This window comes from Clostridium septicum (genome assembly GCF_003606265.1).
Taxonomy (GTDB): Bacteria; Bacillota; Clostridia; order Clostridiales; family Clostridiaceae; genus Clostridium; species Clostridium septicum.
In genome coordinates this window covers 1,787,816-2,710,561 of the sequence record NZ_CP023671.1, presented here as the reverse complement: position 1 = coordinate 2,710,561, position 922,746 = coordinate 1,787,816, and the positions used below count along the sequence as shown (strand labels likewise).

Annotated in this window: 846 protein-coding genes, 58 tRNA genes, 5 rRNA genes, 9 pseudogenes, 11 riboswitches and 9 other annotated features (1 of these 938 running past the window's edge); of the genes and pseudogenes, 155 read left to right on the top strand and 763 right to left on the bottom strand. The window is 28.3% G+C overall.

Translation table 11 applies throughout. From position 1 onward, the window contains the following. The 13 genes from cutC to CP523_RS12390 all read right to left on the bottom strand — a co-directional run. On the bottom strand, positions 1 to 1,212 hold the 5' end (the start) of the coding sequence (gene cutC, locus CP523_RS12450) for a choline trimethylamine-lyase (RefSeq protein ID WP_066675336.1). 1,329 nt of this gene lie to the left of the window's left edge; 1,212 of the gene's 2,541 nt are visible here — the first part of the coding sequence; the start codon lies at positions 1,210 to 1,212; its stop codon lies off the left edge, out of view. 44 nt (positions 1,213 to 1,256) lie between these two features. Further along, the gene (locus CP523_RS12445; RefSeq protein ID WP_066675338.1) at positions 1,257 to 2,750 is read right to left on the bottom strand and encodes an aldehyde dehydrogenase family protein; all 1,494 of its coding nucleotides are present in this window, start codon (positions 2,748 to 2,750) and stop codon (positions 1,257 to 1,259) included. 34 nt (positions 2,751 to 2,784) lie between these two features. Further along, positions 2,785 to 3,093 (bottom strand): BMC domain-containing protein, encoded by a 309-nt coding sequence (locus CP523_RS12440; RefSeq protein ID WP_066675340.1) that lies wholly within the window; start codon positions 3,091 to 3,093, stop codon positions 2,785 to 2,787. A 29-nt stretch (positions 3,094 to 3,122) separates the two neighbouring features. After that, on the bottom strand, positions 3,123 to 3,419 hold the full coding sequence (locus tag CP523_RS12435) for a BMC domain-containing protein (protein ID WP_066675342.1): 297 nt from the start codon (positions 3,417 to 3,419) through the stop codon (positions 3,123 to 3,125). 244 nt (positions 3,420 to 3,663) lie between these two features. Then, entirely contained in the window at positions 3,664 to 3,930 is a 267-nt protein-coding gene (locus CP523_RS12430) for a hypothetical protein (protein ID WP_066675344.1), read from the bottom strand. Positions 3,931 to 3,934: 4 nt separating this feature from the next. Continuing rightward, positions 3,935 to 5,029 carry a hypothetical protein gene (locus CP523_RS12425; RefSeq protein WP_066675345.1) on the bottom strand — a complete coding sequence of 365 codons (1,095 nt, stop codon included), beginning with the start codon at positions 5,027 to 5,029 and terminating at the stop codon, positions 3,935 to 3,937. 513 nt (positions 5,030 to 5,542) lie between these two features. Continuing rightward, positions 5,543 to 6,373, bottom strand: a complete 831-nt coding sequence (locus CP523_RS12420; RefSeq protein WP_066675346.1) for a MerR family transcriptional regulator — start codon at positions 6,371 to 6,373, stop codon at positions 5,543 to 5,545. Between the two features lie 499 nt (positions 6,374 to 6,872). Next, positions 6,873 to 8,015: a 1-propanol dehydrogenase PduQ gene (locus CP523_RS12415; RefSeq protein WP_066675347.1), complete on the bottom strand. Its 1,143-nt coding sequence runs from the start codon at positions 8,013 to 8,015 to the stop codon at positions 6,873 to 6,875. Positions 8,016 to 8,476: 461 nt separating this feature from the next. Beyond that, positions 8,477 to 13,060: a discoidin domain-containing protein gene (locus CP523_RS12410; protein ID WP_120140916.1), complete on the bottom strand. Its 4,584-nt coding sequence runs from the start codon at positions 13,058 to 13,060 to the stop codon at positions 8,477 to 8,479. Between the two features lie 314 nt (positions 13,061 to 13,374). Then, positions 13,375 to 14,085, bottom strand: a complete 711-nt coding sequence (locus tag CP523_RS12405; protein ID WP_066675350.1) for a hypothetical protein — start codon at positions 14,083 to 14,085, stop codon at positions 13,375 to 13,377. A gap of 11 nt (positions 14,086 to 14,096) precedes the next feature. After that, on the bottom strand, positions 14,097 to 14,585 hold the full coding sequence (locus CP523_RS12400) for a hypothetical protein (protein WP_066675351.1): 489 nt from the start codon (positions 14,583 to 14,585) through the stop codon (positions 14,097 to 14,099). A 14-nt stretch (positions 14,586 to 14,599) separates the two neighbouring features. Next, positions 14,600 to 16,384 carry an AAA family ATPase gene (locus tag CP523_RS12395; protein WP_066675353.1) on the bottom strand — a complete coding sequence of 595 codons (1,785 nt, stop codon included), beginning with the start codon at positions 16,382 to 16,384 and terminating at the stop codon, positions 14,600 to 14,602. 629 nt (positions 16,385 to 17,013) lie between these two features. Continuing rightward, positions 17,014 to 18,405 carry an MFS transporter gene (locus tag CP523_RS12390; protein ID WP_066675355.1) on the bottom strand — a complete coding sequence of 464 codons (1,392 nt, stop codon included), beginning with the start codon at positions 18,403 to 18,405 and terminating at the stop codon, positions 17,014 to 17,016. 349 nt (positions 18,406 to 18,754) lie between these two features. Here CP523_RS12390 and CP523_RS12385 point away from each other — a divergent pair, with 349 nt between their 5' ends. After that, a complete protein-coding gene (locus CP523_RS12385; RefSeq protein ID WP_066675357.1) occupies positions 18,755 to 19,501 on the top strand; it encodes a GntR family transcriptional regulator in 747 nt (248 codons plus the stop codon). Positions 19,502 to 19,979: 478 nt separating this feature from the next. Further along, positions 19,980 to 22,352, top strand: coding sequence for a hemoblobin-interacting domain-containing protein (locus CP523_RS12380; RefSeq protein WP_066675359.1), 2,373 nt, complete (start codon positions 19,980 to 19,982; stop codon positions 22,350 to 22,352). A gap of 139 nt (positions 22,353 to 22,491) precedes the next feature. Here the strand turns inward: CP523_RS12380 and CP523_RS12375 are convergent, their stop codons facing one another. Further along, complete coding sequence (locus tag CP523_RS12375) at positions 22,492 to 26,859, bottom strand: family 20 glycosylhydrolase (RefSeq protein ID WP_120140915.1); 4,368 nt, start codon at positions 26,857 to 26,859, stop codon at positions 22,492 to 22,494. Between the two features lie 28 nt (positions 26,860 to 26,887). Then, complete coding sequence (locus CP523_RS12370; protein WP_120140914.1) at positions 26,888 to 30,916, bottom strand: right-handed parallel beta-helix repeat-containing protein; 4,029 nt, start codon at positions 30,914 to 30,916, stop codon at positions 26,888 to 26,890. Positions 30,917 to 31,368: 452 nt separating this feature from the next. On the opposite strand from CP523_RS12370, the gene CP523_RS12365 reads away from it, so the two are divergent. Together CP523_RS12365 and CP523_RS12360 are read left to right on the top strand one after the other, a co-directional pair. Beyond that, the gene (locus CP523_RS12365; RefSeq protein WP_066675363.1) at positions 31,369 to 32,022 is read left to right on the top strand and encodes a Crp/Fnr family transcriptional regulator; all 654 of its coding nucleotides are present in this window, start codon (positions 31,369 to 31,371) and stop codon (positions 32,020 to 32,022) included. Positions 32,023 to 32,043: 21 nt separating this feature from the next. After that, the gene (locus tag CP523_RS12360; RefSeq protein WP_066675365.1) at positions 32,044 to 32,466 is read left to right on the top strand and encodes a cytidine deaminase; all 423 of its coding nucleotides are present in this window, start codon (positions 32,044 to 32,046) and stop codon (positions 32,464 to 32,466) included. 105 nt (positions 32,467 to 32,571) lie between these two features. Here CP523_RS12360 and CP523_RS12355 read toward each other — a convergent pair whose 3' ends face one another. From CP523_RS12355 to CP523_RS12345, 3 genes are all read right to left on the bottom strand, one after another. Beyond that, positions 32,572 to 33,444: an SPL family radical SAM protein gene (locus CP523_RS12355; RefSeq protein WP_066675367.1), complete on the bottom strand. Its 873-nt coding sequence runs from the start codon at positions 33,442 to 33,444 to the stop codon at positions 32,572 to 32,574. Between the two features lie 40 nt (positions 33,445 to 33,484). Then, positions 33,485 to 33,925 (bottom strand): GyrI-like domain-containing protein, encoded by a 441-nt coding sequence (locus tag CP523_RS12350; RefSeq protein ID WP_120140913.1) that lies wholly within the window; start codon positions 33,923 to 33,925, stop codon positions 33,485 to 33,487. A 66-nt stretch (positions 33,926 to 33,991) separates the two neighbouring features. Next, a complete protein-coding gene (locus CP523_RS12345) occupies positions 33,992 to 34,894 on the bottom strand; it encodes a helix-turn-helix transcriptional regulator (RefSeq protein ID WP_066675375.1) in 903 nt (300 codons plus the stop codon). A 192-nt stretch (positions 34,895 to 35,086) separates the two neighbouring features. Between CP523_RS12345 and CP523_RS12340 the strand changes: the two genes are divergently transcribed. Continuing rightward, on the top strand, positions 35,087 to 35,935 hold the full coding sequence (locus tag CP523_RS12340) for a fused DSP-PTPase phosphatase/NAD kinase-like protein (protein ID WP_066675377.1): 849 nt from the start codon (positions 35,087 to 35,089) through the stop codon (positions 35,933 to 35,935). 395 nt (positions 35,936 to 36,330) lie between these two features. Here the strand turns inward: CP523_RS12340 and CP523_RS12335 are convergent, their stop codons facing one another. The 10 genes from CP523_RS12335 to CP523_RS12290 form a co-directional block, all read right to left on the bottom strand. Next, on the bottom strand, positions 36,331 to 37,353 hold the full coding sequence (locus CP523_RS12335) for an IS6 family transposase (RefSeq protein ID WP_120140473.1): 1,023 nt from the start codon (positions 37,351 to 37,353) through the stop codon (positions 36,331 to 36,333). 105 nt (positions 37,354 to 37,458) lie between these two features. Continuing rightward, a complete protein-coding gene (locus CP523_RS12330) occupies positions 37,459 to 38,523 on the bottom strand; it encodes an ABC transporter permease (protein WP_120140912.1) in 1,065 nt (354 codons plus the stop codon). Continuing rightward, positions 38,514 to 39,608: an ABC transporter permease gene (locus tag CP523_RS12325; RefSeq protein WP_120140911.1), complete on the bottom strand. Its 1,095-nt coding sequence runs from the start codon at positions 39,606 to 39,608 to the stop codon at positions 38,514 to 38,516. Before CP523_RS12325 ends, CP523_RS12330 begins: the two co-directional genes overlap by 10 nt. A 15-nt stretch (positions 39,609 to 39,623) precedes the next feature. Next, entirely contained in the window at positions 39,624 to 40,559 is a 936-nt protein-coding gene (locus CP523_RS12320; RefSeq protein WP_066673610.1) for an ABC transporter ATP-binding protein, read from the bottom strand. Positions 40,560 to 40,645: 86 nt separating this feature from the next. Then, positions 40,646 to 41,284, bottom strand: coding sequence for a response regulator transcription factor (locus CP523_RS12315; protein WP_066673608.1), 639 nt, complete (start codon positions 41,282 to 41,284; stop codon positions 40,646 to 40,648). A gap of 1 nt (position 41,285) precedes the next feature. Then, positions 41,286 to 42,437: a sensor histidine kinase gene (locus CP523_RS12310; protein ID WP_120140910.1), complete on the bottom strand. Its 1,152-nt coding sequence runs from the start codon at positions 42,435 to 42,437 to the stop codon at positions 41,286 to 41,288. A 33-nt stretch (positions 42,438 to 42,470) separates the two neighbouring features. After that, on the bottom strand, positions 42,471 to 43,307 hold the full coding sequence (gene nudC / locus CP523_RS12305; RefSeq protein ID WP_322746249.1) for an NAD(+) diphosphatase: 837 nt from the start codon (positions 43,305 to 43,307) through the stop codon (positions 42,471 to 42,473). A 153-nt stretch (positions 43,308 to 43,460) separates the two neighbouring features. Then, positions 43,461 to 43,802, bottom strand: coding sequence for a zinc ribbon domain-containing protein YjdM (locus CP523_RS12300; RefSeq protein ID WP_066673603.1), 342 nt, complete (start codon positions 43,800 to 43,802; stop codon positions 43,461 to 43,463). Positions 43,803 to 43,897: 95 nt separating this feature from the next. Then, entirely contained in the window at positions 43,898 to 44,509 is a 612-nt protein-coding gene (locus CP523_RS12295) for a manganese efflux pump MntP (RefSeq protein ID WP_066673601.1), read from the bottom strand. 296 nt (positions 44,510 to 44,805) lie between these two features. Continuing rightward, complete coding sequence (locus CP523_RS12290; protein ID WP_066673599.1) at positions 44,806 to 45,570, bottom strand: YwaF family protein; 765 nt, start codon at positions 45,568 to 45,570, stop codon at positions 44,806 to 44,808. Between the two features lie 152 nt (positions 45,571 to 45,722). On the opposite strand from CP523_RS12290, the gene CP523_RS16025 reads away from it, so the two are divergent. Further along, the gene (locus tag CP523_RS16025; RefSeq protein ID WP_162925984.1) at positions 45,723 to 45,866 is read left to right on the top strand and encodes a hypothetical protein; all 144 of its coding nucleotides are present in this window, start codon (positions 45,723 to 45,725) and stop codon (positions 45,864 to 45,866) included. A 121-nt stretch (positions 45,867 to 45,987) separates the two neighbouring features. Here the strand turns inward: CP523_RS16025 and chbG are convergent, their stop codons facing one another. The 10 genes from chbG to CP523_RS12240 all read right to left on the bottom strand — a co-directional run bounded on the left by chbG (position 45,988) and on the right by CP523_RS12240 (position 56,886). Further along, complete coding sequence (gene chbG / locus CP523_RS12285) at positions 45,988 to 46,725, bottom strand: chitin disaccharide deacetylase (RefSeq protein WP_066673597.1); 738 nt, start codon at positions 46,723 to 46,725, stop codon at positions 45,988 to 45,990. A 13-nt stretch (positions 46,726 to 46,738) separates the two neighbouring features. Beyond that, the gene (locus CP523_RS12280) at positions 46,739 to 48,055 is read right to left on the bottom strand and encodes a 6-phospho-beta-glucosidase (protein WP_120140909.1); all 1,317 of its coding nucleotides are present in this window, start codon (positions 48,053 to 48,055) and stop codon (positions 46,739 to 46,741) included. Positions 48,056 to 48,057: 2 nt separating this feature from the next. Next, on the bottom strand, positions 48,058 to 48,372 hold the full coding sequence (locus CP523_RS12275; protein WP_066673594.1) for a PTS lactose/cellobiose transporter subunit IIA: 315 nt from the start codon (positions 48,370 to 48,372) through the stop codon (positions 48,058 to 48,060). A 38-nt stretch (positions 48,373 to 48,410) separates the two neighbouring features. Then, positions 48,411 to 49,748 carry a PTS cellobiose transporter subunit IIC gene (gene celB, locus CP523_RS12270; RefSeq protein WP_066673592.1) on the bottom strand — a complete coding sequence of 446 codons (1,338 nt, stop codon included), beginning with the start codon at positions 49,746 to 49,748 and terminating at the stop codon, positions 48,411 to 48,413. Positions 49,749 to 49,754: 6 nt separating this feature from the next. Next, the gene (locus CP523_RS12265) at positions 49,755 to 50,066 is read right to left on the bottom strand and encodes a PTS sugar transporter subunit IIB (RefSeq protein ID WP_066673590.1); all 312 of its coding nucleotides are present in this window, start codon (positions 50,064 to 50,066) and stop codon (positions 49,755 to 49,757) included. Between the two features lie 193 nt (positions 50,067 to 50,259). Next, on the bottom strand, positions 50,260 to 52,950 hold the full coding sequence (locus CP523_RS12260) for a sigma-54-dependent transcriptional regulator (RefSeq protein ID WP_120140908.1): 2,691 nt from the start codon (positions 52,948 to 52,950) through the stop codon (positions 50,260 to 50,262). Between the two features lie 216 nt (positions 52,951 to 53,166). Further along, entirely contained in the window at positions 53,167 to 54,015 is an 849-nt protein-coding gene (locus CP523_RS12255) for an FAD-binding oxidoreductase (RefSeq protein WP_120140907.1), read from the bottom strand. 65 nt (positions 54,016 to 54,080) lie between these two features. Next, positions 54,081 to 55,430, bottom strand: coding sequence for a branched-chain amino acid transport system II carrier protein (gene brnQ, locus CP523_RS12250; RefSeq protein ID WP_066673578.1), 1,350 nt, complete (start codon positions 55,428 to 55,430; stop codon positions 54,081 to 54,083). 109 nt (positions 55,431 to 55,539) lie between these two features. Further along, positions 55,540 to 55,806, bottom strand: a binding site (T-box leader). A 146-nt stretch (positions 55,807 to 55,952) separates the two neighbouring features. After that, positions 55,953 to 56,345, bottom strand: a complete 393-nt coding sequence (locus tag CP523_RS12245) for an HsmA family protein (protein ID WP_066673574.1) — start codon at positions 56,343 to 56,345, stop codon at positions 55,953 to 55,955. Positions 56,346 to 56,457: 112 nt separating this feature from the next. Then, positions 56,458 to 56,886: a MarR family winged helix-turn-helix transcriptional regulator gene (locus tag CP523_RS12240; protein WP_066673572.1), complete on the bottom strand. Its 429-nt coding sequence runs from the start codon at positions 56,884 to 56,886 to the stop codon at positions 56,458 to 56,460. Positions 56,887 to 57,151: 265 nt separating this feature from the next. Here CP523_RS12240 and CP523_RS12235 point away from each other — a divergent pair, with 265 nt between their 5' ends. Then, positions 57,152 to 57,361 carry a cold-shock protein gene (locus CP523_RS12235; protein ID WP_066673571.1) on the top strand — a complete coding sequence of 70 codons (210 nt, stop codon included), beginning with the start codon at positions 57,152 to 57,154 and terminating at the stop codon, positions 57,359 to 57,361. A gap of 226 nt (positions 57,362 to 57,587) precedes the next feature. Here the strand turns inward: CP523_RS12235 and CP523_RS12230 are convergent, their stop codons facing one another. The 6 genes from CP523_RS12230 to CP523_RS12205 form a co-directional block, all read right to left on the bottom strand. After that, entirely contained in the window at positions 57,588 to 58,010 is a 423-nt protein-coding gene (locus CP523_RS12230; RefSeq protein ID WP_066673570.1) for a DUF3783 domain-containing protein, read from the bottom strand. A 121-nt stretch (positions 58,011 to 58,131) separates the two neighbouring features. After that, positions 58,132 to 58,305, bottom strand: coding sequence for a (2Fe-2S)-binding protein (locus CP523_RS12225; RefSeq protein WP_066673569.1), 174 nt, complete (start codon positions 58,303 to 58,305; stop codon positions 58,132 to 58,134). A 64-nt stretch (positions 58,306 to 58,369) separates the two neighbouring features. Further along, positions 58,370 to 58,552 (bottom strand): ferredoxin, encoded by a 183-nt coding sequence (locus CP523_RS12220; protein WP_066673567.1) that lies wholly within the window; start codon positions 58,550 to 58,552, stop codon positions 58,370 to 58,372. Between the two features lie 138 nt (positions 58,553 to 58,690). Beyond that, positions 58,691 to 59,020: a hypothetical protein gene (locus tag CP523_RS12215; protein ID WP_066673565.1), complete on the bottom strand. Its 330-nt coding sequence runs from the start codon at positions 59,018 to 59,020 to the stop codon at positions 58,691 to 58,693. Between the two features lie 18 nt (positions 59,021 to 59,038). After that, complete coding sequence (gene zupT / locus CP523_RS12210) at positions 59,039 to 59,860, bottom strand: zinc transporter ZupT (protein ID WP_066673563.1); 822 nt, start codon at positions 59,858 to 59,860, stop codon at positions 59,039 to 59,041. A 102-nt stretch (positions 59,861 to 59,962) separates the two neighbouring features. Next, positions 59,963 to 60,169: a heavy-metal-associated domain-containing protein gene (locus CP523_RS12205; protein ID WP_066673562.1), complete on the bottom strand. Its 207-nt coding sequence runs from the start codon at positions 60,167 to 60,169 to the stop codon at positions 59,963 to 59,965. A gap of 292 nt (positions 60,170 to 60,461) precedes the next feature. Between CP523_RS12205 and CP523_RS12200 the strand changes: the two genes are divergently transcribed. Then, on the top strand, positions 60,462 to 61,775 hold the full coding sequence (locus CP523_RS12200; protein WP_066673560.1) for a VanW family protein: 1,314 nt from the start codon (positions 60,462 to 60,464) through the stop codon (positions 61,773 to 61,775). 53 nt (positions 61,776 to 61,828) lie between these two features. On the opposite strand, the gene CP523_RS12195 is transcribed toward CP523_RS12200, so the two are convergent. Beyond that, a complete protein-coding gene (locus CP523_RS12195; protein ID WP_066673559.1) occupies positions 61,829 to 62,350 on the bottom strand; it encodes a putative ABC transporter permease in 522 nt (173 codons plus the stop codon). A gap of 371 nt (positions 62,351 to 62,721) precedes the next feature. After that, positions 62,722 to 63,001: a binding site (T-box leader), on the top strand. A 133-nt stretch (positions 63,002 to 63,134) separates the two neighbouring features. On the opposite strand from CP523_RS12195, the gene asnA reads away from it, so the two are divergent. Further along, positions 63,135 to 64,151, top strand: coding sequence for an aspartate--ammonia ligase (gene asnA / locus CP523_RS12190; RefSeq protein WP_066673556.1), 1,017 nt, complete (start codon positions 63,135 to 63,137; stop codon positions 64,149 to 64,151). 59 nt (positions 64,152 to 64,210) lie between these two features. Here asnA and CP523_RS12185 read toward each other — a convergent pair whose 3' ends face one another. Beyond that, positions 64,211 to 65,851, bottom strand: coding sequence for a hypothetical protein (locus CP523_RS12185; protein WP_120140906.1), 1,641 nt, complete (start codon positions 65,849 to 65,851; stop codon positions 64,211 to 64,213). Between the two features lie 175 nt (positions 65,852 to 66,026). On the opposite strand from CP523_RS12185, the gene CP523_RS12180 reads away from it, so the two are divergent. After that, entirely contained in the window at positions 66,027 to 67,763 is a 1,737-nt protein-coding gene (locus CP523_RS12180; RefSeq protein WP_083089363.1) for a WG repeat-containing protein, read from the top strand. Between the two features lie 301 nt (positions 67,764 to 68,064). Here CP523_RS12180 and CP523_RS12175 read toward each other — a convergent pair whose 3' ends face one another. Together CP523_RS12175 and CP523_RS12170 are read right to left on the bottom strand one after the other, a co-directional pair. Further along, positions 68,065 to 69,303: an IS256 family transposase gene (locus tag CP523_RS12175; protein WP_120140384.1), complete on the bottom strand. Its 1,239-nt coding sequence runs from the start codon at positions 69,301 to 69,303 to the stop codon at positions 68,065 to 68,067. 112 nt (positions 69,304 to 69,415) lie between these two features. Further along, positions 69,416 to 69,967 (bottom strand): GNAT family N-acetyltransferase, encoded by a 552-nt coding sequence (locus CP523_RS12170; RefSeq protein WP_066673550.1) that lies wholly within the window; start codon positions 69,965 to 69,967, stop codon positions 69,416 to 69,418. A gap of 220 nt (positions 69,968 to 70,187) precedes the next feature. Here CP523_RS12170 and CP523_RS12165 point away from each other — a divergent pair, with 220 nt between their 5' ends. Continuing rightward, a complete protein-coding gene (locus CP523_RS12165; protein ID WP_066673544.1) occupies positions 70,188 to 71,030 on the top strand; it encodes a patatin-like phospholipase family protein in 843 nt (280 codons plus the stop codon). 169 nt (positions 71,031 to 71,199) lie between these two features. Then, positions 71,200 to 72,419: pseudogene (locus tag CP523_RS12160) on the top strand (IS256 family transposase). A gap of 172 nt (positions 72,420 to 72,591) precedes the next feature. Here CP523_RS12160 and CP523_RS12155 read toward each other — a convergent pair. From CP523_RS12155 to CP523_RS12140, 4 genes are all read right to left on the bottom strand, one after another. Continuing rightward, on the bottom strand, positions 72,592 to 72,828 hold the full coding sequence (locus CP523_RS12155) for a DUF1292 domain-containing protein (RefSeq protein WP_066673541.1): 237 nt from the start codon (positions 72,826 to 72,828) through the stop codon (positions 72,592 to 72,594). An 81-nt stretch (positions 72,829 to 72,909) separates the two neighbouring features. Further along, positions 72,910 to 73,557 carry a YczE/YyaS/YitT family protein gene (locus CP523_RS12150; RefSeq protein ID WP_066673536.1) on the bottom strand — a complete coding sequence of 216 codons (648 nt, stop codon included), beginning with the start codon at positions 73,555 to 73,557 and terminating at the stop codon, positions 72,910 to 72,912. A 202-nt stretch (positions 73,558 to 73,759) separates the two neighbouring features. Continuing rightward, on the bottom strand, positions 73,760 to 76,144 hold the full coding sequence (locus CP523_RS12145) for a sensor histidine kinase (protein ID WP_066673532.1): 2,385 nt from the start codon (positions 76,142 to 76,144) through the stop codon (positions 73,760 to 73,762). Positions 76,145 to 76,501: 357 nt separating this feature from the next. After that, a complete protein-coding gene (locus tag CP523_RS12140; RefSeq protein WP_128499405.1) occupies positions 76,502 to 77,635 on the bottom strand; it encodes a sensor histidine kinase in 1,134 nt (377 codons plus the stop codon). Between the two features lie 313 nt (positions 77,636 to 77,948). Between CP523_RS12140 and CP523_RS12135 the strand changes: the two genes are divergently transcribed. Further along, the gene (locus CP523_RS12135) at positions 77,949 to 79,106 is read left to right on the top strand and encodes a GH25 family lysozyme (RefSeq protein WP_120140904.1); all 1,158 of its coding nucleotides are present in this window, start codon (positions 77,949 to 77,951) and stop codon (positions 79,104 to 79,106) included. A gap of 33 nt (positions 79,107 to 79,139) precedes the next feature. Here CP523_RS12135 and CP523_RS12130 read toward each other — a convergent pair whose 3' ends face one another. The 12 genes from CP523_RS12130 to CP523_RS12075 all read right to left on the bottom strand — a co-directional run bounded on the left by CP523_RS12130 (position 79,140) and on the right by CP523_RS12075 (position 90,003). Beyond that, complete coding sequence (locus tag CP523_RS12130) at positions 79,140 to 79,730, bottom strand: NUDIX hydrolase (RefSeq protein WP_120140903.1); 591 nt, start codon at positions 79,728 to 79,730, stop codon at positions 79,140 to 79,142. Between the two features lie 70 nt (positions 79,731 to 79,800). Then, entirely contained in the window at positions 79,801 to 80,997 is a 1,197-nt protein-coding gene (locus tag CP523_RS12125; RefSeq protein ID WP_066673522.1) for a DHHA1 domain-containing protein, read from the bottom strand. Between the two features lie 48 nt (positions 80,998 to 81,045). Further along, on the bottom strand, positions 81,046 to 81,756 hold the full coding sequence (locus CP523_RS12120) for a phosphatase (RefSeq protein ID WP_066673516.1): 711 nt from the start codon (positions 81,754 to 81,756) through the stop codon (positions 81,046 to 81,048). 145 nt (positions 81,757 to 81,901) lie between these two features. Beyond that, entirely contained in the window at positions 81,902 to 83,605 is a 1,704-nt protein-coding gene (locus tag CP523_RS12115) for a bifunctional diguanylate cyclase/phosphohydrolase (protein ID WP_066673507.1), read from the bottom strand. Positions 83,606 to 83,669: 64 nt separating this feature from the next. After that, positions 83,670 to 83,804 carry a cyclic lactone autoinducer peptide gene (locus CP523_RS12110; protein ID WP_066673506.1) on the bottom strand — a complete coding sequence of 45 codons (135 nt, stop codon included), beginning with the start codon at positions 83,802 to 83,804 and terminating at the stop codon, positions 83,670 to 83,672. Positions 83,805 to 83,816: 12 nt separating this feature from the next. Next, positions 83,817 to 84,458, bottom strand: a complete 642-nt coding sequence (locus tag CP523_RS12105) for an accessory gene regulator ArgB-like protein (RefSeq protein WP_066673501.1) — start codon at positions 84,456 to 84,458, stop codon at positions 83,817 to 83,819. Then, a complete protein-coding gene (locus tag CP523_RS12100; RefSeq protein WP_066673499.1) occupies positions 84,451 to 84,918 on the bottom strand; it encodes a hypothetical protein in 468 nt (155 codons plus the stop codon). The genes CP523_RS12105 and CP523_RS12100 overlap by 8 nt, the downstream gene beginning before the upstream one ends. Before the next feature lie 57 nt (positions 84,919 to 84,975). Further along, entirely contained in the window at positions 84,976 to 85,521 is a 546-nt protein-coding gene (locus tag CP523_RS12095) for a DUF5317 family protein (protein WP_066673497.1), read from the bottom strand. Between the two features lie 243 nt (positions 85,522 to 85,764). After that, positions 85,765 to 86,058 carry a nitrous oxide-stimulated promoter family protein gene (locus tag CP523_RS12090; RefSeq protein WP_066673490.1) on the bottom strand — a complete coding sequence of 98 codons (294 nt, stop codon included), beginning with the start codon at positions 86,056 to 86,058 and terminating at the stop codon, positions 85,765 to 85,767. 11 nt (positions 86,059 to 86,069) lie between these two features. After that, entirely contained in the window at positions 86,070 to 86,459 is a 390-nt protein-coding gene (locus CP523_RS12085) for a YbaN family protein (RefSeq protein WP_066673489.1), read from the bottom strand. Between the two features lie 68 nt (positions 86,460 to 86,527). Further along, positions 86,528 to 88,201, bottom strand: coding sequence for an ABC transporter ATP-binding protein (locus CP523_RS12080; protein ID WP_120140902.1), 1,674 nt, complete (start codon positions 88,199 to 88,201; stop codon positions 86,528 to 86,530). A 2-nt stretch (positions 88,202 to 88,203) separates the two neighbouring features. Further along, complete coding sequence (locus CP523_RS12075) at positions 88,204 to 90,003, bottom strand: ABC transporter ATP-binding protein/permease (protein WP_120140901.1); 1,800 nt, start codon at positions 90,001 to 90,003, stop codon at positions 88,204 to 88,206. A 204-nt stretch (positions 90,004 to 90,207) separates the two neighbouring features. On the opposite strand from CP523_RS12075, the gene CP523_RS12070 reads away from it, so the two are divergent. Further along, the gene (locus tag CP523_RS12070; RefSeq protein ID WP_162925983.1) at positions 90,208 to 91,077 is read left to right on the top strand and encodes a LysR family transcriptional regulator; all 870 of its coding nucleotides are present in this window, start codon (positions 90,208 to 90,210) and stop codon (positions 91,075 to 91,077) included. Between the two features lie 73 nt (positions 91,078 to 91,150). On the opposite strand, the gene CP523_RS12065 is transcribed toward CP523_RS12070, so the two are convergent. The 17 genes and pseudogenes from CP523_RS12065 to CP523_RS11985 form a co-directional block, all read right to left on the bottom strand. Beyond that, positions 91,151 to 91,276, bottom strand: a complete 126-nt coding sequence (locus tag CP523_RS12065; RefSeq protein ID WP_120140899.1) for a DUF1540 domain-containing protein — start codon at positions 91,274 to 91,276, stop codon at positions 91,151 to 91,153. 49 nt (positions 91,277 to 91,325) lie between these two features. After that, on the bottom strand, positions 91,326 to 93,713 hold the full coding sequence (locus CP523_RS12060) for a homocysteine S-methyltransferase family protein (protein ID WP_066673482.1): 2,388 nt from the start codon (positions 93,711 to 93,713) through the stop codon (positions 91,326 to 91,328). After that, positions 93,703 to 94,404: a methionine synthase gene (locus tag CP523_RS12055; RefSeq protein WP_120140898.1), complete on the bottom strand. Its 702-nt coding sequence runs from the start codon at positions 94,402 to 94,404 to the stop codon at positions 93,703 to 93,705. Before CP523_RS12055 ends, CP523_RS12060 begins: the two co-directional genes overlap by 11 nt. Before the next feature lie 124 nt (positions 94,405 to 94,528). Next, positions 94,529 to 95,408 (bottom strand): annotated as a pseudogene (gene metF, locus CP523_RS12050) (methylenetetrahydrofolate reductase [NAD(P)H]); the annotation flags it as partial. 104 nt (positions 95,409 to 95,512) lie between these two features. Then, positions 95,513 to 96,466 (bottom strand): MraY family glycosyltransferase, encoded by a 954-nt coding sequence (locus CP523_RS12045; protein ID WP_066673479.1) that lies wholly within the window; start codon positions 96,464 to 96,466, stop codon positions 95,513 to 95,515. A gap of 174 nt (positions 96,467 to 96,640) precedes the next feature. Continuing rightward, positions 96,641 to 97,282, bottom strand: coding sequence for a V-type ATP synthase subunit D (locus CP523_RS12040; RefSeq protein ID WP_066673477.1), 642 nt, complete (start codon positions 97,280 to 97,282; stop codon positions 96,641 to 96,643). A 3-nt stretch (positions 97,283 to 97,285) separates the two neighbouring features. Next, positions 97,286 to 98,668 carry a V-type ATP synthase subunit B gene (locus CP523_RS12035; protein ID WP_066673475.1) on the bottom strand — a complete coding sequence of 461 codons (1,383 nt, stop codon included), beginning with the start codon at positions 98,666 to 98,668 and terminating at the stop codon, positions 97,286 to 97,288. Beyond that, positions 98,661 to 100,439, bottom strand: coding sequence for a V-type ATP synthase subunit A (locus tag CP523_RS12030; RefSeq protein WP_066673471.1), 1,779 nt, complete (start codon positions 100,437 to 100,439; stop codon positions 98,661 to 98,663). Before CP523_RS12030 ends, CP523_RS12035 begins: the two co-directional genes overlap by 8 nt. A 19-nt stretch (positions 100,440 to 100,458) precedes the next feature. After that, positions 100,459 to 100,770, bottom strand: a complete 312-nt coding sequence (locus CP523_RS12025) for a V-type ATP synthase subunit F (protein WP_066673470.1) — start codon at positions 100,768 to 100,770, stop codon at positions 100,459 to 100,461. Continuing rightward, entirely contained in the window at positions 100,763 to 101,764 is a 1,002-nt protein-coding gene (locus tag CP523_RS12020) for a V-type ATP synthase subunit C (RefSeq protein ID WP_066673469.1), read from the bottom strand. The genes CP523_RS12025 and CP523_RS12020 overlap by 8 nt, the downstream gene beginning before the upstream one ends. 12 nt (positions 101,765 to 101,776) lie before the next feature. Next, positions 101,777 to 102,367: a V-type ATP synthase subunit E gene (locus tag CP523_RS12015; RefSeq protein WP_066673468.1), complete on the bottom strand. Its 591-nt coding sequence runs from the start codon at positions 102,365 to 102,367 to the stop codon at positions 101,777 to 101,779. Between the two features lie 18 nt (positions 102,368 to 102,385). Next, positions 102,386 to 102,871 carry a V-type ATP synthase subunit K gene (locus CP523_RS12010; RefSeq protein WP_066673467.1) on the bottom strand — a complete coding sequence of 162 codons (486 nt, stop codon included), beginning with the start codon at positions 102,869 to 102,871 and terminating at the stop codon, positions 102,386 to 102,388. A gap of 12 nt (positions 102,872 to 102,883) precedes the next feature. Beyond that, positions 102,884 to 104,839: a V-type ATP synthase subunit I gene (locus CP523_RS12005; RefSeq protein ID WP_066673466.1), complete on the bottom strand. Its 1,956-nt coding sequence runs from the start codon at positions 104,837 to 104,839 to the stop codon at positions 102,884 to 102,886. Next, positions 104,826 to 105,212 (bottom strand): ATP synthase archaeal subunit H, encoded by a 387-nt coding sequence (gene ahaH, locus CP523_RS12000; protein WP_243106747.1) that lies wholly within the window; start codon positions 105,210 to 105,212, stop codon positions 104,826 to 104,828. The genes CP523_RS12005 and ahaH overlap by 14 nt, the downstream gene beginning before the upstream one ends. Before the next feature lie 219 nt (positions 105,213 to 105,431). After that, a complete protein-coding gene (locus tag CP523_RS11995) occupies positions 105,432 to 107,102 on the bottom strand; it encodes a B12-binding domain-containing radical SAM protein (RefSeq protein ID WP_066673464.1) in 1,671 nt (556 codons plus the stop codon). A 148-nt stretch (positions 107,103 to 107,250) separates the two neighbouring features. Continuing rightward, complete coding sequence (locus tag CP523_RS11990; protein WP_066673463.1) at positions 107,251 to 107,787, bottom strand: hypothetical protein; 537 nt, start codon at positions 107,785 to 107,787, stop codon at positions 107,251 to 107,253. 137 nt (positions 107,788 to 107,924) lie between these two features. Continuing rightward, entirely contained in the window at positions 107,925 to 109,214 is a 1,290-nt protein-coding gene (locus tag CP523_RS11985; protein ID WP_120140897.1) for a PQQ-dependent sugar dehydrogenase family protein, read from the bottom strand. A gap of 131 nt (positions 109,215 to 109,345) precedes the next feature. On the opposite strand from CP523_RS11985, the pseudogene CP523_RS11980 reads away from it, so the two are divergent. Beyond that, positions 109,346 to 109,645: pseudogene (locus CP523_RS11980) on the top strand (aminopeptidase); the annotation flags it as partial. A gap of 58 nt (positions 109,646 to 109,703) precedes the next feature. Here CP523_RS11980 and CP523_RS11975 read toward each other — a convergent pair. Next, positions 109,704 to 111,443: a sensor domain-containing diguanylate cyclase/phosphohydrolase gene (locus CP523_RS11975; protein ID WP_066673460.1), complete on the bottom strand. Its 1,740-nt coding sequence runs from the start codon at positions 111,441 to 111,443 to the stop codon at positions 109,704 to 109,706. 189 nt (positions 111,444 to 111,632) lie between these two features. On the opposite strand from CP523_RS11975, the gene spoVB reads away from it, so the two are divergent. After that, positions 111,633 to 113,132, top strand: coding sequence for a stage V sporulation protein B (gene spoVB / locus CP523_RS11970; RefSeq protein WP_066673459.1), 1,500 nt, complete (start codon positions 111,633 to 111,635; stop codon positions 113,130 to 113,132). Positions 113,133 to 113,166: 34 nt separating this feature from the next. Here the strand turns inward: spoVB and CP523_RS11965 are convergent, their stop codons facing one another. The 8 genes from CP523_RS11965 to CP523_RS11930 all read right to left on the bottom strand — a co-directional run bounded on the left by CP523_RS11965 (position 113,167) and on the right by CP523_RS11930 (position 123,227). Next, entirely contained in the window at positions 113,167 to 114,786 is a 1,620-nt protein-coding gene (locus CP523_RS11965; RefSeq protein WP_066673458.1) for a putative polysaccharide biosynthesis protein, read from the bottom strand. A 19-nt stretch (positions 114,787 to 114,805) separates the two neighbouring features. Next, positions 114,806 to 115,774, bottom strand: coding sequence for an RluA family pseudouridine synthase (locus tag CP523_RS11960; RefSeq protein WP_066673457.1), 969 nt, complete (start codon positions 115,772 to 115,774; stop codon positions 114,806 to 114,808). 51 nt (positions 115,775 to 115,825) lie between these two features. Then, entirely contained in the window at positions 115,826 to 117,031 is a 1,206-nt protein-coding gene (locus tag CP523_RS11955; RefSeq protein WP_120140896.1) for a M20 metallopeptidase family protein, read from the bottom strand. A gap of 30 nt (positions 117,032 to 117,061) precedes the next feature. After that, positions 117,062 to 119,056, bottom strand: a complete 1,995-nt coding sequence (locus CP523_RS11950) for a cell division protein FtsA (protein WP_066673455.1) — start codon at positions 119,054 to 119,056, stop codon at positions 117,062 to 117,064. A gap of 34 nt (positions 119,057 to 119,090) precedes the next feature. Continuing rightward, complete coding sequence (locus tag CP523_RS11945; RefSeq protein WP_066673454.1) at positions 119,091 to 121,082, bottom strand: ATP-dependent helicase; 1,992 nt, start codon at positions 121,080 to 121,082, stop codon at positions 119,091 to 119,093. A gap of 127 nt (positions 121,083 to 121,209) precedes the next feature. After that, entirely contained in the window at positions 121,210 to 121,425 is a 216-nt protein-coding gene (locus tag CP523_RS11940) for a hypothetical protein (protein ID WP_066673452.1), read from the bottom strand. A 113-nt stretch (positions 121,426 to 121,538) separates the two neighbouring features. Beyond that, positions 121,539 to 122,762, bottom strand: a complete 1,224-nt coding sequence (locus tag CP523_RS11935; RefSeq protein ID WP_066673451.1) for an EAL and HDOD domain-containing protein — start codon at positions 122,760 to 122,762, stop codon at positions 121,539 to 121,541. 132 nt (positions 122,763 to 122,894) lie between these two features. Then, on the bottom strand, positions 122,895 to 123,227 hold the full coding sequence (locus CP523_RS11930) for a hypothetical protein (RefSeq protein WP_066673449.1): 333 nt from the start codon (positions 123,225 to 123,227) through the stop codon (positions 122,895 to 122,897). Between the two features lie 336 nt (positions 123,228 to 123,563). Here CP523_RS11930 and perR point away from each other — a divergent pair, with 336 nt between their 5' ends. Beyond that, complete coding sequence (perR, locus tag CP523_RS11925; protein ID WP_066673447.1) at positions 123,564 to 123,971, top strand: transcriptional regulator PerR; 408 nt, start codon at positions 123,564 to 123,566, stop codon at positions 123,969 to 123,971. 122 nt (positions 123,972 to 124,093) lie between these two features. Beyond that, positions 124,094 to 125,038 carry a hypothetical protein gene (locus CP523_RS11920; RefSeq protein WP_066673444.1) on the top strand — a complete coding sequence of 315 codons (945 nt, stop codon included), beginning with the start codon at positions 124,094 to 124,096 and terminating at the stop codon, positions 125,036 to 125,038. A 162-nt stretch (positions 125,039 to 125,200) separates the two neighbouring features. Here the strand turns inward: CP523_RS11920 and CP523_RS11915 are convergent, their stop codons facing one another. The 14 genes from CP523_RS11915 to CP523_RS11850 form a co-directional block, all read right to left on the bottom strand. After that, the gene (locus CP523_RS11915) at positions 125,201 to 125,749 is read right to left on the bottom strand and encodes a hypothetical protein (RefSeq protein ID WP_066673443.1); all 549 of its coding nucleotides are present in this window, start codon (positions 125,747 to 125,749) and stop codon (positions 125,201 to 125,203) included. A gap of 110 nt (positions 125,750 to 125,859) precedes the next feature. Continuing rightward, entirely contained in the window at positions 125,860 to 126,099 is a 240-nt protein-coding gene (locus CP523_RS11910; protein ID WP_083089356.1) for a hypothetical protein, read from the bottom strand. 45 nt (positions 126,100 to 126,144) lie between these two features. Further along, positions 126,145 to 126,528, bottom strand: a complete 384-nt coding sequence (locus tag CP523_RS11905; protein ID WP_066673441.1) for a hypothetical protein — start codon at positions 126,526 to 126,528, stop codon at positions 126,145 to 126,147. A 162-nt stretch (positions 126,529 to 126,690) separates the two neighbouring features. Continuing rightward, complete coding sequence (yihA, locus tag CP523_RS11900) at positions 126,691 to 127,311, bottom strand: ribosome biogenesis GTP-binding protein YihA/YsxC (protein ID WP_066673440.1); 621 nt, start codon at positions 127,309 to 127,311, stop codon at positions 126,691 to 126,693. Further along, complete coding sequence (gene lon, locus CP523_RS11895) at positions 127,301 to 129,634, bottom strand: endopeptidase La (protein WP_120140894.1); 2,334 nt, start codon at positions 129,632 to 129,634, stop codon at positions 127,301 to 127,303. Before lon ends, yihA begins: the two co-directional genes overlap by 11 nt. 179 nt (positions 129,635 to 129,813) lie before the next feature. After that, positions 129,814 to 131,475 carry an ATP-dependent protease LonB gene (gene lonB, locus CP523_RS11890; RefSeq protein WP_066673435.1) on the bottom strand — a complete coding sequence of 554 codons (1,662 nt, stop codon included), beginning with the start codon at positions 131,473 to 131,475 and terminating at the stop codon, positions 129,814 to 129,816. A 188-nt stretch (positions 131,476 to 131,663) separates the two neighbouring features. Then, positions 131,664 to 132,959, bottom strand: coding sequence for an ATP-dependent Clp protease ATP-binding subunit ClpX (gene clpX / locus CP523_RS11885; RefSeq protein ID WP_066673432.1), 1,296 nt, complete (start codon positions 132,957 to 132,959; stop codon positions 131,664 to 131,666). A 29-nt stretch (positions 132,960 to 132,988) separates the two neighbouring features. After that, complete coding sequence (clpP, locus tag CP523_RS11880; protein WP_066673431.1) at positions 132,989 to 133,591, bottom strand: ATP-dependent Clp endopeptidase proteolytic subunit ClpP; 603 nt, start codon at positions 133,589 to 133,591, stop codon at positions 132,989 to 132,991. Between the two features lie 300 nt (positions 133,592 to 133,891). After that, complete coding sequence (gene tig / locus CP523_RS11875) at positions 133,892 to 135,172, bottom strand: trigger factor (protein ID WP_066673430.1); 1,281 nt, start codon at positions 135,170 to 135,172, stop codon at positions 133,892 to 133,894. Positions 135,173 to 135,282: 110 nt separating this feature from the next. After that, a complete protein-coding gene (locus CP523_RS11870; RefSeq protein ID WP_066673428.1) occupies positions 135,283 to 136,089 on the bottom strand; it encodes a hypothetical protein in 807 nt (268 codons plus the stop codon). A 122-nt stretch (positions 136,090 to 136,211) separates the two neighbouring features. Next, a complete protein-coding gene (locus tag CP523_RS11865; protein WP_066673427.1) occupies positions 136,212 to 136,424 on the bottom strand; it encodes a hypothetical protein in 213 nt (70 codons plus the stop codon). A gap of 417 nt (positions 136,425 to 136,841) precedes the next feature. Next, the gene (locus tag CP523_RS11860; RefSeq protein WP_120140893.1) at positions 136,842 to 138,218 is read right to left on the bottom strand and encodes a murein hydrolase activator EnvC family protein; all 1,377 of its coding nucleotides are present in this window, start codon (positions 138,216 to 138,218) and stop codon (positions 136,842 to 136,844) included. A gap of 13 nt (positions 138,219 to 138,231) precedes the next feature. Further along, complete coding sequence (locus CP523_RS11855) at positions 138,232 to 139,479, bottom strand: TcaA 3rd/4th domain-containing protein (protein WP_120140892.1); 1,248 nt, start codon at positions 139,477 to 139,479, stop codon at positions 138,232 to 138,234. A gap of 17 nt (positions 139,480 to 139,496) precedes the next feature. Next, entirely contained in the window at positions 139,497 to 139,838 is a 342-nt protein-coding gene (locus tag CP523_RS11850; RefSeq protein ID WP_066673420.1) for a hypothetical protein, read from the bottom strand. A gap of 154 nt (positions 139,839 to 139,992) precedes the next feature. On the opposite strand from CP523_RS11850, the gene CP523_RS11845 reads away from it, so the two are divergent. Next, complete coding sequence (locus tag CP523_RS11845; protein ID WP_120140891.1) at positions 139,993 to 140,769, top strand: histidinol phosphate phosphatase; 777 nt, start codon at positions 139,993 to 139,995, stop codon at positions 140,767 to 140,769. Positions 140,770 to 141,065: 296 nt separating this feature from the next. After that, positions 141,066 to 141,461, top strand: coding sequence for a hypothetical protein (locus CP523_RS11840; RefSeq protein ID WP_128499399.1), 396 nt, complete (start codon positions 141,066 to 141,068; stop codon positions 141,459 to 141,461). A 76-nt stretch (positions 141,462 to 141,537) separates the two neighbouring features. Here CP523_RS11840 and CP523_RS11835 read toward each other — a convergent pair whose 3' ends face one another. The 4 genes from CP523_RS11835 to CP523_RS11820 form a co-directional block, all read right to left on the bottom strand. After that, positions 141,538 to 142,557, bottom strand: coding sequence for an aminotransferase class I/II-fold pyridoxal phosphate-dependent enzyme (locus CP523_RS11835; RefSeq protein WP_120140890.1), 1,020 nt, complete (start codon positions 142,555 to 142,557; stop codon positions 141,538 to 141,540). 167 nt (positions 142,558 to 142,724) lie between these two features. Continuing rightward, positions 142,725 to 143,225 (bottom strand): GNAT family N-acetyltransferase, encoded by a 501-nt coding sequence (locus tag CP523_RS11830; protein WP_066673412.1) that lies wholly within the window; start codon positions 143,223 to 143,225, stop codon positions 142,725 to 142,727. A 128-nt stretch (positions 143,226 to 143,353) separates the two neighbouring features. Continuing rightward, complete coding sequence (locus tag CP523_RS11825; protein WP_066673410.1) at positions 143,354 to 144,484, bottom strand: DUF5808 domain-containing protein; 1,131 nt, start codon at positions 144,482 to 144,484, stop codon at positions 143,354 to 143,356. Between the two features lie 4 nt (positions 144,485 to 144,488). Continuing rightward, the gene (locus CP523_RS11820) at positions 144,489 to 144,872 is read right to left on the bottom strand and encodes a GntR family transcriptional regulator (protein WP_066673409.1); all 384 of its coding nucleotides are present in this window, start codon (positions 144,870 to 144,872) and stop codon (positions 144,489 to 144,491) included. Between the two features lie 230 nt (positions 144,873 to 145,102). On the opposite strand from CP523_RS11820, the gene CP523_RS11815 reads away from it, so the two are divergent. Both CP523_RS11815 and CP523_RS11810 read left to right on the top strand, forming a co-directional pair. Next, a complete protein-coding gene (locus CP523_RS11815) occupies positions 145,103 to 145,393 on the top strand; it encodes a PspC domain-containing protein (RefSeq protein ID WP_066673407.1) in 291 nt (96 codons plus the stop codon). Continuing rightward, positions 145,386 to 145,583, top strand: a complete 198-nt coding sequence (locus tag CP523_RS11810; RefSeq protein WP_066673405.1) for a PspC domain-containing protein — start codon at positions 145,386 to 145,388, stop codon at positions 145,581 to 145,583. Before CP523_RS11815 ends, CP523_RS11810 begins: the two co-directional genes overlap by 8 nt. Positions 145,584 to 145,621: 38 nt before the next feature. Here CP523_RS11810 and CP523_RS11805 read toward each other — a convergent pair whose 3' ends face one another. The 3 genes from CP523_RS11805 to CP523_RS11795 are packed head-to-tail and all read right to left on the bottom strand — an operon-like array spanning position 145,622 to position 147,925. Beyond that, positions 145,622 to 146,614, bottom strand: a complete 993-nt coding sequence (locus tag CP523_RS11805) for a hypothetical protein (protein ID WP_120140889.1) — start codon at positions 146,612 to 146,614, stop codon at positions 145,622 to 145,624. A gap of 5 nt (positions 146,615 to 146,619) precedes the next feature. Continuing rightward, positions 146,620 to 147,219, bottom strand: a complete 600-nt coding sequence (locus CP523_RS11800) for an ABC transporter permease (RefSeq protein WP_120140888.1) — start codon at positions 147,217 to 147,219, stop codon at positions 146,620 to 146,622. Beyond that, positions 147,212 to 147,925 carry an ABC transporter ATP-binding protein gene (locus tag CP523_RS11795; RefSeq protein WP_066673402.1) on the bottom strand — a complete coding sequence of 238 codons (714 nt, stop codon included), beginning with the start codon at positions 147,923 to 147,925 and terminating at the stop codon, positions 147,212 to 147,214. Before CP523_RS11795 ends, CP523_RS11800 begins: the two co-directional genes overlap by 8 nt. Positions 147,926 to 148,185: 260 nt before the next feature. On the opposite strand from CP523_RS11795, the gene CP523_RS11790 reads away from it, so the two are divergent. The 4 genes from CP523_RS11790 (at position 148,186) to CP523_RS11775 (ending at position 149,732) form a co-directional block, all read left to right on the top strand. Next, the gene (locus CP523_RS11790) at positions 148,186 to 148,785 is read left to right on the top strand and encodes an ECF transporter S component (RefSeq protein ID WP_066673401.1); all 600 of its coding nucleotides are present in this window, start codon (positions 148,186 to 148,188) and stop codon (positions 148,783 to 148,785) included. 253 nt (positions 148,786 to 149,038) lie between these two features. Then, positions 149,039 to 149,221 (top strand): alpha/beta-type small acid-soluble spore protein, encoded by a 183-nt coding sequence (locus CP523_RS11785; protein WP_066673400.1) that lies wholly within the window; start codon positions 149,039 to 149,041, stop codon positions 149,219 to 149,221. 70 nt (positions 149,222 to 149,291) lie between these two features. Continuing rightward, the gene (locus CP523_RS11780; RefSeq protein ID WP_066673400.1) at positions 149,292 to 149,474 is read left to right on the top strand and encodes an alpha/beta-type small acid-soluble spore protein; all 183 of its coding nucleotides are present in this window, start codon (positions 149,292 to 149,294) and stop codon (positions 149,472 to 149,474) included. Positions 149,475 to 149,549: 75 nt separating this feature from the next. Next, positions 149,550 to 149,732 carry an alpha/beta-type small acid-soluble spore protein gene (locus tag CP523_RS11775; RefSeq protein WP_021876337.1) on the top strand — a complete coding sequence of 61 codons (183 nt, stop codon included), beginning with the start codon at positions 149,550 to 149,552 and terminating at the stop codon, positions 149,730 to 149,732. A gap of 60 nt (positions 149,733 to 149,792) precedes the next feature. Here the strand turns inward: CP523_RS11775 and CP523_RS11770 are convergent. The 7 genes from CP523_RS11770 to clpB form a co-directional block, all read right to left on the bottom strand. Beyond that, positions 149,793 to 149,867 (bottom strand) — tRNA-Gly (locus CP523_RS11770). 50 nt (positions 149,868 to 149,917) lie between these two features. Then, positions 149,918 to 149,993 (bottom strand) — tRNA-Lys (locus CP523_RS11765). 3 nt (positions 149,994 to 149,996) lie between these two features. After that, positions 149,997 to 150,071, bottom strand: a tRNA-Gln gene (locus CP523_RS11760). A 5-nt stretch (positions 150,072 to 150,076) separates the two neighbouring features. Beyond that, positions 150,077 to 150,153: transfer RNA gene (locus CP523_RS11755), tRNA-Arg, on the bottom strand. A 40-nt stretch (positions 150,154 to 150,193) separates the two neighbouring features. Continuing rightward, positions 150,194 to 150,270: transfer RNA gene (locus CP523_RS11750), tRNA-Arg, on the bottom strand. Positions 150,271 to 150,393: 123 nt separating this feature from the next. Beyond that, complete coding sequence (locus CP523_RS11745; RefSeq protein WP_120140887.1) at positions 150,394 to 151,431, bottom strand: amidase domain-containing protein; 1,038 nt, start codon at positions 151,429 to 151,431, stop codon at positions 150,394 to 150,396. 97 nt (positions 151,432 to 151,528) lie between these two features. Continuing rightward, positions 151,529 to 154,129 carry an ATP-dependent chaperone ClpB gene (gene clpB / locus CP523_RS11740; RefSeq protein WP_066673398.1) on the bottom strand — a complete coding sequence of 867 codons (2,601 nt, stop codon included), beginning with the start codon at positions 154,127 to 154,129 and terminating at the stop codon, positions 151,529 to 151,531. A gap of 241 nt (positions 154,130 to 154,370) precedes the next feature. Between clpB and CP523_RS11735 the strand changes: the two genes are divergently transcribed. Then, entirely contained in the window at positions 154,371 to 156,449 is a 2,079-nt protein-coding gene (locus CP523_RS11735; RefSeq protein ID WP_120140886.1) for a helix-turn-helix domain-containing protein, read from the top strand. A gap of 157 nt (positions 156,450 to 156,606) precedes the next feature. Here CP523_RS11735 and CP523_RS11730 read toward each other — a convergent pair whose 3' ends face one another. The 9 genes from CP523_RS11730 to CP523_RS11690 form a co-directional block, all read right to left on the bottom strand. Beyond that, positions 156,607 to 157,653 (bottom strand): Gfo/Idh/MocA family protein, encoded by a 1,047-nt coding sequence (locus CP523_RS11730; protein WP_066673391.1) that lies wholly within the window; start codon positions 157,651 to 157,653, stop codon positions 156,607 to 156,609. 41 nt (positions 157,654 to 157,694) lie between these two features. Next, entirely contained in the window at positions 157,695 to 159,284 is a 1,590-nt protein-coding gene (locus CP523_RS11725) for a solute:sodium symporter family transporter (RefSeq protein ID WP_066673389.1), read from the bottom strand. Positions 159,285 to 159,374: 90 nt separating this feature from the next. Continuing rightward, positions 159,375 to 160,268: a myo-inosose-2 dehydratase gene (iolE, locus tag CP523_RS11720; protein WP_066673388.1), complete on the bottom strand. Its 894-nt coding sequence runs from the start codon at positions 160,266 to 160,268 to the stop codon at positions 159,375 to 159,377. A 75-nt stretch (positions 160,269 to 160,343) separates the two neighbouring features. Continuing rightward, positions 160,344 to 161,345, bottom strand: a complete 1,002-nt coding sequence (iolG, locus tag CP523_RS11715) for an inositol 2-dehydrogenase (RefSeq protein WP_066673387.1) — start codon at positions 161,343 to 161,345, stop codon at positions 160,344 to 160,346. Positions 161,346 to 161,386: 41 nt separating this feature from the next. After that, entirely contained in the window at positions 161,387 to 163,306 is a 1,920-nt protein-coding gene (iolD, locus tag CP523_RS11710) for a 3D-(3,5/4)-trihydroxycyclohexane-1,2-dione acylhydrolase (decyclizing) (protein ID WP_120140885.1), read from the bottom strand. Between the two features lie 16 nt (positions 163,307 to 163,322). Next, on the bottom strand, positions 163,323 to 164,090 hold the full coding sequence (locus CP523_RS11705; protein ID WP_120140884.1) for a 5-deoxy-glucuronate isomerase: 768 nt from the start codon (positions 164,088 to 164,090) through the stop codon (positions 163,323 to 163,325). A 13-nt stretch (positions 164,091 to 164,103) separates the two neighbouring features. Continuing rightward, positions 164,104 to 165,120: a 5-dehydro-2-deoxygluconokinase gene (gene iolC / locus CP523_RS11700; RefSeq protein ID WP_120140883.1), complete on the bottom strand. Its 1,017-nt coding sequence runs from the start codon at positions 165,118 to 165,120 to the stop codon at positions 164,104 to 164,106. A gap of 13 nt (positions 165,121 to 165,133) precedes the next feature. Beyond that, positions 165,134 to 165,979, bottom strand: a complete 846-nt coding sequence (locus CP523_RS11695) for a class II fructose-bisphosphate aldolase (protein ID WP_120140882.1) — start codon at positions 165,977 to 165,979, stop codon at positions 165,134 to 165,136. 5 nt (positions 165,980 to 165,984) lie between these two features. Beyond that, entirely contained in the window at positions 165,985 to 167,139 is a 1,155-nt protein-coding gene (locus tag CP523_RS11690) for an iron-containing alcohol dehydrogenase (RefSeq protein WP_066673380.1), read from the bottom strand. Between the two features lie 240 nt (positions 167,140 to 167,379). Between CP523_RS11690 and CP523_RS11685 the strand changes: the two genes are divergently transcribed. After that, entirely contained in the window at positions 167,380 to 168,144 is a 765-nt protein-coding gene (locus CP523_RS11685; RefSeq protein WP_066673624.1) for a DeoR/GlpR family DNA-binding transcription regulator, read from the top strand. Positions 168,145 to 168,481: 337 nt separating this feature from the next. Further along, on the top strand, positions 168,482 to 169,891 hold the full coding sequence (locus tag CP523_RS11680) for an MATE family efflux transporter (RefSeq protein ID WP_120140881.1): 1,410 nt from the start codon (positions 168,482 to 168,484) through the stop codon (positions 169,889 to 169,891). Between the two features lie 230 nt (positions 169,892 to 170,121). Here CP523_RS11680 and CP523_RS11675 read toward each other — a convergent pair whose 3' ends face one another. From CP523_RS11675 to CP523_RS11650, 6 genes are all read right to left on the bottom strand, one after another. After that, the gene (locus CP523_RS11675; RefSeq protein WP_066673376.1) at positions 170,122 to 171,384 is read right to left on the bottom strand and encodes a helix-turn-helix transcriptional regulator; all 1,263 of its coding nucleotides are present in this window, start codon (positions 171,382 to 171,384) and stop codon (positions 170,122 to 170,124) included. A gap of 20 nt (positions 171,385 to 171,404) precedes the next feature. Beyond that, on the bottom strand, positions 171,405 to 172,706 hold the full coding sequence (locus tag CP523_RS11670; RefSeq protein ID WP_066673375.1) for a helix-turn-helix domain-containing protein: 1,302 nt from the start codon (positions 172,704 to 172,706) through the stop codon (positions 171,405 to 171,407). A 495-nt stretch (positions 172,707 to 173,201) separates the two neighbouring features. Next, the gene (locus CP523_RS11665) at positions 173,202 to 173,375 is read right to left on the bottom strand and encodes a YtxH domain-containing protein (protein WP_120140880.1); all 174 of its coding nucleotides are present in this window, start codon (positions 173,373 to 173,375) and stop codon (positions 173,202 to 173,204) included. A gap of 81 nt (positions 173,376 to 173,456) precedes the next feature. After that, complete coding sequence (locus CP523_RS11660) at positions 173,457 to 174,089, bottom strand: ribonuclease H1 domain-containing protein (RefSeq protein ID WP_066673372.1); 633 nt, start codon at positions 174,087 to 174,089, stop codon at positions 173,457 to 173,459. A gap of 42 nt (positions 174,090 to 174,131) precedes the next feature. Then, complete coding sequence (locus tag CP523_RS11655; protein ID WP_120140879.1) at positions 174,132 to 175,088, bottom strand: YkvA family protein; 957 nt, start codon at positions 175,086 to 175,088, stop codon at positions 174,132 to 174,134. A gap of 78 nt (positions 175,089 to 175,166) precedes the next feature. Beyond that, positions 175,167 to 175,610, bottom strand: a complete 444-nt coding sequence (locus CP523_RS11650) for a hypothetical protein (RefSeq protein WP_066673365.1) — start codon at positions 175,608 to 175,610, stop codon at positions 175,167 to 175,169. A gap of 385 nt (positions 175,611 to 175,995) precedes the next feature. Here CP523_RS11650 and CP523_RS11645 point away from each other — a divergent pair, with 385 nt between their 5' ends. Next, on the top strand, positions 175,996 to 177,741 hold the full coding sequence (locus tag CP523_RS11645) for an ATP-dependent metallopeptidase FtsH/Yme1/Tma family protein (RefSeq protein ID WP_120140878.1): 1,746 nt from the start codon (positions 175,996 to 175,998) through the stop codon (positions 177,739 to 177,741). 57 nt (positions 177,742 to 177,798) lie between these two features. Here the strand turns inward: CP523_RS11645 and CP523_RS11640 are convergent, their stop codons facing one another. The 15 genes from CP523_RS11640 to CP523_RS11570 all read right to left on the bottom strand — a co-directional run bounded on the left by CP523_RS11640 (position 177,799) and on the right by CP523_RS11570 (position 191,134). Next, a complete protein-coding gene (locus CP523_RS11640; RefSeq protein WP_066673361.1) occupies positions 177,799 to 178,482 on the bottom strand; it encodes an N-acetylmuramoyl-L-alanine amidase in 684 nt (227 codons plus the stop codon). Between the two features lie 324 nt (positions 178,483 to 178,806). Further along, positions 178,807 to 179,619, bottom strand: coding sequence for a MetQ/NlpA family ABC transporter substrate-binding protein (locus CP523_RS11635; protein WP_066673359.1), 813 nt, complete (start codon positions 179,617 to 179,619; stop codon positions 178,807 to 178,809). Positions 179,620 to 179,657: 38 nt separating this feature from the next. Continuing rightward, positions 179,658 to 180,293, bottom strand: coding sequence for a methionine ABC transporter permease (locus CP523_RS11630; RefSeq protein WP_120140877.1), 636 nt, complete (start codon positions 180,291 to 180,293; stop codon positions 179,658 to 179,660). Further along, on the bottom strand, positions 180,293 to 181,258 hold the full coding sequence (locus tag CP523_RS11625) for a methionine ABC transporter ATP-binding protein (RefSeq protein WP_120140876.1): 966 nt from the start codon (positions 181,256 to 181,258) through the stop codon (positions 180,293 to 180,295). The genes CP523_RS11630 and CP523_RS11625 overlap by 1 nt, the downstream gene beginning before the upstream one ends. A gap of 80 nt (positions 181,259 to 181,338) precedes the next feature. Further along, positions 181,339 to 181,508, bottom strand: a riboswitch (SAM riboswitch). Between the two features lie 74 nt (positions 181,509 to 181,582). Next, entirely contained in the window at positions 181,583 to 182,077 is a 495-nt protein-coding gene (locus CP523_RS11620) for a GNAT family N-acetyltransferase (RefSeq protein WP_162925982.1), read from the bottom strand. Positions 182,078 to 182,264: 187 nt separating this feature from the next. After that, entirely contained in the window at positions 182,265 to 182,711 is a 447-nt protein-coding gene (locus CP523_RS11615; RefSeq protein ID WP_066673352.1) for a hypothetical protein, read from the bottom strand. 68 nt (positions 182,712 to 182,779) lie between these two features. After that, on the bottom strand, positions 182,780 to 183,067 hold the full coding sequence (locus tag CP523_RS11610) for a DUF503 domain-containing protein (protein WP_066673350.1): 288 nt from the start codon (positions 183,065 to 183,067) through the stop codon (positions 182,780 to 182,782). Positions 183,068 to 183,097: 30 nt separating this feature from the next. Further along, the gene (locus CP523_RS11605) at positions 183,098 to 184,432 is read right to left on the bottom strand and encodes an MATE family efflux transporter (protein WP_164907516.1); all 1,335 of its coding nucleotides are present in this window, start codon (positions 184,430 to 184,432) and stop codon (positions 183,098 to 183,100) included. A 50-nt stretch (positions 184,433 to 184,482) separates the two neighbouring features. Next, a complete protein-coding gene (locus CP523_RS11600) occupies positions 184,483 to 185,286 on the bottom strand; it encodes a MerR family transcriptional regulator (protein WP_066673347.1) in 804 nt (267 codons plus the stop codon). 129 nt (positions 185,287 to 185,415) lie between these two features. Continuing rightward, a complete protein-coding gene (malQ, locus tag CP523_RS11595; protein ID WP_265586014.1) occupies positions 185,416 to 186,900 on the bottom strand; it encodes a 4-alpha-glucanotransferase in 1,485 nt (494 codons plus the stop codon). A gap of 295 nt (positions 186,901 to 187,195) precedes the next feature. Then, positions 187,196 to 187,390: a hypothetical protein gene (locus CP523_RS11590; RefSeq protein ID WP_066673344.1), complete on the bottom strand. Its 195-nt coding sequence runs from the start codon at positions 187,388 to 187,390 to the stop codon at positions 187,196 to 187,198. 84 nt (positions 187,391 to 187,474) lie between these two features. Further along, positions 187,475 to 187,843, bottom strand: a complete 369-nt coding sequence (locus CP523_RS11585) for a hypothetical protein (RefSeq protein ID WP_066673342.1) — start codon at positions 187,841 to 187,843, stop codon at positions 187,475 to 187,477. 76 nt (positions 187,844 to 187,919) lie between these two features. Then, the gene (locus CP523_RS11580) at positions 187,920 to 188,450 is read right to left on the bottom strand and encodes a phosphatase PAP2 family protein (RefSeq protein WP_066673340.1); all 531 of its coding nucleotides are present in this window, start codon (positions 188,448 to 188,450) and stop codon (positions 187,920 to 187,922) included. Positions 188,451 to 188,500: 50 nt separating this feature from the next. Then, positions 188,501 to 189,139, bottom strand: a complete 639-nt coding sequence (locus CP523_RS11575) for a thioester domain-containing protein (protein ID WP_066673338.1) — start codon at positions 189,137 to 189,139, stop codon at positions 188,501 to 188,503. Positions 189,140 to 189,421: 282 nt separating this feature from the next. Beyond that, positions 189,422 to 191,134: a methyl-accepting chemotaxis protein gene (locus CP523_RS11570; protein ID WP_066673335.1), complete on the bottom strand. Its 1,713-nt coding sequence runs from the start codon at positions 191,132 to 191,134 to the stop codon at positions 189,422 to 189,424. 386 nt (positions 191,135 to 191,520) lie between these two features. Between CP523_RS11570 and CP523_RS11565 the strand changes: the two genes are divergently transcribed. From CP523_RS11565 to CP523_RS11555, 3 genes are all read left to right on the top strand, one after another. After that, entirely contained in the window at positions 191,521 to 192,744 is a 1,224-nt protein-coding gene (locus CP523_RS11565; RefSeq protein WP_066673333.1) for an argininosuccinate synthase, read from the top strand. Positions 192,745 to 192,746: 2 nt separating this feature from the next. Further along, on the top strand, positions 192,747 to 194,147 hold the full coding sequence (gene argH / locus CP523_RS11560) for an argininosuccinate lyase (RefSeq protein WP_120140871.1): 1,401 nt from the start codon (positions 192,747 to 192,749) through the stop codon (positions 194,145 to 194,147). A gap of 338 nt (positions 194,148 to 194,485) precedes the next feature. Continuing rightward, a complete protein-coding gene (locus CP523_RS11555; protein ID WP_083089349.1) occupies positions 194,486 to 195,676 on the top strand; it encodes a 3D domain-containing protein in 1,191 nt (396 codons plus the stop codon). Positions 195,677 to 195,724: 48 nt separating this feature from the next. Here the strand turns inward: CP523_RS11555 and CP523_RS11550 are convergent, their stop codons facing one another. Then, entirely contained in the window at positions 195,725 to 196,768 is a 1,044-nt protein-coding gene (locus CP523_RS11550) for a nucleoid-associated protein (protein ID WP_066673329.1), read from the bottom strand. 147 nt (positions 196,769 to 196,915) lie between these two features. On the opposite strand from CP523_RS11550, the gene CP523_RS16020 reads away from it, so the two are divergent. Both CP523_RS16020 and fba read left to right on the top strand, forming a co-directional pair. Further along, positions 196,916 to 197,092 carry a hypothetical protein gene (locus tag CP523_RS16020; RefSeq protein ID WP_162925980.1) on the top strand — a complete coding sequence of 59 codons (177 nt, stop codon included), beginning with the start codon at positions 196,916 to 196,918 and terminating at the stop codon, positions 197,090 to 197,092. A gap of 302 nt (positions 197,093 to 197,394) precedes the next feature. Continuing rightward, positions 197,395 to 198,258 carry a class II fructose-1,6-bisphosphate aldolase gene (gene fba, locus CP523_RS11545; RefSeq protein ID WP_066673327.1) on the top strand — a complete coding sequence of 288 codons (864 nt, stop codon included), beginning with the start codon at positions 197,395 to 197,397 and terminating at the stop codon, positions 198,256 to 198,258. Between the two features lie 285 nt (positions 198,259 to 198,543). On the opposite strand, the gene CP523_RS16015 is transcribed toward fba, so the two are convergent. Both CP523_RS16015 and CP523_RS11540 read right to left on the bottom strand, forming a co-directional pair. Next, positions 198,544 to 198,684 carry a hypothetical protein gene (locus CP523_RS16015; protein ID WP_162925979.1) on the bottom strand — a complete coding sequence of 47 codons (141 nt, stop codon included), beginning with the start codon at positions 198,682 to 198,684 and terminating at the stop codon, positions 198,544 to 198,546. A gap of 1 nt (position 198,685) precedes the next feature. Next, positions 198,686 to 199,126 (bottom strand): GNAT family N-acetyltransferase, encoded by a 441-nt coding sequence (locus tag CP523_RS11540; RefSeq protein WP_066673325.1) that lies wholly within the window; start codon positions 199,124 to 199,126, stop codon positions 198,686 to 198,688. 135 nt (positions 199,127 to 199,261) lie between these two features. Between CP523_RS11540 and CP523_RS11535 the strand changes: the two genes are divergently transcribed. Further along, entirely contained in the window at positions 199,262 to 199,741 is a 480-nt protein-coding gene (locus tag CP523_RS11535) for a DUF2975 domain-containing protein (protein WP_066673323.1), read from the top strand. Between the two features lie 43 nt (positions 199,742 to 199,784). Here the strand turns inward: CP523_RS11535 and CP523_RS11530 are convergent, their stop codons facing one another. The 9 genes from CP523_RS11530 to CP523_RS11495 all read right to left on the bottom strand — a co-directional run bounded on the left by CP523_RS11530 (position 199,785) and on the right by CP523_RS11495 (position 207,307). Beyond that, positions 199,785 to 199,991, bottom strand: coding sequence for a heavy-metal-associated domain-containing protein (locus CP523_RS11530; protein ID WP_066673320.1), 207 nt, complete (start codon positions 199,989 to 199,991; stop codon positions 199,785 to 199,787). Positions 199,992 to 200,033: 42 nt separating this feature from the next. Then, positions 200,034 to 202,472 (bottom strand): heavy metal translocating P-type ATPase, encoded by a 2,439-nt coding sequence (locus CP523_RS11525; RefSeq protein ID WP_066673318.1) that lies wholly within the window; start codon positions 202,470 to 202,472, stop codon positions 200,034 to 200,036. 40 nt (positions 202,473 to 202,512) lie between these two features. Beyond that, entirely contained in the window at positions 202,513 to 202,779 is a 267-nt protein-coding gene (locus CP523_RS11520; protein WP_066673316.1) for a metal-sensing transcriptional repressor, read from the bottom strand. 164 nt (positions 202,780 to 202,943) lie between these two features. Further along, on the bottom strand, positions 202,944 to 203,564 hold the full coding sequence (locus CP523_RS11515; RefSeq protein ID WP_066673314.1) for a DUF4004 family protein: 621 nt from the start codon (positions 203,562 to 203,564) through the stop codon (positions 202,944 to 202,946). Beyond that, positions 203,549 to 203,845 (bottom strand): hypothetical protein, encoded by a 297-nt coding sequence (locus CP523_RS11510; RefSeq protein WP_066673313.1) that lies wholly within the window; start codon positions 203,843 to 203,845, stop codon positions 203,549 to 203,551. The genes CP523_RS11515 and CP523_RS11510 overlap by 16 nt, the downstream gene beginning before the upstream one ends. A gap of 66 nt (positions 203,846 to 203,911) precedes the next feature. Beyond that, positions 203,912 to 204,034 carry a hypothetical protein gene (locus tag CP523_RS16505; RefSeq protein ID WP_265586015.1) on the bottom strand — a complete coding sequence of 41 codons (123 nt, stop codon included), beginning with the start codon at positions 204,032 to 204,034 and terminating at the stop codon, positions 203,912 to 203,914. A gap of 285 nt (positions 204,035 to 204,319) precedes the next feature. After that, positions 204,320 to 205,042 carry a hypothetical protein gene (locus tag CP523_RS11505; RefSeq protein WP_120140870.1) on the bottom strand — a complete coding sequence of 241 codons (723 nt, stop codon included), beginning with the start codon at positions 205,040 to 205,042 and terminating at the stop codon, positions 204,320 to 204,322. Positions 205,043 to 205,316: 274 nt separating this feature from the next. Continuing rightward, positions 205,317 to 206,630 (bottom strand): sodium-dependent transporter, encoded by a 1,314-nt coding sequence (locus tag CP523_RS11500; protein ID WP_066673308.1) that lies wholly within the window; start codon positions 206,628 to 206,630, stop codon positions 205,317 to 205,319. A 494-nt stretch (positions 206,631 to 207,124) separates the two neighbouring features. Beyond that, positions 207,125 to 207,307 (bottom strand): hypothetical protein, encoded by a 183-nt coding sequence (locus CP523_RS11495; RefSeq protein WP_066673306.1) that lies wholly within the window; start codon positions 207,305 to 207,307, stop codon positions 207,125 to 207,127. Positions 207,308 to 207,479: 172 nt separating this feature from the next. Here CP523_RS11495 and CP523_RS16010 point away from each other — a divergent pair, with 172 nt between their 5' ends. Both CP523_RS16010 and dhaS read left to right on the top strand, forming a co-directional pair. Then, positions 207,480 to 207,626, top strand: coding sequence for a hypothetical protein (locus tag CP523_RS16010; RefSeq protein WP_162925978.1), 147 nt, complete (start codon positions 207,480 to 207,482; stop codon positions 207,624 to 207,626). A 336-nt stretch (positions 207,627 to 207,962) separates the two neighbouring features. Continuing rightward, entirely contained in the window at positions 207,963 to 208,523 is a 561-nt protein-coding gene (dhaS, locus tag CP523_RS11490) for a dihydroxyacetone kinase transcriptional activator DhaS (RefSeq protein WP_066673302.1), read from the top strand. Positions 208,524 to 208,555: 32 nt separating this feature from the next. Here dhaS and CP523_RS11485 read toward each other — a convergent pair whose 3' ends face one another. From CP523_RS11485 to CP523_RS11475, 3 genes are all read right to left on the bottom strand, one after another. Then, a complete protein-coding gene (locus tag CP523_RS11485) occupies positions 208,556 to 210,274 on the bottom strand; it encodes an oleate hydratase (protein WP_066673300.1) in 1,719 nt (572 codons plus the stop codon). 198 nt (positions 210,275 to 210,472) lie between these two features. Then, positions 210,473 to 211,531, bottom strand: a complete 1,059-nt coding sequence (locus CP523_RS11480; RefSeq protein ID WP_066673298.1) for a methyl-accepting chemotaxis protein — start codon at positions 211,529 to 211,531, stop codon at positions 210,473 to 210,475. A gap of 56 nt (positions 211,532 to 211,587) precedes the next feature. Continuing rightward, positions 211,588 to 212,280, bottom strand: coding sequence for an early set domain-containing protein (locus CP523_RS11475; protein WP_066673296.1), 693 nt, complete (start codon positions 212,278 to 212,280; stop codon positions 211,588 to 211,590). A gap of 342 nt (positions 212,281 to 212,622) precedes the next feature. Here CP523_RS11475 and CP523_RS11470 point away from each other — a divergent pair, with 342 nt between their 5' ends. Next, on the top strand, positions 212,623 to 213,183 hold the full coding sequence (locus CP523_RS11470) for a class IV adenylate cyclase (protein WP_120140869.1): 561 nt from the start codon (positions 212,623 to 212,625) through the stop codon (positions 213,181 to 213,183). Positions 213,184 to 213,232: 49 nt separating this feature from the next. Here the strand turns inward: CP523_RS11470 and CP523_RS11465 are convergent, their stop codons facing one another. From CP523_RS11465 to CP523_RS11375, 20 genes are all read right to left on the bottom strand, one after another. After that, positions 213,233 to 214,588 carry a PTS ascorbate transporter subunit IIC gene (locus tag CP523_RS11465; RefSeq protein WP_066673290.1) on the bottom strand — a complete coding sequence of 452 codons (1,356 nt, stop codon included), beginning with the start codon at positions 214,586 to 214,588 and terminating at the stop codon, positions 213,233 to 213,235. Positions 214,589 to 214,629: 41 nt separating this feature from the next. Further along, a complete protein-coding gene (locus tag CP523_RS11460) occupies positions 214,630 to 214,905 on the bottom strand; it encodes a PTS sugar transporter subunit IIB (protein WP_066673288.1) in 276 nt (91 codons plus the stop codon). Position 214,906: 1 nt separating this feature from the next. Further along, positions 214,907 to 215,008, bottom strand: a complete 102-nt coding sequence (locus tag CP523_RS16500; RefSeq protein ID WP_252655302.1) for a hypothetical protein — start codon at positions 215,006 to 215,008, stop codon at positions 214,907 to 214,909. Beyond that, positions 215,005 to 215,307 carry a PTS sugar transporter subunit IIA gene (locus CP523_RS11455; protein WP_252655301.1) on the bottom strand — a complete coding sequence of 101 codons (303 nt, stop codon included), beginning with the start codon at positions 215,305 to 215,307 and terminating at the stop codon, positions 215,005 to 215,007. Before CP523_RS11455 ends, CP523_RS16500 begins: the two co-directional genes overlap by 4 nt. 12 nt (positions 215,308 to 215,319) lie before the next feature. Then, the gene (locus CP523_RS11450; RefSeq protein ID WP_120140868.1) at positions 215,320 to 217,197 is read right to left on the bottom strand and encodes a BglG family transcription antiterminator; all 1,878 of its coding nucleotides are present in this window, start codon (positions 217,195 to 217,197) and stop codon (positions 215,320 to 215,322) included. A 160-nt stretch (positions 217,198 to 217,357) separates the two neighbouring features. After that, on the bottom strand, positions 217,358 to 218,749 hold the full coding sequence (locus CP523_RS11445; RefSeq protein ID WP_120140867.1) for a hypothetical protein: 1,392 nt from the start codon (positions 218,747 to 218,749) through the stop codon (positions 217,358 to 217,360). A gap of 130 nt (positions 218,750 to 218,879) precedes the next feature. Next, a complete protein-coding gene (locus CP523_RS11440; RefSeq protein ID WP_066673281.1) occupies positions 218,880 to 220,295 on the bottom strand; it encodes a spore germination protein in 1,416 nt (471 codons plus the stop codon). Positions 220,296 to 220,405: 110 nt separating this feature from the next. After that, positions 220,406 to 221,239, bottom strand: a complete 834-nt coding sequence (locus CP523_RS11435) for a prephenate dehydrogenase (protein ID WP_066673279.1) — start codon at positions 221,237 to 221,239, stop codon at positions 220,406 to 220,408. A 67-nt stretch (positions 221,240 to 221,306) separates the two neighbouring features. Further along, positions 221,307 to 222,320, bottom strand: a complete 1,014-nt coding sequence (aroF, locus tag CP523_RS11430) for a 3-deoxy-7-phosphoheptulonate synthase (protein WP_066673277.1) — start codon at positions 222,318 to 222,320, stop codon at positions 221,307 to 221,309. A gap of 15 nt (positions 222,321 to 222,335) precedes the next feature. Continuing rightward, on the bottom strand, positions 222,336 to 222,764 hold the full coding sequence (gene aroQ / locus CP523_RS11425; RefSeq protein WP_066673275.1) for a type II 3-dehydroquinate dehydratase: 429 nt from the start codon (positions 222,762 to 222,764) through the stop codon (positions 222,336 to 222,338). 18 nt (positions 222,765 to 222,782) lie between these two features. After that, on the bottom strand, positions 222,783 to 223,283 hold the full coding sequence (locus tag CP523_RS11420; protein ID WP_066673272.1) for a shikimate kinase: 501 nt from the start codon (positions 223,281 to 223,283) through the stop codon (positions 222,783 to 222,785). An 18-nt stretch (positions 223,284 to 223,301) separates the two neighbouring features. Beyond that, the gene (gene aroE, locus CP523_RS11415) at positions 223,302 to 224,105 is read right to left on the bottom strand and encodes a shikimate dehydrogenase (RefSeq protein ID WP_066673271.1); all 804 of its coding nucleotides are present in this window, start codon (positions 224,103 to 224,105) and stop codon (positions 223,302 to 223,304) included. 143 nt (positions 224,106 to 224,248) lie between these two features. After that, a complete protein-coding gene (gene pheA / locus CP523_RS11410; RefSeq protein WP_066673270.1) occupies positions 224,249 to 225,376 on the bottom strand; it encodes a prephenate dehydratase in 1,128 nt (375 codons plus the stop codon). 2 nt (positions 225,377 to 225,378) lie between these two features. Continuing rightward, positions 225,379 to 226,461 (bottom strand): chorismate synthase, encoded by a 1,083-nt coding sequence (gene aroC, locus CP523_RS11405; protein ID WP_066673269.1) that lies wholly within the window; start codon positions 226,459 to 226,461, stop codon positions 225,379 to 225,381. After that, positions 226,439 to 227,734: a 3-phosphoshikimate 1-carboxyvinyltransferase gene (gene aroA / locus CP523_RS11400; RefSeq protein WP_066673265.1), complete on the bottom strand. Its 1,296-nt coding sequence runs from the start codon at positions 227,732 to 227,734 to the stop codon at positions 226,439 to 226,441. The genes aroC and aroA overlap by 23 nt, the downstream gene beginning before the upstream one ends. 18 nt (positions 227,735 to 227,752) lie before the next feature. Beyond that, a complete protein-coding gene (gene aroB, locus CP523_RS11395) occupies positions 227,753 to 228,811 on the bottom strand; it encodes a 3-dehydroquinate synthase (protein WP_120140866.1) in 1,059 nt (352 codons plus the stop codon). A gap of 15 nt (positions 228,812 to 228,826) precedes the next feature. Continuing rightward, the gene (gene aroF / locus CP523_RS11390; protein WP_066673261.1) at positions 228,827 to 229,840 is read right to left on the bottom strand and encodes a 3-deoxy-7-phosphoheptulonate synthase; all 1,014 of its coding nucleotides are present in this window, start codon (positions 229,838 to 229,840) and stop codon (positions 228,827 to 228,829) included. 412 nt (positions 229,841 to 230,252) lie between these two features. After that, positions 230,253 to 231,695 (bottom strand): cardiolipin synthase, encoded by a 1,443-nt coding sequence (gene cls, locus CP523_RS11385; RefSeq protein ID WP_120140865.1) that lies wholly within the window; start codon positions 231,693 to 231,695, stop codon positions 230,253 to 230,255. Positions 231,696 to 232,458: 763 nt separating this feature from the next. Continuing rightward, positions 232,459 to 233,001, bottom strand: coding sequence for an NADH peroxidase (locus CP523_RS11380; protein ID WP_066673257.1), 543 nt, complete (start codon positions 232,999 to 233,001; stop codon positions 232,459 to 232,461). A gap of 496 nt (positions 233,002 to 233,497) precedes the next feature. Further along, on the bottom strand, positions 233,498 to 234,040 hold the full coding sequence (locus CP523_RS11375; RefSeq protein ID WP_066673255.1) for an NADH peroxidase: 543 nt from the start codon (positions 234,038 to 234,040) through the stop codon (positions 233,498 to 233,500). Between the two features lie 526 nt (positions 234,041 to 234,566). Between CP523_RS11375 and CP523_RS11370 the strand changes: the two genes are divergently transcribed. From CP523_RS11370 to CP523_RS16625, 3 genes and pseudogenes are all read left to right on the top strand, one after another. Continuing rightward, entirely contained in the window at positions 234,567 to 234,830 is a 264-nt protein-coding gene (locus CP523_RS11370; RefSeq protein WP_066673253.1) for a hypothetical protein, read from the top strand. 198 nt (positions 234,831 to 235,028) lie between these two features. Then, entirely contained in the window at positions 235,029 to 235,295 is a 267-nt protein-coding gene (locus tag CP523_RS16630) for a hypothetical protein (RefSeq protein WP_066673251.1), read from the top strand. A gap of 8 nt (positions 235,296 to 235,303) precedes the next feature. Continuing rightward, positions 235,304 to 235,705 (top strand): annotated as a pseudogene (locus CP523_RS16625) (IS3 family transposase); the annotation flags it as partial. Between the two features lie 55 nt (positions 235,706 to 235,760). On the opposite strand, the gene CP523_RS11360 reads toward CP523_RS16625, so the two are convergent. From CP523_RS11360 to CP523_RS11330, 7 genes are read right to left on the bottom strand one after another with little or no spacing between them, the layout of a single operon-like run. After that, the gene (locus CP523_RS11360) at positions 235,761 to 236,987 is read right to left on the bottom strand and encodes a nitrogenase component 1 (protein WP_066673250.1); all 1,227 of its coding nucleotides are present in this window, start codon (positions 236,985 to 236,987) and stop codon (positions 235,761 to 235,763) included. Beyond that, on the bottom strand, positions 236,974 to 238,284 hold the full coding sequence (locus CP523_RS11355) for a nitrogenase component 1 (RefSeq protein WP_066673249.1): 1,311 nt from the start codon (positions 238,282 to 238,284) through the stop codon (positions 236,974 to 236,976). Before CP523_RS11355 ends, CP523_RS11360 begins: the two co-directional genes overlap by 14 nt. A 10-nt stretch (positions 238,285 to 238,294) precedes the next feature. Further along, a complete protein-coding gene (locus CP523_RS11350) occupies positions 238,295 to 239,080 on the bottom strand; it encodes an ABC transporter ATP-binding protein (RefSeq protein WP_083089347.1) in 786 nt (261 codons plus the stop codon). Continuing rightward, positions 239,070 to 240,077 (bottom strand): FecCD family ABC transporter permease, encoded by a 1,008-nt coding sequence (locus CP523_RS11345; protein ID WP_066673247.1) that lies wholly within the window; start codon positions 240,075 to 240,077, stop codon positions 239,070 to 239,072. The genes CP523_RS11350 and CP523_RS11345 overlap by 11 nt, the downstream gene beginning before the upstream one ends. Positions 240,078 to 240,100: 23 nt before the next feature. Beyond that, on the bottom strand, positions 240,101 to 241,096 hold the full coding sequence (locus tag CP523_RS11340; RefSeq protein WP_066673245.1) for an ABC transporter substrate-binding protein: 996 nt from the start codon (positions 241,094 to 241,096) through the stop codon (positions 240,101 to 240,103). Between the two features lie 29 nt (positions 241,097 to 241,125). Next, positions 241,126 to 241,881 carry a nucleotide-binding protein gene (locus CP523_RS11335; protein ID WP_227909528.1) on the bottom strand — a complete coding sequence of 252 codons (756 nt, stop codon included), beginning with the start codon at positions 241,879 to 241,881 and terminating at the stop codon, positions 241,126 to 241,128. 11 nt (positions 241,882 to 241,892) lie between these two features. After that, entirely contained in the window at positions 241,893 to 242,411 is a 519-nt protein-coding gene (locus tag CP523_RS11330; protein ID WP_066673241.1) for a flavodoxin family protein, read from the bottom strand. A gap of 324 nt (positions 242,412 to 242,735) precedes the next feature. On the opposite strand from CP523_RS11330, the gene CP523_RS11325 reads away from it, so the two are divergent. Beyond that, entirely contained in the window at positions 242,736 to 243,407 is a 672-nt protein-coding gene (locus CP523_RS11325) for a helix-turn-helix domain-containing protein (protein ID WP_083089346.1), read from the top strand. Between the two features lie 107 nt (positions 243,408 to 243,514). Here the strand turns inward: CP523_RS11325 and CP523_RS11320 are convergent, their stop codons facing one another. The 5 genes and pseudogenes from CP523_RS11320 to CP523_RS11300 all read right to left on the bottom strand — a co-directional run. Continuing rightward, positions 243,515 to 244,348 carry a deoxyribonuclease IV gene (locus CP523_RS11320; RefSeq protein WP_066673239.1) on the bottom strand — a complete coding sequence of 278 codons (834 nt, stop codon included), beginning with the start codon at positions 244,346 to 244,348 and terminating at the stop codon, positions 243,515 to 243,517. 331 nt (positions 244,349 to 244,679) lie between these two features. Then, on the bottom strand, positions 244,680 to 245,042 hold the full coding sequence (locus tag CP523_RS11315; protein ID WP_066673237.1) for a YccF domain-containing protein: 363 nt from the start codon (positions 245,040 to 245,042) through the stop codon (positions 244,680 to 244,682). A 74-nt stretch (positions 245,043 to 245,116) separates the two neighbouring features. Then, positions 245,117 to 245,878 (bottom strand): YwaF family protein, encoded by a 762-nt coding sequence (locus CP523_RS11310; protein WP_066673236.1) that lies wholly within the window; start codon positions 245,876 to 245,878, stop codon positions 245,117 to 245,119. Between the two features lie 104 nt (positions 245,879 to 245,982). After that, positions 245,983 to 246,348, bottom strand: a complete 366-nt coding sequence (locus CP523_RS11305) for a CoA-binding protein (protein WP_120140864.1) — start codon at positions 246,346 to 246,348, stop codon at positions 245,983 to 245,985. A gap of 286 nt (positions 246,349 to 246,634) precedes the next feature. Further along, positions 246,635 to 247,639: pseudogene (locus tag CP523_RS11300) on the bottom strand (IS6 family transposase); the annotation flags it as partial. Positions 247,640 to 247,770: 131 nt separating this feature from the next. Here CP523_RS11300 and CP523_RS11295 point away from each other — a divergent pair. Continuing rightward, positions 247,771 to 248,031, top strand: a complete 261-nt coding sequence (locus tag CP523_RS11295; RefSeq protein WP_120140863.1) for a hypothetical protein — start codon at positions 247,771 to 247,773, stop codon at positions 248,029 to 248,031. An 8-nt stretch (positions 248,032 to 248,039) separates the two neighbouring features. Next, positions 248,040 to 248,207, top strand: coding sequence for a hypothetical protein (locus CP523_RS16005; protein WP_162925977.1), 168 nt, complete (start codon positions 248,040 to 248,042; stop codon positions 248,205 to 248,207). A gap of 171 nt (positions 248,208 to 248,378) precedes the next feature. Here the strand turns inward: CP523_RS16005 and CP523_RS16400 are convergent, their stop codons facing one another. Then, positions 248,379 to 248,633 (bottom strand): 5'-nucleotidase C-terminal domain-containing protein, encoded by a 255-nt coding sequence (locus CP523_RS16400; protein ID WP_227909625.1) that lies wholly within the window; start codon positions 248,631 to 248,633, stop codon positions 248,379 to 248,381. Positions 248,634 to 248,701: 68 nt separating this feature from the next. Beyond that, positions 248,702 to 248,929: a binding site (T-box leader), on the top strand. Between the two features lie 50 nt (positions 248,930 to 248,979). On the opposite strand from CP523_RS16400, the gene leuS reads away from it, so the two are divergent. Then, positions 248,980 to 251,430 (top strand): leucine--tRNA ligase, encoded by a 2,451-nt coding sequence (leuS, locus tag CP523_RS11285; protein WP_120140862.1) that lies wholly within the window; start codon positions 248,980 to 248,982, stop codon positions 251,428 to 251,430. 65 nt (positions 251,431 to 251,495) lie between these two features. Here the strand turns inward: leuS and CP523_RS11280 are convergent, their stop codons facing one another. After that, on the bottom strand, positions 251,496 to 252,197 hold the full coding sequence (locus tag CP523_RS11280; RefSeq protein WP_083089343.1) for a TIGR01906 family membrane protein: 702 nt from the start codon (positions 252,195 to 252,197) through the stop codon (positions 251,496 to 251,498). A gap of 42 nt (positions 252,198 to 252,239) precedes the next feature. Further along, complete coding sequence (locus CP523_RS11275) at positions 252,240 to 252,980, bottom strand: spermine/spermidine synthase domain-containing protein (protein ID WP_066673231.1); 741 nt, start codon at positions 252,978 to 252,980, stop codon at positions 252,240 to 252,242. A 274-nt stretch (positions 252,981 to 253,254) separates the two neighbouring features. Here CP523_RS11275 and CP523_RS11270 point away from each other — a divergent pair, with 274 nt between their 5' ends. Then, positions 253,255 to 253,587 carry a HesB-like protein gene (locus tag CP523_RS11270; RefSeq protein ID WP_066673226.1) on the top strand — a complete coding sequence of 111 codons (333 nt, stop codon included), beginning with the start codon at positions 253,255 to 253,257 and terminating at the stop codon, positions 253,585 to 253,587. A gap of 131 nt (positions 253,588 to 253,718) precedes the next feature. Next, a complete protein-coding gene (locus CP523_RS11265; RefSeq protein ID WP_120140764.1) occupies positions 253,719 to 254,957 on the top strand; it encodes an IS256 family transposase in 1,239 nt (412 codons plus the stop codon). Between the two features lie 195 nt (positions 254,958 to 255,152). On the opposite strand, the gene CP523_RS11260 is transcribed toward CP523_RS11265, so the two are convergent. The 11 genes from CP523_RS11260 to CP523_RS11215 all read right to left on the bottom strand — a co-directional run bounded on the left by CP523_RS11260 (position 255,153) and on the right by CP523_RS11215 (position 264,983). After that, positions 255,153 to 256,022, bottom strand: a complete 870-nt coding sequence (locus tag CP523_RS11260) for a methionyl aminopeptidase (RefSeq protein WP_066677031.1) — start codon at positions 256,020 to 256,022, stop codon at positions 255,153 to 255,155. Positions 256,023 to 256,218: 196 nt separating this feature from the next. Continuing rightward, complete coding sequence (locus CP523_RS16395; RefSeq protein WP_242871379.1) at positions 256,219 to 256,440, bottom strand: MurR/RpiR family transcriptional regulator; 222 nt, start codon at positions 256,438 to 256,440, stop codon at positions 256,219 to 256,221. Beyond that, positions 256,437 to 256,637, bottom strand: a complete 201-nt coding sequence (locus CP523_RS16390; protein WP_066677033.1) for a hypothetical protein — start codon at positions 256,635 to 256,637, stop codon at positions 256,437 to 256,439. The genes CP523_RS16395 and CP523_RS16390 overlap by 4 nt, the downstream gene beginning before the upstream one ends. Before the next feature lie 204 nt (positions 256,638 to 256,841). Then, the gene (locus CP523_RS11250) at positions 256,842 to 257,294 is read right to left on the bottom strand and encodes a NanQ anomerase/TabA/YiaL family protein (protein WP_066677036.1); all 453 of its coding nucleotides are present in this window, start codon (positions 257,292 to 257,294) and stop codon (positions 256,842 to 256,844) included. 261 nt (positions 257,295 to 257,555) lie between these two features. Further along, positions 257,556 to 258,353, bottom strand: a complete 798-nt coding sequence (locus tag CP523_RS11245) for a MurR/RpiR family transcriptional regulator (RefSeq protein WP_066677037.1) — start codon at positions 258,351 to 258,353, stop codon at positions 257,556 to 257,558. Between the two features lie 147 nt (positions 258,354 to 258,500). Continuing rightward, positions 258,501 to 259,145 carry an N-acetylmannosamine-6-phosphate 2-epimerase gene (locus CP523_RS11240; protein WP_066677038.1) on the bottom strand — a complete coding sequence of 215 codons (645 nt, stop codon included), beginning with the start codon at positions 259,143 to 259,145 and terminating at the stop codon, positions 258,501 to 258,503. Between the two features lie 69 nt (positions 259,146 to 259,214). Then, positions 259,215 to 260,705 carry a PTS transporter subunit EIIC gene (locus CP523_RS11235; protein WP_066677040.1) on the bottom strand — a complete coding sequence of 497 codons (1,491 nt, stop codon included), beginning with the start codon at positions 260,703 to 260,705 and terminating at the stop codon, positions 259,215 to 259,217. Between the two features lie 275 nt (positions 260,706 to 260,980). Beyond that, positions 260,981 to 261,640 (bottom strand): hypothetical protein, encoded by a 660-nt coding sequence (locus CP523_RS11230; RefSeq protein ID WP_066677047.1) that lies wholly within the window; start codon positions 261,638 to 261,640, stop codon positions 260,981 to 260,983. Positions 261,641 to 261,733: 93 nt separating this feature from the next. Further along, entirely contained in the window at positions 261,734 to 263,068 is a 1,335-nt protein-coding gene (locus CP523_RS11225) for a vWA domain-containing protein (protein ID WP_066677048.1), read from the bottom strand. A 35-nt stretch (positions 263,069 to 263,103) separates the two neighbouring features. After that, positions 263,104 to 264,189, bottom strand: coding sequence for an AAA family ATPase (locus CP523_RS11220; protein WP_066677049.1), 1,086 nt, complete (start codon positions 264,187 to 264,189; stop codon positions 263,104 to 263,106). A gap of 17 nt (positions 264,190 to 264,206) precedes the next feature. After that, a complete protein-coding gene (locus tag CP523_RS11215; RefSeq protein ID WP_120140861.1) occupies positions 264,207 to 264,983 on the bottom strand; it encodes a DUF4116 domain-containing protein in 777 nt (258 codons plus the stop codon). Between the two features lie 265 nt (positions 264,984 to 265,248). On the opposite strand from CP523_RS11215, the gene wsfD reads away from it, so the two are divergent. Then, entirely contained in the window at positions 265,249 to 266,739 is a 1,491-nt protein-coding gene (wsfD, locus tag CP523_RS11210; protein WP_120140860.1) for a glycan biosynthesis hexose transferase WsfD, read from the top strand. Positions 266,740 to 266,762: 23 nt separating this feature from the next. Here wsfD and yjbM read toward each other — a convergent pair whose 3' ends face one another. Then, positions 266,763 to 267,557 (bottom strand): GTP diphosphokinase, encoded by a 795-nt coding sequence (yjbM, locus tag CP523_RS11205; RefSeq protein ID WP_066677054.1) that lies wholly within the window; start codon positions 267,555 to 267,557, stop codon positions 266,763 to 266,765. Between the two features lie 184 nt (positions 267,558 to 267,741). Here yjbM and CP523_RS11200 point away from each other — a divergent pair, with 184 nt between their 5' ends. Further along, positions 267,742 to 268,512, top strand: a complete 771-nt coding sequence (locus tag CP523_RS11200; protein WP_083089511.1) for a DUF2225 domain-containing protein — start codon at positions 267,742 to 267,744, stop codon at positions 268,510 to 268,512. Then, positions 268,509 to 269,480 (top strand): methyl-accepting chemotaxis protein, encoded by a 972-nt coding sequence (locus CP523_RS11195; RefSeq protein WP_083089512.1) that lies wholly within the window; start codon positions 268,509 to 268,511, stop codon positions 269,478 to 269,480. Before CP523_RS11200 ends, CP523_RS11195 begins: the two co-directional genes overlap by 4 nt. 36 nt (positions 269,481 to 269,516) lie before the next feature. Here the strand turns inward: CP523_RS11195 and CP523_RS11190 are convergent, their stop codons facing one another. From CP523_RS11190 to CP523_RS11125, 14 genes are all read right to left on the bottom strand, one after another. After that, positions 269,517 to 269,714 (bottom strand): helix-turn-helix transcriptional regulator, encoded by a 198-nt coding sequence (locus CP523_RS11190; RefSeq protein ID WP_066677055.1) that lies wholly within the window; start codon positions 269,712 to 269,714, stop codon positions 269,517 to 269,519. A 19-nt stretch (positions 269,715 to 269,733) separates the two neighbouring features. Then, the gene (locus tag CP523_RS11185; RefSeq protein WP_066677056.1) at positions 269,734 to 270,414 is read right to left on the bottom strand and encodes a DUF6773 family protein; all 681 of its coding nucleotides are present in this window, start codon (positions 270,412 to 270,414) and stop codon (positions 269,734 to 269,736) included. Between the two features lie 199 nt (positions 270,415 to 270,613). Further along, positions 270,614 to 271,564, bottom strand: a complete 951-nt coding sequence (locus CP523_RS11180) for a beta-channel forming cytolysin (protein WP_066677058.1) — start codon at positions 271,562 to 271,564, stop codon at positions 270,614 to 270,616. Positions 271,565 to 271,893: 329 nt separating this feature from the next. After that, positions 271,894 to 272,088 (bottom strand): hypothetical protein, encoded by a 195-nt coding sequence (locus CP523_RS11175; RefSeq protein ID WP_066677060.1) that lies wholly within the window; start codon positions 272,086 to 272,088, stop codon positions 271,894 to 271,896. Between the two features lie 261 nt (positions 272,089 to 272,349). Next, positions 272,350 to 273,249 carry a sensor histidine kinase gene (locus tag CP523_RS11170; RefSeq protein WP_083089514.1) on the bottom strand — a complete coding sequence of 300 codons (900 nt, stop codon included), beginning with the start codon at positions 273,247 to 273,249 and terminating at the stop codon, positions 272,350 to 272,352. Positions 273,250 to 273,270: 21 nt separating this feature from the next. Further along, positions 273,271 to 274,020 carry an ABC transporter permease gene (locus tag CP523_RS11165; protein WP_066677062.1) on the bottom strand — a complete coding sequence of 250 codons (750 nt, stop codon included), beginning with the start codon at positions 274,018 to 274,020 and terminating at the stop codon, positions 273,271 to 273,273. Beyond that, positions 274,013 to 274,936: an ATP-binding cassette domain-containing protein gene (locus CP523_RS11160; protein ID WP_066677064.1), complete on the bottom strand. Its 924-nt coding sequence runs from the start codon at positions 274,934 to 274,936 to the stop codon at positions 274,013 to 274,015. The genes CP523_RS11165 and CP523_RS11160 overlap by 8 nt, the downstream gene beginning before the upstream one ends. Positions 274,937 to 275,025: 89 nt before the next feature. Continuing rightward, the gene (locus tag CP523_RS11155) at positions 275,026 to 275,721 is read right to left on the bottom strand and encodes a response regulator transcription factor (protein WP_066677065.1); all 696 of its coding nucleotides are present in this window, start codon (positions 275,719 to 275,721) and stop codon (positions 275,026 to 275,028) included. A gap of 158 nt (positions 275,722 to 275,879) precedes the next feature. Then, complete coding sequence (locus tag CP523_RS11150) at positions 275,880 to 278,330, bottom strand: CoA-disulfide reductase (protein WP_066677066.1); 2,451 nt, start codon at positions 278,328 to 278,330, stop codon at positions 275,880 to 275,882. A 150-nt stretch (positions 278,331 to 278,480) separates the two neighbouring features. After that, positions 278,481 to 278,759: an ArsR/SmtB family transcription factor gene (locus tag CP523_RS11145; protein ID WP_066677068.1), complete on the bottom strand. Its 279-nt coding sequence runs from the start codon at positions 278,757 to 278,759 to the stop codon at positions 278,481 to 278,483. Between the two features lie 126 nt (positions 278,760 to 278,885). Next, the gene (locus CP523_RS11140; RefSeq protein WP_066677070.1) at positions 278,886 to 279,680 is read right to left on the bottom strand and encodes a histidinol-phosphatase HisJ family protein; all 795 of its coding nucleotides are present in this window, start codon (positions 279,678 to 279,680) and stop codon (positions 278,886 to 278,888) included. Positions 279,681 to 279,798: 118 nt separating this feature from the next. Next, entirely contained in the window at positions 279,799 to 280,488 is a 690-nt protein-coding gene (locus tag CP523_RS11135) for a metallophosphoesterase (RefSeq protein WP_120140859.1), read from the bottom strand. A gap of 8 nt (positions 280,489 to 280,496) precedes the next feature. Next, a complete protein-coding gene (locus CP523_RS11130) occupies positions 280,497 to 280,760 on the bottom strand; it encodes an EscU/YscU/HrcU family type III secretion system export apparatus switch protein (RefSeq protein ID WP_066677074.1) in 264 nt (87 codons plus the stop codon). A gap of 40 nt (positions 280,761 to 280,800) precedes the next feature. Beyond that, a complete protein-coding gene (locus tag CP523_RS11125) occupies positions 280,801 to 282,780 on the bottom strand; it encodes a hypothetical protein (protein ID WP_066677076.1) in 1,980 nt (659 codons plus the stop codon). 178 nt (positions 282,781 to 282,958) lie between these two features. On the opposite strand from CP523_RS11125, the gene CP523_RS11120 reads away from it, so the two are divergent. The 3 genes from CP523_RS11120 to CP523_RS11110 all read left to right on the top strand — a co-directional run bounded on the left by CP523_RS11120 (position 282,959) and on the right by CP523_RS11110 (position 286,209). Further along, positions 282,959 to 283,663: a response regulator transcription factor gene (locus CP523_RS11120; RefSeq protein ID WP_066677078.1), complete on the top strand. Its 705-nt coding sequence runs from the start codon at positions 282,959 to 282,961 to the stop codon at positions 283,661 to 283,663. After that, on the top strand, positions 283,647 to 285,071 hold the full coding sequence (locus CP523_RS11115) for a HAMP domain-containing sensor histidine kinase (RefSeq protein WP_120140858.1): 1,425 nt from the start codon (positions 283,647 to 283,649) through the stop codon (positions 285,069 to 285,071). The genes CP523_RS11120 and CP523_RS11115 overlap by 17 nt, the downstream gene beginning before the upstream one ends. A gap of 82 nt (positions 285,072 to 285,153) precedes the next feature. Beyond that, positions 285,154 to 286,209 carry a tetratricopeptide repeat protein gene (locus CP523_RS11110; protein WP_120140857.1) on the top strand — a complete coding sequence of 352 codons (1,056 nt, stop codon included), beginning with the start codon at positions 285,154 to 285,156 and terminating at the stop codon, positions 286,207 to 286,209. A gap of 39 nt (positions 286,210 to 286,248) precedes the next feature. On the opposite strand, the gene glcT is transcribed toward CP523_RS11110, so the two are convergent. The 6 genes from glcT to CP523_RS11080 form a co-directional block, all read right to left on the bottom strand. Next, positions 286,249 to 287,112 carry a glucose PTS transporter transcription antiterminator GlcT gene (glcT, locus tag CP523_RS11105; protein ID WP_066677086.1) on the bottom strand — a complete coding sequence of 288 codons (864 nt, stop codon included), beginning with the start codon at positions 287,110 to 287,112 and terminating at the stop codon, positions 286,249 to 286,251. A 239-nt stretch (positions 287,113 to 287,351) separates the two neighbouring features. Next, positions 287,352 to 288,572: a tyrosine--tRNA ligase gene (tyrS, locus tag CP523_RS11100; protein ID WP_120140856.1), complete on the bottom strand. Its 1,221-nt coding sequence runs from the start codon at positions 288,570 to 288,572 to the stop codon at positions 287,352 to 287,354. A gap of 198 nt (positions 288,573 to 288,770) precedes the next feature. Then, positions 288,771 to 289,184 carry a hypothetical protein gene (locus tag CP523_RS11095; protein ID WP_066677090.1) on the bottom strand — a complete coding sequence of 138 codons (414 nt, stop codon included), beginning with the start codon at positions 289,182 to 289,184 and terminating at the stop codon, positions 288,771 to 288,773. 17 nt (positions 289,185 to 289,201) lie between these two features. After that, positions 289,202 to 290,344: an AlbA family DNA-binding domain-containing protein gene (locus tag CP523_RS11090; RefSeq protein ID WP_120140855.1), complete on the bottom strand. Its 1,143-nt coding sequence runs from the start codon at positions 290,342 to 290,344 to the stop codon at positions 289,202 to 289,204. Positions 290,345 to 290,498: 154 nt separating this feature from the next. Next, positions 290,499 to 291,617 carry a Ger(x)C family spore germination protein gene (locus CP523_RS11085; protein ID WP_120140854.1) on the bottom strand — a complete coding sequence of 373 codons (1,119 nt, stop codon included), beginning with the start codon at positions 291,615 to 291,617 and terminating at the stop codon, positions 290,499 to 290,501. Next, complete coding sequence (locus CP523_RS11080; RefSeq protein ID WP_176712686.1) at positions 291,595 to 293,031, bottom strand: spore germination protein; 1,437 nt, start codon at positions 293,029 to 293,031, stop codon at positions 291,595 to 291,597. Before CP523_RS11080 ends, CP523_RS11085 begins: the two co-directional genes overlap by 23 nt. A 106-nt stretch (positions 293,032 to 293,137) precedes the next feature. On the opposite strand from CP523_RS11080, the gene CP523_RS11075 reads away from it, so the two are divergent. From CP523_RS11075 to trpS, 4 genes are all read left to right on the top strand, one after another. Then, positions 293,138 to 294,235 carry an endospore germination permease gene (locus tag CP523_RS11075; protein ID WP_066677100.1) on the top strand — a complete coding sequence of 366 codons (1,098 nt, stop codon included), beginning with the start codon at positions 293,138 to 293,140 and terminating at the stop codon, positions 294,233 to 294,235. A 205-nt stretch (positions 294,236 to 294,440) separates the two neighbouring features. Beyond that, a complete protein-coding gene (locus CP523_RS11070; RefSeq protein ID WP_066677102.1) occupies positions 294,441 to 294,596 on the top strand; it encodes a zinc-ribbon domain-containing protein in 156 nt (51 codons plus the stop codon). Between the two features lie 126 nt (positions 294,597 to 294,722). After that, positions 294,723 to 294,902 (top strand): hypothetical protein, encoded by a 180-nt coding sequence (locus CP523_RS11065; RefSeq protein ID WP_066677104.1) that lies wholly within the window; start codon positions 294,723 to 294,725, stop codon positions 294,900 to 294,902. Between the two features lie 144 nt (positions 294,903 to 295,046). Then, the gene (gene trpS, locus CP523_RS11060) at positions 295,047 to 296,057 is read left to right on the top strand and encodes a tryptophan--tRNA ligase (RefSeq protein ID WP_066677106.1); all 1,011 of its coding nucleotides are present in this window, start codon (positions 295,047 to 295,049) and stop codon (positions 296,055 to 296,057) included. A gap of 584 nt (positions 296,058 to 296,641) precedes the next feature. Here the strand turns inward: trpS and CP523_RS11055 are convergent. After that, positions 296,642 to 297,664: an IS6 family transposase gene (locus CP523_RS11055; RefSeq protein WP_120140380.1), complete on the bottom strand. Its 1,023-nt coding sequence runs from the start codon at positions 297,662 to 297,664 to the stop codon at positions 296,642 to 296,644. Positions 297,665 to 297,788: 124 nt separating this feature from the next. Here CP523_RS11055 and CP523_RS11050 point away from each other — a divergent pair, with 124 nt between their 5' ends. Further along, on the top strand, positions 297,789 to 298,727 hold the full coding sequence (locus CP523_RS11050) for a 5'-nucleotidase, lipoprotein e(P4) family (protein ID WP_066677109.1): 939 nt from the start codon (positions 297,789 to 297,791) through the stop codon (positions 298,725 to 298,727). Between the two features lie 259 nt (positions 298,728 to 298,986). Here CP523_RS11050 and CP523_RS11045 read toward each other — a convergent pair whose 3' ends face one another. Together CP523_RS11045 and galU are read right to left on the bottom strand one after the other, a co-directional pair. Next, entirely contained in the window at positions 298,987 to 300,096 is a 1,110-nt protein-coding gene (locus tag CP523_RS11045; RefSeq protein WP_066677111.1) for an ABC transporter ATP-binding protein, read from the bottom strand. Between the two features lie 182 nt (positions 300,097 to 300,278). Then, a complete protein-coding gene (gene galU / locus CP523_RS11040; RefSeq protein ID WP_066677113.1) occupies positions 300,279 to 301,148 on the bottom strand; it encodes a UTP--glucose-1-phosphate uridylyltransferase GalU in 870 nt (289 codons plus the stop codon). Positions 301,149 to 301,337: 189 nt separating this feature from the next. On the opposite strand from galU, the gene CP523_RS11035 reads away from it, so the two are divergent. Beyond that, positions 301,338 to 302,585, top strand: a complete 1,248-nt coding sequence (locus CP523_RS11035) for a hypothetical protein (RefSeq protein WP_066677114.1) — start codon at positions 301,338 to 301,340, stop codon at positions 302,583 to 302,585. 119 nt (positions 302,586 to 302,704) lie between these two features. Here the strand turns inward: CP523_RS11035 and CP523_RS11030 are convergent, their stop codons facing one another. Then, positions 302,705 to 306,706 carry an N-acetylmuramoyl-L-alanine amidase gene (locus CP523_RS11030; RefSeq protein WP_120140853.1) on the bottom strand — a complete coding sequence of 1,334 codons (4,002 nt, stop codon included), beginning with the start codon at positions 306,704 to 306,706 and terminating at the stop codon, positions 302,705 to 302,707. 174 nt (positions 306,707 to 306,880) lie between these two features. On the opposite strand from CP523_RS11030, the gene CP523_RS11025 reads away from it, so the two are divergent. After that, entirely contained in the window at positions 306,881 to 308,353 is a 1,473-nt protein-coding gene (locus CP523_RS11025; protein WP_066677120.1) for an O-antigen ligase family protein, read from the top strand. 28 nt (positions 308,354 to 308,381) lie between these two features. On the opposite strand, the gene rfbB is transcribed toward CP523_RS11025, so the two are convergent. The 25 genes from rfbB to CP523_RS10900 all read right to left on the bottom strand — a co-directional run bounded on the left by rfbB (position 308,382) and on the right by CP523_RS10900 (position 334,035). Beyond that, a complete protein-coding gene (gene rfbB, locus CP523_RS11020) occupies positions 308,382 to 309,434 on the bottom strand; it encodes a dTDP-glucose 4,6-dehydratase (protein WP_066677676.1) in 1,053 nt (350 codons plus the stop codon). A gap of 33 nt (positions 309,435 to 309,467) precedes the next feature. Then, positions 309,468 to 310,031, bottom strand: a complete 564-nt coding sequence (rfbC, locus tag CP523_RS11015; protein WP_066677671.1) for a dTDP-4-dehydrorhamnose 3,5-epimerase — start codon at positions 310,029 to 310,031, stop codon at positions 309,468 to 309,470. Between the two features lie 5 nt (positions 310,032 to 310,036). Next, on the bottom strand, positions 310,037 to 310,903 hold the full coding sequence (gene rfbA / locus CP523_RS11010; RefSeq protein ID WP_066677669.1) for a glucose-1-phosphate thymidylyltransferase RfbA: 867 nt from the start codon (positions 310,901 to 310,903) through the stop codon (positions 310,037 to 310,039). Between the two features lie 19 nt (positions 310,904 to 310,922). Further along, a complete protein-coding gene (gene rfbD, locus CP523_RS11005) occupies positions 310,923 to 311,813 on the bottom strand; it encodes a dTDP-4-dehydrorhamnose reductase (protein WP_066677667.1) in 891 nt (296 codons plus the stop codon). 23 nt (positions 311,814 to 311,836) lie between these two features. Next, a complete protein-coding gene (locus CP523_RS11000; RefSeq protein ID WP_066677665.1) occupies positions 311,837 to 312,475 on the bottom strand; it encodes a sugar transferase in 639 nt (212 codons plus the stop codon). After that, entirely contained in the window at positions 312,468 to 313,382 is a 915-nt protein-coding gene (locus tag CP523_RS10995; protein ID WP_066677664.1) for a glycosyltransferase family 2 protein, read from the bottom strand. The genes CP523_RS11000 and CP523_RS10995 overlap by 8 nt, the downstream gene beginning before the upstream one ends. Positions 313,383 to 313,400: 18 nt before the next feature. Next, positions 313,401 to 314,510, bottom strand: coding sequence for a glycosyltransferase family 4 protein (locus CP523_RS10990; protein ID WP_066677662.1), 1,110 nt, complete (start codon positions 314,508 to 314,510; stop codon positions 313,401 to 313,403). A 24-nt stretch (positions 314,511 to 314,534) separates the two neighbouring features. After that, positions 314,535 to 315,659 carry a glycosyltransferase gene (locus CP523_RS10985; protein ID WP_066677659.1) on the bottom strand — a complete coding sequence of 375 codons (1,125 nt, stop codon included), beginning with the start codon at positions 315,657 to 315,659 and terminating at the stop codon, positions 314,535 to 314,537. Positions 315,660 to 315,687: 28 nt separating this feature from the next. Then, positions 315,688 to 316,746 (bottom strand): mannose-1-phosphate guanylyltransferase, encoded by a 1,059-nt coding sequence (locus CP523_RS10980; protein ID WP_066677658.1) that lies wholly within the window; start codon positions 316,744 to 316,746, stop codon positions 315,688 to 315,690. Positions 316,747 to 316,887: 141 nt separating this feature from the next. After that, complete coding sequence (locus tag CP523_RS10975; protein WP_120140852.1) at positions 316,888 to 318,330, bottom strand: flippase; 1,443 nt, start codon at positions 318,328 to 318,330, stop codon at positions 316,888 to 316,890. A gap of 3 nt (positions 318,331 to 318,333) precedes the next feature. After that, positions 318,334 to 319,398: a glycosyltransferase family 4 protein gene (locus tag CP523_RS10970; protein WP_066677655.1), complete on the bottom strand. Its 1,065-nt coding sequence runs from the start codon at positions 319,396 to 319,398 to the stop codon at positions 318,334 to 318,336. Between the two features lie 32 nt (positions 319,399 to 319,430). Then, positions 319,431 to 320,249 (bottom strand): glycosyltransferase family 2 protein, encoded by an 819-nt coding sequence (locus CP523_RS10965; protein WP_120140851.1) that lies wholly within the window; start codon positions 320,247 to 320,249, stop codon positions 319,431 to 319,433. Positions 320,250 to 320,276: 27 nt separating this feature from the next. Next, on the bottom strand, positions 320,277 to 321,155 hold the full coding sequence (locus tag CP523_RS10960) for a glycosyltransferase family 2 protein (RefSeq protein WP_066677652.1): 879 nt from the start codon (positions 321,153 to 321,155) through the stop codon (positions 320,277 to 320,279). Positions 321,156 to 321,475: 320 nt separating this feature from the next. Beyond that, entirely contained in the window at positions 321,476 to 323,059 is a 1,584-nt protein-coding gene (locus tag CP523_RS10955; protein ID WP_128499365.1) for a DUF2142 domain-containing protein, read from the bottom strand. Positions 323,060 to 323,090: 31 nt separating this feature from the next. Beyond that, entirely contained in the window at positions 323,091 to 324,023 is a 933-nt protein-coding gene (locus CP523_RS10950; protein ID WP_083089553.1) for a glycosyltransferase, read from the bottom strand. A 34-nt stretch (positions 324,024 to 324,057) separates the two neighbouring features. Further along, on the bottom strand, positions 324,058 to 325,113 hold the full coding sequence (locus CP523_RS10945; protein WP_066677648.1) for a polysialyltransferase family glycosyltransferase: 1,056 nt from the start codon (positions 325,111 to 325,113) through the stop codon (positions 324,058 to 324,060). A 15-nt stretch (positions 325,114 to 325,128) separates the two neighbouring features. Beyond that, positions 325,129 to 326,553 carry a lipopolysaccharide biosynthesis protein gene (locus CP523_RS10940; RefSeq protein WP_066677646.1) on the bottom strand — a complete coding sequence of 475 codons (1,425 nt, stop codon included), beginning with the start codon at positions 326,551 to 326,553 and terminating at the stop codon, positions 325,129 to 325,131. Between the two features lie 68 nt (positions 326,554 to 326,621). Then, positions 326,622 to 327,353 (bottom strand): cytidylyltransferase domain-containing protein, encoded by a 732-nt coding sequence (locus CP523_RS10935; protein WP_066677644.1) that lies wholly within the window; start codon positions 327,351 to 327,353, stop codon positions 326,622 to 326,624. A gap of 1 nt (position 327,354) precedes the next feature. Next, a complete protein-coding gene (locus tag CP523_RS10930) occupies positions 327,355 to 328,368 on the bottom strand; it encodes a glycosyltransferase (RefSeq protein WP_066677642.1) in 1,014 nt (337 codons plus the stop codon). Further along, on the bottom strand, positions 328,365 to 329,417 hold the full coding sequence (locus CP523_RS10925) for an N-acetylneuraminate synthase family protein (protein WP_066677640.1): 1,053 nt from the start codon (positions 329,415 to 329,417) through the stop codon (positions 328,365 to 328,367). Before CP523_RS10925 ends, CP523_RS10930 begins: the two co-directional genes overlap by 4 nt. Before the next feature lie 13 nt (positions 329,418 to 329,430). Then, a complete protein-coding gene (locus CP523_RS10920; protein ID WP_066677639.1) occupies positions 329,431 to 330,627 on the bottom strand; it encodes an ATP-grasp domain-containing protein in 1,197 nt (398 codons plus the stop codon). A gap of 11 nt (positions 330,628 to 330,638) precedes the next feature. Further along, positions 330,639 to 331,829, bottom strand: a complete 1,191-nt coding sequence (gene pseC, locus CP523_RS10915; protein WP_066677637.1) for a UDP-4-amino-4,6-dideoxy-N-acetyl-beta-L-altrosamine transaminase — start codon at positions 331,827 to 331,829, stop codon at positions 330,639 to 330,641. Positions 331,830 to 331,848: 19 nt separating this feature from the next. Further along, positions 331,849 to 332,877 carry a UDP-N-acetylglucosamine 4,6-dehydratase (inverting) gene (gene pseB, locus CP523_RS10910; protein WP_066677635.1) on the bottom strand — a complete coding sequence of 343 codons (1,029 nt, stop codon included), beginning with the start codon at positions 332,875 to 332,877 and terminating at the stop codon, positions 331,849 to 331,851. Between the two features lie 36 nt (positions 332,878 to 332,913). After that, positions 332,914 to 333,282 (bottom strand): DUF2304 domain-containing protein, encoded by a 369-nt coding sequence (locus CP523_RS10905; RefSeq protein WP_066677633.1) that lies wholly within the window; start codon positions 333,280 to 333,282, stop codon positions 332,914 to 332,916. Next, positions 333,283 to 334,035 (bottom strand): glycosyltransferase family 2 protein, encoded by a 753-nt coding sequence (locus CP523_RS10900; RefSeq protein WP_066677631.1) that lies wholly within the window; start codon positions 334,033 to 334,035, stop codon positions 333,283 to 333,285. It abuts the gene before it with no gap. 542 nt (positions 334,036 to 334,577) lie between these two features. Here CP523_RS10900 and CP523_RS10895 point away from each other — a divergent pair. The 3 genes from CP523_RS10895 to brnQ (CP523_RS10885) all read left to right on the top strand — a co-directional run bounded on the left by CP523_RS10895 (position 334,578) and on the right by brnQ (CP523_RS10885) (position 338,089). Beyond that, a complete protein-coding gene (locus CP523_RS10895; RefSeq protein WP_066677629.1) occupies positions 334,578 to 335,564 on the top strand; it encodes an LCP family protein in 987 nt (328 codons plus the stop codon). Between the two features lie 14 nt (positions 335,565 to 335,578). Then, on the top strand, positions 335,579 to 336,529 hold the full coding sequence (locus tag CP523_RS10890) for an LCP family protein (RefSeq protein ID WP_066677627.1): 951 nt from the start codon (positions 335,579 to 335,581) through the stop codon (positions 336,527 to 336,529). 288 nt (positions 336,530 to 336,817) lie between these two features. Further along, the gene (gene brnQ, locus CP523_RS10885; protein ID WP_066677625.1) at positions 336,818 to 338,089 is read left to right on the top strand and encodes a branched-chain amino acid transport system II carrier protein; all 1,272 of its coding nucleotides are present in this window, start codon (positions 336,818 to 336,820) and stop codon (positions 338,087 to 338,089) included. Between the two features lie 159 nt (positions 338,090 to 338,248). On the opposite strand, the gene CP523_RS10880 is transcribed toward brnQ (CP523_RS10885), so the two are convergent. The 8 genes from CP523_RS10880 to CP523_RS10845 all read right to left on the bottom strand — a co-directional run bounded on the left by CP523_RS10880 (position 338,249) and on the right by CP523_RS10845 (position 347,574). Further along, on the bottom strand, positions 338,249 to 339,442 hold the full coding sequence (locus tag CP523_RS10880) for a SpaA isopeptide-forming pilin-related protein (RefSeq protein WP_066677623.1): 1,194 nt from the start codon (positions 339,440 to 339,442) through the stop codon (positions 338,249 to 338,251). A 211-nt stretch (positions 339,443 to 339,653) separates the two neighbouring features. Next, positions 339,654 to 341,003: a SpaA isopeptide-forming pilin-related protein gene (locus CP523_RS10875; RefSeq protein ID WP_066677622.1), complete on the bottom strand. Its 1,350-nt coding sequence runs from the start codon at positions 341,001 to 341,003 to the stop codon at positions 339,654 to 339,656. 404 nt (positions 341,004 to 341,407) lie between these two features. Then, a complete protein-coding gene (locus tag CP523_RS10870; RefSeq protein WP_066677621.1) occupies positions 341,408 to 342,307 on the bottom strand; it encodes a hypothetical protein in 900 nt (299 codons plus the stop codon). Between the two features lie 284 nt (positions 342,308 to 342,591). Beyond that, positions 342,592 to 343,437 carry a hydroxyethylthiazole kinase gene (locus tag CP523_RS10865; RefSeq protein WP_066677619.1) on the bottom strand — a complete coding sequence of 282 codons (846 nt, stop codon included), beginning with the start codon at positions 343,435 to 343,437 and terminating at the stop codon, positions 342,592 to 342,594. Between the two features lie 90 nt (positions 343,438 to 343,527). After that, complete coding sequence (thiW, locus tag CP523_RS10860; RefSeq protein WP_066677617.1) at positions 343,528 to 344,025, bottom strand: energy coupling factor transporter S component ThiW; 498 nt, start codon at positions 344,023 to 344,025, stop codon at positions 343,528 to 343,530. Between the two features lie 71 nt (positions 344,026 to 344,096). Next, positions 344,097 to 344,204: riboswitch (TPP riboswitch) on the bottom strand. A gap of 23 nt (positions 344,205 to 344,227) precedes the next feature. Next, on the bottom strand, positions 344,228 to 345,106 hold the full coding sequence (sdaAA, locus tag CP523_RS10855) for an L-serine ammonia-lyase, iron-sulfur-dependent, subunit alpha (RefSeq protein WP_066677613.1): 879 nt from the start codon (positions 345,104 to 345,106) through the stop codon (positions 344,228 to 344,230). Position 345,107: 1 nt separating this feature from the next. After that, on the bottom strand, positions 345,108 to 345,788 hold the full coding sequence (sdaAB, locus tag CP523_RS10850; RefSeq protein ID WP_120140850.1) for an L-serine ammonia-lyase, iron-sulfur-dependent subunit beta: 681 nt from the start codon (positions 345,786 to 345,788) through the stop codon (positions 345,108 to 345,110). A 130-nt stretch (positions 345,789 to 345,918) separates the two neighbouring features. Then, the gene (locus tag CP523_RS10845) at positions 345,919 to 347,574 is read right to left on the bottom strand and encodes a nucleoside kinase (protein ID WP_066677609.1); all 1,656 of its coding nucleotides are present in this window, start codon (positions 347,572 to 347,574) and stop codon (positions 345,919 to 345,921) included. A gap of 195 nt (positions 347,575 to 347,769) precedes the next feature. On the opposite strand from CP523_RS10845, the gene CP523_RS10840 reads away from it, so the two are divergent. The 3 genes from CP523_RS10840 to CP523_RS10830 all read left to right on the top strand — a co-directional run bounded on the left by CP523_RS10840 (position 347,770) and on the right by CP523_RS10830 (position 349,709). Beyond that, entirely contained in the window at positions 347,770 to 348,543 is a 774-nt protein-coding gene (locus CP523_RS10840) for a YetF domain-containing protein (protein WP_066677605.1), read from the top strand. Further along, a complete protein-coding gene (locus CP523_RS10835; RefSeq protein ID WP_066677603.1) occupies positions 348,540 to 348,920 on the top strand; it encodes a DUF4363 family protein in 381 nt (126 codons plus the stop codon). The genes CP523_RS10840 and CP523_RS10835 overlap by 4 nt, the downstream gene beginning before the upstream one ends. A gap of 144 nt (positions 348,921 to 349,064) precedes the next feature. Continuing rightward, the gene (locus tag CP523_RS10830; RefSeq protein ID WP_066677601.1) at positions 349,065 to 349,709 is read left to right on the top strand and encodes a hypothetical protein; all 645 of its coding nucleotides are present in this window, start codon (positions 349,065 to 349,067) and stop codon (positions 349,707 to 349,709) included. Between the two features lie 71 nt (positions 349,710 to 349,780). On the opposite strand, the gene CP523_RS10825 is transcribed toward CP523_RS10830, so the two are convergent. Next, positions 349,781 to 352,558, bottom strand: a complete 2,778-nt coding sequence (locus CP523_RS10825; RefSeq protein WP_066677600.1) for an alpha-L-fucosidase — start codon at positions 352,556 to 352,558, stop codon at positions 349,781 to 349,783. A gap of 238 nt (positions 352,559 to 352,796) precedes the next feature. Next, positions 352,797 to 354,803, bottom strand: coding sequence for a methyl-accepting chemotaxis protein (locus CP523_RS10820; RefSeq protein ID WP_066677599.1), 2,007 nt, complete (start codon positions 354,801 to 354,803; stop codon positions 352,797 to 352,799). Between the two features lie 123 nt (positions 354,804 to 354,926). Here CP523_RS10820 and CP523_RS10815 point away from each other — a divergent pair, with 123 nt between their 5' ends. Then, positions 354,927 to 355,949, top strand: coding sequence for an IS6 family transposase (locus tag CP523_RS10815; protein WP_120140473.1), 1,023 nt, complete (start codon positions 354,927 to 354,929; stop codon positions 355,947 to 355,949). A gap of 446 nt (positions 355,950 to 356,395) precedes the next feature. Here the strand turns inward: CP523_RS10815 and codA are convergent, their stop codons facing one another. Beyond that, positions 356,396 to 357,658: a cytosine deaminase gene (codA, locus tag CP523_RS10810; protein ID WP_066674088.1), complete on the bottom strand. Its 1,263-nt coding sequence runs from the start codon at positions 357,656 to 357,658 to the stop codon at positions 356,396 to 356,398. A gap of 269 nt (positions 357,659 to 357,927) precedes the next feature. Here codA and CP523_RS10805 point away from each other — a divergent pair, with 269 nt between their 5' ends. Together CP523_RS10805 and CP523_RS10800 are read left to right on the top strand one after the other, a co-directional pair. Next, positions 357,928 to 358,683, top strand: a complete 756-nt coding sequence (locus tag CP523_RS10805) for a creatininase (RefSeq protein WP_066674091.1) — start codon at positions 357,928 to 357,930, stop codon at positions 358,681 to 358,683. A 27-nt stretch (positions 358,684 to 358,710) separates the two neighbouring features. Next, a complete protein-coding gene (locus tag CP523_RS10800) occupies positions 358,711 to 359,634 on the top strand; it encodes a DMT family transporter (RefSeq protein WP_066674092.1) in 924 nt (307 codons plus the stop codon). A 10-nt stretch (positions 359,635 to 359,644) separates the two neighbouring features. On the opposite strand, the gene CP523_RS10795 is transcribed toward CP523_RS10800, so the two are convergent. The 16 genes from CP523_RS10795 to CP523_RS10720 all read right to left on the bottom strand — a co-directional run bounded on the left by CP523_RS10795 (position 359,645) and on the right by CP523_RS10720 (position 376,214). After that, positions 359,645 to 360,856 carry a PucR family transcriptional regulator gene (locus CP523_RS10795; protein ID WP_066674094.1) on the bottom strand — a complete coding sequence of 404 codons (1,212 nt, stop codon included), beginning with the start codon at positions 360,854 to 360,856 and terminating at the stop codon, positions 359,645 to 359,647. Positions 360,857 to 361,059: 203 nt separating this feature from the next. Continuing rightward, the gene (locus CP523_RS10790; protein WP_066674096.1) at positions 361,060 to 361,998 is read right to left on the bottom strand and encodes an ROK family protein; all 939 of its coding nucleotides are present in this window, start codon (positions 361,996 to 361,998) and stop codon (positions 361,060 to 361,062) included. Positions 361,999 to 362,002: 4 nt separating this feature from the next. Further along, on the bottom strand, positions 362,003 to 362,701 hold the full coding sequence (locus CP523_RS10785; protein ID WP_066674098.1) for an N-acetylmannosamine-6-phosphate 2-epimerase: 699 nt from the start codon (positions 362,699 to 362,701) through the stop codon (positions 362,003 to 362,005). A 57-nt stretch (positions 362,702 to 362,758) separates the two neighbouring features. Further along, positions 362,759 to 363,718 carry an acetylxylan esterase gene (locus CP523_RS10780; RefSeq protein WP_066674099.1) on the bottom strand — a complete coding sequence of 320 codons (960 nt, stop codon included), beginning with the start codon at positions 363,716 to 363,718 and terminating at the stop codon, positions 362,759 to 362,761. A gap of 1 nt (position 363,719) precedes the next feature. Next, positions 363,720 to 364,685 carry an acetylxylan esterase gene (locus CP523_RS10775; RefSeq protein ID WP_066674100.1) on the bottom strand — a complete coding sequence of 322 codons (966 nt, stop codon included), beginning with the start codon at positions 364,683 to 364,685 and terminating at the stop codon, positions 363,720 to 363,722. Positions 364,686 to 364,806: 121 nt separating this feature from the next. Continuing rightward, positions 364,807 to 365,736: a dihydrodipicolinate synthase family protein gene (locus tag CP523_RS10770; protein WP_066674101.1), complete on the bottom strand. Its 930-nt coding sequence runs from the start codon at positions 365,734 to 365,736 to the stop codon at positions 364,807 to 364,809. 3 nt (positions 365,737 to 365,739) lie between these two features. Then, positions 365,740 to 366,693: an ABC transporter ATP-binding protein gene (locus CP523_RS10765; RefSeq protein WP_083089395.1), complete on the bottom strand. Its 954-nt coding sequence runs from the start codon at positions 366,691 to 366,693 to the stop codon at positions 365,740 to 365,742. A 55-nt stretch (positions 366,694 to 366,748) separates the two neighbouring features. After that, positions 366,749 to 367,789, bottom strand: coding sequence for an ABC transporter ATP-binding protein (locus CP523_RS10760; protein ID WP_066674109.1), 1,041 nt, complete (start codon positions 367,787 to 367,789; stop codon positions 366,749 to 366,751). Positions 367,790 to 367,801: 12 nt separating this feature from the next. Continuing rightward, on the bottom strand, positions 367,802 to 368,731 hold the full coding sequence (locus tag CP523_RS10755) for an ABC transporter permease (RefSeq protein WP_066674117.1): 930 nt from the start codon (positions 368,729 to 368,731) through the stop codon (positions 367,802 to 367,804). Positions 368,732 to 368,740: 9 nt separating this feature from the next. Continuing rightward, positions 368,741 to 369,700 (bottom strand): ABC transporter permease, encoded by a 960-nt coding sequence (locus CP523_RS10750; protein ID WP_066674119.1) that lies wholly within the window; start codon positions 369,698 to 369,700, stop codon positions 368,741 to 368,743. Between the two features lie 70 nt (positions 369,701 to 369,770). After that, positions 369,771 to 371,408, bottom strand: a complete 1,638-nt coding sequence (locus CP523_RS10745; RefSeq protein WP_066674120.1) for an ABC transporter substrate-binding protein — start codon at positions 371,406 to 371,408, stop codon at positions 369,771 to 369,773. Positions 371,409 to 371,754: 346 nt separating this feature from the next. Continuing rightward, on the bottom strand, positions 371,755 to 372,570 hold the full coding sequence (locus CP523_RS10740; RefSeq protein ID WP_066674121.1) for a MurR/RpiR family transcriptional regulator: 816 nt from the start codon (positions 372,568 to 372,570) through the stop codon (positions 371,755 to 371,757). Positions 372,571 to 372,925: 355 nt separating this feature from the next. After that, entirely contained in the window at positions 372,926 to 374,281 is a 1,356-nt protein-coding gene (rlmD, locus tag CP523_RS10735) for a 23S rRNA (uracil(1939)-C(5))-methyltransferase RlmD (RefSeq protein WP_066674122.1), read from the bottom strand. A gap of 23 nt (positions 374,282 to 374,304) precedes the next feature. Beyond that, positions 374,305 to 374,655 (bottom strand): RDD family protein, encoded by a 351-nt coding sequence (locus CP523_RS10730; RefSeq protein WP_066674129.1) that lies wholly within the window; start codon positions 374,653 to 374,655, stop codon positions 374,305 to 374,307. Positions 374,656 to 374,722: 67 nt separating this feature from the next. Next, entirely contained in the window at positions 374,723 to 375,382 is a 660-nt protein-coding gene (locus CP523_RS10725) for a hypothetical protein (RefSeq protein WP_066674131.1), read from the bottom strand. Positions 375,383 to 375,506: 124 nt separating this feature from the next. After that, positions 375,507 to 376,214, bottom strand: coding sequence for a helix-hairpin-helix domain-containing protein (locus tag CP523_RS10720; RefSeq protein WP_066674133.1), 708 nt, complete (start codon positions 376,212 to 376,214; stop codon positions 375,507 to 375,509). A 157-nt stretch (positions 376,215 to 376,371) separates the two neighbouring features. On the opposite strand from CP523_RS10720, the gene CP523_RS10715 reads away from it, so the two are divergent. Further along, complete coding sequence (locus CP523_RS10715; RefSeq protein WP_066674135.1) at positions 376,372 to 377,622, top strand: D-alanyl-D-alanine carboxypeptidase family protein; 1,251 nt, start codon at positions 376,372 to 376,374, stop codon at positions 377,620 to 377,622. Between the two features lie 44 nt (positions 377,623 to 377,666). Here CP523_RS10715 and CP523_RS10710 read toward each other — a convergent pair whose 3' ends face one another. The 14 genes from CP523_RS10710 to CP523_RS10645 all read right to left on the bottom strand — a co-directional run bounded on the left by CP523_RS10710 (position 377,667) and on the right by CP523_RS10645 (position 389,921). Beyond that, on the bottom strand, positions 377,667 to 378,551 hold the full coding sequence (locus CP523_RS10710) for an RluA family pseudouridine synthase (RefSeq protein WP_066674137.1): 885 nt from the start codon (positions 378,549 to 378,551) through the stop codon (positions 377,667 to 377,669). A 65-nt stretch (positions 378,552 to 378,616) separates the two neighbouring features. Continuing rightward, the gene (locus tag CP523_RS10705; protein WP_120140849.1) at positions 378,617 to 379,969 is read right to left on the bottom strand and encodes an LCP family protein; all 1,353 of its coding nucleotides are present in this window, start codon (positions 379,967 to 379,969) and stop codon (positions 378,617 to 378,619) included. A gap of 21 nt (positions 379,970 to 379,990) precedes the next feature. Further along, the gene (yqeK, locus tag CP523_RS10700; protein WP_066674141.1) at positions 379,991 to 380,557 is read right to left on the bottom strand and encodes a bis(5'-nucleosyl)-tetraphosphatase (symmetrical) YqeK; all 567 of its coding nucleotides are present in this window, start codon (positions 380,555 to 380,557) and stop codon (positions 379,991 to 379,993) included. Between the two features lie 4 nt (positions 380,558 to 380,561). Beyond that, positions 380,562 to 381,161, bottom strand: a complete 600-nt coding sequence (gene nadD / locus CP523_RS10695) for a nicotinate-nucleotide adenylyltransferase (protein WP_066674143.1) — start codon at positions 381,159 to 381,161, stop codon at positions 380,562 to 380,564. Positions 381,162 to 381,165: 4 nt separating this feature from the next. Then, complete coding sequence (gene yhbY, locus CP523_RS10690) at positions 381,166 to 381,468, bottom strand: ribosome assembly RNA-binding protein YhbY (RefSeq protein ID WP_066674145.1); 303 nt, start codon at positions 381,466 to 381,468, stop codon at positions 381,166 to 381,168. An 11-nt stretch (positions 381,469 to 381,479) separates the two neighbouring features. Then, complete coding sequence (gene obgE, locus CP523_RS10685) at positions 381,480 to 382,769, bottom strand: GTPase ObgE (RefSeq protein ID WP_066674146.1); 1,290 nt, start codon at positions 382,767 to 382,769, stop codon at positions 381,480 to 381,482. Between the two features lie 307 nt (positions 382,770 to 383,076). Next, a complete protein-coding gene (gene rpmA / locus CP523_RS10680) occupies positions 383,077 to 383,376 on the bottom strand; it encodes a 50S ribosomal protein L27 (RefSeq protein WP_066674147.1) in 300 nt (99 codons plus the stop codon). Continuing rightward, on the bottom strand, positions 383,370 to 383,756 hold the full coding sequence (locus CP523_RS10675) for a ribosomal-processing cysteine protease Prp (RefSeq protein WP_066674148.1): 387 nt from the start codon (positions 383,754 to 383,756) through the stop codon (positions 383,370 to 383,372). The genes rpmA and CP523_RS10675 overlap by 7 nt, the downstream gene beginning before the upstream one ends. Before the next feature lie 4 nt (positions 383,757 to 383,760). Beyond that, on the bottom strand, positions 383,761 to 384,072 hold the full coding sequence (rplU, locus tag CP523_RS10670) for a 50S ribosomal protein L21 (protein WP_021876524.1): 312 nt from the start codon (positions 384,070 to 384,072) through the stop codon (positions 383,761 to 383,763). A gap of 129 nt (positions 384,073 to 384,201) precedes the next feature. Next, positions 384,202 to 385,650: an Rne/Rng family ribonuclease gene (locus CP523_RS10665; protein WP_066674149.1), complete on the bottom strand. Its 1,449-nt coding sequence runs from the start codon at positions 385,648 to 385,650 to the stop codon at positions 384,202 to 384,204. 12 nt (positions 385,651 to 385,662) lie between these two features. Then, positions 385,663 to 386,364, bottom strand: a complete 702-nt coding sequence (locus CP523_RS10660) for a TIGR03936 family radical SAM-associated protein (protein WP_066674157.1) — start codon at positions 386,362 to 386,364, stop codon at positions 385,663 to 385,665. Continuing rightward, positions 386,348 to 388,201 carry a TIGR03960 family B12-binding radical SAM protein gene (locus tag CP523_RS10655; RefSeq protein ID WP_120140848.1) on the bottom strand — a complete coding sequence of 618 codons (1,854 nt, stop codon included), beginning with the start codon at positions 388,199 to 388,201 and terminating at the stop codon, positions 386,348 to 386,350. Before CP523_RS10655 ends, CP523_RS10660 begins: the two co-directional genes overlap by 17 nt. A 167-nt stretch (positions 388,202 to 388,368) precedes the next feature. Then, the gene (locus CP523_RS10650) at positions 388,369 to 389,229 is read right to left on the bottom strand and encodes a site-2 protease family protein (RefSeq protein ID WP_066674161.1); all 861 of its coding nucleotides are present in this window, start codon (positions 389,227 to 389,229) and stop codon (positions 388,369 to 388,371) included. Between the two features lie 161 nt (positions 389,230 to 389,390). Beyond that, positions 389,391 to 389,921 (bottom strand): hypothetical protein, encoded by a 531-nt coding sequence (locus tag CP523_RS10645; RefSeq protein WP_066674162.1) that lies wholly within the window; start codon positions 389,919 to 389,921, stop codon positions 389,391 to 389,393. 208 nt (positions 389,922 to 390,129) lie between these two features. Between CP523_RS10645 and CP523_RS10640 the strand changes: the two are divergent. Beyond that, positions 390,130 to 391,470 (top strand): annotated as a pseudogene (locus tag CP523_RS10640) (IS1182 family transposase); the annotation flags it as partial. 127 nt (positions 391,471 to 391,597) lie between these two features. Here CP523_RS10640 and rodA read toward each other — a convergent pair. The 11 genes from rodA to CP523_RS10585 all read right to left on the bottom strand — a co-directional run bounded on the left by rodA (position 391,598) and on the right by CP523_RS10585 (position 401,300). Continuing rightward, entirely contained in the window at positions 391,598 to 392,725 is a 1,128-nt protein-coding gene (rodA, locus tag CP523_RS10635; protein ID WP_066674163.1) for a rod shape-determining protein RodA, read from the bottom strand. Between the two features lie 144 nt (positions 392,726 to 392,869). Beyond that, positions 392,870 to 393,136, bottom strand: a complete 267-nt coding sequence (minE, locus tag CP523_RS10630; protein WP_066674164.1) for a cell division topological specificity factor MinE — start codon at positions 393,134 to 393,136, stop codon at positions 392,870 to 392,872. Positions 393,137 to 393,151: 15 nt separating this feature from the next. After that, on the bottom strand, positions 393,152 to 393,949 hold the full coding sequence (gene minD / locus CP523_RS10625; RefSeq protein WP_066674170.1) for a septum site-determining protein MinD: 798 nt from the start codon (positions 393,947 to 393,949) through the stop codon (positions 393,152 to 393,154). Between the two features lie 17 nt (positions 393,950 to 393,966). After that, positions 393,967 to 394,611, bottom strand: a complete 645-nt coding sequence (gene minC, locus CP523_RS10620) for a septum site-determining protein MinC (protein ID WP_120140846.1) — start codon at positions 394,609 to 394,611, stop codon at positions 393,967 to 393,969. Between the two features lie 390 nt (positions 394,612 to 395,001). Beyond that, positions 395,002 to 395,496, bottom strand: coding sequence for a rod shape-determining protein MreD (gene mreD, locus CP523_RS10615; protein WP_066674175.1), 495 nt, complete (start codon positions 395,494 to 395,496; stop codon positions 395,002 to 395,004). Positions 395,497 to 395,507: 11 nt separating this feature from the next. Continuing rightward, complete coding sequence (mreC, locus tag CP523_RS10610; RefSeq protein ID WP_066674176.1) at positions 395,508 to 396,359, bottom strand: rod shape-determining protein MreC; 852 nt, start codon at positions 396,357 to 396,359, stop codon at positions 395,508 to 395,510. Then, entirely contained in the window at positions 396,359 to 397,378 is a 1,020-nt protein-coding gene (locus tag CP523_RS10605) for a rod shape-determining protein (protein WP_066674177.1), read from the bottom strand. The genes mreC and CP523_RS10605 overlap by 1 nt, the downstream gene beginning before the upstream one ends. A 17-nt stretch (positions 397,379 to 397,395) precedes the next feature. After that, a complete protein-coding gene (gene radC / locus CP523_RS10600; RefSeq protein ID WP_120140845.1) occupies positions 397,396 to 398,085 on the bottom strand; it encodes a RadC family protein in 690 nt (229 codons plus the stop codon). 37 nt (positions 398,086 to 398,122) lie between these two features. Further along, positions 398,123 to 398,692, bottom strand: a complete 570-nt coding sequence (locus CP523_RS10595; RefSeq protein WP_066674180.1) for a Maf-like protein — start codon at positions 398,690 to 398,692, stop codon at positions 398,123 to 398,125. Between the two features lie 243 nt (positions 398,693 to 398,935). Then, complete coding sequence (locus CP523_RS10590; RefSeq protein ID WP_066674181.1) at positions 398,936 to 399,631, bottom strand: SPOR domain-containing protein; 696 nt, start codon at positions 399,629 to 399,631, stop codon at positions 398,936 to 398,938. A 217-nt stretch (positions 399,632 to 399,848) separates the two neighbouring features. Continuing rightward, positions 399,849 to 401,300, bottom strand: coding sequence for an aminoacyl-histidine dipeptidase (locus CP523_RS10585; protein ID WP_066674182.1), 1,452 nt, complete (start codon positions 401,298 to 401,300; stop codon positions 399,849 to 399,851). Positions 401,301 to 401,462: 162 nt separating this feature from the next. On the opposite strand from CP523_RS10585, the gene pyk reads away from it, so the two are divergent. Beyond that, on the top strand, positions 401,463 to 402,881 hold the full coding sequence (gene pyk / locus CP523_RS10580; protein ID WP_066674183.1) for a pyruvate kinase: 1,419 nt from the start codon (positions 401,463 to 401,465) through the stop codon (positions 402,879 to 402,881). An 88-nt stretch (positions 402,882 to 402,969) separates the two neighbouring features. Here pyk and rpsA read toward each other — a convergent pair whose 3' ends face one another. Continuing rightward, the gene (gene rpsA, locus CP523_RS10575) at positions 402,970 to 404,118 is read right to left on the bottom strand and encodes a 30S ribosomal protein S1 (protein WP_066674184.1); all 1,149 of its coding nucleotides are present in this window, start codon (positions 404,116 to 404,118) and stop codon (positions 402,970 to 402,972) included. 334 nt (positions 404,119 to 404,452) lie between these two features. Between rpsA and CP523_RS10570 the strand changes: the two genes are divergently transcribed. Next, positions 404,453 to 405,166 carry a hypothetical protein gene (locus CP523_RS10570; RefSeq protein WP_227909530.1) on the top strand — a complete coding sequence of 238 codons (714 nt, stop codon included), beginning with the start codon at positions 404,453 to 404,455 and terminating at the stop codon, positions 405,164 to 405,166. A 159-nt stretch (positions 405,167 to 405,325) separates the two neighbouring features. Here CP523_RS10570 and CP523_RS10565 read toward each other — a convergent pair whose 3' ends face one another. Then, the gene (locus CP523_RS10565; RefSeq protein ID WP_120140473.1) at positions 405,326 to 406,348 is read right to left on the bottom strand and encodes an IS6 family transposase; all 1,023 of its coding nucleotides are present in this window, start codon (positions 406,346 to 406,348) and stop codon (positions 405,326 to 405,328) included. Between the two features lie 125 nt (positions 406,349 to 406,473). On the opposite strand from CP523_RS10565, the gene CP523_RS10560 reads away from it, so the two are divergent. Next, on the top strand, positions 406,474 to 407,124 hold the full coding sequence (locus CP523_RS10560) for a PspA/IM30 family protein (protein WP_066674187.1): 651 nt from the start codon (positions 406,474 to 406,476) through the stop codon (positions 407,122 to 407,124). Between the two features lie 11 nt (positions 407,125 to 407,135). Further along, a complete protein-coding gene (locus CP523_RS10555; RefSeq protein ID WP_066674189.1) occupies positions 407,136 to 407,792 on the top strand; it encodes a DUF1292 domain-containing protein in 657 nt (218 codons plus the stop codon). A 55-nt stretch (positions 407,793 to 407,847) separates the two neighbouring features. Here the strand turns inward: CP523_RS10555 and yaaA are convergent, their stop codons facing one another. The 9 genes from yaaA to CP523_RS10510 form a co-directional block, all read right to left on the bottom strand. Beyond that, entirely contained in the window at positions 407,848 to 408,615 is a 768-nt protein-coding gene (gene yaaA, locus CP523_RS10550; protein ID WP_120140844.1) for a peroxide stress protein YaaA, read from the bottom strand. Positions 408,616 to 408,744: 129 nt separating this feature from the next. Then, entirely contained in the window at positions 408,745 to 409,155 is a 411-nt protein-coding gene (locus CP523_RS10545; RefSeq protein WP_066674193.1) for a CBS domain-containing protein, read from the bottom strand. A 117-nt stretch (positions 409,156 to 409,272) separates the two neighbouring features. Next, positions 409,273 to 410,166 carry a 3'-5' exonuclease gene (locus CP523_RS10540; protein ID WP_066674195.1) on the bottom strand — a complete coding sequence of 298 codons (894 nt, stop codon included), beginning with the start codon at positions 410,164 to 410,166 and terminating at the stop codon, positions 409,273 to 409,275. 64 nt (positions 410,167 to 410,230) lie between these two features. Beyond that, the gene (locus CP523_RS10535; protein WP_066674197.1) at positions 410,231 to 411,115 is read right to left on the bottom strand and encodes a serine hydrolase; all 885 of its coding nucleotides are present in this window, start codon (positions 411,113 to 411,115) and stop codon (positions 410,231 to 410,233) included. A gap of 151 nt (positions 411,116 to 411,266) precedes the next feature. Continuing rightward, on the bottom strand, positions 411,267 to 413,066 hold the full coding sequence (locus tag CP523_RS10530) for a MutS-related protein (protein WP_120140843.1): 1,800 nt from the start codon (positions 413,064 to 413,066) through the stop codon (positions 411,267 to 411,269). A 36-nt stretch (positions 413,067 to 413,102) separates the two neighbouring features. Further along, positions 413,103 to 413,981: a metal ABC transporter solute-binding protein, Zn/Mn family gene (locus CP523_RS10525; RefSeq protein ID WP_066674207.1), complete on the bottom strand. Its 879-nt coding sequence runs from the start codon at positions 413,979 to 413,981 to the stop codon at positions 413,103 to 413,105. A gap of 77 nt (positions 413,982 to 414,058) precedes the next feature. Beyond that, the gene (locus CP523_RS10520; RefSeq protein ID WP_066674209.1) at positions 414,059 to 416,812 is read right to left on the bottom strand and encodes an AAA family ATPase; all 2,754 of its coding nucleotides are present in this window, start codon (positions 416,810 to 416,812) and stop codon (positions 414,059 to 414,061) included. Then, positions 416,802 to 417,932: a metallophosphoesterase family protein gene (locus CP523_RS10515; RefSeq protein ID WP_066674210.1), complete on the bottom strand. Its 1,131-nt coding sequence runs from the start codon at positions 417,930 to 417,932 to the stop codon at positions 416,802 to 416,804. The genes CP523_RS10520 and CP523_RS10515 overlap by 11 nt, the downstream gene beginning before the upstream one ends. Before the next feature lie 184 nt (positions 417,933 to 418,116). Next, positions 418,117 to 418,299: an alpha/beta-type small acid-soluble spore protein gene (locus CP523_RS10510; RefSeq protein WP_066674211.1), complete on the bottom strand. Its 183-nt coding sequence runs from the start codon at positions 418,297 to 418,299 to the stop codon at positions 418,117 to 418,119. Positions 418,300 to 418,490: 191 nt separating this feature from the next. On the opposite strand from CP523_RS10510, the gene CP523_RS10505 reads away from it, so the two are divergent. Further along, a complete protein-coding gene (locus CP523_RS10505) occupies positions 418,491 to 419,417 on the top strand; it encodes a phosphatase domain-containing putative toxin (protein ID WP_066674213.1) in 927 nt (308 codons plus the stop codon). 45 nt (positions 419,418 to 419,462) lie between these two features. Here CP523_RS10505 and CP523_RS10500 read toward each other — a convergent pair whose 3' ends face one another. From CP523_RS10500 to CP523_RS10450, 11 genes are all read right to left on the bottom strand, one after another. Then, complete coding sequence (locus tag CP523_RS10500; protein WP_227909531.1) at positions 419,463 to 420,374, bottom strand: DMT family transporter; 912 nt, start codon at positions 420,372 to 420,374, stop codon at positions 419,463 to 419,465. 97 nt (positions 420,375 to 420,471) lie between these two features. Further along, complete coding sequence (locus tag CP523_RS10495; RefSeq protein WP_341466920.1) at positions 420,472 to 422,907, bottom strand: MGH1-like glycoside hydrolase domain-containing protein; 2,436 nt, start codon at positions 422,905 to 422,907, stop codon at positions 420,472 to 420,474. Positions 422,908 to 423,354: 447 nt separating this feature from the next. Next, positions 423,355 to 423,603 (bottom strand): DUF1653 domain-containing protein, encoded by a 249-nt coding sequence (locus CP523_RS10490; protein WP_066674216.1) that lies wholly within the window; start codon positions 423,601 to 423,603, stop codon positions 423,355 to 423,357. Positions 423,604 to 423,620: 17 nt separating this feature from the next. Continuing rightward, positions 423,621 to 424,286: a PAQR family membrane homeostasis protein TrhA gene (gene trhA / locus CP523_RS10485; protein ID WP_066674218.1), complete on the bottom strand. Its 666-nt coding sequence runs from the start codon at positions 424,284 to 424,286 to the stop codon at positions 423,621 to 423,623. A gap of 221 nt (positions 424,287 to 424,507) precedes the next feature. Further along, positions 424,508 to 426,550 (bottom strand): glucose-specific PTS transporter subunit IIBC, encoded by a 2,043-nt coding sequence (ptsG, locus tag CP523_RS10480; RefSeq protein WP_162925976.1) that lies wholly within the window; start codon positions 426,548 to 426,550, stop codon positions 424,508 to 424,510. A 77-nt stretch (positions 426,551 to 426,627) separates the two neighbouring features. Beyond that, positions 426,628 to 428,316 carry a PTS transporter subunit EIIC gene (locus CP523_RS10475; RefSeq protein WP_120140841.1) on the bottom strand — a complete coding sequence of 563 codons (1,689 nt, stop codon included), beginning with the start codon at positions 428,314 to 428,316 and terminating at the stop codon, positions 426,628 to 426,630. A 174-nt stretch (positions 428,317 to 428,490) separates the two neighbouring features. Continuing rightward, positions 428,491 to 429,339, bottom strand: a complete 849-nt coding sequence (licT, locus tag CP523_RS10470) for a BglG family transcription antiterminator LicT (protein WP_120140840.1) — start codon at positions 429,337 to 429,339, stop codon at positions 428,491 to 428,493. Positions 429,340 to 429,543: 204 nt separating this feature from the next. Beyond that, the gene (gene ybaK / locus CP523_RS10465) at positions 429,544 to 430,020 is read right to left on the bottom strand and encodes a Cys-tRNA(Pro) deacylase (protein WP_066674226.1); all 477 of its coding nucleotides are present in this window, start codon (positions 430,018 to 430,020) and stop codon (positions 429,544 to 429,546) included. A gap of 37 nt (positions 430,021 to 430,057) precedes the next feature. Further along, entirely contained in the window at positions 430,058 to 430,339 is a 282-nt protein-coding gene (locus CP523_RS10460; protein WP_120140839.1) for a hypothetical protein, read from the bottom strand. Positions 430,340 to 430,461: 122 nt separating this feature from the next. Then, a complete protein-coding gene (locus CP523_RS10455) occupies positions 430,462 to 433,704 on the bottom strand; it encodes a ligand-binding sensor domain-containing protein (protein ID WP_066674230.1) in 3,243 nt (1,080 codons plus the stop codon). A 102-nt stretch (positions 433,705 to 433,806) separates the two neighbouring features. Next, positions 433,807 to 433,881 (bottom strand) — tRNA-Trp (locus CP523_RS10450). A 202-nt stretch (positions 433,882 to 434,083) separates the two neighbouring features. Between CP523_RS10450 and CP523_RS10445 the strand changes: the two genes are divergently transcribed. Next, complete coding sequence (locus tag CP523_RS10445; protein ID WP_120140838.1) at positions 434,084 to 435,151, top strand: NAD(P)H-dependent flavin oxidoreductase; 1,068 nt, start codon at positions 434,084 to 434,086, stop codon at positions 435,149 to 435,151. A gap of 101 nt (positions 435,152 to 435,252) precedes the next feature. Here the strand turns inward: CP523_RS10445 and CP523_RS10440 are convergent. Both CP523_RS10440 and CP523_RS10435 read right to left on the bottom strand, forming a co-directional pair. After that, positions 435,253 to 435,327, bottom strand: a tRNA-Trp gene (locus CP523_RS10440). A 56-nt stretch (positions 435,328 to 435,383) separates the two neighbouring features. Continuing rightward, positions 435,384 to 436,298 (bottom strand): metal ABC transporter substrate-binding protein, encoded by a 915-nt coding sequence (locus CP523_RS10435; RefSeq protein WP_066674234.1) that lies wholly within the window; start codon positions 436,296 to 436,298, stop codon positions 435,384 to 435,386. Positions 436,299 to 436,559: 261 nt separating this feature from the next. Between CP523_RS10435 and tsaE the strand changes: the two genes are divergently transcribed. The 3 genes from tsaE to rimI are packed head-to-tail and all read left to right on the top strand — an operon-like array spanning position 436,560 to position 438,167. Next, positions 436,560 to 437,021, top strand: coding sequence for a tRNA (adenosine(37)-N6)-threonylcarbamoyltransferase complex ATPase subunit type 1 TsaE (gene tsaE, locus CP523_RS10430; RefSeq protein ID WP_066674236.1), 462 nt, complete (start codon positions 436,560 to 436,562; stop codon positions 437,019 to 437,021). Beyond that, the gene (gene tsaB, locus CP523_RS10425) at positions 437,018 to 437,734 is read left to right on the top strand and encodes a tRNA (adenosine(37)-N6)-threonylcarbamoyltransferase complex dimerization subunit type 1 TsaB (protein WP_120140837.1); all 717 of its coding nucleotides are present in this window, start codon (positions 437,018 to 437,020) and stop codon (positions 437,732 to 437,734) included. Before tsaE ends, tsaB begins: the two co-directional genes overlap by 4 nt. Then, the gene (gene rimI / locus CP523_RS10420; RefSeq protein WP_066674239.1) at positions 437,718 to 438,167 is read left to right on the top strand and encodes a ribosomal protein S18-alanine N-acetyltransferase; all 450 of its coding nucleotides are present in this window, start codon (positions 437,718 to 437,720) and stop codon (positions 438,165 to 438,167) included. Before tsaB ends, rimI begins: the two co-directional genes overlap by 17 nt. Before the next feature lie 52 nt (positions 438,168 to 438,219). On the opposite strand, the gene CP523_RS10415 is transcribed toward rimI, so the two are convergent. Together CP523_RS10415 and CP523_RS10410 are read right to left on the bottom strand one after the other, a co-directional pair. Beyond that, positions 438,220 to 438,816, bottom strand: coding sequence for an ECF transporter S component (locus tag CP523_RS10415; protein WP_120140836.1), 597 nt, complete (start codon positions 438,814 to 438,816; stop codon positions 438,220 to 438,222). A 166-nt stretch (positions 438,817 to 438,982) separates the two neighbouring features. Beyond that, positions 438,983 to 439,098: riboswitch (FMN riboswitch) on the bottom strand. 49 nt (positions 439,099 to 439,147) lie between these two features. Then, the gene (locus CP523_RS10410) at positions 439,148 to 441,319 is read right to left on the bottom strand and encodes a Tex family protein (protein ID WP_120140835.1); all 2,172 of its coding nucleotides are present in this window, start codon (positions 441,317 to 441,319) and stop codon (positions 439,148 to 439,150) included. A gap of 192 nt (positions 441,320 to 441,511) precedes the next feature. Here CP523_RS10410 and CP523_RS10405 point away from each other — a divergent pair, with 192 nt between their 5' ends. After that, positions 441,512 to 441,853, top strand: a complete 342-nt coding sequence (locus CP523_RS10405; protein WP_066674249.1) for a hypothetical protein — start codon at positions 441,512 to 441,514, stop codon at positions 441,851 to 441,853. Between the two features lie 86 nt (positions 441,854 to 441,939). Continuing rightward, on the top strand, positions 441,940 to 443,286 hold the full coding sequence (locus CP523_RS10400; RefSeq protein WP_120140834.1) for a M28 family metallopeptidase: 1,347 nt from the start codon (positions 441,940 to 441,942) through the stop codon (positions 443,284 to 443,286). Between the two features lie 105 nt (positions 443,287 to 443,391). Here CP523_RS10400 and CP523_RS10395 read toward each other — a convergent pair whose 3' ends face one another. The 4 genes from CP523_RS10395 to CP523_RS10380 all read right to left on the bottom strand — a co-directional run bounded on the left by CP523_RS10395 (position 443,392) and on the right by CP523_RS10380 (position 447,586). Continuing rightward, positions 443,392 to 444,009 carry an IS3 family transposase gene (locus CP523_RS10395; RefSeq protein ID WP_120140833.1) on the bottom strand — a complete coding sequence of 206 codons (618 nt, stop codon included), beginning with the start codon at positions 444,007 to 444,009 and terminating at the stop codon, positions 443,392 to 443,394. A gap of 314 nt (positions 444,010 to 444,323) precedes the next feature. Then, positions 444,324 to 445,082 carry an IS21-like element helper ATPase IstB gene (istB, locus tag CP523_RS10390; RefSeq protein WP_120140832.1) on the bottom strand — a complete coding sequence of 253 codons (759 nt, stop codon included), beginning with the start codon at positions 445,080 to 445,082 and terminating at the stop codon, positions 444,324 to 444,326. Next, the gene (gene istA / locus CP523_RS10385; RefSeq protein ID WP_120140831.1) at positions 445,072 to 446,364 is read right to left on the bottom strand and encodes an IS21 family transposase; all 1,293 of its coding nucleotides are present in this window, start codon (positions 446,362 to 446,364) and stop codon (positions 445,072 to 445,074) included. Before istA ends, istB begins: the two co-directional genes overlap by 11 nt. Before the next feature lie 946 nt (positions 446,365 to 447,310). Next, the gene (locus CP523_RS10380) at positions 447,311 to 447,586 is read right to left on the bottom strand and encodes a hypothetical protein (RefSeq protein WP_120140830.1); all 276 of its coding nucleotides are present in this window, start codon (positions 447,584 to 447,586) and stop codon (positions 447,311 to 447,313) included. Between the two features lie 122 nt (positions 447,587 to 447,708). Between CP523_RS10380 and CP523_RS10375 the strand changes: the two genes are divergently transcribed. After that, positions 447,709 to 448,731 (top strand): IS6 family transposase, encoded by a 1,023-nt coding sequence (locus tag CP523_RS10375; RefSeq protein ID WP_120140829.1) that lies wholly within the window; start codon positions 447,709 to 447,711, stop codon positions 448,729 to 448,731. A 359-nt stretch (positions 448,732 to 449,090) separates the two neighbouring features. Here CP523_RS10375 and CP523_RS10370 read toward each other — a convergent pair whose 3' ends face one another. The 14 genes from CP523_RS10370 to recD2 all read right to left on the bottom strand — a co-directional run bounded on the left by CP523_RS10370 (position 449,091) and on the right by recD2 (position 467,971). After that, on the bottom strand, positions 449,091 to 449,753 hold the full coding sequence (locus CP523_RS10370) for an ATP-binding cassette domain-containing protein (RefSeq protein WP_120140828.1): 663 nt from the start codon (positions 449,751 to 449,753) through the stop codon (positions 449,091 to 449,093). After that, positions 449,737 to 451,266, bottom strand: coding sequence for a hypothetical protein (locus CP523_RS10365; protein ID WP_066674262.1), 1,530 nt, complete (start codon positions 451,264 to 451,266; stop codon positions 449,737 to 449,739). The genes CP523_RS10370 and CP523_RS10365 overlap by 17 nt, the downstream gene beginning before the upstream one ends. Before the next feature lie 145 nt (positions 451,267 to 451,411). Next, entirely contained in the window at positions 451,412 to 451,660 is a 249-nt protein-coding gene (locus CP523_RS10360; protein WP_120140827.1) for a hypothetical protein, read from the bottom strand. A gap of 426 nt (positions 451,661 to 452,086) precedes the next feature. Next, positions 452,087 to 452,863, bottom strand: a complete 777-nt coding sequence (locus tag CP523_RS10355) for an ABC transporter ATP-binding protein (RefSeq protein ID WP_066674266.1) — start codon at positions 452,861 to 452,863, stop codon at positions 452,087 to 452,089. A 33-nt stretch (positions 452,864 to 452,896) separates the two neighbouring features. After that, positions 452,897 to 453,886, bottom strand: a complete 990-nt coding sequence (locus CP523_RS10350; protein ID WP_120140826.1) for a FecCD family ABC transporter permease — start codon at positions 453,884 to 453,886, stop codon at positions 452,897 to 452,899. A gap of 18 nt (positions 453,887 to 453,904) precedes the next feature. Further along, complete coding sequence (gene isdE / locus CP523_RS10345; RefSeq protein ID WP_227909533.1) at positions 453,905 to 454,780, bottom strand: heme ABC transporter substrate-binding protein IsdE; 876 nt, start codon at positions 454,778 to 454,780, stop codon at positions 453,905 to 453,907. A gap of 116 nt (positions 454,781 to 454,896) precedes the next feature. Continuing rightward, entirely contained in the window at positions 454,897 to 455,523 is a 627-nt protein-coding gene (locus CP523_RS10340; protein WP_066674277.1) for an NEAT domain-containing protein, read from the bottom strand. A gap of 8 nt (positions 455,524 to 455,531) precedes the next feature. After that, complete coding sequence (locus CP523_RS10335) at positions 455,532 to 458,918, bottom strand: NEAT domain-containing protein (RefSeq protein WP_120140825.1); 3,387 nt, start codon at positions 458,916 to 458,918, stop codon at positions 455,532 to 455,534. A 386-nt stretch (positions 458,919 to 459,304) separates the two neighbouring features. Beyond that, positions 459,305 to 460,403, bottom strand: a protein-coding gene (gene prfB, locus CP523_RS10330) for a peptide chain release factor 2 (protein WP_322746252.1) whose coding sequence is annotated in 2 segments (ribosomal slippage) — positions 459,305 to 460,324 and positions 460,326 to 460,403 — 1,098 coding nt in all. Because the reading frame shifts where the segments join, the coding sequence is not laid out codon by codon here. Positions 460,404 to 460,454: 51 nt separating this feature from the next. Next, entirely contained in the window at positions 460,455 to 462,974 is a 2,520-nt protein-coding gene (secA, locus tag CP523_RS10325; RefSeq protein ID WP_120140824.1) for a preprotein translocase subunit SecA, read from the bottom strand. Positions 462,975 to 463,122: 148 nt separating this feature from the next. Beyond that, the gene (gene hpf, locus CP523_RS10320; protein ID WP_066674291.1) at positions 463,123 to 463,647 is read right to left on the bottom strand and encodes a ribosome hibernation-promoting factor, HPF/YfiA family; all 525 of its coding nucleotides are present in this window, start codon (positions 463,645 to 463,647) and stop codon (positions 463,123 to 463,125) included. 445 nt (positions 463,648 to 464,092) lie between these two features. After that, on the bottom strand, positions 464,093 to 464,740 hold the full coding sequence (locus CP523_RS10315; RefSeq protein WP_066674293.1) for a ComF family protein: 648 nt from the start codon (positions 464,738 to 464,740) through the stop codon (positions 464,093 to 464,095). Continuing rightward, positions 464,713 to 465,729 carry a DEAD/DEAH box helicase family protein gene (locus CP523_RS10310; protein ID WP_066674301.1) on the bottom strand — a complete coding sequence of 339 codons (1,017 nt, stop codon included), beginning with the start codon at positions 465,727 to 465,729 and terminating at the stop codon, positions 464,713 to 464,715. The genes CP523_RS10315 and CP523_RS10310 overlap by 28 nt, the downstream gene beginning before the upstream one ends. A gap of 10 nt (positions 465,730 to 465,739) precedes the next feature. Then, positions 465,740 to 467,971: an SF1B family DNA helicase RecD2 gene (gene recD2 / locus CP523_RS10305; RefSeq protein ID WP_066674303.1), complete on the bottom strand. Its 2,232-nt coding sequence runs from the start codon at positions 467,969 to 467,971 to the stop codon at positions 465,740 to 465,742. Between the two features lie 130 nt (positions 467,972 to 468,101). On the opposite strand from recD2, the gene nagA reads away from it, so the two are divergent. Beyond that, positions 468,102 to 469,238: an N-acetylglucosamine-6-phosphate deacetylase gene (gene nagA / locus CP523_RS10300; RefSeq protein WP_120140823.1), complete on the top strand. Its 1,137-nt coding sequence runs from the start codon at positions 468,102 to 468,104 to the stop codon at positions 469,236 to 469,238. A gap of 55 nt (positions 469,239 to 469,293) precedes the next feature. Here nagA and metK read toward each other — a convergent pair whose 3' ends face one another. The 7 genes from metK to CP523_RS10265 all read right to left on the bottom strand — a co-directional run bounded on the left by metK (position 469,294) and on the right by CP523_RS10265 (position 471,359). Continuing rightward, positions 469,294 to 470,469, bottom strand: coding sequence for a methionine adenosyltransferase (gene metK / locus CP523_RS10295; RefSeq protein WP_066674307.1), 1,176 nt, complete (start codon positions 470,467 to 470,469; stop codon positions 469,294 to 469,296). Between the two features lie 117 nt (positions 470,470 to 470,586). Beyond that, positions 470,587 to 470,691: riboswitch (SAM riboswitch) on the bottom strand. Positions 470,692 to 470,803: 112 nt separating this feature from the next. After that, a tRNA-Tyr gene (locus tag CP523_RS10290) sits at positions 470,804 to 470,888 on the bottom strand. 5 nt (positions 470,889 to 470,893) lie between these two features. After that, positions 470,894 to 470,968 (bottom strand) — tRNA-Thr (locus tag CP523_RS10285). 20 nt (positions 470,969 to 470,988) lie between these two features. After that, positions 470,989 to 471,064, bottom strand: a tRNA-Val gene (locus tag CP523_RS10280). Positions 471,065 to 471,080: 16 nt separating this feature from the next. Next, positions 471,081 to 471,165, bottom strand: a tRNA-Tyr gene (locus tag CP523_RS10275). 8 nt (positions 471,166 to 471,173) lie between these two features. After that, a tRNA-Thr gene (locus CP523_RS10270) sits at positions 471,174 to 471,248 on the bottom strand. 26 nt (positions 471,249 to 471,274) lie between these two features. Beyond that, a tRNA-Tyr gene (locus CP523_RS10265) sits at positions 471,275 to 471,359 on the bottom strand. Positions 471,360 to 471,682: 323 nt separating this feature from the next. On the opposite strand from CP523_RS10265, the gene yyaC reads away from it, so the two are divergent. Further along, a complete protein-coding gene (gene yyaC, locus CP523_RS10260; protein WP_066674309.1) occupies positions 471,683 to 472,213 on the top strand; it encodes a spore protease YyaC in 531 nt (176 codons plus the stop codon). 51 nt (positions 472,214 to 472,264) lie between these two features. On the opposite strand, the gene mreB is transcribed toward yyaC, so the two are convergent. The 27 genes from mreB to CP523_RS10125 form a co-directional block, all read right to left on the bottom strand. Then, positions 472,265 to 473,299, bottom strand: coding sequence for a rod shape-determining protein MreB (mreB, locus tag CP523_RS10255; RefSeq protein ID WP_066674311.1), 1,035 nt, complete (start codon positions 473,297 to 473,299; stop codon positions 472,265 to 472,267). Between the two features lie 127 nt (positions 473,300 to 473,426). Further along, a complete protein-coding gene (spoIIID, locus tag CP523_RS10250; protein ID WP_021876589.1) occupies positions 473,427 to 473,678 on the bottom strand; it encodes a sporulation transcriptional regulator SpoIIID in 252 nt (83 codons plus the stop codon). A gap of 79 nt (positions 473,679 to 473,757) precedes the next feature. Continuing rightward, entirely contained in the window at positions 473,758 to 474,507 is a 750-nt protein-coding gene (locus tag CP523_RS10245; protein WP_066674321.1) for a M23 family metallopeptidase, read from the bottom strand. A gap of 177 nt (positions 474,508 to 474,684) precedes the next feature. Continuing rightward, positions 474,685 to 475,731 carry a stage II sporulation protein D gene (gene spoIID, locus CP523_RS10240; protein WP_066674326.1) on the bottom strand — a complete coding sequence of 349 codons (1,047 nt, stop codon included), beginning with the start codon at positions 475,729 to 475,731 and terminating at the stop codon, positions 474,685 to 474,687. Positions 475,732 to 475,917: 186 nt separating this feature from the next. Then, a complete protein-coding gene (murA, locus tag CP523_RS10235; protein ID WP_066674336.1) occupies positions 475,918 to 477,177 on the bottom strand; it encodes a UDP-N-acetylglucosamine 1-carboxyvinyltransferase in 1,260 nt (419 codons plus the stop codon). Between the two features lie 21 nt (positions 477,178 to 477,198). After that, positions 477,199 to 477,846, bottom strand: coding sequence for a hypothetical protein (locus CP523_RS10230; RefSeq protein WP_066674338.1), 648 nt, complete (start codon positions 477,844 to 477,846; stop codon positions 477,199 to 477,201). A gap of 281 nt (positions 477,847 to 478,127) precedes the next feature. Next, the gene (locus tag CP523_RS10225) at positions 478,128 to 478,319 is read right to left on the bottom strand and encodes a hypothetical protein (RefSeq protein ID WP_066677279.1); all 192 of its coding nucleotides are present in this window, start codon (positions 478,317 to 478,319) and stop codon (positions 478,128 to 478,130) included. Between the two features lie 14 nt (positions 478,320 to 478,333). Further along, positions 478,334 to 479,563, bottom strand: a complete 1,230-nt coding sequence (locus tag CP523_RS10220) for an IS91 family transposase (RefSeq protein ID WP_120140379.1) — start codon at positions 479,561 to 479,563, stop codon at positions 478,334 to 478,336. Positions 479,564 to 479,694: 131 nt separating this feature from the next. Beyond that, a complete protein-coding gene (locus CP523_RS10215; RefSeq protein WP_066676647.1) occupies positions 479,695 to 480,102 on the bottom strand; it encodes an ATP synthase delta/epsilon chain alpha-helix domain-containing protein in 408 nt (135 codons plus the stop codon). Between the two features lie 14 nt (positions 480,103 to 480,116). Continuing rightward, positions 480,117 to 481,508 (bottom strand): F0F1 ATP synthase subunit beta, encoded by a 1,392-nt coding sequence (gene atpD / locus CP523_RS10210; protein WP_066676645.1) that lies wholly within the window; start codon positions 481,506 to 481,508, stop codon positions 480,117 to 480,119. A 15-nt stretch (positions 481,509 to 481,523) separates the two neighbouring features. Then, a complete protein-coding gene (gene atpG, locus CP523_RS10205) occupies positions 481,524 to 482,375 on the bottom strand; it encodes an ATP synthase F1 subunit gamma (protein WP_066676643.1) in 852 nt (283 codons plus the stop codon). 36 nt (positions 482,376 to 482,411) lie between these two features. Further along, entirely contained in the window at positions 482,412 to 483,926 is a 1,515-nt protein-coding gene (gene atpA, locus CP523_RS10200; protein WP_066676641.1) for a F0F1 ATP synthase subunit alpha, read from the bottom strand. Positions 483,927 to 483,936: 10 nt separating this feature from the next. Continuing rightward, entirely contained in the window at positions 483,937 to 484,476 is a 540-nt protein-coding gene (locus CP523_RS10195; RefSeq protein WP_066676639.1) for a F0F1 ATP synthase subunit delta, read from the bottom strand. 2 nt (positions 484,477 to 484,478) lie between these two features. Next, a complete protein-coding gene (locus CP523_RS10190; RefSeq protein WP_066676636.1) occupies positions 484,479 to 484,958 on the bottom strand; it encodes a F0F1 ATP synthase subunit B in 480 nt (159 codons plus the stop codon). Between the two features lie 40 nt (positions 484,959 to 484,998). After that, positions 484,999 to 485,232 carry an ATP synthase F0 subunit C gene (gene atpE / locus CP523_RS10185; protein WP_066676634.1) on the bottom strand — a complete coding sequence of 78 codons (234 nt, stop codon included), beginning with the start codon at positions 485,230 to 485,232 and terminating at the stop codon, positions 484,999 to 485,001. 19 nt (positions 485,233 to 485,251) lie between these two features. Continuing rightward, the gene (locus CP523_RS10180; RefSeq protein WP_066676632.1) at positions 485,252 to 485,932 is read right to left on the bottom strand and encodes a F0F1 ATP synthase subunit A; all 681 of its coding nucleotides are present in this window, start codon (positions 485,930 to 485,932) and stop codon (positions 485,252 to 485,254) included. After that, positions 485,933 to 486,295: a hypothetical protein gene (locus tag CP523_RS10175; RefSeq protein ID WP_066676626.1), complete on the bottom strand. Its 363-nt coding sequence runs from the start codon at positions 486,293 to 486,295 to the stop codon at positions 485,933 to 485,935. It lies immediately after the preceding gene. A gap of 702 nt (positions 486,296 to 486,997) precedes the next feature. Next, the gene (locus CP523_RS10170; protein ID WP_066676619.1) at positions 486,998 to 488,179 is read right to left on the bottom strand and encodes an acetyl-CoA C-acetyltransferase; all 1,182 of its coding nucleotides are present in this window, start codon (positions 488,177 to 488,179) and stop codon (positions 486,998 to 487,000) included. Between the two features lie 118 nt (positions 488,180 to 488,297). Then, entirely contained in the window at positions 488,298 to 489,449 is a 1,152-nt protein-coding gene (gene wecB, locus CP523_RS10165) for a non-hydrolyzing UDP-N-acetylglucosamine 2-epimerase (protein ID WP_066676611.1), read from the bottom strand. Positions 489,450 to 489,466: 17 nt separating this feature from the next. Further along, positions 489,467 to 489,961, bottom strand: a complete 495-nt coding sequence (locus CP523_RS10160) for a deoxycytidylate deaminase (protein ID WP_066676610.1) — start codon at positions 489,959 to 489,961, stop codon at positions 489,467 to 489,469. A gap of 278 nt (positions 489,962 to 490,239) precedes the next feature. Beyond that, entirely contained in the window at positions 490,240 to 490,869 is a 630-nt protein-coding gene (gene upp / locus CP523_RS10155) for a uracil phosphoribosyltransferase (protein WP_066676608.1), read from the bottom strand. 51 nt (positions 490,870 to 490,920) lie between these two features. Beyond that, positions 490,921 to 491,370, bottom strand: a complete 450-nt coding sequence (gene rpiB / locus CP523_RS10150; RefSeq protein ID WP_066676606.1) for a ribose 5-phosphate isomerase B — start codon at positions 491,368 to 491,370, stop codon at positions 490,921 to 490,923. A gap of 77 nt (positions 491,371 to 491,447) precedes the next feature. Then, positions 491,448 to 492,497, bottom strand: coding sequence for an L-threonylcarbamoyladenylate synthase (locus CP523_RS10145; RefSeq protein WP_066676604.1), 1,050 nt, complete (start codon positions 492,495 to 492,497; stop codon positions 491,448 to 491,450). 17 nt (positions 492,498 to 492,514) lie between these two features. Further along, the gene (locus CP523_RS10140; protein WP_066676602.1) at positions 492,515 to 493,105 is read right to left on the bottom strand and encodes a hypothetical protein; all 591 of its coding nucleotides are present in this window, start codon (positions 493,103 to 493,105) and stop codon (positions 492,515 to 492,517) included. A 58-nt stretch (positions 493,106 to 493,163) separates the two neighbouring features. Next, a complete protein-coding gene (gene prfA / locus CP523_RS10135; RefSeq protein ID WP_066676600.1) occupies positions 493,164 to 494,249 on the bottom strand; it encodes a peptide chain release factor 1 in 1,086 nt (361 codons plus the stop codon). 63 nt (positions 494,250 to 494,312) lie between these two features. Further along, positions 494,313 to 496,070 (bottom strand): peptide chain release factor N(5)-glutamine methyltransferase, encoded by a 1,758-nt coding sequence (gene prmC, locus CP523_RS10130; RefSeq protein WP_066676595.1) that lies wholly within the window; start codon positions 496,068 to 496,070, stop codon positions 494,313 to 494,315. A 23-nt stretch (positions 496,071 to 496,093) separates the two neighbouring features. Then, positions 496,094 to 496,681 (bottom strand): thymidine kinase, encoded by a 588-nt coding sequence (locus tag CP523_RS10125; RefSeq protein WP_066676593.1) that lies wholly within the window; start codon positions 496,679 to 496,681, stop codon positions 496,094 to 496,096. Between the two features lie 286 nt (positions 496,682 to 496,967). On the opposite strand from CP523_RS10125, the gene rpmE reads away from it, so the two are divergent. After that, complete coding sequence (gene rpmE, locus CP523_RS10120) at positions 496,968 to 497,174, top strand: 50S ribosomal protein L31 (RefSeq protein WP_066676590.1); 207 nt, start codon at positions 496,968 to 496,970, stop codon at positions 497,172 to 497,174. Between the two features lie 136 nt (positions 497,175 to 497,310). Beyond that, on the top strand, positions 497,311 to 498,411 hold the full coding sequence (locus CP523_RS10115; protein WP_066676588.1) for an MGDG synthase family glycosyltransferase: 1,101 nt from the start codon (positions 497,311 to 497,313) through the stop codon (positions 498,409 to 498,411). Positions 498,412 to 498,441: 30 nt separating this feature from the next. On the opposite strand, the gene rho is transcribed toward CP523_RS10115, so the two are convergent. The 13 genes from rho to CP523_RS10050 form a co-directional block, all read right to left on the bottom strand. Continuing rightward, complete coding sequence (rho, locus tag CP523_RS10110) at positions 498,442 to 499,836, bottom strand: transcription termination factor Rho (protein ID WP_066676586.1); 1,395 nt, start codon at positions 499,834 to 499,836, stop codon at positions 498,442 to 498,444. 357 nt (positions 499,837 to 500,193) lie between these two features. Further along, positions 500,194 to 501,801 carry a CTP synthase gene (locus CP523_RS10105; RefSeq protein WP_066676584.1) on the bottom strand — a complete coding sequence of 536 codons (1,608 nt, stop codon included), beginning with the start codon at positions 501,799 to 501,801 and terminating at the stop codon, positions 500,194 to 500,196. A 169-nt stretch (positions 501,802 to 501,970) separates the two neighbouring features. Beyond that, positions 501,971 to 502,276: a hypothetical protein gene (locus CP523_RS10100; RefSeq protein ID WP_066676583.1), complete on the bottom strand. Its 306-nt coding sequence runs from the start codon at positions 502,274 to 502,276 to the stop codon at positions 501,971 to 501,973. A gap of 115 nt (positions 502,277 to 502,391) precedes the next feature. Next, a complete protein-coding gene (locus tag CP523_RS10095) occupies positions 502,392 to 502,808 on the bottom strand; it encodes a YwiB family protein (RefSeq protein ID WP_066676581.1) in 417 nt (138 codons plus the stop codon). A 12-nt stretch (positions 502,809 to 502,820) separates the two neighbouring features. Beyond that, positions 502,821 to 503,810 (bottom strand): DUF814 domain-containing protein, encoded by a 990-nt coding sequence (locus CP523_RS10090; RefSeq protein ID WP_066676579.1) that lies wholly within the window; start codon positions 503,808 to 503,810, stop codon positions 502,821 to 502,823. A 96-nt stretch (positions 503,811 to 503,906) separates the two neighbouring features. Next, positions 503,907 to 504,554, bottom strand: coding sequence for a stage II sporulation protein R (gene spoIIR / locus CP523_RS10085; RefSeq protein ID WP_066676577.1), 648 nt, complete (start codon positions 504,552 to 504,554; stop codon positions 503,907 to 503,909). 61 nt (positions 504,555 to 504,615) lie between these two features. After that, a complete protein-coding gene (gene ispE / locus CP523_RS10080; protein WP_066676575.1) occupies positions 504,616 to 505,458 on the bottom strand; it encodes a 4-(cytidine 5'-diphospho)-2-C-methyl-D-erythritol kinase in 843 nt (280 codons plus the stop codon). A gap of 139 nt (positions 505,459 to 505,597) precedes the next feature. Next, positions 505,598 to 508,216 (bottom strand): cyanophycin synthetase, encoded by a 2,619-nt coding sequence (gene cphA / locus CP523_RS10075; RefSeq protein WP_066676573.1) that lies wholly within the window; start codon positions 508,214 to 508,216, stop codon positions 505,598 to 505,600. Beyond that, a complete protein-coding gene (locus CP523_RS10070) occupies positions 508,197 to 509,033 on the bottom strand; it encodes a cyanophycinase (RefSeq protein ID WP_066676571.1) in 837 nt (278 codons plus the stop codon). Before CP523_RS10070 ends, cphA begins: the two co-directional genes overlap by 20 nt. Positions 509,034 to 509,185: 152 nt before the next feature. Continuing rightward, complete coding sequence (locus tag CP523_RS10065) at positions 509,186 to 510,766, bottom strand: DUF3794 and LysM peptidoglycan-binding domain-containing protein (protein WP_066676569.1); 1,581 nt, start codon at positions 510,764 to 510,766, stop codon at positions 509,186 to 509,188. Positions 510,767 to 511,240: 474 nt separating this feature from the next. Beyond that, positions 511,241 to 511,477: a Veg family protein gene (locus CP523_RS10060; RefSeq protein WP_066676567.1), complete on the bottom strand. Its 237-nt coding sequence runs from the start codon at positions 511,475 to 511,477 to the stop codon at positions 511,241 to 511,243. 217 nt (positions 511,478 to 511,694) lie between these two features. Further along, positions 511,695 to 512,579 (bottom strand): sporulation peptidase YabG, encoded by an 885-nt coding sequence (yabG, locus tag CP523_RS10055; protein WP_066676565.1) that lies wholly within the window; start codon positions 512,577 to 512,579, stop codon positions 511,695 to 511,697. 84 nt (positions 512,580 to 512,663) lie between these two features. After that, positions 512,664 to 513,665 carry a CotS family spore coat protein gene (locus tag CP523_RS10050; RefSeq protein WP_066676563.1) on the bottom strand — a complete coding sequence of 334 codons (1,002 nt, stop codon included), beginning with the start codon at positions 513,663 to 513,665 and terminating at the stop codon, positions 512,664 to 512,666. Between the two features lie 105 nt (positions 513,666 to 513,770). On the opposite strand from CP523_RS10050, the gene CP523_RS10045 reads away from it, so the two are divergent. Beyond that, the gene (locus CP523_RS10045; RefSeq protein WP_066676561.1) at positions 513,771 to 514,892 is read left to right on the top strand and encodes a glycosyltransferase family 4 protein; all 1,122 of its coding nucleotides are present in this window, start codon (positions 513,771 to 513,773) and stop codon (positions 514,890 to 514,892) included. 48 nt (positions 514,893 to 514,940) lie between these two features. Here the strand turns inward: CP523_RS10045 and CP523_RS10040 are convergent, their stop codons facing one another. Genes CP523_RS10040 through CP523_RS10030 form a run of 3 tightly spaced genes read right to left on the bottom strand, consistent with a single transcriptional unit; the run spans position 514,941 to position 517,777 of the window. Further along, on the bottom strand, positions 514,941 to 515,990 hold the full coding sequence (locus CP523_RS10040) for a CotS family spore coat protein (protein ID WP_227909534.1): 1,050 nt from the start codon (positions 515,988 to 515,990) through the stop codon (positions 514,941 to 514,943). After that, the gene (locus CP523_RS10035; protein WP_207666553.1) at positions 515,980 to 516,738 is read right to left on the bottom strand and encodes a hypothetical protein; all 759 of its coding nucleotides are present in this window, start codon (positions 516,736 to 516,738) and stop codon (positions 515,980 to 515,982) included. Before CP523_RS10035 ends, CP523_RS10040 begins: the two co-directional genes overlap by 11 nt. 43 nt (positions 516,739 to 516,781) lie before the next feature. Further along, positions 516,782 to 517,777, bottom strand: a complete 996-nt coding sequence (locus CP523_RS10030) for a CotS family spore coat protein (RefSeq protein WP_066676559.1) — start codon at positions 517,775 to 517,777, stop codon at positions 516,782 to 516,784. 151 nt (positions 517,778 to 517,928) lie between these two features. Here CP523_RS10030 and CP523_RS10025 point away from each other — a divergent pair, with 151 nt between their 5' ends. After that, positions 517,929 to 519,053 (top strand): glycosyltransferase family 4 protein, encoded by a 1,125-nt coding sequence (locus CP523_RS10025; RefSeq protein ID WP_066676557.1) that lies wholly within the window; start codon positions 517,929 to 517,931, stop codon positions 519,051 to 519,053. On the opposite strand, the gene CP523_RS10020 is transcribed toward CP523_RS10025, so the two are convergent. Continuing rightward, entirely contained in the window at positions 519,050 to 520,177 is a 1,128-nt protein-coding gene (locus CP523_RS10020; protein WP_066676555.1) for an ABC transporter substrate-binding protein, read from the bottom strand. The genes CP523_RS10025 and CP523_RS10020 overlap by 4 nt on opposite strands. 104 nt (positions 520,178 to 520,281) lie before the next feature. Here CP523_RS10020 and CP523_RS10015 point away from each other — a divergent pair, with 104 nt between their 5' ends. After that, the gene (locus tag CP523_RS10015; RefSeq protein WP_066676554.1) at positions 520,282 to 521,160 is read left to right on the top strand and encodes a LysR family transcriptional regulator; all 879 of its coding nucleotides are present in this window, start codon (positions 520,282 to 520,284) and stop codon (positions 521,158 to 521,160) included. Between the two features lie 14 nt (positions 521,161 to 521,174). On the opposite strand, the gene CP523_RS10010 is transcribed toward CP523_RS10015, so the two are convergent. Both CP523_RS10010 and CP523_RS10005 read right to left on the bottom strand, forming a co-directional pair. Continuing rightward, positions 521,175 to 521,687: a Gx transporter family protein gene (locus CP523_RS10010; RefSeq protein WP_066676553.1), complete on the bottom strand. Its 513-nt coding sequence runs from the start codon at positions 521,685 to 521,687 to the stop codon at positions 521,175 to 521,177. A 10-nt stretch (positions 521,688 to 521,697) separates the two neighbouring features. After that, on the bottom strand, positions 521,698 to 522,081 hold the full coding sequence (locus CP523_RS10005) for a NusG domain II-containing protein (RefSeq protein WP_066676552.1): 384 nt from the start codon (positions 522,079 to 522,081) through the stop codon (positions 521,698 to 521,700). Positions 522,082 to 522,416: 335 nt separating this feature from the next. On the opposite strand from CP523_RS10005, the gene CP523_RS10000 reads away from it, so the two are divergent. Together CP523_RS10000 and CP523_RS09995 are read left to right on the top strand one after the other, a co-directional pair. Then, positions 522,417 to 522,833, top strand: coding sequence for an FMN-binding protein (locus tag CP523_RS10000; RefSeq protein ID WP_066676551.1), 417 nt, complete (start codon positions 522,417 to 522,419; stop codon positions 522,831 to 522,833). A gap of 123 nt (positions 522,834 to 522,956) precedes the next feature. Next, positions 522,957 to 523,970: an FAD:protein FMN transferase gene (locus CP523_RS09995; RefSeq protein WP_066676653.1), complete on the top strand. Its 1,014-nt coding sequence runs from the start codon at positions 522,957 to 522,959 to the stop codon at positions 523,968 to 523,970. A 66-nt stretch (positions 523,971 to 524,036) separates the two neighbouring features. Here the strand turns inward: CP523_RS09995 and eutH are convergent, their stop codons facing one another. From eutH to tsaD, 6 genes are all read right to left on the bottom strand, one after another. After that, on the bottom strand, positions 524,037 to 525,116 hold the full coding sequence (eutH, locus tag CP523_RS09990) for an ethanolamine utilization protein EutH (RefSeq protein WP_066676550.1): 1,080 nt from the start codon (positions 525,114 to 525,116) through the stop codon (positions 524,037 to 524,039). A 118-nt stretch (positions 525,117 to 525,234) separates the two neighbouring features. Further along, positions 525,235 to 525,651: a carboxypeptidase-like regulatory domain-containing protein gene (locus tag CP523_RS09985; RefSeq protein WP_066676549.1), complete on the bottom strand. Its 417-nt coding sequence runs from the start codon at positions 525,649 to 525,651 to the stop codon at positions 525,235 to 525,237. Positions 525,652 to 525,754: 103 nt separating this feature from the next. Beyond that, complete coding sequence (locus CP523_RS09980) at positions 525,755 to 526,054, bottom strand: PTS sugar transporter subunit IIB (RefSeq protein ID WP_066676548.1); 300 nt, start codon at positions 526,052 to 526,054, stop codon at positions 525,755 to 525,757. Positions 526,055 to 526,242: 188 nt separating this feature from the next. After that, positions 526,243 to 527,490 carry a S1C family serine protease gene (locus CP523_RS09975; RefSeq protein WP_083089497.1) on the bottom strand — a complete coding sequence of 416 codons (1,248 nt, stop codon included), beginning with the start codon at positions 527,488 to 527,490 and terminating at the stop codon, positions 526,243 to 526,245. A 159-nt stretch (positions 527,491 to 527,649) separates the two neighbouring features. Then, the gene (locus CP523_RS09970) at positions 527,650 to 528,672 is read right to left on the bottom strand and encodes an alpha/beta fold hydrolase (protein WP_066676547.1); all 1,023 of its coding nucleotides are present in this window, start codon (positions 528,670 to 528,672) and stop codon (positions 527,650 to 527,652) included. A gap of 31 nt (positions 528,673 to 528,703) precedes the next feature. After that, a complete protein-coding gene (gene tsaD / locus CP523_RS09965; RefSeq protein ID WP_066676546.1) occupies positions 528,704 to 529,714 on the bottom strand; it encodes a tRNA (adenosine(37)-N6)-threonylcarbamoyltransferase complex transferase subunit TsaD in 1,011 nt (336 codons plus the stop codon). Between the two features lie 231 nt (positions 529,715 to 529,945). Between tsaD and CP523_RS09960 the strand changes: the two genes are divergently transcribed. Further along, the gene (locus CP523_RS09960; RefSeq protein WP_066676541.1) at positions 529,946 to 530,572 is read left to right on the top strand and encodes a RusA family crossover junction endodeoxyribonuclease; all 627 of its coding nucleotides are present in this window, start codon (positions 529,946 to 529,948) and stop codon (positions 530,570 to 530,572) included. Between the two features lie 15 nt (positions 530,573 to 530,587). Beyond that, the gene (locus CP523_RS09955; protein WP_066676537.1) at positions 530,588 to 531,160 is read left to right on the top strand and encodes a GDSL-type esterase/lipase family protein; all 573 of its coding nucleotides are present in this window, start codon (positions 530,588 to 530,590) and stop codon (positions 531,158 to 531,160) included. Positions 531,161 to 531,195: 35 nt separating this feature from the next. Here the strand turns inward: CP523_RS09955 and CP523_RS09950 are convergent, their stop codons facing one another. After that, a complete protein-coding gene (locus CP523_RS09950; RefSeq protein ID WP_066676533.1) occupies positions 531,196 to 532,146 on the bottom strand; it encodes an NAD(P)/FAD-dependent oxidoreductase in 951 nt (316 codons plus the stop codon). A 219-nt stretch (positions 532,147 to 532,365) separates the two neighbouring features. On the opposite strand from CP523_RS09950, the gene CP523_RS09945 reads away from it, so the two are divergent. Further along, complete coding sequence (locus CP523_RS09945; RefSeq protein ID WP_066676531.1) at positions 532,366 to 534,231, top strand: LTA synthase family protein; 1,866 nt, start codon at positions 532,366 to 532,368, stop codon at positions 534,229 to 534,231. Between the two features lie 187 nt (positions 534,232 to 534,418). On the opposite strand, the gene CP523_RS09940 is transcribed toward CP523_RS09945, so the two are convergent. From CP523_RS09940 to CP523_RS09895, 10 genes are all read right to left on the bottom strand, one after another. Continuing rightward, positions 534,419 to 535,762 (bottom strand): TldD/PmbA family protein, encoded by a 1,344-nt coding sequence (locus CP523_RS09940; protein ID WP_120140821.1) that lies wholly within the window; start codon positions 535,760 to 535,762, stop codon positions 534,419 to 534,421. Positions 535,763 to 535,773: 11 nt separating this feature from the next. Next, on the bottom strand, positions 535,774 to 537,153 hold the full coding sequence (locus tag CP523_RS09935) for a TldD/PmbA family protein (RefSeq protein WP_066676528.1): 1,380 nt from the start codon (positions 537,151 to 537,153) through the stop codon (positions 535,774 to 535,776). A 1-nt stretch (position 537,154) separates the two neighbouring features. After that, positions 537,155 to 538,642, bottom strand: a complete 1,488-nt coding sequence (locus CP523_RS09930; RefSeq protein ID WP_066676527.1) for a hypothetical protein — start codon at positions 538,640 to 538,642, stop codon at positions 537,155 to 537,157. A gap of 5 nt (positions 538,643 to 538,647) precedes the next feature. Continuing rightward, on the bottom strand, positions 538,648 to 540,054 hold the full coding sequence (locus tag CP523_RS09925; protein WP_066676526.1) for a sensor histidine kinase: 1,407 nt from the start codon (positions 540,052 to 540,054) through the stop codon (positions 538,648 to 538,650). After that, a complete protein-coding gene (locus CP523_RS09920; RefSeq protein ID WP_066676525.1) occupies positions 540,042 to 540,722 on the bottom strand; it encodes a response regulator transcription factor in 681 nt (226 codons plus the stop codon). The genes CP523_RS09925 and CP523_RS09920 overlap by 13 nt, the downstream gene beginning before the upstream one ends. Before the next feature lie 105 nt (positions 540,723 to 540,827). After that, positions 540,828 to 541,766: a polysaccharide deacetylase family protein gene (locus CP523_RS09915; RefSeq protein ID WP_120140820.1), complete on the bottom strand. Its 939-nt coding sequence runs from the start codon at positions 541,764 to 541,766 to the stop codon at positions 540,828 to 540,830. A 291-nt stretch (positions 541,767 to 542,057) separates the two neighbouring features. Next, positions 542,058 to 542,132 (bottom strand) — tRNA-Asn (locus CP523_RS09910). 106 nt (positions 542,133 to 542,238) lie between these two features. Then, positions 542,239 to 545,143, bottom strand: a 23S ribosomal RNA gene (locus CP523_RS09905). A 200-nt stretch (positions 545,144 to 545,343) separates the two neighbouring features. Further along, a tRNA-Ile gene (locus CP523_RS09900) sits at positions 545,344 to 545,420 on the bottom strand. Between the two features lie 102 nt (positions 545,421 to 545,522). After that, positions 545,523 to 547,037 (bottom strand): 16S ribosomal RNA (locus tag CP523_RS09895). Together the 16S and 23S rRNA genes with 2 tRNA genes alongside form the textbook arrangement of a ribosomal RNA operon. Before the next feature lie 453 nt (positions 547,038 to 547,490). Between CP523_RS09895 and CP523_RS09890 the strand changes: the two genes are divergently transcribed. Continuing rightward, positions 547,491 to 547,567: transfer RNA gene (locus CP523_RS09890), tRNA-Arg, on the top strand. Between the two features lie 70 nt (positions 547,568 to 547,637). Here CP523_RS09890 and CP523_RS16585 read toward each other — a convergent pair. The 27 genes from CP523_RS16585 to rph form a co-directional block, all read right to left on the bottom strand. After that, positions 547,638 to 548,018, bottom strand: coding sequence for an alpha-1,6-glucosidase domain-containing protein (locus CP523_RS16585; RefSeq protein WP_316079326.1), 381 nt, complete (start codon positions 548,016 to 548,018; stop codon positions 547,638 to 547,640). A gap of 15 nt (positions 548,019 to 548,033) precedes the next feature. Next, on the bottom strand, positions 548,034 to 549,146 hold the full coding sequence (locus tag CP523_RS09885) for an alpha-amylase family glycosyl hydrolase (protein ID WP_316079325.1): 1,113 nt from the start codon (positions 549,144 to 549,146) through the stop codon (positions 548,034 to 548,036). A gap of 13 nt (positions 549,147 to 549,159) precedes the next feature. Next, complete coding sequence (locus tag CP523_RS16580) at positions 549,160 to 549,282, bottom strand: hypothetical protein (protein WP_316079324.1); 123 nt, start codon at positions 549,280 to 549,282, stop codon at positions 549,160 to 549,162. Positions 549,283 to 549,412: 130 nt separating this feature from the next. Then, on the bottom strand, positions 549,413 to 550,039 hold the full coding sequence (locus tag CP523_RS09880; protein WP_066676755.1) for a copper homeostasis protein CutC: 627 nt from the start codon (positions 550,037 to 550,039) through the stop codon (positions 549,413 to 549,415). Positions 550,040 to 550,227: 188 nt separating this feature from the next. Next, a tRNA-Gly gene (locus tag CP523_RS09875) sits at positions 550,228 to 550,301 on the bottom strand. Between the two features lie 5 nt (positions 550,302 to 550,306). Continuing rightward, a tRNA-Gly gene (locus CP523_RS09870) sits at positions 550,307 to 550,381 on the bottom strand. Between the two features lie 39 nt (positions 550,382 to 550,420). Further along, a tRNA-Leu gene (locus tag CP523_RS09865) sits at positions 550,421 to 550,504 on the bottom strand. 9 nt (positions 550,505 to 550,513) lie between these two features. Then, a tRNA-Lys gene (locus tag CP523_RS09860) sits at positions 550,514 to 550,589 on the bottom strand. Positions 550,590 to 550,593: 4 nt separating this feature from the next. Then, a tRNA-Gln gene (locus CP523_RS09855) sits at positions 550,594 to 550,668 on the bottom strand. Between the two features lie 5 nt (positions 550,669 to 550,673). Next, positions 550,674 to 550,749: transfer RNA gene (locus CP523_RS09850), tRNA-His, on the bottom strand. Between the two features lie 4 nt (positions 550,750 to 550,753). Then, positions 550,754 to 550,829 (bottom strand) — tRNA-Lys (locus CP523_RS09845). Between the two features lie 7 nt (positions 550,830 to 550,836). After that, positions 550,837 to 550,913, bottom strand: a tRNA-Arg gene (locus CP523_RS09840). Positions 550,914 to 550,937: 24 nt separating this feature from the next. Beyond that, positions 550,938 to 551,011: transfer RNA gene (locus CP523_RS09835), tRNA-Gly, on the bottom strand. 5 nt (positions 551,012 to 551,016) lie between these two features. Continuing rightward, positions 551,017 to 551,091 (bottom strand) — tRNA-Gly (locus tag CP523_RS09830). A gap of 41 nt (positions 551,092 to 551,132) precedes the next feature. Continuing rightward, a tRNA-Leu gene (locus CP523_RS09825) sits at positions 551,133 to 551,216 on the bottom strand. Between the two features lie 9 nt (positions 551,217 to 551,225). Continuing rightward, positions 551,226 to 551,301, bottom strand: a tRNA-Lys gene (locus CP523_RS09820). A gap of 4 nt (positions 551,302 to 551,305) precedes the next feature. Beyond that, positions 551,306 to 551,380: transfer RNA gene (locus tag CP523_RS09815), tRNA-Gln, on the bottom strand. Between the two features lie 5 nt (positions 551,381 to 551,385). Continuing rightward, a tRNA-His gene (locus CP523_RS09810) sits at positions 551,386 to 551,461 on the bottom strand. A gap of 4 nt (positions 551,462 to 551,465) precedes the next feature. Further along, positions 551,466 to 551,542 (bottom strand) — tRNA-Arg (locus CP523_RS09805). A gap of 23 nt (positions 551,543 to 551,565) precedes the next feature. Next, a tRNA-Gly gene (locus CP523_RS09800) sits at positions 551,566 to 551,639 on the bottom strand. Between the two features lie 15 nt (positions 551,640 to 551,654). Beyond that, positions 551,655 to 551,730, bottom strand: a tRNA-Pro gene (locus CP523_RS09795). Between the two features lie 3 nt (positions 551,731 to 551,733). Then, positions 551,734 to 551,810 (bottom strand) — tRNA-Arg (locus CP523_RS09790). A gap of 84 nt (positions 551,811 to 551,894) precedes the next feature. Then, positions 551,895 to 551,968 (bottom strand) — tRNA-Gly (locus CP523_RS09785). Between the two features lie 15 nt (positions 551,969 to 551,983). Then, positions 551,984 to 552,059 (bottom strand) — tRNA-Pro (locus CP523_RS09780). A gap of 169 nt (positions 552,060 to 552,228) precedes the next feature. Then, positions 552,229 to 552,711, bottom strand: a complete 483-nt coding sequence (locus CP523_RS09775; protein WP_120140819.1) for a metallophosphoesterase — start codon at positions 552,709 to 552,711, stop codon at positions 552,229 to 552,231. Positions 552,712 to 552,720: 9 nt separating this feature from the next. After that, positions 552,721 to 553,332, bottom strand: coding sequence for an XTP/dITP diphosphatase (locus CP523_RS09770; RefSeq protein ID WP_066676751.1), 612 nt, complete (start codon positions 553,330 to 553,332; stop codon positions 552,721 to 552,723). Positions 553,333 to 553,334: 2 nt separating this feature from the next. Next, positions 553,335 to 554,084 (bottom strand): ribonuclease PH, encoded by a 750-nt coding sequence (rph, locus tag CP523_RS09765; RefSeq protein WP_066676745.1) that lies wholly within the window; start codon positions 554,082 to 554,084, stop codon positions 553,335 to 553,337. A gap of 86 nt (positions 554,085 to 554,170) precedes the next feature. Between rph and CP523_RS09760 the strand changes: the two genes are divergently transcribed. After that, positions 554,171 to 555,838 carry a hypothetical protein gene (locus CP523_RS09760; protein WP_391489238.1) on the top strand — a complete coding sequence of 556 codons (1,668 nt, stop codon included), beginning with the start codon at positions 554,171 to 554,173 and terminating at the stop codon, positions 555,836 to 555,838. A 44-nt stretch (positions 555,839 to 555,882) separates the two neighbouring features. Here the strand turns inward: CP523_RS09760 and CP523_RS09755 are convergent, their stop codons facing one another. Next, positions 555,883 to 557,382: an ABC transporter substrate-binding protein gene (locus CP523_RS09755; protein ID WP_120140818.1), complete on the bottom strand. Its 1,500-nt coding sequence runs from the start codon at positions 557,380 to 557,382 to the stop codon at positions 555,883 to 555,885. Between the two features lie 155 nt (positions 557,383 to 557,537). Between CP523_RS09755 and CP523_RS09750 the strand changes: the two genes are divergently transcribed. After that, positions 557,538 to 557,837 carry a hypothetical protein gene (locus tag CP523_RS09750; RefSeq protein WP_066676737.1) on the top strand — a complete coding sequence of 100 codons (300 nt, stop codon included), beginning with the start codon at positions 557,538 to 557,540 and terminating at the stop codon, positions 557,835 to 557,837. 66 nt (positions 557,838 to 557,903) lie between these two features. Here the strand turns inward: CP523_RS09750 and CP523_RS09745 are convergent, their stop codons facing one another. The 40 genes from CP523_RS09745 to CP523_RS09550 all read right to left on the bottom strand — a co-directional run bounded on the left by CP523_RS09745 (position 557,904) and on the right by CP523_RS09550 (position 602,783). Continuing rightward, complete coding sequence (locus CP523_RS09745; RefSeq protein ID WP_066676736.1) at positions 557,904 to 558,191, bottom strand: hypothetical protein; 288 nt, start codon at positions 558,189 to 558,191, stop codon at positions 557,904 to 557,906. A gap of 6 nt (positions 558,192 to 558,197) precedes the next feature. After that, positions 558,198 to 560,189 (bottom strand): NAD-dependent DNA ligase LigA, encoded by a 1,992-nt coding sequence (gene ligA / locus CP523_RS09740; protein WP_066676734.1) that lies wholly within the window; start codon positions 560,187 to 560,189, stop codon positions 558,198 to 558,200. A gap of 96 nt (positions 560,190 to 560,285) precedes the next feature. Beyond that, on the bottom strand, positions 560,286 to 562,520 hold the full coding sequence (gene pcrA, locus CP523_RS09735) for a DNA helicase PcrA (RefSeq protein ID WP_066676733.1): 2,235 nt from the start codon (positions 562,518 to 562,520) through the stop codon (positions 560,286 to 560,288). Between the two features lie 253 nt (positions 562,521 to 562,773). Then, complete coding sequence (locus tag CP523_RS09730) at positions 562,774 to 563,436, bottom strand: ABC transporter ATP-binding protein (RefSeq protein ID WP_066676728.1); 663 nt, start codon at positions 563,434 to 563,436, stop codon at positions 562,774 to 562,776. Next, positions 563,436 to 564,698, bottom strand: coding sequence for an ABC transporter permease (locus tag CP523_RS09725; protein WP_120140817.1), 1,263 nt, complete (start codon positions 564,696 to 564,698; stop codon positions 563,436 to 563,438). The genes CP523_RS09730 and CP523_RS09725 overlap by 1 nt, the downstream gene beginning before the upstream one ends. A gap of 11 nt (positions 564,699 to 564,709) precedes the next feature. After that, positions 564,710 to 565,759 carry a hypothetical protein gene (locus CP523_RS09720; protein ID WP_066676724.1) on the bottom strand — a complete coding sequence of 350 codons (1,050 nt, stop codon included), beginning with the start codon at positions 565,757 to 565,759 and terminating at the stop codon, positions 564,710 to 564,712. 59 nt (positions 565,760 to 565,818) lie between these two features. Then, complete coding sequence (locus CP523_RS09715; protein ID WP_066676721.1) at positions 565,819 to 566,190, bottom strand: hypothetical protein; 372 nt, start codon at positions 566,188 to 566,190, stop codon at positions 565,819 to 565,821. A 317-nt stretch (positions 566,191 to 566,507) separates the two neighbouring features. Then, positions 566,508 to 567,335 carry a hypothetical protein gene (locus CP523_RS09710; protein ID WP_066676720.1) on the bottom strand — a complete coding sequence of 276 codons (828 nt, stop codon included), beginning with the start codon at positions 567,333 to 567,335 and terminating at the stop codon, positions 566,508 to 566,510. Positions 567,336 to 567,587: 252 nt separating this feature from the next. Beyond that, a complete protein-coding gene (locus CP523_RS09705; protein WP_066676718.1) occupies positions 567,588 to 568,175 on the bottom strand; it encodes a TetR/AcrR family transcriptional regulator in 588 nt (195 codons plus the stop codon). A 364-nt stretch (positions 568,176 to 568,539) separates the two neighbouring features. Next, a complete protein-coding gene (locus CP523_RS09700) occupies positions 568,540 to 569,256 on the bottom strand; it encodes a pseudouridine synthase (RefSeq protein WP_066676717.1) in 717 nt (238 codons plus the stop codon). 180 nt (positions 569,257 to 569,436) lie between these two features. Beyond that, complete coding sequence (locus tag CP523_RS09695) at positions 569,437 to 570,183, bottom strand: lytic transglycosylase domain-containing protein (RefSeq protein ID WP_227909536.1); 747 nt, start codon at positions 570,181 to 570,183, stop codon at positions 569,437 to 569,439. A gap of 54 nt (positions 570,184 to 570,237) precedes the next feature. Then, positions 570,238 to 572,250 carry a triple tyrosine motif-containing protein gene (locus tag CP523_RS09690; RefSeq protein ID WP_066676716.1) on the bottom strand — a complete coding sequence of 671 codons (2,013 nt, stop codon included), beginning with the start codon at positions 572,248 to 572,250 and terminating at the stop codon, positions 570,238 to 570,240. Positions 572,251 to 572,405: 155 nt separating this feature from the next. Beyond that, positions 572,406 to 572,849, bottom strand: a complete 444-nt coding sequence (locus CP523_RS09685) for a YaiI/YqxD family protein (RefSeq protein ID WP_120140816.1) — start codon at positions 572,847 to 572,849, stop codon at positions 572,406 to 572,408. Then, on the bottom strand, positions 572,849 to 574,201 hold the full coding sequence (locus CP523_RS09680) for a glucose-6-phosphate isomerase (RefSeq protein WP_066676710.1): 1,353 nt from the start codon (positions 574,199 to 574,201) through the stop codon (positions 572,849 to 572,851). The genes CP523_RS09685 and CP523_RS09680 overlap by 1 nt, the downstream gene beginning before the upstream one ends. 226 nt (positions 574,202 to 574,427) lie before the next feature. Next, positions 574,428 to 575,960 (bottom strand): glutamine-hydrolyzing GMP synthase, encoded by a 1,533-nt coding sequence (guaA, locus tag CP523_RS09675; RefSeq protein ID WP_120140815.1) that lies wholly within the window; start codon positions 575,958 to 575,960, stop codon positions 574,428 to 574,430. A 172-nt stretch (positions 575,961 to 576,132) separates the two neighbouring features. After that, positions 576,133 to 577,584, bottom strand: a complete 1,452-nt coding sequence (gene guaB, locus CP523_RS09670; RefSeq protein WP_066676706.1) for an IMP dehydrogenase — start codon at positions 577,582 to 577,584, stop codon at positions 576,133 to 576,135. A 157-nt stretch (positions 577,585 to 577,741) separates the two neighbouring features. Next, positions 577,742 to 577,839: riboswitch (purine riboswitch) on the bottom strand. A 58-nt stretch (positions 577,840 to 577,897) separates the two neighbouring features. Beyond that, positions 577,898 to 578,653, bottom strand: coding sequence for a prepilin peptidase (locus CP523_RS09665; protein ID WP_066676704.1), 756 nt, complete (start codon positions 578,651 to 578,653; stop codon positions 577,898 to 577,900). Positions 578,654 to 578,741: 88 nt separating this feature from the next. Then, on the bottom strand, positions 578,742 to 579,134 hold the full coding sequence (locus tag CP523_RS16385; RefSeq protein ID WP_227909537.1) for a type II secretion system protein: 393 nt from the start codon (positions 579,132 to 579,134) through the stop codon (positions 578,742 to 578,744). A gap of 200 nt (positions 579,135 to 579,334) precedes the next feature. Further along, positions 579,335 to 580,960 (bottom strand): chaperonin GroEL, encoded by a 1,626-nt coding sequence (gene groL, locus CP523_RS09655; protein WP_066676702.1) that lies wholly within the window; start codon positions 580,958 to 580,960, stop codon positions 579,335 to 579,337. Positions 580,961 to 580,976: 16 nt separating this feature from the next. After that, positions 580,977 to 581,261, bottom strand: a complete 285-nt coding sequence (groES, locus tag CP523_RS09650; RefSeq protein WP_066676700.1) for a co-chaperone GroES — start codon at positions 581,259 to 581,261, stop codon at positions 580,977 to 580,979. A 315-nt stretch (positions 581,262 to 581,576) separates the two neighbouring features. Then, complete coding sequence (locus CP523_RS09645; RefSeq protein WP_162925974.1) at positions 581,577 to 582,278, bottom strand: TVP38/TMEM64 family protein; 702 nt, start codon at positions 582,276 to 582,278, stop codon at positions 581,577 to 581,579. 110 nt (positions 582,279 to 582,388) lie between these two features. After that, the gene (locus CP523_RS09640) at positions 582,389 to 583,882 is read right to left on the bottom strand and encodes a 4Fe-4S dicluster domain-containing protein (protein WP_066676696.1); all 1,494 of its coding nucleotides are present in this window, start codon (positions 583,880 to 583,882) and stop codon (positions 582,389 to 582,391) included. A 218-nt stretch (positions 583,883 to 584,100) separates the two neighbouring features. After that, entirely contained in the window at positions 584,101 to 585,438 is a 1,338-nt protein-coding gene (locus CP523_RS09635) for a class II D-tagatose-bisphosphate aldolase, non-catalytic subunit (protein ID WP_066676694.1), read from the bottom strand. A 24-nt stretch (positions 585,439 to 585,462) separates the two neighbouring features. After that, on the bottom strand, positions 585,463 to 586,320 hold the full coding sequence (locus tag CP523_RS09630) for a tagatose bisphosphate family class II aldolase (protein WP_066676692.1): 858 nt from the start codon (positions 586,318 to 586,320) through the stop codon (positions 585,463 to 585,465). Between the two features lie 26 nt (positions 586,321 to 586,346). Next, positions 586,347 to 586,778, bottom strand: coding sequence for a PTS galactosamine/N-acetylgalactosamine transporter subunit IIA (gene agaF / locus CP523_RS09625; RefSeq protein ID WP_066676690.1), 432 nt, complete (start codon positions 586,776 to 586,778; stop codon positions 586,347 to 586,349). Between the two features lie 44 nt (positions 586,779 to 586,822). Beyond that, the gene (locus CP523_RS09620; protein WP_066676688.1) at positions 586,823 to 587,986 is read right to left on the bottom strand and encodes an SIS domain-containing protein; all 1,164 of its coding nucleotides are present in this window, start codon (positions 587,984 to 587,986) and stop codon (positions 586,823 to 586,825) included. A gap of 77 nt (positions 587,987 to 588,063) precedes the next feature. Continuing rightward, a complete protein-coding gene (locus CP523_RS09615; protein WP_066676686.1) occupies positions 588,064 to 588,801 on the bottom strand; it encodes a GntR family transcriptional regulator in 738 nt (245 codons plus the stop codon). Positions 588,802 to 589,086: 285 nt separating this feature from the next. After that, entirely contained in the window at positions 589,087 to 590,043 is a 957-nt protein-coding gene (locus CP523_RS09610) for an N-acetylglucosamine kinase (protein ID WP_066676684.1), read from the bottom strand. Positions 590,044 to 590,240: 197 nt separating this feature from the next. After that, complete coding sequence (locus tag CP523_RS09605; RefSeq protein ID WP_066676682.1) at positions 590,241 to 591,185, bottom strand: DNA-3-methyladenine glycosylase family protein; 945 nt, start codon at positions 591,183 to 591,185, stop codon at positions 590,241 to 590,243. Between the two features lie 89 nt (positions 591,186 to 591,274). Further along, a complete protein-coding gene (locus CP523_RS09600; RefSeq protein ID WP_066676681.1) occupies positions 591,275 to 591,706 on the bottom strand; it encodes a C-GCAxxG-C-C family (seleno)protein in 432 nt (143 codons plus the stop codon). Positions 591,707 to 591,826: 120 nt separating this feature from the next. Continuing rightward, positions 591,827 to 592,675: a 3-hydroxybutyryl-CoA dehydrogenase gene (locus CP523_RS09595; protein WP_066676680.1), complete on the bottom strand. Its 849-nt coding sequence runs from the start codon at positions 592,673 to 592,675 to the stop codon at positions 591,827 to 591,829. A 114-nt stretch (positions 592,676 to 592,789) separates the two neighbouring features. Next, positions 592,790 to 593,797: an electron transfer flavoprotein subunit alpha/FixB family protein gene (locus CP523_RS09590; RefSeq protein WP_066676679.1), complete on the bottom strand. Its 1,008-nt coding sequence runs from the start codon at positions 593,795 to 593,797 to the stop codon at positions 592,790 to 592,792. A 21-nt stretch (positions 593,798 to 593,818) separates the two neighbouring features. Continuing rightward, positions 593,819 to 594,598 carry an electron transfer flavoprotein subunit beta/FixA family protein gene (locus CP523_RS09585; RefSeq protein ID WP_066676678.1) on the bottom strand — a complete coding sequence of 260 codons (780 nt, stop codon included), beginning with the start codon at positions 594,596 to 594,598 and terminating at the stop codon, positions 593,819 to 593,821. Between the two features lie 19 nt (positions 594,599 to 594,617). After that, on the bottom strand, positions 594,618 to 595,757 hold the full coding sequence (locus CP523_RS09580) for an acyl-CoA dehydrogenase (protein WP_066676676.1): 1,140 nt from the start codon (positions 595,755 to 595,757) through the stop codon (positions 594,618 to 594,620). Between the two features lie 84 nt (positions 595,758 to 595,841). Further along, positions 595,842 to 596,624, bottom strand: a complete 783-nt coding sequence (locus tag CP523_RS09575) for a short-chain-enoyl-CoA hydratase (protein ID WP_066676674.1) — start codon at positions 596,622 to 596,624, stop codon at positions 595,842 to 595,844. Positions 596,625 to 596,890: 266 nt separating this feature from the next. Then, positions 596,891 to 597,550 carry a redox-sensing transcriptional repressor Rex gene (locus tag CP523_RS09570; RefSeq protein WP_066676672.1) on the bottom strand — a complete coding sequence of 220 codons (660 nt, stop codon included), beginning with the start codon at positions 597,548 to 597,550 and terminating at the stop codon, positions 596,891 to 596,893. A 531-nt stretch (positions 597,551 to 598,081) separates the two neighbouring features. Beyond that, the gene (locus CP523_RS09565; RefSeq protein WP_120140814.1) at positions 598,082 to 600,316 is read right to left on the bottom strand and encodes a heavy metal translocating P-type ATPase; all 2,235 of its coding nucleotides are present in this window, start codon (positions 600,314 to 600,316) and stop codon (positions 598,082 to 598,084) included. A 15-nt stretch (positions 600,317 to 600,331) separates the two neighbouring features. Continuing rightward, positions 600,332 to 600,691, bottom strand: coding sequence for an ArsR/SmtB family transcription factor (locus tag CP523_RS09560; protein ID WP_066676668.1), 360 nt, complete (start codon positions 600,689 to 600,691; stop codon positions 600,332 to 600,334). Between the two features lie 203 nt (positions 600,692 to 600,894). Then, on the bottom strand, positions 600,895 to 601,488 hold the full coding sequence (locus tag CP523_RS09555) for a zinc dependent phospholipase C family protein (protein WP_066676666.1): 594 nt from the start codon (positions 601,486 to 601,488) through the stop codon (positions 600,895 to 600,897). Between the two features lie 227 nt (positions 601,489 to 601,715). Continuing rightward, positions 601,716 to 602,783 (bottom strand): mannose-1-phosphate guanylyltransferase, encoded by a 1,068-nt coding sequence (locus CP523_RS09550; RefSeq protein WP_066676664.1) that lies wholly within the window; start codon positions 602,781 to 602,783, stop codon positions 601,716 to 601,718. A gap of 348 nt (positions 602,784 to 603,131) precedes the next feature. Here CP523_RS09550 and CP523_RS09545 point away from each other — a divergent pair, with 348 nt between their 5' ends. Further along, positions 603,132 to 605,798 (top strand): cation-translocating P-type ATPase, encoded by a 2,667-nt coding sequence (locus CP523_RS09545; protein ID WP_120140813.1) that lies wholly within the window; start codon positions 603,132 to 603,134, stop codon positions 605,796 to 605,798. Between the two features lie 26 nt (positions 605,799 to 605,824). Here the strand turns inward: CP523_RS09545 and CP523_RS09540 are convergent, their stop codons facing one another. The 5 genes from CP523_RS09540 to CP523_RS09520 form a co-directional block, all read right to left on the bottom strand. Then, positions 605,825 to 607,201 carry an aldehyde dehydrogenase gene (locus tag CP523_RS09540; protein WP_120140812.1) on the bottom strand — a complete coding sequence of 459 codons (1,377 nt, stop codon included), beginning with the start codon at positions 607,199 to 607,201 and terminating at the stop codon, positions 605,825 to 605,827. Positions 607,202 to 607,223: 22 nt separating this feature from the next. After that, positions 607,224 to 607,964: a DUF3298 and DUF4163 domain-containing protein gene (locus CP523_RS09535; protein ID WP_066676658.1), complete on the bottom strand. Its 741-nt coding sequence runs from the start codon at positions 607,962 to 607,964 to the stop codon at positions 607,224 to 607,226. A gap of 376 nt (positions 607,965 to 608,340) precedes the next feature. After that, complete coding sequence (gene rluF, locus CP523_RS09530) at positions 608,341 to 609,120, bottom strand: 23S rRNA pseudouridine(2604) synthase RluF (RefSeq protein ID WP_120140811.1); 780 nt, start codon at positions 609,118 to 609,120, stop codon at positions 608,341 to 608,343. Beyond that, positions 609,104 to 610,153, bottom strand: coding sequence for an anti-sigma factor domain-containing protein (locus CP523_RS09525; RefSeq protein ID WP_120140810.1), 1,050 nt, complete (start codon positions 610,151 to 610,153; stop codon positions 609,104 to 609,106). Before CP523_RS09525 ends, rluF begins: the two co-directional genes overlap by 17 nt. Before the next feature lie 18 nt (positions 610,154 to 610,171). Then, complete coding sequence (locus CP523_RS09520) at positions 610,172 to 610,759, bottom strand: class D sortase (protein WP_120140809.1); 588 nt, start codon at positions 610,757 to 610,759, stop codon at positions 610,172 to 610,174. 359 nt (positions 610,760 to 611,118) lie between these two features. Between CP523_RS09520 and ispF the strand changes: the two genes are divergently transcribed. After that, positions 611,119 to 611,601 (top strand): 2-C-methyl-D-erythritol 2,4-cyclodiphosphate synthase, encoded by a 483-nt coding sequence (gene ispF / locus CP523_RS09515; RefSeq protein WP_120140808.1) that lies wholly within the window; start codon positions 611,119 to 611,121, stop codon positions 611,599 to 611,601. Positions 611,602 to 611,616: 15 nt separating this feature from the next. Here ispF and CP523_RS09510 read toward each other — a convergent pair whose 3' ends face one another. The 4 genes from CP523_RS09510 to CP523_RS09495 form a co-directional block, all read right to left on the bottom strand. After that, on the bottom strand, positions 611,617 to 612,894 hold the full coding sequence (locus tag CP523_RS09510; RefSeq protein WP_066679257.1) for a Na+/H+ antiporter NhaC family protein: 1,278 nt from the start codon (positions 612,892 to 612,894) through the stop codon (positions 611,617 to 611,619). Between the two features lie 109 nt (positions 612,895 to 613,003). Further along, positions 613,004 to 613,112, bottom strand: a riboswitch (SAM riboswitch). Positions 613,113 to 613,276: 164 nt separating this feature from the next. After that, positions 613,277 to 613,352, bottom strand: a tRNA-Lys gene (locus CP523_RS09505). 3 nt (positions 613,353 to 613,355) lie between these two features. After that, positions 613,356 to 613,429, bottom strand: a tRNA-Gly gene (locus CP523_RS09500). Between the two features lie 65 nt (positions 613,430 to 613,494). Continuing rightward, entirely contained in the window at positions 613,495 to 614,169 is a 675-nt protein-coding gene (locus tag CP523_RS09495) for a hypothetical protein (protein ID WP_066679251.1), read from the bottom strand. Positions 614,170 to 614,369: 200 nt separating this feature from the next. On the opposite strand from CP523_RS09495, the gene CP523_RS09490 reads away from it, so the two are divergent. Beyond that, positions 614,370 to 614,780, top strand: coding sequence for a hypothetical protein (locus CP523_RS09490; RefSeq protein ID WP_066679249.1), 411 nt, complete (start codon positions 614,370 to 614,372; stop codon positions 614,778 to 614,780). Between the two features lie 105 nt (positions 614,781 to 614,885). On the opposite strand, the gene CP523_RS09485 is transcribed toward CP523_RS09490, so the two are convergent. Both CP523_RS09485 and CP523_RS09480 read right to left on the bottom strand, forming a co-directional pair. Beyond that, positions 614,886 to 614,960, bottom strand: a tRNA-Gly gene (locus CP523_RS09485). 15 nt (positions 614,961 to 614,975) lie between these two features. Then, a tRNA-Leu gene (locus CP523_RS09480) sits at positions 614,976 to 615,059 on the bottom strand. Between the two features lie 124 nt (positions 615,060 to 615,183). Then, positions 615,184 to 615,395, top strand: a binding site (T-box leader). Between the two features lie 103 nt (positions 615,396 to 615,498). On the opposite strand from CP523_RS09480, the gene thrS reads away from it, so the two are divergent. Continuing rightward, the gene (thrS, locus tag CP523_RS09475) at positions 615,499 to 617,436 is read left to right on the top strand and encodes a threonine--tRNA ligase (protein WP_066679247.1); all 1,938 of its coding nucleotides are present in this window, start codon (positions 615,499 to 615,501) and stop codon (positions 617,434 to 617,436) included. A 92-nt stretch (positions 617,437 to 617,528) separates the two neighbouring features. Here thrS and CP523_RS09470 read toward each other — a convergent pair whose 3' ends face one another. The 4 genes from CP523_RS09470 to CP523_RS09455 all read right to left on the bottom strand — a co-directional run bounded on the left by CP523_RS09470 (position 617,529) and on the right by CP523_RS09455 (position 621,793). Continuing rightward, the gene (locus tag CP523_RS09470) at positions 617,529 to 617,900 is read right to left on the bottom strand and encodes a NifB/NifX family molybdenum-iron cluster-binding protein (RefSeq protein ID WP_066679243.1); all 372 of its coding nucleotides are present in this window, start codon (positions 617,898 to 617,900) and stop codon (positions 617,529 to 617,531) included. Between the two features lie 2 nt (positions 617,901 to 617,902). Further along, a complete protein-coding gene (locus CP523_RS09465) occupies positions 617,903 to 618,280 on the bottom strand; it encodes a metalloregulator ArsR/SmtB family transcription factor (RefSeq protein WP_066679241.1) in 378 nt (125 codons plus the stop codon). A gap of 127 nt (positions 618,281 to 618,407) precedes the next feature. Next, a complete protein-coding gene (locus CP523_RS09460) occupies positions 618,408 to 620,855 on the bottom strand; it encodes an MGH1-like glycoside hydrolase domain-containing protein (RefSeq protein WP_066678051.1) in 2,448 nt (815 codons plus the stop codon). Between the two features lie 210 nt (positions 620,856 to 621,065). Then, positions 621,066 to 621,162: riboswitch (SAM riboswitch) on the bottom strand. A gap of 67 nt (positions 621,163 to 621,229) precedes the next feature. Next, positions 621,230 to 621,793: a 5-formyltetrahydrofolate cyclo-ligase gene (locus CP523_RS09455; RefSeq protein ID WP_066678046.1), complete on the bottom strand. Its 564-nt coding sequence runs from the start codon at positions 621,791 to 621,793 to the stop codon at positions 621,230 to 621,232. A gap of 334 nt (positions 621,794 to 622,127) precedes the next feature. Between CP523_RS09455 and CP523_RS09450 the strand changes: the two genes are divergently transcribed. Both CP523_RS09450 and CP523_RS09445 read left to right on the top strand, forming a co-directional pair. After that, positions 622,128 to 622,203: transfer RNA gene (locus CP523_RS09450), tRNA-Met, on the top strand. 15 nt (positions 622,204 to 622,218) lie between these two features. Further along, positions 622,219 to 622,294, top strand: a tRNA-Met gene (locus CP523_RS09445). Positions 622,295 to 622,441: 147 nt separating this feature from the next. On the opposite strand, the pseudogene CP523_RS09440 reads toward CP523_RS09445, so the two are convergent. Further along, positions 622,442 to 623,782: pseudogene (locus CP523_RS09440) on the bottom strand (IS1182 family transposase); the annotation flags it as partial. Positions 623,783 to 623,908: 126 nt separating this feature from the next. Further along, complete coding sequence (locus CP523_RS09435; RefSeq protein ID WP_066678044.1) at positions 623,909 to 624,547, bottom strand: lactate utilization protein; 639 nt, start codon at positions 624,545 to 624,547, stop codon at positions 623,909 to 623,911. Between the two features lie 180 nt (positions 624,548 to 624,727). Here CP523_RS09435 and CP523_RS09430 point away from each other — a divergent pair, with 180 nt between their 5' ends. Beyond that, positions 624,728 to 625,411, top strand: a complete 684-nt coding sequence (locus CP523_RS09430) for a L,D-transpeptidase family protein (RefSeq protein ID WP_066678042.1) — start codon at positions 624,728 to 624,730, stop codon at positions 625,409 to 625,411. 26 nt (positions 625,412 to 625,437) lie between these two features. Here the strand turns inward: CP523_RS09430 and CP523_RS09425 are convergent, their stop codons facing one another. Then, on the bottom strand, positions 625,438 to 626,271 hold the full coding sequence (locus tag CP523_RS09425) for an HAD family hydrolase (protein WP_120140807.1): 834 nt from the start codon (positions 626,269 to 626,271) through the stop codon (positions 625,438 to 625,440). 175 nt (positions 626,272 to 626,446) lie between these two features. On the opposite strand from CP523_RS09425, the gene CP523_RS09420 reads away from it, so the two are divergent. Next, the gene (locus CP523_RS09420; RefSeq protein ID WP_176712696.1) at positions 626,447 to 626,935 is read left to right on the top strand and encodes a cupin domain-containing protein; all 489 of its coding nucleotides are present in this window, start codon (positions 626,447 to 626,449) and stop codon (positions 626,933 to 626,935) included. Between the two features lie 40 nt (positions 626,936 to 626,975). Here the strand turns inward: CP523_RS09420 and CP523_RS09415 are convergent, their stop codons facing one another. Beyond that, the gene (locus CP523_RS09415; protein ID WP_120140806.1) at positions 626,976 to 628,499 is read right to left on the bottom strand and encodes a hypothetical protein; all 1,524 of its coding nucleotides are present in this window, start codon (positions 628,497 to 628,499) and stop codon (positions 626,976 to 626,978) included. Between the two features lie 455 nt (positions 628,500 to 628,954). Further along, the gene (locus tag CP523_RS09410; RefSeq protein ID WP_066678037.1) at positions 628,955 to 629,314 is read right to left on the bottom strand and encodes a hypothetical protein; all 360 of its coding nucleotides are present in this window, start codon (positions 629,312 to 629,314) and stop codon (positions 628,955 to 628,957) included. Positions 629,315 to 629,461: 147 nt separating this feature from the next. Between CP523_RS09410 and CP523_RS09405 the strand changes: the two genes are divergently transcribed. Continuing rightward, complete coding sequence (locus CP523_RS09405) at positions 629,462 to 630,199, top strand: NAD-dependent protein deacylase (protein ID WP_066678033.1); 738 nt, start codon at positions 629,462 to 629,464, stop codon at positions 630,197 to 630,199. A 79-nt stretch (positions 630,200 to 630,278) separates the two neighbouring features. On the opposite strand, the gene CP523_RS09400 is transcribed toward CP523_RS09405, so the two are convergent. The 15 genes from CP523_RS09400 to CP523_RS09335 form a co-directional block, all read right to left on the bottom strand. Beyond that, positions 630,279 to 630,935 (bottom strand): Bax inhibitor-1 family protein, encoded by a 657-nt coding sequence (locus tag CP523_RS09400; RefSeq protein WP_066678032.1) that lies wholly within the window; start codon positions 630,933 to 630,935, stop codon positions 630,279 to 630,281. A gap of 111 nt (positions 630,936 to 631,046) precedes the next feature. Further along, the gene (locus CP523_RS09395) at positions 631,047 to 633,422 is read right to left on the bottom strand and encodes a sensor histidine kinase (RefSeq protein WP_120140805.1); all 2,376 of its coding nucleotides are present in this window, start codon (positions 633,420 to 633,422) and stop codon (positions 631,047 to 631,049) included. A gap of 225 nt (positions 633,423 to 633,647) precedes the next feature. Next, a complete protein-coding gene (locus CP523_RS16000; protein ID WP_162925973.1) occupies positions 633,648 to 633,809 on the bottom strand; it encodes a hypothetical protein in 162 nt (53 codons plus the stop codon). A 35-nt stretch (positions 633,810 to 633,844) separates the two neighbouring features. Beyond that, positions 633,845 to 635,671, bottom strand: coding sequence for a glutamine--fructose-6-phosphate transaminase (isomerizing) (glmS, locus tag CP523_RS09390; RefSeq protein WP_120140804.1), 1,827 nt, complete (start codon positions 635,669 to 635,671; stop codon positions 633,845 to 633,847). Positions 635,672 to 636,251: 580 nt separating this feature from the next. Further along, positions 636,252 to 636,416, bottom strand: coding sequence for a DUF1540 domain-containing protein (locus tag CP523_RS09385; protein WP_120140803.1), 165 nt, complete (start codon positions 636,414 to 636,416; stop codon positions 636,252 to 636,254). After that, positions 636,397 to 636,942 carry a DUF5105 domain-containing protein gene (locus CP523_RS09380; RefSeq protein WP_120140802.1) on the bottom strand — a complete coding sequence of 182 codons (546 nt, stop codon included), beginning with the start codon at positions 636,940 to 636,942 and terminating at the stop codon, positions 636,397 to 636,399. The genes CP523_RS09385 and CP523_RS09380 overlap by 20 nt, the downstream gene beginning before the upstream one ends. A 68-nt stretch (positions 636,943 to 637,010) precedes the next feature. Further along, a complete protein-coding gene (locus CP523_RS09375) occupies positions 637,011 to 637,256 on the bottom strand; it encodes a GIY-YIG nuclease family protein (RefSeq protein WP_120140801.1) in 246 nt (81 codons plus the stop codon). A 102-nt stretch (positions 637,257 to 637,358) separates the two neighbouring features. Then, positions 637,359 to 637,823, bottom strand: coding sequence for a hypothetical protein (locus tag CP523_RS09370; RefSeq protein WP_066678020.1), 465 nt, complete (start codon positions 637,821 to 637,823; stop codon positions 637,359 to 637,361). A 135-nt stretch (positions 637,824 to 637,958) separates the two neighbouring features. Further along, entirely contained in the window at positions 637,959 to 639,254 is a 1,296-nt protein-coding gene (locus CP523_RS09365; RefSeq protein WP_120140800.1) for an ABC transporter permease, read from the bottom strand. A 2-nt stretch (positions 639,255 to 639,256) separates the two neighbouring features. Beyond that, positions 639,257 to 640,192, bottom strand: a complete 936-nt coding sequence (locus CP523_RS09360; protein WP_066678016.1) for a COG1361 family protein — start codon at positions 640,190 to 640,192, stop codon at positions 639,257 to 639,259. Positions 640,193 to 640,204: 12 nt separating this feature from the next. After that, on the bottom strand, positions 640,205 to 640,870 hold the full coding sequence (locus CP523_RS09355; RefSeq protein ID WP_066678053.1) for an ABC transporter ATP-binding protein: 666 nt from the start codon (positions 640,868 to 640,870) through the stop codon (positions 640,205 to 640,207). A 217-nt stretch (positions 640,871 to 641,087) separates the two neighbouring features. Next, positions 641,088 to 641,507: a hypothetical protein gene (locus CP523_RS09350; protein WP_066678014.1), complete on the bottom strand. Its 420-nt coding sequence runs from the start codon at positions 641,505 to 641,507 to the stop codon at positions 641,088 to 641,090. Positions 641,508 to 641,734: 227 nt separating this feature from the next. Then, on the bottom strand, positions 641,735 to 641,917 hold the full coding sequence (locus tag CP523_RS09345) for a hypothetical protein (RefSeq protein ID WP_128499340.1): 183 nt from the start codon (positions 641,915 to 641,917) through the stop codon (positions 641,735 to 641,737). Positions 641,918 to 642,318: 401 nt separating this feature from the next. After that, on the bottom strand, positions 642,319 to 645,402 hold the full coding sequence (gene ebgA / locus CP523_RS09340) for a beta-galactosidase subunit alpha (protein ID WP_066678011.1): 3,084 nt from the start codon (positions 645,400 to 645,402) through the stop codon (positions 642,319 to 642,321). Positions 645,403 to 645,428: 26 nt separating this feature from the next. Continuing rightward, the gene (locus tag CP523_RS09335; protein ID WP_391489240.1) at positions 645,429 to 646,865 is read right to left on the bottom strand and encodes an amino acid permease; all 1,437 of its coding nucleotides are present in this window, start codon (positions 646,863 to 646,865) and stop codon (positions 645,429 to 645,431) included. Between the two features lie 410 nt (positions 646,866 to 647,275). Here CP523_RS09335 and CP523_RS09330 point away from each other — a divergent pair, with 410 nt between their 5' ends. Further along, positions 647,276 to 648,106: an AraC family transcriptional regulator gene (locus CP523_RS09330; RefSeq protein ID WP_066678007.1), complete on the top strand. Its 831-nt coding sequence runs from the start codon at positions 647,276 to 647,278 to the stop codon at positions 648,104 to 648,106. 49 nt (positions 648,107 to 648,155) lie between these two features. Here the strand turns inward: CP523_RS09330 and CP523_RS09325 are convergent, their stop codons facing one another. After that, complete coding sequence (locus CP523_RS09325; RefSeq protein ID WP_265586025.1) at positions 648,156 to 648,743, bottom strand: amidohydrolase family protein; 588 nt, start codon at positions 648,741 to 648,743, stop codon at positions 648,156 to 648,158. 117 nt (positions 648,744 to 648,860) lie between these two features. On the opposite strand from CP523_RS09325, the gene CP523_RS09320 reads away from it, so the two are divergent. Next, positions 648,861 to 649,883 carry an IS6 family transposase gene (locus tag CP523_RS09320; protein WP_120140798.1) on the top strand — a complete coding sequence of 341 codons (1,023 nt, stop codon included), beginning with the start codon at positions 648,861 to 648,863 and terminating at the stop codon, positions 649,881 to 649,883. A 207-nt stretch (positions 649,884 to 650,090) separates the two neighbouring features. Next, positions 650,091 to 650,190: riboswitch (purine riboswitch) on the bottom strand. 140 nt (positions 650,191 to 650,330) lie between these two features. On the opposite strand, the gene glmM is transcribed toward CP523_RS09320, so the two are convergent. The 8 genes from glmM to cdaA form a co-directional block, all read right to left on the bottom strand. Further along, positions 650,331 to 651,674, bottom strand: a complete 1,344-nt coding sequence (gene glmM, locus CP523_RS09315) for a phosphoglucosamine mutase (RefSeq protein WP_120140797.1) — start codon at positions 651,672 to 651,674, stop codon at positions 650,331 to 650,333. 139 nt (positions 651,675 to 651,813) lie between these two features. Further along, the gene (locus tag CP523_RS09310; protein ID WP_120140796.1) at positions 651,814 to 652,110 is read right to left on the bottom strand and encodes a YerC/YecD family TrpR-related protein; all 297 of its coding nucleotides are present in this window, start codon (positions 652,108 to 652,110) and stop codon (positions 651,814 to 651,816) included. Between the two features lie 93 nt (positions 652,111 to 652,203). After that, positions 652,204 to 653,037 carry an AIM24 family protein gene (locus CP523_RS09305; RefSeq protein ID WP_120140795.1) on the bottom strand — a complete coding sequence of 278 codons (834 nt, stop codon included), beginning with the start codon at positions 653,035 to 653,037 and terminating at the stop codon, positions 652,204 to 652,206. 170 nt (positions 653,038 to 653,207) lie between these two features. Continuing rightward, the gene (gene buk / locus CP523_RS09300; protein WP_066678306.1) at positions 653,208 to 654,278 is read right to left on the bottom strand and encodes a butyrate kinase; all 1,071 of its coding nucleotides are present in this window, start codon (positions 654,276 to 654,278) and stop codon (positions 653,208 to 653,210) included. A gap of 23 nt (positions 654,279 to 654,301) precedes the next feature. After that, on the bottom strand, positions 654,302 to 655,207 hold the full coding sequence (gene ptb / locus CP523_RS09295) for a phosphate butyryltransferase (protein ID WP_066678309.1): 906 nt from the start codon (positions 655,205 to 655,207) through the stop codon (positions 654,302 to 654,304). A 220-nt stretch (positions 655,208 to 655,427) separates the two neighbouring features. Next, positions 655,428 to 657,026, bottom strand: coding sequence for an NAD(P)/FAD-dependent oxidoreductase (locus CP523_RS09290; RefSeq protein ID WP_066678311.1), 1,599 nt, complete (start codon positions 657,024 to 657,026; stop codon positions 655,428 to 655,430). A 172-nt stretch (positions 657,027 to 657,198) separates the two neighbouring features. After that, entirely contained in the window at positions 657,199 to 658,449 is a 1,251-nt protein-coding gene (locus CP523_RS09285) for a CdaR family protein (RefSeq protein ID WP_066678313.1), read from the bottom strand. Then, entirely contained in the window at positions 658,416 to 659,273 is an 858-nt protein-coding gene (gene cdaA, locus CP523_RS09280; RefSeq protein ID WP_066678314.1) for a diadenylate cyclase CdaA, read from the bottom strand. Before cdaA ends, CP523_RS09285 begins: the two co-directional genes overlap by 34 nt. Before the next feature lie 164 nt (positions 659,274 to 659,437). Between cdaA and CP523_RS09275 the strand changes: the two genes are divergently transcribed. Together CP523_RS09275 and CP523_RS09270 are read left to right on the top strand one after the other, a co-directional pair. Beyond that, complete coding sequence (locus tag CP523_RS09275) at positions 659,438 to 660,427, top strand: hypothetical protein (RefSeq protein WP_066678316.1); 990 nt, start codon at positions 659,438 to 659,440, stop codon at positions 660,425 to 660,427. 77 nt (positions 660,428 to 660,504) lie between these two features. After that, positions 660,505 to 661,092 carry a cell wall hydrolase gene (locus tag CP523_RS09270; protein WP_066678318.1) on the top strand — a complete coding sequence of 196 codons (588 nt, stop codon included), beginning with the start codon at positions 660,505 to 660,507 and terminating at the stop codon, positions 661,090 to 661,092. A gap of 40 nt (positions 661,093 to 661,132) precedes the next feature. On the opposite strand, the gene iadA is transcribed toward CP523_RS09270, so the two are convergent. From iadA to ptsP, 5 genes are all read right to left on the bottom strand, one after another. Further along, complete coding sequence (gene iadA, locus CP523_RS09265; protein WP_066678320.1) at positions 661,133 to 662,308, bottom strand: beta-aspartyl-peptidase; 1,176 nt, start codon at positions 662,306 to 662,308, stop codon at positions 661,133 to 661,135. Positions 662,309 to 662,325: 17 nt separating this feature from the next. Next, positions 662,326 to 663,489 carry a tetratricopeptide repeat protein gene (locus CP523_RS09260; protein WP_066678322.1) on the bottom strand — a complete coding sequence of 388 codons (1,164 nt, stop codon included), beginning with the start codon at positions 663,487 to 663,489 and terminating at the stop codon, positions 662,326 to 662,328. A 20-nt stretch (positions 663,490 to 663,509) separates the two neighbouring features. Beyond that, complete coding sequence (locus CP523_RS09255) at positions 663,510 to 664,034, bottom strand: chromate transporter (protein ID WP_066678324.1); 525 nt, start codon at positions 664,032 to 664,034, stop codon at positions 663,510 to 663,512. Further along, positions 664,035 to 664,571: a chromate transporter gene (locus CP523_RS09250; protein ID WP_066678326.1), complete on the bottom strand. Its 537-nt coding sequence runs from the start codon at positions 664,569 to 664,571 to the stop codon at positions 664,035 to 664,037. Between the two features lie 130 nt (positions 664,572 to 664,701). Beyond that, a complete protein-coding gene (gene ptsP, locus CP523_RS09245; protein WP_066678327.1) occupies positions 664,702 to 666,321 on the bottom strand; it encodes a phosphoenolpyruvate--protein phosphotransferase in 1,620 nt (539 codons plus the stop codon). Between the two features lie 355 nt (positions 666,322 to 666,676). Here ptsP and CP523_RS09240 point away from each other — a divergent pair, with 355 nt between their 5' ends. Continuing rightward, complete coding sequence (locus CP523_RS09240) at positions 666,677 to 666,976, top strand: hypothetical protein (protein WP_066678329.1); 300 nt, start codon at positions 666,677 to 666,679, stop codon at positions 666,974 to 666,976. Between the two features lie 68 nt (positions 666,977 to 667,044). Here the strand turns inward: CP523_RS09240 and CP523_RS09235 are convergent, their stop codons facing one another. From CP523_RS09235 to CP523_RS09215, 5 genes are all read right to left on the bottom strand, one after another. Further along, positions 667,045 to 668,079 carry a ribonucleotide-diphosphate reductase subunit beta gene (locus tag CP523_RS09235; RefSeq protein WP_066678331.1) on the bottom strand — a complete coding sequence of 345 codons (1,035 nt, stop codon included), beginning with the start codon at positions 668,077 to 668,079 and terminating at the stop codon, positions 667,045 to 667,047. A 35-nt stretch (positions 668,080 to 668,114) separates the two neighbouring features. After that, positions 668,115 to 670,346, bottom strand: coding sequence for a ribonucleoside-diphosphate reductase subunit alpha (locus CP523_RS09230; RefSeq protein ID WP_066678333.1), 2,232 nt, complete (start codon positions 670,344 to 670,346; stop codon positions 668,115 to 668,117). Positions 670,347 to 670,556: 210 nt separating this feature from the next. Continuing rightward, complete coding sequence (locus CP523_RS09225; protein ID WP_066678335.1) at positions 670,557 to 670,907, bottom strand: arsenate reductase family protein; 351 nt, start codon at positions 670,905 to 670,907, stop codon at positions 670,557 to 670,559. 57 nt (positions 670,908 to 670,964) lie between these two features. Next, complete coding sequence (locus CP523_RS09220) at positions 670,965 to 672,740, bottom strand: sensor histidine kinase (protein ID WP_083089609.1); 1,776 nt, start codon at positions 672,738 to 672,740, stop codon at positions 670,965 to 670,967. Then, the gene (locus CP523_RS09215; protein WP_066678339.1) at positions 672,724 to 673,419 is read right to left on the bottom strand and encodes a response regulator transcription factor; all 696 of its coding nucleotides are present in this window, start codon (positions 673,417 to 673,419) and stop codon (positions 672,724 to 672,726) included. The genes CP523_RS09220 and CP523_RS09215 overlap by 17 nt, the downstream gene beginning before the upstream one ends. A gap of 192 nt (positions 673,420 to 673,611) precedes the next feature. Between CP523_RS09215 and CP523_RS09210 the strand changes: the two genes are divergently transcribed. Next, complete coding sequence (locus CP523_RS09210) at positions 673,612 to 674,472, top strand: YitT family protein (RefSeq protein WP_066678341.1); 861 nt, start codon at positions 673,612 to 673,614, stop codon at positions 674,470 to 674,472. Positions 674,473 to 674,636: 164 nt separating this feature from the next. Here CP523_RS09210 and CP523_RS09205 read toward each other — a convergent pair whose 3' ends face one another. The 69 genes from CP523_RS09205 to CP523_RS08865 form a co-directional block, all read right to left on the bottom strand. Then, positions 674,637 to 675,194 carry a Fe-S-containing hydro-lyase gene (locus CP523_RS09205; protein WP_066678343.1) on the bottom strand — a complete coding sequence of 186 codons (558 nt, stop codon included), beginning with the start codon at positions 675,192 to 675,194 and terminating at the stop codon, positions 674,637 to 674,639. An 18-nt stretch (positions 675,195 to 675,212) separates the two neighbouring features. After that, the gene (locus CP523_RS09200; RefSeq protein ID WP_066678345.1) at positions 675,213 to 676,055 is read right to left on the bottom strand and encodes a fumarate hydratase; all 843 of its coding nucleotides are present in this window, start codon (positions 676,053 to 676,055) and stop codon (positions 675,213 to 675,215) included. Positions 676,056 to 676,235: 180 nt separating this feature from the next. Continuing rightward, complete coding sequence (gene cwlD, locus CP523_RS09195) at positions 676,236 to 676,925, bottom strand: N-acetylmuramoyl-L-alanine amidase CwlD (RefSeq protein WP_066678349.1); 690 nt, start codon at positions 676,923 to 676,925, stop codon at positions 676,236 to 676,238. A gap of 178 nt (positions 676,926 to 677,103) precedes the next feature. After that, entirely contained in the window at positions 677,104 to 677,295 is a 192-nt protein-coding gene (locus CP523_RS09190) for a hypothetical protein (protein ID WP_066677279.1), read from the bottom strand. A gap of 14 nt (positions 677,296 to 677,309) precedes the next feature. Next, the gene (locus CP523_RS09185) at positions 677,310 to 678,539 is read right to left on the bottom strand and encodes an IS91 family transposase (protein ID WP_120140379.1); all 1,230 of its coding nucleotides are present in this window, start codon (positions 678,537 to 678,539) and stop codon (positions 677,310 to 677,312) included. 148 nt (positions 678,540 to 678,687) lie between these two features. Beyond that, positions 678,688 to 680,304: a Na/Pi cotransporter family protein gene (locus CP523_RS09180; protein WP_066678406.1), complete on the bottom strand. Its 1,617-nt coding sequence runs from the start codon at positions 680,302 to 680,304 to the stop codon at positions 678,688 to 678,690. Positions 680,305 to 680,503: 199 nt separating this feature from the next. Next, a complete protein-coding gene (gene rpsI, locus CP523_RS09175; RefSeq protein ID WP_066678404.1) occupies positions 680,504 to 680,896 on the bottom strand; it encodes a 30S ribosomal protein S9 in 393 nt (130 codons plus the stop codon). 25 nt (positions 680,897 to 680,921) lie between these two features. Continuing rightward, positions 680,922 to 681,356, bottom strand: coding sequence for a 50S ribosomal protein L13 (rplM, locus tag CP523_RS09170; RefSeq protein ID WP_066678402.1), 435 nt, complete (start codon positions 681,354 to 681,356; stop codon positions 680,922 to 680,924). Between the two features lie 162 nt (positions 681,357 to 681,518). After that, positions 681,519 to 682,259: a tRNA pseudouridine(38-40) synthase TruA gene (truA, locus tag CP523_RS09165; protein WP_120140794.1), complete on the bottom strand. Its 741-nt coding sequence runs from the start codon at positions 682,257 to 682,259 to the stop codon at positions 681,519 to 681,521. Positions 682,260 to 682,287: 28 nt separating this feature from the next. After that, the gene (locus CP523_RS09160) at positions 682,288 to 683,091 is read right to left on the bottom strand and encodes an energy-coupling factor transporter transmembrane component T family protein (protein WP_066678398.1); all 804 of its coding nucleotides are present in this window, start codon (positions 683,089 to 683,091) and stop codon (positions 682,288 to 682,290) included. Positions 683,092 to 683,106: 15 nt separating this feature from the next. Then, the gene (locus tag CP523_RS09155; RefSeq protein ID WP_066678393.1) at positions 683,107 to 683,967 is read right to left on the bottom strand and encodes an energy-coupling factor transporter ATPase; all 861 of its coding nucleotides are present in this window, start codon (positions 683,965 to 683,967) and stop codon (positions 683,107 to 683,109) included. Beyond that, positions 683,952 to 684,797, bottom strand: coding sequence for an energy-coupling factor transporter ATPase (locus CP523_RS09150; protein ID WP_066678390.1), 846 nt, complete (start codon positions 684,795 to 684,797; stop codon positions 683,952 to 683,954). Before CP523_RS09150 ends, CP523_RS09155 begins: the two co-directional genes overlap by 16 nt. 317 nt (positions 684,798 to 685,114) lie before the next feature. Beyond that, complete coding sequence (rplQ, locus tag CP523_RS09145) at positions 685,115 to 685,456, bottom strand: 50S ribosomal protein L17 (RefSeq protein WP_066678383.1); 342 nt, start codon at positions 685,454 to 685,456, stop codon at positions 685,115 to 685,117. 15 nt (positions 685,457 to 685,471) lie between these two features. After that, complete coding sequence (locus tag CP523_RS09140; RefSeq protein WP_021876965.1) at positions 685,472 to 686,419, bottom strand: DNA-directed RNA polymerase subunit alpha; 948 nt, start codon at positions 686,417 to 686,419, stop codon at positions 685,472 to 685,474. Between the two features lie 102 nt (positions 686,420 to 686,521). After that, positions 686,522 to 687,142: a 30S ribosomal protein S4 gene (gene rpsD / locus CP523_RS09135; protein ID WP_066678382.1), complete on the bottom strand. Its 621-nt coding sequence runs from the start codon at positions 687,140 to 687,142 to the stop codon at positions 686,522 to 686,524. Positions 687,143 to 687,165: 23 nt separating this feature from the next. Continuing rightward, the gene (gene rpsK / locus CP523_RS09130) at positions 687,166 to 687,561 is read right to left on the bottom strand and encodes a 30S ribosomal protein S11 (RefSeq protein WP_021876963.1); all 396 of its coding nucleotides are present in this window, start codon (positions 687,559 to 687,561) and stop codon (positions 687,166 to 687,168) included. 15 nt (positions 687,562 to 687,576) lie between these two features. Beyond that, positions 687,577 to 687,942 carry a 30S ribosomal protein S13 gene (rpsM, locus tag CP523_RS09125; RefSeq protein WP_066678380.1) on the bottom strand — a complete coding sequence of 122 codons (366 nt, stop codon included), beginning with the start codon at positions 687,940 to 687,942 and terminating at the stop codon, positions 687,577 to 687,579. 217 nt (positions 687,943 to 688,159) lie between these two features. Then, entirely contained in the window at positions 688,160 to 688,273 is a 114-nt protein-coding gene (rpmJ, locus tag CP523_RS09120) for a 50S ribosomal protein L36 (protein ID WP_003448032.1), read from the bottom strand. 45 nt (positions 688,274 to 688,318) lie between these two features. After that, complete coding sequence (gene infA / locus CP523_RS09115; RefSeq protein WP_008681165.1) at positions 688,319 to 688,537, bottom strand: translation initiation factor IF-1; 219 nt, start codon at positions 688,535 to 688,537, stop codon at positions 688,319 to 688,321. 7 nt (positions 688,538 to 688,544) lie between these two features. Continuing rightward, positions 688,545 to 688,856 carry a KOW domain-containing RNA-binding protein gene (locus tag CP523_RS09110; RefSeq protein WP_083089611.1) on the bottom strand — a complete coding sequence of 104 codons (312 nt, stop codon included), beginning with the start codon at positions 688,854 to 688,856 and terminating at the stop codon, positions 688,545 to 688,547. Between the two features lie 51 nt (positions 688,857 to 688,907). Beyond that, entirely contained in the window at positions 688,908 to 689,657 is a 750-nt protein-coding gene (map, locus tag CP523_RS09105; protein ID WP_066678378.1) for a type I methionyl aminopeptidase, read from the bottom strand. Then, positions 689,657 to 690,307, bottom strand: a complete 651-nt coding sequence (locus CP523_RS09100; protein ID WP_066678373.1) for an adenylate kinase — start codon at positions 690,305 to 690,307, stop codon at positions 689,657 to 689,659. Before CP523_RS09100 ends, map begins: the two co-directional genes overlap by 1 nt. Positions 690,308 to 690,329: 22 nt before the next feature. Then, complete coding sequence (gene secY / locus CP523_RS09095) at positions 690,330 to 691,604, bottom strand: preprotein translocase subunit SecY (RefSeq protein ID WP_066678372.1); 1,275 nt, start codon at positions 691,602 to 691,604, stop codon at positions 690,330 to 690,332. 1 nt (position 691,605) lies between these two features. Then, positions 691,606 to 692,046 (bottom strand): 50S ribosomal protein L15, encoded by a 441-nt coding sequence (gene rplO, locus CP523_RS09090; RefSeq protein ID WP_066678371.1) that lies wholly within the window; start codon positions 692,044 to 692,046, stop codon positions 691,606 to 691,608. Between the two features lie 22 nt (positions 692,047 to 692,068). Beyond that, positions 692,069 to 692,248, bottom strand: a complete 180-nt coding sequence (gene rpmD, locus CP523_RS09085) for a 50S ribosomal protein L30 (protein ID WP_008681171.1) — start codon at positions 692,246 to 692,248, stop codon at positions 692,069 to 692,071. Positions 692,249 to 692,260: 12 nt separating this feature from the next. Further along, entirely contained in the window at positions 692,261 to 692,758 is a 498-nt protein-coding gene (rpsE, locus tag CP523_RS09080) for a 30S ribosomal protein S5 (protein WP_066678370.1), read from the bottom strand. Between the two features lie 19 nt (positions 692,759 to 692,777). Beyond that, positions 692,778 to 693,140 carry a 50S ribosomal protein L18 gene (rplR, locus tag CP523_RS09075; protein ID WP_066678367.1) on the bottom strand — a complete coding sequence of 121 codons (363 nt, stop codon included), beginning with the start codon at positions 693,138 to 693,140 and terminating at the stop codon, positions 692,778 to 692,780. Positions 693,141 to 693,160: 20 nt separating this feature from the next. Then, entirely contained in the window at positions 693,161 to 693,703 is a 543-nt protein-coding gene (gene rplF / locus CP523_RS09070; RefSeq protein ID WP_021876954.1) for a 50S ribosomal protein L6, read from the bottom strand. Positions 693,704 to 693,769: 66 nt separating this feature from the next. After that, positions 693,770 to 694,168: a 30S ribosomal protein S8 gene (rpsH, locus tag CP523_RS09065; RefSeq protein ID WP_066678365.1), complete on the bottom strand. Its 399-nt coding sequence runs from the start codon at positions 694,166 to 694,168 to the stop codon at positions 693,770 to 693,772. A 29-nt stretch (positions 694,169 to 694,197) separates the two neighbouring features. After that, positions 694,198 to 694,383, bottom strand: coding sequence for a type Z 30S ribosomal protein S14 (locus CP523_RS09060; protein WP_021876952.1), 186 nt, complete (start codon positions 694,381 to 694,383; stop codon positions 694,198 to 694,200). A 15-nt stretch (positions 694,384 to 694,398) separates the two neighbouring features. Then, entirely contained in the window at positions 694,399 to 694,941 is a 543-nt protein-coding gene (gene rplE, locus CP523_RS09055; RefSeq protein WP_066678363.1) for a 50S ribosomal protein L5, read from the bottom strand. 22 nt (positions 694,942 to 694,963) lie between these two features. Continuing rightward, a complete protein-coding gene (rplX, locus tag CP523_RS09050) occupies positions 694,964 to 695,278 on the bottom strand; it encodes a 50S ribosomal protein L24 (RefSeq protein ID WP_021876950.1) in 315 nt (104 codons plus the stop codon). A gap of 17 nt (positions 695,279 to 695,295) precedes the next feature. Beyond that, positions 695,296 to 695,664, bottom strand: coding sequence for a 50S ribosomal protein L14 (gene rplN / locus CP523_RS09045; RefSeq protein WP_021876949.1), 369 nt, complete (start codon positions 695,662 to 695,664; stop codon positions 695,296 to 695,298). Positions 695,665 to 695,692: 28 nt separating this feature from the next. Then, positions 695,693 to 695,947 carry a 30S ribosomal protein S17 gene (gene rpsQ / locus CP523_RS09040; protein WP_021876948.1) on the bottom strand — a complete coding sequence of 85 codons (255 nt, stop codon included), beginning with the start codon at positions 695,945 to 695,947 and terminating at the stop codon, positions 695,693 to 695,695. Positions 695,948 to 695,969: 22 nt separating this feature from the next. Next, positions 695,970 to 696,182, bottom strand: coding sequence for a 50S ribosomal protein L29 (gene rpmC, locus CP523_RS09035; protein ID WP_066678361.1), 213 nt, complete (start codon positions 696,180 to 696,182; stop codon positions 695,970 to 695,972). After that, positions 696,182 to 696,616 carry a 50S ribosomal protein L16 gene (gene rplP, locus CP523_RS09030; protein ID WP_066678360.1) on the bottom strand — a complete coding sequence of 145 codons (435 nt, stop codon included), beginning with the start codon at positions 696,614 to 696,616 and terminating at the stop codon, positions 696,182 to 696,184. Before rplP ends, rpmC begins: the two co-directional genes overlap by 1 nt. Before the next feature lie 17 nt (positions 696,617 to 696,633). Continuing rightward, complete coding sequence (gene rpsC, locus CP523_RS09025) at positions 696,634 to 697,302, bottom strand: 30S ribosomal protein S3 (protein WP_066678358.1); 669 nt, start codon at positions 697,300 to 697,302, stop codon at positions 696,634 to 696,636. Positions 697,303 to 697,321: 19 nt separating this feature from the next. Next, positions 697,322 to 697,657 carry a 50S ribosomal protein L22 gene (gene rplV / locus CP523_RS09020; protein WP_066678356.1) on the bottom strand — a complete coding sequence of 112 codons (336 nt, stop codon included), beginning with the start codon at positions 697,655 to 697,657 and terminating at the stop codon, positions 697,322 to 697,324. Positions 697,658 to 697,678: 21 nt separating this feature from the next. Next, on the bottom strand, positions 697,679 to 697,963 hold the full coding sequence (rpsS, locus tag CP523_RS09015; protein WP_021876943.1) for a 30S ribosomal protein S19: 285 nt from the start codon (positions 697,961 to 697,963) through the stop codon (positions 697,679 to 697,681). 68 nt (positions 697,964 to 698,031) lie between these two features. Next, a complete protein-coding gene (gene rplB / locus CP523_RS09010) occupies positions 698,032 to 698,865 on the bottom strand; it encodes a 50S ribosomal protein L2 (RefSeq protein WP_120140793.1) in 834 nt (277 codons plus the stop codon). A 63-nt stretch (positions 698,866 to 698,928) separates the two neighbouring features. Then, a complete protein-coding gene (rplW, locus tag CP523_RS09005; protein ID WP_066678354.1) occupies positions 698,929 to 699,225 on the bottom strand; it encodes a 50S ribosomal protein L23 in 297 nt (98 codons plus the stop codon). Next, positions 699,225 to 699,845 carry a 50S ribosomal protein L4 gene (gene rplD / locus CP523_RS09000; RefSeq protein WP_066678352.1) on the bottom strand — a complete coding sequence of 207 codons (621 nt, stop codon included), beginning with the start codon at positions 699,843 to 699,845 and terminating at the stop codon, positions 699,225 to 699,227. Before rplD ends, rplW begins: the two co-directional genes overlap by 1 nt. A 23-nt stretch (positions 699,846 to 699,868) precedes the next feature. Next, a complete protein-coding gene (rplC, locus tag CP523_RS08995) occupies positions 699,869 to 700,498 on the bottom strand; it encodes a 50S ribosomal protein L3 (RefSeq protein ID WP_066678351.1) in 630 nt (209 codons plus the stop codon). A 77-nt stretch (positions 700,499 to 700,575) separates the two neighbouring features. Next, positions 700,576 to 700,884: a 30S ribosomal protein S10 gene (rpsJ, locus tag CP523_RS08990; protein WP_021876938.1), complete on the bottom strand. Its 309-nt coding sequence runs from the start codon at positions 700,882 to 700,884 to the stop codon at positions 700,576 to 700,578. Between the two features lie 531 nt (positions 700,885 to 701,415). Further along, positions 701,416 to 701,607: a hypothetical protein gene (locus tag CP523_RS08985; RefSeq protein WP_066677279.1), complete on the bottom strand. Its 192-nt coding sequence runs from the start codon at positions 701,605 to 701,607 to the stop codon at positions 701,416 to 701,418. Positions 701,608 to 701,621: 14 nt separating this feature from the next. Then, positions 701,622 to 702,851 (bottom strand): IS91 family transposase, encoded by a 1,230-nt coding sequence (locus CP523_RS08980; protein WP_120140379.1) that lies wholly within the window; start codon positions 702,849 to 702,851, stop codon positions 701,622 to 701,624. A gap of 208 nt (positions 702,852 to 703,059) precedes the next feature. Then, positions 703,060 to 704,253 (bottom strand): elongation factor Tu, encoded by a 1,194-nt coding sequence (tuf, locus tag CP523_RS08975; protein ID WP_120140791.1) that lies wholly within the window; start codon positions 704,251 to 704,253, stop codon positions 703,060 to 703,062. A gap of 186 nt (positions 704,254 to 704,439) precedes the next feature. Next, a complete protein-coding gene (gene fusA / locus CP523_RS08970; RefSeq protein WP_066678845.1) occupies positions 704,440 to 706,500 on the bottom strand; it encodes an elongation factor G in 2,061 nt (686 codons plus the stop codon). Positions 706,501 to 706,574: 74 nt separating this feature from the next. Continuing rightward, positions 706,575 to 707,045: a 30S ribosomal protein S7 gene (gene rpsG, locus CP523_RS08965; RefSeq protein WP_066678844.1), complete on the bottom strand. Its 471-nt coding sequence runs from the start codon at positions 707,043 to 707,045 to the stop codon at positions 706,575 to 706,577. Between the two features lie 142 nt (positions 707,046 to 707,187). After that, a complete protein-coding gene (gene rpsL, locus CP523_RS08960) occupies positions 707,188 to 707,568 on the bottom strand; it encodes a 30S ribosomal protein S12 (protein WP_021876935.1) in 381 nt (126 codons plus the stop codon). A gap of 299 nt (positions 707,569 to 707,867) precedes the next feature. Next, positions 707,868 to 711,398: a DNA-directed RNA polymerase subunit beta' gene (gene rpoC, locus CP523_RS08955; protein ID WP_066678842.1), complete on the bottom strand. Its 3,531-nt coding sequence runs from the start codon at positions 711,396 to 711,398 to the stop codon at positions 707,868 to 707,870. A 21-nt stretch (positions 711,399 to 711,419) separates the two neighbouring features. Further along, the gene (gene rpoB / locus CP523_RS08950) at positions 711,420 to 715,130 is read right to left on the bottom strand and encodes a DNA-directed RNA polymerase subunit beta (protein WP_066678838.1); all 3,711 of its coding nucleotides are present in this window, start codon (positions 715,128 to 715,130) and stop codon (positions 711,420 to 711,422) included. A 360-nt stretch (positions 715,131 to 715,490) separates the two neighbouring features. Continuing rightward, positions 715,491 to 715,859 (bottom strand): 50S ribosomal protein L7/L12, encoded by a 369-nt coding sequence (rplL, locus tag CP523_RS08945; protein ID WP_066678836.1) that lies wholly within the window; start codon positions 715,857 to 715,859, stop codon positions 715,491 to 715,493. A 33-nt stretch (positions 715,860 to 715,892) separates the two neighbouring features. Continuing rightward, a complete protein-coding gene (rplJ, locus tag CP523_RS08940) occupies positions 715,893 to 716,396 on the bottom strand; it encodes a 50S ribosomal protein L10 (RefSeq protein WP_120140792.1) in 504 nt (167 codons plus the stop codon). Positions 716,397 to 716,434: 38 nt separating this feature from the next. Then, positions 716,435 to 716,562 (bottom strand) — a sequence feature (ribosomal protein L10 leader region). Positions 716,563 to 716,604: 42 nt separating this feature from the next. Continuing rightward, complete coding sequence (gene rplA / locus CP523_RS08935) at positions 716,605 to 717,294, bottom strand: 50S ribosomal protein L1 (protein ID WP_066678830.1); 690 nt, start codon at positions 717,292 to 717,294, stop codon at positions 716,605 to 716,607. A 52-nt stretch (positions 717,295 to 717,346) separates the two neighbouring features. Further along, on the bottom strand, positions 717,347 to 717,772 hold the full coding sequence (gene rplK / locus CP523_RS08930; RefSeq protein WP_066678829.1) for a 50S ribosomal protein L11: 426 nt from the start codon (positions 717,770 to 717,772) through the stop codon (positions 717,347 to 717,349). Positions 717,773 to 717,847: 75 nt separating this feature from the next. Further along, positions 717,848 to 718,369 carry a transcription termination/antitermination protein NusG gene (gene nusG / locus CP523_RS08925; RefSeq protein WP_066678828.1) on the bottom strand — a complete coding sequence of 174 codons (522 nt, stop codon included), beginning with the start codon at positions 718,367 to 718,369 and terminating at the stop codon, positions 717,848 to 717,850. 33 nt (positions 718,370 to 718,402) lie between these two features. Then, positions 718,403 to 718,636 carry a preprotein translocase subunit SecE gene (gene secE / locus CP523_RS08920; RefSeq protein ID WP_066678827.1) on the bottom strand — a complete coding sequence of 78 codons (234 nt, stop codon included), beginning with the start codon at positions 718,634 to 718,636 and terminating at the stop codon, positions 718,403 to 718,405. 53 nt (positions 718,637 to 718,689) lie between these two features. After that, entirely contained in the window at positions 718,690 to 718,839 is a 150-nt protein-coding gene (gene rpmG / locus CP523_RS08915; RefSeq protein ID WP_021876926.1) for a 50S ribosomal protein L33, read from the bottom strand. Between the two features lie 174 nt (positions 718,840 to 719,013). Beyond that, the gene (tuf, locus tag CP523_RS08910; RefSeq protein WP_120140791.1) at positions 719,014 to 720,207 is read right to left on the bottom strand and encodes an elongation factor Tu; all 1,194 of its coding nucleotides are present in this window, start codon (positions 720,205 to 720,207) and stop codon (positions 719,014 to 719,016) included. 96 nt (positions 720,208 to 720,303) lie between these two features. Then, positions 720,304 to 720,379 (bottom strand) — tRNA-Thr (locus CP523_RS08905). Between the two features lie 82 nt (positions 720,380 to 720,461). Beyond that, entirely contained in the window at positions 720,462 to 721,106 is a 645-nt protein-coding gene (gene sigH / locus CP523_RS08900) for an RNA polymerase sporulation sigma factor SigH (protein ID WP_066678119.1), read from the bottom strand. Between the two features lie 70 nt (positions 721,107 to 721,176). Continuing rightward, entirely contained in the window at positions 721,177 to 721,689 is a 513-nt protein-coding gene (locus tag CP523_RS08895; protein WP_066678117.1) for an NYN domain-containing protein, read from the bottom strand. A 25-nt stretch (positions 721,690 to 721,714) separates the two neighbouring features. Then, positions 721,715 to 722,638: a 23S rRNA (guanosine(2251)-2'-O)-methyltransferase RlmB gene (gene rlmB / locus CP523_RS08890; protein WP_176712697.1), complete on the bottom strand. Its 924-nt coding sequence runs from the start codon at positions 722,636 to 722,638 to the stop codon at positions 721,715 to 721,717. A 27-nt stretch (positions 722,639 to 722,665) separates the two neighbouring features. After that, positions 722,666 to 723,082, bottom strand: coding sequence for a Mini-ribonuclease 3 (locus tag CP523_RS08885; RefSeq protein WP_066678115.1), 417 nt, complete (start codon positions 723,080 to 723,082; stop codon positions 722,666 to 722,668). Positions 723,083 to 723,129: 47 nt separating this feature from the next. After that, the gene (cysS, locus tag CP523_RS08880) at positions 723,130 to 724,530 is read right to left on the bottom strand and encodes a cysteine--tRNA ligase (protein ID WP_120140790.1); all 1,401 of its coding nucleotides are present in this window, start codon (positions 724,528 to 724,530) and stop codon (positions 723,130 to 723,132) included. Positions 724,531 to 724,541: 11 nt separating this feature from the next. Next, positions 724,542 to 726,254: a proline--tRNA ligase gene (locus tag CP523_RS08875; protein WP_120140789.1), complete on the bottom strand. Its 1,713-nt coding sequence runs from the start codon at positions 726,252 to 726,254 to the stop codon at positions 724,542 to 724,544. 342 nt (positions 726,255 to 726,596) lie between these two features. After that, on the bottom strand, positions 726,597 to 727,271 hold the full coding sequence (ispD, locus tag CP523_RS08870; RefSeq protein ID WP_066678110.1) for a 2-C-methyl-D-erythritol 4-phosphate cytidylyltransferase: 675 nt from the start codon (positions 727,269 to 727,271) through the stop codon (positions 726,597 to 726,599). 16 nt (positions 727,272 to 727,287) lie between these two features. Then, the gene (locus tag CP523_RS08865; protein ID WP_120140788.1) at positions 727,288 to 728,373 is read right to left on the bottom strand and encodes a PIN/TRAM domain-containing protein; all 1,086 of its coding nucleotides are present in this window, start codon (positions 728,371 to 728,373) and stop codon (positions 727,288 to 727,290) included. A gap of 300 nt (positions 728,374 to 728,673) precedes the next feature. Here CP523_RS08865 and CP523_RS08860 point away from each other — a divergent pair, with 300 nt between their 5' ends. Beyond that, positions 728,674 to 729,072: a nucleoside triphosphate pyrophosphohydrolase family protein gene (locus CP523_RS08860; RefSeq protein WP_066678106.1), complete on the top strand. Its 399-nt coding sequence runs from the start codon at positions 728,674 to 728,676 to the stop codon at positions 729,070 to 729,072. Positions 729,073 to 729,152: 80 nt separating this feature from the next. On the opposite strand, the gene disA is transcribed toward CP523_RS08860, so the two are convergent. The 4 genes from disA to CP523_RS08840 all read right to left on the bottom strand — a co-directional run bounded on the left by disA (position 729,153) and on the right by CP523_RS08840 (position 733,218). Continuing rightward, positions 729,153 to 730,217: a DNA integrity scanning diadenylate cyclase DisA gene (disA, locus tag CP523_RS08855; protein WP_066678104.1), complete on the bottom strand. Its 1,065-nt coding sequence runs from the start codon at positions 730,215 to 730,217 to the stop codon at positions 729,153 to 729,155. Positions 730,218 to 730,233: 16 nt separating this feature from the next. Continuing rightward, a complete protein-coding gene (radA, locus tag CP523_RS08850; RefSeq protein ID WP_066678101.1) occupies positions 730,234 to 731,601 on the bottom strand; it encodes a DNA repair protein RadA in 1,368 nt (455 codons plus the stop codon). A gap of 166 nt (positions 731,602 to 731,767) precedes the next feature. Then, positions 731,768 to 732,499 (bottom strand): glucosamine-6-phosphate deaminase, encoded by a 732-nt coding sequence (gene nagB, locus CP523_RS08845; protein ID WP_066678099.1) that lies wholly within the window; start codon positions 732,497 to 732,499, stop codon positions 731,768 to 731,770. Continuing rightward, positions 732,496 to 733,218, bottom strand: a complete 723-nt coding sequence (locus tag CP523_RS08840; RefSeq protein WP_066678096.1) for a GntR family transcriptional regulator — start codon at positions 733,216 to 733,218, stop codon at positions 732,496 to 732,498. The genes nagB and CP523_RS08840 overlap by 4 nt, the downstream gene beginning before the upstream one ends. A gap of 128 nt (positions 733,219 to 733,346) precedes the next feature. Between CP523_RS08840 and CP523_RS08835 the strand changes: the two genes are divergently transcribed. Continuing rightward, positions 733,347 to 733,508, top strand: a complete 162-nt coding sequence (locus tag CP523_RS08835; RefSeq protein ID WP_162925972.1) for a hypothetical protein — start codon at positions 733,347 to 733,349, stop codon at positions 733,506 to 733,508. Between the two features lie 145 nt (positions 733,509 to 733,653). Next, positions 733,654 to 733,881, top strand: a complete 228-nt coding sequence (locus CP523_RS08830) for a glutaredoxin family protein (protein ID WP_066678093.1) — start codon at positions 733,654 to 733,656, stop codon at positions 733,879 to 733,881. 39 nt (positions 733,882 to 733,920) lie between these two features. Here the strand turns inward: CP523_RS08830 and CP523_RS08825 are convergent, their stop codons facing one another. From CP523_RS08825 to CP523_RS08805, 5 genes are all read right to left on the bottom strand, one after another. Then, positions 733,921 to 735,384 carry an NADP-dependent glyceraldehyde-3-phosphate dehydrogenase gene (locus CP523_RS08825; protein ID WP_066678091.1) on the bottom strand — a complete coding sequence of 488 codons (1,464 nt, stop codon included), beginning with the start codon at positions 735,382 to 735,384 and terminating at the stop codon, positions 733,921 to 733,923. 37 nt (positions 735,385 to 735,421) lie between these two features. Beyond that, complete coding sequence (locus tag CP523_RS08820) at positions 735,422 to 735,649, bottom strand: glutaredoxin domain-containing protein (RefSeq protein WP_120140787.1); 228 nt, start codon at positions 735,647 to 735,649, stop codon at positions 735,422 to 735,424. Between the two features lies 1 nt (position 735,650). Next, entirely contained in the window at positions 735,651 to 736,592 is a 942-nt protein-coding gene (trxB, locus tag CP523_RS08815) for a thioredoxin-disulfide reductase (RefSeq protein ID WP_066678087.1), read from the bottom strand. Positions 736,593 to 736,925: 333 nt separating this feature from the next. Beyond that, positions 736,926 to 739,379 (bottom strand): ATP-dependent Clp protease ATP-binding subunit, encoded by a 2,454-nt coding sequence (locus tag CP523_RS08810; RefSeq protein ID WP_120140786.1) that lies wholly within the window; start codon positions 739,377 to 739,379, stop codon positions 736,926 to 736,928. A 68-nt stretch (positions 739,380 to 739,447) separates the two neighbouring features. Continuing rightward, a complete protein-coding gene (locus CP523_RS08805) occupies positions 739,448 to 739,903 on the bottom strand; it encodes a CtsR family transcriptional regulator (RefSeq protein WP_066678081.1) in 456 nt (151 codons plus the stop codon). Between the two features lie 211 nt (positions 739,904 to 740,114). Here CP523_RS08805 and CP523_RS08800 point away from each other — a divergent pair, with 211 nt between their 5' ends. Further along, positions 740,115 to 740,747: an MBL fold metallo-hydrolase gene (locus tag CP523_RS08800; protein WP_066678079.1), complete on the top strand. Its 633-nt coding sequence runs from the start codon at positions 740,115 to 740,117 to the stop codon at positions 740,745 to 740,747. A 72-nt stretch (positions 740,748 to 740,819) separates the two neighbouring features. On the opposite strand, the gene CP523_RS08795 is transcribed toward CP523_RS08800, so the two are convergent. The 7 genes from CP523_RS08795 to CP523_RS08765 all read right to left on the bottom strand — a co-directional run bounded on the left by CP523_RS08795 (position 740,820) and on the right by CP523_RS08765 (position 744,454). Further along, a complete protein-coding gene (locus tag CP523_RS08795; RefSeq protein ID WP_021876904.1) occupies positions 740,820 to 740,990 on the bottom strand; it encodes a DUF362 domain-containing protein in 171 nt (56 codons plus the stop codon). Positions 740,991 to 741,100: 110 nt separating this feature from the next. Continuing rightward, complete coding sequence (locus tag CP523_RS08790; RefSeq protein WP_066678077.1) at positions 741,101 to 741,304, bottom strand: heavy-metal-associated domain-containing protein; 204 nt, start codon at positions 741,302 to 741,304, stop codon at positions 741,101 to 741,103. A gap of 11 nt (positions 741,305 to 741,315) precedes the next feature. Then, positions 741,316 to 742,221 (bottom strand): PSP1 domain-containing protein, encoded by a 906-nt coding sequence (locus tag CP523_RS08785; RefSeq protein WP_066678076.1) that lies wholly within the window; start codon positions 742,219 to 742,221, stop codon positions 741,316 to 741,318. A 2-nt stretch (positions 742,222 to 742,223) separates the two neighbouring features. Beyond that, positions 742,224 to 743,156, bottom strand: a complete 933-nt coding sequence (locus tag CP523_RS08780; protein WP_066678074.1) for a DNA polymerase III subunit delta' — start codon at positions 743,154 to 743,156, stop codon at positions 742,224 to 742,226. Between the two features lie 17 nt (positions 743,157 to 743,173). Further along, the gene (locus CP523_RS08775; RefSeq protein ID WP_066678067.1) at positions 743,174 to 743,503 is read right to left on the bottom strand and encodes a cyclic-di-AMP receptor; all 330 of its coding nucleotides are present in this window, start codon (positions 743,501 to 743,503) and stop codon (positions 743,174 to 743,176) included. Between the two features lie 83 nt (positions 743,504 to 743,586). Then, positions 743,587 to 744,219: a dTMP kinase gene (gene tmk / locus CP523_RS08770; RefSeq protein ID WP_066678063.1), complete on the bottom strand. Its 633-nt coding sequence runs from the start codon at positions 744,217 to 744,219 to the stop codon at positions 743,587 to 743,589. 16 nt (positions 744,220 to 744,235) lie between these two features. After that, positions 744,236 to 744,454 (bottom strand): sigma factor G inhibitor Gin, encoded by a 219-nt coding sequence (locus CP523_RS08765; RefSeq protein ID WP_066678061.1) that lies wholly within the window; start codon positions 744,452 to 744,454, stop codon positions 744,236 to 744,238. A gap of 138 nt (positions 744,455 to 744,592) precedes the next feature. On the opposite strand from CP523_RS08765, the gene CP523_RS08760 reads away from it, so the two are divergent. Continuing rightward, a complete protein-coding gene (locus CP523_RS08760; RefSeq protein ID WP_066678059.1) occupies positions 744,593 to 745,744 on the top strand; it encodes a zinc-binding metallopeptidase family protein in 1,152 nt (383 codons plus the stop codon). 29 nt (positions 745,745 to 745,773) lie between these two features. On the opposite strand, the gene CP523_RS08755 is transcribed toward CP523_RS08760, so the two are convergent. Then, on the bottom strand, positions 745,774 to 746,277 hold the full coding sequence (locus CP523_RS08755; protein WP_083089589.1) for a hypothetical protein: 504 nt from the start codon (positions 746,275 to 746,277) through the stop codon (positions 745,774 to 745,776). A 277-nt stretch (positions 746,278 to 746,554) separates the two neighbouring features. Between CP523_RS08755 and CP523_RS08750 the strand changes: the two genes are divergently transcribed. Together CP523_RS08750 and CP523_RS08745 are read left to right on the top strand one after the other, a co-directional pair. Next, the gene (locus CP523_RS08750; protein ID WP_066678055.1) at positions 746,555 to 747,502 is read left to right on the top strand and encodes a magnesium transporter CorA family protein; all 948 of its coding nucleotides are present in this window, start codon (positions 746,555 to 746,557) and stop codon (positions 747,500 to 747,502) included. Positions 747,503 to 747,596: 94 nt separating this feature from the next. Continuing rightward, entirely contained in the window at positions 747,597 to 748,532 is a 936-nt protein-coding gene (locus CP523_RS08745; protein ID WP_066678054.1) for a S66 peptidase family protein, read from the top strand. A gap of 34 nt (positions 748,533 to 748,566) precedes the next feature. Here CP523_RS08745 and CP523_RS08740 read toward each other — a convergent pair. The 7 genes from CP523_RS08740 to CP523_RS08710 all read right to left on the bottom strand — a co-directional run bounded on the left by CP523_RS08740 (position 748,567) and on the right by CP523_RS08710 (position 753,833). After that, positions 748,567 to 748,640, bottom strand: a tRNA-Cys gene (locus CP523_RS08740). A gap of 5 nt (positions 748,641 to 748,645) precedes the next feature. Beyond that, positions 748,646 to 748,721, bottom strand: a tRNA-Phe gene (locus CP523_RS08735). A gap of 5 nt (positions 748,722 to 748,726) precedes the next feature. After that, positions 748,727 to 748,843 (bottom strand): 5S ribosomal RNA (gene rrf, locus CP523_RS08730). A 113-nt stretch (positions 748,844 to 748,956) separates the two neighbouring features. Continuing rightward, a 23S ribosomal RNA gene (locus CP523_RS08725) occupies positions 748,957 to 751,861 on the bottom strand. Positions 751,862 to 752,060: 199 nt separating this feature from the next. Beyond that, positions 752,061 to 752,137 (bottom strand) — tRNA-Ile (locus tag CP523_RS08720). A gap of 3 nt (positions 752,138 to 752,140) precedes the next feature. Continuing rightward, positions 752,141 to 752,216: transfer RNA gene (locus tag CP523_RS08715), tRNA-Ala, on the bottom strand. Between the two features lie 102 nt (positions 752,217 to 752,318). Next, positions 752,319 to 753,833: ribosomal RNA gene (locus CP523_RS08710) — 16S ribosomal RNA — on the bottom strand. 479 nt (positions 753,834 to 754,312) lie between these two features. On the opposite strand from CP523_RS08710, the gene CP523_RS08705 reads away from it, so the two are divergent. Then, on the top strand, positions 754,313 to 755,305 hold the full coding sequence (locus tag CP523_RS08705) for a DUF5050 domain-containing protein (protein ID WP_083089401.1): 993 nt from the start codon (positions 754,313 to 754,315) through the stop codon (positions 755,303 to 755,305). A 46-nt stretch (positions 755,306 to 755,351) separates the two neighbouring features. Here CP523_RS08705 and murD read toward each other — a convergent pair whose 3' ends face one another. The 40 genes and pseudogenes from murD to purR form a co-directional block, all read right to left on the bottom strand. After that, positions 755,352 to 756,731: a UDP-N-acetylmuramoyl-L-alanine--D-glutamate ligase gene (gene murD / locus CP523_RS08700; RefSeq protein WP_066674924.1), complete on the bottom strand. Its 1,380-nt coding sequence runs from the start codon at positions 756,729 to 756,731 to the stop codon at positions 755,352 to 755,354. A 255-nt stretch (positions 756,732 to 756,986) separates the two neighbouring features. Continuing rightward, positions 756,987 to 758,378 carry a glycine--tRNA ligase gene (locus CP523_RS08695; RefSeq protein ID WP_120140785.1) on the bottom strand — a complete coding sequence of 464 codons (1,392 nt, stop codon included), beginning with the start codon at positions 758,376 to 758,378 and terminating at the stop codon, positions 756,987 to 756,989. 49 nt (positions 758,379 to 758,427) lie between these two features. Continuing rightward, positions 758,428 to 758,596: a binding site (T-box leader), on the bottom strand. Positions 758,597 to 758,746: 150 nt separating this feature from the next. Continuing rightward, a tRNA-Asn gene (locus CP523_RS08690) sits at positions 758,747 to 758,821 on the bottom strand. A 32-nt stretch (positions 758,822 to 758,853) separates the two neighbouring features. Next, a tRNA-Asn gene (locus CP523_RS08685) sits at positions 758,854 to 758,928 on the bottom strand. Positions 758,929 to 758,959: 31 nt separating this feature from the next. After that, positions 758,960 to 759,034: transfer RNA gene (locus CP523_RS08680), tRNA-Asn, on the bottom strand. A 269-nt stretch (positions 759,035 to 759,303) separates the two neighbouring features. Next, on the bottom strand, positions 759,304 to 760,815 hold the full coding sequence (gene lysS / locus CP523_RS08675; protein WP_120140784.1) for a lysine--tRNA ligase: 1,512 nt from the start codon (positions 760,813 to 760,815) through the stop codon (positions 759,304 to 759,306). Positions 760,816 to 760,828: 13 nt separating this feature from the next. Next, positions 760,829 to 761,311 carry a transcription elongation factor GreA gene (greA, locus tag CP523_RS08670; RefSeq protein WP_066674909.1) on the bottom strand — a complete coding sequence of 161 codons (483 nt, stop codon included), beginning with the start codon at positions 761,309 to 761,311 and terminating at the stop codon, positions 760,829 to 760,831. Between the two features lie 213 nt (positions 761,312 to 761,524). After that, positions 761,525 to 762,496 (bottom strand): tRNA dihydrouridine synthase DusB, encoded by a 972-nt coding sequence (gene dusB, locus CP523_RS08665; RefSeq protein WP_066674907.1) that lies wholly within the window; start codon positions 762,494 to 762,496, stop codon positions 761,525 to 761,527. Positions 762,497 to 762,502: 6 nt separating this feature from the next. After that, positions 762,503 to 763,282: a type III pantothenate kinase gene (locus tag CP523_RS08660; RefSeq protein ID WP_066674905.1), complete on the bottom strand. Its 780-nt coding sequence runs from the start codon at positions 763,280 to 763,282 to the stop codon at positions 762,503 to 762,505. Between the two features lie 134 nt (positions 763,283 to 763,416). Continuing rightward, entirely contained in the window at positions 763,417 to 765,087 is a 1,671-nt protein-coding gene (locus CP523_RS08655) for a formate--tetrahydrofolate ligase (protein WP_120140783.1), read from the bottom strand. Between the two features lie 300 nt (positions 765,088 to 765,387). Then, a complete protein-coding gene (gene ftsH, locus CP523_RS08650; protein ID WP_066674900.1) occupies positions 765,388 to 767,190 on the bottom strand; it encodes an ATP-dependent zinc metalloprotease FtsH in 1,803 nt (600 codons plus the stop codon). A 52-nt stretch (positions 767,191 to 767,242) separates the two neighbouring features. Further along, entirely contained in the window at positions 767,243 to 767,779 is a 537-nt protein-coding gene (gene hpt, locus CP523_RS08645) for a hypoxanthine phosphoribosyltransferase (RefSeq protein WP_066674897.1), read from the bottom strand. Between the two features lie 4 nt (positions 767,780 to 767,783). Continuing rightward, a complete protein-coding gene (gene tilS, locus CP523_RS08640; protein ID WP_066674894.1) occupies positions 767,784 to 769,175 on the bottom strand; it encodes a tRNA lysidine(34) synthetase TilS in 1,392 nt (463 codons plus the stop codon). 150 nt (positions 769,176 to 769,325) lie between these two features. Then, positions 769,326 to 771,713 (bottom strand): stage II sporulation protein E, encoded by a 2,388-nt coding sequence (gene spoIIE / locus CP523_RS08635; RefSeq protein ID WP_066674891.1) that lies wholly within the window; start codon positions 771,711 to 771,713, stop codon positions 769,326 to 769,328. 371 nt (positions 771,714 to 772,084) lie between these two features. Further along, positions 772,085 to 772,171: transfer RNA gene (locus tag CP523_RS08630), tRNA-Leu, on the bottom strand. A 5-nt stretch (positions 772,172 to 772,176) separates the two neighbouring features. Then, a tRNA-Met gene (locus tag CP523_RS08625) sits at positions 772,177 to 772,253 on the bottom strand. Between the two features lie 6 nt (positions 772,254 to 772,259). Continuing rightward, positions 772,260 to 772,335, bottom strand: a tRNA-Met gene (locus CP523_RS08620). Between the two features lie 23 nt (positions 772,336 to 772,358). Beyond that, positions 772,359 to 772,445, bottom strand: a tRNA-Leu gene (locus CP523_RS08615). Between the two features lie 5 nt (positions 772,446 to 772,450). Then, a tRNA-Met gene (locus tag CP523_RS08610) sits at positions 772,451 to 772,527 on the bottom strand. 6 nt (positions 772,528 to 772,533) lie between these two features. Next, positions 772,534 to 772,609, bottom strand: a tRNA-Met gene (locus CP523_RS08605). A 23-nt stretch (positions 772,610 to 772,632) separates the two neighbouring features. Further along, positions 772,633 to 772,719, bottom strand: a tRNA-Leu gene (locus CP523_RS08600). 269 nt (positions 772,720 to 772,988) lie between these two features. Further along, on the bottom strand, positions 772,989 to 773,402 hold the full coding sequence (locus CP523_RS08595; protein WP_066674888.1) for a S1 domain-containing RNA-binding protein: 414 nt from the start codon (positions 773,400 to 773,402) through the stop codon (positions 772,989 to 772,991). Between the two features lie 81 nt (positions 773,403 to 773,483). Further along, complete coding sequence (locus tag CP523_RS08590; protein WP_066674886.1) at positions 773,484 to 773,762, bottom strand: FtsB family cell division protein; 279 nt, start codon at positions 773,760 to 773,762, stop codon at positions 773,484 to 773,486. 89 nt (positions 773,763 to 773,851) lie between these two features. After that, positions 773,852 to 774,241, bottom strand: a complete 390-nt coding sequence (gene yabQ, locus CP523_RS08585) for a spore cortex biosynthesis protein YabQ (RefSeq protein WP_066674883.1) — start codon at positions 774,239 to 774,241, stop codon at positions 773,852 to 773,854. Positions 774,242 to 774,246: 5 nt separating this feature from the next. Then, a complete protein-coding gene (yabP, locus tag CP523_RS08580) occupies positions 774,247 to 774,540 on the bottom strand; it encodes a sporulation protein YabP (protein ID WP_066674880.1) in 294 nt (97 codons plus the stop codon). Between the two features lie 52 nt (positions 774,541 to 774,592). Then, positions 774,593 to 774,853: an RNA-binding S4 domain-containing protein gene (locus tag CP523_RS08575; protein ID WP_066674878.1), complete on the bottom strand. Its 261-nt coding sequence runs from the start codon at positions 774,851 to 774,853 to the stop codon at positions 774,593 to 774,595. A gap of 60 nt (positions 774,854 to 774,913) precedes the next feature. After that, positions 774,914 to 775,189 (bottom strand): HU family DNA-binding protein, encoded by a 276-nt coding sequence (locus CP523_RS08570; protein WP_016206851.1) that lies wholly within the window; start codon positions 775,187 to 775,189, stop codon positions 774,914 to 774,916. Between the two features lie 218 nt (positions 775,190 to 775,407). Next, positions 775,408 to 776,868, bottom strand: a complete 1,461-nt coding sequence (gene yabN / locus CP523_RS08565; RefSeq protein ID WP_066674875.1) for a bifunctional methyltransferase/pyrophosphohydrolase YabN — start codon at positions 776,866 to 776,868, stop codon at positions 775,408 to 775,410. A 19-nt stretch (positions 776,869 to 776,887) separates the two neighbouring features. Next, positions 776,888 to 778,423 carry a putative polysaccharide biosynthesis protein gene (locus tag CP523_RS08560; RefSeq protein WP_066674872.1) on the bottom strand — a complete coding sequence of 512 codons (1,536 nt, stop codon included), beginning with the start codon at positions 778,421 to 778,423 and terminating at the stop codon, positions 776,888 to 776,890. A 107-nt stretch (positions 778,424 to 778,530) separates the two neighbouring features. Continuing rightward, complete coding sequence (gene spoVT, locus CP523_RS08555; protein WP_066674869.1) at positions 778,531 to 779,079, bottom strand: stage V sporulation protein T; 549 nt, start codon at positions 779,077 to 779,079, stop codon at positions 778,531 to 778,533. 139 nt (positions 779,080 to 779,218) lie between these two features. Continuing rightward, complete coding sequence (locus tag CP523_RS08550; protein ID WP_066674865.1) at positions 779,219 to 780,196, bottom strand: peptidylprolyl isomerase; 978 nt, start codon at positions 780,194 to 780,196, stop codon at positions 779,219 to 779,221. Between the two features lie 98 nt (positions 780,197 to 780,294). After that, the gene (mfd, locus tag CP523_RS08545; protein WP_120140782.1) at positions 780,295 to 783,807 is read right to left on the bottom strand and encodes a transcription-repair coupling factor; all 3,513 of its coding nucleotides are present in this window, start codon (positions 783,805 to 783,807) and stop codon (positions 780,295 to 780,297) included. Between the two features lie 20 nt (positions 783,808 to 783,827). Then, positions 783,828 to 784,403 (bottom strand): aminoacyl-tRNA hydrolase, encoded by a 576-nt coding sequence (pth, locus tag CP523_RS08540; RefSeq protein ID WP_066674861.1) that lies wholly within the window; start codon positions 784,401 to 784,403, stop codon positions 783,828 to 783,830. Between the two features lie 143 nt (positions 784,404 to 784,546). Next, on the bottom strand, positions 784,547 to 785,674 hold the full coding sequence (locus CP523_RS08535) for a S1C family serine protease (protein ID WP_066674858.1): 1,128 nt from the start codon (positions 785,672 to 785,674) through the stop codon (positions 784,547 to 784,549). Positions 785,675 to 785,694: 20 nt separating this feature from the next. Then, a complete protein-coding gene (locus tag CP523_RS08530) occupies positions 785,695 to 787,113 on the bottom strand; it encodes a sensor histidine kinase (protein WP_066674855.1) in 1,419 nt (472 codons plus the stop codon). Then, entirely contained in the window at positions 787,113 to 787,799 is a 687-nt protein-coding gene (locus CP523_RS08525) for a response regulator transcription factor (protein ID WP_066674852.1), read from the bottom strand. The genes CP523_RS08530 and CP523_RS08525 overlap by 1 nt, the downstream gene beginning before the upstream one ends. Positions 787,800 to 787,980: 181 nt before the next feature. Beyond that, positions 787,981 to 788,940 (bottom strand): ribose-phosphate diphosphokinase, encoded by a 960-nt coding sequence (locus tag CP523_RS08520; RefSeq protein ID WP_066674848.1) that lies wholly within the window; start codon positions 788,938 to 788,940, stop codon positions 787,981 to 787,983. A gap of 54 nt (positions 788,941 to 788,994) precedes the next feature. Next, the gene (gene glmU, locus CP523_RS08515; RefSeq protein WP_066674845.1) at positions 788,995 to 790,365 is read right to left on the bottom strand and encodes a bifunctional UDP-N-acetylglucosamine diphosphorylase/glucosamine-1-phosphate N-acetyltransferase GlmU; all 1,371 of its coding nucleotides are present in this window, start codon (positions 790,363 to 790,365) and stop codon (positions 788,995 to 788,997) included. Positions 790,366 to 790,574: 209 nt separating this feature from the next. Continuing rightward, a complete protein-coding gene (spoVG, locus tag CP523_RS08510) occupies positions 790,575 to 790,859 on the bottom strand; it encodes a septation regulator SpoVG (protein WP_066674841.1) in 285 nt (94 codons plus the stop codon). Positions 790,860 to 790,994: 135 nt separating this feature from the next. Beyond that, positions 790,995 to 791,810, bottom strand: a pseudogene (gene purR, locus CP523_RS08505) (pur operon repressor). A 320-nt stretch (positions 791,811 to 792,130) separates the two neighbouring features. Here purR and murC point away from each other — a divergent pair. The 3 genes from murC to CP523_RS08490 all read left to right on the top strand — a co-directional run bounded on the left by murC (position 792,131) and on the right by CP523_RS08490 (position 796,110). Continuing rightward, entirely contained in the window at positions 792,131 to 793,504 is a 1,374-nt protein-coding gene (gene murC, locus CP523_RS08500) for a UDP-N-acetylmuramate--L-alanine ligase (RefSeq protein WP_066674835.1), read from the top strand. Positions 793,505 to 793,931: 427 nt separating this feature from the next. Beyond that, a complete protein-coding gene (locus tag CP523_RS08495; protein ID WP_066674833.1) occupies positions 793,932 to 794,750 on the top strand; it encodes a purine-nucleoside phosphorylase in 819 nt (272 codons plus the stop codon). A gap of 136 nt (positions 794,751 to 794,886) precedes the next feature. Further along, the gene (locus tag CP523_RS08490) at positions 794,887 to 796,110 is read left to right on the top strand and encodes a NupC/NupG family nucleoside CNT transporter (RefSeq protein ID WP_066674831.1); all 1,224 of its coding nucleotides are present in this window, start codon (positions 794,887 to 794,889) and stop codon (positions 796,108 to 796,110) included. An 81-nt stretch (positions 796,111 to 796,191) separates the two neighbouring features. Here CP523_RS08490 and CP523_RS08485 read toward each other — a convergent pair whose 3' ends face one another. Further along, on the bottom strand, positions 796,192 to 797,268 hold the full coding sequence (locus CP523_RS08485) for a M24 family metallopeptidase (RefSeq protein ID WP_120140781.1): 1,077 nt from the start codon (positions 797,266 to 797,268) through the stop codon (positions 796,192 to 796,194). Between the two features lie 151 nt (positions 797,269 to 797,419). Between CP523_RS08485 and CP523_RS08480 the strand changes: the two genes are divergently transcribed. After that, a complete protein-coding gene (locus tag CP523_RS08480) occupies positions 797,420 to 798,115 on the top strand; it encodes a metallophosphoesterase family protein (protein WP_066674822.1) in 696 nt (231 codons plus the stop codon). 47 nt (positions 798,116 to 798,162) lie between these two features. On the opposite strand, the gene CP523_RS16230 is transcribed toward CP523_RS08480, so the two are convergent. Beyond that, positions 798,163 to 798,852 carry a cytochrome b5 domain-containing protein gene (locus tag CP523_RS16230; protein ID WP_066674819.1) on the bottom strand — a complete coding sequence of 230 codons (690 nt, stop codon included), beginning with the start codon at positions 798,850 to 798,852 and terminating at the stop codon, positions 798,163 to 798,165. A 92-nt stretch (positions 798,853 to 798,944) separates the two neighbouring features. Beyond that, positions 798,945 to 799,191, top strand: a binding site (T-box leader). 56 nt (positions 799,192 to 799,247) lie between these two features. Between CP523_RS16230 and asnS the strand changes: the two genes are divergently transcribed. Further along, entirely contained in the window at positions 799,248 to 800,642 is a 1,395-nt protein-coding gene (gene asnS, locus CP523_RS08470; protein ID WP_066674816.1) for an asparagine--tRNA ligase, read from the top strand. Between the two features lie 164 nt (positions 800,643 to 800,806). On the opposite strand, the gene CP523_RS08465 is transcribed toward asnS, so the two are convergent. The 9 genes from CP523_RS08465 to CP523_RS08425 form a co-directional block, all read right to left on the bottom strand. Further along, positions 800,807 to 801,460: an ABC transporter ATP-binding protein gene (locus tag CP523_RS08465; RefSeq protein ID WP_066674813.1), complete on the bottom strand. Its 654-nt coding sequence runs from the start codon at positions 801,458 to 801,460 to the stop codon at positions 800,807 to 800,809. A 22-nt stretch (positions 801,461 to 801,482) separates the two neighbouring features. Beyond that, on the bottom strand, positions 801,483 to 802,295 hold the full coding sequence (locus tag CP523_RS08460) for a hypothetical protein (protein WP_066674810.1): 813 nt from the start codon (positions 802,293 to 802,295) through the stop codon (positions 801,483 to 801,485). After that, positions 802,288 to 803,157, bottom strand: a complete 870-nt coding sequence (locus CP523_RS08455; protein ID WP_066674807.1) for a hypothetical protein — start codon at positions 803,155 to 803,157, stop codon at positions 802,288 to 802,290. Before CP523_RS08455 ends, CP523_RS08460 begins: the two co-directional genes overlap by 8 nt. After that, positions 803,147 to 803,971, bottom strand: a complete 825-nt coding sequence (locus CP523_RS08450) for a hypothetical protein (protein ID WP_066674804.1) — start codon at positions 803,969 to 803,971, stop codon at positions 803,147 to 803,149. The genes CP523_RS08455 and CP523_RS08450 overlap by 11 nt, the downstream gene beginning before the upstream one ends. A 640-nt stretch (positions 803,972 to 804,611) precedes the next feature. Beyond that, positions 804,612 to 805,874: an MFS transporter gene (locus tag CP523_RS08445; protein ID WP_120140780.1), complete on the bottom strand. Its 1,263-nt coding sequence runs from the start codon at positions 805,872 to 805,874 to the stop codon at positions 804,612 to 804,614. Beyond that, positions 805,871 to 806,665, bottom strand: coding sequence for an ABC transporter ATP-binding protein (locus tag CP523_RS08440; protein ID WP_066674799.1), 795 nt, complete (start codon positions 806,663 to 806,665; stop codon positions 805,871 to 805,873). The genes CP523_RS08445 and CP523_RS08440 overlap by 4 nt, the downstream gene beginning before the upstream one ends. Positions 806,666 to 806,667: 2 nt before the next feature. Next, positions 806,668 to 807,675 (bottom strand): FecCD family ABC transporter permease, encoded by a 1,008-nt coding sequence (locus tag CP523_RS08435; RefSeq protein WP_120140779.1) that lies wholly within the window; start codon positions 807,673 to 807,675, stop codon positions 806,668 to 806,670. Continuing rightward, the gene (locus tag CP523_RS08430) at positions 807,675 to 808,667 is read right to left on the bottom strand and encodes a FecCD family ABC transporter permease (RefSeq protein ID WP_066674795.1); all 993 of its coding nucleotides are present in this window, start codon (positions 808,665 to 808,667) and stop codon (positions 807,675 to 807,677) included. Before CP523_RS08430 ends, CP523_RS08435 begins: the two co-directional genes overlap by 1 nt. Continuing rightward, positions 808,651 to 809,604, bottom strand: a complete 954-nt coding sequence (locus tag CP523_RS08425) for an iron-hydroxamate ABC transporter substrate-binding protein (protein ID WP_066674792.1) — start codon at positions 809,602 to 809,604, stop codon at positions 808,651 to 808,653. The genes CP523_RS08430 and CP523_RS08425 overlap by 17 nt, the downstream gene beginning before the upstream one ends. Before the next feature lie 283 nt (positions 809,605 to 809,887). Here CP523_RS08425 and CP523_RS08420 point away from each other — a divergent pair, with 283 nt between their 5' ends. Beyond that, positions 809,888 to 810,892, top strand: coding sequence for a helix-turn-helix domain-containing protein (locus tag CP523_RS08420; RefSeq protein WP_066674790.1), 1,005 nt, complete (start codon positions 809,888 to 809,890; stop codon positions 810,890 to 810,892). Between the two features lie 145 nt (positions 810,893 to 811,037). Here CP523_RS08420 and CP523_RS08415 read toward each other — a convergent pair whose 3' ends face one another. From CP523_RS08415 to nrdD, 6 genes are all read right to left on the bottom strand, one after another. Next, positions 811,038 to 812,516: a leucyl aminopeptidase gene (locus CP523_RS08415; protein ID WP_066674788.1), complete on the bottom strand. Its 1,479-nt coding sequence runs from the start codon at positions 812,514 to 812,516 to the stop codon at positions 811,038 to 811,040. Positions 812,517 to 812,801: 285 nt separating this feature from the next. After that, positions 812,802 to 813,374, bottom strand: coding sequence for a xanthine phosphoribosyltransferase (locus tag CP523_RS08410; protein WP_066674787.1), 573 nt, complete (start codon positions 813,372 to 813,374; stop codon positions 812,802 to 812,804). 95 nt (positions 813,375 to 813,469) lie between these two features. Then, a riboswitch (purine riboswitch) is annotated at positions 813,470 to 813,571 on the bottom strand. Between the two features lie 39 nt (positions 813,572 to 813,610). Continuing rightward, positions 813,611 to 814,120 (bottom strand): anaerobic ribonucleoside-triphosphate reductase activating protein, encoded by a 510-nt coding sequence (gene nrdG, locus CP523_RS08405; protein ID WP_066674786.1) that lies wholly within the window; start codon positions 814,118 to 814,120, stop codon positions 813,611 to 813,613. A 226-nt stretch (positions 814,121 to 814,346) separates the two neighbouring features. Further along, the gene (locus CP523_RS08400; RefSeq protein ID WP_120140778.1) at positions 814,347 to 816,266 is read right to left on the bottom strand and encodes an aconitate hydratase; all 1,920 of its coding nucleotides are present in this window, start codon (positions 816,264 to 816,266) and stop codon (positions 814,347 to 814,349) included. A 36-nt stretch (positions 816,267 to 816,302) separates the two neighbouring features. Then, positions 816,303 to 817,466 carry a homocitrate synthase gene (gene nifV / locus CP523_RS08395; RefSeq protein ID WP_066674781.1) on the bottom strand — a complete coding sequence of 388 codons (1,164 nt, stop codon included), beginning with the start codon at positions 817,464 to 817,466 and terminating at the stop codon, positions 816,303 to 816,305. A gap of 468 nt (positions 817,467 to 817,934) precedes the next feature. Next, on the bottom strand, positions 817,935 to 820,052 hold the full coding sequence (nrdD, locus tag CP523_RS08390; protein ID WP_120140777.1) for an anaerobic ribonucleoside-triphosphate reductase: 2,118 nt from the start codon (positions 820,050 to 820,052) through the stop codon (positions 817,935 to 817,937). 257 nt (positions 820,053 to 820,309) lie between these two features. On the opposite strand from nrdD, the gene CP523_RS08385 reads away from it, so the two are divergent. From CP523_RS08385 to thiT, 6 genes are all read left to right on the top strand, one after another. Continuing rightward, the gene (locus tag CP523_RS08385; RefSeq protein ID WP_066674777.1) at positions 820,310 to 821,308 is read left to right on the top strand and encodes a DUF3048 domain-containing protein; all 999 of its coding nucleotides are present in this window, start codon (positions 820,310 to 820,312) and stop codon (positions 821,306 to 821,308) included. A 166-nt stretch (positions 821,309 to 821,474) separates the two neighbouring features. Then, positions 821,475 to 822,320: a DegV family protein gene (locus CP523_RS08380; protein WP_066674775.1), complete on the top strand. Its 846-nt coding sequence runs from the start codon at positions 821,475 to 821,477 to the stop codon at positions 822,318 to 822,320. Between the two features lies 1 nt (position 822,321). After that, positions 822,322 to 822,777 (top strand): PadR family transcriptional regulator, encoded by a 456-nt coding sequence (locus tag CP523_RS08375; protein ID WP_066674772.1) that lies wholly within the window; start codon positions 822,322 to 822,324, stop codon positions 822,775 to 822,777. A 180-nt stretch (positions 822,778 to 822,957) separates the two neighbouring features. Continuing rightward, positions 822,958 to 823,800, top strand: coding sequence for a DegV family protein (locus tag CP523_RS08370; protein ID WP_066674770.1), 843 nt, complete (start codon positions 822,958 to 822,960; stop codon positions 823,798 to 823,800). A gap of 108 nt (positions 823,801 to 823,908) precedes the next feature. Beyond that, on the top strand, positions 823,909 to 824,115 hold the full coding sequence (locus CP523_RS08365; protein ID WP_120140776.1) for a hypothetical protein: 207 nt from the start codon (positions 823,909 to 823,911) through the stop codon (positions 824,113 to 824,115). A 28-nt stretch (positions 824,116 to 824,143) separates the two neighbouring features. Then, positions 824,144 to 824,242: riboswitch (TPP riboswitch) on the top strand. Between the two features lie 66 nt (positions 824,243 to 824,308). After that, positions 824,309 to 824,950 carry an energy-coupled thiamine transporter ThiT gene (gene thiT / locus CP523_RS08360; protein ID WP_120140775.1) on the top strand — a complete coding sequence of 214 codons (642 nt, stop codon included), beginning with the start codon at positions 824,309 to 824,311 and terminating at the stop codon, positions 824,948 to 824,950. 54 nt (positions 824,951 to 825,004) lie between these two features. Here the strand turns inward: thiT and CP523_RS08355 are convergent, their stop codons facing one another. The 10 genes from CP523_RS08355 to metG (CP523_RS08310) form a co-directional block, all read right to left on the bottom strand. Continuing rightward, on the bottom strand, positions 825,005 to 825,193 hold the full coding sequence (locus CP523_RS08355) for a ferredoxin (protein WP_066674765.1): 189 nt from the start codon (positions 825,191 to 825,193) through the stop codon (positions 825,005 to 825,007). Between the two features lie 64 nt (positions 825,194 to 825,257). After that, entirely contained in the window at positions 825,258 to 826,097 is an 840-nt protein-coding gene (locus CP523_RS08350; protein ID WP_066674763.1) for an Mrp/NBP35 family ATP-binding protein, read from the bottom strand. A 14-nt stretch (positions 826,098 to 826,111) separates the two neighbouring features. Continuing rightward, a complete protein-coding gene (locus tag CP523_RS08345; RefSeq protein WP_066674762.1) occupies positions 826,112 to 826,951 on the bottom strand; it encodes a YhfM domain-containing protein in 840 nt (279 codons plus the stop codon). 131 nt (positions 826,952 to 827,082) lie between these two features. Beyond that, a complete protein-coding gene (locus CP523_RS08340) occupies positions 827,083 to 827,559 on the bottom strand; it encodes a hypothetical protein (protein WP_128499326.1) in 477 nt (158 codons plus the stop codon). Between the two features lie 106 nt (positions 827,560 to 827,665). After that, positions 827,666 to 829,039, bottom strand: a complete 1,374-nt coding sequence (locus tag CP523_RS08335) for a hypothetical protein (protein ID WP_120140773.1) — start codon at positions 829,037 to 829,039, stop codon at positions 827,666 to 827,668. 163 nt (positions 829,040 to 829,202) lie between these two features. Then, positions 829,203 to 830,045 (bottom strand): 16S rRNA (adenine(1518)-N(6)/adenine(1519)-N(6))-dimethyltransferase RsmA, encoded by an 843-nt coding sequence (gene rsmA / locus CP523_RS08330; protein WP_120140772.1) that lies wholly within the window; start codon positions 830,043 to 830,045, stop codon positions 829,203 to 829,205. A 1-nt stretch (position 830,046) separates the two neighbouring features. Beyond that, positions 830,047 to 830,601: a ribonuclease M5 gene (gene rnmV, locus CP523_RS08325; RefSeq protein ID WP_066674747.1), complete on the bottom strand. Its 555-nt coding sequence runs from the start codon at positions 830,599 to 830,601 to the stop codon at positions 830,047 to 830,049. Positions 830,602 to 830,728: 127 nt separating this feature from the next. Beyond that, the gene (locus CP523_RS08320; protein ID WP_066674745.1) at positions 830,729 to 831,778 is read right to left on the bottom strand and encodes a 3D domain-containing protein; all 1,050 of its coding nucleotides are present in this window, start codon (positions 831,776 to 831,778) and stop codon (positions 830,729 to 830,731) included. A 270-nt stretch (positions 831,779 to 832,048) separates the two neighbouring features. Further along, a complete protein-coding gene (locus CP523_RS08315; RefSeq protein WP_120140771.1) occupies positions 832,049 to 832,834 on the bottom strand; it encodes a TatD family hydrolase in 786 nt (261 codons plus the stop codon). A gap of 220 nt (positions 832,835 to 833,054) precedes the next feature. Continuing rightward, positions 833,055 to 834,683, bottom strand: a complete 1,629-nt coding sequence (gene metG, locus CP523_RS08310) for a methionine--tRNA ligase (protein WP_066674739.1) — start codon at positions 834,681 to 834,683, stop codon at positions 833,055 to 833,057. Positions 834,684 to 834,806: 123 nt separating this feature from the next. On the opposite strand from metG (CP523_RS08310), the gene CP523_RS08305 reads away from it, so the two are divergent. After that, positions 834,807 to 835,829, top strand: coding sequence for an IS6 family transposase (locus tag CP523_RS08305; RefSeq protein ID WP_120140473.1), 1,023 nt, complete (start codon positions 834,807 to 834,809; stop codon positions 835,827 to 835,829). A 225-nt stretch (positions 835,830 to 836,054) separates the two neighbouring features. Here CP523_RS08305 and metG (CP523_RS08300) read toward each other — a convergent pair whose 3' ends face one another. Together metG (CP523_RS08300) and CP523_RS08295 are read right to left on the bottom strand one after the other, a co-directional pair. Beyond that, positions 836,055 to 837,998, bottom strand: coding sequence for a methionine--tRNA ligase (metG, locus tag CP523_RS08300; protein ID WP_120140770.1), 1,944 nt, complete (start codon positions 837,996 to 837,998; stop codon positions 836,055 to 836,057). 91 nt (positions 837,999 to 838,089) lie between these two features. Continuing rightward, positions 838,090 to 838,332: a binding site (T-box leader), on the bottom strand. Between the two features lie 37 nt (positions 838,333 to 838,369). Beyond that, the gene (locus CP523_RS08295; protein ID WP_066674734.1) at positions 838,370 to 838,729 is read right to left on the bottom strand and encodes an SdpI family protein; all 360 of its coding nucleotides are present in this window, start codon (positions 838,727 to 838,729) and stop codon (positions 838,370 to 838,372) included. Positions 838,730 to 838,895: 166 nt separating this feature from the next. On the opposite strand from CP523_RS08295, the gene CP523_RS08290 reads away from it, so the two are divergent. Further along, positions 838,896 to 839,429: an FUSC family protein gene (locus tag CP523_RS08290; protein WP_066674731.1), complete on the top strand. Its 534-nt coding sequence runs from the start codon at positions 838,896 to 838,898 to the stop codon at positions 839,427 to 839,429. Positions 839,430 to 839,474: 45 nt separating this feature from the next. Further along, positions 839,475 to 839,996, top strand: a complete 522-nt coding sequence (locus tag CP523_RS08285) for an FUSC family protein (protein ID WP_066674729.1) — start codon at positions 839,475 to 839,477, stop codon at positions 839,994 to 839,996. A gap of 54 nt (positions 839,997 to 840,050) precedes the next feature. Here CP523_RS08285 and CP523_RS08280 read toward each other — a convergent pair whose 3' ends face one another. The 4 genes from CP523_RS08280 to CP523_RS08265 all read right to left on the bottom strand — a co-directional run bounded on the left by CP523_RS08280 (position 840,051) and on the right by CP523_RS08265 (position 845,851). Then, the gene (locus tag CP523_RS08280; protein WP_066674727.1) at positions 840,051 to 841,817 is read right to left on the bottom strand and encodes an aminopeptidase P family protein; all 1,767 of its coding nucleotides are present in this window, start codon (positions 841,815 to 841,817) and stop codon (positions 840,051 to 840,053) included. A 134-nt stretch (positions 841,818 to 841,951) separates the two neighbouring features. Then, a complete protein-coding gene (locus CP523_RS08275; protein ID WP_066674724.1) occupies positions 841,952 to 843,694 on the bottom strand; it encodes a Na+/H+ antiporter NhaC family protein in 1,743 nt (580 codons plus the stop codon). Positions 843,695 to 843,833: 139 nt separating this feature from the next. Further along, a riboswitch (Lysine riboswitch) is annotated at positions 843,834 to 844,009 on the bottom strand. A gap of 111 nt (positions 844,010 to 844,120) precedes the next feature. Beyond that, positions 844,121 to 845,389 (bottom strand): aminopeptidase P family protein, encoded by a 1,269-nt coding sequence (locus CP523_RS08270; protein WP_066674721.1) that lies wholly within the window; start codon positions 845,387 to 845,389, stop codon positions 844,121 to 844,123. Between the two features lie 21 nt (positions 845,390 to 845,410). After that, positions 845,411 to 845,851 (bottom strand): ACT domain-containing protein, encoded by a 441-nt coding sequence (locus CP523_RS08265; protein ID WP_066674718.1) that lies wholly within the window; start codon positions 845,849 to 845,851, stop codon positions 845,411 to 845,413. A 268-nt stretch (positions 845,852 to 846,119) separates the two neighbouring features. Between CP523_RS08265 and CP523_RS08260 the strand changes: the two genes are divergently transcribed. Next, positions 846,120 to 847,331 (top strand): dicarboxylate/amino acid:cation symporter, encoded by a 1,212-nt coding sequence (locus CP523_RS08260; protein WP_066674715.1) that lies wholly within the window; start codon positions 846,120 to 846,122, stop codon positions 847,329 to 847,331. A gap of 66 nt (positions 847,332 to 847,397) precedes the next feature. Here the strand turns inward: CP523_RS08260 and hcp are convergent, their stop codons facing one another. From hcp to CP523_RS08235, 5 genes are all read right to left on the bottom strand, one after another. Further along, positions 847,398 to 849,038, bottom strand: coding sequence for a hydroxylamine reductase (hcp, locus tag CP523_RS08255; protein ID WP_066674712.1), 1,641 nt, complete (start codon positions 849,036 to 849,038; stop codon positions 847,398 to 847,400). Between the two features lie 105 nt (positions 849,039 to 849,143). Beyond that, positions 849,144 to 849,824 (bottom strand): Crp/Fnr family transcriptional regulator, encoded by a 681-nt coding sequence (locus tag CP523_RS08250; protein WP_066674709.1) that lies wholly within the window; start codon positions 849,822 to 849,824, stop codon positions 849,144 to 849,146. A 4-nt stretch (positions 849,825 to 849,828) separates the two neighbouring features. Beyond that, a complete protein-coding gene (locus CP523_RS08245) occupies positions 849,829 to 850,047 on the bottom strand; it encodes a hypothetical protein (RefSeq protein WP_066674707.1) in 219 nt (72 codons plus the stop codon). 149 nt (positions 850,048 to 850,196) lie between these two features. Beyond that, positions 850,197 to 850,721, bottom strand: a complete 525-nt coding sequence (locus CP523_RS08240; RefSeq protein ID WP_066674705.1) for a spore maturation protein — start codon at positions 850,719 to 850,721, stop codon at positions 850,197 to 850,199. Positions 850,722 to 850,738: 17 nt separating this feature from the next. Next, positions 850,739 to 851,314: a nucleoside recognition domain-containing protein gene (locus CP523_RS08235; protein ID WP_066674703.1), complete on the bottom strand. Its 576-nt coding sequence runs from the start codon at positions 851,312 to 851,314 to the stop codon at positions 850,739 to 850,741. Between the two features lie 122 nt (positions 851,315 to 851,436). On the opposite strand from CP523_RS08235, the gene CP523_RS08230 reads away from it, so the two are divergent. After that, positions 851,437 to 851,622, top strand: coding sequence for a hypothetical protein (locus CP523_RS08230; protein WP_066674701.1), 186 nt, complete (start codon positions 851,437 to 851,439; stop codon positions 851,620 to 851,622). A 100-nt stretch (positions 851,623 to 851,722) separates the two neighbouring features. Here CP523_RS08230 and CP523_RS08225 read toward each other — a convergent pair whose 3' ends face one another. Next, positions 851,723 to 853,078, bottom strand: coding sequence for an MATE family efflux transporter (locus CP523_RS08225; protein WP_066674698.1), 1,356 nt, complete (start codon positions 853,076 to 853,078; stop codon positions 851,723 to 851,725). Positions 853,079 to 853,095: 17 nt separating this feature from the next. After that, complete coding sequence (locus tag CP523_RS08220; protein WP_066674695.1) at positions 853,096 to 853,512, bottom strand: MarR family winged helix-turn-helix transcriptional regulator; 417 nt, start codon at positions 853,510 to 853,512, stop codon at positions 853,096 to 853,098. 213 nt (positions 853,513 to 853,725) lie between these two features. On the opposite strand from CP523_RS08220, the pseudogene CP523_RS08215 reads away from it, so the two are divergent. After that, positions 853,726 to 855,066: pseudogene (locus CP523_RS08215) on the top strand (IS1182 family transposase); the annotation flags it as partial. A gap of 331 nt (positions 855,067 to 855,397) precedes the next feature. On the opposite strand, the gene CP523_RS08210 reads toward CP523_RS08215, so the two are convergent. Together CP523_RS08210 and ileS are read right to left on the bottom strand one after the other, a co-directional pair. Continuing rightward, positions 855,398 to 856,396, bottom strand: a complete 999-nt coding sequence (locus tag CP523_RS08210; protein WP_066674693.1) for a LacI family DNA-binding transcriptional regulator — start codon at positions 856,394 to 856,396, stop codon at positions 855,398 to 855,400. A 245-nt stretch (positions 856,397 to 856,641) separates the two neighbouring features. After that, positions 856,642 to 859,752: an isoleucine--tRNA ligase gene (gene ileS / locus CP523_RS08205; RefSeq protein ID WP_066674691.1), complete on the bottom strand. Its 3,111-nt coding sequence runs from the start codon at positions 859,750 to 859,752 to the stop codon at positions 856,642 to 856,644. 159 nt (positions 859,753 to 859,911) lie between these two features. Further along, positions 859,912 to 860,158 (bottom strand) — a binding site (T-box leader). Positions 860,159 to 860,497: 339 nt separating this feature from the next. Here ileS and CP523_RS08200 point away from each other — a divergent pair. After that, the gene (locus CP523_RS08200) at positions 860,498 to 860,716 is read left to right on the top strand and encodes a (2Fe-2S)-binding protein (protein WP_066674688.1); all 219 of its coding nucleotides are present in this window, start codon (positions 860,498 to 860,500) and stop codon (positions 860,714 to 860,716) included. An 87-nt stretch (positions 860,717 to 860,803) separates the two neighbouring features. Here CP523_RS08200 and CP523_RS08195 read toward each other — a convergent pair whose 3' ends face one another. Further along, positions 860,804 to 861,094 (bottom strand): hypothetical protein, encoded by a 291-nt coding sequence (locus CP523_RS08195; RefSeq protein ID WP_083089397.1) that lies wholly within the window; start codon positions 861,092 to 861,094, stop codon positions 860,804 to 860,806. A 211-nt stretch (positions 861,095 to 861,305) separates the two neighbouring features. On the opposite strand from CP523_RS08195, the gene CP523_RS08190 reads away from it, so the two are divergent. Further along, positions 861,306 to 862,481, top strand: coding sequence for a class I SAM-dependent rRNA methyltransferase (locus tag CP523_RS08190; RefSeq protein WP_066674686.1), 1,176 nt, complete (start codon positions 861,306 to 861,308; stop codon positions 862,479 to 862,481). 69 nt (positions 862,482 to 862,550) lie between these two features. On the opposite strand, the gene CP523_RS08185 is transcribed toward CP523_RS08190, so the two are convergent. From CP523_RS08185 to CP523_RS08160, 6 genes are all read right to left on the bottom strand, one after another. Next, on the bottom strand, positions 862,551 to 863,354 hold the full coding sequence (locus tag CP523_RS08185) for a CAP domain-containing protein (protein WP_066674682.1): 804 nt from the start codon (positions 863,352 to 863,354) through the stop codon (positions 862,551 to 862,553). A gap of 684 nt (positions 863,355 to 864,038) precedes the next feature. Further along, positions 864,039 to 864,677 (bottom strand): DUF3793 family protein, encoded by a 639-nt coding sequence (locus CP523_RS08180; RefSeq protein WP_066674672.1) that lies wholly within the window; start codon positions 864,675 to 864,677, stop codon positions 864,039 to 864,041. Positions 864,678 to 864,737: 60 nt separating this feature from the next. Then, positions 864,738 to 865,157, bottom strand: coding sequence for a flavodoxin (locus CP523_RS08175; protein ID WP_066674660.1), 420 nt, complete (start codon positions 865,155 to 865,157; stop codon positions 864,738 to 864,740). A gap of 134 nt (positions 865,158 to 865,291) precedes the next feature. Beyond that, positions 865,292 to 866,014, bottom strand: a complete 723-nt coding sequence (locus CP523_RS08170) for a 2-phosphosulfolactate phosphatase family protein (RefSeq protein WP_120140769.1) — start codon at positions 866,012 to 866,014, stop codon at positions 865,292 to 865,294. A gap of 21 nt (positions 866,015 to 866,035) precedes the next feature. Continuing rightward, a complete protein-coding gene (mnmL, locus tag CP523_RS08165) occupies positions 866,036 to 866,959 on the bottom strand; it encodes a tRNA modification radical SAM protein MnmL/YtqA (RefSeq protein ID WP_066675985.1) in 924 nt (307 codons plus the stop codon). 133 nt (positions 866,960 to 867,092) lie between these two features. After that, the gene (locus CP523_RS08160; RefSeq protein WP_066675977.1) at positions 867,093 to 868,175 is read right to left on the bottom strand and encodes a hypothetical protein; all 1,083 of its coding nucleotides are present in this window, start codon (positions 868,173 to 868,175) and stop codon (positions 867,093 to 867,095) included. A 166-nt stretch (positions 868,176 to 868,341) separates the two neighbouring features. Between CP523_RS08160 and CP523_RS08155 the strand changes: the two genes are divergently transcribed. Further along, positions 868,342 to 869,406, top strand: a complete 1,065-nt coding sequence (locus tag CP523_RS08155) for a YkvI family membrane protein (protein WP_066675975.1) — start codon at positions 868,342 to 868,344, stop codon at positions 869,404 to 869,406. An 84-nt stretch (positions 869,407 to 869,490) separates the two neighbouring features. Here the strand turns inward: CP523_RS08155 and CP523_RS08150 are convergent, their stop codons facing one another. From CP523_RS08150 to murI, 8 genes are all read right to left on the bottom strand, one after another. Next, positions 869,491 to 870,825, bottom strand: coding sequence for a peptidoglycan-binding domain-containing protein (locus CP523_RS08150; RefSeq protein WP_120140768.1), 1,335 nt, complete (start codon positions 870,823 to 870,825; stop codon positions 869,491 to 869,493). A gap of 66 nt (positions 870,826 to 870,891) precedes the next feature. Further along, a complete protein-coding gene (locus CP523_RS08145) occupies positions 870,892 to 872,694 on the bottom strand; it encodes a S8 family peptidase (protein WP_120140767.1) in 1,803 nt (600 codons plus the stop codon). A gap of 31 nt (positions 872,695 to 872,725) precedes the next feature. Continuing rightward, on the bottom strand, positions 872,726 to 876,340 hold the full coding sequence (locus CP523_RS08140; RefSeq protein ID WP_227909544.1) for a S8 family peptidase: 3,615 nt from the start codon (positions 876,338 to 876,340) through the stop codon (positions 872,726 to 872,728). A 108-nt stretch (positions 876,341 to 876,448) separates the two neighbouring features. After that, positions 876,449 to 877,129 (bottom strand): helix-turn-helix domain-containing protein, encoded by a 681-nt coding sequence (locus CP523_RS08135; protein WP_066675971.1) that lies wholly within the window; start codon positions 877,127 to 877,129, stop codon positions 876,449 to 876,451. A gap of 1 nt (position 877,130) precedes the next feature. Continuing rightward, positions 877,131 to 877,499: a DUF3783 domain-containing protein gene (locus CP523_RS08130; protein ID WP_066675965.1), complete on the bottom strand. Its 369-nt coding sequence runs from the start codon at positions 877,497 to 877,499 to the stop codon at positions 877,131 to 877,133. Positions 877,500 to 877,522: 23 nt separating this feature from the next. Further along, on the bottom strand, positions 877,523 to 878,047 hold the full coding sequence (locus CP523_RS08125) for a peptidylprolyl isomerase (protein ID WP_066675963.1): 525 nt from the start codon (positions 878,045 to 878,047) through the stop codon (positions 877,523 to 877,525). 218 nt (positions 878,048 to 878,265) lie between these two features. Then, positions 878,266 to 878,535, bottom strand: a complete 270-nt coding sequence (locus CP523_RS08120; protein ID WP_120140766.1) for an STAS-like domain-containing protein — start codon at positions 878,533 to 878,535, stop codon at positions 878,266 to 878,268. Between the two features lie 135 nt (positions 878,536 to 878,670). Continuing rightward, complete coding sequence (murI, locus tag CP523_RS08115) at positions 878,671 to 879,447, bottom strand: glutamate racemase (protein ID WP_066675959.1); 777 nt, start codon at positions 879,445 to 879,447, stop codon at positions 878,671 to 878,673. A 293-nt stretch (positions 879,448 to 879,740) separates the two neighbouring features. Between murI and CP523_RS08110 the strand changes: the two genes are divergently transcribed. After that, positions 879,741 to 881,633, top strand: a complete 1,893-nt coding sequence (locus CP523_RS08110) for a type I glutamate--ammonia ligase (protein ID WP_120140765.1) — start codon at positions 879,741 to 879,743, stop codon at positions 881,631 to 881,633. Between the two features lie 56 nt (positions 881,634 to 881,689). Here the strand turns inward: CP523_RS08110 and CP523_RS08105 are convergent, their stop codons facing one another. Further along, positions 881,690 to 881,971, bottom strand: a complete 282-nt coding sequence (locus tag CP523_RS08105; protein ID WP_066675955.1) for a hypothetical protein — start codon at positions 881,969 to 881,971, stop codon at positions 881,690 to 881,692. Positions 881,972 to 882,132: 161 nt separating this feature from the next. On the opposite strand from CP523_RS08105, the gene CP523_RS15995 reads away from it, so the two are divergent. Further along, on the top strand, positions 882,133 to 882,786 hold the full coding sequence (locus CP523_RS15995; protein ID WP_066675949.1) for a hypothetical protein: 654 nt from the start codon (positions 882,133 to 882,135) through the stop codon (positions 882,784 to 882,786). A 175-nt stretch (positions 882,787 to 882,961) separates the two neighbouring features. Continuing rightward, a complete protein-coding gene (locus tag CP523_RS08100; RefSeq protein ID WP_120140764.1) occupies positions 882,962 to 884,200 on the top strand; it encodes an IS256 family transposase in 1,239 nt (412 codons plus the stop codon). 153 nt (positions 884,201 to 884,353) lie between these two features. Here the strand turns inward: CP523_RS08100 and carB are convergent, their stop codons facing one another. Both carB and CP523_RS08090 read right to left on the bottom strand, forming a co-directional pair. Then, entirely contained in the window at positions 884,354 to 887,578 is a 3,225-nt protein-coding gene (gene carB / locus CP523_RS08095) for a carbamoyl-phosphate synthase large subunit (protein WP_120140763.1), read from the bottom strand. 13 nt (positions 887,579 to 887,591) lie between these two features. Further along, positions 887,592 to 888,641, bottom strand: coding sequence for a carbamoyl phosphate synthase small subunit (locus CP523_RS08090; protein ID WP_066675946.1), 1,050 nt, complete (start codon positions 888,639 to 888,641; stop codon positions 887,592 to 887,594). Positions 888,642 to 889,136: 495 nt separating this feature from the next. Here CP523_RS08090 and CP523_RS08085 point away from each other — a divergent pair, with 495 nt between their 5' ends. Both CP523_RS08085 and CP523_RS08080 read left to right on the top strand, forming a co-directional pair. Further along, entirely contained in the window at positions 889,137 to 889,868 is a 732-nt protein-coding gene (locus CP523_RS08085; RefSeq protein WP_066675944.1) for an ABC transporter ATP-binding protein, read from the top strand. Then, a complete protein-coding gene (locus CP523_RS08080; RefSeq protein WP_066675942.1) occupies positions 889,861 to 891,048 on the top strand; it encodes an ABC transporter permease in 1,188 nt (395 codons plus the stop codon). The genes CP523_RS08085 and CP523_RS08080 overlap by 8 nt, the downstream gene beginning before the upstream one ends. A gap of 377 nt (positions 891,049 to 891,425) precedes the next feature. Here the strand turns inward: CP523_RS08080 and CP523_RS08075 are convergent, their stop codons facing one another. From CP523_RS08075 to proB, 9 genes are all read right to left on the bottom strand, one after another. After that, positions 891,426 to 891,704, bottom strand: a complete 279-nt coding sequence (locus CP523_RS08075) for a hypothetical protein (RefSeq protein WP_066675940.1) — start codon at positions 891,702 to 891,704, stop codon at positions 891,426 to 891,428. A gap of 2 nt (positions 891,705 to 891,706) precedes the next feature. Next, on the bottom strand, positions 891,707 to 892,528 hold the full coding sequence (locus CP523_RS08070; RefSeq protein ID WP_066675939.1) for a Cof-type HAD-IIB family hydrolase: 822 nt from the start codon (positions 892,526 to 892,528) through the stop codon (positions 891,707 to 891,709). A 10-nt stretch (positions 892,529 to 892,538) separates the two neighbouring features. Continuing rightward, a complete protein-coding gene (locus tag CP523_RS08065; protein ID WP_083089453.1) occupies positions 892,539 to 893,324 on the bottom strand; it encodes an SDR family NAD(P)-dependent oxidoreductase in 786 nt (261 codons plus the stop codon). A gap of 145 nt (positions 893,325 to 893,469) precedes the next feature. Beyond that, positions 893,470 to 895,593, bottom strand: a complete 2,124-nt coding sequence (feoB, locus tag CP523_RS08060) for a ferrous iron transport protein B (RefSeq protein ID WP_120140762.1) — start codon at positions 895,591 to 895,593, stop codon at positions 893,470 to 893,472. Then, positions 895,593 to 895,844, bottom strand: a complete 252-nt coding sequence (locus CP523_RS08055; RefSeq protein ID WP_066675935.1) for a FeoA family protein — start codon at positions 895,842 to 895,844, stop codon at positions 895,593 to 895,595. Before CP523_RS08055 ends, feoB begins: the two co-directional genes overlap by 1 nt. 121 nt (positions 895,845 to 895,965) lie before the next feature. Beyond that, a complete protein-coding gene (locus CP523_RS08050; protein WP_066675934.1) occupies positions 895,966 to 896,661 on the bottom strand; it encodes a SanA/YdcF family protein in 696 nt (231 codons plus the stop codon). A gap of 24 nt (positions 896,662 to 896,685) precedes the next feature. Then, positions 896,686 to 897,156 (bottom strand): GNAT family N-acetyltransferase, encoded by a 471-nt coding sequence (locus CP523_RS08045; RefSeq protein ID WP_120140761.1) that lies wholly within the window; start codon positions 897,154 to 897,156, stop codon positions 896,686 to 896,688. Positions 897,157 to 897,309: 153 nt separating this feature from the next. Next, positions 897,310 to 898,554 (bottom strand): glutamate-5-semialdehyde dehydrogenase, encoded by a 1,245-nt coding sequence (locus tag CP523_RS08040; RefSeq protein ID WP_066675933.1) that lies wholly within the window; start codon positions 898,552 to 898,554, stop codon positions 897,310 to 897,312. Positions 898,555 to 898,579: 25 nt separating this feature from the next. Further along, entirely contained in the window at positions 898,580 to 899,383 is an 804-nt protein-coding gene (gene proB, locus CP523_RS08035) for a glutamate 5-kinase (protein WP_120140760.1), read from the bottom strand. Positions 899,384 to 899,883: 500 nt separating this feature from the next. On the opposite strand from proB, the gene CP523_RS08030 reads away from it, so the two are divergent. Together CP523_RS08030 and CP523_RS08025 are read left to right on the top strand one after the other, a co-directional pair. After that, the gene (locus tag CP523_RS08030; protein ID WP_066675930.1) at positions 899,884 to 901,245 is read left to right on the top strand and encodes a YjiH family protein; all 1,362 of its coding nucleotides are present in this window, start codon (positions 899,884 to 899,886) and stop codon (positions 901,243 to 901,245) included. 138 nt (positions 901,246 to 901,383) lie between these two features. Beyond that, on the top strand, positions 901,384 to 901,860 hold the full coding sequence (locus tag CP523_RS08025; protein ID WP_066675924.1) for a PTS sugar transporter subunit IIA: 477 nt from the start codon (positions 901,384 to 901,386) through the stop codon (positions 901,858 to 901,860). 191 nt (positions 901,861 to 902,051) lie between these two features. Here CP523_RS08025 and CP523_RS08020 read toward each other — a convergent pair whose 3' ends face one another. Both CP523_RS08020 and CP523_RS08015 read right to left on the bottom strand, forming a co-directional pair. After that, on the bottom strand, positions 902,052 to 903,752 hold the full coding sequence (locus CP523_RS08020) for an ABC-ATPase domain-containing protein (protein ID WP_066675922.1): 1,701 nt from the start codon (positions 903,750 to 903,752) through the stop codon (positions 902,052 to 902,054). A 12-nt stretch (positions 903,753 to 903,764) separates the two neighbouring features. Next, entirely contained in the window at positions 903,765 to 904,346 is a 582-nt protein-coding gene (locus CP523_RS08015; RefSeq protein ID WP_066675920.1) for a DUF1836 domain-containing protein, read from the bottom strand. A 214-nt stretch (positions 904,347 to 904,560) separates the two neighbouring features. Between CP523_RS08015 and trhA (CP523_RS08010) the strand changes: the two genes are divergently transcribed. Continuing rightward, positions 904,561 to 905,208: a PAQR family membrane homeostasis protein TrhA gene (gene trhA / locus CP523_RS08010; protein ID WP_066675918.1), complete on the top strand. Its 648-nt coding sequence runs from the start codon at positions 904,561 to 904,563 to the stop codon at positions 905,206 to 905,208. Between the two features lie 64 nt (positions 905,209 to 905,272). Here the strand turns inward: trhA (CP523_RS08010) and CP523_RS08005 are convergent, their stop codons facing one another. After that, positions 905,273 to 906,586 carry a sodium-dependent transporter gene (locus tag CP523_RS08005; RefSeq protein ID WP_066675916.1) on the bottom strand — a complete coding sequence of 438 codons (1,314 nt, stop codon included), beginning with the start codon at positions 906,584 to 906,586 and terminating at the stop codon, positions 905,273 to 905,275. A gap of 475 nt (positions 906,587 to 907,061) precedes the next feature. On the opposite strand from CP523_RS08005, the gene CP523_RS08000 reads away from it, so the two are divergent. Further along, the gene (locus tag CP523_RS08000) at positions 907,062 to 908,669 is read left to right on the top strand and encodes an ABC-F family ATP-binding cassette domain-containing protein (protein WP_066675914.1); all 1,608 of its coding nucleotides are present in this window, start codon (positions 907,062 to 907,064) and stop codon (positions 908,667 to 908,669) included. A 55-nt stretch (positions 908,670 to 908,724) separates the two neighbouring features. Here the strand turns inward: CP523_RS08000 and CP523_RS07995 are convergent, their stop codons facing one another. From CP523_RS07995 to CP523_RS07985, 3 genes are all read right to left on the bottom strand, one after another. Next, positions 908,725 to 909,513: a Cof-type HAD-IIB family hydrolase gene (locus CP523_RS07995; RefSeq protein WP_066675913.1), complete on the bottom strand. Its 789-nt coding sequence runs from the start codon at positions 909,511 to 909,513 to the stop codon at positions 908,725 to 908,727. A gap of 75 nt (positions 909,514 to 909,588) precedes the next feature. Continuing rightward, positions 909,589 to 911,313: a ferredoxin hydrogenase gene (locus tag CP523_RS07990; RefSeq protein ID WP_066675911.1), complete on the bottom strand. Its 1,725-nt coding sequence runs from the start codon at positions 911,311 to 911,313 to the stop codon at positions 909,589 to 909,591. Positions 911,314 to 911,676: 363 nt separating this feature from the next. Next, on the bottom strand, positions 911,677 to 912,000 hold the full coding sequence (locus CP523_RS07985; RefSeq protein ID WP_066675909.1) for a DUF1622 domain-containing protein: 324 nt from the start codon (positions 911,998 to 912,000) through the stop codon (positions 911,677 to 911,679). A gap of 150 nt (positions 912,001 to 912,150) precedes the next feature. Between CP523_RS07985 and CP523_RS07980 the strand changes: the two genes are divergently transcribed. Then, positions 912,151 to 913,038 (top strand): phosphatidylserine decarboxylase, encoded by an 888-nt coding sequence (locus CP523_RS07980; protein WP_066675907.1) that lies wholly within the window; start codon positions 912,151 to 912,153, stop codon positions 913,036 to 913,038. A 10-nt stretch (positions 913,039 to 913,048) separates the two neighbouring features. Next, complete coding sequence (locus CP523_RS07975) at positions 913,049 to 913,858, top strand: MurR/RpiR family transcriptional regulator (protein ID WP_242871373.1); 810 nt, start codon at positions 913,049 to 913,051, stop codon at positions 913,856 to 913,858. A 128-nt stretch (positions 913,859 to 913,986) separates the two neighbouring features. Here the strand turns inward: CP523_RS07975 and CP523_RS07970 are convergent, their stop codons facing one another. The 7 genes from CP523_RS07970 to CP523_RS16490 form a co-directional block, all read right to left on the bottom strand. Beyond that, the gene (locus CP523_RS07970; RefSeq protein ID WP_066675903.1) at positions 913,987 to 915,351 is read right to left on the bottom strand and encodes a 6-phospho-beta-glucosidase; all 1,365 of its coding nucleotides are present in this window, start codon (positions 915,349 to 915,351) and stop codon (positions 913,987 to 913,989) included. 114 nt (positions 915,352 to 915,465) lie between these two features. Continuing rightward, positions 915,466 to 916,650: a Card1-like endonuclease domain-containing protein gene (locus CP523_RS07965; protein WP_227909545.1), complete on the bottom strand. Its 1,185-nt coding sequence runs from the start codon at positions 916,648 to 916,650 to the stop codon at positions 915,466 to 915,468. 130 nt (positions 916,651 to 916,780) lie between these two features. After that, on the bottom strand, positions 916,781 to 918,196 hold the full coding sequence (locus CP523_RS07960) for an NAD(P)/FAD-dependent oxidoreductase (RefSeq protein WP_120140759.1): 1,416 nt from the start codon (positions 918,194 to 918,196) through the stop codon (positions 916,781 to 916,783). 283 nt (positions 918,197 to 918,479) lie between these two features. Next, positions 918,480 to 919,250 (bottom strand): ABC transporter ATP-binding protein, encoded by a 771-nt coding sequence (locus CP523_RS07955; RefSeq protein ID WP_066675900.1) that lies wholly within the window; start codon positions 919,248 to 919,250, stop codon positions 918,480 to 918,482. A gap of 2 nt (positions 919,251 to 919,252) precedes the next feature. Further along, positions 919,253 to 920,278, bottom strand: coding sequence for a FecCD family ABC transporter permease (locus CP523_RS07950; RefSeq protein WP_066675899.1), 1,026 nt, complete (start codon positions 920,276 to 920,278; stop codon positions 919,253 to 919,255). Continuing rightward, positions 920,271 to 920,819, bottom strand: coding sequence for a FecCD family ABC transporter permease (locus CP523_RS16495; protein WP_279221599.1), 549 nt, complete (start codon positions 920,817 to 920,819; stop codon positions 920,271 to 920,273). The genes CP523_RS07950 and CP523_RS16495 overlap by 8 nt, the downstream gene beginning before the upstream one ends. A gap of 17 nt (positions 920,820 to 920,836) precedes the next feature. Next, positions 920,837 to 921,280: an iron chelate uptake ABC transporter family permease subunit gene (locus tag CP523_RS16490; protein WP_279221598.1), complete on the bottom strand. Its 444-nt coding sequence runs from the start codon at positions 921,278 to 921,280 to the stop codon at positions 920,837 to 920,839. A 133-nt stretch (positions 921,281 to 921,413) separates the two neighbouring features. On the opposite strand from CP523_RS16490, the gene CP523_RS07940 reads away from it, so the two are divergent. Then, positions 921,414 to 922,355, top strand: coding sequence for an ABC transporter substrate-binding protein (locus tag CP523_RS07940; RefSeq protein WP_066675892.1), 942 nt, complete (start codon positions 921,414 to 921,416; stop codon positions 922,353 to 922,355). Between the two features lie 266 nt (positions 922,356 to 922,621). On the opposite strand, the gene CP523_RS07935 is transcribed toward CP523_RS07940, so the two are convergent. Next, positions 922,622 to 922,698: transfer RNA gene (locus CP523_RS07935), tRNA-Arg, on the bottom strand. Positions 922,699 to 922,746 lie beyond the last annotated feature (48 nt).

Below are 922,746 nucleotides of genomic sequence, written 5' to 3'. Positions count from 1 at the left end.
AGTAACACCACCTAAGCACATATTAACAAATGGTTGGTAACCTGCGAAGAATTTAGAACCACCTTCACTTGTTATCCACATCATTTCAGACATTTTTATAAGCATACATCCTGCTAATTCAAATGCTTCAAAGTCAGTCATACGTCCTGATTCAATATCTGCTTTATAGAATGGATACATATATTGGTCAACACGACCTATTGACATACCTGTTTGGTTTTCTTCAACTACTAATAGTGATTCTATAGTCCAAACAGCTTGAATTGCTTCCCAGAAAGTTGTTGGCTTATGTGCTGGGACTTTAGCATTTACTTCAGAGATTTTTAAAAGCTCTGCTTTACGCTTAGGGTTAGTTTCTTTTGCTGCTAATTCAGCTGCATAATCTGACATACGTTTAGCATATATCATAACTCCTTCTGCAGTATCAATTAATGATTTGTAGAAGTAAATTTTATCTATATCTTCTGGGTTTTCATAATTAAGATTAGCTAATTTTTCTTCTGCTTCTCTCTTTACATCAAGCATACCCTTTTTCATTAATATTACATCGTATCCTGGGTTAGAGTCTCCTCCACCATTTACTGCATGGTATGAGCAATCTGAAACGAAAGACTCTCCTGAAAGTTCCCATACTCCAGCTTCACGATATTGATCTTCACAATATTCATCTACTGATTTTCCTTTCCAGAATGGGAAAAGTTCTTCACGCATAATCTTTTTATCTTCTTCTGATATGTAGAATGGATCTTGTGGACGAGTTCCTATAGTATCTATTTCATCAACCATCCATCTCCAAGCTATATCAGGTGAAAATGCACCTGCACGTGGCTTTCCATTTGGTGCTCCAACAATAAGTTCATTATCTTGAATTACTAATGGTGCTGTTTCACAACAATGCTTGAAACATTTACCACGTAAAACTGATTTAGGTATACCAGGGTTTTCTTTAGCTATTTTAGTAATAGCTCTTGCACGATGAGTTGTTATTGATGGAACTTGTTTTAAGTAATTTTCCTTTAACTTAACTAAACGTTCTGTTATTCCATCTGGAATTTCTCCATTATTATTAGTTGCAACATTTACAGTTGTTTGTTCTTCTTTTGTTATTTCACTAGAAACCTTTTTAAACATTTCCATTAAATTAGCACGTTCTTCATCGGACATGTTTTGAGTAGCTTCCATAAGTTTACTTGAAAATTCACGAATATCCACTTTATTACCTCGCTTCCTATACTTATCTTATAAATATAATTTCTTTACTTTAATTCACTTAATATTTTCTTTAAAATACTTTCTAATAACTTAACATTATCTATTTCATTTTTACTTACACTATTTTCTAAAACTGTGTATGAAGAGTTATCTTTAGGCTCTAATAATTTAAGCATTTCATCTACTTTTCTAACTCCATATCCAATTTTACGTACATATATTAAATTCATAGGTGAAACATTGTCTGAAGTCATTCCTTCACCAGCTGATCCACTACCTAAAGTCATTGATGGAAATAAATTTGTAGTTGCCCCCATACTTCCAAAAGTACCAGATGTATTAACAAGTACTCTTCCAACTGGCTTTTTTAATGCAAATTGCTGAATAACATCTTCATCTCTTGAATGTATAACTAATGTGTGTCCTTGCCTTTCACTTAGTAACAGCTCTATACACTTTTCACAAGCATGCATCCAATCATCTTCTATATAAAATGCTAATACAGGACAAAGTTTTTCTCTTGAATAAGGATTACTGTTAGAAACAAATTTTTGTTCTGAAATAAGAACCTTTACATCATCTGAAACAGTAAATCCAGCTTTTTTAGCTAAAAATTGTGGACACTTACCAATTACCTCTAAATTAGGGCTTCCATCTTTATAAAAGAATATATCTCCTAACTTTTCTGATTCCTCTTGTGTCATAAAATATCCACCATTTTTTTGAAGTGCTTTTTTTACTTCAGCTACAATGCAACTATCAACAACTATTGATTGTTCAGCTGCAGAAACTACTCCGTAATCAAAGTTCTTACTACTAATAATGTCTTTAACAGCTTGTTCTATATCAGCTGTACGCTCTATAAATGCTGGTCCATTTCCATTGCCCCCATAAATTACTGGTTTACCAGATTTATAAGCAGCATCAAGCATTTCAGGAACGCCAGTGTTCATTATTAATGAAGTATCTTTATGATTCATAAGTTCTAATGAACCACTTGCCATTACTGTATGCAAGTATGCAAGAGCTCCTTCTGGAAGTCCTACTCCCTGTGCTGCTCTAATTAAAATATCAACAGTTTTAGAAATTGTATTCTTAGCCCTTGGATGTGGTGAAAATATAATTGCATTTCCTGACTTAATTGCAATTAATGCCTTATATATTGTTGTAGAAATTGGACTAGTTGCTGGGCAAAATGCTATGATAACACCCATAGGAACTCCAACATCCATTGTATTGTTTTCCTTGTCCTTATTTATTATTCCTACACATTTCATACCTTGTAGTCTATCTCTAAGATACTTACATACGAAACTATTCTTTATATATTTGTCTTCCCATCTTCCATATTCAGTTTCTTCATTAGACATTTGGGCAAATTCTTTTAAATGCTTTTCAACTTCTTCAACCATTCTTTCAACTATTTCATCAAGTTTCTCTTGAGGAAAAGTTGCTAATTTCTTTTGTGCCTCACGAGCATTTTCAACAAGAATTCTCGCTTCCTGCATGGAGAGTAAATCATTATCTATAATATTCATTTCTCCTCCCCCTTTTAGAAAAAAATTTTATTTTCTATTCTCCTATAAGATTCACAAGCTCATAACGTTTTATTATTTTTTCAATATCTTGATGAGGTCTTGGAATAACCATTGAACTATAAAGATTTGCACCTTCCATTGCTTCAACTGCAGCAACTCCAGCATCTACTGCTGCCTTACAAGCACCAACATCACCACGAACTAATACAGTTATATAACCTGATGCAACATTTGCATATCCTTCAAGTTCAACATTTGATGCTTTACACATTGCATCTGCTGCCTCTAAAGCAAAAACTAAACCAAAAGTCTCAATTAGCCCTAAAGCTTCATATCTTGCCATATGCGTACCATTCCCTTCAAATAATAATCTTATAAATCAACATCATGCACTGAAACAATATCACCAACTGGTTTAATTGGACGTGGCATAACATTGTGTGCTGTTAATTTTCCAACTGATGCTGCAGCTCTAGCTCCTGCTTCTACAGCAGATTTAACTGCTCCAACATCGCCTTTTACCATAACTGTAACAAGTGTTGAACCAACATTTTCATATGAAATTAATTCAACATTGGCAGCTTTTAGCATTTGATCTGCAGCATGGAGTGCAGGAACTAATCCTATTGTTTCCACAAGACCTAAAGCTTCATTTCCATAATATCTCATTGATAAAGCCTCCTTTATGACCTAACTAATTATATTTTTGTTTAGTAAATTATATAAATTTTATAATTTATATTTTGATCATATGTATATTTTATTTATTACATATCTTAATGAGATTCTTTATTACATAAAGAATAATTTTATTCAAAATATTAAAAATCTTCCGATAATTTCGTTCTCTACTATATCGTAAAATAAATTTATTAAATACACTGTTAAGAAAATCACTTTAAATTATTTAAAATTAATCTTTAATATATTTATTAATTGTTGCAACTCCTTCTTCGTGTGCGTGATAATAAACTCTTAACTCCTTATTTTCATCTAAATCAAATCTTGTTTCTTCTATAAGTCCATTAGCTTCTGCTGTCATTAAAGCATTAATTATAGACTGTTTCTTAAATGCCTTAAAGTTTCCATATTCACCTTTTAACGCCTCTATAATATCATCTGCACAAGCTTCTTCAACTTTAGTGAAATGTTTTAAAATTGCATAATTAAGTGGCTTCATCTATTTAAACCTCCTCTTTTTTTCTTCTAAATAAATCAAGTGGATTCATAGATATTGTAAGAATACCAAACATCATTACTATTGCACCTATCCATGCAACTGAAGGTAATGACCATCCGTCCATTCCACCATATACTCCTAATAATAATAAGCAGAATAGTGGACCAAAGAATGAATATGTTCCATTACAAGCAGTTCCAAGACCAGCTCCACACATACTGTTTCCAGCATACCATGTCATAAATGTAATGAATGATAAAAGACCACTTAAAACAAACCAGAACATTGCAGGTGCACTTGTAAATGCTTGTACAGCAAGATCTACTGAAATATTTACTCCACCAGCCATAATGCCAAATATAGGAACTAAAATAAATAAGTTAGCTATACCTGATGTTACTTGACGAATACAAATTCCGATTTCTGGATCTATCATAGCTGTACCATATCCAGCTACGCAACCTTCAAACCCCCATCCTAAAGCTGCGATGCATGCTATTGCAATACCGATAAAAGTACTAGCTGAAGCTCCACCACTGAAACCTGTACTACCTATTAAGAAACTAGCAAATACACAAATTCCTATTCCAAAAGCCATACGCTTATTTAATTCTTGTTTATATAAAACTCTACCTAATATAGCTGCTATAGCAGGACAAAGTGCTGATATAGGAACAACTATTGATCCAGCCATTTGAAGAGCTATAACATAAGCTGTACCAGCTATAGGTCCTCCAATAAGTGCTGCTATTATCATAATACGTCCTGGGCTAGTGTTTATACATCTTAAGAAATCACCAAATTTACCTTTAACTACAGCGTATCCAAGAGCCCATATAGCACTACATGTATCATTAATTGCATTACCAAGTGCTGCAAGCAAATATGCTATAACAAATGCTGATAATCCTGCTGTATTAACGCCGTACCAGTCCCCCCAAACACCTTTTGTCATACCCATGGTTAAAAACGCTGTGTATAATCCATAGGCAAGTCCTGAAAATAAAGCTAGGGATATACCCTTTTTAAAGAAATTACTTGCTAATTTCTTTTTGGCAACTAAAGCTTCGGTGCTTACTCCTTTTGAAACTTCACACATAAAAATTAAATCTCCTTTCAACAAAAAATATATATATTAATTATTAATATAATAAAATATATACTTAACATCCCCCTTTGAATCTTTACCTCCTAAAACCTTCCCCTTATAGTAATGAATATCTTTTTTGTGGTTGTTATAATTGATATTTCATTTCTAAACTATATTGCTAACTTTCCAGTTCATATCTTATTTATATCTTTTCTACAACTAAATTATATTCCTTTCCCTTTAGGGTAAGGTCAATAAGTATTTTAATAAATTTAAATATTTACAAAATAATTGTCGATTTATAAGAAAAGTAAACAATTATAACCCCTTTAAATATAAGGCTTTAAGATAATTTAAAATAATATACTTCTATATTAAGTAAAGCTTACAAAAGAAAAAATCCATAATATTTAAACAAAAAACTTTAATTTTTTTCATTTAAAATATTATGAATTTTTACATATTCACTCTTTATATTCTTGTATACCTTACCCCTGGGGTAACGTTTTCAAATTATGTAAATTATGACTTCTTCTTAATTTTAATTAAAATTTCTGTTACAAATTTATCTGTATTCTTAGTTGTCCAATAATCAGTTACATATCTCTCATAAGATTCATCACAACATATATAACCATGATCTTTAGACCATTTCTCCATCTTTTTATAGGTTTCATTAATGGTTTCATGAGCTCCTATATGGTAACAAGCTACAGCCATCCAACCTCCAAATTCTTCTGTTACTTCCTCTCTACACTTTAGAATTGTTTGTTGCATTATTTTTACCTTATCACACTTTCCTTGAACCTTGTCCCTAAAGGAAGGAAAACATATAATCACAGGACCTGTTACCGCATTATTCATATTATCTATGTAATTACTGAATTCTATATTAATTATAGAATCCATATAATCATATTTAAAGCCTTGATTAAAAAAAGTTACAGTTTTATTATCTATATACTTTACTGATACATCACAAGCATTATTTTCAATTACCATTTGAGCTTCAACTATCAAGTCATGCCAATCTTTAACAGATCTTTTCTTTAAGTTTATTTCTTTTTCTAACTCCCCTAGCTCATCAATTTTACTTCTAAATCTTTTATCAAAAAAATCGTATGTTGTTCCCTCTAAAAACTCTTTCATTTCTTCAAGTTTAAATCCACTTTGCTTATAGTACTTTATAACCGGTACCGCTAACAAATTCTTTTTGCTATAATATCTGTACCCATTATCATTTGATACCTTATTAGGTGATAGCACTCCCATTTTGTCATAATACCTTAACGCTTTAGGTGTTATTTTGCATATCTCTCCAACTTTACCTATTGAATACAACTCTTGTTCCATACTAAGTCCACCTTTCTATAATATTTTAGCCCCTTGTAAAATCTAAACTAGTTAGATTTTATTGCTCTTAAAACTTTATATAAAGGATTCCCCCAACCAAATATAAAACATTAATTGAGAAGTCCTTATAGTCATTATGCTAATTTAAAACCATAGACTACTTTATTTAGAAGCTATAAACCTCTAAACATATAAAACCATAATTTAAAAACTTTAATTTTTTAATAAGTTTTTTACTAACACTAAAATTATAGATTTAACACTTTTCTTTACAAATAATATTGTCCCCTACAAACAAAACTAAAAAAACCTTTTAAATTACTTCATTATAAATATAACCTAATAAATATAACCTAAAAATTCATCTTAATATAAAACATTTACAAGATGTATTAACAGATAAGATTTATTTATTAATAATAAAATTGTTATAAATATTATTATCCGCACCCATTATACGTAAAAAACCACTCTAAATGAGTGGTTTTAAATTTAATGTCTATCCTAAAACTCTATCAAAAAGCTCTAGTAAGTCGTTACGTGTTGCTTCTCTTGGATTTGCCTTTGTACAAATATCATTAAGAGCTGCTTCCACAACTTCTTCTCTTATTGATTTAGCTAGTTCAATATCAGTTCCTTGCTCTTTTAATGTTCTTGGAATCATTAATGTATTTTGAAGTTCTACAATACTTCTGATTAAATTATTTACTCCTATATTTACATTTGTTGCATGTAAATTTAATAATTTTGCAAGTCTTTGATATTTTTTTGCAGCTAAAGTATATTCAACTTTAAAAGAATCTTTATTTAAGTTAGCATTATATTCAATTATATAAGGAAGTATCATTGCGTTACTTCTTCCATGAGGAATATGTAATTTTCCTCCAATTGCATGAGCTAAACTATGAGTAACTCCAAGTCCAGATGCATTAAATGCCATACCAGCAAGGCATGATGCATTATGAAGCTTTTCTCTTGCCATTATATCGTTTCCATCAAAATAAGCTTGTGGTAAAAATCTAAAAGCTAAAGTTAATGCTTTCTCTGCTAAAGCATCTGAAAAATCAGTTGCTGTATTTGAAACATATGCCTCTATAGCATGTGTAATTACATCCATTCCTGTATCAGCAGTTATAGCTTTAGGTACAGTTTTTACTAACTCTGGATCAAGTATAGCATAATCTGCAAGAAGTGATTTATCTGCAAGAGCATACTTTAACCCCTCTTGTTTATTTGTAATTACTGCATACTCAGTTACTTCAGAGCCTGTCCCACTTGTAGTAGGTATAGCATAAAATGCTTCTATAGAAGAAACACCTCCAGCAACTTTTTTAGCATATTCTCTAATTGCTTTAGCTCCATCAATTGATGAACCTCCACCAAGAGCTATAAGAATCTCTGCATTACAACTTTTTAGCTTTTGGATACCTGCTGCAACAATTTCTAGAGATGGATCAGGAACTATATCACTATATATAGCTACTTCGCAATCAACAAGTTTACCTTGTATCTTTGCAGCAACTCCTGATGTTTCCATAAATTTGTCACATACAATTAATACTCTTTTATTTCTAATTTCATTTAGTTTATCTAAAGCACCTTGTCCTAAATAAACACTTGTATTAATACTAAATTCTTTCATATCTACCTTCTCCTAAATTAAAAATATTTAAGATATGAATGAATATAGCTTTATAGTTTAAAATTTAAATCAACCACAATTATAACAATAAACGTCAGTTTATTCAAAAACTTCGCTTAATTTATTATATCAATATTAATTTAATAATACAATATACTCCAATAGTATTATATTACGAAATTTCAAGAAAGTAAACGATATCTTACATAACTATTTTATAGCTATCCTTCTTAAATAATTACTATATAAACTATTAAATTTTCAGGAAACATAGGTATTACTTACATTAAAGCATTATATGTTATCTCAAAATATATAAATTTTTGGATAAATGCTATAACATCAAAATATAAACTTTTTCCTAATTAAAAATAACCCAAGTAGCAATATTAATTAAACTACCCGGGTTATTTGTTTTTATTATTCTCTTTTGATAATTAATCTAATATTTTCAATCTCTATTATTTTCTATTTCTTTTTTTATTTAATGCTACTCCTCCAAGTAAAGCTATTAATCCACTTAGTAATGTTCCTCCAACTATTGGTGATCCAGCTTGTGGTAACTTACCTCCATCTATATTTCCATTATTAGAAGATCCACTATTATTGTTACTTGAATTTGAACCTGCATTTGCAACTAAGGAATTTTTAGAAATTCTTAGTTCTTCTAAAGCTGAATCTACCTCTTCTTGTGTAGCTTCTTTATTAGCTAATACTTTCTTAGCTTTTTCTAATGCTTTTCTTACTTTATTTGCACTATTAACTGTGTATTTAGATAAATCTATACTTTCAACTTCTTTAACCAATTCTTCAAGTAAAGACTTATCTGGTATTAATCTTAAATCTAGATATGCTTTTAATAATTCATTATATGCCCTATCTACATCTTCTTGATTAACATTTTCATTAACTAATATTGTCTTTGCAGCTTCAAGCTTTTCTTCAAATCCTTTCCATGTTGATGGAATATATTTTGAAGAATCTATATCCTTTACTTTATCAACTAATCCTTGAAGTTGTGCCTTATCTACAGTTACTTCTGGTTCTTGTCCCTTTTCTTCTAAGTTTCCAATTTCTGTTTCTATAGCCTCTTTAGCAATATTTACTTGCTCTTGTGTTGCAGATTCATTTGCCATTACTTTTTCTGCTAAATCTACTGCTTCTTTTAAATTATTTATTGATGCTTCAGTATATTTATCTTTTTCATTTTCAATTATATTCTTAGCATTTTCAATTGCAGTTAATAAATCCCCTTTATTAACTCCTTCTTTTATATTAATTGTTGCTGTTGAATTCTTAGTTGATTCTTCAACCCCTTCCCCATTAGCTACTTTACCATTTATTAATTCAAATGCTACATTTTCTCCACTAGAATTTGCTGTAAATGTTAACTTAGCAATATCCTTAGAATTTTCTAATTGAACTCCAAGACCAGCTACTATCACCCTAACTTTTCCGTCTTTAGCCTTAGCTGAAACTAAATACTTAGCAGGGTCTATTGATGTTGCTTTTTTAAAATCTACTTTTGTTTCATCATAATCAACTTCAAATTCCATAGCATACATATTTTCTTTTATATCACTTAAATTAACATTAAGATCAAAATCATTTCCAACTGTTATTTCTTCAGGTACAACCATATTAATTCCAGTTTGTTCTTGCTCTGGAACTTCTGGTTTTTCTAGAGTAGCAACTTTATGAATAGTAAATTCAGCCGCTGAGCCAAAATTAGCAGCTCCTTCATTAACAACTATCTTAACATATCTAGCTTCTACTTCATCAAATTTAGCATATTTGTTAGACATATTATTTTCCCAAGTTGATGTATTTACCTTAGTGTAATCATCTTCTGCATTAGCCTTTACAAATATCTCACAATTTGTAACTCTTCCATTTTCATTACCATCTTGTCTTGGAATATAAGTTATTTTATCTATAGTTTGAACTTCCTTCATATCAACTTCTATAGTTGCTGGTAATGGTTGAACTGGACTATAGTTTGTATGCCATCTAGTTTCTAAATTATTATCAAATGCTAGATATGCAGGACCTTCTACTTCACCTACAAGGGCATTTTCATTATCAGATGTAACTGTGAAATTACTTGAATCAACTATTGTTTCATCTTGAGGTAATTGACTTCCTAAAACTATTCCATCAATTAATCCTTTAAATGAATTTGTAGTACTTCCTATACGTTCAAATGGAATAAGTAAAGTTGCAACTGGCCTATTACCTAAAGTGTCAACTAATTCATTATTTACATATAACATAGTTCTTTCATTTTGGCTTGCAATTGTTAAATGTACCCACTCATCATTTGGTAAAGTATAGTTAAATGAGAAATTATCTCTTTCTCTTGTAAATCCAACTTTACCATTAGAATTAACTGCTTTTATAGCATAATTATCAAATTTTGATGGTGATTCAAATAAAATTTGTTCTCCTTCTGGTGCATTTCCATCCTTCTTAACCCAGAATGAAATTGAATTTGGAAGTCCAACCCTTTTAATAGGTGTTTCTACATAGCTTTCTCCACCATTAAGTTTTAATGCTTTTCCTTTCTTTCCTGCTTCAAAAGAAACATTATTCTTAGAAATTGAATTATGGTTATTTCCTGACTTATCCAATATTTCTTTTTCTTCAAAATCATATTCTACATAGCTAGGAGTTGCTGACTCTACAGTATAGTATGGATTAGTATTTGGAGCTGTACCTGTAATTGATGATAATTCGTTTAACTGTGCAAAAGTCTTATCTTCTCCATCTCCCCACATTTTTTCTGCTAAAGCTGGAAGTGGTTTATAGAAACGATCAAAAACATCATATTCTGAAATCTTTTGGCTTCTCTTATCTATTGAGTCATTCCATATTGCATAAGCAGCACCTAGCATTTGATCATCACCAGCTGGAATGTACTTTCCACCAATTGTGTTAGGTTCCCAATTATTATAAAGATGTTGTGCATTTAAATAGTTAGCATAATATCCTGCTGCTGGTACTATATAAAGATCTGAATCAAGAGTATTTATTAAGTCATATCCTGCTTCAAACATTTCAGCTGGATTAGCCCAATCTCTTGACCAAAGATTTATTTGCACACCTTCTGATCTAACAGGAGTTTCTCCTCTTAACCAACTTAAGCCTCCCCACATACGAACTGTTCTACCTGTATCTTGAATATGACCTAACATAGAATCAGTAAATGCTCTATATTGTTCTGCATTTGCTTCATATTCATCAGTACCTACATGAACGGTAGTTTTTCCATCAAATACTGGATTTTCTCCTTCCATATACTCATTAAATAGAGTTTTAACAAATTCTAAAGATTGTGGATTTCCCAAATCTAAATGATCTAAAACTGGTCTATTAGTTATTCTTGGATTCCAACCTTCTAATGCTAAATTTTTAAATACTTTCGTAAATGCTAAAGCATGGGCTGGAGTATCTATTTCTGGAACGATATTTATACCTAGCTCTCTTGATTCTTTAATAAATTCTCTAAATTCATCCTTAGTATAAAATAGGTCTGTAGATGTTATACCTTCACCTCGTTCATTTCTAAGACTAGATTCTAATCTAAATGCAGAATATGCATCATAAGCATCTTCTATATTAGACTTGTCTGAATTTATATAGTCTTCTAAGAATATATAATTATCATTTAAGTGAACTTGTAAGTCATTTAACTTATACCAAGCCATATTTTCTGCAAGCTCTTTAAGTGAAGATAATTCATAAGACTTTCTTGCAACATCTAGCATAAAGCCTCTTACCTTGTATTTTGGATAATCTCTAACAACACCTTGTGGCAATGTAGTTTGATTTTGCTTTAATATTTGTAAAATAGATCTAGTTGCATAAAAAATACCCTGTGCTGATTTTCCTTCAATTTTAACAGAATCATCTATAGTTATTAAGTTACCTTCACTGCAAAGTCCATCATCTGCTGTATCTAATGTTAGGAAGAAGCTATTTGCTACTGCTTCTGTTCCTTCTTCTACTGTAATTTCTTTATTTAAAATATTCTTATAGTCACTTGCAAATTTATTTGCTGTTTTCATTAATTCATTACTATAAGCACTATCTATAATTATCTTTGTATTATTTGAAACTTCAAAATTTCCTTCTGTTCCATGCCATTCAGCTAATTCTGGAATAACTTTTGGTTTTTCATTACCAGTATTACTTTCATACTTACCTGGAACTACTATATTTAATGGTGAAGTAGTTCTTTCTTCTTCTCCTTTTTTAACCCTAAAATTCACTTCAACATTTGTATTAACTAAAGGTTCATATATAGTTCCATCTGCTCCTATAATTTGCTCATAGTCAGCTCCAACAAATTCAATCTCAAAACCTTCTGGAACTTCTGGCATTGGCATTTTTTTATCACCTTTATTTATTACAGGAGCTGATATACTATTTATAACCTCATCAATAGTATAGCTTGGCTCTACTAATTCCCCTGAATACACTTCTAATTCAAATACTGATACTGTATTCCAAGTTACATCTGCGTCATTTCCATTAGTGTCTCTTTTTGTAGCTGTTTGGGAATAACCTGAAATAGATAAACGAATATAACGAGCATTTTCACTATTATCTAGTGGAATAACTTGTCTATATTCAGTTGGTGAATTAGTAAATTCTTTAATAGCTCTCCAATTAGTATCATCATTACTAACTTCAATTATATAATTAGTTGCATTTTTTCTTTCCCAATCAATTACTATTTCATTAAAATTTTTAACCTCACCTAAATCAATCTTTAACCATTTTTTATTTTCTTCAGTAGGTGATGTTGTGTTACTAGCCCATCTAGATTGCCCTGTAGCTTTTTGATAATCTACTACTCCATCAATAGCTTTTCCTGCTGATAAATCTGATGTTTCATTATCTGATGATGTTGCTATAACTCCTGGTTCTAATGCAATATTTTTCTTTACTAAATTAGTCTCTGCTTTTACAAAAGTAAAAGAATTGGTAATAACCATGGCACTTAAAAACATTACCCATAATTTCTTATTTCTTCTAATCATTTTTTATCCCCCTTAAAATACCTTGCTTATTTGCTATTTATTTAGATAACTTTATGCACCGTCAAATTCCTCCCTGTCTTTAAACGTTAAATAAAAACTATCTAATATAAATTGTCTTAAATATATTTTTATGTATTAATAGTAATTATTTTACATAATAATTTTACCATCTTCAATTATAATTGTAAACCTTTAACGAATAGTAAAAATATCTTTATTATTTTTTCTTTTATATTAAAAACAAGTAAAGTTTTATTTATGCATAATACAGAAATCAGACTTTACTTGTTTAAATTATATAAAAATATTTTTAATTATCTACTTACAATTGTATAACTATTTTTAGCATTTAATGATACCGTATTTAAATAGGTTTCACCTGTTTTATTAAAATGTACAGCATATGTTATACCATTATTACTTCCATCTCTTACCCCTTGAACTTGAATAACAGCCTTGTCTGGTACACTTATTTTTATCGGCTTATGTCTAATAGAAAATGGACCTCCTTGAGCTACTCCATCTATAAAAACTTGAACATAGTCATTATCTTCTACTTTTGAAAAATTCCATATTGATATTTCTAAATTTCCATATCCATTTGCAACTTCTATAGATTCATCCTTTGCATCTAACTTTAATGCTTCTTTACTTAAAATATCTCCTGCATTTACATTTTCTAAATACCCTGATGTTAAATTATCTCTATATGCCTCATTGACTTTTTTATGAAATATTCCTACTGCAACTACTAATACTAAGCAAATTATCCCTATAGAAGTTCTAAATCTTTTCATTGAAGGAGTTATATAATCATCTTTTTCTTCTTTTTCTTCTTTTTCTTCATCAAATCTTTTATATGAATTTTCCTCTTTAGGTTCACTTACTTTATTTACCTGTATATCTTCATTTTTAGATTCAACCATTTTATCTAAATTTATCTCTTCCTCTTCTTTTTCACTATTAACTCTAACATCATTTAACTCTTCAAAATCAGTTAATTCATTTTCTCTAAATTTTTTCATATCGTCCTCCACTAATTAAGCTCTTCATTATAATTTTGCATTTTTTCTGTACTTTCTAACATGATTTTTGAAAGAGGTTTTTTTCTATAATATATTGAAGCAAAAACTCTCCAAAGTATAAGTGATGCTATAAATGATGCTATACCAAAAATCTTTCTCCCTGGTGTTAATGTTATATAGCTCCAGTTTAATAGTTCTGCTCCTACTCCTATAAATATACCTGCTATTACTAAATATTTAAGAGCTTCAAATAATGATGGAAAAACTTTATATATTCTTCTTAATGCTCTAAATCTTAAAGAAAAATACATTATAATAGACATTGCTAGAATCATTGAAATATACTCTGTTGAAACAGTATATCCTGTACTTATTATCTTAAAAGCTTCTACTATTGTAAAAACAGGTAAAAATATTGCTATAAGGACTAATAATGGCATACATACTACTCCGTAAGCTACTGTTATTATATTACTTATTATTTTAGATATAAATTTCATTTTATCACCTCTTTTTACACATTAACTTTAGATACATCACATGCTTCAATTGTAACAAGATACTCTTTAGTTAAATTGCTAATTCCATTAAGTCTTACTGCTTGATTTCTTACTGATTTTTCAAATATATTTCTAACATATCTACCATTTCCAAAATCAGAAACCTTGCAAGCTTCTTTAAATATATCTCTCATCTTTAATCTAGCTTCTTCAGTTATTACATATCTTTTACTCTTAAATAACTTATCTGCAATAGTTAATAAATCATCAACTGAATAATCTTTAAATTCTACTATATTGGCAAATCTAGATTTTAATCCTGGATTAGTATCTAAGAACTTGTCCATATCATCACTATATCCAGCTAATATAACTAATAAATTTTCTCTATTATCATCCATTCCTTTTACTAATGTATCTATAGCTTCTTTTCCAAAACCACTACCACTTTCTGCATCTTGAGCTAATGCATAAGCTTCATCTATAAATAAGATACCTCCCATAGCAGCATTTACTTTGTTCATAGTTTTTTGAGCAGTTTCTCCTACATATTGACCTACTAAATCATTTCTAGAAACTTCAATTAAATGACCACTAGATAAATATCCTAGAGCTTTTAAGTATTTTGCCATTATTCTAGCCATTGTAGTTTTACCAGTTCCAGGATTACCTGTAAATATCATATGCAATGATAGTTTAGCACCCTTAGCCCCTTGGCTTTTTCTTATATTTTGTACTTTAATATTATCTTCTAATTTCTTTATAAATTCTTTTACACTGCTTAATCCAATTATGCTTTCAAGTTCTTTATTTAACTCATCTAAACTATCTGATTCATTATTTTGTATTACAGAAGATAATTCTATAGCTTCTAATTGACTAACTAATACTAAGGAATCATTACTTACTTTTAATTCATATACACAATCTCTTTTTATTTTACCTATTAGTTCTAATTCAACTAATGGAGCATATATGTTATTTTCAATATAACTACCTAATCCATGTGCTCCTACTGTATTATCAAAATCTTCAATTACATAATCTAATACTTCATTATTGAAATTTATAAATATATGTAAATTATCATTTATCTTTGTTTTATAATCATTTAATATATACTTACATATTATAGTTAAATTCTCTTTATTTAACTTTTCTGTACTTATAATATCATGTACTTTTTTCATAAAATCATTTGAAAATTTACTTCTTATACTCTCTTCATTTTCTTCAGTTATAAATACTAAATACTTTCCATTTACTAATATTTCATCAGTAGTATTTAAAGTAAGATTACCTTTGCCTGTAACATATACCATTTGTCCTAATTGATCCATATATCTTCTATTTAACTTAAGCTTTTCATCTATTACAAGTTTGCTAAGAAGGTCTAAAGCAACTTGATGACATTTTTCAAAGTTATCAAATACGATAACTTGTTCACTTGAATAAAGCGCACTATAAATATCTGTCAAAAGTAAATTCTCTGCATCTTTTTCTAGCTTGTACTTAGATAAATCTATTGAATGTACTCCATTTTTCTTTATTATCTTTTCTTCTCTTAAAAACTTAGTTATTGCTTTTACTGATAAATGTTTACCTGATCCTTTAGGTCCTGTTATGAATATAGTATTATTTACTCCATCATGCTTTCCATATACAAAAGGTCTTCTAAATGCTATACATAATTTAGATAAATAATCCTTTTGACCAAGTATATATTCTGAAAGCATTTCTTCTACTTTATTAAAAGCATTATCAAAATCTTGCTTATTTGTCTTACTATTCAAATTCATATTATTATATACTTCATTACTATTTGCTTTATTACTTTCTGCAGCAATGTTTTTAGGATTAATCTTTATATTTTCCGCTGATTCTGTAGCTCAATTAATTACATTTACCACAGTAGAATTAGCTTTTTTACTTACATTCCTCTTAGTATTTGTAATAGTATTATTTAATACTTTCTTATTCTTCTTAAAAGGTTCTTTATTTATTACTCCATTTTCCTTTATATGATCTATTACTTAAATTTCTGGAAATAAAATTCTAATTAGCTTTGACGTTGGTAATGAGTCACCATTTATTTTAGACTTTGCCACTTAACTTCCCCCTCAATTTTTCTTCCTTAAAAGTCATATAATTACAAGTATATTTTAGCATATTTTTTAATTATATTATATTTTTAAATATTAAAACAAATAATTAATACATAATTCCAATTTAATGTAGCTCTTTTTTTATAATTTATATATTAAAACTTAAAAATTTTATATATCTAATTAAACACATTATAATTTAGTGTATCTAAATAAATATAAATGATTATAATAACATTTAGTTAAAAATAAAACACATTGAAATATTTTCAATGTGTTTCAATGTGTTTCTATATATTTTATTGGCGTATGTAATTAAATTATTATTTATTTTCAATCTTTTCTCTTCTTCCAACTAAAGTCCAGTATAATAAAAATGCTACTGCAGAAATAACTGCTAATACAAGTAGTACATTACTATATTGTATAGATAGTGAATTCTCAAAAAGACCAGTAATATTCTTTCCTAAAGGCTTAATTTCCATTAGTAATGCTACGTATGTTATACCAATTGATGCAGCCATACTTAAACAGAAATTATAAAAACCAATAGCAGTTCCTGATTTTTCTTCAGGTATTGTTTTTATTAAGGTATCAATCATAGGTGCATACATTAACGCAAATGAAATAGAGAATAATACCATTATAAATATAAATACATATACTGATGTTTCTATAAAGAAGGTTCCTAAAAGAAGACTTATTATTATCCCTATTATAGCTAGTTCAATACATTGCTTATTTCCGATTTTCTTAGAAATTTTACCAGATGTTGCTCCTACAATAGCTGCTAAGATATAAGATGGAAGTAAAATTAGCGAAACTTGATCTAATCTATAATTATATATATTTTCAATTAAAAATGGGAACATAAATATAAATGCAAGTTGAACACTATATATAACAAAAGCCACTGCTAATATTGATATAAAGTTTCTATTTGTAAAAAATTTAATGCTAATAAAAGCTTTTTTATTTTTACTTATGTATGTAATAAATAATACAAGCATAATTAGAAATGCTACTAAATACATCCATTTAAACTCTGAAACAAAAAGCATTAATAATGCTGCTACTGATGAAACTAATATAAATCCTATAAAATCTACATTTCCACCTTTAGTTTCATCTTTAGGAATATACTTTAAAATAAAAGGTAATATTAATAAAGTTAATAGTGGAACTAAAAATAGTACTTGCCAACGTAAATATGTTGCTACATATCCACCTGTAATAGTACCAATTACTTGTGATAAAGCATAACTACTTGTACTAAATCCTAGGTATTTCTTTTTTTCGTTATCTTTAAAATATTTTGCAACAAATATTACATATAACGTTTCTGCACTTCCTAATCCTGCTGATTGAATTATTCTTGAAATAACTATCATCAAAAATGATTTTTGAAAAATAAATCCTAATAACGATCCAATACATATTAACAAAATTCCTATTGCTAATAAATTTCTAACACTTATTGAATCTGATAATGAAGCATATACAATTGCTCCGATACCAATAACTAATCCAGCTAAAGTTACTTGCCAACTAACTGCCGTAGCTGATAAATTAAACGTACTTGCTAAATCTGGTGAAATAATTTTAAATGAATTATCTATAACTAGTGCAAAAATCATTAAACCTAATACCGCAGGTACTGCTTTTTTTATTTTTACCTCTTCAATCTCTTTTTCTGTATTAAATGAAATTTCCATGTTGTGTACCTCTCTTATTTTTTTTCATTTGTACCTCCTTAATAATCGTTTACGAAGTAATAATTATACACTTATTTCCCCTTTGTAAACTTGTTCATTTTTTATAGTATATTTTAGACAAGTTAATATTAGCATATTTCACCCCCAATTACAACACCTATGAAATCGTTTATTTTACTTGCTTTAAGCTTTTTTTATACAAATTAAAAAACTTTTTTATTTTCTAACTTGTCTAAATTAATTTTATCTATAAAAAAATAACTTCTGATTTGATTTAAAGAAATGAAAATATATGATATACTATTGCTTAACTATAGTATAAATTTATAACGATAAGTAAGGTGGTAGAATGAAATTCGCTTCAGATAACCCTAAAGCTTCAAAAAAATTACTATATACACTTGTATATGATAAATTATATAAAATGATTATTAATGGTGAATATCCTATAAATTCAAAATTACCATCTGAGCCACAATTAGCAAAAATGTTTGGTGTTAGTCGAATGACTTTACGTCAAGCACTATCATTATTGCAAGATGATGGTTTAGTAAAAAATATACATGGTAAGGGGAACTTTATAACTTCTCCTGAAAAGTGTAATAAAAAAGATTTTTTAGAATTAATAGGTAATCCAATATATAAATGTCACAATGAACCTATTACTGATGTTGAGTTATACTTTCGTTTAGACTTAGAAAGTGAACATACGAAACAAGTTTTGGAAAGGTCTTCAGCCGCTGTGGTTGCATGTGAACGTTATTATAAATCTAATAATAAAATCATAGCTTATGCTTTTACCTTTATATCCATTGAAACAATACTTGAAATGAATATTGATTTAAATAACAAAGATGAAGTGTTAGACTTTCTTGAAAATAAATCCTATGAAGTATCCACTAGCTCAATGCTAGAAATAAAACGCTCAACTGCTGGTAATACTGCTCACCCCAAGTATAAACTTGTAGGTGGTGAACAATGCGACTTAATTTTGGAAACGTTATATATAAATGATTATTCACCTCCAATACTATTTAATAAATACTATATTCCTTGTCAATATAGTACCTTTAGAATAAAAGCAACGAAAAAATAATAATCTATATTATAAAAAAGATGATTTCAACATATATATTGAAATCATCTTTTTTATATAAAATTCCTCAGTAATTAAGTATTAATCTCATTAATCAATATCTTTATTTTATTATAAATCTCTTAATTAATAACTTCTGCTTAATTCAACTTTATATTAAACTCTTTATTAATCACTATTTAATTAAGTATTTTAAATTTTATGATATTAAAAATCGTTTTTTACAATTAATATTTTTATATATACAAATTTATTTTAATTATATATATAACAATATAATTTTATCATATTACTAATTAATTACTTTATATACTAAAAAAATTATAATATGCTTTAAAAATCAATAAAAATTCAATTGAAAATGATTATCATTCGTGTTATTATTTAAATGAAATTTAATTTTTTAATAACATTTTACTATTTATCCACTAAATAACATTTTGTTAATAATTTTAATATTATAAATAGGAGTGATTATATGGGAAATTCAAGTAAATTTAATAAAAGGATAAGTGCTATTATAACTGCAAGTTTAATTATAGGTGGATCCCCACAAATTGTACTTGCTGATACAAATGCTCTTAACCCAATGGATATATCCATGGAGAGCAGTAATTTGGATGCTACAGCAAAATGGATTAATATAACTACATTACCTAAAATTGAATCATCAGAATTAGGAAAGTTTTATGGAGATTATGATAAATATAGAATTAAATTTCCTAACACAACAAAAGGCGAATTTGAACCTTTCAAAAAATACGTAAAAGCTATAAATGATACAAATAACGTAACAGTAAACGGAATTAAATACGATAATACAAATCTTGTAAATGAAAAAAATACTTATCAAATGGGATTATTAGGACTTGATCTCAATCCAAGTGGGTTTACAAAAGAAATAAATACAATTCTTGTTAAAGCTACTGGGTACAACGACATGGAACTAATAATAAAAAAAGATGGTACCTTTATAAGTGAGCGAGAAATAAATTCAAATGAATCATTTATAGATGATAAAGATGTTAAAAAAGGTATATTACCTAAAGTAGAAAATGTTGAATACAATAAATTCTATACAGATTTTATGAAATGTAGAATTACTTTTAACTCTAGTACAGATGCTGAATGGAATTCTGTAAAAGACTATAGAAATTCTATAAGCTCTAAAAGTGACATAACTGTAAATGAAGTTAAATATAATAATGCACATGATGTAAATGAAGAAAATACTTTTAACTTTTCTTTAATGGGTCTTGAACTTAACCCAAGTGCATTTAAAGATGGTTTAAATACAGTGGTTATCAAAACTAATGGATATGATGATATGACTATAAAAATAAATAAAGATGGAGAAACCATGAGCTTAGCTAATCCAGCATCTGAACCTGTAGATACTTCAAAACCTGAAGCCCCTACTGTTGTAGATGATACAGAAAAAACTAGTGAAGATTCTCAACAATGGAAAGCTATAACCTCATTACCTAAAATAACCAACACAAGATATGGAGAAATTTACGGAAGAATCGAGTACGAAATAAGTCTTGAACAAAATGATGAATTAAATGACTATATAAAAGCAGCTGATCCTGAGAATCCCAAAACTAAACTTGCTGAAGTAACTGTAAATGGAGTTAGATATTATGATAACTTTAATTTTGGAATAAATGAGTATCATTTAAGCTATATGGGAGGATTAGAGTTAAATGATGCCTCCTTTACAAAAGATATAAATACTATAATCATCAAAGTTGATGGATATAATGATATGAGAATAAAAATAAAGAAAGACGGAACATTAATAAGCCAAGAAGAAGCTCCTTCATTAACTGCAACAACGGAAAAAATTAGAATTTCTAATATCAAAAAAAATATATATGCACTAGCTGGTAAACCAATTAATTTAATGGAAAATGTATCTGCTTCTGCAACAGGTAGAGAAAATGTAGATTTAACTAATGAAATAAAAATTGATACAGGCGATTTAGATACTGAAAACCCTAAAGAAGGAACTTATGAAGTAACTTACTCTGTAACTTATAATGGTCAAACTGAAACTAAAAAAAGAAAAGTAATTGTTTCTAATGCTACTATATCAACTGATAACCTTGAAGACGGAGTTTATACAATAGGATTTAAAGCATATAGAGCTGATATTCCTGAAAACGAATCAATGTTAACTGATTTCTTTGATGAAAAAGTAAAAGTTACAGTTAAAGACGGTAAAATTACCTTAACAATGTTAAACACTCTTTATGCTTACAGCATCCTAGATTTTTGTATAAAAAGTGATGATAAATATATAAGTGCAAAACGAGAGTTTGTAGGAGAGAAAAATAAGATTGGTGAATATCAAATGCAAACATGTGAAATTCCAATATCAGATTTAACTTCAGATCATATGGGATGTGTACTTGTAGGTATGATGGGAGGTAAAATAAGTGATATAGGAAACTACTCTGAATACAAAGAAGTTAGATTTGTATTTGACAAAAAATGTTCAAAAGGTTGGAGAGGCTTTGATACAAAAGTTAATCTTCCTGTGGAATCTGACACTAAACTTGATGTTAAATCTGAAGTAAATCCTAATATTGAATCTGATACGAAGGTAGATGTAAAACCAGATATTGAATCTGATGTAAACCCTAATTCAGTATCTAACACAAAATCTGATATAAAATCTGAAGAAAAATTAGACAATAAACTTGAACAAACTAAATTAACACAAAAACAAATTAATAATAAAGCTTTACCTCAAACTGGTTCAGCTTTTAATGGTAGCTTTTTATCAATACTAGGATCTATTATGGCAAGTTTAGGTGTTTTCTTCATAAAGAATAAAAAATATTAAAATGCTATAAACTTTAAAAATAATATTATACTCCTTTATAAAAATATCTTAACATAAAAGATAATATAAAATAGTCTGTGTAAACTACTAAAATGATATACTTAATTATCAAATTAAATAAGATTACACAGACTATACTTTATTCAGATTTTCTATTTCTTCTCTTTAAAATAACTAATCCTGAAATAACTGCAACAGCTCCTAAAATTACTATTATTGCAGATGAAACTACTGCTCCTGCATTAGGTAAATTACCACCTTTTCCACTATTTTTATTTGTATTGTTATTTACACTATTATTTTCATTTAAATTTCCACTATTAGCTACTTCCTTTACTTCTAATTTATCTACCGCTAAACTTAAACTCTTAGTTACAGAATCTATTTCTTGTTGTGTAGCATTCTTATCTTTTAATACTTTATTAGCTTTATTTAATTCTTTATTAAGAGTTTTTACACTTTCCTTAGTATATTTAGATAAATCCATCTTTTCGATCTTATTAATTAAATCTTCAAGTTTAGACTTGTCTGGAATCAATCTTAATTCCATATATGCTCTTACTAAGTTGTTATAAGCTGTATAAACATTTTCTTGTGTTGCATTTTCATCTGCTAATACATTTTTAGCTACTTCTAATGCTTTCTCAAATTTATTCCAAGTGCTTTCAATATATTCAGCTTTATTTAATCCTTCAACTTTATTTATAAAACTTTCAAGTTGAGACTTGTCTACATTATTTTTAACTAAAGAATCTATAGCTTCTTTTAAACTATTTAAAGCTTTGTCCACTTCATCTTGCATTGCATTTTCATCTGCTATTACAGCTTCTGCTACTATAATTTCCTTTTGTAAATTAGCCCAAGAATCTGAAGTATATTCTTTTTCCACTAAAGCTTTAGCTGAATCTACAAGTACTTGTAATGACTTTTTATCTCCTTTTTTAAATTCAAGCATCCAAATTACATTAGTTAATCTTTTAAAAGAAGCATCTACCTCTACTTCTGTTGCCTTCTCGTTAGCATAAACTTCCTTAGCTTCTTCTAATGCCTTATTAAACTCATTAACAACAGCTGGTACCACATCTTCTAATGCACCTTCTAATATTAGTTCTTCTGCATAGTCTATTGTAATTTTCAATGCTGTTTTATTAACTTCTTCAACCTCTTCATCAATTATTTCATCAACAACAAAGTAGTCAATAATCATGTTATATGCATCATTAGCATTTGGATTTTTTGTTCCAGTATTAGTTATTTTAACTTTATAAGAACCATTTTCTTCAAAGGATTTATTATATATTAAAGCTTGATCTTCCATAGTATTTTTATAACAATCAATATTTACACTTTCTTCAAGAACTTCTTCCCCATCTACTAGTTTATATAAATCTACTTTAACAATACATGTTCCAACAGCTTTACGTCCGTAAATACTAACTTCATTTCCATAAAACTCTAATGATAAATTATCATTTTCAGTAGAAGTTTTTAATTGACTTCCATTTAAAGCTTTTTCTGCATTTAATGTTACAAAACTTCCTTCTTTAACTACAAGTTGATCTTCTGCTTCATAAGTATTAGATCTAGGTAATGGTAACTCACTTCCAACAACTATCTCATCAATTAGTCCATTAAATGAATTTGTTATACTTCCTATACGCTCAAATGGTATAAGTAAAGTTGAAATTGGTCTATTTCCTAAAGTATCAACTAATTTATTATTAACAAATAACATAGTTCTTTCATTTACACTTCCAATTGTTAAGTAGACCCACTCATCATCTGGTAATTCATAATTAAATGAAAAATTATTTCTTTCTCTTGTGAATCCAACTTTACCATTAGCATCAACTGCTTTTATAGCATAATTATCAAATTTTGATGGTGATTCAAATAAAATTTGTTCCCCTTCTGGTGTATTTCCATTCTTCTTAATCCAGAATGAAATTGAATTTGGAAGTCCAACCCTTTTAATTGGTGTCTCTACATAGCTTTCTCCACCATTAAGCTTTAAAGCTTTTCCTTTTTTTCCGGCTTCAAAAGAAACATTTTTCTTTGAAATTGAATTATAGTTATTTCCTGATTTGTCTAGTATTTCTTTTTCTTCAAAACTATACTCTACATAATTAGGAGCATCTGATTTTACAGTATAGTACGGATTAGTATTTGGAGCTGTACCTGTAATTGATGATAATTCATTTAACTCTGCAAAAGTCTTATCTTCTCCATCTCCCCACATTTTTTCAGCTAAAGCTGGAAGGGGCTTATAAAAACGATCAAATATATCATATTCCGATGTCTTCTTATTACGTTTATCTATTTGATCATTCCATATAGCATAAGTAGCCCCTAGCATTTGGTTATCTCCTGCTGGAATATAACTTTTGGCCATTACATTAGGTTCCCAATTATTATATAAGTTTTGTGCATCTAAATAATCTCTATAATAATCTGCTCCTGGAACTGAATATAACTCTGAATCTATAGTATTTATTAAATCATATCCTAATTCGTACATTTCTATTGGATTAGCCCATTCTTTATTCCAGACATTTAATTGAACATCATCAGACCTAACAGGTGTCTCTCCTGTAAGAATACTTAATCCTCCCCACATACGAACAACTCTTCCACTATCTTGAACATGTCCAAGTAAAGCATCTGTAAATACTCTATACTGTTCAGAATTTGTTCTATATTCATCAGTACCTATATGAACTACAGTATCAAGGTCAAATACAGGATTATCTCCAACCATATATTCATTTAGTAATCCTTTAACTAATTCTAACGACCTCGGATTTCCTAAATCTAAATGATCTAAAAGTGGACGTGTAGGTTTATGAGGGCTCCATCCTTCTAAAGCTAAATCTTTAAATACTTTTGTTATTGACAATGAATGTGCTGGAGTATCTATCTCAGGTACTATATTTATAGAAACATCTCTTGCTTCTTTAATAAAATCTCTAAATTCATTCTTAGTATAGAATACATCTGTAGATGTTATTCCTTCCCCCTGATCATTTCTAAGATTAGATTCTAATCTAAATGCAGCATATGCATCAAATGCATCTTCTCTATTAGATTTATCATCATTCATATAATCCTCTAAAAATGCAAAATTATCATTTAAGTGAACTTGTAAGTCATTTAACTTATACCAAGCCATATTTTCTGCAAGCTCTTTAAGTGAAGATAATTCATAAGACTTTCTTGCAACATCTAGCATAAAGCCTCTTACCTTGTATTTTGGATAATCTCTAATAACACCTTGTGGTAATGTAGTTTGATTTTGCTTTAATATTTGTAAAATAGATCTAGTTGCATAAAAAATACCCTGTGCTGATTTTCCTTCAATTTTAACAGAATCATCTATAGTTATTAAGTTACCTTCACTGCAAAGTCCATCATCTGCTGTATCTAATGTTAGGAAGAAGCTATTTGCTACTGCTTCTGTTCCTTCTTCTACTGTAATTTCTTTATTTAAAATATTCTTATAGTCACTTGCAAATTTATTTGCTGTTTTCATTAATTCATTACTATAAGCACTATCTACAATTATCTTTGTATTATCTGAGATTTCAAAATTTCCTTCTGTTCCATGCCATTCAGCTAATTCTGGAATAACTTTTGGTTTTTCATTACCAGTATTACTTTCATACTTGCCTAGAACAACTACATTTAATGGTGAAGTAGTTCTTTCTTCTTCGCCTTTTTTAACCCTAAAGTTCACTTCAACATTTGTATTAACTAAAGGTTCATATATAGTTCCATCTGCTCCTATAATTTGCTCATAATCAGCTCCAACAAATTCTATCTCAAAACCTTCTGGAACTTCTGGCATTGGCATTTTTTTATCACCTTTATTTATTACAGGTGCTGATATATTATTTATAACCTCATCAATAGTATAGCTTGGCTCTACTAATTCCCCTGAATATACTTCTAATTCAAATACTGATACTGTATTCCAAGTTGTGGTTTTATCATTTCCTGCAGTATCCCTTTTTGTAGACGTTTCAGAATAGTTTAAAATACTAAGACGAATGTAACGAGCCACTTCTTCTTGATTTAGAGGAATTACTTGCCTATATTCAGTTGGAGAGTTAGTAAACTCTTTAATAGTTTTCCAATTAGTATCGTCATCACTAATTTCAATTGTATAATTAATTGCATTTTTTCTTTCCCAATCAATTACTATTTCATTAAAATTTTTAACCTCACCTAAATCAATCTTTAACCATTTTTTATTTTCTTCAGTAGGTGATGTTGTGTTACTAGCCCATCTAGATTGGCCTGTAGCTTTTTGATAATCTACTACTCCATCAATGGCTTTTCCAGCTACAAAATCTGCTGTTTCATTATCTGATGATGTTGCTATAACTCCTGGTTCTAATACAATATTCTTCTTTACTAAATTAGTTTCTGCTTTTACACATGTAAAAGAATTTAGCATAAGTATTGTACTTAAAACCACTCCATATAACTTCTTATTATTCATAATCATCTCAATCCCCCCATTTCTATCTTAATAATTAGCTATTTTTTCTTCTCTTTAAAATAACTACTCCTGAAATAACTGCAATAGCTCCTAAAATTACTATTATTGCAGATGAAACTACTGCTCCTGCATTAGGTAAATTACCACCTTTTCCACTATTTTTATTTGTATTGTTATTTACACTATTATTTTCATTTAAATTTCCACTATTAGCTACTTCCTTTACTTCTAATTTATCTACCGCTAAACTTAAACTCTTAGTTACAGAATCTATTTCTTGTTGTGTAGCATTCTTATCTTTTAATACTTTATTAGCTTTATTTAATTCTTTATTAAGAGTTTTTACACTTTCCTTAGTATATTTAGATAAATCCATCTTTTCGATCTTATTAATTAAATCTTCAAGTTTAGACTTATCTGGAATCAACCTTAATTCCATATAAGCTCTTACTAAGCTGTTATAAGCTGTATTAACATTTTCTTGTGTTGCATTTTCATCTGCTAATACATTTTTAGCTACTTCTAATGCTTTCTCAAATTTATTCCAAGTGCTTTCAATATATTCAGCTTTATTTAATCCTTCAACTTTATTTATAAAACTTTCAAGTTGAGACTTGTCTACATTATTTTTAACTAAAGAATCTATAGCTTCTTTTAAACTATTTAAAGCTTTGTCCACTTCATCTTGCATTGCATTTTCATCTGCTATTACAGCTTCTGCTACTATAATTTCCTTTTGTAAATTAGCCCAAGAATCTGAAGTATATTCTTTTTCCACTAAAGCTTTAGCTGAATCTACAAGTACTTGTAATGACTTTTTATCTCCTTTTTTAAATTCAAGCATCCAAATTACATTAGTTAATCTTTTAAAAGAAGCATCTACCTCTACTTCTGTTGCCTTCTCGTTAGCATAAACTTCCTTAGCTTCTTCTAATGCCTTATTAAACTCATTAACAACAGCTGGTACCACATCTTCTAATGCACCTTCTAATATTAGTTCTTCTGCATAGTCTATTGTAATTTTCAATGCTATTTTATTAACTTCTTCAACCTCTTCATCAATTATTTCATCAACAACAAAGTAGTCAATAATCATGTTATATGCATCATTAGCATTTGAATTTTTTGTTCCAGTATTAGTTATTTTAACTTTATAATAACCATTTTCTTCAAAGGATTTATTATATATTAAAGCTTGATCTTCCATAGTATTTTTATAACAATCAATATTTACACTTTCTTCAAGAACTTCTTCCCCATCTACTAGTTTATATAAATCTACTTTAACAATACATGTTCCAACAGCTTTACGTCCATAAATACTAACTTCATTCCCATAAAACTCTAATGATAAATTATCATTTTTAGTTGAAGTTTTTAATTGACTTCCATTTAAAGCTGTTTCTGCATTTAATGTTACAAAACTCCCTTCTTTAACTACAAGTTGATCTTCTGCTTCATAAATTCCGGCTCCAGGCAATTTAGGCCATTCATTTACAGGAGGCTTTTCTGCTTTAATAACATTATAAGTAGCTTGTGCCTTTTTTATTTGATTTTTATATATTGCAGTTACTTCAACTACAACCTCTCCAGAAGTACTTACACTAAGAATATTATTACTAATAATTCCTACTCCACTTACAATGTTGTAATTAACATCTACAATGTCACTAATATCTTTACATGAATCTATTACATAATATGATTTTAATGGTATATTAATAGAATCCTCATAATATGAAATTACATAATTACCATCTTCTATAAAAACATTTTCTAAAGAATCAACATTACAATTAATCTCTTCATTTACTTTAACATTAAATTTGATTACGTTTACAGCTTTAGATGTATTGTTAATATTTTTTACTCTAATTATATAAGTATTATTATCTGAACTTAACTCATTAAAATCTTCTATTACTAACACCTCTGGAGTTTCACTATAAGTATTGATAGTTTTTGACTTTAATACCGTATTTATATCTTCTTTATTAAATACTTCTATTAAAACATCTCCTGCACCTGGACCTGTTTTCAAAGTTGGTATAATTCCATTTCCATTAAATTCATATTCAACATATGCTCCATTTGATTTAGTATATACTAGTGGCTCCTGTTCAAAAGTAGTATTAACCCACTTTGTATTAGATTCTGATGCTGTTTCATGAATAACTTCATTTTGAATAGTGGCATCACTTAAATATTTTTTCACTTCGTTATCTGTTGAATTTATAGTGTAAGATTGCTTAGTTGCTTCATGCCCCTTCCCATTATACGCACCTATATTTATCCTCTCTTTATCTGTATCATATCCAAAGAAATCTAACCCCCCATCATTTTCAATTGGAGTTGCCGCTTCTATTAAAGAAGATTTGCTTTGTAATTTTATTGCTTGTAATAATTCCTCCTTAGGCAATCCAAAAACATTTTTATTCATGAATAATGGATCTACTAATTTTGCATTATTATCTACCGTCACTCCATCTCTATTTGGTTCATTAACACCATAATATACGTTATTATCAAATGTTGAATTAGGACCAAAATCGAAAGGACTAACTCTATTAGCTAAATTAGGATTAGTAAAGTACCAAATATTATTTTTATATTTTACCTCATTTCCTTTAAATACTGGGTGAACATCTTTGTTTGAAATAAATGTATTGTTATATACATTAGCATTTTCAATTTGTGTAGTTGGATCCTTATCTTCACCTACTGCAACAATTTGTGCTACATGATTTCTAAAAGATCCACCATCATTAATACTGACATTGTATCTTATAACATGATTACGATTATATGATTTAGGACGAACATGAAGCATGTAACCTCCCCCAACATTGTCATGAGTATAGTTATATTGAATAATACCATTGCGTGTCATATCATCAAGATTAAAAGCCATTCCGTCATTATAATTTTGTCCATTTTTTACTTCATTATATTGAAACACCATATCATTAGCTCTATCTGCCCAAATTCCGCATCCATATCCTGCTATTGTACTTTGAAAATTATCAATTAAATTTCTTTCTACTAATACTCCGCTAGTATATAAAGGAATAATTCCTGATCTACTAACATGATCAATGCTATTATTACGTATTACAACATTAGTATGACGAAAAGCATCATCATCTAATGTACCTTTAACATTAGTTGTAGTAATTCCATTTGCAGTACAATTACTTATAGTATTATTTTCTATTAAAATATCATTAAATGTTGTTACTTTTTTGGTTTTATCAATGGCTTGTTCAACTACTCCTTTATCATTTTTAGCTTCTGAAAGTCTAGCTGTATATGTTGCTAAGTTAATTCCACCTGTTCTATGAGTTGTTCTAGCTCCTGAAAATAGTTTACTATTATTAGGATTTTCTCCTGGATCAGTTAAGTCAGGAAACATTGGAGTGCCATCTGATTTTGTTGGAACAACAGGATAAATATCATCTTGTCCATTAAAACCCTTTACATCTTTAACTTCGCACCCTCTTATATAAATATGATTAATAACTCCATAATCATATCCTTCAATTCTTATCCCACTCCTATCTGAATCTAAGTTATCCTCTCTACTATTTGTTACACTAATATTATTTATTTCCCAATACTCCTGATTGTATAAATAAATTGCTGATCCAATAGTAGATTCATCCTTCAAATTTACAAAAGGCCCTTGCCAATTTTTTTGTTGTGGTATAAATGTTTTTCCACCAGCATCAATTAATGGCTTATCTTCTCCATGTCCATAGACATCAATTATAATAGGTGATCCATTAGCTCCTGACCCTTTTGGATACAAAGTTCCATAAAATATTGAACCTCTTTTTATTAACAATTTATCTCCTGGTTGAAATAAATGATTGTTTACTTGATCTAATGAATTCCAAGCAGAAATTTCACTAGATCCATCACCATTATCATTTGCATTGGAATCAAGATAATATGTGATTCCCCCTTCCCCAGATTTTAATGTCGCTTTAACAGGTATAACATTCATCAGTATACAACTTAAAACTAAAATTGTTGATACTATAGCCTTAAAGCCTTTTTTCATTTTCCTTGCCCCCTTTTTTACTTTAAAATATTTTGGTAGAGTTGAACTTTTATTAAAACTTAACCCTACATTATAAAATTTTATTACTTATAACTCTAAACTTTTGTATATTTATTAATGTTTTTAAAATCCAGCTGCAACCACTTATGAATTATTTTGCTTATAAGTAATTATTTTATAATAATATTTTATCATCCAATAATTTTATTTAAAACCAATTATTGGAATTTATTTATTTTTTATATTATTTTTTTATGAACTTTTTAAAAAATAGTTTATATTTTAATTTATTTATAATCATATCTCATAAAGCTTTACTTATTATCTCTAAATAGTTTGGGCTATATTTTTTGGACATTTGTCCTTAACTTCTGCCTCACCACTTATTTAAGTAAATTAATATGATATAATTAATATACTTTATTTAACTTGCTTAATTAAGGAGAATTAAAATGAACAACTTACCTTATTTTTTAGATACTTGTCCTGATTATATAAAAGATAAATTTATAAATATCAATTTTAATACCTTTGATAAAATCCTTATACAAAATCAAGTTGCAGACTCTGTGTATATAATAAGAAATGGAAAAGTCAAAGTCTATTCACTAACTCCTACTGGAGTTAAACATCTAGAGAGAACTTATTGTGAAAATGATTTGTTTGGTGAATTAGAACTATTTGTTGAAAAACCTATATTAAACTATGTAGAGGCACTTGAGCCTTGTGAGGCAATTAAAGTTTCTAAAGAATCTTTTTTAGAATGGATTAAACATGATAGTGATTTTTCTTTATATGTACATATACAACTTTCTGAAAAAATGTATCATACTTCTATTAATAGTAAAGCAAATGTTGCTTATCATTTAAAATATAGACTACTGTTCTTTTTATGGAAGTTTTTAAATGAACATAATTTAGATACTGTTCATAAAGACATCTTAGTAGAAGGTGTCGGATCAAATATTAGAAGTGTTAATAGAATTATTAAAGAGTTAGTAAATGAAAACCTTATTGAATATAACAAAGGATTTGTTAAGGTAAAGGACATAAATAAGATTGTTGATACAATTTTCTCCTCTAATAATAATTTATTGAGTATTTAAAAAAAATCTGGAGGTTAAACTATGATTGATAGAAAGTTATTAATAGAAAAGGCTTTTGAAGCTCAAAAATTTTGCTATACACCATATTCAAATTTTCATGTAGGTGCAGCTTTACTTTGCGCTAACGGTGAAATTTACCAAGGATGTAATATAGAAAATGCTGCATATACACCAACTAATTGCGCTGAAAGAACAGCTTTCTTCAAAGCAATTTCTGAAGGTCAAAATGAATTCACTGCTATTGCAATAGTAGGAAATAAAGCAGGTATAAAACAAGGAGAGGGAGATTTCTGTGCCCCTTGCGCTGTATGTAGACAAGTTATGGCTGAGTTTTGCGATTTAAAAAACTTTAAAATAATCATTGCAAAAAGTACAGAAGAATATTTAGAACACACATTAGAAGAACTTTTACCATTAGCCTTTACAGGTAAAAATTTAAAATAGAGTAAAATAAGCCAATGATATTAGAAATATCATTGGCTTATTTTACTCTAAATTTTATGATTAGGTCTAAAAATAACCTTAAAATTCAATAAAAGGGATTACTTTCTATATATCAAAACTTAACTGAATTTCATTATTTTTTTCTTCAAAAGTTTTCATGTATCTAAAGACTTCTTCAACTCCGCAAATAATATTATTTTTCTTACAGGTTTCTTTAATAATTTTCATCAATCTTTCATGATTTTCACTTACTACTTCATAGTTATTCCCATATTGCCTAATGTATTTTTCTTTTAATCCTTTAAAATGCTTATCTAAATTTTTATAATAATATTCTCTATTTCCATCCCTTAATGTTAAGCCAATACCAAATACTATAATGCCTTTAACTTTAGCCTCTATACAATAATCTAATATCCCTCTTATATTTTTCTCTGTATCATTTATGTAAGGTAAAATAGGAGACATCCAAACTACTGTAGGAATTCCGTTGTTCCTCATTATTTTTAGAACCTCAAATCGTTCTTTTGTTGTAGAAACATTTGGCTCAATAATCCTACATAACTTTTCATCATAAGTTGTTAATGTCATCTGCACAACACATTTTCCTTTATTATTTATACTCCTTAACAAATCTAGGTCTCTTAGTATTCTATTTGATTTAGTTTGTATTGCTAATCCAAATCCATACTTTTCAATTATCTCTAAAGATCTTCTTGTATTTTGAAGTTTTTCTTCTAAATGAATATATGGATCACTCATTGAACCAGTTCTAATCATACACTTTTTTCTCTTTTTCTTAAGTATATCCTCTAATAACTTTGATCCATTCATCTTTACCTCTATGTCTTCAAAAGGATGATTCATTCCATAACATATACTTCTGGAGTCGCAATATATACATCCATGAGTGCATCCTCTATAAATATTCATTCCATTATTGCTAGATAGTATCCCCTTTACCATCACCTTATGCATATAATTGTAACTCCCTTCTAATAGTTTTACTCATTAATAATTACTTCAATGAAATATAAATATCAATTTTAGCATTATCAAAATCTGAATTTAAATATTCTTCAAAATCTGCTTTATAACTTCTATCTAAATCCATTTTCCAAATTTCAGTCCAAGCTTCTGCAACTGCCTTTTCTATATGTCCTTCTATAGAAAACTTAGCATATTTTCCTGAAGGAATTTTCTTTATTGTAAGTCCTTCATTTTCCACCTTACTTACTTCATTCCCTACTGTAACTAAATACTTATTATCTTCATAATCTGAATAAAGTCCTATAGCATATTCATTAACCTTATTTTTTATTGATTCATTAATCCCCTCTTGATATAACTTTTCCCAAAGGCCTCCAATTATTTTTGCCATATTAGGATCATCATTACTTGTAGTAGCACTAACTCCTACAATTATTTTTTCTTCTAAATTAACCACTTCATAATTCATATTTATAACCTCCATATATTTGATAAGGTTATTATACTTATCTTAATATGACAACTGTATGTCATATTAATAATAATTAAAAAGAATTTTTTTAATTTTATTTTTTATTTCTTCTCTTATTTCCTGTGGTTCTAAAACTTCACATTCTTCTCCAAATGAAAATATATAACTAAAAATCCATTCACCTTTTGGGTATTCAATAATAGTAATAAAACTACCATCGTCTAATTGTTTAAAATTTTCAAATTCATCATATACTCTATATGCCATTTTAGAAGAAATTTTCATTTTTAAAGTAATAAATTCATCTTTTAAAATATTATCTTCCTTCATTATATTTATTGGCATTTTAATATTAAAATTTTCTTTAGAAATGTATAAATCCTTTATCCTTCTTAATTTAAAGAATCTATAATCATTTCTTATTTTACAATACCCGTACATATACCAGCTTTGTCCTTTAAAATATAATTTTAAAGGGTATACTTGTCTATTAATACTTTCCCCTTTGCCACTCATATAATCAAAGTTAACTATCCTTTTATTTAATATTGCAAATTTAATATTATTAAAAGTTTCTTTTTCCCTTTCTGCATTTCCCCAATTTGAAAAATCAACTTCTATCCAATTAGTATGATTTTCACCTAATATATTATTTAATTTTTTAAGAACCTTTTCCATCTCCACATCATTAAAATTTACAGCATTAACAGCTCTTAGTGATGATAATATTTCTGTCTTTTCTTCTTCTGTTAATATAGCTTTATTTAATATAAATTCTGGTAATATAGATATACCTCCACCTTTTCCTTTACTCATATATACTGGAATTCCTGCTGTAGAAAGTGCTTCAATATCTCTATAAATAGTTCTTTGTGATACTTCTAATCTTTCTGCTAATTCTTTTGCTGTTACACTATTCTTTTCTAAAAGAATATATATAATTTCAAATAATCTATTTGCTTGCATAATCTTTTATTCCCCTCTATTACACACCTCTTATAGTAGTCAATTTTATTAGTTAATATAATATTTCTATAATGTATCCTTTTAGCCTTGTTTTATTTATCTAAACCCTATATTTGTTAATCCTTTATATTAGAATAATTATTACTGCATTGAGCATCATAATAACATATTAATAATAATGAGGTTTTAAAAATGAAAAAAGATAAAAAAATCCTTAAAATTTATTCTACTTTATTATTTGCTTTTATTCTATTATTTACATCTTTAGTATATCCTATAAAAGCTTTAGATAATGTTCGTATTTCACTAGATTCTAATAACAAAGATACTCTACCACAAAACTTTAGAAAAACTACTGATATTTCAAAGGCCAGTGAATTAAAGTCAATAAATTTAACAGGGCTAGATAAATTAAATATTTCCGGAAGTGGCCAATTTACCGAATTTAACCTTCCTTTAATAGTTAAAGCTATTGGTGATAACTTTTCTATAATTGATATAGATTTAAGAGAAGAATCTCATGGTTTTATAAACGGAATTGCAATTAGTTTTTCAAATCCTCATAATAATGTGAATAAAGGCCTTACCCTAAATCAAGTAATAGAACAGGAAAATAGTGATTTAGCATCTATTAAATTAGATACTCCTCTTACCTTGTATAATAATAAGCTAACACTTACTCCAAAGGTAGTTGAAAATGAAGATAAACTTGTTAAATCTAATAATCTAAGCTATCTTAGAATTCCTGTAACAGATGGATCATTACCTAATGATGATATGGTTAATTACTTTGTTGAATTTGTTAAAAATCAACCTAAAAATTCTTGGCTACATTTTCACTGCAAAGCTGGTATAGGTAGGACTACAACCTTTATGATAATGTATGACATTATGAAAAACTGCAACGAAGTAAGCTTAAATGATATTATTTCTCGTCAAGTACTATTATCAGATATTAGTAAAAAGAATGCTGTAGATTTCTATGCTGGAAGAAGGTATGAATTCTTAAATAAGTTTTATAATAAATGTAAAAATAATTAGTAAATACTTTCTTGCATAAAAATACCTATATAAATTTAAAGTATCTTTTGATATCCCTAAGAATTTCGCCACTTGCTCTACTGTGTACATTTCAACACCACCATTTAAATTATAATCTATATTGATACTTTAAATAGATTTTACAGTAAAATTTTACGATTTTATACATACAAAAATCCACGACATTTCTGTCGTGGATTCTACGGTGGAGGCGAGGCATAACCTCCCCCCATTCTCATCTTAGAATCTGTTAAGTTGATATGAAAAAATAGCTTGATTTTTCATAGAATTACTTGCTCTTTGAAAATTATATAAGTTTGAATGTTTTATTGTATGGCAAATAAGCCTACAATAGCATTGATTTTTTGCAGGTTAATCAAAGGTATTAAATTTAATTAAGATGCTGAAAACCAAGAGTTTTTAGCAAAGCTATCGCTGGCGAAGCCGGCAACTTCTGCTGGAGTACAGTTATTTAATGATCCATGTGGTCTAATAAAGTTATAGTGAAAGATAAATAAATATATAAGGTTATTAGCTTTTTGAAAAGAGTTGAATCCTTTCTTGGTTTTATACCAGGCTTTAAATGTTTTATTAAATGATTCAATTAAATTATTATTTGTATCACTAGACATTGGAGCTACAGGAATATGAGTTGTATTGGGCAATAGCGTAGCCACGGCTTCATTATATGAAGGTAATCTATCAGTTATAAAATTAGCTGGTTCACCAAATTTTTTAGCTTCATTTACCAATGCGTATGCTGAATCAGAACTTCTAGATTTAGTTAAATGAAATGCTAAAATAAATCTAGTTTCTGAATCAATAGCTAACCAAAGGTAGTATCTTTCACCATTAATAAATACTACTGTTTCATCAGCGTGCCAATCGTCAGATTGTAAGTTTAAACTAGCTTTAAATTTATCAGCCTTTTGTTTAAAGAAAGGTGCAAATTTATTAGTCCAACTGGCTATCGTGACATGAGATACTTTAATTCCAGAGTTAATCATCAAGAATTGAGAAATGGCTCTTGTTGATGAATTATTTAAAAAATATAGTGTTAATGCAGTTAGTATTACATGTAGCGGAAAACGCATTCCTTTCATTGAAAGGGAACCACTAACTAATTCACTAGAAGCTGTATCAATATTGGTGGTGTGATGTTTTACTATTATGTGATTACACTTCTTGTTATTGCACTTATAGCGATTGTAATGTTTATATGCATGATGTAAGTAAGTTCCCTTACCGCATCTAGGACATTTAGGATTATTTAGTTTAGGACGTCCGTCACCGTCGCCTAGGACGAATTGGCGCTTACACTGCTTACATTGATACTTTTGTTTAGCCTGCTTATTCATACCAAACTTATATAGTTTATCAGAATTACAGCGTGGGCATTTTATATTAGTTTTGCTCATTGTTCTTCTCTCCTTTTCGAAGGGGGTATTATTTAGTCTTGCAAACCTATTGTATTTCCTTGGGTTGAGAAGAGCAATGTTCATATAACTTAACAGATCGTCATCTTACTCCTTAACAAACTCCCTTAATCTAAAGCTTCCTGCTGTTAAAGATGCTATAGACATTAAAAGTATTATTAGTACTGGAATAATTATTTCATTTGTATTTATTATTTTTAGCAACCATGTAAATGGTGATAGTGCGCTAATTCTAGTTATTATTGTTGGAATATTTTCAAATGAATCTAACTCCGCTCCAAAGAATCCTATTCCAAAGGTTGTTATTCCTATAATTACTGTAGCTAGACTTGCTAAAGTTACGTTTTTAATCCATCTTGATACTGCCACAATAATTGCTGTTGTAATTAAGCTACCTAAAAATATAATTAGTATTCCCTGTGGTATATTTTCTTTTGGTATTTTCAGTAAAAATGTTAATATTATAAATGCTGCAGTACTTAAAATTCCTTGTATTATAAATGATGAAACAAATATGCTACCTAAAATTGTTATATCTGAATTTCCAGTTGCTATTGTTCTTCTTAATACTTTTTCTTGTTTAAGCTTTATTACTTCTCCAGTGATAATTGATCCTCCAATCATCATAAAATAGCATATCATTAGCACAGTCATTTTATAGTTATCCTTTTTTGGTACTTCTTCATCATTAATAACTGCTATTGTAGAGTTTTCGCTTAACCCTTGGCTTACTTCTTCTTTTAATATATTAGATATATACTTTGTTATAATATCTTCTGCCATTATTACCCCTGAAGTAGCTTCTGTTCTATAACCTTTAATTTTTGGTACTTCTCCTTTATCTAATGATTCTTTTAAATCGCTATCTATAACATAAATTACTCCTAATTTATTTTCTCTAAGCAAGTTATAATTATCTTCTGCCGATCCTTCTAATTTATCTATTGAATATTTTTCACTTAATCTTTCAATGATTTCATTAGAATATTTTGTATTACTTTTATCTATAACTCCAATATTTCCACCTTCACTTAACCCACCACTATTTATAATTAAAAGCATAACAATAGGAAAAATTAATGTCATTCCCAACATAGAAGGATTTTTCAATTGTCTTCTTATATTAATTAAAACTAACCTTACTAAGCGCATATCTTTTTCCCCCTATTAAAACCTGCTTTTATTATTGACATAGAATATACGATACTTGATATTATAAATATCATTAATATCCATTTCCCACAGCCTTCTAAGTTTCCATTTAAGTTATATAAGGAAAATGCATTATTTAAATAATGTGTTGGAGTTAATAATGCAATTTTATTTCCTTCTCCCATAAATATTTCTCCGCTGATTAATGGCAATGTAAATATTACTCCTCCCATTATCTTTCCATACTTAGCTCCAAATATTGTTGATATAGTTGTTGATATTGATACTACTAAAACAGTTCCTGTTAATATTAATAAAAGTAAATCTAGTAAATTCCCTTTAAAGCTTAAACCTACTAGTCTAAAAAACATTATATATCCTGAAATTATTATAAATACAAAAATTAAAAGTGCCATAGTATCATAAAAAAGATATTGTAATTTTGTAATTGGTGTTGAATTAACTCTTTTTTCTAGATTAATGCTAATATCTGCATAACCTGATTGGATTACTGAAAATATAAGCATAGTTATTACAAACCCTATCATTGATGCTGATAATTTTTCATATGGAGTAGCAGTTTTTACTATGTCTATTGTTGTATTTTCAACTATAGTTTCATCTGAAATTTTTTCTAAATTTTCTATATTTCCTCCACCTATAGATACATATAGATTTTGATGATATTTATCTAAAATTACTTTTAATGTATTAGTGGAAATATTGCTTTCTTCTACCTTTTTATTAATAATAATGTTTCCCTTGCTTAAAGATAAAATTTTATCTTCATATCCTTTTTCTATTTTCAACTCTACTTCTGGCTTTTCATCTACTATACTTACAACCTTTTTCATTTCATCATTTTCTAATAGATTAGTTAAATTTTTAGACATTTCTGTTTTATCTTCATCTATAACTTGAACTTTTAATTGCTTTAATTTTAGCGGATTTTCATGAACTATTCCTTGAAAAAACGCCATAAAGAAAGCAAGTAAAACAGGGAATAAAACAAAATATGATATTGTAACTAATCCATTTGATATCATTCCTTTAAGAGTTGTTTTTATATAATATAATGCTCTCATATATAAATCCTCCCCCTAATCTCTTAAAGTCTTTCCTGTTAATGATAAAAATACATCTTCAAGCTTTACTTCTTCATAACTAATTTTTTTAATATTAACATCAGACTTTTCTATTAAAGAAAGTACATTTGTAAGTTTAAAGTTTGAGCCAATAGTTAATGTGATTTTATTTTCATTTTCTACCACCTTATTAATTCCCTCAGCACTATCTAATTGTCTTAGTATTTCTCCATTTATATTGTTTGCTTCAATAATTACTTTATTATTTGAAAATACTGATGCTTTAATTTCTTCTCTATATCCATAAGCTACTTCTTTTCCTAGATCTATTATAAAAACTCTCTGACAAAGCTCTTCTATCTCTTCCATATAATGAGAAGTATAAATTACTGTAGTTCCCCATTCTTTACCTATATTTTTTATAAAAGAAAATATATGATTTCTTGATTGTGGATCTACACCAACTGTAGGTTCATCTAATATTAAAACCTTTGGATGATGTAAAATAGCTACGGCAATATTTAATCTTCTTTTCATACCTCCTGAAAATTTCTTTACCTTTTGTTTTTTAGTTTCACCTAATCCAGTTACCTTAAGTGCCTCTGCTATTCTTTCTTTTAGAAGTTTACCTTTTAATCCATATAAAGCTCCAAAGAACTCTAGGTTATCATAAGCTGTAAGTTCTTCCATTAAGGCTAATTCCTGAGGTACATATCCTATACATTCTTTTGCTTTAATTGGCTCTTTTAAAATATCATATCCACATATTTTTATTGTTCCATTATCTGGAGTTAGTAAGCTTGTCATTATACTTATTAAAGTTGATTTTCCAGCTCCATTAGGTCCAATAAATCCAAATATCTCTCCTTCTTTTACTTCATAACTAACATTGTCTAAAACTAATTTATCATTAAATCGTTTAGTTATATTTTTCACTTCTATAATACTCATAAAAAAATCCCCCTAAAAATATCTTAATACTATAATAAGATACCTTTAGAGGAATCACTATAACTTAAAGTCATTATATAAATGACTTAAGTCACTATTCCATTTTTAAAAGCAAAAATTGCTATTTGAGTCCTATCTCTAAGCTCTAACTTTGAAAGTATATTAGTAATATTATTTTTTATAGTTCCTTCAGATAAAAATAGTTTTTCAGAAATCTCTTTATTGCTTAATCCTTTAGCTATTAACTTTATTATATTAATTTCTTTTTCTAAAAGCTCATATTTATCTATATCTTTCTTAATTGATACACTACAACCTAACATTTCTATTGCTACATCAGGATGAACTACCATATTACCTTTATAAGCTGTTTTTATTCCTTCATAAATAACATCATGCGAACTATCTTTAAGCATATATCCAAAAGCTCCATATTTCAAAGCTTCTTGAATATATTCTTTATCCTTAAATGTTGTAAGAATTATAACCTTTATCTTTGAAAATTGTTCTTTAATAAGTCTTGTTCCCATAACCCCATTACATTCTTTCATCCTTATATCCATAAGAACAATATCAACATCTGTATTTTTACAAATCTCTAAAGCTTTATATCCATTTTCTGCAAGACCTACAACTTCAATATCATCAAAAATTGAAAGCATTACCTTTAAGCCTTCTCTTATTAATTTTTCATCATCTACAATTAAAAGTTTAATTTTTTCCATTTTATATCTGCACCTCTTTAGGAATTATAACCTTAATAAAAAATCCAGCATTAATCTTAGATTTCATATCAATTATTCCATCTAATTCTTCAACTCTCTCTTTTATACTTTTAAGACCTACTCCACTTTCTACAATTTTATCTGTACCTACTCCATTATCACTAAATGATATTATAAATTCATCATCTGTAAAATTCATAATAACTTTTACCACTGTTGCCTTGCCATGCTTTAATGAATTTGATAAAACTTCTTGAATTATTCTATATAAATGATTACTTTGCTTACTTGTTAAATTCCAATTACTTTTTGATATAACTACTTTAACTTCTACTCCAGACATTCTCTCAAAGTTTTTACATACTTCTTGAAGTCTTAAAACCCCTTGATAATTCTCATATTCATCTGGCTTTAACTCTCTTACAGCTCTCTTTACATCTTGAAAGCTTTCATTAATAAATCCTCTTAAATTTGATGCCATACCTTTTATAGAACTACTTTCTTTATCCGCTATTGCTTCCATTGCTGATAATTGTATCAAAGCAGTAGATAATGTATGTCCAACGCTATCATGAATTTCTCTAGATATTCTATTTCTTTCTTTTAATAAAGTAAGTTCCTCAACTGATTGTAAATATACTTCTAACTCTTTATTAGCTTCTATAAGTTTTTCTTCTGAAACTCTAAGCTTATCATAAAGGTTTTGTGCTTTTACTTTTGTACTATAAAGTCTAGATATATATCTTAAAAGAATAAAAAGCATTCCAAGTAAAACAAAATTAATAATTCCAAGTTGAGCTTTTATACTAAACTCTGGATAAATTCCAAGAATTAAAATTATTATACCTACTATATATCTAAATATTTTATTTTTTAAAGTAAATAAATCTATAGATACTCCTATTAAATAAAAGATAATAGTTCCTCCAAAGATTAATTGTGCAATTGGTATAATTACTAGTTCTATAATTAGAGACATATTAAAATAACTATCTTTTTCTAAATAAAATATTCTTAAGTTATTATTTATAATAAATAATAAGATAAAAACTAATTTTATTATTCTGTTGCTTTCTGATTCAGTAAAAAGCTCAAAAGTTAATATACAAAATGATATATATCTCATTAATAATAATTCTTTACTTTTTATCATATCCATCTCCAAATATATCTTTTATTTGTGTAGTTAATTATTTTCTGCAAAATAATCTATCATCTTTCTTGCAATAGACATCTTGTCTGGAATTTTAGGGAAGTTATCTTTTTTAAACCATCCTGCTTTAACTATTTCTTTACCATCAACCTTTATTTCTCCACTTTCATACTCTGCAAAAAAACCTATCATAAGTGAATTAGGAAATGGCCATATTTGACTATCATAATACTTTATATTTTTTATTTTTATTCCTACTTCTTCAAATACTTCTCTTTTAACACATTCTTCTAGAGATTCTCCTGGATCTACAAAACCAGCTATTATTCCATATTTATTATCTTTAAATCCTTTATTATGTGCTAAAAGTATTTCATCCTCTTTTGTTATTGCAACAATTATTGCCGGGGAAATAACTGGATATGTTACAAAATTACATTTAGTGCATATCTTTGCCTTTTCATCTTCTTTATTTTTTGTTTCTGAACCGCATTTTCCACAAAATTTATGTGTTTTATCCCAATGTATTATTTGATTTGCTCTTCCTGCTATGAAAAATAATTCTTCTTCTAAAATTATTCCAGCTTCGTAAAGACTTATTATTTTTAAGTCTTCATTTATTTCAATATCTTCATTTATTTCAATTCCAAAGCATATACCATCTTTAAATTCACCTAAACAATAGCCCTTATTAAAGTCTAAATTTAAATTTTTAATATCTTTAAAGTAAGGTATTTTCATGTAATCTCCATCTACCTTAACTAGTAATTGTCCATTATTCACTAAAAACCATAGTTCATTGTCATTTCTTTCTATATCTCCATGTACCATTGGTTTAAATTTAAAATATTCGTAATCTTTATTTGTCATATAGTTCTTCCTCTCGTTTTATATTCTATTAAATCCTATTATATCAAAATTTTCTTAAGGTTTATTCCTTATTTTATCCGTTAAATCTCCCATAAAGATTAATAAAAAAATCCTAGTGTACTAAACACTAGGATTAAACTTAACTTTTAGATACTAAAGTTTCTTAACAAATTCTGATTTTAATTGCATAGCTCCAAAACCATCAATTTTACAATCTATGTTATGATCCCCTTCAACTAAACGTATATTTTTTACTTTTGTACCCTTCTTTAATGGTGAAGGACTTCCCTTTACTTTAAGATCTTTTATTATTGTTACTGAATCTCCATCATTTAAAATGTTTCCATTTGCATCTTTAACAATTTGAATATCTTCATTACTTTCTTTTTCTGACTCTAAAGTCCATTCATAAGCACATTCTGGGCAAATAAACAGGTTCCCATCCTCATATGTATACTCTGAATTACATTTTGGGCAATTTGGTAAATTACTCATAATTTCGTTTCCTCCATATAGTTGTATTAGGTATATTATAATATCATAGTATTTCAATATTTACAAATATACCTTAGATTCTACTTAAAATTCAACTACATAAATAAATGTTCTATTAAAATTTTGGTTCCTATAAGTATGAGAATTACTCCACCAATAATTTCTGCATACTTTTGTAATAATCCACCTATTTTTTTCCCTATAAGAACAGCTATTATACATAAAGTAAAAGTAATTAATCCTATTATTGTAATTGCTGGAGCTATATTAACACTTAGAAATGCAAAACTTACTCCAACAGCTAAAGCATCTATACTAGTTGCAATTGCTAATATAATTAGATTTTTATTATTTAACTCTTCATTTTCTTCAATATTAGTATCTACACTTACCTCTTCTTTTATTTCATCACATTTTATATCATCTTCATTTTCTCCTTTAACTGACTCATAAATCATCTTACCACCAATAATTCCTAATAATATAAAAGCAATCCAGTGATCAAAAGATTTTATATAACTTTCAAAATATCTTCCTGCCCACCATCCAATTAAAGGCATAACTCCTTGAAATACACCAAAAAATATAGCTATCTTCATGGCATTTTTAGTTAAGTTTTTTCTTAAATTCATTCCTTTTGCAAGAGCTACAGCAAAAGCATCCATTGACAATCCTATCCCCATCATAAAAATTGATAAAAAACTCATACATTACCTCTCCTTAAAATACATTAATTTTTAATATGTCCTTATTTTTATTAATTCTACTTTCTCTCCTTTCTTATACAAAAAAAAACAAGACCTATGCGTAGCATAAAGCTACGCATAAGTCTCGTTATTTAATATTAAGCCAGAACAAAATACTATTGTTCAATATGTTGACTTAATAACTCTTTACAAATTGAGCTAACTACTCCCCTATACAAAAATGAGTAATTATTAAATTTTCAATATTATACTATCAGATTTATATTATATAATCAAATATAAAATTAATAAATATACTATATAGTATATCCATAATCAATATTAGGTGATGATTTTTTTAGTTTTTTACAAATAAATTTTAATATTATATACCAACAAATTATGCATGATATTGCAAGCAATTCTAAATTAAATAAATACATGTATCCATCACCTAAAAAAGTTAGAAAGGTTCCTTTACTTGCTTCATTTGATCCAAAACTTACAAAAAAATAATTTGTTTTATATATCTCATTAAATATTCCCATAGGTAACCCTATAATTTGTAATGTAATAAATGCTTTCATAGCATCCTTAAAGCTTGGAATATAATTGTATATGATTAGGAAGTATAATGGAACAAAAACAATCATAGTATGTCCAATCATAAATTGATAATATTTAAAATATCTCCAATAAAGTTCCATATCCACTGATATTAAACTACTTATACCACCTAATACTCCTGTAAATATTGAAAAATTAAAAAGAGTTCTATTTTTAGAAAACACTAAAATTATACAAAGTATATTAGTTAAATAACATAAATGGAAAGGTAAATTATCTGCTTTAATGCCTTCTATTATCCATATTGTAAAATAATAAGTAATAAGTACAACTAAAGATACTATACCTATAGAATATCTAATAATTTTATCTAATTTTTTTGAACTTCTAATTTCATTTCTATAAAAACATATGAGAACTATAGCTATACATAAAAGAATTATAGGTATTATTTGTTCTGTAAAACTAGTTGTATAATATTTATTAGGTATATTAAGAGTAAAAAAATCCTTCATATCCTTTCCCCCATTTTAACTAATATATTAATAGTTTATTCTTCTTATAATCTAGTATGACATAATATTAATATCTATGCTATACAGTTTATTCACATATTCATTTATCTTTATGTACATACTACTAATAAATAATTCTATGAGGTGATTTTATGTTTGATATAAAAAATTTAAAAAACAAATTGAAAAAGAAAAAAGATAATCTATTTGATTATCCTAATGCTCCATACAGCCATATGCCAAGTACTCCTGAAAATAATAGCTATGATAATGATTTTTGGGATAAAGACTATTAAACTAAAGAAGGATGTTTCAAAACTCTTACTTTATACTATATAAAGTATTAAAGTCTTCATAACTATAAAGTTATTATAGTTATTTTTTGTTTTGAAGCATCCTACTATTAATATTATTTTTCTATATGTTTTTATAATTTATTAAATCTATTTTATTTTTATTTATATATTCTTTTATTTTATTATTAGTTAAAGTTTTTAGCTCTTTAGTTCTTTGTATTGAATATGAACTATTATTTAATATATAATCATCTAAATATCCTGGATGACACATTATTTCTAAAACTTTAACATCTTTATTTTTTTCGAGTATATCTATAAAATTTTCTACAGTAATATTTTCATTATCATAGAAACTTCCAACAAATTTATCTACACCTTTTATTTCTCTAGAAATACTCTCCCTTTCATTTTCTAATATTCTAATAGGCAAATTGTATTCTAAAGCTAATTCTTTAACTACTTCTAATACTTTTGGAATAGAATGAACATGATGATGTGTATCTATATGTGTTGGTTTAATGCCGAAAGAAAGAAATTTTTCCATCTGACATTTAAACTCTTTTCTTATATCCTCTATTTTTGCAACTTCTCTAATTTTATCTATCTTTAAAAACTTTCCTGATTCATCTATTAAAGAACTTACACCTTTAGCAAGTGGATATCCTGCTGTTAAAACTAAATGTATTCCTACTCCTAGATCTTTAAATTCTCTTGAAAGCTCAACTGCTTCTTTAGCATTTTCCATATTACACATTAATGTCGTTGAAGTTACTACACCATTTTTATGAGCTTCTATAATTCCTAAAGTAACTGACTTTGATATGCCAAAATCGTCTGAATTTACTATTAATTTCATTTATAACTTCTCCTTATTTAAAATTAAATTGAGGTAAGTATTTTTTATGAGCTTGTAATAATTCATCAAAAAGAATTTTAGCCATCTTATCTGATTGAACTAATGGGTTTATAGTCATAGCAACTACCCCTGCATTATAATCCCCTTCTGCTGCGGCTTTAGCTCCTAACATTTCAAAACTCTTTATTTGTTGTATTAACCCCCTTATTTGTATTGGCAAATGCCCAACTGTTATTGGTTTAGGTCCATCTTTTGTTATTATACAACTTACCTCTACTGCTGAATTATACTCTAAATCTGCTATAGATCCTCTATTCATTGTATCAACTGGTTGTATGTCTCTTCTATCATTGTATATAGAATCTATTAACCTACAAGCTGCATCACTATAAAATGCTCCACCCCGCTCTTCAAGCTGCTGTGGTTTAACATTTAAATTTTTATCTTTATATAATTCAAAAAGCTCATTTTCTAACTTCTTCACAACTTCTGCTCTAGTTCCATTTTCCTTAAACTTTTCAAGTTCACTATTTAGCATATAATCTTTCATAAAATAATATTTAGCATAACTACAAGGTAAGACTCCTAATCCTTTTAGGAATTCACTTTTCCACTTAACTTCATCTATATTTTTTACCTCTGAGCTTGCATCAGCTTCTATTATTTTTTTAATTACTTTATCTGTTACAACTTTACCATCTAAATAAATATTTAATCCAAATACCATATGGTTTAATCCTGCAAAATCTATTCTTACTCTACTGCTATCAACACCTAAAATTTTTGCTGTTGATTTTTCTAACCCTATTGGTACATTACATAAACCAATTACTTTATCTATAGCTCCATATTTTAGTAATGCCTCTGTAACCATTCCAACTGGATTTGTAAAGTTTATTAACCATGCATTTGGACATAACTCTTTCATATCCTTAGTAATATCTATTAATACAGGAATTGTTCTTAAACCTTTAAATAATCCTCCTGCCCCATTTGTTTCTTGTCCAATATATCCTTTACTTAAAGGTATTCTTTCGTCTTTAATTCTAGCCTCTAATAAACCTACTCTTATTTGTGTTGTAACGAAATCTGCATCTTTAAGTGCTTCTCTTCTATCTAATGTTAAACGAATATCTATTGGTAATCCAGACTTTTTAACCATTCTCTTTGCTAATTCACCGACAATTTGTAGCTTTTCTTTTCCTTCTTCTATATCAACAAGCCATAGTTCTCTTAATGGTAATTCATTATATCTTTTTATAAATCCTTCAATTAATTCTGGTGTATAACTTGATCCTCCTCCAATTGTAACAACCTTTAATCCTTTCACTTCTAACACTCCTTTAAAAACATTTCATACATATTAACTAATTGTTCCCCTAAATCTCTAACTGTTATTGCATTCATTAAATGATCTTGTGCATGAACCATCAATAGTTCTACTGTAATTTTTTCTCCTCTTGCTTCATTTTGTATCAATTCAGTTTGTATGGAATGAGCATTTCTTAGCTGTGTATCTGCTTTTTTAATTAGCTCTCTGGCTTTTTCTATATTTCTATTTCTTGCTTCCTCTATTGCTTCCATAACGTAACTTTTTGAATCCCCACCACTTATTATTATTTGCATTATTATCTCTTCTAAATTCATAAAATATCACATCCTTGTTAATACGTATTTACTATTTTTTATTGATTAATAGTATTATCACTTTCAATAGCTATTTCAGACTCTTCTTTTACTTTTTGATTATCCCATATACGGAAGAATGGATAGTATATTAGCATAGATACTATAAAATTAACAAGCTGTAATATTACACCTGATATTTTTCCACCTGTTGCTAAGTATCCACTTATAAATATTGGTGTTGTCCAAGGTACTGTTATACCTACAGCCCTTTCAACTAATCCTGTTTGCATTGCAAAATATGATATTATTACCATAACAACTGGAGCTAAAACAAAAGGAATCATTAATATAGGATTTAAAACTATAGGTGTTCCAAACATCACAGGCTCATTTATATTAAATAATCCTGATCCTATAGATAGTTTTCCTAAAGATTTTAATTGCTTACTTCTCGCTCTATAAAGCATTAATAATGTGAATACTAATGTTGCTCCTGCTCCACCCGCAAATATAAATATATCAAAGAATGTATTGGTTACTGTATTTGCTACTGGTTGACCTGATTCAAAAGCTAACCTATTGGCATCATTTAATGTCATTAAAACCGGTCCTAATATACCATTCATTATTGCTCCACCATGAATACCAAAACACCAGAATAATCCAACTAATAATGCATAAATTATGGCACCAAACAAACTATTTCCAAGACCTTGTAATGGAGTACTTATAACCGTTGTTACAAGGTTGTGTATATCCCCAAATGATGTAAGTTCTAGCAATACCCTTACTAACCAAAAAAATGTTAAACATATTGTTGCTGGTATTAAATCTGCAAATGATTGTGATACTGCAACTGGAACTCCCTTTGGCATTTTTATTACTATTCCCTTTTGAACTACTTTTCTATAAATTTCTGTAGAAACTAATGCAACTATAATAGCTACAAACAATCCCCTACTTCCCATTAATGCTAGTGGAATTCCTTTAACTATAATAGGATCTACTGCTCCTTCTTGAAGAAAATTTATTTTATATGGGGTAACTAGGAAAAAACTAACTAATGCTATAATTGATGCTGATAAAGCTTCCACCTTATATATCTTAGCTAATCTATATGATGTTCCAATTACAGTTATAACTCCCATTAAGTCCATTGTTACACCAACTACATATCCTAATTTCTCAGACCATAACTCTCCAAAAATTGAAGCTATAAACTCTGAATATCCTGGTATAGGTAGACTTGCCAGTACTAAGAATAAAGAACCAACTATTGTTAATGGCATAACTAATAATAATCCATCCTTCATAGCAGACAAATGCTTTTGATCCGATACCTTTTCTGCTATAGGCATAAGAACTTTTTCAATAATAGAAACTAGTTTATCCATATTAAATTACCCCCTATTAATTAAATCTAAGGCTAAATTAAGTACTTTTTCCCCATCAACTCTTCCATAATCCACAGTATTTATTAAACTTGCTGGTATAGAACATTGCTCTGCCAATGTATTTACATATTTAAGTTTAAATCTAATTTGTGGTCCTACTAATACCACATCTGCATCTTTAATATGATTTTCTAAATCACCTACAGGCACTGCCCATATTTTACTTTCTATTCCCTTTTTATCAGCAGACTCCTCCATCTTACTTACTAATAAACTAGTAGACATCCCCGCTGCACAACATAATAAAATTCTTACCATTATAAATTCCTCCCTAAATAACTAATTAATTTTATAAGCTTATAACTATACTTATTTTAGTAGCATTTTTCATGCCAACTTTATAAACTACTGAATTAACTACACTAAAACTTTAGTGTTTCAAACACTTTTTGAATAAAACACTAAAAAGAAACAGTGTTTTAACACTAATTAAAACACTGTTTTTGTAGTTCTATATTTCTAATAAAAATTCTGTTATATAGCAGTATTCATCTTGCGTAATAGATATATTGTATTTATTGGATATAAACTCTAGTTCTTTAACTACTAAATTATACATTTCTAAATTATTATTTTTATAACTTGTACTTTCTTTAAATTCTACATTAATATCTTCTTTTAAAAGTCTATCTACCATACATGCAATATGTAAAGCTATTGGTATAAATAATTCAGTGCTTAATGTTTTATTAGTACTTTTTTGTATTTTAAATAGTAAATTTACAACATCATTATAAAGCTCTTCTCCATTTGTATTTTTTATATGCTCTTTAAAGGTTTTCTTTAATTCTTCATAAGTATATTTAATATCTATTATATTTTGAATCTTTCCTATTGCCTTTAAACTTAACATTTCATCTAATGTAAATTGTGGAATATTTAAAGATACTTTTAAAGAACTTACTATACATATAATTTCACTTTCTTTTTGTATTATTTTTATAGATTCATTAAATTCATTTTTATCATTAATACTTAGTGGAATTATTTCGAAAATATTTTTATTGTATCTTAAATGCTTCTTCAAATACTTAGACATAATTGAAGCACTTCCCTCTCCCGTAAGACAAGCAGTTATAATAGTATATTTTTTCTTTTCTTCTGTATCTTTTACAACATACTTAACTTCTTCTTCTATTTTTAAACTATTATATATATCTTCTAGGCTTTCTCCCATAATAGCCTTTCTTGTTGCCTCTATAACATGAATAGTACTAACATTACTTATTTGCCTTGTTTTTATATTAAATTCTTCCTCTAATATTTTACTTATTGAAACTAATGATCCCATATCTACTAAAAATAAATATCCTTCTTCTCTATAATCACTTTTTATATAATTCCTAAGTACTTGTAATATTTCTACTCTACTTTTATTTAACGGCAAATTTATACCAAGAGCGTGTCTCTCTTCTAAAATATCATTAGCTACTTTTGCCATTGATGTTGCAGTTGAATCACCATGGCATATAACAAGTACCCCAACTCTTTTATTTTCTTCATGTGAATCCTCATGATTTTTAGTTAAAAATAAAGCAATGTATCCAGCCTCATCTATGGAAAGTGTAAGATCTAACTTTTCTTCTATTAATTTAATTATTTCTAATGATACTTCAAACTCAGCTCTATATTTTGTTCTAATATGTAATAACTGAGGGTTAACTACTCTTTTATTTGCTGACAACTGATTTATAGCAGTATTTAAATATAACATAATTCCTATACTGGTATTTTTACTTATTTTTTTATGTAATTTTCTATAAACCAATTCTTTAATATCTTCCAATAAACCAATTATACTTTGGTCAACTAAACTTCCTAACATATTTTTATCGTATTTATCAACTTCTGGTATATATTTATTGAAATATTCATTAAATTCATTATAAAAAACTGTTGTAAAATCTATATCTTCATCATTATTTCTTAATTCATGTGCCTTCTTAATAATAAGATCATATATATTTCTATTTGTTTCATTATAGTCTAATAAATCTATTTTTTCTTCTTCATTTATTACTATATATTTTCCACTTATATTCATATTATTAATAATTTCATCTACCTTATTTGATATAGTACTATGTTCATATATATATTTAGGTAAATCACAAGAATTAATCTTAATGGATCCTTTTTTATCAGTTAAAAAATCTGCATATACTTTTGCAGATACTAGTTGTATATCAGCCTTCAATTGACCTATATTATTTTTACATGGATACTTTAAAAAAGCTTTTAAAGAATTTACTGATAACTTAATTTCTTTTTTAAACCTAAAACTTTCTTCCCTAAAAAAACTAATTATTAAATTAAGCCTCTCTTTATATCCTCTTTCATTTAAATTCGGTATTTTAATAGTCATTGGAATTCTTCTAGTAAATGTATTTAATAATGTTGAGTTAGGATCTTCTGTAGTTGCACATATTATTAATACATTTGCTTTTCTTTCAAACTCTGTTTCTCCAAGTCTTCTAAATTTTCCTTGATCTAAAAACACAAAAAGCATTTCTTGACCTTCAGATGGTAATCTATGAACTTCATCTAAAAATAATATACCATTATTGGCCTTTTCTATTAAACCTTGTTTATCTTCATTTGCTCCAGTATATGCTCCTTTTTTTATTCCAAAAAGTTGACTTAGTAATAACTGAGGATTATTAACATAATCGGCACAATTAAAAACTATAAAAGGTGCATTTTTTTTTATCCTTTTCATTTCAAGTGCATACTTATGAATCAATTGCGCAAACATTGATTTACCTACACCTGTTTCTCCTAATATAATCATATTCATTCCTGCCGGTGGATATAATACTGCAGCCTTACCTTGATTTATAGCATTATTTAAACTTGGATTTATTTTCATAAAACTATCTAGTGATGTGTGTAAAATATTGTTTGCTTTACTGTCTACCACCTTTTTATTTTTTTCATTTATAGCAAAATAAAGTACAGGTCTCCCATTTGATTTTTTTACTCGGCCTTCCTCACATAATCTATTTAATTCATTGCTTATATTAGCTCTGCCTATTCCTAAAATATTTGATAATTGCTGTGTTGTAACTCCAATACCCTTTTCTCCTGTGATTTCAAGTAGCTTTTTAAAAATTATTTCTCTTCTTTTTAGCTTAATCTCCATAATATACTCCCCTCATATTAAATATATCGTCCCCTTGATTATTACTATATATGGAAATACTATAGTATCACTTCATATTTTTCAAGTGCTAATTGTTATAAAACTAATATAAAATTTAATAACGTAATATTATTTTAAAATTTATTAATAATGTCTTTTGCACAAAAAAAGTGGATTCATATTATTAAATCCACTTTTTTATAAATTATATAAATTTTATTCCATATCTTCTGGTTTTCCAAAGAACTCAAAGTTTATATTTTCCTTTTTAACACCTAACTCTTTTAATGACTTATTTAAAATTTTCATAAATGGTGGTGGTCCACAGAAATAAAACTCAGCATCTAATGGAAGATTATCTTTTATCCACTCTTTATTTATATATCCAGTAAAATCATAATCTTTACCTTGAATATCTTCATCTAGAGGATTGCTATAAAAAACATAGCTTTTCAAACTACTTCCTTCTCTTATTTTTTCAACATCATAACCAAATGGTTGAATTTTTGAGTTTTGAACTGCCTGAATAAAGTATATATTTTCAAAAGTATTTACACCTTCATATAGCATTGAAAGTACTGGAGTAATACCAATACCAGCTGATATTAAAACTATATTTCTATCTTTATCTGCATCTTTTAATGTAAATATTCCTGTTGGCATCATAGCATTAACTATATCTCCAACTTTTAGATTCTCATGTAAATAAGTACTTATTAAACCACCTAGAACCTTTTTTACACTTATTCTATAAATATGTTCATTAGGTTTCATTGATAAACTATATGTCCTTATTTCTTCTTTGTACTTAGGATCATTTGTTTTTATTTTTATTGGTAAATATTGACCTGGCTTATGATTTATTAATTTTTTCCCGTCTTTAGATTTAAAGTAAAAAGATACTATATCTTCACATTCTTGTACCCTATCTACTAATACTAATTCTCTAAATCCCTTCCACTCCTTAGGATAATCTTCTTGAGTTAAATTAGTATTTCCATATTTCTTCATAATTTCATCTATACTATTAAAACTATTTTCATAAACATTTTTTAAAGTATCCATATTTCCTCCTTAATTATATAAAATTTTTATCTTATATTTAATTATACTTTTAAAAAGCCTACTAATCAATAATAATTATTAGTTGTTTGAATATTTTTATTTTCTCCAACTTTCCCTTTAACTTCTTTTAAAACAATTCCTAGTAACAAGCCCACTAACGCTGGAATCATCCATCCTAATCCTTGTGAGTAAAAAGGTAATTTATCAAATAATTTATTTACTACTCCCATAGTTATTCCCACTTGCTCTAAAGCATCTACAACACTTACTACTGCTGTAAATAATATTGTTGTAAAATATACAATTGTACTTCCTCTAAAGAAATTATGAATAGTTCCTAGTACTATTAACATTATTGCCACTGGATAAATAGCATTTAAAACTGGTACTGATATTGATAAAATTTTTGTTAATCCCATATTAGCAAGAATCATACTTGATAATGATAATATAGTTACCCAAGTCTTATATTTCACCTTATTAGTTAAAGTTGTAAAGTATTGACTGCAAGATGTTATTAGACCTACACAAGTTGTTAAACAAGCTAATGTAAATACTACTGCAAGTAACACTGCTCCTGGCTTTCCAAAAATATATGTCATTACATTTGTTAATGTTTGTGCTCCATTTTCAGTAGCTCCAAATCTAGCTCCACTTGTTGCCCCTAAATGCGCCAACATTGAATATATTAATATTAATAAAAACCCTGCTATAAGTCCTGCCTTTACTGATGTTGAAATAACTACCTTTTCATCATCAATTCCTCTAGATTTTATAGCTAAACTAATTACTATTCCAAAGTTTAAAGCTGCAATTGTGTCCATAGTTAAATATCCCTCTAGGAAGCCCTTGATAAGCGGAGATGTCATATATTCTCCTGTTGCCTCTCCATATCCTCCTAATGGTTTAAAAATAGCCGCTATAAAAATTAATGCAACTAAAACAAGTAATGTTGGGGTTAAAACTTTCCCCATTCTATCTACCAATTTACTTGGAGATAATGAAAGCCAATATGCAACAGTAAAGAATACTAATGTAAACATAAACAAAGCGAATACCTTTGATATACTACTTGGCAAATAAGGTGCAACTGCCATTTCAAAAGGTAAGCTTCCTGCTCTTGGAATACCTAATCCTGGTCCTATAGATAAATATATTAATACTGTAAATATACCAGCAAATATTTTATTTACTCTTTTTGCTAAAGCATATAATCCTCCTGCTTTAGCTATTACTACTACTCCTAACACAGGGAATCCTACTGCAGTTACAAAAAAACCTAGCATTGCTACAATAGTTGAACCTCCTGCTGATTGCCCCAAAAATGGTGGAAAAATCAAATTACCGGCTCCAAAAAATAATGAAAAAAGCATTAAACTTACAAGTAATAAATCTTTCTTTGATAAATTTTTCATTTTAAATTCCTCCAAAACATTTTAATTTTTTATTTCCGAATAATTATGCCACCTTCTATATCCATATAAATCCCCCCTTTTGCAAAATAAAAAAACCCCCGTCCCTTAAAAAAGGGACGAGGTTAATCGCGATACCACCCTAATTCTATAAAAATTAACCTATATTAAAAATAGATTCTTTTATAGCTCTCAGTAACGTACTAAATAATACGCTTTTCTTTTAACGGTGAAAAACTCCGATAAGACTTACTAAAAAAACTTCTGCCTTACTTCTCCGAGATGATTTTCGGTTATACCTTGAACATTGGCTTTCAGCTAATTACCAACTCTCTGTGGAACAAAAATATTACTTACTTTTTCTCTTCATCGAATTTATTTTGCTTAAAATATTATATTTAGAATATACTATTGTTTCTTTTTAGTCAATACAAATTTTAATTTTTTTCTAAATATTTGTTTAATTAAAATAATTACAATTAATTCAAATTAAACTATACTCTATTTATCCATTTATTTAAAATGTTACATCATTCCAATTATTGCCCCAACTATATATGGTACTAACCAAACCATCCAAACTGCTATGCTAAATTTATGAAAAGCAACCTTCTTATCTTCATCATTCTTATATAAAACCCAGGTTGCCCATACAGCGTGGAATAACATTAATACTATAGCAAGTAATCCTGTAACTCCATGTATTACTTGAGCACTTTTTGATATTTCTGTTACTCCTTCTGCCGCTATTTTACTCATTGTAACTGTTCCTGTTGTATCACAAATTAATCCAAGCCAAAATATTAATACATGATTTTTATTTAAGCTTTTTGATCTCCTTTCACCAAATACACCTATTGTATAAAATACTAAGGCTAAAGTTATTGCTACAATTGCTAAAATTAATTTTGAATCCATATAAATTTCCTCCTTAAAAATAGTTTCTATGCGAACTATTTAGTTTCTATGCGAACTATTATATGATTAATATATATATCTTGTCAATAATTTAAATAATAAATTATTTAAATTATTTAATTTTTTCTTTTAAAACTTTTAGTTCATTTTTAACTCTTAAAAGTTCCTCATCTGTAAAATTTTTAAATATCTCATCAAAGCTTTTATTTATAGTAAATCTAAATTCTTTAGCAAACTCTCTTCCTTTAGCTGAAAATCTAACATAAGTATTTCTTTTATCTCCCTCATGTTTTACTTTTTCAACATATCCAGCTTCTTCAAGTCTTCTAACTATTCCAGATACTGTCCCCTTTGCTAAAGACATCTCTTCACATATATCTGAAATTATTACTTCTCCGTTATGAGCTATTATTTTTATTACCATTATTTGTTGATGTGTAAGTCCACTATCTTTTAATCCATCACTTATTACCTTTATACTTTTTGCATATATTTCTTTTATTAACATTGCAATTTCAAAAGAATCAAAAGCACTATTCATATTGTCCTCCTAATTTAAACTTAAATTCATAATAAAAGAATACTATATTAAAAAGCTACTATGCAACATTTAAATTTTGTCTTAAATAAAAAAGTTGTCCAATTTAATTATAACCACAGTCTCCTTATTCGATTTTTTAATCATAATTTTAAATGACTGTAGTTCCATTTTAAAAATTTAATATATTTTTTATATTATTTTGTTTAAAAACTAATCCCTTGGCTAATAATATTTAAGAAATACTTTTTTATAAGGAGAGATATTTATGTCAAGTAGAACAGGTATTGTTAAATGGTTTAATACTGAAAAAGGATATGGATTTATATCTTGCGATGATGGTAATGATGTATTTGTTCATCATTCTCAAATCAAAGAAAAAGGCCCTGAAAAAGATCTACAAGAAAGTCAAAATGTAAGCTTTGATGTTGAGGAAGGTCCAAAAGGTCCTATGGCTACAAATGTACAAAAAATGTAATTTAATATACTAATTATTACATAAAATAAAAAGCTACGAAATTATACAAAAACCCTATATAATAAACAATTTAATTGTTTATTATATAGGGTTTTTGTATTTACAATATTCTATATAGATTTAATTAGCTATATACAATAGAAAATCTCTAAAAATTCAATATTAATTGATAGTTTTTTATCCAAGCATCCTCATCCAAACTTACCTTTATAGAACTTATACTTTTTTATTTATCATGTATTGAAGTTCCACTTTGCATTGCCTTACGTTCTTGAACTAAATTTTCTATTAAGTTGTTTAATGTCCATTCCTTTGATGTTTCCGTTACAGCCGCGAATAAAACATTTCTAACTTTAATTTTTTTTAAGTTTTCAATAAACATTCCTATTTTAAATTGTGAAATATTATTAAAAATTATAGCTCTATTATTAGGACCTTCAGTACACTCTGATAATATTTTTCCATCTACAATATTCTTTATTTTTGAATCCCCATTTTTATATGAAAGTACTACTCTATCTTTTATTCCTATAACTCCAGCATAATTTTCTACCATTTTAAGCTCTTTACCTGAAAAGTTACATAAAAATATACAACTTCTTCCTTCTTCTATTTCAGTATTCTTTATATCTATTCTTTCAAATGACATATTTTTCACCCCTAAATCTTTATATTATTTCTAATTGTTTATCACTATACTATTATGTTAGCATACTGATAAACAATTAGAAATAAGACCGTACTCCTTTAATTAGAGTACGGCTTATTTTTTATTTATTTTCTTCTATTAATGTTTCAATCTTACCTTTACATCTTCCAGCATGGCAGAATCCTGATCCTGCACCTGTTTTTTCTCTTACTTCTTCAAATGTAATGGCACCTTCTTTTATTGCTTTTACTATTTCTTCTTCGGAAACACCTTTACAAAGACAAACTTTTGACATAATATATTCTCCCTTCTTAATAACAACCTTAACACTTTATTAATATTTGTAATTAATTTATATATTATTCTTCAACAGAAATAGCTTGTACAGGGCATCCATCACATGCTTCTCTTACTAAATCCTCAGTTCCTTCTACTACTTCACCAGCTACAGCTACTCCTGTATCTAATGAAAATACTTCTGAACATGTCCCTTCACATAATCCACATGATATACAAACATTTTCATCTACAAATGCTTTCATTTTAAAATCCTCCTATGTTTACATTTAAGTTTATTTTCTTACCCTTATTATTAAATAATAAGAGTTATTTGTCAATATAAAATAAATTTTATTTAATTAAAAAATAACCTAAATTGTATTAAACAATTTAGGCTATTTTTATAATATCTTCTCTAACAACTCTTTTGGTATAAATAAACTTTCCATACAAATATCCTCTGGCTTTGTTGTTAATGGATACTCTTTAATCCACATATTTCCTTCTCTAATAATAGCTTCTTCTATTTTTTCTCCTGGATCTACTTCATAAACCTCTTCTAACTCTTTATATGGTGTTAATATTACTATTCTTCTGCAATACTCTTCATATTGATCAAAAATATTAAAAAAACTATTATAACTATCAAATGTTGAGACTGAGTTAACTACCTTTAAATACAAATTAAATTTCTTACTTGCTTCTATTGCACTAATATACTCTTCCACCATAAATTCACCTCATATAAACTATATAAATAATATTAAGCTAATTGCCATAACAAACATCCCTGATATTAATCCATAAATAGAAAGATGATGTTCTCCATACTCTTTCGCTGCTGGTAATAATTCATCCAATGAAATAAATACCATTATGCCTGCTACAGCCGCAAAAACTACACCAAATATTATATCATTAAATATATTTTTTAAAAATATATATCCTACTAAGGCACCTAACGGCTCTGACATTCCTGATAAAAATGAGTATATAAATGCTTTCTTTTTATCTCCTGTTGCATAATAAATTGGAACTGAAATAGAAATTCCTTCTGGTATATTATGTATAGCAATAGCTATTGCTATTGGAATAGCTATTTTCATATCTCCTAATGCAGATATAAATGTTGCTAATCCTTCTGGAAAATTATGAATTCCAATTACTAAAGCTGTGAATACTCCCATTCTTAATAATTTATTATCTCTATTTATATCATCTTTATTTAATATTGATTTATTTTCAATATTTTCTATATTTCTAACCTCATGTGGATTTTCAAATGATGGAACAAGTTTATCTATTAATGCTATAAGTAACATTCCTAAAAAGAATGAAAGGACAGTTATTAAACTCCCATTTTTTTCTCCAATTTCAGCTACAAGAGCTCTCTTAGCTTCTGACATAATCTCAACCATTGAAACGTAAATCATCACTCCTGCTGAAAAACCTAAACTAATTGAAAGAAATTTTTTATTGGTCTTTTTCACAAAAAATGCTATACAACTTCCTATTCCTGTAGCTAGTCCAGCAAATAAAGTAATTAAAAAAGCTACTAATACGTTATCCATTTTCCCCCCTCCTTACTACCTTGCTTTAATATTACATTAAATGATAATCATTATCAATATATTTTTATAATAAAACAGCCACTTAACAAAGTGGCCTAAACTTTAAGATTCTATAATGTAACCTGTATTCTCAATGCACTTTCTAATTTCATTTTCATTTGCTTCTTCACCATATATTACTTCAACAGTACCTCTTCCAATATCAACACATACTTGTTGTACGCCTTCTAAGTTATCTAAAGCGTTTTTTACATGTGTCTTACTCATTGTATTAACTAAGCCACTTACATTGTAATGAACTCTTTCCATTATATCACTCCTTTCTATGTAAATTAACAATAATAGTATGTTCAAATATTAAATTAGCTATTCTAAACTATATATTTACATAATATTAATTTATGTAAATATATTAAATTAATTTTCATTGTATTTATTCTCAATTAATTATTGGGATTTTTTTATTAATGATGTATAATATAGTGGAATATGTTTCATATAAATTTACCATAAATTATAACTTTATATTTTATTTGCATATATTTTTATATAAACATACTATTTAAACATTATATAAAACTAATACTTATAGGAGGGCCCTATGGACAGTAACCAATCTAACACTAATCTTGAAAAAAATGTCGTACTATCAGAAAAAAATTATATGTCGCTATTAAAATCAAAATATTTTTTATCAGGTATTGCAATTGTTATTATTTTAGTAGGTTCACTAACTTACATTGGTGTAAGAAATAATAACTTAATTAATAGCTTTGCTGATAAAGTTTATCCTGGTGCATATATTTTGGATAAAGATGTTTCTGGACAAACTGCCGAAGAACTTCATAATACATTAACATCTATGATGGACGTTGAGGGTAACAGACAAATAGATATAACTGTAGGCGATGAATCTTTCCAAACATTTTATAAGGATCTTGAAGTAACAACTCCTTATGAAGAACTTGAAAAAGAAATTTTAAATTACGGAAAAGATAAAGGCTTTTTTCAAAAATCAAAGCTTTTAAAGAACCCTGAAAGAAGAGATTATAAACTTGAGCTTTCTTATAATGAAGATAAGCTTAAGGATTTTGTAAACAAAATAAGTTCATCAGTTAATGTAGAACCTAAAAATGCACAAATAGATATAAATAATGGTATACACATAGTTGATGGTGCTAATGGTTCTAAACTAGACTCTCAGACATTACTTGAAACTTTAAAAGCAAATATTAAAGATATTGACAGTAATGATACCATTGAATTAACTGGAGAAATGAACACTGTAGAACCCTCAGTAAAAGCTGATGCCTTAAAAGGAGTTAATAAAAAGGTTTCTACTTTTTCAACAAATTATCCAGGTGGTCCTAGTGGAACTAATCTAGAAATTGCTGCAAGAAATATAGATAACTCTTTAGTTATGCCTGGTGAAACTTTCTCTTGTGAGTCTGCAATTGGACCTACTACTCCTGAGAATGGATTCGTAATGGCAAATACTTACGTAGCTGGTAAAGTTGTTAAAAATTATGGTGGTGGTGTTTGTCAAGTTGCTTCTACTTTATATAACACTATGCTTAGAGCAGGTATTATACCAACTGAAAGAATGAATCATATGATGACAGTATCTTATGTTCCTATTGGATTAGATGCAACTTTAGCTGATGGTTCAATAGACTTAAAATTCAGAAATGACACTGAGTTCCCAATAGTTATAAATTCACACGCAGGTAATGGAACTCTTACTATTGAATTTTGGTCAAATGACAGTATAACTAACGGAATTAATTATGAGCCTAAAAGCTATCCAAAAGGACCTTTAAGTGCTGAAACTTATTTATACGGATATGATGCAAACGGAAATCAAGTTTACGAAAAATTTATAGATAAAAGCACTTACCAACCTTTTAATAATTAATGAGAAAATAAACCTTCTATTCTAAAAGAATAGAAGGTTTATTTTTTAAGAATTTAAATTTTATTTATATTAATTTTACTATTTTCTTTTACTATTATAGCTAAATCTAGCATCATAAAAAATATAGATATAGGAACTATTATTGCCCATATAACGAAAAAATGATAATATACCATATCTACTAATGGTTGAAAATAATATACTCCTATTAAACATAGAAATGTCCAATAAAATGAAAATCTTAAACTTATTAATCCATTAAAATTATGAGTTAAATTTGAATAGTCCCAATAAACTTTATTAAAAACTTTTTTTAATAAATCACCACTTATATACTCTATTGTAGTTGGTACAATAAAAGAAAGAATTGTCATAATAAGTATGTTTGGGTGACTTATTCTATTAAATACTACTAATATTGTCATTGCAAATCCATACATAGGCTTAAATGGACCTTTTAAAAAACCTTCTTTTTTGAAGTTTCCCTTAATAAAATAAGCATAAACCTCCTCTATTATCCACCCTATAAAGGAATATAGAACAAAATTAAATGCTATCCATAAAAAAAAATTCATAAACACCCTACTTTCTTTTGTATATAAAACTAAAGTAATTAAGATTCTAACCTCCTAATTACTTTAGTATTATCTAGGGGCTAACTTATTTCTAATATTATTATTTAAATAATATTAGAAATAATTAACCATTAGATACTCATATTATGAGCAACTTTTTTTATTTTATTCACAATTTTAAACTAAACTATTTAACTTCTTTCATAAAGGCAAAAAATATATTCCCTTATATGTAATTTCATATTTATTATATTTTCTTTTAAATTCTCCACTTAAATCCCTTAATTTTATAAATAAATACTAAAAAAATGCAAGATATATTATTGACAAGTTGCAAAAATGGTGATATATTAATTTCAACAAATGAATAATTAAAAGCTAAGAAGAGAAGAAGTAACTAATTGAAACTAGTTTAAGAGAGTGGGTGATGGTGTAATACCCATACTAAGCCATTAGCGAATAACATCTCGGAGCTTCCACTGGAAATTTATATTTATTAAATTTATATAAATAGTACATCTGGACGGAACCAATCTGTTAGAAATTGGACAGTATCGAATTTTGTTTTTATTTTATTCTGTACTGATATTGAGTGAACTTATTTATGTTAACATAGGTGGTACCGCGGAAGATATGCCTTTCGTCCTATATTTAGGACGAGGGTTTTTTTTATATTTAAAATTTAAGATGCATCTTAAACTGATTATTAATTCTGAAAAATAAAATATATCATTTTAATAATTTCATAAAATAAGAAAATTAGATTTAGAAAGAGGGATAAATAATGTGCAAAGAAAGATTAATATTACCTAAGGGATATAAACCACATTTATCATTAAGAGAAACTGAAATAGCTATTAAAGCAGTAAAGGATTTTTTTGAAAGTGAACTTTCAAAAGCATTAAACTTAACTAGAGTTTCTGCTCCACTATTTGTTGAAAGAAATACCGGTTTAAATGATGCTTTAAATGGTACTGAAAGACCTGTATCTTTTGATATGAGAGGTATTGATGGAAGTAGTTTCGAAATTGTTCACTCACTTGCTAAGTGGAAGAGAATGGCTTTATATCGATATGGCTTCTCTCCAAATGAAGGACTTTATACAGATATGAATGCAATAAGAAGAGATGAAGATTTAGATAACACTCATTCTACTTACGTTGACCAATGGGATTGGGAAAGAATCATAACAAAGGAACAAAGAACTGAAGAAACTTTAAGAAGTATAGTTAAAACAATATATGAAGTATTCAAAAAAACAGAAAAGTTCCTTTCATCAAAATATGAATATTTCGATGAAATATTACCAGAAGATATTTACTTTATAACAGCTCAAGAACTTGAAGATAAATATCCTACTCTAACTTCAAAAGAAAGAGAAGATGCTATATGTAGAGAAAAGAAAGCTGTATTTATCCAAGGAATTGGTGGTGCTTTAGCATCTGGAGAAAAACATGATGGTAGATCCCCTGACTATGATGATTGGAGCTTAAATGGAGATATATTATTCTATTATCCTGTATTTGATAAAGCTCTTGAGTTATCATCAATGGGTATTAGAGTTGATGAAACTGCTCTTTTAAATCAGTTAAAAGTATCTGGTTGTGAAGATAGAAAAGAACTTGATTTCCATAAAAAATTACTTCAAGGAAAATTACCTTATACTGTTGGTGGTGGAATTGGACAATCAAGAATTTGTATGTTCTTCTTAAGAAAAGCTCATGTTGGTGAAGTACAAGCTTCTGTATGGCCTGAAGAAATGATAGAAATTTGTGAAGAACATAACATACACTTACTATAAAAAAAAAGAGGATTTTTTAAAAATCCTCTTTTTTAGTAATTTCAATACTATTATTCATATTAACTCTTATATATATATTTTAATGCAGATCTTTCATTATGAAATTTTCTTAAAATATTTAATTTATAATCTACTAACTCATATTCTCCATCTAACTTTGATGATATAACCCCAACATCTTTAACTCCTGTAAATGATTGATATTCTGCTAAACTTTCCTTAGTTATATTACCAATTTTTCTATCAAAACTATATATTTTAGGTACTCTATATTGTAGAATCAATATATTTTCATCATTAAATGCTATATCATTTGTATAACCTTGGATGTCTAAATTAATAATCTCATTATCCTTAGTTTTCATATTATATATTACAAATCTACTTTCAGATTCATCTTGTAGTAAATACCCAATCTCATCATTATTTACAGCTATTTGCCTTACTAATTTAGGATCTTCTTTTACTTCTTTTACAAATGTTTTCTCTCCCGTTTCGAGATCCAAACCTACTAAAGCATTAAATCCAGTTTCTACCTCTTCAATTCCATAAAGCTTATTATCTGATTTAGCATAGTCCATTACAACTTTTAGATTTCTAATATTGAACCCACTAAAATGCTTAAGTATTTTATTGCTTTCAGAATCTCTCTCAACTACTTCTCCATTTACTAATACCTGAATAAATCTTTTGTCATCTAAGCTTACTCTTATACTCCTATTTTGGTCACCTCTTAAAAGATATTTAAAGCAATTCTTTCCTTCTTCAATCTCACTATATTCTTCTGACATATCTAATATATAATTATCTATTATCATTCTTCCCTTTATATACCCTGTATTCTCTAATGCTCTTAAATATAAACTTTCTTCATTAGTGTCATAAAAATAATTATTATAAACTATTTTCCCTCCAGACTCATACAAATCAGTAATTGTAGAACATCTTTCTAATATTTGTTTCTCTTTTAAATTATCTTTTAAATCTATCTGTATAAAATCATCATATCCACCATTAAGCTTAAATGTATATATTTTATCTTCATACATTAAAAGCTCTTCCTTATATAAAGATTGACTTTCATTAATAACTTGTCCATTGTTTATATCAATAATATATATTTTATTATTAACTATATATGCCGCCTTATCTTTAAATATTGTAACTGGAATCTTTTCTATAGTTTTAAATTTTCCAATTTGTAATACCTTATTAGTTTTTAAATTTTTAATCTCAACTTTAGACTCCCCATCATTAAAATATGAATATATTAAATTTTCTCCTTGTATTTCAAAATCTTTTATTGAATGAGAAACTTTGCCTTTTGTATCTACTCTAACTAATACTTTAACTTCTCTTGTTGATATATTTATACCTATAATTTCTTCCTTTGCAATTGTTTGAGTTAAAATCCAATTATTAAAGACCTTTGTTACTGAAATATCAATTGGATATTGATTTTCTGAAAAATCCAATTGATATTTTTCCTCTTTTTTAGTAACTTTATCGTAAGTTACTAAATTCAACTTCTTAAAATCACCAGTAAAATTATTCTCATTTTTATCAATCCCATAATAAACTTTATCATTTGCACCTAATATTTCTGCCGATTTAATTTTATTATTTTCACAAAAATTTAAAATTACTCCAATTATTATACTAACTATTAATAAATATATTACTATTCCTTTCTTTCTCATAAAATTCTATATCCCATCCTCTCAAAATTACACACTATACTATTATATACGTAAATTGGGAAAATTTAAATATTTTATTTCTTTTATCTACAAATTTCACTGAAACTTATTTTCTGCACATTAAACAACCATCTAAAATATATTAATTACTATAAGTAATATTAGGAGCAATATTGTGAAAAAAAGAAAATCTAAATATGACAATATTAATTTATTTCCTGCTGTTAAAAACACAAAATCTAATAGTCTTTATGGATATATAAATAATAGCGGTAAATTTGTTATACTTCCTACTTTTGAATATGCTTCAAATTTTAATTCTGATGGTTTAGCTATAGTTGTCAAAAACAATTTAACTGGAGTAATTGATACTACCGGAAAATTTATAGTTGAACCTACCTTCTCCAATATTGAAGAATTTAGCGAAGGTCGTGCTGTTTGTACTTTTACCGATGGTTCCATGGGAATTATTGATAAACTAGGTAATATAATTACTAAAAAAAAATATCAATACATTAGTAAATTTAATAATTTAAGAGCTGTTGTTGCTAATCCTAAACCTAATGGTAATTATCTTTACGGGTATATAGATATTGATGGAAATGAAGTTATAAAACTTCAATACATTAATGCAAATGATTTTATAGATGAAGTGGCTATTGTCCAAATAAATAATGATAGATTTGAACTAATAGATGTTGATGGATTTGTTATATCATCTTATAAATATAGATTTGTAGGCTTATATGGTGAAGGGGTAATGGCTTTTGGTAATGATCCACTTGGTCCCTTAGGCTATATGGATGAAAATGGGGATATTTTAATTAAACCAATGTTTTATTCTGCTACGCCATTTAAAGACGGTGTGGCAATTGTAAGCACCACTGAAAATTTTAATGGTCCCTTTGGTGTTATAAATAAACTTGGTGAATTTATTTACTCACCTATTTATAGCGATATAAAATCATTAGGGGAAAATAGGCTTGCCCTAGGTATGCCTCTTGGAAATGCCAATAAAATAGTAAATAGTATATATGCTCTTGGAACAACTGAATGTAATGTATTAACTGAATTTATTTATTTGAATATAGATAAATTCGATAACAACTTAGCTTCTGCATATAATTACAATAGCACATTCTTTATAAATTCAAGCGGTAATATTATACCTTCACTTCCTAAAGTAAAAGGAAGTGGAACTTTAGAGCTTTTAAACAATATAATTTCTGCAAATGTTGACTATATGAAATTATATATTTCATTATCAGGAAAATTAATATATAAACCAAATTCTCTAATACTTTTAAGTAGAATTTATTCTGTTAATAAGCTTAAATATAAACCAAATGTAAATTACTTAGTTTATTATCCAAAGGTAAATTTAAAATCAAATAATCTTACAGAAATGAAAATAAATAATCGTCTAAAAACTTTATCCAATTTAAAAGAAATAGATAAATATGATGATTTATCATTTTCATATTTAGGAGATTTTTCTATAAGCTTCTTCCATAAAAATCTACTAGTTCTTAAAATGACAGGATATAATTATCCATTTGGAGCTGCTCATGGATTAGAAACATTAATAACACCTAATATAAACCTTAAAACTGGAGAATTTTATAATATTAGTGATTTATTTAAATCTTCTCTTTATTGGGTTAGAGAAATCGATAATATCATAAATAATGAAATAAAAACTAATCCTAATTATGAAAGTGTTTATCCAGATGGATTTAAAGGTATAAAAGATAATCAAGGATTCTATGTTGATAAAAATTTCTTATATATTTATTTCCCTCCTTATGAAATAGCACCTCATTCATCTGGTTTTGTTACATTTAAAATACCTTTTAGCAAAATAGAAAATATTATAAATAAAAAAGGTTCTTTTTATAAAGCATTTAATTAATAAAAATCACTTCCCTTAAACTAATAAATAGCTACAATAGCTTGTAATATTAAACACTTTAGTAATCTATATAATATAAATTGGCTGTTTTAAAACAGCCAATTTATATTATAAAAGATTTTTTGAGAGAATAGATAATTCTGTGTAATTATCATTTTTATTATTTTAATATTACTGGAAATTTTCATTTCCAGTAATATTTTTTTATATTTAAGAAATACTAATAATGTTTCTTATTACCTTTTTTAGTATTTCAAAAAAATCTAATAGTATGCATATAATTTATAAAAAGTACAAGCTTTTAAGCTAATTCATCTTTTAATTGATCTTCAAATATTATTGATAGCTCTGCTAACGTAGCACCCCAATTATGTATAGGCTGAGTCCATTTTTCTAGTATCTCCATCGTTGCTAAGTAAACACACTTATTTAAAGATTCATCAGTTGGGAATATGACTCTAACTTTAGTGAATTTACGTATTTGACGATTAAAACCTTCTAAGATATTTGTAGTATAAATCATCTTTCTTATAGTTGGAGAGAAGTCGAAAAATGTTGAAAGGTTACTCCAATTATTATACCAGGAATCTATTACTATTCCATATTTATCTCCCCATCTCTCCTTTAAATTATCTAGCTGTGCTAACGCAAGTTCCTCTGTTGTAGCCTTATAAACCTCCTTCAAATCTTTCATAAATGCTTTTTTATCTTTTGAAGCTATGTATTTTATTGAATTTCTTATTTGATGAACAATACATGTTTGAATATTTACTGATGGAAATACTGTTTTTATAGCTTGTGGAAGCCCTTTTAATCCATCCATACAAGCAATTAAAATTTCTTTTACACCTCTATTTTTTAAATCATTGCAAATTCCTAACCAGAATTTAGCACCTTCAGCTTCATCAACCCATATACCTAAAATATCTTTATATCCTTCCATAGTGTATCCTAAGCATATATAGACAGCCTTGTTAACTATCTTTCCATTACTTCTAACTTTAAAGTACATAGCATCTAAATAAACTATTGGATATATTTTATCTAATGCTCTATTTTGCCATTCGGCGGCGCTAGCAAGCACTTTATCAGTTATTTTAGATACCATCGATGGTGATATAGTTATTCCATATAAGTCTTCAATTTCAGCCTGAATATCAGATGTTGACATACCTTTAGCATATAAAGATATAATCTTTTTATCTAACTCAGTACACACAGTTTCATATTTTTTTATAATTTGTGGCTCAAATTCAGCATTTCTATCACGGGGTACGTCTAGGTCGACGTCACCGAAGGAACTTCTTAAATTTTTGCGACTATAACCATTCCTGTAGTTCTTCTTAGTTTGATCAACTGCTTCTACACGTTCATATTTATTTCTTCCTAGATGTTCTTCCATTTCACCTTCTAATATATTTTCAAGAACATCTTTAACTAATCTTTGTATTAATCCGTTTTTACCCATCACATCATCGATTGTTTTACATCTTTTAATTTCCTCGTTGTAATCAAAGTTGGTATCAATTTTTCTTGTCATAATAATTCCTCCTAATTTATATAGTATATTATTCCAAAACTTCCAACTGTTAATACAAAAAAAACAGTAGATAGTTTTGTTTTTACACAAAACTATCTACTGTCTCGATTTTTTATATATTTTTAACTAATACATACCTTCTTAGCCCATCATATTTGATTTTATCTTTAGCAATTTTATATCCTAATTTCTCAAAAGTATTTACACTAAATTTATTATATGGAGATGCTGTAGCACATAATATATTCATTTTATTTTCCTTTGCTATTTCTTCAAAAGCTTCACAAATTATTTTTTGAATACCATTGCCTCTAAATTCATCTCTAACAACTGTAGATTCTATTTGTCCAACTCTTAGCAACTCATTTCCTTCCAAGCCTATATCATATCCATAATTTCCAGAATCATATCCTTTTTCTATATAAACTCCCATAGCTACTAAAAGCTTATCTTTTGTAAAATACCCTATTATCTTCCCACCTTTATTTAGATACTCTATAAACTCTTCTCTTTCTGTAGGAGCATATAACTCTTTGTTTTCCAATCCATTTAATATAATATCCTGAAGCTCTAGTATTTTATCTATGTAACTAGAATCCATTTCTCTCAATTTAACCTCTATGATCTTTCCATCTTTTCTTTTTAAAATCAATTCCTTTTTCATTATATTCCTCCTATCTAAAAACACCTATTATACTATAAAAGCTATTTCTAGATTTCTTAGAAATAGCTTTATTATATATTTTATACTTTCTTTACTTCTTTTGTACATACATTTATGAAAATTTAAATATTCATATAAAACATTAACTTTTCTATTTATATTTATTAAATTTAGATATATAATTTTAATAATACATTTTATAGATTAATTAGGAGGATTTATGCCAAGTTTAATTTTAGAAGGTGGAACTTTTAGACCTATTTTCAGTGCTGGAGTTATGGATGCTCTTTTAGATAATGATGTTATGTTTCCTTACTGTATTGGAGTTTCTGCTGGAATAACAAATGGTTTTTCCTATTTGTCTAGGCAAAAAAGAAGAAATTTAGATATATTAGAATCTTACAGAAATGATAAACGTTACTTAAGCGTTAAGAATTTTTTTAAATGTAAAAGTTTATTTGGATTAGATTTTATTTTTGATGAAATTCCTAATAAACTAAGTCCTTTTGATATGGATACATTCTTAAAATATAATGGTACAGCATTAGTTGGTGTAACAAATGCTATTACTGGACAAACTGAATATTTAGATGGAAAAACTATTGATGAAAAATGTACTATTCTTAGAGCTACTTGTGCTATTCCATTATTTTTTCCAGCTATAAGAATAAATAATAATTATTATTATGATGGTGGTATATGTGATCCTATACCTATACAAAAAGCCATATCAGATGGTAACGAAAAACATCTTATTATACTTACACGCCCTAAAGGATATAGAAAGCAATTTAGCAGAAAAAATCTTTTTGCTTCTAAAATACTTACTAAAAAATATCCTGAATTAAATAATAGTCTGCTTAATAGGCATAGACTTTATAATGAACAAGTAGAATTTTGTGAAAAACTTGAAAGAGAAGGAAAAGCTCTAATACTAAGACCTAGAGAAAACCAAGCTATAGAAAGCTTTGAAAAAAATGTTGATAAGTTAAGAGAAGGTTATTTTAATGGATATAATTTGGCTATTGAAAAAATGGATGAAATAAAAAATTTATTTCTCTAATTTTAATATCACAAATAAAAGCATCAAAGAACTATATAGTTCTTTGATGTCAGACTGCTGACAAAGTGTCAGCAGTCTGAGATAACTTATAATAAGAGAGTGTAAAATAGTCTGTGTAAACTTCAGAAAATGATATAATAAATTATCAATTATGGAGGGAACACAGACTATGTCATTTTCAAAGGAAGAATTAATAAAAATATTAGCAAAGAATCCAAATATTAAAACAGCTGAAGATATTCAAAATGTTTTAAAAGACTTATTTGGAGGAATGCTTCAGCAAATGCTGGAAGCCGAATTAGATAATCATCTTGGATATGAGAAACATGATTACCAAAATAAAAACACAACTAATAGCCGTAATGGCAAGAGCCGAAAAACTATGAAATCCAATCTTGGCTACTTCGACTTAGATGTTCCAAGAGATAGAGAAGGTTCTTTTGAGCCTGAAATAGTAAAAAAACATCAAACTGATGTTTCACATTTAGAAAGCTCAATAATTGGGATGTATGATAAGGGAATGACTACAAGAGATATAGCATCACAAGTAAATGAAATATACGGAATGGACATATCACCAACATTAGTTTCTAATATAACAGATAAAGTAATTCCAATGATTAGAGAATGGCAAAGCCGTCCGTTGGAAACAGTATATCCTATAGTATTTATGGATGCTATTCACTTTAAAGTGAGAAAAGATAACACCGTTGTTTCGAAAGCAGCCTACGCTGCGATTGGAGTAAATATTGAAGGAAAAAAAGATGTTCTTGGTATATGGATAGGAGCATCAGAGTCATCAAAATATTGGTTGCTTGTTCTGAATGAGTTAAAAAATAGAGGCGTAAAAGATATACTAATTGCTTCAGTTGATGGGTTAGTAGGGTTTAACGAAGCCATTAGAGCTGTTTATCCGAACACTGAAATTCAAAGATGTATTATTCATCAAATAAGAAATTCAAGTAAATACTTATCTTATAAGGATTTAAAAGCTTTCAATGCAGATTTAAAACTAGTTTACACCGCTTCTCTGAGGAGGTCGCATTAGCGGAATTAGATAGATTAGAAGAAAAATGGGGAGAAAAATACTTAATAGCAGTAAGGTCTTGGAGAAATAACTGGAATGAGTTATCAACATTCTTTAAATATCCACCAGAGATTAGAAAAATAATATATACAACTAATGCAATGGAAAGTTATAATCGTCAACTGAGAAAAGTTACTAAAACTAAATCTATATTTCCGAATGATGAATCATTAATGAAGATTTTATACCTTGCTACCGTTGATATAACAAAGAAATGGACCCAATCAATACGAGGATGGGCTCAAATTTTAGCTCAACTATCAATCTTCTTCGAAGGTCGTTTAGACGACCAGTTGTTCTAAAAAATATTTAGTCTAACTCTTATTAAAGTGCAGATTATTATGTAAAATTTATCAATTAAAGAAAAATAAAGGTTGGATGTTGTATTAACCTTTCCAACCTTTAAAATAAAACTAAATTTTCTAAAGTTTACACAAAAATATTGACAGACTCTATAATAAGTTATCTTTTTATCTAAAACTTTAAACCCGAAACTTGCTTAAACATATTTAATTCATTTTCTGATTCTACTTCTACTAAACTCTCATTCCATTCTTTATCAAAGCTTATTTTAAAAAGTTCAATATGATTTTTGTCATTAACGGGTGCTAATGCAACATACTCTTTACCACATATTAATCTTTGATCTAATATAGCATAATCAACTTTCTTTCCATTTTCATCATTAAAAGACATAATTTTTTCTTCCATAAAAACTTCACTCCCATAGTTTAATACTTTTATTATTTATATAAACTACAGGAAATATACTATATTACAAAGATAATATTATTATGAAGCTATAAAATTACTTTTAATACTTTCTGTTACAGATTTATGTCTAACATTTGCCACGTCGAAACTACAAACTCTAAATATAATTTGTATACTTGTTCCTAAAAATAAAGCTGTTATAATAGTTCCTAAACCTACTCTTCCTCCTAATATAAAACCTAGGATTAAAACTGTTATTTCTATACTAGACCTTATAAACTTAATAGATTTATTAAACTTTTTACTAAGAGATACCATTACACCATCTCTTGGACCACATCCCAATGCACATCCTATGTATAAATAACATCCAAGTCCCATAACTAACATTCCAAATATCATCATAATTACTCCCATAAAAATATTACTAGCTACAGGAATTATATTCATAGCAATAATCATGTCTATAAACTTTCCTACTATTATCATATTTAAAATTGTCCCTACCCCTAGCTTTTCTCCAAGTGCTAATCCAAGTAGGACACATACCACACCTACGGCTATACTTGCCTCTCCTATAGTCATTCCAGTTAACTTTGAAATACCTTGATGAAAAACATCCCATGGTGATAATCCTAAATTTGAATTTAACATTAACACAGTGGAGCTTGCACAGAGTATAAATCCTACAAGTAATCTTATTAATTTTAATATTTTATTTTTCAATACTTTTAATCCCCCTATTGTTATTACATTTCACCTTTAAATCTTTTTAAAAGCAATAATTCTAATTTAATACTTTTTGATATTCTAGTCAATATGCAATAACTAATGATTTTTAAGTTTAAGGCAAATAAAATATTATTTATACCAAATAAGAGTTAAAGTAAATATTTACTTTAACTCTTAACTAATTTCATATTCAATTCTAAATATATGAAAACTCTATATTACATCTTTCACTTTTACCTATTGTTAATTCTTTATTTATACCACTTTCTTCATCTTCTGCCATGGTTATATTTGGAATAGTAAATATAAATTCACATCCCTGTCCGTACTTGCTTTTTACTTCTATACTACCATTATGCATTTCTACTAATGATTTAACTAAATTTAGTCCTATTCCACTTCCTAATGAATTACGAGTTATCTTATTATCAACTTGCTCAAATCTATTAAAAATATGTTCTAATCTATCTTCTGGAATACCTATACCATTATCTTTTACTGAAATCTTAACTTCTTTTTCAGTACTGCTTATACAAACAAAAATTTCTCCATTCTTTTCAGTGTACTTAGTTGCATTTGATAATAAATTAAGCATAATTCTTTCTATCTTTTCTAAATCGCAAGCTACCATTAACTCTTCAGTATCTGTATCAAATGTTAATTTTATTCCCTTACTTTCAACAAGTTGTACTGAAGATAATGTAATATCCTCTACTATTTTTATAATATTATAATTTCCTTTTTGTAATTGTAAATATCCATTATCAATTTTACCTTGGTCTATAATATTATTAACTAATTTTAATAATCTATATGAATTTTGTCTTATTGACTTTATATACCTATTTATATCTACATCACTATCCGCATATATTTTGCCATTTTCTATATTCATATCTAGTAACTGCATAGTGGATAAAATTATATTTAGTGGTGTTTTAAGTTCATGAGACATATTAGCAAAATATTCACTTTTTATAGTTTCTAATTTCATATCCTCTTCTAATAATTTATTTTTTCTCTCCATTAGAACAGCTTCTGTTATATCTTTACCTGAACTTATAAAAATATCCTTATCTTTCATATACCTTATTTGCCATGAAATCCATTTATAAGTTTTATCTTTACATAACTGCCTATTAATTAATCTATAATTTTCATATTGATTACTCATTATAATTCTAGCTTCATCTCGCTCATCTGCATAAACATACTCTATGAACTTTTTTCCTAAAACATCTTTTTCGTTCCACCCTAAAATATTTTTCCAATTTCCATTTATTTTAATAAGTTTACCATTACTATCAATAACACTTACAACTTCATTTCCTGTATTAAAAAGTACATTAACATCTTTTTCAGCTTCTAATTTTTCTTCTACATTTTTTTTCACTTCATCAAATAGTATATTATTTTTAATAATAATACCTAACTGATTGCATATAGCATCTATTAAAATATTTTCTATATGTACTGGAATAACTCTTGACTTATATCCTATAATTAATAATCCTATTGCTTTTTTTTCAAATTTAATTGGATATACTGCAATATAATCTAATTCGCTTCTCCACTTATACATCCCATCTACTTTATTTGTATATATTTCTTTAACACAATTGGATACTTTATTTTCATTAATCCATCTTTCTATTTCTTCTGCTTCAACTTTTGTTAAACCATAATTTGAATATAAATTCAATCCATCTTCTTTAAAGTCGTACAAATATATACCTGCACCTTTTGCACCAAATCGCCCTACAATATGTGGTCCTAATTCATTTAATAAACTATCTTTATTTACTTTTCTATTTTTCTTATCAAATAAATTATATATAGTTAATAAATCAAAGTCACTCTTAACAACATCCTCGTTAATTAACTTTTTAAGGGTTATATTATGTGCAATACCTATTAGTGCCTTTATTTCTCCAAACTTATCTACTATAGGCTTTTTGTAGCATTCTATAATACATTCTTTTCCATCAATCCAGATTTTTTCTTCTGAAATAATTTCCTCTTTAGTTCTTAGTGCTTCTTCATCAGATTTAATTACTGAAGATTTAAGTCTTGTAGATAAAATTTCATCTATTTTTTTGCCATAAATATCTTTTTTATTTTTACCTAAAAATTTTTGAAATGCATTATTAACATAAACATATCTACATTTACTATCTTTAACACTTACATAATAAGGTATATCCTCAAATAGCTCTTCAATATCTGTTCTGAAATGTACTTTTTCTTCTATTTCCTTTCCTATAATATAATATACATATTGATTTTTAAAAAGCCTCTTTATAACTTTAATATCTAAATTAACTAAATCATTATTTTTACTAAATAATCTTAAATAATAACTGCTAGGTTTCTTTTCTATTATCTCTTTAATATTATTTTCTAATATAATATTATTTATATTTTTTCCTAATAATTCTTTATTACAATACTCCAGTCTTTTTAAGAAAGCTTTATTTATATATAATATCTCACCATTTTTATTTACTAATATTATATTCTCATCTAACAAATCTAAAAAAGAAGCGTTATCACTTTCTATGAAATCATTATTGTACTCCAAAATTACCCCTTTCCCTAATTAACTAGGTACATCTTAATCAAATTTAACATTACGCCCATAATTATACAATATTATCGATATTTTTTAAAGATATTTTAATTGTATCTTTGATTTATATTTAAAATTCGACAAATTTATCTTATAAAAATACAGGTCATGAATTTCTTAAAAATCCATGACCTAATTTAATACTATTTTTATTAATTATTTAATATATAAAATTTCTTTTCAAAGTTTTATCTTTACTATAAGAAAACTATATATTTGTTTTAATAAATTTTATAATACTCTATTTATAATATCATTTATAATTTAAATATATTTTATAAATTATTTCTACATTTTGCATTAAAATATCTATATTACATAGTTATATATATCTGCAAACTCAATATTACATTTTTCAACTCTACATGAAGTTAGATTCTTACTTTCTTTTTTATTACAGTCATCTTTTAACACTTTTTTAGGTAACTCAAAAGAAAATTCACTTCCTTCTCCTATCTTACTTTTAACATGGACCTCTCCCCCATGCATATCTACTAATAGTTTTACTAAAGTTAAACCTATTCCACTTCCTAAAACCTTCTTAGAATACTCATTATCCACTCTCCTAAACCGATCAAATATATAACCTAATTCATTTTCAGGAATTCCTATTCCATTATCTTTTATAGAAATAGTTACTTTATCTTCGCTTGACTTTAAATCAACTCTAATTTCTCCCTTATTTTCAGTATATTTAACTGCGTTAGATAAAAGGTTTAACATAATTCTTTCTATTTTATCTGGATCACAACAAATTATAAGTTCTTCAATATCTGTATCAAAAACTAAATTTATACCTTTGCTCTCAACAAAAGGAGCTATAGATAAGGTTATATCTTCTACTATATTAACTATATCATGATTTCCAAGATCCAATTCATAATATCCACTTTGTATTTTACTCTTATCTATTAGATTATTTACAAGCCTTAATAACCTATATGAATTTTGCTTAATTGTATTCATATATTTTTTTAAATTAACTTCGTTATCCAAGTTTATTTTTTTAGTATCTATTTTATTATTTATTAATTGCATAGTTGCTAAAATAATATTTAATGGTGTTTTAAATTCATGCGATACGTTTGCAAAAAGTTCACTTTTTATATTTTCTATCTCATTAGAATCTTCCTCAATAGCTTCTTTTAAAATTAATGTATATGATATCTCTTCATTCCATACTCCTTCAAGTATATAACCAATAAAATTTATTTTTTCATTATTTTTAGAATATAATTCTAAAGAAATTTTCTTTTCTAATCTATTTATTTTCTTTAAAATATTCTTTCCATACGTATCTTTAATTGAGTATCCTACCCTTTTTAAAATAGATTTATTTGAATATAATATTTCTCCCTTTCTATTAATAATAAGTATATAATCATCTAATAAATTTATAAATGACTCACTCTCTTCATTGTTAAATAATTTATTGCCACACAAATTACTCAATCCTTTCCCTATTCCCTTATTAAAATCCCACTATATTATTATACAATATATTTCCATTCTCTTAAAGTATTTTCCATAATTTTATAATATTTCTAGTATTTATTTTAATTTACAATCTTATTCTTACTTTTAAAGACAAAAAATTATTTTTGAAAATATTTATACAAACTATTAACCTCATTTCCTCCTATAAACACATATTTTTTTATTATAAATTATATGATTATACAAATTTTAACTTTATGCATAGTATATTATATGCCTATTTAGCATAAAAAATTTACAAATTAAGGGGGCTTTTTAAATGCAGAGCATATCCTCTGAAAATTTAAAAGGAATAGACGTAAGTAGTTGGCAAGGTTTAATTAACTTCTCTGAAGTGAAAAATAGTGGTATTCAAGTAGTTTATACAAAAGCTACTGAAGGTACCTATTATACAGACCCTTTTTTAAAGCCAAATTACTCTAACGCTAAAGCTGAAGGTTTATATGTTGGATTTTATCACTATTTCAAACCTGAGAGTATTGATTCTTCAACAAAACAGGCTCAATATTTTGCTAGTAGAATTAGTGGATTAAATCCTGAATGTAAACTTGTTTTAGATCTTGAAATTTCAGGAGGCTTTTCTAGTACTGAACTATCTAATTTAGCTGAAACATTTTTAGTTGAACTAAAAAAATTAACTGGTATTGACGTAGCTATTTACACCTATAGTAATTTCGCTAGATATAATTTAACAAATATACTCTCTAAGTATCCTTTATGGATTGCTGAATATGGAGTAAACACCCCTATGGATAATCCTATATGGACTAGTTGGATAGGATTTCAATATTCTGATTCTGGATATGTGCCTGGAGTTTCCGGAAATGTGGATTTAAATGTATTTACTAATGATATATTATTAAATACATCTATTACATCTCCTATAATTCCAGCACCAAACTCTCCAGAGATAAGTGATAATGAAATTTTTTATGTAGTACAACCTGGTAATACTTTAAGTCAAATTGCCAGCAAATATGATACTACTGTTGAAAATTTAGTTAATATAAATAACATTTCTAATCCTAACCTTATTTATCCTGGTGAGGTTTTAAAAATTTTTATTAATTCTATTAATTCATCAAATGATTTTAATTCAATTTATGTAGTCCAATCTGGTGATACTTTAAGTAAAATCGCTGATAATTTAGGAACTTCAGTAAATTCTATTGTAAATTTAAATAATATTAGTAATCCTAATCTTATTTATCCTGGAGAGATTTTAAATATACCATCTTCTATATCTTCTAATACTGGTAATTCTAATAATTTAGCACAAAGTTATATAGTGCAATCTGGTGATACTTTAAGTAAAATTGCTCAAATATTTGATACAACTTATGAACACCTTGCTGAAATTAATAATATAAGTAATCCTAACTTAATTTATCCTGGACAAGTTCTTAAAATTTATTAAAAATGAGAGTTCTAAAATTTAGAACTCTCATTTTTAATACCCAATAAAATTTTGTATAGCAAGTAATGCTTTTATATCTATCTTCTCATTAGATTCAATAACTTTTTTAGCCTCATCCTTATTTACTAGCATAACTTCAATATCTTCATCTGCTTCTAAATTATCTTTTGATATTTCACCACTACAAGTACAATAAACAAATGCAACTGATTCATCAGTCATTCCTACTGATACATAAACCTTTGATTTTGTTTTTGTATAATCAATTTCTATTAAATCTAGTCCTGTTTCTTCTTTTAATTCACGCTTTACAGTTTCAGTAAAGTCCTCTCCAGCATCTACGAGACCTGCTGGAAGTTCATAAACATAATCATTAAGAGGTACTCTAAATTGTTTAATAATAACTAATTTATCTTCTTTTATATGTTTAGCTAATATAATAACTGCATCAATTTTTTCTTCAAGTCCATTAAAAAATTGATTTCTTATAGTTTCTAAATCTTTTCTTGATGCTATAGTCCAATTTCTTAAGTCGCCATTTTTATTACAATACTCAGCATTATAAAGCTTTAAATACTTAGTATCTGAAAGAATATCAACTTTATTTATTTTTACTTTACTCATATTTCTTAACTCCAATACTATTTTTTTACTTTATATTAATTGTATATTTTTTGAAAATTCATTGCAAACTTTATAAGTTCTTAAGCTTATTAAATGCATATTCTATAGTCATTTCTAAATTATTATTATTTTTCCCAGCACCTTGAGCTAAGTTCAAGCTACCTCCCCCTTTTCCATCAATAAGGGTTATTGCATCTTTTAATAAATCACTCATACTAATATTTTTTATATTTTTAGAAGAAGCAAATATTAAATTAGCTCTTTCTCCATTTTTAACTACCATTAAAGCTATTGTATCTTCATTTTCTACAATTTTACTTGCAAGCTTTTGTATATATTTTATATTTTCTCCTGAATAAACTTTTTTTACAACTGATATATTTTTAACTTTATCAGCTGTTTCTATCATTTCTTTCATTTCATATCTTGCTATTTCTTCTTCTATTCTTTTTTTCTCATCTAGAACTTCTTTTAAATTATTATTTAAATTTTTTATGCTATTTATAGCTTCTTCTTCATTACTACTTAAATATTTACATACTTCAGATGCAAATCTATCTTTTTTAAGTGAATCTATAACAGCTCTATTTCCAGCTAAAAACTCTATTCTTGTTGCTTTCTTGTGTTTTTCCCACTTCTTAATCTTAATGATTCTAAGATCTAATGTTGACTTAGGATGCACTCCACAGCAAGCATTTATATCTAAATCACCTATTTTTACTACTCTTATTTCTTCGTTTGTTTTTGGAAGATCTCTTCTTAAGTTTAGTTTTTTTAATTCTTTTCTAGTAGGTGTCAAAAATTCCACCTCTAAATTTTCTCCTATAATTTCATTTGCTAAAACTTCTGCTTCTCTTATTTGGCTTTCCTCAAAATATCCATCTATATCAACAGTGCTTATATCCTTACCTAAATGGATACTGACTGTATTTGTATTAAATAGTTTAAAAAAGCATCCAGATAAAATATGTTGAGCTAAATGTTGATGCATTCCGTCTTCTCTTCTTTTCCAATCTATAGAACATTTAACTTTATGTATTTTTATAGGTTTCGTTTCTACAACATGATATAATACTCCAGTCTCTTCATAAACATTCATAACTTTATGATTTTCTATATATCCTATATCTCCAAGTTGGCCTCCTCCACCTGGGAAAAAGGCACTTTTGTCTAAAACAACATGAAACTTTCCATCTAATTCTTTAACATCAATAACTTCTGCAGTAAAACTTTTAATATACTGATCTGTATAATATAACTTTTCCATACTATCCACCTTTCTATAAATTCCCTAATATCTATTACGCTTTAGATTTTAATAAAGTCCTAATTCTTTTAGATCTTTTTCATTATAATTAACAACTAACTCTTCTGGAAAACCAACTTCTTTAATAAGTCTTTCACAATTGTCAAATCTCCCAACATCATACCAGATATGAGCATCACTACCTAAAATAATTTTAACTTTATTTTCTCTACATAAATTAAGCATTGTTTTATAGTTTTCTAAAGCTCCAGGTCTATAACTATCTGCCTTTAAAGATGAATTATTAACTTCTAATAATACATTATTCTTTTTAGCTACTTTAACTATTTCTTCATAGTTTAACGGATACCTATTATCATCAGGATGAGCTATTATTTTTACATATTTATTTTCTATAGCTTTTATTACAGCTCTAGTATTTTCATCTATTGAACCAAAAGGAATACATGGTGGATGTAAGCTTGCTATTACATAATCTAATCCTTCTAATACATCTTCTGGAATATCTATATTTCCATTATAATCAATTATATTAGCTTCTACACCCTTTAACATTCTAACTCCATTTATATTTTCCCTTAAAACTCTTAAATTTCCAAAATGAAAAATATAAGGTCCTCCTGGCATTTCAGGTCCATGATCTGAAACACCTAATATTTTTATTCCATTTTCTATTGCCCCTTCTATATTTTCTTTTATGGTACTATATGCATGACCACTAGATATAGTATGACAATGCAAATCTATTATTGCTTTCATTTAATCACTCCAATTTCTATCTTTAGTAATGTTCTTATAATAATATTACTAAATTTTATCATATATATACAAGTATAGTATTGTTAAATAAAAAAAGAGTGTTCTATAAATGATTTAATATAATCATTTAAACACTCATCTCCTTTCAATCATTATTAATATTTAAGCTTTCTAATTTATCTTTATTTTCTTCTATAACCTCAATAAATTTTTCTACTATCTGTGGATCAAATTGCACTCCACTGCACCTTCTTAATTCTTTTATAGCCTCATTGTTAGTTCTTCTTTTATTATAAGGTCTATTAGATGTCATTGCATCAAAGCTATCTATTACAGTTAATACCCTTGCTAAATAAGGTATTTCCTTTCCTTTTAATTTACTAGGATAGCCACTTCCATTATATTTTTCATGATGATGTAATATTATAGGAATTATTTCTTGTAGTGATTTAACAGGTTTGATTATATCTACACCATTTTGAGGATGGTTTTTTAATATTTCCCATTCATCATCTGTAAGAGGCATTTTTTTTATTAATATTTCCTTTGAAACATTAATTTTCCCAATATCATGCATATAAGCACCATATACTAGTACATCTTTTTCTCTTTTATTTATTGGAAGTTTCTCAGCTAATAATCTACTATAAAAAACTAATCGTTCACAATGTCCATAAGTATACTTATCTTTAGCATTTATTACACTAATTAATGTTTTTATAGATGTAACTAACTCTATATCCTCTTCGTCAATATCCTTCTTTATTTCATCTAAAATTGAAATATAAGCTTCTACCCTATTTTTATAGAAAAATTTTGCTTTGTATAATGCATCATCTGCTGATTTAATTAAGTCCATATCACTTTTTGCCTTATCTGGATATGTAGAAACTCCCATAGAAACTGTTAAATTCCCATTAGGTTGATTCTCTTCTCCATAAAATTTTGTATTTTCAATTAAAATTCTTAATACGTTTGCTAATGTAATTGCATGTTTCTCTTCTGTATCAGGCAAAATTACTGCAAACTCTTCTCCACCATATCTAGCCACAATATCTTTTTTCCTTACATTCTTTTTTAATAATTCACCTATTCCCTTTAGAACTTCATCTCCTTGTTGATGTCCATAAAGATCATTATAATGCTTAAAATAATCTATATCAATAAATATCATTGATAAAGGATTTTGTGCTACATCTGATAGTTTAATTTGTTCTTTTAATTTATCTTGAAAATATCTATGATTATAGACTCCTGTTAATCCGTCTTCATTAGCTAAGCACTTTAATTTATTTATGTGGTCTTTTTCTATTCTTACATAATAACCTAACGGCCATGCAGTAAGAATAAACACACCTGATAATATTAAATCATTTTCAAAATAAAAATTAATTGTTGCATTTGGCAAGCTATAGATATCTATAGATAAAATAGTAAAAGATGATAAAAGTGCTACTATTATTCCTCTTTTCATTCCAAATTGTATAGTAGTAGTTATTATTATAAATAAGAAAATATATTTACATTCACTAATATGAGCTCCAGAAATAATTATTGTAAAAAAGAACATAAAGAAAAAAATTATATTTTCAATGAATTTTAAATACTCCATATGACTATATTTAAAACTTCTCGATATTGAAAATAACAATAAATAATATATTGTTAATAATATACATACCACAACACCAATAGTAAAGATGTTATAATATATCTCTATAGTTTTAATACTTTTATTTTGAAAAACGTTTTGAAAAAGTGTAATTGAAGTAAATAACAAGGAAAAAATCTTTACTACTGCTACTATATCATCTATTTGCTTCTGTTTATGCCCTTCTATCTCATTCATTTCTCTATACCTCATTAATATATAATAAATACAGTAATGACCGGAAAATTTCCGGTCCTACTTATTATTTATCTCTTAAACATTTTGGTTCTTTTGGTTGGTATGTACACCAAAAACATGCTGATGTTGCTATTACTGATGCAAAAACAGTAGCAAATGTAGCAACTCCAACTAAAACTTTCTTATTTAACTTCCTCATAAATATTCCTCCCTACTTTTTAAATTTATTAATAAAAGTTTCTATTATGTAAATTAATTTATGCCCAAGCTTAGTTAAGGATATTACTTGCCACATCATACCTCCACATATACATAAGCTATATTTAATAAATTTATCATAGCTTGTACTGATATATATAATAAGGTTACCTAAAACTAAACATAAGTAAATACTTACAATAATGATAGAACCTTTTTTTAATCTTTTAATTTTTTCTTCTTTTTTTATAGGTTTAAAAATACTATCTACTGGTGCTAATTTATAAACTAAATAATATGACAAAATAAAACTTAAGAAAACTATAATACCTACAATATTTAAGTCATTAACATTTTTTAACATTAATGGTATAGCAACACTTATAATAGTTCCTATAAAAGTACATCTTGTAGGTGAACTTGCATGAGCTCCACCTGAATACTTTCTTAATAATGCTATAGTAATGGTAGTTATAAAAGATTCTAGCATTACATTTAAAAATGCTCCTATTATTAATACAGAAATTATAGACAATATTATTTGCAATATTGCAAAAATTCCGTATTCAATAACTTCTTTTTTATCACTTTCAAAATTTAATTCTTGCGAAATTCTCTCAGCTATATTTTGAGATAACCTTCCAATGTCATACATTTTTCAACTTTCCTTTATTGTTCATTAATAAGTAATATATAGTTATTACTACCGCCACAATAACTAGTGATGGTATTCCATATATTGTCTTTAAAACTGGATCACTTACTATTTTTTCTATATTTGACTTTGCAAAAGTCTGTATTATTAATAAATTTACTCCTTCACTACTAAATTGAATAATAAAAATACCTATTACAGATTTAATTATATCCAACATATCAATTTTATTTATTAAATGACCTATTAATATGGCTATTCCTATATTAATAACTATATGCCCTCCATAAGTTATAGGAAGAAATCTAACTAAAAATACTAATATAGAATATAAAAAACTTGATAGTACATATCTTTTTTTATTTATTTTTATTCTTGAAAATGAATATATAGCTAGAATAAATAAAAAACCTTCAGGTATTGCTCTAAAAAAAAGTTCTATTGGCGATAGCTTTAACATTTAAAAATCTCCTTTATTCATATTTTTTTATTCAATACAACTATATTCTTATCTACTTTATTCACAATCAACTTTATTAATATACTTTATAGATTTATAAATTATAATAAATACATAAAATCTAATAAATATGTCTCCAATACTTAAAACGCTATATCCTAAATCAAATATATCTGTTAAAAATTTAAATTTAGTAGTGCAATCTCCTAAAATGTGAATATCATTTACTCTAATAAAAGAATCAGATTTTATATAACCAGTAAAATATGATAATGTAGGAAAAACTGGCATCTTACCTCCATTAGCTCTTATAGCAATATCATTTAAAAATCCACCTATTATCATAAAAAATGACCCAATAATTGCACTTAAATATTGATTATACTTTAAAATTAATGGTATATATGAACAGAAATATATTATTTTTAGAATTTCTGAGTATTTTATAACACTATAATTAGCATTAAATATATTAATTTGTACAAATATATATATTATCTCCATTAATATTATTGGATATATAGTCCAATTTTTAAATATATCTTTAATTTTTAAGCCTTTACTTTTAGCAAATATAAGAGCTATTATGATAGTTTCTATCATATTTTCTCCTTCTCTTCTATTATTCTTTTAAAAATTTAACTGTTTCTTCCTTAATTATACTCTTTTATCCTATACTTTTCCATCTTTTTTTGTATTGTATTAAATTTAATATTAATATATTAAATTATAGGTATTTTTATAATCTTTTTATTTATATATTCTTTTTTATAATCATCATTTATTAATTTTATTTCAATATAATTAAACATATAATTAAAACAGGCTATGTTAATAGCCTGTTTTTTATTTGAAAATATGTCTTATAAATTCATATGGTTCATAAATAATAAGTCTAGGTCCTGAAAATCTCATTACTTCTTTTATATTGATTTTCATATCTTTCTTATAACAATGTATCTTACATTTACTACAAGATGTTTTACTGTTACCAAATCTACATAAATCCAATCTTTTATGTGCATACTCTAAAAGTTCTTTACATTCTTTACAAAGTTCCCCTCTACAATTATGCTTTTTCCTACAATAAAGCTTAATCATAAGTTCAACAACATCTTTTTCTTTTTCTATCCTATTCATACCTAATCCCTCTAACTATTAATAGTAGTTGGCTTAATTGTTTTAATTCTAAATATAAAATAATAAAATTTAAATAATATGACTAAACTTAATATTACCTTTACAGTTATACTATCCACTATTATAAGAGGAAATGCAATCATTGTATCTGCAAATAATAAAATTGTTATCTTAGTTTTTAATGTCATACTCCTGCTGTTTACAAAACTTTCTAAATGCTTCTTATAAAGCTTAGTTCCTTTAAACCATTTATCAAATCTCTCTGATCCTCTAACAAAACAGAAAGATGCTAAAAGTAAGAATGGTGTTGTAGGTAAAATTGGAATTATTACACCTATTGATCCAAGAACAACACAAATTAGACCTATAGCTACATAAATTCCTCTTTTTACTTTATTCATATCTCTTCCTCCTATTATATTTATTTAGTCTAGTTATATTATTAGACTTTACATAACGGACTTCCCATTTATACTTCTTCAATTAATTTCTTATTTAAAACCTTAAATGTTCTATTACATATAGTTGTAGTAGATTTTCTATGAGAAATCAATACTATTGTCTTATCACTACAATTTTCTTTTATAGCTTTTAGTATCTCACCTTCATTTAATGTATCTAAATTACTTGTTGGTTCATCTAATATAAGTACTTGTCCATTATTTAAAAATGCTCTTGCTAAACCTATCCTCTGTTTTTCACCTGATGATAAATTGCTTCCTAACTCCCCTGCTTTAGTATCATATCCATTTGGTAATGTTTCTATAAAATCATGTATAGATGCTTTTTTAGCCGCTTCTATAACTTCCTCTCTAGTTGCTTTAATATTACCAATTTTTATATTATCCTCTATTGTTTCATTAAAAAGATATGTTTCTTGACTTACTAAAGTTTGACTGTTTCTTATAGCCTTTGTTTTTATGTTCTTTATATTTTCACCATTAATATTAATTTCACCTTTATTAACATCAAAGAACCTCATAAGAAGTTTTACAAATGTACTTTTCCCTATTCCACTATCACCTATTAAAGCAATTTTATCTCCTTTTTTAATTTCTAAATTTATATTATTAAATATAGATTCTTTTCTTCCCTTATAAGAAAAACTTACATCTCTATAATCTATTTTAGAAACTAAAAGTTCACCATCACCTAGTACTTCTTCTACTTCTGGCTCTTCATCTAGAAGCTTAAATATTCTCTCTGCACAAGCAAATGTATGAAGTAAATTATTAGAAAGATTACTTAAAGCTACAACTGGACCAAAAGATGATGCTATTATTACTATTGCTACAATCATTGTTGTAAATGTAATATAAGTGTTTATATATAATGAAAATCCTATTGCTACAAAAGTAAGTATTGCTAACATTATAACTAAATCTGTTATTGCTCTTATAATTCCCTCATGTCTCTTTATTTTATATAAACTATCGTTTAGTTTAATTGAATTAGAATTAATTTTATCTAATCTTTCTTTTCCACTATTAAATAATAATATTTCCTTTAATCCTCTTAAAGAATCTAATATATAGGAATTACTTTCCCCAAATACATTTCTATATTCTACCCCATCCCCTTTAACCATAGATGAAGATTTATATGGTATAACAAACCCAACTATTAAGAAGAAAATAGCTGATACTATTCCAAATATAGGATTTATTAAATATAATATTATACTTATTATTGTATTTGTTATTATTGCAATAGCAATAGGTGCTATTGTATGTGCATAAAAAACTTCTAATAGCTCTATATCTGAAGTTATAAGTGAGATTAAATTCCCCTTTTCTTTACTTTCTAATTTAGCTGGAGCTAATCTCCTTAAAACTGTAAAGATTTTATCTCTAAGTATAACTAATATCTTAAAAGCTATATAATGCCCTGAAAGCTGCTCACAGTATCTAAGTAGCCCTCTAAGAACTGCTGCTACAAGCATTACTGTTATAGCCCCATTAAATGATATAAAATTCCTATTATCTATTATGCTTCCAATGGAAATTGCTCCAAAAGTAGCTATTGCAATTGCAGATAAGAACCCTAATACTCCCATAGTTATTGTTATAATCATAACCGGTGTTAATGGCTTTAGTTCCTTAATTAATCTTTTCATTATTTTAAATCCTGATTGTCTCTCCAAAACTACATCACCACCCTTATCTCTTCCAATTCTCTTTGCTTATTTATCATATTATAATAAAGCTTCTTAGAATCATATAATTCTTCATGCGTACCTGATTCTACAATATGTCCTTTTTTCATAACGTAAATTTTATCAGCATCAATTACATTTGCTAATCTATGAGATATAACAATTATTGTTTTAGTTTTTGAAAGATCATATATAGCTTTCCATATATCTTCTTCGCTTTCAACATCTATATTTGAAGTGGCTTCATCAAAAATCATAACCTCTCTATTTGCAAGTATTGCTCTAGCCAAAGCTAGTCTTTGTTTTTGTCCTCCAGATAGAAGACTTCCCCCTTCACCAACATTAGTTAATAAACCTTCCTTTAAAGAAATTATAAATTCATATAATCTTGATACTTTAAGTGCATTTTCTATCTCTTCTTTAGTAGCATCTTTATTTGCCATTAATAAATTATCTAATATACTTCCATTAAATATATAACTATTTGTTGATATTAACGAAACTTTACTATATATAGTATCTAATGGTATATTATCTACATTTATATTATTAAACTTTATTTCACCACTATTTACTTTATAAGAATTTAAAATAAGAGAAGCTATAGTACTTTTACCACTTCCACTTTCCCCAACAATAGCTACTAAGCCTTTATTTGGAACTTCCATATTTGCATTTTCAATAACTTTTCTCTTGCCATCGTAGCTAAAATCTACATCATTTAAAGTTATTGAAATATCATTCATTTCATCATACCCATTAGCTAATTCTTTTTTTCTCTCTTCAACATCTAATAAAGCAAAAATCCTATCTGATGCAGCCATACCATTCATAGCTATATGGAAAAATGATCCTAATAATCTTAATGGTATGAAGAATTCTGAAGATAACAATATAATTATTAGTAAATCACCTATTAACAAAACTCCACTTCTAAATTGAAATAATGCAACTATCGTTCCTAATGCTGCTCCACCAAATGCTATTAAATCCATAATATTTATGGAATTAAGCTGCATACTTAAAACTTTCATAGTAACTTTTCTAAACTTTTCAGCCTCATCATTCATCTTATTATGTCTTTCTTCATCTCTATTAAATACCTTTAATGTAGTAAGCCCTTGAAGATTTTCTAAAAATGTGTCTCCTAAATTAGAATAACTTTTCCAATAATTTTTCAATATTTTTTTTGCCAACTTCATTATTGCTATTATTGATACTGGAATTAATGGAACACATAATATAAATACTATTGCTGATTTAAATGATATAAAAGATAACACTACGAATAAAGTTATAGGTGCTAACATTGAATAAAAAAATTGAGGAAGATACTTACCAAAATAAACTTCTAAAGCCTCTACGCCTTCTACCGTAAATTGTACTAAAGAAGATGTAGATTCTACTTCATTATAGCTAGTCCCTAATTTAAGCAGTTTCTTGTATATAAGCTCTCTTAATGTCACTCTTGCATTTGCTGAAGCTAAATAAGAAAACTTACCATAAAACAAATTACTTACGTATCTAATTATTAAAAGTATAATTATTATTCCTATTGTTCCTAATAAAGTTAAATTTTCCCCCATTTTAAACTGAGATAAATCACTGATAATCTTACTAGCTGAAGTGACAACTAATTCTTCACCTAAGTATATTCTATTAATAAATTTTCCTATTAATAATATAATTAAAATATTGCATAAAATTGATATCCAACTAACTAATACAGTTAATGCTACATATTTTTTAGACTCATTACATAAATTTATGAGCCTCTTATTTATCATCATAAACTTCTCCTCCATCTAATCATTATTGATTTTCATTATCGTTTATGTTATAAAAAATATATATTCCTTTTGGAATATTAAAATAACCTATTGATAATTATTATCACTTAATATTTTATTCGTTTTTTTTATTTTTGCAATTCCATTTAAGAAAGTGTTAATTTCCTAAATAGAATAAATTAATTATTGGAGGGAAGTCTAATTTTGAATATAGAGCAAGTCAAATATTTCCTAGAAGTCGAAAAATATAAAAGTTTTACCTTAGCTTCTGAAGAACTTTGTATTTCTCAATCATCTTTATCAAAGCAAATTAAATCCTTAGAAAAAGAATTGAATACAGAGCTTTTTATTAGAAATCCTAGAAATATTCTTTTATCTTATTCTGGTGAAAAATTTTTAGAATATGCAAAGAGCTATGTAACGCTCCATAATAAAATATTAAAAGAAATGATGGATATTTCTAACAGAGAATTAAACATTGGTATTACACCATTGCTATCTCAATACGGGATTATATCACTAATTAATACTTTCAATAAGTCTTTTTCTAAAATTAATTTAAATTTAATAGAAAATGATTCCTCTAATTTATTTAAACTTTTTAATTCTAAATCAATAAATTTAGCTTTTACTAATTTAAATGATATAGATACCGAAAACTATAATGCAATTTCATTATTTAAAGATGAATTAGTTCTTGTTATATCTAAAAATAATCCATTAGCTAAAGTTGAAAGTATTAATATTTGTAGTCTCTCTAAACAAACATTTATATTATCAGAATCTAATAATAGTTTATATAATTTATGCACTAAAGAATGCCTAAAATCTGGATTTTATCCCAAAATTTCATATTCTAGTTGTAGAATAGACACTATTTTAGAGTTAGTTTCTCAAGGTTTTGGTGTAACATTATTACCACAAAAAGTTATTAATAAATTTAATACTGAAAATCTTAGATCTATTCCTTTACAAAATACTATTATTAATGAAATAGTATTAACATTCCCTAAAAATTTACCTTTATCCACTGAAACAAAATTATTTATAGAATTTATAATTTCCAAAAAATAAAGACAGGTATTATATAATATCTGTCTTTATAAATCTCATTTTACCTTAATTCGAATGATTCACAATCTGTGCATTAAATCATAGTAGGTTTTTTTTCATGAGTTCCTACTTGTATAACATTTAATGTGCAATAATTTTCTGCTTGATCATTATACTTACATTCATTAACTGTACATTTTATACTTGGATTTCTTGACATTTAAAACACCTCCTTAATAACTTTCCTTAATAGTATCTGCACTATTTCATTAATTATTACAGGATAAATTTAGAAAATGTTTTTTAGATATTTCTACGGATTCTCTAGCATCTTTTGCATAGAAATCTGCCCCTATCTCCTTTGCATATTCCTCTGTTAAGACAGCACCTCCAACAAAAACCTTTATATCTTTTTTTGCTTTTCTTAAAGCTTTTATGGTTTCTTCCATGCTTTTTAGTGTTGTTGTCATTAATGCACTTAATCCAACTAAAGTTATATTATTTTTAATAACAGTATTAACTATATTTTCTATAGGAACATCTTTTCCTAAATCTATAACCTCAAATCCGTAATTTTCTAATATTACTTTAACTATATTTTTTCCTATATCATGTATATCTCCTTTTACAGTAGCTAAGGCTATTGTTCCTTTTGAAATTGTTGATTTATTTTTTAATAATAAATTTTTTTTCAAAACTTCAAAAGCATTTTTAACTGTTTCAGCTGACTGTATTAACTGTGGTAAAAATATTTTTCCCTTTTCAAAATTATCTCCTACCTCATCTAATGCAGGTATAAGATATTTATTAACTATTTCAATTTCATCTACTGATTTTAGTAATTCTAATGTTGCACTATGAGCTTCTTCCCTTAACCCCTTCATTAATATATATTTTAAATCATAATTTCTGACTTCAACTATCTTGTTTTTTTCTTTATCTTCTTGGCCATATACCTCTATATATTTAGTTGCACTTTTATCAAAATTATATAAAACATTAAATGAATTAATTACATTCATCATTCCTTCTGAATTTGGATTTAATATTGGTAAGTTTAATCCATTTCCTAAGGCTAATGCCAAAAATGTTTCATTTATTATACTTCTATTAGGAAGTCCAAATGAAATATTTGATATTCCTAATACTGTTTTTAAACCTAATTCTTTGTTAACTATATTTAATGCCTTAAGAGTTTCTGTAACTTCTTCTTGCTTAGCTGATGCAGTTAATACTAACGTATCTATAAAAACATCCTCTTTTTTTATTCCATATTCTAAAGCTTTATTTAATATTTTTTTTGCTATTTTCACTCTATCTTCTGCTTTCATTGGAATACCTTTTTCATCTAATGTTAATCCAACTACTGCTGATCCATATTTTTTAACTAAAGGAAGCACTTTATCAAGAATACTATCTTCTCCATTTACAGAATTCACTATAGCTTTACCATTATAGTATCTTAACCCTTTTTCTATAGCTTTAATGTTAGATGAATCTATTTGAAGAGGTACATCTAAGATACCCTGAATTTCCTTAATAACATTAACCATGGTTTCCTCTTCATTTATTTCTGGAAGACCTACATTTACATCTAATATATCAGCTCCTGCTTCTATTTGCTCTATCCCTTGTTTTAATATATAATCCATATCTCCATTTTTTAAAGCTTCTTTAAATAATCTCTTACCAGTTGGATTTATTCTTTCACCAATTATTTTTACACAATTAATATTAACAGTTCTTGACGGAGTACATATTGCAGAAAAACTTACTTTTTCCCTTTTAATAGATCTTATATTGTTAATTTCTTTTGATATTTCTAAAATATATTCAGGTGTAGTACCACAACAACCTCCAATTATATTAACTCCACTTTCTATAAAACCAATTATTCCAGATTTAAACTCTTCTTTTGATATATTGTAAACAGCTTCTCCTACTGATAAAGAAGGTAAACCAGCATTAGGTTGAACCATTAGCGGTAAATTAGTCCATTCTCTTACTTCCTTAATTATGGGTAATATTTCCCTAGGTCCTAAGGAACAATTTACCCCTAATGCATCTACCCCTAATGCATCTAAAGTAATAGCCATACTTGATGCCTTACAACCAGTAAATGTTCTTCCATTACCTTCAAAACTCATAGTACAAAATATAGGTAAATTAGAATTTTCTTTTGCAGCTAATACTGCCGCCTTTGCTTCATATAAATCCGTCATAGTTTCTATTAGGATTATATCTACCCCTGAGTTTTTTGCTAATACAACTTGTCTTTTAAAAATATTATAGGCTTCATCAAATTTCAATGTGCCCATAGGTTCTAAAAGTTCTCCTATTGGTCCTATATCTAAAGCTATTAAGACAGATTCATTACCTTTAGCCTCTATTGCTAATGAAATTCCCTTATTAATAATCTCTTCCACACTATATGAAGTTCCATATAACTTTTTCTCATTTGCTCCAAAAGTATTTGTTGTAATAACCTTTGCTCCAGCATATATATATTTTTTATGAATTTTTTTAATCACCTCTGGATTAGTTATGTTCAGAACCTCTGGATTTTGTCCAAGTTTTAAACCTTCCTTCTGTAACATTGTTCCCATAGCTCCATCAAATAACAATATATTATCTTCTATAAAATCTTTAATTCCCACAATTAAATCCCTCTTTTCTAAAATTACAATTATTATAGTTTCTACATTCTAAACATCTTCTTTTTTTTACAAATTTATCCTCATTTATAATGCCAATTATAGCAGTTACTGATTTCCTAGGAAATAATATGTTGTTAGAAGATGCTGTAAGCCCTATTTTTTTATTTGCTTCTATTACTTTTATAAATTCTTTTTGTATTTCTATATCTAAATCTCCATACCCTGGACTAAATCTAAAGTTTAAGTTTTTACATTTTCTCCTAACAATATCTCTTATCTCCTTTTCTATATAATCGCAAAGTTCCTCTATTGCTGTAGTTGCACAAGCATCCATTACTAAAGCCTTTGTTAAATTAATTCTTTCATAAAGATTTATTTTTCTTTCTACATCGCTACCTATTGTAGCTGCCATTAAAACACAAGTATCTGAAAATACTAAATGTTTTTTTATATCTTTTCCCTTTAACACTAAAGTACTATTTTTTATATTTATTTCATTATCTTTTCTAAATACATTATAAAATTTATATATATATCTTGGATTTACTAATTTTTTAACTTCATTTCTACATTCTTCTATAATGTTATTTATTTCTTCATTTATTTCTTCATTTATTTCTTGACCTCTATATCCTAAATATCTAAGTACCTCTTCTTTATTAATCTCAAACTCTTTAACTTTATTATTCATAAATATTAATTGAAAAACCTTTCTTCAACACTTCTTTGTCCTAAAATAATGATAAATCTCTATAATTTCCACATTGTATTTCATTAGCAGGTGGAATTTCTTTTGCTTTAGTAAGTATTATTTCTTCATTATTTATATATCTTATTATAGTTTTAATACTTTCATTTATTCTGTTAGCTACATATGGGTTATTCATTGTGTACAAATGTATCCCATCTACCTCTGAAGATATTAAATCAACAATCTGCTCTACAGCATAAGCTATTCCTGCATCTCTTAAAGAAACCTTATCATGTTCATATTTATCCATTATCTTCAAGAATTTTTTAGGTAGTTTAGCTCCACATAATGAAACTATCCGTTCTATTTGCTTTATATTTACAACTGGCATAATTCCTGCTTGAATAGGTGATTTTATATTATATTTTTCTTTCTTTTCTAAGAAATCATAAAAATAATTATTATGAAAAAAATAACTGCGAAATAAAATGTGATGCTCCTACCTGTTCCTTCATCTTTAGGTATAATATTTCTTTATCTATATCTTTGCATTCTTGATGTCCCTCTGGATAACAAGCTCCAGCAATATTAAATTCTTTTTTATAAAAATTTATATATTCAATAAGATCTTTTGCATAATCAAAATCTCCTTTTATCTCTTTATCTACTGGAATATCTCCTCTTAAAGCAAGTACATTATTTATCCCAATTTTAGATAAATCCTTAAGTATAAAATCTATCTCTTTCTTTGTTGATCCTATACATGTTAAATGTGCTAATGTTTCTATTCCATAATTATTTTTTACTAAGGCAGATAATTCTCTAGTTCTATTTTCTAATAAACTTCCATCTGCTCCATAAGTTACACTTATAAAATCTGGTCTTAAATCCTTTAACTCCTCTAGTGTATAATATATAGTTTCTATATTGGATGTTGGTTTAGGTGGAAATATTTCAAAAGAAAATACCACCTTTTTTTCATTAAACAATTTTCTAATATTCATATATCTTCCCCTATTTTATATTTCCTTATCACCTCTCCCCTAATTTTATTTATAAAAATAGAACCATTTAAGATAAAATCATAAATGGTTCTTACATATCTAAATTATTTTTTTATAAGCAATAAAATTATTGATATTATACTAAAAGCTAAACTTATAATATTTATATATGTTACAACTTGCTTTATACTAAATCCCTTAGCTTCCAATCTATAGTGTATCTGACTTCTATCTGCCTGATAAACTGGCTTTCCTTCTGAAAATCTTTTTAATATAACAAATATATTGTCAAATATTGGAACAGCTAATGCTAAAATAGGTATAAATAAACTCATTACTGTTGCTTGTTTAAAAGCTCCATCTAAAGCTATTATACTTAATAAAAACCCTAAAAAATTAGCACCTGAATCCCCCATAAATATTTTAGCTGGATACTTATTATACATTAAAAATCCTACAACTATACCTGAAACTATAAGAGACATAATTATTGATTCACTTTGCCCTAATATTAATGCTACTCCAGCAAATGTAATAGCTGAAATAAATGATAATCCTCCTGCCAATCCATCCATTCCATCTGACCAGTTTATAACAGTAGTTACTCCAAATATCCATGTTATTGTTAATAAAAATTGTATTATTGGATTTAAAGTTATGTACTCTCCAGTAAATGGATTTGCAAATCCTCTAAAAGCTATTCCTGCTTTAAATATAAGTGCTGCGGCTAATAGTTGAATTATAAGTCTTGGATATATAGGAAATTCCTTTCCATGAGCTTTATAATAATCATCGGCTAAACCAATTATAAGTATTAATGATGCACTAATAAATACCCACATCTTTTCTGTTACTGAAGTATTATTATTAATTATTAAATATACTATAAAGAATCCAATAAACATTCCAATTCCACCACATAAAGGAATTTCACCTCTATGATTTTTTCTCTTAGTTGGTTTATCTGTAAAATTATATTTTAATGACAACTTCATTAAAATTGGCATTATTAAATATACTATTATAAACGCTAATATAAATGCTAATATATATCGCATAATTAATTACTCCTTAGTTATCTTCAAGTAAAAGTTTTCTTATTTAAAGACTAATTTCCTATTTATTATACTATTATTACTATTCTTTATCAACTTAAAGTATATATAGGTTCCAATAAAGTTATCTTCCACTTTATTTTAAATTAAAAGGAGCCTTAAAGGCTCCCTTATTAGTTAACTTCTTGCTTCTATCATATCTTTAACTTTCATTAACCTAGTTAAAGCTCCTCTTTCATTTTCATCAAGCTTCATTCTAATATACTTGATTGTTTCTTGAAGAGATGGTATTGTCATATATTCAAGTGCATTAACTCTTCTTCTTGTTTTTTCTATTTCATCAGCCATAAGCTGTGTTGATTTTTCAACTTCTGCAAGTTCTAAAAGTTTTGGTAGTATTCCATAAAGTTTTCCAATAGCATCATCTAGTTCAGCAGATGTGTTAGCAAATCCATAAGGATATATACTTCCTTCATCTCCTTCTAGTTGTCTTTTGAAATTCATCTTTGGAACATTAACGCTCATTATGTTCTTTGTTCCAACTTCAACTGAAATACTTTCCTTTGGATAAGCTACTGCTTCCTCAAGAAATTCAGAACTCATTACAGCACTTGCCATAACAAAATCCTTCAATGAGCCTTGAAGTTCAGCTTCTACAGACTTTCTTAACTCATTATTATATTTAACAAGATTAACGAATTGTCTCATAAGCTCATCTTGCTTATCCTTTAATAGTTTATGTCCTCTAACAGCTGTTGTTAATCTTTTCTTCAGCTTAGACATTTCCATTCTAGTAGGATTGACGTTTAATCTTGCCATGATTTATTCTTCATCTCCCTTTGGCATATACTTTTCAAGATATTCATCTCTAATTCTCTTAAGTTCTGTCTTAGGAAGTATCTTAAGAAGTTTCCAACCTAATTGTAATGTTTCTTCAATAGTTCTATTTGTAGTAAATCCTTGTGAAACATATTCATTTTCGAAAGCTTCGGCAAATTTTGCGTATTGTTTATCAGTATCAGAAAGAGCTGATTCACCTAAGATAGCTGATAATTCTTTAGCTTGCTTACCTTGTGCATAAGCTGAGAATAATTGGTTCATTGTATCAGCATGGTCTTCTCTAGTCTTTCCTTTACCTATACCTTTATCTTTAAGTCTTGAAAGTGATGGTAAAACATCTATTGGAGGCATAATACCTTTCTTATATAATTCTCTTGAAAGTATTATTTGTCCTTCTGTTATATATCCAGTTAAATCTGGAATTGGATGTGTTTTATCATCTTCAGGCATTGTTAATATAGGAATTTGAGTAATTGATCCTTCTCTTCCTCTTATTCTACCTGCTCTTTCGTATAATGTAGAAAGGTCAGTATATAAGTATCCTGGATATCCTCTTCTACCTGGAACTTCCTTTCTAGCAGCAGATACTTCTCTTAATGCTTCTGCATAGTTTGTTATATCTGTAAGTATTACAAGAACTTGCATTCCCTTTTCATATGCTAAGTACTCAGCACAAGTTAATGCCATTCTTGGAGTAGCTATTCTTTCGATAGCTGGGTCAGATGCAAGGTTCATAAATAGAACTGCATTATCTATAGCACCTGTTCTTTGGAATTCTTCAACGAAGAATTGTGATTCTTCGAATGTAATACCTATAGCTGCAAATACAACTGCGAAGTTAGAATCTGAATTTAAAACTCTCGCTTGTCTTGCAATTTGAGCAGCTAACTCTTTATGTGGAAGACCTGAACCTGAGAAAACAGGTAACTTTTGTCCTCTAACAAGAGTGTTAAGACCATCTATAGCGGAGATACCAGTTTGTATAAACTCTGATGGGAAGTCTCTTGAAACTGGGTTTATAGCTTCACCATTTATATCTAGTCTTTGTTCTGGTATGATATTTGGACCATTATCTATTGGATTACCCATACCATCGAATATTCTACCAAGCATATCTTCTGATACACCTAGTTCAAGAGGTCTTCCTAAGAATTTAGCTTTAGTTCCCTTTAAGTTGATTCCTGAAGAACCTTCGAAAAGTTGTACCATAGCTTTTGATCCTTGAATTTCTAGAACCTTACCTCTTCTTTTTTCACCAGTTTGAAGTTCAACTTCAACTAGTTCATCATATTTAACACCTTCTACACCTTCAACTACCATTAAAGGCCCAACAACTTCTGTTACTGTTCTGTATTCTTTAAGCATTTTGAACCCCTCCTTCGTTGATTAATGTATCTATAGCAGCTTTTAATTCTTCAGCAATATCATCCATTTTAGCTATATCTTCTTCGTGGATATACTTACTTCTAGCTATCTTATCTCTTACATCATCTAATTTTAATACCTTATCTAAATAAACTCCCGCATCTAAAGCTCTTTCAGCTTCTACTTGGAATAAAAGTATTAATTTAAGCATTCTATATTGCTTTCCTAATGAAGCATAAGTGTCTATTTCATGGAAAGCATTTTGTTGAAGATAATCTTCTCTTATTGATTTAGCAACTTCTAGTTTTAATCTATCTCTTTCTGATAGAGCATCTATACCTACAAGTCTAACTATTTCTTCAAGTGAAGCTTCTTCTTGAAGGATTGTCATAGCTCTTTGTCTTAAATATGACCAATCTTCTGCTATTTCTTTATTCATCCAACTATCTATAGTATCATCATATAATGAATATGAATTTAACCAGTTAATTGATGGGAAATGTCTCTTATATGCAAGTTGTGCATCTAGACCCCAGAAAACTTTAACTATTCTTAATGTTGCTTGTGATACTGGTTCAGATATATCTCCTCCTGGAGGTGATACAGCTCCAATTGCTGTTACAGCACCTTCTCTACCATCTTTACCTAGACAAACAACCTTACCTGCTCTTTCGTAATAATCAGCAAGTCTTGATCCTAAGTACGCTGGATATCCTTCATCACCTGGCATTTCTTCAAGTCTACCTGACATTTCTCTTAATGCTTCTGCCCATCTTGAAGTTGAATCAGCCATTATAGATACTGAGTATCCCATATCTCTGAAGTATTCAGCTATTGTAATACCTGTGTATATGCAAGCTTCTCTAGCAGCAACTGGCATGTTTGAAGTATTAGCTATAAGTACTGTTCTCTTCATTAAACTTTCCCCAGTTTTTGGGTCAATAAGTTCTGGGAATTCGTTAAGAACGTCTGTCATTTCGTTACCACGTTCTCCACATCCAACGTAAACAACTATTTCGCTGTCTCCCCATTTAGCTATAGCATGTTGAACAACTGTTTTACCAGCTCCAAATGGACCTGGAACTGCAGCAGCTCCACCCTTTGCTACTGGGAAGAAAGTATCTATAACTCTTTGTCCTGTAGTCATTGGTGCTTCTGGTTTAAGTTTCTTTGCATATGGTCTACCTTTTCTAGCTGGCCATTTTTGCATTAACATTATGTTCTTTAAGCCTTCTTTTGTTTCTACAACACATACAGTTTCATCAACTGTGAACTCACCTGACTTAATCTCTTTAATAGTTCCTTCTATTCCATAAGGTACCATTATTCTATGAAGTACAACTGTAGTTTCTTGAACTGTTCCTACAACATCTCCTGGTGCAACAGCATCTCCAACTTTAGCAGTTGGTTTAAATTCCCACTTCTTCTCTCTATTTAATGATTTAACTGCCACACCCTTCTTTAAGAATGGTGAATGTGCAGCTTTTTCTATAGCATCAAGTGGTCTTTGAATTCCATCGAACATTGACTCTATAAGTCCTGGTCCAAGTTCTATACTTAATGGTTCTCCAGTTGTTATAACTGGGTCCCCAGGGCCTATTCCTGTAGTTTCTTCATAAACTTGGATAGATGCCTTATCGCCTCTCATCTCGATGATTTCACCGATAAGACCCTTTTCTCCAACCTTAACCATGTCGAATATATTTGCTTCGTCCATTCCTTCAGCAACAACTAAAGGACCTGCAACCTTAATTATCTTTCCGGTCTTCAAATTACTAACCTACCTTCCCTTATAAAATGTTAACGCCAACAGCTTTTTCCACGCTATCACTAATTCTCTTAAGTCCAATATTTAATGAACCTTGATTACTTGGAATTAATATTACAGCTGGAAGTACTTGTTCATTGTAACGAGCTATTGTGTCTTCTATTTCTTGAGCTACATGCTCCGTTACGAATATAACTGCATAATCATTTCTTGCACATTTATCAACTGCTATTCTAGCTTCATCAGCTCCAACTACTGGAAAAACATCTATTCCTAGTGCTTTAAATGCTAAAACTGAATCCTTATCTCCAACAACTCCGATTTTCTTATACATAAATATCACGCAGCCTTTCTTTTATTACTTCCTCAGCAATATTATTAAGCTTGCCAACCATTATAATTCTTATTATTTTTATCTCTGTTTCCTTTGCATAAATATATGATAATATTCTTTCTGGACCAAAGGTAACAAGTTTAGAATCCTTCATAAGTGCCATTATATAATTATCACTTAATTTCTCTAAAAGATTTACAGAATCTGTATTTATATATGCTTCTATACCTTCTTTAATCATTTCTGAATAAATAGTACTGTTAAGCTTAGATATTATGTTTTCTGGTGATTCATTAATTAATGCAACTAATGTACTTGGATCTATAGAACCACCAGGTACTAATACTTCTAAAGCAAATTCTCTGTTTTTATTTTGCTTTTTGATTCTTAATAACGTTCTTACGTTAGTTGAATCAATTATTGCTTTAACAAACTTATCTATAAATTCATAATCTAGCTCATTTTTAAGCTCTACCATTTCCTTAAACATATATCTGTCAATAATTATGTCTATCTTTTGCGGATCTTTAGTAGATTCAAAATCATTAGCAGCTTCTACAACTGCCTTTTCTAATTTTGCTTCTAATTCCTTATAATTTTCACTATCAATTTTACGCTTAACTTCATGTAAGTCTAAATCACCTAAATGTATAAGCATATGTGATAAATCTTTACCAAGGAATTTTCCTTTTAAAATTACTTTTAAATTGTGATAATCATATTTAATGCTCATCAACTTAACTACATCTTTGACTGGGCAAAGTTCTTTTACTAAATCATAAATTCTCTTTAACTCCGCTGTTAGAATTTCTTCATAATCTGTAGCCCTTTTAATATTTGTCATTACATTTGAGTACTCAGTTTCACCAAGTACCTTTAACGCTTCATCAGCTGAATCAGCATCAATCATTCTTTCTATTTTGGACTTATCAAGGAGTCTAGTTTCTAATACCCAAATTCTTGATAGCGCTTGGGTAAATTGCATTACATCCATCTATTCCCCTCCTTAATTAAATAACACTCTTGCTACTTCAAACTCCAATTCATCTCTTAATGAACTTACCAAAGCTTCATATGTGTTATTGATTTCTATTCCATTTTTCTCAAGAATAAATCCACCTTTAAATTCTCCAGCTTTTGAACTTAATTTAATGTTTCCGTTATTTCCTAATGCTTCATTTAATTCATATATAAAGGCGATATCTACCATTTCAATTCCATCATTATTTAAAATTAAAGTTTGATCTCCAATTTCGCCTAATGAAAGTATAGATTCTCTAACAAAGCTTAAAAATTGTTCTTTTGAAATCTTAGTTAATTTATCTACACTACTCTTAAAGACATCTTGAATAACCTCTTGCTTTGCAGCTAACTTGTTATTTCTAACTTTAAGTGCTGCTGCAGATAGTATTCTCTCTTTTCTAGTTTTAGCTTCTAATTTAGCCTTAGCTATCATTTCAGCTTCTAGTTCTTTGGCTTTATTAACTTTCTTTGAAAGAATTTTATTCTTTTCTTCTTCAGCAGAAGCTAATATTTTTCCCTTTCTTTCTTCTGAATCCTTAAGGATCTTAGAAGTTAAATTATTTACATTTGACATAACGTATTCTCTCCAATCCTAAAATCCCTTACTTACTAACATGAATGAGATAACGAATCCTAATAATGCATATGTTTCAACCATAGCTGCTAAAATAATACCTTTAGTGTTGTGTTCTGGTCTCTTAGCTAATATTTGGATACCAGCTGCTGCAACCTTACCTTGAGCTATACCTGACCATAATCCAGCGAAAGCTATTGGTAAACAAGCTCCTAATAAGTACATACCTTGTTCTAAAGACATACCTGAAGTCATCTTACTAAATACTAAGAAACCTATAACGAAACCGTATAAACCTTGAGTACCTGGTAATAATTCAAGAACTAATGCCTTACCAAACTTTTCTGGTTCTTCTGTTACTAATCCTGTTGCTGCTTGACCTACTAGTCCAACCCCTTTAGCTGATCCTATACCTGATAAACCTACTGCTAAAGCAACTCCTATAGCGGCAAAAATAAATCCACCGTTATTTTCTATAAAAAATTTAATCCAACTCATTTCCATTGTTAAATCCTCCTAATTTCTTTTTAAGTTTATATATTTTTCTGAAGCGGTAAATGGTTCAAATGGTTTTCCGCCACCATCATAGAATTTTGAAAAATATTCTACGTATTGTAATCTTGCTGTATGAACATAAGCTCCTAATAATGAAAGAAGCAAGTTAAATATATGTGCTAGTATAAAGAATACAGGTCCTACTATTATAACTGCTACTCCTGGTAATGAACCAATAAGTAAGTTTAATGCTCCTGCTATACTTCCACCAGCTAAACCTAATGCCATAAGTCTTGTATATGATACTAAGTCTCCTACATATCCAGTTATTCCATATAATGCATATAACCCTTGACCTAACTGAGCTCCTTTTGATTTTTCTGCTCTACCGCCTGTAAGAACAATTACTATCATACCAAATACCATTGCGATTTTAGCAATAGTTCCAACTATTGCTGGTAATCCTAACATTGGTGCAAGTACTATCAATCCAATTGATACTAAGGTAATTACCCAAGATCCTACATCATAAAAGGCATCTAGTGGTTTACCTAACTTAATTAATGTATAAGCTTTTATTCCTAAACCAAAGAATATTTGGATTACACCCAAAATTATAGATAATATCAGTATTGTATTAACATCCCTTGAAGGATCTACAAGTTTTGGTAAAAACGGCAACATATCTCCAAAGAATGATCCGTATATTAATCCAAATCCTATTGTTGGAATACTTAAATAAAAGAAGAATCTTGCAAAATCTTTCTTGCTTTTATCAAGGTTTAATGCTTTTAATGCAATAATTGATGCAATCATAACTAAAAGTCCATATCCTGCATCTGCAACCATCATTCCAAAGAATATTAGATAAAATGGTGTTAAAAGTGGTGTCGGGTCTACTTCATTGTACTTAGGATAACTATACATTTCAGTTACTTGTACAAAAGCTGATGTCATTTTACCATTTCTTAATTTTATTGGTACATCATCAATTTCTTCATCTTTAACTTCTTCAAAAGTTAATGAATAATCTTCTCCAAGAACTTCTTTACACAAAGATACTAACTTATCATTATCTTCTTTACAATTCCATCCTTGTATAGTAACTATTGTATTAGTCTTTAAGAAATTCTTTGATGCATTTTTTCTTTGAATCTTGCTAGTATAATAATCATACACTAGTTGAAGTATCTTTAATTCAGCTTTAAAATCTAAAAGCTCTTGTTTTACAAAGAATTCTTTTGATTTTACTTCCTCAATTTCAGCTTTAAAGTCAGTAATTGACTTCATAGGAACATCTTTGTTCTCAGTTTTGAAATAACTAAATCCTAAACCTCTTAGTACCTCTGATATTTTTTCCTTGTCTTCAATATTTGCAAGTACAAGAACATTAACATCATTATTATCTCTTGAAATAATTTCAACATAAGCATCTTCTAAATCTTCAATTAGATTTTGCTCATATTCCTTTTGAATAGTTCCTAAAACATAATAAGTCATTTTTAATTCATTTAATGATTCAAATGAAGTATCTAAAGATTCCCACGGAGCTAATACCTCTATTTCTCCTTCTAGCTTAGCTATTTTAGAATGTAAGTTAGCTAGTTCATCTTCTTTTTCTTTAACTTTTTCATAAACACTTAGCCAATTAGATTGCTCTACTTGCTTTTCTAGTTCATCTAAACTTAAAGATTCCTTATCATCTTCTAGGGCTTTTAATCCTGATTTTTTTGGTACATAGTTTGTTAAGAAGTTTACAGCAGATTTAGCTTTTGATAAATTTTCTTCGTACTCTGCACACTCTGAATCTACATCATCTTTTGAAAGATCCTGAAGCTCTTCGTATTTTTCTAAAAGTTCTTCATCTTGTAAATCAACAAATTCTACATTGGAAAAACCCTGTAATTTACGAATAAGCTCTTCTTTTTGAGACTCAAATGCAAGCAAAGTGAATTTGTTCATCTTAACTATTGCCATGAATTCTCACTATCCTCTCAACGACTAAATTAATAGCATTATCTTTCTTTGCTCCAGACACATTATGTATGTCTTGAACTTCCTTTTCACCTTTCGTTAAGATAGGTTCAGCTTCTTTATCGCCTTCAGTTTGAGCATCTTGCATAAGTTTCATTTTCTTAGCTTTTGCTTTTTCTAATATTTCATTATACTGCTTATCTGCTTCAAGATTAGCGTTTCTAATGATTTCTTTAGCTTTAGCTGTAGCTTCTGAAACTAATTCTTCTGCTTTAGCTTCGGCTTTTTTTATTTCACCTATTGCTTCTAATGCCAAAATCTCACCACCTTTATTACTGTCATTATATTTATTAATAAAAGTTAATACTTTATGCAATACTAGATTATTACTCTATATAGTATAAAATTATTACTTTATATAGTATAATCTAATAGCTTTATATAGTATTAATTACTTTTTACTCTTTTTAATTATACACTGTTTCGCATATTTTTCAACAATTTTATTTCATATGAAGGCTAATGATACTATAATTACTCCTTATGTAAACATTTAATATAGTTTTTTCCCCTTTTTTTAATATTTTTTTTAATTTTAATAAATTTCTTTTGTAATATCTATTATATCACCTTCATACCCAAATAAGTAGTATGATTTTCCTTTTAATATTTTATCATTATGCATAAATTTTTCTATATTTATACCAAAGGATTCTACATAATAATTCTTTAAAAGATATTTTTCCCTAATTTTCTCCTTTATTTCTTGTTCTTCTTCCTTACTTAATCCTCTTTCTATAAATGAAGGCATTCCTCTTCTTTTATTAAAACTTAAATAATCAAATTTTATTATATCCATAAGCTCTGAAGCATCTTCTTTTAATATTTCCATATTAAAGTCTAAAAATACTTTATAGTACTCATTATTTCCTATATTTTTATTAAAATATCCTTTTTTGTCAAAAAACTCACTTAAACTCTGATAGAAATCAAAAGGAGTGTCAAATTTAACAACTAAATACTTTAATATATTATTAAACTTTTGACTATTATAATATTTATCTACCATTTCTTCAATTTTTTTAAGTTTTAACATTTCATCATAGGAAATAGTATTAGTTTTTAATATCTCATATGGAGGATATGGAGAATATACCATTCCATATTCTAAAGCTTCTTCCCTCATAGAAGACCCTCTAAGAAGCTTTAAAAATCCAAGTTGAACTTCTTCTGGCTTAATACTATATACATCGTTAAATGATTTTTTAAAAGAATAGAAATCTTCATCTGGAAGCCCTGCAATTAAATCTAAATGTTGTTTAATATTTCTTATACTAAGTAACTCTAATACTTTTTCTTTGATATCACTAAAATTTACAAAACGATTTATCCTTGTTAACACATCATCATTTGTAGTTTGAACCCCTACTTCAAATTGAAATCTATCTTTTGGCGCTTTTCTTAAAAGTTCTAATTCTTCTTTCTTTAATATATCTGCTGATATTTCAAAATGAAATTGAGTTTTTGTATCTTGATTAATTAAAAATTCCCATATAGCCATTGCAAACTTATGATTACAATTAAATGTTCTATCTACAAATTTAACAAGTTTAACTTCTTTATTTATAAAAAATTGCAATTCTTTCTTTACTCTATCTATATCTAAAAACCTAACACCATGCGTTGTAGATGATAAGCAATATTTACAATTAAAAGGACAGCCTCTAGAAGCTTCATAATAAACAATCTTATTATCAAGGTTCTCATCTTGTTCATAAGGAAATATAACATCATTCATATTCATTAATGGTCTTTTACCATTTGAAAAAACTTCGCTATTATTTTTAAAGTATAACCCTCTTATACTTTCAATATTTCTAAGACCTATTTTATATTCTACGAACTCTCTATATGTTTTCTCCCCTTCTCCTTCTATTATGTAATCTCCATTTAACTCACTTAAAATATTTTGACTATCATATGATACTTCCGGTCCCCCATATAATATTTCAATTTTATCATCAACTAACTTTATAAGATTTGACAGTCTTCCTATCATTTCTATATTCCAAATATAAGTAGAAAAAGCAACTACATCTGGTTTTTCTTGTATTATTTCCTCTAGTATCTTTTCATCTCTGTCATTTATTGAAAACTCTCTTATTTTGCAAGTATAATCCATATCCTTTGTAAAAGCCTTTAAGTATCTAACTGCTAGATTACTATGTATAAATTTAGAGTTTATAGCTGTAAGTAAAATTTTCATATTTTTCTTCCCTTCTTTTAATCATAAGTTAATTATTTATATGAAAGCATAATAATATACATAATTAAAAGCCTTAGTATTCTTAAAATACAGATCTTTTAAGAATACTTGGCTTAGTATATCTATATTACTTATATATTTATCAATATTAACACTTACAGTTCTGTGTATCAACCTCCAAAAACTCATTAATATTCTTTTTTCCCTTTATAAAATGAATATCTTCCCATTCTTTAGTTTCCTCTATATCATAATATTTCTCAAGCATTGCTTTAGTATCATCTATATTTGACTTAGAAAGAGGATTTAAATTTTTGAACTCAAATTCTTTAAACTTTCCTGATGGCAATAACGCTCTAATTTTATTATTTATAACTTCACCTACATCTTTATTTATATCCCAAATACATATTTCTCCGCCAAATCTTAAATATTTAGTTACCTCTTTAATTAAATTTTGCCTTGTTCCATTACTCCATATATTACTTAAACAAAAAAATATTGTACATGTATCATATTCTCCACCTAAAAGTAAATGTTTTGTTTCACTTCCAATATAATCAACTGAAACTTCATCCATAACATCTTTTGATAAATTATATATAACCCCAAAACTTTCTCCTACATCTAAAATATCTCCGTTTAGCTTAACATCAGATAAATTAAGTATGATAGTTTTACCCATTATCCTTCTCTCCTTTCAAAAAATAGTATATATTATTATACTACCACTTTATCCCAAATATTAACATAACTTTTATTTTTTTCTACTAATTATTAGAAAGAGAATATATAATAAATTATATACTCTCTTTTAAAACATTATTTTTTATTTACTACTTTCTTATTATTAAATTTAAATGCTAAACACATTACTAAAACTATCAAAAAACCAATTGCAAATATCCAAACTACTTTAGGAAGATTAAATAAACTACCATTATTTATAGTCTCTAACCTGTACAAACACCCTAATCTACTATCTAAAATAAAAAATCCATCTTCATAAAATTTTACTTTTTCAACATAACTATTTTCACCTAAATCAATCAATTCTTTTAATACCCCTTCATCAGTACGAGCATATAAGGAACCTTTCTTATTGTCTGCAAATATCATTGTATCTTTTAAAAAAAATCTACCTTCTTTATCAATAGCAAATCCATTTAAAGAGTTTATATCTTTATGTTGATATAAAGGTGCAGCAGGAGTTTTAACTGGATGATTTTCAATTAAAAAATCTATCTTTTCATTATCTGTAAATCTTGGAGAAGTAATAGGATCACCACCACTATAATCTGGCCATCCATACCATGCACCTTTTTTAAATTCGTATATATAATCTTTGTCATTCTTAATAGGTCTTAGCCCTTTATCTTCCATTCCTCCAACTATTCCCTTTAACTTACCTGTGCTATCTATATCAAATCCTTTAATATTCCTAATTCCATGGGAAAATATAGATGTTTCTCCTTTCTTTAAGTCATAAGCAATTATAGAAGCATTTCCTATTACCCCTTCCTTAGTTTTTTCTCCCTTTTCCACTGTTACAGAGTATGGTGAAAATGGTCCCGTCTGAACTTCACCACAATTTTTTCCTGATAATATCCATTGTATTGTTGAAAGATCTTCTGGCTGTCCTTTTTCTGATACTATTCCAGAATTTGTGTTACTTCCGACAGATAAGTACAAAGTTTTTCCATCACATAATAATTGTATATTTTTATTTTCTCCCTTATTAGGTATTTCAGTAATTAAATCTTTACTTTCATGTATTTTAGGATCATATTGTATAACTCTATTGCCTGTAGCTATAAAAAGCTTATCTTCACTCCATAATATATCTAAAATATCAAATGAATTTTCATTTATTATCACCTCATCCTTGCCATCTTTATTTATTATTCTTATAGTATCTTTAAAAGCTATGTATAAATTTCCATCTTTATCAAAATCAAAACTTTTTGCACCGTTACACCCCTTTAGGGTTATAGACCAATCTATATTTTTATATATTACATCTAAATCATATTTATTTGTTAATTTAAAAATACCAAATGCACAAGTTACAATTAAAATCGATATTATTAAAAATTTTATAAAGTGTTTCATTATATCTCCTCCTCTCTCCCTTATGATTAATTTATATTTAATAATAAGTAAAATATTACTGTATTGTTTGAAATTATAATAAATTCTAATATTACGGAAATATCTTAAAATTTTGAAGGTGTTACTATAGAGAGGTTTATTCTGCCCCTGTTAAAAACTCAGTAAATGGTTATATAACATATAATACTCCTGCCGTTTATAATGGTTTTACTTTTGATAATATAAGATTTGAATTTAAAGATGAAAAAATAATCAAAACTGCGGCTAATAATAGTGAAAAACTAAATGACATATTTAATACTGATGATGGTGCTACATATATAGGCGAATTTGGTGGTGGAGAAATCTATTTTGATGATATTCTAATTAGAAAAGATGGAGTATTTATTATTCCTGAATTATACTGTTTAAACCCTGAAAATCTAGCTTAATATATACTAAAAGGAATAATATAGATATTCAAAAAATTATCTATATTATTCCTTTTATCTAATTTGATTTTATATATTCTAAAAATACTGATACTACTTCAGGATCAAATTTTACTCCAGCTTCAGCTTTTAATTTTTTTACTGCCTCTTCTTTTTTTATAGCTTTTTTATATGTCCTTCCCATAACCATAACATCATAAGAATCTGCTATTGCAACAATTCTAGCCATTAAAGGAATTTCTTTTTCTTTTAATCCTAAAGGGTATCCCATACCATCCCATCTTTCATGATGAGTTAACACACTGTTAGCTATATGAGATAGTTCATTAGCTGCGTTTATTATTCTATATCCTTTTTCAACATGTGTTTTCATTATTTCAATTTCATCTTTTGTTAAAGCACCTTGTTTTAGTAATATTTCTTTTTTAATACCTATCTTACCTATTTCATGAAATTGAGCAACTAAAGTAAGCTCTTCTAATTGAGATAATGTAAAGTTTAGTCTTTTTCCTATCTCAGTTGAATATTTAATAACTCTTTTAGTGTGAGCTTCTGTTTCTATACTCTTGAACTCTAAACTCTTTTTAAATGAATTTAAAATTGAGCTTTTTATACTTTTCGACTCTAACAGTTTTTTACTATATACTCGCTCCTCTACCAATCTAATACAATGATAAATATCTTCTTTTAGTGATTCCCTAATTACATTTCCTAAAGCCATGCTTAACTGTATAAAATCGTATTTATGGTTTTTACATTGAATAATAATTTCTTTTATAATACCTTCACACTGCTTTTCATTATGATTTGGAAGTAAAATTATAAACTCATCTCCTCCCCATCTAAAAATATAGCCTATATCTTTACATACTTGTTTTAAAACTTCTGATATGCTTATTAAAAGTTTATCTCCTTCCAAATGACCTATTGTATCATTCACAAGCTTTAGTCCATTCACATCTCCCATTATTATTCCTAAAGGCAGATATTCACTATAATCTAATTCTTTTATTTTCTCTTCAAAACTACTTCTATTATATAAACCTGTTAAAGCATCTGTATAACTTAAATACCTTAATTTCTCCTCTAATAATTTTTTCTCAGTTACATCTCTAGATAATCCAACAATCCCTAAAACATTACCATTATCATTTATAACTGGAACTTTTAAAATTTCCTCTATTCTTTTATTTTCAGAATCATTAATTGATACTTCAAAATATTTCATCTTTTTTTCTTTCATTACTTCCTTATCTTGTCTAACAAATTCTGATGCTATATCATCATTAAATCCTAGTTCAAAATCATTTTTTCCTTTTATTTCTTTAATACCTCTTTTAATAAAAAAATCTTCAAAGCTCTTATTAAATCCAATAAATTGCAATTTATTATTTTTATAAAATATAGATTCTGGTAATGAATCTATAATTGTACTTAATATCCCCTTTTTATTATTTAACTTTAAAGCTTCTTCTTCACTATTTGTTATATCTATAATTACGCCTGCTATAGCTTTAACAATTTTATTTTCACCTTCAAGAGGAATAACATAATATTTCATAAATTTATCATCTACAAAGCACTCTTTAGAAACTACTTCTCCTAGTAATACCTTTTTTTTTGCTTCTTCTTTATATTTATTTAATAATTGCTCATTTAAAATATTTTCATCTGTTTTATTAGATTTTTTGATGAATCTTTTTTTATATTCATTATTTAAAAATATACTTCTAGATTCTAAATCTTCTATCCAAATTGGCCAAGGTACATTTTCAATAAACATTTCATATATATTCATTACATACATCCCTTTTTTTCTACAAATATTTCAACCTTTTTTAAGATATTATACATTAAAATTAAATTAAAATATATAAATTATTTAATTTAATATTTTAATTTAATCTTATATTTTCAATTTTAAACTAATATCATATTTTTCTATTTGTAAGAATAAATATAAATGTGATTAAAGGAGTGAATTGCTTTGGGAAAAGATAATTTTGTTAAAAACTCATTCTTACTTACTACATCAAATATAACAACCGGAATTCTCGGCTTTATATTTTCAATATATTTATCTAATCTTATAGGACCTAAAGGAATGGGATTATATAGCTTAGTTATGCCCGTTTATAATTTGTTTATTTGTTTGATGACGGCAGGTATTATAGCTGCTATTTCTCAAGTATCAGCTGTATATAGTGCAAAAGGAGAGTATAACAACATAAAGAAAACTATGAGATCAGTTGCTATATTCAATATTATTTGGGCTGTTATCATAGGAGTTATTGTTTTTCTTTTCTCTCCAATTATAAGTAAATATGGAGTAAATGATGTAAGAACAGTTAATGCTATAAGAGTTACTTGCCCTGCTATGGTTTTTATAGCATTATCTAATATTTTAAAAGGGTATTTTTATGGAGTCTCTAAAATAACACTGCCCTCTCTTATTGATATTTTAGAAAAAGCAATGAGAGTATTAACCCTTGCCCTATTAATATTTATGTTTAAAACAACAACACTAGAGGGTTTAGTAACTTTAGCATATGTTTCTTTAGCAATTGGAGAACTTCAAAGTTTATTATTACTTTTTGGCTATTATAGGCATATATCTAAGAAAACCCCAATTACACGTGATAAACCTGAAAGAGCCTCACAATTATTGTTTAATGTTTTTATAATTGCATTTCCTCTTTGTATAAATGGATTTTTAGGAAACTTATTTGCAACAGCTTCTACATTAATAGTTCCTAGACGTTTGATGGTTGCAGGATTTGACTATTCAACTGCTTTAGGCTTAATAGGTAAATTTACTGGGATGGCTTTAACTATCATTAGCTTTCCTATGATTGTTGTAAGTTCTATAAACTCTCTTATAATACCAGATTTATCACAAACATTAAGTAAAGGAGATTATTATAATGCATGTGTTAGAATAAAAAAAGTAATGAAAATTGCATTTCTACTTGGACTTGCTACTACAATAATTTGTAATATAATTCCAGACTCTTTAGGCAACATGTTCTATAATAGAGATGATTTAGGTACTTATATAAAAATAAGTTCTCTTTGTGCACCTATTTTATTTACATCAACTACAATGTTTGGAATTCTTAACGGGTTAAATAGGCAAGGGATTATTTTAAGAAATTCTCTTATAGTTGCATCTGTTGAACTTATATCACTATTTATATTTACTTCTATTCCAAATATAAACATATTAGGTTATGCAATAACAATGTTTATAACTTCAACCTTAAGTCTTATAATTAATCTTCATGAAGTAAAAAAACATTTAGATTTAAATTTATCAAAAACTAATATAACTATATTTTTATTACTTTCAGTACTTGTTTTTATGCTTTTAAACCTATTGGCAAATACACTTTTAAAAGATTTGTTTATAATTAAAAATATTATTATATGTCTTTTATCTTTTGGAATATTTGCTATATTAAGCTTCTTCGGAGTTATAGAAGATTAAAAAAGGTGAGCCCTTAACTATAGAGCTCACCTTTCTATATTAGCTGTCTTCTAATACTTCTTGGCATAAATTTATATAATTTAGGTGAAATCATATCTAAATCTTTTTTTCTTATTCCACCGAAATAAACCATTATGTATAAATAAACTATACCACCTATGCTTACTAATAAAAATGTTGCTAAACCTATTAAAATTCTAGTTGCTAATGTTCCTACAGAAATTATTCCTATAGATCTTATAATAGGTACCTTTATTGCATATATGACAAAAGACATAATTATTGATGATATTAATGGAACTATTGCTTGCTTTATTATCGGAATCTTTACTTTAAAAAATCTGGTTAATTGCCTATGATTAATTATTGTGGGAACTAAAAATGCAAGTAAATTACCTATTACAGCTCCCAATATGTTTATTTCTTTAATTCCAACAAGAAAGTAATTTGCTGCAAATTTTATTACTATACCTAATCCTGCAGTAAATAATATTAAATACAATTTATTAATCCCTTGAAGTATTGTATTTTGAATAGTTGTTATTGACATAAATATTAAAACACATGAACCATACAATAAAAGTTCATATCCTTGTGATGTTCCAAATAAGAATCTATAAATAGGTTCTGCTAAAATAGCTAATCCAAACGTAGCTGGTATAGTTATCATATAAGTTATTCTAAAAGAATAACTCATTTGCTTTTTTAATTCCCTTTTGTTTCTCTCTACAAAAGCTTGAATTATTTTAGGAAAAATAGCTGTTCCTAAAGCAGTAACTATTGTTAAAGGTACATATATTAATGTCTTATAACTTCCTAGTATACCGTATAGACCTTCTACCTCTGATGCTGAAAAACCAGCATATAGTAATCTGCCATTAACATTAATTACATCTATAATACCTGCAGCATTTTGCATACCTGCAACTAATGTTATAGGAAGACCATATGTTATAAGTTTTCTTAGTATAGTCCTATCACTTACTCTTTTAGTTGAGACATCACTAATAATTGCTTCATCTTCATAATTTCTTTTTTCATATATAAATATTATAAAGATTATTGCAACTAAAGCTCCTATAGATGTACCAACTGTTCCTCCTGCACTTCCCCATTCTAAACTGAATTTTGCAAGTAAAAACGCAAACAGTAAACTTAACACTACATTTATTATTTGCTCTAAAACTTGTGATATAGCTAAGGTATTCATATCTTCTATACCTTGTATATATCCTCTATATGAAGATAGTATAGCTGATAACACAATAGTAGGAGCTAAAATAAAAAGTGCTAATCCCGATCTAGGTGAATTAACAATATTAGCTATATTAAATGCAAACACCATAAATAATATAGTAACTATAGTTCCTATTATAGCTAAATATCTTCTTGCAAGTTTCATTGCTCTTAATGCATCTTTATGATTACCAATAGCTCTAAGCTCAGTAACAACCTTAGTAACAGCAGGTTGAGTCCCTAAGCTTGTTACTGCAAATATAAATATAAAAACATCATAACTTGCTTGGTATATACCATAGCCTTCTACGCCTATTATCCCTCTTAAAAACGGCATATAGATAGCTGAAAGTAACTTTCCAACTAAACCAGCTATAGATAATATTAAAAAGCCTCTCCCGGCATTTCTCTCTTCCATATTGATCCCCTTTTATACTCTATATTGAAAATTTGAATACATCCTTCTTTATCTTTTTAAATATTGGTGGCAAACTTTCTGCTATAGTTTTATTCTTTAAATAGCTTAACTTTCCATCAGTATTTCTAAATATTAATTTATATGCATATAAGAATTGACACTCTAATCCAAATTTATTTGAGAAAAATGAATTTAACTTTCTATCTCCGTATTTATTATCTCCTATAATAGGTGTTCCAAGTTGTGCTAAGTGAGCCCTAATTTGATGACTTCTTCCTGTTATTAAATTTATCTCTAATAATGAGTATGCTCCATTAGTTTGTACAGTCTTAACTTCCATAGCTATTTCCTTTGAGTTTGGAACATTGTCGTCATATACTTTTGATATATTAACTTCTTCATTTTTTAGTATATATCCCTTATATAATCCATCTTTAATTTTACCCTTAACTAAAGCATTATAGTACTTGTCAACTTTACCTTCTCTAATTATTTCATTTAATTCCCTTAAGCCTTCAAAAGTTTTTCCGAAAATAACTATACCGGAAGTATTTCTATCTAATCTATTACATGATGCTGGAGTAAATGTTACTTCACTTTCTGGAAGATAATCACCTTTTTCATTTAAATATGATAAAACATAATCTGTTAATGTTGCTTCATGACCTTTTTGATCTGGATGAACTAAAACACCTGGCCATTTTTCAACCACTAAAAGATTTTCATCCTCATAAGTTATTTTTAATCCGCCTGATTCAACTTTTATAAATTTCGGCTTTGATTTTTCTTTGTTACTTTGAATGTATCTTATTTCTACAATATCGTCTAATTGTAGTGAATAATTTTCCTTTTGTTTTTTTCCATTTACTCTTATGTCACCTTTTCTTAGTGCCTTAAAGATCTTACTTAAAGGAACATCCTTTAATAATTTTCTTAAAAACTTATCTAATCTTTGACCTGCCTCATTCGTGCCTATTCCTATTATCAAACTAATCACTCCTAGTGTTTTTTTCTATTTCAAACTATATTTTCCCCATTGTTATAGATTAATATTAAATTCACTTCTTGTCAAATATTGAAGAACCAACTCACATTGCATTGTTACTCCTATAGTCAAACAATCTTCATCAATGTCAAATAAGCTACTATGCGCTGGATATATAATATTTTTTTCTTTATTTAAAGATCCTAGAAAATAAAAAACACTTGGCCTCTCATTTGCAAAATATGCAAAACTTTCAACTCCCATTTTAGGATTCTTCTGAACTACAATATTTTCTTCACCTAAAACTTTATTAGAAGTGTCCTGAAATAAATTCACCATATAATCATTATTCCAAAGACTTGGATATGAATCTTCTATTTCTATATTACATGTGGATCTTGATGAATTACATATTCCTTCTACTATTTCTTGAATCCTTCTCTTTATATATTCCCTATCTTCTTTATACATAGTTCTTATAATTCCCTTAATTATAACTTCTTCTGGTATTACATTTTGAGCAGTTCCTCCATGTATAGATCCAATTGTTACTACAGCCTGATGATTAGCATCTATTTCTCTACTAACTATCGTTTGAAGAGACATAATAACAGTACTTGCTATTACTATTGGATCAACTGTTGTGTGTGGATAAGCTCCGTGTCCACCTGATCCTTTTATTAATATCTTAAATGGATTTGATGCAGCATTAACAACACCTTTTTTGACCATTACCTTACCACACTCTAAAGTTTCTTCTACATGTAAACCTAAAATTGCATCCACTCTAGGATTTTCTAAAACACCTTCATCAATCATAAACCTTGCTCCACCTACAGTCTCTTCTGCTGGTTCAAACAAAAATTTTACATTTCCATTAAATAAATGCCTATTTCTATTTAAAATTTTAGCACATCCTAAAAGTATTGTTGTATGGGCGTCATGACCACAACCATGCATTTTACCCTTAACTTTAGATGCATAGGAGCATGTCTTTTTATCTAATATTGGTAATGCATCAATATCAGCTCTTAATGCTATAGTTTTTAAATTCTCACCTTTTTTATTTCCTTTTATTATTCCACAAACTCCAGTTTTTGAAACCTCTCTAAAATCAATACCTTCTGCTTTTAAAAATTCTTTTATCTTACTTGATGTTCTATACTCTTCCATTCCAAGCTCTGGATTTTCATGAATATCCCTTCTTATTGATATAAGCTCATTTTTAATACTTAATACTTGCTCTTTAAAATAGTCCATAATTAAGCCCCCTTTTTATTATAGACATCTTTAACTCCAAAATATCTCTATTTTATCTCCATCTTTTAAAGAATCTGTAAACTTTGCCTCATTACCATTTATTCTAAGATTTATTATCCCTTTAGCATTCTCTAAATCAAAATCTATATAGTTAAATATATTTATAAACATATTTTCAGTATCTTTTTTCAAAAATATTTTCTCTCCATTTACAACTATACCTATTTTATTGTTCTCTTCTATTTCTATTTTCTCTACTACTTCTGTTTTATCTGAATCTTCTACTTTACTTATATCTTTAGTGTAAAATCTTTCTCCATCAGAAACTTCATAATAATCATTTACTTCTTTATCATCTTTATAAATAGATAGTTCTTTCTTAATTATATATTTTTTTATATCTCCAATTTTTCTTGGTAATATTAATTTAACTTCATCTCCATCTTTTATTTCTGACTCTAGACTTACAAATTTTCCATTTATAAATGCAATTGTATCAATATTAATTATATTTTCATCTATATAAATACTTATACTATTAAAAGTCTTTATTTGTTCCTTTATTTTAGGTTTTGCATCTCTACCATTTTTAGCAAAAGCTATTTCTATATTAGACCCTTCACAAACCTTACTTTCTATACTTGTTATTTTCCCATCTAATTTTATAATAGGGCTTTCTCCCTTTTCTCCAAAAGCTATTCTTTTAGTTCCATTAATTGTATATTTTACATTTTTCCCACTTTTTGCTATAAGCATAACCGGATTAATTTCAGCTTGTAATAGTACATCCATTATTTTATGTTCCTTAGTATTAAACATAGTTATTGGAGTCTTGTTTAGAATCACATCTATAAAGTCGTTACCATTATTCTTTGCTGCTACTAGTGCAATTCCTAATACAGTAACCCCTTCGGAACCTAAATCATCATTACTAACACAATCAACAACAGACTTTCTATCTTTAATAGCAACTCTATTAATCGGCATATTCAACTGTTCAGTTATTTCTTCTAATAATCCTGGAGTGTGGGCCCCTCCTCCAACTAAAAACAAAGCACTTGGCGTTTTATTCCCATTTAACTCTATAATCTTACTTGATATACTTTCAGCAATTTTTTTAACTACAGGCTTTATAACCTTATTTAAATCTTCACTTCTAATAGTATTTTCTAATCCAAGTATATCTAAATATGTAATTTCCTCTTCAACATTTATCTTTTTCTTTATTACCTCCGCTAAATTAAAATCTACTAAACATTCTTGCGCTATAACTTCAGTAACCTCATCTCCAGCTTGTGGTACCATACCATAAGCAGAAATTTTTTCCTTTGAACTTATAGCTATATCTGATGTCCCTGCTCCTATATCAACTAAAGCTATATTTAAAAGTCTTAAATTTTTAGGTATAATTGCTTCCATTGCAGCTATTGGCTCTAAAGTTAAATTTTCTACTGTAAGACCAACCTTTTTCATAACACTATATAAAGAATCCACAACTGATCTTGGCAGGAAAGTTGATATTACATCTACAGCAATATTTTCTCCTTTATGTCCACTAAGATTAGAAATAACAAATCCATTTAAATAATAGCTTGATACAGAATAGCCAACACAATAAAGCTTACCATCTGTAGTTGTATTTATTTTTTCTTCAGCATCCTTCACAGCTATTAATTCTAAATTTCTTATAGTATCATTTGTTATTTCCTCTTCTGAATCTACAACCATTTCTCCTTTACTATCTACAGTTTTTAAAAATCTTCCTGCTGCTGCAATTGATACAGACTTTAACTTTATATTAAGCTCATCTTCTAAACTAGATACTATTTTAAATACTCCTCTAGCAACTAAATCTATATCATGAATTTGACCATCTACCATAGCTCTTTCTTCATGTTCTAAGTACTTCTCAGATATAACATGAAATTTGCCATCTTTAGCTTCTAAAACTGTTCCTATCATAGAACGTGTTCCTATATCCAATGCAAATTTAATATTATTAATATTTATATTTTTCATAACAATAACCTCTTTATTAATTATTTTTTTAATAATAATATTAATTAAGTATTATTATTAGATTACTTTCCATTAATACTTTTAAAGAAAAGCTCCTAGAAATAAAATCTCCAAAATCTATCCTTATAATATCGCCATTTACCTCTAAAACTTTACCTTCACCATAAGCTCTATGATAAATGCTATCACCTAAATTTATGCCATAGTTTTCTACTTTGCTTTCACTTGAAAACTCCCCTTCTTTTATAAATCTAGACCTATCTTTAAATTTACCTCTTATTGTTTTTGGTGAATATAAATATAAGTTATCTATTGCCCTTGTTATTCCAACATAAAATAAACGTCTTTCTTCCTCTATATTTTCTTCAATAGACGATTTATGTGGTATTGTTTCTTCATTACAATTTATAATGAATACATTTTTAAATTCCATTCCTTTTACGCCATGTATCGTACTAAGTATCACTCCCTTTTGTTCTGTCTTACTTTCCTCTATTCGATCCTTAACTTTCTCAACATGATTTAATAGTTCAATAATAGTTTTAAATCCTTTGGCGGCACTTTTAAATTCCTCCAAAATATCTTCCAAATCGCTAATACTTTGATTATATCTCTCACTATATTCTCTCAAATAGTTGATATATCCAAGCTCTGAAATTACAATTTGAATTGCACTTCCCAAAGATACCTTACTTAAATACTGAATATCCCTTCTTAAGTCATCTACCTTTTTTGCTTGATATGGTGGAGTATCTTTCTTTTCTATAATTAAATCAAAAGAATTCTTATATTCATAAGAGGATTTTATATATGATATAGTATCTTTACTTATATATCTAAATGGTTTATTTATAATATTAAGAAAGCTTTCTTTATCATTTAAATTAATAGCTAGTTTTAAATAACTTAATATATCCTTACATATGAAATGATCAAAAAAGTTATATCCTTTGTCTAAAAGTACGAATGGAATCCTTTTTCTAGTAAAAATATCAATTATACTTCTAGCCTCCATATTAGTTCTGTATAAAATTGAATTTTCTTCAACTCTGTCATTGCTTTTTTCTATTACTGAAGCAATTTGTTCTCCTTGTTCAGTTTCATCATAAGGTCTTATATATTTTATCAATCCAATGTTTTCTTTAAATGATATAATCTCTTTTTTATTTCTCTTTGAGTTATATTCTATAACCTTTTTAGATGATTCTACTATATTTAGTTTACTTCTATAATTAATTGATAAATATATCTTCTTACCATTTTTAAAATCTTTATTAAAACTCACCATATATTCGGGTTTTGAGCCTCTAAAACTATAAATACACTGATCTTCATCTCCTACCGCAAATAATTCATTACCATCATTTATTAACTTTAAAAAACTTATCTGTAAATCATCGCAATCTTGAAATTCATCTACTAAAACATACTTAAATAAACCTTTATATTTATCTAGAATGTTTTTATTATCTCTTAGGAGCTTAAATACAGTTATAGATAAATCATCAAAATCCCATAAATTATTCTTTTCTTTATACTCTTCATAGTGTAAAAAACATTCTTTAAAAATATCCTTTGATAAGGTTGACCTATATTCTTCCATGTTCTTTAAGGATGTTTTAAAATAAGATATATTATTTAAAACTTCCTTTACCTTATCATCATTTACATCATCTGAATACTTAGATAATACATTTTTAATTATTCTATAAGAAATTCCACCATCTATTATTTCAATTTTATATCCTTCTCTAAGCAAAATTTTATAAAACAATCCATGAAAAGTTCCAAAAAAAGGAGCCTTTTCACAATTAAATATATTTTTATATCTATTTCTCATATTATCTGCTGCCGCTCTAGTAAATGTAATAACTATTATGTTTCCTATCCTTATTCTTAAATCTTCAACTAAATGATTTACTCTATTTATTATTACAGTTGTCTTTCCTGATCCTGGAGCCGCTACCACTAACACGTTTTTCTCTTTTATATAAACAGCTTTTTGCTGAAATTTATCTAACTTTATTTTCATTATATCCCCTCTTTATTTTTTATATCCATTTAAAAGCATAATCACCTATATTGTAGTAATTATTTTTTATTTATACAATACCTTATATTACTTTATATAATAATAAAGGAGTGCAAGTGCACTCCTTTTAATAATTAATTATATTATCTGTCAAATTATACCCAAAGTATTCATCTTGAGAATATGCATAATCTTCATTTATTATGTCTTTATAAATTAATTTAGTTGTTAAATGTTCTTTAAATGGACAAATTTCATCTTCTTGTATAGATTTGTTCATAGGACATTCATTATAACAACTTACTTTCTCCCTTGTTGTTGACCAAAATGGACACTTACTCATAATTATTCCTCCCAACACCCAAATATGAAAACGAACCCATGAGTTCATTATAATATAATTTCATATAAAATCAAATGGTTTTGGAAGTAATTAGATTATTTTCTGTATTTTTTTTAATATGTATTTATTCTTTTGGCCCATTCTATAGTATTTAGATATATTTGACCTAAATTATCTATATTTAAACCAACTCTATTACTTATTTTATAGACTAAATCTGTATTAAGTTCTTCATATGCTAAAGTTAAATTTAATATATATCTTAGTATATTATCTTTTCCTAAAAGTGCTTCTTTCACATTAAAACTAACTGGCAACTCATCTACAACACTTTGAATATCCTTTCTCATCATCACATGTAAATCTGAAAATAAACCAACCATAAATGCATTTCCCTTTTCTTTATAGTTAATTTTAGCCATAACTTCTTCACAAAATTTGGCTCTTATAACAGTGTTATTAGCATATTCTTCACTTTTACTTAACCTCATCTCTACAACTGAAACTATTGATAGCCATTTTCTTAATTCTTCCATTCCAATAAGCATTATTCCTTGTCTTATAGAATCAATTTCTTGAACAAAACTAAAATATGCAGAATTTATAAACCTTAAAAATTTATAACTTAATGCAACATCTGAAATTATTATACTTTCTATTCTACTTAAATCAAATTCTTCTTTTAATAATTCAATAAGAACATTAAATATAGTTATATTTCTAACCGCTATATCTTCACCTATAATTACAGATGGAGTGCTAAAATAAAACCCTTGAAAATATTTAAAGTTTAACTCAATAGCCTCTTTAAAATCTGCTTTACTTTCAATTTTCTCTGCCAGTAACTTTATATTATATAACTTAAAATTATTTTTCATAAAGAAATTAGCAATTTCTTTTCTTTCTTCTTTAGTAGAAAGTTTAAAATCAACCTTTATTATATCTACTATATTTATAAATTTCATTACTTGATTTAAATTGCTAACATCATCTAAAGCTACATAATAACCTTTTCTTTTTAAGAATCTTAAATTATCAATTACTTCTTTTGTGGGTTTAACGTTTTCTAGTACTTCTATTATTACTTTTTCTTTAGGTAAAAGTGTTGCCATATTACTATTTATAACTTCTTCCGGAAAATTAACTAAAGCCATTTTATTATTAGTTAATTTATCTAATCCAAAAGAGGATATATTTTGAATTACTTTATATGTAGCTTCTTCTGGTTTAACAGATGAATCAAACTTATTATCTAAAGAACTTCTATATAACAGCTCATATGCAACTACTTTTTCATTTTTATTATAAATCGCTTGCCTGGCTATAAATATATCCATATAAACTCCTACTTGCTATATTTCTTTTAATATTATACATTAAAGAAAAATTTTTTAAAAGTTGTGTAGTTTATTTCTAAAATAAAAAAGAGTTTCTTAAAATAGAAACTCTTTATGAAATACATTTATAATCTATACTCTCTTACATCCTGTATTTTTTACTACTGAAATATTAATTATTTCATTTGTAAATGCTTTTAATAATGCTTTTTCTAAAACTTTTTCTTTATCAAAATTTGCTATATCTCTGCATTCCGCAAAAACTTTATTTAATTCTCCATTAAAATTCTTATATGTTAATGTTACATATGGCTTTTCGTATTCAACATTAATTATTTTTAATCCCCAAGAAATTTGTGCATAGTCTCCATCAGTGTTAAGATAAGTTAATTCCTTTAACTTATTTGCTTCTTGTGATGGATCTGTTATTTCTATTAATTCATCGCCTACTTTGTATTTTGCCATTCATATTCCTCCTTAAGTCGACTAAAAGTACAACAAACTTATATTTTTTTCAACTTTTTTAATTCTTATTATATATTATGTGTTAAATTTATGTTATTATTATTGTTGCTGAAGTATTTTTTAATACTTTTGTTTAATAATATCGACATTATTGTTAATTCATTAACATCTATTTCGATATTAACATATTTTGCCTAAATATTCAAGAGTTTTTTGAATATTTAGGTAATAGCAATATATTCAATTAATAATTATTATTTGTTTATTTTTATTATTAATTGACTTTTGGTATTGCTTAATATATAATTAACTTAAAATATATAAGGATGGTGTATTATGGACAATATAACTTCTATCTTTAGAGAAAAAAAATTAAAACTTACTCCTCAAAGACTAGCGGTTTATAAGTACTTAATGAGTACAAAAGAACATCCTTCTGCTGAAACTATTTATAAAGCTCTTCAACCAGAATATCCTACTATGAGTTTAGCTACAGTGTATAAGGCTTTAAAAACTTTAGTAGAAGTTGAGTTAGTTCAAGAAATAAACGTTGGCGAAGGAAACTTTAGATATGACGGTAATCCTTGTGAGCACGCTCATATCCAATGTATTAATTGCAGTAAAGTTGATGACTTAGAAAATGTATCATTTAACGATTTGAACAAAACTGCTGAAGATGCCTCTGATTATAAAGTTATATCAAATAAGGTATTCTTTTATGGCATTTGTAAAGAATGTCAGTAATTATTTAACCAGTAAATTTATTTATTAAATTTGCTGGTTTTTTTATTATCTATAATATTATGTTTTACATGAAATTTGAATTTATATAACAATTCCTTCATATACTTTAATGAGGTGATTATATGGCTAAATTCATAGTAGTAAAGAAAAATTTTATTTTATCATCTTTAGTAGCTTTAGTAGTAATTTGTACGTTATTTTTTTCATTTTATAAATTAAATAGAAATATAAAAACTGCAACTACTTTTTTAAGCACTTTAACCAATGGAGATGGTATTACTCAAGACTTTGATGGAGATGGAGAAAATGAAACTATAGAAATACAAAAAGAAAAAGGGTATTACATAATTAAAATTAAAGGTAAAAATAAAGAACTAACTTTAAAGGATAAAAATGATTGTGAGACCATTGCTTCTATATGTAATAATTGGCCACTAAAAATTGATGTCTTAGATTTATCTAGAGATGGAATACCTGAAATAATAGTACGTGGCTCTAAAGATAATTTACCAGTGAATTACATCTTTACTTGGCAAAATGAAAATTTTCATAATATTTATAGTTCTACTGATAACATTTTAGGAATTTTAGATTCTACTAACTCTAGAACCCCTAAATTTCTGTCTTTATCTTCAAGTAAAGGTGATAACTCAACTAATGCTTATATTTTTAATGGTGATGTATTAAAAGACATAAGTTTTTCAAAGCCTATTGTTCCTGGCCTTAATTCTGTTCAATCTTTTATAGATTTGATACAAGTTCAATATGAAATATCAGATCCACCGAATATCTTCACTTCTGAAATACCAAGTAATGAATTGAGTCTTCTTTGGAATCTTGATAAAGAAACCTATAGATATGATTTTCAAAATGGTTATTTCCATGATGTTAATTGGGATGAAAGTGGTGAAGTACTATCTTTGATTTGGTGCTTGTCTTTCCAACAAGTTAAAATTCAAGATCCTGATAATAATAGAAAGGAAGCGCTTATATATATAACTATAAAAAAAGATGATTATAAAAATTTCAAAATATCATCTATAAAAAAGACTCTTTCAGATAATTAATACACAAACAAAGTAAAAGGCCGCTTAAAGCGGCCTAAAGGGGGATGGGGGGTTTTAGCTATAATGAAGATTTATCTTCATTTGCTATAGGAGAATACTTCTCCGGTACATTTATATTATTTCCCTTCCATCCTTTTTTATACATTCAATCTTTTAAATATTTTATTTAAATGATCCATTATTATATGCTTCTATTACTTTATCTATAAAGTCAGCTCTCTTCGGATCTACTATACTCCTAATATTCCTTAAAAATTCTATGTTTTCATCCATACTTATATCATCTTCAAAAACATTTGTTAAATCCTCTTCTCTATCTTCTTTTTCTACATTATTTCCCCCCATCATATTTTGCAACGAACCAAAATCCAAATTATTAAAATTTAATCCTGCTCCATTACCTACCTTAGAGATTATGTTTTGTAAAGCACTTATATCAAACCCACCTTGATTTGTTCCTGAAGCATTATTATTTCCTCCAGCCATATTCTGCATAGCACCTAAATTTAGATTATTTAAATTAAAACCATCCCTACTCATAGAAGATAACATATTTCCAATTTGACTCATATCCATTCCTCCGAGCAACCCCATTAATTGTGCTGGATTTATACCAAAAGGATTATTATTTCCTTGATTATTTTTTTGATTATTTCTACAATTAGGACAGTCACATTGTTCTACCTTATGTCTATGTTTTTTCTTTGACATTTGGCTCCTCCTAATAAATTAGTATATACTCATATTATATGTACTTACAATAAATATGTTTATGTTTTTAGGCATTTTTTTGGAGGGCCACAGGCCCTCCATCTTCTATACTAACAGCAGCAATTGTCTCCGCCAAAGAAACTATTGAATGATCCACCACATAGTAAGAATAATAAGATAATTAAATATGATCTACAATTATTTAATAATCCTGAACCACAAGCGATTAACAAGAATATTATAGGTGAGCAGCAACTATTTAATCCGTTAAATACATTCCCGCATCCATTGTTGCAACAAACATCTTGACAGCAACATTCACATTTCTTTTCACATCTTCTTTTTGACATAATTATCTCTCCTTCCTTAATTCAGGTTTTTTATAAGGTTTTTTATTAGCAGCATCCAAATAAGTTACCTAAGTTACCATTATCTGATCCACAGCCACCAAAGCCACAACCAGCACATAAGAATAAGATAACTAATAGGAATAAATATGATGAGCAGCTTCCATTGTTATTTCCATAACCATTTCCACAACAGCATCCACATGATTTCTTAGATTCACATCCGCATCCACATCCGCATCCGTTATTTCCCCACATACATGATCCATTACTGTAGAATAAGATTAATAATATCCATATCCAAGAACCAAAGCCACAACCATTTCCACAACAACTGTCAAAGCTTGGAATACATTGTGAAGACCCTTGTGATGTAGATCCATCGTTACATCCACATGAATTTAAACCATTTAGAATTTCATTCATTTCCATAATTTACTCCTCCTTGGGATTTTTTAGTTTTTTTTGTTTGTTTATACTATATACTATGAGCTAAAATAAAAATTGACACAGCCTTTTTATTTAAAAAGTTTATTTTTTTAAATAAAAAGAAAGAACCTGTAGAAATAAATATTTCTACAGGTTCAAACAAGATTACTCTTCTACATTTCCCTCTATTTCTTCTTTATAAACTAAATCTCCAAATAAATTCTCCACTAATTGATCCTTACCTTTTTTATTTAATGATGAAAAGAAATATAGTTTATCACTTGAATCTAATTCTAAGGTTTGTCTTATTACCTTTTCACTTTTTCTCAATTCGTTATTAGATAATTTATCACTTTTTGTAGCTACAATAATTTCATCATATCCAAAATGCTTGATCCATTGATGCATTTGTATATCATCACTTGTTGGTTTATGTCTTGAATCTACTAATAATATAACTCTTTTTAACGGATCTCTTCCTGTTAAATATGTTTCTACAGTATTTCCCCAACTTGCTTGCTCCTTCTTAGAAACCTTTGCATATCCATACCCTGGTAAATCAACAAGATAAAACTCTCCATTATTTATCATAAAGAAATTTATTAATCTAGTTTTACCTGGTGTTTGACTTACTTTTGCTAATTTTCTTCTATTTGTTAACGCATTTATTATTGAACTTTTACCAACATTTGAACGTCCTACAAAGGCTACTTCTGGTAAACCCGTGTCTGGATACTGGTTTCTTTTAACTGCTGATATTATAAATTCAGAATTATTAATTTTCATCAATGGTATCAACTCCAATTATAACTTTATTTAATACCTCTTTTACATCTTCTACAGTAATAATATTTAGCTTATTCTTAATAGTTGTAGGTATTTTAATTATATCTTTTTCATTTTCTTTAGGAATTATTATAGTATCAATTCCCGCTCTAAAGGCAGCTATTGACTTTTCTTTTAATCCACCTATTGGCATAACTCTACCTGTTAAAGTTACTTCTCCAGTCATTGCTACATTACTTCTTACTTTTTTATTTGATAAAGCTGAAACTATAGCGGAAGTTATTGTTATACCTGCTGAAGGACCGTCCTTTTTAATTGCTCCCTCTGGGAAATGTATGTGTATATCAGTGTTTTTATAAAAGTCCTCTTTTATGCCAAACTTTTCAGCATTAGCTCTTACATAACCAAATGCTATTTTAGCTGACTCTTTCATAACATCACCTAATTGTCCAGTCAACTCTAGTTTACCTGTTCCATGCATAGTAACAGCCTCGACTGGAAGTGTATCTCCCCCAGCAGCAGTCCATGCCATACCCTTAACTACACCAACTCTATCTTCATGTTCTCTCTTGTCATAAGTATATATAGGAGCACCTAAATATTTTTGAATTCTTGATGTTGTAATATTAGTTATTTCTTTTTGTTTCTTAATCATTTCTGTAAGAGATTTTCTTACTAATTTAGCTAATACCCTTTCAAGACTTCTTACCCCTGATTCACAAGTATAACTATTTATTATTTCTTTAATAGAGCCATCTGATATTTTAAATTTTTCTTCATTTAATTTATGTTCTTTTAATATCTTTGGAATTAAATACTTTTTAGCAATATGGAATTTTTCCTCATAGGTATATCCTGATACTTCTATAACTTCCATTCTATCTAGTAATGGAGATGGTATATTATCTAAAGAATTTGCTGTTGTTATAAACATTACTTTAGATAAATCAAGATCTAACTCTAAATAGTGATCTCTAAATGTATTATTTTGTTCACTATCTAATACTTCTAATAAAGCATCCGCCACATTTCCCTTATGATCAAAACCTAGCTTATCTATTTCATCTAGTAACATTAATGGATTATTAGACTTAGCTTCTTTCATAGAGTATACAATTCTTCCTGGAATAGCACCAACATAAGTTTTTCTATGTCCTCGTATTTCAGCTTCATCTTTTAGTCCACCTAATGACATCCTAACGAAATTTCTATTTATTGCTTTCGCAACAGATTTAGCTATGGAAGTCTTTCCTACTCCTGGTGGCCCAACTAAACATAATATAGGCCCTTTTAAATTATTAGTATATTGCTTTACTGCTAAATATTCTATAATTCTTTCCTTTACTTCTATAAGTCCATAATGTTCATCATTTAAAATTTCTTCTGCTTTTTTAATATCAAAATTGTCTTTAGTTGATTTACTCCATGGAATATCTAGAATCCAATCTAAATATGTTCTTATTACATTACCTTCAGAAGAACTACCTGCTGATTTAAGTCTTGCAACCTCACTTTGAGCCTTTTCCTTAACCAGTTTAGGTAATTTAACCTTTTTTATTTTTTCTTCATATCTTGTAATTTCTCTTTTTTCTTCGTCATCTTCACCAAGTTCTTCTTGTATTACCTTTATTTGCTCCCTTAAATAGTATTCTTTTTGAGTCTTATCCATACTATTTTTTAGCTTATTGCTAATTCTCTTCTCTACCTTTATAATATCAATTTCTTTTTCTATTATAGAAAGTAATTTTTCTATTCTCTTTATTATATTTAACTCTTGAAGAATATCTTGTTTCTTATCTTCTTCAATAATTACATAAGATGCAATAACATCAGTTAATTCACTATAGTCTTTAACTTGTTCAAATAAGTTTCCCCCAGAACTCTTACCTCCGTCTGAGATTCTCATATATCTATTAAAACTCTTTTTTAATATTTTAGCATAAGCTTCAATATCCTTATCTTCACTATCCTGTACTTCTTGCACCTTTTCTATAGTAGACTTAATATATTCTCCCTCTACCTCCACACTTACAAGTTTAGCTCTTTCTATACCTTCTACTAAAACTCTTATTATATTGTTAGGAAGTTTAAGGAGTTGCTTTACCTTACATATGGTTCCTATTTCCTGTATATCATTAAATTCAGGTTCTTCTACATTAGGGTCCTTTTGGCTTGAAAGGAATATATCTGTTTGCTGTTCCATAGCTGCTTCTACAGCTGCAATAGATTTTTCTCTGCCTACATCAAAATGTATAACCATATTAGGAAAAATTGTAATTCCTCTTAGAGGAATTAAAGGTAGAGTATTTTTATTTTCATTCATGCTTATTCCCCTCCATCCATTACATATATAGTATGTAACTTTAATAGTATACACATAATTTATATTTTTTTCAATCTTAAGAAAGCAAATTAATTTCAAATAACAAAAAAGATATATAACTATAAATAAGTTACTTTAAAACTGTTCTTTATAGTTATATATCTAATAAAATTTTTTTATTATAATTTTTCTGCATCAGCTGATAATATGTCTATATTACCTTCTGTATGTATTTTAGACTTAATTGCAATATTTATAACTTCCTTCAATGTCTTTACTGGAATTACCTCCACACATTTTATATTAGAAAACTTTTCATTCCAATTCTCTATTGGTATTATAACCCTTTTTGCGCCTGAATTTTTAGCTGCTAGTATTTTAGCTGAAACTCCCCCTATAGGCTTTACTCCTCCTAAAAGACTTATTTCACCCGTCATTGCAACTTCATTATCTACACTTAATCTCTTTACAGCACTATATATAGCTGTTGCTATTGTTATTCCTGCTGAAGGACCATCTACTGGAATACCACCTGGTATGTTTACATGTATATCGTATTTTTCACATTCCAAATCGAATATATTATTTAATACTGTTAATACATTTTGAATTGAAGAAAATGCTGTACTTTTTCTTTTTACTCTTCTATTATTATTTCCCATTTCCTCCTCTTCAATTATACCAGTTACCTTAAGTTCACCTTTTCTATGAGTTACTTCTTTTGCCGTTGCTTCTATTTCCATTAGCATTCCTATATTTGCTCCATGAACTGCAAGACCATTTACCATTCCTACTTCTGGAGTTTCCTTTATCTTTTTATCAGGAATTTCATTATATTGCCCATTTTCAATTACCCATTGAATATCACTCATTGTTATATTGTTTCTATTTTCATTAATAGCAATTCCAGAACATAATTGGATTAAATTTACCACTTCTCTACCATTACTACAGTATTTACTAATTGTTTTTAATCCTATATCCTCTATTTCTAGATTTACTTTTTTAGCTGCATTCTTTGCTATTAATTTTATTTCATCTGGATGTAATGCTCTAAAAAATATTTCAACGCACCTTGACCTAATAGCAGGAACTATTTCCTCAGGCCCTCTTGTAGTGGCCCCTATGAGTCTAAAATCTGCTGGTAACCCGTTATCGAATATTTCTTTAATATAATCAGGCATATTAGGATTTTCTGAGCTATAATATGAGCTATCTAAAAAAACCTTTCTATCTTCTAACACTTTTAATAATTTATTTAACTCTATAGGATGTAACTCTCCTATTTCATCAATAAACAACATTCCTCCATGAGCTTTAGTAACTGCTCCTGGCTTTGGTTGTGGGATTCCTGCTATACCTAAATTACCTGCCCCTTGATATATAGGATCATGAACTGAACCAATTAACGGATCAGCTATTCCTCTTTCATCAAACCTAATTGTTGTTGCATCTATTTCTACAAACTTAGCATCTTGCTTAAATGGAGATTTTGCCATTTTTTTAGCTTCTTCTAAGACAAGTCTTGCTGCAGCTGTTTTTCCTACACCTGGCGGACCATAAATAATTACATGTTGTGGGTTAGGCCCACATAAAGCCGCCTTAAGAGCTTTTATTCCTTGTTCCTGACCTATTATCTCTTCAAATGTAGATGGCCTACTTTTTTCAGTTAGTGGCTGTGTTAGCTGCACACTTCTCATTTTGGCCAACTTATCCATTTCTTTTGTATTTTCTTTATCTATAACCACCTTATTTGTTCTAGTATTTTTATTGCTATTCATCATATAGAATATAAATACTACCATTGTTATTAATTGTAAAACCATTAAAACTTGTGTCATACCCGTAAGCATTTACTTTTGTAAATGCATTCCTCCCTTCATTTATAAAAAAGTAACATATTTAACAAATACCTTATATCAATATTATTAACTTAATAAAAGGTTACTATTCTATAAAATAAGGAAATTTGCCCACGTTTTTTCAACAAAAAAATATCACTTAATCATAATTAAGTGATATTTTTATATTATGCACTTTCCATGCCTTTTCTTTGTTTTACCTTTTTAGGTTTTATTTGTGGTCTAGTTTCACCTTCAGGCAATTTTACAACCTCCGGTGATTTTTTTGACTTAATACAGTCTGCATTGATTATAACTTTAGATACTCTTTCATCTGATGGAATATCAAACATTATTTCAACCATAACTTCTTCTATTATAGACCTTAACCCTCTTGCTCCAGTCTTTCTAGATATAGCTTCATCTGCAATAGCTTTTAAAGCATCTTCAGTAAACTCTAATTCAACATTATCAATTTCAAATAACTTTGAGTATTGCTTAACTAAAGCATTTTTAGGCTGAGTTAAAATATTAATTAATGCATTATTATCTAATGATTCTAAAGTTACAACTACAGGTAATCTACCAACGAACTCTGGAATTAAACCAAACTTCAATAAATCTCCTGGCATTATATCTTTTAATAATTTACCCATATCCTTAGATTTTTTAGACTGAATCTCCGCTCCAAATCCTATAGAACTCGTCATAGTTCTCTTTTCTATAATCTTGTCAATTCCATCAAAAGCACCACCACAAATAAATAAGATATTAGAAGTATTTATTTGTATAAACTCTTGATGTGGATGCTTTCTTCCACCTTGTGGAGGGACTGAAGCTGTAGTACCTTCTAGTATTTTAAGTAAAGCTTGTTGAACCCCTTCACCAGATACATCCCTAGTAATAGATGGATTTTCTGATTTTCTAGCAATTTTATCTATTTCGTCTATATATATTATTCCTTTTTCTGCTTTTTCTACATCATAATCAGCATTTTGAATTAACTTTAAAAGAATATTTTCAACATCTTCACCTACATAACCGGCTTCTGTTAATGTTGTAGCATCAGCTATAGCAAATGGTACATTTAAAAATCTAGCTAAAGTTTGAGCTAGAAGTGTTTTTCCTGAACCTGTTGGTCCTAATAAAAGTATATTACTTTTTTGTAATTCAACTTCATCATCTGATAAATTTGAACTAATTCTTTTATAATGATTATATACAGCTACTGACAAAGCCTTTTTAGACTTCTCTTGACCAATAACATACTGATCTAGATAATTTTTTATTTCATTTGGCTTTGGAAGTGTTGTGGTATCTAATTCACTACTTTCTTCAAATTCATCTGCAATAATTTCAGAGCATAAATCTATACATTCATCACAAATATAAACTCCAGGTCCTGCTATTAATCTTTTTACTTGTTCTTGACTTTTTCCACAGAAAGAACATTTAAGTTGTTTTTTATCTTCGTACTTAGCCATAAATTCACCTCACTCAGGTTAAGATAGAGTTATTTATTATCACTACCTTTTTCCTTTTTAGTAATTACTTTATCTACTAACCCATAATTCATAGCTTCTTCTGCTGACATAAAATAATCTCTCTCAACATCAGCCTTTATCTTTTCTATAGGTTGATTAGTATTTTCACTCAAAATTCTATTTAATGAATCTTTAATTTTTAAAATTCTCTTAGCATGAATATCAAAGTCTGTTGCTTGACCTTGGAATCCACCTAAAGGTTGATGAATCATAATTTCACTATTTGGTAATGCAAATCTCTTACCTTTTGCACCTGATGAAAGTAAAAATGACCCCATTGATGCCGCCATTCCTATACATATAGTAGATACATCTGGTTTTATATACTGCATAGTATCATAAATAGCCATTCCTGCTGTAATTGATCCTCCAGGACTATTTATGTAAATATAAATATCTTTATCTGGATCTTCACTTTCTAAGAATAACAATTGTGAAACAACTAAGTTTGCAGTTGTATCATTTATCTCTCCACTTAGCATTATGATTCTATCTTTTAATAATCTTGAAAAAATATCGTAAGATCTTTCCCCTCTGCTAGTTTGTTCTACAACCATTGGAACTAAACTCATTTTTTATTCCCTCCTTCTCTACTTTTTACCCTCTTAATTAAAATTATAAACATAATATATTATAATCTTAAATATAAATATCCTACATTATAGTTATTGTGATATTTATGAGTTTAATATTTCTGAATCATAGTTTACCTTTATACTATATCCCAAAAATAAAAAAGTAATTATACTAAATTATATAATTTTTTTTTTATTTTGTTAATATATTATTTGAAATAATTGCCAGAAAAATTTTCTGGCAATTATCTAAAATTCTATTTATTATTTTTAACTTATATTTATATTTTTAAACTCTTATTTATTATTTTCAACTAAGAATTTAACAGTCTTTCCTGCCTTAACATCAGTTGTTAAAGCTTCTTTTTGATTTTCAAGAAGTAAGTTTATCATTTTTTCGTCTCCAGCTGAGTACATTTTAGCTACTTCTTCTGCTCTAGTTCTTAGTTCTTCTTCAGTAACTTCTATATTTTCAGCTTTTTCTACAGCTTCTAAAACTAAGTCAGTTCTTACTTTCTTTTCTGCATTTTCTTTCATATAATCTCTCATTTTAGATGCATCAGTTCCAGTGAATTGGAAGTATTGTTCTAAAGTTAATCCTTGATATTGAAGTCTTTGTTCAAGATTTTTAACCATTGAATCTATTTCCTTGTTAATCATAACTTCTGGAACATCAATTTTAGCATTTGCAACAACAGCACTTATTATTGCTTCTTCATATTCTTTTTCTTCTCTAGCTTTATTAGCTTCTTCAAGCTTTTTAGTTATATCTTCTTTAACTTCTGCTAAAGTGTCGAATTCTGAAACTTCTTTTGCAAATTCATCATCTAGTTCTGGTAATTCTTTTACCTTTATATCTTTTACAGTTACTTCAAACTTTGCAGGCTTTCCATTTAATTCTTCCTTACCATAGTTTTCTGGGAATGTTACGTTAACTTCAACTTTATCCCCAGTCTTCGCTCCAACTAATTGATCTTCAAAGTTATCTATAAATGTACCTGAACCTATTTCTAGTGTATAATCAGAGCCTTCTCCACCTTGGAATGCTTCTCCATCAACATATCCTTTAAAGTCGATTACAGCTAGGTTTCCTTTTTCTATAGCTCCATCTTCTTTGCTTTCTATTCTAGCATTTTTTTCTTGCATTTCTTTTAATTTTGCATTAACTTCATCTTCTGAAACGCTATAACTTGCTTTTTCAACCTTTAATCCCTTATATTCGCCTAATTGAACTTCTGGATATATAGTAACCTCTGCAGTGTAAACAAAGTCTTTTCCTTCTTCTGCTGTTAAAATATCTACCTTTGGATAATCAACTGGTATTATGTTATTTTCTTTTAATACTTCTGGATATGAAGATTCTATAGCAAAGTTAACTGCATCTTCAATTAAAACTCCTACTCCATAATACTTTTTAACAATAGCCATAGGAACTTTTCCTTTTCTGAATCCTGGTACGTTAAAGTGTTTTGCATTCTTATTGTAAGCTTTATTTAAAGCCTCTTGAAATTTCTTAGCTTCTACTGTAACCTCAAACTTAACAACATTAGTGTCTATTTTTTCCATTTTAGCTTCCATTGTATTCTTCCTCCTAAAATAGTAAATACTATCATATTTCATATAACTAAGTTATTATAACATATAGTCATAATTCTTTTCAAATATTTGTTTGGTTAATTTTTTATATGTTAATTAATCAATTGTCCATTATCATTTATGTATTTTTTATTACCATTAATAGTAACCTCTAACCCCTTATCACTATGACCTAAAAACTCTATATCTTTAGCTTTAGAATTCCATAATGTTGTGTGTGTATTATTTTGAATATCTACTATCCATATATACTTATTAAGATTGTAACCGAAATAAGGAATATTACTTATATATGCAACTTTTGTATTACTTATAAACTTAGCATCTTTATTCCATATATGCTCTTTATAAATTTTCAAAATAGTATCTTTTTCAAATTTTTCTCCATTAGGGGCAACATAAGTGGGGCTAGTTATATTTTTTGCCTCACCTTTTGTATTAAACAAATTAATATTTTGATTTTCATCTATTATAAGTAAAAACTCCTTTAATGGACTAATATCATAATAAATTCCTTGTGGCATTTCTACTATATCTTTAAATGTACGTTTATTATCTTTTTCTTCATACTCCATCTTTAATTTTCTATCACCATTTATTGATAATTCTAATATTTTTTTTTCATCTTTTTTACTTTCTTCTTTCACTTGTTCATCTATATTGGGATGTATAACCTCTGTATCTTTGTTTTTTTCATCTAAAGTTTCTTCACCTTTATTAAATAAACTTTGAATTTTCATTTTAATATCTGAAAAACTTATTAACTTTTCGTTAAATTTAAATACTCCCAAACCAATGATGACTAATAATATTATACTAGAAATTAAAATATTTCTATTTCTTTTTCTCTTTTTCATATGACTATTATACTCTTTACTGAATATGCTAGGTTTAGCCATGGTTACACACCTCCTAAATACTTTTATTGTTAATCCACACTCCATTTATATAACGACATTTAATGACAACTTTATTATACAATAAAATTATTGAAATAAATATATTTTATAATCATAATTTTTTACTTATTTCTACAACAGCCTGAGTTTTTATCGCTTTTTTTGTTCTTGCAACAGCTTTTCTTACCATTTTCACCTTTTTTCTGACAACAACCACCACAACTTAACATTCCTAACTCTTTCATTTCTTCTATTGATAAAGCAACTTCATTATCGCTATAATTTTCATATTCTGGTGTATCTTTTAAAAGTTCGTCTTTTTTAAATTGAATCATATTTATACCTCCTTTTAATATTTATTATTTAACAAATATTATCAAAACATTTTTTACCATTTAATGATTTTTATTTAACACATTAAACATAAATTTCAAAAAATCATTTATTTTCGATAAATTTTACAAAAACTATTGGATTTTATCAAATTTTGTTTTATAATATTAATTGTAAATATAACCAATTCAAAATATTTTATAAATAAGCCCATACCACTCTACTTAGTATTTTACTAAGAGAGTTATAATAAAACCCCACAACATGTTCATTTATTCCCTTTCTTAAATGAACATAAACCCTTTAACCTGTGCAAGTAATTGTGCAGGTTTTTTATTTTTTAAAAGGATACTCTCAAAATGATCTTTAGACTAAATTTTATGCCTCATTTTAAGATATCCTTTTTTTATAAAATAATACTAAACATATCCCATAGGACTTACATGTTGACCATTAATTCTTATTTCCCAATGTATATGTGGTCCTGTACTCATACCCGTTGAGCCAACCTTCGCTATAGTTTGCCCCCTTGAAACTGTTTGTCCAACATCCACTAATAATTCACTATTATGTGCATATAAAGTTTGTACCCCATTCCCATGATTGATTATAATTGTATTTCCATAACCAGAAATCCACCCTGAATAGTCTACTGTTCCACTTTTAGCTGCCTTAACTGGTGCCCCATAAGCATCTCCTAAATCTACCCCTGTATGAAACCCACTCTCTCCTGTTACTGGATTTATTCTAGGACCATATTCATCAGTTATCACTCCAACGCCAGGTCTTAAAAAACTCTCTTCTGATGAATTTCCTGATGATTCAGAATTCCCACTATTCACATTATTAGAATTACTATTTCCTGATGATTCAGAATTCCCACTATTCACATTATTAGAATTACTATTTCCTGAATTGTTGCTGTTATTATTATTATTTATATTAGCAAATATATCATCAAGTTCTTTTTGTAGGTCTTTATTATAGGAAATTAAATCACCTATTTTTCCGGCTAGCTCTTTTTCTTTATCTGAAAGAGAATCTATATAACTTGATTTTTCTGATTCTAATGCCATTAGATTATTTATTTGTTTTTGTTGTTCTTCTTGCTTTACTAAAAATTCTTTTTGGGCATCCTTAAGTTCATTTTGCTTTACTACAATAGCTTCTTCTTCTCTATTCATTTGCTCAACTTTTTCATTTAATTCTTTCTTTTCATTGTTTAATATATACTGACTCTCTTTTGCCTTATTAATTAACTCTCTATCAATAAGCATAATTCTTAAAACATTTCCCATGGTATTAAACAATTCAGTTATACTCTTACTCTTTAATACCATATATATATATTGACTCGTCATATCTACTTTATAATAACTTCTAAGTCTTTTATCTAAAAGTTCTTGTGTTGATTTCTGTTCTTCTTCTTTTAATTTTATAAGAGTTTCTTTATTACTTATATCATTTTGAGTACTTAATATATTATTATGTATATTATCAATCTCAGATTGTATTGAGTCTATTTTATTTTGATAGTTATTAACTTCCTCAGTAACTTTATTTAAATCATTACTTTTACTATCTATATCATTTAATATTTCATCTAACTTACTTTTTTCTTGTTCCTTCTCCTTATTTAATTTATCCTTTTCAGATTCTAACTGATTCATACTCTCTTTATTTTTATCAATTTGTTCTTGTATGTCTCCTGTTGATTCTGCCCAAATTACAGAATAATTTAAAGTTAAAACGCAAGTTAACATAAAAATTATAGATTTAACCTTTTTACTTTTCATAACATCACTCCATTTATTCTAAATTGAATTTTTGGACTCCTTCAATTATCCATTCATTTCCTGTGTATTTCATTGTGGTTAAAAACATATCTTCATGTTTTTTTGTGTATACAGGAATAAATTTTTTTGATACATCATATTCAACTTTTACAACTATTTTTGCTGTATAAACATCATCTTGATATTTAAATTCACTACTTTCTATATTAGTTTTTAATTCACTTATTTCGTAATTGTTTTTTAAAATTAAAGTTTTCTTTTCTATATTTTCATAAATTCTTTCCTTTATATCATCATTAGTTAAAACTATTAAAGATTTATCTCTAGAATTTAATGCTAAAAAAACACTTTCATAAAATCTTTTTACTACTTCTTGTATATTTTTTTCCAATGTATCATTAACCATATTAATTTTTATATTTATATTAGGTAAATCACTTACTTTAAGTTTATCGCTCTTTATAATACCCCAAGGGAAATTTTTTTCTAAACTAATATAAGTATCTAAATTAGTTGGAATAGGTCCAAAGTCTTTAATATCTTTTACAATCTTTCCTGTATCCTTATCATTTATATATACTTTAGCATCATCAAAATTAGATGATAATGTTATATTCATAGCATCTAATTTTAAGCTAATTTCTTCATTTTGCATAAGCGAAACCTCTTCTTCCTTAGAGACTTTTCCATAAGGAGTTTCAAGTTCCCCCTTTACTTTATACATTCCAGGAATAACTCCTTTTTTACTATTATTATCTTTTAATAAGTTATCATTTAAATATATTTTAGTACTATCAAAGTCAGTATTTACTTTTATGGATACTGGTATTATTTCTAAATAATAGTTCTCGAAAAATAAAAAGTTATTTTCTTTTAATGTGAATACTCCACCTTTATTTGTATTCCTTAAATCTTTAATAACTCCATCTATTTTAGTTAAATCATAATTATAGTAATTAACTAATGGAGTCAGTTCTTTTTTAGAAGGCCTTTCCTCTAATACTCTTATCTTTCTACTTATTCTATAAACTTTCCCTTCTTTAAGTGATATTTCTAAGTCATTAATAAGTTCATTCTTAGATGTCATAAAAAAATTAAAAGAAAAAATTCCAAATAGGGCAATAGTAAATATTGATATTAATAAGAATCTTCTCTTCAAAAAAAACTCTCCCAATTTTTCTTTATTTAAGTTAGACAAATCTTCTTTCAAAGAAATTATGTATTTTTCTACTTTTATACCTATTTTATTAATATTTCTCATAAAGTCTTAAATCGCCCCTACTCTAATATGTCAATAATCCATTTACTACATTTAGTACATTTATAAATTCTTATAACAAAAAGATCTAATATTTTACCCTTTGGAATTTCTCCTGTTTTCATAACTTCTTCCTTAGTTAAAAATTCGTCTTCTTCATTTAAAAAACCTGGTATTTCTACTATATAATTTTCCTTTGTTTCTTCACAACAATCATTTAAATCTACAACCTCTATTTTTTCATAGTCTAAATTACTACTTAGTTCTTGTATTATAGGTAATATATCTTCATATTCATTTATATCATCTAAAAAATCCTCTTTATAAAAAACTAAATCTTTTACTTTGAATAATTCTTTCATTCTTTTCTCCTTTATTTTAAATATAATAATATTAATTTTATCTTTAATAATAATATTTATCAAGAGATATAATATATATTAAAATTAACAGAAATATTTCTTTTAATAAATTATGCTATAATTATATCTATCTTTTAAATATTGGAGGTATTTTATGATTTTTGATAGCCATATGCACTCTAAATTTTCTACAGATAGTAATATGAGAATAGAAGATGCTATAAAAATCTCTAAAAATAAAAATATAGGACTAATAATTACGGAACATATGGATTTAGATTATTATAATCCAAATGAATTTAGATGTGATGTTCCTGCTTTTTTTGAAGAATATAATAAGTTTAGATGTAATACATTAGGACTTGGAATAGAACTTGGACTATCTGAAAGTACATTGAAGTCCAATGAAAATATAGCTAAAAATTTTGAGTTTGATTTTATTCTAGGTTCTATTCATAACATTAACGGTTCAGATATATATAGTGAATATTGTAAACTTAGTAAAAACAACTATCCTAAAAAGGATTATTTCCAAAAATATTTAGATAGTATGCTTTCCTGCGTAAAACTTTATAATAATTTCGATTCACTATCTCATATAGATTATCTTTGTAGATACTCATATTATGATGATAATGAAATTGACATTGAAATATATAAAGATACCATAGCTGAAATAGTACAAACTCTTCTTGAAAAAGGAAAGGTTATGGAATTAAATTCATCAAGATTAAATAATGGTAAAGCTCAAGAATCATTACTTAAAATTTATAGATTATATAATGATTTAGGTGGAAAATATTTAACTATTGGATCTGATGCACATACTGCTAATGATATAGGTAGAAATTTTAAAATTGCATTAGATATGTGTGAATTTTTAAAACTAAAAGGAGTTTACTTTAAGAAACGAAAAATTGAATTGTTTTAAATAATAATTTTTAGGAGTTTAATTAGTAAACTCCTTATTTTTATACCTAGTGAAAACGATACACTTAAGTAAAATCCTTCTTTTTTCTTTCAAAAATATAATCTAATCAATATAAATCTACTAAATAATTATACATATATTATATAAATTTACATTTTTTTAAAATTTATTATTATAATTTTTATTTAGGAGTATAATTAGATAATAAGATGTTTTATTAAAAACATCTTATATATAGATTTTATTTAAAGGAGGTGAAGTTTAGTGAGAATATTTTAGCTCACTAGATGCGACTTATGTATTTCTATTTTTTATTAATATTTAATATAACCTTAATTGTAGCAGGATTATTAGGAAGCATCCTTACACTTTCTATGTTGCTTAGAAAAAGAATCAATAAAGGATATTACTTATTAGTTTTACTACTAGTATATTGTTCTATTTCAGTTTTTAAATATCATGTAATACCCATGGTAAAAGATTTAACTATTATAAAAAATGATTCCTATAAAACTTTTAATGGCACTTGTGAAAATATATCAATAGGTGTTAATAGAACTATTTCTATCGATGGTAAACGTTTTTATTATAACTCTTGGAATTTTACTCCAAAGCCAAAAGAAAATTATCATATTTATTATATGCCAAATAGTAATTTTATAATTGATTTAGAAAAAAATAATAAAATCTAATATAATAACCTAAAAAGAGTAATTTAATTATAAACATTAAATTACTCTTCTGATTTAAACTATTAATTTTAAGCTTTTAATATACAAACGACTTTTTTAAAGCTTCTATTACCTTTTCATTTTGCAATTTAGAGCCTACAGTTATTCTAAAACTATCATCATCAAAACTTTTTATAATTATTCCTTTATTATGCATAGCTTTTAATAAAACATTTTTATATGGGCTCCTACCATATATGTAATTTCCTTTAGATTTATAAAATTTAATTTCTAATGAGCTTTCATCTTCTATATCTTTAAGCTTATAGTAAAATATATCTCTCTGTTTTATAATTTCTTGAAATTTAGATTTCATATCATTAGAATTACTTAAAATTCTTGTAGCCACTGATTGTGACAAAGAATTTACACTTTTTATAATAGTATTATTTTTTAATTTTTTAATTGTTTCTATATTTCCTATTAAAAAATCTATTTTTATTCCAGCTAGTCCCCATCCATTAGATAATGTTCTTGTAATTAATAAATTTTCATATTCATCTATAAGCGAAATACAAGTATCTGAACTAAATTCAAAATATGATTCATCAATTAAAACTATTGAACTTCTAAATGATTTTAATATTTTAACTATATCATCATTACTAATATTATTTCCTGTAGGATTATTAGGATTTGAAATTACTACTAAATCAATATCTTTTTTCATACCAAATATTATAAATTTGCTTATATCAAATTTTCCATCTTCATCAGATTTAAATCTGATACAATTAAATTTATTATTGATACAATATGCATCTTCAATAGCACAATCTGGGTTTAAGGTTAAAATTCTTTTTTCCTTTACTAATTTTGATCTAAGTATTAAGTCTAATATTTCATAATTTCCATTACATACAATTATATTGCTACAATTGATATTGGCATATTTGGCATACTCACTTTTTAACTTCTCTGCATTTTCATCTGGATATCTGTTAAAACTAATATTTTTTAATTCTAAAATTGATTTAAAAACCAACTCCTCTTCTAAATGTATATAGCTTTCATTATTATTTAACATTATACTTTGCTCTTTACCTTTATTTTGCATTGAATCTCTCCCCCCAATAATTTCAACACTTTATTATGATAAAGTTTTTATTTTCATAATATTATAAAATGGTCAAATTTGTCAATTAGTTTAATAAAAAAAAGAGCAAATTTTAGCTCTTTTTTTAATATTTTTCATAAATTATAAACTTTTTAATAAAAGTTTATTTAAGCTCTACTTAATTTTTCAATTTCATTATCTGTTAATCTATATATTGTCCACTCATCCATTGCTTTTGCTCCTAAGGATTTATAAAAATTAATAGATGGCTTATTCCAATCTAAGCAAACCCACTCCATTCTTTTACACCCATTTTTCTTTGCTATTTTTCCTAAAACTTTAAATATTTCTTTTCCCAGCCCCTTACCTCTTACTTTTGGATTTATAAATATATCTTCTAAATATAACCCTTCTCTTCCAACAAAAGTTGAAAAATTATAAAAATAAAGTGCATAACCTACGACTTTACCATCTAATTCACCTAAAAGAACCTTTGCCCTATTGTTTTCAAATATAGATTCCCTTAGAGAATCCTCTGTTGCTATTACCTGATCTAACATATTTTCATACTCGGCAATATCCTTTATAAGTGATAATATAATTTGTATATCTTCTACACTAGTTTCCCTAAGAACAAAATTTTCTATATTTGTGTTGTAATATTTCATAAATCCTCGTTCCCCCAAACTACTAATTTTATTAATTAACATACTATTCAAAGTTATTAATTACCATTTTAATACTTTCAAAGTGTTTTTTCTAGTATTTTAATAATATTAGTATGATTTAAAAACATTTACTCTATTATCCCTCCAATTATAACCATAAAAAATATAATTATTAATAATACTATTAAAATTATAATTCCTTTAGGATTAGCAAGGTTTATAGTCCACCCTATTCCAACCCTTTTTTCAACCATCCACGCTGGATCATTTTTATTATAATACAAACATCCCAATATCCATTTTTCATCATCATCTTTATACAATTCATCTATTTCTTCTTTAGATTCTAAGTTTCTTCCACCTTGACCAACTTTAATAAATAATCCTATAAATACAATCATCGTTACAAGCATTATAATGGTAAAAATAAATTCTATAATTCCACTATTAAAATTATATAAAATAGAAAATTGTAAAATAGAAAACAATATTAATATCTCAACTGCAGTAAACAACATTAATATAGAACTAATTCTTTTAAATCTTTTCTTTCTTTCTACAGCTTCTTTTATGCTTCCACTATTTAAATCAACTCTAGAATTTATAATAGTTTTACTTATAAAGAAAAAAATACTTGACATAAAAAGTTGCGCTATTGGAAATTGATATAAAGTGAGCATTCCTTTTAGTGTGTCCTTTTCAATATTTTTAAAACCAGAATTAGGAAAATCTGTTATATTAGGTAAACTAGAATATTTAAAAAGTGTTATTATAGCCATAACTACTGGAAATATAAATAGTAACGCAAAATACTTTGAATTTATAATCTTAATCTTTTCATTTCTTTTCGGTTTTCTTAATGTTGTATCAACAACAACTACGTTCTTAACTTTGCGATTCCAACCTTTAGAACTTTTTAAGTTTTTCATTTTTTTATAATATATAACAAATATTACGCTATGTAGCACTAAAATTATCATTACTATACTCACTAATATTACAGCTAATACTTCCTCTTTTAAATTTATAGTATACGCAAATAAAAAATTTGAAATTACTGCTATAACTAGAAATACTATTATATTAATTTTCTTATATTCATTATCTAAGTTAATAATTTCTGATTTATTTTGATATTCCTTAGGAATTCTAACCCCAAAAAAAATTCCATTATTAGATGTTTTATTTACATAATAACTAATTATAAACATAGTTAATATCATTATATTAACTATTACCCAAGGTATATATCTCTCCATAATTTTATACCTCCCTTTTAAAATTAATAAATACTTTATCTATCATTGATTTAATATCATCTTTAGATATTCCTCTATTAAAACACTCAGCCATGTAATAATCAATTTCAGACATTAAAGTTCCTTTAAATTTTCCAGTTGTTTCCTCTAAGTTTAATGATACAATAGCACCTTTTCGCCTATCTACTTTTATATATCCATCTTCTTTTAACATATTATATGCTTTATTAACCGTATGCATGTTAACCCCTATATCTTCGGCTAACCCTCTAACTGATGGTAACTCCTCTCCATCTTCTATTTCATTTTTGGCTATACCTTGTATAATTTGATTTTTTATCTGTAAATAAATAGGTGTTTCAGAGTCAAAATCTATTCTTAAAATCACTTTTTTCACCTCTCTTGATATATTCTATATGTTATATATAATATATAACAACACTAAAAAAAGTTCAATATATATCAACTTTTTTATTAAGGTTTATTTAAGATTTGTTAAGATAAACTTTATTGTATTAAAGTCCTTCTATCATATAATATAACTATAGAATAAATTTATAATATATATTATTTATTAAATTATATATACTTTGTTTTTACTTTCATGGAGGGATTGTTATGAAAAAAAGATTCTTTAAAAACTCTGACTCCAGAAAAATTTCCGGTGTTTGTGCTGGACTTTCTGAATACTTTGATATTGATGTTACTATAGTTAGATTAATAACTTTTTCATTAATACTGTTTACTAATATATTTTGGGGAATTATTTTTTATTTCATACTATCATGTATTTTACCTGATAAATCTGAACTAGACTTTAATAATAAAACTTCTGAATCTGAAACTATAATACAAGATTCAGAGATAATAAATGAAACAAAGAGAGATGGAGGTTATGATAATGAGTAAGAAACTATACAAAATAAAATCATTAAAGAAAATTTCCGGTGTTTGCGCTGGATTTTCAGAATTTATAGATGCAGACGTTACTTTAGTTAGAGTACTTGCTCTTCTTATAATTCTTTTTTCTTTTCCTATAGGATTAATATTCTATATAGGATGTACAATTATAATGCCCGACAAAAGTGAAATAATATAACTAATAGGATATATGAAATCCATATATCCTATTATAATTTAAAGTTTATTAAATAATTCTACGCCTTTAGTATTTAATATAAATAAACTTAAAACTATTGTACCTATTAAACATCCTGCTACTACTGATAAATATATATTTATACATTCTATATTAAAAACTATAAATATACCTATTGGTATAAAAACTAATATCATACCTATAAATATTCCTAAAAATGAACTTAAACTTTGTTTAACTACAGTAACTTCAGATATCCAATCGAATTTAGGAAAATATAAATTAATAATCAATCCTATTATAGAAATTAAAATTGAATAAATAATAGGAATACTTATTACCCATATCATATTCACTAATGATAAATTAAATGTAAAAATTAAAATAACTGCATTTATAAAAATAGTTGGTATTAAAATCATTAAATTTAATCCTATTTTCTCTTTAAATATGTCCATAACTTCTAATGGAAGTGATTTTAATATCCATAAGTTTTTTCCTTCTATAGATATAGAATTTTGAGTTGTACAACTTAATGAAACCGCTCCTGATAAAAATACTATTAAAGCTAGTGGAATCATTTCTTTATCTACCTGTATCTTTAATATTAGTTCTAATATATCCCTGCCGAATAATAAACATGATATAGAAAACATAGTTATTAAAACTAATCCTACAAGTGTATTTACAACATAAATTGAGGAAGAAAAATATCTTTTTATTTCTTTTTTTAATAAAGCTTTAATTGGTGAAGATGCCTTTAATTCTATTAGTTTATAATTTGATTTTTTAAAGCTCTCTCCTAATTTTGAATTTATATTTTTAAAAACCTTATTAAATATAGCTAAAAATATTATAAATGGTATTATTGATAAAATAATAAACATACTTAATGATTTAATATCTAAATTGGTTACTCCTTGACTAAAATAATATGCTGGCGGATATATTTTTTTAAAAGCATCTATTATAGATTTAGAATTAATTAGTATGCTATTTAGAATATGTTGAAGTTTAAATGATATAGCCATTATTCCTATAAAAATGCAAATGTACCAATATTTAACACTAAATTTTTAAATTTAACTTTAGTAGCTATATAACTCAGTATAAACGCTATTATTGAGGCTATTATTACAGGTGTTAACGGCATAAAAATTAATCCCACAAATAAATATATAAAAAATAAATAGGATAAATCTACTCTACTAAAATATACTAATGCTGGCGGTATTAAAACAAATATTAATAATAAATAATTTAACAATAATAAATTAATTACTTTACTAGCAAGAATAGTTGTTGAAGTTATAGGTAAACTCATTAACATATCAAGACCTTTAACAGAAAACAATACTCCTTGTGCCTTATATATAGATGTAAAAAATATAAAAGCTGTACTTGCTAAAAATACCAAACATAAAAGTATATCAATATTTCCAGATGCTTCTAGAACATCTGCTATTAATGAAAAATACTTTATTCCTACATACACTAATAATATTGCTACAACTACCATACTTACTAATATAAATATACTTTTATATCTTTCTGTAACTCTCTTTTCCTTTAAGATTTTATTAATCCCGATGGAATTAATAAAATTAGCTTTAAGTAAACTAAATAAATTACTCATTTTCTATCAACTCCATAAATACATTTTCTAAAGTATTATCTCCAATAACTTTTTTTGTCTCTCCACTAGCTACAATAGCTCCATCTTTTATAATTGCTATTTTATTACATAGTTTTTCTGCTACTTCTAATACATGTGTTGAAAAAAATATTACTCCACCTTCACTGCACATCCTTTTCATTATTTCTTTCAAAGTATGTGATGCTTTAGGATCTAATCCAACAAATGGCTCATCTAAAATTAATAATTTAGGTCTGTGTATCAATGCCGATATAATAGCAAGTTTTTGTTTCATACCATGTGAATAGGAAGATATTAAATCTCCTAATGACTTAGTAATCTCAAATGCTTCTCCATATTTCTTTATTAAATTCTCTCTATCAATTTTAGAAATATTATATATATCACTTATAAAATTCAAATATTGTATTCCTGTTAATGAATCATATAAATCTGGATTATCAGGAATATATGCTATATTTTTTTTGCATTTTATAGGTTCCTCTTTAATAGATATACCATCTATAATTATTTCTCCCTCATCAAAATTTAAGATTCCAACTATTGATTTAATTGTAGTTGTTTTCCCGGCTCCATTATGACCTATAAATCCAAATATATCTCCTGATTCAATTTCTATAGATATATTATTTACAGCCTTTTTATTTCCTTTATATACTTTTGAATAATTAACAACTTTAAGCATAAAACACCCTCCTTTTATTCTATTTGTTATATATATAATATAACAAATAGAATAATTATTCAATACGATTTCATTAAATTTAATACCATTATTTTGAAATTTGTGTAATTTGATATTTTTTTATCAAAATTCTCTTTACAGTTTTTAATCATATGCTAAAATAAAATCGTCGGTATTCTAAAATGAAACTGAACTAAAAAAATAACAATCATTTTTACCGAATTATATCCATAAAAGGAATAAGAACGGAGGTCAATTAAATGTTAAAAACAACTGAAATGGGGAAATCAAAAAGTCATGTTAGAAAGATGGTAATGATAGCTATGTTATCAGGTATTTCTATATTTTTAGGTGTATCTGGCCTTGGATTTATTACATTACCTATATTTAGACTTACTATTATGCATGTACCTGTTATTATAGGTGCTATTTTAGAGGGGCCTATAGTCGGAGCAACTGTTGGTTTAATGTTTGGACTATTTTCAATGTATCAAAATTTTACTGCGCCAACACTTACTTCATTTGTATTTTATAATCCTATAATAGCTCTTGTCCCAAGAATATTAATAGGTATTGTAGCTTACTACATTTATAAACTTTTAAAAAATATTATAAAAAACCAGAGCATTTCAATTGGTATATCTGCAGTATTAGCAACTCTTACAAATACTATTGGTGTATTAGGTTTAACTTACATTTTATACTTAGAACAATATGCAGCTGCTAGAGAAATTTCTACTTCTGCTGTTTCAGGTACACTCCTTGCTATAGGAATATCTAACGGTATTCCAGAAGCTATAGTTTCTTCATTAATAACTATTCCTGTTGTAATTGGAATATTGAAAATAAAAAAATATTAATTTTTATAAAAAAGGACAATTTTTAATTAAAAATTGTCCTTTTTCATACATATTTACCCTACTCTAAGTTAATATTAATCATTAGTGCCAAATACATTTATGTTTTTGTCCAATATATGTATATATAAATTACTTTTACCTTTTTTGGTTTTATTTTTATAGTTTATAAAAAACTAATTTGCACAATATAATAATGCAAAGCAAAAAAGCTTAGCAAATAAAAAACTTTTAAAGTTTTAAGGAGGTAAGTACAATGGCAAAAACATTAGTTCCAGAAGCTAAAAACGGACTAGCCAAATTTAAAAACGAAGTAGCTAGTGAAATGGGAGTTCCTTTCACTGACTATAACGGAAACCTATCTTCAAAACAATGCGGTAGCGTTGGCGGAGAAATGGTTAAGAGAATGGTTCAACAATACGAATCAGGAATAAAATAATACTAATTTAAATGATCAAAAATTAAAACAAATTCAATTTTAATATTGAATATTTAAGGAGGAATTTATCATGGCAAAAACATTAGTACCAGAAGCAAAAAATGGATTAGCAAAGTTTAAAAATGAAGTTGCAAGCGAAATGGGAGTTCCTTTCACTGACTACAACGGAAACTTATCTTCAAAGCAATGCGGTAGTGTTGGTGGAGAAATGGTTAAGAGAATGGTTCAACAATACGAATCAGGAATAAAATAATTTGTAGTATAAATTCAAATATTAAAATAATAAACATTTTAATTTTTAATGTTAAAATGTTAGGAGGTTTTAATTATGGCAAAGACATTAGTACCGGAAGCAAAAAATGGATTAGCAAAATTTAAAAACGAAGTAGCTAGTGAAATGGGCGTTCCTTTTACTGACTATAACGGAGATTTATCTTCAAAACAATGCGGTAGTGTTGGTGGAGAAATGGTTAAGAGAATGGTTCAACAATACGAATCAGGCTTAAAATAATCTATCTTTAGAAGATTAACATAAACAAAAAAGAAGTGTAATTTTTTACACTTCTTTTTTTGGAGCGAAAGACGAGACTCGAACTCGCAACATTCACCTTGGCAAGGTGACGCTCTACCATTGAGCCACTTCCGCATAATTACTCAGGTATTCTGAGTTATATATTAAGTAACTTAGCATTAAATTGGTGGCTTACCGGGGAATCGAACCCCGGACACCTTGATTAAAAGTCAAGTGCTCTACCGACTGAGCTAGTAAACCTAATGGCTGGGATAGCAGGATTTGAACCTACGAATACCGCAGTCAAAGTGCGGTGCCTTACCGCTTGGCGATATCCCAGCATGTGGTGCGTGTTAAGAGATTCGAACTCCTGGCCCACGCCTTAGAAGGGCGTTGCTCTATCCAGCTGAGCTAAACACGCAAATGTTTAAATAACCTAATAAAGATTTATTAAAGTTATTTGGTGCGGCTTAAGAGATTCGAACTCCTGGCCCACGCCTTAGAAGGGCGTTGCTCTATCCAGCTGAGCTAAAGCCGCATGCATATTACGTTGTATATCATAACCCCTGAACGCATGTCTTGTCAACATATTTTAATAAAAAAATTAAAGTTCTAAAATAAAAAAAAGTCAGAATATACTAAATGTCGCAAATCATTGTTATTAACCCCTTTTTATCCTTAAATATCTAATATTTGAATATGCATATGTTGGATAATAAGAAAATAAAGGTCTATTATAATAGGGATATGAATGTGCAGATACATAAATTTCCCCTTGCTCATCTATATAAGTAATTATTGTAGAATGTGACCACATATCCTTTGATCTGCTATGTAGCTGTACTACATCTCCTAAACTTAAATTACTATTGTCCTTATTCTCAACTCCATATCCTGTGTTAACTAACCAATTTCTTAAATTTACTACTCTTATCCACGCATAACTTCCAGGTCTCCAAATTTTATCCATTGGAAGTCCCCCGTTTTTTAAACATTTTGATACAAAATTTGTACAGTCATTGCCTTGGTATTCTTCCTCTGCATCCCAATTTTCACTTGCCCACTTTGCTGCTAAATTCCCATCATATCCTGAATATCTATATACCCCCTTTTTATTTTCTTGTACTTTTGGATTACTTCTTTTATTAAAGTTATTTATATATTCTTTTAAACTAGATTTATTTTTCTTAATAATATTTATTTTATTTTCCATATATTTTTCATATGAACTAATTGTATTAACAAGCTCATCAGCTTTAATTCCTTCTTCAATAATATCTCTACTAACAAATAATTTATTATTTTTAATATTTAAGTAGATTAAATGATTATCTTTATATTTAGTTTTTACTTTTGAATTTTTATATTTTATTTCTATAATTTTATCTACATCTACCACTATTGATTTTTCAATTATATTAATAGAATTAATGTTTAAGAAAATATTATAAAACTCAGCTTTTACTTTGATATTTTTATACATCTCTATTATAAAAGAATAGTACACTTTGTTATAATTTTCTAAAATAGATTTAGGGTATATATATTTATTGCTTTTTTGTTTTAATTTCTTTTCGTTTTCTATACAATGACTAAAATATCCCATTAACACTTTCTCTATTTCCACTAAACTTTTATCTTGTATAAGTATATTCTTTTTTATTTTAAATCTCTTAAAAAAAGAAAATATTGAGTACATATTTTTCCTCCATACATATTACATCTTACATACATATATATTTTATACAAAAAAAAATATAACTGAAAATTTTCATTTCCAGCTATATTTTTAAATTTTATTGAACTTTTATAATAATCTCCTCATCTAATCCATCAATAGTTACATTAGATCCATAAGCGATTTCGCCTTTAATAATTTTTCTTGCTAGATTATTCTCTAAAGTGTTTTGTATATATCTCTTAAGAGGTCTTGCACCATATACCATATCATATCCCTCTTTAGCCATTATATCTTTTGCAGCTTCTGTTACTTCTAATTTAACACTTCTATCTTTTAGCCTATTTCTTACTTCATCTAAGAATATATCAATTATCTTCTTGATTCCTGATTCTGATAAAGGCTTAAACATTATAATATCATCTACTCTATTTAAGAACTCTGGCTTAAACCTTAGCTTCATTTCATTCATTACTTCTTCTCTTATTTTAGAATCTACAGAATGTTCATCAGTATTTTCTAAAAGATAGCTACTACCTATATTAGATGTCATTATAATTATTGTATTTTTAAAATCAACTGTTTTTCCTTTATTATCTGTTAATCGACCATCATCTAGTATTTGTAAAAATAAATTGAATACATCCTCATGAGCTTTTTCTATTTCATCAAATAATATAACACTATAAGGATTTCTTCTAACAGCTTCAGTTAATTGACCACCTTCATCATATCCCACATATCCTGGAGGCGCTCCAACTAATCTTGATACTGCATGTTTTTCCATATACTCAGACATATCTATTCTTATTATGTTCTCTTCTGAATCAAATAGATTTCTAGCTAAAGTTTTAGCAAGCTCTGTTTTACCTACCCCTGTTGGTCCTAAAAATATAAATGATCCTATAGGTCTATTTATATCCTTTAATCCTGCTCTAGCTCTTAATATGGCATTTGTTACTGACGTAATAGCTTCTTCTTGACCTATTACTCTATTTTGCATTTCATCTTCCAATCTTAAAAGTTTTTCTCTTTCACCTTCTAGTAAATTACTTACTGGAATTCCTGTCCATCTTGAAAGAATTTGAGATACTTCTTCTTCTGTTACCTCTTCTTTTAATAAAGCACCTTCATAATTTTCTTTTACTTCTTTTTCTTTTAAATCTATTTCAGCTTCTATTTTGGGAATTTCACTATATTGAATTTCTGCTGCTCTATTGTAATCATAATTTCTTTGTGCTATTTCTAACTCTCCTCTAGCTTCATCTAATTTAGATTTTAAATCTCTAATGTTTAAAATAGCATCTCTTTCTTTTTCAAATTTAGCAGTCATCTCATCATTTTTAGCTTTAAGCTCTGCAATATCTTTTTCCAAAGCTTTTAACTTCTTTTTAGAACCTTCATCATTTTCTCTTGTTAAGGCTTCTTTTTCTATTTCTAATTGAAATTGTCTTCTTCTAATTTTATCAAGTTCCGTTGGCAGTGAATCTATTTCTGTTCTAATCATAGCTCCAGCTTCATCTATTAAATCTATAGCTTTATCAGGTAAATATCTATCTTGTATATATCTATCTGAAAGCTTAGCTGCTGCTACTATAGCAGAATCATGTATTCTAATTCCATGATGAATTTCAAATCTTTCTTTTAATCCTCTTAATATGGAAATTGCATCTTGTACTGTTGGTTCTTCAACTATTACTGGTTGAAATCTTCTTTCTAAAGCTTTATCTTTTTCAATATATTGTCTATATTCATCAAAAGTAGTTGCACCTATACAATGTAGCTCACCTCTTGCAAGTAATGGCTTAATTAAGTTACCTGCATCCATTGCCCCTTCTGTTTTACCAGCACCTACAATAGTATGAATTTCATCTATAAATAAAATTATTCTTCCTTCACTACTTTGTACTTCTTTTAATACAGCTTTTAGTCTTTCCTCAAATTCACCCCTGTATTTAGCTCCCGCAACTAAAGCTCCCATATCTAATGAGAAAATAACTTTATTTTTTAATCCTTCTGGAACATCTCCTCTTACAATTCTTTCTGCTAACCCTTCAACAATTGCAGTTTTACCAACTCCTGGTTCTCCAATAAGAACAGGATTATTTTTAGTTCTTCTCGAAAGAATTCTAATAGCTCTTCTTATTTCTTCATCTCTACCTATTACAGGATCTAACTTATGCTTTTTAGCTAAATCTGTAAGATTTGTACCGTATTTACCTAAAGCATCATAAGTTCCTTCTGGATCTTGGGTTTCAACTCTTTGATTTCCTCTAACTTCTGCTAGAATTCCCATAAAATTATCTTTATTTATATTATATTTATCTAATAAAATTTTTGTTGGACCTTTTTTATCTACTTCTATAATAGCAAGCATTACATGTTCTACACTAATATATGAATCTTCAAATCTCTTTGATATTTCATCAGCCCTTACTAAAACTTCTTCTATTTGTCTAGTTGCATAAACTCCTGAAGAATCTGCACCTTCACCTAGAACCTTTGGCATAATCTCTAATTTATTATTTATATCTGATTTTAAAGCCTTAACTGGAATACCCATCTTGGTTAAAATATTAGGAATTAATCCATCCTCTTGTTCTACTAGAGCTGAAAATAGATGAATTATTTCTACTTGTTGATGATTGTATTTTACCGCTACTAAACTAGCATCATTTAAAGCTTGTTGAACTCTTAATGTCATTTTTTCAATATTCATATCTCTAGTTCCTCCTATCTTTCACCTTATTATTTTTTACTATATTCTTATAATAATACAAAAGTCAAAGAAAGTCAAAGTAAAATTATTATTTTTTACTTTTCTTATTTTCCAATTTTTCAATTTATTATTATTAGGGTATAATAAATTTATTAATACTAATTTTTATATGATTATTTAATATATTAAATAAAGATTTCTTTATAGAAATCTTAATCTTATTTTAAAGGTGATGATTTTTATGCGAAGAGAATATATAAATTATCTTTCAGATTTACCGGTAAAAGTTACTTATACTTGTATAAAGAATTATCCAATACATTGGCATAATTCTATAGAAATATTATATGTTCTTAAAGGTAGTCTTAAAGTTAATATAGATACTGACTCTTTCGAAATTCTAGAAAAAGAATTAGAAGTTATTAATGTTGAAGAAGCTCATAGAATATATAGTGATACTGAAAATAGAGTTCTTGTATTTCATATAGATCCTTATTTTTTTGAAAAATACTATACAGATATAAATAATATATTTTTCTACACAAATACAACTGATGATGATGCTCAAGATGGTGAAGAATATGATGATTTTAGAACTTTTTTAGCTAGAATATTATGTGAAACTGTTCAAAGAACAGAAGATTATGATGAAGTTATTGAATCTACTCTAGTCGATTTGCTTTATCACTTAATAAACAACTTTCACTATTTAACTTATGAGAAAGAAGAATTAAAAGATAATGCCGATCAATTAGCACGATATCATAGAATATCTAAGTATATTTTTAATAATTATGATAGCAATATTACTCTTCAAGATATAGCAAAAAAAGAATTCTTAAGTCCACACTATTTATCACATGAAATTAAATCTGCTACGGGGTATAGCTTTACTGACTTAGTTAATTTAACAAGAGTTGAAGAATCCGTTAAACTTCTCTTAGATACTGATATGAGTATATCAGATATATCTGATGAAGTTGGATTTTCTCACGTAAGATATTTAAATAAAAACTTTAAAAATTATTATAACTGTACACCTCTTCAATATAGAAAGAAAAATAAGTTAACTGAAAAAGATTTTGAAAATCAGAAAATTTTAGAAGTTTTTCCTTTAGAGGAGGCTTTAGATTATCTAGCCTATGATTTAGAGGATTATGATAGATTTAATTATGAAAACAAACTTTGGAAAGTTCATATAGATATGGACAATGTATTAAAAGAGTTTAATAAAGAATTTAAGGAAGTTATTAATTTAGGAGATTCCTTTGATTTACTAATTGAAGATAATAAAGATATATTAGAAGAAATCCAAGAAGAAATCCATTTTAGTTATGGAAGAATAGAAAATTTATTTAATAGTGATATGGGGGTATTTCCAAACTCTGATTTTTACAACTGGAATAAAACTAAAAGTGTTATAGAGTTCTTAGATTATTTAGACTTAAAACCTCTTATAGTATTAGATAATATACTATTTACCACACAAAAATATACACAAGTTCTTAATAGTTTCTTTGAGTACTTTTCGGAAATTGATTATATTGATGTATGCGAATTCAAATTTCAATTTTCATCTGAAATAAATCATGAAATAAAAGAAGAATTACTAGTTTTATTAAAAAATGAATATAACTTAAATGTTTTAAATTCCAATTTTATCTCTCTTAGTAATAATCGTAATAAGGTTTACGATACAGCATTTATGCTTCCATTTATAATTCATAATACAATATTTAAAGGAGTTTCTTTAGATGATTTGAGAGCCTTTGATGTTTTAGAAAAAGAAATGAGTTTAACTAACGAAGTGTTTATAGGTGCTCCTGGTATTGTTAATGATATGGGAATAAGAAAGCCATCTTATTATGCCTACTATTTACTTAGCAAACTCGGTAATGAAATAGTAGCCATGGATAATGGATATATTGTTACAAAAAAAGAAGATGAATATTGTATTCTTCTATATTCTCATAATGATGACTTAGATTCTCTTGCCGATTATCATGATTTATTCAAAAAAAGAGGTAAAGGCAAAGTTTACAAGAAAAAACTTTCTTTAAATATAGTAAATATAAAAAATTCCTCTAGAATAATTACCTATGAAGTAAACGAAAAAATAGGTTCATCTTATAATTATTGGATTTCAATGGGGTCACCAGATAGATTAAGTAAAGAAGAAAAAGAAATTCTCCATAGAGCATCCTTTCCTAAAATTGAATTTAAATATTCTAAAAAGAATACAATTCTTAATATAATTACAGAGTTACAAGGTTATGGAGCTAAACTAATTTTAATAAAAAGTACTAAATCTAGATTGTAAAATAAACATATATTCTTATTATATTTACACTTTAACTTATACTATTAACAAATATAGGGTGATATACATTCACTATATCACCCTATCTATACACAGCATAGCTTTTAAAATTATTTTTATAAAATGAATACTTAATCTATTTTGAAGTTTTATATAACTATTTTAAATCTTCATATTTTGAATAGTCAATCTTAACCAACTTCCCTGTTTCAAAAGATTCTTTACAAGCATATCCAACTATAGTTGATAATACCCCATCTTCAACTGTAACATTAGGTTTTCTATTCTCTAATATACAATTAACAAATTCTTTTACTTCTTCCAAATATGCATCTTCAAATCTTTCTAAAAATCCTCCTGCACATTCTTTATTAACACCCCTCTCATCAAATATAGTAACTAAGTTTTTGTTAGGAGTTGTGCCAATTCTTAATGTGCCTTTAGTACCTATTATTTCTGTTTCTATATGATATCCATGAGCACAGTTCCTTCCTGCAACAAGTAATGCCATTGTTCCATTTTTGAATTTAATCATAGCTGAGCCTGTTTCAGCATCATTTATTTCTTTAAATTCTTCATATTCATAAGCATCCCCTATAGCCCATAATTCATCTGCTTCTGATTCCAGATACCATCTAGCTAAATCAATATCATGTATTGCCATATCTAAAAATAATCCACCACTATAACTATCTTTAGCAAATTTCAAGAAACTTGGTAAAGCTTTAGCTGGATCTAATCCATAACATCTAACTAGTACTGGCTTCCCTATAAAACCTTCTTTTATCTTTTTCTTAGCATAAGCATATGACTTGTCATATCTTCTCATAAAGCCCAACATAAATATTTTTTCTGAATTAGAGTTAACAGCTTTCATCGCTTCTATTGTATCTTCTAAATATAATCCAAGTGGCTTTTCACTAAACACATGAAAACCTGCATCTAGTGCTTTTTTAATTTGATTACAATGAAATCCTGATGGTGAAGCTATGAATATTGCATCTAATTCTTTATTAGTTAACATTTCATCAAAACTAGCGTATCTGTATGGAATATTCCAAGCTTTTTGAACTTCATCAATTTGAGACTTATCTATTGAACACACCGCTAAAAGATTAGCATTTGGAATTTTAAATGCTAAATTTTCAGCATGAGCTTTTCCTAACCTTCCCACCCCTACTATTCCAAAGTTTATTTTTTTCATTTTAAAGTCCTCCTAAATTCTTATTTGTATTTAAATTTTAATTAAGCGATTCCTAAAGGTGAAAATACTAAGTAAATAAGTAACATAATAACTACTATAGAAAATGACATTAACTTTGCATGTTTCCATGGAGTCATATCAACTTTAGACTTATCTGCTTGTACGAAATCCGTTTCTCTTGGATTAATTTTACCTATAACAATCATAACCATTACACTTATTGGTAACAGTATTCCTAAAACATATAAGAAATGAATATTTGAGAAAAAGACTTTTGATAACGTATACAAAAAGATGTGTACTAAAAATACTACTTTTGCAGCTAAACTTGGAACTCTTTTTGTAAAGAATCCAACTATTACACAAGCTAGTATAGGTACATTAAGATATCCATTACATTCTTGTAAAAAGTTATATAATCCTGATGGAGCATATAAAATAAATGGTGAAACAATTACTGATATAATTGACACTACTATAATAAATTTTCTCCCTACTTTTACAAGCTTCTTATCTGAAGCTTCTGGGTTTATAATGGGTTTATATAAATCTAATGTAAACAATGTTGATGAACTGTTCATAGCCCCATTTAGTGAACTCATTGCAGCCCCAAATAGTATTGCTGCAAATATTCCAAGTAAAGGTTTCGGTAATACATCAAGTAATAATGTTGGATAAGCTTCATCTGCATTAATTAATGAATTTCCGTATTTTGAAAAAGATATTATTCCTGGAAAAACAAGTATTGCTGGAGTTAAAACTTTTATTAAACCTGCAAATATAGCACCTTTTTGAGCTTCTTTTAGACTACTAGCTCCTAATGCTTTTTGAACAATTGATTGATTGGTACACCAATAAAACAAATTATTAAATAATAATCCAGTAAATAATACTGGCCAAGGAATTAATGGTGCCTGTGCATTAGCTGGATTTATAGCATTAAGATTTTCTGGATGTGAAAGTATTACTTCAAAACCATCTATAAAATTCCCGTTACCAAGTAATAATATTCCTAATATAGGTACTAAAAGCCCTCCAATTAATAACCCAATTCCATTTATAGTATCAGAAAACGCAGCTAACTTCATACCACCTAGTACTGTATAAATAGCTCCTACTACCCCTAAGAAAAATCCAGTTACTGCAATTGCTTGAAATGTTGTTATTTTTAATAAATCTGCTATTCCGAAAATCTGATTTAATACCAAACCACCAGAATATAAAACTGTTGGTATATACGTTACCACATAACTAACTAAAAATAAGATTGAAACTATCCGCTTGGTTGAACTATCAAATCTCTCTTCTAAATAATCTGGAATAGTAGTTATTCCTCCCTTTAAATATCTTGGTAAAAATACAAGGGCTAATATTATAAGAGCTACACATGATGTAACCTCCCATGCCATAGGTCCCATATTAGTAGCATAACTTTGACCATTAAGTCCAATAATTTGTTCAGTAGAAAGATTGGTAAGTATCATAGTTGCAGCAATTACAGGAGCGTTTAAACCCCTACCAGCTAAAAAATATCCAGTTGCTGTTTCTGTATTATTAGTCCCTTTTGATTTATACCATGCAATAGCAAATACCACTATTAAGAAAATCACAAAACTCAAAAATATGAACATAAATTCTCCTCCTGGCATATCTTATAATGGTAGTAATATTTATTTAAAATACTACTACCATCAAATTCTTTTACATAAACTAATTATTAATTAAATATTAGTTTTTTGTTTTATATATTTTCTTGCTTTTATTGCATATTCTAACGGATTTGCTTTTTTAGGGTCTTGTTCTGCTTCTACTAATAAATATCCCTCATATTTATTTTCTGACAGTATTTTAAATATAGGATCAAAATCTATTGATCCATCTCCTGGAACTGTGAATGCTCCCTTTCTTACACCTTGTAAGAAACTTAATTTATTTCTTCTAACTTCATCAACTACATCTTTTCTAACATCTTTTAAATGAACATGTTTTATTCTATTTATATATTTCTTTAAAATTACTAATTCGTCTTCACCTGAACAAACTAAATGTCCTGAATCAAATAATAAATAAACCAAGTTTTCATCAGTTAAATCCATTAACTTATCTATTTCCTCAGTTGTTTGAACACCAGTCCCCATATGATGATGGTAAACAACCTTCATATCTTTTTCCTTTGCTAATTGTCCTAATTTATTTAATCCTTCAGCTAATCTTTTCCACTCTTCATCATTAAAAACATATTTACAACCAAATATTGGAGTATCTATTTCTCCTTGAATACTATGACCTTGCTCTGAAATAACTATTACCTTAGCACCCATAGAATTCAAGAAATCTCTATGTTCAATAAAAGCTTTTTCAGTTTCTTCATATGGCTTTGTAGTTAAAAATGCACTAAACCAAGCACTTGCTATTTCCATTTTTCTTAAATCTAAAGCTTTTTTTAGAACCTTCACATCTCTTGGATATTTATTTCCAATTTCTGTTCCAGTAAATCCAGCTAACGCCATTTCGCTTATACATTGTTCAAAAGTATTTTCCTTTCCTAAGTCTGGCATATCATCATTTGTCCATCCAATTGGTGCTATTCCTAATTTTACATTTTCATTAAACATTCTACATCCCCCATTTTACATATCCTTAACAGATATTATCTATACCATTAATTTTTATTTAATTTATTAGGTTTATTAATATTGTATTTTTATTGGTTTACCCTCTTTCAGTGATTTAGTAGCAGCTAATCCAACTAATACTGAATATAACCCTTCTTTAGCTCCAACTGGAACCTCTTTATCTTTAATTAGACAATCAATAAATTGTTGCATTTCATTTATATAAGCATCCATATATCTTTCTAAGAAGAAATACTTAGGTTTTTCTTCTACTACCCCATCATTAGAAGCTATTCTAACTGTAGTGTCTGTATCATTATCTGCCATTACATAGCCTTTTCTTCCAAATACCTCTACACGTTGATCGTATCCATAAGCAGCTTCTCTACTATTATCTATTACACCTATACATCCATTTTCAAATTTTAATGATACTATAGCTGTATCAACATCTCCAACTTCACCTATCTTAGGATCAACCATACAAGCTCCCTGTACATATACTTCTGAAATTCTACTTCCACTTAAGAAAGTAGCCATATCAAAATCATGGATTGTCATATCTAAAAACATACCACCTGAAACTTTTACATATTCTATTGGCGGAGCTTGTGGATCTCTTGAGGTAATTTTTATTATATTTGGATCCCCTATTTTACCTGCATTTATAAGTTCCTTCAATTTAGCAAAATTATGGTCAAATCTTCTATTAAATCCAACTTGATATTTGATTCCTGCTTTTCTTACAGCTTCTAAAGTTTTTTCAATTTTATGAACATCATAATCTATAGGTTTTTCACAAAATATGTGTTTTCCCCTTTCAGCAGCTTCGATTGATATTTTTGAATGAGTATCTGTTGATGAACATATTATTACAGCATCAATTTCTGGATCATTTAAAATTTCCATGTAATCTTCTGTGTAATTTGGTATTCTTAATTCTTCTGAAGCTTTCTTAGCTGATTCTCTATATACATCTGCTATGGTCTTTACTTGAGCACCTTTTACCTTTTCTTGAATTGATTGCGCATGAATTCTCCCTATTCTTCCTGCACCAATAACACCTATATTAATCATAACCCTTTCCCCCCCATTAAATTAATTTATTTCCAAATATTTTAATATTTCCTTGCATCTTTCAAGTTATTTTCTTTCTCTTTAAAAGCCTTATTTACTCCTTCTATTTCTGATTTTCCCGCTATTCCAACATGCCACCATGCTCCATAACCATCAGTCATTGTCTTTGGTAAAACTTTTATATCTATTAAAGTTGATACCCTTTGTTTTTTTGAATCTTCTAATGCCTCTTTAAGCTCTAAAGGAGTTTTTGCTGTATACGTTTTTAATCCATATCCACTTGCTGCTTTAGCAAAATCTATTGGAATTAATCCCCCCTCTAATTTCCTATTATTATCTCTATATCTAAATTCAGTTGCAAGACTTCCTATGCCATTTGACATTTGTAAATTATTTATACAACCAAATCCACAATTATCAAATAAAAGGATATTTATTTTTTTATGTTCCTGCATTGATGTTACCATTTCTGAATGTAACATCAAATAACTTCCATCACCAACCATAGCGTAAACTTCTCTTTCTGGTTTAGCTAACTTAATTCCAAATGCTGCTGCTATTTCATACCCCATACATGAATATCCATACTCCATATGATACGAGTCTATATAATCAGTTTCCCACATCTTTTGTAAATCTCCTGGTAAACTTCCTGCTGCACCAACTATTATTGATTTATCATCTATACTTTTTCTAATAATTCCCAATGCAGTAGTTTGAGCTATACTTCCTCCTGTTAATAAAGAAAATTCCTCTATACACCCTTCTTTCATAGGCTTTATTAAAGACTTAAAATTTTCATCATATTTAATACTTGTTAATCTATTCATTTCTTCCTTCCAGGCTTTTTTAGCCTGAACTATTTCGTTATTATATGCTGATTTATATATATTAGCTTTTAACATATCTTTTAGCTTTTTAATACAAACTTTTGCATCACCTATAATCTTTTTAGCATCCATTTTTTCACCATGAAATTTTGATATGTTTATAGTAACAAATTTAACACTTGGATTTTTAAATAATGCTTTTGATGAAGTAGTAAAATCAGAAAATCTAGTTCCAACACCAATTATTAAATCAGCATCCTTTGCAATGATATTTGCAGCTAAATTACCAGTAACCCCTATTCCTCCTAAGTTTAAGATATGACTAGATTCTATAGAACTTTTACCAGCTTGAGTTTCACATATAGGGATATTAAATTCCTCTGCAAAATCTAATAAAGCCTTACCTGCTTCTGAATATCTTACTCCACCACCACAAATTATCAATGGTTTTTTCTTATTTCTTATAACTTCTATAACCTCTTCAAATTCCTCTTCAACTGCTAGAGGCCTTGTTATCTTATGAACTCTTTTCTTAAAGAAATACTCCGGGAAATCATATACTTCTCCTTGAACGTCTTGAGGCAATGCTATACATACAGCTCCTGTTTCAGCTGGATCAGCTAAAACTCTAAAAGCATTTAGCATTGATGACATAAGTTGTTCAGGTCTACTAATTCTATCCCAGTACTTGCATACAGGTTTAAATGCATCATTTGTAGTTATTCCTAAACTATAATGTTGTTCAATTTGTTGAAGTACAGGATCTGGTTGCCTGGTAGCAAAAGAGTCTCCAGGTAATAATAATAATGGTATGTTATTAACAGTTGCTGTTGCCGCTGCTGTTACCATATTAGCTGCTCCTGGACCAATTGAACTTGAACAAGCTATTATTTTTCTACGATTATTCTGTTTTGCAAAGGCTGTTGCAGCATGAGCCATCCCCTGCTCATTTCTTCCTTGATATACTCTCAGCTTACCTGGATTTTCATACAAAGCTTCTCCTAATCCAACTACAATCCCATGTCCAAATATTGTGAATATACCATCAACAAACTTTTCTTCTTTTCCATCAAAAAATATATATTGATTATCTAAAAATTTCACAACCGCTTGTCCTACAGTCATTCTCATAAACTTATCACCCTTTCTATTTCTCATCTAATAACCATATATGGTCTGGGTCATCAATTCTTTCTGTCCAAGGATTTCCTTCCAAGTGCCTTATCATCCAACAATAATACATTCTATATCCTGGTGCAGTAGCTTGCGGATGTGTGTATCCACCCTCTATTACAGCATATCCTCCATCTTTAACCTTGTATGCATTATCTCCTATAAAGCAAGCTCCAAACCCTTGTTTCTTATCAAATTTATAATAATAAACTTCAGGTTGAGGATGTTCATGTGGAATATAACTAGACCATCTTCCCGGATAAGAAACAATTTCACCATTAACCATATTAGAATATGGTGCATTATTATAATCAAAAAATGTTTTTATCTTACGAGCTGCTGTTGAATCCCATTTATCTAGAGATGAAATTTGAACTATAACATCATCTGGTGTATAAAGTTTATCTTCAAACTCCCTATGATTTTCAGCTTTCTGAATTAAAATCTCTGCATTATCTATAGCTTCTATTCTGATTTTTTCATTTTTGCATACATGTAAGCAATATCCTTCCTCTTCAAATACATTCTTTCTGCTAACTTCAACTTCATTATTTTTCCATATATATTTAATCTTACCTTCCATAAGAAGTACGGCTACTTCTTTCTTGGGATCTAGAATTTCTAATTCATCACCTTTATTAATTTTTACTACACATATATCCATTAGCATATTACTGTGTTTACCATTAATTTCTGTTACAATCTTTACTCCATTTTCTCCAAACCCTATATTTTCTACCATAATAATTACCTCCTTAGCACCTAGCTACCATCTCTCCATATTCTTCTTTTTCCTTCTTTATAAACTCATTAATAGATTCTACTGTTGGCATATCCTCAGAGCAACTGTGACTTGCTACTAACATTGCTGCCGATGCACTTCCAAACTCTAAAGCCTCCATTATATTCCATCCTTCTAATATTCCATATATAAATGCTGATGCGTAAGCATCTCCACCACCAAATGATTTTAAGAGTTTAACTGGAAAAGGTTTTATTCTATATGATTTACCATCACCAGTATAAGCTGTAGATCCATCTTTACCGTGCTTAATCACTACAATCTTATTTCCACAACTTAACCATCTTGTTGCTGTTTCTTCATCAGTACTATTTTTAGTAATCAATCCTTCCATTAAATCGAATTCTTCTCTTGAACCCATAATTATATCGCTTTCTTTTCCTACTATTGAGTAATATATAGAAATTTCATCTTTATTTTTCCAATTGTACTCTCTATAATCTATATCAAAAATTACTTTTGTTTTATTTTTTTTAGCAAATCTTAAAGCTTTTAATGTTGCCTCTCTTGATGGACTCATCGCTAATGCTGTTCCTGATATTACAATGGCCTTAGTATTTTTAATATACGTCTCACTTATATCATTCACATCTAACTGTAAGTCTGCTATACCATTTCTATACATTAAAATACTACTTTCTGTAGGACTTAATATTTCAGTAAATGTTAGTCCTAATGATTCACCATTCTTTGCTTTAGCTATTTTAGATATATCTATACCTTCATTTTTAAAATAATTTACTACAAATTCACCAAATCTATCATCTGAAACCTTTCCTATAAATCCTACTTTTTTACCTAATCTCGCAAGTCCAACTGCTATATTAGCTGGAGAACCACCTAAATATTTATTGAAGTTTCTACTTTCTGATAATGGTTTATGAATGTCTGTAGGATTGAAATCTATAGCTACTCTCCCTATTGGCACAATATCAAATTTTCTATTCTCTTCAAATTTTATATATCTCATAACAATCTATCTCCTAAGCTTTATTTATACTTTCAAAAATTTCTATGTGATTTTTTATGTTTTTATAAGCTCCCTGTACCTCTGCTTCTTGAAGTATAAAATAATTTTTCTTCTCATTATTTAAATAAAGTTCTCTTACAGACTCCTCAACAGAATTAAAGGTAGCTGTAGCAATATTTATTTTTCTTATACCTTTATTTTTACATTTTTTAAAATCTCCATTTGTTATTCCTGATCCACCATGTAAAACTAACGGTATTTCTATATTCTTGCTTAATTCTTCTAATACATCAAATCTAAGTTTGGGAGTTCCTTTATAAACTCCATGAGAATTTCCTATAGCTACTGCTAAAGCATCAACCTTAGTTTCCTCAACAAATCTTTTAGCATCCTTAATGCTTGTTACTTTCATTTGTATATCTTCACTTCCATCTTCACTTCCACCAACTTGTCCAATCTCAGCTTCTACATCTGCTCCATATCTATTTGCTAAATTCTTTACAATTTTAGTTATTTTAACGTTTTCATCAAAACTCAAATGAGATCCATCAATCATTACTGATGTAAAGCCTAATTCTAAAGCCTTTTTTATATTAACTACTGTTGTTCCATGATCAAAATGAACTGCTACTGGAACTTTAGCATTTTTTGCTGCACTTATCATTAAAGGTCCTATTAAATCTAATGGAGAATTTAATAATCTACTTTCTGCTATTTGAAAAATTATTGGTGAATTAGTTTCTTCAGCTGCTTTTAAAGCCCCAATAATCATTTCCATATTTGACACACTGAAACTACCAACTGCATAATTTTCTTCTTTAGCTTTACTTAAAAGATCAGTTATTTTTACTAAAGACATTTTTATTACCTCCACAAATTATTGTAGATATTTATTATATCTTTAGCTTCAATAATCTTACGCGTATTGCTTGGACTTCCACTTTCAATAGCATCCTTTGCCATCTTTTCTATATTATTTAAGAATTTAATTTTGTCTATTCCAAGTTCATTAATATTTGGTATTCTTAATATATCAATTAATTTACCTATCTCTTTAATAAAAATTTCTGCTGCTACTTCATCTTCTATTTCGTTATTAACTACATTTATTTCTCTAGCAAGTTGAGCAAACTTATCATATGCTCCATCAACTACATACTCAAAACACTCTTTTAACAATATTGCATTTGATAGCCCGTGTGCTATATGAAATAATGCACCTATAGGCCTACTCATACCATGAACTATAGTTACTGATGAATTATTGAATGCTATGCCAGCCTCTAAAGCTGCTAGGGCCATTTCCTCTCTTGCTTTTAAATCTTTAGGATTCTCAAAAGCTATAGGTAGATATTTAAATATTCTTTTTACTGCTGAAATTGCAAAAACATCTGAGAGCTGTTGAGATTTCCTAGATGTATAAGCCTCTATAGCATGAGTTAATGCATCTAATCCAGTTGCTGCAGTTACTTTAGCTGGTGATGTAACAGTAAATCTTGGATCAATAATAGCCAATACTGGTAATAAAGCTGCCCCTTTTAAAAGCATTTTAACATCATTTTTAGTATCAGTTATTATTGTAAACTGTGTAGCCTCTGATCCAGTTCCTGCTGTAGTTGGTATTGCAACTACTGGTGGAAGTTCATTTGAGATCTCTCTTCCTTTATAATCTGCTATACTACCTTCATTAGTTATCATAGCTGCTATAGCTTTTGCTGAATCTATAGGACTACCTCCACCTAAAGCAATTAGAAAATTACAATTTTCCATTTGATACAATTTTATACCATTGTCTATCATTGTATCTGTTGGTTCACTATTTATCTCACTGTATATAACATACTCAATTTTTTCCTCTTCCAAAATATCAGTTATAACTTTTACATTTCCAAGCTGTACCATTACTTTATCCGTAATAATTAGTACTTTCTTACCAAAATTATTTAAATACTTTTTTCCTTCTTCCAATGCCCCTTTTCCTGTAATAATACGTTTAGGCATAATAAATTGCTTTGCCATATAATCACCTCTCATTTGTTAACTTTTCTGTATGTTTTAATAATACTTTTGTTTCCAATATATGTCAATAACTTTTTCATAATATATCCATGATTTAAACAATACTTTAATCAAATATACTCAAAATTTACTCAAACAAAATTGAAATTACCCTTTTTTTTACATTAGAGTTCGTTTATAATTAAAGTAGAAATCGTTATGAAAGGAGATGAGTATTTGTTGCACTTGGCAGCAAAAAATATGCGTTCAGAAAGAATAACCTTAGTAGAAAATTATATAATAAACCACAAAACTGTATCACTAGATAAATTATGTGAAGTATTTAATGTATCTAAAAATACTATAAGAAGAGATTTAAGTGTTTTAGTAAAAAAAGGTTCAATAAAAAAAGTTTATGGTGGTGTAACAATTAATGAAAATAAAGAATTGATTTCTTTTGAAGAGCGAAACGTTAAAAATAGTAATTCTAAAGTATTACTATGTAAAGCTGCTGTAGAATTTATTAAAGATGGTGACACTATATTCTTAGATTCCGGTACAACCACAGTTAATATAATAGAATTTTTAAAAGATAAAAAAGACATAACAATTTTCACAAATAATGTTATAGCTATATCTAAATCAATACATTACTCTAATATAAATATTATTTGCCTTTCTGGAATTTTAAATAGAAAAACTAAATCCTTTACTGGACTTCATAGTACAGATATTCTTAAAAGTTATAATATAAATAAATGTTTTATGTCATGTACTGGTATTTCTTTAGAAAGAGGAGTAACTAATTCTACTAAAGAAGAATTTAAAATAAAAAAAACTGCTATAAGTAGAAGTTCTAAATGTTTTCTTTTAGCTGATAACTCTAAATTTGATAAAGTTTCTCTAATGACCTTTTGTGAGGTAGAAGACTTAGATTGTATAATAACAAATAGCACTCCTCCAGAAGAATATGTTAAATATTTTAAAGATAAAAAAATAATACTTAAAATTTGTAATGAACTTTAAAAAAATAACCATTTAAATTAAATTTATATTCATTTTTATAAATATAAGTTTTTTATAAGTTAATTTTATATACATAACTAACTAATAATTAACTTTTATTCTTAATTTAAGTACAAAAATACCATTTTTAATGGTGTTTTTGTACTTTTTACTTTTTATGGATATAAACTTTATAGCTTAAATGTACATATCAAGTCAGCATCTTTGTTAATTAAAATACAACTAAAAGATGAATATAATTAATATATAAATAAAAATTTTTGTAAGGTCGTGATATTATGAGAGGATTATTTTTCATTCCAGATATATTATCAATATTTAATACGAGGTGGTCATTGTGGGAATTGACAACAAGCTTTTTACATCCGAGAAAATAAGTAAAGCTATTTTAAAGCTCGCCCTTCCTATAACCATTTCTCTGTTTGTATCAGAGCTTTATAATATGGTTGATACTATTTTTGTTGGAAGGTATATTGGTCCTAATGCAATTGGAGCATTAACTGTAGCTTTTCCTATTCAAAGATTATTAATTTCTTTAGGATTATTAATAGCTGTAGGAACTTCTACATTCATGTCTAGAAGCCTAGGTGAGAAAAATTTTAAAAGTCTTAGAAAATCTCTAATAACTTCATTAACTACTACTATTTTGTTATTAACATCAGTTTCGCTTCTTATATTTTTCTTTAAAAAACCTATAATTTCAGCATTAGGTGCATCTGATACTCTTTACCCATTAGCAAAAGAGTATATTATTATAATTCTTGTAGGCGGAGTTTTTCAGTGTATTGGAGTTGTTTTATCTTATGTAATGACAGCTTTAGGAAATGCCAAAATAACTCTTTATTCAAATTCGTTAGGAGCTTTAATTAATATAGTAATAGATTTTATACTTGTTGCAAAGTTAGATATGGGAGTTAAGGGTGCTGCTATAGCTACAGTAATTTCTCAAATAATTGCTTTGATATATGTACTATATTCTTTCTATAAGGTTAGGGAAATATTTGCATTAAAAAATTCAACTAATTATTCTATTATTTCTACACAATCATTTAAAAATGATTTTAATATCGGAATACTTATTTCAATAATTTCAATCGGATTCTCTAGTTTCATTATCGAAATCTCTGATGCAATTGTAGCAATAATATTAAATAATATTCTTTATTCTCATGGTGGAGATAATGCAATAATTATAGTGGGTGTTATAACTAAAGTATCTATGTTTATGTTCATAACAATAATTGGTATAAGTTCTGCAATTCAGCCTATTATTGCATATAATCATGGTTGTGGTAATAAGATTCGAATTAAAGAAGTATTAAAAATGGGCGGTTTATATTTAATAATTACTTCTTTTATTCTATGGTCTATTTTAATGATTTTTGCAAACAGTATTTTAAGTTGTTTCTTAACAGATACTTATCTTCTACCTATTGCTATTAAAGCATTTAGGATTTGTATTTCACTTTTACCAACTGTTTGTATTTATTATATGTGTATTTATTATTATCAAGCGATTAATGAAGCAAAATTATCCTTTATACTTTCTATATATAGACAATTAATATTATTTATACCGTTAGCATTTATACTTGTTAGATATATAGGAATAACAGGTGCTTGGATAGCTTATCCTATATCTGATATTATATCAGCTATAACATCATTATATTTTATGAAAAAAACTAAAATTTCTAAAACAAAATATAAAATATCATATAAAAAAGCTATTTTTGATCATTACTGAAAATTATAACTTTCATGTAATTAAAATTTAATATGTGGCAACAGGTCAAAATCATAATAAAAGCATAAACTTCTTTTATTATATTTCATACTAAACAAATAAATTATATATAATAGATAATTTCCCCTCATAGCAGTTTGTTTAATATTTAATAAATTATACACATTAAATTGACTAAAGCCACTAATAAAAAATACTTCTGGTATTAATGCCAGAAGTATTTTTTGTTACTATCTATTTTCTTCCATTTTAATTGCAAGAGTGAAATATTTTAATGCGTCTTTAGGTTCGTTAAGATTATAATACATTTCTGCCATATCTAAATACCTTTTATAACGCTTTTCTTTGTTAGCAAATTTAAATAAAGAATCTAAAGAAAGATTCATATATACTTCCGCTTCTTTATATCTTTCTAACTTTTGTAAAGTCATTCCTTTTAAATAATATGCTTCTTCAATTAATACTATATCTTCTGTATTTATTGCTAAATTTAACGTAGTATCTGTTAACTCATATGCAAGATTATATTCTTTATTATCATAAAGAACTTTTATGCAATCACTTAAAAATTTAACATATTTCTTAACATTATGTTTAGGAAAAATTTCAATTCCTTCTTTTATTTCAGCAATTGCCTTTTCTCTATTATTAATATAAAAGTAACACTTTCCATTTTTACCCTTAGATATTGCTAATGCCATTGGATTATCTTTTTGATATTCATATGCCTTTTCTATGTAAGAATCTGCTTCTTTTTTATTTAACATTATATTTAATGTTGCAAAGGAATGATAAATATCACCTTTATCCATATGGTCTTCTATACTATCTATATTTAAAACAGCCTCTTTTAAACAATTGTAAGAATTTTCTATATTGCCTAATTTTTCATAACATAATCCTTCTCTGTATGAGATGTATGCGTATACAGCTTTATCTTCAATATCTTTTTCAATGATTATTTCTCTAATTTTATTGTAGTAATTTATAGCTTCATTATATTCTTCGATACTATAGAAAAACATAGCCATATCTCTATAATAAGTTATAGTATTTGCTATAGTATTATTTTTTTGATACAAATCATAATACTGTGATACTATTAGTTGTATATTCTCAACCTTTTTATTTTCTACATAAAAATTAAACAATCTGTGTATAAGTTCAAAAGCTAAGTCATCATAAGAATACTCTATAGCATAACTTAAATTATGCTGAATTAATTCATCTATTTCGTCGTCACTTACTGAATTCTTTCTAAGCAACTCTAAATTAGCCATTATTTGTTCATGAACATCTTGAACTAAATAATTATAGTCTACCCCAAGTTTTTTTGCTATATAGGATAAAATTCCTGTATCTGCCTTTATCTTTCCGTTTTCTATGCAGCTCATTTTAGAAATTGATATTTTATCTCCGCATAACTCTTTTAATGTAATGCCTTGATAAACTCTAGATCTTTTAATCTTTTCTCCAGTTGATAATATTTCCATTCATAACCCCCATATCCGAGTTAGTTTTTAAGAATTCCTATTTTCCTAAAAACATTAACTCCTTCATCTAAATATTTAGCAGCCTCAAAATCTTTCTTATTATCTATATAGAACTTACCTATCATAATGGCAATTTCTCCTGCCTTTTTATTTAAATTATTTGCCTTCGCTAAATTATAGCTATCTAATAATATATATTCTGCTTCCTTTGGCATTTCTTTCATTATATAAATTCTATACCACAGAAGATTATATTCTACTAAACCTTCAAGATCATCTTCTTTTAAATATCCATTTATTTCTTTTAGAACTTCTTCACATTTTGGTATATTTTTTATTTTTATATAATTTTCACAGATATTAATTAAGGTTTCTACTAGCTTATCATCTTTTTTCTTTATTCTAATTTCCTTAGCGACTTCATAATGCTTAAAAGATTCTTCTATGTTTTCAAATTCATAGAATAATTTTCCTAAATTATTTTCTATTTCTGAAACATTAGTAAGTTCCTCTAACTCCCTATAAACTTCTAAAGTTTTTTGTGAATATTTTATAGCATTCCCTAAATCGCCCTTTTTATTATATTCTTCTGATAACAATAAAAGAGTTTTTGCATATTCATTTCTATTATTGACTTGATCAAATTTACTTTTTGCAAGGAATGAATAATCCATAGCCTTTCCCACATTATCAGTTTTAAAATATGCTTGGGCCATGAAATAATATATTTCCCCTAATAAATAATCATTCCCAATATTATTATCTATATACACTTTTTCAGCTTGCCTTAAATAACTACTTGCTGAATGATATGCTTTTAACTGTAAAGTAATTCTTCCTAAATTTAAAAAAGTATTTATTATCTCTTCGTAATTGTTATTTTTTATAAAAATAACATTAGATGATAAGAAAAATTGTTGTGCAAGCACTAGTTCCCCTTTTGACATATATATTCTAGCTCTTAAATATAGTATTTTTGCTTTTCTATATTCTAGATCATATCTTTCTGAATAATATAAAGCATTTTCTATATATTTTTCTGCTGTTATATGTTCTCCTGCTAGTATATATGATTCCGCAACTTGCTCATAATATATACTTATTTTTTCTGCTTGTGATTCTTCAGACTCCATCAAATATTCAACAGACGTATTTAATTCATCTGCCAAGTATTCTAATAAATCCATAGAAGGATTTGATCTTCCTGATTCAACTAAACTTATTTGTCCTGGAGTAATTCTATCCCCAGCAAGATCTTTAAGAGTCATATTTAATTCTTTTCTTCTTCTTTTAATTTTTTCTCCTAACGCAAGAATTTCCATTATCCACTCTTCCTTTTCAATCTTATCATTATTTAATAAATTTAAATCTAATTTATCATGTCTTCTTGAATTTTTTTCCAATTAATTAAATATAATTAAAATTTAATTATATAAAGTTAATTATATCATAAATTTCTTAAGTAAAATATAAATGTTTAATTCTTTATTTAATTAATTTTTGTAATAATAAATATTTTTTAATAAACTAAATTTCTCTTTTTGCTTTTTTATTATAACATTTTTTTTGTATATAAAACTAGATGCTTTTTTAATTATTATAAAAAAAAAACAAGAAAATAATATTTTTTAATATATTATTTTATACTTTTCCAATTTTACCCCCCTGTATTTTAACGTTTTATTAACACTTTCTTAACATTTGTAATATTTATATAACTTTATTTTTAAAAAAATAAAATTTAATTTTAAACAAAAAAGATGAGAATTAAGAATTCTCACCTTTTTTCGGGAATATTTTACCTATTTTTTATTTTTTTATTTAATATACCCCATGAAAGTGTCGTATGCATCTTCAGCCATTCCCATAGCTCTTTTTCCTGTTCTTTTTAAGTTTCTTTGAGTTTTTCTATCTAATTGAGGAAGCACCATAATACTTACTGCAGCTCCTATCATTGCACCTGCTGCTACGCCTTTCATCATTTTACCCATTATAAACACCTCTTTTATATTAATTTATATAATTAGGTTGTGTAAATTTTTTAATATTAATCTATGAATTTTTTGGAAATTTTATATTCCTAAAGCTTCCTTTGCAAGCTTATCTGCAACATCATTATATTTATTTCCACTATGTCCCTTTATTTTAAAAAATTTTATATTTATTTCATTCATTTTTCTCTTCATATATTCATGATAATTAGAAGTTATTTTATTATTTCTCTTCCATGTTCCTAAAGCCCAACTTTCAATACCTTGATAATCGAAAGCTATTTTAACTTCTGGGTAATTATTTTCTATAGCATAATCAACTGCTTTTATAGCTCCTAAAACCTCACCAGAAACATTTCTTAATGGTATTGCTTCCTCATCAAATCCAACTCCATTATCTTTATAAATAACATTTCCATCCTTTAAAGCAACTAAACCATATGAAAAGTTTCCTTTATCAACAGCAAAACTACCATCTACGTATATAGTTAAACCTTTATTTAGTATATCATCCTCATTCTTTTCTAAATCTTGTGTATTTATTTTTCCGCTACTATTAGACATTATTGTTAAAAATTCTACAGCTTCTTTCTCTGTTTTAAAGCTTTTATAAATAGCTCCTTTGCATCCTATTACCTCTTTTTTGCATTCATCCCAAGTTTTAAATATCTTTGGTGTTCCTGATTTTCCTCTATATACTGAATAATATTTCATTATTTCCTCCAATAACTTAAAAGTTTTTAATTTCTATTTCTTCTATAAACTTATTAATTCGTTCAAAAGACTATAAAGCTTCTCTACATTTTTAGCTCCCGTAAAGTTTGTTACATACTCTATCATATTTTTTATTACCAATATAATATCATTTTTTCCCTCCCAATTTTCCAATATAATATATACTGGAACATCAGATATTATTCTATCTAAAGCAAAAAATGTTACTGCTAATTCATCTATTTTTCCTATAAACGGAATATTGTCTGGTATAATGTCAGTTGGTAATGCAATATAAGCAACTGCTGCTGAAATCACAAGTTTTGTTTTTATGGCAACTCTCTTATCTTTTAATAACCTATATATTAATGCCACCATATCGGGAATAATAAATAAATAATCACTTATTTTTTTTACTTTATCTGGTAACTTATCTAATGTACATTCTCTTCCTAAAGAATAATTATCTTTTACTTTATTTATTACCATTAATGCAGTATCTTGTTCCATATCTTCTTCTTTAGGATCTTCTATTCCTTTTATTAAATTACCCTTAATTGATATGTTTATATCCTTTAATTCTACATTCAAAATAGATCTATATATATATATATCCTTAATATTAAAATCGACATAAGGTACATCCTTTAATATCTTTTTTATATTAATTACTATTTTGCCTTTTTCATAATGAATTCCTTTATCTTCAAATGCCTTTATAGCATATTTTAATGCTAATTTTCTTATTAATGACACAATCCCAATTTTAAGTAACTTAAATGAAGATAATTCTGCATGTATTATTCCATTTTCAATTCTAACTAATTTTATTCCAGCAATAAAATCTATTTTGAATCCTTTATTAAAACTTCCTGTAATATTAATTTCATCTTTTAAATTAATCTCTGATATCTCAAGACCATCTATATTAAGAAATTCATTTGCTATACTTAATAAATCCTCTCCTGTTAATCCTACTTTTACATCTGATATATTCATTCCGTATCCTCCTATATGCCTTATCTTATGAAACTTAATTCATAATTAAGCATCTATCCTTTTCGTCTTTTATTGAAATTATCCCATTAAATAATCATTTAAATTTTCTCCAACTATATTTAAATGATTATTTTCTATGTATATATCTTCAATTATAGTTTCTAACATTTTCATCTCTTCTTTTATTTTATCTACTTGTACTAAAAATTTATTTCCTTCTACTTCTACTTCATGTTCTTTTGCTAGTTTAGATATAGCTTTCATTATTAAGCTAGTATTAGCTTTAAATATACCAAAACTAGATAGCTTTAAATCAAATACTTGAAGTATTAACTTTTCATCTTTTATTCCCTTTATTCCTACATCCCCTGTAACTTTTCCATTTAGTATACCATTTAATGTTCCTGAAAAATTTAAAGTATCATTAATTACTAGATTAGTAACCTGAAACCCCTTCTCTTTTCCTTTTAAGTTTACAATAGACCTTATATCTTCTGCATTTAGCTGAGTTATATTTATCATTTATCTCCAAACTCTCCTTTACATTATTGATATAATTATCCTTACTTAATAAAAGTATATTTATAGTATAACATTTTCCATTGCTTACCTTTAATATTATTTTGTAGTCACAGTAATTAGACATGTATTTTTCCTTTTTTTAAAAAAATAAGATGCGAAAGCTTATTCTTATTTATAAAATAAATAGGCTATGCTTTCACATCAAACTCTCTCTTTATTTTATACTAATCTTATAATAATACATAATTTTCTTCAATATCTTTTTTTATCCTTTCCATCTTCTCCATAACTTACATTGGAAAATTATATGTTTATTATTAGACTAAAATTCTAAAACATGTATAATCTTTAGTACAATACTTTTATAATATTGGAGGAAATTCTTATGAATAAAAGTAAAAAGCATTTAATATGGATACCAATTACTACTGCTATACTATCTCTTTTTGTTTTAGGGTATAGTACATTAAAGACTAAATCTAATATTACTAAACAATACTCAAATTTTTTATCAGACATAGATAACTCGAATATTTCAGAAGTTATTCTAAATAGAAATTCCAATATTACAATTTTCTTAAAAGATGGTACAAAATACTCTACTGATAATCCTAATAGTCCTACTTTAAAGGAAACGTTACTTGCAAATAATATTAAAGTTATAGATGAAAATTCTCCGTCACTTACTAAAACTCTTTCATCATTTATACTTGTAGTATCTACTGTTTCTCTTGTGTTTATGGTTATGAACAAATCTAGAAGAGTAGGAGCATCTATGACTAATTTAGATGTTAAAGACTTTAGCTCTAATAAAGATAATAATTTTGGCTTTCACTCTGTTGCCGGTAACGAAGAGGCTAAAGATAGCTTAATGGATATAATAGATTTTCTAAAGAATCCTGAAAAGTATAAAGAATATGGAGCCAGAATGCCTAAAGGCGTTATTCTTTATGGAGAACCAGGCACTGGAAAAACTCTTTTAGCTAAAGCTGTTGCTGGTGAGGCTAATGTTCCATTCTATGCATTAAGTGGTTCTGATTTTGTTCAAGTTTACGTAGGGGTTGGAGCTGCTAGAATAAGAAGTCTATTTAAAAAAGCAAAATCTCATGGTAAAGCAGTTGTTTTTATAGACGAAATAGATGCAATCGGTAAAGTAAGAGATGGTGGCAAAAATCCTGGTGGCAATGATGAACGTGATCAAACATTAAATGCCCTTTTAACTGAAATGTCGGGCTTTGGTGAAAAAGAAGGTATAATTGTTATTGCCGCTACAAATAGATTAGATATACTAGATCCTGCTCTTCTTAGACCAGGTAGATTTGATAGACATGTTGAAGTTTCTCTTCCTGATATTAAAGCTAGAGAAAAAATTATATCACTTTATTTAGAAAACAAGCCCCATGAAAACTTAGATATTCATGACATAGCAAAAAAAACCTCATATTTTTCAGGCGCTAAACTTGAAAATCTAATAAATGAAGCTGCTATTTTAGCTGCAAAAGAAGATTCTAAAGTAATAACTAAAACGCATATAAATAATGCATATTCAATAGTTTTAGCTGGATATGAAAAAAAAGAAAGAAATCATCTATTAAATGAAGATAAACTTTTAACTTCATACCATGAGGCTGGACATGCTCTAGTTTCTCTAATAAAAACACCTGAAGATATAGTTTCTAAAATAACAATAATACCAACAACTAAAGGTGCTGGCGGATACACATTAACTATTCCCAAAGATAGTTCTTATCAAAGACTTGACTATTTAAAAAATAGAATAATGGTTTTATTAGGTGGTAGAGCTGCTGAAGAATTAATATTCGGTTCCGATAAAATATCAACTGGAGCTCAAGATGATATCACACAAACTACTGAAATAGCCCTGTCTATGATTGCTGAATATGGAATGGGAGAAACTCTAGGATTACTTAAGTTATCTAGTCTTGGTTCATTATCTAATAGTTATGGACAACCCGTTGTTGATGAATGTAAGGCATTAATAAACTCCTTATATAAAGAAACCCTTGAGTTATTAAAGGATAATCATAGAACACTTAATAATTTAGCTAATACACTTCTTGAGGAAGAAACTTTAGAAGGAGATATAATACAAGAACTATTTAAATCTTGATAAATAAAAAGACCGTCTACTGAAATGATTTTAAAATCATTTCAGAGACGGCCACTTTTATCCTTCATATGGTATTATATAGGCATCTTCATAACCTTGTTTTTTAGCTTTTTTAACAGCTGCTTCTACATCATCGTAATTCTTAAAATGTCCTATACAAACTCTCCATGAAGATTTCCATGGTGTCTTTGGTTTTAACACTGGAAGATCAATTAAAACTTTATCTACCTTGGCTAAACAAGCCTTGGCTATCATGTACCCATATTTTTGTGAATCAAAACTTTTTTCTACTTCTTCATTAGATATAAATTCAGCATTCACTATAATAGTTGGCATATTTGTTAATTTTAAAATTTCGTCATTACTTTTCTTTATGCCTCTATCATTTGATTTCAAGTTAGATATCAATTCATCTCTTATTAGCTTTGCTAACTCTTCTCCAGTATATTCATTTTCAGATATTAATACTTCGCTTCCAGTAATAGATTTATTGACAAAAGAGTTCATATGAAGGCTAACAAAATAATCAGCATCCCACTTATTAGCAATTTCTGCTCTTGTATCTAAGTCTAATGAAATATCAGCCGCCCTAGTTAAAAGAACAGTTTCTCCATTTTTCTCTAGTAACCGTTTAGCTTCGTAGGCTGCTTCTAAAACTATATCTGACTCTCTTCTTTCATTTAATCCTATAGCTCCAGAATCATTCCCTCCATGGCCTGCATCGATTATCCATTTTGCCATGACTATGCCTCCTTATATTTATATATTAAATATATAAAATTATTAATTTCTACTTAATTTAATATATTAGAATTACTGTATGTTGGTTACAAATATATATCTTAATAAACAAAATATACAATCAAATATATCTAATTAATAAATTACAACAAAAAAGGGCTATCTCTAAATAGCCAATCATAAAGACATATCTTATACTTTATGAAAATCAAATGATATAATATAATAAAGCACCTAGTAAAAATATTTAATCTTACTAAATGCTCTTTATTTAAAGTATCTAAAAAATAGTTACTAAACTATAATTTTGATGCAGCTGACTTATTAAAATGTAGGAATTACAGCTCCATTATATTTTTCATTTATAAACTTCTTAACAGAATCACTAGTTAAAGCTTTTGTTAAAGCATTAATTTTCTCTAATTTTTCATTTCCCTTTTTCACAGCTAATATATTTCTATATATCCTTGCAGCTTCTGCATCCTTATCCTCTATTACCAAGGCATCTTTAGATGGATTTAATCCTGCTTCTATGGCATAATTTCCATTTATAATTGCAGCATCAACTTCTTCTAACACTCTTGGCATTTGTGCAGCCTCTAATTCTTTAAATTTAAAATTCTTTTTATTCTCTACAATATCTTTGGGAGTTATAAGTTCTCCATCCTTTAATTTTATTAAACCTTGTTTTTCTAGTAGTCTTAAAGCTCTAGCTTCATTAGATGGATCATTTGGAATTGCAATAGTTGCTTCATTTTTTAGGTCATTTAAATTTTTTATACTTTTTGAATATAAAGCTATTGGTTCTAAATGTATTTCCGCTGTATAAGCTAAATCTAATTTTTTACTATCATTTGTTTCATTCAAATAAGATATATGTTGAAAATAGTTTGCATCTAGTTCTCCTTCTGCTAAAGCAGTATTAGGTGTAACATAATCTGTAAACTCAACTATTTTTACCTCATACCCTTCTTTTTCCAATTCAGGTACTATATGCTCCACTATTTCTTTATGAGGAACTGGTGAAACACCAATTTTTATAACTTTATCCTCTGATGCTCCTTTATTTCCGCATCCTATTAACCCTATAGCTAGAACCCCTGCTAATAATACTGATACTATTGATTTTCTTTTCATAGTTTTATACCTCCTAATTTTTAAATTATTTATTTTATCTATGATAATTTTTTATATAAATAGTTTCCTAATGACTGCAACCCTTGTACTATAACTATAAGTACAATAACTGTAACTACCATTACATCTATTTTATATCTTTGATATCCATACCTTATAGCTACATCTCCAAGACCGCCTCCTCCAACAGCCCCAGCCATGGCTGAATAACCTATAATACTTATAATCGTTAATGTTAACCCTGATATTATTGATGGTATAGCTTCTTTAATCATCACTTTAAATATTATTTGTGTATCTGATGCTCCAAAAGATTTTGCCGCTTCTATAACACCACTATCCACTTCCTTCAATGATGACTCTATTACTCTTGCAACAAAAGGTGCTGCCGCAATAGTAAGTGGTGCAATTGCTGCTACTGTACCTATTGATTTTCCAACTATAAATCTAGTTATAGGAACTATTGATACCATTAGAATAATAAATGGAAAACTTCTTAAAATATTTATTATATAATCTAATGTTTTATATAATACTTTATTAGGTCTTAATCCTGTTGGCGATGTTAATATTAAAATAATTGCTGGAATAAACCCTAATATTAATGAAAATATTGTTGATAAAACTACCATTATTAAAGTTTCTAAAAATGCTGGAATTAAAATATCTATCATTATTTAAGCACCTCCAATATTATATTTCTATCTTGTAAATATCCTATTATTTTTTCCTTATCTTTTTCTTCAACATTTATAACTAAGCTTCCAAGTACATTATCTCTGAACTTTTCAAGTTTGCCCCAAACTATTGAAAAGTCAACACAGATTTCTCTAGACATTTTTGTTATAAGTGCATTTTCTGATGATGTACTTGGAAAGAATAATTTTATGTTAACCCCTGTATTTGGTAGTAGTTCATCATCATCGTCTCCTAAAAATTTTTTAAGAGATACTCCCGGTTTCAAGAAAAGTTTTTCTGCTTGTCCCTCTACTTTTAAAAAGCCCCCTTCTATTAATGCCACTTTCTCACAAACCTCTTTTACTACTTCCATTTGATGGGTAACAATAACAATTGTAATACCTAGTTCTTTATTAATTTGTAAAAGTAATGATAATATATCCTTTGTTGTTTTAGGATCAAGTGCTGATGTAGCTTCATCGCACAATAATACTTTAGGTTCTAACGCTAATGCTCTTGCTATAGCTACTCTTTGCTTTTGACCTCCACTTAACTCCCTTGGTTTACACTTAGCTTTCTCTTCTAATCCAACAAGTTTTAATAAATCTCTTACTTTTTTTTGTATATAGCTTTTATCATACCCCCAGACTTCTAACGGAATAGCTACATTATCAAAAACAGATTTTCTTTCTAAAAGATTAAAATTTTGAAATATCATTCCTAAATCTTTTCTAAATTGCCTAAGTTTATTATTATTTAGGCTTTTAACTTCCTTTCCCATAACTTTAACTGATCCACTATCGTAACTTTCTAATCCATTTATACATCTTAATAAAGTTGATTTACCTGCTCCACTATGTCCAATAAGTCCATAAATTTCTCCTTCTTTTATATTTAAAGAAATATCTTTTAAAACTTCTAAACTCCCAAATTTTTTATTTAAATTATTTATTTCTATCATTTATAATCCCCCTTTTTCAATTAAATAAAAAACGCACTAGAGAATAAATCTCTAGTGCGTAAAAGTCGCCCATTAATTCACTCTCATATTTCAGCTAAAAATTAGCTGCAGGAATTAGCACCACACTTCTAAACTTAGGTTTTATAAAATAAACATATCTAGAATAAATCTAAACTTTCTATTTTCTACCCTTTTAAAAGTAGGTTGCTGGGCTTCACAGGGCCAGTCCCTCCACCGCTCTTTATAAGAAAAATCTTATTTAATTTTATTGTTTATATTAATATATTATTAATTTATAATTTTGTCAACATTTTTCTGAAATTTTTATAAATTCATTTCATAACAAAAGAACTCTCCGACTTTTCCTTCTAAATTGATAGTTCCTTTATATTTAAACCCTGACTTTATATATAGCTTTTGGGCATTAATATTTTTGCTAAATGTATCTAATCTTATTGATTCAAACCCATGATTTTTTGCTTTATCTATAACGCTCTTTAATAAAAGGCTACCATAACCCTCTCCCATATAATTTCTTGATACAAATAATCTATGTATTACAAGTGGAGTTTTATTACTATTCCATTCTATTTTTTTATAATTTATGTCTTCATCACAATTTAAAACTACAGCCCCTAAAATTTCATTATTAATTTCTAAGATAAATAACTCTTTTTTCTCTATATCATTTTTTATAACTTCTTCATTAGGATAATCTTTTGTCCAGTTTAATCCTTCAGGTTTATTATTAATTATTTCTTTTAAAATATTGCTTACTTTAAACAAATCATCTTTGTTTGCTAATCTAAAACTTTCCATTCTATCCTCCATAATTATTTTTATATCTATTCTAACATAAAAGGTATCTCTTCTAAGAAATACCTTTTAAATTTAATTATTTATTCAATTTTTTATTAAATCATTAAAATCATAACTATTTATTAAAATACTTTTTTATATTTTTCATAAAGCATAACTTCATTTTCATTACTATTTGTTAAAAATCCTATATATTTACTTTAAGAATCTCTGGAGTCATATTAAAATTCTCAAATAAATTTACCTTTATATCTAGATTTTTAGGATTTAATATTACTTTAGTATGCATTTTTTCTACATGTGAATCATTTACTTTTCTATTTAAATTATTTTCTTCTGATGCAAAGTTCACAACTATGTTTTTCCCTTTAATTGAATTCTTCTTTATCTTGCCATATATTTTTTTTACTATTTCTTCGCAACCTTCTTTATCCATATTTCCAGATATATTTACATTTAAATTTTGTTCATCTAAATAAACTCCTCTTACATAGTAAGGAGTATCAACTAAACAATGTAAATCTCTTCTAGTAATATCTTCTATATTTTTCTTTCCCCAATTAAAACACATAAACACTAATATAAATATCATTACAATTGAAAATAATATACTTTTCTTATTAATATTTTCCATTATGAAATCCCCTTAAATCATAAATAATTTATTTATGATTATAGCCACTTAAATACAAAATATACCCTTTAATATATATCCTCAAAAGTATCTATATTTATTATCTCTGCATCTGTATTGCACTCTATAAAATTTATTATATTTTCTAGTGTAGAATGAACTTTAGCACTACTGCCACAAATAGCTGAAATTCCTATTACAATAATCTGATGTATATCCTGATCCTCGACTTCTGCAACTGAAATATTGAATTTATTTTTTAATCTTTCCGTTATTCTTCTAACTACCATCCTCTTTTCCTTTAAAGAATGAACCCAACTAGCTCTTAATTTTACTTTCATTAATAACACTTTCATATGAAGCTCTCTTTCCCTTAAAATATAACTTTACTTATATTTCATACTACAATAAGATTTTTTCATTAATTTATAGGATACTAATAATGTTAATAGTTCAGCAAAAGTTACTGTTAACCATATACCATTAATATCAAAAAATATTGGTAATACTATTATTCCTATTGTAATAAAAACAATTCCTCTAAGTAAAGAAATTATTATAGATGTTCTTGCATCTTCTAAAGCAGTAAAATATGTAGATGATAATATATTAATTCCACTAATTAAGAAACAAGTTGAATATATTTTACATGCCCATACAGTAATTTCTATTAACTTTGCATCCCCATCAATAAATAACTTTATTAAATTTTCTCCTGCGAAAAATAAAGTTGCTGTACATACTATTCCAAGAAAACTCATAACTAGTAATGATATTTTCGTAACTTCTCTTATTCTATTTCCTTCTTTAGCCCCATAATTATAGCTTATTATAGGTGATATCCCTGTAGATATACCTAAATATACGGCTACAATTAATGATGCTATATACTGAATTATAGAAAATGCTGAAACACCCATTTCCCCTAATCTTCCCATTAAAACAATATTAAATAAGTATGTAGAAAAGGCAAAAGCAAATTCCGATAAAGCTTCGGAAGATCCATTATAAAAAAACCTAAATATTTTCTTATAATCTATATTGCATTTCACCAATTTAAGAACTGAGTCTTTATTAAAATATCCTAATAAACCAAATATAAATGCAAATGTAAAAGCTATTCCTGAAGCTAAAGCTGCTCCAAAAACTCCCATTCCTAATTTTACTACCATAATATAGTCAAGTATTATATTTAAAACAGAACCAACTATATTACACATCATTGAATAATTAGGTTTTCCAATTGTTCTAAGTCCAGTTGCCAAATATCCTGAACATGTAAATATAGGCATAAATATTGCTAATACTACTAAATACTCCCCTACTGGCTTTATTAAGTCTCCTTTGGCTCCTAGAAACATTGCTATATTTTCTGTAAATAATAATGTTATTATAGATGCCATGATAGAAACCACTAAAAGTGAGTAAAAGGCTAAACTAAAGGTCTGTCTTGCTTTTTCTTTATCTCCTTCTCCCAGCTCTATACTTGTTATAGTGTTTCCTCCAACTGATACCATTAAACTTATAGCAAGGGCAGTGCTAAAAAATGGCATTGCTATATTTATAGCTGCAAGCCCACTTGAACCAACAGCTCTTCCAACAAATATTCCATCAATTACAATGTAAATTGAAAATATAAGAGTTCCTATAACACTTGGAATTGAATACTTCAAAAACAATTTCCATATATTATCCTTCCCTAAATCCAAAATTCTGCTCAAATAATCACTTCCTTTCAAGTAAGATAATAAACCTTTGAGTTACTCTAATGTCAACACTCTTTTATAGGAACCCAAACTTCATAATAATCAATAGGCTTTTCATCTATATGTTCAAAAGCTATTGCTCTTGCAATAATATCTCCATTAATTGTAAAGCTATTTTCTTTTAAGTACTTTTTTAATTCCATTAAATCTATTTCTTTTATATCATCTGATGACCTTATAACAGTATGAATACATTTACTTTTTTCGAAAATATTTGTTTTACCTATGTAGAATTCATTTTCAAACTTTTCTATTCTAGCGCTAACAGTATAAAAGATATTATTATCTACTATTTTTTTAATATCACATATGTTTTTTATTATAACAGTATAAACTATCTCACTTAAACCATTGATACTTCTAAATTCATCCATTACTGTTGACATGGTACTATCTATTTCTTCTCCAATTTCTTTATATATAAATTTTGGACTTTCAATTACTTCAAATTTATTATTGTAATTATAGGCTTGAATAAAAGCCTTTTCTAAGCTATTTATAGTACTTTTTATCCCTTGAAGTTCTTTTATCTTTTTCTCTACTACTCTCTTTTGGTTTCCTATTAGCTTTATCATACTTTCTAGCGAGTTATTACTAAGAATATTCTTTATTTCATTTAGTGGAACATCTAAATCTTTTAATACTAAAACATAAGTTAATAAAACTATATTATCCATAGTGTAATATCTATATCCATTTTTCCCACTCTTTTTAGGTGTAACTATGCCAATTTGATCATAATATCTTAAAGTATCTTTACTTATATTTAAAAATTTTGAAACTTCTCCTACCATGTATTTATTTTTCATAGAATCAACCTCCAATCTAAATTTAATTATAATATAAAAAAACTGCATTATGCTAAATTTAGCAAAATGCAGATTAAAAATCAAAAATTCTTATAATTCTTTTATTCTATATAATTTTTATTAACTTAATTATTCTCTACCATACCTTTTTGTTAATTCAAGTATCTTCTGTGATAACTCATCAGTTAACTCATATTTTCTTATCCTCCACTTCCAATTACCTCCTAAAGTAGATGGGAAATTCATTCTTGCTTCATTTCCTAGACTTAAAAAATCTTGCATTGTAGCTATTGCTAAATTTCCAACACTACTAAAGATCCCCCTTATAAATCCAAAAGCTATTCCCTCTTTGTAATTCAAAGCTAAATATTTATTAGCAAATTCTACTTCTTCTTCCGTGGCAGTTTCATTATACCATCCACAAATTGTATCATTATCGTGAGTACCTGTATAAACTACACAATTTTTTTCATAATTATGAGGTAAGTAAACATCGCCTCCTCCAAAAGCGAATTGTAACACCTTCATTCCTGGAAAGCCTGTCTGATTTCTAAATTTTACAACCTCATCTGTAAGTAACCCTAAATCCTCAGCTATAATGTTTACTTCACCTAATTCTCTTTTAATAGTATGAAACAACTTAATTCCAGGTCCTTTAACCCATCTTCCATTTATGGCGGTTTTTTCTCCATATGGAACTTCCCAATAAGATTCAAAACCTCTAAAATGATCTATTCTTACAACATCATATATTTTAAAACTATCCTCTATTCGTTTTATCCACCATTTATACCCGTCTTGCTCCATTAACTCCCAATTATAAATTGGATTTCCCCAAAGTTGGCCAGTTTCTGAAAATAGGTCTGGAGGGCATCCAGCAACTTTTGTTGGAATCATATTTTTATCCACTTTAAAGTATTTAGGATTACTCCAAATATCTGCACTATCTACTGCAACATATATTGGAATATCACCAATTATCTTTATACCTGAATCATTTGCATATTTCTTTAATGAATTCCATTGTTTAAAAAATATATACTGTATAAATTCCCAATATTTAATATCATCCTTCAATTCCTTTTTATATTTTTCTATGGATTCATCTTTTCTTAATCTAATATTTTCATCCCAATTTTGCCAACTAATCAAGTTAAAATGTTCCTTAACTGCCATATATAATGTATAATTCTCTAACCAATACTTATTAGAATTTCTAAACTCATTTATTTTTTCTGATATTAAATTATAATTTTTATAAGCCTTCTTAAGTACCTTGGTTTTATTTATAAATAAAGTTCCATAATCTATGCAATTATTATCTTTACCAAAATATTCATTTTTATAATCTTCTTCTTTTAACAAGCCATCTTCCTTTAAAAGATCAAAATCTATAAAATAGGGATTCCCCGCAAAGGCTGAAACGCACTGATAAGGTGAATCACCATATCCCGTTTGACCTAACGGTAGTATTTGCCAATATCTTTGTCCACTTTTTTTTAAAAAATCTACGAACTTATATGCTTCTACCCCTAATGTTCCAATTCCATAATCTCCTGGTAAAGATGAAATATGCATTAAAATCCCACTACTTCTTTTCATATTTGCCCCCACCTTATAAAAAAATTTATTGTCTTTTTAATATAATATTAAAGCTTTAAATATGTTCATTTTTATATTAATAAATACTTTACTTACATTTAAACTAATTTTCTATTATTAGTAATTTAATATTGATCTAACATATTAATTATTCTTTTAACATATACTTTAAAACTATTTTAATCTCTTATTTAAACATAATCATCTTTTATGATAAATATACATGCTTTTTTAAAATCTAATATATAATTTTCATACTAAAAACACCTAAGTTAATAATTAACTTAGGTGTTTTAACAACTCAATATTACTTTTTCATTTTAGACATAGATTTTTTCATATCATCAATCATATCTGAAAACTTTTCTTTCACATCTGATCCCATATCTTCTATAGAGTCCATCATATCTGCTATTTCGTCTGCTATTTCAGCTGTAACTTTACCTGATTTAACTTGTTTGTATAAACTTTTCATTTTTCTTTCTAATTTTTCCATACCCATAATATAATAACCTCCTATTATTTTGTCTATAGAACATAATGTCTATAGAATTATTAATAATAGTATTGTTCAAAAACTATTAATTTATTCATATATAGATAATGAAATTGATTTCTTATAGACTTCTATTTTAGAATTGTATATTCTGTACAAGTTTATTATATCCCCGTCATCTAAACCTAATGATATATTAATATTTTTATTTTTTAATACTCTATATTTGTTTTCTTTTACATATTTTAATATATAATAAGTTATTATGACTATTATTGAAAAAAACATTTTTATATATTCATCCTTATCATAGTAGCTTTTTATTCTATTAATTAATCTTATATTAGATTTTCTACATTTTGGTATATAGTCCTTATTATCTATCCAATCATCATCATAAAAACTCCAAGATTTTGATCCAACAACATATAATTGAAATCCAATTCTTGTTTCATACACTCCAAAATTAATAGCTACTATCTCTCCGTTTATAGGATTATTTTCTATTAAATTATTTACTTATAATGCAAATTGCTTAATTAAAGATTTTCTCGCTAAAAATATTTGTTAGCTTATATCCAATAAAGCCTAATATAATTCCAGCTACAACATCTGACGGATAATGAACAAATAAATACATTCTTGAAAATCCCATTAAAGCCGCAAAGATTAAAAAAATATATCTTTTATCTTTAAAGTAGTTTCCTAATACAAAGGCTGCTACAAAAGAAGAGGCCGTATGTCCTGATGGAAAAGAATAAGATATAGGTGCTTTAATTATAAGATTAATATTAGGACATAATAAAAAAGGTCTTTGTCTTTGGACTATATTTTTAATAATTCCTTCTCCAATTATACTGGTTATAATTAGTGATACTAATAAAATAACGCCAACTTTTCTATATTTTTTGATACATATTAATAATATACCTAATACTATCCATATGGCCCCTAGATTCCCCAATGATGATATTAAAATCATAAATTTATCCATATATGGATTAGTTAAATTTTCTCTTATTACATTTAATATATTTATATCTATGCTTTGTATTAATTCTAACATTCCCCTATCCCCACTTATTTTAATAGTAATAATTTAATTATAACATATTACTATTTCCCCATAATAGGTGGATTTTCTTCTGGTGTTGGTGGTTGATTTCCTTCTGATGTTGGTGGTTCTTCTATAACCTGTTTTCTAGAAAGTAATATTACTTTCTGTATATTATCATTTACATAATATACTCTACTTTCATAATTATTCTTGCCTACAATATTATTTATACCATTATTATATATATTTCTTATAGCTGTTATTATTTTGGGATTATCTCCAGTTATTTTATATACATCATATCCTTCAATAGCACTCCATAATGCAATTTGAGTAGCAAAATATGCTTCATCATTATTATCTAAACCTAATTCCTCTTTTGTTTTATTTGGATATCCAGCTGCTAAGACTCCAGTAGCTCTAGTATCAATTTTATCTATTTTTGAAAATACTTCACCACTTGGATATGTTTTTTCTATATCTATGCAATAACCAACTTCGGCAGTGTTATTAGGAATTATTTTTTTAGCCTTTAAGTAAAAATTTTCATAACTTACTTTATATAAGTTACGATTTTCTGTTTCTATAGTTACCTTTTCATCTACTGTATAAATTGTGTACGCTTTAACACTAGTACATACTATTGTACTAAGAATAAACATCATTAATAATAATTTAAAACTTTTTTTATATTTCATGATACTACCTCCTAAAAATTTCATTTAATAGTAGTATCCGTACCTTTTTAGATAAATATTCATATTTTATAATAAATAAACTATCCATGTAAATAACTTGAAATTCATTTACATAAATAGTTCTCATTTTATACTTAATAAAGTTAAATAAATTATCAAAAAATTTTTCATAGCAATATTAACATATAAAAAAGGGAATTCAAATACGAACTCCCTTTCTATGAACTGGTATCAAAATTTATTTTAATATCAGTTCATTCTTATATATTTTTATTCTATAGATTAAACTCTAAATTTTATAACCATCTCATTTAATGATTGTGCTAATTCAGCTTGTTCTTGTGCAGCATTTGCCACTTGTTCCATGGCTTGTGTAGATTCATTTACACTTTCCTGAATTCCAGTTAAATTTTCTGAAGAATTTTCTGCCATTTCAGCCATATTTTGAACTGCTTCACTTACCTGATTTATAGTTGCTGATATTTCTTCAGTCATAGCTGCTAACTCTCTAGACATTTCATTTACGAATCTACCATCATTATTATATTGCTCTCCTACCCCTAAGAAAGTTTCAAATTGTCCTGTTACTTCAATATTCATAAATTTTAGAAGCTCATTACTATTTTTTGATAAACTCTTAAATGCAGCTTGAACCTTCTCTGTTGTTGTCTTTACATTTTCAACAGCAACTGATGATTGTTCTGCAAGTTTTCTAACTTCTTCTGCTACAACTGCAAATCCTTTTCCTTGCTCACCTGCTCTAGCTGCTTCTATTGCTGCATTAAGTGCTAATAAATTTGTCTGATCTGCTATAGATGATATTGTATCTGCCATAACACTAATATTATCAACAACTTTACCTTTCTCTATATCATCTAATATAGCCTTTTCCATATTTACATATAATTCTTTTGTATTATCATAAGCTTTTTTACTATCTTTTTCTATTTTATCAGCTCTTTCTTGAATACTTATTGCATTAGTACTTCCATCAACAGCTTTATTAGATAATATTGAAACATTTGAGTCTACCTCTTGAATAGATGATGATAATTCTTCAGCTGTTGCACTTGTTTCTTGAACACCTGAACCAATTTCCTTTGTAGATTCATTTATCATTTCCAGCTTTGAAGTCATTTCTTCTACTGTAGCTGATAATTCTTCACTGGATGCACTCATATCTTGAGTACTATTTATAACATTCTTTATTAATGCACTTACATTATCTTGTGCTAAATTTAAAGCATAACTAACTTTTCCAAATTCATCCTTACTATCAATTACCAATGGTTTAGAGAAGTCATATTCAGATAACCTATATGCTAACTCTCCTATTTTCTTAATTGGCTCTACTATAGCATTCATTATTAAAATTGAACTTACTATTAAAATAATAATTGCAAATATCATTATTACAATTGTAGATTTAACTGATGAAGAAAAAATCCTTCCATTATCTTCTAATCTTTCTTTAGCCCAAGAATTATTTAAATTATGTAATTCATCTAAATTAGCTCTTACTTCTTCTCTTATTCCTGCAAACTCATCAAAATATTTAACTGCTTCTGCATTTTTTCCATCAAGAATTAGACTTACATATTTTGCTCTTTGCTGCCTATATGCTGCTAAATTTTTTGCCAACTCATTAAAAAGCTTTCTATCCTCCTCTTTAGTAATTCCGTCCTTATACTGTTCCATTAATTTAATATCTTCATTTGTAAGTTTTTCAATTTCTTTTGTTAATTCTGATAATGTATTCTTATCATTAATATACATCATAAGTTTCATATCTGAATATATGTTAAATGTATTTTTATCTATTGTTTGAATACATGAAATACCTATCACATTATCATCATATAATGCTGTTGCCGATTCTCCGATTTTATTTAAACTAAATGTTGCTATCACTGCTATAACAACCATTAAAATACCAGATACTAAAAAGCTAACTATTAATTTTGTAGATATCTTTAAATCTTTTAAAATTTTCATTTCTTTTCCTCCTAATAACTTTCAAATAATACGATTATCCTTGTTTTATATTGTCGTTTTTTATCAAGAAACCTTTAATTATTATATATTCATACTAAAACAATTTTTCTAAAATAAAATATTTATTATTTTTAATGCTTATTTTTTAAGAACTATTGAATATATCAAATAGTTTTTTTATTTTTATTAAATTTTTAGATTATATTTTTTAATTTATATACCAATAATTTAAAAAATATAATTTCAAATTCCCATCTTATTATTGATAAAAAACAACTAACTATTGCATAATTATTCTTATATATGTATAATTATGCAATAGTTAGTTGTTTATATTAAGTTCATATATTTTTAATTATATCTAAAATAAAAGGGGGATCTTATATATGAAAAAATTTAAAAAAGTTGTTTTAGCCTATTCTGGAGGTCTTGATACATCTATAATAATTTCTTGGCTTAAAGAAAATTATGGATGTGATGTTATAGCTGTTGTAGGTAATGTAGGGCAAAAAGATGAGCTTACTGGTTTAGAAGCAAAAGCTCTTATGACTGGTGCTTCTAAATGTTATATAGAAGATTTAACTAATGAATTTGTGTATGATTATGTATTTCCAACTATTCAATCTAATGCTGTTTATGAAGGAAAATATCTATTAGGTACATCTTTTGCTAGACCTATTATAGCGAAAAGAATAGTTGAAATTGCTAAATCTGAAGGAGCTGATGCAATTTGTCACGGTTGTACGGGTAAAGGTAATGATCAAGTAAGATTTGAACTTGCAATAAAAGCTTTTGCACCAGACATGAAAATAATAGCTCCTTGGAGAATATGGAACATAAAATCTAGAGAAGAGGAAATTCAATATGCTCTAGATAAAAATATTCCAATTTCTATTAGCTACGAAACAAACTATAGTAAAGATAAAAATTTATGGCACTTAAGTCATGAAGGTTTAGATCTTGAATTTCCTGAAAATGAACCTAATTATGAAAAAATTCTTGAAATGTCTAATACTTTAGAAAATGCGCCTAATATACCAACATATATAACCCTTAGCTTTGAAAAAGGTATTCCTGTTGCCTTAAATGGTAAAAAGTTAGATGGAGTTACTTTAATTGAAAAACTTAATAAAATTGGTGGAGAAAATGCAATAGGTATAGTTGATATGGTTGAAAACAGACTTGTTGGAATGAAATCTAGAGGTGTTTATGAAACTCCTGGAGGAAGTATTTTATATAAAGCCCATAAAGATTTAGAAGAATTATGCTTAGATAAAGAAACTGCTCATTATAAACAAATCATTGCATTAAAATTTGCTGATATTGTATATAATGGTCAATGGTACACTCCTCTTCGCGAATCTCTTTCAGCTTTTATTTCTAAAACTCAAGAAAATGTTACTGGTGAAATTAAACTTAAATTATATAAAGGAAATATAGTTAATGCAGGTATGACTTCACCATATTCACTATATAGTGAAGAATATGCAACTTTTGGAAAAGATGACGTGTACAATCAAAATGATTCTGCTGGATTTATAAACCTATTTGGCTTACCTATTGCAGTTAAAGCTAAAATGGATTCAGTATTAAAAAATGGAGTGAAATAATTATGAAACTTTGGGGAGGAAGATTTAAAAAAAGAGTTAATGAACTTGTAAATGACTTTAACTCATCTATTAGAATAGATTCAAAAATGTATAAAGAAGATATTAAAGGTAGCCTTGCACATGTAAAAATGCTTGCTAAGCAAAATATTATTTCTAAAAATGATAGTGAAAAGATAATACAAGGTCTATATTCAATTTTAGAAGGATTAGAAAATGAAGTTATAAAAATAGATGAAACTTCTGAAGATATACACAGCTTTATTGAAAGCACATTAACCTATTGCATTGGAGATGAAGGTAAAAAACTTCATACTGGTAGAAGTAGAAATGATCAAGTTACCTTAGACACAAAGTTATATTTGAAAAACTATTTAAAAAGTCTATCTTTAGATATATTAGATTTTCAAACTATTATTTATGAAAAAGCTAAGGATAATGTAAAAACTATAATGCCAGGATATACCCATATGCAAAAAGCTCAACCTATAACTTTGGCTCATCATCTTTTAGCTTATTCAGAAATGCTTAAAAGAGATCTTGGTAGAATTTTAGATTGTTATAAAAGATTAGATGAAATGCCTCTTGGTAGTGGTGCACTTGCAACCTCTACTTATCCAATAGATAGAAATTTCGTAGCTAATGAGCTTGGATTTTCTAAAGTAACTTTAAATAGTCTAGACTCTGTATCAGATAGAGATTATGCTATAGAAACGCTTTCTACTTTATCTATTATAATGATGCATTTATCAAGGTTTTCCGAGGAAATAATTCTTTGGTGCACAAATGAATTTAACTTTGTAGAATTATCTGATGAATATAGTACTGGTAGCTCTATAATGCCTCAAAAGAAAAATCCTGATGTTGCAGAACTTGTTAGAGGAAAAACCGGAAGAGTTTATGGCGATTTAATTACTTTACTTACTGTAATGAATGGAATTCCTTTAGCTTATAACAAAGATATGCAAGAAGATAAAGAAGCTTTATTTGATGGCTTAGATACTGTAACTCTTTCACTTAAAACTTTTGCTGCAATGATTAAAACCATGAAAGTAAATAAAAATGTAATGAAAAAAAGTGCTGCTCTAGGTTTTACAAATGCTACTGATGTAGCTGATTACTTAGTAAAAAAAGGAATTGCATTTAGAAATGCACATGAGATAGTAGGTGAAATAGTGCTTTATTGTATTAAAGAAAATAAAGAGATTGAAGAATTGCCTTTGGAAACCCTTAAAAACTTTTCTCCTATTTTTAGTAAAGATGTATATAAAACTATAGATTTAATTACTTGTGTTGAAGATAGAAAAGTATTTGGTGGACCAAGTTTTATTTCTGTAACTATACAACTTAATTTCTTAAAAGATTTTATAGAAAAATTTCAGAAAGAAATTAAATATTTAAAGTAAATATTTTATATACTAAATTTTAATATTTATAACTATACTTTTGAAATTGTTATAGGTATCTATATTATTATAATATCTAACAAGAATATAACACGATATTTTCTATAAAATTCTACAATTAAATTAATGGTATTTTATGTATTATTTTTAATCCTTTTTTTAATATAATTTTTTAAAAATTTTAAAATAGACTTTGTGTACAAAAGCCTATATTACTTAAATTATCAAAGAATTAATATTTTCTTTAAACTATTTCATTTTCAAGCAATTTGACAAACCTCCTATTTTATAGTGTATACTAATATATATTAAAACTTAATATTTAGGAGGTAAATTATTTGATTAAAAAAACTCTATTGTCTTTTGTTGTAGTAGCTTTATGTTTTAATATAAGTTATACAGCTGTGATAAAAGCTTTGTCACCTGAAACACAAGCTATTGAAGAAAGTAAAGTTAAATACCAACAATTAGATGAAAGTATAATATCATTAAATTCAGATATAAGTAAGTTAAATGCTGAAATATCCGAAATAAATGCTAAGCTTGAAAAAAATAATAATGAAACTGAGGAAACAGAGATTAAAATAAAACTTATTAACTCTCAAATTGAGGATGCTAAACAAGATATAAAATCTAAGCAAATTGTTTTAGATAGTAGATTGCGTAGTATGTATAAAAGTAATATGTCTACCAGTATACTTTCTTATCTAATAGAATCTAAAAACATATTTGACTTTTTTAATAGAATGGAATCTATGGGAAGAATAATTTCATTGGACAAGCAAATGGTTAATGAAATTAAAGAAAAGCAAAGCTTTTTAGTAAAAAGTGCCGATGAATTAAATAAAAAGCAAGAAGAATTAAAAATTCTAAAAATATCAATTGAAAAAGATTTGGCTAAAGTAAATGAAAAACAAAATAGCCAACAAGAAAAATTATCAGAACTTAATAGTCAAAAAGATGCTGTAGCCGAAACTATTGAGGCTAACGAATTAAAACTTATTTCACATCCTCTATCTATTGTTAATTCTGATAATTCTAGTGTACAAGATATCTCTGATGCTATAAGTACATTAAAAGCATTAATTCCTCAATTAAATACTGAATCAGTTATTGATATAGCTAATGATGGTATTTCAACTGGTAATGCTAAAATAGAAGAAATTAATTCAGCTAACAATTCAAATGCTAACACAAATAATAATAATTCTCAAAATAATAATAACTTAGCATCTAAAGGTACATTTACTATGGAAGCTACTGCTTATAGTGGTGGAACTGTAACTGCAATGGGCTTTAAACCTGTTAGAGATCCTAATGGAATAAGTACAGTTGCTGTAGATCCTTCCGTAATACCTCTTGGTTCAAAAGTTTTTGTATCTGGTTATGGATATGCAATAGCTTCTGATACTGGTGGGGCTATAAAAGGAAATATAATTGATTTATACTTTAATTCCCATGAAGAGTGTATGGCTTTTGGAAGACAAAATGTAACAGTGAGTTTAATAGCCTATCCTGGTGAATGGTAATAAAAAAGATGAAAAACTATTTAAAGTTTTTCATCTTTTTTATATAAACTATTTTTCTATATAATTTACTACATGTTTTATTATCATGTTAATACTTCCATCACCATTTCTTTGAATCTCAAACTTGGAACTGTCATGATAAGCCTCTTCATCAATATATAAATCAATTTCTTTATCAATTTTAAGTCTTACTCTTTTAAGCTTCTTTTCTACCCATTGTTTATCTACTGTTACTTCATCTTCTAAACCATGACTCTTAACAAAATTTGAAAAATTCTCTTTTATTTGCGGCTCTTCTCTAAATAGTTCATGAGATAAAGCATCTATGTTTATACATTCTTCTTCTTTTAATTTGCTTTTTACAGTGGTTCTTATCTTCTCTGCTCTATCAGCATCCTCAGTAACATTACTTCTAGTCCAAGTCTCTGCCGCTTTAAGTAAGGTTTTAGTCATATCTCTCTCATTAGTTATTAACGAACACCCTAAGAAATTTGCTATAAAATAGTTAGCTCCATATTCATCTTGATCTTTACTCTTTCTTTGTTTATCAATAACCATTAAATCATATTTATTCTCTTCTCTAATTGGCTTAATAAAAGCAGCCTTTTGTATTCTCTGACTACTTCCAGGTAAACCAGTTGACTGTGGTACTATTCCTATTCCAATTTTATTTTCAACAAACTCTACTTGATGAGTAAAATTTTTAACATAATCCATCTTAAGTATTCCTATCATAGGTCCTTGATCTGTAATTAATGATACAACTATTAAATCACAAGAAGGTATATTAACATTACTTTTCATTATAATAAATAATTGTCTTGCTAATTCCTGCGATAATGCTATTATCTCACTTCCCTCTATCTCATTTAAATAATCTTGAACTAATTCTTTAACAATATTTCTTTCTGGATTGAATACTGCATACTTTAGTTCTTCATCTTTAAAACACTTTTCTATATGCCTATATAAAAATTTATAAATGTCTTCATTTAAATCAAGAGTATATTCATTCAAAATAGGTTCATCACCATTCGAATCAATTATATGTATTACAGCTTCTTGTATGTTTATATCATTTATATACTCCATATCTACACCACCTACATTTTAATCATAAAATACATTATAACACTTATGTATGTAAATGGACAATTACAAAAATCCTTTTAACAATTTAGATAACTCTTTAATTATTTTTATCTTACTTCATTCAAGTATTTTTATCTATATTGAGTAATGAAAAATCTTGCTGTAATAAATGTTGTGGTAGAGTTTGCCTTTGGATTTTTCAGCATTATGATAATATCAACTATTATAGCTTTAATTACAATGCTCCTTTATAGACCTCAATCTTGGTGTGTTTATTATACTATAGGAACTATGACTGAAGATATATGTATTATAAAAAAATAAGATATAAAAATCAAACTAACTCTAAATAATATTGTTAAAAATAATAAAAAACTAATTAGTTATAATATTAACAAAATATACACCATTAAACACTAAATTTTTATGTATTTAAAGTATTTATCTTATTATTACATGATAATTTTGATAAAATTTTGTCATATTATCTAAGCTTTAAAACACGAATTGTTATTTTTTTGTTTTCATTACTGATATTTTGGGTTATAATAACTTTTGAAAAGAAAAAAATATTGTAGATATATATTTTTTTCCTAAACAAATATATATTATACGGAGGTTGTGCCATGTTAGTTTCAGCAAAAGAAATGTTAAACAAAGCTAGAGAAGGTAAATATGCTGTTGGTCAATTCAACATTAATAATTTAGAATGGACTAAAGCTATCTTATTAACTGCTCAAGAAAATAACTCACCAGTTATCTTAGGAGTATCAGAAGGTGCTGGTAAATATATGTGTGGTTACAAAACTATAGTTGGAATGGTTAATGGAATGATGGAAGAATTAAAAATCACTGTTCCTGTTGCATTACACTTAGACCACGGTAGCTATGAAGGAGCTAAAGAAGCTATGGCAGCTGGATTCTCATCAATAATGTTTGATGGATCACACTATGCAATAGATGAAAATATAGAAAAAACAACTGAAATGGTTAAACTTACTTCTGAAAAAGGAATATCTTTAGAAGCTGAAGTTGGATCAATCGGTGGAGAAGAAGACGGAGTTGTAGGTGCTGGAGAAATTGCAGATGCTGCTGAATGTAAGGCTATAGCTGATCTAGGAGTTACTATGTTAGCTGCTGGTATCGGAAACATTCACGGACAATATCCTGCAAACTGGCAAGGACTTAGCTTCGATGCATTAGCTAAAATAAATGAAGCTACAGGAACTATGCCATTAGTATTACACGGTGGTACTGGAATCCCAGACGATATGATTAAGAAAGCTATATCATTAGGAGTTTCAAAAATCAACGTTAATACTGAATGTCAATTAGTATTTGCCGAAGCTACTAGAAAATACATAGAAGCTGGTAAAGACGTACAAGGTAAGGGATTTGACCCAAGAAAGCTATTAGCTCCAGGAACTGAAGCTATAAAAGCTCTTGTTAAAGAAAAAATGGAATTATTCGGATCAATTAACCAAGCTTAATTCTATAGAAGTAAAAGGATATCTATTTAGGTATCCTTTTTTAATCCATTAATATTTTATCTGTATTTTCTATAATTCAAGAACCACCAGTAGATCCAATCATTCCTAATAAGATATTCCTTCTAATTTTAAATATAAAATAATGAAAATTGTAACTAATATTCATACAACTTAAATCAAAATAATTTTCATCAAATTTTATTCCTTTAGGAAACTCAAAACATATATTGATTTTTCTCCCCTATCAATTCTATTTTTATAATTATCAAATTCAGTTTTCCGCCGTTAATTATATCCTTGAAAATAAAATTCTGTATTTACTGAATTTTGTTTGCTATTAAAGCTTATTTTCATCTCATTAATATTAGCTATTCCTTTAAAATTATTTTCAAAAGAAATCTTTACCTTAAAATAAAACCTAAACATTTTACCTAAGTTTTTTTCTCATTGTAACCATATTTTCTATAGTATCAAATCCCCTTCTTTTATAGAAACCTTCAGCTTTTTCTGATTTAGTAGTTAATAATATAATTTCATCTATACCTCTACTTTTCAATCGCTCTATAAATTCCTCTAACACTTTAGTACCTAACCCACGACTCTGAATAGTTGTATCTACACAAAATTCTTTTATATTAAACTGCATTCCATAATAATAATACTCATGATTTCCAAGAATCATCCCTACTGGCTTATCTTCTTCATATGCCACAATTCCATAAAACCCTTCACAATTTATCATTTGATTTAGTCTTTTCAATACTATTTCTGTAGTCCATTTATCATTCCAAGGTTCTTTATTGAAAGCATTTATATATAGTTTTGTTAAAACCTCAATATGTTCTTTTTTCATTTCTTCATATCTCATATAATTCTCTCCTCTAATTTTAAATTCAATTATCTAATCTTTTTCAATATATATTTATTGTAAAACAATATATTTTTATTGAGTATTCTATTGGTTAATGATATAATAGTTATATAATGTTAATAGGAGGTTTTTATGGAATTAACTAAATGGATTAATCCCGTTATTAATTTATTACTTTTATTAGTTGGATTTATGATTATTGGTGGAGTATTTTCAATTATATTTTTATTAGATTTTTCTGATAGCTCTAAAATCAAAGACTTAACTATAATTATATCAAATACAATAATGTATATTCTAATTTTCCTTCCAATTTTTCAACTAAAGAAAATTATAAAATCAATATCTGAAAATAAAATTTTTACTTTAGAAAATGTTAAAAGATTTAGATTTATATCATATCCAATTTTTTTAATAGCTTTTTTAAGTTGTTTCGGTGGATATAGTAATATTGAAATTATGTCCATAAAAGGATTTTCTATAAAAGGATATACTCTTATAATTTTAATATTAGCATTATTTGCTTTAATAATGTCTCATATATTCCATGAAGCAATGCTAGTTAAAACTGAATCTGAAAAACTTAAAGAAGAAAATAAATACACTATATAATAAAAAAACAGTGAGCTTTATTATTAAAACTCACTGTTTTACCTTATTCTATACTTATAACATCATAACCTTCTTCTTCTATTGCCTCTTTTAAAACTACATTATCAAATACCTTTGTCTCTATAGTTGCATACTTTCCTTCTAAATTAACATCCACTTGTGATACTCCCTCTAAAGCTTCTAAAGCTTCTTTAACATGAGATACACAATGGTTACAACTCATTCCTTCAATTAGAATTTTCTTCTTCATAATTAACCCTCCTATTTATACTATATTTTAACCTTTTAAACCCTAAGCCTTAAAGCGTCTAAGCCTTAAAGCATTTAAAAGTACTGAAACAGAACTTAAACTCATTGCAGCCGCTGCTATCATTGGGTTTAATAATGGTCCTCCAAATATATGAAGCACTCCCATTGCTACTGGTATTCCAAGTATATTATACCCAAAAGCCCATCCTAAATTCTCTTTTATATTTTTTATTGTAGCCTTACTTAATTTAATTGCAGTAGAAACATCCATTAAATCACTTCTCATAAGAACTATATCAGCAGATTCTATTGCTACATCCGTGCCTGAACCTATTGCTATTCCTATATCAGCTTGAACTAATGCTGGAGCATCATTTATCCCATCTCCAACCATTCCAACTTTATCTCCATTTTCTTGTAACTTTTTAACTTCGTTTGCTTTATCTTCTGGAAGAACCTCTGCCAAAATTATATCTATTCCTACTTCTCTTGCTATTGCATTTGCTGTTTTCTTATTATCACCAGTAATCATAGCTACTTTTATTCCCATATTATGAAGAGTTTCTATAGCCTTTTTACTACTTGGTTTAACAGTATCTGCAACGGCTATTATACCACCTATAGAATTATCTATAGATATATACATTGGTGTTTTTCCTTGATTTGCTAATCTATCTGCATCCTCTACCATTATTGATATATCTATATTTTTCTCTATCATTAATTTTTTATTTCCTAGAAGAATATTCTTGTCATTAATTTTAACTTCAATACCATGACCTGGTATTGCATTAAACTCTTGAATTTCTTTTAGATCTAATCCTTTTTCTTCTGCTCCTTTAACTATTGCCTCTCCTAAAGGATGTTCTGACCCTTTTTCAGCACTAGCTGCTAAAACTAAAATCTCATTTTCATCTAAATTATTTGTTATTATATCTGTAACCTTTGGTTTACCTTCTGTTATTGTTCCTGTCTTATCAAATACTATTGTATTTAATTTATAAGTAGTTTCTAAAGCTTCTCCCCCTTTGATTAAAACACCATTTTCAGCCCCCTTACCCGTACCTACCATAATTGCTGTTGGTGTTGCTAAACCTAGTGCACAAGGACAAGCTATTACTAGCACTGCAATGAAAATTGTTAATGAAAAGACTGTACTTTCTCCAGCAATTAACCATGCTACTGCTGCAAATATTGCAAGACCTATTACTATTGGAACAAAATAAGATGATATCACATCTGCAAGCTTTGCTATTGGTGCTTTTGTTCCTTGAGCTTCTTCAACTAACTTAACTATTTGAGCTAATGCTGTATCTTTACCAACTTTTGTAGCCTTATACTTAATAAATCCGGTTTTATTAATACTTGCACCTATTACTGTGCTTCCCACAGTCTTTTCAACTGGAATACTTTCACCTGTAAGCATAGATTCATCAATAGATGTACTTCCTTCTATAACTTCACCATCAACTGGTAACTTTTCTCCAGGCTTAACTAAAATTATATCATTAACTACAACCTCATCTAAAGGAACTATTATTTCTTTTCCATTTCTTATTATAGTTGCATTTTTAGGAGCTAATTCCATTAAGGCTTTAATTGCCTGTGATGTTTTTCCTTTTGAAACAGCTTCTAAATACTTTCCTAAAGTTATTAAAGTTAAAATTACTGCAGCTGATTCAAAATATAAATGCATTGCATAACTAGAATCTCCATTAATTATTTTATATATTGCAAATATACCATATAAGAACGCAGCTAAAGTTCCAATTGAAATTAAAGAATCCATATTAGGACTTAACTTAAATAAATTTTTCAACCCTATTTTATAGAACTTATATCCTATTATCATTACCGGCAATGTTAAAACTGTTTGTATTAAAGCAAAGTTTAAAGGGTTCATCATAGGATCCATTATCATAGGAAGATGCATTCCAACCATATGCCCCATACTTATTATCAATAATGGTATAGTAAAAATCATTGAAGATATAAACCTTATCATTAAAGACTTTTCAGGTGTAAATTTTTTATCATCATTATTTATTGTTTTATTCTCATCTTCTCCAACAAGTTTATAACCTGATTTATCTACAATTGCCTTTATATCTCCATAAGTTACTTCATCTTCGTTATATGAAATTATCAATTTCTCAGTTGCAAAATTTACATTTGAATCTTCTACTCCATTAAGTTTTTTAGTAACTCTTTCAACTCTATTAGCACATGCTGAGCATGTCATTCCTTCTACTTTAAAGGTTGAAGTTTTTATATTTTTCTTAACTGAATATCCAGCTTTAGATACAGTTTCCTCAATTACCTCTTTTGTTAATTTGTTATCATCAAAAGATACATTTAAAGTTTCTGTAGCAAAATTCACATTAGCTTTATCAACACCCTCTAATTTATTTATTACTCTTTCAACCCTATTAGCACATGCTGAGCATGTCATTCCCTCTATTTTAAATGATTTTCTTTCCATTTCTCCTCCTTTTTTAACTAAATAACTTTAGCTTTAATTATTATTTTGATAATATCTTTTCTAATATTTTATTTATTTCATCTATTTTTTCATCACTATCGTTGTGATTGCATGCTTCCTTAACACAATGATTTAAATGATTTTTTAGAATCATTAAATTTGCTTTTCTAAGTAAAGATTGTGCTGCTAGTATTTGATTTGAAACATCTATACAATATCTATCATCTTCAATCATTTTTATTATTCCTTCAAGCTGACCTTTTGCTGTTTTTAATGGTTGTAACGCTTTTTTCTTTTCTTGATCCAAAATTCTCCCTCCCTACCCCCTAGGGGGGTGTTTTGGTTTTATTATATATCTTTATTTCTATTTGTCAACTAATAAATAATATTTATTAAAATATTACTTTTTATACACATTAATAAAAAAAGACTAGTCAACTTTTTAAGTTTGCTAATCTTTCGTTTTACTTCTTATTTTAAATTATTTACTTTCTCTATTATTCTCTTAATTATAATCTTATATATTAATATAGCTTCATTATCTTCAAATAACTCTTCATCTCCATTTATTGCATAATAAAAACATATACCTAACTTTCTTTTTATTATTAAAGTATAATCCTTATCTTGTATCTTCTTATAATCTCTTACTGTAGATAGTGTTATATTTTTTACTTCTTCTAAATTTAAAAGACCTATTTTTAAAAGTTCTTGATATATAAATAAAGCAAATAAATTACTTTCATCATATAAAGTGTCAACTTCTATAATCTCTTCAAACATCTTTACTATCTGCTCTGGAACTATATTACTATTTATAATATAATCTCTATTTATCTTTATATCTTTTATATTATTTGAAAATCTATGGGCTAATTCATCTAAAGATGCATCACTTTTAAGCTCTAATATTATTCTTATTCTTTCTAATACTTTTTCTTTTGGAAAAAATGTCTCCTGTCCTGTTGATACACTCTTTTTAATAAACCATTCTTCTGGTATTAAACCCTTTCTTTTCCATCTATATAATTGTCCATAAGAAATCCCCATAACTTCTAAAAGTTCTTTTTTAGATATTAATTCTTTAAACATATGCTTTCACCTACTGTACTTCTTTTATCTACTTTTAAAATTCCTGTATATTCTATTTTATCAATAATACAATCCTCTAATATAGTTATATTATGTCCTCTTACAACTTTACATCTAGTATTTTGTAACACTATTGTATCACCTTCTATTATATTAGATGTAACACTTCCACTAATAAAACTTATAAATCTATTTTCCCTTATTACAATTTCACTACCGCCTATTTCTTCTATTAAACTTCTATGTCTAGGAATAATTTTTATTTTATCAGCAGATAACAATCCATGCAGATTTATCCTGCCCTTACTATAAAATATATTTGACTCACAATCTCCTTTAACATTTAACTAACCTAAAACTCTTACTATATTCCCTCCTAAGTTCCCCTTAGAATTTAGTTCCCCTAATATTCTTAATTTTTCTTTTATAATAACATTACTTTCTGATATCAATTCTCCAAGAATTTTCAAATTATATACTGTTGATATTTTACTTAAATAACATTCTCCTATAACTTTTAAATTTATACATAGTAACTCATTATATATTTTAGCCTCACCTAATATTCTAATTTTTCTATATCTAAAAAATCATAGGCTCCACATTCCCTCATTATTTTTAAAAATTTACACTTTACTTTCCCCCTAATTTCCCCTTCTCCAAATATTCTTATTTTATTATATTCTCCCTGAACTATAGAACCTTCACCAAATACGTTAATAGAATTTAACTTTTTTCATCTTCTATTCTCCCTTTTAAATTTTAATAGTTTCTTTAATATTTGAATCTCCATTTATTTTAAGTTCCCCTGTATATTCAACCCTTTCTATATCACAACCACTATTTATTGTTATATCATGACCTCTTACTATATTGCATTTTGTTTGCTCTAGTAATATTTTATCTGCTTCTATAGATTCACAAATTAATTTCCCTATTATTTCTTTTGATATAAATAATACTCGTATCTTTCTATTTATACCCTTCCTTACTATTACCTCTTCCCCACCTATTTCTCTTATTTTATTACTTGTTATTATATTTAGCTCTATTTTATCTCCAGATAATAATCCTTCTATATTGACTTTGCCATCAACACATATTTTTTCACATTGACAAATTCCCTTAACTTTTAATACTCCATTTACAATAGCATTATCAAAATTCATATCTTCTTTGACTATTGCCTTTCCGTTTATATTAATATTTCCACCTTTAACTTTCCCCTTAAATGTAAATGTTCCATTTATTTCAAATAAATCATTTATTTCAGCATTTCCTTCAATATCAAACATACCATTAATAACAAAATTATTAGTTTTAATATCTCCTTTTGATTTTCCAATACCATTTACAACAATAGAACTACTTTTAACATTATCAATTATAGTTCCCATTCCTGATATATCAATATCAGAATAATCCCCCCCAAATACCTTACCAACTCCATCGACTCTAATATCATTTTTATTATTCATAATCTATCTTCCAATATAACATTGTTACATTCACATATAAAATAAACCTTTTTTAATATCTATAATATAACTTTATAATAACATTGTTATACTGTGAATAATTTTACAAAAAAGATATTACTAAATTTAATCTAGTAATATCTTTTACCTAATTCTAATATATTAAAATTCAGCTACTATAGTTATACAGTTATTAATAGCTACTAAAATTAATAATAGCTATACTATTCATAGTTCTCTTTTTTATCTACATTTTTAATGTTTGTAATTCCTTTTATCCTATACCTCCATAAATTATCCCAAGGACTATTATTATTATAGTTGCAGGAACAAACATATATTTACCAAATTTAATAAAACCTATTCCTAATTTTTTCTTTGCTCCCTTATTCAATTCACTTAATGCAATTCTATTATCAATAACATAATAGAATACAAAAGCTGTTATTACTGCTCCTATTGGTGATAATATTATTGTTATAAAATTCGTAAATTTATCAAATATATCTCCACTTAAACTTAAAGGAATACCTAAAATAAATGATACAGTAGCTATAATTATAGATGATTTCTTTCTACTCCATTTCTTCAATGACATTATTGCTTCAACAGGTCCTTCAAGCATTGCTATTGATGATGAAATCGAAGCAAAAATTACACTTAAAAAGAATAATGTACTTAATAAGTTTCCAAAAGGCATTGTTTGAAATATACTTGGTACTGTTACAAATAATAAAGCTGGTCCAGCTGTAGGACTTAAGCCTAATGCAAATACAGCTGGCATGATCATAAAAGCAGCTAGCATTGCTGACAATGTATCAAAAAGAGCTGTATTTATTGCACAGTTAGGTATATCAAATTTATTATCTGCATAACTACCACATACAACCATGCAACATCCTGTTAATGATACAGTAAAGAATGCTTGTCCCATAGCCATTACCCATGTCTTAATTTTAAAAAGATATGACCAATCTGGTTTTAAAAGATACTTTATTCCCTCAGAAGATCCTGATAAACTAAGTGACTTAATTATTAGAATTATAAATATAATAAATAACAATGGAATAATTATTTTATTAATTTTTTCTATACCTTTAGAAACACCAAAACTAACTATTATTAATGTTATTACTACTGCTAAAGCATGCCAAAATATTGTAATATTACTATTAGTAAAAGTAGTAAAATATATTTCTGTATTTATATTTTTTATTTCTCCAGTTAGACTTATAAAAAAATATTTTAATACCCATCCAATAACAACTGTATAAAACATAAATATACCTGTTAAACCTAAAGTGGGTATTATTGATATTATCCATCCACCTTTTAAGTTCTTTTCTTTAAAAACTTCTCTTATAGCTCCTAATGAACCTTTCTTATATTGTCTTCCAAAAGAAAATTCAGTAATTAGTCCAACTGTTCCAAGAATAAGTACAAAAATAAAATATGGAATTAAAAATACTGCTCCTCCATTTTCTCCAAGTTTATATGGAAACATCCATATGTTTCCCAGTCCTATTGCTGCTCCAACACAAGATAATATAAATCCCATCTTGCTAGAAAATTCTTCTCTTTTTTCCATTGTAACTCCTCCTAGTTATTATTTTTTACGCATGTAGATTTCTCCAAATATTGTCTAATGAAAAACTACAAAACGTACACTTTATTTTTATTCTTTAGGCAAACATACTTAACTTTAAAAGTATACTTAGGTTATCTATAATTTTCCAAAGAATAAAAAAAGCCTTATAGCATATGCTATAAGGCTTTAAACCTAGGATAATAAAAACCTCATAGCATTACCTATGAGGCTTAATTTTACTTAATCACAAAAATCCTTAGCCATCATAGATACAAAACACTTAAACACTGTGGTTTGCATCTATGACATTTAATAGTACACTAAACGCAAGCCCTATCTAAAGAAGCTAAAGAAAAAGCTATTATTTAATTTTAAATTCTTTAAGTTTGCCTTTAAATTCATAATACTATCTCCTGTTTATAGATTTTTAATTATGATAACACTCTCAAAAACTATTGTCAATATATTCTTAATATAATTATTAATTATGAATTTTATTTATTTTCTTCTATAACCTTTTTTAATTTATTTTGTACTAGCCACAGTTTCTTTTGTTTTCTATTATATGAAACCATTTGATTTTTATTATTTCTACTTGCATCAAGTAATTTTATATAATGCTCATCTGCAATTTTTAATGCATCTTCTATTACTAAAAGTTCCTCTTTAGTAAACATATTATCCCCTCCACTTAAATAAACTAAATTTGATAATTAACATTATAACACATTTTAATCCTATCATTAATGCACTTATTTTTTAATGACTATATATTTCTTACCTTTTAATAAAACTTAATTATATGGATAAACTATTATTGAATTTTATTATTTTACTAGGAGGATTATTATGAATACTAAAAAATGTTGTAATTCAAGTAAAAAAACGTCTTCTGATCCTACTTCAAATAATTATGAAAAAGAAATAAAAAAAAATACTAAATCTAAAACTCCTTATGGAGAAAATGAACCATCTCCTCATACAACATATAAATAAATAAAAATTTGATTAGAGTAATTTGATAATTACTCTAATCAATATATTAAAAATTTCACTCTACATATATTACTTAAAAGTTTTCCTTAATCTACATTTCTTCTATTTTTCTTAACTATAAAGTTTTCTACAGAAAATATTATCCTATTTTCTAAATTTTAATTTTTGTTCACTATTTAATAACTTATTTATTCGAACTACTAATATAACTATTTTTAATATTAATTTTATTAAATATATAGAAATCTCTAATCCTTCATAATATAATTAGTATTATTTAACATAATATATTATTTATAACTTCTATTTATATATTTTAATTTTGGAGGATTTTCTATGACACTAATGACTAAAAAAGCATTAGCTAATTCCTTAAAAAATACAATGAACAAAAAATCCATAAATAAAATAACTATAAAAGAAATAGTCTCTAATTGCGGAGTTAATCGTCAAACTTTTTATTATCATTTCCAAGATATTTATCATTTATTAGGATGGATTTATAAAACTGAAGCTGTTGATAGTATTTCTAATTATAAAAGTTATGACTCTTGGCAACAAGGATTCTTAAAAATATTCCAATACGTAGAAAAAAATAAAGACTTTTGCATTAATACTTTTAATTCAATTGGTAGAGAACATTTAGAAAACTTTTTACATAATGAAGTTTTTAATCTTTTAATTAATGTTGTTGAAGAGGTTTCTAAAGATTATAATATATCCTCTAATGAAAAAAATTTTATTGCTGATTTTTATACTTTTGCATTTATTGGGATATTAACATCATGGATGAAATCTGGAATGAAAGATAGTCCGGAAAATATTATTAGCAAAGTAGAAAAACTAGTTGCTGGTGATATAAAAAAGGCTCTAAATAAAACTACTCAGTTACATTAATAACTGAGTAGTCTATATATTATTTAAAATTTCTATCTGTAGGAAGTTTTTAAAGCATCTTTTAAAACTCTAGGATCTTTCTTGTATTGAGTAACTGGAATAACTTTTTTATGCTTAACATTAAAAAGAGTATAAATAGCCATTCTCGCTGCACGCACAGAGTATTCTTCTGTAAATACCATATCTTCTGGTATTTCAACAAACTGACTAATCATTGCGAAATTTGTTGATCCCTCTGGTACTACCTGTGGACGATCAGTCATTTTACGTGGTTGGAATTGTGAGTCTATATATGGCATCATACATGGAATAACATTTACTACTGTATCCATAATTTCCTCCATTTTATCTTCCATGTGTAAATGATGTAGAAGTTCTATTAATATTTCTTCTCCAGTACAATCACGCATTGGTTTCTTCACATAATCTCCTACCTTATCTGTATATAAACCATATCCCCAGAAAATAGTTGTGTCCATTGGCTGATTCTTAAAATGCGGTTGAGCTGCAACAACTATACTCATTAACCAGTTAGAATCTTTAAATGTCATTAATGCTCCACTACCTGGTATATTTCCTGAAAATTGTTCTATTAATTTTAAAAGCTTATTTCCCTTACAAGTTACAGTAAAACTTTCCCAATTAGTCTGATCTGGACGCCCAAAGAATGGTTCTGGATTTCCAAGTCCCATTTTCTTTCTAGCTATTTTACTCCAAAGTTCTCCTGAAATCGGATTTTCTGGCTTATATTCTGCTGGTGTATTAAAGTCCCCTAGAGTAGCACTATCTGTCATACATCCATTAGTCATTATACATACGTCTCCAGGATTTAAATTAATTACTTCTTCACCTTCCAAATGTATTGCAGTTACAGTAATTCCTTCTCCTGGCTTAAAATCTAAGTCTGTTACTTTTGCATTTATACTAAAATCAACATTAAACTTATCTAAATAAGCCTTTAATGGAAGTATTACTGATTCATATTGGTTATAAGGCGTACGTGTAACACCTTCTAAAGTTTCTATACGAGAAAATTCAAAAATCATACGTTCCATATAGCGCTTAAATTCAAATAGACTAGACCATTTTTGGAATGCAAAAGTTGTTTGCCACATATACCAAAAGTTAGTTTGGAAAAAATGTGGTGTGTGTCTAAACCAATCTTCTATAGTCATATCATCTAACTTCTCTTCTGGTGTAACCATTAATTTTCCTAAAGCCATACGGTCATCATTATTGAATCCCATACTAGTTACATCCTGAATTATACCATATCTATCAACTAATCGTGCTTGTGCATGAGTCGGATGCAAATGATCAAAATTTAGAATTTCTTCAGTAACAGTTTTACCAGGACTATCTATAGATGGAATAGTAGAAAATAATTCCCAAAAATTTTCGTATGTTTCTTCATTTAACATTCTACCTCCGCGACATACAAATCCATTAACTATATCTCCTGCACCATCATTACTACCACCAAGAATATGCATTCCTTCAATTATATGAATATTTTCTCCTTTGAAATTACAATCCCTAACAAGGTAAGCTGCTCCTGCTAAAGATGCTAATCCACCCCCAATAAAGTAAACTTGCTTGTCCCCATGATCAGTATAAGTAAATGTTATAACATCTTCCTTAGCTTTATCTTTAGCCTTTTTAACTGCTAAAGTTGCTAAAGTTGCTGCACCCGCCATTGCTCCTATTGCTATTAATACGTTCTTATTGTTTTTGTTTGAATCTTTTCTCATACAACCTTCCTCAACTTTCTACTTAAATTCTAGTAATTTTCTTACTTATTATTATAGTTTGACTAAATTAGATTGTATTTATACAATTAAATAGTTTTGTCTAAAAATTAAAATAATTTTGTCTATTTTAAAATAAAAAAATCAAAGCTAGAATAATCTAACTTTGATTTAAAAATTTAAAAATATTTAATAATATTTTTATGCAAAGACAGGTGTACCCATTTCATTTCTTAATACTTCATCTGCTTCATTATAATCATTTTTTATGTTTGCATAGCCTTCTTTTATTGCTGATACACTATTATTAATTCCTTTACTTAAAGAGTCTGATATTTCATCTTTAGCATTTACTAAAGTTGTTTTTAACTCTGATGCTGTAGTTTTTACATCGGATACTATTGTTTTTACATTTTCTGCTACTTCCTTACCACATGTAACTATTGTATTAGCAGTTTCCTTACATAGCTTAATTGATAATTCTACGCCTTCAACAGTTTTCTTATAGTCTGAAGCCATAGATTTATATGCATCCTTTACAGTTCCTGAAATATTTTCAACACCTTCTTTAATAGCATAGAATCCAGTTCCTATTGATGATACTGTGTTAGATACTTTTCCTATTATACCGACGCTTGGATCAGCCATTACACGCTTTATATTTGCTACACTTAATCCTACTTTTGTTACCACTTTTCCTACTTCAGCACCAATTTTTACTGCTGTTTTAACTCCTGTAGTAACTAAAGAAGTTGCAGAATCTTTAACTTCTAGCATTACATCTTTAAGTTGGGCGGCTGTAGCTGTAACTTGTTTTACTGTAGCTGATATTTTTTCTGCTGTATCAGTAATTTTAGCTTCTACAGATTTAGCTAACTTCATTGTTTTTTCAGTAACTTCATTAAATGTATCCTTAATCTTAGTGCTTATTTTAGATACAGTATTTTTAACATTTTCACTTACTGTAACAAAAGTCTTTTTTACATTATTAACTACAGAGTTAGCAAATCTTCCAATTGCACTTCCAACTCTGCTAAGTTTACCGCCTATAGATGAGATAGTTCCTGCAACTGACTTACTAGTATCTTTATCTTCTTTTTTGTTATTAATTGATATATTATTAATAACATCCTCTTTGTATTTATTTACCTCACTAGAAGTATCAGCTTTTAAAGTGTTTTTACTCTTTAATTCATTTGCTTTGTTGTTATTTACACATTGTAAATTCATTAAGTTTTCTCCACTACATTTTGTTATCATAATTAATCACTCCCTTAATAATTTTTATATAAACATTTTAAAATGAATATATCGTTTTATTGATATTTTACTTGTCCATAATTTGAATAAGTGTTAGCTTTCCCCAAAGTAAATTCATCTTCTAATATAAATTCACCATCTAAAAATAATTTCATCAACCATCTACCACTTTGGTAATTACGGTCACTATCAGTTAAATCAATCCAGAACCAAATATCTATTGGTTTATCTTCTTCTCCTTTAGGAGTAAATAATAGATTTTCCGAATCATCAAATAATTCTCCATTTGGCATAACCCATACAGCTGTAACTGCATGTATTCCAGTTACATTAGTAAACTGAAATCTTGTTACAACTTTTTTATCTATATTTCTATTAAATTCTTTTTTATTTGTTGGTATATATTCTTCATATATGTTTCCCGTCATATTATACTTTTCTATATTTGCTGTGTATTGAGTATTATTGTATAATCTTTCATCATTTTCATTAATCATAATTACTGAATATATTTCATCATTTATATGAGGTAAATATATATTTGCTGTAGAATCATTTAATTTTAATTTATCATTTATAACAAACTTATAATAATGTTCCCCTGGCTCTAAAGATGCTTCTAATATCCATACACCATCTTTCTTTTCCATCTTTCCAGAATTAACATCATAATTATTAAATGAACCTATTACTGAAATTTTATTAATTATCAAACTCTCATTTTCTTCATATCTAAATGTTATATTCATATTAAAACTCCCCTTTAATTATATTCAGCATAATACTTTTCTCTAATTTAATAATATACTTTAGTTAATTTTTTGTAAATATTTTGATAGATAGGTTCTATTTTGAATTTTTCATCAAAAACGCATTTGTTTTATCTTAATAATATTAATTTTCTAAATAATTAATAATTTAAAAAATATTATAAGTTTATTTTAAAAATATAATATTTTTGTAATATTTTAATAAAATTAAAAATAATATTAAAAATTATTATTTGAAAATAAATAATATATAATATTTATCTCATATATATATATATATTATATATATATATATAAAATCCATTATTTAAGGAGAAATATATGAAAGAACTAGAAACTAGAATAATCGATATAGATGTTGATTCTATTAGAAAAAAATTAAATTCATTAAAAGCTAAAAAAGTAAAAGAAGAATATCAAATAAATGATATCTATGACTTCCAAGATAGAAGACTTCTTAATTCAAAAGGTTACGCTAGAATAAGAACTGTAGATGATAAACTTAACAACAAAGAAGTTATTTATATGACCACAAAAAAAATGTTAAGCCAAGATACCTTTAAAGTTATGGAAGAAAATGAAACTATAGTTTTAGATAAATATATGGCTAGAAAAATTTTTCTTTCATTGGGACTTGTTCTTCAAGAATCAATAAAAAAATATAGAGAAAGTTATCTAATAAATGATTCTTTAGTTGAAATAGATATAAATGATAAAGATTTTTGTCCTTTTCCTTATTTAGAAATAGAAACTTCATCTGAAGAAAAACTTAAAGAAATATTAAATCTTTTAGGTTATTCAATAAAAGATACAACATCTAAAACAATTTATGAAATTTTATCAGAAAAAGGAATTAACCCATCTAACGGGAAAGGTCTTTAATTAAAAACAGCTGCTTTGAAATATATCTCAAAGCAGCTGTTTGTATGATTTAATTTGTTACTTCTTTTTTATTATCTATAACCGTTAAAATTACCATTATAACTACTATTCCTATAAGCGTTATAGTTAATCCTATTCCTCCAATATATTGTTGTAATTTTCCTAAAAATATACCAACTACTCCAAAATCAGCATCTGAAAAAGTTGAGTTAGCAAAACCTAGGTTACCTAATACAGGTAATAACGCCACTGGTAAAAGTGAAATTATTATACCATTTACAAAAGACCCTATTATAGCTCCTCTTCTTCCTCCAGTAGCATTTCCAAATACTGCAGCAGTTGCTCCTGTAAAGAAGTGTGGTACAACCCCTGGTATAATAATTACTAAGCCTAATATACTTAATCCTATCATTGAAACTATTCCACCTAAGAAAGAACATATAAACCCTATTAAAACTGCATTTTGTGCATATGGAAATACTATTGGACAGTCTAAAGCTGGCTTAGAGTTTGGTACTAGTTTATTAGATATTCCTTTAAATGCAGGAACTATTTCATTAAGTACTAATCTAACTCCATTTTGAATTAATATGAATCCAGCTGCAAATGTTAAAGCTTGAATCATTGCATATACTATAAAGTTTTTTCCACCTGATAATTCACTTTCTACAAATTGAGGTCCTGCAACTATTGCTACCCCTACATATAAAATTAACATTGTAATTGAAATTGAAACTACTGAATCTCTTAAGAAACTTAAAGATTTTGGAACCTTCATTTCTTCTGTTGATTTTGAGTTTTTACCAACTAATTTACCGATTATAGCTGATATAACATATCCAGTACTTGAAAAGTGACCTAAAGCTACTGAATTATTTCCAGTAATTTTCTTCATGAATGGTTGTAACATTGCTGGAAATATAACCATTATAATACCTAGAGCTAATGAACCCGTAAATATTAAATGTACTCCTCCCATTCCTGCTGATGCTAATATAACTGCTATCATACATGATATAAATAAAGTATGATGCCCTGTTAAAAATATGTATTTATATTTTGTTATTCTTGCGATTATAATATTAACTATCATACCAAAAGTCATGATAAGTGCTGTATTTGTTCCAAACTTGTCCATGGCCATGGCAACAACTGCCTCATTATTTGGTATGACTCCTGATATATTAAATCCATGTTCAAACATTACTCCAAATGGCTGCAATGAACTTACTATAACACCTGCTGCTGCCGATATAACTACAAATCCAACCATAGCTTTTAATACAGCCTTTATTATTACATCTGTTGATTTTTTTTGTAGTATTAATCCTATCAAGACAATAATTCCTATTAATACAGATGGTTCAGATAAAAAGTCTACAAAAACTTTTAAAATACCATTCATTATTATTCCCCCTTAGAAATTTTCACGATATTTATTTGTTTTTAAAGCCCTATTTTCTCTTGAATCTTTCTTTTTAATTCATCTCTGTCTAATAAAGAATCTAAAATTATTAACTCTGGTAAATGACTAGCGCTATCAGCTAAATCAATACCTGTAACAAATATATCAGCATCTGAAGCCACTACATCTGCTAATGATGTATGACTTGCTTCATATTGATCATCTACACCTAATTCTCTTAATACATCTGTAATATTCATTTCCACCATAAAACTTGAACCTAATCCTGATCCACATACTGCCATAATTTTTTTCATTTTAAAGTACCTCCTGAATTTCTTTTTCATTTTTTGAATTTAATATAATTTTTAATTTTTCCTCATTCATACAAACTTCTGCAATTTTTCTTAATATACTCAAGTGTGATTCATTATCTTTAGCTGACAATGTGAAAAACACACTAATTTTTTTCCTAAAAAGTCTACTGGATTATTTAATTTAATTACACTAACTCCTTCTTTAATAGCTCCTTCTTCTGGTCTCGCATGAGGCATTGCAACTCCATCTGCTATACAAAAGTAAGGCCCTAACTCTTCAATTTTTTTTAATATTGAATCGTAATATCTGCTTTCAACAATATTATTTTCCTCTAGTATATTACAAGAAATTCTTATAGCCTCTTTGTAATCACTAACCTTATCAACTACTCTTACTATCATATACTCCTTCTCCTAAACTATATTTTTTAGTTCATTGTAGTCTTTAGCATGCTTAAACTTTTCTATATTATTATTTTTAGTAAGTATATCAATTAAATTTACTAAATTCATGTTTTCATTTTTATTTGCTAATACTACTATTACTTTAATTGACACTTTATTTTTACTACCAAAGCTTATTTCAGACTTTAAAGTCAAAAATGACATAGAGTTTTTTAAAACATTTTCTGGCGTTGCATGAACGAATGCTATACCAGGTATAAATACCATATAGTTCCCTATTGTTTCTATAGTTTTAATTATTTCTTTTGTATAATTACTATTTATTTTTTTATTATCTAATAATGGTATAGCTGCTATTTCTACAGCCTTTCTCCAATCACTTTCATCTACCTTAAATTGAGTAAATTCTCTTGGAAATAAATTTGTTATTCTACTTTCACTTTTTCCTTTAACAGCATCTACAAGATATTTGCAATTCTTTTCATAACGTCTATTATAAATTTCAGTTTTAATTTTTTCTAAATCACTACTATCTAGTAAAGGATTTACTTTTATAACCTTATGTCCTTTTACCCCTACTGGAATTGTACTAACAATAAAATCTATATTTTTTTCCTCTAATACTTTTTCAACTTCACTTAGCCTACAAATACTAGTTATTTCTGTTTCTGGAATCATAGCACTAATTCTAGCTTTTAAAAGACTTGAAGTTGCTAATCCCCCATTACAAACTACTAATATTCTATACGTAAATTTACATTTAACACTTCTCTCAAATATTGCATCAAAATACATTGCCATATATGCTATTTCTTCTTCAGGGAATCTAACACCCAAAATATTTTCTTTGCTAATTAATATTTGCTCTGTTATCTTATATATAAATGACATCTTGTATTTAATTTCTTCTAACATAGGGTTTTCTGCTATTAATCCATTTTTTACTCTATTTATTGCAGCATTAATATGCATTGCTATTTGACTGGTAAACTCTATATCTTTATCACACTCTATATTTAGAGTTGTACAAAGTTCATTTAATATTTCTTCTGTTATATTATTTACATTTCCTCCTATAGCTCTCCTTAACCCATCCATTAACTTTAATAAGTAGCATATTTCTTCATTTTCTATATCCAAAATGTCCTTTAATATATTAAATTCCCTTCTATTTTTTAAATTTACTTCACAATCATTAATCTTGAAATTATTATTACTTCTACATATTAAAAATAAAATCATAATTTCTAATTCTTCTATTGATTCTTGTGAATATAATGTTCCAATATATCTTTCTATATCTTCAATTTTGTTTTCTAGCCAAAGGCTATTTAATTTTGTTTCTTTTAGCAGTCTTTGTTTAATATCACTTTTTAAGTCATTATTTAATCTTCCATATATACTAAAAAATAAGTTTCTCACTTTTATTTCTTCTGCATTAACAGTAATTCCATAATAGCTTTTTTTATATACCTCTATTTCATAACAGGCTAATACATTTATAACTTCTTTTAAATCTTGAACTAACGTATTCTTGCTTACTCCAATTTCATTAGCCAATTCTTCTATAGTTGCCTTACCTTTAATAAGCAATACTAGAATAATAATGAGTATTCTATCTTCTGAAGAATATATATTTATTTCAGAACTTGTTATTATTTCATTTATATATTGTCCATCTTTTAGAATTAGCTTAACGCCTAAACGTGGCTTTCTATCAAGCTGTACTTCATATTTTTTCAATATATATTCAATACTATCTAAATCATTTCTAATAGTTCTAGAACTAACATCAAAAAACTTTGAAATCTCATTCAATGTCATATATTCTTCTTTTTTTTCTAGTAATATTAGTATTTCCTTTTGTCTTTTATTAAGTGTACTCAACTCTTTTCCTCCTGCCTATGTCATTATTGTATTCGATTTCTTTACTCTCTTCTATACCAATTTATTTCACTAAAAGTGAAATAAATTATACTGTTTATTCCTAAAATTAATAAAGCCCAAATTAAAGTTAAACTTCATTTAGACTTTATAACTTTAAATATCATGCTAGAAATATTATTGCATATATTAATGTTGTAATTAATCCTATAGTAACTGGTATTATATTTTTTCTGGCTAAATCAAATGGAGAAACATCACAAATAGCCGCAACTGGTATTAGTGCCCAAGGTATTAATGTTCCTCCACCTATCCATATAGTACATATTTGCCCTAATGATGCTAATGTTGATGTGTTTACTGCTACAGAAGATGAAAAAAGCATTGCTGATGACCCAACTAAAGAAAGTCCTGAAAATCCAGATCCATCTAATCCTGTTAAAATTCCTACACCTGAAACGGTTGCAGTTGCTACTGCTTTATTTAGAGGAACAGCGTTTGCAAGAGCAATTCCTAAATCATTAATTATCCCTTGTGAATTTGCAGGCAAAGTAACTCCTAAAATATCACTAAATCCACTTCCACCAATATAAAAAAATGTAGCTACTGGAATTACAGCACCAAAAACTTTAAATGCAAATTGAAATCCATCTGTTATATATGGCGTTATTTGTTGTACACTATTAAATTTAAAACTACCAAGAAAAATTACAATTAATAAGAATAATGTTGTTCCTCCAACTAATGCTGTGGCATCTCCTCCTTTTATTGAAAATACACACATTAAAATTACATCAAATAAGTATCCTAAAAATACTAAAAGAGCATAAAACCTTTTCTTTCTATCTGAAAGCTTATTTAATGGTTTATCTTTTGCCTTACTCTTATTATCCGAATTATTTTCTTGAACCATATTATTATTTTTTATGTCTTTCATAATAATAAAATAAGCTATAATTGTTGTAGTTAACCCCATCACTATCTCTAAAGGGATTAATGATGAATAAAGTTCATCTATTGATATTCCAGCTGCATTAGCTGTAAGCTTAGATGCTCCTTGTATTATAATATCACTTGATAGTGCAATACCATGTCCAAAAAGATTCATTGCCATAGCTGTAGCCAAACTAGGTAATCCCGCCTTTTTAGCTACTGGAATTAGAACAGCACCTATAAGAGCAACTGCTGGAGATGGCCAAAAAAACCATGAAATTATCATCATAGATATACCTATAATCCAATATGCTAAAGATTTATTTTTGATAAATTTAGTTAATGGCTTTATCATCATTTCATTTATTTCTGTTGCAGAAAGCAATTTACTAAAAGCTGTTATTATAGATATTATTAATATTACAGGTAAAAGTTCAACTATAGCATATGAAAATCCATTAAATATTGACATAATTGATAATGGTAATGATCTACTACTTAAAATAGCCATTAAAAATATTCCTATTATACAAATTATGGTTATATCTCTTTTTCTAAATATCCATATTAAAATTAAAATTGTAAATACTATATAAACATAATGTAAAAGTGATAGTGTCATATTATGCTCCTAAGTTATTATTTAATTAATATAAAATATGAACTTTAGAAACTTTATGTGCTAACTTTGATGATTATAGTGGAAATACATAAAAAAATTAGAGATATTAAAATATATCTCTAATTTTCTATTATTTATGAGCTATTTGCTTTTTCCATCTAAACAATAATTTCTTTAATTCTCTCCACTTAAATGGTATAAGTGGATAAAGATATGGATCACCTAATACTGTTTTAGTTGAAGCTATAATTATAAAATTAATTATTATTCCTAAAATAAAACCCCAAGTTCCAAAAATACCTGTAAGTAAAAGTAATATTATTCTTATAAATTTAAAAGCAAATCCTAACTCTATACTCGGCTGAGTAAAACTTGAAAGTGCTACAATAGCCATATATAAAATGGTTTGTGGTGTAAACCACCCTGTTTGTACTGTATAATCACCTAATATTAAACCACCTATTATTGATAATGAAGTTCCAAGAGTACTAGGTGTATCTAAAGAAGCAAGCTTTATACCATCTATAGCTATTTCAGCTATTAAAAATTGTATAAATATTGGTAAAATATATGGATCTTTAGGTAACAAAAATTGAAAATTACCACTAATCCAACTTGGATTATCTGTTAAAAGAACATATAAAGGGGTTAAAAATAAATTTGCAAACAAAACTATAAACCTTACAAACTTTAAATAATTGCCTGTTAAAACCGGCATATAATAATCATCAATTGATTGTAAGAAATCAAATATATTAGATGGTAAAATAAGAGCTGATGGTGTGTTATCTATTAAAATAACTATACTACCTTCCATAATCTGAGCTGCTGCAACATCTGGTCTTTCAGTATATCTTACTTTAGGAAATGGATTTAACCATGATTTTGAATTAACTACTTCCACAAAACTTTGATCTCCTAAAGTAAGAGATTTTATGTTTAATTCATCTATTAGTTCCTTAATTTTTTCTAATTTTTTATTATCAACTTTATTTCCTAAATATCCCACAACTACATCAGTTTTAGAAACACTTCCAATTGAATGCATTTCAAATGTTAACTCTGAGGATCTTATTCTTCTTCTAATTAAAGCAGTGTTAAAAACTATTGTTTCAACAAATCCATCATGTGAACCCCTTAATACTTTTTCCTTTTCTGGCTCCTCAACACCTCTTGAAGGATATGTCCTAAAATCTAATAAAACTGCTTCAGTATAATTAGGGCCTAAAAGAGCTGTTTGACCTGATAAAACTGCTGAAATAATCTTTTCTATATCTTTTTCTGTACTTGTTTCTATTGAGCTTAATGCCTTTTCTATTAAGTCTGTAGCTGTTTTAATTCCTTCAAAATCTTCCTTCTTTAAATTATACATATCCCGACGTACATATTCCATATTGGTATCTTTAACAAAACCATCTAAATAATATAAATAAAATTTAGTGTTATGCACATCTATAATACGTTCTATAACATCAAAAGTTTTACCTAAATTCAAACCTTGTCTTAGCTTGCTTACATTTTCATATAAGTTACTAGATAAATTCACATTTAAATCCCCTTTCTAGCAAAAGTATTAAATTCTATCTTATTATTTACAATTAGTCATAAAATATACTTAATATACAAATTACTAGAAGTTTACTATAAATATTTAAATTATAATCTTTCTCGTCTTTTTGTGGATTTTATAAACAAGCTTTTTAACATTTCACTATCATCTTCTATTAAACATTTTTTAATTTTTTCTAATTCACTTGAAAATTCGTCAATTACCTTTATTAAGTTCAATTTATTTCCCAGGAAAAGCTCACTCCATAAATCTTCATTTATATTTGCTATTCGTGTTAAATCTCTATAACTATCCCCTATAAAACTTCCTGTATCTCTTGATTCTTTATCAGAATTTATTAATGCTACTGCAATTGCATGTGGAAGTTGACTTGTAAAACTAATAATTTCATCATGATACTTTGAAGTTATTCTTTTTACTCTTTTAAATCCAATATTATATGCAATTTTTTCCACCAACGCTATATTTTCTTCCTTATTTTTCTCTATTACAGTAATTAAATAGTTTGCCCCATTAAAAACCTCACTTGATGCATAATCTATCCCTTTTTTCTCTCTCCCTGCCATAGGATGCCCAAAAATAAAATCTACATCTTTAGGTAATATATCTAATACATCTTTAATAAATAATTCTTTAATCCCAGTAGCATCTGTAATTACTGCCCCTTTTTTAAAGTTATTTCTATTTTCCTCTATAAATGTTTTCACTAGTTTGGGATAAATAGAAAGAATTATCAAATCCGCTTTCTTTATAATATAACTTCCATATATATAGCCCTCTTTTATTAGTTCTAACTCTTTCGCCTTTTTTAAAGTTTCCATATTGCTATCTACACCAAAAATTTTTTTATATCCTGCATTTTTAAGTGCCATAGCATAGCTTCCTCCGATAACACCAAGACCAACTATTACTATATTCATAAATTCACCCCAATATTTTAATATATATTATAGAAACTCAGCATATGCTGAGTTTTCTAAAATTAATTTAAATATTTTTCCCTTCTATTTTTGCCAAAAGCTTTATTTTATCCATCATTTTTTTAAATGATTCTGGCTTAATTGATTGCTGCCCATCGCTTAATGCACACTGCGGATTATTATGAACTTCTATCATAAGTCCATCTGCTCCTGCACTTATAGCAGCTTTTGCTAATGGTTCTACAAGATACCAGTAACCACCTGCATGACTTGGATCTACTATAACTGGCAAATGCGAAAGCTTTTTAACCATTGGAATTGCACTTAAGTCTAATGTATTTCTTGTGTAAGTTTCAAAAGTTCTTATTCCTCTTTCACATAAAATTACATTTTCATTTCCACCTGCCATTATATATTCAGCTGACATTAACCATTCTTCTATAGTTGATGATAATCCTCTTTTTAATAAAATTGGTTTATTAGTTTTACCTAATTGCTTTAATAAATCAAAGTTTTGCATATTTCTTGCACCAACCTGAATAATATCAACATCACTAATAAATTTATCTATATAATCAGTAGACATTATTTCTGTTACTATTGGTAACCCTGTTACTGCCCTAGCCTTCTTCAAAAGTTCAAGACCTTCTAGTTCTAACCCTTGAAAGCTATATGGTGATGTCCTTGGCTTAAATGCACCACCTCTTAAAAATGTTGCCCCTGACTCCTTTACACTTTTAGCTATTTCTATAATTTGTTCTTCACTTTCAACAGAACAAGGTCCTGCCATAACAGCTAAATTCTCTCCTCCAATTAGGCTTCCATTTACATCTATTACAGTATCTTCTGGTTTAAATAGTCTATTTGCTTTTTTAAATGGTTCTTGAACTTTTAAAACTTTCTCTACTCCTTGAAATCTTAATAACTTGTCTGAATCTAATTCCATAGCTTCTCCTATAACTCCAACTATGCAAAAAGTCTCACCCTTTGACAAATATGTTCCTAAACCAGTACTTTCAACTTCCATCTTAACTTTTTGTAATTCTGATTCCGTACATTTTGAATTCATTACAATAATCATTTGTGCCCCTCCTTATTACTTATTTATTAATGCATCCATTGCCATTATATATCCATATTCTTTAAATCCACATATTTGCCCAATACAAGCACTTGCTGTTACTGATTTATGCCTAAATTCCTCTCTTGCATGAATATTAGATAAATGTACCTCAATAGTATTTATATCTACTGCTTTTATTGCATCTAATATAGCATAACTATAGTGTGTATATGCTCCTGGATTTATTATTATCCCGTCATATTTTTCAAAATAAGCTTTATGGATATTATTTACAATCTCTCCTTCAATATTGCTCTGAAAAAAAGTAATTTCTACACCTCTTTTATTTCCTTCTTCTTCAATATATTTGCATATATCACTAAAATCTCTAACTCCATATATACTTTTTTCCCTTACCCCAACCATGTTTAAATTTGGTCCATTTATAACCATAATTTTCATAAAATCACCTTCTTTAGGTTAAGTATATTTTAATTTATCCTTTATATCTAAAATAACATCTTCTATAAATCCATTATTAACTACTTTTATATCACTATATTCATTATAAAGATTGTATCTTTCTTGGTATAATTTATAAAGTTTATCTTTCCCATCTTTAAGTAATGGTCTTGTACTTGCATTTATATCACTAATTATCTTTTCTAAAGGTCTATCAATAAATATTATTATACTATTATCTTTAAATAAATCTATATTCTTTTTTCTCTTTATTACTCCACCACCAGAAGATACTAATAAATCTTTTTTATTACAAAGCTCTTTACATGCTCTTGTTTCTAAATCTCTAAAATGTTCTTCACTAACTTCAAATAATTCCTTTACTGTTTTTCCTGATATTTCTTCTATGTAATTGTCCATATCGCAAAAGTTATAATTAATTTCATTTGCTAATATTTTTCCTATAGTTGTTTTACCACATCCAGGCATACCTATTAGTACTATAGATTTTTTACCCATAAGCCACCATCCTCTAATTTAACATTTTAGCTTATTATAAATTTTATTTATTACTTCTTTTTCTATTTTTATACCATGCCATATTTCCTCAGCTTTAACAGCTTGACCAACAAGCATATATAGTCCACCTACTGTTTTCTTATTTAATTTTCTACCATATTTTAAAAATTTTGTTTCCATAGGATTATATATTAAATCTACTAAAATACTAAATTTATCAACTATCTCACTATCTATAGGGGAAGCCTCTACCTTAGGATACATACCAACTGGAGTAGAATTTATCAATATATCTCCATTTATCTCATCTAGCTCTTCATATCCTATTAACTTAACTCTCTCTTCTTTAAACTCATTGTTAATCTTCGGATTTCTACTTACTATATAAACCTTACTTATTTTATTATCTAATAAATAATGAAGAACAGCCTTGGTAGCTCCTCCATTTCCTAAAATAACTGCTACTTTTTCATTTATCTCAATATTATGTGCATCTAACATATATCCAAATCCATAATAATCAGTATTATAACCATAAAGTTTACTTTCTTTTAATTCTATAGTATTAATGGCACCTATTCTTAAAGCTTCTTTTGATATGCTATCTAAATACTCCATAATATCTTGTTTATATGGTATTGTAACATTTACCCCTTTTATTTTTAAGATCTTTAACCCTTTAGAAAAATCCTTTAAATCTTCTCTCTCTACTTCAAAAAGCTTATATGCTCCTTCTAAATTTAGTTCATCTAATATTAATTTGTGTATTTTAGGAGATAAACTATGAGAAAGCTTCTCTCCTAATAACCCGTAAAACTCCATGTTAACATCTCCTTAGGACTTTTTGTATCATTTAGATTTATTGGCATAGTAATTATCATTAAACTTGTTATTATAGAGTATAAATAATTCATATAAATCTCCTCCTAAAGTTACTACCTTTAGTTTTCCTATAAAATATGAATTTAACACTTTGATTTTTTATAACTTCCTAAAAGTTTAAAATAACCACTATTTTTCTCTATTAAATCTAATGATTTTTTAACTTCTTTATCTTTTATATTCCCCTGAAAATCTACATACAATAAATACTTCCATGATTCATGCTTATTAGGTCTTGATTCTATTTTAATCATATTTATATTATTCTCTGCAAAATATCTTAAAAGTTCATATAAGGTTCCTACTTTGTCTTCTAATGAAAATACTACTGTTACCTTATTACACTCTTCACTAACTTCTAAACTTCTTCCTACTATAATAAACTTTGTATGATTATTTTTTTTGTCATTTATTTTTTCTTTTAATATTTCTAAATTATAAATTTCAGCAGCTCTTTTACTAGCTATTGCTGCTTTTGATTTATCTTTTAAATCTGATATTAATTTAGCACTTATAGCTGTGTTATGATATGGAATAAGCTTTAAATCATGATTATGACTTAAAAACTCCCTGCTTTGTTCAAAACCTTGTGGATGTGAATAGACTTCCTCTATATTCTCTATATTTGAACCCTTAATTCCCATTAAATGTTGATCTATCTTTATGCATTCTTCTCCTACTATATAAAACCCATACTCTGCTAATAAATCGTAAACTCTTGTTATAGCTCCAGTACAAGAATTTTCTATGGGAAGTATTCCATAATCTATCTCTTGATTTTTTAACGCTTCAAATACTTCTTTAAACTCTTCATAACCTCTAGAATTATTACATGCTCCAAAATACTTTATTAAAGCCTCTTCACTAAATGAACCTCTTACCCCTTGAAATCCAAGCTTATAGTTTTCTACATTAAATTTACTTTTAATTACTTCACTTTTTTTTAAAATAAGCTTATCTTGAAGACTTCTACTTAATTCCATCAAGTTATTAAAGAATATCCTTGTTAAATTAGCATATTCTTTATTTTTTAGGTTTTCTATATTTTTTTCTATAACTTGTTTTTCCCTAGCTTCATTAAATATAGGAAGATTATTTTTCTTTTTATATTCCGCAACTCTAACTGCAACATTCATTCTTCTTTCAAATAACTCTACTAACTCTTTATCTATTTCATCAATTTCTTTTCGGCAAGCCTCTAATTCATTCATTATTATCTCCCCTTTATTAAATCAACTAAACCTATAGCTGTTACTGCTTCTATAACTGGAAGAGCTCTTTGTACTATACAAGGATCATGCCTTCCTTCTATTTTTAAAGTAGTATTTTCTTTATTTTTAATATCTATTGTTTGTTGTTCTTTTATAATAGATGGAGTTGGCTTTATTGCAACTTTAAATATTATTGGCATTCCATTTGTTATACCTCCTAATATTCCACCATTATTATTAGTTTTAGTCTTAATCTTACCTTCTTCATAACAATACTCATCATTACATTCTGACCCATTCATAGTAGTCATTTCAAAACCTTTTCCAAACTCTATTCCCTTTACAGCTGGAACTGAAAACATCAAATGAGCAAGAGTTGATTCTACAGAATCAAAAAATGGATCTCCAATCCCCGCTTCTACACCTAATATCACACATTCTATAGTTCCTCCTAAAGAATCGCCTTTAGATTTCGTTTCTAAGATAACCCTTCTAATATTCTCTTCTATTTTATTATTTATAAGAGGCAATTCACATTGTCTAAGCTCTAATAAATTTTCTTTATTTATATCTGAAATATCAAAAAAACTTTTATCTTTAATATTAGATATAGAATTTATATGTGCTCCTATAAAAATACCCTTTTCTTCTAATATCTGCTTGCAAATAGCCCCTGCAAATACTAACGGTGCAGTTATTCTCCCTGAAAAATGACCTCCACCTCTATAATCATTAAAACCTTTATATTTAATATTCCCAGTATAATCTGCATGACCAGGTCTCATTAAGTCTTTTAACTTGCCATAATCTTTAGATCTAGTATCCCCATTTCTTATCATGGCACAAAGAGGTGTTCCTGTAGTTTTACCTTCAAAATATCCACTTAATATTTCTGGTATGTCTCCTTCCTTTCTAGCTGTTGATATAGAACTTTTCCCTGGAGCTCTTCTAGACATCTCCATCATAACTTTTTCCATATCTATTTCAAATCCTGAAGGAAGTCCATCTATAGTTATTCCTATACCAATGCCATGGGATTCTCCAAATATAGATACTTTTAAATTATTTCCCCATATTCCACTCATGTACATCCCCTCCTAACATTTTAAAGTCATCAAAAAATTTAGGATATGATTTTGCCACACACTCAAAATCCTTAATTATTATAGCCTCCTTACATCTAGTAGCTGCTATAGCTAAAGTCATTGCAATTCTATGATCTCTAAAACTCCAAACTTCTGCTCCACCTTGAAGTTCTTCTTTTCCTTCTATAATTAATCCATCTTCCCTTTCTTTTATATTCGCCCCTAGTTTAGAAAGTTCTGATGTTACAGCCTTTAATCTATCACATTCTTTAATTCTAAGTCTTTCAGCATTAATTATTTCTGTAGTACCACTACTTAAAGATGCTACTGCTGCTAAAATAGGAATAATATCTGGACATTGAGATCCATCTATAATTGTTGATTTTAATTTATCTTTAACTATTCCAGTTAAAGTATTATTTTCACTTTTAAAGGTTACACCCATTCTTTCTAAAATATCAACTATTTCCTTATCCCCTTGAAGAGATTTTAAATCTATATCATTAACTAATACTTTACTACCTAATGCATTTGCTGAAAGGTAAAATGCAGCTTGTGAATAATCACCTTCAACTCTATAATCCCTTGAGTTATAATTTTGATTTCCCTTTATTATAAACTCTTTATAATCCTTATTTATAATTTCTACTCCAAAATCCTTCATACATGAAATTGTTAAGTCTACATATCCCTTTGACTGCATTTCAGTTGTTATTATTATTTTAGAATCTCCATTTAATAATGGTAAAGTTAATAATAATCCTGTTATAAATTGAGAACTTACATTTCCTAAAATTTTAAATTCACCTGGTTTTAGCTTTCCTTCTATTAAAAGGTCTAACTCCCCATCTCTTCCAAAATACTTAATTCCCTGCTCTTTAAATATTTCAAAATAAGTTGTTAATGGCCTCTTTCCTAAGTTTCCTTTTCCAATAAACTTACTCATTCCATGAAACAATAAAGAAATTGGAACTAGAAACCTTAAAGTAGATCCAGATTCATTACAGTCTATAGTCCTAAAAGAATTCATATTACTTCCCTTTGAATAAATTCCTATAACCTCTAAATAATCATCATATTTATTTATTTTAGCCCCTAGAACCTTCATTCCTTCAATAGTTGCTATCATATCATCAGAGTAATCTATATTATTAATCCTACTAACTCCACTTCCTAATGATGCACAAATTATAGCCCTATGTGCCATACTTTTAGATGGTGGAATTTTTACTTCACCTTTTAATTTAGAATTTCCTATTCTTAAGTTTCCCAAAATAACACCCCTATCTTTTTACTTACTAATATTAGAAAAAAACTTAGTATCTGTCTTATAAATAAATGCCTCACCTATGTCTTTTAATAAAATTAAGTTTAAAGTTTTTCCTAGATTTTTTTTATCTAATGAAATTGCTTCTAATATATCATTTATATTTATATCTAATTCATAAGGAAGATCATATTTTATTAAAATATTTTTTATTTCTTCACTCATTCCCCTTTTAGAAATTCCTTTTTCTTCACTTAACTTAATAATTTCATACATTCCAATTGCAACACCTTCTCCATGAGTATATTTTTGATACTTATAATATTGCTCAATTGCATGACCAAGAGTGTGACCAAAGTTTAATAGCATCCTTTCGCCTTTATCTCTTTCATCTTTCTCCACAACTTCTTTCTTAATTGTGCAACAATTGTGAATTATATATTCAATATTGTTAATAACTTCTTTTTTATCTTTATATGAACCTAATTTTTCGAAAAATCCTTTATCTTTTATACACCCATATTTTATTACTTCTCCCATACCATCTTTAAAAAATCGCTCTTCTAAAGTGTTTAAAACATTAGGGTCTATAATAACCTTTTTAGGATGATAAAAACTACCTACCAAATTTTTCCCTCTATCTAAATCAACTCCAACCTTTCCTCCTACACTGCTATCAACTTGAGCTAATAAAGATGTTGGACATTGTATAAAATCTATTCCTCTCAGATATGTAGAAGCAATAAATCCTCCTAGATCACCTATAACACCTCCACCTAGAGTTAATAACAAATCACTTCTAGTAACCTTAAAATCTAAAAGTTCATTATAAACCTTTGGAAGTGTAAGGAAGGATTTAGTTCCTTCCCCAGCTTCTAATACAACTTTTTTAACTTCATAGCTTTCTTTTATTAAAGATGATTTAACTTTTTCTCCATAAAATTTATCAACATTTTTATCTGTTAATATTACAACTTTTTTTCCCTTAAATACTCTCTTTATTTCTAATCCTATATAATCTATCAACCCTTTTTCTATAACTATTTCATAGCTTCTATCTTTTAAATCAACAGTTAAATTCAAACTAACACCTCATTTTTAAATTTCACGTCCTACAGCCTTTGCTATAACTTTTAAATCATTTATTAAACTACCATATTGATTTGGCTTTATGGACTGTGGCCCATCACATAATGCTTTTTTAGGATTATTATGCACTTCTATAATTAACCCATCTGCTCCTACAGCTACTGCTGCTTTTGCTAATGGATCTATCATAAATCTTTTTCCAGTTGCATGACTTGGATCAACAACTACTGGCAAATGACTCATTTTTTTAATTGCTGGTATGGCACTTAAATCCAATGTATTTCGTGTATAAGTTTCAAAAGTTCTTATTCCTCTTTCACATAAAATCACACTTTCATTTCCTCCAGCCATTATATACTCTGCACTCATTAACAACTCTTCTATTGTAGCAGATAATCCTCTTTTTAATAAAATAGGTTTATTTATTTTTCCAAGTTCATTTAACAAATCAAAATTTTGCATATTTCTTGCACCAACTTGAATAACATCAACATTTTCCTCAAATACCTCTATATCATAAGGAGACATAATTTCTGTAACAATTGGTAAACCTGTTTTAGATCTAGCAATTTTTAATAACTCTAATCCATCATATTTTAATCCTTGAAAACTATATGGTGAAGTTCTTGGTTTAAATGCACCACCTCTTAAAAAATTTGCCCCTAATTTTTTAACTTTATCTGCTATAAAGGTTATTTGTTCTTCACTTTCAACAGAACAAGGTCCTGCTATCATAGCAATTTTCTTTCCACCTATCTTTTCTCCATTAATATCTACTACAGTATTTTCCGGATGAAATACTCTATTGGACTTTTTAAAAGGTTCTTGAACATGCATTACCTTTTCAACATTATAATTAGCTTCAATTTGCAATGGATCTATTTTACTTGTATCTCCAACTAATCCTAAAATAATAAGTTCTGTCCCAATGACTTGATTAACTTTAACCCCTTTGTTTTCTAACTCTTCTGTTAACCTATTTATCTCTTCTTCTTTGGTTTTTGGTTTTAAAATAATTATCATAAATTTTAGCCCCTTTTATTAATATAATATATATTTATTACAAAAAAAGAGAGCCCATAATGAGCTCTCTATAAATATACTAATTCTTACTAGTCCTTATAAATTCTAGATTTTATATATCAATACTCATTAGAAAAGATTTATATTTATTTTTGCAAAACAAATAGCTAGCGCTAAAATAAAAGCCCCAGAATATAGAGTAAAAAAATCTATAAAGTTTTGCTAATTCTTTTCTTATTACTTTCATAAAATCCTCCATTTAGTAATGATTCCCCGATTCTTTCCCTAATTATACCAAAGTTTTAATAGTTGTCAACATCAAACCTTTAATAGAATTAATTTTTAGAATTATTTGATTGTTTTAAATTGAAGCCTTAATTTTATATAGAAATATAAAATTAAGGCTTTTAAATTATAAAATAGGAGCTATTAATCTTATTATTGCTTCTTTTATTTTTAATCCTCTGCTTCTACTTTCATACTCTTCTCTTGTTACAAGCTTACAATCCTGCTCATCCTTAAAAAATATTTGCTCTTGCTTTTTAGAGAATTCTTCATCATATATGACTGTATTTATTTCAAAATTTAATTTAAAACTTCTTATATCTAAATTAGCTGTTCCAATACTAGAAACTTTTCCATCAGCTACAATAGTTTTTGAATGTATAAATCCTCTTTGATATCTATATATCTTAACTCCAACTTCTAATAAATCTCCTATATTTGAGCTTAACATCCACTCCATAAAAAAGTGATCTGGCTCTCCTGGAACTATTATTCTTACATCCACCCCAGATAAAGCTGCTATTTTTAAAGCTTCCATCATTGGCTCATCAGGAACTAAATAAGGAGTCTGTATATATACTCTTTCCTTTGCATTATTAATAATTTTCATATATGCATTCTTTATATATTCCTCTCTATGATCAGGTCCTGATGATACTATTTGAATTCCAACATCTCCATAAGATTCCTGCTTAGGAAAATATTTTTCATAATCCTTAAACTCTTCTTCATCTGCATAATCCCAGTCTAATATGAATCTCTTGTTTAGCTCATTTACAGCCTCACCTTGAACCCTTATGTGAGTATCTCTCCAAAATTCAAATTGAGTACCTTTATTTATATATTCATCTCCAACATTAAACCCACCTACGTAACCTACTTCTCCATCTATAACAACAATTTTTCTATGATTTCTATAATTTATACGTATATTTAAATATGGAAGGATACCTGGAAAGAATATAGCAAATTTTATCCCTAAATTTTTTATATACTTTATATGTTTAGTTCTTATATTTTTAGATCCCATTCCATCAACTAATAATCTAACCTCTACACCTTCATCAATTTTCTTCTTAAGCTCATTCAATATAGTTTTCCCTAAGCCATCCATTCTAAAAATATAATATTCTATATGTATAAACTTCTTAGCCCTTTTAATATCTTGTAAAAGATCTCTAAATTTATCTTCCCCATTTATGTATGTTTTAACTTTATTTCCTGTTGTATAAAGAGAACCTGAATGATTATAATTCATTTTTATCAGATCAACATATTCTTCCCTAATCTTATGTGCCTTATTATACTCCTTAAATTTGTCTCTAAGTTCCTTTGCCTTTCTTTCATCTATAACTTTCTTTTCTCTAAATATTTTTTGCCTACTTAAATTTTGCCCAAATGTTAAATAAGCTATAAATCCAACCCCTGGCAAAACAGCTAGTATTAAAAGCCATGCCCAAGTAGTGGTTGGTTCCTTTCTTTCAATAAATATAAGAGATACAGAACAAATTATATTTATAATATAAATTATCGTTAATAGTATGGTTATACCTACTATAGTTATACTCATGCATATATTCACCTTTCTAACTTTAATTTAATTCTAGTTTATATTTATATATTACATTACTTATTATATTATATACAGGCTTTTTCACTAATTCAAATTTCATATTCTTAATAATATTTAGTTATTTAAGATTTAATTATATAATATATAAAAAATAACTCAGCTAATCACTTTCAGTAATTTAGATTAGTAAATCTTTATTTATTAACGTCTTTTATTAATAATTAACTTTATAAATGTAACATAATAAAAGACTTATTTTTATAATAAAAATTAATAATTACTTTTATTACTATGTATAAGATAATAAAAGAGCATCAATCTTGTTGCTCTTTTCATAAACCATTAGTATTTTATACTATTACTTAAAGTTACCTAAACTTTTCAAGTCTATAATGATTTTTACCATATAACTCTTTGCTTCCATTTCTCTACATAATCATTAATAGTTCCTTAAATTTATCAAAATCCATTTTTAACTCTTTAGTACCTTCTGATTCCGATAAATTTATTTCATTTAAACATTCAGACAGTTTATATCTAAAAATCTCATTACTATTTTCATCATAATAAAATCTTCCTTGAGTATTCCCAACTACTACATATTTATTAGATAAAATTCATCTATATTAGTAGTAGAATCTTTTTCTGAATTAATACTTAATATAGCAATAGAACCTATTAAAGTCGAGACAATTACAAAATTTTATACTTTTCCACACACAAAAAAGCTCGCTTATAAAGGCGAGCTTTTAAACTTATCTTATTTAAAATATCTATTTAATAATCCAGCAAAAGCCATTCCATGTCTTGCTTCGTCTTTGCACATTTCATGAACTGTATCATGAATTGCATCTAAGTTTAATTGTTTAGCTAATGTTGCTAATTCTTTCTTTCCTTGACATGCTCCATGTTCTGCATTTACTCTAGCTTGTAAGTTAGCTTTTGTATCTGCTGCTACTACTTCCCCTATTAACTCAGCAAATTTTGCTGCATGTTCTGCTTCTTCCCATGCAATTCTCTTATATGCTTCTGCTACTTCTGGATATCCTTCTCTATCAGCTTGTCTTGACATCGCTAAATACATTCCAACTTCTGTACATTCTCCCATAAAGTTAGCTTGTAATCCTTCCATGATTCTTGGATCTACATCTTTAGCAACTCCTACTCTGTGTTCATCTGCCCAAGCTAAATCTCCACTTTGTTCAACGAATTTATCTGCTCCTACTTGGCATAATGGGCACTTTTCTGGTGCTGCATCTCCTTCATGAACATATCCACATACTGTACAAACAAATTTTTTCATAATTAAAATCCTCCCTTTATTTACATCCACATTTTATTTAAAATTCTTTAAATACATTTATTATTGTTTTTGTAAGTTCCCATTTTCCTTTGAGGTATCTTACATTTATTATTATATAATAATTATTATTAGTTGTAAATACCTTTTTTAAATTTTTTCTTTTATTTTTAATATCATTTAAGATAAAGGTTTTCTCAACATTAAATTTTATCATCTTAACTTAATATTCTGTATGTTTATTAATTATTTTATAAAATTCTAATTTATATTCTAAAGTAATTATATCTACCTATACTTATTAAAATTTTATTCTAAATTTAATTTATATATACTATCTCTAAAGTTTATTTAATAAAAACTAAATTATATACCTTTATTGTTTATGTAAATTTACTTAATTTTATATTATGATTAAGTTATAAAGTGTCTAAACATTAATATAAATTCATTAAAAAATAAAAAAGCTCGCTTATAAAGGCGAGCTTTTAAACTTATCTTATTTGAAATATCTATTTAATAATCCTGAGAAAGCCATTCCATGTCTTGCTTCGTCTTTACACATTTCATGAACTGTATCATGAATTGCATCTAAGTTTAATTGTTTAGCTAATGTTGCTAATTCTTTCTTTCCTTGACATGCTCCATGTTCTGCATTTACTCTAGCTTGTAAGTTAGCTTTTGTATCTGCTGCTACTACTTCCCCTATTAACTCAGCAAATTTTGCTGCATGTTCTGCTTCTTCCCATGCAATTCTCTTATATGCTTCTGCTACTTCTGGATATCCTTCTCTATCAGCTTGTCTTGACATTGCTAAATACATTCCAACTTCTGTACATTCTCCCATAAAGTTAGCTTGTAATCCTTCCATGATTCTTGGATCTACATCTTTAGCAACTCCTACTCTGTGTTCATCTGCCCAAGCTAAATCTCCACTTTGTTCAACGAATTTATCTGCTCCTACTTGACATAATGGGCACTTTTCTGGTGCTGCATCTCCTTCATGAACATATCCACATACTGTACAAACAAATTTTTTCATAATTAAAATCCTCCCTTTATTTACATCCACATTTTATTTAAAATTCTTTAAATACATTTATTATTGTTTTTGTAAGTTCCCATTTTCCTTTGAGGTATCTTACATTTATTATTATATAATAATTATTATTAGTTGTAAATATATTTTTAAAATTTTTCTTTTTTAATAATTATTTCTTTAGGTTAATTATACCAAATTAATTCAATTTGTTACATAATTATTTTTATTTTTTCAATATTTTTAAATTTGATATATAAAAAAGACATTTCTTAAGCAGATATCTTTTTACAAATTTTTGAACTTCACATCTAACCACTAATATTCTAAATACAAATAAAAAATCCATATTATCTGACAACTTTTACTTTAGTTAATATATTGAAAACTAGTTAAGAAGTATTGTATTTACAAAATACAATATATTTCTGCTCTTAATAGAAAATATTGAAAATTTTTTATTCAAATAGTATAATTTTTTAAAAAAGTACACTATTTTAAATAGTATATGATTAGGAGGTAAAATGCTATGTTTAATAATATTTTTAAGAACAAAAATAAGCTAATTAAAATAATGCACACAATTCTATTTATTATTACAGGACTATATATATTAGAATCTATATTTCTTATGGGTCTATTTACCAATCCTATTTTAGCTTGTATTAATATTATAGTAGGTATTATTACTTTAGTAATAGCAATCATAAAGAACGAGAATAAGTTAGCTCTTATCGATTTAGCTATTCTATTAGGAACTTCAGCAATATTTATCTATCTAATACAGTTATAAAAGAGAATTTCTTTTAGCTAGTGGTTCTCAATAGCAATCCCAAAACAAATTTTCACTGTCAAGTTGTTTATTATGCTTGTCACACTAAAAAAACTATTCAAATCTTAAAATGTACCCTATAGGATAGACAAGATAAAAAGTCTATTCTGTAAGGTACTTTTATGTATAATTAAATAAATAGAACTAGAATAAGATAAAATGAGCAATAAGATATTTACAGAAGAACTAGCAAACCTATCTAAAAAAGTTAGTAGTAAGGGATCTACATATACTGATAAATTTAAAAGAAGTTTTATAGCCGCAAATAATAATGGTAAGCTTCCAAGAAAAATATTTGAGGAACATGATTTTAATATAGAAATTTTAGATATGAAGCCTGTTAAATCAACTGGTAAAATATTACTCTCCGCATTCTGTAGAAATGGAGTATCACAATTACAGAATACTAGAAAATTTAACAGTTGAAGACCTAGTTACATAGAAACTTTAATCAAGATATCCCTGCAAAAGTGTTATTAACATATATAACTTATCTATTTTATAAAGATGGTGAAAAGGCTTATTTGTCGACGATTCTAAATGCATCTACAAAGATGAATTTATTCATTCAGATTAAGGTTCTTACTATACAAGTCCAATTTTTCAAATGAAACTTAAAATCGATGTCTAGACGAGGTAACTGTTGGGACAACGCCACCAGTAATCCTTTTTTGGACATTTGAAAGATTAAGCAAACGTTAAAGAATGTGAAACTTTTGAGGATTTAGTTAGAGAAATAGATGATTATATTGCCTAGCATAATAATTATAGGGCTCAATGGAATAAAAAAAGATGACTCCTATGACTACAGAAATCATCTTCTTAATGTTGCTTAGACTTTTTTAACTATCCTTAACAACGGGAATATTTTATCCATTGCATAGTTTTTTATTAATTTAAATTTTGTATATAGTCATCAACAAACTCTAAAAAATAATCCATTCCTTTCAGTCCTATTAATGGCATATGATTAGCTATTTGACTTCCAACTACTATTGGCATACTAGCTCTAAACTTCTTATTTGTAGAATCAGTCATTCTTAAAGTTATATCATCAGATATAATTAATTGATGATTCTTTTTACTAAATAAATCTATTCTTTCTTTTTCAGAATTTAAGGTAGTAACATTATCATCATTAATCCCCTTTATACTATGATTACAAACATAACTATCTATATTGAATCCAATTTCTTTTGCTATTTTCTTAAATCCTAACATTCTATCGTATTCACTATATATACTCATTGTTGGCTTGAAAATTTTAAGCATTCTTTTATACATAGGATAATGTTTAATACTCATTATACGTTTCATTACCTTTTGTTTCATTTCTATATTAATAGGTGTACTAATAATTTCTGATATTTCATTTAACCATTCTGATGTTCCTGAATATCCGTATGGTGCTCCATAAATATATGGTATATCATAATTTTCTTCCATATGTTTCGCAAGTGGTAATGCTTCAAAAGATGTAACAATATTTAATTCAGCTTTTACGCTATTTTTTATAATATTTTCACTTGTATCTACAGATAATGTTGCTATTACATCATAATCAAAGCTTTCTTTCATTAAATCTTTTATTTCATTAATATCAGAACGCATACGATAAGTGTACATAGATGCACCTAATATATTGTATGTGCCTTTAATTTTTTCTGTTTTTTCTCCTAACATTTTATGAAAAAGACTTTCATAAGCTATTTTTATACCATTTGAATAGTCTCCTCTAAATCCCCCATTTTCTAAAGCGTATAATTTGGTAGATACCTTAGGTTGAATAGCTCTACATACCCCCTTTAAATCTGTTCCAATTATTGCGCTTACAGATGAGGCAACAACAAAAATAGCTTTAGGACTTATCCATTTATCTACCTCTATAATTGCTTCTTCTAATGTTTCTGTACATCCCATTATTACATCATCTTCACTCATATGAGTTGCAAATAATCTATTTTCTTGCTCTACACCAATTTTCCCAAAAAAACTAGCACTATAATGCGTTGTTCCTGTCGGACCAAACTCTATAACTACAGTATCTTCTATAGATAAAAGTGTCCATAAAAGTCCCATTCTATCTGATGGAGTAGGTAAATATCTACATAAACTCATTTACTATACCTCCTTGATATTCTTTTGCTTCCTTATATGCTCTAATAAGTTCATCTACAAAAAATAGTACTACTTCCATTCCAACCATAGCTGATGCCATATCACTTCTTACAATAGCAATCCCCTTCTTAGCTAATCTTGTTGCATACTCATGTCCTAAATATAAATCAGGCTTTAATACATCATATATTCCTTGTAATGGTGCTATATTTGCACTTTTACATACATATGGATTTGTTGTATTTAATATACTATTTATATATTGATTATCCTCTTCGGTCATATATGATACTTGTATAAGTTGAGGTATCATTCCTAACTTTGTCATAAATGCATTCACTTCAAAGCATTGTAACGGTGTATTTCCATATATATACTTGGCTCCATTTAAAACTTCTTTTCCATATTCAACAATATCATTAGCTTTTTTATAAAGCTCCGTTATCTCATTTGGTAGCTCTAACTCTAATGTATCAAAAAGATTTTTATAAGTACTTAATATAGATTCTGGATTAGTAAATTTCTCAAATAATATATATGGTATTTTAAATTTACTCTTCATCTTTCTAGCTAATGGTAATCCTATAGAATTTGTTACAATATTAATATGTGCCTGTGGTGCTTTACGTATATCTTCTACATTACATCCTGGTAACATTAAATTAATATCTATATTGGACTCTATTAATATTTTTCCTAATTCACTTTCTTCGAACTTTCCACTTCTTTGACCAATAATATTTACCGATACTTTTTCAGATCTAATTTGTTTTTCCATTATACCTATACATGATGATAATGTCCTTTCTAATCCTATTATGTGGTTTTCCGATTTAAAGTGTTCAGTATGTACTGTTACAACGGGAATTCCATACTCTTCACCTAAAACATCTCCTAAAGACTCAACATCATCACCAATTAATTCAACTACACATGTGGTTATAAGAAACACTGCTTTAGGGTTATAATCTTCAATTAATTCCTTAAATGCTACTTCTATCTTTTTTTGACAACCAAAAGTCACATCATGTTGACTTAAAATAATACTTACACATCTTCCATCTATTCCACCATACATTTCAGATCTCATAGTCATTTGCTTAGTATAATATGAGCATTCATCTGTACCTATTACTACAAAAACAGCATCTTTTATCTCTTTAAGTAATAATGCAGATCCGAATAAAGGACAATGTGGTCCTGGAAATGATGCACTTGTTAATGATTTTACATCTTTTATATTATCTATATCACTTAATTTAGATAGTTTATTAATAATTTCAACTGAATTTATCATATATCTCCTTCTAAACCGCTATAATTTCCTTATATGCAATAATTGGTTTATTTCTTCCTTCTATTTTTATAATATCACAATCTACGTTATAAACTTCTTTCATCATTTTAGATGTTATTACATCTATAGGTGCCCCTTCATCATACTTCTCTCCATTTTTTAAAACTATGATTCTATCACTAACCTCTAAAGCATGAGATAAATCATGTAATACCATAACTACTCCTATTCCATGCTCAATGTTTAGCTTTTTAACTAAATTCATAGTTTCTAACTGATGGGAAATATCTAAATATGTTGTAGGCTCATCTAAAAATAATATATCTGGATTTTGAGCTAATACTGTGGCTATCCATACTCTTTGTGCCTCTCCGCCTGAGATTTCATTTATTGATTTCTTTTTTAAGTGACTTACATTAGTACACTCCATAGCCCAATTAACTATTTGATCACTATAATCTGTCTTCGTATCATACCACTTTTTATGTGGCATTCTACCATAACTCACAAGTTCTTCAACTTTAAAGTCTGGTGGTGCACAATGCCTTTGTGGAAGTACTGCTATCATCTTGGATAAATCTTTTCCTTTAAATTCTTCAATACTTTTATCATTTATATGAACGCTTCCATTACTACGTCTTAATAATCTAGTTATAGCTTTTAAAAATGTAGACTTTCCAGAACCATTAGGTCCTATTATAGTTGTAATTACACCTTTATATAATGCAGCATCTACACCTTTTACAGCCTTGTAATCTCCGTACTTTACCTCTATATCCTTACAATTAATTTCCACTTACTTTCCCCTTCTTTCTCAACATATATAAGAAAAATGGTCCTCCTATCATAGACATTATAGTTCCTACTGGAATATCCATACCTGGAACTATTGAACGTCCTACGGTATCAGCTAATAATAATATTACAGCTCCTAAAAGCATACTAGTCGGAACCATGATTTTATAATCTGAACCTACTATAATTCTTGCTATATGTGGTACAACAAGTCCAACAAACCCAATCATACCAACAGCACTTACTGTAGAAGCTGCTAAAAATGCTGAAATAGCTGATAAAACTATTCTACTTACATTTACATTAATACCTAGGTTTTTTGCCATTTCATCACCAAGTTGTAATGCATTTGCACTTTTTATGCATACTATAGCAAGCAATAATCCTATAGTTACATATATAAGTAGGGTTCTAACATTATTCCAAGAGCTTCCTGCTAAACTTCCATTTAAAAATCCCAAAACTCCTTGTAAATTATCAGAGTACATCATTTGTAAAAATCCATTATATCCTCCTAATACAGAGTTTATAGCAACACCTGAAAGGATTATTCTTACTGGGTCTATTCCGCCTCTCCATGCTAATAAATATATTAATCCACATGCAAGAGCAGCTCCTCCAAAGGCAAATACTGGAACCGCTGTTGTCATATGTGGAAATATTAATAATATAGTAGTTGCAGCGGCACCAGCACCTGCTGATACCCCTATTGTTCCTGGATCTGCTAAAGGATTTCTCATAACAGCTTGCAATAATGCTCCAGACACTGATAATGCTGCTCCTATTAAAATAGCCGAGATTATACGTGGTAATCTTAGATTATATATTATAATTTTAACTGGATTATTTTCTTCACTTAATAAATTATTTATTAACTCACTTAAAGAATATCTTGCACTTCCTATAGACATAGAAATAAGAGCTAGTACACACAAAATACAACTAAGAAGTAATATAACTGAAGTAACTTTTATTATAGATTTTGATTTTTTTTTCATCTCTTACTCCTGCCTCTTTTTTATTAGTTATTGATTTCTAATTTTTCATAAATTAAATCTATAAGGTCTGATATTTGCTTAACTACACCTATTCCTGTACTAGGCATATATCCTGATGATAAATAAACTACTTTATCATTGTTTATAGCTTCAAATCTTCCCCAATAAGCGCTGTTAGTAGTAAATTCTTCTTGTAAAATAGCCTTGCTATCTTCAACAGATGGAGAGCTTCCTATAGCTAATATAATATCTGGTGTATAGCCAATAGTAGTTTCCTGATCTAACGGAACCATTCCAGCATTATCATTTTCATATACATTTGTTAAACCTATCATTTCAGCCATTGAGCCCACAGTACCGCTTTTTGATTGTATATATTTAGTTGTAGCAAGTATCATAACTGATTTTCCTGCTAAAACTTTCTTGCTTTCTTCCATCTTTGTTTCTAGATCTTTAAAACGTTGCATTATTTCTTTTCCCACTTCTGAATCTTTTGCAAAGGCATCTATAATTACTTCCGCTTCTTGAATTACAGATTCATAAGTAGCTGAATGTCCACTATTTGTATAATAAACTGGAATATTAGAACTTTCTAAAGCTTCTCCATATTGCTCTTTAGATGATGATGGAATTATAACTAAGTCTGGATTTAATGCAATTACTGTTTCAATATTAAAATCATCAGACATAAGTGATAATAACTTTTCCCCTGTGTAATCGCTAGGTGTTTCAAAAACTGTTGATTTTGGTATTCCTACAAGTGAAGCTCCTACTTCAAATAGTAATGCAGTTGATGCTGCTGAGATAGATACTACTCTCTCTGGCTTTTTTTCTAGTACTATCGCTTCTGTAAATCCTTGTTCCTTCATTATGTCTGTATATTCTAATACAAATTGTTCTTCTTGAATTTCAATATTTGCACCTTCTGAATTTTTTGTTGAATTACATCCTGTGAATGCACCTACTAATAATGTTGCTGAAAGTAAAATTGATAATATTCTTGCTTTTTTTCTAATCATAATTTTAAATTCTCCTTACTTAATTATTTTTAATCTATAATTTTATTTGCTAATTCTGTATATACTTTTTTCATCTCTGAATTTTCTAGTAATTCAAATACAGTTCCACCTTTGTTTTCTGCTAATTGTATTTCTCCACTTCTTGGTATAACATGAGTTATTTTAGTTTCTATTTCTTCTACTGCTTTTTCTACTATACTAACTTCATTCTCTATATTTTTAGAATTTAATATTAATCCTTTTAATTTGGCATATCCTCTACTTCTAAAGTTTTTAATTGCTGAACTAATATTTGATGCAGCATATAATGACATCATTTCACCTGATGAAACTATGTAAACTTCTTCTGCATATCCACCTCTTATAGGCATTGCAAATCCACCGCAAACTACATCTCCAAGTACATCATATAAAATTACATCTGGATTATACGTTTCAAAAGCTTCCAACTCTTCTAACTTTTCAAAAGCTGATATTATACCTCTACCTGCACATCCTATACCTGGTGTTGGTCCTCCTGATTCTACACATAACACTCCGTTATATCCATTAAAAACTATATCTTCTAAAGAAAGGTCGTCCCCTTTTTCTTTAAGTTGTTCTAATACAGTTGGAATTCTCTTTCCTCCCATTAAATTTTTAGTTGAATCTGCTTTAGGATCACAACCTATTTGCATAACCTTAAATCCTAAATGAGATAAAGCTGCTGACAAATTAGAAGTTGTCGTTGACTTTCCTATACCACCTTTACCATATATAGCAATCTTTCGTACTTTTTTTTCCACCATTAATCCTCCTAAATTATTGTTAATCTTTCTTTAAATAATATTGCTGCACTTTTTATTTCTGATTCATTTGGATGAAGTGCTGCTATTTTATATCTTTTTAATTTTTCATCTGTTATAGAATGATGTGAATTAGAATCTAACTTTTTAAAAATCTCTATTAATTTAGGTGAAACTGCACCTTGACATATATATTTACCTATTACTTCGTTATCTTCTTTTATAATTTCTTCTCCATTAAGCAAACTATTAAAAGCATAACTTGAGTCTGGATAAGCTCCTAAGGTAGCAAATATACCAACTTTTTTATTTTTTATTGTTTTCATAAACTCTTCAGCTTCTTTATTAGGAGCACCTTTATCTACCCAATATCCAACTAATATTGCATCATACTTTTCAATATTTTTAGTTAAACTTATTTTATCTATTTCTATATTTAATTCACTGTCTTTAGTTAAATTTCTATAAATACCTTCAGCTAATTTTTTGGTATTTCCAGTTACACTTGAATAAGTAATTAAAATATTCATAACTCCTCCATCTATTGATAATTATTATCAATTTCTTTGTAATTCTATCATTTTCTAAAATCTAAGTCTTTAACTATTTTCTCTTCTTTTTTTATTATTTTTCACATTTTTACACCTTATTTACTGAAATTAATATTCATATTAATACTAAAAAAACTAAGAAACTATTGTAATATAGATAGTTGCTTAGCTTTTAAACATCTAATATTGGACTTATAAAAACATTTATTTTATTGATAACGATAATCATTTACTTTATTTTTGTCTCATGTTATAATCATCAAAACTTAAGTATAATTTTTTATTGTAATTAAGGAGATTCCCATGAAAAAGACTATAATCAATCATCTTCATATTTGTAGCTTAGTTTATTGTGGTAATACAAACTTAGCTATTAAACTATTTAATAAAAATTTAAAAAATTTAATATCAACTACTGGATTTGAGTATTGTAAAACCTTTATTTACTCTCTTAATTTTAGTATCTATAATTACATACTTGTTAAAGAAGGCGTTTCATTACATAAATGTTGTTTTAAAAATACTATTGAGAATTACGATTATTCTGATGTAAATTCCATAATAGAAATCGGACATAAAATAATAAATTCGTATAGCTATTGTAAAGATTATCTAAGTGAAAAATACTCTCATCCTGAAATTAAAAAAGCTATTTGTTATATTCATAAACATATAGATGAAAATATTTCTTTAAATGATATTTGTTCTATTGTAAATATGAATAAAACATATTTTTGTAGAGTTTTTAAAACTTATACTAACTATACATTTAGTGAATATGTAAATAGAGCAAAAATTAATGCAGCTAAGCACTTATTGTTAGACCCTCAGCTTTCTTTAGTTGATGTATCATTTTATTGTGGATTTAATAATTATACTTATTTCTGTAAATTATTTAAGAAAATAGTTGGTATGAATCCATTAAAATATAGAAATCTAAGAAATAAAACTGAAATTTTAGATATAAAAAAGTAAGTTCTTTATAATTTATAGAGAACTTACTTTTTCATCTTTACTTAATGGTTTGTTATCTCTCATAATGTAGCCACTATCAAGATCAGTAGTAATTTTATTAATAAATTTTAACCATTGTATTTACTTCTTAATAAAGCAATTTCTTTTTCATAACCCTCTAGTTCATTTGGTGTTTCAAGAAAAAATGGTATATTTTTAAGTTTTGGATGATTTATTATCTTGCTAATAGCCTCTATTCCTATAAATCCTTCCCCTATCTTTTCATGTCTATCTTTATGACTTTTAAAAGGATTTTTACTATCATTTAAATGTATTGCACATAATCTTTTCAATCCTATTATTTTATCAAATTCATCTAAAACACCATCTAAATCATTTACTATATCATATCCTGCATCATATATGTGACATGTGTCTAGACAAACACCTAAATGATCTTTTAATTCAACTTTGCTTATAATCTCTGCTATCTCTTCAAATGATCTTCCCACTTCCGTTCCTTTTCCTGCCATAGTTTCTAATAAAACCTTAGTTGTCTGCTCTGGCTTAAGTACATCATTAAGCATATCTGATATATATTTAATTCCTATCTCTATTCCTTGTTTAACATGACTACCAGGATGAAAATTATATAAATTATTAGGTAGGTACTCCATCCTAATCAAATCATCTTTCATAGTATTTCTTGCAAACTCTCTTGTTCTCTCATCTGCTGAACATGCATTTAAAGTATACGGCGCATGTGCTAATACTTTTGAAAATTTATTATCTCTAATTATTTCTAAAAGCCCTTCTATATCTTTTATATCTATTTCCTTAGCTTTACCACCCCTAGGATTACGAGTGAAAAATTGAAAAGTATTTGCACCTATTTTAAGTGCCTCAACTCCCATATTCTTAAATCCTTTTGTTGTTGACAAATGACATCCTATATTTAACATTAATTTATCCTCCATATTGTTTTATTATTAAAATTACTACTTTCTTCATTATACTAATCTTAGCTTAAGTAACATATTACTATACACAAATACATAAAATCAATATTTCTTTTTTAATATTTATTATTAATTAATTTCATTTTTTAAATATTTATATTTTAAAATTCTACTATATACTTTAATTATTCTTATTATTTATGTGTATATATTTAATTTTAATACCATAATATAAGTTAGACATAATCTAGATATTGATATAAATTTTTCAGTAACAAAAAATAAGATTCAAAGTATAAAACTTCAAATCTTACTTTTAATAATAATTAATATTTTATCTTATTTCTTTTCCAAAAGGCATTAAAGATAATTTAGCAAGTTTTAATGACTGTACTGCAAATGGTATACCTACTATTGTAATGCATAAAAAAAATGCACTAATTAAATTTGAGATACAAAGTCCTAACCCACCAAATATTAACCATAATATATTTAATATTAAATTTGTAGTATTTTCTTCTACAGTTATAACTTCTTTACCAAAAGGAGCTAATTGAAGTGATGCCATCTTAAAACATTGAACTCCAATAGGTATTCCTATTATTGTAATGCACCAAAATAATCCCGTAATTAGCCAACCTAAAGCATTAACTAACCCTCCAAATATAATCCAAATTATATTTCCTAAACACGACATAATTATTCTCCTATTTCTTCTCTATTGTTATTAATATATAAACTTTTATTATTTTGTTTACTATAATTAAGTATTTACTTTGTAGTTATTAACCTTATTGTATTTTCATCCTCTAGTGTATTTTCTTCCAAAACCCTATTAGATAACTTGCTTATTATAAGATAAAAAACTATTATTGATAAATTGAAAACCATCATAACTGTAAATGTATATAAAAATTGTGACATCTTAGTTAATGCTACAGGCGAATTTATTAAATAGCAATAATTTGCTCCTATAATTCTATCTATAAAAAATACAATTGAATGATAAATATTTGTAAAGATTAATACTCCCTTTAAATTCTTTATATTTAATTTAAATTCCTCAACAGATAAAATATACACTACTCCATATGCTAAAAGTACATGTCCAAGAAAATATGATATCTTTGTATAATGTGGAAAACTAAAAGGATCTGTTCCTGGAGATAATAAAGCAAATATAGTTCCAAAGCCTCCCCAGTAAACTGCTAAGACTTTTAATTTTTTATTATTTAATAATAACCCTACTGCTAATGATATAATTGCAACTCTACAATTATATAAAGGTAACCCCTCTCGTAATGTATTATATCCCGAAAAAATATACCAATTATATAATATAATTTGTTGTGCTAGTAAAATTATAGCTATAATATTTTTAAATTTACTTTTCTCTCTAAGCTTATCTTTAAAATGAATTATTAAAATACATCCTAATACAGTAATTAATAAGATAAAAATATGGGTTATTCCAAACATGTCAAATACATATCTATCTGGTTGAGTTCTAAAAAATTCTCTTAAAAAATTCATCTTTAAATTTATTCTCCCCCTTAATTATTTAATAATATAGACATATTAATATCATATTACCCAATAAAACTTAACTTATCAACACTTTATTACTTATAATTTTATTATTTTTTTAATTGAATTAAAGCACAATCTTCTATTGCATTCATTGAAACTTCTCTACAATAATCAATTATCTCTTTACTTTCAGCCCCTGGTTGAATTAATATATTTTTTATTCCTAATAAGTTAGCTTCTTTTAATATTTCCAATCCCAATTTTGGATTTACACATAAATCTATTGCATCTATTTTATAAGGAACTTCTGTTAATGTTTTGAACACATTCTCTCCACCCTTTGGATGAACTCCAGCTACTACATAATTTTTGCTTTTAAATTTTTCTAATATTTTATATGCATACTTACTAGTATTAGTAACATCTCCAATAACTACCCAATTTTTTAACTGAATCATTTCTTTTATATTCATTAGTTTCCTCCTTAATATATTCCTTTTCAATATATAATATTATTTTTTTCTATTTTTAGCAATAATATTCTATCAACGCATTATTTTTTAGTATAAATATAGTATAATTTAAGTATACTAACTAAATTTCTTGAATCTGTTAAGTTGTTATAAAAAAATAGCTTAATAAATCTTAGAATTTCTCGTTCTTTGAAAATTATATAAGTTTGATTATTTTTGTGTATAGGAAATAGACCTGCAAAAATATAATTTTTTCCAGCAGGTTAATCGAAAATATTTAAAGGTACTATGAAGCTATAAACCAAGATTGTCTTGATATATTATTGCTAGCGAAGCCAGCAACTTCGGCAGGTGTAAGGTTATTCAATGAACCATGGGATCTAATAAAGTTATAGTGAAATATAAACATAAAAATAAGATTATTAGCTTTTTCAAATGAATTAAATCCTTTTTTAGATTTATACCAAGCCTTAAAGGTTTTATTAAAGGATTCTATAAGATTATTGTTTATATCACTAGACATTGGTTTTACAGGTAAATGTTTTGTATTCGGCAATAGCGTAGCTATCGCTTCGTTATAAGCTGGCCATCTGTCTGTTACTAAGTTAAATGGAGAACCATATTTTTTAACTTCATTTATTAGAGAAAAAGTAGAGTTTTCATCTCTATATTTGCTTAAATGAAAAGATACTATAAAACGTGTTTCGGAGTCTATAACTAGCCATAGATAGTGCTTTATACCATTAATAAAAACAATAGTCTCATCAGCATTCCAGTCGTCAGATTGTAAATCTACTTGATGTTTAAATTTATCAACTTTCAGTTTGAAGTAAGGAGCAAATTTATTACTCCAATTAGCTACAGTTACATGAGATACTTTGATATTAAATGTATTCATAAGAAACTGAGATATAGCTCTAGTTGATGTATTGTTTAAATAGTATAAAGTTAAGGCAGTAATAATCAATTGTAAAGGAAATCTCATGCCTTTCATAGAAAGTGATCCGGTAATAGCTTCGCTAGAAGCTGGATCAATATTAAAATTATGATGATTAACTATAATATGGTTAAATTTTTTATTATTACATTTATAGCGATTATAATGTTTGTAGGAATGATGTAAGTAAGTGCCTTTACCGCACTTAGGGTATCTAGGATAGTTTTTTAAAACTCGGCTACTGACTTTGTCAGGAGCGAATTGTCGCTTGCAATTTTGGCATTGATATTTTTGATTAGCCTGCTTGTCTAAACCAAACTTATATAGTTTATTTGAATGACAGCGAGGACATTTATGTTCATTGTTCTTCTCTCCTTTTCTAGGAGGAAATTAGTTCTTGTCAAACTTATTGTATTTCTTAGAGTTGAGAAGAGCAATGTTCATATAACTTAACAGATCGGAATTTCTTCTTAGGGGGACATAATATGAAAACTGCTTTAAAAATACTATTTTTTTTACCAACTATTATTTTTGCAATACTTATAATTCTTGATTTATTTGATTTTACTTATGAACTATTTAAATTTAAAAAAACATCTTCTAAGTTAAAGTTTAAGTATATATCTAAAATTGAAACCAACAACAAACTTTTTTTAATTTATGGAATTATAATAATTTTAATCACTATTTTTTCTAGACATATTGATTTTTATAGTTTTGCAGGTTTATATTTTATAGTAATATAGAAAGTCTTTTGTGCCAAAAACCTGATCTTTCCGAATCAAAGAAAAGAATATTACTTATAAGAAGTGAAAATAAAAAAGAACTTAAATTATTTGCAAATGAAAAGAATTCTAATTTTTTGATTTCTTATCTTAAAGCTAAAAATGATAAAATATCAATTAATTTTGAACAACTTTAATAAAAACCCAACAGATAATATTCATATCTGTTGGGTTTATTTTTATATAACAACAAAGGTATTTAAGTATTCTTCTTTTATTGGTCCCTTATTTCTAAGATATCTCTTCATAGCCTCAATTGCTGTAACTTCTAATTTTTCTCTATTTTCTCCTAAGTATTTAGGAACTGCTTATTCTGTTATATAGCTTACACTATATGACTTTTCTGTGTTTAATTCTTCTCCCTCTACAAATAACTTTTGTACTCTATGTCCCTTTGGATTTTCTATAAGAATATATGCTTTTACCCCTATTGCTCTTGGCATAAATCCACCTATTTGACCAAAAGGGTTTTTACTATAAGTTTGTTCTATCATAGTTTTTAAAAGTTCTACTATTTCATAGCCTTTTAAAAATATGTATGTACTCTTATTTTCTAATAAAATATTGTATCTGTTGACTTTATGATGACAGATAATATATAATAATTTATAATTAATTAAAAATTTAATATTTTATTGCATTGAATAGGAGTAGTACTATATACTTATATCTTTAGAGAGTTGCTGTTTGGTGAAAAGTAACGATATAAATATAGGAACTTGCCTAGGAGCTTACTTGTCAAAAGCAAGTACGGGATATTCCCGTTATTTATTTAAGCGAGAAAATTTACTTAGGTATATTTATCTAGTATTTTTTCTAATAAGAGTGGTACCGCGAAATAATGTCTTTCGTCTCTTAAATAGAGATGAAGGACTTTTTTTTATAAATAAAAATATAGGAGGACTTAAAATGAGTAACTATGGAACTACCATTGATAAAAAATGGCAAGATAAATGGGAAGAAACTAAACTTTATAAATTCGACCCTAATAAAGAAGGGGAAAAACTTTACGTATTAGAAATGTTCTCATACCCTTCAGGTAGCCAATTACACGCTGGTCACTGGTTTAACTATGGACCTGTTGATTCATGGGCTAGAATGAAGAGAATGCAAGGATACAATGTATTCCAACCAATGGGATTTGATGCTTTCGGCTTACCAGCTGAAAACTTTGCAATAAAAACTGGAATCCATCCTAAGGATTCAACTGATAAAAATATAGTAAACATGGAAAAGCAATTAAAAGCTATGGGTGCTATGTTTAACTGGGAGAATGAAGTTATAACTTGTAATCCTGATTACTATAAATGGACTCAATGGGTATTCTTAAAACTTTATGAAAAAGGATTAGCTTATAGAAAGAAAGCACCTGTAAATTGGTGCCCATCATGTAATACAGTTCTTGCAAATGAACAAGTTGTTGAAGGTGCTTGTGAAAGATGCTCAACAGAAGTTACTAAAAAGGATTTAACTCAATGGTTCTTAAAAATAACTGATTATGCTGATGAACTTCTTGAAAAACTTGATACTTTAGATTGGCCTGAAAAAACTATAGCTATGCAAAAACACTGGATTGGTAAATCAACTGGTGCTGAAGTTACTTTTAAAGTTAAAGATTCTGATCTTAAATTTGATGTTTTCACAACAAGAGTTGATACTTTAAATGGAGTTACATATGTTGTTTTAGCTCCTGAAAATCCATTAGTAGATAAACTTACTACTGCTGAAAATAAAGACTCTGTTGAAAAATATAAAGATGAAGCTAAAAAGCAATCTGATATAGAAAGACAATCTCTTTCTAGAGAAAAAACTGGTGTATTCACCGGCTCTTACGCTATTAATCCAATTAACGGAAAAGAAGTTCCTGTTTGGGTTGGAGACTATGTATTAGCAACTTACGGAACTGGTGCTGTTATGGCTGTTCCAGCTCATGACGAAAGAGATTTTGCTTTTGCTACAAAGTTTAATCTTCCAATTGAAAAAGTTATAACTAGCAAAAATGGTAAAGAAGTAGAACTTCCTTATTGTGAATATGGGGTTTTAGTAAACTCTGGTGAATTTGATGGATTAACTACAGAAGAAGCTAAAATTAAAATAGTTGAAAAGTTGGCTTCGATAGGCTTAGGTTCAGCTAAGGTTAACTATAGATTAAGAGATTGGTTAGTTTCAAGGCAAAGATATTGGGGTGCTCCAATTCCAATGATCCACTGTGAACATTGTGGAACTGTACCTGTTCCTGAAAATCAATTACCTGTGGAGCTTCCTTACAATGTTGAATTTGCTCCAGATGGAAAATCTCCACTTGCTAAATGTGAAGATTTTATAAATACAACTTGTCCAAAGTGTGGAAAACCAGCTAAAAGAGAAGCTGATACTTTAGATACATTTGTATGTTCATCATGGTATCAATTGAGATATCCTGATAATAAAAACTCTGAAAAAGCATTTGATAAAAATATAGTTAATAAGATGCTTCCTGTTGATAAATATGTTGGAGGTCCTGAACATGCTTGCATGCATCTTCTTTATGCAAGATTTATAACTAAAGCATTAAGAGATATGGGGTATTTAGACTTTGATGAACCATTTAAGTCATTAACTCACCAAGGTTTAATCTTAGGTCCTGATGGATTAAAAATGAGTAAATCTAAAGGAAATACAATTTCACCTGATGACTATATATCTGAATATGGTTCTGATGTATTTAGAATGTATCTAATGTTTGGTTTTGCATACACTGAAGGTGGTGCTTGGAGTGATGACGGACTTAAATCTGTTGCTAGATTCGTAGATAGAATCGAAAGATACTTAGAAATATCTAGGGAAGCTATTAACAGTTCTGAAAATAACAAGAACACTATTGATAAAGCTGAAAAAGAATTAAATTTTTGGCTTCATAATGCAATTAAGGGAGTAACTGAAGATAGTGATAAAATGCAATTCAATACTGCTATTGCAAGAATGATGGAATTTGTTAATGCTTTATCAAAATATATTCAAGAAGATACTAAGAACTTAGATTTCTTAAAAAATGTTATAAAAGATTTCTTAAAGATATTAGCACCTTTTGCTCCTCATTTTGCTGAAGAACAATGGAGTTTATTTAATCTTCCATTCTCAATATTTAATGAAGCTTGGCCTAAATTTGATGAGAAAGCTTTAGTGAAAGATGAAGTTGAAATAGCTATTCAAGTTAATGGTAAAATTAAAGCTAAAATAAATGTTTCTACAGACCTTAATGATGAAGGAATAAAAGAAGCTGCTTTAGCTGATGAAAAAGTAATAGCTGCTATAGATGGTAAAAATGTAGTTAAAGTAATTGTTATAAAAGGAAGACTTGTAAATATAGTTGTAAAATAGATAAATAAAAACATCCTATATCTATACTATTTAAAAGTATCTGATATAGGATGTTTTTATTTATATTAAATTTGTGTGTTAAATGGTACTAGCTCATCATTGTGCTTTTTATCTAGATAATAAACTACTTTAAATGCTATAACTTGTACTGCTAATATTCCTACAATAATTAATGCATAGGCTAAAAATAACTCTTCTGGCAATGCATTTATTATAGGATCTGTATATGGATCAAAAAGCCAATAGTTATTATTAAAAAATATTTTATGAAACACTATAAAAGCTTTTTTAAAATCTATAAGCATCATAATTATTATAAACCCAAATATTGAAATTATCATATTTGAAGCATAATTTAAAATCTTTACTACATTTATGGCATTATACAACATCTTTATTAATTTAAATAACATAAAAATTATTATTGATATAAGAATTATTATATAAATCTTCATAAAAATATATTTAACCTCCATAAAATGAATTTCACCAGTTTTGCTCATTGTAAAATCGGGAAATTTTAATTCATTTATAAAAGGATTATTTAAATATTTTATCATTTCATTATAATTTTTCATTAAATTTTCTTCTGATAATCCTGTTAATTTATCTAAATTTAATTTTGTAATAGCAAATCTATATACTATAGTTAAGTTTAATGTTGCTATTACTGAAATACCTATTGAAAAAAAACTGGTGATAATCCCTAAAAATATATTTAAAAAATTTTTATAAAGATTTTTTTCTTTATTTCTCTTTAGAGTCATATAGCCTCTCCCCTATCTTATTCCTTAAATACAGTTTTAAAATTACTCCAATGCTACTTTAAAATCTGACAATACACTACTTACAAGTTTTGTATCTAACTTCTTATAGTATGTTAATAAACCTTCTTCCTTAAGAGCTTCGAATATTTCTCTACTCATTTCCATCCAATTTTCTGGTATAAACACCCAAACAATTTCTTCATATCTACAACTCAGTAAAAAATGTTCCATTCCCCAAAAAGAATACTCCTCTATCCTATGAAGATTATTAAAATGAATATAATCCTTAACTACTTTCTTAGTTAATTTATACTCATATATATCTACATAAAAGAAATCAAAATCTTGAGATTCTGCTTTAAATGCATCTTCATTTAAAATTTTTATCTTTTCATTTTCCTTGAAATTATTTTTATAAAGTTCTATAACATCTTTATCTATTTCATAAACAATAATTTCTTTAACACTATCTTTTTTGGCCATTTCTTGTACTACATAACCAAGTCCTAAACCTACAATTCCTACTTTACCAACAGCTCTACTAATTGGCATATATGAACTCTCTATTTCTAGTGGAGTTATTCTCATCCATATATTTTTAGGTCCATGTAATTCTAATATATCCTCTTTAATTACCCCTTCTTTTTCATACATGTATCCTTTAATTATTCCTTCTAACCATTTTATCTTTTTAATCTCAAAGTCACCTATTTTCCCTAGAGATATTTTTTCATTATATTCTCTAATCTTCTCTATAACATATTTTTTTTCGTATGGCTTCAAAATTTCTTCTATCCTTTCTTCACTATATTTCGCTATATTTTATTAATATATAGTTATTATAATTTGATAGACTATAATCATCTCAATATTTTTAATAACATTTTATAATTCAATATTCATATACTACTAATTATATTGGTAATAAATTGAAATTACAATATCTATTTATTACATTTTTATTATATAATATTTCCAAAAAATTTTACTTGCTATTTAATTATACTATGTTATACTAATGACATATATTATCAATTAAAGAATAGAAGGTGTTTTCATGGATAAAATAATAATAAGTGAAGAAGCTTACAAAGAATTTAAAGCTTTCTTAGACGAAAATGAAATCGAAAAATACAGTATAAGAATTAACTTAGCTGGATTTGGTTGCAGCGGTCCTGCATTTAACATAACTGTTGATGAAGCTAAAGAAGGAGATGTAACTCATCAAGTTCATGATATAACTTTTATAGTTGAAGAAAAGTTAGTTGATGAATTTGGAGGTTTCAAACTATTATCAACAGAAGAAAACGAAGGTAGAGGTTTATCACTAAAGCCTGTTATCGAAGTTGAAGGTGGTTGCGGTTCATGTGGTGGAGGATGTCATCACTAGAAACCAATAAAAAAGAAGCGTATATAGAGACAGTAGATAGTTTTGTGTAAAAACAAAACTATCTACTGTTTTTTTGTATTAACAGTTGGAAGTTTTGGAATAATATACTATATAAATTAGGAGGAATTATTATGACAAGAAAAATTGATACCAACTTTGATTACAACGAGGAAATTAAAAGATGTAAAACAATCGATGATGTGATGGGTAAAAACGGATTAATACAAAGATTAGTTAAAGATGTTCTTGAAAATATATTAGAAGGTGAAATGGAAGAACATCTAGGAAGAAATAAATATGAACGTGTAGAAGTAGTTGATCAAACTAAGAAGAACTACAGGAATGGTTATAGTCGCAAAAATTTAAGAAGTTCCTTCGGTGACGTCGACCTAGACGTACCCCGTGATAGAAATGCTGAATTTGAGCCACAAATTATAAAAAAATATGAAACTGTGTGTACTGAGTTAGATAAAAAGATTATATCTTTATATGCTAAAGGTATGTCAACATCTGATATTCAGGCTGAAATTGAAGACTTATATGGAATAACTATATCACCATCGATGGTATCTAAAATAACTGATAAAGTGCTTGCTAGCGCCGCCGAATGGCAAAATAGAGCATTAGATAAAATATATCCAATAGTTTATTTAGATGCTATGTACTTTAAAGTTAGAAGTAATGGAAAGATAGTTAACAAGGCTGTCTATATATGCTTAGGATACACTATGGAAGGATATAAAGATATTTTAGGTATATGGGTTGATGAAGCTGAAGGTGCTAAATTCTGGTTAGGAATTTGCAATGATTTAAAAAATAGAGGTGTAAAAGAAATTTTAATTGCTTGTATGGATGGATTAAAAGGGCTTCCACAAGCTATAAAAACAGTATTTCCATCAGTAAATATTCAAACATGTATTGTTCATCAAATAAGAAATTCAATAAAATACATAGCTTCAAAAGATAAAAAAGCATTTATGAAAGATTTGAAGGAGGTTTATAAGGCTACAACAGAGGAACTTGCGTTAGCACAGCTAGATAATTTAAAGGAGAGATGGGGAGATAAATATGGAATAGTAATAGATTCCTGGTATAATAATTGGAGTAACCTTTCAACATTTTTCGACTTCTCTCCAACTATAAGAAAGATGATTTATACTACAAATATCTTAGAAGGTTTTAATCGTCAAATACGTAAATTCACTAAAGTTAGAGTCATATTCCCAACTGATGAATCTTTAAATAAGTGTGTTTACTTAGCAACGATGGAGATACTAGAAAAATGGACTCAGCCTATACATAATTGGGGTGCTACGTTAGCAGAGCTATCAATAATATTTGAAGATCAATTAAAAGATGAATTAGCTTAAAAGCTTGTACTTTTTATAAATTATATGCATACTATTAGATTTTTTTGAAATACTAAAAAAGGTAATAAGAAACATTATTAGTATTTCTTAAATATAAAAAAATATTACTGGAAATGAAAATTTCCAGTAATATTAAAATAATAAAAATGATAATTACACAGAATTATCTATTCTCTCCGTATATACGCTTCTTTTTTATTTAGCTAATATCTCTACACCATCTTCTGTTACTAATACGGTATGCTCCCATTGAGCTGAATATCCACCATCTTCTGTTATTGCAGTCCAATCATTATCCTCGTCTACAAATAATTCATAACTTCCTTGATTTATCATTGGTTCTATTGTGAATACCATACCTGGTACTAAAACCATACCCTCTCCCTTTTTACCAACATGACTTACAAAAGGATCCTCATGAAAGTTTATTCCTACTCCATGGCCTCCAAAATCTCTTACTACTGAATATCCATTTTTTTCAGCATGCTCTTGTATGGTAGCTCCTATATCACCTAGAAATCCCCATGGCTTGACAGCTTCTACACCCTTTATTAGACATTCTTTAGCTACTTTTACTAATCTTTTATCCTCTTCTGATACATTTCCTATCATGAACATTCTAGAAGCATCTGAATAATATCCATTGTATATAGTTGATACATCTACATTTATTATATCCCCATCTTTAAGTATTATATCTTCACTAGGTATTCCATGACATATTTCATCATTTATTGATGTGCACACACTCTTTGGGAAGCCACCATAATTAAGAGGTGCTGGTATGGCACCCTGAGATACAGTATAATCATGCACTATTTTATTTATCTCTTCTGTACTCATTCCTAATTTTATATTTTTTGAAACTAAATCTAAAACAGCATTGTTAATCTTTGCGCTTTCCCTTATTCCATCTATTTGTTGCTTATTTTTTATAATATCCCTTGAAGGAACAATGAATCCCTTGGCTTGAAGTGCATGAATTTTTTCTTCTATTTCCATATGACATTTCTTATATTTTAATCCACTTCCACACCAGCACTTTTCATTTCTATCACAATTCATTTCTTTCTTCCTTTCCATTTATGAAAGTATTTTTATATACTTATCATATATTTAAAAATTACCTTAATTATATAATAACATATTTTTAATATTTGGTTATATGTTACAATATTATTTATTTTAGAATATTTTATACACATAAAATAATAGAGAAACTTAAGTTTCTCTATTGTTCATTAACTTTATCTACTTCCTTTTATAAATTTTTTAATTTACTTATTGCTTCAGTAGTTTTTACTTTTCTTTCTATAGCCTTCATACCCATATCTTTAACTACTTGCGTATATATTAAATCAATTAAAAATATTTGTGCTAATTTTGATGAAACCGCGCCTGTTTTAAATATAGTCTCAGCTGAAATATATGATAAATTTATATCTGAAAAATCTTTTAGTCTAGATGGTTTATTCTGAGTTATTGAAATAATTTTAGATCCATTTTCTTTGAATGAGTAAATCTAGTTACTGTAGCTTCTCCTATGTCATTTTCATTTGCTATTTCAGAAATAGATTTATATATAACCTCTTCCTTGTTTTCCTTAATATAATTTATTAATTGTTTATCTAATTTTGTTGCTTTAAATTTAGGAAAATTCAGCTGTTCAATTATATTCATTGCTTTCACATCCTCATAACTTTTTACATAAGAAATATTTTATCATGAAATTATTATTTCATTAAATCAGTATCAATTAAATTTAATTAATTATTTACTATTTCTTTATATAAAAGTATATAAAAACTTTTAGTATGTTATTTCCTATATTTAAGCTTTATAGAATACTTAAGGGAGTATTTTAAATACTCCCTTAAAATTAAACTATTTTATTATTACTTTAAAAATTGCTTTCTTTACTTTTTCAGTATTATCTACTTTTATAGCAGTCATATGAGCATCTTCTGGATAACATATTAAGAAATCACCTTTCCTTAAAGTTACATATCCGCTTTCTAATCCTTCTAAAGAAACAAAATCATTTTTTTCTTCGTATTCTTTAGCTTCTAAATTTTCTATTGAATTAACCTGTATTTTTTCTTTTCCTTCAATCATTAGATGTATATCAATATATTTTTTATGTGCTTCCCAAAATCTATCTTCTTTATTTTGTGTTTCATACTCAACAACGTTTACAAACATATTATCCCCATCTATTTTATAAGTACCTTTTTCAAAATTAGATAGATTTTTTTCTATAGTGTATTTAAAACAATCAATTATATCTCTATCTAAAAAATTATATCTATCCATATGCTTTAAGCTTCCATATATCATATATACTCCTCCCAATTCCCATTTAAAATATATATTTATTAAAAGTTTGTCTATTTATAATTTCGAAATTATTTTCTTCTTTCCAAAATAAATTATCTATATTTTTACATATTACACAAATTATCAAATTTATTTTGACTTAATATAGAAAATTTAATTTTTATATTTTTATAATATCACGAAAAGGTTTTCTTATCAAGTTTATGGTTTTCTTGTTATAACTTTGAAAATTACTTTATTTAAATTAATAAATTAAAATAATTACTCTTTTGTTATAGCATCAATAGTTCTTTGCATATTTTGTCCTAATAATTCATCCTCTAATAAAAGCATAGAAATTAAATCCATTAAATACATTGCTGAAAATTGAGAATTTATAAACCTTTTTTTATCTACAAATAAAGCATTATATACAATAAAATTTAATTCTCCTATCTCAGTAATATGGCTATCCTCAAAACTTGTTATAGATACTATTTTAGCACCATTTTTCTTTGATATTTTTAACGAGTTTATCACTTCTTCTGTTTCTCCTGAAATAGAAATTCCTATTACTAAATCACTTTCTGAAACAATGGAACTATTTATTATCATCATGTGCGGATCCGAAATACTATATACATTAAACCCCATACGTAAAAGTCTTTGCATCATTTCTTTAGCTGTTAAACCTGAACTACCAACACCATATATATATATTTTATTAGCTTTTTTAATCTCGTTTACGACTTTTTTTATCTGCTCTTTTGAAATTAGCTTTCTAGTTTTTTCTATAACTTCTGTATAATACGAATAAACATCTGCCAATACCCCTTTTTGCTCCAATTCATCATTTCGCTTTAAAGAACTTAAATTTATTTTCATATCTACAAAGCTATCACAACATATTTTTTTACAAAACCTAGTTATAGTAGAACCTGATGTTAAAGTTATTTTAGCTAAGTCTGTTATATTTATATTATTAATTGTTTCACTTTCTTTTAATATGTAATCTGCTATATTTTTCTCTTTATCTGAAAAACTATTATATTTCTTTTGAATCTCATATAAAACGTCCAAATTTATTTCACCTCAATTTAAATTCTCATATATATAATAACATATTTTTATGGATAAGCTTTAAGTTTATATAAAATTCTTAAAATAATAAAATAGAGGTATAATAATAAATTTTATTTTCTACCTCTATCTTGATATTTAATTTATTTATAATGCTTTTTTAACTTCTTCTGCAAACTTCTTTGTTATTAGCTGTGGTCTTGTTATTGCTCCACCTACAACTACTGCAAAAGCTCCCATTTCCATAGCCTTTCTAGCCTTTTCTGGTGTATCAAAATTACCTTCTGCTATTACAGGTTTTTTACATTCTTTAATTAACTTTTCAAGAACCTCAAAATTATTTACACCCTTTGATTGTTCTGTGTACCCAACTAAAGTAGTTCCAACATAATCAAATCCTATTTCTGCTGCTCTTATCCCTTCTTCTACTGTAGATATATCAGCCATAAACTTTTGATTAGGATATAATCTTTTTAAAGACTTTAAAAATTCTAAATCTTGATTTATTGTTGCATCTACTGCTATTACATCAACTTTAGAATTTACTAACTCTTCAACTTCCTTAATAGTTGGTGTAATATAAGATATCATTCCTTCATAATCTTTTTTTATTATTCCTATTATAGGTAAATCTACTTCATTTTTTATTGCTTTTATATCTTCAACAGTATTAGCACGAATACCTACTGCACCACCTTCTTTTGCTGCTAAAGCCATTTTACTCATTATAAATGAACTATGTAATGGCTCATTATCTAATGCTTGACATGATACTATTAATCCTGTATTCATAATATTTCCTCCATAATATAAATTTGTTTTTAGCAAGACTTAGGAGAGCATCTAGCTCTCCTATTATACTTATTCTGCTCCAATTATTTCATTAATTCTTTGTTTTATTGGATCAGCCATTGCACCAAATATTGCTTGCACTCCACCTTTAACTTCTAAAACTGCAGTAGCTCCTAATGCTTTAATAGTTTCCTTATCAACTTTACTTACATCTTTAACTGAAACTCTAAGTCTTGTTATACAAGCATCAACATCTTCTATATTTTCTTCTCCACCTAAAGCTTCTAGCACTTTTACTGCTGTTTCTTTTATTGTTTCTTTTGTAACTACTTTTACTTCTTCACTATCCTCTTCACGTCCAGGGGTCATTACATTAAACTTAGTAATTAAAAATCTAAATGTTACATAGTATAAAACTGCCCATACTGCTCCAACAGCTAAAACTAACACCCAGTTTGTTTTTGCATTACCTTGTAATACTCCAAATAGCGTAAAATCTATAATTCCTCCTGAGAATGTATTACCTATTGAAATGTTTAATATATCTGCTATAAAGAATGATAATCCATCAAATACAGCATGTACTACATATAGCCATGGTGCAACAAATAAGAACATAAATTCAATTGGTTCTGTTATACCAGTAACAAATGAAGTTATTGCAGCACCTAAAAATAATCCGCCAACTAATTTTCTCTTTGCCTTTGGTACACAATGGTACATAGCTAAACATGCTGCTGGTAAACCAAACATCATTGTTGCAAAACGTCCTGCAAAGAAACGAGTACCTTCTGTGAATAATCCAACATGATTTGGATCAGCTAATTCTGCAAAGAATATATTTTGAGCTCCTACAACTGTTTGTCCTGCAACTGTTGCAACACCTCCAAGTTCTGTCATCCAGAATAATGGATAAATCATATGATGTAAACCAACAGCCCCTGTTAATCTTAGTAAAAATCCATAAAGAAAAGTTCCTACTGGTCCTAACCCTGCTATAGCAGTTCCTGCATTTGTCAACCAACCTTGGAAAGTTGGCCATATTAAAAAGAATATAGCTCCAATAAATATTGATGTAAATGATGACACTATTGGAACAAATCTTGAACCTCCAAAGAATCCTAAAACAGCTGGTAATTGGATGTTATGATATTTATTATGTAAATATGCAACTACTGATCCTATAATAATTGAACCAACAACTCCAGTATCTATTGATGCTACATCTGGATTAAATGCACTAATCATACCTTTTATAGACGCATTCATAACTAAAAATGCAACTGCTGCCGCTAATGCTGCTGTTCCTTTATCCTTTTTAGCTAATCCTACAGCTAGTCCAATACACATGATAAGGGCTAAATTACCAAATACTACATCTCCCGCTGAAGACATTATTTTGAAAATACCTTGTAACCATGAAATGTTTAAAAATGGATAAGCATTGACTGTATTTGGGTTAGATAATGCTCCACCTATTCCTAGTAATAAACCTGCAGCTGGCAAAATAGCTATAGGCAACATAAAAGATTTACCGATTTTTTGTAAGCTTTTAAACATATTATTGCTCCTCCTAATAATAATCTTTAGTATTTATTACTTTTGTCTCTTGGGAAACCATGATAGATATCCTTATTAATAACGTTTTCATAGTATGTGCAGAACCCCATTTTGTTCCCCCGTTCAGAAAATTTTTTTCTAGTGATTATAGTTTGTAAAAATAATTTTCTTTCTAAGTAAAGGATATCATATAAAATTAATTTTGGCAATATGTTTTTATAAGAAAATAATTTTCACACATCAAAAAAAACTTCACTTATGTGAAGCTTATATTACTAAATAGACTTTTCTATTGTAAAATCATAATTTATATACGTCTCTATTGTATTATTTATTCCATTAAGAGCATCTATCCAATAATCATTTTTTATAAATTTACTTTTCCTCTTACTCTCATCAGTTGTTTTTAATACAAATTCATTAAATTCTTTATAAAATCCTTCTAAATCTGAAGACATATTTTTCATGGTTTCGAAATCTTTTAAAACCTTGTTCTTTAAAATTAATTTATCATTTAATGTTCTCATTTCTAGATTTAAATATTCGAACACTAAAGATTCAATTCTTTCACAAATCTCATTTGGTTTAGTATCTTTTATTGTCTTTTTATTTAATGAAATAAAACTTTGATTAGAATAATCATTATATTGAGACCATAAATCTGTTAAGGCCTTTGATATAGAGTTATAACCCTTATATAAATTTAATAATTCCTCGTTAGAAATACTTCCAGCTTTAATTCCTTGATCTAATATTAGCAATATACTTTCATTTCTATGTCTTATTTCTTCTATATTATTATATGATTGCTTCTTGACTTCATATCTATAATTTGTATTTAAAATAGACATATAAACGTTTACTATTAGACTTACCAATAAAACACCAACTATAAAAAGTATGCTGTTGTTCTTGCTAAATTTAAAAGCTTTCATAAAACACCCCCATGCTTATCTTTAGTATAGCATATTTCCAGAAAAAACTCTATAGGGGGTTTTTTTCTGGAAGTAAATGCTTAAAACCTTTTATCACCTTGCCCAATCGTGTTGTAATTCCCTATACATTTCTAGCCCACTATTTCCGCCTTCACTTTTATTTACTTTCCCTGATATTCTTTTTACTTGTCCATATGAGCAATTTAAAGATAATTCTTCATGGCCTGTTAAAACCCAAATAATATTTGAATTAATTGGTTTTGTATCTAACTCTTTTTCCCCTACCCCATCAGTAAAATATATTAAAATATGATTTCTCAGGTTATTTTCTTTTATGAATCTAAAAATTGGTGAGAATTTTGTTGCCCCAGTGTTATTTAATCTTTTTTTAATATCATTTCTAGATTTTATTTTATATACTCTTCTTATTTCATTATCACATTCAATTATAGTTATCTTATTTCTACGCATTTTAGTTATTTCTAATATTTCTATCATTATCTTTTGAACTTCATCATCACTAATAGAAGCACTTATATCTATTGCTACTAATATTTCAGGTATGCTATTAGGTAATACTCCTCTTAAATCTAGTCGTTCTGGTTGACGCCTATTTCTTCTAGTTATGGTTTTCCTTTCTCCTGCTCTTAAAGATGGTATAAGTTTTTTTAATATGTCTTGCCATGATATTTCAGGTTTTTCTGTATAGGAAATTATTATTTTTTCTATATCTTTGGGAATTTTCCCTTTAAATGAGCTTATTGCAGTTTTCTTTGTCATCCCTCTAATTGCATCTTTATTTAAACTTGAGTCTGACCATATATCATGTGCCTTGGATATATCTATAACTCTAGCAATATTACTATTTTTACTTTCTATTTTATTGTTAAGTTTGCTTTTTAATACTTTATCAATTTCTTTTGCATATATTTCAGCAACTTTATCATCTTTTAAATTTAATCCGAACTCTCTATTTACTCTATCAACTTTGTAAGATTCCATAGGTAAATCTTTTATAAATTGATTTATAGAAATATCTAGAGCTAAATTTACTGCCATAGTAGTATATTTATTTTTGAGCTTCTTTTCCTCTTCATAATGATTATACATTATATGATATATTTCATGCTTAAATAAAGCACACATCTCTTTTTTATCATAATTTAAAAAAAGTAATGGATTAAAAAACATTTTAAACCCATCAAATTGAGGTATAGTTGCTAAAGGATACGTTATATCTAATCTTATATCTCTTTTAATTTTAACCATAAATTGTCCAAAAAAGTTATCCTCTTTTTCTAGCATTTCAACAATTATTCCTTCAATTAAATGAAAAAAACTTCTTTTAAATTCACTGGTTACATCAGATTTACCCTCAAATTTTATAGCTTCTTTTAAAAGTTTATCTCTTTCGTCATTAAAATGCATATTATCCTCTCCTTAAAACTCATTATTTTTATACATTATTGATATATATTAAAAAATGCTTCTAAGAAGGTATCTTCATTTAATAATAATTTATATAATTCTTTACTCTCATCACTTCTTATTTCTTTCATTATTCCAAGTCTTAAATCTCTTGGATAAACCATTAATAAATCTCCAAATAACTTTATATCTTTATCATTTTTATTTTCTTCTAAATATGATAGGCAATTTTTAGCTAATATATATAATCTTGAATGACTTTCCTTTTGTATTTCTTCCTTTAATTCAATTGGTAATACATTATATGAAAATAACTCTTTTGCTTTAATTAGTGGTCTTTTAGTATTTTTTATGTAATTTATAAAATCCGTTGCAATATTTACTCCTACATTCCCCTTTACTACATTATAAAAAGTATCAATTGAGAATTTTCCATTACTATTTTTATACACATTATAGGATTTTCCTATTCTTTCCCAACTTCTTGGACTTGATTTGACACTTTCTCTTGAACTAGGATTATTTAAGTACTCTGGGAATGTTGATATAAATTCAATTATATGCTCATGAATATTTCTTTCTTTCCCCATAGCCCATTTAATCCATTCTTTTACATCTGAATCCATTTCTATCCATACAAATCTATCTTCTTGAGCCCTATCCATATCTACAACTTGATAGTCACTATCCTCAAAGCCCTCATATTTATTAGAAGGATTCATTGCAGCTACAATTTTTACTTCTTTATCTAATTTATACCCATTTATTTCTCTATTTAAAATTAAATTCATTAATTCTTGTTGAACCGCATGTTCACATCTATTAAGTTCATCTATAAATAATATAACTCCCTTATTTTTAGATTCATTTATTGCTCTATCAACCTCTAAAAGTTTATAATGAGTAGCATAAATTGTTCTACTATTCTCAACTATTGGTAATCCTCCTATCTCACCTTCCTTTAAAAGATTTGCATCTATTGTTACTAAATAAAATTCTTTTTTACTTGATAATTTTTTTATTAAAGCAGTCTTACCTATACCTGCTTCACCTATTATTAAGGGAACGTCCCCTGATTCTAAAACTAACTCAACAGTGTTTATAGCTTCTGAAAATTTCATTTTAAGTTCCTTCTTTCCTAAACATTGGCTAACTTATAGTCAACTAACAATATTTTAGCCCTTTTGCTTCCGTATTCTCTAATAAAATTGACTTTATCCATTTCTAATATTTCTAACTCTAAAAAATCTCTTATATATTTTTCATTTACTTCATCTGTATTAATTTTACCTATAAGAACATCTATAACCATATCTACATCTATAGAATCATATACATATTTAACTATATTAATATTTTCACTAATTAATATTTTAAGTTCATCTAAAGTGTAAGAAATATAATTTATAGCTTCCTCATCTCTTTTGACCGCCTCTCTTCTAGCACTCAAAGTCGGCTTTTCAATAAACCTAATTGCTCCCCAGTAATTCTCTATAGCTGCTAATTGTACTTCTTCTGATGGATTTTTTATATATTTAATTGCATCAAAATCCCTTTTTACAGCTAATAACTGTATTTCTTTTGATGGATTATCTACAAATTGGATTGCCCATCCTTTCATAAATATAGCTTCTTTTATAACATTATCTGAAGGATTCTTTATATATTTCAATGAATTCCATAAATATTTTACAGAAAGTATTGCTAATTCTTCTTCTATTTCACTAATATATTCTATAGCCATAGGGTTATTTTTAATGGCTAATTTTTTCATATCAAAACTTGGGTTTTTTATGTACTTTATTGCAGCACCATTTTTCTTTAAAGCTTCAAAAATTAATTCATCCTTTGGGTTATCTATATATCTTATGTATAATGGATTATCAGATACTTTTTTAAAATCACTATCTTTCAAAATTACGCCTTCCTTCTATTAATAAATTTAAATTTCTTAAATAATCAACTATATTATACACCTTTTAAATGATAATTACTATTATTAAATAATTATTCTTGTTTTGTTTGTAATTTTTTTCAATACCATCAACATATATTTTAATATTTTTAAAATATAATTATATACTTTAGTTAATATTAGGTCTCTTTAGCATTATTTTCTAGACTATTTATAATTTATTTGTTAGACTTATTGTTGGAATAAATTGAAAAGGAGTTTAAATATGACTTTTAATAAACTAAGCAGAAAAAAGACTGTAAAGAAATTAAAAAATAATTCTTCATTATCTAATTATATTATTTTTGCTATTATAGTTCTTCTATCTAGTTATCTAATTTATACCTTAGTATTAACCCCTGTTATAGGAAAGGCTGATAACGGTGACTTTGGTAGAATGTATAATTCTTTAGGAATAGGTCCATTAGGTAATTCTTACGATGAAATTTATACTGGGTACTTCCAACAAACTTGGAAAATATCAAGTCCAGGTTTTTTTATTCCATGGTGTAATGATTGGGTTTTTGGTTGTTGGCTTTTAAAAATACCTTCTCTTTTTGCTTTAATGTTTGGAGTTAAATATTTTGATATTAGGGCTGTAGGTATATTTTATTCACTTATATTCTTATTAGGAGTATATCTAATTTTAAAATACTCTAAAATTAATAGTTTAGGAAAATTATTTGGCGGAATTTTTATTTTAATATTCTTTACTGATTCTTCTTATATTTCTTATTTTAATTCATTTTTTGGAGAAGCAACTACTATAAGCTTTTTATTTTTATTCATAGGCAGTATTTTAAATTTAATTGATAAAGATAATCCTAAAAAATTAGATTTATTATTTTTATTTTTTGCTTCTTTTGGATTTTTAACATCAAAGACTCAACAACTTCCTTTACTTATATTTATGATATTAATTTACATTGCTTTATATAAGTTTTATCCAACATATAGGAAGCTTATACTTAGTTCATCATTAATAGTAATTACTATGTGTATAATAACATTCTTTTCCATTGGTACTTATACTAATAGAAATAATATTTATCAAGCTGTATTTACTGGAGTTTTAAAAGGTTCTGAAACACCTAAAGAAGATTTAATAGACCTTGGTTTAGATCCCAAATTTGCACCATTAGCTAATTCAGGATTCTATGATAAAGGTTTAGCCTTTGATCCATTAGGTGATGAAATGATGAAGGATTTCTATCCTAACATAGGACTATCTAAAATCTTAAAATTCTATGCTAAGCATCCAAATAGAGCTTTTGAAAAATTCATAGCCTCTGCTGAAAATGCTTACGATTTTCATAAATCATCAGAAAGAGACTTTAATAAAGGGGAATATACAACCAACAAGTTAATAAATAACTTTAGAGTAAGCCTCATTAATAAGTATCCAGGCATTCTTAGAAACTTTACCGTATTTTTCACATTCTCTCTTATTTACTTATTAGTTCTAATTTACCATTTCTTTAAATTTAAAAATAGAGAATATAAAATACTAACTTTAACTTTATTATTTCTATTAGCTGCAGGAGCCTCACAATTAGTATTACCTGTAATAGGGTCTGGAGAAGCTGATTTCGGTAAACATTTATTTTTAATTAATCTTGCTTATGATAGTTTACTTTGTTCTTGCTTAATATTTTTGGGAGTAAAAGCACAAAATCTATTTTCTAAAATTTACCACAATAAAAAAATAAGCAACTAGAAATATTTCTAGTTGCTTTTATACTAATTGTCTCTATACTTATTAATGTCTCTTTTTATTGATGCAAGTAAATTATTTAATTCCCAAACTTCTCCTTCTTCAATTAATTTATTTAAAGAAACTTGATATCTACCTGCCTCTGCTACTTTTCCTATAGATATTAAAGTTAATATGCTATTCATTATGTTTGATACTATATCAGACTTAATTTCAAATAATTTTTGTGCGTCTTTTATTTCATCTTTAATATCTAACATCTGTTCATCTAACTCAAATGCTGCATCTGCTGCTTTTTTTAATTTTTCTTGTATTTCCATAGGAATCTGCTTTTTATACTTATAATTTAATGAATGCTCAATAGTTGCCCAGAAATTCATTGCTAAGGTTCTAATTTGAAATTCTGCTAATATTTCTGTTGGTCCCTCTGCCATATTTATTGGATACTTAATAATCATATGATAACTTCTATATCCACTAGTTTTTACATTTCTTACATAGTCCTTCTCATATAATATTTGCATATCTTTTCTTGCTCTTAAAAGTTCTACAACTGTATCAATGTCATCTACAAATTGGCACATTATTCTAAGACCAGCAATATCCTCTATTTCATATTGAAGTCTATCTATAGGAATTTGAAACTTATTAGCTTTTTCTAAAAGACTTGAAACCTCTTTTACTCTTCCTGTAACAAATTCTATTGGCGAATATTCATTTTTCTTTCTATATTCTTTTCTTATACTTTTAAGTTTTACTTTAAGTTCATCTACTGCCTGTTCATAAGGCATTAAAAAACTTTTCCAATCATGAATTGCCATAATAAATCACCCTTTTTAAATCTCACCTTATCTATTATATCAAAAATATACAAAAGTGTAATCAAATTATAATAATTATAGATTTTTTATTTTTTCTACAATATATTCGTAAATTTTACATTAACTTTTTTCGATTATTAATATATACTACTTATTAGAAATAATTTTTAAGGAGTGATACATTATGTCAAACATTTTTGATGGCTTACAACCATTTGGTTTTGATAATATTGACGGTAAACACCTATATAACATAAATAATGATATAGATATACAAAAAACAGATAAAGAAATAAATCATCTTTTTTTAAAAAATATACATTGTCCTGTTTGTGAAAATAAATTTGGCACTCCTTCAGTTAAAGTAAATTCTCCAAGAGTTTTATCTAAAGATTCTGACTTATTCATACGATATTATATAATAAACCCTTATTTTTATGATGTTTGGGTCTGTCCATATTGTGGATATTCTGCCATGAAAGCAGATTTTCCTAAAATTCGCAGCTATCAAATAGAATTAGTTAAGGAAAGAGTTACATCAAAATGGAAAAATAGAGAGTATGGAGATGTATTTACTCCTGAAATTGCAATTGAAAGATATAAATTAGCACTTTTAAATGCAATGCTTATGGAAGGTAGAAATAGTACTAAAGCCATGATTTGTTTAAAAATAGCTTGGATGTATAGGCTTTTAGAAGACGTAATCAACGAAAAACTTTTTTTAGAACAAGCCTTTATCGGACTTAATGAAGCATTTACTATTGAAAGTTTTCCAATGTATGGACTAGATAGATTTTCTACTATGTTTTTATTAGGTGAATTATGCAGAAGAACTGATAAAAATTCTGATGCTTTACTATGGTTTTCAAAGGTTATAACATCACGTGGAGCTTCTCAAAAAGTAAAGGAAATGGCTCGTGATGGAAGAGATAAAATTAAGGAGGCAATAAAATGAGTTTACTATCTATTTTTAAAAAAGAAAATATTGTTGAAAGTGAAACTAGCGAAAAGTATATGTCTGCCAAAGAGGAAATTGCTGATAACTTAGATAAATATGATAAAATTAAATCACAAATAATATCTTTAAGTGAACATAGCTCTAATATTTCATCATCTATTCAAGAATCTAATAATTCTTTAACTAGCCTTACTAAGGCTACTATAAAACAAGCTGATGAAATCAATAGTGCTACTTCCGTTTTAACAGCATTTAATTCTTATATGAATAATCTTGCTTATAACGTTACAAATGTACACATTTCTATACTTGATGCAGATAAACTTGCCAATACAGGCCTTAATACTTTTTCTGACTTAAATGAATCTTTAAATTCATTAAGAAATTCTTTTAATACTGTTACCAATACTGTAAATTCACTAATAACTAAATTAGATTCTATTAATACTATTACTGATTCTATTAATCAAATAGCTAATCAAACCAATCTTCTTTCTCTAAATGCTGCTATTGAAGCTGCTAGAGCTGGAGAGGCTGGTAAGGGATTTTCTGTTGTTGCTACTGAAGTAAGAAAGCTTGCAGAAAATTCTAAAGGTTCTGTTGAAAACATTAGTAATATTTTAGAAGATATAAAAAAAGATATCTTAAGTGTATCTGATGCTATGAGCATTAGTAGTGGCGCTATAGATATTCAAGATAAAACACTATTAGAAACTAAAGACAGCTTAAGTAATATAAAATCTTCTATTGGTGATTCTGTTGATGAAATTAATGATTGTATTGTAAACCTAACCACTGCTTCTGCAGAAAAAGATAAAGTAGTTAATCTAATGAATGATGTGTCAATAATATCACAAGAACACACTGCACTATGTGAAGAGATTGCTGCTAATATAGACATTCAAGCAAGAAATGTAGAAATATTCGATGAGTCAATTTCAAAATTAGAAAATGAACTTAATTAATATATATTAAAATGTAGGCTATTATTATTCAATAGCCTACTCCTCTTTCCAAAATAAATCATTTAAAGTTTTATTTAATGATTTACATATTAAAATACATAAGTTAAGAGATGGATTATATTTGCCAGACTCAATCATACCAATTGTCTGCCTTGTAACTCCAACTTTTTCTGCTAGTTGTTCCTGAGACAGATCACATTCAATTCTAGCAATTTTCATCCGTTTATTTTTCATTTAAACTTCTCTCCTTGATTTATTTATCATCAATTTTTTTATCTGCTAATTTAGTAGAGAATTTTATCATAAATAGCATAGATGTATAAAACATACATCCCCATAGTCCAGCACTTATTAAAACCCCTATTAATCCCTTAGGATGAAATACACCATTTAAAAATATTTTATTTAAATTAGTAGAAAAACCAAAAAATAGGCTTCCTATTACTACATTTCGCTTAAAAGATTTTTTCCAATCTTTTTTATCTTTTCTTCTTAGTGGTATAAACAATCCATCTTTAACATATTTAAATGTTGCATAACCTGCTGAAATAAACATAATAATCATATAAGACATAGCTGCATAAAGATTATTATATAAAAATAGATAAGGTGCCGGAGCAATTAAAGTTAATATGAAACCTCCAATAAAACATCGAGAAATTATCTTTCTTTTATAGTCAATTATCATTTCATCATTTTTTTCCTTAATAAAAACTACAGGGTTTATTTTATTAATTACTATTTCTATACCTATATATAGATTTCCTCCAATTAAAATAAGTAATTCTATAAAACACAATAATAACTCTTTAAAAATTATTCCTTTTATAATAATACTTATTATACACAATATTTCCATTATTATAAAGCTTTGTGTATTTACTTGATTTACTTGTTTGGTAAGCCTCTCATCTTTAATAAAATTTCCATTCATTCTTTTCATCTCCCTTTAATAAAATTATATCATATATATCACTAAATGCAATATATATATTGCATTTAGTGATATATACGATACCTTTTAATTAATAAATAAAGGTTATAAACTTTAGAATACAATTATTCTAAGTTTACAACCTCTAAAAATTATAAATAAATTACTTATAAAAACATAAATTATATTATGTATTTTTTTAATATAAATGTTCTACTGTATGGTTTTCCCAATCAAGAACAAAAGTTTCACTTGAATTATCTAATTTGTTTAGTTTATTGTTTGTACCATACCACTCTGTACCTGACCAATTTAATTTATACTCATCACTAAAACGAGTATATTTTACTGTTATTGCTGACGTCTTAGTTCCCTTAGGAGCTTTAAGAGCTACTACAACTTCTGGTGAAAATCCTCCAGAAATTAAAGGTGATAAGTTATTGTCAGTTGTTAAATTATCTATTCCTTTATTATATAATCTATATCTCATAAAAAGTTGATTACCATATATTCCATGATAAGAATCTCTATCATAACCATCTTTATTAGCATTAAACACCACTTGCCATTCAGCTCTATTTGTACTATCACTCTTTAATAAAGTTCTATAGTCTGGCTGATCATATGTTACACTACGTTCTGCTGTATATGATCCATTTAATTCAGCTCCTGCTTTAGGACCTTCTTTTGAAGCTTCTACAGATAAACTTCCACCAATAGTGTATCCCATAGTTTCTGATACAGAAACTGTATTTATTTGATTTGTTGGAATACTTCTTGCAATCTTAACTTTATTTTGAGAATCATAACTTTCTACTATTGTCCTATATACTGATGGCCAATACATTTGAGCATCATAATATCCACCTACTTTCGTTAATCCTGAAGGAATAAATGACCCTTCTGTTGAAACAAGTGCTGTAAGTTGATTAGTATGGCTATCCTCAATAAAAGTTACATTTAAATTTGTTTTAAATCTATTATAATCGGCATAGGCTGTATCTGAATAAGTAAACTTATTTACCCCATCTCCATTGGATTCCATTACACATGTATTTTCCGCTGCCTTTACAACTTTACAAGTAAAAGGTGAACTCATTCCAAGTAAAGTTATAGTAGCTAATATTATTACCCCTATTTTTTTAACCATTTGTTTCCCTCCATTTTCTAACAGTCTTTATAAAATTAACTCAATAAACGTTTATGTGTCGTTAATATAATATTAACATATTATTCATATTTTTAGAATATTTTTTTACATATTCCGCTAATATTTTTATATTTTTATTTAATAAATTTAATATCAGTGTTAAAAAGTGTTAAATTTTGTTTACTCTTTTACTATATATTATATAATATTCATCTCATTACTCTTTAAACTTGTAATTAACATTATTTTGATTAATATTATTAAATTATTTTAAAAAAGTAGTATCATCGAATCTGATACTACTTTTTATTACTACTTTAAATTTATAATCACTTCCATTCTGGAGTCACTTCTTCTATTTCTGGCTCCATTGGAGTTGATATTTTATACTTTTTCCTTGTGTCTATTTTATCTAAAGCTATAATAAATATTCCATTCTCATTATCTTCGATAGCTACCCCATTTTGTTCCTCACGTATGCCTAAATCAGTAATATTTTTACAAAACGTTACTATATTAACCAAATTATTATAACTATGCGTTCCTATTGATTTAAAAGTTACTTTAATTGCTCTATCTATAACTTCAATATTTTTTATTTTATTTAATAGATCCTTTAGCTATATCCCCATTACACATATATGTCTATTTCCCCTTTTGCTTAAATATTTATTTGGTAATTATCTATACATCTATTAGACATATAAATACTTAATATGGTTTTAATTTTGCATAAAAAAAACTGAGTTTAGATTAAATATAAACTAAACTCAGTTCTATCTTTATTATTTCCATTTAATATTTATTATAAGCTTGCCCTTTAACTTTTCTGCCCAAATTTCATGGCCTTGTTTTTCAACTAGAATTTTTGTTATTGCAAGTCCTAACCCAGTATTTCTACCTGTTCTCATTCTATCAGAAGTAAAAAATCTTTCAAATATTCTTTTAACGTCTTCCTCTTTTAAATCTGGAGCATCATTTATAAATTGAGTAATTATATACTTATCACTTTTACTTAAGTATATTTCAAGATCTCCTTTCGCATGTTTTAAAATATTTTGAATAATGTTAATAAATATTCTCTCTGTTGCATTTTTATCTCCATTAACTACTCCCGAATTCTCATCTATTTTAATAATAGGATTTAAATTATTATTTTCGAAATCATCATAAAATGAAGCTATAATATTACACAATATAGAACTTATATTTATTTTTTCTATATTCATTTCATACTCACTTGCTTGTAATCTTGATAAATCATAAAAACTTGATATTAAACTTTTTAAAGACTGTGATCTTTTTTCTATTATAGATATATATTGCTTTTTTTCATCACTAGAAATGTTTTCATTCTCAAGTAATTGTATATATCCCATTACAGAGGTTAAAGGTGTTCTTAAATCATGAGACATATTTGCAATTGCTTGCCTAATTTCTAAATCTGCTTCTTTATATCGGTACTGCATCTCCTTATTTTTCCTTATTAATTCATTTACTTCTTTTATTAATATATTAAGATTTTTATTAAATGCTAGTATTCTAATACCTTTATTAGTATCTACCTCATTAACTTCTTTAAGATTTATGGTTATGCTTTTTATTTTATTATTTGTTAAAAACAGAAGGGTTATAGCAATACAAAGTAATACTAATAGTCCTCCTATTATTATATTTTGTATCATATAATCCCCGCCTATGAATAATTATTTTACTTCTCGTCTATTTATTAAGATAATTCCTATAATTAAACACACTATTATATACATTGTTGAAATAGCTAAAGATTTTAACATAGATTCTATTGGTGGGTATGGTATAATTACTTTATTTAATGCTTCAGTTAATAAATATGATTTTACCAAAGCAATCTTATCACATACTTTCCAAGCCAACATATCAATTACTTTTGGTGTGAAAATTATAATAAAATAATACACTAATGCATACATTCCACTTTGTTTAAATAAAACTACTAATATATCTCCTAATGCTATTCCAGCCATATACATAGGTATTGATACTAAGAATCTAATTAAAAAATCACCTACTAATTTTGAACTATATCCATCACCAGTTCTAACCATTGAAATAGCTATAAAGAATATAATTAAACACATTGCTGATAAAATTAATCCTAGTATTACTTGTGATATATATTTTGCAATATATATCTTTGTTTTTGATATATCTGATACTATAATATTTTTCAAGGTTTTTTCTTTATATTCCTCTTGTAATACTATTCCAAAAAGCATAGAAAATATAAGTATTCCCATAAATGATGATCCTATTAGTGTATAAATAAATTCCCTAGTTATATACTCTATTCCTACGGTCCAAAAATTTGACAATATTGGAATTAATAAAATTCCTAATGATAGCATACCTGCATAAACATACATAAATGGTCTTTTAGAATATTTATATAACTCAGCTCTTATTAAATTAAGCATTTTGATTACCTCCTACTAACTCTAGGAAATATTCTTCTAAATTACTTCCCGTTCTTTCTAAAGAATAAACTTTAATATCATTCTTTACTAATTTACTATTTACTAAATAAGGTTCGTCTAAATGCTTGTACACTTTAATTAAACCATCATTTAAAATTTCGTAATCTTTACAATTTAGTTCTTTTTCCAATATTATTGAAGCCTTTTCAACATTATCAACTTTTATAGATAAACAATGCTTACATCTCTCTTCTAACTCTTCCGCTGATATTTCTTCTACTAATTTACCACTATTTATAAATCCGTAATTAGTTGCTAATTGAGAAAGTTCTCCAAGAATATGACTTGAAATTAATATTGTTACATCTTTAATTTTATTTAATTCTAATAATATCTCTCTAATTTCTTTAATCCCAATAGGATCTAAACCATTAATAGGTTCATCTAATATTAAAAAATCTGGATTTCCTAATAGTGCTAAAGCTAAACCAAGTCTTTGTTTCATTCCAAGAGAGAAACCTTTAAATTTCTTTCTTCCGGCATCTGATAATCCAACTAGCTTTAAAGCTTCATCTACTGAACTTTTATCTGCTATCCCTCTTTGAATTCTATAATATTCAAGATTTTGTTTTGCCGTTAGTCCTGGAAAAAACGCTGGTGTTTCTATCATTGCTCCTATCCTTGAATGCTGTATTACCTTTTCCCTTTCAGTAGTTTTATTAAATAATTCAATTTCTCCAGCTGTTATATTTGCTAATGATAATGCCATTCTAACTATTGTAGTTTTACCAGCACCATTTTTACCTACTAAACCATATATACTTCCTTTTTTAACAGTCATGTTAATATTATCTAATACAACTGTTTTTCCATAATTCTTACATAGATTTCTCGTTACAAGAATATTTTCACTCATTTAGTTCAATCCTTTCAAATGTCTTTATGTAGTTATTATAGAATATAACTACCAAGATACATTAAAGAAAACATTAAGAAAGTATTAAGTTATTCTAATAACTTAAATCCAATGCCCCAAACAGTTTTTATATATTCATTCTCTTTATCTACCGCTGAGATTTTAGATCTTATATTACTAACATGTACATTAACAGTATTGTCATCTCCTAAAAACTCTTCGTTCCAAACATGTTCAAATATATTAGCTCTAGTAAATACCTTTTTAGGATGCTCCATTAATAACTCTACTATTGCAAATTCTTTAGCAGTAGCTTGTACAATCTGTCCCTTTACTTTAATTTCTACTAAATCTTTATCTAACTGTAATTCCTTATATCTTAAAATATTACTTTCTTCTTCTTTAGAAAATTTTGTGTACCTCCTTAATTGAGCTTCAACTCTAGCTAATACCTCTTTTACATTAAATGGTTTTAAGACAAAATCATCTGCACCCATTTTTAATACATTTATTATATCTTCTTGCTTTGTTTTTGCTGATATTACTATTATAGGCATATTCTTTACTTTTCTAACTTCCCGTATTATCTCTTCTCCTGTCATACCTGGTAACATTAAATCTAATAATACAAGATCAAATTTAAAGATATCTAAGCACATTTTTGCCTCTGTTCCTGAAAATGCTTGTTTTACATTATATCCTTCTGTTAGTAAAATCTGATATAATAATCCATTTATATCAGTATCATCTTCAACTATTAAAATATTAATATCCTTCTTCTCCATTTAAAATCTCCCCCTTAATTTCAAGATAATTATATAATAAAATTATATTTTTTTATATAAATCTCCTTGTTTTTATGGATCTTATCTTTTAAATTAAGTTAAAGTTAAAAGAAGCAATAATATTATTGCCTCTTTCTACAAACATAAATTATTATATTTTAAATAAACAAATTAACATTTGCTTCTTCAGCTTCCCCTAGATAATATCCTACACCACCATAAGTTATTCCATCTATAAGCTCTTCTTTCTTTATTCCCATTACATCCATTGACATAGTACATGCTACTATTTCTATTCCATTATCTATAGCTGCTTGCATTAGATCTTCTAATGATTGAATGTTCTTGTTATTCATGACTCCTCTAATCATTTTAGATCCTATTCCACACATGTTCATTTTTGATAAACCTAATTTTTTACTACCTCTTGGCATCATAATTCCAAATGCTTTTTCTATAATATTTTTAGATACCTTTATTTTCTCTTGTTTTCTTAAAATATTTAGTCCCCAGAAGGTAAATAACATTGTTACCTTTTTCCCCATAGCTGCCGCTCCATTAGCTATTATAAATGATGCTATTGCTTTGTCTAAGTCTCCACTAAATACAACCATTGTTTGTCCATTCTTTTCACTTATATTTGAAGTTGTAATAGCAGTCTCACTAGCACTCTGACTTAAACCTTTTTTAATTGTTGCTTCAATTATCCCCTTATTTTTATCTATACATAATAATTCATTTCTAGTTCTCTTTGTCCATGCTTCAATATCTCTGTAAAAACCTTCATCCGATACTTTTACCTTTAATATATCTCCATTATTCATTTTATCCATAGTTGCCTTCACTTGCATTAATGGACCTGGACAAGAAAGCCCTGTAGCATTTAATTCCTTAACAACCATTGTTTCTAAGTCTTTATTTATCGTATTGTTATTTATTTTATCTTCATTTTTTATTTCTTTTGCTCTATATTCATAATTTGAATAAGTTTTATATCCACCATTTAAATTTTTAACCTTAAATCCATTATTAGTTAATATTCTACCTGCTATATATCCTCTTATTCCTACTGCACAGTAAATCAGTATTTCTTTATCTTTATCTAATTTATCTAAATTTTCTCTTAAATTATTTACTGGTATATTTATTGAATCTTTTATAGCTCCATTTATAACCTCTTCTTTATCTCTTACATCTAAAAGCATGCTCTTCTCTGGGTTAAAATCCTTTAGCTCATCTATGTTGATGACATCTATTAAAGATTTACTTTGGTTTTGTGCCATAAACCCAGCCATATTTGCTGGTGATTTTGCAGATAAAAATGGAGGGGCATATGCAAGCTCTAATTCTGTTAAATCATTGATAGTTCCACCAAAATTAATTGTTGTTGCTATTACATCTATAAATTTATCTACACCTTCATATCCTAATGCTTGTGCTCCTAAAATTTTTCCTTCAAAATCATATAAAACTTTAATTGTTAATGGTGTTGAATTTGGATAATATCCTGCATGACTCATTGGGTGTAAATAGACTTTATTATATTTAATTCCATATCTCTTTAAAGTTCTTTCATTATTCCCTGTTGTAGCAGCTACCATATCAAAAACTTTTATAATAGAAGTTCCTAATGTTCCTTTATATTTTGAGTCAATGTTAGCTATATTATCTGCCACTATTCTTCCTTGTCTATTTGCAGGGCCTGCTAAAGGAATAAAAGCTTCATTTCCATTTACAAAATCTCTAACTGAAATAGCATCTCCTACTGCAAATACACCATCTTTATTTGTTCTCATATGCTCATCAACTTTAATATGTCCTCTTTCTCCAAGCTCAATTCCTGATCCTTTAATAAACTCAGTATCCGGGGTTACACCTATGGCTGAAACAATCATATCACAAACTATTTCTTTACCACTTGAAAGTTTTACTTTAATATCTAATCCTCTATCATCAAATCCGATAACCTTATCTTCTAGGATTATACTTATGCCATTTTCGTTTAACTCCTTTTCTACCAAAGCTGAAAATTCAGAGTCAAGTGGTGTTAATATATGTGGTGCTGCTTCTATTAAAGTAACTTGAATCCCTCTTTCTTTTAAGTTCTCAGTCATTTCTATTCCAATAAATCCACCACCAATAACAACTGCATTTTTAACATTTTTATTGTCTACATATTGCTTTATATTATCTATATCAGGTAAATTTCTTACTTGAAAAATTTTATTACTGTCAATACCTGGCAGATTAGGCTTTATAGGCTTTGCTCCAGGCGATAAAACAAGATAATCATAGCTTTCTTCATATTCACCATCAAACCTTGAATTAACTTTAATCGTTTTTTTATTAGCATCTATACTTATAACTTCGCTATTTATTCTTACATCAATATTAAATCGTGCTTTCATTTTCTCAGGAGTTTGAAGTAATAACGCATCTCTTTCCTTTATTGATTCTCCTACATAATAAGGTAAACCGCAATTTGCAAAAGATATATATTCTCCTTTTTCAAAAACAATTATTTCTATATTTTCATTTAATCTTCTAAGTCTTGCTGCTGCTGATGCTCCTCCTGCCACTCCTCCAACAATTAAAACTTTTTTATTCATAGTTCTCCCTCCAATAATTATATTTTTCTTAACATAATAATAAATTATTTTCATTTATCTATATATTAAGTTTTAACGATATATATTCTAAAAATATATTGTTCTTGATGAAGCTAATCTCTGTTTATCAATTAGCTTCATCTAAAAACTTTATATAATTAATGCTTCTAATATTTTCTCAACTCTGGAATCTGCTATTTTATATACAATTTCAAGTCCGTTTCTTTCACCCTTTATAATACCAACACTTCTTAATTTTTGTAGGTGTTGAGAGATAGTAGATTGAGGCATTTCCATGCAATTTTGCATGCTACTTACATTACAACATCCCTTTTCTAAAAGTCCCTTTACAATACATAATCTAACTGGATGAGCTAAAACTTTTAAAAATTCTGCTACTTCTTCAAATTGCTTATAATTATTATCCATCTCCTCACTCCCTTCTCTTCTTAATATTACTATATTCAAATTTTACGATATAGTTACTAAAAAATCAATGTTTTTTTATTTATTTTAATATAAAAATGGATATTAAATTAATATCCATTTAATATTCTATTTAATTTTATGTATAATTGGCTTTCTTTCATCAAAAGTATATATATTTTCAAAGCCAACTTCTTTTAATAACTCTAAACTTTCCTTTATTCCTGCTGCTACATCTTTTGTACAATGGGCATCAGAGCCTATAGTTATTATTTCTCCACCTAAATCTTTATACATTTTTAAAGTATCTATAGAAGGCATAGTTTCATTTATTTCACTTCTTAAAGTAGATGTGTTTACTTCTATCCCCTTACCTCTTTTAATTATATTTTTAAGTATTTGTTCTATAATTTCTTTATGTGTATTAAAATCATATTTTCCATGCTTTACAAAAGCATATCTCTTCATTAAATCTATATGTGCAACTACATCTATAAATGGTGATGTAGAAATTTTATCTACATCTCTAAAATAATCTTCATAACTTGTCTCTTTATCATGAGCCCTCATATACGTTGATAAACCAGTATGATCAAAATTATGGATAGAACCTAATATAAAATCAAATGGAATATTTGATATTGTTTCTTTAAGTTCATTTTCTGTTTCATGTGGTTCACATATCTCCAATCCTGCTTTAATTATCAAATTATTTTTAAATATTTCTTTACAATGGCTTATTTCATCACTATATTTTTTCATATTTAAAGTTCCATAAGTTTTCAAATCCTCTTTTAAAGAGAAATGATCTGTAAAGCAAATTTCATTTAACCCCGCCATTATGGCAGATTCACATATTGAAACTACACTATCCTTCCCATCGAAGGAATTGTCTGAATGAATATGATAATCCATCATATGCATACCTTTCACCATCCTATTCTTTAGTTTATAAATTTATTTCACGTAAATTAAGTGATTCTAAGTTCCTATTAGAGTTATTTTATAAAAACCCTAATATAAGCCTTAGAATCACTCCTTTTTACTCTAAAATCAATTTCGGATCAAAGTTTATATAGTCACAGGATGTCATAATATATTCTACTCCATCTCTTTCTCCATTTATCACATTTCCTAGTGATGGACCATGAAGATGCCCATATATAACTTTATCTACTCCATATTCTTTAAATAATTCAGTAAAAGCTGAATCCTCATGTTTTTCATTTGTTGGTGGATAATGTATCATAACTATAAATTTAGTATATCCTGAATTTTTTGCTGAATCTAATGATAACTTTAGTCTTATAAGTTCTCTTTCATATATTTTTTTATCCTTTTCTGTAAACCTATCTGTACCTGGACAAATCCAAGCTCTTGATCCACAAATAGCATAATCTTTATATGTATAGAAGTTATTTTGAAGGAATTTTGTATTTTCATACATTTTATTTAACTTTGTTATCCCTTGCCACCAATAATCATGATTTCCTTTTGAAATTATTTTTTTTCCTGGCAATGAGTCTATAAAGTCTAAATCAGACTTACTTTCTTCAGCTTTCATTGACCAAGATATATCTCCTGCTATTAATACTAAATCTTCTTCCTTAACCTTATCCATCCAATTTTTTTTAATTTTCTCATCATGCTTATACCATTTTTCGCCGAATATATCCATTGGCTTATCCGTGCTAAAAGCAAGATGAAGATCTGAAATAGCATATAAGGCCATTAACTTACTCACCTTTCTACAATTCTATCTAAATCTGTGACATATGCAATAATATGTGCCACTGCTTCGTAAAGTTCTGGTGGAATATCAGATCCAACATCTACATTACAAAGTAAATCTGTCAATTCCTTATTATACACTATAGGCACATCATTTTCCTCTGCTTTTTCAATAATATTGTCTGCAATTATCCCCATACCACTTGCTGTAACTGAAGGTGCAATAAAATTTTCCTCATATTTTAAAGCTACAGCTTTTTTTCTTTGACTCATATTATCACCGACCTTTTACTTTTTATTAAGTTTACATCAATTACACTTTAATATCAATTGCAGATATATTATTGTCATTGAAAAATTCTCTACAACTTATAATTGATGCTTCATCTTTCTTTTTACTTACTTTAACTGCTACTACAAATCCTATACTTTGTATATTATTTATAAGTTTTTCTTTAGCTGTATCTATTAATTTCACAAATTTTTCTTCACATTTCAGATCTACATTTATATTTTTATCAGTAACTTTTATATATCCATCAACAACTCCTAAATTTGAAGTTTTTACTGTTACAACTAATTTTACATTTGTACTATCTATCTTTTTACCATCTTTTCTGTTATCTTTAACTATTAGCTTACAAGGATAATCCCTTTCCCTTATATTTATAGGCATATCCATATAATAATATTCTTGACTTATTTTATTAAATAATTTTATATCTCCTATACTATCTTTTAACACACTTATTATTTTGCTACTAAGATTGCTTTCAGTATTAAGTTTAGAAATAATATCTTTAATAATATTACTTCCCTCTTTGCTCCTAGACTCTATAGAGTCCTTTATTAGCTCGTGAGATGTCATTTTTTCATTTGCGACAGTATTTTTATTTATCATTCTATCTATATCTTTTTCTACTATTTTGTTAACTTCATCCCTAATCTGATCTACCATTTTAGGATTTAATATTTCGTTAACTGAAGAATCTTTTGCTTTAATATTATTTAAGACTTGCTGATTTTCATCTAAATTATTATTTTTAATTAACCCTAAATTGCTATGTTTATTATCCTTAATTTCTAAACTAATTATATCTTTTAATTTCATGGATTCTTCATCTGTTAATTGAATATCTTTCTGAAAAATATTAGATATAGTCTTTTCTATAGATTTTTTAGTTAACTCAAAATTAAAACTTTTATTATCTAACATAGTTTCATTTAAATCAGTATTTGTTAATTTAAAAACATTCAAAAATTCATCTGCATCTATTTTATCTATCTTTGATGATATATTCGCAAATTCATTAGATGTAAATATATCTTTTTTACTATTTAGTATTTCCTTTAACCCTAATTTAGTTGAATCTTCCGTTTTTCCTGATATTGATTTTAATATTGATAAAATATCTATTTTATTATTTACTACATTATCTTGCTTTTCATAAATATCTTTAGCAATACTACTATTTAATTTATCTATAACCGGCTTTTCTTTTAAAATATTTTCATTACTCTCTACGATACTAGTATTTTTATCTATATAATTATTAATACCTTTTTCAGATATATTACCTGAAAAATCACTTAAGGACTTATCTATGCCTTTAAGAATATCCTGTATATTTCCTTTTCCTTTAAACAAATTGTTGTATCCTTCAACATTTTCAGTTGTAAAGTCAATATTATTCTCTAAAAATAATAATATATCTTCATTAGATAGGTTTTTAAAAACATTTAAAAATTCTTTAAGATTATTGGCTATAGATTGACCTCTTAATGAATTTTGTGATATTCCCTTGCTATCTAAATACTTTTCTATAAATAGATTTAATTCTTTTGGATTCTCTGATATATCTTTATTAAAATTAATAAGACTCTTTACTTTTTTTATATTCTCTTTAGTAAGTGAAATATCAAATTTAAGCATTGATTTTAGTAATATAGTATCCTCAGATTTTAATCCTTCTTTATCTAATAGATTTGAAATATCACTATTTTTAGAATTATCACTTTTAATATTTGCTCCAACAAGCTTTAACTTTATTTTTCCATCTTTAAAATCTTCTACTTCAAACTTATTAAACCCCTGCTCTAAACTATCTATATCTCCATCAATTTCAGCTTCAAATTCCCATCCATCAACTAATTTAATAGTAGCTTTGTTTCCTTCATCTCTTTTTATTATTTTTCCAGAAAACTTTTCTCCTATTTCAAAGGTTAACTTACTTGATATTTTTTTACTATTATTTATGTTGTAAGAATTATTTAAGTTGAAAATCTCTGGCATATTAGTCCCCCTACTTTCTTATAATTTCTTTATTATTTATAATATCGTAAATTTATACCATTAATTAAGAAGTTTATATAAATCACATTTAAAGCATTATTTTTTATATACAATATACAATTTAATGTAAATTATGTTAAAATATTCATATCTTATTTTTTGACTTGGAGGATTATTTATGAATAATAAAATACTTGTAATTGAAGATGATACTTTTATAAACGATATACTATCTACCTCTTTAAAAACAGAAGGTTATATTATTAAAAGTGCTTTTACAGCTAAAGAAGCTAAAGATTTATTAGAGTCTTTTACCCCTGATCTTACTTTATTAGATGTAAATTTACCTGATGAAAGTGGTTTTGATTTATGTAAATTTATTAACCTATCTTATAGTATTCCTATTATTATGTTAACTGCTAGAACAGACGTAGTTGATAAAGTTTTAGGTCTAGAACTTGGAGCTGACGATTATATAACTAAACCATTTCATATAAAAGAGGTTTTAACAAGAATAAAAATTGCTTTAAGAAGAGTAGAAAAATATAAAAATAACTCAGATATTTCATATACTAATTTAAATTCACATATAAAAATTAATTATAATAGTAGATTAGTTTTAAAAGATGATATAGAAATTCCCCTTAAACCTAAAGAATATGAACTATTAGAGTTTCTATCTCAAAATAGAAATAGAGTATTCTCTAGAGAAGAACTTTTAGATAACGTATGGGAATTCACATACGAAGGAGATACTAGAACTATAGATATACATGTTAGACGTTTAAGAAGTAAACTAGATGTATCTACTGAAAAATCTATTATAGAAACTGTTTTTGGCGTTGGATATGTCATAAGGAGTTACTATGAAAATAAAATTTAAAATTACATTAGGAATTTCATCTATCTTAATAATACTTGGAATAGTTTTAAATATATCTATTAGAAATGTATTAATATCTAATTTAGAAAAAGGTGTTAATTCTTCACTAAGTGAATTAATGAATAGTACTAGAGAAACTATAAAATATAGATTAACAATTGATGACTCTTTACTTAAAGAAGATTTGCTTCGTAGGGAATCTGAATATTTAATTAAATATATTTCTCTTAATTATGAATGTAGAGTAGAAATTCAAGATATGACTGGAAATACCTATTCTTCTAATATAATCAATATCTATGAAGAAATAGAAAATGGAATATCCATAGCCCGTACAGGGCAAGCCATTATAAATTTAAAATATACATCATATGGAATGCTTGGTATATTATCTTATCCTATTTATGTTAATAATAGATATTTAGGAATTCTAACTATTGTAAAAAACTATGATTCTTCTTACTTTGAATATATACACACAGCAAATTTTTTAACTCTAATAGAAATTATTATTTTTATAATAATTTTTTTATTATGCTATTTTATAACTAATAGAACTACTAAACCAATTTCTTCTTTAACATCTGCTGTTAAAGAAATTGGTAATGGTAACTATGATATATCAATCTCTACTAAAGGAACTGATGAAGTGGCTATTTTATCTCAAGAATTCATTAAGATGAAAGATAAAATACAAGAACAAATTTCTACCATTAATGCAGAAAAGGATAAAGTTTTTACTCTAGAAAAAAGTAGAAAACAATTTTTTGATAATGTAACTCATGAAATAAAAACTCCTCTTACTTCCATCAGTGGATATGCAGAAATGATTAAAGATAATATAACAGATGATGAAGAATTTAAAAAAAGAGCTATAGAAAGAATATATTCCGAAAGCGAAAGATTACATCTACTTGTACTGGATTTAATAGATGTATCTAAAGGAATATCTAATGTTCAATCGCCCCCAGATAAAATTGATATGTACCCACTTATTAAACAAATATGTGAAGATATGAATATAAAAGCTGAAAAATATAACTTAAAAATATTATATAATTTAGAAATTGGTTCAATTAGTGGTCATCAAAATAAAATCAGAGAATTACTTATAAATATATTAGACAATGCAATTAAACACTCTATAGGTATTGATGATATATTAGTTAACTCATATATCAAAGAAAATTATTATTATATAGAAGTAATAAATAAAGCTGTTCCTATTCCTGATAAGATATATAATTCTATTTTTGATCCATTTGTTAAATCTCCTAAATCTAAAGAACTTCAAAGTAGTGGTTTAGGGCTATATTTATGCAATGAAATTATAAAAGAACATTTTGGTGAAATTTCTATACAAAATGGAGAAACAATAATAGTAAAAATTAAAATTCCCTGTCTTTAGAAACATTTTGGAAACAACTTTGTAAAACTTAGAAAAATCCACATCATATAATAGGATTATAAACTTGAAAGGGGTAATTATTATGAGAAAATCTATAACTAAAAAATCTGGAATAATTCTATTAGTAATTCTATTATTTACTACTCTTGTGTCATGTGGTAGGGTTGATAAAGAAACTGTAATATCTTCTGATGTTAGTGAAGATATTAAGGTCGAAGAAAAAATGGAAGAAAATAAACTTAAAAGTACAATAGAAGAAGGAAATAAATATTTATCAGAAGGTAAATTTACAGACGCTAAGGTAGCATATGAAAAAGCTATCTCTATGGCAAAAGATAATAAAGATTTATATTTACAAATAAAAAATAAATATATTGAAGCTAATCGCTTAGATGATGCTTATTATATTATAAGACTTGCTATAAATAATAATACTGATGTTGATAACATGAAACAAATTTTAAATGATATACAATCAAAATTTGAAATTATAACTTTTTCACCAATAGTATATCAAGAGGACAACTACGAATTACCAACAAAAGTAAGTACACTAATTAATAATGAAGAAATTCCTATAACTATAAATTGGAATGGAGCTCTGGCTAATACTTCAACTCCTGGAGAATTTAATTTTCAAGGTTTTAATGAACAATATGGAAAAACCTTCAATTTAAATTTAACAGTAAAACCTAATATCTTTGATAAAGAAATTGGATCTATAAAAAGTATTTATAAATCTAATGGTAAAACTTATATAGATATTGATTTAGCTGAATTCTTTATAGATAAAGAAGCTTTAGATGCTGCTTTAGCTGATGGTATAGATTTACCTACACGTGATGATGGAAGTCCCTATGTATTAAATAGATATTATATAAGAAATAATTCTCCTAGTATTAAAACTTATGAATTATCTGATAATACATCATTTACTTTATGTGAATGTGATAAAATATTTTTTGGATATGATAGAGAGCCAGGAAATTTATCTAATACAGAGTTTCCTGTAACTTTGGAAGAGTTTGAATACTATATAAATAAAGAATCATCTAGTTATTTTTCCAGAACTACACTTTGCTGGATAAATATTAAAAACGGTATAGTTTATTCAATTGATAAACAATATACTCCTTAAAAAAAGGATGGCTATAATAGTCATCCTTTATATATATTACTAATTACTTTTTGCTTCTATTGATATTTTAAATCTTTCTATATGCATAGCTAAATATGCAATCTCATCTTCTGATACTGGTTTATCTAATTCTTCTGATATAATTTCAGCTACATTTTCAGATATTTTATATGATTCTTCAAATTTTTTTTGTATTACATCTACCAATGTATTTTGAATACTCTTATTATTCATTATTCTTTCTATAGTAAATCTTATATGAGTTAAGAATCTAGCATAATCTAAGGATTGCCTATCTATTTCTATATTTAAACTTTCTTCTACTTCCTCTACTATGCTATTGCTTAAAAATGCATATTTTACTGTATTAGATAGTTTTCCATTATTTCTTGCTGAATGTATATGCAATGCTATAAAGCCGATTTCTCCATATGGAATTCCTATATTAACATGTTTTCCAATTTTCTCCGCTAACTTACAAGCTAATTCGAATTCTTTCTTATATAAAGTTTCAACTTCTATTAAAAATGGGTTTTGTATTTCTTGGCTATTTTTTAATCTTTTTATTGCAAATGTTAAGTGTTCAATTAATCCTATATGTATTTTTTCATCCAATTCTTCATCTAAATCTAACTCTATCTCTTTTAAAGCTTCCTCAAATACACCTATAAAATCATCTTCAACACGATTTATTAATTCTTTAAAATTCCTTTTATTTTCTTCTTGTGAGATAATAAATACTTTCTGTATACTACTGCCTTTTGCAATGTATTGTCCTGGTTTTTTACCAAATCCTATGCCCTTGTCAAATAGTATTTTTTCTTTACCATCATCATGAACCAAAACCACATTGTTATTAAATGACTTAATAACAATTACATCATTCTTTAAAACTACACCCATATGTTTTGCCCCCTTACATATACATACCTTACACTAATATTGTATGAAAACTTAAAATTCAAAATGTTTTCAATAAATTATATTTTATTTATTAATTTATGTCAACTTATTTAAAATGAGACAAATTACTAAAAAAATAACTTATATATTTCTCAAATAATCTAATTAAAAAAGTATATTATTTTAATTTTCGACAATAAAAATAGCTATTGAATTTTAATAGCTATTTTTATTTTAAATTACTCTATTACTATTTTATTATAGTTTTTCTTTCCTCTTTTGATTAAAGCTGAACCACCATCTAAATCTGACTCTTTAAGAGTTCTTGATATTTCTGTAACCTTAACACCATTTAATGATAATCCGCCTTGTTGAATTAATCTTCTACCTTCAGACTTTGATGGTACTATTTTATTTTCAGCCATTATATCTAATATAGTTTTTCCTATTGTATCTTTACTTAATTTAACTGTTGGTACATTACTCATATCTACTCCACCAGCAAATAATGCCTCTGCTGCTGTTTTAGCTTTAGTAGCCTCTTCTTCTCCATGGACTAATTTAGTTACTTCATATGCAAGAACTGTCTTAGCCTCATTTATAGCTGCACCTTCTAAATTTGATAATCTTTTAACTTCATCCATTGGAACAAATGTTAATAATGATAAGCATTTTTCAACATCTGCATCATCAACATTTCTCCAGTATTGATAAAAGTCAAATGACGATACTTTATTTGGATCAAGCCATAATGCTCCTCCAACTGTTTTCCCCATTTTTTGACCTTGACTATTAGTTAATAATGAACAAGTCATAGCCATTGCTTGAGTTTGTGATTTTCTTCTAACTAACTCAACTCCTGCAATCATGTTAGACCATTGATCATCTCCACCTAATTCCATTTTACAGTTATATTTATCATTTAATACATAGAAATCATATCCTTGCATTAACATATAGTTAAATTCTAAAAATGAAAGTCCCTTTTCTAATCTTTGCTTAAAACATTCAGCTGAAAGCATTCTATTTACTGAAAAATGTACTCCAACTTCTCTTAAGAAATCTACATAATTTAAATCTAGTAACCAATCTGCATTATTTACTAATATAGCCTTATCATCTGAAAAGTCTATAAATCTTTCCATTTGCTTCTTTATTGAATCAACATTATGTTGAATTTCTTCCTTAGTAAGCATTTTTCTCATATCAGTTTTACCACTTGGATCTCCTACCATAGCAGTTCCACCACCAAGTAATGCTATTGGTCTATGACCAGCTCTTTGCATATGTGCCATAAACATCATTGCTATAAAGTGTCCAACATGTAAACTATCTGCTGTTGGGTCAAAGCCTATATAAAAAGTTATTTTCTCCTTTTCTAGCAATTCTCTTGTTTCTGCTTCATGAGTAAATTGCTTTATGTATCCACGTTCTAATAACTCATCTAAAACACTAGCCATCTCTTTACCTCCTAAAAATAGTTACTCTTTATAGTATAGCTATAAAGAAGTATATAATCAACCTTTATTCATATATAGATGGAAATGCTTTTCAAATCATTTGTATTTTAAATACTATTATTTTGAGAATTAAAAGTAGAATATTAAATACCTCTTTTAATTCTCAATTAAATCCTTTCTAAAATAATAGAATCTTATTTAAGCAACATATTCTCTTATAAATTCCGGCAACTCCTCTTTATTATCACAGTTTAAATTTATATATAAATTTAAATTAAATTTATTGGCAAGATTTTTTAACTGTGCAAAAAGTTGTGTTGATTCTGTTATTGTACAATTAACAATATTAGATAAGCCATCAATATAGATATTTTCTATATCATAATTTTGAGAAATAAGACCACAAAGCAATCCATAAAGACTATTACAATTTTCAACTTCAAAATCCTTTGTGGTAACAAATCTTATGCTTCTTTTTAGTAATCTCATTGGTCTTGAATCATCATCAATATAAACTGAATCACCTTTACAATTATTCACATGATTATTTGCAAGTTCTATTAATCTTTTTGTTTTTCCTGAACCTCTGCTTGCACAAAATATTTGTATCATTGGGATCACACTCCTTTTCAATAAAACTTTACTCCTGGTAATATTACTTTGAATGAATCATCTGTTTTAGAATTAATAAATTTAACCTTGCCTTTTCCTTTAAAAGCATTTCTCATTCTTGTAAATCCTTTTCCATTATTTAAAAGTCGTTTATTATTGTCTAGGGTCATAAGCTTTTCGTAAATCCACATATTTCTCTTATTATAATTAATTTTTTGTCCTCTTATATTTTCTTCTATCATCTTACCTGGACTAATAATTAATACACTATTATATGAAATAACTACTTCTATTATTTTATTTATAGCTGAATATTCTCTATATAATACTGCATTTTTAATACCTTCGACAACTGCCTCTATAGGGTATTTACTTGGAAGTAATTCTTTTAATAAAACTTCTGATTTATCTATAATATCTAAAAGATTACCCTGGATAACGTTTACCGAAAATATATCAGTTCTATCTATTATCCTAATCATATTCTGAGGGATACAAATACTATTATTATCAGAAAATACCAAAAGACCTCCTAAAGTACATTTTTCTTCACCACTCTCCTTATCAATATAAGTTATTCCAGCGCTTTCTAAAAGAAATTTTTTATTGTCTTTACTTATATATATTCCTTTATTTTGAAAATATTTACTAACTATATCTATATTTAAAAATTCTATATTACTTTTTATTATAGGACACGTCTCAATTGAAAAATCAAGACTCTCTTGAAATGCTGCAACAAGTTCTTGCTTTCTCATGGTATCTGTGGTAGAACCCCTTCTTATATAAAAGGATCCTGTTTCTCTAATTTGATAAGGCTTTTGATCTCCATCATATATTGTTATAATACAAATTTTCTTTTCTTGAATATTATATATATCTACTGAAATAGGAATTGGTGGTTCGCATCTTGAAGATATAATTTGTTGTACTTGTTCTTCTGAAAATAAATCTTCATTTCTTAATCCAACTATTTTTTTAGTTTTATCTTGTATTCCTACTATAATATATCCTCTTCCACCATTAGAATTAGCTATAGCACAAATATCTTTTGCTAATTCTTTTTTTCCACTTTCACAATTAAGAGATAGTTTCAGCTTAAAATCTAATTTAATGCCTTCTTCTCTTTTTATAATGGACATTATTTTCTTATTATCCATCCATACCTCCTTTTATACCTCCTATAATATTATAATATGTTCCTTTAATCTATTAGTGAGTTATTACTAAACAATAAAAATAGTAGTAATTTACTATAATAAATTACTACTATTTCACATTATATAAATATAAATTTTAAGTATATTTTTTATTTTATAAACTATCTTTTACTACTTCTGTTCCGTCTATAGTCAAATCTATATTAACTTCTAAATTTGTTATTTTCATAGAATCTTTTATTTCTTCTTTAGGATAATTTACCTCTAATAATCTCTCGATATCAAATACATCTAAATCTTTTGACTTATATTTTTCAAATATATTTTCTAAGTATTTTTTTATTTCTTGTTGTTTTTTACTTTTTATATAATTTAAAAGTTCTTCATCTACTTTCAATTTTCCTTGAATTTCTCCAAGTGATACTTTCATTTCAATATTTTTAATTAGAGTTAATTTTTCCCCTTCATATTTAAGACTACTTCTAGTCTTGCTTTGTAATATTTCCAATGTTATAAAATCTTTTGCTGATTCTGGATTTGTCATTTCTAATGTTCCACCTCTTACATTATCCATTAAAAGGTTATAACTTAATGCATCTTTTGAATCTATTCTTTCTACTAAAACATCATCTTTAAAGACACATCCTCCTGATATTTCTATCTTCTTATCTAAAGCATCATCTCTTATTTCTATAGTTCCTGTTACATTAGTATTATTAGCCATTAATGATGTACTTAAATAGTCATTTATATTCATTTGCATACTTCTAGGATTTTTTCTATTTTTACTTACTAAATCTTCCAAATATAACCCTAGATATTCCTCATCACTTGAAGTTACTTTTAGTAAATCCTTAATATCACCAAAATAAACAAATATACTTGGTTTAATTTGAAACTCTTGATTATTATTTATTAAATCTAAATATTTTCTAATGCCATTTCTTGCGGCTTTTTCTGTAAATATATATGCTCTATTTTGACTATAATTCAATTCAAAACTTGATGCTAAATTAATATCCCTTAAAGCCTCTAATGAAGTTTTACCAACACCTTTATAAATTATGCGCCTTCCTTTATCTGAACTTTCATTAGTGCTTCTATACGGCTTTATACAATCTAAATACACCACTGAATTTCCAAAATCATCTATATCAAAAATAATACTTGTTGAAAATGTAACTTTATTTATATCCTGATAACTAAAACAACCTCCAAGAAGTAATGGAATCAAAAGCATTATAATGCATTTACTTATTTTTTTTACTTTCATCCGTCTTACCTCTTCCTATTATATTTTGAGATATCCTATTTAATTCTCCCCTTAATACTACATCTTTAAATTTATATTCATTTACACTTCCAATTGGAAATAAGAATGGATATCCTACTGTGTCTAACTCTGATAATTGCATTAATAATAATAAAGCTCCACATAGAAATCCTGGAATACCAAATAAAGCTGCAAATATTACCAATATTATTGCCCAAAATGAAACTGCTCCATACAGCTTTGGAATTAAAAAATAACAAAGCGTACTTAAAGCCACTATTATTATAGTAATTCTAGATGCTATGCCAGCTCCAACTGCTGCATCTCCTAGTATAAGTGCTGAAACTATACTCATTGCTCCCCCAATAGGTTGTGGAAGTCTAAGCCCGGCCTCTTTAATAAGTTGAAATGCTAACATCATTATTATTACTTCTATAAATGTAGGAAAGGGGACTCCTGCCCTAGACACAGCAAGTCTAAACATAAATAATGATGGAATCATTGAAAAATGATATGTTATTACAGCAACATATAAACCTGGAAGTAATGTTGCTATAAAAAAAGCTACCCATCTCAATATACGATTAAAATTTGTATAATATCTATTTACATAATAATCATCTGGCATTTGAAAATTTTCTAAGAAAAAATATGGTACTGTAATAACAAATGGGGTTCCATCTACTATTACAGCAACTCTCCCCTCTAATAATTTTGCTGCCACTTCATCTGGTTTTTCTGTATAACCTACTGTATCAAAAAAGCTCTTTTGTTTTTTAATAGCATCCTCAATATAATTTGTGTCTAATATAAATCTTATATCTAAATTTTTTACTTTCTCTTTTACTTCATTTATTAATCCCTCAGGTGCTATACCGTCTATATATGTCACCGCAACTGCTGTTTTAGACTTTTCTCCTACTACAACAGCCTCAAATTTAAGATCAGGATTTTTTATTCTTCTTCTAATAAGTGCTACATTATTTACTATTAACTCATTAAATCCTTCTCTTGGACCTTTTATTACAGATTCTGTTTCTGGTGTTCCTACACCTCTTACTGGAAAACCTTTAGCTTCTACATAAACAATATCTTCAAAATCATCAAATATAATTATAGGATCTCCTGACAATACATGCATTACTGCATCATCTTTATCTTTTGCTAGTCCTGCTGCATTTATATTTAATACATTATCTATAAGTTCTTGTAATGTTGTAATTTTCCCTTCACTAGGTTGTAGTTCTCCAAAACCTCTAATTGGAAACACTACATTATCACTTATTAATTCTGAATTGCATAAATCATCTATAAATACTATAGTAGCTTTTCCCAATACAGTTTCTACTGTTCTGTATTTGACATCAAAAGAGTTTTTAAGTTTCTCTTTAATATAATCTAAATTTTTCATAATCATCACCTAAACATATTATCTCTAACTTTTAGGTTTAATATTCACATCTTTTGCTAATACTACCTTTTGAGGAATTAATAATTTTAAATATTTAAGAGGTGGGAGAATGAATAAACTTTCAAGTAAACATTTTATATTATTTATAATTGGGGCTACACTTATTTCTTTAAAAACTTATCCTTCACTATTTATAAGTATAGGAGGAAGAGATACTTGGCTTTGTGCTCTAGTTGCCTCTATTATTTTTATTCTTTATGTATATTATATAATGAATATTTGTAAAAATACTGATACATATGATATTAAATTAATCTTTACCTCATCTTTATCTAAAACCTTAGGTAAAATTTTATTATTCATATTTTCTATAAACTTATTTTTATCAGCTTTGGAATCTGCGGCTATAGAAGCAAATGCTCTTCATTCAACATTTTTCATAGAAAGTCCAGTATGGTATGCTTTAATTTTCTTTTTGCTTCCATCAATCTTTTTACTTAATAAAAATGTAAGAACTATAGTTATTTTTGTATTGGTAGGTGTTGGATCATTAATTATAAATTCAATTCTATTTATATTGTTAACACAAGGCTATAAAAATATGGATTACGTTTTGCCTGTTCTCGGTAATGGGCTTAATAAAAACTTTTTTATTACAATTGCACTAATTATAGGATCTCTAAGCTCTTTCGCTATAACTATTCCATTTATGAAATATATGATTAAAAATGAGCATATAAAGATCCACAGTCTTTATGCCTCTTGTATTAGTACTGGGCTAATAGTTGTTTCTATCTTAGGAATAATAACCAGCTTTGGGCCTCTTAGATCAGCTAATATATTTTATCCTGAATTTGTTTTAGGGCAAAGAATTCAAATAGGTGGATTTTTAGAATTTGGAGAATTATTTTTTCTCTATCAAACAGTTGTTGGTTTTTTCATAAAATATATTTTATCTACTTATGGAATTTTAATAATATATAATAAACTTTTCTCTAATAGAAAATTATTTACATTAGTTTATACATTTTTAATATTTGTATTTTCTACATTTCTTGGAGGAAGCAACTTCATGTTATTTAAATTATTAAAGTACAATGAGATAACAAACCTAATTATATTTTTTGTAATTCCTGTAATAATTTTCACTATTTATAATATAAAATTTAAACATAGAATTAAAGCTAATTTAAAAAATGAAAATTAATTCCATAATTGTGAGAATAATAATAATTTTTCAACAAATTATACGTAAAGGATTGCAAAATTATTTATATATGTTATAATTAAATTGAATTTTAATAGTAGGCAAAAGTCTCAGATAATTTTACTCTTATCCTTGAAATTCAGAAGGTTCTAAGGTCAGAGAGTTATCAGGATTATACCCTATGAATTTTAAGGAGGATTTTAAAATGGAAGATAAGAAAATAATCTGTAAAGATTGTGGTAAAGAATTTTTATTCACAGTTGGAGAACAAGAATTTTATAAAGAAAAGGGATTTGATAACGATCCTGTAAGATGCCCTGACTGTAGAAGAGCTAGAAAAGCACAAAATAACAGAAGATAATTTTGTTTTAAAGATTAACCTTTTTGGTTAATCTTTTTTATTTTTATGAATATTTCTTTTATATTTGCAAATACTAATTATAATTGACTTACAAAAGACAAGATTACTTTATATTAGGAGGTTAATATGAATTTTACAAAATGGTTATTAACAATAATAGTACTAACACTTCTAACTGGAGTATTGTTTAAATTTACTACTACAGCATTAAACATAGTAATAATACTTTCCTTAATTTCAGTTCTAGTTGATATCCTTATAGATAGTAATACTTTTCATAAAGGAAAAATCAAAAATAATTTTTAATATAAAATAAGGTATGGAATTTAGTATGTAAATAAATTCATACCTTATTTTATATTAAATGGGTTTTTATTGACATAAAAATTGGGAAATTCTATAATTAAGGTATTATTAGTCAAAGTGCAGCATGAAAGGAGTACTTTTTATATGGAAAATAATACAATTGAAAAGAAAAAAGTTATTTTTAGTGGTATTCAACCATCTGGTGATTTAACTTTAGGAAACTATTTAGGAGCTATAAAAAATTGGGTAGCCCTTCAAGATGAATTCGATTGCTATTTTTGTGTGGTTGATTTACACGCAATTACTGTAAAACAAGAGCCTAAAGACTTAAGAAGAAGAACTTTAGAGTTACTTGCTATATATATATCTTCAGGAATTATCCCTGAAAAAAATACCTTATTTATTCAATCTCATGTACCAGCTCATAGTGAATGTGCATGGTTATTAACTTGTAATACTTATATGGGGGAACTTAGCAGAATGACCCAATATAAAGATAAATCAAAGAAATATGGTGACTCTATTGGTGCTGGATTATTTAACTATCCAACTTTAATGGCTGCTGATATACTTTTATATAACACTGATCTAGTGCCGGTTGGTCAAGATCAAAAACAACATCTAGAGCTTGCTCGTGATATTGCAAATAGATTTAATAATGTATATAGTCCTACTTTTAAAGTTCCAGATCCATATATTCCAAAGGTAGGAGCTAAAGTTATGAGTCTTCAAGATCCAACTAAAAAAATGTCTAAATCAGATGATAATCCAAATTCATATATTTTAATTATGGATTCTCCTGATGTTATTAGAAAAAAAGTGTCTAGAGCTGTTACAGATAGCATAGGTATCATTAACTATTGTGATGAACAACCAGGGGTTAAAAACCTTATTAATATTTTATGTGCCACAAAGGGTTCTACCCCTGAAGAACTTGTTAAGTACTATAAAGGAAAAGGTTATGCTGATTTAAAGAAAGATGTTGCTGAAGCTATAATTGCTGAATTAGAACCTGTTCAAAATAAAGTAAAAGATATTCTTGCAGACAAAAAATATTTAGAAGAAATCTATAAATCTGGAGCAGAAAAAGCTTCTTACAATGCAAATAAAATTCTTAGAAAGATGCAAAAAAAGATAGGATTTATCCCTAGATAATATAAAACTTAAGCATAGAGCCTTTATAAGCTCTATGCTTTTATGTCTTTTTAAGATTTTATTTCATATATTCCTGTATAATTTTTAAGTCTTATTATTCCTTCATAAATATTACAAATATATAGTCTTATACTATTTACATATAAAATCTAAATGATTTTCTAAGTTCTTTTAGCATTGCAAAAACTATATTGTTATATTTTACATTGTTTCAATTTCCTTTGAAATAATATTGGTATTCTTTTTAAATCTCCAGGTAATCTACTTTAATGAATAGATTTGAACTTATGTTTATATTATAAGTAAATAAATTTCATCATTGACATTTTATGTAAATAATAGTATTGTTAAATCGTTTCCTACAATTTGTTCTTAATTACAATTACTACTTGTTTTACTTATAAAAAAAGATGGATAATATTTAAAATATTTGAATCTGTTAAGTTGATATGAAAAAATAGCTTGATTTTTCATAGAATTACTTGCTCTTTGAAAATTATATAAGTTTGAATGTTTTATTGTATGGCAAATAAGCCTACAATAGCATTGATTTTTTGCAGGTTAATCAAAGGTATTAAATTTAATTAAGATGCTGAAAACCAAGAGTTTTTAGAAAAGCTATCGCTGGCGAAGCCGGCAACTTCTGCTGGAGTACAGTTATTTAATGATCCATGTGGTCTAATAAAGTTATAGTGAAAGATAAATAAATATATAAGGTTATTAGCTTTTTGAAAAGAGTTGAATCCTTTCTTGGTTTTATACCAGGCTTTAAATGTTTTATTAAATGATTCAATTAAATTATTATTTGTATCACTAGACATTGGAGCTACAGGAATATGAGTTGTATTGGGCAATAGCGTAGCCACGGCTTCATTATATGAAGGTAATCTATCAGTTATAAAATTAGCTGGTTCACCAAATTTTTTAGCTTCATTTACCAATGCGTATGCTGAATCAGAACTTCTAGATTTAGTTAAATGAAATGCTAAAATAAATCTAGTTTCTGAATCAATAGCTAACCAAAGGTAGTATCTTTCACCATTAATAAATACTACTGTTTCATCAGCGTGCCAATCGTCAGATTGTAAGTTTAAACTAGCTTTAAATTTATCAGCCTTTTGTTTAAAGAAAGGTGCAAATTTATTAGTCCAACTGGCTATCGTGACATGAGATACTTTAATTCCAGAGTTAATCATCAAGAATTGAGAAATGGCTCTTGTTGATGAATTATTTAAAAAATATAGTGTTAATGCAGTTAGTATTACATGTAGCGGAAAACGCATTCCTTTCATTGAAAGGGAACCACTAACTAATTCACTAGAAGCTGTATCAATATTGGTGGTGTGATGTTTTACTATTATGTGATTACACTTCTTGTTATTGCACTTATAGCGATTGTAATGTTTATATGCATGATGTAAGTAAGTTCCCTTACCGCATCTAGGACATTTAGGATTATTTAGTTTAGGACGTCCGTCACCGTCGCCTAGGACGAATTGGCGCTTACACTGCTTACATTGATACTTTTGTTTAGCCTGCTTATTCATACCAAACTTATATAGTTTATCAGAATTACAGCGTGGGCATTTTATATTAGTTTTGCTCATTGTTCTTCTCTCCTTTTCGAAGGGGGTATTATTTAGTCTTGCAAACCTATTGTATTTCCTTGGGTTGAGAAGAGCAATGTTCATATAACTTAACAGATCGAAATATTTAGTATGGGGGATTATTATGTTAAAAAAATATGGAAATGTCTTTAAATTTTTATTTGCAACTTTTTTAATAATATCTATTAGTGCATTTGGAATAGGTTGTAGAACAAAACTAAGTTATGAAAAAGAAAAAATTATAGGCACTGAAGATTCTATTACAAATGACTGGAGAAAAGAATCCTATATAAATGGCATTCTTTATCAATTATCAGCCGAGGTTAAAGGTTTACAATACCAAAGCTATAAACTTGCAACAGTACAACTTGATAAAAGAATTGCTGAAAGAGAATCTGGTATGTATAAAAAACCACTTGCTATAATTTCAGATATTGATGATACACTTGCTTCAGATTGTAATTATATTGCTGGAATTATCCTGCAGGATGAAAAATGGGATAATGGACCTTGGAATGGTTACTATGATTCAATCGCTTCAACTTCAAATGTTGCAATTCCAGGGGCTGTTGAATTTATGAACTATGCATCTAAAAATGGAATAGAAATATTCTATGTTACTAATAGAGAGCATACTCAGCTTAATTTATCAGTAGCTCAACTTCAACATTTAGGATTCCCTAATGCTGATAAAGAACATGTTAAGGTTTGTGATGAAAGTGGATCTTCAGATAAAACAGAAAGAAGAGAAAATATTCTTAAGGATTATGATGTTGTTATGTATTTAGGAGATAATATCGGTGACTTCACAGAAGATTTTTCAAAAGAATTAGGTACAATAAATAGAAATGAACTTGCTTCTGACCCTAAATATAAAGATCTTTGGGGAGATAAATATATATTATTACCAAATTCAACTTATGGAAACTATGTTGAATCAGTATGGAATAATAAAAAAGGTTTAACTGAAGACGAAAAAGTTCAAGCTATTAAAGAAATCCTAGATAATTATAGTTATAAAAATACTGATAAATTTGAACAATGGTATAAATCTATAAATTAAATTATAGTTTCATCTAAAGTAGTATTTGTAATTTAAGAATAAAATATAGTGTAACGTCGTCTATGTAAACTTTAAAATATATTCCAACTAAATTATCAGTAATAAATGACACACAATCTCACTATCATTTAGATACGATTTTATACTTCTTAAAGTTATCTAAGAATAAAAACGTATTCTTAGATAACTTTTTTATTTTGCTATATCTTAAAAGAAGTAAAGAGGCTATATTCCTCTGTACTTCTTTTAAGAAAATATTTTATAAAACTGCTAATTCACTTTCTTTATCAAATATATGAATAGCTTTTGTATCCATAGCAAATTTAGCTATCTGTCCATTTTGTAATTTAGTACTTCCATTTACTCTTACAGTCATTGCAACCCCATCTTTATTTATATAAATATAACTTTCTGCCCCCATTAATTCTGTTACTTCAACATTAGCATCGAATATGCTATCTGGATGTTCATTTATATAATTTGAGTCATCATACATATCTTCTGGTCTTATTCCTAATACTACAGTTTTTCCAATATAGCCTTTTTCTCTAATAATCTTTGCTTTATCTTCTGGTACAAGTATTGTTTCTTTTCCGAAATTCAAAGTAAGCTTTTCTCCAACTTCTTTCACCTCAGCATCTATAAAATTCATTTGTGGACTTCCGATAAATCCTGCAACAAACATATTAGCTGGATGTGAATATATTTCTTGTGGGCTATCAACTTGTTGAACAATACCATTCTTCATAACAACTATTCTTGTCCCCATTGTCATAGCTTCTGTTTGGTCATGAGTTACATATATAAATGTAGTTTGTAATTTTTGATGTAACTTAGATATTTCTGTTCTCATTTGAACTCTTAATTTAGCATCAAGATTTGATAAAGGCTCATCCATTAAGAATACCTTTGGCTCTCTAACAATGGCTCTTCCTAACGCAACTCTTTGTCTTTGTCCTCCTGATAAAGCCTTTGGTTTTCTATCCAATAAATGCTCTATATCAAGTATTTTTGCTGCTTCTCTAACCTTAACATCTATTTCAGCCTTTGGCATTTTTCTAAGCTTTAAACCAAAAGACATATTTTCATAAACCGTCATATGTGGATATAATGCATAGTTTTGGAAAACCATTGCTATATCTCTATCTGTTGGTGGTACATCATTTACTAATTTATCATCTATATATAATTCACCCTTAGATATTTCTTCTAATCCTGCTATCATTCTTAAAGTTGTTGATTTACCACAACCTGATGGTCCTACAAAAACTATAAATTCCTTATCTGCAATTTCTAAATTAAAATCCTTAACTGCTGTAACATCTCCTGGATATATTTTGTAAATATGTTGTAATGATAAATTTGCCATTTATAATCCCCCTCATTCTCTATACTTATTTAATACTTATCTTTTAACTGTCTTTATTGTAACCCTTTTCTTTTTTTCAGTCTATTATCATAATTCACAAAAAGAGATACTATTCTTTGTGCAATATGTATAGTAATTAATATAAAAAGGAAGTCTTACATGACTTCCTTTTTATATATAAATTATCTTTCCCAAGGCTTTGAACTTAAATACTCTATAAATGATTCTCTTAGCTCTTCCTTCTTTAAAGCATATTCAACAGTAGCTTGTAAAAAACCTAATTTATCTCCTACATCATATCTTCTGCCTTCAAAATTATAAGCATACATAGCTTCATTTCCGATTAAAGTTTTTAATGCATCAGTTAATTGTATTTCATTTCCTTTACCAGGTTTAGTATTTTCTAGTATTTCAAATATTTTAGGAGTAATAATATATCTTCCTAAAATAGCAACATTACTTGGTGCCTCCTCAATAGCAGGCTTCTCTACTAAATCCTTAACCTTATATACTCTATCCTCTATGTGAATTCCATCAACTATTCCATATTTATTTACATCTTCTGAATTTACTGTTTGAACTCCTAATATTGAAGTTTTATATTCACTATAACAATCCATTAGTTGTTTTAAACATGGCTTTTGTGAATCTACTACATCATCACCAAGTAAAACTGCAAAAGGTTCATTTCCTACAAAAGCTTTAGCACAGTAAATGGCATGACCTAATCCTCTTGGTTCTTTTTGTCTTATATAATGTATATCTACCATATCTGATATATCTCTAACTAATTCTAGTAACTCTTCTTTATGATTTTTAGCTAATTCCATTTCTAATTCTACTGATTTATCAAAATGATCTTCTATACATTTTTTATTTCTTCCTGTAATGATAAGGATTTCTTCTATCCCTGACGCTATTGCTTCTTCTATTATGTATTGTATAGTTGGTTTATCAACTATTGGAAGCATTTCTTTTGGTTGAGCCTTAGTTGCTGGTAAGAATCTTGTTCCTAGTCCAGCAGCAGGTATAATAGCTTTTCTTACCTTCATATATACACCTCTCAAATATAAAACTTTTAATAGTATTATAACATAATATATATTATAATACTATATATAACAAGCTTTATGTTAATATTTGTAAAATTAAAGTGCTAATATTAATTTATTTATAAAAAATAATAATATAAAATAATTTATATACTAATTATAAATTGTTATTTTAATAAGGAGGTTATTATGCATTTTATACCTATCATAAATATTTTAATAATTTTAGTATTATGCTATATATTATTTATTAAAATTTTAGATAATAAAAATTTATTCAAAATTTCCATAGGATTCTCATTATTTTATTTTATTTTAACTTTAATAATTTATTTTAATAATTTATCCCATGGTTTTGACTCTGGTATTCTTTATGGAAATATAGCCAATGCTCATTTTTGTGATGAGTTTAGATATTTTGAGGATTCAAAAATATTATATGGTCATTTTATTAATGATGGATTTAAACCATGGTTCAATAGATCATTACCTCCATGGGAATTTATTGATATAGATGGTCATCCTGGATTTGGTAACTATAATATTTTTGTAGTATTCCTATCTCTTTTAAGACTTATAGGTTTCAAAACTGTATTAGACTTTATAACATTAAAACTTATTTTTTATCCAATATCAATATTCTTTTTATATAAATTATTTAAAATTTATCTTGATGAAAAATACTCATTAATTTCTTTAATAATATTTAGTATATTACCTGGTTATATTCTAAATAATACTTTATTAATGAGAGATAACATTATACTATTTCTAGTAATAGTATGTTTTTATATTATTTTTTCTCACAACTTAAATCTCAAATATAAAACAATAGCATTAATTCCATTACTTTTATGTCTATTAATATTTAGAGCTTATCTTGCTCCTATTTTTATAGCTACAATAATATTTTGTTATAAGAATTCCAAGAAGATTTTTTCTTTTAGAGATGGTTTATTTTTTATTGTTATAATTTTTACATTAGTATTTTTTACAACATTTAAATTTAACAATGGTGAACTTATGATTTTTGGTGGTTTCTCTGATGAGCAAATACGGATACTACAAGAAGAATTTACTATACGTTATGGATCAGGTCTTATGACTCCATTAAAAGTTTTTTACTTAACTTTACTGCATATTTTTTATGTTCCACCATTCCTAAATTTTTGGTCTACTAATATAATATATTTAATTTTATTTTCAATGGGAAATATTTTCTCTGTTGTAACTTCTCTATTTTTTATTCCGTCATATTTTTATCTAGCCATAAAAAATAGAAATGAAAATATAATTTATTTATTAAAGTTTACTTTTTATTTCACCTTCTTATGTGGATTAATATTGGTGTCTAAAGATGGATTTATAATAACTCGTTTATCTTTAATGTGGACTCCACTTTTCTTTATTATAATAACTAAAATATTTTCTAGATAATAAAACACTATTTAAATATATATTTTCATAATAAATAAAAAAGCTGATTTTCGTATTTTTCGAAAATCAGCTTTTAATTTAAATAATTTTTATAAAGTTTTGTTTAATACAAATTACTTTTAAAATTGTTTAGCAACATTATTAGCTATTATTTCTGCTAATTTTTGTTGATTTGCTGGACTGCTTATGAATTCTGCCTCACTTTTATTAGTAATAAAGCCACTTTCAATTAATATAGATGGTACAGTTGTATGTTTTACTACTATAAATGCTTCATCTTTTGCTCCTCTATTTTGCATTGATAAAGCTTTTGAAGCTTCATCAACTATATTAGTCGCTAAATGTCTACTTTGTTGTAGCTTGTAATTATCATTATCTAATGCTTGTGTTTCTATAGCAAAACTCATCTCATTTTCAAGAGCAATACTCTTAGTACCTGGTTCCTCTGAGCTATAATATACTTCTATACCTTTTGCAGATGCTCCAGCTGAATTATGATGAATAGAAATAAATGCATCTGCATTAGTATTATTAGCTAAATTAACTCTTTCCATTAAGTTTGGATAAGTTTCCATTATTGTTGGATGTTCTCCTGGATCTCTAGCTAAAACTACGTAGAATCCTCTTTTTTCAAGTTCACTCTTTAACTTTAGTGAAATTTCCATATTTAATTCGCCTTCCACATAAGTTTTGTTATTATGTGTTGCTATTGCCCCTCTATCCCATGATAGATTATGACCTGGATCTACAACTATTACCTTGCTAGCATTAGCTTTTAAATCTAAGAAAGTTTTAAAACTTTTTGAAGTATTATTCTTAGAAATTACATCTACTTTTATTTCTATATTTCCTAATGGTATATCACTTATATCTATTACACCTTCATATCCTGCATTATTACCAGATGGATAACCTGGATACGCTGAATTAACATCAGGTCGTGAAGTTCCATAATTAATAGTTCCTTTATCTACTCCATTAACATATACTCTAACTTCTTTTACTCCATTAGGATTTATTGCCCATCCTCTTATCTTAACCTTATTTTTGTAGTACTTTACGTTTTCAATTGGATCATCTATTCTTCCTAATGTTTGCTTATCATCTTCGCCTCTAATTATAAATGATCTATTTAAATTAAACTTTGAACCATCCTTACTTATAACTTCTAATGTAATGTTTCGTTGTCCACTTGTTAATTTTTCTGTATTAACAATAAATTCAAATCCTGCTTTACCAGAATTACTATATAAAGGATATGCATTTGCTATATCTGATCTATCTAAACCAATATTTGCATTTCCTAAATAAGTTCCATCAATATAGACTTTTATTTGATCAACACCACTATTTGTAAGGGCCCATCCTCTAATTTTCATTTTGTTTCCAGATACTACAAGACCATCAGATGGTTCATCTATTCTTCCAATAGACTTTAATACGGATCTATTTACCTTTATATTCCTTTGAATATTGTAAACACTATCATCATTTCCAATAACTTGTGCTACAAGCTTTCTATCTCCATTTGCTATATCATCTATATTTATATTTATCTTAAATCCTGACTTATCTGCATTTGGATATTGTGGATATGCATTTGCTATATCTGGTCTATCTTGTCCTACATTTGTTTTAGCTTTTAGCTGTCCATCTACTAAAACTTTTATTTCTTTTACTCCAGATCCATTTACTGTCCATCCTCTTACTGTAACTGTATCACCTGTTACTTGTAATCCTTCTGATGGTTCGTCTATTCTTCCTAACGATTTTAAAGTATTTGTCTTTCTGTTTAAGTTTATTGTTCTTTCCATAGTGTAAACACTATTATCATTTCCAACTACTTCAGCGACAATTTTCTTTGCTCCATTTTGTATGTCGCTTACATTTACATCTACTTTAAATCCTGACTTACCTGCATTTGGATATTGTGGATATGCATTTGCTATATCTGGTCTATCTTGTCCTACATTTGTTTTAGCTTTTAGCTGTCCATCTACTAAAACTTTTATTTCTTTTACTCCAGATCCATTTACTGTCCATCCTCTTACTGTAACTGTATCACCTGTTACTTGTAATCCTTCTGATGGTTCGTCTATTCTTCCTAACGATTTTAAAGTATTTGTCTTTCTGTTTAAGTTTATTGTTCTTTCCATAGTGTAAACACTATTATCATTTCCAACTACTTCAGCGACAATTTTCTTTGCTCCATTTTGTATGTCGCTTACATTTACATCTACTTTAAATCCTGACTTACCTGCATTTGGATATTGTGGATATGCATTTGCTATATCTGGTCTATCTTGTCCTACATTTGTTTTAGCTTTTAGCTGTCCATCTACTAAAACTTTTATTTCTTTTACCCCAGATCCATTTACTGTCCATCCTCTTACTGTAACTGTATCACCTGTTACTTGTAATCCTTCTGATGGTTCGTCTATTCTTCCTAACGATTTTAAAGTATTTGTCTTTCTGTTTAAGTTTATTGTTCTTTCCATAGTGTAAACACTATTATCATTTCCAACTACTTCAGCGACAATTTTCTTTGCTCCATTTTGTATGTCGCTTACATTTACATCTACTTTAAATCCTGACTTACCTGCATTTGGATATTGTGGATATGCATTTGCTATATCTGGCCTATCTTGTCCTACATTTGTTTTAGCTTTTAGCTGTCCATCTACTAAAACTTTTATTTCTTTTACCCCAGATCCATTTACTGTCCATCCTCTTACTGTAACTGTATCACCTGTTACTTGTAATCCTTCTGATGGTTCGTCTATTCTTCCTAACGATTTTAAAGTATTTGTCTTTCTGTTTAAGTTTATTGTTCTTTCCATAGTGTAAACACTATTATCATTTCCAACTACTTCAGCGACAATTTTCTTTGCTCCATTTTGTATGTCGCTTACATTTACATCTACTTTAAATCCTGACTTACCTGCATTTGGATATTGTGGATATGCATTTGCTATATCTGGTCTATCTTGTCCTACATTTGTTTTAGCTTTTAGCTGTCCATCTACTAAAACTTTTATTTCTTTTACTCCAGATCCATTTACTGTCCATCCTCTTACTGTAACTGTATCACCTGTTACTTGTAATCCTTCTGATGGTTCGTCTATTCTTCCTAATGATGGTAATTTAGCTCTATCTATATTTATACTCTTCTCTAAATCATATGTAGAACCATCATTTCCAACCACTTCTAAGACAACTATTTTATTTCCATCTGATATATTTGTTAAATCAATCTGTGCATCAAAGCCACTATTTTGTGCATTTGGATATTGTGGATATGCACTTGCTATATCTGGTCTACTTTCGCCGTAATTAGCTTGTCCTAATGAAACATTGTCAATATATATATTTATTTGTTTTACTCCTGAACTATTCGCTGCCCATCCTCTTAGGTTTAAAGTATTACTCTTTACTATAGTTCCATCATCTGGCTCATCTACTCTACCTCTTGGCAAAAGTGATATACTGTAATATAAATCTAAAACCTCTTTTCCATAATTTGAGCTTGGAGCCCAATTTCCACCAAGACCCGCTACTGTTGGAGATTTTCCATATATAGTTTTGAAATGTCTTGGATCATAGGTAGAATCACTTGGAATATTACTTCCTTGCCAGTTTGATATATATTTCTCTTTAGGATAATTTTCTGCACCTGCATAAATTGCTAAATGATCTAAATGTGCAATTACTCCCTGTTCCCAATTATCAAATCTTTTGTGAGCATTAGGATCAGAATCACTACCACCTGATGAACTCTTTAATCCACAAGGGTTATAATATGTCTCATCTAATACTCCACCAAAATTTCCATACCCTGTTTCTTTGGCTGCTTGTACATATGCGACCAGCCAATTTATTTTTCCTCTTTCTTTTGCATATTTTTCATAAAGAGGTGCTAAACTAATAAAAGTATCAGTTGCATTTCGCTTTTTAGCCCATTCCTGAGCTTCTGATACCGTTACACTAGTTGTTGATATAATAGGTAGGTCGATTGATTTTTGGTCTATTTCTGAAGCAGATACTTGTATCCCTGTATAAGAAATATTAACTATCATTAAAAGTGCCATTACTATCCCAATAGTACGCTTTTTAATCGACATCTTACCCCTCCTTTCATTATTTATTTTTATATCCACCTTATTTTATCATATAGAAAATTTAATGTAAATATTTAACGAATTAACTACTTTTTCTTTGTTTAAATTGACCTTTATCCCAATATTTTATTATGATATAATAATTTGATGTTATTATATCTGAAAGGAGATCTAGTTATGACTATATTTAATAACGATAAAAAGTCATTTTACTTAAATCCACTTATTAATAAATTAATAATAACTTTATTTTTTATTTCGTTATTATTAATTCCATTTGACGATTTACCTTATTTTAATGCTTTAGGTGGATTAGGTAAAAGAGCATCTATTTATCCATTTTTATTAATGGTCCCTATAATAATTTTAGTTTTTTTTCAAAACAGAAAAATTTTCTATAAAAATTGTATAGAAAATAATTTAATATTTGCTTTTTATATTTCTTGTATTATAAGCGTTTTATTCAATATTACCGTAATACATAGTTCTGTATTTAAAGGACAAACTGGTATAAAAAGAGCAATTATTCAAATTGGATCAATTAGTTTATTATTGCTTTCCATGTATGCTATTCAATTTATAATCAATAAAAATAAACTTTCAATTATTACTATTAGAAAATTTATTTGTCTTTCTTTTATTCCTGTAGCTATTATTGGAATGTTGCAACTACTTAACTTATTAAAAATATATGACTTTTCATATATAATACAAAAATCCTCTTACTTTATTAATAATTCTTTAAGAGGTGATTTATATGGAACAAGAATTAGAGGTGTATCAGCTGAAGCATCTTATCTAGGTATGTATTGTGCTTTTTTATTTCCATGGTTTTTTAGTTATATACTAACTGAAAAGAAAAAAATATCTAAAGTAATTTTCTCTGTGATTTCTTTTATTATATTAGCCTTAGTAGTAGCAACTAAATCTAGAACTGCTACCATATTAATATTCGTAGATTTATTCGTAATTTTAGTTTTAATATTACTATTTTATAAATCTATTCGTGTCAAAATATTTTCATCTTTTATGATTGTTTTAATGGGTATATTTTTATTTGGATTTTCATCAAGTATGGATTATTTAATTAATCGTCCAAAGGCTCATCAAAATAATTCTCAACACTCATCTAATACAGTAAATAATTATCAAGTTGGACAATTAATTTCTTCTATATCTGATAATAATATAGATTCTAATATAGCAAGAAAATCCATGCAAAAAGCAGCATTTAAAATTGGACTAGATAATCCTGTATTAGGAGTAGGTATTGGACAATTTGGATTCCATTTAAATAATTATTTGGATAAAGATGCTTTTAACAACTCTCATGAGGTAAGGGTGTGGTCCAATAATGAAGTCTCTACATGGCCCCCAGTTCATTCACTTTATCATAGAATTTTTGCTGAAGAAGGTTCTGTAGGTCTTTTATTATATCTTTTATTTATTATAATTATTTGTCTAAAGTTGTTCATTAAGATAATAACTAATAAAAATAATCTTTTTGGGATAATATTACTATCTAGTTATGGAACCATATTAATCGGTCAATTAACTCTTGATCAATTTGTAATACCTCAATTTTGGATTATGACATCAATTATAATTTTATATAATAATGATTTAATAACTCTACAAGAGTCTATATAAAAAATAAAAAGTAGGTAAAACCTACTTTTTATTTTTTATACATTTCATTATAATAATTTTGATAATCTCCAGAAGTTATGTTTTCCATCCAATTTTTATTATCTAAGTACCATTTAATAGTTTTAACTATTCCTACTTCAAAAGTTGTTTCTGGATACCAACCAAGCTCTTCTTTTATCTTAGTTGGATCTATTCCATATCTTCTATCGTGGCCTTTTCTATCTTCAACAAATTTCTTTAAATTTTCTGTTACTTCTTTATCTACATTTTCATTTATATAGTTAATAACTGTATCTACTATTTGTATGTTTGTTCTTTCATTATGTCCACCAACATTATAAACTTCACCTAATCTACCATTATTTATAACCATATCTATAGCTTTAGCATGATCTTCAACAAATAACCAATCTCTAATATTCATTCCATCACCATATATAGGTAAATCTTTATGTTGCAAACAATTATTTATTAAAAGTGGTATTAGTTTTTCTGGGAATTGGAAAGGACCATAATTATTTGAACATCTTGTTATATTAATTGGCATTTTATAAGTATCTGCATATGCCTTCACCATTAAATCTGAACTAGCCTTACTTGATGAATAAGGACTATGTGGATCTAACGGAGTAGTTTCCATAAAATATCCTGTCTCGCCAAGTGAACCATAAACTTCATCAGTTGAAACATGAAGGAACTTAACGCCTTCTTTCCATCCATCATTTACTTCCCATGCATTCTTTGCACAATTTAATAAGTTAACTGTTCCTAAAACATTTGTTTTAACAAATATCTCTGGTTCTTTTATACTTCTATCAACATGTGATTCTGCGGCAAAATGAACAACATAATCTATTTCATATTTTTCAAAAAGGCTTGATACTAATTCCTTATCGCAAATATCTCCTTGAACAAATATATGCCTTTTATCCCCTTCGATTGCTTTTAAATTCTCTAAATTTCCTGCATAAGTTAATTTATCTAAATTAATAATTCTTATGTCGTTATACTTTTTAAGAATATATAATACGAAGTTAGATCCTATAAATCCAGCTCCTCCAGTAACTAAGTAAGTTTTCATAATAGTTCACTCCTAATAATTAAAATTATATTATTAATAAATAAAAGGTACTTCTAATTCTTTTAATGTCTTTTGAACTTTATCTTTTTCAGATAGTAGGATATTCTCTATTCCATCTAATGGCCACTCTATGCCAACATCTGGATCATTCCATAAAAGTCCACTATCATATTCTGGCGCATAAAAATCTGTACATTTATAGTTAAATACTGCTTCATCTGAAACTACTAAAAATCCATGTGCAAATCCTTCTGGAACATAGAATTGTCTCTTATTTTCTTGCGTAAGAAGTACTCCCTCCCATTGTCCATAGGTAGGTGATCCTTTTCTTAAATCAACTGCTACATCATAAACTTCTCCACTTGTAACTCTTACAAGCTTTCCTTGGGTATGCTTTGTTTGAAAATGCATTCCTCTTAAAACACCTTTTTTTGATTTTGATTCATTATCTTGAACAAATTCCATAGTAAGACCAGCTTCAAAAAAATCCTTTTTACTGTAAGTCTCCATGAAATAACCTCTATTATCTCCAAAAACTTTAGGCTCTATTATATATAAATCCTTTATCTTAGTTTCTATAAACTTAAATTTGCCCATTTTTATTACTCCTCTATTATATCCATTAAATATTTCCCATAACCAGTTTTTAATAAAGGTTTAGCTAACTCTTTAACCTCATCTTGAGATATCCATCCTTTTCTATAAGCTATTTCTTCTAAACATGCTATATATGTTCCTTGAGTATTTTGAACCGCTTCTACAAAATTTGACGCTTGCAACATTGATGCATGTGTTCCTGTGTCAAGCCATGCCATACCTCTTCCTAATAGATTTACTGTTAGATTTCCCTCTTCCATATAAACTCTATTTAAATCTGTAATTTCTAACTCACCTCTAGCTGAAGGCTTTAACTCTTTTGCTTTTTTTACTACAGAATTGTCATAAAAATATAACCCTGGTACAGCATATTTTGATTTAGGATTTTCTGGTTTTTCTTCTAATGAAATAACTTTACCTTCTGAATCAAATTCAACAACTCCAAAAGCCTTTGGATTTTGAACATAATATCCAAAAACCATTGCACCTTCCTTTAATTCTGAGGCTTCTTTTAAACGTTCACTGAAACTTTGTCCGTAAAATATATTATCTCCTAATATCATTGCTACATTATCGCTACCTATAAAGTCTTCTCCAATTATAAATGCTTCTGCTAGTCCATTAGGCGCCTCTTGAATTGCATATTCTATATTTAAACCTAATTCAGATCCGTCTTTAAATAATTCCTTAAAATTAATTATATCTCTTGGAGTAGATATAATTAATATGTCACGTATTCCTGCTAACATCAAAACTGACATAGGATAATAAATCATTGGTTTATCATATATTGGAACCATTTGCTTTGACATAGCTTTTGTTACAGGATAAAGTCTAGTGCCAGACCCTCCTGCTAAAATTATACCCTTCATATTAATCCTCCCTTTAGAATTACTTTGTATATTTATCTTTATTGTTCATAAAACACTTAAGAGCTTCTTCCCATTCTCTCATTTCATCACCTATAGTATTTCTTAACATCATATTATCTAATGAAGAATATTCTGGCCTCTTTGCTGGCGTTTTATATTCATCTGATGTTACAGGCAATACTTCACAGTCTATACCTGAATATTCTATAATCTTACTTGCAAAATCATACCAAGTACATTCTCCATCACCAGTACAGTGATATATTCCATATTCCTCTGTTACCGCTAATTTTAATACATGATACGCTAAATCTTCCGCATTAGTTGGATTACCTCTTTGATCATTTACTACTGTAAGCTTTCCTCTTTCTCTTCCTGCATTCATTATAGTATAAACAAAATTTTTCCCAAAATATCCATAAAGCCATGCAGTTCTAACTATAAAATATCTTGAACAAAAATCCTTAACATAATTTTCTCCAAGAAGCTTAGTTTTTCCATATGCGCTTATAGGCACTGTAATATCACATTCTTTTAATGGACTTGATCCTTTGCCATCAAATACATAATCTGTGGATATATGTACTAATTTAGCACCAATTTCTTCAGATACAATTGCTAAATTCCTTCCACCCAAAGCATTTACTTTAAATGCTAAATCATAATTACTTTCACATCCATCTACATTAGTAAATGCAGCTGAATTTATAATAATATTAGGCTTCTCTTTATTTAATATACTTTTTACCTGATCTATATTTGTTATATCTAAATCATCAATGTCCATACAAACCAGTTCCGCATTTATAATATCTTTAGGTAAACTTCCTAACTCAGATTTTTTTTCCTTTATTATTTTTATTATTTGCTGTCCTAATTGTCCTTTTGCACCTAATAATAATATTTTCATATTTTCCTCCTTAATTAAAGAATTTATGAAGCATTCTCATCTCCAAAAATAACAAAAAAAGTCTTAAAAATTAGTTTGATATCTATCCAACAATTTCTTTCTCTAACATATTTAATATCTAATTCCATCCATTCTTTAAAACCAATACTATTTCTCCCCATAACTTGCCAATAACAAGTTAATCCTGGTAATACATCTAATCTTTCCATCATCCATGGTTCAAATTTCTCAACTTCAGATGGTAAACTTGGTCTTGGACCGACTAAACTCATTTCTCCTTTTATTATATTTATTAATTGTGGAAGTTCATCTATGCTTGTTTTTCTTATAAATTTTCCTATCTTGGTTATTCTCGGATCTTCCTTAATTTTAAACATAGGTCCAGTCATCTCATTTTTATTTTCTAGCTTTTTCTTAAGCTCTTCTGCATTTACGACCATAGATCTAAATTTATACATTTTGAATATTTTACCGTTCTTACCTACTCTATCTTGTTTAAAAATAATAGGCCCTTTTGAGTCTATTAATATTAAAAAAGATACAATTAAAAGTAATGGACTTAATAATATTAAAGCTGATAGTGATATAATAATATCTGTGACTCTTTTTATAATCGGATACAAAACTGACTGTTTTCTTTCTTGACCGTTAACATTAATCATATCTAACACCTTCTATATATTTTTTTCCTTCTTTTATTCCCTCTATAATTGCAGAATATCTTTCTTTGTCTTTTTTAAATATATATTTTATTAACTTTATTATTCGTGTTGAATAGAAAAATAATACACTAGCAATATAACGAGTTTTGTCCACTTTATATTTATATTTATTCATAAATATAATTCTATTCCTTGTTCCCCACTTAATAGAAAATGCTGAATCCTCCCCACCTGATGATGAACTAACCTTGTGATATATTATGGATTCTTTCAAGTTAATTAAATTATATCCTGCGTCCTTAACCATTACACAATAATCTACATCTTCATAGTACATAAAATACTCTTCAGGTAAATAACCAATCTGTTCTATTAAATTTCTATTTATTAACATACAACATCCTGTTAAAAATGAAACATTCTCTTTTATTTTATCACTATTTTGGGTAGATATTTTTTTACCAATGTTGTTATGATTAACTATAAATTTAAACCAATCTATTTCTCCACCATCAAACCAAATCTTATTCTTTTCAGGATAATACATGATTCTAGGTCCAATTATTCCTATATTAGGATTACTATTCATCTCATTAAGTAGTAGCTCTATTGATCCTTTCTCTATTAAAGTATCATTATTTAATAACATTATATATTTAAAATTGTTATCTATAGCCCACTTAATTCCAACATTATTACCTTGTGCAAACCCCTCATTTACTGGGTTTAAAATCAATTTATATCTTTTTTTATTTTTAATTAAAATGTCTTTAGAATCATTTGTAGAATTATTATCAACAACAATAATAGTATAATCACTTTCACAATTTTTCTCAATACTTTCAACACACTCTAATGTATCTTCAACATTATTATAATTTAAAAGTATTATTGCAAGTTCCTTCATATATATCTCCTTAGATAATTAAATAATATCATATACTTTTTTAATTACTCCATCAGCACACTTTTTCCAGCTGAATTTATTTAATACACTTTGTATTAAATTTACATCTATATCTCTATTTAAAGCTAAAAGGAGCTTTTCAGCTATATCTTCCACCTTTGAAGGATCAAAATATATTCCCGCACTTCCTACAACTTCTGGAATAGATGTGCTATTTGAAACTGCACATTTTTTATTATATGACATGGCTTCTAATGGAGGTAAACCAAAACCTTCATAAAATGATGGATAAACAAATAAAGCACAATTTTTATACATTTGTGATAACTCATAATCAGTAACTGATCCTGTAAAAATTACTCTTTCTTTTAAATTTAAATTTTCAACAGTTTCATAAACTGACTCATATAACCATCCATTTTTACCACCTACAATTAGATTGCATTCAGTTTTATCTTTAATAATGTTAAATGCTTTTATCAAGCCATCAATATTTTTTCTGGGGGAAATTGTACTAACAGTCAATATATATGGTTTATCAATATTTAATTTTAATTTTTCGTTCCTTATTACTTCAGTTCTATCATTTTTTTCTACATTTAAATTATTAAAACCATTATATACAACAACAACTTTATCCTTTGCTATATTCCTATAATGGGTATATATTTCACTTTTAGCAAATTCGGTAATAGCTACTACTTTTTTTGCTTTTATTATAGATAATGGAGTTATAATTTTTTTCCATAAGGCTGTCTTCCAAGTAAAGGCTCCTTTTAATGTTTTAAATGCTAAATCATGTACAGTTATTACAACATCATTTAATGCTAATAATGGTGCCATAGAATCTGGATAATGTAAAATAGCATTTTTATTAATTTTTCTTGCTTTAAACGGTAATATTATTTGTTCATAAATATTCCTATGAATACCACTTTTTATATTTTTCACTATAATTAGATCTTCATCTTTTGCAAATAAAAAATCTTTTCTATCTTCTTCTCTAATTACTATTTTTATATTGCTTTTTTCCTTTTCATATAAACTTTTAGATAATTCATAACTATACCTACCGATTCCTCCACTTAGTGAAGTTTGTAAAGCATTTAATATGCATACTCTGTTCATATACCCTCCATAAATATGTTAAAGTTATTTTATTACTTTCCAATTCTTTTTGTTAACAAAATCCTCATATGATTCATTTATAAAGGTTTCAATCTTTCTTTTAAATATTTCTTCATCAAACTTTTCTGCATGAGCTCTTATTTCTTTTTTATTAAACTCCATTTTTTCAAATTTTTTTATAGCATCTTTAAAATCCTTACTTGTTTGAGTCTTAAAAAACACTCCTGTTTTTTCTTCAACAACAGTTTCTAAAGCTCCACCTTTACCATAAGCAATTACAGGCCTTCCACTTGCCATTGCCTCTAATGGAGTTATTCCAAAATCCTCTTCACCAGGAAATAAAAATGCTCTACACTTTGAATAATGTTCCTTTATAACTTCATCCGGTTGTCTTCCTAAAAATTTAATATTACCTTTAGCCATCTTTTCTAATTTAGCTCTTTCTGGTCCATCTCCAATTATAACCAGTGGTAAACCTAACTCATTAAACACTTCTACAGCTAAATCTATTTTTTTATACTCTTGCAATCTTGAAACCACTAAAAAATAATCTTCGTTTACATTACTTATTTGGAACAGCTTACATCTTACTGGTGGATGAATTACTACTGATTCCCTTTTATAATGTTTCCATATTCTTTTAGCTACATTTTCAGAGTTAGCTATAAAATAATCTACTCTATTTGCTGTAGCTAAATCCCATAATCTCATACCTGTTAAAAAATAATTTAAAAGTTTATTTTTTAAACTGCTTTTTCCTACCATTTTTCCTGCATATTCATATGAAAATTCCCATGCATATCTCATAGGAGAATGGCAATAACACACATGCATTGTATCAGGATTTGTTATTACACCTTTTGCTACACTTGAACTACTACTTAAAACAATATTATATTTATTTAAATCAAAAGATTCCATTGCCGTTGGCATAAAAGGGAAATATTTTCTATGATTCTCTATATTTCTTTTATTCTTTTGAATATTAGATACGAATATCTTTGCTTCTTTTATTGGTGAATCTAATTTTTCCTTATTACATATAGTTGTATATATTGGCGCATCTGGATAAATCTCAACAAAATTAGAAAGTACTCTTTCTGCGCCTCCCATAAATGGCAACCAATCATGAATTAGTGCTACCTTCATATAATAACGTCCTCCATATTCACTAATACTATTTAGTATTATTATTATTTTTTATCCCCTCTTTAAAATCTTTAACATCATCTAGTAATTCTCTATTTATAACATAAATTCCCTCGTCACTTACTATAGTTGCTACATTGCTAACTCCAATCATAACAACATTATTATTATGGTTACCGATAACCATATTATTGCTAGAATCTATACTTACTGTATTATTAAAATATATATTATTATATCCATCTTTTTCTCTATATCTTTCTATAGCTCTCCATGTACCTATATCATCCCATCCTATATCACTTTTAATAACATAAATATCATCTGATTTTTCTAGTACAGCATAATCTATAGATATTTCATCAACTTTTTGATATTGCTGATTTACAAATCTTTCAATATCTTCTTCATCTATATTTTGCATAGCTTGTAATGCTTCGTATGTGTTAGGAATATATTTTTTTATTTCATCTAAAATCGTATTTACTTTCCAAAGAAACATTCCGCCATTCCAAAGATATCCACCTAATTTTAAGTATTCCTCAGCCTTTTCCTTATTTGGCTTTTCAACAAATGCCTCTACTTTATTTATATCATCATCTATTTCTTTACCGCAATTTATATATCCATATCCAGTTTCCGGTCTATCAGGATGCATACCAAGTGTCATTAACCCTTTATTATGTTTTTTAAGAAAATTGTCTGCTTTAATTAATATTTCTCTAAACTTATTTTCTTCTCGTATTAAATGATCTGATGGTAATACAACCATAGTTGAATCTCCATAATATCTTTTTATAGTCAACGCCGACAATGCTATACAAGGTGCTGTATTCTTACCTTCTGGTTCAACTATTATGTTTCTTTCTGGCAAATTGGGAAGTTGTTCTTTAACAAGATTAACATACTTTTTTCCAGTACATACAAATATCCTCTCTAAAGGAATAATAGGCAATATTCTATTTATAGTTTTTTGAATCATAGTTTCTTCATCTATTAAACTTAAAAACTGCTTTGGTTTATTATCCGTTGATAATGGCCAAAATCTTGTCCCTCTACCTCCAGCCATAATAACTGCACATAACATAATTAATCTCCTTCCTTAGTAATATATATCATTAATTAAAATAGATTCTTTTTTATTCATAAAATTATAGCATACTAAAAAATTTGCCACAACTTTACTAATATTATGCATTATTTTATGTTATTTAATTATACTCTACTTTTAGATCTTTATTTTTGAATTTTTTCTTAAGATTTCAATTACTGTTTCTTCTTTTAAAATTATACTTGTACCTATATAGGATATAACTCCAAAAATAACTGATGATATCAGATTACTAATTAGTCCATCTACAGTTCGTGAAATAATATATAATACTATTGTCATTACTGCATTAGATAATATAATTTTAGAAATAAATTTGAAATCTAATTTTATTTTCACATAACTTTTTGCTATATATACTTGAATTATCATAACAACCAATTCTGCTATTATTGTGGATACTGCTGCACCATTCTCATTCATTTTAGGTATTAGCATTAAATTTAATGTGAAATTTATCACTGCTCCTATTATTACTGAAAATAAAAGTTTATTTTCTTTTCCTAGAGGCATTAATATTTGAGTGCCAAATAAATTCCCTATAGAAAGTATTATTATTAGTGGAGTTAAAATTTTCATAGTATATATTACAGGTATGAATTCTGGCTTAAACATTAATAGTACTATTTCTCTTAATAAAAATAGCACTCCAGTCATAGCCGGTATACTTAACATTATTATTACTTTTAATGCCTTATTTAGTATTGTGTTAAATTCTTCAACATTATTGTTCTCAATATGATAGCTTAATCTAGGTAATAATATTGTTCCTACAGATGTAACTACACTAACAATAATTTTATTAAGTTTTACTGCATTAGAATAAAAGCCTACACTAACTTCTCCTGCTAAGACCCCAGTCATCGTTGTATCCAAATTAACATATATATTAACTGCAACTTGAATTGATAATAGAATACATATTGGTCTTATATGCTTCTTGAACTCTAAACCCGAGAAAGAAAAATGTGTAAACTTATTTATATTTAAAATATTAATTATGTTATTACCACTTAAAGCTATTACATTTATTAATGCATAGTTTATATAATCCTCTCTAGTCTTCACCATTGTAAATAATAACACTAAGGAAATAACTTTAAACACTACACTTCTTAATGCTATATATTTATATTCTTCTAGCCCTTGATAGAACCAATCTATATTTAAAGCATTTAATAATAAAAGAAATCCAGAAACTATAAATAATTTATAATCTTTCGCAAAATAATCAAAATTAAATACCATTAAATAATATGCTACTATACTTATTAGTGTTGATAATAAATTTATAAAAAATATTTCTGAATAAGTTTTAGATAAAGCTTTCTTATTTTCTCTTACCTTAGCTATTTCTCTTACACCATATAAAGGTATTCCTAATGATGCAATTATTAAAAAGTAATTGACTATTGAGTTTGCAAAATTAACCTTTCCTATTCCACTAGCTTCTATTACTCTAGATGTATATGGTAAAGTTATTAATGGAAATAATAAATTCAACAGTGTAAATAAGGTGTTGTATATAAAATTATTTATTAAAGATTTTTGTTTTTTCATACTCTACTCCTGATCTAGGGTACCTTCCAAAACATTATAAAATTTCTCAACTGATTTACTCCAGTCAAATTGTTTTATTAATTTGTACCCTTCTTCCGATAATGTTTTTCTTAAATTAATATCATTTAAAACTTTAATAAGATTTTTTTCTAAAGAATCAACATCTTCAACATTGCTCTTCAATACATTTTTATTATTGTCTCCTATTTCTTTTATAGCTCCAACATCTCTTCCAACTACCGCACACTTGCAAGCCATTGCTTCTAAAGGGGTTAATCCCCAGCCTTCTGAAATACTTGTAAATAAAAAAACATCTCCTCTAGAATATATTTCTCTTATTTCCCGTCTTTCCGGTAATAAATAAAACTCTGCATAATCTGGAATATTGTCTCCCTTTTCGGCTCCAAACATTATCAAATTTATACTATTATCTTCTTTTCTAATCTTATTAATTATTTCTATCCCATCATTAGTACCTTTTGATGGTAAGTTATGATATAACATTACTACATTTTTTGAGTTTAGATTATAATTCTTATCATTGTTATACATTTCATTTAAATCTATTCCATTATAAATTAAGTGAGCTTTTTTATTTCCATTCTTCTTTTCTACTAACTCTTTTAACCATTGTGCAATTACTATTTGCTCCATATCAAACTTATAAGTTTGTTCTACTTTTTCTATATCACCATGCCATATCTCATAATCCTGAATAAAATAAACCTTTTTCCCCTTATTTTCAGAAAGATTATTTACATCATAAGCTGTTGGCCATGCTGTTGCAATGATTATATCCCCATCATCAATATATCTTTCCTTAATACTAGGAATTGGGATTATTTCTAAATCAAAATCTGCCCATTGTATATTATTGCCATTTATTATATTTTTTATATATTGTTTTAACCATATAGTCTTATTTTCTTTATAATACACTTTATAGGGTTTATATGGCACATATATCTTAACTTCATTCCCTTTCTTTTTTATTCTTGTAGCATATTCGAAAATAATTTTTAACCCACCAGTCAAAGATAAAAAAGGAACTACAAAATTAATTTTCATAATAAATCACACTCATTTCCTTATATGTATAATTATCTATTTAATTTATAATCTACCATTCCTTTTAATATAGATTTTGCTCCACCTAAATTTCCTTTCACTAGATATCTTGCAAACATTTTCCCCATTAATTTATAACCTTTTTTAGATGAAATATTATATTGTTTAATGGATAAATTTCTTTTAAAATACTTAAAAAGATTTCTAGATAAATAATAATCCTTAAAATTTGAACTTTTATTTCCCGTAGCCGAATGCATATGATAAACTATAGCTTCTTTTACTAAATGAGTTTTGAATCCTTTTGATTTTAATCTTAATGCTAAGTCTACATCTTCAAAATATGCAAAAAAATCTGAAGAAAAATAATCAATTTCCATTTCTTTAACAGATAATAACGCTTTTTTAGAGTAGACAGCAGCCCCTGCACATGCACCTTCTATTTCAATTTGTAAATTTTCTATTTCTGATTTATCTTTATTATAACCTAATGGCATTACAAAGTAGTTTTCATCAAACTCTAATCCCGCAGCATCGATTTTATTTCTTTCATAATAGTTAATCATCATTAATTGAAATATATCTACATTTCTATTATTCTCTATATATCTTTTTAGTATATCTAAGGTATCATTTGTAACTTCTATGTCATTATTAAGAGTTACTATATATTCATTTTCATCCTTCATTGCTTTATCTATTCCTATGTTATTAGCATAAGCAAAGCCATAATTTTTATCTAACTCTATAGTTTCTATTAATAGAGATTTTTTATATTTTTCTATCAAACTATCTAAACATTGATTTAAAAGTTTTGCACCATTCCAATTTACTATTACTATTGAAAACATCTCTCAACTCTCCTAGACATTAGTATTTTAATCAAATTTACCAAATATCCCTTTATTACTATCATGTATTCCTTTAAAAATCATTTTAATTTTAGTAAATTTTTTTTCTTCATATAACAATATTTTAATAGTTTCTTTTAAAGCACATGACTTATCAAATTTAATGGATTCTGGAACTATATTCTTATATTTTTTCCAACAATAAATTCTATTTCTAGTTATATAATATCTTCTAACAGGTGAATGGTTTGTAGCCGAAACTTTTTTAAAGAAGAATCGTCCTTCTTTAGTTTCTCCTATTCTATGAAATAATATAGCATCTGATACTTCAACAATATCATATCCATGCTCTTTTATTCTAAAACAAAAATCATAATCCACAAAGTCTATAAATAATTTTTCATCAAATAATCCTACTTCTTCAAAAGCTTTTCTACTAACGATATTTCCTGATGTTATTCCACCTTCTATATATTTTATATACTCTTGTTCCTTATTTAATTGTTTATCTACATTCAAACCTAATTCTATATATCTAGGTAATAGACTAACAACCTTTTCTTTTTCTATATCATTTAAACTATTATATCCTTTTAATAACTTCATTACCATATCATCTTTCAAATTACTATCATGATCTAATGTAATTATCCAGTCATACCCATTATTTAAAGCGTATTTAACTCCCTTATTCAAAGCGGCTGCTATTCCTAAATTTTCTTCACACAATATTAATTGTACGTCGTTTTCTTTTTCTATATTTTTTAACATATTAATAGTATTTTTATTTGATCCATTATCTACTATTACAATTTTACCTACTTGATTAACTACTGAATTAAATGTATTTAAAAAATTTTCGTCACAATTATAAGTTATTATAACTGCACACACGGTATTTTTCATAATAAATTCTCCTATTGCTTTAATAAAATATTGCATAATTATTTCTACATAATTATACCTTATGTATTATACCACAAATAATATATTTTTCATAAAATGTATTATTTTAATACATATATGCTTTTTAATAAAATATATCTAATTACTATATATTTCTAAAGAGAAACTTTAAATATTAAGATATAAATTGTAATAATAAAAGCTAATTATTAAAGTTAATAAGTAAATTTAATTATATAACTATTTTTAATTGATCTTCTAAGATTCTTTGTATATAAAAAGCTAGGAATTAATAACTCCTAGCTAAATAATCTAATATTTTAGAAATACGTTTGGAACATCATAGCCAATGAAAACATTAAAGTCCAACAAAGATATATATTTCTATATGAATTCAACCAAAATTCATTTAATTTTAGTTTTAATTTTGTATTTTGGAATACAAAATATATCCCTATTATAAATGGAAAGAAATATCTTCCTTGTATACCATCAAGCACATCAACTTGATGTACGGGTACTTGTTTCCATTGTAATGAAACGCCACACAAGGCAGCATACATTCCTATAGACATTAAAATTAAAATTATTTTATCAAATATTTTAAATTTAAATTTTTCATCTCCCTTTATTGCAAAAATAAATAACATCAATAATATAAGATTTATTGTCCAATTTGGAGCCAACACTTTAAACCAGCCAAAATAAGCTGTAAATGATGCTTTATAAAAATCTCTGTCTTGTTTAAATGTATATATAATTTTATTAATAAATAAACCTGGCTCTTTTAAAATATTTTTTGCTGTGCCTGCTAAACTTATTACTTCTTTTTTCTCTTCAACATTATTTTTTTGAGAGGAACTATCTTCCATTACCACTGAGTTTTCTATCTTTGGAGCAGATATTTTTTCCCATCCTGACTTAACTGCTAAACTACTAAATGCTATAAGTATAATAAGCATTATTTTCCCAAAAGATTTAAATTTCATTTTATTGTTTGGAATTAAAATCAATATTCCTCCAATTGCTATATATGGTAACTTTATGGAACCTATTATTATAGTTAACAAAATAATAATACCTACATCTTTATAATCTACCTTTTCTTTTTCAAACTTTAAATATAATATATACGCTATTAATAAAAAGCTACTAGAATTTAATAAAGCGTCAGGTGAGGTTGAAGCTGCTTGTTGCATTCCCATAGGAATACACATTAAAAGAAATAAAAGATCCTTTTTTATAGGAATATATTTTAATGCTAAATAACATAACGCTAACCATGTTAAGAAATTAGATATTCTACCTAAAATTATAATAAAATATGAACTTAAATTTAATAAATCTCCTATAAACATACCTATTGACTGTGGAATATATGCTATTGTATTATATGCAGCGGTTGCATCAGCATCATATTTTATTAAATTATCTTTCTCTAATGGTGTATTTATATTTTGAATATAATTTTTACTTCCTTTTCCATTGTTAATAATATCCCATAACTGTTTATCATATTTTTTTACTCCTACAGGAAGCATCATGTTATTTTCACTTCCCTTAAAAAATAGTCTTCCTTTTGCTATATCGTAAGCTCTATATATGTGCACTGATTCATCTGGTACCAAATATGGAGGATTTATAAATATAAAAGCCATCCCCCAAATCAACCCAACAACTAAAAATTGTTTTTCTATACTTTTACTATTAAACTTTGTTAAAGTAATCATACTAATAATCATTAAACCAACTAATACTACACTAATAAGTAAAAAACCTTTACTTTTATAAGCCTCAAGATTTTTAAAGTGCATTATTGATTTATACATTAAAATCAACATTATTACTCCATATATCGTTCTGTAGATGTACTTCTTTCTTAAATCGCTGTTAATATTCTGCAAAACTTTCTCTCCTTTTATATCCTCATTAAATCTATAATAAAGCCCTTATATAACCCCAAATTTTTTTTCTATAATACTTTGATTTTGTTAGACCTTTTATTATTTTTAGTCCTTGATTAAAATCTAACTTCTTTATCCCAATACATCCTTTAGTAAATTCTCTAGATGCTTCATAATAATTTATTTCTTCACTTTTATCTATTTTTTTTAACTCTTCACCTATAAATTCATTAATTACATTAATATCCTCTAAAATTTTATCTTTCTTATATAAATTTATAAGCATTTGAGATGTTATAAACTGTTTTAATCCATTGCTATTAGATATACTACTACTTCTTATTCTGTATTTTAAAACAATTTCATCTATATTTCCTAGTTTAAATCCCTTAGCTAGAGCCCTTAATAAAAAATCGTAATCTTCGGCATAATTAACTGCTCTATATCCATTTAAATCATGAAAAACACTTTTTTTACCAAACCAAGTTGGATGAGGAACACAACTATTTTTTATTATTCTCTTTCTAACTAATTCACTATTTTTAGGAAGATTATTTATAATTGAAATTTTTTCCTCATTTTCATTAATACAAATAACCCCGCCACCAATTAGATCAAGATTATTTTCAGTAAGATAATTATATTGCTTTAATAACCGATCCTTTTCTGAAATATCATCTGAATCCATTCGTGCAACAAATTCTCCATTAACAAATTTTAATGCTTTATTTAAACTGTTAGTTAGCCCAATATTTTTTTCATTATATAGAACTCTAACTCTAAAATCTTCTTCAAACTTTTTAAGAAGTTCAATAATTTCTTTATTATTAGGGTTATCACAAACTATTATAACTTCAATATTATCATAACTTTGGTCTAATATAGACTCTATTGATAATTGCACCCATTCTTTCGGTTCATTGTAAGTGCTCATAACTACTGAAACTAACTGTTTATTTTCCATATATAACTCCTTTGTATAAAATATTATTTAAAATCTATACTTCTTCAATTTTCATAGGAAATTTAACTCCTATATCAGTCAGTATCTTTTTCACTCTACTATCTATAGTTAATCCAATTGCTTCCCCTATCACCACATATTGGTTTTTGCTAATTTTAGACAGCGTTAAAAATGCAGTACTGCCTTTTCCTGTTAGTACAACATTTTTATTTGTTCCAATTAATAATGCTTCAATATTCTTATTAGATTGTAGCTTTATAATACTACAATTTAAATATTTATCTAAATAAAAGTTAGTTTCTCTTGGATGATATTTAATATAGATTTTTTTATTTTTACTACTTAAATACTTAATCACTTCTTCATATTTGCATGCTAAATTCTCTTCGAATAAATCTACCAAAAATATAATACTATCGTTTATAATAATATTGCTTTTCGTATAACTCATTCTCAGTGCATTTTCAAAATTACTATCTTCTATCTTTTGAATACTTTTCACTAATAACTCTTTTCGTATGAACTCTGGATATAGAACATAACATTTATCAACATAACTATTACTTCCATAACACACTCCATTTTCATATTTTTTTCGCATATTAAAAAGAGTAATTAAAATACTATTATATATAATTTTTATTTTGTTAAATAATGAATTAGATGTAATAGTTTTATCATCACTTAAATAACATGCTATACCGTCTTCCATATATGATATTTCGGTGTTTTCTCCTTTTAGCTTATGTATTAATGCTTGAACCTGTACATAAGAATCATTTGCAAAAAATATATTATCAAATTCAAGTGCTCTTAAGTTTTTTATAGCCTTTTTAGTTGTATATATATCTAAAAATAAATTTTTAATAACCTCTAATATTTTTTTAGCACCACTTGCTTTATTTAATTTATTCAATCCATTAATTTCAATAATTTCGTCAAAACTCTCATTTAAATAACTATAATCTTTGTAAACAAAGTTAAAATCTCTTAATACTATAAGCACATTGTTTTTTAATCCTTTTGCATTAATTATAGCTAAAGATAATGTTATATGATATGGTGTATTAACAATAAATAGATTATTCATAAATCTATCCTCTCCTCATTTTATATCGTCAATTAATTTTTTAATGTTAAAAAACTTAGGAATCATTAACAACATAATTATAAATAATCCTAATACTATTTTCATATAATTTAAATCTACTATGACTACCGTTACTAAATATGTTGAAATTATAATCATACCAGAATACATTTTAAACAAGTCTTTAATGAAATTACTTTTTCTTATTTTATAATTCACTATATAGTGCTGTATAAATGAGTATATAGTATTAGTAATTAATGTAGCAATGGCAACCCCAATAATACCTAGGTTTAATTTAACTCCTAGTATATTAAGAAGCAAATTAATAATTATGGATAATATTTGTAAAACAACTAATACATTCTGTTTCTTCTTAGCTATAATAAATACATTTGAAAAATATGAGAAATTACTCATTATTATTGCCATTAATAAAATATTGTAAGTACTTATACTACCTTTAAAATTTGGCAAAATAATATCAATAAATGGCTTAATTACAATTACTCCTATAAATATAAAAACTATATTAAATAACTCTATTAATCCGGTATAACTGTATATTGAGTTAATTATTTCGCTATTATCTCCACTATTGTATTTACTTATCATTTTAGGATAAAACAAAAATAATATTGAACTAATAAACACTAATGTTGCTGTAGCCATTTGATTTGCAAATGTATAGTATCCTAACGCTTCATTTCCTAAAAACTTTATAATAACAAATCTATCTATAGTTGTTAATATATAAAATCCTAAGTTATATATTAATAAAGGGATTCCAATTGAAATTAATGTTTTTAAAATTTCTTTATTAATTTTAATATTAATTTTAGGAACTTTAATAATTGATACTAAGAAGATTACTATCCCAATTATCGTCATAGCAAATAATACTCCTAATATTTTAAAGCTTCCTCCTAATAACAGAATTAAAATTAATGTACCTATTCCATTTAATAATTCTATTAAATTAATCATATTTAGATTGTTTAATAATCTAAAATAGTTAATAAAAAAGTTCTTATATTGCTCGGTTATTGCAATTATAAATAATAATGACATATACCACTTTGAAATTCCTTCAAAGATAAATATACTTGATATAGATGCAAGAAGAAAAATCAAAGAAACTATACTTAATGCTGAAAAAGATGTATTTATTACCTCTCTCGCCTTATCACTTTCACCTTCATTATCTTTATATACAATCCATTCTCTATTCATAGCGTAAACTACACCTAAATTAGCATAACCACAATAGCTTATTATTAGAATAAGATTACCTAAAATCCCAACCATTTCTGGGCCCAATATCTTAGCATTAACAATTTCTCTAAAAAACACAAATGCTAATGCTATATATTTTACCATTGAATATTTAAAAACATTCAAAATAGCAGTACTCTTCAATTTATTTAATATGTTTTCCATTCTTCAACTTCCCACTTACTAATTATCTAAATATTATTTAGCCTTGTTAAATAGAATAAACGTAATAACTAAACATGTTTTTGAACTACATCATAATTAATATTATTTATTTCTGGATTATTTAATAAATACTCTATAACTCTTTCTATATCAATTATTTTTCCATCATAGAATTTATTATATATATGTAGAATCTTTTCATAATCCTTAATTTCATCTACACAAAGTCTTATTTCCGGATGTCTAAATTTATCAGGTACTGGATAATCTAACAAATTAAACTTATCTGGATTGTTATACATAAACCACGTTACATGTTCTAATCCCATTTCATCAGCACATTCCTTATATGCCTTCTCTAAAGCTTTCATTGAAAAAACTTCTACATCCAAACCTCTAATTAATCCGTCTTTACTTCTAGGACTAACATAATCATATCTATTGCTTTTAAATGCTTTTACTACTTGATCAACTAAATTCGGGTCAATCAAAGGACAATCAGATGTTATCCTAATTATTATATCCCCTTTAAACTCTTTTGCAGCTAAATAATATCTACTTAAAACGTTATTTTCGTCACCTCTAAAACATCTAATTTTTAACTTTTCTGCTGCCTCTTTAATACACACATCTTTATCTTCATTAGTTGTTGCTATTACTATTTCATCTATCTCTTTGCTATTTTGTAACCTTTCAACTACGTGCTCTAAAACTGATTTACCACATAAATCCATAAGGACTTTTTTAGGTAATCTTGATGACCCTGCTCTAGCTTGAATAACACATAAAACCTTACACATACTATATCTCTCCTTTTTCAGCTTTAATTGCAATATTAACCATATTTTCCGCTCCTCTATGATTAATATTCTTAAAACCTTTTGATGCTATTGCTTTTAATCTATCAATATCAAGTAGGCATTTTTCTAAACCTTCCAAATCTTTAGATTTATTACCCAATTTATATATCCAATTATTTTTACTTAAATTATCAACATAGTAATTCATATATTCCCATCCAATACAACATACTGGACGTCCTAACGCCAAAGCTTCATAGGTTGTAAGACCACCTAACGTTATGATTAAATCATTTTCTATGATTTTTCTTTCCATATGTTTTTCATTAACTAAAAATTTTATATTATTATTTGCATTTTTAATTAATTCTCTTTTTCTTTCATCTGATACACCAGGACCTAATACTACATTAAAGTTATAATTATCATATACCATATTATTTCTTATTAATTTCACTATATCCTCTGTGTATCTAGCTGGATCGGATCCACCAAAACAAACTAATATATTTTCTATTTTATCTTTATTCCAGCACTCTAGTGGTCTTTGCTTTAAAATTTCATCTCTCACCACTAAGAATTTACTTCCACTGTAAATCTTAGTTTGTGAATTAACATTAAATTCTTGATAGAATATATCAGAATTAATATATATATCCGGATTGAATTTATTTACGTTTTCATCATTAATTTGAATTAATACATCAAATCCACATCTTCTATAGAATTCATTATCACTATAATTCATATCTACTAAGTCAGAAATAAGAACTAACTTTTCACTTGATTTATTAAACATATTATCTTCTAAAAATTTCTGTGCTATTTTTCTATTTTCAGCGATAAAATAATCTACATCATCAACTATAAACATTTTAGCAATATCTTCTCTTGCTTCTAATATTACCTTAAAATTATTATACTTAATACTACATAAATATTTAACTAGAGCTTTTACTCTAGTTAAATTTCCTAAACCTATTTTTTCATTTCCTGCCGCATGTAAAATAATCATCTCAAAAGATCCCAAACAAGAACTGTATTAGCCTTACAATCTTTATTTATTTTCATACCTACAACTTTATCTTTATCAAAAGGAGATATCCCCCAACCTGGTCTTAGCATCAGAAGGTCTTCGTTTTTAATTACTTCACCTTCTTTTAAATCTCTTTTTAATACTAATGATCTTACTGATTTATGTCTTTCATTTTTTTCACACTCTAATATCATTTTTCTTGGATTACCCATAGCTGATTCCAAGTTTCTAATTTCAGTTACTAAACTCTTCATATCACTTGGATCCATACTAAACCAGTGATCAGGCCCATCTAATTTTTTATCCAGTGTGAAGTGCTTTTCAACAACTCTTGCTCCAAATGCAACAGCCCCTAAAGCTGCTGTTATACCCATTGAATGATCTGAAAAACCTATTACACATTCAGGATATAAACTCTTTAAAGTTTTTATAGTATTTAAATTCATCTCGTTCATTGGAGATGGATACTGAGATACACAATGCATTATAACAAGGTTTTTACATCCTTTATTAAGTAGTATATTAATTGCCTCGTCTGCTTCACCTAAAGTACATTTTCCTAATGATAACATAACAGGTTTGTTATACTCAGGTAACTTTTCCAATAAATCTACATAATTTACATCAGAAGCCGCTACTTTAAAACAAGGAACATCAAGAGATGCTAAAAACTCTAAGCCATCTAAACTAAATGGTGTTGAAAATGCTTGTAAACCCAAACTATTTGCATAATCAAATAATTCTCTATGATATTCTCGTCTTAGAGACAACCTATCAAATAATTCAGAAATAGTTTCTTTTTTTTCAATTCCATTTGAAAGATATGTTAATACTCTATCTTTATCGGCAACTAATTCTCTTGCAGTATATGTTTGAAATTTTACAGCATCAACTCCACACTCTGCAGCTGCCTTTATAGTTTTTTTAGCTAATTCAATATCACTATTATGATTTGCTCCAATTTCAGCAATTATAAATGTTTTCCCCTCATTACTAACAGTAACATTTCCTATTTTTATTTCAGGCATATTTACTTTCCTCCTAAACATTCTCTATCTTTATATTTTGTAGAATATTTTTAAAAAGTAATTTCACTTCATCTACGGTTTTTCCCTTTACAATGACATGTCCTCTATCAATTAAATCTTTACCTTTTTTAATGATTGTTAATTCATCATTTATATTAATATTATTAATATATTCTATTACATTACCTTTCAACATCTCACTTATATCAGTAATATCTACTACCTTTCCTTCATTTAAATTAAAGAAGCTTATTCCTACACAGTTTTTTTCTAAGTTAGTTAAATTTAAATCTTTACTGATATTTGAAGTAACTATGTCCACTCCTAGACCCAAGTAATCTAATCCTGTAGATAAAGGCACTATTTTACTTGATAACAATAATCCAGATGGTCTTCCTGATATCTCTATAATTTTAACTTCATTATCTTTAATCATTATATCTGCATGTACCAAAGTATTATTTATCCCTAATGCTTTAGTTGCTTTATCCATTATATTAAAGACTTTATCATAAATTATATCTTCTAAATTAGCTGGTCCAATAAAAGCAACCTCTTGTCTAAAAGGTATATCAGTTAATTCCTTTTCTCTTACCAATACAAGATATCCGCTATTATCTATAACGACAAAATCTACACCGTATTCTATTCCTTCAAGTAATTCCTCAATAATAACTTCACCAGTAAGATTTTCTTCTAAATGTTCTGCTACCATCTTTTCTACTTCGGCTTTATTGTTGATTATACGAACTCCTGAACTTCCTGATCCGAATTTAGGTTTTATTACGCAAGGTAAACCAAAATCATTAATTTTATTAATTAATTCCATATTATCAAATGTTTTTAATGTAATTTGTCCTGCACAACCTATATTATTATGAAATAGTATCTCATTAGTTTTAGTCTTATTTACACAATTTAATGCAGCCTCTTTTGATATTCCCTTTAAATTTAATGAATCATTAACTGCACCTATAGTACTTAAAAACCTTCCTATAGGTACTTGTAAAATACCTTCTATATTATTTTTCTTCGCAAACTCTATAACTTCATTTTCTTTTGAGATGTCTACAACACTATATTCATTAGCTAATTTAAATCCTTCTGATTCCTTATTACCATCAATTGCTATTACATAATGCCCTTTTTCTATAGCTTTCTTTATTGAATATATTTGCTCTTTACCAGCGCCAATACTTAACAACTTCATGTTATTATCACCTATTTTCTATAAAAATCTATTACTTTATTAACAGCAGTTATAACATCCTCTACATCTTTATCTGTCATGGATGGAAATAATGGTAAAGTTATCATTTTATTATATAAGTCTTCTGCTATTGGACATATACCTTCTTTATATCCTATACTTTTATAGTATGGATGCATATAAACAGGTAAATAATGAACATTAACTCCTATATTTTCTTTTTGTAATGCTTCAAATACTTCTTTTCTTCCTACTGTCAATTCATTTAAATTTAATGCTATTACATATATGTGCCAACCTGAATTTGAATATTCTGCTTCATAAGGTATTATTACTTCTTTTAGGTTTCCGAAGGTCTCATTATACTTATTAACTATATCTCTTCTTCTTTTCACAAAACTATCTATCTTGTCCATTTGACTAATGCCTAATGCACATTGCATATCTGTTATTCTATAGTTATATCCTAAATCTATTTGCTCATAATACCAAGGTCCTTGATTATCATTCATAAACTTTTCATTTCTAGTAATACCGTGAGTTCTAAATAACAACATTTTTTCATAAAGATTTTTATCGTTTGTTACAATAATCCCGCCTTCAGCAGTTGTTATTGGTTTTACCGGATGAAAACTAAATTCTGTCATATCAGCCTTTACACCAATTTTTTGTCCTTTATACTCACTGCCTAATGCATGAGCTGCATCCTCGATAACCACCAAATTGTACTTTCTGGCTATTTCCAGTATTCTATCCATATCTACAGATTGACCTGTAAAATCCACTGGAATAATTGCTTTTGTTTTTGATGTTATCTTTTCTTCAATCTTATCTATATCCATATTATAGGTTTTTTCATCTATATCTATAAAAACAGGTTTTCCTCCACAATATAGTACACAGTTTGCTGAAGCAGCAAAAGTTATTGCTGGTACTAATACTTCATCTCCACTTTTTATACCAGCTGCATAACATGCCATATGTAGTGCTGCAGTTCCATTTGAAACTGCTACTGCATATTTTGCCCCTACATAGTTAGCCACTTTCTTTTCAAATTCTGATACCGTTGGACCTGTTGTTAAATAATCGCCTTTTAAAACCTTTATAACCATATCAATATCTTTATCATCTATAGTTTGCTTTCCGTAAGAAATATATGAATCCCTAACCGGCTTGCCACCATTAATTGCTAAAGCATCCATTCTCTCACCCCTTTACATTCTATTTATTATATTTATCAAAATCATATAAATTTAATTTTTTCATTTCAACTCTTAAATCTTCAATTGATAACCACTCTGTGTTAGCTCCTGAATTATATTCAAAACCTCTTTCAATTAACTTTCCACCTTCTGTAAAATGACTTTCAAAATGCCACCAGTCAAAATGTGGATAAACAATATAGTGCTTATCATATTCATAAGTAGATCTTGAATCATCCTTAGTTATCATAACTTCATGAAGCTTCTCACCTTCTCTAATTCCTACTTCTTTCATGTCAACATCTTGAAGCATAGCTTTAGCTAAGTCAGTTATTTTAAATGAAGGTATTTTTGATATATATGTTTCTCCGCCCTTTGATTCTTTTAATGCTTTAAATACTAAATCTACACCTTCATCTAGTGTAATCCAAAATCTAGTCATATTAAAATCTGTTATTGGTAACTCTTTATTTCCTGATTCTATTAAAGCTTTAAAGAAAGGTATAACTGAACCTCTACTTCCTGCTACATTTCCATATCTAACAACAGAGAAAATAGTTCCTTCTTCTCCTGAATATGCATTAGCTGAAATAAATAGTTTATCTGAAACTAATTTTGTTCCACCATATAAATTTATAGGATTTACGGCTTTGTCTGTAGATAAAGCAACTACCTTTTTTACATTACAGTCTATAGCTGCGTCAACTATATATTGTGCACCATTTATGTTAGTTTTTATTGCCTCAAAAGGATTATATTCACATGCTGGTACTTGTTTCATTGCTGCTGCATGGATAACGTAATCCACACCCTTAAAAGCTCTATATAATCTATCTTTATCTCTTATATCTCCTATAAAGAATCTTAATTTATTTGCCTTTTCAGGGTATTTAACCATAAATTCTTTTTTCATTAAATCCTGTTTAAATTCATCTCTTGAGTATATAATAATTTTTTTAGGGTTAAATGAATCTAGTATCCTTTTAGTAAACTTCTTTCCAAAAGATCCTGTTCCTCCAGTTATAAGAATCACTTTATTATTAAGCATATTTATCTTCCTCTCTTGATTTATTTTTCTCTTTATTTAATTAATAATATTATTCTTTTCTTTATCTTTTTCTATATCATTTATTATCTTTTTTAATACAGCTACTCTTTGTGCTAAATCCTTATTTTGTTCTCTTAACAAACTTACTTGTTGACTTAAATTAAATACTATATATAATATAAATATTATAGCTATAAAAAAAAGTAGTGAAGGCGCATATTCTACTTCTACAACATTTGCAACCACCCTAATTATACTTGGAAAAATTGATAATAGCAAAATTCCTACTGAAAGTAAAAACCAATAAAAACTGTCCTTAACAAAAAATTTCTTTTTTCGAACACTAACAAGTATTATAATCATAAATAAAATTCCAACTACTGCAAAAAATGCTCTACTATTCAATTACTTCACCTCACCACATGCCTCATTATAATTTTTATAAGTATTATTACTTTTTTTCCCTATCAAGATTATAAATATACTGTAGCACATAGAAATCATATATTTAATTGGTGACCAAATTCCTGAATGCATACTTATTCCATAAATTCTTTCTCGCATCTTAACATAAACTTCTTGAATATTATATCCTTCATTTAACATTTCTATTATAAGATTTGCGTCAGGATATTCTGGATAATTATTCATTTTAGCATAATGAGTATATACCCTCTTACTTAAAACTTGTAATCCTGATGTAGGGTCTGTTATTTCTTTCCTTGTTGAGATTTTAATAATTTTTTGAAACATTATAGTACCAATTTTTCTAAAAAAGGCATGATTATATTCTGTCTTTTCTTTAAATCTTGAACCTAATACTATATCACAATCATTTTGTTTTATATATTTAAACATCTTGTCTAATTCTTTTGCAATATGTTGTCCATCTCCATCAAATTGAGCTACATAATTATAGTTTCTAAATAATGCATATTTAAATCCAGTTTGTATTACGCCTGAATACCTCAAATTAAATGGTGTAGTTATATAATCTACATTCATATTCTTTAATATTTCTTCAGTTTTATCAGTAGATGAATCATTTACTACTAATATATTTGCATATGGTACATCTTTCTTTAATTCTTCAATTACATTTTTTATATTATCTTCCTCATTGTATGCGGGAACAATTACTAATAGTTCTTTTTCCATAAAATTAGTCCTCCTATTGACTTATTTTAATCTTCATCTTTATTTTTCCCCAAACAAAAATATATAAATCTTTAGAGTATTTAACAAATAACAACACTCTCAAACATAATCTATTTTATCTTTTAATTAATTCGTTTTTCATTATACTACCATTACTTACTCTTGTCTATAATCTTGATGTTGTCCCTATTTTAAACATTTTATGTATTCGCTGATTTATTATTATGTATCTAAACAAAATTTTTTTCCAATTACCCTAACACTTGTTAAGTTTAATGATTTAATCATAGAAAATCCAACTAAATTTATTAATAATACATCTTTTAAATTAATAAAAATTATCTCTAATATAACATTAGTAGTTAATAAAAATTTTAAAAGTATAAATTAGAATCTTATTAATTTTTCACCAGTATTCAAATGAAAAATCTTATTTTTACCTATATTCATACCTTATTTTAATTTAATAATTATGCAATTTATTTATCTTTACACTTTTTTTTTAAAATGCTAAAATTTAATACGTGAAAGGATGTGGAATTTTGGATAATGGTGTAAAAAAAATAAAGAAAAGCTCTTATCTAAAAAAAACACTACTAATTTTGTTAGTAGTATTAGTATTGGGAGTTATTGGAGCGAGTATTTATGGATTTAATTTAATAAATAAAATTAATAAAATTAATACTACTGAAGAAGATATTGGGATAAATAAAGAAGCTACTGAAGAATTATCTAAGTATAATAATTATGATAAGATAATAAATATTGCTTTATTTGGAATAGATGCAGGTGAAAATGAATTTGGGCGTTCAGATTCTATAATGATATTAACTATAGACCCTATTCATAATAAAATGAAACTTTCTTCTATAATGAGAGATTCTTATGTTAATATTGAGGATCATGGAATGGATAAAATTAATCATGCTTTTGCTTTTGGAAATTCTGTTTTAGCTCTAAAAACATTAAATAACAATTTTGGATTAAATATAAATAATTTTATTTCAACTGATTTTAGTAACTTACCTAAAATTATAGATAAATTAGGAGGAATAGAATTAAATATTACCTCTGATGAACTTAAATATATAAATTCATATATTGATAACTTAAATGTATTAAACTCTACTTCTTCTCCTCATTTAGATTCAACCGGAAAACAACTTTTAGATGGCACTCAATGTCTTGCTTATTCAAGAATAAGATATACAGATGGTGGAGATTATGAAAGAACTTGGCGACATAGAACTATTTTAAAAGGGGTATATGATAAGGTAAAAGATACTAAAGTATCTGAACTTCCTTCATTATTAAATGATTTTCTACCTTTTATAGAAACAAACCTAGGTACTACTGAATTGCTAAATATAGGTTCTACAATAAATAAAATAGGTAGTTCATCCCTTATTGAAGATAGATTCCCAAGAGATGGGTATTGTGAAGGAAAAATGATTGAAGGAGTTTACTATCTAACTTTTGATCTTGATACTACAAAACAACAAATGAAAGAATTTATATTTGAAAATTAAAGGAAGTAAATTATATGAAGAAAAAATTATCTTTATGGAAAAAAATATCAATAACCGTTTTAATACTTATATTAGTGGGTATTTTAGGCATAGCTTCTTATGCATTTCATCTATCAAATAAAGTAAATAGAGTTGAAATAGATAGAAAAGCTATTACTGATACAGGAAAAGAAATCTCAAAAAAAGCTGAAGAAGTTACAACTATTCTTTTATCAGGAACTGATTATTCAGGTGATGAATATGCTGCCTCAGATTCTACAATGATTTTAGCTATAGATAAAAAAAATAATAAAATAAATCTTTGCTCACTTATGAGAGATATTTATTTAGATTTGCCTGATGGTGGAAAATCAAACTTAAATTATACTATGTCTAGTGGAGGTCCTGAACTCCTTTTAAAAACAGTAAATTATAATTTCAACTTAAATATTGATAAATTTGTTGAAGTTAATTTAAAACAACTTCCTACTGTTATAGATAAACTTGGTGGTGTTGAAATAAATATAACTGATGACGAATTAAATTATATAAATAAGTACATTCAAAATATTGATAAAAATAATGGTACAAGCACTCCTCCAGTAACTTCAACTGGAAAACAACTTCTAAATGGTACTCAAGCTTCTGCATATTGCAGAATAAGATATACCGAAGGAAGAGACTTTAAAAGAACAGAACGTCAAAGGGATGTATTAACAGCTTTATTTAATAAGGTTAAAGATACACCTCATTCAGAAATACCTGGAATAGTTAGTGAATTATTACCTTTAGTAAGTACAAACTTATCTAATTCTGAAATTCTTTCAATAGCCTCTGAGGTTGTAGGTATGAATATAACTAACATAAACCAAGGAAGATTTCCTTTAGATGAAGATTTAACTACAGAATGGACAGATATGTATCATATGATTATTGATGTAGATAAAACTACTAAAAATATTCATAAATTTTTATTTGATGAGTAAAAATTTAACAGTTTAAAAAAGAGGATTCATTTTGAATCCTCTTTTTTGATAATTTAATAAATAAATTGGTATTATTTTATTATTATCCTATATTAAATCCATTTTTTCTATTATTTCATTTTGAAAACTTATTGAATATATTTAAATTCCATGATAATATAAACAAGTATTATTTGATAGATATTTAATTTTATTATATATACGTTAGTAATTTGTTACCGTTCTCATTATTTATTTGTAAATTTATTGTCGGAAAACATTATTAACACGTATGAAGGAAGGGACATTATGAGAAAAAATACTAAAGATTCGATTGTTATAGGCTTTGCCTTATTTTCTATGTTTTTTGGGGCTGGAAATTTAATTTTTCCAGCATTTCTTGGACATACTTTAGGAAAAGACTTTTTCCTTGGAATTATCGGTTTTATTATAACTGGGGTTGGACTGCCTTTACTTGCTATTCTGGCTTGTTCTAAAGGCGATGGTACTTTTGAGACTTTAGCCGGAAAAATTGATAAAAAATTTGCTGTTTTATGTACTGCTATTCTTTTTATCGCTATAGGACCAATGCTTGGTATTCCTAGAACTGCAGCAACAACTTATGAACTTACTATACATCCATTTTTCCCTAATATATCTCCATTAGTTGCTATGACGATATATTTTTTAATAAATTTATTTTTTGTACTTAGAAGTTCATCTGTAATAGATGCTATAGGAAAATATTTAACACCTGCATTATTAATTATATTAACAATAATTATTATTAAAGGAATTTTTATGCCTATAGGTGAAATTCTTAATACTAATGCTACTTCTGTTTTACCATCAGCATTATTACAAGGTTATCAAACTATGGATGCAATTGCAGCATTATTATTTGCTGGAATTATAACAACATCTCTAATTTCTAAAGGATATAAAGAAAAACAAATGCCATCTATGATTTTAAAATCTAGCTTAGTTGCTGTAATAGGACTTGCTTTTGTCTATGGTGGATTAATGTATATAGGTGCTCAGACTGTAAACTTAGCACCATCTGATATCGGAAAAACTGGATTACTTTTATTAATATCAAAGAGTGTTTTAGGTAATATTGGAACAACTCTTATAGGTGTTGCAATGGGACTTGCTTGTTTAACTACTTCAATTGGACTTTTAACCGCTGGAGCTACTTTCTTTGAAAAAGTGTCAAAAGGTAAACTTTCATTTAAGTTAAATGCCATTGTTTTAGCTATTATAAGTCTTGGAATTGCTTGCCTTGGAGTTGATAAAATAGTAGTTTTATCTGAACCAATATTAAATGTTCTATATCCGGTTTCAATAACACTTATAGTTACAACACTATTATCAAAATATATTACAAATATAAAAGCAGTAAAATTAGGTGTATATACTTCATTAATATTTGGCCTACTTTTTGCTATACCAGGTTTGAACCTTAGTTTCATCCCACTTGCTAATATAGGTTTTGGTTGGGTTTTACCTACATTACTTGCTATATGTTTAGGATACATTATATTTTCTACTCAACCTCAAATAAATGCAAATGAAATATAAATGCTATATATTAATTAAACTTTATTAATATATAACCTTTTAAATATTAAATAAATTGTTTATAGCATTAACTGAAATAAAATAGATCTCCACTAAGAACATTCTTAGTGGAGATCTATTTTTAATTAAATATAATTTCATAAAATAAGAATATTAAATTTACATTGTTACATATCCTACTGGAGCTTCAATTTCCTCTAGTGTATAAGTCCCTGCTGATAAACTTGTAGTTGCAGTTCCATCTAATCCTGTCGTAAGAGTTTGGACTATAACGCCTTCTTGAGTTTTAATTGTAAAGGTTGCTCCTTGTAAAACTTTGCTAGTATTACTTGCATCCACCTTAGTAATAGTTACTTTGCATAATTGTTTAGTATCCTTAAAAGTTAACATTACTGGTGCTTGTGGATTAAATGGTATAGTAAAATTTTGTTCTGTAGTATTTGAAACATATCCACTTGGTGGTGTAGTTTCTGTTGCAATATAATCTCCAGGTAATAAATTTATATTTCCTTGCCCATCACTACCTGTTGTTACTGTACCAAATGATTTTCCTGCAGAATTTGTAATAGTAAATACTGCGCCTTCTAGTAGCTCACTAGTTGTAGCATCTTCTTTTTTAATAATTAGTTCACCTGTTTTTTCTTTATTAGTTATATCTTGAGTCACTACTTCGTTATTAGTCTTTATAGAAAATGGAATAGGATTTGAATTTAAAACATATCCCTCTGGTACCGCCATTTCTACAAGATTATAACTACCATATGGTAAATCTAATACTGTAAATTGTCCTGAAGCGTTAGTAGTTTGAGTTGATACTACTGAACTATTTGAACTTTGTCGTATTTGGAATGTAGCACCTTGTATAGGTTTTGTTTTTTCTTCATCAGTCTTAGTTACTTGTAATGAACCCGTTATTACTGTATTTATTATATTTTCTGGTAATACTTGATTATTAGCCTTTATAGAAATAGTTATTGGATTAGTACTTGCCAAAATATATCCCTCGGGTACTTTAGATTCCTTTAAAGTATAATTCCCATATGGTAAATTTGTTATATTTGCTTCACCTAAAGAATTAGTAGTTACTGTTTGTACTACATTACCTGTTGAATCTATTACTTGTATCTGAGCTCCAACTACTGGCTTATTATTTTGATCATTTACAGTTATATTAACCGTACCTGTTATTGCTGTATCATTAACTGTTATTTCAACTGGTTTAGTTTGTTCAGGTGTTATTGTAAATTCTTTAGGATTTGTTAAAGTTGCATTTTCATTTAGATTATCAACTTCAGATTTTTTTGAATCTAAATTATTTTTTTCTTTTCTGCTTTCATTTGTTTCTATTTTCATACTCTTATCCCCTTTAAGTCAATATTTTTAATATTATTTTTATCTATCATTACTACCTATCTAAGCAAAACTTCAAACTTCTTTTCAAAATTCAGTATATTTGAGTTTTTATTCATACTTTTAATAAATAATTTATTTTAACTTGTATATATTTTACTATGCTTTAAACAAAGAGACCCTTTTTAGTGGGTCTCTTATTTAATTTTTAATACTAATATGGATATGAAAATCCATTTATCTTTATATCTCTAGATAGTAACTCCGATGTCTTTCCTGCCATTACTGTTATTCTTCTTCTTGTTCTGCATATTCCATATCCAATTGGTGCTTTTATTTCTATTACATAATAAATTCCTGCTGGTAAACTTACCTCTGCAATTCCTTGATTATTAGTTACAACTGTTTTTACTATATTTCCATTACAATCAACTATCTGGAATTGAGCTCCTGGTAAAACTTCACCTATATTACACAAATCTACTTTTGTTATTTTTAATATACCATTATTATTTACTGGCGGTATTATTTTATAATTTGGAAAATCACAAGAATTGTAACAACAAGGATTACATTTACAGAAATTATTTAGTTTTCTATTTCTAGATAATAATTCTGATGTCTTTCCTGCCATTACTGTTATTCTTCTTCTTGTTCTGCATATTCCATATCCAATTGGTGCTTTTATTTCTATTACATAATAAATTCCTGCTGGTAAACTTACCTCTGCAACCCCTTGATTATTGGTTACAACTGTTTTTACTATATTGCCCTTAGAATTAATTATTTGGAATTTAGCGCCTGGTAGAACTTCACCTATATTGCATAAGTCTACCTTAGTTATTTTTAGAATACCATTATTATTTACTGGTGGTGTTATCGCTTGATTCGTTACGTTAGCCATAACAACTTCATTGCTTGTATTTATTTCAAATAATATTGGAGTTGTATTGCTTTGATATCCCTTTGGAGCACAAACTTCTTGATAAGTGTAACTACCATAAGGTAAACTAAAGCATAATTTTCCTTGACTATTTGTCCAACCACAAGCAACTATATTATTCTGATTATTCCTTATAACAAATTTTGCACATGACAATGGTGCTTCTGTTATTGCATCTATTTTTGTTATTTCTAAAGATCCTTCTATTGCTTGGTTTACTATCTTTGCTGTTACTACTTGCCCATTTGTTTTTATACTAAATGGTACTGGTGTACTATCTAGTACATATCCTGTTGGTGCTACTGTTTCTACATAAGTGTAGTTTCCTGCTGGAAGATTATTTATTGTTAACTTACCTTTACTATTTGTTGTTCCCGTTCCTACTACTTTTCCTGCTAAATTTAATACATTAAATGTTGCTCCTTGTAACGGTGCTTTAGTTATAGCATCTATTTTTGTTATTTCCAATGATCCCTGAATTGGTTTATTAGCTATAGTTAAATTTAATGGTGTTGTTTGTCCTTGATTAATAGTGAATTGTTTAACTCCTGAACTTGAATTAAAATTTGTTGATTCCAAATTTTTAGTTTCTTTTTCAGTTTCATTTGTCTCTGGTTTCATGATCTCATTCCCCTTTTAGTTACTTTTTAATTGTTTTTCATGAGAGCATTACTTCTATACTTACGAAGTCACTTTAAATAATTTCTACAAATTATTTATTGACAAATTATACAATTTAACAATATATTACTTAAACTCTCCTATCATTTCTAATAGAATTTTCTCTTCTACTAATTAACTTATGAATAAAGATAAAAAATTGCTATTAACTAAATTATTTTTATTAATTTATAGTTTAATTTGTAAAAATAGCTCTTTTTTTGCTTATTATTTAAACTAATAAGTTTTTTTATATAAATATTAATACTATTGCAATTGTCTAATTAATATTTGCTAAATAAATTATAGAAAAATAGTTATAGTATAAATATCTTATATATCAACACTATAACTATCCATAAATTCTAATTAATTACTCCTTCTGAGTTATTTACAACTTGAATTATTATATTGCTATTATCCTCTATAAATAAATCGTCTGATAATAGAATATTTGATCTATTATTAATATTTTTATCTAGTTTGTTTTTATTTATATTATTAATATTTTCTTCAATAAATATATTATCTACATTTGCAATTATTGTAACATTAAAATGATCTCCGTAATTAATATCTCCTTTATCATTAAAAAATGTTATTGTATTATCGTCCTCTATTTTATAAGTGAAGTTATCCGGTACATCAACTGATAAAATTTTTATATTATTATCAAGTTTCTCACTAAAAAATATATAATTCTCATTAAAATACCCATAACTTTTAAACTCCATATTGTAGTTTATTCTTTTATTTTTATTATCATCTAAATCTTCTAATACTACACTTTTATTGGCGTTTAATACTCCTGAATTTAATTTATACTTTATAGTTAAACTTAAACTATCAGTTATATTATTATAATTTATTATTGTTTTATCCAGATAAGTTTTTTTAATTTCACAAACCTTAAGGTTATAAAACACATAATAACAACTATTAGTATTTCCAATATTTAAGATAATTTTATCTTCCTTTATTTTTATGAAATCTTTACTTCGTAACCATTTTAAGTCTTTTTCTTTATATATTCCAATTACAAAACTTTCAGGTATATAGCTCATTCCTTCTGGAAAAATAATATCTATAACCATATTACTTATTTTATCTTCAGATTTATTTATTTTCATAATACAACTTACACTTGATCCGATTCCTTCTACTACATACTCTTTATTTCCATATTTATTTATAAAACTATCTGGTGAAATAATCTCTTTATAAATAATAGATTTCTCTTGCTTCTTCTCATCTTTAGTTTTCAATACTCTCTCATCCCCTACTTAATTTGATATATTCGTTATACTATATAATATGTGTATTAATTTTTTTGTGATTTATCATATTAATAGATGAACTTATAAAAACATAAAATAAACATTCGAAATTCTCTATTACTTCAATTTAATTGAATTACAACTAGTATATTGTAATAATACATATATCTGTAAGTATTATTACAATATACTAATTTTATTAAATTTATTTTACAAAAAAGTAAGTGATACTTTTTAGCATCACTTACTTCTAAAAAATTAAATAAATTTTTTTATCTTTTAAACTCATATATTATATTTCCCATTTTCTTTAAATCTTCCTTTTTTATATTAAATATCTCATCAAATAAGTGTTGTTTTAAAATAATTAATCCATCGCTTTCCTTTTTCTTTTGCAATACTAACTCCTGGCATACACCTATAGTTACAATTGCTACTAAAATCGCTTTTATCATTTCTGCCTTTGTAGAAGTTACCGCCATGCCAGTAGCAATTAATCCGCTAAATATAGTATTAATACTATATATTTTTTCAAATATTACATCTCCATTCATTATAAAAAATTCACTAAATCCATCTGTTACATAATACTCTTTATCTACTACCACCACTATATTTCTAAATTTTCTTGCCACATTTTTTATTTCTGATCTTATTTCACAATTTCCCTTTATTGTTATGTCAATGGAATCAATATTATTTATATTACTTTCACTATCAACTAACCTCTTAAATTCTGAGAGTTTTCCCTTTACTATATTTATATTGTATCTTGTTAAAAACCTTAAAGCTGTATCTTGTCTAAAAAAAGACATGTCTATTCCATCTATATCTAATAATACTGGAATATTTTTCTTTCTTACTGCCTTTAGTGATTTTTCCATTGCTTCTACCCTATTACTATCTAATGTTCCCAAATTTAATAACAATCCTTTAGAATTGCAAGCTATTTCATTAACTTCTTCTATTCCCTGAGCTATTATAGGCTTACCGCTGTAACATAAAATACTTTGTACTAAGTCATTTATAGTAACCAAATTAGAAATACAATGTATAAGAGGTTTGCTATCCTTTTGAATGTCTAAAATATCGGTTAAAGCCTCTATATTAATTTGCATATTTTTTCCCTCTCTAAAATAGGAACAAATATTAAGTTTATTTTATAATATTCTAATGTACTTAGATATGTTAAAACTTTATATGCTTGTCTAATTTTTTTTTAATAAAATTCTTACGCTATGTATTTTAATTAAAATATATGCTATTATCCCACCAAATAAAGAGCTTAATGAAAAAGGAACTACATAGAAAAACAACGCTACATCCTTTCCTAAAATTATAGATGCTATTGGAAATGCTACTATAGCTCCTAGTATTCCAGTTCCTATGATTTCTCCTATTAAAGCACCTTCTACTTTATTAAATTTACTATATATGAATCCATCTAAAAATGCCCCTATCATACTTCCTGGAAATGCAAGTAAACTACCTGTCCCCAATATATTTCTTAATAATGATGTTACAAATGCAGTTCCTACTCCATAAACCTGTCCTATAGTAACTGCTGATAATACATTAATAAAATGTTGTACTGGTGATATTTTAGCTCCTAAAAATGGTATTGAAAATGTACCTAATATAGTAGATATAGCTACTAATATACCACTTAATGCCAGTTTTTTTGTTGAAATTTTTTCTTTGTTCATTTTTTCTCCTTTAATTCTAAATTAATAAAAAAGGTATAGCCATAGCTATACCTTAATTAAACATAATAATATATAAATTATTAGTGCTTTCCTACGATGGTTCTAGCCATATCAGGTTCAAGGGTTTAGAAAATTTTATTTTCAATCTCAGCTAAAACATAGCTCCCCTAGCTCTAAATAAACTTTAATTTAATTTTAACCTCTACTTTTCTCCAAATACTTTCTTTTTAAGTTCAAGTCCAGCTTTAGTAATAGCCACTCCACCAAGAGCTGTTTCTCTTAAAGCAGCTGGTAAACTCTTTCCAACTTTATACATAGCCGATACAGTATCATCAAATGGAATTTTTGATTCAACTCCCGCCATAACCAAATCCGCTGTACATAAAGCACTTATTGCTCCTGATGAATTTCTCTTAGCACATGGTATTTCAACAAGTCCAGCAACTGGATCACAAACTAAACCTAAAACATTTTTAAGAACAATTGCCCCTGCATCTAATGCCATTTTAGGAGTTCCTCCCATCATTTCAACTACTGCTGCTGATGCCATTGCTGCTGCTGAGCCACATTCTGCTTGACATCCACCTTCTGCGCCGGCAAGTGTTGCATTCATCCCTATAATCATCCCAACTGCTGATGCTGCAAACAATGCCTCTATAAGTTCTTTATCATTTTTCCCTAATTTCTCTCCTGCTGATAAGATAACCGATGGAACTATTCCGCAAGATCCTGCTGTTGGACATGCCACAATTTTCCCCATAGAAGCATTAACCTCTGAAGATGATAAAGCCATAGCCATAGCCATTATCATTGTATCCCCTGTTAAAGACTTACCACTTTCTAAGTACTTTTGCAGCTTATATGCATCTCCTCCTATAAGTCCACTTACAGAATAAACAGCCTTTTCTCTGCCTTCCATAGCTCCAACTTTCATTACCTCAAGATTTTTTCTCATCTTTTCATAAACTTCATCTCTTGATAATTCATTATTCTCCATTTCAAATCTTATAGCATACTCACTTAAATTTATATTTTCATTATTGCAAATTTCTAATAATTCTTCTCCTGATCTTGCAAACATATCATTCACCATCCTTTGCCGGATTAATCATTATTACTTTTTTTATTGAATCTATCTTTTTTATTTCTTCTATCATTTCCTTTGGCATTGAATGATCAACCTCAAAAACCATAGTAGCTTCTTTTCCTTTTTGACTTCTAAAAACCTTCATAAATGCTATATTTATATCATCTTTATAAAGAATTGCTGTAACTTTGGATACTGCACCTGGTATATCCATATGAGATATTATTAATGTGGGATAAGCACCTGTGAATTCAACATTATTTCCATTTACCTCTGATATTTGAATGCTTCCTCCACCTATTGATGATCCTATTATTTCATATTTCTCTTCTTTTTTTCCTTTAATTAATATCTTAACTGTATTGGGATGAGCATCTCCTAAATCAGCTTCTTCAAAGCTTACTTTTATCCCTTGCTTTTCTGCAATTTCAATCGCATCTCTTAACCTAATATCAGAAGGTTCCATTCCTAATATTCCAGCTACTAAAGCTCTATCCGTTCCATGTCCTTTGTACGTCTTTCCAAAAGAGCCATGTAACAAAAATCTAACTTCTTTTATATCACCTTCTGATACAGCTCTAGCAACTTTTCCAAGCCTTGCTGCTCCTGCAGTATGAGAGGAAGATGGACCTATCATTATTGGCCCCATTATATCAAATACACCAACATCTTTCATAATATTTCTCCTTATCATAAGTAGTTTAACTATCTAAAATCGTAATAATATTATTGAAAATTAGTTTTCAAATAATAATTTATATTATTAAGTTTACGAAATTTTTTTGTATCTTACAAGAATTTCATAATTAATATTTATAGAAAATACTTCCCCCTATAAACTCTCTTAAAATACTGTTTTCAGGAACAGATTCTTTTTCTATTTCTTTGAAAAATCCTAAAAATGCTTTTAATCTAGTTGCTTGTATATATACAGGACTTTCTGGCTTTATTTTTTCAAGCTCTTCTAAGGCATATTTTTTTAGTACACATAATTCATAAACTAGAGTTGAATTAAACATTACATCTGCTTCTTCTTGATAAACAAATATATTTTTTTCTTCTCCTCTCTTTATTGAAGGCCACATTTTTAATGTTTCTTCTGCCCCATATCCTCTTGATAAATAATCTCTAACCATTCTTCTAATTCTTCTTATATCAGTAGTTGCAATTCTATTATGATTATCTAAATTTAATTGTGTTAATGCTGATATATAAATTTTAAATTTATTTTTATCTTCAATAGATTTAGTAAGTATTGGATTTAGTCCGTGTATTCCTTCTATTACTATTATGCCATTTTGAGGTAACTTTAATTTATTATTTACCCATTCTCTTTTACCCTTTTTAAAATTATATGATGGAATCTCTACCTCTTCTCCATGAAGTAATTTATTTAAATCTTTATTAAATAATTCTAAATCTAAAGAATATATGCTTTCAAAATCAGGCTCCCCATTTTCATCTAAAGGAGTTTCTTCTCTATTTACAAAGTAATCATCTAAAGATATAGGTATTGGTATATAGCCATTTACTCTTAATTGAATTCCTAATCTATTTGCAAATGTTGTTTTTCCAGATGAACTTGGACCTGCTATAAGAACAACTTTAGTTTCCTTCTTATTAGTTATCATATCTGCTATATTAGCTATTTTTTTCTCATGTAAAGCTTCTGATATCATTATAAGGTCTTTAACTTCACTACTATCTACTTTTTTATTTAAAGAACCTACTTCACCCACTTCTAATATATCAAGCCATCTTTCTGTTTCTAGAAATATTTGAGCTAACTTTTTATTTTCTTTATATGGTGGTAACTCATTTAAGTTTTTTTCTTCAGGGGTTCTTAAAATAAAACCTGGATCATAATACATTAAATCAAAAGCCTTAACTATCCCTGTAGAATATGCCATTTGACCATAGAAATAATCATATCTTCCATCTAAATTATATAAATTTACTGTTTCAAAATTAACATAATTTAACAATAAAACTTTATCTTCCATTCCATAGTTTTTAAATATTTCTATTGCTTTCTCTTTTTTAATCTTTACTTTCTTTATAGGAATATCACTTTTTATTATTTCAATCATCCTATTCTTAATCTTTAAAATATCATCTTTACTTAAAACTTCTTCTTTGTGAATTTCTCCAAATAATCCTTTATTTATACTATGCTCAATTGTTATTCTTGAATTTCCAAACAAATCTAAAGCAGCTTTAATAAATATAAATTGAAGTGTTCTTGAATATATTTTCATTCCTATAACACTATCAAATTTTAATATTTCTAAATTACCACTTTCCTCTATATTCTTACTTAACTCATGATAATTGCCATTTAATCTGCATAAAGCTATATCATGATAATCTAACTTTAATTTCGACTCTAAAAAATCCTTAAAAGTAGTTTCTTCTCCTACTTCTAAGATTTTATTTTCATAATAAATTTTAAAAATTCTCATTTAAATCCCTCCAGATTTAATACATTTCTACATATAAAAAATCAATCTTTATGTATATTATACTACGATTTGAAAAAAGTAACCAAATCAAACAACTTAATTAAAAACTCTTTTTCCTAAATCTATTATAACCATAATTTTTAGAATAAAAATACAAATCCTATGAAATACTACTTTAGAGAGGTGATTGGTAAAATGTTTATAGTACTTATAAGAACTATTATACTTTATGCATTAGTAGTATTTGTCATGAGGCTTATGGGAAAAAGACAAATTGGTGAGCTACAACCATATGAATTTGTAATAACAATTATGATTTCAGATTTAGCAGCATTACCAATGCAAGATACCAGATTACCCTTAATTTTAGGTGTTATACCAATAATCACTTTATTATTTGTAAAAACTTTATTAACCCAATTACAGCTTAAAAGTCAATTAGCTAGAAAGATAATAGAAGGTGAACCAAGTATTTTAATTTGTCGTGGAAAAGTAAATTTTTCTGCATTAAAAAAACAACAAATTAATCTTGATGAGCTTATGGAAGAACTAAGACTAGCAGGATATTTTGATCTTAGCGAAATAGAGTATGCTATATTGGAAAATAATGGTCAACTTTCATTTTTGACATCTCAAAGCTCTTCTAGCTCTTCAAATTCTACTGATTGTAGTAATACACAATCTAATAGTAACGGAAACTCTAGCGATCAAACTAATACCTCTAATAGTAATAAATCTAATTCTTCAAAAAATCAATCTAAGCCTAGATTGCCAATTATATACGTATTAGATGGTGAAGTTAATAACAATGCTTTGACTTCTTCTGGGAAAAATAAAGTGTGGGTAAAAAACGAACTAAAAAAACACAAAATCGATTCTATAGATAAAGTTCTACTTGCAATGACAGATACTACTGGAAAATTTATATATCAACTTTATGATGACTATGAAAAGGGGTGTAAGCAATGAAAAATACTATTATTTCAATAATGCTTTTTCTTCTTTTAATAGGAGCTCTCTTTTATCTTGATACTGATTTTATCTCTTTATGTGATGAAATCATTATTAAATGTGAAAAAATAGAAGATTCTTTAGATAATAATGATAAATCATTTGCTTATGACCAAGCTGTAGAATTACTAGGGCTTATAAAAGAAAAAAGTACAATTCCAGCTATTTATTTAAATCATGTTGATTATGATACATTAATGAATGAATCTTTAAAGCTATCTTTGTATATTAAAGGAAATGATAGAGCCGAATCCTTATCTTCAGTTCATCTATTAAGATATTCTGCCGAACATCTTAAAGATTTACAGAAACCAAATTTTAAAAACCTTTTATAAATATTTTTTACAGTAGATTTAAATTGTTTACGATAATTTAAATCTACTTTTTTTACAAATATAATATTTTCCCAACAAATCTCTTCCAAAATATGTTATTATAATATAGATTTACATAACTTATTTGCAAAGGAGAATTTTATAATGATAAGAAAAACATTATCAATTATTTTATCATCATTTATGCTAATAACTCTAGTTAGTTGTAATAGTCCTAAATCTAATAATGAAGCTAACTCTAATAATCCTAGTACTGAAGAAAAAATTCCTGAAAAGCCTAAAGAAGAAGAGAATACTCCTGAGCCTATAGTATCATTTGATGCTTTTGGAAAAACTTATACTTCCTCTAAAGATATAAAAACTATAGAAAAATCAACAGATATTTATAATATAGAATATCCTTATGTTGCTGGAGAATTTAAGGAAATAGATTTTGCTAAGGATTTATTAACAGAATATGTTAATGAAAATCCAGAAGTATATACTCATCTAGTTTCTTTTGATTCTTCTAATAAAAATGGAATTACTCCAATTACTGAAGTAGATAAAACTAATTTACAAGCTGATTTAGAATCTCTTAGAAATCAAATGCATATGTCTGAAGGCGAAGCTATGGCCCTTTCTTTGGATACTGTTACATTTGAAGGACCAAGCAATAAAACAAATACAGGAATAACTCTAAAAATAAGAGTTGCTATATCTAAAGTTGGTGCTTATGCAGTTCCGTTTAATTCTTATACAGTTACATTATTTGAACAAGATGGAAAACTAGTAGCTCACTTATTCTAGTATATTAAAAACAGCCCTGAAAATATTCTTTCAGGACTGTTTTTATATTATTACAACTTATTCTATATAATTTACTCTAAAATCTTATCAGTTATAAAATTCACTTCATATTCATCTATAATATTATCCTTATTTAAGTCATATTCTTTTTTATTTTGTCCATAATATTTTGATACTAAAGCAACATCACCTATATCATATTTACCATTAGAATTAAAGTCTCCTGGCATTTCCACTTCTGCCATGCTTGCATCAACCAAAGCATACGTTATCTGTCCATCTGGCCTACCTCCATGTGAATTCTCTCCCTTTAATCTATAAGATAAAGTATGCTCTCCATATGCCAACTCTTCACTTTCAAATAAAGTTACATTAGTTTTTCTACTTTCAGCATATTGATCTACATCTACATATTCTCCTCCATCTATAGAAACTTGGAATATCCCATGGTTAGGATCCACTGCTCCTACTAATGATATTTTTCTACCAATAAACTTTATTGTAAATGTTGAATTCATATCATTAGTCCACATTCCTCCACTTTCTTGATTCCATCCATTACTTAAATTGAACTTATAAAGTTCATCTCCTACATCAGCTGTTTCTATTTTTATAAGTTCATCATCTTCTATAGTTACCTTTGATTGCGTATCAAATCCCAATATAGCTCCACCTATAGGATCACTTAATTTTAAAAAGAAGTATCTTGACTCTTCTAAATTTTTATTATCTATTATATTTATCTCGAAAGTCTTTTCTTTTTCTCCTTCGTTAAATGCCAATGTTCCTGACCATGTTTGATAATCCTTTGCATTTAATGCAGTTCCTGGTAATGTTTCATAGTTTATCTCTGCTCTTCCTGTACTGCCACCTTTTCTTATAACCTTAAATATAGCTTTACCTATATTCTCTTTAACTGTATAAGAGATTTCTTCCATTTCAAACATACCTTTTCCACCATTATTTAATATAAAGGCTCCATCTGTATGAATAGCCACGCCCCTTGAGTTTTGATTTTTTCTTCCACTACATTTAATAACAACTTCATGTTCTCCATCATCTAAATCTGGTGATTCATATAAAATACTTTGGTTTATTCTATTTTCTGAATAAGTATCAACGTCAACTGCTTCTGCACCATCTATTGATATTTCTGCTATTCCATGAGATGGATCTTTAGCCCCAGATAAATAAAATTTAGTACCATTAAATTTTATTCTAACGGTTGCACCTGTTGTTGTTGTATAATGGGAATCCCCTCCTCTATCCCTATCAAGAGTTTCATGAACCCATCCATTACTAAAATTAAATTCTCCAATTCCACTTCCTTTATTTCCATCATTTAAGAAATCTAATCCTTCTGGTGGTCCTGATGGTAATTCTATATTCGTAGGTTGTTTATACACCCCTACATTATTTATTAAAGGAGTTGCTAACGACCTTTTTATATTAATTTTAATTTTTGATGCTGTTGCAGGTGGGATTCTAACTAGTCTTTTATATCCTATTGTTTTTCCTTCAAATACTTTTTTCCATGCATTACCTTCAAATACTTCAATATCAAATTCTGCTACTCTTTGACCAAGTGGTATATATTCTTGAAGATTAATAACATCAAACTCTTTTTCTTCACCTAAATTAATTTCTATACTACCAGTCTTATCTGAATTATTAGGTGCCCAATAAGTATCATAATTATTATCTATTATTTTATCTGCCGAAAATTTTTCATTATTTCCTGCCACATTTTCTGCTATTACATTACTTCCTAAAGCTAAATCATTATTAAAAGTGTTTTTTATTGCATCCCCAAATTCTTTAATTCGTTTAACATCATACTCATGTAGTTTTCCTCTTTTATCTGGTGGTATATTTAATAGTAATACTGAATTTCTACCCACTGACTTAAAATAAATATCCATAAGCTTCTCTAATGATTTAACATCATTATCTTGATTCGCATGATAAAACCAACCTGGCCTTATTGAAACATCTGATTCTCCTACTACCCAGTCAGGTCCATTTTCCTCGCCGGTATTTAAATAACTTGGAATTTCCTGTTGTCTCATTTTTTCTATATCTATTGTTGACCAACAAGGTTCACCTGCATATCCACTTTCATTTCCAATCCACCTAGCATCAGGACCTACTTGACTCCATATAATACAATTAGGTTGTTTTTCTTTAATTAATTTAAACCATCTTTCAAAATCATAATCTTGAACTACGTTAGACCCCTTCGCTCCATCCATCCATATCTCTGATATTTCTCCATAATTTTCTAAAAGTTCAGTTAATTGATTAACGTAAAAATCATTATAATCTCCCCCATTACCTTCTCCGTAATCATTAGAATTTTGATCCCATGGTGATAGATATAACCCAAACTTTAGTCCATATTTTGAACAGGCCTCTGCAACTTCTTTAACTACATCTCCTTTTCCATCTTTCCAAGGACTATTTTCTAAGTCATGTTCTGTTGTCTTAGTTGGCCATAAACAAAATCCATCATGATGTTTTGCCGTTAAAATTACTTTTTTAAATCCTGCATCAGCTAATGTTTTTATCCATTGATTTGCGTCAAGCTCTGTTGGATTGAAAAGTGATGGTGATTCCTTTCCATTTCCCCACTCGCTTCCTGTAAATGTATTCATTCCAAAATGAATAAATGTTGTTAATTCTTCTTTTTGATAATCAAGCTGCAATTCTGTAGGTGTTGGACCATATGCCGCTTCTACATCTTCTGAAACTGTATTTCTTGTAACAGAAGCAAAAGCTTGTACCCCAGTTGCTAAAAAACAAAGAGTCATCGTTGAAGCAAATAACTTAAATAAAGCTTTCCTTTTCATTTAAATCCCCCTTAAAATACTTTTATTACCAATTAAAAATATTCTCTATAAATTTTAATATCCCTTCTAAATTTTTGAATTTTCTGAATAATTTTACTTTTTTTTGTGCTAACTAAAAAAACATCTCATAATATTTAAATATGAGATGTTTTTTAGTTTTATAATTTTTATTATACTCTCTACTTATACATATATAGTAACTCTAAAATATTTAACTATATAAATTTTATTTTAATAATTAAATCTTGAATTTCTCTATAAGTATTTTTAAATTTTCTGCATAGGTATTTAAAGTTTCTGATTGAATAGTCATTTCTTGTAAACTTGACGCTTGCTCCTCAGTTGCTGCACTTACCTCTTCTGTAATTGTAGCTGATTCTTCAGATACTGTAGCAACTTCTGAGATTTTATTAACAACAATATTCTTATTATCATTTATTACTGATAAAGAGTTTGTGAATAATTTTATTGTCTTTTCTAATTCATTCATCATTTCATCTATTACTTTAAATTTATCCTTAGTTATATCTAAGCTACCTACTGTTTTTTCATTTAAATCTTCTGTAATTTTAGTTTCTTTATAAAGCTCATCTATGCTAGATTTTATTTCTTCTATAACTTTATTTATTTCTTTAGCTGATTTTGCAGATTCCTCTGCTAATTTTCTCACTTCTTCTGCTACAACCGCAAATCCACGTCCTACTTCTCCAGCTCTGGCCGCCTCTATACTTGCATTTAATGCTAAAAGGCTAGTTTGATCTGTTATCGAACCTATAGTATCAATTATTTTTACAATTTCTTCTGATTTATTCGCTAATATATCTACTTTTGAAGATATATTATTACTAGCTTTTCTATTTTCCTCATAACTATCACTTAAATTTTCTATAGCAACTGTACCTTGTAATGTTGAACTCTTAACTTTATCTGAAGCCTCTAGCATATATTTTGAATTGTTTATAGACTTATTAACTTCAGCTTCTAAATTATTTACTACATTTACAGTTATATCTAATTCAGTTGCCTGATTTGTAGAACCTTCTGCTATCTGTTGTACAGATTTAGCTACTTCTTCACCTACATTACTTGATTCTCTTATTATTCCAAATAAAGTAGTAGATCCTTCCTTAACATAATCTGAAGCTTCTTTAACTCCTGTTAATAATATTTTCATATCATCAATTAAGGAATTTAAAGCAACAATAATTGAACTTATTTCTAAATTATAATAACTTTTTTCTTCAACCTTTTCGGTAAAATCACCACTTTTTATTTTTTCTAAAATATTTACAACACTCTTAATTGGATGAGTTAATCTATCTGCAAATAACTTTGTAGCTATACCAGTAAATATAATAACTAAAATAAGTATTACTATTGGTATTATCATTCCATTTATTATATTTTTAATAATTTGCTCATTAGGTATAAATACTATCATACTTAAATTCGTAATATTATCTATTTTTTTATAAACAATATATTCTTTATTATCAATACTAATTTTTTCAGTTTGATTGTTATTAATCTTCTTAACTTTCTCTATCCACGGTAAGTCATTACCACTTTTCCCTATCAAACTTTTATCCTTATGAGCAAGAATAAATCCATCTTCACTCATTATACCTTGAAATGCATTATTACCTAAATCTATTTCATTAATGATATCTGATACTTTATCTAACTTCTTATCTAATGCTACAACACCCTGAATTTCACCATTATCATTTTTTACAGCTTTAGAATATGTAATAACAATCTTATTGTTTTCTATGTCTATATATGGTTTTGATAACACTGTCTCTGAAGGATGCTCTAATGCATTACGATACCATTCTCTTTGCCTTGGATCAAAATCGCTACTTAATGTGGTATCCGGTTTAGAAATATATTTTCCATTTTTAGTTCCAATATAAACCCACGTTATATCCTCAGTAGTTTTAATATATCCATCTAAAATTTCATTTAAAGTTTTTTCCTCATTATTTTTATTAGTAACTATTCCTTTAGCATTAGGATCTAAAGCTAAATAATCAATATCAGCAATACTAGTTTTATGACTATTTACTAACGCCTGTCTTACAGCTTCTGTTCCACTTTCTATATTATTGCTTAATTGCTTCCTTAAATTTTTATTTATAATATAGAAATTAGATAAGCTTATCACAAAAATTGGTATTATAGACGTTAAAAGCAACAGTTGCAATATCTCTCCCTTTAAACTTTTTTTACTACAACCTCTCATATTATCCCCCTTTTTATAATTTTCGATCTGTTAAGTTATATGAACATTGCTCTTCTCAACCCAAGGAAATACAATAGGTTTGCAAGACTAAATAATACCCCCTTCGAAAAGGAGAGAAGAACAATGAGCAAAACTAATATAAAATGCCCACGCTGTAATTCTGATAAACTATATAAGTTTGGTATGAATAAGCAGGCTAAACAAAAGTATCAATGTAAGCAGTGTAAGCGCCAATTCGTCCTAGGCGACGGTGACGGACGTCCTAAACTAAATAATCCTAAATGTCCTAGATGCGGTAAGGGAACTTACTTACATCATGCATATAAACATTACAATCGCTATAAGTGCAATAACAAGAAGTGTAATCACATAATAGTAAAACATCACACCACCAATATTGATACAGCTTCTAGTGAATTAGTTAGTGGTTCCCTTTCAATGAAAGGAATGCGTTTTCCGCTACATGTAATACTAACTGCATTAACACTATATTTTTTAAATAATTCATCAACAAGAGCCATTTCTCAATTCTTGATGATTAACTCTGGAATTAAAGTATCTCATGTCACGATAGCCAGTTGGACTAATAAATTTGCACCTTTCTTTAAACAAAAGGCTGATAAATTTAAAGCTAGTTTAAACTTACAATCTGACGATTGGCACGCTGATGAAACAGTAGTATTTATTAATGGTGAAAGATACTACCTTTGGTTAGCTATTGATTCAGAAACTAGATTTATTTTAGCATTTCATTTAACTAAATCTAGAAGTTCTGATTCAGCATACGCATTGGTAAATGAAGCTAAAAAATTTGGTGAACCAGCTAATTTTATAACTGATAGATTACCTTCATATAATGAAGCCGTGGCTACGCTATTGCCCAATACAACTCATATTCCTGTAGCTCCAATGTCTAGTGATACAAATAATAATTTAATTGAATCATTTAATAAAACATTTAAAGCCTGGTATAAAACCAAGAAAGGATTCAACTCTTTTCAAAAAGCTAATAACCTTATATATTTATTTATCTTTCACTATAACTTTATTAGACCACATGGATCATTAAATAACTGTACTCCAGCAGAAGTTGCCGGCTTCGCCAGCGATAGCTTTGCTAAAAACTCTTGGTTTTCAGCATCTTAATTAAATTTAATACCTTTGATTAACCTGCAAAAAATCAATGCTATTGTAGGCTTATTTGCCATACAATAAAACATTCAAACTTATATAATTTTCAAAGAGCAAGTAATTCTATGAAAAATCAAGCTATTTTTTCATATCAACTTAACAGATTCATAATTTTATATATTACTCTTATATTATCGAATATCTCAAAAGTATATTTAGTAGAATACCAATTTAATACATTATAGAATGAAATCTTTTTCTATAATATATAAGAATATTAGGGAAATTTCTAAAAACTATAATTTAATAATTATTTTTTAGACATTGAAAATAAAAAGTACCTAGTAAAATCACATTTTCTTACTAGGTACTCTCATCATATATGATTGTATTATTTAATTTTTATTAAGTATAAATCATATTTTTAAAATTATCTATTTAAGGATATCCCCTTAGCTTTTTTATCTTAATAAAGTTATATTAGTATTTATTACTTCTGGTTCTCTCTTAAATAAGAATTCACCTTTTCTTACTGAACAATTAACTCCTACTCTTTCTAGTATTGCGTCAAATTCATTTTTAGCATTTAATACTATAAAATTAGCATCTTTTCCTACTTCTATACCATATTTATCTTGTATATGAAGAGTTTTAGCTCCATTTACTGTAATTAGGTCTAAGGCATTATTAATTTCTTCAAAAGACATCATATGGCAAATATGAATACCAGCATCTAAGATATTCATTAGATTACCATTTCCTAATGGATACCATGGATCTGAAATTGAATCTTGTGCAAAACAAACATTTATACCTGCATCATTTAATTCCTTTACTCTTGTAAGTCCTCTTCTCTTTGGATAAGTATCATATCTACCTTGTAAATGAATATTTTCTGTTGGACATGATATAAAGTTCATATTTGATAATTTAAGAAGTTTAAATAATTTAAAAGCATAAGCGTTATTATATGATCCCATCGCACAAGTATGACTTGCTGTTGTAAGTTCTCCAATTCCATTCATATAAGATTCTGCAGCTAATAATTCAACAAATCTTGATTGTTCATCATCAGTTTCATCACAATGAAGATCTATTAATTTATTGTATTTCATTGCAAGTTCTACTGATTTTTTTACTGATTTTTCTCCCATTTCTCTTGTAAATTCAAAATGTGGTATAGCTCCTACTACATCAGCACCCATTTTTAATGCTTCTTCTACTAACTTGTCCCCACCTTTATATGAATACATACCTTCTTGTGGGAACGCTATGATTTGTATATCTACTAGATCTTTTACTTCTTCTTTTAACTCCATAATTGCCTTTAAGCAAGTAAGTTTAGGATCAGTTACGTCAACATGTGTTCTAAGATATTGAGTTCCATATAAAATTTCCTTCTTTAAAGCAATTCTAGCACGTTCTTTTACTTCTTCTATAGTCATGTTTCCCTTTGTTTCAGACCATCTTTGAATTCCTTCAAAAAGTGTTCCTGTTCCATTATTAGCACCTGGCATACGAGCTGTATATACATAATCTAAATGTATATGTGGATCAACATAAGGTGGAACAACAAGATTTCCCTCTATATCATATGATTCTATATCTTTATATTTTTTAGAAATATTAGAACCTATTTCTTTATAGACTCCATTTTCAACAAATAAATCAACTAACTCCTCTTTTCCTTTTAATTTAACATTTTTAAATATAATAGATTTCATTTAATTAATCTCCTCCCATTTAACATATAACTAATAAAAATTACTTATATGGGAAGTCTAACATTAAAACATAGTATAGTCATTGTACTAAATATATAATATTCTTTTAATATTACTGTGCATAAATAGAACATAATTATATGGATATATTTGTATTTTAAATACATTGTACCAATTCATACTATCCATTATACTAAACACATATTAAGCGCTTCAAAACAGTTTAATATAAAAATACTATTAAGACAGCCAAAAGGAGATATATTATTATGTATGAAAATGTAAAAATGACAAATATGACATGGCAAGAATTTGCTAAGAAAAAAGATGATGTTATCATCCTTCCAATAGGATCTACTGAACAACATGGTCCGCATCTACCAACTTGTGTTGATACAGTATTAGCTGAAGGATTTGCTTATCGTATAGCAGAAAAAGTAAATGGTGTAGTTGCACCTACTCTTTCATATGGATATAAATCAAAACCATTAAGTGGTGGTGGCCCTCTATTCCCTGGAACTATTGATTTAAACGGAGCCACATTACAGGCATTAGTAATGGATATTATAGATGAATTCGTTCGTGATGGATTCAAAAAAATCTTCTTATTAAGTGCTCACTTTGAAAATGAAGCATTTATCGTAGAAGCTATGGATTTATGTTCTGCTAAATATGGGGACAAGGTTGAAATACTACTTACTAACTGGTGGGATCCAATGTCACCTGACCTTATTGATAAAATATTTGATGAAGTTCCATTCCCAGGTTGGGCTTTAGAACATGCAGCTGTTACAGAAACTTCATTAATGATGTATTTTGCACCAGAACTTGTTAGAGAAGATAAGATTTTAGATACTGAAAACGCTACTCCTGGAACTTACTTCAAGTATCCTATAGAAAAAGGGATTGTTCCTGAAACTGGTATATTAGCTTCTGCTAAATCATCTTCAGCTAAAAAAGGAAAAATGATGGTAGATGACGTTGTAGAAAATATAGTTAAAATTATTAATGAAGCTTTCAAATAAACTTAACTAGAAAGAAGTAGGTATTTTATGAAAACTAAAGGAATAATTCTTACAATGTTATCCTCTATTACATTTGGTTTTGCCTTTACTCTTGGACCTTTAACTTATGGAGCTGAAGGAAGTAATCCTGTAACATTAACCTTTTTACGAAACTTTTTAAGCTTACCTTTTTTATTAATTATTGTTTTATTTTTAAAAATAGACTTAAAAGTAACAAAGAAACAATTTAGAGATTTAGTTATATTAGGATTTGTTGGAAATGCTATAACAACATTACTTTTAAACATAGCTTTTGCTTATATAGATGTAGGTATTGTAACCCCAATCCATTTTACTTATCCAATATTTGTAACATTGGGTTGTGTAATGTTCTTCCAGGAAAAATTAAGTAAGCAAAAGATATTAGCATTAATTATTGCTATGTCCGGTATAAGCTGCTTCTTTGTATCAGCACTAACCTCTTCTTCCTTTGGATCTAGTGCATTACTTGGATTAATTTTAGCAGTAGTCTCCGGAATATTCTATGCATTTTATATTATCTTTATGGATAAGAGTGGCTTAAAAGGTGAACAACCATTTAAAATAACATTTTATGTTGCATTAGCTTCTACTATAGGTATGTTTTTATATGGAGAATTTACACAACAACTTGTATTCTCTACTTTAACAACTAAAGCATGGATCATATCTGTAATATTTGCGTTTTTATGCACAGTAGTTGCACTATCATTATTACAACTTGGTATAAAATATGTTGGTGCAAGCGAAGCTGCTGTTATCACTACATTTGAACCTATAACAAGTGTAATATTTGGAGCAATACTACTAGGCGAAAAAATAACATTAATAAAAATTATTGCATGTATTTTAATTTTTGCTGGTGTATTGACACTATCCTTTACTAAAAATAAAGAAGCTTCAATTGATACCAAAGAAGCAAATAGCCTGTGACAATATTTTGTCACAGGCCCTTTTCATTTCGTAGATTTATAAACTCATAAATTAATATACTATTAAAAAGCTCTAAATTTATAATTGCATCATCTAAATCCTTTTGTAAAAGTTCCTTAATTGTTGATAATCTATAAAGCAATGTATTTCTATGAATAAAAAGTTCTTGTGAAGTCTTTATTAAATGTCTATTATTTTGAAAGTAACACTTTAATGTTCCTATTAAATTCATTCCATGCTTATTATCATACTCTAAAATAGGTCCTATATTTTCATAACAGTATTGTTCAACTTCTTTAGTATCCGTTAATTCCATAAATAACCTGATAATTCCTAAATCATCATATCTAATAATATTTGAATCTTTGCTATATATATTTATAATTGACAATGCTTTAAAAGCTTCCTTGTAACTAGCCTTTATTTCAGAATATTCTTTTCTAATTCTACTAAAACTTAAGTTAATTTCTATATCTGGATATTTTGATCTTGTAATATTCAATACTGCTTCAATAGCTTGTACTACTTTTTTCATATCATCATTACTATTAGAAAATATTAATAATAATAAATGATCTGCATACTCCATAGGAAGCAATGTATATATTTCTGTATTTAAAGTCTCTTCTAATGAATTGACTATAGTTCTATTAATATTTCCTGTATCATAACAATTATTATTTAACTTTTTTATTTTAAATAAAGAAATACAATGAAACGGTCTTATTTTAATATTATAAAATTCAGCTAAAGTATTTATATCATCACTAAAATTATTTTGGGAAAAAATAATAGATTCAAGAAAATGCTTTGCGTTTTTTGATTCTTCCCTATTCTGTTCTATTTTCAAGAAAATCTCCTGTATAATATCTACTAGTTTAATATCCCATGGCATTATAAATAGAGGCAACTTTTCTTTGTTTGACATTTCTATAATCTTGTTAGGAATATTATCTATATTCTTATTATCTATTAAAATTACTACTCCTGAAAGTCTTTTATTAATACATTCTTCAAATAGTAATAATAAATCATTATCATCTTTCTTACTTTCTTCGTATGTAACAAATAATAGCTCTCCACCATATAACCAATTTGAAATTGATTCGGTATTTCTTACATATGGTAAAGAAATTTCTCTATTTAATCCTCCTTTTCCAGCTAATAATTTTGCCTCTGAAAAATATTTAAGTTGAAATAAATCTTTACAACAAAGAGTCATAAAATCACTCCTAATATTTTATTTTCTTATTTTATATTACCATTTTATTGTAATAATTTAAATATAATTCACTAAAATTTGAAAATTAAAATAATAATCTCTTTATTTTCAATCTTTTATTACAATTTAATTAAATATTATATATAAAAAAGCTAAATAGGAATCATTACCTATCTAGCTTTTTCTTTCTTAATTTAAATCTTTTAATTATTTATATTATAATAAACTGCTCCAACTAACCCTGCATTATTTTCTAATTTTGCTGCTTCAACTCTTAGATTTTCCCCAAATTTTTTCATAACATTAGTTAATACATATTCTCTAACTGGATCTATAAATAATTTTTCTTGCTTGCTTACAGCACCACCAATTATTATTATTTCGGGATTAAAAATATGAGTTAAACTTACTAAACCCTTGCCTATATTCTCAATCCAATTATTTACTATAATCTCTAATTTTTTATTTCCTTTTTCAAGTTCATCAAAAATATTTTTACCATTTACTTTATCCTTTTCAAAAGATAAATTTTCTATATCTTCATATCTTTCTTTAACTTCTTTTATTAATGCAGTCATAGATCCATATTGTTCATAACATCCTATATTACCACAAGTACATTGTTTCCCATTAGAATTTATAGAAAAATGTCCAAGTTCTCCAGCTATTCCTATATTTCCAAGTAGAATATTGGAATTTACTATTATTCCACCACCTATTCCTGTTCCTATAGTAATTCCTATTATATTTTTATATCCTTTTGCTCTACCTATCCATTGTTCACCAATAACCATGCTATTAGCATCATTAATAACTGTAGTTTTTAACTTATATATTTCTTCAAGTTCTTTTTTTATTTCTGTATCACACCAATTTTTAATATTTCCTCCTACGCCCACAATAGTGCCTGTAGTAGTATTAACTTGACCTGTTGCCGATACTCCAATACCAGAAAGTTCTCTTGAATCTATATCATTATTATTTAAAAACTCATCTATTGATTTTTTTACTGTTTCAAATATAGGAGTTTCATAATTATCAAAAGATACACTAAAATTATCCTCTGCTATTATCTTCCCCCTATCTGTAACTAATCCTATTTTTACGGAAGTTCCACCTATATCAACACCTAAATATTTCATAATTTTACCTCTTATTTATAGCATCCATAAATCTACTTGTTATTTCTAATGGTCTAGTAATAGCACCGCCAACAACAACTGCAGTAGCCCCTAACTTTAACATTTCTACCGCTTGGTTAGGATAATGTACTCTACCTTCAGCTATAACTGGAATATCTATAGCTTCTACAAGCGATTTTACTAATTCATAATCTGGTCCATCAAGTTTAGGAGTGTAATCTGTATATCCACTTAATGTAGTTCCAACTAAGTCTACTCCTGATTTCCAGGCATTAATTCCTTCTTCTAAGTTTGATATATCAGCCATTAATAATATATCTGGATATTTTTCCTTTATAGATTTTATGTGTTCTGCTACAGTTTTTCCATCTTTTCTCTCTCTTAGAGTACAATCTAGTGCAATTATATCAGCCCCAGCTTCTACAAGTTTATCTATTTCATCCATTGTTACTGTTATATATTGTTCATATCCTTCATATGACTTTTTTATTATGCCTATAACTGGTAACTGTGTTTCTTTCTTTATTCCTATAACATCTCTAACTCCATTAGTTCTAATTGCACAAGCTCCTGCTTTTTTAGCTGCTCTTGCCATTAGTGGCATTATTGAATCATTCTCAATATATAAAGGCTCTCCTTCAAGCGCTTGACAAGATACTATTAATCCAGATTTAATTTTATTTATCATTTCTTCTTTCCTCATTTTTGCACCCCTAACTATACCTAAATTTATTTTTGATACACATTTTAATAACTTTATTTAATTATTAAATAACATAAATTTCAAATTCTCATTTTCAAAAAAATTATTTAATTCATGTCCATATTTATGAAATACTAAATGCTTTTTATTACAATTTGCATTATTAAAAATAGCATATTGTGTACTTGGAGGACATATAGAATCTAATAATGCTGTTCCAACTAATAATTCACAATTCAAGTTACTAGCAAAATTAACTATATCTATATATCCTAGCTTTTCAAATATTTCTTTTTCTCTAATATGCATTGGATCAAACCATCTGAAATAATATCTTATTCCCTCATATGCATCTATATCTAAATCCATTTCCCAAACTCTTTTAAAATCAGCTAAAAATGGATATTGTAAGGAGCATTTTTTAATATTTTTATTTAAAGCTGAAACTACCAATGCTAATGCTGCTCCCTGCCCTTTTCCGAAGGCTATCATTTTATTTACATCAGTTTTATTAAGCCTTTCTGCTATCATAGATAATATATAAGCATCTAAATATACTTTTCTGTAATACATTCTATTAATATCATCATCTAATCCATTAATTACATGACCACAAACAGTTGAGCCTTTTACCCCTCCAATATCTTCACTTTTCCCTCCTTGTCCTCTACAATCCATAGCTAAAACTGAATATCCTATAGCTACATATCTAGTAAGATAATGCCAGCTTCTGCTTGCCTCTTTATAATCATGAAACTCCAGTACTGTTGGCACCTTTCTATTTACAGCTGGAGAAATATACTTTGCATAAATTTCCGCACCATCAATTCCTTTAAAATAAATTTCATAATAATTAGCTTGTTTATTGTTAAAAAATTTTTTTATTATTTTATATTCTAATTTTTTTTCATTTACCTTTTTAACTTCATTTCTCCAATACTCATGAAAATCTTTAGGAATTATTCCACTACCTCGATATGACTCCATTTCTTTTATTGGCATGTCTAACATTGGCATATTACTCATCCTCCTTTAAAAAGAAATCTATTAGCATATCATCAAATACTCCTATTTCTTCATGAGTATAATCTGGAAAAATAACATGTTTTTTCTTAGAAGTTATATTATTATAAACAGCAAATTGAGTTGATGGTGGGCAAATATTATCCATAAGTCCTGTTCCAAATAAAATTTCTGCTTGTAATCTATGAGCTAAGTTATGAACATCTATATACCCTAGATTCATGAATACCTTTTCATTTCTTTCTCCCATTGTATCAAACCATCTTGAATAATATCTTAAGCCTTCATATGCTACTAAATCTAAATCCATATCCCAAACTCTTTTATAATCCGAAAGAAATGGATATAATGCTGCACACCTTTTTATAACTGGATTCAATGAAGAACAGGCTAACGTTATACCAGCTCCTTGACTAGCTCCATTTGCATAAATTCTATTTTTATCTATTCCCTCTAATTCTTCAGCTATCCTACATAATATTGAAACATTTTGAAATAATCTTACATAATACATATCTTTTGGATCTCCATCTAGCCCTGCAATAATATGTCCTGAAACGGTTGTTCCTTTAAATCCACCTACATCTTCTCCATTTCCACCTTGCCCTGGACAATCCATAGCTAAAATAGCACATCCCATTCCTGCAAATGAAGCTTGTTCAAACCAACCTCTACTTGCTCCTGGATACCCATGAAACTGTAAAATTATCGGCAAATCATATTCTATTTTAGGTCTTATATACTTAGCATATAAATTTTCTCCATTTATTCCTTTAAACCATAAATCATAAAAACCACAAGAGTCATTTCCAATGATTTCGCTAGGAATTATTTTGTATTCTAATGGATGTTTTTGAACTTCTTCCATTCTCTTATCCCAAAAAGAATCAAAATCTTCTGGTATAGGGTTAGTTCCCTTATATTCTCTAAGTCTTTCTAATGGCATATCTATAATAGGCACTCTATCACCCCTTTTGGAAATAGACTTTATTATATTGTTTGGATTGTAGGAATAAATCCTACAACCCAATTTCTAATTACAAATTATAAATATATACTATTATTTACTTTTCAGAGTTATCTTATATCTCATCTAAGAAATCAACACCTACAATATTATAAGTTTCTTTTAATTTCTTATATCCTTCTCTAAATTCTGCTTCTTGATCTTCTGTTAAATTTTCGAAAGGACTACGACAATATCCAGCATTTATTCCTCTCCATCTTAATACAGCTTTCATTCCTGCATAGAATGATGGTATATTTAAAGAATACATTATTATTTCAACTGCATAACGTTGTAATTTTTGAGCTTCATCAATATTTTTATTATCAATAGCTTTCTTAATATTTATAAATAGTTCTGGCATTATATTATAGAATGACCCAACTATTCCATCAGCTCCTGCTAAAAGACCTGACATAGCCATTTCATCTGCTCCTGAATATACTAGGAAGTCTTCCCCTATTTCATCCTTTATTTGTGTTATTTCATAATGAGCTAATGCAGTATATTTGATTCCTTTTACATTTTCAATTGCTGCTAATCTCTTAATAGTATTCATTCCTAATAAGCCAACTAAAGGTACATTATAAACTATCATTGGGAGACTGCATGACTTTGCAATTTCTTCATAATATTTAACAATTTGATTTTCATTAAATTTCCAGTAGAAAGGCGGAACACTTGATATTCCATCTGCTCCTACGGATTCAGCATGTTTTGCAAGATCTATTGATAATTTAGTTCCTATAGCTCCTACATGAACTACAACTGGAACTCTTCCTTTATTTTCATCCATAACTATTTCAACTACTCTTTTTCTTTCTTCACTACTCATAGTGAACCCTTCACCAGTTGAACCAGTTAAATATAGTCCATCTACACCTTTATCAATTAAGTATGAAACTAGTTGTCTCATTCCTACTTCATCAATATTCTCATCTTTATCAAAAACTGTTAATACTGCTGGGATTACACCTTTAAAATCTTTAATGTCAAATTTACTCATTTATTATCTCTCCTTTAATTGTTCTTCTGCTAGGTGACATGCAACGAAATGCTCTTCACCATCTATAATATATTTTTTTAACAAAGGCCTTTCTTTTTTACAAATATCCATACATTTTTTACAACGTGGATGGAAATTACATCCTTCTGGAGGATTAACAGGACTTGGTACATCTCCTTCCAAAATTATACGCTTTTTCTTTTTATCTAAATCAGCAATTGGAATTGCTGAAAGTAAAGCTTGTGTATATGGATGTAAATTATTAGAGAAAATCTGTGATGTTTCTGCAAGTTCAACTATTCTTCCTAAATACATTACTGCTATTCTATCACTAATATACTCAACCACACTTAAATCATGAGTTATAAATATATAAGTTAGATTTCTTTCATCTTTAATCTTTTTTAATAAATTTAAAACTTGAGCTTGAATTGAAACATCTAGTGCTGATACTGATTCATCACAAATAACTAATTCCGGATTAATACAAAGTGCTCTTGCTATACCAATTCTTTGTCTTTGCCCACCTGAAAATTCATGGGGATATCTATCCATATATTCTCTACGCATATTAACCGCTTCTAATATGTCTCCAATTAGCATTCTTCTATCATTTTTATCTTTAACTCCAAACTTTTTTAGAGGATCTGATAGAGATTGATATATAGTAAATGCAGGATTTAATGACGAATGTGGATCTTGGAATACTATTTGCATTTTCTTACGAGCTAAATCCATTTCCTTTGCTCCTAATTTTCTTAAATCCTTCTTTCCAACATCTCCTTTGAAATCATAAATCATTTCTCCACCAGTTGGCTTAACTAATTGAAGAATTGATTTTCCAAGTGTAGTTTTTCCACACCCTGACTCTCCTACTAGACCAAGAGTTTCTCCCCTATAAATAGTCAAATCTATATCATTTACTGCTTTAACAAATTTAGTAGGCTTTTTAAACATTCCACTCTTAATCGGAAAGTGTGTTTGGGCTCCTTTTAATTCTAATAAAACTTCTCTATTTTCCACTTGCCATCACCTCCTCATTCTTCTTAAGATTGTTTTTTAGAACCTCTTCATGTCTAAAGCAGCGGACCATATGATTTTCTCCTATAAGTTCTTCTACCGGCATTTTCTTACACTTGTCACAAGCATAATTGCATCTTGGAGCAAATTGACATCCAATTGGTCTGTCATATGGATCTGGTGTTGATCCTTTAATAGGATTTAATTCCTGATCCTTTCCTTTTCCTAAAACAGGAATTGATTTTAATAATGCTTCTGTATATGGATGAGCAGGCGTTCTTAAAATCTCTTCAACTGAACCACTTTCAATAATATTTCCCATATACATTACAGCAACCTCATCTGCAAGTTCACTAACAACTCCCATATCATGAGTTATAAGAAGTATTGCTGTATCATTTTCCTTTTTAAGTTTGTCCATAAGTTCAAATATTTGAGCTTGAATTGTAACATCTAATGCAGTTGTAGGTTCATCTGCTATTAAAACATTTGGATTACAACTCATAGCCATTGCTATCATAGCTCTTTGACGCATACCACCTGAAAATTGATGCGGATACTCATTTATTCTTTGTTCTGGGAAAGGTATTCCCATATCCTTAAGTAATTCTAAAGTTCTTGCTTTCGCATCTTTTTTAGATACCTTTTCATGACATAATATGTTCTCAGCTATTTGATAACCAACAGTATATACTGGATTTAAAGCTGTCATTGGATCTTGGAAAATCATTGCAATGTCTTTTCCTCTTAATCCCCTCATCTCTTTTCCGTTTCTAGCTAATTTATCTATTCTAATATCACCTTTATCACCATGATATATAATTTCACCCTCTTCTATTCTGGATAATTTAGGTAATAATTGCATAATTGATGATGCAGTAACACTTTTTCCACAACCTGACTCTCCAACAACACAAAGTGTCTTTCCCTTTTTTATCTGAAAGGAAACTCCATTTATAGCTTTGTTACATCTTTGATTAGTATAAAAATAAGTTTTTAGATTTTTAACTGTAATTATAGGTCTGTCTTTCATATCTATTCCTCCTTAACCTTGTTGTGTTGGATCTGTTGTATCACGAAGACCATCTCCGACGAAGTTAATACTCATAACAAATAGTGAAATTACAATTCCTACTGGTAACCATAACCACCAATTATTTTGTAGTGTAAACATATCTTGTGAAGCATTTAATATATTTCCCCATGTAGCAATTTCAAGAGGAACTCCAAGTCCTAAGAAACTTAGTGAAGCTTCTTCTAAAATAAACATCGCTGTACTTAAAGTTATGTTAACAACAATTGGTCCTATAGCATTTGGTAACATATGTTTATAACAAATTAAGAAGTCATTTAATCCAAAACTTTTTAATGATTGAACATATTCTTCTTCTCTAATTGATAATATCTTGGCACGTGCCATACGATAAACACTACCCCATCCAGTTAAAATAAATATTATTATAAGGTTAGTCAAACTTTGTCCTAATATTGAAACTAACATTAATACTAAAACTAATTGAGGGAATGACATAAACACTTCTGATATACGTAGAACTATTCTATCAAACCAACCACCTTTATAGCCTCCGTAGCAACCTAATAAAACTCCAAAGAATGCACATCCTAAAGCACTTCCAAGTCCAATTAAAATAGATATTCTTCCACCATATAAGACTCTTGAGAAAACATCTCTTCCAACTTTATCCGTTCCAAACCAGTGCTCTGATGATGGCTTTTGTAAAACATTTGCCATGTCAACCTGTAACGGATCATATTTAGTTAATACTGGTGCAAATATTGCGGATAATAAAATTATAGCGAATATAACAATTCCTATAACAGCTAGCTTATTATTCATAAGTTTTCTTAATGAACGATTTACTTTTTTCTTTCCTAACTCTCCTGCTTCTTCTAGCTGTCTGATTTTATCTAATTTACGATCAAATCTACTTTTTTTAACTCTTACTTCTGCCATATTATCCTCCTAATCTAACTTAACACGTGGGTCAAGTAAAGCTGTTAATACGTCAACTAAAAAGCTTGAAACTAATACTGCCGTAACTGTAAGTAATGCTATAATCATAACTAATGGATAGTTTTGAGCACGTACTGCAGTAGCAAAAGCACTTCCAATTCCTGGCCATCTAAATACTGTTTCTATAATTACTGCTCCACCTATTAAAGTTGGAAGTCTAAAACCTATTAATACAATAACAGGTGTTAAAGCAACTCTAAATCCATGAATTAAATTTACTTTCCATTCAGGTAACCCTTTACTTCTTGCTGTGCGAATATACTCCTTATTCATAGTATCTAACATACTTGAACGTGCATATCTCATTACCCCTGCTGTAAGAGATATTCCTAATACAAGAGCTGGTAATATTAAATATTCATAACGATCTATAAATGCTGTTTTCCCTGGCATCATACGTCCACCTACTGGTAACCAACCTAAATTTAATGAAAAAATTAATATACATACCATTCCAAAGAAGAATTGTGGTATTGATACACCTATCATACCTGCTACAGTTAGTAAGTTTTCTGTTAAAGTACCACGACGAATAGCACTAAATAATCCTAAAAGACTTCCAAGTATTGTTGATATAAGTAATGCCGCTATAGCTAACTCTAAAGTAGCTGGTAATAAATCTTTAAGTATGTCTTTTATAGCAACCCCACTAGATACACTATATCCAAAATTTCCTCTTAAAATTTCACCAAGCCATCTAAAATAACGTAAAATAAATGGGTCATTTAAACCATATGCTGCACGTATTTCATCTAACTTATTTGGATCTGCATTGGCCAATAATTCTGGGCTAATCATGTGAGATACCGCATCTCCTGGAGTTAATTCAAGTCCTAAATAAATTATAAATGTTATAAGCAAAAGCATAGGAATTAATCCTAATAATTTTTTAATTATGAACTTTACCATAATGTCCCTCCTTGATTTGAAGATAAGGGATTGCTTTACGCAATCCCTTAACATCATTATTTAAACTACATTATTTTATCTTCCAATTTTGGATATTCCAATCATAGTTGAATTGAGGATTACCTTGTTTCTCTATACCTGTTTCAATTTTATTACTTTCAATTAAGAATATTGGTTGATAGTATAATGGAATTGAGAATAAGTTTTCATTCTCATATTTTTGTAATTCAAAATATGCTTTCTTTTGAGCCTCAGTATCTACTACATTTGTTGCATCTATTAATTTATTTAGAGTTTCATCTGCTGGTGTATGTGAGTTTGATGGTGATCCTGTTCTGTACCTATCATAGTATTCGTGCATTGAAAGTGCTGCATTAGCTGCATAAGCTAAATCCCAATCTACTGCACTTGGTCCGTTTGTTTGATCCTCAGGTGCCTTCCAAAGAATAGTAGCTAAATCTCCTTCTACTAATTTAAAGTTCATCTTAATACCTACTTCTTTTAAGTAAGATTGAATTGATGTCATAAGATCTACTGTTAATTGATCTGTATAGTAATAAACCACTTCTAATGTATAGTTTTCATCCCAATTAGCTTCTTTTAATAATTCTTTTGCTTTTTCTGGATTAAAATCATAATTATTTAAACCATCTACCTTATCTGCTCCATTTGGAGTTAAGCTATTTGCTGGAATTATAGTTCCATCAAATAAATTTTCCCCAATAGTTTTCATATCAATTGCGTATCTAATTGCTTGACGAACCTTTGGATCTGCTAATGGTGATTTTGATCCATTAGGTTTGTTAAATTTATTTACATAAAATAAACGTGTATACCTTACATCTACTTTACTTAATTTCACACTATCTGTTTCTTTTAACGCTTTTACATCAGCAACATTCTTTGTATATCCATAATCTAATAATCCTGATTTAGCATTATTAACCAAATTAGCATCACTATCTCCAGGACTTGGTGTTAGATGGATTGTGTAATCTGCAACACCATTATAATATTTTTCAAATGGTTCTAATGTTGTATAATCATTCATTTTAACTTCTTTTATTTTAAATGGACCTGAGCCAATTGGCTTTTGGAAATATTCTGCTTGTTGGAACTTTAATGGATCTACACCTTCAAAGTATTTTTCAGGTAATGGTGCGAATTGTGTAAATGTCAATAATGCATCTGGTGCAACCTTATCAAAAGTAAGTGTTATCTTATTTCCATCAATTACTATTCCAGAAACTTCTTTTGTATTTCCAGCTAAGTAATCTTCTGTACCCTTTATGGCTTTGAATGTACTTAAAAATACAGGATTAGTAACTGCAGTTTTCATAGAATATTCAATACTCCATTTTATATCTTGAGGAGTTATTTTTTCCCCATCATGCCAATAGATATCATCTCTTAGATCAAATACTAATTCTTTTCCATCATCACTTAGCTTGTACTCTTTAGCAAGTTGTCCCTTACTTGGCTTTAAATCAGCATCAGCTACAATTAAGTGATCATATAATACCTTTGAATATGTGGATACTCCTGGATTTAACCAAGGAGTTTCAAAAAACTCTACCGGTCCTCCATTTGAATACATTATTTTTGATTCGCCTGAGCTAGATGATCCACTACCTTTATTACCACCACAAGCAACTAACGATAAAGCCATAGCAGCAACAAGAACACAGCTAACAACCTTTTTAATCATAATACTCCCTCCATTTTACTCTAATAAAAATCATAAATTAAATTTTTACTCCATTTAATCTTTTGTTTTTTGGAGTTAAACTTCATTTAATGTCTTGATTATAACATTAAGGATAATTACTGTAAACGTTTTTCTTTGTAAATTATGTAATTTATGTATTTTATTATTTAGTTATTATTTTTTTAATAAATCGTTAAAATTTTCTTAATATTTAGATATATTTTATAAATTATTTTATTTGTGTAAATTTAATACTTTTATTTACATTTATTGTATACATATAATCTATATATAAAATAACAAAAAGCATGTTTTAAATTCTATAGAATTTAAAACATGCTTTTTGTTATGTTGCTAATTTACCTATTAATAGTTCTGCTGTTTTTTCTTTTATATCTAATACATCATCTTTATTTAATAATGCATAGCCTGTACATAACAAATCTATTACATAAAGCTGAGATATTTTACTTATTAAAGATCCACCATCTAGTAAATTTTCTTTTCCTGCAGTTAACAATAAACAATCAGCTATTTGTGCAATAGGTGATAATGCATAATTAGTTATAGCTATTATTTTAGCATTTTGCTTTTTCGCCACAGTTAAGGAGTCTATCATATCTTTAGTATATCCTGATAAACTTAATGCTATTATGACATCATTTCCATTACATAAAGAAGAATACATCAACTGAAAATGACTATCCGTTATTGAAGTTCCTATTTTCCCCATTCTAACAAATCTACTTTGAGCTTCATAAGCAGCTAATCCAGACGCTCCAACTCCATAAAAAAATAACCTATCACTTTCTTCAATTAATTTAATGGATAAATTTAATTGCTGGATATCTAGTACTTTTTTTGTATTTAATATAGTGCTAGTCATATTGTTAGCAATGGAATCCATATAATTTTCATGATAACTTTTATTCTCAGGTTTATCATCTTTGGCTATTTGGAGCTTTAAATCTTGAAATCCATTAAATCCTATTTTTTTTACAAACCTAAGTATAGTAGCTTCACCAACATTTATTTTTTTAGAAATCTCTAACAAAGTTTCATATATTATATTTCCTTTTTCAGCTAAAATATAATCTGCAACTTTTTTTTCTGATTTGCTTAGTGAAGGATAACAAGATTCTATAATAGATATATATTTCATAATAATACCTTTTTCTCCTTTCATTATTTACTAAAAACTTATAGTTATCTAAATGTAAGTTTTTGTTAATTTTTAATATAAATTAATCATTCTTATTTTTATTATATTATGTTTTCTTATTTTTTGAGCAATAGAATTTTATATATAAAATATTTGTTCTTAAATATCTACTTATGCCTCGCTTTATAAATTCAGAATATTTTTTATTTTTTAACTTAATATTACCATTTTATTGTAATAATTAAAATACAATCTACTAAAATCTAAAAATAAAAAGAGTTAAACAATTATTTTGCCCAACTCTTTTCAAATCCTATTTTAAGTTTAATTTTTTATATACTTATTAAAATATTATCTACTTCTTTATAAGTTTAACAACAGTCTCCGCATGTGGTGTGTTAGGGAACATATCCTTAACAGTACTCTTTATTACCTCATAACCTGAGGCAACTAATGTTTCTAAATTTTCAACTAATGTTTTAGGATTACATGAAACATAAATTATCTCTTTTGCATTAAATTTTATTACATATTCTAAAGCCTTAGGATGAACCCCACTTCTTGGAGGATCTAATATAATTATATCTGGTTTCACTTTTATAGTTTTTATTATCTCTCCTACATCACCAGCTAAAAACTCACAATTGTTTAATCCATTTAATTTAGCATTTTCCTTTGCTGCTTCAACAGCTTCTTCTATAAGTTCTATACCTATAACCTTTTTAGCATTTGCTGCTGCTATTTGTCCTATAGTTCCTGTTCCACAATATAAGTCAAATACTACCTTATCAGAAGATTCTCCCATAAAATCTCTTACTATACTATAAAGACTTTCTGCCCCTTGTGTATTAGTTTGGAAGAATGAAAATGGTGATATTTTAAATTTTAATCCTAATAAATTTTCTACTATATAATCTTTTCCATATAATAAATTCACTTTTTCTGGCACAACTGCATCTGAGAAAGAATCATTTTCTGTGTGTAATACAGAAACTAATTGCCCTTTATAAATTCTACTTTTTAATACTTCTACGTACTCAGTTAAATCAAAGTCAATTTGAGTTGTAGTTACTAAATTAACCATTAATTCTCCTGTATTAATAGCTTTTCTTATTACTAAATGCCTTAAGTAACCTTCTCTTCTCATTACTCTATAATAAGGTAATTCCTTATCTTTAAAGTAATCAACAGTTGCTTTTATAACAGTTCTAAAGTCTTCATCTACTATCATACAATTATCAACTGTAATAATACCAAATGATTTTCCTTTCATGTGCATTCCAAGTGTAAGTTCTCCACCTTTTTCAAAGTCTCCAAAGGTGAATTCCATTTTATTTCTATACTCCCATTGATTCTTACTTCCAACAACACCTAAATACTCTCCCATAGGAGCATTTCCTTTTTCGAAAAGATTCTTTACTTCACCATTTAAAAGTTCTAATTGTTTTTCATAAGTAAGATTTTGTGAGCTACATCCACCACAAATTCCAAAGTATTTACATGGCGCTTCTATTTCATAATCAGCTTTTTCATCAACTGATAAAAGCTTTAACTCTGCATATTCTTGCCTTCTTTTTTTTACTTTTCCTGTAACTATTTGCCCTGGAAATGCTCCTTTTACAAATATTTTTTTGTCTCCAACTGTACCTATACCTACTGATGGAAACTCTGTCTTTTCTATTTTAACTTGTAGTGCACTACCTCTTCTCATGTTTTTCTCCTACTTCTTATGATTTACTTAAATAATATTTTCTTTCCTATTGTCTTTCTTAATCTTGTTCCTTCACAAATTGGAATATATATAACATTAAGTAAAGCATAAATAATTAAAAATACGGGCTCTCTTTCTGCTACAAATAATCCAATCAATTTTAATAAGAAATCAAAAACTATTAATGTTAATAATGATGCAGCAAAAATTATTATTTGATCTATTACACCAACTAATAGCTTCTTAATTATTGTCATATTTTTAGATTCTTTTTTAACAATGTTTTCTACCAATATTTCTTCTACTGTTATCTCTTCATTATTTTCAACATTTATTATTTCTTCGTTAATATTTGAATTTTCTTTATCTAACAAACTTTTTTCCTCCCATTTCCCTATTTTCATTTAAGACAATTGAATATATAAAAAATAATTTAACTTTCTATTTAAAATTGTATTTCTTTGACTCTAACTTATACAATAAAATATTATCTTTTATAGATATTGTTTCTAATAAACCATCCAAGTTATTTTCTATGGTACCTTCTGCTTTTTCGCCCTTTATTATATCATAGATTTTTTGATTTAAATCACTATAATCTCGATCTTCAACACCTGTCATATCCTGTGAATACTCAGCTATTGATGTTGATCCAAAATCAAATTCTCCCTCTTCTTTTATTATTTTCTTATCTAAATTAAATCCTATTTTTAATATAAGTTGCCCTTTTGACATATCAGAACCATATACTTTAAAACCATAATACATGCTTTCTAATCTGTTAGGTTCTGGATTCAAATTATCTACATATATATAATTTGAATTTACAGTCTCTCCATTTTCTTCTTTAACTTCTTCTTTTTTCTCATATTCTAATTCAAAAAGCTCAGTTTTTTCTTCAATTCTTGTAAGTATTTCATTATTTAATTTTGTTACCTCATCCTTTGAGTAGTTCTTTGCCCATTTACCTTCTAATTGTTTTTCTTCTACTGCAGCTTTTGGTTTTGACTCTTTAACTTTTTTTTCTGGTTCACTACTACATGAAACTAAAGACATTACTAAGATTCCACTTAATAAACAACTAATTATTTTTGTTGACATTTTTACCTCCATAGGATTTATTCTTATGTTATTCTATCCTAAATTTATTTAATTATAACATCTAACCCAGTATATTAAAAGACTTTGACATATAATTGTCACATAAAACTCATAATCAAGGTATCTAAATAGTTATTTGATCTTTCATATTTTCAAAAATCTTATCCCCTATTCCAGTTACTTGTTTAATTTCATCTATACTTTTAAAAGCACCATTTACTTCTCTATATTTTATAATATTTTCTGCTTTCGAATCTCCAATTCCCTTTATAGTTTTAAGCTCATTTATATCAGCTGTATTTATGTTTACTTTGCTATGTGTATTACTACTATTTAAATTACTCTGCAATTCAGCTCCTATTACCTTAACTCCGTCCCCCTGTTCTTTTTTATCATTTATATTAGGGACTATTATTAATTGGTGATTTTTGAGAATATCTGCCCTATTTATCATAGAAATATCTCCGTTTTCTGTTATTCCACCTGCAATATCTATTAAATCTTTTATAATACTACCATCTTTTAATGTATAAACATCGGGTTTCTTCACTTCCCCTTTAATCTCCACTACTACATCTGTTGAATTATTTTCTTTAATATTATTAGAAACTACTTCTGAATTACTAGGTATATCTTCTTTCTCCAATTCATCAATGTTTTCCTCTACAAATATTTCTTTCATATACTCATCTTTAAATACTTTATTTTTATTATCATCATATTTTAGAAAAATAAATGTAATTGATATAATTAATAAAATTAAAATCCCTATAAATTTTTTATAATTATATAAATTAAATGACTTTAAATATTTAATATTAATTTTTTTCATTGCATTCCTCACCTTATATATTTTTTATAATTATTAACATTATTTATATAAATTAATTCAATACATGAATTAATTAATATGTTAAAGTGGAATATTCTTGGTATTTTTGCTAAAATAAAAATATTAATAATTTTTTTTGCATATTGGGAGATTGATTATGAAAAAATTTATTGTAACCTCTTTACTAACATTAATATTTTTTATAAATTTTAATGTTTATACTACTAGTGCTGAAGCAGTTCCTACTCTTGAAGCTGAAGGAGTTGTTTTAATGGATGGAACTACAGGTGAAATTATATACTCTAAAAATCCTAATACTAAATATGAGCCTGCTTCAACTACTAAAGTAATGACAGCCTTAATAACCTTAGAAAATTGTAAATTAGATGATAAAGTTACTATAGGAAGTAACCCCCCTGAAGTTGATGGAACTATTATAGGTGTAGCTAAAGGAGAAGTTTATACAGTTAAAGAACTCTTGCTTGGATTGCTTTTAGAATCTGGTAATGATGCTGCCGAAGCTTTAGCTGAGCATATATCTGGATCAAATGAAGCTTTCGGAAAATTAATGACTAAAAAAGCTAAAGAACTTGGTGCTAACAATACGGTTTTTAAGAATCCTAGTGGATTACATGAGGAAGGTCATGTAACTACTGCTTATGATTTATCATTAATTATGAAAACAGCATATAATAATAAGGATTTTCTAGAAATTTCAAGAACTCCATACTATATTTTTAAAAATAATCCTAATTTTGATGGTAGTGAAAAATGGGCAAATAACAAAAATCATTGTATAAATCCAAATTCACCTTATTATTATGAATATGCTGTTTCTGGTAAAACAGGATATACACCTGAGGCAAATCATACCTATACTTCTGTTGCTAAAAAAGGGGATCAAGTATTAATTGCTTCGTTTTTAAATGCAACTGATAAAGATACTCAATTTAGAAATGTAGGTGAATTATTTCAATACGGATTTGATAATTTTCAAACTACGAAAATAGTATCCAAGGGTGAAAAGCTATCTGAATATAAAATTAACGATAATATTACTATTCCACTCTTAGCAACTACTGATGTTTATTTTACTCAATCTAAGTCTGATCCTAAGCCTATTGTATCTGTTACTTATGAGAATAGAGATATTAGTAAAAAAACAATAAATAAAGGCGATTTATTATTTAATTCATCAATTCTAGTTAATAATAAAGATTTTGCTAAAATTGATTTATCAAGCGGAATTGACAGAGATTATTCTTTTAAGGTCAAAGTTAGTGAATACTTACAAAAACTAAAAGAAGACAAGCCTAAACTACTTATAGCTAGTTTTACATTTTTAATTATAATTTTATTCCTACTTTTTATATTAAAAATAATAAAAAAGAAGAGACAAAGAAAGTAAAAGGATGAAACTATGTGTCTCATCCTTTTACTTTCTTTAGTTAATTATATAAGTTTTTTTATATCTTCAGGTAATTCTGCTCTTAATGATAAACTTTTTTTAGTCCTTGGAGACTTAAAATCTAAACCATACGCATGTAAAGCCTGTCTTCCAATTATTTCAGAATCTTCCTCATATCCATATAATGTATCGCCATATATAGGATGTCCTAAAGCTTTTAAATGTACTCTTATTTGATGTGTTCTTCCTGTTTCTAATAAGCATTCTACCACATCTCTATCTGCTAACCTTTTAACCACTTTATAATGTGTTATACTTCTCTGTCCCCTTTCATCTATTACTCTCCCTATTACCCCTTCTCCTTCTGGCCTATATATAGGTAAATCAATAGTTCCTTCCATATTTTCTAAATTACCATGTACTACAGATAAATATCTTTTTTCTATATTATTTTGACTCATATCTTTTGATAACTCCATATGAGCATATTGATTTTTTGCTACTATTATCAATCCAGAAGTATCCATATCAAGTCTACTAACTAATCTAACTATACACTTTTGATTAGTCTCCTTAAAGTAATATAGTAAACCATTTGCAAGAGTTCCTGATTGATATCTTTTAGTAGGGTGTACTACCATATTAGGTCTCTTATTTATTACTATTATATCTTCATCTTCATATACTATATCTAAATCCATTGGCTCTGGTGTAATATTTTGACTTTCTTCTTTACATAAATTAATAAGAACTTCTTCATTTTCTTTTAAAACATAATTCATTTTTACAGCTTTATTATTTACGAATATTCTTTTATCTATAGCTGCGCCTTTTATTAATCTAGATGATAGTCCTAGCTCCTCTTTTAAATATTCTCTTATTTTTCTTCCTTCGAAATCCTTTATAACAGTCTTTTTTATAGTGCTCATCATTTCCTCCTAATGTTAAAGGTAGAAAATCATTAGACCTTCTACCCTTTTTTACATAGATATCTTTAATCTCCAAATAGATTGTAATCATTACCAAGAATTATTACTACATCATAACTCTCATACTGCTCATTCGTAAGTTTTTCCGTCTTGCTTATATCTGTATCATTTTTTAATAAATTCCTAATCTCTTTATCATTAGTCTGTATTACACTTTTATCTCTAGGTTCTAACGAATTACCCACATCAACTGAAGTATACCCTGATTCATTTAATTTTGTCTGCAAGTTCCCTGCTAATCCATTAACCTTTGTTCCATTTAACACCATAATTTTAATGTCCTCTTTTTTCTTTGATGTAGCAATAGAATCATTTGATAATTCAGAAGATGATAGTGAGTTTATTAATTCTATATTATCTTTTTTATCAACTATTAAATAATCTTGCCTGTAAATCTCTTGAAATTCACCTTTTAAACTGGTCATTATTATATCTTCAGGTTTAAGTCTTAATATGCTTAATCCTAAGGATAACATTCTATTAGCAGTTAGATTTGTATCTACATTGTCACTAATAGATTTTAAAATATCAGGTACTTTAAATATTATTGAAGGTGTAAGACACTTCTCAACTAGCTTACTAATAAACTTTTGCTGATTTTTAATTCTATCTATATCACCATTAATAAGACCTGTTCCATCATTATTCTTTCTCCATCTGAAGAACTCTTCTGCTTTTTGTCCATCTAAGTGAACATTTTCTCCTGCATTAAACCTTATATGTAGGTTTTGGACATCATCATCATAAAACATATCTTGATCTATATACATATCAACTCCACCTACAGCATCCACTAAATTTCTAAATGCTTTATAGTCTATTTCTACCATATAGTTAATCTTTACATCAAGCAAATTTTGAATATGTTTTATTAATTCTTCTTCACCACCTAAAGTGTAAGCAGCATTTATTTTCCAATACCTTTGATATTGCCCATCGTCTACATATGCATCAACTTCAATCATAGTATCTCTAGGAACTGATACTAAATGAACCTTTTTAGTAGATGGATTATAGTTTAAAACCATTATACTATCTGTTCTTCTGCCAGCTTTATTTTCTAGATTTTCTGTATCTCCAATATCCATTCCAACTATTAGTATATTTACAGGTTCATTCCACCCTGGTGTTAAAGGTTTTGAAAGAGTAGTATGATTATTTAGTCCTGCTAAAAAAGAATATATATATATTCCTCCACCTATAACTAAAATTAAAAGAAGAATAATAAATGCCATTATACTTCTTTTAATTTTTCTTCTTTTTTGTTGTATTCTCATTTTCTTTTTTCTTAAGTGTTCATTTTTTAAGCTTTTCTTTCTTGCAACCGGATTATCTACTTCCCTTTTTCTTTTCCCCATTCCAAAACATTCCTCTACTTTTTATTTATTTAAAAGCAAATAATTTCTTGCTTTAATACTATTAATATCTATTGTGAAACCTTTGTCTAATAAATACCTAGTAGTATGTGTTAAAGCCATTAAAATCCCTTCATCAAGATTTTTAAAAGCTGTACTTCTTATTTTTTCCACACCTGGAAATCTTCTGTTAGGCTCAATCATGTCAGCTATATATACTATCTTATCTAAGGTAGACATATTTTCTTTACCAGTTGTATGCCACCTTACTGCACTTAAAATTTCTTCATCATCTATATTAAAAACTTCTCTCCCTATGATTGGAGCAATTATACTATGCCATAATTCTGGAGTATTCTCTTCATCATATGATAGTTTTATTTTATTCTCATCTATTATTTTTTTCATTTCATCTACTGTTTTATTTTTAGCAACATCATGAATTAAAGCTGCAATTTTAGCCTTATTTAAATCTACATCATTTATTTTTGCAAGCTTTATTGATGTCTCAACTACACCTAAAGTATGATTAAATCTACTTTCTACTAAATTATTTTTAAGATAATTTTTAATCTCATTTACATCATACATACCCTCACCCCTTATATAGTTGATTTCTCTTTATAAAATCCAATACCTCTTTAGGTAAGAAAAAATCTACTCTTTTATCTTCTTTTATTCTTTGTCTAATCATAGAAGAGGATATCTCCAAATCAATAGTATCTAAAAAACTAATCTTTGTATCATATTTCTTCTCTATTTTATTTTTCTGTTCTAATAATAGTTTCTTATTATATCCCGACCTATTAAAAACAATAAACTTACAATTTAAAAATATTTTTTCCGGTTCTTTCCATTTTTCTATATCCATTAAACAATCCGCACCTGTTATAAAAAATAAACGATTATCTGGAGAACTTAGATACTGTAATGTTTCAAATGTATAACTATATCCTTGTTTCTTTATCTCATAATCACTTATTTGAAAATCTTTATAAGAAGCTATAGCTAATTTAACCATATCATACCTTAAGGGAGCCATAAGGATACCATTGGTATCCTTATGTGGTGGGCTCCCTGCTGGCATAAATATCACCTTATCTAAATTTAGTTGGTGTTTTGCCTCATATGCTATATATAAATGAGCCAAATGAATAGGATTAAAGGTTCCTCCTATTATGCCGATTCTTTTCATCTATCTATCTTTTTGTTATTGGTAATTCAATTTTAGGTTTTTTTAATGACTTTTTATATAAGACCATTTTACTTCCTATAGCTTGAATTCCTTCACATCCTATTTTTTCACAAATATAATTTGAAGCTTCTCTTGTTTCTAATCCACTATTTTCTAAAACTTTTATTTTTATTAGTTCTCTAGCTTCTAGCGCTTCCTCTATTTGCTTCAAAAAAGTTTCTTCTATTCCATTCTTTCCTAATTGAAATATAGGATCCATACCATTAGCTAATCCTCTTAAGTAAGCTCTCTGTTTTCCTGTTAACATAGTTTCTCCTCCTATAATATATATTCAAACTCAAAGTCGTTAAGTCTAACCATATCTCCGTCTTTTATTCCCATCTCTCTTATCTCATCTAATACGCCTTTATTTCTTAAAACTTTATGGAAGTATCTTAATGAATCTGCGTCATGGATATTTACAGAGTTTAATAATCTATCGACAAATGAACCTGTAACAACATATACTTTATTATCATCCTCACCGTCTTCAATAGATATTTCATAAGTAAATTTCTTTTCTTCTGGTATAAATCTTTCTTCTTCTGGAATTTCTAAATCTATTATTGGAATTTCTGAAAGCATTCTTCCTGCTTCTTTAATTACATCTTCAACTCCAGCTTTAGTTGCTGCTGACATTTTAAATACTTTATCAAATCCTAGTTCATTTACTTTCTTTTTAAAGTTTTCAAAGACTTCTTCATCAAAAAGCATATCTGCCTTATTAGCTACAACTATTTGCGGTCTATCCCATAATTTTACTGAATATTTTTTAAGTTCTTCATTTATCTTTATAAAATCTTCTATAGCATCTCTTCCTTCTATTCCTGAGATATCTACAACGTGGATTAATAATCTAGTTCTTTCTATATGTCTTAAGAATTCTAATCCTAATCCTATACCTTCTGAAGCACCTTCAATAATACCTGGTATATCTGCCATAACGAACGCATTTATTCCTTCAACCTTTACTACCCCTAAATTTGGTTTTAAAGTTGTAAAGTGATAGTTAGCTATCTTAGGTTTTGCTGCAGTTACTGTTGAAAGTAAAGTTGATTTACCTACATTAGGGAATCCAACTAATCCTACATCTGCTAATAATTTCAATTCTAAAGTTATCCATCTTTCTTCCCCTGGCATTCCTGGTTCTGCAAAGTGTGGCGCCTGTCTTGTTGGTGTACAGAACTTACAGTTACCTTTTCCGCCTTTTCCACCTCTTGCAAGAACAAATACATCATCTTTATGTGAAAGGTCAGCTATTACTTTGTTTGTTTCAAAGTCTCTTATTATTGTTCCCATAGGAACATTTATGTAAAGGTCTTCTCCATCTTTACCATAGCACTTAGATCCTTCACCTTTTCCACCTGCTTGAGCTATGAATTTCTTTTTATACTTAAAGTCTAAAAGTGTAGTTAGTCCTGTATCAACCTTGAATATGACACTTCCACCTTTTCCTCCATCTCCTCCATCTGGTCCACCTAACGGTACGTATTTTTCTCTTCTAAAAGAAACACAACCATTACCACCATCTCCAGATTTAACAAATACTTTGGCCTTATCTATAAACATATACTCACCTATCTTTCTGTAATAACTTTTAATTACACGTAATAATATAAATTCTCATCTTTATATTATCCCATTATTTTATAATGTTTATTATACCATAAAGAAATAAAGTGATTATATCACTTTATTAATAATTAATAATGAATGATAAATAATTTAAGATAAAACTTTTAATGTTTATAAGAACATCTCTTAAATATTTTAAAACTTATTCATTACTAATTATTCATTATTCATTATTAACTCTCTATAGCAAATTAACAAAAGAAAGCACCCTAATTTTAGGGTGCTTTATGAAAAAATAATATTATTCTGCTATTTCTTCAACATTTACTGGGTAAATGCTAACCTTTTTCTTGTCTCTACCCATTCTTTCGAATCTTACGATTCCGTCTTCTTTAGCAAATAGAGTATCATCTCCACCCTTACCTACGTTAGTTCCTGGGTGAATCTTTGTTCCTCTTTGTCTAACTAGAATGTTTCCAGCTAAAACGAACTCTCCGTCAGCAGCTTTAACTCCTAATCTCTTTGATTCTGAATCTCTACCGTTCTTTGAGCTACCTACCCCTTTTTTGTGAGCAAATAATTGAAGGTTCATCATTAACATATCTCTTGCACCTCCTCTTTCAATAATTTTATATATTCACTATCTTTGTTTTTTCCAAAACTCGTTTTAAGAGTCATCATTAAACTTTCTAAACTTTTTTCAAAAGTTAAAAGAATGACTTGTGCACTCTTAATTTCTTCTAAGTCAAGATTTGATAAATTTATATTTAAAAATCCATCATTAATTTCATACTTAACCGGAAGCTTTAAAACTTCCTCCATACCTATTACAGCACTTTGAGATAATACTGAAACTGAATTGCAAACTAAATCAAAAACTTCTCCAGTTGCACGCTTCATTTCCTCTCTAGATAAAGCATGACCTTTAATCTTAAATCCTAGAGTTAAGTTATCCTTCTTAAATATCGTAATCTTAATCATAATATTAAGCTTCGATCTTTTCGATTACTAACTTAGTGTATGGTTGTCTGTGTCCAGTCTTCTTTCTGTAGTCCTTCTTTGGTTTGTACTTGAAAACTGTTACCTTCTTAGCTTTGCCTTGAGCAACAACCTTAGCTACAACCTTAGCTCCTTCTACAACTGGTGCACCAACTTTTAAAGTTTCTCCGTTTGAAACAGCTAAAACTTCTGTTAATTCAACTGTTGAGTCAACTTCAGCGTTAAGTTTTTCAACGTATATTACGTCTCCTTCTTGAACTCTGTATTGTTTTCCTCCTGTAGTTAATACTGCGTACATTAAAAACACCTCCTCTTATTACGGTCTCGCCAACCAAGGTACAAAGTTTAAACTTTGTTTTTAAAAAACCTCTTATGTGCGGTTAACATTTGATATTTTATCATATTATTATGTTACTTGTAAAGATTTTTATTCATATTTTTCATAAGCATTAACTTTAAATTTTTTTACATTTTCTTTTTGTGTATTAAATATTAAAGGTTCTATTTTATATCCTTCAATTCCATCAACAAAATTTAAATATATTTCTTTATCTAATCCTTGAATATTCCTTAAAAAGTTAAACATGTTACCTTCTATTTCTTCTTGATAATTTTTATCTAACTCTATATAAAAATCATTTATTGAATTCTCTTCATTGCATTTAATAATTTCATTTTCCAATAAATTTTCTATATATGATATTTTTAAAACTTCGCCTTGCCCTTTACATCTTTTGCAAGATTCATCCAAATAATTATAAATTGACTTTCCTATTCTTTTTCTTGATATTTGAACTAAATCTAATTCTGTAAATGGAAATATTCTTACATTGCCTTTATCAGGTGATAATGATTTCTTTAATTCATCCATTATTATAGCTTTATGTAATTTATTTCTTACATCTATAAAGTCTATCACTATTATTCCACTTAAATTTCTAAGTCTTATTTGACGTCCTATCTCATTTGCTGCTTCTACATTAGTTTCTAATATTGTTTTTTCAAAAGATCTACCTTTTATATTTTTCCCTGAGTTTACATCTATAACATACATAGCTTCAGTTTTATCAATAACAATATTTCCACCACAAGGTAAATTAACTTTATTATGCCTAAGTTTTAATATTTCTTTTTCTATATCATAATAATGAAATAATCCTCTGTTTTCATTAAATAAGAATATTTTTATATCTTCATTATTTTTAAAATACTCCATTACTTGATTATAGTCATCCTCATTATCTACTATTATCTCAGCTTCATCATCTACCTTATCCCTTAAAACCTTATTTAAAATTATATTTTCGCCATATACTTTTCCAAGTTTTAAACTATAAAATAATTTTCTTTTTATACAATCTATTTTTTCAATTAAAGCTTTTTGCTCTTCTTCTAACTGATTTTTCGTTGCATTAACTGAATTAGTTCTTAATAATAATTCATATCCATCTAATGGAGTAATAAAGTCTTTTAATCTATTTATTTCTTTATAATCTGTTATTCTTTTTGAAAAGCTAATTCCGCTTCCACCTAAGGTTATAACCATAAACTTCCCTGAAACACTTACTTTTGATGTTAACTTTGCACCTTTGTTATTTAATGGTTCTTTAACTACTTCAACTAAAATTTCATCGCCTTTTTTTATTCCTTTACCTTTAAGCTCATTGCTTAAATACATATATCCTTCCTTAGATAACCCAATATCTACAAAGATTGAATTAATAGCTGGAACTATATTTTTAACACGTCCCTTATATATTTCTCCTATTTGAGGATCTAAAGAATACTCCTCAACAAAACACTCTGATAATCTTCCTTTATCCTGTATAGCTATCCTTAAAAGATTTCTTTTCCTCTCGATGAATATCTTTTTCATAAATCACACTTCCTAAATACTTTTATATAGAGCCACGTAATTTTTTCCCTTTAATACATACATTTCTTCCCTCTTTATATCTACAAATGCATCTTCAATTATATTTGATATTTTACCTTTTATATATGATGCTACTAAATCAGGTGATAAGTGCTCCCTACTTCCTGAAGAAATTAACATATTTATTATAATCTCATTATCTTTCACCCAATATTTAAAGCCTTTAATCATAGTCTTTAAATCTACTTCTTTTTCGCCTTTTTTACTCTTTTTTATAGTAATCCACTTTTCTTCACCTAATAATGATTCCATTTTAGAAGAAACTTCTTCCGATTTATCACAGAGCATTTTTACTGTAAATCTAGCCGCATCAACTAAAGCCATACTTTGAGGTAATTTCTTTTCTCCATCAACATTTATAACCTTATGTGCACTTATGAATTTTATACCCTGTGCAGTTTTTTCATTTAATCTATCAATTATTTCATTTTCATCTAACTCTTCAACTAATACTATATCCATATATTCAGCCTCTGAGTAAACTCCAACTGATAAAGGTTGTGCTATTGATAATGCCATATGCGGATTAAATCCTTTTGAATATTGCATAGGAAGATCTGCTCTTCTAATTACCTTTTGAATTGTTCTCATTAAATCTAAATGAGATATAAATTTTATGCTTGATTCTTTAGTGAACTTAATTACGTAACGCACCTTCGAAACACTTCCCTTCTTTAAAGTTTACATTAACTCCACATCCTGTACAGCCTTTTCTACAGTTTTGTGTAAGTTCTGCTCTCTTAGCCTTTTCATTTTCTAATTCAAGATATTTTCTATTTACTCCTATATCAATGAAATCCCATGGAAGCACTTCATCATAACTTCTTTCCCTATACACATAAAATTCTGGATCTATATCACATTCTTTCATAGCTTCAACCCACAAATCATAATCAAAGTATTCTGACCATCCATCAAATTTAGCTCCTTTTTCAAAAGCTTTAATTAATAAATCACAAGTTCTTCTATCTCCTCTTGCAAATATAGCTTCCATAAGTGAAGTTTTTTGTTCATGATAATTATAATTTATAGATCTTGATTTTATAGCACCCTTTACAGCATCAATCTTTTGCCATATTTCTTCTGGCCTTGCCATTTTAGCCCATTGGAATGGTGTAAATGGCTTTGGAACTAATATTGATGTACTTACTGTTATTTTTAATCCCTTTTGTCTATTTTCTTTTGGAATCCCATAATAAACATTGGCCATCTTTTGAGCTAATTCACCTATTCCAGCAGCATCTTCTATTTCTTCATAAGGTAATCCTAATATAAAATACAGCTTAATTGTGCTCCATCCTGATTCGAAGGCACTCTTTGTTGCTTCTAATATTCGTTCTTCCGTTAGCCCTTTATTTATTATATCTCTCATTCTTTGAGAGCCAGCTTCTGGAGCAAATGTTAAACCAGTTTTTCTAACCTTTTGAATTTCCTTTATTAAATCTACTGAAAATGCATCTACTCTTATTGACGGTAATGCTACACCAACATTTTTTGATGCATGTTCAAAAATTAACTTACTTACAAGATTTTGTATATCTGAGTAATCGCATATACTTAATGATGCAAGCGAAATTTCTTGATATCCTGTTGATTCAATCATTTTTCTAGCTTGTTCTAATAAAGTAGCTGTACTTTTTTCTCTAACAGGTCTATAAATCATTCCTGCTTGACAAAATCTACATCCATTAGTACATCCTCTTGTTGTTTCTAACACAATTCTATCATGAACTATTTCTGAGTAAGGAACTATCATATCTATAGGAAAATCTACTTTATCAAAGTTATTTATTATTCTTTTCTTAACTCTTGGTTTTACATCCTCAAATTTAGGTGTAAATTCTTTTATCGTTCCATCTTCATTATATGTAACATCATATAATGAAGGTACATAAACACCTTCTATCTTAGATATCTCTCTTAAAAATTCTTTCTTCTTCCCTTTCCCCTTATACTTTTTATAGATATCAAGGACATCATTCATTATTTCTTCACCTTCGCCTATTTCAAAGAAATCTACTATATCATATAAAGGCTCAGGATTATATGCACATGGTCCACCAGCCATAACTATAGGTTCATCTTCTCCTCTTTCTGATGCCCTTAAAGTTATTCCTGACATATCTAACATATTTAATATATTTGTATAACTCATTTCATATTGAAGTGTAAATCCTAAAATATCAAATTCTGTTAAAGGATCCTTAGTTTCCAATGTCATTAATGAAATATTATTTTTTCTAAGTTCTGCTTCCATATCTGGCCATGGCGCAAAAACTCTTTCACAATATGTATCTTTTCTTTGATTTATTGTATGATAAAGTATTCTTGTTCCTAAATGAGACATCCCAACTTCATATACATCTGGAAAACAAAATGCAAATCTTATATCAATTTCATCTAAATTTTTTACTACTTGATTTAATTCTCCACCAGTATATCTTGATGGTTTTTCAACCTTATATAGAATATGGTCTGTAATTTTGTTCATTACCCTTCCTCCTATAAATTAAAATTTAATTTTTATAGTTCTTAGCTTCGGTTTAAACTTAATCTATTATTTGTATATTGAATTCTTAACAATTAAAAAAGAAGTATATCTCTATACTTCTTAATATCTTACTATTCTAGCATACATAAGTCAAAAAAGTAAATGTATTAGTGTTTCTGTAATCTTATGTCTTTATATTCCTCTAAAGTTATATTTCCATAAAACTTCAAAGCATCTATAAGTTCATTTTCTTGTAATATATACAATAAGTTCATATCATCATCTAAAACATAAAAAGTATTAAACTTATTTCTATCTACTAATCCTAAGACATTTACCAAGTAATTTTTATAATAAACAGATACCGTCTTATTTTCAATATATTTATTTTTAATTAACTTCTTTCTCTTCTTAACCATATTTCCCATTGTTATATACATTGTGCTTCTCTGCTCTGATCTTGTAATATATATAATTATACAAGCGGCAATAAACATACTCAAATTCAGTTTATGTATTGATATAAAAAGTAATAAAGATATACAAACAAAACTTATAGCTATACAATAGCTTGTTAACCTTATTATTTTTTGGGCTTGTTTATATAAAATCTTTTTTGAAATTAATATTTCATATATTCTAGAACCATCTAAAGGATATGCAGGCAATAAATTAAAAATAGCTAATCCTAAGTTTAAATTCAAACTAGCTATAATCCATGGAGAACTATATCTAAGACTTATTATAGAAAATATTATAAACATTATAAAATTAAATAGTGGTCCAGCTAAATATATAAGCATTCTTTTTATATCTGTTAATATTTCTAAATCTCCAAGTTCTGCCCTTACACCAAATATATGGAGTTCTATATTATAAAATTTACATCCAAACATACAAGCTAATGTTATATGTGAAATTTCATGCAAAATTACCCATAAAAAAGCTGATAAAAAAACCTCGCTACTTGTACATATTAACATAATTAACACTATTTCTGCTAAAAATATCTTCGCTTCTTTCTTCATTTATATCTCCCTAAAAATTGCTATAAATCCCCTTTAATCACCTTCTATCTAATGTTTCTTATTAAAACCTAACTATATAATTTTATTTCATAATAATATAAAACACTTAAACTTTAAGTAACTTATGAAATTTTAATAACTTTTATAATAAACATTTAATTCTACTCTTTTTCATTGTTTTGAATTTTATTTTGTTGATTTTCTTTTGCTTCATCTATCCTTCCTTGTACTTCTTTTACAGCATTACTGCTAAACTTCTTAAGCTCTTCTACGAAACCTACATAATTAAAATTTTCACTTACCATTTCCTTACAAGTTGAATAAATATCTTTAGCTTGCTCATAAGGTAATACCTTTAATACTAAAACTGAAATAAATAATAATGCAGTTGCTGTTAATCTCATAATTATTCTTCTTACATATCTATTAGGTTTTTGTAATTCTTCTCTTCTACTATATCCATAATTATAACTTAATCCGGGTCCTCTATAATTTCCCCTATACCCCACTACATAATTTCCTATATAATTACTTCCATAAGCAGCTTTAGAGTTAGGATAAATATTTTCTTCTTTTATACTAATAGTTTTATCTACAGGAGTTTCTTTATAATTTTCAACATTAGTCTTTATATTAGCTTTACGTTTAACTTCTTCATAATATTTTCTATATTCCTCTCTATAATCCCCCATAAAGATCTCCTCCTAATACCTTAATCTTTAAATTATATTTCCTCAAAGCTCCTTTTATGATTAATAATATTTTATGATTAAAAGAAAAGAAGATTTACTTTTAAAAGTAAATCTTCAGACTGCTGACAAAGTGTCAGCAGTCTTTAATTTTATACAAATATGTAATATAATTTAAAATATATTAATTTATTACATAGGGGTTTTGGTGATGATAAACGAAAGAAGACAAGCGCAAAATGAAATGGAAGTGGTTATGCTAGAACAATTAGTTCCGAAAGACCATTTATTAAGAAAAATTGATAAATACATAGATTTTTCATTTATTAGAGAGTTAACTAATGATTTGTATTGCCATACAAATGGTCGACCAGCTGTTGATCCAGTAGTACTATTTAAAATGTTATTTATAGGATATCTTTATGGCATCCGCTCCGAAAGGCAACTAGTTAAAGACATAGAAGTAAACTTAGCATATAGATGGTTTTTAGGTTATTCAATTACTGAAAAAATTCCAGATTCATCTACAATAAGTCAAAATAGAATTAGAAGATTTAAAGGTACTGATATTCCACAAAAAATATTTGATAATATAGTTCTTCAAGCTATGGAAAAAGGATTAGTTGGTGGTAAGATTCTTTACTCTGATTCAACACATATAAAAGCTAATGCTAATAAGCGTAAGTTTGAAAAAATTGAAGTACAAGTAACACCTAAAGAGTATATAGAACAACTAGATATTGATGTGAATTTAGATAGAGAAAATCATAATAAAAAACCTTTAAAACCAAGAAAAGAAAAAGAAGAAACAAAGCAAATTAAGAAAAGTACTACAGATCCTGATAGTGGATATATGATGAGAGATAATAAACCAGAAGGATTCTTTTATTTAGATCATAGAACTGTAGATAGTAAAAATAATATTATTATGGATGTACATGTTACCCCTGGTAATGTCAGCGATAGCGAGCCAATACTAAATAGAATAGATAGAATTAAAGAAGTATTTAGTATAAAGCCAAAATATCTTGGTTTAGATGCAGGATATTCAAGTAATCCTATTTTCAAGGGGATTGTAGATAGAGATATAATACCAGTAGTTGCATATAGACGTTCTCCTCATAAAAAAGGAATGTATACTAAGAATAAATATATTTATGACTATGATAAAGATATCTATATTTGCCCCAATAATGTTGCGTTAATATATAAAACTACGACTCGCGAAGGCTATAGAGAATATAGATGTTTTGAAGAAATTTGTATGTATTGCCCTCATAAAGATAAGTGTCTTGGAGAAAAAGCTAAATATAAAACAATTAGACGACATGTTTGGGAAAATCATAAAGATGATAATAAGAACTTTCTTAAAACTGAAAAAGGAAAGGGAATTTACAATAGAAGAAAAGAAACAGTTGAGCGAAGCTTCGCAGATTCAAAAAATTTGCATGGGCTTCGCTATGCTCGCTTCCGCGGACGCGAAAAAGTATCCGAGCAATGCCTACTAACTGCAGCAGTGCAGAATATGAAAAAGATAGCAACAAGACTATCTTTGCTACTTTTAGATTTTATTCGTATTATTTTGGATGATATTTTAAATATAAGTTTTATTCATAATTAATAATAGAAAAACCCTCTGTTTTTTAACAGAGGTTTTTCAACAAACTGAAGATTTACTTTTAAAAGTAAATCTTCTTTCTTCTCATACCTATATTTACTACTAAACCTATTGATAATACTGTTGTTAAAAGAGAACTCCCTCCATAACTTATTAATGGAAGTGTTATTCCTGTAATTGGCATAAGTCCTATTGTCATACCTATATTCTGTAATATAGCAAATAAGAAATATGCAACTAATCCAACACATATAATAGAACCAAACTTATCCTTAGCAGTTCTTCCTATAGCAATCATTTTAGAAATTAATATTCCATATAAAAGTAATAAAAATGATGCTCCTAAAAATCCCCATTGTTCTCCTATACTTGCGAATATAAAATCCGTTTGAACTTCAGGAACATATTGAGATGCATATCCATTACTTGAGTCCTTTAATTTAGAATTATTAGATCCAGTAATTCCTCCTGATCCTATGCTTATTAAAGATTGCCTAAGCTGATATCCAGATGCTGAACTATCGGCTTCTGGATTCAAAAACGATGTAACTCTCTTTTTTTGATATGGCTGAATTACACCTGAATTCCACACTAATATTACCACTATAAATAATGATAGTAACCCTCCACCTATGACCCTAATATCTAGTCCACCGATAAAGAATATACCTACTACTATGAAAAATAAAACCATAGTCATTCCCATATCAGGTTGAATTACTATAAATACAGCTGGAACTATTGCATAAAATGCCATCTTCCAAAAATTGTTCCATTCATTTATAGTTCCATCCATATCATCTAATTGTCGTCCTAACATCATAATAGTAGCTATTTTTGCAAGCTCTGCTGGTTGAAATGATAATGGTCCTAACCTAATCCACCCTCTAGCACCATTTATATCTGTTCCTATAAACATAGTTACAATTAATAACAAAATTGAGCCCCAATAAAATATAGGAGTATATACTTTTAAGACTGTATAATCTATAGCAATCATAAAATATAATGCAATCAAACATACAACAAACCATACAGATTGTCTTTTTAAAAATAAAGTTCCATACTCAGCTCTACTTGCTAAATAAATATTAACTATTCCAAACAACATTAGTCCAATCATTGAAAACAGAATACCTTTATCTATTTCCTTTAACTGTTTAAAATTTATCGTGAATTTTGAAAACATATTTCACCTCCTAGTCAACTATCCTATCATATATTATAACCTTTTTAATAACTTTTTCTATATTTTTTGCAATTATATAATACAATCTTAATTAATAATTAATTTTTATTTTAATATAAAAAAGTGCCATAGGGCACTTTTCTATTATCTACCTTTTATATTCTTTATAGGAATATTTGCAATTAACGCAGGGTTATTACCTTCTATAGCTTCTGGTTTGCTTACTGCAATTTCCACATCTTCAGCCTCTATTTCTATATACTTAGATAATACTGCTAATATTTCTGTTCTTATTTGTTCTAAAGTTTCTTGAGATAAATCTCCTCTATCATGTATTAGGATTAATTTTAACCTGTCTTTAGCAACTTCTTTTGGAGTTGGCTTACTAGAAAATTTTTTAAAAAATTCCACCTCTCACATCCCCCTTTATTTTCTTCTAAATAATTTCTTTAATGATGCAAAGAATCCTTCACTCTCTTCCCTTAAATCCATTAGAGGGACCTCTTCTCCGGTTAACCTTTTTGCTATATTTCTAAAAGCTTGTCCTGACATTGATTTATCATCTAATACTATAGGTTCTCCTTTATTAGTAGACACAGTTATATTTTTATCGTCTGGTACAACTCCTATTAACTCAATAGACAATGTTTCTATTATATCAGAAATATCTAACATATCTCCCCTTTGAGTCATTTCATAATTTAATCTATTAATTAAAACTGAATGATCTTCTAAACCTTTAGCATCTAATTTCCCAATAACTCTATCTGCATCTCTAACTGATGTTATTTCTGGATTTACAACAACTAAAGCTCTATCTGCTCCAACTACTGAATTTTCAAACCCTTGTTCTATTCCAGCTGGACAATCTATTAAAACATAATCGAAATCTTCTTTTAAGCTATTTACAACTTTTAACATATCTTGTGGTCTAACGTCATCTTTATCTTTTGTTTGGGCAGTTGGTAAAAGGCATAAATTTTGATATCTTTTATCTTTTATTAATGCCTGTTTAAGTCTACATCTATTTTCAATAACATCTGTTAGTGTATAAACTATCCTGTTCTCTAATCCCATTAGAACATCTAAATTTCTAAGCCCGGTATCTCCATCTACCACTACAACCTTTTTACCTAATGTAGCTAGAGCAGTACCAATATTTGCAGTAGTTGTTGTTTTTCCAACGCCACCCTTACCTGATGTAATAACTATTGAAATTCCCATTTTTTCTCCCTCCAACGTTAATATATATATTTATTTGGCAAATAAGGTTCTACAACTATTGTATCATCCTTAATCTTCGCAATTTCTGGATATAATGGTTTAGAACTATCTTCAGGCGATATCGTTATAACATCTCCAATTTGAAGAAGTTCAGGTTGAAGGTTAAACGCTGAAATTATAGCTTTACTATTTCCCGAAGCTCCTGCATGTACCTTTCCTTTTATTGTACCTAAAACTACAATATTCCCCCCTGCATGTACTTCTGCACCATTATTTACATCCCCTATTATGACAATATTTCCTGGGTAATTGATTAATTGACCCCCTCTTACCGTCTTTTTGATAAATTTCGTTTTTCCTTCGTACACACCACTAAAGATTTTATCATCTTTTTCTTCATCTTTTTTGTATTCTTCAAAGGTACATTCTTTAATTAAAATTTCCTCAAAAAGAGTATCTTTTAACCTTTTGATATCAATTTCATTAACCTTTTCAAGGTTAGCCGTAATTTTTAATGAAGAGCCTTTATAAAAACTTTTTCCTGCTGTTAACTTATTAATTAATAAATCTAGCATATCATTAAAATTATTGAACTTTTCCATTTCTATTATGGCATTGATACCTTCTTTATTACCTCTTATTTGAATTCTGTCATCCATAATTGCCCGCCCTCCAGCAACTTGTATAAATTCTAATACTATAATTACTAAATAATTATTATCTATTTATAATTATACCTTTTAATTATATCATTAAACAACAATAAATAACATATTTTAATAAAAAAATAAGGAACCTTGATAAAAACAAGGCTTCCTTAGTAATATCTGATATTATGGGATATCAATTTCTATATTTCACTTTTCAGTATTTTTATTATCTTTTAGATGTTAATTAAATTCTTCATTTTATTTTAGAATTATTAATTTCAATTAATTTTAGATAATCAATTATTTTAAGTTATAATTTTTCTCTTTATACTATTCTCATACTTATATATAAACAAGTTTTTAAACTATTACAGATAGTTATAAATATACTTTTTCCATTTCCTATTTTCTAATCTTCCACGACTTAATACTATATTCATTATAGCAAAATTTAAAAATAATATTATAAAAAAGAAACATTATAAAAGTGTTATATAATGTTGAAAATAATGCCGTCTCAACATTTAAATATTTATTACTTAAGAATAAAATTATATATACAACTAATACTTTTAAAAGTGATGCTATTAACCCAGTAAATACTGGAATTAGTTTTCTATTTTTATATATATTTTCTCCTATGATAGCTGCTAAAAAGCATAATATCATATTTGCTAATGCATTAATGCCAAATATATTATAGAAGAAGACATCTTGAAGTAATCCTGATAAAATCCCTATAAAAACCGCTTCATCTCTTCCTTTAATTATTGAATATGATATAGAAAACATAAATAATAAACTAGGAAATGCTCCTTTTATTGATAAAAATGGCATAAGAGAATTATCTAGAACTAATAGGCCTATTAAAACTAAAATTAAAATCAACCTTTTCATATACTACCCTCTTAATTATCATATTTTACATCTCTTGTTTCCTTAGGAATAATAACAAATAACTCTTCAAGTTTATTAAAATCTACATAAGGTTTTACTATTGCACTTTTCATAACTTTTACATTATCAGTTTCCACAGATACTACTTCACCTATTCTAATTTCCCTTGGATATACTTTTCCAAGTCCTGATGTTACTATTACATCTCCTTCTTTTATTGCTGAATCCATAGGAAGATTAGTTACTTGAGTTAGATTTTGATTACTATGATCTTTATATCCTTTTAAGATTCCAGTAGTTTCTCTTGTACTATTTACCATTACAGAAACTGCAATATTTTCGTTAACTAGACTTTCAACAATAGCCCAATTTGATCCTGTCGATGTTACTTGACCAACTAGTCCCTTATCTGAAATTACTACCATTCCTTTTTTAAGACCGTTATTTTCACCTTTATCAATTATATATCCGTTTGTAATATTTCCGCCGCTATGACCTATAATTTCACACCCTAAATAATCATAATTATTTTTAGAGTTTTTAAAATTTAATATATCTCTTAGCCTATTATTTTCATCTTTTAATTTTTCATATTCTAATAATTTATTTTCAAGATCTATATTCTTTTTAGTAAGTTCTTCATTTTCTTCTTTAACCTTGGAAAAATTAAATACAAAACTTAGACTTCCTTTTATTTTGTCATTTACTTTATATACTATTTTTTGTAAAGGACCTATTACTGTACCAACACCACTAGATACAATATCCTTTTGCTGACTATTAACTGTGTACATAATTATGCCTAAAAAGGCAACTGACAGCACTATTATAGTAACTGCCAGTTTATTTTTAAAAAGCTTCATTATTGTCCTCTTTGAGTTTTGCTTAATTCATCAAAATTATCTAGAGCTTTTCCTGCACCTAATACAACACAGTCAAGTGGTGTTTCTGCTATATGAACAGGCATATTTGTTTCATGGTTAATAAGCATATCTAGTCCTTTTAATAAAGCACCTCCACCAGCTAACATTATTCCCTTTTCCATTATATCTGCCGCTAATTCTGGAGGGGTTTTCTCTAAAGTTGTTTTTATTGATTCTATAATTGCATAAACAGGTTCCTTTAACGCTTCTCTTATTTGATCTTCTGAAACAGTTACTGTTTTAGGTAACCCTGTAACCATATCTCGTCCCTTGATATCCATTTCCTTAACTTCATCATCTATCTTATATGCTGAACCTAATTCCATTTTAACTTGCTCTGCAGTTCTTTCTCCAATCATTAAGTTAAATTCTTTCTTTATATAAGCTATTATTGATTGATCTAATTCATCTCCTGCAACTCTTAAAGATTTACTTGTAACTATTCCTCCTAATGAAATTATAGCTACTTCTGTTGTACCTCCACCGATATCAACTATCATACTTCCTGTTGGCTCTCCAACTGGAAGTCCTGCTCCTATTGCTGCTGCCATTGGTTCTTCCATAAGAACAACATCTCTTGCTCCAGCATTTTTTGTAGCTTCTTCTATAGCTCTTCTTTCTACTTCCGTAACCCCTGATGGATAACAAACAATTATTCTTGGACTTGTAAAAGCACTCTTGCTTATTACCTTCTCTATTAACTTCTTTAACATCGTTTGTGCAACGTCAAAATCAGCTATAACACCATCCTTTAATGGTCTAATAGCTACTATGTTTCCTGGTGTTCTACCAATCATTAACTTTGCTTCTGCTCCAACAGCTAGAGGTTTCCTAGTTGCACTATTTATTGCTACAACTGAAGGTTCGCTTAACACTATTCCTTTGCCCTTTACGTACACAAGTGTATTTGCTGTTCCTAAATCTATTCCCATATCTTTATTACTACTGAAAAATCCCATTTGAATTCCCCTTTCGCTTAAATTATTCCTTTTTCTTTCAAACTAATAAATTGGTTATTTCCTATGATTATATGATCTAATAAGTCAATACCCATAATTTTACCACATTCTTTTAATCTCATTGTTATATTTATATCTTCCTTACTTGGCTCTGGATCCCCTGAAGGATGATTGTGACACACTATTATATTAGCACTATTCCTCTTTATTGCTTCAGAATAGATTTCCCTTGGATGCACAATAGATGAATTCAAGGTTCCTTTAAAAACATCTTTATTTCCAATAATCTTATTTTTTGTGTCTAACATTATTAATTTCAAAACTTCTTGTTTTAAATTAATCATTTCATTCATAAGTAAACTTGCTACATCTTTAGGCGACGTTATTTTTATATCTTTTTTGCAAGTTCTTAATGTATTAAACCTTTTAGATAGCTCAATCATAGCAATAAGTTGACTTGCTTTTGTATCTTTTATACCTTTTATGCTTGTCATATCTTTTATATTACTATTAAACAAACCATCTAAACCTTCAAATTCTGAAAGCAATCTAGTACTTAATGAAATAACATTTTCACCTTTTGTACCTGTTCTAAGTATAATTGCTAATAATTCTGCGTTACTTAGAAATTCTGGTCCCATAAGTAATAGCTTTTCTATAGGTCTCTCGTCTTTTGGTATATCACTAATCTTAATATCATTTTTCATTAAATATCTCCTTCATTAATAATATACCCATCCCTATTTACATAACGCTTTTAATCATCTTGTTAAGGACATTTAAAGGTAATCCTACAACATTGTAATAGCATCCATTGATACTCTCTACAAATACGCCCCCAACTCCTTGGATTCCATAAGATCCAGCTTTATCTAGTGGCTCTTTAGTTTTTATGTACTTTTTTATATCCTCATCTGTTAACTCTGAAAACTTCACTTCTGTATAAATACATTCTTTTTCTATTTTTGAGTTATCTGTATTTAATACAACAACAGCTGAGTAAACTCTATGAGTTTTTCCGCTTAACAATCTCAACATATAAAATGCATCTTTTTCATCTTTTGGTTTTCCTAATATTTTGTTATCTAATGTAACAATTGTATCAGCACCTATAATGATAGCTTTATCATTTGTAGTTTTTTCTACATTAAAAACTTTTCCCTGTGCTAATTTAATAACATATTCAGGAATATTATAGCCATCAAAAGAAATACTATCTTCATTAAAATCACTGACCTTAATCTCAAAGTCATCTATTATTCTATGTAGAAGTTCCTCTCTTCTTGCTGAAGCTGATGCCAAAATATATTTCAAATCATCACACCCTATTTGTACATATTTTATAGTATTGCCAAAAACATATATTTCTTACACATACAAATTAAAATTTCTTTTAATTATATAAATAAAAAAAACATAAAGGCAAAGCCATATCATCTCTATTACTATATCCCATATAGTTTATCATTATATAGTAGTGGACACAAGTGGCTTTACCTTTCTTTATTTAATTTTTATTTATTTGTAATATTTTATCCAATTTTATACAGTGTTTTTCTATTTTTTATATTTTACTAATATAGTATAAATATATTTTAGTTCTTGAATAACATTTTCTTTTTTTAATTCATCTGGTAATTCTGATATATGTTTTTTAAAATCATTTAAGGATTCCAAATTATCTCCCTTAGATATTTCCGGTAATTCATTTGCCCAGTTTTTAAAATCCGTTGTTTTTACAGACTTAACTTCTTTATCGTTTAAAGCATTTACAATATCTAAATAACCAGAAGTAATTGCTGATATTTGATTTTCAATTTCATCCTCCTTATTCAAGACAAATTTCATTTGTGCATTTGTTACTCCCTTTTTAGTTAGCTCTTCAGATATCTTATTTCCTTGCTCTAAATTAAATATTCCTGCTGATACTCTAAATTTAGAATCATCTTCTAATATGAAGGAATTATAGTCATTTCCAACATCACTTAAAGCTTTATTAGCATTATCTTGATTAGAGAACATTCCACATTGCACAAAACTAAATACTTCTTCTCCTTGTCCAACAGTAGCTGGCTTCTCAGGTGACTCTATTCCTGTACTTATAGACCCATCATCTTTTACAGGAATAAAACTAAATATAACTTTAGCTATAACAAGACCAATAATGCCTGCTGCAAATACAGTCATTACTACAGACGTCAGAAAACCTATTCCATTATTTTTCTTCTTGTATTGATATTTAGTATACCTCATATTCCTCCCCCTATTTTTTGATATATTAATATATATTATTTTATAAGTAATAATATTCATTATGTAAAAAAATTACAATTTAATATTCTATAAATAGTATATCATCATAAATACTCTATGTAAATTTTTTCCAAGCAAAAAAAACTCCTTATTTTAAAAATTAAATTTAAGGAGTTGAAAATAATATATCTTTTTTATTAACTTATTATTTGAATTACTATTTTAAAGCTTTTAATACTTCTTTTAAATATTCCCAAACATTTTGAACTGATTCTATACTCATATGTTCTTCTGGAGTATGAACATCATAAAGATTTGGACCAAAACTTATCATATCTAATCCACCTAATCTTTCATTAAATAAACCACATTCTACTCCAGCATGAATAGCTACTATGTTAGCATCCTTTCCATACATTTTCTTATAAACTTCTTGACATAAATCTCTTAATTTAGAGTCACTATTATATTGCCATTCTGGATATCTAGCACTTGTTTCAAATTTTACATTTAATAATTCTGCTATAGTTTTACTTCTCAAAACTATTTCATCCTTTAAAGAGGAAACAGAGCTTCTTATTGCACTATCAAATGTTACTTTATTATTTATTGTTTTAACTACACCTATATTACTTGAACTTTCAACTAATCCATCAATTTCAACACTTCTTGTATTAATTCCATTAGGTATTAAATATAAAAGGTTAACTGTTTTATTAGTTGATTCTTTTGAAAATACTTTGGTAGTGGTATTATCTAATTTATTAACTAAGATCTTTACTCCAGAATCTTGAGCTTTTAATTCATTTAATAATATTTTTTGCCATTTTTCAACTAAAGCTTTTACTTTTTCTATATCTACTTCTTTAACTGAAATTATAGCATCCATTTCTCTAGGAATAGCGTTATCTTTTGCTCCTCCATTTATTGAAATTATTCTAAAATCAATTTCTGAAAGCATATCTTTTAAGATTCTACCCATAATTTTGTTTGAGTTTCCTCTTTCTTTATTTATTTCCATTCCTGAATGTCCACCCTTTAGGCCTCTTACTGATAACTCAATAATAGAACTATTGTCTATATCTTCAAAATCTACATCTATAGTGAACTTACTTCTTATTCCTCCTGCACAGCTAACTAATAAATCACCTTCTTCTTCATTATCTAAATTTATTAGTACTTTACCTTTAACATCTTCCTTTGAAACTGCCATAGCTCCTGACATACCAGTTTCTTCATCTGTTGTAATTAAAACTTCTATTGGTGGGTGAGCTATATCATTAGAAGCCAGTAATGCTAAAGCATATGCTATAGCTATACCATTGTCAGCTCCTAATGTAGTATCAGTTGCATAAATCATATCATCTATAACTCTTAACTTTAACGGATCTTTTTCAAAATCGTGATTTGTACCTTTATTCTTTTCACAAACCATATCCATGTGACCTTGAATAATTACAATATTAGAGTTTTCATACCCTTTTGTTCCTGGTTTCTTTATAATAACATTTAAAGCCTTGTCTTGAATAACTTCTAAATTTAAATCTTTTGCAAATTTAACTAAATAATCACTTATTTCTTTTTCATTTCCTGATCCTCTTGGAATTTTAGAAATCTCTTCAAAATACTTAAAAACTGCTTTTGGTTCTATATTTTGTAAAACATTCATTTTTTATATCTTCCTTCCTGTTAAATTATGTTAGAATTATTATATAAGAATAAGTATATCATAGTATATGTAATACTTAAAATTAAAAGTTGTTTTAATTTTGATATTATTCTTATTATTTCTATTTAATTTATTAATATTATTAATTTGTGAGGTGTTTTTATGCAAAAGACTAAAATGATTTTTACAATTGGTCCTGCCAGTGACAATGAAGAAACTTTAAAAGAATTTATCAAAATCGGTATGAGTGCCGCTAGATTAAATTTTTCTCATGGAACTCATGAAACTCACAAGGAAAAAATCGAACTTTTAAAAAAAGTTCGTAAAGAAATGAATTCTCCAACAGCAATAATTTTAGATATAAAAGGTCCTAAAATTAGAACCCATAATTTTATAAATGATGGAGCTGAACTTCATATTGGTGATGAGTTTACCTTTGTATGTGGTGAAGAAATTTTAGGAAACAACGAAAGATGTTCTATTTCTTATTCAGAATTATATAAAGATGTCGAAGTTGGAGGAGAAATTTTAGTAGACGATGGCCTTTTAAGATTTGAAATTATTAATATAGAAGAAAAACAAATTAAATGTAAAATTATAGTAGGTGGAATTATTAAAAACCATAAGGGAGTAAATGTTCCAAATGTTAGTATAAATCTACCTGCAATAACTGAAAAAGATAAAGAAGATTTAATTTTTGGTTGTGAAAATAAAATAGATTTTGTTGCTGCATCATTTATTCGTAAAGCATCTGATATTGAAGATGTAAGAAATGTATTAAAAAATAATGGTGGAGATTATATCCAAATAATAGCTAAAATAGAAAATCAAGAGGGTGTAAATAATATAGATTCTATTATTGAAGCTGCAGATGGTATCATGGTTGCAAGAGGCGACATGGGAGTTGAAATACCTATAGAGCGTGTTCCTATTATACAAAAAAATATAATAAGAAAATGTAATGAGGCTGGTAAGATAGTAATTACAGCAACTCAAATGTTAGACTCTATGATTAGAAACTCATTACCTACTCGTGCAGAAGCTTGTGATATTTGTAATGCTATATTTGATGGAACTGATGCTATAATGTTAAGTGGAGAAAGTGCTAGTGGAAACTATCCGATAGAAGCAGCAAGTACAATGTCAAAAATAGCTAAAGAAACTGAGGATCATTTAGATTATAATTACTTAAATAAAAGATTAAAAGAACCTGCTTTATATGCTTTTTCAGAGGCTATAAGCTATTCTGCATGTAGAACTTCAAATTTACTTAATTCTAAAGCAGTGGTTGCAGCTACTACAAGTGGAGCAACAGCAAAACTAATATCCAAGTATAGACCTAAATGTCCAATTATAGCTATAACACCTCATGAGGAAGTTCTTCGTGGATTAAATTTAAATTTCGGAATTTTCCCTAAACTATGTAAAGTATTCTCAACTACTGATGATATTTTATTAGAAGCAAAAAAAGTTGCTAAAAATTTATCTTTTGCAAATGAAGGTGATGAGATTATTGTAGCTGCTGGTATGCCAACAATCCAAACTGGTGGTACAAATATGTTAAAAATAGAAAAAGTCTAATTAAAAAAAATCCCTAAGGCAACTTTATTAATATAATTTTCTAAAAAATAAAAAAGGAATTTAGCTTTTGCTAACTTCCTTTAATTTTTTATTTATCAAACATACCTTTAAATAAATCCCCTAATGAAACTCCTTCATCACTATCATTATACTTAAGATATTCTTTTGATTTTTCTTCTGCATCTTTTATAGTTAAAGAAATCTTTTTATTTTCTTTATTATAATCTAGTACCTTAACCTTAACTTCTTGACCAATTGATAAAACATCTGATGGTTTTGCTATGTTATCTTCTGTTATTTCACTTAAATGAACTAACCCTTCTACCCCTGGATATATTTCAACAAACGCTCCAAATGAAAGGAATTTAACTACTTTTCCTGATAAAATATCTCCTGTCTTTAAACCAGTTGTGTTTACTATCCAAGGATCACTATTAACATCTTTTAGAATTAAAGATACTCTCTCTTTACTTTTATCTATTTCTCCTATTACAACTTCAACCTTATCTCCTACCTTAACTATATCTTCAACTTTATTTACTCTTCCCCAAGCTAAATCATTAATATGAATAAGTCCTGTTATTCCTCCAATATCAACAATAGCTCCAACCTTTAATATTTTTTTAACTACACCATTTCTTTTTTCTCCTGATTTAAGAGAACTCCATATTTTTTTCTTATTTTCTTCGTATATAGCTTCTTCTATAACTCTTCTTGATGCAACTACTCTTCTATTTTTAAAATCAACCTCTGTAAGTTTAACTTCTAAATCTTTTCCTATAAATTGTTTTAATTCTACTCTTTCTCTTGATACTAAAGATGCTGGTATAAATACTCTAATAGAACCATAATATCCAACTAATCCACCTTTAACTTCTTCTTTTATTCTTATATTTATAGCTTCTTTGTTTTTAAAAGCTTTTATTAAGTCTTCTTTTTCTGAGATAGCTAAAGCCTTTATTCTAGAAAGTAATACATATCCTTCCCCATCATTTGGTGAAATAACATATACTTTTATATTATCTCCCTGTTTTACTATGTCACATGGGTTTTCGAAAGTCGCTGTTAATTCCTCTTTTGATATAATACCATCAAAAGCATAATTAATATTTACTGTTACTTCTTTATCATTAACATCTATAACTCTTCCTTCTAATATATCACCTTTATTTATTCTCTTTACATCAAAATCATTTAGTAAATCTTTCATTGAGTTTTCGTTTGCTTCATTAATCATGAATTTTTCACTCCTTGGAATTGTACTTTAAATATATTATAAGTATAATTTTAAGCTAATATGTTATTGATTACAAGAGTTTAAATTGTTAATATTATGAATACTACCATAATACTATGTTACAATTAAATATACATTTTCTTTATATAAGAGTTATTTTATACTTTTTTATATACTTATTTTTATTATTATAAGTTAGTAATAATACGATTTTAATAGTTATTGTATACTTATAAACTTCTAATATACTAATTCAAGGAAAAATTACCTAAAACGAACTTTGAAGATTTTTTATACATAGTATAATATAGGTATATAATCTTTGTTCTTGGAGGTGAAAAGCATAAAAAAATACTTAAACATAAAAAATAAACTTCTTTTAACATTTTGTCTTACTATAGTTTTTATTATTTCTAGTTTTACTATAGATACGATTTCAATATTATCTCCAGTAACAGGGGGGGAAACCATAACTTTTGCAAAATCTTCTTCTAGTAAAAGTAGCAGCTCCTCCAGTAAACATAGTAGCTCTAGCTCAAAATCTAAAAGCTCAAGTAGCTTTAAAAGTGGAAGCTTTAAATCAAATAATAGTACTAAAAAATCCACAATTAATAAAGATTCTAATACTAATAAAAATTCAAGTGGATTTAAGTCTGGTAGCTTTAAATCAAGTGATAGTACTAATAATAAAGATTCTAGCACTAATAATAAAGACTCTAGTAGCAATAAAAAAAGTTCAAATGAATTCAAATCTGGTAACTTTAGTGAATCAAAAAATAATGGCAACAGTAGTTCAAAAGGATTTAGTAGTGGATCTTTTTCAACAACTGATAAAGAAAATAATAATAAAGATACCCAAGATAAAGATTATGAAAATAATACAAAACCAAAAGAAAAATTTGGAATACCTTTCGGATTTCCAACTAGAAGGTACTCTAATTATAGATATGGTAGTGGTTTTTCACTAAGTACATTTTTTACTATATCTATTATATTTATCTTAATAGTTGTACTTATTAAGATCTATTTAAAGAAAAGAAAATATTAAAGAAAATGAATCTGTTAAGTTGATATGAAAAAATAGCTTGATTTTTCATAGAATTACTTGCTCTTTGAAAATTATATAAGTTTGAATGTTTTATTGTATGGCAAATAAGCCTACAATAGCATTGATTTTTTGCAGGTTAATCAAAGGTATTAAATTTAATTAAGATGCTGAAAACCAAGAGTTTTTAGCAAAGCTATCGCTGGCGAAGCCGGCAACTTCTGCTGGAGTACAGTTATTTAATGATCCATGTGGTCTAATAAAGTTATAGTGAAAGATAAATAAATATATAAGGTTATTAGCTTTTTGAAAAGAGTTGAATCCTTTCTTGGTTTTATACCAGGCTTTAAATGTTTTATTAAATGATTCAATTAAATTATTATTTGTATCACTAGACATTGGAGCTACAGGAATATGAGTTGTATTGGGCAATAGCGTAGCCACGGCTTCATTATATGAAGGTAATCTATCAGTTATAAAATTAGCTGGTTCACCAAATTTTTTAGCTTCATTTACCAATGCGTATGCTGAATCAGAACTTCTAGATTTAGTTAAATGAAATGCTAAAATAAATCTAGTTTCTGAATCAATAGCTAACCAAAGGTAGTATCTTTCACCATTAATAAATACTACTGTTTCATCAGCGTGCCAATCGTCAGATTGTAAGTTTAAACTAGCTTTAAATTTATCAGCCTTTTGTTTAAAGAAAGGTGCAAATTTATTAGTCCAACTGGCTATCGTGACATGAGATACTTTAATTCCAGAGTTAATCATCAAGAATTGAGAAATGGCTCTTGTTGATGAATTATTTAAAAAATATAGTGTTAATGCAGTTAGTATTACATGTAGCGGAAAACGCATTCCTTTCATTGAAAGGGAACCACTAACTAATTCACTAGAAGCTGTATCAATATTGGTGGTGTGATGTTTTACTATTATGTGATTACACTTCTTGTTATTGCACTTATAGCGATTGTAATGTTTATATGCATGATGTAAGTAAGTTCCCTTACCGCATCTAGGACATTTAGGATTATTTAGTTTAGGACGTCCGTCACCGTCGCCTAGGACGAATTGGCGCTTACACTGCTTACATTGATACTTTTGTTTAGCCTGCTTATTCATACCAAACTTATATAGTTTATCAGAATTACAGCGTGGGCATTTTATATTAGTTTTGCTCATTGTTCTTCTCTCCTTTTCGAAGGGGGTATTATTTAGTCTTGCAAACCTATTGTATTTCCTTGGGTTGAGAAGAGCAATGTTCATATAACTTAACAGATCGAAGAAAATAACTAGGAGGTTGTTTTATGGGAATTTTTAATAGAATGTCAAATATGTTTAAATCAAAGGTAAACTCAACTTTAGATGAGTTAGAAAATCCAATTGAGTTACTTGATCAAAAAATTAGAGATATGGAAAATCAACTTAATAAAGCAAAGTTAAATTCTGCTCAAATTATCGGTAATGCTCATGAAATTAAAAGAAAGTTGGAAGCTACTGAATTAGAGGTTAATGATTTAGAATCAAAAGTTAAACTAGCATTATCTAAAGGAAATGAAGATTTAGCTAAGAGAGCTTTAGCTAAAAAAATAGAAACCGAAAAGAAATATAAAAGCTTAAAGGAAACTTATGAGGCCGCAAGAAATCAAGCTGATTCTATAAAGAAAAACTTATCTGAGTTAGAAAATGAAATAATTAAAACTAGAAGTTATAGAGATGAAGCAGCTGCAAGATTTAGTAATGCTGAAGCAAGTAAAAAAGTAAATGAGGTTCTTGCAAATGTTCAAACTAAATCAAATTCAATTAAAATAGATGATATAGAAAGAAAGATACAAAAGCAAGAGGCTTTAGCTAAAGGCTTAGGTGAACTTAAAAATACTGATACTTTTGAAAGTGAATTTGAAGCTTTAGATTCTGTTGATTTAGATCTAGAGCTTGAAAAATATAAAAATTCTTAAAGGTGATATAAATGGCTAATAACTCCGATTTCATAAAAGAAGAACTTGACCACTTTGGAAAAATATATACTGATTTAACTTATGCTATAAGTGAGATATCTCCTTTTTTAGATGAAAATGAATTAATTAAAAGAAAATATTATTCTAAAATAAGTATATTAAAAACTTATATAGAAAAGTTAAATATTTCTAAAACAAAGTCACAGAAAAAAAAATTAATTAACTTTTTTTCCACAAATAATTCACATGAAGATCTAAAAATATTCAAAAATGACAATAGAGAATCTTTTTTACAATTTGAAAATTGCTCTAAATGTGCTTGTTTAAACTGTATTAGAGAATGTGAATTTAAAGGTTGCTTGGGCTGTAGATCCAATTCTTATATAAAAAAGTGCGATAAAAATAAAATCAATATAAGAAAACATAAAAATTTCTTTTTAGATTTAACTAATAATAATACAGGAAAATCAAGCAAATATAATGTTTTAGCTACACTTGAAGATAAACAATTAGATAAATTATATATCATTCTAGAAAATATAGAGGATAATACTGATAAATATATACTTTATTACTATCCATCAATTTCATCTGATGAATTTGGAGAAATAACAGATACCTCTGAGTTTGATTTTATAGTTAATACATTTGAACAATCTGATTATTAATATAAAAATATGATTCTATTTTTTATAGAATCATATTTTTATTATATTTTACTTATTATTCTCTAACAAAAATCCATTGATTATCTTCTGACATTTCTTCACTAAAAGTATATCCTTCTTCTGAAAAATCTTTTATTATTTCTACATTATCTATTTGATTTTGTATTATATATCTAGTCATTAATCCTCTAGCTCTTTTAGCATTTAATGATATTATTTTATATTTCCCATTTCTCCATTCTTTAAAAATAGGTGTAATAACTCTTACATCTGATATATTTTCTATACCTTCAACCGACTTAAAATACTCCTGTGACGCTAAATTTATAAGTACTTTCTCTGAATGATTAGATAACTCCTTTATTAAAGAATCTCTTAAATCATTTCCCCAAAATTTATAGAGATCTTTTTCATCCTTAACTTTTATTTTAGTACCCATTTCCAATCTATATGGATTTATTCCATCAAAAGGTCTCAAAACGCCATATAATCCTGATAATATTCTTAAATGACCATCTGCATAAAATAAATCCTCTTCTGTAAAACTACCTACATCTAATCCTCTATATACATCACCCTTAAATGCAAGTAAGCATTGTTTTGCTTTATCTAAATTTTCAGTCCATTCTTCAAATCTATCTCTATTTAAAGTTGCTAACTTATCACTTATCTTCATTAATTTTGACAGAGAATAAGCATCAAGCTTTTTTAGCTCGTCCATAATAACTTTTGATTTTGCTAAAAATCTCGGCTCACTCATTGGAGTATTAATATTTATATAATCAAAATCTAATGTTTTCGCCGGAGATATAACTACTAACATTTTAACTCCCTCCTTTATATATAATATAATATCATTACCAATAATAATTTTCAATTAATCACAATTATCCACTTTAAATTTACATAAAAATAGGGATTTGAATAACAAATCCCTATTTAATCATATATTCTATATTTCTTTTTTCATTTCATTATAGCAATAATTTATAATATCACTTCTTTTTATTATACCTATAAATGTTCCTTCATCATCTACAACCGGAACAAAATTTTGAGTGGTTGCAAGTGATATCAAGCTTTCTACATCTGAATTAATTGATACACTTCTATGCTTTCTTTTACGAGGTATATCTGTTACTTTTACACTCCCCGTATTTTTAAAATTCAACTCAGGTGTATTTTTTAATTTCCATAGTAAATCACCTTCTGTAAGTGTACCTACATATTTTCCTCCCTTATCTATTAAAGGAATTGCTGTATATCCATGATGCTCCATTCTTTCTATAACTTGTCGCATTGTTGCATCTAAATATTCATATATAACTTCGTTCTTAGGTGTTAAAAAAAACGCAATATTCATATATTTCCCTTCCCCTTATACATTTAGTGGACCACCTAAAGTATATATCATTTTTACTGTTTTTACAATGTAATTGTTGTAAATTTCAATTCTATTATAAGATTAATAAATAATCTACTATTTATTAATCTTATAATAATAATTCATATATTCAACCTCATTTATTATAGTTGAAATCTCCTTATATACTACTTTTCCACTTATTGTTTTTTTAACTTGCACTTCATTTATTACTCTATTATTACATTTGGGACACTTACCTAAAGATACAAACCTCCAACCCATAGCTTTCAATGGTATTTCAATATCAATTTTAATCTTACATTTAGGACAATATTCTTTTACACAACTTTTATCAATATTAAAATCACTTAAGTTTTTAACCTCTAAAACTGGCATATTATATAGGTCTTTAATTATATAATTCCTAATTATTCTAGAGTTATATATTCTCTTAAAAACAAAAGATGTGTAAATAGCATCATTTAAAGCATCATGTAAGTTTTTTTTATCTATTTTTATCTTCAACTCTTCTAATGCCTTCTTCAAACTCAATACTTTCTTTTTAGCCAATATTTTAGTTGAATATTCTTGTATATCTAAATAATTATTAATCCAACTTAAATCATCATATTTATGATATATAGCATTACTTATTATTTGCGCAATATCATCCTTTGCCCAAGAACATATAATATCACCATCTTCAATTATATTTCTCAGATTATTAATACCTTCTTTAAAAGAAACTCCATTCTGTAAATCCTTATCTGTTATATTGGTTATTTCTGATACTTTTGGATTTAAAATTGGAAAAATTGTTGGTTTTATATATGTTTTAAATTCCTCTAATGGCTTCATATAATTATCAAGCTTTATTGCCCCAATTTCTATTATCTCATTTTCTACTTCTATATCTTTTAAATTAGCATACTCATCATATATATTCGGATAATATTTAGTAATACCACTTAAATTATTAAATTCCAAATCAATTATTATAAATGCCATTTAATGCACCCTTTCACCATTTATGCTTATAGGTATATTATGCCATTAAATTAATTAAAATTCATTAGTTACTTTGGTTTATTTCATATATTTTTTTTGAAATATCTGAAATTACATTCATAGCATATTCCTCATTTCCTAAATCTTCCGTATACACAACTAAAATATAAGGGTTTTCAGTATATATAATTCCAATATCATGAATATACATATCATTATTTCCTATCTTATGCGCGCAAATCTCCCAAGGAATATCTTTGTCTATTCTATCATGAAATTCAGTTTCTTTCATAAATTCAATTAACTTATCATAATAAGGATTTTTTTCATTATTTTCATAAAGCTTCTTTAACATTAAAAATTGCTGTTTAGGTGTACTCTCATTAATCTCTTTTTTACATGGTATTCCTGTTACTTTATATATATAATCTGATCTATTATATGGAGTTGTTCTATATAACATATTAGTTGCTATGTTATCTGAATATACAATTGATAATTTTATAAGTTCCATAACTGTTAACGGTTTTATTGTTTCTAAATCTTGAAGTATTCCAGTTCCATCTTCATAATCTAACTCTTCTACATAACTAAAAGTATCATTTGGAGATAATTCTCCTCTATTCATAGCATCCATAACCATCATAGCTAAATCTACTTTTGTAGTACTAGCAGCTCTAAACACCTTGTCCTCATTTATAGCTATATTCTCACCAGTTTTAATATCATAATAATATAATCCCATCCTATCTATATCATCACCAACAATATCTCTTATCTCTTCATTAATTTGTCTAGTTTTATCTCCTATAGACTTAATAGATTCCCCTTTAATAGCTATTGGTTTAATTAATCCCTCTTCTTTACTGCTCCCTTTATTAGCACAGCTTGTACAGCTAACTGCCATACAGATAATTAAAATAATTGAAATAATATTTTTTCTTGACATAACAAACTCTCTCCCTTTGTAAAAAGCAAATTTGAATATTATAATATATTAAAACGTAAAAAATCTCAAGAAAATATATTCTTGAGATTTGTCTTACATTTCTATAATAAAATATTTTTAAGAATACTATATTTATTTTAATATTTTTCACTTAATTACCATTAAAATCTATTCCAGCTAATTTCATTAAATGAATAGCGTTTTGTGTGGTACTTCTGCCAACTCTCAGCTTGTAATCAAATTTTATTTTCTCATTTTCATAATACTCCTGAAAATTATAATTTACAAGCCATTTTTTAGTTTTTTCTAATTCACATAACTCTAAATCATGAGTAGATACTAATCCTATTCCTCCTAAGCTCACAAGTTGATTTATAAGCACTTTAGCTCCTTCGTGTCTATCCATAGAATTAGTTCCTTTAAATATCTCATCTAATAAAAAGAATACTCTCTTACCTTCTTTAGATGCCTCTATAACTTTTTTTATTCTAAGTATTTCTGCATAGAAAGATGAGATACTTTCTTCTAAATTATCTTTGGTTCTCATGCATGTATAAATACTAAAAACTCCGCAGTTAAATTCATCACTATAAGTTGGTGAACCGATATAACTTAATACTAAATTAATTCCTAAAGTTCTTAAAAATGTACTTTTACCTGACATATTTGATCCTGTAATTAAAGCTACTTTTTCGTTACCTCTTAAACAGAAATCATTGACCTTAGCTCTATCCCCTAACATTGGGTGACCTATATTTTTTCCATAAACTTCATTATCATCTAGTATAGTTGGATAATTCCATTTATTAAAGTCATATGCTAGATTAGATATACTAGCTAAAGCCTCAAATTCACCCATTACATTAAGCCAATTTTCTAAATAATCTCCATTCCTTTGTCTCCAACTCTCAAGATTTCTTAAAATAAATGTATCAGATAACATAATCACATTTATTATTAAATAGTATGCATTTGAAGAACTATCTCCCAACCAGTCTACTAATTCTTTAAGAGCTTTCATTTCTTTACAACAATCTATATCAGTATTTTTAATTTTTGATTTAAGTTCTATTAATATTTCTGATTTAAATTCTTCTTTGTCTATAAGATTTAATATATTACAATAAGCTTCTATATCATTTCTATGCTTATGAAATAATTGTATAATGTCACTTAAAGGCTTAGTAAGTAATTTTACCACTATATAATTTGTCATAAATACTAGAATTAAATAACTAAAAGGTATTTTTTTTAATGCTACTAATAACATAGATAATATAGTCAATGTTATAAATATATATGGAATAACTTTCAATGAATATCCTATCTTAGTTTTTCCCTTGGCCCAATTTAATAATTCTTTAACTTCATTTTTACCACCTTTATTAAAAGTTGATTCTATAATAAGCTTTTGTCTCCATTGAATTTTTTCTGCAAGCTCTTTTATACCTTCCTGCTTTTTAGTAACTTCTGATTTAGTAGGTAAATTTTCAAGTTTTAATTTTTCAGATAAAACTTTTCTACCAAATTTTGTTTTAGTGGTATTTATCAATTGGAATAAAGAACTTCTTCCAAATACATCTAAGTCATTAATAAACCCATGTTCTTCATTTAAATATTCTATTCCTTGATCTTCAAACTCTCTCCACGTTCCATCTAATCTTTTTAATCCATCTTCATTTACTTTTATAAAAATATCATTTTTTCTTTTACACTCTATTTTTCTATTATGAAAATAAGCAATAACAAGAAATATACATAAATATATAATTAACTCTAAGAATATACCTAGTAACATATCCTTTTTATAAAGTAAATATGTTGTACATATTGCCAATACAACTATCACAAGTCTTATAACTGAAAACACATATAAATCTTTTTTAAGTTTATCTTCTTTTACTTTTCCTTCTTCTATATTATCTTTATAAAACTTTTCTCTATTATTCATTTCCCAACCCCCTCCCCCTTATTTTATCATATTAAATTATTTTAATGCTTCTAATATTTTTTCTAAATTATATTTCATTCCATCTAAATACGTTTTATTATCTTCTTTAGTTTCTAAACTATAAATCTTTTCTACTTTTGCTCCAGCCTCTTTTGCTAATGTTTCTGATTCCTTAGAGCTTGCAGTTGATTCACTAAATATAGTTTTTACGTTATTATCTTTACAATAATTAACTAATTCTTCTAAAGTTTTAGGTGTAAGTTCTCCTTCTCCATATATATCTGCTATACTCTTTTGTGTTAGTCCAAAATCTCTACAAAGATACCCAAAAGCTGCATGACCGGTTACAAAATCTTTATTTTTAATCTCTTGGAATTTAACCTCATACTCTGAATATAAAGAATCAAATTCATTTTTTAACTTCTTAAAGTTTTCTTCATAAAATTCTTTATTTACACTATCTTTTTTAACTAATGCATCTTTTATATTTTCAGCTTGTTTAGTAGCTTCTTTTAAACTTAACCAAGCATGAGGGTCTTCTTTTCCATCTGTTTTAATTACATTAACTCCGTCACTTGAATTAACTACTTCAACATTCTTGTCTTTTATTGTTCCTAAAACTGGTTCAAGCCAATGTTCCATATCTAATCCATTATAAATAAAAACGTCACTATTTGTAAGTGCTTCTAAATCCTTAGGTTTTGGTTCAAAATCATGAGGTTCGCTTCCATTAGGAATAATTGATGATACTTCAATTTTATCTCCTCCTATAGACTCTGCAAATTCCTTTAAAGGACTTATAGTTACTTGAACTCTTAACTTACTTGTGTTATCTTGTTTTTCTTTTGTTGTGCACCCAACACTTGATATTATGCCTAATATTATTAAACCCGTCGCTATTAATTTCTTTTTCATAATTCACCTCTTCAAATGCAAATGATTTGCATTATTTTTTGGTATAATTTTACCTTGCATTTGTATTATTGTCAACATTATAAACAAATATAATTATTATCTAAGTTTTTATTATCTAATATTTTCTTTTCCCTATTTTGACAAGTAAATATTAATAGCTGTTTAAATTCATTTTTATATAAAACACTTAAAACATTTTTTACCCTCTCATCATCATATTGTACGAAGGCATCATCTAATATTATAGGGATCTCACTTTCATTATATAACATTTCAATAAAAGCTAATCTTAGTGATAAATAGAGTTGATCATTTGCGCCATTACTTAAAAGATCTCCTGGCAATAATAAATTTTCTTTATTCCTAACTTTTATTTCATAAGAGTCAGAAACCATAACTTCACTGTATTCATTCTTGCTAAACTCTTTAAAATAATTTAATACTTTTGAATTAAGCATAGGTCCAAAATTCGTTCTAGCTTCTCTAAAGGCTTCTTCTAAAGTTTCTATTGCAACTTCAGTAGCCTTTAGTCTTTTTTCTGATTTAGAAATTTGTGAAGAAACCTCTTCTATTTCTTCATCTATCGTAGACAAATCTCTCTTCCCTATAAACTTAGTATTTATTTCATTTTCTACATCCTTAATAGACTTTTCAAGTTCTATTAAATCATTTGATTTACTTTTTATCTGATTATCTATTTCTTCCTCAGATTCGTAAGAATAACTTATATCCTCATTTATAATTTCTTTAATCTCTTCCTTAATACCACCTATATCCTTATCTTTAGTTAATGCTTTGTAAGTTTCTTCTATAGATTCTAAGGACCTTTTTATGTCATCTCTTTGCAATATCTTATTTTTTATTTCCAATAGTTTTTCTTCTAAATTTTCTAAATTAATTTCCTTTAATCCTAAACTTTCTAACTTATCATTTAATCTATCCTCTCTAATTTTTATTTCCCTATCTAAACGTTCTACAGATTCTTTTTCCTTCTCAATCTCTATTTTTAAAGATAATACCTCTTTGCTAGATACTTCATATTTAGATATCATTTGAATTATTTCATTTATGTCATCAGTATTCGCTAATTCAAATATATAATTTAATTGGTGTAAATTTTCATTATATCTTTCTTTTACTTCTTCTATATTTATACTCTTTAATTGTATTTGTTTTTCACTTATTTTGGTTTTTTGTTTTTCTTCATATACTATAAAATCATCATAAGTTTTTAGTTTTTTTATAAAATCCTCATAATTTTTAGCATTTACTAAACCATTAAAAGAAAATAATTTTTCTTCTATACACGCTATTTCATTATGTAACTCTTCCATATTGTATATATTTCTTTTACTTGCTTCTACACCTTTTAAGTCTACAGATATTCTAAATAATTTGTTTCCGAAAAATATAGATATAACAATTAAAGGCAGTAATATTATTAAATTTACTTTAAAAAGCATTATTGATACTGTTAAAACTCCTATTGTAATAAAAAAAATAAGCCTATTAGATAATAATTTTTTCTCCATAGTCTTAATATCCGCTTCATTTATTGATAAAGATTTATTATTCTCCATTTTAAATTTTAGTTCTTTTAATTTTTCTTCATACTTTTTTAGTAAACTATCTATATCCTCTCGTACACCTTTGAATTTTATAATATCTCCTATAAATGCTTTCCTTTTATCCATTTCTAAATTTAATTTTTTGATATCATCATTTAGAGTTTCATAAGCACTTAATTTTTCTTTTAAAACTTCTTGTTCCATTGTGTTTCTTAAAATCTTTTCTTTTACGCTTGTATCTAGTTTTTCTACAAATAAAACATCTTTAAAAGAATCTCTTTTTCTATTATAGGCTTCTACAGACTCGTTAAGATTCTCATAACTTTGAGATTTTAAATCTAACAAACTTAAATAAAGAGAATTCTCTTCTTTTATATCGTTTAGAAATGATATATCAATTATATTCCCATTAGCTGAAATAGACTCTTCTATAAATCTTTCTTTTCGCTTTAACTCTTCACTTTTCTTTAAATATTCTGTAATCTCTTCATATTCTTTTTGTAACTTAATTTTCTTTTTATACTTTTTATAAATCTCTAAATTTTTAAGTTCTTTTCTCAAAAAGCTTCTTTTATCTTTTAAAACAATAATTTTCTCTTCATTATCTATATTTTGTTCTGCTAATTTACTTCTTTCATAACGCTCCTCTAATAAGTCTGAATATCTAGATCTTAATAAATCTAACTGTCCTGTTTTTCTAATTGTTACTAAAGATTTTTTTATAGACTCTAATCTTTCCATGGATTTTTGTATTGATATTTTTTCATTTCCGCTTCCTAAAAGATTTGCTGCTCTCTCCATTATTTCATCATCTTTATCTTTTGATACCCCTACTCCTAGCTGACTAATAAATAATGTTCTAGAAAATGTTGCTAAGTTAACATCTAAAAAATATTTTCCAGGCTCATTCTTAGAGATCCAATCTATTTTTTCACCTGTTAAAGCATCTAAAACTTCTGAAGTATCTTCTTTTTTAGATAATCCAAAACTTCTTTCTATTATATAAATCCTATTTAAGTGTTCTACATATAATTGGCCTTTTATTTTTTCTCCTGAAATTGGAGTAAACCTTAACCTATCATTATTTTTTATATATTTACTTCTTTTAGAATTCATTCCAAATAACCATATTTTTATAAAGTTTTGTATTGTACTTTTTCCTGCCTCATTACCACCATATATTATATTTATTCCATTTGAAAACTCAATTATTTTATTTGTTATTCCTGCAAAAGCTACTATATTAGCTTTTCTAATAATCATCTCTTCTCACCTCTTCCTCTGAAAGACATTGCATACCCAACTTAAGTGACATTTTTATAATTTCGCTTTCTTCATCATTTGATTGCTCTAACTTTTCTAATAGCTTTTTAACAAATAATCCTTTCACAGAAAAATCTTTTGAAATTTCACTATAGTCAACTTTTATTTCTGTTTTATCAATAACCTTTACAAAATAAAAATCATCTTTTATCTTATCTAATACTATTTCTTCTCTTAAATTAAAAGAGTCATCTAATTCTCCAGTTAATATAATTTTATATAAATTACTCTCTCTTTTATCTCTATCTATACTATCTAATATTACAGACTTAATTTCTTCATATCCAATAGAGTTAGTAATATCTATTTCCTCTACATAATAATTTCTCTTAGATGTTTTAATAAACTTCAAATCTACAGCACCTTTAGAAATACTACCTATAATTACTCCTTTATCTCCTAATTCATCAAATCCTCGTCCTTGAGGGCATCCTGAATAAGCATAACATGTATTTCTCTCTCTAAGTATTCCACTATAAGTATGTCTATGTCCTAAAGCTATATAATCAATATTAGATTCACCTATTTCCTTTAAAGTAATAGGATTATATTCATTTCCCTCTTCTACATTTGAAATATCTCCATGAATAAGTGCTATATTTATATAATCATTTTTAATTTGCACTCCTTCGATAAGACTTTTTTTTACATATTGGGAGTTAAATGCAGCTCCCCAAACTACTGTCTCCAGTTCTTCTATAAATATATTTTCTAATTTACCTTTAAATATATGAACATTCTTAGGCCATTCTATCATTTTATAAAAAGATTTTTCATTATATGGATCATGATTTCCTGGTGAAATAAATATTCGTATATTAGAGATTCTTTGTAATTGACTTTTTATAAAATTTAAAGTTTTCTTATTAACTGTAAAATTATCAAAAATATCTCCTGATAATAAAAATATATCTATATATTCCTTTTCACATATATCTATTATTCTTTTAAACACTTCTAATAGTTCTTCTTTGCTTACTAAAGCAAGACTATTACTTAATTCTTTAAATGGAGTATCAAAATGTAAATCTCCACATTGTAATATTTTCACTTCTTTCATAATATATCACCTTTATCGCGAACTTCTGTTCTAATTTTATCATAAATAATTTTTATATACAACGAAAAGAGAGATACTTTAAAAGTATCTCTCTTTTCATTTTTGAATGGTTGACATTACTTAAAACTTTGGTGGTATATCCATAACCGTTGTCCTATTAATTTAGTAATGTTGTCCTTATGGCTTATTTTAGTGAGCTTTCGTATTGTTCAACCATTCTTTTTACCATTTCGCCACCTACGGAACCACATTGTCTAGCTGTTAGGTCACCATTATAATCTGAAAATAGTATTCCTATTTCTGATGCTACCTCATTTTTAAATGCGTTCAATCCATTTTTTGCTTCTGGAACTAATGCTTTTGACATTTGCAATTCCTCCTTTGGCCTTAGGCTTTTTTGTAAACTAACATATTAAAAATTTCTTTTTAATGAGTTATTTTGTTTACACTATTATATTAACCTTTTTTTGTTTTTTGTATTCTAAGTAAAAGTTGGATATTTTGTTTTATATAAGTACAAACTATATTTAAAACTATACTTAAGGAGGTTTTAGATATATGATTTATTTTAAAAAGTTTGTCTGTACTAAACAATATAATTCAAAAATACTTAAAAATACACTTATAAGAATTTCTTTACTAATATTGCCCATTTGCTTATTTCCTACTTTTATTATAAGCTATGCTTCTACAGAACCAATACCTTTATCTACACCTTATCCATTTATTGCGGATAAATTCAATATTCTTGATACTCGTTCAAAAAATTCATTGCCTAATAGATTTAGAGATATTAAAGATTTAAATATTTCAGGTAGTGCTCAATTTGTTCCTAGTCAACTTGATGATATAAAAGAGGCTGTAGGAACAGATAATATTACTATTGTGGATTTAAGACAAGAATCTCATGGTTTTGTAGATGATACTGCTATAAGCTTTTATAGTCTATTTAAATTAATTAATAGCGGATTATCATCTAAGGAGACACTAAAATCTGAAAAAAAGGACCTTTCTTCTATAGCTAAAGAAGAATCATTAAATTTATATAGCAAATCTGGTGAATTCAAGAAAACTATTGAAGTAAAAAATGTTTTAAGTGAAGGTAAAGCTGTTAAAAACGCAAATCTTAATTACGTTCGCTTCGCTGTTAGAGATGCTAAAATACCTACACCTTCAACAGTAGATGATTTTATTGAATTTATTGTTAATCTAGATAGCAATGAACATCTACATTTTCATTGTCATCAAGGTCAAGGTAGAACCACAACTTTCATGGTTCTTTATCAAATGATGAAAAATAAAAATAAAATTCCATTAGAAGATATACTAAAAGAGCAAGTTACTAATGGTGGTGTAGTTCTTACAGATAATAAGTCTAGAGCAAAATTTCTAGAGTACTTTTATAACTATACTTTAGAAAATATGGATTCCAATTATAAAACCTCTTATTCTTCATGGCTTTCTTCTAATAAGCTTACAAATTAAAAATAAAAGAGATTCAAATCTCTTTTATTTTTAATTTAAATATTCTTATAAACTACTTCTAGTATCTTCTTCCTTTTCTATAACTTTTTCTTCTTTACTTTTAGCAATAATAATTACCGATATTAAAATTACCATTGTTCCTATTAGCATTGGAAATGTAAAACTTTCCTTAAAAAATAATACCCCTAAAATTATGCTTACTATTGGTTCAAAGGTAGCTAATATAGATGCCGATGTAGCTCCAATCTCCTCTATGGCTTTTAACAAAAAAATAATAGATGTAATTGTTGAAACTAATGATATTCCAATATATGATACAAATATTTCTGTGTTAATCGCTAAACTAAGTCTTTTAGTAAGTATAGCTAAAATAAGCATAGTTACACCTGAAAATATAGATATATAAAAAGTACTTATCTTATTATCTAAAGAAGATATATCCTCTAAACTTAAACCTATTATATTGGCTCCATAGGATACTCCTGAAATTAAAGCCAATGTTACTCCTAGAATGCTAATAGTTTTATTCTCAAAACCAACTAAAATAAACACACCTATAATAGATAAAATTAATGCTATTAATTTCATTTTACCTATTCTTTCTTTAAAGAATAGGTATCCTATAAGGCATACAACAGCTGGATATATAAAATGTACCGTTGTAGCAAGTCCTACACTTAAATAAGAATATGACATAAATAGAGTCTCACTTGTAATTGTATAACCAAAAACTCCTAGTACACATAAAATATAAAGTTGTTTTTTATTTATTTTAAAGTTTTGTCTTTTAATTTTAAAGTATATAAATAATGTTAGTGAGGCTAATAAAAATCTTACTGCTAAAACTGTCGTAGAATTTGAACCATTATTATATGCCAATTTCGCAAATATTGGCATGGCTCCAAATGCTACTGCTGATAGAATAGCATATATTACTCCCTTTGTTTTACTATTCACTATTTACTTCCTCCTTACAATTAAGTTTATAAAAAAAAGCAACGAGAATTAACTCGCTGCTTCTTATTATAACTAATTATTAACTTTAATACCAAATTTATTTTTTCTTTCTTCTTAAGAAAGCACCTGCCCCAGTTGCAATTGCTCCTAATATTCCTAAAACTGATATTCCAACCGCTGTACCTGTATTTGGAAGATTACCATTTGGCTTTTCTTCAGGCTTTCCTACATTTTCTTCTGGTGTTGGATTAGGATTTGGTGTTGGATTAGGATTTGGCGTTAGATTAGGATTTGGCGTTGGTTCTGGATTTGGTGTTGCTACCTCATTCTTAGGTATTTCTAATCCAGTTTGTGAAGTTGTTTTATTTGATGTTAATGTATTTTGGTACATTAAATAATATGCTGATGCTGACCAACTAAAATTTTTAGTATGCAATCCTTCACCTGTTTCAGGGTTATAATTTTCTCTTATAGGTCCATCTCCCATTAATCCTTCTGCATTATTAAACATCTTTTTAGACATTCTTTCAGCATCTTTTTCATATCCATAGTTTTGTAATGCTTCTATTCCATATAAAGCTTGATCTAGCCATACCGGTCCTCTCCAATATCTACTTGGTTCAAAACTTGGATTATCTTTTGATGCTGTTCCTAATGGAACAAAAGTATCAAACTTATTTGAATCAACCATATTTTTAACCACTTCATCTGCTTCCTCTTGAGTAACCATCTTGGCCCATAATGGAATCCATCCTTCTGGTCCCTTTCCTCTTTCTACTAATAAATCTTTTTGTGATCCATCTTCATTTATTTTTAAATCATAGAAAAAACCAGTTTCTTTATCATACATATATTGGCTAACATATTCTCTTACATTTTTAGCTTCTTCTTCATACTTTTTAGCATCACTTGTGTTCCCTAACACCTCAGCCATTGATTTTAAAAACCCTTTTTCTGCATAAAGATATGCATTTAAATCTACAGATTCTTGATTAATTGAATATCCTACAACTTTCCCTGTAGCATCTTTATTTTCAAATACATCTACACCCTTATCAACATCAAATCTTGGTGCATTATCCATTCCACTTTCCCAAGCTGCTGCTAATATAATTTCATCTTTACTATTATTAGCTTCATGTACCATTCCGCCATATTCTGCTATACCATTTTTATCATGATCTCTATTAGTATACCACCATTCGTGATATGCAACTAGCTTAGGATACATTTCTTGTAAAAAAGAAACATCTCCTGTAGCTTTATATACATTCCAAACTGCCCAAGCTGCTAATGCTGGTTTTGAATTTCTTTCATTCCAATTCCCTCCATCATCGCCTCTAGCACCATCTTTATTAAAGAATATAGCATCTATTATAGCTCCTGCATCTTGAGGTCTTAATTCATCCTCTTCTGTTATTTGATAATCGAATAACGCTCTTATATTATTTTTAGCAAGATTTCCATCAAACTTAGCTGTAGCTACTGCTTGTTTCCATGAATCCCATGCCCACATTCCTATAAACCATTTATATGACATAGAAGGAACAATACCATCATGCTTTATAGCACCTGCTGCACTTCTCCAGTTAGTTGTTAATGTTTCTATTGATTTTACTGCTACATTTTTATAATCCTTATCTGTTGTTTTTTCAACACTAGCAAAAGTTTTATCTAAATATCCTTGCCATCTTGAATTATTTCCCTCAAAATATTTATTCCCATTTACTAACATATTATTAATTTTTTCTTTTTCTGCTTCAAGTTCAGTATTTGTAAAAGTATAACTTTGAGTTGAATAAGTTTCAAAACTATTTCCTGGTTGTATTATTACATCATCTTTAAGTACACTTTTATAACTATTTCCATCAATAGAAGTTTCAATATTCTCTCCACCATACTCTACTGTAAACTTAGCTTCTTCTGTTGAGAAAAATCTCCAAGTATCTCTAATATTTGAGAAATTAACTTGTACACCTTTTGTAGTTTCTTCTATAGTTTGTCCTAAATTATAAACTGTGCCATTTTCTTTTTCTTTATAATTATTAAATATACTACCAGTCCACTCTAAATCTAAGTTTAATTCCTTGTCTGTTTTATTTTCTATGTTTGTTTTTATTAAAGCACTTCTATTGCTAGCAAAAATTAATTCTAATGTTAATTTAAAATCTTTAAGCTCATATACTTGCTCTAATCTTCCAGGATAATAATTAAAACTGCTTTTTACTTCTGAATCAGTTAAATCATATACTTTTCCTGTTCCTGCATCACTTACTGTAATTTTACTTATAGTGTCTGACATATTAATAGGATATTCTTCTCCTATTATTACTGGTCCCGCAAATCCACCATATAAATTAGTTGCTTCTTTTTCTGGTAAATAATATCCATGCCATGCTCCCATATCAGAAAAGTTATTATATCTATTTGTTGAGTATCCAGCATATAACTGATTAGTTGGTGCTGCCGTTATATTTAATACATTTGCAAAATCTGTTATTTTTGATCTACTATCTTGAGCTAAAACATTAATACTTCCTAAATTAGCAATTATTGCAACTGAAACTAATGAAGTTACAATAGATTTTTTTTCATTCTAAAAGCCATAATTAATCAACACTCCTTATATTTAAAATAATAACTATTTTTGTAGCGACAACTATAAAATAATTACAAACAAAAAAATACCTAAATCAAGATATGCTAGAAATACTAATAATAAAATCTCGATTTAGGTATTGCCTTCTTCAGTAACAATCCTAATATATTTGTAATCGTTTTTTTCTTAATCTTATTCTACTGTTTGTTAGTGAATAAATCAACGTTATAAATAATAACTTTTTATGAATACAACTTATTCTTTGTTAATATTCAACTTAAAATGATAATCTTTTATCTAATTAGGCCTTATTATTTAGACTTAATATAATCAGTAATCTAATTATTAACTAGTATTTTTTATTCATATTTTATTAATAATTTATTTTTTACTTTTTACTATATATTCTTCAAATCTATATTTTTGCCCTGTTGGATTAATTTTCTCCTTAGGGACTTCTTCTAAAAACATATTATATGGCCTTACATATAAACCACACTCTCCATATAAAGCTCTATATAAAACTAATTTTTCTTGCGTTTCTGAGTGAGTTACAAAATCCTCTAATAAATATAAATCACCTTTAAAGTGTCTGAATATTTTTCCTCTACTATTTAAAATATCTCTCATTTTCTATCTCCTTTTGTTTATATTAGTACACATAAAAATATAGCAATATAGTGTAATGCACTTCCTATCATAACAAATATATGCCATATTGCATGATTATAAGGCATTTTATCCAATCCAAAAAATATACATCCTAATGTATATGCTATACCTCCTATTACAACATAAAATAGAATATTAGCTGGAACAATATTTAAAACAGTTTTTATGTTAAATACTATAGCCCATCCCATAAAAATATAAATTATGGTTGATAATAACTCCATTTTACCTACCCATATAGCTTTAAATACTATTCCAATTATAGCCATAATCCATATAGTTATTAATATTATCATAGATGTCTTATCTTGATTCAATAATATAATTAATAATGGAGTATATGTTCCTGCTATTAGCAAATATATAGATGCATGATCTAATATTCTAAATACTTTTTTAGTAATTTTACCTGGTAATGAATGATATAATGTAGAATCTAAGTATAATATTATCAAACAAAAGCTATACACGGATGTTCCTAATATTTTGTAAGTATTTTGTGATTTTACCGCCAAAATTAATAAAAAAACAACTCCTACTACTGAAAGTATTGTTCCTATACCATGTGTTATTGCATTAGCTATTTCTTCACCCTTTGTATAAAAATTATATTCAATAATATTCTTATCTTTTTTCCCCATAATATATCCCCCTTAATTATACTTATTTTAAATATAATTCTTTCCATTAATAATTATATTATTCTATAATATAAAAAGGGAACGGCTTGGCTTACCATTCCCTTTATTCATATAATTAATTTTGATATTTGCACTCTTTATATTATTATACTTTAAATTTAAGGTGTTATAAAGCTAAATTTACCAAATAAATCTATTTAAATATAATCTTTATAATATATTTAACTCTCTATCTTTTTATGTATTTGTATTAAATTTTTATCTTTTGCTTGAACTAATTTATTTTCTTCAAAATATACAAACTCACCTCTAGGTAGATTTCTAAATATTACTGGTATTACTTTTGATTTTATTTTTTCTGCCATCAAATAATTAGGAAACTCTATTAACTTATCACCAACATCAACAATATCATTTTCCTTTACAAAAACATCAAAACCTTCACCTTTAAGTTTTACAGTATCTATTCCTATATGTATAAATACATCTAATCCATCTTCAGTTCTAATAGTAATTGAATGTTTAGTAGGAAGTATTGATATTATTTCCCCCTTTACTGGAGAAAATAATAAATTTTCTATTGGGTCTATAGCAAATCCATCTCCTATCAACTTCATAGAAAACACATCGTCCGGTACATTTTCTAATGCAATTAACTTTCCAGAAACAGGAATAAAAATTTTCATTCCAGTATCTATTCCCTTATTCATTATATTAACCTTTTTTTTAGGAATTTCTTTTAAAACTCTTCCCTCTATTACATCTTTAATTTGTTCCTTTATAATATCTGATTTTGGTCCAAATATTATTTGCAAGTTATTTCCTACTGTCATTATTCCAGCTGCTCCTAAGGATCTTAAATTTCCTTTTCGAACTTGACTTAAATCTAATACTGTTACTCTCAATCTAGTTACACAAGAATCTAAATATGTAACGTTAGATTTACCACCTAATGCACTTAAAATCTTGTTAGCTAATTCACTTCCTTGCAGATTTATATCTACACCAAACTCTTCTTCTTCTCTCCCTGGTGTTTCTAAATCTAGCTTTCTAATAATAAATCTAAATCCTATATAGTAAATTATAGAAAAAATAATTCCTACAATAATTACAAAATACCAAGGTGTTTTATTAGGAAAAACTCCAAAAATTAAAAAGTCTATAAGTCCTCCAGAAAAAGTTAAACCGATCTTTACGTTTAATAATTGCATTAACATAAATGAAAGCCCTGCAAAAATACAATGAATAGCAAATAATACGGGTGCTACAAAAATGAAAGTAAATTCTATTGGTTCTGTAATCCCTGTTAGAAATGAAGTTAATGCTGCTGAAAATAGTAATCCTGCAATAGCTTTTCTATTTTCTGAATAGGATTCATGATACATTGCTAAAGCCGCTGCTGGTAATCCAAACATCATAAAAGGAAATTTTCCAGTCATAAAAGTTCCAGCTGTAATAGTGACTCCATCTTTCAATTGTGCAAAAAATATTGTCTGATCGCCCATTATTACCTGTCCTGCTGCATTAGTATATTCCCCAAATTGATACCAAAAAGGATTATACCAAATATGATGTAACCCAAATGGAATTAAGGCTCTCTCAACCACTCCAAAAACAAATGCTGCTATAGTTTGATTTGCATATATTAAACTTCTTGAAAAATTTATTAATGAATATTGTATTGTTGGCCATATAAATGATAAAATCAATCCTATAACTAAACCTGACAAAGCTGTAACTATAGGAACAAATCTTTTTCCAGAAAAGAAGCCTAGAAACTCTGGTAGTTCAATATTGTAAAATTTATGATATAGATATGATGAAACAAGTCCTACTATTATTCCCCCAAATACTCCTGTTTGAAGAGTTGGTATTCCTAAAACGTATGCATAAATTGGGCTTTCAGAAACCATATCAGTTGAAATCCCACCGGCTATCCCCATGGTTACGTTTAAAATTAAAAAACCAACAATTGCTGCAAGACCTGCAACACCATCACCATCACATAATCCCACTGCCACACCTACTGCAAAAATTAATGGTAAGTTATTAAAAATAATATTTCCAGATGACTCCATTATTATTGCCATTGACCTTATCCAGTCCAAATTTAATATAGGAGCAGAATCCAAAAAATTCGGATTTTGTAATATTACTCCTAATCCTAATAATAATCCAGCTGCTGGTAATAATGCTACTGGTAACATTAAAGCTTTACCAATTCTCTGTAATCCTCCAAATATATTCTTTATTGACTCCCTCATATTAACTCCTTACTAAACTACAAAAAGGTGTTCTAAAGTTTTTTCTTTAGAACACCACTTATTTATTTCAAACTAGCTTACTCTCCTAAAATACCATTTATCTCATGTTTGTAAGCATCAGCTTTAGCACCAAATATTGCTTGAATTCCATTACCTACTTCAACAACTCCTGCTGCACCAAGCTTCTTTAATTCATCTTTATTTACGTTAGCTTTATCCTTAACTTCTACTCTTAATCTTGTTATACAAGCATCAACACTAACAATGTTTTCTTCTCCACCTAAAGCTGCTAATACTAATGGAGCTTTTTCAACTATTTCATTTGAACCATTACCATTTTTTGAAGCTTTTTCTTCTTTTGAACCGTTTAAGCCTTTTGCTTTTTGGTAATCTGCCTTACTGTAAAGTTTTGTTTCTTCTTCACTTTCATCTCTACCTGGAGTTTTTAAGTTAAACTTCTTAATCATAAATGTGAATAAGAAATAATAAACTACTGCGTAAACAAGTCCAACTAAAATTATCATATACCATCTTGTTGGCACTCCTGCACCTGCTGGAAGTAAACCAAATAATGCGAAATCAATAAATCCACCTGAGAAAGTCATACCTATGAATACTCTAAATATATCCATTAACATAAATGATAAACCTGCAAGTAAGCAATGAACTCCATATAATACTGGAGCAACAAATAAGAATGTAAATTCTAATGGTTCAGTAATACCTGTTAAGAATGATGTTACTGCTGCTGATACTAATAATGATCCAACAACCTTTTTCTTACTTGGAGCAGCTGTTTTATACATTGCAAATGCTGCTGCAGGTAATCCGAACATCATAAATGGGAATTTACCAGCCATAAATCTAGTAGTTCCTTGAACTATAGTACTCATTGTATCTGCTGAAGCACCTACTAAATCAGACATACTTGATAATTGAGCAAAATATGCAGTATTAGCACCAGCAATTGTTTGGAATGCTCCATTTATTAGCACTTGTCCTTCAACGAAAGAACCAAACCAGAATGGAGTATAGAATATATGGTGTAAACCAAATGGAATTAATGCTCTTTCAACAACACCATATAAGAATGTACCTATAAATCCTGCATCTCTAACAAAATTAGCTATTAAAGTTATACCATTTTGAACTATTGGCCATAAGAATGCTAAAATTGCACCTACAAGAGCCATAGCTAAAGCAGTAATTATTGGAACGAATCTTGATCCTGAAAAGAATCCTATTACTGGTGGTAATTGAATATTGTAATATTTATTATGTAATATTGCTGTAACAATACCTGTTATGATACCGCCAAAAACTGACATGTTTAAATTAAATATACCAACTGTTGTAGTTACATAAGTACCATAATCTCCTACATTATCTGGAGTTATCGTACCTAATTGAGTAGCACCTAATCCTAAAAGTGTTCCTATAACTTGGTTCATTACTATGAAACCAAATACTGCTGCTAAACCTGCTGTACCTTTATCTTTCTTAGCAAGCCCTACAGCAACACCTACTGCAAATAGTATTGGTAAGTTACCAAAAACTATATCTCCAACATTCTTCATTATTGTAAGAATCGCAGTAACTGCTGGAATAGAAACGAAAGCTATTAATGGTTGATATACTGCTGGTGCATCATTTAATCCTGCAATACCTAGTAATGCACCACCAACTCCTAGTAAAATACCTGCTATTGGAAGGGCTGCTATTGGAAGCATGATAGCCTTACCAATTCTTTGTAATTGTTGTAGCATTTTATAATTCCTCCTTAATTTATAAATAATAATATAAAAAAATAAAGACTTAAATTTATTAGAGCAGTTTACTTTTATACATATATATTATTAACCAATAGGTTTAAATATATAATATAAAATTACTCCAATAAATCTAAGTCTTGCCTGCATAACCAGTAACAATCTAATTATTTAATTGCTATCTTTTAAAACTGAAATAACTCTGTGAATATGCATAGTTAAATATACTATTTCATCATTATTAACCTCATAATCATAGTTGTTTTCTATGTAATACCTTATCTTTAAAGCACAATCAAAAGCCTCTGGATAAGTTTGAGATGCTAATTCTATAAATGTACTATCACTTTCCTTGTGTTGATTATTTGTTATAACCCTTTTCGCAAAATATTTAAGATGGGTTAGAAGTCTATCATAATTTAAGTCATCCTCATTAAATTCTACCGAATAATAATATCTTATTATGTTTAAAACTCCTTTTATAACATTTGTAGCAATAAGTGATTCCTTAGCCGTCTCATTGTAACTAGCATTTACTAAATGTAAAGCTATAAATCCTGCTTCATCTTCTGGCAAATTAATTTTTAATTTTTTATTCAAATAATCAACTGCCCAATGTGCTACCTTGTATTCCTCTTTGTGAATACGTCTTATTTCATCTAATAAATCATTTTTTATCTGGATTTTATTTCTGTATCTTTTTAACGCAAAAGCTATATGATCAGAAAGTGAAATACATATCTGCTTATCAAGCTTTCTATCTAACTCTTTACTAGCATGACAAATTATTTCATGTGATAATTCAAATACCCCATCTGGAATTTGATTGATTAGTTTCTTTAGCTTGTTCCCTAACCTCTTATCATCAACCATGAACACTTTCTCAATCTTGCTCTCATCAACTTCCTGGCCTACTTTTTTCCTAAAAGCAATTCCACACCCCATAAGGATAACTTCTTTTTTTGTTTTAGGGTCTATTGAAACAACTACATTATTGTTTAAAATTTTTTCTACAATCATAAAACCTAATTCTCCTTAAAGCGGAAAAATAAAAAAAACCTAAACTAAGATATGATTAACCCACATTCTCAATTTAAGTATTGCCTGCGTCTCAGTAACAATCCATACATTTAATTTATGCATTAATAATATCATCTTTAGTAACCGATGTCAAGATTTTTTGATTATTTCTATATACTTTTATTTATATTTTATTTTTCCCTACTATTTTATTATATCTTGAAATTTTACATCTAGAATTTCTATTAAGGCTTCTGGATTAATTTCTACTTGAATTCCTATCTTCCCACCACTTACTATTACCTTTTCTAAGTTTTTAGCCGTATCATTTACAAATGTTTTATACTGCTTTTTCATTCCAAATGGAGAACAGCCGCCTCTTATATAACCGGTATATTTTAATATATCTTTAACGTGTATCATTTCTATCTTTTTTTCTTCAACTATTTTAGCTGCTTTCTTTAAATCCAACTCTTTATCTACTGGTATAACAAATACATATAATTCATTACTATTTCCTATAGTAACTAAAGTCTTATAAACTTCCTCTATATTCCTATTAATTTTTTCTGCTACAGATATACCATCTATCTTTCCATCTTTAGAATCATATGTAATTATTTCATATTTAACATTATTTTTTTCTAATATCCTAATTGCATTTGTCTTAACTTTTGCCACTACTTAAAACCTTCCTAATCTAATTTAAATATGTTTATTAAATTGTATAACCTACCATATCCACTATTTTATCTAAAAGATCTTTTATTTCTTCATCATCGGATTTACTAGTTCCTAATTCTAAAACATTAGCTGGATATGCATTACAGCAATTTCTAATTATAGAATATACCTTAACATTTACACTATAGTTTTTTATATCTTCAATTGTTAAGTTCTCCTTATCTATAGATGCAATAAAATCTCTCATGCCATTACTAAATTTTACGTCAACACCATTTTGCCTTCTAGCAATAACCTTTGCATTTACTGCTCTCATTTTATCACTTCCTGTTTTATTATTATAAAAATTCCAAAATTATATTTCTATTATATCATTTAAATCTTGAAATTTACAATTATACTAAGAAGATTTAAAAATTAAACCTCCTTAGTATATAACTAATAATTTTTTTGATTTGTTGGTAATGTAATTACAAATTCACTACCTTCTCCCAATTTACTATTAACTGTAATTTCACCATGATGCAAATTAACTAACTGCTTTGTTAAAGTTAATCCTAAGCCACTACCACCGTGTTCTTCTGATACATCATTATACGCTTGACCAAATCTATTAAATATAGCTTCATGATACTTTTCTTCTATACCAATTCCGGTATCTTTAACACTTATTTTAACCCAATCATTTAAGTCATATAATTTAACTTGTATTTTACCTCCATATGGAGTAAATTTAGTTGCATTTGCTATGAGATTAATTACACATTTTTCTATCTCAGTGTTATCACACTCTATAACCTTTTCCTCTATCTCTGGATCTATTATAAGCTCTATTCCATTATTTTCTATGAAATCCTTCATTGCAAGAGCTGCTTCTTCAACTAGATATACAATATCATATTCTTGTATATCTAATTTATATGACCCCGACTCTATTTTAGAGGTATCTATTATATTATTTATTAATTTTAATAATCTATTAGAGTTTCTATTTAATGTACTCATATAATAACTTATTTTCTCTTTTGGTATAGGTTTATTATCTTCATTTAATTTAGTTATAAGCTGTTGAGTTGATAAAATTACATTTAACGGTGTTCTTAATTCATGAGATAAATTTACGAAATAATTATTCTTATACTTTTCATTTCTGATTAATTTAGCATAAAGTTCTTCATTTTCTCTAAATTTACTATCTAGTTCCCTTGTTCTTTGTTCTACTAAACTATCTAAAATTTTAACTCTATTCCATATAATATATAGTACACTTATTAATATAATTAAATATATTATATAAGCTATAGGAGTTTTCCAAGGTGGGTTGCTAACCTTTATATTTATAGCTCTTACTTCGCTCCATTCTCCAGTAGAATTTCTTCCTTTCACTAAAAATCTATAGTGTCCAGGCTGCAAATTAGTATAGTTAGCATAATTTCTATTTTCTGAAAATACCCATTCATCATCTAACCCTTCTAATCTATATGCATATTGAATTTTACTCATATTTCTATAGTCTGGCATAAAAAAATTCAATTGAAATTGATTTGTATCATAATTAAGTGTTATTGTATCTTCAATAGAAATTTCCTCTCCATTATTGTATACACTTTCTATATTTACCTTAGGAATAAACTTCTTTTCAATTAAATGCTCTGGATAAAAACTTGTTAATCCATTTGTTCCACCAAAGAACATTTCTCCATTTTCACTTTTATAGTAAGAATGACCATTAAACTCACTTCCTTGTAAGCCATCCGTTACATTAAAATTCATAAACTTGTTCTTCTTAACATCAAACTTTGATAATCCATAATTTGTACTCATCCACGGATTATCTTCACTATCTATTAATATTCCATATACAAAATTATTACTAAGACCATCTGATTCAGTATATCTTGTGAACTCTTCCTTATTTTTATCGAATTTATTTAATCCATATTGAGTCCCTATCCATAAAGTCCCTTTACTATCTGATACAATCGACTTTACTGCATTATAAGATAAACTTTTCTTATTCTTTTCATTAGTTCTATAATTTTTAACTTCACCAGTTTCTTTATTATATTTTATTAATCCACCCTCTAAACCTGAAGCAAACCAATAGATTCCATCTTCATCCTGATAAATGTCTGCAAACATTGTATCATCTATCTTATTTTCTTTAAGCATATCTGTATATTGAGTGAATGTATTCTTTCTATCAAAACTACAAAGTCCGTTTTTTGTCCCTATCCATAGTATTCCATCTTTATCAATATACAAAGTCTTCACATCATCATGTATTAAACTATTATCACTTCCGTCTGATTTATAGCTTGTAAACTTTCCTGTACTTTTATCATATTTATTTAATCCATTTTCTGTTGCAATCCAAATTTCATTATCAATTCCAACTATTTCCCTTATATTATCGTCACTTATACTATTAGGATCATTAGGATTATTCTTATATCTAGTTACAATATTATTTTCTCTATCAATTGTATTTACACCACTATGTACAGTTCCTACCCATAATAATCCATCCTTATCTTGATATATCCCTGCAATCATATTTTCACTTAATGAATTATCATCAAAAGGATTTTTTTTATAATGTTTAAATATATTATCAGGATTAAATAAGCTTATTCCATCATAGGTTCCAACCCAAATAGTTCCTGATTTATCCTCACACAAACTTAATATATTATTATTTACTAAACTTTGTTGATCATAAACTTTTGCTTTATAGGTTGTAAATTCATTTGTCTGTTCATTTAGCGTACAAAAGCCATTATCCGTTCCTATCCAAATTGTACCTCTGCTATCCCTTAAAATAGCCTGAACAAAATTACCTGGTAAGGATTTTGAATCTCCTGGTACATTTTTAAATACTTCAATTTTATTAGTTGATAAATCTAATTTATTTAAACCTCCATTATTTGTACCTATCCATAAATATCCTTTTTCTTTATCTGCATAAACTTTGAATATTGTGTCAGCGCTTATGCTATTATCTGAATCATTCTTATAATACTTAGTTACTAAACCATCTTTTTCTATTTTATTTAAACCGCCTTCAGTTCCAACCCAATAATTTCCGTTCATATCTTCTGTTATCGAGTAAACAAACTGATTGCTTAAAGCCCTTTCAGTATTAATAGAATTATATATCCTTACAAAATTATCATTTTCTTTGTCGTACTTATTCAAACCACCTACAGTTGCTACATATATATCATTTTTAGAATCAACTAATATTTCAGTTATGTTATAATGAGATATATTACATCCGTCTTTACCAGGAAAATATGATTTTACTTCCTTAGTCTTAGTATTTATTTTATTAAGACCTTTAGATGTTCCTATCCATATATTCCCTTCCGAATCTTCATTTACAGCTGCTATATAATTCCCAGTTATACTCTTTTTATCGTCTTCTTTATATCTAAAAATTTCAAATTCATGTCCATTATATCTATTTAATCCATCTACAGTACCTATCCACATATATCCCTGACTATCTTGAAAAAGATATTCTATAGATGTTTGTGATAAGCCATCTTCTATAGTTATACTTTTAAAATTTATATTTCTATCAATATTATTAACTGCAAATGTAATATTTGAAAAAAAACCCAAACTAATAGAAATAAAAATTAATACAGATACAATATATTTAACCCTATTAATCATAGCCTTACCTCTTAGTATATTTCTTTATATTAGATTAATTATAACAAATTTTTCTGTTCTTTTACATAAAAAAAAGAGTATATTTAAAATATACTCTTTTTTTGGCAGGGGCACTAGGATTTGAACCCAGAACCAATGGTTTTGGAGACCACTACTCTACCGTTGAGCCATACCCCTTTAACAAAAATCATTTTAACATGTCTAACAAATATATGTCAATATATAGTTAAGTAAATACTAAAATATTAACTTTTTATTATAAAAACTAATTGGATATAAATTTCCCTTGTTAATTTTTTTTAATTTGTTATAATAGTTTAAAATAGTTTTATAATCAAATTATTTTATAATCAAATTATTTAGGGAAGGAAGTTTTGTTATGAATATAAAACCACTTATAATTGGAGATTTAATAGCAAAAATACCTATAGTACAAGGTGGTATGGGTATCGGTGTTTCTCTTTCAAATTTAGCTTCTGCAGTTGCTAAAGCTGGTGGAATAGGTATTATTTCTGGTGCTCAAACTGGATATAAAGAAGATGATTTTGAAACAAATACTCTTGAAGCAAATTTAAGAGCATTAAAAAAGCATATAAAACTTGCAAAAGAAAAATCTAATAACGGAATTATTGGTGTTAACCTTATGGTTGCAATGAATAAATATAAGGAACATGTTGAAGCGGCTATAGAAGCTGGTGTAGATTTAATTATATCAGGAGCTGGTTTACCTACTAAATTGCCTAAGTACACCAAAGGATTTAAAGTGAAATTAGCTCCTATAGTATCATCTTGTAAAGCAGCTAAAGTAATATTAAATATTTGGGATAAACATTATGGTATAACGGCTGATATGGTTGTAATAGAAGGTCCTAAGGCTGGAGGTCATTTAGGATTTAATAAAGAAAAATTACAAGAAGAAACTGAAGCATTTGATGAAACTATAACTAATATTATTAAAGTAATTAAAGATTTTGAAATTAAATATAAAAAATCAATTCCTGTTATTGTAGCAGGAGGAGTATTTAATGGATATGACATTGCAAAATACTTAAAATTAGGTGCTTCTGGAGTTCAAATGGCGACTAGATTTGTAGCCACTAATGAATGTGATGCAGATATTAAATTTAAAGAAGCATATATAAATTGCTCAGAGGCTAATATAGACATTGTTAAAAGTCCTGTTGGTATGCCTGGAAGAGCCATAGTAAACAACTTTGTTAAAAGAACTTTAAATAGTAATATTAATGTTTCTAAATGCTATAATTGTTTAATTCCTTGTAATCCAGCAACTACACCTTATTGCATTACAGAAGCATTAATAAATGCAGTAAAAGGTAATGTTGAAAATGGTTTAATATTCTGTGGTGAAAATGCATCAAAAATAAAAAAAATAGTTTCAGTTCAAGATCTTATGAATGAGCTTACTGAAGAAATAAAATTAGCATAATATAATAAAAATACTCATAAAAAAGGAGTTGTCTAAAAAACAACTCCTTTTTACTATAAAAGTTAATAAAAAAATCTAGTAACTAACGTTACTAGATTTCTTGGCAGGGGCACTAGGATTTGAACCCAGAACCAATGGTTTTGGAGACCACTACTCTACCGTTGAGCCATACCCCTAAGACATCTATTATTATATATTAAGTTAACATAAATATCAATACTTTTTTTTAAAATTATTGCAATGGTAATTTTTTTAAAGTATCTGCAATTAGTTTTATATTATTAATCATCAATTCATCAAATGAAATTTTTCCATCAAATTTAATTAATTCAACAGTATCATATTTTAATTTTTCTTCATTTGAAATATCTGTTGATTCTTCAGTTTCTTTCATTGGCTTAGATTTATCTTTTATAAAAACTATATTTGATTCATTTAATATCTTTCCATCTATAGACCTCTTACTTGGCTCACCTTTAATTTTTATAAAATTAATCCCTAAATCTTTTAATAAATAATCAAATTCATCAGTATTAACAATAACAGTATAATTTTTATGCTTTCCAATTTCTTTTTTTAATGGTTCTATAATCCCATTAAGTTCCTCTATCTTTTTATTATAATTAGCCTCATAAAAATCTTTATTTTTTATATCTCTCTCCTGCAATGACTGTTTTATATTATATAGTGCTATTTTATATTCATTATAACCTAAAAAATAATAAGGATTTTCTTTAGCGCTATTATTAACTTCATATCCTAGCGGTCTAACACCTCTGCTAATATTTATTACTCCTATACTACCTTTTTTTAAGTTATCAATTAAGTTATTTATCCAAGGTTCATAGTTCAACCCTGTGTATATAAACAAATCTATATTGGATACATTGTTTATTATATTTTCATCTACTTTAAATTTTTCTATTTCTTCTTCTGTGCTAAATAAATATTCTACATTATGTTTATCTCCAACTAATGATTTCACCATATAATATTGCGGTTTGCTCACAGTCGTTATATTTAAAAATACTTCTCTTTCTTTATCAAACTCATTAGTTGCATTTACCAATAATGGACTTGAAAATATACCAAGTCCCATAAATAAACCTAATGTGACTATAACTAATATATAAGTAAGCTTTTTCATAATAATACCTCTTTTTAAATTCAATATGTTTATACTTTCTTATATTATCCTAATAGTATTATACTATATCACTTTTCCAGTAATATTACAATAATGTTACAATATTATAAAATTAAACCTTCTTAAAAGCAAATTACTTTCATAACTATTTTTTATAATTTTAAATATTTACTTATATATAGTTACAAATTACCTTTCTTTTTTACTTGAATTTGGATAAAATATATTAATATAAAGATTTATATAGAAAGGAGCTATTATATGCACTTTAATGTTGATAATGTTGAAAGTACAACTGCTATAGGATATGCTCTTGGCAAATTGTTAAAATCCGGAGATATAGTTTGCCTAACAGGAGATTTAGGCACTGGAAAAACTCATATTACTAAAGGAATTGCAAAAGGTTTAGATATAAATGAACATATCACTAGCCCAACCTTCACAATTGTTAATGAATATGATTCTGGAAGGCTAAAATTATTTCACTTCGATGTATATAGGGTAAGTGATCCAGATGAAATATATGCTATAGGATTTGATGATTATATTTTTTCTGATGGTGTTTCAATTATTGAATGGGCAAATTACATAGAAGATATTTTACCTAAAGACTTTATTCATATATTAATAGAAAAAGATTTGGATAAGGGTGAGAATTTTAGAAAAATAACTATAACACCATATGGAGATAGATATAATTACGTAAAGGAGTTAAAAATATGATTGTTTTAAGTATAGATTCATCCTCTCAAGTTGCTACTGTAGCTCTTATGAAAGATGATTGTCTAATTGGAGAATATACATTAAATCATAAAAGAGAACATTCAGTTTTAATTATGGATATGGTTGAAATGCTTTTAAAAGATAACAACTTAGATATAAATGATATAGATGGATTTGTAGTCTCTAAAGGCCCCGGTTCTTTTACTGGTTTAAGAATTGGGATGGCTACTGTTAAGGGGCTAAGCTTTGGCTCAAACAAACCTTATGTAAGCATTTCTAGCTTAGATGCATTAGCATACTCTTTAATAAATTTTGATGGTATAATTTGTCCTATTATGGATGCTTTAAGAAATAGTGTTTATACTTGTTTATATAAAAATGAAAATGGAAATCTTACTGCTATAACTGATTATGATGCTCTTGATTTACCATATTTAGTAAAATTAATTAAAGAAAAAGGAGATAAAGTAATCTTTACTGGTGATGGCATAAATAAACATAAAGATTACTTAAAAGAACATTTACCAAATGCTGTTTTTGCTCCAAATCATTTAAGCATAGTTAGAGCATCATCTTTAGGTGAACTTGGAATTAAAATGCTTATTGAAGGTAAATATGATAGCGTGAATTCATCACCGCTTTATTTAAAAAAACCTCAAGCAGAAAGAGAGCTTGAAAAAAGGTTGGCATTAAAAAATGGAAATAACTTATAATTTAATGTCTCTTAATGATATAAACGGAGTTTTTGAAATAAGCAATCTTTGTTTTGCTATTCCTTGGAGCGTTTCATCTATAAAAGCTGAACTTAATAATCCATTAGCTAAATATATAGTTGCTAAAGATAAAACTACAAATAGTATAGTTGGTTTTGTAGGTATCTGGATTATAGTTGGTGAAGGTGACATAACTAATATAGGCGTTCACCCTTCTTATAGAAAAAATAATATTGCTACTAACCTTTTAAAATATTTATTTAAACTATGCAATGATTTAAATTGTGAAATAATAAATTTAGAAGTTCGTGAATCAAATACTCCAGCTCAAAATTTATATAAAAAATTTAATTTTAAGGAAATTGGGATTAGAAAAAATTATTACGAAGATAATAAAGAAAATGCTATATTAATGCAATATAAAAAACTTTAATTTTATTATATAAAAAGGAGTTATACTTTTTAAAGTATAACTCCTTTTTATATTATGCTTCCGTAAGCTGTTCCTTTTTTTCACTATTAAAGTTTGAATCAACTTTAAATATTGCCATTGATACTTTTTTATATAATACATAAGTTACTACAGATACAATAACGGCTTTTATTCCGTTAAAAGGCAATAACCCAACTGTTATATATTGTAATAATGCAGCTGATTCCATATGCATTCCATAGGCTGGTAATAATAAATACACATTTGCTATTATTCCTACTATTTCTATTGCTATAAATCCTAATCCCATTCCTATAAGAGCTGTTTTCTTGTTCTTATTTCTATGATAAAACCAAGCCGCAGGTGCTACTAATGAAACTCCTACAATAAAATTAGCAAATTCTCCTACAAATCCCGTATTAGTTCCCTTAACAATCAAAATTAATAAATTCTTTATAAGTTCTATAACTATTCCTGCAAGAGGTCCAAAAGCAAACCCTCCCATAAGAGCCGGAACATCACTTAAATCTATTTTTAGCCAATCAAATGCTGGTATTACAGGAAAATCAAAATACATTAATATAACTGCAATTGCTCCTAGTAATGATATTTTTACTAATTTGTTTAAATTTTTGTTTTCATTGTTCATTTTTATTCCCTCCCAAAAGTCTATCCTCTGGGGCATTAAGTTAGAAATTCTAGTCTTACTTTAAATATAAAAAAGCCCTGATGTTTTAAATACATCAGGGCAAAAATTCAAGTAAAAGAAATTAGTTAAATGTAAATTAAATACAAATAACCTCTTTAATCTAACTTCCTACCTTCTTTCATCCAGACTATACTGTCGGCCTCGGAATTTCACCGAATCATGCTAAATTAGCTCGCGGGCTTTACCGCCGGTGGGGAATCTCGCCCCGCCCTGAAGATAATGTTTTATTATAATTCCATTATATTACCATCATTTTGATTTTACAAGTATTTTATTCATTTTCTTTTATATCTTTCATTGAAAGAGAAATTCTTTTTCTCTTTTCATCTACTTCCATTATTTTTACTTTTATTACATCTCCTACTTTAACTATATCTAAAGGGTGTTTTACAAATCTATTGGCCATTTGACTCTTGTGAACAAGACCATCCTGATGAACTCCAATATCCACAAATGCTCCAAAATCTGAAACATTTCTAACAGTTCCCATAAGAACCATTCCAGATGATAAGTCTTTTAAATCAATTACTCCAGTTTTTAAAATTGGCTTAGGCATTTCCTCTCTTGGATCTCTTCCCGGCTTTTGTAATTCTTTAATTATATCCTTAAGAGTTGGTTCTCCAACTTCTAACTCTTTAACTAAATTATTTAATCCCTTTTCTTTAACTCTCTCTTCTATATCATTCAGCCTTTTATTTATTAAATCTTCTCTTGTATATCCTAATACTTTAATTAAATTTTTAGCTACGTTATATGATTCTGGATGAACTGACGTATTATCTAAAGGATCCTTACTTTCCATCACTCTTAAAAATCCTGCACATTGTTCATATGCTTTTTGCCCTAATCTCTTAACTTTTAAAAGTTCTTTTCTACTTTTAAATCCACCAACTTCATCTCTATATAACACTATATTATTTGCTATAGTTGTATTTATTCCAGCTATATGATTAAGTAATGATGGCGTTGCTGTATTTAAATCTACACCTACTTTATTTACGGAGTCTTCAACTACTCCTGCTAATGATTCTTCTAATCTTTTTTGAGTTACATCATGCTGATATTGTCCTACTCCTATAGCTTTAGGATCAATTTTAACAAGTTCTGCCATAGGATCTTGTAATCTTCTTCCTATTGATATTGCTCCTCTTATAGTAACATCTAAATCTGGATACTCCTTAGTTGCTAACTCTGATGCCGAATATACTGATGCTCCTGCCTCTGAAACTATAACATAAGCTAGTTCTTTTCCAATTTCATTTTTAATTTCAGTAATTATTTCTGATACCACTTCTTCTGACTCTCTTGATGCTGTACCATTTCCTAATGATATAACATCAACATCATATTTTTTTACAAGTTCTTTTAACACCTTTTTAGTTCCTTCAACATCATTTTTAGGAAGAGTCGGATATACAGTTGCTTTTTCTAAAAACTTACCTGTACTATCTAAAACTGCAACTTTACACCCTGTTCTAAAACCTGGATCATATCCCATAACTACTTTTCCTTTTATAGGTGGTTGCATTAATAACGCTTTTAGATTTTCCTTAAAAATCTTTATTGCCCCCTCTTCACCTATATCAGTAAGTTCTGCTCTTACTTCTCTTTCAATAGATGGATATATTAATCTTTTTAGAGAATCTCTTATTGCAGATTTCAAATAATTATCAGTTATTGAATTTCCTTTTAACAATTCTTTCTCTAAATAATTTATTATTTTATCTTCATTAACTACAATTTTAACTGAAAGTATTTTTTCTTTTTCACCTCTATTAATTGCTAATATTCTATGTGGAGGTATCTTATTTACTTCTTCATTATATTCATAATACATTTCATAAGGAGTTGTTTCTTCACTACTTCCTTTTGACTCAATTTTACCTTCCTTTAAAACTAATTTTCTAATCCATTTTCTATATTTAGCTTCATCCGATATTGTTTCTGCAACTATATCTAAAGCCCCTGATAAAGCTTCTTCACAATTATTAACGCCTTTATCCTCATTAATAAACTTTTTAGCTTCTTCTAAAATATTCCCTTTAAATATTCCCTCTAAAATTAATTCCGCAAGAGGTTTTAATCCCTTTTCTAACGCAATAGTCGCTCTTGTTCTCTTTTTTTGCTTATATGGTCTATATATATCTTCAACTTCTGTTAAAGTCATAGCTTTTTGTAAAGACTTTGTTATTTCTTCTGTTAACTTTCCTTGTTCTTCTATAAGCCTTGAAACATCCGCTTTTCTTTCTTCTAAGCTTCTAAGATATGTTAATCTTTCTTGAAATTTTCTTAATATCTCATCTGTTAATCCCCCAGTTTGTTCTTTTCTATATCTAGATATAAATGGAACTGTATTTCCCTCATCTAGAAGTCTTATTACATTTTCCACTTGAGATAATTTTATTCCTAGTTCTTCTGCTAGTCTTCCCTCTATCTTAACCATTGTTTCCTCCTATTATTTTTACTAAAATTTACATAATACTAATATTATTATAATATTATTTATAATTAATACAACTATACATCTTTCAAATATTTAGTGATATAAATTTATGATATATTTTATTATTCCTATTGATATTATGTAAATAAATAGATATAATTATATTGTAAATATTTTACAGTAGGTGATTGTATGAAAAAATTTGCTGCTATTTTAAACAAAACAATAAATATATTATTAATATTTTTTGTAGTGTTTTTAATATTAAATGAATATTATATTGTAGAATTTTCAAAAACATTAAGAAATGTTTTTGCTTTTCTTACATTTATTCTAATCCTTATCTCTGCAATGAAAGAACTTTTAACTAACAAATCTGGATTATCTAGATTTATTAATGGAATTATTTTATTTTGTTCTATTATTGGTGGAGTATTTTCAGTTATAAGCAATCAACTTAATCTATTTATCTATATTTGCATACTATTTTCTGTAAGCTATGGATTTATAGACTTAGTATATAAAAAATCCTAATTTAATTTGACCATTATAAAATTATCTCTCATAATTTAACACCTCAAGTAATAGTATTTAATAAAACTATTATTTGAGGTATTTTTATGAAGAAAAAAGTTTCATACTATTTGTTAATATTATTTATTACTACGGCATTGGGTTTTTCTATTTTTTTTAATATTACATATTCGCAATTTAATTCAAATAATGTAAAGAAAAATATAGCAAACTTTTCTTCACAAACCTATAGTGGTCGTTTACCTGGAAGTGATGAAAATAATTTAGTTGCTGAAATAATTCGAAAGAATTTTCAAGATAACAAATTAACACCATTAAATGATAACTATAGAGAGAATTTTAATACTGTTTGTCCTGTAAAAACAAATACTCAGCCTTACATGCAAATTTCTACTAAGGGTATTGTTTTAGAGGAATTAAAATATGGTGTTGATTTTAAAGATGATATGATTAATTTTAAAAAAAATACTATTACATTCTCAAGAGCCGATACTGTAAACATTTATACTAAATCTATAGATGTTATTACCTCTGATGCAAAATGTTTATTTTATGTGAATTGCAAAGAAGATTTCTCTTTTAGAAGTTCTTTTTCAAGCGATTTTCCTTATGATATGGTAATCTCAGTTAATACTAATACTTACAATAAAATATTAGATTCTGTACGTAAGGGACTTGAAATTTCTGTTCATGTACCATTTGAAAATAAGGAAAAAACTATTTCTAATGTAGTTGGAGTTTTAAAAGGATCTTCACATAAACTACCACCACTTGTATTAACAGCTCATTATGATCATTTAGGAAAAGATGGCTTAGAAAATTTATATTCTGGTGCATTAGATAATGCTTCTGGAACATCTTTCTTGCTTGAACTACAAAGAAGTCTATCCACTTATGGTAAACCTAAACGAGATATAATTTTTGTTGCACTAAATGCAGAAGAGTTCGGTCTTCTTGGTTCTAAAGAATTTGCAGAAAAGAATATAGATAAGTTACATGATGCAGAAGTTATAAACTTTGATATGATTGGTAGTGAAGGATATCCTCTAACATTTATGCAAGGTCTATCTTTTAAAGATAAAGATTCTAAATTATTAAAGTCTGTTGAAAAAATAGCTAAAAATAAAGGTGTTAAAACTGAAGTAGTTTATCAAGATTCAAGTGATCATGCTAGTTTTAATAATGCCGGTATTGATTCATTAAGCTTTTGTCATAGCGATGTCTCAAGAATTCACACACCTAATGATACTGCGGAATTTATTAGTACAAATGCTATAGATACAGCTTATGAAGTCGTTGAAGCAAAAATATTAGGTTCATCATACGGATTTTTAACAAGATTTTTCTATAGTAAAATTTCAATTATACTATTTTCAATATTATTAATTGTATGGATAGCTTATGGTGTTAAAAAAAGAAAAGTTTCTAATTAAAATAAAAAGAAATGTCTGAATAAGATGTACCCTATAGAGTAGACATTTTTTTTAAAGTCTGCTTTGGAGTTGTCAATAAAAAGTAGACACAAAGCTAAGATAATTTTATGAATTTAATTTTTCAAATTCAGCAGGTAAAATATAACCTAATGAAGAATGAATTCTCTTAGTGTTGTAGTATAATTCAATATATTTAAATATTTCTTTTTGAGCTTGTTCTAGAGTTTGATATTTAGCATCTAGAATAAGCTCTCTTTTTATAGTTCTGTAAAAAGACTCCATAGACCATCCAACTACCTTTCGTGAATAGATATCAAGAAAAACTGCTAAATAGAGAGTTCCTTTTTTAGTTGGTATATATGTAATATCTCTAACCCATATTTTATTTTTGCTATCTGTTTGAAACATTTGATTTAATAAATTTGGACGTTCAATGGCATTTGATTTTTTATTATAATATTTATATCTATAGAGTGTTCCTTTAGGACACAACTTTAGTTCTCTCATGAGCCTTGCTACATGTTTTCTATTAATATTAATTCCTTTATTATTTAAAACTTTTTCTATTCTAATAGAGCCATAACGTCCCTTGTTTTCTTCAAAAATTTGTTTGATTTTCCCCTTCAATACTTCATTCTCAATATCCCTTTTATATGGCTTATGTTTTAAAAATTTATAATATCCTGATCTTGATACATTTAATGCTTTGCAGGCCTTATTGATATTATATTATTATGATTTTCTTTTAAAAACTGAAATCTTATTTGTTCTTTTGCTTCAAGAAGGCCTGATATTTTTTTAATAATTCAAGCTCCTTTTTTAACTCAAGATTTTCTTGCTTCAATTTTTTTATCTCATACTGACATGAATAAAGTCCGGTTCCATGTCCTGGAAACGCACTTTCTCCATATTCTTCATATTCACTTATCTATCTATACAAAGAATTGTAATGTATAGATATCTCTTTTTCCACATTAGAAACTGATATAAATGTCAAGTTAATATTGTAAGTTTTTGATCATTTAAGAGTGTAGTTTTTAGTGCTCTTCAAAATTAAAATGATCTTTTAGTCTATAAGAATTTCCAGTAATAGAAACTACGTGAGCGTGATGAAGTACTCTATCTAAAATAGCATTAGCTATTATAGGATCGCAAAATATTTCATCCCAAGCATTAAAATTTATATTAGTAGTTATAATAGTACTTTTCTTTTCATAACGCATATCTATAAGTTGGAAAAATAGCTTTGAATCTTCTTTGTCTATAGGTAAATATCCTAATTCATCTATGATAAGAAGCTTGTACTTACTAAAATGCTTAAGCCTTGAATCAAGCCTATTTTCTAAATTAGCCCTTTTTAATTGTTGCAATAAATCATTACATTTAATAAAGTATGTGCTACATCTTCGCTTCGCGGCAGCGATACCTATAGAAGTTGACAGGTGAGTCTTTCCTACACCGCTTGTCCCTAAAAATACAATATTTTCTTTTGCCTCCAAGAAGCGTAATGATGCAAAATCTAATATTTGATCTTGATTTATTCCTGGTTGAAAATTAAAATCAAAGTCTTTAAGTTCTTTAGTATGGGGAAATGCTCCTACCTTAACCATTGATCTAATCATATTTGCTTCTTTACAATCTATTTCATGAGATGTAAGTTTGATAAGAGTATCAACAAATGATAATTTATTTTTTGTTGAAAAATCAATAACTTCATCTAAATGATTAACCATTTGCTTTAGTTTTAAATACTCTAAATTATTAATTAATTGCATATACGCACTATTAGTTACCATATATTTCTCCTATCATTTTTAAATTATTTTTAGCTATTTCATTCATTTCATATTTGGAATTTTTAAATGTTAAAGAACTAATCTGTAAGTAATGATTATTATGATAATTTAATTTTTGATTTTTAATTTCATGGATAGTAACTAAATTTGTGCTATAATACAAATGTAGTTGATTATCATATACTTGCAATTTAAGTTTTTTGCCTATATATTCTGGTGGTACAGAATATTGGTTTGATTTATAAGAAATCATACTTTGGCTATTAACCTTAACACTTGTAGTTATGATGTTGTATTGATTTCTTATTTGTTCTGTTGGAAGCGCAAATAAGAAATCTTTTTCTTTTTCTAAGTGGAGAACAGGAATTTTGCCAGTTGAAGTATGGCATGTCCCATTAATTCTATCATTAAGTTTTAAAATTAATTCATGCAATTCATCAAAGTTGAGAGTACCATTATAAGCTCTAATCTCATCTAGTAATTTCATTGGTGCTTCTACTTTAGCTTTTGTATTCGGTCTACCTGCTATGCAGGGACGGACTTTAAAGCCATAATCATCTGCAAACTGTTGAAATTTATTGTTTACCTTTCCGCTTTGATAAGTTGTTCTTGGTTGATCCATAACAGTTTTCATATTATCTGTTAATAATTCTTTAGGAACGCCGCCGAAGGCTTCAAATGATTCATTTAAAAATGAAAATAATATATCTTGTGTTTTTTCTAATGATAATCTATAAATTCTAAACCTTGAATATGACAGTATTAAAACAAATATATTTATGTTAATAACTTCACCGTTGCTTAAAACAAAATCAATATTTTCTTTCCAATCTAATTGTGCTTGATGTCCCTTATCCGTTTCAAATCTCATAGTAGATTTATTAGATATGTAGCCTTTTTTTCGACGTTTAAAATAATCATTAAACTCAACATTGTTAGATATGTATCTTCTAAAAGAAGATTGTGCACAGTCTAAGCCATGGTTATCTTTAAGATATTGCCATAGAACACGCTTATAATAGAATATTTGAATTGACTCTTCACTCAAAAGAGATTGTATAATAGGCTTAAAATCATCAATTGGTGATTTTCGATTTCGAGTTGCTGGCTTAACATATCCATTTAAATATTTTCCTACAGTACGGGCATCCACACCAAGTTCTCTTGCGATTTGGCTCTTATTAACCTTCAAATTATTTACCTCCATAATTACTTTTAATTTATGAAGATCTACTAAACTATTAACTTTAATTTCTGAATTAACATTTACTTTTATAATCATAATTACCTCCGATCCCTCTTTGGTAATTATACTTTATAAAGTTATTTTCTTACATTCTTAAATGATCATTTGTTTACATTCCTATCTTAGCACTTATAACTGACATATCATCTTCAAGGACTAATTTTACAGCAGCAATTTTGAACTGTTTATCATAACTTCTTCTCATAAGTAGACCACCTTTCACTATTTTCTGTTAACTCAGTGTCTACTTAAATATACCACTTCCAGTCTACTCTTTTTTTAACTGCCCTTGACAAATAGGACAGTTTAATTACCAAAGTAGGTCTTGGACTATTTTTATTAAAATAATTTTCTTCCAAATTCATTAATATTTGTTCTCTAATAAATTTAGTTTACAAGTATGTAAATCTACAAAATAAGTATTAAGTTCTTTTAAGTATTCTACTCTTCTAACGAAGTATTGAAACTAGAGAAGATTTTGGCCACTAGGAAATTAATACTGTACTAAGATCAAAATCTAAGAAAGATAATGTACTCTTAACTACTGTAGAAAGAAATACATTAAATTCAATTCATAGAAAAATTAAATTGAAAATAACTGAAGCCATATCAGCGGGGATTCTGAGAATTAACACTGAATTTTGTGATAAATTCAGTCAAGTGTTCAAAACAATAACCAATGATAATGGATCAAAATTTTCTAATCTTAGTGATATTAGAAAAATACTGATACTAAGGTTTATTTCACGCACTCTTATTCATATTTTGAGAAATGGTGCAATGAACGACATAATTAAATAATAAGAAGATTCATTCCAAAAATAAATCTATATATAATTATAGCGTTAATGAAATTGCTTATATTGAATATTGCAATTTGCAGAAAAAAATACTTTTCTCAATCACTTCAAAATTTATATTTTTTTTAGTTAAAATTCCTGCTAATCATCAATTTTTTGATGGCTAAATCTTAATTAACTTACTATAATAGTTTTAATAACTGCATTACTATTATAGGTATAAATAATAATATATATGCATATATATATATTTTTTTAAATTTCAAATTTTTTTCTGATTTATTATTGATACGATTTTTTCTATTTATACTAATAGATGATAGTATACATATAATATTTATCCCACAGAATATATTAAAAATTAAGTCTGGGATTGGTTTTCCTAGCATTAATAGTACTAGAATAATCATTAAACCTATCAGCGCTATAAATGAACTTCCAAAATATATTTTCTCCATAATATTCCTCCGATTTTCAAAATTCGATCTGTTAAATTATATGAACATTGCTCTTCTCAACTCTAGGAAATACAATAAGTTTGACAAGAACTAATTTCCCCCTAGAAAAGGAGAGAAGAACAATGAACAAAACAAATATTAAATGTCCTCGCTGTCATTCAAATAAACTATATAAGTTTGGTTTAGACAAGCAGCCTAATCAAAAATATCAATGCCAAAATTGCAAGCGACAATTCGCTCCTGACAAAGTCAGTAGCCGAGTTTTAAAAAACTATCCTAGATGCCCTAAGTGCGGTAAAGGCACTTACTTACATCATTCCTACAAACATTATAATCGCTATAAATGTAATAATAAAAAATGTAACCATATTATAGTCAATCATCACAATTTTAACATTGATCCAGCTTCTAGCGAAGCTATTACCGGATCACTTTCTATGAAAGGCATGAGATTTCCTTTACAAGTGATTATTACTGCCTTAACTTTATACTATTTAAATAATACATCAACTAGAGCTATATCTCAGTTTCTTATGAGTACATTTAATATCAAAGTATCTCATGTAACTGTAGCTAATTGGAGTAATAAATTTGCTCCTTACTTCAAACTGAAAGTTGATAAATTTAAACATCAAGTAGATTTACAATCTGACGACTGGCATGCCGATGAGACTATTGTTTTTATTAATGGTATAAAGCACTATCTATGGCTAGTTATAGACTCCGAAACACGTTTTATAGTATCTTTTCATTTAAGTAAATATAGAGATGAAAACTCTGCTTTTTCTCTAATAAATGAGGTTAAAAAATACGGTTCTCCATTTAACTTAGTAACAGACAGATGGCCAGCTTATAACGAAGCGATAGCTACGCTATTACCGAATACAAAACATTTACCTGTAAAACCGATGTCTAGTTATATAAACAATAATCTTATAGAATCCTTTAATAAAACCTTTAAGGCTTGGTATAAATCTAAAAAAGGATTTAATTCATTTGAAAAAGCTAATAATCTTATTTTTATGTTTATATTTCACTATAACTTTATTAGACCTCATGGTTCATTGAATAACCTTACACCTGCCGAAGTTGCTGGCTTTGCTAGCAATAATATAACAAGACAATCTTGGTTTATAGCTTCATAGTACCTTTAAATATTTTCGATTAACCTGCTGGAAAAAATTATATTTTTGCAGGTCTATTTCCTATACACAAAAATAATCAAACTTATATAATTTTCAAAGAACGAGAAATTCTAAGATTTATTAAGCTATTTTTTCATAACAGCTTAACAGATTCTCAAAATTAATGTACTATAATTACTTCTTTATTAATAGTATAGATATTTTAATTATTTATTTATATAAGCTTTAATTCGAAAAAAAGATATAAATTGCAATTATTTCACAAACAGTAAAAGCCATTATAATATTTTTACATTGCTTCACATCTCAAATAATTTTTATACTTGATTTTCATTTCGCTATATATTTCTATATATATTTTAAATATTTCTTCTTATCCACTCCTTTAATTGTTTAGTATCAATAAAATCATTTCTTTTCTGATATACTTTACCATTATTTATAAATAAAATTTCATCAGCTATTTCATGAGCAATATCAATTAAATGTGTAGATATAATTATTCCATTATTCTGATCTCTATATTTCTGTAATAGATTTATAATATATTCAGCACTTATAAAATCAATAGCTCCAAATGGTTCATCCATAAAAATATATTCATACTTTAATAAAAATCCTATTATAAGTACTAGCTTTTGCTTTGTTCCTAATGAATAAGTTGAAATAGTATCAGTAATTTTTTCTTCCATTTTTAGATCTTTTAATAATATTTTTAACTTTTCTTCATCCAATAACTTTTCCTTTAAATCAAAAATTAATTTAATAAATTCTATTCCAGATAAATTTTTATAAAAGTTCATTTCATCCTGAATATATAATATCTTATCATTTATTAAGTTCTCATCTAAGTCTAAATTGCTATTTAAAAATCCTGTAATACAATTAAATAATGTTGTTTTACCTGCTCCATTTACTCCAAGTAAACAATATATTTTCCCTTTTTCTATTTTAAAAGTAACATCATCAAGAACTTTTACTTCACCATCATAACTATAATTTAAATTATTTATTTCTAACATTTATTCTCTCCTTATTTATAAATAAATTAAACAAATACAAAACTATTAAAATTACTAATAGCACTAGTTGTCCATATATAAATTGAATTATCTGTGTGTAAAAATATAAATTTATTAATATCACTAAAGTAATACCTATCAAAATAAAATTTAATATTTTAATTATCATTTTATTGCTATTAAACTTATTTATGGATTTTATTAACCAAAGTCCAATTATTTCTTTTAAAAATAAAAGTTGGAGCATTAATATAAAATAAATTAATGCTAAATAGGTATTAGAATAAATAATTAAACTTGAAATAATAATAATACAAAAAACAGATACTACTTTAGGAAACACAATTGCTGACAATACTTTTGTTTTAACTTTAATTATTCCATTCATTGCAACTCTAATATTGTAATTTTTCAAAACTTTATAATCCGTATCTATATTTATATTCTTTTCAAAACTAGCCTTTCCAAGAAAATAGCTAATTAAGATTTGAACTATCGTAATACTTAATGATATCTTAACGCTAATAATAGATATTTCTATACTATTAATATTATCTGCAAAGAAAAAAAACAATATAAAGCAAATATTAATTATATGATATAAACAAATAAAAAATAAACTATATTTATTTGTTCTTACTGCTTCTTTTATATCCTTAACAAAAAAACTTTTTTCAATATTAGAAAAATAAATTGAATAGACTTTTTCACAATAATCTTCTATTACTTTTGTTATCTTATTACTTTTTTCATTTACACTTATATTTTTAATAAAAATTAAGTTTCTACCCCTTATTTTTAAAAAATTCTTTAAAAAATTAATACTCATTATAGAGAGTATAAATATTATTAAAATAAGCATAATTTGAAAAAAATTTATATCTATTTTATTCAAAATCAAGTCCTCTTTTTTTAAATATCTCTCTAAACTTTCTAAATACCATATAGGTGTAACAGTTGATTGATAAATAACTAAACTAGTAATATAAATAAAAGTAATAAAGTTTATTAATTTATAAATTAATTTATTTACTATATTTAATAAATATCTATACAAAATAGCTATTATAACATTTAAAAATATAATTGAAATTATAAATGCTAACGAACATATATAAAAAATATAAACAGGATTTATAAAAATATCTTTAAATGTTAGTATTGATAATGTTATTATAGGTAAATATGTTTTTATAAAAACCATTAATACCCTTAATATTATGTAAACATTAAATTTCTGAGGAACAAACTTTACTATTACATCCCCTTGCAAAGAAGATAAGGTTTTTTTCTGAATATATATATGAATAATACTACTATATAGCAAATTGAAAACAATTATATTAGTAACTGTACCAAACAAATTATATTGAACCCTTATTAAAACTTTATCTGAAACTATAATAGCTACAATAGTAGGTAAAATATAAATACAAATAGATTTTATAATTTTTTTAATTTTACTTATAATATCACCATCTAGAAAAGCTAACTTATACCATAAACTAAACATAATATCTCCCTCTTTATGTTAACTTGAAATGAATCATTAATATATACTTCCTTAATTGTTAGGTTTTAACTTAAATTTTATTATAATTATAATATTATTATAATTATATCAATATATAAAATATATTTCTATAACTTTTAATTATTTAGTAAAATCTTTCTTCAGTACCCAACCATGTAATCAATGAACCTGATGCAAGTCCTGCTGAAAATGCTATTGCTGACGCTACTAATCCAGTTACAAAAGCTGATACCGTTCCTACTGCAGCAGAAACTTTCGCTCCTAGTACTGATACTGTAAGCCAGTAACTCCCTGCAAAATTTAATTCCTTTCCAGCACTTGAGAAAGTCCATGCTTTATTCTGATTTATATGATTTTCAGCAAGTGTACTCAAATTATTAAGACTTCTACCTAATGTATATACAGACCATCCTCTTCCATCAACATATTCTATCTCATATCTGTTAATTTCTACATAGTTATTTGGTAATTGTAAAGAGTATTCTCTTTGTTAATACAAAGTTACTCATTTTTTCTCCTCCATTTTACAAATATATTATTTAAAGTAGCATTATTTCTACGATATCATTATTTGAAAATAATTTCTCACTTATTTTTATTCACTCCTAACGTTATAACTCTATTATAAATGGAAAAACCCTATAGAATAGACTTTTTTCATATCTAATCTATAGAGTACATTTTAAGATGTTTAATCTTACTATTGCTCTTTTATTTCTTAAATTTATAATTAAATTTTAACATGGCATAAACTATATTTTTATAGACCATCCATTTATAGATGGTCTATAAAAATATATTAATGCACTACACTTATAGGTATAAAGTATTTTTCATTTTCTGCTACTTCTGTTACAATTCCCTTTACATTATATACTGACTCTATTATCTCTGCATTTATTATATCTTCTGACTTACCAAACTTCATTATTTTCCCATTTTTCATAATTACTAAATTATCGCTATACTTTACAGCTTGATTGATATCATGAAGAACCATAACTACGGTTATATTATTTTCTTCATTTAACTTTTTTACTAACTCTAAAAGCTCTATTTGATTAAAAATATCTAAATAAGTGTTAGGTTCATCTAAAAATAAAACCTTAGGTTTTTGAGCTAAAGCAAGAGCTATAAATACCCTTTGTTTTTCTCCCCCAGATAAATGTGAAATAGGCTTATTTTTTAAATGTTCTACATTAGTACTTTTAATAGCCCATTCTATAATTTTATAATCATTTTCATTATTCTTCTCAAAATAGCCTTTATGTGGTATTCTTCCATATGCAACTAAATCTTCTACAACTATATCCTCAGGTACATTATTTTGTTGATATACTGTAGCAATAATTTGTGCAAGTAATTTACTTTTATAATTAATTATATTTTTACCATCTATATAAATACAGCCATTTTTTATTTTATTAACTGAACAAAGCATACCTAATAAAGTAGATTTTCCGCTTCCATTAGGACCTATTATAGTAGTTATTTTTCCCTTTTCTATTTTTATATCTAAATTATTTATAAATTCTTTATCATCATAAGAAAAACTTATATTTTTTCCTATCAACATATTATCACCTCAATTTTAATAATTGCTGCAACATTAAACATTACTTTTTCTTAAAAGATATAAGAAAAATGGTGCTCCTAAAATTGCCATAACTATACCAACAGGAATTTCATAAGGCTTTGCTATTGTTCTTCCCAATGTATCTGCAATTAAAAGTAAGATTGCACCTAATGTACAGCTAAATGGTATTAAATATCTATGATTAGAACCTATAATAATTCTACAAATATGTGGAACTACTAACCCTACAAATGATATAATTCCTGCTACAGATGTTGAAACTCCTGCTAAAAAAACAGCTACTAAAGATATAATTATTCTAGTCTTATCAGCATTAAATCCAAGTCCTTTTGAGTTTTTATCTCCTAAAACTATTACATTACAAGTTCTAGATAAAATAAAAGCACAAATTAATCCTATTATTGTATATGCCAAAAGTGGAAACACATCTTTCCAAGTTACAGCTACAAGACTTCCTGTAAGCCACATTTGAACACTTGAAGCATTATTCCCGTTAAATATAGTTGTTATAGATATAATTCCCCCAAGCATAGCATTTACAGCTATACCTGTTAGAACAATCCTTATTGGAGATAATGTATTTTTAAATGCTAAAGAATAAACCACTATACATGCTAAAATTCCACCTAAAAATCCAAATAAATATCTATAAGAAGTTAATGAAGGTAGAAATACCATAACTACAACTGAAAAAAGACTTGCTCCAGAAGAAATCCCCGTAATTGACGGCTCTGCTAATGGATTTCTTATAACTGCTTGCAATAAAACCCCTGATACTGCTAAGCTAGATCCTACTAATATTGCTGTTATTACTCTTGGCATTCTCAAATCTCTTATAATATCCCAAGTTTCTCCCCCATTATTAGTAAAAATACCTACTAGTAATTCCTTTAATGTTATGTCTATGCTACCTATTTTCATTGAACTTAATGATAAAATTATTAAAACTACTACAGAAATTCCAATGTATATATTTTTCTTTATAATATTATTCTTTTTCATATACTGCTCCTAAATTACTTAGTTGTGTAAAATACTATCTAACTCACCTAAAGCTTCTATAACTTTAAGATTAGCACTCATACCAAATTTTTTACTATCTAAATAATGAACTTTGTCTTCTTTAACAGCTGAAAGTTTCTGCCACATAGGATTATTTTTTAATTCTTTTGATACCATATTTTTAGCCTCTTCTGGGTCTCCATGAGTCATTACTAAAATTTTATCTGGATTACTTTTTAAAATTTCTTCTATATTTAATTGCACAAAGGAAGTTGAATTATTTTCAACTATATTTTTTCCACCAACAATATCAACTAAATTTCCTACATAACATTTGCTTGTTCCAATCATCATACTTCCAGGTGCTCCAAAAATAATCAGAACTTTCTCTTTTTCTTTTCCATAATTTTTTTTAGCTATTTCTGATTCTTTATCACTAATTTCATTTAATAAATTATCTGCTTCTTCTTTTTTATTAAATTTATCTCCTAATTTTTTTATAGATTCCTTTAACCCATCTAAACTTGTTAGTGTTACAAATTCACTTGGTATATTGTTTTCTATAAATGTATTTTTAAAATCATCTCCTAATGTATCTACAGATACTACTACAGTTGGATTTAATGACTTTATTTTTTCTAAATCTGGATTCATAGGATTTCCAACTTTTACAGAATCTTTTGTACTTTCAGGAAGTGTATAATTTGTAGTTGGCACTCCTGTTAAGCTTACTCCTAACTTATCAAGTATCTCTGTAACAGCAACTGATGTTGCTACTACAACTTCACCATCTTTCTTAGTTTGAATATCTTTATTTTCTCCTTTTGGGCCATAACACCCAGTAAAAGATGTCATAACTAAAACAACTATTATTATGGATAATAGTCTCTTCATTGTTATATTCCCCCTATGAAATAATTATATATTGACATATATAAATCATTTTTAACTAAATTGCTTTATAAGTCAGTAATTATATATAAATATACACAATTACTGACTTATTAAAATTATACTTGTTTATATTTATTTTTAACTCTTGAACCAATTACAACTATAGCCACTAATCCTATAATTATTGCTCCAAATGTTATTATTGATGTTTTTTCTTTGCTTTCTTTTTGATTATTTTCTACAGCATCATTTGTTTTAGAATCATCACTTTCAGCTTTAGGTTCTTCTATCTTTTCAATTAATTTTAATGTATCCTTTTTAGGGATTATATCAAAACTAACATCTCTTCCCATAGGTATTACATACATATTAGCATTTATCTTAGAATCTAAGGAATTAATCTTAAATTTTATTTTAACTGTTTTGTTTTCTTCATTTTTATCTACTATTTCACTTTCAACTTCCTTTTCATCAATTATCATTCTATAATTCTCCATATAATCACTTGAAGAAAATTCAATTGTACAAAACATATTTCCACCTTTAGCTTCTAAAGTCATAATGTTATTTAAATATGTCCTAGCCATAGATCTTCCTATTTCTGAATTATGATAAACATCATTTTCTAATTCATATATACCACTTTCAATTTCTTTACTTTCAATTGCTTTAGTATTAACACCAAACATACTAACAAACATTCCTATTAAAAATACTGAAAATATAATTCTAAGATATTTCATTTAATTACCTACTTTCTTTTTCTTCTACTCATAAATGCTCCTACTCCTAAAAGCATTGAACCTAATGTAGTAACTAATCCACCTGAAGCTAATCCACCTGTATATGGTAGCTTTCCTCCTTGCTTTAACTCTGACTTTTTAACCTCATATTCTTTTACAAGATTTAAAGTATTCTTTAAGAATTTAACTCCAAACTCTACATTAGAATTCATAGGTATTACAAACATTTTAACTTTAACATCAGAATCTATATTAGGAATTTCAAATCTTAAACTTAATAAATCTCCATTTCTTTCAACTATTTCATAGTTGACGTCTTCTCCATTGACATCTATTTTAAATTCCTTCATAAATTGTGAATTGTTAAATGTAATTGTTGCATACATTTTTCCATCTATTTCTTCTATTTTTGAAGTTTTTTCCAAGTATTTTCTTGCCATTTCTCTTCCAACTTCTCTCTCGTGAGAAACTTCATTTTGCACAGTATATAATTTTCCTTTTACAACTGCATCTTCTAATTTTTCATTTACTTTATTATTATGTTCTGTAACATTTAATTCATTATTAGAAGTTTTATCTTCACTCGATTTTGTTGTGCTTGGATTAGTTGTGTTTGGTTTAGTAGAATTATTGTCTGCAGATGGTTTATTGTCTTCATTTTCTTTATTAGCACTAATTAATTTTACACTTTCTTTATCATGAGCTACTGTAAATTCTACATCTCTTGCCATAGGAATTACGTATAACTTCATAGACACCTTTGCATCTAAACTTGGTATTTCAAATTTTAATTTTAACATGCCATTATCTAAAGTTTCTTTTTCATAATTAACTTCTGAATCATCTACAAGAATTCTATAGTTATCTAACATACCTTGAGGATTTACTTCTAAGGTTAAATAATTCTTACCATCTCTAACATCCATATTAGTTGTATCTTTCAATACTCTTCTTACCATTGCCTTGCCAGTTTCACTTGTATCCTCTATACTGTTTTTAACTTCATAAACCCCATCTTTGTATTGATTATCATTATCAACTTTAATTTCATCTGCTTTTGCCACTGCTTCTTGCACATCTGTAAATACTACAAGTTCCAAACCGCCTGTTCTAGTTAATGTTTTTATAACTCTATATTCATCCCCATTTTTCATAGTTTTATCAACATAATTTAATGGCTCATCTGCTTTATCTAATATAGTTACTGTATCAATAGTTTTATAATTTCCATCTTTATTCTTCTTTTGAATTTCAGTAACTATCTTCCAGTCATTATCTTTTTCATTTAAAAAATCTACAACATCCTTGTCTTTAACCCAGTTCTTATAATCTTCTACAGTTTTAACATCTTCATCACCATAATATGACCAAGCCATTATATCTAATGCAGATAAATCATAATCTAATAAGATTTTTTGATTTTCGGCTTTTAAACTTAAATTCATTGAATTTTTTTGTGGAGTAACCTTTACCTGTCCAGTTATATCATTTGCATTTTTAAGTTTATTTAAAGTAAGGTCTATTCCATATAAATTAGGAAACAATTCTTTTATATTATTTGGAACTGATGTTAATTCATTATTCTCTAAAGCTAATGTAGTTAAATCTTTAAGATTATATATGGATTTAGGAAGTTCTTTTATAATATTATTATTTAAGCTTATTCCTCTTAAATTAGGAAGTTTGTCAAATTCATCAGGTATTATTTCTAAGTTATTATTATTTAAATGTAAACTTCTTAGATTAGTTAATGTAAATACTGATGAAGGTATTTTCTTTAAAGAACCCTCATACATATAAATTCCTTCAAGAGAATCTAATCCACTAAATATATCATCTGGTAATTCTTCTAAGCCTTTATTTTCTACTAATCCTATACTTTTTAGATTTTTAAGATTCTTAAATACATTAGCATCTAAGCTTTTTAACTTTACTCTACCTAATTGCAATTCTTCTAACTTAGTTAATTTATCAAATATTCCTTCTGGTAATTCCTCAATTAAATTTGAACTCAAAGATAGTTTTTCTAAGTTAACTAAATTATCAAAAATCCCTTCTGGTAATTCCTTTATTCTATTTGCAGCTAAATATAATTCTTTAACATTAGAATTAAGATGCTTTAATAATGATATATCAGTTAATTCTTTTCCAGATAAATTTAAAGTATCTTTAGAGTACTTTGATACTTCTTCCGGTGTAACTTGTCCATTTTTATCTATATCTAATCCTGCTTTTATTAATGCACTATTTAATTTTTCACTTTCTGAAACTTCATTATTTATTGTTTCAAATCCATTCCATCCTTCTTTATAACTACTCTCAAATTGCAATATAGCTTTTTTATATTTTTCGATATTTCCTATATCATTTTTTTGTCCACCCATGGCACTAACAAGTACTCCCACAGTATTTGGTACTGCTAAATCTCCAGCTTCTACTGTAAAACTCTTATATTTATACTCTCCACTAGCATTAATGCTTCCTATATTCTCTGATTTGCTTTCTTTAAATTCACCATTATTATCTAACCTAAAATCATAAATCATACTAGACATAACTGTATTTAAAAATGTTAAAGTCTTCTTTCCACCCTTAACTTCAAGCTTTACATTATTATCAAAGAATCCACCTAGCATAGATTCTTCACTTGGATTTTCTTCCTTAAAAGCCTTAAAGTTTATTGTATAAATTCCATCTGCAAGATCATTTAAATTTCCTTTTATTTCCTTACTTTCTTCCCCTTGAGGTTTCTCCCCTAAAGCCTCATTATCTTTTTTCTCTTCCTGCTTTCCAATTTCAGTAGAAGGATTATTATTTGAGTCTTTATCATCTAATTTTTTATTATCTTTATCTTTTATATCTTCTGGATTTATAATCTCACTAGTATTAGGATTTATTAGTTTATAAGCTAATTCCGTTCCATCCTTTTTAACTTCTATAATCATATCATAATAACTTGTTGCTTTGATTTCTATAATATTTATATCATCTTTAAATTCGTTACTTCTAACCTCTATACCACCATAAAATTTACTTGCTATATAAGTTTTATTTGTATTTAAATAACTTTTGGTATATTCTGCTCCATTCACTTTAACTGAAGTTACATTATCATAGAACTCTCTCTCTTTACTTTCATCATTTGATGCGAATCCTATTAATAATTCACTATTCCACTGATCTTCAGGTTTTTCTTCATCTTTAATAACCTTTGTAGTAGCATTCATTGGTTTTACTGGTACCTTTAATTCTTGTTTATTTTCTCCACTCACTATCTTAGGCTCTGAATTTAAAGTGTTCGCAAAAGTTGGAGTTGTCATTATTCCTGCATTGGTTATAAATACTAGCATAGCTAAAGTTTTTGATAAATTCTTTTTCATTATTAAAATAGTCATATACTATATGAATGTATATAGTATGACTTGTCCCCCCTTTATTTTCAATTTTAATTATAAGTAGCTTTTAATTTTATCCTCCCTTTTACTAATATTTCACTGAATATTACGTACCAATCCTCTCGTAATATCCTTATTCTTCCGTATGTCCCGTATTATACTACTAATGATAAAGATTTTCAATGTCATTTGCTATTTTTTAGAAATTATTAGTAATCAATTAGTTTTCTTTAGTGTCAATTGATAATATTTATCATTGTAATAGTTTTCATTTGTTGTTTTATAAAATAATATGTAAAGTTTATCTTTACTTAATATAATTAAAATAAAATTTATACTATAAAAAGGGATGAATTCCTGTTCTTTAATTCATCCCTTTTAAAATATTAAAAATTCTTTAGATATGCTTTAATAAAATTATCTATTTCTCCATTCATTACCGAATTCAGATTAGCAGTTTCTTCATTGGTTCTATGATCTTTAACCATATTGTATGGATGAAATACATAAGATCTTATTTGACTTCCCCATCCCATATCTTTTAATTCCCCTGTTAAATCTTCTATTTTTTCCTTATGAGCTCTTTCTTTTAATTCTATAAGCTTTGATTTTAACATAGACATTGCAGTATCTTTATTAGCAAATTGACTTCTTTCATTTTGACATTGAACTACTATACCTGTTGGAATATGAGTTATTCTAATTGCTGATTCAGTCTTATTAACATGTTGCCCACCAGCTCCACTAGCTCTATATGTATCAATTTTTAAATCCTCCGGTTTTATATCTATATCTTGATTATTAGTAAGCTCTGGAAGCACTTCTAAAGAGGCAAAAGAAGTTTGTCTTTTTCCATTAGCATTAAATGGAGATATTCTAACTAATCTATGAATACCTTTTTCAGCTTTCAGATATCCATATGCAAACTCACCTTTTATCTTTAAAGTAACACTTTTTATTCCCGCTTCATCACCTTGAAGTAAGTCAACTATTTCAGTTTTAAATCCCTTCTTTTCACACCATCTAGTGTACATTCTAAGAAGCATATCAGTCCAGTCGTTGGCATCTGTTCCGCCAACACCGGCATGTAATGTTAATATTGCATCATTTCTATCGTATTCTCCTGATAACAATATCTCTATTTTATACTTATCTAAAGTTTTTTCTATAGATTTAATTTTTTCTATTATCTCTTCTGCTGACTCATCATCATCTTCTTCCATTAACTCTGATAAAACTTCAACATCTTCCACTCTCAATTTAAGTGATTCATATCTCTCTATCTTATCCTTTATTTGCTTACTTTCTTTTGTTACTTCTTCAGCTCTTTTAAGATCATCCCAAAAACCTTTTTCTTGCATTTGTAATTCAAGCTCTTGAACTTTTTTTTCTAAAGCTTCTTTGTCAAAGAGAAGCCCCCATTTCTTTTATGTCATTTTTTATATTAATAAGCTTTGAAAGTTCATTTTCTAATTTAATTAACATTTAATCACACCCTATCTATATTTAATTAAAAAAGTGCCCTAAGGCACTTTTTTATGCTTCTCTACCACAACAGTTTTTATATTTTCTCCCACTTCCACAAGGACATACTTCATTTCTGCCTACTTTATCTGCATTTCTTACAGGTTCCTTTTTAACTTCTGCACTATCTCCGCTACTTGCATGGCTAGCTGAAGTTTCCTCTGCAACTCTTTCCCTTTCTACAGGTCTCTCCATTTGAATGTGGAATAAGAATTTAACTGTATCTAACTTTATTCCTTCTATCATTTCTTCAAACATAGCACTACCTTCCATTTGGTATGCTTGAATTGGATCTACTTGCTTATACGCCCTTAGTCCTATTCCTTGCTTTAAATGATCCATGTTATCTATATGAGCCATCCATTTTTGATCAACAACTCTTAAAAGTACTACTCTTTCTATTTCTCTTAAGCGTTCTTCCCCAAATTCTAATTCTTTACCGTTATAAATTTCCATTAATATATTTGTTATTTTTTCTATAACTTCTTCATTTGATAAATTAATTATATCCGAAGATGAAATTACTCCATGTGGTAAACATATATCTTCTAAATAAGTAAGAAGCTTATTTATTTCACTTTCATAATCTTCTTCATCTCCTGTTAAATGAGAATTAACTGCACTTTTAACAATCTCACTTATCATTCCTTCAATTTGTTCTTTTAAATTTTTACCCTCTAAAACTTCAGCTCTTTGTTTGTAAATAACCTCTCTTTGCATATTCATAACATCATCATATCCAATAAGATTCTTTCTTATATCAAAGTTATTACCTTCAACTTTCTTTTGAGCATTTTCTAGAGCCCTAGTTACCATTTTATGATCTATAGCTTCATCATCCTCTAGTCCTAATTTTTCCATTAGTCCTTGAATTTTTTCTGATCCAAATATTCTCATTAAATCATCTTCTAATGATATGAAGAATGTTGATTCACCTGGATCACCTTGACGACCAGCTCTTCCTCTTAACTGATTATCTATTCTTCTTGATTCATGTCTTTCAGTACCTATTATTTTTAATCCACCAGCTTCAAGAACACCTTCACCAAGTTTAATATCAGTACCTCTACCAGCCATATTAGTAGCTATAGTTACCATTCCTAATTCACCAGCATGAGAAATTATCTCTGCTTCTTGTTCATGATATTTAGCATTAAGAACTTGATGCTTTACACCTCTTTTCTTAAGTAAATCAGAAATAATTTCTGATTTTTCAATACTTACTGTACCTACTAAAACTGGTTGACCTTTTTCATATGCTTTAATTATTTCTTCAACTATGGCATTATACTTTCCTTTAGTATTTTTATAAATTAAGTCAGTATTATCTATTCTAGCTATTGGTCTATGTGTTGGTACTACTATAACATCTAGAGCATAAATTTCTCTAAATTCATTTTCTTCTGTTAGTGCTGTACCTGTCATACCAGATAATTTATCGTACATTCTAAAGTAATTTTGGAATGTAATTGTTGCAAGTGTCTTAGATTCTCTTTCTATTTTAACGCCTTCTTTTGCCTCTATAGCTTGGTGAAGTCCATCTGAATATCGTCTACCTTCCATAAGTCTACCTGTAAATTCATCAACTATTATAACTTGATCATCCTTTACCATGTAGTCTTTATCTCTCTTCATTGAATAATTTGCTTTTAATGCTTGTGTAATATAGTGTTGTAATTCTAAATTTGAAGCATCAGCATAATTTTCTATTCCAAATGCTCTTTCTGCTTTTGCTACCCCTTCATCTGTTAACATTACTGCATTAGCTTTTTCATCTATAGTATAGTCTCTTTCTGCTAATAATTGCTTTACAAAATTATCTGCAACACTGTAAAACTTTGTTGATTTTTCTCCCGCTCCTGAAATTATAAGTGGAGTTCTAGCTTCATCTATAAGAATTGAATCAACTTCATCTACAACCGCAAAGTTTAATCCTCTTTGCACTCTTTCTTCTTTATATATAACCATGTTATCTCTTAGATAATCAAAACCAAATTCATTATTTGTACCATATGTTATATCTGATCCATACGCTTCTCTTCTTTGATCAGCAGTTAAACCATGAACTATACAACCTGATGTTAATCCTAGGAAACTATATAATTGTCCCATCCACTCTTGGTCTCTTTTTGCAAGATAATCATTAACTGTTATAAGGTGTACCCCTTTGCCTGATAATGCATTTAAATATAATGGTAACGTAGCAACTAGTGTTTTACCTTCACCAGTCCTCATTTCTGCTATTCTTCCTTGATGTAATACCATACCACCAATTAATTGCACTCTATAATGCTTCATTCCTAGTACTCTCCATGAAGCCTCTCTACAAACAGCAAATGCTTCTGGTAAGATACTATCTAATGATTCCCCTTCTGCTACTCTCTTCTTAAATTCATCAGTCTTTGCCTTTAGTTCTTCATCTGATAATTGTTGCATTTTTCCTTCTAATGCTTCTATTTCATTTGCGGTTTTTTCTAACCTCTTAACTTCTCTATCACTGTATGATCCAAATATTTTTTCTAAGAATCCCATATTTTTTATCCTTTCAACGCATTTATTTTGAATATATCATAAATTATAGTATATCATTTATAAATTATACCATTTCATTGATATGTAATTCAAGAAATAAGTTTTACATCAATAGTAACAAAAAAGAAGTGCTAAATGGCACTTCTTTTTAAATATATTCTGGTTCTAACAACCCATAATTTCCATCTTTTCTCTTATACATTACACATAATTTATTTTTATCTGCGTCTTGATAAACAAAAAAGTTATGACCTAATAGCTCCATTTGAAGTACTGCCTCATCTGATGACATTGGTTTTAAGCCAAACTTTTTAGTTTTTACTAGCTTTCCATCATCTTCTTCCGTAGCAACTTCATCTATATGTGAGAATCTTAAAGATTCATTATTTCTCCTTGCAAGCTTTGTTCTTTGCTTTCTTATTTGTCTTTCTAATTTTTCTTCTACTAAATCAATAGATTTATACATATCGTCAGTAGCTTCTTCTGCCCTTAATATTACTCCATTAAAAGGTATAGTTACTTCTACAATATGTCTATTCTTTTGAACCGTTAAGGTTGCTTTGGCTGCTACATTAGGTTCAAAATACCTATCCATCTTTGAAATCTTTCTTTCTACCATGTCCTTTAGCGCTGGTGTTAGCTTTGTATTTCTTGTTATAACTGTTACTTTCATAATAAGGTCATCCCCTCTCTCAATTCTAAGATTCACTTAGAAGATTTCAAAATTTAATTTATGTTGTTTTCTTATTTATATTATAACCCCAAGAAGCCGTTTTAATCAATTTTAATATTCTGAATTTACTGAAAACTACCCCCTATTACTCCATTTTACTTCATATTTCTTTATTTTTTATATAAATAAAACAAAAAGACAATTAATTCAATTGAATTAATTGTCTTTTTGCAACGTTAGCTGACCTGGATTTTGCCCCCACACTCGCCTACTGGAGCTTTTGCTACCCGGAATTAACCTCTCACTACTCACACTCTCAACTTTCATTGGTAGGACTTACATCTATACCGCACCATGCTCATTAGAATCTTTTCCTAACTTACGTGGATCGTTTCGCCTGCGACTGGCATCGACTTTCATCCACAGACCTAACATTACATTATTATTATATATTACTTTTAGCTACTGTCAATATATTTATTGTACTAGCATTAAATTTTTTTAAAATTTTCTCACACTCCAATAACGTTGCTCCAGTAGTTACAACATCATCTATTAATATAACTCTCTTATTTTTCACTTCATTGTAATCCTTTATATCAAATGCATCAATTAAATTAGACATTCGCTCATCTTTAGATAATGTCTTTTGCTCTTTTGTATTTTTAACTTTTATCAAAGAATTAGATATTTCTATATTACACTTTTCTGATACAATATTAGCAATTAATTTTGATTGATTATACCCTCTCTTTTTATACGACCTTTTGGATAAAGGTACATATAAAATAACATCAGCTTCTATATTATTTTCCTTTATCAAAGCACTTATAAATTCTCCTAGTATCTTAGCCGCTAAAAAATTGTTTTTATATTTTAATTCCAAAATTAATTTTTTAATTGCTCCATTATAATAAGCAAAAGGTTTTATTTTTTCTTCAGTTTTTATTCTTTTTATACTATTTATACACTTTGGACATAAACCTATATAATCATCTGCATAACAATTAATACAATTTGATTTTTCAGGATATATTATATCTAATACACTATCAAGTATAGGCTTTAATATCTTAATAATCCTTTTTCCCATATTTTTTTATTTAAACCTCTAGAAAAATTCTTAGCTTCTTCCATATCATTTGATATTTCTCTAGATACTAATAGAATTTCTCCTGGATTTTTATCATTTTCTCCTACCTTTCCACATAGATATATTAATTTTTTATAAGAGTAATATACATTATCTGCAAAAAGAACTACTACACTTACATCCTGTAGTCTTTTTAAATATTCTCCAAAATGACTAGTAATTAAAAATAAGCTTTTTTCCTTAGTTTTTAAAGATGATTCTAGTTCCTTTAATGAATCATTTCTTAGTAACAATATAAATTTAGCTCCAGATATTTTTAATTTATCTGTATATTGTTTATAAACATTTTTAGCTTTTTCTTCTGTTGGCGCATATATTATAACTTTTCTCTTAGTATCTCTAAACCATAATAAATAATCATATAAACTATATGGAATATCTTCTTCTAATTTTATTCTTGTATTTAATATTCTAGGCTCTATGTGAGGTTTATTAGATACTAATGAGCATATTTCTATTTTCTCTCCCATAGAAACAATTCTTTCTATAGAATAAATTATTATTCTATTACTATATATATACATAGCTTCTATAAGTTCTATTAATTCATCACTATTCATTAGTGAGAAATTACTAATATCATCTATTATACATAAATCATACTTTCCTCTTATATCAATCATATTTTTAAAACTTGAGAATACTATATTACTTTTAGACTCTCCCTTTTCTATGTATGAATATGTTATATTACTATTTTTTAGTTTAATATCTTTTATAAGTTCATTATTTGAACTATTATTTTCCCATATATATAATACATTTCCGCCTTTTCTTATAACTTCAATTATTATACTTGAATATATTAGAGTACTATTATATGGACTTGTAACAATGTTTAATATTTTGGATTTTTTCAAGTACCATTTATTTATTCTAGTTAAACAATCATTAAACTCTTTATAATTAATTATTTTCTCGTACCCCATAATAATCTCCTTATTCTTCACTAAAAACTTCTTTTGATGTTATATCTAAGATTCTCTCTTTAAGAGAAGAATATCTATCCATGCTTCTAACATTAGAAACCATATATTTTAATGCTTTAGGAACTCCAACAACCACTACAAGCTCTTTAGCCCTTGTTATTCCTGTATATAAAAGATTCTTATTCATTAAAAAAGGAGAACCCATAAATGCTGGTGTAATTATAACCTTAAATTCACTTCCTTGACTTTTATGAATTGTTATGGCATAAGCTAATTCTAACTCATCTATATATATATAATCATATATAACTTTTCTCTCATCATCAAAAATTATTGTAATTGTTTTTTCATCTTCATTTATACTTTCTATAAATCCCATATCTCCATTAAATACACCAACACCTTCATTATCTCCTTCTCCATTTATTCTAAACCATTTAAGGGAATAATTATTTTTAGTTTGCATTACTTTATCCCCTTCTCTAAAGATAACTTCTTTTAAAGATTTTTCCTTCTTATAAGATGCTTTAGGGTTTAATACTTCTTGAAGTTTATTATTTAGATTTTGAACGCCTAAAGTTCCTTTTCTAGTTGGTGTTAAAACTTGCATATCTCTAAGTTTATCCCAATTATTGTTAAATTTAGGTAATCTTCTATTTATTAAATCTATTATTGTATTTAATATGTCATCTAAATCTTGCTTATTTTCAAAAAAGAAATCCCCATCTTTTCTATTAGTTTGAGGCATTTCTCCATTATTTATCTTATGCGCATTTGTTACAATCATGCTCTCTTTTCCTTGTCTAAAAATATCCTTAAGTCTTACAACTTTAATAAAATTACTTTCTATAAGATCTTTAAGAACATTTCCTGCCCCAACTGATGGTAATTGATCTACATCTCCAACTATAATTAATCGAGTTCCTAACTTTATTGCTTTCAATAGGTTATGCATAAGCATTATATCAATCATCGATGCCTCATCTATAATTACTACGTCTCCTTCTAGTGGAGATGTTTCTCCTTTTCCAAAAAAAGAATTTTCATCATCACTAACTCCCATTTCAAGTAGTCTATGTATAGTTTTAGCTTCTCTTCCTGTAGATTCAGTCATTCTTTTTGCAGCTCTTCCTGTAGGTGCAGCTAATAGTACATTCATTCCATTGTTTTCATAAATTTCTATTATAGCCTTTATAATTGTAGTTTTTCCTGTACCTGGTCCGCCTGTTATTATTTCTATTCCATTATCAAAAGCCCCTATTATAGCCTCTCTTTGTGATTGTGCGAATTCTATATTATTTTTCTTTTCAAAAGATTTTATCTCAAATTCAATATCCGTATTTATTGTTCTAAAATTTTCTATACCTAAAGTTATTATTTTATTTGTTACACCTAATTCACAATAATAATATGGTAGTAAAAATACCCCTTCTATATCACCAATTTTCTCTATTTTTATTTTACCTTCTAAACTGCAATTATATATATTTTCTTCTACTAACTCTTTATCAACAACTAACACCTTAGCTACTTCATCAATTAATTGTTCTTTTGGCATATACGTATTACCTGATGCTGAAAATTGATTTAAAACATATCTTATTCCACTTTGAACTCTATAAGGAGAGGTAATTTCAATTCCAATATTTTTAGCTATTTTATCTGCTGTTATAAATCCTATTCCAGATATTTCATCTGAAAGCACATAAGGATTTTCTTCAACCACATATCTTGATTGATCTCCATATTTTTTATATATTTTTATGCATTGATTAGTTGTAATTCCATGACTTTGAAAATAAATCATAATATCCTTTAAGCCCTGCTGCTCAATGTAGGATTCATATATTATTTTGAATTTCCTTTCACCTATCCCCTCTATTTCTTTAAGTCTTTCTATATGATTATCTAAAATATCCAGTGTATCAACGCCAAATTTTTGAACTATTTTCTTAGCAGTTACCGGTCCTATTCCATGTATTATTCCTGTACTTAAGTATTTTTCTATTCCTTCAACTGAATTAGGTAAAACTTCTTCGTATTCCTCTATATTAAATTGTCTTCCAAATTGTTTATGTATTACCCACTGACCTTTAATCTTTACTTGCTGACCCTCTTTTAAAAAAGGTGCAACACCAACAGCATTAATTGTCTCTTTATCTATTCTTATTTTTGAAACTACATATCCTGTATCATCACTTTTAAATACAATCGTTTCTACTATTCCATTTAGGATTTCCATATTATCGCTCCAAATCTCTTAATAATATTTTAATCTTATACTTTTTATTATATAATTATAACATAAGTATAATTTTTAAAATTTATTATCTAATAATTTATTATCTTAAGAGAAAATATGGAGGTGCGTTATGTTAATTAAAAACTGTAACATAATTTTCTTAGACAGAATTGAAAACGGTTCTGTACTAATTGAAAACGGTAAAATAAAAGAAATTAATCCAACTAACATAAAATGTAATGAGGTTATTGATGGTGAAGGTCTATATCTTTCACCTGGATTTATAGATGTTCATATTCATGGTGCTGGTGGCTACGATACTATGGATGGTACTGTAGAGGCTATAAATGAAATATCTAAAGCAATAGTAAAGCATGGAACAACTTCCTTTACTCCAACTACTATGACAGTTTCTATTGATGCTATAAGAAAATCAATGGAAGCTATAAAAACTTGTAAAGAAAACGGTACTGATGGGGCACAAGTTTTAGGTGCTCATCTAGAAGGACCTTTTATAAGCCCTAATGCAATTGGCGCTCAAAACCCTAAGTATTTAATTGCTCCAACTATAGAAAATTATAATTCTATGGTTGGAGATGCCAAAGACGCAGTAGTTTCAATTACTATCGCTCCTGAAGTTCCTGGTGCAACTGATTTAATTAAATACCTATCAGAACAAGGAATTGTTTGTTCAATGGGGCATACAAAGGCTACTTATGATGAAGCTATGGAAGGTATTAAATGTGGTTGCTGCCATTCAACTCATTTATTTAATGCCATGACTCCATTTACTCACAGAGAACCTGGCGTTGTTGGAGCAATCTTTGATACTGATATAACTACAGAAACCATATCTGATGGAATTCATATTTCATTTCCATCATTAAGAGTCGCTTATAATCAAAAAACAACTGATAAAGTTTTATTAGTAACTGATGCTATGATGGCATGTGGAATGCCTGATGGTATGTATTCACTTGGTGGTCAAGATGTTGTTGTTACTAATGGAGCAGCAAGATTAACTAGCGGTAGTTTAGCCGGATCAGTTCTAACTTTGGATAAAGCAGTTAGAAATGTATTTAATAATACTAAATATCCATTAAACGAAGTAGTTAAAATGGCTACATTTAATGGTGCTAGGCACTGCAAAGTTGAAGATAGAAAAGGTCTTATAAAAGAAGGTTACGATGCAGACGTAATATTATTTGATGAAAATATTAACATAAGAAAAGTAATAGTTAATGGTGAAGTTGTTCATACAGCTTAAAATTCATTGTAATAAAAAAAAGATATAGAGTTTGAGGCTCTATATCTTTTTTATATTAAATATATTTCTTTATCTCTTCAACTTTATTTAAATTTTCCCATGGTAAACTTAAATCATTTCTTCCAAAGTGTCCATATGCTGCAGTTTGTTTATATAAAGGTCTTCTTAACCCTAAATCTCTTATAATAGCACCTGGTCTTAAATCGAATACTTTTTCTACAATTAAAGCTATTTCTTCATCTGATTTTTTACTAGTTCCAAAAGTTTCTATTGAAATTGATACTGGCTTAGCTACTCCTATAGCATATGCTAATTGAACTTCTAGCTTATCAGCTATTCCTGCTGCTACTAAATTCTTAGCTACCCATCTTGCTGCATATGCTGCTGATCTATCAACTTTTGTTGGATCTTTTCCTGAGAATGCTCCACCACCGTGTCTTCCTGCTCCACCATATGTATCAACTATTATCTTTCTTCCTGTTAATCCTGAATCCCCTTGTGGGCCTCCAACTACAAATCTACCAGTTGGATTTATAAAATATTTAGTCTTTTCATCTAATAATTCTGCTGGAACTACTGCTCTTATTACATGTTCCATTAAATCTTGTCTTATTTGTTCTTGTGTAACGTCTTCTCCATGTTGAGTTGATATTACTATTGTATCTATTCTTATAACTTTATTATCATCATATTCTACTGTAACTTGAGTCTTACCGTCTGGTCTTAAGTATGGTAATGTACCATTCTTTCTTACTTCTGATAGTCTTCTAGATAATCTATGTGCCATTGCTATTGGTAATGGCATATATTCTTCTGTTTCATTTGTTGCAAAACCAAACATCATACCTTGATCTCCAGCTCCTACAGCTTCAACAGAGTCATTATCTCCTTGTCTTGATTCTAAAGCTTCATCTACTCCCATAGCTATATCGCCTGATTGTTCATCTATTGAAGTTAAAACTGAACATGTATCGCAATCAAATCCATACTTAGCTCTATCATATCCTATTTGTTTTATAGTGTCTCTAACAACTTTCGGAATATCAACATAACAATTAGTTGATATTTCTCCCATAACTAATACCATTCCTGTAGTAACTGCTGTTTCACAAGCAACTCTAGCATTAGGATCTTTTGCTAATATACTATCTAATACGGCATCTGAAATTTGGTCACATATTTTGTCTGGATGCCCTTCTGTAACTGATTCTGATGTAAATAATCTTCTCATTTATATTTCTCCCTTCATTTTATTGATATTAATTCTATATACACCTGTTATAATCTAAATAAATTTAAGTAATAAAAAAGTCTCTTCGATAAGAAGAGACTTTAACTGTCAAACTCTTTCTTATCTTGTAGAATTATATTCCACAGGAATTGGCACCTTTGTGATATATCACAGGTTGCCGGGTTTCACAGGGCCCTTTCCCTCCACCTCTCTTGATAAGAACTAATATCATTTTTTTATACGAGTCAAATTATATCATTTTTTATATTATTGGTCAACATTATTAATAATTTTTTTAATAAAAAAAAAGCAAGATTTAATATCTTGCTTTTAATGGTGGGGGAGGACGGATTCGAACCATCGAAACGAAACGTAACAGATTTACAGTCTGCCCCCTTTGGCCACTCGGGAACTCCCCCATTATTGGAGCTGGCAATAGGAATCGAACCTACAACCTGCTGATTACAAGTCAGCTGCTCTACCGTTGAGCCATGCCAGCATATTGTTTTTTATTTTAAGTGGTGGGCACAACAGGGATCGAACCTGTGACCCTCTGCTTGTAAGGCAGATGCTCTCCCAGCTGAGCTATGCGCCCTTAAAAATTAATAAAATGGTGGGGGAGGACGGATTCGAACCATCGAAACGAAACGTAACAGATTTACAGTCTGCCCCCTTTGGCCACTCGGGAACTCCCCCATTTTATTTGGAGCTGGCAATAGGAATCGAACCTACAACCTGCTGATTACAAGTCAGCTGCTCTACCGTTGAGCCATGCCAGCATATTTGTTAAATTAAAATTAAAGTATGGTGGGGGAGGACGGATTCGAACCATCGAAACGAAACGTAACAGATTTACAGTCTGCCCCCTTTGGCCACTCGGGAACTCCCCCATAATTTAACTTTTTGATTCTTATGTCTCGAACAAATCTTATCTGCTCGACTGACAATGACTAGTATATAATCATTAACTATTAATTTCAAGTTCAACTTTTACCATTTTATAAGAATTAAAGTATTTATTCTTTAATTTACTCTTATTTCCTTCATATTATGCCTATATATAAATTTGTTTAAGTTTTAATTTTTTTGAATAAATCTTCATAAGTAACCTATATAATTAAATATTTATATTTGAATCCTATATTATTTTTATAACTATATATTATAATCCTTGTTCCTTCCTCATATATATTATCTATAAGGGGGTGAAGCTTTGGTAAAACATAAAGTTTTTTATGAATCTGATTTGGCTTATTATGAGATTGCTAATGTTTTAAAAAACTATATATCTAAAAATACAGTAATTGTATGCATTGGAACAGATAAATGTATAGGTGATTGTCTAGGTCCTTTAGTAGGTACATATCTAATAGAAAATAACTGCGACCTTCCTGTTTATGGTACTATAGAATCTCCTATACATGCACTAAATATAGAAAAACGTTTGTCTCAAATAAAAAAACTTCATCCTAACTCTACAATTATTGGTATTGATGCATGCTTAGGTGATACAAAATCCATAGGTGAAATTCATATAAGAAATTATCCAATTCATCCTGGTAAGGGAGTAGGTAAATTATTACCTGATGTGGGATCTGCTTCTATAATAGGTATAGTTGAATCTAGTGACAATGCAGAGTTTTTTACCTCTCGTAGCATTCGTCTTCATCTAATTATGAGTATGGCAAAAGTAATTTCTAAGGGTATATCCAAAGCTTATTATTTATCTAATATAACTAACTAAAAATAAAAAGGTATAGAATTTTAAAATTCTATACCTATATATCAAATAATATTAATCAATTAATGTTATTTCTTGTCCAATTAATGATGAATCAATTTTATCTAAATATCTTAAAACCTCACCAGTTCCTTCTACTACGGCTTCTACTGAATTATCTGCAATAGAGACTGATACTCCTGTTTCGTTTTGTATTACCTTATCTAATCCATCTAATAATGATCCTCCACCGGTCATTAAAATCCCTTTTTCAATTATATCTGCCGCTAATTCTGGTGGAGTTCTTTCTAAGACAAACTTAACTTGTTCTACAATTAATCCTACAGACTCTTTTAATGCTTCTCTTATCTCATCTGTACTAATTGAAACTTCATCTGGTAAACCTGTAACTAAATTTCTACCTTTCATTGTAGTAACCAAATCTCTCGATCCTTTAAATACAGATCCTATATTTACCTTTAATTCTTCAGCTGTCTTTTCTCCAATCATAATTTTATACTTGCTTCTAACATATTTTATTATAGCATCATCAAAAGTATCTCCTGCCACCTTTATTGAGCTTCTAACAACAACCCCTCCAAGAGATATTACTGCTATATCTGTAGTTCCTCCACCTATATCAACTACCATAGATCCATTGGGCTTGGTTATATCTAAGCCAACTCCTATTGCAGCTGCCAAAGGTTCTTCAATTAAATGTACTCTTTTAGCACCTAAGTTTGTTGTAGCATCCATAACTGCTCTTTTTTCAACTTCCGTGGCTTGTGAAGGTACACATACCATTACTTTAGGCGCAGTTATTTTTGCTTTTCCATACGCTTTTTTTATGAATTCTTTTAACATTTTTTCTGTTATATCATAGTCTGATATAACACCGTTTCTTAATGGTCTAACCGCAACTATATTTCCTGGTGTTCTTCCTATCATTTTTCTTGCTTCTTCACCTGCAGCAAGTACTTTATTATTGCTTTTATTAATGGCAACAACTGATGGTTCTTTTAATATTACACCTTTTCCCTTAACATAAACTAAAACCGTAGCGGTTCCTAAATCGATCCCCAAATCAGTACCACGTCTCCAAAACCACATTCCTCTTTCACTCCTATTGACTTAATTCTATTTTACTAAATACTACATAATTCTTCCTTATTTTTTTATTATATATGGAATATGGTGATGATTCAATGATTTTTATCCTTCCTTTTTAATTCAGCTATTAATCTACTGCCTTATATTTTAGCTTAGTAGCTTTTCCACCTCTAATATGTCTTTCTGCTTTATTTAACTCTAAAATTGTATGTGTTTGTTCTGCTATTACAGGGTTTATTTTAGGCAGCCTCTCAGTCATATCTTTGTGTATAGTGCTTTTACTTACCCCAAATACCTTTGCAGTTTTTCTTATTGTATCTTTAGAATCTATAATATATTGTGCTACTTCTAATACCCTTTCTTGAATATAATCTTTCAAAATGCTACCTCCTTTATAAATATAATTTGTATATTTTCATCAGCCATTTTCAAATAGAAAAAGACTGATGAAAATTTTTTTATTCTGCTTTGTAAGTAAAATATTTTGTTGGATCTAAGTCTTTTCCATTAGAATCTTGAACTTGTAAATTAATATGTTCACCAAACTCGCTATTAGTAAAGATTTTAGAGCTTTCTCCAACCTTTCCTATAACAGTTTCCTCTGTTACTTTATCTCCAACTTTAACTTTTATGTCTGAATCTAAATTACAATACTTAGTATTTACTCCATTAGCATGAGCAATAAGTACGTAATTTCCTTCCTCTGCCCTTTTTGAAACTTCTTTTACTTCTCCAACTGCAGCTGCTTTTACATCTGTTCCAACCTTAGCTTTTACATCTATTCCTCTAATATTTCTACTTGTTCCATCTTTCATTCCTTGTGGTTTTGGATATGAGTATGATCTAGAAATAGTTCCTTCAATCGGATTGATAAATTTTACTTCTGAATTTGTTCCTGCTGAAACATTAACATCCTTTTCTGTTGTTGCTACTTCTTGATTGGTTTCATTTTCAGTTTGAGCTACTTTTTCTTCTGTATTATTTTGAACTCTATCTGCATTTTGCTTTTGAACCTCTGAAGTAGTCTTATCATCAACATTTAATGTAAATTCCTTCTCTGATTGTTTTGCTTGTTCTTGTTTTAATTTATTTTTCTTACTAGTTACTACTGTCACTGTTGCAACTAAACATAAGCAAAGGAATAGAACTAAATAAAAGCCCTCCTTTCTAAAAAAGTTTTTTACCTTATCTTTTTTATTTTGGTCCATATCAACACCTCCTTTTTGTATTCTTGCCCTTTACTGTAAATTAATACATGTATTTTTATTTTTCTTTACATCAAATTTCAACATTTCTTGTCGAATTTTCAAAAAGTAAATAAATTTATTAAATTCAATAAAAAAGAAGATCTAGAAATTGAAATTTCTAGATCTTCTCTGTTTTAATTATTTAAATTCTATATCCTTTAATTGGGTATCCGTATAATAATGGGAAAGTATTTCCTTAAAATTCTTTCCTTCTTTTGCCATAACATTTGCTCCCCACTGACTCATTCCTACTCCATGACCATATCCCTTACATTTAAATATTATTTCACTTTCACTTATATCAAATTCAAAGTTCGTTGAATTTAGCTTAAGTAAATGTCTAAATTCTGTTCCTTTAATTCTCTCCTTACCAATTCTTATTTCTTTTACCCCACCAGCATCACTTTTACTTATAATTTCAATATTCCCTGATAAATTATTAATATTTAATCCTGATTTTTCATAATTTGAATTTATAATGTTTATAAACTCATCTATACCTATAGATTTTTCACTTTTGAATTTAGGTGCAATTTCTTCTCCTAAACTTTCTGTAGATACTAAATATGGAACATCATTAGAAAAAACATCTACCGAATTTTCTGTCTTTCCAGAACTTGTTGCAAAAAACTGTGGATACATAACTAAATTTCCATTATAAGTTAAAACTTGTCCTTTAGTTTCATTAACAGCCTCCTCTATTTTCTTCCAATTATTATCCCTATCTTTTTCACTCCATTTTTCAAGTCTACTTTCTTTACTTATATATACTTGACAATGTGTTGAATCACATACATCTCCACCTGCTTTTTCTGCCTTTACACAAGGCTTTATTTTTTTAGTAGCAACATAAGTTCTAGCTGCTATAGCCTGAGCCTTTAAAGCTTCTAGTTCAAAACTAGCTGGCATTTCTCCAGACACTACACTTTTCACATAATCTTCTAAAGGAACTTCTACTACTTTATTTTCATTTTCTATAAACACTTTAATAATGTCACTTCCTTTAATCTCTATATATGTTGCATTCTCCGTTACTACTTTTGGTGCTTTAGGAGATTCCTTTTTTTCAGATTTACTATCAGAATTTATAACCATAATTGGTATCCCAATCATAAAAAACAAAACTAATATACTAATTGTTACTAACATCATTATTCCTTCTGGTAATTTAACTCTCTTATTCATCTCCACTCCTCCTGTAAAGCTTCTACATTTTAATATATTAGTCTATTTTTTAAAATATACTTTATTTTATTTTTTCTATGTTAAGCTGTAATAAATAAATTTTTTCAAAATTAAAGAACTTAGATAATTCATCTAAGTTCTTTAACTGGATAGATGTATTATTTTTTATATAGAAATTTTATGAATTTATTCATCAATTCTATATACATCTGCACCTAACTTTCTAAATTTTTCTTCAATATTGGTGTATCCTCTATCAATATGATATAAATCTCCAATTTTAGTATCACCATGAGCTGCTAATCCTGCTAATATCATAGCGGCACCAGCTCTTAAATCTGTAGCTTTTACATCACAACCAGTCAATGCTTCAACACCATCTATAATGGCAGTTCTTCCATCTATTTTTATATTAGCCCCCATTCTAACAAGTTCTGCTACATGCATAAATCTATTTTCAAATACGGTTTCAGTAACAATACTTGATCCCTTTGTTAAAGATAATAAACTCATCATTTGAGGTTGCATATCTGTAGGAAAACCTGGATATGGTAATGTTTTTATATCTACAGGACTTTTACTACCTGTTCCATCAACAACTATACTATCATCTTTAGTTTCAAATTTTACTCCACATTCTTTTAGTTTTTCAATAGTTGGACGTAAATGTTCTTCATTTACACCATTAATAGTAATTATACTATTTGTTATTGCTGCTGCCACCATAAATGTTCCTGCTTCTATTCTATCGTAAAGGGGCTTATACTCTATTCCATTTAAAGCTTCTACCCCCTCTATGGTTATTCTACCCATTCCAGCCCCTTCTATATGAGCTCCCATAGAGTTTAAAAAATTAGCTAAATCCCATATTTCTGGTTCTTCTGCTGCATTTTCTATTATTGTTGTTCCTTTTGCTAAAACAGAAGCCATTAGAAGATTTTCTGTAGCTCCTACTGAAGGAAAATCTAAATATATTCTATTGCCTTTTAATTCTTTAACTTCTGCTTCTACAAAACCATGTCCTATTTCAATATCTGCTCCTAGCATCTTAAAACCTTTTAAATGCAAATCTACTGGTCTACTTCCTATGTTACATCCACCTGGAAGTGATATCTTGCATTTGCCAAATCTGGCCAACATAGGTCCCATAATTAAGAAAGATGCTCTCATCTTTCTTATTAAATCATTATTTGTATCCATTGGTTCTATATTACTAGTATTAATTTTTAGGTCACCTGTAATTTTTGAAAAATCTACATCACAATTTAATTCTTCAAGTAAATTAGCTAAAACTGAAACATCTTCCAATAAAGGTGCATTCTTAATTATTACTTCATTTGGGCTTAATATGCTAGCTACCATTATAGGTAAAACAGAGTTCTTCGCTAGACTTATATCTACCTCACCATTGAGTTTTTTTCCACCTTTAACTATAATTTTTTCCATATTATCCTCCATAATGAATTGTTAGTATGTTATGAATATCATAGGTGTTCCTACAACTATGTATTCACCTGTATCGTACTTTACATTCCCTACATTAACCCTTTGGTTATCTCTTAATTTAGCTTTTGCTACATAACCATTATGGATATCAAGGCTTTCTAAAGTGCCTTCTTTTATATAATTTTTTAGTAATTCCTGAACATAATTTTCATCCGATGTTTTTATCTTACCCTTTATGAAAGTAAAATATCTTACTTGTATAGATTTATTATTTTGAAATTTTACTAATTCTTTCTTTAAATCAGCTGATTTCTTTGTATTTTTATTATTTAAATAAATAATTTCAACTTTTGTTTTGTTCTTTTCTTCCCAAATATTCACAGTAATTTCTTTTTCTAAATCCTTGTATATAATTTTATTTTTATTTAATTGTATATCATCTTTAATATTTTTCTTCAATTCCATTAATAGCCTATACTGTTCATCTTTAAAGGTACTTTGTGATACATATTCCATTTTAATACCATTTTGAACAAAGTCACACTCTTCCATAACTTTATTTTCTATTGTATTAAAGCTATTTTGTGATTTTTCTTCTACAAATGGAATTGCTTCAATAAACAATAGAGAAAAGATTATAAAAGGGATTAGCTTAAATTTCTTCTTCATATCTTTCCCCACCTTTCCTCTAAATTATTGTCCAAATTTTGAAATACTATACAAAATTTATAACTATAATATAATATATAAATTTAGTTGAAAATTGTGATAGATTGTCAAAGAATTCATGTATATCTATGTACTAATATTGATAAAAATATACTTTTACCGAAATATATAATTATAAAATAAAAAAGTGGCTTTCGCCACGCTCCCTTCGGGAATTTAATTTTAAGTACCTTAAGAAGCATAGAACCGATATCTGTTCTATGCTATATTTTTCCTATTAATTAATACTTTATTCCATATACTCCAGTATACTCTTTAGGCCTCATTACTCCTCCGCACTTTTCACATGAAAAGCATGGTGGTTCATCAACATTGCTTTGATCCATTTCATCAAAATATTCAACTACTTCTTTAGGAATATTTTCTTTAGCTCCGCAAATAGTACAAATATATAATATTTCCTCTGTTTTCATCTTACTTCCTCCAACTAAGTTGTTTTCGGAATTATTTTACCACTTAATATACGTTTAGTAATAGCATAATTTTCTATAGCCTTTTCTAATTTTTCTTCATTCTCTTCTATAATCTTAATTCTCAGCCGTTCCCTCATGGACCCATATTTAGGATATACAATATCATGAAATCTCATTTTATTACCACAGTTAGGACATTTACACGGATTTACACCACTTATTGCCAGTATTCTATTCTCCCAAGTTGCTATAGATCTTCTTATACTTAATATCTTTTCATCTATCATTTTTATAAAATTAAATTTTCCTTTGCTTCTTCTAGAATAAATTCCAAAGTATCTTATCATTTTAAAATTTTTCTCTGGAATATGTCTTATTATTCTTTTTATGAACTCATATACATGTACAGTTTCAACTATGACCTTATTATCTTCATGTCTAGTATATTTATAAGTCACATTTTCACCATCATATTTAAGAATCCTTGATTCCGCTATCGCAGGACGTCCCACATATCTCCCTACATATTTTGCTGCTGTCTTCGCTGATTTTATCTCAGTTTTAGCATGAACATAAAAACCTTTATCTTTCTCTTTATATAGTTTATTTTTTAGTAATTTAATTTCTTTTGTATTTCCATTTATATAAGTTATTTCATCTAACAAAACCTTTTGCCATCTTTTTCTTAATGATTCATAAGATATGTGCCTTATATGCCTCCATTCTGTTATATTTCCTCTCCCTCCTTCTGTAACCATCATATGTACATGAGGATTCCACTTTAAATCTCTTCCAAATGTATGTATTACAGTTACTATACCTGGTGTGAATTCCTCCTTTCTATTTAAACTATGCATCCAACTCGTAACAGCTCTCGCTGCGCACTTCGGCAATATCTTAAGTCTTTGTCTATCCAGTCCAAAGAATTCTCTTAATTCTTTTGGTATAGTAAAAACTATATGTCTATGCCTAACATTTATTAAATTTCCCAACATATTATCAATCCAATTATCCGTATAAATCTTTCCACATGAAGTACAAAATCTACTTTTACATGTAAATCCGATTCTCTTTGTAGTATTACAATTATTACACTTCAATTCAATAAATCCATACTTTGTATCTTTACACTTTAAAACTTTTTCTACTTCCTTTTTAACATTAGGTCTAATCTTATTTTTATATAACTTTTCAAACTCTTTCCAATGGTCTTCTAATATTCTTTTTATCTTACCTTTTTTCATCTGTTAAACCTCTAATTTATAATTAATTAATCTAACATATTTGAAGGCTAAAAGCTAGATAATATCTAACTTTCAGCCTTCAAAATTTTTATACTTTCCTGTACATTAAAAAAAGAGTGTTAAAACACTCTTTAATCATTAATACTGAAAGTCTGAATTCTAGCATTTGCTCTAGCTAATGCCATTTTAGCTCTTTCAATATCTATATCCTTATTTTCTTTTAATCTTTTTTCAGCTCTTTCTTTAGCGTTCTCAGCTCTTGAAAGATCTATATCCTGTGAATATTCTACTGCATCACAGCAAAATTTTAGATTATTATCTTTAAGATATATTATTCCACTTGATGTGAACATCTTTTCCTTTTTACCATCAGCTTTTATAATAGTTGTAGTTGCTGGTATAGTGCTTAATATTATTGCAGTATGATTAGCTCTAAATTCAACTGCTCCATTTGAAGTTCCAGTTTGAAGTGATTCCACTTCAATATGAATTGGTTCATTACCAGGGGTAATTATATCTACTTTAAAAGTTTTAGCCATAATTTTTCATCCCCTTACACTAAGGTTTTAGCTTTTTCAACTGCTTCTTCAACACTTCCTACAAATAAAAATGCTGATTCTGGTAAATCATCGTATTTACCTTCTAATATTTCTTTAAATCCTCTTACAGTTTCCTTTACAGGTACATATTTACCTTGCATTCCAGTAAATTGTTCTGCAACTGTAAATGGTTGTGATAAAAATCTTTGAACTCTTCTTGCTCTAGCAACTACACTCTTATCTTCATCTGATAATTCATCTACACCTAGAATTGCAATTATATCTTGTAATTCTTTGTATCTTTCAAGTATATTCTTAACATCAGTTGCTACTTGATAGTGCTCTTTTCCAACAACTCTTGGATCTAATATTCTTGATGATGATTCTAATGGATCAACAGCTGGATAAATTCCAAGTTCTGCTATACTTCTTGCTAAAACTGTTGTTGCATCAAGATGAGTAAATGTTGTTGCTGGAGCTGGGTCAGTAAGGTCATCTGCTGGTACATATACAGCTTGAACTGAAGTTATTGATCCATTTTTAGTTGAAGTAATTCTTTCTTGAAGTGCACCCATTTCAGTTGCTAGTGTTGGTTGATAACCAACTGCTGATGGTATTCTTCCAAGTAAAGCCGATACTTCTGATCCAGCTTGAGTAAATCTAAATATGTTATCTATGAATAAAAGCACATCTTGACCTTGATCTCTGAAATATTCAGCCATAGTTAATCCTGTTAAAGATACTCTCATTCTAGCTCCTGGAGATTCATTCATTTGTCCAAACACTAGAGCTGTCTTGTCTATAACTCCTGATTCTTTCATTTCGTAATATAAATCATTACCTTCTCTTGATCTTTCTCCAACACCTGTGAATACTGAAAGTCCACCGTGTTCCTTAGCTATATTATTTATAAGTTCTTGGATAAGAACAGTTTTACCAACACCTGCTCCTCCAAATAGACCTATCTTACCACCCTTTTGATATGGGGCTAATAAATCTATAACTTTAATGCCTGTTTCAAACATCTCTGGTTCTAAAGCTTGTTCTTTAAAACTTGGTGCTGGTCTGTGTATTGGATAAACTTCTTCCATTTCAATATCACCAGCATTATCTATTGGATTACCTAATACATTAAAAAGTCTACCTAATACCCCTTTACCAACTGGTACTGATATACATTTTCCTGTATCTGTAGCCTTCATTCCTCTTTTTAATCCATCTGTAGATTCCATAGCTATTGTTCTTACTATGTCATCTCCAATATGTTGTTCAACTTCAGCTACTAATACTTTATCTTCCATATCTATTCTAATTTCATTATAGATGTTAGGAAGTGCATCTGAGTCAAATTTTATATCAACAACTGGTCCAATAACTTGAACTACTTTTCCTACTTTTTTAGGCATAGTAATACCTCCTTACTATTTTTGAGCTTCAGCTCCTCCTACAATTTCTGATATCTCTTGAGTTATCATTGTTTGTCTTATTCTATTGTATTTAATACTTAAGTTTTGTAATATATCATTAGCATTTCTAGTAGCTCCATCCATAGCCGTCATTCTAGCACTTTGCTCACTAACTTTTGAATGTAGCATAGCTCTTCTAAGCTTACTTTTAAAATACACATCTAAACTTGAATTTAAAACCTCATCTAAGCTAGGTTCAATTAAAAAGTCACCTTGAACATTTCCTTCTCTTTCAATAGGGAAAAGTCTTTCTATTTTTACCTCTTGTTTAATTGGAGAAATGAATTCTGTAAATACTACATTTACTTCTGAAACATCTCCTTTTCTAAACATATATAAAGCATCTTGATATATTGCTTTTATTTCTTTTACAGTAGGTACATCTGGAATTTCTACATATTCACCTACAGTATCAAATCTGTATCTTTTCATATATGAAATCCCTTTACTTCCTGCAACAACAACCTTTGCCTTACTCTTATCTTCAACCATATCATTTAATCTGCTTGCTATGTTACCATTGAAGCCACCACAAAGACCTGTATCTGAACTTATAACAATATAAAGCTTATCAGAAGTTTTTACCTTGCTGTTAAAGAATGGACTTTCATAATCCATTGGTAAAGCAGCCATTAATTCGCTTACTATTTCATGGCATAAATCATAATATTTTTCATTAGCAGCAAGTTCTTTTCTTGCCTTTCTAAGTTTAGAAGTGGATACAAGATTCATAGCTTTTGTTATCTTTCTTGTACTTTCAACTGACTTCATTCTTCTTTTTATTTCAATAAGTCCTGCTGATCCCAAACTTCCACCTCCTAAAGAATTGCATAGCTTTTTAAGCTATGCATCTTGTAAAAATAATTTTTTAAATTCTATTATACATTTATCTAATTCAAACTTTACTTTGTCACTAAGAACTTTTCCGTCAACTATTTCTTTTAATAAATCTCTATAGTGAGTGTCAGCATATTCTAAAAGTTCTTTTTCAAATTTTCTTACATGTTCAACTTTTATATCTGATAAGAAATCATTAACAGTTGCATATAATATAACAATTTGCTTTTCAACTGGCATTGGAGAATATTGGTCTTGTTTTAAAACTTCGACTAATCTCTTACCTTTTTCAAGTCTCTTCTTAGAATCTTTATCTAAGTCTGAACCAAATTGTGAGAATGCTGCTAATTCTCTATATTGTGCAAGTTCAAGTCTTAAAGTACCAGAAACTTGTTTCATAGCTTTAATTTGTGCATTACCACCAACTCTTGATACTGATATACCAGCATTAACCGCTGGTCTTTGACCTGAGTGGAATAAATCTGATTCTAAGAATATTTGACCATCTGTTATTGAAATAACATTAGTAGGGATATATGCTGTAACGTCCCCTGCAAGTGTTTCTATAATTGGAAGAGCTGTTAATGATCCTCCACCATTTTCTTTAGAAAGTTTAGCTGCTCTTTCTAATAGTCTTGAATGTATATAGAATACATCTCCAGGATAAGCTTCTCTACCTGGTGGTCTTCTTAATAGTAATGACATTGTTCTATAAGCTACTGCATGCTTTGAAAGATCATCATAAATAATTAAAACGTCTTTTCCTTGATGCATGAAATATTCTCCCATACTACATCCAGCATATGGTGCTAAATATTGTAATGGTGCTGATTCAGAAGCTGTACCACTTACAATTATTGAATAATCTAAAGCTCCCATTTCTTCTAAAGTATTAACTATGTTGGCAACTGTTGATTGCTTTTGTCCAATTGCAACATAAATACAGATAACATCTTTACCTTTTTGATTTAATATTGTATCAACTGCTATTGCAGTTTTACCTGTTTGTCTATCTCCTATGATAAGTTCTCTTTGTCCCTTACCGATTGGTATCATTGAATCTATAGCTTTTATACCAGTTTGTAATGGTTCATTAACTGAACTTCTATCTATTATACTTGGTGCTGGAACTTCTATAGCTCTGTATTCTGCATGATTTATAGGTCCTTTTCCATCTATAGCTTCTCCAAGAGAGTTTACAACTCTTCCTAATAGAGCTTCACCAACTGGAACTTCTACTATTTTATTTGTTCTTTTTACAATATCGCCTTCTTTTATACCTTCTTCAGGTCCTAAAAGAACACATCCAACATTATCTTGTTCTAAGTTTAAAGCCATACCATAAACATTGTTTGGGAATTCTAATAATTCACCTTCCATACAATCGTCTAAGCCATAAACCCTAGCAACTCCATCACCTATTTGAATAATAGTTCCTGAGTCCACTGTTGTTATTTCTTTTTCATATCTTTCGATTTCTTTTTTGATTATGGATGTTATTTCTTCAGGCTTAATATTCATAACTTCACCTCTATTCTGTGCTAAGCATTAAATCCTGTAATTCATCTAATTTGGATTTAACTGTACCATCTATCACATCATTACCAACTCTTACATATATTCCACCTAGAATACTTTTATCAATAATTTGTTCTAAGATAACATGCTTATTATATTTTTTTTCTAATTTAGACTTTAGAGAATTAAATTCCTCATCAGTTAACGAAACTGTTGTTTTTATAACTCCATTTAAGGTATTCTTACGCTCTAAGTCTATCTTTTCCATTTCCTTTAGCTTTTCTCTTAGATAAAGTATTCTGTCTTTCTCTATAAGAATTAATAAAAATGATAATAATTCTTCATCTATATGACCTTTAAATATATTTATAAAAGTCTTCTTCTTCTTTTTTGTGCTAATTTGCGGATGCTTGATTACTTCGTAGAATTCCTTATTCGTATCTATTAAATTACAGATTTCTCGTAAGTCTTGTAAGTATTGTTGAACTTTCCCTTTTTCTTCAGCTACTTCATATAACGCTAAAGCATATCTTCGGTCTAAATATTCGTACATAATTACTTACCTACCTTATTAATAAAATCTCCAATTAGATCTCTGTTATCTTGTTCATTAATATTCTTTTCGATAACTTTTTTTGAAAGTTCAATTGCTAAATCTATAGCTTCCTTTTTAAGTTGATATTCTACTTTTTCTTTCTCTCTATTGATTTCTACCTTGGCTCTTTCTAAAATAACTTTAGCCTCTTGGTTTGCCTCATCAATAATTTCTTCATATATCTTTTCTGCTTTTTCTTTATGTCTTTCAGTAATCTTCTTTCCTTCTTCTCTAGCGCCCTTTAATACTCTTTCATTTTCAATAGCTAACATTCTAGCTTTTTCTAGTTCCTCTTCGGCATTGTCTAATTGAGTTGTAATATCATTTTCTCTCTCTTCAATTATTGCTTTAACCTTATCAAAGAAGAAATGTTTTAATATAGCTAATAGGATAATGAAATTTATTATGGTTGCTATAATTACACTCTTGTCTATATCCATTATATATACATTGCCTCCCTTCTGGAGTCACTAAAATTCATTATTTTACTCCAACAAATATTAGAAGTATTGATACTAATAAACCGTAAATAGCTGTTGCTTCTGCGAAACCTGCACCTATAATTAAAGCAGTTGTAATCTTACCACTAGTTTCTGGATTTCTTGAAACACCTTCTACAGCTTTTCCTGTAGCATTACCTATACCTATACCTGCTCCTAAACCGACTAATACCGCAATACCTGCTCCTAATGCTCTCATTCCTATTTCATTCATGATAAAATCCTCCTTAAAATTAATGTTCTGAAACTATTTTTATATTTATCATTGTTAACATAACAAATATCACCATTTGTATAACGCCATCAAACACATCAAAATATCCATGTAAAGCTATTGGTAAACCAATTTGTGCTATCCATGCTATTTTATGTAGATTCTCATATACTAATTCTATGATAAATGTAGCTGCTAACACGTTACCAAAAAGTCTTAATGACAATGAAACTGGTAACATAACTCTTTCTAATAAATTAATTGGTAACATAACGGGAATTGGTTGTATATATCCCTTCATGTAACTTTTAACTCCATGCTTTTTAATTGCATAAGTTTGAACAACAAAAAATGTTATAAGTGCCATACCTAAAGTTACACTAAAATTTTTCGTTGGTGGTACTACGCCGATTAAACCTACAAGATTCATTAAAAGTAGATAAATTCCCATGGATCCTATAAATGGAATTATATCAGTATAATTTTCACCAACATTCTCTAATACTACATTTCTAATTGTAGTATATATTGATTCAACAACTACTTGCTTTTTACTTGGTTTAACCTTTAAATTTCTAGTTGCCCACCACGCCAAAATAGCTACTAAGGCAATTATTACCCATTGGACCACTATATCAGGAGTAATATCTACCGTAAAACCTCCAAGTCCAAAGGAAAATATAGGCTTCAATGGTTCCACCTAATCACTTCCTTTCTCATTTTTTAACCAATAAAATGTTAAAAGTATAAAATGACTTATATATCCTCCAACATATGCTATTAGTTTTTGTAAGTTGTACATAAATGGCAGTGCTAAACAAACTATTACTATTATTTTTATGAAATAACTCATTATTATTAGTAACTTCTTATCCCTTATTAATGAATATTCTAAAATTATTCCACTTACTAGGAAGTTTACTAAAGCTACTAATATTCCCATAAAAAATATACTTGCAATTTGTAAGTTTACTAATAAAGATACTATAAGTGCAGAAATGAGTCCTCCTACTAAATCACATTTTATCATTTTCCTTAGCAAATTATTCATTTCTCTACTCATTTTATCTTTCCCCCCCAACTGACTCTTGTTATTATAGACCTGGTAAAACATTAATGAAAACTTTGTTTTTCTTTATATTTCTTCTTTTCAATTTATATTTAGTGATTATAGTAGTTTATTATCATTTTACTTAATGCAATTCATTAATATTAAGTTTTTCATTGGTAACAGGCAAAATTAACCATGATTATTCATTTATTTGAATATTTTAAATATTCTGATTTACGATTTTTTTCTGTGTTAACATTTTCATAAGCCCTTAAACACATTTTTTTTGCGAGAAACACATTTTTTTCTCATTTTTATATTATTATTTTATTATATATTAAAAACTCATTAATTTATTATTTCATATAAATGAATAATTCATTTTAAATTTATTCATTTTTTATTTTTTTTCTTATTTTTATATTATAATTACATTATTATTAATATAATAATAGTCCTATTAAAGCTTTAGTTTTAGGTACTTTACACTAAATTAAATGTTTTAAATTCTTGTATAATAATTTATATGTTAATATTTATAATGAACTTGTATCCTATTTAATAAGTTTTTCTATATTTCTGAAAATAGTAAACTTTACTGTATATTTGTGTCGATTTATTATTAATAGTATATCTGTTTTTTTAATTTTTAATACTAAAAAAAGACTTTCAACTACATATTGTAGTTGAAAGTCTTTATATATAATTTACATATTATAGTTTTTCCACTATCATAGCTGTTCCCATTCCTCCACCTATGCATAAAGTAGCTAAACCTTTTTTAGCATCTCTTTTTTGCATTTCGTAAAGTAATGTTACTAAAATTCTAGCTCCTGATGCTCCAACCGGATGTCCTAACGCAATAGCTCCACCATTAACATTTACTTTGCTCATATCAAAGTTTAAGTCTCTAGCAACTGCTATACTTTGTGCTGCAAAAGCTTCATTTGCTTCTATTAAATCTAAATCTTCAATTTTTAATCCTGATACTTCTAAAGCTTTTTTAGTTGCATGGAAAGGTCCATATCCCATAATTGATGGATCTAAACCTCTTTGTCCATATGAAATTATTTTAGCTAAAGGCTTAACTCCTAATTCTTTTGCTTTATCTGCACTCATTACCACAAAAGCTGCTGCTCCATCATTTATACCTGATGCATTACCTGCTGTTACTGTACCATCTTTAATAAATGCTGGCTTTAATTTTTTCATTCCTTCTATTGTTGAACTAAATCTTGGAAATTCATCAGTATCAAATACTTTTGGTTCTCCTCTTCTTTGAGGAATTAAAACTGGAACAATTTCATCTTTAAATCTACCTTCTTTAATAGCCTTTTCAGCTTTTAGTTGTGATTGAAGAGCAAATTCGTCTTGTTCTTCTCTTGTTATGTTCCATTGCTTAGCTATATTTTCAGCAGTAACACCCATATGATAATTATTAAATGATTCCCATAAAGCATCATTAATCATTGAGTCAACCATTTTTCCATCACCCATTCTTTGACCCCATCTTGCAGTTCTCAATAGGTATGGTGCACTTGACATATTTTCTATACCACCAGCAACTACAACATCAGCATCTCCAGCTTTTATCATTTGAGCTGCTAATGCTACTGTTCTTAAACCTGATCCACATACTTTATTTATAGTCATAGCTGGAATTTCTACTGGCAATCCTGCTCTAACAGCTGCTTGTCTTGTGACATTTTGTCCAAGTCCCGCTTGAATAACATTACCCATTAATACTTCTTCTACTTGTTCCCCTTTTATTCCAGCTCTAGCTACAGCTTCCTTAATTACTGTTGCTCCCAAATCTGCTACAGATACATCCTTTAATGATCCCCCAAAAGATCCTATAGGTGTTCTTACCGCACTTACAATAACTACTTCTCTCATTATTAAACCCTCCCTAAGTTCTCTGTTAGAATTTTCTTATTTGTTAAACAATTAACACAATTTCATTATACCACTTTTATATCTATAATCAACCTTATATTTTATATTTATTTCCAAATTATCTAACAAATTCTTCTATTTTTTCTTCTCTAATCCCAAAATACTTCTCTATAGCGTCAGCTATTCTTTTTGATGCTAAACCATCTCCATACGGATTTACTGATTTACTCATAATATTATAAGCCTCAGTATTAGTTAATAATTTGTTGGCTTCATCTACTATTTTTTCTATATCAGTACCAACTAATTTTACTGTTCCATAACTAACTGCTTCTGGTCTTTCTGTAACGTCTCTTAGCACTAACACTGGTTTTCCCAAATGTGGAGCCTCCTCTTGTAGACCACCTGAATCTGTCATAACCATAAAACATTTATTCATAAGATTATGAGTTTCTTTTGTATCTAACGGATCTAATAAATGTACCCTTTCTAAATTTCCTAATTTTTTATTAACTACATCTTTTACTACCGGATTTAAATGCACTAAATATACCAATTCGACATCTTTATTTTTTTCTACAATTATTTTTAAAGCATCACAAATATTTTCTATTCCTTTGCCCCAATTTTCCCTTCTATGAGCAGTAATCATAATAACTTTTTTGTTAATGAAATCTATTTCATTTAATTCTTTATTGTCAAAAATATAATTATCTTTTACAGTATGAAGCATTGCATCTATAACTGTATTTCCTGTTATATAAATATCTTTATCATTTATACCTTCTCTTAATAAATTATTTTTTGAACCTTTTGTAGGCGCAAAATGCAGGTCAGCTAATGCACCTGTTAATTTTCTATTCATTTCTTCTGGAAATGGAAAGTATTTATCAAAGGTTCTAAGCCCAGCTTCTACATGTCCTACTGATACCTTTTGATAAAACGCTGCTAATGCACCTGAAAATGTAGTTGTTGTATCTCCATGTACTAATACCATATCTGGCTTTTCTTGTATAAATATTTCTTCTAATCCTTCTAAAACTTTATTTGTAATTCCAGTTAATGTTTGTTTTGATTTCATTATATTTAAATCAAAATCTGGAACTATATCAAAGTAATCTAAAACTTGATCTAACATTTCTCTATGTTGAGCTGTTACGCAAACTTTAGCTTCAAACCCCTTTCTCTTTTCTAATTCCTTTACCAAAGGTGCCATTTTTATAGCTTCTGGTCTTGTTCCAAATATTGTTATTATTTTTTTCTTATCCACTTATTAATCCTCCTATGTTAATATCCCATCTCTAATTTTATATCTAAGCTATCATCTTCATATATCCAAGAATCTACTAATATTGATCTGTATTTATTTTTACTATCTCTTATTATAACTTCTTTTATTCCTGCATTTATTATCATTCGTTTACACATAGAGCAAGAATTTGCATTTAATACATATTCTTTATCATTTACGTCTCTACCAACTAAATATAATGTTGCTCCAATCATATCTCTTCTTGAAGCACTTATTATTGCATTTGCCTCACTATGAACACTTCTACATAATTCATAATGAGTTCCTCTTGGAATATTCAATTTTTCTCTAATACAAGTTTTTATATCTATACAGTTTTTCCTTCCCCTAGGAGCACCTGTATATCCACTTGATATTATTTCATCATTTTTTACTATTATAGACCCATAATTTCTTCTTAAACATGTACCTCTTTCCAATACAGTCTCAGCAATGTCTAAATAATAATTATGTTTATCTCTTCTATCCAAATTTTATACACCCCTACAATTATATAAATTAGTTAAAATTATAAAAAAAAAAAAATTCTTTCAAACTTTTATATTAAATTACTATAAAAGTTTGGAATCTTCATTATATAATCCTATTTGTTTTTTCCATTTATATGTATCTAATTATATCTAACAAAAATATTATTTTCAAATATAATACAATTTTTATATGTTCAGTTATTAATGTATTATAAACAATAAGGTTTAAAATTTGTATAACAAACTTTAAACCCCATTATATTAGTTATATATAAGTTTTACTTAGTACCAAATAACCTATCTCCTGCATCACCTAAACCAGGTACAATATATCCCTGTTCATTTAATTTTTCATCTATTCCTCCAACATATATGTCTACATCTGGATGTGCTTTTTGTACAAATTCAATTCCTTCTGGTGATGAAATTAGACACATTAATCTTAGGTTTTTAGCACCTCTTTTCTTTAGTATTTGTATTGCATCAGCTGCTGATCCGCCAGTTGCTAACATAGGATCTACTACAATTACATCTCTTTCTGCTATATCTTGTGGAAGTTTACAGAAATATTCTACTGGTTGTAGAGTTTCCTCATCTCTATATAATCCAACATGACCAACCTTAGCTGCTGGTATAAGCTTTAGCATACCATCTACCATACCAAGTCCTGCTCTTAATATCGGAACTATAGCCATTTTCTTTCCTGCTAGCATTTGACACTTTGCTTTACAGATAGGAGTCTCTATTTCTACTTCTTCAGTACTTAAGTCTCTAGTCACCTCATATGCCATAAGCATTGAAACTTCTTCAACTAATTCTCTGAAATCTTTTGCCCCAGTATCTTTATTTCTTATAAAAGCTAATTTATGAAGTATTAATGGGTGATCAATTTGCGTTACCTTACTCATTATATAATGTCCTCCTCTAATCTATAAATCTATAATTATAATAATTTTATATTATTTATTATACTGTTTTTCTACATCTGATATTTTATCTATTCTTGTTTGATGTCTTCCACCTTCAAACTTAGTATTTAAAAAAGTTTTTACTATATCTAATGCTAGCCCTGGACCTACTACTCTTTGCCCTAATGTTAGTATATTAGCATTATTATGCTCTCTTGTTGCATGAGCACTAAAAGTGTCTGAACATAATGCTGCTCTTATTCCTGGAACTTTATTTGCTGCAATTCCTATTCCTATTCCTGTACCACATACTAAAATACCAAAATCAAATTCTTTTGCTGCAACAGCTTCTGCTACTGGAACTGCATAATCTGGATAATCACATGAATCTTTAGTACAAGTACCAAAATCTTTTATTTCATATCCCTCACTTTTTAAGTAGTTAATTATCTCTTCTTTTAATTCTATTCCACCATGGTCTGAACCTAATGCTATTTTCATATAATAGTTCCTCCTATTTAGTTATTGAATAATTATCTAAAAAAAGGAAGAAAGATTACCTCCTTCCTCCCTTTAATTTATACTTCTATTATGTCAAACCCAGCTGCTTTATTAAGTCTATTCATTATAGCAACTCCTACCTCTTTTTCTTCAAAAGCTTGACATAAAATAATATCTACTCCTAAATCATCGCACTTTCTTAAAGTCTCAAAAATATTTCTAGCAATTTCATTTAAATTTAATTCACTACCTAAAGAAATTATTTCTCCACTTTTAAATCTAGATAAATTTTCATCTGTAGCTAAAATTGCTACTCTCTTATGATTTTCTATATAATTGTGTACCATTTCGCTAATTTTTTCAATAGTTTTTTCGTTATTTCCTTTTATTATTTTTAAATTAGCTTTTGGTGCATAATGTCTATACTTCATTCCAGGAGCTTTAGGTCTTAAATCTTTTGATGGTTTTCCTTGTATTGCTGGATCTAATTTTATACCTTCATGAAATTCCCTCAACATTTCTAAAGTTATTCCACCAGGTCTTAATACTACTGGAGGTTCTACAGTACAATCAACTATAGTAGACTCTACTCCAATATCGCTTTTTTCTCCACCTAAAATATAATCAACCTTCCCAGATAAATCCTCAACGCATCTTTCCATTTCAGTTGGACTTGGTCTTCCTGAAATATTAGCAGAAGGTGCTGCTATTGGACATTCGGATAACTCAATTAATTTTAAAGCTATTTTACTATTAGGCATCCTTACTCCAATTGTATTAAGTCCTGCACTAGTAACATCTGGTATTATAGATTTTTTATTTAATATAATGGTTAAAGGACCTGGCCAAAATTTATCTATTAATTTTTGGGCAACTTTAGGAATATCAAAAACAATATCACTTATATCTTTTGATGCAACATGTACTATTAATGGATTATCCTGCGGTCTCCCCTTTGCTTTAAATATTTTATCCACTGCATCTGTGTTTAATGCATTTGCTCCTAATCCATATACAGTTTCCGTAGGAAAAGCTACTACTCCTGAATTTTTTATAATCTTAGCCGCTTCTTCTATATATTTTTTATCTTTATCAATATCTTTTATTACAGCTACCCTTGTTTCCAACAAGTTCTACCTTCTTTCTATTTAAATTCATTTTGTTCTCTCGCTAGCTTTATACTTTCTATAGCTGATGAAGTATATACTGCTTTTACACAATTTCTATAAATTACATCTAACAATTGATATTTTTTGAATCCACCTCTTTTTATTATTTTAAAATAATACATATTTTCAGGATTCATTTTCTTTATTTTTAAGTACTTTTCTCCAGCTTCTGGATATCTTTTCAAGAATCCTCCTGTAACTGGACTTAAAGAGGTATTTTTAAACCCAACAGTAGTTATTATAATTATTTCCATCTCTTCTTTATACTTATCCGTATGTACTAAAGCAACTTTATCGCATAATAATAAATTTTTCTTTAAAAACAAACTATTTTTCATCTCTAATTTATTATTACTACATTTAAAATCTAACTTATGATAATTAACTTTAGCCAATACTGCTATTGCTATAAGAAATTCAATAACTCCTAAATAACTTAAAATAAATGTTGACCTTATTTTATAAAAGTATACTACTGCAGGAAGAAATATTGATATCACTATCATAAAAATTAAAAAACGTTTTTTTCTACCATTCTCTTTTTTTATTGCCTTTTTTAATCTCATATACATTCCTCCAGTTACTTTAAAAGCCCTACATTTTAAATGCAAGGCTTTTAATATACTAAATAGCGTCTGTATTTCCCATTTGTTTCATTTTTTCTGCTTGATCTGCTGTAATTAATGCATTAATTACTTCATCTATGTCTCCATTTAAATATGATTCTAACTTATATAAAGTTAATCCTATTCTATGATCTGTTACCCTACCTTGAGGATAGTTGTATGTTCTAATTCTTTCACTTCTATCTCCAGATCCAACTTGACTCTTTCTATCTTCAGCTATACCAGCCGCTCTTTCAGCTTCTGCTGCTTCGTATAATCTTGATCTTAATACTTTCATAGCTTTTTCTTTATTCTTAAGTTGTGATTTTTCATCTTGACATGCTACTACCAATCCTGTTGGAAGGTGAGTAATTCTAACTGCTGAATCTGTAGTATTAACACACTGACCACCATTACCTGATGATCTATAAACATCTATTCTTAAGTCTTTTTCATTAATTTCTATTTCTACATCATCAACTTCTGGTAACACAGCTACTGTGGCAGTTGATGTATGTATTCTACCACTTGATTCTGTATCTGGAACTCTTTGAACTCTATGAACTCCACTTTCATATTTAAGTTTAGAATAAGCCCCATGACCTTTAATCATAAATACAACTTCCTTGAAACCTCCGATATCAGTTTCATTTGCACTCATTAATTCAACGCTCCACCTTTGATTTTCTGCATATCGTGTGTACATTCTAAAAAGATTTGCTGCAAATAGAGCTGCTTCATCTCCACCTGCTCCTCCTCGAATTTCAACGAATACATTCTTATCATCGTTTGGATCCTTAGGTAATAAAAGAATTTGAATGTGATTTTCTAACTCTTCTTCTCTTGCTGTTAACATTGAAATCTCTTCTGAAAGCATTTCTCTCATTTCTTTATCACTTTCTTCTGATAACATTTCTTTGTTAGCTTGTAAATCTTCAGTTACAGTTTTATATTCTTTATATGCTGTTACTATAATTTCCAAATCAGCATGTTCCTTACATAACTTCCTCCATTCAGCTTGATTCGCCATAATTGAAGGATCTGATATCTTTACTGATAACTCTTCGTATTTATTTTCTATAAAAGCTAATTTATCTAATAACATAAGTATCACTCCGTACTATATTTTTTCACATTTTTTTATTATATCATAATATTTAGAAGTTTATCAAGAATGAAAATTTCCAATTATTACTCTGTCTAATCCAGCTAAATCTTTTATAACCTTTATATTTATAAAATTTTCCTCTTTCATTAGTTCTTCTAAATCTTCTGCTTGATCATAACCTATTTCAAAAGCTAATATCCCATTACTATTTAAAACATACTTACTTTCTTTTATTATTCTCTTATAAAAATCTAAACCATCTTTTCCTCCTGAAAGAGCAGTATGTGGTTCATATTTCTTAACATCATCCATTAATGTTTCTATTACATCTTCTCTTATATACGGTGGGTTTGATACTAAATAATCATATTTTTCCCCACTTTCTATAACTTTACCTAGCAAGTCACTTTTAATAAAGTTAACTCGCTCTTGTAAGCTATGTCTTTTTATATTTTCTATTGTTACTTTTTGTGGAGTATCATAATAATCTATAGCATCTACTTTTATATTCTTTCTATAATATGCTAATGCTATACCTATAGCTCCACTTCCACAACACAAATCACATACCTTACTTTTGTCACTTTCTGAAATTAATTTAAGAACTTCCTCTACAAGTATTTCAGTATCTCCACGTGGAATTAAAACTCCTTCTTCTAAATAAAAGTCTAATCCCATGAACTCTGATTCACCTAATATATATTTCATAGGCATTTTTTCTTTTCTTTTACCAAGAAGATCAAAGAAACTATTCTCATCTTCTTTTCCAACCTCTTCATCCCTATGAGTAATTAAATAAAGCTTATCTTTTTTTAAAACTTTTCCTAATAAAAGTTGAGTATCTAAAATATATGTTTCTATATTATTATCTTTAAGAATTTTAACACCAGAATCTATTAATTTACCTATTGTATTTTTCATTTCAATCCCTTCTGCCCTCATTAAAGCAGCTATTGCAACCTCAATTTGATCATTATCAGGTTCTTTAGTTGTTAGTTCTTGTAATTTTAAACCTGGATATGCTATAACTTTTGCTAAACTACTATCATTTTTACCAAGCCATCTAATTATTTCATAAGTAATACCAGAAACTACTGGTATCAAAACAATTCTTAGAATTAATCTCTGAGCAAAATTTCCCCATCCTGTAAAAGTAAAAATTATTATACTTACGAACATTATTAAGAACAAAAAGTTCGTTCCACATCTTGGATGAAATCTACTAAATTTTTTTACATTTTCAACTGTAAGCTTCTCTTCTGCCTCATAGCAAAATATTGTTTTATGTTCTGCTCCATGATATTGGAATACCCTATATATATCTTCCATTTTACTTATACCATATATATAAATAAGAAGTATTGATATTCTAATCATTGCTTCTATTAAATTTAATATTATTGGAGTAAAGCCTAACCCCTTAAATATAGAAGCAACCCCTGTTGGTATTGCAATAAATAACCCCATTGCAAGAACCATAGAAAAAGCTAAAGTTACTCCAATTATTATATCATTAGCTTTATCACCCAATTTACGCTTTAGCCACTCCTCAAATTTCGATGGCTCTTCATCTTCTTCAAAGAATGATGCAGAATAATTTAATGTTTTTATTCCAGTAACCAGCGAATCTATTAAAATAAATACTCCACGTATAAATGGTATGTTTAAATATTTTTTTCTTTTAGTTATTGGTAATACTTTTTCAAACTCGACCTCAATTTTATTTTTCGGCGTTCTTACTGCAGTAGCTTGCCCTTTTCCACCTCTCATCATCACACCTTCAATAACAGCCTGTCCTCCAACCTCACATCTCTTCATTCATATCACACTCTCATATCATATTATTTTTTATGTTGATACTTAAAATAACAGTTTCCACATAATGATTCATACTCTACATTATCTATATGATCAATAGCTATTTGTTCCCCTTCGAAAACAAATTTGTTATTTATTTTTCTTCCATTAAATAAAGCTTTTCTTCCACATTTACAGATTGTCTTCATTTCTTCTATGCTATGTGCTATTAATAATAATCTTGTACTACCTTCAAAACCTTGCATTTTAAAATCAGTTCTAAGACCATAACATATAACTGGTATATCTAAAACTACAGCCACTTCAAATAACTCATCTATTTGCTTAGCTTTTAAAAACTGAACTTCATCTACTAATATACAATCTATTCCGTTAACTTTATTTTTATATTTTTTAACTTCTTCAATTATATTATCATTTTCACCTATTATTAGATCTACTTTACGTTCTACACCTAATCTAGATAATAGTTTTTCTCCACCTTTTTTATCTGTAGATGGTTTAACCAATGCAACCTTCATTCCTCTTTCTTCATAATTATGTGCAACTTGCATAAGATGTGTTGATTTTCCTGAATTCATTGCTCCATATCTAAAATATAACTTACTCACACTACTCTTCTCCTTCTTGCCTATAATATATATCGATTATAGCATTATAAATTCATATTAACAAAGAAAATATTTGCTATAAATATTAATATTATCTTTATTCAATTTATAAAATCTATTATGTATTATAAAAAATAAATTAAACTTTAATATTTATTTAAATATTAATTTTTTTACAAAAATTTCTTAAAATAATTTAATTACTTTATCCTTTCACTGCCTTGACTGGACAAATACCATATGCTATACTCAAGAAGTTATGTAACAATCGAAAGAGGTGAAAAATATGAGAGAAGGCATACATCCAAAATACAACAATGAAGCTGTAGTTAAGTGTGCATGTGGAAATACTTTTACAACTGGTTCAGTTAAAGACGAACTTAAAGTAGAAATATGCTCTAAATGCCACCCATTCTTCACTGGAAAACAAAAGATCGTTGATGTTGGCGGTAGAGTTGATAAGTTCAACAAGAGATTCAATCTTAACAAATAGAAAATCATGGGAAAGACTTGTTCTTTCCCATTTTTCTTATTTCTAAGCATATTTTGTATTTTTAAGATTTTATTATATAATATAAAATAATGTATTTTTAAATCTTATATTTATGAAAAGTGAGTGTAATTATATTATGAAGAAAATTTTAATATTCAGTACTTCCACTGGCGAAGGGCATAATCAAGCGGCAAACTCTATATCTAGTACATTAGAAAAGAACGGTTATGAAGTTGTAAGAAATGATTTTTTAGTAAGTAATAGCAAAATTTTAACTAAATTTTTCGTTGGCGGATACGAAATATCAGCTTCTATCTTTCAAAAAACTTATGGTTTTTTTTATAAACTTACTGATACTTTTCTTACAAATAAAATTCTTTCATTTATTTGTTTTTTATTAAGAAAAAAAGTGTTTAAATATATTAATACTATTCAACCTGATATTATATTACTTACACACCCTTTTGCCGTTAATATTTTAGGATCTCTAAAAAGAAAAGGTTTAGAAATACCTGTTATTTCTATAGTAACTGACTTTAAAGCTCATTCAACTTATATAGATAAAGATATAGATGCCTATATTACAGCCAGTGAATTCACAAAAAAAGATTTATCTAAAAGAGGTATTTCTTCTGATAAAATTTTCCCATTTGGAATACCAGTTAAAGATGAATTTCTCGAAAGTAATCCGCTTATACGTACCACTAAAAACGATGAATACTTCAACATCCTATTAATGAGTGGTAGTATGGGCCTTAAAAATATATCTTATGTATTAAAAGAGCTATTAAATAATTCTCATAAACTTAGAATCACAGTTGTTTGTGGAAATAATACTAAACTAAAAGAAAATCTTTTAAAAGAATATAAGCATGTAATTAAAGATAAAAAACTTCATATTTTAGGGTTTTCTAGAGATGTAGATTCATTAATGGAGTATTCAGATTTAATAATAAGTAAACCAGGTGGACTAACCATTACAGAAGCAATAAATAAGAATTTACCTATTTTAATTCCATTTGCAATTCCTGGTCAAGAAACTCAAAATGTAGAATTTCTTACTTCACATGGATATGCTTTATATACTGATAACCTACTAGAACTTAATCTGATTGTAGATGATTTGATTAATAATCCTAATAAATTATATTCTATTCGTAACAAACTTAATATTCTTGCAAGTACATATTCTAAGATTAATATAGTTAAACTTGCAGATAAGTTAATAAATAAATAATATAAAAGGAGTTTGAAAATCAAACTCCTTTTATTTACGTTCTATATCACTTTTATTAAACATACTTATAAATTCAGAATTATTTTTTGTCTTAGACAACATGTTTATAAGTTTTTCTGTTACATTCTCTATGTTTCCATCTCTATACATAACTCTTCTAATTGAATATGCAACTTCTTTTTCTTCATCACTTAAGATTAAATCTTCTTTTCTTGTACCAGATTTATAGATATCTATAGCTGGGAATATTCTTCTTTCTTGAAGTTTTCTATCTAAATGAACTTCCATATTTCCAGTTCCCTTAAACTCTTCAAATATCATATCATCCATTCTTGAACCAGTATCTACTAAAGCAGTTGCTAAAATAGTTAAGCTACCACCTTCTTCTATATTTCTTGCTGCTCCAAAGAATTTTTTAGGCATAAGTAAAGCACCTGGATCTAAACCACCAGATAAAGTTCTTCCAGTTGGAGTTATAGTCAAATTATACGCTCTTGACAATCTAGTTAAACTATCTAACAATATCACTACATCTTTACCTTGCTCTACCATTCTTTTAGCTCTTTCTAATACCATTCTAGAAACCTTAGTATGATTTTGAGGCTCTTCATCGAAAGTTGAGTAAATTACATCTCCATTTATTGAACGCTTCATATCAGTTACTTCCTCTGGTCTTTCATCTATAAGTAATACTATTAATGTTACTTCTGGATAATTTACTGTTATATTTTGTGCTACCTTTTTTAATAAGGTAGTTTTTCCAGCCTTAGGCGGAGCAACTATTATTCCTCTCTGCCCCTTACCTATAGGACATATTATATCCATTAATCTAGATGATAAGTCATTTTCATTAATAGTTTCTAAATGTAATCTTTCTTCTGGATATATTGGAGTCAAACTTTCAAAAGATTTTCTCCCAACAGCTTTTTCAGGATTCTCTCCATTTACTTTATCTACATATAGTAAAGCTTTAAATTTCTCCCCTTCTTTAGCCTCTCTAACTTTACCTTGAACTTCATCTCCTGTTCTCAAATTGAATCTTCTAATTTGAGATGGTGAAACATAAATATCATTTTCACCTGTTTGATAATTATTACATCTTAGAAATCCAAAATTATTATTTTCTAATATTTCTAAAACCCCTTTAGCTGTATTAGATTCATTTATCATAACCTGTAATCTTTCTTTTTTTTCTTCTTTATTATTTTCTCTAAGATCTATAGTTTTATTATCTGTTACACTTTGTTTAGGAGTTATCTTCTCCTGTAAAATTACTCCATTTTTTTCTATAGCCTTAGGTGAATTTTCTATAATACTCTCTATAAGTTCTATTTTTTTTAACTTGCTTATATTTTTTATACCTTTTTCTTTAGCTATTTCCTTAAGCTCAGCTAATGTTTTCTTTTCATACACCTCTTTGGTCAAAACGGCACCTCCACCTTATATTAAACTCACTTTATATTAACATTTTACTAATCATTTATTTTTTATAATTAAATTTATTTGCATATACAACATTTAAATTAAAAATAAGATTTTGGGATATTGTTATACACTTATAACTAAAAGATATGCTTCTAAAGATTACTAATCTGTAGTATACATTATGCTTTAATCATATTCTTTTTTCAAGATAATTTTATCTACTCTCTCTATTATTTTTTCCTTATAATATATAAATTAAACTAAATTAACATAAATTTATTTCTATTAATACAAATTTTTTTCATTTTATCATACAAAAATAGAGTAGAAAATTAATTTTCTACTCTAAAATTAAATTTATTTTTCAAATTCATCTACTGCTGCTTTTATAAAACCTTTAAATAAAGGATGTGGTCTATTAGGTCTTGATTTTAATTCTGGATGAAACTGTACAGCAACATACCATGGATGATCTTCAACTTCCACTATTTCAACTAACTTTTCATCTGGACTTGTTCCTGCAATCTTCATTCCAGCTTCAATAATTCTCTTTCTAAATTCATTATTAAATTCATATCTATGTCTATGTCTTTCATATATAAGCTTATCTTCATAATCATTGTATGAAGTACTGTTTTCATTTAACTTACATGGGTATAGCCCTAATCTCATAGTTCCACCTAAATCTTCAATGTCTCTTTGATCTGACATTATATCAATTACTGGGAACTTAGTATCTTTATCTATTTCTGAACTATTTGCACCTTCAAGTCCTAATACATTTCTCGCAAATTCTATAACTGAACACTGCATACCTAAACAAATTCCCAAGAAAGGTTTCTTATTTTCTCTTGCCCATCTTATAGCTTCGATTTTCCCTTCTATTCCTCTATCACCAAAACCACCAGGCACTAATACACCTTGACAATCAGATAATAGTAAATCTACATTTTCTCTTGTTACATCTACTGAATTAATCCATTTTATACTAACATTCGTATCATTAGCTAATCCACCATGATTTAATGCTTCAACAACAGAAATGTAAGCATCATGTAATTCTACATACTTACCAACTAAAGCTATCTTTATTTTTTTCTTAAGTTGTTTAACTTTATCAACCATAGCTGTCCACTCACTATTATCTATATCTCTACATCCTAATTCTAATTTCTCACAAACTAATCTATCTAGACCCTCTTTATGTAACATAAGTGGAACTTCATATAAATGTTCTGCATCTAAGTTTTGAATTACAGATCTTCCTTCTAAATTGCAGAATAACCCTATTTTAGATTTTAAATCATCTGATATTTCTTTTTCTGATCTACAAACAATTATATCTGGTTGAATTCCAATACTTCTTAATTCTTTAACTGAATGTTGTGTTGGCTTTGTTTTTAATTCTCCAGCCTTTCCTAAATAAGGAACTAAAGTTACATGTATAAAACAAACATTTTCTCTTCCTACTTCATATTTTATTTGTCTTATAGCTTCTAAGAATGGTAATGATTCTATATCCCCAACAGTACCACCAATTTCTGTTATAACAATATCAACATCCTTTTGCTTTGATACTCTATAAACTCTTTCTTTTATCTCATTAGTTATATGTGGAATTACTTGGACTGTACCGCCAAGATATTCTCCTCTTCTTTCTTTTGATATAACTGACCAATAAATCCTACCTGTTGTTACATTATTATTTTTGCTTAAATTTTCATCAATAAATCTTTCATAATGACCTAAATCTAAATCTGTTTCAGCTCCATCATCAGTTACAAACACTTCTCCATGTTGATATGGACTCATTGTTCCTGGATCTATATTTATGTATGGATCAAATTTTTGAATTGATACCTTTAAACCTCTATTTTTCAATAATCTTCCTAAAGAAGCTGCTGTTATTCCTTTTCCTAATGATGATACTACACCACCAGTTACAAAAATGTATTTAGTATTCATTTGTTTCCTCCCTGTGAGAAATATATTTTTATAATTTCTATTGACATCATAAGATTCCCTTGTTATAATAATAATCACCCACTAAATAAAATGGGGTACTTATTTTCAAAATTATAGATTATATATTACCACACTTATTTTTTAAAATCTAGTGTTTTTTCGTGTTTTTTTATATAATTTTATCCAATCTTTCTTCAATCTTAAAATAAAGTTCTCTAAAATCTTTATTAATAAGCAGTTTTTCTTCTGCTTTTTTTAAATTGTAATTAATCATTTTCCCATTGATTATATTTTTAATCTCCTCTAAATCTTCTTTTTTTAAGCACTTATAATTTTTCAGTAATAACAATAATAAATATTTATTTTCTCTTTTCTTTATAAATTTATTTAAATCTTCTTTTTTCATATTAAATTGTTTACATAGAATATTTATAACTATATTAATTTTGTCTAATCCATCGATGTAGTCTTCCATAATACCACCTCGCAATATCTTTTTTTGTATACTTTCCACTTTATTTTATATATATACATAAATTATAAAAATAAAAAGATGCTATATACATAAAACATAACATCTTTTTTATCAATTATTGAATTTTTATATTAACTACTATTTTTGTCATTAATGGTTCTTGACCTGATATAGCCATTGAATATTTAGCTACTAAATCTCCTCCATTTTCATCTATATCTATTTCTAAAAACTTAGTATCAATTTGTAAATCCATCATACCATAAGGAGTATTATATAAAGAAATACTTGTATCTCCTTTTTTAAACTCCATTTTAGTAGCTGTACTACCTTCTCTTTCTAAAATAAACATTTCATCCGTTATTGATAAAGTTGTTGTTGTTCCTGCCATTCCAGAAATTTCAGTTTCTTCATAAACAGCTTTAAACATATTACCCTCAACAAAAAACTTCCCTGGTGTAACAACTTCAATAATATCTTTTTTATCTAATTCAGTAAAACTTTTTATTGAAATAATAGCATCTTTTTGCATAATTTCCTCCTATCATTTAATAGCTATTAAATATTGTTGTAGTTCCTCATCTGTTATAGGAGATACCTTTATAAAATCATTAAATTTTTTCCCATAAACTCCATACATAACTTCAACTTCTTCTTCATCTCTGCCTTTACTATATCTTGCGGCTATTCTAGCCCCAAGTTCAATTTCCTTCTCTGTAGGCTTTCCTTGAATAATCACTAAAGCACCTGTGTATTTGGATGCATTCATAGCTATAAAACTATCATCTATGTATTTTTTTATTTCTTTTACCTCATCACCAGTTCTTGCTGCTATTATTTTAGCATTCTCTGACACTCTGAAATGTCTTCCATATCTTAATAGCTCTATTTCATTTTCTGAAATAAATTCTGAATTATCTAATGAATCTTTTAATCTTATTGCATATCCCGGTTCTGTTAATTTACAACCGCCTGCTGGAGAAGGATATTCTGTAATTCCCCATTTGCTCGCTAACTCCATTTGAGCTTTTCTTGATCTTCCAGTTATATTTAATAATTTTTCCCTATCTACTAAACCACTACGTTCCATTTCAGTTTCATCTAAATTTTTAGCACATAATGGTCTCAAAATTTTATCCGCAAAACCGGATTCTTTCTTTACTATATTTAAGGCTTGTCTATTTTGAGACATCGGTCTTTGGTTTAAGACTTCACCTGTAATTATAAAATCTGCATTAAATTGTTCTAACAACTTTCCTGAATATCTCATCATCATTGCATGACAATCTATACATGGATTCATATTTTTTCCCCAACCATGTTTTGGGTTTTTAACCATATTCATATGTTCTTCTGAGAAATCAATTACTTCCAAAGGTATATCTATTTGCTTAGTCATTCTTTTAGCACTTTCTTCACTAAAAAAGTATGACTTAAAACATATTCCTATCACTTCAATTCCTTGATCCTTAATTAACTTAGCTGCTAATATACTATCTAGACCTCCAGATATCATAGCCAATGCTTTTGCCATTTTGTTTCCCCCTATAAATATTTTTTTATCTATCATATAGTTTAAATTCGTTACTAGAATTAATCAAGCTATTTATCAACTTTACTTTTATTTCCCTTATTTATTAGAAAGACCTTTTAGTGATTCTAAAAACTTAAATTTAAATTCAACTTTTGGCTCTTCTTTTTCATTATTGCTTTCAGCTTCATCTATTAGCTTTTCTAGTTTTTTCTCTGTATCATTTGTTTTAATTGCATCTTTTGTTCCATCTACAAAGCATAATGGCGGAAACATTACACACCACCAATTTTGTCCACTAGCATCTCCTATTAAAATTCTATAAGCCTCATATTCACCTTGTGGAAATACTAAATCTCCATACATTTTATCGGGAAAATTTTCTCTAGATAACATACTTATCACATTGTAGTCATATCCATTCTCTTCAATAACTTCTCTTGCTATCCTTTCCATTTCATCTTTATCATTTAAAATTTCTTTTCTGGCTTCATCTAAATTTTCGCAATCTGATAACTTAGATGAGGCATATTCAACAACTTTATCTCTAACCTTAAGCTTTAAAGCTTGATCTTCCTCACTATCGCTATTAGCAATAACATGAAATCTTATTATCTGGTCTGCAACATCCTCATAATTTACCTCAACTTTACCATCTATACTTTGTCCACTATTTTGACTTTCACAACTAATAAAAAATCCTATAACGAATATAATACTTATTAAAACTAAAAACTTCTTTTTCATAATACTAACCCCCCTTACAGCTTAAATTATTACCACATTTAGGAGGTTTATACATAAAAATTTAAATTGTTCTAGTTAAATATACATCCTCATATTTTTCTTTCATCTTTTCAAAACACTTTTGAGCCTTTAACATATCATCAAAAAAAGCAAATACACTTGGACCACTTCCGCTCATCATAGTTCCTATAGATCCTTGTGACTTCATTTCTTCTTTTATTCCTATAATCATCTTATGTTTTCTTAACGTAACATTTTCAAGTAAATTTTTCATATTATTACTAACAAAATTTAAATCATCCCTTCCCATAGCATATATTAACTCTTCTGTCTTTGGATGATTTACCGCTTTTGTTAAATCAAATTCTTGGTAAACTGCTTTTGTTGATACACCAAATGGAGGCTTTACTAAAACTAAAATTTTGTCTTTAAATGATCCCAAACTTGTAACAATTTCCCCTACCCCTTCACAAAGTGCAGTACCACCTTTTATACAATAAGGTATATCAGCTCCTAATTTTAAACCAAGATTCATTAATTCCTCTTCTGAAGCTCCAACTTCAAATATATCATTCATGGCTTTAAATACTGCTGCTGCATCTGTACTTCCACCAGCTAACCCAGCAGCTACCGGAATATTTTTCTTTATATTTATATATACTCCGCTTTCTACCCCATAAGTTTCTTTAAAAAGTTTTGCTGCTTTATACGCTAAATTTCTGTCATCAACAGGTATATATGGTTTATTGCATTTTAGTGTTATATCTTTTTTTTGTTTTTCTATAATAATTTCATCATATAAATCTATATTTTGCATTATCATTCTTAACAAATGATACCCATCATCTCTTTTCCCAACAACATCTAATGATATATTGACCTTAGCATAAGCTTTAATCTTCATATATTCAATTCCTTTCATTCTCATATAATACATTTAGTTTTAAAATAAAATTCAGGGTTTAGTTCATAACCCTGAATTTTATATTATTAATTATATATATTTTTCTTATTATAGTAAACATAAGATTATTTACTACAAATCATAAAGAACTTATTCTTAAATGATTTAATTCATCATAATCATACTGCTTTATAACTTCTAATAAAGGATTTAATTTTTCGAAGAAAACTACTATTGTATCTCCTTTATAACTCTCTTTTAATGCAGTTTTAAATGCTTCAACTTCGTTTAATATTATTTTGCTCGGTACATTATTTTTATTTTTTCTAATACCCTTTAATATTAAGTCAGCAATTTCACCAACTTTTCTTCCCCTAGTATCTATATCTTCTTTTATTATAATTTTATCTAACAGATCAGAAGAAATTTTTCCTATCTCTTCTGCCATATCATTATTTCTATCACCTGGAATTCCTATAACACCGTATATTTTTCCTTTTGTCATACCTTTTATTGATGATAATACAGCTTTATATCCTTCTACGTTATGACCATAATCTAAAATAATATTTATTCCGTTAATGTTATAATAATTAAATCTACCTTCATTATTTTTAGAATTTAATGTATATGTGCTTAGCCCATTTTTTATCATACAATAATCAATTCCTAATCCCACTAGTGCACCACATGCAGCTAACACATTTTCAACATTAAATAAAAGGGTACCATTTAATGTTATAGGTACTTCATTTAAACTGCAAATTTTATAAATCTTTCCATTGTTATTTACTTTAATATCATTATTTTCTACGTATACAGCTATCCCGGATTTTTTTATATTCTCTTGAATTAATGAATTATCTTTTTCTTTACTAAAATATATCTTATTTGCTTTTACTCTATCAATAATTTTTTGAGTCCACTTATCTTCTGCATTTAAAACTACATATCCATCTTTTTTTACAGCCTCTGCAACTAAAGACTTAGTAAAACATAAATCATCCATAGTATCTATTCCATCATTTCCTAGATGGTCTTCTGTTATGTTAGTTACTATCGCTACATCTGCCAAATCATAAGCTAATCCTCTTTTTATTATTCCACCTCTAGCAGTTTCTAATACTGCTACATCTACTTCTTTATTTAATAGTATTGTTTTAGCACTTTGTGCTCCTGTATCATCACCTTTATGAATACACTCATTATTTAAATATACACCTTCCGTGCTAGTCATTCCCACATTATATCCCATTTTAGAAATTATATGACTTACTAACCTAGTAGTTGTTGTTTTCCCATTTGTACCTGTAATTGATATTATAGGTATATTTTGGGGTTTCCCATTGTAAAGCATATTAACAATAGAGTCACCTACAAATCTATTTTCTCCTTTACTAGGATATGAATGCATTCTAAGTCCTGGAGCTGCATTAATTTCCATTATCACTCCATTTTCTATCATAGGAACTGCTATGTCATCAGTGCATATATCTACCCCACATACATCTAAGCCTATTGCCTTTGCTGCTCTTATACATAGCTCTTTATTCTCTTCACATATACAGTCTGTACAATCAATAGAATCTCCTCCAGTAGATAAGTTAGCATTTTTTCTTAAACCAACTTTTAATCCTTTAGGAAGGATTGTAAACAAATTCACATCTTGCTCTTTTAAATATTCTACTAAATCTTTATCTATCTTTACTTTAGTTAATGGCTTTTCATGATCTTCTCCTCTTAAAGGATTGTCATTTAATCTATCTATCAACTCTTTAACGGTTTTTACTCCATCCCCAACTACAAATGGTGGAATTCTTCTAGATGCTGCTACTACTTTATAATCTACTACACAAACTCTGTAATCATTCCCCTTATGATATTTTTCAACAATCAGCTCTTTAAATTTATTTTTTAATTTATTATAAGACTCAATTAACTCGTACTTATTATTTATATTTAATATTACTCCATTTCCTTTATTTCCATATTGAGGTTTAATTACTAGAGGATAACCTATTTTTTCTCCACTTTTAATTAGTCCAATTAGATTGTGTATCTTTTCTCCTTTAGCCACTGGTATATTTTGTGCTTCTAACAATTCTTTTGTTAACAATTTATCACAAGAAATATCTACCGCTACACAACTAGTATTAGACACAATTGATGCTTCTATTATCCTACCTTGTCTTCCATATCCTATTTGATAAAAACCACTTTCTCCCAACTTAATTATTGGAAGACCATTTTTAACTGCTGAATCACATATAGCTCTTGTACTTGGTCCAACTTGCTCTTCTCTTAAAATCTCCTTTAATAATTCTACTCTCTCTTCTAAATTTATAGGTTCCTTCTTTATTAACGAATTTATTATATCTATAGCCAATTGTGCAACTTCTAATCCAACTTTTTTATATTCATATTGAAATACTATATAATATAAATCTCCTTCTATCTCTCTTGATTTTCCATATGCAACTTCAACACCTAAATTATTTTGTAATGCTATTATTATATGTTCACATATATGGGCTAAATAAGTCCCTTCTTTTAATCTTTTTATAAACCCATGATCCTCATCTATTCCACACCTATGGGTATTTAGTACTGGAATCATATTAACTAAATTAAAATTGAAATCTTCTATATTTTTACTTGGTATTTCACAGTAACCTTCTAAATCCACATCAATTCGAATGCACTTTTTATGAGAGTAAATGTTTCTCCCATCATAAACTTTAGTTTTTATCATTCTCATATCTACAATTTTCCTCCTCAAAAGGTGACTTTTTTAAAAGGTTAAACTTTTTCCCTTCATTAAGCACGTGTAACTTTACATTAAACATACTTAGCACCTCATCTCCATGTTGTTCCGATACATTACTATGAGTTATGCAACTTGCATCTACAAAATATACTGCGCCAGTTCCTATAACTTCTGCGATACCTGTATCTGTTACTACAATGGCCGTATCTTCATCTATTCCAATGCCTAAGACTTCAGGATTTTGGGCTATACCTGTTAGTAGTCTACCTATTCTTCCTCTTTGAGCAAAATGCTGATCAATGATTACATTATCTACAAACCCAAGTCCTGGTGACATTTTTAATGTACACTTCCTTGGAGATTCTTCATCTTCTCCTTGAACTATCATTGTATCACTCATAACAGAAGCTCCAGCTGAAGTCCCTACAATAATACAGCCTCTTTCACTAGCCCTTTTCAATCCATCATAAATAGGAGTTCCTCCAACTAAACTTGTTATTCTTAGTTGGTCTCCTCCTGTAAAAAATATTAAATTTGCTTTATCAATATTTTCTATATTCTTTTTATCAAATGATTGATTTCTATTAGTTATATCTAAATTTTGTATATTTTTAACTCCTAATCCGTTAAATACCTTAGTATATTTTTGAAGAGCTTCTTTAGGATATTCAGTTGCTATTGTTGCTATTAAAATAGTATCTTTATCTTTATCTATTGAATTGCAAACCTTTTTTAGGATTTCTTTATCTCCCTCTTTATCTTCTGCTCCTCCAATTATTATTAGGTTTCCACTAATTTTTTCCCTCATAAATTCACCTCTAATCTTGCATTTGTTATTTTATCCACCCTCTATTGTTATTATTCAAAAAGTAATAAATTTATAAACTAGGTACTTAATTAAAATTAAAAAGAGTATTAAAAAATTTCTTTTTAATACTCTTTTTATTAAATATTTATACTTTAAAATATAGCTCTTCCTGGTATTATAATTCTATCTCCTGAAGTTAATTTATCTTGACTCTCTAAATTATTTAATTTCATTAACTCATCTATAGTTGTGCAATACTTTTTAGCAAGATCCCATAATGTATCTTCTTTACTAACTACATATATTGTTACTGATGATTTCTTTTCCTTCTTTTCTTCTGGTCCCTCTACTACATCTACAACCCATTCCTTTTTTACTTTATAGCATACCTTAGCTGATATAGCTACTGTTGCTCTTATAGCTATAGTATTCGCTTCTATACTAGAATCAATATTTTCTATTGTTGCTTTAGCAATAACATCCATTCCTTTTCTAGCATTCTTAAAATCCATTGTAGTTGTAAATGGAATTTCTCCTGTTGCAACTCCATAGCGACAATCTTCTGAAGCTTCTTTATATAATACTGTAGCTTTAATTACACCCTCAAGTTTAACTCTATCATCTTCAACTATTTTTTCTAATATATTTGCACTTCCAGATGTACAAATTATTTGCTCAATTTTCACATTTTCATTTTTAATATAAATATTATCTTTAGCCATTACCTCTGTTGAGCCTGTTCCCTGAATTACTCCAAATTCATTATTAACCTTATTCAATTCAACATTCATTGATGGTGAATATGCATCTTTTAATAATTCAATTTTATCTTTTGAATATACCTTAACTTTACCTTTAATTTGAAACTCAAGATTAACTACTCTACTTTCTCCTAAATCATCAGCTGCTATTATACACTCACTATTTTTAACTGCTAAATTTAAAGAACTTATCATATCACTACCTACACCTACTAATTCTTCTTCTTTTGATAGGTATACGTCATCTTGTAATATTACAAGCTCTTTATTCTCTTTTCCTTTATATAAAACTTCTATCTTACAATAGCATCCTATATAAATTCTATCTTCTCCAACCTTAACTTCTTTTTTATGAATATTCATTGAACATTTTAAAACATCTTCTATTTCAGGTTTATCCATTGTAACCTTCATCATAGATTTCCCTATCAATTCTAGATCTTTTTCGCCTTTTACTGAATTAATAACTTCTTCTTTTTTAAGTATTTGAATATCCTCTTTTCCCTCTATATCTTTAACATATTCAAATTCTCCACTTCTATAAAGTTCCCATTTTAATGCAAGTAGTCCATCAATACCAACTTTTCTTTCATTCATCCAGCTTGCTTCAATATGTTCTATCTCACACTCAACTTCGCATAATACTCTATGTTCATCATTATCAAGATCAAGATAATTTGCAAATTTCTCATTAAACTCCACTGAATGTATTTTACTTGATGGAGTGTCTACTGTTACTTCATCTTTTGGTAAATAAAATACAGTATAATTTAATTGACCTTCAACCATTACCTTATCTGCTAAAACTTCTTTATTAGTTATAAATGCTTTAGCCTCTACCCCTAATACTTCTTTCATATCAGGATGTGAGTCTCTAATTAAATATTCTCCCTTTAATACATGATTTGATGAATTTTCTTTTATCAACTGTTCATATTGAACACTTTCTTTTATTACATCTATTTGTGACATACTATCCCTCCTATAGAATAACTACTATAATTTATATTTGCATCGATATATATTTATTCATATATAAAAATATTGTTTCAAAAATCATACACTTAATTTCTACATTTTTAGTCTTTTAGAAATATCAACTACTGGTATAAAAGTAATAATTGTCGAAAAAAAATTACTTTTTTTATTTTTTTCAAATTTATGTGTTGACAAGAGTAGAATTATGTCGTATTATAAAGATGGTTATTGACCATATAACCTCTCATAAATTCTCAATACCCTTTTATACCATAGTTGAAAGATGGAAACCCACCATCTTTCTTTTTTTATTTTAAAATATTCAATTTATACAATAAATTAATAAATAAAATATAATCACGTAATTTTTTACTCATAATAATATATTAAAAACCTCAGAAAAATATAACTCCTGAGGTTTTAATTTAAAAAAAATATGGAACTTCGTAAATGACGAAGTTCCATTTTCTATACAGAAAAATATAATTGAACAGTCTTTGTTAATACATCTGAATAACTATATGTCACGGTCCTTTGGGTGTCGCTTTCTAGTCTAACTACAAAAATACTTGGATAAGTACTTTCTATTACTCCATTGTTTACTAGGATTTTTTTCCTGCCACCATTAGCTTTTAAAGTTACTTTTTCACCTATGTGATTTTCAATATCTTTCTTTATGGTAGCTATCGTTTTTAATTTTTCCATATAAACACCCTCTTTCTATTTTTCATTATACCCCATCCCCCTATTTTTGTCAAGCAAAATTTATATTTTAACATTTTTAAAACACATTTGTCAATGTAATTTTTAAACTTATTTATAAATAACACATACATTTATTATTATCTCTATTTAAGTAATTTTTATACAATAAGATTTGTACTTTTCTTTTCAATAAAAAAATCCCATTTTAGGGATCTTTTTAAATGTATGATGATTTAGGATAACCTTCTCTATATTTACCTCTAGTTTGAAGCCCTCCTATACCTTTAATTCCTGTTATTGTATTATCTATAACATCTGTAATAGAGACCACTTTGTCTATTCTTGTGTATGCAATTTTTTCGCATACAAAAACAGGATCTAAGCAGTGTATTAATACTCTATTAGGAGAACTTGCAAAATTAGCTCCTGCATCTAACATACATTCATAACAACTTTGACATGCTCCTGCAAAAATAACTAATTCATCATAACTAGAATTATAATTTCTAAGAGCTCTAACTGATTCGATATAGTATTTTGAATTTCTATAATTATCTAAATTTAGATAGTCATCTGTAACCCTAAGAACACCATCATGACCTGTTAAAACAACTATATCAGGTTTTATTTCCTTTACTAAATCTACTACTTTTTTAGGTTGCTCTCTTTCCGATATTGATATTCCAATAGCATCTAAAGATAATTGTTTATATACTTTTAAACAAGTTTCTAAATACTCTCTATCTCCATCTATATGAAGTATCTTGCCTGGTCTACCAAATATTAATTCTTTGTTGGGCGACTCCTTCAAATTCTTGCTACTACGGCTATTAATTGCTTTCATCGCCCTTACATCCCCCCTTAAGGAAATAGCCTTATTTATCGCCTCACTTACTCTTGTATTTAATATTTTTTCTTTTTCTCCAACAAAGTCATCATCAACTTTTTGTAAATCATCCTTAGCAGAATCTGCTATTATTCTTATACTTATACCTTTTAAAATATATATAGGATTTCCTTCTTCATCTTCTTTAATATCAATTATTTTAAAGGTAATATCTTTGTCATAAGATTTTCTTACAACTAAATCCCCTATAACCATAAGTACCTCTTCTAAAATTGTTTATTATTCATAATATGTGATAAATCTCATTTTAGTGAATAAAAAAAGTGCTTAAAGCACTTTTTATGATATTGAATATAAACTTTTAAATTCTTCTAAAAACTTTAATAATTTTTCTTGTTCATTTATTATAGCTTCTATCTTGTTACTGAATGTATTTTGTCCCCAGTTAACTTCATTGTAGTAATATCTATTCGCCAATCTCCAATATCTTTGTGGAAATTGTAAAAATGCATATAAAACTTTATACTCATCTTTACTTAAAGGATATACATCATTGTAAGAATCTATTATAGCTTTAGCAAACTCTATATTCCAATCTACTCTTTTTAAAACCTTAATCATAAAGTTTGAAACATCAAAAGCTCTAATTTCTCTCTTACAATAATCAAAATCAATAACATGCGCTTGGTTTTCTTTATCTAAAATAATATTATGATAGGTAAAATCATGATGACAAAAGCTTTTTTCCTCTTCAGCAATTTCACATAACTTCATATAACTAGATTCTTCTAATGTTCTTAATGCTTTTTTTCCCATATCTTTATAGAATTCCATTGATTTTAGATATAATAAATCGAAGTCGTTTTTACCATTCTTTTTTCTTACCATATCTCTCATTTTATCTAGAGATTTTATTCTCTTGGTCATAAGGTGAGGCCATCTACCTAAGTCACTTTTAAGTTTTGAATTTTCTGGAGGATCATATCCTTTAGAGGCTTTATGCATATTAGCCAATGTTTTGGCCGCTAATTTAACCTCATCTATGTTGTGAAAATCACATTCCCTTCCCTCTAGCCATTCAGATAATGTATAAAGATCTTCATTTACTAGAGCATACGGTTCCCCGTCTATGTTTAAAAAATATCTGTCCACATTATTAAATCCATTATTTATTAAGTGTTCTTTCGCTCCATACACAAATAATAATTTTTGCGGACCATAATTTATTTTTTTTAAACATTTTTCTCCCTTATTAGTTTTAAGATAGTAAACCCCTTTATTAGCCTTTATTACTTCGATTTTAATATCAAATTGTCTTTCTATTTCAAATTCTCTCATCATAGTGCTCACCCCCTTTATATTTATATGTATATATAAGTTCTTTTATTAACATTTTTTAATTATCAATAATATAATAAATTAATATTAATTTGAAAGGATTAAATTATGAAAATAGGTATAGATGGTAGAGCTGCTAAATGGTATAGAGGAACTGGAATAGGCACATATACTTATCAACTTATAAATAATTTAAGTAAAATCGATGCCGAAAATAATTACTCTATTTTTTTACCTGAAGGCTCCCCCCTTAATCTAGGTGATAATTTTAAAATAGAATCCTTAAAATCCGCCTCAAATGACAACTTTTGGGAGGAGGTAAAGGTCCCTAATATATTAAAAGATAATAATATGAATCTTTATCATGTTCCTCAAAATGGAGTAGGACTTTCTAATAACATATCTTGTCTAAAAACAATAACATTGCATGATATAATCCCCCTTAAAATGCCTGAAACTGTTAGCGATAGATATCTTAATATATTTAATAATCAGCTACCTAATATTATTAATAATTCTCAAGGAATATTAACTGTTTCTGAATTTTCTAAACAAGATATCGCAAAAGAATTTAACTTTCCAAAAGATAAAATATTTGTTACCCATTTAGCAGCTGAAGATATATATAAGCCATTAAATAAAAATAATTGCAAAAAAATAATTGCAAAAAAATACGGAATAGATAAAGATTTTATTCTTTATGTTGGGGGGTTTAGCCCACGGAAAAATATTATTGGTATTATAGAAGCATTTTCACTTTTAAAAATAAATTTTAAAAAAGATTTAAAATTAGTTATTACAGGAAAAAAGGGAATTTCATATGAAAGGTATAAAAAGCGTGCAGATGATCTAGGTTTAAATGATTCTGTTATATTTACAGGTTTTATTCCGTTAAATGATTTACCTATATTCTATAACGCTTCTAAACTTCTAGTTTATCCTTCTTTTTACGAGGGATTTGGATTACCTCCATTAGAAGCTATGGCCTGTGGTACTCCTGTAATAGCATCTGATGTTACTTCTTTACCTGAAATTTGCGGAGATTCAGCTATTTTAATCGATCCTTATAATATATATGATATAAGCTATTATATAGAAAATATTTTAAGTGATTCTGATTTAAAAAATAATTTAATAAAAAAAGGATTATTAAAAAGTTCACATTATTCTTGGAAAAATACAGCTATAGATACTATAACCGCTTATAACGACATTATTAAATTATCATAAATATAAAAAGGTAGAAAACAATAGTTTTCTACCTTTTTTGCTTTTTTGTTAATATAAATATTCCTTAAACTCTTCTATAAAATTATCTAGAAACTCTTTTCTATATATTTCATTACTAAGCTTATTTTTAAATCTATTTAAATATACCTCCTCATCCCAAGTCTTTTGTCTATAATAATAATCTTTAACTATAGTTACAAAATCTCTTGGGAATGTCATAAATGCATAAAATATTTTTATTTCATCATTTGTTATTTTTTCCACTTTATTATAACTTTCTAATATTAATCGTACTTTTTCAATATCATAAGCTGAATTTTTAATTACTTTAGATGTATAATTAACTAAATCTACTATTCTAGTATCTATATTACAATAATCAAAATCTATTATTTTTACATCTTTACCATCTATTATAAAATTATGATGAGCTAAATCATTATGACATAATACCCTTTTATCTTCATCCTCTAATATATTCTTATAACTAGATAAAGCTAATAATTCTATAGATCTCTTTACATAGTTAATATAATAATCTACATTTTCCAAAAATAATTTATCAAAATCATTTTTATATTTAAATTTATTAGTATAATACTTTATCTCCTCTAATTCTTTTAAATTATCATTAAAATACTCAGGTAGGTATCTTCCCATATTTCCTTGTATTAATTCTGTATTTAATTCATTAAATATCCCTTTCGAAGCTTTGTGCATTTTAGCAATAGCTTGTGCACATATTGAAACTTCTATAGGATTTGAAAATGTAGCTTCTCTTCCTTCAATCATATCTAAAACTACATATTTATCTCCATTCCAAATTTCATATATTTTCCCATTTTTATTTTTCCAATAACTTAATACATCCTTATAATTATTAGAAATATACTTTAATGATTTATCAATAAACTCCAGTCTCTTTTCACTAGAACTTGTAATTTTAAGTATTTTTTTACCTTGTGATGTTGTTAATATGAATACCTTCCTTAAAGGTATTACATCTTCTACATCTATTCCTAATTTCAAGAACAATTCTTGACTTAAATCATAATTACATAATATTTTTTTATCTATATATCTTGTTTTATTTATCACCAAAATCCCCTCCTATTATTTCATCAATATATATATTGTCTATTATTTGGCCTTTTTTAAAGTCATTAAGATATTTATCAAAAGATAACTCTTTTTTATTCAAAATATACTTGTCCCAAATTCTCAAGCTTTCATTTGGATAATAAATAAACCCTTTTAAATATTCCATACTATCGATTGATAAACCTAAGCTATCTACGTAATATTCTATAATTTTATTTGCTTCAATAGGAATATCCTTCTTTTTTAACCTTTTTATATAATTGTATAAATCATGCTCTTTTAAATTATATGATAAATATTTTATAGTATTTATCTCTATTCCATCTTCGATAGAAACTGTATATCTTAAGTTACTATCATCTACTTTTCCTAAACAAACCTCATAATTTGTCATACTTCTTTGTATTAACTTCTTATAATTATTCCTTAAAATGTGATTTATTGCCTTTTCTCCTTTATTCAATAATTCATTTCCATTGGAAATTATATTTAAATCTAATAAATTTTTTTCTTGCTTTGTCTTCCTATATTCTAAATCTGCTTTAAGTCTTTTTAATTGAAATTTGTAATATTCTAAATCCTTTCCTATATTACTTCCTATTCTAGGTATTAAATTTTCTTTATATTCTCCTATTAATTTATGAAATCTTACTATTAAATCAACTTGAAAAGCTATCTCCTCTTCATTTATTAAATCCTTACCTTTAAATTTTTCATTAATTATCTTTATATTTCTATTTCCCAAATAGGAATTTATTTCTTTACTTTCTATATTAATCACCCCTAACTTATCTAAAAAACTCTTCTATAAACCTCTCTCTTTCTTCTCTATCATTTAAATATTTACTAATTTTATTAACCATAAATTCTTCTCCCCAAGGTTGTTGTTCCCAATAATACTGTAGTCCTATTTGCCAAAACCCTTGTGGAAACTCAATAAATCCTTTCATAAGCTTTAATTCTTCTTCATATAAATCATGTGTCTTACTATAAGAGTTTAATATTAAACTTGCCTTTTCAACACTCCATTTCCCGCCCTTCATAGCTCTTATAAGTAAAGATGATAAATCATGTAAATGAGAATCTAATATGCAGTAGTCAAAATCTATTATGTTTACATCATTTTCCTCATCTATAAGAACATTGTGATTTGCAAAATCATGATGACAGAAACCTCTTTTACAAACTTCCCTATCCATTATCTCTATATATTTACCTTCTTTAAGATTTAAAATAGCTCTAGCTCCTCTATTCACCTCTTCATCAATTGCCTCTAAAAACAAACTATCAAATTCTGACTTATATGCCTTTTGACTTATTCTTTTTTTAAAATCTAGTATCTCTTCGCATCGCGTTTCAAAAACATGTATCCATGAATACCACCCTATTCTTGGTTTCATTTCATTACTTAAAGTAAATCCTTCACTACACTTATGAAGTTCTCCTAATTTTTCAGCAATTTTTTCAAGCTCTTGCAAGTTGTCATAATTACTTTTTCTTGATGGTATCCATTCATTTAAATAAGCATAATTATTTTGAATTTTCACAAACCCTAATCCATCCTTAGTATTTATTATCTCTGGTATTTTTAAAAAATTTCTATGTTGTAAATGTCTTATAGCTGAAAAGATAAAATAAAAATGAGGATATTTGTATTTAATTACCTTAACTCCATAATCCCCTTCTTCCGTTTTGATTTTATATGTGTTTTTAACCTTTTCTATATCTATAACATTTAACGAGTAATTATTTTCCACTGCATTTTTTATATCTAAAAAATTCATAAACTACTCCTTGAAATTTGTTCATTTTATTATATGAAATTTTATATTTTATTGTGTTTATTATCACCTAACAAAATTATTAACAATATACTGTTATATAACTAAAAAAACTTAATATCTATAATATATAAGGATAAAAGGAGGATGCTTTATGAAAATTTCAATAGATGCTCGTGGAATCAATATGTATAATGGTACTGGAATTGGAACTTACACAGAAAATATAGTCAAAGAGCTACTGAATATAGATAAAACTAACGAGTACACTTTATTTTGGACAGGAAAAAATTATACTAAGTATAAAGAGGATAATACTAACTTAGTTTTTGCTTCTAGAAAACATGGTAGATTTTATGAAAATTTTTATTTTCCAAATTATATTAAAGAAAATAATATAGATTTACATCATATACCCCAAAATGGAATAGGAATGACTAATGAATATAAAACTAATTGTATAGTAACAATACATGATTTAATTCCTTATCTTATGCCTGAAACTGTAGGTAAAGGTTACTTACAAAGATTTCTTAGAGATATGCCCAATATAATTAACCAAGCCAAAGGTATAATTACAGTATCTGAGTATTCAAAAAAAGATATATTAAGATTTTTTAATGGATTTCCTGCTGATAAAATTTTTGTTACTCCATTAGCTGCTAACTCCTCTTTTAAGCCTCTAGATAAACTTTCTTGTAAAAAATATATAAAAGAAACTTTTAATATTAATAATCCATATATACTGTACATAGGAGGATTTAGTACAAGAAAAAATGTTAAGGAACTTATATTAGCTTTCAATAAGATAAAGAAAGATTTAAAAATTCCTCATACATTATTACTTGGAGGAGCAGTAAAAGATGAAGGACAAAAGTTAGTAAAACTTGTCCAAGAGCTTAATATAGAAGATTCAGTGATATTCACAGGATTCATAAATTCTGAAGATTTGCCTATTTTATATAATGCTGCTGAAGCTTTTGTATATCCATCTTTATACGAGGGTTTTGGCTTACCTCCCCTTGAAGCTATGAGTTGTAAAACAGCAGTTATAACGTCTAATTTAACTTCTATACCTGAAGTTACAAGTAATACTGCCAGTCTCATAAATCCATTTGATAAAGATGAACTTGCAAAATCACTAGTTAATATACTAAATAATGAAGAACTAAAAAATTCATTAGCTTTAAAGGGCTATAAAAGAAGCCTCCAATTTTCTTGGAGGCATACTGCATCTAACACACTTAAAGCTTACGAAAGCATTTTTAATTCTCTTTAATAACTATTTTCTATAATATCTTTAAGTAACTTATAATTTTTTAATACTGGAGCTCTTTCTGATATATTACTAAATATTATGAAAGGGCTACTTTTATTTTCATTTGTATTTTTTACCGCATTTTCTATACTTTTATCTTTATAAGTGTATAAAGAACTTGGAAACATTCGTGACTCTACTAACTGTTTTTGTAATAAATCTACATTTGTTGCAGCATAAATCATAAAGTTTTTTATTAACCTTATATTACTCTCATCACTATTTAAGACAACTAAATTTTCTCCATCTAAATCATAAAATTTGTTTGCACCAATATTAATGCTAGGTGGTAACTTACATATCCATTTTCCTCCTAGCAGTTCATTATTTAATTCATTTATGATTTCTATAGAGCCAATTCTAGCCATATAATTATTATCACCATAATAACTAATAAGTTCAGTATTAAATATATTTTTAATATTACTTTCTACTATTAATTTGGCTTTAATATCACTTTTACTTTCTTGTATGGCCTCTGCAGACATAAGTAACTTTATATTATCTATATCTTTACTAGAAAAAATTCTAATATCCCCATTTGTCTTATTAAATATATCTATTCCTATTTTAAATAAATTTTCCCAAGTATTAATGTCTTCCACTTTATATCCATACTCATTTAAAATATCTTTTCTTATGAAAAATGCTATTGGTCTTGATGTTAACGGCACTCCCATATACTTTTCATTATATTCTATTTGCTTTACTCTATTTTTATTAAAATTATTCCTATATGTTTCTATTATTTCATTTGTTTCACTAATAATCTCTACTTTTTCATGCAAATTCTGTATATCTATAAAATTTAAATTTGCTATATTAGGTAATTTTTCTTTCTCTACATTTTTTATACTATTTAGATATTCATCATTACTAATATTTATAACTTTAATTTTTGTTCTTTTATTATTTTCTTCAAATTCTTTTGCAACTTTAAATAAATAATCATACGTATAATCATTTGCCCATACTACTATATTCCCTTTTATAGCCTCATTAGAAATAGGTTGTAATGAATATAGTATTAATATTATAAAAACTATAGTTATAGCCCCTACTATATATTTATTTTTACTTTTCATAATAGCTCCTAACTTAAATTTATATATAATTTAATTTTTGATTTTTATTTTTTTATCAAATATAATAATGTTATATTATACTAAAGAAACGGTAGGATATATATATGAATATTGATAGTTTAAAATACTTCTTAGAAGTTGCTAAATCCAAAAGCATAACAACTGTAGCTAAGAATTCCCATATATCTCAATCGGCATTAAGTCAGCAATTATTTAAACTAGAATCAAAACTTAACGTAAAACTTCTTAATAGAAGCAATAAAGGTGTGTCTCTTACACCTGAAGGGGAAATTTTATTTAAGCATTCTAAAAATATTTTAAATATATACAATAAAATGCTTGAAGAAATATATACTTGTGCTTTAGAAAAAAATTATATTTCAATTGAAGCAGTTGATAGTTTAAATTCTACTATACTTCCTAATGTTATATGCAACTTAAAATCAACTTTTTCACAATATTCAATAAATTTAACTTCAATTGAAAATTCAACAAATAGTAATTTGTCAAATAATATATGTGATATTTATATTAACTATGAAAAACCTAATTCAAAAATAGGATTATCAATAAAAGATCTTGGATGTGATGAATTGATAGTTATTTCAAATAATGATTTTCCTAAAAATAAAATATCTAAAAGTGAACTTATTAATTTACCTATAATCTTAAATCTTAAAGATAATTATTTCAATAATAAGATTCAAGAAATCTTACTCTGTAATATAAAAGACTTAAATATAGTATATAATACAAGTTCATATTTATCACTTTTAAAAGGTTTATGTTGTTCAAATTCTATTTCCTTTATTCCTAGAATCTTATTTAACTCGTATAAAAATGAATTTAATATAAAAGAAATAAAAATTGATGATTTTAACCTTAACGCAAATTTATATTTATGTTATTTAGATTCATTTTATAAAAACCATTCCGACTTTATAAAAACTTTGATAAATATGATAAAGGGTTTCTTAGAATAAGAAACCCTTTTAGCTTAATTTAATATTTGTAGTTTATCTAAATGTTTAACTATGTAGTTAGCTGATACTCCTATAAATATACCAGTAACTATACTAATTACTGATAATATAGGTAAGTATAACGTTACTGCAATATTTTGAACTATTATTGCTGCAACTATAATTTGTCCTAAATTGTGAAATATTGCTCCAGCAGAACTAACTCCTATTATACTAACTTTATCTTTAAGTATATTCTTTACAAATATCATTGATAAGAAACTTAAAAATCCACCTACCGCACTATACATAAATGATGAAAGATTTCCTCCAAACATAGTTCCTAATGCAATTCTTAAAAATAAAACTAAAAATGCATCTCTCTCTTTAGGAAGAGTGTATAATGCTATTACAGTTATTAAATTAGCTAGCCCTAATTTTGCTCCTGGTGTTACAAATGGAACTGGTATTGATCTTTCAACTATGTGTAATACTAGCGCTTGTGCTACTAGTAAACCTATATAAACCATTTTATTAGTCTTTCTCATTGCTCTCTCCTTAATGAGATATAATCATATCTTCCTCTTCTTTTACTCCTTTAATCTCTATCATAAGTCTATGAGGGAGACATACTAGATTTTCTCCTACGCTACTTATAAACTCTGGCTTCATGCATATTTTATCTGGACAATCAGCATCATATATACCTATTTTATCATCCTTAATTATTATTTTATTACTACCATTTTTAGTATTAACCTCTATTATTTCTTCACCTTTATGTGATGATAAATTTATATTTTTATATAATTTTCCAGAAATAGTTATTTCCGCATAAACATTATTATGTTCTGCTTTTAAATTAGCTCCTAATATAAATTCTGGTATAAATGACATTATCATTAATAAAACTATTATAATAATATCCCATTTTTTAATCATAATAACTCCTTTTAAAATTAATAATTAAATGTATCATATATGATTTTAGTGACTAAATCTTATAATGTCCATACTAATAAGCTTATATTTTAAGCAATAATAATTAAATTTTCTTTAACACTTTTTTTATATTTAATATTATATTCATTATATAACTCAGTATTAACAGCATTTTAATCGTATTCATATAGCATTAGTTTTTCTTATGCTTAATAAGAAAAATGTATGTTAAATTTATTAATTTTTAGGTATAATTACATTGTTAAGTAATATTTTTTATCTAACATAAATTTATTATTTATTAGTTAAATCCAAATTTAAGGGGGATTTTGTTTATGAAATCAAGAAAAGTTTTAAGTTTATTAGCAGTTGCAGCTTTAACTGCTACAGTTTTTGTTGGTTGTGGTAATAAAGAAGCTAAGTTAAAAGATGGTAATTATAAGGCTGAATCTGCTGTAGATGAAAGAGGCTATAAGGGTTCTATAGAAATCGAAATTAAAGATGGTAAAGTATCTGAAGTTAAATATGATGAAGTTAATGAAGAAAAAAGCACTTCAAAATTAACTGATGCTGACTATAATAAAAAAATGAAAGAAAAATCTGGCACTAACCCAGAAGAAGCTTTTCCAAAACTTCAAAACTCTTTAATTGAAAAACAAGATGCTTCTGCTGTTGATACAGTAAGTGGAGCTACTTCTTCATCAAACCAATTTAAAGATGTTGCTGCTGAAGCTTTAAAGAAAGCTCAATAATTTTTAAGGGTTTTAGGAATTAATCTCCTAAAGCCTTTTTTATTTTTCATTTTTTTTGTTATAATTATTTTGCATATTTAAATTTAGGAGGATTTTATAGTGAAAAAAAAGTTATTTAAATACATGAGCCTTTCTATACTAATAGTTTTTACTTTATTATCAATAACTGGATGTTCTAAAAAAACAAGCTCTCCTATATCAAGAAGTGAAATTTTGATGGGAACTATAATAAAAGTAACTATATTTGATAGTTCTAATGAAAAAGTATTAGATGAAGTTTTTAATAAAATAAAAGAACTTGAATCAACCTTAAGCATAAACGCTAATGGAACTCTAATTGATAAAATAAATGAATCTGCAGGGGTAGCTCCTGTTAAGGTTGATGATGATACATATAACTTAATATCTAAAGGAATTGAATATTCTAATTTATCTAATGGTCTTTTTGATATATCCATCGGTCCATTAGTTAAACTTTGGAGTATAGGCTTACCTGAAGCTAAAGTTCCATCTAAAGAAGAAATCAATGAAAAATTACCACTTATCGATTTTAATAATATTGAACTTAATGACACTAATAAGACTATTTTTCTAAAAAAGTCAGGAATGCTTTTAGATCTTGGTGGTATAGCTAAAGGTTACACTGCTGATAAGATATCTGATATTCTTGCAGAAAATAACATAAAAAATGCTCTAATTGATTTAGGTGGTAATATTTATACTCATGGTACAAAAATTACAGGTGATGATTGGAAAGTAGGAATTCAAGATCCATTTTCAGAAAGAGGTGAAATAATAGGTAGTATTACTATTAGTAATAAATCTATAGTTACATCTGGTATCTATGAAAGATTCATCGAAAAAGATGGAATCAAATACCACCATATTCTTAGTCCTGAGACTGGATATCCTTATGATAATGATTTGGCTGGAATAACTATAATTAGTAATAAATCTATAGATGGAGATGCATTATCTACAAGTGTATTTGCAATGGGTCTTAAAGATGGTATTAATTTTGTTGAAAAGTTAGAAAATATAGAAGCTATTTTTGTAACTAAAGATAAGCGAGTTCACATAACATCAGGGCTAAAAGATAACTTTGTAATTACAAATGAATCATTTGTATTAGAATAGTTATTTTTATAAAAATAGGAGACTGATTAATATCTAGTCTCCTATTTTTTCATAAAACCATATCTTTTATTTTATAGTATTAACCTCTTTAGTTATTAGAAATGCTAATATTATAGCTAATACACCACAGATTAATTTTGTTATTATATAAATTAATACTATTTCTCTAGCTTCTGTCGCTACATATCCAAGTTGACCACCTAATACATAGGCTCCTGCAACTGAAAATGCAGAACAAATAACTTTTCCTCTCTCATCTAATTCTTCAAATGTAGAAAATACTACTATTGCTGATGCTAAACTTCCAATTAATGCTGCTACTGAAGATGCGTTTACTCCTATTTTTTCTGTTATTTTATTTATTTGTGTAGATAAAATCTTTTTTACTATCTCAAGCATTACATATGCTCCACCCAAGAATATAGCAATCTTTCCAACTGTTATTAATGCTTCTTCTATAGGCATTAAACTTTTAAATATTATAATTCCTGAAATTGATGTAAATCCCTGAATTCCTAACCCTAAAAATCCTAATATTACAATTGATTTTCCCATGTATGAAAATATGATTATTACTTTATCTATGCCTATACTTAATCCTATTGATACTACCACTGAAAATATTATTATTGGCATTAAATTAATTAATATAATTCTTATAGGTAATCCTAACATCATACCTCCAATAAATAACCCTATAGGCAAAGTTACTATACCACATAAAATTCCCTTACATAATGCATGAATATTCTTATCTTTTATCATTCCTAATGCCAACGGAAGAGTAAAACTAATAGTACACCCTAAAATTGAAGCAATTAATACTCCTGAGAAATAAACTAGCTCATTACTTCCACCTACATTTCTAGCTATATTAAAAGCCCCCATATCTATAGCTATAAAACTAGATGATATTATAGATGAATCAATTCCTATACTACTAGTTAATGGTGCTATATATCTAATTATAATATCTGAGATTATTGGAGTTATTGATAATATTCCAATCATAGATAATGCTAACGGTCCCATATTATTAATACCAGCTTCAAAATTTACACCTAACTTTAATTTATTACCTAAAATATAATCTAAACATCCTATAACAAAAAATGATGCCACTATATATAATACTATTTTTTCCATTTTTTATTTTTTCTCCTAATTTATAATAATCAATAAAATTTTAACAGATTTTTTAATAGCAAAAAAGCCTTTTACTAAAGTAAAAAGCTTTTTCGTTATAAAATCTCATTCAGTTATACTAACAGCCACATCCACATCCGCATCCGCATCCGCATGGTGGGTCATCTGGTTCTGGATTAGATTCACATACATTTTTTCCTAAACAATGTCCATTATATTGGTTTGGTTGTAATGTTGTAAATTTTATATTTATATTGTCTTTATATATTTTTAACATATATTTAGTATTTGGACATAAAGGTCCTAATAAAAATTGACCATAACAATCTGTAAATGTATGGGTTAATGGATATGGATATTTACATCCATCTACTACTTTTAATAGTTTAACAACCGCATCAGGTACAGGGTTTCCATTAGGATCTAAAACAGTTCCAAATATAACTGATCTTTTTTCTTCTGGTAGTCTAACAACCGCTTCTATTTGTTCATTAACTCCTGTTGTTAAAGGACATGATGCTATTCTTCCGCTCATAACTTTTCCCTCCTAAGTTTATCTCTTAAATTTTTCTTATACTATAAGATATGCCTTAAGATAAAAAAAGTGAATTTACCTAGGTAAAAAATAAGTTATTGTTCTATTTTAATAATTCTAATGCTTGATTAAATACTTTTACACCATCCATTGTTCCATAATCTAGTGAATTTATAACACCAATGGGTACATTTTTAAATTTAGTAGTTATTTCTTCCTTTAAAAATTTAATCTGTGGTGCTAAAAGTAATACATCCATGTTATCTTTAAACGTACCTAAATCTGATTCACAACAAGAATTTATTATACAATCAACTCCTTGATTTAATGCTTCTGTCTTCATCTTAGATACTAAAAAACATGTTGACATACCTTCTGAACATAATAAAACTATTTTTTTCATAATTATGGACGCCTCCTTAAAATAGCTCTTTATATTATAATGTGATTTTTATTTTATTAATTAATTTTTCTCTCAATATACAATACTTTATCACAATTTATTATAAAATCAATAGAATAATATATTCCTAAAAAAATAATTAAAGGATAAGAAGTTAATTAATAACTTCTTATCCTTTGTTTTTTTATCTATTGTGCTGTTAACTCTACCTCAACTGTAATTGTTTCTTGATTTCTAACAATTTCTACTCTTACTGTATCTCCTTCTTTTTTAGAATCTCTTATCTCTTTTAATTCTTCAAAAGTTTTTATTCTTTTACCATCAAATTTAGTAATAACATCTCCACCTTTTATTCCTGCCTTTTCTGCTGGTGAAAATTGCGTTACTTCTACAACATATAGCCCTTGTGGCATTTCATATTGTTTTGCTAAATTTTCATCTACTTCTCTAATTGATACCCCTAAATTTAATATTGGCTTAGACAATGATTCTATTCTTCCCTTTACTTCATTAATTGGAATAGCAAATCCAATACCTTCAGCTGTTCCACTAATCTTTAATGTATTTATTCCAATTACTTGCCCTTTAGTATTTATTAAAGGTCCTCCGCTATTCCCTGGATTTATTGCAGTATCTGTTTGTATTAAATTCAATTTTACTCCACTACTAGTTTCTATGTTTCTATTTAAAGCACTAACAAGACCTCCTGTTACTGTTTGAGAAAACTCCTTAGAAAGAGGTGTTCCAATTGCTAAAACCTCTTCTCCTGCTTTTAAAGCATCAGAATCTCCAAGTTCCACTACTGCTGGCACTTTAATGTTATCAACTATCTTTAGCATAGCTACATCTTGATTTTGATCATAATTAACTACTTTTGCTTTTACTTCTCTCTTATCACTTAAAGTAACTGTAACTTCTTGAGCTCCTTCTATAACATGATAGTTAGTTAATATATACCCTTCTTCATTAATTATAAAACCTGATCCTATTCCTTCTACTTCTTTTGGAATAAAACCCCCATAATTTTGAACTCCCTTAGTTGAAACTATAACAACTGCTGGTGCAACTTTTTCAAACGCTTGTATTTTAGTTAATGCTTCGTTTTCATCGGCTTTAAATGTTGGTGGATTAGGTGTTGAAACTACATTACCATCACCATTTATACTTTTAACAGCATAATAAGTGGCACCACCACCTACTGCACCTCCTAAAATACCTATTACTAACATAAGAGCTATATTCTTAACTCCTCTTTTCTTTTTCTTCTTATTAACATTTTCATTTATATTAGAAAACTTAATATTATTATCCTCGTTCTTACTATCATTTATTTTTTCATAATTATTTTTTACTTCTTCCTGATTAAATTCACTTTCCTTCTCTATATTTACATGCTCATAGTTATCAACATCATATATTTTATTTTCATCACTCATTTGTATATCCTCCTCAAACATTTTCTTCATGACTATAATATACCCTGTTTTTGTGTCAATTATATGACACGGTTCTAAGAATTATTTTATTAATATATTTTTATTCTATAAAATTTTTAAAGGCAACTATGTAAATAAAGTATACACAATTGCCTTTTTTTAACTACTTTTTTTATTTCTTCGTTCCATATCATTAACTTTTTTAATAACTTGCCTTATTCCAATTACTACAGCATCGGGATCTTCTATTGATATAAAATTACTGTTAGAATTAGTTTTATATACCTTTGTTAAATCCTCATCCCCTAATCTTTCTAATGATTCTTGTCCCTCTTTAGCTATTACATAATAAGGAATTCCGGAAAGCACTCCTGTCTCCTGACTATCACTTAATCCTTTTGAAACATTATTTAACTCATTATATACAGCACTTGTATAATTTGATTTAGTTCTATGTACCTTAAATTCTTCTAACTTTTCTCCTTGCAATTTATCTTCAAATCCATATACCTTAGTATCTAGGTTTAACTGGTCTAATAAAGTCGTAAGTCCTATATATGAACCTAAATGTTCTATCTTTCGTCTTATTTTTTCCAGTGTAAATCCCCTTTTAAAATCTTTTTCTTTAATTTTTTCCTCTACTATTGGATTTACTAAGACTACCCCTGCTACAGTTTCTTTATATTCTTTAGCAAAATTACCTAATACCAAACTTCCATACTCTTCTCCAACTAAAATATATGGAGGTGATAAAGCTGCTTTTCGTAAAAGTATTTTTAAATCATGGGCTTGTTCTAATGGAGTCCTATCTTGACCTCCATCACTAAATCCATATCCTCGTCTATTATATACAAATACAGTTATATCATCATATTCTGATAATAATTTATCACAAACATCATTCCATTGATTTAAATTTCCCCCAATAGCTCCATCAAAAATAATTGTATGTTTACCTTCACCTTTTACTATGTAATCTACTCTCTTATCATCAACTCTTGTATAATCTACTCTATCTTTTAATGTTTCTTTTGCTATAAAATTACTTATGTTTTGAAATACCAATCCCAAAAGTAAAAGTATGCCTATTACAATTAAAGTTCTTTTGGCTATGTCTTTAGGCTTCATAGGCTTCTTCATATTTACCTTGTATAGGCCATTAGAATGTGGTAAAAGTTTCATTCCTATACCTCTCCCCCTATTTTTCTTTATACTATAACTTTAGATTTGGCTTTGCATTTAAATTTAAAGGACTAATTTTTCCATTAGTAAGATTAAAATATGCTGCACTTCCAATCATAGCTGCATTATCTGTACACAATATCGGTTCTGGAAATAGTACTTGTATTCCTAATTTACCTGCCGCTTCTATTAATTCTTTCCTTAACGAAGAATTTGATGCAACTCCCCCTGCAATTGCAATCTTATCAACCTTTTTCTTCTTACATGTCTTAATTACATTATCCTTTAAAACATCTATTACTGCTTTTTGAAAAGATGCTGCTACGTCAGCCTTATTAAATTCTATGTTTTGCATCTTACATTTATTAATATAATTTAAAACTGATGATTTTACTCCACTAAAAGAAAAATCTAATGTCTCTTCATGAAAATTGGCTTTTGGAAACTCTATTGCATTTTCATTTCCCTCTTTAGCTAGCTTATCAATTTTAGGACCTCCTGGATAACCAAGACCTAATGCTCTTGCTACTTTATCATAAGCTTCTCCAGCTGCATCATCTCTTGTTTGACCAATAACTTCATATTCTCCATAATTCTTAACATGAACTATAAAAGTATGTCCTCCCGATACTACTAAAGAAACAAACGGTGGCTCTAAATCTTTATGCTGTATATAATTTGCACTAATATGTCCTTCTATGTGATTTACACCAACTAAAGGTTTCTTACTTGCAAAAGCTAACCCTTTTGCATATTGAAGTCCTACTAGTAATGCTCCAACTAAGCCAGGACCATATGTAACTCCTATGGCATCTATATCATCTAATGTAACTCCTGCTTTTTCTAGTGCTTCCATTACAACTCCATTTATAACTTCTATATGCATTCTAGAAGCTACTTCAGGAACAACTCCTCCATATTTCATATGTGTGTCTATTTGAGTTGCTATAATATTCGATAGAACCTCTCTTCCATCTTTTATTACTGCTGCTGATGTTTCATCACAACTTGATTCTATTGATAATATTAATTTTTTATCCATCTATCTATACCTCAACTTTTACTTAAAGCCTTTATTTAATAACATGTATTATACTCTATTAAAGGCTTATTATCAATTTTTCATACTTGTTAATAAGATTTTACTAATGTATATTAAAATTATAAAATCACTATTGATATTATATACCTAACAGAAAATTTATTCATTATTTTTTACTAGTATTTATGGATTTTTAAGGATATTTTAATAAATTTAAAGGGAGTTTTTATAATGAATTCGTATGCAAAAATAATAGTACCAGGATCTCCTATATCTAAATCTAATTTTAAATTACATAATAAAAGTGGAAGGGCAATTCTTCCTTATAACACAGGTAAAAACCATGATAGATATGCTTTATATGAAGAAGAAATAGCTTATTATGCAAGTATTCAAAATCCTGGGGTTGTACTTGAAGAATCACTTATTGCTGTACTTAAAGTATATTACAAAAGTGAGAAAAGACATCCTGATACTGCAAATATAACTAAAAGCATTTTTGATGGAATAGAAAAAAGTGGTCTAATAGTAAATGATGCTCAAATTAGAAGAATAATAACTGAAGAATTTTATGACAAAGAAAATCCTAGATTTGAACTTGAATTTTTTGGAGAAAGTGAATTTGAAGTTTCTTATAGTATAATTCCTAAAAATAAGAAAACTGATAGAATTCTTTACTCACCTATAAGAAAATCTGTGCAAATATCTAAATCAGCTTTATCTAATACTGAAACTACTTCAAATTCATCTAAATACAAATGTGATATTTGTAATAGAGAAATAAAAGATGATAATTACGTAAAAGCTAATAGCGGTAAAACTCTAATTTGTCGCAAATGCTTTAACAAATTATTTTAGAAAGGATATTGTTTTATGAATAATAAAAACTTTATTTTTATTGGTGATAGCTTAACCTTTGGATATGGAATTCCTAAAAAAGAAAATTGGGTAAATAAACTTAATGAATATTTAAATTTTAATATCGTTAATAAAGGAATAAATGGTAATACTACAACTGATATGCTAATGAGATTTTCCGAAGATGTAATTAAAAATAATCCTTCAAATATTTTTATAATGGGTGGAACCAATGATCTACTCTCTAATAGAGATATTGAGTTTATAACAAAGAATCTGCAGCTTATGATAGAAGAGTCTCTAAATTATGGTGCAAATGTAACTATCGGTATCCCTCCTACATTAATCCCTAAGGATGCCTATAGGTTATTTTCTCCAAGTGATACTTATGAAAAAACAAAAGAGTTGCTTCCCATTTTAAGAAATAAATTAATTAATATATGTATTAATTATAATTTAAAATTTATAGATTTTTATAATTTATCTTTAGATAATTTAGATAAAAATATTTTTTTTGATGGAATACATTTTAATTCTAAAGGTCAAGAGTTAGCATATGCTGAAGCTCTTAAAGTTCTTTCAAGATAAAAAATAGGTGGATATAAAATCTACCTATTTTTTATCTATCTATTACTTTTTATTTTTTCAGATACTATCTTTCCAACTTTATATCCTTCTTCTCCACTATTTAAAACTCCAGATTCTCCGTGTAATATAGTTCCACATGCATATATATTTTTAATTGATATTTCATAATCACATACCTCTGGTACATCTTCTTCATCTAACTCTATATTAGCTTTTGTTATAAAATCTATTTCTGGATAATAGCCAACTGTTAATATTAATGAATCACATTGAATATTTGATAATACACCATTAGCTATATTTTCAATTACTACATTTTGAATTCTCTCTTTACCTGATATTTCTATTATTCTAGAATTTTCTATTATATTTATATGGAATCCATCTATTATTTTTAATTCATCTTCTGTTATAAATCCACTTTCTGAATAATCTATCAACGCCTTTATATTAGCTCCTTCAATTATTAATCTTCTTGCTAATAATAAAGCCCATTCATTTCTTCCTAATATAACAACTTCTTTTCCAGGTAAGTATCCTTGAAAATTAACAAGCTTATGAGCTGATGCTATAGTAAAAATACCTGTATATTTATGAATAGGGACTATTATGTTTCCTGTGTACTTTTCTCTACATCCTGAAGCTAATATTATAAAATTTGCCTTAATATCAACTACTCCACCTTCAGGACTTACAAAAGTAACAATCTTTTCATTTGTAACTTTTAATACTTGAGAGTCAACTTTAAATTCACCTCCTAAAGCTTTATAATCTTTTATTAAGTGTGTTGAAAGCTCTGGCCCTGTTACTTTTTTATTTAAATAATACTCTCCAAACCCTCTATGTATAAATAAATTTAAATTTCCACCTAAATCACTATTTCGTTCTAATATTAATACCTTTTTAATTCCTTCTTTTAATGCTGACACTCCTGCTGATAGCCCTGAAGCTCCTCCACCAATTATGACTAAATCATATTGAAGCATATTATACCTCCATATTCACTTATAAAAATACATAAATATTATATCATATTAATAATTATCTTATTCTCTAAATTTGTAAAAATCTATATAATATTCAAATTTATTTTTGCTTTACCTACAAAATTCTTACGTTGTTATTTGCTTTATAAAATTCTATATACTATAATTTAAGGTGCTTAAAAACTCGATAAAGACAATAAATTAAAAAGAGGTGACTATATGGAGAAACTATGGGTTAAATTAAAAAGTTATTTTCAAAATAAAATCGGACTAGATGGCGTTATCAGATTCATATTATTTATGATTCCTTTAATTGCAATTGTTTTAAAAGGTATTATATTTCAAGGCTTTGTGGTTAATCAAAACCCCTATGAACTTGATATACATATGGGCCATGTAGTATCTAAAGATTATTTAGGATACTATTACGCATTTGCTTTATTATTCCTAAGTTTTACTTTATTATTTAAAAGTAAAGGAAGAATAATATATTTATTTATTATAGATTTATTTATAACATTATTAATATTAACTGATTTAGGGTATTTTAGAGGATTCCTTACTATGCCTTCAGTTTTACTTTTGATGCAAACATCAAATATGGATAATATGGGATCAACTATAATGTCTATGTTCAGTAATAAAGACTATTTACTATTTATTGATTTTATTATAATGGGTGTATTTATATTTGCTACAAGAAAATCACACTTTAAAGTAAAAAGAAGGGCTCCAATCGCTTTTTTAATTTCACTACTTGTTAGTATAGGATATATTGCTTATGTTCCTTTTAACGTTTATGTACTAAATAATAAAGATGTTAAGAATGCTTCAATATTAGAAGGCTATGACCCTACTAACACCGCTAGATTTTTATCACCTATTGGATATCATCTTTCTGATATTCATAAAGTTTATAAAGATTCAAAACCTTATGAATTAACATCAGATGAGCAAAAACAAGTTGATGACTTCTTTAAGATGAAACAAGAAAATTTACCTAACAATGAGTACTACGGAATGTTTAAAGGTAAAAATCTAATAGTTATACAAGTTGAATCACTAGAAAGCTTTGTTATTAATAGAGAAATAAATAATAAAACAATAACACCTGTATTAAATGAATTAGTTAGCCAAGGAATTTATTTCCCCCATATATATGAACAGGTTAATGAAGGTACAAGCTCTGACTGTGATTTAATGATTAATACTTCAATGTTCCCTCTTAGAAGAGGTAGTACTTTCTTTAGATATCCAAACACAAAATATAATTCATTACCTTTACTATTAGAGGAACAAGGTTATGAAACTGCTGCTATCCACCCAGATAAGGGATCTTTCTGGAATTATACAAATGGATTAACTGGTATTGGATTTAATAAGTTTATTGATTATTATTCATTTAATATAGATGAACAAATTGGTATGGGCTTAAGTGATAAAAGTTACTTTACTCAAGTAGTTCCTATGTTGAAGGAAATGAAATCACCATTCTATGGTTTTACTATAACACTTACAAATCATGGACCTTTTGATCTACCAGACAAATATAGAACACTAGAACTTGAAAAAGAATTAGCTGATAGTGAGCTTGGAGGATACTTTGAAAGTGTAAAATATACTGATGAACAAATCGGTATGTTCTTAGAAAAATTAGATGCAGAAGGAATTCTTGATAATACTGTTATAGTTATAGAAGGTGACCATACTGGAGTTCATAAATATTATAACCATAGTATAGAATCACTAAGCCAAAAAGAAGATTGGTTTTTAGATAATGGCCATCATACAATTCCATTTATAATTTGGTCAAAAGATATGCAAAACCCTAAGACTTTTGATAATTTATTAGGTGGACAAGTAGATATAATGCCAACACTTTTATATTTAATGGGAATTCCTAATGAAAAATATGAAAATACTGCCTTAGGAAGAAACTTATTAAATACAAATAGATCCTTTGCAGTAACAACTAATCTTGATATTTATGAGAATGGATTAACTGAAGAACAAAAAGAAATGTATAAAAATATAGTTGAACTTTCAGATAAGATGATTAGAGCAAATTATCTAAATAAAGAATAATTATCTAAATAAAGAATAATTATCTATATAAAAACTATAATTTAATAATTATTTCTAAAATACTTAAAATAGAGAGCATCCAGTAAGATTAAATATTCTTACTAGATGCTCTTTTTATATTAGACTGTATTTTTTAACTTTCATAAAGTACAAGCAGTATTTATAACTAGATATTTTAAAGATAGCTCTATTTTCCTGCAATTGCAAGTTCTCTTATTATAACTGATGGACTTCCAATACTACTCATTGGAAATTTTAAATCATCTCCAATTTCTTCTATATCCTTTAATAAATTAAAGAAGTTTCCTGCTACGGTTATTTGCTCAACTGGAAATGTTTTCTTGCTATTTTCTATATAAAAACCTTTAGCAGCTAAAGAAAAATCTCCCGTTACAGCATTTGCTCCAGAATGTAATCCTGCAAATTCTGTGATTAATAATCCTTCCCCTATCTCTTCAATCAATTCATCAAAAGATTTTAATCCACTTTCTATATAAAAATTAGTTGGTGAAACTCCTACTGGTGAAGTATATGAATTCTTAAAACCGTTAGCTGTTGTTTTTGTGTTAGCTTTATTAGCTGTTTTTAAATTATGAAGTAGCGTAATTAGTTTTCCTTCTTTTATAATTGATGTCTTAACTGTAGCTACACCTTCATCATCAAATGGCACTGATGCTAATCCATTTTGTAAATGAGGATTATCTACTAAATTAACTTTATCATTTGCTATGACTTCTCCTTCTTTATCCTTTAATAAGCTTAATCCTTTCTGAGCTGCATCCCCACTAAAAGTAGATGCAAATGTTGATAATATTGATACCATAGCTTCATTATTAATTATACATCTATATTTCTTTGAAGAAATTGATTTTCCACCTATTCTTGAAAGTGCTTCTTCAACTCCATCTTTTGCTATCTTTTTAGGATTTACTTCTTCTAAAGAGTTAGCCACAATATATCCAAATCCATCATGCATATTTTCACCTTCTTTTATTATAGGTGCAACATATGCAGTTAATATATTTCCTTTACTCTTTAAATTTAACCCCTTAGAATTAATTATTCCATATGATGAAGTATTATATCCAATTCCACAACCACTAAAGTTATTTACTCTTGAATCTAATTTCTTAGCTTCTCTTTCAATTTCTATAGCTAATTCTATTAATTTATCGGCTGGTAAATTTTCTAATTCTTCATAATACGTTTTTATATCCTTATATTCATTATCTCCTTCATAAATAAAATGGACATCTTCGTTTTCTATAGATAAAGCACTTTCTTTTGCCTTTTTAACAAGCATATCTATAGCTTCATTATCTAAAATTTCTGTATATGAATATCCTATTTTACCATTCATTTTTCCTCTAAATGATAAACCATAAGAATTATTTAAACTATATTTTTCAACTTCTTCTTTATAAATATTTATACTTAAACTTTCCCTATCTATATAATAAACTTCATACTCGTCAAAACCAGCTTTTTTAGCTTCGCTAAAAAGCTTTTGTATAAAAATATTAAACTCCATAACCTCTCCTCCTATCTTCCACCTACTGTAATTTCTTTAACTCTAATCATAGGCTGACCTACATTAGTTGGAATACTTCCAGAGGAAGATCCGCACATTCCTTGACCATATTCTAAATTATTTCCTACCATATCAATATTCATTAAAACTTCACTACCTTTACCAATTAAACTAGCACCTCTAACTGGTTCTTGAATAATTCCATTTTTAACTATATATCCTTCTGATACAGCAAAATTAAATTCTCCTGTAACTGGATTAACTGATCCTCCACCCATTTTTTTTGCATATAATCCATGGGAAATTGATTTTATTATATCATCTGGATTATCTTCTCCTGAAGCAATATAAGTATTTGTCATTCTAGATGTAGGTGCATACTTATAGCTTTGTCTTCTTGAGCTTCCAGTTGGTTCCATACCCATTCTTCTACCGTTTAGTTTATCTATCATATATGATTTTAAAATACCATTTTCTATAAGAATATTTTTTCTAGTTTTATTACCTTCGTCATCTATATTTAAAGAACCCCAAGCATTTGGTATTGTTCCATCATCTATTGCTGTTACTTTAGGTGATGCTATCTGCTTTCCTAACATTCCAGTAAATACAGAATTTCCTTTTGCTACAGCCGTTGCTTCTAATGAATGTCCACAAGCTTCATGGAATATAACTCCTCCAAAACCGTTATCAATTGCTACTGCCATTTTTCCAGCTGGACAATGTTTAGCATGTAACATTGTATATGCAACTCTTGAAGCCTCTTTTCCATAATATTCTGGATCTATTTCCCTAAACATTTCAAATCCCATATGTCTTCCTGGTCCTTCAAAACCAGTTTGATTTTCTCCATTATAAGATGCCACTGAGCTTATTGCTAACCTAGTTCTCACTCTTTTATCTTCTGTATATAACCCTTCTGAATTTGCAATTAATATATTTTGCTCTTTATCTGCATACCCAACAGAAACCTGAGATATTTCGCTACTATAATCCTTAGCAGATTTATATGCTGTCTTCATAATACCTATTTTCTTGTCTATTCCTATTGATGATGGTAAATATATTATTGGATGAATATTATTGTTAAACCTATCTGTTAAAATAACGTTACCATCCTCTTTTAATTCTCCTAATGCTAAAGCAGCCTTTTGTGCTGTATCTAATAAAGATGTCAAACTATTATTATTTGTATAAGCATATATACTTTTAAACCCTTTAAATATTCTAATTCCTATTCCATAACTTCTTCCTGCTACTGAATTTTCTACCTTTCCATTTAATATACTTATAGAAGTATCTATTGTATCCTCTTCAAATATTTCTGCGAAATCTCCACCAGTTATTAAACATCTAGCTAATACGCGAGATGCTATGCTTTTTGATAACATATTACTCCTCCTCTTCCATTACATTTCTTCCATCACTAAATACATTTGACCAACTTTTAACATAACCTTGGCTACTCCATTCTGCCATTATAACCTCTTCCTCTCCATTCAGTTTTATATTTACTAATGGTGACCCTTTTAATCTTCTATTATCAACTTCATAAACTGCAATATTATCTTCAAAAACTATTATGGCAATTCTTTCTGTAGGCGCTATATATGCATCTCTTATAAGCGGTAATTCTCCCTTTAAGACTTTCCAAGGTACAGTTAGAGCATCATAATTTAAAAGCTTTTTATTTGGATTTAACCCTATAGCATAATCTAGACCATTACTATTTAAGTCCACAGGCGATATTTTACCAACTAACTTCCATTTACCTTCTTTTCTCTCAATTGAAAAATTACTATAATCTATATTAGTATTAAGTTTTGCTTTACTTTCTGCACTTAATTTACTTAATTCATTTTCATAAGCTATCTTATATTTTTCAGATGCATCCTTAGAATATATTTCTTCTATTATTATACCATTTTCTGCATTAATATTATCTATAGGTATAACTTGATATATAGGAAATTTATTTTGAAAATCATTACCTTCATATTTTTCTATTGCTATATAATTATTTCCTACAAATTTTATATTCTTATAAACATTTTTATCCTTAATTTCACTATTAACTTCTACATCTTTTCCATCTATAGGTGATACATTAAAATATTCTATCTCATTGCCATTATAATTAGCTGTATTACTTTTTAATGCCCATATTCCTGTCATTCTAGGAAAAATTATATTTTCCTTTTCCATTATAGGCTGTAACTCACCATCTTTGAATGATATCCATAATGTTCTATATTTTTCCTTGGTATATCCCCCATCTTCATTTTTCTTTCTTGGAACTTTTAAACCAAGCATTACTCCAACTTCACTATTATAATCATTTGCTGCTGATTCATCGGAATAATTATTTTTATTTTCTAAAGGATAATCTTTGTCTTCTACATTTTCTGATATTCTACTAAGTTCTAAAATCATTCCCCTATAGAATAAAAATCCTCTATCCTTTTCTTTTATAATAAATTCACCTATTAATGTATTATTTTTATTTATTATAGATATTACATCTATTTTATCGTCATTATTTATAAATGATGATACTTTTAGACCGGCTTCATATGATAACATATAATTTTTATCTACAACCTTTAACTTATATTTAGGTCTATCATATTTTACATCTTTAATCTCAATAGCACTATCACTTATATTAATTTCACTATCTGTAATATCATTATCAACACTTGCAATATTTAAATTTTCATCTACTATCTCCACTGAATCTACTTTCCAACTTCCTTTTATACTTAGTAAGTTATTTTTAGGAGTTTTAGTTGTTGCTATATCTTTTCCCCCTATTTTGTGACAGCCTGAAAGCAAAAATAAAACCACAAAAATATTTATAAAATAAATAAATTTTTTCATTTATATTACTCCTCTACTTCAATGGGAATAATTACTTCTACAACTGTTCCTATGCCCAAAGTACTATTAATATTAAACTTTCCATTATGTAATTTTATTATTTCATCACATATTGATAACCCAATTCCATTTTGAGATTTAGATGTTTTTCCTTTAAAGAATTTTTCTTTAACTCGTGGGAGGTCTTCCTTAGATATACCTATTCCATTATCCTCTATTATAAATTTTATATACTCACTCTCATTAGAAACCGTTAAAGACACCTTTCCTCCTGATTCAGTAAATTTGAAAGAATTATCTAATAAATTTATTAAAATTTGTTTCAATCTATTTCCATCTATATATACTCTTCCTAAATTATTTAACTTATTTACTTTAAAATTTAATCCTTCCCTGTTAGCTCTAGGCGACATATAATTTTTAATATAAATAATAAAAGTATCTAAATCTACATTTGCTTTTTTTAATGATATATTATCATTAATTAGCCTTGAAAAATCTAATAATTCTTCCACCATACTAGTTAGTCGTTCTGTTTCTTTTTCTATTATATCAAAACCAACCTTTAGTGTTTCTTTATCTGTTGATTCATCATTTAATGTTATAGCCCAACCTTTTATAGCAGTAAGAGGAGTCCTTAATTCATGAGATACAGATGATATAAATTCATTTTTAAGTTGTTCTCTTTTTTCTAACTCATCGGCCATATAATTTAAAGTATTAGCTAATTTACCAACCTCATCCTCATCTTTTACTTTACTTCTTATCGCCATATCCCCTGAAGCCATTTTTTCGGCTATAAGTGTAAGTGAATTTATTGGCTCAATTATACTATTAGAAATCAAAATACTAAGAATAACTCCTATAACTAATACTAATATTGATATAATTAAAAAGAATCCTACTATTACTTCTATAGTTCCATCTACTGCTTCCATAGATGTTATTAATCTTATAACCCCAACTACGCTACCATTAGATGTAATCGGTGCTGATACTACCATAATCTTATTTTTATAATAATCTACGTTTCCAATCCATCTGCTAATATGCCCATTAATAGCTTTTTCTATATCTGGAGTTTTTAACAATTCTTCATCTTTAACGCCTATAGAATCCATTAATAATTTACCTTTATTATCTAAAATCTCTACTTGAGCATTACTTTGATTCCAAAAAGCATCAACATTATCTGAAATAACATCAACCAATGATGCTGCCGAAAAATATTTATTATAAAAATTGGTTGAAACCTTAATTTGATTTCTTAATAGTTCTTCAGTGTTATCATAATAATATTTTCTAACAAAAATAAGTAATAATACATTTAAAAAAACTATTATTGAAAAAATAACTATAAAAAAATTTCTTATAAGCCTAATTTTTATACTTTTACTTTTTAAACTCTCCATCTATATCCAATTCCCCATACAGTTTCTATATATTTTGGTTCATATGAATCATCTTCTATTTTAGCCCTTAACCTTCTTATATTTACATCTATTATTTTAGGATCACCAAAATAATTTTCTCCCCAAACTAAATCTAATAATTCATCCCTTTTAAATGCTCTATTAGGATTCTCTAAAAATAGTTTCATTAATAGATATTCTTTAGGTGTAAGATCTATCTCTTCTTCTTGTTTCAATAATTTTTGAGAATATAAATCTATAGTAAAATTACCAACTATTAATTTTTCTCTTTTATTTTGTTTCTCTACAATCCTTCTTAAAAGAGCTTTAACTCTTAAAACTACTTCTATTGGATTAAAAGGTTTTACTATATAATCATCTGCACCATACTCTAATCCCATAATTTTATCTATATCTTGACTTTTAGCTGTTAACATTATTATACCCATATTTGGATATTTCCTTCTTAATGTATCACAAACTTCAAAACCATCTATTCCAGGTAACATTACATCTAAAATAGCTATTTCAGGTCTTTCTAAATCTGCAATTTTTAATCCATCTTCTCCGTTATCTGTTTCTAATACCTTTAAATCATTTCTTTTTAAATTTATCTTTAAAAATCCTCTAATACTAGCCTCATCTTCTACTAATAAAACTTTTCCCATAAAATCACCTCTAAAAATATTATTCCTTAATTTATATAATACTTTAAGTATTAATTTTTTCCAATTATCTAAATATATAAAATAAAGAGACGGTTTACCGTCTCTTTATTTTAATGTTCTAAATTCAAAACCCTTTGCTCTTAAGTAATCTATAGCATTTTGTAAATACTCAGCTGTTGTTTTCTTTCCTGCTGAATCATGCATTAATACTATTACAGTATCATAATCAAACTGGTCAATTGTTTCCCTTAACCTTCCAATTAGTTCCTCTGTTGAGCGATTATTTGCCTCTGCATCTCCGTTTAATGAATTCCAATCTACTTGGTATAACCCTTGTTTTGATAGTTCAGCATCTAATGCACTTACTCCATCCCAAGTTCCATGTCCACCAGGTAATCTAATTACTCTGGTATCAAAATCCTTACCTAGTTTTTCTTTAAGTATTTTTCTGTTTTTTTCCATATCATTCATGAAAGAATTTACATCTACTGAACCGTTAGGATATAAAATTTTATAATCATGAGAATATCCATGATTCGCTATAGCATGTCCTTCTTTAACCATTCTTTTAAGTAATTCACCTGATTTAGGATTTTCCTCTATTGCTGATCCTAAAGTGAAGAATGTAGCTTTTATATTATTATCTTTTAATGTATCTAATATTTTACCAGTTACATTCTCTGATGGACCGTCATCAAATGTAAGATATGCTATCTTTTTTCCATCGGTTCTTTGAAAGTTCCATTTATACATTGTTTCAGGTAATACCACTGATGCATCATCTGCATTTGGATCATCTTTTAATGATAGATAATTTGAATTATCTAAAGTAACTTCTTTAGGTTTATCAGAATTTACTTCTGATGTTTTGGGATTTTCACTACTATTCTTATTCTCTATTTCATCTGCCTTTATATCTATAGTATCATTTTTTAATTTAGTTGAAAGAAAAATCACTGCAAATACGCAAAAAATTAATGCGCTTACAAATATAATAAAATTCTTTTGCTTCTTCCTTTTTATCATTTTTTTGGATTTTTTCATATTTTTAACACACTCCTATAAAGCTAATAAATCATCTAAATTAATTATATACCCTTGTCCACTTTAATAATTTACATTTTATTAACCAAAAGTTACGAAAAAGTTACAAAATTACATACCTTTTCGCCTTTAAATGACTAAAATTTCAAAATAAGTGTACATAAATAATATTATTAACTATGTAATTTTAATAATATATATTATCCCATTTGAATAAAAATTAACGCGCAAAAAAATAGTTTTATAAAAATAGATTGTTTCCATTCTTATAAAACTATTTTTATTAAATAATGGCTCCGTGGAGAGGATTCGAACCTCCAACCTATCGGTTAACAGCCGAGTGCTCCACCATTGAGCTACCACGGAATATTATTCAGAATATATTCTCTGAAAATTGCACATGAATGAGAGCCAAAATCTTTGATTTCGTTTCTCGAATTCACTCAGCTCTGCTAAGTTTCATCTTTTTGTTTTGGTCAAGCCCTCGACCTATTAGTATCAGTCAGCTAAATATGTTACCACACTTACACCTCTGACCTATCAACCTTGTGTTCTTCAAGGGGTCTTACTAGCTTATGCTATGGGAAATCTCATCTTGAGGGGGGCTTCACGCTTAGATGCTTTCAGCGTTTATCCCTTCCCGACTTAGCTACCCAGCCATGCTCCTGGCGGAACAACTGGTGCACCAGAGGTCAGTCCATCCCGGTCCTCTCGTACTAAGGACAGCTCCTCTCAAATTTCCTACGCCCGCGACGGATAGGGACCGAACTGTCTCACGACGTTCTGAACCCAGCTCGCGTGCCGCTTTAATGGGCGAACAGCCCAACCCTTGGGACCTACTACAGCCCCAGGATGCGACGAGCCGACATCGAGGTGCCAAACCTCCCCGTCGATGTGGACTCTTGGGGGAGATCAGCCTGTTATCCCCGAGGTAGCTTTTATCCGTTGAGCGATGGCCCTCCCACGAGGTACCACCGGATCACTAAGCCCGACTTTCGTCCCTGCTCCACTTGTGGGTGTCGCAGTCAGGCTCCCTTCTGCCTTTGCACTCTTCGAACGATTTCCGACCGTTCTGAGGGAACCTTTGGGCGCCTCCGTTACTTTTTAGGAGGCGACCGCCCCAGTCAAACTGCCCACCTAACAATGTCCCGTCACCAGATTCATGGCGTCCGGTTAGAACCCCAATACTGTCAGGGTGGTATCCCAAGGTTGACTCCACCAAGGCTGACGCCCTAGTTTCCAAGTCTCCCACCTATCCTGTACAGACAATATCGGAATTCAATGCTAAGCTACAGTAAAGCTCTACGGGGTCTTTCCGTCCAATCGCGGGTAGCGAGCATCTTCACTCGCACTACAACTTCGCCGGATTTGCAGTTGAGACAGTGCCCAAGTCATTACGCCATTCGTGCGGGTCAGAACTTACCTGACAAGGAATTTCGCTACCTTAGGACCGTTATAGTTACGGCCGCCGTTTACTGGGGCTTAAGTTCACACCTTCGCTTGCGCTAAGTGTTCCCCTTAACCTTCCAGCACCGGGCAGGCGTCAGCCCCTATACATCAGCTTGCGCTTTAGCAGAGACCTGTGTTTTTGCTAAACAGTTGCTTGGGCCTATTCTCTGCGGCCTACTCTCGTAGGCACCCCTTCTCGCTAACTTACGGGGTCAATTTGCCTAGTTCCTTAACTGCAATTCTTCCGCTGGTCTTAGGATTCTCTCCTCATCTACCTGTGTCGGTTTGCGGTACGGGCACTACTTCTCTCTCTAGATGCTTTTCTTGGAAGCATGGAATCAGATACTTCAGCCTAATGGCCTTCCCCATCACGCCTCAGGATTGTTGAAACGGATTTGCCTATTTCAACTCCCTAAACGCTTAGACTAGCATTTCCAATCGCTAGCACATCCTATCCTTCTCCGTCACACCATCGATAATAACGATTGTAGTGGTATCGGAATATCAACCGATTGTCCATCGCCTACGCCTATCGGCCTCGGCTTAGGTCCCGACTAACCCTGGGCGGACGAGCCTTCCCCAGGAAACCTTAGATTTTCGACCTGTGAGATTCTCACTCACATCTCGCTACTAATGCCAACATTCTCACTCGTAATCAGTCCACCGCTCCTTACGGTACGACTTCAGCCCGATTACGACGCTCCTCTACCGCTCATCTTACGATGAGCCCGTAGCTTCGGTGGTAAGTTTGAGCCCCGGACATTTTCGGCGCAGGATCTCTCGACTAGTGAGCTATTACGCACTCTTTCAATGAGTGGCTGCTTCTAAGCCAACATCCTAGTTGTCTTAGAAATCCCACATCCTTTTCCACTTAACTTACACTTTGGGACCTTAGCTGACGATCTGGGCTTTTTCCCTTTTGACCACGGATCTTATCATTCGTAGTCTGACTGCCGGACTAATAGTATATGGCATTCGGAGTTTGATAAGGTTCGGTAAGCGATACGCCCCCTAGCCCATTCAGTGCTCTACCTCCATTACTCATATCCGACGCTAGCCCTAAAGCTATTTCGAGGAGAACCAGCTATCTCCGAGTTCGATTGGAATTTCTCCGCTATCCACAGCTCATCCCATGCTTTTTCAACAGCAACGTGGTTCGGTCCTCCACGGGGTTTTACCCCCGCTTCAACCTGGCCATGGATAGGTCACCCGGTTTCGGGTCTACGGCATGCAACTACTCGCCCTATTAAGACTCGGTTTCCCTTCGGCTCCGTACCTTAAGTACTTAACCTTGCTACATACCGTAACTCGTTGGCTCGTTCTACAAAAAGCACGTCATCACACTCATATGGTGCTCTGACCGGTTGTAGGCACACGGTTTCAGGTTCTATTTCACTCCCCTCCCGGGGTTCTTTTCACCTTTCCCTCACGGTACTGCTTCACTATCGGTCATCAGGTAGTATTTAGCCTTGGGAGGTGGTCCTCCCTGCTTCCCACAAGGTTTCACGTGTCTCGTGGTACTCTGGATCAGAACTTAGTTATTATAATTTTTATTTACGTGGCTATTACACTCTGTGGCTTAACTTTCCAGTTAAATTCAATTAATTATAATTTCCTGTTAATGTTCTGTCCGCAACCCCAGAGATAAATCTCTGGTTTGGGCTCTTTCCCTTTCGCTCGCCGCTACTTAGAAAATCGATTTTTCTTTCTCTTCCTCCAGGTACTTAGATGTTTCAGTTCCCTGGGTTTACCTTCCTGCAACTATTTATTCATTACAGGATACATGGGGTTTCCCATGTGAGTTTCCTCATTCGGAGATCTCCGGATCACTGGCTATGTGCGCCTACCCGAAGCTTTTCGCAGCTTATCACGTCCTTCATCGGCTCCTGATGCCAAGGCATTCACCATGTGCCCTTTGTAGCTTGACCTATACGGTTCTCTTTTACAAAGAGTTAATTTACTTTCACAAAGAATATTATTCTTGGCTTGTTGTCACTTCTCAATTAACTTTCGTTAATTTGAAACTCCTGTTCACATACGCTTTCAGGAGTAAGTTCAAATAACTAAATTCTAAATTTAGATTCTCACTTAAGTTGTTTTTAATTCATGTGCAATTTTCAAAGAACAATGGTGGGTCTAAATGGACTCGAACCATCGACCTCACGCTTATCAGGCGTGCGCTCTAACCAGCTGAGCTATAGACCCATAATTTCGAAGGAAAATCCCTCAAAATTGAACAGAAGTTAAGATACCATATCTTTTGAGTTATTACTAGTTAATCATCTTGTTAACTAGATTTCTCCATAGAAAGGAGGTGATCCAGCCGCAGGTTCTCCTACGGCTACCTTGTTACGACTTCACCCCAATCGCTGACCCTACCTTAGGTCGCTGCCTCCTTACGGTTAGCTCACGAACTTTGGGTATTGCCAACTCTCATGGTGTGACGGGCGGTGTGTACAAGGCCCGGGAACGTATTCACCGCGACATGCTGATTCGCGATTACTAGCAACTCCAGCTTCATGTAGGCGAGTTTCAGCCTACAATCCGAACTGAGACAAGTTTTATAGTTTAGCTCCACCTCGCGGTATTGCATCTCGTTGTACTTGCCATTGTAGCACGTGTGTAGCCCTAGACATAAGGGGCATGATGATTTGACGTCATCCCCACCTTCCTCCCGGTTAACCCGGGCAGTCTCGCTAGAGTGCTCAACTAAATGGTAGCAACTAACAATAAGGGTTGCGCTCGTTGCGGGACTTAACCCAACATCTCACGACACGAGCTGACGACAACCATGCACCACCTGTCATCCTGTCCCCGAAGGGACTTCCTCGATTAAGAGTAATGCAGGAGATGTCAAGTCTAGGTAAGGTTCTTCGCGTTGCTTCGAATTAAACCACATGCTCCGCTGCTTGTGCGGGCCCCCGTCAATTCCTTTGAGTTTTAATCTTGCGACCGTACTCCCCAGGCGGGATACTTAATGTGTTAACGGCGGCACGGAAGGAGTTGATACCTCCCACACCTAGTATCCATCGTTTACGGCGTGGACTACCAGGGTATCTAATCCTGTTTGCTCCCCACGCTTTCGAGCCTCAGCGTCAGTTACAGTCCAGAGAGTCGCCTTCGCCACTGGTGTTCTTCCTAATCTCTACGCATTTCACCGCTACACTAGGAATTCCACTCTCCTCTCCTGCACTCTAGACTTCCAGTTTGAAATGCAGCCCCCAGGTTGAGCCCGGGTATTTCACATCTCACTTAAAAGTCCGCCTACGCTCCCTTTACGCCCAGTAAATCCGGACAACGCTCGCCACCTACGTATTACCGCGGCTGCTGGCACGTAGTTAGCCGTGGCTTCCTCCTCAGGTACCGTCATTATCGTCCCTGAAGACAGAGCTTTACGATCCGAAAACCTTCATCACTCACGCGGCGTTGCTGCATCAGGGTTTCCCCCATTGTGCAATATTCCCCACTGCTGCCTCCCGTAGGAGTCTGGGCCGTGTCTCAGTCCCAATGTGGCCGATCACCCTCTCAGGTCGGCTACGCATCGTCGCCTTGGTGAGCCGTTACCTCACCAACTAGCTAATGCGCCGCGGGCCCATCTTGTAGCGGATTACTCCTTTAATTGCTGCTCCATGCGAAGCTGCAATGTTATGCGGTATTAATCTCCCTTTCGGGAGGCTATTCCCCTCTACAAGGCAGGTTGCCCACGTGTTACTCACCCGTCCGCCGCTAGGTTTGTTTCCGAAGAAACTCCCCTCGCTCGACTTGCATGTGTTAGGCACGCCGCCAGCGTTCGTCCTGAGCCAGGATCAAACTCTCACTAAAAAGTTTAATCTGTTGCTCAAATTACTTTGAGTCTTTTAAGACTCTCAAAAGAATTGCTGGTTATTACTTAACTTTTATTCTGTTCAATTTTCAAAGATCTCATCGCTTCAAGCGACTTTCTTATCTTAGCACCTTAAGTTTTTTTTGTCAACATATTTTTTAATATGCTTTAAAATACTTTTGCGTCATCTCTAACGCATTTCCTAAGGACATGAATCATTTTATCATAGGATTATATTTAATCTCCCATTTATTTTGTATTCTGATTAAATTATTCTTATTTTTCTACAATTATACATATTTTTTCTTTATTTTTCTTGTATTGACACACTAGGAACTGTTTAAAGGATTTTTATTTTAGTAAATGGTAATATATTAAAATAAATTATTTTATTTTAATAAATCTACCTAGAATTATCACATGTAAGGTATTATAATATATTAGTATAATTTGCATCTATAGCTCAGTTGGATAGAGTGCTGGACTTCGAATCCAGGCGTCGGGGGTTCGAATCCCTCTAGGTGCACCAAAAAAGACTATATCAGTTTGTAAGATATAGTCTTTTTTATTTATTATATTTTTTAGCATTTATATTAACCTTATTTTTGCTTAACTAACACATAAGCAGAGATTGCAGAAACTTTTATTTTATCCCCTTCTATCCTACTTATACTATTTATCCCTGATAGTTCTCCATTTACAACTATATCCCAATTCTTATCAGGTAAATTTATTGTTATATCTTTATTATTAGCATTAAAAATAACAACTATCTTATCCCAAGTATCCTTTACTTCTTTTCTATTAATCGAATATCCAACCACATTATTACAATTAAAGTTTTCACCTTTCTTAAAAAATGAAATATTTTTAATAATTTCTTTTTTACTATTCATTTTAAAAGCAGCATAATTTTTTCTTAATTCAATTAATACTTTATAATAATTAAAAACATTTATATATGTTTTTTTCTTATCCACTCTATTTTATTTACACTATCTTGGGGAATTATAGCTATTTTCTTCTAATGTCCCATCTATTCTTTTTTTAATTCTTAATAATTCATACCCTACATATATAAATGGTATTCCCTGTGATGTTAATATTATAGCCGCTGCTAATTTATTCATTTTAACTCTATTTTCTTTAGTTTCATTTTGAGTGCTTATATTTAACTTATCCCATAATGTATAATTATCATGTGATGAAGTATATGTTATAGTTTGATAAGGCTCATTTGCCCATGCCTTATTTGATATACTTTTATCTATCTCATATAATTTTCTACGTATTATCTTCATAGTTTCTATATCATGAATTCCCATTAAATCAAATCTAAATCCATCAATTTTATATTCTTTTGTCCAATAACAAAGGGAATTCACAATAAATTTTCTTACCATATATCTCTCTGATGCTATTTCATTTCCACATTGTGATGCATTGGAAAAAGTTCCATGGTCATTTTTTCTATAATAATATCCTGGTACTATATAATTAAAATTTGAATTTTCAGTATCTGTAGTATGATTATATACAACATCCATAACCATATTAATTCCTAAGTTGTGAAAATTCCTTATCATATCTTTAAACTCTCTGATTCTAACTTTTGCATTAAATGGATCGCTGGAATATGCTCCTTCAGGTACATTATAATTTTGGGGATCATATCCCAAATTATAATGATGATATTCTAACTTGCTTTCATCAATACTTTTATAATCAAAGACCTGTAATAAATGTAATACATTTATCCCTAGTTCCTTTAAATAATCTATTCCAGTTCTAATATTACTATTTAATAGTTTAGTAGCTTTTTCACACATTCCTCTATATTTACCTTTATAATCAATACTTACCCCTGAATTTTCATCTATTGAGAAATCTCTAATGTGTATTTCGTAAATTATGGCATCTGTTGCCTTCTTTAAAATAGGTCTATTTTGCAAACTCCATCCATCTGGATTAGTAGATTCTAAATCTACTACCATTCCCCTATCATCATTAACACCAACAGCCTTAGCATATAGATCTACTACCTCATTCTCTATATCATCTATAGTAACTAAATAATTATAATAATCTCTACCATTATTGCCATACAAACATACTTTAACTTTACGCAGTTGGTGACAATAATACAAATTTAGTTTTATTTTTTGAATAAATCTCTCCTAGAGTTCCATCATACTTATATAAAATTTCAAAATCTGCACAATCATATAAATTTTTATAATTCACCACAATATCACCTTAAATTATTTCTGTATATATGTATATTATAAAATCTTTTTTATATTAATTACTTTTGTAAATATTTATAAAATAGAAAAGGATGAAAAGATAAAACTTTACATCCTTTTAATAAACTTTATTTAATTTTTAATTCTCCTACAATCTTAGTTCCATGAACTTCTTTTGCTCCAGTATATGATATAACCATATCTCTATTTTTTGAATTAATTCCTGCTCCTGGGATTATTGTTATTCTATCTCCTGCATATACTATAAGCTCTTTTAAATTATCTAAATTTTCTAAAGCTGAATTATTTCCACCTTTAGTTAAAATTCTATCTATTCCTAATTCAACTAATTCATCTATAGCTGTTTTCTTATCACTTATTTCGTCAAAAGCCATATGATATGTAATATTTAAAATTCCTGCTAACTCCTTAGCTTTTTTTACAAATTCCTTATCTATCTTATTATCATTTGTTAGACTTCCTATTACTATAGCATTTACGCCTAAATCTTTGCATAACTTTATATCGTTGTACATTATGTTCTTTTCATCTTGAGTATATGTAAAATTTCCTCCCCTAGGCCTTATTATTACGTTTATTGGAATATTAATATTTTCTACTGCAGCTCTAATCGTTCCATAACTTGGGGTTGTTCCTCCCTCTAATAAATTATCACATAATTCAATTCTATTTGCGCCTCTTTTTTCTGCAATTTTAGCATCTTCATAACAACCAACACAGCACTCAAAAATCATAGTTTTCTCCTTAATTAATTCACACTTAATATATATTTCTCCACATAATTTTAGGAAATTTCTGAATTTTATCCACAAAAAATTTAATTTCCAACTTTATAAACTGTGGAAAACTTTCAATTTCATACACATTTGTGGATTATTATCAGAATAAAAAAAGACAACTGTTTTAGTTGTCTTTTTTAATATGGAGCGGGTGATGAGAATCGAACTCACGTAACTTGCTTGGAAGGCAAGGGCTCTACCATTGAGCTACACCCGCAGATTTGGAGCGAAAGACGAGACTCGAACTCGCAACATTCACCTTGGCAAGGTGACGCTCTACCATTGAGCCACTTCCGCATAAAATAATCTACATGGTAATTTAATTTTCAATATATATGGTGCAGATGAAGGGAGTCGAACCCCCACGCCAATGGCGCTAGATCCTAAGTCTAGTGCGTCTGCCAATTCCGCCACATCTGCATATATATTTGGTGGCTTACCGGGGAATCGAACCCCGGACACCTTGATTAAAAGTCAAGTGCTCTACCGACTGAGCTAGTAAACCAAAATGGCTGGGATAGCAGGATTTGAACCTACGAATACCGCAGTCAAAGTGCGGTGCCTTACCGCTTGGCGATATCCCAGCATATGGGGTGAACGATGGGACTTGAACCCACGACAACCAGTGCCACAAACTGGCGCTCTACCAACTGAACTACGTTCACCATATGGTGCGTCATCAGGGATTCGAACCCGGGACACCCTGATTAAGAGTCAGGTGCTCTACCAACTGAGCTAATAACGCATATAAATGGTGCGTCTTAAGAGATTCGAACTCCTGGCCCACGCCTTAGAAGGGCGTTGCTCTATCCAGCTGAGCTAAAGACGCTTATTACCATCTTTCAATGGTTTATGGAGCGGGTGATGAGAATCGAACTCACGTAACTTGCTTGGAAGGCAAGGGCTCTACCATTGAGCTACACCCGCAGATTTGGAGCGAAAGACGAGACTCGAACTCGCAACATTCACCTTGGCAAGGTGACGCTCTACCATTGAGCCACTTCCGCATAAAATAATCTACATGGTAATTTAATTTTCAATATATATATGGTGCAGATGAAGGGAGTCGAACCCCCACGCCAATGGCGCTAGATCCTAAGTCTAGTGCGTCTGCCAATTCCGCCACATCTGCATATATATTTGGTGGCTTACCGGGGAATCGAACCCCGGACACCTTGATTAAAAGTCAAGTGCTCTACCGACTGAGCTAGTAAACCAAAATGGCTGGGATAGCAGGATTTGAACCTACGAATACCGCAGTCAAAGTGCGGTGCCTTACCGCTTGGCGATATCCCAGCATATGGGGTGAACGATGGGACTCGAACCCACGACAACCAGTGCCACAAACTGGCGCTCTACCAACTGAACTACGTTCACCATATGGTGCGTCTTAAGAGATTCGAACTCCTGGCCCACGCCTTAGAAGGGCGTTGCTCTATCCAGCTGAGCTAAAGACGCTTATTACCATCTTTCAATGGTTATGGAGCGGGTGATGAGAATCGAACTCACGTAACTTGCTTGGAAGGCAAGGGCTCTACCATTGAGCTACACCCGCATATATGTTTTAAAGTGGTCGGGGTGACAGGGATTGAACCTGCGACCTCATGGTCCCAAACCACGCGCGCTCCCATCTGCGCCACACCCCGATATGGTGCGTCTTAAGAGATTCGAACTCCTGGCCCACGCCTTAGAAGGGCGTTGCTCTATCCAGCTGAGCTAAAGACGCTTGATTTCTCTGAAGAACATTTGTTATTGTAACTTATATTCAATCACTTGTCAACATATTTTTTCAAATGTTATTTTGAAAAATTGGAGCGGGTGATGAGAATCGAACTCACGTAACTTGCTTGGAAGGCAAGGGCTCTACCATTGAGCTACACCCGCATATATGTTTTAAAGTGGTCGGGGTGACAGGGATTGAACCTGCGACCTCATGGTCCCAAACCACGCGCGCTCCCATCTGCGCCACACCCCGAAGTGTTTTCGCTACATCTCTTAGCGACAGTGTTTATTTTACAATATGAATATTAATACGTCAATACCTTTTTTAAAATAAAAATGTATTTATCTGAAATTCGTAGATATTTCTAGCTATTTTAAAATAATGTCGGTATTTGACGTATAAACATACATATATTTTCCTATTAAACAACAAATTCTTTTAAATAAGCATCTATAATTTTATCATTTTTAATATCTATAAATCCTAAACTTCTTTTAGTATCTCCATATGGTAATGATATACTACCAGGATTCATTAATAATACCCCATCATTATCCAATATAATTCCTAAATGTGAATGTCCAAATAAAGCTATATCAACCCCAAGTTCCTTAGCTTTAAAAAATATATTATTGTATCCATTTTTAACATTATAAAAATGCCCATGGCATACAAATATTCTTTTACCTTCAATTTCAATTATTCTTTCCTTTGGAAATTCATTTGAAAAATCACAATTTCCTTGTACTCCATAAACTTCTCCATTAAAATTTTCCGCAATTTTATATACATCTGGTACTCCATCTCCACAATGTATTAAAACATCTACATCTTTTATATAATTTTTTATAGCTTTAATAGAGCTGTCATTGTAATGTGAATCACTTATAATAGCAATTTTCATATAAACCTCCTATAGGAATGACTTTATTTCGTCTTTAAATTTCCTTAGAGCCATTCCTCTATGCGAAATCCCATTTTTTTCTTCTGCTGTAGCCTCTCCAAATGATTTTTTTAAAGGCTCATAATAAAATAATGGATCATATCCAAATCCTTTTGTACCACTTAATTCTTCTAGTATATATCCTTCTACATATCCTGTAATAGCTTTGTATACTTTTTTATCATTAATTAAAGCAAGCTGACATACAAATCTTGCTTTTCTATCTTCACTTTTTATACCTTTTAAGTTTTCTAAAAGCTTTTCATTATTTTTTTCATTATTTCCATGCTCTCCTGCATATCTTGCTGAATATATCCCTGGAGCCCCCTTTAAGTATTCTACTTCTAATCCTGAATCATCACCAAGTACTATAAAATCCTTATCTCCTCTGTTTAATAAGTAATCACAAATTTCTGTAGCTTTTTTTCTTGCATTTTCTTCAAAAGTTTTTCCATTTTCAACTACATCTATATTTATATTTTCATCTTCAAGAGATACTACCTTCAATTGAACTTCCTTTAAAATTTCTTTTATTTCTTTAATCTTTTTTTGGTTATTGCTAGCTATAATTAATTTTTTCATAACTATTTACTCTCCCCTGTTCCTATCCAAAGACAATCCATTTTTAGTGCTTCTTTTTGAATTTGTATCATTTGCTTTACACCTTTTTCAGCTAAATCTAATAATTCGTTTAACTCACTTCTTTTAAAAGGTGCTTCTTCTCCTGTCCCTTGAACTTCTATAAATTCCCCTTCATCTGTTGCCACAATATTCATGTCTACCATAGCATTTGAATCTTCCTCATAGCATAAGTCTATTATTTTTTCTCCATTTACTATTCCAACACTTGTTGCGCTAACAAAGCTTCTTATTGGATATATCTTAAATGGTTTTTCCTTATGAAGCTTATTTACAGCATCTACTAAAGCTACAAATGAGCCTGTTATAGAAGTAGTTCTAGTTCCTCCATCTGCCTGTATAACATCACAATCTATCCATATAGTTCTTTCTCCTAAAGCCTTAAAATCAACAACTGATCTTAATGCCCTACCTATTAACCTTTGTATTTCCATTGTTCTTCCATCAATTTTTAATCTAGCTATATCTCTTGGTTTTCTAGTTCCTGTAGACCTTGGAAGCATATTGTATTCTGCTGTTATCCAGCCCTCTCCCTTTCCTTTTAAAAACGGTGGAACTTTATCTTCTATTGAAGCTGTACATATTACCTTTGTATCTCCAACTTCTATTAAAACTGAACCCTCAGCATATTTTGTGTAGTTTCTAGTTATTTTAGTACTTCTTACTTGATCATTTTTTCTACCATCTATTCTCATACGGCTTCCTCCAACTCATATATATTAAAATTTATGCACTATTTCACCATTTACCTCATATTATTAATATAAGGATTAATTAAGAGGTGAATAAATTGCGATATATCGGACCATTTTTTAGAATGAATAGTTTATCTCAAAAGGAGATTAGTGGCCAACTTTTCTACTTATCTAAAGAGGCCATAAGAACTTTGGTTATAGAATCAAAATGTGGATTAGTTGATTCTATAAAAAGCTATAAAAGAATGTCTTCCTCAATTGATATTACCACACTTAGTAGCTTTTCTCCACTACTATGTATGTATAAAAAATCGTCACCAAACTACATCCACAGTAAGAATTCAAATGGATTTGATGAAGATACTTTTAAAAGAGATATAAATCCTACTACTAATGCTCTGATGACATTAAATATTTTAGAGCTTATTGATTATTATAGACATTTTGATGGTATAGACCAAAGTAACTATTCATTATCTAAAGTCTATAAGAAACTAGCTAAAAATCAACTTGAATTTTATTCTATTAACTTAAGAAATGCAGAAGGGGTTTTTGTAGAAAAGAAAAATCTTTCTGAAAATAACTATAAAGGATTTAATCTTGTGGATAAAAATAAAAAATTTAAATTTTCTGATCAAGCTTTTATGATGATAGCCTATTATCTATATGCTAATAAATTTCCGGAGGAATCTACCTCTGAAGATTACGAGAAGTTTTCTCTAGAAATACTTCAAATGCTTGTAGATTTTAAAGAAAAACTTTATGATTGTTCTTTCGAAGAACTATGTAAAGTTCTAACAGCAATTAATGTTTTCTATAAATATTCCAATAATGAAAATTCTAAAATGTTAATTGTTGATTTATCTGATTTTTTAATAAATAAATTTGATGAGAAAGATTACTATGTTGATTCACTAGAGTATACATCTTTATTATCAATAAACTTAATTTTATCATATAAACATACAGGAATAATTACTTTTAATGATAAAGCTACAGAAATTTTAAATCGATTAAACGAATTATATGATGAGGATAAGGAAATATTCCTTAAGCTTTCAGGGAAAAAGGAATTAAAATATAATTGTTTTGATATAGTATTCTATTTTATAGCATTTAATATGTATTCTAATATAAATAATAATTATAACGAATATAAACATATGATATCTGCCATATATAAAAAATACTTTGTAAATTCTGGATTAATATCAACTTGGCCAAATGCACCTACTCTAGATGATTATGAAAGATATAGAGGTTTTACACTTAACTCGGCAGATATGTTAGACGAAAGTTTTTTTAGAATGCCTAGCTTACCATCGCCTAATAGTGTAGGCGTAGCTCCAGTATTTAATAAAAATATTTCTTATTCAAAGAAAAAGGATGCATTTTCAATATGTAGTTCATCTTTCGATAGCTATAAAAATATGTTTATATACTTTATTTTAATTTTAGCATTTAAAGAAAATTTTATGAATGAAATGACTTTTACAACTAAATCTACTAATTCACCACAAAAATCCATGGAAATTTTAAATGAAGAAGTAGATGCTACATTAATCACAAATATTTCAACTGATACACTTCACCGTACTGAAGATATTTCTGAAGATAAAATTGAAGAAAATGTAACTGAAATAAAAGAATCTATTAACAAAATTATTGACGAGTCTAAGATAAATGAACAAAAAGATAATTTAATAGATAAAAACTCTTCAAATAGCTGCATATCCGAAATTAAAGATAGATAATCTATATTATTTAAGACCGTGTTTTATATAAACACGGTCCTCTTTTATTTCTGTAACTTATTAAAGTTTATATTCCCGTTTCCATCTAATACTATATTCTTAATTTTATTACTTACAGCTATGTTGTCATTGTAAAATAATATAGGTAACAACTGATATGTATTAAACAGACTGTCTTCTATACTTAAAAACTTACCCTTCCTCTCATCTTGATTTTTTATATTTTTTAATTCATCTTTATAATTATTAGGCAAAAAATTTATCATTGCGTTAAACAATGAATTTTCTCCAATTAAAGAACCCTCACATTGTATTAATGCAATATTATAGTATGTTTCTTCATGAACATTTTTCATTTCTTCTTTATCTATCAAAGTATATGTTAAAATCATCTCTGTATTTTTCTTAAACCATTTAACTAAAAACTCACAAAAATTCTTATTTTCAGTACTTCCTTCTGCTATTAAAGCAATTTCCTTTGAAGGTTTCCATTCATTTACCTCATTACTCATAACCTTCCTAGACTGTAATTTTGCTAAATCATCCTTATCATTTCTAAAATAACTACCTTCAGCTAATTCTACAAACGATGTATTAGACATCTGATATTCACCTACTGCTTTATTTATAAGTCTATAAATTTCTTTTTTTCCTTCCGTTGGAATACTTTCAGCATTGGGATTAAAAGCTAAGTATATACCTCTATTTGATTCTAATGTTATTAACTTATTTTCCTTTTTCAATCTATCTAATTGCGTTTTAGGTGGATTTATTACTATATCTCTATTACCAACTTCAAATGCAGCCATAGCTAGCTCTTCACCTTCATCTTGTACTATATGAATAGTTTCAACTAGTTTAGCGTCTATATTAGTATTTCTTTTTAATACAATTTCACTTATTCCCATTGATGAAATACTGTAATCTCCTGAGTATATAAGATTTTTATAATTATTGTTTATATCTTGCCATAACAATACATTCTTTCTTAACTTATATTGTGGCTGACTCAATTCCCTTACAAAGTTTTCATTTTTAGAGTTCAATCTTACTATTAAATTAGTATCAGTAGCTCTAATTCCAACATTATTATTGAATGATCCAATACCACTTCTAAATTCTCTAGCACCATATACATTTAATATAGTTTCTATACTTGCTTCCTCTTCTTCCGTTAATATTTCTCTAAAAAAACTGGCTATATCTTTAGGAGTAATTTTACTTCCATCACTCCAATAAATATCATTTCTTATTTTAAAATCATATTCTAGACCATCATCATGTACTTCTACACTTTCTGCTAACGACGGCAAAATATTACCATCTTTACCTAAATCAACTAGACCTCTACTTGTTGCACATATAATATCTTGTTCTCTTTTATCTAATTTACCTATAACTTTTAAATCTTGCGGAATTGCAGATATTGAATATGTGAATACAGCCTTACTTTCTACAGGAGCTTCTTTAACTCTATCTACAAAACCTAACAAAAATACTATTAGTAATACACTTGATATTATTGTTATTATTATCTTTTTCATTTAGGTCTCTCCTTTTGATAATTATAACTCTAATTCTATCCAAATATATCTATAAGTAATCATTATATATAAATTTTGTAAATACTTTTTTGTATTTAGGTAAAATTATTTTTAGTGTGGTATAATATATTTATATTTTATATGGAGGTCTTTAAATGATATTAGCTGTTCAAATTTTTCAAATAATATTTTACTCTGTTGCAATATTATTTATGATAGCTCTTACTATTATAAGTATATGGGGATTTATAATATTCAACAAAATGCATAAAAACCAAAGAATTCAAAACTTCTTATTAGATAAAATCTATCAATCTATAAATCATTTAACTTACAGCAAATATAAAAATTCTAATAATGATAATTCTAAAGATTCCTTTGATATAGATGAAATAATAAATGAAGAAGAATTATTTAAAGATGATGATAATAAAGATAACATCATTTCTTTTTAAAAACGTACTCTTATAATAAGAAACCACTATTATGAAATTTAATTTCTATAATAGTGGTTTTCTAAATTACTTAACTAAATTAACAATAAAGAACATAAATATAATTGCTATTAGCATAAATGCTCCTGAATAAATATATCGTTCTTTACCTTTTCTATATATGAAAAATCTAATTGACCATAATACCATTGTTATGGCTGTTGCTAATTGTAATAAAAAATAAGAATTAAACATCTGTCCAACAATGTAAAATTGATATATTGTTAAAAATGTACATATAATTATAATACTTGTTATTATTACAGCTAATGTACATATAAATGTAAATATATCCTTTAATCTTAGTCTTCTCATTTTATATTACCCCTTTATCATATCTTCGAATTCATTCTCTGATAGAACTTTAACACCTAAATCTTGTGCCTTTGTAAGTTTTGATCCTGCCTCTTCTCCTGCTATTACATAGTCTGTCTTTTTACTCACACTACCTGAAACTTTAGCACCAAAACCTTCTAATTTCTCTTTTATAGAAGTTCTTGAATAATTTTTTAATGTTCCTGTTACAACTACTGTCTTTCCTTGAAAAGGACTTTCTATTATTTCTTTTTCTTCAAATAAAGGATTAACTCCTAATTCAAATAATTCATTAATTGTAGCCAATACTTTTTCTTCTTTAAAAAACTCAAGAACACATCTAGCAACTATATCTCCTACATCTTGAACTTCTACTAATTCTTCAAATTTAGCATTTTTCAATCCTTCTATAGACTTAAACTTATTTACTAAATCTTTAGCAGTTTTTACTCCTACATTCGGTATTCCTAGTGCGTATATAAATCTATAAAGTTCGCAATTCTTACTTTTTTCAACTGCATCTAAAAGATTTTGTGCTTTCTTAGGTCCAAATTTTTCTAATTGTATAAGAGATTCTTTTTCTAACTTATATAATTCTGATATTGACTTTATATCTAATTTTTCAAATAATTGCTCTGCTGTCTTTTCGGAAAAACCTTCTATATTCATGGCATCTCTTGAAGCAAAATGTACTATACTTTTAACCATTTGTGGCTTACATGACAAAGTATTCTCACAGAAATAATGTGCTCCCTGCTGAACTATATGCCCTCCACAAGCTGGACAAACTTTTGGAACATTTATCTCTTCTGTTCCATTTAAACTTTCTTCTACTACTCCCATTATTTCTGGAATAACATCATTAGATCTTCTAACAAATACATCGGCACCAATTCTTACACCTTTTCTTCTTATATCATCCAAGTTATTTAGTGTAGCTCTTTTAACTGTAACTCCCGCTAATTCGACAGGCTCTAATATTGCAGTTGGTCCAACTCTACCACTTCTTCCAACATTCCATTCCACATCTAGAAGTTTTGTTGTAGCTTCTTGTGCCTCAAATTTAAAAGCAATTGCCCATTTGGGAAACTTAATAGTATATCCAAGTAATTCTCTAGTTCTTATGTCATCTATAGCTATTACTACTCCATCAATATCATAATTTAAATCAAATCTTATATCTTTTATATACTCTATTTCTTTTTCTACTTCATCCATAGTATTGCAGTACTTAATATAATCATCCATAGGGAATCCCTTAGATTTTATAAATTCAAGCATTTCTTCATAATTTTTAAATTCAGCACCTTCTTTATATCCTATATCATAGAAAAAAGCTGAAAGATTTCTCTTAGCAGTTTCTTTAACATTTAAATTTCTTAATGCACCTGCTGCACCATTTCTTAAATTTTTAAGAGGATTCTCAGTTGTTTTATTATACTTTTCAAAAGCTTCTGCTGTCATTATAGCTTCACCATGAATTTCAAATACATCACTACAATCTATTTTTAAAGGTATTGATTTTATTGTTTGTACTTGTGCCGTAACCTCTTCTCCTATTTCACCATTTCCTCTTGTGGCAGCTACAACTAATATACCATTTTCATCATACGTAAGATTTACTGTTAATCCATCAAATTTCTTTGTAAGAACATATCTTAATGGTGGAAGATCTTCTCCATTAGCATTCATTTCATTAACAAATTTTACATTTCTATTATGCCACTCTTTAACTTCTTCAAAACTTTGAGCCTTATCTAAACTCCAGAGTCTACCTTTGTGAGTATATTTGTTAAACCCTTCTAAAACTCTATCTCCAATCCTTAATGTAGGAGAATATGGCAATACATATCCTATTTCTTTTTCTAACTTTGTTAGTTCATCATATTTAGAATCATATTCTTTATCTGATACAGACGGATTATCCAAAGAATAATATTCATATGCATATTTATTTAACTCTTCTACAAGTTCATTTATACGTTGTTTCTTATCCATAAACTCACCTTTCTTTTTATAATATGGACAAATGGAGGAATTAATAATTAACTCCTCCATCTTGAAGGATTTTAACCCTTCTTAATATATTTAACTTTAAAGTAATTCTAATTTAGCTAATGATAATAATAATATCTTTATCCCTTGGTTGTCAAAGGCTATAGTTAATTTTTTATCAGATCCTGAATTAGCTACTGACACTATTGTTCCAACTCCAAACTTTTCATGTCTTACTTTCCTACCAGCTGTTGCTTCTGCTTGTAAATTGCTCATATTAATTGAATTTTGAATTCCTGATGATAATCCTTTATTTGAAGGAATATTACCTCTTAAACTATGGGGATTATTATACATTATATTTCTTTGGAACATCTTATTTCTTGATGCTACAGATCCGTTTTCACCTGTTACATATTCTTTTAAATCAGATTTTATTTCAGCAATAAAATCTGATTGAGGATATGCTACAGTTCTTCCAAACTGCCTTCTAACTTCTGCTGATGTCATAAATAAACTTTCTTTTGCTCTTGTTATACCAACATAACAAAGTCTTCTTGACTCTTCCATTTCAGATTCTTTTTCAAAGGATGCATTCCCTGGGAATATACCATTTTCCATCCCAACCATAAATACTACTGGAAACTCTAGTCCCTTAGCACTATGAACTGTCATTAATACTATTGTATCATCCTCTTCTTCTAATTTATCCGTATCTTGAACTAATGATACTTTTTCTAAATAAGCCATTAAACTTTTGTCATCACTAGACTTTTCAAAATCTACAGCATCTGACACTAATTCTTTTAAGTTTTCTATTCTACTTTTATCTTCTATATCCTTTGACTTTTCTAATTCTGAAATATATCCAGTTTCTTTTAATATAGTCTCTATAAGTACAGAAACTGGTACAGTTTCACTTAAGTCCATAAAATTATTCATCATTTCCATAAATGTTTCTATTCCAGCACAATTCCTAGGAGTCAATGTTGGAATACTTCTTACTTCTGATAATGCATCCCATAATTGAAGTTCATAATCCTCTGCAAAATCCACTACTTTATTAATAGTAGCATCCCCTATTCCTCTCTTTGGAACATTTATTATTCTTCTTAAACTTACACCGTCTGATGGATTAACTAAAGTTTTTAAATAGCAAATCATATCTTTAATTTCTTTTCTATCGTAGAACCTAGTTCCTCCTAATATTTTATAAGGTATAGCTTTTCTTCTCAAACTTTCTTCAAATATACGTGATTGTGCATTAGTTCTGTAAAGTATAGCAAAATCCTTAAAACTCTTTTCCTCTTCTCTTTTTATTCTATTTATTTGAGTAGCTACAAAATCACCTTCATCAGAATCTGAATATGCTCTATAAACTTTAATCTTATTTCCAGGCTCTTGTTCTGTTCTAAGTGACTTTTCTTTTCTATTAGAATTATTTACTATAACCACATTTGCAGCATCTAAAATATTACCTTTTGAACGATAATTTTGTTCAAGCTTTATCACTTTAGCATTAGGATAATCTTTCTCAAAATCTAATATGTTAGTTATGTCCGCACCCCTCCATTGATAAATACATTGATCATCATCTCCTACGACACATATATTTTTATATTTATCAGCAAGTAATCTTATAAATTCATATTGAACAGCATTAGTATCTTGATACTCATCCACCATAATATATTGAAATTTTCTTTGATAGAACTCTAATACCTCTTTATCTTTTTTAAATAACTCAACTGTCTTGGAAATTAAATCATCAAAATCTAAGGCATTATTTTCTTTAAGCCTTCTTTGATACATATCATAAACTTCAGCTATTTTCTTTTCTCTAAAATTTGTTTCACTATCTCTCATAAAGCTCTCAGGACTTTGCATTCTATCCTTGGCTTTACTTATTTTGCTCATTATTTCTAAGTCTGTTATATCTTTATCATTTATATTTAGCGACTTCATACATTCTCTAATAAGAGTTTTTTGATCTGAAGTATCATATATTGTAAAACTTTTTTTATACCCTAATTTCTCTATTTCTCTTCTTAATATTCTTACGCAAGTTGAATGAAAAGTTGATATCCACATATCTTCAGCCCTTTGGCCAATTAAGGATTTAACCCTATCTCTCATTTCTTTTGCAGCTTTATTTGTAAATGTAATTGCTAGAATTTTATACGGTAAAATTCCTAAGTCTTCTATCATATGTGCCATTCTATGCGTTAAAACCCTTGTTTTTCCCGAACCGGCTCCAGCTAATATTAAAACTTGCCCTTCTATAGTAGTGGCACCTTCATATTGCTCTTTATTTAGTAATGATTTTAAATCCATATTCACAGACCCCTTTCCTATTACTAACATATTATAACATATATACTTTATATATTGTTGCCTAAAAGTCCTCAAAATAATAAAAGAGTTAACTTGCTTATTCTCACTTTCTTATTCTAATTTAATCTTAATATTGTGCTATCTTTTATTTATATTTATTCCTAATTTTTCAATCTAACATTCCACACAAAAACAAAAATCCTTAGAGTAAACTATTACTACCAAAGATTTTTATATAAGTATTATATTATTTTTACAAAATCATTCCATCTCTTAACGTAATAATTTTATTACAATATTTTGCCACCTCTAAATTATGTGTTACTACGATTATTGTTTTCTTTTCATCTTCATTCAAACTATTTAATATTTTCATTATTATTTTTCCATTTTCCTCATCTAAAGATCCTGTAGGCTCATCTGCTAATATTAAGTCGCTCCCTTGCATTAATGCTCTTGCTATAGCAACTCTTTGCTGTTGACCACCTGATAATTTTTTTACCTTCTTATATTTAATTTCATCTAATCCTAATTTAATTAAATATTTTTCTAATTTTTCTAAGACTTCTTTTTTATCATAATTATTTCTATATTCAAGAGGTAATAATATATTTTCTATAACATTTAATTCTTTTATAAGAGCAAAATTTTGAAATATAAAAGCTATCTTCTTATTTCTTACATCACATAACTTGTTAAATTTTTTATTTGTGCAATCATTTCCATCTAATATATATGTACCTGTAGTAGAAGAATCTAAACAACCTATTATATTTAATAAAGTACTCTTTCCTGAACCAGATGGCCCCATTAAAGCTATAAACTCTCCCTTATTTATAGTTAAATTAATATTATTTAATGCTGTAAAATCATTCTCATAAACTTTGGATATATTAACTAATTTTATAAAATCCACTATCGTTCTCCCCCTATTAACTCTCTAGATTCAATTTTTAATATTTTATAAATAGGCATTAACATAGATAAACTCATTATAATTATCAATATAAAAAAACTAATTAGTATATTAATAATCTTAATATCTACCGCATACCAACCATTTCCTGCTAATTTTATTTTATAACTTAATATTGTCCCTAAAGTAAAAGCTAGGATGGTTATAATTGTATTTTTTATAAATACAATTTTAAAAATATCTATTTTTTTCGCTCCTAAACTTATCATTATTCCAAATTCTTTTTTAAAATCATATATTGTATATATATTTATAGTTGAAATTGCTATTAATGAGGAAAATAAAAAAATTATAGTTCTGATAAATGAAAATTTTATTTCAGATTTTATAACTTTAGTTGCATCTTCATACATAATAAAATTATTTCTCATACCAATATCAAGCCCGCTTTCTATTGCAAGCTTTCTAACATATTCTTTATTTCCATCTACTTTGTCATCTTTAAATTTAATATTTAACCCACCTTTTAAAAACGCCTCTCTAATAAAGTTTAAATTATTCATCATATCGCTATTTATTAAAATTATCATAGAATTATCTAAAAATGGATATGCCTCCGCGTAATCCTTATCGAAAAAGAAAGGAATATCCTGTTTACCTATTCCTTTAACAATCATATCATAATTATCTACTTGTATTTTTTCATTTAAATTAAAAAACTTCCTAAATTTATGTCCCAAAATAGTGTAATTAGTGCTTTCCTTTTGCTCCTCTTTAGTAAAAATGCTTCCAGTTTCTACATTAATATTCATTCCCTTTATATAATCATAATTAACAAATCTTATTGGCATTAATCCTGTATCATTATCAAATTGATTATGTAATATTTCACCTAATTTTGAATACGGAATATAAATATAATCTCTACATTCTTTAGATAACTTTGATGTATCACCATTGGATGTATATATCAATCCTATATCTTCTATTTTATTTGAAGATTTTAACTTATTATAAAAATCATTTATTTTTAAACCTAAATCCCCTGAATTATTATGAAATTCTTCTGGATTTAAATATATAGAATATGAATTTCCAGAGTTCCAATAATAATTATCTAAATTATCAACATACTTTTTAACTCTAATTTCAGTTTGTATAGTATATATAAATAATATTAATAAACTTAACTCTAAAATTATAAATAAATTTACAAAAAAGTTTTTATTAATAAATAATTTCGTAATTGATTTATTTTTCATGATTCTAATACCTACCTAACATAATTAAGAATTTCAAAATCTTGCATCTTTACTACTGCTAATAATGCTATAAATACTGAAATTACCAAATTTAGCATTAAAGAATATATTGATGCTAAAATACTATAATTTATACTAACTGCTATTGCAACCTCTATAATATTAAGTGATATTAAAACTAAAGGTGTTACTATAATAAAAGAAAGGATATTTACTATTATTATTTTATAACCAATATCAACTACAAGGTCCCTTACTCTTGCTCCTAATATTCTCTTTATTGATAGATTTCTAGTAATATCCTTTTTCCAAAACATTGATGAAATTATACAATTTAAAATTCCCAATAGTATTCCTATAGATAAACTTAAAATCTTACTTCTACTATATTTCCACATGGTACTTAACGTCAATTTTATATTCTCGTTATAATTAATTAAACATACTTCTTTATGCTTTTTTTTAATATCTTCTATTTTAAAATTAACATTATTATCTTTATATAAATTTATAATTTTATTTGAATTTAACTCATACAATTTCTTATCTATTTTATTAAATGGAATTATAATTATGTTATTCCATTTTGTACCTTTCGAATTTATAAAATTATCAATTTTATATGAAACTCCTTTTATATCTATGAAATAATTGTCACTAACTTTATATGTAAGATCTTTTATTCCATACCCTGCAATAATTTTATCTTTGTCATTTTCATATTCTATATCTTTAAAATTAAATATATTATTTAATTTTTCATATTCGTTAACACCAAAAACATCAATTAATCTAGTTCCATTTCCATGACTTTGCGGTACTTTTATCGGATCTGTAATAAAATTTTCTTCTAAAGATTTTAATTTTTCATAAACTTCCGTTACATTTTCATAAGATAAAGAAATATTTTTATTATAAAAATTTCTTACACCATCATAATATTTAAAATCAGAAAATACGAATTGTAAAACAATTTGTATAGAATACAAAGAAATTATTATCCCCATAAGTAAAAAAGTACTTGTTATAGGTGTTGAAATTAACTCCTTAAAATCCTTCATAAAAATCTCCTTATTAAAGGACTAATTATTATATAATTAGTCCTAATATTTTCTTAATATTATATTGTTATATGCAATGCATACATCGATTCAGTCTTAGTAGATGTATGTATTGAATCAAATCCTCTAGCATGTCTATTTCCACCAGTATAACTAGCTCTATAGCTACTATAATTTCCCCCTAAATAGAAATATTCGTTATTTCCATCATAATATTGTAATCCTGCTTCCATAGAATCGCCGGATCTAGCAATTATTTTTGTAGTAATTGCTGTTGCTACACCATCTTCCCCACTTAAACTTGCTGAAATCTTAGTATTATTATCTAACCAATGTCCAGAATCACTTGCAGTTTGTGCAAATGTTGCTATCCCAGGTACAGATATAGATAATACTAATGCTCCTGTAAAAATCATTTTCTTAAGTTTCATAAAAACCCTATTTTCTATAATTTATTAAATTCATTTAAAATTATACTATATATTTTTGTCTTTTTTTGTCTTTTTTTTGCATTTTCAAAAAACTTTGCTATTTTATTAATTATTTTGAGAAAAATTTAATAAAAGTTAAATTAATTTACTTAATTATATACTATCTAGTTTTTAAAATAACTTTAATTTTAAAATTAATTCCACTCTTCCTATTAACATCGTCAATTCACTAGCGATTTTTATTGCTATAATTTAAAAGAATAAAAAATAAGCTGTAACACTAAATTAATGTTACGGCTTATCCAAATTCTAATTATCTATTTTACAGTAATAAAATAACTTTTCTTTTCTTTTTTATCTAAACTTAATTTTTTAAACCACCATAAGGTGTATAATATAGCAAAAATCATATTAAATATCCCTATCCAAGGAATAATATATTCGTTTCTCCAAGATATTGACCCCATAATTGGATTAAAAATATCTCCAAATGTAGCTCTTATAAACATATGAATGGCTAATGTATATACTCTTGCATGTAGCCACAAATCTGATCTCTTTCTTATTATTGAATATATTTCCGGAACTACTAATATGCATAACGAACTAGCAAAAAAACCTGTATTTTCAGCATATACAAATCCCATATTCCAAGTTGTATAAAGCAAACACCACATTAAAGGTAGATCACATATAAGCTCTCCAAAACCTTCCTTAGCTCCAAATCTCCAATTCTTAGTTGGTATAGGTATTGTTATACAACATAAAATCCCAGCAATAAAATTATAATAATTCCCTAAAGTTAAGTCTTTAATAGATGCTTCTAATATATTACAAAAAAGTACTACATATAAAAACCATAATACCCAATTTTGTTTTAAGAATTTTAATCCTTTATTTTTATATTTATTATTTATTCTTAAAATATTAACAAAACATGTTGGTATAAGTACTATTAAAACTTTTCCCAACCTAAACCAATCATTTCCAAAGGTTTTTAGCCATAATGGAAATGTAAATAAAATTAATATTCCTACTATAGTAGTAATTCTCAAATATTTCCTGGCTAATTCAACCATTATATACAAAAAAGTTGTATATATAAACATCGAAAGTAAATATTGCCATATTGGTATACTTTGCATTAAAACTTCCCCCCATAAATTTTTATTACATTTCAGATTATACCCTCTGTATATTCCTAGTCAATTTAATAGTTTTAACATTAATTTATTATTATGGAAAGTTTTTATTATTTTAATAATATAAATTTTCTTTTATTAAAAAATCATCTAAAATATCTTTGTAATAATACTTTTTTATAAAAGCACCACAATAAAACCCATTATTTTAATTTAAATTATAATTAAAATTAAATTTAATTTTAAAACAATTTGTTATTTTAAATTTGTTCTAACCAAATATCTTATATATTCTTCTCTAATATTTTCATTTCTCATACTTAAAGAATTTTCTTTTCTATATATTGTAAACAAAAGCTCATTTAAAACCGGCCCTAATATTCCTGAAAATATTTGAAGATATTTAAACTGTATAATTTTTTCATCACTTATGTTAGTTACTATAGCAATTAACATGCTTAATTTCTCTATTATCTCACTATTCATATATACTTTATCTAGTATAGCTGGACTATATGCATTTTCTTCATTTACTAATTTTGATATTAAAGAAACTATACTTGGATACTTAAACATAAATTCCATTAACTCCAAAGCCCATTGTATAATTTTTTCTTCAGCATCTAAATTAGGATTTTCTAACACATTATTTTGAACTCTATATAAAGTCTCACTAAAATAGCTCTCTACTTCTTTTAATAAATTATTCTTATTCCCAAAATGATAATTTATAGATGCAACATTTACCTTAGCTTTTTCTGCTATTTCTCTAATAGTAGCATCTCCCTTTTTAGAAATTAATTCTATTGTATTTTTAAGTATTAATTCCTTAGTTTCATTCATAACTTATACACCTCATAATAAAATTAATCCAAACATGAAATATTTAATTCATATTTTAATTAAATAAATTTTTTCCTTTCACATATCTAATTTTATTCATATAACTTAATTAAATATTTATAGTCTTTGAAATTGTTTTCTGTGTACATAATTATATTTATATATAACAAAAAACGCAACCCTTGGGGCTAGGTTGCGCTTTAGCAATAAGCAATAAATAAAAAGGGGGCTATTTATTCCTTTTATTTATCCTTGCACAAATTATTATAGTATATTTCTTCAAAAAATGCAAGTTTTTTTGGGAAATTTTATTATAAATTACCATATTTATGAATGTTTTTCATTCATTTTATTATATCATTCGCTAGAATCCTTTTAAAACACTTAATTCCTCATGGGTCAATTCCCTATATTCGCCTTCCTCTAAATCTTCATCTAATGGTAATGTTCCAAATTCTATCCTCTTTAAATATACTACTGATTTACCAACAGCTTCAAACATTCTTTTAACTTGATGATACTTTCCTTCTTGTATAGTTACTAAAATTTCTGATCCATCTTCTGAAGAATTTAATATTTCAAGTTTAGCTTCTTTACATACATATCCATCATCTAAAGTTATTCCTTTGTTAAATTTATGTATATCTTCTTCTGTAACTTTCTTATCTATCTTTGCAAAATATACTTTATCAACTTTCCATTTAGGTGAAATTAACCTATGGTTTAACTCTCCATCATTAGTTAATAATAATAATCCCACAGTATCCTTATCTAATCTACCTACTGGAAATGGATTAAATACTTGATGTTCTATCTCCAATAAATCTACAACTGTTTCATCTCTTCCATCATGAGTTGCTGAAATTACTCCAGCAGGTTTATTCATCATTAAATATATGTATTTTCTATAAAATATCTCTTCTCCATTTACAAATATCTTATCATTCTCAGGATCAATCTGCATACCATTATCTTTAACAATTTCTCCGTTAACTTCAATAAATCCTTTTCTTACCGCTTGCTTAATTTCCTTTCTTGTTCCATATCCTAAGTTAGATAAAACCTTATCTAGTCTCTCCATTTAAACACCTCATCCTATTTATTTAACATTATCTTTCTCATATAAGTTTTATTTTATTATTAATACTATAAAATCACAACCTTTTAATTTAATTATAAAACTTATGCTATTTTGCTTGTTATTCTTTTTTATAAAAAATAGAAGATAAAAATTAAAATTTTTATCTTCTACAAAAATACTTTAAAAACCATTTCTATAATAATTCATAACCTTAGGTACATATGCTTGAGTTTCCAATGGCATTTTATAAATATCGTTAACAGATGTTACTCCTCTTCTTTCCATATTACCAGGACCTCCATTATAAGCCATTAATGCCATTTCAATATTACCATCAAACATATCCAAGTATTCTTTTATATGATTAACTCCCCCTCTAATATTTTCTTCTATATTAAAAGGATCTGTTACTCCATATTCTTCAACATTAAAATCCATTAATTGCATAAGCCCTTTAGCACCAGCTTCTGATTCTACATTTGGATCAAAATTTGATTCTTGCTTAATTATTGCAAGAATTAAATTCTTGTCCACTCCAAATTCTTGTGAATATTTATCTACTGCCCTATTTATTCTCTCACCATTATCTAAATTACTTATGTCTACATCTTGTGAAGTTACTTTATTATCTAAACTTTGTAGGCTAACTTCATTATCTAATTTGTTATATAAATTATTTATAATATTTTCATTTTCCCTTTTTATTCTCATTGGAATCTTATCTAATCTAACTCCTGCGTTAGTTGATTTAACTAAATAGTCTTGAGAAGAATTACTTTCATTTCCTTCACTTGCTGCTTCATCTTTCATATTATCTAATAAAGCTTGATAAACTAAATCAAATTCAGGACCATCTCCTATAGTTTTTTTTAGAACTTCTTTATTAAAGGACATCTTAAGTAAATCCTCAACTTTAGGTATATCCACCTAATCCCCTCCAATCATTATATTTTTATAATTATCGGATTATTTTGTATTCACTTAATACTTAACTTCAAATTCTATACTATCATAATCTTCATAAGTACTATTTCTATAATAACTTTTACTTAATACCATTAATCTATATTTTCCTACTGAAAATGGTATAAAAGTATAGTATTTTTTCCTACTATATTCTTGAGCTCTTACCCAATTTCCTTTTTCCATTATATAAACTTCATAGCAAACTTCCTTACCACCATTGCTACTTATCTCAAAAGCCACTTCTTTATTAACATTTATCTCCTTTGAAATAATGTTTATTTTAGTATTAGTAACAGGTGTTGCTTCATGAACATAAAGGGAAACTTCCTTCTTAGAATCATAATCTTCCTTACACTTGACATTTTTAGCATATATACAAAAAGTATATTTTCCTGGACATTTAGGTTTTATTTTCAATCTTTTTGTATTTACATACCCTGTATCTTCAACTTCATGTCCATTTATTTTAGTAACATATCTTAAAAGAACACTTTTAGTATTCTGCACTATAGTTTCTAACTCAATATTATCTCCAACTAAATAAATCTCCTTTGGAGATGGTAATACATAATCTATTTCTGCTGGCATATATTCTCTAACTTTTAAATATAAAAAACTGTGACTATCATACTCTTTAGAGGAATATTTATCTAAGACTCTAACTTCAACTTCATATTCACCATATTCCTCTGGAGTAAAGTTGACCCAATTTGCACTTCCATAATCTGACCTTTCCTTTTCTACTCCATCTTTAAATACTATAAATGAATATCTTATAGCTGTCCCACCTTCAGCCTTTACTTTTATGTTAACAGGCTCTCCAATAACACAATTTCTTGCTTTGTTAGATATTACATCTACTATCTTCACTGGTTTATCAGCCTTCTTTTCTATCTTATAAGTTATAGTTTTCTTATCTTCATACTCTCCTTCATAAGATAAATCTTTAACTTGCAAAGTTATTTTATATTCACCTTCTGCTTGTGTCTGCCATTCGAACTCATCTCTTCTTATATATCCTGAATCTTCTGCTATCTGACCTTCAACAATATACCTATAGACCTTTTGCTTTCCACCATCAACAATGGCCTTAAATGTTATCTTTGTCCCTGAAATTTGTGGCTCAATAATATCACTAGAAAAATTTTTTATTACTATTTCCTTATATGGTTTAATATCGTATACAATAATTGCTCTGTCATCATATTCTTTATTAGAAAAAATATCTCTTACTAAACATAATAATCTATATTCTCCTTGTTCCTTTTCAATAAAACTAACTATGTTTCTTGTAGAATAATCTTGAATACATCTAACTCTACCATTTTTATCCACCCTTAAAAATTTATATAATAAAGTTCTATTTTCATCACAATTACTAACTACTTTAAATAATATTTCTTCTCCAACTAATAAATTTTCAGTTAAACATTGAAAGTCCACTACTTCAACTTTAACCATTTCATTAATATTAAATTTAACAGTCTCAAATTCATCTACATTATTTTCTGAATCTGGCATTTTACACTCTATAAGAACTTCTTGTTCGCCTGGATTACAAGCTGTATAAGTTAATTTATTTTCCGTTGTATAATCTCTTAATAGTTCCCACCCCTGTTGTCCACTTATCCAAAATCTATATAATGCTAATTTCTCTTCTGTCTTTACTTCTATATTTAATTTTTCTCCTACTATCAATGAAGCTTTATCTAATATAATTCCCTTAATTAAAGATTTATTCTTTTTAGGATTAACTTCATATTCTCTTTTTCCTAAAAATTCAAAAGATTTTTTTGATTTTTCTTTCTTAACTTGCACCATAATTATATATTTCCCTTCCTCCTTGGGTCTCCATGTACATATATTGCTTCTTGAGAAATCTTGTATTTGATTCCATAATCCATCTACGCCTTCAAGAAATTTATATTCCAACCCAGTTTCTTTATCTTCTACTATAGCTTTTATATTTATTTCATCATTTATGTCAGTAATATTCTCTTTGTCAAACGTTATTAATACTTCTCCCATAACCTTCACCCTTTATATATCAATATTAATCCTAACAAAAAAAATTCTCATATATTTCCTAATTTCTATTATACAGATTACATAATAAAATATAAACTGAATTTTGTCGGCGAAATAAAAAAATAGGAGCAAACCATAGCTTATATTTCTACAGTTTATCTCCTTATACTACATTCTATTAATTTTTTAAGATTTTTCTCAAGCCTTATATCATCTTCTACAACCCGTTTCTTAGGGTTAGAAGTTCTTCCTCCAGCTCTTCTAATTTTTTGAGAAATATGTCTCTCTTCTAATAACCTATCTATATTTTCGTTATTATAAACATATCCTTTAGGATTTATTACTTTTGCATTTTTTCCTAAACATATTGCAGCTACACCATAATCTTGCGTAATTACTATATCTTTATTTTTACAATTGTTAACTACATACATATCAACACTCTGAAAACCAGTATCAACTACTTTTACTTCTCCGTAATCTAGCATTATAAAATGATGAATATCACAATATAATAAAAGTTCTATTTTGTATTCTTCTGCTATATTTTGAATAATGGAGATACCTGGACAGGCATCTCCATCTACTATAATTTTCATTATTTTAATTTAGCCTCTAATTCAGCTTTTAAATCCTCATATCCTGGCTTTCCAAGTAAAGCAAACATATTTTTCTTGTATGCTTCAACTCCTGGTTGATCAAATGGGTTAACTCCCAACATATATCCACTTATAGCACAAGCTTTTTCAAAGAAGTATACCATATATCCAAAGTAATAAGGACTCATTTCAGGAATATTTAATACCATATTTGGAACTCCTCCATCATTATGAGCTAATAAAGTTCCATTAAATGCTTGTTTATTAACAAAATCTATAGTTTTTCCTGATAAGAAATTTAATCCATCTAAATCTCCTTCTGCTTTCTCTATAGTCATTTCTTTTCTAACCTTTTCTACATTAAGAACAGTTTCAAACATTATTCTTGAACCTTCTTGAATGAATTGTCCCATTGAATGTAAGTCAGTTGAGAAATCAACAGCTGCTGGGAATATTCCTTTATTATCTTTACCTTCAGATTCTCCGTATAATTGTTTCCACCATTCATTAAAGTAATGTAAACCTGGTTCATAGTTAACTAGTATTTCTACACTCTTACCTTTATTATATAGAGCATTTCTCATAGCTGCATATTTATAACAATCATTATTCTTTAAATCACAAGTAGCATATGCTTCTCTTGCATCAGCCGCTCCTTGCATCATATCATCTATGCTTATTCCTGCAACAGCTATTGGTAATAATCCAACTGCTGTTAATACTGAAAATCTTCCTCCTACATCATCTGGAATAACAAATGTTTCATATCCCATTTCATTTGAAAGAGATTTTAATGCTCCTCTACTTCTATCAGTAGTTGCAAATATTCTTTCTTTAGCTCCGTCAACACCATATTTATTTTCCATATATTCTTTGAATACTCTGAATGCTATAGCTGGCTCAGTAGTTGTTCCTGACTTTGAAATAACATTTACACTAATATCCATTCCATCTATAGCTTCTAAAAGCTCAGCTAAATATGTTGAACTTATGTTATTACCAACAAAGAATACTCTTGGAGCCTTTCTCTTATCGTTACCTAGTACATTATAAAAATTACTATTTAACATTTCTATAGCAGCTCTAGGTCCTAAATATGAACCACCTATTCCTATAACTATTAACGCTTCTGAGTTCTTTTTAATTCTTTCAGCAGCAGCTTTTATTCTTTCAAATTCATCTTTATCATAATTAACAGGTAAATCTAACCAACCTAAAAAATCATTTCCTGCTCCAGTCTTTTCATGAAGAACCTTATGTGCACCATTTACCATTGTTTCCATATAATCTAATTCATGTTGTTTTACGTATGGTTCTACTTTTGATAAATCTAATCTTAAACTCTTATTCATAAATAATACCTCCAATTTTTCTGGAATTTTTTGTCCAAATATAACAAATACATTATATCATATTTTATAAATTACTATCAAAATTTTAATATACTCATTATTTATTTTATCAATTATATTTTCCTATATACATTATTTTAAAAATTAATTAGGTAGCTATGTTGTCCTTGCTATGTTAGAACAATCATAACTACCTATATGGATTAATTTTATGGATTTCTTAGTTTTATTCCCACTCAATAGTTGCTGGTGGTTTACTTGTTACATCATAAACAATTCTATTAACACCTTTAACTTCATTTACTATTCTACGGGATACAAGATCTATTAATTCATATGGTAATCTTGCCCATTCTGAAGTCATGGCATCACTTGAAGTAACTGCTCTCAGGGCTACAGTATGTGAATATGTTCTTTCATCTCCCATAACTCCTACTGACTTTATATTAGGTAAACAAGCAAAATATTGCCATATGCTTTCATCTAATTCTGCATTTGCTATTTCTTCTCTAAATATAGCGTCTGCTTCTCTAACTATTTCTAATTTCTCCTCTGTAATTTCTCCAAGAACTCTAATTGCTAATCCTGGTCCTGGAAATGGCTGTCTCCATACTAATTTATGAGGTATTCCAAGTTCCTCGCCAACTGCTCTTACTTCATCTTTAAATAATTCTCTTAAAGGTTCTATAAGATCAAATTGCATATCTTCTGGAAGTCCTCCAACATTATGGTGAGACTTTATTGTTGCTGAAGTATCTGTTCCACTTTCAACTATGTCAGGATATATTGTTCCTTGAACTAAATAATCAATTGCTCCTAATTTATTTGCTTCTTCTTCGAATACTCTTATAAATTCTTCTCCGATTATCTTTCTTTTAGTTTCTGGATCTGAAACTCCTTTTAATTTTCCAAGGAATCTATCTGCTGCATTAACTCTTATGATATTCATATCAAATTCTTTTTTGAATACTCTTTCTACTGTATCACCTTCATCTTTTCTTAAAAGACCGTGATCTACAAATATACAAGTTAAATTATGTCCTATAGCCTTATGTACTAACATTGCAGCAACTGATGAATCAACTCCACCTGATAAAGCACAAAGTACCTTTTTATCTCCAACTAATTGCTTTATTTCATTTATCTTATCTTCTGCAAATGAAGCCATAGTCCAATTATTTCCTAAACCACATATGTTATGTAAGAAATTTGAAAGCATTTTTTGTCCAAATGGAGTATGTTCAACTTCTGGATGGAATTGAACTCCGTAAAGTTTTCTATCTTCATTTTCCATTGCTGCTATCGGACATACTTCTGTATAACCTATAATTCTAAATCCAGCTGGTGCTTCTTTAACATAGTCAGTATGACTCATCCAACATATTTCTTCTTTTTCTATTCCTTCAAATAATCTTGAAGTGTTATCTAAGTTAACATTAGTTTTTCCATATTCTCTAACTGGAGCTGTATCAACATTACCACCTAACATATGTGCCATAAGCTGATCTCCATAACAAATTCCTAATACAGGAATTCCTAAATCAAATATTCCATCAGCTACCTTTGGTGTATTTTCACCATAAACACTATTAGGACCTCCAGTAAATATTATTCCTTTTGGATTTTTTGCTTTTATTTTTTCTATAGTATATGTATAAGGGATTATTTCACAATAAACTCCACATTCTCTTACTCTTCTTGCTATCAATTGATTATATTGACCACCAAAGTCAACGACTAAAACTAATTCTTTTTTCATGAGATTCCTCCAGCTTTGTTATTAATTATATTATCTATTAATTTTAACGAAAATTCAATTGATTTTTTATTTTTTTATTCGTTAAATTTAATTTAGTAATTTTTTTAAAGAGACTTTTTAATAATTTTACTAAAAAGTTCTCCTTAAAATTTATTTAAATATAACTTAAAGTCTACTTTACACTATAGTTTGGTGCTTCCTTAGTAATATTTATATCATGTGGATGTGATTCTCTAATTCCAGAAGATGTTTGAACAACAAACTGTGCTGTTTCATATAAATCTTCTAAAGTAGCTGCTCCTAAATATCCCATTCCTGATCTTATTCCACCAAGCAATTGATATATAGTATCAGTAACATATCCTTTATATGCAACTCTTCCTTCCACACCTTCTGGCACAAATTTCTTTGTTCCATTTTGGAAATATCTATCACTTGAACCTTTTTCCATAGCTGCAAGTGATCCCATTCCTCTGTAAACTTTATAGCTTCTTCCTTGATAAATCTCAACAGCTCCTGGTGCTTCATCACAACCTGCAAATATTGATCCCATCATAGCTACAGCCGCTCCTCCAGCTAATGCTTTAACTATATCTCCTGAATATTTAAGTCCACCATCAGCTATTACTGGTATTCCATATTTTCTACCTTCTTCAGCACAATCCATAACTGCTGTTAATTGAGGAACTCCAACTCCTGCAACAACTCTTGTTGTACAAATTGATCCTGGTCCTATTCCAACTTTAACACAATCAGCACCAGCTTCTATTAAATCTCTTGTAGCTTCTGCTGTAGCAATATTTCCTGCTATTATTTGAAGTTCTGGATGTTTAGCTTTTATAGCTTTAACTGCATCTATAACACCTTTTGAATGTCCATGAGCTGTATCTAATGTAATAACATCAACATTAACTTTTACTAAAGCATCAACTCTTTCCATCATATCTTTAGTTATTCCAACTGATGCACCACATAATAATCTACCCTTTTCATCCTTAGCAGCATTTGGATATGCCTTTGCTTTTTCTATATCTTTAATTGTAATAAGTCCCTTTAAATTATTTTCTTCATCAACTAAAGGTAACTTTTCAATTTTATGCTTTTTTAGTATCTCAAGAGCTTCTTCTAATGTAGTTCCTTCTCCTGAAGTTATTAAAGGACTTTTTGTCATAACTTCTGAAACAGCCTTATCATAGTTTGTTTCGAATACTATATCTCTATTTGTAATTATTCCTACTAATTTACTTCCTCTTGTTACAGGAACACCTGATATTCTATATTGAGCCATTAGAGCTAAAGCTTCTCTTACAGTATGATCTTCAGCTAAGAATATTGGATCTGTAATTACTCCATTTTCTTGTCTTTTGACTCTATCAACTTCCTTTGCTTGCTCTTCTATTGTCATATTTTTATGTACTATTCCGATTCCACCTTCTCTTGCCATAGCTATTGCCATTTTAGATTCAGTTACCGTATCCATACTTGCACTCATTAAAGGTATATTTAAAGTTATCTTCTTTGTTAATTTAGTCTTTAAGCTTACTTGGTTTGGTAATACCTCTGATTTATTTGGTACCAATAATACGTCATCAAATGTATAAGCAGTTTTAATTATTTTTGCCATGTGTTTATTCCTCCCCATATTTGAAAACTTTCCTTCATTTTTTTATCATTTGAAAGTAAAATTTCACATTTTTATTAATTTTAAGTATAAAAAAAGCACATTAATCTTCTAAGTGAAGTTAATATGCCTAACAAAATACACAAATAAGTATACTTATAGATATATCAAATTCACTCATAGTCGGAAATTTAAGGTTTCCGGTAGATACTCCCTGCCATATTCAGGGGATATACGAGTAATAAAATGTGCAACTATTTTTAATTTAAAATTATTATATAGCTAGGGGGTATACTTGTCAAGGCATTTGCAATAATTATTGCATTAAAAACTCAATATACCAATTTATAATTTCATTACACATTATACTCGAAACTATAGCTCCCATAGCTAAATATGGTCCAAACGCTATTTTAGATTTTTTAGACTTTAATTTAAAGGTTATAATAAAAATCCCAGTAATTCCACCAATTACTATAGAAATTATTATTGTAACTAAAACTCCTTTAACTCCTAAAAATAAACCACATAAAGTTGCTATCCAAATATCTCCTTCACCCATACTTTTAGTTATAATAACTATTAAATAAATAATACTAAAGCCAATTAAAGCTCCATTAATATTATCCCACAACAAACCATGTTTTAAACTACTTTGAATTATTAAAAACACAATACCTATAGCAATTCCAAACATTATAGTAGAGTTATATACATATTTAGTTTCATAATCTATGAAACCAATTACTATTAAAAGTGAAGCTAGTACGCAACACTTTAAAAATTCTAAACTATATCCATAATTAAAAAATATTATTAAATATAAAATTGCATTAAGTACCTGTATCACTAGATATTTAAGAGAAATTTTATTAGAACAAACCCTACAATTTCCACCTAAAATAGCATAACTAAATACATGAATTAAATCATACCAATTAATTTCATATCCACATGTAATGCAATGTGTTGCCGGAAAAACTATAGACTCTTCTCTTATAATTCTATATATACAAATATTTAAAAAACTACCTATGCATAACCCAATTAGCCCTATAAAAAATATATCCACCTAAAACCTCCAATCTCAATAAAAAATCTCCTTAATTAAAAGGAGATTTTTCTTAAGAAATTATATTTAATTCTTTGATTATATCCATTTATTTATCTATTGGTTCTACATTTTTAAAAGTATTGTCGTCCTGTAGAAGAATATTAAATTTATCTGTTTCAATTATTTTGTAGCATAATTCAACTGTAGTACTTTCTCCTAATTTAGTAACATCATCTTCCTTTAACAATTCTCCCGATTTACTTATTACATCACTTACAGTATTATCTTTTGTCAAGCTATTAGATAATTTTATGTTTATAGATTCTACTGCTAACACTACTTTTCTTGCTTGATCAATTACTTCTGTTTTTCTTGCCTCTTTAATATAGCCTGTTACTTTAGGCACTAAAATAGTTGCTAATATAGCTATTATTCCCATAACAGCTATCATTTCTACTAAAGTAAATCCTTTTTTCTTTTTATTTTTTTTATTATCCAACTTAATAATATCAACTCCTTTCAATAAGTTCTTCTAAAATATTAACTCTTTTTCCTAACTTTATACACTAAAGTCTTTTTGTTTACAAATTGTTTTTATTTTTATCTATTTTCAATATGCTCCTAAATATTATAACTTTTCTTACTAATTGATTAAATAAAAAAAGATTTGCAAATTGCAAATCTTTTTTTAAAATTTTATTAATACATTCCATCCATACCCATTCCTGGTGCTCCTGGCATTGGAGTTTCTTTTTGAGGTATTTCAACTACAGCCGCTTCAGTAGTTAAGAATGTAGATGCTACTGATGCTGCATTTTGAAGTGCAGATCTAGTAACCTTAGTAGGATCTACTATACCAGCTTTAATCATATTTATATACGTTCCATTAAGTGCATCATAACCAACTAAAGCTTCACTATTTTTAATTTTTTCTATAATAACAGATCCTTCTACTCCTGCATTAGCTGCTATTTGTCTCATTGGCTCTTCTAAAGCTCTTAATATAATATTTATACCAACTTGTGTATCTGAAACATCTGACTTAAGTTCTGCTATTTTATTTATTACATTTACATAAGCTGTTCCACCACCTGGAACTATACCTTCTTCAACTGCTGCTTTAGTAGCTGCTAAAGCATCTTCTATTCTTAGCTTTCTTTCCTTAAGTTCTGTTTCTGTAGCTGCACCAACCTTAACTACAGCAACACCACCAGCTAATTTAGCCAATCTTTCTGTTAATTTTTCTTTATCAAATTCTGAAGTTGATTCTTCTATTTGAACTTTTATTTGATGAACTCTATCCTTAATAGCTTCAGAGTTACCTCTTCCATTAACTATTGTAGTATTTTCTTTTGTGATCTTAACACTTTCACATTGACCTAACATATCAATAGTTACTTCTTTTAATTCAACACCTAACTCTTCAGCTATAACTGTTCCACCAGTTAATATAGCTATATCTTGAAGCATTTCCTTTCTTCTATCTCCAAATCCTGGTGCCTTTACTGCAACACATGTAAATGTTCCTCTTAATTTATTAACTACTAATGTAGCCATAGCTTCTCCCTCTATATCTTCTGCTATAATAAGAAGCTTTTTACCTGCTTGAACTATTTGTTCTAATATAGGTAATATTTCTTGTATGTTACTTATTTTTTTATCAGTTATTAAAATTAAAGGATTATCTAATACAGCTTCCATTTTTTCTGTATCTGTAACCATATAAGGTGATACATATCCTCTATCAAATTGCATACCTTCTACAACTTCTAATTCTGTTCCCATTGATTTAGATTCTTCTACTGTAATAACGCCTTCATTCCCTACTTTTTCCATAGCGTCAGCTATTAATTTACCGATTTCTTCATCTGCTGCTGATATAGCTGCAACCCTAGCAATATCTTCTTTACCTTCAACTGGCTTAGAAATATTTTTAATTTCTTCTACTGCAGTATTAACAGCCATTCTTATACCATTTCTAATTAGCATAGGATTTGCTCCAGCTGTTACATTTTTTAATCCTTCTCTTATTATAGCTTGAGCTAAAAGTGTAGCTGTGGTAGTACCATCCCCTGCAACATCATTAGTTTTTGTTGCAACTTCCTTCACTAACTGTGCTCCCATATTTTCATATGGATCTTCTAATTCTATTTCTCTTGCTATAGAAACACCATCATTTGTTATAAGTGGTGCTCCAAATTTTTTATCTAATACAACATTTCTTCCTTTTGGTCCTAAAGTAACCTTAACTGTATCTGCTAATTTATCAACACCTATTTGCATTGATCTTCTAGCTTCCTCTCCAAATTTAAGTATCTTTGCCATATAAATCTCTCCTTCCCTATTTAACTATTGCTAATATATCTTCTTGCTTTAAGATAGTGTACTCTTCTCCTGAAACTTTCACTTCTGATCCTGCATACTTTGAGTAAAGTACTTTATCTCCTATCTTAACTTCCATTTCAATTCTTTTTCCATCTACAATTGCTCCTGGTCCTACTGCTACTACTTCTGCCTCTTGTGGTCTCTCCTTTGCTGTCCCAGTTAAAACAATTCCACTCTTTGTAGTTTCTTCTGCTTCTAATTTTTTAATTACTACTCTGTCTGCAAGTGGCTTAATCTTCATAAAAACCCCTCCTAATTATATTAATTACTTCTTATTTATATTTTAGCACTCATTCTCCCCAAGTGCTAATAAAATTATAATAATATTTCATAAAATTTTTATCAAACTTTACTTCATATATTATTCCCTTATATACATCAAATATTACCAGTTATAATTAATTATTTTATCTTCTCTTAATCTCTCACCTAATTTCTTACAATGATTCTCTATTACATAATAAAAAACTATCTATTCTAATAGAATAAACTTAAAATAATAATATTAATAAAGCAAAGGATATTTTTTGAAAAATATATCCTTTGCTTTACCTAATTATTTTTTTCCATAATTTGAAATGAATTTCTTACCTTTTATAATACTAACTATAAATATAACACCTACTATTATAGCTATTAATATTAACATACCTATATTATCTACTGACATTTTGTTCCCAAAAAAACAAGATATAAATAGAGCAGGCGCTCTACCTAGCATAGATATAATTGTAAACTCCTTTAATGTCAAAGTTGTTACTCCACATATGTACCCTAAAATATCCTTTGGTATTCCAGGAATTAAATACATTATAAATACAAGTTCTTTAAACTTTTTCTTATCTCTTTTTATTTCTTCTATTTTTTTAAATAGCCACTTATCTTCTTTAAACACTATTTTTTCAACATAACTTTTTCCTAGTAACCTTGCTAACAGAAAACTAAACACACTTCCTATTAAAATTCCTATGAAGGATAACAAGAATCCTTCCCAAGCTCCAAATATATATCCACCAGCTATTTGTACTAATTCTCCTGGTATAAAAAATACAACTATTTGTAAAAATTGTAAAGCTATATATGCTATAAATGAATACTTACCATAACTTAATATTAATTTTTTTATATTCTCTGGATTTCTAAAAAGCATAGAATATTTAGCGTAATACTCATAAAAACATATCAATAAAATTATTAATAAAATTGAACCTATAATTTTGTATTTATTTTTATGTAAGAATATCTTTATTTTTTCCATAAAACACCCCATCTACTTATATATTGATGATTAGCAATGATATTTTTGTAAGTAAAATATGCCCATTCTAAATTATACCATTACTAATCATTTATAAAGTTATAACAATATTATTTCCTTTCTAAATTAATATTATTATACTCTTCTAATTTTTCGTTATCTAATACTGCTTTTTTAGTTGATTGTGAATTAATCTTATTAAACGCAGCCTTTGCCTTCATAGATGTAACAATAGTTCCTGCTCCATTTATACACCCACCTTCACAAATCATTCCCTCAATAAAATTCCCTTGAAGCTTTCCTATTTTAGCCATAGTCATAGTTTTTTTAATTTCTGTTCCACCTGAAATTTTTACTGGTTTAAAGTCTACTTCTAACCCTTTTCCCCTTAAATAATTTTGAATTGATGCTGTTAGTCCACCATGAGCTCCAAATCCTCTTCCATATATGGAAGCGTCATCTACTACCTCATCGTCACATTTTTCTAAGTCTATTTCAAAAGCATCAAACAATGCTAATAATTCTTCAAATGTTAATACATAATCTACTGCATCCTTTACCAATTTTCTTACAGCTTCACTTTTCTTAGCAGTACAAGGCCCAATAAAAACCACAGTAGCTTCAGCATCCATATGTTTAATATATCTTCCAGTTGCAATCATAGGTGATACTGTACCTGATATTTTTCCTGCTTCTGAGGGAAATTTCTTTTCAATATAACTTAAAAATCCTGGACAACAGGAATTTGTCATATAGCTATCACCCTCATCCATCCTTGTCATGAATTCATTACTTTCATGAACTGTTACTGCATCAGCTCCACAAGCAGCTTCTATCATATCTATAAATCCTAATTTCTTTATTGCATTCTTAACTTGTCCATAAGTAATTTTCATACCAAACTGACCAGTTATAGCTGGCGCAACTATTGCATATATTTTTTCTCCTTTAGCTAAATTTCTAGCAACAGGTACTATTAGACTTTTATCTGATATAGCCCCAAACGGGCATGCTGACATACAAGCACCACAATTAACACAGTTTTCTTCCTTTATAACTGCACGTCTATCCTCTGGACTTATTTCAATAGCAGCTGTAGGACAAACTTTTTTACACGGTCTCATAACCTCTGCTATAGCATCATAAGGACATGCTTTTTTGCACATTCCACACTCTTTACATATTTCCTGATTTATATAAGCCCTTCCCGCAACATAAGATATTGCTCCAAAATTACATGCTTCTTTACATTTATGAGCTAAACAATTTCTACAAGAGTCTGTTACACTATATTTATTAATTGGACACCTATCACAAGCTGCTTCAATGACATAGATTATTTGATCATCTTCCTTTATGTCTATAAATTCTTCAACCATATTATCCCCATTTGCTAAAAATCCTGCTGCTAGTTTAGCTCGTTCTAATACAATAGCTCTTTCTTTATATACACAACATCTATAAAGAGCCTTATCCCCCTTAATTACTTCATAAGGAATTTTTTCTATTTCCTCTGGAGTAACTCTATCATCTTTTGCAAGCTTGGCTATTTCTGTTAGAACCTCGTGCTTAAGCTTTTTCAATTGAGTTTCGAATTGAACCATATACAAAATCTCCCTTCCCAACATAAAATTTCCCAATAATATTATATCAATATTAATTCACATTTTGTTTATAATTTTAACTTTTAATTATTTTCTATATAAATAATACTTATAAAATCCTATTATTATTCTTTAGTTTATCTATCTATTAACATAAAAATAAACCCCTAGAGACTAAAAGCTTTTAGGGGTTTATAAATTTACAAACTTAATATAATTTATGCGTTTTGTAATACTTTTGATTCTTCAGTTGCAAATATATAATCATCTATATATTCACCTATTCTATCTTTTAATAAACTTTGTGCATTAAGTTCCAACTCACCATTTCTCACTTTTTTATATTGATTATGCATAAATTGACTTACTAATGTTATTGGAATTTGAACACCATTTAAATTCTTTAATAATTTTTCTAAAGCAAAATTAACATCTTCTTTAGGCATATAGTATCTACATCTATCTGATAAACTGTACTTCCTATCAATTTTTATTTTTTCACTAGTTCCTAAATAATGATTTTCCCAATCTTTCGGCTCCTTTACCATACTAAATTCAAGTATTTCTTGAAAATTAGATAGGTCTATATCTGGATTGTACTTAAACAATTCATTCTCTATAGAATTTAAAGCAAAAACTCCTTCTCTAAATCCAAAAGTTAATGCTGGTCCCACCTTTAATATAATATATCCATCCTCAACCATTTCCTTTAAAGCTTTAGGGGTCTGATAATCAGTTGAATGTGCTTCAAATACTAATTGTGAGTGTTCTTGTATAGCTTCTGTCAATCTCTGTGCCGCTTCTCTATTATATCCCCACACATGATCACTTCCAAATTCTACTCCGGGTTGCACAACAACTCCAATAACATATTTCCACGCTTCTCCAACTCCAAAATTCTCAAAAGCATTTTTAAATGTATCTATAGTATTTACAAAGCTTTCAACTTTAGTTACTGATATTTCACCTTCATCCTCTTCTTCACCTTGAGCCCCTCCTGGAATAGGAACTTCGCTACCTATTACATATACAGGATGTATTGCATTTTCTTCTTTTTCTAATAATTCTAAATATGCTTCCTCAGCTACTTTACATAACACAGATGCTCTGTTAGCTATTAAATAATCATCAAAAATCCCTTTTTCAATATCTCCTCTAAGAGGCATACTTGTATCTATATGAATTTTAGTAAATCCTGCTAGAACATATTCTCTAATTAGAGTTTTAGCATTATCCATAGCTTCTCTTGGTTCAATTTTAGTCCACGTTAACGGACCTAAATGATCTCCACCTAAAATAATCCTATCTATTGGAAAATTATTTTTTTCAGCTAAATTATGAATATATTTAACAAAATCTTTAGGTTTCATTCCTGTATAGCCACCAAATTGATCTACTTGATTAGCTGTAGATTCTACTAGCAAATACATTTCCATATTTCTCAATCTATCCATTGCAGCTTCTATAACATATTTATTTGAAGAACATACTGAGAAAATACCAACATTCTCCCCCTGCTTATATTTAGTTACTATCTCCTTAATAGGATGTACCATACTATCACCTCTCATAAACTTAAATTAAGCTTTTCCATTACTTCCACATACCATTATCTTATGTTCCACTATTTTTTTCATGGCTTCTTTACCAGGTGTCATATATTTTCTTGGATCATTTGCATTTGGATTTTCAACAAAGTACTTTTTAACAGCATCTGAAAATGGTATTTTTAAATCAGTTGCTACATTTACTTTACAAATCCCAAGTGAAATAGCTTTCTTTACTAGTTCATCAGGAACGTCTGAAGCCCCATGTAACACTAAAGGCACTTCTACTACTGCTCTTATTTCCTTCAATCTTTCAAAATCCAATTTAGCTTCTCCCTTATATAATCCATGAGCTGTTCCTATCGCTACTGCTAATGAATCTATTCCTGTTTTATCAACAAAATCCTTAGCTTGATCTGGATTTGTATACATAGCATCCTTTTCATCTACTACTAAATCATCTTCTTGTCCACCAAGTCTTCCAAGTTCTGCTTCTACTGTAGCATCAAATCTATGAGCATATTCTACAACAGCTTTAACTATTCTAACATTATTTTCATAAGATTCATGTGAAGCATCTATCATAGTTGATTTAAACCCTAAATCAACATAATGCTTTATTGCATCAACTTCTTCATAATGATCTAAATGAATAGCTATTGGAATATTATATTCCTTTGCTGCTGTTTCTGCCATAGCCACAATATACTCACCACCGGCATAAACTATTGTTGAAGGTGTTCCTGCTAGTATAACTGGTGATTTTAATTCGGCTGCTGTTTCAACAACAACTTGAAGAGTTTCTAAATTATGAATATTAAATGCTGGTACAGCATATCCTTCTCTTTGAGCTTTCTTTAACATTTCTCTTGTTGATAAAATATTTCCCATGTTTATCTCTCCTATTCTAATATTATTTAAATTCCGTCAAATTCATACGTTTCTATTTCTTCTTCTACCCTAATTTCAAATGACTTGATTGCATCTTTTCCTGAATCAATAGAGAAACCTACTAATTCATCTAGACTCATACTTCCTCTACACAGTGAAACCTCAAGTAACATTCCTAAATTTATACCTGAAACAACTTTAATCTTCTTTCCCTCTAACTGTTGACTTAACACAACAGATACCTTAAAAGGTGAACCACCAGCTAAATCTGAAAGTACAATTATTTCTTCACCTAATTTATCTACAGCATCCTTTAATTTTACTTCTAGTGTTTCTGTACTATCATCTGCTGTAAAATCAACTCCAACTATATGTTCTTGTTCTCCTGCAATTAGCTTTAATGAGCTTAAAAGCCCAGTTGCAAAATTCCCATGTCCAGTTACAATTACGCCTACCATAATCGAGAATTACCTCCTTTTATAAAGTTATTCTCTTTTGATTTTTATTTATTATATGGATGTATAATTACTCCTTTTACTACTCTATTAACAGTTCCATCTGGTCTTGGATTATCTGGTGAAATTCCTAAATTTAATGAACTAAATAATCCAAACATTTGTCCAAATAACATATAATTAAATACTGTATAAATTTCTGGAACATCTTTTCCGTCAATGTTTAAGTATTTATCACATAAATTATTTAGTTCATCATTAGACTTATAACTTATAACTGCCAATTTATGATTTCCTATATCTCCATGAATTTCTTTTATTAAATCCATATCATAAAGATTTGTGTATTCATTAATTGAATTCATAAATATTACTAATGTATTATCATTTATTATTGATTTAGGACCATGTCTAAATCCTAATACTGATTCATAAACTGTTACTGTTTTTCCACTTGTTAACTCTAGGTTTTTAAGTGCCATTTCCTGACATAGCCCTTTTAATGCTCCTGAACCTAAATAAACAACTCTATCACAATTTAAATCTACTAAGTCTTTTATTTCTTCCCATTTATTATCTAAAATAGAATTTCCTTGACTTACCACTATATCAACATACTTTTTATTTTCTTCTAGATTTTCAATATCAAAAACTAGTAAAGATGCAAGTAACATACAACTAAATGAACTTGTCATTGCAAAACTTTTATCATTCGATTCTTCTGGCATAAGTAAACAAAGATTTTTTTCACTTCCATGAGCCTTCTTAGCAAGTTGTCCATCTTTATTACACGTAATTACCAGTTGTGATATATCTTTAATGTTTTTCGCAAATATATCATATGCACCAACACTTTCTGGACTATTTCCTGATCTTGCATATGATACTAGAATAGTAGGTGTATCTTCTTCTACAAACTCATGAGGATTTGATACTAAATCAGTTGTTGCTATTGCTTCTACTCTTAAATTAAGCTTTTTAGCTAAATATAGGTATATAGTATCACCTACATAATCTGAAGTTCCAGCTCCTGTTAATACAACTCTTGTATTAGATTTCAAGTTATTTCTTAAAAATTTTTTTATCTCTTCTTTATTTTCATTTACTATTTTATAAGTTTCTTCCCACATTTTAGGCTGTTGTCTAATTTCTGTTGCTGTAAATGTTGATCCTAATTCCTGTAATCTCTCTTTTGTCAGACCAAAAAACATTTAAATACCTCCCAAAACTGATAACGTCGTCATTACCAGTTGTTTTAAAAATTTTTTTATTTTTATTTTTAATTTTATTATTTTACTAAATTGTTGTTTAATTGAACTCTATATTTAAACTTGTCCCCTCTTGCAACACCAACTGTGTACTCTATTAGATTAGTATTTTCATAAGTAAATCTTTCAATTTTCAAACTCGGTGAACCTTCATCAATTTCTAAATATATACTCTCTAGTTTATTAGTAAGTATAGGTTCAAAGTATTCCTCAGCAGATGTTAACTTAGCTGAAAATTTACTTATCAATACTTCATACATAGGAGACTCTTCTAAATATTTTTTGGATAACCCCTCGAATCTATCGAATGGTAAATACGTTACCTCATACATCATTGGAATATTATCTGCTTTTCTTATTCTCGTAATTTTATATACAAGATCCTTTTCTTGAATTTTAAATTTACGTGATAATTTTTCTCCTGAATGCGTTATTTCAAACCCAATAACCTCTGAAGTAGGTTCTTTACCTATCTTTTTCATTTCCTCTGTAAAAGAATAAAACGATACTAAATCTTGATTCAATCTTTTAGGAGATACAAAAGTACCTTTACCATGAATCTTGTATATGTATCCATCTCTCTCAAGTTCATCTAAAGCTTGTCTTACAGTTGTTCTGCTAACATCATATCTTTCACATATTTCTCTTTCCGAAAGAATTTGCTGATGCTCTTCTAATTTTTTTTCGATATTTTCTATAAGTATATCCATTAATTGCAAATACAATGGAGTTCTTGAATTCTTATCTATAAATTCCATTTAACTACCACCTCATTGTTTTATACCACAATTATATCATAAATATATTTAATTTCCACTAATTTTTACAGAAAGTTGAAATAACATCATTACCAGTTAATATTTTTCAAATTTAAAACCTATACCTAGTATTACCTAAGTATAGGTCTAAATTATCTATAATATTCCTATTAATTTACCTAATATACCAAATACTATTGTAAATAGTATTAACATAATCAAATAAGATTTATATATTAAAAACCACTTACCTTCAAAATAGATAAGTGACTTTGGAATATAAAATTAATCACACATAATTTCTTTTATATTTGAAGGAACTTCATTTCCAGCTAAGTTATACGCTAATAATGCGGCTCCATTCCAAGGATCTAATTCAGGCTCTTGTATTATACAATCAAGTCCTGCTTCCAAAACTCTTTTCTTTAATGGCTCTAAAACATACTTACCAGCCTTAAATACGCCACCTGTATATGAAACAACAAACTTTCCATCAAACCCTAAAGTTTTAGACAATGAATTTATATGTTTAAACAATTCCTCCGCTACATCCTCAAAAATTTTCACAGCTACAGGGCACCCCTTTTCAGCTGCTAAAAAACATATTTTTGAAAACCCTGCAAGCTTAGTTCTATCTCTCTCCAATCTATTAAATACTATATCAACAATTTCATAATCATATGAAATATTATATTCTTTTTCCAAAACATCCACTAAAGCAGTTTTTTCTTTTCTACCATCTTTTTGTTTTGTATATTCATTTATTGTCCTTAAGCCAATCCAATAAGCACTTCCATCATCACCAATTCCAGGGCCAAACCCTCCACATCTAGCTAACTTTCCTTTACTATTTCTTCCATAAGCTATACTTCCTGTACCTGCAACCATATTAATCCCTGGTTTACAAGCTGTTCCAGCTGCCCATCCATTAACAGCATCATTATCTATCATATAAGGACACTCCATAACCTCATTAATAGCCTTATCGATTTTAACTTTATCTTCTAAGCTTTCACCATATCCTGGTACACCCGCAAAGGCAAAAGAAATATCCTTTGGATCAATATTTATATTAGAACATAACTTAGAAATGTTTTCTTTTAATTCTTTTTTTATTCCATCAACTCCAACTTGATGAATGTGAATTGTCCCACTTTCACAATCACCAACTTTTTCTAGCTTGTCATTTATAAGTATATATCTTGTTTTTGTTCCCCCACCATCAATTCCTAAGTAATACATAAAATCCTCCTTAATTTACCATAAAATATTCTATAATTCTAGAAAACCTTTTCAAAAAAAAATTATATTTATCTATACATTATATTCTATACTATTTATTAATAAATTTGTATATGTTTTTCGGGACAAATTCATAATATTTACAGATAAAAGTCATTTCTTTATATAAATAAAAAACAGCTTATTAAGCTGTTTTTCTAATCTATATTTATCTTGTTTTCCCTAGCATAATAGAATAAATATTGCTGTGCCATACCTGACAATGCTCCGAATTTATCTCTTGCAAATATCCTCATTTTATTTAATGAGACATCCGGGGCAACATAAAAATGAATCATAGCCCTTTTTACCCATACATCTACTGGAAATGCTGAATGCTTAGCCATTGAAAATAACATTATACAATCTGCGACTTTTGCTCCAACTCCCATAAATTTTTGTAATGCTATATGACATTCATCATCACTTAAATTTGTTATGTATTCTAAATCATAATCTAATATTTCCGGATTATCTAAATACTTATCTGGATTAACCTTAATATCTTCTTTTATTTCTATAGCTTCATTAACTCTTTCTATAGTATTTACTATGTATTTACTTCTAAAAGAAGCACCTGTAGTTTGTATCTCATCTAAAGTTGCACCTTTAATTTCTTTAGGTGTAGGAAATGTATAGTATTCTTCATTCTTATAAATAACTTTATTTCCCCATTTTTCACAAATCTTTTTTACAGTTTTTTTAATTGAAGGAATACTATTTCTAGCAGATATTATAAAACTTATTAACATCTCAAATGGATCTTGATTTAATATTCTAATTCCATATCCAAACTCAACACTTTTCCTCAATATTTCATCCTTAGCTAACTCCGATTTTATATATCCATAATCTCGTTCTAAATCAAAATACTTAATCCATATATTCTCAAAATCTTCTTTAGCTGAATTTAAAATTATCACTTCGTCATTATTTTGATATACTTCTATAACCTTCCCAAAAGCTATAATAATATAATTATTATCTGTTATTTTGTCCCACCTAAAACATTGACCACATTCTAAAATTTGTTTTATATTAAAATTCTTTATTCCTTTTAGTATAACTTTATTTTCTTCAAAAATAGCTTCTTTAAAATCCATATTTTCACCTCATGTATTATGTCAATACATTAATTATCCCACAAAATAAACAAACTATACCACACTAAAATAAGCAAATTATATAAAAACTACTTACACCTTATTATTTCATATTCATTTTTATATTTTTCTACCACTTGCTCTAATGTTTTTGCTGCTACTAACATCATATACAGGCATCTATCATCTTCATTTTCTCTGTATTTTAATTTTAGCTCATCACAATTTAAAGTTCCTAAATTATCCTTGAACATATTCATAAATTCTGAAGTCATTATTTTTACATGTGGACTCTTATGTCCTCTTTCCTCAGTAAACATTATTCCAATAGCAGCTATAGCTCCAGTTGCACCCCCACAAACACTTTCTATAGCCATCCCTCCCCCAAAGGCTGCCATAGCTTTTATAGTTTGATTAGATAAATTTAAGTCATAACATTCATTAGCTGCTTTTAATATACACTCTGCACAATTTAAATCATACTTTTTATCATATAACTCTCTAGTCTTTTCTACTAACATAATTCACCTCTTATCTTATATTTTAAAATTATATCATATTAAGACTTTAGCTTTAATAAATTATAACAAAAATAAGAGATTCTTAAATAAGAACCTCTTATTTTTATACTATATAAATTATTATCTACTATAATCGTAGAATCCTTTTCCTGATTTTCTACCTAACCATCCAGCTCTAACATACTTTCTTAAAAGGCTACTTGCTCTATATTTATTATCTCCTGTTTCATTATATAAAACATCCATTATAGCTAGGCAAACATCTAATCCAATAAGATCTCCTAAAGCTAAAGGTCCCATTGGGTGGTTAGCACCATATTTCATAGCAGTATCAATATCTTCAACTGATGCAATTCCTTCTTCAAGAATAAAAGTAGCTTCATTAATCATTGGAATAAGTATTCTATTAACTACAAATCCTGGAGCTTCTGCTACTTCTACTGGTTCCTTACCAATAGCTACTGATAATTCTTTAACTGTATCAAAAGTTTCTTGTGAAGTTGCCATCCCTCTAATAATCTCAACTAATTTCATTACTGGAGCTGGGTTAAAGAAATGCATTCCAATAACCTTGTCAGCTCTCTTTGTAGCTGAAGCAACTTCTGTTATTGATAATGATGATGTATTTGAAGCTAAAATTGTTGATTCTTTACATATTTCATCTAATTCAGCAAATATTTGCTTCTTAATTTGCATATTTTCAACAGCTGCTTCTATAACTAAATCACAGTCTTCTGCTAACTTCATATCAGTTGTTCCTGTAATTCTTGAAAGTATAGCTTCCTTATCTTCTTCAGTCATTTTTCCTTTAGCAACTTTTTTGCTAAGTCCCTTATTGATTCCTGCTATTCCTCTTTCAACAAATTCATCCTTTATATCTCTAACTATAACTTCATGACCCTTTTGCGCAAAAGCTTGAACTATTCCAGCTCCCATAGTACCTGCACCAATTACAAAAATCTTTTCCATATCAACTTACCTCCTAAAAATTCACATTATTGTTTTATACCCTATATGTCTAATGAATGAAAATAAATACATTATTTAATTATTTTCATTAATAATTTATACCTAATTAGATTCTTACTCTGCTTCTTTCATTGCATTTAATTGAGCAGTCATTTCAGGAATTACTTTATTAAGATCCCCAACTATAGCATAATCTGCTACCTTCATAATTGGAGCAGTTTCATCTTTATTTATTGCTATAATCATATCTGACTCTTGCATACCTGCAACGTGTTGTATTGCTCCTGAAATACCACATGCTATATAAATATTTGGTCTTACTGTTTTACCTGTTTGACCAACTTGATAATCTTTATCTATCCACTTATTATCTACTGCTGCTCTTGATCCTGCTACTGTTCCGCCTAAAACTTCTGCAAGTCCTTCAAGCAATTTAAAGTTTTCTTTTGATCCTACACCTCTACCACCAGCTATGATAAAGTTGGCTTCACTTATATCTACAATATCCTTAGTTTCCTTAATAATTTCTACTATCTTAGTTCTTATATCTTTTTCTTCTAATTTAACTGCAACTTCTTCAATTTTAAAATCTCTTGCTTCATCACCAAGTTTTGAGAATACTCCAGGTCTTACTGTAGCCATTTGTGGTCTATGATCTGGACATGCAATAGTTGCCATTAAGTTACCACCAAAGGCTGGTCTTGTAGCTAATAAATCTCCATTTTCAACTTCTACATCTAATCCTGTACAGTCAGCTGTTAACCCTGTTGATAATCTAGCTGCAACTCTTGGTCCTAAATCTCTACCTATAAAAGTAGCACCTATAAATAATATTCCAGGTTTTCTTTCACTAGCTAAGTCACAAATAACTTTAGTATATCCATCAGTTGTATAATTTTTTAATAGTTCATGTTCAGCTACTAGAACTTCATCAGCTCCATGTCTACCTAAAGTTTCTGCTAAACCTTTTACTTTATCTCCTAAAATAAGAGCTGTTAATTTAACTCCTAATTTATCTGCAATCTTTCTACCTTCACCAAGCAATTCAAGAGAAACCTTTTGAAGCTCTCCTCCTCTTTGTTCAGCAAATACCCAAACGCCTCTGTAGTCTGCTATATTCATCTTCCTTACCTCCCATATATCTTAGATGTAGTGTTTTTCCTTTAATTTTCCTAACACATATTTTACAGCTTCTGGAGCAGTTTCTTTTACTACTTCTCCTGCACCCTTAGTTTCTTTTGTCATTGATTTCTTAACCTTTGTAGGTGATCCCTTAAGACCTAATTCAGCTTTATTTACTTCTATATCATCAGCTGACCAAATTTTAATTTCTTTATTAGCTGTATTGAAGATATATTCAACATTCATATATCTTGGTTCATTTAATTCTTTTATAGCTGTTAAAAGTACTGGTGTTTGAACTTTTATTAATTCATATCCATCTTCTAAAGCTCTATTTATTAATAACCCATCATTTTCAACCTTTACATCTTGAACGTAAGTTACTTGAGGTATGTGTAAATGTTCAGCAATTTCTGGTCCTACTTGTGCAGTATCTCCATCAATAGCTTGTCTTCCCGCAAATACTACATCATATTCTAATCTCTTTAAAGCTCCTGCTAAAGCTTTTGAAGTTGCAAGGGTATCAGCTCCTGCAAACGCTCTATCAGTAATAAGTATTGCTTCATCTGCTCCCATACATAAAGCTTCTCTTAATGCTGATTGAGCTTGTGGAGGTCCCATACTTATTACAGTAACGTTAGCTCCTGATGTTTCTTTTATTCTTAATGCAGCTTCTAAAGCATGCTTGTCCTCTGGATTTATTATTGAAGGAACCCCATCTCTTATAAGTGTTCCTGTTTTTGGATCAATTTTTACAGCTGTTGTATCTGGAACTTGTTTTAAACAAACCACTATATTCATAATATAAGTCCTCCCCCTATTATCTTAATGCGCTTCCTGCGATAACCATCTTTTGAACTTCAGAAGTTCCTTCGTATATTTCAGTTATCTTAGCATCTCTCATCATTCTTTCTACTGGATACTCCTTAGTATAACCATATCCACCAAAAATTTGAACTGCTTTAGTTGTAACATCCATTGCTACTTCAGCAGCATAAAGCTTAGCTCTTGCAGCATCTACTGAATAAGGTTTTTTAGCATCCTTTAAACATGCAGCCTTATATACTAAATGTCTAGCTGCTTCTATTTTGGTATCCATTTCTGCTATCATCCATTGTAAACCTTGGAATGCAGCTATAGGTCTGCCAAATTGCTTTCTTTCTTTCATATAAGCTACAGCTTCTGCAAATGCGCCTTCTGCAATACCTAAAGCTTGTGCAGCAATACCAATTCTTCCACCATCAAGAGTTTTCATTGCAATACCAAAACCTTTTCCTTCTTGTCCAACCAAGTTTTCTTTTGGCACTATACAATTTTCCATTACTAATTCAGTTGTTGAAGATGCTCTAATTCCAAGCTTTTCTTCTTTCTTTCCAATTGAAAATCCTTTGAATTCCTTTTCAACTATGAATGCTGATATTCCTTTTGTTCCTTTGCTCTTATCTGTCATTGCAAATACTATAAATGTTTCAGCTACTCCACCATTAGTAATGAATATTTTAGATCCATTTAATACATAATGATCTCCTTCTAAAACTGCTACTGTTTGTTGCCCAGCTGCATCTGTACCAGCTCCTGGCTCTGTTAATCCAAATGCTCCTAGTTTTTTACCACTTGCTAAATCAGATAAATATTTTTCTTTTTGATCCTTATTACCAAATTGTTCTATTAATGATGCACAAAGTGATGTATGTGCTGATACTATAACTCCTGTTGTAGCACAAACCTTTGATAACTCTTCAACAGCTAATATATATGAAAGTGTATCTCCACCTGCTCCGCCATATTCTTTAGCAAATGGTATTCCTAACATTTTAAGTTTTGCCATTTTCTCTACATTTTCAATAGGAAATCTTTCTGTTTCATCTATTTCTGCAGCAATTGGCTTAACTTCATTTAATGCAAATTCTCTAACCATTTGTTTTACTAATTCTTGCTCTCTAGTTAATTGGAAATTCATTTAATTATACCTCCTCGTATTAAACACTTCTACTTAATAATAGTTTGAATTTTTCAATTATTTTTTCTTTATATAATGTTCTGACTATTTATTGTAGAAATTTTTACTTCTTCTTTCAATAAAAGCAGTCATTCCTTCAACCTGATCTTCAGTTGAGAAACATTTTCCAAAATCTTCGGCTTCTATTTCAATAGCACTATCTATATCCACTTGCATTCCCCTATTAATTGCATCCTTACATAGTTTTACTGCTATTGGTGCATTTGCTATTATTGTATTTGCCATAGCTTTTGCTTCATCCATTAAACTTTCTAATGGCACAACCTTATTTACCAGACCTATTCTTAAAGCTTCATCAGCTTTTATTATTGCTCCAGTATATATTAATTCTTTAGCTTTACCTTCTCCAACTATTCTTGCTAATCTTTGAGTACCTCCAAATCCAGGTGTTATTCCAAGACCTGTTTCAGGTTGCGCAAATTTAGCTTTTTCTGATGCGATTCTTATATCACATGACATGGCAAGCTCACATCCACCACCAAGGGCAAATCCTGAAATCGCTGCAATAACTGGCTTGTCTAACTTTTCTAATTTTCTGAATACTTTATTTCCAAGAAGTCCAAATTCTTTCCCTTGTCTCTCATTCAATTCTCTCATTTCTGCAATATCAGCACCTGCTACAAATGACTTTTCACCAGCACCTGTCAATATCACACAATAGATATTTCTATCCTTTTCTAAATCTGATACAACAGTATCAATGTCTTTTAGAGTTTCTGAGTTTAAAGCATTTAATGCTTTTGGCCTATTGATTGTAACAATAGCTAAGTTGCCTTCCTTTTCAAGAATTACATTTTTTAATTCCATATTCAGGTCCCCCTTTTATACTAAAAATTCATATGATTTACTAAAAAAACATATTAAAAATATTTAATTTGTTAAATTTAATTTGTTGAATTTCGTGAAAAAAATTGAACATTCAGAAATCTCTTTTGTTAATATTGTAACAATTTAAGCTAAAAAATAATTGAAGCATCAGCTTCAATTATGATTATAAACTTTAGATTTTTGTTTTGCAATAACTATTTCTAGTTTATGTTATTTTTGTAAGTTAATTATCTTTATTTATCTAGCTAATCTTCAATCTTTTTTTCATCTTCTCTATCATCCTTATGAAGTAAATAAATTAGAGTTAATAAACTTTCAGATAAATGTACATTTTCAACTATAACATCTTCTGGTACTACTAAATCTACAGGAGCGAAATTCCAAATTCCTTTTACTCCCCCTTGAATTAATGTATCACAAACCTTTTGAGCATTTATTCTCGGAACGCAAATCATACCAATATCTATACTATTATTTCTTAAGAATGATTCTAAGTAATCTATATCTTGAATTTCTATGCCTCTCATTCTTAACCCTATTAACTTAGGATTTGCATCAAATATACCTTTAAGACTTAATCCTAGTTCTGAAAATCTACTATAATTAGCTACAGCCTGACCTATGTTACCTGCACCTACTATAAGAGTCTTATACTCCTTATTTAATCCAAGTATAACACTAATTTGTTTATATAAGTCTCTAACATTATAACCGTATCCTTGCTGTCCAAAATCTCCAAAACAATTTAAGTCCTGACGTATTTGAGAAGCTGTGAACCCTATTTTTTCTCCTAGTTCTTTTGATGATATTCTATCAACATCATTTCTCATCAATTCCTGTAAATATCTATGGTATTTGGGTAATCTCTTAATTACAGCCATAGAAATGTTTTTCTTCTTTTCCATACTGTACCGTCTCCTTAGCCATTCTTATTTTAAATTTCACTGTATATACATAATAATATCATATGAAATCCATATAATCTATATTTTAACACTTTTATATTAGTATTTGAATATTTTTAGTTATCTATTTAACAAAGATTATAATTTTTATCTCCGTTATAGAACTTAAAATTGAAAATTAATTAACTTACACTATTATAATTATAGATATTAATTTAATAAAATATTATTTATTTATACTTATTTATTATTTTACTTATTATTTATGTAAATTAAACTTCAAAATACAACATTTTTTTCTTTAATTAAAATATTTTAAATAAAAAAAAATGAGACTTATGTATAACGTAGCAGATCCGTTATACATAAGTCTCTAGTATATACAAAGCTTAACCACTTTGTAACCAAGATCAGAGATCTTGTATGCTTCCCTTATGCCTGAATGTTCTCAACCTAATTCATTATATTTAAAATGATGAAATTTGTCAATAACTGCACTACAAATTTATATATATATATTTTTTTTAATTATTACTTTAAACATCTTGTAGAATTTAATACTGCCAATATCGTTACTCCTACATCAGCAAAAACTGCTTCCCACATAGTTGCAACACCAAATGCACCTAGAATTAATACAAATACTTTTACCCCTAAAGAGAAAATTATATTTTGCCATAAAACTTTATTTGTTTTCCTTGCAACATTAATTGCTTCAACTAAAGCTTCTGGTTCATCCTTCATCAATACAACATCTGCAGCTTCTATAGCAGCATCTGATCCTATATTCCCCATTGCCACACCTACATCCGCTCTAGCTAAAACTGGTGCATCATTAATTCCATCCCCAACAAAAGCAACTTTTCCTTTTTCTGACTTTTTATTTAATATTTCTTCTATTTTCTCTACTTTATCTCCTGGTAATAACTCAGAATAGTATTCGTCTATTCCTATGCTTTGTGATACTTTTTCTGCAACAAGCCCATTGTCCCCTGTTAACATTACAATTTTTCTTACTCCAACTTGTTTCAATCCTCTAACAGCCTCTTTTGCTGCTGATTTTATCTCATCTGAAATAATTATATTTCCTTTATATTCATTATTAATTGCAATATATACTATTGTACCAATTGATTCTACTTCACTATAATCAATATTAAACTTATTCATTAATTTATAGTTTCCAAGAAGAATTTCATCATTATCTATTTTAACTTTTATTCCATGTCCTGATATTTCTTCATAATTACCTATTATATCTTTATTTATTTCTTTTCCATAAGCTTTCACTATTGATTGAGCTATTGGGTGATTAGAAAAAACCTCTCCTAAAGCTGCAATTTCAAGTAATTTATCTTCACTTATATTTACTGGATTTATTTCTGTTACTTCAAATATTCCTTTGGTTAATGTTCCAGTTTTGTCAAAAACAACAGTTTCTACATCCTTTAAAGCTTCTAAATAATTTCCACCTTTTACTAGTATACCTTTTTTAGATGCTCCTCCAATTCCTGCGAATAAACCTAGAGGAACTGAAATAACTAATGCACATGGACAAGAAACAACTAAGAATATTAAAGCTCTATATATCCATTGTTGAAAACTTGCATCTTGCATTACAATTGGTGGAATTATAGCTAATGCTAATGCTAAAAATACAACTATAGGAGTATATATTTTTGAAAATTTTGTTATAAATTTTTCTGTAGGAGCTTTTTTGTTAGAAGCATTTTCTACTAATTCTAATATTCTTGATACTGTAGATTCGCCAAATTCCTTATCCACTTTAACTTTTATAACTCCGTTAGTATTTATGCAACCGGCAAGTATTTCTTCATTTTTATTAACTTCTCTTGGTACTGACTCCCCAGTTAAAGCAGAAGTATCTACAAAACTACTTCCTTCTATTACTACCCCATCTAATGGAACTCTTTCACCTGGCTTAATAATTATAATATCTCCAATATTTACATCTTCTGGTGATACTTTAATTTCCTTATCTTCTTTTAATAGATTAGCATAATCTGCTCTTATATCCATTAAAGCTGTTATTGATTTCCTTGAACGATTAACTGCATATCCTTGGAACATCTCTCCAACTTGATAAAATAGCATAACTGCAACACCTTCTGGAAATTCTCCAATAAAAAAGGCTCCTAAAGTTGCTACTGTCATTAAAAAATTTTCATCAAAAAGTTCGCCTCTTATTATATTTCTAAAAGCAGTTAATACAACATCACCACCTATTAACACATAACTTGATACAAATAACACTACTGATAGTATAGATTTATCTTCAAAAATCATTGCAATAGCATATATAATAGCTCCAATTATAAGCCTTAAATTATCTTTTATTTTAAAACTTCCATGTGAATGATTATGGCCATGTCCACTTTCCTTTAACTCTTCATTATGATTATGTCCTTTTTCAGTACAGCATCTATCATTATTAGAATGACTATGATGCTCTTCTTTAACAGAGCAGCTTGATTCAGTACATATATTCCTTTTCGAAATATTTCCATTATTTTTTTCAGATACTTTTACATCTGGCTCTAATTTTCTTACTATTTCTTTTATTTCTTTTATTATTTTCTCTCTAAGTTCTTCTCCATTTATTTCTATTATTAATGTTGACGTAGAAAAATTTAAATTTGCTTCTGATACGCCTTTTATTTTATTGACTTTATCCTCTATTTTATTACCACAATTAGCACAAGTTAAACCTTCTAAAAATAGCTTAATATTATTTAATTTTCCCATTTATACCCCTCCTATTTATTCAGTAATATGCCTAAATCCTTCATCAAAAATATGCTTTACGTGTTCATCGTCTAATGAATAATAAATAACTTTTCCTTCTCTTCTAAATTTAACTAACCTACTAGATTTTAATACTCTTAATTGATGTGAAATGGCTGATTGATTCATTCCTAATAATGCAGCCAAATCACATACACACATTTCTGATTGAAATAGTGCACAAAGTATTTTTATTCTTGTAGAATCACTAAAAGCTTTAAATAAATCAGCTAAATCATATAATATCTCATCTTGTGGAATATTTTCTTTCACTTTATCTACTACATTTTTATGAATTATATTACAACTACAACTTTCTGTTTTTCTCTCTTCCATAACTATCCCCCTAACATATGAATAATTGCTCATATGTTTATTTGTTTCTATTATATTCTTTTCATACTAAAATTGTCAACATTTCAATTTATTTTTATATAAAAAAATAGATTAGTTTTAACTAACCTATTTTAATATTTAAAATCAAAAAAATTTCTAACTATATATTTATTTTATAAATAAAAAAGCTTGGATTATCCAAGCTAAATTACCATTGAAAAATGTTCTTTTATTTTTTCATTTAAAAGTACTTCACCCAATATCATATTTATTATGCTATCACAAACATAATAAGCAAATGTTAAGTCATGATTAAAATCAATTTTTCCTTCGTATTCATTTTGCAAACTTAAAATATATATAGTAATCTCTTCTGAAGTTAAATGAGAGTTTATATCTTTTTTTATTTTAAATTCTTTAGCTACTTTTGCTAAATCTTTTTCATAAATAATATGATCTTTCATAGCATTAGGATTTTTAAATTCCCATCTTTGATTATGTGGGACACAAAAATAATCACATAAAAAATGACAAATAACTCCTAACTCTTGATTAAACTTATTTATAGAATATTTAGTATAAATATCATTAACTGTCAAAGACGATAAAAACTCTATTTTTTTTACTATCATATCGAAACTCTCATCAAAATAATGTTTTTTAAGCTTATATTTGGATGCACAATCTGGTTTAATATTACCCCAAACAAAATGTGATTCTTTTATTAAAAAAATCTTATCTTCATCTATATTTTCTATAAAATTATTTGCTAACATTTTGTGAGTGTTCATTAACATTTACATCACCTCACTTACACACATCCTTTAATGTATACATTAATAATAATCTTATTTTAATATTAAAACAAGTAATTGTTATTTCATTATTATCCACTACTTAGTTTATATAGAAATACAAAGCTTATTCTTAAAACTCTCCATTTATTATATTATTAAATTACTCCATAAATGTTATTAATAAACAAAATAAACCTCGAAAATCGAGGTTTATTTTATTTAAAACATTAAATAAATTTTCCATATTCTTCCTCTTTACTTAAATCATTAAGTAAATGTTTTATCTCTTGATCTTTGTTTTTATCCATTACTAATATCACATCACCTGCATCAACTATAACTAAATCTTTTACGCCAAGTCCTATTATTAGATTTTTATCACCAAATATAGAACAGTTTTCACATTCCTGCAAATAAATATTATTTTTTGAATTACTATCTCTAAAGATATCTTTATACCTACTTAATGCTGAGAAACTTCCTATATCATCCCATATAAAATCACTTTTTATTACATATGCTTTTCTTGTTTTTTGCATTACTCCAAAATCAATAGAAATTCCATCTATTAGATTATATTGTTCTCTTATAACTTCTTCTTCATCATCTTCGCCTAAATGCTTATATATTTCCATAAGTGATTTGTGTAAATCTGGTAAATATTTTTCTATTTCTCTTAATATAACATCAGCTCTAAAAACAAACATACCTGAGTTCCATAAGTAGGTTCCTTTTAATAAAAAATCCTTCGCAACTTCAGTATTTGGTTTCTCTGTAAATCTAGCAACCTTATAACTTGGACGCTCTCCAGGTACTCTTTGACCCATTTCTATATATCCATATCCAGTTTCTGGTCTGTTAGGTTCAATTCCTAATGTTACTATTCCTCTTTTTCTATTAGCAATATCTACTGCTTGTGATAATGTTTCTATATAATCTTTCTGACCATCTATATGATGATCAGAAGGTAAAACTACTATAACAGCATCTCCATCTTTTTTCAAAAGTTTAACAGCTGATAAGCCTATACAAGTTGCTGTTTCTTTATTTTCAGGTTCTGTAAATATATTTTCTTTATTTATGTCAGTTAGCTCTAGTCTTATTTTATCTTGATAATCCTGATTTGTAACTACATAAATATTCTCCTTCTTAATTAAAGGAATAATTCTTTCTACTGTGTTTTCCAAAAAACTTTTGTTATTTATAACTTTTAAAAATTGCTTTGGTTTATTTGCTCTTGATAAAGGATACAATCTAGTTCCCTTTCCTCCAGCTAATATAAGCCCGTATATCACGAATTTTCAACTCCATGTAATACTATACTTAATTATATGCGCACCGTTAAAATTTTGTGAAATATTACTTTTTTGAAATTTTTTTAAATTTATACTTAGTATTTTATTGACATTTATAAAATTCGTACATATAATTTTATTAAATTATATTTTTCTATTAAGAGGGAGTAGTAGTAAATATAGCATCAACATACGCGACTAATTAGTCTGGTGTTATATACCTATTAGGTTACGAGACTTTTAATATAACTTTTATAAATTTATAAAAGTTATATTAAAAGTCTCTTTTTTTATACCTATCCCATAGATAATATCATTTTTATAATTTTAATTATAGGAGGAATCTATATGAACAAATTTTTTTCAAAGACTTCTGATGAAATATTAAAAAGTTTTAATGTTACTAAAGAAGGTTTAAATGATGCTCAAGTAGCTGAAAACATAAAACACTATGGTTATAATGAACTAACTGAAAAAAAGAGAGAACCTATCCTTCAAGTATTTTTAAATCAATTTAAGGATTTACTTGTATGCATACTTATTACTGCTGCTATTATATCTATGACTACTGGAAATACAGAAAGCACTCTTGTTATATTTGCAGTTATTCTTCTTAATGCAATACTTGGAACTGTCCAACATTTTAAAGCTGAACAATCTTTAGATAGTCTAAAAGCTCTTTCTTCACCTTCTGCTAAGGTTTTTAGAAATGGATTAAAAATTGAAATACCGTCTAAAAATATTGTGCCTGGTGATATTCTTCTATTAGAAGCTGGTGATTTTATTGCTGCTGATGGACGAATTATCGAAAATTTTTCTCTTCAAGTTAATGAAAGTTCTTTAACTGGAGAATCTGAAAGTGTAAATAAAACTAGTGAGATAATTAATAGTGAAAACCTTGCACTTGGCGATAAAAAAAATATGGTATTCTCCGGTTCACTTGTTACTTATGGTAGAGCATTAGTAGTGGTAACAAATACAGGCATGAATACTGAAATAGGTAAAATAGCTAACTTAATGGAACAAACTCAAGAGAAGAAAACGCCTCTTCAAGCAAATCTAGATGATTTTAGTAAAAAATTAGCATTTTCCATTTTAGGAATCTGTCTAATTGTATTTTGTTTAAGCATTTATAGAGGTACTCCTCTTATTAACTCTTTAATGTTTGCAGTTGCATTAGCAGTTGCCGCTATACCGGAAGCATTAAGTTCAATAGTAACAATTGTACTTGCTCTTGGTACCCAAAAGATGGCAAAAGAAAATGCTATTATAAAGAAACTTAAAGCTGTTGAAGGTTTAGGTTGTGTGTCTATTATCTGCTCTGATAAAACAGGTACACTTACCCAAAATAAAATGACTGTAAAAAAAGTTTATGTTGATAATAAACTTATAGATGGCTTTGATCTAGATTGTAATAACTCAGTTGAAAATTATTTATTAAAAAGTTCTATACTCTGTAATGATTCCACCTCTAAAAACGGAAATGAGATTGGGGATCCAACTGAGATAGCCCTTGTTAATTTAGGGCATAAATTTTCATTAGATGAAACATCTATAAGAAATGAATTTAAAAGATTAAGTGAAATACCTTTTGATTCAGATAGAAAGCTAATGAGTACCCTTCATAACTTTGATAATAAATATTTAATGTTTACTAAAGGTGCATTTGATGTTTTATTAGACAGAATTAAATATATTAAAACTTCTGAAGGTATAAAAGAAATAACATATGAAGATAAGCAAAACATAATCAATACAAATAAAAGCCTGTCTGAAAATGGATTAAGAGTTTTAGCCTTTGCTTATAAAGAGATTAGCACTATTAAAGATTTAACATTATTAGATGAATATAATTACACATTTATAGGATTAATTTCAATGATAGATCCTCCAAGGGAAGAATCTGCTTCTGCTGTTGCTGACTGCAGAACTGCTGGAATAAAACCTATTATGATTACAGGTGACCATAAAATAACAGCTTCTGCAATAGCTAAACAAATTGGTATTATAGATGATAATGATAGAGCTATTGAAGGTTTAGAGTTAGATAAAATGTCTGATGAAGAACTAAAGAAAAATATAGAACATATTTCAGTGTACGCTAGAGTTTCTCCAGAGCATAAAATTAGAATAGTAAAAGCTTGGCAAGAAAAAGGACAAATAGTTGCAATGACTGGTGATGGTGTAAATGATGCTCCAGCACTTAAACAGGCTGACATAGGCATAGCAATGGGGATAACTGGAACTGAAGTTTCAAAAGATGCTGCTTCAGTAATATTAACAGATGATAATTTTGCTACAATAGTAAAATCTATTGCTAATGGTAGGACTATATATAGCAATATTAAAAATTCGATAAAGTTTCTTTTATCCGGTAATGCATCTGGAATAATAGCAGTATTATACGCTTCATTAATGGCTTTACCAATGCCATTTGCAGCAGTCCATTTATTATTTATAAATTTACTAACTGATAGTTTACCTGCCATAGCGATAGGAATGGAAAAATCCCGTAAAGATTTATTAAAAGATTCCCCTAGAAAAGCTAATGAATCAATACTCTCTAAAAATTTTATATTAGAAATTGCTTTTGAAGGATTGATTATTGGTATATTTACAATAATATCATTCTATATAGGATTAAAATCAAGTCCTGCTATTGGATCTACTATGGCCTTTGCTACTTTATGTTTAGCTAGACTATTCCATGGTTTTAATTGTAGAGGTAATAAATCTATATTTAAACTTGGTTTATTTACAAATAAATATAGCTTAATAGCTTTTGCTATAGGATTAATATTATTAAATTTAGTTTTATTTATTCCATTTTTACAATCATTATTTGAAGTTAGTTCTCTTAACTCATCACAAATTACTTCAATTTATTTATTAGCATTCTTACCTACTTTAATTATTCAAATTTCAAAAATAATTAAGGATATAATAAATTCTAAGAAAAATACTTCTTACGAAAAATCAACAGAGTATGAAGAAAAACTTGAAAAGATTGCTTAGTAATAAAGGGTGCTATTTAGCACCCTTTACTTCATTAAAAGCTTTAAAATTTTTATTTTTTCTCCATATGGAGCAAATCTTATAGGTAATTCAAAAAAAGTACCTCTTTTTATAACAGATTTTTTATGACTAAAAGTATCAAAACTAGCTTTTCCATGATATTCACCTAATCCACTACTTCCTACTCCTCCAAAAGGTAAATAAGTAGATGCAACATGAATAATAGTATCATTTATAGTTACTCCACCAGAAGTAGTATTTTTTAGCACATATTCTATGCTTTTTTTATTTTCAGAAAAATAATATAAGGCCAATGGCTTTTCCCTTAAATTAACGTAATTTATAACCTGTTTTATATCATCAAATTCAATTACAGGTAATATAGGTCCAAATATCTCCTCATTAAGTACTTTGCTATTTTCTTTTAAGTTCGTTAAAATTGTTGGTTCTATATAATTGCTTTCAATGTTATAATTTCCACCAAAATATATATCTCCATCCTTCATATAATCAATTAATCTTCTAGTTGTACATTCATTGACAATTCTAGGTAAGTCTTTACTATTCTTTATATCATCACCAAATTGAGCTTTTATCTCTTTAGCCACTGCCAATAAAAACTTATCTTTTATATTCTTGTGAACATATAAATAATCCGGAGCTACACAAGTTTGACCAGCATTTAAAAATTTCCCCCAAACTAATCTTTTAGCAGAAATATCAATTTTAGCATCTTTATCTACTATACAAGGACTTTTTCCACCTAATTCTAATGTCACTGGAATTAGATTTTTAGCTGCCTTTTCCATTACTATTTTTCCAACTTGTACACTTCCAGTGAAGAATATATAATCAAACTTTAAATCTAATAAATAGGTTACAACTTCTTTTCCTCCAAGAGGATTTACAACTTTTATATAATTTTCATCAAAGTTTTCATTAATTAATTTTTCTATTAATTTAGCTGTATCTATAGTATTCTCAGAAGGTTTTACTATTGCACAGTTTCCTGATGATATTGCTCCAACTAAAGGTGCAAATACCAGTTGAAATGGATAATTAAATGGACCTATTATTAAGCAAACACCGTAAGGCTCTTTATATATGTAGCTTCTAGCTGGAAAATGTACTATTGACGTTCTCCTTGTTTCCTTTTTAGCCCATTTTTTCACATTCTTTATATGAAGATTTATTTCATCATATACTAATCCAATTTCAGTAGCATAAGTTTCAAAAGCAGATTTACTTAAATCCTTTTTTAACGCATTAATTATTTTATCCTCATTGTCTTTTATAATTCTCTTAAGTTTCTCTAAGTTTTCTATCCTAAATTCTACATCTTTAGTTTTTCCCTCATAAAAAAATTTTTTTTGGTAGTTAAAAATTTCTAATATATCCCTCATATTCTCATCCTTTTAACTAATTTTATTTATTTAAAATTTTATCATAAACTAAATTATCTTTAAATATTTTTAGAGGTATTTTAAACTCTGGCATTCCAAATGCATAAGGAGCTATTTCATAATAATCAAAATAAACTACTAGGTTACCATCTTCTATATAAAAACCTTGTTCTTCGCTAATTCCTTTAAAACCATCTTTACCTTGAAAATAATTATTTGGATTTTTAGAAATTTCTTCACTTATAATTTTATTTATAAAACATTTATAATCATAGTTTTCTTTAAACAAGTTAGCTAATTTAATTTTATTACCTTTATCCATATCTATGTTATAAGATTTTCTAGTGGTTATTCCGTGTGCCCCTCCAGTATATTGATAATAATCTATGTATAGACTTAATATTTCATTTTTATTTTTTACTATGTAATTTGATGTCAATTCGTAAGGAAAAACAGGTTCCTCTACTTTAGGAGCTCCAAAATAATCCTTTGCCAACTTTTCCACATCCATTATCCACATTTCAGTCCACTCACTAATTTCATTGTTGATAACTTTTTCTTGCTCTTTATTCTTCAAACAATTTATTTGAGGGATTTTGACATTAATTTTCAAATACTTGTAATCCTTTGTAATTTTCTTATCCACAACACAATTGCTTTCGACAATATTAGGTTGAAAATTTATTAACAACGCCTGTGGACAAATGTGGACAAGTTCTAATATAGTTATAAAAGTTATAATTAACCTATTGAATAACTTCATTTTATACTTCCTCCCTTTTCTACAATTAATAATAAATTCTATAGTGTTTTTATTATTATCTACATCATTGTTGATAATTATTAATAATCATATCAACAATTTTTTCACAAGTTATCCACAACCCTTTGTGGATTATGTGTACAAAATCCAGTTTTTCCCTAAGGCAAGCTGTTAAAAGTTTAATTTTTCTATTAATTTATCTTATAAACCCTTATAATTACTGGCTTCTATCTACCTGTGGATAACTTTTATAATGATAATTTTAATTTTTTTATTATTCTAACTTACTATAATTTTTTCTAAGAAAACTTTAAAAATAAAAAAGTAAGTTTAGAAAAAACAAATTTTCTAAACTTACCCTTAATATTTATAAATTTTAATTATCTACCTCTTTAGTTTTTCCAGAATTTTTTATTAACATTCCTAACGATCTTAATTCTTCATTAGTTAAATCTCTCCACTCACCAATCTTAAGATTTCCTAGCTTAATATTCATTATTCTTATTCTTTTTAATTTAACCACATTATAACCTAATGCACTAGTCATTCTTCTTATTTGCCTATTCATTCCTTGAGTTAATATTATTCTAAAGGTTCTTTCTCCCTCTTTAGTAACAATACATTTTTTTGTTACAGTTCCTAATATTTCAACTCCATTTGCCATAGATTTTATAAATTTATCATCTATAGGTTTATCTACCGTTACTATATATTCTTTCTCATGATTATTTCCAGCTCTTAAGATCTTATTAACTATATCTCCATCATTAGTTAATAAAATTAATCCTTGTGAATCTTTATCTAATCTTCCTATGTGGAATATTCTTTTATCATGCTTTATAAAATCTACTATATTTCCTTTTATTTTCTTCTCTGTTGTACATGTAATTCCAACAGGCTTATTTAATGCTATATAAACTAATTCCTCTTCTTTTCTAATTAACTTTCCATCTACTTTTACTTTTTGATTAGATAATACTCTAGTTCCCATTGATGCTTTTTCACCATCAATAGTTACTCTACCACTTTCAATTAATTTATCAGCTTCTCTTCTTGAACACATTCCTGTTTCACTTATATATTTATTTAACCTTATTGAATCGCCTCTATCATCATGTATAATTATAGAATTATTTTCTTTAGGTATTTTCTTCATCTTTTGTATCACCTTCTATAGTTTTTGGTTTAGGATTAAAATTATGCTGATTCCCTGAATTATTATATTTTACATAAATACCACTCTCATTTATAAAAGCTTCCGTTTCATGTAAAGTGCCATATTCTACTGGCTTTCCTGTAATGACTACAGTTACTCCATCGTTAGGAATCATATCATTTTGAAATGCATAATTTAATATTTTACACAGTCCATCATCTACGTCATTATCTAATATATCTAATGAACTTAACATTTCTTCACCTTTAGTAGTAGGGCTATACGCTTTTATAATCCTATTAAAATAATTTACTTCTAATTTAACAGAAGAAGTAGTCTCTATTATTACAGTATTATTTACACTTTTATACTTATGCACTATCAGTCCTACCATAAATATTAATAGTAATATTAATATTGATATATGTAACTTATAGTGCTTTATTCCCTTTTTTATTTCTCCATGAACCTCCATACCAATTTCATGAGATTCTTTAACTTTTATATTTTTAAATTCACCTTTAGATGTAAGTATAATACATGAATTAAATTTATTTAAAACAACTATTCCTGAAAATTCTTTTATTTTCTTTAACTGCTTTTCTTCATTTATTTCATTTACTCCTAATATACTCACATTTTCTTCTATTTTTAAATAATCTTGAATATATCCATACTTAGGGTTTGCTAAAATAGTTACATACGTTATTATATAATCTCTCCAAGTTTCTAAAAAACCCCTTGCTATAGGCATTCTTTTTATTAACTTCCCTATTGGCAACTCATTTTTCTCAATTAAATAATCATATATTTCAAATTCCCCTAAAATAAAATAAGCAATATTTAAAATTAAATTTCTAGTAGAATATTGTGGTTCATCCGTTGTCAAATCTTTAAATAAAATCTTATAATTATTTAGTTCCTCTGCTAATAGAACTATTTCTTCTCTATGCTTTTCATAATCTCCTTCCTTGACTATACTAAGTGGAGTCTTTGAAGAAAACTTATATTTATCCTTTTCAAAATCGCTCATTTTTCTCCTCCATAAGCATTAGATATCCTTTGATGATACTAAAGTTCCTTTAACTATATATCTTTCTTTTGCCCCCACTGTGCATGTTACTAGGGTTATAGTTGCATCTTTTGTGTTTTCTAATACATCTACTCTATCAGGAGCTACAACAAAACCATCATCTACTTTATATATAAATTCTTTTCCTTTGCTCTTAACTATAATATCATCGCCTTTTTTAACTTTATATAAATTTATAAAGGCTTCTGAATAATTTGATACTCTATGTCCTGCTACTGCGAAATTTCCCTTTTCTCCTGGTTCAGCTGTTCCTTCAAAATGGCCTAAATAATATTGAAGAACATCGTCTGTTATCCCCTCTACTAAACCTTGTGATAAATTAATTGACGGTATTTCAACTAAAGCTACTGGTTTATATCCATCTATTGTAGTTGGTTCATTTTCTTTTCCCTCTGATCCCTCATCTTTTATTACATCTTGTAATATTTGCTGTAACTGTTGTTGCTTTTTATTAGTTTGAATTTTATTATAGACAGTAAAACTTATTAAAAAAATACCTACACAAATTAAAATTAGTCCTATTCCCCTTCTAAACTTTTCTTTCACCACAAAACCCTCCACCTTATAACATTTATTTTTTTTTTACATATATTATATCATAACAATGTATTTTTTTATGATATATATTCTATAAAATTTCAACTTATCTATCTCTATCTTCGAGGTGATTTTATGAATAAAAAAGTTATTTATGTTGACTTTGTTTTTAGAAAAAAAAGAACCTCATCATACAAATTTCATTTTCTTTCACTACTTAATCTTAAAATAAAATATTTTCTATATAGTTTTTTTAAGAAAGAAGAAGTTTATGAGTCTAAAATCTATCCTTTCAAAAAAATATTATAAGTATAAGTACCTTTATGATAAAATAAGCTTATTATATTTTATTTTAGAGGTGAAAGCGTATGAGAATAGGATTAGGATATGACGTACATCGTTTAGTAGCAGAAAGAAAACTAATATTAGGTGGGGTCGATATACCTTATAAAAAAGGTTTACTTGGACATTCTGACGCAGATGTACTTGTCCATGCTATAATGGATTCTCTTTTAGGTGCATCGGCACTTGGTGATATAGGAAAACATTTTCCTGACACAGATCCTAAATATAAAGGAATTTCTAGTATAAGTCTTCTAGAAGAAGTAGGTAAACTATTGGTCAAAAATGGATATTCTATAAACAACATAGATTCAACCATTATTGCACAAAAACCTAAAATGGCTCCTCATATCCAAACAATGAGAGAAAATATAGCTAATGCTCTTAAAATTAATTTAGATCAAATAAATGTTAAAGCAACAACTGAAGAAGGACTTGGTTTTACAGGTAAAGAAGAAGGAATTTCTTCTCAAAGCATCTGTTTGCTTAGTAAAATTAATAAAAAATAAGAGCTTAAAAAGCTCTTATTTTTTTCTCCAGTGCCAGTATATAGCTATTATTGCGCATATACCCATTAAATATGGATAAAATAAATATTTCATTATTCCAAATGGTGATATAACAGCTAGTCCAGCTGCTGATATTAATTGTGCTCCATAAGGTATTATCCCCTGAAATACACATGAGAACATGTCCATTATTCCTGCAACTCTTTTAGGTTCTAAATCAAATTCATCTGATATATCCTTTGCTATAGGACCTACTGTTACAATAGCTACAGTATTATTTGCAGTACATATATCAACTAAACTTACTAAAGTAGCAATTCCAAACTCTGCTCCCCTTTTAGATTTAAAGTTTTTAAGACCCTTATGAAGTATGAACTCTATTCCACCATTAAATTTTATTATTTCAATTGTTCCAGCTATTAATAATGATATTATTATAAGTTCACTCATTCCACTTATCCCATTTGATATAGATCCAAATAAACCTACTAAATTGAAACTACCATAAGCTAATCCTATAATTGCAGATATTAGTATTCCACCTAGTAAAACTAAAATTACATTTACTCCAGCTAGTGCAGATGCTATTACAGCTATATATGGAAGTATCTTAACAAAAGTATATTCAACAGTTTCTACATTTGTAACATTAGCCCCCTTTGTTAAAAACCAAAGAATTAATGCAGTTGCTATTGCTGCTGGTAAAACTATTTTAAAATTCATTTTAAATTTATCTTTCATTTCACAGCCTTGAGTTCTTGTTGCTGCAATTGTAGTATCTGATATTATTGATAAATTATCTCCAAACATAGATCCACTTACAACAGCACCTACTGCTAATGCTGCAGTAATTCCTGTTCTGTCTGCTATTCCTACTGCAATTGGAACTAATGCCACTATTGTTCCCATGGAAGTACCAACTGATAATGCTATAAAACAAGCTATTATAAACATTCCTGGTATTAATAAACTACTTGGAAGTAACGATAATCCTAAATTTACAGTTGAATCAACGGCTCCCATATCTCTTGCAGTTTGTGCAAAAGCTCCAGCTAAAATAAATATTAATACCATCAATAATATATTAGGGTTTCCTGCCCCCTTACAAAAAGTTTCAACTTTAGTTTCAAACTTTTCCTTTCTATTCATAATTATAGCAGTTAATGCTGCTGCTAAAAAAGGTACTATAACCGATACTGCATAAAAATCTTTAGCTATTAAAGATATTCCTAAATATACTACTATAAATATGCCTAAAGGTAACAATGCTAATGCTGATGATTTACTTTCCATCTCTTCTCCTCCTGTTTTATAAAGCTTCCTTTTAAACCGTCATTAATAAAAAAAGCTTCTGATTTTATCAGAAGCTTAAATAACTTATTTAAAAAAGTATATACTACGCCTCTTATCTACCAGGTTTAACCTGCAGGATTTAGCACCATAAAAACTAATGACTGTCTTTTGGTTGCTGGGTTTCATAGGGCCAGTCCCTCCACCACTCTTGATAAGATATTATTTTTTTAATTTTTTCTATTTCATATTATCAATTTAATACTAATCTGTCAATATAAAAATTATATTTATATATTATATTTAAAATCTAGTTAATATATTACTAATATAATAAAACATTAAATTGAAAAATAAAAAAAGATTAGCTTATGCTAATCTTTAATGGTGCGTCATCAGGGATTCGAACCCGGGACACCCTGATTAAGAGTCAGGTGCTCTACCAACTGAGCTAATAACGCATATGGAGCGGGTGATGAGAATCGAACTCACGTAACTTGCTTGGAAGGCAAGGGCTCTACCATTGAGCTACACCCGCATGTCTTACTGACAGTAATTATTATAATATACATAATAATTACTGTCAATAGTTTTTTTAATATTCTAAATAACTTCTGTGAGAGATTTCAATAAAATATCTTTAAATTTCTCACCTATACTTTTATCTTCTACTGCATTTCTACAAATTTCTAGCCACTTTTCTGTATTCACGCTGACACGTTCTTCAAATTCACTTTCTGTTGAAGTCATATAACTAGATGAAATTACAAATTCACCTAACTCTTCTGCATTTTTAAATATCTTTATATATAAAAATTCTGTCTGATCTCCATACCACGTTCTATTAAACTCTCTAACGAATTTTAATATTTCGGGAAGGACTTTTCCAGTTGGTAAATCCCAACACTTCTTCAACATTTGTAATTGCTTTGTCATTTTAACAGATTCTTCTTTAGTTATTTTCTTGCTAACTTCTGCATCTTTTATTATTTTTTCAACTGATATATTTGGTACTTTTAAAATTAGTCTATCTTTACCATAGATCCACTTATAAAAAGCTTCCTGTAAAAAGGAATATTGAATATACCCCAATAATGCTTTTTCATCTGGAAAATAGCTCCATATATTATTTAGACCATTATTCCTAGAGTAAATTAATGTGTGAATGTAAAGGCTCTTATCTGTTGGGGGTGTATCCATAAACATATGTCCTCTTATCGTTTTGTTCTCACTTATAAGATTTTCCCAGTAGTCAAAAGAGTTGTAATTATGTCTCACCTTTATCACCTTTCTTTCTACTATATAATATATTATATAGTATAACGTACCATCTTTTCAAGTTATTTCATCGCGTATTAAAGGTTATTAAAAATCATTTTTATGAATAAACATTCTGAAAACTTCCTGTTAATACCTTTGAAATTCAACTATTTTTCCCTTATAATTTATATAAGGATAGTATAAAAGGAGGCTTTGCTTTGTACCACTGTGAAATTTGCGGCGCACCAGCAGATATTCATCATATAGTCCACAAACATGAAGGTGGATACGATTTTGATTTAAATTATAAATATCTTTGTAACCTTCATCACAGAGGAAAAAATGGTCCTCATAATTGCATTGAAACTGATTTAAAGTACAAACTCGAATTACAGGATAAACTGTACAAGCTTCTTCCAAAAGATCACTATAATGCAAAAGAACTTCTAGAAATCTTAAGATTACCTAGTTGCTCTCTTAAAAGATTAATTAAAAATCTTAAGCTATATAAAGAAGGTTATCTTAAAGATGAAATTATTAAAAACCTTATGGGTGGAAAACTTTATTTCCATTCTATGTTAGATGAACTTGAACTTGAACGTTTATTTAATAATATTAATATTAGCTAAAAATTAGCTTATTATTCAATATAGAGAGACTTTAATTACCACTTTTCATTATTTTAAAAATTTATTACAACAAAAAAAGTAACACAATTAATTGTGTTACTTTTTTGGAGCGGAAGACGGGATTCGAACCCGCAACTTTCACCTTGGCAAGGTGACACTCTACCGTTGAGTCACTTCCGCAAATTATATATAATTTGGTGCAGATGAAGGGAGTCGAACCCCCACGCCAATGGCGCTAGATCCTAAGTCTAGTGCGTCTGCCAATTTCGCCACATCTGCTTATCTTATATATTAATTATATAAAATACATAAAAGAAAATCAAGATGGAAATTAACTAATTATCCTTTTATTTATATGTTGACATTAATATTTTATATCATTATAATTAATAGCAAATAATAAAAAAATACGTTGAAGAGAAGAGTAAACTAATCCTTCATTTCCAGAGAGAGAATACACTTGGTGTAAGTATTCTTATATGAACTTAGTTGAAAACCACCTCTGAGTGACTCTAATAAAGTCCGTTTTATCACGTTACGATAATTACTTAAGTGGCCTATTTTATTAGGTAATTAAGGGTGGAACCGCGGGAAGTTTTTGCTCTCGTCCCTTTTCTATATATTATTATTTATGTAGAAATTGTGATGAGAGCTTTTTTTATTTATTAAATTATTATTTTGTTTATAATAAATTACGTTTTGAGAGGAGAAAACTATTATGATTAAAATTACTTTAAAAGATGCTTCAGTTAAAGAATTTGAAGCTGGAGTTTCAGTTCTTGATATAGCTAAATCCATTAGTGAAGGTTTAGCTAGAAATGCTTGTTGTGGAATAGTTAATGGAGAAGTTGTAGATTTACGTTACATAGTTAATAAAGACTCTGATCTTGCTATTTGCACTTTTGACTCTAAAGAAGGTAAAGCTGCTTTAAGACATAGCATTTCTCATGTATTAGCTTATGCAGTTAAAAGACTATTCCCTAATGCTAAGTTAGCAATAGGCCCTTCAATAGATAATGGATTCTATTATGATTTTGACTTAGAAAAATCTTTCACTTCTGAGGATTTAGTTAAAATTGAAGATGAAATGAGAAAAATAATAAAAGAAAATCCTCCAATAGAAAGATTTGAACTTTCAAGAACTGAAGCTTTAAAGCTTATGGAAGAAGCTAATGAGCCTTATAAAATTGAATTAATTAATGATTTGGGAAAAGATGAAGTTATTTCATTCTATAAAATTGGTGACTTTACTGATTTATGTGCTGGTCCTCATATAATGTCATTAAAGTCTGTTAAAGCAATTAAACTTATAAGAAGTGCAGGAGCTTATTGGAAGGGTGACGAAAAGAATAAAATGCTTTCAAGAGTTTATGGAACTGCTTTCTTAAAGAAATCTGATTTAGATGCTTATTTAGAAGCTTTAGAAGAAGCTAAGAAAAGAGACCATAATAAACTTGGAAGAGAACTTGGAATATTCACAACTGATGAAAATGTTGGGCAAGGACTTCCTTTAATAATGCCTAAGGGAGCTAAAATAATTCAAACTCTACAAAGATGGGTTGAAGATGAAGAGGATAAAAGAGGTTATGTACTAACTAAAACTCCTTCAATGTCAAAAAATGATTTATTTAAAGTTTCAGGTCACTGGGATCACTATAAAGATGGAATGTTTGTTTTAGGCGACGAAGAAAATGATGATGAAGTTATGGCCTTAAGACCTATGACTTGTCCATTCCAGTTTGCTATTTATAACTCAGATCAACATAGCTACAGAGATCTACCTATAAGATATGCTGAAACATCTACTCTTTATAGAAATGAGTCTTCTGGAGAAATGCATGGATTAATTCGTGTTAGACAATTTACTTTAGCTGATGGTCATATAGTTTGCACACCTGAACAAATCGAGCAAGAATTTAAAGGTTGTGTTGAATTAATTAATCATATAATGAGCACTTTAGGAATAGATGGAGATATATCTTATAGATTCTCTAAATGGGATCCAAATAATACTGAAAAGTATATAAACAATCCTAAAGCTTGGGAAGAAACTCAAGTATTAATGAAAGGTATATTAGATCATCTTAATATAGACTATATAGAAGCTGATGGTGAAGCTGCTTTCTATGGACCTAAATTAGATATCCAATTTAAAAATGTTCATGGAAAAGAAGATACAATAATAACTATTCAAATCGACTTTGCTCTTGCAGAAAGATTTGATATGACTTATATAGATAAAGATGGTAATAAAAAACGTCCTTATGTTATTCATAGATCATCAATCGGATGTTATGAAAGAACTTTAGCAATGCTTATAGAAAAATATGCTGGTGCATTCCCTACTTGGTTAGCTCCAACTCAAGCTATAGTTCTTCCAATATCAGATAAGTATAACGATTATGCTGAATCAATAGTTAAAGATTTCAAAAATTCAGGAATAAGAATTTCAGGAGATTATAGAGCTGAAAAAATCGGATATAAGATTAGAGAAGCTAGACTTGAAAGAATACCTTATATTTTAGTTGTTGGTGAAAAAGAAGCTGCTAATAATGAAGTTGCTGTAAGAAGCAGAAAAAATGGTGAAGAAGGAGCTATACCTACTTCTGAATTAAAAAATAGATTAATATTAGAAATTGCTAATAAAGAAAAATAAAATCTATTTAAATAAAATAGTCACTTACTAAAAGTAAGTGACTATTTCTATATTGTAAATTTAAAATATATAATATAATTAAATATTATACCTTAGTGATGAGAACATCCATGATGATTACATGTATGATTCATTGAAAACTCATGTAATTTATCATCATTAAATGCTTTTATATTATCTGCTATAGTTCCTTCTACAGCTCTGTAAACTTTAATTCCTAAAGAATTTAACTTAGCTATAGCTCCTTGACCAATTCCTCCTACTATTACAGCATCTACAACTTCTCCTGATAATGCTTTTATAGGTTGACATTTTCCATGCTCATGTTCTAAATCTCCATTATCTACAGTTGAAACTTCATCTTTTTCTAAATCACATATTACAAATAGTGGAGCTGATCCAAAGTGTCCGTATGGTACACTCTCCATTCCTTCATTTGATTTAACTGGGAAACAAATTCTCATATCTAATCCTCCTCTAATAAATTTTTACAACAAACCTTCTTAGATTTGCAATTATTTTTACATTTTAAAATGTTAAAATCATTAATATTTAATTTATTATTAATTGAGCTTATATCATCATTTATTAATAAGCTCATAAAATCTATAGCATCTTCTAAAACACTTTTATTTAAGTCATAAATAACATAATAGCCCTTTTTATATCCTGTTATCAAATTAACATCTTTTAATATCTTTATATGTTGAGAAACTGCCGCTTCTGATATATTTAAATGTCTTGCAATACCTTTTGCACATATATTTTTTTTAGATAACAATACTAATATTTTTATTCTTGTTTCATCTCCAACTGCTTTAAAAACTTTAACTTTTTCTTTCATACTTATCCCCTGTTTTAATTAAGTATTTGCTTAATTAAATTATAATACTCTTAATTAAATTTAACAAGTATATTTATAAATAAAAAAAATAATTAAGTCTACAAAAATAGACTTAATTATCTTCATTCTAATTTTCTTTATTGTTATTATCATTTTTCTTTTTATAATATATAACCCCACCACCTATAGCTATTATTACTATTACTCCAATTGCTATAGTTACACCTGTTGATTTTTCTGCCTTTTCTACAGATGAGTCTTTATCAGATTCAGATAACTTATCAAATCCTATTTGTGAAGTTGTTTTATCATTTGTTAAAGTATCTTTATACATTATATAATAAGCTGAGGCTGACCAGCTAAAATTCTTAGTATGTAATCCTTCTCCTGTTTCTGGATTATAATTTTCTCTTATAGGTCCATCACTAATTAACCCTTCTGCATTATCAAATAATTTCTTGGATAAAGTTAATGCATCATCATAATAACCATAATTTTGAAGAGCTTCTACACCATATAGAGCCTGATCTAACCAAACAGGTCCTCTCCAATATTTATTAGGATCAAACTTAGGGTTATCTTTTGAAGCTGTTGGTAATGGAACAAAGGTATTAAACATTTCAGGATCCATCATAGCTTTTCTAACACCTTCAGCTTCTTCTTTTGTTGCCATCTTAGCCCATAGAGGTATCCAACCTTCAGTTCCCTTTCCTCTATTTACAAGAAGCTTCTTTTCACTACCATTATCGTTTATTTGTAAATCATAGAAGAATCCGGTTTCTTTATCATACATATTTTTACTTACATAATCTTTAAGATCTTTAGCTTCCTTTTCATATTTTTTAGAGTCTTTATCTTTTCCTAACTCATCTGCCATTGATTTTAGAAATCCTTTTTCTGCATAAAGATATGCATTTAAATCAACTGATTCTTGATTAATAGAATATCCAACTAGTTTTCCATCTTTATCTTTATTTTCAAAGACTTTAACACCTATATCACCTTCTCCATAACCTTCTTCATCGAATCTAGTAGCATTATCCATTCCACTTTCCCATGCCGCAGCTAATATTCTTTCTTCATCGCTATTATTTAAGTCATGTACCATTCCTCCATATTCAACTACGCCATTCTTATCATGGTCTCTATTTCTATACCACCACTCATGATATGCTACTAATTTAGGATACATCTCATTTAAAAATTCTTTATCTCCCGTAGATTTATATACATTCCAGACTGACCAAGCTGCTAAAGCAGGCTTTGAATTTCTTTCATTCCAATTTCCGCCTTCACCGCCTCTTGCTTCATCTTGATTGTAAAATATAGCATCAATTATAGCTCCTTCATCTTCAGGTCTTATTGAATCCCCTTTTTGTATTTGATAATCAAATAGTGCTTTTATATTATTTTTAGCTAGTTCACCATCAAATTGTGCTGTTGCAACTGCTTGTTTCCATGAATCCCATGCCCAAAATCCAACAAACCATTTATATGATAGTGATGGGATTACTCCATCATGCTTAAGAGCCCCTGCTGCACTTCTCCAGTTAGTCATTAAAGTAATCATTGATTTTACTGCTGCATTTTTATATTTTTCGTCTGTTGTTTTTGTTTCATCCTTAAATGTTTGATTTATATATCCTTGCCAACGAGTTTCGTTATCTGCAAATTGCTTATCTGTATCTGTAAAAATATCTTTTACTTTATCTTTTTCTTTATTTAACTCATCACTTGTAAAAGTGTAACTTTCTGCAGTATATGTTTTAAAATTTTGTTTACTTGGTATCTTAACTACATCATTTAAAATAGTTTTATATGTATTTTCATCTACTGTTGTACTAGTATTCCCCTCATACTTTACTACAAATTTAGTTTGATCATTTGAGAAGAAGGACCAAGTTGATCTTATATTTGAAAAATTCACTTGAACGCCTTCACTATTCGCCTCTAATGTTTGATTTAAATCATAGACTTTATTTCCTTCATCATCTTTCTTTAATGCATAAGGTGATTTATTAAATATATTACCAGTCCATTCAAGCTTTAAGTTAAGTTCTTTATCAGTATTATTAACTATTTCAGTTCTTACTAATGCAGTTCTATTTGTTGCAAATATTAAATCTAAGTTAAGAGTTAAATCTGTTAATTCATATTTTTGAACTAATTTTCCTGGATAAAAATCAAAAGAAGTTTTAGCTGATGTTAGATCATATGGTGCATTTGTATTAGCATCTATTATTTTAATTTTACTAATACTATCAGACATATTTATAGGATATTCTTCTCCTACTATTAACGGACCTGTAAAACCTCCATATAAATTAGTATCCCCTGACTTAGGCAAGTAATAAGCATGCCATGCCCCCATATCAGAAAAAGGATTATCAACATTGGTTGAATAATCATCATTTAGATCAATTTGGGGACTTCCAGTTACATCAAGTACATTTTTAAAATCTGCTATTTGAGCTCTTTTATCTTCTGCTAGTACATTAACAAAACTAAAGTTACCAAATAATGCTGTTGTTACAATAGCTGTCGCTACTATTTTTTGTATATTTTTTATAGCCATCTTAACATTTCTCCTTTTCAAAGTTGTATTACTAATAATAAGTCACATAGTAAATGTTAAAATCCACCACCACTTTACTTATTTTCTCAGTACATTTTTTAGTATGTTAAGATTTCATTTAATTTATTCTATTAATGAACTACGTAAAATTCTCTAATTTTATTATTTTGTCATTAAAATAGCACCCTACAATAAGGTGCTATCTTAAAAGTTTTATTTCTCAAATATTTACAAGATTTAGCACCACACATATACAGTAGGTTGCTAGATTTCTTAGGGCCAGTCCCTCCACAATTCTTAATAAAAGTCTAATTCCCAATTAAATTATATTTTCATTATACACTATACTATAATTCTTTTAACTATTTTTACCATTACATATTAATTATTCTATCTTCTGTAATAATATAATTTACATTAATATCATATTCGTCAACATCTATAGAATTCTTTATTTGAAGTTCATAGGCTAAAGCAACTCTATTACTATTTAATTTTATTTCAGATAAATATCTATCATAGTATCCTCCTCCATATCCTATACGATTTCCTTTAAGATCAAATACTACTCCTGGAACTATTATTAAATCTAATTTATCTTTTTCTATACTTCCTTCAAATGAATTTGGTTCTAATATTCCATAATTATCTTCCATAAGATTATTTAAAGAAGTAATCTGAACTGCCTTCATTTCCTTAATTTCTTTAATTATTTTAGGAACAAATATTTTCTTTCTATCTTTTATAGCTATATTTATAAATTCTTTTGTATTTATCTCACTACCATAATTTATATATACAAAAATATTATTACTATTCTTATATAATTCACTATCTAAAAGTGCCCTTAATATTTTATTATCTTTTTTACATTTTTCTTCCTTACTTAAATCATTTCTAAATTCCAGTACTCTATTTCTTAATTCTTTTTTCTTCATCCATTAACACCTCTTTATATAAATGAATTCGTCATACCTACTTTATTATTAATATAAATTTATATTTCACCAAAATCAATTTACGTTATATTCATATAATTTCACTCTAATAATATTTTATCATATGAAATTTATAGATATCTTAATTTTTATTCTATTTATCTTAATTTAGTATAACTTTTAGCTTGTATAATTATCAATATATATGACATATATATAATATATTAAATATATGTCATATAAGAAAAATATATTTAAATATATTTTTCTTATATATCATTGACTTAATAGAATATTAATACTATACTTAGAGAATACTATAATTAATATATATCGCGGGGTGGAGCAGTTGGCAGCTCGTTGGGCTCATAACCCAAAGGTCGTAGGTTCAAGTCCTGCCCCCGCAACCATATTTCCCATAATGCCGCGGGATGGAGCAGTTGGCAGCTCGTCGGGCTCATAACCCGAAGGTCGTAGGTTCAAGTCCTGCTCCCGCAACCAAAAAAAGAACTATACAAAATGTATAGTTCTTCAGTTTGTTGAAAAACCTCTGTTAAAAAACAGAGGGTTTTTCTATTATTAATTATGAATAAAACTTATATTTAAAATATCATCCAAAATAATACGAATAAAATCTAAAAGTAGCAAAGATAGTCTTGTTGCTATCTTTTTCATATTCTGCACTGCTGCAGTTAGTAGGCATTGCTCGGATACTTTTTCGCGTCCGCGGAAGCGAGCATAGCGAAGCCCATGCAAATTTTTTGAATCTGCGAAGCTTCGCTCAACTGTTTCTTTTCTTCTATTGTAAATTCCCTTTCCTTTTTCAGTTTTAAGAAAGTTCTTATTATCATCTTTATGATTTTCCCAAACATGTCGTCTAATTGTTTTATATTTAGCTTTTTCTCCAAGACACTTATCTTTATGAGGGCAATACATACAAATTTCTTCAAAACATCTATATTCTCTATAGCCTTCGCGAGTCGTAGTTTTATATATTAACGCAACATTATTGGGGCAAATATAGATATCTTTATCATAGTCATAAATATATTTATTCTTAGTATACATTCCTTTTTTATGAGGAGAACGTCTATATGCAACTACTGGTGTTATATCTCTATCTACAATCCCCTTGAAAATAGGATTACTTGAATATCCTGCATCTAAACCAAGATATTTTGGCTTTATACTAAATACTTCTTTAATTCTATCTATTCTATTTAGTATTGGCTCGCTATCGCTGACATTACCAGGGGTAACATGTACATCCATAATAATATTATTTTTACTATCTACAGTTCTATGATCTAAATAAAAGAATCCTTCTGGTTTATTATCTCTCATCATATATCCACTATCAGGATCTGTAGTACTTTTCTTAATTTGCTTTGTTTCTTCTTTTTCTTTTCTTGGTTTTAAAGGTTTTTTATTATGATTTTCTCTATCTAAATTCACATCAATATCTAGTTGTTCTATATACTCTTTAGGTGTTACTTGTACTTCAATTTTTTCAAACTTACGCTTATTAGCATTAGCTTTTATATGTGTTGAATCAGAGTAAAGAATCTTACCACCAACTAATCCTTTTTCCATAGCTTGAAGAACTATATTATCAAATATTTTTTGTGGAATATCAGTACCTTTAAATCTTCTAATTCTATTTTGACTTATTGTAGATGAATCTGGAATTTTTTCAGTAATTGAATAACCTAAAAACCATCTATATGCTAAGTTTACTTCTATGTCTTTAACTAGTTGCCTTTCGGAGCGGATGCCATAAAGATATCCTATAAATAACATTTTAAATAGTACTACTGGATCAACAGCTGGTCGACCATTTGTATGGCAATACAAATCATTAGTTAACTCTCTAATAAATGAAAAATCTATGTATTTATCAATTTTTCTTAATAAATGGTCTTTCGGAACTAATTGTTCTAGCATAACCACTTCCATTTCATTTTGCGCTTGTCTTCTTTCGTTTATCATCACCAAAACCCCTATGTAATAAATTAATATATTTTAAATTATATTACATATTTGTATAAAATTAAAGACTGCTGACACTTTGTCAGCAGTCTGAAGAACTATACAAAATGTATAGTTCTTTTTATATTAATATCCTACTTCATCCCCTACTACTATTACAGTAAATCTACCTGGGAATTTTGCTCCATTATTTACTACTGATAAATAGTTACATACTCTTCCCTTTACAAAACAATCCTCACATATTCCACTTTCAGCACATGGAGTCTTATGATTTATTCTTTTTGCGTTCATTATAGCAACCTTTTTTATTCTAGCTAATGCTTCATCCATATCTTTAACCATCTTATTTGCACCAATAACTACTATTACCTTTTTAGGTCCAAATATCATACCTGCTGCTCTATTACCTGAACAATCCATATTAACAAGTTCTCCAGCTTCTGTTACTGCATTAGTACTAGTTATTAAATAATCAGCTACCATTGATTGTCTCATAATTTCTACAATTTCTACAAAAGGTAGATCTTGATATCTATCATAAAATTTATAATTTCCATTTCTTATAGTATTAACTAAATCCATTTCATTTAAAGTTACCGATCCACCTAATGCAATACTTGATCCTTCTGGAACTAATTCTAAAACCTTTTCTTTTGCCTCCATTACATTATCTACATATATAGCATTATATTTTCTTTCATTTAATATATCTACTAACTTCTTTCCATCGCATTCAAGTTTCCACTTTTTAACCTTGTCCATTTTAAAATTACCCCTTTTCCTAAAAATCATTATTGTTATTATAATATTAACATATTTCTTTCAAGTTAGTAAACCGGTTTTTAAAATTAGTTAATAATTTTCAAATAATTAAATACTTTTGAATAATTTTTTTTCCTTTGCCCAATTATAAGTATATATAATTATATAATAGGTGGGCTTATGAAGAAAAAATTTAATTTCTTAATTTTAACATTAATATTATTCATATTTTTACCATCAAATTTCATTAATGCTAATTCATTAGAAAATAATACTGAACCGAAATATATTATTTATATTGATGTTAACTCTTTTACCTTGAACCTAATTGATAAACAAACTAAAAAAATTGTTAAAACATATCCTGTGGCAGTTGGAAAACCTAAAACACCCTCTCCTATAGGAACATGGCAAATAACAAGCAAAGCCCTTATGAAAGATGCTTATGGAGGGTATTGGATGGGATTAAATGCACCATGGGATACTTTTGGAATTCATGGAACAAATAGACCTGATTCTATTGGTACTATGGCTTCTGGTGGATGTATTAGAATGTATAATCACAACGTTAAAGAATTATTTAATTTAGTTGAATATGGAACTTCAGTAGTCATTAGTGGAGGACCAAATTGGAGATTTTCTCAATATAATAGAGTTATAAAACCTAATGATAAAGGTACAGATGTTTATTTAGTTCAAGTGAAACTTAAAGCTCTTGGCTACTTTCCTTATGATGTTAATGGCATTTATGAACTTTCACTAGAAAATGCTGTGCTTCAATATAGGTCAGAACATCATTTGTCAGAAACAAAAGAAATAGATGGTGAATTTTTAGATTCAATTGGTTTATGGAAATTTGAATAGAAAAAGAGTGCTTTCGCACTCCTTTTCTATTTAAAGAATCTTTTATTTTTTTCTAAAATAAACTTTGCTACTCCATCATCATTATTACTACTTATTACCGCTGTTGCTATTTTCTTTAAACTTTCTGTTGCATTTTCTGTTGCATAACATTCATCAGAAATTTTAAACATTGGAATATCATTAACATTATCACCAAAAGTTATAAGTCTATCTGAATCTACATAATTGGATAGTAAATTTATTGCATTTGCCTTAGAAGCTTCTGAACTATATGCTTCTAAGAAATATCCATCTCCATAAATATCTCTATAATAATCTACAGTAATTCCTTCTATGATTTTAAGTTTATCATATATAGGCTTAACAATTTCTAATTTATCAAAAATTATAAAATTTATAATTTCTGATCCTTCACTTGCCTTATAATAATCCGCTACCTTAATAAAGGTTTTTAAAGGCTTATTACATCTTTCATCATAAAAATTTTCTTCCATACTACAGGTAAAATCCTTATGGTACACCCATAAATGATTATCTTTTATTGCATAAACAAAGCAATTTTTCTTATGTTCCTTAAAAATATCTAATACCTTTATAACTGATGAGTCCTTAATTTTTTTAATATCAATATATTTATTTTCATTTATATCGTATATTAACACACCATTCATCATTGCAACTGGTAACGTAATATGTATTCCTTTTAAAATATCTACTGCTGTGGCGGGTGTCCTTGCTGTAGCTACAGTAAACTGAAGTCCTTTGTTTATTAGTCTATTTAGTTTATCTTTAGAAAAATTACTTATTTCTTTATCACTATTTAATAGTGTACCATCTAAATCTGAAACATATAAATCCATCTTATATCCTCTTCTTCTATAGTTTTAATTTATTATATATTTAAATATTTTTTATTGTTACTATTTTAAGTTTTTAAAATCTAATTAACTCATATAATTTTATACTAGTTTTATTTATGTATACTCTAGTATAATATACTTTAATCATAAATAAAAATATTATATTAAGGAGAGTATTATGGAATCTGCTAAATATTATATAAAAAAATTAGGCTTAATTCCCCATGTTGAGGGTGGCTATTTTAAAGAATCTTTTCTATCCACTGAAAGTATTAATCAAAATTCTAATGAATATAGATGTTTATGGAGTAGTATTTATTTTCTTTTAGAAACTGGTGAAGTTTCTAATTTTCATAGACTAACTTCAGATGAAATGTGGTATTATCATGCCGGCTCTTCATTAACAATTTATATGATTTCACCAAATGGTGAACTTATTACTAAAAATTTAGGACTTAATATAGATAAAGGTGAATCACCCCAAGTATTAGTTCCTAAAAATTATATCTTTGGTTCTGCAATGAATAATGAAGGTTTTTCACTTGTTGGTTGTATGGTTTCACCTGGATTTGACTTTAAAGACTTTGAATTATTTGAAAGAAATGATCTATTAGAAAAATATCCTGAACACGAAGATATAATAGTTAAACTTACTAGAAATTAAAATTTAAGGCTGTTAACAAATAAGTTAACAGCCCACATTATTATTTTATATTTTTTAGAATCTCAATAACTTCTGGCATTTTTTCCTGCACTTTAGCTAAATCCTCTTCTGCTTCAGCGTATATCTCATTATATATCTCTCCTGGATCACTACTATACAATTGATTACTATAACAAGGATAACAAGGTAATACATTATCTGTTCTCCATACCTCACACCCTTGATAAGGATTAGCTGTTCCAATATATAAGTCATTACACTTATCTACATATAATATTCTTCCACCATAATTATATCTATTACAAAGTCCCTTTCTTATTGCTAAATCAAAATGAATTCCATCATCAGATACATACAAATTAAATCCAAATGGATAATTCTTTTCATTTAAAATCCTTACTGCCAATTCAAATATTCTTATTAATGCTTCTACAATTACTATCCCTAGTTCTGCTTCTAATAAATCTCGATTAGCTAAAATTAGATCTAGTATAAGTTCTACATTAGTTGCACTATCAAAAGTACTTACTAATAATTTCCCTTTATACTCCTGTATTTGCCAAGCATATACATTAAATGGATTATCAAATCCTGATCCTAATCCTGATAAACTCTTACCTCTATGCCCAATAGGATTTGTCTTAATTAATGCTGGACCACCTACAACTAATCTCCAGTTATCTCTTTTATCTATTCGTATAATGTCACAACCAAAAGGTATAATCCATGATAATGGTAATAATTTTGATGCACTTACATATAAATGTTGTCCAAATACACCTATACTCAATGTGAAAGTATTAGCTGCATCTCCAAATCCTTTATCAACTATACAAACCCATTCATTAGGTTTTGGATCTCTATTTCTTGATCTCCAAACTTGGACTCCATCTTCACTTGAAGTAGCAACATAAACCCTATTATTGAAAACTTCCATATTGGTTATCGCACCTTTTGGATTATTAGCACCACTACCTATAACTGATTCCCAAGAATAAAATTCCGGCTCTCTACTAGCATATAATAATGGAGTTTCATCTAAATTAAATTCATTTATTGTTGCTACATAAACTTTTCTTCTGTGAATAACCATTGCTCTTGACGAAGTTCCTTCTAGACCTTCATTATTAACATATTCCCAATCCACTCCATTTGTAGTTTTTAATATTTTTATTTCATCTCCAAAAGCTGCTGCATATAAACAAGGGTTTCCCCCAAAAGGTCTATTTGATATCATAAACCTAAATCCTTGAATTCCTGATCCTGTTTCTGCTTTAAATACTCTTTTCCATGGTAAAGAGCCATCTTTTTTATATCTCCATATTTCTCCTAAATTATCTTCTGAGTTTGGTTTTATTGATATAGGAAAATTAATATCATTAGGATCTACTCCAAAATTTGTAGCCATTGCCTTAATTATAGATACTACTATATTTCTTCCAGTACCAACATAAATATATTCACCTAATTCTCCCATAGACCAAGCATAATTATTTTGTCTTGCATTAAGAAGATCTTTGAAATCAAAACCATTTGTAGGTGTTAATTTTTTATAATCCCCCATAAAATCTACTCTCCTTTTCTTTAGTTTAAATGGATTATATTTTTTAAATTTAATTCTATATTACTTAATATATGTTTCGTTATAAATATATGTTAATAAAAAAGACCAGATAACTTTATTTGTTATCTGATCTTTATATTTATACCTTTTTATTATCAGTATATTTTCTATTGTTTTTTTCCTTATTAATAAGATTTTTAATTAGATTACTTTTCTTCTGTTCTTGCTTAGTATTAATTATTTCTTTCATCATAATAGCCAACCCCCAATGTTTTTATAATTATACTATTTAACTTTAGATTATTCTAAGTCTAATTTCCTCTAAAATTTAGCTATTTTACTTAATATTACTCAAAAAAATAAATAGAATTACTATTCTATATTTAATCTTAAAATCTCATTACTTCTCTTCTATATCTATATGAAAATCATTGTACAAAGCATAAAAAACTAAATTAATAAGGATAATATGGATATGGATAAGGATATGGATAAAGTGGAAGAATATAAGGATATCTTAATAATTCTAATCTATTTATTCTATTTATAGGAAATCTTCTTCTTCTAAAACGTCTAAACCTGTTAGGTCTATTAAATCCCATAGGTTGTTGGCGAGTCATATTATCTCCATTTCCTCCAATTATCACATCTTCACCAACTAACATTATAATGTCATCATCAGCTAATCCTTCAATAATTCCATCTAATGTACTTCCATCATTCATTGTTAAAACAGCATGATAAGATGAATACTCCTTACATTCTTCCTTCATTGAATTTAAATCTCTATAACAGCCAACTACTTCTAAAGACATATAAGCACCTCCTTTTAATTACTATGATATTCATATATAGAATAATGGTTCCATATTAATAATCTAGTTTTCTTTAAATTTGAAGTGTTTTATTTCTTATGCCTTTATGCAATAATAAAAATATATAATATATATGGAGATGATTTCATGAATAATAAAATAGAAGAATTATCAAGAATATTAAAAGAAAGTAACAACATAGTATTCTTTGGTGGTGCTGGTTGTAGTTGTGAAAGTGGTATACCCGATTTTAGAAGTTCCAATGGCTTATTTAATGAAAAGTTAAATACTAAATTTACTCCTGAACAATTAGTATCTCATAGTTTCTATATACGATATCCAAAAGAGTTTTTTAACTTTTATAAATCTAAACTTATATATCCAACTGCTAAACCTAACGGAACCCATTTTACTTTAGCTAAGCTTGAAGAAATGGGGAAATTAAAAGCTGTTATAACGCAAAACATAGATGGACTTCATCAAATGGCAGGTAGTAAAAATGTATTTGAACTTCATGGATCTGTTCACAGAAACTACTGTACTCAATGCCATGCCTTTTATGATTCTAACTTTGTATTAGAATCTAAAGAAATTCCTACTTGTACTAAATGTGGTGGAACTGTTAAACCTGATGTTGTTCTATATGAAGAAGGATTAGATGATGATGTTATTACAGCTTCCATTGATGCTATATCTAAAGCCGATACTCTAATTATTGGAGGAACTTCTCTTGTTGTTTATCCTGCCGCTGGACTTATAAATTACTTTAGAGGTAAAAACCTTATCCTAATAAATAAAAGTTCAACCTCTGCTGATAGTAAAGCTAATTTAGTTATTAATGATTCAATTGGCAAAGTATTAACTACTGCTATAAATAATATCTAAAATAAAAGTATCCTACAGAATAGATTGTTTTATATTCTGTAGGATACCTTTTTACATATTTAAATTAACAATTTTTTTATTATTCGTCTTTTAATATTGATACTAATCTTAATATATCTAATAATAAATTCAAGAAACTTATAAATATTGAGTATGCAAGACTTACTACTTCTATTTCTGATAATACTCCATATCTACACCTTACTTGTACTGATTTCATTATTATTATTGAATACATAGAGTAAATTATTATTCCTACAGATGAAAGTATAATATCAAAAGTTCCAAACTTAAATAAAAATATGTTTATAAATTCTAATATTAATAAAATTATAATTCCCCCAAATATTATTGGTCCTAATTTAAATAAATCACCTTCATTTGCTCTTGATGCTACTATATAAGCCATTCCAAAAATAAGAACTACTCCTAAAACAATAGAAATAAATGTTCCAGCTCCTAATGTATTAAAATAATATATATAAGTTGAACCTGTTAATATCCCTAAAACCAAAGCATATATATACATACTTTTTTTACTTCTAATAAATCCACCTTTTTTAGAAAATAATGAAAATAAAACAACTATAAAAAAAGCCATATTCATAAAACTTCTTACAGATGGGGGTATAAACTTTACACCTATAAATGAACCTATACCTAAAAATACTAACGCTATAAAAAATGTACTTAATATTGCTAGATAGTTTTTCTTTGCTACACTTTGATAACTCATAATAGCCTCCTAAATAAACTATTTTACTTATTAGTATACTGTCCATTTTTTTAAATTTATTTAACAGTTTTAAAAATTTCTATTAACTTTTGTTTATTTTTAAAAATTATTCTAAACAATATCATATATATCAGAAAATTCTATCGATATCCTTTCCGCAATTGGTTTTTTATCATTAGATATTATCTCTTTTTCTTCTTCTCCTAGTACATCAATTTGTATATTGGGTAACTCTACTACAAATTCACTTCCCTTTTCCTTTGTATCCTCTAAGTACACTTTACCATTATGAAGTTCTACTAATGATTTAACAAGAGCAAGACCTATTCCACTTCCTTCTGTACCTCTATTTAAGGACTTATCATTTTGTACAAACCTTTCAAAAATAAATCCCCTTACTTCATAAGGAATTCCTATTCCATCGTCTTTAACCCTTATTTTTACAAACTTTTCATCAGCTGAAATATATACTAATATATTTCCATTTTTCTCAGTAAATTTTACTGCATTAGAGATTAAATTTAAAATAACCCTCTCTATTTTATCTGGATCACATTTTATATATAATTCTTCATACTCTGTATCAAACATTATATTAATTTTCTTAAACTCAACATAAGGAACTACGGATAAGGTAATATCCTCCACTAAACTTACTATGTTATAATTCTCAAAATTCATTTTAACAAAACCTGAATCTATCTTAGTAATATCTATTAAATTATTTACAAGTCTTAACATTCTGAAACAATTTTGCCTCATTGTAGTTTCATATTTATTATAATACTCTGATAACGCCTCATTCCCCTTAACCTTTTGTCCATTTAGTAATTGTAAACATGAATATATAATGTTAATAGGCGTTCTAACCTCATGTGAAAGATTAGCAAAAAATTCATTTCTTATTCGTTCATACTCTTTATTCTCTTTGTATTTAATTTTTAAAGCTTCAAGTTCATTTCTATAAGTTAAATCTCTTGCCACAATGACATAAGCTCTTATTTCATCATTATTGTTTGCAACCTTATTTACTATAGATTCTACATATATTTCTCTTCCATTTTTACATTTTAATTTATGCTCTTTATATGGATTATTTTTATAACTTTCAGATATAAAATTCATTTTATTTATACTTTCCAAATCTAAAATCATAGAATGCTTATTATTTAGAATCTCCTCTTTCTCATATCCTAGCATATCTATAACAGCATTATTTACATATGTTATATTACCTGTTGCGTCTATAGTAAATATTAAATCTTTTATATTTTCAGTTATACTTTTAAGTTTGCTTTCATTTATTTTCAATTTCTCATTTGTTTTATAATCTTTAGTTATATCTCTATACGTAGCTACAAAAACTTTCTTATCTTTATTAATATGAATTTTTTGTACGTCCAATTTTAACGCCTTACTGTCACAATCAAATACTATTCCCTTATAAAATCCCCCTATTTTAAGCTGTTTTACTATGTTTTCATATTGATTTTTAGAAATTCTATTTATTTTTATATTTTCTAAATAACTGCCTTTATTTTTAACAATACTTGAAAAATTACAATTTGCATTCCTTACTCGTTCATTTGCATAAACTAATTCACTTTTTTCATTAAACATAACAACATTATTATGTTGATTATATTCCGTTAAATCATAAAAAACTTTAAGTTCTTGCTTTAACAGTTCATTTTCTCTTACTTTTCTTATTATTTCTATAAAAACTCCCAATAAAAGAATTGAGAATCCCCAAAACGTAAGGATTTTAGAAACTTTATCTATATATAAATCTCTTCCATTCCAATTCCCTAGACTATATATTCTTTTAACTGTAAAAAAACTTATGCTAGCTATTATTATAGTATATATAAATTCTACCTCTTTAATACTTCGCATTGCTAAAACAGTTAAAATGCAAAAATGATACAAAATCATAACTATAGACATTATTATCACAAATTTAGAATTTCTATCAATTAAATTTATTTTAATATAATTTGTTTCAAACATTATTAAAATTATAGTAATTATACTTGTAATTACTATTGATAACATTTTATTTTCGCATAGCTTATTAACTATCTTATTTTTTTGTAATATAGTAAATAATATCAATATACTTCTAAACAGATATGTTAATACCATTAATGGAACAAATCTTAATAAACCATCTTCTTCATTGTTTAATATTAAGCTTAAATAAATATACTCTATACCAAAGCTGAAATATATTAATGTAATTATAAAAAATATAGTTTTTTTATGAATATAATAATACAGCCAGCAAGTGGCCATTGATATAATAGCTAATGTGTAATTTATAACTCCTATATCATTTAGAAATGCTACTTTAGCTACTCTAATTCCCTTAGTAAAGAAAAAATTAATAATTAAAGCTATAGTAACAAATAGTATTGTTAATAACAAAATTTTAATTATATTTTTCAATTTTTTATTTTCCTTTTTTTCTGATAAAGTAAAAGTCATAGCATCCCCCTCATTTTTATACAAATTCAATCTAAAATAGCCTTATATCAATGTAATTTTATAAACATATATATATAATTATATCATTTTTATTGTTTAAAATAGCTTATTGGCATATATTTTTCTGAATATTTTTTAATTCTGTTTTATCTTAAAATTTATTTAATTTAAAATAAAAAAAAGATTAAACACTCAAATAAATGTTTAATCTTTATACCATAATAACTAAATTTCTTTAACAAGCTTTTCTAAATCAGATATTATAACCTTAACAAAATCCAATTTACCTTGTGCATAATCTTTTTCATTTAATAAATCCATATATTTTTCCATAGCAAATTCTGTTTCTTTATACTCTTCTAATAGTCTCATTAATTCATCTTTCATATTTTACACCCCATTAATATATTTTTATATAATTACTATTCTACAGTTACTGATTTTGCAAGATTACGTGGCTTATCAACATCGCACCCTTTTTGTTTTGCCATATAATAAGATATTAATTGTAAAGGTACTACTGATAATACTGGAGATAGTAATGAGTTTGTTTTTGGTATATATATTACATCTTCTGCTATTTGTTCTGCTTCTTTATCTCCTTCATTAGCTATTGCTAAAACCCTTGCTCCTCTTGTAATAACTTCTCTTATATTACTTATCATTTTATCCTTTAGCTTGTCTTCTGTTAGTAATGCAATAACTGGAGTTCCCTGCTCTATTAATGCTATAGGACCGTGTTTTAATTCTCCTCCTGCATATGCTTCTGAATGAATATATGATATTTCTTTTAATTTTAACGAACCTTCTAGTGCAACTGCATAGTCAACACCTCTTCCTAAGAAGAATAAATCCTTATCCATATAATTCTTTGAAGCAAATTTTTGTAAGTCTTCTTTTTGTTTTAAAATTTCTTCTACTTTATCCGGTAAACTTAATAACTCACCTTTTAACTCTTTAGACATTTCTCCTGATAAAACTCCTTTAGTTTCACCAAAATACATTGCCACTATATACATTGCTATAAGTTGAGTTTCATAAGCTTTTGTAGATGCAACTGCGATTTCTGGACCAGCCCATGTATATAAAACATGATCTGCTTCTCTTGAAACTGAACTTCCTACCACATTTGTTATTGCTAATACTTTTGCCCCTGTTCTCTTAGCATCTCTTAAAACGGCAAGTGTATCTGCTGTCTCACCTGATTGACTTACAACTATTAGTAATGATTTTTCTGTTATTAATGGATCTCTATATCTAAATTCTGAAGCTATATCAACTTCAACTGGAATTTTAGCTAATCTTTCTATTGCCACTTTTCCTAATAAACCAGCATGATATGCTGTTCCGCAAGCAACAATAAATATTCTATCAAATGATTCTAATTCTGCCTTTGTAATTTCTATATTTTCTAATGATACTTTATGATCATTAGAAATTCTTGATGAAAGTGTATCTTTTATAGCTTTTGGTTGTTCATGAATTTCTTTAAGCATAAAGTCTTCATAACCACCTTTTTCTGCTGCATCAACATTCCAAGTTACATGGTAGACTTCTTTTTCTATCTTCTCTCCATCTTCAGTTTTAAGCTCTACTCCATTATTAGTTAATACCACAAATTCTTTATCCTCTAAAAGATAAACATCTCTTGTATATCCAAGTACTGCTGGAATATCTGAAGCTATAAAGTATTCATTTTCCCCTATTCCAACTATTAATGGACTATCTTTTCTAACTGCTATAAGTTTATCTGGTTCGTTTTTGCATATAACTCCTATAGCATAACTTCCTTCCATTTTAGCTGTAGCTTTTGTAACAGCTTCAAATAAATCACCCTTATAATAATAATCAATTAAATTAGGTATAACTTCTGTATCTGTTTCTGATTGAAATTCATATCCTTTTGAAGTTAACCATTCTCTTAATTTAATATAATTTTCTATTATTCCATTATGAACTACACTTATCGTAGCCTCACCATTGCTATGAGGATGTGAGTTTACATCCGAAGGTTCTCCATGAGTAGCCCACCTAGTATGTCCTATACCTATATATCCATTTATTGGCTTGTCCTTTAAATTTTCTTCTAAATTCTTAAGACGACCTTTAAACTTTCTAACCTTTATTTCCTCATCTTGTAAAATAGCAACTCCTGCTGAGTCATATCCTCTATATTCAAGTTTTGATAATCCCTCTACTAATATAGGAGATGCTTGTCTACTTCCTAAAAATCCAACTATTCCGCACATAAAAATTCTTCCTTCCTTTTTCTAAATGTTTTTAATATATTTAATCAACAAAAATAAAATATCTTTATTAAATATTAAATCTTCTGTTGAAGGTTTTTACACCAAGTTAATATTGTGCTACAAATCACTTCATAGTTTTATTAACCGTTAACGGTAGTGCGATACCGTGGGGCACCCGCCGAAGTTTCGATACTCCCCAACCTCGTCAACTTAAGTGAGCTTCCAAATCTATGATTTGGCTAAGCGAACTTACTTAGCTATGCTAACTTTCCTTTTGAAAGCTTAATCTATGATTTGACTAAACCAACTTACTTAAGTTCTGGCGCTTATAATTTTTCAATTGATACTATATTTTATGCATCTACTATCAAAAGATACACTTATTTTATCACTTTTTAGATTAAAATCAAGCATTTTTACTTAAATTTTCTTATTTAAACAAATTAAATTTATAATACTTCTATTTTCTCCTGTTTTCTATTATTAACAACTATACATGTAGATGTCTATACCAATATACAGATTTTTCATTAATCTTTTATTATAAATCTTTTTATAATAACTAAAAAATGCTATCTTTTTATAAAAAGATAACATTTTTTATTCTGCAGCAGAAACTACTACACTCTGTTTGTTCAGATGTACATGCAGACACTCCAGCTACATCTACTGATTCTGCTTCACATTGACAATTATTATTATGAATACAATTAGTAGCTTCACATTTAATTACCTTCCATAGCATTTATTAATTCACCCTCATCTGTAACTATCCACTGATTGTTTTCCTTTTCTAAATATATATTTACCTTAGTCTCTTTAAACCCAGTTGAAGAATCTTTTATTCTTTTTATAGTTTCTTTAAGCAATGCATCATCTGCTTTATTTCCTGTTGTTTCTATATTGTTATCCTGTAATATTTTTCTCGTATTTGCTGTTATATATTTTTCCACTTTACTTAAATCTACAGAATTAACTTTTGCATTTACAGTTGCTAAATTTCCGTTTTCAGCTATATCTAAAATCTCTACTTTACATTTAGCAAATAGAACACTATACATTTCCTTTAATTTTTCATCTTTAGTTATTAATTTATTATACTTAGGATACTTTAATACTTTATCTACAGATTTAAAGTCACCTGAGCATAATGAATCTATAAAAAATGTTACAGTTTCCTTAGAATCCATATGCACTTCTTCTTTACATCCAACTAAAGTTAGAATAAGTATAAAAAAACTTAAAATTAATGTTCCCTTCTTCATCTTCATAATAGTTATTCCCCCAGTCTATATTTACAATTTTATCCAATTTTATTGTAAATTTCAACCATCTAAAACTATTTATTTCCTTTTATTATATTTAATTTTTCTTCTCGTTTTAATTGCTTTATTTCATATTCTCTTTTCATGGCTAAAATTTTATCATCAAAAGTCTCGTAATATACAAGCTCTATAGGCAATCTACACCTAGTATATTTAGCACCCTTTCCTAATGAATGGGTTTTTAATCTTTTTTCTAAATTGTTTGTCCATCCAGTATACAAAGTATTATCTGCACACTTTAATATATAAACGTAATTCATTATAATCTCCTAATATATGTAATATAATAGTTTTATTATATACTCTAATCAATAAAAAAACAAAAAGGACTAGATACTTTATCTAATCCTTGTTTAAAATTCCTATTTATTAATTATTTCTTCAAGTTTATTTTTTACTGATTCTATTCTTTCTAAATTAATATCTTTCTGCTCTTTTATCGCCGTGTCATATTCTGTATATAACTCATCTAAATGTCTTACAGCTTCATTTAAATAATTATCCTTTACTACATTTTTAATCTTTTCTTTTTCATTATTAAATTCTGTTGAAAATTCTTCCCAATGTTCTTTATCAAAATTATTTTTTTGTTTTATTAACTCTTCTCTTAAATCTTCATATAAATCTTTTATATTATCTTTATTTTCCTCTACAGCTTTTTCTATAGAGTTACTATCATTTTTAGATGTATTTTGTTGAGGAGATGATTGATCACTTGATTGTGGTTGATTTTTATCTATAGATGGCTGTTCAACTTTTTTATTTGTGCATCCCACCGCTCCTGAAATTATTGTAAGTATTAATGTCATTATTGCAAATTTCTTCATAATCTATTCACTCCTTAAATAAGCTTTATTATAAAACTATTTTCCCATATCAATAATTTTTTATACTAAATCTTTCTGTATAATAAAAATAAAAGGAAATATAAATCATAACAATCTATATCTCCTCTTATACTATTATCTAATTGCTGTTATTACATTAGTTTTTGCAGCCTTATTTGCTGGTAATATTCCAGCTATAAAACCTATAAATAAACTAAAGGTTAATATTCCTATAATTAATCCTATACTAGGTATAGCTATTGACGAAATAGGTTGTCCCATAATTGATTGAGTCATTGACTTCCCAACATTATTAATTATTAAATCTACTATTAATCCTAATACTATCGCTATAGATCCACCGGTGAAAGATATCGCACAAGCTTCTCCAACAAATATCTTTCTGACATCATTTAGACTTCCTCCAATAACTTTAATTACTCCTATTTCTTTATTTCTCTCATATATTGCCATGTCCATAGTATTAGTTATTCCAAGTGCTGCAACTAATAAAGAAATTCCTGCTAGTGTTCCAAGTACTAAAGTTACCCCTAAAAGCATAGATTTACTCTGTTTTTCAAAATCTATAAGAGATCTAGTAGAATATCCCATAGATTTTAAAGTTTCTTCATATTCCTCTAACTTACTTTTATCATCTACTTTAACTCCAATTTCTTCGTATGTATTTAACATCTTGTCTATTTCTTCTTTTGGAAGATTAACATTAGATTTTATAATACTATCTACAAACTTAATTGGTGCTTGTATTAAATAATTATATTCCATTTTGCCATTGCTTAAGACTCCAACTATTTTAGCACTAAATTTTTTACCATCAATAAGTTTTCCATCTTCATCATATCCCAAATTGATACCCATTTTCACACTTTTTCCTATTAATGAATTATATTCATCCTCATCTTTAACCTTTTCTTCCCATGTATATCCTAGAAGCTCCTTTGCAGTTTCATATCCTAAAACTATCTCTTTACTTCCCTTTCTAGGATATCTTCCAAATAATAAGTCCTCTTCTTTATTTGTTATAAAATCTGTAGCTAAAACTCTTGCAAATCCTTCTGTTTTTTTTAACTTAGTACTTACATTAGTATACTTCTTAGGCATTACTTCTGTTATAAAATATAGTTTTTCAAGCTCTTCAACAGATTTATTATCTAATTTTGTTTTTTTAGAAGCCCCTTCCTTTTTATCCTTACCTTCTTCTGCCCCCCAATATGGAGTTAAAGTTATAACTGATGTATCCATCATACTTTCCATTTCATCTGTTAAATATTTTTGGAATCCATTTGTTATAGAACTTATTATGAATACGGCAAGGCATCCTATAACTACTCCACTCATGGTAAATATGGTTCTAGTTCGCCTTTTCCACATATTCTTCCATATTATTTGAACTAAATCGCTAAACTTCATAGTTATATACCAACTCTAAATAATTTCTTTAAGAAACTCATTATAGTTCCACTCTTTTTAACATTACTATTTGCATCCTCTGTTCCCTCTGTTATCATAGGCTTAACCATAAAATTTCCTTTTGATGTGTATTTATTACCACTAACATCTTCATACGTTACTTCTACTTCACCTTGTGTATCAACTTCTACTGGTTTTATAGATATTTCAAACATAGCTTCTCCTTCAGCCTCTATATTACCTGCTGAATAATTATATGTATTATCACCTATTTTTGCTTTTACTAATACATTTTTAACCTTAACTTTACTATCATTTGCTAAGGTTCCAGTTAAATTACTTCCTCCTTGATTTGCAAAGGTTTCCACACCATTTATTGCAATTTCTGGCACAGATCTTAGCACAATTCCTGAAAGCTTAGTTATCTCTTCTTGTTCTGAACCATATTGGCTATACATAACACTTGTTACAAAATTATAGGCACCTGTTTTTAATGCTGGATCGCTAACTAATTTAATAGTCACTTCTTTCACATCATTGTAAGCTATACTTCCTACATATATTTCATTTGTTGTTCCAACTGCAGTAAATCCATCAAGACCTGATTTACCTTCTACTCCTACTAACTTTAATGATAATCCATCTATTTTACCACCACTTATATTTTCTATTCTATATGTTAGTGAAAATTCTTCCCCTGGTGAGATTACAGATTTACTTGGAGTAACCTTTGTTATTATAACCTTTTTAGATTGAACATTATTAGTTGGCAATACAGGTGCTTGGCCTCCTCCACTACCATTTTGTCCTTCTTGTCCTTCTATTAGTTTGCTATTTTCTGTTTTTAGTTCTGATGCAAAAATTTTATTTGTTGTTAATCCACTTGTCATTGTTAAAATCGTAGTCATTGTCAATATTATAGCCATCTTTTTATTCATTGCTTTATCCCCCTATTCACATAATAAACCATCTTCCATTTTAATTATTTTATTTGCATATTCATAAACCACATGTGAGTGAGTTACCACTACAAATGTCATATTATATTTTTTGTTAAGTCCTTTTAATAAATCTAATATTTCAATACTTGTTTTACTATCTAAATTTCCTGTTGGCTCATCTGCTAAAATTAGTTTTGGATTATTAATTAAGGCCCTTGCTATAGAAACTCTTTGTTGTTGTCCCCCTGATAATTCGCTTGGTTTATGATTGATCCTATCTTTTAAACCAACTCTCTCAAGCATCTCTTTAGCTCTTTTAATTCTCTCAATTTTACAAACTCCAGAAAATATTAACGGCATTTCAACGTTTTCAAGAGCTGATAATTGTGGCATTAAATTATATGATTGAAATATAAACCCCATGTTATCTCTTCTAAATAAAGCTAATTGATTTTCATTTAGCTTGTCTACTTTTACACCATTTATATTAATTTCACCTTTATCTGCTGACATTAATCCACCTAGTATATTTAGAAAAGTAGATTTTCCTGATCCTGATTCTCCTACAACTGCAACAAATTCACCCTCATTAATACTTAAGGTAATTCCCTTAAGTATCTCTGTTTGTAAATCTCCCACATTAAAAATTTTTCTTACATTACTACAACTAACAATTTCACTCACCTATTCACCCCCTCACCAGTTAATTCTACCACAAGTTATTATTTAATATTAATACTTATTCTTATTTGTAACTTTTCTGTAATATAAAAACATTATTTGTTAATAATTTAATAATAACACCTTATTTGCCCTTAAATATATTAAGTAATTCTACATTATGGATATAATAAAAGCCCATGAATTTAAATTCATAAGCTCTTATTATATATTAATTTAAGAAAGCCTCTGCTTCTTTTTTAGCTAAATCTTCATTAATTTCATCATACTCTGAATGTTTAAAGAAATAATTAGCCATTTGGAATCTTTTTGCTCTTGAAATATTAAATTCTTTAGCTAGCTCATCTATAAAATCAACTTCATCCATTTCATATTCTGCATCTGCTAAAGCAACTCTTGTTAATTCAAAGAATACTATATTAACAACTCTTTCTCCTGCATTTTTAATAATTTCTATTATTTCTTCTCTATTTATTTTATTTAATTCAAGCTTTTCTAAATTCATTTCCTTTAATGATCTCTCAATTAGCTCTCTTTCCTTTTGTTCTACTTTATCATCTACTAAAGCAAATTCTATAAGTAAATTTATATATGCAATTCCTAATTCTCTATTTAATTCATTTAAAAACATTTAATTATCCTCCTAAATTTATAAATTTCAAAAAATATTAAAGTAATTATAGCATATCTTTGTAATAGTTATAGTTACAAAATAGTTATATTTTCATATTTTTATTTCTAAATAAACTATTGTTGAGTCATCCCCTTTTTTAAATCTTGGATAAGTATTGCACAAACTATCTTTTTCTTGAATATTTCTTAGTTTTTTTACCATTTCTTCTAGATTACTTTTAGAAGCTATATCAATAAACTCTTACTATCTCTAGCTATTTTTAATGTGTCATAATACTGTGAAAATCCATCAGATACCATACACAGTTTAGCTTCTTTTTCTATTTCTAGAGTTCCTGTTAATGCATGCTCAATAGATTCTTCATTTAACTCTAATATCCAATATCCATTTTCTTTATTTTTCAACAATCTAGTTTTTCTTATTTCATTAATACATAACTTTTTTGCATCTATTATATTTATGTTCTTTTCCCTTTGAATTTACAACTCTCATTTTTATTTTACCCCTTACATAAATATAACCTTTAGATATATATTTATTATGTTAATGTTTTCTTTAAATAACATATTACAGTAATCTCTGAAATAAATTCAATAAATAATTTAATATTTTACAAAATATTAATGTTAAATATTTTTATAATAATTATTTTATATATAATCTACATTTCAATAATAACTTTTATAAAAGTATTGAATAAAATAAGACATCTCACAAAATAAAGCTTGCGAAATGTCTTATTTATTGTCATATATTCATAGTAACTATCTATATTTAATTATAAATAATCTATAGATTTTAATAGAAACTAATTATTCTTTATAACTAAACTTTCCCTTGATAAAGCTATATCTGAAACTTCCTTATTATTATATACTGATAATTTAAATCCAAGTTTGAATTTTTCAAACTTACATCTGTACTTATCTAATTGGTTTTGCCCACATGAATTAGTTCCAATTCCATTTTGCTTATAATCAATATTCAAAACTATATAATCTCTCTTATTTAGATCTATAGTATGCTTAGCTAATTCTAAATCTCTATCTTCATAGTATGATGCACTGAAATCAAATTTTTCATTAGCTACAGCCATTAGTCCTAATCCTCTATCATTAATTAATCTGGTCCATTTACAATCTGATCTATTTCCATTTTCTTGTGGTGTTACATAATTTGTAAATAATTCATCCACAGTCTTTTCAAATACACCAAATAGATTTCTTTCTTTTGAATCTGCATAAGATTCTCCTGGACCTCTTCCTTTCCATTTTACTTGGTAACAATCCTTATTAACTTTAAGCTTAACTCCTATTCTTGGTAACATCTCAGGAGCATTATGAATATATCCTGCTGGTATCCCTTCTACATTAAATAGTATATCTCCACTACTAAATATTCTATATTCATATGTTGATTTATAATGCCATGATGAATTTGTAGTACCATTTATAACGTTAACTTTTAAATAAAGCATATTCCCTTTTACTTCATAGCTTACATCTTGAACAACTTCATGCATTAAATGCATAAAATATTTCTTATAGTAATCTTCTACAATGTACATATCATTATCTATTGGAGCCCTCCAAAAGTTTAATCTTGGCCCTTCTTCAACTATTCTTACTCCATCTTTAATAATTTCTATTATGTTACCTTTTACTAAGTCAAATGTAACATTAAAGTTATTTCCCTTGGCTATTAATTTATATTCATTTTTTTCTACAACTAAATCTCCTACTGGAACTACTTCTATCTTTCCACTTTCTATAGGTAATTTAAACTGTGCTGTTGCTAATTCATAACCAGCCTTTGCCCATTTACAATCTTCTTTCAGTACATAAGAGAAGTTTACATAATAATCTGCACCTTTGGCTATAGGAAAATCTAATCTATATGGTAGAGTAATTTCTTTTGTTTCCCTTCCAGCTATTGAAGGTAACTCTATTCTTCCACTTCTAATTACTTTTCCATCTTCTTCAATGTTATAAATTAATTCTAAAGTATTTAGGTTCTTAAAATCATACCTATTAATTAATTTAAATATTCCCTTTTCTAAACTAACAGCTTCAGTTGTAACTGGCTCTATAACCTTTTTATATTCTAATAATCCAGGTGATACAGTTCTATCTGGCATAATTAATCCATCAATACAGAAATTCATATTACTTGGATCATCACCAAAATCTCCACCATACTTGTAGTACTTTTCTCCATTTTCGCCCTTAGCTTCTATACCATGATCAAACCATTCCCATACAAATCCACCTTGTAGCTTATCATATTTATAAAATAAATCTTGATACTCTTTAAGATTCCCTGGACCATTTCCCATAGCATGACAATATTCACAAAGTATATGTGGTTTTTTAATATCCTTAATAATTTTTTCCATTAATAATTTTTCTTTATGCTCAAGCCATGTATACATTGTGCTATAAACTTCTGAAACAGGCCCCTCTGATTCAGGTACATTAAAATCTCCTTCATAATGTACAAGTCTAGTTGGATCTAATTCCTTACATTCCTTCGCCATTGCTTTAAAATTACATCCAAATGATGATTCATTTCCTAATGACCACATTAATATAGAGGGATGGTTTTTATCTCTTTGAATCATTCTTCTCACTCTTGATACATGGGCTAACTCCCATGCTGGATCATCTGCTATCCACTTATAATTTCCTGTTAATTCAAATCCATGACACTCTAAATCTGTTTCATCTATTAAATACATACCATACTTATCACATAAGTCATATAAATAATATGAATTTGGATAATGAGCTGTTCTTATTGAATTTATATTATGTTGCTTCATTAAAATAATATCTTTTTTTATTTCTTCTTCAGCCACTACTCTACCATTTTTAGGATTATAATCATGTCTATTTACACCCTTAAATTTTATAGCTACTCCATTTACTAAAAATACTTCTCCAGCTAACTCAATCTTTCTAAATCCAATATTTTGTGGAATAACTTCTATAACTTCATTATCTTTTATTACAGTTATATATAGTTTATATAGATTGGGTTCTTCTGCACTCCATTTTAATGGTGATTTAACATGTTTTATTAAAGAAACCTTAGTTGATGTAACATCTATTGCTTCATTAAATATTTCTATATCATTAATATCTAGTAATTTGAAAATAACCTTTTGTGCATTTGAGGTTTTTAAATCTAATTCTACATTTAATTCACCATCATTATAATCTTTATCTAAATCAGTAATTATCTTAATATCATTAACTCCATCTATAGGTTCTGCATATAGCTCTACATCTCTAAATATACCACTTAACCACCACATATCTTGGTCTTCTAAATATGTTCCATCAGACCATTGATAAACTCTAACTGTGCATTGATTTTCTCCAATATTTACATAATTAGTAATATCAAATTCTGATTGAATTCTAGCTCCCTTACTATATCCAACTTCTTGACCATTTATCCATAAATTAAATGCCGAATCAACACCATTAAATTTTAATATTATTCTTTTTCCTTCCCAACTATTATCTATTGTAAAAGTCCTTCTATATATTCCTGTAGGATTTTCTGTTGGAACATATGGAGGATTTATAGGAAAGTTATACCATAAATCTGAATAATGCATTTTTCCATAACCCTGTAATTGCCAATTACCTGGTACTTCTATATTATCCCAACTTTCTGTATTAAAAGCATTTTCATAAAAACCAGTTGGTGAATATTCTGGAGCATCTAAAAATAAGAACTTCCACATTCCATTTAGATTTTTAAATTTATGTCTATATTTATTTTCTCCTATTGATGCTAATTCTTCATTAGGGAAACTCATAAAATGAGCTCTCCCTTCTAATCTATTTACACCGTCTATATTAATATTTTCCCAAAGCTTCATAATAAAATCTCCCTTCTAATTTCCGTCTATTCAAGTACTAAATTTCCGTTTGCTACATCTTTTCCAACTTTATTTTCATATCTATGCCAACATATTAGCGCAAATCCTAAGAATACTATTAACCCAAGTATGTTATACAAAAGTACAAATATTGGATTTGCAGCCCCTTCTGCTAAAGTTCCATTTAAATATGCCATTATATCTGAAGGTGTTGGTATTGATGATATAACAAATACAAATGAGAATAATCCTAGTAATAATACTCCTATTGCTATTCCCAATTTTCTAGAACCTATCTTAAAACTTCTTTCCACTACATATTCCTTTTTAGCTCTTAATACAATATATCCTACTAAGAAAAATAATACTGGTATTAATGATGTAGATGCTGTCATATTTATTAATATTTCTAATAATGAATCTACTGATCCTATTCCTAATGCTGGTATTATTAAAAGTATTGTTACTATAATAGCTTGAAGATAAAGTGCATTAATTGGATTTCCTTGATCATCTGTTTTAGCAACCCATTTTCCAAATATACCTTCAGGTATTTCTGAAAATAAAACTTTAACTGGTGCTGCTGTCCATAATACTAATGATCCTAAACTAGCAAGTAACATTATGAATCCAACAATATTAGTTATTATATTTCCAATTCCATAATAAGATCCTAATAAAGCAAATGAATCAAATAATCCATTAGAAAAATTACCTTGTAATATATTAGATGGTACAACTATACCTACCGCTACTCCACCTAATGCATATAAAGCTCCAATTAACACAGTAGAAAATAACATTGTTCTTATAAATGCTTTATTTCCACCTTTAACATCCTTTATATAAACACCTATACTTTCTGCTCCTCCTACAGCTTGTAATACCCATGCTAAAACCATAAAGTATTTCCAATCAAATTTAGGAGTCATTGATTGTACATTAAACTCTTGAGCTGGTGCTTTTCCTAAAACAAATATAACTCCAAAAGATAACACTATAAATCCAATTCCTAATATCATCCTAGCTACTCCAGATAAGCTTGTTACCTTTGAAATCCAACCCACACCTTTGGTTGATATTATTGTTACTCCCCAAAATAGTATTATTGATATTATTGAGATTAATACTGTTTTACCTTCAAATACATTTTTACCTACAAATGTATATGATGCATAAATCAATGTTTTTGGTAGTAGTGACGTGAAAAAGAATAAGTTTACAAAAAAGTATGACCATGATCCTAAAAACGCCCATTTTGAACCTAATGATGTTTTAATCCAACTATTAATTCCTGATTCTGAATCTTCATTTGCTGATGCAAATTCTCCTATCATTAAAGCAAATGGAAAAAAATAAAATATTGTACCAAATAAATATGAAGGTACAGTTGCTAATCCAATATTTACACTACTATCAATGATATTTCCAAATGAGAATACAGCTGTAAATGTCATTAACATTAATGCCTTTGAACTTAGAATGCCTCTTTTATTACTCACAACAAATCTCCGCCTTTCATCAATTGTACTTTTGTTTACAAAGCTATATGTAATCTAATATATATGTACTTATTTTTTAATTAACTTTTTTATTTGCCATTTAATTTACTTAATGGAAAAATATATTTTTTCGCCTAAATAATACTTTTAAATACTATTTACACCATAAAAAATACATTGTTTTATAATTAAATCAGCCTATAACTTATGTAAACATTTAACTTGATGACTTAATTCTAATATGATATTGTAAATGTAACAATACATTAATGTTGTTATGTTTTGTACTTATGTTGCATTTGTCTGAAAATTAATACATTAAAAACATATTATTGAATCCATTAGATAATAATAGAAAGTGAGGTTTTAAAATGAAAAATATTTTTGATATTTTTTCTACTGATAAAAGACCAAGTAAAGAATTATTTATATATGAATGTGGTTATGAACAATGTAAACCTCGTGATCCTTATCAATATGAGCAAATAGATTATTATTTAATACATTATATTTTGTCTGGTGAAGGCTTATTTTTCATGAATAATCAAGTATATAAATTAAAAAAAGGAGATGGATTTTTAATTCCACCTCATACAGATAATAATTATTATCCTATTCCAGATAATCCATGGTCTTATCGTTGGATTGGCATTAACGGTACTGAAGCTTCTAGACTTTTAAACCTTTGTGGATTTAATTCTTCTAAATTTATATTTAATTATACTGAAGATGATTTTATAGAAAACTGCTTCAAAAATATATTAGATAGTTGCAATAATGGTCAAGACTTTCAAGCTTTAGGAAATCTTTATTTATTTTTAAATAAATTAATAATTAAAAATGATAAAAATAGCAATATCTCTATCACTTCTGCTGCAAATTACATAACACTTTTTATTAATGATATACACAATAATTATAATAAAAATATATCTATATCTGATATTGCTTCTAATATAAATATTAATAGAAGTCATCTATTTAAACTATTTAAAAAGCATATGAATATGAGTCCTCAACAATATTTTATAAACTATAGACTTAATAAAGCCTGTGAGTTATTAAGAAAAAGTAGTTATTCAATTAGTGAGATTGGCTATCTAGTCGGATTTAATAGCCCTTCATATTTTTCTAAAATATTTAGCAAATATAAAGATATATCCCCTATGGAATATAGAAAAATGTTTATAAAGAAACCTTAACTTTAGTAATATATCTAATAAAAAAGAAGGGAGATTCCCTTCTTTTTTATTAGATATATTCTTTAAGTTTTTTCTTTGTCCTTGAATCTGCAAAGCTTGCATCTACGCTGTTATAATACATTTTTCTATAATCTTCATTATTTATTTTAAATTCATCTCTTACAATGTTAAACTCATTAGTCATATTTGTATTAGAAACTGTTCTATTATCAGTATTAACTGTTACTTTTATTCCATCTTTATGAAAATTATATATTAGATGAGAATTAAAACCATTAACAGCTTTTGTCTGCACATTACTGGTTGGACACATTTCAAGTACAATATCCTTTTCTTTAACCATATTATAAGCCTCTTCACAGTCCTTTATAAATACTCCATGTCCAATTCTTTCAGCCCCTAAAAGCTCAATTGCATCTAAAACATTTTTTCCTATTCCAGTCTCTCCTGCATGAATAGTTACCCTATATCCATATTCTCTTGCTAGTGATATAGGTTCCACAAATCTTTCACAAAATCCAGCTTCTTCTGAAGCATATAAATCAACTGTAACTACACCTTTTCCTAAAAATTTTCTTCCAGCTTCTATTACTTCAAATACTCTACTTGCTGGCATAGTTCTCATACATGATAATATTACAGTACCTTTATATGCGATCTGTTAAGTTATATGAACATTGCTCTTCTCAACCCAAGGAAATACAATAGGTTTGCAAAACTAAATAATACCCCCTTCGAAAAGGAGAGAAGAACAATGAGCAAAACTAATATAAAATGCCCACGCTGTAATTCTGATAAACTATATAAGTTTGGTATGAATAAGCAGGCTAAACAAAAGTATCAATGTAAGCAGTGTAAGCGTCAATTCGTCCTAGTCGACGGTGACGGACGTCCTAAACTAAATAATCCTAAATGTCCTAGATGCGGTAAGGGAACTTACTTACATCATGCATATAAACATTACAATCGCTATAAGTGCAATAACAAGAAGTGTAATCACATAATAGTAAAACATCACACCACCAATATTGATACAGCTTCTAGTGAATTAGTTAGTGGTTCCCTTTCAATGAAAGGAATGCGTTTTCCGCTACATGTAATACTAACTGCATTAACACTATATTTTTTAAATAATTCATCAACAAGAGCCATTTCTCAATTCTTGATGATTAACGCTGGTATTAAGGTATCCCATGTTACTATAGCAAGTTGGACTAATAAATTTGCACCTTTCTTTAAACAGAAAGCTGATAAATTTAAAGCTAGTTTAAACTTACAATCTGACGATTGGCACTCTGATGAAACAGTAATATTTATTAATGGTGAAAGATACTACCTTTGGTTAGCTATTGATTCAGAAACTAGATTTATTTTAGCATTTCATTTAACTAAATCTAGAAGTTCTGATTCAGCATACACATTGGTAAATGAAGCTAAAAAATTTGGTGAGCCAGCTAATTTTATAACTGATAGATTACCTTCATATAATGAAGCTGTGGCTACGCTATTGCCCAATACAACTCATATTCCTGTAGCTCCAATGTCTAGTGATACAAATAATAATTTAATTGAATCATTTAATAAAACATTTAAAGCCTGGTATAAAAGCAAGAAAGGATTCAACTCTTTTCAGAAAGCTAATAACCTTATATATTTATTTATCTTTCACTATAACTTTATTAGACCACATGGATCATTAAATAACTGTACTCTAGCAGAAGTTGCCGGCTTCGCCAGCGATAGCTTTGCTAAAAACTCTTGGTTTTCAGCATCTTAATTAAATTTAATACCTTTGATTAACCTGCAAAAAATCAATGCTATTGTAGGCTTATTTGCCATACAATAAAACATTCAAACTTATATAATTTTCAAAGAGCAAGTAATTCTATGAAAAATCAAGCTATTTTTTCATATCAACTTAACAGATTCTTTATATGTACATTATTTAAATTCTTATATAATAAAATTCCTGATTACAAAGAAAACACAAAAGTGCCTTCTTTGTGATCAGGAATTATCGGTTCCTGATAGAAACCTCCAAACTGTATCATTGGAGTTATACAAAGTTTAATCCACCAAATTATATAAGTACCATCTAAATTTCCGATAGAATCTTTTTTAGTTTTCTCTATTACAATTCTATTTACTAAAATAAATATATTTAAAAAATAATAAAAGCTATACTAGCTCAAAATAGTACAGCTTTTAAATTATAAACTATAAATTATATTTTACTTAATATTAAATCGGCTAAACTATGCGCCATCTTATCTATCTCTTCTTGATTTTCCCCTTCTAACATAACTCTTACTAGAGGTTCTGTACCTGAAGGTCTTATTAATACTCTTCCAACTCCATTTAAAGTTTCTTCTATTTTTTTAATAGCTTCAATAATCTCTAAATCTTCTAAGTATATATTTTTCTTATCATTTGGGACTTTAGCATTAACCAAAACTTGTGGTAATTCTTTCATTATTCCAGCTAGTTCACTTAAAGTCTTTCCACTCTTTTTCTTAATTGCTGAAACTTGAAGTGCTGTAACAAGACCATCACCAGTTGAATTATAATTTAAGAATATAATATGTCCTGACTGCTCTCCTCCTAAAACATATCCATCCTTAATCATTTCTTCTAATACATATCTGTCTCCAACCTTTGTTTTAATAAGGTTAATTTCTTCTTTTTTACAAGCAATATCTAATCCTAAATTGCTCATAACTGTAACTACTAAAGTATCGTCTTTTAATTGACCTAAATCCTTTAAATACTTGGCACATAAAGTTAATATAAAATCTCCATTTATAAGATTTCCCTTTTCATCTACTGCTAAGCATCTATCAGCATCCCCATCAAAAGCGAATCCTAAATCACATTTTTTTCTTACAACATAATCCATTAATTCTTCTGGATGTGTTGACCCACAATTTTCATTTATATTTGTTCCATCTGGATTATCATTAATTACATATACTTCAGCACCTAATTCTCTAAATGATTTAACTGCTGCCTTATAGCAAGCTCCATTAGCACAATCTAAAGCTATTTTTAATCCCTTTAAATCTACTGCTATTGTTGACATTGCATAATCCATATATTCATCAAGAGCACCTACTTCTACTGTAGATTTTCCTAAATCATGTCCTACAGGGCTTGGAACTCCTTCAAATCCACTTTCAATTACCCTTTGAATTTCATCTTCTAATTCATCTGGTAATTTATATCCTTTATTATCAAAAAATTTAATTCCATTATATTCAACAGGGTTATGTGATGCAGAAATCATTATACCTGCATCGGCTCCATATTCTCTTGTTAGGTGTGCTACTGCAGGTGTTGGAACTACTCCTAAAATAACAGCTTCTGCTCCTACTGATAATATACCAGCTACTAAAGCTGCTTCTAACATATCTCCAGATATTCTTGTGTCTTTACCAACTAATATTTTGGGCTTATGAGTGCCTTCAGTTAAAACGTATGCACCAGCTCTTCCTAAACTATATGCTAAATCTGCTGTTAACTCTAAATTAGCTATTCCTCTTACTCCATCTGTCCCAAACATTCTACCCATATTTTTTACCTCACTTTTTCCATCGGTTTATTAATTATAATATCTAACATTCATAGTATACATTTTTTTATTTAAATTAACAACTAATATCAATTAAGCACTAATTATCACGCACAATATATTTAAAATAACTAATATATTATTTTTCTAACCTGTCTAGCGCTAAATTATATCCACCCGTTCCATAGTTTAAACATTTATTAACTCTACTTATAGTTGCAGTGCTTGCACCAGTATCTTCAGCAATTTCAGTATAAACCATCTTTTTTCTTAGCATATTTGCTACATTTATTCTTTGGGATAAAGCTTTTAATTCATTTATAGTAGCAACATCTTCAAAAAACTTATAACATTCATCTATATTTTCAAGCTTTAATACAGCTTTAAAAAATAGATCTAACTCATCATTTTTAAGCTTACTTTCTAATCCATTCATGCAAATCACCTCTTAATTACTACTTTGCAAGATTAATTATAACTATATGTTTGTTAATTTACAACTGCATTATAATAAAGCAAACTTAATATTTTATATGTTAGTATCTCTATTTTTAGATGAAACTGTAAGTTCTTTTAGACCCTTATCTTCTAAATCATTATATACTGACTTTGTTGGTGCTAACCATACTTCACCAGTACCTCTATATACGTTTAATAACCCCTCACCATTTAATGCTGTTCCTATTAAAGTTGTTCCTGACTTTTCAACAGTGAACTCTATATTTGCACTTCTAAGCAATGCAAAATTTCCATCTACCTTTAAAGTATCTCTATACATTTTACACCTTAAAATTTCTTTCTCTGGCACTGGTATTTCTAATAAAACAATGCCGCTACCTTTTAATTTTGTTTGATAAATACCTTCATTTCCAAATACTATTGATGAAGCATTTTTTTGCATAGCTACTCCAACTTCTATACTTTCTTCACATGCATAGAATAATCCATCATCAACAATAATTTCTTCATCTTCTAATTCTATAAGTGCATAATGTGCAAAACTTGGCTCCAAAAATATTTCACCTTTTCCCTGAAATAAAGGTTTAAAGGCAGATTCATTAGTAACTTTACTTGCAAAAAACTTTTTACCTAATCCTATAATTCCGCCAGTTTTATTAATTATTTCTATATCTCCCTTCATGTAACTAAGAGCCCCTGCTTCAAGCTTTACCGCGCTTTCATCAAGTATAATCCTTACCTGCCTTAGTTTTATATTAGACTTTCTCATAAAATCTAATTGAATTGCTGTATTTAAATTGCTTGCTCCTTCTAAATCATCATATTCTAAAACTTGAAATATTGTGTCATTTCTCATTTCAGATATCATTGCTAACTTATTGCTTATATTCATCGAAGTTCTCATAAATCAGTCCCTCCTTTATTCATTATTTTACCATAATACATATTTTTTAAGCAAAATAAAGGCATTATATCAATAAGATATAATGCCTAAGTCAATATAAATATTTTTAAAACTACAAAATTGACTACATTATCATTTTGTCATTAAACAAATATTTTTATACTACTATTTTATTTATATTCTTTAGCTTCTTCTTTTTCATCTAATACTCTTATTGCACCTTGAGCCAATGCTAATAATTCATCTTCTCCTGGATATGCAACTATTTTAGATATCCATTCAACTCTACTCTTAATATCATCAATAACCTTTTGTGAGTATGCAATTCCACCTGTAACTAAAATTGCATCAACTTTACCACATAATACTGTTGACATTTCTCCAATCCATTTAGATACTTGGTATATAAATGCATCATATACTAATTCTGCTTTTTTATCTCCTTCTTCTAATAATTTTAATACATCTCTTAAATCATTAGTTCCTAAATAAGCTACAAATCCACCTTTTCCTACTATTTTACTAAATACTTCTTTTTCTGTGTACTTTCCGCTGTAACACATCTTTATTAAATCTCCAACTGGTACAGAACCTGCTCTTTCTGGTGAAAATGGTCCATCTCCATCTAATGCATTATTTACATCTATTACTTTTCCATTTTTATGCGCTCCAACAGAAGCACCACCACCTAAATGTACAACAATTAAATTTAAATTTTCATAACCTTTTCCAAATTCCTCGCCATATCTTTTGGCAACAGCTTTTTGATTTAATGCATGAAATTTACTTATTCTTGGAAGTTCTGGAACTCCTGAAATACGTGCAATATCATTTAATTCATCTACTACTACAGGATCTACTATAAATGCTGGAATTCCCAATTCCTTACCTATTTCATTTGATATTATTCCACCTAAATTTGAAGCATGTTCTCCCTGAACCCCAACCTTAAGATCTTCAAGCATAGCTTCATTAACTTTATAAGTTCCTCCTTCCATTGGTTTTAGCATTCCACCTCTACCAACTACAGCATCTAATGTTTTTATATCAAAGTTTTTTTCTTTTAGCACATTTAAAATAACATCTTTTCTAAATTTAAATTGATCATATATCGTTGCATACTTTCCTATTTCCTCTGCAGAGTGTCTTAAGGTTTCTTCTAAAACTTCTTTTTCTCCATTATATACTCCAATTTTAGTTGAAGTTGATCCTGGATTAACTATTAATAATTTATAAGACATTATAGGTTCCTCCCTTTAACTACTTATTTATTTTCTGCAACTAATGCTGCTAGAGCAATTGAATTAACCTTTGTTTCAAAACTATCAGCTCTAGAAGTTAATATGACTGGTGCTGAAGTTCCAACTAAAAGGCCTCCATTTTTTGATTTAGATGTATATGTTAAAGTTTTGTACATAACATTAGCTGTCTCTATATTAGGTAATAATATTACATCAGCTTTTCCAGCTACTGGACTAGTTATTCCCTTATGATGAGCTGCTTCTTCTGATATTGCATTATCTAATGCTAAAGGTCCATCTACTAAACATCCTTTTATTTGACCCCTATCATTCATCTTTGATAACAATGATGCATCAACAGTGGCCTGCATGTCTGGATTAACTACTTCTACAGCACATACTAAAGCAACTTTTGGATTTTCTATTCCACAAGCGTGTGCAACATCTACTGAATTATTTAATATTTGAACCTTAGCCTTTAAATCAGGATAAGTATTAAATGCAGCGTCTGTTAAAAATATTAATCTATCTATACCCTCAATTTCGAATACTGAAACATGGGACATTAATTTTCCTGTTCTTAAACCCACCTCTTTATTTAAAACACTTCTTAAGAAAGTTGCTGTATCAATTAAACCCTTCATTACCATGTCTGCTTTTCCACTTGAAACTAATTTAACTGCTTGTAAAGTAGCCTTTTTAGGATCTACTTCGTGAACAATTTCAAATTTTGAAATATCCATGTCTATTTTTTTAGAAATTTCTGAAATTTTTTCTTGGTCTCCGACCAATATAGCATCTGCTATTTGTCGTTCTTGTGCAGCCTTTACAGCTTCCAAAACTGGCTCATCTTGAGCTACTGCTACTGCAAGTCTTTTTTTCTTACAGTCTTTTAACTTCAATAATAAGTCATCAAAATTCTTATTCATTTTTGCACCTCTCCATTTTTCACTTTATTTTAAATATTACCATTCTATTTAAATTAGATAGGTATATTAAAATAATTTGTTAATTTTATAACAATTCACCCTTATGAATACAACAAATTTTTCCTATAATTCCATTTTATCAAAAAAAATTCTGAAAACTTTAATTTTCAGAATTTTCTAAATTATATTTCGTATTACTTTTTTCGCTAATATTAATTCATTATTGTATCTTAAATTTACTTATTATTTTTTCAGCTACTTTTATTCCATCTACAGCTGCTGAAATAATTCCTCCTGCAAATCCTGCCCCTTCACCTGTTGGATATAATCCTTCCATAGAAATGCTCTCCAAGTTTTCTGTTCTTGTTATTCTAACTGGTGCAGATGTTCTAGTTTCTATTCCTGTTAAAACAGCATCCTTATTTCCATAACCCTTTATTTTTCTATCAAAATTACTTATTCCTTCTTTTAATGCTTCTACAACATATGATGGTAAACACTCTCTTAAATCTCTAAATACATATCCGGCTGTATAACTTGGGATAACTTTACCTAACTTTTCACTTACTCTATCTTCCATAAAGTCTCCAACTAATTGTACTGGTGCTTTATAGTTTCCACCTCCTAATTTATAAGCTAGACTTTCATAGTGTCTTTGAAATTCCATTCCTTTAAGTGGAGAATCCCCTTTAAAATCATCTGGTCCTACAGTTACAACTAAAGCGGAATTTGCATTTTCTAAATCCCTTGCATGATAACTCATCCCATTAGAAACTAGTCTTTCTGATTCAGAAGCTGCAGCTACCACTACCCCACCTGGACACATACAAAATGAATATACTGCTCTTCCTAAAGTTTCACTTTGATAAGTTAATCTATATTCTGCTGCCTTCAATCTTGGATGTTCATAAGCATCTCCATATTGACTTTTATTAATTAGTTCTTGAGGATGTTCTATTCTTACTCCAATAGCAAAGGCTTTTGGTTCCATAGATATTCCTTGTTTATATAACATCTCATATGTATCTCTTGAACTATGGCCTATTGCAAGAACTAATGCTTCACATGGTATTTCATTCCCGTTAACTATTATACTTTTAAGTTTATTATTCTCTGAATTTACTAACTCCAATCTAGAAGAAAATAATACTTCTCCTCCTAATTTTTTTATTTTTTCTCTTATATTCTTAACTACTTCTTTTAAAATATCTGTTCCAACATGAGGTTTTCCAACATACGTAATATCATCTGGTGCACCGGCTTTAACTAACTCCCTTAATACATAATCACATCTTCTATCTTTAATTCTTGTAGTTAATTTACCATCTGAAAATGCACCAGCTCCACCTTCCCCAAACTGAACATTTGACTCTAAATTTAATTCTCCTGTCTCCCAAAATTTATCCACAGTCTTAGTTCTTTTATCAACATCTTCTCCTCTTTCTATCACCAATGGTTTATAACCTTTTTCCGCTAGTAATAATGCTGCAAATAATCCAGCTGGACCTAATCCAACTACAACTGGTCTATTTTTTAATTCTTCACTTCCCATTTTTATTTGCGTATCATATTCCTTATCTTCCAATCGAACATCCTTATCTTTTAATTTATTTACTAATTTTTTTTCATTTGAATGTTCTATATCAACACAATATGTAAATTTAATATCATTTTTTTTTCTTGCATCTAAGCTTTCTTTTATTATTCTTAAATTTTTAATTTCCGATTCTGATATTCTTAATTTTTTTGCTATCTTCTTATTTAATATTGATTTATCTTCATCTATTTTTAGAACAATATTATTTATTCTTATTGTCATCTTATCACCCTTACTTATTTTATTTTTCTAGTAACTTATTTTAACATATAATTTTCTCTATTAATATTAATTTTTATTTCATAGAAAACTATCAATTACCAATTAACTTTTATAAAATATAAGCTGCACAATATTACTTATATTGTGCAGCTTATATAATATATTGTAAGCTTTAATGAGGAATATTCTCTTCTGGTTTTTGTTCGACTTCTTTTACAACCGTAAATTCTATTTTTTCAATATTTCCTATAGTAAATTTTTCATCTAAACCTATAAGGGTAACTATTGGTGAAACTGAAAAGGTTCCTTCATCTTTAAATGATTCAACATTTAATTCAGCCTTTATGTTATCTACTGTTACATTCTCTATTTCATCATCATATCCTGAAATACTAACTTTTACAGTATTTTTAGTTGGAGTTATTTTTAATCCTTCTAAGGCTCCTTTTAATGTAAATGCAACTTCAAAATTCTTACTAACAATCTTACTGACAGTAAGCTTTACATTTACATATTCTTCTCCTTGTTTGATACTTAACCCTTCTGGAATTACTACAGTTAGGTTTGTCTCTCCATCACCATTAAAAGTTGATAAATCTAATGGTGTACTTTGAACTTCTGTAATCTTATCTAATAAATCCTTAGGTCCTAAAAGCTCTACTGTTTTTCTTGTAGCCTCTAAAGTTTTTAGCTTCATTCCAGCAGGTAATTGACCAACTGTATTAATTTTTAGTGGAACACTTTTTCCTTGGCTAATTTTAATAACAACATCCACTACATCTTGCGATAAATGTACCCCCTCAACTAATTTATCCGCACTATCTAAAGGTTCTAATTTATATGAAGATTTAACATCACTTGAAACATCATGCTCTTCACCAGTTACTACTATACTACTAACTCTATTTACTAAAGATTGTGCCCCTGATACCTGTATTTCTTGAGGATTTATATCCGGTTCACTTGCAAAAAATCCTGATTTTGTTGTTATTGAGATCCTAGGCTTTATTTGAAAACTCTTTTCTACTAATTCTTCTAACATTATGCTAATAGTAAGACTACTATCATTTTTTATATTTATATTTGCTGGTGATTTCTCAATACTTACTGGAATTTTATTTTCCCCTTTTTTTAATGCATAATCACTTAAATCTACCGTTATCTTAAAATCACTTTCCTTGATTTTATATATATCGCTTCCATATCCCTCTAATTTTAAATTAACATAAAATTTTTGATCAGGAACTAAAGCTAACTTAGAATCAACTAGAGTTTCTGCATTATAAATTTCAACTGGAACATCTTTCAATTCATAGCTTCGCCTTGGATTCTCAACATTTGTTACATAAAACCATAAACCAATAGATAGTAAAAGACATATTACTGGAACTATTCCTCTTTTGTTTTTATCCCTTTTATCCATGTTTTCACCTTCTCTCCAGCTGATTTAACCCTCTTACTCTCTCTATTTTCCATTATTCTTAATAAAATTATTCTTAACTTTTCTTTATCATAATTTCTTGTAAGTCTACCATTAATAGCTAAAGATATTACTCCTGTTTCTTCTGATACTATTATTACAAGTGCATCTGAAGTTTCCGATAATCCTATTGCTGCTCTATGTCTTGTACCTAGCTTTTTATTTATATTTATATTATTAGTTAAGGGAAGAACACAACCAGCAGCTAAAATTTTATCTTTTCTAATTATTGTAGCTCCATCATGTAATGGTGTATTAACCACAAATATATTTTCTAATAAATTAGAAGTTATTCTTGCTTCTAAAATTGTACCTGAATTTAAAACTTCACCTAAGCCAGTTGCTTGCTCAATAGCTATTAATGCACCTGTTTTAGATTCTGCTAAATTAGCAACTGCTGTAACAATTTCATTTATTGCAATATTTCGCTTTTCTTGGTCTTGTATATTATGAAATTCTTCAAAAGCACTTCTTCCAATATGCTCTAGCGCTCTTCTAATTTCTGGTTGAAATATAATTATTACAGATAAAACACCTATTGTTAAAGTCTTATTTAAAATAAAATATAGCATATCTAATTTAAGTATATAGCTTATAGGTATAAGTACTATTATTAATATAATTCCCTTTAAAAGTTGCTCTGCTCTTGTTTCTTTTATAAGTACATAACCTTTGTAAAATATATAAGCTACAACTAATATATCCAAAACTGAATATATTGATATATTTTTAATTGAATTTACTACTAATAGTATAATTTCATTCACCTTGGGTCACCCCCTAATTAGTCTATACAATTAATTATACACCAATTCCTAAATTCTTAACATATTCAGTTACTAAATCTAAAAATTTATTTAAATTTTATAATATTTTTTAACTAACTATAATATAAATTTATGTAAAGAAATATTTTAGGAGGATATAGTATATGAATGATAAACTTAAATCTCTTATTCAAGAAAATCGTATTTTTATTATCGCATTAATTTCTACCGCTTTTTTTACCACACTAATAGTAATTTTTATTTTTCAATATACAGGCCTTAGTAAAACCATGAAAGAGTTTAATAATATTGCAAAGGAGATAAATAAAATTAACTTATCTCTAGAAGACTGCGTTGATGACCTTACTATTGATACAAAAAAATCTATAGAAACACTTAATAATTCATCAAAAAAATTAAAAGAATTATCATCTAAGATATCTGAAGTTGAAATAAAATCAGATATAGATTCAAAAATAAAATCAAATCTATCTGATTCACTAGCTACCACTATAACTTTATATGATTTTTGTTTTCATATAATTAGTGACTCTTCAAATATCAAATCTGGTGATGAAATTAATGAATTTAATACCTATAAGGAAAATTGTTTAAATTCCTATAATTCTTTAGCTGAAAATAATATTTATATAAGATTTTCTGAAAAATCATTACTTTTTTTTGATAATGCAAATAATTATGTAAATACCATAATTAAAGTAAATAGAGATAATGACATTAAAAATATTCAAAAACGTGAATTTGTTCTTATATTAGATTCTTTTACCTCAACCATAGATAAATTGTGTCAGGATTTAACACCTGCAATTCAAAAAGTAAAAGAAGATAAAAGAGATCTTAAAGTAATCTTAGATGATATAAGTGAAAAGGAGAAGTTACTTGAAGATTTAAAAAATAATGTTCATTCTATGTCCATTCCAGATGGATGTATGGAATTTTATAATTCATTACAGGAATTTTTAAAAATCTATGATGTTTATATTAAATCTATGAAAGAGGCTGTTACTTTTGAGAAAGGATGCTCTGACTTAAATAAATATAGTAAAGAAATTGATAGAAATTATGAAAATGCTAAATCAAAATTTCAAGATGTTCTAAATAGTTATGATAAATATAAAAATATGAAAATATAAAATAAATTTTTAGTATTTTTTTTCCCTTTTGGTTAATACTATATTTTGATTGGGTTATATCCAAAAGGAGGTTATTTATGAAATATTTAAAACATCTATTTATTTTCTTTTTAACCCTTTCTTTTTCAGTAAATATAATAACTTCAACTTTAGCGTGTAAAATGTTAGATGATACTACCTCATCTATAAATACATTAGCTAAAGATGAAAACTTAAAACAAGACAACAATAATACTTTTATAGATGCACCTAATAATGTGGTGGAAGTTTTTAATCATAATAATAATTTAATTTACTTAACTGAAGAAGATTTAAACTTAATGGCTAAAATTGTTTATGCCGAAAGTAAGGGTGAACCCTATGAGGGTAAGGTAGCAGTTGCATCGGTAATTTTAAACCGAGTTTTAGATCAAAGTTTTCCAAATACAGTTAAAGAAGTAATTTTCCAACCTTATGCATTTTCATGTGTGGTTAATGGAGAAATTCCTGGTGATCCAAATAAAGAATGTTTTAATGCTGTTTACGATGCCATAAAAGGAAACGATCCAACAAATGAAGCATTATTTTTTTATAATCCAACTATATCAACTTGCACTTGGATGGAAAATATTCAAAAAAACGATAGTAAAACTATCGGTCAACATCTATTTTTTAAAACTAATTAAAAAAAGCAAGACTTTAGATTATTCTAAAGTCTTGCTTTTTTTAGTGTTCAAAAGTTCCCTTTATTATAGCTTCACCATTATTAACCATAAGCTTTCCCTTTGCAAATACTTTATCTATTTCTAAAGTATTTTCATCTACTAAAACTAAATCAGCATCCTTCCCTTTTTCAATTGTGCCTTTATTATGTAATTTTAATACTTTTGCTACGTTAGATGTTATAACTCTTATGGCATCCTCTATTTTTATATTATGTGTTTTTATACTTTCCTTAACCTCTCCATATAGAGTTGAAACTTTGCATATCCCGAGACCAGTTAGATGTCCATTTACATCAAAGATGGGCATACTTCCGTTACCATCTGATGAAAATGTGATATGTTCAATATCCAATCCATTATTTAGTAATTCTTTTAATCCATCACTAGCTCTCAATTCTCCCGGCTCTAGAAACCTAGGATCGGAACTTGTTGTTAAATCGATAAACCCACCTTTTTTTACATACTCTTCTCCAACTTTAAATAATTTTCTACTCCTATTTATATGTGTTGGTAATAATTGTGTTGGAGGTATTTCTGTTTCTTCTATTAATGAGAATAGATAATCTAACTTTCTTGCGCCATCACCCAAGTGTACATTAACTATACCTGCTTTTCCTGATAAAAGACCTCCAACTCTTGCTTGGGCAACAGTATTTACAAATTCATTAAATGTTGCTTGTGAACTTCTATTATCAGATAATGCAACTTCTCCCACTCCTATAACTTTATCTACCATCATTAAATCTCCTTTAATGCTTTCAGTTATAGTCTTAACCGGAATTTCATATGATCCTGTGTAACAAAAAGTAGTTATCCCCTCTTCTTCTAAAGCTTTAGCTTTGGCTATTAAACTTCTCATATTTCTACATACTCCATCTGTTCCAATACATCCAACAACTGTAGTTATACCAGCCTTTGTTAATTCAGTAAAAGGTATCTCTGGAGTTCTGGTTTTAAATCCACCTTCTCCTCCTCCACCTATTATGTGAACATGACAATCTATAAATCCTGGAAATAGAATTTTATTTCTTCCATCTATAACATCAATTTCAACAAACTTTTCTGGAATCTGTATATCATCAAATATATCTTCTATTTTATCCCCTAGAACAACTACATCCTTAATTCCTCTATAGTCTGGAGCATATATTTTTATACCCTTTATTATTGTTATCAAAAAACCACATCCTATAATTAATTTTTGAGAATAGAATCTATATTATCATTGTTATATATTGATTCTGGGTGGTTATAAACAAGCTTATATGCATAAATCTTACTTTTTTCTTTATCCTTATCTTTATATAATAAAGCTAATTTATAACATGTCTCTTCTATATAATCCCCATTTTCATAAAGACTTATATATTTCTCAAAGTTTTTTATAGAATTATCTACATTTCCTAACTTTTCTTCTGTTGAAGCTAATAAAAATAATATATCATCATTTAAATAACTTTTATCAGAATATTTTATGGCCTTATTTAATAATTCTTTAGCTACTTGATAATTTCCCTCTCCAAATTTTGTTGTTGCATCAATATAAAAATTTCCAACCTCATCTAATGTTAAAGGAACCTCTTCAGCAATTACTCCATCATTTTGCTTTTCACTATTATCTTCAACTTTATCTAATTTTTCATTTTCTATATTCTTTTGTAATTTTTCCTCTGGTTTTTCTTCTGTCTTCTCTTCCACTTTTTCTTGTTGTTCTTCTTGTTTACCAACATTTTCAGCTATATTCTCTTTGCTTTTATTTAAATTTTTAAAAACAAATACTGAAGCTCCTCCTAAAATGATAGCCAAAATAATTACAAAAGTTATAACTTTTCTATACTTTGGTTCTTTAACATCTTTATATATCCCTAAATCTTTTAAAATACTTAAACTTACTTTATCAGTTTTATCAATAGAAAGTGCCTTATTTAAATATAACCTACACTTATCAACTTCACCTCTTTTTAGATAACAGATAGACAAAGAGTTATTTACTTGTATAGAATTAAAATCACTTTCTAAACATAACTCTAAAAGTTCAATAGCTTCATCTATATGTAAATTTTTAATAAGCTTTTGTGCTTTCTGAAATAATTCTAGTCTTCTCTTATCTTCTATAGAATCTTTTATATAAGAATCAGACATAATATCAGAATTACAAGCCTTATTTATCTTCCATATAGATACTGCCCCTTTTAAATCCCCTTTTACATAAAGAATTAAACCTTTTAAATTTAATAAATCTGAATTTTTAAGATCATTTGATATTCCATCTTCACAACACTTTAGTGCTTTATTTAATTCTCCATTATTATATAATGATAATGCTTTTTCATAAGCTTTTTTAAGTTTCTTTTCCATTTCTTCTACCTCAATTTTATTTATATATAAAATATAATTCCTAATATAGCTGCTAAAACAATTACTAATATCGGATGTACCTTCTTTGATAACAATACTATTCCTATTATCGTAGTTATTACTAAACTTTTTAAATCTAAATATGATTCCTTTGCCAATCTTAAAAATGCAGAAATTATTAATGCTATTAATACCGGTCTCATTCCAAGCAATGCAGATTTTACTATAACCGAATTTTTAAAGCTTGTTAATGCTTTACTAGCTATAGATACTAATATAAATGATGTTAAAACTACTCCCAAAGTTGCTGCTATACTCCCTGAAACTCCTATTACTTTATATCCTACAAATGTTGCAGAATTTATTGCTACTGGACCTGGCGTCATTTGTGATATACCTATAATGTCCATAAACTCATTCATATTAATCCATTGATTTTTAGTCACTATTTCCCTTTCTATAAAAGGTAACATAGCATACCCTCCACCAAAACTAAAGGTTCCTATTTTTAAGAATGAAAAAAATAATTTAAATAATAATGACATTTATTCCACCCTCTTCCTTAAAAATATTATTCCATATAATGCTGAAGCTAATATTACTATTACAGGATGTACATTGATTACTTCTAAGGCTATTAATGCAACTATTATAGTCATTAGAGTTCTTATATTTCTTTCAAGACCCTTTCCTAAACTTATAGCTCCAATTAATACTAACATTGGTACTGCTGCTGTTATACCTTTGAAAGCAGCATTTACATAATAATTATTTCTAAATTGCATAAAAAATGAGGCTATAATAATTATTATTAGAAATGATGGTAATACAACTGCTAATAAAGCCATTAAAGCTCCTATAAATCCACTTATTTTATATCCTAAAAATATAGAGCAATTTACTGCTAATGCTCCAGGAAAACTTTGTGAAACTACTAAAATATCCACAAACTCCTCTTTAGTTAACCACTTTTTTCTATTGACTACCTCTTCTTCTATTAGTGGTATCATTGCATATCCTCCACCAAATGTGAATGCACCTATCTTGAAAAATGCTATAAACATCTCCCATATCTTTTGCATAAAATCACCTCTTCTTAACTATATCAATTTCTACTATATCAATCTTATTATGTCCTTGCAAACAAAGTTATAATTAAATAAACTTGAAAAACCCTTCTGTATTTAATACAGAAGGGTCTTTTATTTTATATTATTCTTGTTCTAAAATTATTTTTTTAGCAGTTAGTATTGATGTAGCACTCATTGAAAACTCATCTAGTCCATATTCAACTAATGTTGGGATAGCAGTTTCATCTCCTGCCATTTCTCCACACATTCCTACCCATTTTCCATGCTTATGAGCACCATCTATAGTCATTTTTATTAATCTTAATACAGATGGATGCATTGGATTATATAAGTATGATACCTTTTCACTCATTCTATCTGCTGCTAATGTATATTGAATTAAATCATTTGTTCCTATTGAGAAGAAATCTACATACTTAGCTAATTCATCTGCATAAACTGCTGCTGCCGGAATTTCTACCATTATACCCCATTGGATATTTTCTGAATAAGCTATTCCTTCAGCCTTTAATTCAGCTTTACATTCTTCTACAAACTCTTTAGCTTGCTTAAATTCTTCTAATCCTGAAATCATCGGGAACATTACTGCAAGATTTCCATAAACAGAAGCTCTTAATAAAGCTCTTATTTGAACTCTAAATATATCTTTTCTATCTAGACATAATCTTATAGCTCTGTATCCTAAGAATGGATTCATTTCTTCTGGTAATGGTAAGTATGGAAGAGTTTTATCTCCACCTATATCTAAAGTTCTAATAACAACTTGTTTACCATTCATTATTTCTAAAACTTTCTTATATGACTCAAATTGTTCTTCTTCTGTTGGTGCTGAATCTCTATCCATATATAAGAATTCAGTTCTAAATAAACCAACTCCATCTCCACCATTTGCTACTACTGCTTCAGCATCTGCTGGTGAACCTATATTACCACATACTTCTACTCTCTTACCTGATTTAGTAACTGTTTTAACATCTATTAACTTCTTTAATTCTTCTTGTTCTTTTAAGAAATTTTCTCTTTTAGCTGTGTATTCATCTACTACTGATTGTTCTGGATTGATTATACATACACCTTCAATACCATCAACAATAACAAAATCTCCATTCTTAACTGATGTTGTTATATCTTTTAAACCAACTATTGCAGGAATTTCTAATGTTCTAGCCATAATAGCTGAGTGTGAAGTTCTTCCTCCAATATTAGTTAAAAATCCTACTACTTTACTTCTGTCTAATTGTGCTGTATCTGATGGAGTTAAATCATGAGCAACAACTATAGTATTTTCTTCTGTTATTGCAAATGCATCTCCGCCTCTTCCTGCTAAATTTGAGATTATTCTCTTTGAAACGTCCTTTATATCAGCAGCTCTTTCTCTCATATATTCATCTTCCATAGATTCAAATATCATAACGAAAGTGTTTGTTACGTTTTCAACAGCCTTCATAGCATTTATGCTATTTGATTCTATTTCAAGTAACATTCCACCTGTAAATTCTGGATCATCTAGTAAAGTTAGGTGAGCTTCGAAAACCTGTGCTTCATGCTCTCCTATTTCAGCTAAAGCCTTATCTCTTATAGCTGTTAATTGAAGTTTAGCTTGATCTAAAGCCTTTTGTAAATTATCTTTCTCAACAGCTATATCTGAAACTTTTGCATCTGTTATAACTATTTCTTCATGTTCTTGTAAAAATACTTTTCCTATTGCATAGCCTTTTGAAGCCGCTATACCCTTTTTCATCTCCAAAATTCCTCCTTAAAAATAACTATATATTAATAACATATAGAACTTTTAGACTTAATTAATTATTCTAACTACATTGTATTATACCATATTTTTTTTATATGTTAATAAAATATCATGAGTTTTTACAGGATTTTTTAGTAAATTTATCAATTCATACTGTTTTTTGACGAATTTTTGTTATAAAACAAACGATTTCTTTTGAAAATTTTACATTTTTTTATTTATATTATCACCTCTTCTTTTTTGTAGTATTTTACATTTTTTAAAATTTATACATTTAATTATTTATTTATATTGGATAATATTGTATACTAAAGAAAATAATTTTTTATTATGGAGGGATATTAATATGTTAATTAAATGTATAAACAATTCTCTTTGTACTACACTTACTCTAAATAAAGAGTATCCAGTTATAGAAGAAGGTCCTAATTATTATGTAATTATTGATGATGTTCTTGAAGAAATTACAACTAAAAAAGAACGTTTTATTGTAGTCGAAGATAATGATTTATCTAAAAAAACAAAAGCTACTATTAATGAATTAAATTATCAATTAGAAAATGACTTCCCTGATATCAGAGACTTTAAAACTAGAAAAAATTCTAAAGGTGAAATAAAAGAAATAGTTATTAAATTTAAGTACTAATTTAATTTTCTATTTATAAAAAGTATGCCCTAAATACTAGTTTATATTTAAGGCATACTTTCTTTAATTTATAAATCATCTATCAAGGCTCCAGCCTTTGCATATGCAGTTGACTTTGCTTCAAAAAAATCTGTTTTAACAGAATTTGCATCTGCTAAAATATCTACCCACATAGCTGGATTTTTATTATATCCTTCATATATATCTTCAAATCCTATAGCTTTCATTCTTAGATTACCTAGATATTTTATATAATTATCTATAAGTGTCTTATTTAATCCTTGTATGTTATCTCCTATAACATAATGTCCCCATGCTATTTCATGTTCAACCCCAGTTCGCATCATATCTATTAATTCTTGTTTCATAGAATCTGTAAATATTTCTGGTCTCTCTTCTTGTAATTCCTTTAATATGTTTCTAAATAACCATAAATGAGTATTTTCATCTCTATTTATATATCTTATCTCTTGAGCAGATCCAGGCATTTTTCCGTTCCTCTCTAAATTATAGAAAAACATAAATCCTGAATAAAAATATATACCTTCTAAAATATAGTTAGCCATTATTGTTCTTAAGAGATTTCCTTCTGTTGGATTTTCTAGAAAATCATTATATAAATTACCTATAAACTTATTTCTTTCTAAAAGAATTTTATCATCTTTCCATTGATATAAAATTTCATTTCTCTTTTCTGGTGAACATATAGTATCCAACATATAGCTATAACTTTGAGAATGAACAGCTTCTTGAAAAGCTTGTATTGTTAAACAAAGGTTTACTTCACTTGCAGTTATGTAATTATTTATGTTAGACAAATTCGCAGTTTGTATAGAATCTAGGAAGATTAAAAATGATAGAATCTTATCATAGGCTATTCTTTCATCTTCAGTAAGTTTATTATAATCTTTTAAATCTTGAGCTAAATTTATTTCCTCTGGTATCCAAAAATTATTCATTGCTTGCCTATACCATTCTGAAACCCAAGAGTATTTCATATTATTAAAATCATTTAAGTTTGTTGTATTTCCATTTATTATTCTCTTTTTAGATATTTCTATATCTCCCATTTCGTTAAAAAGAGGTTTTTTATTTATTGACATTATTTTATCCTCCTATTATATTTACCTCTATTACATTATGCTGAACAACTTTCACAATCACCTACAGTTAATGATTTAGAACGTACATAATAAATTGACTTCACCCCTGATTTACATGCTTCTATATATAAATTCATTATTTGTCTCATTGTATAATCAGTTGTTATATATAAATTGAATGATTGACCTTGATCTATATGTCTCTGTCTTATACCATTTATTTTTACACACCATTTTTGATCTAAATTATAAGCTGAGTTATAATACCAATAATTTTCTTCACTTAAATCAGGTGCTGTTTTAGGAATTATACTTCCTTTCTTCTCTTCTAACCAAAATCTTGCCATAACTGGATCTACCCCTTCTGAAGTTCCTGCTATAGTTGCAGTTGAACCATTTGGAGCTATCGCCATAAGATATCCATTTCTCATTCCATAGATACTAATGTCTTCTCTTAATTCGTCCCATTCTTTAGTATTATATCCTCTAAGAGTGAAATATTCTCCAGTTTGCCAATCTGAATTTTTGAAACAGCTATAAGTTCCCTTTTCTTTTGCTATATTCATACTTGATTTTATTGCATGATAATTTATTCTCTCATAAATTTTATCTGCAAACTTAGCATGTTCGTCATCTGTCCAGTGTATAAAATTATTAGCTAACATATGATGATATCCACTAGTTCCAAGTCCTATAGCTCTATATTTTTTATTTGTAATCTCAGCAAAAGGAACGGAATAATAATTTAAATCTATAACATTATCCATAGCTCTAATTTGAGTTTCTACAACGTACCCTAGCTCTTCATCATTATTTACATCTACATTTCCCAATACAACTGATGAAAGATTACATACAACAAAATCTCCAGATTTAATCTTTTCTATTACTATGGTATCTCCATTCTCATCTTTTATTTGCGATTTTTGAATATTCATAGCACTCATATTTTGCATAATTTCTGTACATAAATTTGAAGAGTATATTATACCTTCATGTTTATTAGGATTCATTTTATTTACTGTATCTCTGTAAAATGCAAATGGTGTTCCTGTTTCTGCTGCACTTTTTATTATTAATCTAACTATATCTTTAACAGACATAACTCTTTTATTTATTCTTTCATCTTCTACACATTCAAAATATTTCTTTTCCCATTCTTCCCCATAAAAATCTTCTAATGAATATCCTTTTGCTAATCTAATTTCATGTGGACACATCATATACCACTTAGCATTTATATCATTTTCAGCAAGTTTCCAAAACAAATCAGGATAACAAAGTCCTGGGAATATGTCATGTGCTTTTTTTCTATCATCACCATTATTAGTTTTTAATTGTAAGAATTCTGGTACATCTTTATGCCATGCATCTAACCATATTGCAACTGATCCGTTTCTAACACCTAATTGATCTACTGCTATAGCTGTATCGTTAAACAATTTAATCCATGGAACTACGCCTCCAGATGCACCTTTAAAACCTCTAATTGGTGACTCTAATGCTCTTACTTTTCCTAAGTATATTCCCATTCCTCCACCAAATTTAGATACCTCGGCAAAGTTATCTAATGATTTATATATACCTTTTAAACTATCATCAACAGTATCTATAAAACATGAGCTTAATTGATAAAAAGGCTTTCTCGCATTAGACATTGTTGGAGTTGCCATAGTTGCCTTTAATGAACTTAAAACATCATAAAACCTCTTTGCCCACTTTACTCTATTTTCCTTTGTTTCAGGAATTGCTAAATGCATGGCTATTCCCATAAACATTTGCTGTGGTAATTCTAATGGCTTTCTATTAAAATCTTGTATTAAATATCTCTTTGATAAAAGATTAATACCACTATAAGTAAATAAGAAATCTCTTTCTGGTTTGATTTCTTTTTCAAGTTCTAATATATCTTCTTGGCTATAGTTCTCTAATATATATCTACCATACAAACCTTTATTAGTAAGCATGGTTATAAAGCTATATAAATCTTCATAAGGATTATCTTCAATACTTAAATTTCTATCTCTTTTAACCTCATCATATAATTTATTAACATATATCTTTGAGGCTACATATTGCCAATTAGGTTCTATATCTGATGTAAGTTCCAATGCTACTTGAATTATAGAATCTCTTATTTCATCCTTGTTCATATTTGGTCTAATTATATGTTTTAGTGAATTCATAAGCTTTTCTCTTGTATAAAGCCCATCTTCACTAACTATTCCGTTTAATGCTAAATCGCAAATATTTAATAAATAATCCATAGAATCCCCCTGTACTATATATAGTATTATTTTTCAGTTCTACATCTAAGTAGCACAATATATAGTTATTATAGTTTCTATTTTTTTCTTTGTAAAATTAGAAAAAGAGTTAAAAACAAAGAAAAAAAGGAGCTATCCACATACAGACTCCCTTTTTTGCATTGTATTAATAGTTTTTATCCTTTGACTTTTAATGCTTTTTAATATTTACTATTTAGTTGCTTCTATCCAATTTTCTTCTTTAAATCCTATTAATACTTTATCAGAATTAACTAGTATAGGTCTTTTAACTAACATTCCATCTGATGCTAATATATCTAATAACTCATCTTCTTTTAAAGTTTTAACTTTATCTTTTAGACCCATTTCTCTATATAGTTTCCCACAAGTATTGAAAAATTTATTAATAGGTAATCCACTTTTTTCAATCCATTCTTTTAATTCCTCTTTAGTTGGATTATTCTCAATAATATTTCTATCTATAAACTCTATATTATTATCAGTTAAAAATTTCTTTGCCCTTTTGCATGTTGTACATTTTGGATACTCTACAAATATCATAATAAACACCCCTTAGTTGTAGTTGTAATTGTTATTAATTAATATTTATTATAGCATTTATTTCTTTGGTATTACAATATATAATTTAAACATATCTCCTTCTACCTCAATGTTAATACTTCCTCCATGCAATTCCACAATACTTTTAGCTATAGCTAAACCTATTCCTGAACCTTCTACTAATGAAGTTCTTGATTTGTCAGCTCTTACAAACCTTTCAAAAATTTCTTCAGTACTAAAATCCATTTCGTAATTTGATACATTTTTAAATGATATTTCAACATCATCATCATTTTCTAGTATATCTATATATACTCTTGTATTTTCTAAAGAATATTTCAATGAATTTATTATTATATTCTCAAATAATCTAGACATAAGCTTACCATCTAAATTCACAAAGATTTCTTCTTTATTAGAATTAACTTTAAAATTTATATTTTTATCTTCATATAAATTTGAATATTCTCCGACTCCTTGATAAACTAATGATACTATATCTATTACATGTCTATTTATAGTCATTCTTCCACTATTAAGCTTTGAAACCTCAAATAAATCTTCTATTAAAAGTTTTAATTTCATAGATTTTTTTTCTAATATTAACAAGTAATCTCTTCTCTCATCTTCTGTTATATTAGGATCTTTTAAAATATTTACATAATTAATTATAGATGTTAGAGGAGTTTTTAAATCATGGGATACATTTGATATTAACTCTGTCTTTAACTTTTCATTTTTAACCTTTTCTACAACAGCTATTTTATATCCATCTTTAATTTGATTTATATTTTCTACAAGCTCTTTAACTTCTCTTTCTCCATAATTTTTTAAATTATATTCAAAATCCCCAGCATTTAACTTTTTTAATCCATCATTTATTATTGATATATCTAAACTCTTCTTTAGAGAATAAAGTACACATAATAAAGGAATTAATACTATTATTAATGTACCTTTAAAAGGGTATGTTGTTAAAAATGTTACTAATACATTTTGGCTTCTTATTCCTGCAACTAAATATAAATACGCCACTATAACTCCTGCTGCTCCAAATAAAGATATTAAAATCTTATTTCTTGTTGCCTTGTATTTAAACCCATATTTTAAAACATAAATTAATTTGCTAATTGCTTTTATTTCTAAATGAATATTTTGTCTATTAAATGTTAGGTTTATCAATACCTTTATAGCCAATAAAACTGTTAGAATAATTGCTAAAATCATTACTTGTGCTGTAACACTTTCTGTTTTTATTATATAACTATACGCTAAGGGTTCTTGATAATATATTTCCGTATATTTCCCCAAATCTTTTTTTAATATACTTTCTTTAGTGTTATTTACATAATAATTAAACTTATTCTTATTATCTATTGTTATTGAAGCCAATTTATTTTCATTAATAAAGTCTTTTATAGTATCTTCGGATATAAACTTACTCCCCTTATTCTTTTCTACATAAGAATTAAATTTTGAATCGTTAGTAGTAAATCTTCCTGTACTATTGTCTAAAATTATATAGTTAATCTTATCACTATATAAATAATTTTGATTTTTAAAGTTATTTTCTTCTACTATAGGCGTCATATTTTGTAAGTTATTTGTTAAATCATAAATATGTTCTGAAATATTTTGACTATCATAAAATATCCTTGCTCTTATATAGTTCTCAGGATGAAATAATGCGTCAAAAGTACCTGCTCCCATACTAGCTAGCTTTCCTGAAAATGTTTTGTTATAACTACTAACTAAAGTAATTATAAGAATAATTACTATAACTATTTCAGCTCCCCATACGCCTCTTAAATAATTTTTAATTTTCTCTTTCAATTTTGTATCCAACTCCCCAAACTACCTTTATATATTCCGGTTCTTTAGTATTAATTTCTATTTTTTCTCTTATTCTTCTTATATGAACCGTTACTGTATTTTCACTTCTATAAAATGGTTCTTCCCATACTTTTTCATATATCTCTTTAATTGAAAAAACTTTTCCTAAATTAGATGCTAATAAGTAAAGTATTTTAAATTCTGTAGCTGTAACCTTTATATCTTCCCCTCTTAAAGTTATTGTTTTTTCTTTACTATTAATTACTAAATCTTTAACTTCTATAATATCTTCACTTTGTTCATCCATATCTAAAGGTTTTTGATATCTTCTTAATTGTGATTTTACTCTTGCTACAAGTTCTAAATGATTAAATGGCTTTGCTACATAATCATCAGCTCCCACATTCAAGCCTAGAATCTTATCGCTATCTTCTCCTTTAGCTGAAAGCATTATTATTGGGAGATTTTTACTTTCTCTAATCTTTAAACACGTCTTTATTCCATCTAATCTCGGCATCATAATATCTAAAACTATTAAGTGTATTTTTTCAGTATCTAATATTTCTAAAGCTTCTATTCCATCCTTAGCTTTATATACTTTCATTCCTTCCCCTCTTAAATATATATCAATTGCATCTCTTATTTCTTTTTCATCATCTACAACTAAAACGTTAAACACATTATCACCTCGTCATTAATCTACTATAATTATCATAACTTATAACAATTTAATTTTCTAATATTAAAAATTACTTTTTTATTAAGTTCATTTATATATTAACATATTCTATATTTTAATATATAATTTGGAGTGTACTTACATAGAGTATTATTAATTATTTATTGTAAAGAACAAATTAAGGAGTTCGTTATGTTATCAAAATTAAAAGAGAATAAAACTGTTTTGTTAGACTTCTTCCTCATGGTGGTAGGCTGTCTTATAGCTTCTTTAGGCGTTAACTTATTTTTAGTAAATGCTAGATTATTAAGTGGTGGAGCTACAGGTGTTGCACTTATTTTAGAATATGCTGCTGGAGTACCTTCTGGAGTAACAGTATTTATTATAAATATACCCTTATTCTTTTTAAGCTATAAAATGCTAAGTAGAAGGTTTACTATTTATTCTGCTATAGGAATGGTTTCTTTATCCCTATCACTTATTATAACTAAACCACTTTCTCAATTAGTTAGAGTAGATGATATACTTCTATACTGTATTTATGGTGGTGTTATGTGTGGATTGGGCTATGGTCTAGTTTTTTTAAGAAATGGGTCGACTGGTGGAACTGATATACTAGCAATGGTTCTTAGAAAAAAATATTCTAACTTAGAAATAGGTAAGTTAAGTTTTTCTATAAATTTTATAATTGTTATTATTGGAGCTATTATTTTTGGACTACCTAAAGCACTCTATACTTTAATATCAATTTTTATACAAGGTATAGTTGTTGATAAAGTTATAAGCGGTTTTAACAGCAAAAAATTGCTACTTGTTTTATCTGATAAAGAGCAAGATATTGTAAATTATGTTATTAAAGATTTGCATAGAGGTGCTACATCTTTACTTGCTCAGGGTGAATACACTCATGAATTCAAAAAAATGTTATATATAGCCGTTACTTCATCTCAAATGATTAGCCTAAAAAATAAAATATTAAAAATAGATCCTAAAGCATTTATAAGTATACTTGACGTTTCTGAAGTTAATGGTAAGGGATTTCATGGAATATAATAAAAAGGTACTATCTCAAAACTATTGTTTTAATTATTTTTTAAATTATCTAAATAAAAATCAACTAATAACATTTAATATTATTAGTTGATTTTTATTTTTTCATATTTCATTTAATTTATCTATATATTACAGTTTATAAAATAATTATATTTATAGATTTTCTATTTATTATGGTTTAAATATTCATCTTGTCCATGTCTATATAAATTATTTCCTTGTGAATCTATAATCACTATTAATGGCATGTCTTTAACTTGTAATCTTCTTATTGCTTCCGCTCCTAAATCTTCATAAGCTACTACTTCAGATGAAACTATACTTTGTGAAATAAGTGCAGCTGCACCACCTATTGCTCCAAAATAAATAGATTTATTTTTCATTATGCTATCTATAACATCTTGTCCCCTTTCACCTTTACCAATCATTCCTATTAAACCTAAGTCTAAAAGTTTAGGAGTGTATGCATCCATTCTATAACTAGTAGTTGGTCCAGCTGACCCAATAACTTCTCCTGGTTTTGCGGGACTTGGTCCAACATAGTATATAATTTGATTCTTTACATCTAAAGGTAACTCCTCATTTTCTTCTAATAATTCCAAAAATCTCTTGTGAGCTGCATCCCTTGCTGAATATATTATTCCTGACAATAATACTATATCTCCACTTTTTAAACTTTTAACCTTTTCCTTAGTTAACGGTGTTTGTATCTTTTTAACCATATTTATACCCCCAATATCCTATAATATAATTTCCTTATGTCTTGTAGCATGACAATTTATATTAACAGCCACAGGCAACCCAGCTATATGAGTAGGAAAAGTTTCTATATTTAATCCTAATGCTGTAGTCTTACCTCCAAATCCTTGTGGACCTATTCCTAATTTATTTATTTTATAAACTAATTCCTCTTCTAGTTCTTTATAAAATTTATCTTTATTTCTTATACATATAGGTCTTAATAATGCTTTTTTAGCTAAATACGCCGCTTTATCAAATGTCCCTCCAATTCCAACACCTATAACCATTGGAGGACATGAATTTGCTCCTGCTTCTTTTACTACTCTCAATATAAATTCTTTTACTCCATCTAATCCATCTGATGGCTTTAACATTTTAATTTGACTCATATTCTCAGAACCAAACCCTTTTGGTGATACAGTTATCTTTATATTGTTACCTTGTACTATATTATAATAAATAACAGCTGGAGTATTATCTTTAGTATTTACTCTATTAATTGGATCTTTAACTACTGATTTTCTTAAAAAGCCCTCTTCATATCCTTTTCTTACGCCTTCATTTATTGCTTCTTCTAAACTTCCTCCAATTATATGTACGTCTTGTCCAATTTCAATGAAAACACATGCCATACCTGTATCCTGGCATATTGGTATATCGTTTTCATTTGCTATATTAGAGTTTAATATTATTTTTTCCAAAATATCTTTTGCAATTGGCCATTTTTCTTCTGATTCAGCTTTTTCTAACTCCCTCTTTATATCATTTGATAAATAATAATTAGATTCTATACACAGTTTTTTAACTGAATTAACTATTTCATTTACTGATATTTCTCTCATAATCTATCACCCCATAAAATAATATATTTTAAGTTTATTGTTTTTTATTACTTTTTACAACATTTTATTAAAAACTAATATATTTTATTATCTATTTTTTATAATAATTGAAAAAAGATTAGTTTATTTTTAATTATCAAACTAATCTTTTTAAATTATTTCCCTGGAAATTGCTTAATTTTACAAATTACTATCTCCACTTTCAAAATATTTATCTATTCCTGTTGATATTCCTTCTACAAGTGCATTTTGATGCTCTTCACTCTTAAGTTTATTTTCTTCTTCCGGGTTAGATAAAAATCCACATTCTACTAAAACAGATGCCCCTTCATATTTATCTCTTAATATTAAATAAGATTCTCCTGCTGGTTTAGCAACTCTTTTATTATTATCTTTTACTGTTTCTTTTAATGAATCTTGAATACTATTTGCTAAACTTTTACTAATATCATTTGATGAATACCATACTTGTGCACCATAACATTTTGATTGAGGAAACATATTTTGATGTATTGATACAAAAATATCGCAATTTGTTTCTTTTTTTAATTCACATCTTCTTTTTAAATCCTCTCTTTTCTTTTCCCTTATTGTAGCTCCCTTTTCATTTAATCCATTATCATCGCTTCTAGTTATTTCTACTTTATAACCCTTTTTCTCTAGGTTTTCTTTTAATTTCAAACTTATACTAAGATTAATATCCTTTTCTATAGTTCCAGATTTAGATTGAGCGCCACCATCAAATCCACCATGACCTGGATCAATTAATATAACTTTTTCTTTATTATTAGCTTCTGCATTAATATTTATTGGTATTGATATTAATAATGCTATTACCAATAATAATGATATCTTCTTTAAAACTTTCATTTACTTCCCTCCATAAAAATTTATTATTATAATCTAGAATTATTATGCCCATTTATCTATATTTTTTACCTAATAAATAAAAAAGTGGCTTTCGCCACGCTCCCTTCGGGAATTTAATTTTAAGTACCTTAAGAAGCATAGAACCGATATCTGTTCTATGCTATATTTTTCCTATTAATTAATACTTTATTCCATATACTCCAGTATACTCTTTAGGCCTCATTACTCCTCCGCACTTTTCACATGAAAAGCATGGTGGTTCATCAACATTGCTTTGATCCATTTCATCAAAATATTCAACTACTTCTTTAGGAATATTTTCTTTAGCTCCGCAAATAGTACAAATATATAATATTTCCTCTGTTTTCATCTTACTTCCTCCAACTAAGTTGTTTTCGGAATTATTTTACCACTTAATATACGTTTAGTAATAGCATAATTTTCTATAGCCTTTTCTAATTTTTCTTCATTCTCTTCTATAATCTTAATTCTCAGCCGTTCCCTCATGGACCCATATTTAGGATATACAATATCATGAAATCTCATTTTATTACCACAGTTAGGACATTTACACGGATTTACACCACTTATTGCCAGTATTCTATTCTCCCAAGTTGCTATAGATCTTCTTATACTTAATATCTTTTCATCTATCATTTTTATAAAATTAAATTTTCCTTTGCTTCTTCTAGAATAAATTCCAAAGTATCTTATCATTTTAAAATTTTTCTCTGGAATATGTCTTATTATTCTTTTTATGAACTCATATACATGTACAGTTTCAACTATGACCTTATTATCTTCATGTCTAGTATATTTATAAGTCACATTTTCACCATCATATTTAAGAATCCTTGATTCCGCTATCGCAGGACGTCCCACATATCTCCCTACATATTTTGCTGCTGTCTTCGCTGATTTTATCTCAGTTTTAGCATGAACATAAAAACCTTTATCTTTCTCTTTATATAGTTTATTTTTTAGTAATTTAATTTCTTTTGTATTTCCATTTATATAAGTTATTTCATCTAACAAAACCTTTTGCCATCTTTTTCTTAATGATTCATAAGATATGTGCCTTATATGCCTCCATTCTGTTATATTTCCTCTCCCTCCTTCTGTAACCATCATATGTACATGAGGATTCCACTTTAAATCTCTTCCAAATGTATGTATTACAGTTACTATACCTGGTGTGAATTCCTCCTTTCTATTTAAACTATGCATCCAACTCGTAACAGCTCTCGCTGCGCACTTCGGCAATATCTTAAGTCTTTGTCTATCCAGTCCAAAGAATTCTCTTAATTCTTTTGGTATAGTAAAAACTATATGTCTATGCCTAACATTTATTAAATTTCCCAACATATTATCAATCCAATTATCCGTATAAATTTTTCCACATGAAGTACAAAATCTACTTTTACATGTAAATCCGATTCTCTTTGTAGTATTACAATTATTACACTTCAATTCAATAAATCCATACTTTGTATCTTTACACTTTAAAACTTTTTCTACTTCCTTTTTAACATTAGGTCTAATCTTATTTTTATATAACTTTTCAAACTCTTTCCAATGGTCTTCTAATATTCTTTTTATTTTACCTTTTTTCATCTGTTAAACCTCTAATTTATAATTAATTAATCTAACATATTTGAAGGCTAAAAACTAGATAATATCTAACTTTCAGCCTTCAAAATTTTTATACTTTCCTGTACATTAAAAAAGGCTAGAAGAATTAAATTCCTCTAACCTTAAAATATTAATTATTTTCAATGACACTTTCTGCTATATTAGTTGAGTGATCACCGATTCTTTCAAGATTGCTTAATAAATCTAAGAATATAGTTCCTGCATAAGCATTACATGTTCCATCATAAAGTCTCTTAATATGAAGCTCTCTATATTTCTTTTGAAATTTATCTATGCTAGCTTCTACTTCTGCAATACTTCTTGCTTTGCTTATATCTCTATTAGCATAACTTTCTATTGCTATCTCTAATGCTTTTTCAGCATTATTATAAATTTCATGTAATTGTTCGCGTGCTTGATCACTATAATCTAACTTTTTAGAAATCTTTTGACCTGCTAAGTCTGCTATATTTTCAGCATGATCTCCAATTCTCTCTATATCATTAATTACATGGAAAGTTGATGCTACTATTACACTTTCTTTATCTGATAACTCACATTTAGATAGTTTAACTAAATAATTAGTAATTGCTTCATTTAGCGTATTAATTACTTTTTCATTTTCATAAACTTTTCCTACTATTTTTTCGTCATTGTTATCAAATGCGTCCATGGCTAAATTCAAACTTTTTTTAGCCTTATTCGCCATTCTAATAGTCTCTTTAATCACTTGTCCTGCTGCTATAACTGGTGTTTCTAATAATCTATCATCAATATATTTTGGACCTGGTTTATCCTCTTCGTCATCCCCAGGAATAATTGTATTAACTAACTTAATAAGTACATTAGTTAATGGGAGCATTATTGCTGTATTAACTAAATTAAATACAGTATGTGAATTTGCTATTTGTCTACTTACATCTCCAGGACTTATCATTGATACAAAATCGCCTAATAAGTTGCTAACTAAAAATGGAATAAATAATATTGTACCACCTAAGTTAAATATTAAGTGCAACATTGCAGCTTTATGAGCTGTTTTATTAGTCCCTACTGTTGCTATCATAGCTGTTATGCATGTTCCAATGTTACATCCAAAGATTATTGGTAAAGCCATATGTATATTTATTGCCCCTGCTGTAGCTAAAGCAACAAGTATTCCTGTAGTTGCTGATGAACTTTGAAGAATTGCTGTTAATAAAGCTCCTGCAATTATTCCTAAATACCATCTTTCACCTACAGTTACAAGTATTTGCTCGAACATAGGAGACGCCGTTAGAGGCTTCATAGCTGAGCTCATAGCACCCATTCCTGTAAATAGGATACCAAATCCTAAAACTATATTACCTATATCTTTTCTCTTTTTGCCCTTTGCAAACATTACCATGAATGCACCTACAAAAACAAATAAAGGTGCTATAGCATCTAATTTAAATGCTACTAATTGCGCTGTTATGGTTGTCCCTATATTAGCTCCCATAATTATTCCTGCAGCTTGTGCAAGGTTCATAAGACCGGCATTTACAAAACCTACTACCATTACAGTTGTGGCACTACTACTTTGAATTACCGCTGTTACAGCTGCTCCAACTAAAACTGATATTATAGGATTTTTTGTTACCTTTTCAAGTATAGACTTTAACCCATCTCCTGCTGCATTTTCTAGACCATCACCCATTAATTTCATACCATAGATAAATAGTCCTAATCCGCCCATTAATTTCATAATAACCATTAATGATTCCAAAGTATATTCTCCTTTGCATTCTTATTTTTACAATTTTAGTTTAAAACATTTCTTAACATTTGTTAAGTAATTTGAGTATTTTTTAACCTAAATTTAATATAACATTGTATCTTTATCCGTTATTTTAACCTTTTTTGTAAGATTTATTCCAAAAAAAATGGAAGAGAGGTAACCCTCTCTTCCATATAAATCTCGCAGACTATCTCTTTGAGAATTGTGGTGCTCTTCTTGCTTTCTTAAGACCGTATTTCTTTCTTTCCTTCATTCTTGGATCTCTAGTTACGAATCCAGCCTTCTTTAATTCTGACTTAAGAGCTTCATCTGATTTAATTAATGCTCTAGTGATTCCATGTCTTATAGCTCCTGCTTGACCTGTAAATCCACCACCGTGAACGTTAACTAAAACGTCAAACTTATCTTTAGTTCCTGTTAAAACTAATGGTTGGTTAACAATCATTCTTAAAGTTTCTAAACCAAAGTAACTTTCTATTTCTCTATTATTTACAACTACATTTCCATTTCCTGGTACTAATCTTACTCTTGCAACTGATTTCTTTCTTCTTCCAGTACCCATGTATTGAACTTTTGCCATTTTTATTCCTCCTCCCGAGTCTGTATTAGTACTTTAATTCAAGTACTTCTGGTTGTTGAGCTTCATGTCCGTGCTCAGCACCTCTGTATACTTTTAACTTCTTAAGCATTTTTCTTCCTAAAACGCCTGTTGGAAGCATTCTTCTAACAGATTCTTCGAAAGCAAATTCAGGCTTCTTAGCTAATACTTCTCTATATGGAGTTTCCTTTAATCCACCTGGATATAAGCTATGCTTTCTCATTAATTTTTGATCTAACTTCTTACCAGTTAAAACAACTTGTTCAGCATTGATTATTATTACGTAATCTCCGCAGTCAACATTTGGTGTAAATGTTGGTTTATTCTTTCCTCTTAAAATTGAAGCAACTTGGCTAGCAACTCTTCCTAGTGGCTTTCCAGCAGCATCAACAACATACCATTTTCTTTCAACTTCTTGTTCTTTTGCAATGTATGATTTCATCTTTTTCCCTCCCTGAACTTATAACATCGTGCCTTACTCTCTCAAGTACTGCTTTTATGTCAAGACCCGGGGCTAGTGGATCTTATATACATAAATATTCTAACAAACAAACATTATTATAATACACGCTTACGGGCGTGTCAACATTTTTTTATTTTATTTTTAGTTTTTATAAAAAACTTTTTCTAACACTAACCCTCTAGATGGTACACATATTCCAGCTTTATCCCTAGCCTTATTTTCTATAATTGATTTAATATCACTAGATCTTATTTTTCCTCTTCCAACAACTAATAAAGTTCCTACTATTATCCTAACCATATTATATAAAAATCCATCACCTGTAACAAATATTTTAATATAGCTATCATAATTTTCTATATGAAGATCAGTAATAGTTCTTACTGTAGTTTTAACAGAACTTCCACTACTTTTAAATGCAACAAAATCATGAGTTCCTATAAAATAACTACAAGCTTTTTTCATTTCTTCTATATCAAGTTTTCCTTTTACCTGATAAGAGTAATCTTTACCTATAGCTATAGGAACATCTCTATTTAAAATAGTATATGAATATGTTTTTCCTTTAGCATTATATCTTGAATGGAAATCATCCTCTACTTCACTTGATTCTAATATAACAATATCATTAGGTAGCTTAACATTTAATGCTTCTCTAAACCTTTCTGATGGAATTCTACTGTTTGTTTTAAAATTTGCAACGAACCCTTTTGCATGAACTCCTGAATCAGTTCTTGAACTTCCTATAAGATTTATTTTTTCTTTAGTGATATCTTTTAAAGCTTCTTCTATAGTTTCTTGAATAGTAATACCGTTATTTTGTTTTTGCCATCCTAGATAATTTGTACCATCATACTCAATTATAAGCTTTATATTTCTCATTATTTTCACCTTAGTTATTTTAATTTTTCTACATTAAAAATCTTATTGATAAACTACAAACTAAAAGTACTCCAAATACAACAAATGCAACTGTATCTTTTGATGTAAAATTTAATTGTTTCATTCTAGTTCTACCATTTCCCCCTCTATATGCCCTAGCTTCCATAGCCATTGCAAGTTCGTCAGCTCTTCTAAAAGAACTAATAAATAAAGGAACTAATAAAGGAATTAGACTTTTTGCTTTTTGTATTAATCCACCAGTTTCAAAATCTGCTCCCCTAGCCTTTTGAGCCATCATTATTTTATCCGTTTCATCCATTAATGTCGGTATAAATCTTAAGGCTATTGTCATCATCATAGCTAATTCATGAGCTAATTCTTTTCCAATTGGTTTTAATAGCTTCTCTATCCCATCAGTTAATTCTATTGGTGAAGTAGTTAGTGTTAACACTGATGTACCCATAATTAAAAATATAAGTCTCAATGCCATAAATGCAGCTGTTGTAAGACCTTCTTTATAAATTTTAAGGAAACCTAATTCAAAAATTAATGTATCATAACTTCCTTTAATCATAAATATATTTAATATAGCTGTAAATGCTATTAGGAAAAATACTGGCTTTAATCCTTTATATAAGTATCTAGGTGGAATCTGTGCAACGTAAACTGTTAATGCTAAAAATCCAATTATAAATATATATCCTATAAATTTATCTACTATAAATAATGAAACTATAAATAGTATGGATAATAGTATTTTAGTTCTTGGATCTAGCTTATGCACAAAGGTTTCACCTGGTATATATTGTCCTATAGTTATATCTTTTATCATATCTCTATTACCTTTCTATTCTTTGTTACATTTTAAAGATTTAATAAGTTCATCTTTAGCTTGATTTATAGTATATATATCATCAGAAACATTAAATCCTTTTCTTCTAAGCTCTCTCATTAAATAAGTTACTTGTGGTACTGCAAGTCCTATACTCTCTAATGTATCTATTTCCTTAAATACTTCTGAAGGCTTACCTTGCAAAGCTACAGTGCCTTTATTCATAACTATTATTCTCTCAGCAAGCTTTCCAACATCCTCCATGCTATGGCTTACTAATACTATCGTCATCTTATATTTATCATGTAGTAATTTTATTTGCCCTAATATATCGTCTCTTCCTTTTGGATCTAACCCTGCTGTTGGCTCATCTAAAATTAAAACCTTTGGTTCCATTGCTATTACTCCCGCAATAGCAACTCTTCGCTTTTGCCCACCACTTAAATCAAATGGCGACTTATCCTTATAAACTTCATAATCTAAACCAACCATTTCCATTGATTTTTTTACTCTTTTAGTTATTTCTTCTTGATCTAATTTAAGATTTCTTGGTCCAAATTCAATATCCTTCTCTATAGTTTCTTCAAATAATTGATATTCTGGATACTGAAAGACCAAACCTACCTTCTTTCTAACATTAGATAAATTAACATTAGATGATGTGATATCCATATCATCAACTATTATTCTTCCAGAACTAGGCTTAAGTAGTCCATTCATATGCTGTATCAAAGTCGATTTACCTGAACCTGTATGACCTATTAGTGCAATAAACTCCCCTTCATTTATTTCTATGTTTACATTGTTTAATGCCACTTTTTCAAATGGGGATTTAGGCATATATATATGTGTTAAATTCTCTATCTTAATTGACATAACGCATTCACCATCTCATCTACATTTAAAATATTTGTATCTATATCTATACCACTCTTTTTAAGTTCATAGCATAACTCTGTAACTTGTGGCACATCTAATCCTATTTCCTTCATAGTTTCTACTTTAGAAAATACTTCTCTAGGAACTCCTTCTAGTATTACTTTTCCATTATCCATAACTAAAACTCTATCTGCTTGAGCTGCCTCATCCATATAATGAGTAATTAAAACTATTGTAATACCATACTTTTCATTTATTTCTTTTATATTTTTTATAACTTCTTTTCTACCTGATGGATCCAACATGGCAGTAGGTTCATCAAATATTATACAATCTGGTTGCATAGCTAAAATACCTGCTATTGCTATTCTTTGTTTTTGTCCTCCAGATAATAAATGTGGAGCATGACGTTTATATTCACTCATTCCAACCTTTTCTAAACTATCATCAACCCTTTTTCTTATCTCTGCAGGAGGTATTCCTAAATTTTCTGGACCAAATGCCACATCCTCTTCTACAATTGTTGCTACTAATTGGTTATCTGGATTTTGAAATACCATTCCAGCTTTCGCTCTTATATCCCATAAATTATTCACGTCTGAAGTGCTTAATCCATCAATAACAACAGTCCCCTCACTTGGAATTAGTAAAGCATTCATATGCTTAGCTATTGTTGATTTACCAGAACCATTATGCCCCAATATAACTAAAAACTCACCTTTTTTAACATCAAAATTAACTCCATTTACAGCATATCTTTCTTCTCCACCTTCTTGTAGAGTGTATTTAAAAGAGACATTATTACATTTAATCATCGCTTCACTCATGTCTAAACCCCCTTATGCATTATTTAAATATAGCTTAGTATTCTCAGTAGCACTTTAACTATTTAAATTATATATTAATACTTATGTATTATTTATATTGATATTAAAAATATAATTTTGCAAGCAAAGATTTTATTTATTACCATTCTTTTCAAAACTAATGTATATACACTTTTTATAAACTTATTATATTCTATTTTCTTTAAAATACAATAATATTAGTATTATTTTCACATATATAAACTTAGATTTTTTAGTTATCTAAGTTTATATATGTGAAAATGGGGACTAAGTATAAACTTAATCCCCTTATCATATTATACTAATTCAAGTATAACAACTTCTGCTCCGTCCCCTCTTCTAGGGCCTTTTTTGTACATTCTAGTGTATCCACCGTTTCTTTCTGCGTACTTTGGAGCTACATTATCAAATAGGTTTTGAACTACTTCTTCTTCAAGAACATATGATAAAACTTGTCTTCTAGCGTGAAGATCACCTCTTTTTGCTAAAGTAATCATCTTTTCAGCTAATTTTCTTGTTTCCTTTGCTCTTGTTTCAGTTGTTTCAATTTTGCCATGCTTTAAGAAACTTGTAACTAGGCTTCTTAACATAGCTCTTCTTTGGTCTGTAGCAAGACCTAACTTACGATAACCTGCCATGTGGATTTTACCTCCTTACTCATCGTTTAGTCGTAATCCTAAGCCTAATTCCTTAAGCTTTCTTTCGACTTCCTCTAAAGACTTCTTTCCTAGATTTCTTACTTTCATCATATCATCCATTGATTTTCCAGCAAGTTCTTGAACTGTATTTATACCAGCTCTTTTTAAGCAGTTATATGATCTAACTGATAAATCTAGCTCTTCTACAGTCATCTCTAGTACTTTTTCTTTCTTGTCTTCTTCTTTTTCTATCATAATTTCTACGTCATTAGTGCTATCACCTAAAGACATAAATAATTTAAAGTGTTCTATAAGGATTTTCGCTGATAAGCTTATAGCTTCATCAATCTTTATAGTTCCATTAGTCCAGATTTCTAAAGTTAACTTATCATAATCAGTAATTTGACCTACTCTAGTGTTTTCTACTGTAAAGTTAACTCTTTTAACTGGTGTATATATTGAATCAACAGCGATTGCTGATATTGGAAGTTCATCACTCTTATTTTTATTTTGAGTAACATATCCTCTACCTCTATTAACTGTTAATTCCATATATAACTTTCCATTATCGTCTAATGTTGCAATGTGTAGGTCTTTGCTTACAACTTCAACGTCTCCATCAGTTTTTATATCTGCACCTGTAACTACTCCAGGTCCTTGTGCATCTATGTAGATAGTCTTAGGACCTTCACCATTCATTGTTAGTGCTAATGATTTAATGTTTAAGATTATTTCTGTAACATCTTCTTTAACACCTTGCACAGTTGAAAATTCATGAAGTACTCCATCGATTTTAACTGATGTAGGAGCAACACCTGGAAGTGATGATAATAATATTCTTCTTAGTGCATTACCAAGCGTAATACCATATCCTCTTTCTAGTGGTTCAACTACATACTTACCGTAAGTACCGTCTTCATTTGCTTCTATACATTCTATTATTGGCTTTTCTATTTCTAACATGTACAAACCCTCCTTATATTTTAAATGGCAATCTTATTCTGAGGGCAACTGATTTCATATTTGCTATTAAGTATATATCTTAACAGTACAAATAATAACCTATTACTTGCTGTATAACTCAACAATAAGAGTTTCGTTAACTGGAACGTCTATATCTTCTCTTGTTGGTTCAGCAATTACTTTACCTTCATAGTTATCAACATTAGCTTCTAACCACTTTGGTAATGTCTTTGGATTTTCAACAAAAGTCTTGAATTTTTCAGTTCCTCTGCTCTTTTCACAAACTGTGATTACATCATTAACAGAAACCTTGAATGAAGGAATATCTACCTTCTTGCCATTTACTAAGAAATGACCATGAGTAACTAATTGTCTTGCTTCGTTTCTTGAAGCACCATATCCTAGTCTATAAACAACATTGTCTAATCTCATTTCTAATAACATAAGTAGGTTTTCACCAGTGATTCCTCTCATGTGATCAGCTTTTTCATAATAAGTTCTGAATTGTCCTTCAAGAACTCCGTATATTCTTCTAGCTTTTTGCTTTTCTCTTAATTGTACTCCGTAGTTAGACATTTTCTTCTTAGCTGCTCCGTGTTGTCCTGGTGCATAGCTTCTTCTAACAAAAGCACATTTATCTGTATAACATCTATCCCCTTTAAGGAATAATTTCATACCTTCTCTTCTACATAATCTACATGTAGCTCCAGTATATCTTGCCATTAATTACACCTCCTATATGAATACTAGACTCTTCTTCTCTTTGGTGGTCTACATCCGTTGTGTGGAATTGGAGTAACATCTTTTATAAGTGTTACTTCTAATCCTGCTGCTTGTAGGGATCTTATAGCTGCTTCTCTACCAGCACCTGGTCCCTTTACGTATACTTCTATACTTTTTAATCCGTGTTCCATAGCTGCTTTAGCTGCTGTTTCAGCTGCCATTTGTGCTGCAAATGGAGTGCTCTTTCTTGATCCTCTGAAACCTAGAGCTCCTGCACTTGACCATGATAAAGCATTTCCTGCCGCATCAGTTAAAGTAACTATTGAGTTATTGAAAGTTGACTTGATGTGTGCAGCACCATGCTCAACATTCTTTCTTTCTTTTCTTCTTCTAGTCTTTTTGACTTTTTGAGCTGCCATCGAATTCCCTCCTCACTACTTCTTCTTATTTGCGATAGTCTTCTTTGGACCTTTTCTTGTTCTTGCGTTAGTTTTAGTCTTTTGACCTCTAACTGGAAGACCTTTTCTATGTCTTATTCCTCTATAACATCCAACTTCTACTAGTCTCTTGATGTTTAAAGCAACTTCTCTTCTTAAGTCACCTTCTATAGTTAAAGTTTTTACATATTCTCTAATTGCTGTAACTTCTTCTTCTGTAAGATCCTTAACTCTAGTGTCTGGATTAACTCCAGTAGCAGCTAGAATCTTGTGTGAAGTAGAAAGTCCTATTCCGTATATATATGTTAGACCTATTTCAACTCTTTTTTCTCTTGGTAGGTCTACGCCTGATATTCTTGCCATTAAACTTACACCTCCTGATACTTGAAATGCACATAAGTTATTTATATGTTTATATAATAAAATTCTAGGTCGATAGAGCTTTTATCCTATCGTCAGCCGTACCTAAAACTTATTTACTTAATTTAAAATGCCTATATAATCATATTTGACTTTTACATAAAAGTCAATAAATTTTATATAGTAAAATAATACTTTTTTTGCCTAATACCTAATTATATTAGCCTTGCTTTTGCTTGTGCTTAGGATTTTCACAGATTACCATTACTCTTCCTTTTCTTCTTATAATCTTGCACTTTTCGCAAATAGGCTTAACTGATGGTCTTACTTTCATCGCTAACCCTCCTTGTAATACTTCATGATAGTAATTCTACTACCTTTATTTAGCTCTCCATGTAATTCTACCTCTAGTTAAATCATATGGAGAAAGTTCTATTGTAACTTTATCTCCTGGTAGAATTCTTATGAAGTTCATTCTTAATTTACCTGATATATGTGCTAGAATCTTATGTCCGCTTTCTAGTTCTACTTGGAACATAGCATTTGGTAAAGATTCTAATACCGTACCTTGCATTTCTATAACGTCATCTTTTGACATAAGGTAATCAACCCTCCTTAACAATGCCTTTAAGCTTTAGAAATCTCTTGATTTTTAAATCAGTACCTCTATCTTTAGATATTATTGATGCTTTAATCTCATCATTTACATCTCCTAAAACAGTAAAATGTTTTAGCTTTTTTTTCTTAGGCATCTGAACTGTTTTAGTACTTCCATTACTCAGAAGCACATAAGCCTCACTTATTTGTTCAATAATCACATATAAATGATTTTTATCTCTTCCTGCTTGTGAAAGAATTACTTTCCCAATTAAGTCATTGTTTTGCAAACTTTTCACCTCGATGATTACCTTAGCCATAAATCTACAAGCCACCTTTTGGTATCATGCGAATTTATAACTAAGCAACACTTATTTAATTAGTGTTAATATTTCGGGTCCATCTGGTAAAATTACAACAGTATTTTCGTAGTGTGCAGATAGACTTTTATCACTAGTTACTACAGTCCAATCATCCTTTAAAGTTTTCACTTTATATGTTCCTATATTAACCATAGGTTCAATTGCTAGAGTCATTCCTGCCACTAGTTTTGGACCTCTTCCTGGTCTACCGAAGTTCGGTACCTCAGGATCTTCGTGTACAACTCTACCTATACCGTGTCCTACGAAATCTCTTACTACCGAAAAGCCATTTGACTCTACGTAGTTTTGTATTTCATGTGATATATCAGTTAGTCTGTTGTTGACTTTTGCATGTTCAATACCTTTAAAGAAAGACTCTTCTGTTACTTTTATTAACTTCTTAGCTTCTTCTGAGACATTCCCTACTGCAAATGTTCTAGCAGCATCTCCATGAAAACCATTGAGTTCTGCTCCACAATCTACACTAATAATATCTCCATCTTTTAATACATACCCTCCTGGGATCCCATGAACTACTTGCTCGTTAACAGATATACATAGTGAAGCAGGAAAACCATATAGCCCTTTAAATGAAGGCTTTGCTCCATGCTTAGTTATAAATTCTTCTGCTATCTTGTCTAATTCAGCAGTAGTTATTCCTGGTCTTACTTTTTCTTCAACCAATAGTAATGTTTCAGCTACTATTTTACCTGCTGCTCTCATTAGGTCTATTTCATTGTGGTTTTTAATGATGATCATTATTTGCCACTCCCTAAGATATCACAGATACCTTCGAATACTTCGTTAATAGCTTTTGTACCATCTACAATTGAAAGTAAGTTTCTTTCTTTGTAAAAATCAATCAGTGGTTGTGTTTGTCTCTCATACACATCTAATCTTTCTGATACAGTTTCCTCTGAATCATCTTTTCTTTGGATTATATCACTACCACAAACATCACATTTTCCTGCAATAGTTGGTGGATTAAACTTTATATGATAACTAGCTCCACATGATGGACAAACTCTTCTGCCTGTCATTCTTTCTAAAATGAATTCCATTGGTACTTCTATTAATAATGCAGTATCAATATTTTCATTTCTTTCTATTAAAAATTGTTGAAGGGCTTCTGCTTGTGCAACTGTCCTTGGAAAACCATCCAAAAGATATCCGCCCTTACAATCTTCATCTTGTAGTCTATTTTTTACCATATTAATAGTAATTTCATCTGGTACTAACTGACCTTTATCGATGTGCTTTTTAGCTTCTACTCCTAATGGAGTGTTTTCAGAAATGTTCTTTCTGAATATATCTCCAGTAGAAATATGTGGTATAGAGTATCTATTACTAATTGATTTTGCCTGTGTTCCCTTTCCTGCTCCAGGAGGACCTAATAATACTATCTTCACCGGCATCATCTCCAATATAAATCTATTTTAAGAATCCTTGGTAATGTCTCATTACTAGTTGTGAATCAAGTTGTCTTGAGAAATCCAAAGCAACTCCAACAACAATTAATAATGATGTACCTCCAAATTGAATTCCTTCTAAAGAAGTATTTGAAATTAAAATTGGTAATACTGCAAGTAATGCTGCAAATATTCCACCTATTAAAGATACTTTTGTAAGTACTTTTTCAAAATACTTTTCTGTTGCTTCGCCTGGTCTAATTCCTGGTACAAATCCTGCTGACTTGTGCAGATTTTCTGCCATTTCATCAGGCTTAAATGTAATTTGTGTGTAGAACCAAGTAAAAAATATAGTTAATATTGAATAACAAACTGGATACATCCAAGTTTTTTCATTAAATATACTATATTTACTAGATACTATCCACGTTGCCCAGTCACGTCCTTGGAAGAACATAGCGATAGTTTTTGGAAACATCATAACTGACATAGCAAAGATTATTGCTATTACAGCAGATCCAATTATGCTAAGTGGAATATGAGTAGATTGCCCTCTCATAACCTTACTTCCAACAGCCTTTCCTGCATATTGAACAGGTACTCTTCTTTCTGCTAGTGAGAAGAATATTGTTGCTCCAAGCAATGCTAATGCAAACACTATAAATAGTGCAATTTCTACTATAGTAATTTTACCAGTATCCTTTAATGTAAATAATGACATTAAAGTCATAGGTAATTGGGATATTATATTAACAAAAATTAATATGGAAACACCATTTCCAAATCCCTTAACTGTTATTTGGTCACCTAACCACATACAGAATGTTGATCCAGTAACTAATGCTACTAGTACAACTATCATTTCTGATGTTGTTATCCCTGCTGTAGCTCCTGTTGATGCAATCATTTGATAAGCACCAAACGCTAATACTATTCCTATTACAATTGAAAGTATTCTTGTGATCTTTTGAATCTTCTTTCTACCTTCTTCACCTTCTTTAGAAAGTTGTTCTAAAGATGGAATTGCTATTGTAAGCAATTGAATAATAATCGAAGCATTAATATAAGGTGTAACACTTAATGCAAATATACTAAATCTGCTTAAAGCTCCACCTGATAATAAATCATAAAAACCAAGTAAAGTGCCACTTCCAGTTAATTCTTTTAAATGTGATGTGCTAATCCCAGGAATAGGAATATGTATTCCAATCCTGAAAATTGCAACTAAAAATATTGTCCATAGAAATTTTTTCTTTAACTCGGGAACCTTCCAGGCATTACGTAGGGTTGATAGCATACTAAATCACCTCAACTTTTCCTCCAGCTGCTTCTATCTTTTCAGCCGCTGATTTGGAGAATTTACATCCTTTAACAGTTAGGCTCTTTTCTATTGTACCATTTCCTAAAATTTTAACTCCGTCCATTACTTTACTTACTACTCTTCTTTCAAGTAAAACTTCTGGAGTAACTTCAGTTCCGTTTTCAAAAATGTTTAATCTATCAACGTTAATGCTAACATATTTCTTAGCAAATATATTTGTGAATCCTCTCTTAGGAAGTCTTCTGTATAGTGGCATTTGACCTCCTTCAAATCCTGGTCTTACTCCACCGCCTGATCTAGCGTTTTGGCCTTTTTCACCTTTTCCGGCGTTTCTACCTAAACCTGAACCAGTACCTCTACCAACTCTCTTAGGAGCTTTCTTACTTCCTGCTGCTGGTTTTAATTCATGAAGTTTCATTACTAAATGCACCTCCTCTGTATTAAACTTCTTCTACTTTTAGTAGATAGTCAACTTTATTGATCATTCCTCTGATTTGAGGAGTTTCTTCATGTTCTACTGTCTTACCGATTTTTTTAAGTCCAAGGGCATGTGCAGTAGCAATATGGTCTTTCTTTCTTCCAATTAAGCTCTTTACTAAAGTAACTTTAATCTTTGCCATTGCTGTTCCCTCCTAACCTAAAATTTCTTCAACAGTTTTGCCTCTTAATTTAGCTATATCTTCAGCTGTTCTTAAGTTTGCTAATCCGTTGATTGTTGCATTTACCATATTTTTAGGATTGTTTGAACCTAATGACTTAGCTCTAACATCCTTTAATCCTGCTAATTCTAATACAGATCTTGCTGGACCTCCAGCTATAACTCCTGTACCTTCTTTAGCTGGCATTATAAGAACTTTACCAGTTCCAAATTTACCATATATTTCATGAGGAACTGTGTTTTCAACTATCGCAACACTTACTAAGTGCTTCTTAGCGTCTTCAATTCCTTTTTTGATTGCTTCAGGGATTTCTATTGACTTACCCATTCCCACGCCTACGTGTCCGTTTTCGTCACCTACAACTACTAAAGCGCTGAATCTGAAGTTTCTACCACCCTTAACAACCTTAGTTACTCTGTTTATATAAACAACCTTTTCTTTAAGGTCTAGTGTGCTAGGATCGACTCTCATGTGTTTCCCTCCTTGTTTATTAGAATTTTAAACCTGCTTCTCTTGCAGCTTCAGCTAATGTTTGAACTCTTCCGTGATAAACGTATCCACCTCTGTCAAATACTACTTCTGAGATTCCTTTTTCTAAAGCTTTCTTAGCAACTAATTCTCCTACAAGCTTAGCTGCCTCTTTATTTCCGCCTGCCTTTACAGCAAAATCTTTGTCTAAGCTTGAAGCTGAAACTAAAGTTACTGCATTAACATCATCTATTATTTGAGCATATATATTTTTTTCACTTCTATATACTGAAAGTCTTGGTCTCTCAGGAGTACCAGAAATTTTCTTACGTACTCTAAGGTGACGTCTTTCTCTACTAGCTTTTCTGTCTACCTTCTTGAACATAAAAGGCTCACTCCTTTCTATTATTTCTTACCAGTTTTACCTTCTTTACGTCTGATAACTTCGTTATCGTACTTAATTCCCTTACCCTTATATGGTTCAGGTTTTCTCCATGATCTTATATCAGCCGCAGCAGCTCCAACCTTTTCCTTGTCGATACCCTTAACTACAACTTTTGTTGCAGCTGGAGTTTCGAAAGTAACACCTTCGATTGGTTCTATTTCAACTGGATGTGAATATCCTAAGTTCATTACAAGTTTCTTACCTTGTAATTGAGCTCTATAACCAACACCTATTAATTCTAAAGATTTTTCAAATCCTTTTTCAACTCCGATTATCATGTTGTTGATTAATGCTCTAGTTAATCCATGAAGAGCTCTGTGCTCTTTTTGATCGCTAGGTCTAGTAACAACAACTTGGTTGTCTTCAACTGCTATATTCATGTCTTTGTTCATAGCTTTAACAAGTTCGCCCTTTGGACCTTTAACTGTAACAACATTTTCTGCTGAAACAGTTACAGTTACGCCTGCAGGTATAGCTATAGGTAATCTACCTACTCTTGACATAATCGCACCTCCTGTTTTACTTGTTCGTGTATATATGTTAATCTTAGTTACTTTCTAATTAAAGAACTACCAAACGTAGCAAACTACTTCTCCGCCTAATCCAGCTTTTCTAGCTTCTCTATCAACTAATAAACCTTTAGAAGTTGATATTATAGCGATTCCTAGTCCATTAAGAACCTTTGGTGTTTCATCCTTCTTACAGTAAACTCTTAATCCTGGTTTTGATATTCTCTTTATACCAGTTATAACTCTTTCTTTATTTGCACCATACTTAAGAGATATTCTTAACATTGGAACTACTCCATCGTTGTATTCCTCTATTTCTTTTATATATCCCTCTTGTAATAATATATTCGTAACAGCCTTCTTCATGTTTGATGAAGGTACTTCTACAACTTCATGTCTTACAGCATTTGCATTTCTTATACGTGTTAGCAAATCTGCGATAGGATCTGTCATAACCATTTAATGTGCCTCCTTTCACTATATAGGTTTTACCAACTTGCTTTCTTACAACCAGGGATTTGACCCTTGTAAGCAAGTTCTCTAAAGCATATACGGCAAATACCAAATTTTTTTAGTACTGAATGTGGTCTTCCACATATTCTGCATCTTGTATAAGCTCTTGTTGAGTATTTTGGTTCTCTTTTCCACTTTTCAATAATAGCCTTACGTGCCACGGTTTTCCCTCCTTATTATTGAGCAAATGGCATTCCAAGGAATCTTAATAATTCTCTTGCTTCTTCGTCTGTATTTGCTGATGTAACGAAGATAATATCCATTCCTCTAACCTTATCGATTTTATCGTATTCAATTTCTGGGAATATTAATTGCTCTTTAACTCCTAATGAGTAGTTTCCTCTACCATCGAAAGCCTTTGATGAAACTCCTCTAAAATCTCTAACTCTTGGAAGAGCAATTGACATTAATTTATCAGCAAATTCATACATCTTTGCCTTTCTTAATGTAACCTTACATCCTAAAGCCATATTTTCTCTAATCTTAAAGTTAGCAACTGATTTCTTTGCTCTTGTTAAGATTGGCTTTTGACCTGCAATAATAGTTAAATCATTAACTGCTGCTTCTAATATTTTTTGATTGTCCTTAGCTTCTCCTACTCCCATGTTGATGACAATTTTCTCAAGCTTTGGAACTTCCATGATGTTTTTATATCCGAACTTTTCTATCATAGCTTGCACTACTTCTTTTTCGTACTTCTCTTGAAGTCTTGTTGTCATAATTAGTACCTCCTTTCAGATTCTAGAATGTTTCTCCACACTTCTTACAAACTCTAACTTTAGTACCATCTTCTAAGATTTTGTTACTAATTCTTGTAGCGTTTTTACATTTAGTGCAGTATAACATAACTTTTGAGCTGTATATAGCTCCTTCTTTTTCAATTATACCACCTTGAGCGTTAGCTCTGTTTGGTTTTTGGTGCTTTTTAACTATATTAACTCCTTGAACGATAACCTTACCTGTTTTAGGACTTACTTTTAAAACTTCACCTGTTTTCCCTTTATCTTTACCTGAAATAACTACAACTGTGTCATTCTTTCTAACATGTACCTTCAAATGAGCCACCTCCTCTATTATAGAACTTCAGGTGCTAATGATAATATTTTGTTAAATTCTTTATCTCTTAGCTCCCTAGCAACTGGTCCGAAGATACGAGTTCCTCTTGGTTGCTTATCATCTTTTATAATAACAGCTGCATTTTCATCAAACTTAATGTATGAACCATCAGCTCTTCTTAATCCTCTAACTGATCTAACTATAACAGCTTTTACAACGTCGCCTTTTTTAACAACTCCGCCTGGTGTTGCACTTTTAACGCTAGCAACTATTATATCTCCAATGTTACCGAACTTTCTTTTTGATCCGCCTAAAACTCTGATACACATAATTTCTTTAGCACCTGAGTTATCTGCTACCTTTAGTAAGGTTTGTTGTTGTATCATTGAATTACCCTCCTTTCAGTCTTAAAGCCTATTTAGCTTTTTCAACTATTTCAACAAGTCTCCATCTCTTATCCTTAGATAATGGTCTAGTCTCCATAATTAAAACTCTATCATTAATTTTAGCTTCATTGTTTTCATCATGAGCTTTAAACTTTGTTGTTCTATTAACAGTCTTGCCATATAATGGGTGTCTTACCTTAGTCTCAACAGCAACAACAATAGTTTTTTCCATTTTATCTGAAACAACTCTACCTATTTTTTTCTTTCTTAATCCTCTTTCCATTAAGAGTTACCTCCTTTCAGATTTACTGCTCGTATGCCCTGATCTCTTCTTCTCTTAAGATGGTTTTGATTTGGGCTATAGATTTCTTTACTTCTCTTATTCTCATAGGATTTTCTAATTGTCCTGTAGCTAATTGGAATCTTAAGTTGAATAATTCAGCTTTAAGGTCATTTAGCTTAACCTTTAAATCTTGAGGATTATTTTCTCTTAATTCTTTTAATTCTCTAGCCTTCATTATTCTTCACCACCCATTTCCTCAAAATCTCTTCTTGTAACGAACTTACACTTTACAGGAAGCTTGTGTGATGCAAGTCTCATAGCTTCTCTTGCAACTTCTTCATTAACTCCTGATAATTCGAATAACACTCTACCAGGCTTAACTACTGCTACCCAATATTCTGGTGAACCTTTACCTGAACCCATTCTTGTTTCAGCTGGCTTTTCAGTTACTGGCTTATCTGGGAAAATCTTTATCCAAAGTTTTCCTCCTCTTCTAATATATCTGTTTATAGCAATTCTGGCAGATTCTATTTGATTACTAGTAATCCATCCACAAGTAGTAGCTTGAATACCATAATCTCCGTATGCAAGGAAATTACCTCTTGTAGCTTTTCCTTTCATTCTACCACGTTGTACCTTACGATGCTTAACTCTTTTAGGCATTAACATGATTAATTCCTCCTTTCTTACGCGTTAACTTCTTCCTTCTTTTCAACTTTTTTAGTTGGAAGAACTTCTCCATTATAAACCCAAACTTTTACTCCGATTTTTCCGTAAGTTGTATCTGCTTCTGCAAATCCATAATCTATGTCAGCTCTTAAAGTTTGTAGTGGAATTGTTCCTTCGTGATATTGTTCAGTTCTTGCTATTTCAGCTCCACCTAATCTACCTGAGCAAGCAGTTTTAACACCCTTAGCTCCAAGTCTCATACCTCTTTGGATGCTTTGCTTCATAGCTCTTCTGAATGATACTCTCTTTTCTAATTGTGCAGCTATATTTTCTGCCATTAATTGAGCATTTGCGTCTGCATTTCTAACTTCAACTATGTTAATTAGTATATTTTTGTTACTAACTATTTTAGCTAATTTAACTTTTAATGCTTCTATTCCAGATCCACCTTTTCCGATGATAACACCAGGTTTAGCAGTGTGTATATTTAACTTTATTCTCTTAGCAGCTCTTTCGATTTCAATTTTTGAAATACCAGCTGAGTAAAGATCTTTCTTTACGAATTCTCTGATTTTGTTATCTTCTATTAGATTGTCTGCAAAGTTCTTCTTTGAAGCATACCATTTAGCATCCCAATCTTTGATAACACCTACTCTAAGTCCGTGAGGATGTACTTTTTGACCCACTTGTTTTCCCTCCTTTTTTCTAAGCTCTTTCTTTAACTACAAGTGTTATATGACTTGTTTTCTTGTTGATTCTAAATGCTCTACCTTGAGCGTGAGGTCTAAATCTCTTTAATGTTGGACCTTGACCTACGAATGCATCAGCAACGTATAATCTTTCTACGTCCATTTCATGATTATTTTCTGCATTTGCAACAGCTGATTTTAAAACCTTGTTTATAACTACTGCTGCATCTTTTGGAGTATATTGTAATATAGCGAAAGCCTCTTGAATATTCTTTCCTCTTATTAAATCAAGAACTACTCCTACTTTCATTGGAGACATTCTCACATATTTAGCTATAGCTCTAGCTTCCATTTATGTTCCTCCTTTCCGGGATTACTTTCTTTTTCTTGACGCTTTTTCGTCATAATCGTGTCCTCTATAAGTTCTTGTTAAAGCGAACTCACCAAGTTTTTGTCCAACCATATCTTCAGTTATGAAAACAGGTACATGCTTTCTTCCGTCGTGAACAGCGATTGTATGACCAATCATTTGTGGAAAGATAGTTGAACTTCTTGACCAAGTCTTAACAACCTTCTTTTCTCCACTAGCATTCATTTCTTCGATTTTCTTTAAAAGTCCTTCGTGTACGAAAGGTCCTTTCTTTGTTGATCTACTCACTATAATTTGCCTCCCTTCATAATCTCTAGGTTGACAAGCCATGAAGAGAACTAGAGATTCTCTTCATACTACTTATCGTTTCTTCTCTTTATTATGAATCTATCTGAATACTTCTTATTCTTTCTAGTCTTGTATCCAAGTGCTGGTTTACCCCATGGAGTAACTGGACTTGGTCTACCGATTGGTGATCTACCTTCACCACCACCATGAGGGTGATCGCAAGGATTCATTACTGAACCTCTAACTGTAGGTCTCCATCCCATATGTCTCTTTCTACCAGCTTTACCTATGTTAATTATATCATTAGTAGTATTTGAAACTGTTCCAATTGTAGCTCTACACTCAATTCTTACATATCTCATTTCACCTGAAGGTAATCTTAATGTTGCATAATTTCCTTCTTTAGCCATTAATTGTGCAGTAGTTCCTGCTGATCTTACCATTTGAGCACCCTTACCTGCTTGTAACTCAATGTTATGAACAAAAGTACCAACTGGTATGTTTCTTAATGGAAGAGCATTTCCTGCTTTTATATCAGCTTCTGGTCCAGAAACAACAACATCTCCAACTTTTAATCCTACTGGAGCGATTATATATCTCTTTTCACCATCAGCATATACAACTAATGCAATGTATGCTGTTCTGTTTGGATCGTATTCTACACTAGCAACCTTTGCTGGGATACCATCCTTATTTCTTTTGAAATCTATTATTCTATATTTTCTCTTAGCTCCACCACCGTGGTGTCTAACAGTTATTTTACCTTGAGCATTTCTACCGCCACTTTTCTTTAAAGATACAAGAAGTGATTTTTCTGGTGAGCTAGTAGTTACTTCTTCAAAAGTAGCCATAGTCATTTCTCTTCTTGATGGTGTAGTCGGTCTAAACTTTTTAACTGCCATGTAAATTCCCTCCTTCTTTCAGCTTATCTGGTACTATGTACCAATAACTCGCTTTACTTTAAATTATTGCATTCCTTCAAAGAATTCAATATTCTTGCTATCTTCAGTTAATGTGATGATAGCTTTCTTAAAGTCAGCTCTTTTTCCTACATGTACGCCCATTCTCTTAGTTTTTCCCATAGTTCTTAATGTTTGAACATTTTCAACTTTAACGCCAAAAACTTCTTCAACAGCTCTTTTTATTTGAACCTTATTAGCGTTTATGTGAACTATGAAAGTGTACTTTTTCTCTGCCATAGCAGCCATACTTTTTTCAGTTATAACAGGCTTTCTTATGATATCATGGCTTGTCATTTTCATTATGCGTACACCTCCTCGATTTTTGATACAGCATCCTTAGTTATGATTAATTTTTGGAACTTTAATAAATCATAAACATTAATGTTGTTAACTGGCATTACTTCAACACCTGCAATGTTTCTTGCTGATTTGTAAACTGCTTCGTTTGATTCCGCAGTTACTATTAAAGTCTTCTTAGCTTCGAAAGCTTTTAAAACTTCAACCATGTTCTTAGTCTTAGGAGCTTCAAATGTTAAGTTTTCTAAAACTATCATTTCTCCTTCTTGTACCTTGCTAGTTAAAGCAGACTTCATAGCTACTCTTCTCATGCTCTTTGGTACTGACATTCTGTAATCTCTTGGTTTTGGTGCGAATACTATACCACCTTTGATCCATTGTGGTGCTCTAATAGAACCTTGTCTTGCTCTACCAGTTCCCTTTTGTCTCCAAGGCTTAATTCCGCCTCCTCTAACCTCAGCTCTAGTCTTAGCTGATTGAGTTCCTTGTCTCTTGTTAGCTAATAAAGCAACAACCATTTGGTGCATTGCATCTTGATTAACTTCAACTCCGAACACATTATCATTTAATTGGATATCTCCAACTTGTTTTCCTTCTTGATTAAATAATCCTACTGTAGGCATCCTGTTTCCTCCTTTCTACAGAATTAAGCTTTAACTGCGTTTCTTATTACTACTGTACCTTTGTTAGGTCCTGGGATACCACCCTTAATTAGTATTAAGTTCTTTTCAGCTATAACCTTAACTACTTCTAAGTTTATTACTGTTGTGTTAACAGCACCCATATGCCCTGGCATATTCTTGTTCTTGAAAGTTCTTGATGGATCTGATGAAGCTCCCATTGAACCAACTGCTCTGTGGAATTTAGAACCGTGAGTCATAGGTCCTCTATTAGCATTCCATCTCTTGATAACACCTTGGAATCCCTTACCTTTAGAAACTCCTGATACATCAATTTTTTCTCCTGCTGCAAATATGTCAGCTTTAAATTCTTGACCAACTTCATAAGTTGAACAATCTTCTAATCTGAATTCTTTTAATCTTCTCTTTAAAGATACACCCGCCTTAGCAAAATGTCCTTTCTTTGGCTTGTTAACAAGCTTTTCTCTAACATCTCCGAAACCTACTTGTATTGCTTCATAACCATCTTTTTCGATAGTCTTCTTTTGAACAACAACACATGGGCCAGCTTCTACTACTGTTACTGGAATAACTTTTCCATTTTCATCAAATATTTGAGTCATTCCTATTTTCTTTCCTAATATAGCCTTTTTCATGTATTTACACCTCCTAAACGTATTAGCGGATTGAATAACAATCATAACCGTTCAAACTGTTTATTTAATAATAGCTATTATAGCTTAATTTCGATATCAACACCAGCTGGTAAGTTTAATCTCATTAAAGCATCAACTGTTTTAGGTGATGGATTAACTATATCGATTAATCTCTTGTGTGTTCTGATTTCGAATTGTTCTCTTGAATCTTTATATTTGTGAACAGCTCTTAATATAGTAACAACATCTTTCTCAGTTGGTAGTGGTACTGGACCTGCAACTTTAGCTCCTGTTGACTTTGCTGTTTCAACGATCTTTTCAGCTGATTGATCTAATATTGTGTGATCAAAAGCCTTTAATCTGATTCTTATTTTTTGTTTTGACATCTTGGTTTCCCTCCTTTTCATGTACGCTTTACTTCTAACGCACAACAGCGGTTGTTCTATAAACTGTTCCTGGTGTTTCCTATTAAAACACACAAAGAATTACAAAACCCCTGTCGTTGGATTCTAGATCCTAACATACTCATCAAGAATTAACCCGGAAGTCCGGCAACCTCTTGACTCATCGCTGTTCGCTATACAACTTCTTCATTATACTATCTTTACATAGTATTTTCAAGACTTTTTTAGCCTTTTTTCATTTTTTTTCAAATTAATTTTTTCATTAATTTTAAATCACATTTTTCTCAGTAATTATATTTTATTAGGCTTTTATATTTTTATCAACATATTTTTTATTGTAATATTTGGATTATAACATTTCTACTTAATATTATACCTAAATTTCAGATAACTTAATCATTCTTTTTTATAATAAAAAAGTGGCTTTCGCCACGCTCCCTTCGGGAATTTAATTTTAAGTACCTTAAGAAGCATAGAACCGATATCTGTTCTATGCTATATTTTTCCTATTAATTAATACTTTATTCCATATACTCCAGTATACTCTTTAGGCCTCATTACTCCTCCGCACTTTTCACATGAAAAGCATGGTGGTTCATCAACATTGCTTTGATCCATTTCATCAAAATATTCAACTACTTCTTTAGGAATATTTTCTTTAGCTCCGCAAATAGTACAAATATATAATATTTCCTCTGTTTTCATCTTACTTCCTCCAACTAAGTTGTTTTCGGAATTATTTTACCACTTAATATACGTTTAGTAATAGCATAATTTTCTATAGCCTTTTCTAATTTTTCTTCATTCTCTTCTATAATCTTAATTCTCAGCCGTTCCCTCATGGACCCATATTTAGGATATACAATATCATGAAATCTCATTTTATTACCACAGTTAGGACATTTACACGGATTTACACCACTTATTGCCAGTATTCTATTCTCCCAAGTTGCTATAGATCTTCTTATACTTAATATCTTTTCATCTATCATTTTTATAAAATTAAATTTTCCTTTGCTTCTTCTAGAATAAATTCCAAAGTATCTTATCATTTTAAAATTTTTCTCTGGAATATGTCTTATTATTCTTTTTATGAACTCATATACATGTACAGTTTCAACTATGACCTTATTATCTTCATGTCTAGTATATTTATAAGTCACATTTTCACCATCATATTTAAGAATCCTTGATTCCGCTATCGCAGGACGTCCCACATATCTCCCTACATATTTTGCTGCTGTCTTCGCTGATTTTATCTCAGTTTTAGCATGAACATAAAAACCTTTATCTTTCTCTTTATATAGTTTATTTTTTAGTAATTTAATTTCTTTTGTATTTCCATTTATATAAGTTATTTCATCTAACAAAACCTTTTGCCATCTTTTTCTTAATGATTCATAAGATATGTGCCTTATATGCCTCCATTCTGTTATATTTCCTCTCCCTCCTTCTGTAACCATCATATGTACATGAGGATTCCACTTTAAATCTCTTCCAAATGTATGTATTACAGTTACTATACCTGGTGTGAATTCCTCCTTTCTATTTAAACTATGCATCCAACTCGTAACAGCTCTCGCTGCGCACTTCGGCAATATCTTAAGTCTTTGTCTATCCAGTCCAAAGAATTCTCTTAATTCTTTTGGTATAGTAAAAACTATATGTCTATGCCTAACATTTATTAAATTTCCCAACATATTATCAATCCAATTATCCGTATAAATCTTTCCACATGAAGTACAAAATCTACTTTTACATGTAAATCCGATTCTCTTTGTAGTATTACAATTATTACACTTCAATTCAATAAATCCATACTTTGTATCTTTACACTTTAAAACTTTTTCTACTTCCTTTTTAACATTAGGTCTAATCTTATTTTTATATAACTTTTCAAACTCTTTCCAATGGTCTTCTAATATTCTTTTTATCTTACCTTTTTTCATCTGTTAAACCTCTAATTTATAATTAATTAATCTAACATATTTGAAGGCTAAAAGCTAGATAATATCTAATTTTCAGCCTTCAAAATTTTTATACTTTCCTGTACATTAAAAAAAGAAAGAGTAAAGGCGTCCCCTTACTCTTTCTTAATAGTGATCACTTTTTAGCGCTATTTATATATAATTAAATTTGTTATTACTTAAAATAAAATTATTCTATTATGCTAGTAACAACTCCTGAACCTACAGTTCTTCCACCTTCTCTGATAGCGAATCTTAATCCTTCATCCATTGCTACTTGAGTGATTAATTCAACGTTCATATCAATGTGGTCTCCTGGCATAACCATTTCCATTCCGTCTGGTAATTTGATTGATCCAGTAACGTCTGTTGTTCTGAAGTAGAATTGTGGTCTGTATCCATCGAAGAATGGAGTATGTCTTCCACCTTCTTCTTTCTTAAGTACGTATACTTGACCTACGAACTTGCTGTGTGGCTTAACTGATCCAGTCTTTGCTAATACTTGACCTCTTTCGATATCTGTTCTTTGAACACCTCTTAAAAGTACTCCAACATTATCTCCAGCTTGTGCTTCGTCTAGTAACTTTCTGAACATTTCTATTCCTGTTACTACTACTTTTCTGCTTTCTTCTGATAATCCAACGATTTCTACTTCGTCTCCTACATGAAGAACTCCTCTTTCAACTCTTCCTGTTGCAACTGTTCCTCTACCAGTTATTGTGAATACATCTTCTACTGGCATTAAGAATGGCTTATCTGTTGCTCTTTCTGGTGTTGGAATGTAGCTATCTACTGCTTCCATTAATTCTAAGATTGGAGCGATTGATTTTTCATCTGTTGGGTTTTCTAATGCTACTAAAGCTGATCCCTTGATTACTGGAATATCATCTCCTGGGAAGTTGTATTCTGATAATAATTCTCTAACTTCCATTTCTACTAATTCTAATAATTCTTCGTCATCTACCATATCTGCCTTGTTTAAGAATACTACGATATAGTCAACACCAACTCTTGATGCTAGTAGTATATGTTCTCTTGTTTGTGGCATTGGACCGTCTGCTGCTGAACAAACTAGGATTGCTCCATCCATTTGTGCTGCTCCAGTGATCATGTTCTTAACGTAGTCAGCATGTCCTGGACAGTCAACGTGTGCATAGTGTCTGTTGTCTGTTTGGTATTCAACGTGTGCTGTATTGATTGTGATTCCTCTTTCTTTTTCTTCTGGAGCCTTATCAATTTCATCATATTTGAATGATTCTGCTAATCCTCTGTTTGCTAAAACAGTTGTGATTGCAGCTGTTAATGTTGTCTTACCGTGGTCTACGTGACCGATTGTTCCAATGTTTACGTGTGGTTTACTTCTTTCGAATTTTTGCTTTGCCATTGTAAATTCCTCCTCTATGGAAATTAATTATATGAACCTTCTTAGATATTATATCTAATCCCGTTCTAATTTTCTATAGTTATGTGAATTTTTCCTTCTTCTATTTACTATATAATGAAGGTATTCTTTCAGTATTGTTATTCATATTAATATGAATAACAATACTATAGTTAGTATTAAAGTGAATTATCTTTCACCCTTAATCTTTTCTTGAATGCTCTTTGGAACTTCTTCGAAATGGTCAAATACCATTGAATAAGTACCTCTACCTTGAGTTCTTGATCTTAAAGTAGTTGCATATCCAAACATTTCTGATAGCGGAACAAATGATCTAATGATTTGAGCACCATTAACTGCTTCCATTCCTTCAATTCTACCTCTTCTTGAGTTGATGTCTCCCATTACATCTCCCATGTATTCTTCTGGAATTGTAACTTCAACCTTCATCATTGGTTCAAGTAATACTGGGTCTGCTTTAGCCATAGCATTTTTGAATGCCATTGATCCAGCAATCTTGAAGGCCATTTCTGATGAATCGACATCATGGTATGATCCATGAACTAATTTAACCTTAAAGTTAATAGTTTCATAACCAGCTATAACCCCGCTCTTAGCGGCTTCTTGGATACCATTGTCTATAGCAGGAATATATTCTCTTGGAATAGCTCCCCCAACTATAGCATTTTCAAAAGCATATTCGCCTTCTGTTGGTTCCATTTCGATAACACAGTGACCGTATTGTCCCTTACCACCTGATTGCTTAGCATATTTAGCTTCAGCTTTAACACCTTTTCTGATAGTTTCCTTGTATGCAACTTGTGGAGCGCCAACGTTACATTCAACTTTAAATTCTCTAGTTAATCTATCAACGATGATTTCTAAGTGAAGTTCACCCATACCAGCAATGATTGTTTGACCAGTTTCTTGATCAGTGTAAGTCTTAAATGTAGGATCTTCTTCTGCTAACTTAGCTAATGCTAATCCCATCTTTTCTTGACCAGCTTTTGTCTTTGGCTCGATAGCTACAGATATAACTGGTTCTGGGAATTCCATTGCTTCTAATATTATTGGATCATTTTCTAAACAAAGAGTATCTCCTGTTGTAGTATTCTTTAATCCTATAATAGCACCTAATTCACCTGCTTCTAATGCTTCTACTTCTTCTCTTGAATTAGCGTGCATCTTAACAAGTCTTCCTATTCTTTCTTTCTTTCCCTTTGTTGAGTTTAATACGTATGATCCACTTTGCATAACACCTGAATAAACTCTTGTAAATGCTAATTTACCAACAAATGGGTCTGCCGCTATTTTAAATGCTAAAGCTGCCATTGGAGCATCATCTGATGCTTCTCTTGTAGCTTCTTCACCTTCTAAAGTAGTTCCCTTAACAGCTGGAATATCTAATGGTGATGGTAAGAAGTCAACAACACCATTAATCATTTCTTGAACACCCTTGTTTTTGTATGATGATCCACAAATACATGGTACTATTTCATTAGCTATTGTAGCCTTTCTTAAAGCAGCCATTAACTCTTCTTCAGTTAATTCTTCCCCTTCAAGATATTTTTCCATTAATGATTCATCTGTTTCAGCTATAGCTTCTATCATAGCCATTCTATATTCTTCAGCTTGATCTACTAAATCTGCAGGAATTTCTTCTATTCTAACATCTTTTCCTAAATCATCATAGAAAACGTTAGCTTTATTAGATATTAAATCTACCATTCCTTTAAATTGATCTTCAGATCCTATAGGAATTTGTATTGGAACTGCATTAGCCTTTAATCTTTCTCTTACAGTGTTTACACATCTGAAGAAATCAGCACCTGTAGCATCCATTTTATTAACATATATCATTCTTGGAACGCCATATTTATCTGCCTGTCTCCATACTGTTTCAGTTTGAGGTTCAACACCACTCTTAGCATCTAAAACAGTTACAGCACCATCAAGTACTCTTAAAGATCTTTCAACTTCAACTGTAAAATCTACGTGTCCTGGAGTATCGATGATATTTAGTTCATGACCTTGCCATTCACATGTTGTTGCAGCAGAAGTAATTGTTATACCTCTTTCTTGCTCTTGAACCATCCAGTCCATTGTAGCTGCACCTTCGTGAACTTCTCCTATTTTATGGCTTCTACCTGTGTAGAATAATATACGCTCAGTTGTCGTAGTTTTACCGGCATCTATATGAGCCATTATTCCGAAGTTACGGAATTTTTCTAATGGATATTTTCTAGCCATTATGTTTCCTCCTCTCAATGAGTAATTTTAAATTCGACAAAACTGTTTTGGCAACAGCCAAAACAGTTTGTTTACTAGTATCTGTAATGAGCAAAAGCTTTGTTTGCTTCAGCCATCTTATGAGTATCTTCTCTCTTCTTAACAGCTGCTCCAGTATTGTTAGCTGCATCTAATAATTCTCCAGCTAATCTTTGAGCCATTAACTTTTCGCCTCTTTTTCTTGAAGCATCTAAGATCCATCTTAACCCTAAAGTCTGTCTTCTTTCTGGTCTTACTTCTATCGGAACTTGGTAGTTAGCACCACCTATTCTTCTAGCTTTAACTTCTAATAAAGGCATTACATTGTTCATAGCTTCTTCAAATACTTCTAAAGCTTCTTTGCCTGTTTTTTGCGCCATAATTTCAAACGCTTCGTAGCATATCTTTTGTGCTACTCCTTTTTTACCATCGATCATTACGTTATTTATTAACTTTGTAACAACTTTTGAGTTGTACATTGGATCTGGTAATACATCTCTCTTTGCAATATGTCCTTTTCTTGGCACTTTTCTTCCCTCCTTAACATGATAAATTTAAGTTCATTGGTACTCGGTAATTTTTACCGTAAAGTGCTTCGCCTCTTCATCTATATAAACTTAATTTATAAATCTATGTAAATGCTGAAGACAAGCACTGGTGTAGTTTAAACTACTTTTTTGCCTTCGGCTTCTTAGCACCGTACTTTGATCTTCCTTGCATTCTGTTAGCTACTCCAGCACAATCTAGTGCTCCTCTTACGATATGGTATCTAACACCAGGAAGGTCCTTAACTCTACCACCTCTTATAAGAACAACACTATGTTCTTGTAAGTTGTGTCCTACACCACCAATATATGCAGTTACTTCGAATCCATTTGTAAGTCTTACTCTTGCGATTTTTCTTAACGCTGAGTTAGGCTTTTTAGGAGTTGTTGTTTTAACAACAGTACAAACCCCTCTTCTTTGTGGACACTCATTAAGTGCTGGTGCTGTTGACTTGTTGACAATAGTTTTTCTGCCTTTTCTAACTAATTGACTTATAGTTGGCATTATTTCACCTCCTGAAATTTATTTATCTATTTAATATTTAAGATAAAAGCTTTTTTATAAATTCAGTACATATTATTAACTACATACTAAATTTAGTTACGTATTTCAATTTTACTAAATAATAATATTGTCTAGTGTTCTTTTAATTTTTCACATAAATATATTAAGATTATAGAAGTAAAGTTAACTAACTTTACTTCTATAAATCATATAAACAATATCTATATATTTTAGTTTAAAAATCACACAATTCGTATTTTATCATTTACGAATAGACATGTCAATAAAATTAAACTGTATTATTCTGCCATATTTATTACTTCTTCTTCTTCAACATCTTCTACATCTAATTTTACTGATCTATATTTCATCATACCTGTTCCTGCTGGTATAAGTTTACCAATAATTACATTTTCTTTTAATCCTATTAATGGATCAACTTTACCCTTAATAGCAGCTTCAGTAAGAACTCTTGTTGTTTCTTGGAATGATGCAGCTGATAAGAAACTATCTGTAGCTAAGGCAGCTTTAGTAATACCTAATAATGCCATTTCTCCTTTAGCTTCTTCTCCACCGAATTCTCTCACTCTAGCATTTTCCTCATTGAAATCGAACATATCTATCATTGTTCCTGGTAATAATTCTGTATCTCCTGAATCAGATACCTTTACTTTTCTTGTCATTTGTCTAACAACAACTTCTAAGTGCTTATCATTGATATCAACCCCTTGAAGTCTATAAACTTTTTGAACTTCTGAAAGTAAGTATCTTCTAGCTCCATCTACACCCTTTATCGCCATTATATCATGAGGGTTTACTGAACCTTCTGTAATTTCATCTCCAGCTTCTATTTCATCATTATCTGTAACCTTTAATCTAGATCCGAATGGTATTTCATAACTACGTTCTTCACCATCCGCTGACATTACAAATACAGTTCTCTTCTTTTTAGTTTCTTCTATTCTTACAGTACCAGTAATTTCACTTACTATAGCTAATCCCTTTGGTTTTCTAGCTTCAAATAATTCTTCAACTCTAGGAAGACCTTGAGTGATATCTGCTCCAACAACTCCACCTGTATGGAATGTTCTCATTGTAAGCTGTGTTCCTGGTTCCCCGATAGATTGTGCTGCTATTATACCTACAGCTTCACCTATATTTATCTTTTGAGCAGTAGCCATGTTCATACCATAACACTTAGAACAAACTCCAACTTTACAGCTACATGTAAATACTGATCTGATTTTAACTTTTTTAATTCCTGTAGCAGCTACTTTTTCTGCCATATCTAAATTAATATATTCATCAACTGGAACCATAACTTCTCCTGTTTCTGGATGAATTATGTCTTCAGCTGTATATCTTCCATGAAGTCTTTCAGCCAATCCTTCGATAGCTTCATTTCCTTCTTTAATTTCAGATACATATATACCTTCTTTTGTTCCGCAATCAAATTCTCTTACGATAACATCTTGTGATACGTCAACAAGTCTTCTTGTTAAATATCCTGAATCGGCAGTCTTAAGTGCTGTATCGGCATTACCTTTTCTAGCACCGTGAGTAGATATAAAGTACTCTAAAACTTCAAGACCTTCTCTAAATGATGCTCTGATTGGTAACTCTATAATCTTACCTGTTGGACTTGCCATAAGACCTCTCATACCAGCTAATTGTTTAATTTGAGATTTAGATCCTCTGGCTCCTGAATCGGCCATCATGAATATTGGATTAAATTTGTCCAAGCTATCCATCAATGCGTCCGCAACTTCTTCAGTTGTTTTAGTCCACTTTTCTATAACTCTTTCATATCTTTCATCTTCAGATATGAAACCTCTCTTATACATCTTTTCGATCTTATTAACAGTTTCATCTGCATCTCTAAGTAAATCATACTTAGCTTCTGGTACTATCATATCTGATGCTGCTACTGTAACCGCTCCAATAGATGAATAATGATATCCTAATGCTTTTATTTTATCTAGCATAATAGATGTGTTAGTTGGTCCGTGGACTGCATAACATTTATCTATTATTGTACCTAATGATTTCTTAGTAATTAAGAAATCAACTTCAAGGTTAAACTTTTCCTCTTCTTTACTTCTATCTACAAAGCCTAAATCTTGAGGTATTGATTCATTAAAAATAACCTTACCTACTGTAGTCTTGATTATTCCTGATTTAATTTCTCCATCAATCTCTTTAAACATTCTTACACCAATTTGTGCATGAATAGCTATAGCTCCTACTTCATAGGCCATAATAGCTTCATCCTTTGATGCAAAAACTTTACCTTCTCCTTTAGCTCCATCTTTATCCATAGTCAGATAATATGAACCTAGAACCATATCCTGTGTTGGTACACAAACTGGCTTACCATCTGAAGGCTTCATTATGTTTCCTGCTGCAAGCATTAAGAATCTAGCTTCTGCTTGTGCCTCTACTGATAAAGGTACGTGAACAGCCATTTGGTCACCATCAAAGTCAGCGTTATATGCTGTACATACTAATGGATGTAACTTAATAGCTCTACCTTCAACAAGTACTGGTTGGAAAGCTTGAATACCAAGTCTGTGTAGAGTAGGTGCACGGTTTAATAAAACTGGATGATCTGCAATAACTTCTTCAAGTATATCCCATACTTGACCATTTACTCTTTCAACCATTCTCTTTGCGCTCTTAATGTTATGTGCCACACCATCTTCTACTAATTTCTTCATTACAAATGGCTTAAATAACTCTAAAGCCATTTCCTTTGGAAGACCACATTGATACATTTTCAATTCTGGTCCAACTACTATAACTGATCTACCAGAATAGTCAACTCTCTTACCAAGTAAGTTTTGTCTAAATCTACCTTGTTTACCTTTAAGCATATCTGAAAGAGATTTAAGAGGTCTATTTCCCGGACCTGTAACAGGTCTTCCTCTTCTACCATTATCTATAAGAGCATCTACCGCTTCTTGTAGCATTCTCTTTTCATTTCTAACGATTATATCTGGAGCTCCTAAATCTAAAAGCTTCTTTAATCTGTTATTTCTATTAATAACTCTTCTATATAAATCATTTAAATCTGAAGTCGCAAATCTTCCTCCATCTAATTGAACCATTGGTCTTAAATCTGGTGGAATTACAGGAATTACATTTATAATCATCCATTTAGGATCATTTCCTGATTTTCTAAATGACTCAACAACTTCTAATCTTCTTATAATCCTTACTTTCTTTTGACCTGTACTTGTTTTTAATTCTTCTTTAAGATCTTTTGATTGACCTTCTAAATCAATTTCTCCAAGTAGTTCTTGAATAGCTTCCGCTCCCATTCCAGCAACGAAGCTTTCATCACCATATTTATCAACAGCTTCTCTATATTCTTTTTCATTTAAAAGTTGTTTCTTTAATAATGGTGTTTCTTTAGGGTCAATAACAATATAAGATGCAAAGTATAATACTTTTTCTAAAGCTCTTGGTGACATATCCATAAGTAATCCCATTCTTGATGGAATACCTTTAAAGTACCAAATGTGAGATACAGGGGCAGCTAACTCAATATGCCCCATTCTTTCTCTTCTTACTTTGGCTTTTGTAACTTCAACTCCACATCTGTCACAAACTATGCCCTTATATCTAACTCTCTTATATTTTCCACAATGACATTCCCAGTCTTTAATAGGTCCGAATATTCTTTCGCAGAACAAACCATCTCTTTCTGGTTTTAAAGTTCTATAATTTATAGTTTCAGGTTTCTTAACTTCTCCTCTTGACCATTCTCTAATTTGGCCAGGTGAAGCAAGCCCTATTTGGATAGCATCAAAATTATTCAATTCAAACAAGGGTATATCCTCCCTTCAAATTTAGTGTTCATCATTTACAAAATCATCAAGTTCTAATTCTTCTTCATGGAAACCATCTAACGGGAAGTTTTCAAATTCAACTTCTTCTTCCATTTCTTCTTCAACAATAGTATAACTATCATCTCCGTTTGAACCTTCATTTGTTACTAGTTCTTCTGTACCTTCTATGTTAACTTCTAAATCTGCCATATCTTCCTCAGCAAATTCTTTTAATCTAACTTCTTGATTTTCATCATTTAATACTCTAACATCTAAACATAAAGCTTGAAGTTCTTTAATTAGAACCTTGAATGATTCTGGAACTCCTGGTTCAGGAATATTTTCACCCTTAACTATAGCTTCATATGTTTTTACTCTACCAACAACATCATCTGACTTAACAGTTAGTATTTCTTGTAATGTGTGCGCTGCACCATATGCTTCTAATGCCCAAACTTCCATTTCACCAAATCTTTGACCACCGAATTGAGCTTTACCTCCAAGTGGTTGTTGAGTTACTAGTGAGTATGGACCTGTTGATCTAGCATGAATCTTATCATCAACTAAATGGGCAAGTTTCAAGATATACATTATACCTACTGTAACAAGGTTATCAAACGCCTCACCTGTTCTACCATCATATAATACTGTTTTTCCATTAGCATTATATCCAGCTTTTTCAAGACATTCTTCTATATCATTTTCTGTTGCTCCATCAAATACTGGTGTAGCTATGTGCCAACCTAGTTGACTTGCAGCCCAACCTAAGTGAACTTCAAGAACCTGACCTATATTCATACGAGATGGAACCCCTAGTGGATTTAAGCATATTTGTAGTGGTCTACCATCTGGTAAGAATGGCATATCTTCTTCTGGTAATACCCTTGAGATAACCCCTTTGTTACCATGACGTCCTGCCATTTTATCCCCTACAGATATTTTTCTCTTTTGAGCTATATAACATCTTACTAATTCATTTACTCCTGGATTTAATTCATCGCCGTTTTCTCTAGTAAACACTTTAACGTCTACTATTATTCCAGCTTCACCATGAGGAACTCTTAGTGATGTATCTCTAACTTCTCTAGCCTTTTCTCCGAAAATAGCTCTTAATAATCTTTCTTCAGCAGTTAATTCAGTTTCACCCTTAGGTGTTACCTTACCAACAAGTATATCTCCTGATCTAACTTCAGCACCGATTCTGATTATTCCTCTATCATCAATATCCTTTAATGCATCTTCGCTTACATTAGGAATATCTCTAGTTATTTCTTCCGGTCCTAACTTTGTATCTCTAGCTTCACATTCATATTCTTCTATATGAATTGAAGTAAATACATCTTCTCTAACTAATTCTTCTGAAATTAACATCGCATCTTCATAGTTATAACCTTCCCAAGTTATAAAGCCCATTCTGATGTTTTTACCTAATGAAATTTCTCCTAAATCAGTTGATGGTCCATCAGCTAATACTTGGTTTTTAAATACTATTTCACCTTTATCAACTAATGGTCTTTGGTTGATACAAGTACCTTGGTTACTTCTCTTGAATTTTAGAAGCTTATAAGTATCTATACCACCATCTATATCTCTTTTTATTCTTATTTCACTTGCACTTACATAAACAACTGTACCAGCATTCTTAGCCTTTGGAAGAACCCCTGAATCTACAGCTGCTTTAAATTCTATACCAGTACCTACTATTGGTGCTTGTGGCTTTAATAGTGGAACTGCTTGACGTTGCATGTTTGAACCCATCAGTGCTCTAGATGCATCATCATTTTCAAGGAAAGGTATCATAGCTGTAGCTACTGAAACAATTTGTCTTGGTGAAACATCAATTAAATCTACTTCTTCAGCATTAACAACTAATACTTCATGCTTATATCTTACTGTAACTCTGCTATCAACGAAGTTTCTGTTTTCATTAATAGGTTCTTTAGCTTGAGCTACTAGATATAAATCTTCTTCATCTGCAGTAAAGTATCTAATTTCATCCGTAATGATACCTGTTTCTTTATCTATAACTCTATATGGAGTTTCCATAAATCCATATTCATTAACCTTTGCATATGTTGCAAGCGAGTTAATTAACCCTATATTAGGACCTTCTGGTGTTTCTATAGGACACATCCTACCATAATGTGAATGGTGAACGTCTCTTACTTCGAAACCGGCTCTTTCTCTTGAAAGACCCCCTGGTCCTAAGGCAGATAATCTTCTCTTATGTGTTAATTCTGATAATGGATTTGTTTGATCCATGAATTGTGACAATTGTGAACTACCAAAGAATTCTTTAATAGCTGCTGCAACTGGTCTGATGTTAATTAACATTTGAGGAGTTATTGCTTCTTGGTCTTGAATAGTCATTCTTTCCTTAACTACTCTTTCCATTCTTGATAAACCAATTCTAAATTGATTTTGTAATAATTCTCCAACAGATCTTAATCTTCTATTTCCTAAGTGATCAATATCATCTACATATCCTACTTCGTAAGGTAATCCTAATTCGTAGCTAATTGTAGCAAAAATATCTTCTCTTATAATATGCTTAGGAATTAATCTATTTATGTTTCTTTTAATTTCTTCCTTTATAGTTGCTTCATCATCATAATTATCTAATATTTCTTTTAAAGTAGGATAATGAACTAATTCTCTGATATTTAATTCATCAATATTAAATGAAACATGTTTAGTAATATCAACAAAATGGTTACCTATTACTCTTACCACTCTATCTTCCACTAAAATATCTACTGAATTAATACCTACATTTTGAATTTCTTCAGCTTTATTTCTGCTAATCTTTTGACCTTGCTCAACTATAATTTCTCCAGTTTGTGGATTAACTACATCTTCAGCAGCTACTTGATTAACAAGTCTTAAGTTTAGTGCTAATTTCTTGTTAAACTTATATCTTCCAACTCTTGATAAGTCATATCTCTTTGCATCAAAGAATAATGAATCTATAAGAGATATCGCACTATCAACTGTAGGTGGTTCACCTGGTCTTAATCTCTTATATATTTCTAATAAAGCTTCTTCTTTAGTCTTTGTATTATCCTTTTCTATTGTAGCCTTAAATCTTTCATCTTCTCCAAAATATTCCAGAAGTTCTTGATCACTTCCAAGGCCCATCGCTCTTCCTAATATAGATATTGGAAGCTTTCTTGTTTTATCTATTCTTACATAGATAATATCATTAGAATCTGTTTCATATTCTAACCAAGCACCTCTATTTGGTATTACAGTTGATGAATATAACTTTTTACCAGTCTTGTCAACACTATAATTGTAATAAACACCTGGTGATCTTACTAATTGGCTAACAATTACTCTCTCAGCACCATTTATGATGAAAGTTCCTTGTTCAGTCATTAGTGGGAAATCACCCATAAACACTTCTTGTTCTTTAATTTCTCCAGTTTCATTATTTTGTAATCTCACTGAAACCTTTAGTGGTGCAGCATAAGTAGCGTCTCTTTCCTTACACTCTTCCACTGAATACTTAATATTCTCCATATCAAGTTTGTAATCAACAAATTCAAGCACTAGATTTCCAGTGAAGTTTGTTATAGGATTTACATCATCAAATACTTCATGAAGTCCTTCCTTTAAAAACCACTGATAAGAGTCTAATTGCACTTCAATAAGATTTGGCATTTCAGTTACGTCTTTAACTTTACCAAAACTCATTCTAGTTCTTTTTCCAACTTGGACAGGATGTACCATGAATTTTCACCCCTTGTATAAAACTAAAATAACCAAAAGCATACTTTCCCTAAGGACTTATACTTTCGGACAGCATCACTTATTAGTATAACCACTTCTTTTCTTGATTATACACAGTCTCAACATGAATATATACTTATCCATATTGAATAGTACATTTTATGATAGTATCATAATTGTTTTACATTGTCAATAATTTATTATTTGTTTCATTTCTTTTTTAGTATAATTTAATTTCCTTATATGAAAAACAATATATATAAAACTATATAAAGTATCCCAGGAATTTGATATTTTATATAGCTTCATTTAGGCAATTAAAAAGGTGCCATTACAGCACCTTTTTATATAAAGTTGAAATTACTTAATTTCTACTTCTGCTCCAACTTCAGCTAATTTAGCTTTCATGTCTTCAGCATCTTCTTTTGATACAGCTTCCTTAAGTGTCTTAGGAGCTCCATCAACTATTTCCTTAGCTTCTTTTAATCCTAATCCAGTTAATTCTCTAACTACTTTGATAACCTTTATTTTTTGTCCACCAGCATTAGCTAATATTACATCAAATTCAGTCTTTTCTTCAGCAGCAGCACCACCTGCAACTGCACCACCTGCAACTGCTACTGGAGCAGCAGCGCTTACTCCGAATTCCTCTTCGCAAGCTTTTACTAATTCATTTAAATCTAAAACGCTCATTTCTTTAATAGCTTGAATTATATCTTCTCTTGTCATTATAATTGCACCTCCAAATTTTTTAATCAGTTATTATTCAGCTGATTCTGATTCTTTTTTTTCTTTAATTGCATTTAATAAGTATGCAAGGTTTGATAATGGAGCCTTGAAGCTTCCAAGAAGTTTTGCAATAAGAACTTCTTTTGGTGGTATTGTAGCAAGTTGTTCAACTTCTGCCTTATTGTAGATAGTTCCTTCTACTATACCAGCTTTTAGCTCTAATTTCTTATGATCCTTAGCAAATGTGTGTAACACTCTTGCAGGAGCTGTAGCATCTTCGTATCCGAATGCTATTGAAACTGGTCCTGCTAAATATTCTTCTACACCGTTTATTCCTAATTCCTTAGCAGCTAATGTCACTAAGCTATTCTTATAAACTTTGTATTCAACACCAGCTTCTCTTAAAGATTTTCTTAAAGCTGTATCTTCTTCAACTGTTAAACCTTGATAGTCAGCTAAAACTACTGCTTGAGCTTTTTCAAGTTTTTCTTTAATTTCAGCTACTTTAGCTTCTTTTATTTGTCTATTCTTGTTCATTACTGTGTGTCCACCTCCTCACAGTTTTTAAACTGCAATTTTATATTAAGAAAGGCCTTCCCATCGACGTAGGAAGACCAATAATTACAAACCTCGGTATTCCTAGGTAGGCAATTATTTTAAACCTTTCGGCACCTACTGTCTTTGGAAACAGTATTCTCTTTTACAACAGAACTTATTATATTACATAAATTCTATGATGTCAATACTAATCTAAAACTTTTGTTGGGTTAACTTTTGCTCCAGGTCCCATTGTGCTTGAAACTGATACTGATTTAACGTATTGTCCCTTAGCAGCTGCTGGCTTAGCCTTGATTAAAGCATCCATTAAAGCTTGGAAGTTTTGTTGTAATTTTTCAACTCCAAATGACTTCTTACCAATTGGGCAGTGAACGATAGCAGTTTTATCTACTCTGTATTCTACCTTACCAGCTTTTATTTCAGCTATTGCCTTAGCAACATCAAATGTAACTGTACCTGATTTTGGGTTTGGCATTAATCCTTTAGGTCCTAAAACTCTACCAATTCTACCAACTACACCCATCATATCTGGTGTAGCAACAACTACATCATAGTCGAACCAGTTTTCGCTTTGGATCTTTTGAACTAAATCTTCAGCTCCAACGAAATCTGCTCCAGCTTCTTGAGCTTCTTTAGCCTTTTCGCCTTTAGCAAATACTAATACTCTTACTGTTTTACCAGTTCCGTTAGGAAGAACTACTGCTCCTCTAACTTGTTGATCAGCATGTCTTGGGTCAACCCCTAATCTAACGTGTAATTCTATAGTTTCATCAAATTTAGCCTTTGCAGTTTTAACAGCTAGGTCTAAAGCTTCTGATGGAGTATATAGAACGTTCTTATCTATTAATTTTGCACTTTCAATATAATTCTTTCCCATAATTAGCCTCCTTTGTGGTGTTAACGGTTTTTACCTCCCACGTTTTTACGAATTACTCTTCAATAGTTACTCCCATACTTCTTGCAGTACCTTCGATCATGCTCATAGCTGTTTCTATTGTAGCTGCATTTAAGTCTGGCATCTTCATTTCAGCAATCTTTCTTACTTGATCCTTTGATAACTTACCAACCTTAGTTCTGTTTGGAACTCCTGAACCACTTTCTAGTCCTAATTCCTTTTTAATAAGAACTGCTGCTGGAGGAGTCTTTAAGATAAAACTAAAAGATCTATCTTGGTAAACTGTTATAACTACTGGTATTATTAATCCAGCTTGGTTAGCAGTTTTTGCATTGAACTCCTTACAGAAACCCATAATATTAACACCGTGTTGACCTAATGCTGGACCAACTGGTGGTGCTGGTGTTGCCTTACCTGCAGCAAGTTGAAGTTTGATCATTCCTGTTACTTTCTTAGCCATGTATTTTTCCTCCTATACTGTGGTAATACGGACTTTTTAGTCCTCCCACTTTATTAAAACATTAGCTTATAATTATTAAACTAATTTTTCAACTTGTGTAAAATCTAATTCAGCTAGAGTTTCTCTGCCGAACATATCAATTGACGCTTTTATTTTGCGTTTTTCTAGATTTATCTCTTGAATAGTTGCCACAAATTCTTTTAATGGCCCTGAGATAACTCTTATACTTTCTCCTACTTCTAAGTCGATTTCGATAGGCGCTTCTATAACTCCCATTGATTCAACTTCTTCATCAGTAAGTGGCACTGGTTTTGAAGCCGGACCAACAAATCCTGTTACTCCTCTTGTGTTTCTAACCACGTACCATGATTCATCTGTCATTAGCATCTTTACTAACACATATCCAGGAAATTTCTTTTTAAGAGAAATCTTTTGTTTACCATCTTTCTCTTCTATTACTTCCTCCATAGGTACTTGTATATCTTGAAGCAAGCTTTGAAGATTTCTATTTTCGATGGTCTTTTCAAGATTTGCTTTTACTTTGTTTTCATAGCCTGAGTATGTGTGTACAACATACCATCTTGCTCTATCACTCATATTTTCTTATAGGTGAAAACCACCTAAACCTCCTTATTTTAATTTAAACAGTAATTCAAAGAGGTTTTGAAAAATATAATCTAACCCGCCTACTAATATTATATATATTAGAGCTACTACGCCAACTGCAATTAACGCTTTCTTAGTGTCATTTTTAGAAGGCCAAGTTATTCTTTTAATTTCTGCCTTAACCTCTCTAAAAAATTTAGATATTCCACCTTTTTCTGATGGATTTTTAGTTAAATTTACATTTTCCTTAACAGCCATTATACTTCACATCCTTATTTTTCGTGAGCATGTGTAATTACTATATCAGCTAATTATTTAGTTTCTCTATGAAGTGTATGCTTCTTACAGAACTTGCAGTATTTTTGCATGTCTAATCTGTCTGGGTTATTCTTTTTGTTCTTCATTGAATTGTAATTTCTTTGCTTACACTCTGTGCATGCTAAAGTTATCTTTACTCTCACAGTCTGCACCTCCAGTTTATCGTAAATAATATCAAAACTTATTTGCTCTAATGTTATTCTTTTCGTTAATTACTTAAACACATTATCACAAATGAAGTATTATGTCAATATATCAACCCTTGTAAAGGACTAGGTAAACAAACCCAGTCCTATACTTATAATGTTATATATATCTTATTCTATTATGCTAGTAACAACTCCTGAACCTACAGTTCTTCCACCTTCTCTGATAGCGAATCTTAATCCTTCATCCATTGCTACTTGAGTGATTAATTCAACGTTCATATCAATGTGGTCTCCTGGCATAACCATTTCCATTCCGTCTGGTAATTTGATTGATCCAGTAACGTCTGTTGTTCTGAAGTAGAATTGTGGTCTGTATCCATCGAAGAATGGAGTATGTCTTCCACCTTCTTCTTTCTTAAGTACGTATACTTGACCTACGAACTTGCTGTGTGGCTTAACTGATCCAGTCTTTGCTAATACTTGACCTCTTTCGATATCTGTTCTTTGAACACCTCTTAAAAGTACTCCAACATTATCTCCAGCTTGTGCTTCGTCTAGTAACTTTCTGAACATTTCTATTCCTGTTACTACTACTTTTCTGCTTTCTTCTGATAATCCAACGATTTCTACTTCGTCTCCTACATGAAGAACTCCTCTTTCAACTCTTCCTGTTGCAACTGTTCCTCTACCAGTTATTGTGAATACATCTTCTACTGGCATTAAGAATGGCTTATCTGTTGCTCTTTCTGGTGTTGGAATGTAGCTATCTACTGCTTCCATTAATTCTAAGATTGGAGCGATTGATTTTTCATCTGTTGGGTTTTCTAATGCTACTAAAGCTGATCCCTTGATTACTGGAATATCATCTCCTGGGAAGTTGTATTCTGATAATAATTCTCTAACTTCCATTTCTACTAATTCTAATAATTCTTCGTCATCTACCATATCTGCCTTGTTTAAGAATACTACGATATAGTCAACACCAACTCTTGATGCTAGTAGTATATGTTCTCTTGTTTGTGGCATTGGACCGTCTGCTGCTGAACAAACTAGGATTGCTCCATCCATTTGTGCTGCTCCAGTGATCATGTTCTTAACGTAGTCAGCATGTCCTGGACAGTCAACGTGTGCATAGTGTCTGTTGTCTGTTTGGTATTCAACGTGTGCTGTATTGATTGTGATTCCTCTTTCTTTTTCTTCTGGAGCCTTATCAATTTCATCATATTTGAATGATTCTGCTAATCCTCTGTTTGCTAAAACAGTTGTGATTGCAGCTGTTAATGTTGTCTTACCGTGGTCTACGTGACCGATTGTTCCAATGTTTACGTGTGGTTTACTTCTTTCGAATTTTTGCTTTGCCATTGTAAATTCCTCCTTTAATCTTTGTAATAAACTTTGCCTAGCGTTTTGTACTTTCTAAAATATGTTGATTATTACCTAAGTAAAGCTCAACTATATTGGAGCTCACGATCGGGATTGAACCGACGACCTCCGCCTTACCAAGGCGACGCTCTACCGACTGAGCTACGTGAGCACTCTTGCTTGCTTTATAGTTTAATATACCAATTATAAAGTTTACTATTTTTCAAAACCTTTGTCAATAAAAAATATTCACTTTATTTCTGTGTATACAAACATTTTTCAAGTTTTCTTTTTACTCTTTGTAATGCATTATCTATAGACTTTGATTGCCTGTCTAAATCGCATGCAATTTCTTGATAAGATTTCCCATCTAAATATGACTGTAGCACTTCCATTTCTAAACTTGATAAAACTTTTTGCATTTCCCCTTCTATGCGTTTCATTTGTTCTTCACCTATTATAAGTTCTTCTGGATCACTTATTCTAAATCCAGAAATTATATCTAATAAGGTTCTATCAGATTCTTCCTCATAAATTGGTTTATTTAATGATACATATGTATTTAAAGGAATATGTTTTTGTCTTGTAGCCGTTTTTATGGCAGTTATAATCTGTCTAGTTACACATAATTCTGCAAAAGCTTTAAAGCTAGTTAATTTATCTGGCTTGAAATCTCTAATAGCTTTATATAAACCAATCATTCCTTCTTGATATATATCCTCTTTATCTGCCCCTATAAGAAAATAAGATTTTGATTTTGATTTTACAAAATTTTCATATTTAGATATTAAATATTCTTGAGCTCTTACATTTCCTTTCTGGGATTCAACTACAATTTCTTCATCTAACTTGTCTTCAAAGTTTGTAAAAGTTTCTACAACATATCCCTTATTATCCACCTTTTTTCCCCCTCAAACCCATATATTTTTCTAACATTATGTCCTATTGGAATTATTTTATTCATTTAATCTATTTACTTCTTCTCATAGCTTCCAATTTAATCAAAACTTCACTATTTACATTATCACCTAAATGATTTTTATTATCGGTAATATTTTTCTTTGCTTTATTGTTTATTCTTAATTCTGTCTGTATTATGTCATTATAAAATTCTAAAGCTGATATTCTTATAGCACCTCTTTGAAATATAGTTTGCTGTTCTAACCAATCTGAAGTTACTACATAAACTTCAAATTTTCTTCCTAAGCTGTGAACTTCCCTTTCTATATAAGCATCTGCTGTTTCTCCATCTTTGGTAAAAACTACACTTATATTTTTATTAATAAATTCTTTCTTTTCTATACTTCCACTTACTTTATGAGCATCAAATACTATAACAATTTTACAATCGTTATAAACTCCATAATTATGCAATATATCTATTAAGTTTTGTCTTGTCCCTTGAAAATTATGTTCTTTTTCTGATTTTAAATTAGGCCAGCTATTAACTACATTGTATCCATCAACAAATATGATCTTCACAATTTACCTCTTTTATTATTAAAAATTATTTTGATAACCTACCCTTTAATACTTCATACATCATTATACCACCTGCAACTGAAGCATTTAAAGAGTTAATTTTTCCTATCATCGGAATTTTAACTAATTTGTCGCACTTTTTTAATGTTAATTTAGATATACCTCTTCCTTCACTTCCAATAATTATAGCACAAGGTCCATTAAAGTTAACTTGATAACTATATTCCACTCCTGCTATATCAGCACCATATATCCAAACTCCTGACTCTTTTAATTCATCTATTACAGCATTTATATTTGTCACCTTAGCTATATTCATATGTTCTATAGCACCTACCGAACACTTATATACCGTTGAAGTTATACCAACATTTCTTCTTTTAGGTATTATTATTCCATGTGCACCACATAATTCCGCAGTCCTTATTATTGAACCTAAATTGTGTGGATCTTCTATTTCATCTAAAATTATTATAAACGGATCTTCATTCTTTTCTTTTGCTATAGCCAATATGTCATGAACTTGGCAATATTTAAATGGGGTAACTAAAGCTATTGCACCTTGGTGATTTAAGCCTTCACTCATACTATCTAATTTTTTTCTATCAACTTCTTTTATAACTACTTTTTTTTCTTTTGCTATATTTATTATAGCTTTAATTGATCCTTCTACATCACCCTTAGCAATATATAAACATTCTATTGTTCTATCACTTTTTAACCCTTCCATTACAGCATTTCTACCGATAATTAAATCTTCTCTAATCGGAGATTCCTTTTTATCATATCCTTCTTTATTATCTATGTATCTTTGAGAATTTTGAGTTTCACCATACTCTCTACCTTTTCTTGGTTCTTTAAAATCTCTCTTTGTATTGTTTTTATTTCTTGAAAAGATTTCTCTTTCTAATCTAGCATTTTTTCTTTCCATTCTATTTCCTTTAGTCATCTAAATCACTCCTAACTTTTATATTCTTTAGTTTAATTCAATAGTTACGCTACTTTCTAAAATTTTTGTTAATTTATCCTTATCACCTATTAAATATAGATACCCAACTAAAGCCTCAAAACCAGTAGCATTTCTATAATCTCTTACATCTGCATTTTTAGGTACTGTAGCTGATTTTGCATTTCTACCTCTTTTATATATATATAATTCTTCTTCTGTTAACGTATCTTCTATATTATGCATTATCATAGATTGACTTTTAGCTTTAACATATCCTATAGCTTTAACATGCATTTTATGTGCTGATAATCCAGTGTTTTTTGCAAGTATATAGTTTCTTATATATACTTCATATACACCATCACCAATTAAAGCTAATTGTAATGGATTTAATTGCCTAGCCTCATCCTTTGTAAATTCTCTAATTCTTAAATCATCTAACATGGATTTCTCTCCTTTAAATAAAGGCTGCAATATTGCAGCCTTTTATTCTAATTAATTTTTTTCCATCTAACCCCTTGTGGAGTATCTTCTAAAATTATATCTCTAGCTTTAAGATCATCTCTTATCTTGTCTGCTAAAGCAAAATCTCTATTTTTTCTCGCTTCCTGTCTCTTAGCTATTAACTCTTCAATTTCATCTTCTAAGCTACCCTTAGTTGATTTTTGTAAGATTCCCAATGGTCCTCCTAACTCTCTTATCATAGCTAAAGCCTTTTCACATAGCTCCTTTGATGATTCAATTGTTATATTACTATTAATATCTTTTATTAAATCAAATATAGCTGTAATAGCATCTGCTGTATTGAAATCATCATCCATCTTTTCAATATATTTTTGTCTATATTTACCTAGTGATACTAAGTATTCTTTTTCTTTATCATCCATGTTTTCTTTTGCTACTTCAGTTATAAGGTTTTCTAAATTAGCTATAGCGTTATATAATCTTTCTACAGATGCTTTAGCCGAATCTAATAACTCTTTGCTAAAGTTCAATTGAACTCTATAGTGACCTGATAACATTAAAAATCTTACTACATCTGCCTCGTAATCCTTCAAAGCATCTCTAGCTGTTAAAAAATTATTTAATGATTTAGACATTTTTTGATTGTTAACATTTAAAAAAGCTCCATGTACCCAATAGTTTGCAAAAGGTTTTCCTGTTAAAGCTTCACTTTGAGCAATTTCATTTTCATGGTGTGGAAATGCTAGATCCATACCACCTGCATGTATATCTATAGTATCACCTAATAATTTTTTAGCCATACATGAACATTCTATATGCCAGCCTGGTCTTCCCATTCCCCAAGGGCTTTTCCAAGCAGGTTCTCCTGGCTTTTGAGATTTCCAAATAGCAAAATCCATAGGATCCTCTTTTCTTTCATCTATGTTTATTCTAGCACCTGCTTGTAAATCTTCTAGGTTTTGTCCTATTAATTTACCATATCCCTCAAATTTTTTCGTTCTAAAATATACGTCTCCGTCAACTTCATAAGCATATCCCTTTTCGATTAAACCTTTTACAAATTCAATTATATCTGTTATATACTCAGTAGCTCTTGGATTTACAGATGCTCTTTTTATATTTAATCCATCCGCATCTTTATAATATTCACATATATATTTGTCTCCAATTTCTTTAACTGTAGTTGACTCTTCGTTTGCCTTCTTTATCATCTTATCATCAATATCTGTAAAGTTTTGTATAAATGTTACTTCATAACCTCTGTACTCAAAATATCTTCTTATCGTATCAAAAATAATAAAAGTTCTGCCGTTTCCTATATGAAAATAATTATATACTGTAGGCCCACAAACATACATTTTAATTTTTCCTGGAGTTATAGGTACAAATTCTTCTTTTTTTCTTGTTAAAGAATTAAAAATTTTCATTGTAGTTCCTCCTATCTTATAGATAAATTATTTTTCTTAAACTCTTCTTTAACTTTGTTAACAGCTTCTTCTATCTTTATAACTTCTACTTCCGAAGTTCTTAATTTAAATTCAACTTCACCTTCAGTTATTTTCTTACCAACAGTTATTCTCATTGGTATTCCCATTAATTCTGAATCTTTAAATTTAACTCCTGCTCTTTCATTTCTATCATCTAATAAGACATCTACTCCTATAGATTTTAGCTCTTCGTATAACTTATTAGCTATTTCCATTTGATTTTCATCTTTTATATTTACTGGTATTACTGTAACATGATGTGGAGCTATAGCTAATGGCCATACTATTCCATTTTCATCATGATGTTGTTCTATTACTGAAGCCATAGTCCTTGTTACTCCAATTCCATAACATCCCATAACAAATGGCTTTTCTTTCCCATTTTCATCTATGAAAGTAGCTTTCATAGCTTCTGAGTATTTTGTTCCTAACTTAAAGATATGACCTACTTCAGTTCCTCTTGCTATAGTAACTTCCTTTCCACAAGCAGGACATTTTTCTCCAACCGTTATATTTCTGTAATCTCCAACTTTACCTTCAAAGTCTCTTCCGTAATTCACATTTTCAAAATGATATCCAGTTTCATTAGCTCCAACTATAAAGTTATACATATTAGCTACTTCTTCATCAACTAAAAGCTCTTCTACGTTTATTCCTATAGGACCCGCAAATCCTATAGCTGCATTTGTTGCTCCAAGAACTTCTTCTGCTGTAGCCATATTTAAATTAACTACTCCACCTAACGCATTAGAAACCTTAACTTCATTGACCTCTCTATCTCCTCTAACCATTACTGCTACAACTTTACCATCAGCATTAAAAATTAATGTTTTAGCAAAGCTTTTTTCTGTTGTATTAAAGAAATTAACTAACTCTTCAATAGTTCTAACATTTGGTGTTTCTATTTTAAATAATTCTTTTAATTCTTGAACTTCATCCTTTTCTGGTGTTGATGGTGCTTTTTCCATATTCGCTGCATAATTACAAGACGTACAGAATACTACATCGTCTTCACCAACTTCTGATTTAACCATAAATTCAGCAGAATTTGACCCCCCAATAGCACCTGAATCAGCTTCTACACATTTAGCATCTAATCCACATCTATTAAATATTTTAACATAAGCATCATGCATCTTATCAAATGATATATCTAAACCAGCTTGATCTTTATCAAAGCTATAGGCATCTTTCATAACAAACTCTCTTGATCTCATAACCCCAAATCTTGGTCTTCTTTCATCTCTATATTTTGTTTGAATTTGATATAGATTTACTGGTAATTGTTTATATGATTTTATTTCATTTCTAGCAATATCCGTAAACACTTCTTCATGTGTTGGTCCAAGACAGAAATCTCTATTATTTCTATCTTTTAATCTAAACATTTCTTCTCCATATACATCCCATCTACCAGATTCTTGCCATAATTCAGCTGGTAATACTGCCGATGCTAAAAACTCTTGTGCTCCTGCATTATTCATTTCTTCTCTTACTATCTCTTCTATGTTCTTTAAAACCTTTAATCCTAAAGGAAGATAATTATAAACTCCTGAAGCCATTTTTCTTATCATTCCAGATCTTAACATCAACTTATGACTATCTATTTCAGCTTCTGCTGGAACCTCTCTTAAAGTTGATATAAGCATATTAGACATTTTCATACTTATTCCTCCCTATACATTGCTACTATATTATCTTATTAAACAATTAAATAATTGGATAATAAAAAATTTCTTTGTCAGTTATATAAAAAAAGTCCGCCCCTATGATTAGGGCGAACTTATATCGCGGTACCACCTAAATTTGTTCTCTAATAATGATAACGGTATTAAACCGATAGTTTTTACCTACAACTCCGAAGCTGGTTCAAACCCTATTGAAAATCTTACAGCCTAAGGACTTTCTCTCTGAAAGACGGACCCTACTATTCTTCTTCACTGCGTTAGTAATATTTATTTGTACCTTATTATATCTTTTGCTTAAAATTATGTCAATATCATGTTCTATAGTCTAATAAGTCTCTCTCCTAATATTAAATCTTCTGGTGTTGTTATCTTTATATTAGTATAATCACCTTCATAAAGATATACTTTATTGTTGTATTTTTCAACTACCATAGTATCATCTGTAACTGATATTTCTTCAGATTTTATTTTCTTATGACATTCAAGAATTATATCAAATTTAAATACTTGTGGTGTCTGAATAGATACTAGATTTTCTCTTTTAGGAGTTTCTATTGAAAATCCACTCTTATCTTTTAATTTTATTGTATCTTTAGGCATAACACCTGGTGCTGCTGCTCCATATAGCCTTGCTAAACTTATACCATTTTTTATTACATCCTCTGAAACAAATGGTCTAGCTCCATCATGAATAAGAACAATGTCTGTATCCTTTATAGATAATAAAGCATTTAGAACTGAATCTTGTCTTTCCTTTCCACCCTTTACTAGTCTATCCACTTTTAAAGAATACTTATCTAAAACTTCTTTTTTACAATATTCAATTTCATCTTCCGGTAATACTAAAATCACCTTATCTATATGTGTACAATCAATAAACTTTTTTAAAGTATAATATAAAATCGGCTTATTATTTAACTCTATATATTGTTTACTAATTCCAGCTCCCATTCGTTTACCTTTTCCACCTGCTAAAACAATAGCACTTACCATGTTAACACCTACTCAACTATTCCTTTGGTTTTGCGAAAATCATTCTTCCTGCAGCTGTTTGAAGTACTGAGGTTACTAAAACATCTATAGGTTCTCCTATGTATTTTTTTCCACCCTCTACTACTATCATTGTTCCATCATCAAGGTATGCAATACCTTGAGTTGCTTCTTTACCATCTTTTACAACTATAACCCTCATTTCTTCACCTGGAAGAACAACAGGCTTTATTGCATTTGCTAATTCATTTATATTAAGAACTGGAACTCCTTGAAATTCTGCAACCTTATTTAAATTAAAATCATTAGTTATAACTTTTCCTTTTAAAACTTGAGCTAATTTTAAAAGCTTGCTATCTACTTCTGCAATCTCTTGAAAATCGCCTTCCCAAATTTGAGTTTCTATTTCTAATTCCTTTTGTATTTTATTAAGTATATCTAGCCCTCTTCTTCCTCTATTTCTCTTTAAAGAATCAGAAGAATCTGAAATATGTCTAAGTTCATCTAAAACAAAACTTGGAATAACCAACGGACCTTCTACAAATCCAGTTTTACATATGTCAAATATTCTACCATCAATTATAACTGATGTATCTAAAACCTTCGGAATTGTTTTTAAAACATTCTTAGACTTCTTCTCCTTTATGCTAGTCTTTTTTAAATTTATTAGTAGCGCTGATATATCTTCTTTTTTCTTAATAAATATATCACCTACAATAAATGCAAATATTAGATTGAATAATATAAATAAAATCGGACCTACTATTGTTAGTTTATTCAACGGCATTCCAATTAATGATGTTATTATTAATGATAGTAATGCTCCAAAACCACCATAAAGTATTTCAGTAGCTGATAATTTTTGAATGTTCTTTTCTGCATATTCTATAAGATTTGATACCCAATCATAAATACGTGGAGAAATTAAAAATAATATAAGACCAAATAATAAAACTGTAAAAATAAGAAATAATACCGAACCTACTGGTTGTGATAAGAAATTAATCTTGTTGATTTGAGGAATGTCTAATACAATACTCCCAACAACATAACCACAGATTGAGCCTATAAGCGAAAATATAATTCTTATTGTTTTTTTGAACACACAATCACCTCCTATTAGATTTTTGACATAATTTTCTAATTTAATCCTTTTATTTATTCTAATTTAAACTTTATTTACAAAGAATTTATAATATTATACCATATTAAACTAATGTCTAAAATGTGTATTTCTTAAATTCTTATTAATTTAAAATAAATTTACCCCCTATAAATTTAAAATAAAATTAGTTATTATAATAATTAATACAGGCTATGGTTACATTAACAAATTTATCGCTTTAAATTTATTAGTCACATTTTATAGTTGTATATATTTATTTAGGATAAGGAGTTGAAACATATGAAAGATATAATATTTGATAACTTTCAAAATGATGTTAACGAATCACTAATAAGACATAAAAGTATACTTGACATAATGACTAAATACACTGAATCAAGCGCTAGGGTAAATAGAGCCGTAGCAAAATCTGTTACAAACTGTGGATGTATTAATATATCTGCTGATAAACAGGCTACCCCTAGCGAAAATGATTCATTATCAGATTTTAGTTCTTCACTTGAAAATCATCTAAACGGAAAATTATGTGATAACTGTCGTGATGTTATCGAAAGAGAAATTGGAAATAATTTGTTTTATCTTACATCTCTTTGTAATAGTTTAGATTTAAACCTCTATGATATACTGCTTAAAGAAGAAGATAAAATAAACACTCTTGGAAAGTTTACATTTAGATAATTTTTAAAGCAGGTTATTTAAAATAACCTGCTTTTTTATTATTAACTAACTTATTCTCACTTATTCTTATTTTTAATTACTTATATTTCATTTTTTAAATAAACTTGCTCTTTTATTCTTCTTAGTCCATTTCTTATAGCTCTTGCTCTTGCTTCCCCAATACCATCTACTTGATCCAAATCATCAGTATTAGCCTCTACTACATATTTTAATTCATTAAAATGTTTAACTAAATTTTCTATTACTACACTTGGGATTCTAGGAACCTTAAATAAAACTCTATATCCTTTTGGTGATATTAAAGTATCAACCAATGATATTCCATTATACCCCAATAATTTAGCTATTAAATCTAAGTCTAATAACTCCTCTGCGCTAAATACCTGTATATCTTTATATATTTCTTCTGGTTCTAAATCTTCTTTGCAATAATCTCTAATAAGTAATATTCCATCCCTTTCTATGTTCTTTATTAGCTCATGTAATTGCATAGAAATTAACCTACCTTCATTACCCAGCTCTACAATATATCTTTTAATTTCTTCAACTATTCTCATTACCATTTCCGTTCTTTGTATAGCTGTTACAACATCAAATAAAGTAGTTAAATCCTGAAATTCTAATAAATTTAAATTATTTATGGCTCTATTTAATACAATTACATACTTTTCAAGTGTTTGAATCGCTTGATTAGCTCTAGCTAATATTACACTACTCTCTTGCAAAACATATTTTAATTCACCTTTATATATTGTTATTATATTTCTTCTTTGTGATATGGCTATAACAATATTACCTGTTTGCTTAGCTACTCTATTTGCAGTTCTATGTCTTGTTCCAGTTTCATATGTAGTTAACGATGATGATGGTACTAATTGAGTATTTGCACATACTATTCTTTTTAAATCTCCACTTATAACAATAGCTCCATCCATCTTGGCTAACTCATATACATAAGCTGGAGTATATTCTGAATTTATATGAAATCCACCATCTACAAGCTCCATCACTGCTTCCCCATCACCAATTACTATCAGTCCACCAGTTTTAGCTCTTAAAATATTTTCCAAACCATCTCTTAAAGGTGTTCCTGGACTCATTAACTTCAATATTTTTTTTATTTCTTTATCATCTTTTATTCTCATACACTCACCTGATTTACTAGAATATCTTATTAATTGCTTCTCTTATATTACTTACTCCTATAATATTAATTTCATTACTAGTTACTTTATCTTTATTTCTATTTGGAATTATAGCATTTTTAAATCCCATTTTTTCTGCTTCTTTAATTAATCTGTCACATGATGCTATAGGTCTTATTTCTCCAGTTAATCCTACTTCTCCAATTATTACTGCTCTTTCTAATTTAAAACCAGTATTTTTCAAACTAGATAATAAAGCTAGAGCCAATCCTAAATCTCCTGTTGTTCCATCTAAATTCAATCCACCAACTACGTTAACATATACATCATATTTAAAGAATGGTGCTTTTAGTTTTTTTTCTAAAACAGCTAGCATTAATCTAAGTCTTTGATTATCTATTCCAACAGCAGTTCTACTAGCCATATGCATATTAGTTTCACTTACAAGAGCCTGCATTTCTACAAGTATGGGTCTAGTTCCTTCCATAAGTCCTATTACGGCAGATCCTTCTTGATTAAAGTTAGTATCTTCTAAGAATATTCTAGATGGATCGTATATTTCCTTCAAACCTTCTTCTACCATTTCAAAAACACCAATTTCACTAGTTGTTCCAAAACGATTTTTCATAGTTCTTAGAACCCTAAACTCTTCCGTTCTCTCTCCTTCAAAATACAGAACCGTATCAACCATATGTTCTAAAACTCTAGGTCCAGCAAGTTCCCCTTGCTTTGTAACATGAGCTACTATAAATAAAGGTATATTCTTGCTTTTTCCAATTCTCATTATGGCGTTTGAACATTCTTTTACTTGTGAGACACTACCTGGTGCTGAAGTTACTGCTTCTTTATATACAGTCTGAATAGAGTCTATTATTACAAAAACAGGATTTAACTCATTTATATATCCTTCTATTAAGTCTAAGTTAGTTTCTGATAGCACATATAGATTATTTTCATTTACTCCTAACCTATCTCCTCTTATCTTTATCTGCTCCTCTGATTCTTCTCCTGAAACATATAGTACTTTGCCATAGTTTTTAGCAATGTTATTTGCTGTCTGCAATAATAATGTGGATTTTCCTATTCCAGGATCTCCTGAAATTAGAGTAAGTGATCCCTTAACTAATCCTCCACCTAAAACTCTATTTAACTCTTTTAAACCAGTATTAAATCTTTCCTTTTCTCCAGATTTTATCTCTTGTATATTCTTAGGCATACTACCTAAAACCTTTATTGTGTTTATTTTTGATTTTTGTTCTTTTTGTGTATTCTTGACTTCTTCTACCATGGTATTCCATTTATTGCAGTCAGGACATTTTCCCAACCACTTTAATGATTCATACCCGCACTCTTGACAGACAAATATGGATTTAATTTTAGCCATAAATATACCTACCATTCTTACTTTTATTTTATCGTAAATCATTTTAAATACTTAATTTAACTATATTATTATATATCATAATAAATTTATAAAAAACATTTTGCAAATAAAAAAGGAATTATTATCTTAATAATTCCTTTAAACACAATTTTATATTCCAAAAATATTATTTATTTAATAAACTAGCTGCATCTTCATCAATAATTAATATAACATCTTTATGCATTTGTAACATTGATGCAGGCATATTAGTATTTATTTTTCCGCTTAACATTTCTTTTACAGCTTCAGCCTTTCCTTTACCACTAGCTATAACTATAATTTTTTTAGATTTCATTATTCCACCTAATCCCATAGTTAAAGCTGTAGTTGGAACTTCATCAATTGAATCAAAGAATCTTGCATTTGCTTCAATTGTATTTTGAGTTAAATTTGTCAAATGAGTACCTGCTACCAAGAAATTATCAGGCTCATTAAATGCTATATGTCCATTATTTCCAATTCCTAATAACTGTACATCTGTTCCACCTAATTCTGCTATCTTTTTATCATAATTTTGACATTCTTCTTCAATATTTTCTGCTAAACCATTTGGTACAAAAGTATTTTCTTTGTTTATATTAATATGGTTGAATAAATTTTCATTCATAAAATATCTGTAACTTTGATTATGCTCCCCTGATAATCCAACATACTCATCTAAATTAACAGTTGTAATTTGTGAAAAATCTATTTCACTTTCTTTATTCATTCTTATTAACTCTTTATACATACCAATTGGTGATCCACCAGTTGCTAATCCTAAAACAGCTTTAGGATTACTCTTTATTATATCAGCCATCTCTTTAGCTGCTACCTTACTTAATTCTTCATAATTTTTTGTAACTATTAACTTCATCGCATTTTCCCCTCTCTTCTCGATATATTAACTTGCAATAAAAATTTATCTGATCTATAAATTGCTTCTTCTACAAAAAGTATTTTCCCACTTTGAGTAAAAGTTTTTCCTATTACTTTTAATAACGGCACATCATTTTTTACACAAAATAAACTCTTTAATTCCTCATTAATAATAATAGATGCAATAGATGAAGTGGAATAATCTACTGAATATCCGAAATCCTCAAGTATTTTATATAAAGATCCCTCTAGCATATTTTCATCTATATAACCACAATAATCTACCGGTATATAAACCGTTTCTATAGCTATACATTCACCATCTACAATACGCTTTCTATTTATTTTATATAATTCATCTAATTCAAATGTATCCGTTAAATTTTCCGGAGTGTTAACTTTTTTAAATTCTATTATCTCAGTCTTCAACTTTCTTCCAGTTTGTTTAATAATTTCTGTAAAACTCATCATATCTTGTTGCTTAACTGTAGGCTCACATACAAAGGTTCCTTTTCCTTTTATTCTTAAAAGTATTCCCTCTTGAACTAGTTCTCCAATCGCTTGTCTAATGGTCATTCTACTTACACCATATATTTCACATAACTCTCTTTCACTAGCTATACATTCACCCGGCTTCCATACACCCTCAGCTATTTTTGATATTAAATCATTTTTTAGTTGATAGTAAACTGGTATTGGACTGTTTTTATCTATCATAATTAATCCTCCTGATATTATTATATTCAAAATTGTTATAGATGTCTAGACCAGTTATAAATTTATTTTTGAATAAAAAAGAGAAATTTGGAAAAAATAATCTTATTAAGTCTAAGGGAGATGATATTTTGATTAATAAGAATTTATTCTCAAACATTACCTCTAAAAATATACTTAAAGAAAATACTCAGAAAAATTTATCTGAAAATCTTTCTAGTATTTATGTTCAAAATTCTCTTGATAACATGGTATTAAACTCTAATTTAGACAACAACAATGTTATTAAATAACTTATTTCTTCTATGATATTATACCTTCATATAATATCATAGAACAAATTTCATTTTAATATTTCATATTTATTTTGTTGTAAATATTATTTATTTATTGTAAAATAAATATCAATTAACACTTATTATTATAGAGGTGAAATTTATGATTAAAGTTTATTCAACTAGCGCTTGTCCATGGTGTGTCAAGGCTAAAAGTTATTTACAATCAAAAAATATTTCTTTTGAAGAACTAAACGTTCAGGATGATATGACTGCTCGTGAAGAAATGATAAAAAAATCAAAACAAATGGGAGTTCCTGTTTTAGATATAAATGGAGAAATAATAATTGGTTTTGATAAAAAAGCTATAGATTTAGCTCTTCAAAAATAACGAAAAAGTACCATTGGATTATCCAATGGTATTTTTTCGTTATTTTTGTATTAAATTTATTACGGTTGCTTTAGGTCTTGACATAGATTCAATTGAATATCTTATACCTTGTGTTCCAATACCTGAGGCCTTTACTCCAAGGAATGGAAAATGATCAGGACCTCTTTCAGTTTTATTATTAACTTGAACTGTTCCCACTTCTAATCTATTTGCAACATAAAAAGCTTCATTTATATTTTCCGTAAATACTGATGATTGTAAACCATACTCTGACTTATTAGCAATCTCTATAGCCATATCTTTATCTTTAACTCTTATTATTGGAAGTACTGGACCAAATGGTTCCTCCCAAGCCAATCTCATGTCTGTAGTTACATGATCAAAAAGTGTTGGATATATTAAATTTCCCTCTCTAGTTCCACCGCTAACCAAATATGCCCCTTTTTCTCTTGCATCTTCTATTAAATCCCAAACAAAATCTGCTGCTTTAGTATCTATTAAGGGTACTATATCAACATCACTATCTAAAGGATTTCCCACTTTTAACTTATCTATTTTTTCTTTTAGCTTCTCAACTAATTTATCTGCAACTTTATCCATTACTAGTATTCTTTTAACAGCAGTACATCTTTGACCAGAGTATGAATAACCACCTGCTACTATATTACTTGCTGCTAATTCTAAATCTGCATCTTCTAAAACTATTGCTGCATCTTTTCCTCCCAATTCCATTAATAACGGAACCATAGTTGTTATACGTGATATTCTCGTACCGATTTCTGTACTACCTGTAAAGTTTATGAAATCTATTTCTGGATGAGTTACAATATAATCTCCAATTTCACTACCTCTACCTGTTATTGTATTTAATACTCCAGCCGGAATTCCAGCCTGTTCAAAAACTTTTGCAAGATATAATCCGCATAAACTTCCTTGTGTTGCAGGCTTTAAAACTACTGAATTTCCTGCTACTAAAGCTGGCGCTAATTTAGATGCTGCTAAGTTTATAGGATAATTAAACGGCGAGATAGCTAAAACTACCCCTAAAGGTTCTCTTGTTACAACCGATATCTTATTTCTTTTAAATCCTGGAAAACTATCTCCTGGTATACTTTCTCCTGAAACATTCTTAGCTGTATCCGCTGTAAATCTTATGTAATCTGCAGTTCTTAATATTTCAGATTCTGCACTTTTTCTATCCTTTGCTATTTCTTTTACTAATATGTCAATTAATTCATCTTTTCTCTCTTCTAGAATATCTGATGCTCTATATAGGATATCTGCTCTTTCATTTACGGTTATATCTTTCCATTTTTTCTGAGCCTCTTTTGCACTTTTAATTGCAAAGTCTACTTCTTCTTTAGTCATTGCTGGTACTCTTCCAACCAATTCTTTATTAATAGGGGAATATATTTCTATGAATTTACATTCTTTATTGTTAACCCACTCACCATTAATAAGATTTCTGAATGTTCTTTCTTTATCTTTTATACAACTAAACATTTATTCACTTCCTTTCTTAGTGAATAGTTAGGAAATATTATTTATTAAAAGCTGCTTCAATAGCCTTCTTATCAAATCCTACTATTATTTCTCCATTTACATCTACTACTGGTACTGTTCTTTGTCCTGAAACTTTAAATACTTCTTCTCTATCTTCATGTCTATCAGCTACATTTATTTCCTCGTACTTCCAACCTTTCATATCAAAAAATCTTTTTGCTTTAATACATCCTGGACACCAAGATGTTGAATAAATCTTTATCATTTTAAACATCCTTTCTTCTTTCTATAATATATTTTTCTGAGTCTAAAGCTGCAATTGTTCCATCTGATACTGCAGTTGTTATTTGTCTAAATTGCTTATCTCTAACATCTCCTGCTGCATATACCCCTTTTATATTTGTTCTCATTCTTTCATCAGTTATAATATATCCATTTGGAGTTAGATTTATATACTCTTTAAACATCTCTGTTTTAGGTTCTGTTCCTATAAATCCAAAGATAGCATCTAAATTAATTTCTTTTTCTTCACCTGTCTTGGTATTTTTAATTTTAGCTTTCTCTAAAAAGTTTTCACCATATGCTTCAACTAAATCATAATTAAACATAATTTCTATTTTAGGATTATTTTTAACTTCTTCTATAGTAGCTTTTTCTCCATTAAAATAATCATGTCTTCTTATCATAATTACCTTTTCAGCAAATTTAGTTAAGAATATTGCTTCTTCTAAAGCCGCATTTCCGCCACCTACAACAGCAACTACTTTCCCTTCATACATCGCTCCATCACATACTGCACAATAATGGATTCCTTTTCCTGAAAGCTTTCCTTCATTATTAATTGGTAATTTTTTAGGACTTGCGCCTGTAGCAATTATTATAGCTTTTGCTTTATATATATAATCTCCAGTTTCTACAATTTTATCTTTACCACTAAAATCAACATTTTCTATAACATCAAATTCATCTATTTCAGCACCTAATTCTTCTGCTTGTTGTTGCATTAAATCTGATAACTCTGTACCCGAAACTTTTCTAAACCCTGGATAATTCTCTATTGTATAGCTGTTTCTTACTTGCCCTCCCAATATTTTATCCTCTAGTAACAACATATCTAATTTGGCTCTTGTTGCATATATAGCTGAAGTTAATCCTGCCGGACCTCCTCCAATTATAATTAATTCTTTTTCTTTAACTTCTTTATTCATACAAAGCCTCCTTACCCCTAGGGGGTATAAATCTTGTTTATATTATATCATTTTAAATTTAAATTTCAACTATTTTTATATAATAATTTTTATTATTAAACTATTTAATAAATAAATTTAATATAAATAATTAAATTTATTATTACCTACTTTAATACCTATTATTAAAGTATTTTATATAAAAGTTCATATATAATACCCTATTTTTAGTGCTACTTTTGACATCACTTTCCTCTAAAACATTAATTAATTTGGAATTAGGAAACTTTATTCTTTCCTAGAAAGTAAAAAAAGTAGATTTAATAAATCCACTTTTTAAAAATATATAATCTACTATGAAATATGCTTAAAACACAAGGATGCTCCATCACAATACACTTCTAATTGATCTCCACCTTTTATACATCCTTTTAACATCTCTTCACTTAATTTATCCTCTAATTCTTTAGTTATAATCCTTCTTAACGGTCTAGCTCCATAGCTTATATCCACACCTTTATTTGCTAAAAACTTTTTACTATCATCATCTAAATTTATAGTTATTTTTCTTTCTTTTAGTCTTGTTATAGTATTATTTAGCATTATATTCACTATTTCTAATATATCCCCTGTATCTAACTGATGAAAAACTATAATGTCATCTATTCTATTTATGAATTCAGGCTTGAATTCTCTCTTTATTTCTTGCATAATATTTTCTTTCATTTTTTCATACTCAGTTTCATTTTTATCTCTGTTAATTTCAAACCCTACGGTTTTTTGTTTTTTTATAGTATGTGCTCCTATATTAGATGTCATTATTATAATAGTATTCTTGAAGTTTACTATTTTACCTTTACCATCTGTTAATCTTCCATCTTCCATAATTTGAAGCAGTATGTTAAACACATCTGGATGAGCTTTTTCTATTTCATCTAATAATATTACTGAATAAGGATTTCTTCTTACTGCTTCTGTTAATTGTCCACCTTCATCATATCCTACATATCCAGGTGGAGATCCTATAAGCCTTGATACAGCATGTTTTTCCATGTATTCAGACATATCTATTCTAACTAGATTTTTTTCACTTCCAAACATTGCTTCTGCTAATGCATTAGATAATTCTGTTTTTCCAACTCCAGTTGGTCCACAAAATATAAAACTCCCTATTGGTCTATTTGGATCTTTTAATCCAACTCTTGCCCTTTTAACAGCTTTTGCTACAGCTCTTACAGCTTCTTTTTGTCCAATTACTCTTTTTTGAAGAATTTTTTCTAAATTCAAAAGTCTTTGAGACTCTTTTTGTGTTAACTTCTCTAATGGTATATTGGTCCATAAAGATACTACATTAGCTACATTTTCTTCGTTTACTACGCATCTATTATTATAACTTTGATTTTTCCAATCATCCTTTAATACCAAAAATTCTTTCTTTAATTCATTTTCTCTATCTCTTAAATTAGCAGCTTTCTCAAAGTCTTGCCCTCTTATTGCCTCTTCTTTTTCTCTTTCTATATCTTCTATCTTTAATTCTATTTCTTTTATACTAGGTGGAGCTATAAGATTCTCTATCCTAACTTTTGCAGAGGCTTCATCAATTAAATCGATTGCCTTATCAGGCATAAATCTATCAGTTATATACCTATCTGAAAGCTGTACTGCTGACTCCAATGCAGTATCAGTTATTTCTACCATATGATGTGCTTCATATTTATCTTTAAGCCCTTTTAATATTTCTAAAGTTTCCTCTTTTGAAGGCTCTCCTATGCTTACTGGTTGGAACCTTCGTTCTAAGGCTGAATCTTTTTCTATGTGCTTTCTATATTCCTCTATAGTAGTTGCCCCTATACACTTTATTTCCCCCCTAGCTAAGGCTGGCTTAAGTATATTAGCTGCATCAATAGCACCTTCTGCTCCTCCCGCACCAACTATGGTATGAATCTCATCTATAAATATAATTATATCTTCTCTACTTTTAATTTCTTCCATTACTTTTTTTAATCTATCTTCAAATTCTCCTCTATATTTAGCTCCTGCTATCATAGATGTTAAATCTAAAGAAATTAATGATTTATTTTTAAGTATTTCAGGAATATTTCCATCTACTATTCTTTGAGCTAAACCTTCTACTACAGCTGTCTTCCCAACTCCTGGTTCACCTATTAGGCAAGGATTATTTTTTATCCTTCTACATAGAATCTCTAGAACCCTTTGATTCTCATTCTCTCTTCCTATAACAGGATCTAAAGCTCCTTCTTTTGCCATTAAAGTTAAATCAACACCGTATTGATTTAACATTGGAGTTTTTACTGTTTTCTTCTTAGGTTTATTTTCTCTTTTTTCTTCTAGATTTACCTCATTAAAATCTTTTCCTAATAAATATTGATTTAGCTTTTGCTCTAGAAGTTTAAAATCTACTTTATAATTTGATAATGTAGTATGTGCAACACTTTCTACATCATCCATTAAAGCTAATAAAATGTGTTCAGGACTTATTGCATTATGATTAAAATTTCTAGCTTTAATTAAACTATCATCAAATAATCTTTTACATCTTGGCGTTAAAAGCATTTCTCCTACTGATATATCATCATCGCCAAATCCCAAGTAATCTTCTATTATTTTTCTAACTCTTTCAATAGTTATTCCATTTTCATATAAAACTTCCCTTGCATACCCACCTTCTTTAAGCAATCCAATAAGAATATGCTCTGTACCTATATAACCATGCTTAAAATATTGCGATTCTTTTTGAGCTTCTACTAACACAATATGTGCCCTTTCTGTAAACCTCCCAAAAATCATATATATACCTCCATACCCTAAATTATATTTTGAACCCTTTACCAAATAAACATATTCATATCTAGTATTTATGATAAAACTATCGTTATCATTCCTTTTAATATATCTGCTCTTACTCTATTTTTATCTATTACACTAGTTAACGTTCTATCATTTAATGATATTTTCATTATTTCGTATTCTTTTCTTGTAATTGTTTTAGATTCAATTAGATGATCCAATATAGAAATGGCACCTTGATATGTAATACTATCTCCTATTGAATTATTAATTAAATCTAATCGCCTTTCCTTATTATCATAAGTTATCTTAGTAATAATAATATATCCCCCACCACCTCTTTTACTTTCAATTAAATATCCCTTTTCATAAGTAAATCGAGTAGTTAATACATAATTTATTTGTGACGGTGCACAAGAAAATTTATCTGCTAACTCATTTCTCTGAATTAGTATTTTATTTTCTTTTCTATCGTTTATCATATCCTTTATAAAACTTTCTATTGTATCTGAAATTCTTGCCATATTTTCACCTTTTTAAACTTTATTTTCATTTTGACTTTCTTTGACTTTTATTATATAGTATTACTTTTATTATGTCCATTGCACTCATATAACAACCATTTCTATTAAAACTCCTTATTTTGTTAACCCTAATATAAAATCCTATTATTTTGAATTATTTTAAATAATTTTTGAAACAATAATTATATTAACTTTTATAAAGGAGATTAATATGGAAATTGAATGGTTTGGTAGTACTACCTTTATATTAAAAAACTCTATTGGTAAAAGAGTTTTAATAGACCCATTAGAGGCTATTTCTAATAAAAAAAATTATGATTTTGATGTAGATATAATTACTTTAAGCCATACCCCTAATAATAAAAGCCTTAAACAATATATAACTAAGGAATGTACTATAATTAATGATACTTCTTCCTTTGCCAATGAATATTTAACTATAGACGGATATACTTCTTATAAAGATAATATGAATGGATTTAAAAGAGGTGAAAATAATATTTATTTATTTAATATAGATGGTTTTAAACTTTGTCACTTAGGCACTGTTGGACATATTTTAGATAATAAACTTATTAGTAAGCTTAAAAATTTAGATTTTCTTTTTATTCCAATAGGCGGGCATTTTGCATTAAACGGTATTGATGCTGCCAAACTGACACTTGATATAACTCCAAAATATATAATACCTATGTTTTATAGAAATATGGATGAATATCCTTATTTAGATGGTCCACATAAATTTTTATCGCATATGAAAAATATAAAAAAATATAATACTAGATCTATTCAAACTAGTTCATTATACTTTAAAAATAATAATACTGTATTATTATTAAAATAATTTTCATTTTTATAATAATAATTGTAAAAAATAAAAGAACCGACGTTTAATCGACGGTTCTTCTCATGTACATTACTCTTGAACTGGAGCTCCTACTGGACAAACATTTGCACAGTTTCCGCAATCTATGCAAGTATCTGCATCTATAACGAATTGAGTATCTCCTTGGCTTATAGCATTAACTGGACATTCTGCAGCGCATGCACCACAGTTTACACATGAATCTTGAATTACGAATGCCATAATTAGCACCTCCTAATTAATATGAAATTTATTTCCTCTCTATTTTAGCACAATGATTTCAATTTTTAAAGAGTTAAAAATAACATATCTAATAATATTTACCATATTATCTATTCAACACTATATCCAGAATTCTCTAATGAATTAATTATACTATCTATATTTATAACTCTATTATCATATACAATACTAACTTCTTTTTTAGATATACTAACTTCACAAGCAATGATTCCTTCATTACTGCTTATAGCCTCTCTTATAGCCATAATGTCATTCTGTGTATTAAGATTATAAACTTTTAATGAAGACTTCACTTCCATTCCTCCTAATTGTCCTTTATAAGGTTTTTAATTAAATTTTTATCTTCAGGTAATTCTATTTCAAGCTTAATATCTGATTCATCTATAGAATCTTCATAGCTTCCCTCTATAATTTCTACATTTTCAATCTTAAATTCTTCTATTACCTCTTCATCTACCCTCTTATATTTAACCTTAACACTTTCTTTTACTATATTGTTACTTATAACTTCTCCTTGTCCATCAGGTATCTTAACAATAGATCCAACTTTAGGTAATCTTTTTCTTATATCTTCATATGTACTTTGTTCATAATTCAAACAGCACATAAGTCTTCCACAAATTCCTGATATTTTAGTAGGATTTAATGATAAATTTTGCTCCTTTGCCATTTTTATTGATACAGATGCAAAGTCGCCTAAAAATGAAGAGCAACACATAGTTCTTCCACACGGTCCTAATCCACCTAACATTTTAGCTTCATCTCTAACACCAATTTGTCTAAGTTCTATTCTTGTTTTAAAAATAGTAGCTAAATCTTTTACTAATTCTCTAAAGTCAACTCTTCCATCTGCTGTAAAATAAAATATTACTTTATTATTATCAAAAGTATATTCTACATCTATTAGCTTCATGTTTAACCCATGCTCTTCTATTTTCTTAAGGCATATATTTAAAGCTTCTTTTTCTTTTAACTTATTATTTTTATGCTTATCAATATCATCTTGTTCTGCCACTCTTATAACACTTTTTAATGGTGCTACTATATCTTCTTCCGGAATTTCTTTAACTCCAATTACACATTCTCCAAATTCGATTCCTCTTGCTGTTTCAACTACAACGTAATTTTCCTTTTTTATATCTAAATCCTTTGGATCAAAGTAATATATCTTTCCTGCTTTTTTAAATCTTACACCCACAACTTTTATCATTTTTAAACCTCCATAAAACCTATAAGCATCACTCTTATGGTTATAGCAAAATTTGAATTACTAATTAAGTTAATTCTTGCTTCTTTTATTTTATCTAATAAGCTATTCAACTTTTTATAAGACATTTCCATAGAAAGTTGTTTTAGCTCTTCTATTTTATCCCCATTTATTATTACACTATAATCATAAACTTCTTTATAAACCATTAAATCTCTTATGAAGGAGGCTAAAATGTTTAGTATTTCTTCCTTATTATCTTTATAATTCAACATCTTTTCCTCAAAATTTAGTAAAACTTCACCATCATTTATAGATAATGATTTAAGCAAGTCCAATAATAGTTCTCGTAGCTCCTTTAATCTTACATCCATTAAAAATCTCTCTGCTTTTCCTGGAATCCCCTCACTATATGCAATACTAGCTAAAAGTTCACTTTCATTAATATCGGACCTTATTTCCCCTATATACTTAACTATTTCATTTTTAGATATAGGAGTTAATTTATATATTTGACATCTAGATTTAATTGTATCTAGTATTAGTTCTAAACTCTCACAAAGAAGTATGATAAAAACACCTTTAGGAGGCTCTTCTATTGTCTTTAATAAAGCATTTTGAGCTTGAGTAGTTAATTTGTTTCCTTGGTAAATAATTATTACCTTTTTATCTCCCTCAAAAGGCTTTTTATTAACCTCATCTATTATTCCTCTTACTTCATCCACTCCAAATGAGCTTTTTTGTGATTTATAATTTATTATGTCAATATACTCTTTATTATCTTCCTTACCTAAGATTTTAAGAGCAAATATCCTAGCTAAGTTGCTCTTTCCAATTCCGTCTTCCCCTACAATAAGATGTGCATGAGATAAGTTTCCTTCGTTTACTCTTTTTTCAAAACTGCTAATAATATTACTATGACCTATAAATTTCCTCATTGCACACCTCCATTAACCTATATCTTAACAAATTGATCTACATCTACAACAAAAACTGTCGCTCCTCCAACTTGTACCTCTATTGGATATGACATATACATATCTGCATTTCCTGATATAGGCGCTGGAGTAGCTATCATTTGTTTTCTAGTTCTACAAATATCTTCTACAACCTCTATAACTTTTTGTACTTTTTCCTTTTCCACACCAATCATTAAAGTAGTATTTCCAGATTTTAAAAATCCCCCCGTAGTAGCTAGTTTTGTAACTCTGAATCCGGCTTCTGTTATAGCATCCACTAAATCTATAGCATCATCATCCTGCACAATTGCTATTACTAATTTCATAAAAATCCCTCCCCTTTAATTTTAAATACCTAATATTATTTTATCATAAAACTCCTATATTTAAATTAAAAATAATATATGATTTAATATTTTATGCTATCTAAAATTAATGTTTTCACTTCTTCGAAAACTTCTTCTAGAGACTTTTCAGCATTTATTTTTATTATTTTATCTTTATTATTTTGATATACTATTTCATAACCTTCCCTAACCTTGTAATGAAAATCTAATTTTTCTAAATCCAATCTATTTACTTCTCTACTTGAATTCTTAGCAATTCTATCTAAGCCAATTTGTGGGTCTACATCAAATAAAATAGTTAAATCTGGCATATATTCTTCAATTGCAAATTTATTTATCGTAAACACTTCATCGATTCCTAAACCTCTTGCATATCCTTGATAAGCCAAAGAGGAATAAACAAATCTATCACATAAAACTATTTTCCCCTCATTTAATGCCACTATAACCTTTTCTACTAAATGTTGTCTTCTTGCTGCGGCATAAAGTAACGCTTCTGTTCTGCTATCCATTTCTGTATTGTTTGTATCTAATATTATAGTTCTTATATCCTCTGATATTTTAATACCACCAGGTTCTCTAGTTTTTACACATTCAATACCTTTTTCTTTTAAATAATTGTATATCATTTCTAAAATAGTACTCTTACCAGATCCATCTCCACCTTCGAATACTATAAACTTTCCTTTTTCCATTGTTTCTCCTTAATATCTAAAATTGAAAATTATATTTGCTAGTTAAAGCCTCTTTAATCTTGTCCTTATAAAAATCGTATTGTTTACTATTTATATTAGCATTTAATATCTTACTCTGACAACTTTTACAAATTAATTTTCTTGCTATAATTATACCATTTTCCTCTTGATTTCTACATACAAAACATACTTTTTCATTTCTACCTTTTTGAATATCTTTAAATTTAATCTTCATAAAACCATCCTATTCTTTTTTATCTTAATTCTGACCATATGTAATGAATTTTATACTTTTGGGGAAACATAAAATTAATAAATATTATTCGGTTTTTAAGGGAAAATAATATTGAAAATAATTTGGGAGGAATAAAATATGAAACAAGAAATTATTTCTTATTTATCTACATGTCGTAATGATATATTTGACTTATGTAAATATTTATATGATAACCCTGAAGATAGTTATAATGAAATTAAAAGTTGCAAATATTTATCTAATTTATTAACAAAGTATGGATTTAATGTTGACAACAATTTTTTAGATTTATCTACTTCTTTTTATGCTACTAAAGGAAGTGGGCATCCTAAAGTTTGCTTTTTATGTGAATATGATGCTATTCCTGGAGAAGGACATATAACAGGACATAATTTATTATCCGCTACTTCTATAGCTGCTGCTATATCACTAGGTAATGTTATTGATAAAGCAGGAGGTAGTGTAATTGTAATAGGCTGTCCTGGTGAATATCTTGGCGGAACTAAATCTGTAATGGTAAAACAAGGTGTATTTGCTGATATTGATGTAGTACTTCTAGCTCATCCTGATATAATTACGTCAGAAAGTGGAAGCTCATCTGCAATCATTCCTTTAAGTGTTAAATTTATAGGAAATAGCGGTTTAAGTTTTCTTAATAAAGGAAGCTATACCTCATTAGATGGTATACTATTAACATTTAATATATTAAATTCGCTTTTAAAAGGCTTCCCTGAAGATGTAGAAGTCAATTCTATATTATCTCAAGGTGGCTTCACACCATTGCTTTTGCCTCTTGAATCAGAGGCTAAATTTTATATAAGAGCCAAAGAAATGGATATTGCTAAAATTGCAGAGGGTAAATTACGTGAGATAATTATTTATGTATCAAAATTGATTAGGGTTCAATACTCTATGTCTTTATACGAACCTGAAAATGAAGAGCTTATTACAAACAGAACATTGAATAGGTTATTTAGTCATAATCTTAAAGAAAGTGGAACTATAAATATATCAGAACCTAGAGATGTTTATTCTGGGTTAAGCTTAGGAATTGTTAGTAAAACTGTTCCTTGTATTCATCCATATATATCAATAATAGAAAATAATGCTATAAAATATGGGACTAAGGATTTTGCTGATGCAACTATTTCTGATTATGCATTAGAACAAAGCATAAAAGCCGCTCAAGCTCTAGCTTTTACTGGTTTAGATATTATACAAAATGAAAATCTTTTATATGAAGTTAAAAATGAATTTTATAAAAAATAGGCCTCCTTCTGGAAGCCTATTTTTTATATTTATCTTAACTTACAACTTAATGCACCATGTTTTATTATTCTCTCAATAAATGAACGGCTTGGTTGAAAGTTAAACTTTTTTATTTTATTTCCACTTTTATAAACGCAACAATAAATATCATTTCCTATTCTGTTGCACAAATATTTCTTATAACTTCTAATAGAAGAATACTCCTTAGGAATTTCACATTTTTTACCTATATATAATATATCTTGTATTTTTATGCTTTCTAAATTCTTCTCTTCTTTTAAACTTATTTTATTTATTATCAATTTTCCTGCTATTATTGAATGCTTATATGCTAATCCACAGCTTTTTAACTCTTTTAATAAAATAACTACAGTAAAAACTACTAATAAACTCTTAATTAAATAACCTACTTTATGATTATCTAATCCTGCAATTTTAATAGCTTGTGATATGTACAAAACCACTGTGATTAGTACTACTGAAATAGATATTACAGAAACCTTTTTTCGTGCAATAACTTCTCTATGCATCATTTTAAAAAATCCCCCATATTTGCATTATATCTTTCTTATAGAACAATATTGTGATTATACTAATTATTTTAATTTTTATCCATGTCAAAATATCCTCATTAATCTCCAAATTCTCAATTATTAAAAGTTTAATATTGATTTTTTAAAGAATATAGCCTTTTACTAAATATATCTTTAAGTATCTCTATTTTTCAAATGGTAATGCTTTTCATTATTAATTTTATTCTGTTATAATTATCTTTTTAATAGTATAATTGTGTCGGAGGTGTTATATAAAATGATTCAAATTTATAAAAGCAGAAGTGAGCAAGATCCTTCCTTAAAAATATTAGATAATTTAGAGCAAGGATGTTGGATTAATATTATTGCTCCTTCTGATGAAGAATTAATATTAATATCTAAAAAAACAGGAGTACCTCTTTCATTTTTAAAAGCTCCTTTAGATGATGAAGAAACATCTCGTATAGATATTGAAGATGGTTGTGTTTTAGTTGTTGTGGATATTCCTTTTACTGAAATGGAAGACAACTCTCTTACTTATGATACATACCCTCTAGCTATAATACACACAGAGAAACAATTAATAACTGTATGTTTAAAAAATAGTAGAATACTAACTGACTTTATAAATGGTAAAGTAAAATCATTTTATTCATTTAAAAAATCAAGATTTATACTACAGATATTAAATAAAATATCAACTTATTATTTACTTTATCTTAGACAAATAGATAAAAAAAGTTTAATGATAGAAAAAAGACTTCATAAATCAATGAAAAATAGAGAACTTATTCAATTGCACTCACTAGAAAAATCTCTTGTTTATTTTTCTACCTCTCTAAAAGCTAATGAAATAACTTTAGAAAAAATGCTTAAACTTGAAATAATGCAAAAGTATGAAGATGATAAAGATGTTTTAGAAGATGTTATTATAGAAAATAAGCAGGCTATAGAAATGACAGAAATATATAGTAATATTCTTGCTAGTACAATGGATTTTTTTGCATCTGTTATATCTAATAATCTAAATATAGTTATGAAAATTCTAGCCTCTGTTACAATCTTAATGGCTATTCCTACAGTTATAGGTGGAATATTTGGGATGAACTTTGTTGAAATGCCATTATTAAAAAATCCTGCTGGTTTTAACATTACAATGATAATAACAGCAGTTCTTACAGGTGTTACAGCTTTTATACTATATAAAAAAGGAATGTTCAGTTAAATTATTCTTATAAAAAAGTTATTACTTAAAGTAATAGCTTTTTCTTTTTTATAGTATATTGTAATATTAATACTTTAAAGTAGGTGAATTTATATTGTTAAAATTAAATCCTCTATCCCCTTCTTCTACTATAGGAATAGTAGCCCCTGCTTCGGCTGAAGATCCTAATATAATCGATAAAAAGATATTAGAATTTGAAGAGTTAGGCTTTAACGTAAAAAAAGGAAAGCATATTTATGATAAATATGGTTATTTAGCCGGAACTGACTCTAATAGAGCTGAAGATTTAATGGATATGTTTATTGATAATTCTATAGATGCTATTTTATGCCTCAGAGGTGGCTATGGATCTATGCGAATGATTCCTTATTTAAACCTTAAAACTATTAAGCAAAATCCAAAACCTTTTTGTGGCTATAGTGATATAACTCTTCTTCTTAATTATATATCTAAAAAATGTAATTTTGCCACATTTCACGCTCCTATGATAACTTCTAATTTTAAGGACTCTGTTACTCAAGATTATTTTATAAACACTTTAACTAATCATAATATGAACTTCTATAATTTAAAGAAAATTAGTAATAATAAAATTACTTATATTAATAAAAATAATTTTAATGGAAAACTTGTGGGTGGTAATCTTAGTATAATTTGTTCATCTATTGGAACTCCTTATGAACTAAATTTTAAAAACTCTATTGTGCTAATTGAAGAAATAGATGAGAGCCCTTATGCTATAGATAGAATGCTTACACAGCTTATATATTCTGGTAAATTAAAACACTCTTCAGGAATTATTTTAGGTGACTTTACAAATTGTACTTCTAAAAATAAAAACTCTGCTGAGTTTAATATAGATGAAGTTATAAATCAAAAATTATCACAATTAAAAATTCCAGTTATAAAAGGATTTCCTATTGGCCATAGCTACCCTAATGTAACTTTACCCATAGGTAGTAAATTATCTTTTAATTATAAAAATGATTTACTAAATATATCGGAAAATATATTTAAAAACTCTAAATAAATAAAAAACCTACAAGTCAAACTTGTAGGTTTTTTGGAGGCGCCACCCGGATTTGAACCGGGGATAAAGGTTTTGCAGACCTCTGCCTTACCACTTGGCTATAGCGCCATACCTGGTGGCTCGACCAGGAATCGAACCAGGGACACGAGGATTTTCAGTCCTCTGCTCTACCGACTGAGCTATCGAGCCACATTACCTGGCAATGTTCTACTCTCCCACACAGTCTCCCGTGCAGTACCATCGACGCTGTAGAGCTTAACTTTCCTGTTCGGAATGGGAAGGAGTGTTTCCTCTACGCCATCATCACCAGATCCATTGACACCCCAAATCTAAGATTTGGTTGGTGGAAAGCACTCAGCTGTACTGAGTTACCTTTTTCAGAGAATGTTCTCTGAAAATTGCATATGAATTTTTCCGTTTTATTTTGGTCAAGCCCTCGACCTATTAGTATCAGTCAGCTAAATATGTTACCACACTTACACCTCTGACCTATCAACCTTGTGTTCTTCAAGGGGTCTTACTAGCTTATGCTATGGGAAATCTCATCTTGAGGGGGGCTTCACGCTTAGATGCTTTCAGCGTTTATCCCTTCCCGACTTAGCTACCCAGCCATGCTCCTGGCGGAACAACTGGTGCACCAGAGGTCAGTCCATCCCGGTCCTCTCGTACTAAGGACAGCTCCTCTCAAATTTCCTACGCCCGCGACGGATAGGGACCGAACTGTCTCACGACGTTCTGAACCCAGCTCGCGTGCCGCTTTAATGGGCGAACAGCCCAACCCTTGGGACCTACTACAGCCCCAGGATGCGACGAGCCGACATCGAGGTGCCAAACCTCCCCGTCGATGTGGACTCTTGGGGGAGATCAGCCTGTTATCCCCGAGGTAGCTTTTATCCGTTGAGCGATGGCCCTCCCACGAGGTACCACCGGATCACTAAGCCCGACTTTCGTCCCTGCTCCACTTGTGGGTGTCGCAGTCAGGCTCCCTTCTGCCTTTGCACTCTTCGAACGATTTCCGACCGTTCTGAGGGAACCTTTGGGCGCCTCCGTTACTTTTTAGGAGGCGACCGCCCCAGTCAAACTGCCCACCTAACAATGTCCCGTCACCAGATTCATGGCGTCCGGTTAGAACCCCAATACTGTCAGGGTGGTATCCCAAGGTTGACTCCACCAAGGCTGACGCCCTAGTTTCCAAGTCTCCCACCTATCCTGTACAGACAATATCGGAATTCAATGCTAAGCTACAGTAAAGCTCTACGGGGTCTTTCCGTCCAATCGCGGGTAGCGAGCATCTTCACTCGCACTACAACTTCGCCGGATTTGCAGTTGAGACAGTGCCCAAGTCATTACGCCATTCGTGCGGGTCAGAACTTACCTGACAAGGAATTTCGCTACCTTAGGACCGTTATAGTTACGGCCGCCGTTTACTGGGGCTTAAGTTCACACCTTCGCTTGCGCTAAGTGTTCCCCTTAACCTTCCAGCACCGGGCAGGCGTCAGCCCCTATACATCAGCTTGCGCTTTAGCAGAGACCTGTGTTTTTGCTAAACAGTTGCTTGGGCCTATTCTCTGCGGCCTACTCTCGTAGGCACCCCTTCTCGCTAACTTACGGGGTCAATTTGCCTAGTTCCTTAACTGCAATTCTTCCGCTGGTCTTAGGATTCTCTCCTCATCTACCTGTGTCGGTTTGCGGTACGGGCACTACTTCTCTCTCTAGATGCTTTTCTTGGAAGCATGGAATCAGATACTTCAGCCTAATGGCCTTCCCCATCACGCCTCAGGATTGTTGAAACGGATTTGCCTATTTCAACTCCCTAAACGCTTAGACTAGCATTTCCAATCGCTAGCACATCCTATCCTTCTCCGTCACACCATCGATAATAACGATTGTAGTGGTATCGGAATATCAACCGATTGTCCATCGCCTACGCCTATCGGCCTCGGCTTAGGTCCCGACTAACCCTGGGCGGACGAGCCTTCCCCAGGAAACCTTAGATTTTCGACCTGTGAGATTCTCACTCACATCTCGCTACTAATGCCAACATTCTCACTCGTAATCAGTCCACCGCTCCTTACGGTACGACTTCAGCCCGATTACGACGCTCCTCTACCGCTCATCTTACGATGAGCCCGTAGCTTCGGTGGTAAGTTTGAGCCCCGGACATTTTCGGCGCAGGATCTCTCGACTAGTGAGCTATTACGCACTCTTTCAATGAGTGGCTGCTTCTAAGCCAACATCCTAGTTGTCTTAGAAATCCCACATCCTTTTCCACTTAACTTACACTTTGGGACCTTAGCTGACGATCTGGGCTTTTTCCCTTTTGACCACGGATCTTATCATTCGTAGTCTGACTGCCGGACTAATAGTATATGGCATTCGGAGTTTGATAAGGTTCGGTAAGCGATACGCCCCCTAGCCCATTCAGTGCTCTACCTCCATTACTCATATCCGACGCTAGCCCTAAAGCTATTTCGAGGAGAACCAGCTATCTCCGAGTTCGATTGGAATTTCTCCGCTATCCACAGCTCATCCCATGCTTTTTCAACAGCAACGTGGTTCGGTCCTCCACGGGGTTTTACCCCCGCTTCAACCTGGCCATGGATAGGTCACCCGGTTTCGGGTCTACGGCATGCAACTACTCGCCCTATTAAGACTCGGTTTCCCTTCGGCTCCGTACCTTAAGTACTTAACCTTGCTACATACCGTAACTCGTTGGCTCGTTCTACAAAAAGCACGTCATCACACTCATATGGTGCTCTGACCGGTTGTAGGCACACGGTTTCAGGTTCTATTTCACTCCCCTCCCGGGGTTCTTTTCACCTTTCCCTCACGGTACTGCTTCACTATCGGTCATCAGGTAGTATTTAGCCTTGGGAGGTGGTCCTCCCTGCTTCCCACAAGGTTTCACGTGTCTCGTGGTACTCTGGATCAGAACTTAGTTATTATAATTTTTATTTACGTGGCTATTACACTCTGTGGCTTAACTTTCCAGTTAAATTCAATTAATTATAATTTCCTGTTAATGTTCTGTCCGCAACCCCAGAGATAAATCTCTGGTTTGGGCTCTTTCCCTTTCGCTCGCCGCTACTTAGAAAATCGATTTTTCTTTCTCTTCCTCCAGGTACTTAGATGTTTCAGTTCCCTGGGTTTACCTTCCTGTAACTATTTATTCATTACAGGATACATGGGGTTTCCCATGTGAGTTTCCTCATTCGGAGATCTCCGGATCACTGGCTATGTGCGCCTACCCGAAGCTTTTCGCAGCTTATCACGTCCTTCATCGGCTCCTGATACCAAGGCATTCACCATGCGCCCTTTGTAGCTTGACCTATACGGTTCTCTTTTACAAAGAGTTAATTTATTTTCACAAAGAATATTATTCTTGGCTTGTTGTCACTTCTCAATTAACTTTTGTTAATTTGAAACTCCTGTTCACATACGCTTTCAGGAGTAAGTTCGAATAACTAAATTATAAATTTAGATTCTCACTTAAGTTGTTTTAATTCATATGCAATTTTCAAAGAACAATGGTGGGTCTAAATGGACTCGAACCATCGACCTCACGCTTATCAGGCGTGCGCTCTAACCAGCTGAGCTATAGACCCATGTGGTGGAGATAAAGAGATTCGAACTCTTGACCCCTTGCGTGCAAGGCAAGTGCTCTCCCAACTGAGCTATACCCCCACATGTTTTGAGGTAAATCCCTCAAAATTGAACAGAAGTTAAGATACCATATCTTTTGAGTTATTACTAGTTAATCATCTTGTTAACTAGATTTCTCCATAGAAAGGAGGTGATCCAGCCGCAGGTTCTCCTACGGCTACCTTGTTACGACTTCACCCCAATCGCTGACCCTACCTTAGGTCGCTGCCTCCTTGCGGTTAGCTCACGAACTTTGGGTATTGCCAACTCTCATGGTGTGACGGGCGGTGTGTACAAGGCCCGGGAACGTATTCACCGCGACATGCTGATTCGCGATTACTAGCAACTCCAGCTTCATGTAGGCGAGTTTCAGCCTACAATCCGAACTGAGACAAGTTTTATAGTTTAGCTCCACCTCGCGGTATTGCATCTCGTTGTACTTGCCATTGTAGCACGTGTGTAGCCCTAGACATAAGGGGCATGATGATTTGACGTCATCCCCACCTTCCTCCCGGTTAACCCGGGCAGTCTCGCTAGAGTGCTCAACTAAATGGTAGCAACTAACAATAAGGGTTGCGCTCGTTGCGGGACTTAACCCAACATCTCACGACACGAGCTGACGACAACCATGCACCACCTGTCATCCTGTCCCCGAAGGGACTTCCTCGATTAAGAGTAATGCAGGAGATGTCAAGTCTAGGTAAGGTTCTTCGCGTTGCTTCGAATTAAACCACATGCTCCGCTGCTTGTGCGGGCCCCCGTCAATTCCTTTGAGTTTTAATCTTGCGACCGTACTCCCCAGGCGGGATACTTAATGTGTTAACGGCGGCACGGAAGGAGTTGATACCTCCCACACCTAGTATCCATCGTTTACGGCGTGGACTACCAGGGTATCTAATCCTGTTTGCTCCCCACGCTTTCGAGCCTCAGCGTCAGTTACAGTCCAGAGAGTCGCCTTCGCCACTGGTGTTCTTCCTAATCTCTACGCATTTCACCGCTACACTAGGAATTCCACTCTCCTCTCCTGCACTCTAGACTTCCAGTTTGAAATGCAGCCCCCAGGTTGAGCCCGGGTATTTCACATCTCACTTAAAAGTCCGCCTACGCTCCCTTTACGCCCAGTAAATCCGGACAACGCTCGCCACCTACGTATTACCGCGGCTGCTGGCACGTAGTTAGCCGTGGCTTCCTCCTCAGGTACCGTCATTATCGTCCCTGAAGACAGAGCTTTACGATCCGAAAACCTTCATCACTCACGCGGCGTTGCTGCATCAGGGTTTCCCCCATTGTGCAATATTCCCCACTGCTGCCTCCCGTAGGAGTCTGGGCCGTGTCTCAGTCCCAATGTGGCCGATCACCCTCTCAGGTCGGCTACGCATCGTCGCCTTGGTGAGCCGTTACCTCACCAACTAGCTAATGCGCCGCGGGCCCATCTTGTAGCGGATTACTCCTTTAATTGCTGCTCCATGCGAAGCTGCAATGTTATGCGGTATTAATCTCCCTTTCGGGAGGCTATTCCCCTCTACAAGGCAGGTTGCCCACGTGTTACTCACCCGTCCGCCGCTAGGTTTGTTTCCGAAGAAACTCCCCTCGCTCGACTTGCATGTGTTAGGCACGCCGCCAGCGTTCGTCCTGAGCCAGGATCAAACTCTCACTAAAAAGTTTAATCTGTTGCTCAAATTACTTTGAGTCTTTTAAGACTCTCAAAAGAATTGCTGGTTATTACTTAACTTTTATTCTGTTCAATTTTCAAAGATCTAACTTCTTGCAATCTCTCGACTGCTTAATCATAATAACATTTAACTTCTTTCTTGTCAACATATTTTTTAACAAATTTTGAAGTTTTGTTTTGTCCTCGTGTTCCCGACGACGCTATTTATAATATCACGATTCTATAAGTTAACCTATTATAAATATATCATTTACTAAGGTTTATTTCTATTTTTCTCATATATACTTATAATTTCTAACTTTTTCTTATAGCGATACACTTGGCACAGTTATCACTTTATATTATAATTTTTCTAAACATTTTAATAGAAAAGCCCGATAATTATATAAGGTTATACCTTTAATAACGACTTATTTTAAAAATTAAGTACTAAAAAAAACAATTTTATTATTTTAGGAGGATTATTATGTTAAAAAAAGCTATACCTTTAGTCTTATTATCTAGTTTTTTCTTAACAGCTTGTTCTGCAGCAGAAAAAGCAAAAAACGAAACTAAAGATAAGAACAATAAAATAGAAATTTCTCAGCCCACTACACCCCCTAATTCCAATTTAACTTTGGTAGATAAATCTATTACATATTCACCATATTTAAATTTAGGAAATCTGATATTTTTCCCAGACAAGGAAAATAACAATAAATTATCAACAACTGAAAAATCTACATCTAATTCCTATGTTCTAAATGATAATATAAAGGATACTTTTAATTATCCTGTTGAATCATTAATTACAATTGATAATTCTATATATTTTTCAAATACATCAGATAACAATAGTTTATACAAATTGGATTATCAACGTAATGAATTTACTAAAGTAAATAATAATTCTGTTTATAATTTAACTTCTCAATCAAAAGAACTTTATTATATAAATAGAACTGATAATAATAAACTTTATCATTATAATTTAGCCAATTCAACTTCATATAGCTTATCAGATGATTCATGTGGTAAATTTATAATAAATGGGAATTCAATACTTTATCAAAACCTTAGTGATGGAGCTAAACTTTATAGCATATCAATAGATGGTAATAATAGAAAGAAGTTAACCGATAACTCTGTAGATAGTTTTACTGTTTATAGTGGACAAATACTTTTTATAAATTCAGATGAAAATAACTCATTATATAAATTAGATGTAAAATCTGAAAGAACTAATAAGATAGCTTCAATTAATGGTACCGAACTTAAAAACTCTAACAATAAATTATATTTTATTAATATAGCCTCAGGCAATAATCTTTGTTCTTTATCTGTTGATTTAAATAAAAATGAAGCAAAAGCTTCTCAAATAACTACAGATTCTATAAATCAATATTATCTTAACGATAATGAAATTTTCTTAGATAAAACCCTAGATGTGAATAAAACTTATGTAATTAAACAGAATTAAAAACAGCCCACTTAGTATATAAGAATCTAAGTGGGCTGTTTTTAATTTATTTTAAATTTTTAACTATTTCTTTAAATTTATTTCCTCTTACTGCAAAGTTAGGAAACATATCAAAAGATGCACACGCTGGTGACAATGTTACTATATCCCCTTCTTTAGCAATTTTTTTAGCTTCTATAACAGCATCATTTAAAGAAGCTACTACTTTAATTGGTATAGTAATACCCTTTTCCATAATTACTTTATCAAAGGCATCTTTAATCATTTCTTTAGTTGCACCTAAAAGTATTAGTTCTTTTATATATGGATATCCTTTTACTGCTAGTGGCTCAAATGGTATATGCTTATCATATCCACCCGCAATTAATATTACCTTCTTTTCAAAAGCAAAAAGACCTGCTAAAGTCCTAGTTGGACTTGATGCTATAGAATCATTGTAATATTTAACTCCATTTAATTCCCTAACTAACTCACATCTATGCTCTACTCCAGCAAATGTTTCCGCTACCTTCTTCATAGTTTCAATGCTAACATCATCTTTAGTTGCAATAAATGAAGCTAAATAATTCTCCACATTGTGCATACCTTTTATTACTATATCATCCTTTTTACATACTTCTTTTCCTTCTAGATATAACCTTCCATCTTTGTAATATGCACCATTTTTTATTTCTCTCTTTGAGCTAAATTCCCTTACCTCACCTTTTGCTTCTTTTTCAAAATTATATGTTATCTCATTTTCTCTATTTACAACTAGTACATTATCTTTATTTTGGTATAAGAATATATTCTTTTTAGCATCTATATATTCATTCATATTTTTATGCATATCAAGGTGATTCGGCGCCAAATTAGTAGCTATAGCTACATCTATAGGTGAATTCATAGTCATAAGTTGGAAACTTGATAATTCCAAAACCACCATATGATCTTCTTTTATTTCTTCTATTTGTGAAAATAATGGAGTTCCTATATTTCCTCCAACCCAAGTCTTATATCCTTCAGCTTCTAGAAGCTTTGATACAATTGTAGTTGTTGTAGTCTTACCATCACTACCTGTAACTCCATAAACCTTACCCTTACAATATCTAACAAACTCCTCCATCTCTGAAGTAATATAGGCTCCTTCATTCTTTATCTTTACTAACGCATTACAGTCTATTCTCATCGATGGAGTTTTAAATACAACATCAAAACCTGTTAAATTATCTAAATATCTTTCTCCAAGTTCTAATTTTATACCTTTTTCTTTAAATTCATTAACTATATCCCCTAATTCTGCTTCACTCTTTTTATCAAAAGCAGTAACAGTAGAACCTAATTTAAATAAAAAATTAATAAGAGGAATATTACTTACACCTATGCCTACAACAGCCACATTTTTTCCTTTTATAAATTCTTTGAACTCTTTAAAGTCTCTTTTCATATATCTTCCTCCAAAAAACTATCTATTCCATTATTATATTAACTCTATTTAAGTCTGTCCCAATTCTTTCTAATTATAACATCTAAATTAGCTAAATACAAAAATCATAGTTTTTTACATATATTTTGTCATATTCTTAATATTTAATTCCATCAGTTTTTTTCCTAATAAAATTTTTTATATTTTATTATTCATCAATTTAATATAAATAAAAAGATAGCCCAGGAAATAATTCCAGGACTATCAAAAATTTAATTAAAATTCTAAGCTCTTCGCTATGAAAGCTTCTAAATCTTCTATCTTAATTCTTTCTTGTTTCATTGTATCTCTATCTCTTATAGTTACAGCATTATCCTCTAAAGTTTCAAAATCTATTGTTATACAATAAGGGGTACCAATTTCATCTTGTCTTCTATATCTTTTACCGATACTTCCTGCATCATCATATTCTAAATTAAACTTTTTACTTAAATCTTCATATACTTCTAAGGCCTTTTCTGATAACTTCTTTGAAAGTGGTAATATAGCTGCCTTATATGGAGCTAATGCTGGATGTAAATGCATTACTGTTCTTATATCTCCACCTTCTAATTCTTCTTCATCATATGCATCAACTAAGAATGCTAAGGCAACTCTATCAGCTCCTAATGATGGCTCTATAACGTATGGTACATATTTTTCATTGTTTGTCGGATCTAGATAGCTCATATCTTGACCTGAATGTTCTTGATGCTTTGTTAAGTCATAGTCAGTTCTATCTGCTATACCCCAAAGTTCTCCCCAACCAAATGGGAATAAATATTCTATATCTGATGTTGCATTTGAATAGAATGATAATTCTTCTTGAGCATGATCTCTCATTCTTAGATTCTGTTCTTTAGCTCCTAAATTCAATAAGAACTTCCAGCAGTAATCTTTCCAATATCCAAACCATTCTAAGTCAGTTCCTGGTTTACAGAAGAATTCTAATTCCATTTGTTCAAATTCTCTCGTTCTAAAAGTAAAGTTTCCTGGTGTTATTTCATTTCTAAAAGACTTACCTATTTGAGCTATACCAAATGGAACTTTTTTTCTTGAACTTCTTTGAACTGATTTAAAGTTTACAAATATACCTTGAGCTGTTTCTGGTCTTAAGTATATTTCATTTTTAGCATCTTCTGTTACACCTTGGAAAGTCTTAAACATTAAATTAAATTTTCTAATGTCTGTATAGTTCATTTTTCCGCACTTAGGACAAACTATATTATTCTTCTCTATATATTCTTTTAATTGCTCATTACTCCAACCATCTGCTGAAGCTACTTCTACACCATTTTCAGTCATATGATCTTCAACTAGTTTATCTGCTCTAAATCTAGCCTTACAATCTTTACAATCCATTAATGGATCAGAAAAACCACCAATATGTCCTGATGCTACCCAAACTTCTTTATTCATTAATATTGCACAGTCTACACCTACATTATATGGACTTTCTTGAACAAATTTTTTCCACCATGCTTTTTTAACGTTATTTTTGAATTCTACTCCTAGTGGACCATAATCCCATGAGTTTGCTAATCCACCATAAATATCTGATCCTGGGAATATGAATCCTCTATTTTTGCAAAGTGCCACGATTTTATCCATAGTCTTTTCTACTGCCATCTTTCATACCTCCAATGTTTTAATATAAAATAAAAAAAGCCCTTAGACCTAAAGGGACGAAATTTCAATTCCGCGGTTCCACCCTTCTTGGCTTGAGCCCAACTTTCTAAATCATTACATTCAAAAGCGCCATTCATTTTAATTTAATAACGATTCACACCAACCATCGTCTCTCTAAAATCAAATTTAAAATTACTCTTCTTCATCATCATGTATATTTACTTATAATAATATTTTATCAAAAGAGCATTATATGTCAAGTAAAACAATAATGTAAAAACTATTGTACCCACCTAAAAAATATAAAAAAGACTTTTATAACAACAGATTTTATATCTACTCTTATAAAAGTCTTTAAATAAAAAAAATGGCTCCGCGAAGAGGATTCGAACCTCCAACCTATCGGTTAACAGCCGAGTGCTCCACCATTGAGCTATCGCGGAATATTTTTTGTAATCAACATATTAAATTTAAATGGCTCCGCGAAGAGGATTCGAACCTCCAACCTATCGGTTAACAGCCGAGTGCTCCACCGTTGAGCTATCGCGGAATATTTTTATAATCAATATATTAAATTTAAATGGCTCCGCGAAGAGGATTCGAACCTCCAACCTATCGGTTAACAGCCGAGTGCTCCACCGTTGAGCTATCGCGGAATATTGAGTACATTAGATATTATAGCACGATTTCATAATATAGCAACCCCTTTTTACAAAAAAATTTAATTTTTTTTTCAAATTATACTACTAAATCAACTATATAACCTAGCTTGAACCCCTTCAACTGCCTAATTATACTATGTTTAAGCTTTATTTATTGATAAAGTAAAATTTAAACACTAATGTTGTTATATATTGTCTTTTAAATAAAAAATAGGCTATATCAAATTAAATGTTAATTCAATTTGATATAGCTCTTTTTATACCTATTTATTTAGTTGAGGTTTCATCGTAGGGAACATTATAACATCTCTTATTGACGCTGAATCAGTTAAGAACATTATAAGTCTATCTATACCTATTCCTAATCCTCCTGTTGGTGGCATACCTGTTTCTAAAGCACTCATGAATTCTTCATCTATCATGTATGCTTCATCATCTCCAAGTTCTCTTTCCTTTTCTTGTTGATTAAATCTATCTCTTTGAACTATTGGATCATTTAATTCTGAGTAAGCATTGCATATTTCTCTACCAAATATGAACCCTTCAAATCTTTCTGTAAACTCTGAATTACCTCTCTTCTTTTTAGTTAAAGGTGAGATTTCTACTGGGTAATCACATATAAATGTTGGTTGAATCATATGCTCTTCTGCATATTCTTCAAATAACATATTTAATACTTCACCCTTAGTTACATACTTAAGATCCTTTTTGAATTCTAAGTTCTTCTCTTTAGCTATAGCTTGAGCTTCTTCATTTGATTTAATTGCATTAAAGTCTACACCTGCATGTTCCTTTACTGCATCAATCATAGTTATTCTTCTCCAAGGAGGTGTAAAGTCTATCTCTGTTCCTTGGTAAGTAACCTTAGTTGTACCATTTACCTTTTCACAAACAGAAGCAACCATATTTTCAGTTATTTCCATCATATCATTATAATCAGCAAAAGCTTGATATAACTCTATCATAGTAAACTCTGGATTATGTCTTACTGACATTCCTTCATTTCTAAATGTTCTTCCAAGATCATAAACTTTCTCTAATCCTGCTACTATACATCTTTTTAAATATAACTCTGGAGCAATTCTTAAATACATATCTATATCTAATGTATTATGATGAGTTATAAATGGCCTAGCAGAAGCTCCACCGGCTATTGTTGATAACATTGGTGTCTCTACTTCTATAAAGCCTTTATTATCTAAGAATTCTCTTATTCCCTTTATAATTTTAGCTCTCTTTATAAAAGTATCCTTAACTTCTGGATTTGTAATTATATCTACTTCTCTTTGTCTATATCTTAAATCTGGGTCTTTTAAACCATGCCACTTTTCTGGTAATGGTTTCAATGACTTACATATTAATTCAAACTCTTTAACTTTAACAGATACTTCACCTGTTCTAGTTTTGAAAACTTCTCCTGTCGCAGCAACCCAATCACCTAAGTCATATGACTTGTATGATTTTAAAGCTTCTTCTCCAACTTCATCTATCTTTATAAATAACTGTATTCTTCCATCTCTATCATGAATGTCTGAAAATACAACTTTACCTTGACCTCTTTTAGACATTATTCTTCCAGCTACAGTTACTATTGATCCTTCTAAATTTTCAAAATCTCCCTTTACTCCTTCTGAAGAATGAGTTCTTTCTACTTTATAAACGTCAAACGGATCCTTATCTTGATTTTGTAACTCTACTAATTTTTCTCTTCTTAATGCTTCTTGTTCACTAAACTGAGATTCTAGCTCTTGTATATTCATTTCCTCAGTTGACATTAATATCCCTCCGTTACTCTCTTCTAATTCCTAGTATTTCAAACTTGTTTACTCCACTTGGAACTGACACTTCTACTATTTCACCAACTTTTTTGCCTATTAAAGCGCTACCAACTGGTGATTCATTTGATATTTTAAAATTCATAGGGTCTGCTTCTGCTGAACCTACTATTGAATATTCTACTTCTTCATCAAACTCATAGTCTTTAACCTTAACTATTGATCCTACTGAAACTTTATCTGTTGGAATTTCTGATTCATCAACAACTGAAGCATTCTTTAACATATTCTCTAATTGAATAATTCTTCCTTCTGTAAATGCTTGCTCATTTTTAGCTTCATCATATTCTGAGTTTTCGCTTAAATCTCCATATCCTAAAGCTACTTTTATTTTTTCTGTTATCTCTTTTCTTTTAACCGTTTTTAAGTATTCTAATTCGTCTTCTAGTTTTTTAACACCTTCATAAGTCATCAAAAATTTCTTTGATTCGCTCATACTGTTCTCCCCTTCAAAATAATTACTACTTTTATTGTAATACCTAACCTAGGTCTGATATTCTTTGAACATTTAAAATATTATAAATCAGTAAGTTTAATATGTCAACAAAGTTAACTCCATATAAAAGTCCTCTAAGTTTAGTTACTTATATATGTATTAACCTTTTAGAGTATATTTATTCTATTATTTACTTTTTAATTCCTAAATATTTTATTTTGACAATTCTTCCTTATACTGATTCAAAAATTCAATTACTTTAGAACTCTCATCAATGGTATTCATTATATTTCTTACTTCACTACTTCTTGGTAAACCTTTTATATACCATGATGCATGCTTTCTCATTTCTCGTACAGCTTTATATTCACCATCGTATTTTATAGCTAATTCATAGTGCCTTAAACACATATTAATTTTCTCTATATCGCTAATTTCTAATAGGTCTTCTCCATTTAGTTTTCTTTGAATTTGTTTGAAAATCCAAGGATTCCCCATGCTTCCCCTTGCTATCATTATACCATCACAATTAGTTATATTCTTCATTTCAAAAGCATCATCAGGAGTAAAAACATCTCCATTTCCTATTACAGGTATATTAACAGCATCTTTAACTTTAGCTATTATATTCCAATCTGCCTTTCCTTCGTACATCTGCCTTTTAGTTCTTCCATGAACTGCAATAGCATCTGCACCCGAAGCTTCTAATATTTTACCAAATTCAACTGCATTAATGCTATCTTCATCCCAACCCTTTCTGAATTTCACAGTAACAGGCTTAGTTGAAACTTTTTTAATGCTTTCAACAATTTTTGCAGCAAGTTTTGGGTCTTTCATAAGTGCAGACCCTTCCCCATTTTTAGTAATTTTAGGGGCAGGACACCCCATATTTATATCTAATATACATATATCTTCTCTATCATTAAAGTACTTTTTTACTATCTCTGCCATTATATCTGGATCATTTCCAAAAATTTGTGCAGCTACAGGACGTTCCTCTTCAGCTATTCTTAATAAACTCTTAGTGTTATCACTTCCATAATATAAAGCTTTAGCACTTACCATTTCAGTATATACTAATCCACATCCCATTTCTTTACAAAGTCCTCTAAAGGATATATCTGTAACGCCTGCCATAGGTGCTAGAAAAACATTATTTTCAAATTCTAGGTTTTTAATTTTCATACTATACTACTCCTTATTCTTTTCGTATATTATTCTTAACCCCTCTAATGTTAAACTAGAATCTACCTTATCAATAACATCAGTCTCATTTGCTACTAAATTAGCTAATCCACCTGTTGCTATTACAAAAGGTTCTTCTGAACCAAGATCCATCATTTCTTTTTTAGTCTTTTTAACTATATATTCAACCTGTCCTATATATCCATAGATTATTCCAGCTTGCATACTTGAAATTGTATTTTTACATATTATATTTTGAGGTACTTCTAACTCTACTCTAGGTAGCTTTGCAGCTCTATCAAATAAAGCATCTGATGATATTTTAACACCAGGAACAATGCATCCTCCAAGATAATTTCCTGATTTAGTTACAGAACAAAATGTTGTTGCTGTTCCAAAATCTATTAGTATTACATCTTTCTTATAGATATCATGTGCAGCTACGGCATTTACAATTCTATCTGCACCAACTTCTTTTGGATTATCATATTTTATATTTATACCTGTCTTAACTCCAGGCCCTACAACTAATGGATTTATTCCAAAGCTTTTCTTTATCATATTTTCTAAAGAGTGCATTATATTTGGTACTACAGATGATATAATTATACCTTTAACTTCTTTTGGATTAAGTTCACTTTGTGTAAACAACTGCATAACTTGTATTCCATATTCATCAGAAGTTTTTTTTGAATCTGTAGAAATTCTCCAACTAACAATATTTTCCCTTTCTTTGTACACACCTAATACTATATTTGTATTACCTACATCTACCAATAAAACCATAAAAGCACCATCCTTAATACAATTAAAAGCAGCCCTAAAGCTGCCTTTATTTTAAGTATTTGTAATCCTTAAAAATTTAACAATTTAATTTTAACAATTACAGAGTATTTGTCAAGTGTTGTAAATTATAGAAATTAAAATAATCCCACTATTTCACCATTATCTAATATATCCATTCTATTAGCTGCTGGCACTTTTGGTAAACCAGGCATAGTCATTACATTTCCATTTAAAGCAACTATAAAACCCGCTCCATTTGATACTCTTATTTCTCTTACTGTTATTTCAAAGTTTTCAGGTCTCCCTAAAAGTGAAGGATTATCTGAAAGAGAGTATTGTGTTTTAGCCATACAAATAGGTAATTTATCCAAACCAAAACTTTCAAGATCTGACATTTGCTTTTTAGCTTCTGGAGTAAAAACCACACCTTTTGCTCCATATATTTCCCTAGCTATAATATTTATTTTATTCTCTATTGTTTCTTTTTCATTGTATATAGGTTTAAAGTTTGACTTTTCATTTTCTAATATATCTGTAACAATATTACCAAGTTCTACTCCACCTTCTCCACCTTTTGCCCATACATCTGATAAAGCTACTTTTACGTTAAGTTTTCCACAAAATTCTTTTATAAACTCTATTTCTTCCACACTATCTGTTAAAAATCTGTTTATAGATACAACAACTGGAACATTAAACTTTTTAATATTTTCAATTTGCTTTTCTAAATTTACTATTCCCTTTTTTAAAGCTTCTACATTAGGAATATTTAACTCTTCCTTTTTAATTCCACCGTGGTGTTTTAATGCTCTTATAGTAGCGACTATAACTACACAATCTGGATTTAATTCTCCATATCTACATTTTATATCTAAGAATTTTTCAGCACCTAAATCTGCTCCAAACCCAGCTTCAGTAATAACTATATCTCCAAGCTTTAAAGCCATTTTTGTAGCTATTATAGAGTTACACCCATGAGCTATATTCGCAAAAGGCCCTCCATGAATTATAGCTGGTGTATTTTCTAATGTTTGAACTAAATTAGGTTTTATTGCATCTTTCATCAATAGTGCCATTGCACCTTGAATTTGTAACTGTTTAGCATATACTGGTTTTCCATCTAAATCATATGCAATAAGTATATTTCCCATTCTCTCTTTAAGATCCTTTAAGCTATTTGATAAACATAATATTGCCATTATCTCTGAGGCTACAGTTATCATAAATCCGTCTTCTCTTAAAAATCCATTTATTTTTCCACCCATTCCAACAACTATATTTCTAAGGGCTCTATCATTCATATCTATAACCCTTTTAAATATAATTCTTCTTGAGTCTATTCTTAAAGTATTTCCCTGATGTATGTGATTATCTATTGCTGCTGATAATAAGTTATTTGCTGAAGTAATAGCATGCATATCTCCAGTAAAATGTAAATTTATATCCTCCATTGGTACTACTTGAGCATATCCACCTCCAGCAGCTCCACCTTTTATACCGAATACTGGTCCTAATGAAGGCTCTCTTAATGCTATAACTGCATTTTTACCCATTTTACATAATGCCTGACCTAATCCAACAGTTACTGTAGACTTTCCTTCTCCAGCTGGTGTGGGATTTATAGCTGTTACTAAAACTAATTTCCCATTCTTTTTATCTTTTCTCTCTTCCAAAATATCTAAAGATAACTTACATTTATATTTCCCATATTGCTCTATACTATCTTCATCTAGATTTAATTTTTTCGCAATTTTTACTATAGGCTCCAATTTTGCTTCTTGTGCTATTTGAATATCGCTTTTCATTAATATCATAACCTCCCACTTAACTAATAATTTATAACTTATTATATCACTAATGGTATTGCATTAAAATAGATTATTCGAATATTTTATAATTTCAATTAATTATTATTCGTATTTTTACCAAAAATATTTTATTTGTTATATAAATATAAAATTATAGTTCGCAATTTAAAAACTTTATAAATCCATTCCTTAATTTATATAAATTAAGACTTATTATATTTATATAAACAATCTCCTTACAAACAAAAATGTAGGATAATAAACACTATTATCCTACATTAAAAAAACTATTCAAAATTAATTTGCATCAAAAATTCTTTCAAACTCTTCACCATCAATTTTTTCTTTTTCTAATAAAGCTTCTGCTACAGCATGTAACTTACTCATATTCTCACTAAGTAATTTCTCTGCCTTAATATATGCTTCATCTATAAAACTCTTAACTTCTTGGTCAATTTCTGAACCAACTTTCTCACTGAAGTTTCTACCTCTTCCAAGATCTCTTCCAAGGAATACTTCATTGTTATCTGTTCCATAAGATATAGTTCCTAACTTTTCGCTCATTCCATATTCCATGACCATGGCTCTCGCTATAGCACTAGCTCTATCAATGTCATTTTTAGCTCCTGTACTTATATCTGATAAAACAAGCTTTTCTGCTACTCTACCACCTAAAAGACCTACCATATCATCTTTAAGTTTAGCTTTTGAAGTATATGATCTATCTTCTCTAGGTAAATTCATAGTGTATCCTCCAGCCATTCCTCTAGGAATTATACTTATTTCATGTACTGGATCTGAATGTTCTAAGCACTTCATGACTACCGCATGACCTGCTTCATGGAATGCTGTTAATCTTCTATCATGTTCACTAATAGTTCTACTCTTCTTTTCTGGTCCTGCAATAACTCTAGTTATTGCTTCCTCAAACTCATCCATTCCGATAAGCTTTTTATCTTTTCTAACTGATAGAAGAGCTGCTTCATTAGCTAAGTTCTCTAAATCTGCACCACTAAATCCTGGAGTTCTCTTTGCTAATACTGCTAAATCTACAGTATCTTCTAATGGTTTTTCTTTAGTATGAACTTTAAGAACTTCTTCTCTTCCCTTTACGTCAGGTGCTCCTACTACAATTTGTCTATCGAATCTACCTGGTCTTAAAAGAGCTGGGTCTAATATGTCTGGTCTGTTTGTTGCTGCTATCATAATTATTCCTTCATTTGCTCCAAACCCATCCATTTCAACTAATAATTGATTTAAAGTTTGCTCTCTTTCATCATGTCCACCACCAAGACCGGCTCCTCTTTGTCTACCTACAGCATCTATTTCATCAATAAATATTAATGATGGTGCACTTTTCTTCGCTTGTTCGAACAAGTCTCTAACTCTTGATGCACCTACACCGACAAACATCTCAACGAAATCAGATCCTGAAATACTATAAAATGGTACTCCAGCTTCTCCGGCAATAGCTTTTGCAAGTAATGTTTTTCCTGTTCCTGGAGGCCCTACCAAAAGAACACCTTTAGGTATTCTTGCTCCCATTTCTACATATCTAGAAGGTTGTTTTAAGAAATCAACTATTTCTTCTAGTTCTTGCTTTTCTTCATCTGCTCCTGCAACATCTTTAAATGTTACCTTTTTGGCATCAGGTGATAAAACTTTAGCTCTACTCTTACCAAAGCTCATTACACCTCTGCCTCCGCCACCACCTTGTGATTGCTGAGTCATCATAAAGAATACAACTACCATTAATACCATTAACATTATAGTAGGTATTATACTAATCCACATACCACTATTAGATGGTTGTTTAAATTCAATTTTAATGTTATCCTTTGGATTTTGAGTCATTAACAGTTTTAACATATCACTTGGAGCATATGTTACAAATTGTTTTCCATCTCTTAATTTTCCACTAATAACCATTTTATCTTGTTGAACAGTTATATTATCAATCTTATCATTTATCCATTTTTGTTGAAATTCACTATATGCTATTTCATCTGACATACTTCCATTATTCCACAGGAATGTGGCTGATAAGAATAGTAGAAGTATCGCAAATATCCATACAGTTGCACTTGAATATTTCTTCATTCAAGGCCCCCCTCTCTTCTAGTATTTTATTTTTTATCAATCGCTCTCTTTATTATTTATAAACTTCTTCTTTTAATATTCCTATAAAAGGTAAATTTCTATATTTCTCTGAAAAATCTAATCCATATCCAACTAAAAATTCATCTGGAACCTCAAATCCACAATACTTAACATCTATTTCCACTTTTCTTCTTGCTGGTTTGCTTAATAATGTTACTATTTCTATACTATTTGCTTTTCTTGCTTTTAAGTATTTAAGAAGATAATCTAATGTTACTCCACTATCTATTATATCTTCTACTATAATTACATCTTTTCCTTCAATACCGTGATCTAAATCTTTTAAAATTCTAACTACTCCTGATGTCTCTGTTGAATTACCATAACTTGAAAGAGCCATAAAGTCAATAGAACATGGAATAGTTATATTTTTTATAAGATCTGAAGCAACTATCACTGATCCTTTTAATATACCTACTACTAATAAATCCTTTCCTTTATACTCTTCACTAATCTTTGATGCAATTTCCTTTATTCTTTGCATTATTTCATTTTCTGTTAATAATACTTCTTTGATATCCTCTAACATTTAATTATTCCTTTCTAGAAAAAGTAATTTTTATTATATTTTTAGTTTCCTTAGTTATTTTAAAATCCTCAGAAACTTTATATCCTACCACCCAAGATATTTCATTATCAAAACATACTATAGGTACTGTGAGCCTGTTTTCTCTTGGAACCTTCATATTTATAAATATATCTTTAAGCTTTTTACTCCCCTTCATCCCAAGAGGTTTAATTTTATCTCCATCTTTTCTAGTTCTAATATATAGTCCTTCTTTTATCTTATCATAATCAAAATATTTTATTAAGACATTATCCGAAAATTCTAGATTATTTTTATTGGTTATTATGTTAAATCTAACATTATATTCACCAAACTCTACTGATAATCCTTCTAGAGCATCTCTTGATAAATATATTTGATTATTTTTATTAATATCTACATTTAACCTTTTCTTTAGATATATATTTCCATATATATTTTCAGCAAATATTTCATTTGGTAAATCGACTTTCTTATTAGTTCCTATTTTAGAAAGTTCAATAACCTCATATATATGTTTCATCTCAAAATTAGTATATTTTTGGGAATATACTATAAAAGCCTTTTTTATTACTCTAGTAATTAATGCTTCTTCTAAAGAAAATAGCTCTCTACATATAACCAAATCTCCATTTTTTTCGCTGCAATTTTTTTCATATGCTTCATTTGCCTTATTTTCAATAAACTCATTATCTTTTTGTAATAAAGTAGCCATTCTATTTATAGTATCAATAATATCTTTATTAAAATTCTTTTTCATATATGGTAATATATCTAATCTAACTTTATTTCTACTATATATTTTTTCTAAATTGGTTTTATCTATTCTTGCATTTAAGTTATTTAATTTGCAATATGATTCAATTTCCTTTCTGTTAAGGCATAATATAGGTCTTATAAACTTATTATCCCTTTCAACTCTTATTCCACAGAGCCCTTCTAAACCAGCTCCCCTCATCATTCTCATAATAACAGTTTCTGCTTGATCATTAGCATTGTGAGCTATTGCTATTTTATTATACCCTTTGCTAGATTTAATTTCTTCAAAAAATTTATATCTCTCTTCTCTCCCTGCCAGCTCATGAGATATTCCTTTTTCTTTGGATATTCTATCTATATCTATTCTATCTATATAGCAAGGTATTCCTAATTTTTCACAAAATTCTTTTACATATATCTCATCCTCTAACGCATCATCACCTCTTAACATATGATTTATATGAGCAGCACCTATCTCCAGTTTCATATCATCTTTTAAAGAATATAATATATGCAATAAACATATAGAATCTGGACCTCCTGATAAAGCTACTAATACTTTATCTTTTTTATTAAGCAGCTTATTTTTTTCTATAAAGTGTTTTACCTTATTTATCACTTTAATACTCCTAAATATAAATATTTTAATATATAATATAATACCCTTTACAGCTACCAATGTAAATATTTATAAAAATATTATACTTTATACAATAAAAGAGATGAGATTCACTATAATGCCTCTAAATCTCACCTCTTCATTTCAATTTTAATAAACTGAATAAATTTTTGATACTAATACAGTCATATCATCCCTAATTCTTCCACCACTTAATGATTTAGATTTTTCTAAAATATCCCTTGATAATGCTTCTGGATTTGTATCTGCATACTCAATATACTCTCTCAACCATTCATAATTCCCAACATCACTTTTATCAACATCTAATACTCCATCACTTATAGTTACTATAATATCTCCATGTTTTAATTTTTTCTTTTCCGCACTAACATCTACACTGTCTAAAACTCCAAAAGGTAAACTTTCTGAATTAATAACCTCTACTTCATTTCCTCTCTTTATAAAACTCACAACCCCTCCTACCTTCATAAAATCTGCCTCACCTGTATATAGATCTATCAAATTTAAATCTAATGTTGTAAATTTCTCATCTTCACTAAACTTCATAGCCATTATTGAGTTTACAGTATTTATTGCTGTTTTATCTGAAAAACCAGCTTCTATAAATTTTTCAATTAAATCTACAGCAACTTTACTTTCAGTTCCTGCCTCCGGACCTGATCCCATTCCATCACTTACAATTGTTAAATACGTTCCATCATCATTCTTGCCATAGCTATAACTATCTCCAGCAAATCTTTCTCCATCCTTAATATCTGTAGCTACATATGATAAAACATGATATTTAGGTGTTTCCTCTATTATTATTGAACATTCATCTGTATCAGGGTTTATTCTGCATCCCTCTCTTCCAATTGATACCGGAATTTTAACCAAGGAATTTATAATAGGTAATACTTTTTTAGAACAATAGTTAGCTCCTTCACAGTTGGAAAGAGTTACTTTTATCTTTAATCTTCCTTTTCTATCTAAATAACAAAATACATCTTTATACTCAACACTATTTTTATTTAACGTTTTCCTTAATAATCTATCTATGTCAGTACATACTGAAATATCCTTATTAAAATCTCTAACAATATCCCCCATTGTTAATGCCATATTATTTATATGATTTGAAATTAAATTTCTTCCCTCCGATAATCTAGTTTTTAACGCCTCATTTACAACATAATTATTTATAAGCTCTTGAGAACTTCTAAGTAATGCTGACTTTTTAACGCATCTTTTTTCTAAATCACTTGGAAATTTCATTTCATTTGCTTCACAACTACTAATTAAATCTGAAAAAGAATTAAATGTATTATGAAGATTTCTATCCCAACACCTTCCTCTCATTTCACAATTACAACAAACTCTATCCGCAAGACTTTCTACCATAGCCGTACCCTTATTATTTAATAGCAATCTATCATTCTCCGCTAAATTAGATATTGATATTGATAAATCACTTAAAACTCCCTTTAACGCCTCTAATCTAGAAGCAAACTCACTCTTAATTCCTTGAAGATGAATATCATTAATAATCTCCACCTTTTTATCCTGATTAACTTCTTTTATAAATCTACTCACTAATCCATTAGGTAATATTATTAATACTATAGCCGCTATTACTGCTTCTATTGCTCCATATATAGCAAAAGTTTCTGAATACATTGATATTATAAAGTATATAACAACATACGAAATTGCTGAAAATATTCTACCTGTATCCTTAAAAATACCTACTATAAGTCCACAAACACTATAAAGACTTATTAATGCTACTATATTATCTGTTGTTATTCCTACGATAAATCCCATTGTTACACCAATTGCGGCTCCAAGTCCAGAACCACCTACATAAGCTATAACTATTACAGATGCTAATGCTACTATATTTCTTATTGAAATTCCCCAAATTCCTATTTGTCCAACACCTGAAACTAATAAACAGACTAATATACCTATACTTATTAATTCTTCTGTTGAAAATATATAATTTGTTTTTAGTTCTTCTGTACAATTCAATGCATATTTTAAAATATAATAAACAGGAGCTATTGATATTACTTTAATTAGAGAAAATGTAAGATTAACTCCTACTGGTTGTTTATTTATAATTAAACTATATATAAAAAACGCACCAAATATTAATAAAAAAGCTGCTTTATCCTTTTGTTCATATTTAAGAAAACTTTTTACTCTTGAGTAAGCAAATATTAACACAGCAGACATTATGTATACTGCAACTCCGTCTAAAGCCTTATATATAGATAAATATCCTAAGATAGCCCCTAATAATGTCAAAATAGAATATTTTCTATTTTCTTTAAAGCTTTCTCCTAAAAGATAAGCTAATCCAAAAGGAGCTATACCCACTCCAGGAATAACAACTAACATAACTCTGCTCAATAATAATGCCATACAACCTGAGATAATACTTTTTACAAATGTATCTTGTATCCGTATTTCTCTTCTACTCTTTTTAGTATCAACCCGTTTAAACTCCGCTATATCTACCCCATACTGCATGTACACCTCTCCTTTTTTCCATAAAATGTATATTAATTATATCACCAGCTTAGATAGATATATGTCATTTGTTGGGGCTAAAAATATTTTTCGTAGGACACTGTTCCCTTTTATTCCCAATTAAAATGTTTTTTATTTTTTCCTTCCATTCTAATACTTAAAGTGTACAACCGTTAATTTGTAAGATATCTTACTAATTTTGGTAAATAGATTTTTATTTTTATATTTTTTTAACATATTTATTTTTATACTTTTTTTGTCATTATTAATTTTATAATGAAGAAATATGAATAACTTTTTTATTCATATTTCCTTGATAAAAAATATTATAAATTTAAATAAAAAAAGATCTAAGTTAAAAACTTAGATCTTGGTGCTGAAGACCGGAATCGAACCGGTACGGTATCGCTACCGCAGGATTTTAAGTCCTGTGCGTCTGCCTGTTCCGCCACTTCAGCGTATATGGTAGCGGAAATAGGACTTGAACCTACGACACCCCGGGTATGAACCGAGTGCTCTAGCCAGCTGAGCTATTCCGCCATATTATGGTTGCGGGGGCAGGACTTGAACCTACGACCTTCGGGTTATGAGCCCGACGAGCTGCCAACTGCTCCACCCCGCGATATTATAAAGTTGAATTTAGCTTGGTGCTGAAGACCGGAATCGAACCGGTACGGTATCGCTACCGCAGGATTTTAAGTCCTGTGCGTCTGCCTGTTCCGCCACTTCAGCGTATATGGTAGCGGAAATAGGACTTGAACCTACGACACCCCGGGTATGAACCGAGTGCTCTAGCCAGCTGAGCTATTCCGCCATATTATGGTTGCGGGGGCAGGACTTGAACCTACGACCTTCGGGTTATGAGCCCGACGAGCTGCCAACTGCTCCACCCCGCGATATTATAAAGTTGAATTTAGCTTGGTGCTGAAGACCGGAATCGAACCGGTACGGTATCGCTACCGCAGGATTTTAAGTCCTGTGCGTCTGCCTGTTCCGCCACTTCAGCATATTTTCTCTGTCGCCCCTCAGCGACAAAATTAATTATATAGCATGTTTCCTATACTGTCAACATATTTTTTAAATTTATTTTTTTATTTTTATATAACTCTTTAACTATGCCATAATCTAGGCCTGAAAATGCCCCATTTATAATACATTTTCGTTATATTAATTAAGATAAAATCCTTAATTAGAACATAAAAAACCTTAGTTTTAAAACTAAGGTTTTTATGTAAATTTATATATTAACTTTATATGATGTCATAAGTACAACTATTAAAAGCCTTTTCTGCTATTCTTGCTCTTAAAGTCTTGATTTTTCTTAACATCTTGCATTCTTTCTTCGCTATCCTTTAAAAATCTTGACATTATATCTTCAAAATTCCCTGAATTGCTATTGTTATTTTTTTTATTTTCTGAAGTCCAATCTATTTCAGCTGGTTTATATGACTTTTTTTGCACATTAGCTTGCTTTATTGATAAACTTATTTTTCCGTTATCATCTATTGATATTACCTTAACTTTTACTTTATCTTGTTCCTTAAGGTGTTGTCTAATGTCTTTTACAAAAGAATCAGCTACTTCAGAAATATGAACTAAACCTGTTTTTCCTTCAATCTCTACAAAAGCTCCAAAATTTGTGATATTAACCACAGTACCTTCTAATATCTTTCCTGCCATCAAGGTCATGTTACAAAGATTCCTCCTTAAAATTAAATAATATATATTATTATAATAATAACCGATTGTAGTGTTTTTAAAACATATTCTCTAATTTTGCTTTTGGGAATTTACAACCTTTTCTCCATCTTTGACCATTCCTAGTCTTTCTCTCGCGAGCTTTTCAAGATATTCATTTTCTGATTCAGCCTTTCTTAGCTTAACTTCAAGCTCTGAATTTTTATCTTTAAGTTCTTCTAATTTTTGCTGACTAGTCTCAATATCTTTTCTGATTCTATTCATTGTAATTTCCTGTCTAATATAACTAAATATAAAAACTGCAAAAAGTAAAATTATAATTAGGTTCTTAAGAGTTAATCGCTTTTTCATAGATATTAACCTCTTTAAAAAATATTCTATAAATCTATTTTAAACACTCTACATATTTTATTCAAGTTATTTTTACTTTAATAAATAAATTATTTTTTACCTGAAATACTAGAATACATAAGTTTTATAGGATATATAATATTTTTAAAGATTATTCTAACACCCTTACTACATACTCTTAATATATTTTTTTCTAATTTAAATATTTTATTACTTATAAATCTTAAGTATATTAATATTGTAACTAGCATAAAAGCATATACGTATGGCCCTAAAAAAGCATAATTAGTATATAACAAGAAAGTAAAAACTATTAGAGCTGTCAATCCCCAAAACAAAATATCTTCTATAACAATTATTATTTTAGGTATTTTGACACCCCTTATAATCTTATAAAGATCAAAGATTATTCCAGTAAGTAATCCTGCTAATATGGCATATATAACTATATGGAACTGAATATTTATCGGTAATGGCATATTATCTACCTAAATAATCTTTTCAGTATATTTTCTTTTTCTTTTTTAACTTCCTTGCCACTATAAATCATTGATGCTATACGCCCAACAATTATTACATCTCCATTTTGAACATCTAATTTATTCATTTTTAACTCTTCGCCCCTAATAGTTAATGAACCTAAGTTAGTATTTAGTAATATCTTCTCATCATCAAAGCTTATTACTTCTTCAACCCCTGTTAATGTTAATTTTTTTCTATTTTCTAGGGTTATATTACCTCTTGCATCTTCTATTTTATTTTCCCCTTTTTTTTCCATAGCCTCTCCTCCATATATTCTTTAATTAAAATATATGAAGTATGTTCTATTTTTATTCTTTATCTTCTTCACCTTCTAGTATCTCATACATCTCTTTTGCATTTTCTTTTCTAACATGCTCTGCAATGTTTATTATTCTTGCTTTTAACTTTCTATTAGCAAAGGCTATTTCTATTATATCGCCTTCTTTTATAACAGTAGATGGCTTAGCTATCTTGTCATTTATTGATACTCTCCCACCTTCACAGGCTTCTTTTGCCACCGTTCTTCTTTTTATTATTCTTGAAACTTTTAAATACTTGTCTAATCTCATGTAATTGCACTCCTCTTATTATTGCTAAAAGAACCCGAGATATCTCGGGTTCCTATATAACTACTTATTAACTTTTTCTTTAAATTCTTTTCCAGCCTTAAATACTGGTACTGTTGATGCTGGTATGTTTATAGTTTCCTTAGTTCTTGGATTTCTACCTTCTCTAGCCGCTCTTTCTCTAGTTTCAAAAGTTCCAAATCCAACTAGTTGAACTTTTTCTCCTTTTTCTAATGCTTCTTCAACACTTTCTATAAATGCTTTTAAAGCTAATTCCGCATCCTTTTTTGTTAGTTTACTTTTTTCTGACATGCTAGTGATTAATTCTGCTTTATTCACAATTACATCCTCCTTAAATAACCAGTTATATATTTAGTAGTTAACTGCTCTCTTTATATATGTACTTAACTACATTATCTTATTATATAGCCTCTTTTCCTTGTAGTCTATAGAATTATCAATATTTTGTTATTAAAGCTATTTATTTCAATAACACGCTAGTACCTTAGTTTATAATTATTCTTCACAAATTGTAAAATTCCTTCTTATAATCCACCCTATTTTATTGTTTCCTCGACTTTTTTAGCCTGATTCCACAATTCATCCATTTCTTCTAATGACATATCCTTTAAAATTTTATTAGACTTAATAGCAGCTTCTTCTATAAAGGAAAATCTTTTTATAAACTTTTCTATTGTTATATTAAGAGCTTCTTCTTCGTTTACTTTTAAAAGCCTTGCAACATTAACGCAAGCAAATAATAAGTCTCCTACTTCTTCTTTTATTTTTTCCTTATTTTCTGTTTTATATACCTCTAAAACTTCTTTTAATTCTTCTTCTACTTTTAAGGATGCATCTTCTACGTTATTCCAATCAAATCCCACCTTTGAGACCTTCTTTTGAACCTTACTTGCTCTTATAAGTGATGGCAAAGCTTTAGCTATTGCTTGTAAGTCTTCAGTTATAGTTTTAAAGTTTTTCTCTTTCTTCTTTAGTTCATCCCAAAGCTCTATAGTAGTTTCACTATCAATTTTATTTTTTTCTTTAAATACATGTGGATGTCTATATATCATCTTATCTGATATTGATTCTACTATATCAGTCATATTAAAATATCCGTCTTCTTTTCCTATAGATGCATGGAAAACTACATGTAATAAAATATCTCCCAATTCCTCAATCATTGCATCAATGTCATCATTATTTATAGCATCAACTACTTCGTACGCCTCTTCAAGTAATTGATTTTTTAAACTTTCATGTGTTTGTTCTCTATCCCATGAACAACCATTCTCTCCTCTTAGTATATCTATTATATCTATAAGATCATTTATATCTTTTTTATTATTTAAATCTTTCGGTATATATATTGATGTCAAATAATCTATGTCCTCTTGCATATCTAGTTCATACATAGGAATTTTTCTTACACTTTCTTCGCCTTCTATCCCTGCTGCCCTTACATAATAGATTTCAGTATCATCATTATAGTACTCTAATAATTGTATTTTCACTTCTGATGCTATAAATTGATTATAAACTTGAGTTATTATTGTACCTATTCTCTTGTCTAATATTTGATTTTTCATATCAAAAGCATCTATAATTTTAAGCCCTTCTATAGGATCAATTTTTAAACTATCCATCATTGCATCTACAAAACTTACTGCTGGAACTAACTTATATTCTATATCATTTTCTTCACATAATTTTATAAGATTAAACACTGATTTTTCTGCTACTAATGGATGTCCTGGAACTGCATATACTAGTTCTCCTCTATCCCTGTATACTTCTATAATATCTTTTGCTATATTAGCATAAACATCATCAAAACTACTACATTCTTCATAGAAATAATCATATGTTTTAAAATCCTTTATTTTATCTCTCAGATAATCTACAGTTGGATGTTTCTCTGTTCTGAAAAATATATTTTCACTCTTTTCCAAAACATTTATGGTTCCTACCGTTAAAGCTTCTGGTGCACCTGGCCCTAGACCTACTATTTTTATCATCAGCTTCTCTCCTTATTTTTTAATATTTTACTATTCTATTTTTTATTTCATTTATATCAAAAACCTTAAATACCAATATAGCTATTCCATATATGCAAACACCCACAAATATTGATATTAAGCATGTAAGCCCTTCACTTGATATTTTTGTAATCAAATTTATATAAGTTAATAAAACTCCAATTATCATAACTAATGCTGCTATTGTTGGTTTTATAAATGAACTATAAAAATGTATACTACTCTTCATTTTAGTCTTAAGTGATATTAAATTCAATACTGTTGCAACTATATATGCACTAACGCTTGCAATTACTGCTCCATATATATTTATAGAAGGTATAGGCACTAGTATTAATGTAAGAATAACCTTTATTAAACATCCTATAAATAAATTTATAACAGGTCTTATATAGTGTCCTGTTCCTTGTAATATTGATGTGGTTGTTTGCGTCAATATTACAAAAGGAATTGATATTGATAAAAACCTTAATATTTCTATACCATCAAATTTGCCTGGAAATATAAGTTTCATTATAGGTCCTGATAAAAAGAATAATCCAAGCATGCATGGCATAGCAATTACTGATGATAACTTTAATGATAACTCAATTTTAGAATTTAACTCTTTTCTTTTTCTAAGAATATAGTTTTCAGCTATTATAGGTATAAGTGATGTACATAATGCCATTGATAGAGTAAGAGGAATATTTACTATTACTGCAGCCTTACCCGTTAATTGAGCATATAAAATTGTAGATTGCTGAGATGTAAGACCTGCTTGTAATAATTTTTGTGGAACTAATATAGAATCTATTAAATTCATTATAGTCCCAACAGTTGCCCCTACCGATATAGGGAGAGCTATTTTTAGTATATTGGTTAATATTTCAGGATTTGTTTTAACTTTTTTAATTCCCATTTGTCTTTTAGTTGCTCTATATTTTATATAAAGATAAGTTCCTCCAATTAAACCTCCTGCTGCTGCTCCAAAAGCTGCTCCTCCTGCTGAGTATTCTATACCCTTGGGAAGCAATATAAAAGCTAGTCCAACACCTATAACAACTCTCCCAACCTGTTCTAGTATTTGAGAAACACCTGTAGGTGTCATATTTTGAAGCCCTTGAAAAAACCCCCTATATATAGTCATAAATGATATTATTAAAGGAGCAAATGATATTCCTAAAAGTGCATAATATGATTTCATATCCCATCTTAAGAAATTTATTATTGGCTTTGCAAAGAAAAATAATATAAAAGTTGTACCAGCCCCTAAAACCATCATTAATATAGTTGATTCTTTAACAATTTCAAATACTTCATCTATTCGCCCCATAGCTTTTTTTTCTGATATCATTTTAGATATTGCTACTGGAACTCCAGATGCCATAGCTACAAAAAACATATACAAAGGATAAGACATTTGATAATATCCTACTCCTTCATCCCCAATTAACATTATTAATGGCCATCTAAAAAATAGCCCTAGAAATCTTGCTACTATTCCAGTTATTCCAAGAATCAAGCTTGCTTTAATTAAAGATTGCTTCTTCATAAAAATACCTCCAAACTTTATTGTACTAATAATTTGTATTTAAAGTTTAGAGGTATTATTACTCTTATTTATTGATAACTTTTTATTCACTTTTTACTATATGTATTTTATTGTTCCATTTGTTTCCCTAAAAATGAAGCTGCTGTTTCTGCTAATTTCAATTCTATTTCGGAGAATTTTTCACCTGATTGTTTTGATAGTATTATTACAGCACCAATTGCATCTCCTTCTGCAATAATAGGAGCTATTACTTGACTAGAATATTTTCCTTGCTCTTCATCATTATGTAATAATATTGTCTTGCCTTCATCATTTATTAGTACAGCTTTTCTATCATCCATAATTTTTTCTAACTCTGAACTTACTTTTCTTTCTATGTAGTCCTTTTTAGGAGCTCCACTTGCAGAAATAAATGCATCTTTATCTGCAATAAGTACAATATGTCCAATTGATTGTTGCAAGCTTTCTGCATATTCCTTTGAGAAATCAGTTAATTCTCCTATTGGGGAATATTTCTTTAATATAACTCCGCCTTCTCTATCAGTAAAGATTTCTAAAGGATCTCCTTCTCTAATTCTTAAAGTTCTTCTTATTTCTTTTGGTATTACTACTCTACCTAAGTCATCAATACGTCTAACAATTCCTGTTGCTTTCATTATTGTGAGCTACCTCCTTAATTCATTATTAATAATTAGTTGCAATATTATTATTTGACTTATTAGAAATTTTATACACTTATAACCATAATTTATAAATAACAAAAAAGAACCTGCTTAAAGCAAGTTCTTTTTAACATTATATTTTATCTTCATATGTTTTAACTTTTATTTCGTTCTTCCATTCTTCCATTGTTTTATTATAAGCTTCTTTTTTCTTAGCTGTTTCAAGCTCACTCTTTATTTCATCCTTAACATCATCAAATCCATAATTCTTTACATTTGTTGCTTTTATTATATGATATCCATATTGACTCTTAACAGGTTGTGAAATTTCGCCTTCTTTAAGTGTCTTGAATCCATCAACAAATTCTTTAACGTATTTATCTGAATTGTAAGGTATAACTCCATAGTCTCCGCCCTTATCTTTTGAACCTGGATCTTCTGAGAACTCTTTAGCTAATTCAGCAAAATCTTCTCCATTTGCAGCTCTTTCTCTTATTTCCTTAGCCTTATTTTCATCAGCAATTAGGATATGAGAAACATTTGCTTCCCCATAATTTTCCTTATTTTTTTCATATTCTGCCTTCACATCTTCATCTGATATGTTTATATCTTTAAATATATACTCTGTTGCTTTTTGCGCTATAACTTGCTCTTCTATAAACTTCTTAAAGGTCTCATCTGTATGTCCAGAAGCCTCTAAAACTTTTTGGAAGTTTTCTTCTGTACCATAAGTAGTTTTTAATTGATCAATTCTTGATTGAATTTCTTTATCTAATTCCGCTTGTTCAGGTATTAAATTTAAATCTTTAGCCTTCTTAAGTAAGATTTTTTCATTAATTAAAGTATTCATCATATTTACTCTATATTGATGTAAAACCTCTTTTAATTTAGGATCTTCCTCATAATTATCTCCATATTGTGCAGCAAATTGATCTAAATAAGACTTTAATTCTTTATCAATGTCACCTTTTGTTATTTTTTCATCTCCAACTTTAGCAATTACAGTATTCTGTATAGCTTCTGGTGTCTTTTGTATCATTTTGCAACCAACTACAGAAAAAGCTAATGTTCCTACCATTGCTGTAGCTAGAACCTTCTTAATTTTGTTCAAGTCCGTTCCCTCACTTCTCTTTTATTTTGTTTTTCAATACCATTATACCCTATAAGTATATCAATATTGTGTCAGTTATTCAATTTAATATGAATATTTTATATATTTTTTGTTAAATTATCCAACATCTCCTTGTAGAAATCTAGGATATTTTCTTTCTTTATTTCATTTGGCTTTATTGCAAAATAAGGATTTTCTCCAAACATAAGAAATACCTTATCTTTATAATCTTTTAACAATAATTTATATATATTATTTACTCCTTTAAATCCTTCTGTAAATTTAAATCTTACTTCTTTAGGCGTTTCTTTTATTTCTTGTATTGATAAAAGTTTAGCTTTGCTCTTTATATAGGCTATATCCATAAGATTTTGTACTGGATCAGGAATTTCTGAATATCTATCTTGTAATTCTTCTTTTATATCATTATAGTCTTCTATATTATCAATAGCTGCAATTTTCTTATATATTTCTATTTTTTGTATCTCATCTTCTATATAGTTTCCTGGTATATAAGCATCAACTTTTATATCTACAGTTGTTTCCACAGGTTCTTTATCTATCTCACCTTTAATTATTTTTATTGTATCTTCTAACATTCTACAATACAAGTCATATCCTATAACAGCCATATGACCATGTTGTGCAGATCCCATCATGTTACCAGCACCTCTTATCTCTAAGTCCCTCATTGCTATCTTAAATCCAGAACCTAATTCTGTAAAATCTTTTAATGCCTTTAATCTTTTTTCTGCAACTTCTGTTAAAACTTTATCTTTTGTATATATAAAGTATGCATAAGCAATTCTGTTTGATCTACCTACCCTTCCTCTTAATTGATAAAGTTGTGATAATCCCATTTTATCTGAATCATGTATAATCATTGTATTTACATTTGGTATATCTATTCCTGTTTCTATTATAGTTGTGCATACCAATATGTCATATTCCTTATTCATGAAACTTACCATTTCTTTTTCTAGCTGTCTCTCAGTCATTTGTCCATGGATTATTCCAATTCTACATTCAGGTATTAATTCTTTTAAATAGCTTGCCATATCTTGTATAGTCTCTACTCTATTATAGACATAGTAAACTTGACCACCTCTATTTACCTCTCTTAATATGGCATCTCTTACTAGTTGTTCATTATTTTCAACAACATAAGTTTGAATAGGATATCTTTCTTCTGGAGGTGTTTCTATTACAGAAATATCCCTTGCACCTGTTAATGACATATGAAGAGTTCTTGGTATTGGCGTTGCACTTAATGTAAGTACATCTACATTTTTCTTTAAGTTCTTTATTTTTTCTTTTTGAGCTACTCCAAATCTTTGCTCTTCATCAACAATTAAAAGACCTAAGTCTTTAAATATAATGTCCTTAGATACTAGCCTATGGGTCCCTATTAAAATATCTACATTTCCTTCTTTGGCTGCTTGGAGTGTAGCTTTCTGTTCTTTTGCAGTCCTAAACCTACTAACCATATCAATATTAACTGGAAAATCTGAAAATCTCTTTAACATATTTTTGTAGTGTTGTTCTGCTAATATAGTAGTTGGTACTAGAAAGGCTACTTGTTTTCCTTCCATTACAGCTTTAAAGGCAGCTCTCATAGCTACTTCTGTCTTTCCATAACCAACATCTCCACAAAGTAATCTATCCATAGGTTTATCTGATTCCATATCATCTTTAATTTCTTGCACAGATGTTAATTGATCAGGTGTTTCTTCAAATGGAAACTCATCCTCGAATTGTCTTTGCCATTGAGTATCCTTTCCAAATTTATACCCTTTTACTGTAGCTCTAGCTGCATATAACTTAACTAAATCTTGAGCTATTTCATTTATTGATTTTCTAACCTTAGCTTTGGCCTTATTCCATTCATTACCACCTAATTTATTTACTTTAGGAGATTTCCCTTCACTTCCTATATATTTCTGAACTAAATCAAGTTGATCTACAGGAACATATAATTTATCTCCTTTATCATAAACTATATCCAAATAATCTCTAGTACTTCCTAAAGATTCTATTTGTTTTATACCTTTGTACACACCTACCCCATGATTAGCATGAACTACATAATCACCAGGTTTAAGCTCTGCAAAACTCTTAATCTTTGCTACACCTTTTCTCGGTTTAGCTTTCCTTGATATTTTTCTTTTAGCTTCCCCAAATACCTCTTTATCTGAAATTATACATAATTTAATATCCGGATATTCAAATCCTTTTAAAAGGTTTCCAAATGTAATAACTACTTCACCAAACTGTATTTCTTCAATTTTGTCTTTATAGTTACTTTCTATACCTCTCTCCCTAAGAGTTGAAACTAACCTTTCACCTCTACTCCTAGTACCTGATAAAATTATGGTTTTATATCCTTTCTCTTTTTTCTCTTTTATCTCTTCTATTAATAAATCTAATTGACCTTGATAATTATTTAGAGTTAATTGATTTACTCCAATAGTTGATATAGGTTTTAAAATATCGCTCTTACTAGAAAAAGTATCTAAAGTTATTATATTTTGTGCCTCTAATCTTTCTACTAGTTCTTCTTTAGATATCAATAAATCATTTTGTGATGGTAAAATCCCACCTCTTTGTAAGAAAGATTCATAGTTAGCTCTGAATTCATAATAAGTACTGTCTATCTTTCCTAAACATCTTTTAACATCATCTATTACATAAGTATATCCCTTTAGATACTCAAAGAAACTTTCTTTCTCTTTATAGAAATATGGTAAATAACTATCTACTGTTTCAAAAGTTAAAGTTTCAGTTAAGCTTTCTATATTTTTATTTATTATATCTTCTAACCTTTTTATTCTTTCATTATCCTTATTGTTAGATTTTTCTTTTACTTCTTTAAACTCTTTTAATATTTTATTCTTAGCTAGACTTAAAGCGTCTTCAGTAATTATTATTTCCTTAGCTGGGAATATTTCCAAAGTTTTTACCTTTTCAATACTCCTTTGAGATTCAACATTAAAAGTTCTTATAGATTCTATTTGATCTCCAAAAAGTTCAACTCTAAATGGGTATGTTGAAGTAGGTGGAAAAACATCTAATATTCCTCCTCTTAAGGAAAATTCACCTTTTCCTTCTACTATTTCTACTCTTTCATAACCACTTTCTAAAAGCTTCTTACTCAGACATTTAAAATCTATTTCCATATTTAATTTTAATTTAAAAGTGTACTTTTTATAAAGCTTTTCAGGTGTATATATAGTTGCTAATGCATCTATAGAAGTAACTATTATTTTCTTTTTGTTACTTAACATTTCTTTTATTACTTTCAATCTAGCCCATCTTAAATCACCTGAAATGGCATCTACATTATAGAATACAACTTCTTTATTTGGAAAATAATAAACATCATTTGTATAGAAAATTAAATCCTCATATAAGTTTTTAGCCTCCATATCACTATGAGTTAAAACCACTAATGGTGCATCTATATTTTCATATATCCCCTCAATCATATAACTTTTACCCGAATCTGATAGTCCGTATAAATTGATAGGATATCTATTTTTCTCTACACTAGCCAATATCTCATTAAAATGAGAATTATTATTTAAAGGTTCCATTACCCCCTTTAATCTCATCAAATAACACCATCCTTAAATTATATAATTTTAGATGCCTTAAATCCATTCAATCTATTCATGGCTTCTTTGGTATCTTCTCTAACTATAATTTCTATTGCCTTTTTTGAAGCCTCTACGCTTTCTTTTAATATTTCTTCTTCTTCTTTTGAGAACCTTCCAAGAACATGAGAAACTAAATCTCCTTTAGGTTGTCCTACCCCTACTTTAATTCTTGGGAAAACATCTGTTGAGAGATTTTGAATTATACTTTTTATTCCATTGTGTCCGCCTGCGCTACCTTTTTCTCTAATTCTTATCCTTCCAACTTCTAGGCTTATATCATCATAAATAACTATTACTTCTTCTGGATTTAGTTTGTAAAAGTTAACAACTTCTCTTATACTTTCGCCACTTAAGTTCATAAATGTAGTTGGTTTTAATAAAATAACTTTTTTATTATTTATAAAACCTTCTCCATATATACCTTTAAATTTTATCCTATTTAGCTCTATATTATACTTATTTGAAAGATAGTCTATACACTCAAATCCAATATTATGTCTAGTCTTATCATATTCTTTTCCTGGGTTTCCTAGCCCAACTATTAAAAACATTTCAAACGTCTCCTTTGCTGCTATTTAACATATTATTATTATACTAGTTTTTTACAATAATTAAAGAACTTTTTATATATACCATTTTTTCATGCAAAAGAAACCCCATAAGGAGTTTCTTAGTGCTAAATTTATATATAGTGTTACTGTATTAATAATTCTAATTCTTTTATATTACCGTTGTTTACAATTTTACAAAGTACTTTTTCACCGGCCTTTTTATTAATCATTATATTAGATAAATCATTTACTGTTAATATATCTACTCCATCTAATTGAATGATTATATCTGTAGCTCTTATACCAGCATTGTATGCTACTCCAGACTCTTTTACATTTTCAACATAAAATCCTTTTAACCTACTTTTAGGATCTTCTATAAGTCCACCACTAATTCCTAATTTTGATTTAAAAACATCTGTAACTTGAGATATTTTTTGAAGTTCTCTTAAATCTATAGCATAATATAGCCCTTGTTTATTTTTCTTATTTGTTATATCAACACTAGCTAAACCTATTAATTCACCTTTAGAATTACAGATAGCCCCACCAGTATTATTTTCATTTATTAGAGAACTAATTTCTAGCAATCTATGCTCTCTATCTGATTTATCTTTTATAGTTTGATGAGTTGATGTTATTATACCTGGTATTACTCTTTCTATATATTCATTCCCTATAGAATTACTTAATACGGCTATTTCTTGACCTTCTATAACTTCATCTTCATTAGCAATTTTTATAGGTGATAGCTTACCTTTGTAATATATCTTTATTATTGCAACATCTACATCCTCACTAATTCCTACCAAACTTGCCTTTATTGGCATACTTCCACTTGAAGGTAACTTTACGTATATATCCCTAAAATCTTTAATCTTTGAATAATTTGTTAAAATAGTTCCTTCTTCACTTAAAATTACACCAGTTAAATTAGGTTCAAAATATGAATTTTTAGTTAATTTGCTCTCTTCATTACTTATTGCTACTATTGATTCTGATATTTGATGAGTAATTTTATCGTATTCAAACACTTCTGAACCTACTTTTAGATTTATTTTATTTCTTTGTTCCATTATTTTATTGTATTTTCTTATTAAACTCACATTACTTACTGTTAATATTAATAATATTAACAGTACTAAAAAAATTACTAAACCTTTTCCTAACTTACACCTTGTGTTCGCTTTTTTCATCTTAAAATTTATAGTAGAATCATTTTTTGAGGAATTATTATCTTCATTTTTACAATTATATTTGTTATTAAACACAAGTTTTCCTCCACCTTATTCTAATTGGATTTTTTCAAACTAAAAGTAAATCTTACACCTTTTCCATCTATATTATTAACCCATATATCCTGACCATGTTGTGACAAAATAAGCCTTACTATTGGTAGACCTAATCCCATACTAAATTTATTTGTTCTTGATTTATCTGACTTGTAAAATCTATCCCAAATGTTGTTTATTTCTTCTTTAGGAATAGTTGGTCCACTATTAAATATACTTACATAAGCCTTATCACCTCTTACATATGTATCAATTTTTATTTCTCCATTAGCTTCCCCGTACTTTACTGCATTTTCTAATAAATTTGTAACAACTTGAATTAATCTATCTCTATCTGCAATTGCATATTCATGCTTATCATGGAAAATAACTTCAACATTTATGTTCTTCTCTTTTACTTTCCCTTCTAAGTTTAAAGTACATAAAGTTATAACTTCATTTATATCTAAATCAACCATATTAAGATTAAACTTACCTGACTCCATTGCTGAAATATCTAATAAATCAGTTACTAACCTTGCTAACCTACTTATTTCATCATTTACTATAGTTAAATAATAATTTTCCTTATCTCTAGGAATTACTCCATCTAAAATCCCTGTAATAAACCCTTTAATTGATGTTATTGGTGACCTTAATTCATGAGATACATTCGATATAAATTCTCGTCTCTTTTTATCTACTTGTTCTAATGATTCTGCCATAATATTAAATGAATAGCCAAGTTCCCCAATTTCATCTCCAGATTCTATGCTAACCCTTTTCTCTACATCGCCTTTAGCAATCTTTTTGGCTGCATTATTTATTTCTTCTAGTGGCTTAATTATTAATTTTTCAGAAAAATAATATGTTACAACACTTGATAGTATAAGTGCTAAAATTACTGAAAGCCATATTATTATATATATTCTCTTAGGAGGATTCGTATATGCTTCATCTCCTATTAAAACTATAGCTCCATAAAAATATCCATCCTTAAAAAGTGGCTTTATGTATGACTTTTTTAAAGCTCCTTCATAATTTTTAAAATTAAAATTTATAGATTCTCCATTTTTTAATTTATTTAGCTCTTCATCGTTTAAGTTAATTCTAGTGTACTTTTCTTTGTTATATTTATTATTTGAAACTGCATATATGTATCCTAATTTATCTATAATTATAGAGTCTATTTCTATAGAACTTTCTATCATATTCAGTACCTTACTAAGTTCATTGTATGCAACCTCTGTATTATCATTTAAAAATGATAATGTAGCTCCCTCTATTAATGATAGCTGCTTATCTAGTAAATAAGTTCTTTCAATTTTATATTCTCTATTAAACCATATTGATAGAGTCATTCCTATTAATATTAATATTACTGCTGTTATAGATGTAAAGGTAATTGTTAATTTATAAGCAATTCCTTTTTTATTCATCATTTCACCTCGAATTTATATCCTACTCCCCAAACAGTCTCAAGCTGCCAATTTTCTCCTCCGCTTATCTTTTCTCTTAGTCTTTTTATATGAACATCTACAGTTCTTGAATCACCTGGATAGTCATATCCCCAGACTTCACATAACAACTGCTCTCTTGTAAATACTTTATTTTTATTACTTGCCAGATAATAAAGTAGTTCAAATTCTTTTGGAGGCATTTTTATTTCCTCACCTTTATATAAAACATTGTATGAATTAACATCTATAACAAGATCTGAAAAACTTAAAACTTCTTTATCTACACTTTCATAAGTATATCTTCTCATTACAGCTTTAACTCTTGCCATTAACTCTTTTGGTTCAAAAGGTTTTACTATATAATCATCTGCTCCTAATTCTAGAGCAAGAACTTTATCAAAAGTATCTCCCTTTGCTGTTAACATAATTACAGGTATTTCACAATGCTTTCTTATCCATTTTAAAACTTCTATTCCATCCATACCCGGCAACATTATATCTAACAATACAAGCTCCGGCTTAAAACTATTAAAAATAGTGCAAGCATCTTTTCCATTATGACACATTCGAGTTTCATAACCTGTACTAGATAAATACATATTTATAACTTCACATATATTTTCATCATCATCTATGATTAAAACTTTTCCTAATCTACTTTCCATAATTATCACCTTCCTATATCTTATTATAATAGATTTCCCTTATATAATGGATAATATTTTCTCAAAATTTAATAAACGTTACAAAATATTAACTATTACAAGATATTAACTGCAATATAAATAAACCCTCTAAAAAGTTTTTGCTTTTTAGAGAGTTTTTATCCAACTATTATCCTATGTACTAAGATTCAAATAATTTACTTATAGGCTCATCATCATAAATTCTCTTTATTGCTTCTGCAAATAAAGGTGCTACTGATAGCGATTTAAACTTAATTAAATCATCTTTTTCTGGTAATTTTATTGTATTTAACATAATTAATTCTTCTATAGCTGAATTGTTTATTCTTTCAAAAGCTGGGCCTGATAATACTCCATGTGTACAACATGCATATACATTTTTTGCACCAAGATCTTTAAGGGCATTAGCGGCATTTGAAATTGTTCCAGCAGTATCTATCATATCATCAATAAGTATACATCTTTTTCCTTTTATATCTCCGATTATATTCATAATCTCTGAAACATTAGCCTTTGGTCTTCTTTTATCTATTATTGCTATAGGTGCATGTAACTTATCTGCAAACTTTCTTGCTCTTGTTACACTACCTAAATCTGGTGATACAACTACCACATCTTCACTTTCATCAAATCCTCTTGATAAGAAATGCTTAGCTAATATCGGCGATCCTAATAAGTGATCAACTGGTATATTGAAATAACCTTGTATTTGAGCTGCATGTAAATCCATTGTTAGAACTCTATGAGCTCCTGCTGCAGTTAAAAGATCTGCAACTAATTTTGCTGTAATAGGATCTCTTGATTTAGCCTTTCTATCTTGTCTTGCATAGCCATAGTATGGCATAACTACTGTTACTCTACCTGCTGATGCTCTCTTAAATGCATCTATCATTATTAAAAGTTCCATTAAGTTATTGTTAACTGGTGCACTAGTTGATTGAACTAAAAATACATCAGCACCTCTAACTGTTTCATCAATATCAACTGATATCTCTCCATCACTAAAAGTTGAAACCTTAGCTCTGCCTAAAGGAATCCCTAATATATCAGCAATTTCTTTTGCTAATTCAGGATGTGAATTCCCAGTAAATATTTTAATGTTTTTTCCATGGGTTATCATGTTTTTGAAGACCTCCTTAAAATTTTAGCACTTTTATTTTTTATATCTAAATAACTATTTGTTAGTAAGACCTCTTTTTTTTACCCAACCTTCTATATTTCTTTGTTTCGCTCTAGCTACTGCAAGCTCTCCTTTTTTAACTTCATTAGTTATAGTTGATCCTGCTGCTATATATGTGTTATCTCCAACTCTAATAGGGGATATTAAATTTGTATTACATCCAATAAAACTATTGTCTCCAATTATAGTTTTATGCTTTTCTTTTCCATCATAATTTACAACAACTGTTCCACATCCAAAATTACAGTCTGAACCTACTTCAGCATCTCCTATATATGTTAAATGAGACACTTTAGTATTATCTCCAATTGAAGATTTCTTAATTTCAACAAAATCTCCTATTCTTGCACTTTTTCCAATTACTGATTCAGGTCTAATATATGCAAATGGACCTACTGTAGTATTTTCACCTATTTTACTATTAAGAATAACTGATGATTGTATCTCTACTTCATTTCCTATTTCACTATCTTTTATTCTTGAGTTAGGATATAACATTACTCTTTCACCAATAATAGATTTTCCTTCTACTACATTTCCAGGATAAATAATAGTATCCTTTCCTATAATTACATCATCACCAATATAAGTGCTTGATGGATCTATTAATGTTACTCCATTAGTCATATGTCTTAAATTTATTCTATCTCTTAATATATTTTCTGCTTCTGCAAGTTGAACTCTTGAATTCACCCCTATAGTTTCTTCATAATCTATAACTACAGCTCCAACCTTACTTCCTTTTTCCTTTAATATACCTATTACGTCCGTTAAATAATACTCACCTTGATTGTTGTTATTAGATAATTTATCTAAACTTTCTAATAACTCCTCTATATCAAAGCAATATAAAGCTGCATTCATTTCTTTTACTTTTAATTCTTCCTCGTTACAATCTTTATGCTCAACTATTTTTAGTACTTCGTTATTTTCTCTAATAACTCTACCATATCCTGTTGGATCTTCGATTATAGAAGTTAAAAGTGTAGCACTATTTTTATTCTTTTCATGTTCCTCAAATAACCTTTTAACAGTTTCACTCTTAATTAAAGGTGCATCTCCACAAAAAATTCCTACTGTTCCTTTTTTATCTTTTAAAAAATCTATAGCACATTTCACAGCATGACCTGTTCCTAATTGTTCAGCTTGAATTGAATAACTTATATTTCTTGATTCAGTATTTTTTCTAACAAGTTCAGCGCCTTTTCCAATTATTACATTTACATCTTGTATTTCTGCTTTTCTCATAGTATCTATAACATGATTAACCATTTCTTTTCCTGCTACTTTATGTAACACCTTTGGTAAATCTGATTTAATTCTAGTACCTTGTCCAGCTGCTAAAATTACAGCACATTTATACATAAAACCACCTCATTTTTTAAACATTTAAAGGACAAATTTATAATAGTTCTAAAAAATGTTCGTATATATCTCATTCTATTATATTGTATTGAGAAAAGTATTTCAACCTTACATACTTATTAAGTACTCTCATATATTGATGATATTTCTATTTAAAATAAAAAAAAATAAAAGAGGATTAATCCCCTTTTATTTTTAAATAAATATTCTTATTCAGATACAACTTCTGAATCATCTTCTAAAACAGCTTTTTCATATGCCGCTAAAATTGAAGATTGAATCTTTTCCCTAGTATCAGTATTTATAGGATGCGCAATATCTTTAAATTCACCATCTGGTGTCTTTCTACTTGGCATTGCTATAAATAAACCATTTTGTCCTTCGATTACCTTGATGTCATGAACCACGAATTCATTATCAAATGTCACCGAAACTATAGCCTTCATTTTTCCTTCTGCGGCTATTTTTCTAATCCTAACGTCTGTAATTGTCACTGCACTACACCTCCAGTTGCTATGATACATATATATTTCTATAAAAGTTTTAAAAACCCTTTTTTTTACTTAATATTTTTTGAATTTTTAAAACCTTCCAGCAACTTTTTTGTAATTACACCCTATTTTTTTTGTTTATTTCATAATTTCCGAAGGATTAACTTCTAATTTATCATTTTCTTCTAAATGTTTAAGTTCTACTATTGAAATATATTCTGATACTTTTTTCTTACTTACTCCTACATTGTCTACTAAAACACCTATACCTACTAATTCACTATCAAACTCTTTTAATAAATCCTTTATTCCCTTAGCAGTTCCTCCACCTCTTAAGAAATCATCAATAAATATGCATTTACTTGATGGTTTCATAGATTTTTTTTATAGAGACATCTGTTGAATTCTACCACTAGTTCCTGAAACATAATTTATAGTTACTGTAGATCCTTCTGTAACCTTACTATCTCTTCTTATTATAACTAATTGAACACCTAGATTTCTTGCTACTTCATAAGCTAAAGGAATTCCTTTTGTCTCCACTGTTATTACATAATCAATATCTGACCCTTTAAAAAATGATGATAATATAACACCTGCTCTACTTATTATTTGTGGATTATACATTAAATCGGTCATATAAATAAAATTCCCTGGTACTATTCTAGTTTCATCTTTTAATAAATCACATATTTCTTGTGCAAATTTAGAACTATTTTCATGACCTATCCCGGGAATATATTTTATTCCCCCAGCGGCACCTGCAATAGTTTCTACTTTTCCCATTTCTAATTTTTCTAAAACTTCTCTAACTATAACTATATCTTCACTTATTGTTGATTTTGCCGCATTTAATAAATCTGAAAAATTATTAAGTCCAATAACCTTATTTGGATTTTCCATTAAAATTTTTGTAACAGCCACAACTCTGCTATTTCTACTTAGTTTTTCCACTCTATATCACCTACATTTTGTTTTTTCCGAATTATTTGCTATTTTCCAGCCTCTAATATTCATATTTTATTCCATATTGTTCTCAATATCAATAGATTTTAATCACTTGTTTATTTATTATTTGGAAATACTATAACATTTTTTGTATTTCCTACATAAAATATTGAATATACGCGTTTTTTATGTGTTCATTTTATTAAATTTGTATATAATTATAAATGTAAGTTTTAAAGAATATTTTTATTTACATTTGAATTATATTTATTTTTAACTTTGAAATAAGAATTGTTTAAAATAATTATATTAGAGGAGTTGATTTTTTGTCTTTCGATTTTAATAAAGATACAAATAAAAAAGTTCACTTTATAGGTATTGGCGGAGTTAGTATGAGCGGCCTTGCTGCTGTTTTATTAAATAATGGTTTTAAAGTTTCTGGTTCTGATTCAAAAGAATCTAATGTTACTAATAAATTAAAAGCTTCTGGAGCTGAAATATACATAGGTCATAAAAGTGAAAACTTAAAAAATGTGGATCTTGTAGTATATACTGCTGCTATACCTTCAGACAACCCTGAAATAATAGAGGCTAAAAAGAAAAAGATAGAACTTATGAGCAGAGCTGAGTTTTTAGGTCTTATAATGAAAGGTCATAAATTTAATGTTGCTGTTGCTGGAACTCACGGAAAAACTACATGTACTTCAATGCTTACTCATGTAACTTTAAATGCCAACCTTGATCCTACTATATTAGTAGGGGGCGATCTTGATATTATAAATGGTAATTTCAAAATAGGTCAAAGTGAATATTTTATAACTGAGGCTTGTGAATATAAAGAATCATTTTTAAAATTCTATCCTTATATAGGTATAATCTTAAATATAGATGCTGATCATTTAGATTATTATAAAGATATAAATCATATAAAAGCTACATTCGAAAAGTTTGCTAACCTAATACCTGACAATGGATTTTTAATAGGTTATGCTGAAGATGATAAGGTCAATGATATATTAGGTAAATGTAACTGTAACACTTTAAGTTACGGAATTAATAAAGGTGATATAACTGCTAAAAATATTTCCTATAATAATAAAGGATGTGCTACTTTTACAGTTTATAAAAACTCTGAAGAATTATTTGATGTTACTTTAAGTACAACAGGTAAGCATAATATATTAAATGCACTTTCTACTATTTGTGTAGGATTAATTTTCGAAATTCCTTATAGCGATATAATAAAAGGACTATTAGAATGTAAGGGTGCTCATAAGCGTTTTGAATATAAAGGTGAGTTAAATGGAGCAACTATTATAGATGATTATGCTCATCATCCTGTTGAAATAAAAGCTACATTAAATACTGCACAATTAATACCTCATAATAAGATTTATACAATATTCCAACCTCATACTTATACTAGAACTAAAACTTTATTTAGTGAATTCACAGAATCTTTCTTTGATACCGATGAATTAATATTAATGGATATCTATGCTGCAAGAGAAAAAGATACCGGCTTAGTAAGTTCTAATGAATTAGGTGATGCTTTAAGATCTAAAGGAGTTAATTGTAAAAATATTCATAGTCATGAAGAAGTAGCAGATTATATAAGAAAAAATATTTCTAATAACGATTTAATTTTAACTGTTGGTGCTGGAGATGTTGTAAGGGTTGCAGACTTACTTTTAAAATAATTTACTTACAAAATAACTTAAATGCAGGAGTTTTTAGTATTCTCCTGTATTTTTTAATTATACTATGAATTTTTATAATTAACTTAACATAATATAAATATATAAAAATCAATATATTTATATTTTGTCGAAATTGTTCGTTTTTTCACATAAAATATATTTTTTCTTCCAATTACCTAAATTATTAAGTTTAATCGAATTTTTACTTTTTTATTGTCGATTTTAGTATATATTTCATATATTTTTTAACTATTTATTATATATAACTGAACATTTTTAACAAATGTATATGTAATAATTAAACAATTGTTAAAAATATTTTAATTTTTTTATTTCCTTTTTTAGAAGTTTAATTTATAATTATTTATGCTATATAGCATTACACAAAACTTAAATCGTAAACATAATTAATTTTAGAGGTGATTTTATGGATTTATCAAACAAACTTCAAGTTGCTTCACAGTTTATACTAGAAAAGACTAATTACAAACCAGAAATCGGTTTAATACTTGGATCAGGTTTAGGTTCTTTAGCTGATTCTATTGAAAACCCTGAATATTATGATTATAAAGATCTTCCACACTTTCCAACTTCTACAGTTGAAGGTCATGCTGGTAGACTTGTAATCGGTATGCTAAATGGAAAATGCGTCGTTGCTATGCAAGGTAGATTCCATTATTATGAAGGATACGCTTATAACGAAGTAACATTCCCAGTAAGAGTTATGAAATTATTAGGAGTTGAAAAGTTAGTAGTAACTAATGCTGCAGGTGCTGTTAATACAAGTTATGTACCTGGAGACTTAATGTTAATAACTGACCATTTAAATCTTTCAGGTGACAACCCACTAATAGGTAAAAACCTTGAAAAGTTTGGACCTCGTTTCCCTGATATGTCAAACGCTTACAATGTTGAACTTAGAAATAAGGCACTAGAAATAGCTAAGAAACTTAATATGGACATCAAACAAGGTGTTTATGCTATGATGAGCGGTCCAACTTACGAAACTCCAGCTGAAGTAAGAATGGTTAGAATTCTTGGCGGAGATGCTGTTGGTATGTCAACTGCTCCTGAAGTTATTATCGCAAATCATTGCGGAATGAAAGTACTTGGTATTTCATGCATGACAAACATGGCAGCTGGAATACTAGAACAACCTTTAGATCATGAAGAAGTTATAGTTACTTCAAATATGGTTAGAGAAAAATTTATTGCTCTTATGAGTGAAATAATTTCTGCAATTTAATATTTTTTTTTAATTAATACTAGAATTTAATAACCCGAAAATATACGCTAATTTAATAATCCAAAAATATACGCCAATTTAATAACCCGAAAATACGCCAATGTAAAATAAATCACAAGGAAAGAGGAGATTAACATTGAATAGATTTATCGGTATTATAGGTATTATAGCTATATTTGGTATAGCATTCTTATTTTCAGAAAACAAGAAGAAAATCAATTGGAGACTTGTTGCTACTGGGCTTGGATTACAAATTGTATTAGCTCTTCTTATTTTAAAAGTTCCTGCTGGTAGAAAAGTATTTGAAGGTGCAAGCGCCGCTATTACTAAACTACTTGACTTTACTAAAGAAGGTACTAACTTTTTATTTGGATCATTAGCTGATTCAAGCAGCTCTGTAGGATTTGTATGGGTAGTTCAAATATTACCTACTATAGTTTTCTTCTCATCTTTAATGGGAGTTTTATACTATCTTGGAGTTATGCAAGCTATAGTTAAATTTATAGCTAAATTTATATGTAAATTACTTGGAACAAGTGGATCAGAAACACTAAGTGCTGTTGGTAATATATTCTTAGGCCAAACAGAAGCACCTTTACTTGTTAAACCTTTCGTAAAAACTATGACTAGATCTGAAATCATGGCTATTATGATTGGTGGTATGGCTACTGTTGCTGGTGGAGTTATGGCTGGATATGTTGCTATGGGTGTTCCTGCTGGTCACCTTTTAACTGCTAGTATAATGGCTGCTCCAGCAGGTTTAATATTAGCTAAAATCTTAGTTCCTGAAACTGAAGAAAGTGAAACTAAGAATTCTGCTGACATTGAAGTTGAAATCACAGCATCAAACGTTGTTGAAGCTGCTGCTAACGGAGCTAGTGATGGTTTAGGTCTTGCATTAAATGTTGGTGCTATGCTACTTGCATTCATTGCATTACTAGCATTACTTAACTTTATAATTGGTTCTATAGGTGGAATATTCGGATTCCCTGGTTTAAGTTTCCAATGGATAATCGGTAAGATTTTCTCACCATTAGTATTCATTATGGGTGTTCCAACACAAGATATTTCAGTTGCTGGTAGCTTATTAGGACAAAAAATAATCTTAAACGAATTCGTTGCTTATTCTGAGCTTTCAAACTATATAGTAGCAGGTACATTACATGAAAAAACTGTTATGATGCTAACTTATGCTTTATGCGGATTCGCTAACTTTAGTTCAATAGCTATTCAAATAGCTGGTATTGGTGGATTAGCACCAGAAAAGAAAAAGACAATTGCTAGCTTAGGATTTAAATCACTTTTAGGTGGTGTTTTAGCAACTTGCTTAACAGCTACAATTGCTGGTGTACTATTCTAATTTACAAATTATTAATAATAACTAAAATAAATATTAAATTTAATTATAAAAAACCTAGCTTTAAAGCTAGGTTTCTTTATTTTAAATTATTGTTATATCCTTAGTAACTGAGTTTAATACTTCACATCCATTTTTAGTTACTAATACTAAATCCTCTATTCTTACCCCGAAATTATCTTTTAAATATATCCCTGGCTCTATAGAGAATATCATTCCTGATTTAACTTCATCATTATTAACAGAGCTTACATCTCCAAAATCATGACATTCTATTCCTATACTATGACCTGTTCTATGAGTAAAATATTCTCCATATCCAGCATCTTCTATATGTCCTCGTGCTGCTTTATCTATTTCTGAAAATTTCACACCATCTTTTACTTTTGATATAGCTTTCAAGTTTGCTTCTTTTGCTATATTATATATCTTTTCATGCTCTTTCGTTGGGGCTTCTCCAAAAAATATAGTTCTAGTCATATCTGAACAATAATAATTATATATTCCTCCCATATCTATTACTATACTTTGACCTTTTCTTAACTTAGAATTCCCTGATTTATGATGAGGATCTGCACCATTTGGACTTGTTGCAATTATAGGTGAAAAAGAAAATGAATTCACTCCTTCTTTTTCATATAATTCAGCTAAAAGATTAGAATAATACTTTTCAGAATATCCTTCTTTAAAGTTCTCCCATAATTCTTTCATAACTTTGTCATTTATATTTGATGATTTTTTCATAAGCTTTATTTCTTCTTCATCTTTTATCATTCTTAATCTATCTATTATAGGAGATGAATTTACAAATCCTTTAACAATATTTCTATTCATTAAATTAATTAAGAAATGAGCTGGCCAAGTTTTATCCACACCTAAAGCCTTTTCTTTATCCACAACTGTGCATAATAAGTTTATTGGATCTTCTATATCTGAATACCATAATATATCTACTCCTAAATCTTCATATATAGGAAATAACTTATTTACTATAAACTTATGACTTCCATTAGTGTTTAAGTATAAAGCTATCATTCTCTCCCCCGGAGAAATCCACTTTCCTGTTAAATAAAAAATAGAAGGTGCTGATGTCACTATAATCTGATTTAGTCCTTGTTTTTCCATTGCTTCTAATACATTTTGTATTCTAGTTTCTTTCATTATTCCTTCCTCCTCAAATATTTTATCTCTTCTATTAATAGTATACTGTAAAGATACTATAATATCTATGTTATACTTTTAATTAAAACTTCTTATTCTAATTACTTCTAAGTGGTATAATATAATGTACGTTTATTTAGGAGGGGAAAAAATGAGGATAGCTGCTATTTCAGATATTCACGGTAATATTTACGCATTAATGAAAACATTAGAAGATATTGATGAACAAAAGGTTGATATGATTGTTTGCCTTGGGGATCTTGTTGGGTATGGTCCACATCCAAATGAGGTTATCGCATTAATCAGAAGACGAAATCTACCTTGTATAAAAGGAAATTATGATGCATCAGTTGTAGATGGTGCCTTTAGTTATATAAGGGATACAGAAATAAATTCTTTCTCTCTACCTTGGAATTGCCAAGAAGTAAGAGAATCAAATAAATTTTATCTAAATCAATTACCAGAATTTCTAGAATATAAAGTAGATGATTTAAAAATTAAGTTTGTTCATGGAAGTCCAAATAAGATAAATGAGTATTTATTTGCAGATGCTGAAAATACACAAAAAATAATGGAAGATTTAAAAGAAGATGTGTTAGTATGTGCCCATACTCATATACCAATCATTAAAGAGTTTAATAATAAATTATTTATTAATGTTGGTAGTGTTGGAAAGCCTAAAATAGGAAGACCCAATATTACTTATTGTATCTTAGATATAGAAAATAATACAGTTAAATCAAGAATCAGAGAATTAGAGTATGAATATAAAAGAATAGTGAAAGATACCCAACTATTATCTTTTCCTTGTAATTTAATAAACTCATATATATCTGGTAAAGAATAAATTATTACCAATACACTATTTAATTGTGTATTGGTAATTTTATTATATTAATCTATTAAGGTACCGACTACTCTCAAATTAGATAATATTTTATCTTTGTTTTCTGAGTGACAATTTAAAAATGCCTTTGTAACATCTTTTCCTGCCATAACTCCAAAATGGACACCATTTTGCCAGGCCTTTACGTCTGCAACATCATATACAGTTCCATTTATAGCAACTAAAGCTGCCATTCCATTCCTACCATTATACTTTTGAAGCTCATTAATAGTAAACTCTGTTGGCATATCCATAATTACATTTTCTCTACACCTTCTAGACATTTCTGGTACTATTACACCAATTAACTTTAATTCTCCTAAAACCTCATTTATATCTATATTCGAATTACTAAAAAAATCTGTTAAATCTTTTCCAGCCCTTAATCCATAGATATTTTCATTAAATACTCTATTATTTTTAACTAAATAAACATTGCTATTAATGGATATATATGCAGGCATACCATTTTTTCCATTGTAATTAGCTAATTCCTGTAATGTAAATTTTTTATTTACTAAAGATTCCCCTCTAAATGTATGGTTCTTACAATCATCTAAGTATTTAGTAACCTTATTACAAACCCCCTCCATAACTTCTATAATACTATCCTTGTAATCCTTTGGATACGTTAATAAAATAGTTTTTAATTGATTTAACTCTGTAAATTTTTCTTCTAAAAAATCCTTTTTGGTCATAAACTCCTCCAAATAAAACACTATAAAAATATATTATGATAAAAAGTTGCAAATGTTAGTAAATTAGTGTAAAATCGTAATAAACATTATAAATTATTACTGTGATGAGAAGAGTAGCTTTTGGATGTAGTCTTAGCGAATAAGGGATGGTGTGAGCCTTATACGAAACCTTTAGTGAAGAACATCTCTGAGTTTCTAACTGAAATCTAAATTTAAATGAGAGTAGGCTTAGACGGATTCAAACCGTTATTAATTGAATGACATTATTTGTGTCAGTTAAGTGGTCATATGTTTATGACAATTTGGGTGGTACCGCGAAAGTATCCTTTCGTCCCTTTATAGGGATGAAGGGTTTTTTTATTTTTAAGATATATTATATATAGGAGGCTTAATTTATGGATAAAGTAGTTTTAATTAAATCACTTTATAGAAATGAAAGTGAATACTTATCAAAAGAAGTTAAAATTTCTGGATGGATAAGAACATTAAGAGCATCAAATGCATTTGGATTTATAGAAGTTAATGATGGTACTTTCTTTAAAAATGTTCAAATTGTTTTTGATAACAAACTAGAAAACTTTAAGGAAGTTTCTAAATTACCTATAAGCTCATCAATATCTGTTGTAGGTACTTTAGTTGCTACTCCAGAAGCTAAACAACCATTTGAAATTCAAGCAAAAGAAATAGTTATTGAAGGCATGTCTCAATCAGACTATCCTCTTCAAAAGAAAAGACATACTTTTGAATATTTAAGAACTATAGCTCATTTAAGACCAAGAAGTAATGCATTCTCAGCAGTATTTAGAGTTCGTTCAGTAGCTGCTTATGCTATACACAAATTCTTCCAAGAAAGAGGATTTGTATATACTCATACTCCAATTTTAACTGGAAGTGACTGTGAAGGTGCTGGAGAAATGTTTAGAGTAACAACTCTAGATTTAAATAATACTCCAAAAACCGAAGATGGAGCTATAGATTTCAGTCAAGATTTCTTCGGTAAAGAATCAAATCTTACAGTATCAGGACAATTAAACGCTGAATGTTATGCTTTAGCATTTAGAAATGTTTATACTTTTGGACCTACATTCAGAGCTGAAAATTCAAATACAGCTAGACATGCGGCTGAATTCTGGATGATAGAACCTGAAATTTCATTTGCTGATTTAAAAGATGATATGGAATTAGCAGAAGATATGTTAAAATATGTTATTGAATATGTAATGACTGAATGTCCAGAAGAAATGGCATTCTTTAATCAATTCGTTGATAAAGGTGTTATCGATAGATTGAATCACGTAGTTTCATCAGATTTTGGAAAAGTTACTTATACTGAAGCTATAGAAATTTTAAAGAAATCTAATAAGAAATTTGATTATCCAGTAGAGTGGGGTATCGATTTACAAACTGAACATGAAAGATATCTTACTGAAGAACACTTTAAGAAACCATTGTTCGTTACTGATTATCCAAAAGATATTAAAGCATTTTATATGAGATTAAATGATGATCAAAAAACTGTTGCAGCTATGGACTTATTAGTTCCTGGAATAGGTGAAATAATCGGTGGTAGCCAAAGAGAAGAAAGAATCGATATTTTAACTAAGAGAATGGCTGAACTAGGTCTTAAAGAAGAAGACTATTGGTGGTATTTAGATCTTAGAAAATTCGGTGAAACTAAACATGCTGGATTCGGACTAGGATTTGAAAGACTTATAATGTATGTTACTGGTATGTCAAATATCAGAGACGTAATACCATTCCCAAGAACTACAGGACAATCTGAATTCTAATTAAACAAACCATAGTAAGCAGTATGTTTACTATGGTTTGTTCATTGCTATTTTACTAAATTATATTAAAGTAACTAACTTACTATTTTAATGCCTGTCCATAAATATAAAATAAACATTATTTTATATTTATGATCCTTTATAATATTCATAAATTTTTTCTACTAATTATCACCTTTAAGTTTAATTAAAACTCCATTATCTACTTCATAAATATAGTCACTTAGTTCCTCTATATCCTGATATATATGACTTGTCATCAGTATTGTTTTTCCCTTTTCTTTAAGTTCTATTAACTTTTCTTTTAGGTTTTTAACTCCCTCTTTATCTAATCCATTAAAAGGTTCATCTAATATTAATATTTCAGGATCCTCCATTATAGCTTGTGCTATACCTAATCGTTGCTTCATACCTAAAGAATATTCTTTTACTAACTTATTATCAATTGGATATAACTCTACAAATTTTAATACCTTTTCAATTTCTTTATTACCAATTTTATTTCTAATATTTGCTAAAAACTTTAAATTATCAAACGCATTATAATTTGGTAAAAATCCTGGTTGCTCAATTAACGCTCCAACATCATCAGGAAAATCTACATCAAACCCTATTTTTAAACCATTCACCATTACATATCCGGATGTCGGTCTAATAAATCCACATATGGATTTAAAAATTAAGGTTTTTCCTGAGCCATTTCTTCCCACAATCCCATAGCATTTTCCTCTTATAATATTTAAATTTATATTTTTTAAAACCGTTGTTCCTTTAAATATTTTTGTATAATTAACTATTTCTATTACATTATCATTCAAAAAATTATCCTCCTACTAATAATTAAATATCTACAATATCCTGTTTTTTGATTATAAATAGTCCTATTAAAAAATTTATTATTATAAAAGCAATAATAAATATCAAAGAACTCTTAAAATTCAATCCATTAAATCCATTCTCAAACATTTCATATCTTTTTAGCATTCCATTATTAACCAAAAACATTTTGCAAAATTCAGTCTTTTTAGGGTAAAATATTGGTGCTATATAAAACAGTATTCCTATAACACTTGCTTCATTTGATCTTGAAAAAATAGAATATAAATTATTTAAAAAAAGTTGTATAGCTACTACTGTCAAAATATTTAATAAAATAATATATAATGAAATACCATATTGATTTATATTTATTACGCTATTTATGTGTACTGGTGAATTTTGAAATGCTACATATCCACTTTTTATCAAAACTACAACTAGCGAAGATAAAAATAATGTAAAAAAATATATACTTATTCTTATTATTATCGTTAAATTAAAAGCTATAAACCACTTTGACTTCTTTTTAACTCTTGGTAGTACCAAAGTTGTACTTTCTCTAAATCTATCTATTGTAGATAAATTAAGCAAATTTAATACTATTATATATGGAGTAATCCATAATATAAAATAAAAAATGTTATATATACTATACTCTGTTACTAATCCACCATAAGTTTCTATAATAACATCTCCCATTAATAAAGTATTATTATCTATTCCCATTAATCCATAATGTAGATTTGTTATTAATATACCTACAACAAATAAAATTAAAATTCGCAGTGCTTCATTATTTACCTTGAAATTTATACTTACTATTCTTTTAATCATTTTCCATTAATGCCTTTCTACTAAAGAATAGATTTAAAAATAATATTACAAATAAAAGTATTAAACTAATTATAATTGAAGTACTTAAAGAAGTAGTAAATCCATTATAATTTTTAAACTTATGCTTAAATATAATAGATATTGTACCCAATCCTATATATTCATTTATTTTAAATATACCTTCATTTAAACCATATGACTCAATAATAATATTCATAATTAAATACATACTCATTATTGAGTATGAAACATTTTTTGATTTTATATAATTTATTAATAGATCTCTTAAATTTAAAACAATTGAGGAAGATATAAAGATTTGTAAAAAAGATATTAAAAACCCTTCGAGCGGCTTAAAACTATAAACAAAGAAATTTGGATATAACAAACCAGCAAGCTTAATGCTATTCTTATTTAATATAATTTCACTCCATTTATTTTCAAATTTAAACATTAGGAAGTTAATACTAAATACAATAATAAAAAAAGAAATTGTAAACAAAAAACTAAACACAATATTAGTTAAAATCTTAGATACAATCCATATTCTTTTTTCTTTAGTTCTTAACATTATAAATTTTATATAATCACTTTTAGTATTAAAAAAAGTTGTTAAAATTATAATATAAGGAAAGTAGAAACCTAAAATTAAACTGCTATAAGTTGTAGTTCTAAAAATTCCATCCCATATATTTAAATCTAAATTATAGCTATAACTTACTTCTGCTAATCGGTTAGTAATAATATAAATTACTACAGAAAATATTAATATACTTAATATTATTTTTTTTGATATATTACAAATATCTAAGTTTAACTTTACCAACTCTATAATTTTATCTCTATTATTCTTATTTCTCATATATGTCACCCTTTTTTGTTTTAGAAATAAATAGTGTTGAAAATAAAACAATTATAACTATTATTTCTACAAAAATATTACTTACAGTCATATCTGCACTTCTATAAAATTGACTAATGGATGATGGTGAATAGTTATATATATTTAAAATGGAACAGAACATACTTCCTAATATCCAAAATAGAAATGGTGAAAGTATTATTGCTATCTTATTTTTGATAAATGCAGAAATTGCTAATCCAATATTAGCATAAGCAAAACCTAAAATAAAATTTATAAACATATGCATCATTATATAAATACCAAAATTTTCAGTTAATAATTTTGCAAATGGTCCTCCAATTTTACCATATCCATAAAAGCTAGTTATATTACCTTTTAAAAAAGTAAAAATTAATATACTTAATATTATAGTTGGAATTATTATTGCTAATCCACCAGCAATTCCATTAACAAGTAATTTTGATAATATATATTTCCTATGGTTTATTCTCATATCTATTTGTTTAATAATGCCATATTCCTTATCTTCTATATATGACAATCCAAAAGGTAATACTGAGAGAATAGGCATTGTAACAATAGACATTAAGAATGAACTAAAAAATACTGAATATTTATTTAGACCGTTCTCTACCATAATTTTAGCCTTTTCTTGGAGTTCTGGTGTTTGGATATCAGGAGCATCATAATTGAAAAATATGTATTGTTTAATATCAATATATACACTAATAGAAGCAATTAATAATCCTATAAAAATAACTATAATAAATTTTTTACTTGTAATTACTCTTTTAAGTTCATTTAATATCATTCTTTCTCCTTTTTATAAACTTTTAATAATTTATTTTTACAAAAATAAATTATTAAAAATATTTTTGTACTATAGTAATTTATTATATCTATCATCTTGTAAACAAAGTATATAATTAATTTTAACTTTATCATTAGAATTTACAGACTAAGAATTACAATAATATGATATCTCTTCAACTATGAAAGTTAGCTAAGGAGTACATAAATATCATATTTAAAAAATAAAAATTTGTCAATTTTTATTTTATTATTTATAATTAAACTAAATTTTTTCATTTAATATTCTTGTTATTTGTATTATTTATTTAAACATTATATACATAAATATAAAATCATCCGTATTTGTGATATTTATACTTGCCTAAATCTAACAAAATCTACATTTTATTATAATATAGTTCATTAACTCTAAATATAAATTATTTATTAGCAATAAATTTTATTTACTTATTATAATCAGAAGGAAATTTGTGTTATTCACCATAGATATAAACCTTTTTAAATTCCACGTATGATATAAGGCTTCCTAAATACAAAAAAAGTATAGGAAGTAATTTATCAACACCTACTTCTTATACTTTTTCATTTTATCTTCATATAAAAATCCCTTATTCATACTAAAAATATATAATTAAAAGTTACTTCTCTATTATATCTAATTCTCTTACATTCCATTTAACAAACAATATAAGCCCAATATTTATTATAGTTGTTATACCTAAAATTAACCCTATCGGTATTCCACTATCTATTACTTGTCCAAATAATAATTGTCCTGGTGCAACACTTATTGTTGCTACTGCTGTTGAAAAAGCTGATACACGTCCTAACATATCTGCTGGTACTTCTTTTTGTATAAATGTCAAAGTTAATATATTTGATAATGCTAAAGATAGCATTATAGCCATACCGCTAATAGCAAATATTCCTGCTAAAGCATAACTATTTATATTTATAAATCCTAATATAGACATTAACATAACCCCTAATATCATAGGAAAATATGTATAATGGATTTTCTTCATAGAGAACATATTTGGTTTTATACTTATTAAAATACCACCTAATATCATCCCAATAACGCATATGCCTTCTACTATTCCATAAATCTGTGAAGGTAATCCAAGTAATATATTTATAAAGTATGGTGCAACTATTGATAATATTGGCACTAAAAAAATATTACAAAGAGCATAGGAAACTATAATTCCTAATACAACTTTCTTTTCCTTTTTTAAGTAACCAAAACTATTTTTCATATCTACAAATGATTTTCTTAAAAAATCCACTGATAATAAATTTTCCTTATTATTACAACATATCTCCTCTTTTTTTCTTACATCTGGAATATCCAAGAATAATTCCATAATTGCCGATACTAAGAAACTTATTGCATTTATAATTACTATTAACTTAATTCCTAATAAACCATAAAGAACTCCAGCAAGTATTGGTCCTACAAAATTTACAACAGATCCTACTTGATTTATTATTCCATTTGCTGTAGTAAGTTTGTCTTCATTTACTATTTGCGGAATTGAAGATGTTACTGCAGGTCCATATAAAGTAGAACATATTGATAATATAAACATAACTACAGCAACTATTAACTCATTATCACTTCCATTTAGTAATATAAATGCATATGCTCCAATTAATATAGTACAAAATAAATCTAAGTAAACCATTATTTTCTTTCTATTCACATTATCTACAATTCTACCTGCAATTGGTGCAAATATAATATAAGGTATAGTTGATATTGCTAATATATTAGCAAAGGCTGCTGTACTTCCTGTAAATTCTAATAAATATAAAGACATGCTAAATCTTTGAATTGCATTTCCAAAAAGTGAGATTATCTGTCCTATTACTATTATTATAAAGTTTTTATTTATCATGTATCCTCCCTGAAAAGTTCATATTCAGTGCATACCGGATACTCTCCATTTTCACTTGTCTTAATATTAGCTTCTATTCCATATATCTTCCTTAAAGTTTCTTTATTAATTACATCTATTGGCTTTCCTTCACAAATAATCTTTCCTTTTTTTAGTCCTATTATATTATCTGCAAATCTACAAGCATTGTTAAGTTCATGAAGAACTATAACTACTGTAATATTTTTTTCTTTATTAAGCTTCTGAAGAACTTCTAATACCTCAAGTTGATATGACATATCTAAATAAGTTGTAGGCTCATCAAGCATTATAATATCTGTTTCCTGAGCTAATGTCATGGCAATCCATGCCCTTTGTCTTTGCCCACCAGATAAATTTTCAACCTCTCTATTTGCAAATTCATTAAGGCCAGTTTCCTCTATTGCCCAGTCAATAATCTCTTTGTCATGATTATTAAGTCCACCTATAATTTTTTGATGTGGAAATCTTCCATAAGCCACAAGTTCTCTTACTGTAAGTCCACTAGGACAAACCGGTCCTTGTGGAAGAAAAGCAATTTCTTTTGCTATATACTTTTCTTTTATCTTTTTTAGATTTTTGTTATTTACAAAAATATCCCCACTTTTAGGTTTATTAATTCTTGCTATAGTTTTAAGCAAAGTTGATTTTCCGCATCCATTAGCTCCAATTATTATATTTATTTTACCCTTTTGTATTGATAAATCCATATCTTCAATTATAGTATTATTTTCATATGCTACTGATAAGTTCTTTACACTAATAGCCTCCATAATTATTTCTCCTTTATCATTAAATAAATAAAATATGGTACTCCAAATATTGATACTGTTATTCCAACAGGAATTTCAATTGGAGAAAATAAATTTCTTGAAACCGCATCTGCAAAAAGAATTATTATAACACTTATTATTGCTGATATTATAATAAAATTTTTATGATAAGGTCCAACTAATTTTTTGGCAATATGAGGAGATATAAGCCCTAAAAACCCAATATTTCCTGCAAAGGCTGTAGCTGTTCCTGCTAATATAACTGCATATTTCAAAAACTTCTTTCTTTCTTTTTCTAAGTTTAATCCCAAAGATATAGCAAGCTCATCTGAAAGATTTAAAACATCTAACTTTTTATGATTCAATAAAACTAATATAAACATCACCACTGTTATAGGAATAATTACCTTTGCATAACTCCATCCAGATCCCCAAAGGCTTCCTGATGTCCAAACTAATACTCTATTATAATCTCCAACACCACCTCTAAAAGTGAAAAACGTTATAAAGGCATTAAGTCCTGCATTTAATCCAATTCCTATTAATAGAAGTCTTTTAGGTCTTAGACCATTTCTACTAGATAACATATATATAATGAAAGAAGTAATTCCCGCCCCTACTATAGCCATAAACGGCAATACAAAAATTGAGAATTGTCCCAGCTGACTATAATAATTTGCAGTTTGATAAGTAATAAATATTATTGCTGCTACTGCTGCCCCAGCATTTATACCTATTATCCCTGTATCTGCTAAATCATTTTTAGTTACAGTTTGAAGAATTGCCCCTGCTGTTGATAAACAAATTGCTACAAAAGATCCAACCAAAAGTCTTGGCAATCTAATATTTAATACTGCTGTATTTTGAAGCTTACTTCCATTTCCTAAAAGTGTTTTTATAACCTCTAAAGGAGAAACATTATAAGTCCCCCAACACAGTGTAACTACAAAGGATATAAGTAACAAAGCTATTAAAATTAATAAAACTATTTTAAATCTTTTTTTCTTCATTAGCCTCTCTCCTTTCTAGCAACTGATATGAAAAATGGTATTCCTATTAATGCTGTAAATACTCCAATTGGAGTTTCATAAGGAGCAAAAAACATTCTTGCTGCAATATCTGCATAAGTTAAAAGAACTGCCCCAAGCAAAAAAGCACATGGTATATTTTTTCTATAATCTTCTCCTAATATTTTTCTAATTATTTGAGGAACTATAAGACCAACAAAGGCTATATTTTTTCCTACAGCTACTGCTGCTGCGCACATTGGTATCATAATCATAAGGGTCGTAAACCTTATTTTTTCTGGGTTTTCTCCAAGTCCAATTGCAACATCATCTCCAAGATTTAATATATTTATCTTAGGTGATAAAAAAACTGCTATAATAAGTCCTATAATTCCTACTATAAATACTAATTTAAAGTCTGACCAGCTTGCATTTCTAAATCCACCAGCTACCCAAAAACCTATCATTTGAGATTGATTTGATAATAATCCTATTACTGTAGTTAATGAAATAAAAAATGTACTCATAGCAGTTCCTGCTAAAAGTATTTTTGCAATAGAGTTATTATTAGCTCTTTTAGATATAAAACCCAATACCATAATTCCGGTTATTAAAGCTCCTATAAAAGAAGCTATCATCACATTTTTAGTATTTATTGCAATTCCTGTTGCATAAAAAGTAGCTATTACTAGAGTCGCACCTTGGCTAATACCTAATATAGAAGGTTCAGCTATTGGGTTTCTTGTAATGCCTTGAATCATAGCACCTGTTACTCCTAAAATCCCTCCCGTTAATAATACAGAAAGGGCCCTTGGAATACGAACATCCCTAATTAACATAAGTTGTAAATTTTCACTATAGTTAAATATGCTATCCCAAATGTCCGTAAAAGTAAGATGGACGGATCCTAGCCTTATTGCTAGAACCAGCCCTCCTATTAAAAGTAACAAACTACAAATTATAAATATTATTGTATGCTTATTGCTTTGTTTCATTTAACATTTCACCTATTTTATCTACTAATAACTCTCTTCCTATTGAGCTATATCCTTGATTGAAGTATGGTGATGAGTCTAATATTACGACATTACCGTTTTTAACTGCAGGTAAGCTATTCCAAATCGCATTATTTTCAAGTTGCTCTAAATCTTCTTTTGTTGCTATTAAGAATATGTAATCAGCCTTTATTGATGCTAATCCCTCATAAGTTACAACTGGAAGGCTTATATCATTTTGCTTTGGCATACCCTCTGGCTTAGCAAGACCCATATCTTCATACAAAACGCTACCAAAACCAGCACCATCAAATACAAAAAATTGTCCACCACTTGCTAAGAATGAAAGATATGTAGCATTATCACTATATTCTTCTTTAATCTTATCCCCAGCCTCTTTAGCTTTTGCTTCATAATTTTCTAACCACTTATTTGCTTCATCTTCTTTATTAAAAACTTTTGCAAATGCCCTAATATCATCTTTCCAGTTTAAAGCCTCTAATTGAATCATAACCGTTGGAGCAATTTCACTTAACTGATCATACATCTTTTCTTGAACTGTTGATATAACTATTAAGTCCGGTGATAAGTTCATAATTGCTTCTACATCCATAGTATCTTGCATACTATAACCTAAAATTTCTGCTCCTTTTAATGTTTCTTCTAAGTATGAAGGAAATTTAGTATAATCATAAGCATCACTATTTGCTGTTCCTATAACCTTATATCCTAAAATTGATAAAATATCACTATTACCACTTAAATCTACTATCCTTTTAGGATTCACCGGTATTTCAACTTCACCTCTTACATCTGTAACTGTTATAGTATCTCCTGCTACTTTATCATTTTCTGAATTTCCTTTACCTCCACAGCCAACAAGTACCATAGCAGCCATACAAGAAACTACTAATGTTTTCAATAACTTTATTTTCATAATATACCTCCATATGTTCTTTAGTACTAATTTGTATTTACCATTTTATCTTTTGTAATTGTATGTGATATTCATTATCATTTCAATATTTGCACTTAATTTAATAATTTTATCATCTATTATAACAATTTTGGTTATAATAAATATTATTTTAAAAATAGTATGCACAAAGTTAAATAAATAAATTTATTTAAAACTTTAATACTACTTACTACAGCAAATACCTAAACTTCTCAATTTGAAGTCTAATACTAATAAATATAATGAAAAGGAGGTATAAACTATGGTTTCTAAAACAACAAAAGAGTTTCAAAGTAAAGTTTTAAACAAAATGACTTTCAAAGCGTATCCTAAGGAAAATTACACCATATACAAAAATAAAGATAATTCTGATCTTGGATATTTTATTAAATATAGTAGAGATGGATATTATGACTTTGGAATTGGTGACTATTCAATATCGTCAAACTTTACTCTTTCATTTGAGCATAAAGAAGAGTTAATGCGTTTTGGAACTGTATATATTGGTGAAACTACATTTAAAATAGAAAATAATCCTGTTTCTTCTTTTAGTCCATCTTCATTTTTTGTAGTTGAAAAAGAAATAAAAGGTAAGCAAGCTTGGAAGAAAGGTCAACACTTTCATGGAGCAGAAATAACCATTTATAAAAAATACTTTGATGAAGTAATAAAACCAAACTTTTCAAACACTATAGATCTTGATAGTTTTGTAAAAAATTATACATATCTCTATTTGCCTCTTGAAATAGCTTCTATAATCCAAAATCTCAGAAGCCTTTCTGAGGCTAATCGCCTAACTTCTATATATCTAGAAAGTAAGATTTTAGAGTCTATAGCCTTACTTTCAAATGAAGTATACTCCTCATGCGAGAATGCTTTTTCTAATCAATTAAATTATGGTAATATTAAAATAGGAAAAAATAGATTTATTACTTTAACTGCATCAGATGCCAATGCAATACAAAAAGCTTATGATATCTTAACAAAAGAAGCCTGTAATCCACCAACTATTAAAAATTTAAGTAAAATGGTATTCCTAAACGAACAAAAATTAAAAGCTGGTTTTTCGGCAAAATATCATATGTCTATTAGTGAATATACTAATTCTATTAGGATGACAATGGCACAAAACCTATTATCTACTACAGATTTAAGTATTAATGAAATAGCCAAAGCAGTTGGCTATAATTATAGTGGGAACTTCGTAAAGATGTTTAAAAAAGTTCACGGAAAAACTCCACTTGCTTTTAGAAAACTTAAAAATTAAAATAAAAACACAACTTTTCTACATGAAATGTTGTGTTTTCATAATTACAATAAAAAATACTTTTAATATAACTACTAATTTACATATGTTTATAAGTAAATTTTAATATACTCTAATTGTCTAAAAATAGTACAATCATGCTCTATTATCTTTTCCTTCTTTTTACCAATTCGTATAGTGTGCTTACAGGTACACCTGTTCCACCTTTTATACTATAATCACTTACTGATGATGCCCACGCTGTTCCTGCTATGTCTAAGTGTAACCAAGGTTTATTTTGAACAAAAGCTTCTATAAATAATCCTGCTGTTATAGTTCCTGCAAGTCTACCACCACTATTTTTCAAATCAGCAATATCAGATTTTATAAGCTTTCTATATTCATCAAAAGCTGGCAACTGCCATACTTTTTCACCTGTATATTCTGATACATCTTTAAGTTCTTTATAAAAATCATTACTATTAGTTACTACTGCCGTTGTTGTTTCTCCTAATGCATGTAATGCTGCACCTGTTAATGTAGCAACATCTATAATTTCTTTAGCATTTTCTTTTTCTATTACATAATGAACAGCATCTACTAAAGTTAATCTTCCCTCAGCATCAGTGTTAACTACTTCTATAGTCTTTCCTGCCATTGATCCTATAATTTCTCCAGGTTTATATCCATTTCCTGATATTAAATTTTCACAGGCAGCAACTACAGCTATAACATTTGACTTTAATTTTCTTTTAGCAATTACAGCCATGGCTCCAATTACAGCAGCTGCTCCGCCCATATCAGATTTCATATCCATCATACTACCTGTAGGCTTTATAGAATATCCACCTGAATCATAAGTTAATCCTTTCCCTACTAAACCTAATATATTTTCTTTATTTTCTTCATCTCCAAAATATCTCATAATAATAAATTTAGGTTCATTTACTGATGCCTTTGCTACATTATAGAAGGCTTCCATACCTAGTTCTTTTATCTTATCTAAGTCATAAACTTCAACCTCAAAACCATTATTAACTCCAATTTTAATAGCTTCTTCAGCTAAAGTTTCTGGATAAATAATATTAGATGGTTCATTTACTAAATCTCTAGCTGTAATAACAGCATTTGCTATATCATTTCCCTCTTCAATTGATGAAACTATCGCTTCTTTATCTAATGATTCCACATCATGGATTCCAATTGAAACATTAATATCTTTTTTATCTTTCTTTGAGGTTTTATAATTATCAAAAGTATAGTCAGCTAATTTAGCTGCATATGTAAATGCTTTTGCCATTTCTTCTGGTAATAATTTATTTGTATCAGGTAATCTTAAAAATATATTAGAAAGCCTTAACTCTCTACATTTTTTTATACTTTTCCCTACAGCCTTTCTTAAAACTTCTAAATGTAAGTTTTCCTCTTTTCCTAATCCAATTAAAATTACTGTTTGAATATTAGAATTAATATCTCTAGTAAAAGTATAAACATCTCCTTGCTTACCTAAGAATAATTCCCTTTCCTCTAATAAACTTATAGATTTATTAAGAGCTTCATTTGGTGTTTTTAATTTATTTTCTAGCAAATAAATTACTAACGCATCAACTTGTGAACATGTCATATTCTTAAACCCTATATTCATAAAAAAACTCCTTTCATTATTGTCTCTAAGACATATTTTCTCCTAAAATCAATATATCATAACTTATTATATAATCATAATTATTATTAATAAAAATTTTTTATTATTTTATGTATATATAATCAGTATACTGTCCATACTAAAAATGTAGATACAAAAAACCTGTTTATTACAGGTCCCATCCCCCATTTATTTAAAGCGCTTCGGCGCTTTTTTATTTTATAAAAAAAAGGCAAATTATTTTTTAATATAATTTGCCTTTGTTATCCATATAATTAATATGTATTACTTAAATATTAATGTGTTATTTTCAAATCTATCTATTATAGCTAATGACTCAACTCTAATACCCATTTCTTCTAAAACTTTTCTTCCTTCTTGAAATCCCTTTTCTATAACTATACCTGCTCCAACAATATTAGCATCTGCTTGTTTTACTATATCTATCATTCCTTTAGTTGCACAACCCTGTGCCAAAAAATCATCTATTATTAATATATTTTCATCTTTATTTATAAATTCTTTACCTACCCTAACCTTGTAAGTTTTCTTTTTAGTGAAAGAATGTACTTCTGATTCATATACTTCCTTATCTAAGTTTAAACTTTCTGTCTTTTTTGCAAATACCACAGGTGCATAATCAAAATATTGTGAAACTATAGCTGCAATCCCTATTCCTGACGCTTCTATTGTAAGTATTTTATCTATTTTTTGATCTTTAAATCTATTCTTAAACTCTTTTCCAATTTCATTAAAAAACTTAATATCCATTTGATGATTCAAAAAACAATCTACCTTAAGTATATTTCCTTCTCTTATTTTTCCTTCTTCTAATATTTTCTTCTTTAATGCTTCCATAATTACCTTCCTATAATCCATTTATTTATTTCTTCTCTACCAAAATTTTGTACACAAAATAAATATATGAATGTTCAGTTTTATAAGCACTATAAAATCATCACTCATATATTCGTAGTTAGGATTTTTACGGTTTCCTAGTAGAGACACTTGAACCATATTTTCAAGCATATACGAAATATATATTTAGTTTTTAACTATTATATCATTATACACTTCAACTATTCAATAAATAGTTACAGATCTAAAATTTTAACCACTCCATTCTTAAGACTTTCTTTAACATCTATTATTCTTTGATTAGTAGATCCTCTATACCTTAAATTATCTTGCATCTTATTCTTTTCGAATTTACCATCTACTAAAACATCAATACACTCTAATAAATCTCTCCATCCAGGAATTTCATCTATATTTCTTAATATGTATTCAAAAGTATATCCTGTATAACTCCAAATATTTAAATTATGCTTTTTAAATTCCCTTGCCATATATGCAAATTCTTCTGCTCTTTCAAAAGGGTCGCCACCGCTAAAGGTAACACCTTTAAGTATAGGGTTATCTAAAACATCCTTTATTAATTCATCCATGTCTCTATCTTCTCCAGCAAAGAAATCATGTGTATCTGGATTGAAACATCCATTGCAATTATGTTTACATCCTTGAGAAAAAAATACTCTTCTCATTCCTGGACCATTAACTAAACTTTCATATGCTATACCTGATAATCTTATAGTTTTTTTCATATTATTTTTCACTTCCTAATTCTTTACTTAATAAATATTTTATAATAAAAAATCTATATAGTATACTTTATATAGTTATAAAAAAATTACCAAAACAACTTTGAATACGTGGATTTTTTATATATTTACTCACTCCGAAGCTTGTTTTAGGTGATATAATTTCCTAAATAAGTACATATAAAAAAGCTATATCAAAACTTAGCTTTGATATAGCTCGGCTTAAATATTATTTATTTTTTACATAATTTAACCTACCACCAGCTAATATAACTTCAATTTCATTTTTAGTTAAATCTGCTACTGTTATGAATTCACATCTCCTTGTAATATTCTTTACAATTACTTTTCCTGTCTTAATTTCTAAATGTATATTTTCTATTATAAGCTTATCTAATAAAATTAAATTATCATAATCAATCTCATTTTCAAATGTTAATGGCACTATTCCATTATTAATTAAATTCGCTTTATGAATTCTTGCAAAAGACTTAGCTATTACAGCTTTTACTCCTAAATAAAGAGGTGCTAAAGCTGCATGCTCTCTACTAGATCCTTGACCGTAATTATTTCCTGCTATTATAAAACCACCCTTATTTTCTTTTGCTCTATTAGGAAATTCTTTATCTACTGTATTAAAACAAAAGTCTGATAAATAAGGTATATTTGATCTAAAAGGTAAAAGTTTTGAATTTGATGGCATAATATGATCGGTTGTTATATTATCTTCAACCTTTATTATAACTTTTCCTTCTAGTTTATTAGCTAACTCAGAGTTGATAGGAAACTCCTTTATATTAGGACCTCTTACAACCTCTACATTTGAGCCAAATTCTGCTGGTTCTATTATCATTGAATCATCTATTAAAAAGCTATCCGGCATATCAATAAATATGTCTAAATCCATTTCTCTTGGATCTGTCAAATACCCATTTATAGCAGATACAGCTGCTGTTTCTGGGCTTACTAAATATACCTTTGCAGATAATGTTCCACTTCTCCCATAAAAATTTCTGTTAAATGTTCTAAGAGAAACACCATTTGTACCTGGTGCTTGCCCCATTCCTATACAAGGACCACAAGAATTTTCTAGAATTCGTGCTCCTGAACTTATTATATCACCTAGAGCACCATTTCTAGCTAACATCTCCATAACCTGTCTTGAACCTGGTGCAATCACTAAACTAACATCTTTATGAACTTTATTTCCCTTTAAAATCTTTGCCACCTTCATTAAATCCTCATAGGATGAATTAGTACAACTTCCAATTGCAACTTGATCTATTTTTATATTTCCAATACTCTCAACAGCTTCTACATTATCTGGGCTATGTGGTTTGGCTGCTAATGGTTTTAATTCTGATAAATTTATAGTTATTTCTTCATCATATATAGCATCTTTATCTGCTTTAAATTCTAACCAGTCCTTTTCTCTATCTTGAGCTTTAAAAAACTCTAATGTTCTTTCATCACTTGGAAAAATAGATGTGGTTGCCCCAAGTTCTGCTCCCATATTTGTTATAGTTGCCCTTTGAGGTACTGAGAGAGTTTTAACCCCATCACCTACATATTCAAATACTTTTGATACTCCACCTTTAACTGTAAGCTTTCTTAATACTTCTAAAATTATATCCTTAGCTGAAACCATAGGATTAAGCTTACCAATTAAATTAATTTTACATACTGTTGGTGTATTTATATAATATGTACCTCCCCCCATTGCCAATGCTACATCTAATCCACCTGCTCCAATTGCAAGCATACCTACTCCACCTGCTGTAGGAGTATGACTATCTGAACCTATTAACGTATCTCCTGGAATTGAAAATCTTTCTAAAAATACTTGATGACATATTCCATTTCCAGGCTTTGAAAAATAAACTCCATATTTTGATGCCACTGTCTGTATAAATTTATGGTCATCAGCATTTTCAAATCCTTGTTGTAACATATTATGATCTATAAATGCAATAGATTTTTTAGTTTTAACTCTATCTATTCCCATGGCTTCTAACTGAAGATATGCCATTGTTCCCGTTGAATCTTGAGTTAAAGTTTGATCTATTCTTATTCCAATAGATTCTCCACTTCTTATATTTCCTTCTATTAAATGTCTTCTTAATATTTTATAAACTAAATTATCACCCATCTATTTTAACTCCCCTTTTTAATTGCTTATTGCTTTTTAATAAACTTTCTCTTTTTGTACCCTTTGATATTCTTTATAAAGCTGTACTAACTCTTTATCAAATAAACTTCTCTTAAGCCTTATAGAAGTTGATCTTACCATTTGCAAAATAAACTTTGATGAATCATCATCAAGTTCTATTCCATATTCTTTAAATTTATTTACTATTCCAGCTCTACCTGAATGTTTTCCAATAACTATTTGTCTTTCTAATCCAACTATATCTGGATCAAACGCTTCATAATTTTTAGGATTTTTTATGGCTCCATCTGCATGTATTCCTGACTCATGTACAAACATATTATCCCCAACAATAGCTTTCCATGAAGGTAAAATTCTTCCTGATGCTCTAGATACATATTCCGAAACTTCTCTAAACATAGTTGTATCTATATTGCCTTTATAGTTGTGCACAAACATCAATGCCATTAGTACTTCCTCTAATGCAGCATTTCCAGCTCTTTCTCCTAAACCATTTACCGTTACTCCAACATGAGAAGCTCCGCCTTCAATTCCTGCAATAGCATTAGCTGTCGCCATACCAAAATCATTATGGGTATGCATTTCTATATCAAACCCTGTACTTTCATATAAGTAATTAATATCTTTCTTTATCTTAAATGGCTCCATTATACCAACAGTATCACAATATCTAAATCTATCAGCTCCTACAATTTTAGCTTCTTTTATAAACTTAATAAGAAATTCAACATCAGCTCTAGATGCATCTTCTCCATTTACAGACACATATAATCCATTTCTTTTAGCGAAATCTACTGCTTTAGCCATATTTTCAAGAACCCACTCCCTTGAGGTTCTTAATTTATTTTTTATATGAATATCTGATACAGAAATAGATATTGCAACAGCATCAACCCCACAATCAATTGACTGTTCAATATCTTTAATTACCGCTCTATTCCACGCCATAATGCTTGTCTTTTTATTTCTTTTTACTATTTGTTTAATTGCTTCCTTTTCATCGCCTCCCATAGCAGGTATGCCTACTTCAAGCTGATCTACTCCTAATTCCCCTAACATTGAAGCAATTGCTACTTTTTCTTCATTTGCAAAAACAACACCTGCCGTTTGCTCACCATCACGTAATGTCGTATCTACAATATAAAGTTCCTTACCATTATTTAAATTTTTAATAGCCACATTAACTCCCCCTTTTTATTGCTTATTTTTTTAATTTTCTGACTTAAAAATCATTAGTGCCCCATATTTTACAACTTATTCCTGTTATTCTATTCCAATTTTATCACATCAAAATATTATAAACAAGTTATTCACACAAAAAAAATTCACCTAATTTGCAAGTTTTTATTTTTTTATTTCATTTTATTCTTATTATAATAAAATAATTACATTTTAAAGTTTAAAAATGAAATTTTTATATTTATTCCTGCAATTATTTCATAATAAATAAGATTGATTAACTATAAATTTAAAGCATTTACGTATAAATATACATAAATTATTCTTAATTAATTTTATTTAATCCTATAAATTATTCTATTATTCTCATAATATATTACTTCAAAATATAAAAAAGAGGATTCAATTTAAGAATCCTCTTTACTATTTCAGCTATTTAAATTTTAATCTTAACCTTAAAACAAATTATTATAAAACTTGATAGTTATTTTTATTTGTTCCTGTATGAGATTTTCTATCTTCTCTTTCATGATATTTTCCTGGACCAAATCTTTCATCCAAACTTAAATATCCTGTAACTCTAGATATTCCTTGTATATCCATACTACCACATTTATTACATGTATTTTCGCTACTACTTAAATACGTACCACAATTTTTACAATATCTTATGTGAAAGTTAATTCCTAAATAACTTATATTAGTGTTCTTATATGCATAATCTAAAATATCCATAATTGCCTCTCCTGATGGACAATCATCAACTTCTAAATAACTTATATGTCCTGCATTGCAAAGTTTATGGTATGGAGCTTCTATATCTATTTTACATTTAATTGATATAGGAAAATTTACTGGTACATGGAAACTATTTGTATAGTACTCCTTATCTGTAACTCCTTTTATATATCCAAATATACTTTGATCTTGTTTTATAAACTTTCCTGAAAGACCTTCAGCAGGAGTTGCATAACAGCTCCAATTTAGCTTAGTTTCTTCTGTAATTCTATCAGTATACTCTCTAATATATGATATTATTTTAAGCCCTAATTTTCTTGTTTCTGAATCTTCTCCATGGTGTTTTCCTGTAAGAGCTACTAACGTCTCTGCAAGCCCAATAAATCCAATTCCCCAAGTTCCTTGTTTTAATATAGGTTCTATTGTGTCATCAGGTTTTAGATTTTCTGATCCTTTCATTAAACCTTGACCTGCAACAAAAGGTAAATCTTTAACTTTAAGATTTTTCAATACCCCATATCTATGAAGTAATGATTCTTTTGAAAGTTCCAATCTTGCTTGTAAGATTTCAAAGAATTTATCTAAATTTCCCTTTGCTTGAATTCCTATTCTTGGTAAGTTTATTGTAGTTGGTGCTATATTACCTCTTCCTTTACATCCTGGCTCACCATTTATGTTTTTCATTAAATAGGTTCTACATCCCATAGTTGCTGGCATATATCCCATATCATAATATTCTTTATTAAAATCAGCATCTATATTCATAAATGTCGGATTCATTCTTTTAGCTGCAACTCTACAAGCTAATTGATATAAATAATGATATGGATCATTAACTTCTCTATTAACGCCTTCTTTAACTCTAAAAATTATGTTAGGGAATATTGGTTGTTCACCTTTGCCTAACCCTTTTTCATATTCTAATAAGAAAATTTCACAAACTAAAGCTGCATCCTTAGATGTTGGTATTCCCAAATTTATAGAACTAAATGGAACTTGAGATCCTGCCCTAGAATGCATAGTATTTAAATTATATACTACCCCTTGCATAGCTTGATGTATTCTCTTTTTCAATTTTTCTTCTGTTAAAATATCTAACTTATCTTCACTAATACCTAACTCTTCTAATTCACTTCTAATTTCGTCTCTTGTTGGTTTTATAAATACAGACATATCATTATCAAAATCTGGATGTGCTTGACCCCCAAACATATCATTTTGAGTTGATTGAAGTAATATACATGAAAGTTCTGCTGCTGTTTCTATTCTTCTTGGAGCCTTTATTGTTCCATATCCTGTATTAAAACCTTTTGTCAATATTTCTCCTGTAGGTATGTGTAAGCAGTTAGTAGTTAAGTTGTAACTATCTAAATCGTGATAATATAAATCACCATTTTCATGTGCTTTTGCTAATTCTTTTGGCATACTAGCCAAATTGTGCCATTTATTTGATTCTGATGCTATCCTAAGTAATTTTGAACTAAAGTTATTACCTACATTAGCATTATCCCTATCTGTTTCAACCCCTATTCTTTGAATTGCTTTCATTAAATCTGATTTTATTTCTCTAACTTGAGTTCTTTGTTCTCTATAGTTAGAATAAGCTAGTTTTATGTCCTTATATCCACTGTCAAGCAATGCTTTCTCTACTAAATTTTGAATTTCTTCTACAGTTATCCTATTCTGTCCAGACATTTCTATATAATTAATAACCTTCTGAACAGTATCTAAAACTTGGCTTTCTCTAAGTATTCTTCCTACTTCTTCGCCTGAACTCTTTATTGCATTTGATATTTTTACAGCATCGAAATCTACTTCTCTGCCGTCCCTTTTTACTACATATAGCACATGCTCAACCCCTATCGCACAATATATTGTATTTTCAACTAGTAACTATTATACTCCATTCCATTTTTATCATCAAAGTTGCTACGATTAATTTCTTCAACTTTATTCTTAAATTACATCACTCTTTCTTCATTTTTTACCCTTTTTTAGATAAACATAAATTTTTAAATCTACTCATATTTCAACATACATTAATAATATATTGTTATTAAAAGCTATATGTTACCTTTCAAATTTATTTTAAGGAGATTTTATTTATGAAGAAACTTTTATCATCATTATTTATAGTAATGTTCATTTGTGGATTAATAAGCTGTTCCAAAACTCCAGATAAATCTGCTGATGTTTTTAATGAAACTAATGCTTCTAAGAAAATTTATTCTTATTATACTGGAGAAGAAGTATCTCAAGATATAAATAATAACACACCTTTTATGGTAATGGTAGAAAACTCTGTTTATGCTAGACCACAAAGTGGTTTATCCTACGCCGATGTAATTTATGAAACTTTAGCTGAAGGTGGAATTCCTAGATTTATGGCCTTATTTCACAAAGAGCAACCTAAAACAGTAGGCCCTGTTAGAAGTATACGCCCTTACTTTCTAGAAATTGCTAACGAAAATAACTTAGCCTTTGCTCATTGTGGAGGTTCAGCCGAAGCATTATCAACAATCTCCAAAGACCAATCAATTATGAGTATAAATGAAATATCTAATGGCAAATACTTTTGGAGAGATACTTCCAGAAAAGCTCCCCACAATTTATACACTTCCGCTGAAAATATAACTAAATTTATAATAGATAAAGATTTTAACTCAAAACCTAAGACATTTGCAACATTTAATAATGAATATTATTCAAATGAAAAGCTTTCAGAAATCAAAAATTTAAATTTAAATATAAATAGATTCTACAATACATCCTATACCTATGATAATGGTTTTTTTACTAAATCTATGGATGGAGAAATAGCTACTGATGCATTAACAAACTCACCTTTAAAATTTAAAAATGTAGTTATTCAAAAAACTAATATTCAACTACAGGCAGACAATAACCACATAGATATAGATTTAATTGGCGAAGGTGAAGGATATGTATTTTCAAATGGTCATTATTTAAATATTCTTTGGAAAAAAGAAGATAAAAATTCAAAAACTATGTTATATGATTATGATGGAAATATAGTCCCTCTATCTCAAGGTAAAACAATTTGGCATATACTAGACAAGGATTCCAATATAACATTTAATTAAAGCCACCTTTAAGGTGGTTTTTTTATTTATTATAAATTGAATAATTTTAGTATATACTACAAACTATATCAATAGTGATTACTTTTAACCTTATCACTATTGATATAATAATTTGGTATGCTATAATATAATTAATATTAAACGGAAATTATTAGGAGGGATATACGTGCAAAAAATAGCAATACTAACAGATAGTGCTTGTGATTTATCACTTGAAACTATGAAAGAAAAAAATATAAAATTATTACCTTTAAAACTTATTTATTCTGATAAAGAATTTCAAGATAAAATAGATATAAGTGCTGAAGAAGTTTATAATAATTTGAAAAATGAAGTTCCAAAAACTTCTTTACCTAGTGCAGAAACAATTCATAATATATTAGATGGTTTAGAAAATGATGGATATACTCATGTTATAGCAATTACTATATCCAGTGGATTATCTGGAACATTTAACGCCATAAGACTGGCTCTAGAAGATCATCCAAAACTAACTTCTCATGTATATGATAGTAAAATATTAGCTTTTCCAGAAGGACTATTAGTACTAGAAACAGCCAAATTAATAGAAGAAGGAAAATCCTTCGAAGAAATTACAGAGGTATTACCTAAAATTCATTCTAATATAACAGGCTATTTTACTATAGATACATTAGAGTATTTAAAAAAAGGTGGAAGAATTGGTAGGGTAGCAGGAACTATAGGTGAAATTCTTAATTTAAAACCTATTATAACTGTAGATGAAAATGGTGTATATTATACTGTTTGTAAAGCAAGAGGACATAAGCAAGCTCTAACAAAGCTTACAGATATCCTAAAAAAAGAATTAGAAAAAAGCAAGTGTAATGTTTGGGTTCTTCAAGGTGGCGCTCTTAAAACTGCTAAAAGCTACTTAGAAACACTACTTAAATTAGATAATATTTTAAATGTTGGGATTTCTGAAATTAGTCCAGCTCTTGGTGTTCATGCGGGACCAGGCTTAATAGGATTAGCTATTCAAAAGGTAAATTAATATGAATAATCTTAGCTTTAGTAATATTGAAGATATTAAAGCAGAAGAACAAAGAATTCACGAAGAATATAAAAGAAAATTAGCTGAGTTAAAAAAAATTCAGAAAGAAAAAGAATCTGTAGGTCAAGTTTTTACTAAAGGCTTGTTACCTATCTATGTTCTTCACATTTTAACTTTAGGACCTATTAATGGAAACGAAATAGCTCATAAAATAGGAGAGAATACCAAAGGACTCTGGGTTCCTAGTACTGGGGGAATATATCCTTTATTAAAAAAATTAGAAAAAGAAGGATATGTCATAGGTAAGTGGGATGATCCTCATAAAAAATTTCAGAAATTTTATTCCCTAACACCAAAAGGACTAGAAGAATACAATCATAGAAAATCATTATTAAAACCTAAAATTGAAGAATCACTTAAAGTTTTTAAAATAATTTATAAGGATTTATATTTATAAGCGTCTTTTTTGGCGCTTTTTTTAATCCAATAATTACACCTTATTATAAAATAAATTTTACAGATAATAAAAATATAAACTTAAAATTAAATTTATTTTAAATTTAACTATATCAATATTGATATAGTTATCAACTATGATATATAATTAATATAATTAGAAAGGGGGCCATAAATACATATGCAAAAAATAGCAATTTTAACTGATAGTGCATCTGATTTATCAATAGAAATATTAAAAGAAAATAATATACATTTATTTCCTCTAAGGATTATCTATTCAAATGAAGAATTTGAGGATAAAATAACAATAACTCCAGAAGAAGTTTATAAAAAGCTTCCTATAGAAATCCCTACAACATCTCTACCTAGTCCTAAAACCTCTGAAAAGGTTTTAAAAAAATTAGAGGATGAGGGTTATACTCATGTTATAGCTATTTCAGTTTCTAGTGGATTATCTGGAACATTTAATGCTTTCAGATTAGCATTAGAAGAACATCCAAATCTTATATCATATGTATATGATAGTAAAATAATAGGTTTTCCTCAGGGTGTTTTAGTTCTTGAAGCTTCACGATTAGTGAAAAATGGACAATCATTTGAAGATATAATAAAGGAATTACCTAAAATCCGTGAAAATATAACAGGATATTTTACTTTAAATACATTAGAATATTTAAAAAAAGGTGGAAGAATTGGTAGACTAGCTGGAACTATAGGACAGTTTCTTCATTTAAAACCAATTATAACAGTAGACGATAATGGTGTATATTACGCTTCTAATAAAGTAAGAGGAAGAAAACAATCTTTATCTAAGATGATTGAGATTTTACAATCTCATCTTAATGAATCTAAATGCAATGTTTGGGTTCTTGAAGGTGGCTGTATGGATGAAGTATTAGCTTTTTCAGAATCCATAAAATCATTAGATAACGTTAACTTTATGGGAATTATGCCAGTTGGGGCAATGGTTGCTGTTCATTCAGGTCCAGGTATGGTTGGATTAGCTATTCAAAAAATTTAGATTTAATAAATACTGAATAAATAATTATATTTGTTCAGTATTTTTTTGAATTATTATTACCTCTTTTGAACAAACTAATATTATTAATAAAATTAGGTGGTGTTAGTTTTGAAAGGTAAAATTATAGATTATAGTAGTACTGAAGCCTTTGTTTGCTTAGAAGATGATACTATAATAAAACTTCCCTTATCAGAAGTTGGAAATTATAATTTAATAGGTAGTAATATTAATGTATCTTGCCAATCTGGAAGTTTTGGTTACTGCAATAATCATGCTGGTAAAATTTACAAAGATAATATAGTTGACTTTTTTTAGAAAAAACTTTAAAATATAACCTATATTTAACAAATGCTAGGGGTGCCTTTGGCTGAGAGATGTTTATTACATTAACCCTTTACCTGATCTGGATAATACCAGCGTAGGGAAGCTAATATATGATATTTATAAATACCATTTGTGTATTTTTTATCTTATATCTCCTAGCATTAATATAAGGAGGTATTTTTTTATGTCAAATTTAAAAGAAAGTTTTTCAACATTAATGGACAATCCTTTATCACTTATAACAATTATTGGTGGTGTCCTGCTTTTATTAGCAATAATTAAATTTAAAAACATTAAATTAAATGCTAAAATAATGACTAGAATAGGTATTGATCTTGCTCTTGCTACTATTTTGAACATGATTAAACTATATGTTCTTCCAAATGGAGGCGGAAGTATTTCTCTAGGTAGCATGGTTCCTATAATATTAATTGCTTATATGTATGGACCTCAAATAGGATTATTAACAGGATTTTTATTCGGTATTATAAGTTTAATATTAAATCCTTATATACTTCATCCTATCCAAGTTTTATTTGACTATCCACTTCCATATATGGCTGTAGGATTTGCTGGATATTTTAAAAATAATAGAATGCTTGGAACTACAGTAGGAATGTCTTTAAAGTTTGTATTCCATTTTATATCTGGATATGTTTTCTTTGGAGAGTTTGCACCTGCTGGATGGTCACCTGCTATATACTCTTTAGCTGTTAATGGATTTGCTGTTGGCGGTGAGCTAGTAATTTGTTTAATCATTATTTCCTTGCTACCTTTTAACAGGATTATAAATAATATATCTAATAAATCTCAAAGTTTAAATTAAAATTTTATAAATAAAAAAGTTCTACCTTAAATAATTTAAGGTAGAACTTTTTTTCTAATCTACTATAATTGCACTTACTGGACAGCTTGATTCAGCATCCTTAGCTTCATCTACATTTGAATCTGGAACGTCTGCAACCTTTGCCACAGCTTTTCCATCATCATCCATTTCAAATACTTCAGGGCATATTGATGGACATAATCCACATCCTATACACGTATCTTTATCTACTTTTGCTTTCATAACTCTCTTCCTTTCTAAATTAATTCAGTATTAATATTCCCTAATTAGAAAGGAGTTATGTATTTTAATATAGACCTTCAAATATTAATGAATATAAATCATTATTTCTTACATATTCTTCAGCTTTTCCTTGTTCTAAAGCTTCAGTTAGATCTAGATTTATAGGAAGCTCTCCTAATAAAGGTAATTCTAAATACTCCGCATGTTCTTCTGCTGATTTTTTACTAAATACTTTAATCTTTGTATCACATCCTGGACAAGTAATATATGCCATATTTTCTATTACTCCTCTTACAGGAACACCCATTTTATTGGCCATTACAATTCCTTTTTTAACTATCATAGAAACCATATCTTGAGGTGTTGATACTATTATTAGTTCTGTTAAAGGAAAACTTTGCATTATAGTTAGTGTTATATCTGAAGTTCCTGGTGGCATATCAATTAATAAGTAATCTAACTCTCCCCAGTTTGTATCTGTAAATAATTGTGATAATACTCCAGTAGCCATTGGACCTCTCCAAATTACTGGATCATCCTCATTTGGAATTAAAAGATTAACTGACATAACCTCTATTCCACTTTCAGTTTTTACAGGAAAATATTTTACACCTGTCTCTCCTATTGGTTGCATCATAGCTCTTTTTTCATTTATACCAAAAAATCTTGGCATTGATGGACCTGTTATATCAGCATCTAATACACCTACATTATAACCTTTTTTTCTTAAAGTACTTGCTAATATACCTGTTACTGTTGATTTACCAACTCCACCTTTACCGCTAATTACTCCAATTATATTTTTTATTATTCCATAATTAGGTGTCACCTTTCCACATGATGGTTCACCATTTGTCTTTGAAGTACATTTGTCCTTACTAGGGCATGTTGAACAATTTCCCATTTTTTCTCCTCCTCTTACCATTCTGCTTTTATAGCTTTAGGTAAATTTTCTTCTTCATAAATATCAATAGCCCACTCTTTAAATTCATTAGTTGCCATTACATAAAACTCTTCTTTTATTTTATCCTTTTTATTTTCAAATGTTATATTAGTTTTATATGTAGTATTATTATAACCTCTATTCTTTATAGTAATAACTACATCAAATTCATTAGAATTATTTTTTACTAAATCTACATTTGGATTTATTTTTCTTGCATTTTTTAAAAAATCTTTCAAATCAGTTGAAAATACATATTTTAGACAATCAATATCACCTTGAATATTTATGCCTATTTTATACTCTCCATTATTTAATCCAGATTTTTTCATTTCTAAAACGTCTAGAATTGATCTATAATATACATATTCAAAATCTCTAGGCTTTCTTATTATTGATAAATTCTGTATTATACCTTCATCCAACCTCTTTGAAACTGTAAAATTAGTATTTCCATCATAAAAATTTCCTTCATATGCTCCCACTACATAATAGAATTTTTTTACCTCATCACCAACATTTATCTCAAAAATATAATCTGGGTCTAACTCAGCCTTTTTATCAGCTATTTTAGCACTAGATAAAAGTTCATACATATCCTTTATAGCCTTAGGATCGGTTACTATAAACTTAAATCCTGGATCTCTGATACTTTGAATACTTATCTTATCACTTTTAGCCGTATTCAAATACTCAAAATACTCATTTTTCCCCCCAAACTTTGTCTTTAAATTATCTATAGAGTCGCAACCAACGAAGTTTAAACTAATTAATATAATCAATAATATACATACCGATATTTTTCTATTCAAAATAGTAATCTCCTTTTTTAAAGATTTTATTATGTATTTTTATTCTTTATAAGTAATTAGGAGAAGTTTAAACTTCTCCTAATTATAACTAAATTATAATACTTTAATTGTTTAATGGCAAATCTTATTATAAACTATCTAAATCCTTTAGCTACTTCATCAAAAGCAACTTTTATACTTGGTTTATACTGGCTTTCATCAAAATGAAAACTTATTATAAGAATCTTTCCCTTAGAGTATTCTTTGAAATAACATATATTTTTGTACTTATTATCATATGGCATTTTATATTCTAATACATGCCACTTAACACCATACTCATCATATACTTTACATTTTCTATTTTTAACATCCTTGAATATAGTGTCTGGAATATTATTTAAGTCATTAACTCCATCTAAAATGCTAATAGTACCATCTATTTTGTTATTATCATTAATTGTTGCCTCAAACTCAACACCATCTATATTTTTATTTCTCTCATTAACAGACCATTTTTCCGGTAATACTATTTTATACTTACCATTTTCTAAATCCACTTCTTTAAAAGCTCTTATTTCATTATTTAAAAGAGCTATTTTTCTTATATCATTTTTAAATAATTGTTTCATACATACTAGGATAAACATAAGTGATAATAGGACTGTAAAAATATAGATTTTCTTTTTATTAATACTCATTAGGAATTATTAAGTACAGTCTCTAATATTTTATATACTATTTCATAGGTACAACAACTGTTGAGTTTCTAAAATCATAGAACATCAACCAGCATCCTATGCTATCTTTATCCTCATCACTTATCCAAGTTACAAAACCTGTTTTTCCTTCATATGGCTGTTCATTCTTATCTTTCTTTCCTGGAACTCCATAAATTATATATTTTAAGTTACCTTCCTTGTCACATTTATATCCCAACATAAAATATCCATATTTTTTAATATAAGGATAATAATTCAACATTGGGTAATATGCAACTGTGTATTTATTGTAATTTGACATATTACACATTTCATATAAATCATTAACTTGAACCTTATACCACTTGCAATTTTTTATCTCTTTAAAGCCTCTATAATGCTCAAATCCAATAGCAATTCCTTCAAAATATTCTCCAACGCTACCTCTTATTTCAAAAACATCAGATTTTTCCTCAACAATTGCTTCATATTCATCAAATTTACTTCTTTCTTCTTTCGCCTTAATTTCTTCTGCCATTTCCCTTCTAACTTCTTCCTTAAGCTCTTCTTTAATTTCACTCCTAACTTCATCTTTAATTTCATCTTTAATTTCATTTCTTATTTCTTCCTTTAATTCTTCTGTTATATCCTTATTAGTTTTGCTTTCTTCCTCTGTCTTTTTAACCTCTTCATTTTCTTCTCTATTTAAAGTAGGATCTATAACCTCTACTTCTTCTACATTCTCTACTTCTTCTACATTTTCTATTTCTTCTACGCTTTCTACTTCTACATATTCTGATTCTTGTATTTCATCTTCTCTTTTACATTTACATTTACATTCTTTTTTCTTATCTTTTTCAGATTCCTTCTCATGTTCCTTCTCATGCTTCTTTTCTTTTTGTTTTTCCTTACATTTATCTTTTTCATATTCTTTTTTTGTAGATTGCATTTTTAACTTTCCTTTAGCTACAATTTCCTCTGATTTTATTATTTTATAATTTTTCCAATTATCTGATGGCTGTTCACCATTCATAAATCCACACATTATGAATATAGGAATACCATCTTTCATCTTAACTATTGCTGCACCTGATATTTTGTCATATGATATTCCAACTCCAGCTATGTTATCAACAAAATATTCTTTTGTAACTTCTGCTTTTCCCCCTTCTGAAACCTTAATGCTTCCTAGGTTTATAAGTTTTTTTGAATCCTTTTTATTGCATATAAGCATAATACAATAGTCATCATTAACCTTTAGGTTTTGAGCATAAAAAGATACTTTACACTTTTCTCCCTTTGCTTCTATTTTAGAATAGCCTGATAGGGTTTTATCGTTAGAATTTGAATATCCTCTTTCATCTTCTTGTAAAATAATAAAATTTCTATACAATTTATTTATTTGTGCCAAACCTCTAAAACCTCCATTTTAGATTAATTCAATATATTATATGCTTACCATATATAAATATGTTCAAAAATAAACTCGCAAGAGTTTTAACATACATTAAAAATCTTGCGAGTTTTTCATTAATACGCTTAGGCACTATTATATTATTCTTAAATTAAATTTTTTAGAACTGTTCATTTATTTTATCTGATAAGCATGCAAATTCTTCTATACTTAAAGTTTCTCCTCTTCTCTTAGGATCTATATTTGCATTTTCAAAAGCTATCTCCAATTTTTCTTTATCTAATCCTAGGCTTTTAACTCCATTCCAAAGAGTTTTTCTTCTCATATTAAAAGAGCTTCTTATTATATCAAAAAATAACTTTTCATTTTCAACTTTAACTTTTGGCTCTTCAAGTCTCTCTAATCTTATAACTATCGAATCCACTTTTGGTCTTGGTATAAAACATTGTGGTGGTACTCTTCTTACAATACTAGTATTACAATAATACTGAACTAATAATGAAAGCGCTCCGTAATCTTTATTCCCTGGTTCTGCATTCATTCTTTCTGCAACTTCTTTTTGAATCATTATAGTTAATGACTTAAACTTATAATCCTCTTTTAAAAGCTTGACTATTATAGGAGTAGTAACATAATACGGTAAATTAGCTACAAGTTTAACACTTTTTTCTTCACCTATTATTTCATTGAAATCTACCTTTAAAGCATCATTATGTATTAATGTAAACTTAGGATTATCTCCAATCTCCTGCTGTAATATAGGTATTAAATCATTATCTAGTTCTATGGCTACAACTTTTTTAGCCCTCTTTAATAATTGTGCAGTTAAAGTTCCTACTCCAGGACCTATTTCTATTACTAAGTCATTTTCATCTACTTCAGCACCATTTACTATATCCCTTGGTACAGAATCATCAATTAAAAAGTTTTGCCCTAAGCTTTTTGAAAACTTAAAATTATACTTTTTAACAAGTTCTGCTGTTTTAACATCTTGTATATCCATACTACTTATTTCCTTCCATTTCTTTGTCTATTTTTTGTATAGCAGTAATAAACTCTTCTTTAGTTATTGAATACTTATTTAATCTAGTTAACATTTGATTTGCATTTCCATAACCAATTCCTAACTCCTTACCTAGCATTATTCTTCTTTGTTTAGAATTAGTATCTCCTGTTAATTTAAAATAAAACATATCTTGAGATGTATAAAATTCTTCAATAACTTCTTCCGATATTTTAGCTCTATTTAAAGCTTCTATTATAACTTCGGGCTTAGCATTTTCTACTCCTATATCGTCACCTTTAATTCCATCTTCTTGTGCTATATAAGCATGCTTTATTCCTTTTACTCTTTTAGAAATTATACTTCTAATTTTTTCACCTGCAAAATCCGGGTCTGTTAATACTATAACTCCTTTTCTCTTCTGTGCCTCTTTTATTCTATCTATTACTTTCGCATTTATTCCAAATCCACCTACAGCTATAACTTCAGCATCTACTGCCTGTTTTACTGCAGTTATATCATCTCTACCCTCTACTACTATAACTTCTTTAATCAATACATTCTCTTCCTTTCCTAACTATAACTTCATCTTAATCTTACTATTTAATTATAATTTATCCTTATATGGATATTATGTCAAATTTATATTAAATAAATAAAAAGGTGCTCTTAAGAGCACCTTTTTACCATTCTCCTGGGTAAGCCAAAATATAAACTGGTACGTCATATCTTCTTCCCCACCAGCTAAAGGCTTCATCGTGTGAATTCACGAAAACATCAATTATATTACCTTTTATAGCACCACCTGTATCTGATGCTATAGCTTTTCCATATCCCTCTACATATACTAATGATCCTAGAGGAATTACTCTTGGGTCAACTGATATAGTACTTAGACCATTTACATTTCTTACAGGTATAGTACCTGTTGCTGTTATTCCATCACCGTAATACGCTGTTGATTCACAGTATATTAGCTTTTTATAATCTAATATTTGTCCATCTCTACTAGCAAAACTCTGTCTTGTACCTTGTACAATTATTTTATTAACGGGTTCTGTTATAACTTTAGAGCTTTTTATATTCCTGGATACCTCTTTGCCATCTTTATAAATTACTTCATAAGCAACTTCTTTTTCTCCAGCAGCTCCATCTTGTCTTACTTCCTCTACGCTAACATCAAGATTTGCATCACTCTCTTCTACAACATCAAAGGCTATAGCTTCTCTCGCTATTTCTTCCTTTATATGAACTTTAACAATTTGTATTTTGAGATCCTTTGCAATTTTTGTGTCAACTGAAGGTGTAATTTCATCAACACCTTCTTTATATTCTATTCCTTCATTCTTTAGTTCTTCTACTTCTGCTTTTAACATATCACCTATAGTATCTTCTGCTGTATCAATAGTAATATTTTTATTACTTACAGATAATTCTACAGGAATAGCTTTTTTAATAGATATATTAGTGTATTCTTTTACTTTGCTATCTAAAGCTGGTTTAACTTTATCCTTAGAAGCAATTTCTACTCCCTTAGTAGTTAATACATCTTTAACAGTCCCTTTATATGTGACAAAAGTTTCCTCTTTTCCGTCTATACTTACCGTTACTGTCTTTCTCATATTAATGAACGTTACTGCTAGAATGCCTATAACTATAACACCTAACAATATTTTTGCCTTTGGACCGTTAGAAAAATTTTTTTTCAGGTATTCCTTATATTTTTCTACCATCTACTTTACCTCCTTTGGCAAGAGCGTCTTTAGCATTATATATTGAAATGCTATAGTTTGTCAAATATGACACATCTTGCTCTATTTAAACTGCTTACAAAATGCACCCTGTGCATAAATTAAATTTAAATAAAAAAAATAAATAATAGCATTAGTTTTAAGCAGTTATTATAACTATTATCTTAAAGTAGATTTTGTTCTTCCAAAAATATCTTATATATCTTTATGTTCCAAATTTAGTAAATATTGTGTTATAGTTCTAATTTTACTTTATATTTTATTTTTAAGCAAGTCTCTAAAATTTTGATTTAACTTTAAATTTACTTTTTTGGGATTAATTTCCTTTATATCTCCTATTTGTTCTATTATATATCCTATATAGTCTGATTTATTCCTTTTTCCTCTATTAGGTACAGGAGCCATATAAGGACAGTCTGTTTCTACCAACAACTTATCAACAGGAATTTCTTTTACTACATCTACTATTTTTTTAGCATTTTTAAATGTTACAACCCCTGTTATTCCTATATAATAACCTAATTTTACACATTCTTTTGCAAATTCAACACTACCTGAAAAACAATGAACAATACCATTTACTTCTGGAAATTCTTTTATTATTTCAAGGGTATCTCCATGTGCTTCCCTATCATGAATAACAACTGGTAATTTTAATTCCTTCGCCATTTGCATTTGAGCCCTAAAAACTTCTTTTTGTACTTCTTTAGATGGATTTTCATCCCAATAGTAATCTAGTCCTATTTCTCCTATAGCTAATATCTTATTATTCTGCTCTATATAATTTATTATTTCAGATTTAACTTTAGAATTAAATTCATTTGCATTTTCAGGATGAATTCCTAATGCTCCATAAATAAAATCGTATTTCTTAGTTAAATTATCAGTTTTCTCTATACTTTCATAACTTGAAGAGCAGTTCATAACTCCTATAACACCATTTTTATTTATTTCCCTTAACACAAGATCACGATCTTCATCAAATGCTTCATCATCATAATGTGCATGTGTATCAAAAATTAAATACTTATTTTCCATTTTATCACTCCTAACTAACCTTTTAATATGTTTTATGCTATAACTAAATATATTTAATAATTTGTTTATCTTTTTGTCACATAAATGACATATTTATCATTTATATTTGTATTGTAAAGTAGTTAAAGCATTATTATTTACCCCTAAAACCATCTTAACAGAATGGTCCCTAGAGTTTAATCGTCCCCAAATTTGATTATTACTCTAGGGTTTTCACTTTTTATAGCTTTTTTTCTTTTAATCTCTTAACTTCTTCAATTGCTACTTTTTTATCTACTCTTTCAAATAATATTTCAATATCCTTTATTATTCCTTCTTTTTTTTCTACATAACTCCAAATAGGTTCATTTAAACCTAAAAAACTTCTTATTTTTTTACACGTAAAAGGCATAAATGGTTCTAATAAATTTGATAAGTTAATAATAATTTGAATACAAATATAAATTGTTTCTTCACATTTTTTTCTGTTCTTTTCTATTGAAATCCAAGGTTTTTCATCATCAAACAATTTATTTGCTTTCCTTATAAAGTTAAAAATATCCTCTAAGGCACTTTTAAACTTTCCCTCTTCAATCTTATCTCCGACATCAAAATACAAATTTAAAATATCTTCTTGTAACTTTTGGGGCATATTTCCCTTAGGAATTCTTGAATTAAAATTTCTCTTACTAAATAACAGTGTTCTATTCACAAAATTCCCCAATGCTCCTACTAGATCATTATTTATTGTATTTATAAATTCTCTCCAAGTAAAATCAGTATCACTTCTTTCTGGAGAATTATATAATAAATAATATCTAATAGAATCCACATTATACTTTTCTACTATATAATCTGACCATATAGCCCAATTTTTAACTGCTGAAAAATTCTTTCCTTCTAATTTTAAATATTCACTTGATATCACTCTAAGATTTATATTTTTTATTCCAAGCCCTGAAAGAATAGCTGGAAAAATAATAGTATGGAAAGGAATATTATCTTTACCATGTACAAAATAAATTCTTGAATCTTCTCCATTCCAATATTCTAAGTAGTCTTCATCTCTTTTTTCTAAACACTTAATACTAGCTGTTAAATATCCCATAACTGCTTCAATCCAAACGAATATCTTTTTATCTCCATATCCATTTAATGGAACATCAACACCCCAATTAAAGTCTCTTGTTACAGCCCTGTCTCTAAGTCCTTCGTTTAAATATCTACTTACTATTTTTTGGGCATTTTCTCTCCATCCCTGTTGCCTTATAAAAAGTCTTCGAACATCATTTTCAAACTTTGATAAAGCAAAAAATAAATGCTTGGTTTCTTTTTTTATGGGATTATTTTTGCAAACTTTACATTTTTTGTCTATAAGATCATCTGAATCTATAATTTCTGAACACTCGTCACATTGATCTCCTGAAGCATTTCCCCCACAGTAAGGACATTTTCCCTCTATATATCTGTCTAATAAAAAGTTATCACAAGTTTCACAATATATTTGTTCTACATTTTTTTCATAGATATAACCCTTATTATACAAGTCTAAAATAAAATCTTTTACCTTAGCTTCATGATACTCTGAATGGGTCTTCTCAAATATATCAAAAGAAAATCCTAAACCACTAAAACACTTTTTAAATTCTTCATGATATTTTATAGATGCTTCAAGAGGAGTTATCTCTTCTTCCTTAGCCTTCATTGTTACAGGAGTACCATGACAGTCAGTTCCTGAAATGAAAATTACATCATCCCCCATCAATCTATGATATCTAGCTATTACATCTCCCGGAATCCATACTGCTATTCTTCCTAAATGAAGTGGTCCATTAGCATATGGCCACGCATTACCTATAATAACATTCATAAAATCCCCCCTTTTTATACATGCGATCTGTTAAGTTATATGAACATTGCTCTTCTCAACCCAAGGAAATACAATAGGTTTGCAAGACTAAATAATACCCCCTTCGAAAAGGAGAGAAGAACAATGAGCAAAACTAATATAAAATGCCCACGCTGTAATTCTGATAAACTATATAAGTTTGGTATGAATAAGCAGGCTAAACAAAAGTATCAATGTAAGCAGTGTAAGCGCCAATTCGTCCTAGGCGACGGTGACGGACGTCCTAAACTAAATAATCCTAAATGTCCTAGATGCGGTAAGGGAACTTACTTACATCATGCATATAAACATTACAATCGCTATAAGTGCAATAACAAGAAGTGTAATCACATAATAGTAAAACATCACACCACCAATATTGATACAGCTTCTAGTGAATTAGTTAGTGGTTCCCTTTCAATGAAAGGAATGCGTTTTCCGCTACATGTAATACTAACTGCATTAACACTATATTTTTTAAATAATTCATCAACAAGAGCCATTTCTCAATTCTTGATGATTAACTCTGGAATTAAAGTATCTCATGTCACGATAGCCAGTTGGACTAATAAATTTGCACCTTTCTTTAAACAAAAGGCTGATAAATTTAAAGCTAGTTTAAACTTACAATCTGACGATTGGCACGCTGATGAAACAGTAGTATTTATTAATGGTGAAAGATACTACCTTTGGTTAGCTATTGATTCAGAAACTAGATTTATTTTAGCATTTCATTTAACTAAATCTAGAAGTTCTGATTCAGCATACGCATTGGTAAATGAAGCTAAAAAATTTGGTGAACCAGCTAATTTTATAACTGATAGATTACCTTCATATAATGAAGCCGTGGCTACGCTATTGCCCAATACAACTCATATTCCTGTAGCTCCAATGTCTAGTGATACAAATAATAATTTAATTGAATCATTTAATAAAACATTTAAAGCCTGGTATAAAACCAAGAAAGGATTCAACTCTTTTCAAAAAGCTAATAACCTTATATATTTATTTATCTTTCACTATAACTTTATTAGACCACATGGATCATTAAATAACTGTACTCCAGCAGAAGTTGCCGGCTTCGCCAGCGATAGCTTTGCTAAAAACTCTTGGTTTTCAGCATCTTAATTAAATTTAATACCTTTGATTAACCTGCAAAAAATCAATGCTATTGTAGGCTTATTTGCCATACAATAAAACATTCAAACTTATATAATTTTCAAAGAGCAAGTAATTCTATGAAAAATCAAGCTATTTTTTCATATCAACTTAACAGATTCTATACATGTTTAAAATAATACTTTGTAAAAGAAATTCAGCCTTAGCTGAATTTCTTTTCTAAATTTTATTTCATTATCTAACTTGACTTCCTGTTGGTAATTCTCCTGGATTTACCACATTTAGTAAGCTATCATCATCGGTAGATGCTGCTAGTATCATACCTTGTGATAATTCGCCTCTTAATGTGACTGGCTTTAAATTAGCCACTAAAACAACATATTTTCCTACTAACTCTTCTGGCTTGTAATATTGAGCTATTCCTGAAACTACCTGTCTTTCTTCACCATTTATATCTACTTTTAACTTAAGTAATTTCTTAGCTTTCTTTATTGGTTCACAAGCCAATACTTTTACTACTCTTAAATCAATTTTTTCAAAATCTTCTATTGTTATTTCTTCTTTTATAGGAACTATTTCTCTTTTCTCATTTTTCTTATTTTCCGCTAATTGAGCTTCTCTTAATGCTTCTAATTCAGCAAGTTTTTTATCTACATCTATTCTTGGGAAAAGACTTTCACCTTTTTTAACTTCTGTTCCTACAACGGTTCCATCAAAGCTTTCTAATGAATTCCAATCTATACATTTAGTATTTAATTGATCATTTATCTTTATGCTTGTTTCTGGTAGAAATGCTGATAAAAGCACTGATGAAAATCTTAAACTTTCAGATAGATTATATAGTACTGTTCCTAATCTTTCTTTCTTTTCCTCATCCTTTGCTAATATCCAAGGTGTTGTTTCATCTATATACTTATTTGCTCTTCTTATTAATGTAAATATATTTTCTAATGCTTCTGGAATTCTTAATTCATCTATAGCTTTATCTACATTTTTAGGAGTTTCTAATGCAAGATTTATTAACTCATTATCTATAGCTTCTTTTGCTATTGGAGCTGGTATAACTCCATCAAAATACTTTTCTACCATTGCAACTGTTCTTGAAAGTAAATTTCCTAGGTCGTTACAAAGGTCTGAATTTATTTTCTTTATGAATATTTCATTATTAAATAGTCCATCTGAACCAAATGGTATTTCTCTTAATAAATAATATCTTACTGCATCAACACCAAAATTCTCTACTAATGTTACTGGATCTACAACATTTCCTTTTGATTTTGACATTTTGCCACCATCAACAAGTAACCACCCATGACCAAAAACTTGCTTTGGTAATGGTAAATCTAGCGCCATTAACATAATTGGCCAATATATAGTATGGAATCTTAAAATATCCTTACCTATTAAATGTACATCTGCTGGCCAGAACTTTTCATATAATTCCTTATTGTCACTTCCATATCCCAATGCTGTTATATAGTTTGAAAGTGCATCTATCCATACATAAACTACATGACCTTCATCAAATGTTACAGGAACTCCCCAGTTAAAACTAGTTCTTGATACACAAAGATCTTGAAGTCCTGGTTTTAAAAAATTATTAAGCATCTCATTTTTTCTTGATTCTGGTTGTATAAAATCTGAATGAGATTCTATATATTCTATTAGCCTATCTGCATACTTGCTCATTTTGAAGAAGTAAGCTTCTTCTTTTGATTTTTCAACTGGTCTTCCACAATCTGGGCAGTTTCCATTAACTAATTGAGTTTCTGTCCAGAATGACTCACAAGGTGTACAATATAACCCTTCATATGAAGACTTATATATATCTCCATTATCATATAATTTCTTAAATATTTCTTGAACAGCTTTTATATGATAATCATCAGTTGTTCTTATAAATTTATCATAACTAATATTCATCATCTTCCAAAGATCTTTTATTCCAGCAACAATTTCATTTGTATGTTCTATTGGCGTAATACCCTTTTCTTCTGCTATTCTTTGTATTTTTTGTCCATGTTCATCAGTTCCTGTTAAGAACATTACGTCATATCCTGTTAATCTCTTATATCTAGCTAAAGCATCTGCTGCTACTGTAGTATAAGTATTTCCAATATGAAGTTTTGTTGATGGATAGTAAATTGGTGTAGTTATATAATAAGGTTTTTTACACATATTTATTCCTCCCTTGATTTTAAATATTAATCTTATCTTCAAATTATTAAAAAATTTATAAAAAAAAGTCCCTATATAGGCATTAACCCTATATAGAGACGTAATATACGCGTTACCACTCTACTTTATATTTACTTCACAGTAAATATCTCTCTAGGTGACTATTATCACCTTGCAATATAACGGTTGCTACCGTACCTTCCTAATCAAATAAATATTGACTCAGAAAGTATGCTCTAAGACCATCTTCGCAAAGCTTATTGACACTAGTTTCCAGCTACCCTAGCTCTCTTTAGACCTTCCCCTTTGTTACTCTTCTTTTCAATGCATTTTTCATTTTAATACTATGATATTCTATAATCAAATTACTGTCAATTATTTTTAATTTTTCCACTTGAATCGAATTTCTTTTTTAAAGATTTCTCTACTATTAATATCGCTAAAAATCCACATAATAAATTAATTGCTAAAAGTATTATTAATGTAGCTAATCCAAACATCATTATTATAATAGCATTAATTATAAATAATAGTGTTCCAACGCCTCCGGCAACTTTAGCCACCATTTTATTTGCATATTCCCATGTATACTTATTTTTACCTGAAAACTTACTTCTATACCCTATTCCTTGGTTTTTAAAATTTAGAGCCTTGTTTTCACATACTCCTCCTACTATCCACATTAAAATAGGTATAATCTCTATTATTAATAATGCTATCCATAAATTCATATTTACTCTCCTTAAAATTCTTTTTATCTAAATTTTATCATATATAAAAACAATTTCATCTTTTGTTATTCAATAAATTCTTAAGTTTTTATTTGTATACAAAATGCTAAGTTCATTGTATTATATATTGTATAATATAGACCCTTTAATATAGGAGTGGATATTTATGAAAAATTTGGAATTACCACGTATTGGATCTAGAAATTTAAAAACAGCCATATCTGTATGCATATGCTTAATTCTTTTCAGAGCCGATCCTTTTTATTCAGCAATAGCTTCTGTTATTTGCATGCAAGGCACAGTAGAAAATTCTGTAAAGTCAGGTATAAATAGATTAATAGGTACATTACTAGGTGGAGTCACTGGAGTTATTCTTTTATCTTTTACAAGATATTTTAACTTTGAAGTAATAATTCCACTTATAACAGCATTTGGAATTATATTTGTAATATACACATGTAATTTAATAAAAAAACCTGCTTCTTGTACCATATCTTGTATAGTTCTTATAGCGATAATGATTGCTCCTGAAACTAGTAATCCTTTATTTTACGCTTCTAGAAGAACTATAGAAACTGCATTAGGTATACTTGTTGCAGTTCTTGTTAACAAATATATTAATCCTCCTGAAAAAAAATTGGTGGATACTAATAATAAAAATAATCCTTCAAATGAAGGTGAAAATAATAACTCTAAGTAGTTTTAACTATAGATAAAACATTAAATAATTAGGAGGCTCTATTTAATGCAGTTTGCTATACCTAAAGTTGGATTTAGAACCATTAAATCTGCAATATCAGTTTTTTTATGCTTAGTTCTATTACCTAATGAACCATTTTTTGCTTGTTTAACTGCAATAATATGCTTACAAGACACTGTATCAAGTTCAATAAAAATGGGAATTAATAGAGCATTAGGAACTATTATGGGGGCGATAATAGGACTTGTTTTTATGATTTTATGTAGATTTATACACTTTAACACTTCATCATCATTTATATCTAAACTTTTAATTTATTTAATTATTGCATTAGGTATAATAGTAGTGATATCAACTTGTAATATAGTTAAAAAACCTGGGGCAATTAATGTTGCATGTATCGCCTTCCTAGGGGTTACAACTATTCATGCTTTCGGAGACCCTTTATTTTATGCACTTAATAGAACATTCGAAACTTTATGTGGTGTAATTATATCTATACTTGTTAATAAATATATAACTCCACCTAAAGAAAAGCATGAACTTAGTAAAAAAAGATTTTTCTAAAAGAAAGATTGCTTAAAAAAGATAGAAAACTTAAATTTTCTATCTCTTTTTTACTTATATAGCTCTTGTTTCATGTTTTAAAAATTCTTTTTCACTTTCATTTAAATAAGGGCTAAGCTTTTCAAATACTATACTATGGTATTCGTTTAACCAATTTCTTTCTTTATTAGTTAATAACCTCACTTCTACACCATCTAAATCTATTGGACAATATGAAATTGTCTTAAAGCTATAAAATTCACCTGATTCTTCACTTACAATATCTTTAACTACTAACAATGTATTTTCAGTTCTTATTCCATACTTTCCTTCTTTATAAATTCCTGGCTCATTTGTTATTATCATTCCAGGTTCTAAAACTGTAGTATTTCCTTCTTGTCTAAAACCTTGTGGTCCCTCATGTACATTTAAGAAAAATCCTACACCATGTCCTGTACCACATTTATAATCTATTCCATAGTCCCATAAAGGTCTTCTAGCTAAGATATCTAAATTCATACCAGTTGTTCCTTTTAGAAATTTAGCTGTTAATAAATTTATATGGCCTCTAAGAACTAATGTAAAATCTCTTTTTTCCTCTTCTGTTAATTGCCCTAATATAAAGGTTCTCGTAATATCAGTAGTTCCATCAAGATATTGTCCACCTGAATCTACAAGGAACATTCCTTCTGGTTTTAGTTTATATTGTGTTTTTTCTGTTGCTGAATAATGCATCATAGCTGCGTGATCTTTATATCCAGCTATAGTTCCAAAACTTTCTCCCTTGAAGTTTTCACCCATAGCTCTAAATTCTTTTAACTTCTCACTAGCTAATATCTCAGTAACCTCATCTTTTCCAACTGATTCCTTAAGCCACTTTATAAACTTAACCATGGCAACGCCATCTCTAACTTGGCATACTTCTAAATTAGCTATCTCAGTTTCATTTTTTATAGCTTTTAATTTTGTTGTTATATTTAAACCTTCTATTATCTTTACTTCTTTCTTGATAAGGGAATATATATTAGCATTAACTTTTGCAGGATCTATTAATATTGATTCATTTATATTTAGAATATCTTTATATATATTATTATATTCTAATATTTCTACACCATGCTTTTTTAACTCCCCTAATACTTTATTATCTACTTTTTTCATATCAATATATAATTTAGCTGAATTCATTGTAATTAATGCATATGAAAGTACAACTGGATTAAATTTTATATCATTTCCTCTTATATTAAATAACCATGCTATATCATCTAGTGATGATATAATATAACTTTCTACATTTAAATTATTCATTTCACTTCTTACTTCTGAAAGCTTTTCTTTTACATTTTTCCCTGCAAATTTAACATCATGTAAAAATATTTTTTCGCTAGGCAATTCCGGCCTTTCCGTCCAAATATCATCTAATAAATCTTTATCCATTTTTATATTAAATTTATTATATTTTGCTATAGAAAGTATTTGTTTATATTGATTTGCTGAATAACATCTTCCATCAAATCCTAAAGTCTCCCCTTCTTTAACATTACTTTTTATCCACTCTTCAACATTTGGGTAACCTGGAGTTCTCATTTTCATTAAATCAATCCCACTATTATTTAACTCCCTGGCTGCTTGTATAAAATATCTTCCATCCGTCCATAAATTAGCTGTATTTAATGATACTACTATTGTTCCAGCTGATCCTGTAAAACCAGAAACATACGCTCTACCTTTATAATAATCTGCAACATACTCACTCTGATGTGGATCACTGCTTGGAATTATGTAGTGATGTATATCATTCTTTTTCATTATTTCTCTTAAATTATCAATTTTACTCATTTCTTTTTACCCCTTTCTTCTTATATCTATATAGATTATACAATATATTACGAATATTCAACTATTTTTATCTATTAATTATCTATTAAAATAAAAAAGCTAGAATAAATATTCTAGCTTTTCAAAACTAATTTTTATAATAATTGTTTATTTGTTACAGAATCTACTTTTTTTCCTAATATCTGAACTCCTATATATACTGCTAATAAAGCTATTGGTAAAACTATATACCATGCTAAACCGAATCCTGCCGGTATATACCCAAATACTATTGTAATAACTGCAACAAATAATGCATATGGCATTTGAGTTTTAACGTGATCTATATGATTACACCCAGATCCCATAGAGGATAATATTGTTGTATCTGATATAGGCGAACAGTGGTCACCAAATATAGCTCCAGTTAACACTGCACTTGCACTTACTATTACATATCCCATGTCTGTATTTATTGAAAATGCTAATGGAATAGCAAGTGGCATTAATATCCCCATAGTTCCATATGCTGTTCCAGTAGCAAATGATATTACTGCTCCAAGAATAAATATTAAACTTGGTAATAGGAAATATGGTAATGTCCCTGATAATAATGATACTAAATATTTTGCTGTACCTAACTCTTTAATTACTGAACTTAATGACCAAGCAAGTATTAGTATAACTCCAGTTATAAGTAATGGCTTCATTCCATCTATCCAAGTATCTATAGCTTCTGATAAAGTAAATATCCCTTTTAAAACTCCCATAATTATAGTAACTATACTAGCAACTAATGCTGATTGGAATAAGGCAACTGATGCATCTGATGCACTAAAAGCTTGTTGTATAGCTGATAATGAAAATGGTGAATTACCCATTAATTGTTGAAGAGCTATATCTTCTCCAGCCATTATTGATGAATATCCACTAAAATAGAAGCAAATTAATGCTGTAATTATCAAGGTTCCAATTGGAATTATAGCATTCCATATACTAAGCTTAATCCCTTCCTTTGGTTCTAACTCTGAATTATCTATTTTATTATTATCTGCTGCTACCTCTTTTTCTGCCTTTAAATCTCTTCTTCTTGCTTCAATCTCAGCCTTATACATAGGACCAAAATCTTTTAATAAGAATGAAGTAATAAATACAAAGAATATTATTAGTATATTATAAAATCTATATGGTATAGTTTGCAGAAATACCCCAAAGGCATCTACTTGTTGCCCAATTCCATTTGTAAAAGCATCGTTTATTAAACCAACCTCAAGTCCTATCCATGTAGAAATAATTGCAAGTCCTGCAATAGGTGCTGCCGTAGCATCTATAATAAATGCCAATCTTTCTCTTGATATTCTCATTTTATCAGCTACAGGCTTCATTATAGGTCCAACTATTAATGAGTTTGCATAGTCATCAAAAAATACTGCAATCCCCAATAACAATGTTACTAATTGTGTACTTCTAGCATTTTTAGCTTTTCTTGCTAAAGCCTCTGCTACAGCTTTAGCTCCCCCCATTTTAGCTACTAAATGAATTACACCTCCTATAACTAAAACTTGAAGTATAATACCTGCATTCCATGGATCTGCTAATGAATTTAACGCTCTTGATACAAAATCTAAGAAAGATTGAATAAGTGCACTAAATAATGAATGATCTATCAATTTTATAAGAAAACTCCCTGATAAAATACCTATAAACAATGATATTATTACATTTTTTGTTAGGAAAGCTAATATTATAGCTACTATTGGTGGTATTAATGTTAAAATTCCATAATGCTCTGCATTATTAGTTACTGCATCAACTTCTGACGCAAAGACTACTGATGTTGACATAATTAACATCAATATAGTCATTAAAAATACTCTAAAATTTTTATTGTTTTTCATATTTAAGTCCCCCTTTTTATATCTTATTGTGAATACTTAAAGGGCAGCTTAATTAAATATTTTTATTTTCTATTAAAAAAGAGCCTTGAGTTTTCACTCAAGGCTCTAATATATTTTCACTACTATATTAAAAACATCCTTAAATGATAGCTCACCACAAACATTATTTGTGACAGTGTTACACATATTTTATGCAACCCCAGCTATACAACTTTAAAGCATCAGTTGTATGCTTCGGCAATATTTCCTTTCCTATTGAGTCATAGTGCTTATCTCATCAATAGTACTATTAAATATTGCGCCTCTACCCTTGCCGTTATTCACTTATGATTTGATTATACAAGCATTAATTATTTAATGCAATAGTATTCCGTAAAAAATCTGAATATTTTTTATTTACTTACTAATGTTATAAAGTCTTTTTTATTAAAACTGTAGTGTATTTTTATTATTTAACATAAATTCTTCTATATCTTCAACAGTTTTTATCATGTCCTTAGTTAACACTTCGCAAGCATCTTCCGTTATTAATACATCATCTTCGATTCTAATTCCTATAGATTCGTCTTCTATATATATTCCTGGTTCAACTGTATATACCATTCCTGCCTCAAATATTACATCTCTATTAGGAGGTTCTATATCATGTGTATCCATTCCTAAACTATGACCTATACTATGATAATAGTACTTTGATACTTCTTCTTCTTTTTCTATTAAACCAAGTTTAATGCACTCTTCTGCTATCCATTTTCTAGCTTGTTTATTAAGTTCAATAAAACTAACACCTGGCTTCATTGATTTAATAACCCTTTCATTAACTCTTAAGACTGAATTATAAACATCTTTTTGTCTCTCTGTAAATTTACCATTAACAGGAAATGTTCTTGATATATCCCCATTATAATAATTATATTGAGCACCTAAATCAAATAGTATTAATTGCCCATCCTTTATTTCTGAGTTATTATCTACATAATGAAGTACTGCTGCATTTTTACCTGAAGCTGCAATAGTTTTAAAAGCAAAATCCCTAACCCCTTTAGTTTTGCATGTTAAATCAAAATATGCTTCTAATTCATATTCTTTCATTCCTGGTGTACATATCTTCATAAGATTTTTTACACCCTCAATTGTTATATCTATTGCTTTTTGTATTCTTTGGATTTCCTCTTCGCTTTTTACTAATCTAAATTTACTTATTATCCTATAAATATTTTTAATATTTACCTGTGGATACTTCTTAAATATTTCCCATGAAATATTTTCTGCAAGGGTTTCTGGTGAATTATAGCTGTCCTTTTCTAAATCTAGATATACATTAAAGTCTTCCCTTGAAGTTATTATTTTATGTAATACATTTTTAAAACTTCCTAGGTATTCAACTTCATCAACATCTGATATTTCAAAAGCTTCATCTTTTCTCACAGATTTTCCTTGCCACTTTTCTAAAATCGGGTCTATCTCTTTTATAAATAAAGTTGACTTTATATTTCCATTAATTTTACTCATTAATAAAATGTGTTCTTCTTCATCAATTCCTGTTAAATAATAAAAATTTCTATTTGGTGTAAAAGGATACTTTTCATCAGCTGTTTTTTTAGGCGCATTTCCTGCAAATAATATTACTAATGAATTATCTTTTATTTCTTTAAGAACTTTCTCTCTGTTTACTTTATAGAATTGCTTATTCATTCTATTCACATCCTTAAGTATTTATTCCATGGCTAAAAGTTTTACACTAACAACATTAGGCAATGATCTTAATATATTAACTAACTGTTTTAAATCCTTTTTCATATTTGATATATCTAATGTTATTGTTACATTTGCCGCCATGTTTATAGGTATATCTTGATTTATTGTTATTATATTCCCCTTATTAAAAGCTATACAATCTAGCACCTTAGATAAAGTTCCCGCTTCATGAGATAATAATACTACTAAGGTTATTTTTTTACTGTGTATCCCCTCTGACATAGGAAATATATCGTCTTTATATTTATAATAAGTGCTCCTACTTATATTAGTTTGTTTAACTGCATCACTAATATCTTTTGCTTTTCCAGTAAATAATAATTCCTTAACTTCTATAACTTTTTTGAATGCTTCTGGCAATGCCTTCTCACTTATTATATAATATTTTTCACCAGCCACATAAACACCACCTTAATATAAAATTTAATATATGATTGCCCCAGATAAACACTTTTGGAAATTTGTTTTATTATCAATAATTATATAACTTGTTTTAGGGAAAATATAGCCTCTTTAAAGGCTTTAAAGAATATTTTCTTGTCCCTCTCATTATTTTTCTTTAATTCTCTCTATTAATCTCTTTATTATCATTTATACTTTTCTAATTGGTTTTTTCTGATATACTACCATTAAATTATAAATGTTTTACTAAAGGGGGACGCTTTATATGAAAAAATTAGGACTTATACCCAAATTAATATTAGCAATTATTTTAGGTATAATTATTGGATCTTTCTGTCCTAAGGGGGTTATCGGGGTTTTAGCTACTTTTAACTCAATATTTGGTAATTTCTTAGGATTTATGATTCCTTTAATAATTGTTGGCTTCGTTGTTTGTGGAATTGCAGATTTAGGAAAAGGGGCCGGTAAAATGCTTGGTTTAACTACTGGTATTGCATATATATCTACTTTAGTTGCAGGATTTTTAGCTTTCTTAGTGGCATCAAAATTTTTCCCATTATTTATACACACATCTAGTTCATTAAGTAATGCTTCTAATCCTGAAGATAAATTAGTACCTGCATTATTTGTAGTTGATATTCCACCTATAATGTCTGTAATGACAGCTTTAATTTTCGCATTCTTATTAGGACTTGGAATATCATCTCTAAAGGGAAAAGCTCTTTATAATATGGCTAATGAATTTCAACAAATAGTTGAATTAACAATAAAGAATCTTATAATACCACTTTTACCTATTCATATACTAGGAATTTTTGCAAATATGACATTTGCTGGAGAAGTCAAGAGTATATTATCTGTTTTCTGGAAGGTATTTTTAGTAATACTTGCTTTACACTTTACAATGATGTTTTTACAATTTTTAATTGCTAGTATTTTAGGTAAAAAGAATTTACCTTCAGTACTTAAGAATCAAATACCTGGCTACTTAACAGCTCTAGGCACACAAAGTTCAGCTGCAACAATACCTGTAAATTTACAATGCGCTGAAAAAAATAAAGTTTCTAAAGAAGTTAGAGAATTTGTTGTTCCTTTGGGTGCTACTATTCATCTATCTGGTAGTACTATAACGCTTACTTGTTGTGCGGTAGCAGTAATGTTACTTAATAATGTAACTCCTGATTTAGGAAAAATGATAACTTTCATAGCTATGCTAGGAGTCACTATGGTAGCTGCACCAGGAGTTCCTGGTGGTGCTGTAATGGCAGCATTAGGAGTATTACAAAGTGTTTTAGGTTTCTCTGAACCTCAAATTGCTTTAATGATTGCTTTATATATAACTCAAGATAGTTTCGGAACTGCTTGTAACGTGTCAGGAGATAATGCAATTGCTATTATAGTTGATTCATTAAAAAATAAATTTAACTTGACAGTATCAAAAGATTCAAATAATGATAGTTTAGAATCTACAAATTAAAATTTTATTTTTATCATAAAAATAGAGTTAATATGTTACCATATTAACTCTATTTTTGATTTATAACTACATTTCCATAAACATTTTCATATCATTTTCTACATTAGTTATTCCACCAATTCCAAAGTTTTCAACTAAAACATTTGCTACATTAGGTGAAAGGAATGCTGGTAAAGTAGGCCCTAAGTGTATGTTCTTAACTCCAAGATATAATAATGATAATAGAACTATTACAGCCTTTTGTTCGTACCACGCTATATTAAAAGCTATTGGTAATTCATTTATATCCTCAAGTTCAAATACTTCCTTTAGTTTTAACGCTATTAACGCTAATGAATATGAATCATTACATTGTCCTGCATCTAATACTCTTGGAATTCCTGCAATATCTCCTAAAGGTAATTTATTATACTTATACTTTGCACATCCTGCCGTTAAAATTATTGTGTCCTTTGGTAAAGCCTTTGCAAATTCAGTATAATAATCTCTTGACTTAGCTCTACCATCACACCCTGCCATTACAAAGAACTTCTTTATAGCTCCACTTTTAACAGCTTCTACAACCTTATCTGCTACAGCCATAACTTGATTATGAGCAAACCCACCTATTATTTCTCCTGTCTCTATTTCTTTTGGAGCTTCACATTTTTTAGCTAACTCTATTATTTCAGTAAAGTCTTTTTTACCATTTTCATCAGCATATATATGTTTACACCCTTCAAATCCTGATGCTCCTGTAGTAAATAATTTTGACTTATATGAATCTTTTGGTGGAACTATACAATTTGTAGTCATTAATATAGGTCCATTAAAACTCTCAAATTCCTCTTTTTGTTTCCACCATGCATTACCATAATTCCCAACAAAGTTATCATACTTTTTAAATGATGGATAATAATGAGCTGGTAACATTTCTGAGTGTGTATAAATATCAACACCGGAACCTTGTGCTTGTTCTAATAATTGTTCTAAATCCTTTAAATCATGTCCTGACACTAAAATCCCTGGATTCTTTCTAACCCCTATATTTACTTTTGTTGCTTCTGGATGTCCATAAGTTTCTGTATTAGCTTTATCTAATAAAGCCATTCCATCAACTCCAACCTTACCTGTTTCTAATGTTAAAGCTATATACTCATCTAAAGTTACTTTATCATCTATTGTCTTTGATAATGCACTTTGCATAAAAGATGATATTTCTTCTGAATCATATCCTAATGCATTTGCATGTTTTAAATAAGCTGATAATCCTTTTAATCCATATGTTATAAGTTCTCTTAAGCTTCTAATATCTTCATTTTTAGTTTCTAATACACCAACAGTTTTAGCTTTAATATCGAAAGCTTCATTAGTTTCTGCTTCCCAAATAGCAGCTTCCCCTAAACCTTCTTTATTATTTAATCTCGCTAATAATTGTTTTTTCACTCTTAAAGTTTCTCTTACTCTATCATAAAATACTAAATTATCAAAATTAGCATTTGTTATTGTTGTAAATAAATTCATTGTAACTAAGTGATTAACTTCTTTTGAAACATCTAATCCCTCTTCTCTTGCTCTTGTTGTTACCTCTGATAATCCCCTTGTTACATATATTAATAAATCTTGTAATCCTGCCAACTCAGGTGTTTTACCACACACACCCTTTATTGTGCATCCTGTACACCCAGCAGCTTCTTGACATTGAAAACAAAACATTTTTTTATCCATAACGAACCTCCTAAATTATTATCTTTAAATTTTATAGCCTCATTATAGACAATAATAAAAAACAAATCGGTAACATAAGTTACCGATTGAAATAAAATATATATTTTATTTGCACATTATTTCTTCTAATTTATCAATATCTAAAATATTTATTTCTCTTTTGTTTAAATCTATAATTCCTTCATCTTTCATATTTATTAATTCTCTGGATAATGAAGGTCTTGGAATCCCTAATATTTCTGCAAACTCCTTTTTACTAATATTAAGATTAATAACAGTTTTTTCCCTAATATTATATTGTTCTAATAAAAAGTTAGATATTTTTTGTCTTATGCTTTTTAAAGAGGTATTTCTTATTTTATTATTTAACATGATTATTTTTTCACTTAATAAGCACATAAAATTATTTAAAAAGTCTACATCTTTAAAACAAAAATTTATTATGCTTTCCTTATTTATGAAAAGAATTTTACTCTTACTTACTGATATTATAGTTGCTGGATATATATGTTGCTTTGAAAAAACTAAAGCTTCGCCAAACACATCTCCTCTAGAAAATCTTTTAATTGTAAGATTCTTACCATTCTCATAAATATTTTGAATTTCTATAATTCCATCTACTACTATTCCAATACTATTACAATCTTCACCTTCCACAGCTATAATATCATTTTTATCATAACTTGCTAATTTATAACTACTATTTTCTATAAAGTTTTTTATATCTTCTTTTTTTATTTTTTTAAAGATACTACATTCTCCTATAACTTCTAAGAATTCGTTCATTTATTCACCTCTTTTTATCTAATGTATTCTTCGAAACTTTATTAATAAAGCATATTAATAGTGCAATAATAATTGATATGACTCCACCTAAAGAAAATCCAAATATGATGTTATCCATAAAAATACCACTTAATACCCCTAGTCCTACTCCATAGGCTAAATAAATTGTTAATCGTTTAATTTCCTCATCTGATAGATATATCATATCACTATTATATTTCACTTTTAATACCTCCTATTATTTTATAGTTTTATTATATAATGTAATTATTATCAATTCATTACAAAAATATTACCTTTAATAAATTTTATTATATATATTTAGACGTATTAGACGTAAAAAAAGTTTCACTTTTAATTAATATTTTTAAATTATAATATTAAAGCTCCTACTAGAAATATGGCTGCTATTATAGCAGTAATTTCAGCAAAAAGTGATGCCCATATTGTATGCCTTATTTTTTTTATTTGTATAGCTCCAAAATATACTGTTATTGTATAAAATATAGTTTCTGTAGTCCCCATAATAACTGACGCTATATATCCTATACTTGTATCTGGTCCATATGTTTTTAAGATATCTGTAAGTATTCCCATTGCCCCACTTCCTGATAATGGTTTTACTAATACAAGGGGTGTTACCTCTTTAGGCAACCCTATTAATTCTGAAAAAGGTGCAATTAAATTATTTAGCATATCTAATAAATTAGACTCTCTAAAAATATGAACTGCTACAATCATAGCCAAAAGATATGGAAATATGTTTAAACAAACTTGTAATCCTTCTTTAGCACCCTCTATAAACCATTCATATACTTTTCTACCTTTAAACATTCCATAAGTAATAATTATTATTACTATTATAGGTATTACACTTTGGGTTAAATAGTTAAACATAAAGGTTTTCCTCCTAATTAAAAATATCGTTGTAATATTTTACAACATATAACCCCAACAATTGCAGCTATTGTGCTTGCTAAAATTGCAGGTAATATAATAGAGCCTGGGTTAGTTGATCCACAAGCAGCTCTAATGGATATTATTGTTGATGGTACTAATTGAATACATGCAGCATTTAATACTAGAAAAAGAACCATATCATTTGATGCTGTTCCCTTTTCCTTGTTTAATCTATCCATTTCTTGCATTGCCTTTATACCAAATGGAGTAGCTGCATTTCCTAATCCCATCATATTAGCCGTTATGTTCATAACTATTGCTCCTAAAGCCTTTTCATCTTTAGCTGCGTCTTTAAACAATAATCTTAAAATTGGTCTTAGAAGCTTTGCTAGCTTATTAGTAAGTCCACTTTTTTCTGCTACTTTCATAACTCCACACCAAAAGCACATTAAACCTACTAACCCAATTATAAGACTTACTGTAGAGTCTACTGATCCTATAATAGCTTTAGAAATCCCATCTCCATTTCCAGTAAATAAACCAACTATAATTCCTAGAAATATCATTACGAACCAAATATAATTGATCATATTATCTCACCACCTAGAAAAATTTCTTTTCTAAATATATGCCTTGCATCTAATATTTATTAATGATACGATAAATATAACCAATATTAATTATGTATAATTCATATAAAGGAGACTCAATTATGAAAGAAGCAAACCTAAAACTAGCTCAGCAAGATATCGATGAAGCATTAAAAACTGTAGAAGATATGGAAAAAGTAATTAATGAAACGGAAGTCCCTAATAACCTATTAAGAGAAAAATTTTTAACTCTTACAGAAAAGGTTCAAAAGCTAGAAAGTATTTTAAAAACTGAAGGAATACTTTAATTTTAGTTATTTACATATATTTATAGAGTAAAATAATTAATTTTAAATAATAAACAGGTATAAAATCTTTGATTTTATACCTGTTTTTGTATATTATACTTTAATTTTGAACTTCTTTTAATTTTCTTACTGAATTATAAAATAATATTCCAGTTATTATTGCTGATAATAGATCGGATGCAGCTCCAGCTATCCATATCCCATTTAAAGATGGTGTAATAAATTTAGGTAATATTATCATAAATGGTATTAAAAGAATAACTTGTCTTAGCAAACTCAAAAACATTGATATTTTAGCTTTTCCAACTGCTTGGAAATAGCTTGAACTTACAATTTGGAATCCTATAAAAGGAATCATACAAAGGAATATTCTTAATCCATTTGTAGCTATATCAACTAGATTAGGATCCTTATTAAACATCCTTATCAAAATATGTGGAAATAATTGCACTAATATAAATCCTATTATCATAATAATTGTTGCTATTATAGTTCCATAAGTAACTGTTTCCTTAACTCTATGGTATTTTTTAGCACCATAATTATATCCTATTATAGGCTGAGCACCTTGATTTAATCCTATTATTGGCATAGAAAATATCATTGTTATACTTGCTATTATAGCCATGGCCCCTATAGCTAAATCTCCACCATACATTTTTAATGAATTATTTGCAATTACCTGAACTAAACTTTGTGCTATTTGCATTGCAAATGGAGACATACCTATCGTAACTATTGCCATTACTATTCTTTTTTCTAACTTTAAATTTTCTTTTCTTAACTTTATATAACTCTTTCCTTTTGTAAAATAACTTATAACCCATATACAACTTACTAATTGAGATATTACTGTTGCTATAGCTGCACCTTTTACTCCAAGATTTAATACAAAAATAAATATTGGATCCAATACTATATTAGTTATAGCACCAATTAACATAGAAAACATTGCTATTCTAGGATTTCCATCACTTCTTATAGAATGATTTAAACTAAATGCCATCAAATTAAATATTGTTCCAAAATAAATTATATTTATATAATCTTTTGCATAAATTATTGTACTATCACTTGCAGCAAAACTCCTTAAAAGTTTAGTTGAAAATGTTAATCCTATAAATGTGATAAGCACACTTAGTATTATTGATAATGTTAGCGAGTTCCCTATTAACTTTTCCGCATCTTCTTTATTGCCTAAACCTAAATTTAAGGAAACTCTTGCAGAAGTTCCAACTCCAAGTAATAAACCAAAGCCTAATATAATGCTGACTATAGGCATTGTTACACCAACACCTGTAAGTGCTAATTGACCAATATCAGGAATATGACCAATAAACATTCTATCAACTATATTATAAAAAGTATTTACTAACATTCCTATTATAGCTGGAACTGAAAATGAAATTAAAAGTTTTGGTATGCTCTCTTCTCCCAACCTCTTTTGTTTATTCATATTTGCCCTCCTTATTTTTAATTTACTGTTATTTTCTTTAATATTTTTTTGACTATAATAATCTCTTCCTCCGTTAATGGTTGTGTTATATTATTTTCCCATGATTGTAGTATTCCAAAAAATTCTTCTTTTATATCTAATGCTTTATCAGTAAGAAATACATTATATGCTCTCTTATCTTCTTTGCACCTTATTCTTATAACATAACCCTCTTCTTCAAGTCTTTTTATAGCTCTTGCAGTATTTGCTTTATCTATTTTTAATAACTCTGATAGCTCTTCCTGATTTATCCCATCCCTTTTATAAAGTTGTATTAAGAAAATATATTGTCCCACACCTAAATTAAGTTTTAAAAACTCCTTAGAAAAAAATCTACAACTATTCCTATATATCTCCGAAATATACTTTCCTATAGCTTCATTTTTACATTCCATATAAATCCTCCCAAATTAGTTGCTATCACAACTATTTTCGAATTAAAATTCTACCACAATTTAGTTGCGATAGCAACTAAATTTTATAATAAAAAAACAATCTTAATTAAAAGATTGTTTCAGACTGCTGACAAAGTGTCAGCAGTCTTTAATTTTATACAAATATGTAATATAATTTAAAATATATTAATTTATTACATAGAGGTTTTGGTGATGATAAACGAAAGAAGACAAGCGCAAAATGAAATGGAAGTGGTTATGCTAGAACAATTAGTTCCGAAAGACCATTTATTAAGAAAAATTGATAAATACATAGATTTTTCATTTATTAGAGAGTTAACTAATGATTTGTATTGCCATACAAATGGTCGACCAGCTGTTGATCCAGTAGTACTATTTAAAATGTTATTTATAGGATATCTTTATGGCATCCGCTCCGAAAGGCAACTAGTTAAAGACATAGAAGTAAACTTAGCATATAGATGGTTTTTAGGTTATTCAATTACTGAAAAAATTCCAGATTCATCTACAATAAGTCAAAATAGAATTAGAAGATTTAAAGGTACTGATATTCCACAAAAAATATTTGATAATATAGTTCTTCAAGCTATGGAAAAAGGATTAGTTGGTGGTAAGATTCTTTACTCTGATTCAACACATATAAAAGCTAATGCTAATAAGCGTAAGTTTGAAAAAATTGAAGTACAAGTAACACCTAAAGAGTATATAGAACAACTAGATATTGATGTGAATTTAGATAGAGAAAATCATAATAAAAAACCTTTAAAACCAAGAAAAGAAAAAGAAGAAACAAAGCAAATTAAGAAAAGTACTACAGATCCTGATAGTGGATATATGATGAGAGATAATAAACCAGAAGGATTCTTTTATTTAGATCATAGAACTGTAGATAGTAAAAATAATATTATTATGGATGTACATGTTACCCCTGGTAATGTCAGCGATAGCGAGCCAATACTAAATAGAATAGATAGAATTAAAGAAGTATTTAGTATAAAGCCAAAATATCTTGGTTTAGATGCAGGATATTCAAGTAATCCTATTTTCAAGGGGATTGTAGATAGAGATATAACACCAGTAGTTGCATATAGACGTTCTCCTCATAAAAAAGGAATGTATACTAAGAATAAATATATTTATGACTATGATAAAGATATCTATATTTGCCCCAATAATGTTGCGTTAATATATAAAACTACGACTCGAGAAGGCTATAGAGAATATAGATGTTTTGAAGAAATTTGTATGTATTGCCCTCATAAAGATAAGTGTCTTGGATAAAAAGCTAAATATAAAACAATTAGACGACATGTTTGGGAAAATCATAAAGATGATAATAAGAACTTTCTTAAAACTGAAAAAGGAAAGGGAATTTACAATAGAAGAAAAGAAACAGTTGAGCGAAGCTTCGCAGATTCAAAAAATTTGCATGGGCTTCGCTATGCTCGCTTCCGCGGACGCGAAAAAGTATCCGAGCAATGCCTACTAACTGCAGCAGTGCAGAATATGAAAAAGATAGCAACAAGACTATCTTTGCTACTTTTAGATTTTATTCGTATTATTTTGGATGATATTTTAAATATAAGTTTTATTCATAATTAATAATAGAAAAACCCTCTGTTTTTTAACAGAGGTTTTTCAACAAACTGAAACAATCTTAATTAAAAGATTGTTTTTTCCCCATTTTATTTCTCTTTTTATTAAAATATCTACACATTAAATATTTCAATATTCCCCTTAAAATTATATACCTAGCCGAATTTTGAAAACGTTTTATTTTACCCATCTTAATTTTACTATAATTTTATTATAATTACAATATATATCCAAAATAAAAAAGCAGAACCTTTAAGTTCCGCTTTTACTATTTACAGCTTTCTCTCTCAACTAAATTATAATCTAGAACATATTGAGCTTCTTCAACTTCTTTTTTAGCTAACAACTTTATAAGCATTCTCATAGCTACTGATCCCATATCATAGCTAGGTTGATTTATAGTCGTTATCTTTGGATAAAATACTGAAGCAACTGCATTGTCGTTAAATCCTATAACACTAACATCTTCTGGGACTTTTTTTCCATGATCTCTTAATCCATTAATAACTCCCATAGCAATTTCATCTGATGCACATACTACAGCGTCATACTCCTTATTTAAGGATTCAAAGGATTCTATAGCATCATATCCAGTTGTAACTTTAAGAGTTTCTGTAAATACTAATTCTTCATCAATCTTAAGACCTTTATCATTAAGAGCATTTTCATACCCTATGTATCTATCTCCCCATGCATTCATAGAATCTTTTCTAGCGCCTACAAAAGCAATATTCTTAAGACCTTTATTAAATAAATAATTAGTAGATTCATAAGTAGCCTTTATATTATCTATGGTTACACTTGGTAAAGTTCCATCTTTATCTTTAGTCTCAACTAATACTGTCTTTAAATCTAATTCATTTATTATATCAAGTATTTCGTCATGTAATGATGAACTCATATAGATAACACCATCTACCATTTTTTCTTTAAGTACTCTTAAATACTCTTTTTCTTTTTCTGAGTCAAAATCTGAGTTACATAATATTACATTATAATCATAAATATTTGCAACATCTTCTGCTCCTCTAACTATCTCTGGATAAAACCCACTTGAGATATCAGGAACCAATATTCCTATTGTCTTTGTTCTCTGAGTTTTTAAACTTCTCGCTACAATATTAGGTCTATATCCTAATTTTTTTATAGCATCCAATACCTTTTTCTTTGTGTCTTCATTTACAACATCGATATCGTTTAATACTCTAGAGACAGTAGCAATTGAAACACCCGCTTCTCTTGCAACATCTTTAATAGAAGTAGCCATTAAAACATCACTCCATTTTTAATAGTATTAATTCATCTTATCTATCCTAAATATATATTATACCTTTATTTACTAAAAAATACAAGGCATCATATCTGCTTTTTCTACATTTTATCCTATTTTAGTAAATTATATACCTATATAATTTACTAAAGTTAAAGAGACTAGTATTTTTTTGTAAAAATATCTAGCCTCTTTGAATAACTAATTAAATATATTATTATAATAAACAGTAAGTTTAATAATTATTTTATAACTTCAACTGTCATATTTAACTTTTCACCATTTATTATTGTTTCAATATAGTCATATTCTCCATTACAAATAATCTCTTGAGTTAAAGTTTCTCTTTTAATATTTTCAGAATATTTTTTAATAACATCTATTAACATATCATTTCCTGAAACATAAAGATTTATTTTATCTGCAACTTCAAATCCTTTTTCTTTTCTCATATTTTGGATTTTTGAAATTATTTCTCTTAAATGACCTAACTCTTTTAATTCTGGTGTTATAGTTGTATCAAGAACCACTCCAATTGATCCTTCTCCTGCAAAAGCATATCCTTCTAAACCTTGCATTGTAACTAAAACGCTTTGTTTATCTAAAACTATTTCTGTTCCATCAACATTTATTGTTTCAGTTCCTCCATTTTGAAGTTTTTGAGCTAATTCCATTTGATTTCTTGCAGCAATTTCTTTTCTTATTCCTGGTATTAACTTACCATAAGCTCTTCCCAATACAGGTAAATTAGGCTTAATTTCAAAATTAACATATTGTGATAAATCTGCTCCAAATAAAGCTTCTTTTATGTTAAGCTCCTCAGTTATTATATGTGAATAATACTCTGGAAGTAAATCTGTTGATAATAATATCTTTGAAAGTGGCTGTCTATTTTTTATATTAGCACCATTTCTAGCACTTCTTCCTAATTTAACTATTGTATAAGCTAAATCCATTTCTTCTTCTAACTTCTTATCTATAGCTTTTTCGTTAACCATTGGCCATGTACATAAATGAACACTCTCTTCAGCCTTTGGATCTAAATTAACTACTAAATTTTGATATATTTCTTCAGTTATAAATGGTACAAATGGAGCTGCAACTTTAGCTAAAGTAGTTAATACTCTATATAGAGTTACATAAGCGCCTATCTTATCGTCTGTTAACTCTTCTGCCCAGTATCTAGCTCTGTTTCTTCTTACATACCAGTTTGATAACTCATCTGTAAAATCTTCTAACGCAAGAGCTGCTTGAGTTATTTGATATGAATTTAAGTTTGAGTCAACATCTTTAATTAATGTATTTAGTTTTGACATTATCCATTTATCCATTACATTTTCTGATTCAAAGTCTGAATATTGTAATGGGTTAAATTTGTCTAAATCAGCATATAAAACATAGAATGAATAAACATTCCATAATGTACTTAAGAATTTTCTTTGAGCTTCTGCAACATCATCTATAGAGAATCTAGTAGGAAGCCATGGTGCACTTGCAGTATAGAAATGCCATCTTGTAGCATCAGCTCCTTGTGCATCTAATACCTCAAATGGATCTACTACATTTCCTTTTGATTTTGACATTTTTAAGCCCTTCTTATCAAGAACGTGACCTAATACTATACAATTTTCAAATGGATTTCTATCAAATATAGCTGTTGAAATAGCTAATAATGTATAGAACCATCCTCTAGTTTGATCTACTGCTTCTGATATAAATTGAGCTGGGAAGTTCTTATCAAATAACTCTTTATTTTCAAATGGATAATGTAATTGAGCAAATGGCATTGATCCTGAATCAAACCAACAGTCTATAACTTCTGCTGTTCTAGTCATTTCCTTTCCACATTTTTCACATTTTAAATGAACATTATCTATATAAGGTTTGTGTAGCTCTATATCATCTGGAACATTGATTCCCTTAGTCTTTAATTCTTCAATGCTTCCTATACATTCTCTATGACCACATTCACATTCCCATATTGGAAGTGGTGTACCCCAATATCTATCTCTTGATATACCCCAGTCAATAACATTTTCTAGGAAGTTACCAAATCTACCTGTTCTTATATTATCTGGATACCAATTAATCTTGTTGTTGTTTTCTAGTAACTTATCCCTTAAGGTAGTCATTGCAACAAACCAGCTTTCTTTAGGGTAATAAAGAAGTGGTGTATTACATCTCCAACAGTGTGGATATGAATGTGTATGCTTTTCTGATTTAAATAGCTTGTTTTGTTCTTTTAAGTAGTTAACAATGCTTTCATCACACTTTTTAACGAACTTACCTGCCCAAGGAGTAACTTCTTCTGTAAAATTACCAGCTAAATCAACTAGGTTAATAAATGCTAAACCATTTTTCTTAGCTACTAAATTATCGTCTTCACCATATGCAGGGGCTATATGAACTATACCTGTACCATCTGATAAAGTTACGAAATCTCCGTGAATTACAACAAATGCCTTTCCCTCTGGAGTATGGAATGGAAGTAGTTGTTCATATTCAGTTCCTAAAAGTTCTTCTCCCTTAAACTCTCTAATCACTTCATAATCTTCACCTAATACCTTTGGTGCTAACTCTTTTGCTAAAACATATATTTCATCTTCTACTTTAGCTTCTATATAATCATACTTTTTATTTATACATAATGCTACATTTGAAGGTAATGTCCAAGGAGTTGTTGTCCAAGCAAGTATATACTTATTTTCTTCTCCCTTAACTTTAAATTTAGCAATAGCAGTTAAATCCTTAACATCTTTATATCCTTGTGAAACTTCGTGTGAAGAAAGACCTGTTCCACATCTAGGGCAATATGGCATAGTCTTATGACCTTTGTATAAAAGATCTTTATCCCACATTTGTTTTAATGCCCACCATACTGATTCTATGTATGGATTATGATATGTTACATATGGATCATCCATATCTACCCAATATCCTATTTGTTCAGTCATTTTTTCCCACATATTTACATAGGTGAATACACTTTCTTTACATTCTTTAACGAACTTTTCTACTCCATATTCTTCAATTTGTGGTTTACCTGAAATTCCAAGTTTCTTTTCTATTTCAAGTTCTACAGGAAGTCCGTGTGTATCCCAACCTGCTTTTCTTATAACTTTATATCCCTTCATAACTTTATATCTTGGGATTATATCCTTCATAACTCTTGTTAAGATATGACCTACGTGTGGTCTCCCATTAGCTGTTGGAGGTCCATCATAGAAAGTAAAATATTCACCATCTTGATTCATATCAAAATTCTTCTTTATTACGTTGTTCTCTTTCCAAAGTTCTGCAACATTTTTTTCCATGCCTACAAAACCTTTTGGCAATTCAACCTTTTTGTACATATACAATTCTCCCTTCTTATTGTAGTTAATAATTAATTATGAATAATAAATAAACTTATAAAACTCCAAGGGGATCTTTACAGAAATACTTAAGTGTATTCCTTAATTATTCACAATTCAATATTAATTATTCAATTTGTTATAAAAAAAACTTCGTCCTAATAGGACGAAGTTGAATTCGCTATACCACCTAAGGTTTACAAGCTCTTATATAAATAAGAACCTTTATTTCAAGTACTAACATACTTTATCCTTTAACGCAGGCTAACGGAATAAGCTTAATCAGAATAAACTTTTCAGCTTTCGACTCCTAGGTGATTTTCCTTAAGTTTTTCTATGACTTCACACCAACCAGTCACTCTCTTAAAGAATAAAAATAAGTACTTTTCCTAATCATAGTCTTTTATTATATTATATTATATTATAATGTTATATTTATTTTACTACAAACAATTATAATATAAAAGATAATATTATTGAATAAATAAAAAAATTTGTGTAAATATATATAATGAAAACATAATTTATTAGACAAATTTAACTAATAGATAATTTTTATTAAATAGTATTGACTTTCATTTTTCTCAACTATATAATACAAGTATAGAAAATAAACGTCAATTTATTTTTTTATCCCCTTTATTTTCCGTAGTTCTTTTCTAAGATTACATACTTCTTAGATATTACTCTTTCAATGCTTACTGTTTAATTCAGTAACTTTGTAGTTTATTAGGAGGAATACTTAATGGAAAATAAATTAAACGAACAAGTCCTTGATAAGATTACAAAAGTTTGTACTTGCAAGGCAATACCAAGATCCAAAATAAAAGATGCAATCAATGCCGGTGCACACACTGTAGAAGAAGTCTCTAAGGCAACTGGAGCTTGTACTGGTGGATGCAGAGGCTACAGATGTACCCCTACAATCGAAAAATTGATTAAGACGCATCTAGAAAACCACTAATACAATTCCCCCAAATTGTATTGGTTATACAGGAAAATTATATCTCCCCAAAAACCACCTGACATGGAAACAGGTGGTTTTTATTTTTTAAAATATTTTTATTGGCATTCCATACCCTATATATTGATTTTTAATTATAGCCTCTATAAATATAGGATCACTAAGTATAACATCTGACCTTTCTATTACTTCATAAGCTACTCCATAATATATAAGAACTCCTATAACCAGCTTTTTTGCAAGAATATCGTTTAATCCAATAATACCTATCCCCGTTCCAACGATAGAATAAATTAATAACCTTTCCTTAGTTGCATACTTTCTAAAATAACGCTTTATCCTCTTTGGAGTTGGCACTGTTATAGCTTTAAATATCAATTTACTATCCCCTAATAAATTATTTATTACTATAAAATATATTTCATTTCTACTACTACTAGAATTAACTTTAAGTTATTTGTTAGGTTTGAATAACTAAATAAAATTATAATAAAAAGTAAATAATTAATAATAATCAAAGTTTTAATATCTTTTTTATTTCTTGTGTTATAATCTTATAAGAATTATTTTGGAAGGAGAAATCAAGTATATGGCATGTAAATTCTACCTACATAAAGGTAAAAATAAAAGAGCAGAACAAGGTCGTCCATGGATATACATAGATGAAATAAATGAATATGATGGTGATTATGAAAACGGAGATATAGTTGAGGTTTATAATCATAAAAATTATTTTATAGGTAAAGGGTACATTAATGATAGAAGTAAGATTACCATAAGAATAATGACTAGAGATATAAATGAAGAAATCGACGAAACTTTTTTTATAAAAAGATTCGCTATGGCCTGGGATTATAGAAAAACTGTAATTGATACTTCTTCTTGTCGATTTATATTTGGAGAAGCTGATTTTTTACCTGGTCTTACTGTTGATAAATTTGAAGATTATTACGTAATTCAAATATCAACTTTAGGAATGGATAAATACAGAGATCTAATAGTAAAAATCTTAGTAGAGCAATACGGTGCTAAAGGTGTTTATGAAAGAAGTGACATAAAGACTAGAGAAATAGAAGGTTTAGAACAAACTAAAGGATTCTTAACAGAATCATTTGATACAAATATTCAAATAGTTGAAAATGGAGTTAAATACATAGTTGATTTAGAAAATGGTCAAAAAACTGGATTCTTTTTAGACCAAAAGGAAAATAGGGAAGCAATACATAAAATTTGTAAAGGTAAAGATGTATTAGACTGTTTTACACACACAGGCTCTTTTGCCCTTAATGCTGCTATTGCAGGTGCAAATTCAGTACTAGGAATTGATGTTTCACAACATGCAGTTGACTGTGCAACAAGAAATGCACAACTTAATGGTCTTCAAGATATTGCAAAATTTGAATGTCATAACGCATTTGATATTCTTGGTGATTGGTCTAGAGATGGAAAACAATTTGATGTAGTGATATTAGACCCTCCCGCTTTTACAAAATCAAGAAATACTATTAAAGCCGCAATAAGAGGCTATAAGGAAATTAATCTTAGAGGATTAAGAATGGTTAAGTCAGGAGGCTATTTTGCTACATGCTCTTGCTCTCATTACATGAGTGAAGAACAGCTTAAGAAAACTGTACTTGAAGCAGCACATGATGCTAGAAAAACTTTAAGACAAATTGAATGTAGAACTCAATCATCAGATCATCCTATCTTATGGAATTCTGACGAATCCTATTATTTAAAATTCTTTATATTCCAAGTAATCTAATCTCAATACAAAAAAACAGAGTCAATTAAGAGACTCTGTTTTTATTTGCCAAAATAAATCGTTTATTTTCTATCTATAAAATTCTTGAGTTGCATAATATTTATTTCCTATCTTATATACACCAACACCTATGCTAGTAAAATTACTAGATAAAATATTTGCTCTATGTCCTGGAGAGTTCATCCAGTTTGTCATAAATTGATTAGCTAAATTGCTATTTCCTGACACTCCACCAATATATGCTATATTTTCTCCCCATGCATTATAAGATACTCCATCAGCTTTCATCTGAGCAGTTATTAATTGACCTTCTGGATTTGTATGATCAAAGTATCTTCTAACTCCCATATCTTTAGACTTCACTCTTGCATAGTGTTCCATTGTGCTATTATAACTTAATGGTTGTAATCCCGCTGCCTGTCTTTGTTGATTTACTTGTTGAAAAATTAATTGCTCTATTTCTGATATGTAACTATCATCTTGATTTGCACTAGGTGTTTCTTTTTTAGCTTCCTGGGATTCAGGTTGTTGTTCTGTATTAGAGCTTTCATTTACACCTGTCTCCTTACTAGGGTTAGCTACAGAACCATTAGACTCATTTGTTGTATTTGAGTTTTGTTTTGCCTCCTCAGTTTGCTTTTCATTACTTTGAGCTATTTCAACTTTTTCAGTTTTGGCATTACTATCATTATTAACTTGTCCAACTTTTTTGTTCTCCTCAACTTTATGAGATTCTTCTGGAGATTTTACCTCCACAGCTTGCGGCTCTTTTTCCTTATTTGTTATCTTAGATGTCCCATATGCAGTTCCTAAACATAATGCTGGAACCATTCCTAACGAGATTAGTAATTTTATAATTTTATAATGTATCATTATCTCTACCTCCTCAGATTTATTTTGGTCATCTGCTCACCAATAGGTTAACATGAACCTTACCCTCAAAAAATATGGGTTAAATGTTAATTGGTGAATTTTTTTCTGGTAATTGAATATTTATCCAATAGGCTTTAATTATTTTTTCTATAACATTTTACTTTTATGGTTGCTTCTTAGCTCTTCCCCCTACTACCTTTAGCTAATGTTAATATTATTAATTTTCTTTAAACTATTTTCTAGTCTAATGTTACTTTTATGGAATATATTTCTTGAAATAATTTTTTATTAAAATACAAAAAAGATGGATAATTATTATATATCCATCTCTTTTTGTGAAATAAATTTTATATTTTAAGGATTTTAATTTGTTTATAATTTACCATGAATGTGTGGAGCACTCATTGATAAACATTTAAAGTAATGTACTTATTTTCAACTCTTTAATTGATATTGATTATCAACCTCTGATATTATAATACATTCTTTTACCATATTTGTCAATACAATTTATAAAAATAATTGAAATTTATTATCAATAATTAACTTAATAAATAAACTTTTTACTATTCTCTAAAACTATCTAATAGCTCAGCTGCAAAATCATAGTTTAATTATTTATATAATTTTCTAAAGAGTAAAAAAGCAGTTGTTAGGGATACAACTGCTTTTTAGTCAAACATATTATATTGAGAATTTAAAAAAATTTGTTTGTATATCATTTACTAGAGAAAGTGTGGATCTTCCTTCTAGTATACTGTTAACTACATATTGTTTACTATTATCATAATCATTAAATATTTTCTTTGCTTTATAGCAATCATTATATACTTTCCAATATCCACACATTAAACATTTCTTATCAGTACAATCCATAAAATCTATAACATCTTCTATTGGAATTCCTAAAAATAGTCCTATTTCGTGTGGACAATGATATCTATCATATCTTACTTTTAAAGTTTCTAACCATTGTTCTAATTCTTTACTTTCGTCATAACCTAATCTTTTTAGAAAGTCTATATTGTTATCCTGTAATAAATAATTTTTCAATGTTTCCTTTTTATATATAAGAACTACAATATAATTTTCTTGATCTCTTAATGATATATAGTTAAGCCCCAATTTTTCTATAAACTCTTTTCCATATAAGTTCCATTGTGAGTATAACTCTCTATAATCACTTTTAAAGTTGATTGTAGATGATGGTTTAAACCCAGCAATTACTGGGGCTAAACTATATAATAAATAAAGTTCCATGTATTCTTTATTAGGCATAGAATTTAATACATTATAAAATTGCTTTTGTTTTTCCTCCATCATATATACTCTCCTTATACTTTAGATTTAATAAAATTTCAAATATTCATTATCATTATTTTTTCATATTTTTGATATTTTTATTCCAAATTCTACGCATTTTTCTGCATCATCATCTGCTGGAAAATTATTCACTATAAGACTCTCTTCAATAACTTGAGCTCCATACTCTGCCATTCTCTCTTCCCAGTCTCTCATCCATTTTCCGTCACCCCATCCGTAAGATCCAAATAAAGCAACTTTTTTACCACTAATCTCTTGACTTATTGATTCTATAAATGGCTCCATTTCATATTCCTCTAAAACTTCATCTCCCATAGCTGAACAACCTAGAATTATTAATTCTTCATCTTTAATTGTATTTAATGTTGCATCTTCTACTTTTATTAATTCAGCAACCTTATCTCCTTTTTCTATTCCTTTAGCTATTAAATTAGCCATTTCTTCAGTATTACCTGTTCCACTCCAATAAATAATTTTCATTTCTCCACCCTCTCTAATTGATATTGATTATCATTAACAATAATATATACCTATTTCTTCTTATTGTCAATACTTTCTAAGATTTTTTTAAATAAAAAAGGCCACTAAATTAATAGTGACCTATAATTTCCAAATTAAATAACTATACATTTTTTATCTTTATCGTATTTAGGTACTACCTCTATAATATCTTTTTTACAGCAATACCCTAAATCATTTTGTAAGTTTAGATTTTTTAAAATATTATAATGTCTAGCATCTTTGATATAACTAATAATATTAGGATTTGATTTATATGTTATCATAGCAGTTCTAGCTATATCAGTTAAATCTTGCTCTTTCTCTTCACTTAAAATATTTATCATATATCCTGAACAAATAAAATCATCCATAGAAAATTCTCCATTAGTTCCTGCATTAATAAAAACTACATCTTTATTTATTTCTTTAACTTTATTTACTATAGCCTTTGCATTTATCATTGCACCCACTAAAATACTTTCGGCATTTAAACTTAATGCTATAGCTCTAGTTCCATTTGTTGTAGTTATTATAATATTTTTATCTTTAACTTTACTCTCAGTGTACTCTAATGGTGAATTAGTAAAGTCGAAGCCTTCTATTTTAAGAGCTCTTCTCTCACCACCTAACAATACCTCTTCACCTAAACCATTTAACTTTTCTTTCATATCAAAAGCTTCCTCTACAGTTAATAAAGGAATAACTTTTTTAGCTCCATTTGCCAACGCAGTAGTTATTACAGAAGTAGCTCTAAGCATATCAATAACAACAACTGTTTTTCCCTCTAAATAATCTTCGTTAATGTAATCAGCAGAAATTATTACATCTACCTTCATTATAATCCCCCCATTGTAAGTCTATTTATAATTTTTTCCTTGCCATAAATCGTTATCTTCTAAAGCTTTATCTATAGCATTAAGAACTTCCCACTTTTTTAAACTCCACATAGGTCCTATTAATAATTCTCTTGGAGCATCTCCTGTTAATCTATGAACTACCATCTCTTCTGGTATTATAGTAACTGCTTTACATATTGTATCTATGTAGTCTTCCTGTGCCATTAACTTTAATTCACCAGATTTATATTGTTCAACCATTTTAGTTCCTTCCATTAAATGAAGAAGATGAAATTTTATACCCTGTACTCCTGAGTGAGCTACATAATCCACCGTCTTTAACATATCTTCCTTAGATTCTCCAGGAAGTCCAAATATAGTATGAACTACAACTTCTATATTTCTATCCTTTAATTTTTTTAAACTCTCATCAAATATCTTTAAGTCATATCCTCTATTAAAATTTTTTGCTGTATTATCATTTATAGTTTGAAGACCTAATTCTACCCACAAATATGTTTTTTTACTAATTTCCTCTAATAAGTCTGCAATTTCATCATCTATACAATCTGGTCTTGTAGCTATAGATAAAGCTACCACTCCCTTTTGTTTTAATGCTTCTTCATACTTCTTTCTTAATATATCTACTGGAGCATAAGTATTTGTATAAGCTTGAAAATACGCTATGTATTTTCCATCCTTCCACTTTTTCTCCATCATTTCTTTTCTATCTTCAAATTGCTTATTTATTGATAGAGCTCTACTTCCAGCATAGTCACCTGATCCGCTTGCACTACAAAAAGTACATCCACCTCTGCCTACTCTACCATCTCTATTTGGGCAAGTAAAACCACCGTCTAATGAAATTTTATATACTTTTTCTCCAAATTTATTTCTAAGATAATAGTTTAAACTATGATATCTTTTTCCATTCCAAGTTTTCATTTCGTTCTCCTTATTTATATAAATTTAATCCAATAGTTTTTACTGTTTTTCTACAAAAATATAAAGTACAACTTCTCTTAGCTGTACTTTATATTTTACTACAATATTTTAATATGTTAATAACTTTAAAATATTATATTTTTGTTATCTTTAATTTTTCCATGTCAATTTTATATTCTCCTAGAAGACTATCATCTTCATTATTATTAGCTTTATCTACTTTTATAAATACTTTATTTTTATCTAATGCTATAACTTTAATGTTATATTTGGCATTATCAAATATATCATCTAATCCTAAATCTATAGGTGTTCCATCATCAGTTTTATATAATTTTATTCTATTTACTGATGATTCATTAGTAAATTCGATTATTAATTCTTCCTCTTCTTGAGTAAATATAAAATTATTTACACTTATATTTCTTAGAATATCCAAAGGCACTACTTTTTTAGCTATAGGCTTTTCAAGTAATCCCTCTAAGCTTTGTTCTGCTTCAGCATTATTAGATGTACTACTGCCTGATGATCCTACTGTTTGTTTACTATTTTCTATATAAGCTACTGATATAAACACACTATCTTCGCCTAATGTTGAAATAGCAATTTTCTCTCCTTTATAACTTAAGGCTACTATACCAAACGCCTTGTTAGGAGATGGCTCCTTATAAAGCATAATTTTATTTTCTCTTGGATATATATCTTTTGGCATATCAGTTAATTTTACTACTAAGTCACTCTTTCCACCATCTTCTCCTATCATTCTTAAATTATTATTTTTAACGTAAACTTGCCCTTTATTTACAGCTTTTATTTCAGATATTTTATACTCTTTTCCTATTTGATTAACCTTTATTGAAAAGCTATCTAAATCACATTTTGGTTCAGAATCAGAGCTTCTAATTACATTAAATATCCCATAAGCTGAATTACCACTTTCTATAAAATTCTCTTGTGCATATGATATGACTTTAGATGTCCCTGTACTTATATTTTTATTTGCTTCTAGTAAGTCATCTTTGCATAAACTATTTGCGCCTATTAAATCACCTACCACTACAAAATCTAAATATTTCTTTGCTACATTTAAAGCTTCCTTAGAATTAAATATATTAATATCCTTGTTACTTTGATTATTTTTATCTAAACATCCAACAAAAATAGTAGGTATAAGAAATATTATCAATAATTTTGATATGTTACATTTCCTTTTCATCAAAAATCCCCTCCTAATAAAGTTCTAGGCCTTATACATATTAAAAAATAATTCTTACATATAATAATTATTTTTCCTTAGAATTATTCCCTTATGCATATTTAGAGAATAAAAGTATATACCTAGTTATATATTGGTTAATAGAGATAAAATAGGGGGATATAAAATGAGAAAGGAATTAACTAAAATTTTTCAGATTGCAGTTGTATTTATTGGTACAATTGTAGGTGCTGGACTTGCCTCTGGCCAAGAAATAACAGAATTTTTTACATCTTATGGAGTAGCAAGCTTTATAGGGATAATTGTTTGCGGAATTTTTTATATAGCAATGGGTACTATAGTATCTAAAATCAGTATAAAATTTAGGCTTAATTCCTATAGCGATGTTATAAGAGTAATAAGTCCTAATATTTTAGGAAAAGCTACTGGAGTAATTACGACTTTATATTTAATATCTAGTGCATCTATAATATTAGCTGGTAGTGGTGCTTTAATTCATCAATTTTTCGGACTACCTAAAATTATTGGTTCTTTAATTATGATAGTAATAGCTATTTTTTTCTTACTTAGAGATACTGATGGTTTAATTGAAGTAAATTCATTTATAGTCCCAACTTTAATTACTACAATTACACTTATAACAGTCCTATACTTTTTATTCTGTAGAGATATGCTTTCTCTAGACTTCATAGCTCAATTTGAACCTAAAAAAACAGGAATAACAAAATCAACAATTTTATATGCTGGTTACAATGTTCTTTGTTGCCTAGGAGTTTTAGTTCCTATTAGTAATCAAACACGAAAACCTAAAACTATGTTTTATGGTATAGCATTAGGTGCTATAGGACTAGCTTTCCTTAGCTTTGCAATAAATTTACTTTTAATGATAAATCAACCTTATATATTTGAATATGAGATTCCTCTTTTATTTGTTGCTCAAAGATTCGGTAGTATTATTCAAGCTCTACTATTAGTAGTTATCTGGCTTGAAATGTTTTCAACTGAAGTTTCTGATGTCTATTCAATTAGCAAAACATTAGAACAAGTATTTAAATTAAATTTTAAAAAAGGTATTTTTCTAGTTATTGCAATAGCATTACCTATTTCTCAGATAGGATTTTCTAAGTTAATTGGTAAACTTTATCCTTTCTTTGGAATGCTTAGTTTAATATTTATAGTTCAAACTATTTATTTTTATTTTAAACATAAAAAGGAGTTAACTAATTTATAAAAACAATACTTAAAATATTGTAAAATTTAAAAATAAAATGGTTACTTCAATTATTAGGTAACCATTTTACTTTTAATCTAAAATTTATTCTCTATACGTAAATCTCGGAACACTTACATCATAATAATTGTCAAATGATCGTGGTGGTATAAATATATTTTCTTTTGCTGGAATTGATCCTCTTAATTCAGCTATTCTAGTTACTCCAACATATACATCAGATATTTTATACCAAGTAGCATAATCTACAATGCCTGTTTTTGGTAAATTAAACACCCCTTGAAATACATTAACAGCCTCCTGTGTTTTGATTCCATAAACTCCATCTACTGCACTCTTAGGAATAAGTGGATAGTTTTGTGCTATTCTATTTAAATATTCTTGAACAGTCTTAACTTCTTCTCCTGTTGAGCCAATAGTTAAATCATATCCAGGATAAGATTTTGGACTTCCCTTAACTTGTTCAGCTGTTACAAGTTCTATATCATTACCATAAAAATATGTTAATATTTCATATGGTGTTTTTCCCTGATCTCCAAGATATTTACTCCCCCATTGTGTCATCCATTCTGGACATGAAACATTCTTTCCATCACAGTATTGAGTTAATAATGGCTGTTTTCTACCAAATCTTCTAACATACGTTGCAAAAATATCATCAACTACAACACTTATACTTTCAAAAAAATTTCTTCCATAATTAAAAGCATGATCATATGCTGTAGAATTAGTAATATCAAAATTCTTTCCTTTTCCTCTATACCATTCTGTGTAAATTCTATTTAAAGTAAAAGATATAATAGCATAAACATTACTTCTTATTGTATTATCAGACCAAGTAGAATATATTTCACATGATGCTACATTCTTAATATAATCCTTATATAGTACCCTATAGTTTGGTGCAGCATCATTATTTGGGCCCCCTGCATGTACAGTTATGAATTCTGGAACAACAGGTTTCTGCAATACAACCCCACTAGATGGTGGTGGTAATGGTTTATCTACTTCTTCTGGAATCTTTGCTGGAAAATCTCCATTTAATACATTAGGCTGTATATTAATAACATCCGCCCTTAGACTTCTTGTTCCAACTTCTAATAAATTACATGGTTGTAATGCTATTTCTTCAGGAAAAACTTGACACCTATTTATTAAAAGTGGTTGAAATCCTTCTCTTTCAACTCTTATATCATACGTACTATATGGAATTTGTCCAGTTGGCTCTTGAGAATACGCAAAAGGCGGTGCTTCTAACTCAACTACTTCAGTTTCTCCCATAGAATTAGTAGTTAACTCTATTTCATTAGTTTCCATTCCTGTTCCCTCTGATGGAGTTATTATTATTTTTGTATTATCTACAGGTATATAGGTATTACTTTTAAAACATTGTATTTTCAAACGACCTTTTTCAGCCATATATTGCTCCTTTTTTATTATTAATCCTTAAATAATAATATGCTTTATATGTGATAAATGTGATTATTACAAATCAAATGGTTTACTAATAAATAATTTTCCTACATCATATTCATCATAATGATTTCCTCTAGCTTGTAAGTTTGTACTTCTAATAGCCGAGAATATTCCAGGTATATCAAGCATTCCATATCCCCAATTTTCGTTTGGATACTGGTCACCACTTCTTAATTTAGCACCTCTAACAATATATCCCCTAAGCTTATTAGCATACATTCTAGGATCATTTTTATCTACTATACCCCACTGTAGCATAATGACACATGTTCCCGCTAATACTGCTCCTGCTACACTTCCACCTGACATAACTGCTGTTCCACCTCCCGGTTTTGCAACTATAGCATTTTGACCTCCACCTGCAATATCAGGTTTTATTCTTCCATCTCTAGTGAATCCTCTACCAGATTGTGAAATTACACCATTATTATTTTGGTCATAATTTGCTGCTACAATAACCGATTTAGCTGTTGCCGGTATTGCAAGAGTTGTATATTGACTTGGACTTAAAAATTTTGTACCTGGAGCTAAAAGTTTATCCTGTGGTAGCCAGCTCCAGTATCTCCCATCAACTATATAATCTCCTGTCAATATAAACTTCCATAATCCAGGACTTAAATTCCTCGCTCTTATACTTATAACTTCCTCTCCTGTTAGCTCCTCTGGAATAAAATACTCTATATCCATAAATGTTCCTTCATATATAAATTTTCCACTGTATTTTTGATTAAATTTAGCTGGAATTCCCCCCCATCTTTCTCCTGAAGGAGAGATAACATCTAAAGAAACCCTATCTGGTATAGAAAACCAAATTTTGAAATCTATAGTTTTTTGATTTTCTCCTATTCTTAATTCTATAGGAATTGATTGTCCAGTTTTTTCTATTCTTCCTTCAACATGAGTATCTGCATCCCCTTGGTTACCGGTATCTGCTACAACTACAATTCCTAGAGTTTTACTTATCTCATCTATATAAACCTCTAAATTAGAAGTTCCATCATGAGCACCTACAGTTGTGCCTACAGGTATAAATATAACTACTGGTTTACCAACTTCATTAGCTAACCTTTCTAGATATCTTACTGCTGTTAATACAGTACCTGTTCCATACCTTCCTCGCCCCTCTGTTGTAACACCTGAAAATTCTAATTGCGCCTTAGTAGCTTCTTGCATTTTCACTATTGCAATTTGACAATCTGGAGCCATACCTTTTAACTCTTGATTTTTTCCTATGCCTCCTACAATACCTGCCATAGCTGTTCCATGTCCTATTTCATCCTTACTTGGCACTATTGAATATGGGTCTCCTCCACTTTTTTTAACCCTTATGGCTTCATTAATCTCTTTTTCTGTATATTCTGTTCCAAACATAAGACCATAAACTACTTCTTCACTTTCTATGCTCTGATCCCAAATTCTAATTATTTTAGTGGTATCATCTTCTCTAATAAATTCCTCGTTTAAATAATCTATTCCAGTGTCTACTATACCAACTATTACTCCTTTTCCGCTTAATGGTATATACGGATTATTATGATATACTAATGCACCTGCTGCATCTTGTGGGGATATTGCAGTTAATGTGTATATAGCAGGTGCCTCCTCATAAACTCTATTTTTTATATATGAATCTATTAATGCTATTTTCTCTATTGGTGTAAATACAATTCCAAATCCGTTATTGAAATCAATAGCTACTATATCATCTAATTTATTTAGCTGATCAAATGTCTGTGCATTTGAATACTCAACATAAACGCTAACTTTATTTACTATATTTTTAAACTTCTTTTCCTGATCGATAAATTCCACAATATCCCCTCCATAATACTTAAGATTATAACTAAATTCTAGGTATTCTAATAAATAACTTACCTATGTTATATTCTTCATACTTATCATTATTATCTATACCCCTTGTTGAACCTATTCCCCCAACTAAATTCCCTCTAATTGCATCAAAAATACCCTTCATATTCAATATTCCATATCCCCATTGTTCATTAGGATATAAATCTCCAGGTCTCATTTTAGCTCCTCTTATTATATATGTCCTTACTTCAGTAGCATATATTGATGGATCGTTTCCCTCTACTATTGCCCATTGTAAAAGCAAAGCACAACATCCTGCTAATACTGCAGATCCAATTGATGAACCACTAGCTATTTTAGTACCTCCTCCTGGAACTGTTACTAATGCATTAATTCCACCAGCTGCAATATCTGGTTTTACTCTACCATCTCTTGTAAAACCCCTGCCAGCCTGTCCTACTGTAGCATTATTGTTTTGATTATAAAAAGATGCTACTAATGCTGATCTAGATGTAGCAGGTATTGCTAATGTAGTGTACTGACTTGGATTTAAAAATTTTGTTTCTGGATCCAATAAATTTCTCTGTGGTATCCAACTCCAATATTGACCATCTACAATATAATCTCCATATAATCTAAATTGCCATATACCATCTTTTAAATTTCTAAGTTCCACATTAATTATCTCATCACCAGTAGAATAATCAGGGTAAATATATGTTATTTTTATATCAGTTCCTTCATAAATAAATTTAGCCTTTTCTATTTTTCCTAATTTTGCTGGAATTCTATCTATTACCTCACCAGATGGAGATACTACCCCTAAAGAAATTCTATCTGGTTGCCTTATAAAAATTTGAAAGTTCATATTTTTTTGAGTTTTCCCAACTTTTAATTCCAAAGATTTTATTTGTCCAGGTTTTTCGAATTTCCCTTCAGTATGAGTGTCTGTATCTCCTTGATTACCCGTACCAACGACACATATTACTCCAAGTCGTCTACTAATAGCGTCAATATAAGTTTCTATTACTGAAGTCCCATCATGTGCCCCTGTATTAGTTCCCAATGGTATATAAATAATCATTGGTTTTTTTATATCAGCTGATAATTTTGATAGATATCTTAATCCCATTAAAATATCTACTGTAGTATACCTTCCTACTCCTGGTTTTACTCCTGCATAATTTAAAAATGCATTTGAAGCAGGCTTTAATTTAACTATGGCAAATTCACAATCTGGAGCTGCCCCTATTAAATGGGGATTTTTTCCTCTTCCTCCTGCCACTCCTGCAACCATAGTTCCATGCCCTATTTCATCTTTGCTAACAACTATTGAATATGGATCCCCTCCAGCCTTACTAACTCTAATTGCTTCATTTATTTGAGAATCTGTATATTCAACACCAAATTTAGCCGCATAAACATCTTTATCTCCATTTAAAGTTTGATCCCATATTCTTAATATTCTTGTAGTATCATCTTCTTTAATAAATTCTTCATTTAAGTAATCTATACCAGTATCTATTATTCCAATAACAACACCTTTTCCATTTAAAGTTATTAAAGGATTATTATAAAATAAATTTGCTCCACTGGCATCTACTGGAGATAATTCTGTTAATGTATATATTGCAGGAATTTCTATTGGCATTATCTCTCTAACATATGGTTTTACATCTAATACCTTGTTAAATGGAGTAAAAACTATTCCAAACTTTCCATCTAAAATAACAGCAAAAGTATTTGGTAGTTTACCTATTTCTAAAAACTTTTGTTTAGAATAATATTCCACTATAAATCCTACTTGTTCACTTGAATTTCCAAATTGTTCTATAATATCTTTTTTTATATCTCTCCACCATTCGTTATCTAAATAAGTATTTTTTTTATCCAGAGATTCCTCTGATCTTAATCCCATATAACCTAATATATTTATAATTAATTCTATACTGTCATAAGCACATACTTCTCCATACCCCCATGATGGATCTGGATATGTTACATCTATCCTTGTTCTTTTTGCTGCATTTATTAGATGATATTTTAGCCTTTCTCCATAAAGATAAGGGTCATTTCCTTTTACTATCCCCCATTGCATAAGTAAAGCTACTATTCCTGCCACATGAGGAGTAGCCATTGATGTTCCACTCTTAACATCAAACCTGTTATCAGGTACTGTTGACATTATTCCTTCACCAGGAGCAACTAAATCTGGCCGCATTGGTGCAAATACTACCGGCTTTCCTCTCCCACTGAAAGACGATATATTGTTAGTTCTATAGTTATAACTTCCTACCGCTATTATATTTGATACAGTGGCAGGAATTCCTAATGTATTTAAAACTGTAGGTTGTAAGAACTTAGTTTTTTCATTCAATCCTTCTGATATAGGTAACCACATATCGAATATTCCATCATAATTATTAGTAACAGTCATATTAATATCCCATTGGCCAGAGGATAAATATTGAGCGTTAGTAACTAAACTTATTACTGTTTCTCCTATTATATCGAAAGGCTTTGGTCCAGTATCAAATACTTGATATCTATCCCTACCTATATTTCCTTCATAAAAACCTTCTTTAATATCTATATCCCCACTAGTTGCTCCTGTAGGACTAACTATTCTAATTTTTAAGTTAGGTAATACAGGTTTATATAAATTTATAACTACTATTGATTCATCACTTGCCACATTAAAAGATATTCTATTTTGCTCTTTAAGATTACCTCCAACATGATGTGCAGCCTCTCCTTCATTTCCTGCCGCTATTGATATAGTTATTCGTTCTAGTGTTGCTACTGTAGAAATATATTGCTCTAATAAACTTGTTCCATTATGAGCTCCATCATTTGTACTTAAACTTATATTTACTGATAAGGGCATTCTTAATTCTTTGCCCTTATCTATTAAGAATTTTAATCCTCTCATTATATTTGTACTAAGTGCATAAGCTCCCCTGGTGCATTTAACCATGGCTATTGAACTCTTAGGAGCTACCCCGTAATATTCAGGATTTATATTTCCACCTGCACAAGCAATCCCAGCTACGTGAGTTCCATGTTCTGTTAAATCATAAGATTTAACTATTGAAAATGGATCATTTGATTTAAGTGCCTCATTTATTTGTGCCTTATTATAAATAAATCCACCGTCACTTATATCATAAATATATTCTATTCTTGTTGTTCCATCCTCATTTCTAAAAGCCCTATGAGTATAATCTATTCCTGAATCTATAAAACCAATTAGAACTCCCTCTCCTTGAATATTAAAGCTAGTTCTAGCTCGTTGTACACAGGCTGCTCTATTACTCTGCTCATCTGTAGTATATAAACTTTTAGGGAGTTCTATATATTGAATATTTTCGTTAGCTGCCAACTGTGTTAACTTATCAACAGGTATAGTCACAATTGCAAATCCATAATCTAATGCTTCATATTTTCCTCCTAGACTCTCCACAAATCGTGAAATATTATCCACACTTTCACCTGAAATAATTATAACTTCAACTTCTGATTGATTTAAATATCCAGAATTCGCAGTAACACCCAATTTATTTAATATTGTTTTGGGTACATTTTTTAATGCTCCTAATCCTTCACCTACATTAGGATTATTAATTGTTGTCTCTATAATACTCACCCCAATACATTGTTTAATTATTATTATATGTTCATTTAATTCTTTGGATATTAAAATTTTTAAATAAATAAAAAGAGCTACTAAAAATAGCAGCTCTTTTAAAAACACCTATAAAGTTATTTCTATTCTTTCCAATTTAGCTATTACTTGTATTTCTTTTATATCCATAGTTTCTGTTAATAAACTACCTCCATTACTTACAAGTAATACTTTGGAATTACCTATGCTCTTTATTTGTCTTATTTTAGTTTGACCTTTATAATTAACTAGAAAAATACCGTTATTAGTTATTTCTTTTACAAGGTGACTAAAAACTAAATCTCCTTTTAACATTCTAAAGCCTGTCATTTCATCATCTTGTACTTCTATATATATAACCTTATCTTGATGATATCCTTCTACTTTATTTGAATGTATTGGTAATTCTCTAAATCCCTTTGGATTGTTTAAACTATAATCAAATATAGGAACATTCTTTAAAACTGTTGAAAATGCATTAGTCCAAACTTCATCTTGTTCAACTCTGTTTTTTATCGGTTTAACAGGAGTATTAGATAAAGTTTTTCTTTCCTCCATTAATGCTTCATCTGTCACCACCATACTAATATCATTTAAATCAGTTTTTAATATTTTAGCTGCTCTATTAATAAATGATTCTTGAGCAACTTTTCTTCCCATCTCTACTTCATTTAAATACTTTTCAGCAACGCCTAATTTTTTAGCCAATACCTTTTGAGTCATACCGCTTTTAAGCCTTGCTTCTTTAATCTTCTCCCCGACTCTACTCACTTTACAAACTTCCCTTCTGTTGATTTAAAAACCATTCTTTTTCTTCTACTAAATGTTTTACTAAATCATTAAACTTCCATTCTATTGATGTTGGAGTTACAACTGCTAATAATCCATCTTTAGTGTTCTTTCTTATATCCTTAATAGTTGATTTTAATTCCCTATCTGAAAAATTATTAAATAGAATAACCTTTTCCCTTATAGGATACGGATTGAAAGTAGGAAATCTAAAACCCTCTAATATGTCTATGATTTTCATTTCAACTATTTCTGGTGAAATTTCTATTATCTTTATCTCCTCTATTTGTAAAGTGTTTAGTTCCTTTTGAGGGATTCTATAAGTTAAGATACACTTATTATTATCAAGCATTTCATTCACTCCTAAAAACTTATTTAATCCTCTATTATTTGTGGTGCATCATAAGTTTCACCAAATGTGTCAACTGTCATAGTTTTTATTTTTTGATCTTCATAAGGTTTATCATTATAATCTCTCTTAGTATTAACTATTTCATCAACAGTTTCCATACCTTCTAAAACCTTACCAAAAGATGCATATTGTCCATCTAAATGGGGTGAATCTTGAGTCATTATAAAGAACTGACTTCCTGCTGAATCTGGAATCATAGTTCTTGCCATTGACAATACTCCTCTTGTATGTTTTAAATCATTTTTAAATCTATTTCTTGTAAATTCACCTTTTATACTATATCCTGGACCACTCATTCCTGTTCCCTCTGGGCATCCCCCTTGAATCATGAAACCAGGAATTACTCTATGAAATATTATCCCATCATAAAATCCTCTATTGATTAAGTCAATAAAATTTCTAACTGTATTTGGAGCTATTTCTGGATATAATTCGGCTTTTATAACTCCCCCATTTTCCATATTTATAGTTACTACTGGATTCTTCATAGTCAAATCTCCTTTCAATTTATACATATTAAATATTATTATCATATTTAATAATATGAATACATTAATTTTATAATATCATATAACTATTGGTAATTATATCTTATTTAAAATAAAGTGACTAGATTCTAATTTTTATTTAAATAAAAAGATATCAAATATATAGCTTACTTTACTATACATTTGATATCTTTTCATTTACTTTATCCATTTAATCCTTAATTAAATGTAGTTCCTAGAACTACTCTTGAATAATCACTATAATTTGATAAATTTTTAACTCCTATTTGTTTAAAAATGAACTCTCTTCCAAATTTATAAATTAAGTCGCTTAATAAACAATTTAAAAATGTTGATGGAACTCTTTCAAATCCATCAAAATCTAATAGTATTCCTTCATTAATATTGTTTCTTATGATTTCTCTTAATAAAATAGCATCTTCTATATAAATATTTTCACCAAGTATATCTCTAACCTTTATATTCATAGATATCCCTCCATATAAAATATTTTTTCAATTTTCTGAAAATTCTCTCCTTGATATTAATATATCAATTTTGTAGTATTTTGTCAACAATTTAACAAATAAAAAGGGTAAGTTAAATTGTAAATACAATTTAACTTACCCAATTTCTATAAGATGCTTACTTAAATTAATAGCATCATCACATTCTAATGAATTAAATATTTGAATTTTTCCTTTTTCCTTGGAATCAGTTAGTAATCTTTTTTCTTCTAACCTTCTTCTAATTTCCTTAGCTGTTCCAAGGCCTCCATCTATAATTGTAATATCATCTCCAACTATTTTAGACAAAGTCTTACTTATAAATGGATAATGAGTACATCCTAAGACTATTGATGATATTTTAGGAATCCTATATTCATTTAATTTCTCTGTTAGATATATTTCAAGTTCCTCACCATCTAAAATACCTCTCTCTATAAATTCCATTAATCCTGCACAAGGTACAGGAACTATATTGGCTTTTTCCCTATACTTATCCATAAGAAGATTAAATTTCTTTTCTCTTAAAGTCATAGGTGTAGCCATTATTAATATACTACCTTCTTTTTTTAACTCTACTGCTGGCTTTATGGCAGGTTCTATTCCTACTAGGGGTAATTCAGGATAAACCTTCCTTAATTCAGCTACTGCTGCACTTGTAGCAGTATTACATGCCACTACTATCCCCTTGGCTCCTTTACTTAATAAAAACTCTACTGCTTTAAAAGTCAAGTCTCTTACCTCTTTAACTGATTTAGTTCCATAAGGCGCATTTTTAGAATCTCCAAAATATATATAATCTTCATTAGGCATTATCTTAAGTGCTTCTCTCATAACACTAAGACCTCCAACCCCTGAATCAAAAAAACCTATAGGCATATTTCTCTTCTCCAAGTAATCTCACTCCATTTTCATTAATTCTATTTTTATTTTATACCTTTATTGTATATAAATCCATAAATTTTAATCTTAATAAAATCCATAAAAATCATATTATATAAAATCATTTTAATTTTTTGACTTATTTATCAATAAATTATTGACATCATATAATCAATATAATAGAATTTCTTTATAATTGTAATTATAGCGAATATTATTTATAAAAATACAATTTTTGTTCGATATTATGAGAAAGGATGTGAGTTATTTCTTGCATAATTTATGTGATTTGCAAGAATATATTTATGAAAGATTTAATATTTACAATTTCAAAGTCAAACCACAATAAAGAAGATTTATTAAATATATTTAATAATCATCCAGAAATTAAATTTGTGTCTTTTGTCGGAGTTGATTTATCGGGAAATGATACAGATGAAAAGATACCTGTAAAATTATTTTTAGAAGATATAGAAAACTTTCTTCATGGTGTTGCTATCCAAACCGATGGTTCTTCAGTTGTTCTTCCTGGTATAGCTACTCTTAATGACGCTAAAGTAGATATGGTTACAGACCTTAACTGTAATTGGTTCATTGACTATAACTACGATCATATTGATCCATTGACTAATAAGCCAGTTGGAACATTAAGAATACCTTCATTTTTATTTCATAATCAAAAAGCCGTTTGTTCAAGACATATCTTAACATCTGCAGTAGATACCTTTAAATCTACTCTCCTTTCAATCTTTAAAAATAAACCCGAAACATTAACTCCCTTTGGAATAACTATTAATGATATAGATGAAGTTGTTATAACATCTGCATCTGAGCTTGAATTTTGGGTTAAAACACCTAATGACAAGGCTGAAATTGAAGAATTATCAACATCACAAGTTTTACATGAGCATTATTGGACTAGAACTAAAGGTGCTGTTAGAACTGCTTTAGAACAATGCTTATTACTTATGGAGGAATACGGGTTCGAACCTGAAATGGGGCATAAAGAAGTCGGTGGAGTTAAAGCTAAATTAGAGTCTACAGGAAACTTCAATCATATAATGGAACAACTTGAAATTGATTGGAAATATTCCGATGCTGTTCAAGCTGCTGACAACGAAATATTTGTAAAAATACTTGTTCAAGAGATATTTAGAAGAAATGGTCTTGAGGTAACTTTTAAAGCTAAACCTATAGATAGCGTTGCTGGTTCAGGTATGCATATTCATTTAGGGGTAAGCTTAAAACTTAAAAATGGAAAAAGAATAAATTTATTCAATGCTACTAAAGAAGATTTTCTAAGTTGTATTGGTTATGGTGCTATAATGGGAGTTCTAAAAAACTACGAAGTTATGAATCCTTTTATATCATCAACTAATAATTCATTAAAAAGATTAAAACCAGGATTTGAAGCTCCAATATGTATAGTTACTTCTCTTGGTTTAAGTCCTGATAATCCTTCAAGAAATAGAACTGTTCTTATTGGACTTATTAGGGACTTACAGAACCCGTTAGCTACTAGATTTGAACTTAGATCACCTAATCCTCATACTAACATATACTTAGCAATAGCAGTCTCTTATATGGCTATGCTTGATGGAATAATATATGCTACTGATAATAAAACTGAAGAAGAATTACTAACTGAATTATCTAAAAAGGCAGGTGATGATTCAATCTACTTAGAAAAGGATAGAGCTTATAGAAGTGAAGAAGATGTATTTGAATTCTTTACAGAAAGCGAAAGAAATAGATTTTTCGGGAAAGCTCCTGCTACAATATATGAAAATCTAATTCAATTAGATAATAATCCAGAAAAACTAGAAATTTTAAAAAGAAATAACGTTATGAGCGATGCTTTAATTAATAGCTTTAAATTAGCAGTTACTCAAAGATGGGCAACTGAAATTTCACATAGAGTTATAGCAAATTATTCTTTAGAGGTTAGATCTTATAAACAACTGCATGGTAATCATGCTTTAGATTTAGATGTGTCAAATTGGATGAGAATTAATGAACTTAGACATACTATAATGAAAGATACTTATACTAATAAAAGTTTATTCACTAAGATAAAGGTCGCTTTAGCAGAAGAAGATTTTGCTACTGCTTCTGATTTATATCTAAAGCTTGATGATATGATGTCAGAATTAAGAGATTTATATACTCAATATAAGAAGAATTTATTAGATATTTAATATAAGCAAAAACACTACATGAGTCTTTATTTAATAACTCATTGTAGTGTTTTTTATTATATCCACCCAGGGATAACGACTCTTTCTGTATCTATTATATGCGAATTTCCATTAACTACTCTTTTTGTACGTATTGATTTTGTATTTATTAATTCTTCTGCCTCTTTAATACTACTTGCCTTAAACACAAAAGTCCAACCATCCTTATTATACTTTCCTGCACACATTAAATACTTTTCTTCTTCTATAGTTATTATGTCTCTATCTATTATTAAGCTTTTAAACTCTCCAATTGTCTTATAATTTAATTTCACAAAAATGCCACTATTCTTTTTCATAGCCCCCTCCAGAACATTTGTTCTACACTTCATATATTACACGAACTTAAGTTCTATGTCAATTATTTTATATTTATTTTTTGATTAAAAAAGGAGTTTTTTGAAAAATACAGAATTAAAATATATGTTCATGTCAAAAGAAAGGAGTTTTTTACATATTTATGAAAGAAAAAGCATTAAAATTACAAAATTTACTAATAGCTATTTTAATCTTTGCTTTAGTTTCAATTTTTGTTATAGAAGGCATTAAAACTAATGCTGAATATAAGAAAGTTTCTGATTCAACAATTCAAGAAAATTCAGATAAAAATAAAGTTGATAAAGAAAAAGAAGAAACAAAAAAAGAAACCGAAAAGAAAAAAGATGCTGAAAAGAAAAAAGAGACTGAAAAGAAAAAAGATGATTCTAATAAAACACCTGTTGCTCCTACAGAGGAAACTAATAAAACTAATCAACAAGAATCTATAGATACAAACACTAATACTAATGAAGCTGAAAGTTCTTCTACAGAAAGCAATGATACTACTATATGGTATCCTGAATCATCTAACGACAATAGTGATTATATACCTATCAATGACTATGTACCTAATTTAGATTCCGATTCATCTAATCAAGATAACGGACAATCAAATCAAGGTAATGATCAAACTAATCAAGACAATGTACAATCAAATCAAGGCAATGAACAACCAAGTGAAGATCATGAACAATTTAATCCTGATGAGCACCATCCAGTTTCTGATGCTGATCATAACAATGCTACAGGTGATATATATCCTGCTCCACCTACCGTAGATGGTGAGGTTAATTAAAACATATTTAATATAAAAGGGATTAGAATCTTAAAATGATTCTAATCCCTTTTATATTACCTAGCTATATGAGACAGTAGATAGTTTTGTGTAAAAACAAAACTATCTACTGTTTTTTTGTATTAACAGTTGGAAGTTTTGGAATAATATACTATATAAATTAGGAGGAATTATTATGACAAGAAAAATTGATACCAACTTTGATTACAACGAGGAAATTAAAAGATGTAAAACAATCGATGATGTGATGGGTAAAAACGGATTAATACAAAGATTAGTTAAAGATGTTCTTGAAAATATATTAGAAGGTGAAATGGAAGAACATCTAGGAAGAAATAAATATGAACGTGTAGAAGTAGTTGATCAAACTAAGAAGAACTACAGGAATGGTTATAGTCGCAAAAATTTAAGAAGTTCCTTCGGTGACGTCGACCTAGACGTACCCCGTGATAGAAATGCTGAATTTGAGCCACAAATTATAAAAAAATATGAAACTGTGTGTACTGAGTTAGATAAAAAGATTATATCTTTATATGCTAAAGGTATGTCAACATCTGATATTCAGGCTGAAATTGAAGACTTATATGGAATAACTATATCACCATCGATGGTATCTAAAATAACTGATAAAGTGCTTGCTAGCGCCGCCGAATGGCAAAATAGAGCATTAGATAAAATATATCCAATAGTTTATTTAGATGCTATGTACTTTAAAGTTAGAAGTAATGGAAAGATAGTTAACAAGGCTGTCTATATATGCTTAGGATACACTATGGAAGGATATAAAGATATTTTAGGTATATGGGTTGATGAAGCTGAAGGTGCTAAATTCTGGTTAGGAATTTGCAATGATTTAAAAAATAGAGGTGTAAAAGAAATTTTAATTGCTTGTATGGATGGATTAAAAGGGCTTCCACAAGCTATAAAAACAGTATTTCCATCAGTAAATATTCAAACATGTATTGTTCATCAAATAAGAAATTCAATAAAATACATAGCTTCAAAAGATAAAAAAGCATTTATGAAAGATTTGAAGGAGGTTTATAAGGCTACAACAGAGGAACTTGCGTTAGCACAGCTAGATAATTTAAAGGAGAGATGGGGAGATAAATATGGAATAGTAATAGATTCCTGGTATAATAATTGGAGTAACCTTTCAACATTTTTCGACTTCTCTCCAACTATAAGAAAGATGATTTATACTACAAATATCTTAGAAGGTTTTAATCGTCAAATACGTAAATTCACTAAAGTTAGAGTCATATTCCCAACTGATGAATCTTTAAATAAGTGTGTTTACTTAGCAACGATGGAGATACTAGAAAAATGGACTCAGCCTATACATAATTGGGGTGCTACGTTAGCAGAGCTATCAATAATATTTGAAGATCAATTAAAAGATGAATTAGCTTAAAAGCTTGTACTTTTTATAAATTATATGCATACTATTAGATTTTTTTGAAATACTAAAAAAGGTAATAAGAAACATTATTAGTATTTCTTAAATATAAAAAAATATTACTGGAAATGAAAATTTCCAGTAATATTAAAATAATAAAAATGATAATTACACAGAATTATCTATTCTCTCAGCTATATTAAATACTTCTAAATCTTTATTTTCTATTTTACTAATTTTAACTTGTGCTATTGCTTTTAATGTATCTAGTGCTGTTATAACACCTATATTTCTTTCTACAGCTGCTCTTCTAATTAAGAAACCATCTCTCTTAGAATCATTACCTTTAGTAGGAGTATTTATTACTAAATCAACTTCCTTATTCTTAACAACATCTAATATATTAGGCGCCACTTCATTAAGCCTTCTTACTTCCTCTGCATCTATTCCAGCATCTCTAAGTAATTTAGCTGTTCCAGCTGTTGCTATAAATTTATATCCTACTTCCGAAAGCATTTTAGCTATTGGCAGAAACTCTTCTTTATCATGCTTATTTATAGTTGCTAATATCTTACCTTTTTTATTTCCAGGATACATACTACCTCCTACAAATCCTTTATATAGAGCTTCTTTAATATTTCTACCCACTCCTAAAACTTCCCCTGTAGACTTCATTTCTGGTCCTAAAGACACTTCAACCTTTGGAAGCTTTTGAGTTGAGAATACAGGTACCTTAACTGATACTAATTCTGGTTCTTTATAAACATCTACTCCATATCCTAAGTCCACTAACTTATGTCCAAGCATTACTTTAGTTGCTAAGTCTACTATTGGAACCTTGCTAACTTTACTAATGTATGGAACTGTTCTTGATGCTCTTGGATTAACTTCTATTATATATAGTTCTCCTTCAAACTCTATGAATTGAATATTTATCATTCCCTTAATTCCTATAGCAACTGCTAGCTTTTTTGTATAATCTAAAACTTTAGACTTTATTTCACTGCTTACATTCTGACTTGGATACATAGTTACTGAATCACCTGAGTGAACTCCTGCTCTTTCTAAATGCTCCATTATTCCTGGCATTAAGATATTTTCTCCATCTGATATAGCATCTACTTCTATTTCTCTACCCATTAAGTATTTATCTACTAGTATAGGATTCTTTTTATCTTTAATAAAAGCATTTTTTAAGTAGTACGTTAATTCTTCTTCATCAAAAGTTATTTCCATCCCTTGGCCACCAAGTACATATGAAGGTCTTACTAACACTGGAAATCCTAATCTTCTTGCTTCTTCTAATCCTTCCTGTACCGTCCAAACACCCTTACCCTTTGGTCTATCTATTCCTAAACTTTCAAGTAACTCATCAAATTTTTCTCTATCTTCAGCCATATCTATTTGATCTGCTGTTGTTCCTAAAGTTTTTATTCCCTTTTCCTTTAAGAAGTTAGCAAGTTTTATAGCTGTTTGACCTCCAAATTGTAATATAACTCCATAAGGATTTTCTTTTTCTATTATATTTAACACATCTTCTTCTGTTAATGGCTCAAAATATAATTTATCTGATATATTAAAATCTGTACTTACTGTTTCAGGATTATTATTTACTATTATTGTTTCAATCCCCATTCTCTTTAATGCCATTACGCAATGAACTGAAGCATAATCAAATTCTATACCTTGACCTATTCTAATAGGACCTGATCCTATAACTATTACCTTTTTCTTATCTGAAACTTCTACTTCATCAAATTGTTCATATGTTGAATAATAATATGGTGATAATGCTTCAAATTCTCCTCCACAGGTATCAACCATCTTATATGAAGGCTTTATATTCCATATACTTCTTAATCTATAGATATCATCTGGACTAACCTTTAACATATCTGCTATAGCCTTGTCTGAGAACCCCTTTTTCTTTAGATTTAATAACCATTCTTTATCTAAATTTTCTATGTGACTTAACTTCAATCTTGTTTCCTCATGAATTATCCACTTAATTTTTTCTAAGAAGAATATATCTATTCCTGTTATTTTAGCAATGCTTTCTATTCTATAATCTCTTCTAATCATTTCTGCAAGGGCAAACATTCTTTCATCATCTGGCTTCATTACAGCTTCTTTAAGTTCTTGAATACTTAGTTCTTTAAACTTTGGATGATCTAGTGAATATTTACCTATTTCTAAACTTCTAATTCCTTTTAAAAATGCTGATTCAAAGTTAGCTCCTATAGCCATAACTTCGCCTGTAGCCATCATTTTTGTTCCTAAAGCTCTATCAGCAGTAAAGAATTTATCAAAAGGCCACTTTGGAATTTTAACTACTACATAATCTAAAGTTGGTTCAAAACATGCGTATGTTTTTTGTGTAACAGCATTTTTTATTTCATCTAATCCATATCCTAATGATATTTTAGCTGCAAGCTTTGCTATAGGATAACCTGTTGCCTTTGATGCAAGAGCTGATGATCTTGATACCCTTGGATTAATCTCTATAACTGCATATTCGAATGAATTTGGATTTAATGCAAATTGTACATTACATCCGCCTTCTATTCCAACTGCATTTATTATATTTATTGATGCTGTTCTTAACATTTGATATTCCTTATCTGATAAAGTTTGAGAAGGAGCTACCACTATACTATCTCCTGTATGAATTCCTACTGGATCTATATTCTCCATATTACATACAGTTATACAGTTTCCATATGAGTCTCTCATAACCTCATACTCTACTTCCTTCCAACCTTTAACTGATTTCTCTAAAAGAACTTGCCCTATAGTACTTAATTGTAATCCTGATGCTAAAATTTCTTTTAACTCTTCTTCTGTTTCAGCTATTCCACCACCAGTTCCTCCTAACGTATACGCTGGTCTAACTATTACTGGGTATCCTATCTTATTAGCAAAAGCCATTCCAGCTTCTAAGTCAATAACTATTTCACTTTGTATAACAGGTTCATTTATTCTATTCATCATATCCCTGAATAACTCTCTATCTTCACCCTCTTTAATGGATTCGATAGATGTGCCTATTACCTTAACATTATATTTATCTAATATTCCATTATCATATAACTCTACTGCTAAGTTAAGTCCAGTTTGCCCCCCCATACCAGCAAGCAGGCTATCTGGTTTCTCCTTTTCAATTACTTTTTCTAAAAATTCTATTGTTAATGGTTCTAAATAAACCTTATCTGCAACTTCTGCATCTGTCATTATTGTTGCTGGATTTGAGTTTACTAGTACAACCTCTATTCCTTCTTCTTTTAAAGCCTGACAAGCTTGAGTTCCTGAATAGTCAAACTCTGCTGCTTGACCTATTATAATTGGACCTGATCCTATAACTAAAACTTTTTTAATATCTTTATTTAATGGCATATCTATAACCCTCCTATAGTGCGTAATTCATAAATTTATCAAATATATATTCACTATCCTTTGGACCTGCTGCAGCCTCTGGATGGAATTGAACTGAGAATATTGGGAGCTTTGTGTGCTTCATTCCTTCTATTGTTCCATCATTTATATTTATATGTGTTGCTACAACATCTTTTGGTAATATTTCAACTACATATCCATGATTTTGAGATGTAATATGAACTTTATTTTCTTCTAAGTCTTTTACAGGATGATTACAACCTCTATGACCAAATTTCAATTTAGTAGTTTTTCCCCCTAAAGTTAATCCTAATAATTGATGTCCTAAACATATTCCTACTATTGGTTTCTTTCCAACTATTTTTTTAATATTTTCTATTACATCTGTTAAATCTTCTGGATCTCCAGGACCATTTGATAAAAATACTAAGTCCGGGTTAACTTCTAAAATTTCTTCAGCCGTTGTAGTCATTGGAAATACAGTTATTTTACAACCTCTATTTTTGAAATTTCTTATAATATTTTGCTTTATTCCAAAATCCATTATTGCTACATGTTTCCCCTGACCTTCTATAGTATAAGCATTTTTAGTAGATACTATAGATACGGCTTCTTTATTTGAAAATGCCTTAATTCTTTCTTCTACCTCTTCTATAGAATGTGATTCTAAAGAAATAATCCCTTTCATTGTTCCATAGTTTCTCAAAACCTTTGTTAACGCTCTAGTATCTATACCTTCTAATCCAATAATCTTATTTTGTTTTAAAAAGTCTTCTAATCCCATTTCACATCTAAAATTATTGGGAAAGCTACATTTTTCCCTTACTATAAAGCCTTTAACCTTTAGTGAGTCTGATTCCATATCCTCTAAGTTAATTCCATAATTTCCTATCAAAGGATATGTCATCGTTACTATTTGTCCATAATATGATGGGTCTGTTAAAACCTCTTGATAGCCAGTCATTCCTGTTGTAAATACTACCTCTCCAACACTATCTTTTAGATATCCAAAGGCTTTTCCTTCAAATATCATTCCATTCTCTAATATAAGCTTTGCTTTCATACTTTAGCCCTCCTTAAATTTATATAATCTACGCTAAAAATACACCTTTATAAAAGCTTTACTGATTTTTTTGTAAAACAAAAGGATACTAAGGAGATGACTTTAAAATCTTCTCCCTACTATCCTTATATATTTAACATCAGTATTAGAAAACGCTCTTACTGACATAGCTATGCAATTATTATCTAATTTTAAGTATAACATAGTCACATACTCCCTTTCTGGCCTCACAGGACCAATTTAAAGTGTACTTTTTAACTTCATTTGTTTTTTTATTTATCTTTTATAATATTCTATATTCATTCCTAATCCATGTCAAGGATATTTATCTAATTGCCTTAAATTAAATTTTAAATTTAACTTCCATTTCCATTTAGCTATATGGTATAATATACAACATAATATATTATATATTTCTATTTAGGTTAAATGTACTACTTATTTAGTAATAATATATTATATAATTAATAAATAGATATATAAAGGGGTGATTAAATGTTACAACTAAAAAATGTAACAAAAAAGTTTAAGAAAACTATCGTAGTTGATAATATTTCTTTTGATGTAAATGAGGGGGAAATTGTAGGGCTTCTTGGTGAAAATGGAGCTGGTAAAACAACTACTTTAAGAATGATCTCCACTATGTTACAAATATCTAATGGAGATATATTTGTTAATAATATTGATGTGAAAAAGTATCCTGAAAAGGTTAGAAAAGAAATAGGAATACTTTTTGGTGGTGATGTAGGTTTATATGATAGACTTACAGGTAAAGAAAATATACGATATTTTGCCAATCTTTATGGAATGAGCAAAGCTGAAGCCGATAGAAGAATTGATGAACTTTCAAAAAGCTTTGGAATGGAAGAGTATATAAACAAACCTGTTGGAAAATATTCTAGAGGTATGAAACAAAAAATTTCTATAGCTAGATCTATAGTTCATAATCCTTCCATCATGCTATTTGATGAACCAACTACAGGTTTAGATGTTAGTGCTGCAAGAATAGTTCAAAACTTTATTCTTCAATGTAAAAAAGAAAATAAAGTCATTCTATTTTCAAGTCACTCTATGAAAGAAGTTGAAAAATTATGTGATAGAGTCGTAATAATAAATAAGGGTAAGCTTTTAGAAGATTCTACTATTCTTAATCTAAAGGAAAAACATAATAATAATGATTTGGAAGAAATGTTCTTAGATTTGATTGGAGGTAGTTTAAATGAGTAACTTCTTTACAGTATTAAAAAAAGAATTACTAGACATATTTAGAGATAAGAAAACCTTGGTATTTACATTAATTTTACCTATACTTCTATATCCTCTAATGTTCAAATTTATGTCATCATCAATAGAAAAAACTCAAAAAGATGCTGAAAAAGAAATAAATATAGTTATAGAAGGAGATTCAAACTCCTTAATGGCTAAAACATTAACAAGCTTAGAAAATATAAAAACTCATACTGTTGATTCCCCTACGGAATCATTAAAAAAAGGTGATATTCAACTTATTGTAAAAATACCAGAAAACTTTGATAAAGATATGTTAGAAGGAAAACAATCTTCAATAGAATTACTAATTGATGAAGAATCAAATAAATCTATGATTGCAAGTAATATGGTAAATAGTATTTATGATAAATATAAAGATAATATAGTACAAGCTAGGCTATCTGAAAATGGAATAGATCCATCAATACTTAAACCTTTTGAAGTAGAAATTAAATCTGGAATAAATGTAGACAACAATGAAGTTAATGGAATGGCTTCAATGCTTCTTACTATGATTCCAACACTAATTGTTATTTTAATGATTTCATCTACTGTAGGTATGGCTGCTGACTTAGGGGCTGGTGAAAAAGAAAGATTTACATTCGAACCATTACTTTCAACATCTGCTAAAAGAAATTCATTGCTTTGGGGTAAAATTGCTGCTCTTTGCACGGTTTCATTTATTTCATTATCAGCTAACTTAGTAGTTATGATTTTATCAATGCAAAAATTTATGTCTTTTGGAAGCACTGAATTAAGTTTTAATCTCGATCCAATAACTGTAATTGGTATCTTAGTAATATGTATATTACTTTTAATTACTCTATGTTCAATGCAAATATCAGTTAGTTTATATGCTAGATCAACTAAAGAAGCTAACTCTTATTTAGTAGCTACAACAATGCCTACAATGCTATTAGCATTTATACCTTATATGATGGATGCTAAAAGTATAAATCCAGTATTTTTTAATATTCCTATTACAAATTCTATTTGTCTAATGAAAGAATTCGTTGTTGGAATATTTGATATAAAACATATAGTTATAGTTTTAGCTTGGCATATAGTTTATATAGTTGCAGCAATTATATTTGCTAAATTTATGTTCTCTAGAGAAGAAGTTATCTTTAGAAACTAATATAAATAGAAATCTTTTAACCCTTAGTATTTAATAAAAAAACAAATTATTATTAGTATTAAAATAAAGTGGATATTCCCAAGTAAAACATGGTGATATCCATTTTTATTTTATAATTAACTAAGTCAAGCTCACTATATTAAATTATTTTTCTATAATTACAAATTTAGACTAAATTTTAAACAATGCTGATGTATAATTAAACTAGATATTATATAGTAAAAAAGTACCTTATAAGTAGTTACTATATTTTTCAATAATAGCTCCATTTATATAGCTTAATAGATAATATCATATACGAGTATAATATTAATATAAAAAAATGTTAGTTATTTATTTTTACACTAAACTAACTAACATCTAACTGTTTTAATAATCTATTTTATTATCTTCCCTAATACATTATCAAACTCTCTTACCATTCCCCAGCTGTGGTAATTAACACCTTCCTTAGAATGATTTTTTTCAAAATCCTCTAATTCTATATTGTAAGTTTCAAATCCATTTAATTCTATTTCTAACTTTTCATTTTCACCTATTGCAAATGATGTTACTTCCCCATAACTTATACTTTCATTTCCATAATAAAATATAGTCCCACTTTCTACTAAAGTAGTATATATATTTATCAATTCATCCTTTAAACAATTTCCCATAATTATAATTCACCTTTTAATATCTTTTCCTCTAACCATCTTACTACATATTCAACTGCATTATCATCATTTTTAGGTGCCTTAAACTTAGCCTCTTCAACTAATCTTTTTATTCCATTTTCAGTACAAAAACCAAATTTTGCAGTCTTTAGCATTTCTCTATCGTTCATACTATCCCCTACGGCTATTACCTTACTTGGATCTATATCAAAATCTTCTATTAATTTTTTTAGTGCAGACCCTTTTGAAGTATACTCTGGAACTATTTCTAAAAATTTATCCCCACTTCTTAATACTTCTACATTATCACAAATTAAATGAAAATTTTCCTCTAATTCATCTACTACTTCTTCTTCCCCAATCATTAATATCTTAGTCCACTTTTGCTTCCATAACTCATCTGGTATATCATATATTGTTTCGCAAACTGAATTTGCTAACCTATCTGTATATTTACATTTTTGAATTATGTAATTCTTCTCTTCTGAAAATACTTCTATCCCTAAATTAGGCTTTTCTTGTTGCAATTTTTTCACTATTTCTTTTCTTTTTTCTTCTAAATAGTTTTCATGTAGTAACTTCTTATTTGAATAATCATAAACTTTACTTCCATTATATAAAATCACAGGTAATCCAATTTTTAAATTAGGTACAAATCTTCCTGCTGAAGCTAACATTCTTCCAGTAGCTAAAGTAAATACCCCTCCATTATCAACGAAATAATCTATGGCTCTTATATTTTCTTGTGATAGTTCTCCTTTACTATTAAGTAATGTTCCATCCATATCAGATACTAAAAGATATCCATTAAATATTTTACTCATAAACTTCCTCCTATTCTTTATTCATCATTAGAATAACTTTTCTTGATATTGCTCTTGGTAATAGCTTATTTATTAAAACAAGTAGCTTATTTTTAAATCCAGGAATTATTATTAACTTTCCCTTATTAAAATTTTTATAACCAATCTCTGCTACTTTATTAACTGACATTAAATTTTTATCTGCGCCATTTCTCTTTTTAATTCCCGCCTTACCTTGAAATGTTGTATTAACTGCACCAGGACATAAACAACTTACTTTAATCCCCTTATCTTTTACTTCCTCATACAAAGCTTCAGTAAAACTAAGAACATAAGCTTTTGATGCATAATATGTAGCCATCTTAGGACCAGCACAAAATGCTGCTGTAGATGCTACATTCATAATTGCTCCATTATTATTTTTTATCATATCCTTCAAAAAATATTTAGTTAATTCCGTTAATGCTCTAATATTTATATCTATCAAAGATAATTCCTTATTTACATCTATTTCACTTAAATATCCAAAAGATCCTATTCCCGCATTATTTATCAAAATATCCACAGACAAAGATTTTTTATTCACAAAATCAATAACTTGTTCACATGATTTATCCCCAGTTAAATCTACAGACAAAATTTCCACACATATATTATACTTCTTTAATTCATCTTTTAATTGTTTAAGCTTATCTATATCTCTAGCTACTAAAATTAAATTATATCCATCTTTTGCATATAATTTACATAGTTCCTTTCCAATCCCTAAAGATGCTCCTGTAATTAAAACATATTTTTTAGCATGCATTTTTTCCATATACTTACCCTCTCTAGTTAAATATTTAAACTAACTCTTACCCTTATAATAACAAACTTATTATTAAATACAAATATAGAAAAGGGTTATTTAAATTCAAAATTCAAATAACCCTTTTAAATATTATCATTATATTTACCTTAAATTAAGATATAAATCGCCATACTTGAGTTACTATAAAACAGCTTATAATTCCACATAATGTTGGAATTATAAAGGCTAAAAAAGTCCATTTAAAACTATTAGTTTCTTTCTTAATTGTTAATAAAGTAGTAGCACAAGGGTAATGCATTAAGGATAACAACATAACATTTATAGCTGTTAGTAATGTCCAACCATTTGCTATTAGCAATTCTTTTAACTGTACCATACTATCTAATTCTAACATAGTAGTTGCCCTTAAATAACTCATTATTATTATTGGCATTACTATTTCATTTGCTGGTAATCCAAGGATAAATGCCATTAATATATATCCATCTAATCCTATTGCATTAGCAAATGGTGCTAAAAAATTTGCACATGTAGTTAATATAGATACTCCTCCAACTTGAATATTGGCAAATATCCATATAACTATTCCAGCTGGAGCCGCCACTACTACAGCTCTACCTAAAACGTAAATAGTTCTATCTAATAAAGATCTTACTAAAACTTGGCCTATTTTAGGCTTTCTATATGGAGGTAATTCTAAAATAAAATTAGAAGGTATTCCTTTTAAAAATGTACTTGATAATATTTTAGAAACTAATAAAGTAATAAATACTCCTAATACTATTATTGCAGTTACTGTTAAAGCTGAAATTGCATTTCCCGAAATTGTACCAGTTCCCCCAATCAGCCCTCCAACAAATATTGTAGCTACTGTAATTATTATTGGAAATCTTCCATTACAAGGCATAAAATTATTTGTTATTATAGCTATTAATCTTTCTCTTGGTGAGTTAATTATTCTACAACCAATAACCCCTGCAGCATTACACCCGAGTCCCATACACATTGTTAATGCTTGTTTACCACAAGAACAACATCTTTTAAAACATTTATCTAAATTGAATGCTATCCTTGGTAAATAGCCTAAATCCTCTAACAAAGTAAACATAGGGAAAAATATTGCCATAGGTGGCAACATAACAGAAATAACCCACGCTAATGTTGTATATACTCCATCTATAAGCATTCCTTGAAGCCATGACGGAGAATTAATATAATAAAAAAATTCCCTTAACTTAATTTCTAATGATGCAAACATATTAGCTAACATGTCTGATGGATAATTTGCTAACGTTATAGTTATCCATAATACCACCGCTAAAAGTATTATCATTATCGGTATTCCTGTTAACTTTGATGTTAATATCTTATCTATCTTTTGATCCCTTAAACCATACTCTCTAGATGTAGTAACAACCTTTTTAGATATGTCTTCAGATTTTTTTATAATACTTCCTACAATTCTATCAGTTAAAGAAACATCTCCACTTTCTATCAATTTATTTCTTAAGTTTTCTATTAAAGATATAACATCTTTTGATATGTCAAACTTACTTATTAAAAAATCACATATATCCTTATTTCCTTCTAGTAATCTTAATGCAATCCAACGTTTTTTCTTTTCTCCTACATCAATTTTTAGCAATGGAATTATTTCAGATAAGTCCGCTTCAATTTCCTCATCATATGTCATTTTAAATGTTTCTTTATAGCCATTACTAGCTAAAAATTGAACTTTATCTTTAAATTCTTCAATTCCATTACCTTGTCTTGCTGCCATACTTACTACTTTACATTTCAATTCTTTTTCTAATTTTTTAAAGTTTATGTTTATTCCTTTTTTCTCTGCCTCGTCCATTAAATTTACACATAATATAGCATTATCAGTTAATTCAAGTATTTGAATTAACAAATTCAAATTTCTCTCTAGAGTAGTTGAATCGGCTATTACAGCTATTGTGTCATAATCCTCAAAGCAAATAAAGTTTCTTGCTATTTCCTCTTCTTCTGAGTTAGATAATAATGAATATGTGCCAGGTAAATCAACAACTTTATATAACCTTTCATTATACTTATAAAAACCCTCTGCATTTATAACAGTTTTTCCTGGCCAGTTTCCTGTGTGTTGATTTAATCCTGTTAATTCATTAAATACTGTACTTTTTCCTACATTAGGATTTCCTGCTAATCCTATAGTATGAATTTTCTCATTGCTCTTCATTTTTTTTCCTTTTGCTAACACACTTGTTCCTGTAGAACTTTTTGTTAGACCCATCAATTCATCTCCTTTTTTAATGATTGCACATAAATATGCTTAGCTTCATCATCTCTAATTGCAATAACAGCTCCTCTAATTAAATATGCTCTAGGATCTCCTAAAGGACTTCTATATAAAATTTTTATTTTTGTACCATTTATTATCCCTAGATCTAAAAAACGCCTTCTCATATCTCCATTAACATCCAAGTTTACAACCTCTACATAGTCGCTTGAATCAATCTTATTTAGTGTATTTTTGTATTCCATTCTTCCCCCTCCTTAATTTTATTTATATTCCTCTGGTTTCTTATCTAATGTCCCTAATATTAAATTATGATATTTTTGTTATTCTGTTCTAAAAAAATAAAAGTTCTGCAATATGCAGAACTTATAATTTAATTTCATCATCTGTTAACCTTCCATCTGAAGAATTTACTGGTATCTCATCACCTAAAAATTCTGGTTTAGGCTTTAATACATTTACATAAATAAAATCCTTTAATTGAGCTAACTTTTCTCTTGTTTTATAACTATCAATAAATAAATACTCCCTTATATCTGAAGGGATTCCGTAAGCTTCTATTCCTAATTTCCTCGCTATATACAATGCCCTTGGTAAATGATATTCATTAGTTACTATAATAGCTTTATTTACTTTAAATATTTCTTTAGCTCTATACATACTATCATAAGTGCTAAAGCCGGCATGATCCATAAAAACACGTTTTTCATTTATATCATGCTTCATTATATAATCTTTCATAGCTCTTACTTCATTATAATCTTCTTTTCCATGATCCCCTGTTAAAACGAAAGTATCACTTTTATCTTCTTTATATATTTTTAAAGCAGTTTCCAATCTATCTATCAAAATATCCGATGGCTCTCCATCATTTTTAACTCCAGCTCCTAAAACTATTATAGAGTCAATATCTCTTGGTAAATCCTCTAATTTTACTATATATTTATCATAACCTTGTACATTTTGAATTATAGCTATCATAGAGCCTACTAATATAATTATTAATAGCATAATTCCTATTATCATACTTTTTTTAATTCTCCTTAAAAATCCCTTTTTCATTTCTTACTTCCTTATAATATATTCTTATTCTCTTTTAAATGACATTTTAATATGAGGTATTTCAGCCTCATCATATACATTTGATATAGATTTAAACCCTATAGAACTATATAAATCCTTAACATAAAGTTGAGCTGATAACACAATTTCTTTTTCTCCCATCTCATTTTCTATAAATTCTACAGCTTTCATCATCATTTCCTGGGCAATATTGTTTCTTCTGTATTCCTTCAAAACAAGAACTCTCCCAATTGATGGCTTATCATAAGTAGCTCCACTTTTTAATATTCTACAATAACCTACTAATTTTTCTTCATAATATGCTAGTAAATGATAAGCTTCTTGGTCTTTATCATCAAAGTCATTTTCACAAACTATTTTTTGTTCACATGCGAATACTTCGTATCTACACTTTGCTACTTCATAAATATCATCTCTAGTCAAATCATAAAAACTACTTACTTTATACTTAATCTTGTTATTATTTATCTTCATAAGTTTCTCCCTTTTTATATTTCATAGCTGTCCACCTTTTATTATATAATCTAAATAATGTAATTACTATAAACTTAATTTTTATTTAATAATATTTGCCATTTTGCCTATAAAAAAATAGCTATTTAATTTTGAATAGCTATTTTTTATAATTTATCTAATTTGTCCGTTTCCATAAATAATATATTTAATAGTTGTAAGCTCTTTAAGTCCCATAGGCCCTCTTGCATGTAGCTTTTGAGTACTTATTCCTATTTCTGCTCCAAAACCAAATTCACATCCATCTGTGAATCTTGTTGATGCATTAACATAAACTGCTGCTGCACTAACTCTTTGCATAAACTTTTGTGAGTTCTCATAACTCTTTGTTACTATGGCTTCTGAGTGCCCTGAACCATATTTATTTATATGATTTATAGCTTCATCTATATCCTTAACTACCTTAGCTCCAATTATATAATCTAAATACTCTTTGCTCCAATCTTCTTCTGTAGCTTCAACTGCTTCTTTTACCAAATTTCTTACCTTTTCATCGCCTCTAATTTCAACATCCTTTTCTTTTAATGCATTTGCTATTATAGGTAAAAACTTATCAGATATCTTTTCATTAATTAACATCTTTTCTGCTGCATTACAAACTGCTGGTCTTGATGTTTTAGCATTTACTATAATATTTTTTGCCATATCAAGGTCACATTCTTCATCAACATAAATATGACAATTTCCTACTCCTGTTTCTATAACTGGCACTGTGGCATTGTTAACTACTGTTTGTATAAGTCCAGCACCACCTCTTGGAATTAAAACATCTATATAGTCATTAAGTTTCATCATTTGTGTTGCTACTTCTCTACTTGTATTTTCTACTAGTTGAACTGAATTTTTAGGTAAACCCACTTCTTCTACAGCTTCAGATAATACTTTAACTATTGCTTTATTAGAGTTTATAGCTTCACTTCCACCTCTTAAAATAACTGCATTCCCTGTTTTTAAACATAGTCCAGCTGCATCACAAGTTACATTTGGTCTAGCTTCATATATAATTCCTATAACTCCCATAGCAACTCTTTGCTGTCCTATTTGTAGTCCATTAGGTCTTTTCCACATTGAAAGCACCTCTCCTACAGGATCTGGTAAAGCTACTATTTGTCTTAATCCATCTGCCATATCATCTATTCTTTGACTATTTAAAGCAAGTCTATCTAACATAGCTTTTGATGTGCCTTTTTCCATAGCTACCTTTAAATCTAACTCATTAGCTTTTATTATCTCATCTTTATTATTTAGTAATTTTTTAGCCATATTCTCTAAAGCTTCATTTTTTCTTGAAGTACTAGCATTTCCCAATTCATATGAAGCCTCCTTAGCTAATTGGCCCTTTGTTATTAATTCGCTCATCTTTTTTCCTCCTTCAATTATATATTTAAGCTTTAAATAAAGTTCCTATTTCTTTTCCATCTAATATGTCTAATAATATTTCAGGCTCTTTTCCATTAGCAAGAATCATATTAACTCCAGCTTCTGTAGCTGTTTTAGCTGCTGTTAGCTTTGTAACCATTCCACCTGTTCCTAGATTACTTCCTGCTCCACCACAACATTCTTCTAATTCTGGTGTTATTTCATCTATTTCTTTTAATAACTTAGAATTTGGATTACATCTTGGATCTGAATCATAAAAACCATCTATATCTGATAGTATAATTAACAAATCTGCTTTTACTAGCTTTGCAACTATTGCAGATAAATTATCATTATCTCCAAATCTAACTATATTTTCTATTTCATCTATTGAAACTGTATCATTTTCATTAACTATAGGTATAATTCCCTTTTCTAATAATGTTTCAAATGTGTTACATACATTTTCTCTAATATGGTCATCCTCAACTACGTCTCTAGTAAGTAGAACCTGTCCAACAACATGACTATATTCACCAAAAAACTTACTATATATATGCATTAATTCACATTGTCCTACTGACGCTACAGCTTGCTTTTCTCTTATACTAGTCGGTTTTTCTTTTAATTTTAGCTTATTAACTCCAACCCCTATAGCTCCTGACGTTACTAATGTAACTTCTTTTCCTGAATTAATCATATCTGATAAAATTCTAGTAAGCTTTTCTATTCTAGTTAAATTTATATTTCCATTGTCATAAGTTAAAGTAGATGTTCCAACTTTAACAACAACTCTTTTAGCACTTTTTATTTTTTCACGATAACTCATTTAATACACTCCTAATTGAATTTACACATTGTTCATTATATCTTCTTTTCATTATAAGTTTTTTCATAATATTTTTCTATATAAAATTACTGTAGATTAATATTATTCTACCATTTTAACTAAAACAGATTTATCCTAGAATCTTAAAGTCTATATAAAACTTAAACTTACTATAAAATAGATATGCTCTTTATTAAGCATCCCTTTTAAGTTAAATTAATTATGTTTTGTTTAATAATTTTCTATTAAATAACCTTAATTTCAATTAAATTCATTAAATTTCTTATAGTTCTATCTAATACATTTATATTATCCATATACAAATAAATATTTATTCTTGTTTTTGTAAAAAACATAATTATTACAACTTAATATAAAATTTAATTTCAATGCATAATTTTTAATTTTTTTTGCATAATATTCTATTGATTTTTCTTAGAAATGTATTAAAATTAATATTAATGTATAAATATTAATAGTAAATTGTAAAGGAGACGCTGATGCAAAAATCAATATCAATCAAACCGTCATTTAAGTCTATATTAACATTTATTATACCATCATTAATAGGTATAATCTTGTTTATGACTCCAGTTAAACATAATGGTGAAATTACAATTTCTGTTGCTATATTATCTAAAATATTAGTTAATTTTTTAGGATCTAGCTTACCATTTATAATAACTATAACAGTTTGTTTTTCAGCAATAATAAGTATTTTTACAAAAATAGCCAAGCCAAACTGGATTTTAAACAATGAATATTTAAACACACTTTTTAACATAGGCCCTTTATGGTTCATATCTAGAATACTAGGTGCCGTATTTTGTGTGTTAGTTATATTTAATGTAGGACCTCTTCCTATAATAGGAGATTCTACTGGTACATTCGTATTAAATGATTTATTAACTATATTATTTTCAATATTTCTATTTGCAGGATTCTTTTTACCTCTATTACTTGATTTTGGTTTATTAGAATTTTTTGGAGCTATACTTACTAAAATTATGAGACCTATTTTTAGACTTCCAGGACGCTCTTCTATAGATTGTATAACATCTTGGTTAGGAGATGGTACTTTAGGTATTATATTAACAAGTAAACAATATGAAGAGGGATTTTATTCAAAAAGAGAGGCTACTATAATTAGTACAACCTTCTCTGCTGTATCAATAACTTTTAGTTTAGTCGTAATAAGTCAAGTTGGATTATCACATTTATTTATCCCTTTTTATTTAACTGTAACACTTGCTGGCATAGTTGCAGCTGTGATAATTCCAAGAATATATCCTTTATGTAAAATACCTGATACTTATTACAATAATAAACCTCAAGTAGATAATGAAACAATTCCTGAAGGATACACATCTTTAACTTGGGGATATAATTTAGCTTTAGAAAAAGCATCAAAAAACAATGATTTAAAAGATTTTTTTATAAATGGAATTAAAAATGTGTTAGATATGTGGTTAGGTGTATTACCTGTAGTTATGGCATTAGCTACAATAGCTTTAATAATTGCAGAGTTCACTCCAATATTCCAAATACTTGGAATGCCATTTATACCAATTTTGAAAATATTACAAGTGCCTGAAGCTGTTGCTGCATCTCAAACTCTTGTTGTAGGATTTGCAGATATGCTACTTCCTTCGGTATTAGCGGCAAAAACTATTACTAGTGATATGACTAAATTTATAATAGCTTGTACATCAGTTTCTCAATTAATATATATGTCAGAAGTCGGCGGAGTTTTATTAGGTTCTAAAATACCAGTATCTTTAAAACAATTACTTATAATATTCTTAGAAAGAACCTTAATAACGCTACCTATTATAGTATTAGTCGCAAATATAATATTTTAAACAAAATCTTAATAAATTTTTATAATAATTCTATAAATTAAGTGTTAAACTAGGCATAGGTTTTAATAAATCTATGCCTTTTTCTTAAAATATAACAACTTTGAAAGGTGGTGAAGTTCCTTAAAGGAACTAATACTTATGTTTAAATTTTTTAGTAAACCATTAAATCTATTGGCCCCTGCTTCAGGAAAAACAATAAAGTTATCTGATGTTCCAGATCCAGTATTTTCTCAAAAGATGGTTGGAGATGGAATAGCTATAGATATCACAGGTGATACCATTGTTGCCCCTGCTGATGGTGAAATTACTTTAATAATGGACTCAAAACACGCTTTTGGAATGTCTTTGGAGAACAATGTTGAAGTATTAGTACATGTAGGGTTAGATACTGTAACTCTTAAGGGCGAGGGATTTGAGCAACTAGTGAACCAAGGAACTAAAGTAACTGCTGGAACTCCTATACTAAAAATAAATAGAGATTTAATTCAATCTAAAGGTATTTCTCTTATTACGCCAGTACTAATAACTAATGCTGATTTAGTAAAAAAACTAGAAGGTTTAGCTGGGTTAAATGTTACTGCCGGAAAAGATCCTATTATTAATTATAAACTTTAATAAATTAATTATTTTACATAGTAAAAAAGACATCTCATTTTTTATTGAGAGATGTCTTTTTAAAATTATTTTTTCTTACTCATATATAATTTCTATTTTAACTCTCATTATTAATAAGCAAATATGCTTCTTTCACTTTATATAATTAAAATAATAATTATATATATAAGATCCTATAAATATTATTTTTATTATATTTTTAACTTTCTATACCTATTATAAGTAGCCATTATTTCTTGCTTTCTTGGCATAGCTAAGCTTCCCCATCCGCCTTTTATTTTTTCAATTGAAATTAATCCATTTTTAGCAATCTCTGAAATTATTTCATCTATCATTTTTTCAAAAGGTAAATTTTTATAAGATAAATTATTTTCTATCCACTTCATTATTGAACCAATAGAATTTAATTGCTCTGTATCTACAATTTGTTCTACCGCTCTTAAATCTATATTCTCTCTATTTATATTTATTGAATCTATTCCAGATACTTTTATTTTAGCTCCCTTAGGTCCAATTTCTATATTTCCTTTTTTAATTACTTTATTAAATTTAATATCTATTTTAAGTTTTTTTTCTTTTATTCTTTTTAGAATTTCACCTCTCATTAAAGATTTAGCTTCTTTTGTAACATCCTTTGTTTCATAATTGTCCATTTGAATAACACAGTCTGCAATGTCAAAGAAATCTCCTGAACTTCCAACTACTATAATCGTAGATATATCTAACTGCTCATATATAGGCTTTACTATTTCAATAAATGGAGTAATTGGCTCTTTTTCTTTTGCTACTAATTTCTGCATTAAATCATCTCTCATCATGAAATTAGTTGCAGAAGTATCTTCATCTACTAATAACAACTTAGTTTTACTTTCCATAGCTTCAACAATATTAGCTGATTGAGATGTACTACCACTTGCATTTTCTGTTGTAAAATTTATTGTATCCTTTCCATTTGGAAGGTTATCTATAAATAAAGATATATCTGTTTTTACTATGGATCTACCATCTTCTGCTCTCACTTTAAACGCTGTGTTATCTGTAATAACAAATTCCCTTCCATCACCTTCTATATGATTATATACTCCAAGCTCTAAAGCTCTTAAAAGAGTAGATTTTCCATGATATCCTCCTCCAACTATAAGAGTAATTCCTTTTTTTATTCCCATTCCTTTTATAGTTCCATTATTTTTAGTTACCACCTCTACCTCTAATTCCTTTGGTGATTTAAAGACCTTTCCTTCCTTTAATGGTTTGGTAGATATTCCGCTTTCTCTAGGTAACATAGCTCCATTTGCAATAAAAGCTACTAATCCCCTACCTTTTAAATTTTTTCTTATTTCTTCTTGATCTTCTACAAGCTTAACTCTATTTATTAATTTATTTTTATCTATATTATTATAAATTAAAGTATTTTCAACTATACTTGGAATAACATTATATAATATCTTTTCTAATTCTTTTGATAAAACAGATCTTCCTCTTGCAGGAAATCCAATATAGAATCTTGCTTCAATTTTTTCATCCTCTATAATTACAGATGTTCTTTCTAAAATCTCTTGAGGACATTTACTTATAGATATAAGTCCACTTTTTCCCGAACCAAATATCTTTTCACCATACTTATTTATATTTCTATAAAAAAGTCTTGTTAAAAAATCTGCTGTTGCTATATTTTTATATTTTTTATCAAATAACTCTATTGGAAACTTTGCAATTCCTTGCTTTACTATTACTCTAACCCTTGATGGTGATGCAAATGGATCACCTTGCACATGATCTATACTTAATATATATTTATTAAAATTATATTGACCTTCCAAATCCTTATATGCCTTATAACTTCGACCGTCTATTCTTACTAAATCTTTCTTTAAGTCATTTAAATCTCTCATATTAATCTCCCTTTATATATTATTAAAATAATCATCAATTAGTTTTTCACTCATCCTTCTATACATATTGCTCATATTTACTAAAGAACATAATAATAGAAAGTTCTTTTCAAATTCTCCTGAAATCTCTTCATCTTTAGATAACTTTTCATCAATAATTGAATTTTTCTCACTAATAGATATCTCTGCATCTATTAAGTCATTGTTATATTGTTCTAGATAATTTTTATATAAATTTTTTAATGGATAGTTTCCTTCTTCATCTAAAGAACTAACTATTTTATCTAGAGAACTTTTTATATCATTTATTGATAAAGTTCCTTTTAAATTATAAATCATACTCATAAGTATAATGTGCTCTTTACTATACCTTTTATTTTTTATAGACATCAATAGCTTTCCCTTAGCATAATTGTTTATCATAGTTTTAGTTAAAGTCTTGTCATCTTCAGATCTTTTAGTATCTCCTAATTTGTTTTCAAATAATTGTATAACTTGATCCATGTATAAATCTATATCTGGAATCTCCTCTAAGGATATTTGGTTTTCTAATTTTAAATCTTGGAACTTTTCTTTTAAAATATTTAAATCCATAATTACCTCCATATAGTTTTAAAAACTACTTGTTATCATCTATATATTCAATAATAATAGTATTATTATGATATTTCAAGATAAAGGTAAAAAAATAGGTGTATTTTAATAAAAATTGCACAATTTAAACTTTGACTATACTTAAAATTTATATAATAATATCAATATAATAATATATAGTTTTAAAAACTACATGATATAAAGGGGTGTTTTTATGGAGAAACATTTAAGAGAACCTATAAATAGTTTAACTCATTGGATTGGTGCTATATTGTCAATTTTAGCTTTAATAGCAATGCTTATAAAAGGATTTAATAATAATCTTTCTAGTCTACAAATATTATCTGTTGTTATTTTTGGAGTAAGTCTTATACTCTTATATAGTGTATCTGCTACTTATCATTCTGTAATTTCAAGTGATGATATAATTCTTAAACTTAGAAAGCTAGATCACTCTACTATCTTTATACTTATAGCAGGCTCATATGCACCATTTTGTTTAATTGCTCTTGGTGGCAAGTTAGGTATATCATTTTTTATTCTTATGATTCTAATTGCAATTTCTGGAGTAATTTTTAAACTTTGTTGGTTTAACTGCCCAAGATGGCTTCAAACTGCTTTATATATAGGTATGGGCTGGAGTGCTATATTTGTAATAAAACCATTATCACAAGTAATGTCTCCTACTAGTATCTTCTGGTTAGTTTTAGGTGGAGTTCTTTATACACTTGGAGGTGTACTATATGCATTAAAACCTAAAAAACTTCAATTAGGAGCCTTTGGTTTTCATGAAATTTTTCATATTTTTATTTTATTAGGTAGTCTAAGCCACTTTATAAGTGTTTTTATATATTTACTATAAATTGATTTAGTCGTTATAAAAGAAAAAGCAGAGAGCATTCACACACACTCTCTGCTTTTTCTTTTTAGCCTATTCCTCCATATATAATTCCAAGAATTATAACTAATATTGTTGTTATGGTAAAACCATATTTTGCAAACAATATAAATTTATTTCCTAAACATTTTGATGCACCTGTATTTATTTCTTCTAATACAATATCTTTATTATTTAAAAAGTAAAATGATATAAATACAATTAATGCACCAACTGGTGATAATATTACTGTCATTAGATCTGCAAACCCATTAAATAAATTCATGTTAACATTTAGCGGGATAGAAAGTACAAATAACGCCATTGCTATAAAAATAGTAGCTTTTTTTCTAGAAATCTTACTTTGTGACATTAACGCTTCTACTGGCCCCTCTAACATATTAATAGATGAACTTATAGCTGCAAATATTATACTTAAGAAAAATAATATGCATAATAGTTGTCCACCAGCCATTGATTTAAATATAGTTGGTATTGTTATAAATAATAATGGTGGTCCTGCAGCTGGGTCAAATCCAAAAGCGAAAACAGCTGGCATTATAACAAAAGATGCTAACAATGCTGATATAGTATCAAATATTGCAGTACTTATAGCTGATCTTGGTATATCCATATCTCTTTTCATATAACTACCGTAAACAACCATACCACAACCATTTAGAGATACTGTAAAAAATGCTTGTCCTAAAGCCATAACCCAAGTATTAATTTTAAATAAGTATTCCCACTGTGGTGTTAATAAATATTTAACTCCCTCCATGGCACCCGGTAAAGTAAGAGATCTAATGGCAAGAATAATAAATATAACAAATAATAAAGGCATTATTATCTTATTTATTTTCTCAATTCCATTTGTTATCCCAATACATACTATTGCTAAAGCTATAGCTATAGCTAAGAAATTCCATATTATTGTTTCTGGACTTCCTGAGAATCCATCAAAGAAGGTTGAAATGTCGATTTTATTTATTCCTCCATCAACACTCAATGTAAAGTATTTTATAATCCATCCTACTACTACATTATAAAACATAAAAACTCCTGCTAACCCTATTGCTGGGATAGCTCCTACTAATACTCCACCCTTTAATCCCTTGTTCCTAAAAGAATTTTTTATACCTGTTAAAGATCCCCCTTGTGCTGCTCTTCCAAAAGCAAACTCCGTTATAAGTCCAGTTGAACCTAAAATTAAAACAAATATAAAGTATGGTATTAAGAATACCGATCCTCCATTTTGTCCTAATCTATATGGAAACATCCATATATTCCCCAGACCTACTGCTGCTCCTATACAAGATAAAACAAAACCTGCTCTACTTGTAAAATTCTCTCTTTTCTTCATAACCTACAATCCTCCTAAAAATAATAAAACCACATAGCATTTGCTATGCGGTAATTATCTCAGGAATAAAAAAATCCACATAGCAATCTCTACGTGGTTACATGACTTAAACAAATTTGAGCTAGAAAAATAATCATAACCATCATAGATACAAACCAAAATTTCACTTATGGCCTGCACCTATAATTTATATTACAAATACAGAACCTATCTATAATAGTTATAATAATATGCCATATTAACTTTAATCATTCTAAAGCCAATTTTCTTACTCATATCTGTTCTCCTTATCCTTCATTTCTCCTTAATGTTAACACCAAAATATGTAAATGTCAATATTTCATTTCAGAATTATCCTTCAATTTGTACTTTTCCCTTAATTTTTCATATTTTTTTATTTTTTCTTTAAAGAAAATATGTTAAGTTTATGATATAATAACGAAATGAATAAAATTAGAAATGAGGTCGGTTTTTAGTGATAACTGTATCAAATGTAAGTTTAAGATTTGGTGGACGTAAACTTTTTGAAGACGTAAACTTAAAATTCACTCCTGGTAACTGTTATGGAGTTATAGGAGCAAATGGAGCTGGTAAGAGTACATTCTTAAAAATATTATCAGGAGAAGTAGAACCTAATACAGGTGAAGTTATAATTCCTGCTAATACAAGAATGTCTGTTTTAAAACAAGACCACTTTGAATATGACGAGTTTGAAGTTTTACAAACCGTTATAATGGGAAATAAAAGATTATATGAAATAATGGAAGAAAAGGATGCTTTATATGCAAAACCTGATTTTTCAGATGAAGATGGTATAAGAGCATCAGAACTTGAAGGGGAATTCGCTGATATGAATGGTTGGGAAGCAGAATCAGAAGCTTCTTCATTACTTCAAGGATTAGGTATAGGAACTGATATGCATTACAAGAAAATGTCTGAGCTTACAGGTTCTGAAAAGGTTAAAGTTCTTTTAGCTCAAGCATTATTCGGTAATCCTGGTATCCTGGTTTTAGACGAACCTACTAACCACTTAGATATTAAGTCAATTAACTGGCTTGAAGACTTCTTACTTAGATTCGAAGGAACTGTAATAGTTGTATCCCATGATAGACATTTCTTAAATACTGTATGTACTGTCATGGCTGATGTTGACTTTGGTAAGATTAAACTATATGTAGGTAACTATGATTTCTGGTATGAATCAAGCCAATTAGCACTTCAAATGTCTAAAGATCAAAATAAGAAAAAAGAAGAAAAAATTAAAGAATTACAAGACTTCATCGCTAGATTTAGTGCTAATGCATCAAAATCTAAGCAAGCTACTTCTCGTAAGAAGCTTCTAGATAAAATTACATTAGATGATATTGAACCATCAAGTAGAAGATATCCATTCGTTGGATTTAAACCTGAAAGAGAAGTTGGTAATGAAATATTAACAGTTGAAGGTTTAACTAAAACTATAGATGGAGTTAAGGTTTTAGATAATGTAAGCTTTAGAGTAAATAAAGACGATAAAATAGCATTTATTGGTGATAATGAAATTGCTATTTCAACTTTCTTCAAAATTATAACTGGAGAAATGGAACCAGATGCTGGTGAATTTAAATGGGGAATAACTATAACTAAAGCATACTTCCCACAAGACAATACTGAATTCTTCGAAGGTTGTGAGTTAAACCTTGTAGAATGGTTAAGACAATACTCTGGAAATACTGTTGAAGAACAATCTGAAAGCTATTTAAGAGGATTCCTAGGTAGAATGCTATTCTCTGGAGAAGAAGCTTTAAAGAATGCTTCTGTATTATCAGGAGGAGAAAAAGTTAGATGTATGTTATCTAGAATGATGCTTTCAAATGCAAATGTATTAATTTTAGACCAACCTACAAATCACTTAGACCTTGAATCAATTACAGCTGTAAATAATGGTCTTAGAGATTATAAGAGCGTTTTATTATTTGCTTCACATGACCATCAATTTGTTCAAACTATAGCTAATAGAATTATAGATATTAAAAATGATGGATCAATAGTTGATAGAACTATGACTTATGATGAATATCTGGAATTTGCTGGTAAAAACTAAGTTTAAATATAAAATAAATGACTGGAAAAATAATCTCCAGTCATTTATTTTATCTCTAATTATCTCTAATTATTTCTTCTATACATTCACTTACACTATCTACATAATTATTAGCTTGTTCTTTAACTCCATCTTCAGAATTATTAAAAGTAAAACTGTTTTCTGTTATCTTAAACATAGATATATCATTATATGAATCACCAATAGTATATAATTTTTCTATATTACCACCATCTAATTGCAATACCTTCAATATTCCACTCCCTTTAGAACATCCTTTAGGAACTATGTCTATAAAGTATTGATTTCTATATGCCTCTAATTCATTTTCAAATTTACTTAATAACTTTTCTTTTGCTTCATCTGCTGTATTTATATCTCTATTTCTTGCAAATAAGCTAATTAATAGATAATCTCTTTTTTCTTTAAACAAATCTTCTCTATTTATTATACCTTGAAAATAATTAAGCAAATCCTCTATATCATCTGTATTTATTGGATCTACAAGATAGTTTTTTCCATCACTTTCAAAATGAATGCATATATTCTCATCATCTATAAAATCCTTAAATACATTCTCTGCTACATCGTTAGTAATGTGATTATCATATATAATATTTCTATCTCCATCTAATATTAAACATCCATTGCAAGCTACTATATAATCATATTTTACATTAGGATATTTATCAAAAACTTGATCTATTCCATTTAAACTTCTTCCTGTTGATATTATGAATTTATATCCTTTTTGTTTAAGCTTTAATATTGCTTCAACATCTTCAATTTTTATAATATTTTCATGTACAAGTGTACCATCTAAATCACATGCTAAATATTTCATAACTACCTCACTTTTTTAAATAATAAAACCTAGATTATATTAATTATAATCTAGGTTTCGAATTATATCTAATGTTTATTTTGTATATTTTATATGAAGTAATTCATGTGCCTTTCCATGACCTGGTTTGCCCATATATTCATCATACATCTTTCTTAATGCAACATTTTCATGGGATTTTCTTTTCTTTAAATTTTTATCTTGATTATATAAAACAGATGCTCTTACTGTTCTTATATCTATTTTTTCTCTTTCCGCTGAGCTAACATGAGGCTGACCACCACCATTGACACACCCACCTGGGCAAGCCATAACTTCAACAAAATGATATTTTCTATCATTAATTTTTCCGCTATTTATAAATTCAAATAAATTTGAAGATCCATTTACAACTGCTACATTATACTCTAGTCCACCTATTTCTACAGTTGCTTCTTTTATTCCATCTAATCCTCTGACTTGCTTGTACTCTATATCTTCTAAATACTTACCTTCTACAAAATCCTTAGCTGTTCTTAAAGCAGCCTCCATAACACCACCAGTTGCTCCAAATATTGCACCTGCACCAGTGTATTCTCCCATTGCAGGATCTACTTCTGAATCTTCTAGTTTTGCAAAATCAATTTTAGCATCTTTAATCATTTTAGCTAATTCTCTTGTTGTTATTACAGCATCTATATTTCTTATATCATCATTTTTCATTTCTTCTCTATCAGCTTCGTATTTTTTAGCTGTACATGGCATTATAGTTACTGTAAATACCTTTTTAGGATCTATATCTGAAACTTCTGGATAATAAGTTTTACTTGCAGCACCAAATATTTGTTGAGGTGATTTAGCACTTGATAAATTCCCTAATAACTCTGGGTAATAATTTTCAACTTGTCTAACCCATGCTGGGCAACAAGATGTAAACATAGGAAATGGTCCATCAGCTTTAATTCTTTGAATTAATTCTGTTGCTTCTTCCATTATAGTCATATCTGCACCAAAATTTATATCAAATATTTTATCAAATCCTAACATTCTTAATGCAGTATATATCTTACCTGTTACATCTACCCCATATCCCATTTTAAATAGTTCACCCATTGCAGCTCTAACTGAAGGTGCCATTGCAACTATAACATGCTTTTCTGGATCTGCTAAAGCATCTTTCACTCTATCTGTATGTGATTTTTCTGATAATGCATCTACAGGACATACTGCTACACATTGACCACATAATAGGCAGTTTGTATCATCAAAACACTTTAAATTTTCTGGTCCTACAATTCTCTCATCATTTACCTTTTGGAATGTTATTGCTTTTGTTCCAGTTTTAGTTCTACATGTAGCTACACATCTTCCACACTTAACACACTTAGTTCTATCTAAAACTATTGATTTACTTCTGTCATCCACATATTCCGATTTCTCAGTTGGAAGAAATGGCTTAGATGCTCTAGCTTTAGTTTTTATTACTAATTTTAAGAACTCACAATTTTCTCTTCTTTTACATGGTCCACACTTAAATTCATGTTTATCTAAAAGTGCTGAAACTGTATTTTTTACCTCTTCTTGAACTCTTTCACTTTTAGTGCTTATTACCATACCATCTTTAGGCTTTACACAACATGCTCTAGCTAGCTTTTCTTGACCTTCTATCTCAACAAGACAAGTTCCACATTGCCCTATGTTATTACACTCTTCTAAAAAACATAAAGCTGGTATATCTATTCCATTAGCTTTAGCAATTTTTAATATGCTATCATTATCATTAGCTTCTATTTGTTTTCCATCAATAACTATATTTTTCATCTAAATTACCTCCACAAGTAAATTATAAACGCTTCATAGTGTTAATTTATAAATCCTTAAATATTTTATTGTTATAATTTTATCATATTTTCATCATAATAATTATCAAAAGATAATTATTATTATAACATTTTTCTTATTTACATCACAAATTTGATTTTACGATATAATACAACTAAATACAACTGAAACTATTTGCTAAAATTGTTCTTAAATATAAGTAATTTAAACAAAAAAAATAAAAAGGGTTATTATACAGTATTTTTTACAATTTATATCCCTTTTTATTGACATTTTTAAACTTAATTACCATTTAAAATTAAAAACTAATATTTTCCTATAATACCTATTTTTTAAGTTTTTTCATTTATGTTCGTCAGCTTTTATCTCTAAATGAATTACAAATGCTAAAATTGCTCTTAATAAAATTATGGCTGCTAATATATACATTTCATCTAAAGACCTAACTATTACAGTTTTTAATATCTCAGCCCCTAACTTAAACTCTAGTGCTAATGTTAATGATTTAGCAAACTCTATTTTTATTGAATAATTTTTTTGGGCCAATAAATTAAGAGTGTACTTATAAAATGCTTTTATAGCTCCTATTATAACAATAACAATTCCCATAGCTTCTAGTAAATGAATTCCTATAGGTACTACTGTACTCACAAAATTTTCTAACATATTTTTCTCCTTAGCTAATATTTTATCTTATTATCTATTACCTGACCTCTTATGTAAAGCTAATATATAATTTTTAAAAGAATTTTTTTATTTATTTGTGTTAATATAGTAATATAAAATATTATTAAAAAATCAAAGAGGTTATAATATATGATAAAAGTTTTTAATAGAGACACTAAAAGTTATGATATAGAAAAAGTCGCAGGTGAAAACTATATAACTTGGTCTTATGAATCTCCTGTTGGCAAAGGACTTCTTGAGCTATTAATAAAAAAGAAATTCTTTTCTAAAGCTTATGGAGCATTTTGTGACACAAAGTTTAGTAGGAATAAAATAGATAGCTTCATTAAGGATTTTGATATAGATATGAATTTATGTAATCAAAACATTAAAGATTTTAATAACTTCAATGAATTCTTCATTAGAACATTACATAAAGATGCTCGTCCTATAGATATAAATCCTAATTTTTTAATTTCTCCTGGAGATGGTAGATTATTAGCCTTCAATAATATAAATACTAAAAACTTAGTTCAAGTTAAAGGTATAAATTATAGTCTTTCAGAGTTATTAGAAGATAATGATATTATAAAAAAATACGAAGGTGGAGTATGCCTTATTTTAAGATTATGTCCTACTGATTATCATAGATTTCATTTTGTTGATAGTGGAATTCCATTAGAAAATCATTTTATTAAAGGAAACTATTATTCTGTAAATCCTACTGCTCTAGAGAGAATTCCTAAACTATATTGCCAAAATAAAAGAGAATGGTCAGTATTTAAATCTGATAACTTTGGAGATATTATTCACGTAGAAGTTGGTGCAACATGTGTTGGTACCATAATTCAAACTTATAATCCTAACGAACCAGTTAAAAAAGGCGATGAAAAGGGATATTTCAAGTTTGGGGGGTCTACTACAATCCTATTCTTTGAAAAGGATAAAATTAAAATAGATGAGGATATCTTGACTCAATCTGATTTAGGATTTGAAACTAAAGTTATTATGGGTGAAACCATAGGTAAAAAACTTTAAATTTTAAGAGGTGATATACTTGGGGGATATAATTTACAGATTACTATTATTTTTAAATAGTAGGAAAAATGAGGACTTAGATTATACAATAGCAACTACTATGCTACATAATATTAAGGATATACCTAATATGTCTATAAATAAGCTAGCGGATATTTGTTATACATCTCCTGCAGCCATTACTAGGTTTTGTCGCAAGCTAGGTTATTCTAATTTAAGTGAATTTAAACAAAGTACTCAATTTAATATAAATAGCTATGATTTAGGTTTAATGAGACCTAAAGCCATAAATTTCAGTTTAGCTAGAGAAGATCTTTTAAAAAATATGTACACCGAAGTAGACAAGGAGATAAATTCATTGATAGAAAATATTGATTTTAAAATAGTTGATATGGTTATAAATCTTATTTTCTCTTCTCCTAACGTTTCTATATTCGGAACTCAATATTCTCAATTAATGGCTCAAGATTTACAACGTCGCCTAGTTAATGTTGGAAAAATAATTAATCATGCAAACGATGTACAAGAACAAGAAAAACTTGCTGAAGATTTAACAGAAGGTTCTTTAGCAATTTTAATTTCTCCAACTGGTAGGTTTTCAATATATCATGAGAGATTATGGAAAAAAATCAAAGAAAGTAGTGCTATTGTCGTAATAATAACCGGAGCTAAAAATGATGAATATTTAAAAAGAGGAAACTATATACTATCTTTGCCTAGCTCTGAAAATTCAAACCTTTATATTCAACCATATAGATATTCCCTTTGTTATCTTATAGAATATCTTTATATACGATATGGCAGCCTTTATGCAAATTAAAGAGGCTCTATCAAAACTATGATTCTATGATTCAAAAATTGTTACAATACATTCTAAATAAAGAAGGCCTAGTAAGATTAAATATACTTACTAGGCAGTCTTATTATATACTATTATATTATTTGATTTTAAAATTCAGCTCTCTCTACTTTTTCTATTTGATTAATTACATTTTTAAATTGAGGTAAGTATTTCTTATGAGCAAGTAACATTTCATTTAGTAATGCTCTTCCTCTCTTATCGTCAGCTACTAATGGATTAGTTGTCATAGCTAAAAGTGCTGTATTATAATCTCCTGTATATGCTGCTTCAGCAGCTAATCTTTCGAATGCCTTTATTTGAGATGTTAATCCTTGTGCAAATATAGGTAACTCTGTTATTGTTTCAATAGGTTTAGGACCGTCTTTACCTATATAACAACTTACTTCTATAGCTGAATCATTATCGAATTGCTTTAAAACCCCATTATTTTTGGTATTTACAGCTACAATCATATTTTTATCATTATATATGCTATTAATTACGTTGCAAGCTACATCTGAATAATGTGCTCCTCCACGCTTTGATAACTCTTCAGGCTTTTCCTTTAGATTAATATCTTTATACAGCTCAAATAATCTTTTTTCTACCCTAGTTACTACTTCTGCCCTAGTTTCTCCTTTTTTAAATTCCTCTAATTCTGATGAAAGCATATCTCTTGTTTTATAATAATATCTATGATATGGACATGGAATTAAACCTGTTGCTTTTATAAATGCAGCATCCCATTCATACCCCTTTATATTAGCCATAGTTTGGACAGAGCCTCCTGGTTCTGTTAATTTTTCTATAATTTCCTTTGTAACATTTTTTCCATCTAAATAAACTCTTTCCGCATAAACCATATGATTTAATCCTGCAAAATCTACAGTTACTCTACTTGAGTCTACTGATAAGAGTTCAGCAAATGAATAATGTAATCCTATTGGCACATTACAAACCCCTATTATCTTTTTATGAACACCATATCTTAATAAAGCTTCTGTAACTATTCCAGCTGGATTTGTAAAGTTGATTAACCAAGCATTTGGACATAATTCTTGAATATCTTTAGCTATATCTAATATTACAGGTACTGTTCTCAATGCTTTAAATAATCCACCTGCACCATTTGTTTCTTGTCCTAAAAACCCATGGCTTAAAGGGATTCTCTCATCCTTAGCGCGAGCTGGTAATAGCCCAACTCTTAATTGTGTTGTAACAAAGTCTGCATCCTTTAAAGCTTCTCTTCTATCTAAAGTTAAATATATATTCATAGGCACTCCAGCTTTCTCTACCATTCTTTTAGCTAATGCACCTACTATTTCTAATTTTTCTTTTCCTTCTTCAATATCAACTAACCAATATTCACTTACTGGCATTTCACCATATCTTTTAATTAAACCTTCTACTAATTCTGGTGTATAACTTGATCCTCCACCTATAGTAACGATTTTTAATCCCTTTTTACTCATAATTAAATCCTCCTAACACTTCAACGTTTTTGAAATTTGTTATCGATTTCTTATGATTTAATTATAAAATATAATTTTATAAAATAATTTCAAATTTTGAAAATACACTTATTACTACTTTTTTATAATAGCTTTAATAGTTTTTTTAAATTTATTTTCATCTCCATCAAATATAACTAGATTAATTCCCATTTCTTTTGCTCTTTCTCTTACAGATGCTTTTATAGGTTCCTTGGTTGCAACTAATATTTTATAAGCCTTTTCTCCTCCTATTTTAGAGCTATAAACATTTAACTCATTTAATGCCATTTCATTATATCTATCGCTATCTTTACATGAAACACAAATAGGTATTGAATCTTTGACTGCAACGACATCAACCTCATTTCTTACAGTCTTAACATCATTATTCCATAAAAATATAACCCCATTTTTAACTTGATCTACTTCTTTTATTTCATCTATCATCATGTTTGTAGCCATTTCTAACCAAGTACCACTTTTAAAAATAAAGGCTTTAAGATAGTCACTTAAAAAACTTACTTCTACTTCATTAGAACCTATATCTTTATATATTATTCCACCCATACTTTTTAATTTAGTAAGTATTTTATCTAAAAGCATTTTTTCATTATCATCTAAAAATTTAGTTTTTATTAATACCTTTTTAGAATCTTGCCAATCATGAATAAAAATATTAGAATCATATAACTTTTGTTTATGCTTATGCCATATTGATAAATTTTTATATATTTGCTTTGTTAAATATACTAAATCTTCTTCATTACATAGTTTTGTTGAATCTTGAATAACTTGGCCTCCTGATGCTTTTATAATGTCTTCTATTTCTAAATCACCAAAATCTTCTTTCAATATTTCTATATTTGAATCTATTGTATATAATGTTTTTTGTTTAATATCTACATATATACTCTTAATACTATTCTCATTACATATTTTTAAAAGTATTAACGAATTAATTCTTTTTCCACCAGTTAAGTTAACTAAAACCTTTCCGTTTTTATTTTCATTTATAAGATTTTTTATTTCACTACTATCGCCCTCTTCTATAACCTTTTCTTTTAAAATAACTTGTGGCAAATAATTGTTATAATACTCTCTTATTGATTTCATTTTACCTTCTTCTTTAGAAGTTCTTATAAATATTACTAATTCTGGTTTAAATTTTTTAGTAGCTAAAATATTACCTTCATTATGCTCATCAAGCTGATTAATTAAAGTTTCTACCTGCATAACTATACCTTCTTTTAATAAATATATTTTTATTAATTTGCCCATAGTTAAAGTTTTCTATGTAGCTATAAGTTTAGTTTTCTAGAATTATATATTTTATAATTTCCTATAAATTAAAAATAGACTGTTTTAAAGATTTTCTTTTTAAATAATCTTTAAGACAGTCATATATTGATTAGATAAACAAATTTCTTGCTAAATATACTCCTGAACATGATGCCATCATTAATCCTCTTGTTAAACCTGCCCCATCTCCAATTGCATATAAATTTTTTATATTAGTTTCTAGATTTTCACCTAATTTAATTGCATTTGAATAAAACTTTATTTCTGGTCCATATAATAAATTATCTGGATCTGCAAATCCTTTAACTACTTTATCCATTTCTAATATAAAATTTATTATATTAGTCATAGTTCTATATGGAATTCCTAAAGTAATATCTCCTGGCATAGCTGTCTTTAATGTAGCTTCAACTGAATTTTTATCTAGTTCCTCTTGCCAAGTTCTTTTACCTTTTAATATATCTCCAAACCTTTGAACAACAACTTCTCCATTAGATAAAAGATTTGTTAACTCAGCTACTTTGTGTGCATACTCTATAGGCTTATTAAATGGCTCTGTAAAATTGTGAGAACATAATATAGCAAAATTAGTATTAATACTTTTTTTCTCTTTATACGCATGTCCGTTCACTAAAGATAAACCATTATCATAAACTTCAGCAGCTACAAATCCATCAGGATTTTGGCAGAACGTTCTTACCTTATCTTTAAATGGAGCTACTTTACCTATAAATTTTCCTTCATACATAAGCTCATTAATTCTTTTAATATCTCCTTCAGATCTCATTTCAAATCTAACTCCAATATCAACTATTCCAACTTCTTTTTCAATACCATATCTATCACATAAATCTGATAACATATCAGCTCCATTTCTTCCTACTGATATTACAGTTTTTTCCCCATAAAAAGAATCATTCTCTGTTGTAACACCTAATATTTCTCCATTATCTATAATTAAATCATTAACAGGAGTTTCAAATAGCATCTCTACACCTTGTCTTCTTAGGTAATCCTCCAACTTTCCATATAACTCTCTAGACTTTTCAGTTCCTAAATGTCTTATAGGTATATCTACAAGATTTATATTATGATTCTTTGCATTATTTTTAATACTCTTTATTTCAGCTTTATTCTCTACTCCAGAAATATTTTTTTCTCCGCCAAAATCTAAGTATACTTTATCACAATAATCAATTAATTTTTTTGTTTTTAAATGTCCTATTACATTTGGTAAATTTCCACCAACTAAAACTTCTTCTACTTCTGAATCATATAAAGATAATTTGGCATCTGAAAAAGCTCCTGCTCCAGCAAACCCTGTTGTTATATTGCAATAAGGCTTACATTTTATACATTTATTTATTATAGGTATTGGACAACTTCTTTTATGTACTGATTTTCCTTTTTCTATTATTAAAATCTTTTTTTCCGGATGAATTTTATTAAGCTCATAAGCTGTAAATATACCACTTGGTCCTGCCCCAACTATTATTACATCATATTTTTTATCTTTTACACTCAAAACTTAGCCCCCTTATAAACGAATATTTTCATAAATCCATTAATTATTATACGTATATTTTTAGTAATATCAATACCTTTTATTAGTATTAACAAATTTAACATATAAAATAATATAAAATATTTATTAAACTGAATTATAAACTTCTAATAAAAAAATAACCAGTAGAATTTAAAGTTTCTACTGGTTTTATTATTTTAATTTAATAGCTTATTTTAAATTTGCAAAAAACAATTTAACCTTATAGGAACTAACTGTCTTAATACAACCTCTTAAAACTATCTTATATAAAAGGTACGCACATTTTACAACTATCTACTGGAGAATCAATAAGCTTACATTTAATATCAAACACACTTTTTATAAGATCCTCATTTATGATACTTTCCTTATTTCCCTGTGCAAATATATCTCCATCTTTTAAAGCAACTATATTATGTGCGTATTTTAATGCATGATTTATATCATGAATAACCATTACTATAGTTCTATTTTCTTTTTCATTTAATTCCTTTAATATATTTAAAATTTCTAATTGATACTTTATATCTAAATGATTTGTAGGCTCATCTAGAAGAATAATTTCTGTATCCTGTGCTAATGCTAAGGCAATCCAAGCTCTTTGCCTTTGACCACCTGAAAGATTTCCTAAAGTTACATTCTTTTCATTAACAAGTCCCATTTTACTTATTGCTTCTAAAACAATTTTTTCGTCTTTTTTACTCCAAAAAGATAATAAATTATGATAAGGATATCTACCTTGTTTTACTAAATCATAGACTGTCAAATCTTCCGGTGCATTGCTATTTTGAGGAAGCATTGATAACAACCTAGATACTTCCTTTGAAGGTATTTTTAAAATATTTTTATCCTTCATTAATACAGTTCCACTTTTAGGTGTAAGTATTCTTGCTATAGATTTTATTAATGTTGATTTCCCACATCCATTAGAACCTATTAAAGCCGTAATTTTTCCTTCTTCTATATCTAAATTAATATTATCTAATATTATCTTTTCATCATAACATAACTTTAAATCATTTGCTTTTATCATTTTTATCTCCCCTTTGAATACTTTCTATTTTTAATTAAAAGATATATAAAGTATGGTGCTCCAATAGAAGCTGTAAATATTCCTATTGGTAAATCCTGTGGATAGAATAACCATTTAGAAACAAAATCAGCTATTAAAGTTATAATTCCTCCTATCAATATAGAAAGTAACGTTATATTCTCAAATTTTGAATCTACAAGTTTTCTAGCAATATGGGGAGCTATTAACCCTACAAAAGATATTCCACCTCCGATAGTTACAGCACCAGCACTCAATGCCGCTGAAATACTTAGAAGTATCAATCTTCTCTTACGTAAGTTATTTCCTAAAACAATTATAACTTCATCATCTAACTGATGAAGATTTAAATCCTTTGTAAATATAATAGTTAATATAGTAAAAAATATAAATGTTACCATAATAATTATTGCATGAGTCCAATTCACACCATATATACTTCCTGTTATCCATGTTGTAGCTTCCTTTATAAATATTACAGGACCATTTATTATAAGAATATTAGTTAAAGCTTTGAAAATAGCTGAAACTCCAATTCCTATTATAATTAACTTATTTGTTGATGTTGATTTTCCCGAAATAAGGAAAATAAGGATTACAGCTATAAACGAAAATGCGAAAGTAAATAATGGCATATATAAAATTGATGTTGTTAGTGAATTATTCTTAGGATCTATAAACATAGTTAAAAATACTAAAGCTCCAACAGCACCTCCATTTACTATTCCTAATATATCTGGAGATGCCAAATGATTTTTAACTACACCTTGAAGTATAGCTCCAGATAATGCTAAAGATGAACCAACAAAAAAAGCAACTATAACCCTTGGTAACCTTATATTCATTACCAAAATGGAGGAAAATCCACTATCTATACCTAAAATACTTTTTAAAACCTCTAACGGGCTTACCATTACCTCTCCAAATCCTAAAGATATAGTAAATATTGCAAGAATTATTATTATTAAAACTATACTTATTTTTATAGTTTTTTTGCTTATATTAATCATTGTTCTCTCTCCTTATAGCAATATATATAAAGAATGGCCCTCCTATCAGTGCTGTTAAAGCACCAACTGGAACTTCCTTTGGATAAATTATAAATCTTGACATTATATCTGCAAGTAATAATATAGAAGAACCTATTAATACAGAAAAAGGTATAAGCCATCTATAATCTGTGCCAAAAAACTTATTTACTATATGTGGTGTCACAAGTCCAATAAAAGCTACTGGTCCAGCAAGTGCTACAGATACTCCTGATAAAACTGAAACTATAGCTATTATAAGTATTTTTAAATATATTGTTTTCATTCCCAAAGATTTTGCCATTTCTTCTCCCAATGAAAATACATTAAGCTTCTTTCCAATAAATAAAGTAAAAATTATTACTCCTATAATTATTGGTGCAAATTGAATAATAACTTCCATCTTTTTACCTTCTACCGAACCTGTCATCCAATAAACTACTTCTTCTAAAGCAACATCATTTCTATACAGAATACCTTGAGTTAATGAAAATAATAATGCCGCTAATGCTGCTCCCCCCAATGTTAAGTCAGTAGATCTTATTTCCCTATGAAGTCCCCTGATAATACATATACTAATATTGCAGTTAATAACGCACCAAAAAAGGATATCCACGCAAGCCCAAAACTAGATATATTTGAAATATAAGTTATCGCTATTACTAAAGCAAATACCGCCCCAGAATTTATACCTAGTACACTTGGAGATGCCAATTTATTTCTTGTTAATCCTTGTATTAAAAGACCTGAAACACCAAGAGCTCCACCAACTAAAAATGCATTTAAAGTTCTTGGAACCCTAGATGTTCTTATAATTATATGTTCTTGAGAATTATTAAAATTTCTATATGAATCTATAATCATATCATAAGATGTATCTATAAAACCTTTAGAAATACTTAAATAACATAATATAAAAATTAACGCTACTAATAATAAAAGTACTATAAATTTACCTTTATTATTTTTTACAATGCTTCCCATATGATCCCTCCATCAATCAATTGATATAAATTATCATTTTCTATTGATAATTTATATTAATTATGTTATCATAATTTTACCATTAAATCTACAATATTCGACAGAAATATAAAATTAATTTGGAGGTATAAATATGACAAAGAAAATATTGTCTATGATTTTATCAAGTATGGTAGCAACAAGCTTATTTGTAAGCTGCTCAAATAAAGTAGATAAAACATCAAAAGATCAAACTATATCTATACAACATTCAATGGGAACATCTGAAATTCCTAAGACTCCAGAACGCGTTGTTATACTAACTAATGAAGGTACTGAAGCGCTTCTTACTCTTGGCATTAAACCTGTAGGCGCTGTTACTGGAGTTACTGGCGATTGGTATGAACATAATAAAAATGAACTTGATGGAGTTAAACCTATCGGAAAAGAGAAAGCCCCTAATATAGAAGCAATTGCTGCCTTAAAGCCTGATTTAATAATTGGTAATAAAATGAGACATGAAAAAATTTATGATCAATTAAACTCAATAGCTCCAACCGTTTTCTCAGATACAATAAGAGGAGCTTGGAAAGATAACTTTAAATTCTATGCTAATGTTTTAAACAAAGAGTCTGAAGGTGAAAAGGCTATAGGGAAATATGAAAATAAAATTACTTACATAAAAGAAAATTACAAAGAAAAATTAGATACTAAAATTTCACTTGTTAGATTTATGGAAGGTAAAACTAGAATATACCTTGGCGATACTTTTGCTGGAACAATTCTTAAGGAAATAGGCTTTAAAAGACCTGAATCTCAACAAGGAACTGAGTTTGTTAACGAAATTGGTAAAGAAAGATTAAAAGAAGCTGATGGTGATGTAATGTTCTACTTTACTTATGAGTTAGGTGATGGAAAGGGTCTTGCTAGAGAAGCTGAATGGATGCAGGATCCTTTATTTAAATCCTTAGATTCAGTTAAATCAAATAAAGCATTTAAAGTAGATGATACTATATGGAATACAGCTGGAGGTATAAAAGCTGCTAATTTAATGTTAGATGATTTAACTAGCATGCTAAAAGAAGGTAAATTTTAATATATAAAAATTTATTGTCTATAATATTTACTCTCATTTATTATAAATAAAAAGAAAAAGGGTTGTAATTAATTTACAACCCTTAAATATTTATAATTAATAAAATTAAATTCTTCAACAAATTAAACTAACATATATATTTTCATATGATAATAAAATTACCTATTTTTTTATTGTTCTAAACCTCTCATAAATATCTATTTAAAATCTATAAGCGGTAAAAAATGGTGATAAAAAAGACCTTGCTAACTGCAAAGCCTTATAAATGGTACGGCGGAGAGGATTCGAACCCCCGACCAACTGGTTCGTAGCCAGCTACTCTATCCAACTGAGCTACCACCGCATATTCATTTGAACAATTTTTATCTTAACATAAAGCACTAAATAAAGC

Bases quoted from the DNA above. Each gene is read 5' to 3' on its own strand.
- CP523_RS11665 (WP_120140880.1), bottom strand. From the start codon at position 173,375: ATGGGTAAAATGATGAAAGGCGTAGCAGCAGGTGCAATGATAGGAGCT.
- CP523_RS10920 (WP_066677639.1), bottom strand. From the start codon at position 330,627: ATGAAGTTGTTAAGTATTGGCGCTGGTAAAGAGCAAATATATTCAATA.
- CP523_RS09615 (WP_066676686.1), bottom strand. From the start codon at position 588,801: ATGGAATTTATAGATAAGAATTCAAGAACTCCATTGTATTTGCAATTA.
- CP523_RS07985 (WP_066675909.1), bottom strand. From the start codon at position 912,000: ATGTTAGAAAATTTTGTGAGTACAGTAGTACCTATAGGAATTCATTTA.
- CP523_RS11580 (WP_066673340.1), bottom strand. From the start codon at position 188,450: ATGTTAGAATTAATACAAAGCATAGATATAAATATATTAAATGTAATA.
- CP523_RS16000 (WP_162925973.1), bottom strand. From the start codon at position 633,809: ATGAAAGATGAATTAATGAGACTATTAGAAGAGTATAAAGAAACAGAA.
- CP523_RS08005 (WP_066675916.1), bottom strand. From the start codon at position 906,586: ATGAAGAAAAGAGAGAATTTTACAAGTAGAGCAGGTTTTGTTTTATCT.
- CP523_RS08695 (WP_120140785.1), bottom strand. From the start codon at position 758,378: ATGGCAGTAGAAAAGACTATGGATAAAATCGTGGCACTTTGCAAAAAT.
- CP523_RS12385 (WP_066675357.1), top strand. From the start codon at position 18,755: ATGAAATTCGCTTCAGATAACCCTAAAGCTTCAAAAAAATTACTATAT.
- CP523_RS10645 (WP_066674162.1), bottom strand. From the start codon at position 389,921: ATGGGGGATTATAGAGAGGAATATAGAAAATATTATGAAGAAGTTAAA.
- sdaAB (WP_120140850.1), bottom strand. From the start codon at position 345,788: ATGAAAGATGTTGGTGTATTTGATATAATGGGGCCAATAATGATAGGT.
- CP523_RS08435 (WP_120140779.1), bottom strand. From the start codon at position 807,675: ATGAAGAAAAAAAGATTTAAAATAGTTTTATTAATTTTAATAGCTTTG.
- CP523_RS12095 (WP_066673497.1), bottom strand. From the start codon at position 85,521: ATGATAGAAACTATCATAATAGCTCTTATATTTGCTAAAAGTAAAGGC.
- CP523_RS11695 (WP_120140882.1), bottom strand. From the start codon at position 165,979: ATGTCTTTAGTAAAAATAACTGATCTTTTAAGTAAAGCTAAAGAAGAA.
- nagA (WP_120140823.1), top strand. From the start codon at position 468,102: ATGTTAATTAAAAACTGTAACATAATTTTCTTAGACAGAATTGAAAAC.
- CP523_RS08040 (WP_066675933.1), bottom strand. From the start codon at position 898,554: ATGAGCGAATTAATAACAAAGGGCCAATTAGCTAAGGAGGCTTCATAT.
- CP523_RS11780 (WP_066673400.1), top strand. From the start codon at position 149,292: ATGGCAAAAACATTAGTACCAGAAGCAAAAAATGGATTAGCAAAGTTT.
- CP523_RS09950 (WP_066676533.1), bottom strand. From the start codon at position 532,146: ATGCTTCAATATGATTTAGTCATAATTGGTGGAGGAGCTTCAGGGCTA.
- CP523_RS08445 (WP_120140780.1), bottom strand. From the start codon at position 805,874: ATGATAAATAAAAACTTTATAATAATAGTAATAGGACAGATAATCTCA.
- CP523_RS09720 (WP_066676724.1), bottom strand. From the start codon at position 565,759: ATGAAGGATTTTAAGGAGTTAATTTCAACACCTATAACAAGTACTTTT.
- CP523_RS11140 (WP_066677070.1), bottom strand. From the start codon at position 279,680: ATGCATATGATGGATTATCATATTCATTCAGACAATTCCTTCGATGGG.
- CP523_RS10820 (WP_066677599.1), bottom strand. From the start codon at position 354,803: ATGAGAGGTTGTAGTAAAAAAAGTTTAAAGGGAGAGATATTGCAACTG.
- atpD (WP_066676645.1), bottom strand. From the start codon at position 481,508: ATGCCTAAAAAAGTAGGAAAAGTAGTTCAAGTTATTGGACCAGTTGTT.
- CP523_RS08480 (WP_066674822.1), top strand. From the start codon at position 797,420: ATGAGGATAGCTGCTATTTCAGATATTCACGGTAATATTTACGCATTA.
- mreC (WP_066674176.1), bottom strand. From the start codon at position 396,359: ATGAAGCTTTTTAAAAATAAACTGGCAGTTACTATAATAGTGCTGTCA.
- groES (WP_066676700.1), bottom strand. From the start codon at position 581,261: ATGAAGATTAAGCCACTTGCAGACAGAGTAGTAATTAAAAAATTAGAA.
- CP523_RS10565 (WP_120140473.1), bottom strand. From the start codon at position 406,348: ATGAGCAAAACTAATATAAAATGCCCACGCTGTAATTCTGATAAACTA.
- CP523_RS08030 (WP_066675930.1), top strand. From the start codon at position 899,884: ATGCAAAAATCAATATCAATCAAACCGTCATTTAAGTCTATATTAACA.
- CP523_RS10410 (WP_120140835.1), bottom strand. From the start codon at position 441,319: ATGGTTAAGATAGAGGGAAGACTAGCAGAAGAACTAGGAATAAAATTA.
- CP523_RS10070 (WP_066676571.1), bottom strand. From the start codon at position 509,033: ATGAGGGAAAAAATTAGTGGAAACCTAATAATAATTGGAGGAGCAGAA.
- spoIIE (WP_066674891.1), bottom strand. From the start codon at position 771,713: ATGCAGTATGGGGTAGATATAGCGGAGTTTAAACGGGTTGATACTAAA.
- CP523_RS07990 (WP_066675911.1), bottom strand. From the start codon at position 911,313: ATGAAAAATATAGTTATTGATGGAAAACAAATAGAAGCTAATGATAAT.
- CP523_RS12220 (WP_066673567.1), bottom strand. From the start codon at position 58,552: ATGAAAGCATTTGTAGATGAAAATGTTTGTATATCATGTGGATTATGT.
- CP523_RS08385 (WP_066674777.1), top strand. From the start codon at position 820,310: ATGAAGAAACTTTTATCATCATTATTTATAGTAATGTTCATTTGTGGA.
- CP523_RS08425 (WP_066674792.1), bottom strand. From the start codon at position 809,604: ATGAAAATAAAGTTATTGAAAACATTAGTAGTTTCTTGTATGGCTGCT.
- CP523_RS11705 (WP_120140884.1), bottom strand. From the start codon at position 164,090: ATGGTAGAAAATATAGGGTTTGGAGAAAATGGAGTAAAGATTGTAACA.
- CP523_RS08275 (WP_066674724.1), bottom strand. From the start codon at position 843,694: ATGAAAAACAATAAAAATTTTAGAGTATTTTTAATGACTATATTGATG.
- fba (WP_066673327.1), top strand. From the start codon at position 197,395: ATGTTAGTTTCAGCAAAAGAAATGTTAAACAAAGCTAGAGAAGGTAAA.
- trhA (WP_066675918.1), top strand. From the start codon at position 904,561: ATGGAGAAACATTTAAGAGAACCTATAAATAGTTTAACTCATTGGATT.
- CP523_RS11850 (WP_066673420.1), bottom strand. From the start codon at position 139,838: ATGAAAGAATTATTCAAAGTAAAAGATTTAGTTTTTTATAAAGAGGAT.
- CP523_RS09705 (WP_066676718.1), bottom strand. From the start codon at position 568,175: ATGAATGAAACTAAGGAATTAATACTTAAAAATACAATAGAATTAATT.
- CP523_RS16015 (WP_162925979.1), bottom strand. From the start codon at position 198,684: ATGTTTAGGTTTTATTTTAAGGTAAAGATTTCTTTTGAAAATAATTTT.
- CP523_RS08350 (WP_066674763.1), bottom strand. From the start codon at position 826,097: ATGGGAAATTGTTCAACATGCCCTAGTAAGGACAAATGTACTTCAAAG.
- CP523_RS11655 (WP_120140879.1), bottom strand. From the start codon at position 175,088: ATGAATATATCAGATGTAAAAGTAGGATTAACAGGAGAGGATTTATTA.
- CP523_RS11475 (WP_066673296.1), bottom strand. From the start codon at position 212,280: ATGAATATAACATTTAGATATGAAGAAAATGAGAGTTTGATAATTAAT.
- CP523_RS08190 (WP_066674686.1), top strand. From the start codon at position 861,306: ATGGCATGTAAATTCTACCTACATAAAGGTAAAAATAAAAGAGCAGAA.
- glmU (WP_066674845.1), bottom strand. From the start codon at position 790,365: ATGTATAAATGTGCTGTAATTTTAGCAGCTGGACAAGGTACTAGAATT.
- rfbD (WP_066677667.1), bottom strand. From the start codon at position 311,813: ATGAAAATATTATTATTAGGTGCAAAAGGACAATTAGGACAGCAAATA.
- iolC (WP_120140883.1), bottom strand. From the start codon at position 165,120: ATGAGATATATAAAATTTGAAGAGAATAGAAAATTTGATATTGTGCCA.
- ptsG (WP_162925976.1), bottom strand. From the start codon at position 426,550: ATGAGGGAGTCAATAAAGAATATATTTGGAGGATTACAGAGAATTGGT.
- proB (WP_120140760.1), bottom strand. From the start codon at position 899,383: ATGAGTTATCGTGAAAAAATAAAAAGTGCTAAAAGAGTTGTTGTTAAA.
- rlmD (WP_066674122.1), bottom strand. From the start codon at position 374,281: ATGAGAAGAGGTAGTGCACTACAAGTTAAAATAGAAAAGACAGAGTTT.
- CP523_RS11470 (WP_120140869.1), top strand. From the start codon at position 212,623: ATGAAAGAACTAGAAACTAGAATAATCGATATAGATGTTGATTCTATT.
- agaF (WP_066676690.1), bottom strand. From the start codon at position 586,778: ATGGTAGGCGTAATTGTAACTGGACATGGGAATTTTGCAACTGGGCTT.
- yaaA (WP_120140844.1), bottom strand. From the start codon at position 408,615: ATGTTAGTAGTTATATCTCCGGCGAAAACATTAGATTTTGATTATATA.
- CP523_RS11295 (WP_120140863.1), top strand. From the start codon at position 247,771: ATGAAAACTGCTTTAAAAATACTATTTTTTTTACCAACTATTATTTTT.
- CP523_RS16020 (WP_162925980.1), top strand. From the start codon at position 196,916: ATGAAAAATCTTGCTGTAATAAATGTTGTGGTAGAGTTTGCCTTTGGA.
- aroC (WP_066673269.1), bottom strand. From the start codon at position 226,461: ATGAGTGGAATATGGGGAAATAATTTAAAAGTATCTATATTTGGAGAA.
- CP523_RS12360 (WP_066675365.1), top strand. From the start codon at position 32,044: ATGATTGATAGAAAGTTATTAATAGAAAAGGCTTTTGAAGCTCAAAAA.
- CP523_RS09635 (WP_066676694.1), bottom strand. From the start codon at position 585,438: ATGGTACATCCTATTAAGGAGATAGTAACTAAATATAAGCAGGGGGAG.
- CP523_RS11955 (WP_120140896.1), bottom strand. From the start codon at position 117,031: ATGGACTATTTTAAAGAGCAAGTATTAAGTATTAAAAATGAGCTTATA.
- CP523_RS09920 (WP_066676525.1), bottom strand. From the start codon at position 540,722: ATGGGAAAAGTTTTATTAGTAGAAGATGAGGCTAGTATTAGAGGATTT.
- pcrA (WP_066676733.1), bottom strand. From the start codon at position 562,520: ATGGATTTAAAATCATTACTAAATAAAGAGCAATATGAAGGTGCCACT.
- CP523_RS12415 (WP_066675347.1), bottom strand. From the start codon at position 8,015: ATGAAAGAATTTAGTATTAATACAAGTGTTTATTTAGGACAAGGTGCT.
- CP523_RS11735 (WP_120140886.1), top strand. From the start codon at position 154,371: ATGCGAAGAGAATATATAAATTATCTTTCAGATTTACCGGTAAAAGTT.
- CP523_RS12120 (WP_066673516.1), bottom strand. From the start codon at position 81,756: ATGAAAGCAATAATAGATTTGCATTGTCATACTATATCTAGTGGTCAT.
- CP523_RS11480 (WP_066673298.1), bottom strand. From the start codon at position 211,531: ATGATAACAAAATGTAGTGGAGAAAACTTAATGAATTTACAATGTGTA.
- CP523_RS10370 (WP_120140828.1), bottom strand. From the start codon at position 449,753: ATGTTAGAAATAAATAATTTAAATTATAGTTATGATGGTGAAGTAAAA.
- CP523_RS09190 (WP_066677279.1), bottom strand. From the start codon at position 677,295: ATGAAAACAGAGGAAATATTATATATTTGTACTATTTGCGGAGCTAAA.
- CP523_RS11135 (WP_120140859.1), bottom strand. From the start codon at position 280,488: ATGGCCTTATATGCTATTTCAGATCTTCATCTTGCTTTTAGCACGGAT.
- CP523_RS11355 (WP_066673249.1), bottom strand. From the start codon at position 238,284: ATGATAAATTCAGTTGAAATTATTAATAAACTATCTAAATTAAGTGAT.
- CP523_RS07950 (WP_066675899.1), bottom strand. From the start codon at position 920,278: ATGATTAATATAAGCAAAAAAACTATAAAAATAAGTATAGTTTTAATA.
- CP523_RS11185 (WP_066677056.1), bottom strand. From the start codon at position 270,414: ATGAATGGAAATTTTATTAAAGATGAGAGGCTTACCAAACAAGTAAAT.
- truA (WP_120140794.1), bottom strand. From the start codon at position 682,259: ATGAGAAATATAAAGCTTATAATTGAGTATGATGGTACAAATTATCTA.
- CP523_RS11870 (WP_066673428.1), bottom strand. From the start codon at position 136,089: ATGGCTAAACCTAGCATATTCAGTAAAGAGTATAATAGTCATATGAAA.
- CP523_RS10960 (WP_066677652.1), bottom strand. From the start codon at position 321,155: ATGAAAAATACCGTGTGTGCAGTTATAATAACTTATAATTGTGACGAA.
- CP523_RS10765 (WP_083089395.1), bottom strand. From the start codon at position 366,693: ATGTTTAAAAAGCCTACTAAATTTGTTAAAGCAGTAAATGATATAGAT.
- CP523_RS12230 (WP_066673570.1), bottom strand. From the start codon at position 58,010: ATGTCATTTGAAAGAATAGATATAAAGAATACTGAAATAGAAGAAGGA.
- CP523_RS11985 (WP_120140897.1), bottom strand. From the start codon at position 109,214: ATGAAACACTTTATAAAATTTTTAATAATATCGATTTTAATTGTAACT.
- mfd (WP_120140782.1), bottom strand. From the start codon at position 783,807: ATGAGATTAAAGGGGGTAATGGAACCTTTAAATAATAATTCTCATTTT.
- CP523_RS08780 (WP_066678074.1), bottom strand. From the start codon at position 743,156: ATGAGGAAATTTATAGGTCATAGTAATATTATTAGCAGTTTTGAAAAA.
- CP523_RS11745 (WP_120140887.1), bottom strand. From the start codon at position 151,431: ATGTACTCAATATTTTCTTTTTTTAAGAGATTTAAAATAAAAAAGAAT.
- CP523_RS11515 (WP_066673314.1), bottom strand. From the start codon at position 203,564: ATGTTTAAAGAATTAATATCTAAAAAAGAACTTTTAGAAGTTATGGGG.
- clpX (WP_066673432.1), bottom strand. From the start codon at position 132,959: ATGGCTAAGTACGAAGATAAAAAACAACTTAAATGTTCTTTCTGTGGA.
- CP523_RS10230 (WP_066674338.1), bottom strand. From the start codon at position 477,846: ATGAAGAAGAAATTTAAGCTAATCCCTTTTATAATCTTTTCTCTATTG.
- rplO (WP_066678371.1), bottom strand. From the start codon at position 692,046: ATGAAACTTCATGAATTAAAACCAGCAGCAGGAAGTAAGAAAGCTCCT.
- CP523_RS09225 (WP_066678335.1), bottom strand. From the start codon at position 670,907: ATGATATTTGTAGAGTATCCAAAATGTACAACATGCAAAAGGGCAAAG.
- CP523_RS11250 (WP_066677036.1), bottom strand. From the start codon at position 257,294: ATGATATATGGAAGCTTAAAGCATATGGATAGATATAATTTTTTAGAT.
- CP523_RS09455 (WP_066678046.1), bottom strand. From the start codon at position 621,793: ATGAAGAAAAAAGAATTAAGAAATAGAGTACTGGAATTTAGAAATGAT.
- CP523_RS09160 (WP_066678398.1), bottom strand. From the start codon at position 683,091: ATGATAAAAGATATAACTATAGGACAATATATACCAGGTGAAACCTTT.
- CP523_RS09960 (WP_066676541.1), top strand. From the start codon at position 529,946: ATGAATTCGTATGCAAAAATAATAGTACCAGGATCTCCTATATCTAAA.
- CP523_RS10845 (WP_066677609.1), bottom strand. From the start codon at position 347,574: ATGAGAATTTTTAAAATTTATTATGAAAATAAAATCTTAGAAGTAGGA.
- CP523_RS09880 (WP_066676755.1), bottom strand. From the start codon at position 550,039: ATGATTTTTGAGTGCTGTGTTGGTTGTTATGAAGATGCTAAAATTGCA.
- CP523_RS11685 (WP_066673624.1), top strand. From the start codon at position 167,380: ATGCGTTCAGAAAGAATAACCTTAGTAGAAAATTATATAATAAACCAC.
- CP523_RS09580 (WP_066676676.1), bottom strand. From the start codon at position 595,757: ATGAATTTCCAATTAACTAGAGAGCAAGAATTAGTAAAACAAATGGTT.
- CP523_RS08070 (WP_066675939.1), bottom strand. From the start codon at position 892,528: ATGAGTAAAATATTTAATGGATATCTTTTAGTATCTGATATGGATGGA.
- CP523_RS11115 (WP_120140858.1), top strand. From the start codon at position 283,647: ATGAAAATAAAATTTAAAATTACATTAGGAATTTCATCTATCTTAATA.
- rpsE (WP_066678370.1), bottom strand. From the start codon at position 692,758: ATGAGAGTCGATCCTAGCACACTAGACCTTAAAGAAAAGGTTGTTTAT.
- CP523_RS11145 (WP_066677068.1), bottom strand. From the start codon at position 278,759: ATGGATAATAATTATAAGCAATTTGAAGAAGTAGCAGAATTTTTAAAA.
- CP523_RS12440 (WP_066675340.1), bottom strand. From the start codon at position 3,093: ATGGCAAGATATGAAGCTTTAGGGCTAATTGAGACTTTTGGTTTAGTT.
- CP523_RS08175 (WP_066674660.1), bottom strand. From the start codon at position 865,157: ATGAAAATTATTTATTGGAGTGGAACAGGTAATACTGAAGAAATGGCT.
- CP523_RS12065 (WP_120140899.1), bottom strand. From the start codon at position 91,276: ATGTCAAGAAATCCAAGTATAAAATGTACAGTTAATGAATGTAAGTAT.
- radC (WP_120140845.1), bottom strand. From the start codon at position 398,085: ATGAAAAATGATATTAAGATTAGTGATATACCAAAAGACGAGAGACCT.
- CP523_RS09310 (WP_120140796.1), bottom strand. From the start codon at position 652,110: ATGAATGGATTAGAAAGTAAGCTTAAAAATGATGAGTTAGATCTATTT.
- CP523_RS12260 (WP_120140908.1), bottom strand. From the start codon at position 52,950: ATGGAGATTAAGCTAAAAAGAAGAGAAATAATTTTTAAAAAGCTACTT.
- CP523_RS12340 (WP_066675377.1), top strand. From the start codon at position 35,087: ATGAAAAAAGATAAAAAAATCCTTAAAATTTATTCTACTTTATTATTT.
- rpmA (WP_066674147.1), bottom strand. From the start codon at position 383,376: ATGTTAATGATGAACCTTCAATTATTTGCTCACAAAAAAGGGGTAGGT.
- CP523_RS11155 (WP_066677065.1), bottom strand. From the start codon at position 275,721: ATGGAGAAGAAGGATATTAATATTTTAATAGTTGAAGATGATACTGAT.
- CP523_RS09250 (WP_066678326.1), bottom strand. From the start codon at position 664,571: ATGCAAAAGATATGGGAGATGTTTATAGCATTTTTCAAGATAGGTGCA.
- CP523_RS10930 (WP_066677642.1), bottom strand. From the start codon at position 328,368: ATGATTATTTTACATGCGGCAGGAAATGAAAAAATAGGTTTAGGAAAT.
- metK (WP_066674307.1), bottom strand. From the start codon at position 470,469: ATGAGAAGATTATTTACATCAGAATCAGTTACAGAAGGGCATCCAGAC.
- CP523_RS11325 (WP_083089346.1), top strand. From the start codon at position 242,736: ATGAAAAAGACTATAATCAATCATCTTCATATTTGTAGCTTAGTTTAT.
- CP523_RS10560 (WP_066674187.1), top strand. From the start codon at position 406,474: ATGGGAATTTTTAATAGAATGTCAAATATGTTTAAATCAAAGGTAAAC.
- CP523_RS12320 (WP_066673610.1), bottom strand. From the start codon at position 40,559: ATGAGTATTATAGAAGTGAAAAATATAACTAAACGATTTAATGATAAA.
- eutH (WP_066676550.1), bottom strand. From the start codon at position 525,116: ATGGAAAAAATAGTATTATATATAGTGGCATCATTTTTTGTTATAGGA.
- CP523_RS09425 (WP_120140807.1), bottom strand. From the start codon at position 626,271: ATGGATTTATATGTTTCAGATTTAGATGGTACACTATTAAATAGTGAT.
- mreB (WP_066674311.1), bottom strand. From the start codon at position 473,299: ATGTGGTTTTGGAGACGTGGTACTGATTTGGGGATCGATTTAGGAACC.
- CP523_RS09685 (WP_120140816.1), bottom strand. From the start codon at position 572,849: ATGAAAATTATAGTAGATGGAGATGCCTGTCCAGGTATCTCCATTATT.
- rplA (WP_066678830.1), bottom strand. From the start codon at position 717,294: ATGGGAAAGAATTATATTGAAAGTGCAAAATTAATAGATAAGAACGTT.
- CP523_RS12425 (WP_066675345.1), bottom strand. From the start codon at position 5,029: ATGTGTGAAGTTTCAAAAGGAGTAAGCACCGAAGCTTTAGTTGCCAAA.
- CP523_RS08050 (WP_066675934.1), bottom strand. From the start codon at position 896,661: ATGAAAAAGGGATTTTTAAGGAGAATTAAAAAAAGTATGATAATAGGA.
- rpsJ (WP_021876938.1), bottom strand. From the start codon at position 700,884: ATGTCAAAACAAAAAATAAGAATCAGATTAAAGGCTTTTGATCACACA.
- CP523_RS08495 (WP_066674833.1), top strand. From the start codon at position 793,932: ATGGATTTATCAAACAAACTTCAAGTTGCTTCACAGTTTATACTAGAA.
- CP523_RS12375 (WP_120140915.1), bottom strand. From the start codon at position 26,859: ATGATTATGAATAATAAGAAGTTATATGGAGTGGTTTTAAGTACAATA.
- CP523_RS10725 (WP_066674131.1), bottom strand. From the start codon at position 375,382: ATGTCAACAAAAATAATTAGTTGTTTATTAAGTGGAATCTTAGTAATG.
- hpf (WP_066674291.1), bottom strand. From the start codon at position 463,647: ATGAAAGTAACAGTTATAACAAGAAATACAAAGCTAACACCAGCGCTA.
- aroE (WP_066673271.1), bottom strand. From the start codon at position 224,105: ATGGAGTTTTACGGGTTATTAGGAGAGAAGCTTTCTCATAGTTTATCT.
- metG (WP_066674739.1), bottom strand. From the start codon at position 834,683: ATGAATGTTATTATAGGTAATGCGTGGCCATATGCTAATGGACCACTT.
- CP523_RS09525 (WP_120140810.1), bottom strand. From the start codon at position 610,153: ATGAGCGATTTTGAAAAGGATAAATATAAGTTTTCTTCAAAGACTCCA.
- CP523_RS11455 (WP_252655301.1), bottom strand. From the start codon at position 215,307: ATGATAGTAAGAGTAGTTGATAAGGTTAGTGATTACAAAGAGGCTATA.
- lon (WP_120140894.1), bottom strand. From the start codon at position 129,634: ATGAATGAAAATAAAAATACTCTACCTTTAATTCCTCTAAGAGGAATT.
- CP523_RS09290 (WP_066678311.1), bottom strand. From the start codon at position 657,026: ATGACAATAAGAATAAATAATATTGTTCTAAAAATAGATGAAGATAAA.
- CP523_RS08210 (WP_066674693.1), bottom strand. From the start codon at position 856,396: ATGGCTACTTCTATTAAAGATGTTGCAAGAGAAGCGGGTGTTTCAATT.
- CP523_RS09715 (WP_066676721.1), bottom strand. From the start codon at position 566,190: ATGAAACTTAAGAAAATGATTTTTACAGGAGCATTAGTATTATCTATA.
- thrS (WP_066679247.1), top strand. From the start codon at position 615,499: ATGATTAAAATTACTTTAAAAGATGCTTCAGTTAAAGAATTTGAAGCT.
- tmk (WP_066678063.1), bottom strand. From the start codon at position 744,219: ATGGAAAAAGGAAAGTTTATAGTATTCGAAGGTGGAGATGGATCTGGT.
- rph (WP_066676745.1), bottom strand. From the start codon at position 554,084: ATGAGAATAGATGGTAGAAAAAATGATCAAGTAAGAAGTACTAAAATA.
- CP523_RS11805 (WP_120140889.1), bottom strand. From the start codon at position 146,614: ATGGCTATATCATTTAAACTTCAACATATTCTAAATAGCATACTAATT.
- cysS (WP_120140790.1), bottom strand. From the start codon at position 724,530: ATGAAAATTTTTAATTCTTTAACAAGAAAAAAAGAAGAATTTGTACCT.
- CP523_RS12075 (WP_120140901.1), bottom strand. From the start codon at position 90,003: ATGATGATAAATAAGAGGCTCATAAATTTATGTAATGAGTCTAAAAAA.
- CP523_RS08875 (WP_120140789.1), bottom strand. From the start codon at position 726,254: ATGAAAATGTCTAATATGCTTATATCAACTTTAAGAGAGGTTCCAGCA.
- CP523_RS10100 (WP_066676583.1), bottom strand. From the start codon at position 502,276: ATGGAAGACTACATCGATGGATTAGACAAAATTAATATAGTTATAAAT.
- CP523_RS11495 (WP_066673306.1), bottom strand. From the start codon at position 207,307: ATGTTTACTAAAGAGGAACTTTTAGTAATAGAAGATGCATTAAAAATT.
- perR (WP_066673447.1), top strand. From the start codon at position 123,564: ATGGACAATATAACTTCTATCTTTAGAGAAAAAAAATTAAAACTTACT.
- rpsH (WP_066678365.1), bottom strand. From the start codon at position 694,168: ATGGTTATGACAGATCCTATCGCAGATTTGCTAACACGTATAAGAAAT.
- CP523_RS08400 (WP_120140778.1), bottom strand. From the start codon at position 816,266: ATGGGTGATAATTTAGTTTATAAAATATTAAGAAGACATTTAATAGAA.
- CP523_RS10800 (WP_066674092.1), top strand. From the start codon at position 358,711: ATGAAAACTAAAGGAATAATTCTTACAATGTTATCCTCTATTACATTT.
- istB (WP_120140832.1), bottom strand. From the start codon at position 445,082: ATGGTAACTAATAGTGCGTATATGCAATTAATTAATAATTTAGAGTAT.
- rpmC (WP_066678361.1), bottom strand. From the start codon at position 696,182: ATGAAGGCTAGAGAATTAAAAGAATTAAGAGAAAATAATCCTCAAGAT.
- ileS (WP_066674691.1), bottom strand. From the start codon at position 859,752: ATGTACAAAAAGGTTGAATTGCCAAAAGGTTTTGTAGGCATGGAAAAA.
- rplJ (WP_120140792.1), bottom strand. From the start codon at position 716,396: ATGAACAAGAATAGACAAATAAAAGAAGCTAAAGTAGCTGAAATTAAA.
- rpsK (WP_021876963.1), bottom strand. From the start codon at position 687,561: ATGGCAGCTCAAAAAGTCAAAAAGACTAGAAGAAGAAAAGAAAGAAAG.
- CP523_RS10025 (WP_066676557.1), top strand. From the start codon at position 517,929: ATGAAAATTTCAATAGATGCTCGTGGAATCAATATGTATAATGGTACT.
- CP523_RS08450 (WP_066674804.1), bottom strand. From the start codon at position 803,971: ATGATATTAAATGAACTTAAAAGAGTAATTACAAGTAAAAAATTTATT.
- dusB (WP_066674907.1), bottom strand. From the start codon at position 762,496: ATGAAAATTAAAAACCTAGAATTTGAAAATAATGTTTTTCTAGCACCT.
- CP523_RS10175 (WP_066676626.1), bottom strand. From the start codon at position 486,295: ATGAGTAGAGAAATGAATAATTTGCTAAGGAAAATGATAAAATGTGAT.
- CP523_RS09680 (WP_066676710.1), bottom strand. From the start codon at position 574,201: ATGAATAAGAGTTTAAGATTAGATTTATCAAAAGTAGAACCATACGTA.
- CP523_RS11945 (WP_066673454.1), bottom strand. From the start codon at position 121,082: ATGAAAATAAAGTTAGATAAATTTCAGCAAAAAGCTGTTTATATAAAA.
- CP523_RS10095 (WP_066676581.1), bottom strand. From the start codon at position 502,808: ATGCAAAAAGATGCTATTATTTCAATAAAAAGTTTTACTGAATTAGAT.
- CP523_RS10605 (WP_066674177.1), bottom strand. From the start codon at position 397,378: ATGGGATTTTTCAGTAGTAATAAAGATATGGGAATAGATTTAGGAACA.
- CP523_RS10445 (WP_120140838.1), top strand. From the start codon at position 434,084: ATGAATATAAAACCACTTATAATTGGAGATTTAATAGCAAAAATACCT.
- CP523_RS11690 (WP_066673380.1), bottom strand. From the start codon at position 167,139: ATGGCAAAGCAATTTATTATGCCTAAACGTATTATTACAGGAAAAGGG.
- CP523_RS09630 (WP_066676692.1), bottom strand. From the start codon at position 586,320: ATGGGAAATATTTTATCAACAAGAGAAATGTTAAAGAAAGCTCAAAGA.
- CP523_RS09925 (WP_066676526.1), bottom strand. From the start codon at position 540,054: ATGGAGAGTTTAAAAAGTAAAAGTATAAAAATTAGGCTTATAAGAAAT.
- CP523_RS10375 (WP_120140829.1), top strand. From the start codon at position 447,709: ATGAACAAAACAAATATTAAATGTCCTCGCTGTCATTCAAATAAACTA.
- prmC (WP_066676595.1), bottom strand. From the start codon at position 496,070: ATGAAGAGATGTGAGGTTGGAGGACAGGCTGTTATTGAAGGTGTGATG.
- CP523_RS10140 (WP_066676602.1), bottom strand. From the start codon at position 493,105: ATGAGATTAAAAAAGGCAATAAAAAAAGAGAATGGTAGAAAAAAACGT.
- nagB (WP_066678099.1), bottom strand. From the start codon at position 732,499: ATGAAGTTAATAGTTACAAAAAATTATGAAGAATTAAGTAAGGTAGCA.
- CP523_RS08810 (WP_120140786.1), bottom strand. From the start codon at position 739,379: ATGATTTTTGGGAGGTTTACAGAAAGGGCACATATTGTGTTAGTAGAA.
- CP523_RS09470 (WP_066679243.1), bottom strand. From the start codon at position 617,900: ATGAGAATTTGTTTCCCAGTTAAATCAAATGAAGGAATGGAGAGTGTA.
- rplV (WP_066678356.1), bottom strand. From the start codon at position 697,657: ATGGAAGCTAGAGCTATAGCTAAATATGTGAGAATGTCTCCAATGAAA.
- CP523_RS10665 (WP_066674149.1), bottom strand. From the start codon at position 385,650: ATGAAAAAGATATTCATCGAGAGGAAAAGAAATCTTTTAAGGATAGCT.
- radA (WP_066678101.1), bottom strand. From the start codon at position 731,601: ATGGCTAAAATTAAATCCATATTTGTCTGTCAAGAGTGCGGGTATGAA.
- rpsM (WP_066678380.1), bottom strand. From the start codon at position 687,942: ATGGCAAGAATATCAGGCGTAGACCTACCAAGAGAAAAAAGAGTTGAA.
- rimI (WP_066674239.1), top strand. From the start codon at position 437,718: ATGGAAATAACTTATAATTTAATGTCTCTTAATGATATAAACGGAGTT.
- CP523_RS08090 (WP_066675946.1), bottom strand. From the start codon at position 888,641: ATGAAAGCAAAGCTTATATTAGAGAATGGAATGATATTTGAAGGAAAA.
- CP523_RS10505 (WP_066674213.1), top strand. From the start codon at position 418,491: ATGATTTATTTTAAAAAGTTTGTCTGTACTAAACAATATAATTCAAAA.
- CP523_RS09620 (WP_066676688.1), bottom strand. From the start codon at position 587,986: ATGTTTTTTGGTCTGACAAAAGAGAGATTACAGGAATTAGGATCAACA.
- rfbA (WP_066677669.1), bottom strand. From the start codon at position 310,903: ATGAAGGGTATAATTTTAGCAGGAGGGTCTGGCACTAGACTTTATCCT.
- CP523_RS09535 (WP_066676658.1), bottom strand. From the start codon at position 607,964: ATGAAGTTATTCAATAGGTTAATTATAACTTTTATAACTATATTAGAA.
- CP523_RS09585 (WP_066676678.1), bottom strand. From the start codon at position 594,598: ATGAATATAGTGGTTTGTTTAAAACAAGTTCCAGATACAACAGCTGTA.
- CP523_RS08840 (WP_066678096.1), bottom strand. From the start codon at position 733,218: ATGATAGATAAAAACAGTCCAATACCAGTTTACTATCAACTAAAAAAT.
- fusA (WP_066678845.1), bottom strand. From the start codon at position 706,500: ATGGCTAGAAAATATCCATTAGAAAAATTCCGTAACTTCGGAATAATG.
- aroF (WP_066673261.1), bottom strand. From the start codon at position 229,840: ATGATAATTATTTTAAAACCAAAAACCAAAGAAGAAGAGATAAATAGG.
- CP523_RS10490 (WP_066674216.1), bottom strand. From the start codon at position 423,603: ATGAGAGATATTTTAAATAGTAGAGGAAAAATATTCAGACACTTTAAA.
- CP523_RS08820 (WP_120140787.1), bottom strand. From the start codon at position 735,649: ATGATAAAGATTTATTCAACATCTTGGTGTCCAGGATGTATTAAAGCA.
- CP523_RS10535 (WP_066674197.1), bottom strand. From the start codon at position 411,115: ATGTCAAGAAAAAATATTATTTCAATTATTTTAATTATCTGTATGGCA.
- CP523_RS10675 (WP_066674148.1), bottom strand. From the start codon at position 383,756: ATGATTAAGATTACGATATTTAAGAAGGATAACTTAACTCTAGGATTT.
- rplR (WP_066678367.1), bottom strand. From the start codon at position 693,140: ATGTTCAAGAAGGTAGACAGAAAAGCTAGTAGAGAAAGACGTCACCTT.
- upp (WP_066676608.1), bottom strand. From the start codon at position 490,869: ATGAGTAAGGTAACGCAAATTGATCACCCATTAATACTTCATAAATTA.
- CP523_RS10555 (WP_066674189.1), top strand. From the start codon at position 407,136: ATGGCTAATAACTCCGATTTCATAAAAGAAGAACTTGACCACTTTGGA.
- yjbM (WP_066677054.1), bottom strand. From the start codon at position 267,557: ATGGCAATTCATGATTGGAAAAGTTTTTTAATGCCTTATGAACAGGCA.
- thiT (WP_120140775.1), top strand. From the start codon at position 824,309: ATGTCAAATTTAAAAGAAAGTTTTTCAACATTAATGGACAATCCTTTA.
- CP523_RS10585 (WP_066674182.1), bottom strand. From the start codon at position 401,300: ATGAATGTTTTACAAAATATAGAACCAAAAGCAGTTTTTAAGTATTTT.
- CP523_RS11935 (WP_066673451.1), bottom strand. From the start codon at position 122,762: ATGGATATATTTATAGCCAGGCAAGCGATTTATAATAAAAATGAAAAA.
- trxB (WP_066678087.1), bottom strand. From the start codon at position 736,592: ATGAATAAAGAAGTTAAAGAAAAAGAATTAATTATAATTGGAGGAGGT.
- CP523_RS10890 (WP_066677627.1), top strand. From the start codon at position 335,579: ATGAAGAAAAAATTATCTTTATGGAAAAAAATATCAATAACCGTTTTA.
- CP523_RS08795 (WP_021876904.1), bottom strand. From the start codon at position 740,990: ATGGCATTCGTAATTCAAGATTCATGTGTAAACTGTGGTGCATGCGCT.
- CP523_RS11905 (WP_066673441.1), bottom strand. From the start codon at position 126,528: ATGGAAATGAATGAAATTCTAAATGGTTTAAATTCATGTGGATGTAAC.
- spoIID (WP_066674326.1), bottom strand. From the start codon at position 475,731: ATGAATAAGAGAGTTAAATTACCAGAAGGAATAATGATGTTAGTAACA.
- CP523_RS11635 (WP_066673359.1), bottom strand. From the start codon at position 179,619: ATGAAAAGAAAATCAATAGTATCAGTATTATTAGCAGGGGTTCTAGCT.
- CP523_RS10705 (WP_120140849.1), bottom strand. From the start codon at position 379,969: ATGGGGAAAAGAAAAAGGGAAGTAGATAATCCGGTTGCAAGAAAGAAA.
- licT (WP_120140840.1), bottom strand. From the start codon at position 429,339: ATGATTGTAGAAAAAATTTTAAACAATAATGTAGTTGTTTCAATAGAC.
- CP523_RS11800 (WP_120140888.1), bottom strand. From the start codon at position 147,219: ATGAGTAATTTATTTAGTTTACTTAAAGCTAATTTTATTAATTCCATC.
- CP523_RS09935 (WP_066676528.1), bottom strand. From the start codon at position 537,153: ATGTTATCAAAAAGCATAGCATCTCGCGTATTAGCTAGATGTTTAATA.
- wsfD (WP_120140860.1), top strand. From the start codon at position 265,249: ATGACTTTTAATAAACTAAGCAGAAAAAAGACTGTAAAGAAATTAAAA.
- CP523_RS08085 (WP_066675944.1), top strand. From the start codon at position 889,137: ATGTTACAACTAAAAAATGTAACAAAAAAGTTTAAGAAAACTATCGTA.
- trpS (WP_066677106.1), top strand. From the start codon at position 295,047: ATGGAAAATAATACAATTGAAAAGAAAAAAGTTATTTTTAGTGGTATT.
- CP523_RS11460 (WP_066673288.1), bottom strand. From the start codon at position 214,905: ATGAAAAAAATTATGGCAGTATGTGGATCAGGATTAGGTTCAAGTTTT.
- CP523_RS10010 (WP_066676553.1), bottom strand. From the start codon at position 521,687: ATGAGAAAGACTAATAAAATGGTTTATATAGGTTTACTAGTAGCACAA.
- CP523_RS12240 (WP_066673572.1), bottom strand. From the start codon at position 56,886: ATGAATAGTGCTTTTGATTCTTTTGAAATTGCAATGTTAATAAAAGAA.
- CP523_RS10225 (WP_066677279.1), bottom strand. From the start codon at position 478,319: ATGAAAACAGAGGAAATATTATATATTTGTACTATTTGCGGAGCTAAA.
- CP523_RS16390 (WP_066677033.1), bottom strand. From the start codon at position 256,637: ATGAATATAATTGAACAGCTGAATTTTCCTAAATTTAAAGCAACAAAA.
- CP523_RS08590 (WP_066674886.1), bottom strand. From the start codon at position 773,762: ATGAAAAAGCGATTAACTCTTAAGAACCTAATTATAATTTTACTTTTT.
- rodA (WP_066674163.1), bottom strand. From the start codon at position 392,725: ATGTTTTCAAAATTCACGATAAATTTTAAACAGTTAAAGGAAATAGAT.
- groL (WP_066676702.1), bottom strand. From the start codon at position 580,960: ATGGCAAAGATACTTAAATTTGGAGAGGAAGCTAGAAGATCAATGCAA.
- CP523_RS11050 (WP_066677109.1), top strand. From the start codon at position 297,789: ATGTTAAAAAAATATGGAAATGTCTTTAAATTTTTATTTGCAACTTTT.
- CP523_RS08280 (WP_066674727.1), bottom strand. From the start codon at position 841,817: ATGAGTAAAATTGATAATTTAAGAGAAATAATGAAAAAGAATGATATA.
- CP523_RS12295 (WP_066673601.1), bottom strand. From the start codon at position 44,509: ATGAGTTTTTTATCAATTTTTATGATGGGGATAGGATTGTCAATGGAT.
- CP523_RS09415 (WP_120140806.1), bottom strand. From the start codon at position 628,499: ATGGGGGATTATAAAAAATTAACACCTACAAATGGTTTTGATTTCAAA.
- CP523_RS09305 (WP_120140795.1), bottom strand. From the start codon at position 653,037: ATGAGAACTTCGATGAATATAAGCAATAAGTTAGCAATGATATCTGAA.
- CP523_RS08125 (WP_066675963.1), bottom strand. From the start codon at position 878,047: ATGAAGAATCCAGTAGTAACTATAAATATGGAAAATGGGGGAGTTATA.
- rpsD (WP_066678382.1), bottom strand. From the start codon at position 687,142: ATGGCAAGATATACTGGAGCTACATGTAGATTATGTAGAAGAGAAGGT.
- CP523_RS10355 (WP_066674266.1), bottom strand. From the start codon at position 452,863: ATGTTGATAGGAAAAAATATAAGTTTTTCTTATGATGATAAAGAATTT.
- CP523_RS08130 (WP_066675965.1), bottom strand. From the start codon at position 877,499: ATGCTTGATAATAATAAGTGTATCTTAACTTATAGAATCCCTCAAAAG.
- CP523_RS11340 (WP_066673245.1), bottom strand. From the start codon at position 241,096: ATGATTAGAAAAAAAGCAAGAATATTATCAATTTTACTTTCAGCAACA.
- iolG (WP_066673387.1), bottom strand. From the start codon at position 161,345: ATGATTAATATAGGTGTTATTGGTGCAGGAAGAATAGGGAGAATTCAT.
- CP523_RS10525 (WP_066674207.1), bottom strand. From the start codon at position 413,981: ATGAAAAAGAAATTAATAGCGACGGGTTTAATAATATTAGGCATAATA.
- CP523_RS08220 (WP_066674695.1), bottom strand. From the start codon at position 853,512: ATGGAATGTAAAAATGAAGCTATAGGAAAGTATATTTCGGAGATATAT.
- secY (WP_066678372.1), bottom strand. From the start codon at position 691,604: ATGCTATCAACCCTACGTAATGCCTGGAAGGTTCCCGAGTTAAAGAAA.
- greA (WP_066674909.1), bottom strand. From the start codon at position 761,311: ATGAGCGAATCAAAGAAATTTTTGATGACTTATGAAGGTGTTAAAAAA.
- CP523_RS12380 (WP_066675359.1), top strand. From the start codon at position 19,980: ATGGGAAATTCAAGTAAATTTAATAAAAGGATAAGTGCTATTATAACT.
- CP523_RS09600 (WP_066676681.1), bottom strand. From the start codon at position 591,706: ATGTTAGTAGAAAAGACTAGAGAGTTATATGATAAAAAGTATGATTTA.
- CP523_RS10530 (WP_120140843.1), bottom strand. From the start codon at position 413,066: ATGAATAATAGAGAAAAGTTTTATAAAGATAATATAGAAGAAGGAAAA.
- CP523_RS12390 (WP_066675355.1), bottom strand. From the start codon at position 18,405: ATGGAAATTTCATTTAATACAGAAAAAGAGATTGAAGAGGTAAAAATA.
- CP523_RS09255 (WP_066678324.1), bottom strand. From the start codon at position 664,034: ATGTCATTATTATTTAAATTATTTTTTTCATTCTTAAAAATAGGAACC.
- CP523_RS08155 (WP_066675975.1), top strand. From the start codon at position 868,342: ATGAGAAAGGAATTAACTAAAATTTTTCAGATTGCAGTTGTATTTATT.
- CP523_RS08065 (WP_083089453.1), bottom strand. From the start codon at position 893,324: ATGGAAAAAATGCATGCTAAAAAATATGTTTTAATTACAGGAGCATCT.
- CP523_RS08375 (WP_066674772.1), top strand. From the start codon at position 822,322: ATGAATAATCTTAGCTTTAGTAATATTGAAGATATTAAAGCAGAAGAA.
- carB (WP_120140763.1), bottom strand. From the start codon at position 887,578: ATGCCATTAAATAAAGATATTAAAAAAGTTTTAGTTATAGGATCAGGT.
- CP523_RS09510 (WP_066679257.1), bottom strand. From the start codon at position 612,894: ATGGAAAGTAAATCATCAGCATTAGCATTGTTACCTTTAGGCATATTT.
- CP523_RS08825 (WP_066678091.1), bottom strand. From the start codon at position 735,384: ATGTTTAGTTGTATAAAAGATAAAGAAAGAACATTCAGAAATCTTATT.
- CP523_RS12165 (WP_066673544.1), top strand. From the start codon at position 70,188: ATGCCAAGTTTAATTTTAGAAGGTGGAACTTTTAGACCTATTTTCAGT.
- CP523_RS12085 (WP_066673489.1), bottom strand. From the start codon at position 86,459: ATGAATAAAGTAAAAAGAGGAATTTATGTAGCTATAGGTCTAATTTGT.
- CP523_RS11815 (WP_066673407.1), top strand. From the start codon at position 145,103: ATGAAAAAAAGATTCTTTAAAAACTCTGACTCCAGAAAAATTTCCGGT.
- CP523_RS12265 (WP_066673590.1), bottom strand. From the start codon at position 50,066: ATGGTAAGAATTTTATTATGTTGTGCAGCGGGGATGTCTACTAGTTTA.
- clpB (WP_066673398.1), bottom strand. From the start codon at position 154,129: ATGAATATTGAAAAAATGACATTAAGAGTTCAACAAGCTTTAAATGAT.
- CP523_RS09205 (WP_066678343.1), bottom strand. From the start codon at position 675,194: ATGGTTAAAAAGATACAAACACCGTTAACTAAGGAAAAGGTTAAAAGT.
- codA (WP_066674088.1), bottom strand. From the start codon at position 357,658: ATGAAATCTATTATATTTAAAAATGTTAAATTAAAAGGAAAAGAGGAG.
- CP523_RS09700 (WP_066676717.1), bottom strand. From the start codon at position 569,256: ATGGAGAGACTAGATAAGGTTTTATCTAACTTAGGATATGGAACAAGA.
- iolD (WP_120140885.1), bottom strand. From the start codon at position 163,306: ATGAGAATGACTGTAGGACAAGCGGTTGTGAAATTTTTAGATAATCAA.
- CP523_RS11075 (WP_066677100.1), top strand. From the start codon at position 293,138: ATGAATAAACTTTCAAGTAAACATTTTATATTATTTATAATTGGGGCT.
- CP523_RS10460 (WP_120140839.1), bottom strand. From the start codon at position 430,339: ATGAGAGCAGTAAATGCAAAGGTTATTGCTAGAAGGCAAAATGGTGTT.
- glmM (WP_120140797.1), bottom strand. From the start codon at position 651,674: ATGGGTAGAATGTTTGGGACAGATGGAGTAAGAGGAATAGCTAATTTA.
- CP523_RS08860 (WP_066678106.1), top strand. From the start codon at position 728,674: ATGAAAGATATAATATTTGATAACTTTCAAAATGATGTTAACGAATCA.
- CP523_RS09745 (WP_066676736.1), bottom strand. From the start codon at position 558,191: ATGAGAAGACTAAGATTAAAGGATATATTTACATTTATATGTACATTA.
- rpmJ (WP_003448032.1), bottom strand. From the start codon at position 688,273: ATGAAAGTAAGACCATCAGTTAAGCCTATTTGCGAAAAGTGCAAGATT.
- argH (WP_120140871.1), top strand. From the start codon at position 192,747: ATGAAACTTTGGGGAGGAAGATTTAAAAAAAGAGTTAATGAACTTGTA.
- CP523_RS15995 (WP_066675949.1), top strand. From the start codon at position 882,133: ATGAAAGAAAAAGCATTAAAATTACAAAATTTACTAATAGCTATTTTA.
- CP523_RS09410 (WP_066678037.1), bottom strand. From the start codon at position 629,314: ATGTCTTTAGAAGTAGTTGGCTGTTATAGAGATTTAAATTCAATGAAG.
- CP523_RS10975 (WP_120140852.1), bottom strand. From the start codon at position 318,330: ATGAAAAAACAAAAATCTTTAATAAATAATTTTATATACAACACCTTA.
- CP523_RS10245 (WP_066674321.1), bottom strand. From the start codon at position 474,507: ATGGACCAAAATAAAAAAGATAAGGTAAAAAACTTTTTTAGAAAGGAG.
- CP523_RS10970 (WP_066677655.1), bottom strand. From the start codon at position 319,398: ATGAAAATTAATTTTGTAGTTCCTTTTTTATCTTTGACTGGTGGGTTA.
- tsaD (WP_066676546.1), bottom strand. From the start codon at position 529,714: ATGGATAAAAAATTAATATTATCAATAGAATCAAGTTGTGATGAAACA.
- CP523_RS11600 (WP_066673347.1), bottom strand. From the start codon at position 185,286: ATGAAAAATAAATACATGGTAGGAGAAGTTTCAAAATTTTTAAATATA.
- CP523_RS10415 (WP_120140836.1), bottom strand. From the start codon at position 438,816: ATGAACAATGAAAACAAAAATTTAAACAAATTAGTAAAAATATCATTA.
- CP523_RS12435 (WP_066675342.1), bottom strand. From the start codon at position 3,419: ATGAGATATTATGGAAATGAAGCTTTAGGTCTTGTGGAAACAATAGGA.
- CP523_RS11280 (WP_083089343.1), bottom strand. From the start codon at position 252,197: ATGACTCTAAAGAGAAATAAAGAAAAAAATCTTTATAAAAATTTTTTA.
- yabG (WP_066676565.1), bottom strand. From the start codon at position 512,579: ATGGTTATAGGGGATTTAGTTGTAAGAAAATCTTATGACAAAGATATT.
- yihA (WP_066673440.1), bottom strand. From the start codon at position 127,311: ATGAAAATTAATAATTCTGAATTTATAATATCAGCAGTTAAAAGAAAC.
- CP523_RS10310 (WP_066674301.1), bottom strand. From the start codon at position 465,729: ATGGGGTACGAGAAAATAATTAATTATAAAGAGTTTAATGATTGTTTA.
- CP523_RS08765 (WP_066678061.1), bottom strand. From the start codon at position 744,454: ATGAAGATTAAATTTAAAGATATTCAAAAAGGTAGAAATGAAAAAGTA.
- CP523_RS10065 (WP_066676569.1), bottom strand. From the start codon at position 510,766: ATGTCACAAATAGATGTAATAAAAGAAAGTGTTCAATATGAACAGTTG.
- CP523_RS11000 (WP_066677665.1), bottom strand. From the start codon at position 312,475: ATGATTAATGTTAACGGTCAAGAAAGAAAACAGTCAGTTTTGTATCCG.
- CP523_RS11565 (WP_066673333.1), top strand. From the start codon at position 191,521: ATGAAAAAATTTAAAAAAGTTGTTTTAGCCTATTCTGGAGGTCTTGAT.
- CP523_RS11530 (WP_066673320.1), bottom strand. From the start codon at position 199,991: ATGAAGAAGAAAATTCTAATTGAAGGAATGAGTTGTAACCATTGTGTA.
- CP523_RS08250 (WP_066674709.1), bottom strand. From the start codon at position 849,824: ATGAACGAATTCTTAGAAGTTATAGGAGAATGTAGTATCTTTAAAAAA.
- CP523_RS10365 (WP_066674262.1), bottom strand. From the start codon at position 451,266: ATGTTTAGTTTATGGTATAAGTTAGCTTTTCTAGATGGTGATATTATA.
- CP523_RS11535 (WP_066673323.1), top strand. From the start codon at position 199,262: ATGGAATTAACTAAATGGATTAATCCCGTTATTAATTTATTACTTTTA.
- buk (WP_066678306.1), bottom strand. From the start codon at position 654,278: ATGTCTTATAAATTATTAATAGTTAATCCAGGATCAACTTCAACTAAA.
- CP523_RS08460 (WP_066674810.1), bottom strand. From the start codon at position 802,295: ATGATTAAAAGAATAGTAAGTATAAATTTCAAGGTAAATAATGAAGCA.
- CP523_RS11085 (WP_120140854.1), bottom strand. From the start codon at position 291,617: ATGAAAGTAAAAAAAATAAGTAAATGCATTATAATGCTTTTGATTCCA.
- CP523_RS11065 (WP_066677104.1), top strand. From the start codon at position 294,723: ATGAATTTTACAAAATGGTTATTAACAATAATAGTACTAACACTTCTA.
- CP523_RS12125 (WP_066673522.1), bottom strand. From the start codon at position 80,997: ATGGAAAAGTTATATTATACAGATCAGTATATTAAAAGTTTTACTGCA.
- brnQ (WP_066673578.1), bottom strand. From the start codon at position 55,430: ATGAAAAATTTATCAAAGAAAGATTTATTACTTGTAAGTTTAATGCTT.
- CP523_RS09240 (WP_066678329.1), top strand. From the start codon at position 666,677: ATGTTAATTAAATGTATAAACAATTCTCTTTGTACTACACTTACTCTA.
- CP523_RS08415 (WP_066674788.1), bottom strand. From the start codon at position 812,516: ATGAATATAGGGTTTAAGAATATGACATGTTCACAAGTTGATGCGTTA.
- dhaS (WP_066673302.1), top strand. From the start codon at position 207,963: ATGACACTAATGACTAAAAAAGCATTAGCTAATTCCTTAAAAAATACA.
- yabP (WP_066674880.1), bottom strand. From the start codon at position 774,540: ATGGAAAAAAAAGGGGAAAATAAAATAGAAGATGCAAGAGGTAATATA.
- CP523_RS07995 (WP_066675913.1), bottom strand. From the start codon at position 909,513: ATGAAATATTTAGCATGTGATTTAGATGGTACACTTGTACATGAAAAT.
- CP523_RS11725 (WP_066673389.1), bottom strand. From the start codon at position 159,284: ATGTTCATATTTTTGAGTTTTGTGATTTTCTTAATAGTGGTATTTGCT.
- CP523_RS12330 (WP_120140912.1), bottom strand. From the start codon at position 38,523: ATGCGCTTAGTAAGGTTAGTTTTAATTAATATAAGAAGACAATTGAAA.
- CP523_RS08595 (WP_066674888.1), bottom strand. From the start codon at position 773,402: ATGACCTTGATGGCAGGAAAGATATTAGAAGGTACTGTGGTTAATATC.
- CP523_RS10925 (WP_066677640.1), bottom strand. From the start codon at position 329,417: ATGCCTGAAATAAAAATAGGAAATGTTACTGTTAGTAATGAGGGGAAA.
- CP523_RS10315 (WP_066674293.1), bottom strand. From the start codon at position 464,740: ATGGGAAAAAGGATTATTAAGATATTAAAGCCTATACTTGATAGTGTA.
- CP523_RS11675 (WP_066673376.1), bottom strand. From the start codon at position 171,384: ATGGAAATATTATCAACTGGAGAAAAGATTAAAAGATCTAGAGTTTAT.
- spoIIR (WP_066676577.1), bottom strand. From the start codon at position 504,554: ATGAAAAAGAAGTTTTTAGTTTTAATAAGTATTATATTCGTTATAGGA.
- CP523_RS16025 (WP_162925984.1), top strand. From the start codon at position 45,723: ATGTTTGATATAAAAAATTTAAAAAACAAATTGAAAAAGAAAAAAGAT.
- rplK (WP_066678829.1), bottom strand. From the start codon at position 717,772: ATGGCTAAGAAAGTAACAGGAATGATCAAACTTCAACTTGCTGCAGGT.
- cwlD (WP_066678349.1), bottom strand. From the start codon at position 676,925: ATGAAAGTTTTAAAGAAGATATCATTATTATTGGTAATAGCATTATTA.
- CP523_RS11640 (WP_066673361.1), bottom strand. From the start codon at position 178,482: ATGGCAAAATGGATAATCGATGCAGGCCATGGAGGGAATGATTCTGGA.
- CP523_RS11200 (WP_083089511.1), top strand. From the start codon at position 267,742: ATGTCAAACATTTTTGATGGCTTACAACCATTTGGTTTTGATAATATT.
- CP523_RS08440 (WP_066674799.1), bottom strand. From the start codon at position 806,665: ATGGAGGCTATTAGTGTAAAGAACTTATCAGTAGCATATGAAAATAAT.
- CP523_RS09995 (WP_066676653.1), top strand. From the start codon at position 522,957: ATGAGCCTTTCTATACTAATAGTTTTTACTTTATTATCAATAACTGGA.
- CP523_RS08575 (WP_066674878.1), bottom strand. From the start codon at position 774,853: ATGAGATTAGACAAGTATTTAAAAGTTTCAAGAATAATAAAAAGAAGA.
- CP523_RS11660 (WP_066673372.1), bottom strand. From the start codon at position 174,089: ATGAAATATTATTCAGTATATAGAGGAAAATCAGGAACACCAAAGATA.
- nusG (WP_066678828.1), bottom strand. From the start codon at position 718,369: ATGAGTGATAGAGCAAGATGGTATGTTGTACACACATACTCAGGCTAT.
- CP523_RS08520 (WP_066674848.1), bottom strand. From the start codon at position 788,940: ATGATAACCCATGGAAAAAACATTAAAATATTTACTGGGAATTCACAT.
- CP523_RS11310 (WP_066673236.1), bottom strand. From the start codon at position 245,878: ATGAATTTTTTAAGAGAATTTTTTAGAACTCAACCAGATAGATATGTA.
- CP523_RS08290 (WP_066674731.1), top strand. From the start codon at position 838,896: ATGAAAAATTTGGAATTACCACGTATTGGATCTAGAAATTTAAAAACA.
- tyrS (WP_120140856.1), bottom strand. From the start codon at position 288,572: ATGGCTAGTGTTTTAGATGAGTTATTAGAACGTGGATACATAAAGCAA.
- CP523_RS09235 (WP_066678331.1), bottom strand. From the start codon at position 668,079: ATGTCAATAAATAAAAAACCTCTTTTTAACGAAATGGGAGATATAGAA.
- CP523_RS11265 (WP_120140764.1), top strand. From the start codon at position 253,719: ATGACAAGAAAAATTGATACCAACTTTGATTACAACGAGGAAATTAAA.
- CP523_RS08455 (WP_066674807.1), bottom strand. From the start codon at position 803,157: ATGAGAAATAAGAATAATAGAGATAAAATTATAGAGTTGGTAAAGTTA.
- CP523_RS09385 (WP_120140803.1), bottom strand. From the start codon at position 636,416: ATGCTATGGAAGGTAATTAAATGTGAAGCTACTAATTGTATTCATAAT.
- CP523_RS12445 (WP_066675338.1), bottom strand. From the start codon at position 2,750: ATGAATATTATAGATAATGATTTACTCTCCATGCAGGAAGCGAGAATT.
- CP523_RS09945 (WP_066676531.1), top strand. From the start codon at position 532,366: ATGGAGAAACTATGGGTTAAATTAAAAAGTTATTTTCAAAATAAAATC.
- CP523_RS11380 (WP_066673257.1), bottom strand. From the start codon at position 233,001: ATGAAAAAATTTGTTTGTACAGTATGTGGATATGTTCATGAAGGAGAT.
- CP523_RS12200 (WP_066673560.1), top strand. From the start codon at position 60,462: ATGGACAGTAACCAATCTAACACTAATCTTGAAAAAAATGTCGTACTA.
- CP523_RS08305 (WP_120140473.1), top strand. From the start codon at position 834,807: ATGAGCAAAACTAATATAAAATGCCCACGCTGTAATTCTGATAAACTA.
- tig (WP_066673430.1), bottom strand. From the start codon at position 135,172: ATGGAAGCTAAAATGGAAAAAATAGACACTAATGTTGTTAAGTTTGAG.
- CP523_RS08355 (WP_066674765.1), bottom strand. From the start codon at position 825,193: ATGAAAGCAAAAGTAGATAAAGATACGTGTATAGGATGTGGATTATGT.
- CP523_RS11570 (WP_066673335.1), bottom strand. From the start codon at position 191,134: ATGAAAATTTTAAAAGATTTAAAGATATCTACAAAATTAATAGTTAGC.
- CP523_RS08660 (WP_066674905.1), bottom strand. From the start codon at position 763,282: ATGGTTTTATTGGTAGATGTAGGTAATACAAATATAGTATTAGGTGTG.
- pyk (WP_066674183.1), top strand. From the start codon at position 401,463: ATGCAAAAGACTAAAATGATTTTTACAATTGGTCCTGCCAGTGACAAT.
- CP523_RS08805 (WP_066678081.1), bottom strand. From the start codon at position 739,903: ATGGCAAGAATTTCAGATACAATAGAAAGTTTTATAAAGGATATGATA.
- CP523_RS11910 (WP_083089356.1), bottom strand. From the start codon at position 126,099: ATGTCAAAAAGAAGATGTGAAAAGAAATGTGAATGTTGCTGTCAAGAT.
- CP523_RS10865 (WP_066677619.1), bottom strand. From the start codon at position 343,437: ATGCAAATTAATATAGAGGCTTTAACCGATATTTTAGACATTCAAAAG.
- CP523_RS09380 (WP_120140802.1), bottom strand. From the start codon at position 636,942: ATGAAGATGAAGAAGGGAACATTAATTTTAAGTTTTTTTATACTTATT.
- CP523_RS11625 (WP_120140876.1), bottom strand. From the start codon at position 181,258: ATGATAGAAATAAATAATTTAAATAAAAAATTTGGGAGTTTAGAAGTT.
- CP523_RS10980 (WP_066677658.1), bottom strand. From the start codon at position 316,746: ATGTTATGTGCAGTTATTATGGCTGGAGGTAGAGGGACAAGATTTTGG.
- CP523_RS08200 (WP_066674688.1), top strand. From the start codon at position 860,498: ATGGAAAATAAATTAAACGAACAAGTCCTTGATAAGATTACAAAAGTT.
- CP523_RS07970 (WP_066675903.1), bottom strand. From the start codon at position 915,351: ATGAGTAAAAAGGGATTAAAAATCGTTACTATAGGTGGAGGATCAAGT.
- CP523_RS09690 (WP_066676716.1), bottom strand. From the start codon at position 572,250: ATGGGAGAAGTATTAATAACGTTTGACAAAGAGAATATTACTGACATA.
- CP523_RS08485 (WP_120140781.1), bottom strand. From the start codon at position 797,268: ATGAAAGAAACTAGAATACAAAATGTATTAGAAGCAATGGAAAAACAA.
- rpoB (WP_066678838.1), bottom strand. From the start codon at position 715,130: ATGGTACATCCTGTCCAAGTTGGAAAAAGAACTAGAATGAGTTTTGGT.
- CP523_RS10835 (WP_066677603.1), top strand. From the start codon at position 348,540: ATGAAAAATACTATTATTTCAATAATGCTTTTTCTTCTTTTAATAGGA.
- CP523_RS10435 (WP_066674234.1), bottom strand. From the start codon at position 436,298: ATGAAAAAGCTTACTTATATATTAGTTATAGTCACATTAGGTTTATTT.
- CP523_RS11165 (WP_066677062.1), bottom strand. From the start codon at position 274,020: ATGCTTAATTTAATAAGAGCTGAGTTATATAAATATTCTAAAAGACCA.
- CP523_RS08830 (WP_066678093.1), top strand. From the start codon at position 733,654: ATGATTAAAGTTTATTCAACTAGCGCTTGTCCATGGTGTGTCAAGGCT.
- CP523_RS11620 (WP_162925982.1), bottom strand. From the start codon at position 182,077: ATGGAAAGTTTTAGATTAGCAAACAAAGATGATTTGTTTAAAGTAAGC.
- CP523_RS08240 (WP_066674705.1), bottom strand. From the start codon at position 850,721: ATGTTTAACTATTTAACCCAAAGTGTAATACCTATAATAGTAATAATA.
- CP523_RS11375 (WP_066673255.1), bottom strand. From the start codon at position 234,040: ATGAAAAAATTTGTTTGTACAGTATGTGGATATGTTCATGAAGGAGAT.
- CP523_RS09330 (WP_066678007.1), top strand. From the start codon at position 647,276: ATGAAAAATATTTTTGATATTTTTTCTACTGATAAAAGACCAAGTAAA.
- CP523_RS12400 (WP_066675351.1), bottom strand. From the start codon at position 14,585: ATGAAATTTATATCTAAAATAATAAGTAATATAATAACAGTAGCTTAC.
- atpE (WP_066676634.1), bottom strand. From the start codon at position 485,232: ATGAATGAAATAGGAATGAGAGCATTAGGAGCAGGTATTGCGGTATTA.
- CP523_RS12410 (WP_120140916.1), bottom strand. From the start codon at position 13,060: ATGATTAGAAGAAATAAGAAATTATGGGTAATGTTTTTAAGTGCCATG.
- CP523_RS12430 (WP_066675344.1), bottom strand. From the start codon at position 3,930: ATGAAGCCACTTAATTATGCAATTTTAAAACATTTCACTAAAGTTGAA.
- recD2 (WP_066674303.1), bottom strand. From the start codon at position 467,971: ATGGAAATCCTAAATGGAATAGTAGAAACGATTGTATTTAAAAGTGAT.
- CP523_RS11170 (WP_083089514.1), bottom strand. From the start codon at position 273,249: ATGATACAAAATATAATAATAGGAGGACTATTAGTATTACTTTGTATT.
- CP523_RS11550 (WP_066673329.1), bottom strand. From the start codon at position 196,768: ATGGAGTATATAAATGATATAAACATACAAGAAGCTGTAATACATATA.
- CP523_RS12115 (WP_066673507.1), bottom strand. From the start codon at position 83,605: ATGAATGAGATAGAAGGGCATAAACAGAAGCAAATAGATGATATAGTA.
- CP523_RS11030 (WP_120140853.1), bottom strand. From the start codon at position 306,706: ATGTCGATTAAAAAGCGTACTATTGGGATAGTAATGGCACTTTTAATG.
- isdE (WP_227909533.1), bottom strand. From the start codon at position 454,780: ATGAAGAGACTATTATCCATAATAATAGTTGTTTTAGTTATGACATCT.
- CP523_RS10090 (WP_066676579.1), bottom strand. From the start codon at position 503,810: ATGGCAAAAGCATTGGCTATGATATCTGGAGGTCTAGATAGTATATTA.
- CP523_RS11195 (WP_083089512.1), top strand. From the start codon at position 268,509: ATGAGTTTACTATCTATTTTTAAAAAAGAAAATATTGTTGAAAGTGAA.
- CP523_RS10340 (WP_066674277.1), bottom strand. From the start codon at position 455,523: ATGAAATATCTTAGAATTATATTTTCAGTATTTTTAATAGGAATGTTT.
- CP523_RS12100 (WP_066673499.1), bottom strand. From the start codon at position 84,918: ATGTTAAAGCTATCGCCAATAGAACTTTTTTTTAGAGCAATACCTGAA.
- feoB (WP_120140762.1), bottom strand. From the start codon at position 895,593: ATGGGTCTAACAAAAAGTTCTACAGGAACAAGTGTGTTAGCAAAAGGA.
- lysS (WP_120140784.1), bottom strand. From the start codon at position 760,815: ATGTCAACTGAGGAAATGAATATACAAGAGCTAGAATCTCAGTTTAGT.
- CP523_RS08110 (WP_120140765.1), top strand. From the start codon at position 879,741: ATGAAAGATTTAATATTTACAATTTCAAAGTCAAACCACAATAAAGAA.
- rfbC (WP_066677671.1), bottom strand. From the start codon at position 310,031: ATGGGCAAATTTAAGTTTATAGAAACTAAGATAAAGGATTTATATATA.
- CP523_RS10400 (WP_120140834.1), top strand. From the start codon at position 441,940: ATGAAGAAAAAAGTTTCATACTATTTGTTAATATTATTTATTACTACG.
- ptb (WP_066678309.1), bottom strand. From the start codon at position 655,207: ATGAATAAGAATTTTGATGACTTATTATTGAAGTTAAAAGACTGTAAG.
- CP523_RS12215 (WP_066673565.1), bottom strand. From the start codon at position 59,020: ATGGTGGAAGAGTATATTAGTGCAATAGAAGCAAGTAAGAAATTTAAT.
- pseC (WP_066677637.1), bottom strand. From the start codon at position 331,829: ATGGATGCTTTAGCAATTAATGGTGGCAAGCCGGTTAGGGATTCATAT.
- murD (WP_066674924.1), bottom strand. From the start codon at position 756,731: ATGAAAAGAGACTTTAAAGAGTTCAAAGAATTTATAAAAGGAAAAAAT.
- CP523_RS11505 (WP_120140870.1), bottom strand. From the start codon at position 205,042: ATGAATAATAAAAATGATATTAGAGTCGATGGAGTTGGTAAGGTATTT.
- CP523_RS12155 (WP_066673541.1), bottom strand. From the start codon at position 72,828: ATGGAAGAAAAAATTATGTCTTTTAATGATGAAAATGGAAAGAAAGTT.
- CP523_RS10540 (WP_066674195.1), bottom strand. From the start codon at position 410,166: ATGGCATTTATAATAATTGATTTGGAATTTAATAATTTAAGTGGTATT.
- CP523_RS08800 (WP_066678079.1), top strand. From the start codon at position 740,115: ATGGAAATTGAATGGTTTGGTAGTACTACCTTTATATTAAAAAACTCT.
- CP523_RS10020 (WP_066676555.1), bottom strand. From the start codon at position 520,177: ATGAAAAGTAAAAATAAATATATAGTAGGGGCTATAACTATAGTTTTT.
- CP523_RS12315 (WP_066673608.1), bottom strand. From the start codon at position 41,284: ATGGAAAAAATTAAACTTTTAATTGTAGATGATGAAAAATTAATAAGA.
- CP523_RS09285 (WP_066678313.1), bottom strand. From the start codon at position 658,449: ATGGATAAAAGGGATAAAAACAAAAGAGGAATAGTTCCAGTAATATGT.
- CP523_RS10000 (WP_066676551.1), top strand. From the start codon at position 522,417: ATGAAATCAAGAAAAGTTTTAAGTTTATTAGCAGTTGCAGCTTTAACT.
- CP523_RS10785 (WP_066674098.1), bottom strand. From the start codon at position 362,701: ATGAGGAAAGAAGAAATGATAAATAAAATTAAATCTGGATTAATAGTA.
- CP523_RS10935 (WP_066677644.1), bottom strand. From the start codon at position 327,353: ATGTGTAAGGTTTTATGTGTTATTCAAGCTAGAGCAGGGTCATCAAGA.
- CP523_RS10030 (WP_066676559.1), bottom strand. From the start codon at position 517,777: ATGAATTTTTTAGATATAAAAAATGCAGTGGAAAATAATTACTCGTTA.
- CP523_RS09975 (WP_083089497.1), bottom strand. From the start codon at position 527,490: ATGAGTGATGAAAATAAAATATATGATGTTGATAACTATGAGCATGTA.
- ftsH (WP_066674900.1), bottom strand. From the start codon at position 767,190: ATGAAGAAATATTCAAGTGCAACTGTATGGATATTTGCGATACTTCTA.
- rsmA (WP_120140772.1), bottom strand. From the start codon at position 830,045: ATGGATATACAAGATGTTAAAACAGCAGAACTTGTTAAAAAGTATAAT.
- CP523_RS09275 (WP_066678316.1), top strand. From the start codon at position 659,438: ATGAATGATAAACTTAAATCTCTTATTCAAGAAAATCGTATTTTTATT.
- CP523_RS08755 (WP_083089589.1), bottom strand. From the start codon at position 746,277: ATGATGCATAGAGAAGTTATTGCACGAAAAAAGGTTTCTGTAATATCT.
- CP523_RS09140 (WP_021876965.1), bottom strand. From the start codon at position 686,419: ATGTTAGAAATAGAAAAGCCAATAATAGAATGTATAGAAGCAAATGAA.
- CP523_RS09560 (WP_066676668.1), bottom strand. From the start codon at position 600,691: ATGGAAGAGAGAAAAACAGAAAGTTGTAGTTGTAATATAATTCATAAA.
- hcp (WP_066674712.1), bottom strand. From the start codon at position 849,038: ATGGATAAAAAAATGTTTTGTTTTCAATGTCAAGAAGCTGCTGGGTGT.
- CP523_RS09545 (WP_120140813.1), top strand. From the start codon at position 603,132: ATGAACAAATTTTTTTCAAAGACTTCTGATGAAATATTAAAAAGTTTT.
- CP523_RS10590 (WP_066674181.1), bottom strand. From the start codon at position 399,631: ATGAGGTATACTAAATATCAATACAAGAAGAAAAATAATGGAATAGGT.
- CP523_RS08180 (WP_066674672.1), bottom strand. From the start codon at position 864,677: ATGATGGAGGAAAAACAAAAGCAATTTTATAATGTATTAAATTCTATG.
- CP523_RS08075 (WP_066675940.1), bottom strand. From the start codon at position 891,704: ATGGGAAATTGTTTAAAGGATGAATTGATAAATATATATACTACTTTA.
- prfA (WP_066676600.1), bottom strand. From the start codon at position 494,249: ATGTTATTAGATAAATTAGCTTTTATAGAAAATAAATACGAAGAGTTA.
- ispD (WP_066678110.1), bottom strand. From the start codon at position 727,271: ATGGTAAGTGCTATTGTTTTAGCAGGTGGAAAAGGTAAACGAATGGGA.
- CP523_RS11180 (WP_066677058.1), bottom strand. From the start codon at position 271,564: ATGGTTAAAAAAATAGGGGTAATAATATTAGCTACTATAACTTTACTT.
- CP523_RS11315 (WP_066673237.1), bottom strand. From the start codon at position 245,042: ATGTCGTGTTTAGGAAATATAATTTGGATTATATTTGGAGGGTTAGTT.
- CP523_RS10015 (WP_066676554.1), top strand. From the start codon at position 520,282: ATGAATATTGATAGTTTAAAATACTTCTTAGAAGTTGCTAAATCCAAA.
- CP523_RS10060 (WP_066676567.1), bottom strand. From the start codon at position 511,477: ATGGAAAAATTAAAAACGATAGCTACCATAAAGAAAGATATTGAAAAT.
- CP523_RS11150 (WP_066677066.1), bottom strand. From the start codon at position 278,330: ATGAATAAAAAAGTTTTAATTGTTGGAGGAGTGGCAGGAGGAGCATCA.
- CP523_RS11445 (WP_120140867.1), bottom strand. From the start codon at position 218,749: ATGACACTATCACTTTTACATTATGTTTATATAGTATTTACAATTTTA.
- CP523_RS11790 (WP_066673401.1), top strand. From the start codon at position 148,186: ATGTTAAAAACAACTGAAATGGGGAAATCAAAAAGTCATGTTAGAAAG.
- CP523_RS11975 (WP_066673460.1), bottom strand. From the start codon at position 111,443: ATGAATATATATGAAATGTTTATTGAAAATGTACCTTGGCCAATTTGG.
- nrdG (WP_066674786.1), bottom strand. From the start codon at position 814,120: ATGAAAAAAACTATAAGATTATCAGGTATAGCATATGAAAGTTTAGTT.
- CP523_RS12090 (WP_066673490.1), bottom strand. From the start codon at position 86,058: ATGAATAGGATAGAAAAAGAAAAAGATGTTGTTGAACTTATGATTAAG.
- pseB (WP_066677635.1), bottom strand. From the start codon at position 332,877: ATGCTTAATAATAAAGTGATTCTTATAACTGGAGGAACAGGATCTTTT.
- CP523_RS08150 (WP_120140768.1), bottom strand. From the start codon at position 870,825: ATGGCTGAAAAAGGTCGTTTGAAAATACAATGTTTTAAAAGTAATACC.
- rplW (WP_066678354.1), bottom strand. From the start codon at position 699,225: ATGAAAATGACAAGCCATGATATCATAAGAAAGCCTGTTATAACTGAA.
- CP523_RS12350 (WP_120140913.1), bottom strand. From the start codon at position 33,925: ATGAATTATGAAGTGGTTAATTTAGAAGAAAAAATAATTGTAGGAGTT.
- rpsQ (WP_021876948.1), bottom strand. From the start codon at position 695,947: ATGGAAAGAGGATTAAGAAAGAAAAAAATAGGTAGAGTTGTTTCAGAT.
- CP523_RS09955 (WP_066676537.1), top strand. From the start codon at position 530,588: ATGAATAATAAAAACTTTATTTTTATTGGTGATAGCTTAACCTTTGGA.
- CP523_RS11260 (WP_066677031.1), bottom strand. From the start codon at position 256,022: ATGAATTGTGATAGAAATGAAAAGTGCTGGTGTGGAAGTGGATTAAAA.
- CP523_RS16630 (WP_066673251.1), top strand. From the start codon at position 235,029: ATGAGCAATAAGATATTTACAGAAGAACTAGCAAACCTATCTAAAAAA.
- CP523_RS11930 (WP_066673449.1), bottom strand. From the start codon at position 123,227: ATGGCAAAATACAAAGTAGGCGATGAATTAATAGAAATAACAGATCCA.
- CP523_RS10965 (WP_120140851.1), bottom strand. From the start codon at position 320,249: ATGTTTTCAATAGTAATAGTAAATTGGAATGGTGCAAAACTTTTAAAT.
- CP523_RS12040 (WP_066673477.1), bottom strand. From the start codon at position 97,282: ATGGCAAGATTAAACGTCAATCCTACTAGAATGGAAATGTCTAAGCTG.
- CP523_RS09555 (WP_066676666.1), bottom strand. From the start codon at position 601,488: ATGTTAATGAACACTCACAAAATGTTAGCAAATAATTTTATAGAAAAT.
- CP523_RS08885 (WP_066678115.1), bottom strand. From the start codon at position 723,082: ATGTTAGATGATTTAAGAATTAGAGAATTTACAAAGGATGAGGCTAGG.
- CP523_RS08020 (WP_066675922.1), bottom strand. From the start codon at position 903,752: ATGAGAGATTTAAATGACTTAAAGAAAGATTTAGTAAGAATAGACGGT.
- CP523_RS16010 (WP_162925978.1), top strand. From the start codon at position 207,480: ATGAATACTAAAAAATGTTGTAATTCAAGTAAAAAAACGTCTTCTGAT.
- CP523_RS09595 (WP_066676680.1), bottom strand. From the start codon at position 592,675: ATGGAAAAGATTTTTGTAATTGGTGCAGGTACTATGGGAGCTGGAATA.
- sdaAA (WP_066677613.1), bottom strand. From the start codon at position 345,106: ATGTTTGCAAGATCAGGAGAAGAATTATTAGAAATTTGCAATAATGAA.
- celB (WP_066673592.1), bottom strand. From the start codon at position 49,748: ATGGATAAACTAGTTTCTATTATTGAAAAAGTTCTTATGCCTATAGCA.
- murA (WP_066674336.1), bottom strand. From the start codon at position 477,177: ATGGAAAAAATTATAGTTAAAGGTGGAAAAAAACTCAATGGTGAGGTA.
- CP523_RS12290 (WP_066673599.1), bottom strand. From the start codon at position 45,570: ATGAAGGATTTTTTTACTCTTAATATACCTAATAAATATTATACAACT.
- CP523_RS12195 (WP_066673559.1), bottom strand. From the start codon at position 62,350: ATGAATTTTTTTTTATGGATAGCATTTAATTTTGTTCTATATTCCTTT.
- CP523_RS07980 (WP_066675907.1), top strand. From the start codon at position 912,151: ATGATAAAAGTTTTTAATAGAGACACTAAAAGTTATGATATAGAAAAA.
- CP523_RS09750 (WP_066676737.1), top strand. From the start codon at position 557,538: ATGATATTAGCTGTTCAAATTTTTCAAATAATATTTTACTCTGTTGCA.
- CP523_RS12185 (WP_120140906.1), bottom strand. From the start codon at position 65,851: ATGAGAAAGAAAGGAATAGTAATATATTTATTAATAGTTAGTATAATA.
- CP523_RS11370 (WP_066673253.1), top strand. From the start codon at position 234,567: ATGTTTAATAATATTTTTAAGAACAAAAATAAGCTAATTAAAATAATG.
- CP523_RS09350 (WP_066678014.1), bottom strand. From the start codon at position 641,507: ATGTTTTTAAATGAATTAAATAGAGAATTAGGAATTGCATATATAAAT.
- CP523_RS12355 (WP_066675367.1), bottom strand. From the start codon at position 33,444: ATGCATAAGGTGATGGTAAAGGGGATACTATCTAGCAATAATGGAATG.
- rpmD (WP_008681171.1), bottom strand. From the start codon at position 692,248: ATGGCAAAGATTAAAGTTACTTTAGTAAAGAGCTTAATTGGAAGAAAG.
- CP523_RS10475 (WP_120140841.1), bottom strand. From the start codon at position 428,316: ATGCTACAACAATTACAAAGAATTGGTAAGGCTATCATGCTTCCAATA.
- CP523_RS12245 (WP_066673574.1), bottom strand. From the start codon at position 56,345: ATGGATTCAAAATTAATTTTAGCAATTGTAGCAATAACTTTAGCCTTA.
- ligA (WP_066676734.1), bottom strand. From the start codon at position 560,189: ATGGATAAGAAACAACGTATAAATGAACTTGTAGAAGAGTTAAATAAA.
- CP523_RS10755 (WP_066674117.1), bottom strand. From the start codon at position 368,731: ATGGCAGAAGTAAGAGTTAAAAAAAGTAGATTTGATCGTAAATTAGAT.
- CP523_RS09940 (WP_120140821.1), bottom strand. From the start codon at position 535,762: ATGGAGTTTAATATTTTTATACAAAAGCTTTTTAGCGAAGCTAAAAAA.
- CP523_RS12020 (WP_066673469.1), bottom strand. From the start codon at position 101,764: ATGGATGTAATGCAATTTACCCAAGCGCTATCAAGAATTTGGGTATTA.
- guaB (WP_066676706.1), bottom strand. From the start codon at position 577,584: ATGGCAAAAATAATTAAAACTGCTTATACATTTGATGACGTATTATTG.
- CP523_RS11125 (WP_066677076.1), bottom strand. From the start codon at position 282,780: ATGCCAGAGATTTTCAACTTAAATAATTCTTACAACATAAATAATAGT.
- CP523_RS11855 (WP_120140892.1), bottom strand. From the start codon at position 139,479: ATGAGAAATATTAATAAAATAGGTATAAAAGTAGAAAAATACATAATT.
- CP523_RS08230 (WP_066674701.1), top strand. From the start codon at position 851,437: ATGAAAGAAGCAAACCTAAAACTAGCTCAGCAAGATATCGATGAAGCA.
- CP523_RS11270 (WP_066673226.1), top strand. From the start codon at position 253,255: ATGGATAAAATAATAATAAGTGAAGAAGCTTACAAAGAATTTAAAGCT.
- CP523_RS11825 (WP_066673410.1), bottom strand. From the start codon at position 144,484: ATGGAGAGATATATACCTTGGGTAATAGTTAATATAATGATATTAACT.
- infA (WP_008681165.1), bottom strand. From the start codon at position 688,537: ATGTCAAAAGATGACGTTATAGAAATGCAAGGTACGGTATTAGAATCT.
- metG (WP_120140770.1), bottom strand. From the start codon at position 837,998: ATGTGTAAAAAACCTTATTATATAACTACACCAATTTACTATCCATCA.
- map (WP_066678378.1), bottom strand. From the start codon at position 689,657: ATGATCATCATTAAAAACCACAATGAAATAGACCTAATGAGAGCAGCA.
- CP523_RS08655 (WP_120140783.1), bottom strand. From the start codon at position 765,087: ATGAAAAGCGATATTCAAATAGCACAAGAAGCAAAATTGGAGCCTATA.
- CP523_RS09370 (WP_066678020.1), bottom strand. From the start codon at position 637,823: ATGAAGAAATTTGCAATAATGACATTAATACTTACAATAATTTCAGGA.
- CP523_RS08750 (WP_066678055.1), top strand. From the start codon at position 746,555: ATGATTCAAATTTATAAAAGCAGAAGTGAGCAAGATCCTTCCTTAAAA.
- CP523_RS12110 (WP_066673506.1), bottom strand. From the start codon at position 83,804: ATGAGGAAGTTAAATAAGAAAGTTTTAGTTGGAGTTGCTACATTTGCT.
- galU (WP_066677113.1), bottom strand. From the start codon at position 301,148: ATGAAGGTAAGAAAAGCTATTATACCTGCTGCTGGACTAGGAACAAGA.
- CP523_RS08015 (WP_066675920.1), bottom strand. From the start codon at position 904,346: ATGGATTTAAATATTTTAAAAGAAAAGTTCCAAGATTTAAAATTAGAA.
- CP523_RS08340 (WP_128499326.1), bottom strand. From the start codon at position 827,559: ATGAAACAATTATTTAAAAATGATATAAGAAAAATAGCTCTTTTAAAT.
- CP523_RS11525 (WP_066673318.1), bottom strand. From the start codon at position 202,472: ATGGAAAGAAAATCATTTAAAATAGAGGGAATGACATGCTCAGCATGT.
- aroQ (WP_066673275.1), bottom strand. From the start codon at position 222,764: ATGAAAATTATGGTTATAAATGGACCAAATTTAAACATGGTTGGGGTA.
- CP523_RS10950 (WP_083089553.1), bottom strand. From the start codon at position 324,023: ATGGAAAATAAACAGTTAGTTTCAGTAGTTATGAGCACTTACAATGAA.
- CP523_RS11730 (WP_066673391.1), bottom strand. From the start codon at position 157,653: ATGAAAAAAATAAACTTTGGAATAGTAGGGGTGGGAAGGTTAGGAAAA.
- tsaB (WP_120140837.1), top strand. From the start codon at position 437,018: ATGATTGTTTTAAGTATAGATTCATCCTCTCAAGTTGCTACTGTAGCT.
- CP523_RS12370 (WP_120140914.1), bottom strand. From the start codon at position 30,916: ATGAAAAAAGGCTTTAAGGCTATAGTATCAACAATTTTAGTTTTAAGT.
- zupT (WP_066673563.1), bottom strand. From the start codon at position 59,860: ATGGATAACGTATTAGTAGCTTTTTTAATTACTTTATTTGCTGGACTA.
- CP523_RS11320 (WP_066673239.1), bottom strand. From the start codon at position 244,348: ATGTTAAATATAGGATGTCATTTGTCAACAACAAAAGGATTTAAGAAT.
- CP523_RS10710 (WP_066674137.1), bottom strand. From the start codon at position 378,551: ATGAGCACTATAAAAAAGACTGTTATAAAGGATTTCGAAGGAAGAAAA.
- CP523_RS11130 (WP_066677074.1), bottom strand. From the start codon at position 280,760: ATGAGTCAAAGAAAAAAAGCTGTAGCTTTAAAATATGAGGAAAATTTT.
- CP523_RS09710 (WP_066676720.1), bottom strand. From the start codon at position 567,335: ATGCAAAGTATACCAATATGGCAATATTTACTTTCGATGTTTATATAT.
- pth (WP_066674861.1), bottom strand. From the start codon at position 784,403: ATGTTTTTAATAGTTGGGCTAGGAAACCCAGGAAAAGAATATGATAAG.
- CP523_RS10840 (WP_066677605.1), top strand. From the start codon at position 347,770: ATGTTTATAGTACTTATAAGAACTATTATACTTTATGCATTAGTAGTA.
- rplL (WP_066678836.1), bottom strand. From the start codon at position 715,859: ATGACAAGAGAAGATATAATTCAAGCTATTAAAGAAATGAGCGTTTTA.
- rplD (WP_066678352.1), bottom strand. From the start codon at position 699,845: ATGCCTACAGTAGGATTATTTAATCAAGAAGGAAAACAAGTTGGAGAT.
- CP523_RS09395 (WP_120140805.1), bottom strand. From the start codon at position 633,422: ATGACTTTTACTTTATCAGAAAAAAAGGAAAATAAAAAATTGAAAAAT.
- CP523_RS10190 (WP_066676636.1), bottom strand. From the start codon at position 484,958: ATGGATATAGACAAGAGTGTAATTATAGCAACCATAATAAATTTCATT.
- CP523_RS11840 (WP_128499399.1), top strand. From the start codon at position 141,066: ATGTATTTCTATTTTTTATTAATATTTAATATAACCTTAATTGTAGCA.
- CP523_RS09980 (WP_066676548.1), bottom strand. From the start codon at position 526,054: ATGAAAAAAATAGTTTTATTATGTTCAGAAGGTATGTCAACATGTTTT.
- rplE (WP_066678363.1), bottom strand. From the start codon at position 694,941: ATGACAACAAGACTTCAAGAGAAGTACGAAAAAGAAGTAGTGCAAGCT.
- CP523_RS09985 (WP_066676549.1), bottom strand. From the start codon at position 525,651: ATGAGCGGAAGAATAGCATCATGTCCTTTAACAACAGGAGTTAATGAA.
- CP523_RS08080 (WP_066675942.1), top strand. From the start codon at position 889,861: ATGAGTAACTTCTTTACAGTATTAAAAAAAGAATTACTAGACATATTT.
- CP523_RS10405 (WP_066674249.1), top strand. From the start codon at position 441,512: ATGAAAAAATTTGCTGCTATTTTAAACAAAACAATAAATATATTATTA.
- rplM (WP_066678402.1), bottom strand. From the start codon at position 681,356: ATGAAATCATACATTGCAAAAGAACAAGAAGTTGAAAGAAAATGGTAT.
- CP523_RS08295 (WP_066674734.1), bottom strand. From the start codon at position 838,729: ATGAATTTATGGATAGCATTATTAATAATAGAGATTATACCTATTTTA.
- ispE (WP_066676575.1), bottom strand. From the start codon at position 505,458: ATGAAGATTAAAGCTTATGCTAAGGTCAATATATCATTAGATGTTGTT.
- mreD (WP_066674175.1), bottom strand. From the start codon at position 395,496: ATGAAAAGGTTGATTTTAATTTTAGTTTTAATAGGCCTATTAGTTCTA.
- CP523_RS09915 (WP_120140820.1), bottom strand. From the start codon at position 541,766: ATGAAAAAATCCAAAAAAATGATAAAAAGGAAGAAGCAAAAGAATTTT.
- CP523_RS08420 (WP_066674790.1), top strand. From the start codon at position 809,888: ATGGTTTCTAAAACAACAAAAGAGTTTCAAAGTAAAGTTTTAAACAAA.
- CP523_RS09565 (WP_120140814.1), bottom strand. From the start codon at position 600,316: ATGGGAAAATTAAATAATATTAAGCTATTTTTAGAAGGTTTAACTTGT.
- CP523_RS10520 (WP_066674209.1), bottom strand. From the start codon at position 416,812: ATGATTATTAGAAAAGCTAATATAGTAGCTTTTGCAGGAATAACAAAT.
- CP523_RS10650 (WP_066674161.1), bottom strand. From the start codon at position 389,229: ATGAAGAAAGAAGCGAAGATATTTTTAGCAGAAATAGTGTTAATTATG.
- CP523_RS12055 (WP_120140898.1), bottom strand. From the start codon at position 94,404: ATGAATAATAAAGTTAAAGAGTTTGAGATTAATAAAGAAGAGGTACTT.
- CP523_RS10515 (WP_066674210.1), bottom strand. From the start codon at position 417,932: ATGAAAGAAGTGAAAATATTACAATGTGGAGATTTACATTTTGATACT.
- ispF (WP_120140808.1), top strand. From the start codon at position 611,119: ATGAGAATAGGATTAGGATATGACGTACATCGTTTAGTAGCAGAAAGA.
- rlmB (WP_176712697.1), bottom strand. From the start codon at position 722,638: ATGACTAAAGGAAATAGAATGGAAAGAAAAAATGCTAGATTAGAAAGA.
- CP523_RS07955 (WP_066675900.1), bottom strand. From the start codon at position 919,250: ATGATAAAAGCAAATGATTTAAAGTTATGTTATGATGAAAAGATAATA.
- CP523_RS09775 (WP_120140819.1), bottom strand. From the start codon at position 552,711: ATGAAAATTGCTATTATAAGTGATTCACATTACAATGACAGCTCTATT.
- CP523_RS16490 (WP_279221598.1), bottom strand. From the start codon at position 921,280: ATGGGAAGCATTGTAAAAAATAATAAAGGTAAATTTATAGTACTTTTA.
- CP523_RS09260 (WP_066678322.1), bottom strand. From the start codon at position 663,489: ATGGAAAAGAAACTTAAAAAAGCTTATGAAAAAGCATTATCATTATAT.
- CP523_RS11645 (WP_120140878.1), top strand. From the start codon at position 175,996: ATGAATAAAAGTAAAAAGCATTTAATATGGATACCAATTACTACTGCT.
- CP523_RS11860 (WP_120140893.1), bottom strand. From the start codon at position 138,218: ATGAAAAGTAAAAAGGTTAAATCTATAATTTTTATGTTAACTTGCGTT.
- CP523_RS10770 (WP_066674101.1), bottom strand. From the start codon at position 365,736: ATGAGTAAATTTGACATTAAAGATTTTAAAGGTGTAATCCCAGCAGTA.
- istA (WP_120140831.1), bottom strand. From the start codon at position 446,364: ATGATTATAAAAGTAAATGTTAATTCAGAAATTAAAGTTAATAGTTTA.
- CP523_RS08980 (WP_120140379.1), bottom strand. From the start codon at position 702,851: ATGAAAAAAGGTAAGATAAAAAGAATATTAGAAGACCATTGGAAAGAG.
- asnS (WP_066674816.1), top strand. From the start codon at position 799,248: ATGGATAAAGTAGTTTTAATTAAATCACTTTATAGAAATGAAAGTGAA.
- rplU (WP_021876524.1), bottom strand. From the start codon at position 384,072: ATGTACGCAGTATTAACTACAGGAGGAAAACAATACAGAGTTCAAGAA.
- iolE (WP_066673388.1), bottom strand. From the start codon at position 160,268: ATGTTTAATGAAAATGTAAAATTAGGAATAGCACCAATTGGATGGACA.
- CP523_RS08105 (WP_066675955.1), bottom strand. From the start codon at position 881,971: ATGAAAAAGAATAGTGGCATTTTTGTGAAATTAAATTATAAGACAATT.
- CP523_RS09575 (WP_066676674.1), bottom strand. From the start codon at position 596,624: ATGGAATTAAAAAATGTAATTCTTGAAAAGGAAGGCAACTTAGCTATT.
- CP523_RS11835 (WP_120140890.1), bottom strand. From the start codon at position 142,557: ATGCAAAATAAAGGTAAAGAGCAAAGTATAATGTTAAATAATAATGAA.
- CP523_RS10875 (WP_066677622.1), bottom strand. From the start codon at position 341,003: ATGAAACCAGAGACAAATGAAACTGAAAAAGAAACTAAAAATTTGGAA.
- CP523_RS09605 (WP_066676682.1), bottom strand. From the start codon at position 591,185: ATGGATTTTAAAGAAGCTATTTTTGAAGAAAATAAAGTTATACTAAAA.
- pheA (WP_066673270.1), bottom strand. From the start codon at position 225,376: ATGAATGAATTAGAGGCTTGCCGAAAAGAAATTGATGAAATAGATAAA.
- CP523_RS09200 (WP_066678345.1), bottom strand. From the start codon at position 676,055: ATGAGAGAAATATCAGTAAATGAAATAGTTAATTCAGTTAAAAAACTG.
- CP523_RS11830 (WP_066673412.1), bottom strand. From the start codon at position 143,225: ATGAAATATTACAACACAAATATAGAAAATTTTGTTCTTAGGGAAACT.
- CP523_RS10045 (WP_066676561.1), top strand. From the start codon at position 513,771: ATGAAAATAGGTATAGATGGTAGAGCTGCTAAATGGTATAGAGGAACT.
- CP523_RS08270 (WP_066674721.1), bottom strand. From the start codon at position 845,389: ATGAATAAGCAATTCTATAAAGTAAACAGAGAGAAAGTTCTTAAAGAA.
- CP523_RS11360 (WP_066673250.1), bottom strand. From the start codon at position 236,987: ATGAGTTTATGTAGATATTTACCTACTCCATCAGATAGAATGGGACTT.
- CP523_RS12025 (WP_066673470.1), bottom strand. From the start codon at position 100,770: ATGTATAAGAAAATCGGAGTTGTTGGAGATAAGGATTCAGTTTTAGCA.
- CP523_RS09645 (WP_162925974.1), bottom strand. From the start codon at position 582,278: ATGGAAAAAATAAAGATATTCTTACATAAAAATAAATACAAAATTATA.
- mnmL (WP_066675985.1), bottom strand. From the start codon at position 866,959: ATGAAAACTTGGAATGGAAAAAGATATCATAGTTTAAACTATTATCTT.
- CP523_RS12325 (WP_120140911.1), bottom strand. From the start codon at position 39,608: ATGAGAGCATTATATTATATAAAAACAACTCTTAAAGGAATGATATCA.
- CP523_RS09640 (WP_066676696.1), bottom strand. From the start codon at position 583,882: ATGGTTCAATTCGAAACTCAATTGAAAAAGCTTAAGCACGAGGTTCTA.
- CP523_RS10715 (WP_066674135.1), top strand. From the start codon at position 376,372: ATGAAAAAATTTATTGTAACCTCTTTACTAACATTAATATTTTTTATA.
- CP523_RS08430 (WP_066674795.1), bottom strand. From the start codon at position 808,667: ATGAAACAAAGCAATAAGCATACAATAATATTTATAATTTGTAGTTTG.
- rpiB (WP_066676606.1), bottom strand. From the start codon at position 491,370: ATGAAAATAGCATTAGGTTCAGACCATGGTGGAATAGAATTAAAAGAA.
- rpsL (WP_021876935.1), bottom strand. From the start codon at position 707,568: ATGCCAACTATAAGTCAATTAGTTAGAAAAGGCAGAAAAACTATTGTC.
- CP523_RS09320 (WP_120140798.1), top strand. From the start codon at position 648,861: ATGAGCAAAACTAATATAAAATGCCCACGCTGTAATTCTGATAAACTA.
- secE (WP_066678827.1), bottom strand. From the start codon at position 718,636: ATGGCTGTTAAGGAAAATGTAAATTTAACTAAAAATCCATCAGAAAAA.
- CP523_RS11865 (WP_066673427.1), bottom strand. From the start codon at position 136,424: ATGATTCAATTTAAAAAAGACGAACTTTTAAAAGATACACCAGAATAT.
- CP523_RS11540 (WP_066673325.1), bottom strand. From the start codon at position 199,126: ATGAGATATGAAGAAATGAAAAAAGAACATATTGAGGTTTTAACAAAA.
- CP523_RS10900 (WP_066677631.1), bottom strand. From the start codon at position 334,035: ATGGAAAAAGAACTATTAGTAATTGTTCCCGCATACAATGAGGAAGAT.
- rplF (WP_021876954.1), bottom strand. From the start codon at position 693,703: ATGTCAAGAGTAGGTAGATTACCTATAGCTATACCTGCAGGCGTAACT.
- CP523_RS10940 (WP_066677646.1), bottom strand. From the start codon at position 326,553: ATGGAAAACATATTAAATAAATTGAAGAGTACTGCTATTTTGAATGTT.
- CP523_RS11045 (WP_066677111.1), bottom strand. From the start codon at position 300,096: ATGGCAAATTTATCATTACAACATATTTACAAAATATATCCAGGAGAT.
- CP523_RS12420 (WP_066675346.1), bottom strand. From the start codon at position 6,373: ATGGAACAAGAGTTGTATTCAATAGGTAAAGTTGGAGAGATATGCAAA.
- CP523_RS11190 (WP_066677055.1), bottom strand. From the start codon at position 269,714: ATGAAAAATAAACGGATGAAAATTGCTAGAATTGAATGTGATCTGTCT.
- CP523_RS10805 (WP_066674091.1), top strand. From the start codon at position 357,928: ATGTATGAAAATGTAAAAATGACAAATATGACATGGCAAGAATTTGCT.
- CP523_RS10510 (WP_066674211.1), bottom strand. From the start codon at position 418,299: ATGTCAAAAGCATTAGTTCCAGAAGCAAAAAATGGATTGAACGCATTT.
- CP523_RS10995 (WP_066677664.1), bottom strand. From the start codon at position 313,382: ATGAAGGAACTTGCAATAATACTTTTAAATTATAATAATGTTGAAGAT.
- asnA (WP_066673556.1), top strand. From the start codon at position 63,135: ATGTGCAAAGAAAGATTAATATTACCTAAGGGATATAAACCACATTTA.
- CP523_RS11795 (WP_066673402.1), bottom strand. From the start codon at position 147,925: ATGCTTAAAGTTGTTAATTATTCAAAAGTATATAAAGGAAATAAAAAG.
- thiW (WP_066677617.1), bottom strand. From the start codon at position 344,025: ATGAACAAAGAAAAAATTTCAACAAAAAAACTGGCATTAAGTGGTATA.
- CP523_RS08285 (WP_066674729.1), top strand. From the start codon at position 839,475: ATGCAGTTTGCTATACCTAAAGTTGGATTTAGAACCATTAAATCTGCA.
- rplN (WP_021876949.1), bottom strand. From the start codon at position 695,664: ATGATACAACAACAAACCTTACTAAAGGTAGCAGATAACTCAGGTGCT.
- CP523_RS09360 (WP_066678016.1), bottom strand. From the start codon at position 640,192: ATGAATAAAAAGATGGCTATAATATTGACAATGACTACGATTTTAACA.
- CP523_RS10790 (WP_066674096.1), bottom strand. From the start codon at position 361,998: ATGAAATATTTAGGTGTTGATATAGGTGGAACTTCCGTAAAAATAGGA.
- CP523_RS12235 (WP_066673571.1), top strand. From the start codon at position 57,152: ATGTCAAGTAGAACAGGTATTGTTAAATGGTTTAATACTGAAAAAGGA.
- CP523_RS10780 (WP_066674099.1), bottom strand. From the start codon at position 363,718: ATGCCAATGTTAGACATGCCAATAAAAGAAATGGAGTCATATCGAGGT.
- CP523_RS12275 (WP_066673594.1), bottom strand. From the start codon at position 48,372: ATGAATTTAGAAGAGATAATAATGCAAATAATAATAAGTGGTGGGGAT.
- CP523_RS16230 (WP_066674819.1), bottom strand. From the start codon at position 798,852: ATGACCAAAAAGGATTTTTTAGAAGAAAAATTTACAGAGTTAAATCAA.
- CP523_RS09405 (WP_066678033.1), top strand. From the start codon at position 629,462: ATGAATAATAAAATAGAAGAATTATCAAGAATATTAAAAGAAAGTAAC.
- yabN (WP_066674875.1), bottom strand. From the start codon at position 776,868: ATGATAAAAATAGTAGGTCTAGGGCCAGGTGCACCAGAAGCTTTAACG.
- tuf (WP_120140791.1), bottom strand. From the start codon at position 720,207: ATGGCAAAGCAAAAATTCGAAAGAAGTAAACCACACGTAAACATTGGA.
- CP523_RS08785 (WP_066678076.1), bottom strand. From the start codon at position 742,221: ATGATAAAAGTTGTGGGTGTAAGATTTAAAAAAGCAGGAAAGATATAT.
- CP523_RS09770 (WP_066676751.1), bottom strand. From the start codon at position 553,332: ATGAAAAAATTAATTATAGCTAGCAATAACCAAAAAAAGATTAAAGAA.
- CP523_RS09365 (WP_120140800.1), bottom strand. From the start codon at position 639,254: ATGAAGTTTAGCGATTTAGTTCAAATAATATGGAAGAATATGTGGAAA.
- rpsI (WP_066678404.1), bottom strand. From the start codon at position 680,896: ATGGCAAAAGTTCAATACATGGGTACTGGAAGAAGAAAGAAATCAGTT.
- CP523_RS10195 (WP_066676639.1), bottom strand. From the start codon at position 484,476: ATGTACGAATATTTAGACCGAAGATATGCTTTAGCGTTATATGAAGTA.
- CP523_RS10220 (WP_120140379.1), bottom strand. From the start codon at position 479,563: ATGAAAAAAGGTAAGATAAAAAGAATATTAGAAGACCATTGGAAAGAG.
- CP523_RS10380 (WP_120140830.1), bottom strand. From the start codon at position 447,586: ATGGAGAAAATATATTTTGGAAGTTCATTTATAGCGCTGATAGGTTTA.
- CP523_RS09570 (WP_066676672.1), bottom strand. From the start codon at position 597,550: ATGGAAAAGAAGAAAAACATTTCTATGGCTGTAATTAAGAGATTACCC.
- CP523_RS12300 (WP_066673603.1), bottom strand. From the start codon at position 43,802: ATGAGTAATTTACCAAATTGCCCAAAATGTAATTCAGAGTATACATAT.
- CP523_RS12335 (WP_120140473.1), bottom strand. From the start codon at position 37,353: ATGAGCAAAACTAATATAAAATGCCCACGCTGTAATTCTGATAAACTA.
- CP523_RS12405 (WP_066675350.1), bottom strand. From the start codon at position 14,085: ATGAAAAAATTTAGAGAAAATGAATTAACTGATTTTGAAGAGTTAAAT.
- CP523_RS12105 (WP_066673501.1), bottom strand. From the start codon at position 84,458: ATGTATGACATTGGAAGGTTATCTCAAAATATAGCTGAGAGAATTTCG.
- CP523_RS08045 (WP_120140761.1), bottom strand. From the start codon at position 897,156: ATGAAGATAAATAATAACAAGATTAAGTATAAAGTAAGTAGTTTTTAT.
- CP523_RS08775 (WP_066678067.1), bottom strand. From the start codon at position 743,503: ATGAAATTAGTAATAGCAATTGTGCAGGATGATGATGCTATAGATTTA.
- CP523_RS09270 (WP_066678318.1), top strand. From the start codon at position 660,505: ATGAAATATTTAAAACATCTATTTATTTTCTTTTTAACCCTTTCTTTT.
- CP523_RS12005 (WP_066673466.1), bottom strand. From the start codon at position 104,839: ATGGCAATAGTTAAGATGAACAAATTCACTTTGCTTGCATTTGAGTCT.
- CP523_RS10750 (WP_066674119.1), bottom strand. From the start codon at position 369,700: ATGGTAAAGTTCATAATTAAAAAATTATTAGGATTAATTCCTATGCTT.
- trhA (WP_066674218.1), bottom strand. From the start codon at position 424,286: ATGGGGAAAAAAGATAAGAATATTATTGAATATAATTTTTATACAAAG.
- ebgA (WP_066678011.1), bottom strand. From the start codon at position 645,402: ATGAAGCTTTGGGAAAATATTAATATAGACGGTGTAAATAGATTAGAA.
- CP523_RS12170 (WP_066673550.1), bottom strand. From the start codon at position 69,967: ATGAAAAAGGAATTGATTTTAAAAAGAAAAGATGGAAAGATCATAGAG.
- CP523_RS10825 (WP_066677600.1), bottom strand. From the start codon at position 352,558: ATGAAAAGGAAAGCTTTATTTAAGTTATTTGCTTCAACGATGACTCTT.
- CP523_RS11785 (WP_066673400.1), top strand. From the start codon at position 149,039: ATGGCAAAAACATTAGTTCCAGAAGCTAAAAACGGACTAGCCAAATTT.
- CP523_RS09460 (WP_066678051.1), bottom strand. From the start codon at position 620,855: ATGGCTATAAAAAATATACAAAAAATAGTAGCGACAGCTATTGTAACA.
- CP523_RS08170 (WP_120140769.1), bottom strand. From the start codon at position 866,014: ATGAAGGTAGATGTAATAATTTCTGCTGATTACATTAACGAAGATTAT.
- CP523_RS11650 (WP_066673365.1), bottom strand. From the start codon at position 175,610: ATGATAAATATAACTCAGCTAAATGCAGAAGATATAAGGTCTATTGTA.
- CP523_RS12395 (WP_066675353.1), bottom strand. From the start codon at position 16,384: ATGAATTTGAATAGTAAGACAAATAAGCAAGATTTTGATAATGCTTTT.
- CP523_RS08025 (WP_066675924.1), top strand. From the start codon at position 901,384: ATGTTTAAATTTTTTAGTAAACCATTAAATCTATTGGCCCCTGCTTCA.
- CP523_RS10005 (WP_066676552.1), bottom strand. From the start codon at position 522,081: ATGATTAAAAAATGGGATATTATTATAATAGTTTTATTAATGATAATG.
- rplB (WP_120140793.1), bottom strand. From the start codon at position 698,865: ATGGCAGTTAAAAAGTTTAGACCGACTACACCATCAAGAAGAGAAATG.
- CP523_RS08560 (WP_066674872.1), bottom strand. From the start codon at position 778,423: ATGAAGAAGCAATCTTTAATTAAAGCAAGCTTGATTCTTGGAATAACT.
- CP523_RS11345 (WP_066673247.1), bottom strand. From the start codon at position 240,077: ATGAAAAAAAAATCAAAATCTATAATAAAAGTTACTTCAGTTATATTA.
- CP523_RS12035 (WP_066673475.1), bottom strand. From the start codon at position 98,668: ATGCTTAAAGAATACAGAACAGTAACAGAAGTTGTTGGGCCTTTAATG.
- CP523_RS08320 (WP_066674745.1), bottom strand. From the start codon at position 831,778: ATGGTAGAAAAATATAAGGAATACCTGAAAAAAAATTTTTCTAACGGT.
- CP523_RS11465 (WP_066673290.1), bottom strand. From the start codon at position 214,588: ATGAATGGTATTTTAAAAGTTTTTGTAGACTTTTTATCTGAACCATCT.
- CP523_RS08225 (WP_066674698.1), bottom strand. From the start codon at position 853,078: ATGAATAAACAAAAGAGGTTGGGAGAAGAGAGCATACCAAAACTTTTA.
- rplC (WP_066678351.1), bottom strand. From the start codon at position 700,498: ATGAAAAAGGCTATATTAGGAAAGAAAATAGGAATGACTCAAATATTT.
- CP523_RS08160 (WP_066675977.1), bottom strand. From the start codon at position 868,175: ATGAAAAGGAAATGTAACATATCAAAATTATTGATAATATTTCTTATA.
- CP523_RS08705 (WP_083089401.1), top strand. From the start codon at position 754,313: ATGTTAAAAAAAGCTATACCTTTAGTCTTATTATCTAGTTTTTTCTTA.
- CP523_RS11575 (WP_066673338.1), bottom strand. From the start codon at position 189,139: ATGAAATATAAAAAAAGTTTTAAATTATTATTAATGATGTTTATTCTT.
- CP523_RS11225 (WP_066677048.1), bottom strand. From the start codon at position 263,068: ATGCATTTTAATGACGAAAGAGATAAACTTTTAAAAGAAGCTATAAAA.
- CP523_RS10745 (WP_066674120.1), bottom strand. From the start codon at position 371,408: ATGATTAAAAAGGTTGTTAGCTGTGTTCTTGTTGCTGCTATGGCTTTA.
- CP523_RS09210 (WP_066678341.1), top strand. From the start codon at position 673,612: ATGTTATCAAAATTAAAAGAGAATAAAACTGTTTTGTTAGACTTCTTC.
- CP523_RS11235 (WP_066677040.1), bottom strand. From the start codon at position 260,705: ATGTTTAAAAGCTTACAAAAAATCGGTAAATCTTTTATGTTGCCTATA.
- CP523_RS12015 (WP_066673468.1), bottom strand. From the start codon at position 102,367: ATGTCAAATGTAAATAATTTAACTTCTAAGATCCTTAAGGATTCAGAA.
- CP523_RS11845 (WP_120140891.1), top strand. From the start codon at position 139,993: ATGATTTTTGATAGCCATATGCACTCTAAATTTTCTACAGATAGTAAT.
- CP523_RS08525 (WP_066674852.1), bottom strand. From the start codon at position 787,799: ATGGAAAGTAGATTAGGAAAAGTTTTAATCATAGATGATGATGAAAAT.
- CP523_RS08235 (WP_066674703.1), bottom strand. From the start codon at position 851,314: ATGATCAATTATATTTGGTTCGTAATGATATTTCTAGGAATTATAGTT.
- nadD (WP_066674143.1), bottom strand. From the start codon at position 381,161: ATGAAAAGAATCGGCATAATAGGAGGAACCTTTAATCCTATTCATTTG.
- CP523_RS12045 (WP_066673479.1), bottom strand. From the start codon at position 96,466: ATGCGATATATATTAGCATTTATATTAGCGTTTATAATAGTATATTTA.
- CP523_RS08260 (WP_066674715.1), top strand. From the start codon at position 846,120: ATGAAAAAATTAGGACTTATACCCAAATTAATATTAGCAATTATTTTA.
- CP523_RS09400 (WP_066678032.1), bottom strand. From the start codon at position 630,935: ATGAGTTATCAAAGTGTAGCAAAGAAAAACTATCTAGCAATATTAAGT.
- aroF (WP_066673277.1), bottom strand. From the start codon at position 222,320: ATGATTATTGTAATGAATTCAAAATGTACGGAATCAGAATTACAAAAA.
- CP523_RS11420 (WP_066673272.1), bottom strand. From the start codon at position 223,283: ATGGGTAAAAAATCTATAGTACTAATAGGTATGCCTGGATGTGGTAAA.
- CP523_RS08530 (WP_066674855.1), bottom strand. From the start codon at position 787,113: ATGAATAAAAAAGGAATTGCTTATAAATTAACAATTACCTTTACATCT.
- minD (WP_066674170.1), bottom strand. From the start codon at position 393,949: ATGGGAATTTCAATAGTTATTACATCAGGTAAGGGTGGCGTTGGAAAA.
- yhbY (WP_066674145.1), bottom strand. From the start codon at position 381,468: ATGTTAACAGGAAAACAGAGAGCTTACTTAAGAGGATTAGCTAATGGT.
- CP523_RS08760 (WP_066678059.1), top strand. From the start codon at position 744,593: ATGAAACAAGAAATTATTTCTTATTTATCTACATGTCGTAATGATATA.
- CP523_RS12130 (WP_120140903.1), bottom strand. From the start codon at position 79,730: ATGAGTAAAGTAAAAATAAATAAAGTTGATATTCTTTCAGATACTAAG.
- cls (WP_120140865.1), bottom strand. From the start codon at position 231,695: ATGAGTATAACTATAGTAGGTATAACCATACTATTAACGATAATTTAT.
- glcT (WP_066677086.1), bottom strand. From the start codon at position 287,112: ATGGGTGTAGTTTTAAAGAATGATGTAATTGTTATTAAGTCATTTAAT.
- atpA (WP_066676641.1), bottom strand. From the start codon at position 483,926: ATGAATATTAAGCCTGAAGAAATAACATCCATAATCAAAAAAGAAATC.
- CP523_RS11330 (WP_066673241.1), bottom strand. From the start codon at position 242,411: ATGAATATTTTAATTACTTATTCAAGTGTAACTGGAAATACCAAAAAA.
- CP523_RS09435 (WP_066678044.1), bottom strand. From the start codon at position 624,547: ATGGACAAGGTTAAAAAGTGGAAACTTGAATGCGATGGAAAGAAGTTA.
- CP523_RS12135 (WP_120140904.1), top strand. From the start codon at position 77,949: ATGCAGAGCATATCCTCTGAAAATTTAAAAGGAATAGACGTAAGTAGT.
- CP523_RS09230 (WP_066678333.1), bottom strand. From the start codon at position 670,346: ATGGATTATTTATTAAATATTTGCGATTTAGCATTAAACGGAATAGTT.
- secA (WP_120140824.1), bottom strand. From the start codon at position 462,974: ATGGGATTCTTAGAAAAAATATTTGGATCATACAGTGATAGAGAAGTT.
- CP523_RS11095 (WP_066677090.1), bottom strand. From the start codon at position 289,184: ATGATACAAATATTTTGTGCAAGCAGAGGTTCAGGAAAAACAAAAAGA.
- CP523_RS10985 (WP_066677659.1), bottom strand. From the start codon at position 315,659: ATGAAGGTAGCACTAATTCATGATTGGTTGCCATTTATGGGAGGCGCA.
- CP523_RS11070 (WP_066677102.1), top strand. From the start codon at position 294,441: ATGGAAGATAAGAAAATAATCTGTAAAGATTGTGGTAAAGAATTTTTA.
- CP523_RS10760 (WP_066674109.1), bottom strand. From the start codon at position 367,789: ATGAAAGACAGACCTATAATTACAGTTAAAAATCTAAAAACTTATTTT.
- CP523_RS10215 (WP_066676647.1), bottom strand. From the start codon at position 480,102: ATGGCTAAAACTTTTAAAGTAGATATAATTACCCCTGGTAATGAACCA.
- CP523_RS09185 (WP_120140379.1), bottom strand. From the start codon at position 678,539: ATGAAAAAAGGTAAAATAAAAAGAATATTAGAAGACCATTGGAAAGAG.
- CP523_RS11630 (WP_120140877.1), bottom strand. From the start codon at position 180,293: ATGATAGATATTTTAATTCCAGCATTTTTAGAAACTTTAATAATGGTA.
- CP523_RS11810 (WP_066673405.1), top strand. From the start codon at position 145,386: ATGAGTAAGAAACTATACAAAATAAAATCATTAAAGAAAATTTCCGGT.
- CP523_RS12345 (WP_066675375.1), bottom strand. From the start codon at position 34,894: ATGCAAGCAAATAGATTATTTGAAATTATATATATTCTTTTAGAAAAG.
- glmS (WP_120140804.1), bottom strand. From the start codon at position 635,671: ATGTGCGGAATAGTTGGATTTTTAGGAAGTAGACAAGCATCTCCTATA.
- brnQ (WP_066677625.1), top strand. From the start codon at position 336,818: ATGAGAAAAAATACTAAAGATTCGATTGTTATAGGCTTTGCCTTATTT.
- CP523_RS11610 (WP_066673350.1), bottom strand. From the start codon at position 183,067: ATGAAAGTGTTATTAATGAAAGTAAAATTAAGAGCTAGTTGGGTTCAT.
- CP523_RS09540 (WP_120140812.1), bottom strand. From the start codon at position 607,201: ATGAGGGATATATTAGAAATTTTTAACTACCAAAAAAAATTTTTTTAT.
- CP523_RS07940 (WP_066675892.1), top strand. From the start codon at position 921,414: ATGACAAAGAAAATATTGTCTATGATTTTATCAAGTATGGTAGCAACA.
- CP523_RS10795 (WP_066674094.1), bottom strand. From the start codon at position 360,856: ATGACTCTTTGTTGTAAAGATTTATTTCAACTTAAATATTTTTCAGAG.
- yabQ (WP_066674883.1), bottom strand. From the start codon at position 774,241: ATGCCATTACCGATAAATATTCAGTTCCATATAGTTATATATGCCATA.
- CP523_RS12175 (WP_120140384.1), bottom strand. From the start codon at position 69,303: ATGACAAGAAAAATTGATACCAACTTTGATTACAACGAGGAAATTAAA.
- CP523_RS11990 (WP_066673463.1), bottom strand. From the start codon at position 107,787: ATGGGTAAAACTATCATACTTAATTTATCTGATGTTAAGCTAAACGGA.
- CP523_RS11230 (WP_066677047.1), bottom strand. From the start codon at position 261,640: ATGAAAGCTTTTAAATTTAGCAAGAACAACAGCATACTTTTTATAGTT.
- CP523_RS09610 (WP_066676684.1), bottom strand. From the start codon at position 590,043: ATGTATTACTTAGGAATTGATGGTGGGGGAACAAAAACAAGATATATA.
- CP523_RS08370 (WP_066674770.1), top strand. From the start codon at position 822,958: ATGCAAAAAATAGCAATTTTAACTGATAGTGCATCTGATTTATCAATA.
- CP523_RS11035 (WP_066677114.1), top strand. From the start codon at position 301,338: ATGCATTTTATACCTATCATAAATATTTTAATAATTTTAGTATTATGC.
- CP523_RS09465 (WP_066679241.1), bottom strand. From the start codon at position 618,280: ATGAAAGAAAAAGTTAAAGTTTTTAAAGCAGTTGGAGATGAAACAAGA.
- CP523_RS10455 (WP_066674230.1), bottom strand. From the start codon at position 433,704: ATGATTAATAGGGTTAAATATATTGTATCTGTATTAATTTTTATTTCT.
- CP523_RS11995 (WP_066673464.1), bottom strand. From the start codon at position 107,102: ATGAAAATTTTACTTACAGCTATAAACTCTAAATTTATACATAGTAAT.
- CP523_RS08120 (WP_120140766.1), bottom strand. From the start codon at position 878,535: ATGAATATAAAGGTTAGAGATATACTTGGTGAAAATATTTATATAGAA.
- nudC (WP_322746249.1), bottom strand. From the start codon at position 43,307: ATGACAAATAAAGATTACGAATATTTTAAATTTAAACCAATGGTACAT.
- CP523_RS11240 (WP_066677038.1), bottom strand. From the start codon at position 259,145: ATGAATACAGGATTAATAGTATCATGTCAAGCATTAGATAATGAGCCA.
- CP523_RS09430 (WP_066678042.1), top strand. From the start codon at position 624,728: ATGAAGAAAAAATTTAATTTCTTAATTTTAACATTAATATTATTCATA.
- CP523_RS09150 (WP_066678390.1), bottom strand. From the start codon at position 684,797: ATGAGTGAAGCGATGATTAAATGTAATAATGTCTCTTTTAAATACACT.
- CP523_RS09970 (WP_066676547.1), bottom strand. From the start codon at position 528,672: ATGAAACTTTTACCACATTCTAATGGCCTATACAAGGTAAATATGAAG.
- CP523_RS11090 (WP_120140855.1), bottom strand. From the start codon at position 290,344: ATGGATAATAAGAAAATAATGTCCATTATAAAAAGAGAAGAAGGCATT.
- CP523_RS11220 (WP_066677049.1), bottom strand. From the start codon at position 264,189: ATGAAATTTTCAGAAGCTATAAACACTGTTGAGTTAGTTTTAGAATCA.
- CP523_RS09335 (WP_391489240.1), bottom strand. From the start codon at position 646,865: ATGTTAATGACATTTACAGCTGTATTCTCATTTGGAAATATCATTGAT.
- CP523_RS08315 (WP_120140771.1), bottom strand. From the start codon at position 832,834: ATGGAAAATAAGTATTTAATTTTTGATACACATGCACATTATGATGAT.
- CP523_RS10990 (WP_066677662.1), bottom strand. From the start codon at position 314,510: ATGAACAGAGTATGCATATTAAATGCTTTACAAACTTCACTAAGTGGA.
- CP523_RS11025 (WP_066677120.1), top strand. From the start codon at position 306,881: ATGACTATATTTAATAACGATAAAAAGTCATTTTACTTAAATCCACTT.
- lonB (WP_066673435.1), bottom strand. From the start codon at position 131,475: ATGACACAAGTTTTAATGGTTTTACAATTAATAACAATGGTAGTATTT.
- CP523_RS12310 (WP_120140910.1), bottom strand. From the start codon at position 42,437: ATGATAAAAAGTAAAGAATTATTATTAATGAGATATATATCATTTTGT.
- CP523_RS11485 (WP_066673300.1), bottom strand. From the start codon at position 210,274: ATGAGAAAAGATTCAAACAAAAACAATAAGAACGTATTAATAGCAATA.
- ptsP (WP_066678327.1), bottom strand. From the start codon at position 666,321: ATGAAAAAGGGTATAGCGGCTTCAAAAGGCTATGCAATAGGAAAAGTA.
- CP523_RS12255 (WP_120140907.1), bottom strand. From the start codon at position 54,015: ATGGATACTTTAAAAAATGTTTATGAAAATAGTTTTAATAGTATAGAT.
- CP523_RS10740 (WP_066674121.1), bottom strand. From the start codon at position 372,570: ATGAAATATATATCTATTATAGAATCTTGTTATCCTTCACTAAGCAAA.
- rpsA (WP_066674184.1), bottom strand. From the start codon at position 404,118: ATGATTAATGAAGCAAACGAAAACTCAATGAAAGATTTACTAAATGAT.
- CP523_RS09155 (WP_066678393.1), bottom strand. From the start codon at position 683,967: ATGTCAATTAAGATAGAGAATTTAACACATATATATATGCCTAAATCC.
- CP523_RS10105 (WP_066676584.1), bottom strand. From the start codon at position 501,801: ATGAATACTAAATACATTTTTGTAACTGGTGGTGTAGTATCATCATTA.
- tuf (WP_120140791.1), bottom strand. From the start codon at position 704,253: ATGGCAAAGCAAAAATTCGAAAGAAGTAAACCACACGTAAACATTGGA.
- CP523_RS10350 (WP_120140826.1), bottom strand. From the start codon at position 453,886: ATGAAAAAGAATAATATTATAAAGAAAAATATATACATTGGAATTTCT.
- rplP (WP_066678360.1), bottom strand. From the start codon at position 696,616: ATGTTAATGCCTAAAAGAGTTAAGCATCGTAAGGTACAACGTGGTAGA.
- CP523_RS11305 (WP_120140864.1), bottom strand. From the start codon at position 246,348: ATGAATATAAAAGAAATGATTCAGTTAAAAAATTGGGTAGTTATTGGA.
- CP523_RS09590 (WP_066676679.1), bottom strand. From the start codon at position 593,797: ATGAATATAGCAGACTACAGAGGCGTTTGGGTATTTGCTGAACAAAGA.
- CP523_RS08055 (WP_066675935.1), bottom strand. From the start codon at position 895,844: ATGGAATACAAAAATACACTAAATAAGATTGATTCAAGCGACTATGTA.
- leuS (WP_120140862.1), top strand. From the start codon at position 248,980: ATGAGTAACTATGGAACTACCATTGATAAAAAATGGCAAGATAAATGG.
- CP523_RS08410 (WP_066674787.1), bottom strand. From the start codon at position 813,374: ATGGAAGCATTAAAGAAGAAAATATTAGAAGAAGGAAAAATAAGAGAA.
- CP523_RS10115 (WP_066676588.1), top strand. From the start codon at position 497,311: ATGAAGAAAATTTTAATATTCAGTACTTCCACTGGCGAAGGGCATAAT.
- CP523_RS09110 (WP_083089611.1), bottom strand. From the start codon at position 688,856: ATGGCTAAGGTAATCATCGAGGTGAAAAGTTTGCAAAACAATGACTTA.
- CP523_RS11500 (WP_066673308.1), bottom strand. From the start codon at position 206,630: ATGGAAAAAAGAGAAGAATTTTCTAGCAAGATGGGATTTATATTATCT.
- CP523_RS08100 (WP_120140764.1), top strand. From the start codon at position 882,962: ATGACAAGAAAAATTGATACCAACTTTGATTACAACGAGGAAATTAAA.
- CP523_RS10335 (WP_120140825.1), bottom strand. From the start codon at position 458,918: ATGACTATTTTAATAATGAAAAAGAATTTATCAAAAACTTTAGCTATG.
- tsaE (WP_066674236.1), top strand. From the start codon at position 436,560: ATGCACTTTAATGTTGATAATGTTGAAAGTACAACTGCTATAGGATAT.
- CP523_RS11915 (WP_066673443.1), bottom strand. From the start codon at position 125,749: ATGTCAAAGAAAAAACATAGACATAAGGTAGAACAATGTGACTGTCCT.
- CP523_RS12365 (WP_066675363.1), top strand. From the start codon at position 31,369: ATGAACAACTTACCTTATTTTTTAGATACTTGTCCTGATTATATAAAA.
- CP523_RS12010 (WP_066673467.1), bottom strand. From the start codon at position 102,871: ATGGAAATGAGTTGGATTAAATTTTTTATAGAAAATAACGGTGGATTT.
- rpmE (WP_066676590.1), top strand. From the start codon at position 496,968: ATGAGAGAAGGCATACATCCAAAATACAACAATGAAGCTGTAGTTAAG.
- CP523_RS10720 (WP_066674133.1), bottom strand. From the start codon at position 376,214: ATGAAAAAAATTAATATTAAATATTTAAAGTCATTTAATTTATATAAT.
- clpP (WP_066673431.1), bottom strand. From the start codon at position 133,591: ATGAGTTTAGTTCCAATGGTTGTAGAACAAACTAGCAGAGGGGAAAGA.
- CP523_RS11110 (WP_120140857.1), top strand. From the start codon at position 285,154: ATGAGAAAATCTATAACTAAAAAATCTGGAATAATTCTATTAGTAATT.
- CP523_RS10655 (WP_120140848.1), bottom strand. From the start codon at position 388,201: ATGAACAAAATTACAGACCATATTCTATATAAGGTTGAAAAACCATCA.
- CP523_RS08185 (WP_066674682.1), bottom strand. From the start codon at position 863,354: ATGATACATTATAAAATTATAAAATTACTAATCTCGTTAGGAATGGTT.
- spoVT (WP_066674869.1), bottom strand. From the start codon at position 779,079: ATGAAAGCAACAGGAATTGTTAGACGTATTGATGACTTAGGTAGAGTA.
- CP523_RS07965 (WP_227909545.1), bottom strand. From the start codon at position 916,650: ATGGGCAAATTAATAAAAATATATTTATTAAAAGAAGGTATAGTTATG.
- cphA (WP_066676573.1), bottom strand. From the start codon at position 508,216: ATGAGAATGATAAAAACTAAAGTTTATGATGGGAGAAACATTTACTCT.
- CP523_RS10170 (WP_066676619.1), bottom strand. From the start codon at position 488,179: ATGAGAGAAGTAGTTATTGTAAGTGCGGTAAGAACACCTATAGGATCT.
- CP523_RS12205 (WP_066673562.1), bottom strand. From the start codon at position 60,169: ATGGAAAGAGTTCATTACAATGTAAGTGGCTTAGTTAATACAATGAGT.
- rplQ (WP_066678383.1), bottom strand. From the start codon at position 685,456: ATGGCAGGTTATCGTAAGTTAGGTCTTGCTACAGACCAAAGAAGAGCT.
- CP523_RS10545 (WP_066674193.1), bottom strand. From the start codon at position 409,155: ATGAATATTGCGTTTTTTTTAACACCTAAGAACGAAGTTATATATGAA.
- hpt (WP_066674897.1), bottom strand. From the start codon at position 767,779: ATGTTAGAGGATATCAAAGAAGTATTATTAACAGAAAATGAAATAATG.
- CP523_RS11055 (WP_120140380.1), bottom strand. From the start codon at position 297,664: ATGAGCAAAACTAATATAAAATGCCCACGCTGTAATTCTGATAAACTA.
- CP523_RS10830 (WP_066677601.1), top strand. From the start codon at position 349,065: ATGATAAGAAAAACATTATCAATTATTTTATCATCATTTATGCTAATA.
- CP523_RS12225 (WP_066673569.1), bottom strand. From the start codon at position 58,305: ATGTCAAAAGTTTGTCTTTGTAAAGGTGTTTCCGAAGAAGAAATAGTA.
- CP523_RS11615 (WP_066673352.1), bottom strand. From the start codon at position 182,711: ATGGAAAATATTAATAAGAAAAGTATATTATTTTCAATTGTAATGATA.
- chbG (WP_066673597.1), bottom strand. From the start codon at position 46,725: ATGAAATTAATAGTAAATTCAGACGATTTTGGCATATCAAAGTCAGTT.
- obgE (WP_066674146.1), bottom strand. From the start codon at position 382,769: ATGTTTATAGATAAGGCCAAAGTATTTGTTAAATCTGGAGATGGTGGT.
- CP523_RS11160 (WP_066677064.1), bottom strand. From the start codon at position 274,936: ATGAGTGAAAATATTCTTGTAACGAGAAATCTATGTAAGAATTATGGA.
- CP523_RS09725 (WP_120140817.1), bottom strand. From the start codon at position 564,698: ATGAAAAATAAATCAATTACGAAATTATTTATTAATAAAAACTTTTTT.
- CP523_RS09930 (WP_066676527.1), bottom strand. From the start codon at position 538,642: ATGAAAAAATTTATTTATTTTATAAATATTTTTGTGGTTTTATTTTTG.
- rfbB (WP_066677676.1), bottom strand. From the start codon at position 309,434: ATGAAAACTTACTTAGTTACTGGAGGAGCTGGATTTATAGGATCTAAC.
- CP523_RS09755 (WP_120140818.1), bottom strand. From the start codon at position 557,382: ATGAAAAAGATAATAATAACAATAATATCAAGTGTATTACTAATAGTA.
- CP523_RS09375 (WP_120140801.1), bottom strand. From the start codon at position 637,256: ATGAATTACGTTTATATATTAAAGTGTGCAGATAATACTTTGTATACT.
- CP523_RS10945 (WP_066677648.1), bottom strand. From the start codon at position 325,113: ATGAATAATCTATTTATTGTTAATACACCATATCATATAACATTATCT.
- yqeK (WP_066674141.1), bottom strand. From the start codon at position 380,557: ATGTATGATGTAAATGAGATTAAAAATTATCTTAAAAATAATTTAGTA.
- CP523_RS11940 (WP_066673452.1), bottom strand. From the start codon at position 121,425: ATGAGTAAGTGTCCATTTTGGTCAACAACAAGGGAGAAAGTAAGTTGT.
- CP523_RS10050 (WP_066676563.1), bottom strand. From the start codon at position 513,665: ATGATGAGAGAATTTGAAATAGAAAGACAATTTGATATTAAAATCGAA.
- CP523_RS08985 (WP_066677279.1), bottom strand. From the start codon at position 701,607: ATGAAAACAGAGGAAATATTATATATTTGTACTATTTGCGGAGCTAAA.
- CP523_RS11120 (WP_066677078.1), top strand. From the start codon at position 282,959: ATGAATAATAAAATACTTGTAATTGAAGATGATACTTTTATAAACGAT.
- CP523_RS11435 (WP_066673279.1), bottom strand. From the start codon at position 221,239: ATGAATATAGTAATAGTTGGTCTTGGTGTTATCGGAGGAAGCTATGCT.
- CP523_RS11775 (WP_021876337.1), top strand. From the start codon at position 149,550: ATGGCAAAGACATTAGTACCGGAAGCAAAAAATGGATTAGCAAAATTT.
- CP523_RS11670 (WP_066673375.1), bottom strand. From the start codon at position 172,706: ATGGAAATTCTTGCGTTAGGAGAAAAAATTAAAAGAAGAAGAAAAGAA.
- CP523_RS10880 (WP_066677623.1), bottom strand. From the start codon at position 339,442: ATGAAAATAGAAACAAATGAAAGCAGAAAAGAAAAAAATAATTTAGAT.
- CP523_RS11590 (WP_066673344.1), bottom strand. From the start codon at position 187,390: ATGGGTATGGAAAAATTAGAAAGAAAAATGAAAAGTTTATACAAACAA.
- rluF (WP_120140811.1), bottom strand. From the start codon at position 609,120: ATGAAGAAAATACCTAAAGAAAATAATTCTATAATTATACATGATGAT.
- guaA (WP_120140815.1), bottom strand. From the start codon at position 575,960: ATGAAAAAAGAATTAGTTTTAGTCGTTGACTTTGGTGGTCAATATAAT.
- CP523_RS11920 (WP_066673444.1), top strand. From the start codon at position 124,094: ATGGCTAAATTCATAGTAGTAAAGAAAAATTTTATTTTATCATCTTTA.
- CP523_RS11965 (WP_066673458.1), bottom strand. From the start codon at position 114,786: ATGGAAGAGAGAAATGCCGGGAGAGGCTTTTTAATATTATCTATAGCT.
- disA (WP_066678104.1), bottom strand. From the start codon at position 730,217: ATGAGAATAAAAGATGATAAAGAAATAAAAAAAATATTGAAGTTAATG.
- CP523_RS10815 (WP_120140473.1), top strand. From the start codon at position 354,927: ATGAGCAAAACTAATATAAAATGCCCACGCTGTAATTCTGATAAACTA.